At 48.2% G+C, this 922,746-nt stretch carries 828 protein-coding genes, 10 tRNA genes, 10 pseudogenes, 1 CRISPR repeat array, 6 riboswitches and 3 other annotated features (2 of these 858 running past the window's edge); of the genes and pseudogenes, 188 read left to right on the forward strand and 660 right to left on the reverse strand.

The genetic code is table 11. The annotated features are described in order from the left end of the window. The 3 genes from pepF to L6442_RS23875 form a co-directional block, all read left to right on the forward strand. On the forward strand, positions 1-1,381 hold the 3' portion of the coding sequence (gene pepF, locus L6442_RS23865) for an oligoendopeptidase F (RefSeq protein WP_212979594.1). Its footprint begins 410 nt before the window's first position; only the last 1,381 of its 1,791 coding nucleotides appear in the window; the start codon falls outside the window, past its left edge; its stop codon occupies positions 1,379-1,381. A gap of 76 nt (positions 1,382-1,457) precedes the next feature. After that, entirely contained in the window at positions 1,458-1,793 is a 336-nt protein-coding gene (locus L6442_RS23870) for a LapA family protein (protein WP_212979595.1), read from the forward strand. A gap of 21 nt (positions 1,794-1,814) precedes the next feature. Beyond that, entirely contained in the window at positions 1,815-2,852 is a 1,038-nt protein-coding gene (locus L6442_RS23875) for a M42 family metallopeptidase (RefSeq protein ID WP_212979596.1), read from the forward strand. Between the two features lie 410 nt (positions 2,853-3,262). Here L6442_RS23875 and L6442_RS23880 read toward each other — a convergent pair whose 3' ends face one another. From L6442_RS23880 to hemE, 7 genes are all read right to left on the reverse strand, one after another. After that, complete coding sequence (locus L6442_RS23880) at positions 3,263-5,191, reverse strand: ABC-F family ATP-binding cassette domain-containing protein (protein ID WP_212979597.1); 1,929 nt, start codon at positions 5,189-5,191, stop codon at positions 3,263-3,265. Between the two features lie 1,180 nt (positions 5,192-6,371). Further along, positions 6,372-7,172 carry a DUF92 domain-containing protein gene (locus tag L6442_RS23885; RefSeq protein WP_212979598.1) on the reverse strand — a complete coding sequence of 267 codons (801 nt, stop codon included), beginning with the start codon at positions 7,170-7,172 and terminating at the stop codon, positions 6,372-6,374. A 2-nt stretch (positions 7,173-7,174) separates the two neighbouring features. Then, positions 7,175-7,798 (reverse strand): fumarylacetoacetate hydrolase family protein, encoded by a 624-nt coding sequence (locus L6442_RS23890; RefSeq protein WP_212979599.1) that lies wholly within the window; start codon positions 7,796-7,798, stop codon positions 7,175-7,177. A gap of 436 nt (positions 7,799-8,234) precedes the next feature. Further along, positions 8,235-8,960 (reverse strand): glycerophosphodiester phosphodiesterase, encoded by a 726-nt coding sequence (locus tag L6442_RS23895; protein ID WP_212979600.1) that lies wholly within the window; start codon positions 8,958-8,960, stop codon positions 8,235-8,237. A gap of 42 nt (positions 8,961-9,002) precedes the next feature. Next, entirely contained in the window at positions 9,003-10,463 is a 1,461-nt protein-coding gene (locus tag L6442_RS23900) for a CapA family protein (protein ID WP_212979601.1), read from the reverse strand. A gap of 167 nt (positions 10,464-10,630) precedes the next feature. Beyond that, the gene (hemH, locus tag L6442_RS23905) at positions 10,631-11,581 is read right to left on the reverse strand and encodes a ferrochelatase (RefSeq protein ID WP_194231714.1); all 951 of its coding nucleotides are present in this window, start codon (positions 11,579-11,581) and stop codon (positions 10,631-10,633) included. Positions 11,582-11,620: 39 nt separating this feature from the next. Continuing rightward, positions 11,621-12,670, reverse strand: coding sequence for a uroporphyrinogen decarboxylase (hemE, locus tag L6442_RS23910; protein ID WP_194231635.1), 1,050 nt, complete (start codon positions 12,668-12,670; stop codon positions 11,621-11,623). A gap of 207 nt (positions 12,671-12,877) precedes the next feature. Between hemE and L6442_RS23915 the strand changes: the two genes are divergently transcribed. Continuing rightward, a complete protein-coding gene (locus L6442_RS23915; RefSeq protein WP_194231636.1) occupies positions 12,878-14,089 on the forward strand; it encodes an MFS transporter in 1,212 nt (403 codons plus the stop codon). Between the two features lie 394 nt (positions 14,090-14,483). Here L6442_RS23915 and L6442_RS23920 read toward each other — a convergent pair whose 3' ends face one another. Beyond that, a complete protein-coding gene (locus L6442_RS23920; protein ID WP_373871833.1) occupies positions 14,484-15,140 on the reverse strand; it encodes an O-methyltransferase in 657 nt (218 codons plus the stop codon). A 232-nt stretch (positions 15,141-15,372) separates the two neighbouring features. Here L6442_RS23920 and L6442_RS23925 point away from each other — a divergent pair, with 232 nt between their 5' ends. Then, complete coding sequence (locus tag L6442_RS23925; RefSeq protein ID WP_212979603.1) at positions 15,373-16,512, forward strand: THUMP domain-containing class I SAM-dependent RNA methyltransferase; 1,140 nt, start codon at positions 15,373-15,375, stop codon at positions 16,510-16,512. A 188-nt stretch (positions 16,513-16,700) separates the two neighbouring features. Here L6442_RS23925 and L6442_RS23930 read toward each other — a convergent pair whose 3' ends face one another. The 11 genes from L6442_RS23930 to L6442_RS23980 all read right to left on the reverse strand — a co-directional run bounded on the left by L6442_RS23930 (position 16,701) and on the right by L6442_RS23980 (position 24,030). Next, a complete protein-coding gene (locus L6442_RS23930) occupies positions 16,701-16,985 on the reverse strand; it encodes a hypothetical protein (RefSeq protein WP_194231638.1) in 285 nt (94 codons plus the stop codon). A gap of 113 nt (positions 16,986-17,098) precedes the next feature. Then, positions 17,099-17,320 carry a YuzB family protein gene (locus tag L6442_RS23935; RefSeq protein WP_194231716.1) on the reverse strand — a complete coding sequence of 74 codons (222 nt, stop codon included), beginning with the start codon at positions 17,318-17,320 and terminating at the stop codon, positions 17,099-17,101. A 35-nt stretch (positions 17,321-17,355) separates the two neighbouring features. Beyond that, entirely contained in the window at positions 17,356-17,658 is a 303-nt protein-coding gene (locus L6442_RS23940; protein WP_194231639.1) for a HesB/IscA family protein, read from the reverse strand. A 77-nt stretch (positions 17,659-17,735) separates the two neighbouring features. Further along, entirely contained in the window at positions 17,736-18,014 is a 279-nt protein-coding gene (locus tag L6442_RS23945; protein WP_212979604.1) for a hypothetical protein, read from the reverse strand. A gap of 131 nt (positions 18,015-18,145) precedes the next feature. After that, positions 18,146-19,345 (reverse strand): M14 family metallopeptidase, encoded by a 1,200-nt coding sequence (locus L6442_RS23950; RefSeq protein WP_212979655.1) that lies wholly within the window; start codon positions 19,343-19,345, stop codon positions 18,146-18,148. A 311-nt stretch (positions 19,346-19,656) separates the two neighbouring features. Continuing rightward, entirely contained in the window at positions 19,657-20,475 is an 819-nt protein-coding gene (racE, locus tag L6442_RS23955; RefSeq protein WP_272880275.1) for a glutamate racemase, read from the reverse strand. Between the two features lie 255 nt (positions 20,476-20,730). Continuing rightward, complete coding sequence (locus tag L6442_RS23960; protein ID WP_212979605.1) at positions 20,731-21,090, reverse strand: YtxH domain-containing protein; 360 nt, start codon at positions 21,088-21,090, stop codon at positions 20,731-20,733. Positions 21,091-21,109: 19 nt separating this feature from the next. Further along, positions 21,110-21,559, reverse strand: coding sequence for a hypothetical protein (locus L6442_RS23965; protein ID WP_212979606.1), 450 nt, complete (start codon positions 21,557-21,559; stop codon positions 21,110-21,112). 179 nt (positions 21,560-21,738) lie between these two features. Beyond that, a complete protein-coding gene (locus tag L6442_RS23970; RefSeq protein ID WP_194231644.1) occupies positions 21,739-22,164 on the reverse strand; it encodes a DUF86 domain-containing protein in 426 nt (141 codons plus the stop codon). Positions 22,165-22,320: 156 nt separating this feature from the next. Continuing rightward, positions 22,321-22,608 (reverse strand): Dabb family protein, encoded by a 288-nt coding sequence (locus tag L6442_RS23975; protein WP_194231645.1) that lies wholly within the window; start codon positions 22,606-22,608, stop codon positions 22,321-22,323. Between the two features lie 282 nt (positions 22,609-22,890). Further along, positions 22,891-24,030 (reverse strand): polysaccharide deacetylase family protein, encoded by a 1,140-nt coding sequence (locus L6442_RS23980; RefSeq protein WP_212979607.1) that lies wholly within the window; start codon positions 24,028-24,030, stop codon positions 22,891-22,893. A 356-nt stretch (positions 24,031-24,386) separates the two neighbouring features. Here L6442_RS23980 and L6442_RS23985 point away from each other — a divergent pair, with 356 nt between their 5' ends. After that, on the forward strand, positions 24,387-24,974 hold the full coding sequence (locus L6442_RS23985; protein WP_194231647.1) for a helix-turn-helix domain-containing protein: 588 nt from the start codon (positions 24,387-24,389) through the stop codon (positions 24,972-24,974). Positions 24,975-25,347: 373 nt separating this feature from the next. Then, positions 25,348-26,565 (forward strand): MFS transporter, encoded by a 1,218-nt coding sequence (locus tag L6442_RS23990; RefSeq protein WP_212979608.1) that lies wholly within the window; start codon positions 25,348-25,350, stop codon positions 26,563-26,565. Between the two features lie 137 nt (positions 26,566-26,702). Here L6442_RS23990 and pstB (L6442_RS23995) read toward each other — a convergent pair whose 3' ends face one another. The 4 genes from pstB (L6442_RS23995) to L6442_RS24010 form a co-directional block, all read right to left on the reverse strand. Then, entirely contained in the window at positions 26,703-27,461 is a 759-nt protein-coding gene (pstB, locus tag L6442_RS23995; protein WP_194231650.1) for a phosphate ABC transporter ATP-binding protein PstB, read from the reverse strand. 12 nt (positions 27,462-27,473) lie between these two features. Further along, on the reverse strand, positions 27,474-28,370 hold the full coding sequence (pstA, locus tag L6442_RS24000) for a phosphate ABC transporter permease PstA (RefSeq protein ID WP_212979609.1): 897 nt from the start codon (positions 28,368-28,370) through the stop codon (positions 27,474-27,476). Next, positions 28,367-29,302, reverse strand: coding sequence for a phosphate ABC transporter permease subunit PstC (gene pstC / locus L6442_RS24005; RefSeq protein WP_194231652.1), 936 nt, complete (start codon positions 29,300-29,302; stop codon positions 28,367-28,369). Before pstC ends, pstA begins: the two co-directional genes overlap by 4 nt. 109 nt (positions 29,303-29,411) lie before the next feature. After that, positions 29,412-30,335 carry a phosphate ABC transporter substrate-binding protein gene (locus tag L6442_RS24010; RefSeq protein ID WP_194231653.1) on the reverse strand — a complete coding sequence of 308 codons (924 nt, stop codon included), beginning with the start codon at positions 30,333-30,335 and terminating at the stop codon, positions 29,412-29,414. A gap of 198 nt (positions 30,336-30,533) precedes the next feature. Here L6442_RS24010 and L6442_RS24015 point away from each other — a divergent pair, with 198 nt between their 5' ends. After that, entirely contained in the window at positions 30,534-31,472 is a 939-nt protein-coding gene (locus L6442_RS24015; RefSeq protein ID WP_212979610.1) for a LysR family transcriptional regulator, read from the forward strand. 543 nt (positions 31,473-32,015) lie between these two features. Here L6442_RS24015 and L6442_RS24020 read toward each other — a convergent pair. The 10 genes from L6442_RS24020 to L6442_RS24065 all read right to left on the reverse strand — a co-directional run bounded on the left by L6442_RS24020 (position 32,016) and on the right by L6442_RS24065 (position 43,419). After that, a complete protein-coding gene (locus tag L6442_RS24020; RefSeq protein ID WP_212979611.1) occupies positions 32,016-32,660 on the reverse strand; it encodes a flavin reductase family protein in 645 nt (214 codons plus the stop codon). A 174-nt stretch (positions 32,661-32,834) separates the two neighbouring features. Further along, positions 32,835-34,574 (reverse strand): phosphoenolpyruvate--protein phosphotransferase, encoded by a 1,740-nt coding sequence (ptsP, locus tag L6442_RS24025; RefSeq protein WP_212979612.1) that lies wholly within the window; start codon positions 34,572-34,574, stop codon positions 32,835-32,837. Between the two features lie 3 nt (positions 34,575-34,577). Continuing rightward, positions 34,578-34,838 (reverse strand): HPr family phosphocarrier protein, encoded by a 261-nt coding sequence (locus L6442_RS24030; RefSeq protein WP_194231657.1) that lies wholly within the window; start codon positions 34,836-34,838, stop codon positions 34,578-34,580. Between the two features lie 27 nt (positions 34,839-34,865). After that, the gene (locus L6442_RS24035) at positions 34,866-35,831 is read right to left on the reverse strand and encodes a transketolase family protein (RefSeq protein WP_212979613.1); all 966 of its coding nucleotides are present in this window, start codon (positions 35,829-35,831) and stop codon (positions 34,866-34,868) included. Further along, positions 35,828-36,676, reverse strand: a complete 849-nt coding sequence (locus L6442_RS24040; protein ID WP_212979614.1) for a transketolase — start codon at positions 36,674-36,676, stop codon at positions 35,828-35,830. Before L6442_RS24040 ends, L6442_RS24035 begins: the two co-directional genes overlap by 4 nt. Positions 36,677-36,729: 53 nt before the next feature. Next, the gene (locus L6442_RS24045) at positions 36,730-38,100 is read right to left on the reverse strand and encodes a PTS ascorbate transporter subunit IIC (protein ID WP_212979615.1); all 1,371 of its coding nucleotides are present in this window, start codon (positions 38,098-38,100) and stop codon (positions 36,730-36,732) included. 23 nt (positions 38,101-38,123) lie between these two features. Beyond that, entirely contained in the window at positions 38,124-38,405 is a 282-nt protein-coding gene (locus L6442_RS24050) for a PTS sugar transporter subunit IIB (protein WP_194231661.1), read from the reverse strand. Positions 38,406-38,421: 16 nt separating this feature from the next. Beyond that, complete coding sequence (locus L6442_RS24055) at positions 38,422-40,560, reverse strand: BglG family transcription antiterminator (protein ID WP_212979616.1); 2,139 nt, start codon at positions 40,558-40,560, stop codon at positions 38,422-38,424. Positions 40,561-40,752: 192 nt separating this feature from the next. After that, complete coding sequence (locus tag L6442_RS24060; RefSeq protein ID WP_212979617.1) at positions 40,753-41,076, reverse strand: substrate-binding domain-containing protein; 324 nt, start codon at positions 41,074-41,076, stop codon at positions 40,753-40,755. A 129-nt stretch (positions 41,077-41,205) separates the two neighbouring features. Further along, positions 41,206-43,419 (reverse strand): alpha/beta hydrolase, encoded by a 2,214-nt coding sequence (locus tag L6442_RS24065; RefSeq protein WP_237100063.1) that lies wholly within the window; start codon positions 43,417-43,419, stop codon positions 41,206-41,208. A 200-nt stretch (positions 43,420-43,619) separates the two neighbouring features. Here L6442_RS24065 and L6442_RS24070 point away from each other — a divergent pair, with 200 nt between their 5' ends. The 3 genes from L6442_RS24070 to L6442_RS24080 all read left to right on the forward strand — a co-directional run bounded on the left by L6442_RS24070 (position 43,620) and on the right by L6442_RS24080 (position 47,535). Next, entirely contained in the window at positions 43,620-44,342 is a 723-nt protein-coding gene (locus tag L6442_RS24070; RefSeq protein ID WP_212979619.1) for a response regulator transcription factor, read from the forward strand. Next, positions 44,326-45,747 (forward strand): sensor histidine kinase, encoded by a 1,422-nt coding sequence (locus L6442_RS24075; protein ID WP_212979620.1) that lies wholly within the window; start codon positions 44,326-44,328, stop codon positions 45,745-45,747. The genes L6442_RS24070 and L6442_RS24075 overlap by 17 nt, the downstream gene beginning before the upstream one ends. A 258-nt stretch (positions 45,748-46,005) precedes the next feature. Beyond that, positions 46,006-47,535: a flavocytochrome c gene (locus L6442_RS24080; RefSeq protein WP_212979621.1), complete on the forward strand. Its 1,530-nt coding sequence runs from the start codon at positions 46,006-46,008 to the stop codon at positions 47,533-47,535. A gap of 112 nt (positions 47,536-47,647) precedes the next feature. On the opposite strand, the gene L6442_RS24085 is transcribed toward L6442_RS24080, so the two are convergent. The 5 genes from L6442_RS24085 to L6442_RS24105 all read right to left on the reverse strand — a co-directional run bounded on the left by L6442_RS24085 (position 47,648) and on the right by L6442_RS24105 (position 51,709). Further along, positions 47,648-47,917, reverse strand: coding sequence for an acyl carrier protein (locus tag L6442_RS24085; protein WP_212979622.1), 270 nt, complete (start codon positions 47,915-47,917; stop codon positions 47,648-47,650). After that, on the reverse strand, positions 47,910-48,953 hold the full coding sequence (locus L6442_RS24090) for an HAD-IIIC family phosphatase (RefSeq protein ID WP_212979623.1): 1,044 nt from the start codon (positions 48,951-48,953) through the stop codon (positions 47,910-47,912). Before L6442_RS24090 ends, L6442_RS24085 begins: the two co-directional genes overlap by 8 nt. Further along, positions 48,950-49,420: a GNAT family N-acetyltransferase gene (locus tag L6442_RS24095; protein ID WP_212979624.1), complete on the reverse strand. Its 471-nt coding sequence runs from the start codon at positions 49,418-49,420 to the stop codon at positions 48,950-48,952. Before L6442_RS24095 ends, L6442_RS24090 begins: the two co-directional genes overlap by 4 nt. Then, positions 49,401-50,603, reverse strand: a complete 1,203-nt coding sequence (locus L6442_RS24100; RefSeq protein ID WP_212979625.1) for a bis-aminopropyl spermidine synthase family protein — start codon at positions 50,601-50,603, stop codon at positions 49,401-49,403. The genes L6442_RS24095 and L6442_RS24100 overlap by 20 nt, the downstream gene beginning before the upstream one ends. A gap of 539 nt (positions 50,604-51,142) precedes the next feature. Then, a complete protein-coding gene (locus L6442_RS24105; protein WP_212979626.1) occupies positions 51,143-51,709 on the reverse strand; it encodes a TetR/AcrR family transcriptional regulator in 567 nt (188 codons plus the stop codon). A gap of 194 nt (positions 51,710-51,903) precedes the next feature. Here L6442_RS24105 and L6442_RS24110 point away from each other — a divergent pair, with 194 nt between their 5' ends. Next, the gene (locus L6442_RS24110; protein ID WP_212979627.1) at positions 51,904-53,574 is read left to right on the forward strand and encodes an MFS transporter; all 1,671 of its coding nucleotides are present in this window, start codon (positions 51,904-51,906) and stop codon (positions 53,572-53,574) included. 243 nt (positions 53,575-53,817) lie between these two features. On the opposite strand, the pseudogene L6442_RS24115 reads toward L6442_RS24110, so the two are convergent. Both L6442_RS24115 and L6442_RS24120 read right to left on the reverse strand, forming a co-directional pair. After that, a pseudogene (locus L6442_RS24115) lies at positions 53,818-53,902 on the reverse strand (TetR/AcrR family transcriptional regulator); the annotation flags it as partial. A 71-nt stretch (positions 53,903-53,973) separates the two neighbouring features. Further along, entirely contained in the window at positions 53,974-54,315 is a 342-nt protein-coding gene (locus L6442_RS24120) for a winged helix-turn-helix transcriptional regulator (protein WP_212979628.1), read from the reverse strand. A 104-nt stretch (positions 54,316-54,419) separates the two neighbouring features. Here L6442_RS24120 and L6442_RS24125 point away from each other — a divergent pair, with 104 nt between their 5' ends. After that, positions 54,420-54,803 (forward strand): RidA family protein, encoded by a 384-nt coding sequence (locus L6442_RS24125; protein ID WP_212979629.1) that lies wholly within the window; start codon positions 54,420-54,422, stop codon positions 54,801-54,803. Positions 54,804-55,381: 578 nt separating this feature from the next. Here L6442_RS24125 and L6442_RS24130 read toward each other — a convergent pair. Together L6442_RS24130 and L6442_RS24135 are read right to left on the reverse strand one after the other, a co-directional pair. Then, complete coding sequence (locus tag L6442_RS24130) at positions 55,382-55,921, reverse strand: PadR family transcriptional regulator (RefSeq protein WP_212979630.1); 540 nt, start codon at positions 55,919-55,921, stop codon at positions 55,382-55,384. Further along, positions 55,918-56,760, reverse strand: a complete 843-nt coding sequence (locus L6442_RS24135; RefSeq protein WP_212979631.1) for a sialate O-acetylesterase — start codon at positions 56,758-56,760, stop codon at positions 55,918-55,920. Before L6442_RS24135 ends, L6442_RS24130 begins: the two co-directional genes overlap by 4 nt. 392 nt (positions 56,761-57,152) lie before the next feature. Between L6442_RS24135 and L6442_RS24140 the strand changes: the two genes are divergently transcribed. Both L6442_RS24140 and L6442_RS24145 read left to right on the forward strand, forming a co-directional pair. Then, positions 57,153-57,344, forward strand: a complete 192-nt coding sequence (locus tag L6442_RS24140) for an SHOCT domain-containing protein (protein WP_228101076.1) — start codon at positions 57,153-57,155, stop codon at positions 57,342-57,344. Positions 57,345-57,555: 211 nt separating this feature from the next. Continuing rightward, positions 57,556-58,347 carry a DJ-1/PfpI family protein gene (locus tag L6442_RS24145; RefSeq protein WP_212979632.1) on the forward strand — a complete coding sequence of 264 codons (792 nt, stop codon included), beginning with the start codon at positions 57,556-57,558 and terminating at the stop codon, positions 58,345-58,347. 136 nt (positions 58,348-58,483) lie between these two features. Here the strand turns inward: L6442_RS24145 and L6442_RS24150 are convergent, their stop codons facing one another. The 5 genes from L6442_RS24150 to L6442_RS24170 all read right to left on the reverse strand — a co-directional run bounded on the left by L6442_RS24150 (position 58,484) and on the right by L6442_RS24170 (position 64,085). Next, entirely contained in the window at positions 58,484-58,675 is a 192-nt protein-coding gene (locus L6442_RS24150) for a nucleoside hydrolase (RefSeq protein ID WP_237100064.1), read from the reverse strand. A gap of 580 nt (positions 58,676-59,255) precedes the next feature. Beyond that, positions 59,256-59,340: transfer RNA gene (locus L6442_RS24155), tRNA-Leu, on the reverse strand. A 285-nt stretch (positions 59,341-59,625) separates the two neighbouring features. Beyond that, on the reverse strand, positions 59,626-61,974 hold the full coding sequence (locus L6442_RS24160) for a glycoside hydrolase family 65 protein (RefSeq protein WP_212979633.1): 2,349 nt from the start codon (positions 61,972-61,974) through the stop codon (positions 59,626-59,628). 128 nt (positions 61,975-62,102) lie between these two features. After that, complete coding sequence (locus L6442_RS24165) at positions 62,103-63,107, reverse strand: LacI family DNA-binding transcriptional regulator (protein ID WP_212979634.1); 1,005 nt, start codon at positions 63,105-63,107, stop codon at positions 62,103-62,105. A 312-nt stretch (positions 63,108-63,419) separates the two neighbouring features. Further along, the gene (locus tag L6442_RS24170; protein WP_212979635.1) at positions 63,420-64,085 is read right to left on the reverse strand and encodes an O-methyltransferase; all 666 of its coding nucleotides are present in this window, start codon (positions 64,083-64,085) and stop codon (positions 63,420-63,422) included. Positions 64,086-64,250: 165 nt separating this feature from the next. Here L6442_RS24170 and L6442_RS24175 point away from each other — a divergent pair, with 165 nt between their 5' ends. Continuing rightward, a complete protein-coding gene (locus tag L6442_RS24175) occupies positions 64,251-65,141 on the forward strand; it encodes a LysR family transcriptional regulator (RefSeq protein WP_212979636.1) in 891 nt (296 codons plus the stop codon). A 146-nt stretch (positions 65,142-65,287) separates the two neighbouring features. Here L6442_RS24175 and L6442_RS24180 read toward each other — a convergent pair whose 3' ends face one another. From L6442_RS24180 to L6442_RS24245, 14 genes are all read right to left on the reverse strand, one after another. Further along, positions 65,288-66,838 (reverse strand): acyl CoA:acetate/3-ketoacid CoA transferase, encoded by a 1,551-nt coding sequence (locus L6442_RS24180; protein WP_306436695.1) that lies wholly within the window; start codon positions 66,836-66,838, stop codon positions 65,288-65,290. Continuing rightward, positions 66,835-67,578 carry a 3-oxoacyl-ACP reductase FabG gene (gene fabG / locus L6442_RS24185; protein ID WP_194231696.1) on the reverse strand — a complete coding sequence of 248 codons (744 nt, stop codon included), beginning with the start codon at positions 67,576-67,578 and terminating at the stop codon, positions 66,835-66,837. Before fabG ends, L6442_RS24180 begins: the two co-directional genes overlap by 4 nt. Next, complete coding sequence (gene phaZ / locus L6442_RS24190) at positions 67,575-68,477, reverse strand: intracellular short-chain-length polyhydroxyalkanoate depolymerase (RefSeq protein WP_212979637.1); 903 nt, start codon at positions 68,475-68,477, stop codon at positions 67,575-67,577. The genes fabG and phaZ overlap by 4 nt, the downstream gene beginning before the upstream one ends. Then, entirely contained in the window at positions 68,453-69,544 is a 1,092-nt protein-coding gene (locus L6442_RS24195) for a 3-oxoacyl-ACP synthase (RefSeq protein ID WP_373871830.1), read from the reverse strand. Before L6442_RS24195 ends, phaZ begins: the two co-directional genes overlap by 25 nt. Continuing rightward, positions 69,519-69,719 carry a hypothetical protein gene (locus L6442_RS24200; protein WP_194231698.1) on the reverse strand — a complete coding sequence of 67 codons (201 nt, stop codon included), beginning with the start codon at positions 69,717-69,719 and terminating at the stop codon, positions 69,519-69,521. The genes L6442_RS24195 and L6442_RS24200 overlap by 26 nt, the downstream gene beginning before the upstream one ends. Continuing rightward, positions 69,716-70,663: a branched-chain amino acid ABC transporter permease gene (locus L6442_RS24205; protein WP_212979658.1), complete on the reverse strand. Its 948-nt coding sequence runs from the start codon at positions 70,661-70,663 to the stop codon at positions 69,716-69,718. The genes L6442_RS24200 and L6442_RS24205 overlap by 4 nt, the downstream gene beginning before the upstream one ends. Before the next feature lie 128 nt (positions 70,664-70,791). Continuing rightward, entirely contained in the window at positions 70,792-71,661 is an 870-nt protein-coding gene (locus L6442_RS24210; protein ID WP_212979638.1) for a branched-chain amino acid ABC transporter permease, read from the reverse strand. Between the two features lie 25 nt (positions 71,662-71,686). Then, the gene (locus L6442_RS24215; RefSeq protein ID WP_212979639.1) at positions 71,687-72,391 is read right to left on the reverse strand and encodes an ABC transporter ATP-binding protein; all 705 of its coding nucleotides are present in this window, start codon (positions 72,389-72,391) and stop codon (positions 71,687-71,689) included. Next, the gene (locus L6442_RS24220; RefSeq protein WP_212979640.1) at positions 72,363-73,205 is read right to left on the reverse strand and encodes an ABC transporter ATP-binding protein; all 843 of its coding nucleotides are present in this window, start codon (positions 73,203-73,205) and stop codon (positions 72,363-72,365) included. The genes L6442_RS24215 and L6442_RS24220 overlap by 29 nt, the downstream gene beginning before the upstream one ends. 93 nt (positions 73,206-73,298) lie before the next feature. Next, complete coding sequence (locus L6442_RS24225) at positions 73,299-74,591, reverse strand: substrate-binding domain-containing protein (RefSeq protein WP_373871831.1); 1,293 nt, start codon at positions 74,589-74,591, stop codon at positions 73,299-73,301. A 98-nt stretch (positions 74,592-74,689) separates the two neighbouring features. Then, complete coding sequence (locus L6442_RS24230; RefSeq protein WP_212979641.1) at positions 74,690-78,013, reverse strand: ATP-binding protein; 3,324 nt, start codon at positions 78,011-78,013, stop codon at positions 74,690-74,692. A 465-nt stretch (positions 78,014-78,478) separates the two neighbouring features. Continuing rightward, a complete protein-coding gene (locus L6442_RS24235; protein WP_212979642.1) occupies positions 78,479-80,122 on the reverse strand; it encodes a class I adenylate-forming enzyme family protein in 1,644 nt (547 codons plus the stop codon). After that, on the reverse strand, positions 80,091-81,269 hold the full coding sequence (locus tag L6442_RS24240; protein ID WP_212979643.1) for an acetyl-CoA C-acetyltransferase: 1,179 nt from the start codon (positions 81,267-81,269) through the stop codon (positions 80,091-80,093). The genes L6442_RS24235 and L6442_RS24240 overlap by 32 nt, the downstream gene beginning before the upstream one ends. Before the next feature lie 316 nt (positions 81,270-81,585). Continuing rightward, positions 81,586-82,488, reverse strand: a complete 903-nt coding sequence (locus L6442_RS24245) for a LysR family transcriptional regulator (RefSeq protein WP_212979644.1) — start codon at positions 82,486-82,488, stop codon at positions 81,586-81,588. Positions 82,489-82,883: 395 nt separating this feature from the next. On the opposite strand from L6442_RS24245, the gene L6442_RS24250 reads away from it, so the two are divergent. Then, positions 82,884-83,096 carry a DUF2905 domain-containing protein gene (locus L6442_RS24250; RefSeq protein WP_212979645.1) on the forward strand — a complete coding sequence of 71 codons (213 nt, stop codon included), beginning with the start codon at positions 82,884-82,886 and terminating at the stop codon, positions 83,094-83,096. Positions 83,097-83,103: 7 nt separating this feature from the next. Here the strand turns inward: L6442_RS24250 and L6442_RS24255 are convergent, their stop codons facing one another. Continuing rightward, entirely contained in the window at positions 83,104-84,705 is a 1,602-nt protein-coding gene (locus tag L6442_RS24255) for a response regulator transcription factor (RefSeq protein WP_212979646.1), read from the reverse strand. Next, entirely contained in the window at positions 84,698-86,467 is a 1,770-nt protein-coding gene (locus L6442_RS24260; RefSeq protein ID WP_212979647.1) for a sensor histidine kinase, read from the reverse strand. Before L6442_RS24260 ends, L6442_RS24255 begins: the two co-directional genes overlap by 8 nt. Before the next feature lie 235 nt (positions 86,468-86,702). Between L6442_RS24260 and L6442_RS24265 the strand changes: the two genes are divergently transcribed. From L6442_RS24265 to L6442_RS24275, 3 genes are read left to right on the forward strand one after another with little or no spacing between them, the layout of a single operon-like run. After that, positions 86,703-87,629: an ABC transporter permease gene (locus L6442_RS24265; protein ID WP_212979660.1), complete on the forward strand. Its 927-nt coding sequence runs from the start codon at positions 86,703-86,705 to the stop codon at positions 87,627-87,629. 17 nt (positions 87,630-87,646) lie between these two features. Next, positions 87,647-88,609, forward strand: a complete 963-nt coding sequence (locus L6442_RS24270; RefSeq protein WP_212979648.1) for a carbohydrate ABC transporter permease — start codon at positions 87,647-87,649, stop codon at positions 88,607-88,609. Positions 88,610-88,663: 54 nt separating this feature from the next. After that, a complete protein-coding gene (locus tag L6442_RS24275) occupies positions 88,664-90,163 on the forward strand; it encodes an ABC transporter substrate-binding protein (RefSeq protein ID WP_212979649.1) in 1,500 nt (499 codons plus the stop codon). 138 nt (positions 90,164-90,301) lie between these two features. Here the strand turns inward: L6442_RS24275 and L6442_RS24280 are convergent, their stop codons facing one another. The 3 genes from L6442_RS24280 to L6442_RS24290 all read right to left on the reverse strand — a co-directional run bounded on the left by L6442_RS24280 (position 90,302) and on the right by L6442_RS24290 (position 92,565). Further along, complete coding sequence (locus tag L6442_RS24280; RefSeq protein WP_212979650.1) at positions 90,302-90,928, reverse strand: GyrI-like domain-containing protein; 627 nt, start codon at positions 90,926-90,928, stop codon at positions 90,302-90,304. A 136-nt stretch (positions 90,929-91,064) separates the two neighbouring features. Further along, a complete protein-coding gene (locus L6442_RS24285; protein WP_212979651.1) occupies positions 91,065-92,027 on the reverse strand; it encodes a helix-turn-helix transcriptional regulator in 963 nt (320 codons plus the stop codon). Position 92,028: 1 nt separating this feature from the next. After that, a complete protein-coding gene (locus L6442_RS24290) occupies positions 92,029-92,565 on the reverse strand; it encodes a GNAT family N-acetyltransferase (protein WP_212979652.1) in 537 nt (178 codons plus the stop codon). A 186-nt stretch (positions 92,566-92,751) separates the two neighbouring features. Here L6442_RS24290 and L6442_RS24295 point away from each other — a divergent pair, with 186 nt between their 5' ends. After that, positions 92,752-93,921 (forward strand): oxalate decarboxylase family bicupin, encoded by a 1,170-nt coding sequence (locus tag L6442_RS24295; RefSeq protein WP_212979653.1) that lies wholly within the window; start codon positions 92,752-92,754, stop codon positions 93,919-93,921. Between the two features lie 261 nt (positions 93,922-94,182). On the opposite strand, the gene L6442_RS24300 is transcribed toward L6442_RS24295, so the two are convergent. From L6442_RS24300 to L6442_RS24370, 15 genes are all read right to left on the reverse strand, one after another. Beyond that, on the reverse strand, positions 94,183-94,404 hold the full coding sequence (locus tag L6442_RS24300; RefSeq protein ID WP_237099961.1) for a hypothetical protein: 222 nt from the start codon (positions 94,402-94,404) through the stop codon (positions 94,183-94,185). Positions 94,405-94,466: 62 nt separating this feature from the next. Further along, positions 94,467-95,414 (reverse strand): IS110 family RNA-guided transposase, encoded by a 948-nt coding sequence (locus L6442_RS24305; protein ID WP_237099960.1) that lies wholly within the window; start codon positions 95,412-95,414, stop codon positions 94,467-94,469. A 660-nt stretch (positions 95,415-96,074) separates the two neighbouring features. Further along, on the reverse strand, positions 96,075-97,436 hold the full coding sequence (locus L6442_RS24310; RefSeq protein ID WP_212981222.1) for an MATE family efflux transporter: 1,362 nt from the start codon (positions 97,434-97,436) through the stop codon (positions 96,075-96,077). Between the two features lie 181 nt (positions 97,437-97,617). Beyond that, complete coding sequence (locus L6442_RS24315; RefSeq protein WP_212981223.1) at positions 97,618-98,640, reverse strand: LacI family DNA-binding transcriptional regulator; 1,023 nt, start codon at positions 98,638-98,640, stop codon at positions 97,618-97,620. A 37-nt stretch (positions 98,641-98,677) separates the two neighbouring features. Beyond that, positions 98,678-99,388: a glycerophosphodiester phosphodiesterase gene (locus L6442_RS24320; protein ID WP_212981224.1), complete on the reverse strand. Its 711-nt coding sequence runs from the start codon at positions 99,386-99,388 to the stop codon at positions 98,678-98,680. Continuing rightward, positions 99,385-100,395 (reverse strand): CehA/McbA family metallohydrolase, encoded by a 1,011-nt coding sequence (locus L6442_RS24325; protein ID WP_212981225.1) that lies wholly within the window; start codon positions 100,393-100,395, stop codon positions 99,385-99,387. Before L6442_RS24325 ends, L6442_RS24320 begins: the two co-directional genes overlap by 4 nt. Next, entirely contained in the window at positions 100,376-100,858 is a 483-nt protein-coding gene (locus L6442_RS24330; protein WP_212981226.1) for a hypothetical protein, read from the reverse strand. The genes L6442_RS24325 and L6442_RS24330 overlap by 20 nt, the downstream gene beginning before the upstream one ends. 17 nt (positions 100,859-100,875) lie before the next feature. Then, on the reverse strand, positions 100,876-101,769 hold the full coding sequence (locus L6442_RS24335; RefSeq protein WP_212981227.1) for an ABC transporter permease: 894 nt from the start codon (positions 101,767-101,769) through the stop codon (positions 100,876-100,878). Continuing rightward, entirely contained in the window at positions 101,766-102,956 is a 1,191-nt protein-coding gene (locus tag L6442_RS24340; protein WP_212981228.1) for an extracellular solute-binding protein, read from the reverse strand. The genes L6442_RS24335 and L6442_RS24340 overlap by 4 nt, the downstream gene beginning before the upstream one ends. Before the next feature lie 25 nt (positions 102,957-102,981). Then, on the reverse strand, positions 102,982-104,022 hold the full coding sequence (locus tag L6442_RS24345; protein WP_212981229.1) for an ABC transporter ATP-binding protein: 1,041 nt from the start codon (positions 104,020-104,022) through the stop codon (positions 102,982-102,984). A gap of 15 nt (positions 104,023-104,037) precedes the next feature. Then, positions 104,038-104,862, reverse strand: a complete 825-nt coding sequence (locus tag L6442_RS24350; RefSeq protein WP_194233397.1) for an ABC transporter permease — start codon at positions 104,860-104,862, stop codon at positions 104,038-104,040. Between the two features lie 414 nt (positions 104,863-105,276). Further along, positions 105,277-106,071 (reverse strand): SDR family NAD(P)-dependent oxidoreductase, encoded by a 795-nt coding sequence (locus tag L6442_RS24355; protein WP_194233383.1) that lies wholly within the window; start codon positions 106,069-106,071, stop codon positions 105,277-105,279. A gap of 50 nt (positions 106,072-106,121) precedes the next feature. Continuing rightward, on the reverse strand, positions 106,122-107,150 hold the full coding sequence (locus tag L6442_RS24360; RefSeq protein ID WP_212981230.1) for a helix-turn-helix transcriptional regulator: 1,029 nt from the start codon (positions 107,148-107,150) through the stop codon (positions 106,122-106,124). Between the two features lie 931 nt (positions 107,151-108,081). Beyond that, positions 108,082-109,917 (reverse strand): UbiD family decarboxylase, encoded by a 1,836-nt coding sequence (locus L6442_RS24365; protein ID WP_212981231.1) that lies wholly within the window; start codon positions 109,915-109,917, stop codon positions 108,082-108,084. A gap of 378 nt (positions 109,918-110,295) precedes the next feature. Continuing rightward, positions 110,296-110,922, reverse strand: a complete 627-nt coding sequence (locus tag L6442_RS24370) for a nitroreductase family protein (protein WP_212981232.1) — start codon at positions 110,920-110,922, stop codon at positions 110,296-110,298. A gap of 418 nt (positions 110,923-111,340) precedes the next feature. Here L6442_RS24370 and L6442_RS24375 point away from each other — a divergent pair, with 418 nt between their 5' ends. Together L6442_RS24375 and L6442_RS24380 are read left to right on the forward strand one after the other, a co-directional pair. Continuing rightward, positions 111,341-111,787 (forward strand): metal-dependent transcriptional regulator, encoded by a 447-nt coding sequence (locus L6442_RS24375; protein ID WP_212981233.1) that lies wholly within the window; start codon positions 111,341-111,343, stop codon positions 111,785-111,787. 145 nt (positions 111,788-111,932) lie between these two features. Further along, positions 111,933-112,280 carry a hypothetical protein gene (locus L6442_RS24380; RefSeq protein WP_194233372.1) on the forward strand — a complete coding sequence of 116 codons (348 nt, stop codon included), beginning with the start codon at positions 111,933-111,935 and terminating at the stop codon, positions 112,278-112,280. A gap of 585 nt (positions 112,281-112,865) precedes the next feature. Here the strand turns inward: L6442_RS24380 and L6442_RS24385 are convergent. From L6442_RS24385 to L6442_RS24395, 3 genes are all read right to left on the reverse strand, one after another. Then, complete coding sequence (locus L6442_RS24385) at positions 112,866-113,483, reverse strand: LysE/ArgO family amino acid transporter (protein ID WP_212981234.1); 618 nt, start codon at positions 113,481-113,483, stop codon at positions 112,866-112,868. 178 nt (positions 113,484-113,661) lie between these two features. Continuing rightward, positions 113,662-114,861, reverse strand: coding sequence for an acyl-CoA dehydrogenase family protein (locus L6442_RS24390; protein ID WP_212981235.1), 1,200 nt, complete (start codon positions 114,859-114,861; stop codon positions 113,662-113,664). 83 nt (positions 114,862-114,944) lie between these two features. Next, on the reverse strand, positions 114,945-116,411 hold the full coding sequence (locus L6442_RS24395) for an MFS transporter (protein WP_212981236.1): 1,467 nt from the start codon (positions 116,409-116,411) through the stop codon (positions 114,945-114,947). Between the two features lie 177 nt (positions 116,412-116,588). Between L6442_RS24395 and L6442_RS24400 the strand changes: the two genes are divergently transcribed. Next, entirely contained in the window at positions 116,589-117,023 is a 435-nt protein-coding gene (locus L6442_RS24400; protein WP_194233368.1) for a MarR family winged helix-turn-helix transcriptional regulator, read from the forward strand. Between the two features lie 110 nt (positions 117,024-117,133). Here L6442_RS24400 and L6442_RS24405 read toward each other — a convergent pair whose 3' ends face one another. Beyond that, positions 117,134-118,357, reverse strand: a complete 1,224-nt coding sequence (locus L6442_RS24405) for an amidohydrolase (RefSeq protein ID WP_212981237.1) — start codon at positions 118,355-118,357, stop codon at positions 117,134-117,136. Between the two features lie 49 nt (positions 118,358-118,406). Further along, complete coding sequence (locus tag L6442_RS24410) at positions 118,407-119,642, reverse strand: amidohydrolase family protein (RefSeq protein ID WP_212981238.1); 1,236 nt, start codon at positions 119,640-119,642, stop codon at positions 118,407-118,409. A 155-nt stretch (positions 119,643-119,797) separates the two neighbouring features. Between L6442_RS24410 and L6442_RS24415 the strand changes: the two genes are divergently transcribed. Next, positions 119,798-120,673 carry a LysR family transcriptional regulator gene (locus L6442_RS24415; protein ID WP_212981239.1) on the forward strand — a complete coding sequence of 292 codons (876 nt, stop codon included), beginning with the start codon at positions 119,798-119,800 and terminating at the stop codon, positions 120,671-120,673. Positions 120,674-121,206: 533 nt separating this feature from the next. Here L6442_RS24415 and L6442_RS24420 read toward each other — a convergent pair. From L6442_RS24420 to L6442_RS24455, 8 genes are all read right to left on the reverse strand, one after another. Beyond that, positions 121,207-122,823 (reverse strand): type 2 periplasmic-binding domain-containing protein, encoded by a 1,617-nt coding sequence (locus L6442_RS24420; protein ID WP_212981240.1) that lies wholly within the window; start codon positions 122,821-122,823, stop codon positions 121,207-121,209. A gap of 263 nt (positions 122,824-123,086) precedes the next feature. Next, positions 123,087-123,242 carry a hypothetical protein gene (locus L6442_RS24425; protein WP_212981241.1) on the reverse strand — a complete coding sequence of 52 codons (156 nt, stop codon included), beginning with the start codon at positions 123,240-123,242 and terminating at the stop codon, positions 123,087-123,089. A 373-nt stretch (positions 123,243-123,615) separates the two neighbouring features. Then, positions 123,616-126,024, reverse strand: coding sequence for a penicillin acylase family protein (locus tag L6442_RS24430; protein WP_212981242.1), 2,409 nt, complete (start codon positions 126,022-126,024; stop codon positions 123,616-123,618). A 208-nt stretch (positions 126,025-126,232) separates the two neighbouring features. Beyond that, entirely contained in the window at positions 126,233-128,290 is a 2,058-nt protein-coding gene (locus tag L6442_RS24435; protein WP_237100065.1) for a HelD family protein, read from the reverse strand. 796 nt (positions 128,291-129,086) lie between these two features. After that, positions 129,087-130,268: a NupC/NupG family nucleoside CNT transporter gene (locus L6442_RS24440; protein WP_212981244.1), complete on the reverse strand. Its 1,182-nt coding sequence runs from the start codon at positions 130,266-130,268 to the stop codon at positions 129,087-129,089. Between the two features lie 54 nt (positions 130,269-130,322). Then, positions 130,323-131,033 carry a purine-nucleoside phosphorylase gene (gene deoD, locus L6442_RS24445; RefSeq protein WP_212981245.1) on the reverse strand — a complete coding sequence of 237 codons (711 nt, stop codon included), beginning with the start codon at positions 131,031-131,033 and terminating at the stop codon, positions 130,323-130,325. 132 nt (positions 131,034-131,165) lie between these two features. Then, on the reverse strand, positions 131,166-132,605 hold the full coding sequence (locus tag L6442_RS24450) for an AcpB/EbpR/MafR family transcriptional regulator (RefSeq protein WP_212981246.1): 1,440 nt from the start codon (positions 132,603-132,605) through the stop codon (positions 131,166-131,168). Between the two features lie 71 nt (positions 132,606-132,676). Next, a complete protein-coding gene (locus L6442_RS24455) occupies positions 132,677-133,498 on the reverse strand; it encodes an alpha/beta fold hydrolase (protein WP_212981247.1) in 822 nt (273 codons plus the stop codon). Positions 133,499-133,653: 155 nt separating this feature from the next. Beyond that, positions 133,654-133,815, reverse strand: a riboswitch (cyclic di-AMP (ydaO/yuaA leader). Between the two features lie 71 nt (positions 133,816-133,886). Beyond that, positions 133,887-134,088, reverse strand: a riboswitch (cyclic di-AMP (ydaO/yuaA leader). A 390-nt stretch (positions 134,089-134,478) separates the two neighbouring features. Between L6442_RS24455 and L6442_RS24460 the strand changes: the two genes are divergently transcribed. Continuing rightward, the gene (locus tag L6442_RS24460) at positions 134,479-134,817 is read left to right on the forward strand and encodes a hypothetical protein (protein ID WP_212981248.1); all 339 of its coding nucleotides are present in this window, start codon (positions 134,479-134,481) and stop codon (positions 134,815-134,817) included. A 148-nt stretch (positions 134,818-134,965) separates the two neighbouring features. After that, positions 134,966-137,164: an AraC family transcriptional regulator gene (locus L6442_RS24465; protein ID WP_212981249.1), complete on the forward strand. Its 2,199-nt coding sequence runs from the start codon at positions 134,966-134,968 to the stop codon at positions 137,162-137,164. Positions 137,165-137,300: 136 nt separating this feature from the next. On the opposite strand, the gene L6442_RS24470 is transcribed toward L6442_RS24465, so the two are convergent. Continuing rightward, positions 137,301-138,248, reverse strand: coding sequence for a helix-turn-helix transcriptional regulator (locus tag L6442_RS24470; protein ID WP_237100066.1), 948 nt, complete (start codon positions 138,246-138,248; stop codon positions 137,301-137,303). A 56-nt stretch (positions 138,249-138,304) separates the two neighbouring features. Here L6442_RS24470 and L6442_RS24475 point away from each other — a divergent pair, with 56 nt between their 5' ends. Continuing rightward, a complete protein-coding gene (locus L6442_RS24475) occupies positions 138,305-140,248 on the forward strand; it encodes an IS1182 family transposase (RefSeq protein ID WP_237100067.1) in 1,944 nt (647 codons plus the stop codon). Here the strand turns inward: L6442_RS24475 and L6442_RS24480 are convergent. The 5 genes from L6442_RS24480 to L6442_RS24500 form a co-directional block, all read right to left on the reverse strand. Next, complete coding sequence (locus L6442_RS24480) at positions 140,143-141,435, reverse strand: hypothetical protein (protein ID WP_212976887.1); 1,293 nt, start codon at positions 141,433-141,435, stop codon at positions 140,143-140,145. The genes L6442_RS24475 and L6442_RS24480 overlap by 106 nt on opposite strands. A gap of 113 nt (positions 141,436-141,548) precedes the next feature. Next, on the reverse strand, positions 141,549-143,201 hold the full coding sequence (locus tag L6442_RS24485; RefSeq protein ID WP_212976888.1) for an extracellular solute-binding protein: 1,653 nt from the start codon (positions 143,199-143,201) through the stop codon (positions 141,549-141,551). Between the two features lie 205 nt (positions 143,202-143,406). Further along, a complete protein-coding gene (locus tag L6442_RS24490) occupies positions 143,407-144,315 on the reverse strand; it encodes a carbohydrate ABC transporter permease (RefSeq protein WP_212976889.1) in 909 nt (302 codons plus the stop codon). Positions 144,316-144,326: 11 nt separating this feature from the next. Beyond that, on the reverse strand, positions 144,327-145,259 hold the full coding sequence (locus tag L6442_RS24495; protein ID WP_212976890.1) for an ABC transporter permease: 933 nt from the start codon (positions 145,257-145,259) through the stop codon (positions 144,327-144,329). A gap of 53 nt (positions 145,260-145,312) precedes the next feature. Beyond that, the gene (locus L6442_RS24500; RefSeq protein WP_212976891.1) at positions 145,313-145,519 is read right to left on the reverse strand and encodes a hypothetical protein; all 207 of its coding nucleotides are present in this window, start codon (positions 145,517-145,519) and stop codon (positions 145,313-145,315) included. Positions 145,520-145,839: 320 nt separating this feature from the next. Here L6442_RS24500 and L6442_RS24505 point away from each other — a divergent pair, with 320 nt between their 5' ends. From L6442_RS24505 to L6442_RS24535, 7 genes are all read left to right on the forward strand, one after another. Beyond that, positions 145,840-146,187 (forward strand): DUF2294 domain-containing protein, encoded by a 348-nt coding sequence (locus tag L6442_RS24505; protein WP_212976892.1) that lies wholly within the window; start codon positions 145,840-145,842, stop codon positions 146,185-146,187. A gap of 219 nt (positions 146,188-146,406) precedes the next feature. Beyond that, positions 146,407-147,456 (forward strand): ABC transporter substrate-binding protein, encoded by a 1,050-nt coding sequence (locus L6442_RS24510; protein WP_212977164.1) that lies wholly within the window; start codon positions 146,407-146,409, stop codon positions 147,454-147,456. Positions 147,457-147,619: 163 nt separating this feature from the next. Continuing rightward, the gene (locus L6442_RS24515) at positions 147,620-148,552 is read left to right on the forward strand and encodes a nucleoside hydrolase (RefSeq protein WP_212976893.1); all 933 of its coding nucleotides are present in this window, start codon (positions 147,620-147,622) and stop codon (positions 148,550-148,552) included. A gap of 51 nt (positions 148,553-148,603) precedes the next feature. Further along, positions 148,604-149,425, forward strand: coding sequence for an ABC transporter permease (locus tag L6442_RS24520; RefSeq protein ID WP_212976894.1), 822 nt, complete (start codon positions 148,604-148,606; stop codon positions 149,423-149,425). Between the two features lie 4 nt (positions 149,426-149,429). Next, complete coding sequence (locus L6442_RS24525) at positions 149,430-150,218, forward strand: ABC transporter permease (RefSeq protein WP_194233348.1); 789 nt, start codon at positions 149,430-149,432, stop codon at positions 150,216-150,218. Positions 150,219-150,234: 16 nt separating this feature from the next. Beyond that, positions 150,235-151,290, forward strand: coding sequence for an ABC transporter ATP-binding protein (locus L6442_RS24530; RefSeq protein ID WP_212976895.1), 1,056 nt, complete (start codon positions 150,235-150,237; stop codon positions 151,288-151,290). 17 nt (positions 151,291-151,307) lie between these two features. Further along, complete coding sequence (locus tag L6442_RS24535) at positions 151,308-153,029, forward strand: adenine deaminase C-terminal domain-containing protein (RefSeq protein ID WP_212976896.1); 1,722 nt, start codon at positions 151,308-151,310, stop codon at positions 153,027-153,029. A 642-nt stretch (positions 153,030-153,671) separates the two neighbouring features. Here the strand turns inward: L6442_RS24535 and L6442_RS24540 are convergent. From L6442_RS24540 to L6442_RS24555, 4 genes are all read right to left on the reverse strand, one after another. Further along, positions 153,672-154,463 (reverse strand): DUF2935 domain-containing protein, encoded by a 792-nt coding sequence (locus L6442_RS24540; RefSeq protein ID WP_212976897.1) that lies wholly within the window; start codon positions 154,461-154,463, stop codon positions 153,672-153,674. A 137-nt stretch (positions 154,464-154,600) separates the two neighbouring features. Then, complete coding sequence (locus tag L6442_RS24545) at positions 154,601-157,705, reverse strand: hybrid sensor histidine kinase/response regulator (protein ID WP_212976898.1); 3,105 nt, start codon at positions 157,703-157,705, stop codon at positions 154,601-154,603. A 609-nt stretch (positions 157,706-158,314) separates the two neighbouring features. Then, positions 158,315-159,385, reverse strand: coding sequence for a bifunctional 3-deoxy-7-phosphoheptulonate synthase/chorismate mutase (locus L6442_RS24550; protein WP_194233343.1), 1,071 nt, complete (start codon positions 159,383-159,385; stop codon positions 158,315-158,317). 660 nt (positions 159,386-160,045) lie between these two features. Beyond that, complete coding sequence (locus tag L6442_RS24555) at positions 160,046-160,231, reverse strand: aspartyl-phosphate phosphatase Spo0E family protein (protein ID WP_194233342.1); 186 nt, start codon at positions 160,229-160,231, stop codon at positions 160,046-160,048. Between the two features lie 557 nt (positions 160,232-160,788). Here L6442_RS24555 and L6442_RS24560 point away from each other — a divergent pair. After that, positions 160,789-161,343 carry a TetR/AcrR family transcriptional regulator gene (locus L6442_RS24560; RefSeq protein WP_194233341.1) on the forward strand — a complete coding sequence of 185 codons (555 nt, stop codon included), beginning with the start codon at positions 160,789-160,791 and terminating at the stop codon, positions 161,341-161,343. Positions 161,344-161,469: 126 nt separating this feature from the next. Continuing rightward, a complete protein-coding gene (locus L6442_RS24565) occupies positions 161,470-162,687 on the forward strand; it encodes an MFS transporter (protein WP_212976899.1) in 1,218 nt (405 codons plus the stop codon). Between the two features lie 231 nt (positions 162,688-162,918). On the opposite strand, the gene L6442_RS24570 is transcribed toward L6442_RS24565, so the two are convergent. Further along, positions 162,919-163,824 (reverse strand): peptidoglycan DD-metalloendopeptidase family protein, encoded by a 906-nt coding sequence (locus tag L6442_RS24570; RefSeq protein ID WP_212976900.1) that lies wholly within the window; start codon positions 163,822-163,824, stop codon positions 162,919-162,921. 647 nt (positions 163,825-164,471) lie between these two features. On the opposite strand from L6442_RS24570, the gene L6442_RS24575 reads away from it, so the two are divergent. Further along, complete coding sequence (locus L6442_RS24575) at positions 164,472-165,221, forward strand: response regulator transcription factor (protein ID WP_212976901.1); 750 nt, start codon at positions 164,472-164,474, stop codon at positions 165,219-165,221. 1 nt (position 165,222) lies between these two features. After that, on the forward strand, positions 165,223-167,004 hold the full coding sequence (locus L6442_RS24580) for a sensor histidine kinase (RefSeq protein WP_212976902.1): 1,782 nt from the start codon (positions 165,223-165,225) through the stop codon (positions 167,002-167,004). A gap of 173 nt (positions 167,005-167,177) precedes the next feature. Here the strand turns inward: L6442_RS24580 and L6442_RS24585 are convergent, their stop codons facing one another. From L6442_RS24585 to L6442_RS24610, 6 genes are all read right to left on the reverse strand, one after another. Beyond that, positions 167,178-167,654, reverse strand: a complete 477-nt coding sequence (locus L6442_RS24585; protein ID WP_212976903.1) for a MarR family transcriptional regulator — start codon at positions 167,652-167,654, stop codon at positions 167,178-167,180. Positions 167,655-167,833: 179 nt separating this feature from the next. Then, a complete protein-coding gene (locus tag L6442_RS24590) occupies positions 167,834-168,709 on the reverse strand; it encodes a carbohydrate ABC transporter permease (RefSeq protein ID WP_212976904.1) in 876 nt (291 codons plus the stop codon). A gap of 24 nt (positions 168,710-168,733) precedes the next feature. Then, on the reverse strand, positions 168,734-169,591 hold the full coding sequence (locus tag L6442_RS24595; RefSeq protein WP_194233334.1) for a carbohydrate ABC transporter permease: 858 nt from the start codon (positions 169,589-169,591) through the stop codon (positions 168,734-168,736). A 162-nt stretch (positions 169,592-169,753) separates the two neighbouring features. After that, positions 169,754-171,094 carry an ABC transporter substrate-binding protein gene (locus L6442_RS24600; RefSeq protein WP_212976905.1) on the reverse strand — a complete coding sequence of 447 codons (1,341 nt, stop codon included), beginning with the start codon at positions 171,092-171,094 and terminating at the stop codon, positions 169,754-169,756. A 1,123-nt stretch (positions 171,095-172,217) separates the two neighbouring features. Beyond that, complete coding sequence (locus L6442_RS24605; RefSeq protein WP_237100068.1) at positions 172,218-173,615, reverse strand: type 2 periplasmic-binding domain-containing protein; 1,398 nt, start codon at positions 173,613-173,615, stop codon at positions 172,218-172,220. Between the two features lie 132 nt (positions 173,616-173,747). Then, complete coding sequence (locus tag L6442_RS24610) at positions 173,748-174,365, reverse strand: hypothetical protein (RefSeq protein ID WP_212976906.1); 618 nt, start codon at positions 174,363-174,365, stop codon at positions 173,748-173,750. Between the two features lie 121 nt (positions 174,366-174,486). Between L6442_RS24610 and L6442_RS33180 the strand changes: the two are divergent. Then, positions 174,487-174,726 (forward strand): annotated as a pseudogene (locus L6442_RS33180) (Tn3 family transposase); the annotation flags it as partial. Positions 174,727-175,476: 750 nt separating this feature from the next. On the opposite strand, the gene L6442_RS24620 reads toward L6442_RS33180, so the two are convergent. Then, complete coding sequence (locus L6442_RS24620; RefSeq protein ID WP_212976907.1) at positions 175,477-176,691, reverse strand: acyltransferase; 1,215 nt, start codon at positions 176,689-176,691, stop codon at positions 175,477-175,479. A gap of 262 nt (positions 176,692-176,953) precedes the next feature. Continuing rightward, positions 176,954-178,516 (reverse strand): 2-isopropylmalate synthase, encoded by a 1,563-nt coding sequence (locus L6442_RS24625; RefSeq protein ID WP_194233328.1) that lies wholly within the window; start codon positions 178,514-178,516, stop codon positions 176,954-176,956. A 96-nt stretch (positions 178,517-178,612) separates the two neighbouring features. Beyond that, positions 178,613-178,843 (reverse strand) — a binding site (T-box leader). Between the two features lie 170 nt (positions 178,844-179,013). On the opposite strand from L6442_RS24625, the gene L6442_RS24630 reads away from it, so the two are divergent. The 3 genes from L6442_RS24630 to shc all read left to right on the forward strand — a co-directional run bounded on the left by L6442_RS24630 (position 179,014) and on the right by shc (position 183,375). Beyond that, positions 179,014-179,193: a hypothetical protein gene (locus tag L6442_RS24630; protein ID WP_212976908.1), complete on the forward strand. Its 180-nt coding sequence runs from the start codon at positions 179,014-179,016 to the stop codon at positions 179,191-179,193. Positions 179,194-179,409: 216 nt separating this feature from the next. Continuing rightward, the gene (locus L6442_RS24635; protein ID WP_212976909.1) at positions 179,410-180,078 is read left to right on the forward strand and encodes a PDDEXK family nuclease; all 669 of its coding nucleotides are present in this window, start codon (positions 179,410-179,412) and stop codon (positions 180,076-180,078) included. Between the two features lie 1,389 nt (positions 180,079-181,467). Beyond that, on the forward strand, positions 181,468-183,375 hold the full coding sequence (gene shc, locus L6442_RS24640) for a squalene--hopene cyclase (RefSeq protein ID WP_212976910.1): 1,908 nt from the start codon (positions 181,468-181,470) through the stop codon (positions 183,373-183,375). 385 nt (positions 183,376-183,760) lie between these two features. Here shc and L6442_RS24645 read toward each other — a convergent pair whose 3' ends face one another. Both L6442_RS24645 and L6442_RS24650 read right to left on the reverse strand, forming a co-directional pair. Then, a complete protein-coding gene (locus L6442_RS24645; RefSeq protein WP_212976911.1) occupies positions 183,761-185,908 on the reverse strand; it encodes an alpha-amylase family glycosyl hydrolase in 2,148 nt (715 codons plus the stop codon). A gap of 435 nt (positions 185,909-186,343) precedes the next feature. Then, complete coding sequence (locus tag L6442_RS24650; protein ID WP_212976912.1) at positions 186,344-188,044, reverse strand: MFS transporter; 1,701 nt, start codon at positions 188,042-188,044, stop codon at positions 186,344-186,346. 159 nt (positions 188,045-188,203) lie between these two features. Between L6442_RS24650 and L6442_RS24655 the strand changes: the two genes are divergently transcribed. After that, positions 188,204-188,827, forward strand: coding sequence for a TetR/AcrR family transcriptional regulator (locus tag L6442_RS24655; RefSeq protein WP_237100069.1), 624 nt, complete (start codon positions 188,204-188,206; stop codon positions 188,825-188,827). Positions 188,828-189,036: 209 nt separating this feature from the next. Here L6442_RS24655 and L6442_RS24660 read toward each other — a convergent pair whose 3' ends face one another. Continuing rightward, a complete protein-coding gene (locus L6442_RS24660) occupies positions 189,037-192,213 on the reverse strand; it encodes a polysaccharide lyase family 8 super-sandwich domain-containing protein (protein WP_212976913.1) in 3,177 nt (1,058 codons plus the stop codon). 77 nt (positions 192,214-192,290) lie between these two features. On the opposite strand from L6442_RS24660, the gene L6442_RS32880 reads away from it, so the two are divergent. Both L6442_RS32880 and L6442_RS24665 read left to right on the forward strand, forming a co-directional pair. Continuing rightward, the gene (locus L6442_RS32880) at positions 192,291-192,416 is read left to right on the forward strand and encodes a hypothetical protein (protein ID WP_272880276.1); all 126 of its coding nucleotides are present in this window, start codon (positions 192,291-192,293) and stop codon (positions 192,414-192,416) included. A gap of 248 nt (positions 192,417-192,664) precedes the next feature. Next, positions 192,665-193,717 carry an acyltransferase family protein gene (locus L6442_RS24665; protein WP_212976914.1) on the forward strand — a complete coding sequence of 351 codons (1,053 nt, stop codon included), beginning with the start codon at positions 192,665-192,667 and terminating at the stop codon, positions 193,715-193,717. Positions 193,718-193,803: 86 nt separating this feature from the next. Here L6442_RS24665 and L6442_RS24670 read toward each other — a convergent pair whose 3' ends face one another. Then, positions 193,804-194,349 (reverse strand): GNAT family N-acetyltransferase, encoded by a 546-nt coding sequence (locus L6442_RS24670; protein ID WP_212976915.1) that lies wholly within the window; start codon positions 194,347-194,349, stop codon positions 193,804-193,806. A gap of 132 nt (positions 194,350-194,481) precedes the next feature. Beyond that, positions 194,482-194,554: transfer RNA gene (locus tag L6442_RS24675), tRNA-Lys, on the reverse strand. 262 nt (positions 194,555-194,816) lie between these two features. Here L6442_RS24675 and L6442_RS24680 point away from each other — a divergent pair. Further along, complete coding sequence (locus L6442_RS24680; protein WP_212976916.1) at positions 194,817-195,704, forward strand: fructose bisphosphate aldolase; 888 nt, start codon at positions 194,817-194,819, stop codon at positions 195,702-195,704. Positions 195,705-195,812: 108 nt separating this feature from the next. On the opposite strand, the gene L6442_RS24685 is transcribed toward L6442_RS24680, so the two are convergent. The 3 genes from L6442_RS24685 to L6442_RS24695 all read right to left on the reverse strand — a co-directional run bounded on the left by L6442_RS24685 (position 195,813) and on the right by L6442_RS24695 (position 200,728). Continuing rightward, positions 195,813-196,721 carry an NAD(P)-dependent alcohol dehydrogenase gene (locus L6442_RS24685; protein WP_194235406.1) on the reverse strand — a complete coding sequence of 303 codons (909 nt, stop codon included), beginning with the start codon at positions 196,719-196,721 and terminating at the stop codon, positions 195,813-195,815. A gap of 82 nt (positions 196,722-196,803) precedes the next feature. Continuing rightward, positions 196,804-199,479: a winged helix-turn-helix domain-containing protein gene (locus tag L6442_RS24690; protein WP_212976917.1), complete on the reverse strand. Its 2,676-nt coding sequence runs from the start codon at positions 199,477-199,479 to the stop codon at positions 196,804-196,806. 166 nt (positions 199,480-199,645) lie between these two features. Further along, entirely contained in the window at positions 199,646-200,728 is a 1,083-nt protein-coding gene (locus L6442_RS24695; protein ID WP_212976918.1) for a serine hydrolase domain-containing protein, read from the reverse strand. A 171-nt stretch (positions 200,729-200,899) separates the two neighbouring features. On the opposite strand from L6442_RS24695, the gene L6442_RS24700 reads away from it, so the two are divergent. Continuing rightward, entirely contained in the window at positions 200,900-200,998 is a 99-nt protein-coding gene (locus L6442_RS24700) for a hypothetical protein (RefSeq protein ID WP_212976919.1), read from the forward strand. 168 nt (positions 200,999-201,166) lie between these two features. Here L6442_RS24700 and L6442_RS24705 read toward each other — a convergent pair whose 3' ends face one another. Both L6442_RS24705 and L6442_RS24710 read right to left on the reverse strand, forming a co-directional pair. Further along, the gene (locus tag L6442_RS24705) at positions 201,167-201,676 is read right to left on the reverse strand and encodes an SRPBCC domain-containing protein (RefSeq protein ID WP_212976920.1); all 510 of its coding nucleotides are present in this window, start codon (positions 201,674-201,676) and stop codon (positions 201,167-201,169) included. Between the two features lie 18 nt (positions 201,677-201,694). Beyond that, entirely contained in the window at positions 201,695-202,030 is a 336-nt protein-coding gene (locus L6442_RS24710; RefSeq protein ID WP_194235401.1) for an ArsR/SmtB family transcription factor, read from the reverse strand. 369 nt (positions 202,031-202,399) lie between these two features. Between L6442_RS24710 and L6442_RS24715 the strand changes: the two genes are divergently transcribed. Next, a complete protein-coding gene (locus tag L6442_RS24715) occupies positions 202,400-203,737 on the forward strand; it encodes a catalase (protein ID WP_237100070.1) in 1,338 nt (445 codons plus the stop codon). A 915-nt stretch (positions 203,738-204,652) separates the two neighbouring features. Here L6442_RS24715 and L6442_RS24720 read toward each other — a convergent pair. After that, entirely contained in the window at positions 204,653-205,390 is a 738-nt protein-coding gene (locus tag L6442_RS24720) for an MBL fold metallo-hydrolase (RefSeq protein WP_212976922.1), read from the reverse strand. Positions 205,391-205,899: 509 nt separating this feature from the next. Here L6442_RS24720 and L6442_RS24725 point away from each other — a divergent pair. Both L6442_RS24725 and L6442_RS24730 read left to right on the forward strand, forming a co-directional pair. Then, positions 205,900-206,835 carry a hypothetical protein gene (locus L6442_RS24725; RefSeq protein ID WP_237100071.1) on the forward strand — a complete coding sequence of 312 codons (936 nt, stop codon included), beginning with the start codon at positions 205,900-205,902 and terminating at the stop codon, positions 206,833-206,835. Positions 206,836-207,167: 332 nt separating this feature from the next. Next, a complete protein-coding gene (locus tag L6442_RS24730; protein ID WP_212976923.1) occupies positions 207,168-207,827 on the forward strand; it encodes a transcriptional regulator in 660 nt (219 codons plus the stop codon). Between the two features lie 539 nt (positions 207,828-208,366). Here the strand turns inward: L6442_RS24730 and L6442_RS24735 are convergent. Together L6442_RS24735 and L6442_RS24740 are read right to left on the reverse strand one after the other, a co-directional pair. Beyond that, positions 208,367-210,691 carry an ABC transporter permease gene (locus tag L6442_RS24735; RefSeq protein WP_212976924.1) on the reverse strand — a complete coding sequence of 775 codons (2,325 nt, stop codon included), beginning with the start codon at positions 210,689-210,691 and terminating at the stop codon, positions 208,367-208,369. A 2-nt stretch (positions 210,692-210,693) separates the two neighbouring features. Then, the gene (locus L6442_RS24740) at positions 210,694-211,398 is read right to left on the reverse strand and encodes an ABC transporter ATP-binding protein (protein ID WP_212976925.1); all 705 of its coding nucleotides are present in this window, start codon (positions 211,396-211,398) and stop codon (positions 210,694-210,696) included. A 412-nt stretch (positions 211,399-211,810) separates the two neighbouring features. Here L6442_RS24740 and L6442_RS24745 point away from each other — a divergent pair, with 412 nt between their 5' ends. The 3 genes from L6442_RS24745 to L6442_RS24755 are packed head-to-tail and all read left to right on the forward strand — an operon-like array spanning position 211,811 to position 213,759. After that, positions 211,811-212,197, forward strand: coding sequence for a GntR family transcriptional regulator (locus L6442_RS24745; RefSeq protein WP_194229717.1), 387 nt, complete (start codon positions 211,811-211,813; stop codon positions 212,195-212,197). A 7-nt stretch (positions 212,198-212,204) separates the two neighbouring features. Beyond that, on the forward strand, positions 212,205-213,074 hold the full coding sequence (locus tag L6442_RS24750; RefSeq protein ID WP_212976926.1) for an ATP-binding cassette domain-containing protein: 870 nt from the start codon (positions 212,205-212,207) through the stop codon (positions 213,072-213,074). 1 nt (position 213,075) lies between these two features. After that, entirely contained in the window at positions 213,076-213,759 is a 684-nt protein-coding gene (locus L6442_RS24755; protein WP_212976927.1) for a hypothetical protein, read from the forward strand. 262 nt (positions 213,760-214,021) lie between these two features. Here L6442_RS24755 and L6442_RS24760 read toward each other — a convergent pair whose 3' ends face one another. The 6 genes from L6442_RS24760 to L6442_RS24785 form a co-directional block, all read right to left on the reverse strand. After that, complete coding sequence (locus L6442_RS24760) at positions 214,022-215,068, reverse strand: hypothetical protein (RefSeq protein WP_212976928.1); 1,047 nt, start codon at positions 215,066-215,068, stop codon at positions 214,022-214,024. 92 nt (positions 215,069-215,160) lie between these two features. Further along, positions 215,161-216,540 carry an alpha/beta hydrolase family protein gene (locus L6442_RS24765; RefSeq protein ID WP_212976929.1) on the reverse strand — a complete coding sequence of 460 codons (1,380 nt, stop codon included), beginning with the start codon at positions 216,538-216,540 and terminating at the stop codon, positions 215,161-215,163. A gap of 261 nt (positions 216,541-216,801) precedes the next feature. Continuing rightward, complete coding sequence (locus tag L6442_RS24770) at positions 216,802-217,353, reverse strand: TetR/AcrR family transcriptional regulator (protein ID WP_212976930.1); 552 nt, start codon at positions 217,351-217,353, stop codon at positions 216,802-216,804. A 151-nt stretch (positions 217,354-217,504) separates the two neighbouring features. Then, positions 217,505-217,738, reverse strand: coding sequence for a hypothetical protein (locus L6442_RS24775; RefSeq protein ID WP_212976931.1), 234 nt, complete (start codon positions 217,736-217,738; stop codon positions 217,505-217,507). Positions 217,739-217,795: 57 nt separating this feature from the next. Beyond that, positions 217,796-218,812 (reverse strand): DUF418 domain-containing protein, encoded by a 1,017-nt coding sequence (locus L6442_RS24780; RefSeq protein ID WP_212976932.1) that lies wholly within the window; start codon positions 218,810-218,812, stop codon positions 217,796-217,798. Positions 218,813-219,038: 226 nt separating this feature from the next. Continuing rightward, entirely contained in the window at positions 219,039-219,428 is a 390-nt protein-coding gene (locus tag L6442_RS24785; protein ID WP_212976933.1) for an Asp23/Gls24 family envelope stress response protein, read from the reverse strand. 342 nt (positions 219,429-219,770) lie between these two features. Here L6442_RS24785 and L6442_RS24790 point away from each other — a divergent pair, with 342 nt between their 5' ends. Then, complete coding sequence (locus L6442_RS24790; RefSeq protein ID WP_373871786.1) at positions 219,771-220,622, forward strand: DegV family protein; 852 nt, start codon at positions 219,771-219,773, stop codon at positions 220,620-220,622. Between the two features lie 183 nt (positions 220,623-220,805). On the opposite strand, the pseudogene L6442_RS24795 reads toward L6442_RS24790, so the two are convergent. From L6442_RS24795 to nrdR, 10 genes and pseudogenes are all read right to left on the reverse strand, one after another. Continuing rightward, positions 220,806-221,128: pseudogene (locus L6442_RS24795) on the reverse strand (transposase); the annotation flags it as partial. A gap of 100 nt (positions 221,129-221,228) precedes the next feature. Beyond that, positions 221,229-222,065 carry a carbohydrate ABC transporter permease gene (locus tag L6442_RS24800; protein WP_212976935.1) on the reverse strand — a complete coding sequence of 279 codons (837 nt, stop codon included), beginning with the start codon at positions 222,063-222,065 and terminating at the stop codon, positions 221,229-221,231. Between the two features lie 14 nt (positions 222,066-222,079). Then, positions 222,080-222,811 carry a carbohydrate ABC transporter permease gene (locus L6442_RS24805; protein WP_237100072.1) on the reverse strand — a complete coding sequence of 244 codons (732 nt, stop codon included), beginning with the start codon at positions 222,809-222,811 and terminating at the stop codon, positions 222,080-222,082. Positions 222,812-223,086: 275 nt separating this feature from the next. Further along, a complete protein-coding gene (locus tag L6442_RS24810) occupies positions 223,087-224,379 on the reverse strand; it encodes an ABC transporter substrate-binding protein (RefSeq protein WP_212976937.1) in 1,293 nt (430 codons plus the stop codon). A gap of 378 nt (positions 224,380-224,757) precedes the next feature. Beyond that, the gene (locus tag L6442_RS24815; protein WP_212976938.1) at positions 224,758-225,867 is read right to left on the reverse strand and encodes a GntR family transcriptional regulator; all 1,110 of its coding nucleotides are present in this window, start codon (positions 225,865-225,867) and stop codon (positions 224,758-224,760) included. A 317-nt stretch (positions 225,868-226,184) separates the two neighbouring features. Continuing rightward, positions 226,185-226,257, reverse strand: a tRNA-Ala gene (locus L6442_RS24820). Positions 226,258-226,606: 349 nt separating this feature from the next. After that, entirely contained in the window at positions 226,607-227,974 is a 1,368-nt protein-coding gene (locus tag L6442_RS24825; protein ID WP_212976939.1) for an ABC transporter substrate-binding protein, read from the reverse strand. A gap of 129 nt (positions 227,975-228,103) precedes the next feature. Further along, positions 228,104-228,928 carry a carbohydrate ABC transporter permease gene (locus L6442_RS24830; protein ID WP_212976940.1) on the reverse strand — a complete coding sequence of 275 codons (825 nt, stop codon included), beginning with the start codon at positions 228,926-228,928 and terminating at the stop codon, positions 228,104-228,106. After that, positions 228,925-229,908 (reverse strand): carbohydrate ABC transporter permease, encoded by a 984-nt coding sequence (locus tag L6442_RS24835; RefSeq protein ID WP_373871784.1) that lies wholly within the window; start codon positions 229,906-229,908, stop codon positions 228,925-228,927. Before L6442_RS24835 ends, L6442_RS24830 begins: the two co-directional genes overlap by 4 nt. A gap of 322 nt (positions 229,909-230,230) precedes the next feature. Then, positions 230,231-230,707 (reverse strand): transcriptional regulator NrdR, encoded by a 477-nt coding sequence (gene nrdR, locus L6442_RS24840; protein ID WP_194229724.1) that lies wholly within the window; start codon positions 230,705-230,707, stop codon positions 230,231-230,233. Between the two features lie 181 nt (positions 230,708-230,888). On the opposite strand from nrdR, the gene L6442_RS24845 reads away from it, so the two are divergent. Next, a complete protein-coding gene (locus L6442_RS24845; RefSeq protein WP_194229725.1) occupies positions 230,889-231,107 on the forward strand; it encodes an alpha/beta-type small acid-soluble spore protein in 219 nt (72 codons plus the stop codon). Between the two features lie 68 nt (positions 231,108-231,175). Here L6442_RS24845 and L6442_RS24850 read toward each other — a convergent pair whose 3' ends face one another. The 22 genes from L6442_RS24850 to L6442_RS24955 all read right to left on the reverse strand — a co-directional run bounded on the left by L6442_RS24850 (position 231,176) and on the right by L6442_RS24955 (position 258,336). Continuing rightward, positions 231,176-231,748: a lytic transglycosylase domain-containing protein gene (locus L6442_RS24850; protein ID WP_194229726.1), complete on the reverse strand. Its 573-nt coding sequence runs from the start codon at positions 231,746-231,748 to the stop codon at positions 231,176-231,178. Then, complete coding sequence (gene coaE, locus L6442_RS24855) at positions 231,745-232,341, reverse strand: dephospho-CoA kinase (protein WP_212976941.1); 597 nt, start codon at positions 232,339-232,341, stop codon at positions 231,745-231,747. The genes L6442_RS24850 and coaE overlap by 4 nt, the downstream gene beginning before the upstream one ends. 372 nt (positions 232,342-232,713) lie before the next feature. Further along, positions 232,714-233,544: a DNA-formamidopyrimidine glycosylase gene (gene mutM, locus L6442_RS24860; RefSeq protein WP_194229728.1), complete on the reverse strand. Its 831-nt coding sequence runs from the start codon at positions 233,542-233,544 to the stop codon at positions 232,714-232,716. A 49-nt stretch (positions 233,545-233,593) separates the two neighbouring features. Further along, complete coding sequence (polA, locus tag L6442_RS24865) at positions 233,594-236,260, reverse strand: DNA polymerase I (protein WP_212976942.1); 2,667 nt, start codon at positions 236,258-236,260, stop codon at positions 233,594-233,596. 406 nt (positions 236,261-236,666) lie between these two features. Next, positions 236,667-237,326, reverse strand: coding sequence for a phosphate signaling complex protein PhoU (gene phoU / locus L6442_RS24870; RefSeq protein WP_212976943.1), 660 nt, complete (start codon positions 237,324-237,326; stop codon positions 236,667-236,669). Positions 237,327-237,667: 341 nt separating this feature from the next. Beyond that, positions 237,668-238,423, reverse strand: a complete 756-nt coding sequence (gene pstB, locus L6442_RS24875; RefSeq protein WP_194229731.1) for a phosphate ABC transporter ATP-binding protein PstB — start codon at positions 238,421-238,423, stop codon at positions 237,668-237,670. Positions 238,424-238,579: 156 nt separating this feature from the next. After that, positions 238,580-239,767: a methyl-accepting chemotaxis protein gene (locus L6442_RS24880; RefSeq protein WP_212976944.1), complete on the reverse strand. Its 1,188-nt coding sequence runs from the start codon at positions 239,765-239,767 to the stop codon at positions 238,580-238,582. Positions 239,768-240,341: 574 nt separating this feature from the next. Beyond that, on the reverse strand, positions 240,342-241,073 hold the full coding sequence (locus tag L6442_RS24885) for a response regulator transcription factor (protein WP_212976945.1): 732 nt from the start codon (positions 241,071-241,073) through the stop codon (positions 240,342-240,344). A 173-nt stretch (positions 241,074-241,246) separates the two neighbouring features. Further along, positions 241,247-243,034: a two-component system histidine kinase PnpS gene (pnpS, locus tag L6442_RS24890; protein WP_212976946.1), complete on the reverse strand. Its 1,788-nt coding sequence runs from the start codon at positions 243,032-243,034 to the stop codon at positions 241,247-241,249. Positions 243,035-243,367: 333 nt separating this feature from the next. Next, positions 243,368-244,237, reverse strand: coding sequence for an SDR family oxidoreductase (locus tag L6442_RS24895; protein ID WP_194229735.1), 870 nt, complete (start codon positions 244,235-244,237; stop codon positions 243,368-243,370). Between the two features lie 210 nt (positions 244,238-244,447). Continuing rightward, positions 244,448-244,873, reverse strand: a complete 426-nt coding sequence (locus L6442_RS24900) for a hypothetical protein (RefSeq protein ID WP_212976947.1) — start codon at positions 244,871-244,873, stop codon at positions 244,448-244,450. 137 nt (positions 244,874-245,010) lie between these two features. After that, positions 245,011-245,952, reverse strand: coding sequence for a malate dehydrogenase (gene mdh / locus L6442_RS24905; protein WP_212976948.1), 942 nt, complete (start codon positions 245,950-245,952; stop codon positions 245,011-245,013). Positions 245,953-245,965: 13 nt separating this feature from the next. Next, complete coding sequence (gene icd / locus L6442_RS24910; protein WP_194229738.1) at positions 245,966-247,258, reverse strand: NADP-dependent isocitrate dehydrogenase; 1,293 nt, start codon at positions 247,256-247,258, stop codon at positions 245,966-245,968. Positions 247,259-247,376: 118 nt separating this feature from the next. Then, the gene (gene citZ / locus L6442_RS24915) at positions 247,377-248,492 is read right to left on the reverse strand and encodes a citrate synthase (protein WP_212976949.1); all 1,116 of its coding nucleotides are present in this window, start codon (positions 248,490-248,492) and stop codon (positions 247,377-247,379) included. A gap of 502 nt (positions 248,493-248,994) precedes the next feature. Beyond that, positions 248,995-249,387: an FxsA family protein gene (locus tag L6442_RS24920; protein ID WP_194229740.1), complete on the reverse strand. Its 393-nt coding sequence runs from the start codon at positions 249,385-249,387 to the stop codon at positions 248,995-248,997. Then, positions 249,387-249,899, reverse strand: a complete 513-nt coding sequence (locus L6442_RS24925; RefSeq protein WP_194229741.1) for an acyl-CoA thioesterase — start codon at positions 249,897-249,899, stop codon at positions 249,387-249,389. The genes L6442_RS24920 and L6442_RS24925 overlap by 1 nt, the downstream gene beginning before the upstream one ends. Positions 249,900-250,201: 302 nt before the next feature. Beyond that, positions 250,202-251,626, reverse strand: coding sequence for a pyruvate kinase (gene pyk, locus L6442_RS24930; RefSeq protein ID WP_194229742.1), 1,425 nt, complete (start codon positions 251,624-251,626; stop codon positions 250,202-250,204). A 123-nt stretch (positions 251,627-251,749) separates the two neighbouring features. Further along, the gene (locus L6442_RS24935) at positions 251,750-252,733 is read right to left on the reverse strand and encodes an acetyl-CoA carboxylase carboxyltransferase subunit alpha (protein WP_194229743.1); all 984 of its coding nucleotides are present in this window, start codon (positions 252,731-252,733) and stop codon (positions 251,750-251,752) included. Beyond that, positions 252,734-253,627, reverse strand: coding sequence for an acetyl-CoA carboxylase, carboxyltransferase subunit beta (gene accD, locus L6442_RS24940; protein WP_194229744.1), 894 nt, complete (start codon positions 253,625-253,627; stop codon positions 252,734-252,736). Positions 253,628-253,710: 83 nt separating this feature from the next. Next, entirely contained in the window at positions 253,711-253,899 is a 189-nt protein-coding gene (locus L6442_RS24945) for a hypothetical protein (RefSeq protein ID WP_036707848.1), read from the reverse strand. 141 nt (positions 253,900-254,040) lie between these two features. Continuing rightward, on the reverse strand, positions 254,041-254,547 hold the full coding sequence (locus tag L6442_RS24950) for a phosphatidylglycerophosphatase A family protein (RefSeq protein WP_212976950.1): 507 nt from the start codon (positions 254,545-254,547) through the stop codon (positions 254,041-254,043). Between the two features lie 153 nt (positions 254,548-254,700). After that, positions 254,701-258,336 (reverse strand): DNA polymerase III subunit alpha, encoded by a 3,636-nt coding sequence (locus L6442_RS24955; protein WP_212976951.1) that lies wholly within the window; start codon positions 258,334-258,336, stop codon positions 254,701-254,703. Between the two features lie 317 nt (positions 258,337-258,653). On the opposite strand from L6442_RS24955, the gene L6442_RS24960 reads away from it, so the two are divergent. From L6442_RS24960 to L6442_RS24970, 3 genes are all read left to right on the forward strand, one after another. Then, positions 258,654-258,980 carry a YtrH family sporulation protein gene (locus tag L6442_RS24960; protein ID WP_194229896.1) on the forward strand — a complete coding sequence of 109 codons (327 nt, stop codon included), beginning with the start codon at positions 258,654-258,656 and terminating at the stop codon, positions 258,978-258,980. A gap of 2 nt (positions 258,981-258,982) precedes the next feature. Further along, a complete protein-coding gene (locus tag L6442_RS24965; protein ID WP_212976952.1) occupies positions 258,983-259,477 on the forward strand; it encodes a sporulation membrane protein YtrI in 495 nt (164 codons plus the stop codon). Between the two features lie 323 nt (positions 259,478-259,800). Next, complete coding sequence (locus tag L6442_RS24970; protein ID WP_194229748.1) at positions 259,801-260,106, forward strand: YtpI family protein; 306 nt, start codon at positions 259,801-259,803, stop codon at positions 260,104-260,106. Positions 260,107-260,752: 646 nt separating this feature from the next. Here the strand turns inward: L6442_RS24970 and L6442_RS24975 are convergent. The 3 genes from L6442_RS24975 to L6442_RS24985 form a co-directional block, all read right to left on the reverse strand. Beyond that, on the reverse strand, positions 260,753-262,087 hold the full coding sequence (locus tag L6442_RS24975) for a DRTGG domain-containing protein (protein ID WP_194229749.1): 1,335 nt from the start codon (positions 262,085-262,087) through the stop codon (positions 260,753-260,755). A 114-nt stretch (positions 262,088-262,201) separates the two neighbouring features. Next, on the reverse strand, positions 262,202-262,489 hold the full coding sequence (locus L6442_RS24980; RefSeq protein WP_194229750.1) for a hypothetical protein: 288 nt from the start codon (positions 262,487-262,489) through the stop codon (positions 262,202-262,204). A 194-nt stretch (positions 262,490-262,683) separates the two neighbouring features. Then, a complete protein-coding gene (locus tag L6442_RS24985) occupies positions 262,684-263,031 on the reverse strand; it encodes a YlbF/YmcA family competence regulator (RefSeq protein WP_212976953.1) in 348 nt (115 codons plus the stop codon). A 165-nt stretch (positions 263,032-263,196) separates the two neighbouring features. On the opposite strand from L6442_RS24985, the gene L6442_RS24990 reads away from it, so the two are divergent. The 6 genes from L6442_RS24990 (at position 263,197) to L6442_RS25015 (ending at position 269,855) form a co-directional block, all read left to right on the forward strand. Beyond that, the gene (locus L6442_RS24990) at positions 263,197-264,564 is read left to right on the forward strand and encodes a YheC/YheD family endospore coat-associated protein (protein ID WP_212976954.1); all 1,368 of its coding nucleotides are present in this window, start codon (positions 263,197-263,199) and stop codon (positions 264,562-264,564) included. A gap of 11 nt (positions 264,565-264,575) precedes the next feature. Continuing rightward, positions 264,576-265,697, forward strand: coding sequence for a YheC/YheD family endospore coat-associated protein (locus tag L6442_RS24995; protein ID WP_212976955.1), 1,122 nt, complete (start codon positions 264,576-264,578; stop codon positions 265,695-265,697). Next, positions 265,697-267,067 (forward strand): YheC/YheD family endospore coat-associated protein, encoded by a 1,371-nt coding sequence (locus L6442_RS25000; RefSeq protein ID WP_212976956.1) that lies wholly within the window; start codon positions 265,697-265,699, stop codon positions 267,065-267,067. The genes L6442_RS24995 and L6442_RS25000 overlap by 1 nt, the downstream gene beginning before the upstream one ends. After that, entirely contained in the window at positions 267,064-268,170 is a 1,107-nt protein-coding gene (locus tag L6442_RS25005) for a YheC/YheD family endospore coat-associated protein (protein WP_212976957.1), read from the forward strand. Before L6442_RS25000 ends, L6442_RS25005 begins: the two co-directional genes overlap by 4 nt. Positions 268,171-268,239: 69 nt before the next feature. Further along, on the forward strand, positions 268,240-268,764 hold the full coding sequence (locus L6442_RS25010) for a GNAT family N-acetyltransferase (protein WP_212976958.1): 525 nt from the start codon (positions 268,240-268,242) through the stop codon (positions 268,762-268,764). Beyond that, positions 268,746-269,855, forward strand: coding sequence for a YheC/YheD family endospore coat-associated protein (locus tag L6442_RS25015; RefSeq protein WP_212976959.1), 1,110 nt, complete (start codon positions 268,746-268,748; stop codon positions 269,853-269,855). Before L6442_RS25010 ends, L6442_RS25015 begins: the two co-directional genes overlap by 19 nt. A 91-nt stretch (positions 269,856-269,946) precedes the next feature. Here L6442_RS25015 and L6442_RS25020 read toward each other — a convergent pair whose 3' ends face one another. The 11 genes from L6442_RS25020 to L6442_RS25070 form a co-directional block, all read right to left on the reverse strand. Further along, positions 269,947-270,642, reverse strand: coding sequence for an HAD family hydrolase (locus L6442_RS25020; RefSeq protein WP_212976960.1), 696 nt, complete (start codon positions 270,640-270,642; stop codon positions 269,947-269,949). Positions 270,643-271,110: 468 nt separating this feature from the next. Next, a CRISPR array of direct repeats spans positions 271,111-273,277; the repeat unit is 32 nt; unit sequence CTTTCAATCCATACTCCCGTGCAGGGAGTAAC. A 917-nt stretch (positions 273,278-274,194) separates the two neighbouring features. After that, positions 274,195-274,764: a manganese catalase family protein gene (locus L6442_RS25025; RefSeq protein WP_194229759.1), complete on the reverse strand. Its 570-nt coding sequence runs from the start codon at positions 274,762-274,764 to the stop codon at positions 274,195-274,197. A 118-nt stretch (positions 274,765-274,882) separates the two neighbouring features. Then, positions 274,883-275,149 (reverse strand): spore coat protein CotJB, encoded by a 267-nt coding sequence (locus L6442_RS25030; protein WP_212977168.1) that lies wholly within the window; start codon positions 275,147-275,149, stop codon positions 274,883-274,885. Positions 275,150-275,679: 530 nt separating this feature from the next. Beyond that, on the reverse strand, positions 275,680-275,904 hold the full coding sequence (locus tag L6442_RS25035) for a spore coat associated protein CotJA (protein WP_194229898.1): 225 nt from the start codon (positions 275,902-275,904) through the stop codon (positions 275,680-275,682). A 251-nt stretch (positions 275,905-276,155) separates the two neighbouring features. Beyond that, the gene (gene ytvI, locus L6442_RS25040) at positions 276,156-277,184 is read right to left on the reverse strand and encodes a sporulation integral membrane protein YtvI (protein ID WP_237100073.1); all 1,029 of its coding nucleotides are present in this window, start codon (positions 277,182-277,184) and stop codon (positions 276,156-276,158) included. A gap of 15 nt (positions 277,185-277,199) precedes the next feature. Next, a complete protein-coding gene (locus L6442_RS25045; RefSeq protein ID WP_212976962.1) occupies positions 277,200-278,555 on the reverse strand; it encodes a hemolysin family protein in 1,356 nt (451 codons plus the stop codon). Between the two features lie 17 nt (positions 278,556-278,572). Next, entirely contained in the window at positions 278,573-279,685 is a 1,113-nt protein-coding gene (yfkAB, locus tag L6442_RS25050) for a radical SAM/CxCxxxxC motif protein YfkAB (protein ID WP_212976963.1), read from the reverse strand. A gap of 181 nt (positions 279,686-279,866) precedes the next feature. After that, positions 279,867-282,092, reverse strand: coding sequence for an MMPL family transporter (locus tag L6442_RS25055; RefSeq protein ID WP_212976964.1), 2,226 nt, complete (start codon positions 282,090-282,092; stop codon positions 279,867-279,869). A 12-nt stretch (positions 282,093-282,104) separates the two neighbouring features. Beyond that, the gene (locus L6442_RS25060; protein ID WP_237100074.1) at positions 282,105-283,214 is read right to left on the reverse strand and encodes an HD-GYP domain-containing protein; all 1,110 of its coding nucleotides are present in this window, start codon (positions 283,212-283,214) and stop codon (positions 282,105-282,107) included. Between the two features lie 141 nt (positions 283,215-283,355). Then, positions 283,356-284,183 (reverse strand): undecaprenyl-diphosphate phosphatase, encoded by an 828-nt coding sequence (locus L6442_RS25065; RefSeq protein ID WP_212976965.1) that lies wholly within the window; start codon positions 284,181-284,183, stop codon positions 283,356-283,358. Positions 284,184-284,225: 42 nt separating this feature from the next. Further along, positions 284,226-285,662 (reverse strand): bifunctional metallophosphatase/5'-nucleotidase, encoded by a 1,437-nt coding sequence (locus tag L6442_RS25070; protein ID WP_212976966.1) that lies wholly within the window; start codon positions 285,660-285,662, stop codon positions 284,226-284,228. A gap of 288 nt (positions 285,663-285,950) precedes the next feature. Here L6442_RS25070 and L6442_RS25075 point away from each other — a divergent pair, with 288 nt between their 5' ends. Then, complete coding sequence (locus L6442_RS25075) at positions 285,951-286,673, forward strand: molybdenum cofactor biosynthesis protein (protein WP_212976967.1); 723 nt, start codon at positions 285,951-285,953, stop codon at positions 286,671-286,673. A 92-nt stretch (positions 286,674-286,765) separates the two neighbouring features. After that, a complete protein-coding gene (locus tag L6442_RS25080) occupies positions 286,766-287,815 on the forward strand; it encodes an HD-GYP domain-containing protein (RefSeq protein ID WP_194229767.1) in 1,050 nt (349 codons plus the stop codon). A 205-nt stretch (positions 287,816-288,020) separates the two neighbouring features. On the opposite strand, the gene L6442_RS25085 is transcribed toward L6442_RS25080, so the two are convergent. The 8 genes from L6442_RS25085 to L6442_RS25120 all read right to left on the reverse strand — a co-directional run bounded on the left by L6442_RS25085 (position 288,021) and on the right by L6442_RS25120 (position 295,549). Then, positions 288,021-288,263, reverse strand: a complete 243-nt coding sequence (locus tag L6442_RS25085; protein WP_212976968.1) for a hypothetical protein — start codon at positions 288,261-288,263, stop codon at positions 288,021-288,023. A gap of 72 nt (positions 288,264-288,335) precedes the next feature. Further along, complete coding sequence (locus tag L6442_RS25090) at positions 288,336-289,169, reverse strand: MerR family DNA-binding transcriptional regulator (protein WP_212976969.1); 834 nt, start codon at positions 289,167-289,169, stop codon at positions 288,336-288,338. A 254-nt stretch (positions 289,170-289,423) separates the two neighbouring features. After that, entirely contained in the window at positions 289,424-290,821 is a 1,398-nt protein-coding gene (sufB, locus tag L6442_RS25095; protein ID WP_212976970.1) for a Fe-S cluster assembly protein SufB, read from the reverse strand. A 20-nt stretch (positions 290,822-290,841) separates the two neighbouring features. After that, positions 290,842-291,273, reverse strand: a complete 432-nt coding sequence (gene sufU, locus L6442_RS25100) for a Fe-S cluster assembly sulfur transfer protein SufU (RefSeq protein ID WP_212976971.1) — start codon at positions 291,271-291,273, stop codon at positions 290,842-290,844. After that, complete coding sequence (locus tag L6442_RS25105) at positions 291,273-292,484, reverse strand: cysteine desulfurase (protein ID WP_212976972.1); 1,212 nt, start codon at positions 292,482-292,484, stop codon at positions 291,273-291,275. The genes sufU and L6442_RS25105 overlap by 1 nt, the downstream gene beginning before the upstream one ends. Further along, positions 292,481-293,785, reverse strand: a complete 1,305-nt coding sequence (gene sufD / locus L6442_RS25110; protein WP_212976973.1) for a Fe-S cluster assembly protein SufD — start codon at positions 293,783-293,785, stop codon at positions 292,481-292,483. Before sufD ends, L6442_RS25105 begins: the two co-directional genes overlap by 4 nt. Before the next feature lie 22 nt (positions 293,786-293,807). Then, positions 293,808-294,590 (reverse strand): Fe-S cluster assembly ATPase SufC, encoded by a 783-nt coding sequence (gene sufC, locus L6442_RS25115; protein WP_212976974.1) that lies wholly within the window; start codon positions 294,588-294,590, stop codon positions 293,808-293,810. 497 nt (positions 294,591-295,087) lie between these two features. Next, on the reverse strand, positions 295,088-295,549 hold the full coding sequence (locus tag L6442_RS25120; protein WP_212976975.1) for a Dps family protein: 462 nt from the start codon (positions 295,547-295,549) through the stop codon (positions 295,088-295,090). Between the two features lie 527 nt (positions 295,550-296,076). Here L6442_RS25120 and mtnK point away from each other — a divergent pair. Together mtnK and mtnA are read left to right on the forward strand one after the other, a co-directional pair. Beyond that, entirely contained in the window at positions 296,077-297,306 is a 1,230-nt protein-coding gene (gene mtnK / locus L6442_RS25125; RefSeq protein WP_212976976.1) for an S-methyl-5-thioribose kinase, read from the forward strand. Beyond that, positions 297,303-298,385 (forward strand): S-methyl-5-thioribose-1-phosphate isomerase, encoded by a 1,083-nt coding sequence (gene mtnA, locus L6442_RS25130; protein WP_212976977.1) that lies wholly within the window; start codon positions 297,303-297,305, stop codon positions 298,383-298,385. The genes mtnK and mtnA overlap by 4 nt, the downstream gene beginning before the upstream one ends. A 703-nt stretch (positions 298,386-299,088) precedes the next feature. Here the strand turns inward: mtnA and L6442_RS25135 are convergent. Beyond that, positions 299,089-299,391 (reverse strand): YunC family protein, encoded by a 303-nt coding sequence (locus L6442_RS25135; protein WP_194229778.1) that lies wholly within the window; start codon positions 299,389-299,391, stop codon positions 299,089-299,091. 212 nt (positions 299,392-299,603) lie between these two features. Here L6442_RS25135 and L6442_RS25140 point away from each other — a divergent pair, with 212 nt between their 5' ends. Then, entirely contained in the window at positions 299,604-300,119 is a 516-nt protein-coding gene (locus tag L6442_RS25140) for a hypothetical protein (RefSeq protein WP_212976978.1), read from the forward strand. 98 nt (positions 300,120-300,217) lie between these two features. Here L6442_RS25140 and L6442_RS25145 read toward each other — a convergent pair whose 3' ends face one another. Next, positions 300,218-300,595: a DUF423 domain-containing protein gene (locus L6442_RS25145; protein ID WP_212976979.1), complete on the reverse strand. Its 378-nt coding sequence runs from the start codon at positions 300,593-300,595 to the stop codon at positions 300,218-300,220. 234 nt (positions 300,596-300,829) lie between these two features. On the opposite strand from L6442_RS25145, the gene L6442_RS25150 reads away from it, so the two are divergent. The 5 genes from L6442_RS25150 (at position 300,830) to L6442_RS25170 (ending at position 304,633) form a co-directional block, all read left to right on the forward strand. After that, positions 300,830-301,207 carry a hypothetical protein gene (locus tag L6442_RS25150; protein ID WP_194229781.1) on the forward strand — a complete coding sequence of 126 codons (378 nt, stop codon included), beginning with the start codon at positions 300,830-300,832 and terminating at the stop codon, positions 301,205-301,207. Between the two features lie 5 nt (positions 301,208-301,212). Then, entirely contained in the window at positions 301,213-302,064 is an 852-nt protein-coding gene (locus L6442_RS25155) for a DegV family protein (protein WP_212976980.1), read from the forward strand. Positions 302,065-302,142: 78 nt separating this feature from the next. Then, positions 302,143-303,006 (forward strand): DegV family protein, encoded by an 864-nt coding sequence (locus L6442_RS25160; protein ID WP_212976981.1) that lies wholly within the window; start codon positions 302,143-302,145, stop codon positions 303,004-303,006. 374 nt (positions 303,007-303,380) lie between these two features. Further along, entirely contained in the window at positions 303,381-303,701 is a 321-nt protein-coding gene (locus L6442_RS25165) for a helix-turn-helix domain-containing protein (protein WP_212976982.1), read from the forward strand. A gap of 11 nt (positions 303,702-303,712) precedes the next feature. Next, positions 303,713-304,633 carry an IS3 family transposase gene (locus L6442_RS25170; RefSeq protein WP_272880358.1) on the forward strand — a complete coding sequence of 307 codons (921 nt, stop codon included), beginning with the start codon at positions 303,713-303,715 and terminating at the stop codon, positions 304,631-304,633. A gap of 515 nt (positions 304,634-305,148) precedes the next feature. Here L6442_RS25170 and L6442_RS25175 read toward each other — a convergent pair. The 6 genes from L6442_RS25175 to L6442_RS25200 all read right to left on the reverse strand — a co-directional run bounded on the left by L6442_RS25175 (position 305,149) and on the right by L6442_RS25200 (position 312,357). Further along, on the reverse strand, positions 305,149-306,303 hold the full coding sequence (locus L6442_RS25175; RefSeq protein ID WP_212976983.1) for a phosphodiester glycosidase family protein: 1,155 nt from the start codon (positions 306,301-306,303) through the stop codon (positions 305,149-305,151). Positions 306,304-306,490: 187 nt separating this feature from the next. Further along, complete coding sequence (locus tag L6442_RS25180) at positions 306,491-306,913, reverse strand: undecaprenyl-diphosphatase (protein WP_237100075.1); 423 nt, start codon at positions 306,911-306,913, stop codon at positions 306,491-306,493. Positions 306,914-307,239: 326 nt separating this feature from the next. Then, complete coding sequence (locus L6442_RS25185; RefSeq protein WP_212976984.1) at positions 307,240-307,851, reverse strand: hypothetical protein; 612 nt, start codon at positions 307,849-307,851, stop codon at positions 307,240-307,242. Positions 307,852-309,483: 1,632 nt separating this feature from the next. Further along, positions 309,484-310,257: a delta-lactam-biosynthetic de-N-acetylase gene (pdaA, locus tag L6442_RS25190; RefSeq protein ID WP_194229790.1), complete on the reverse strand. Its 774-nt coding sequence runs from the start codon at positions 310,255-310,257 to the stop codon at positions 309,484-309,486. 151 nt (positions 310,258-310,408) lie between these two features. Then, complete coding sequence (locus L6442_RS25195; RefSeq protein WP_212976985.1) at positions 310,409-311,479, reverse strand: DUF4349 domain-containing protein; 1,071 nt, start codon at positions 311,477-311,479, stop codon at positions 310,409-310,411. Between the two features lie 125 nt (positions 311,480-311,604). Next, positions 311,605-312,357 (reverse strand): SDR family NAD(P)-dependent oxidoreductase, encoded by a 753-nt coding sequence (locus tag L6442_RS25200; protein WP_212976986.1) that lies wholly within the window; start codon positions 312,355-312,357, stop codon positions 311,605-311,607. Positions 312,358-312,794: 437 nt separating this feature from the next. Between L6442_RS25200 and L6442_RS25205 the strand changes: the two genes are divergently transcribed. Beyond that, positions 312,795-313,478 (forward strand): TetR/AcrR family transcriptional regulator, encoded by a 684-nt coding sequence (locus L6442_RS25205; protein WP_237100076.1) that lies wholly within the window; start codon positions 312,795-312,797, stop codon positions 313,476-313,478. A gap of 305 nt (positions 313,479-313,783) precedes the next feature. On the opposite strand, the gene fba is transcribed toward L6442_RS25205, so the two are convergent. The 16 genes from fba to L6442_RS25285 form a co-directional block, all read right to left on the reverse strand. Continuing rightward, positions 313,784-314,650 carry a class II fructose-1,6-bisphosphate aldolase gene (gene fba, locus L6442_RS25210; RefSeq protein ID WP_194229793.1) on the reverse strand — a complete coding sequence of 289 codons (867 nt, stop codon included), beginning with the start codon at positions 314,648-314,650 and terminating at the stop codon, positions 313,784-313,786. A gap of 49 nt (positions 314,651-314,699) precedes the next feature. Then, a complete protein-coding gene (locus L6442_RS25215) occupies positions 314,700-315,683 on the reverse strand; it encodes an ROK family protein (RefSeq protein ID WP_212976987.1) in 984 nt (327 codons plus the stop codon). Between the two features lie 30 nt (positions 315,684-315,713). Beyond that, on the reverse strand, positions 315,714-316,505 hold the full coding sequence (locus L6442_RS25220; protein ID WP_194229795.1) for a DeoR/GlpR family DNA-binding transcription regulator: 792 nt from the start codon (positions 316,503-316,505) through the stop codon (positions 315,714-315,716). 214 nt (positions 316,506-316,719) lie between these two features. Next, positions 316,720-317,781 (reverse strand): SIS domain-containing protein, encoded by a 1,062-nt coding sequence (locus L6442_RS25225; protein WP_237100077.1) that lies wholly within the window; start codon positions 317,779-317,781, stop codon positions 316,720-316,722. A gap of 1,973 nt (positions 317,782-319,754) precedes the next feature. Next, the gene (locus L6442_RS25230) at positions 319,755-321,530 is read right to left on the reverse strand and encodes a DUF5050 domain-containing protein (RefSeq protein ID WP_212976989.1); all 1,776 of its coding nucleotides are present in this window, start codon (positions 321,528-321,530) and stop codon (positions 319,755-319,757) included. A gap of 389 nt (positions 321,531-321,919) precedes the next feature. After that, a complete protein-coding gene (locus tag L6442_RS25235) occupies positions 321,920-322,879 on the reverse strand; it encodes an ROK family protein (protein WP_237100078.1) in 960 nt (319 codons plus the stop codon). Between the two features lie 30 nt (positions 322,880-322,909). Continuing rightward, positions 322,910-323,620, reverse strand: coding sequence for a copper homeostasis protein CutC (locus L6442_RS25240; RefSeq protein WP_212976990.1), 711 nt, complete (start codon positions 323,618-323,620; stop codon positions 322,910-322,912). Next, positions 323,617-325,074, reverse strand: coding sequence for a leucyl aminopeptidase family protein (locus L6442_RS25245; RefSeq protein ID WP_237100079.1), 1,458 nt, complete (start codon positions 325,072-325,074; stop codon positions 323,617-323,619). The genes L6442_RS25240 and L6442_RS25245 overlap by 4 nt, the downstream gene beginning before the upstream one ends. A 39-nt stretch (positions 325,075-325,113) precedes the next feature. Further along, positions 325,114-326,541, reverse strand: coding sequence for a dipeptidase PepV (gene pepV / locus L6442_RS25250; protein ID WP_212976991.1), 1,428 nt, complete (start codon positions 326,539-326,541; stop codon positions 325,114-325,116). Further along, positions 326,528-327,565 carry an ABC transporter ATP-binding protein gene (locus L6442_RS25255; RefSeq protein ID WP_212976992.1) on the reverse strand — a complete coding sequence of 346 codons (1,038 nt, stop codon included), beginning with the start codon at positions 327,563-327,565 and terminating at the stop codon, positions 326,528-326,530. Before L6442_RS25255 ends, pepV begins: the two co-directional genes overlap by 14 nt. Then, a complete protein-coding gene (locus L6442_RS25260; RefSeq protein ID WP_212976993.1) occupies positions 327,565-328,575 on the reverse strand; it encodes an ABC transporter ATP-binding protein in 1,011 nt (336 codons plus the stop codon). Before L6442_RS25260 ends, L6442_RS25255 begins: the two co-directional genes overlap by 1 nt. Before the next feature lie 12 nt (positions 328,576-328,587). After that, complete coding sequence (locus L6442_RS25265) at positions 328,588-329,493, reverse strand: ABC transporter permease (RefSeq protein WP_237100081.1); 906 nt, start codon at positions 329,491-329,493, stop codon at positions 328,588-328,590. A 25-nt stretch (positions 329,494-329,518) separates the two neighbouring features. Then, positions 329,519-330,454 (reverse strand): ABC transporter permease, encoded by a 936-nt coding sequence (locus L6442_RS25270; RefSeq protein WP_212976995.1) that lies wholly within the window; start codon positions 330,452-330,454, stop codon positions 329,519-329,521. Between the two features lie 109 nt (positions 330,455-330,563). Beyond that, positions 330,564-332,213, reverse strand: coding sequence for a peptide ABC transporter substrate-binding protein (locus tag L6442_RS25275; RefSeq protein ID WP_194229805.1), 1,650 nt, complete (start codon positions 332,211-332,213; stop codon positions 330,564-330,566). Positions 332,214-332,466: 253 nt separating this feature from the next. Further along, positions 332,467-333,468, reverse strand: a complete 1,002-nt coding sequence (locus L6442_RS25280; RefSeq protein WP_212976996.1) for an asparaginase — start codon at positions 333,466-333,468, stop codon at positions 332,467-332,469. Between the two features lie 37 nt (positions 333,469-333,505). Next, positions 333,506-334,696: an ROK family transcriptional regulator gene (locus tag L6442_RS25285; protein ID WP_212976997.1), complete on the reverse strand. Its 1,191-nt coding sequence runs from the start codon at positions 334,694-334,696 to the stop codon at positions 333,506-333,508. 288 nt (positions 334,697-334,984) lie between these two features. Here L6442_RS25285 and L6442_RS25290 point away from each other — a divergent pair, with 288 nt between their 5' ends. Next, positions 334,985-336,199: an MFS transporter gene (locus L6442_RS25290; RefSeq protein WP_212976998.1), complete on the forward strand. Its 1,215-nt coding sequence runs from the start codon at positions 334,985-334,987 to the stop codon at positions 336,197-336,199. Positions 336,200-336,463: 264 nt separating this feature from the next. Here L6442_RS25290 and L6442_RS25295 read toward each other — a convergent pair whose 3' ends face one another. From L6442_RS25295 to L6442_RS25305, 4 genes are all read right to left on the reverse strand, one after another. After that, entirely contained in the window at positions 336,464-337,384 is a 921-nt protein-coding gene (locus tag L6442_RS25295) for a Gfo/Idh/MocA family protein (RefSeq protein WP_212976999.1), read from the reverse strand. Positions 337,385-337,701: 317 nt separating this feature from the next. Beyond that, positions 337,702-337,785 carry a putative holin-like toxin gene (locus L6442_RS33185; RefSeq protein ID WP_373871787.1) on the reverse strand — a complete coding sequence of 28 codons (84 nt, stop codon included), beginning with the start codon at positions 337,783-337,785 and terminating at the stop codon, positions 337,702-337,704. 250 nt (positions 337,786-338,035) lie between these two features. Next, a complete protein-coding gene (locus L6442_RS25300; protein ID WP_237100082.1) occupies positions 338,036-341,392 on the reverse strand; it encodes a DUF5704 domain-containing protein in 3,357 nt (1,118 codons plus the stop codon). Between the two features lie 19 nt (positions 341,393-341,411). After that, positions 341,412-342,725 (reverse strand): S-layer homology domain-containing protein, encoded by a 1,314-nt coding sequence (locus L6442_RS25305; protein WP_212977000.1) that lies wholly within the window; start codon positions 342,723-342,725, stop codon positions 341,412-341,414. 599 nt (positions 342,726-343,324) lie between these two features. Here L6442_RS25305 and yhbH point away from each other — a divergent pair. Continuing rightward, positions 343,325-344,482 carry a sporulation protein YhbH gene (gene yhbH, locus L6442_RS25310; RefSeq protein WP_194229811.1) on the forward strand — a complete coding sequence of 386 codons (1,158 nt, stop codon included), beginning with the start codon at positions 343,325-343,327 and terminating at the stop codon, positions 344,480-344,482. A 133-nt stretch (positions 344,483-344,615) separates the two neighbouring features. Here yhbH and L6442_RS25315 read toward each other — a convergent pair whose 3' ends face one another. From L6442_RS25315 to L6442_RS25360, 10 genes are all read right to left on the reverse strand, one after another. Next, the gene (locus tag L6442_RS25315; RefSeq protein ID WP_212977001.1) at positions 344,616-345,185 is read right to left on the reverse strand and encodes a riboflavin biosynthesis intermediates N-glycosidase; all 570 of its coding nucleotides are present in this window, start codon (positions 345,183-345,185) and stop codon (positions 344,616-344,618) included. Between the two features lie 572 nt (positions 345,186-345,757). Next, positions 345,758-347,035: a Gfo/Idh/MocA family protein gene (locus L6442_RS25320; RefSeq protein WP_212977002.1), complete on the reverse strand. Its 1,278-nt coding sequence runs from the start codon at positions 347,033-347,035 to the stop codon at positions 345,758-345,760. Between the two features lie 185 nt (positions 347,036-347,220). Beyond that, positions 347,221-348,879: a response regulator gene (locus L6442_RS25325; RefSeq protein WP_212977003.1), complete on the reverse strand. Its 1,659-nt coding sequence runs from the start codon at positions 348,877-348,879 to the stop codon at positions 347,221-347,223. Between the two features lie 13 nt (positions 348,880-348,892). Next, on the reverse strand, positions 348,893-350,626 hold the full coding sequence (locus L6442_RS25330; RefSeq protein WP_212977004.1) for a sensor histidine kinase: 1,734 nt from the start codon (positions 350,624-350,626) through the stop codon (positions 348,893-348,895). A gap of 39 nt (positions 350,627-350,665) precedes the next feature. Then, on the reverse strand, positions 350,666-351,466 hold the full coding sequence (locus L6442_RS25335) for a carbohydrate ABC transporter permease (protein ID WP_228100843.1): 801 nt from the start codon (positions 351,464-351,466) through the stop codon (positions 350,666-350,668). 111 nt (positions 351,467-351,577) lie between these two features. Further along, a complete protein-coding gene (locus L6442_RS25340; protein WP_212977005.1) occupies positions 351,578-352,483 on the reverse strand; it encodes an ABC transporter permease in 906 nt (301 codons plus the stop codon). A 78-nt stretch (positions 352,484-352,561) separates the two neighbouring features. Beyond that, positions 352,562-354,238 (reverse strand): extracellular solute-binding protein, encoded by a 1,677-nt coding sequence (locus L6442_RS25345; RefSeq protein ID WP_212977006.1) that lies wholly within the window; start codon positions 354,236-354,238, stop codon positions 352,562-352,564. 349 nt (positions 354,239-354,587) lie between these two features. Then, positions 354,588-354,866: a type II toxin-antitoxin system RelE/ParE family toxin gene (locus L6442_RS25350; protein ID WP_212977007.1), complete on the reverse strand. Its 279-nt coding sequence runs from the start codon at positions 354,864-354,866 to the stop codon at positions 354,588-354,590. Further along, positions 354,867-355,100: a hypothetical protein gene (locus L6442_RS25355; protein WP_194229820.1), complete on the reverse strand. Its 234-nt coding sequence runs from the start codon at positions 355,098-355,100 to the stop codon at positions 354,867-354,869. Positions 355,101-355,217: 117 nt separating this feature from the next. Beyond that, complete coding sequence (locus L6442_RS25360; RefSeq protein WP_237100083.1) at positions 355,218-355,442, reverse strand: restriction endonuclease; 225 nt, start codon at positions 355,440-355,442, stop codon at positions 355,218-355,220. Positions 355,443-355,635: 193 nt separating this feature from the next. Here L6442_RS25360 and L6442_RS25365 point away from each other — a divergent pair, with 193 nt between their 5' ends. After that, a complete protein-coding gene (locus L6442_RS25365) occupies positions 355,636-357,069 on the forward strand; it encodes a SpoVR family protein (protein ID WP_212977008.1) in 1,434 nt (477 codons plus the stop codon). 253 nt (positions 357,070-357,322) lie between these two features. Here the strand turns inward: L6442_RS25365 and L6442_RS25370 are convergent, their stop codons facing one another. From L6442_RS25370 to L6442_RS25380, 3 genes are all read right to left on the reverse strand, one after another. After that, positions 357,323-358,360, reverse strand: a complete 1,038-nt coding sequence (locus L6442_RS25370) for a LacI family DNA-binding transcriptional regulator (RefSeq protein WP_306436661.1) — start codon at positions 358,358-358,360, stop codon at positions 357,323-357,325. A 121-nt stretch (positions 358,361-358,481) separates the two neighbouring features. Then, positions 358,482-359,489, reverse strand: a complete 1,008-nt coding sequence (locus L6442_RS25375; protein WP_212977009.1) for a globin-coupled sensor protein — start codon at positions 359,487-359,489, stop codon at positions 358,482-358,484. Between the two features lie 186 nt (positions 359,490-359,675). Further along, positions 359,676-361,571 (reverse strand): PrkA family serine protein kinase, encoded by a 1,896-nt coding sequence (locus L6442_RS25380; RefSeq protein WP_212977010.1) that lies wholly within the window; start codon positions 361,569-361,571, stop codon positions 359,676-359,678. 541 nt (positions 361,572-362,112) lie between these two features. Between L6442_RS25380 and L6442_RS25385 the strand changes: the two genes are divergently transcribed. Then, positions 362,113-362,862, forward strand: a complete 750-nt coding sequence (locus L6442_RS25385) for a DUF2161 family putative PD-(D/E)XK-type phosphodiesterase (RefSeq protein ID WP_212977011.1) — start codon at positions 362,113-362,115, stop codon at positions 362,860-362,862. Here the strand turns inward: L6442_RS25385 and L6442_RS25390 are convergent. Then, positions 362,859-364,082: an aminotransferase-like domain-containing protein gene (locus L6442_RS25390; protein WP_212977012.1), complete on the reverse strand. Its 1,224-nt coding sequence runs from the start codon at positions 364,080-364,082 to the stop codon at positions 362,859-362,861. The genes L6442_RS25385 and L6442_RS25390 overlap by 4 nt on opposite strands. Positions 364,083-364,401: 319 nt before the next feature. Beyond that, entirely contained in the window at positions 364,402-365,058 is a 657-nt protein-coding gene (locus L6442_RS25395) for a response regulator transcription factor (protein WP_212977013.1), read from the reverse strand. A 416-nt stretch (positions 365,059-365,474) separates the two neighbouring features. On the opposite strand from L6442_RS25395, the gene L6442_RS25400 reads away from it, so the two are divergent. Next, the gene (locus L6442_RS25400) at positions 365,475-365,882 is read left to right on the forward strand and encodes a hypothetical protein (protein ID WP_194229828.1); all 408 of its coding nucleotides are present in this window, start codon (positions 365,475-365,477) and stop codon (positions 365,880-365,882) included. Next, complete coding sequence (locus L6442_RS25405; RefSeq protein ID WP_194229829.1) at positions 365,879-366,946, forward strand: phosphodiester glycosidase family protein; 1,068 nt, start codon at positions 365,879-365,881, stop codon at positions 366,944-366,946. The genes L6442_RS25400 and L6442_RS25405 overlap by 4 nt, the downstream gene beginning before the upstream one ends. A 321-nt stretch (positions 366,947-367,267) precedes the next feature. On the opposite strand, the gene L6442_RS25410 is transcribed toward L6442_RS25405, so the two are convergent. The 20 genes from L6442_RS25410 to metA form a co-directional block, all read right to left on the reverse strand. After that, the gene (locus tag L6442_RS25410; RefSeq protein ID WP_194229830.1) at positions 367,268-367,522 is read right to left on the reverse strand and encodes an AbrB/MazE/SpoVT family DNA-binding domain-containing protein; all 255 of its coding nucleotides are present in this window, start codon (positions 367,520-367,522) and stop codon (positions 367,268-367,270) included. A gap of 260 nt (positions 367,523-367,782) precedes the next feature. Continuing rightward, positions 367,783-368,247: a tRNA (uridine(34)/cytosine(34)/5-carboxymethylaminomethyluridine(34)-2'-O)-methyltransferase TrmL gene (trmL, locus tag L6442_RS25415; protein ID WP_194229831.1), complete on the reverse strand. Its 465-nt coding sequence runs from the start codon at positions 368,245-368,247 to the stop codon at positions 367,783-367,785. A gap of 126 nt (positions 368,248-368,373) precedes the next feature. Next, positions 368,374-369,465, reverse strand: coding sequence for a 3-phosphoserine/phosphohydroxythreonine transaminase (gene serC / locus L6442_RS25420; RefSeq protein ID WP_212977177.1), 1,092 nt, complete (start codon positions 369,463-369,465; stop codon positions 368,374-368,376). Positions 369,466-370,410: 945 nt separating this feature from the next. After that, positions 370,411-371,835: a type I glutamate--ammonia ligase gene (glnA, locus tag L6442_RS25425; RefSeq protein WP_212977014.1), complete on the reverse strand. Its 1,425-nt coding sequence runs from the start codon at positions 371,833-371,835 to the stop codon at positions 370,411-370,413. Between the two features lie 246 nt (positions 371,836-372,081). Beyond that, the gene (gene aroF / locus L6442_RS25430) at positions 372,082-373,134 is read right to left on the reverse strand and encodes a 3-deoxy-7-phosphoheptulonate synthase (RefSeq protein ID WP_194229907.1); all 1,053 of its coding nucleotides are present in this window, start codon (positions 373,132-373,134) and stop codon (positions 372,082-372,084) included. Positions 373,135-373,576: 442 nt separating this feature from the next. Continuing rightward, positions 373,577-374,521, reverse strand: a complete 945-nt coding sequence (locus L6442_RS25435; RefSeq protein WP_212977178.1) for a 4-hydroxy-3-methylbut-2-enyl diphosphate reductase — start codon at positions 374,519-374,521, stop codon at positions 373,577-373,579. A gap of 56 nt (positions 374,522-374,577) precedes the next feature. Continuing rightward, positions 374,578-376,035, reverse strand: a complete 1,458-nt coding sequence (locus tag L6442_RS25440) for a sensor histidine kinase (protein WP_212977015.1) — start codon at positions 376,033-376,035, stop codon at positions 374,578-374,580. Positions 376,036-376,037: 2 nt separating this feature from the next. Next, complete coding sequence (locus L6442_RS25445) at positions 376,038-376,727, reverse strand: response regulator transcription factor (RefSeq protein ID WP_212977016.1); 690 nt, start codon at positions 376,725-376,727, stop codon at positions 376,038-376,040. A 145-nt stretch (positions 376,728-376,872) separates the two neighbouring features. After that, positions 376,873-378,468: a S1C family serine protease gene (locus tag L6442_RS25450; protein WP_212977017.1), complete on the reverse strand. Its 1,596-nt coding sequence runs from the start codon at positions 378,466-378,468 to the stop codon at positions 376,873-376,875. Positions 378,469-378,870: 402 nt separating this feature from the next. Further along, entirely contained in the window at positions 378,871-379,530 is a 660-nt protein-coding gene (locus tag L6442_RS25455; protein WP_272880277.1) for a response regulator, read from the reverse strand. Further along, entirely contained in the window at positions 379,530-380,576 is a 1,047-nt protein-coding gene (locus L6442_RS25460) for a histidine kinase (protein ID WP_373871785.1), read from the reverse strand. The genes L6442_RS25455 and L6442_RS25460 overlap by 1 nt, the downstream gene beginning before the upstream one ends. A gap of 16 nt (positions 380,577-380,592) precedes the next feature. Further along, positions 380,593-381,684: a cell wall-active antibiotics response protein LiaF gene (gene liaF, locus L6442_RS25465; RefSeq protein ID WP_194229837.1), complete on the reverse strand. Its 1,092-nt coding sequence runs from the start codon at positions 381,682-381,684 to the stop codon at positions 380,593-380,595. Positions 381,685-381,894: 210 nt separating this feature from the next. Next, positions 381,895-382,098 (reverse strand): hypothetical protein, encoded by a 204-nt coding sequence (locus L6442_RS25470; protein ID WP_212977018.1) that lies wholly within the window; start codon positions 382,096-382,098, stop codon positions 381,895-381,897. Positions 382,099-382,214: 116 nt separating this feature from the next. Next, positions 382,215-382,733, reverse strand: coding sequence for a 3D domain-containing protein (locus L6442_RS33190; protein WP_373871788.1), 519 nt, complete (start codon positions 382,731-382,733; stop codon positions 382,215-382,217). Between the two features lie 453 nt (positions 382,734-383,186). Continuing rightward, positions 383,187-385,127: a threonine--tRNA ligase gene (gene thrS / locus L6442_RS25480; protein WP_212977020.1), complete on the reverse strand. Its 1,941-nt coding sequence runs from the start codon at positions 385,125-385,127 to the stop codon at positions 383,187-383,189. A gap of 365 nt (positions 385,128-385,492) precedes the next feature. Further along, positions 385,493-386,401, reverse strand: a complete 909-nt coding sequence (locus tag L6442_RS25485; RefSeq protein ID WP_212977021.1) for a putative sporulation protein YtxC — start codon at positions 386,399-386,401, stop codon at positions 385,493-385,495. A gap of 308 nt (positions 386,402-386,709) precedes the next feature. Next, the gene (gene mqnC / locus L6442_RS25490) at positions 386,710-387,846 is read right to left on the reverse strand and encodes a cyclic dehypoxanthinyl futalosine synthase (RefSeq protein ID WP_194229842.1); all 1,137 of its coding nucleotides are present in this window, start codon (positions 387,844-387,846) and stop codon (positions 386,710-386,712) included. A 528-nt stretch (positions 387,847-388,374) separates the two neighbouring features. Beyond that, positions 388,375-389,550: an aminotransferase class I/II-fold pyridoxal phosphate-dependent enzyme gene (locus L6442_RS25495; protein WP_212977022.1), complete on the reverse strand. Its 1,176-nt coding sequence runs from the start codon at positions 389,548-389,550 to the stop codon at positions 388,375-388,377. Next, entirely contained in the window at positions 389,543-390,730 is a 1,188-nt protein-coding gene (locus L6442_RS25500) for an aminotransferase class I/II-fold pyridoxal phosphate-dependent enzyme (protein WP_194229844.1), read from the reverse strand. The genes L6442_RS25495 and L6442_RS25500 overlap by 8 nt, the downstream gene beginning before the upstream one ends. A 39-nt stretch (positions 390,731-390,769) precedes the next feature. Further along, complete coding sequence (gene metA, locus L6442_RS25505) at positions 390,770-391,705, reverse strand: homoserine O-acetyltransferase MetA (RefSeq protein WP_212977023.1); 936 nt, start codon at positions 391,703-391,705, stop codon at positions 390,770-390,772. A gap of 113 nt (positions 391,706-391,818) precedes the next feature. Beyond that, positions 391,819-391,941: riboswitch (SAM riboswitch) on the reverse strand. A gap of 467 nt (positions 391,942-392,408) precedes the next feature. Here metA and corA point away from each other — a divergent pair. After that, on the forward strand, positions 392,409-393,344 hold the full coding sequence (gene corA, locus L6442_RS25510) for a magnesium/cobalt transporter CorA (RefSeq protein WP_194229846.1): 936 nt from the start codon (positions 392,409-392,411) through the stop codon (positions 393,342-393,344). Between the two features lie 298 nt (positions 393,345-393,642). Here corA and L6442_RS25515 read toward each other — a convergent pair whose 3' ends face one another. Beyond that, the gene (locus L6442_RS25515) at positions 393,643-394,644 is read right to left on the reverse strand and encodes an HRDC domain-containing protein (RefSeq protein WP_212977024.1); all 1,002 of its coding nucleotides are present in this window, start codon (positions 394,642-394,644) and stop codon (positions 393,643-393,645) included. A gap of 221 nt (positions 394,645-394,865) precedes the next feature. Between L6442_RS25515 and L6442_RS25520 the strand changes: the two genes are divergently transcribed. Next, positions 394,866-395,165, forward strand: a complete 300-nt coding sequence (locus tag L6442_RS25520) for a DUF3055 domain-containing protein (RefSeq protein WP_194229848.1) — start codon at positions 394,866-394,868, stop codon at positions 395,163-395,165. Positions 395,166-395,245: 80 nt separating this feature from the next. On the opposite strand, the gene L6442_RS25525 is transcribed toward L6442_RS25520, so the two are convergent. From L6442_RS25525 to L6442_RS25580, 12 genes are all read right to left on the reverse strand, one after another. After that, entirely contained in the window at positions 395,246-395,917 is a 672-nt protein-coding gene (locus L6442_RS25525) for a stalk domain-containing protein (protein ID WP_237100084.1), read from the reverse strand. A gap of 232 nt (positions 395,918-396,149) precedes the next feature. Continuing rightward, on the reverse strand, positions 396,150-397,031 hold the full coding sequence (locus tag L6442_RS25530; RefSeq protein ID WP_272880278.1) for an ROK family protein: 882 nt from the start codon (positions 397,029-397,031) through the stop codon (positions 396,150-396,152). Positions 397,032-397,153: 122 nt separating this feature from the next. Further along, the gene (locus L6442_RS25535; RefSeq protein ID WP_212977182.1) at positions 397,154-398,011 is read right to left on the reverse strand and encodes a 5'-3' exonuclease; all 858 of its coding nucleotides are present in this window, start codon (positions 398,009-398,011) and stop codon (positions 397,154-397,156) included. A 129-nt stretch (positions 398,012-398,140) separates the two neighbouring features. After that, positions 398,141-398,500 carry an arsenate reductase family protein gene (locus tag L6442_RS25540; RefSeq protein WP_212977025.1) on the reverse strand — a complete coding sequence of 120 codons (360 nt, stop codon included), beginning with the start codon at positions 398,498-398,500 and terminating at the stop codon, positions 398,141-398,143. 50 nt (positions 398,501-398,550) lie between these two features. After that, complete coding sequence (locus L6442_RS25545; RefSeq protein ID WP_212977026.1) at positions 398,551-399,549, reverse strand: RluA family pseudouridine synthase; 999 nt, start codon at positions 399,547-399,549, stop codon at positions 398,551-398,553. Further along, entirely contained in the window at positions 399,546-400,115 is a 570-nt protein-coding gene (locus L6442_RS25550; RefSeq protein WP_212977027.1) for a cob(I)yrinic acid a,c-diamide adenosyltransferase, read from the reverse strand. Before L6442_RS25550 ends, L6442_RS25545 begins: the two co-directional genes overlap by 4 nt. A gap of 510 nt (positions 400,116-400,625) precedes the next feature. Further along, positions 400,626-401,162, reverse strand: a complete 537-nt coding sequence (locus L6442_RS25555) for a hypothetical protein (RefSeq protein WP_237100085.1) — start codon at positions 401,160-401,162, stop codon at positions 400,626-400,628. A gap of 174 nt (positions 401,163-401,336) precedes the next feature. Further along, the gene (locus tag L6442_RS25560; protein ID WP_194229854.1) at positions 401,337-401,603 is read right to left on the reverse strand and encodes an aspartyl-phosphate phosphatase Spo0E family protein; all 267 of its coding nucleotides are present in this window, start codon (positions 401,601-401,603) and stop codon (positions 401,337-401,339) included. A 195-nt stretch (positions 401,604-401,798) separates the two neighbouring features. Then, positions 401,799-403,010: an aminotransferase class I/II-fold pyridoxal phosphate-dependent enzyme gene (locus L6442_RS25565; RefSeq protein ID WP_194229855.1), complete on the reverse strand. Its 1,212-nt coding sequence runs from the start codon at positions 403,008-403,010 to the stop codon at positions 401,799-401,801. A 13-nt stretch (positions 403,011-403,023) separates the two neighbouring features. Then, a complete protein-coding gene (locus L6442_RS25570) occupies positions 403,024-403,524 on the reverse strand; it encodes an Lrp/AsnC family transcriptional regulator (RefSeq protein WP_194229856.1) in 501 nt (166 codons plus the stop codon). Between the two features lie 411 nt (positions 403,525-403,935). Continuing rightward, a complete protein-coding gene (locus L6442_RS25575; RefSeq protein ID WP_212977029.1) occupies positions 403,936-404,364 on the reverse strand; it encodes a spore coat protein in 429 nt (142 codons plus the stop codon). A gap of 28 nt (positions 404,365-404,392) precedes the next feature. Next, complete coding sequence (locus tag L6442_RS25580) at positions 404,393-404,629, reverse strand: hypothetical protein (protein WP_194229858.1); 237 nt, start codon at positions 404,627-404,629, stop codon at positions 404,393-404,395. Positions 404,630-405,061: 432 nt separating this feature from the next. Here L6442_RS25580 and L6442_RS25585 point away from each other — a divergent pair, with 432 nt between their 5' ends. Then, complete coding sequence (locus L6442_RS25585; RefSeq protein WP_212977030.1) at positions 405,062-406,291, forward strand: NAD(P)/FAD-dependent oxidoreductase; 1,230 nt, start codon at positions 405,062-405,064, stop codon at positions 406,289-406,291. Between the two features lie 103 nt (positions 406,292-406,394). Here the strand turns inward: L6442_RS25585 and L6442_RS25590 are convergent, their stop codons facing one another. From L6442_RS25590 to L6442_RS25635, 10 genes are all read right to left on the reverse strand, one after another. Beyond that, the gene (locus L6442_RS25590; protein ID WP_212977031.1) at positions 406,395-407,834 is read right to left on the reverse strand and encodes a sensor histidine kinase; all 1,440 of its coding nucleotides are present in this window, start codon (positions 407,832-407,834) and stop codon (positions 406,395-406,397) included. Between the two features lie 3 nt (positions 407,835-407,837). Continuing rightward, entirely contained in the window at positions 407,838-408,545 is a 708-nt protein-coding gene (locus L6442_RS25595; protein ID WP_194229861.1) for a response regulator transcription factor, read from the reverse strand. Between the two features lie 107 nt (positions 408,546-408,652). Continuing rightward, the gene (locus tag L6442_RS25600; protein WP_212977032.1) at positions 408,653-410,848 is read right to left on the reverse strand and encodes a M1 family metallopeptidase; all 2,196 of its coding nucleotides are present in this window, start codon (positions 410,846-410,848) and stop codon (positions 408,653-408,655) included. A 268-nt stretch (positions 410,849-411,116) separates the two neighbouring features. Continuing rightward, complete coding sequence (locus L6442_RS25605) at positions 411,117-411,488, reverse strand: YxeA family protein (RefSeq protein WP_212977033.1); 372 nt, start codon at positions 411,486-411,488, stop codon at positions 411,117-411,119. A gap of 248 nt (positions 411,489-411,736) precedes the next feature. Beyond that, complete coding sequence (locus L6442_RS25610; RefSeq protein ID WP_212977034.1) at positions 411,737-413,671, reverse strand: ABC transporter permease; 1,935 nt, start codon at positions 413,669-413,671, stop codon at positions 411,737-411,739. Then, on the reverse strand, positions 413,658-414,425 hold the full coding sequence (locus L6442_RS25615) for an ABC transporter ATP-binding protein (RefSeq protein WP_212977035.1): 768 nt from the start codon (positions 414,423-414,425) through the stop codon (positions 413,658-413,660). Before L6442_RS25615 ends, L6442_RS25610 begins: the two co-directional genes overlap by 14 nt. A 458-nt stretch (positions 414,426-414,883) precedes the next feature. Next, entirely contained in the window at positions 414,884-416,092 is a 1,209-nt protein-coding gene (locus L6442_RS25620; protein ID WP_212977183.1) for an MFS transporter, read from the reverse strand. A 326-nt stretch (positions 416,093-416,418) separates the two neighbouring features. Continuing rightward, positions 416,419-416,967: a hypothetical protein gene (locus L6442_RS25625; RefSeq protein ID WP_212977036.1), complete on the reverse strand. Its 549-nt coding sequence runs from the start codon at positions 416,965-416,967 to the stop codon at positions 416,419-416,421. 116 nt (positions 416,968-417,083) lie between these two features. After that, positions 417,084-417,503, reverse strand: coding sequence for a DUF350 domain-containing protein (locus tag L6442_RS25630; RefSeq protein ID WP_212977037.1), 420 nt, complete (start codon positions 417,501-417,503; stop codon positions 417,084-417,086). A gap of 44 nt (positions 417,504-417,547) precedes the next feature. Next, the gene (locus L6442_RS25635) at positions 417,548-419,911 is read right to left on the reverse strand and encodes an endonuclease MutS2 (RefSeq protein ID WP_212977038.1); all 2,364 of its coding nucleotides are present in this window, start codon (positions 419,909-419,911) and stop codon (positions 417,548-417,550) included. 234 nt (positions 419,912-420,145) lie between these two features. On the opposite strand from L6442_RS25635, the gene L6442_RS25640 reads away from it, so the two are divergent. Both L6442_RS25640 and L6442_RS25645 read left to right on the forward strand, forming a co-directional pair. Next, positions 420,146-420,499 carry a phage holin family protein gene (locus L6442_RS25640; protein ID WP_194229869.1) on the forward strand — a complete coding sequence of 118 codons (354 nt, stop codon included), beginning with the start codon at positions 420,146-420,148 and terminating at the stop codon, positions 420,497-420,499. A 152-nt stretch (positions 420,500-420,651) separates the two neighbouring features. Further along, positions 420,652-421,041 (forward strand): cytochrome c oxidase subunit II, encoded by a 390-nt coding sequence (locus L6442_RS25645; protein WP_212977039.1) that lies wholly within the window; start codon positions 420,652-420,654, stop codon positions 421,039-421,041. Positions 421,042-421,153: 112 nt separating this feature from the next. Here the strand turns inward: L6442_RS25645 and zapA are convergent, their stop codons facing one another. The 4 genes from zapA to abc-f form a co-directional block, all read right to left on the reverse strand. Then, a complete protein-coding gene (zapA, locus tag L6442_RS25650) occupies positions 421,154-423,556 on the reverse strand; it encodes a cell division protein ZapA (RefSeq protein ID WP_212977040.1) in 2,403 nt (800 codons plus the stop codon). 113 nt (positions 423,557-423,669) lie between these two features. Then, complete coding sequence (gene pheT / locus L6442_RS25655; protein ID WP_212977041.1) at positions 423,670-426,120, reverse strand: phenylalanine--tRNA ligase subunit beta; 2,451 nt, start codon at positions 426,118-426,120, stop codon at positions 423,670-423,672. A gap of 47 nt (positions 426,121-426,167) precedes the next feature. Beyond that, a complete protein-coding gene (pheS, locus tag L6442_RS25660) occupies positions 426,168-427,202 on the reverse strand; it encodes a phenylalanine--tRNA ligase subunit alpha (RefSeq protein WP_212977042.1) in 1,035 nt (344 codons plus the stop codon). 153 nt (positions 427,203-427,355) lie between these two features. Beyond that, positions 427,356-427,617: a binding site (T-box leader), on the reverse strand. A gap of 148 nt (positions 427,618-427,765) precedes the next feature. Then, positions 427,766-429,607 carry a ribosomal protection-like ABC-F family protein gene (abc-f, locus tag L6442_RS25665; protein ID WP_212977043.1) on the reverse strand — a complete coding sequence of 614 codons (1,842 nt, stop codon included), beginning with the start codon at positions 429,605-429,607 and terminating at the stop codon, positions 427,766-427,768. A 542-nt stretch (positions 429,608-430,149) separates the two neighbouring features. Here abc-f and L6442_RS25670 point away from each other — a divergent pair. Together L6442_RS25670 and L6442_RS25675 are read left to right on the forward strand one after the other, a co-directional pair. Beyond that, entirely contained in the window at positions 430,150-430,845 is a 696-nt protein-coding gene (locus L6442_RS25670) for a sensor histidine kinase (RefSeq protein WP_212977044.1), read from the forward strand. Positions 430,846-430,888: 43 nt separating this feature from the next. Beyond that, on the forward strand, positions 430,889-431,560 hold the full coding sequence (locus L6442_RS25675; RefSeq protein ID WP_212977184.1) for a response regulator: 672 nt from the start codon (positions 430,889-430,891) through the stop codon (positions 431,558-431,560). A gap of 78 nt (positions 431,561-431,638) precedes the next feature. Here L6442_RS25675 and xylB read toward each other — a convergent pair whose 3' ends face one another. Further along, positions 431,639-433,135, reverse strand: coding sequence for a xylulokinase (gene xylB / locus L6442_RS25680; protein WP_212977045.1), 1,497 nt, complete (start codon positions 433,133-433,135; stop codon positions 431,639-431,641). Positions 433,136-433,376: 241 nt separating this feature from the next. After that, entirely contained in the window at positions 433,377-434,693 is a 1,317-nt protein-coding gene (gene xylA, locus L6442_RS25685) for a xylose isomerase (protein ID WP_212977046.1), read from the reverse strand. Between the two features lie 360 nt (positions 434,694-435,053). Here xylA and L6442_RS25690 point away from each other — a divergent pair, with 360 nt between their 5' ends. From L6442_RS25690 to L6442_RS25700, 3 genes are all read left to right on the forward strand, one after another. Beyond that, the gene (locus L6442_RS25690; protein WP_212977185.1) at positions 435,054-436,211 is read left to right on the forward strand and encodes an ROK family transcriptional regulator; all 1,158 of its coding nucleotides are present in this window, start codon (positions 435,054-435,056) and stop codon (positions 436,209-436,211) included. A gap of 110 nt (positions 436,212-436,321) precedes the next feature. After that, a tRNA-Pro gene (locus tag L6442_RS25695) sits at positions 436,322-436,395 on the forward strand. Between the two features lie 11 nt (positions 436,396-436,406). After that, positions 436,407-436,480, forward strand: a tRNA-Gly gene (locus L6442_RS25700). A 224-nt stretch (positions 436,481-436,704) separates the two neighbouring features. Here the strand turns inward: L6442_RS25700 and L6442_RS25705 are convergent. Beyond that, on the reverse strand, positions 436,705-438,807 hold the full coding sequence (locus tag L6442_RS25705; RefSeq protein ID WP_212977047.1) for a putative bifunctional diguanylate cyclase/phosphodiesterase: 2,103 nt from the start codon (positions 438,805-438,807) through the stop codon (positions 436,705-436,707). A gap of 223 nt (positions 438,808-439,030) precedes the next feature. Between L6442_RS25705 and L6442_RS25710 the strand changes: the two genes are divergently transcribed. Beyond that, on the forward strand, positions 439,031-439,354 hold the full coding sequence (locus L6442_RS25710; protein WP_212977048.1) for a YbjQ family protein: 324 nt from the start codon (positions 439,031-439,033) through the stop codon (positions 439,352-439,354). A 27-nt stretch (positions 439,355-439,381) separates the two neighbouring features. Then, on the forward strand, positions 439,382-439,618 hold the full coding sequence (locus tag L6442_RS25715) for an HD family phosphohydrolase (RefSeq protein ID WP_212977049.1): 237 nt from the start codon (positions 439,382-439,384) through the stop codon (positions 439,616-439,618). 230 nt (positions 439,619-439,848) lie between these two features. On the opposite strand, the gene L6442_RS25720 is transcribed toward L6442_RS25715, so the two are convergent. Beyond that, positions 439,849-440,808: an aldolase catalytic domain-containing protein gene (locus L6442_RS25720; protein ID WP_194229881.1), complete on the reverse strand. Its 960-nt coding sequence runs from the start codon at positions 440,806-440,808 to the stop codon at positions 439,849-439,851. A gap of 214 nt (positions 440,809-441,022) precedes the next feature. Here L6442_RS25720 and L6442_RS25725 point away from each other — a divergent pair, with 214 nt between their 5' ends. The 3 genes from L6442_RS25725 to L6442_RS25735 are packed head-to-tail and all read left to right on the forward strand — an operon-like array spanning position 441,023 to position 443,506. Then, positions 441,023-441,265, forward strand: coding sequence for a FeoA family protein (locus tag L6442_RS25725; protein ID WP_212977050.1), 243 nt, complete (start codon positions 441,023-441,025; stop codon positions 441,263-441,265). Beyond that, complete coding sequence (gene feoB, locus L6442_RS25730; RefSeq protein WP_212977051.1) at positions 441,262-443,271, forward strand: ferrous iron transport protein B; 2,010 nt, start codon at positions 441,262-441,264, stop codon at positions 443,269-443,271. The genes L6442_RS25725 and feoB overlap by 4 nt, the downstream gene beginning before the upstream one ends. Before the next feature lie 37 nt (positions 443,272-443,308). Beyond that, the gene (locus L6442_RS25735) at positions 443,309-443,506 is read left to right on the forward strand and encodes a FeoB-associated Cys-rich membrane protein (RefSeq protein ID WP_212977052.1); all 198 of its coding nucleotides are present in this window, start codon (positions 443,309-443,311) and stop codon (positions 443,504-443,506) included. 122 nt (positions 443,507-443,628) lie between these two features. Here L6442_RS25735 and L6442_RS25740 read toward each other — a convergent pair whose 3' ends face one another. After that, positions 443,629-445,176, reverse strand: coding sequence for a leucyl aminopeptidase (locus L6442_RS25740; protein WP_237100086.1), 1,548 nt, complete (start codon positions 445,174-445,176; stop codon positions 443,629-443,631). A gap of 542 nt (positions 445,177-445,718) precedes the next feature. Between L6442_RS25740 and nfi the strand changes: the two genes are divergently transcribed. Then, the gene (gene nfi / locus L6442_RS25745) at positions 445,719-446,399 is read left to right on the forward strand and encodes a deoxyribonuclease V (RefSeq protein WP_212977053.1); all 681 of its coding nucleotides are present in this window, start codon (positions 445,719-445,721) and stop codon (positions 446,397-446,399) included. Positions 446,400-446,505: 106 nt separating this feature from the next. Then, entirely contained in the window at positions 446,506-446,781 is a 276-nt protein-coding gene (locus L6442_RS25750; RefSeq protein ID WP_212977054.1) for a DivIVA domain-containing protein, read from the forward strand. A gap of 66 nt (positions 446,782-446,847) precedes the next feature. On the opposite strand, the gene L6442_RS25755 is transcribed toward L6442_RS25750, so the two are convergent. The 32 genes from L6442_RS25755 to L6442_RS25910 form a co-directional block, all read right to left on the reverse strand. Next, entirely contained in the window at positions 446,848-447,192 is a 345-nt protein-coding gene (locus L6442_RS25755) for a DUF6572 domain-containing protein (protein ID WP_212977055.1), read from the reverse strand. 157 nt (positions 447,193-447,349) lie between these two features. Continuing rightward, on the reverse strand, positions 447,350-447,688 hold the full coding sequence (locus L6442_RS25760; RefSeq protein ID WP_194229888.1) for a hypothetical protein: 339 nt from the start codon (positions 447,686-447,688) through the stop codon (positions 447,350-447,352). 339 nt (positions 447,689-448,027) lie between these two features. Continuing rightward, positions 448,028-448,450 (reverse strand): immunity protein YezG family protein, encoded by a 423-nt coding sequence (locus L6442_RS25765; protein WP_212977056.1) that lies wholly within the window; start codon positions 448,448-448,450, stop codon positions 448,028-448,030. 371 nt (positions 448,451-448,821) lie between these two features. Beyond that, positions 448,822-449,061, reverse strand: a complete 240-nt coding sequence (locus L6442_RS25770; RefSeq protein ID WP_212977057.1) for a hypothetical protein — start codon at positions 449,059-449,061, stop codon at positions 448,822-448,824. A 15-nt stretch (positions 449,062-449,076) separates the two neighbouring features. After that, the gene (locus L6442_RS25775) at positions 449,077-450,126 is read right to left on the reverse strand and encodes a CdiA C-terminal domain-containing protein (RefSeq protein ID WP_212977058.1); all 1,050 of its coding nucleotides are present in this window, start codon (positions 450,124-450,126) and stop codon (positions 449,077-449,079) included. A 156-nt stretch (positions 450,127-450,282) separates the two neighbouring features. Next, complete coding sequence (locus tag L6442_RS25780) at positions 450,283-450,777, reverse strand: SitI3 family protein (protein WP_212977059.1); 495 nt, start codon at positions 450,775-450,777, stop codon at positions 450,283-450,285. Between the two features lie 17 nt (positions 450,778-450,794). After that, a complete protein-coding gene (locus L6442_RS25785; protein WP_212977060.1) occupies positions 450,795-450,983 on the reverse strand; it encodes a CdiA C-terminal domain-containing protein in 189 nt (62 codons plus the stop codon). Continuing rightward, on the reverse strand, positions 450,964-451,443 hold the full coding sequence (locus L6442_RS25790; RefSeq protein ID WP_212977061.1) for a hypothetical protein: 480 nt from the start codon (positions 451,441-451,443) through the stop codon (positions 450,964-450,966). The genes L6442_RS25785 and L6442_RS25790 overlap by 20 nt, the downstream gene beginning before the upstream one ends. Positions 451,444-451,736: 293 nt before the next feature. Next, on the reverse strand, positions 451,737-452,324 hold the full coding sequence (locus L6442_RS25795; protein WP_212977062.1) for a pentapeptide repeat-containing protein: 588 nt from the start codon (positions 452,322-452,324) through the stop codon (positions 451,737-451,739). Between the two features lie 22 nt (positions 452,325-452,346). Further along, positions 452,347-452,886, reverse strand: coding sequence for a hypothetical protein (locus tag L6442_RS25800; RefSeq protein WP_212977063.1), 540 nt, complete (start codon positions 452,884-452,886; stop codon positions 452,347-452,349). Between the two features lie 346 nt (positions 452,887-453,232). After that, a complete protein-coding gene (locus tag L6442_RS25805) occupies positions 453,233-453,721 on the reverse strand; it encodes an immunity protein YezG family protein (RefSeq protein ID WP_212977187.1) in 489 nt (162 codons plus the stop codon). Positions 453,722-453,735: 14 nt separating this feature from the next. After that, the gene (locus L6442_RS25810) at positions 453,736-454,623 is read right to left on the reverse strand and encodes a DNA/RNA non-specific endonuclease (protein ID WP_212977188.1); all 888 of its coding nucleotides are present in this window, start codon (positions 454,621-454,623) and stop codon (positions 453,736-453,738) included. 17 nt (positions 454,624-454,640) lie between these two features. Next, entirely contained in the window at positions 454,641-454,826 is a 186-nt protein-coding gene (locus tag L6442_RS25815; protein ID WP_237100087.1) for a hypothetical protein, read from the reverse strand. 222 nt (positions 454,827-455,048) lie between these two features. After that, entirely contained in the window at positions 455,049-455,636 is a 588-nt protein-coding gene (locus L6442_RS25820) for a hypothetical protein (RefSeq protein ID WP_232030304.1), read from the reverse strand. A gap of 24 nt (positions 455,637-455,660) precedes the next feature. Continuing rightward, positions 455,661-458,627 carry a hypothetical protein gene (locus L6442_RS25825; RefSeq protein ID WP_212977064.1) on the reverse strand — a complete coding sequence of 989 codons (2,967 nt, stop codon included), beginning with the start codon at positions 458,625-458,627 and terminating at the stop codon, positions 455,661-455,663. 31 nt (positions 458,628-458,658) lie between these two features. Next, positions 458,659-459,036 (reverse strand): DUF4280 domain-containing protein, encoded by a 378-nt coding sequence (locus L6442_RS25830; RefSeq protein WP_212977065.1) that lies wholly within the window; start codon positions 459,034-459,036, stop codon positions 458,659-458,661. A 29-nt stretch (positions 459,037-459,065) separates the two neighbouring features. Then, positions 459,066-459,686 carry a hypothetical protein gene (locus L6442_RS25835; protein ID WP_212977066.1) on the reverse strand — a complete coding sequence of 207 codons (621 nt, stop codon included), beginning with the start codon at positions 459,684-459,686 and terminating at the stop codon, positions 459,066-459,068. Further along, complete coding sequence (locus L6442_RS25840; RefSeq protein ID WP_212977067.1) at positions 459,679-460,197, reverse strand: hypothetical protein; 519 nt, start codon at positions 460,195-460,197, stop codon at positions 459,679-459,681. The genes L6442_RS25835 and L6442_RS25840 overlap by 8 nt, the downstream gene beginning before the upstream one ends. A 16-nt stretch (positions 460,198-460,213) precedes the next feature. After that, on the reverse strand, positions 460,214-461,305 hold the full coding sequence (locus L6442_RS25845; protein WP_212977068.1) for a pentapeptide repeat-containing protein: 1,092 nt from the start codon (positions 461,303-461,305) through the stop codon (positions 460,214-460,216). A gap of 15 nt (positions 461,306-461,320) precedes the next feature. Continuing rightward, positions 461,321-462,814, reverse strand: a complete 1,494-nt coding sequence (locus tag L6442_RS25850) for a type VI secretion system Vgr family protein (protein ID WP_212977069.1) — start codon at positions 462,812-462,814, stop codon at positions 461,321-461,323. Positions 462,815-462,850: 36 nt separating this feature from the next. After that, on the reverse strand, positions 462,851-463,621 hold the full coding sequence (locus L6442_RS25855) for a DNA and RNA helicase (RefSeq protein WP_212977070.1): 771 nt from the start codon (positions 463,619-463,621) through the stop codon (positions 462,851-462,853). A 186-nt stretch (positions 463,622-463,807) separates the two neighbouring features. After that, positions 463,808-464,347, reverse strand: a complete 540-nt coding sequence (locus tag L6442_RS25860; protein ID WP_212977071.1) for an RDD family protein — start codon at positions 464,345-464,347, stop codon at positions 463,808-463,810. A gap of 26 nt (positions 464,348-464,373) precedes the next feature. After that, positions 464,374-467,028 carry an Hsp70 family protein gene (locus L6442_RS25865; protein WP_212977072.1) on the reverse strand — a complete coding sequence of 885 codons (2,655 nt, stop codon included), beginning with the start codon at positions 467,026-467,028 and terminating at the stop codon, positions 464,374-464,376. A gap of 69 nt (positions 467,029-467,097) precedes the next feature. Continuing rightward, positions 467,098-467,799: an iron-dependent peroxidase gene (locus L6442_RS25870; protein WP_212977073.1), complete on the reverse strand. Its 702-nt coding sequence runs from the start codon at positions 467,797-467,799 to the stop codon at positions 467,098-467,100. Further along, entirely contained in the window at positions 467,790-469,076 is a 1,287-nt protein-coding gene (locus L6442_RS25875; protein ID WP_212977074.1) for a normocyte-binding protein, read from the reverse strand. The genes L6442_RS25870 and L6442_RS25875 overlap by 10 nt, the downstream gene beginning before the upstream one ends. After that, complete coding sequence (locus tag L6442_RS25880; RefSeq protein ID WP_237100088.1) at positions 469,073-470,884, reverse strand: serine/threonine protein phosphatase; 1,812 nt, start codon at positions 470,882-470,884, stop codon at positions 469,073-469,075. Before L6442_RS25880 ends, L6442_RS25875 begins: the two co-directional genes overlap by 4 nt. 83 nt (positions 470,885-470,967) lie before the next feature. Next, positions 470,968-471,867, reverse strand: coding sequence for a PP2C family protein-serine/threonine phosphatase (locus tag L6442_RS25885; RefSeq protein WP_212977075.1), 900 nt, complete (start codon positions 471,865-471,867; stop codon positions 470,968-470,970). Between the two features lie 15 nt (positions 471,868-471,882). Beyond that, complete coding sequence (locus L6442_RS25890) at positions 471,883-472,401, reverse strand: FHA domain-containing protein (RefSeq protein WP_212977076.1); 519 nt, start codon at positions 472,399-472,401, stop codon at positions 471,883-471,885. 152 nt (positions 472,402-472,553) lie between these two features. Then, positions 472,554-473,063, reverse strand: coding sequence for an FHA domain-containing protein (locus tag L6442_RS25895; RefSeq protein ID WP_237100089.1), 510 nt, complete (start codon positions 473,061-473,063; stop codon positions 472,554-472,556). Positions 473,064-473,130: 67 nt separating this feature from the next. Beyond that, entirely contained in the window at positions 473,131-473,586 is a 456-nt protein-coding gene (locus tag L6442_RS25900) for a J domain-containing protein (protein ID WP_237100090.1), read from the reverse strand. 128 nt (positions 473,587-473,714) lie between these two features. Beyond that, positions 473,715-474,146, reverse strand: a complete 432-nt coding sequence (locus tag L6442_RS25905; protein WP_212977078.1) for a membrane-associated protease 1 — start codon at positions 474,144-474,146, stop codon at positions 473,715-473,717. A 230-nt stretch (positions 474,147-474,376) separates the two neighbouring features. Beyond that, a complete protein-coding gene (locus tag L6442_RS25910) occupies positions 474,377-476,545 on the reverse strand; it encodes a transcriptional regulator (RefSeq protein ID WP_212977079.1) in 2,169 nt (722 codons plus the stop codon). 392 nt (positions 476,546-476,937) lie between these two features. Between L6442_RS25910 and L6442_RS25915 the strand changes: the two genes are divergently transcribed. After that, positions 476,938-479,043 (forward strand): VWA domain-containing protein, encoded by a 2,106-nt coding sequence (locus tag L6442_RS25915; protein WP_212977080.1) that lies wholly within the window; start codon positions 476,938-476,940, stop codon positions 479,041-479,043. On the opposite strand, the gene L6442_RS25920 is transcribed toward L6442_RS25915, so the two are convergent. The 5 genes from L6442_RS25920 to leuB form a co-directional block, all read right to left on the reverse strand. Next, a complete protein-coding gene (locus tag L6442_RS25920) occupies positions 479,006-479,944 on the reverse strand; it encodes a serine/threonine protein kinase (protein ID WP_237100091.1) in 939 nt (312 codons plus the stop codon). The two genes, L6442_RS25915 and L6442_RS25920, sit on opposite strands and share 38 nt — an antisense overlap. A gap of 317 nt (positions 479,945-480,261) precedes the next feature. Further along, positions 480,262-481,374, reverse strand: coding sequence for an ATP-binding protein (locus tag L6442_RS25925; RefSeq protein ID WP_194229889.1), 1,113 nt, complete (start codon positions 481,372-481,374; stop codon positions 480,262-480,264). Between the two features lie 436 nt (positions 481,375-481,810). Beyond that, complete coding sequence (locus tag L6442_RS25930; RefSeq protein WP_194229890.1) at positions 481,811-482,218, reverse strand: hypothetical protein; 408 nt, start codon at positions 482,216-482,218, stop codon at positions 481,811-481,813. Between the two features lie 196 nt (positions 482,219-482,414). Further along, entirely contained in the window at positions 482,415-482,963 is a 549-nt protein-coding gene (locus tag L6442_RS25935; protein WP_194229891.1) for a peroxiredoxin, read from the reverse strand. 396 nt (positions 482,964-483,359) lie between these two features. Then, entirely contained in the window at positions 483,360-484,439 is a 1,080-nt protein-coding gene (gene leuB, locus L6442_RS25940; RefSeq protein ID WP_212977081.1) for a 3-isopropylmalate dehydrogenase, read from the reverse strand. A 257-nt stretch (positions 484,440-484,696) separates the two neighbouring features. Between leuB and L6442_RS25945 the strand changes: the two genes are divergently transcribed. Further along, positions 484,697-485,677, forward strand: coding sequence for an aldo/keto reductase (locus L6442_RS25945; RefSeq protein WP_212977082.1), 981 nt, complete (start codon positions 484,697-484,699; stop codon positions 485,675-485,677). An 80-nt stretch (positions 485,678-485,757) separates the two neighbouring features. Then, a complete protein-coding gene (locus L6442_RS25950; protein ID WP_212977083.1) occupies positions 485,758-486,174 on the forward strand; it encodes a hypothetical protein in 417 nt (138 codons plus the stop codon). 137 nt (positions 486,175-486,311) lie between these two features. On the opposite strand, the gene ilvC is transcribed toward L6442_RS25950, so the two are convergent. The 3 genes from ilvC to ilvB all read right to left on the reverse strand — a co-directional run bounded on the left by ilvC (position 486,312) and on the right by ilvB (position 489,684). Then, positions 486,312-487,304, reverse strand: coding sequence for a ketol-acid reductoisomerase (gene ilvC / locus L6442_RS25955; protein ID WP_194234255.1), 993 nt, complete (start codon positions 487,302-487,304; stop codon positions 486,312-486,314). A gap of 146 nt (positions 487,305-487,450) precedes the next feature. Beyond that, positions 487,451-487,936 (reverse strand): acetolactate synthase small subunit, encoded by a 486-nt coding sequence (gene ilvN / locus L6442_RS25960; RefSeq protein WP_194234254.1) that lies wholly within the window; start codon positions 487,934-487,936, stop codon positions 487,451-487,453. Positions 487,937-487,938: 2 nt separating this feature from the next. Beyond that, positions 487,939-489,684: a biosynthetic-type acetolactate synthase large subunit gene (gene ilvB, locus L6442_RS25965; RefSeq protein WP_194234253.1), complete on the reverse strand. Its 1,746-nt coding sequence runs from the start codon at positions 489,682-489,684 to the stop codon at positions 487,939-487,941. A gap of 558 nt (positions 489,685-490,242) precedes the next feature. Here ilvB and L6442_RS25970 point away from each other — a divergent pair. Next, positions 490,243-490,686 (forward strand): GNAT family N-acetyltransferase, encoded by a 444-nt coding sequence (locus tag L6442_RS25970; protein ID WP_212977084.1) that lies wholly within the window; start codon positions 490,243-490,245, stop codon positions 490,684-490,686. Positions 490,687-491,077: 391 nt separating this feature from the next. Here L6442_RS25970 and L6442_RS25975 read toward each other — a convergent pair whose 3' ends face one another. The 11 genes from L6442_RS25975 to L6442_RS26025 all read right to left on the reverse strand — a co-directional run bounded on the left by L6442_RS25975 (position 491,078) and on the right by L6442_RS26025 (position 500,676). Beyond that, positions 491,078-491,398, reverse strand: a complete 321-nt coding sequence (locus L6442_RS25975; RefSeq protein ID WP_212977085.1) for a hypothetical protein — start codon at positions 491,396-491,398, stop codon at positions 491,078-491,080. A 332-nt stretch (positions 491,399-491,730) separates the two neighbouring features. Next, entirely contained in the window at positions 491,731-492,693 is a 963-nt protein-coding gene (locus L6442_RS25980) for an ABC transporter permease (RefSeq protein ID WP_212977086.1), read from the reverse strand. Further along, positions 492,694-493,773, reverse strand: coding sequence for an ABC transporter permease (locus L6442_RS25985; protein WP_212977087.1), 1,080 nt, complete (start codon positions 493,771-493,773; stop codon positions 492,694-492,696). Further along, the gene (locus tag L6442_RS25990; RefSeq protein WP_212977088.1) at positions 493,773-495,308 is read right to left on the reverse strand and encodes an ABC transporter ATP-binding protein; all 1,536 of its coding nucleotides are present in this window, start codon (positions 495,306-495,308) and stop codon (positions 493,773-493,775) included. The genes L6442_RS25985 and L6442_RS25990 overlap by 1 nt, the downstream gene beginning before the upstream one ends. 142 nt (positions 495,309-495,450) lie before the next feature. Beyond that, positions 495,451-496,485, reverse strand: coding sequence for a BMP family ABC transporter substrate-binding protein (locus tag L6442_RS25995; RefSeq protein WP_212977089.1), 1,035 nt, complete (start codon positions 496,483-496,485; stop codon positions 495,451-495,453). Positions 496,486-497,114: 629 nt separating this feature from the next. After that, the gene (locus L6442_RS26000; protein WP_212977090.1) at positions 497,115-497,561 is read right to left on the reverse strand and encodes a DUF5643 domain-containing protein; all 447 of its coding nucleotides are present in this window, start codon (positions 497,559-497,561) and stop codon (positions 497,115-497,117) included. A 49-nt stretch (positions 497,562-497,610) separates the two neighbouring features. Next, entirely contained in the window at positions 497,611-497,811 is a 201-nt protein-coding gene (locus L6442_RS26005; protein ID WP_212977091.1) for a hypothetical protein, read from the reverse strand. A 249-nt stretch (positions 497,812-498,060) separates the two neighbouring features. Further along, entirely contained in the window at positions 498,061-498,420 is a 360-nt protein-coding gene (gene rplT / locus L6442_RS26010; protein WP_212977092.1) for a 50S ribosomal protein L20, read from the reverse strand. 30 nt (positions 498,421-498,450) lie between these two features. Continuing rightward, on the reverse strand, positions 498,451-498,651 hold the full coding sequence (gene rpmI / locus L6442_RS26015) for a 50S ribosomal protein L35 (RefSeq protein WP_076173245.1): 201 nt from the start codon (positions 498,649-498,651) through the stop codon (positions 498,451-498,453). Between the two features lie 17 nt (positions 498,652-498,668). Continuing rightward, a complete protein-coding gene (infC, locus tag L6442_RS26020; protein WP_194234244.1) occupies positions 498,669-499,166 on the reverse strand; it encodes a translation initiation factor IF-3 in 498 nt (165 codons plus the stop codon). A 271-nt stretch (positions 499,167-499,437) separates the two neighbouring features. Further along, the gene (locus L6442_RS26025) at positions 499,438-500,676 is read right to left on the reverse strand and encodes a glycosyltransferase family 2 protein (protein WP_194234243.1); all 1,239 of its coding nucleotides are present in this window, start codon (positions 500,674-500,676) and stop codon (positions 499,438-499,440) included. 789 nt (positions 500,677-501,465) lie between these two features. Here L6442_RS26025 and L6442_RS26030 point away from each other — a divergent pair. Then, complete coding sequence (locus L6442_RS26030) at positions 501,466-501,993, forward strand: phosphatase PAP2 family protein (protein WP_194234242.1); 528 nt, start codon at positions 501,466-501,468, stop codon at positions 501,991-501,993. A 50-nt stretch (positions 501,994-502,043) separates the two neighbouring features. Next, positions 502,044-503,180, forward strand: a complete 1,137-nt coding sequence (locus tag L6442_RS26035) for an MGDG synthase family glycosyltransferase (RefSeq protein WP_212977093.1) — start codon at positions 502,044-502,046, stop codon at positions 503,178-503,180. A gap of 89 nt (positions 503,181-503,269) precedes the next feature. Here L6442_RS26035 and trmB read toward each other — a convergent pair whose 3' ends face one another. Both trmB and L6442_RS26045 read right to left on the reverse strand, forming a co-directional pair. Next, the gene (trmB, locus tag L6442_RS26040) at positions 503,270-504,019 is read right to left on the reverse strand and encodes a tRNA (guanosine(46)-N7)-methyltransferase TrmB (RefSeq protein WP_212977094.1); all 750 of its coding nucleotides are present in this window, start codon (positions 504,017-504,019) and stop codon (positions 503,270-503,272) included. 218 nt (positions 504,020-504,237) lie between these two features. Further along, positions 504,238-504,426 (reverse strand): hypothetical protein, encoded by a 189-nt coding sequence (locus L6442_RS26045; RefSeq protein ID WP_194234260.1) that lies wholly within the window; start codon positions 504,424-504,426, stop codon positions 504,238-504,240. 311 nt (positions 504,427-504,737) lie between these two features. Here L6442_RS26045 and mnmL point away from each other — a divergent pair, with 311 nt between their 5' ends. The 4 genes from mnmL (at position 504,738) to L6442_RS26065 (ending at position 508,853) form a co-directional block, all read left to right on the forward strand. Beyond that, positions 504,738-505,691, forward strand: a complete 954-nt coding sequence (gene mnmL, locus L6442_RS26050) for a tRNA modification radical SAM protein MnmL/YtqA (protein ID WP_212977095.1) — start codon at positions 504,738-504,740, stop codon at positions 505,689-505,691. Position 505,692: 1 nt separating this feature from the next. Continuing rightward, complete coding sequence (gene mnmM, locus L6442_RS26055) at positions 505,693-506,277, forward strand: tRNA 5-(aminomethyl)-2-thiouridylate-methyltransferase MnmM (RefSeq protein ID WP_212977096.1); 585 nt, start codon at positions 505,693-505,695, stop codon at positions 506,275-506,277. A 299-nt stretch (positions 506,278-506,576) separates the two neighbouring features. Continuing rightward, positions 506,577-507,548 (forward strand): type I phosphomannose isomerase catalytic subunit, encoded by a 972-nt coding sequence (locus L6442_RS26060; protein ID WP_212977097.1) that lies wholly within the window; start codon positions 506,577-506,579, stop codon positions 507,546-507,548. A gap of 348 nt (positions 507,549-507,896) precedes the next feature. After that, on the forward strand, positions 507,897-508,853 hold the full coding sequence (locus L6442_RS26065) for an alpha/beta hydrolase (protein WP_237100092.1): 957 nt from the start codon (positions 507,897-507,899) through the stop codon (positions 508,851-508,853). 245 nt (positions 508,854-509,098) lie between these two features. On the opposite strand, the gene L6442_RS26070 is transcribed toward L6442_RS26065, so the two are convergent. The 4 genes from L6442_RS26070 to L6442_RS26085 all read right to left on the reverse strand — a co-directional run bounded on the left by L6442_RS26070 (position 509,099) and on the right by L6442_RS26085 (position 513,773). After that, positions 509,099-510,874, reverse strand: coding sequence for a B12-binding domain-containing radical SAM protein (locus L6442_RS26070; RefSeq protein ID WP_212977098.1), 1,776 nt, complete (start codon positions 510,872-510,874; stop codon positions 509,099-509,101). Positions 510,875-510,892: 18 nt separating this feature from the next. Next, entirely contained in the window at positions 510,893-512,755 is a 1,863-nt protein-coding gene (recQ, locus tag L6442_RS26075) for a DNA helicase RecQ (RefSeq protein WP_212977099.1), read from the reverse strand. Positions 512,756-512,952: 197 nt separating this feature from the next. Beyond that, positions 512,953-513,480 (reverse strand): hypothetical protein, encoded by a 528-nt coding sequence (locus tag L6442_RS26080; RefSeq protein WP_212977100.1) that lies wholly within the window; start codon positions 513,478-513,480, stop codon positions 512,953-512,955. After that, on the reverse strand, positions 513,477-513,773 hold the full coding sequence (locus L6442_RS26085) for a DUF6509 family protein (RefSeq protein ID WP_212977101.1): 297 nt from the start codon (positions 513,771-513,773) through the stop codon (positions 513,477-513,479). The genes L6442_RS26080 and L6442_RS26085 overlap by 4 nt, the downstream gene beginning before the upstream one ends. Positions 513,774-514,236: 463 nt before the next feature. Between L6442_RS26085 and L6442_RS26090 the strand changes: the two genes are divergently transcribed. Then, positions 514,237-515,337: an FAD:protein FMN transferase gene (locus L6442_RS26090; protein ID WP_212977102.1), complete on the forward strand. Its 1,101-nt coding sequence runs from the start codon at positions 514,237-514,239 to the stop codon at positions 515,335-515,337. A 99-nt stretch (positions 515,338-515,436) separates the two neighbouring features. Here the strand turns inward: L6442_RS26090 and L6442_RS26095 are convergent, their stop codons facing one another. After that, positions 515,437-515,682, reverse strand: coding sequence for a hypothetical protein (locus tag L6442_RS26095; protein WP_212977103.1), 246 nt, complete (start codon positions 515,680-515,682; stop codon positions 515,437-515,439). A gap of 400 nt (positions 515,683-516,082) precedes the next feature. Next, positions 516,083-516,706: an NUDIX hydrolase gene (locus tag L6442_RS26100; RefSeq protein WP_212977104.1), complete on the reverse strand. Its 624-nt coding sequence runs from the start codon at positions 516,704-516,706 to the stop codon at positions 516,083-516,085. Between the two features lie 123 nt (positions 516,707-516,829). Between L6442_RS26100 and L6442_RS26105 the strand changes: the two genes are divergently transcribed. Then, entirely contained in the window at positions 516,830-516,988 is a 159-nt protein-coding gene (locus tag L6442_RS26105; RefSeq protein WP_194234229.1) for a hypothetical protein, read from the forward strand. 374 nt (positions 516,989-517,362) lie between these two features. After that, on the forward strand, positions 517,363-518,418 hold the full coding sequence (locus tag L6442_RS26110) for an LCP family protein (protein WP_194234228.1): 1,056 nt from the start codon (positions 517,363-517,365) through the stop codon (positions 518,416-518,418). Positions 518,419-518,638: 220 nt separating this feature from the next. Here L6442_RS26110 and odhB read toward each other — a convergent pair whose 3' ends face one another. The 9 genes from odhB to L6442_RS26155 all read right to left on the reverse strand — a co-directional run bounded on the left by odhB (position 518,639) and on the right by L6442_RS26155 (position 533,345). After that, positions 518,639-519,898: a 2-oxoglutarate dehydrogenase complex dihydrolipoyllysine-residue succinyltransferase gene (gene odhB, locus L6442_RS26115; protein WP_194234227.1), complete on the reverse strand. Its 1,260-nt coding sequence runs from the start codon at positions 519,896-519,898 to the stop codon at positions 518,639-518,641. 6 nt (positions 519,899-519,904) lie between these two features. Then, positions 519,905-522,781 (reverse strand): 2-oxoglutarate dehydrogenase E1 component, encoded by a 2,877-nt coding sequence (locus L6442_RS26120; RefSeq protein ID WP_212977105.1) that lies wholly within the window; start codon positions 522,779-522,781, stop codon positions 519,905-519,907. Between the two features lie 295 nt (positions 522,782-523,076). Then, complete coding sequence (locus tag L6442_RS26125) at positions 523,077-523,955, reverse strand: DUF72 domain-containing protein (protein WP_212977106.1); 879 nt, start codon at positions 523,953-523,955, stop codon at positions 523,077-523,079. Between the two features lie 581 nt (positions 523,956-524,536). After that, positions 524,537-527,626, reverse strand: coding sequence for a hypothetical protein (locus tag L6442_RS26130; RefSeq protein WP_212977107.1), 3,090 nt, complete (start codon positions 527,624-527,626; stop codon positions 524,537-524,539). A 204-nt stretch (positions 527,627-527,830) separates the two neighbouring features. Further along, a complete protein-coding gene (locus L6442_RS26135; RefSeq protein WP_212977108.1) occupies positions 527,831-529,093 on the reverse strand; it encodes a Gfo/Idh/MocA family protein in 1,263 nt (420 codons plus the stop codon). A gap of 23 nt (positions 529,094-529,116) precedes the next feature. Next, positions 529,117-529,962: a carbohydrate ABC transporter permease gene (locus L6442_RS26140; protein WP_212977109.1), complete on the reverse strand. Its 846-nt coding sequence runs from the start codon at positions 529,960-529,962 to the stop codon at positions 529,117-529,119. Between the two features lie 30 nt (positions 529,963-529,992). After that, entirely contained in the window at positions 529,993-530,892 is a 900-nt protein-coding gene (locus L6442_RS26145; RefSeq protein ID WP_212977110.1) for a carbohydrate ABC transporter permease, read from the reverse strand. Positions 530,893-530,976: 84 nt separating this feature from the next. Continuing rightward, positions 530,977-532,338, reverse strand: coding sequence for an extracellular solute-binding protein (locus tag L6442_RS26150; protein ID WP_212977111.1), 1,362 nt, complete (start codon positions 532,336-532,338; stop codon positions 530,977-530,979). Between the two features lie 107 nt (positions 532,339-532,445). Beyond that, complete coding sequence (locus tag L6442_RS26155; RefSeq protein ID WP_212977112.1) at positions 532,446-533,345, reverse strand: nucleoside hydrolase; 900 nt, start codon at positions 533,343-533,345, stop codon at positions 532,446-532,448. A 244-nt stretch (positions 533,346-533,589) separates the two neighbouring features. On the opposite strand from L6442_RS26155, the gene L6442_RS26160 reads away from it, so the two are divergent. After that, entirely contained in the window at positions 533,590-534,375 is a 786-nt protein-coding gene (locus L6442_RS26160) for an AraC family transcriptional regulator (protein ID WP_212977113.1), read from the forward strand. Positions 534,376-534,556: 181 nt separating this feature from the next. On the opposite strand, the gene L6442_RS26165 is transcribed toward L6442_RS26160, so the two are convergent. The 4 genes from L6442_RS26165 to L6442_RS26180 all read right to left on the reverse strand — a co-directional run bounded on the left by L6442_RS26165 (position 534,557) and on the right by L6442_RS26180 (position 539,592). Next, positions 534,557-536,233, reverse strand: a complete 1,677-nt coding sequence (locus tag L6442_RS26165) for a glycerol-3-phosphate dehydrogenase/oxidase (protein WP_212977114.1) — start codon at positions 536,231-536,233, stop codon at positions 534,557-534,559. A gap of 225 nt (positions 536,234-536,458) precedes the next feature. Continuing rightward, complete coding sequence (gene glpK, locus L6442_RS26170) at positions 536,459-537,949, reverse strand: glycerol kinase GlpK (RefSeq protein WP_194234223.1); 1,491 nt, start codon at positions 537,947-537,949, stop codon at positions 536,459-536,461. Between the two features lie 98 nt (positions 537,950-538,047). Beyond that, positions 538,048-538,860, reverse strand: coding sequence for an MIP/aquaporin family protein (locus L6442_RS26175; RefSeq protein WP_194234222.1), 813 nt, complete (start codon positions 538,858-538,860; stop codon positions 538,048-538,050). Positions 538,861-539,031: 171 nt separating this feature from the next. After that, positions 539,032-539,592 carry a glycerol-3-phosphate responsive antiterminator gene (locus L6442_RS26180; RefSeq protein ID WP_194234221.1) on the reverse strand — a complete coding sequence of 187 codons (561 nt, stop codon included), beginning with the start codon at positions 539,590-539,592 and terminating at the stop codon, positions 539,032-539,034. 248 nt (positions 539,593-539,840) lie between these two features. Between L6442_RS26180 and L6442_RS26185 the strand changes: the two genes are divergently transcribed. The 3 genes from L6442_RS26185 to L6442_RS26195 all read left to right on the forward strand — a co-directional run bounded on the left by L6442_RS26185 (position 539,841) and on the right by L6442_RS26195 (position 543,037). Then, positions 539,841-540,569, forward strand: a complete 729-nt coding sequence (locus tag L6442_RS26185) for a YwaF family protein (RefSeq protein ID WP_237100093.1) — start codon at positions 539,841-539,843, stop codon at positions 540,567-540,569. A gap of 144 nt (positions 540,570-540,713) precedes the next feature. Next, positions 540,714-541,637 (forward strand): cysteine synthase A, encoded by a 924-nt coding sequence (cysK, locus tag L6442_RS26190; RefSeq protein WP_212977116.1) that lies wholly within the window; start codon positions 540,714-540,716, stop codon positions 541,635-541,637. A 173-nt stretch (positions 541,638-541,810) separates the two neighbouring features. Beyond that, positions 541,811-543,037 (forward strand): copper amine oxidase N-terminal domain-containing protein, encoded by a 1,227-nt coding sequence (locus tag L6442_RS26195; protein WP_212977117.1) that lies wholly within the window; start codon positions 541,811-541,813, stop codon positions 543,035-543,037. A gap of 103 nt (positions 543,038-543,140) precedes the next feature. Here L6442_RS26195 and L6442_RS26200 read toward each other — a convergent pair. The 14 genes and pseudogenes from L6442_RS26200 to L6442_RS26265 all read right to left on the reverse strand — a co-directional run bounded on the left by L6442_RS26200 (position 543,141) and on the right by L6442_RS26265 (position 553,581). Then, a pseudogene (locus L6442_RS26200) lies at positions 543,141-544,051 on the reverse strand (DUF817 domain-containing protein). Positions 544,052-544,117: 66 nt separating this feature from the next. Then, a complete protein-coding gene (locus L6442_RS26205; protein ID WP_212977118.1) occupies positions 544,118-544,642 on the reverse strand; it encodes a hypothetical protein in 525 nt (174 codons plus the stop codon). 215 nt (positions 544,643-544,857) lie between these two features. Continuing rightward, positions 544,858-545,565, reverse strand: coding sequence for a YjjG family noncanonical pyrimidine nucleotidase (locus tag L6442_RS26210; RefSeq protein ID WP_212977119.1), 708 nt, complete (start codon positions 545,563-545,565; stop codon positions 544,858-544,860). Between the two features lie 40 nt (positions 545,566-545,605). Further along, on the reverse strand, positions 545,606-545,800 hold the full coding sequence (locus tag L6442_RS26215; RefSeq protein WP_212977120.1) for a DUF4177 domain-containing protein: 195 nt from the start codon (positions 545,798-545,800) through the stop codon (positions 545,606-545,608). Positions 545,801-545,821: 21 nt separating this feature from the next. Beyond that, positions 545,822-546,736, reverse strand: a complete 915-nt coding sequence (locus L6442_RS26220; protein WP_306436663.1) for a sugar phosphate isomerase/epimerase — start codon at positions 546,734-546,736, stop codon at positions 545,822-545,824. Continuing rightward, positions 546,733-546,897, reverse strand: a complete 165-nt coding sequence (locus L6442_RS26225) for a hypothetical protein (protein WP_194234213.1) — start codon at positions 546,895-546,897, stop codon at positions 546,733-546,735. The genes L6442_RS26220 and L6442_RS26225 overlap by 4 nt, the downstream gene beginning before the upstream one ends. 164 nt (positions 546,898-547,061) lie before the next feature. Continuing rightward, complete coding sequence (locus tag L6442_RS26230; RefSeq protein ID WP_212977121.1) at positions 547,062-547,241, reverse strand: hypothetical protein; 180 nt, start codon at positions 547,239-547,241, stop codon at positions 547,062-547,064. A 223-nt stretch (positions 547,242-547,464) separates the two neighbouring features. Then, positions 547,465-548,220, reverse strand: coding sequence for an enhanced serine sensitivity protein SseB C-terminal domain-containing protein (locus tag L6442_RS26235; RefSeq protein ID WP_212977122.1), 756 nt, complete (start codon positions 548,218-548,220; stop codon positions 547,465-547,467). A gap of 94 nt (positions 548,221-548,314) precedes the next feature. Further along, positions 548,315-549,205 carry a TIGR01777 family oxidoreductase gene (locus L6442_RS26240; RefSeq protein ID WP_212977123.1) on the reverse strand — a complete coding sequence of 297 codons (891 nt, stop codon included), beginning with the start codon at positions 549,203-549,205 and terminating at the stop codon, positions 548,315-548,317. A gap of 34 nt (positions 549,206-549,239) precedes the next feature. Beyond that, positions 549,240-549,677 carry a VOC family protein gene (locus tag L6442_RS26245; protein ID WP_212977124.1) on the reverse strand — a complete coding sequence of 146 codons (438 nt, stop codon included), beginning with the start codon at positions 549,675-549,677 and terminating at the stop codon, positions 549,240-549,242. 39 nt (positions 549,678-549,716) lie between these two features. Continuing rightward, on the reverse strand, positions 549,717-550,307 hold the full coding sequence (pgsA, locus tag L6442_RS26250) for a CDP-diacylglycerol--glycerol-3-phosphate 3-phosphatidyltransferase (protein WP_212977125.1): 591 nt from the start codon (positions 550,305-550,307) through the stop codon (positions 549,717-549,719). 92 nt (positions 550,308-550,399) lie between these two features. Then, positions 550,400-551,077: an HD domain-containing protein gene (locus L6442_RS26255; protein WP_212977126.1), complete on the reverse strand. Its 678-nt coding sequence runs from the start codon at positions 551,075-551,077 to the stop codon at positions 550,400-550,402. 411 nt (positions 551,078-551,488) lie between these two features. Then, positions 551,489-552,868: a sensor histidine kinase gene (locus tag L6442_RS26260; protein WP_212977127.1), complete on the reverse strand. Its 1,380-nt coding sequence runs from the start codon at positions 552,866-552,868 to the stop codon at positions 551,489-551,491. Next, positions 552,868-553,581, reverse strand: coding sequence for a response regulator transcription factor (locus L6442_RS26265; RefSeq protein ID WP_212977128.1), 714 nt, complete (start codon positions 553,579-553,581; stop codon positions 552,868-552,870). The genes L6442_RS26260 and L6442_RS26265 overlap by 1 nt, the downstream gene beginning before the upstream one ends. Before the next feature lie 156 nt (positions 553,582-553,737). Between L6442_RS26265 and L6442_RS26270 the strand changes: the two genes are divergently transcribed. The 4 genes from L6442_RS26270 to L6442_RS26285 are packed head-to-tail and all read left to right on the forward strand — an operon-like array spanning position 553,738 to position 556,536. Next, positions 553,738-554,655, forward strand: coding sequence for an ABC transporter ATP-binding protein (locus L6442_RS26270; protein WP_212977193.1), 918 nt, complete (start codon positions 553,738-553,740; stop codon positions 554,653-554,655). Next, entirely contained in the window at positions 554,652-555,404 is a 753-nt protein-coding gene (locus L6442_RS26275) for an ABC transporter permease (protein WP_212977129.1), read from the forward strand. Before L6442_RS26270 ends, L6442_RS26275 begins: the two co-directional genes overlap by 4 nt. Positions 555,405-555,417: 13 nt before the next feature. Continuing rightward, the gene (locus L6442_RS26280; RefSeq protein WP_212977130.1) at positions 555,418-556,152 is read left to right on the forward strand and encodes an ABC transporter permease; all 735 of its coding nucleotides are present in this window, start codon (positions 555,418-555,420) and stop codon (positions 556,150-556,152) included. 30 nt (positions 556,153-556,182) lie between these two features. Continuing rightward, a complete protein-coding gene (locus L6442_RS26285) occupies positions 556,183-556,536 on the forward strand; it encodes a YxeA family protein (RefSeq protein WP_212977131.1) in 354 nt (117 codons plus the stop codon). Positions 556,537-556,642: 106 nt separating this feature from the next. Here L6442_RS26285 and araD read toward each other — a convergent pair whose 3' ends face one another. The 9 genes from araD to L6442_RS26330 form a co-directional block, all read right to left on the reverse strand. After that, positions 556,643-557,332, reverse strand: coding sequence for an L-ribulose-5-phosphate 4-epimerase (gene araD, locus L6442_RS26290; RefSeq protein ID WP_212977132.1), 690 nt, complete (start codon positions 557,330-557,332; stop codon positions 556,643-556,645). Between the two features lie 104 nt (positions 557,333-557,436). Continuing rightward, on the reverse strand, positions 557,437-559,134 hold the full coding sequence (gene araB, locus L6442_RS26295; RefSeq protein WP_212977133.1) for a ribulokinase: 1,698 nt from the start codon (positions 559,132-559,134) through the stop codon (positions 557,437-557,439). 26 nt (positions 559,135-559,160) lie between these two features. Beyond that, a complete protein-coding gene (locus tag L6442_RS26300) occupies positions 559,161-560,105 on the reverse strand; it encodes a sugar phosphate isomerase/epimerase family protein (protein ID WP_194234198.1) in 945 nt (314 codons plus the stop codon). A gap of 45 nt (positions 560,106-560,150) precedes the next feature. Then, on the reverse strand, positions 560,151-561,200 hold the full coding sequence (locus L6442_RS26305) for an autoinducer 2 ABC transporter substrate-binding protein (RefSeq protein ID WP_212977134.1): 1,050 nt from the start codon (positions 561,198-561,200) through the stop codon (positions 560,151-560,153). A 58-nt stretch (positions 561,201-561,258) separates the two neighbouring features. Next, a complete protein-coding gene (locus tag L6442_RS26310) occupies positions 561,259-562,206 on the reverse strand; it encodes an ABC transporter permease (protein WP_194234196.1) in 948 nt (315 codons plus the stop codon). 17 nt (positions 562,207-562,223) lie between these two features. Next, entirely contained in the window at positions 562,224-563,207 is a 984-nt protein-coding gene (locus tag L6442_RS26315) for an ABC transporter permease (RefSeq protein WP_194234195.1), read from the reverse strand. 1 nt (position 563,208) lies between these two features. Beyond that, complete coding sequence (locus tag L6442_RS26320) at positions 563,209-564,756, reverse strand: sugar ABC transporter ATP-binding protein (protein WP_212977135.1); 1,548 nt, start codon at positions 564,754-564,756, stop codon at positions 563,209-563,211. A 33-nt stretch (positions 564,757-564,789) separates the two neighbouring features. Beyond that, positions 564,790-565,722: a ribokinase gene (locus tag L6442_RS26325; RefSeq protein ID WP_212977136.1), complete on the reverse strand. Its 933-nt coding sequence runs from the start codon at positions 565,720-565,722 to the stop codon at positions 564,790-564,792. Between the two features lie 168 nt (positions 565,723-565,890). Further along, entirely contained in the window at positions 565,891-566,649 is a 759-nt protein-coding gene (locus L6442_RS26330; protein ID WP_212977137.1) for a DeoR/GlpR family DNA-binding transcription regulator, read from the reverse strand. Positions 566,650-567,075: 426 nt separating this feature from the next. Between L6442_RS26330 and L6442_RS26335 the strand changes: the two genes are divergently transcribed. Further along, entirely contained in the window at positions 567,076-567,378 is a 303-nt protein-coding gene (locus L6442_RS26335) for a putative quinol monooxygenase (RefSeq protein WP_212977138.1), read from the forward strand. A 52-nt stretch (positions 567,379-567,430) separates the two neighbouring features. Here L6442_RS26335 and L6442_RS26340 read toward each other — a convergent pair whose 3' ends face one another. The 13 genes from L6442_RS26340 to L6442_RS26400 all read right to left on the reverse strand — a co-directional run bounded on the left by L6442_RS26340 (position 567,431) and on the right by L6442_RS26400 (position 581,681). After that, positions 567,431-568,243, reverse strand: a complete 813-nt coding sequence (locus L6442_RS26340) for a class I SAM-dependent methyltransferase (RefSeq protein WP_212977139.1) — start codon at positions 568,241-568,243, stop codon at positions 567,431-567,433. A gap of 141 nt (positions 568,244-568,384) precedes the next feature. After that, the gene (locus L6442_RS26345) at positions 568,385-568,945 is read right to left on the reverse strand and encodes a DEAD/DEAH box helicase family protein (RefSeq protein WP_212977140.1); all 561 of its coding nucleotides are present in this window, start codon (positions 568,943-568,945) and stop codon (positions 568,385-568,387) included. Positions 568,946-568,965: 20 nt separating this feature from the next. Continuing rightward, positions 568,966-569,697 (reverse strand): sulfite exporter TauE/SafE family protein, encoded by a 732-nt coding sequence (locus L6442_RS26350; RefSeq protein ID WP_212977141.1) that lies wholly within the window; start codon positions 569,695-569,697, stop codon positions 568,966-568,968. Positions 569,698-569,736: 39 nt separating this feature from the next. Then, positions 569,737-570,483: a GNAT family N-acetyltransferase gene (locus L6442_RS26355; protein ID WP_212977142.1), complete on the reverse strand. Its 747-nt coding sequence runs from the start codon at positions 570,481-570,483 to the stop codon at positions 569,737-569,739. A gap of 152 nt (positions 570,484-570,635) precedes the next feature. Further along, positions 570,636-571,232 carry an AAA family ATPase gene (locus L6442_RS26360; RefSeq protein WP_212977143.1) on the reverse strand — a complete coding sequence of 199 codons (597 nt, stop codon included), beginning with the start codon at positions 571,230-571,232 and terminating at the stop codon, positions 570,636-570,638. Positions 571,233-571,263: 31 nt separating this feature from the next. Then, positions 571,264-571,725 carry an NUDIX domain-containing protein gene (locus L6442_RS26365; RefSeq protein ID WP_306436664.1) on the reverse strand — a complete coding sequence of 154 codons (462 nt, stop codon included), beginning with the start codon at positions 571,723-571,725 and terminating at the stop codon, positions 571,264-571,266. Positions 571,726-571,784: 59 nt separating this feature from the next. After that, on the reverse strand, positions 571,785-572,276 hold the full coding sequence (locus L6442_RS26370) for a GNAT family N-acetyltransferase (RefSeq protein ID WP_212977144.1): 492 nt from the start codon (positions 572,274-572,276) through the stop codon (positions 571,785-571,787). Positions 572,277-572,291: 15 nt separating this feature from the next. Beyond that, positions 572,292-573,116, reverse strand: a complete 825-nt coding sequence (locus L6442_RS26375; protein WP_212977145.1) for an MBL fold metallo-hydrolase — start codon at positions 573,114-573,116, stop codon at positions 572,292-572,294. Positions 573,117-573,776: 660 nt separating this feature from the next. Next, on the reverse strand, positions 573,777-574,814 hold the full coding sequence (locus L6442_RS26380) for a glycoside hydrolase family 18 protein (protein ID WP_212977146.1): 1,038 nt from the start codon (positions 574,812-574,814) through the stop codon (positions 573,777-573,779). Next, the gene (locus L6442_RS26385) at positions 574,815-577,454 is read right to left on the reverse strand and encodes a transglutaminase domain-containing protein (RefSeq protein WP_212977147.1); all 2,640 of its coding nucleotides are present in this window, start codon (positions 577,452-577,454) and stop codon (positions 574,815-574,817) included. 9 nt (positions 577,455-577,463) lie between these two features. Continuing rightward, on the reverse strand, positions 577,464-578,486 hold the full coding sequence (locus L6442_RS26390) for a carbohydrate-binding family 9-like protein (RefSeq protein WP_194235530.1): 1,023 nt from the start codon (positions 578,484-578,486) through the stop codon (positions 577,464-577,466). 163 nt (positions 578,487-578,649) lie between these two features. After that, on the reverse strand, positions 578,650-579,936 hold the full coding sequence (locus L6442_RS26395) for an alpha-L-fucosidase (RefSeq protein WP_212977148.1): 1,287 nt from the start codon (positions 579,934-579,936) through the stop codon (positions 578,650-578,652). Positions 579,937-580,292: 356 nt separating this feature from the next. Next, the gene (locus L6442_RS26400) at positions 580,293-581,681 is read right to left on the reverse strand and encodes an alpha-L-fucosidase (protein WP_212977149.1); all 1,389 of its coding nucleotides are present in this window, start codon (positions 581,679-581,681) and stop codon (positions 580,293-580,295) included. 234 nt (positions 581,682-581,915) lie between these two features. Here L6442_RS26400 and L6442_RS26405 point away from each other — a divergent pair, with 234 nt between their 5' ends. Then, positions 581,916-584,207, forward strand: coding sequence for a helix-turn-helix domain-containing protein (locus tag L6442_RS26405; RefSeq protein ID WP_212977150.1), 2,292 nt, complete (start codon positions 581,916-581,918; stop codon positions 584,205-584,207). Positions 584,208-584,303: 96 nt separating this feature from the next. Here the strand turns inward: L6442_RS26405 and L6442_RS26410 are convergent, their stop codons facing one another. The 6 genes from L6442_RS26410 to L6442_RS26435 all read right to left on the reverse strand — a co-directional run bounded on the left by L6442_RS26410 (position 584,304) and on the right by L6442_RS26435 (position 590,669). Continuing rightward, complete coding sequence (locus tag L6442_RS26410) at positions 584,304-585,899, reverse strand: type 2 periplasmic-binding domain-containing protein (protein ID WP_212977151.1); 1,596 nt, start codon at positions 585,897-585,899, stop codon at positions 584,304-584,306. Between the two features lie 40 nt (positions 585,900-585,939). Next, on the reverse strand, positions 585,940-586,848 hold the full coding sequence (locus L6442_RS26415; protein WP_212977152.1) for a carbohydrate ABC transporter permease: 909 nt from the start codon (positions 586,846-586,848) through the stop codon (positions 585,940-585,942). A gap of 16 nt (positions 586,849-586,864) precedes the next feature. Next, positions 586,865-587,827, reverse strand: coding sequence for an ABC transporter permease (locus tag L6442_RS26420; RefSeq protein WP_194235524.1), 963 nt, complete (start codon positions 587,825-587,827; stop codon positions 586,865-586,867). Positions 587,828-589,291: 1,464 nt separating this feature from the next. After that, a complete protein-coding gene (locus L6442_RS26425; protein ID WP_212977153.1) occupies positions 589,292-589,798 on the reverse strand; it encodes a GNAT family N-acetyltransferase in 507 nt (168 codons plus the stop codon). A gap of 6 nt (positions 589,799-589,804) precedes the next feature. Beyond that, the gene (locus tag L6442_RS26430; protein WP_212977154.1) at positions 589,805-590,449 is read right to left on the reverse strand and encodes a zinc dependent phospholipase C family protein; all 645 of its coding nucleotides are present in this window, start codon (positions 590,447-590,449) and stop codon (positions 589,805-589,807) included. Positions 590,450-590,498: 49 nt separating this feature from the next. Next, entirely contained in the window at positions 590,499-590,669 is a 171-nt protein-coding gene (locus L6442_RS26435; RefSeq protein ID WP_212977155.1) for a GrpB family protein, read from the reverse strand. Positions 590,670-590,940: 271 nt separating this feature from the next. Here L6442_RS26435 and L6442_RS26440 point away from each other — a divergent pair, with 271 nt between their 5' ends. The 3 genes from L6442_RS26440 to L6442_RS26450 all read left to right on the forward strand — a co-directional run bounded on the left by L6442_RS26440 (position 590,941) and on the right by L6442_RS26450 (position 593,848). Next, positions 590,941-592,251 carry an SPFH domain-containing protein gene (locus L6442_RS26440; protein WP_212977156.1) on the forward strand — a complete coding sequence of 437 codons (1,311 nt, stop codon included), beginning with the start codon at positions 590,941-590,943 and terminating at the stop codon, positions 592,249-592,251. A gap of 116 nt (positions 592,252-592,367) precedes the next feature. Next, a complete protein-coding gene (locus tag L6442_RS26445) occupies positions 592,368-593,027 on the forward strand; it encodes a hypothetical protein (RefSeq protein ID WP_212977157.1) in 660 nt (219 codons plus the stop codon). 29 nt (positions 593,028-593,056) lie between these two features. Continuing rightward, positions 593,057-593,848, forward strand: coding sequence for a hypothetical protein (locus tag L6442_RS26450; RefSeq protein ID WP_212977158.1), 792 nt, complete (start codon positions 593,057-593,059; stop codon positions 593,846-593,848). A gap of 79 nt (positions 593,849-593,927) precedes the next feature. Here L6442_RS26450 and L6442_RS26455 read toward each other — a convergent pair whose 3' ends face one another. The 6 genes from L6442_RS26455 to L6442_RS26480 all read right to left on the reverse strand — a co-directional run bounded on the left by L6442_RS26455 (position 593,928) and on the right by L6442_RS26480 (position 597,382). Beyond that, positions 593,928-594,347, reverse strand: a complete 420-nt coding sequence (locus L6442_RS26455) for a GNAT family N-acetyltransferase (RefSeq protein ID WP_212977159.1) — start codon at positions 594,345-594,347, stop codon at positions 593,928-593,930. Between the two features lie 63 nt (positions 594,348-594,410). After that, positions 594,411-594,800 (reverse strand): hypothetical protein, encoded by a 390-nt coding sequence (locus L6442_RS26460; protein ID WP_212977160.1) that lies wholly within the window; start codon positions 594,798-594,800, stop codon positions 594,411-594,413. A 122-nt stretch (positions 594,801-594,922) separates the two neighbouring features. Continuing rightward, complete coding sequence (locus tag L6442_RS26465; RefSeq protein WP_194235494.1) at positions 594,923-595,093, reverse strand: YHYH domain-containing protein; 171 nt, start codon at positions 595,091-595,093, stop codon at positions 594,923-594,925. 139 nt (positions 595,094-595,232) lie between these two features. Next, a complete protein-coding gene (thyX, locus tag L6442_RS26470; RefSeq protein ID WP_212977195.1) occupies positions 595,233-595,955 on the reverse strand; it encodes an FAD-dependent thymidylate synthase in 723 nt (240 codons plus the stop codon). A 131-nt stretch (positions 595,956-596,086) separates the two neighbouring features. Then, on the reverse strand, positions 596,087-596,518 hold the full coding sequence (locus L6442_RS26475) for an SRPBCC family protein (RefSeq protein ID WP_212977161.1): 432 nt from the start codon (positions 596,516-596,518) through the stop codon (positions 596,087-596,089). Positions 596,519-596,830: 312 nt separating this feature from the next. Further along, a complete protein-coding gene (locus L6442_RS26480) occupies positions 596,831-597,382 on the reverse strand; it encodes a GNAT family N-acetyltransferase (RefSeq protein WP_212977162.1) in 552 nt (183 codons plus the stop codon). A gap of 438 nt (positions 597,383-597,820) precedes the next feature. Here L6442_RS26480 and L6442_RS26485 point away from each other — a divergent pair, with 438 nt between their 5' ends. Next, positions 597,821-599,011, forward strand: a complete 1,191-nt coding sequence (locus tag L6442_RS26485; RefSeq protein ID WP_237100094.1) for an IS256 family transposase — start codon at positions 597,821-597,823, stop codon at positions 599,009-599,011. 237 nt (positions 599,012-599,248) lie between these two features. Here L6442_RS26485 and L6442_RS26490 read toward each other — a convergent pair whose 3' ends face one another. From L6442_RS26490 to L6442_RS26510, 5 genes are all read right to left on the reverse strand, one after another. Beyond that, a complete protein-coding gene (locus tag L6442_RS26490; RefSeq protein ID WP_212981416.1) occupies positions 599,249-599,725 on the reverse strand; it encodes an SAM-dependent methyltransferase in 477 nt (158 codons plus the stop codon). A gap of 100 nt (positions 599,726-599,825) precedes the next feature. Beyond that, the gene (locus tag L6442_RS26495; RefSeq protein WP_237100095.1) at positions 599,826-600,668 is read right to left on the reverse strand and encodes a MerR family transcriptional regulator; all 843 of its coding nucleotides are present in this window, start codon (positions 600,666-600,668) and stop codon (positions 599,826-599,828) included. A gap of 66 nt (positions 600,669-600,734) precedes the next feature. Beyond that, a complete protein-coding gene (locus L6442_RS26500; RefSeq protein ID WP_212981414.1) occupies positions 600,735-601,361 on the reverse strand; it encodes an HAD family hydrolase in 627 nt (208 codons plus the stop codon). A 27-nt stretch (positions 601,362-601,388) separates the two neighbouring features. After that, entirely contained in the window at positions 601,389-601,661 is a 273-nt protein-coding gene (locus L6442_RS26505; protein WP_212981413.1) for a hypothetical protein, read from the reverse strand. A 106-nt stretch (positions 601,662-601,767) separates the two neighbouring features. Then, positions 601,768-601,965 (reverse strand): hypothetical protein, encoded by a 198-nt coding sequence (locus L6442_RS26510; RefSeq protein WP_212981419.1) that lies wholly within the window; start codon positions 601,963-601,965, stop codon positions 601,768-601,770. A 276-nt stretch (positions 601,966-602,241) separates the two neighbouring features. Between L6442_RS26510 and L6442_RS26515 the strand changes: the two genes are divergently transcribed. Beyond that, positions 602,242-603,276, forward strand: a complete 1,035-nt coding sequence (locus L6442_RS26515) for a YdcF family protein (protein WP_212981412.1) — start codon at positions 602,242-602,244, stop codon at positions 603,274-603,276. 119 nt (positions 603,277-603,395) lie between these two features. Here the strand turns inward: L6442_RS26515 and L6442_RS26520 are convergent, their stop codons facing one another. From L6442_RS26520 to L6442_RS26675, 32 genes are all read right to left on the reverse strand, one after another. Beyond that, positions 603,396-603,971 (reverse strand): HAD-IA family hydrolase, encoded by a 576-nt coding sequence (locus L6442_RS26520; RefSeq protein ID WP_212981411.1) that lies wholly within the window; start codon positions 603,969-603,971, stop codon positions 603,396-603,398. After that, positions 603,968-604,405 (reverse strand): DUF1801 domain-containing protein, encoded by a 438-nt coding sequence (locus L6442_RS26525; RefSeq protein ID WP_212981410.1) that lies wholly within the window; start codon positions 604,403-604,405, stop codon positions 603,968-603,970. Before L6442_RS26525 ends, L6442_RS26520 begins: the two co-directional genes overlap by 4 nt. A gap of 15 nt (positions 604,406-604,420) precedes the next feature. After that, positions 604,421-604,843, reverse strand: a complete 423-nt coding sequence (locus L6442_RS26530; protein WP_212981409.1) for a hypothetical protein — start codon at positions 604,841-604,843, stop codon at positions 604,421-604,423. A gap of 83 nt (positions 604,844-604,926) precedes the next feature. Next, positions 604,927-605,319 carry a GNAT family N-acetyltransferase gene (locus L6442_RS26535; protein ID WP_212981408.1) on the reverse strand — a complete coding sequence of 131 codons (393 nt, stop codon included), beginning with the start codon at positions 605,317-605,319 and terminating at the stop codon, positions 604,927-604,929. Positions 605,320-605,373: 54 nt separating this feature from the next. Then, on the reverse strand, positions 605,374-605,949 hold the full coding sequence (locus L6442_RS26540) for a 2-phosphoglycerate kinase (RefSeq protein ID WP_212981407.1): 576 nt from the start codon (positions 605,947-605,949) through the stop codon (positions 605,374-605,376). A gap of 162 nt (positions 605,950-606,111) precedes the next feature. After that, positions 606,112-606,705, reverse strand: a complete 594-nt coding sequence (locus tag L6442_RS26545; RefSeq protein WP_212981406.1) for a dienelactone hydrolase family protein — start codon at positions 606,703-606,705, stop codon at positions 606,112-606,114. A gap of 49 nt (positions 606,706-606,754) precedes the next feature. After that, positions 606,755-607,246: a GNAT family N-acetyltransferase gene (locus L6442_RS26550; RefSeq protein WP_212981405.1), complete on the reverse strand. Its 492-nt coding sequence runs from the start codon at positions 607,244-607,246 to the stop codon at positions 606,755-606,757. A gap of 35 nt (positions 607,247-607,281) precedes the next feature. Then, positions 607,282-608,145 carry an alpha/beta hydrolase gene (locus tag L6442_RS26555; RefSeq protein WP_212981404.1) on the reverse strand — a complete coding sequence of 288 codons (864 nt, stop codon included), beginning with the start codon at positions 608,143-608,145 and terminating at the stop codon, positions 607,282-607,284. Positions 608,146-608,233: 88 nt separating this feature from the next. Beyond that, on the reverse strand, positions 608,234-608,668 hold the full coding sequence (locus L6442_RS26560; protein ID WP_212981403.1) for a hypothetical protein: 435 nt from the start codon (positions 608,666-608,668) through the stop codon (positions 608,234-608,236). Between the two features lie 151 nt (positions 608,669-608,819). Continuing rightward, a complete protein-coding gene (locus tag L6442_RS26565; protein WP_212981402.1) occupies positions 608,820-609,389 on the reverse strand; it encodes a hypothetical protein in 570 nt (189 codons plus the stop codon). 35 nt (positions 609,390-609,424) lie between these two features. Continuing rightward, on the reverse strand, positions 609,425-609,943 hold the full coding sequence (locus L6442_RS26570; protein WP_212981401.1) for a GNAT family N-acetyltransferase: 519 nt from the start codon (positions 609,941-609,943) through the stop codon (positions 609,425-609,427). A gap of 24 nt (positions 609,944-609,967) precedes the next feature. Beyond that, positions 609,968-610,468, reverse strand: a complete 501-nt coding sequence (locus tag L6442_RS26575) for a DUF6933 domain-containing protein (RefSeq protein ID WP_212981400.1) — start codon at positions 610,466-610,468, stop codon at positions 609,968-609,970. A 42-nt stretch (positions 610,469-610,510) separates the two neighbouring features. Then, entirely contained in the window at positions 610,511-611,386 is an 876-nt protein-coding gene (locus L6442_RS26580) for a nucleoside-triphosphatase (protein ID WP_212981399.1), read from the reverse strand. A 179-nt stretch (positions 611,387-611,565) separates the two neighbouring features. Further along, the gene (locus L6442_RS26585; RefSeq protein ID WP_212981398.1) at positions 611,566-612,126 is read right to left on the reverse strand and encodes an ATP-binding protein; all 561 of its coding nucleotides are present in this window, start codon (positions 612,124-612,126) and stop codon (positions 611,566-611,568) included. 31 nt (positions 612,127-612,157) lie between these two features. Then, positions 612,158-612,517, reverse strand: a complete 360-nt coding sequence (locus L6442_RS26590) for a hypothetical protein (protein WP_212981397.1) — start codon at positions 612,515-612,517, stop codon at positions 612,158-612,160. Continuing rightward, on the reverse strand, positions 612,514-613,056 hold the full coding sequence (locus L6442_RS26595; RefSeq protein WP_212981396.1) for a hypothetical protein: 543 nt from the start codon (positions 613,054-613,056) through the stop codon (positions 612,514-612,516). The genes L6442_RS26590 and L6442_RS26595 overlap by 4 nt, the downstream gene beginning before the upstream one ends. A 330-nt stretch (positions 613,057-613,386) precedes the next feature. Next, the gene (locus L6442_RS26600) at positions 613,387-613,875 is read right to left on the reverse strand and encodes a hypothetical protein (RefSeq protein WP_212981395.1); all 489 of its coding nucleotides are present in this window, start codon (positions 613,873-613,875) and stop codon (positions 613,387-613,389) included. Positions 613,876-613,933: 58 nt separating this feature from the next. Continuing rightward, complete coding sequence (locus L6442_RS26605) at positions 613,934-614,350, reverse strand: GNAT family N-acetyltransferase (RefSeq protein WP_336513166.1); 417 nt, start codon at positions 614,348-614,350, stop codon at positions 613,934-613,936. A gap of 157 nt (positions 614,351-614,507) precedes the next feature. After that, the gene (locus L6442_RS26610) at positions 614,508-615,146 is read right to left on the reverse strand and encodes a FusB/FusC family EF-G-binding protein (protein ID WP_212981394.1); all 639 of its coding nucleotides are present in this window, start codon (positions 615,144-615,146) and stop codon (positions 614,508-614,510) included. 618 nt (positions 615,147-615,764) lie between these two features. Beyond that, entirely contained in the window at positions 615,765-616,169 is a 405-nt protein-coding gene (locus L6442_RS26615) for a GNAT family N-acetyltransferase (protein ID WP_212981393.1), read from the reverse strand. Positions 616,170-616,223: 54 nt separating this feature from the next. Then, positions 616,224-616,772 (reverse strand): RNA 2'-phosphotransferase, encoded by a 549-nt coding sequence (locus tag L6442_RS26620; RefSeq protein ID WP_212981392.1) that lies wholly within the window; start codon positions 616,770-616,772, stop codon positions 616,224-616,226. A gap of 280 nt (positions 616,773-617,052) precedes the next feature. Further along, a complete protein-coding gene (locus L6442_RS26625) occupies positions 617,053-617,490 on the reverse strand; it encodes an ATP-binding protein (protein WP_212981391.1) in 438 nt (145 codons plus the stop codon). A gap of 12 nt (positions 617,491-617,502) precedes the next feature. Beyond that, positions 617,503-618,231 (reverse strand): tRNA(His) guanylyltransferase Thg1 family protein, encoded by a 729-nt coding sequence (locus L6442_RS26630; protein WP_212981390.1) that lies wholly within the window; start codon positions 618,229-618,231, stop codon positions 617,503-617,505. A 205-nt stretch (positions 618,232-618,436) separates the two neighbouring features. Beyond that, positions 618,437-618,640: a DUF2834 domain-containing protein gene (locus tag L6442_RS26635; protein WP_212981418.1), complete on the reverse strand. Its 204-nt coding sequence runs from the start codon at positions 618,638-618,640 to the stop codon at positions 618,437-618,439. Between the two features lie 19 nt (positions 618,641-618,659). Then, positions 618,660-619,214, reverse strand: coding sequence for a hypothetical protein (locus L6442_RS26640; protein WP_212981389.1), 555 nt, complete (start codon positions 619,212-619,214; stop codon positions 618,660-618,662). Between the two features lie 117 nt (positions 619,215-619,331). Then, positions 619,332-619,913 carry a hypothetical protein gene (locus tag L6442_RS26645; RefSeq protein WP_212981388.1) on the reverse strand — a complete coding sequence of 194 codons (582 nt, stop codon included), beginning with the start codon at positions 619,911-619,913 and terminating at the stop codon, positions 619,332-619,334. Further along, complete coding sequence (locus L6442_RS26650) at positions 619,910-620,533, reverse strand: hypothetical protein (RefSeq protein WP_237100096.1); 624 nt, start codon at positions 620,531-620,533, stop codon at positions 619,910-619,912. The genes L6442_RS26645 and L6442_RS26650 overlap by 4 nt, the downstream gene beginning before the upstream one ends. Before the next feature lie 111 nt (positions 620,534-620,644). Then, on the reverse strand, positions 620,645-621,253 hold the full coding sequence (locus tag L6442_RS26655) for a hypothetical protein (RefSeq protein ID WP_212981386.1): 609 nt from the start codon (positions 621,251-621,253) through the stop codon (positions 620,645-620,647). Between the two features lie 5 nt (positions 621,254-621,258). After that, complete coding sequence (locus L6442_RS26660; protein ID WP_212981385.1) at positions 621,259-621,669, reverse strand: hypothetical protein; 411 nt, start codon at positions 621,667-621,669, stop codon at positions 621,259-621,261. Between the two features lie 791 nt (positions 621,670-622,460). After that, positions 622,461-623,201 (reverse strand): ATP-grasp domain-containing protein, encoded by a 741-nt coding sequence (locus tag L6442_RS26665; RefSeq protein ID WP_212981384.1) that lies wholly within the window; start codon positions 623,199-623,201, stop codon positions 622,461-622,463. Positions 623,202-623,303: 102 nt separating this feature from the next. Then, positions 623,304-623,489 carry a DUF4083 family protein gene (locus L6442_RS26670; RefSeq protein WP_212981383.1) on the reverse strand — a complete coding sequence of 62 codons (186 nt, stop codon included), beginning with the start codon at positions 623,487-623,489 and terminating at the stop codon, positions 623,304-623,306. 181 nt (positions 623,490-623,670) lie between these two features. Beyond that, positions 623,671-624,177, reverse strand: coding sequence for an HIT family protein (locus L6442_RS26675; protein ID WP_212981382.1), 507 nt, complete (start codon positions 624,175-624,177; stop codon positions 623,671-623,673). A gap of 308 nt (positions 624,178-624,485) precedes the next feature. Here L6442_RS26675 and L6442_RS26680 point away from each other — a divergent pair, with 308 nt between their 5' ends. After that, positions 624,486-626,300: a glycerophosphodiester phosphodiesterase gene (locus L6442_RS26680; RefSeq protein ID WP_212981381.1), complete on the forward strand. Its 1,815-nt coding sequence runs from the start codon at positions 624,486-624,488 to the stop codon at positions 626,298-626,300. A gap of 558 nt (positions 626,301-626,858) precedes the next feature. Here L6442_RS26680 and L6442_RS26690 read toward each other — a convergent pair. The 3 genes from L6442_RS26690 to L6442_RS26700 form a co-directional block, all read right to left on the reverse strand. Next, a complete protein-coding gene (locus L6442_RS26690) occupies positions 626,859-627,476 on the reverse strand; it encodes a CPBP family intramembrane glutamic endopeptidase (RefSeq protein ID WP_237100097.1) in 618 nt (205 codons plus the stop codon). A 53-nt stretch (positions 627,477-627,529) separates the two neighbouring features. Then, positions 627,530-628,168: a hypothetical protein gene (locus L6442_RS26695; protein WP_212981380.1), complete on the reverse strand. Its 639-nt coding sequence runs from the start codon at positions 628,166-628,168 to the stop codon at positions 627,530-627,532. A gap of 197 nt (positions 628,169-628,365) precedes the next feature. Beyond that, positions 628,366-629,520 carry a phosphotransferase gene (locus L6442_RS26700; protein WP_212981379.1) on the reverse strand — a complete coding sequence of 385 codons (1,155 nt, stop codon included), beginning with the start codon at positions 629,518-629,520 and terminating at the stop codon, positions 628,366-628,368. Positions 629,521-629,859: 339 nt separating this feature from the next. Between L6442_RS26700 and L6442_RS26705 the strand changes: the two genes are divergently transcribed. Both L6442_RS26705 and L6442_RS26710 read left to right on the forward strand, forming a co-directional pair. Then, positions 629,860-630,375 (forward strand): zinc metalloprotease, encoded by a 516-nt coding sequence (locus tag L6442_RS26705; protein WP_212981378.1) that lies wholly within the window; start codon positions 629,860-629,862, stop codon positions 630,373-630,375. A 14-nt stretch (positions 630,376-630,389) separates the two neighbouring features. Next, positions 630,390-631,004 carry a hypothetical protein gene (locus L6442_RS26710; protein ID WP_212981377.1) on the forward strand — a complete coding sequence of 205 codons (615 nt, stop codon included), beginning with the start codon at positions 630,390-630,392 and terminating at the stop codon, positions 631,002-631,004. Between the two features lie 210 nt (positions 631,005-631,214). On the opposite strand, the pseudogene L6442_RS26715 reads toward L6442_RS26710, so the two are convergent. Then, positions 631,215-631,352, reverse strand: a pseudogene (locus L6442_RS26715) (VOC family protein); the annotation flags it as partial. 254 nt (positions 631,353-631,606) lie between these two features. On the opposite strand from L6442_RS26715, the gene L6442_RS26720 reads away from it, so the two are divergent. Both L6442_RS26720 and L6442_RS26725 read left to right on the forward strand, forming a co-directional pair. After that, positions 631,607-632,554 carry an IS110 family RNA-guided transposase gene (locus tag L6442_RS26720; protein ID WP_237099960.1) on the forward strand — a complete coding sequence of 316 codons (948 nt, stop codon included), beginning with the start codon at positions 631,607-631,609 and terminating at the stop codon, positions 632,552-632,554. A 62-nt stretch (positions 632,555-632,616) separates the two neighbouring features. Next, a complete protein-coding gene (locus L6442_RS26725; RefSeq protein WP_237099961.1) occupies positions 632,617-632,838 on the forward strand; it encodes a hypothetical protein in 222 nt (73 codons plus the stop codon). 90 nt (positions 632,839-632,928) lie between these two features. Here L6442_RS26725 and L6442_RS26730 read toward each other — a convergent pair. Together L6442_RS26730 and L6442_RS26735 are read right to left on the reverse strand one after the other, a co-directional pair. Further along, a pseudogene (locus tag L6442_RS26730) lies at positions 632,929-633,213 on the reverse strand (VOC family protein); the annotation flags it as partial. 75 nt (positions 633,214-633,288) lie between these two features. Then, positions 633,289-633,753 (reverse strand): NUDIX domain-containing protein, encoded by a 465-nt coding sequence (locus L6442_RS26735; RefSeq protein ID WP_237100415.1) that lies wholly within the window; start codon positions 633,751-633,753, stop codon positions 633,289-633,291. Positions 633,754-634,044: 291 nt separating this feature from the next. Between L6442_RS26735 and L6442_RS26740 the strand changes: the two genes are divergently transcribed. Beyond that, a complete protein-coding gene (locus tag L6442_RS26740; RefSeq protein WP_194234366.1) occupies positions 634,045-634,383 on the forward strand; it encodes a nitrous oxide-stimulated promoter family protein in 339 nt (112 codons plus the stop codon). A 375-nt stretch (positions 634,384-634,758) separates the two neighbouring features. Beyond that, complete coding sequence (locus L6442_RS26745; protein WP_212978978.1) at positions 634,759-635,277, forward strand: GNAT family N-acetyltransferase; 519 nt, start codon at positions 634,759-634,761, stop codon at positions 635,275-635,277. Positions 635,278-635,542: 265 nt separating this feature from the next. On the opposite strand, the gene L6442_RS26750 is transcribed toward L6442_RS26745, so the two are convergent. The 7 genes from L6442_RS26750 to L6442_RS26780 form a co-directional block, all read right to left on the reverse strand. Further along, entirely contained in the window at positions 635,543-636,223 is a 681-nt protein-coding gene (locus tag L6442_RS26750; protein ID WP_212978977.1) for a hypothetical protein, read from the reverse strand. 453 nt (positions 636,224-636,676) lie between these two features. Then, positions 636,677-636,772 (reverse strand): competence inhibitor ComI, encoded by a 96-nt coding sequence (gene comI, locus L6442_RS26755; protein WP_237100098.1) that lies wholly within the window; start codon positions 636,770-636,772, stop codon positions 636,677-636,679. A 347-nt stretch (positions 636,773-637,119) separates the two neighbouring features. Then, positions 637,120-637,461: a hypothetical protein gene (locus L6442_RS26760; protein WP_212978976.1), complete on the reverse strand. Its 342-nt coding sequence runs from the start codon at positions 637,459-637,461 to the stop codon at positions 637,120-637,122. 196 nt (positions 637,462-637,657) lie between these two features. After that, entirely contained in the window at positions 637,658-638,446 is a 789-nt protein-coding gene (locus L6442_RS26765) for an aminoglycoside adenylyltransferase domain-containing protein (RefSeq protein WP_212978975.1), read from the reverse strand. A gap of 190 nt (positions 638,447-638,636) precedes the next feature. Further along, positions 638,637-639,431 (reverse strand): alpha/beta fold hydrolase, encoded by a 795-nt coding sequence (locus L6442_RS26770; protein WP_212978974.1) that lies wholly within the window; start codon positions 639,429-639,431, stop codon positions 638,637-638,639. 767 nt (positions 639,432-640,198) lie between these two features. Then, on the reverse strand, positions 640,199-641,737 hold the full coding sequence (locus tag L6442_RS26775) for a copper amine oxidase N-terminal domain-containing protein (protein WP_237100099.1): 1,539 nt from the start codon (positions 641,735-641,737) through the stop codon (positions 640,199-640,201). A gap of 262 nt (positions 641,738-641,999) precedes the next feature. After that, positions 642,000-642,509: a GNAT family N-acetyltransferase gene (locus L6442_RS26780; RefSeq protein ID WP_212978972.1), complete on the reverse strand. Its 510-nt coding sequence runs from the start codon at positions 642,507-642,509 to the stop codon at positions 642,000-642,002. 183 nt (positions 642,510-642,692) lie between these two features. Here L6442_RS26780 and L6442_RS26785 point away from each other — a divergent pair, with 183 nt between their 5' ends. Together L6442_RS26785 and L6442_RS26790 are read left to right on the forward strand one after the other, a co-directional pair. Further along, positions 642,693-643,154, forward strand: coding sequence for a DUF2231 domain-containing protein (locus L6442_RS26785; RefSeq protein ID WP_212978971.1), 462 nt, complete (start codon positions 642,693-642,695; stop codon positions 643,152-643,154). A gap of 199 nt (positions 643,155-643,353) precedes the next feature. Further along, positions 643,354-644,445 (forward strand): M24 family metallopeptidase, encoded by a 1,092-nt coding sequence (locus L6442_RS26790; RefSeq protein WP_212978970.1) that lies wholly within the window; start codon positions 643,354-643,356, stop codon positions 644,443-644,445. Positions 644,446-644,779: 334 nt separating this feature from the next. Here the strand turns inward: L6442_RS26790 and L6442_RS26795 are convergent, their stop codons facing one another. From L6442_RS26795 to cobD, 14 genes are all read right to left on the reverse strand, one after another. Further along, positions 644,780-645,475: a queuosine precursor transporter gene (locus L6442_RS26795; protein WP_212978969.1), complete on the reverse strand. Its 696-nt coding sequence runs from the start codon at positions 645,473-645,475 to the stop codon at positions 644,780-644,782. A gap of 443 nt (positions 645,476-645,918) precedes the next feature. After that, positions 645,919-647,313 carry an L-cystine transporter gene (locus L6442_RS26800; protein ID WP_194234355.1) on the reverse strand — a complete coding sequence of 465 codons (1,395 nt, stop codon included), beginning with the start codon at positions 647,311-647,313 and terminating at the stop codon, positions 645,919-645,921. Positions 647,314-648,686: 1,373 nt separating this feature from the next. Continuing rightward, on the reverse strand, positions 648,687-650,273 hold the full coding sequence (locus L6442_RS26805; protein ID WP_237100100.1) for a cobyric acid synthase: 1,587 nt from the start codon (positions 650,271-650,273) through the stop codon (positions 648,687-648,689). Positions 650,274-650,293: 20 nt separating this feature from the next. After that, on the reverse strand, positions 650,294-651,103 hold the full coding sequence (cobS, locus tag L6442_RS26810) for an adenosylcobinamide-GDP ribazoletransferase (protein WP_194234354.1): 810 nt from the start codon (positions 651,101-651,103) through the stop codon (positions 650,294-650,296). Then, positions 651,100-651,657, reverse strand: coding sequence for a bifunctional adenosylcobinamide kinase/adenosylcobinamide-phosphate guanylyltransferase (cobU, locus tag L6442_RS26815; RefSeq protein ID WP_212978968.1), 558 nt, complete (start codon positions 651,655-651,657; stop codon positions 651,100-651,102). The genes cobS and cobU overlap by 4 nt, the downstream gene beginning before the upstream one ends. Continuing rightward, positions 651,654-652,727 carry a nicotinate-nucleotide--dimethylbenzimidazole phosphoribosyltransferase gene (cobT, locus tag L6442_RS26820; RefSeq protein ID WP_212978967.1) on the reverse strand — a complete coding sequence of 358 codons (1,074 nt, stop codon included), beginning with the start codon at positions 652,725-652,727 and terminating at the stop codon, positions 651,654-651,656. The genes cobU and cobT overlap by 4 nt, the downstream gene beginning before the upstream one ends. 26 nt (positions 652,728-652,753) lie before the next feature. Next, the gene (locus L6442_RS26825; RefSeq protein ID WP_212978966.1) at positions 652,754-653,542 is read right to left on the reverse strand and encodes an ABC transporter ATP-binding protein; all 789 of its coding nucleotides are present in this window, start codon (positions 653,540-653,542) and stop codon (positions 652,754-652,756) included. Next, positions 653,539-654,585, reverse strand: coding sequence for a FecCD family ABC transporter permease (locus L6442_RS26830; RefSeq protein ID WP_212978965.1), 1,047 nt, complete (start codon positions 654,583-654,585; stop codon positions 653,539-653,541). The genes L6442_RS26825 and L6442_RS26830 overlap by 4 nt, the downstream gene beginning before the upstream one ends. Further along, positions 654,585-655,592 (reverse strand): ABC transporter substrate-binding protein, encoded by a 1,008-nt coding sequence (locus tag L6442_RS26835; RefSeq protein ID WP_212978964.1) that lies wholly within the window; start codon positions 655,590-655,592, stop codon positions 654,585-654,587. Before L6442_RS26835 ends, L6442_RS26830 begins: the two co-directional genes overlap by 1 nt. A 331-nt stretch (positions 655,593-655,923) precedes the next feature. Next, positions 655,924-656,136: riboswitch (cobalamin riboswitch) on the reverse strand. A gap of 257 nt (positions 656,137-656,393) precedes the next feature. Next, complete coding sequence (locus L6442_RS26840; RefSeq protein WP_212978963.1) at positions 656,394-656,564, reverse strand: hypothetical protein; 171 nt, start codon at positions 656,562-656,564, stop codon at positions 656,394-656,396. Positions 656,565-657,762: 1,198 nt separating this feature from the next. Beyond that, positions 657,763-658,395, reverse strand: coding sequence for a histidine phosphatase family protein (locus L6442_RS26845; RefSeq protein ID WP_212978962.1), 633 nt, complete (start codon positions 658,393-658,395; stop codon positions 657,763-657,765). Then, positions 658,386-659,351 (reverse strand): adenosylcobinamide-phosphate synthase CbiB, encoded by a 966-nt coding sequence (gene cbiB / locus L6442_RS26850; protein WP_212978988.1) that lies wholly within the window; start codon positions 659,349-659,351, stop codon positions 658,386-658,388. Before cbiB ends, L6442_RS26845 begins: the two co-directional genes overlap by 10 nt. Beyond that, positions 659,348-660,070, reverse strand: a complete 723-nt coding sequence (locus L6442_RS26855) for an adenosylcobinamide amidohydrolase (protein ID WP_212978961.1) — start codon at positions 660,068-660,070, stop codon at positions 659,348-659,350. Before L6442_RS26855 ends, cbiB begins: the two co-directional genes overlap by 4 nt. 74 nt (positions 660,071-660,144) lie before the next feature. Further along, a complete protein-coding gene (gene cobD, locus L6442_RS26860) occupies positions 660,145-661,236 on the reverse strand; it encodes a threonine-phosphate decarboxylase CobD (RefSeq protein WP_212978960.1) in 1,092 nt (363 codons plus the stop codon). A gap of 162 nt (positions 661,237-661,398) precedes the next feature. On the opposite strand from cobD, the gene L6442_RS26865 reads away from it, so the two are divergent. After that, positions 661,399-662,403: a lipoate--protein ligase gene (locus tag L6442_RS26865; RefSeq protein WP_212978959.1), complete on the forward strand. Its 1,005-nt coding sequence runs from the start codon at positions 661,399-661,401 to the stop codon at positions 662,401-662,403. A gap of 166 nt (positions 662,404-662,569) precedes the next feature. Here L6442_RS26865 and L6442_RS26870 read toward each other — a convergent pair whose 3' ends face one another. Continuing rightward, positions 662,570-663,706, reverse strand: a complete 1,137-nt coding sequence (locus L6442_RS26870; protein WP_212978958.1) for a hypothetical protein — start codon at positions 663,704-663,706, stop codon at positions 662,570-662,572. A 199-nt stretch (positions 663,707-663,905) separates the two neighbouring features. Further along, entirely contained in the window at positions 663,906-664,166 is a 261-nt protein-coding gene (locus L6442_RS26875; protein WP_194234342.1) for a YqkE family protein, read from the reverse strand. A gap of 194 nt (positions 664,167-664,360) precedes the next feature. On the opposite strand from L6442_RS26875, the gene L6442_RS26880 reads away from it, so the two are divergent. Both L6442_RS26880 and L6442_RS26885 read left to right on the forward strand, forming a co-directional pair. Next, on the forward strand, positions 664,361-665,263 hold the full coding sequence (locus L6442_RS26880) for a DMT family transporter (RefSeq protein WP_212978957.1): 903 nt from the start codon (positions 664,361-664,363) through the stop codon (positions 665,261-665,263). A gap of 60 nt (positions 665,264-665,323) precedes the next feature. After that, entirely contained in the window at positions 665,324-666,121 is a 798-nt protein-coding gene (locus L6442_RS26885) for a Cof-type HAD-IIB family hydrolase (RefSeq protein WP_212978956.1), read from the forward strand. A 146-nt stretch (positions 666,122-666,267) separates the two neighbouring features. Here the strand turns inward: L6442_RS26885 and L6442_RS26890 are convergent, their stop codons facing one another. Both L6442_RS26890 and L6442_RS26895 read right to left on the reverse strand, forming a co-directional pair. Further along, on the reverse strand, positions 666,268-667,038 hold the full coding sequence (locus L6442_RS26890; RefSeq protein ID WP_212978955.1) for an MBL fold metallo-hydrolase: 771 nt from the start codon (positions 667,036-667,038) through the stop codon (positions 666,268-666,270). 243 nt (positions 667,039-667,281) lie between these two features. After that, the gene (locus L6442_RS26895; RefSeq protein ID WP_212978954.1) at positions 667,282-668,346 is read right to left on the reverse strand and encodes a sulfate/molybdate ABC transporter ATP-binding protein; all 1,065 of its coding nucleotides are present in this window, start codon (positions 668,344-668,346) and stop codon (positions 667,282-667,284) included. Between the two features lie 355 nt (positions 668,347-668,701). Here L6442_RS26895 and L6442_RS26900 point away from each other — a divergent pair, with 355 nt between their 5' ends. Then, a complete protein-coding gene (locus L6442_RS26900) occupies positions 668,702-669,103 on the forward strand; it encodes a secondary thiamine-phosphate synthase enzyme YjbQ (protein ID WP_212978953.1) in 402 nt (133 codons plus the stop codon). Between the two features lie 519 nt (positions 669,104-669,622). Here L6442_RS26900 and L6442_RS26905 read toward each other — a convergent pair. The 3 genes from L6442_RS26905 to L6442_RS26915 all read right to left on the reverse strand — a co-directional run bounded on the left by L6442_RS26905 (position 669,623) and on the right by L6442_RS26915 (position 672,305). Further along, positions 669,623-670,207: a TetR/AcrR family transcriptional regulator gene (locus L6442_RS26905; protein WP_212978952.1), complete on the reverse strand. Its 585-nt coding sequence runs from the start codon at positions 670,205-670,207 to the stop codon at positions 669,623-669,625. A 5-nt stretch (positions 670,208-670,212) separates the two neighbouring features. After that, positions 670,213-670,845, reverse strand: coding sequence for a YigZ family protein (locus L6442_RS26910; protein WP_212978951.1), 633 nt, complete (start codon positions 670,843-670,845; stop codon positions 670,213-670,215). A gap of 104 nt (positions 670,846-670,949) precedes the next feature. Then, complete coding sequence (locus L6442_RS26915) at positions 670,950-672,305, reverse strand: glucose-6-phosphate isomerase (protein ID WP_212978950.1); 1,356 nt, start codon at positions 672,303-672,305, stop codon at positions 670,950-670,952. Positions 672,306-672,815: 510 nt separating this feature from the next. On the opposite strand from L6442_RS26915, the gene L6442_RS26920 reads away from it, so the two are divergent. Then, positions 672,816-673,715 (forward strand): NAD(P)-dependent oxidoreductase, encoded by a 900-nt coding sequence (locus tag L6442_RS26920; RefSeq protein ID WP_212978949.1) that lies wholly within the window; start codon positions 672,816-672,818, stop codon positions 673,713-673,715. A gap of 292 nt (positions 673,716-674,007) precedes the next feature. Here L6442_RS26920 and tkt read toward each other — a convergent pair whose 3' ends face one another. From tkt to L6442_RS26980, 12 genes are all read right to left on the reverse strand, one after another. After that, positions 674,008-676,026, reverse strand: coding sequence for a transketolase (tkt, locus tag L6442_RS26925; RefSeq protein WP_212978948.1), 2,019 nt, complete (start codon positions 676,024-676,026; stop codon positions 674,008-674,010). Between the two features lie 761 nt (positions 676,027-676,787). Beyond that, a complete protein-coding gene (locus L6442_RS26930) occupies positions 676,788-677,108 on the reverse strand; it encodes a helix-turn-helix domain-containing protein (RefSeq protein WP_212978947.1) in 321 nt (106 codons plus the stop codon). A gap of 773 nt (positions 677,109-677,881) precedes the next feature. Then, the gene (locus tag L6442_RS26935) at positions 677,882-680,803 is read right to left on the reverse strand and encodes a VWA domain-containing protein (RefSeq protein ID WP_212978946.1); all 2,922 of its coding nucleotides are present in this window, start codon (positions 680,801-680,803) and stop codon (positions 677,882-677,884) included. Beyond that, on the reverse strand, positions 680,787-682,757 hold the full coding sequence (locus L6442_RS26940) for a vWA domain-containing protein (RefSeq protein ID WP_212978945.1): 1,971 nt from the start codon (positions 682,755-682,757) through the stop codon (positions 680,787-680,789). Before L6442_RS26940 ends, L6442_RS26935 begins: the two co-directional genes overlap by 17 nt. A gap of 38 nt (positions 682,758-682,795) precedes the next feature. Then, positions 682,796-683,731 carry a DUF58 domain-containing protein gene (locus L6442_RS26945; RefSeq protein ID WP_212978944.1) on the reverse strand — a complete coding sequence of 312 codons (936 nt, stop codon included), beginning with the start codon at positions 683,729-683,731 and terminating at the stop codon, positions 682,796-682,798. Then, the gene (locus L6442_RS26950) at positions 683,728-684,717 is read right to left on the reverse strand and encodes an AAA family ATPase (protein WP_212978943.1); all 990 of its coding nucleotides are present in this window, start codon (positions 684,715-684,717) and stop codon (positions 683,728-683,730) included. Before L6442_RS26950 ends, L6442_RS26945 begins: the two co-directional genes overlap by 4 nt. Positions 684,718-685,163: 446 nt before the next feature. Continuing rightward, a complete protein-coding gene (locus L6442_RS26955; protein WP_212978942.1) occupies positions 685,164-686,819 on the reverse strand; it encodes a phage tail tape measure protein in 1,656 nt (551 codons plus the stop codon). 93 nt (positions 686,820-686,912) lie between these two features. After that, positions 686,913-687,854: an ABC transporter permease gene (locus L6442_RS26960; RefSeq protein ID WP_212978941.1), complete on the reverse strand. Its 942-nt coding sequence runs from the start codon at positions 687,852-687,854 to the stop codon at positions 686,913-686,915. Then, positions 687,851-688,780 carry an ABC transporter ATP-binding protein gene (locus L6442_RS26965; protein WP_212978940.1) on the reverse strand — a complete coding sequence of 310 codons (930 nt, stop codon included), beginning with the start codon at positions 688,778-688,780 and terminating at the stop codon, positions 687,851-687,853. Before L6442_RS26965 ends, L6442_RS26960 begins: the two co-directional genes overlap by 4 nt. Then, positions 688,777-691,209: a DUF7408 domain-containing protein gene (locus tag L6442_RS26970; protein ID WP_212978939.1), complete on the reverse strand. Its 2,433-nt coding sequence runs from the start codon at positions 691,207-691,209 to the stop codon at positions 688,777-688,779. The genes L6442_RS26965 and L6442_RS26970 overlap by 4 nt, the downstream gene beginning before the upstream one ends. Positions 691,210-691,505: 296 nt before the next feature. Further along, on the reverse strand, positions 691,506-692,411 hold the full coding sequence (gene purU, locus L6442_RS26975) for a formyltetrahydrofolate deformylase (RefSeq protein WP_212978938.1): 906 nt from the start codon (positions 692,409-692,411) through the stop codon (positions 691,506-691,508). 82 nt (positions 692,412-692,493) lie between these two features. Then, positions 692,494-693,615: a deoxyribonuclease IV gene (locus tag L6442_RS26980; protein ID WP_212978937.1), complete on the reverse strand. Its 1,122-nt coding sequence runs from the start codon at positions 693,613-693,615 to the stop codon at positions 692,494-692,496. A 192-nt stretch (positions 693,616-693,807) separates the two neighbouring features. Between L6442_RS26980 and L6442_RS26985 the strand changes: the two genes are divergently transcribed. Both L6442_RS26985 and L6442_RS26990 read left to right on the forward strand, forming a co-directional pair. Next, a complete protein-coding gene (locus tag L6442_RS26985) occupies positions 693,808-694,278 on the forward strand; it encodes a DUF2621 domain-containing protein (RefSeq protein WP_212978936.1) in 471 nt (156 codons plus the stop codon). Between the two features lie 177 nt (positions 694,279-694,455). Further along, positions 694,456-695,367 (forward strand): TIGR01777 family oxidoreductase, encoded by a 912-nt coding sequence (locus tag L6442_RS26990; RefSeq protein WP_212978935.1) that lies wholly within the window; start codon positions 694,456-694,458, stop codon positions 695,365-695,367. On the opposite strand, the gene L6442_RS26995 is transcribed toward L6442_RS26990, so the two are convergent. The 12 genes from L6442_RS26995 to L6442_RS27050 form a co-directional block, all read right to left on the reverse strand. Then, positions 695,346-697,439, reverse strand: a complete 2,094-nt coding sequence (locus L6442_RS26995; RefSeq protein WP_212978934.1) for a DUF6382 domain-containing protein — start codon at positions 697,437-697,439, stop codon at positions 695,346-695,348. The genes L6442_RS26990 and L6442_RS26995 overlap by 22 nt on opposite strands. 11 nt (positions 697,440-697,450) lie before the next feature. Then, entirely contained in the window at positions 697,451-697,963 is a 513-nt protein-coding gene (locus L6442_RS27000; RefSeq protein ID WP_212978933.1) for an A24 family peptidase, read from the reverse strand. A gap of 324 nt (positions 697,964-698,287) precedes the next feature. Further along, positions 698,288-699,295: a TadE/TadG family type IV pilus assembly protein gene (locus L6442_RS27005; protein ID WP_306436687.1), complete on the reverse strand. Its 1,008-nt coding sequence runs from the start codon at positions 699,293-699,295 to the stop codon at positions 698,288-698,290. Continuing rightward, entirely contained in the window at positions 699,264-701,498 is a 2,235-nt protein-coding gene (locus L6442_RS27010) for a Tad domain-containing protein (RefSeq protein ID WP_212978932.1), read from the reverse strand. The genes L6442_RS27005 and L6442_RS27010 overlap by 32 nt, the downstream gene beginning before the upstream one ends. A gap of 26 nt (positions 701,499-701,524) precedes the next feature. Continuing rightward, positions 701,525-702,223 (reverse strand): TadE family protein, encoded by a 699-nt coding sequence (locus tag L6442_RS27015; protein ID WP_237100102.1) that lies wholly within the window; start codon positions 702,221-702,223, stop codon positions 701,525-701,527. Further along, positions 702,201-702,395, reverse strand: coding sequence for a Flp1 family type IVb pilin (locus tag L6442_RS27020; RefSeq protein WP_194235180.1), 195 nt, complete (start codon positions 702,393-702,395; stop codon positions 702,201-702,203). The genes L6442_RS27015 and L6442_RS27020 overlap by 23 nt, the downstream gene beginning before the upstream one ends. 13 nt (positions 702,396-702,408) lie before the next feature. Further along, positions 702,409-703,281 carry a type II secretion system F family protein gene (locus tag L6442_RS27025; protein ID WP_194235179.1) on the reverse strand — a complete coding sequence of 291 codons (873 nt, stop codon included), beginning with the start codon at positions 703,279-703,281 and terminating at the stop codon, positions 702,409-702,411. 13 nt (positions 703,282-703,294) lie between these two features. Further along, positions 703,295-704,089 (reverse strand): type II secretion system F family protein, encoded by a 795-nt coding sequence (locus L6442_RS27030; RefSeq protein WP_237100416.1) that lies wholly within the window; start codon positions 704,087-704,089, stop codon positions 703,295-703,297. A gap of 68 nt (positions 704,090-704,157) precedes the next feature. After that, positions 704,158-705,405 (reverse strand): TadA family conjugal transfer-associated ATPase, encoded by a 1,248-nt coding sequence (locus L6442_RS27035; RefSeq protein ID WP_212978930.1) that lies wholly within the window; start codon positions 705,403-705,405, stop codon positions 704,158-704,160. After that, positions 705,398-706,546 carry a P-loop NTPase family protein gene (locus tag L6442_RS27040; protein ID WP_212978929.1) on the reverse strand — a complete coding sequence of 383 codons (1,149 nt, stop codon included), beginning with the start codon at positions 706,544-706,546 and terminating at the stop codon, positions 705,398-705,400. Before L6442_RS27040 ends, L6442_RS27035 begins: the two co-directional genes overlap by 8 nt. A gap of 857 nt (positions 706,547-707,403) precedes the next feature. Beyond that, entirely contained in the window at positions 707,404-707,829 is a 426-nt protein-coding gene (locus tag L6442_RS27045) for a thiol-disulfide oxidoreductase DCC family protein (protein WP_212978928.1), read from the reverse strand. Positions 707,830-708,026: 197 nt separating this feature from the next. Further along, positions 708,027-708,305 carry a hypothetical protein gene (locus L6442_RS27050; protein WP_194235174.1) on the reverse strand — a complete coding sequence of 93 codons (279 nt, stop codon included), beginning with the start codon at positions 708,303-708,305 and terminating at the stop codon, positions 708,027-708,029. A 276-nt stretch (positions 708,306-708,581) separates the two neighbouring features. On the opposite strand from L6442_RS27050, the pseudogene L6442_RS27055 reads away from it, so the two are divergent. The 3 genes and pseudogenes from L6442_RS27055 to L6442_RS27065 form a co-directional block, all read left to right on the forward strand. Beyond that, positions 708,582-708,743 (forward strand): annotated as a pseudogene (locus tag L6442_RS27055) (ArsR/SmtB family transcription factor); the annotation flags it as partial. 33 nt (positions 708,744-708,776) lie between these two features. Then, positions 708,777-709,022: a DMT family transporter gene (locus L6442_RS27060; protein WP_237100417.1), complete on the forward strand. Its 246-nt coding sequence runs from the start codon at positions 708,777-708,779 to the stop codon at positions 709,020-709,022. A gap of 111 nt (positions 709,023-709,133) precedes the next feature. Next, the gene (locus L6442_RS27065; RefSeq protein ID WP_212978927.1) at positions 709,134-710,483 is read left to right on the forward strand and encodes an Nramp family divalent metal transporter; all 1,350 of its coding nucleotides are present in this window, start codon (positions 709,134-709,136) and stop codon (positions 710,481-710,483) included. 557 nt (positions 710,484-711,040) lie between these two features. Here the strand turns inward: L6442_RS27065 and kdpC are convergent. The 5 genes from kdpC to L6442_RS27085 all read right to left on the reverse strand — a co-directional run bounded on the left by kdpC (position 711,041) and on the right by L6442_RS27085 (position 716,724). Beyond that, a complete protein-coding gene (gene kdpC, locus L6442_RS27070; protein ID WP_212978926.1) occupies positions 711,041-711,649 on the reverse strand; it encodes a potassium-transporting ATPase subunit KdpC in 609 nt (202 codons plus the stop codon). A gap of 91 nt (positions 711,650-711,740) precedes the next feature. Further along, on the reverse strand, positions 711,741-713,771 hold the full coding sequence (gene kdpB, locus L6442_RS27075; protein ID WP_212978925.1) for a potassium-transporting ATPase subunit KdpB: 2,031 nt from the start codon (positions 713,769-713,771) through the stop codon (positions 711,741-711,743). A gap of 494 nt (positions 713,772-714,265) precedes the next feature. Continuing rightward, entirely contained in the window at positions 714,266-715,951 is a 1,686-nt protein-coding gene (gene kdpA / locus L6442_RS27080) for a potassium-transporting ATPase subunit KdpA (RefSeq protein WP_272880281.1), read from the reverse strand. Positions 715,952-716,113: 162 nt separating this feature from the next. Further along, positions 716,114-716,191 (reverse strand): K(+)-transporting ATPase subunit F, encoded by a 78-nt coding sequence (gene kdpF / locus L6442_RS33195; protein WP_373871818.1) that lies wholly within the window; start codon positions 716,189-716,191, stop codon positions 716,114-716,116. A gap of 140 nt (positions 716,192-716,331) precedes the next feature. Then, on the reverse strand, positions 716,332-716,724 hold the full coding sequence (locus L6442_RS27085) for a hypothetical protein (RefSeq protein ID WP_194234456.1): 393 nt from the start codon (positions 716,722-716,724) through the stop codon (positions 716,332-716,334). A 174-nt stretch (positions 716,725-716,898) separates the two neighbouring features. Next, a riboswitch (cyclic di-AMP (ydaO/yuaA leader) is annotated at positions 716,899-717,071 on the reverse strand. 127 nt (positions 717,072-717,198) lie between these two features. After that, a riboswitch (cyclic di-AMP (ydaO/yuaA leader) is annotated at positions 717,199-717,409 on the reverse strand. Positions 717,410-717,856: 447 nt separating this feature from the next. Here L6442_RS27085 and L6442_RS27090 point away from each other — a divergent pair. Then, positions 717,857-718,339: a glutathione peroxidase gene (locus L6442_RS27090; RefSeq protein WP_212978924.1), complete on the forward strand. Its 483-nt coding sequence runs from the start codon at positions 717,857-717,859 to the stop codon at positions 718,337-718,339. A 581-nt stretch (positions 718,340-718,920) separates the two neighbouring features. Here L6442_RS27090 and L6442_RS27095 read toward each other — a convergent pair. Beyond that, positions 718,921-719,003, reverse strand: a tRNA-Leu gene (locus tag L6442_RS27095). Between the two features lie 224 nt (positions 719,004-719,227). Next, positions 719,228-719,578, reverse strand: coding sequence for a helix-turn-helix domain-containing protein (locus tag L6442_RS27100; protein ID WP_194234458.1), 351 nt, complete (start codon positions 719,576-719,578; stop codon positions 719,228-719,230). Positions 719,579-719,838: 260 nt separating this feature from the next. Here L6442_RS27100 and L6442_RS27105 point away from each other — a divergent pair, with 260 nt between their 5' ends. The 3 genes from L6442_RS27105 to L6442_RS27115 all read left to right on the forward strand — a co-directional run bounded on the left by L6442_RS27105 (position 719,839) and on the right by L6442_RS27115 (position 722,321). Next, positions 719,839-720,456, forward strand: coding sequence for a PAS domain-containing protein (locus tag L6442_RS27105; RefSeq protein ID WP_212978923.1), 618 nt, complete (start codon positions 719,839-719,841; stop codon positions 720,454-720,456). 224 nt (positions 720,457-720,680) lie between these two features. Continuing rightward, positions 720,681-721,082: a MarR family winged helix-turn-helix transcriptional regulator gene (locus tag L6442_RS27110; protein ID WP_194234460.1), complete on the forward strand. Its 402-nt coding sequence runs from the start codon at positions 720,681-720,683 to the stop codon at positions 721,080-721,082. A gap of 6 nt (positions 721,083-721,088) precedes the next feature. Beyond that, a complete protein-coding gene (locus tag L6442_RS27115; protein ID WP_212978922.1) occupies positions 721,089-722,321 on the forward strand; it encodes an MFS transporter in 1,233 nt (410 codons plus the stop codon). Positions 722,322-722,856: 535 nt separating this feature from the next. On the opposite strand, the gene L6442_RS27120 is transcribed toward L6442_RS27115, so the two are convergent. The 7 genes from L6442_RS27120 to L6442_RS27150 all read right to left on the reverse strand — a co-directional run bounded on the left by L6442_RS27120 (position 722,857) and on the right by L6442_RS27150 (position 730,268). Further along, positions 722,857-724,413, reverse strand: coding sequence for an alpha/beta hydrolase (locus tag L6442_RS27120; protein ID WP_212978921.1), 1,557 nt, complete (start codon positions 724,411-724,413; stop codon positions 722,857-722,859). A 21-nt stretch (positions 724,414-724,434) separates the two neighbouring features. After that, positions 724,435-725,454, reverse strand: a complete 1,020-nt coding sequence (locus L6442_RS27125) for a FecCD family ABC transporter permease (RefSeq protein WP_212978920.1) — start codon at positions 725,452-725,454, stop codon at positions 724,435-724,437. Next, positions 725,451-726,455: a FecCD family ABC transporter permease gene (locus L6442_RS27130; RefSeq protein ID WP_212978984.1), complete on the reverse strand. Its 1,005-nt coding sequence runs from the start codon at positions 726,453-726,455 to the stop codon at positions 725,451-725,453. The genes L6442_RS27125 and L6442_RS27130 overlap by 4 nt, the downstream gene beginning before the upstream one ends. Positions 726,456-726,491: 36 nt before the next feature. Beyond that, positions 726,492-727,499, reverse strand: coding sequence for an ABC transporter substrate-binding protein (locus L6442_RS27135; RefSeq protein WP_212978919.1), 1,008 nt, complete (start codon positions 727,497-727,499; stop codon positions 726,492-726,494). A gap of 51 nt (positions 727,500-727,550) precedes the next feature. Then, entirely contained in the window at positions 727,551-729,239 is a 1,689-nt protein-coding gene (locus tag L6442_RS27140; RefSeq protein ID WP_212978918.1) for an AraC family transcriptional regulator, read from the reverse strand. A 533-nt stretch (positions 729,240-729,772) separates the two neighbouring features. Then, positions 729,773-729,855 (reverse strand) — tRNA-Leu (locus L6442_RS27145). Positions 729,856-730,196: 341 nt separating this feature from the next. Next, positions 730,197-730,268 (reverse strand) — tRNA-Glu (locus tag L6442_RS27150). A 219-nt stretch (positions 730,269-730,487) separates the two neighbouring features. Here L6442_RS27150 and tlp point away from each other — a divergent pair. After that, on the forward strand, positions 730,488-730,703 hold the full coding sequence (gene tlp / locus L6442_RS27155) for a small acid-soluble spore protein Tlp (protein ID WP_194234466.1): 216 nt from the start codon (positions 730,488-730,490) through the stop codon (positions 730,701-730,703). Positions 730,704-731,019: 316 nt separating this feature from the next. Here tlp and L6442_RS27160 read toward each other — a convergent pair. The 3 genes from L6442_RS27160 to L6442_RS27170 all read right to left on the reverse strand — a co-directional run bounded on the left by L6442_RS27160 (position 731,020) and on the right by L6442_RS27170 (position 731,702). Next, positions 731,020-731,108: transfer RNA gene (locus L6442_RS27160), tRNA-Ser, on the reverse strand. A gap of 6 nt (positions 731,109-731,114) precedes the next feature. After that, positions 731,115-731,190, reverse strand: a tRNA-Asn gene (locus L6442_RS27165). 32 nt (positions 731,191-731,222) lie between these two features. Then, the gene (locus tag L6442_RS27170) at positions 731,223-731,702 is read right to left on the reverse strand and encodes a SprT family protein (RefSeq protein ID WP_212978917.1); all 480 of its coding nucleotides are present in this window, start codon (positions 731,700-731,702) and stop codon (positions 731,223-731,225) included. A 168-nt stretch (positions 731,703-731,870) separates the two neighbouring features. Between L6442_RS27170 and L6442_RS27175 the strand changes: the two genes are divergently transcribed. Together L6442_RS27175 and cmpA are read left to right on the forward strand one after the other, a co-directional pair. Continuing rightward, complete coding sequence (locus L6442_RS27175) at positions 731,871-732,221, forward strand: hydrolase/acyltransferase (protein ID WP_212978916.1); 351 nt, start codon at positions 731,871-731,873, stop codon at positions 732,219-732,221. Positions 732,222-732,291: 70 nt separating this feature from the next. Next, positions 732,292-732,435 carry a cortex morphogenetic protein CmpA gene (gene cmpA / locus L6442_RS27180; protein ID WP_194234469.1) on the forward strand — a complete coding sequence of 48 codons (144 nt, stop codon included), beginning with the start codon at positions 732,292-732,294 and terminating at the stop codon, positions 732,433-732,435. 68 nt (positions 732,436-732,503) lie between these two features. On the opposite strand, the gene L6442_RS27185 is transcribed toward cmpA, so the two are convergent. Next, a complete protein-coding gene (locus L6442_RS27185; RefSeq protein WP_212978915.1) occupies positions 732,504-732,971 on the reverse strand; it encodes a DinB family protein in 468 nt (155 codons plus the stop codon). Between the two features lie 189 nt (positions 732,972-733,160). On the opposite strand from L6442_RS27185, the gene L6442_RS27190 reads away from it, so the two are divergent. Next, complete coding sequence (locus L6442_RS27190; protein ID WP_212978914.1) at positions 733,161-733,745, forward strand: CGNR zinc finger domain-containing protein; 585 nt, start codon at positions 733,161-733,163, stop codon at positions 733,743-733,745. A 78-nt stretch (positions 733,746-733,823) separates the two neighbouring features. On the opposite strand, the gene L6442_RS27195 is transcribed toward L6442_RS27190, so the two are convergent. From L6442_RS27195 to L6442_RS27240, 10 genes are all read right to left on the reverse strand, one after another. Then, positions 733,824-736,034 (reverse strand): Tex family protein, encoded by a 2,211-nt coding sequence (locus L6442_RS27195; protein ID WP_212978913.1) that lies wholly within the window; start codon positions 736,032-736,034, stop codon positions 733,824-733,826. Between the two features lie 584 nt (positions 736,035-736,618). Next, positions 736,619-738,841, reverse strand: coding sequence for an alpha-galactosidase (locus L6442_RS27200; protein ID WP_212978912.1), 2,223 nt, complete (start codon positions 738,839-738,841; stop codon positions 736,619-736,621). Positions 738,842-739,125: 284 nt separating this feature from the next. Continuing rightward, complete coding sequence (locus L6442_RS27205) at positions 739,126-739,476, reverse strand: type II toxin-antitoxin system PemK/MazF family toxin (protein WP_127606057.1); 351 nt, start codon at positions 739,474-739,476, stop codon at positions 739,126-739,128. A gap of 3 nt (positions 739,477-739,479) precedes the next feature. Further along, positions 739,480-739,761 (reverse strand): CopG family ribbon-helix-helix protein, encoded by a 282-nt coding sequence (locus L6442_RS27210; protein ID WP_136606770.1) that lies wholly within the window; start codon positions 739,759-739,761, stop codon positions 739,480-739,482. Between the two features lie 233 nt (positions 739,762-739,994). After that, entirely contained in the window at positions 739,995-741,188 is a 1,194-nt protein-coding gene (gene alr / locus L6442_RS27215; RefSeq protein WP_212978911.1) for an alanine racemase, read from the reverse strand. 418 nt (positions 741,189-741,606) lie between these two features. Next, positions 741,607-742,704, reverse strand: coding sequence for a DUF4367 domain-containing protein (locus L6442_RS27220; RefSeq protein WP_194234475.1), 1,098 nt, complete (start codon positions 742,702-742,704; stop codon positions 741,607-741,609). Positions 742,705-742,991: 287 nt separating this feature from the next. Next, a complete protein-coding gene (locus L6442_RS27225) occupies positions 742,992-744,308 on the reverse strand; it encodes an MFS transporter (RefSeq protein WP_212978910.1) in 1,317 nt (438 codons plus the stop codon). A gap of 124 nt (positions 744,309-744,432) precedes the next feature. Then, positions 744,433-744,939, reverse strand: a complete 507-nt coding sequence (locus L6442_RS27230) for an ArsR/SmtB family transcription factor (protein ID WP_194234477.1) — start codon at positions 744,937-744,939, stop codon at positions 744,433-744,435. A 222-nt stretch (positions 744,940-745,161) separates the two neighbouring features. Continuing rightward, entirely contained in the window at positions 745,162-745,911 is a 750-nt protein-coding gene (locus L6442_RS27235; RefSeq protein ID WP_212978909.1) for a polysaccharide deacetylase family protein, read from the reverse strand. Beyond that, positions 745,908-746,498, reverse strand: coding sequence for a YkoP family protein (locus tag L6442_RS27240; protein ID WP_212978908.1), 591 nt, complete (start codon positions 746,496-746,498; stop codon positions 745,908-745,910). Before L6442_RS27240 ends, L6442_RS27235 begins: the two co-directional genes overlap by 4 nt. A 451-nt stretch (positions 746,499-746,949) precedes the next feature. Here L6442_RS27240 and L6442_RS27245 point away from each other — a divergent pair, with 451 nt between their 5' ends. Then, on the forward strand, positions 746,950-747,450 hold the full coding sequence (locus L6442_RS27245; protein WP_212978907.1) for a hypothetical protein: 501 nt from the start codon (positions 746,950-746,952) through the stop codon (positions 747,448-747,450). 491 nt (positions 747,451-747,941) lie between these two features. Here the strand turns inward: L6442_RS27245 and L6442_RS27250 are convergent, their stop codons facing one another. The 6 genes from L6442_RS27250 to L6442_RS27275 all read right to left on the reverse strand — a co-directional run bounded on the left by L6442_RS27250 (position 747,942) and on the right by L6442_RS27275 (position 757,484). Further along, a complete protein-coding gene (locus L6442_RS27250) occupies positions 747,942-750,326 on the reverse strand; it encodes a hypothetical protein (protein ID WP_212978906.1) in 2,385 nt (794 codons plus the stop codon). Positions 750,327-750,522: 196 nt separating this feature from the next. Continuing rightward, the gene (locus tag L6442_RS27255) at positions 750,523-751,407 is read right to left on the reverse strand and encodes a carbohydrate ABC transporter permease (RefSeq protein ID WP_212978905.1); all 885 of its coding nucleotides are present in this window, start codon (positions 751,405-751,407) and stop codon (positions 750,523-750,525) included. A 14-nt stretch (positions 751,408-751,421) separates the two neighbouring features. Beyond that, positions 751,422-752,312 carry an ABC transporter permease gene (locus tag L6442_RS27260; RefSeq protein WP_212978904.1) on the reverse strand — a complete coding sequence of 297 codons (891 nt, stop codon included), beginning with the start codon at positions 752,310-752,312 and terminating at the stop codon, positions 751,422-751,424. Positions 752,313-752,391: 79 nt separating this feature from the next. Continuing rightward, the gene (locus L6442_RS27265; RefSeq protein WP_212978903.1) at positions 752,392-754,011 is read right to left on the reverse strand and encodes an extracellular solute-binding protein; all 1,620 of its coding nucleotides are present in this window, start codon (positions 754,009-754,011) and stop codon (positions 752,392-752,394) included. A 316-nt stretch (positions 754,012-754,327) separates the two neighbouring features. Further along, positions 754,328-755,725 carry a response regulator transcription factor gene (locus L6442_RS27270; RefSeq protein ID WP_212978902.1) on the reverse strand — a complete coding sequence of 466 codons (1,398 nt, stop codon included), beginning with the start codon at positions 755,723-755,725 and terminating at the stop codon, positions 754,328-754,330. Beyond that, the gene (locus L6442_RS27275) at positions 755,706-757,484 is read right to left on the reverse strand and encodes a sensor histidine kinase (protein WP_212978901.1); all 1,779 of its coding nucleotides are present in this window, start codon (positions 757,482-757,484) and stop codon (positions 755,706-755,708) included. The genes L6442_RS27270 and L6442_RS27275 overlap by 20 nt, the downstream gene beginning before the upstream one ends. Before the next feature lie 210 nt (positions 757,485-757,694). On the opposite strand from L6442_RS27275, the gene L6442_RS27280 reads away from it, so the two are divergent. Beyond that, positions 757,695-758,327 (forward strand): TetR/AcrR family transcriptional regulator, encoded by a 633-nt coding sequence (locus L6442_RS27280; protein WP_194234486.1) that lies wholly within the window; start codon positions 757,695-757,697, stop codon positions 758,325-758,327. A gap of 179 nt (positions 758,328-758,506) precedes the next feature. After that, positions 758,507-759,019: a DUF4188 domain-containing protein gene (locus tag L6442_RS27285; RefSeq protein WP_212978900.1), complete on the forward strand. Its 513-nt coding sequence runs from the start codon at positions 758,507-758,509 to the stop codon at positions 759,017-759,019. A gap of 237 nt (positions 759,020-759,256) precedes the next feature. Here L6442_RS27285 and L6442_RS27290 read toward each other — a convergent pair whose 3' ends face one another. The 5 genes from L6442_RS27290 to L6442_RS27310 form a co-directional block, all read right to left on the reverse strand. Then, positions 759,257-759,997 (reverse strand): ABC transporter permease, encoded by a 741-nt coding sequence (locus L6442_RS27290; RefSeq protein ID WP_212978899.1) that lies wholly within the window; start codon positions 759,995-759,997, stop codon positions 759,257-759,259. Next, complete coding sequence (locus L6442_RS27295) at positions 759,990-760,910, reverse strand: ABC transporter ATP-binding protein (RefSeq protein WP_212978898.1); 921 nt, start codon at positions 760,908-760,910, stop codon at positions 759,990-759,992. Before L6442_RS27295 ends, L6442_RS27290 begins: the two co-directional genes overlap by 8 nt. 430 nt (positions 760,911-761,340) lie before the next feature. Beyond that, positions 761,341-762,273 (reverse strand): sensor histidine kinase, encoded by a 933-nt coding sequence (locus L6442_RS27300; RefSeq protein ID WP_272880284.1) that lies wholly within the window; start codon positions 762,271-762,273, stop codon positions 761,341-761,343. Further along, positions 762,273-762,971, reverse strand: a complete 699-nt coding sequence (locus L6442_RS27305; RefSeq protein ID WP_212978897.1) for a response regulator transcription factor — start codon at positions 762,969-762,971, stop codon at positions 762,273-762,275. Before L6442_RS27305 ends, L6442_RS27300 begins: the two co-directional genes overlap by 1 nt. A gap of 305 nt (positions 762,972-763,276) precedes the next feature. Continuing rightward, positions 763,277-763,843, reverse strand: coding sequence for a GbsR/MarR family transcriptional regulator (locus L6442_RS27310; RefSeq protein WP_212978896.1), 567 nt, complete (start codon positions 763,841-763,843; stop codon positions 763,277-763,279). 350 nt (positions 763,844-764,193) lie between these two features. Here L6442_RS27310 and L6442_RS27315 point away from each other — a divergent pair, with 350 nt between their 5' ends. Genes L6442_RS27315 through L6442_RS27325 form a run of 3 tightly spaced genes read left to right on the forward strand, consistent with a single transcriptional unit; the run spans position 764,194 to position 767,138 of the window. Further along, a complete protein-coding gene (locus L6442_RS27315; protein WP_272880285.1) occupies positions 764,194-765,411 on the forward strand; it encodes a quaternary amine ABC transporter ATP-binding protein in 1,218 nt (405 codons plus the stop codon). Further along, positions 765,389-766,225 carry an ABC transporter permease gene (locus L6442_RS27320; RefSeq protein WP_212978894.1) on the forward strand — a complete coding sequence of 279 codons (837 nt, stop codon included), beginning with the start codon at positions 765,389-765,391 and terminating at the stop codon, positions 766,223-766,225. Before L6442_RS27315 ends, L6442_RS27320 begins: the two co-directional genes overlap by 23 nt. A 1-nt stretch (position 766,226) precedes the next feature. After that, entirely contained in the window at positions 766,227-767,138 is a 912-nt protein-coding gene (locus L6442_RS27325) for a glycine betaine ABC transporter substrate-binding protein (RefSeq protein WP_212978893.1), read from the forward strand. Positions 767,139-767,239: 101 nt separating this feature from the next. On the opposite strand, the gene L6442_RS27330 is transcribed toward L6442_RS27325, so the two are convergent. The 7 genes from L6442_RS27330 to L6442_RS27360 all read right to left on the reverse strand — a co-directional run bounded on the left by L6442_RS27330 (position 767,240) and on the right by L6442_RS27360 (position 774,177). Further along, positions 767,240-768,043: a hypothetical protein gene (locus L6442_RS27330; RefSeq protein WP_212978892.1), complete on the reverse strand. Its 804-nt coding sequence runs from the start codon at positions 768,041-768,043 to the stop codon at positions 767,240-767,242. A 222-nt stretch (positions 768,044-768,265) separates the two neighbouring features. After that, positions 768,266-769,099: a hypothetical protein gene (locus L6442_RS27335; RefSeq protein ID WP_212978891.1), complete on the reverse strand. Its 834-nt coding sequence runs from the start codon at positions 769,097-769,099 to the stop codon at positions 768,266-768,268. Positions 769,100-769,298: 199 nt separating this feature from the next. After that, positions 769,299-770,111: a hypothetical protein gene (locus L6442_RS27340; protein WP_212978890.1), complete on the reverse strand. Its 813-nt coding sequence runs from the start codon at positions 770,109-770,111 to the stop codon at positions 769,299-769,301. Between the two features lie 234 nt (positions 770,112-770,345). Further along, the gene (locus tag L6442_RS27345) at positions 770,346-771,104 is read right to left on the reverse strand and encodes a DUF6081 family protein (protein ID WP_212978889.1); all 759 of its coding nucleotides are present in this window, start codon (positions 771,102-771,104) and stop codon (positions 770,346-770,348) included. Between the two features lie 52 nt (positions 771,105-771,156). Continuing rightward, on the reverse strand, positions 771,157-772,074 hold the full coding sequence (locus tag L6442_RS27350) for a prenyltransferase (protein WP_212978888.1): 918 nt from the start codon (positions 772,072-772,074) through the stop codon (positions 771,157-771,159). Positions 772,075-772,380: 306 nt separating this feature from the next. Further along, a complete protein-coding gene (ant(6), locus tag L6442_RS27355; RefSeq protein WP_212978887.1) occupies positions 772,381-773,238 on the reverse strand; it encodes an aminoglycoside 6-adenylyltransferase in 858 nt (285 codons plus the stop codon). Positions 773,239-773,646: 408 nt separating this feature from the next. Beyond that, the gene (locus L6442_RS27360) at positions 773,647-774,177 is read right to left on the reverse strand and encodes a DUF4367 domain-containing protein (RefSeq protein WP_212978886.1); all 531 of its coding nucleotides are present in this window, start codon (positions 774,175-774,177) and stop codon (positions 773,647-773,649) included. A gap of 533 nt (positions 774,178-774,710) precedes the next feature. On the opposite strand from L6442_RS27360, the gene L6442_RS27365 reads away from it, so the two are divergent. After that, on the forward strand, positions 774,711-775,151 hold the full coding sequence (locus tag L6442_RS27365) for a hypothetical protein (protein WP_194234502.1): 441 nt from the start codon (positions 774,711-774,713) through the stop codon (positions 775,149-775,151). Between the two features lie 119 nt (positions 775,152-775,270). Here L6442_RS27365 and L6442_RS27370 read toward each other — a convergent pair whose 3' ends face one another. Then, positions 775,271-776,158 carry a phosphatidylinositol-specific phospholipase C/glycerophosphodiester phosphodiesterase family protein gene (locus tag L6442_RS27370; RefSeq protein WP_212978885.1) on the reverse strand — a complete coding sequence of 296 codons (888 nt, stop codon included), beginning with the start codon at positions 776,156-776,158 and terminating at the stop codon, positions 775,271-775,273. Positions 776,159-776,301: 143 nt separating this feature from the next. On the opposite strand from L6442_RS27370, the gene L6442_RS27375 reads away from it, so the two are divergent. Then, positions 776,302-776,775: a hypothetical protein gene (locus L6442_RS27375; RefSeq protein ID WP_212978884.1), complete on the forward strand. Its 474-nt coding sequence runs from the start codon at positions 776,302-776,304 to the stop codon at positions 776,773-776,775. Positions 776,776-777,056: 281 nt separating this feature from the next. Here the strand turns inward: L6442_RS27375 and L6442_RS27380 are convergent, their stop codons facing one another. From L6442_RS27380 to tyrS, 11 genes are all read right to left on the reverse strand, one after another. Further along, positions 777,057-777,482 (reverse strand): VOC family protein, encoded by a 426-nt coding sequence (locus L6442_RS27380; protein WP_212978883.1) that lies wholly within the window; start codon positions 777,480-777,482, stop codon positions 777,057-777,059. Between the two features lie 146 nt (positions 777,483-777,628). After that, positions 777,629-778,240 (reverse strand): flavin reductase family protein, encoded by a 612-nt coding sequence (locus tag L6442_RS27385; RefSeq protein ID WP_212978982.1) that lies wholly within the window; start codon positions 778,238-778,240, stop codon positions 777,629-777,631. Then, positions 778,240-779,190 (reverse strand): ring-cleaving dioxygenase, encoded by a 951-nt coding sequence (locus tag L6442_RS27390; RefSeq protein ID WP_212978882.1) that lies wholly within the window; start codon positions 779,188-779,190, stop codon positions 778,240-778,242. The genes L6442_RS27385 and L6442_RS27390 overlap by 1 nt, the downstream gene beginning before the upstream one ends. Before the next feature lie 354 nt (positions 779,191-779,544). Continuing rightward, positions 779,545-784,410, reverse strand: coding sequence for a family 10 glycosylhydrolase (locus L6442_RS27395; RefSeq protein ID WP_212978881.1), 4,866 nt, complete (start codon positions 784,408-784,410; stop codon positions 779,545-779,547). Between the two features lie 318 nt (positions 784,411-784,728). Further along, entirely contained in the window at positions 784,729-785,046 is a 318-nt protein-coding gene (locus tag L6442_RS27400) for a YerC/YecD family TrpR-related protein (protein WP_212978880.1), read from the reverse strand. Between the two features lie 171 nt (positions 785,047-785,217). Beyond that, positions 785,218-786,600 carry a Na+/H+ antiporter NhaC gene (gene nhaC / locus L6442_RS27405; RefSeq protein ID WP_212978879.1) on the reverse strand — a complete coding sequence of 461 codons (1,383 nt, stop codon included), beginning with the start codon at positions 786,598-786,600 and terminating at the stop codon, positions 785,218-785,220. A gap of 86 nt (positions 786,601-786,686) precedes the next feature. Further along, positions 786,687-787,520, reverse strand: coding sequence for a bifunctional hydroxymethylpyrimidine kinase/phosphomethylpyrimidine kinase (gene thiD / locus L6442_RS27410; RefSeq protein WP_212978878.1), 834 nt, complete (start codon positions 787,518-787,520; stop codon positions 786,687-786,689). Between the two features lie 104 nt (positions 787,521-787,624). Beyond that, positions 787,625-789,502, reverse strand: a complete 1,878-nt coding sequence (tdc, locus tag L6442_RS27415) for a tyrosine decarboxylase (RefSeq protein ID WP_212978877.1) — start codon at positions 789,500-789,502, stop codon at positions 787,625-787,627. An 81-nt stretch (positions 789,503-789,583) separates the two neighbouring features. Continuing rightward, positions 789,584-790,993: a tyrosine-tyramine antiporter gene (tyrP, locus tag L6442_RS27420; RefSeq protein ID WP_212978876.1), complete on the reverse strand. Its 1,410-nt coding sequence runs from the start codon at positions 790,991-790,993 to the stop codon at positions 789,584-789,586. Positions 790,994-791,808: 815 nt separating this feature from the next. Next, positions 791,809-792,504, reverse strand: coding sequence for a protein rep (locus L6442_RS27425; RefSeq protein WP_212978875.1), 696 nt, complete (start codon positions 792,502-792,504; stop codon positions 791,809-791,811). Between the two features lie 46 nt (positions 792,505-792,550). Next, positions 792,551-793,813: a tyrosine--tRNA ligase gene (tyrS, locus tag L6442_RS27430; RefSeq protein WP_212978981.1), complete on the reverse strand. Its 1,263-nt coding sequence runs from the start codon at positions 793,811-793,813 to the stop codon at positions 792,551-792,553. Between the two features lie 70 nt (positions 793,814-793,883). Then, positions 793,884-794,106 (reverse strand) — a binding site (T-box leader). Between the two features lie 576 nt (positions 794,107-794,682). Here tyrS and L6442_RS27435 point away from each other — a divergent pair. Then, positions 794,683-795,183 (forward strand): hypothetical protein, encoded by a 501-nt coding sequence (locus L6442_RS27435; RefSeq protein ID WP_212978874.1) that lies wholly within the window; start codon positions 794,683-794,685, stop codon positions 795,181-795,183. A 36-nt stretch (positions 795,184-795,219) separates the two neighbouring features. On the opposite strand, the gene L6442_RS27440 is transcribed toward L6442_RS27435, so the two are convergent. After that, the gene (locus tag L6442_RS27440) at positions 795,220-795,414 is read right to left on the reverse strand and encodes a YwbE family protein (protein ID WP_194230562.1); all 195 of its coding nucleotides are present in this window, start codon (positions 795,412-795,414) and stop codon (positions 795,220-795,222) included. A 126-nt stretch (positions 795,415-795,540) separates the two neighbouring features. Between L6442_RS27440 and L6442_RS27445 the strand changes: the two genes are divergently transcribed. Further along, a complete protein-coding gene (locus L6442_RS27445) occupies positions 795,541-795,768 on the forward strand; it encodes a hypothetical protein (protein WP_212978873.1) in 228 nt (75 codons plus the stop codon). 61 nt (positions 795,769-795,829) lie between these two features. Here L6442_RS27445 and L6442_RS27450 read toward each other — a convergent pair whose 3' ends face one another. Further along, a complete protein-coding gene (locus tag L6442_RS27450) occupies positions 795,830-796,120 on the reverse strand; it encodes a hypothetical protein (protein ID WP_212978872.1) in 291 nt (96 codons plus the stop codon). Between the two features lie 651 nt (positions 796,121-796,771). Between L6442_RS27450 and L6442_RS27455 the strand changes: the two are divergent. Continuing rightward, positions 796,772-797,535, forward strand: a pseudogene (locus L6442_RS27455) (IS5 family transposase). Between the two features lie 70 nt (positions 797,536-797,605). Further along, entirely contained in the window at positions 797,606-799,114 is a 1,509-nt protein-coding gene (locus L6442_RS27460) for a M14 family metallopeptidase (RefSeq protein WP_212978081.1), read from the forward strand. Positions 799,115-799,274: 160 nt separating this feature from the next. On the opposite strand, the gene groL is transcribed toward L6442_RS27460, so the two are convergent. The 7 genes from groL to L6442_RS27495 form a co-directional block, all read right to left on the reverse strand. Beyond that, positions 799,275-800,903 carry a chaperonin GroEL gene (gene groL, locus L6442_RS27465; protein WP_212978082.1) on the reverse strand — a complete coding sequence of 543 codons (1,629 nt, stop codon included), beginning with the start codon at positions 800,901-800,903 and terminating at the stop codon, positions 799,275-799,277. 58 nt (positions 800,904-800,961) lie between these two features. Next, a complete protein-coding gene (gene groES / locus L6442_RS27470) occupies positions 800,962-801,243 on the reverse strand; it encodes a co-chaperone GroES (RefSeq protein WP_212978083.1) in 282 nt (93 codons plus the stop codon). Between the two features lie 361 nt (positions 801,244-801,604). Continuing rightward, positions 801,605-802,378 carry a twin-arginine translocase subunit TatC gene (gene tatC, locus L6442_RS27475; protein WP_212978084.1) on the reverse strand — a complete coding sequence of 258 codons (774 nt, stop codon included), beginning with the start codon at positions 802,376-802,378 and terminating at the stop codon, positions 801,605-801,607. A gap of 90 nt (positions 802,379-802,468) precedes the next feature. Next, entirely contained in the window at positions 802,469-802,738 is a 270-nt protein-coding gene (locus L6442_RS27480; protein ID WP_212978085.1) for a twin-arginine translocase TatA/TatE family subunit, read from the reverse strand. A 198-nt stretch (positions 802,739-802,936) separates the two neighbouring features. Beyond that, positions 802,937-803,422, reverse strand: a complete 486-nt coding sequence (locus L6442_RS27485) for a MogA/MoaB family molybdenum cofactor biosynthesis protein (protein ID WP_194230571.1) — start codon at positions 803,420-803,422, stop codon at positions 802,937-802,939. Between the two features lie 132 nt (positions 803,423-803,554). Continuing rightward, the gene (moaC, locus tag L6442_RS27490) at positions 803,555-804,028 is read right to left on the reverse strand and encodes a cyclic pyranopterin monophosphate synthase MoaC (protein WP_194230572.1); all 474 of its coding nucleotides are present in this window, start codon (positions 804,026-804,028) and stop codon (positions 803,555-803,557) included. Continuing rightward, the gene (locus tag L6442_RS27495) at positions 804,009-804,653 is read right to left on the reverse strand and encodes a 5-formyltetrahydrofolate cyclo-ligase (protein WP_237100421.1); all 645 of its coding nucleotides are present in this window, start codon (positions 804,651-804,653) and stop codon (positions 804,009-804,011) included. The genes moaC and L6442_RS27495 overlap by 20 nt, the downstream gene beginning before the upstream one ends. Before the next feature lie 312 nt (positions 804,654-804,965). Here L6442_RS27495 and L6442_RS27500 point away from each other — a divergent pair, with 312 nt between their 5' ends. Continuing rightward, positions 804,966-806,915 (forward strand): ABC-F family ATP-binding cassette domain-containing protein, encoded by a 1,950-nt coding sequence (locus L6442_RS27500; RefSeq protein WP_212978087.1) that lies wholly within the window; start codon positions 804,966-804,968, stop codon positions 806,913-806,915. A gap of 931 nt (positions 806,916-807,846) precedes the next feature. Here the strand turns inward: L6442_RS27500 and L6442_RS27505 are convergent. The 5 genes from L6442_RS27505 to tsaE all read right to left on the reverse strand — a co-directional run bounded on the left by L6442_RS27505 (position 807,847) and on the right by tsaE (position 811,020). After that, the gene (locus tag L6442_RS27505) at positions 807,847-808,005 is read right to left on the reverse strand and encodes a hypothetical protein (protein ID WP_212978088.1); all 159 of its coding nucleotides are present in this window, start codon (positions 808,003-808,005) and stop codon (positions 807,847-807,849) included. A gap of 169 nt (positions 808,006-808,174) precedes the next feature. Next, positions 808,175-809,221, reverse strand: coding sequence for a tRNA (adenosine(37)-N6)-threonylcarbamoyltransferase complex transferase subunit TsaD (gene tsaD / locus L6442_RS27510; RefSeq protein ID WP_212978089.1), 1,047 nt, complete (start codon positions 809,219-809,221; stop codon positions 808,175-808,177). Positions 809,222-809,250: 29 nt separating this feature from the next. Further along, positions 809,251-809,739 carry a ribosomal protein S18-alanine N-acetyltransferase gene (rimI, locus tag L6442_RS27515; RefSeq protein WP_212978090.1) on the reverse strand — a complete coding sequence of 163 codons (489 nt, stop codon included), beginning with the start codon at positions 809,737-809,739 and terminating at the stop codon, positions 809,251-809,253. A 19-nt stretch (positions 809,740-809,758) separates the two neighbouring features. Further along, on the reverse strand, positions 809,759-810,529 hold the full coding sequence (gene tsaB, locus L6442_RS27520) for a tRNA (adenosine(37)-N6)-threonylcarbamoyltransferase complex dimerization subunit type 1 TsaB (protein WP_212978091.1): 771 nt from the start codon (positions 810,527-810,529) through the stop codon (positions 809,759-809,761). Then, positions 810,526-811,020, reverse strand: a complete 495-nt coding sequence (gene tsaE, locus L6442_RS27525) for a tRNA (adenosine(37)-N6)-threonylcarbamoyltransferase complex ATPase subunit type 1 TsaE (protein ID WP_237100103.1) — start codon at positions 811,018-811,020, stop codon at positions 810,526-810,528. The genes tsaB and tsaE overlap by 4 nt, the downstream gene beginning before the upstream one ends. A gap of 421 nt (positions 811,021-811,441) precedes the next feature. On the opposite strand from tsaE, the gene L6442_RS27530 reads away from it, so the two are divergent. The 4 genes from L6442_RS27530 to L6442_RS27545 are packed head-to-tail and all read left to right on the forward strand — an operon-like array spanning position 811,442 to position 813,932. Beyond that, positions 811,442-812,581 carry an ArnT family glycosyltransferase gene (locus L6442_RS27530; RefSeq protein WP_212978092.1) on the forward strand — a complete coding sequence of 380 codons (1,140 nt, stop codon included), beginning with the start codon at positions 811,442-811,444 and terminating at the stop codon, positions 812,579-812,581. Then, positions 812,547-813,254, forward strand: coding sequence for a glycosyltransferase family 2 protein (locus L6442_RS27535; RefSeq protein WP_212978093.1), 708 nt, complete (start codon positions 812,547-812,549; stop codon positions 813,252-813,254). The genes L6442_RS27530 and L6442_RS27535 overlap by 35 nt, the downstream gene beginning before the upstream one ends. Beyond that, positions 813,251-813,604 carry a DUF2304 domain-containing protein gene (locus L6442_RS27540; RefSeq protein ID WP_228100936.1) on the forward strand — a complete coding sequence of 118 codons (354 nt, stop codon included), beginning with the start codon at positions 813,251-813,253 and terminating at the stop codon, positions 813,602-813,604. Before L6442_RS27535 ends, L6442_RS27540 begins: the two co-directional genes overlap by 4 nt. Next, positions 813,588-813,932, forward strand: coding sequence for an EamA family transporter (locus tag L6442_RS27545; RefSeq protein ID WP_194230581.1), 345 nt, complete (start codon positions 813,588-813,590; stop codon positions 813,930-813,932). Before L6442_RS27540 ends, L6442_RS27545 begins: the two co-directional genes overlap by 17 nt. A 305-nt stretch (positions 813,933-814,237) precedes the next feature. Here L6442_RS27545 and L6442_RS27550 read toward each other — a convergent pair whose 3' ends face one another. The 13 genes from L6442_RS27550 to L6442_RS27610 all read right to left on the reverse strand — a co-directional run bounded on the left by L6442_RS27550 (position 814,238) and on the right by L6442_RS27610 (position 825,790). Continuing rightward, a complete protein-coding gene (locus tag L6442_RS27550) occupies positions 814,238-815,320 on the reverse strand; it encodes an LLM class flavin-dependent oxidoreductase (RefSeq protein WP_212978094.1) in 1,083 nt (360 codons plus the stop codon). A 130-nt stretch (positions 815,321-815,450) separates the two neighbouring features. Beyond that, complete coding sequence (gene ssuE, locus L6442_RS27555; protein ID WP_212978095.1) at positions 815,451-816,023, reverse strand: NADPH-dependent FMN reductase; 573 nt, start codon at positions 816,021-816,023, stop codon at positions 815,451-815,453. Positions 816,024-816,048: 25 nt separating this feature from the next. Further along, on the reverse strand, positions 816,049-816,303 hold the full coding sequence (locus L6442_RS27560) for a hypothetical protein (RefSeq protein WP_212978096.1): 255 nt from the start codon (positions 816,301-816,303) through the stop codon (positions 816,049-816,051). 18 nt (positions 816,304-816,321) lie between these two features. After that, complete coding sequence (locus L6442_RS27565) at positions 816,322-817,659, reverse strand: LLM class flavin-dependent oxidoreductase (protein WP_212978097.1); 1,338 nt, start codon at positions 817,657-817,659, stop codon at positions 816,322-816,324. Between the two features lie 57 nt (positions 817,660-817,716). Then, positions 817,717-818,196, reverse strand: a complete 480-nt coding sequence (locus tag L6442_RS27570) for a DinB family protein (RefSeq protein WP_212978098.1) — start codon at positions 818,194-818,196, stop codon at positions 817,717-817,719. Between the two features lie 2 nt (positions 818,197-818,198). Beyond that, the gene (gene solA, locus L6442_RS27575; RefSeq protein WP_212978099.1) at positions 818,199-819,371 is read right to left on the reverse strand and encodes an N-methyl-L-tryptophan oxidase; all 1,173 of its coding nucleotides are present in this window, start codon (positions 819,369-819,371) and stop codon (positions 818,199-818,201) included. Continuing rightward, on the reverse strand, positions 819,358-820,557 hold the full coding sequence (locus L6442_RS27580; protein WP_212978100.1) for an amidohydrolase: 1,200 nt from the start codon (positions 820,555-820,557) through the stop codon (positions 819,358-819,360). The genes solA and L6442_RS27580 overlap by 14 nt, the downstream gene beginning before the upstream one ends. 76 nt (positions 820,558-820,633) lie before the next feature. Then, positions 820,634-821,650: an LLM class flavin-dependent oxidoreductase gene (locus L6442_RS27585; protein WP_212978101.1), complete on the reverse strand. Its 1,017-nt coding sequence runs from the start codon at positions 821,648-821,650 to the stop codon at positions 820,634-820,636. 12 nt (positions 821,651-821,662) lie between these two features. Then, positions 821,663-822,415, reverse strand: a complete 753-nt coding sequence (locus L6442_RS27590; RefSeq protein WP_212978102.1) for an amino acid ABC transporter ATP-binding protein — start codon at positions 822,413-822,415, stop codon at positions 821,663-821,665. Continuing rightward, entirely contained in the window at positions 822,412-823,122 is a 711-nt protein-coding gene (locus L6442_RS27595) for an amino acid ABC transporter permease (protein WP_212978103.1), read from the reverse strand. Before L6442_RS27595 ends, L6442_RS27590 begins: the two co-directional genes overlap by 4 nt. After that, complete coding sequence (locus L6442_RS27600; protein ID WP_212978104.1) at positions 823,119-823,904, reverse strand: amino acid ABC transporter permease; 786 nt, start codon at positions 823,902-823,904, stop codon at positions 823,119-823,121. Before L6442_RS27600 ends, L6442_RS27595 begins: the two co-directional genes overlap by 4 nt. A gap of 37 nt (positions 823,905-823,941) precedes the next feature. Further along, positions 823,942-824,784, reverse strand: a complete 843-nt coding sequence (locus L6442_RS27605; RefSeq protein WP_212978105.1) for a transporter substrate-binding domain-containing protein — start codon at positions 824,782-824,784, stop codon at positions 823,942-823,944. Between the two features lie 127 nt (positions 824,785-824,911). Continuing rightward, positions 824,912-825,790: a LysR family transcriptional regulator gene (locus L6442_RS27610; protein WP_212978106.1), complete on the reverse strand. Its 879-nt coding sequence runs from the start codon at positions 825,788-825,790 to the stop codon at positions 824,912-824,914. 342 nt (positions 825,791-826,132) lie between these two features. On the opposite strand from L6442_RS27610, the gene L6442_RS27615 reads away from it, so the two are divergent. Further along, positions 826,133-826,675, forward strand: coding sequence for a GNAT family N-acetyltransferase (locus L6442_RS27615; RefSeq protein WP_212978107.1), 543 nt, complete (start codon positions 826,133-826,135; stop codon positions 826,673-826,675). Positions 826,676-827,010: 335 nt separating this feature from the next. Here L6442_RS27615 and L6442_RS27620 read toward each other — a convergent pair whose 3' ends face one another. The 4 genes from L6442_RS27620 to L6442_RS27635 form a co-directional block, all read right to left on the reverse strand. Continuing rightward, positions 827,011-827,799, reverse strand: coding sequence for a class I SAM-dependent methyltransferase (locus L6442_RS27620; protein ID WP_212978108.1), 789 nt, complete (start codon positions 827,797-827,799; stop codon positions 827,011-827,013). 114 nt (positions 827,800-827,913) lie between these two features. After that, a complete protein-coding gene (locus L6442_RS27625; RefSeq protein WP_212978109.1) occupies positions 827,914-828,705 on the reverse strand; it encodes a phosphotransferase family protein in 792 nt (263 codons plus the stop codon). A 517-nt stretch (positions 828,706-829,222) separates the two neighbouring features. Then, positions 829,223-829,405, reverse strand: coding sequence for an H-type small acid-soluble spore protein (locus L6442_RS27630; protein ID WP_194230598.1), 183 nt, complete (start codon positions 829,403-829,405; stop codon positions 829,223-829,225). Positions 829,406-829,444: 39 nt separating this feature from the next. After that, positions 829,445-829,747 (reverse strand): hypothetical protein, encoded by a 303-nt coding sequence (locus tag L6442_RS27635; protein ID WP_212978276.1) that lies wholly within the window; start codon positions 829,745-829,747, stop codon positions 829,445-829,447. Positions 829,748-829,945: 198 nt separating this feature from the next. Between L6442_RS27635 and ku the strand changes: the two genes are divergently transcribed. Both ku and L6442_RS27645 read left to right on the forward strand, forming a co-directional pair. Next, on the forward strand, positions 829,946-830,857 hold the full coding sequence (ku, locus tag L6442_RS27640) for a non-homologous end joining protein Ku (RefSeq protein ID WP_194230599.1): 912 nt from the start codon (positions 829,946-829,948) through the stop codon (positions 830,855-830,857). A 23-nt stretch (positions 830,858-830,880) separates the two neighbouring features. Continuing rightward, a complete protein-coding gene (locus L6442_RS27645; protein WP_212978110.1) occupies positions 830,881-831,819 on the forward strand; it encodes an ATP-dependent DNA ligase in 939 nt (312 codons plus the stop codon). Here L6442_RS27645 and L6442_RS27650 read toward each other — a convergent pair. Together L6442_RS27650 and L6442_RS27655 are read right to left on the reverse strand one after the other, a co-directional pair. Beyond that, on the reverse strand, positions 831,816-832,838 hold the full coding sequence (locus tag L6442_RS27650) for a DUF4367 domain-containing protein (protein WP_212978111.1): 1,023 nt from the start codon (positions 832,836-832,838) through the stop codon (positions 831,816-831,818). The two genes, L6442_RS27645 and L6442_RS27650, sit on opposite strands and share 4 nt — an antisense overlap. Then, the gene (locus L6442_RS27655; RefSeq protein ID WP_212978261.1) at positions 832,799-833,386 is read right to left on the reverse strand and encodes an RNA polymerase sigma factor; all 588 of its coding nucleotides are present in this window, start codon (positions 833,384-833,386) and stop codon (positions 832,799-832,801) included. The genes L6442_RS27650 and L6442_RS27655 overlap by 40 nt, the downstream gene beginning before the upstream one ends. A 117-nt stretch (positions 833,387-833,503) precedes the next feature. On the opposite strand from L6442_RS27655, the gene ligD reads away from it, so the two are divergent. Then, positions 833,504-834,406: a non-homologous end-joining DNA ligase gene (gene ligD / locus L6442_RS27660; protein WP_212978112.1), complete on the forward strand. Its 903-nt coding sequence runs from the start codon at positions 833,504-833,506 to the stop codon at positions 834,404-834,406. Positions 834,407-834,520: 114 nt separating this feature from the next. Here the strand turns inward: ligD and L6442_RS27665 are convergent, their stop codons facing one another. Then, the gene (locus L6442_RS27665; protein WP_237100422.1) at positions 834,521-835,351 is read right to left on the reverse strand and encodes a YitT family protein; all 831 of its coding nucleotides are present in this window, start codon (positions 835,349-835,351) and stop codon (positions 834,521-834,523) included. A gap of 530 nt (positions 835,352-835,881) precedes the next feature. On the opposite strand from L6442_RS27665, the gene L6442_RS27670 reads away from it, so the two are divergent. Next, a complete protein-coding gene (locus L6442_RS27670) occupies positions 835,882-836,205 on the forward strand; it encodes a YnfA family protein (protein WP_228100938.1) in 324 nt (107 codons plus the stop codon). Positions 836,206-836,236: 31 nt separating this feature from the next. On the opposite strand, the gene cls is transcribed toward L6442_RS27670, so the two are convergent. Further along, a complete protein-coding gene (cls, locus tag L6442_RS27675; RefSeq protein WP_212978114.1) occupies positions 836,237-837,667 on the reverse strand; it encodes a cardiolipin synthase in 1,431 nt (476 codons plus the stop codon). A 301-nt stretch (positions 837,668-837,968) separates the two neighbouring features. Between cls and L6442_RS27680 the strand changes: the two genes are divergently transcribed. Both L6442_RS27680 and L6442_RS27685 read left to right on the forward strand, forming a co-directional pair. Next, positions 837,969-838,976 (forward strand): M23 family metallopeptidase, encoded by a 1,008-nt coding sequence (locus L6442_RS27680; protein ID WP_212978115.1) that lies wholly within the window; start codon positions 837,969-837,971, stop codon positions 838,974-838,976. Between the two features lie 9 nt (positions 838,977-838,985). Then, positions 838,986-839,405, forward strand: a complete 420-nt coding sequence (locus L6442_RS27685) for a bactofilin family protein (RefSeq protein ID WP_212978116.1) — start codon at positions 838,986-838,988, stop codon at positions 839,403-839,405. 435 nt (positions 839,406-839,840) lie between these two features. Here L6442_RS27685 and L6442_RS27690 read toward each other — a convergent pair whose 3' ends face one another. The 5 genes from L6442_RS27690 to L6442_RS27710 form a co-directional block, all read right to left on the reverse strand. Further along, positions 839,841-840,623: an ABC transporter permease gene (locus tag L6442_RS27690; protein ID WP_212978117.1), complete on the reverse strand. Its 783-nt coding sequence runs from the start codon at positions 840,621-840,623 to the stop codon at positions 839,841-839,843. Continuing rightward, on the reverse strand, positions 840,616-841,527 hold the full coding sequence (locus L6442_RS27695) for an ABC transporter ATP-binding protein (RefSeq protein ID WP_212978118.1): 912 nt from the start codon (positions 841,525-841,527) through the stop codon (positions 840,616-840,618). Before L6442_RS27695 ends, L6442_RS27690 begins: the two co-directional genes overlap by 8 nt. A gap of 438 nt (positions 841,528-841,965) precedes the next feature. Beyond that, positions 841,966-842,949, reverse strand: coding sequence for an LCP family glycopolymer transferase (locus L6442_RS27700; RefSeq protein WP_212978119.1), 984 nt, complete (start codon positions 842,947-842,949; stop codon positions 841,966-841,968). A gap of 80 nt (positions 842,950-843,029) precedes the next feature. Then, entirely contained in the window at positions 843,030-843,719 is a 690-nt protein-coding gene (locus L6442_RS27705) for a sugar transferase (protein ID WP_212978120.1), read from the reverse strand. A 327-nt stretch (positions 843,720-844,046) separates the two neighbouring features. After that, positions 844,047-844,478 (reverse strand): hypothetical protein, encoded by a 432-nt coding sequence (locus L6442_RS27710; RefSeq protein ID WP_212978121.1) that lies wholly within the window; start codon positions 844,476-844,478, stop codon positions 844,047-844,049. A 226-nt stretch (positions 844,479-844,704) separates the two neighbouring features. Between L6442_RS27710 and L6442_RS27715 the strand changes: the two genes are divergently transcribed. Further along, positions 844,705-845,073 (forward strand): helix-turn-helix domain-containing protein, encoded by a 369-nt coding sequence (locus L6442_RS27715; protein ID WP_212978122.1) that lies wholly within the window; start codon positions 844,705-844,707, stop codon positions 845,071-845,073. A 377-nt stretch (positions 845,074-845,450) separates the two neighbouring features. On the opposite strand, the gene L6442_RS27720 is transcribed toward L6442_RS27715, so the two are convergent. The 4 genes from L6442_RS27720 to L6442_RS27735 form a co-directional block, all read right to left on the reverse strand. Beyond that, complete coding sequence (locus tag L6442_RS27720) at positions 845,451-845,618, reverse strand: hypothetical protein (protein WP_212978123.1); 168 nt, start codon at positions 845,616-845,618, stop codon at positions 845,451-845,453. Between the two features lie 273 nt (positions 845,619-845,891). Further along, complete coding sequence (gene gltB / locus L6442_RS27725; RefSeq protein WP_212978124.1) at positions 845,892-850,490, reverse strand: glutamate synthase large subunit; 4,599 nt, start codon at positions 850,488-850,490, stop codon at positions 845,892-845,894. Positions 850,491-850,943: 453 nt separating this feature from the next. After that, complete coding sequence (locus tag L6442_RS27730) at positions 850,944-853,298, reverse strand: YhgE/Pip domain-containing protein (protein ID WP_212978125.1); 2,355 nt, start codon at positions 853,296-853,298, stop codon at positions 850,944-850,946. Between the two features lie 142 nt (positions 853,299-853,440). Continuing rightward, positions 853,441-854,043 (reverse strand): TetR/AcrR family transcriptional regulator, encoded by a 603-nt coding sequence (locus L6442_RS27735; RefSeq protein ID WP_194230616.1) that lies wholly within the window; start codon positions 854,041-854,043, stop codon positions 853,441-853,443. Positions 854,044-854,292: 249 nt separating this feature from the next. Between L6442_RS27735 and L6442_RS27740 the strand changes: the two genes are divergently transcribed. After that, on the forward strand, positions 854,293-855,438 hold the full coding sequence (locus L6442_RS27740) for an MGDG synthase family glycosyltransferase (RefSeq protein ID WP_212978126.1): 1,146 nt from the start codon (positions 854,293-854,295) through the stop codon (positions 855,436-855,438). Between the two features lie 261 nt (positions 855,439-855,699). Further along, positions 855,700-855,825 (forward strand): hypothetical protein, encoded by a 126-nt coding sequence (locus tag L6442_RS32890; RefSeq protein ID WP_272880287.1) that lies wholly within the window; start codon positions 855,700-855,702, stop codon positions 855,823-855,825. A gap of 311 nt (positions 855,826-856,136) precedes the next feature. Here the strand turns inward: L6442_RS32890 and L6442_RS27745 are convergent. From L6442_RS27745 to thpR, 5 genes and pseudogenes are all read right to left on the reverse strand, one after another. Further along, positions 856,137-856,285, reverse strand: a pseudogene (locus L6442_RS27745) (transposase); the annotation flags it as partial. Positions 856,286-856,364: 79 nt separating this feature from the next. Continuing rightward, the gene (locus tag L6442_RS27750; protein WP_212978127.1) at positions 856,365-856,877 is read right to left on the reverse strand and encodes a ferritin-like domain-containing protein; all 513 of its coding nucleotides are present in this window, start codon (positions 856,875-856,877) and stop codon (positions 856,365-856,367) included. 88 nt (positions 856,878-856,965) lie between these two features. Beyond that, a complete protein-coding gene (locus L6442_RS27755; RefSeq protein WP_212978128.1) occupies positions 856,966-857,649 on the reverse strand; it encodes a metal-dependent hydrolase in 684 nt (227 codons plus the stop codon). Positions 857,650-857,742: 93 nt separating this feature from the next. Beyond that, complete coding sequence (locus L6442_RS27760; RefSeq protein ID WP_212978129.1) at positions 857,743-858,603, reverse strand: cell wall hydrolase; 861 nt, start codon at positions 858,601-858,603, stop codon at positions 857,743-857,745. Positions 858,604-858,860: 257 nt separating this feature from the next. Further along, the gene (thpR, locus tag L6442_RS27765) at positions 858,861-859,469 is read right to left on the reverse strand and encodes an RNA 2',3'-cyclic phosphodiesterase (RefSeq protein WP_212978130.1); all 609 of its coding nucleotides are present in this window, start codon (positions 859,467-859,469) and stop codon (positions 858,861-858,863) included. Between the two features lie 1,396 nt (positions 859,470-860,865). On the opposite strand from thpR, the gene L6442_RS27770 reads away from it, so the two are divergent. Next, complete coding sequence (locus L6442_RS27770) at positions 860,866-861,837, forward strand: D-2-hydroxyacid dehydrogenase (RefSeq protein ID WP_212978131.1); 972 nt, start codon at positions 860,866-860,868, stop codon at positions 861,835-861,837. 741 nt (positions 861,838-862,578) lie between these two features. Here L6442_RS27770 and L6442_RS27775 read toward each other — a convergent pair. The 34 genes from L6442_RS27775 to L6442_RS27935 form a co-directional block, all read right to left on the reverse strand. Then, positions 862,579-863,565, reverse strand: coding sequence for a THUMP domain-containing class I SAM-dependent methyltransferase (locus L6442_RS27775; RefSeq protein ID WP_212978132.1), 987 nt, complete (start codon positions 863,563-863,565; stop codon positions 862,579-862,581). A 276-nt stretch (positions 863,566-863,841) separates the two neighbouring features. Beyond that, positions 863,842-864,783 (reverse strand): MsnO8 family LLM class oxidoreductase, encoded by a 942-nt coding sequence (locus L6442_RS27780; protein ID WP_212978133.1) that lies wholly within the window; start codon positions 864,781-864,783, stop codon positions 863,842-863,844. Positions 864,784-865,816: 1,033 nt separating this feature from the next. Then, a complete protein-coding gene (locus tag L6442_RS27785; RefSeq protein ID WP_212978134.1) occupies positions 865,817-867,226 on the reverse strand; it encodes a deoxyguanosinetriphosphate triphosphohydrolase family protein in 1,410 nt (469 codons plus the stop codon). 318 nt (positions 867,227-867,544) lie between these two features. Further along, positions 867,545-868,708: an anti-sigma factor gene (locus L6442_RS27790; protein ID WP_212978135.1), complete on the reverse strand. Its 1,164-nt coding sequence runs from the start codon at positions 868,706-868,708 to the stop codon at positions 867,545-867,547. Further along, complete coding sequence (locus L6442_RS27795; protein WP_237100105.1) at positions 868,695-869,210, reverse strand: sigma-70 family RNA polymerase sigma factor; 516 nt, start codon at positions 869,208-869,210, stop codon at positions 868,695-868,697. Before L6442_RS27795 ends, L6442_RS27790 begins: the two co-directional genes overlap by 14 nt. A gap of 275 nt (positions 869,211-869,485) precedes the next feature. Then, entirely contained in the window at positions 869,486-870,379 is an 894-nt protein-coding gene (gene nikC / locus L6442_RS27800; protein ID WP_212978136.1) for a nickel transporter permease, read from the reverse strand. A gap of 12 nt (positions 870,380-870,391) precedes the next feature. Continuing rightward, on the reverse strand, positions 870,392-871,396 hold the full coding sequence (locus L6442_RS27805) for an ABC transporter permease (protein ID WP_212978137.1): 1,005 nt from the start codon (positions 871,394-871,396) through the stop codon (positions 870,392-870,394). Positions 871,397-871,413: 17 nt separating this feature from the next. Beyond that, the gene (locus tag L6442_RS27810) at positions 871,414-873,081 is read right to left on the reverse strand and encodes an ABC transporter substrate-binding protein (protein WP_212978138.1); all 1,668 of its coding nucleotides are present in this window, start codon (positions 873,079-873,081) and stop codon (positions 871,414-871,416) included. A gap of 590 nt (positions 873,082-873,671) precedes the next feature. Beyond that, positions 873,672-874,643 (reverse strand): ABC transporter ATP-binding protein, encoded by a 972-nt coding sequence (locus tag L6442_RS27815; protein WP_212978139.1) that lies wholly within the window; start codon positions 874,641-874,643, stop codon positions 873,672-873,674. After that, on the reverse strand, positions 874,640-875,629 hold the full coding sequence (locus tag L6442_RS27820; RefSeq protein ID WP_212978140.1) for an ABC transporter ATP-binding protein: 990 nt from the start codon (positions 875,627-875,629) through the stop codon (positions 874,640-874,642). Before L6442_RS27820 ends, L6442_RS27815 begins: the two co-directional genes overlap by 4 nt. Before the next feature lie 1,127 nt (positions 875,630-876,756). Continuing rightward, positions 876,757-877,692, reverse strand: a complete 936-nt coding sequence (locus tag L6442_RS27825; protein WP_212978141.1) for a glycoside hydrolase family 25 protein — start codon at positions 877,690-877,692, stop codon at positions 876,757-876,759. Continuing rightward, on the reverse strand, positions 877,676-877,957 hold the full coding sequence (locus tag L6442_RS27830) for a phage holin family protein (protein WP_212978142.1): 282 nt from the start codon (positions 877,955-877,957) through the stop codon (positions 877,676-877,678). Before L6442_RS27830 ends, L6442_RS27825 begins: the two co-directional genes overlap by 17 nt. Positions 877,958-877,977: 20 nt before the next feature. Beyond that, positions 877,978-878,259, reverse strand: coding sequence for a hypothetical protein (locus L6442_RS27835; protein ID WP_212978143.1), 282 nt, complete (start codon positions 878,257-878,259; stop codon positions 877,978-877,980). 245 nt (positions 878,260-878,504) lie between these two features. Further along, the gene (locus L6442_RS27840; protein ID WP_212978144.1) at positions 878,505-878,762 is read right to left on the reverse strand and encodes a hypothetical protein; all 258 of its coding nucleotides are present in this window, start codon (positions 878,760-878,762) and stop codon (positions 878,505-878,507) included. 11 nt (positions 878,763-878,773) lie between these two features. Next, entirely contained in the window at positions 878,774-879,808 is a 1,035-nt protein-coding gene (locus L6442_RS27845; protein ID WP_212978145.1) for a glycine-rich domain-containing protein, read from the reverse strand. A 154-nt stretch (positions 879,809-879,962) separates the two neighbouring features. Continuing rightward, the gene (locus L6442_RS32895) at positions 879,963-880,094 is read right to left on the reverse strand and encodes a hypothetical protein (protein WP_272880289.1); all 132 of its coding nucleotides are present in this window, start codon (positions 880,092-880,094) and stop codon (positions 879,963-879,965) included. Positions 880,095-880,144: 50 nt separating this feature from the next. Continuing rightward, entirely contained in the window at positions 880,145-880,579 is a 435-nt protein-coding gene (locus tag L6442_RS27850; protein WP_212978146.1) for a hypothetical protein, read from the reverse strand. Between the two features lie 12 nt (positions 880,580-880,591). Continuing rightward, positions 880,592-881,008 (reverse strand): hypothetical protein, encoded by a 417-nt coding sequence (locus tag L6442_RS27855; protein ID WP_212978147.1) that lies wholly within the window; start codon positions 881,006-881,008, stop codon positions 880,592-880,594. Beyond that, positions 881,008-881,325, reverse strand: coding sequence for a hypothetical protein (locus tag L6442_RS27860; protein ID WP_212978148.1), 318 nt, complete (start codon positions 881,323-881,325; stop codon positions 881,008-881,010). The genes L6442_RS27855 and L6442_RS27860 overlap by 1 nt, the downstream gene beginning before the upstream one ends. Next, positions 881,326-882,966 carry a phage tail protein gene (locus L6442_RS27865; protein WP_237100106.1) on the reverse strand — a complete coding sequence of 547 codons (1,641 nt, stop codon included), beginning with the start codon at positions 882,964-882,966 and terminating at the stop codon, positions 881,326-881,328. Next, positions 882,959-883,255 (reverse strand): ketopantoate hydroxymethyltransferase, encoded by a 297-nt coding sequence (locus tag L6442_RS27870; protein WP_212978149.1) that lies wholly within the window; start codon positions 883,253-883,255, stop codon positions 882,959-882,961. The genes L6442_RS27865 and L6442_RS27870 overlap by 8 nt, the downstream gene beginning before the upstream one ends. Continuing rightward, positions 883,252-883,842 carry a putative phage tail protein gene (locus L6442_RS27875; protein WP_212978150.1) on the reverse strand — a complete coding sequence of 197 codons (591 nt, stop codon included), beginning with the start codon at positions 883,840-883,842 and terminating at the stop codon, positions 883,252-883,254. Before L6442_RS27875 ends, L6442_RS27870 begins: the two co-directional genes overlap by 4 nt. Beyond that, positions 883,835-884,914 carry a baseplate J/gp47 family protein gene (locus L6442_RS27880; protein WP_212978151.1) on the reverse strand — a complete coding sequence of 360 codons (1,080 nt, stop codon included), beginning with the start codon at positions 884,912-884,914 and terminating at the stop codon, positions 883,835-883,837. Before L6442_RS27880 ends, L6442_RS27875 begins: the two co-directional genes overlap by 8 nt. Further along, positions 884,907-885,311 carry a DUF2634 domain-containing protein gene (locus L6442_RS27885; protein WP_212978152.1) on the reverse strand — a complete coding sequence of 135 codons (405 nt, stop codon included), beginning with the start codon at positions 885,309-885,311 and terminating at the stop codon, positions 884,907-884,909. Before L6442_RS27885 ends, L6442_RS27880 begins: the two co-directional genes overlap by 8 nt. Next, entirely contained in the window at positions 885,308-885,682 is a 375-nt protein-coding gene (locus tag L6442_RS27890) for a DUF2577 domain-containing protein (RefSeq protein ID WP_194230643.1), read from the reverse strand. The genes L6442_RS27885 and L6442_RS27890 overlap by 4 nt, the downstream gene beginning before the upstream one ends. Continuing rightward, complete coding sequence (locus L6442_RS27895) at positions 885,682-886,659, reverse strand: XkdQ/YqbQ family protein (RefSeq protein ID WP_194230644.1); 978 nt, start codon at positions 886,657-886,659, stop codon at positions 885,682-885,684. Before L6442_RS27895 ends, L6442_RS27890 begins: the two co-directional genes overlap by 1 nt. Beyond that, complete coding sequence (locus L6442_RS27900; protein ID WP_306436678.1) at positions 886,656-887,330, reverse strand: LysM peptidoglycan-binding domain-containing protein; 675 nt, start codon at positions 887,328-887,330, stop codon at positions 886,656-886,658. The genes L6442_RS27895 and L6442_RS27900 overlap by 4 nt, the downstream gene beginning before the upstream one ends. 5 nt (positions 887,331-887,335) lie before the next feature. Beyond that, on the reverse strand, positions 887,336-889,849 hold the full coding sequence (locus L6442_RS27905; RefSeq protein ID WP_237100107.1) for a phage tail tape measure protein: 2,514 nt from the start codon (positions 889,847-889,849) through the stop codon (positions 887,336-887,338). 314 nt (positions 889,850-890,163) lie between these two features. After that, on the reverse strand, positions 890,164-890,574 hold the full coding sequence (locus tag L6442_RS27910; protein ID WP_228100941.1) for a phage tail assembly chaperone: 411 nt from the start codon (positions 890,572-890,574) through the stop codon (positions 890,164-890,166). 60 nt (positions 890,575-890,634) lie between these two features. After that, positions 890,635-891,102: a phage tail tube protein gene (locus L6442_RS27915; RefSeq protein WP_194230646.1), complete on the reverse strand. Its 468-nt coding sequence runs from the start codon at positions 891,100-891,102 to the stop codon at positions 890,635-890,637. Further along, positions 891,102-892,433, reverse strand: a complete 1,332-nt coding sequence (locus tag L6442_RS27920) for a phage tail sheath family protein (protein WP_212978153.1) — start codon at positions 892,431-892,433, stop codon at positions 891,102-891,104. The genes L6442_RS27915 and L6442_RS27920 overlap by 1 nt, the downstream gene beginning before the upstream one ends. 1 nt (position 892,434) lies before the next feature. Further along, complete coding sequence (locus L6442_RS27925) at positions 892,435-892,632, reverse strand: hypothetical protein (RefSeq protein WP_212978154.1); 198 nt, start codon at positions 892,630-892,632, stop codon at positions 892,435-892,437. Then, positions 892,625-893,053 carry a phage tail terminator family protein gene (locus L6442_RS27930; protein ID WP_194230649.1) on the reverse strand — a complete coding sequence of 143 codons (429 nt, stop codon included), beginning with the start codon at positions 893,051-893,053 and terminating at the stop codon, positions 892,625-892,627. The genes L6442_RS27925 and L6442_RS27930 overlap by 8 nt, the downstream gene beginning before the upstream one ends. A 36-nt stretch (positions 893,054-893,089) precedes the next feature. Further along, positions 893,090-893,263, reverse strand: a complete 174-nt coding sequence (locus L6442_RS27935) for a hypothetical protein (protein ID WP_194230650.1) — start codon at positions 893,261-893,263, stop codon at positions 893,090-893,092. A 1,046-nt stretch (positions 893,264-894,309) separates the two neighbouring features. On the opposite strand from L6442_RS27935, the pseudogene L6442_RS33200 reads away from it, so the two are divergent. After that, a pseudogene (locus L6442_RS33200) lies at positions 894,310-895,190 on the forward strand (IS3 family transposase). 281 nt (positions 895,191-895,471) lie between these two features. On the opposite strand, the gene L6442_RS27950 reads toward L6442_RS33200, so the two are convergent. The 18 genes from L6442_RS27950 to L6442_RS28030 all read right to left on the reverse strand — a co-directional run bounded on the left by L6442_RS27950 (position 895,472) and on the right by L6442_RS28030 (position 911,799). Further along, on the reverse strand, positions 895,472-896,407 hold the full coding sequence (locus L6442_RS27950) for a glycoside hydrolase family 25 protein (protein WP_212978155.1): 936 nt from the start codon (positions 896,405-896,407) through the stop codon (positions 895,472-895,474). Continuing rightward, complete coding sequence (locus tag L6442_RS27955) at positions 896,388-896,672, reverse strand: phage holin family protein (RefSeq protein WP_212978156.1); 285 nt, start codon at positions 896,670-896,672, stop codon at positions 896,388-896,390. Before L6442_RS27955 ends, L6442_RS27950 begins: the two co-directional genes overlap by 20 nt. 16 nt (positions 896,673-896,688) lie before the next feature. Then, a complete protein-coding gene (locus L6442_RS27960; RefSeq protein ID WP_212978157.1) occupies positions 896,689-896,937 on the reverse strand; it encodes a hemolysin XhlA family protein in 249 nt (82 codons plus the stop codon). A gap of 109 nt (positions 896,938-897,046) precedes the next feature. Next, a complete protein-coding gene (locus L6442_RS27965; RefSeq protein WP_212978158.1) occupies positions 897,047-899,035 on the reverse strand; it encodes a peptidase G2 autoproteolytic cleavage domain-containing protein in 1,989 nt (662 codons plus the stop codon). Between the two features lies 1 nt (position 899,036). Next, complete coding sequence (locus L6442_RS27970; protein WP_237100423.1) at positions 899,037-899,594, reverse strand: YmfQ family protein; 558 nt, start codon at positions 899,592-899,594, stop codon at positions 899,037-899,039. Between the two features lies 1 nt (position 899,595). Then, positions 899,596-900,750, reverse strand: coding sequence for a baseplate J/gp47 family protein (locus tag L6442_RS27975; protein ID WP_212978159.1), 1,155 nt, complete (start codon positions 900,748-900,750; stop codon positions 899,596-899,598). Next, positions 900,750-901,205 (reverse strand): DUF2634 domain-containing protein, encoded by a 456-nt coding sequence (locus tag L6442_RS27980; RefSeq protein ID WP_212978160.1) that lies wholly within the window; start codon positions 901,203-901,205, stop codon positions 900,750-900,752. The genes L6442_RS27975 and L6442_RS27980 overlap by 1 nt, the downstream gene beginning before the upstream one ends. Continuing rightward, positions 901,198-901,584, reverse strand: coding sequence for a hypothetical protein (locus tag L6442_RS27985; protein WP_212978161.1), 387 nt, complete (start codon positions 901,582-901,584; stop codon positions 901,198-901,200). The genes L6442_RS27980 and L6442_RS27985 overlap by 8 nt, the downstream gene beginning before the upstream one ends. Further along, positions 901,577-902,554: an XkdQ/YqbQ family protein gene (locus tag L6442_RS27990; RefSeq protein WP_212978162.1), complete on the reverse strand. Its 978-nt coding sequence runs from the start codon at positions 902,552-902,554 to the stop codon at positions 901,577-901,579. Before L6442_RS27990 ends, L6442_RS27985 begins: the two co-directional genes overlap by 8 nt. Next, complete coding sequence (locus tag L6442_RS27995; RefSeq protein ID WP_212978163.1) at positions 902,551-903,213, reverse strand: LysM peptidoglycan-binding domain-containing protein; 663 nt, start codon at positions 903,211-903,213, stop codon at positions 902,551-902,553. Before L6442_RS27995 ends, L6442_RS27990 begins: the two co-directional genes overlap by 4 nt. Before the next feature lie 99 nt (positions 903,214-903,312). Further along, positions 903,313-905,601, reverse strand: coding sequence for a tape measure protein (locus L6442_RS28000; RefSeq protein WP_212978164.1), 2,289 nt, complete (start codon positions 905,599-905,601; stop codon positions 903,313-903,315). 19 nt (positions 905,602-905,620) lie between these two features. Then, positions 905,621-905,752, reverse strand: coding sequence for a hypothetical protein (locus L6442_RS32900; protein ID WP_265589742.1), 132 nt, complete (start codon positions 905,750-905,752; stop codon positions 905,621-905,623). 23 nt (positions 905,753-905,775) lie between these two features. Then, positions 905,776-906,210 (reverse strand): phage tail assembly chaperone, encoded by a 435-nt coding sequence (locus L6442_RS28005; RefSeq protein ID WP_212978165.1) that lies wholly within the window; start codon positions 906,208-906,210, stop codon positions 905,776-905,778. 35 nt (positions 906,211-906,245) lie between these two features. Beyond that, positions 906,246-906,653 (reverse strand): phage tail tube protein, encoded by a 408-nt coding sequence (locus tag L6442_RS28010; RefSeq protein ID WP_194230662.1) that lies wholly within the window; start codon positions 906,651-906,653, stop codon positions 906,246-906,248. Between the two features lie 169 nt (positions 906,654-906,822). Then, positions 906,823-908,289: a phage tail sheath family protein gene (locus L6442_RS28015; RefSeq protein ID WP_212978166.1), complete on the reverse strand. Its 1,467-nt coding sequence runs from the start codon at positions 908,287-908,289 to the stop codon at positions 906,823-906,825. Positions 908,290-908,291: 2 nt separating this feature from the next. Further along, entirely contained in the window at positions 908,292-908,498 is a 207-nt protein-coding gene (locus L6442_RS28020) for a YqzN/YkzM domain-containing protein (protein ID WP_212978167.1), read from the reverse strand. Between the two features lie 10 nt (positions 908,499-908,508). After that, positions 908,509-909,345 (reverse strand): hypothetical protein, encoded by an 837-nt coding sequence (locus tag L6442_RS28025; RefSeq protein WP_212978168.1) that lies wholly within the window; start codon positions 909,343-909,345, stop codon positions 908,509-908,511. A gap of 1,983 nt (positions 909,346-911,328) precedes the next feature. Beyond that, on the reverse strand, positions 911,329-911,799 hold the full coding sequence (locus tag L6442_RS28030; RefSeq protein WP_194230666.1) for an ArpU family phage packaging/lysis transcriptional regulator: 471 nt from the start codon (positions 911,797-911,799) through the stop codon (positions 911,329-911,331). A 569-nt stretch (positions 911,800-912,368) separates the two neighbouring features. On the opposite strand from L6442_RS28030, the gene L6442_RS28035 reads away from it, so the two are divergent. From L6442_RS28035 to L6442_RS28045, 3 genes are all read left to right on the forward strand, one after another. After that, a complete protein-coding gene (locus tag L6442_RS28035; RefSeq protein WP_194230667.1) occupies positions 912,369-912,821 on the forward strand; it encodes a transcriptional regulator in 453 nt (150 codons plus the stop codon). A 53-nt stretch (positions 912,822-912,874) separates the two neighbouring features. Next, positions 912,875-913,297, forward strand: coding sequence for an ImmA/IrrE family metallo-endopeptidase (locus tag L6442_RS28040; protein ID WP_212978169.1), 423 nt, complete (start codon positions 912,875-912,877; stop codon positions 913,295-913,297). 95 nt (positions 913,298-913,392) lie between these two features. Continuing rightward, positions 913,393-915,327, forward strand: coding sequence for a 5'-nucleotidase C-terminal domain-containing protein (locus L6442_RS28045; protein WP_212978170.1), 1,935 nt, complete (start codon positions 913,393-913,395; stop codon positions 915,325-915,327). Between the two features lie 91 nt (positions 915,328-915,418). Here L6442_RS28045 and L6442_RS28050 read toward each other — a convergent pair whose 3' ends face one another. Continuing rightward, positions 915,419-916,573, reverse strand: coding sequence for a transglutaminase domain-containing protein (locus L6442_RS28050; RefSeq protein ID WP_212978171.1), 1,155 nt, complete (start codon positions 916,571-916,573; stop codon positions 915,419-915,421). A 36-nt stretch (positions 916,574-916,609) separates the two neighbouring features. Then, positions 916,610-917,059: a hypothetical protein gene (locus L6442_RS28055; RefSeq protein WP_194230671.1), complete on the reverse strand. Its 450-nt coding sequence runs from the start codon at positions 917,057-917,059 to the stop codon at positions 916,610-916,612. 547 nt (positions 917,060-917,606) lie between these two features. On the opposite strand from L6442_RS28055, the gene L6442_RS28060 reads away from it, so the two are divergent. After that, complete coding sequence (locus L6442_RS28060; protein ID WP_212978172.1) at positions 917,607-918,752, forward strand: MFS transporter; 1,146 nt, start codon at positions 917,607-917,609, stop codon at positions 918,750-918,752. Between the two features lie 1,566 nt (positions 918,753-920,318). Here the strand turns inward: L6442_RS28060 and L6442_RS32905 are convergent. Further along, positions 920,319-920,441 carry a hypothetical protein gene (locus L6442_RS32905; protein ID WP_265589744.1) on the reverse strand — a complete coding sequence of 41 codons (123 nt, stop codon included), beginning with the start codon at positions 920,439-920,441 and terminating at the stop codon, positions 920,319-920,321. Positions 920,442-920,641: 200 nt separating this feature from the next. On the opposite strand from L6442_RS32905, the gene L6442_RS28065 reads away from it, so the two are divergent. Beyond that, positions 920,642-921,001: a toprim domain-containing protein gene (locus L6442_RS28065; RefSeq protein WP_194230673.1), complete on the forward strand. Its 360-nt coding sequence runs from the start codon at positions 920,642-920,644 to the stop codon at positions 920,999-921,001. Positions 921,002-921,085: 84 nt separating this feature from the next. On the opposite strand, the gene L6442_RS28070 is transcribed toward L6442_RS28065, so the two are convergent. Both L6442_RS28070 and cyoE read right to left on the reverse strand, forming a co-directional pair. Continuing rightward, a complete protein-coding gene (locus L6442_RS28070; protein ID WP_194230674.1) occupies positions 921,086-921,697 on the reverse strand; it encodes an SCO family protein in 612 nt (203 codons plus the stop codon). Positions 921,698-921,849: 152 nt separating this feature from the next. Next, a protein-coding gene (cyoE, locus tag L6442_RS28075; protein ID WP_194230675.1) for a heme o synthase crosses the window boundary here: on the reverse strand, positions 921,850-922,746 show its 3' portion. It continues 39 nt past the right edge of the window; only the last 897 of its 936 coding nucleotides appear in the window; the start codon falls outside the window, past its right edge; its stop codon occupies positions 921,850-921,852.

The following is a 922,746-nucleotide window of genomic DNA, read 5'->3' on the forward strand; positions in this document are numbered from 1 at the left end:
TTTGACCGAAATGAAGCGTGAAAAAGCCCACGTGCTTTCCAAAACGGAAGAAGCGCTGCTCGCGCAAGTCGGCAACCTGTCCCAGGCGCCGCAGACCATTTTCGGCATGCTTAATAACGCGGATATGAAGTTCCCATCCATTAAAAACGAAGAAGGCAAGGAAGTTGAACTCACTCACGGCAATTATATCCAATTTTTGGAGAGTCCGAACCGTGAAGTTCGCGAGCGCGCCTTCAAAGCCGTATACGGAACCTATTCCAAACAAAAGAACACGATCGCCTCAACGTTGAACGCCAACGTCAACAAAAATATTTTTTATGCGAACGTACGCAAATATCCTTCGGTGCTGGAGATGTCCCTATACGGCGACAACATTCCGAAGGAAGTGTACACCAATCTGATCGACACGATCCATGAAAGCCTGCCGCTTCTGCATCGCTACATGAATCTCCGCAAAAAGCTGCTGGGCGTCGACGAACTTCATATGTACGATCTTTTCGCTCCGCTGGTGGATGAATACAAGATGGACATTACCTATGATGAAGCGAAACAAACCGTAAAAGAAGGCCTGAAACCGCTTGGCGAGGATTATTTGAAATCGCTGCAGGAAGGCTACGACAACAAATGGATTGACGTGTATGAAAATGAAAACAAACGCACCGGCGCTTACAGCTGGGGCGCCTACGGCACGCATCCATTCGTGCTGCTGAACCATAAGGATAATCTGAACAGCATGTTTACGCTCGCCCATGAAATGGGCCATGCGCTGCATTCCTACTACTCGGACAACACGCTGCCTTACCGTGACGCGCAGTACACCATTTTCCTGGCGGAAGTGGCTTCTACGACCAACGAAGCGCTGCTGATGGATTACCTGCTGAAGAAGTCGACGGATCCGAAGGAAAAAATGTACCTGCTGACCTATTACGCAGACCAGTTCCGCACAACAGTGTTCCGGCAAACGATGTTCGCCGAGTTCGAGAAGCTCATCCACGAGCGTGCTGAATCAGGCGAGGCGTTGACGCCGCAAGCGCTGTCGGAAATTTATTATGATTTGAACGTAAAATACCATGGCAAAGGCATGGCCGTGGATAAGGATATCGAAATGGAATGGGCCCGCATCCCGCATTTCTACAACAGCTTCTATGTGTACAAATACGCGACCGGGTTCTCCGCTGCAACGAGCTTCTCCAAGCAGATTTTGGAGGACGGCCAACCAGCCGTCGACCGCTACCTCGGCTTCCTGAAGAGCGGCGGCAGCGACTTCTCGATCAACATCCTGAAAAAAGCCGGCGTCGACATGTCTTCGCCGCAACCGATCCGCGAAGCGATGAGCGTCTTCGAAAATGTAATCGAACAATTGGAGCAAATGACGAAATAAATGCATCTTTGCGGTACAAAATCCCTTGTCCACACAGGTCAAGGGATTTTATACTGTCGATAGAGGAGGTGTTCGGATGAAAATTCAATGGTCGCTTATTGCCGGACTGGTATTTGCTCTTTTGACCGCTATATTTGCCGTCGTAAACGTCGATCCGGTTCGCGTCAATCTGATGTTCACGCAAGTCAACATACCGCTCATTCTGCTAATTGTCGGCTGTACGCTGATCGGCGGAATCATCGTCGGTTCTTACGGCATTTACAGGCAGTATAAGCTGCAGAAAGAGCTCAAGTTTCTCTCCGCCCAACTGGCGCAGATCCAAAGCGAAACAGGATACACGTTCCCGTCGCCGGAAGTGAAAGCAGACGATGTTCCCAAGGATACCGGTGACAGCGATCTGCCGACATCATAAACATCCAAGGAGGACCTTAACATGTCGATACAACCCAATGAAGAGTACATATTAACCTTTCTGAAAAAGCTGCTGGATACGCCAAGTCCAAGCGGTTATACCGCACAGGTGATGAAGCTTGTGGAACAGGAAGCCGCTTCTCTTGGCGTCAAGCTCTCCTGGAACCAAAAAGGCGGCGCCATACTTGAGATCGAAGGCAAGAATCCTTCCCGCACGATCGGGCTCAGCGCGCATGTGGACACACTTGGCGCCATGGTTCGCTCGATCAAATCAGAAGGTACGCTGCGCCTCACCCGCGTAGGTGGTTTTATGCTGCAGAGCATCGAAAATGAATACTGCGTCATCCATACGCGCAGCGGCAAGACGTATACAGGCACGATTTTGAGCACCCATCCATCCGTGCATGTCTACAGCGACGCCCGTGACTTTAAACGCGAAGAAGAACATATGGAGGTCCGCATTGACGAGTTGGTCGATTCCAAAGAAGATGTGCTGAAGCTTGGCATCGGGGTCGGGGACTTCGTATCATTTGATTCCCGTGCGGTCATTACCGACAGCGGATTCATCAAATCCAGACATATTGACGACAAGGCAAGCGTCGCCGCGCTGTTCGGCCTGCTTGAATCGATGAAGCGCGATAGCTGGAAACCCAATGATAACGTTAAACTTCTGATCTCCAATTATGAGGAAGTTGGTCATGGCGCCGCCTATATTCCGGCCGACATCGATGAAATGATCGCTGTCGATATGGGTTGCATTGGCGATGACCTGAGCTGCAAAGAAACCGATGTCTCCATCTGTGCCAAGGATTCTTCCGGACCTTATGATTATGATATGACCAGCAAACTGATTGAATTGGCTCAAGCCGAGGGTATTCCTTATGCAGTTGATGTATACCCGCATTACGGCTCTGACGCTTCCGCCGCATTGTCGGCCGGCAACAATATCCGCGCCGCGCTGATCGGCCCAGGCGTACATGCCTCCCATGCGATGGAGCGCACGCACAAGCAGGCTGTCATCAACACAACCAGGCTGCTTGCGGCTTATTTAAAAGCATAAATCAAGGACAAGGTTTACCGGGTGAACTACCACTGACAAACGAGCTTGATTCGATGGTTTCCCCGCACTTCCATAAACGATAAAAAGGCTATCCGGTCATCCTGTGAACTGACCGAATAGCCTTTTACTTATAATCGGAAGCCGAAGCTTACATTTTCACGTTATCTTACCGAACCGCCGAGAATATAATCTTCACCAGATTCGTTAAGCACATTTCAGCAAGCTCGTCCTTTAAAAAAATCTCGAAGCCGCGGAATTTGGAGAAACCCTGTCCTTTAAAAAGGACAGGGCTTCTTGACAATCTGAAAGAACTTGTAAAAAATGAAAGTTCTTTTTATCTTATTCTCTTTCTTCGATCTTTGAATTAACTCTGGCATTGGCGGCCAAGAAAGACTCTATTTGTTATGCCGTTACCCATTTTTGCTTGCTTCGATTTTCTCCGCCAGCTCATTGAGATACGTCCAGCGTTCCATGAGATGCTCCAGTTCCTGCTCGGTATCCTGCTGCTGCTGCAACAGCTCCTGAAGAAGAGCGGAATCGCTGAAAGCCTCCTCCATTTTTTTCTGGATGCCTGCCAATTTATTTTCGCAGGCCTCGATCAGGCCGTCGATTTGCTCGAATTCGCGCTGTTCCTTGTAGCTGAATTTCACCTTCTCGCGCTCGCGCGGAGCCGCCGATGCGGCTGTTGGCGGCGCGGGCGAAACCTTCTCTTCCTTTCTTTCGGGCGCTGCAGTTTCAGCGTTTTTAGCCATCCATTCATTGTATTCGGTAAAATTGCCGACATGAACGCGTACTTGCCCCTCGCCCTCAAAGGCCAGAATTTTATCGACGGTCCGATCCAAAAAGTAACGGTCATGGGAAACGGCAAAAACGACACCGGGGAAGTCATCCAGATAATCCTCCAGCACGGTCAACGTCTGAATATCCAGATCATTTGTCGGTTCATCAAGCAGCAGCACATTCGGGGCCGACATCAGCACCCGCAATAAATAGAGGCGGCGCTTCTCACCGCCGGAAAGCCGGGAGATCGGCGTCCACTGCATGGCGGGCGAGAACAGAAACCGCTCCAGCATTTGCGAGGCGGTGATACTGCCGCCATCATCGGTACGGATCACTTCGGCTTCTTCCTTGATATATTCGATCACCCGCATACTGCCGTCCATATCCTGATGCTCTTGCGTAAAGTAGCCGATTTTCACGGTTGTGCCTGTAATGACTTCACCATCATCCGGCTGCAGTTTCCCGGCAATCATATTGAGCAGCGTCGACTTTCCGCTTCCGTTCGGCCCGACGATGCCAACCCGGTCTCCGGGAACGCTGATGTAATTCAGATCGCGAATCAGCACTTTATCTCCGGCATTTTTATTAAGATGCTCGATTTCAATAATTTTGCGTCCAAGCCGGGTAGAAGCCGCAGACATCTCAACCGTGCCGCTGCGGGTTGGAGCTTGTTGTTCCTTTAGCGACTCGAATCGTTCGATGCGGGCTTTCTGTTTGGTCGATCTGGCCTTCGCTCCGCGGCGGATCCAGGCCAGTTCATTGCGCAGCAAATTTTGTCTTTTTTGCTCGGATGCTTCCTCACGCTCTTCTCTCTCGGCCTTCAGCTCGAGAAATCTGGAGTAATTAGCCTCATACCGGAACATTCTCCCCTGATCCAGTTCTAACATCACATTGGCCACTCGATCCAGAAAATAACGATCATGCGTAATCATCAGCAAAGCACCGCGGCGTTTCTGCAAATATTGCTCAAGCCAAATGACGGAATCATTGTCGATATGGTTCGTAGGTTCGTCAAGAATCAACAGTTCGCATGGCTCGATCAACGCCTGCGCCAGGGCGACGCGTTTGCGCTGCCCGCCTGATAACGTGCCCATTTCCGCATCAAAGTTAACGATGCCAAGCTTGGACAAAATCGTTTTGGCCTCGCTTTCCATCTGCCAAGCCTGGAGCGTGTCCATCTGCTGATTGAGCTGCAGCAGCTTTTCCTGAAGCGCTTGATCCGCCGGGTGCAACTCAAGGCGTTCCATGACCTCCGTATAATCCCGCACGGCCTTCAGCTTCGGATCATTCCCTTCAAAAACCTGCTGGAGTACGGTATTTTTCGGATCAAACTCCGGATTTTGCGCCAGATAACGGACCCGGACCTGATTGCCAACGGATATTTCTCCATCATCCGGCTGCTCCAAACCGGCGATAACCCGTAAAAATGTGGATTTCCCCGTCCCGTTGACGCCTACAATGCCAATTTTATCCTGATCCCCCATGCCAAAGGAGGCATCTTCAAACAATATTTTTTCGCCGTAACTTTTGGATATATGTTCAACTGTCATAATATTCATTTTATTTTCCCTACTTATCTATCGATTTCAATGCATAATGCTATTTTAGCACACGGTTGGGACAGATTTGAACCTCCCACGACGGAAGTTGCGAGATTCCTCGGCGGAAACCCAATGGTTTCTAAAAGGATCCAGGCTAGCCCCGGTCCCTCCGGTTGAAGCCTAGTTGATCATGTGATCAGGAAAATGTTGCGAAAGTGCATCCTTTTCAGGCAATTTATAGCGTGAAAGGCAAAATTGTTGCGAAAGTACATCCATTTGACTATGAATCGTCTGTCTATGCCTAAAAGCTGGGGAAAAGATGCATTTTTGCAAGCTTTCGAGCCATAATTGCCTGGAACGCTAAAATAGATGCACTTATGCAACTTTTTAGATGGAACACCAGTCATTTTTGTCATGTAGGATTTTGCTAAACCAAAAAGCGAATTCAAGAATCCATTTCATAATGCCGCTGTTCAAATACCCGTAATATTATTCATTATGAAATTGATTCAAAATGCATCCTTTTCGGTCAGTTGTTTGGGACTATTAGTTAATTCCTGTAAAAGTGCATCTTCTTGGGACATATTCTCGAAGTCGGCTTAAATAACGTGAAAATCCTGCTCGAGAACCCCCTTGTTTTTTACAGAGGGGTTAAAATTGCCTCTTCGGTCTATGATGTAGGGGTCTCAGAGCGTTTTAAAATCGATTTTTGTTTTAATGGATATGCTTCCTATATAAAAATAGAGTGTCGAAAAGTCCGCAGGACTTTCTCAACACTCTGACCTTCGCAGGTTTTTACAAGAATTTTGTATATTTAGACTAAAAAGGATGTACTTTTGTACTTTTGTACTTTTATACTTTTGTGCTTTTGTACTTTTATACTTTTGTGCTTTTGAGAGTGCTTTTGAGAGTACTTTGATACTTTGATACTTTTGCACTTTTGCTCTTACCCTTTGCACTCGCACGCGTGAGGTGACCTCCGACACGCAACGCAACACCACCGCGTGCCGAGAGCTGTGCGCGGTGCTTCGACACATAAACTTTCGTTTTGAATTTTGAGCTTCTGAAACTTGAATACTCTACTTCAAACTTTTTCCCTTTTTGATTGAATCCGCCTATACGCAAATGATCTGTTAAAGTACGCTAGCCAATACGCCGCCGTTATTCATCCACTATTCCGGAATTACATTCTGCCCCATTAGATAGCCAGCGCCAGCAGCCAAGCGGCAATCCCGCCAATACATGCCGACAGGAAGTTCACCGCATCATTATTCATCCAGGACAAACCGCGGATGCGGCGAGTCGGCTGCCCGCAATGTGCCAGCACCTCAACGTCTTTGCCGCAAACCTGGCATCGGTGCATGACCTGCAGAGTAGCACCCAAAAAGGAGTCGGCAAATGCTCCTGCTATCCCCCCGGCGATGCCGGCAAGCAGATACTCCATACCTTGGCCGCTCATGCCGGACAATTCCGCAAACAGCCAGCCGAACAAGCCGATCAAAAGGCCGCCAAGCGCCGCTGCTGTGCTTCCGAGCAATGTAACGCCGCCTGAGGTTCCGGGAGGCACGATCTTTCCTGTTATAACAGACCGCGGCGGTCTCCGGCTGAGACCTCCCCATTCCGTCGCCCATGTGTCGGCAGTTACGGCGGCCATTACGCCGATAAATGCAAATACCCATCCAAGATGCGGCCATATTGCATTCAGGATGCACAGAAGCATGCCAGCGCCGCCATTGGCCAGCACCTGGCCCGCATCGCGCGTAGACGTTTTGGCATAGGATTTTTCAAGCTCTTCCTTATTGGCCTGCTTAAACTTGGAGAGCAATGAAGAACTGATAAAAAACAGCAGCAAAATGCCAAACCAAAGCAGGTTTCCCGCGCCAAAGTAGACCGTGCCCATCACAAATGCGGCAGCTGCGCCAGATAAGGTCAACGAATGTTTCCAGTAGGCGGCCGCAGCTACAAACAGGGCGCACACCCCACCGATCAACCAAAGCATAATCAGCCGATCACGCAGCTTCCCAGAAGCTGGTCTCCCCAAAATAATTCAAATTGGTCACCAGCGGTACACGGACCTACGCCTGCAGGGGTTCCCGTAAAAATAACGTCTCCTTGATCCAGACCATAATGAACCCCGATATAGTCAATGATTTCCTGCAGCGAAAAAATCATATCCTTTACATTTCCGCGCTGAACCTCGGCGCCGTTTTTACGGACCGAGAAATCTTGGTCGCCCGCCGCCTGCGTACCAGGAAAATCGATCCATGCGGAAATCGGAGCCGCATTTTTAAAACCTTTGGCAGCTGTCCATGGATGCCCCTTTTTCTTAATCACCGTCTGTACGTCACGGAGGGTAAAGTCGATTCCCAAGGCCATTTGGTCCACCAACTCCTCCACCTTCAATCCCGGCTCATAGGCGCTGGAAATACGTAGGACCAATTCACCCTCGTAGTGGATCTCTCCCTGATCCTGCGGCAGACTCAGAACCCGGCTTTCCATATCTACAACGGCATGGGACGGCTTCATAAAAATCATCGGTTCATCAGGAATGTCATTTCCGAGTTCAGCGGCATGGAGCTTGTAATTGCGGCCTACACAATATACGTTGCGAATCATGAACATCATCCTCTTATTTTAGTAGTGAAGGTCTATCCTATAAGTTCGGGTTCAAAAAGGTTGGTTTTCAGCACCGAGAAGGTTGGATAAAGCTAGGGACTTCAGGAGCGGAGCGTACGTTTTGGTACGTGAGCATCTGAAGTCCCGGCTGAATTCAGATTCGATGCCGCGTGACTACCTGTTTTACTTCGTGTTAGATATAGAATTTATAAGTTATCAGCTCCGCTGATGAAATTCAATATCGCAAGAAAAACTACAGCAAAAGGTGGTTTGTCTGCTGTGAAGATACGTCAATAGACGTTTTTCTTAAGATATCAGAAAGTATAAACTTCAAAGGAATCTGCATCCTGATATCGCAAGAAAAACTACCGCTAAAGGTGGTCTGTCTGCTGTGACAGTACGCCAATAGACGTTTTTCTTATCAAAAGCGGACTTTTTGAACAACCTATACAAACGTCTTTTTCCATATATCCGGTCTGTTGGTGCAAATCAGAATTTCCGGGGAAATATTCGCCAGACGCTTCATGCGTCTCGCATCGTCCACCGTCCAGGCCATAGTGGTGATGCCTGCCTCCTTTAGCTTAGCGACAAGTTCATAGTCCGGATGAGAATACCCGATCGAAAGGAAGGAGCATTCCAGAGACTGCAACCGCTCCACCAAATCTTTTGGACGCGCATCGATGATCAATCCCGTCGCCAGCTCCGGATGGATCTCTTTCACCCTGCGAAGCGCTCCTTCATCAAAGGAGGTAAGAACGATGTCCTTTTCCATGTGATAAGAGGCAATGCGCTCGATAACCGCGTATTCCAGGCCGGGGTACATATTCCCCGAAGTTTTAAGCTCAATGTTCAGACGCATGCGGCCGCAGCTAAGGCGAAGCACTTCATCCAGGGAAGGAATCCGTTCGCCGTGAAACGCTCTGCCTTTCCAGCTCCCCGCATCCAGCCTGAGCAGCTGCTGCCAGGTGTAATCCTTGACTTTGCCGCTGCCGTTTGTCGTTCGATCCAGACTGAAATCATGTATGACGACAGGAATCCCGTCTATCGTAAGCTGAGTGTCGATTTCCATCCACTGCACATAAGGTTCGGCAATGGCCATTCGAAAAGCAGCCATCGTATTTTCCGGTGCTTTCCCGGAAAAACCGCGGTGTGCCACACATAGATTATTCATCTTTTCTCCCTCCAAACTCTGCTTGCCGCATGCTATTCGGATTTAGTGGCCAGGCGTAACGACGCCGTCCCCGGAAATTTTCACGCCGCCAATCGAAAGCTTCTGCAGCTCCTGCATCAGCTGGCTGCCCTCTTGCGCATTCATAGGCACGGGTTGGCCAAGCTCCGCATGATATGGAGTCAGTTTCATGCTGCATCCGGATTTCGGTTTGCAGGTTGCCTCAAACACAGCTGTTTTCCATGTTGAAGGCGTGCTGGATTTGGTAAAAATAAAGTTCCCTGTGCTATAGGCAATCCATTTGCCTTTATACTGTTCCAGTCCTTGCAGAACATGCGGGTGACCGCCAATAATCAAATCGGCGCCGGCGTCTACAAAGTCATGCGCAAGCTTCTTTTGGATGTCATTCGGCGTAAGGGACCGTTCTATGCCCCAATGCGTCATCACGATGACCATATCGGCCTTTTTCTTGGCTTCGGAAATCGTCCCGATCACGCGGGCCGCCTTATCGTACGCGCTGGCCACTCCGGGTTTATTCTCTCCGGCAGCCCAGCTTGTTTCCGGATATACCCGGCTGCAGCCAATGACGGCGATGGTCATGCCTTTGCGTTTAAAAAACACCGGTTGATATGCACGGTCTGCATTTTTACCTGCGCCCACATACTGGATTCCGCTTTGGTCCAGATACTTGATCGTATCCATCAAGCCAATTTCGCCCTGATCGAGGATATGGTTATTTCCCAGATTAACGACATCCATGCCTGCCGCATGCAAAGCTTGCAGCGCTTTCGGCGAGGATTTGAATACAAACTGTTTGTTTTTGGCGCTTACGCCGCCTGTCGTTACCGGTGTTTCCAAATTTCCGAGCGTCAGATCATCTTTCTTGAAAGTATCCCCTAAATAAGTAAACGGGTATGAATAGCCATTCTTCTCAAGCAGCGTTTCCACTTTGCCCGAAAAGATCATGTCGCCTACAAAATGAATGGTGACCGCTTTGCCGTTATCTTCAGCTATATTTTGTTCCTCCGGCGCTTTCGAGTCCTCCTGCATGTCATCCTTTGTGCCGTCATCCCCGGATGTTGCCGGAGGCTGTTCCTTGCTCTTTTCCGGGTTTTGCTGTTTTTCCGTGGTTTGATCGTCCCGATCTTTGGAACCCGCATCCGGCTGTTCAGGTTCTTGAGCCGGTTGTTTGCCGTTTTCTACGGTATCGGAACTTTCGGAATTTTGCTTCGTTTCCCCGGTATCGTCGCCAGTTGAATTTATGTTAGAGTCCTGGGACTTCGGTTGATCTTTAGGGGGATGCTCTTTAAGACCTGTTGCCGCGGGGGGGTGGTTTGGCGACGGCTGCATTCCGGCCGCACTCTGGTAATCGTTGATAAAATAATAAGAAAGCAAACTGACAATCATCAGAAGCAATGCGGCATTGATCGCAAGCCACAGCCGCCTCTGCTTCAACTTCCGGTTTTTTTTGCCGGTACGTTTTTTCTGTGATCTCGGCGGATACATTGTTCCTCCTTAAATATCTTCATAGTTTAATAGATTTGCCTCCAGAATCCATACTATTATATTAAAGCCATACAAGCAAATAGAACCCTCCGCCAGGGGCGGAGGGTTCCTGATTGTGCCAAACGGCTATCAAGCCATTTCAGATTTTTTGATGTGCCAAACGGCTATCAAGCCATTTCAGATTTTTTGAGCTGGTCAACGATTGAATCGCAAAGCGTTTGCATATAAAGAGGGTCGCTGTTCAGCATATCGATCCGCATCAGGCGCATATCAAGCTCTTTAGCGACCTCCTGCGCTTCGATATCCAAATCGTAAAGCACTTCGAGATGGTCGGACACGAAGCCGATCGGGGCCACCAGCACGTTTTCAACCTGCTCTTTGCTGAGATTGCGGATCGTATCCAGAATATCCGGACCAAGCCAAGGCTCCGAGGTGCGGCCGGCGCTTTGCCAAGCGAACTGCCATGACGTGATCCCGATTTTGTCGGCAATGGCGCGGGAAGTCTCCATCAGCTGTTCGGGATATGGATCGCCAAGTTCCAGAATTCTCTCCGGTAGGCTGTGCGCGCTAAACAATACGCGTACTTCGTCACGGCTGGCGCCCGCTTCCTTAAAGAGATCGAGTTTGGCTTTCACCCGGCGCGAGAAAGCTTCGATAAGCTGCGGATGCAAGTGATAACTCTTCACGAAAGTGAATTTCACTCCCAACTCATCCGCCTTGGCTTGGGCGCGTTTTACGTAACTTTCCACGCTCATCGTCGAGTAATGGGGCGCAAGCACGATCCCGACCGCTTTTTTAATGCCGTCCTTAGCCATGCTCTCCACGCCGTCTTCAATAAAAGGACTGGCATGCTTCAAACCCTGGTAACATACGAATTCGACGTCATGCAGGCGGCTGTCGGTATTGAGTGCTTCCTGCAGGCTTTCCACTTGATGATTCGTATGCTCGCGCAGCGGGAAAACCCCGCCTACAATAGCTTTATACCGGTCTTCCAGCTCTTCAAGCTGTTCGGGGGACGGTGCATGCCCGCGGCGGATATGCGTATAATACGCTTCTATGCCTTCTAAGCTTTCCGGAGTTCCGTAAGACATGACGAGAACGCCTACTTTTGTTTTCATCATACGATCACCTCTTCGAAAATGTTGGTCTTTCGTTTTTTATTTTCCGTTCTTCAAAACGGCTGCCGAATACTCGTGGATATATTCCGTTAGCTCCTTCAGTTTATCCAGCGACGCTTCGGGAAACAGCCCATGTCCCAGATTGAAAATATACCCTTGTTTCTCCAAACCTTCATCAACGATATCTTTGGCATATTGTTTGATGATATCCATAGGCGCCGTCAAAATATACGGATCCAGGTTGCCCTGCATCGCAAATTTGCCGCCAGTACGTTTGCGGCCCTCCGCGATAGAAACCCGCCAATCCAGTCCGATGACATCCGCCTGCAGCTGCGTCAGCGTAGGAAGCAGTTCACCGGAGCTGACGCCCGGAAAATATATTTTAGGTACATTCAAATCCGAAAGTTCGGTAAAGATACGAGTAATGGTCGGAAGCACGTACTTTTCAAAATCCTTAGGCGCAAGCGCCCCTACCCAACTGTCAAACAGCTGGAAGGCCTTGCCGCCATTTTGAATATGGGCTCTAACATATGTAATGACCATATCGCCAAGTTTGTTCATCAACAGATTCCATACTTCCGGCTCGCTGTACATCAATGTTTTCGTCAAAATGTAGCTTTTTGAAGGACGTCCTTCAATCAGATAACTCGCGATCGTAAATGGCGCTCCGGCAAAGGTGATGAGCGGGACTTCAAGCTCGCGGTCAAGAATGCGGATCGTCTCCATAATATGGGATAAATCCTTGTCTACATCAATCGGACGAAGTTTCTCCACATCCGCTTTGCTCCGGATCGGATTGTCGATCACCGGGCCGATGTTTTTTACGATATCAAAATCCACTCCAATGGAAGCAACCGGATTCATAATATCCGAATACAATATGGCGGCATCCACGCCCAGCTTGCGCACCGGCATCATCGTAATTTCCGCTGCAAGCTCCGGCTGGCGGCAAATTTCAAGCAGCGAATACTTCTCTTTGATTTTGCGGTACTCGGGGTCATACCTCCCCGCTTGCCTCATGTACCAGACAGGGACATGATCCACTTCCTGCTTATAACTGGCACGTATGAGTGTATCGTTGTAGGTCATGAAGGAGCCTCCAATACTAATTTAGAATTTTTCTAATCTATATTATGCCCTTTTTGAAAGTAAGTAACAACCGGTACGATGCCGCATCCGATGACAATAATATGACATCTGTTACCGAGCTGTCTACGCGGGATGTGATATACTGGAATAACCTGTGTTTTTCATGATGAGATTTGCAGTCATGACAGAAAGGAAGTGAAAAGCACATTGAAATCGTGGAAAGTCAACCTGATCGTCCTTTGGATCGGCCAGTTTCTGGTCAATTCCGGCATGACGATGATCACTCCGTTCCTGTCCCTGTATCTGGCGATGGATCTGGGGGTACGGGGTGAACATAGGATTGGCATGTGGGCCGGGATGATTTTTGCAGCCAACTTCCTGACCTCTTTTATTTTTCAGCCCCTTTGGGGGAAGCTTGCCGACCGCTACGGACGAAAAATCATGCTGCTGCGCTCCGGCTTCGGCATGTCGATCGTCATTACGCTAATGGGCTTCGCCCGCAGCCCGTGGGAGCTGCTGGTGCTTCGGCTCCTGAACGGTACGATTTCCGGCTTTAACCCTGCTTCGATATCGCTGGTATCCAGCACCACCCCGAAAAACCGGATGGGGTTTGCAATGGGTATCATGCAGTCCGGCTCCGTGGCAGGGACGATTCTTGGTCCTCTCATCGGGGGAGGCCTTGCGGATTTATTCGGATTCCGCCCTATTTTCTATATTATCGGCATTCTGATTTTTATCGCTACGATGCTTGCGCTTTTCATGGTCAAAGAGAACTTTAACCGTGAAGAGGCAGCTAAAACGCCGCAGATGTCCGTTCTCGACGGGTTCAAGGAGCTGGTGCAGATTCCGCAGCTGCCGGCCTTGTTTGCCGTCACCTTTCTGCTGCAGTTCGCCATGATGAGTCCGATGTCGCTGCTTCCGCTGTATGTGGAGAAGCTTCACGCTTCACAAGCCAATCTGGCCTTCTGGGCCGGAATGGTCAGTGCCGTCACGGGGCTGTCCAACATGATCACCTCGCCGATTCTCGGGAAGGTCAGCGACAAGGTGGGGGCGCACCGCGTTTTGACCTATGCCTTGATTGGCGCCGGACTGATGCTGATTCCGCAGGCTTTTGTTCAATCTGTATGGCAGCTCATTATCATTCGTTTCCTGATGGGCATCTTTATGGGCGGCCTGCTTCCAAGCGTGAACGCCCTGATCCGATCATATTCGCCTGATGGCATGGAAAGCCGGGCTTTCGGCTTCAACACGAGCACGCTGGCGCTCGGCAACATGTTGGGGGCGCTCGTCGGCGGATTTTTATCCGGTTTTATCGGCATCGAAGGATTGTTTATCATCTCCGGCTGCCTGCTGCTAATGAATATGGTTTGGGTGCGGCTTAAGCTGTACAAAAAGCATAAATCACCGCAGTACCGATAACCCTAAAATAACCCCGCAAATAGTATCGGAAAGAAGTCCGACGCCTCTCTCACAAAAGAGGCGCTTTTGCGAAGCAAAAGTACGGAGAGTATCCGAAAGAAGTCCGACGCCTCTCTCACAAAGAGGCGCTTTTGCGAAGCAAAAGTACGGAGTGACGTGTATCCTTTGAAGCTTATTCCGATTACTTTGCCGAGCCCCGGAAGTTGATATGTTTAAAAAGGTGGGCAGAACCATTCTGCGCCACCTTTTTTTAATTCAGGATTTGCAAAATTCGATGTTCAGGCCTCTCTGCTGGAAGACCAAACGCCATTTCTTCTTTTGTTCACCGCCTGCATACCGCCTTTAAGTTCAACCCAAGTTGTGCCGCAAACATCTTTCATAAGCCATGCGGGAACTACTGCCCCTGCGGTTTCACCATCGCTACGGCCAGGCCGTCATAAGCCGGCAGAATCGTGCCGATCAGCCGATCATCCGTGGCCATCTGCTCATTAAAACGACGGATCGCCTGTACGGATGGGCCGTTTTTGTCCAGGTTTAACGTTCTTCCGCGTAAAAATGTGTTGTCACCCGCTATGATCGCCCCCGGATTCGCAAGTTCGATCGCATATTCCAGATAGACGGGATAATTCTCCTTGTCCGCATCGATAAAAAAGAAATCGAACTTCCGGCCTTCCTGCTTGAGCATCTCCAAGCTGTCTACAGCCTGACCGATCAAATAGTCCACCTGTCCGCCGAATCCGGCTTCGGTCAAATGTTCCAGCGCGACATCGGCAAACTCCTGTTTCAGCTCAAGTGACGTGAGGCGTCCTTCCGGCGTCAGCCCTCTCGCCAAACAGATGCCGCTGTAGCCGCCCAGGGCGCCGATTTCCAGCACCTGCGCCGCCTTCGTAGCCGCAACGAGCATCGTTAAAAGCCGCCCGTAACCCGGCGCGATGGAAATATCGGGCATGCCTTTTTCGGCGATATTTTGTTTTACACGGGCTAACTGCCCGTCATTCTCAAGAAAATGGTCCGCATATTCTTCAGGACTCATGCTTAGACTCTCCTTCACATTCAACATTCAATGACAAAATCCTTCACGAAAGGTTTGTTTCTCCACTTACATTAACCTATACTATTATAGATTGAATTGAAGATATATTCGAGCTTCAATTCATTCTACACCTGTAGATTGAATTGAAAACCTATTCGAGCATCTATTCATTCCGTCTCTAGAGATGGAATGATGACTTCCTTTCATTCTGATTGTTAAATCAAGGCTAAAAATGGAGTTGAAACCGCATATGTCCCGTTTGCAATTGATTGCAACCGCCCCGATGGGCCTGGAAGCCATCGTGGCGCGCGAACTTAAAGAGTTAGGTTATACCGACATGCAGGTCGAGAACGGCAGAGTCACTTTCGCAGGAGATCTCAAGGATATTTGCCGCTGCAACCTGTGGCTGCGGACCTCGGACCGGATCCTCGTCAAAATGGGAGAGTTTCCGGCCACAACCTTTGACGAGCTCTTTGAAGGAACGAAAGCTCTGCCTTGGCAGGACTGGATTCCGGTTGACGGGGAATTCCCTGTTGAAGGACGTTCCCATCATTCCCAGCTCAGCAGCGTTCCCGCCTGCCAAGGGATCGTAAAAAAAGCGATTGTAGAAAAACTCAAACAGAGTTATCGCAAGGATTGGTTTCCGGAAAACGGAGCGCGTTATGTCATTGAAGTCAATCTTCTTAAAGACGTGGCGCTCCTTACGCTGGACACGACCGGGCCGGCCTTGCATAAGCGCGGTTACCGCAAACTTGTGACCGAGGCGCCAATCAAGGAAACGATGGCTGCCGCGCTGCTGCAGCTCAGCCGCTGGAATGCCTCCCGCCCTTTATACGATCCATGCTGCGGTTCGGGAACCATTTTGATCGAGGCCGCGCTCATGGGTTGGAATATCGCCCCGGGGCTGCGCCGCTCTTTTCCTTCCGAGCATTGGCGCGTTATTCCGGAACAGCTTTGGAACGAAGCGCGCGAGGAGGCTTATGATTCGGTCCGGGATGACGAACCCCTGCAGCTTACGGGGAGCGATATTGACCCGCAAGCTATTGAAGTTGCCAAAGCGGCTGCCAAAAGCGCCGGCTTCGGACGCGAAATCACATTTCAAGTTTTGCCTGCCGCCAAAGCCAAACCGGAAGGGGAATACGGGTGCCTGATCACCAACCCCCCTTACGGCGAGCGGCTCAGCGAAAAAGCCGAGGTCGAAAAACTGATCCGCCAATTGGGCCATACCGCCGCCCAGCTGCCGACATGGTCCTTTTTCGCCATCAGCCCGACCAAACAGTTCGAGCACTACTTTGGACGCAAAGCGGATAAACGCCGCAAGCTGTTCAACGGTCGGATCGAGTGCCAATACTATCAGTTCCTGGGGCCTCTCCCGCCGCGAAAGCGTTAGGCAGCGCGTAACATTTTCGGCGGATTCTCAGCGGGAACATCGCCGCCAAATGATATTGAATAACCCGGAATTGCCTTTTGCGCAGGCTTTCCGGGTTATTCGGCATTATCATGGCCGAAATCGTACCAACGCAAAAAGGAGCTGCTCCCGTAGCATAACTACTTGGAACAACCCCTTAGACAGGCAACTTATTTCGTTTGTTCTCCTTCGATGGCAGAGGCTACGGATGCCAAACGGCTTTTTTCCTCTGCCAGCATTTCCTCGGCTAATTCAACGGCTTGTCCGTTCAAGCTGTCCCCGGCTTGCCGAACGGCCTGTTCCGTGTGTACAAGCCGGCTTTGGGCCTGCTTTACCATTTGGGCATTCGGATGGGACATCGCTTGCGAAACTGCATAATGCAGCTTCTCTACTGAATTTTGAGCCTGGGAAATCGGATTTTGCGATTGCAGACTGGAATCGTACCTTGATGCCATGGGCTGCTCTCTCCTTCACTCGAAAAGTTCCTATCCACGTTATAGGATGGGTTTTCCTGAAAGGAACTATGCGCGGCAGCCACGTAAGTATTTTCCAGTCTCGTCCTTGCGCTTTACTTGATATACGGCTCCATTTTGGCGAGTACTTCTTCTTCGGTCGGCGCGCTGATATAACGTCCGTTAATATAAACAAACGCCCGCTTGCCGCAAGGACCGCAATACGATTTGCAGCCGATTTTGATCTCGGTATCAGGAGCCATTTTTTTCAGCTTTGGAATTAAACTTTTCATTTGTATATGATTGCACTTATCGCATATACGGATATCATTGGCCATCATTTGCACCCTTTTCTTTCATTTTTCGAAAAAAATTAGTGGTCGCCGTGATTGCCTTTGGAAGGGTTGGTAATCACAAATCCCTCCTGCGGAAAATACAAGTAATCTACTTTTACTCCATCCAGCAGCGGCTCACTACGGTTCAGCAGTACATCGATGTTCTTGTCTGTGCTTACAACCTCATCGTTTTCGCCCGGCTTGTCCAAATCCAGACCATAATGCGCATGATCTCCATGGGAATGAGTGACGAACACGCGAAGCTTCAGATCACGGTTTTCCTCTTTCTCCAATTCTCTTTGCAGCACTTTGGCGGCATTACGCGTAATTTTGCATTTCATAGGGAAGTTACATCTCCTGTATCTGAGTTAAAAGCTAACCTTATTGTAAAGAAACCCGCTGCGCTTCGCAAGGCAAGTTAACGTCTGCTTTTGGGAGGCGCGGCTGGGTCATGAGTCGTTAGGGACGGATACTTCTTGTTCATACGGGAAACAAACCAGTTCATTACGAGCAATGTAACGCCGATATCGTCGATCGGAACAAAGGGCATGACGTCCGGCAAAACCCAGTAGAGCAGCACCGGAACCAGAAACAGCAGCTTGTCCGCAAGCGATACCTGCGTGGCGGCCAGATACCGCCAGGATTGCCTTGTCATATACGACCAGTATCGTATCGATAGCAGCTTTCTCCATTTCATGCTGACTGCTCCCTTTTCTGATCAAATTTGAACATTCAGTGAAAAGAGGAAACGATCGCCTAAATAGCTGTTGCGGCCGTCCCCTCTTAACGTATTATACGCATTTTTACAGAAAATGTTTCAAAATGGTTTCATATCGACAGCAGTTCCGCCACTACAAGCCCTGTTTCCAAAGCGAGATCGTCGAAATCCTCTAAAGGCAGCGGGTTTTTGCCAAGTCCGATCTCGACCGTAAAGCCGGGTTTTCGGAATTCCTGAATAAACCAGTCTTTGTAGCCTGCATCGCTGCCCTCGAGTTTAACGGGGCGATATCCGCTGACCTGACCGAGCCGCCGCGCCCACTCCCTGCTTTCCTTCGGCTCATAATTACGGTAATTCCAATAAATTTCCTGCCCTTGGCTGTGCAGCGAAATCGCCGCATCCGGCGTTGTTTTGACGGTAAAAGCCGCCAGCGCTTCCGCTTCCGGCTCGCTGAGTGGCGATGTTCCTGCGTAATCCCTCGGTCCGGGAGAATGCTTCCCCCGCCGCTGCACTTCTTCTTCCCAATGGGCGGGGAACTGGTCCCCCAAATCCACGCCGTTGATATTCGCTTTCCAATGCCGGTAATCGCTGCGTCCTCCATTCCACTCCGTCAGTTGTTCATAATACGGATTATTCGGAAATACGCCTTCCTGCACCAGCTCTACGCCGTCGGGATTTACCATCGGCACAACCCAAAGCGTATTTTGCGCAAACCACTGGCATGGATCGTAGCCGTTCCAGCGTTTTCCCAATTTGCAAGCATGGGCGTACTCCTCGATAAAATACATGATGCAGGGAGTCGTTATCCATTCATTCGCATGGATGGAAGCGTTCACATGAATTTTTCTGGGACCCTCTCCGATTTTTACATAGGGGATTGGTTTGCCGAGCACGCTTTCGCCGATGGTTCCGGCTGTAATCCGTGGGTAGAGCTGCGTCAGCTTGGCTATATCATGGCATAAATGCCGATATCCGTATTCCCCTGCAGGATATACCGTCCTTTTTTTCCCGGCATGAGGCAGCACAAGCACGCGCCCCTCAGGAAAATAACTTCGGGACAGGCCCGGATTCATTTCAAGCAAGGAGGCTTCCATAACATGAAAAGCATCCGCCACTTTCTCCGGTGAATCCTCTCTTTGGATGACGTATCTTCTTCTTGGCGAGGACGGCAAAAAAATAATCTGCCCCGGCACCAAATACGGCTGTTCTCCCACCCAAGGGTTGGCATTGATAATATGGACCCTGGACAACCCCCTGCTGGCCGCGATTCGATCCAAGGTATCCCCTTTACATACGGTATACTGCTGCATGGCGTCTTCCTTTCCCGCGGCGAATTCCTGCCGCTGCTGAACATTGCTTTTGTAATCAGGACAATCGGTCTGTCGGACTTGACGCTCCGCCGCTTTATGCAGCTTTTTTCCGCCTTGGAGCAAGCGCTGCAGACCGTGTTCTTTGATTGTATGACGCCGACACCTTGACCGATGCGAAAAACCGCCCCAAACGAAATGACGTGAAGCCTTTGAAGCTTATTCCGATTACTTTGCGGAGACCCCGGAAGTTTATACTTTCTAATATCTAAATAAAGAACCCCGCATGAAGCGGAGTTCCCTTGGAACTGATATCAAAATGACTCAACAAACTTCGAAACTTGCCAAACGACAGGTGTCCGGCGAATTTGCTCGCCCAGCCAGGATTTCGCTATTTTCTGGAACATATCCGCATCCCCGCTGCAAAAAAACTGATGGACCGGGCTTTCGTTTCTGCTGGCCAGCTGTCCCTTGTCGTATAAAATCGTGCTGACCTCCCTTGCCGTTTCATCCGCGGAGCTGATCAGCTTTACCTTTTTACCCATCACTTCCTGAATCGTGTCTTTTAGAAACGGATAATGAGTGCAGCCCAAAATCAGGCAGTCGATCGAAGAGTTTTTGATGCCACGCAGCGATTCCTTGACAACAGCGGTCGTTTCCTTCGACCGGAATTGTCCCTGCTCTACAAGCGGAACAAGCGCCGGACATGCTTCGCTCACCACATGCACATATGGCGAAAGCTGATGAAGCGCCGATGTATATGCACCGCTGCTGATCGTGCCGATTGTGCCGATCACCCCGATATTCCCCGTCTTCGTGGCACTGATTGCCGCTCTTGCGCCTGGATGGATTACCCCGATGACCGGAATGGATACCTTTGCTGAAATATAATCCAGCGCTGCCGCCGTTGCCGTATTGCATGCAATGACAATGGCTTTGGGATCGAATTGATACAGAAAGTCAACAATCTGCTCCGTAAATTTTCTTACTTCTTCGGACGAACGGGGTCCGTAAGGTGTGCGGGCAGTGTCTCCGAAATAAATGATTTTTTCCCGTGGGAGCTGCCTCATGATTTCCTTGACGACCGTTAAGCCCCCCACACCCGAGTCTAATACTGCGATTGCTTGCTGCACGAACACACCGCTTCCTTTTTTTCGTTTTATGAGGTTGTTCAAAAAGTCCGCTTTTGAACACTACTTTACGTTCTCTCTTTTGCTAATATATGAATGATTGACGCAAACGTACCTTGCATCGATGCGTTTTGTACTGTGTGTATATTCCGCCGCACCGACAGGCTCCGCCGGGGAAATTGTTCGCGCGCAGGCGCGCGTAAAAGCAGGCCCGTTTTTCCTTATACCAAAGGAACACGGGCCCGCCGCAATTTTACCTTATTTTAATTCATCCTGCTCCGAATCTTCAACGAAAACGGCTTCCTTCCCTCCGCCGTCTTCAAAGGAAGAAATCCGGGCCATCTCGGATGTCTCTTCATCTTCATCCGATTTGCGCCAGCTGCGGATGTCATGAATGACATTGCCGGCCGTATCCCTGACTTTACCAATCAAACTTGCGCTCTGCTCGCCGACTTTTTCTGCCAGCTCCTGCGTTTTATTGCCGATTGTTCTGGCTCCTTCAGCGATATCCTGGCGAAGCTCCTTGCCTGACTTTGGCGCAAATAAAAGCGCCGTTACCGAGCCGACCACGCTGCCGATCAATGCGCCCCACAACAAGCTTTTGTTTTTTTCCTTCATCGCTTATCTCTCCTTCGCGCTAGGCATGATCGTCCGTAGAGGATTGTGACTGGCGTTTGAAGGAATGCCATACCGATAACCCGGCATCAAGCCACCGGTAGGCTTCCGCGAAGCGAAGCTCATTTTCCCGGTGGGCCCTCTCCAAACGTTCCATGGCCGAATCCGCTGCCTGCCGCACAATGGTATCCGCACGCTCAAGCGTGGCCGCCAAAGTTACGCCTGCAAGCTGAAGCGATTCGCAGAATGGCCGCACTTCCTCCACCCGGCTCTGCAGCTCCGATAACGTCGCCGTGACCTGCACGATCGTCTCTCTCGATTCGGCCGCCAGCTGCGAAATCTCATTCCCAGCCTTGCCAAGTACGTCCTCGGTCCGCAGCAGCACTCTTCTGAGCGTATGCAGAAGAATCACCGCGACAACGGCGAACAATACGAATCCGCAGCCAAGCAAAACAGCGCCCCATTCCGCCATGATGTGTCACTCCCTTCACCCTTACGGGCTAATGCCTATTTTTAGGATATTATAAGCACGAAGAGACTGTCCTGACACAAAGGACAGAACGAAATTTTCAGCAGCATGGCCTGCTAAAAACAACAAGCCCAATCCGGCCTTCGGGATGGGCTTACAAGGTCGTTATCTTCATAACGGAATTACAGTCTGAGCTCTTGCTTGATGTACGCGCGGACCTGATCGGCAAACTTGTCCAGCACATTCGGCAGGACCGGCGTCAGCTTGTGAAGCTCACAACGCTTCCACGTAAAATATTCCTGCACCAAAGCTTTACGAAGACTGACCAGTTCAAGCAGAACATTATATACTTCGCCGTCAAAGACCTTTTCTTCATAATTGATTTCCATAATATCTTCATAGCTGCTGGCATCACGCATAATAAAACCGTCGATCAAATAGCTGCCTACATCGGTGACGACCTCAATCGCCAAGTGCAGGGCACGTTCCTGAACCATGCCAAACATAACGCTCCCGTCCCAAGAAACGGCAACCTTCGTCAGGGCTTCGGCAATTTCCGGAATCGCATCCAGACGATGCTGGATCTGTTCCTGATTTACATAATACAAGATCCGTACCTCCAAGCTGCAGATATTATTTCCCTTTTTTGCCCCGCCGCTTTAACCAGAAGAACATAATAAAAATCGCTGCGACAAATACCACAAGCAGGGTCAATGTTTCCATTGGGTATTCCAAATCGCTCATAATCAAGTACTTCCTATCTGTTAGATTTCGTAATCAACGCTAACGGATAATTCTTTTACTTCATTCAAATGACGAACGACTTCCTGATGAACGGGATGCACCTGATATGCCTGCAAGTCTTCCAGAGAGGGCACTTCGGTAACGAGGGCAATATCAAATGAACGCTCTGAATGCATGACATCAACGCCAACTTCAATGGAGAGCAGCTGCGGAATTTTTCCTTCCATAGCACGCAGCACCGCCGCCGTTTTGTCAACGCTTTCCGGAGATCTATCCTTCAATTTGATAAAAACAATATGTTTAATCATGGCATATCTCCTTGTCCAACTCTTAAGGTTACAAAAAAAATATACCATATCCTCCCGCATAGTAAAAGAGAAGTTATCGGTATCTAGCTTTTGGGTGGATTATCGCCCACCGTGCTTATACTATTGACTGCGAGCGAATTCACAATCCGCTCCTCCTTTCATATGATCTCTTACATCTTATGAAAGAAGGAATCGGACTGCTAAGCCGGACATCATTCCTTCCGGCCCGTTTCATAGATTTGGTGAAGCATCCTGCCCTCACCTGGTGGTTGCTTCGATATTTTAACGCTCATCATGCCAGAAATTCAGCGGCTTCATATCGTTCGTCAGCGGTTTGAACGTGTAACCCTCAGCTTGGATCGCTTTGATCATCTTCGGCAAAATCGATACCGTAGCCTGTTGGTCATGGAACAGAACGACCGGGGTAATTCCTTTCCTCTTCATATTTTTGACATCCCGCATAACACTGTCGTAAATCTTTTGCGGGTTGCTTTTGTATCTCCAGTCATTGGAGTCGATATTCCAATCCCACAGACGATAACCGTAAGCAGCCGTTTGATCGCGGTATGCTTTGGTGAAATAAGGTTTGCTTCCGTATGGCGGACGGATCAACTTCGTATTTACATTAGCTGCCTTATGCAATTGCGCATTGTCCATGTTCATTTCGTTAAGTGCCGAATAAGGCGAGGCGTAAAATTTGTTTTTTTGGTGCGTCATGCCATGCAACCCTACGCCGTGTCCCTCTTTGACGATCCTTGCAGCCGATGCGGGGTGGTTGGCAATTTGGTTGCCCAGCATAAAGAAAGTTGCTTTTACGTTATATTGATCAAGCACATTCAAAAGCTGCGGCGTGTACGGAGAAGGTCCATCGTCAAAAGTGATGTAAATCGTTCTGGAGCCCGCTGCAGGCTTGGCTGCAGCTGTCGCCTTGGTCTTATTCTGCTGGATATAGGAACTGTACTTGTTGGCCAGCTGAGCATCCGTCAAAGCCGCTCCTTTGTTCAATGCACGGTACAAATTCTGGTTCGACAGATAGGAGAGCTGGAACCCGAATTTTTGGCTCAGCACACGAAACGAGATAAATGTTTTCCCGTTTTTAACCAGTGTATTTTGGCCGTTTGCCGGCAGCGTCACGGATGCGCCCGCGTTATGCTTCAGCGTAACTTTGCCTTTTGAATATTGCACGGAAATATTCATTGCTGAAGCTGTTTCAACCAGCGGAACATATAAAGTTCCCTTATGTATAACCGGCGATACGGGATAAGTAACAAGTGTATCGTTTACGGCCACAAAAACGGAAGATGCGCCCGATGCCTTAGCACTTCCTTTCGCCGTCGCCTCATGGCCGGCTGCAGCTAGAACAATGCCTACAATAAGTACAAGGGATAAAAGAAACTTGGAGCATTGCATTACCTTTTTCAATTCTCTCTACCAACCTTTTCCTGCATATTTTGCATAGACTTGCCGGAGGAAATCTTCCATTTTTCTTGTTTTTCCTCCCTGCATGTCGATTCAAAAAGAATCTAGCAATCTAGTTCCTCTGCATTGTACCCCGTTCAGCAGGCTGTTTCAATTGCAATTCAGTAATCTTTTTTGTAACCTTTTCAGTAAATTAAGGTAAATAAGGATAATAGTGGGCCATAGTTTGTGAGAATCATCCCATAAACTCTAATAAAAAATGAAATATAGTAGGAATGAAGTCATAAAATTGGGCGATAGTTACTATTGAAAATAGGTCGATAAAAATGTAGAATTTTAAGAAAAACTTCGGAGGAAATATGCCTACACAACAAGAACAACATTCAATTCAGGCGTGGTCTCTGATCAATCGCAAATATTTGGGGAAAGGTATTCGCGTCAAACGCTTCCGCAGGCCTTCCCGCTGCCAAGTCCGCAACAGGGTACTGCTGGCGGTTTTGATGGCAAACGATATCAAGCTGTCGCAGCTTGCCGAGGAACTCGGCGTCTCCTCGCGAAGCGTCAGCGCTTGGGTCTATGAAGGACGGATTCCGGGCAAAAAGAATCTCGACAAGGTATGCCAATTCCTTGGTTACCCGCATCATATTCTTTTTAACCGAACCGTTACGACAAACAGTCCGATTATTTGTCAGCCGACTTCATCCCGCTTCATGCGCAGAACGTTGACCCGCTCCCCTGTAGACAACAAAATTCTGACAGGGCTTTGCATGGTGCATGACCTGTCCGTCAGCGACGTCAGCCAGTGGATGAACATCCATCCGGGAACGTTCCGCAAATGGCTGCATCAGGGAACACTGCCGTCGCCAAGCTTTCAGGATCGAGCCGAGCAGTTTTTCCGCATTCCGAAATTCATTTTGTTTGCAGACTGCATCCTGCACGAATCCTGATTCAACCCCTGCGGCTTCAACTAACCAGTTATACGGCCATACATTGGCAAACAGCTCTATGATCCGGCAATATATCCGGCTTATAGAGCTGTTTTATTTGTCAGGATGATTTTCAGCTATAGAAGCATGCGGAGTTGCTTTAACAACATCGGTAATGGCAATGAAGATGGCATAACGGCATCAAACATGATCTGCATCCAAAAGTTAACGTTGACGTTAACGTTAACTGAGTTTAAAATAATTTATGTCTAAAAGAACATAGAGAAACGTCTTTCTGTAAAAAACGCAATGTCGTCATCGCTTGCGTTTTTTTGAGGCGGGCCCTATTGAAAATTGAAAATACACTTACAACAAAATGGAGGTAATGAATGTTATGAAATCCAGCACGACAACACCTCTGGAACTCGAACAGAGGAAAGCAGGGCTGCTCGCTCAGCCCAAGGCGGTATGGGCCATCGCCTTTGCCTGCGTTATATCTTTTATGGGACTCGGTCTCGTCGACCCCATCCTTCCTGCCATTGCCCAGCAGCTGCATGCCAGCAAAAGCCAGGTGTCTCTCCTGTTCACCAGCTACAACCTGGTTACTGGCATCGCGATGTTGATCACAGGCTTCATTTCCAGCCGGATCGGGATTAAAAAAACGCTGCTTTCCGGCATTTTCCTGATTATTATTTTCTCCGCACTCGGCGGGTTCTCCGATACCATCGCACAGATTGTAGGCTTCCGCGGCGGCTGGGGACTGGGCAATGCCCTGTTTATCGCCACCGCATTGTCCGCAATAGTCGGCCTGTCGACTTCGGGTACGGCTCAAGCGATCATCCTTTATGAAGCAGCGCTTGGTCTCGGCATTTCCGTCGGACCTTTGCTTGGCGGCGAACTAGGTTCGATCAGCTGGCGCGGTCCCTTTTTTGGAGTTGCGGTTTTGATGCTGATTGCTTTTATTTTTATCATCTTCATGCTTCCTGCGGTTCCAAAGCCAAAGCAAGCAAGCTCGCTTGCGGATCCTTTCAAGGCATTATCCTATCCGGCATTGCTGACACTCGGCATTACGGCGTTCCTGTACAACTTCGGCTTCTTTACATTGATGGCTTATTCCCCATACGTGATGGAACTGGATGAACATGGCCTGGGTTATGTATTTTTCGGCTGGGGCATCCTCCTGGCCTTCACCTCCGTCTTCGTCGCTCCGAAGCTGCAAAAGCGGTTCAGCGTCGTGAAATCGATTTGTGCGGTCCTCACCTTGTTTACCATCGTTTTGGCCGTGATGGGCGTAGGAACTTATAACCACTCTCCAAAAACGGTTATCGTCTGCGTCATCGTCGCCGGGATCTTCCTTGGCATCAACAATACGCTGATCACCACGGCCGTGATGCAGGCGGCCCCGGTAGAGCGTTCCGTCGCTTCCGCTGCATACAGTTTTGTCCGTTTCCTTGGCGGCGCCGTATCCCCATGGCTCGCTGGAAAGCTGTCGGAATGGTATCATGCCGAAACGCCGTTTTATTTTGGCGCATTGATGGTATTTCTGGGTGTAGTGACATTGCTTGTCCGCCGCCGGCATCTGACTCATGTAGACAGAGCGGAAGGACACTAAGACCCGGCTTCGGTTATCTGCAAAAACAGCCGCACGCCAAATAAGGGTATCCCTGCAGGTGCATTCACCTTGGGATACCCTTTTGTTCTTCCGCCCGAACAGCACTAACATGCCTTACTCGAAAGACTGTCATAACTTCAGCCAAACCGGCCGGAGATATATTCCTGAGTCATATGATTTTCAGGATTGGTAAAAATAATTTCAGTATCGTTATGTTCCATTAATGTGCCCAGATAGAAATAAGCCGTGTAATCGGAAATACGGGCTGCCTGCTGCATATTATGAGTCACGATGACGATGCTCAGTTCTTTTTTCAGCTCGACGATCAGTTCCTCCACCTTTGAGGTCGATACCGGATCAAGGGCCGAAGCTGGCTCATCCAGCAGCAAAATCCGCGGTTTGACGGACAATGCCCGTGCAATGCACAGCCGCTGCTGCTGCCCGCCGGACAGGGACAAAGCCGACTGCTTCAAGCGGTCCTTGACCTCATCCCATAACGCCGCTTTGCGCAGGCTGGTTTCAACGATTTCATCAAGCTGCTTTTTATCTTTGATACCGTGATATTTGGGACCAAAAGCAATGTTTTCGTAAATCGATTTATAAAACGGGTTTGGTTTTTGCCATACCATCCCGATTTTTTGGCGAAGCTGGATGACGTCGGTTGCCGGATCGTTGATATCCTCTCCATCGATCCAGATGCGTCCTTTGATTTTAGCTTGCGAAATTTCGTCGTTCATCCGGTTCAGCGAACGCAGAAACGTCGATTTACCGCAGCCCGATGGGCCGATCAAGGCGGTGACGCTTCGCTCCGGAAAATTTAGGTTAACATTTTTCACAGCTTCATATTGTCCGTAAAATACGCTGAGATGCTCTGTGCGAAACGATGTGGTTTGCATATTGATGTCCTCCTATCCCATACGTTTGGATGCCGTCATGGCTTTGTACAATACGCCACCGAGCCAGCGGGCAAGCAGGTTGAACACCAGCACCAAAATGACGAGCACAGCCGAAGCGCCTGCGGCAATCTGCGCGGCATCCGGCGCGATGCCTTCGCTGTTGATTTTCCAGATATGCACCGCAAGCGTTTCTGCCGGACGGAACGGGTTGATCGGCGACGTCGGGCTGAGCGGGTTCCAGTTGGTGAAATCAAGACGCGGCGTGGACATCCCTGCCGTAAACAGCAGTGCCGCCGCTTCCCCGAATACCCGGCCGGCAGCCAGAACAGTGCCTGTGACGATGCTTGGCAACGCGACCGGAAACAGAACCGAGGAAATGATTTTCCATTTGGACAGGCCCAAAGCCAGTCCCGCCTCTTTCTGTTCCTTCGGTACGCTGCGGAATGCCTGCTCCGTAATACGCACCATAAGCGGCAGGTTAAAGATGGTTAGAACCAGCGCTCCTGAAAAAAGCGAAAATCCGAAACCAAACGTATTGACGATCAGCAGCAAGCCGAACAGACCCACAACGATCGACGGAAACGAAGACAATACCTCTACGACAAGCCGGATCGCTCCGGTAATTTTGCCGGGTTTTGCATATTCGGCCATATAAATGCCTGCGCCAAGTCCCAGCGGAATGGTAATGATCAAAGTCAGCACAAGCAAAAACAAAGAGTTAAACAGTTGCGGTCCAATGCCGCCGCCCGCACGGATCGTTTGCGGTGCCGAGGTCAGGAAGGACCAACTGATATGATTCAGCCCGCGTACCAATATAAATCCGATAAGTCCAGCCAGAACGGCCACGATCAGCAAGGCAAACGCCACGATGAAGAACGTTGCGATTTTGTCGGTCAGTTTCGCTTTCAAATCCGATGTCTCCTTTCCAAGAGCCTAACGATGACCACGAAGATAAAGGTCATGAACATCAACGCGAGCGCCATGCTCCACAGTGCATTACTGTGCACGGTACCCATGACCGTGTTGCCCATATCCAGCGTGATGACGCTGGTTAGTGTCGATGCGGATTCGAACAGCGACCGCGGGATATGCGGCGCATTCCCGATAACCATCTGCACCGCCAGAGCTTCGCCGAACGCGCGTGCCATGCCTAGGACAATGCCTGTCAAAATGGAAGGAAGCACGGTTGGCAAAATAACTCTGGAAATCGTCTGCCAGCGTGTAGCCCCAAGCGCAAAAGAGGATTCCTTTAATCCGCGCGGCAGCGATGACAAAGCATCCACAGCCACGCTTGTTATCGTCGGCAGGATCATGACTGACAGCACCAGCGCTCCGGCCGCGATCCCGATCCCCTGTCCGGGAAACACATCGCGCAAAAAAGGAACGACGACAGTCAAGCCGATGAAGCCGTAAACGACCGATGGAATGCCTGCAAGCAGCTCGATCACGGGTTGCAGCAGTTTCTTGCCCCAGCCGGGAACGATTTCCGTCATAAACAGCGAAGCGCAGATGCTGAGCGGACTTGCGATCAGGGCGGCGAGCAGCGAAGTGGCGAAGGAACCGAAAATGAACGGCAGCACGCCAAACACCGGTTCACCCTGGTTCCCTTCCGGGTCCCAAGTGGTGCCAAACAGAAAATCGCCAAGACTGACGCCATCGCGAATAAACGTCGCCAGTCCTTTGGATGCGACAAAATATACGATTGAAATGATGATGACAATGAGCAAAGCCACGCAAATCGACGTATAGCTTCGGCCCACAAGATCTTCCGCATGATGTTTTTTCAAACGCTTGGCTGGGGCCGGCTGAGCCTGAACAGGCCTTTCATCTATTGCTTTCATCGCTGTCCTTCTTTCTAAAGTGAAAATAGAGGCAGAATGTTCCTTCCGCCTCTTCAATGCTTATTTCAAAGATTTGCAAGATCCAAACTATGTCAAACTAGTTCAAAACCTATTTCGAAATATTGCCGTCAGCGTCGCGTTTCACTTCCATTTTGGATACCGGAATATATCCAAGCTCGACAACGTCGCCGTTTTGTACCGCATCAGAAGCGATATAATCCAGGAATGCTTTAACATGCGCCTTTGGTTCGCCTTTGGTGTACATGTGCTCGTAAGCCCACACAGGATATTTGCCCGATGTTACATTTTCTACGGTAGCTTCCACGCCTTCGTATTTCACGGCTTTCACTTTGTCATCAAGGTAGGAAAGGGCCAGGTATCCAATCGCGCCAGGGCTTTCGGAAATGATTTTCTTAACCGTGCCGGAGGAATCTTCCTGGATGGAACCTTTCAAATCTTCCGTCTTGGTGCCCAGTGCATATTTTTCGAATGTTTTGCGGGTACCGGAGCTGGATGGACGGTTTACGATCACGATCGCTTCGTCTTTGCCGCCAAGTTCTTTCCAGTTCGTTACTTTACCTGTGAAAATATCAACCAGCTGCTGCTTGGTCAGGTTATCTACACCTACGTCCGGGTTGGTTACGGCAGCCATAGCCACAACCGCCACTTGATGGTCAACCAGATCTTTGGCTTCGTCTTTCAGTTTCTCTTCTGCAAACACGTCGGAGTTGCCGATATCCGCTTGTCCTCCGGATACTTGCGTCAAGCCTGTGCCGCTGCCGCCGCCTTGCACTTGCACTTGAATTTTGGAATACTGGGATTCAGCCATAAATTTTTGTGCTGCCTGTTCGACAAGCGGTTGAAGCGCCGTGGAGCCTACGGCCAGGATGGAGCCGCTCAGTTCTGCAGCTTTATTATCAGTTGTCGTTCCAGATGCGTTGCTGTCTCCTTCGGTGCCTTTGCTACCACAGGCTGCCAGCATAACGACCAGTGCCAACGTACAAATCATAAGTAACGGTTTTTTCAGTTTCATAATCTTTTGTTTCCCCCTGTTTTATGTTTGTCACAGCAGTTCTATTAACGCTGCCGACAAATTCATTGTAGTTCTCTATCATTTTGTAAAATGAGGCGTTTTGTAAAATGAAAAACAAAAATCTATACATTCTCTTTATATAAACATAGATTAACTCTATAATTAGCTTCAGAAAGGTGTTTTTGGGAGGGAATATCATTGAATTTGTTAAAATTGCAAATCCTAGTTCTGATCGAAAAGCTCAAAAAAGTGACGGATGTGGCGCGGGAACTGAATATGAAGCAGCCTACCGTTACATTTCATATGAAAAGCCTGGAGGAAGATTTGGGCGTCGCCTTGTTTGAAGCCAAAAGAGGCCGTATTTTGTTAACGGAAGCTGGCAAGGCGCTGTACCCATATGCGGTAAAAATGACGGCCATGGCTCAGGAGGCCAGAAAAGCCGTAGAGGATTATGCCGATTTAAACAAAGGCCATCTGCATATCGGCGCCGACAGCATGATGGGAAACTATTACCTTCCTTCGCTCATCAGCGGCTTCTGCAGCCTGTATCCGGGCATTCAAATTGAACTGAGCATCAAACCCACCCGGCGGATCCGCGAGCTTCTGCTCGGTCAGGAGATCGATTTAGCTTTCTATTATACCGGACAACCCGCAACGGAGATGCCGAAAACTGTAAAAGAAGAAACATTAATCAAAGAAAATGCAGCGCTGATCTTTTCCGGAACCCATGCGTTTGCCGGGTTGAAGTCGCTGACGCATCAGCTGATCGCGAAGCAGTTCTTCGTTCAGCACGGCGAAGGTTCGTTTATGATGGAATACGCCCGCTCATACGCCGCTGCCTGCAACATCCATCTATGGGAACGGGCCGTAGCCGATTCGCCCGAAATCATCAAAAGCATCGTGCGTTCCGGCGACTTCATCAGCATCTTCCCGCTGTCGGGCATCCAAAGAGAGCTTGCTGCCGGTGAACTGAAATCCCTGCCGCTGCCCGGCCAAGACGATCCGGCGGTGTATGGCGTGCTTGGGTATGCCGCAGACCAGCCGCTCTCACCGCTTCGGGACCAGTTCCGCCAATATGTCCGTCAATTTGTTAAACCGGAGCTTCAGGAATCTTTTTCCCCCGAAACGCCTTCTTAATAGAAGAAAAGAAAAGATAAGACCCGACCTAAGTGATTGATCAATGAAGCTATTTATCGCATGAAAGTATTTATACGCGTACTCGTAGTAACAATCGGCGATTCTTGTGGTTGCAATGGGTCCGATTCTAACACGGAGTGTGTCTTTCAAAATATAACCGGCCTCTGATCCATCTATCTTAAGTACCTCAAAAAGCGGGCAAGAACGTAAGTCCCATTTTTCATATATGGTGGTGACCGTCAGGCCATGTTTGATTCTAACGGACACAGCTGCCGCTATATAGGGGAATTTCGACCATTTTGATTTTTAACGGACACAACTGCAACTATTTAGACAATAATGCCCCTTTTGGCGGTTGTTTGCAGTAATTAAGTGCTGTGGTGACCGTTAAATTTGAAAAATCGCTGTTTTTTTCTAATTAGCGTCCATGGTGTCCGTTAGCCTCCGATTAATCCTCTTTTATTCCACAAACCTGCCGCTTTATTTAAACAAAAAAAGTAGAGCAGCTGCCCGCGGCAAGCTACTCCACTCTCTCGTTCTCCGTTAGATTAATGCTGTTGAGTCTCCATTACGGGAAACCGGACCGAATACCGGCGCTAATCTGGAAGGATGCAATTTGCCCTTTAGTCCGAAAAATTCACAAAAGTTCATAATCAGCGGATTCCATTTTTCCGGATCAATATAGTTCTTCTCCCCCGTCATTATCAGCTTTTCATCAATATGCACTCTTGTTATGGCAACCTCAATAGAGGCCAGGGAGCTAGGTTCGCCGAAGTTATGAACTTGGATGAGCGTTGCCTCTAACTGAACCGGACACTCCGCAACGCGTGGTGCCTTAACTAAGTCAGCAGGCTCCGGGGTGAGTCCGGCTATTCCGAACTTATCGGATTCGTAGCGGTATCCCATCTGTTTTTTGGTCTCGGGCACAGGGTTCATACCGGTGAGCAGAGCGAGTATGTCTACTGAACTCACAAGGTCCGCTGATGGAAGATTCAATACGCACTCTTTTTCACGGATGAGATTCTGCACCGTCTTGGATTTGCGGCTCATTCCAAGCATACAAGACTGATTTAACCACCATGCTGAGGACATCGGGGCTAAATTAGCCGAACCATCTTCGTTTAATGTACTGATGAGGACGACAGGCGTACCAAAATAGAGAATTTTGGGCTCGATAACTTTATGCATTTCAAACACGCTCCTTAACAAAGAAAATGTTGTTGTTATAGCTCTGTTTTTAATGTCTTGTTGTTAACAATCAATTAACACGTTGCAGAGTATAACACGCGTATTCATGCATAAATGGCTTTCGAGAATATGATAGCAAGATATCGATAGATATGGCCGGATTAACTTCTCCCCCTATCCATCCGTCCTCCTAATTACTGCCACCTTCTCCTGGATCAATTGTCGGATCTGTTCCGAACTTTCAAGCTCAAGAGCTTTGTCTGCCAATTCCTTCATTTGCCCGTAATTTAATTGCCTGATCAGTTGACGGGCCGGCAAAATGGATGAGGCGCCCATGCTTATTTCATCCAACCCAAGGCCCATGAGAATCGGCACCGCCATTTTGTCCGCAGCCATTTCTCCGCACATGCCGACCCATTTGCCCTTCCTATGCGCAGCATCGATCACCATTCGGATCAGACGGAGAACAGCCGGATGAAACGGCTGGTACAAATATGAAATTCTCTCGTTCATCCGGTCGCATGCCATCGTGTATTGAATCAGATCATTGGTTCCGATCGAGAAGAAGTCGGCTTCCTTCGCAAGTGCATCCGCTGCCAAGGCCGCCGCCGGAATTTCTATCATAATGCCTACCTCGATATCCGGATGAAAAGCTATATTTTCCCGGCTCAATTCTTCTTTGGCTTCCGCCAAAATTTGATTGGCCTGACGAAATTCTTCAAGCGCGGCAATCATAGGGTACATGATTTTAACCAAACCGTAGCGGCTTGCACGCAATATGGCCCGCAGCTGCGTTTTGAACATTTCTTGCCGGTCCAAGCATAGGCGGATTGCACGATAACCGAGAAACGGATTCTGTTCTTTCGGCAGTTGAAGATACGGAAGCTCCTTATCGCCTCCGATATCCAGCGTACGGATAATTACCGGCTTCCCGTCCATGCCTTCCGCCACCTTGCGATAAGCTTGAAATTGTTCCTCTTCATCAGGCATGCTCTCGCGATTCATGTAAAGAAATTCGGAACGGAACAATCCGATTCCTTCCGCACCGTTTCGTATCGCTCCTTCCAAATCATCAGGAGTACCGATATTCGCCGCCAGTTCAACCCGCCTTCCATCGGCCATGATCGTCGGTTCATTGATGAGCTTCGTCAGCCCCTCTTGCTTGTCACGATAAATGTCCCGCTTCTCCTCATAGTACGCCAATTGTTCAGGCGACGGATTTACGATCACCTTCCCGTCCATCCCGTCGATGATCACCATCGTTTGACCGTTAATCCGCCCGGTTATGTTTTGTAAGCCGACCACGGCGGGAATCCCCATCGAACGGGCCATGATTGCCGAATGGGAGGTCCGTCCCCCGATATCCGCGGCAATGCCGACGACATATTTGACGTCCAGCCCCGCCGTGTCCGACGGCGTCAAATCATGCGCAATGACAATAACGGGTTCCTCTAACGGCGAATCAACCTGCCCGGAAGCCCCCAGCAAATGCCCCATTACGCGCCTGCTGACATCCTGAATATCGATGGAACGTTCTCTCATATATGCATTTTTCATGGATCGGAACAGCTGTATAAGTTCCTTCGTCACTTGATCCAATGCAAACTCGGCGTTCACGGACTCTTCCGCTATCTTTTCTTCTATCGAACGAAGCCACTCCGGATCTTGTAGCACAAACAGATGTCCTTCAAAAATTCCCGCCTGGTCTTCTCCGAATTCCTCCAGCGCGTTGTGAAAGATTTGCTCCAGCTCAGCCCTGGATTGCTGAATTGCCTCGCGCAAACGCATCATCTCTTGTTCTGCCGATATATCCTGCTTCCTTGTCACCTCGAATGTTTTTTCTTGCATGACATAAGCTTTAGCAATCGCTATTCCGGGAGAAGCGGCTATTCCCTGCACTTCATTGGCCTGCATAAACTATCCCTCTCGTCCCGTCAAAAGATTTTCCAAAGAAGCAATCGCTTCCTGCTCGTCCGCTCCGTCCGCAATCAAGGTGACTTCCTCTCCCGTGTCAATCGCCAAAGACATGATCCCCAGGATGCTTTTCCCGTTTATTCTGTTATCGTCTTTATGAATAAAGATCTCGCACTCATAATCCGCTGCTATTTTGACGAACTGTTTGGCCGGACGAATATGAACGCCCTGTTCAAGACCTACCACGATCTTTTTTTCTACCATGGGCCCATCGCACTCCTATCTCTCATGTTATCTATTGCCGAGCAGTTCCTTTGTTTTGCGGGCAATATGCTCCTTGGTCAAGCCGTAATATTCTTTTAGATAGTCGGTCGTTCCGACCCTGCCAAACTGCTCATCAATGCCGATTCGCTTCAAGCGCGTCGGCGCATGTTCCGCCAATACCTCGGCTACAGCCGAACCGAGCCCATTGATGCAATTATGATTCTCAATCGTAACGATCGCCCCGGTTCTTGCGGCATACTTGATAATTAAATCCCGATCGATCGGCTTGATGGTAAACATGTCAATGACAGCCGCTCCGATTCCTTCTTTCGCCAGAATATCGGCAGTTTGCAGCGCCTCAGCTACCATGATACCGCTTGCGATGAGAGTAACGTCATTTCCTTCGCGCAGCACTTTGCCTTTGCCGATCTCGAAATCGGTGTGTTCGTCATAGATTTTGACCGCTTTTTTACGTATGGTGCGAATATAATGAATGCCATAGATTTGCTCCACCTGCCTCAGCATGCTGGCCAGCATGGCTGCATCCGACACTTCGATCACTGTGGCGCCCGGAATGATGCGGACCAGGCCTATGTCTTCAAACGGCATATGCGTTCCGCCATTGTGCTCCGACGTGACCCCCGCATCCGAACCTAGAATTTTAATATTCAGCTTCGCATAAGCGCCGGAAATGAACAGCTGGTCGAACGCTCTTCGGGTCGCAAAAGAAGCAAAGGTATGCAGGTAGGGAATTTTGCCCGTCAACGATAACCCTGCGGCCACGCCCACCATATTTGCTTCCATAATACCACAATTGACAAACTGGTCCGGGCAAGCCGCTTTAAACTTATTCGTGGAAATGGCGCTCATCAAATCCGCTTCCAATGCGATAACCTCGCTATTTTTTTGCGCGATTTCAATCAGCGTCCCCGCATACGCTTCCCTCATTTCGATTTGGTCGAGTTCGTAGGTCATGCTTGCGCCTGTTCTCATATGATTCCCTCCCGCAGCGTAAGTTCCAGCTCATGGATCGCAGCATCGATCGCTTGTTGATCTTCTTTAGAAGGCCGGATATGATGATTGTCTGTTTTTTCCTCCAGGTAGCGTACGCCCTGCCCCTTGACCGAATCAAGAATGATCGCGACCGGCTTTTCCATCTGCTGCTTTCCTTCTTCGATCGCCGAGAGAATTTCCTGCACAGACGCTCCATTTACTTTCAGCGCATAGAAACCGAATGCATTAAATTTTTCCTGAAAATCGATCGGATCGCATATATCCTTCGTAAATCCGTCCAATTGCTTCTTGTTATCATCGATAAAAACGACCAGACGGTGCAGCTTATGATGGGCGGCAAACTGAACCGCTTCCCAGCACTGCCCTTCATTCAATTCCCCGTCGCCGACGAGCGTGTACGTATAGTTGCCCCGCTTGCTCAACTTGTGGGATAAAGCAACTCCGACCGCCGCGGAAATCCCCTGTCCAAGCGAACCTGTCGTCATATCGACGCCCTTGGTCAAATTCCGGTCAGGGTGACTCGGCAAAGTAGTGTTGTTGTCATTAAGGGTATATAATATCTCTGGCGAAAAATAACCCTTAAGCGCAAGCGCAGCATATAATGCCGGCCCCCCATGACCTTTCGACAGGATAAAATAATCTCTTTCCGGCCAATCCGGGTTCGCAGGATCAATCTTTAATACCTCGCCGTACAAAACCGCGATCGCTTCGACGATGGACAAGCTTCCGCCGTAATGCCCGAATCCCCGGTGATTCAGCATCTTCAACACTTTTAACCGGATTTCCCCTGCAAATTTCTCCAGATAATTTCGTCTCTCTCCCATAAATAGGTCTCCTCCACTCCTTGTGATCTCAGGATTTCTCACCTAATCCTCAACTACATATTTTCAGTTGTCTCTACTGATTTTTTTCTTGAGAAAAGCTTGACGATAATTGGAATGAGCACAAAGATAACCACCGCAACCGAAATTCCGATCGAGCCAAACTTATTCGCGATATTCCCCAAAATGATTCCGGATACGGCAAAATCGGCATCGGAGAACGTCGTGTTCGCAAATCCCAGATCTCCAAGCACAGGCATTAAGAATACCGGCAGGAACGTAATGATCAGACCGTTAACAAAAGAACCGATCGTTGCCCCCCGAACGCCGCCGTTGGCATTGCCGAACACTCCGGCCGTCGCTCCCGTAAAAAAGTGCGGAACTACGCCTGGCAAAATGATGACCGAGCTTGTTAGAGCCAAAACGCCCATCCCTACGATGCCGCCAAGAAAGCTGCAGAAAAATCCGATGATCACGGCGTTCGGAGCATACGGATATACAACCGGGCAATCTAATGCAGGTCTTGCGTTAGGAACAATTTTCGTAGAAATCCCTTTAAACGCAGGCAGGATCTCGGCAAGCACCAGACGAACGCCCGACAGGATAATGAATACGCCCGCCGCAAAGGTTATCGCCTGTATGACCGCATATACGAGGAAATTAAGGCCATCGCTCAAGTTCGTTTCTACGTAATGTTGACCCGACAATATCGCTACCAAGATATACAAGACGCTCATCGTCAAAGAGATCGTTACGGAACTGTCGCGCAAAAATCCCAGGCCTTTCGGAAAATTAATGTCTTCCGTTGATTTGGAGCCTTTGCCGACAAGCTTTGCCGTCCATGCCGACAAAACGTAACCCACTGTGCTGAAATGAGCGAACGCAACTTTATCGTCCCCTGTAATCTTGCGCATCGTCGGCTGCGCGAGTGCCGGAAAAACCGTCATGATGAGACCGAGCGCCAATGAGCCGACTGCAATGAGCAGAAACCCCTGCAGCTTGGCAACCACCAAAATAACGCCGATCATGCAAGCCATATAAAGCGTGTGGTGACCCGTCAAGAAAATGTATTTCAAATGGGTAAAGCGAGCGATCAAAATATTAACGATCATCCCGAAAAACATAATCAATGCCGTAGCTTCGCCATAATTGGTTAGCGCCATCGCTACTATGGCCTCGTTATTAGGAACGACACCGCTTACATTAAAAGCCGCCTCAAACATTTTTCCAAAGGGTTCAAGCGCCCCGACCAGAATTCCGGCGCCTGCGCCGATCACGATAAAACCAAGAAAGGATTTGGTCGTGCCTTTGATGATTTCGCTGACGGGCTTCTTCTGAACGATGAGTCCGATGAATGCGATCAATGCGATCAAAACAGCGGGCTTGCTTAAAACATCCATGATAAACTTTAAAAGTTGTTGGCTCATGTTTTTGTCCCCCTATCGTTTTTCTAAAGAACACCTTTCTCCGCAAGCGCCGCCATAATTTTGGTTTTCAGTTCATTTTTATCGAGAATATTGTTTAATACAACGACATCGCCCAGATGCCCTGCGCCTTCGGCTATATCGCGTCCGGCCACAAAAATATCCGCCATGTCCCTTGATGCCGAACCCAAGTCGGCATGCTCCACTTCCACTCCGGATACATTCATTTCTTTCAGCATTTCGATGATATTCATCTCGAGCATAAAGCTGCTTCCCAGACCCGAACCGCAAACCGCCATAATTTTCATCGTTTGTTCTCTCCTTTTAATGGGTTGAATATTGATTTACCAGCTGCAATACCGGCGCCACCGAATCCGCTTCCAAAATGGCATCCACATTATGTTCTCCAGTGAGCAGCCGAGTCAGCTGGGCAACTGCCTTTAAATGCGCCTGTTTATCCACGGCAGCGAGAACGATAATTAAATTGGCGTCATGGCTGCCGTCTTCGGAAAAGGAAACCCCTTCCCGCAAACATAGGAGACTCATCCCCATTTGGAACACGCCTTGATCCGGCCTTGCATGGGGAATGGCAATCCTTGGCGCGATCACGACATATGGGCCGAGCTCCAGCACATTGTCGATCATCGCCGTCACATAATCCCCGCTTACGTAACCCTTTTGCAATAATGGTTCAGCGGCTATTCGTATGGCCTCCTTCCAATCCCGCACGCGGGTTTCGAACTGAATCATTTCTGGGGTAATCAATTCGTTTAGCATAGGTTTTCTGTACTCCTTTATATTTTGTCGCTCGGTTTGAAAGTGCTGGGCGAGATCCTGGGTCAAGGCTTCCTCATTAAAGATGTCCGCATGCCGTTTAATCACATCCATTAGCGTTTTCACCGCATGTCCAGGCCTTCTCGCCTTCGTTTCCATGAGACTATTCACCTGATTGAGGAGCGCTTCTTTTTCCGCATCCGTAAGAATCGGACTGACAATAAAGACGCTGTGGTCCTTTTTCTCGATTGGAGCCGTTGACACGACAAAGTCCACATCATAATCGCCGGAATGATATTCCCGCAATGACACAACCGCGACGATATCCACTGCTGAAAGCAAATTTTCCAATTGCACCTGCAATATGCGAGAAGTAGAAATCCCGTTTCCGCATACGATCAAGGCTTTTTTGCGCGTTATGGGCTTGGAGCCTTCTCTTCTCATCCATCCGCCGAAATGCATCGCGATGTAAGCAATCTCCTTTTCGCTTATGCTTCTGCCAATGAAGTTTTCAAAATGATGAACGACTTTTTTCGTGATTTCAAAAATCTCGCTGTACTTTTCTTTGACGCTATCGGTTAAAGGATTTTCGACTTCGATGCCGTATTTAATGCGGTAATATGCCGGTTTTAAGTGAATGAGCATCTTTTCTTCGATTAATGGGCGTTCTTGAAAAAAAACGCAGGCAAATCGTTGAAAATCATCAACCATTCTTTGAATGATCCCTTTTAAATGCTGAACATCCGTATCGCTTTCCGGTCCATGGCTCATATAATTGACTTTGGAACCCAAGAGATTCATGGCAATGTAACACACTTCATCTTCCGGGAACGGCATGTGGAACATTTCTTCCAGTTCTTTGCTGATATTCATAGCTGCCTTATATTCAGCCGTTGACTTCAAAACGTCTTTTTCGTCTTGATCGATGACGATGTGCTCCCCCTGCAGCAGCCGTTTGCTGAAAATAATAAAACGCAAGGCCAGGCTGTGCAGCATTTCATCCGTCATTTGAATCCCAAGTTCTTGTTCGCATTTATCAATGATCTGATAGATCATCGATAAATGTTCTTCCACAAAAGCGAGCGTCGGCTTTTCATAAACATTGCCGCCTTGATCCGGCCTTCCGTTTAGCAGCAATTGAATCTCTGAGACAAGATGACTCCAACTATCCTTGGATAAAATTTGCGATAAATAGTGGATAAGCGCTTTCCGCTTGTCATTCTCGCTCCCTTCAATCAAGTACCCCTCTTTACGATGAAATGAGACGATAAGACTGAAATTCTGCAATTCTTCCTTCAACTTATTTAGCTCGGTATTGGTCGTTCCGCGGCTTACGCCGATTTTCTCCATGAGATCTTTTAAAAATACGGTATTTGTGCTTGTGATGAGATGGATGGCCAGCAGCGCCTTCCGTTCCTTCTCAGAGTAGTAATACTGCCATGTATCCAGCATCTTGATCATCGCCGGAATCTTTTGTTTCGTTTCATCCGGTATATACAAACCTAAAGACCGAACATGCTCAACAGGATTTAATTGATGGTCCTCAAGCCAGTAATTGATTTTTTCGAGATCATAGTACACGGTCCGCCTCGATATATGGAGCTTTTCCGTGATTCTCTCGATTGGCGTATACGTTTCCGAATTCATCAGTTGGGTCAGAATGCGCGTGCTGCGTTCATCCAAAGACATCTCTATCCCCCCTTTAAGTTGATGAAGAATACGAAATGTGAAATACATTTTGTGCAAAAATTATACCCTGATGTGTTATCGATTTCTTTTGCTTGCATCTAATTTACACCGTAATCGCCGGCAATGTAAGGGGTTTCAGCGTTCAAAGTATGTACGTAGATTCGTGCAAATTTTGGAACATTCGTAAAAGCTTTAGATTCGGGTGTGATAACATGCAAAAAAGAGCAGGCCGCGAGCTAACGCGGGCCTGCCCCTTTTGTAATTGATGCGCCTCACGGCGCTGCATTTCCATTGGCGATGCCGCCACAGCCGATAATTCGCAGCGTTCGCAAGCTTTTGCAAATACTGGACCTGATCGACTCCGCCTCTCATCGCCCAATATGTGTCCAACTCCACTTTGACGATCACCGCCATATCTTCCGGAACCCGGAGTCCCGCCTTATGAATCGCATTAATGCAGCCGATGCCCATATTATCGCTCATGCAGAAAATACCCGATGGCGGCTCAGGCAGCATGCCTGAACAAGAGCAGCGAGAAGAATGATGGCGGCCGGTATCCGGGGTTGCCTTCGCGGTTACGTGCTTGGAACTCTGCTATTCGCGAAACATCGATGTTGATATAACCCGTCACATGAATACGTCACGCTAATTCCGGATGCCTATATCGTTAAGCAATACAGTGCCTTTTTCCGTCAGGTTAAATTCAAAAACGATTGCCGCCAATTGCTCCGGTTCGAATTTGGGATTAACCCGCTGAAATTCGCCCAGGCGGAATCCGTAGCTCTGGAACGCGGGTTCCTTTGTCGGCATGGCGGACGAGAACGGGGCTTTTAATATTTTCCCCTCGATCATCGGCAAAAGCGGTGCGACGCTGCTCAGCGGAAGACTAGCTTCGTTGCCTTTCTTGTCTGCAACCTTGACCGTCAGATCAATCCGGGCAGCCAGCTCCTGTTCTTTCCGTGAATCCTCCGCGTCAGCCAATGAAAATACGATGGAGCTGTTTGCTTCCGCTTTGATTCCTTGTGGCGGGAGGGTAACAGTATATGAAGGGCTTCCCTGTTTCTTCGTCCGGTCCCAGCCAAGACGAACCGCGCTGATATCAGCTAAAGCATGCTTTTGCTTGATTTTCTCCTCTTTCCATTCCAGAAGACGCTGACCCTTCAGCTTCCCGCCCGGAATCGTTGTGCTCTCCGGATCAGTATCATCGTCAAAGGAACTGATCAAAGTCGTTTGCGAATCGAGGTAATTCGTCACGTATATCGTTTCCGGAAGCCATTTCCGGGCATAGCCGATATCCTGAAATATCCGCTGGTATTCGTTTTTCTTTTTTAACGTCGCATCAAGGAATGAAGAGATCAGGACTTTGGCCGCCTGCTGCTGCTCAGCTTCGGACATCAGCTGTTTTGTGTTGTACACTTTATTTCCAGGTCCAACCGTATCTTTTCGCCCCCATACGCTGTTAAACTGGCCGTGATTGGCCCCGTAAATATAGACCGCTGCTTTAAATCGGTCATCCCCCTGAGTAAAATCGATCCGCTGATACTGGTTGGAAGCCGCAAAGGAATCGACGTCCATATCATGCGCACCGTGTACAGCCAAATAATTCATGTCCCGAAGCTCGATCGGCTGTCCGGCAGGTTTGTATTGCTGGTCCGTCCCTCCGATCGCAATCAGGGAACCAATATTGAAATGATAGTCGAACTTGATATTGCCGTCCTCTGGATAAGCATTCAGGCGATTATACGCCGCGGCGATGGCTATCGCCTCCGCTCCCCGGGAATGGCCGATTAATGCGATATTGTTCATATCGACTTTGCCTCTGAACGGTCCCCCCGCCTGCTTGCTCCATGCCTCCCATGTTTTCAAATGCTCCAGCATCAGCAATCCTCTGGCGGGATTCTCGTTCTTCAGCACATTTAATATGAGCAAATCATCGAACGGGGACGTGTTCAGAAAGTTTTCATCGATGGATACAAAAATATATCCGCGGCTTGCGAGCAATCTGCCAAGATATTCATATCCCGGATCGGAATATTCAGTCATCAGATGATTCCCGTGAACGGCAATCACAAGCGGAAAAGGCCCCTCGCCATCGGGATACCAGACCAGCCCGTTTAATGGCATTGCATCCGGCCCAAAACCCAATGTTGATGTTCTTGTCGCCGACCAATTTTCCACAAAAGCCGAGCCGTCAACCGTTTTCGTGACCAATGATCCGCTTTGATTAAAGGAGGATCGGTAGTTGCCGGGACTGCCGTACACTAACGTCTTCACCTTGAATTTTCCCTCTGCAGCAGGATCCTGAAGTCCGGCCCGAAACTTTTCCGCAGGAGCAAGCTCTTGTAAATTGACTGCGGACGCGTTAAACCCACTATCGCTTGCCAGCCAGAAACCGCCTGCGCTCAAGCCTGTGACGGTAGCTGCCGCTGTGACCATCGCCGTAACCTTTTTCGCTTTCGATACATCTTTGTATCCCCCTTTCGCCCATTTGTAGATAAGGCAACCAAGAATAGAAAATAAAAGGATGATGACTCCAATCACCATTCCTGCAACCTGAGGCGGTACGATAAAACAGAATAACAAACAAAGCGCAGAACCTGCACACAACCCCATATAGCGGCTGGGGACCTTTTTCAGAAAATGGGCCGCCAACGCCACGATACCGCATATCAACACTCCTGCCGCGATATACAGCACGGCTCCTACCATCATATCCACTGCGCCATGGGAGCCGAGCATGTAGTAGGCTTGCACGATGCATAAGCATACCGTAACCGCAGCCAACCCGATCGAAGCCCCTTTCCATCCGGCAGACATCGGCTTAACGAAACTTTTGATTTTTTTCCGTATCTTCTCCATCCTATCCCTCTTTTGCATATATGTTTTTTTGCCGGCAATGATCGGTATGTTATGGCCAACCGAATAGCTATATCTTACTAAGCCACTCTTTCTCCAGGCTTTGGCTAACCTTACAATAACCTTACAGCCGATTCGTTAAGAAGGACTTCTCAAGATCAAGGCGAATAATCCCTAACATCAGGCTGACAGGAGGGAAATTTGTGCATAAAACTGTTTTGATCGCCGATGACGAGCCGGATATAGTCAATCTGCTCAAACTCTATTTGGAAACGGAAGGTTTATCCGTCCGGGAAGCGTGGGATGGCAAGGCGGCGATGGAGATTTTGCGGAGCGAACATATCGATCTGGCTATCGTGGACATTATGATGCCGGAACTGAATGGATACCAATTAATCAAGATAGTCCGGAAAGAGTTAAAACTGCCGATCATCATTATTTCCGCCAAAAATCAGGATGCGGATAAAATTGTCGGACTCGGGCTAGGGGCCGATGATTTTATTACAAAACCGTTCAGTCCGCTGGAGGTCGTAGCACGCGTGCAAGCCCAACTGCGGCGAACATATGAATTCAATGATCATCCGGCTGCCGAAGAAACCCCGTTTACGCGCGTCGGCGCTTTTGAGCTTGATCATCATTCCTGCGTTCTCTACAAGCGAGGCGAACAAGTCGCGCTGAGCGCAAATGAATACAAACTGTTAAGGCTGCTGATGGATTCACCGGGCCGCATTTTTACGAAAAAGCAAATTTTCGAGCATGTATGGTCCGAGCCGTATATCGCCGACGACAACACCGTTATGGTGCAAATCAGCAGACTGCGGGAAAAAATCGAGGACCAGCCGAGAAATCCGGTTTATCTCAAAACGATCCGGGGACTCGGTTACCGGTTTGCAAAAGAGGAAGAATGCCGTGACTCATCGCAATAAGCTGTTTAATCTGCTGATCAAAAATTATGTTTTTTTCTCATTTACGTTGGGATTGATCATGTTCGGACTGCTTGGCTGGCTCGCTTACCAGCTGGACCGGGACATCAACAGCCCAAGGCTGGAAAATCTGACCGCAAGCGAGATTGTCCGGGCGGACTTTCAAGAGATTTCCTCAGAGGCTATTCAGGCGTTGGGCGGTTGGGTGGAAATCCTGAATGAAGAGTTGAAGGTCGTGTATGTCCAAGGCAAAAAACTTGACCGGATGACAGCCTATACGGAGAAGGATCTAAACGCCCTCTTATCCGACCTAAAGGATAAACCGTATATGGCCTCATTCGCTCCTTTTACGACGGATGACGGAAGAACGTTCCATGCCCTTGTCAAAATTCCCGCTCAATATATCGGGGCCAAATATGAACTTAAGGATTTGAATAATGGACAAAATGAGATGTTTATCAAAATCATGCTGCAAACGCTGGTTATATTCATCATTCTGTTCACCCTCAACGTTTATTTGTACAGCCGTTGGACAGCCGCCAAAATCACCAACCCGCTCGGCGCCGTGGCGGAAGCCATCAAAAACGTGGCAAACGGCCGCTACCATAAAAGGCTAAACATTAAAGCAAACCATGAAATCGCGCAAATTCAGGATCATTTTAATGTGATGGCAGACAGGCTGCAGAAGACGGAACAGGAGAAAAAAAGACTCGAGGCCAATAAACAGCGCATGCTGGTCGATATTTCGCATGATCTGAAAACGCCGATCACCACGATTCACGGTTATGTGGAGGCTTTGCAGCTGGGGCTGATTCATGACGAGGAAAAGAGACAGAAAACGCTGGACCTGATTCAGGATAAAACCAAGCTGGTAACGTCATTGATCGAAGATGTATTCGAGCTCTCCAAGCTGGAGCTTGCGGATTATCCAATGGTCACCGAAGTGTCGGACATTGCGGAATCTTTGCGCGAAATCGCCGCCGAATGGTACGGCCCCTTTGAGGATAAGGAGATTATTTTCGAATATTCCATTCCCGAGCATGTAATAAACATGCCTTTCAACATGAAATTGATATACCGGGCGATATCCAATCTGCTGTCCAATGCATTGAAATACAATCCGGCAGGTACCCGCGTATCCCTTGAATTGCTGGAGACAAGCGATGAGATCGAAATCATCGTCGCCGATAACGGCATCGGCATCGCGGAAGATTTGCAGGATAAAATTTTCGATGCCTTCGTCCGCGGAGACCAATCCAGAAGAAGCGATGGAGGAAGCGGGCTTGGCCTGACGATTGCCAAACATATTATTGAGAAGCACCGGGGACGGATCTGCCTGGACGCCGGACAAGACAGTACCCCCAGCCGCAGCGGCACGATGTTCCGAATCACGCTTCCCAAAAAATGAACATCGTCATGATCTCAGAGCAAAAATCATTTTAATTGTGAAATATTTCACTATAAATGAGTTGGCGGTATATTAAAATGAAATGGACCTAAAGAAGCTAAAGATGCAGACTGGGGAGGCGACCGTTGTTTGAAGTTGGAAGAATAAAGGTGACGCATGGCCTTCTTTCACTTCTCATTTACCGCTGCTCTCTCCTTTTTTCATTGGGCTCTTTATGTTCATCACAACATAGATATAGCAAATTGGAGGGGTTAAAAAGTGAAAAGGAAAGCAGCAGCAATGCTCATTCTCGTACTCTCCGTCATGCTCGTGATTGCGGGATGCGGCAGCGGGAACCAAAAGCAAGATCAAAGTCAGGACAATACGAAAAAAGAAGAGGCCAAAACCGAAGCCGTTTCGGGAGCGTCTCAAACCAGCTATACTCCGCTTGATCAATTGAAAGATAAATATGATATCGTCATTGTCGGCGCAGGCGGTGCCGGCATGTCTGCCGCGCTTGAAGCCAAGGAAAAAGGCATGAACCCGGTTATTTTTGAAAAAATGCCGGTTGCCGGCGGAAATACAACCAAGGCATCCTCGGGGATGAATGCTTCGCAAACCAAATTCCAAAAGGAACAGGGCATTCAAGACAGCAATGATTTATTTTATGAAGAGACCTTAAAAGGCGGTCATGGCACAAACGACAAAGATATGCTTCGTTTCTTCGTTGACAATTCGGCCAGTGCGATCGATTGGCTCGATTCCATCGGAATCCGTTTGAACAATATCACCATTACGGGCGGCATGAACGAAAAACGCACACATCGTCCTGAAGACGGCTCCGCCATAGGGCAATATCTTGTCAACGGATTGCTGAAAAATCTACAAGAAAAAGAAATCCCGCTGTTCGTCAATGCCGATGTGACGGAGATTACGGAGCAAGACGGCAAAGCAAACGGCGTCAAAGTTACGTTCAACGAAAACGAAGAGAAAAACATTGCGGCGGATGCCGTCGTTGTGACAACCGGCGGTTTCGGCTCCAATATGGACATGATTTCTGAAGTTAGACCTGATTTGAAAGGTTACGTCACTACCAACCAAGCAGGCAGCACCGGCGATGGCATCAAGATGATTGAAAAGCTCGGCGGCGTAATGGTGGATATGGATCAAATCCAAGTTCACCCAACGGTACAGCAAGAGAAATCCTATCTCATTGGCGAAGCTGTCCGCGGAGAAGGAGCGATCCTCGTTTCCAATGACGGCAAACGTTTCACAAACGAACTGGATACTCGCGACCATGTCACTGCGGCAATCAATAAACTCTCTGCAAAATCGGCTTTCCTCGTCTTTGATTCCGGCGTAAAATCCCGCGTCAAGGCGATCCAGCAGTATGAAAAAATGGGTTTTGTCATTCAAGGAGATTCAATCGAAGCTTTGGCCAAAGAAATGAACGTTCCGGCAGATCAGCTCAAAACCACGCTCGATGCATGGAACAATGCGGTGAAAAATAAAAAGGATGCCGAATTCGGCAGAACGACCGGGATGGACAACGACTTGTCCAGCGGACCGTTTTATGCAATCAAAATCGCTCCGGGGATCCACTACACCATGGGTGGCGTAAAAATCAACACGAACACGGAAGTTTTGAATAAAGACGGCAAACCGATTCCGGGCTTGTTTGCGGCAGGCGAAGTTGTAGGCGGCTTGCATGGCCAAAACCGGATCGGCGGCAACTCCGTTGCGGAGATCATTATTTTCGGCCGTCAGGCCGGCATCAAATCGGCTGAATTTGTTAAAGCGCAGCAGTAAGGTCTATCGCCGTACTCTCAAAGCAGACAGACCGCGTTTAGCAAATGTTTTTCTTTTCATTCAAAAGAACACAAACGCTTGGGCTCCGCCAGAGTCCAAGCGTTTGTTCGTTTTAATGATCCTTATCATCCATTCTCTTCTCCAAAAAAGCAACGATAGTCCCGGCGCTCGATAGGTTATCCAGTGTTAAATCCTCATCGCCAAAGCTGATTTCAAACGCCTGCTCCAACTGAACGACCAGCGCTACAGCAGTGACGGAATCAAGTATGCCGTGCTGCCCGAGCAGACATGTTTCCATTGACACCTCTTTGGTTCCCAATAAAGCTTGCACGATTTGGACAACCTTGTACTCCAATTCCCGGCGATCCCTTCTTTCAATCATTTAAAGACAACTCCTTTTCCATGTCCAACCCAATCCATTCAGGCCCTGTATAACTATAGGGGAACGGCAGCGCATAGATCGATTCCTCCTGCCCCTGTAAGCGGCACCTAAAACCTAACAGCTGCAGCAGCAATAAAGCAGGGCGATTCCGTTTTTGTGATCGATAGCGGCACACTGCTTCGGTCAGCAGCGGCCACTCTTGCTGTATCCGGGATAGAACCGCTCCCAAAAAAGCAGTACCCATCCCCCGCCCCTCCATACGGCAGGAAATACAAAAAAGCTCGATTTCCGCAGCGGAATCATGAACATGTATCATCGCCATCGCTACAGTTCCATGATCGCCAAAGCGGTCCTTCATTTGTCCGATATAAATGCATCTCCGTTCCGAACCCAAATAGGATTGGATGACAGCAGGCGTGGGAGCCTGAACGAGATTATTGAATTGAGTCGTACGGGATGCCAACTCGGCCATGCGCGGTAAATCCCCATCCCTCGCGCCTCGTACGGATAATCTCATCTTGCATGAATGCAGAAACTCCTCTCTCGTACCGCTAAACCGCTGCTCGGCAGTGTTCCGCGCCTGTCGCAACATCATTTGTTGGCGGCGCCTGGATGTTTCCTCCGAGAGAGTAGTCTGAAATTCGGGGAGCTCGGGAAGTCCCGCCGCGGCATTGGCTTCGTATATATAAATGTCCGGCAGGTACGTGCCGACTTCGTACCGTTCATACGGATTGTCATCGATAAATGCGAGTGAATCGATGCCGATGTTCATTTCTTGAGCGATTTTACGAATGCTGGTTGCTTTTGACCCCCATCCGAATTGCGGATATAGGAAAAAGTGATCAATCCCAAGCTCAACCAGTTTTTGAAATGCCCGATCAGGGTCGTTGCGACTGGCAATACTCTGCAAAACCCCCCGCTGATCAAGTGTGTGCAATACATCCTGGACGCCCGGACGCAGCACAACATGCCCATCCTCAGACAATGTTCCCTGCCATAACGTATCGTCAAGATCCCATACCAAGCATTTAATCATGGTTCCTCCCCGCCTGCGATGCCGCATCCGCTATATTCCATCGTCAGATGAGTTGGCATAAAGCCATATTTTTTATACAGGGTTCGCATCGGCAGATTATGAATATGGACATGTCCTACGATTCTTTGGGCACCTGTTTGCTTTGCGAATGAAATTCCAGCTTCAAACAGCTCGTCAACGCCTGCAGTACCGCGATAAGGCTCGCTAACGTAAAAACTCCTGAACTGCATATAAGCCTCATGTGTAACCGAATTCACCCTGAGACTCATCCACATCCATCCCGCGGCGCAGCCGTCTATGTCCAATACCAGCATTCCGGACCGTTCGCGAATCATAGCCTTCTCCAGCTTGCGCAAGTGAAAAGCCAAGTCCGTAATGGCTTCTTCGCCAAAAGAGATCTCAGAAATCTCCCGTTCCCATTTCGCTACCTCGGCCAAATCACGTTTTTCAATCTGCCGTATGATCACCCTTGTCATTCCTTTCTTGTGATACCCGTTTTTTGGCTACCATCTCAAACGTATCATGGCCGCAGCCCGTGCATCCTTCATTCTTAAGCTGCTCGATGGTCGCAAACTCTCCATTGATGCCGACATACACATCTTTTGAGCACTGCTTACAGCGGTAGGTGCGCAGTGTTTGTTTCACTTCGCCTGTGTACAAGGCGTCCGTGAATTTCTCTGAATATTCCGGTTTCGTCTGATCCGTTGTCCGCAGAATGAACATCTGGCTCCGGTTGGCGATCATTTCCGCGCCATCGTAGGCGTTGAATTGCGGGAAATTAGCGCTGACCGTCAGCCCCATGCGGACAAACTCCCGCTGCATGGCAAGCATGAACGCCGGCGATTTATGGGCAAAAGACAGAAAAATCGGCACTCCCTTCTCCCTCTTCAATGCCTGTATGCCGCGCGATACGAACAGACTCATCCCCTGAAGCGTATAGGGAGGATCCGTAAAGAAACAATCATATTGCCCGTGCAGATTATCGGGCAGCGGCTCCCTTAAGTCCAACCGACGGCACCCAATCGGCATTCCATGCTCCTTCGCAATCGTTTCAATACAGCTCAAAAACCGTTCGTCAATATCCACAACATCCACATGCGTAACGGTATGCCCGCAATCCGGGAACAACCGCTGCAACAGCAGACCAATAGAGACACTCACGAGATCATCATCGCCAACACATAAAATCTTCTTTCCAATCAACGCATGCTGCTTCAAACAAAGGATAGCCCGGCGCAGGCTTGTTTCCGGCGTACATTTGGACTGGTCGATCTGAACATCCACGGACGGCCGCAACGAAAAAAGTTCCTCCAAGATTGCCAGCACATCTTTGAGGCTCTCGATCCATTTCGTCTCATCAAGCAAATCGTGATAAAGGGAATGATCCAGTCCATGGTACCCCCATTCCCGCTCGATCCACGCGAGTCCGTCAGCCGTGCAGCGCACGCCGCGATCCTGCACAAGCGCCCCCGATTTAATTAATTCCCGTTTGATTGCCGCAGCCACAGGCGTCGGCAGCAGCGTTTTACGTGCCAGCTCTTTCGTGGAAATACCCGGTTTCAGGTAGCATTCAAGGAGCACCTGCTCTATGACCTGTGTTCCTTCTTGCAGCTTGGTATGCTGACTTGCTTGTTCAATGTACGTTTTCACCTAATCCCTCCTAGAAAAATTCATCCAATTTATGATCCCTTTCGTCCCGTCTGCAACGACGATACCATCCAACTTCGACATGTCATCACCCCCGCTATGAAAATAGAAAAAGGGCAGGAATGAACATACGTCATCCCTGCCCTTTTTGGACACTGCCTAGATAAACACCGTAAAAAAACAAAAAAATCCGAGCTGAAGACAGCACGGATTGTGGGTGCATAACAATAAGCAGCACTAAGGCTTGATTATGATCCGCTGTTCTTAACTAATTCCGAAGCCTTCACATGCCCATGACAAAACGAACCATGCTATTTCAAGCAATTGGTCCTGTGGACTGCTGAAAACTTCAAATATGGAATTTAATTAGTTAAGAACGACCCCGGACATCAACATCTCTCCTTAGTAAAATTGTCATCATTTTACTACATGGTATGGATATAGTCAAATCGGTTGCATTCCGAATCCCTCCTCAACATTTGCTGCTCTCTTAATAATATTAAATCCCGAAAGCAAACCTTACCTTTTGCTCTCGGGATTTATCACAGACGTTGATTGACCAGAAGTCTTGCAGCGCTCTGAAAATCGGCGAAGTTATAAGTAGCCCGATCCAAATATGCGGACATAAGCGCTCCATTGAACAGCATAACCAATTGGGAGGCAAGCGTTTCAGGATCGCGAATCCCGGCCCGCTCGGCGATTTGCGATATGTTGCGTTGGGTTTCCCTATGGTATTTAATCACCATCTCATGGCTAGGGTGGTCAGAATCAGGAAACTCTACTGCCGCATTCAAAAAGGGGCATCCGCGATGACCGGGCATTTCCACTCGGGCGCCAAGGCTTTCGATTAGATCATATAGTTGTTCGACCGGGTTTTCGGGATGTCTTTTACCCGCGTCATCGAATGGTTTCATCAGAACATGGTAGTATTGTTCCAAATAAGCTACGACGAGATCGTCTTTTGTCTCGAAATTTCGATAGAAACTTGCTTTCGCCACGCCGGATTCTTCAATGATCCGATCGATCCCGACAGCCCGCACCCCCTCCCGGTAAAATAAATCGGATGCCGTTCGCAATATTCGTTCTTTTGCCGTTTCTTTTTTCTCCATGGTAATCACCTCGATCTAATCCTCTCTTTTTTTGTTGACACGAGACAGATCTGTCTGTATGATTATGCTGTGAATGATACAGACCTGTCTCATCCAATACTATGAAAAAGCTCGTCTTCTGTCAAGAATATTCGTTTAGTTTGGATACCTCTGAGCTGACAGATTAATTTTCGAGTAAAAAAGGAGTCTTACACATGTCCAGCTTACCCAAATCCATTCCGCTTGATCGGCATGAGTCCGATCCGGAAACTCGTTCGAGGCCTTGGTTGGTGCTCGCCATCATGGTGTTGTCCCTCTTTATGACGACGACAAGCATTAATTTTATGAACGTTGCCGTACCATCTCTTCAACGTAGCCTGCATGCCAGCTTTGCCGATGTCCAATTTGTCATGACCGGTTACACGCTTGCTTATGCCGTTATCCTAATTATCGGAGGGCGACTCGGGGATCGGTTCGGCAGAAAAAAAGTATTGTGGATCGGGGTAGCCGGTTTTACGCTAACCTCTCTATTATGCGGTCTTAGCTCCGAAGTCAACCTGCTCATTCTGTTACGGATCTTTCAAGGTCTTTGCGCTGCCCTTATTACCCCGCAAGTTCTGTCGCTGATCCAGGTCAATTTCCCTCCTGCCAAGCGGGGTACGGTGTTCGGCTTGTACGGTGCGACAATCGGACTTTCAGCTTCAACGGGGCAAGCGATTGGCGGACTGTTTTTGCATTGGAACCCGTGGGGGCTGGAATGGAGGATGTTATTCTTCTTCGGTTTCCTGATCGGCACCGTCATCCTACTGATGATCTCCCCCATACGAGAGTCAAAGGAGTCCCATTCTTTCAAGCTGGACTGGATTGGAGCGCTCATCGTTGCCGCCGGATTGTTCATGCTCGTTTATCCGCTCGTTGAAGGCATGAAAGAGGGATGGCCCCTTCCAATCAATATTTGCCTGATCTTATCGCTTCCCGTTCTTGTGGTTTTTGTCTGGTATGAGCAAAGATTGGCTCTCCGCGGCGGAATCCCGCTCATGAACGTGTCCCTGTTTCGACAAGGTGTATTTACGGTAGGTATGTTGATTGTCTTGCTTCTTTATTGCGGCCAAGCGGCCTTCCTATTAGTTTGCACTTACTTTTTTCAGATCGGGCTCAGCTATACAGCTTTGCATTCGGGATTACTGCTTCTGCCTACCGGAATTGGCATCTTTCTCGCCTCGTTATTATCCTCCAGAGGTGTCGCCAAATTTGGCATCCATGTCCTCACCTTTGGCCAGGTTGTTTCGGTAATCGGTTATTTGGCACTCGTCTACTCCGTGCAAAAGACGGGAACCTCCATTGCCGGATATGAATGGATTCCTGCTTTCGCCTTGATCGGACTTGGCCAAGGTTTCGTAGCCGCTCCACTCACGAATGCGATACTTGCTAAAATCCGCAAGAACGACATTGGTTCTGCTTCCGGTATCGTATCGACGGGAACGCAAATCGGCTTAGCGCTTGGAATCGCCTTGATCGGCATCGTCTTGTTGAGCGCAATGGGTCAGCACGCGGATCGTATCAACGAGCAGATTGCGCCGCAGTTGCGCGGGCAACTGCTGGATGCCCATATCGCTTCCGAGCAAGCGGATACTATCGTGACACAATTCAAATCTTGTTATACGGAATACGCTCACTCCAACGATCCGACAAACGTTCCGGCTGCATGTCAATTGAAATCCGCTGCTCCTGAGGTGAAACGCTTGTTCGCCGAAAGCATTTCAATCGCGAACAAGCAAAATTATACCGATTCCTTTATTTTCTGCCTTTATGCCATTGCCGCTTTCTCGGCTGTCGTTGTCCCGCTCCTGTTCGTTTTGTCCCGGAAAAGAAATGGGAGTTCATAACAAGTTGATAAAAGGAGGTGGTTACCAAATTTAGATGTGAAAGTGTTGCCCCATATGCCTTGGCCATAGCATGGAATCGATTTATACAGAATCTGGAGGATAAGTAAGAGATGGAGAAAAAAGTTCTGACGGTACAAGGCAAGCGCGTCGCATATATCGATGTCGGGAGCCTTCGGCGCCTCCGGTCCTTCTTTTGCACGGATTTCCCGAGACATCGCTGATGGGCAGTACTGCCGACTCCATTCGTTTCAGGGCATCCCATCAGTAAATCTTCCAAAAGCATGTGCTTATTTTTGTAGTAATGATATACGGTTCCGTAGCCGATGCCTTGACCGAAACAGCCCTGATCATGTCTTGCATGGCGGGGGCTGTTTGCTTACATAGAAAACTGGATTTAATTTAATTATTTTGATTTTTTACTCCCCATTCACATAACTCTTCCAAAACGGGTAATAGTGTTTCCGCTTTATCTGTGAGACTGTACTCGACTTTAGGGGGAACTTGAGGATACTCTTTTCGTTCCACCATACCATCTTCCTCCAATTCCTTGAGCTGTGAACTTAATGTTTTATAAGTAATAGCCCCTATCTGTCTTTTCAGCTCATTAAAGCGAACCGGTTGGTTTTCTGCGAGGAGGTAAATAATAACCATTTTCCATTTACCACCGATAACTGATAATGTATAGCCAAAAGGTGTATCTTTAATATTTTTAACTTTACCTTTATATTCAGCCATACTCATATTTACACTATCCTTTCTGGTAGTACCTATCAATAAAGTGCGTACTATATTTATATATGCTTTCATTCTATACTAACCTTACTTTAAGTAAAGGAGAGAAAGAAATGACTAATGTCAAAACCTACAATCACGATCTTTGGGATCACGGAATAACCCAGGGATACTCCGTAAACGGAACTATCTATATTTCAGGACAATTTTCCCACGACACAGAGGGCACGTTCGTTGGCGAAGGCGATATCGAGGAACAGACCCGGCAAACGCTCGAAAATCTTGATCGCGTGCTGGCGGGATTTGATGTCACGAGGTCAAACCTGGCTTATGTGGAGATCTATTTGACAAACCCTCAAGAACATTCCGAGCCGGTCATCCGGCTGTTCAAGGAATATGTAGGACAACACCGACCAGCCGGCAGTCTCATCGGCGTGACATATCTTGCGTTTCCTGAGCAATTGATTGAAATTAGCGCCGTCGCACATGCGGACTAACTCGGCTACCGTGGTCGGCGCTGCAGAGGCGGTCGGGCTTCGGATAGGCGCGACCGCTATTGGCGCAAAACAGAAGGATTTCGCCAAGTTAATATAAGATAGCTTCCATCTTATCGCTAGATGGGGACTTTATTACGCTTACATTCATCAGCGGGACTCTTATATTTATTCAACTACTTGCGTGGGTATTTGCATTTACCAAGGTCAAACGTTACCATATCTACACATTTCATCAGCTTTCCGTCATTCTGCGATAATCCCAGACGCTGGTTTTCTGTTATGTAAGTTCCAGTAATATTCGGTCGCCAACACAATTACATTTTCATTCGAAGTACGATAGCGTAATAGACCGCCTTTTTATCAAAGGCGGTTGTTTTTCTTATTGCTAAAAAGGAGACTCCAGTTGTTCGACCTGAACAGATTGCGGACGGCGATAAAGTTACCGGAGCGATTCAAACATACTCCGGGTCGTTCTGGATTCTGTGCTCGATCTCAAGCCTCAAACGCTTGGTTTGGACTGTATCGATCTGAGCTTGTACGTCCAAACGTTCGCGCTTACACCAAAGCTTCTTTTTTTATTATGCAATATGTCCCTCTATTTCTGCTCTCAATTGTTCAAACCACTCTAAGTTAACCAAGTGATGGGAACGGGAATTTTCGTTCATTCGGCGGTAGTAATCGATTGTGCCGGGAAGTTCTTGTGTGTTGGACAGGTATTCATCAAGGAGGGCGATTCGGGTTTTAGTCTGGTCGATTTGAGATTGGATCAGTTTCAGCAATTTGTTTTTGTCGAATTCATCAGCAAAGAGCAGCGCCCCATAAAATTGCAGGTTCACATATTCCGATTTGGTGCCGTATTTGACCATTAATTTTTCGAATTCAGCCATTCCCGATCCGGTGATTTTAAAGTTCCGAGTTTCGCGCCCGCTGGTTGAAGAATTCTGCTGAATCTGTTCAATCCAACCTTTTTCTTCAAGTTGCTGCAGATTGTAATAAAACGAGCCTTTTGTGAAATTTACAATGTATTTGTAATGGCGTTTTTCCATTAAGGCCAGCAGTTCATAGCCGTGAGCGCCGGGGTTTTGGATGAGCAAGCCAAGGATGAGTAAGGGAATCAAGGCTGCATCACCTTCGCCATCAGCGCCTCGAATTCTGCGTACGTGATTTTATCCGAAGCCAAATCCATGCTATGAAGGTAAATCTGTTCTGTTTTCGAATAGTCGCGCTTCACTTTCAGCGACTGCTCCTCCCCAGGGATGGGTTCCATGACATGACACTTTTTCGAAAAAGCCTCGAAATAGCGGTAGCCGAATTTGCGTTGCGAAACAGCGTCTAAATGAATGCCATCAGGATTCGCGGTCAAATCTGCCGCTATTACAAAATAACAATTCCCCTGTTCATTAGCGAAACGCTGTAACTGTTCATTGACCTGTCGATACTCTGTCGCATGCTGTCCAAAACCGGTCATACCAAGAAAATCACCAAGTCCGCCAATGATCAACGGCACCTCATCAAGATTTAATTCGTTTCTTAGGGTCTCGATGATAAGGGTTAATTTCTCGTAATAAGTTTCATGCAGCGAACGATAACTGTCGCTCTCCCCCTGGTGCCAAAGGATTCCGCAGATTTGACTGGACCGCAGGGCGAAGCGGGCTTCGGACAAAGCATGCTGAAAAAGGATACCTTCCGGATGCCAGTCATCCAAGGAACTACCACCTTCCGCACAAGGAATCAAACCAATTTCTTCTTCGGGATTGGCTTTCGACCAGGCATCGGCAAAAGACGCCGCCAGGCTTACACCGGAAACCGGACGGTCGTAATTAATCGGCTCTGTCATCATCTGCCACTGTCCATTGCGCAGCATTTTTATTTTTTCATTATAGATAGGTTCGACTTCATGCAAAAATCCACGGCCCGCCATATTAGACTGACCCAACATTAAAAATGACTTTATCATTTAGTCTTTACTCCTTTATATCACTTTTATAGTCTAATTAGACTATAAAATATTATATAGTCTGATTAGATTATGGTCAAATGAATTAAATTAAGCCATTAGTAGTCAAAAAAGGCCTGGAAAAGTGCATGTTCTAGGCTGTTTTTTTATACTTGCTATAAACCATATACTCTGGAGGGAAAAGGACTTATATGCGGCAGACTTCCTTAGTTTGTCGTAAAAGTAGAGCAACGAAAACCTGATTTGTAATGAATTGTTTATTGTTTTGTGATCTTTTTACAACTTGGTTTGAGATACTCGTTTGTTATGATTCTTCTTGCGGACACGGACGGCAAATATCGCGAGTAAGGGCTCGTTCTACGCAAAAACGGATGAAGGAGGATGACATAGACTTGGAACACGGCAGTTTCTCGTTTTTTCCATTCGGCGCTCTATTTTGTCTCACGCTTTTTTCTTTTGTAGCAGTTCGAATCTATGCGATTCGTCATCGCTACAGAGATTCCAATCTAAAAGACCGTGACATCGCATTGATTCTAAAAGGGCGGATGGCTAGGGGTGAAATCGACGACAAGGAATCAAAATAACAGGCAAGCGTGCTTCCTAACCCAGGAATGCGAATTGGCAATAAAAGTGAAACCGCGGGGGTTTTGGATCGCATGAAGAAAATGAGGTCGCCGACTCAACTCCGCAAGAAGTAGTGTGCTGGTTTTATTAAGAACTCCAAAAAAACCGTCTAAGGCGAACGTATTTCATTCCGTTTTATGTCTTGGGCTAAACGAAAGGATAGGTATACGGATGAAAAAAATATTGGGATTACTTATGTCTTTTGTACTGGTTCTAAGTCTAGCTGCCTCTGCAGCAAGTGCGAAAACAAAAGAGAATAATGATACATTCAAAGACAAAAGTATGCATGTTCAAATCGTATTATTTGATGGTTTCGATCTGCTGGACGCATTGGCGCCATATGAAGTGTTCGCCGCCGCGGGAATGTACACAAAAGGAGCAGTTACTGTAGAATTGGTTTCTGCGGAAGGCAAGCGTTCTGTCCCGAGCGGTCTGAACGGGCCTTCTCTCGAAGCGCAAGCAGCATTAGACCCCAAGCGACCGGGAATTATTTTGGTGCCTGGAGCTTCGGGCAAGCCGGCGGGAAATTCGGAAGATGCCATTCCGAATATATTAAGGCAGGCCATGAAGACAAGCTTACCGGAGATGTTGAAACAAGCTTTTAACAATAAGGAAGTTACTGTGGCTACAGTATGTGGAGGCACATTGCTGCCTGCAATGAAAGGTTTGTTAAAAGATAGACATGCGGTTACCAATCATATAGGCATGGCTGCGCTAGGAGCTCTCGGTGCAATCCCGATTGAGGCAAGAGTCGTCGAAGATGGCCCTCGCTTCGTGAGCGGGGGAGGCGTAACTTCGGGACTTGACGTGGCCTTGTATTTGGTCGATCGTGAATTAGGACCCCAAGTCGCGAATGCCGTAGAAAAATTATTTGAGTACGAGAAAAGGGGCACTGTGTGGAAAGCGGAAGGCATTGCGCCCATCGATTTTAACACGAGTCCAAAAGCGTCCGAAGAAAAATAGCCAGCTGCTATTTCAATGAGTACTCCCGAAAAGTGAAAGACCGATCCGATAAAACAACAGCGGCGGACTAGGATGCGAAAGACCTAGCCTGGCCGCTGTTGTAGTTAATGCTCAACTAACGTATCCGTTAGCTTAATCAATAGTCGTAGTCACGAACCAATAAACTAGATAGACGTTGCTTATATAACTCTGCTTCACCTAAACAAACATCAAAACCGATTATAGTAATAGGAATCCCTGATTTCACCATAATGCTGTAAGCTTCTGCATCTACATATACATTAAACTCAGCAACAGGGGTCGTATTTCCGATGGTTTCCTTATACATTAATGATTCATATAGTTGCTTTGGGGAGATAGAAATTTTCAATAAAAAAAATTAAAACGCTCGGAGTTATCGCACAACAAAATTGTGAAACGATAGCTATCCATAAAACAAAGGTCTATGAATGGATGAAAATCGACTTTAATTTTAATCTTTACATCATTAAACAACTTGCCTCAAAATTAATTTTAAGTTCAGAAACCGTAACGCGATTATCACTGCTTACGGTTAAAGATCGTATTTTACTAAGCATACATAATCATTATAAAATTGGTGATTTAGAACATCTTACAAAGCAAACTTTGTCAAGTGAGGTCTGTGCACCCATTAGAAGTTTAAATCGTTCAATAGCTCAGTGCATAGATGAGGGTTTGATAAATTATAGGGATAAAAAATTCTCGGTTTATTCGATTAATGAAATAGAAAAATACCTTGAGAACTTTTTATCAAATTAAAATATGTTTATAGTTTCAAAGATTTCGTCAGCTCAAGTCATGAGCAATAAACTACAAATCCCAAAAATGCAAAAAGCTCCTGAATCGTCGCGAGGACAAATTCAAGAGCTCGTTCATTGTTAAGGTGATGCGGTCGAGAGGACTCGAACCTCCACGGGGGGTTAGCCCACACGGACCTGAACCGTGCGCGTCTGCCAATTCCGCCACGACCGCATATTGGTCATTGTCTTTCACGATGTTTTCTTTCGCGGCGACAAGATAGATCATACCATGGCAAGCCTATAATCGTCAAGCACTTTCTCTAAAAAAATTTATAAGAACAAAAAACTGGATTCGCTTTTGCATATTACTCTCCTAGAAGATTCATTAAATCCGCCATTTACGGCGGCAGCCGGGGCCTGATGCGGGCGCGCGGAGCAAAAAAAGAACGGCTGCGGCCCGTTTGATCCGCATTCGGAATGCAATTCGGGCCACGCCGTTCATTCTATTTTATTTAAACTAGGACTGGATGACAGCCGTTTTTTCCTGCGCAGTTAAAGTGACGACTTCTCCCTTGTGCTTAAATGACACGGCATTCCCTTCCAGCAAGGTATAACTTGCCTCGTTTGGTCCCATGCTCACTTTGATCAGCTGCCCTTGGTACATGATACGGAAGCTGCAGCTTTCCCACTGTGCAGGGAGCGCAGGGCTGAAGCTGAGCGCCCCGTCCACCATACGCATGCCGGCAAAACCATTGACGATGGACATCCAGGAACCTGCCATTGCGGCGGTGTGCAGACCGTCTTTGGCGTTTTTGTTGATATCGTCCAGATCCATCCGCACGGTCCGGTCAAAATAGGCGTACGCTCCCTCAAGATCCCCGATTTCCGCGCTGACGATGCTGTGGATGCAAGGAGACAACGAGGAGTCATGAGTGGTCAGCGGCTCATAATATTGATAAGTGCGAATTTTCTCTTCTTTCGTAAACTTATCGCTGAGCAGGAACAAAGCCATGACCGTGTCCGCCTGCTTCAGCACCTGATGCCGGTAAATCACCAGCGGGTGGTAGTGAAGCAGCAGCGGATACTTGTCTTCCGGCGTGTTTTCGAAATCCCATTTTTTCTTCGATAAAAAGGTATCGTCCTGTGCGTAAATTCCAAGCTGTTCATCATATGGGACAAACATGCGGGCAGCCGCTTCATGCCATCCTTCGATTTCCGCTTCCGTCAGGCCGATCGCCTGCGAAATCCGCTCGTATGCCTCCGGATGATCCTTACGCAGCCGCTGCGCCGTTTCATAGGCATAGTTGAGTTGGCTTTGCACCATGAGATTCGTATACGTATTGTTGTTGACAATGGCCGTATACTCGTCCGGGCCGGTCACGCAGTCGATGCAGAAGGCCCCGCCCTTCGTTTCGTTGAAATAACCGAGATCCGTCCAGAAGCGGGAGGTTTCGAACAAAATCTCGGCGCCTTTATCGATCAGGAAGCCTTCATCTCCTGTGGCCTGCACGTATTGCTTAATGGCATAAGCGATGTCCGCATTGATATGCATTTGGGCGGTTCCTGCAGGATAATATGCCGAGTTCTCTTCGCCTGCAATAGTACGCCACGGGAATAACGCACCTTTTTGGGACATGACGGCCGCGCGGCTGCGCGCCTTATCCAATGTGCCATAACGGAAATCCATCAGCGCGCGGGCAATATCCGGCTGGGTGTAAGTAAAGAACGGCATCATGTACATTTCCGTATCCCAGAAATAATGCCCCTCATAACCTTCGCCCGTCAACCCTTTGGCTCCGATGTTCGTCTTGCCGTCCCGGCCAACCGATTGCAAGAGTTGGAATGCATTGAAACGGATGCCTTGCTGCAGCGCCGGATCGCCTTTGATCTCGACGTCGGCATGCTGCCAGAAGGACTTCAGATACGTTTCTTGTTCCTCCAGCAGCCGATCCATGCCCAGATCCAAGGCAAGTCGATGCGTCCCGGCAGCGAGATACTCAAGTTCCTCTTCTGCATCGTCTTTGGAAGTGTGATAGGAAATATATTTGGTTAAACCCGCTTTTTCGCCCGGCGCCAGCTTCAGAGTAAATACCGTACCGATTCTTTCATTTTCTGAAACCTCTTCCGCCTCGAAATCGGTTTGGCCCTGAACTTGATGGCTGATCGCGGTAACCAGTTTAAAATCGGTATGCCGGGTGCGCTGCTTCAGCACCGCCAATCCGCTCATATGCGCCATCCGCTCCAGGATGAGATTCGGCTCTCCGCCGCCTGCGCCGAGACGGGGATCATCCGTTACCTCCGCCGCGGCAATCTTTCCGTCCACAAAGGAATGGAAACGAATCTCTCCGGCAAAATTGACGGATTCGATTTCAACCTGTATTGCGGCAAGATGCTTGTGCGTCAGGGAAACGACCCGGCGGAAGTTCAGCTTCACGCGGCCGCCCGCAGGAGCTTCCCATTCGACATGCCGCCATAAAAAGCCCCGCTTCATATCCAGTTCCCTGTTAAATGAATGGATCTTGCCTGTATTCAAATGAAACGGGGCGCCCCCCACCGTCAGCTGGATGCATTGAGCGTTTGTCACATTCAGCATGGACTGATTCCGGGTAGGATAGCCATAAGCCCCTTCCGGGTACACGATCGGTTCGGAATCGTAAAACCCATTAATATAGTTGCCTGTTACCGACTTACCTTGAACTCCGTGGTAACCTTCCTCGAAGTTGCCGCGCATGCCGATATATCCGTTACCAAGCGCAAACACGCTCTCGCTTCTTTGATTGTTTTCGTCATCATAAGCTTCCTCAGCCAAACTCCAATCCCGGTAAGGGTATAATGCCTCCGGACGCACGTAAGCTTTCATTTTCATTGGTTCATGTCCTCCTCCACAATGGGCATTTTATATTTCAAGATGCTTGTAACATCCTGAATTTCATGTCTTTCTGATAAAATTCGAATCATTTTGAAAAGCTTTTCAAAATTCGTAAAACGAAAGCCTCATCTTTGACGTGAGGACTCTCTGACTATCAACTTATGTTCCAGCTTCTCCCTCAATACCTGGGTGGAGCCTGTCGTTACCAGTTCATGCAGCTTTTCGGCGGCGCGGTATCCCATCTCGTACATCGGCTGAGAAATCGTCGTCAGCTTCGGTATAAACATGTTGGCCATACGAAGATTGTCAAAACCGACAACCGATACTTGACCGGGAACCAAAATATTGCGGTCCTTCAAATAGGAAATGACCCCCATGGCGAATTCATCGGCAACGCAGAAAACGGCTGTAAGCTCCGGATAATCCGTAAACAATTCATGCGCGGCATCGTATGCGTGTTCGAATCTGTGGGCGGCACAGCGGATTTTTTCCGCATTATGGTCAAGGCCGGCTTCATGCAGCGCTCTCAGGAATCCTTGGTACCGCGGCGGTCCGGAGATGGAATTTTCGTGGTTGAAGCCAATCATCCCGATGTCCCGGTGTCCGAGTTCAATCAGAAATTTCACCGCATCATAAGCCGCCTTCTCGTCATCAATCTCCACGCTTGGAACTTCGTATTCATCGGAATGCGACGAAATCAGCACAAACGGAATTTTGCAGCTCATCAGCTTTTCGTAATATTCCGGAAATATGACGTCGCTGGCGAAAACAATGCCGTCCACCTGCTTTTCATGAAAAGCATCGATATACGCGAGCAGCCTGTTTTTATCCCTATCCGTATTGCAGATCATCAGACTGTACCCCAGCTTGATGCATGCATCCTGCATCCCCCGTATGATTCCTGCGTAATACATATTTTCGATATCCGGAATCAACAGGCCCAGCGTAAAGGATTTTCTGTAAATCAGTCCGCGCGCAAACGAGTTCGGCTGGTATTGAAGCTGCTCGATCGCCTGCTGAACGCGGACCCTTTTGCTCTCAATGACAGACTCAGGCGTATTCATAACCCGCGATACGGTGCTGATGGATACACCGGCCATTTTGGCTACATCTCTAATTGTTGGCTTCATTCATCATACTTCCTTTATTAGAAAACCTTTTCAAGGAGGATTATAACAAGGGGATGAGTAATAAGCAAGAAATATGCGTGTCTTCAGTATTGCACAAAAAAAGGACCCTTCCAAGGGCCCTTCACGACAATCATAAGATGATGTTATACCGTAGCTCTGCGAAGCATGCCGTAAGACAAAAGCGCATAAAGAATCGCAAGCGGGGCCATCCAGAAAAACAGCTCCATGTAGTGCAGGGAGAACCAACTAAAGAGGTCAAGCCACAGTCCGTAATACGTTAATACAAAACTGGCGATGCTTCAAATCCCTACTCTATTCCCGAACAATACCGATCATAAAACCGTCATACCCTTTGCTGCCCACCGTCTGAACCGCTGTTGCCGAGATTTTAGGGTTGTCGGCAATCATTTCGTAAAATGTTCTTACGCCCTGCACGCGGGGATCGGTACTATGCTTATCGATGATCTCTCCGCCTCTGATCACGTTGTCGCCAATGATAATTGTACCGGGCCGGGAGAAACGCAATGCCCATTCCAAATATTTCGGATTATTCGGCTTGTCGGCATCAATAAAGATCAGGTCAAAAGGCTGTATCTGTTCCTCCGCCATTTGGGCCAGATGTTCCAAAGCATTGCCGGTCCGCACCTCAATTTTTTCTTCCAAGCCAGCGCGTTTAATATTGGCTTTTGCCACTTCGGCATGCAGCGGGACCAGTTCCAGCGTAATGATCCGGCCATCCGCAGGCAGGCCCCTTGCCATCCAAATCGTGCTGTATGCGCCAAGCGTGCCGATTTCCAGGACCCGCTTCGCTCCTGACATTTGCACCAGCAGCTGCAGCAGCTTGCCTTGGCTGCCGGTGACGTCGATTTCCGGCAGATCGGCCTTGCGATTCGCGACCAGCACATCGTCCAGCACAGGATCATTCGGGCAGAGCAGCTCCGTAATATACTCATCGACTTGTTCCCAGGTTTGTTGCATTTTAATCACTCCTTTTATGGGTTTGATATATTTGGGATTTTGGCCAAATCCTTACTTAGTATCTTTTGATTCTATTGTATTTGAAATATAATCATATGAATAATATATCTTTGGAAGAAACTCATACATTTAACTTATGATTATGACCTAAAAGGAGTTTAGCCCATGAATCTGCATGCCCTGCGTCTTTTCCATGTCATTGCCAAAACCGGCAGCGTTACCCGGGCATCCGAACTGCTGAACATCAGCCAGCCGGCGATCACGGCTCAGATCAAGAAATTCGAAAAGGAGCTGGGGTTGACCTTGATGATGCCACATGGCCGGGGCATCATGATAACCAGCGCCGGAGAACAAGTCGCTGTTCTGGCCAAACGGCTGTTTGCCGTTGAGCAGCAGATCGAGCAGTTTGCAATGGAATATGGACGCGGCGCTCAGGGCCATATCCGCCTGGCCGCGACCTATCTTCCCTCGCATTTTCTGCTTCCGGCCTGGCTGGCCCGATTTAAACAGCAATATGAACAAGTCGAGATGTCGATCACGACGACAAACTCCAGCGAAGCGCTGAAGCTGCTTTTGAATGTAGATGTGGATATGGCGATTTATGGGGGACTGCCGGAGGAATATCCCGACAACGTGCAGACCGAGGAGCTGTTTCAGGATGAGCTTTGGTTTGTGGTCGCGCCGAATCATAAATTTGCGGGACAGCATATCACCTTACAGGAAATGATGAAGGAGCCGTTTGTTATGCGCGAGGAGGGAAGTTCCACCAGGGAGCGGCTGCTCGCCCTTTGCCGGACTTACAGCGCACCCGCCCCCAAAATCGCCCTTCAGTTTAATGGTTTGCATGAAGCGATTACCGCGGTGATTGCAGGGTATGGTGCGAACTTCGTCTCCTCGCTGGTGGTCCGCGAATACGTGTCCCGCGGTGAATTATGCCGCGTTTATGTTGAAGGGATCGAGCTGCGGAATGTCATCGCCATCTGCACGCGAAAGCATGAACCGCTTAGCGCGGCAGCTGCAAACTTGATTGGACTGATCCGAAAGTATCCGTACTGACAATTAGAAAATATCTACTGAAGTACTTCTCTAGAAAAAAAACGCGTTTTAGCGGTAGTTATCCTTGCGGTATAAGGATGTGGGAGCCCCGGAGTTAATACTTTGTTATATCTTCAAAAACAGAGTTCATCGTGCACTTTGCCATCTTATGCAAACAAGCCGGCATCCATCATTCGTAAATCCGGCGAGATTAATGGCCTTTCCGCCATATGGGCCAGGATATCTTCCTCCAGCCGTACCCCTGGAGCTATTTCCGTAAGCAAAAGCTGCCCCTCATACAATGAAAATACAGCCCTTTCCGTCACGTAGACAACCTCTGTCCCTTTGCTTGCTGCGTAAGAAGCATTAAAGGTCAGATGTTCGACACGGGATACGAATTTGCGCAGGCTTCCTTCCCGCAGAATATGCAAGCGGCCGTTTTCCAGCTTCGTTAGCAGCCCCCCTGCCGTAAAGGTAGAGCAAAATACAACTTTACGGGCATTTTGGCTAATGTTAATAAATCCGCCGCATCCTGTCAGCCTCCCACCGTACCGGCTGACATTTACATTGCCCGTTCCGTCCGCTTCCGCCATGCCCAAGCAGGCCACATCCACTCCGCCTCCGTCCAAAAAGTCAAACTGCGCAGGCTGATCCAGAATCGCTTCAGCCCATGCGGAAGCGCCAAAGCTAAGCCCTCTGGCGGGCGTACCTCCGACAGGTCCTGATTCAAGCAGCAGTGTGATGTCCGTTCTCCCGGCTTCTCGGCCTGCCGCTCCGACGCCTTCCGGCAGCCCGATTCCCAGGTTCACGACCTGATGCGGATCAATCTCAGCCAACGCACGCCGGGCAATGACAAGCCTTTCCGCTTCCGGCGGAGCAGGGGGATTCCCTTGGTCCGCTGCCCCAGGCGGCAGATGGCCCGAATAAGCCGGATTATCCTGTTCGGCAAAGGTCATGGCATGCTGCTCCGCATCCGCGACGACGATCACGTCAACCATGATTCCGGGCACAATCACATTTCTCGGCGGAATCGTCCGGGCGGGAACAATCCGTTCCACCTGCGCGACAACCATGCCGCCGCTGTTACGCGCAGCCTGGGCCAGCGCCAGCATTTCCAGCGTAACCGCCTCCCTTTCCATAGAGAGATTGCCGCATTCGTCCGCAGTAGTCCCCCGAATCAACGCGCAATGAACCGGAAAAGCGTGATAAAACAGCTGCTCCTTTCCGCCAATCGTTATGAACTCTACGATGTCCTCGACGGTTCGCCCGTTGAGCTTGCCGCCGCCATGCCGCGGATCGACAAAGGTATGAAGCCCGACCGGCGTCAGCGTTCCGGGGCGGCCTGCCGCGATGTCGCGGTATAGATGAGTAATGACGCCCTGCGGCAAATTATAGGCTTCGATCCGGTTGGAAGTAGCAAGCGCGCCGAGCTTGGGCGCCAGACCCCAATGGCCGCCGATGACCCTGCGCAGCATCCCTTCATGCGCCAAATGATTGATGCCTCGCGTTCCTCCATCTCCTTGCCCCGCGGCAAAGACAACTGTCAGGTTCTGCGGCGAGCCCTCCCGCAAATAACGGCGCTCAAGCGCCGCCGTCAATGCTTCCGGATGAGCGCAGCCGACAAAACCGCCGACCGCAAGCGTGGCCGCATCGGGAAGAAGGAGCATCGCTTCATCCGCCGTCATCAGCCGGGCAGGTTCACGTTTCCGACGGTTCAAATGTTCAGCCCTCCGTTAACCTCCAAAACGGTGCCATTTACATAATTGGCTGCATCTGATGCAAGGTAAAGATAGGCCTCCGCGACATCTTCCGGCAGTCCGAGCCGGCGGAGCGGAACCTTCTCGCTCATGGCGCTGACAACTTTCTCCGGCATCTTGGCCACCATTTCGGTTGCGATAAAACCGGGAGCGACGGCGTTCACGCAAACGCCCTTATACCCGAGCTCCCGGGCCCATGTTTTCGTCATGCCGATGACCCCTGCTTTGGCGGCCGCATAATTGGTTTGGCCCAAATTGCCCTGCAGGCCGACGATCGAGCTTGTATTAATGATCTTGCCCTGCCCGCGGGCCGTCATGTGAGGCGCGGCATGTTTCGTGCAATAATAGACGCCGCTCAAGTTGACGTCGATCACCTGCTTCCACTGCTCCGTTGTCATTTTGGACAGCATCGCGTCCCGGGTAATGCCTGCATTGTTGATCAAAATATCGATGCAGCCGTATTCGGCAATAACCGATTCGATCAGCGCCTGTACGCTGCTTTCATCCGATACATCCGTTTCAATAAAACGCACCTGCGGCCGCTTGCTTTCCTCCAGCGTTTCGATCAGATTCCGGCCTGCTTCTCCGTTGAAATCCGCCGCCACAACCTGCGCGCCATGCGCGAGGAACAGCCGGACTGCCGCCCAGCCGATGCCTCCCGCTCCGCCTGTTATAACCGCCGTTTTCCCCTGCAATCTCATGCTTCGGTCCCTCCCTGCAGAAACTTCTCGACGGCAGCCAACAGCTGCCTGGAATCATCGACAAGCGGTGAATGTCCGCATCCCGTCAGAATAACTTCATGCGCTCTTCCGCCAAAATCGTCCAGCAATTCCCGGTGCATTTGCTCAGTAATGACCATATCCCTTTCTCCGCGCAGCACAAGCACCGGCACCTGGATCCGGTCCACCAGTCCCGAGCCGTAAGCGGCTTCATGATCCATATGGCTGATGTTAAAGGTATTTAGCGCCTCATAAATATCCATCAGGTTCCGCTGGGTCAATATATCCTCCAAATACGCCTCGTACCTGGCCTCATCCGGCTGGTTGCGGTCGTATATGACCGAGTTGAACAACGTCTGCATCGATGTTTTATCGCGCTCTTCATTGGCTTTTTGCACCCATTGATTGCGGGCTGACTTTCTGATTCCATCAGCGGAAACAATTCGTTTCGTCACATCCGGCATTCCGTCCGGACCGTCCTCGTAGAAGGGGTATCCTCTGGTCGACATGGAAGCTAGCAATACCAGCTTGGAAACCCGCTGCGGGTAGCGGGCGGCCAAATCCATCGATACACCCCCGCCTGTCGACCACCCCCATACGATGCAGGACGACAAACCGAGTAGGTCCATAAATGCATTCACATCATCGGTATACATCTCGATACGGGCGGCGGGCTCATGGTATGTCGATATGCCGAATCCCCGCATATCGACGGCGTATATTTTATATTTTGCATCCATATGTTCGAGTACGATATCCCAGTGCGCTGAAGAGTTCATATTCCCATGTATAAGCAGCACAGTTTCATTGCCGCCCTCCCGCTCCCGGTAACCTAACCGCTCCCCGCTGGGCAATTCTATTGATTTAAGTTCCACGGACATGACGATTCCCCCCATTTTAAAGTTAATGCTCCCCATGCATAACCGATGCCCGCAGCTGCCAGCACCGTCACTTGCCCCGGAGCCATGCGGCTTTCCCTGCCGAGCAGCTCCAGATGAATCACCGGATCAAACTGTCCCATATGACCGTATTCCTCCAAATAAATCGCCCGCTCTTCCGGGATACCCAACGTATCAAGCACGTACCTGTGCGCGGAACGCTTCATATGGAGCAGCCCCATATAATCAATCTCCGAAACCGTCGAACCGCTCGCCTGCACAGAATCCGTAACGACCTGGACAAAACGCTGCATGGACAGCTGATCCAAGCGTTGTTTCATTCCTTCCGGGTCGGCAACCCGAAATTTAGGCTCTCCGGCTGCAATCAATTCGGCCGTAAGCGGCTGCTTCGTTCCCCCTGCGCATACGATGACGTCTTCACTAAACGAGCCGTCGGTCATCAGCGCGGATTCCATGACCTCCGGATAAGCCGGGCCTGCGCCCCGCTGCAGAATCAGCGCACCGCCGCCTGCCGCCAAATTGATCATAAATCTTGTTCCCGGATCAAGCGGATCAATCAAATCGCCGTTGCGGTAACCCCCAGCAAGCAGCACGGTCCGAATGGAGGGATCGCCCAGCATCATGGCCTTGGCCGTTTTCACGCCGGCAATGGCCGTACAGCAGCGCAGAGCCATATCATACCCATAAGCGCGCTTCGCCCCAATCTCCTCCTGAAGCTTCAGGCTCGCTGTCCACACCGGATATTCCTTATATTCCTCACCGATATAGATGACCAGATCAATTTCCATCGGATCCATACCGCAGCGCTCTATAGCCTGCCTTGCCGCATGGATGCCCATTGCGCATGTGCCGTCATCCGGGCCCGGTACCGGCTTTTGGATAATGCCAAGTTTCGTTTCGACGATATGCTGCGGAATTCCGGCGGCGGCCGCAATTTCCAAACTGCTCATGGTGTCTCTTGGCACGTATAGTCCCACTGAAATAAGCCGGATCGCTTCATCCGCTGCCGGGTTCGCCTTTCGTTCATTCCCCGCCTGCTTGCCCATCATGTTTTTGCCCCCGTTCCAGCATATTTTTCATGTAAAGAGCGGCTTCATCCAGCGACACCATCGTCAATTCGACCTGCTGCTGCACATGCGTTACCTTAATCCGCCATCCGCTCGGGCTCTCGCAGGGGGTGCATCTCAGCACGAAAGAACAAACCGACATCCGATCCTCATTCATGAAGCTTCCCCCCCGTTTTCGGCCTTTAAGCGCTTCCGCCGCCACGCCATAAGCCATTTGTGTACAGTACCGACGATTCCCGATGGAAAAACAAGGACAACAACGATATACAGCAGTCCAAAAAAGATGATCCACCGTTCAAAAATAGGATGAATGCCCGCCAGATCCGTCAAAAACTGATGCGCCCATTCAATCACCGCCGCTCCGATCAGGGACCCGAACAAAGTACCTATCCCTCCGATCATCGTCATCAGCAGCGCATTTAACGTCATATCCATCGAAAATACCGTCGTATTTACGAATCTGAGCGTAAGCACATAAAGCGAACCGCTCACGCTTGCCGCCACACCGGCAACCACCGTTGCTATGACTTTGTAATGAACCACCTTGTAGCCAAGCGATTCCGCCCGCTGTTCATTTTCGCGGATGGCCTGCAGCACCCGCCCAAACGGCGAGCTTGTAAAACGCCTGAGCAAAAAGAACACAAGCACCATTGCCGCCAGGGAAGTCAGATACAGCGTCGACCTGTCCCTCATCGGTTCAGGAATGGAAAATGTAAACCCGTCACTTCCCCTGGTCAGAGAACGCCATTTCTCGGCCGCGACAAGCAGCAAACCCGCAAAGGCCAATGTCAGCATCGCATAGAAATGGCTTTTTAGACGCAGCGAAAGCATGCCGACGACATAACTGAGCAAAGCCGCGAGCGCCATGCCTGCCAGAACGGATAAAAACAGCATTGGAAGGGTTGCTTCGAATCTCTTCATGAAAATTCCGGTCGCATAAGCCCCCAAACCGAAAAACATGGCATGACCGAAAGAAACGATGCCGGTGTATCCCAGCAGCAGATCATAACTCATGGCAAAAATCGCAAAAATAAAAATCTGCGTCAGCAAAATAAACAAACTCCTCGAGTCCGATACAAACGGAACTGCAACCAGTGCCATGACCAGCACAAATGCAGTCGCGTTAAACCAGCGTTTAGAAGCCGCATAAGAAGGAGCAGCCAGGCCGATGCGGGAGCGTCTCTGCCGTGTCGCGGCCGGAGCCGCCTCTTTCAGATCGGTGTTTCCGCTCATGCACCTCCCCCCTTTACCCCGAACAATCCGGACGGCTTCACCAACAAAACGACAATCATCAGCAGCATATTCGCCGCCAGGGAAAGATCAGGAACATAATAGGCCATCAAAGCTCCCGACAAGCCGACGAGTATGGAAGCCAGCGCCGATCCCTGGACACTGCCCATGCCGCCGATGACAACGACAATAAAGGCCAGAATGGCAAATTGCATCCCCATTTCCGAAAAAATGACGCCGGAATACGGGGCGAGCAGCGCCCCTCCAAGAGCCGCAAGCCCTGCGCCAAACACAAATACAAGCGAAAATATCATGCGGATATTGATGCCAAGCGCCTGCACCATCTCCGGATTATGCACGCCCGCACGGACGATCAGCCCGATGCGGGTCTTTTTTAATAGCAGCAGCAAACCCAGATATACGAGCGCGCCTATCAAAATAATAAACAGGCGGTATTTGATCAAAATAACTCCCGCGACTTCCCAGCTTCCGTTTAGGAGCGGCGGCACCTCAGCCTTCAGCGGATTAGGCGTGAACACGACCTTAAGCATCTCGCTTAATACAAGCATGACGCCAAGCGTAACCAGTATTTGCCTGACATGATTGCCGTACATCGGCCTGATGACCGCCCGTTCCATGATCCAACCGAGCAGCATGCCGGCCAAAACGGCACCGACAACGGCTATGATGAATGAGCCGCTAGCCGCATACAACCAGACGCCGGCATAAGCTCCCCAGGCAAACAATCCGCCGTGCGCAAAATTCAGCACGCTCATCAGACCAAAAATCAGCGTCAGCCCCGCTGCCAGCAAAAAGACAAGCATGCCCGTTGCCAAACCGTTGACGATTAGATTTAACAATTGATTCACACGATACCCTCCTTTAAGAGGTAGTTCAGGCAATCCCTAAATATTTGCGGCGGAGCTCTTCATTTTCATGCAAAGAGGCCATTGGGCCGGCGCTGACGATCATTCCCTCGTCCATTAAGTAATACTTGTCGCCGATGGTGCCTGCCATCATAAAATTTTGTTCGACCAGCAGCACCGTCGTCCGCTCTTTCATCTGCAGGATGGCGTCCATCAGCTTCTTGACCATGATGGGAGCCAGCCCTTTGCTCGGCTCGTCGATCAGCAGCAATTCGCTATTGTTGACGTATGCCCTTGCTATGGCGAGCATCTGCTTTTGCCCGCCGCTCAGCAGTCCGCTTTTCCGGTCCCGGAACTTCACCAAATCAGGGAAAAGCTCATGCATCCATTCGAGCCTTTCGGCCGCACCGGCATCTTTGTGCCGAAGCGCAATTCGCAATGTCTCGCCTACCGTCAAATCGGCGAATATCCCCTGATCCTCAGGCACATAGCCGATTCCGCGGCGCGCGATCTGATGGGCGGCAAGCTTTTGAATCGGCTCTCCATTAAACGCAATCCTTCCTTGAGCAGCCGGATTCAGTCCCATGATCGTCCGCAGCGTTGTCGTTTTTCCGGCGCCGTTTCGTCCCAGGAGCACGGTAATCTCGCCTTTTTCCGCCTGCATCGTCACCCCTTGCAGGATGTGGAACTGCCCGATATAAGTTTCAACCGATTCCAACTGCAGCAGCGTCATCGTACAATCCTCCCAAATATGCGGCCTGCACCGTTTCGTTGTTCATAATGTCGGCAGGAGGCCCGCTTGCAAGCAAACTGCCGTTAAACAAAACGGCGATGCTGTCCGACAAGTCCAAAACCATCTCCATCTTGTGCTCGATCAAAATAATGGTACGGCTGCCCTCCTGCTTGAGCGCCCGAATGACTTCCAAAATCTGCGGAACTTCCTCCACCGAAATTCCGGCCGTAGGTTCGTCAAGCAGCAGCAATTCGGCGCGAAGGGCCAACAGCATGGCGATTTCCAGCTTTCGTTTCTCCCCATGCGCCAGTTGGACCGCAAGCGCGCCAGCTTTGCCGCCAAGCCGCACCAGCTCAAGCAGTCCAAGCGCCTCTTCCTCCAGCTTCCTGTACCTGTGCAGCGAAGAAAAGAAGTTGTACCGGACACCGGCACGGGATTGAACGGCCAGCCTGACGTTTTCCAGCACGCTGAGATTGGGAAAGACGTTCGTGATTTGAAAGGATCTGCCCATGCCAAGCCGGGTCCGTTCGTACGGGGCCATCCGCGTTACGTCCTGCCCTTTGAAATAAATGCTGCCGAAAGAAGGTTTGAGCTGTCCGCTGAGCAGATTAAACAATGTGGTTTTGCCCGCGCCGTTCGGGCCGATAATCGATGTAAAAGATTTCTCCTTCACTTCCAAATCGACATCCTGTACGGCCTTATGACCGCCAAAGGCGATTGTCAGCCCTTTTGTTGCCAAAACGGTTTCGGTAAAAGAAGCCGTTTCTGCCGACGCTGCGCCCGATGTTCCTGCGGTTTCCGTTTGTTCCGTCATACGCTCCCCTCCTCGATTGTTCTCCGTCATTTCCGGATGAACGGTCCGGGATGCAGCGCAGCAGGGACCTACCGGTACCCTGCTGCCGCTAAGCTAACGTTTATTGGTGATTGGCGGCGCGGTTTCCTCCGGCGTCAATTCGCGTATCAGCACAGGCACCGGATAATCGGTCCCGTCCTGCTTTTCCAGCTTGATTGCATACAAAGCCTGAAGCGCCTGATGGTCTTCCGCCCGGAACGTCATTTTGCCCTTGGGCGTATCGAAAGACATGCCTTCCATCGCCGTAATTAACCGGTCCGTATCCGATACGTCGCCGTTTGTTTTCTTAATGGCTTCGATGATCGAAATCGCCGCAGACATGCCTCCCGGCGTAAACAGATCGGGCAGTTCGCCATTAAAGCGTTTCTTATGCTCCTCCACCAGCCATTTGTTGATATCGTTATTCGGCAAGGTATGGTAATACACCGAAAATCCTTCCATGCCGACCAAATCGCCCATCGTTTTGAGAGCGGCGATATCCGGCGCGCCCGTCGAAATCTTGATTCCCTGCTCCTGTACCTTCATATCCTGCAGCTGTTTCCATGGGGAGTTGGCTCCTGCCCACACGATAAACAAGTACTCGGGTTTTGCTTTCACGATTTTTTGGATATTGGCCGTAAAATCCGTTGCGGTCGCATCGGCGTATTGCTCCTCTACGATGTCGGCGCCCAGCTTAACCGCCGCATCCTTAAATGCGGCGATTCCGTCGCGCCCGAAAGCGCTGTCAGGTGCAAACGTAGCGATTTTCACGCCTTTGCCCGCAATGGCCGCCGCGCCGGCTACGGCATCCTGCGAAGAATTGCGCGCGGTGCGGAACACGTATTTATTCCATTGGTCGCCTGTGATGCTGTCCGCAACGGCCGGCTCCACGACCATGATTTTCTTCGCTTCCTCGGCAAGCGGCAGCACCGCCAGCGTATCGCCCGAGCTGGATGAACCAACCAGGAAATCCACCTTGTCGGTTTCAAGCAGTTTGGTCGCCTTTTTCACCGCCACATCCGGTTTGGTTTCCGTATCTTCGAACACAAATTCGATTTTGTGTCCGTCGACTTCCCGCGTTCCGCCTGTGGCGTAATCTACGCCAAGTTCGAAGCCGCGCGTGGTTTGTTTCCCGTAGCTTTCAAGCGCGCCAGACAAGGAAGCAAGCACGCCGATTTTAATGGTTTTGCCGTTTCCGCCCGCATCCTTAGCCGCCGAATCCTTCCCTTCCGTTTTCTGCTCCGTTTGCGGCTCGGCTGCCGTTTCCTTGTTTCCTCCGCTGCTCGAGCAGGCGGCCGTAAACATAAGCATCATAATCAACGCGGACACAACGCCAAGCCGTCCTAAGCGCGTTTTTGATTTTTTCATGGACAACAGGATCCCCCCTATGACTCTTCATTCCCGCTCATCATAAAAGGGCCCGGTTGCAAAATAGTTGCAAGCCGGGCGATCATGGAAAAAATCGTTTATGCGTTCTCCTCGCTGCAGCGTGTGAACAGCTCGCGGATCGATGCCATAGGCTCGATGCCCAGCTCCTGCGCCAATGCGTCCGCCGCGCGCTGATGCCATTTCAGAGCCTGATGGCGGTTGCCAAGCTGCAGATGGCATTCCATCAGGAGGCGGTATGCTTCCTCCCAACAGCGGTCTTTCTCCAACATCGCTTCAGCCCAGCGGATCGCCTTGTCATAAAGGCCCCGCGCCGAATAAATCTGGCTCAGACGCTCTGCCCCACGCAGAAAAAGCACCTGAAGGCGTTCACGTTCTTCGATGCACCAGTCATCGTATCTTCGTTCGGGCATGTAATCCCCTTTGTACAGAAGCAGCGCCTGCTCCAGCAAAACCGCGGCTTCATCGCGGCTGCCCGACTCCAGTCCTTGCAGCGTCAGCCGTTCAAACTCCACAATATCCAGCGTCCAACTGGCCTGAAGGTTCAACCGGTAGAATTGTCCATCGCGGACCACAAAATAAGGATCGCTTCTGACCCGCCGATGCGGCTCAAGCGCAGAATGGAGCGCATTCAGCGCCACTTTGAAATCACGGTTGGCGGCTTTCTCGTCCGCTTCCGGGAACAGATACAGCAGCAGCTCTTCTTTGCTGACCTGATATCTCCGTTTGGTGACAAGCAGTTGAAACAGCTCCTTCGCCTTGCCGCGCTGCCAGTCCTTATCCAGCACCACCCGGTTCCCAAGGCGGACTCGAAACGCCCCCAGCGTCTCGATATGCAGCGTATATCCCGGATGATAGGTCAGCTTCTCCATCCCCAGCTCCGTCAGAATCGCAGCAGGATTCGGTCCGCCTATCCCCTGCCTGGCAGCCTCCAGCAGAAGCGGAATAAGCTGCTGCGGATCCGTTGGACCCAGCAGCGTTCGGGATGTAAACAAAAATCCGTACCCTTCCCGGACCGCCAGCTCCAAAAAATGCTCCATGCTGACCGCAAATCGTCCATCCTGCTCCTGGCGGTAAGCCGTCATGGCAAGCCAAAGCTCGCTCAGCGCCAAACCTAATCGGTCCCCGCAGGCCTCGTATCTACCTTTGGCTTCTTCGAATATCGTATCGGCTTCCTGCCAACGTCCGCTCTCGTACAATGCAATCCCCATGCTAAGGCGGATGAGCGAGGAAAGCCAGCCGTCCAAAGCCTGTTCCGTGTACTGCAGCGCGGCTTCCCCGTATCTCAACGCCGCTTCGCAGTGTTGTTCCCGCCCGTGCAGCAGGCATAATCCCATATTCGGTTCAGCCGTGCCGCGGGCGATGTCGATCCTTTTCATAATGGCCAGCGCCGCATGATAACATTCCCCAGCCACTTTGACATCGTAAACGCCCGTCAGTTGGGCCGCGTGCCCCATTCTGATCCAGCCGCAAGCTTCCACATAAGGGGCCTTCAGCCGGATGCCCTGCATCATGCCCGCTTCCGCCGCCGCTTTCGCACGCAGCGGTTCACCGCTCAGGCTGTCAATCAGGGATTGCAGCAGATCGATTTCCCGATGTGAACGGGACAACGCCCGGCTATGATAACTGCTTCCTCGGAATAAGCCGCCCTTTTCTCCTTCCAGTCTTTGTGCTTGTTCAAGCAAATTCCGCGCCGTTTTCAGCTTGCCTGTGCGGAGCGCCAGCCGTGCCTCGAGCAATAAATCCCGGCTGCCCTGGTCCAGTTCGAGCGAACGCGCAGCCCACTGCCCCGCCTCGGTTCCCTGACCCTGGTTCAATTTGTTCTCCGCCATCATCGCATATAACCGCGCCAGCCGCTTCCGGTCACGGTCCGGCTCCGCCCCATACATTCCCAAACCGCCGGCATAGAGATAGGGGGCAGAGAGAGATGAAGCGGCATGGGATTCGGCGAGCGCAATCGCGTTTACAAGCAGCGGCTCGGCTTTCCCAGGCTGGATCGTGTCGAGATAAAGCATCGCTTGCCCCTCAAGAGCAAGGCCATGGACAACCGCATTGCCCGTTTCTCGCGCAAAGCTCTCCGCCTTGCGGTAACCGGCCATCGCCGCTTCGTATTCGCAGCGATACCGCAAAATATCGCCTTCAAGCACATACAGGTAAGGCATCCGGTTCTTCAGCCGCTCCGGGATCGGTCCAAGGCAGCGAAGCACGGCCTCCAAATGCCCGCCCCGCACCAGTTCGGCTCCACCGGCAGCGAGCAGTTGGGCCATTTCCTCCGGATCATCCAATTCCGCGGCGTGGGAAAGCGCAAGTTCGATCCGCCCTCTTGCCGCAAATACCTGCACCGCTTGCCTGTGCAAAGACAATCGCCACTGCGGCTGGCGCCGCAGCTGGTCCTGCAGAAATTGCCGGAACAGCGCGTGATAACGGAACTGGCGGTCATCGACGGCGCTCAGAAATCCGTTCTGACAAAGCGCCGCGAGCAGGGCGTGCGAGCCCTGCCTGCCGCAAACCGCATCGCACCATTCACCTGTCAGCTCGTCAAAAATACTCGTCTCCAGCATAAAGGTCCTCATAACCGAATTCTGTTTTTGAAACAGCTCGGCCGCCAGATAATGAAACAGATCCTCAAGCGATTCCCGCGGGGCAGTCAAAATGCTTTCCAGCGAATCTTTCGATGCCGACAGCCGCTGCCAAATGAGCTGGATCGCGATAATCCAACCTTCCGTAAATGCATACATGGCCTCTGCCTGCGGCTCGGTAAGCGGGTAATTGTAATAATCCGAAAATAAAACTTCAATGTCCTCCGCCGAAAAAGCGAGATCCGCACGCGACAGCTCAAGCACTTCCCCGCGGACGCGCATGGCGGCCAAGCCCTCCCAGTCCGGCTTCGTCCGGGACGAAATGACCAAACGCAAGCCGCCGCAAGCCGGCAGATACGAAATCACGTATTGCATCCATGCGTCAATCCATTCGCTATGTTCAACGGAATGGTAGTCATCCATGCACAAAATGATGTTTCCATCCAACTTCAAACCTTCATTTAAAAATAAGTCCGCCAAGGCATACACGTCCTCCAAGCCGGCTATCCTTGCACTCCCCAGCTCAAGCAGCAGGGCTTCGCCAAATCCGGGCACACTCGCGCGCAATGTCGCAGTTAAATGGAGCAAAAAAGGGAGGAGATCATGATCCTGCGGGGATATGCTGTACCATGCATAACGGCAACCGCATTGCCTCACATAAGAAGACAATGCCGTTGTTTTGCCGAATCCGGGTCCGGATGCCACAATGGTAAGCGGCGTTTCCGGAATATACCTCAGCCGTTTCATCAAATCCGGCCGCTGCAGCCAAATCTTTTTGGCAGGAGGCGCCATCAGCTTCATTTTCAGTATGCGGCTGCTCTTCATGCACAACCCCCTCTCTTTGCCATAATTTCCTTCAATTGTAGCATAGTTCCACATTGTTTGACAGCGTTTACATTTTGTTTTTCATTTCTGATCATCGTCTGCTGCAAGACTTGGTTACGCCAGAAACGCATATATTCTTTATTTCAAAATAACCCCACAAAGAGTATCGGAAAAAAGTCCGACGCCTGAAGGGCGCTTTTGCAAAGCAAAAGTACTGAGAGTATCGGAAAGAAGTCCGACGACTCTCGCAGAGAGGCGCTTTTGCGGAGCAAAAGTACGGAGTGACGTGTAGCCTTTGAAGCTTATTCCGAATACTTTGCGGGGACCCCGGAAATTCAACCCCACAAAGTGACGCATGACCTTTGAAGCTTATTCCGATTACTTTGCGGGGCCCCCTTGTCTGATATGTCAAAAAAGCAGCAGGACTGCCATCAGGCGGTCCAAACTGCTCCATAAAGATGCCGCTTACTCTTCCATTCCTCCCGCAAACAGTGGGAAAAGGCTTTTTTTGTCCAGCTTGCCCACCGCTGTCTTCGGCAGTTCTTCGATAAACTTGATCAGCTTGGGGATTTTGTACTTTGCAATCGATAACGCGCAGTATGCCTGCAGCGCTTCCGCCGTCGGCTGACAGCCGGGCTTCGGAACGATGGCCGCCGCCACGATTTCTCCCCATTTAGGGTGCTCCACGCCAACGACTGCCGCTGCGCCCACTTCGGGGTGGCGTTCCAGAAGATGCTCCACCTCCAAAGGATACACGTTTTCTCCGCCCGTAATGATCATATCCTTCTTGCGGCCGACGATATAGAAATAGCCATCCTTGTCCCGCTTCGCCAAATCCCCGGTTAAAAACCAGCCGTCCAGCCAGGCCTCGGCCGTAGCCTCCTCGTTGTTCCAATAACTATGAAACAGATGTTTCCCCCTTAAAGCCAGTTCACCTACTTCTTCAGGTCCCGTAACATCCCGGCCGGCACCGATCAGCCGCACATCGTTAAACAGCATCGGCAGTCCGACGGAGCCCGGTTTCAGAAGCGCTTCGCCGCAATCGATAACAAAATTGTTCGGGCCAGACTCCGTTGCGCCGTAACCTTCCTTGAAGGGCAGGCAGCGGGCGGCGAATGAGGCGTACACCGTCATCGGACAGGGCGCTCCGCCTGACAGGAAGGTTTTCATTGTGCGAAACTTCGCATCGGCAAACCGCGGACTTTGCACCAGCAAATGATACATCGTAGGCACCATCAGCACGATCGTGCATTGCTCCCGTTCCAGCAGCCCGATCATGCGCTCCGGCTGGAATGACTGCACGCAGATGACCTTGCCCCCGCTCATAAGCACAGGCAGCGTCAAAGCATTGATGCCGCCCGTATGAAACATCGGCAGCACCGTTGGCGTCACGTCTGTTTCCGTGAGCTGCCAGGTTATGGCGGTATTGAGCGCATTCCAGTACAGGGAACGGGCCGTCAGCACAACTCCTTTCGGCTTGCCGGTCGTACCGCCCGTGTAGATCATCAGCCACGGAATATCCGCATCATCCTCGCGCGCTGCCGTTTCCGTCTCCGGAAATATACACATCTCTTCATCGGCTGCGGCGAGCCGTGCCCTTTCCAGTTCGATCGACTCATCCAGCTGGTCCAGCGGCAGCCAAGAGCATGCCGAATCGACGGGCAATCCGGGGAATGCCGTCAGGCTTTCGGCGTGATACCAGACGATCCTGGGCGTGCAATCCGTTAAAATATGCCGGAGCTCTTCGACATGCAGGCGCCAGTTCAGCGGAACGAGCATCGCCCCCAGCCGGCGGCAGGCAAACAGCAGCACAAGCAGCCGGCTGTCGTTCGGCGTAAGAATCCCTATACGGTCTCCCTGCCGCACGCCAAGTTTGAAGAGGCTCCGTGCGGCCATGTCAACCTTTTCGGCCAACTCGCGATAGGTCAGGGTAAACCCCGTATCTTCGTCCATCAGTGCGGTACGATCAGCCGACAACATGCATCTGCGTTCAAACCATCCATCAGGTCTAGCGGCAGCGCCGGAGTCAAATTGAGCCCCGTTCAGCTCTCCGGTATCCGCATAAGCTGCATGCCAATTACGGCCGTTCCACGATAAGTGCGACACCATGACCGCCTCCCACACATAATGCGGCTGCTCCAAAGCGGCCCTGCCTGCGTTTAAGTTCATGCAAAAGGGTAACGAGTATCCGCGCACCGCTGGCTCCGATCGGATGGCCCAGCGCAATCGCCCCGCCATTCACGTTGACCCGCTCCGAACCGATGCCAAGCTCCTGAAGGCAGGCGATTGTTTGGGAAGCGAATGCTTCATTGATTTCAATCAGATCCAATTGCTCAAGCTTAAGCCCTGCTTGCGCCAACGCCTTCCGCAGCGCGGGAACGGGACCAAGGCCCATCCACTGCGGCTCGACTCCGACCGTTGCATAACCCTTGATTAATCCCAAAGGTTCAAGCCCCTGGTCCTGCGCTTCTTCCGTCGAAGCCACCAGCACGGCTGCAGCCCCGTCATTGATCCCGGAGGCGTTGCCGGCCGTTACGGTTCCGCCTGCTTCAAAGGCAGGCTTCAGCTTGGCAAGCGCCTCCGGCGTCGTGCCGAAACGCGGGTGCTCGTCGCGTTCGGCCATCCGCACGCCGGCGCGTTCTCGGACCTCAACCGGCACGATCTCATCGGCGAAACGTCCGCTGCGCACCGCCGCCTCGGCCCGCTGCTGGCTGAGCGCCGCATAAGCATCCTGCGCTTCGCGGCTGATGCCAAACCGCTCGGCAAGCCGTTCGGCCGTGATGCCCATGGCCTGCCGCGAAATCGCGCAGGTTAATCCATCATGCAGGGCCGTATCCAGCAGCTCCGCATTCCCGTATTTAACGCCTGCGCGCAGGCCTGGAAGCACATGCGGGGCTTGGGTCATATTCTCCATGCCGCCGGCGACCGCCCAGCATACATCTCCGCTGCGCACCGCACGCGCCGCCTCTATCACGGCCAGCAGGCCCGAACCGCATACCAGGCTTACGGAAGCGGCCGGCGCCGTAAAGGGCAGACCTGCCGCGACCGAAGCCTGCCGCGCCGGATTCATCCCCAGGCCGGCTTGAAGCACATGTCCCATCCATACATGATCCACCCGTTCAAGACCTAAGTTTGCCCTCCGGCAAACCGCCCCGATAACCGCTGCACCCAACTCCACGGCGCCCACGCGCCCGAACTGTCCTTGAAATGAGCCGATCGGCGTCCGAGCGGCACTTACGATCACAGCTTCTTTCATTACATCCACCTCATGTTCTCAATTCTGCGTATTCGGTATTGCCAACAATTGAGAACAGTTAACATGATACGGGTTGCAAACGGGTTGCAATCCCAGCCAAGAATAAGATCGGGAATGCATTTTTGCCAAAGTTAATGGTTAATGCCTCCTATGATGTAAACGGCAAAAAAACGCCAATCGGCATTGAAAGAGCCCGTTGGCGTTCCATAAGCAATGTTATATTTCTTCAAAGCTTCCAAATTTCATCGGCAATTTCCCTTGATAAAGGCCAGCTTCTTCTACTGCTGCTCTTCAGTCAGGAATGCTATTCCCCTTCCTACCCTTCAATCGCCTGATGAAGGGCATCGATATAAGCCAAAGCAAGCTTGGAAAGCGCAGCATTCTGATGGCTGATCCAGCCTACGTTAATCGTTTCCTCGCATGCGAGCGGAACCGGAATGATTTCGTTTCCGTTCAAGTCCGCGCTCAGCACGCCTGTCGAAATCGTGTACCCGTTCAGCCCGATCAATAAATTGAACAATGTCGCGCGGTCGTTGACCCGGATGCTTTTCGGATGAGACAAGGTGCTCAATATTTCCTCCGAAAAATGAAACGAGTTATATTCCCCCTGCTCAAAAAATAGATAGGGGTATTCCGCCAACTGGTCGATGGTGACGATCGGCTGTTTGGCCAAAGGATTGTAAATACTGATAAAAATATGCGGCTTCGCCGTGAACAGGCTGGTGAACTTCAGGTTGGCGTCATTCAAAAGCCGGTTGATGACCTTGCTGTTGAATTCGTTTAAATATAAAATCCCGATCTCGCTGCGCTGGCTTTTGACATCCTGAATAATCTCATGCGTTTTCGTTTCGCGGAGCGCGAGCTCGTATTCTTCATGTCCATATTCGCGGACCAGATTCACAAAAGCATTAACCGCAAACGCATAATGCTGGGTGGAAACCGAAAAATGCTGCGGGGAAGGTTTGGCATTCAAATACCTGCCCTCCAGCAGCTCGGCCTGCTCCATTACCTGCCGGGCGTAGCCGAGAAACTCGGCGCCTTCCTTGGACAACGTGATCCCTTTGTTCGTCCGCTCGAAAATCGTGATCCGCAGCTCCTTTTCCAGCTCCTTGATGGCGTTGGACAAGCTGGGCTGCGATATGAACAGGCGCTTGGCCGCCTCGTTCATGGACCCCCGGTTCGCAACCTCTATCACGTATCTTAACTGCTGCAATGTCATGGATTGTTGTCCTTTCCTTGGTATACTATAAGAGGAGGTTCAAAAAAAAAACAAAAGCAAATGAAATCTAACGAAACTACAGATCGTTATTTGGGATAAAAACAGTCTTAAAGGCACTTATTTAGCTTAATAGCGATACCCAGTTTCGTTAGAATTTCAACTACCCTTTTTTTCTGCCAATAGCGATACCCAGTTTCATTAGAAGCCCACATGACCTCATGATCACCACCAACGATGAAAATGTTATGGGTCTTGTCTCAAAACACAAAAGCACATTTCGTATAAATTTCAACAAGCCTTTTTTGCTGCCAATAGCGATATCATGTTTCGTTAGAGATGAAACCCGCTTTGAGCAGAGATTATACCAAAATTTATTTCCGGGAGGTAGAGCTGCCATGCCCAATCTATCCAAAATACTGGTCATTCTCGGCATCATCCTCATCGCGGCAGGTCTGATCTGGTGGCTTATCGGCCGCTGGATTCCCCTGGGTCGGCTGCCTGGTGATATCGTCTATGAAAAAGATAACGTCAAAGTGTATTTTCCGATCGTCACCTGCCTGGTGATCAGCATCATCGGCTCCCTTCTCCTGATGCTGTTCCGGCGTTAGGCGCGTTTCACTCGCAGCATGCCGCCTGCTTCACCATGTTCCGGAATTCGGTAGGCGACATGCCGGTGTATTTTTTGAATTGCCTGTAAAAATACCCCGGCTCCAAATACCCGACGCTTCTCGAAATCTCGCTTGTTTTCATCTGCGTTTCGGTCAGAAGCGTTTTGGCCTGCTTGATGCGGTGCGAGTTCAGATAATCGCTGAAACTGACGCCGGTCTCCTTCAGAAACAGCTGGCCCAGATAAAACGGATGAATGTTAAATTCGTATCCAAGCGTCTTCAGCGACAACTCTTCGGCGTATTTCGTGCGGATCTGGTGCAGCACCTGCTTGACGACCGGGCTGAACTCGTCATCCTCCACAGACAAATAATCAATGGCGGCGTGGGCGATGAATTTGACATGCTTTGCCAGCGTGCCCACCGTTTGCGCTTTGAAAAGGGCCGTAAATAACTGTTTATAGCCGCTTGTGGCAAGTTGGTAGTTCAGCTTGTTTTCTTTGACGATCTGCTTGGTGCACAGGATGAGTTCGACGGCAAAATTACGGATTTGTACCGGGGACACCGGATCCGTATTTCTCACGGTAAACAAATGATCAATATATTCATCGATAGCGGCCTTGTTCCGGTTCAGCAGAAGCTTTTCGTATTCCAGCGTGTCCAAAGCAGCATACCCCTGCAGTTCTTCCGAAAGCGTCATCTCGCCGTAGCTGATGATTTCGTCTTCCCGATGCGTCAGGAAAAATTCCTGCAGCCGTTTGGCTTGAGCATAACTTTGCGGCAAGCCTTGATACCCTTGTTCCATACTGCCCAAAGTGATCATTACTCCGGTTTGACGCTCGTTCAACCCGCGCCGGATTTCCTTCAATAATTGCAGCATCCGTTCCTGCAGCATCCCGGGATCTTCTCCCAAGCAAACGATAACCACGTCCCCCTCCAGATCATAAAAGCGAATAATCGGCCCTTCATACCCGGTCTTTTCCGCAATTTCCCTGCAGCTCGCATAGACTTGACGCCCATGCTCCTGCCGCCAAGAAGGCAATTCTTCAGATGCTCCCATGTCGGGCGCTTCCCTGATCACGGCAGCCGCATAGCAGGACATATCCGCCGGAATATCAAGAAACTCAAGCCTGTTCCTAAGCTCGGACGGATCAATCCTCCCCGAAACCCAGCGGTTCATGACATTGTCGCGCAGGATGTCCAGCTCATCCGGATCAAAATAAGAAGGGCGCTTGGCATTGTCGATTTTCTGTACGGTGCTTTGGATCGTCTCGGCCAGCTCTTTCATATTGACCGGTTTCAGCAAATAATTTTCGATCCCAAGTTTCATGCCTTCCTTAACGTAATTAAATTCATTGTAACCGCTCAGTACGATAAATTTCATGTTCGGATGCAGCGGCTTCAGCTTCCGGATAAGCTCCAATCCATTCATTTCATGCATCATGATGTCCGTAATCAGAATATCGGCCCCCGAATCCTTCAGCTGCTCGAAAGCTTCCCTCCCGTCATACGCTTTGCCGCACAGCTCGGTCCCAAGCTCTTCCCAGTCCACCACGGAATGCAAACCTTCCAGAATAAACGGCTCGTCGTCTACAATAAACACCTTACGCATACATTTTTCCCCCTTGGCTTGATGGAATTTTCATGGTGATGATGGTGCCCTGGTGGGGCTGATCCGCTAGTGCAAGACCGTACCCGTCACCAAAGCAGATTTTAATCCTCTCATGCGTATTCCTAAGACCAATAGACGAAGGATGGCTGGTCCCCGTCCCCTGCAAAAGTTTTCGGATCTCCTCCCGTGTCGAAGGATCAATTCCCCGCCCGTTATCCCGAATCGTAATCACCGCATCGCTTCCTTGCAGCTCTGCCGCAATCGAAATCCGGTTATCCGAACGCGACATGATCAAGCCATGAACGATATAATTTTCAATCAGAGGTTGAATCGACAGCTTGAGTACCGGTATATTCATCAGCTCAGGCTCCGCATCGATTTCATATGCAAAATTATCCACGTAACGGATGCGGAACAAATCAAGATACAAACTGCAGTATTCAAGCTCATCGGCCAGAGTGACAATCGTATCGCGCTTGACCGAGTACCTGAACAACGTCGATAAAATATAGATCATTTCGCCGACGTCATCCGCTTTTTTCGCTAACGCCCGCATGCGTATGGCTTCCAGCGTATTGTACAAAAAATGCGGTTTGATCTGGGCTTGAAAAGCCACCAGCTCCGCCTGCTTTTGCTTGATCTCTGACACATACACCTTGTCGATGTATTCCGCCAGATCTTCGCACATCTGATTAAACCGGTCCGAAATCTGGTAAAGCTCGTCTTCCTTTTCCACCGGAATCCGCACCGACAGATCCCCGTTCCTTGCCTTTTCCAGCGCCTTCATAATGGCCCGCGTCCGCCGCGAAAAATTGACGATCGTAAAGCGCGTCAGAATCATCGCAGCCACAATGCAAATGCTTGTCACAAAAAAAAGCGTATTCCGCAGCCCCCTCAAGCTGCCCGTAATTTCAGATTTGGGGATGACGCCGGCGACGTAATAGCCGAACCGGTTCGAGATTTGCACGTTCATGTACGAGGGCTCTTCAAAATCCTGAACGGCTGAAGAAGAGCCAAGCCTCGACATATACGGATATTTTTGGCCATAGTAACGGCCCGATGAGTCGAAGAGAACATCTCCACCCGGCGTCAGAACGGTAATATCCCCCTTTAAATCGCCCCAATTTTTCAGGTATTCCCCATACATGCCGCTCAAATCATAATTAATAACCAGGTTGCCGACGTTTTCCTGCGCGACCAGGCTGTTGATATTGCTGACGGTAGTAAAGCTATTTTCCGAGATGACATATCGTTTCAGGGCGGTCTGCAAATCCGCATCGACACGGTAATAATTTTCGGAATCCCTGGTCAAGATCTGCACGGATTTTTGGTTTTCGCTATAAAGGGCAATCATGCGGATATCCGGGTAGCTGCTCAGCTGCAGGCGCAAATAAGACAAAATATCTCGTCTGCGGACGCCTGTCGTATTATATTTTTCGATTCTGTCGTTCAAATAGCCGGAAAAATCATTTTTCAGGAAAGAATACACATCCTCCATTAGCGTCACCGAATCATCCCGGTAAAGCTGCTGGACGATCTGCTGCGTGGTTGAGTACCTTGCATCCAGATAGCTGCCGATGCTCGATAAAATGCGGTTGTTGAATTCCAGTTCCTTATTGACCTGCACATTCAGCTGGTACGTATAAATGAAAGCCGATAGGCTCGCGAGCGACAGAATCGTGATCACCGAGTAGAAGAAAACGATTTTATTAAACAGCTTTTTTCTAAAATGTATTCTATAAAAATCTCTCAGCTTTTTCATATCCAATATCCCTCTTTGTGAATGTATGCGCTTTCAATTAACGGTAATAAGCCTTACCTTTCTCCTCTAACCTTACCACAACTTTCCTGGCGCAAGCTCTCCCCTTTCGCATGAATCTTTGTTTTGTGCATGGGATGTTTGTTTTTTTCACTTTAGGCAGCGCTTACAACTGCGCTAGATTAAAACTATCAACACACATCAATGACAGGAGGGGGCTCACGTGGAAAAGGGTTTGATGCGCTGGCTTAACATATTCAGCCGCAACAAATGGCTTCTGCTGATGGTGCTGCCGGGAACGGTATGGTTTTTTCTTTTCTGTTATCTGCCCATGCCCGGCGTGATCATTGCGTTCAAGGATTACAAGTTCGATACCGATGGTTTCCTGGCCAGCATGATTCGCAGCGAATGGGTCGGGTTCAAAAATTTCGAATATCTGTTCCAGACGGAAGACGCATGGATCATCGTTCGGAATACGCTCCTTTACAATGCCGTGTTTATCTTGCTGGGCACGTTTTTTTCGGTGCTGGTCGCCATTTTGGTCAGCGAGATCACAAACAAGAAGATGGCAAAATTGTATCAGACGGGCATGTTCCTGCCGCATTTTTTATCCTGGGTTATCGTCAGTTACTTCGTTTTCAGTTTTTTAAGCGTCGATAAGGGCGTGTTGAATCAACTGCTTAAATTTTTCGGGGCCGACCCGGTTTTCTGGTATTCCAAAACGGATTATTGGCCTTACATACTCGTCATCGTCAACTTATGGAAGGGCGTTGGATACGGAAGCGTGGTGTATCTGGCAGCGATCGTGGGCATTGACAAAACCTATTTTGAAGCCGCGATGATCGATGGGGCGAGCAAATGGCAGCAGATCCGCAAAATCACGATCCCTATGATCACGCCGATTATCGTCATTATGTTCATCCTGGCCATCGGCGGCATTTTCAGGGCTGACTTCGGGCTGTTCTACCAGGTACCGCGGGATACCGGCGCCTTGTATCCGGTCACGAACGTCATCGACACCTTTGTTTACCGCGGACTTAAAGTAACCGGCAACATCAGTATGAGTACGGCGGCAGGCTTGTACCAATCGATCGTCGGATTCGTGCTGGTCATCGTCACTAACCTGATCGTCAGAAAAATCAACAGAGAACAGGCTTTGTTCTGATAAGGAGGGAATGCCGTATGGACAACAGCATAGCCGCCGGTCAACCTGTTAACAAGCCGTCCAAAAAGCCAAAGAAAGCACGGAATTTCCACCAGCTGCCTCCGTTCTGGAACGCGGTGGTGAATCTGGCGGTCGGGCTCTTCTCCTTCGCCTGCGTGTATCCGTTCCTGTTTGTGGTCATCATTTCGCTGACCGACGAAAAAGCGCTGGCTCTAAACGGGTACAGCCTTTTCCCGAAAAAATGGTCCTTTGAAGCGTACAGCTATATTTTCAGAACGGGCGATCAACTGCTGCGATCTTACGGAGTCACGATTTTCATTACGCTCGTCGGAACACTTCTTACGGTTGCCATCGTTTCGCTTTACGCCTATGCCATTTCCAGATCTTATTTTAAATTCCGCGGGATCTTTTCGTTCATTGCTTTTTTCACGATGCTGTTCGGAGGCGGACTTGTTCCTTCCTACATCGTCGTTTCCCAAGTACTTCACCTGAAGGATACGATCTGGGCTTTGATTTTACCGATGTCTGTCAGCGCTTTTTCGATTCTGATCATGAGGACTTTCTTCAAAACGATGGTTCCCGATGCGATTATCGAATCCGGAAAAATCGACGGGGCGGGCGAATTCCGCGTATTTATCTCCCTGGTCCTTCCCATATCCCTGCCCGGCCTGGCCACCATCGGCTTATTTGCGGCCCTCGGGTATTGGAACGACTGGTTTAACGCCCTGCTCTACATCGATGATGCCAAGCTGGTGCCGCTGCAGTCGCTGCTGATGAAGATCGAAACCAACATTCAGTTCATTCTGCAAAATTCGGCCATCGGCAGCGGTACCGATCGCTCCGCCATCGCCCGCAGCTTGCCGGCGGAAACGACGCGGATGGCCATGGTCGTTCTGGCTACGCTGCCCATCATTTTCGCGTATCCGTTCTTCCAACGCTATTTCGTTCAGGGGCTTACCATCGGCTCTGTGAAGGAATAGATATAACCTGTTTTTCATGCGGTTTAAAATTTCAAGACAAGGGGATGAAAGTGTATGAAGAAAAGAAAAGGGATTCAAATGGCGCTCAGCCTGTTGCTGCTTTGCTCCATGATTTTGTCCGGTTGCGGCGGCAAGGATAACGGCAGTTCCGGTCAAACCTCAAGCGGCGCCGATTCCGGCAGTCAGGCCCAAAACACCGAAAAAGAAAAGCCGGTCAAATTGATCTGGTATACCATCAGCGGGCCGCAAAAGGATCAGGACAAGGTCATGGCTGAGGTCAACAAATACACCCGTGAAAAAATCAACGCCGAAATCGATCTGCGTCTGATCGACTGGGGGGATTATTCCCAGAAAATGCAGGTGATCGCCGCCTCCGGCGAGCCGTTCGACATTGCCTTTACCTCTTCCTGGGCTTTCAATTATGTGGAGAGCGCTAGAAAGGGCTACTTCTACGAGTTGGATGACCTGCTGGACAAATACGGACAAGGCATCAAAAAGGCGCTAAACCCCGCTTTCCTGGAAGGCTCCAAGGTCAACGGGCACAACTACGCCATTCCGACAAACAAAGAGCTTCCGGCTCAAGCCGTCTGGCGTTTCAACAAAACGCTCGCGGACAAATACAACCTGGATGTTTCCAAGGCCACGACGCTTGAAAGCCTGGAGCCGATGCTGAAGACCGTCAAGGAAAACGAGCCGGATGTATATCCGATTCCGTCCAATATCAGCCCATACCTGCCGTTTGACTTTGCCCTGGAAGGCATTCCGGTCGGCGTGCCGATCGACACAAAAGATTTCAAGGTAATTAACGTATGGGATACGCCGGAAACAAAACAAGTATTTGATACGATGCACAAATATTATCAAGCAGGTTACCTGCCGCCGGATGTCGCAACCAAGCAGGGCAATGAGCATGAGAAAACCGGGAAATGGCTGCTCGATAAACAGCACACCGTTCCATTTGCCGATATTCAGTGGTCCGACTCCCTCGGTTATAAGGTCGTGTCGACGCCAATTCATAAGCCGATTGTATTCAACTGGTCCGTTACCGGTTCCATGCAGGCGATTTCCGCCAAAACCAAACATCCGGAAAAAGCCATGGAATTCCTGAACCTGCTCAATACCGACGAACATTTGCGCAACCTGATCAACTACGGCCTGGAAGGCGTACATTATAAAAAGCTGTCCGAAGATACTTTCGAGCCGATTCCGGATTCCGGATACTCCATGCCATCCTTTACCCTCGGTAATATGTTTCTGCTCTACAAACTGAAGGATGATCCGAAGGACAAATGGGAGCAATACCAAAAATTCAATGAATCCGCAACCAACGCGCCATTGCTCGGCTTCCAGTTCGATCCGACGAATGTGATGACCGAAATCGCCAACGTCAAAAATGCCGTGGATGAGTACGGCCCGGCACTGAACACCGGTTCCGTCGATCCTGCTAAGGTTCTCCCGCAGGCAATTGAGAAACTGAAAGCGCAAGGCATCGATAAAATCATCGCCGAATGCCAAAAGCAGCTGGATGAGTGGAAAGCTCAGAATAACAAATAACGTGCATCGGGGAACATAGAATTTGGACTTTAATCAATGAAAAAGCCACGGGTCACAGGCTCTGTCCGCGCCGTAAAGAATGGATGCTTTCATTCCACTGGATGCGAATTTGCCTGTGCCTCTTGGCTTTTTTGCTTGCTATGAGTTTGTTTTTACAGGGAATCTTAACACTGTTTTCAATTTCGACGGTTCAGTCTTACGGGGATCCGACAAATAAATTTCCCGATGAATTTTGCTTGATCGGATAAATCCATGTTCAGTACAAAAAGCTTCCATTCGCGAAAAACTTTCCGGCTCATCGTCAAAACTTCCAATATGCATCATTTGACAGCTCAATCCATCTTCCGCATGTTCGAACCGAACGTTCTCAAGGAACGGATTTGGTTTTTTCCTTCTCGTCTGTTCCAAAAATCGCTCGAACAGTTCTTCAGTCAAAAAATCGGGTTGGCGTATCATGATCGTATACTTATAATTGTTTTTGTCTGTTGCGGGTTTTGTCCGATCGAGCAAGTCCCATTCTCCCTCAAGCGGGAAAACCGTATATTCATAATATCCGGCGGGTACATCCTCACTTTTGTAGGACATTCGCACAGCATAACTCATGCTGTACAAAGCTTCCGTTGCCTTGGCGAATTCCTCGCCATTAGGATCCCCGGATCCACTGACCATAAAAAATGGCATCCTCGGTACTGCCACAATTTCCGGCACTGTTTTTGGCATATAGAGCTGCTTATAATCTTTTTTATAATCTACCCTTTTGGTCATGACATGCATCTCCTTATGAATATAATAGGCCGACATTTCCCGATGCCATCAACGCGGCAAACACGCTGGTCACTGGGACTCAGCCTTTGCTCTTAGGTTACACAAACATCCCTGACAACAAGGTTGTCAGGGATGTTTAGGATGAGCCGTAAAATCGGGACAAATCGGCCGCCAGCTCCGCCATGGCCTGCTTCAGCCGGAGCGGCTCCACGACTTGAACCTGCTTGCCGTAGGACAGCAGCACATGCGGCAGCCACTCGAGCATCACGGCTTCAGGCATTGCTATGTTGAGAAATTCATTTTTCCGCTCGATGCGGCAGGCTTTCAGGAACCACAGACTGGCAACGGAGTCCAGCACGTCGCTTTCGCCGCGCAAACGGACGGCGGCCTCCCGTTCTTCGGGCCCGGCTCGCATAGCATCTTCTTCGATATATTGCCGGATGGAGAAGCTTTCGGGTTTAGCAAAGCGCTGCCCGGTTTCGACCGCCGCTTTGATCCGGTCGGCACGAAAGATGCGGATTGACTGCCTTGCATGGCAATACGCGGCCAGATACCACCGGTTCGGACGGTAAAAAAGCCCGTAGGGGTCTATCCGCCGTTCCTCGCCGGAATCGCCGCTATGCTTGGCATACAACATGATCAGCGTCCGGTTGCCCGCAACGGCTTGTTCCAACGTCCGCAGCATCTTCTGCAGTTCGGGTGAGGGCTCGGCATGCTCTGCCGCAAAACCGGCGGCATGGCGCCGCAAATCCTCCTGCTGGTAATCGTTCAAGCGCTGCTTGATTTTGCCGAGCGCCCGTTCCAACGCATCCGCATAGGGATCTCCCGCCTGGCGAGCCAGCTCAACCCCGTGCGCCATCGCCTTCAACTCCGACAGGTCAAAAAACAGCGGCATGGCCAAAAACGAGTCCGGCAGGCTGAAGCCGCCGCCATGTCCCGCCTCGGAAATGACCGGAACCCCGCTTAAGCCAAGCACGTCAATATAGCGGTAAACCGTCCGCACGCTGACCTCAAGTTCCCCGGCAATCTGTTCCGCCGTCATTTTCCCTTTCGTCCGCAGAAGCCACAAAACAGATAGAATATAGTCCAGCTTCGTCATATCATCTCTTTTCCTCGCGGACCATGGAATAGACATACGTGTCCAGCGAAGCTCCAGCTTGTACCATGTAATTCCGCAAAACGCCTTCCTGCTGAAAACCAAGTTTGAGCAGCATCTGACTCGAAGCCGCATTTTCCTTAAAAACAACGGCGCCGATGCGGCCCAGATTCAATTCTTCAAATCCATAGGCGATGACGCATCCCGCAGCCTCCGACGCATACCCGCTGCGCCAATGATCCGGATGGATTTCATACCCGATTTCCGCCCGTTGATGTTTAGGCGACCATGCATTAAAACCGATCGTACCGATCAAACCCGAAGTTCCTTTCCGCTCGATTCCCCACCTCATTCCTCGTTTGTTCTGGTAGCTGTCCGCAAAAAAAACGATAAGCTGCTCCGCCTGTTCACGATGCTCAAAAGCCTCCTGACCGTAATAACACATCGCATCCCGATTCGAGAAACAAGCGAATACGCTTTCTGCATCCTCTTTCGTAATTTCTCTTAAAATCAACCTTTCAGTTTCAAGTTGTGGAAACATATCTTGCACATCCTTTAATGAAGGTGGTAACGCATATTATCGCTATGATGCCATGAATTGGAAAAGTCTGCAATACTTTAAACAGCAATATCATAACGGTTTTCTTCATAATGGCCATGCATCCGTTCATACATATCTTGAGATTGGAAGCATATCTACCAGACATCTTTTAGGAGGGATGGATGAATGAGAGACAACCCGGAGAATCCGGACGGCAATAAGCTGCCTATTCCCCAGCCCATCCGCAGCGACGGTGCGGGCGGCCCGGACTGGGGACCCCGCGATGTGTTACGAGACCTGGAAAATCCCGATATGTTCGTCCCGCCGGTTACCGATTCGGGATTGCTGCCGAATCTTAAGTTTTCTTTTTCCGATACGCATATGAAACTGGACCAAGGGGGCTGGTCGCGGGAGATTACGGAGCGCGAGCTGCCGGCTGCCAAAGCTCTCGCCGGCGTTAACATGTACTTGACTCCGGGCGGAGTACGCGAATTGCACTGGCATCAGCAAGCCGAGTGGGCCTATATGATCCGCGGCAGCGCGCGGGTGACGGCCGTTGACCAGAACGGATGCAATTTCATCGCCGACATCGACCCGGGCGATTTATGGTATTTCCCTGCCGGTCTGCCGCATTCCATTCAGGGGCTCGCGGAAGGCTGCGAATTTCTGCTCGTCTTCGATGACGGAAGCTTCTCCGAAATGAACACGCTCTCCATTTCAGATTGGTTTGCCCATACGCCCAAAGACGTGCTTTCCGCCAATTTCGGTGTACCCGAAGATGCTTTCGCGCATCTGCCTGACGAACAGGTTTACATGTTCCAGGCGCCTGTACCCGGCTCCCTGGAAAGCCAACGCATCGACTCCCCATACGGAACGGTGCCGCTCAGTTTCAAACACCGGCTGCTGGCGCAAACGCCGCTTGTCACTCCGGGAGGGAGCGTGCGGGTCGTCGACTCCTCGAACTTCCCGATATCCAAAACGATCGCGGCCGCTCTGGTCGAAATCAAACCCGGCTGCATGCGGGAAATGCATTGGCATCCCAATCAGGATGAGTGGCAGTATTATTTGACGGGCCAGGGACGAATGACGGTTTTCGCCGGCAATGGTGCGGCGAGAACCTTCAACTACAGAGCGGGCGACGTAGGTTACGTGCCATTTGCATATGGCCATTACATCCAGAATACCGGAACGGAAACCTTATGGTTTTTGGAAATGTTCCGCAGCGACCGCTTTGAAGACGTGTCCCTCAACCAGTGGATGGCTTTGACGCCAAGGGAACTTGTCAGCGAAAATCTTCATGTGGGTCCGGAGCTTCTTCATGCGCTGCGCAAAGAAAAATGGCCGGTTGTCAGATAAATGTCTAGCGGCGAACTTTCAACGAAAACGGACTGAGTTAAAGGAAATGACATGGGTACAGACTCGCAATCGATGGATGAAATTCGCACTCATGACACAGGTGCTGATTCGCAAACAAATCTCTAACGGACACAGCAGCCGCTATTGTGTGCAATTTCAACCATTATGATTTTATACGAAAAATAACTTCGCGCATTAAAGTGTGAAAGCGCGCCAAAGCAAAAAAAGGTTTCTGTTTGATTGAACTTCCAAAATATGGGTCTATGTTAGATTCAGCTCATGAATCTCAACTTTATAGCCCATCTGGTTGATTTTACGAATCCAGTACTCAATAGTCTTCTCGCGTTTACCCAAATAGTCTGCACCCAGTTCCTCGTAAGGCACTTTGTCGCGAAGGACGACGTAGATCATGCGTAAGAGTAAATGTGAAACCGCCATAATGGCCTTTTGTTTGCCCATACGTTTGACCAGCCTGTAGTACACCGCAGCGATCCGTGAGTCTTTCTTACGTATCGCTGCCCAACTACATTGGCAGAGAACCGATTTTAGCCCTCTACTTCCTCGTTGGTTCTTTTTTCTTTTTTTTTACCGTTACTTTCATGATTGGCTGGGCATACCCCGGCCCATGAAGAAACGTGCCCATCGGATGGAAATTGAGACATATCTGTACCCAATTCGGCCACGATGCTCGCCGCTGCATCATGGTTGATCCCAGGAATGGTGTCCAGCAATTCCATTTCCAAGTGATGAGGCGTAAGCAGAGAATCGATTTCCGCTTCCAGTTCCACAATCTCCTTCTCGAGATACACAATATGCTCCAGATGTCTTCGGATCATATTACGGTGATGGATGCGTAATCGTCCATTCAACGACTCCATGAGTTTGGGGACCTTACGCTTTAGTGTCGACTTGACCATGTCTCGAACTTGCTTCTCATCGAGCACCTCGCCATTGACAATGGATTCAAGCAACGCTCGACCGGAAACCCCAAAAATGTCGCTCATAAAGGTGGTGAGTTTCAAATTCGCATCTTGCAAGATCTTGTGAACCCGGTTCTTCTCTTGGGTCACATTCTGGAGGAGCTTGCGCCGATAACGAGTCAAGTCACGCAAATCGCGAATGTCTTTATGAGGTACAAAACTCTTCTCGATTAATCCGCTGCGATGCAACCGAGCGATCCATTCCGCATCGTTGTAGTCGGTCTTCCGGCCTGGAACATTCTTGATACGCGTTGGGTTGGCTAAGGTCAACTCACACGTGTCCTCCAAAACGTTCCATATGGGTTTCCAGTACACGCCTGTGCTCTCCATAGCTACATGTGTGCATTCCCGAGCCAGAAGCCACTCTTGCAATTGCAGCAATTCTTTCGTGGTCGTCCCGAATGTTTGAATTTCTTTCGATGGCTTTTTCTCCAGCGGACCGGAGAGCAAGCAGACTACGATGTTATCCTGATGAACATCTAGACCGGCACATCGTTCCAAAATTGCATCCAAGAGGAACAACTCCTTTCGAGGTTTCAAGATTTGTACAGACAGATCATGCAACCTTGTACAAGATGACACTTTATACGCGTACTCGTAGTAACAATCGGCGATTCTCGTGGTTGCAATGGGTCCGATTCTAACACGGAGTGTGTCTCCAAAATATAACCGACCTCTGATCCATCTATCTTAAGTACCTCAAAAAGTGGGCAAGAACGCAAGTCCCATTTTTCATATATGGTGGTGACCGTCAGGCCATGTTTGATTCTAACGGACACAGCTGCAGTTATTTAGAGAAAAAGCTCGCTTTTGATGATGTTTATGGGCAGTTAAGCGCTGTGGTGTCCGTTACATTTTTAAAATAGCTGTTTTTAGCCATTTAGCGGTCGTGGTGTCCGTTAGAAGCCACTTGATCTCACGGTCACCACCAACGAGAAAATGTTATGGGTTTTGTCTCACAAACGCAAAATCAGTATAAAAATAGTTGAGATTACTTTCGAGGGCAGATTCGCCCAACACCAAAAACACATTCCATAGCGTACACGTTACAAATGTTTTCTTGCGATATCAGGATGCGGTTCCCGAAAGATTAACAACCACCGCCACATTAAAGTGACGATGGTTGTTAATGTTGGAGATTCGGCAATTGGCGGGTTACGGTTACGACCGGGGTCATAACGGGATCTCCCCGCTGACAACCGAGTACCTGACATTCCTCCACTTCTGCGAACGCCAGCGCAGGATCATCACCGCGCCGCGCAGCCATTCATCCGCGATAAACGCGAGCCATATGCCCGGAATGCCAAGTTGGCATACGATCCCAAACAGATAAGCAAGCGGAATGCTGATGCCCCACATGGAGACAAGTCCGGCATACACCGGGAATCTGACGTCGCCGGCGGCATTGAGTGCGCTGATGACAATCACATTACAGGCCCGGGCTGCTTCAAGGACAAGCGACAGCAGGAGCAGGGTCCGGCCAAGGCGGATCACTTCCGGATCGGAAGTAAACAAACCGAGCAGCGGCTTGGAAAAGATGACGAGCAGGCATCCGGCTCCAAATGCAATCAGCAGCCCGATCCGCAAATGGCGGTAACAAACGCGGTATGCTTCATCCTGTCTTTGCGCGCCAATCAAACGTCCGATCAGAATAGATGTCGCCTGTCCGATGGAAATCGAGAAAAGAAACACGAACATCGTTATATTCTGCGTATAAATTTTGGTCGTCAGCGCGGAGGTTCCGAGCATCGAAACAAAATAGGTGATAAAAATTTGCGAAACATTATACGAAATATTCTCGCCTGCCGAAGGTATGCCAATGCGCAGCATCTCTTTGACAACTTTGCTGGGCATCCTGATGACATCACGGACGGAGAACGGATACCGCATCATTTTGACTAGCAAAATGACGGCGATGGCAACCCCGATCAACCGGCTGACGTCCGTGGCGATGGCCACTCCCTGGACCCCAAGCACCGGCATGCCAAACGGACCGTACAGAAACAAATAATTGCCGGCTATATTCAAGAAAATGACCGTAAAGGTCAGCAGCAGCATTTGTTTCACGTAACCATGCATTCGCAAAATCGTATCGGCCGTGACGATAAAAGCGGAGGCAAAAGAAAACATCCCCGTCCAAACCAGAAAAGAGACCCCGTCGGACATCAGCTCGGGCGGCAGCTTGAGCAAATGCAGGAGCGGTTTCGCAAAAACGACCAAACCGATGCTCACCAAAATGCCCATGACAAGATTCAGCCCGATCGAAATCGAAGCGATTTTCGCCGCCTCCCGGTCCTTGCCGGCTCCGAGCAGTTGAGAGATCAGAATGCCAAGACCAACCGTCACAAATCCGAACAGAAAATGAGACGATGTCATGATTTGATTGGCCACGCCTACCGCGGCAACCGCCCGGTCTGAATATTTGCCGAGCATCAGCGTGTCTATATTCAAAATAACGGTCTGCAAAAACTGCTCCAGAAAGATGGGCCAGGTCAGTCCCAATAATGTAAAAGCTTGTTCTTGTTGTTTTTTCATACAGCCCGCCTTTAGTTTAGAAAAACCCTCAGTTAAAAAGACTCAATAGATTAGTTTTGACATGGCGCAAGGCGGCCGTTACGGTTACGGATCGTTCTAATGGTCGCTGGCGCTTCGAAAGAATCGATTCCGTCCCCTCCGCTACCTGCGCTTCTTGTTATGTGCTAATTATAAGGAGCCTTCATGTTTCGATGCTGCGGCAGCTGCCTTGTTCCAACAGTTCATGGCTCAGGACGATTGTTTTCATTTTGCCCTTACTCTTTGCAACTCCTTGCTCCTCGATCATTTCCAACAGCAAATCGACGGTACACTCGCTGATCCGGTCCACCGGCTGCTTGATCGTCGTCAATCTCGGCCGCATGATTTCGGCAATTTGGCTGCCGTCAAAGCCGATCACGGATATATCTCCGGGTACATGCAGACCATGGTCCTGGATGCAATTTACGGCGCCTGCCGCCATATCGTCGCTCGCCGCAAAGACGGCGGAGAACCTTCCCTGCGCTTCCCTAAGCAGCTCGGCCATCAACCGGTATCCGCTGGCAAGTTTATAGTCGCCATGGCGGATCAAGGCTTCTTCAATCATTATCCCGTGATCCCTGCATGCGGCCGCATACCCCTCAATCCGCCTCAGGCCTGCGCATACATCCCTTTTGTCCCCCGCAATCATCGCAATCTCCCGGTGTCCTTGAGCGATCAAGTAGGAGGTTGCGTCGTATCCCGCCTGAAAGTCGTCTATGATGACGGTGGGCAAATTCATGCCAAAATCGGCGTGAACCACAACCGGGATTTGCGTTTTGTTCAGGAAAAGGCGGATATCCTCATTTAATTTTTCATGCATCAACACAATGCCGTCAACGCGCATTTCCTGATAAATATTCAAATATTTCACAACCTTGTCGGTATCCTCAACGATGTTGGAAACCAGCAGGTTGTAGCCTCTCCGCCCGGCAATTTCCTCAATTAGGCTCAGAATCATCGCCTGAAAATTGGACGTGATATCCGGAATAATGACGCCGATGAGGTTGGTCTTATTCCGTTTCAGACTTTTGGCGATCAAGCTCGGCGAATAATTCAGCTCTTCAATCGCCCGGCGTACCTTCTTTTCCAGCTTTTCGCTGACATGGTCGCCATTGTTCAGCACGCGGGAGACGCTGGTAACGGAAACGCCAGCAGCACGCGCCACGTCTTTGATTTTTACACTCATACATCAACTTCCCCATCCGCCAAAAAAATCTTTACTTTTAATCTATAATCAGTTGCTTTCGTATTGCAGCCGCTCCAGACACATCAAGCACGGACACGGCATTCACGCCCATATCGGCGAACATTTTGAAGCATGTAATGTCATGCAGCGTATAGATCCACACCCGAAGCCCATATTCGTGGGCGATCCGAACTAGGGAACCGCGGCAGGAGGGAAAGTCCACGTTGATCCCCGCACAGCCCGCCTGCTTCACCCGCGTGCAAATTTCTTCGATGGCCGCCTCATATACGGCAGACCCTAGTTTGCTTAATTTCTCGGGAGTATTCCACATCACTCTGGAATGAAATGGCGAATTTAAAACCCGGTCCGTTGCCCCGGTAAAATAGATCTGCTCCCGCATGTCCATGGATTCGAGAAGTTTCAGCGCAGGCAGGGCGGCTGCATCATTTTTAAGATCCAGGTTAAAAGATACCGCCGTCCCTTTAAATCGGATGAGCACGTCCTCCAGTTTTACAAGGCTTCTTCCCGCCTCAAATTTCAATGGATTATCCTGCTTCAACTCTTCAAAGGTACAGGACGAAAATGCCGGGTGATCGTCATGATGCAGCACGCAAACGCCGTCTTTCGTTGCCTGAACATCGACTTCCAGCACCTCGGCGCCCGCATCCTTTCCGGCCAAACAGGATTCCAGCGTATTGTCCGGAGTGCCTTCGCAGCCGGTATGCGCTATGATCAACGGTACATTCATGAGGCAGCCCCCTCAAAATAAATGGGATTGGTAAAGGCAAGCGTCGTCAAAGCTCCATTCAGCATGCCGGACAGCCGGATTCGCATCCACTTGAGGCCTTCGGGGCTGAAGGAATATCGAATTTCGTCCGTCCCTTCATTCACCGGCCGGCGCAGCATTTCTCCGGCATTCGTTTCAATGATGATGATCCGTCCCGGGTCGTTCGAACCCGTTTGGCTGCCCGGATGCGCGGATGGAATCACCTGCAGCTTCAGCTCACAGCTTGCTTCTGCTCCGGCGCTTTTTACGTCAATGACCTCCCCCAATCCGTACCGGTCTTCGCCACACGTAATCTGCAGCTCGAGAAGAGATCCCATGCTCACGCAGATCCGGCCGGAGCGAATCGCGTCTACCACGTCCTCCGTGCCGGGCAGCCCGTTTTCATGTTTCAATCCAAGGTAAGTAAACGCCGGAGGGTCATCTTCATCGGAAGTACGGTGCCAGTCGCGTCCCGCCGTCCCCGAAATCCGGTACCCCTCATTGAGCAGGCGGGTCCAGGTTTCGAACGCCGGTGCGTTATGGTTCCGCATCGGCGGCAACGTTTCATGCCATACCTCCATATAGTCGATCTGGTTCCAATCCTGAACGGCATACTCCCAATGGCAGCCAGTGCAGATCGGGCTCCCTAAACTGAACGGATGCGCGATTCCCACAATGCCTCCCTGCTCATGCACTCTGTCGATCCCTTTATGGATATCCGTTGGCCCCAAGTCGCGCCATTCGGAATAAGGAACGCCGAGGGTCAGCATATGACCGTAGAAAGTCGTCCACTCCAGTCCGGGGATCACGGCGATGCCCGTTTCTTCCGTGACCGAAGCCGCATCGACCATTCCCGACGTGGTGTTATGATCGGTCAGGGCAATGCCGCTTAGCCCAAGTTCCTTGGCTTTTCTGCACATTTCGAGCAGCGTATGCGTGCCATCGCTGTGCGGCGTATGGGTATGCAGTTCAAACGGAAGCCATTTCATGGCTCTCTCCCCCTTCCCCGATCCGGAGCCGATACCGACATTCCTGCGTTACGACGCAATGAACGCTGATCGTCACTTTCCACACGCCCTCCCCTACCTGCCCGGCAAAAAAACCGGGCGAAGCGGCGTGCAGCGACAAAATATGCCGCTGATGATTCGGATGGCGGTGCGCCGAGCCCCGGAATCCATGCGGATCGTCGACGGAGAGCGTCAGCAGATTTTGAAGCGGGTGGAATTTATCCCACTGCCGTGAATACACGCCTTGGAGAGCAGGATCCACATATTTGCGGATCGCTTCCTCGATCAGCGGTTTGGACGCTTCCTTGTCATCCAATGTTTTCGGGTCGTAAGCAAACTCGATCTCCAGAACATCGATTCCTTCGGGAATATACAGTTGGTACGTGATGTGAGTTTTGGAACTGAGAGGAGTCAAAGCCCCTTCAACCGCCAGCAGCTCTCTCATGCTTGCTTTCCACCTTTCTACCTTTCTTCCTTCATCATATTGCGAATATAGAAATATCCGACCAAGGAACAAATCGCGAACATAAACACGGCGCAGGCGCTGGCAATGCCTGTTTCATAATAAACCGAAAACTGCTGCTGCATCGCCACCCCAAGTACCTGCGGCGCATTCGGCCCGATGAGGAATGGCGCAGTGAAGCTGCCGATCACGCCCATCACGACAAAGGTCGCGGCAACCAGCATCGATTTGAATGTCATCGGAAAAATAATCCGGAAAAAAATCTGCATTTTTCCCGCTCCGATATCCTTGGCGCTTTCGATGACGGAATTCGGGACGCCGGACAAAGCCGAGCTCAGCATCATCGTCGCAAACGGGATGTTAAACCATAAATTCGCCAGAAGCAGCCCTTTGTAGTCGTAAAGTATTTTCATAAAAGGCGCGTCCGTGAAAAGCAGCATGATGCGCGCCAGCCAGCCGTGATTCCCATACATATTGATCATCCCGTACGTGGCGATGACGGAAGGGATAAACATCGGGATATAATACAGCTTCTCAATCCATTTCGCGAGTTTGCCTGCGGAAAATCTTAAAAATACGGCCAGCATGTAAGTAATCACAAGCACGATCACCGACGAGACCACGGTCAAATTCAAGGTATACAGAATATTGGCTTTCATGCCGGGATCAGTGAACAAATATTTATAATTGTCCCAAGAGAACCCTCCGTCGTTTCCGGTGAGGCTTTCTTTGATCGAAGTCAGGATCGGCACCACGATCATGAAGAGCAGCAAGAGAAACGAAGGAATCACCATGGCGAGGCCCAGCGCGGAGCGCTTGGCTCCGCGGCTGTTCCATGCCTTTTTGAGTGATTTCCCCGTTTCCAGGGACATATTCAACCCTTGCCCGCTCATTGTCCCGCGACTTCCCTTTGCCAGCGTTTCATCGCTTCGGACTCCAGCTCGCCCAGGTTAAAGGAGCGGTAGTCCACGGAAACGCCTTTGAATTTTTCCTGAAGTTCGCTTGGCATATGGGACCATTCGATGCCCGGGAAGCCGTAAATTTTATTCACTACTTCCGCTTGCGCTTCCGGACTGAGTACGAAGTTAATGAAATCATAAGCGGCTTCTTTATGCTTGGACATGTTCGGTACGGTTAGAAGCCCTGGTCCGCCGGTAAAAGCGGGTTCGATCTGGGTCAGCTTGGTCGTAGCCGGCAGCAGTTTTTTGTTGATCTGCTCAAGCGCCATATCGGACCAGGCCGGAATCATGTCGACTTCCCCGTTCGCGAGCAGGTCAAGCGTCCCTTGGTTTTTCTTCGGGTACACGCCCTGCTGGTACATGTCTTTGCCAAGCGCCTTCAGCTGTTCGAACCCTTTGTCCCACTCTTTCATAATGCTCGGGTCCTGATTATGAATCGCATCTTCCGGCAGGGATTTGTACAGTGTCGTCAGCACAAACGATTCGCCGGAGCCTCCCGTTGCAGGGTCGTTGTAGGCAAACCGCCCCGGATGCTCATGAATCCATGCGTACAAATCATCAAGCGTTTTCGGCGGAGAAGGCACCTTCTCGCTGTTATACGCCAGCAGGACGGATGAAGAACGATAAGGAACGGCTTTATTGTTCAGGTCTTTTATGTTGGCGGGATCCATCAGGCTCAGGTTCGGGATCTGCTGCTCGCTCAAACTTTCGAATACTCCATCCTTCTTGTCGGCGGCCATATCGGAACCACCGTTAGCCTCGTAGAGATCCACGTCAACGCTGTCTTTGCCCGCGCGCTTGGCTGCGACAATGCGGTTCATCGTCGCCTGCTCGCCTTGACCGGAAGGAATATATACCAGTTTGACTTTCACCTTATCCTGCTTTTGCTCGTACATTTCCTTCAAATGCTCCCATAGCTCCTGCACGTTTTGCGAACCGCTGAAATAAAATGAAATTTCCGTCGGACTGCCAGACCCGCTTCCTGCAGCGTTCCCTGCTGCCTGAGCATCCGAACCGTTTTTTTCCGTGCCTGAAGAACAGCCGGCAAGAAGCGTCAAAGCCGCCAAAGATGCAAGAAGCATTGCTTTACCTTTACGTTTGAATCCACGGTTAATACTCATCGGTGATTTCCTCCTAGTCGCTCGTTTAATGGGATGTTTTCGCAAAAGCCTTATATTTGCTAAAAGTCAAGGATACCGCTTGTCCGCCCGACAGCTGGCCTGCTTCCTCGCGGGGCAGGAACATCCTCAGCACGCCTGACTCCGTCAGGAGCGTAATTTCGGCATAATGTCCCAGAATCATCACCTGCTTGACCGTAGCGGCCAGTCCAGGCCCGGAAGGATCTTCCCACTTGACGTCTTCGGGACGAACGGCGACGACAACCTCTCCCCGCATTTCCTCCGGATTTGCAAGGCGGTACCGGTTCAGCCGGATGCCTTCCTCGTCCGCCATGCCGTCCAGCATGTTCATGCGGCCGATAAAATTGGCTACGAACAGGGACGCCGGCGCATCGTAAATATGCTGCGGCGATGCGGATTGCTCGATATTTCCCCTGTTCATGACGATGATCCGGTCGGACAGCGACAAAGCTTCTTCCTGGTCATGCGTGACGAACATCATCGTTAGCTTGGCAATGGATTGGATTTCGCGCAGCTCCTCGCGCAGCTCGTTTCGCAGTTTGGCATCCAGCGCGGAGAAAGGCTCATCGAGCAGCAGAACCGCAGGCTCCAGCAGCAGGGCGCGGGCAACCGCCACACGCTGCTGCTGGCCGCCGGAGAGCTCGCCGGGGCGTTTCTTCTCCGTGCCCGGAAGCCGGACGAGGCGCAGGGCGCGGTCTACCGCTTCACGGATTTGCTCCTTGCTTTGTTTTCTGATTTTCAAGCCGAAAGCTAAATTTTCGTAGACGGTCATATGGGGCCACAGATTATAGCTCTGGAACACCATCGCCGTCGGGCGTTTTTCCGGCGGCAGATGCAGAACGCTTTTGCCGGCGATTTGTATGTCCCCGGAATCCGGCTCAAGAAATCCCCCGACCGAACGCAGCACTGTCGTTTTGCCGCAACCGGATGGCCCCAGCAGCGTAACGAGTTCTCCGCGGGCGATATCAAGCGAGATTCCGCTCACGCCGTCGCCGGTTTTATAACGTTTCGTTAAATTTTGGATCGATAATTGGATGGGTGCAGCCATTTGCAAACCTCCCTGCTATTTCATGGTGAAGCCGCTGGACATAACGTCCGCGCTGACGAAACGCCGCGATACGAACAACAGGATGATCGTCGGCAGCGTGAGCAGAATCGAAAAGACCGCTCCGGCGGTTGCCGGATAATCCTGAACGGCTCCGTACATAATCAGCGGCATCGTTTTGTAATCGGGCATGCCGACCATAAACGTTCCCTGCGCTTCGTCCAGCGAAGACAAAAACGTGAAGATCGACGCCACGATAATCCCCGGCATGGCCATCGGCAGCGTAACGCTCCAGAATACGCGCAGCGGCCCTGCTCCCGCATCCCGCGCGGCCTCTTCCTGCGCTTGATGCACGCTTTTAAAAGATGCGGCCGGAATCCAGGTCATGTACATCAGCGTATTGACGATATGGATCAGAACAACTCCCAAGAAGGTGTTCATAAGACCGACCTTGAAAAAAAGCACCGCGATGGCAACGTACAAGCCCATTTTCGGAAACGCGTTGGTCAGCAGAAACGAAAACAAAAACCAACGGCTCAGCGGGAACCGGATGCGCGCAAAGGCGTAGGCGGCCGGTACGCAAATGATGATGGATAATGCGGTAACCACGATCGCGATCAGGAATGACAGCCCGATCGACTTCAAAATTTCCGGTTGGGATAAAACATACTTCCACCAAGTCAAAGACCAGCTCTGGGGAAGTGCCGCCGGAAACTGCCATTGGCCTGAAAAAGCAAGCAGCGCCAGATTGATCAGCGGTCCCAGAAAAAAGAAAATGAACAGGGCGAAAATAACGAATTCGATGATTTTTCGGCTGCCCAGTTTTTTAAAATACCAGCTCAACAACGACCACCTCCAGAATTTCAAATTGGTATCGATACCAATTTGAACAACAATAGACTGCAAGCGTAAAACCGTCACAGTCTTTTCTCCGGCATCAAGCCCGAATGAGCATCCGGTTGACATCGAACAGCCGGCGAATGCTTGACATAAAAGCCGTTTCGAAAATTGGTATCGATACCAATTTCATCATTAGATGTCTTCTCCTGTTGTCCCAGCCTCCTTGCATCTCTTGTTCCTCTTAAGCTTAAAAAGTGAATGTTAAATCCGTTCGGGGTTCGTGTTAATGGAAAGGGCGATTTTTGTTTCAGGAACGTTAACACAAAAAAAGATTCCAAAGAGCATAAACTCCCTGGAATCACCACCATCAGTACATGCAGAGCCGGTCTTTGTATCAAGTCCATTTCTAGCAAAAAATTATATTATTGTCGGTACCATTCCCCCATCTATGCGGATCGGTGATCCTTTGAAGGCGGAGGCCATCGGACTGCAAATGAAAGCAGTCAACCGGCCGATCTCCACAGGTCTGATAAACCGTTGAATTTCGGATTGAGGCAGGTTCTTCGTCATAAAGTCTTTCTCTTTAGCCTCGAAGGTCATCTCTTCGTTCGAATAACTGCTCTCGATGATCTGCTGCACGTTTTCGGAGAGGGTCGGTCCCGGCAGGATCGTGTTCACTGTAACTTCGGCGCCGCGGGTCAACTTGGACAAGCTCTTGGACAATGACAACAGCATGGATTTGGTCACACCATATTGAGGCATCTGTCCGGAAGGCATGACGGCTTCCTCACTCGCGATGAAGATAATACGGCCGAATTCGCGACTCAGCATGGAAGGCAAATAAAACTTGGTTACGTCGTTGGCGGCGAGAAAGTTCGTGCGGAAGTACTTCTCCCATACGGCATCGTCCACGTCGTCATAGGACATGATCTCATAGATGCCCATGCTGTTGACGAGGATATCGACGTGGGGGAAATTCGCGAATAAAGCTTCTCTTTGCCGCGAATCGACGAGATCGGCCATTGCATTTCGAGGTTCTGTTTCCGGGAACGCCGCTTGGATCTCAGCTACCGTGCGCTCAACGTCATCGTTGTTCCGACCATTGATGAGAACATGAACGCCTTCCCTGGCAAGTTCAAGGGCAATCGCTTTTCCTATGCCTCTAGTTGATCCCGTTACTAAAGCTGTCTTATTCTTCAATCCCATATCCATCTGCCTGCACTCCTTATGTCTAGGATAGGGATCATGATACATCGTTTCGCCTATTCGGTAACTAGCGCGGAACGCCAATTTTCTTGCGCGACGCGCCAATTGGCGGGAGTCTCCCCTTTCCATGAGCGGAACGCGCGATAAAACGAATTATGGTCCTCGTAACCGACGAGAAAAGCGACCTCTTTGATCTCCAGCGCAGGGTCTGCCAAGTAAGCGACGGCCATCTCCCGCCTAGTTTTCGATAGCAACTGCTTAAAGCTTGCGCCTTCTTCCGTCAGCCTGCGCTGCAAGGTGCGCTCGCTCATCCCCAACTCCGAGGCTACGGTTTGAATGTCGATTCGCCCTCGAGCTAGGCATCGGGTCAAGATCCACTGCACCTTAGCGCTCACGGTGAGCTGGTTCTGTTGTTCTTCCAGCGTACGATCCAAGGCGGGAGTCAGAATCTCGAGAAGTTCTTCATTGTACGACGTGAACGGGCGGTCCAGATCGTCGCGATTCAGTATTAGCCGATTGCGTCCCGTCCCCATCCGAACGCGGCAACCGAGATAACTTTCAAGGGCTTCAACGTCGCCCATGGGGTTTATGAATTCGACGGAATGTGCCTTCAGATGACGGCCGGTTCCCCGGCGCCCGAACTCAAGCAGATAGGCCAGCGTAATACCGACAAGCACCTGCGGTCCGGGTAGCTCGGCATGCTGCCACTCCAAATCAATAAAGCATTGCTCGCCTTCTTCCTGAATCCTCAAGTTTTCCGGAGGGCACATTTTCTTATAGCGCGCCATTCGGTTCAGCGCGTCCCGGTAGTCGCGAGCGTGAATGGTCGCCAAAGCAGCCGGTGGATACTGTGCTGTCTTGTACGCGGTCGCAAGCTTGACGATTCCCATAGCGGTGTCCCCGACTATTTCGGAATAGGCTTGCCAGATCGAATAATATTGTGCGGTCGTAACTGACGGTTCGGTAATGACGGTTAGCGGTAGACGTGCTTGGCGCGCTACATCAATAGGTTCTATCCCTATTCCCCTCAGGCTGGCCCAGAAACCTGGCGCGATCTTGATACGGTCTGCGGAAGGAGCGTTCATGGCTGTCGACCTCCAAGGACAAAGTCAAATTGCAATAATCCACGAAGCCGCGGACCATTGATTCTTCTGATTATAGCCTAACTTTACGAGGCGAGGCCACCCGATTAATTAATCTGCGGTGGCCTCATGATATGTTTTCTGCGCTATCGTTCCCCTTTACTTAATTCGAATTGCTTTCATCTCCCTTGGCAAGCAGGTTAACGGCCGTTCCAACCCAACCGGCGCTTTGCGCTTCTGGCACTCAGCCATTAACTTGAACATTCCCTCCAAGAAATTCATGGCTATATATCGGAGATTTTTTTCAGCACACGCTGCGCATGTTCTGTTATGGATCGGCAGCATGGTGACCGGAGTAGTCTTGTTCCTGGCTAGCCAGAAGGCGGTCGTCGCGGGTTCAACGGGCCTTATAGTGCCAATTTTGATAAACTCGCTAGTAATAGCGCAATGACTGTACCTGAACCACATACCATTATGGTATATTGGAATTACCCTGCCCGTTAGTTTAATGAGCAGACTGCTTAGCCTGAGTTTTTTTCAACTATCGTACCCGTTATCGCAGTAAACGGTGGCACGTCCAAAAACCTACTCATCCAAGAACTGATTGCGCTAATCGAGATTTCACAGGAATTATAAAATGCGCTTTAGCTGAGTAGTAAGGTCATTACATACAGTATGTATCATTTATAGATATATTTTTGTTTCGCATTTTCTTACCAAGGATTAAACAGGTTTAATTTTCATATTATATTCTGGAACAGAAAAAAGACCAGCTAAATCAAGAATCTTAATTAACTGGTCTCTTCATTCATTCTCATTTAACGATATAAAAAGTCTCATCTAATACTAAACTCTGTCTCATTTATAACCATTACTCACAGCTGCAGCTTTCCGGACGGGAACAGCTCGCGTCGATTCATTTTTTATACGGATTTTATTTCAACTTCAGGTTCTCCAGACTGCCGCCTTTGGCAAAAATCCGTTCTATGCTTTTCTCCACATCCGGGTCAGGAATAAGCGGCGGCGCCTGATGCGGTTTGGTACGGGCGTCAATGATCATATTGTCGCAAGCCCAATGCTTGTGTTCGTAAGCGCTGTTCACGCCATACATATCATGCGACGGATTGCTCCGCGTAAACGTAACCCATAAAAAATTGCTGATCGTTTCGCTAAGGAAGGTGCTGTCATCGCATAAAACGATCAGCGGACACGAATCAAGCGGTCCCTGGGCAGCAATGGCTTCGCTTAAAGCACCAAGCTCCCGCTGCGCTTCCTGGTAATTCGTAAACGCAGCGCCTTGAATGGCCACAATCCCAGGCATCACGAGGCGGGCGTTTGCGAATCCCCGCAGACCCTTCAGCGTCTCCGGCACCTCTTGGCATAATTCCCGTTTCTTGTCGCCATACGCGGCCAAAACCACTTTACTGCCGCTGTTCAGCCCCGTTCCGGAATAATCCAGCGTATCGATCGTCGTATTGGTATAAAAATGAATGTCCCGGCGCAAATTCATGCGTTCCAAAATATAAGTCATAAAACCAACGATGTCATGCGTATCCAGCAGGCGATTCTCCTCAGCCGTAATAAACAAATATTTGGCGAGGCTCAGCTGCCCCGTGCCCAGAATCCGGTTCGCCAAGGTCAGAATCTCCGTCGGCTGCTTCACCCGCTGATAAGGCGTATACCGCTCGCTGCCGATGGCGAACAGCAGGGGGTGAACCCCAGCGGCATCCACGGCATGCACTTCCTTAACTCCCGGAATCTCCTGTTTGATCGCGTCGCCGGTCAACTCGTGAATGAGCTCGCCAAATGACGTATCCTCCTGCGGCGGGCGGCCAACGACGGTGAACGGCCAGATTGCATTTTTTTTCGCAAATACTTTATGAATTTTCATCACCGGAAACGGATGCGTCAAACTGTAATAACCCAAATGGTCGCCGAAAGGCCCTTCCGGCTTGGTGTCGTCCGGATGAATTTCGCCGGTAATCACAAAATCGGCATCGTGGCTGATGCAGTAACCGTCCACATAGCTGTACCGGAAACGGCGGCCGGAAAGCAGGCCGGCAAACAGCATTTCGCTTAACCCTTCCGGAAGCGGCATAATGGCCGACAAGGTATGAGCGGGAGGTCCGCCGACAAAGATGCTGACTTTCAAAGGCTCCCCTTTTTTGTTGGCCTTCGCCTGATGCACGCCAATCCCGCGGTGAATCTGATAATGCAGCCCGATTTCCTGATTGGGCGTGTATTCATTGCCGCTAATCTGAATGCGGTACATCCCCAAATTGGAATTCATCAAGCCAGGCTTGTCCGGATCTTCGGAATACACCTGCGGCAGGGTTACAAATGCGCCCCCGTCCATCGGCCAATGTTGAATCTGCGGGAGGTCCGAAATTTGAATCTCTTCAAAATCGGCGGGAATTCCGCCAAACTTTTTCATCGGCAGCGCGTTAATCGCTCCAAAACCGTTTCCGATATTCTGAAAAGGATGCTTTAGCGCCTGCATCGGATCATCGCGCAGGGCGATAATGCTTTGTGTGCGATCCCATGTGCTGCGGAACATGAACTTGCTGCGCTCCATGTCGCCAAACAAATTCGATACCGCTTGATATTTGGAGCCTTTGACACGCTCAAACAACAATGCGGGACCACCCGCTTCATATACCTTCAAATGGATGGCGGCCATTTCCAGATAAGGGTCCACTTCTTCTTTAATGCGAACCAAATGTCCATGTTTTTCAAGATCTGTAATGCACTCTTTCAAATTCCGATACAATGGTCTGACTCCAATCTCCCTGCGGGCATCGTTTATTTCATCGTAGCAAAAAGCGCCTCTCTTCTCCACCTATAACGTCTTTTTGCCGCTATTTTGTAAAAAGCTGCCGCGCTAACGAAACTGACAATCGCTATTTTAACAAAATAGAGCTCCAAATTAATCTAACGAAACTGACAACCGCTATGAACCGAATTAGAGCGGCATTACGCTCCTTTTTGCTCAAATAACGATATGTAGTTTCGTTACATCTTTTTAGCCGTCGTTTTGGCGGCAATAGCGTGTCTGTGTTTCGTTAGCGTTATGAGGCCACCCGTACTATTAAGAAAAAACGCCCGATCAGGGGCGTTTTAATGATCATGGGCATGACCTTGTCCAAGCTTAAAAACCGTTATAAGTCACGAATTCAGCCACCGGTTTCCGGTATCCGCGCGGTCTTTGTTTGCCGGTGTCCTCTTTTCCCAACGTAATCAGCATGACCGGCACAAAGCGGTCCGGTATGTTTAGTACCTGCTGCACTTTTTCCGGATCAAAACCGACCATCGGACAGGTATCCCAACCTTTATCCTTGGCAATCAGCATAAGCAGCATCGCGGACAAGCTGGCATTGCGGATCGCCTCATCCCGTCTGAACCGCTCCCCGCCATCCTCATACATTTGATGTACGCTGCTGACGGTATCATCGAATTCGCGTTGATCCATAACCCCTAAATTCAGTAAACCTTCATTGATAGGCGCGATATTCCGGTAAGCCTCCATATCACCGAGCACGACGATGACGGCCGAACTGGTTAACACTTTATACTGCTTGTAAGCCGCCTCGTATATTTTATCCTTGAGCTCCTTATCCGTAACGGGCACATAGTGGGTATGCTGCAAATTAAACGCGGAAGGAGCAAATTTAACAAGATTAAACATTTCATTAAGATCCTGCTCGCTGATCGTGATATCTGCGTTGAATTTATTGGCCGATCTCCGGGTTCGTACCAATTCCTCAAACTGGCTCATTATGTATCCTCTCCTCTAAGTACTTTTTCCCAAATATAACAAACTTATTTTATCACATCGACTTTAAAAAAGTAAGTAAATTGATGTGAACGTTCTCCTTTTACCGCTGAAATATTATTCATCTTTCGACCGGCCCCTTACAACGACTTCCATCACATCGCAAATACTTATCCACGGTCCTCGCGAAAAAAAGCCTGCCAAGAATATATCTAACCACCCTTCAACCTTTTGCTTTACCGGATCCATGCCATGGCAGGCCATACAGTTGATCCCCGCGCTCAAGAATCATGAAAAATTGACCGTTTTTACAAGTAATGTTAAGCTTATTTTGCGTATAACTAATTTTCTTTCCTAAAGGAAACTCTCTTTCTTTATTTTAAAAAACAAAGTAAAATGGACAAACGGAAGGAGAACGCTTATGTTAACCCGTGCTCAAAGCCACTGTCTCGAACAAATTTATTTGCTAAGTCAAAAAGACGGCGTTGCCAGAGCCAGGGATATTGCTCAAAATTTGGACGTAGGACCGTCGACGATTACCAAAACGCTGCAGAAGCTGGATCAAATGGACCTGATCGTGTACAACAAATACGAATATATCGTCCTTACCCCGAAAGGGGAGTTAGTTGGCGAAAAGATTGCCCTCAAGCATGAGATCCTGCAGCAATTTATGCTGCTTTTGGAGATTGACCCGGAAACCGCCCACACAGAAGTGGAGCGTATCGAGCATTACGTAAGCGATTCAACCGTTGAACGAATAAAAGAACTCGTGCAATTTTTCAACAGCAATCCTTCCATAGCTGAAACCTTTGCGCGTGTTCATATGGATGCCTATAAAGTTAAAAACGGGAAAGTGGAAGATCCTTAGGCGGAGGCGGGGTAGAGCTGCAGATGACTGAATAAAGCTAATGGATCCGTTCTGTTTTTCATTTCTCATTAGTTCCGCATCGCATAAAAAAGTTGGCTTAAGGAAACATTAATGACATCTTCAATCCCACTTTTTGGAGGCTGCCATGCATTATGTATACAGTTTCTTTTTGCTGGTCGGAGGCCTGTCGATTATCAATGCCGTCTTTTCGTTTCAAAGCAAGCATATTGATCCCCATTTCTGGGAAACGGCCAAATTCCAGCTGCTGATGTTGCCTCTTTTTTATATCGCGAATCTCTGCATAGGGTATGGAGTGCAGTTCGGTTTTAAAGCATCCAACCATCTAAGCCTTGTTCTCGTAACCGCAAAATGTCTGGAAATTTTCATTTCCGTTGCCATGGGATTTTTGTTCCTAAAAGAAATTCCGAACTGGAAAACCTGGCTTGGCCTCGGCATCATCATTGCCGGGGTTGTCGTCGCAAAGCTCAAATGAACAGGGCAAAAAGTTCCCCTTCATCACATCATCACCGTCGGTTGTTTCAAAACGTGAAATATGATCGGAATAAGGCTGCACAGCCGGCCTGCCAAATCAACAGCAAACATAATCACTTTCTTTTACCCTTAAGTCGCTTCTTATGTACTTGGACGCTTCCACTGCTTCTGTGACCCTTTCTCTGTTCCATGGCTGCTCCATTTGCTTTTGTGATACTTCCTTTGTGCTTTGGCTGGCTTCCTCTGCCCCCGGACTGAAAAGCTTGCAAATCTGCATCTTTTCGCGGCTGTTTCCCCCCTTTAAACAGAAAAACCTGCAAATATGCAGGCTTTTCCGGGTTTCAAGATAAAAACCGAAGTTTTATACCGGAATAGATGCACTTTTGCAGGAATTTCCCATTTGCTCCAATATAGCACTAAAAATAGATGCATTTTCGCAGCAATTTCTCTTCTTACACAAGTGTCTGTATCGCGGAGGTGCAAGGTATCCACTTTTTAGAAAGGTACCCATTACTACCAAGAACAAAAAAACGCTCGCGCCGTAAAATGCCGCAGCAAGATCGCTCGAGTTTCCGGTAAGAACACATCAAACAAGATGAAAAAGCTTCAGGGCAATGTATACGGCCACTCCCCAGATGACCAGCGCGGAAATTTTATTGATTGCCGTCAAAATTTTGCCGCCGGTATCCGCATCGCCGACCTTTTTGCCTGCGAATGCCAGAGCGAAAAACCAGATCCAGGATACCGCTATCGTGGAGACCGTAAACAAAAGCTTGTCCACACCCGAATAGCTGAGCGAACTTGTGCCGATAACGCCGATCGTGTCCAATATGGCATGAGGATTCAGCAGAGACACCGACAGGGCAAACATAATCTGTTTTTTGGGTGACATCGCTGCCTCGCGCCGGTCCAACTTGGCGGGTTTGCTTTTCCAAATCGACCAGCCCATGTACAGCAGAAATGCGAGTCCGATAACAAAAATCGCCGTTTGCAGCGCGGGAATCGTAAACACAACCACCGACACGCCAAGCACGGCCAGCAAAATCAGCAAAGAGTCGCAGCAAGCCGCCGTCACGATCACAGGGATCGCTCCCCTGAATTTAGGCTGTGAAGCCCCTTGATTAAACACAAACACATTTTGCGCCCCAAGCGGAAGGATTAACCCGAGCGCCAGCAAAATACCGTGAACCACTGCAGTAAACATGCGCTTCAACATTCCTCTTTCTTATGTTTATGTATTTGGTGTGAATCTACTAACAATTGATTAAAAAATAATATAACCATTATCCTATCATAGAAGCCGGATTCTGTGAATGGGAGGAAGTTTATGTATAATTCGTTAAAAGAAGCCGCCGGAGTGGAACCCCCGGCGGCTTCAAGCTTTATTTTTCCCTGCCGTCAGCATCAGTCGCTTCGCGGATGGCCCGCTGAGCCAGCAGCGCGATGACGGAGTCGTCCATCGGCGGATTATGAAGTCCCGCGCGCACATCGCGGTACATCCGCTCCAGCGGCAGGCTCCGCGATAAGCTGGAGCCGCCTACGATCCGCATCGCCAGATCGACGATGCGGATCGCGTTATTGGTCGCCACCGTTTTGGCGAGCCCAAGCTCCGGCCTCATCGCCGCCCGTCCTGCTGGAAGACGGTCCCAGCGGTCGGCAGCGCTGTACAAAAGCGTACGCGCCGTAATCAGCTCCGACTCCATCTCCCCGATTTTATGCTGAATATGCGGCAGCTCCGCAATCGGCCCAGGCAGGCTGTTGGGCCGGTATTCCGCGGCAAACTTCACCGCATAGTCCCGCGCCGCCCAAGCGATGCCGATATAGCAGGCCGGAATATGCAGAAGAGCGCCGCCGTGATCGGACATGGCCGCTTCGCTTTCGCATTCATTCGTGTCGATTCTTTCCGCTTCCGGGACAAACACGTCCGCAAGCACCAGATCATGACTGCCGGTTCCCCGCATGCCGAGCGTATCCCAAGTCTCGTCGATGCTAACGCCCGGACCTTTACGTACGAAGAACGTACCCGTCCGGTCTTCATCTTCCACAAAGGCGGTCACGGTGAACTGATCCAGAACAGGAATCAGCGAACTGAAGGTTTTGCGCCCGCTCAGCAAATATCCGCCTTCCGTTTTTACGGCGGCGGTTTGCGGCCTTCCGCCGCGGCTCGGGCTGCCTGTAGCAGGTTCGCTCGCAAACTGGTTGATCATCGCTCCCTTACAGGCAACCTCCCGGCAAAATTCAGCGTACAGCTTCTGCGGCCATGACTGCTTGATACGAAGCTGCAGCATCTGGCTGACATGCCAACCGACGGCCAGCGCCGTCGAACCGTCGCCTTTCGCCAGCCGTTCCTGCGCAAGCAGCATTTCATACAAAGAGGCCTCCTCGCCCCCGAATTGCTCCGGCACGGTCAGTTTCAGGTAGCCGGCTTCCCGCAGCTCCTTGAAATTTTCAAAAGGAAAAGAACCTTCGCGATCATGCTGCGCAGCGCGCCCTACAAAGACCGTGGCCAACCTGTCAGACCGGGCGGCAATCTTCTGTTCACGCTCATTTCGTACAAAAGGATCCGATTGGATGAAGTTCATGGGCAATTCTCCCCTCTGCTGCCATCATTCCTTTTATTGTATACTTTTTCAATCGGAATTGTCCAAATCAAAAACAGCTGCCATTATCGCTTCGATACCATCTGTTTATGTTTCGCGGAATAAGCGTGGTACATTCGCCAGCCCGTCAGCAGCGCCGCCGCGAGACAGATGCAGGAGGAAACGGTGAATACGGTATGCATTCCGCTTAGGAAAATATCCGGCCGGCCCGGAACAAGCCCTGTCACCCGGTGCCCGGCTTTGCTGCTCATCACATGGAACAGCGTCGTTGTTGCGACCGTGATTCCGACAACCATCCCCACGTTCCGGACCAGCGAATTGACGCTTCCCGCCGAACCAAGCTGGGTGCGCGGAACCTGCGACATGACCAGCGAATTGTTCGGTGACTGGAATAATCCGCTGCCGATGCCAAGCATCGCTATCCATAGACCAACGATCGCCAGCGGACTGCCTTCATGCAGCGCTGCCAACCCGAACTGGGCAATCACCATCACGACCAGCCCGGCAAAGGTCAACGGTTCCGAGCCGACTTTATCGGAAAGCGCACCGCTGATCGGCGCGATCACCACCATGCAGATCGGAAACAGCATCAGCAGAAAACCTGCGGCAAACGGAGACAAATTCAGCATATTTTGCGCGTAAAACGGTGCGATGATATTGAAACAGAAGTTCGCCGTAAAGACCAGAAAGCCGCATAAGATGCTAACCGAAAATAGCGGATTTTTAAACAGGGACAGCTCGACCAGAGGATCCCGGCGGATCATCTCCACGCGCAAAAACCAAATCAATGCCGCGGCTGCGAGCACCAGCGACAGAATAATCCAAAGGTTGCCGTATCCCGTTTGCTGACCCAGCAGCAGTCCGGCAAACAGCGCAATGATAAAGACCGCAAACAACAGGCTGCCCGGCGCGTCGATCTTGGCTTTTACCTTCACCAAATCTGCGGGCAGAACCTTCCATCCGATAAGAATGGCGGCAAGTCCGATCGGCACATTCACCCAGAAAATATATTCCCAGCCGAGCGAAGATATGATGATTCCACCGAGACTCGGCCCGGCAATGCTCCCAAGCGAAACAAACGTGCCGATGAGCCCAAGCGCTTTGCCCCGCTCATTCCCCGGGAAAATATCGGTAATGATGCCCTGGCTGTTAGCCATCGTCATCGAAGCTCCCAGCGCTTGAATGATGCGCGATATGACCAAAAACGTCAGCGAGCAGCTAAACCCGCACAAAAGCGAGCCAATCACAAAAATATAAGTTCCCAGTTTGAACATGCGGATTTTTCCAACCATGTCCCCCAGCTTTCCGAAAAAAAGGATCACGCTGCAGATGGCCATCAGGTATCCCGTCGTCACCCATTCAACTTGGGCAATCGGCAGCCCCATTTGTTTGGATAAAACGGGCAGCGCGATGTTGACAATACTGCCGTCCAACGTGGACATGAAAGTGAATAAATTTAAAACGACAAGAATCAGCCAGCGTTTTTTCTGCACCGCCGCATCTTCCTGGTAAGTAGCAAAAGCTGAGCCCATAAATACCTCCTCGATTTGATGTGTATGCTTTTTAGTTGCAGGCGCAACTAAATATGTGAAACCAGTGTACTCTAAATTAGTTGCATACGCAACATTGTTGGGATAAAATATTTTTACTTGTTCAATCGCCTTTACTATACTTGTTTCCGATATAACTCATCCTGAAGAGGTGCAACCGTGAAAAAGGAACCTATTGGCAAAATAATTTCATACATACACCGCTCTAACCAGAAAATTCTCGCCAAACATCTGGCTCCTTATGGAATAGGGGGCGGCGGACAGCACAGCTTTCTGAAAGTCGTGCTCCGCAAACCGGGAATTAATCAGGACCAGCTCACGCAGGAGCTGAAGTTCGATAAAGCCACCACCGCCAGATCCGTCAAGCAGTTGGAGCAATCCGGGTACATCAAGCGGATTCCCGACCCGGACGACCGGCGGTCCCTGCTGCTGTATCCGACGCCCAAAGCCGAGGAATTCGCGCCCGTGCTGCAGTCCATCCTGGATGACGCCAGTAAAAGACTTGCGATGTATCTAAGCCCGGAGGAAGAAGATCAACTGCTCGCGCTTCTGCATAAAATCGACCGTAGTCTCTCCGATTGGGAAGATTCCTAATGACATAATGATTGACCTTCATGCAAAAAGCCGCCAAACTTCTTCCATGTTTGACGGCTTGACCTGCGTTTGGGCTAGCCAAACGGACTATTTGTTTATTTGTTAAATCGCTAATCCAATGAACCTGCGACGATCTTTCCTTGAAATAAGGTTGCAGCCCTTGCAGCCCTTCTGGCAACCGCTTCGGCGGAGCAGGAGGCTTCCACCAGCACCAGGCTGGCTTCGTCACCAACCTGCGGCCAAGCCCGCAAGCCGGCTTGATCCAGCGGAGTGATGCCATCCGTAATATACCCCAAAGTCTGTCCTAGTTGACGCTCATCCACCCAATGCGATATTTCCGCCAGGCGTCCCGCCCGCTCCAGAATATCCCCGTTTCCGAATGGCGACCATATATCGTAAACGTTATCGCATCCGACGGCTACGGATACCCCATGGTTATGCAGCAGCTGAACGGGAGGAAATTTCCGGCCCATCGGAACGCTTGTAATGATGGTAATACCGGCGTCAGCCAATAACCCGGCCATTTCCGCAGCTTGTGCGGCCGAAACATCTCCCAGGCTGAACGCATGGCTGACCGCCACTCTGCCTTGAAGTCCGGCTTCCACCGTCAGCTCCGCCAGCCGTTTGATCGTAAATATTCCCAGACGGTCCGGATCATGCAAATGCAGATCGATGCCTGCATTTTCTTCGGCAGCAATGGCTACCATCGTTTGCAAAGATTTTTCCAAATCCCCGTCTACAGTAGCCGGATCAACGCCTCCAACAAGCGAAGCTCCCTTACGGACGGCTTCCCTAACCAGCTTTTCCGAACCTGAGCGAAGCAGCCCCTGCTGCGGAAATGCCACGATTTCATGCGAAAGTTTGCCCTCAAATTTGCGAAGCGCATGCTGAACCTCCTCCAGATGCGAATGCCCTGCCTCAGGAAAAATATCCACATGCGTGCGGATATGCGTCACTCCCGACTTTAGAGCCGCTTCCAGGTAGTTTGCGGCGCTTTCGGATATCGGCAGCGAACGTACAGAATCAAATCCTTTCTCTTCATCCAGTCGTTCAAAAATCGATCCCACCGGGGTAACCGCTCTCCAGCGTCCGCCCAGCAGCGTTTTGTCCAAATGGCAATGCTTTTCCACAAAAGAAGGAAGAACCAGGCGGAATCCCGCGTCTTTTTGCGGAAGCTGATCCGTAATCGGTTGATCCGCCGGAATGATTTTCGCAATATTTCCGTTTTCGATCAGTAGATGCGCCGCTTCCGTTTTCGTCCCGGTGATGACATTGCCGCTGGTCTGATAACCGCTCTCCAACCGGGCATTCATAAGCCAATACCGATGTTCCATTATCTATCATCCTTTCCGAGTGCCGCTAAGGCTCCATGTTGAATTGGGTTCAGCGTGCAGACGAAGACGTCTCAAAGACCAGGTTTCCTTTGAAGAAAACCGCTAACCGTTTTGCCCTTCTTGCTACAGCTTCAGCGGAGCAGCTTGCATCCACGAACACCACGTTCGCTTCGTCCCCAACCCGCGGCCACACCTGCTCCCCGCTTCGGTTCAGCGGCGTGATCCCTCCGGTAATATAACCGAGTGCTTGTCCCAATGCGAGCTCATCCACCAGATGAAAACGTTCTGCCAGCGTTCCCGCTTTTTCAAGCATATCCCCCTTTCCGAACGGGGACCAGTGATCCGTAATGCTGTCATCCCCAAGCGACACCTTCACCCCGCGCTCATGCAGCAGCGGAATCGGAATGGTCCGGCCCAACGGTACGGAGGATGCGATCGAGATGCCAAGACCGGCCAGTCGGTCGCAGGCCGCCGCGGCTTTTTCCTGGGGAATATCTGCAAGCGCCAGCGCATGGCTTAAAGTAACTCTCCCCTGCCAGCCGGCTTCTTCCGTCAAATCGGCAAGCCGTTGGAATGTGAATAGGCCCAAATGTCCCCCGTCATGAATATGCAAATCGATATCCGCATCCGCTTCTACCGCAAGCTCCATCGTGGTCTCCAGCGATTTCTCAATGTCGCCGTCAACCGTCGCCGGATCAACGCCGCCAACTAGTGAAGCGCCGTTTTTCAAAGCTTGTCTCATCAGGGATACGGATTGGCTGCGCAATAGTCCATGCTGCGGAAACGCTACGATTTCAATCTCGGCCTTGCCTTTGTAATCTTCCGCCGCCTGAAGCGTCGCCTCAAGATTGCCCAGCCCAATGACAGGATCTATATTGCAGTGGCTGCGGATGCGCGTTGTACCGGACCCGATCAGCAAATCGATCAGCTGGCCTGCTCTTTCTCTGGCCGCGGGCAGCAGCCGGGGAAGCAGTTCCCGCTCCTCCTCCAGCCTTGTAAAAATTCCGTTCGCCGGAATCGACGGAGCTTTCCATGGCCCGCCATAATAAGTTTTGTCCAAATGGATATGCATATCCCGGAAAGAAGGCAGCATCAGTATGCCATTCATATGCTGCTTAGGCAGCGGATCTTCAAGTTTGCTTGCGGCGGATATGATTTCCGCGATTTTTCCGTTCTCCACCCTGATATGGAACAGGCTAGTTTCGGTTTCGGCCACGGCACCGCTTTCGTACCGATATCCGGTTTCCAGACGGACGTCTGTCAGCCAGTATTGGGCATCCTGCATAGCTTTTACTGCCTCCTTTTCATTCCGAATCTCTCATCAATTCTACCTTTATGGCTTTTCATAGAGTATGCTAACATGGGAGATAATATATGAAAAATATTAATAATATTCCTTTTACTAATCTTTTTCATATACTAAGGAGGCCGACCCAACGGATGGATATTAGACAACTGAAATACTTTATTGCCATTGCGGAAGAACGGAAAATTTCGGCGGCAGCCCAAAGACTGCATCTGTCCCAACCTCCGTTAAGCCAGCAGCTGAAAGCGATGGAGGAAGAACTCGGCACCATACTCGTCGAGCGCAGCGGCAAGCTGCTTGAATTGACCGAATCCGGCAAAGCTTTATACCGCTATGCCCTGCAAATGACGCAGCTGATGGAAGAGGCCGTGTCCGAAGTGAAGGAAGTCGGAAACGGCGTAAAAGGAAATCTGAATATCGGAATTAACACGCTCTCCTCCGTCGAACTGCCGACAATTCTTCATCGGTTTAAGGCTATGTATCCCCATGTCACCTATAAAATCCAGCAAAACGAATCCTCCCGGCTCTGTGAGCTGGTAAAAAAAAGAGTATTGGAGCTGGCCATCATCCGCCTGCCTTTGGAGCTCGATGATTTTACGGTCACCCATTTGCATACGGAGCCGTTTTATTTTATGACCTCGCACCCGAACCCGGACTTTGAGCAAGGAACTTCTCTTGCCAAATTGACAGGTTATCCGCTGATGCTCCCCAGCACGGAGGGCCTTGGCGTGCATTACTCCATTCTAATGGCCTTTTCCGCGCAGCAGATCAAGCCGAACATCGTCGCCGAATGCTCTGATATCCCGCTGCTGCTAAGGCTGGTATCGTCCGGCTTCGGTTCCGCCATCGTGCCTGAAACCGTGATTGCCCAGCTCCCAGAACACGGAATTTACGCCTACAAAATAACGGAACCGCATCTCTCCGCCGCCACGGGTCTGATTTCGCTCAAAGGACATCATTTATCCGCGGCCGCGCAGCATTTTATGGAACTGATTCATGGCGGCAAATAACCGCAGTTGCATTAGATCAGAATGCGCCTAACGAAACTGGAAAGCGTTATAGCCGTAAAAATGATACCAATTTAAATGTAACGAAACTACAGATCGTTATTTGGCGGAAATACGGCTGAATAAATCCATGTTGAGCTAAATAGCGTGTCCTGGTTTCGTTAGCCATTTTAGAATCTCATTTTAGCCCAAATAACGATTGTGTGTTTCGTTAGATTATGAATTGCCGAGACTTTCTCGACAGCTTTAAAGCCTGCAAAAAATGCAGGCTTTAAGATCGAAATCAAATAATATGAACATTGATATTAGACTCGCTATAGTCAGGCACTGCATGATTAGTCATTCGTAAAACAATCGTTCTTCCGGAAAACCCCAGTCTTTGTGTGTAAATCATCATCAGGTAAGTAAATTGCGCAGGAGAGAAAAACGTGCAGAATCATTATATTAGGTAGAGTCAAACATTTGCTTGATTCGGCGAGTTATCCATGGGGGAATTTGCTCTGCCGGCCAGTTGTTCAATAGTTCAAATGTTTTTTTTATTTATTGGAATTCCAGCGGTCATAAGCTCCTTGATACAGCTCAACGATCCGGTCGGAACCCATCTTCTTGACTTGGGCGATATAGTTGTCCCAATTGGAAAGCGGCTCCTGCCCCGTCACGAACTTCGCTTCCATCTGCTGGACGTAAGTGTCCAGATCGGATGACAATGCGGATGCTTCCGTTTGTTCTTCATTGGTCAGATACACGTTTGGAAAAGGCGATTTGCCAATAGGGACAAGCTTTTCGGCATTTTCTTTGTCAATCCAGTCATCAAAGCTTGAACGCAGTCCCTTCGAAACCTCCGGATCGCTGATGCCCGGCGTCAGGATGCCGAAATTCGGCGTTATCGTGCCGCGATACTCTTCGCGGTCGCCGCCGCCAGGAACCGGCAGCCATTCTTTAATGTGATTTTCTTTATCTTTATATTTCCAGAGCAAACCTTCAGGGCCTTGGTTAAACAGCGTGGAGCCTTCGTAGCTGTAAGTGTAATCAATCCAGCGCATCGTCGCTTCCGGAGCCGGGTTTTTGCTCGAAATGGCAAAAGTGCCGTTGGCAGACATGCCCGGATGTTTGCCGTAAACCGGAGTTCCCGGAATTTCGCTGGATACCGGCGTCATAAGCGGATTATCTTCGCCAGGTTCGCCGCCGAGCGTGAAATATGGGTAGTAATCATTAAACAACGCGATTTTATTGCTTTGCCCTTTGGCTTTTTTCTGTTCCGGCGTTTGCGAGAATGTCTCATGATCCAGCAAATCTTCCTTCCACAAACGGTTCAGGAAGGTCAAATATCCTTTATACCCTTCTTCCTGCGGGGCGTAATGGACTTTGCCGTCCTTGTCGGCATAAATTCTCTCGCCGTACATTCCCCAGAATCCGAAGAAATACATGCGCAGATCGTCCAGTTTGACGGACGTCAAAGGGATTTCGTCTTTCTTGCCGTTTCCGTTCGGATCTTCTTCTTTAACCCGTTTCAGGAAAGTATACAATTCTTCCGTGGTCTTAGGCAGCTCCTTAATATTAAGCGCTTTCAAAAACTTTCCGTTATACCACATCGGACTGCGGTACCAGACGGCCCCCGTATCGATAAAAGGCAGTGCATACATATGGCCGTCCGGCGTCGTAAACGATTTGCGAACATCCGGATGTTCGTCAAGGATCTTCTTAATGTTCGGAGCATATCCTTCATCGATGTATTTTTCAAGCGGGATCAGCACGCCTTGCGATCCGTAAGTCACCTGTTCCGCCGGCTTTAAGTCCGCCGCATAAAAAATATCCGGCATATCCCCGCTGGCGAAGATCAGGTTTTTCTTCGTTGCAAAGCTATCAATCGGCGTAAGCTGATATTCCATATGAATGCCTGTCAGCTTCTCCATCTCTTGCATGACTGGCATTTTGCCCCAATCGGCTTTTCCCGCGTCTTGCGACATGATTTTGAGCGTAAGCGGCTTGTCGACGATCGGAAAACCTTCTTTCTTTACTCCTTCCGCCTTTGACGAACCGTCAGTACCGGATGTTGCGGCTTCACCTCCCTTGGACGAACCGCATGCCGCCAGTAAGCTTGCAGACACTGCAAGACAAAGCAAAATCGATGATGCCTTGCGGATTTCCTTCATGACAACAACTCCCTTTTCAAGTTATGGATCTATGGCAAGATCAGTCCTTTTATGGAACCAATCGTGACACCACGCAAAAATTACGCAAAATAACTTTAAGGAATGAATACAATGACAATGTCCGAAAGCTGCCTTCATGTTCATGATGGCGTATACACGTGGCGCGGTGATTTCTGATTTGTTGTCTGAATGCGGCCGCTGCTGAAGGGTTTATCCCCCTCGGTCCGGCAATGACACCGCTTACAACCCAAAATAGCGAACCTTCAGCGAAGCGTAAATATGCCATTTTTAGCATCCGCCCCAAATGCGCTTGGCGCCTGGACCAAAATGAAATCGCAGATGGAACGGCCTGCGTGAAATATGTGATTTTTGTCTGGAAACATGACCTTTTTGATTGCAACAGCAAAAATAACATTCATTTTCCCTCCCTTTTTCCACCAAACAACGCTATGAAATCAAAAATGCCATGTATGCGTTTACAATTTATTTGGCGTCTCTCCTCTTTTTTATGCTCTGTATAAGTTTGAACCAAATTGTACGGATGAAGGCAGCCGGAAATGTTCCTTTTGAATCGCTGCCCGCTCCCAGACTTTCTATGATTTAAAAGTAAAAAAACGCAAATAAGCCGCCTGAAACACTCAGTATGGAATGAAGCTTCAATGGAAATAAGCCTTTTGTTTTATTTAGAGAAGGCTGTATTGGGGAGAAACACCGGGCAATTCAGGATATAAAAAAACAGCCCGCATGGGGCTGCTTCAAAGTATGAAGTATTGGTTTTCGTATAAAACCCTCTCATTCCGGCACTAATTTCAGCTCATTCCCAGCCTTCCGGTAATCATTCGGGACGGTGCTCGTGATATGGTATTGCCCGGTAGTCCAGTCATCCACCTGGTTATGATACCATTTGCTCAGCACATGTCCGGATTGGCCGGGTCCCACCACATTAAACGAGCGGGCCGGATCGGCCATATCGATGACCGTTCGCCATGGCGCCCCATGAGTTACTTCGCCGCTCTCCGAATTCCAGCCTGCAGCCCCGACGGTGACCCGGCCGCCGCCCATCGGAACGGACTTGGCGTTGAAAATAAGATCCAGCGGATTCACGGCGCCGAGAGGATGCGCGAAATCCACCTGATGGAACTTGCCCCACCGCCATTTGTCCGGATGTTTGCCCTGCAGCGAAGCAGCTTGATCCACAGCCAGCTGAAATGCCTGCAGCGCCACCTTTTCGATTCCGCCTTTTTCGTCGACCCATGGCTCCCGCTCGCCTTGAAGCGCCCTGCGGAGCATTTCATCCTTTACGACGGATTTATTGTTAAACAGATCCATCATATCGGCGTTGATTTCAGCTTTGAACAACACATCGTCAAAGCTCTGCATCCACAGCTCATAGCCAAGCGGCGCAGCCTGTTCCGGATCATTCACTTTATTCCAGTCTTGCAAAAGCGAAAGCGTATCCCGGTCGATCTGCCGCAAATCCGGCGAGTCTTTGATCTTGGCAATCAGTTCATCCAAAAACTCTTCCGCCTGAAGGTTATGGCGGTCAAATTGAAGTTTTTTCATATCCTCCACGGTCAGTTTATCCTTGGCAGACAGCACCTGCTGGATACGCGCTTCGCGGTATGGCTGGGACCAGTTGTCCGTCAGATGAAACGGATAGCCGTCGCCGATCACTTTATTGTTCGCCGTAGCGATAAATCCTTCCTTCGGATTCACGGTAGTGGGCAGTTCATCCCATGGGATATATCCCGTCCACTCATATTCATCGGTCCAGCCCGGTACCGGAACCGAACCGTCGCCTTTTTTGCGGATCGGAATCAGACCGTTCCCGCGGTAGGCTATCGTGCCGTCCGTGGAAACAAAAACAAAATTTTGCGCAGGTGCTTCAAAATGTTTCAGCGCCTGCTTGAAATCCTCCCAGTTCCGCGCTTTTGCAAACATCTGAACCGCTTCGAGCTCCGTCGTTGCATCCAAGGCGGTCCATTTCATCGCAAGCGCCGTATCCTGCCGCTGGTCATGCGCGAATTCGGAGATAATCGGCCCATGCCGGGTCACGACAACTTCATACGGCACGGGAGCTTCGCCTTTCACCTTAATTTCCTCTTTATAAACCTTGGCGTCTTCCCATTTGCCCATATATTCGAATTGATTCGGATGATCCGGGTTTCTTTTTTCGATATAGAGATCCTGTACGTCCGGCCCCAGATTCGTCACGCCCCAGGCAATCGTGTCGTTATGCCCGAGAATGATCCCCGGAACGCCTGCAAAAATCACGCCGCTCACATTGAGTTCCGGCGCCGAGAGATGTGTCTCATACCAGATGGCCGGCGCACTTATGCCCAGATGCGGGTCATTCGCCAACATTGGCTTGCCGGATGCCGATTTTTCTCCCGATACGACCCAGTTGTTGCTGCCGTTAAACGGGTCACGCGGAACCGCGGTGGCAGCCAGCGCCGTCAGATCAAGCGGATGTTCTTTCAGCGCCTGGATGATCAATGCCCCATCCTTCGGGTAGGTTGGCATAAGCGACTGAAATTTCTCGGGCGACAGCTTCTGCGCCATGGCATACCTGAAGGCCTGCCCCTCCCAGTTGCCTGCCAGATCATAGGCCATATATTTGCCAATCGTCAAGGAATCTACCGGCTCCCATTCCGCGGGTTCATACCCCAATATCGCAAATTCGACAGGCAGCGACCTGGCGGCTTTGGCTTCTTTAATGTAATTGTTGACGCCATCCGCATACCATTGCAGCACCTGTCTGGATTCCTTTGAATATGCGTCAAGCGAAACCTCCGCCGCCCGCCGCAAGCTGAAAGCGCGGAAAAATTTATCGCGCTCGATGGCCTTGGCCCCCACCACTTCACTAAGCTGCCCGGAAGCCTGCCTGCGGCTCAAATCCATCTGGAACATGCGGTCCTGCGCCGTTACGTAACCTTGGGCCATGTAGAGATCATGTTCATTTTGCGCCTCAATATGCGGCACGCCGGAAGCATCCCTCCATACCGCAACTTCCTTTTCTAGCCCGGAAATGTTGAGTTCTCCCTGAACGACAGGCAGACTTTTATTCACGAACCAATACGCGTATCCACCTGCGCAGGCAATCAAAAGCACCAAAACCAATACAATGATTCCGGTAACTCGCGGCCAGCGTTTCTTGCGCCGTTTGACGCTCGGAACGGTCACTGCGGCCAAAAGCTTCATGTGGGACCCCCTCCAGACCTTTGGATATTTATGGATTATCATCCATTATAGGGTGTTAAGCGCTTACAAACAAGATGAATACCCATTCATTATTATATTAAGGAATTCGTTATTCGATGTTCGCCGCTTACGGATAAAAATCAAGCCGCAAGCCACCGGAAAACCGATGGCTCACGGCCTGGCTTTGAAAGCTGTTTCTTCTCTGATATTAAACGTGCAAAAATGGCGCAATTTCATCCGAATAAGTCAAATAGAGGGAATGCATCGCCCTTGTGCAGGCGACATACAGCAGGCTCCGGTCCAGCTCCGTTTGGTATGTTTCGCGGTCCGCAAACGGGACAATCACCTGATCGAACTCAAGTCCTTTGGCCATATGCGCAAAGGTAACCGTAATGCCTTCATGGAAAACCTCGCTGGTAAAATCCAGCAAATGCACATCCGCATGCAGCTCTTTGATCGCATGAACGATTTGCTCCGCCTGGGTTTTGGTTTTGCAGACGATGCCGAGAGAATGAAGCTTCGAATTCAAAAATTGGCGGCATAATTCGCGGATTCCGTCGAGTTCCTCCTTTAGACTGCCGTATCTTATAACCTGCGGTACGTCCCCATGCCGTTCGATGGGAACCAGTTCTTGATTCGGCTTGATCCGCAGGGCAAAATTCGTGATTTCAAAAGTGGATCGGTAGCTTTTTAACAGCTCCATCGATTCGGCCCGGGGGAAAACCTCCTTGATTGCGGTAAGGGAAGTCGAGGAATACGGGTTCACCGATTGGGAAGCGTCGCCGAGAATCGTTTTTTTGCACGGGAAACGTTTGGCCAGCACCGCATACTGCACGGGCGTATAATCCTGCATTTCGTCGACCAGGAGATGTTTAACAAGCTGCACCGGCTCCGCGCCCTCGATTAGAATTTTCAAATAAATAAGCGGAAAAACATCCGCAAACTCGATTATGTTTTTCGCGATGGGCTTATACATCTCCGGTCTGCCGATAAAATTGTAAAATTCTTTGTACAGGTTTAACATGGAAGGAATTTTGAACATTTTTTTGACGGCCGTTTTGATTTTTTTAATTGCGGCGGGCTTTAGCCGCTCCCCGTCTTCGGTCCGGCTTTGACCGCCGATGACCGCCGCGGTTTTAGCCAAGCGCTGCTCCAGGGGCATTCCCGCCGTCGCTTGGTAGCTGTCCAGAATAGCCTTCCTAGAAATCGCAGCCTGCTCCAGCATGATATCCTCAGGCTCGAAATAATGCGTTTCCGCATGTTTCGCAAAAGATTCCAATTCCCCAATCAAGTCCAAACGGGCTTTGTACCGGATCCGTTTGGCGAATGCCTCATCCCGATCCTCCAGCAAAACCGCCGCCTGTTCATAAAACGTCTGGAATTTGCAGATGCTGCCGAGTTCCTGGGCGGCGAGTTCCTCCATGCTTGCTTCCATGATCATCTCTTCGCCAAGCTCGGGCAGCACGTTCGAAATATAATCGGAAAACACCTTATTGGGCGATATGATCAGCACATTACCGGAGGTCAGCGTTTCTTTGAACCGATACAGCAAATAAGCGACCCGGTGCAGAGCAACCGAGGTTTTGCCGGAACCTGCCACGCCTTGGATGATTAACTCGCCCGCGGTTTCATTGCGGATGATCCGGTTTTGCTCCTGCTGGATGGTCGCCACGATGTTTTTCATCTTTTCGTCCGAGCTGCTGCTGAGCTCTTTTTGCAGCACGTCGTCGTTGATGTTCATCGAGCTTTCGATCATGTAGTCCATGATTCCGTCCCTGATCTTGTACTGCCTTTTCGTGGTTATTTTGCCCTTCATTCTGCCCATCGGGGCCTCGTAGTGGGCTTCCCCCACATGGAAATCGTAAAACAGACTCGCAATGGGCGAACGCCAATCGTAAATCAGGTTGCGCTGGCTTTCCTCCTCGCTGAATGCATGTACGCCAATATAGCAGGCATCCGCCTCGGCATGATCCAACGCCTTGAAATCCACTCGGCCAAAATAAGGCGAACTTACCAGCTTGCTGATCCGCTGCCGCTTGGCAACGGCTTTTTCGCCCGCATCAATCGATAACGAAATATCCACCCGGTTTGCCGCGCGTTCCGCCGGGTCCAGCTGCGCCATATTCACCCAAAGATATTTTTTGGCTTCGATAACGTCCCGGTAGGAATCCGACACCTTGTCCTCTATTGCCGTAAGTGCCGCCTGAAGCTTCTTTACAATGTCCCGTAAATGTTCCTGTTCCGCCGTTTCGCTTTCGTATAACAATTTGCCTCGCCTCTCCTCCTCTTTAGAATGCATTTAAGTATAGATAAAAACTAAAAAAAATATAGACTTATTCTTTCGGCTGTAGTATTATATTTTTATCGTGGGTCCAAAAATAGTGATTCGAATTATGTCGAATGTTACATATAAAACCAGACTGCTGTGACCAGTAGATCTGGTTTTTTTGCTTTCTCGGACGGGTTTTCCCACCCCTTATACACACAAAACCCTGGCGGCGACGAGTTTCGTTGCTGCCAGGGTTTTGAAATGAATGCTTCTCCATATATTTAGTTTTCAAAAGAAGTGAGGTAGCAAGGGACGGAATCGCTTCGAAGCATAGGCTGTCTCCGAAATTATTCTTTTTAGAAATAAAGGCTCAACCATCATAATTAGTATTTGAAGAGAAGCGAAAGTAGCGGAGGGGACGGAATCGATCTGAAGAAGCGCAGCGGTCGCCTTTGTCTCCGAATTTCTACCTTTATGGAATATTTAATCAAAGAAATTTGGAGACAACAGCGATCGGAAGATCGATCCGTAACTGTAGCGGTCAACTTTGCATCATATCAAGAACTAATTTCTTATTGAGCCGAAATAAAATCCAATTATTTTGAAGACCGAAGCGATCGGAAGATCGATCCGTAACCGCAGCGGTCAACTTCGCATCATATCAAGAACTAATTTCTTATTGAGCAGAAATAAAATCCAATAATTTTGAAGCCAGGCAGTGATCGGAAGATCGATCCGTAACCGCAGCGGCTACACCAAACTACGTTAAAAACTAAATTAATACTGGACTAATTTAAAACACAATGCCGATAATCGTCGCCGACAAAAAGCTCACCAATGCCGCCCCGTACAAAAGCTTCAGCCCGAATCCGGCAACCACGTTGCCCTGCTTTTCGTTCAGGCCTTTCACGGCGCCGACGATCGTGCCGATTGAACCGAAATTTGCGAAGGAGATCAGAAAAACCGACACAATCGCTTTGGTGCGTTCGCTGAAGTCCCCTTGAATCTTCACGAAATCGAGCATTGCGACAAACTCGTTCGCCACGATTTTCGTGGCCATTATGCTGCCGGCCTTAATCGCTTCATGCCATGGAACGCCCATAAGAAAGGCGAACGGAGCAAGCGCGTAACCGAGAATGTTTTGGAATGAAATGCCGAACACACCGCTGAAAATGCCGTTGATCATGGAGATCAGGGCCACGAAACCGACCAGCATCACGCCGACGATGACGACCACTTTAAAGCCATCCATAATATATTCGCCAAGCATTTCGAAAAAAGTTTGCTTCCTCTCTTCCTTCACTTCGAGAATATCATCTTCCGGTTGCACCTTGTAAGGGTTTACAATCGAAGAAATAATAAACCCGCCGAACAGGTTCAAGACCAGCGCGGCCACGACGTACTCCGGTTTGAGCATGGTCATGTACGAACCGACGATCGACATCGATACGGTCGACATCGCGGACGCGCACAGCGTATACAACCGCTGCCGCGGCAGCAGGCCGATTTGCTTTTTAAAGGAAATGAACACTTCGTTTTGTCCGAGAATGGCGGAAGCTACAGCGTTATACGACTCCAGCTTGCCCATTCCGTTGACCTTGCTGAGCGCAAGACCGATGTATTTAATGATAAACGGCAGTATTTTATAATGCTGCAAAATTCCGATGAGCACCGACATGAACACGATCGGCATCAGCACGTGGAAGAAAAACGAATGGACACCTTCGTTGACGATGCCGCCAAATACAAAATCAGTGCCTTCATTGGCAAAGTTCAAAATTTTTGCAAAACCGTCGGCAAAACCTCTAACCAGGAACTCCCCGATGCTTGTTTTCAGCAAAATCAGCCCAAGCACGATCTGCAGCGCAATCATGATGACGATCGGCCGGAATTTGATATTCTTTTTATCCGAGCTGACGAGCCAGGCAAGCGCAAGAATCACGGCAAGTCCAATCAGAGCGACCACATATTTCATGATGTCTCCCTCCATTTTCGTGAACAAATTCACAATATTTCTGGATTCAAAGCCCTATACATCCGCTATGATGGTGTCGAGCGCGATTTCCGCCATCTGATTAAAGGACTGCTCGCTGTCTTTATGCTCAGAACGTTCATTTGTCAGCAGTTGACTTCCTACTGTCAGGATGGACAATGCCCTCACTCCGTATTTGGCAGCCAGCGTATACAGCGCCGTGCTTTCCATCTCAACGGCCAGAACCCCGAATTCCATAAATTTATGAAGTCTTGCCAGCGTCTCTCTGTAAAACTCGTCGGAATTATACACATTCCCTACAAATACGTTTGCGCTGCGGCGAACGGACTCTTGATACGCTTGCATCAGCAGGCCGAAATCGGCGGATGGCGCATAATTGCAGCCGAGAAAAATCTTTTCTGTCATGTTGCTGTCCGAGGAAACCGCCTGCGCGAGCACGATATCCCGGATTTGTAGCTCCTTCTGCATCGCGCCGCATGTACCGATCCGGATCAGCTTCTTCGCCCCGTAATCTTTGATCAGCTCCGTGACGTAAATGCTTATCGACGGATTTCCCATTCCCGTCCCCTGAACGGACACCGGAATTCCTTTATATAACCCGGTAAAGCCGTACATCCCTCTAACCTCGTTGTAACACCGAACGTCCTCCAGAAAATGTTCGGCCACGAATTTGGCGCGGAGCGGATCGCCCGGCAGCAGAACCCGTTCCGCAACGTCTCCGGCTTTGGCCCCCAGATGAATACTCATGTTGCATTTCCCCCTTGATTAAACTGGCGAGCGATGATTTGTTATCGCTTACAGTAGTTATCTTAAAGGGAATCCGGGGCCGAAACTAGTCCAATTGCTGCCGTTGGATACGGAAGAAAAAGGACCATGCTGTTACGCCATCAACTCCTGCCGGATATTTTCCAGGTCCCTTTTCGTCGGGATCGTGGAAATGATGACCGTTGGCACGCTCGTTAAGGATACGGGCATCGTGCTGATCACGAAGTCGATCTGATGCTGCTTGATGATATCATCGGTCAGCCCATGCAAAATCGAAGTTTCGATCGTCAAATCGTCGCCAATTTCCCTTTTGATCAAGTTCGCGACGTAATGCCGCACCGAAAACTCCTCGCCGATAATCAAAAATGCCTTTTTGCTTTTATAACGAAGGCTGGAACTGATAATAAACGTAAGCTTGGTCAAATGATAGTCATTGTAAATCATATCTGGGAAGCTCCGCTGCCAATGCTGCATACAATCGGTTACGGACGCAAAAATGGACTGCTCTTTCTCCTGGATATACGCAGTCAGATGGCTGTGCGAAACGGCCATCAGTTCGGGAATGGCGTTATCGATCCGCAGCTTGTCCACAAATTCCCGGATTTCGGCCAAAAACCGCGGTCCTAAGTTCAGCGCCGGAAAGGCTTCAGCCAATACAGCGATAAGCAAGCCGGACATACGGTTCTCTTCACGATCCCCACCTTCCGAAGGAGGCGCTTTTTCCTCGAAAATATTCAATCCGTCCTTGTCATGGTATTGGCTGAGGTTGAACATCGACTGCAAAAAATAGACCTCATCCTGAGGCAAAACGACGCCGTAAAGCTGAGTAAGCTTCTCCGACAGTTTTACGACGGGGCCGTAAAACGCGTTTTGATCCCAGGCATAGCTGCCGTTTTTGAGCGCAACCCGATGTCCCTGTTTGACTCTTTCGAGCACAATAGCGATCAGAAACGACAGGCTGCGCTTGGAATTCAAAAAGTAGATCACTCCTTTTTCCCGCTCGATTTCCGCCACTAAGCCGTTCAGCCGGTCAAAATCGGCATTCGAAAAAGGCCATCCGGTATACGGATAAGCCTCGGTAAACAGTTTCCAGAAAAAATAGCGGACATGAATTTCATTACCTTTAAGCGTCGGCGAGGAGTACGTAATCCGAAGCTGAAACGGACGCAGCTCATCCCGGTTTAGATGAATAATCCATTTTTTGAACGAGGAAAAACTCATGTAGAGCTCTTCCGCCACCTCTTCCGCAGAGGCGTTTCCGTTGTTTACGAACAAAAGCTGCATCAGGCGGAAATAAGGCGTCTCCCGAAGCAGCGGTTCCAAAACTTCCTGAATGCTCGTGCCGTAACGGTCCCGGCGGAAAATGATGCCCCTCCCCCTCGATACCTCGATATGCATGGACGGGGGCAGGAGGTGAAGGGCCGCTTCGACGATTTTGCGGACGGACTTGCCGGATAACCCCAGCTCTTTTTCCACCTCGGCAAACGTAAACCACCGCTCCTCCCGGTCCAGCAGCTTCAGCAGCGATTTCAGCTGCATATATTCTTTATTCATGTCATCACCTTTACCCGTTGCTTCCGCCAGGCCAAGCGGTACCTCAATATTCTAGCCAGCGAAGGCCATATTCAGCCCGAAGGCTGCTCCATCCGGTAAATACGCTGGTCAATCAAAAAATTAAGCAAAATACGGTTGAACTCAATCGGCTGACATAAATGACTTGGATAGATCGCGTCTTCAATGACCGCCTTCTGTGCGCAGGAGAACCACTCTACCGCCTTGTTCATCTGGTTCACAAACCATTCGCTTTGTCTGCCCGCTACGCATAATATCGGCATTTTCAGCCGCGTTGAACCCGGATCCGTATGGACCTTCAGCAAAGCCATCCGCTGCTTGATCGATTCGGTAGGCCGTTTATGAAACAGCTCATTCCGTAAAATACTGTAAGCCGGAATCCAGCGGTGGTATGTCACGCGGAGCGAGCGGAGGAAAAATTCCGCAGGCAGATAATAGGAAAGCCAGCTGCATGCCTCGAGGATTTTCCACAGGCTGCTTTTGGTGCCAAAAGGACCGCATGGACCGTAGAAATAACTGTCCACCAGCACAAGCGCATTTACCCTGTCCGGGTAAGAGGCCGCAAACTTTTGCACAAGCAAACTTCCGCTCGAGCAGCCGACAAGGGTCACTTTCGGGATATCCAGTTTATCCATTAATTCGTTTAAATCCTCGCATTGCGTCTTGACGATCTCTTCCACTTCCACGTTTAACTTCCCCGAATTTCCGTATCCCCTCAAATCAAGCACGATGACTTTGGCTCTTTTGCTGAAATACTCCACTTGAGGCTCAAACATATGATGAGATGAAAGATGTCCATGAATAAAAACAATGGGCACGCCGCTGCCATGCGTCTCATAATACAGCGTTGTTCCGTTCACTTCTATATTAGGCAACTTCCTTCTCCTCTCCATTATGCATTATCTGACGATGCCTTCTTTAATCCAGAACTAAATCCGAAAACAGCAAAAAAAGAAGCACGGGAAAGAGGAACTCTCTTTCCATGCTTCTTGAGGCAAGGCAAATAAACCTTGCATTGCATGTATAAAAAGCAGCCTCTCTTCTAACGCTTACGAGGTTAGCTGACGGATTCGGACCCAAGAGTAGCCCTACTCGAATGCTTTTTCGAGATTCACCCCATGTGACGAATGATTGATCATCACGGCCGGTTCCCCCGTTTTCCGTCGGAACGGAAATTCAGCGATCTTAGACATCCATTCAATTTTCCGCACAGAAAAACACAGAGCAGGTACCCTGTGTTCGTTGACAACTCACAGTTTCACTCCTCTCTCATAGCGACGCTTACGAGGTTAGCTGTCGGATTCGGGCAGTGAGAGTTGCCCTGCGGATTGGAAGCCGATATTAAACCGCCTCTTCTTCCGATTCACCCCTAGCAGCGGCTTCATTCCGTATGATCGGAATGCCATGCCAATGCTGATTGTGGTTCCCCCGCTTTTCGCAATTGAAAATTCAGCGCAATTCATTCATGAAGCGAAGATACTTCATAATGAGTTGACTATACGCCTGAGCCGGCAAACTGTAAAGGATGGTTATGATAGAATTCATGGCCTTTTTTAAGGCTATTGCCGGTTTCCGGTCACTGAACTTACTCAATCATTCATTTACAACCGAAAGCTTCCGTTTACTTGATTTATGTTCCGCATAACACTTGATGAGCGGCCCCCTACAGAAGCGGATACAGGGACATTTGCTCGCCTTTCAGAATTACCGGCTTTCAGAAGGCCTGTTTGGCAGCGAATGAGTAGGATGGAGAAACTTCGAGTTCTTCTTTTCGACCAATGACTGGCTTCGTGTCACATGGAACACCGTATTTCTGAATGGGCTGTTTCTTGTGTTCGGTTTGGGGACGGCAATCATGCTCTCGGTGCTGCTCAATGAAGTCGCGGTTAAATGGTTCAAGAAGACGGCACAGTCATTTGTCTTTTTGCCATACTTCATTTCTTGGCTGGTCGTTAGCATGATGGTGCAGACGATGTTCAGCTCATCCGAAGGAATGGTGAATCAGGCATTGACCTCTCTAGGATTTAAAGGGGTAGATTATCAGGTGGAGACTACGTCCGTATGGTTAGCATCTTCTTGCTATGACTGCTGTCTAACACAAAGCCCCGTTACTAGCCGTAAGAATCTTCGATTCTTCGCTGGCGGCGGCTTCTTTTTTATTTCCCCCTCCCAAAGTTGCCCCTTAAAACGTTAGAGCCGGTAAGGAATACTCCCGATGAAAAGACGATTGAGAACCCGAATAGGCAAATAAGAACTAGGCAGAAACAACGTGATTAGATATCATAGAATTTAAAAATAAAAACACTTTCCTTGGGATAATTAAGAGGGGGCGGCATTTTCATATGTTCAAATCGACATATCTGCGTATTTTTTTATGGAGCTGCATCTTAATTACCATCATTATCATCCCGTTTTCATTATTTCTGATTCAGCGATTCTCGGATTATGCCTCCTCCCAGCTCGGATATATCAACAGGGACAGAATTGAAGAAACATTAGACCGTACGGAATTCATCCTGGCTAAACTGAAGTGGTACGGTTTGAACATATATGAAGATCAGACCCTTCAGAACTGGATATACTCCCTCGGGGATGATCCCTTGCTTGATGCCGCAGCCCTGCAGACCTTGTCAAAATATTTATCCAAAGAATCCTTTTTTGAAGGCGCTTACTTATTTAATATGCGCCGGGAAAAAGTAATGGATTCCAAAGTTGGTCTTCTTTCATTCGACGAGTTTTCGGATCAGACGATATTGAAGCGTGTTAAACAGAAAGGCCCGTTCTTATTACGGTATTCCCACTATGAGACCGGAGGGAAGTCATATATATCATTGGTATTCCCGTCCTCCTATGTGGAAAAGGAGCACTATGGATATTTGGTTGTGCTGTTAAATCCACAAGTATTGCAGAACTATCTCATTTCAGGGGAAGGTTCAGAGAAAGGCGCGAAAGATTATCAAGTGACACTCATGGACCGTTCCGGGCAAACGATTCTAGGCCAGGCGGACGATAGGATCATGGCTGGCGTGATGCGTTCGAGAACAGATGCCAAGAAAGGTTCCTTCGAACTAAAAGCAGATGAGCAGACTTTATACGTGAACTATGCCGATTTAGATACTCAGGATTGGACGATTTATTCCCTGTCCGGCATGAAACAATTCCGTAAGCAGGTTACCTCTTTCCAACAGACGATTGTATTGTGCTCAATTCTGCTCCTCATCTTGCTGCTGGTCGCAGTACTTTGGAATTCACATTTCTTCTTCAAGCCTTTCCGGATCCTTGCGGCTCAAATCCATGGCAAGCTTGGCATTCATGCCAAAAGCGATATCGATGCGATTCGGCAAAGCGTCGTTTTATTGCGGGATCATTCCCCGCTTATCAAAACGGAATTTTTACGGCGGTGGATATTGCAAGGCAGGCTGGGGAACAGCGCACGCGAGGCTCTTTCACGTGAATCAAAAATACTCCAATACGAATGGATACGGCTGGCCGTTGTCAAAATCGATGCTTTCTACGAAACCGCAGAGCGTTATGATTTTGCCTCCCAGAGACTGTTGAAATACGCCATTGGCAACATTGCGGAAGAAGTACTTATCAGTAAGGATCGCGCAATCGAAGTTGTCGATTTCGGCGGCGACCACCTGCTCCTCCTTATTGGCATAGCCGATCAAGCAGATGACATGATGGAGGATTTGAGCCAGCTCAGCCGCATGGTAAACAGGTATATTCAGCTCAACATAACCGTGGCATACAGTACGGCAAGGCATGTTCGCGATGATCTGCGCGCCGTATACGATGACTTATGCGAATTGACGTTGTTCAAATTCATCAGCGGTGACGACAAAATTTATACGGAACAAGAATATGAGCGCTACGCGGATTTGCAATATCAACCGGATGATACCCTGCTGGACCTCCTTATTCAGTCGATTCGCAGCGGCAAGGAGGAGCAGTCCTTTCATTGGCTGGAACAATGGTTTGTCCGGCTGCAAGCGATGAATTATTCCGAATGTCAATTCCAATTAAAATTAATGTTCTTCTCCTTCGTCAAATCATTTAGCAAACTTACTACCGTACATAACGTAAAGGGAATTGAAAATCATCTAAAAAAATTCGCAAAGCTCGAAGACATCCACATGTGGATGAAAAAAGAGATTTCCCGGATCATCTCCCTGCTTGGCGACCAGAAAAGCTTAAACCGCAAAGGAAAAATCGTTGAGGAAATGATTGAGTATATTCGATATCACATTCACGATCCAAGACTGTCTGTCGAGAGCATCGCCGATCACATCGAACTTTCGGCCAAATACTCGCGTCAGCTGTTTCTGGACCATTACGGGATGTCATTATCCAATTATATTTTGAATATGCGGATCGAAAAGGTGAAGGAATTGCTTCAACAAACGGATATGAGCGTTGCCGAGATTGCGCAGCAGGCCGGATTTCAGACGAAGAGCCATTTTTTTACCGCCTTCAAGAAAGCGACCGGGATGACGCCAGCCCAATATCGTTATCAGCAGATCGATGAAGCGAGCGGCTGAATTCCCTTGATGTCGATGCCATACGTTAAAATAAAAGAAACGACTTGTACATTGCTTAATGGATCAGCCCTCTTTCGCCATCACAAAATAGGCCAACCATACGTTATGGCTGGCCTATTATCGTCTCAATATCCTCTCACATCGCCGAATCCATATATTCATCCGGTTTGATGCCTTCATATCTGGCAAAAGCGCGTTTGAAAGAATATACGTTTTCGTAGCCCACCCGGCGGGCGATGTCATCAATGCCGCAGCTTCTTTCTCTTAACAATTCCTTCGCCATTTCCATACGGAGCCGGCATAAATAATCATAGAAATTGATTCCGGTAACTTCCTTGAATATCTTGGAAGCCTTGGAGACAGACATCTGAAATATTTCAGCCAGCTGTTTTAGCGAAACATCGGCGCTTGTATAATTTTCGTTGACATACTCCAATAGCCGGCTGCCTACTTCAATCGTCGATGTTGTGTTGGAATACCGGTTGCGTTCGCAGATTAACGTCCCTACTTCATACACGTAGCTCCACATTTCCCCGATATTCTCTCCCTTGGCTTTATTGGCGAACTGTTTCGCGTAAATCCCCGTATCGAGATTCAGCTCATGCAGCACCCTCAGCATCGTTTCCATCAAGAGTGAAACCAGCTTGATCATACTTGCTTCGGCCAAGTCCCGTTTGCCGTTTTCGGCGCTGATTTCATACAGGATCTGCATCGATGTATCCAGGTTCCCGATCTTCAGATTATTGATCAGTTGGACCTCCCAATCCGTCGGATAATAATAGTCGACGATATTGGGAATGGTTTCCTCCTGCAAGGCCGGAAGATGGCTCTGCGAGAATAAAATATACTGCAGGCTTTCATTTGCCGCATAGTACGACTTACTGATGCCGACAAGCCCCTTCTCGACCGTTCCGGACAAAACATAGGGCTGGAATCCGCAGGTCTGATCGATCTCTTCCGCGATGTCCGATGCAATTTGTTCCATCATTCCATCCTGTCCAAAGATGCCGTCGGAAGACAAAATCAGCGCTTTATCCGCATGGGTCACTTCAAACAGCTCATAATCCAGACCATGGCGGTTCATGACTTTCTCGGGGCTGTCCAGAAAGTCAGTAAAAGCTGATGCTGGACGCCCCGTTTTTGTTGGATGTTAAAAAAAGGAACAAAAAAAACGCCAATTCTTGTAGAATGGAAGTTACCACACAACCAACTCAGGAAAGGGCGATTTTTTTGCGTAATCTAACGACTACTACCGAACAGTATACCATGCAAGTGACACTTCCTCTAGAGGATGTGGAAGAAAAAGTGATACCTAAACGAAATCTTGCCCCTACCTTCAAGCCGTACGATAACAAGCAAGCTCAGATGATTCTGAATTTGGAACTATTCATTCCTGACCACCATGTGGCACATGTCATTGATGAAATGATCGAATCCATTCCAGATCAGCAACTGTTTGCCCACTACACAGGCGGAGGCCGCAGTCCCTACCATCCCAAAATGATGCTCAAGGTGATCCTTTACGGTTACTCGCAAAAGGTTTACTCTTGCCGAGGCATTGAAAAGCTGCTGCAAGAGAACCTCCCGGCGATGTGGCTGGCGGCGATGCAACAGCCCGACTTCCGTACCTTGAACGACTTCCGTGGCGTGCGTATGAAAGCATTTATGGACGAGCTGTTTGAAACAATGATCCAAAAGCTCATCGCAGACAATTACATCACGATGGAGAACTACTTTTTAGACGGCACGAAGATCGAAGCTGATGCTAACAAGTATTCTTTTGTGTGGAAAAAATCCACCCTTCACTTTGAAGAGAAGCTCAAGGAAAAGGTACAGGCGACCCTTGCGCATATTCATACGCTCACACAGCAAGAAGCCGACGAATACGCGGCGGCAGCCCCGGATGAACTTCCTGTAAGACTCGAAGAAGCAGCCGCCCTACTGGAAGAAAAAGTGGAGGATTTCACCGAACAAATGGCTCAGGCAAACGACAGCGGAGCGAGAAAAGCCTTACGCAAAGAGCGCAGTGCCCTGAAGCAGCCACTGAAACAAATTTGGGAGGACTTTCTTCCGCGGCTCGCCAAGTATGAGCAGCAGAAAGCCTGCTTTGGCAATCGCAACAGCTACTCCAAAACTGATCCAGATGCCACGTTTATGCGGATGAAGGAAGACCACATGAAGAATGGTCAACTGAAACCGGGTTACAATGTGCAAATAGCGACAGAAAACCAGTTCATTTTGTTTTACAGCCTTCATCAGCGACCTACAGATACACGTTGCTTCATCCCCCATATGGAGCGATTGGCTGCGTCTGCTTTGCCGATGCCGAAAACGGTGATTGCCGATGCAGGCTATGGCAGCGAGGAAAATTACTTGTATGCGGTGGGCGAAGAAAAAGAGCCTCGTTTTGATTTTCTCATTCCTTACGGCAGTTATATGAAAGAGAAAGCGCGTCGCTACAAGAAGGACATCCGACATGCCTCCAATTGGACGTATGAAGAGCAAGATGACCGATTTATTTGCCCGAATGGCCAGTACGTTCGCTTTAAGAAATACCAAATGAAGAAAAACGCGTCTGGCCTGGAGCAAAGCTTTAAGATTTATGAATGTGAAGATTGCAGTGATTGTCCACTCAAGGCAAGCTGCACCAAGGCCAAGGGGAACCGCCAGGTACACTGGAATACAATCTGGGAAGAGTTAAAAGCAAAGGCCAAGAAAGCCCTTGAGGATGACGAGAGATCTGCGATCTATGCTCGGCGTAAAGTCGAGGTAGAAAGCGTATTCGGTCACATCAAGGGCAATCGCTCGTTCCGTCGCTTCTCCTTGCGAGGGATGGAGAAGGTTCACACCGAATTTGGGATTGTGGCTTTGGCCCACAATCTACTGAAGGTGGCGGGCATCCGCTCAGCCACTTTCCTGCAAAAGCGACAGAACAAAAAAAGTTGGACGGAAAACATGACGTTTTCCCGTCCAACTTTTTATTTTGGGGACTTATTGGACAGCCCCATCAGTTCGATTTTCCGGATCCGATCAAAATCGGAAACATCGCGAATGGCGTGGAAGCTGATCAGCAGCGTACTATAATGCATTTCATCGGTATAGCCGATGCCGAATTTTTTCAAGCTGTTCATCTGCTGATCATCCGTAAAATAACCTTTGAGCAGGCGCAGGAACAAATTGGATTTAGCGGCATTTTCATAATCCTGCATGGATCGTTGAAGTTTCTCATTTTCATGCAGCAGCCGGTCAAACGACTTTTCGATGTAATTATATTCGGATCCCGAGACCAGACTGCTTTTGTCGTCATCATAACGGATCGCGGCTGAAAGTTTGCTCAATAAAGCACCTAGTGGGCGATAGGTAAACTTAGCCAGCACAAATGCCGACAAAGCGCCGATAGCGACGGATATCATAATAGCCAGGAGCGAACTAAACAGATTGCCGATGCCAATGACGCTGTTATCGAAGTAAGACATTTTATACTGTAAATCGCTTTCCTTCGAAGGTACGAAAAGTTCATAACTGCGCAGACTCTCAGGCTCCCCGTCAGCCCCGGCTCGGGTTTGCCTGTAGATCGGCGCTCCATGGGTCGTAATTAAAATGTCTTTGGATTCGATACTGCCGAAGCGGCGCATATAATCCGAAAAGTAAGCGCTGTCAATAAACAGAACAAGCACCGCCCGCGGATGATTCACGACTTCCAGGCTTTGAAAAATCGGAATGACGCGTTTGCTATTGCCCCACAACTTCATCGTTGCCGGCGGCATCACCTTGAAATACTGCTGCTCAAGAATGGTATTGTGAATCATCTTCTGCGTCTCGTCATCGAAAACCGCTATGTCTGAAAAAAAGTTATCTTCCGAGTATATTCCCCATGAAGAAAAAATCCGCCCTTTCTCAGGAAAAATAATCATCCCGAAAGAGAGTACATTCAAAGAGTTAATGGAATTTTCGAAGTTTCTGCGAATTTCCAGCATCTTCAGCAAATCAAATTCGCCATCATACACATTCGTATTTTGCATCATCTTCTGGACCCATAACTCACCGTTCAACACTTTGCCCAAATTTTTGAGTTCATTTAATTTGTTATCGACAACCGCTCCGATCCGATTGGCATCCGAGGTGTGTTTCTCATGCAGCCGCTGCCGTTCCTCCATGATGTTCCGCTGTACATTCAACGTGCTGAACACGATGATGGGAATGAGTAAAATCGCGGTATAGGACAAAAAAATCTTTCGAAACGTACCGCTTCCAAAGCTTCCGTGTCGCAAAAGCCGCCCCTCCTTCGGTTTGAAATCCACTTAAACATCATGAAGCAAAAGGGGGAAAACGGCGAACTCCCCATGATGCCGAGGAGAACGTCCATTTTCCCGAGGTGGATTCGTTACTGGATGCCGTTGTATCTGTCAAGCAGCTGCTGGTTGATTTCCAACAGTTCATCAAGCCCGAGCTTCTTCAGTTCAGAGATATATTGATCCCAATCATCAAGCGATTTTTGGCCAAGAGCAAGCTTGGTCGCAAGCTCCTGCGAGTACGTCGTCAAGTTGGTCAAAATTTTTGTTTTCTTTTCGAGCTGTTTGTCATCCGGGATGGCCAAATAGATGTCGTTCATGTTGACGAAATACGGCTTATAATTCAAAATATTCAACTCATGATCGGCTTTCTCTTTAGGCGCGCCGGACAGCTCATACTCGAGATTGGCAAATTGAACGCGTGGGAAAACCGTATCCCCAAACAGCTGACTACCTGTGGCTTGACCCATTTTGGCCAACTCTTCTTCCGATACTTGGTTGATATATACTTTTGCCCCGTTGCTGTCAACTTTGTACATTTGTCCTTTAATTCCCCAAAACAGAAGATCTGCGTACTTATCAGAGTATACCGTATCGAAAAACTTGATGGCTGCTTCCGGATCTTTGCAATCTTTGGTAATTGCATATTTCTGCCACACAAGGAACGGTGGTTCCAATTGTGCTGCCGGAGTGATATTGTCAACCGCTTTGAGCGGCATGAGCGGAAGGAATTCACCACCGCCTTTGATCGTCGGCTCCTGGTACGATTCCAGATTGTAGTCGGTTAAGGAAGCAACCTGGTTTTCCGTCATTTTTTGCTGCTTTTGCTCCCCTGTCGCCCCGATCAGACTCGTATCGAGAACGCCTTCTTTTACTAACTGCTGCAGATAGCGGAAGTAATCCTTGATCCCATCTTGATACCATGGGGAAACCACCTTTTTGTTCTCTACATCCACCGCCGTAATATCTGTGCCCAGCCCAAACCATTGAGCGATAGCGCCGCTAAACAAACTTGGGTCGTAAACGAGAACTTCGTCTTTTTTGCCACTACCATTGGCATCCTTGTCTCTGAACGCTTTTAACGTCTCCAAATATTCCTGCGCATTCGTTGGAACCGGAAGATTCAGTTTATCCAGCCAGTCTTTGCGGATCAACATGGTTAAAGAAACCGGAGCCGGCGTATTTCCCTGGTATGTTTTTTTGTGAAGATCGCTGAACCAGTACATTTTGTCGTCAGGCGATGTGGTCGATTTTTTGGCAAACGGAAATTCTTCGTTGTACATTTTTTTAATGTTGCCGTTGCTGTACTTCTCGATCAGCGGATTCAGATCAAGCAGAACCCCCTGCTTTGCCAAATTCAGCACCGTTGTGTTATCCAAAGCCGAAATGTTCACGATGTCGGGAAGAGAAGATCCGGACGCCATTCTGGTTTGGATGACTACTTTGTATTGCTCGGCCGGAACCATCTCATATTCCAGATCCAAGCCGGCATCGGTGAACATTTTATCGACTTCTTTCCATACCGGATATTTATCTCTATCATCGAATTTGATGTATTTATTCGAACCTTGCGGACCAAGCAACTTAAGTTTGCTTGTTTGTTTATCGGTTGAAGCCGTACCGCCGGCCTCTTCCTTTTTGGTTCCGCCGCCGTTACTGGAGCTTCCGCTGCCGCATGCCGTGACAGACCCGATCACGAGAACCGCAGCCACCATGGACATCAATGATCTTTTCCAACGTTTCATGTTTCAGATTCCCCCTCAAAAATGTTAAAACCGGAAATTCGGAGTTCTTTCATTAATGCCAAACCACGTGTGAGATAGATAGCCTTTACTTGCCAGCCCGATACTTGCCATTACAAGAAATCGCTTTCACTTTGATGTAAGCTTTTCTTATCAAGTCAGGACGAAACGCGATGATGTTGATAACGTTTTGTCCTCTTCAAGAAAACTACTCTTTCAAGGAACCAAGAAGCGCTCCTTTGATGAAATGCTTTTGGAAAAATGGATACGTGAAAATAACAGGCAGCGTTGTAAACACGATGATCGCGTATTTCAATTGAATATTGGACAACATGTTTGCCACCGCATTTTTGGTATCTTCCAGCGATAACATCTTCAAATCCACCGATTGTTGAACGACAACGCGGTATAAATACATTTGCAGCGGATGAAGTTTCTCATTCGGCAAATACACGAGTGAATCAAACCAACTGTTCCAGATACCGACAATCGAATATATGGCAATTACCGCAAGAATTGGTTTGGAGATGGGTATGATGATCTTAAACAACAGCTGCAAATGGGAAGCGCCGTCGATAAAAGCGGATTCCTTCAGCCCATCCGGAATCGTTGTAAAAAACGTCCGGACAAGGATAATGTTCCAGATACTGACCATCCCCGGTATAATAATCGCAAACATCGTATTGTACAATCCGAGCTTATTCACAAGCAGGTAGGAAGGAATTAATCCGCCTCCGAAATACATGGGGATCAGCAGAAACGCGACCACCCATTTTCTCCCCTTTAGTTTTCGCACGGTTAGCGGGTAAGCGCCCAATACCGCCATCAAACAATTCAAAATGGTACCGGCGCCGACGTAAATCAAAGTATTGGAATACGCCCACCACATTTTTGTATCTTTTACAATTAATTCATATGAACTGAGATTAAAACCTTTTGGAAACCAAAACACGTTCATTGCCGCCACTTCTTGAGGCGAGCTGATTGACATGATAATGACGAAATAAAACGGATAAAGCGTAATTAAGCAGATAACGAACGCGATCGCGTAAAGGATCATGTCGACCACGACAGAGCCTTCCCTGATCCTGTTCGGATTTCTCCTGACCTGGGCCATTGTACTCCCCCTTACCACAAGGCATAGTCTGAATATTTACGGCTTAGCGTATTTGCGATATACAGCAGCGTGAAGTTAATGATCGATATAAACAGTCCGACTGCCGTCCCCATGCTGAAATTGCCGCCAAGCAGGCCATCGCGGTATAAATAGGTGCCAATGACATCCGCCGTTTCATATACCATCGGATTGTAAATCAACAAAATAAACTCGCTGTTCGCCGAAAGCAGGTTGCCAATCGCGAAAATAAGCAAAATAAAGATGGTCGGACGAATGGATGGCAGCGAAATATGAAGCATTTGCTTGAACCGGTTGGCTCCGTCCATTTTTGCTGCTTCATACAAATGCGGATCAACGGAGGACATAGCCGCCAAATACAAAATACTGCTCCAGCCGAACGATTTCCATATGCTCGTGATCGTATAAATCGCCGGAAAATAGGCCGGCTCCGTGTTCAACGCAATAGGCGTTCCGCCGAACATCTTAATGATGACATTGACGATGCCGTCCACATTAATGAAGGACAACACCATACCCGCAACGACAACGTTCGAAATGAAGTGTGGCAAGTAGCTGGCCGTCTGCACGAACTTTTTATAAACGCGATGTCTCAGTTCGTTCATCAATAGCGAGAACAAAATCGGCACCCAGAAGCCGAACAACAAGAAATAAAAGCTAAGCAAAAAAGTGTTGCGTATCAATCTTCCAAAATACGGTCCGTTAAAAAAATCGATGAAATGTTTAAATCCTACCCAGTTTGTTTCAGTTAATGAGAAGAAAGGTTTTCCCGGGTAATAATCCTGAAACGCGATGATAATTCCGTACATCGGAACGTAACTAAAAATCAAAATATGGAGTAGGACGGGAAGCATTATCAGGTAAAGCTGAGCATTTTCACGCAAGTGAAATGTTCGGCGTTTTCCCTGTTGACTGATCGCTTTCATGATCTTCCCCTTTCACTAGCGTTTGCGGTCATTTTTGGGCCCGTTCCGCATCTTCATGATAGTCGCGGCCCGTTTTGAAAGGCAAGCAACATTTTTTGATCGGGTTCGCAATATTTTCTCAGGGCTTGAGATCCAGGTTGTCCAAAGCCAGGAAGCCGCGCCATTACTGGGTTTTCAACGATTACAAAATTATTTTTCCGTATGTAAGCGATTGCATTTAATGCGGATGATTTCCCTGTCCAATCCCATTTGTTTTCCATTTATTATCCACTTTTCGACTCGTTTTCTTCTCGTTTTAGGCCTCATTTCTACCTTTCCCTCCATGTTTTCGGAAGTATAAAGCCACCCAAACGATCCCAAAGAACATTTTTCCCTTCGGAATGCCCAAAAATCCTAATCCATAGCTTCCATCGCATGGAAAGTTCGTAAATTAGTCTTCTTTTAACGATAAACAGATAAAAAGCACGATATTATTTGTTCAAAATCCGAACAATAACTTGCAAAAACAATGTTTTTTATGTATTATAGATCCTGCGTGAACTCCTCATCATCAAAATCATTGAAAGTTTGAAGGTGACCAATGGTTCATACCGATTCCAATGAATTTAAGCAAAAGTTGAGCCAGGTATATAATGATGTGTCCAAGGAGTTGTTCGGCTTTGGAACTTCTTTATTGAAGACAAGCGTACATCCCGAGGGAATCGCATTATATGCCAGACATCGTCGTTCCCCCCGCTCCACTGCTCTGGAAGGCGAGGTTCCGGCTTTGAAATATGAAGTCGACTTCTACATGTCGATGATTTACAAGAAAAAGCTGAAATCCCGGCTTGAAGATGAACTTGGACTTCAGATCGAAGTGCTTCTTCGGGATTACGATCCAGCCACGCAGTGGGCTGTCACGAACATCATTTTAAAAACCGATTCATAACTCTTACGGCGCTTTCCTTTTGATTTCATCTTAAGGACTGTCCGTACCTAAAACAAAAGGCAGATGCGGTTATTCTTTGTTTACAATGAATAAGTGCTCTAGTTAGAGATTTTCTTCTACCTAGGGCGCTTTTCTTTTTCTCAAAAGCCAATAAATGTTTTCAAACCAAAACAAATACAGGAGTGAATCATTGTGAAAAAAACATGGATTAAAGGTCTCATGGCTTGCAGTCTTTCCGCGCTCGTACTAGCCGGATGCGGAAGCAACAACGGTGAAGGGAAAAGCGCTGACGGGGATTCTTCGAACGGCAAACAGCAAAAGTTGGTCATTTCGACCTGGGGCTTCGCAGAAGACTTCTATAATAAAGAAGTTTACGCACCTTTCGAAAAAGCACACAATGTAAAAATCGTCCTGGAAACGGGCAACAACGCCGATCGCCTGAGCAAAATCATGCAGGGAAGTTCCGATGTCGATGTGATCTACCTGTCGGATTACTACGCGCAGCAAGGCATCGAAGCTGGTGCTTTTGAAAAAATTGACCGCAGTCATTTAAAGAACCTGGACCATATTTATGATATCGCCAAGGCGCCAAACGGCGAGGATTACGGTCCTGCCTATACGGTCGGCCAGCTCGGCATCGCGTATGACCCAAAAGCAGCCGGGACGAAAATCGAATCCTGGAGCGATCTGTGGAAACCTGAGCTCAAAGGCAAACTGACAATGCCGAGCATTACGTCCACCAGCGGTCCGATGATGGTCGATGCCGCATCCAAAACTGCCGGAAGCGCCGATTTTAATGAAGATAAAGCATTTGAAAAATTAACTGCGCTGAATCCAAGCGTTGTGAAATACTACAGCAAAACCTCCGAATTCGTGAACATGTTCACCCAAGGCGAAGCGGCAGCCGGGCCGATCATGCAAATGTATCTCAGCGATCTGCAAAAGGCGGATCCGGGCATCGAATTCGTTACCCCGAAAGAAGGCGCTTATTCCATCATCAATACGCTTAACGTTGTGAAAGGAAGCAAAAACAAGGAACTGGCCGAAGAATTTATCGATTGGCAGCTAAGCCAAGAGGTTCAGGAAAAAGCGGCGAAAGCCAAAGTCGACTCGCCGGCGAACAAAGACGTAAAACTGACGGATGAGGAAGCCAAAGGCGTAACTTACGGTGCGGATGTCGTTGAAAAGCTGCAAAAGCTGGATATGGCGTTTGTGAACAGCCAGCTGAAAACATGGACAGACCGCTTCAATCGTGAAGTTACCCGCTAAAATAACCCCACAAAGTGACGTGTAACCTTTGAAGCTTATTCCGATTACTTTGCGGGGACCCCGGATGTTAAAAGCTAGGCAGGGGCTGCTTGCCCCTGCTTTTGTTCTTCGGGCGGAAAGACTGCCACGGCATCCGTTCCACTACTTAGAAAGGGGAATCAACGTGAGAAAAGCCATATTGGATGTAGATACAGGCATCGATGACGCGCTTGGCATCATGCTGGCGATGCGCAGCGGCGAGCTTGATGTGCTCGGAATTACAACGGTCAACGGCAATGTATCGCTTGAGACGGCAACGAATAATACATGCAAAATACTCGATCTCATCAGCGCCGAACCTTCCATTTCCGTATACCCGGGGGCATCCCGCCCGCTTATGCGGGACAGGCTGTTCGAGCATCGGGTTCATGGACAGGACGGACTTGGCGGAGCTCTGGCCGATATGCTCCCCACGGACCGCGTCAACCGCGACATGTTTGGACCTGATTTTATCATTGAACAGGCCAAACGTTTTCCCGGGGAAGTCACGCTGATTGCCACCGGTCCGTTGACCAATGTTGCGCTTGCCCTGGCCAAACATCCTTCGCTTATCCATGAACTGAAGGAAGTCATCCTGATGGGCGGCGCCGTTCAAACCTACGGCAACATTACGCCCGTAGCCGAATACAACATGCACGTCGATCCGGAGGCAGCGCAGCTTGTTCTCCGGGCCGGTTTCCCGCGTCTGGTCATGGTCGGCCTCGACGTGACCCGCAAGGCCCTGCTGACAAACAAGCATATCGACGCCCTGGGGTCGTCGGAAATTGCCGATTATGTCCGCAAGAGTACGGCGGATTATATGCAGCGCTATTTCGAACGCAATGGCGTCGAGGCATGCGCCATGCATGATCCGCTGGCCGTCGGCGCCGCAATCTGGCCGGAATTGGTGGAAACTACACGGTATTCCGTCGATGTGGAGACACGAAGCGAGCTGTGCGACGGACAAACGGTTTGCGATTTTCAGAACCGCCTACAGCGGGAGCCTAACGCCGATGTATGTCTAAAGGTCGACTCGGATGAATTTATAAACCGTTTCATCGCCGTCCTGCACGGTTGACTTTAAAAGGTCGTTCAACACGTACTTTAATAAAACAGGAGATTGCAATTCATGAAAAAGCGATACTTGTACCTGCTGCTTGCACCCGGTTTGCTGTTTCTGACGTTGTTCATGATCATTCCGCTGATCCTCACGGTCGGCTCGACCCTGTTCAAGGATGGCGGCTTCTCAATCGGGATATACACGCAATTTTTCAAGGACTCGTATTTCCTTGATATTCTGGGCACAACCCTGCTCGTCAGCGTCATGACCACCTTGCTGTGCATTTTGATCGGTTTTCCGGTCGCTTATTATTTATCCAAGCTGTCGCCGCGCAAAAAAGGCATCATGCTTGCACTCGCGATTTTCCCACTATTAACGAGTTCGGTCGTCCGCTCCTTCAGCTGGATGATCATCCTCGGTAAAAACGGTCTGGTAAACAATCTGCTGACGGCTTTCGGCATCATTCATGAACCGCTCAGCATTCTATACACGCCTGTGGCGATGATCATCGGGCTTGTCCATTTGTTCCTGCCGCTGATACTCATTACGCTTGTCGGCGTGATGGAGTCCATCGATCATGATTTGGTGCGGGCGGCTCAAAGTTTGGGTGCTTCCAAGCTGACCGCTTTCCGCAAAATCATTTTCCCGCTCAGCATTCCGGGGCTCATCGTCGGCAGTATTCTCGTATTCGTCGGCAGTCTGACCGCATATACGACTCCAGCCCTCTTGGGAGGCAAAAAACGCGTCGTTGCGACATTCCTGTACCAGAATGCGATCACGCTTAATGATTGGCAGGCGGCTTCGGCCATCGCCACGATCATGATGATCATTACCTTTATCGTCATTGGACTGATGAACAAAGCGGCGGCCAAATTCAAACCGAAGGAGTAGAACCATGAAGAACAAAAATCCTGGGCTTGCCCTGTTTACCTTTATCGTTTATTTGTTTCTGCTCGGGCCGCTTGTGATTATCGCAGTGACCTCCTTTGAGCCAGGAACGGTGCTGAAATTTCCGCCGACCGGATTTTCGCTGCGGTGGTACCAAAACATTTTTGACGTCGAGATGTTTATGAGCACATTCAAAACATCGATTTTTGTCTCGCTGCTGGGTAATTTAATCGCAATCCTGCTCGGTATTCCGGCTGCTTATGCGCTGAACCGCGCATCTTTCCGGGGCAAGGAAACGTTAAACGCAATATTTTTGTCCCCCCTGTTGATTCCGGGGATCGTCCTTGGCTTCACCTTGCTGAAATATGTTGTCATCGCCTTTCATATTCCCGTGTATGCGGCGCTCTTGATCGGACATACCGTCATCATGCTGCCGTTTATTATCCGCGTCATCGGTTCAAGCCTGGCGGGATTCGATTTTGCGGTCGAAGAAGCGGCGCTGAGTCTAGGTTCAAGCCGCCTTGCCGCCTTCTTCAAGGTCGTCCTTCCAAATATCAAGTCCGGCATTATCGCTTCGGTGCTGCTGGCGTTTTTGGAATCGTTCAACAACGTCGATATCTCTTTATTTATGACCGGCCCTGGCGTCAGTACGCTGCCGATTCAAATGCTTACTTACGTGGAGAACTATTTTGACCCGACCATCGCGGCCATCTCGGTGCTGCTGATGCTGATTACGGCAGGATTCATGTTTGTGATCGAAAGACTGCTCGGACTCACCTACTTCACCAAACAATAAATGGAGGCATAAGACGATGGCTTTACTGCAACTGGAAAACATTTCGGTCGCCTATGACCAGCAATATATTTTAAAAGACTTCAACCTTTCCATCGAGAAAGGCCACCTGATCTCGCTGCTTGGTCCCAGCGGCTGCGGGAAAACGACAACGCTCCGGCTGATCGCGGGTTTTATCGATGCCACGGACGGCAAGTTCTCATTCGGCAGTCAAGACTATACCCGTGTACCGATCAACAAACGGAATTTCGGATTCGTGTTTCAGAGTTACGCGCTGTTCCCGCATATGTCCGTGTTCGATAATGTGGCCTTCGGCCTGCGGCTGCGCAAGGTCAAAGAAGACGAAATCAAAAAACGGGTCATGAACATGCTGGATGTCGTAAGCCTGGGCGGCTTTGAGAACCGTTTCCCGCAGGCGCTTTCCGGCGGGCAAAGACAGCGGGTCGCCATTGCACGCGCGCTTGTCATCGAACCGGATCTGCTGCTGTTCGACGAACCTCTTTCCAATCTTGACGCCAATCTCAGAGTCAACATGCGTGTGGAGATCCGCCGTATTCAGCAGGAGCTTGGCATCACCACCGTTTATGTATCGCATGACCAGGAAGAATGCTTTTCCATATCCGACCGGGTTGCAGTTATGAATAAAGGCATCATCGAACAGCTCGACAAGCCTTCGGTGATCTTCCAATACCCGAAAACGGAGTTCGTCGCCCGGTTTATCGGCTTTAACAATTTCATTGCTTTCGAGCAGCGTGAAGACGAAGGTTCGTTTTACAGCCTCCGCATCGGAGATCATTATTTCCATGCCGCCAAGGCGCCCGGAATGCCAGTCACCATGAAAGGAGCCATTCGCCCGGATGACCTCATCGCGGGAACGCTCCAGGAGATTAAGCCCGGCGATAATGTTTTGACAGGCACGGTCAAAGTCAGCACATACCTTGGCCGCAGCTACCAATATGTCGTTGTCACCCCGCTGGGAGAATTTACGGTAAACAAGGAAATGCAGCAGCCCTACATGAGCGGGCAGGAAATCCGTCTGTTGTTTCCATCGGAGAAGCTCGTTCTTGTCGAATAACAATAGGGGGAACATACATGCAAGCAGATCTGCTTTTATTACAGCCTAATGTGTATAACAGCTATTTCAAACAATGGACCCAAAATAATGTGGCCATCAAGGACGGAAAGTTTTTGTATATCGGTCCGCGCGGCGAAGAAACGTTTAAAGCGGAGCAGGTGATTAACGCAAGCGGACTCCATATGATTCCCGGCTTCGTCGATATCCATCTGCATATCGAAAGCACGATGGTCACGCCCGGGTCTTTCTCGCAAGGTTTGCTTCGAAATGGGGTAACGACGATCGTGCCGGAGCCGCATGAAATGGCCAATGTATTTGGTCTTGACGGGGTTCTGGAAATGATTAAAGCAAGCCAAAGCTGCATCGTGGACATGTTTTATGCGATTCCAAGCTCCGTTCCGGCGACTTCGCTTGAAACGACAGGCGGGTCCATTGAAATCGAAGATATGGATGCTTTGCTCGCAACCGGCGATGTCATCTGTTTGGGCGAAATCATGAATTACGTGGATATCATCAAAGACCCGGAATGCAAAACCAATCGGATTCTGAAACATATGCGTGAGCGTTATCCCGAGCTGGTGATCGAAGGCCATGTGCCTAAGCTGCTGGATCTGGATCTTGCGCGCGTTATCTATGCCGGTGTCAATTCCGACCATACGCATCAGACGCTTGAAGGGCTGAAAGCCCGTATCGGCGCAGGCATGTTCATTGAAATCCAGGAAAAATCCATGACTTCCGAGGTGATGGACTATCTCATCCAGCATGACGTATCCGAGCATTTCTGTTTCGTCACCGATGATGTGATGGCTGATTCATTCCGTGACCGCGGCCACTTGAATCAAATCGTCCGCAAAGCCATCCGGATGGGCATGGCGCCGGAGAAAGCGATCTATGCGGCCACGTTCTCCCCTACCCGCCGCATGAGGTTGTTTGACCGGGGAGCCATCGCGCCAGGAAAAATCGCGGACTTCCAACTTATTTCCGATCTTAGCGAGCTGAAGCTGGAATCCGTATATAAAAACGGCTCGGAAGCTTATTCCGCGTCCAAACCATCCTCCGCCTTGCCTTCCGCCGAGGCATACCGCTTTCCCGAACACTATTACAGGAGCCTGCAGCTTTCCGAGCTCACCGAAGCGGACTTCTTAGCAGCGGTCAACGCGGAAGACGGAAGCTACCGCTGCAGGGTGATGACCGTCGAAGACGGCTCGACGTTTACCAAGGAAACGCAGGTCGAATTGGTGGCCGCGGGCGGCCGTCTGCAATGGGAAAACAGCGGCTGCGGAATGATCGCCACCTTCGAACGGTACGGCAAGCATGGCGGCAAAGCTTTTGGCTTCATTACAGGCGACACGATCAAAAAAGGAGCCGTTGCCACCACCTACTCCCATGATAATCACAACTTGCTGGTGGTCGGTCATAACGTTCAGGACATGCTTCTGGCGGCCAACACCGTCATCAAGCAGCAAGGCGGCTTCTGCGTTGCACTGAACGGGGAGGTCATGGCCAATATGCATCTGCCTGTCGGCGGCATCCTGACGGAAGAACCGCTTGATGAAGCTGCTGAATCGGTTAAGCAGCTGCGCGAAGCGATGGAAGAGCTTGGTTACAATCATTACAACCCGATCATGTCCATCGCAACGCATTCGCTGCCGGTCAGCCCTTATTTGAAAATCACCGACCATGGCCTGATTGACGTTAATAAGGGTAAAGTGGTGCCGCTGATTGTTGAGAAAATATAAAGGCGTGCGGGAAACACCTTTTTTTCCAAATACCCTACTAAAGGTGAATCCATGCCTGCGTTACGAATATTTTTCATCAAAAAAATCGGCGTTTTGTGAGTGAGGTCATGTAAGTTCTAAAGGACACCGCGGCGGTTCTAACGGACACCATGGCCGTTATTTCGCTAAAAACGGCAACTTTTAAAACGTAACGGTCACCACAGCGCTTAAGTGCTCCCAAAACAACGTCAATAGGGGATTTTTCACAAAATAGCTGCAGCTGTGTCCGTTAGAAATCAAAATGCTCGAAATTGGCCTCTATAGCGGCCGCTGTGTCCGTTAAAGTTTTGCGCCTCATTAATCCGCCCTGCTCCCAGCGCGCGGTGTGGTGTTGCATGACAGAGGTCCACCATATGCGGCATTGCACCAACTTTTTTGCTTTTTCCCGTCCTCTTTCTCTTCATACGGACATAAATATGCATTTACAGTCGGTTCCTTTTCCGTTTACAACCACGGCCCGGGGACAGCAGTTTATCAGAGCGCTGCTGTCCGCCGGGCCGTATTTTTTTCTCATCAGTTCGCAGCTTAAGTTTCATCAATCCATAGGCCAAAAACGCCGATTTTTTTCTGAACTAGATTCATGATCGCAGGAATGCCATGTCATTACTCGATCCTCGGCTTGGCCGGATCGCAATTCGGCTTTGGCACTTCCCCGAACTGGGAAAGCTTCGTCAAATAATAACATTCCTCCCGATACATATGGTCCGGAACGAGTTTATTCAGGCGGCTCAAAAGCTCGGCGCTGATATCCAGTTCCTCCACCTCCAGCAAAAATGCCATAAAGGCTGACATTTCAACGTCGACGTCGCCATGAAACTTTTTGATCGAAGGATAGGTCGTTTTTAATGTCCGAAGATACCCCACCAATTCAAGGGCCTTCAAATAAAATTCATTAAAATGCTGCTCGAATTCCTTGCTTTTGCGAATGAGTCTTCTTTCAACTCCGTCCAGATCCGCCGCGATCGAAGCGGAATGGAATACCGCATCGGGCAGCCACAGCAGATCATGATGCAGCGGATGATAGAGCGGCACCGGCTTGCCCGCAACAAGTTCTTTTAAAATCCTCTCATATTCCTCAAGCTCATTAATCATATGGTTAAGGAATGTCGGAGACAATCCGATGACGACTTCTCCCAACAGTACACGGTCAAGGAGACTTAATTTGAAAGCGCGTAAATCAGTGGTGGCCTGAAATGCCTGCTCATTGAGCTGCTTCAAATCTTCCGGCTGGATACTCCGCGCCTGGGCGAGCAGCCCGTCGAACAACCGAATAAACCGGTCCGCTAACTCAACGTCCTTTACTTCCTTCGAAGATAGCGCATTAAAGATGAATCTGGCATGATCCCCCAAAATCTGCAGCCAAAACCTGTGTTCAAACAGCGCATCGCCATTCATGCAAAAGCCCCCCTCATCCTAAACTTGAAACCAGCTATGAATATATGCTTTCCAGGGTTGTACTTATGCCTGAGGCATTTGGATTCAAGTATATATCGTATAATGAGAGGGGCCATGAGCGATGAGCGGGAAACAGATTATTGGGGATCCGGAATAACAAAGGATATCATCGTTCCTACTCCGGGCTGGCTCTCAATCATCAAGCCCTGCCCGTACCGCTGCAGCAGCCGCCGATTTGTATTTAGCAGTCCGATACCGGATTTAGGCATTCTTTTGCTAGAATTCAGAAGATGCTTTACTTCCTCCTCTGTCATCCCTTTACCGTTATCCTTCACTTCAAACAGCGTGGCATTCCGCTTCCGGATCACCCGAATTCGCACCGTTCCTCCCTGCAATCGGCTCAGCAGTCCATGTTTCACCGCATTTTCCACAAGCGGCTGCAGCGTCAAAGGCGGCACATTCAGGGACAACCCCGGAGCCAGCTCCCATTCCACGGATAAACGGTCTTTAAACCGTTCCTGTTCAATGTAGAGATAAGCCTCCACAAGATTCAGCTCATGCGAAAGGGGAACAAGCTGCTCCGCATTCAAAAAGTCGATGCTGATCCGCAAATATGACGTAAACGCCTCGGCGAGATCACGCATTCTATCCAGATCGAACTCGCTTAAGGCCATGATCGAGTTGATCGTATTAAAGAGAAAATGCGGCTGGATTTGAGTTTGCAAATAAGCCGCCTCCATACGCAGTCTGTCGCTTACCGATTGCTTCAGAGTCGCCAGCGACAAAACGCGGTATTTCAGCTCCATGGCATCCACGGGTTTGGCGACGTAATCATTGGCCCCCGCCATAAACCCGGCATAAATGTCTTCAGGTTGGCTTCGTGCCGTCAGCAGCAAAACCGGCAGCTCGGATATCGTGAATCGTTCCCGTACGATTTTGGTCAATTCATAGCCGGACATATGCGGCATCATGACATCGGATATAAGCAAATCCCATGGCTCGGATTCCAGCATGTCCAATGCTTCCCGTGCAGATGCCGCCGTTCCGATGCGATACTTGTCCTCATGGAAAATTCCCGCCAGCACCTTCAGATTGACCGGATCGTCCTCTACGACAAGCAGATTCATTTTCCCTGGTGAGCTTTCGCCTGCATAAGCAATCGTTTCACTGATCAATGCGGTTTCCGCTGTCGCCGCCGCGTCACTGAAGAGCAGCCGGCTACTCGGGATTTTTCCCAGTTCCTCCTTCAGACTGCTGTTAGGATCGCCTGATAGCTTAAGCCTGCTCGCCGCATGCTCCGCGATCGGCAGATTAAAGCTGAACACCGAACCCTTACCCGGCTCGGAATCAACCGATAATTTGCCGCCGTGCAGTTCAACCAGCTGCTTGCATATGCTCAGCCCTAGTCCGATGCCGCCGCTGCCCGCCGCTCCTTCCCCCTGCTCATAAGGCATAAAGATCTGCTTCTGCAGCGGCTTGGCAATGCCATGTCCGGTATCCGCCACATGAATGATTACCTGTTTTCCCTGAGCCCGGGCGGAGACTGTAACCGAGCCCTCATCGGTGTATTTCACCGCATTATGCATCAGATTGAAAATAATTTGCACCAGCCGTTTTTCATCGGCATATACGGGCGGCAGCGATTCCAGCATAGACATTTTCAATTGCACGGGTTTTCTCTCGACCATAAACGAAAGCATGTCCACAACGCCCGATACGACCGCTTGAATCCGAAGCGGCTCCTGCTTGAGCACAATCTGCTGCTCCTTTAACCTGGCGATATCCAGCAGATCATTTAACATGCCCGACATCCGGCGGCTGATCGAGATAAGCAGTTCCATGTCGGCATAACTTTTGGAATTTAGCGTACGCCTTTCCCGGGTTACGACCGATTGCGCGATATTGATGATGCCATGCAGCGGCGTACGCAATTCATGAGAGGTATTCGCTAAAAACCGGTTCTTCCGTTCATCGGCCTCCTGCAGCTGTTCGTTTAATCTGGCGTTCTCCGCGGCATTGCGAAAATATCTTTTAAACCAATACGCCGAAAAACCGATGAGAGCGGCAATGACGTAAACAGGGAAGTAAACCGTATTTTGGCTCGAATGCTGCACGAATCCTCCCCAAATGATGCCGGATAAAATGCTGGCGGCCGAAAGCAATAAAAAGAAAGAATCCTGGCGGTTATTGTAAACCATTTTGCCGACCAGATAGACAAACCATAGGACAGGAAAGAGATAAAGCGTACTAAAAATTTTGAAAACATACGAATCATGGACGAAGCTTGCCGGCGAAACCAGCAGGAATGCCGAATAGATGCCATGCAGCGCCACATAGACATAAAATAATTTCCCGCGCCGCGTCTCTCCCGAAAAGGCTCTCCCCATCATCAGCATGAAGAAAGCCAGCCACAGATAAGAAAGAATCTTGATCTTGAGCCCCCAGGTATAATTGAGGGGAAGCCATAACATCAATAGCGAATCATGGTCGGATACTACCGTTATGCCGGCTGCCAGCAGCAAAAGCGCAAAGACCAGAAACGCTTTTTCTTTGGGATGAAGGCAAAAGAGTATAACGGCATAAAATCCATGCAGCAAGAAAATAATGAAGGTCACCATTTGAAACCCGATCGAATACCAGCGCTGAAATTCAACGGCAGCCTGAGAACCGAAACGGACTGAACGCGTGAGTCCCCCCTGATGGGGATGATCGAAGTTCGCAACCTGGACAAGCAGTTCAATCTCTTTTTGACCATTTGCATTATAGCTTGCAGTATAGGAAACCTCCCGAGGCTGATAGGCGCTCTCCACTCCCGCCGGATGCCCGAATTCGGCCGCAGTCTGGCCGTTGAATTCGATGATGGACGAGGTCTTGATTTCCTGAACCCATAATCCAAAAGGCTGATCGAGCGGATCGGCCAAAATCCGCAGTCTGTATGTACCGTAACCGTATGAATCGCTTTTATTGCCGTGCCAGCCCCCGCGCCAATCCCCGGGAACCTGAACATAGTCCCGCTTGCCTTCGGGGCGGATTGCTTCGCTGTTTGAAATCAGCCTGTCGGGATAAAATTCCCACTCCCCATCCAGGGTGACCGTATGCTTGTTATCAAACTTCATCCCCCGCAAATCCACAACGCCCTGGACTGCCTGCATCTGCTGCGAATCATCAAAAACGTCAAACCAAACCCAGCGTATCCCAAGCAATAGAATAATATATAGAAATAGAAAGGCTAATTGTTTCATGGAATCGAATAACCCCCGAGATAAAATCGCTCGTTCGCGAGATGCATAAATTTATATCGATTCTACAATTATACGTTAATTCCAACAGGGCAGATATATGCGCGTAGAAGTTTGTGCGAGAAAGCAGCTGCTAACGAAACCAGGTATCGTTATTTGGGTCAAATAGAACTTTTTCCAATTCTAACGAAACGCTGTATCGCTATTCATCAAAATAGACGGTGATGGGACTGGATTTTGCCTCAATAACGATTGGTAGTTTCGTTACGTTTGATTTGGCCTTGTTTTTGCGGTTTTAACGTTTCCCAGTTTCGTTTAGAACAAGAGCAAGCTTGCCCCGGGGAAAATTGCTGCCCCAGATTGCCTCAGATCGCGACTTTATTGGCTCTGCTCAGATTGCCTTGGATCGTTTTAGATTGGCGCTGCCTCAAAGTTGCCGTTTTAAACGGTCGCTTCAGTTCTCGAGCTTGCGAACGCCGGCCATTTTTGCGGGTACCGAAAGCGCAGAACCCTCACAGTCAAAAAAAACGGATCTCCCCTGTTGGCTAATGCCACGCCTGGGAAAATCCGTTTTGCTTCTATTGTAAAATCCCGATTCTATAAAAATCCCGATTATAACAGTCCCGATCTTTTAACCTCTTCGTAGAATTCATGGAACTGCGGAATGTTAAGCTGCTGCGCCGCATCTGACAACGCCGTTGCCGGATCAGGATGCACCTCGACCATAATGCCGTCCGCGCCTGCGGCCAAGCCCGCCTTGGCGCATGGAGCCAGGATATCCTTGCGTCCTGTCGAATGCGTAACGTCAACCAATACCGGAAGATGCGTTTCCTGCTTCAGAATTGGCACCGCGGAAATATCCAGCGTATTGCGTGTAGCTTTTTCGTAGGTGCGGATGCCCCGTTCGATGAGCATGACCTGGGTGTTGCCGCGGGAAACGATGTATTCCGCCGCATGGACGAATTCATCCAGTGTTGCCGCGAGACCGCGTTTCAGCAGGATTGGGGTTTTCACTTCCCCCGCCGCTTTCAGCAGTTCGAAGTTTTGCATGTTTCTTGCACCGATCTGGATGACGTCAATGTAATCGCAAGCCAGCTCGATGTGGGCCGGGTCCACGATCTCGCTGATCGTTTTCAATCCGAACTCGGCGCCTACTTCTTTCAAAATCTTCAAACCTTCAATGCCAAGACCCTGGAAATCATAAGGCGAGGTTCTCGGTTTGAACGCTCCTCCGCGCATGACGGTAATGCCGGCTTCCTTCAATGCCTTGGCCACCGTACGCACCTGCTCGTAGCTTTCTACGGAACAAGGTCCGGCAATCATGATCGGTTTGCTGCCGCCAATCGTCACATCCCCAAGCTGAATCAGCGTATCTTCCGGTTTCTTTTTGCGGCTGACCAAAAGAGCCTTACTGTGATCGTCCTGCTGCATGGTCAGCGTTGCTTGAAAAATTTGCTTGAACAGATGGCGTACGGTTTCATGGCTAAACGGCCCTTCGTTGGCGGCAACCAGCTTTTCAAGCATTTCTTTCTCGCGTACGGGATCGAATTTGGGAACGCCCTGCTTTTCTTTTTCTACTCTTAGCTCCTGGGCAATCCGTGCCCGCTCCGATAACAATCCGAGCAATTGAAGATTTACCTCATCCAATTTGGTACGTAGTTGTTCCAAACGTCCTTCATTCATCTTGAATCTCTCCCTCTCCAGAATATGTTTAAAAACAAAAAGACCCCTGTCCGCCAAGGGACGAGGAGTCGTGGTACCACCCTTATTAGATATGCTAAATTAACCCCACAAAGCGGGGCTCTGGCCTCGAAGCCGATTCAGATACTTTGCGGGGAACCCGGAAAGTACGCTTAAAGCCGCACATCTCACTTATGACCTTTTAACGCAAGGGTACGGGTATTCCTACAAGCCGCATATTAATGCAGCGGTCAGATACCGGCTCCGGAATGAACTTCAGCGAGGTAGTGTTAGTCGGATGCTCTCAGTCCGTCGGCATGCCGTCCCTGTTAAAATCTTTCTCCGCCTACTCTTTCCTTCATTGCTTGTGTGAAGTATAGCTGTAATTTAAATTAAAAGCATTATATTACAATGGTACGATTATGGCAAGTCTTTCATCAAAATACTTTGGTACTTTAACGAAAAAAAGGCGATTGCCCAAATTAAGAATATGACCGGGAAATCGGCCCGCTTAAAATAACCCCACAAAGAGTATCGGAAAGAAGTCCGACGCCTCTCACATAGGGGCGCTTTTGCGAAGCATAAGTACGGAGTGACGTGTAGCCTTTGAAGCCTATTCCGATTACTTTGCAGGGACCCCGGAAGTTTATACTTTCTGAGATGTTAAGAAAGCGGCTTGTCCGACTTTTGATCCTTCACCGCTCTGTTATAATTGTTGATGAGTTCATCCAAAACCATGGACTGTCTGATTACTTTGGGATTCCAAACATCGCCGTACTGCTGTACCATCCGGTAAAGTCTTTGCCTCGCCTCCTCCATGGAGATTTGGGTTAATTCCACGCTATTCATTAATCTTGATCCTCCCTATCGCTTGACTAACTTTTGGCGGTCTGTGAACCATGCCGCAACGTCAAAACGGCACTGGCTTTACAGATGCGTTACTTTCATTCTGCGACCCTATCCGCTTTCGGAGACATCTTGAACACTCGGATAACTTTGCCTTCTTCACCGCTCTAAAGCGGTTTGGGGCGCCATTCATTATGTATTTGCGTGCTGCTTTCATTCCTATGGCAACATCCAAATGCGGCTTGCTATGCGAAGCTAATATATACGAATATCTCCTTGTCGGAAATCTAATATAAATATGAAAATAATATCCTTATACAAGTAATATTATGTTGGATTTTATACGTTGGTCAATAACAAAATATGTTGCAATTTAATGAATATTCGACCATGAAGTTCCATCTATTACAAACGATGATTTTTCTATATTTTCCCTGTATTTAGTAGTAAAATTGTTAAATCGCGGCTTTGCAAAACAACGACCCGATTCATTACAATATACTTGAGGAATTTGCAAAATACTGTCATATTTATAACGCCACCCAAAGGAAGGTATACCAATGTCGCAAACTACCAAAAAAGCGTTGGCAGCTTCCCTGAAAAAAATGCTGGCCGAAAAAACGCTCGATAAAATTACGGTCAAAGATATTGTTGAAGACTGCGAAGTAAACCGCCAGACCTTTTATTATCATTTTCAGGATATTTATGCGCTGATGGAATGGATTTTTGTGAATGAAGCAGCACAAGCGCTCGACGGGAAAAAGACGTACGACACCTGGCAGCAAGGATTTTACCAGATTTTCGAGTACATGCTGAATAATAAGGCATTTATTGAAAACACGCTTCATTCATCCAATCGCGACTATGTCGAGAGATTTTTGTATGACACCACATTTAATCTTCTGCTTGAGGTCGTCAAAGAACAAGCCGCCAATATGAAAGTAACCGATGAAAATAAAAAATTCATTGCGAATTTTTATAAATTTGCCTTTGTCGGCATCGTAAAGGATTGGATCCGCAGCGGCATGAAAGAAGATCCGGAAAAAATCATAGACCATATCGATGTGCTCATTAAAGGCGATTTTAAAAAAGCGCTTGAAACCTACGAACGTTAGCAGCAGTCAAACCGCCGCGAATAATTAATCCGTTCTACCGCCTTCTTATCCGTCATCCGGTAGTCTCCTTGAGCGTCAAATTTTTATAATGACAATGAACTTTGACTCACAGGGAGGTATTCAACTATGGAACGAGCCGCCTCAACGGCTGCTGCCGTCCGTCAACACGCCTTCTGGCCCATGATCCTGACGGGTATGTTTATGGTCATTGCTACATCGGGACTAACCCGTGCGGCTTTTGGCGCCGTGCTTCCCTATATGAAAGAAGGTCTTGGATTATCCAATTCGGAATCGGGGTTGCTTGGCACGATGATGTTTCTCGGCTATCTGATCACCGTCGGCCTGTCCGGACCCATGTCCATCAAATGGGGAGCCAAAGCCGTTCTTCTTACCGGCGGATGGCTTGTTGTCATCAGCTTGTTTGGACTAGCGATCGTCCCGTCCTTCTGGCTTTCATGCCTCTTCATCCTGATCATGGGAGGGGGCAGCGCCTTGGTATTCACGCCGCTTGTATCCATTATGGTCGCCGCATTTCCCGATAAAAGGGGTGTTGTACTCGGGCTTTTGCTTAGCGGCGCCGGAACGGGCATGTTTTTGAGCGGCATTATCGTGCCCCAAATCGTCAGCCATGCTCCTCAGCCGGGCTTTCGCACGGTATGGCTCATTTTTGGCATATTCGCTCTAATCGTCCAGATCGTCTCTTACATGCTGCTGAAGAGTTCTTCCGCCGCAGCCCAAACCAAAGGTTCTCAAGATAAACCCAACTGGTTCAGAAACAAGGACATTCTGGTCACCGCAGGTTTATATTTCGCAGTGGGAATGGCTTATCTGGTGCCGATGCTCTATCAGACAAGTTATATGATGGAGCTTCAATTCTCAGATACGATCGCCGGTTTGACTTTTTCGGTTGCGGGCATTTTCGGCATCGTCGGCGGTCCCGGCTGGGGAGCGCTGTCCGACCGGATCGGCCTGCGGAAGACGCTTATCATCGCCATCGTTTCCGCGATAGTAGGCAATGTTCTGCCTGTCATGTTCGAGAACTTGTTCAGCTTCATCGTCTCGGCGGCTCTTCTGGGTTCCACAATCGGAGGGATTGTGACCCTGGTCCAGGCGAAGGCATCCCATCAGGTCACGCCGATGTATATATCGGTGGTGATCGGGTTTATCTCCGTCTTTTATGCCGTCGGGCAAATGCTTGGTCCGATTCTGGCCAGCACATTTATCGAATACGGCGGGGGTTTTGCCGCAGCTTATTTGTTTGGTGGGGCAGTCTATCTTATTGCCCTGCTGCTGGAATTATTGTCAAAGCCCAAAGCGCAGGATTCAACGTCTTCAGAACAATGATGCAGAGTATTTTCAGCAAAAAATAGCGAGGTTCGCGGTCAGTTTCACGCGAACGCTCGCTATTTTTTTCATAGGCTCTTGCCCACTTCGCGGATTGTGATGATGGAAAACCGCATGTGGTGGACCTCTGTCATGCAACGCCACCGCGCGCTGGGAGCTGCGCCGAATCGCGGCATGAGCCAAAAAAGAAGAACAGGCTCTGCATCATGGCTAAGCATCACTAGATCCTATCTATTTTATAGGCATAAATTCTCCCTTGACCGGCTCGATTCCCCCAGCCCATTGGATAGGAATGGCATGTGATTGGAATAATTCCGCCCCATCGGATACTTGGAAATGAAGATGTGGTTCGCTGGAGTTCCCCGAATTGCCGAGATGTCCGATCACATCTCCCGCGCGAACCCGGTCCCCCGGTTTTACGGTCACCGAACCTTTTTTAAGATGCGCCAAGTAGCTGTACTCCCCGCCATGCTGAATAACAACAACGTTGCCGGCAGGCGCTTTTTCATTCATTACGCCAACAGGTTCATTGTCCGGTATATCATTCACAATCGAAACGACAACCCCGTCGGCAGGCGCCAGAATTTCCTTTCCGAAAGCATAATAGCTCTCATTACGGGTTGGATCCCCCGAGTAAGAATACCCGTCCTTCGCTTGAACGATATCATAGGCGTATCTCTGGCTTTCGTATTCATAATGATAATTTAAAAGTACGTTCGTTCCTCCCCAGAATACAAGCCAATCCTCTCCCTGAAATGGCAGCTTATACGTTACTGCCGTCTTCTTTTTATCCTGTTCCGGCCAGCCCGGATGACCGTTAATTTGAAGTCCTAGAATGTCACCCTGTTCATTGAAAACGCCAGCAATGCCTTTAGCCTTGTCCGGGGTGAACCATATCCGGGTATCTCCGCCGTTCAATTGCATACGGGCGACTTGTTCAAAGGAACCCGCCCCTTTCAAGAACGCTTGCATCGCCTCAGTAAACTCCGCCAAATGAACCTGCTTCTTAAAGTCGTCGCTGAAGCGTCCATATACGTCTTCATAACGTCCCTTCAACAGCTCTTGCGGAAGCTCATCCGGCAATGAGATGGCCCGCTCTTTGTTTTCTTCGATTTTGGCGTCAGCACTATTAGACATAGGTTTCTCTCCTTTCCAACTGCAAGCTGTCAATGCACCGATGCATAGACTAAGCGTTAGGAGAGCTGCTCCATATCGCACAACTCTCCTCGATTTCATCCGTAACTTCTCCAACTAAAGACTCCTCCTTATTACATGGCTAAAGCATAGGGGATATAGGGGCCCCGCAAAGTAATCGGAATAAGCTTCGAAGGCCACACATCCCTCAGTACTTTTGCTTCGCAAAAGCGCCCCTCTGTGAGAGGCGTCGGACTTCTTTCCGATACTCTCAGTACTTTTGCTTCGCAAAAGCGCCCCTCTGTGAGAGGCGTCGGACTTCTTTCCGATACTCTCAGTACTTTTGCTTCGCAAAAGCGCCCCTCTGTGAGAGGCGTCAGACTTCTTTCCGATACTCTCAGTACTTTTGCTTCGCAAAAGCGCCCCTCTGTGAGAGGCGTCGGACTTCTTTCCGATACTCTTTGCGGGGTTATTTTTAGTATAACTAGCTACTCTTATATCCAGCGTAATAGAACCTGAACGCTCACTTAAGTTTTTAACGAAAAGACCGCAAAAAATTAAGATACAGTTAAGAAAGCAAGGCGTCAGTGAAAAAATGGATTGTGGTATGATAGAAGATACGTAAATGTTCGGACAGGGAGAAGATGACCATGTATGATGCAGCTATTCTGCTTGTCGATGATGAACAAACCATTGTCGAAATTTTGCAGACAGTACTCTATAAGGAAGGTTTCACGCACATCGATACCGCTCAATCCGGGGAAGAAGCTATTTCTCGCTGTCAAACGAAGAAATATGATTTAATCGTGCTCGACGTTATGCTGCCCGGACGCAGCGGCATCGAAATTTGCCCCTTCCTGCGCCAGACGACAGACGCGCCTATTCTGTTCTTAACCGCACGCTCCTCGGATTTTGATAAACTAAGCGGATTTGCGGTCGGGGGCGATGATTACATTACTAAACCCTTTAATCCGCTTGAGGTTGTCGCCCGCGCCAGATCGCAATTGCGGCGTTATGTCTCCAAATTGCCTCAGCAACCTTCGGAAGTCGTGGGCGAATCACGGGATTTCTCCAATCAAATCTATGATTATGGCAGATTTATTGTGAATGAATGCGCCGGAGAGCTTATTGTGAGGGGGAAGACCATCGCTTGCCCTGCCCTGGTCTTTCAATTATTGCTCTTCCTTTGCAAACATCCTAATCAGATATTTACTAAAAGGGAGCTGTATGAAAAAGTATGGGGAGAAGAAGCATTAAGCGATGACAATACCGTGATGGTTCATATCCATCGGCTAAGGGAAAGAATCGAACAAGATCCATCGGATCCCCGTTTTATCGTCAATGTGAGAGGGATAGGCTATAAGCTTGTACTGCCGGTTGCAAAGGAAAATGAATCCTGATATGAAGATCAAGCATCGGCTGACACTGCGCTTTATTTTCCAATTAGTGATATCCGGTATCATCGTCCTTCTGATTGCAGCGGCTTGCACATGGTGGATTCTTCAACGGTTGACGGATATGAGCATTACGCGGGATTTCGCTTCCGCCGGATTGGAGCGTCTGGTCGAGTCCTCTAAATTAGACAAGGACGGCATTCGTTTTGATCCTCATTTGCTGGAACAGGTCAAGTTAAATAAAGGATGGCTGCAAACTCTGGATGAACATGGCCGTGTAGACCTCTCCTATAACACGCCGAAAGATGTGCCTCTTCATTATGCGCCTGGAGAGCTGATAGACTATTGGAATAAGACCAAGCCATTCCCCTATGACATCTATCTTTGGATACAGGAAAAGAACGGGAAATTATTCACGATTATCTATGGCATTAAAAATGAGATGGGGCAATTGCTTGAAGAAATCAACCAATACCATGCGTTATCCCCGGCTGGGCAGTTGGAGCTTCCTTCCGCTTTACGAGAGCGGTTGAAGAAGCTGGATGGGTATGTCCAAGTGTTGGATGCCTCCGGAGTCGAAATAGCTTCGTACAATAGACCGGATTCCATACCGGCGCAGTACAGCGTTCAAGAGCTTGTGCTCCGTTCAACATACGGCAGCCGTTTCGGGTTCAAGATCGCTTCCGTCTATCATGATGAATCGAAGTACACGTGGGTAATCGGTCTTCCAATCGGCCATAGCAGTGCCGCAGGAGAGCAGCCTCTTGTTCCTGAGGAAATACGCATTATCCTCATCGGCATTGCGTTCTTAATCGGCGCCATGATTGTTATATTTCTTCTGATTTCTGTGTGGAATGCTCATCGATTCGGTTCTCCGATGCTCCATATGCTTGCGTGGATCGAATCGATCGGCCAAGGAAAGTATACTGAACCCCTGGACCGAACCGGTCAACCTCGCAGTCGGCACCGCTCAGGGAAATGGCGCAGGCGATACGCTGTTTTTGCGGACGTCATGCAATCGCTGCATAAGCTCTCCGCCATACTGAAGCGGGATCAAGATTTACAGCGGCAGACCAATAAACTTCGCGATGAGTGGATTGCCGGCATCACACATGATTTAAAAACGCCCCTCTCTTCCATCAAAGGGTTCGCCCATATGCTTGCAGCTGAGAACTATGAGTGGTCTACGGCGGAAATTCGAAAGTTCTCCGTTACCATGCTGGACAAGTCTAATCATATGGATACGCTGATCAATGATCTGGAGTTGTCGTATCGGGTGAATGCACGTATTCAACCGCCGGATATGGAGGAAATCGAATTAAATGCGTGGATGGAGGACATATTGCTGCGCGGAGCCGTTCACCCTTCCTGGGATGCGGGTCGGATCATCTTTAAGCCAGCCAAGACGGAGATATACGTCAAGCTATATCCGCCTTGGATGAAGCGGGCGGTTCATAATATTTCAGCGAATGCCTTGCTGCATAATCCTCCGGATACAATCCTCACCGTCACGATCTTACACGACACCGATGCGGGAGAGGTAAAGATCGTCTTAGAGGATAATGGCACAGGCATGGATGATGTGACGGCAAACCGGCTTTTTGAACGCTATTACCGCGGGACAGACACGTCATCGTCAACGGAAGGCTCGGGGCTGGGGATGGCAATCGCCAAAGGACTGGTCGAAGCCATGGGCGGCTGGATCGCCGTGGAAACATCGCTTGGCAGTGGCACAACGATTACATTGATATTTCCAACTTCGTCTTCAAGACTCATTCAGTGGACATAAAGGAGTTACCTAAAGGCATTTTAAAAACTACTGCTATGGAACAATCTAAGCTTACAAAATCCAATATTTCACCTAAAAAAGAGCGGGCTTCGCGGTTAATTTCCACGAAAGTTCGCTCTTTTGCTGCCCAGCTGCCCAATTCAACAAATCGTAGGCAAGCGAACCTCGTTCGCTTATACCTTCCAGTTCTCTTCTTCCATTTGTTTGGTCCATTCGGATATAAATCTCAGTATGACGCCTAATTCATCCCCCGAAAATGAACTTAGCAGCTGGCTGTAACGCTCCTGCGCTTTTAGATGAAGCTCATCATGGATATGCGCTAGCCGTTCGCCCGCCTCTGTCAAGCTGTAATATACCGCCTTCTGGTCATCTTCCTTTTTCGCCGAATCGATCATGCCTTTCTTCAGCAAAAGTCCCACGGCTTTGGTTATTGCCGGTTTGGACAACCCCAGCTCCTTGGAAAGAAAAGCATTATTGGATACCGACGGATATCGGCGTATAAGCGATACGATATGCAGTTGCGTTAACGTCCAGCTCCCTTCTTGGCAGATCGTCCATGAGGCGCGATCCTTGCTCCTTTTGTCCCGCTGCAAAATAAACAGCTCGATCGCTTTCAGCACCTCTTCTTTTTGCGTCACTTCAACAGCCATGGAGACCCCTCGTTTCACGTTATCGTTAACCAGTTAATTACGTTACCAACATCTTAATGAACGGCTCCGGGAATGTCAACAAACGCCAAAAAGAAAAAACGACATTTCTGCCGTTTTATCTAAAAGTTTGCACATTTATAATTGCCTTCAATCGCTCTTTTGGCAATGTCGAAGGTCATTTAGCCTTTCACGGCGCCTTCGGTCAAGCCTTGCTCAATGAATTTGGAAATAAACAAATAGATCAGCAGAATCGGCAGAACCGTGAGCGTAACCGCCGTTGCCATCAATCCAAAGTCGGTTCCGTATTGCGAACTGATTTCGCTAAGCAGCGCCACGATTGGGCGAACGCTTTCTTTACTAACGAAAATAAGCGCGGAGAACAGGTCGTTATACGACCACAGGAAAACGAAAATCGTTACCGATGCAAACACCGGTCTGGATACCGGCATAAAGATCTTCATAAACATCTGCCACCGGTTACACCCGTCGATAAATGCCGCTTCTTCCAATTCCTTGGCGATCGTTGACATATAGCCGGCGATAACCAGAATGGCAAAAGTCAGGTTGCCTGCGGTTTGCGGCAAAATGAGTCCCCAGTACGTATTGACCAGGCTTGTCTTGATGAGAAGCTCATAGACCGGAACTACCGTAGCAAATGCGGGCACAAGCAGCGTCGCATATAAAATGGAGTAAATGACTCTTTTGCCCCGAAAATTAAATCTGGATAATACATACGCGGCCAAACCGCCGAACAGCAGTACGAAAATAACCGTACTCCCCGACATAATGATACTGTTCAAATAACTTTTCCCGATGTTGATCCGGTCAAATGCCGTTGTATAGTTGGTCAGCACCGGATCCCAAGCCAATGAAAAGGACTTGTTCATGACATCCCGGGATTCTTTGAACGAGTTGTTAAAGATCCAGAACAATGGATAGATCGTTGTTAAAGACCAAGCGGTCAAGACAATATACATGAAGGCCGTGCCCAAACTGAAACGTTTTTTGGTTTTCGAATATCGGATTTGTTGTCCGTTGCTTATAGCTGGCTGCATAACAATTACACCCCTAATAACAGCTTAGTATGTGATTTCGTCGCTTTTTAACAAACGATTGGCAAGCAAAGCGATAACTACCCCAAGAACGACCATATAGATCGCAACCGTCGAGCCGTAACCGAAGTTCTGGTCAACCATCGCCTTTTTGTACATATAGGTTCCCAGCACTTCCGTGCCGTTTTGAGCTCTGGAAATGACCCACACGAAGTCGAATACCTTCAGGGTACCGGTGATGGCAAGAGTAATGACAACCTTGATATCGCTCATGATCAATGGAATCGTAAGCTTCACCATTTTCTTGAACCCGGTAATCCCTTCAATTTTGGCCGCATCATAATAATCCTCAGGGATTTTGGACATCGCCGTTACAAACAACACGAAGTAAAAACCGACATAATGCCATACAGTTGGGACCGCGATGGCTTTAAGCGCATTGCTTTCGCTAAGCCATAACACTTTCTCAAAACCTAAACTGGTCAGGAGATTATTCAGTAAACCGAAATTATAGTTGTAGAACAAAACGAACAATAACGAGATCGCTGTACCGGAAATGACGACAGGGAAAAAGAAAACGGATCGGAAAAAGCCCTTCAATTTCGTAATGTTGTCTACCATAACCGCCAGCACCAGTGCGATGCCCACCTGGAAAACAATCACATACAGCATAATTTCCAAGGTATGGAGGGTTGCCTGCCCGAGCATCTTATCCGAAAATAACCGCTCATAGTTATCCCAACCGATAAATTTCTTATCAAAAAAACCCTTCGTCCGGTAAAAGCTGAAATACAAGCTTTTGAAAAACGGATAGTATAAGAAGATCGTTAAAAATGCAGCACTCGGAAACAAAAACATCCAGATATACTTTCGATCGCCCTTCATATTTATCACCACTTGAGTTTTATTTTCTCTAGCAACCAGTATGGAAATCATCCATCCAAAGGTCTTGCTTGGTTAGCACTCTTAAAACATACGCCGCCTCAGCAGCGGGCGGCGTATGTGAATTTCATTCAAATCATGTTATGCCCGGAATTTCGGCGGATGTTACTTTTTATTCGCATCCTCAATATCCTTGGCTTCTTTGAGTACGTCAGCCGGTGTTTTCTTGCCCGTTACGACAGCTTGAACACCTGCGCGCAGCGTCGAGAAGGTTTCCGGAGCTACCATTGTATCGATTGGGTTGTTCACGGAATCCGCGTTTGCAACCATTGCAAATCCTTCTGTAGCCGTTTGGGTTTTACCTTTGATTTCCACGCCGGCAGCAGCTGGAGTGCCGCCGTTGGCAAGCGCGATTTTTTCGATGACGGCTGGGCTGGTCATATGCTTCAGGAGTGCGATTGCCGCATCTTTTTTGTCGGCATTGTCAAACGTCGATTTGGAAAGGTAGAAGCCTGATCCGAAACCGCCGATAACGTCTTTGCCTGTGCCTACGCCGCCTGGCATTGCAGGGAACGGAATAACCGTCGTATTGTCGAGAACCGCTGGATCCTTCCAGTTGCCCATTGCCCAGGAGCCTTCAAGAATCATGGCGGCTTTGCCTTCGCCGTAGTAGTTCGATGCCATGCCCAAGTCAATGGTTGCGGCATCTTTAGGGAATGCGCCAAGATCATACAATTCCTTCATCGCCGCATAACCCTTTTCCCAGTTCGGATCGATACCGTCCGCAAGACCACTGTTATGGCCTTTCGAGCCTGCAGCAGAAAGGATGAAGTGCTCGATCACGTAGTGGGATTGGTCAAATGGAGCCGCCAGCGGAATGATGCCTTTTTTGGACAAGGTCTGTACCGCTGTTTTCATTTTGTCCCAGTCAGTTGGAAGCTCGAGTTTATTGTCTTCGAAGATTTTTTTGTTGACAAACAATCCTTCATAGAAACCGGTCAGCGGCACTGCGTAGATATTGCCGTCTTTTTGTCTTACGTTTTCAAGCGCTGCCGGTGAAAATCCCGATTTCCATGTCGAATCACTATCCAGGATGTCATTTAGCGGAACCACTTTTCCCGCATCTACAAAACCTTTGGCATCGGCGCCAACGAAGTAGAACAGCAAATCAGGTTCATTTCCCGATGTCATATCCGTATTGACTTTCGTTCTGAAACCGTCATCATTTGCGGACATGGTATCGTTTTCAACTTTGATGTTAGGATTTTTGGACGTGAACTCGTCCAGCGCTGCTTGGAAGGCCTCGCGTGCGGTGTCTGTACCGCCAAATGTGGAGAACACGCGCAAGGATACGTCCTTTTTCGGAGCTTCCGATTCTTTCGGAGTTTCCGTTTCGGTTTTTGGCGTTTCCCCGGATGCGTTATTGTTCTCGCTCTTGCCGCAGCCTGCCACAAACATCGTGAACACAAGCAGCATGCTCATTAGAATGAATGAAGACTTTTTCACTTGTACATCTCCCCTTTAGGTATTTTGAATCATTGTTTTACTTCTGCTGCTATTCTTATCATACATGAGATATAATTCATGTAAGGGGATACATTCCTCTAAATCACGGGGAAATATCCACAATATGGATTGTAAAATTACAATTTCAACCAAAAACAACGGTGGAATGTAAGGTTGGACGCGCAATTTCTTGCCAATCTTGGAAAAGAGAAACGTCTATCGGCGTCGGCGTTTATCACAGAAAACAGACTGCTTATAGCAGAAGTTTCCCTTGCGATATAAGGATCGGGCTGCAGGATGGCGGTGAAATGGAATTTCGGGGACCGTAGACCACTTGGTATAACGTCATCATTTATCGTTCTTTATGGTGAACTAGCCCGGGCTATGGTCTAACGGACACCACGAACGCTAATCCGCCAAAAATAGCCGATTAGAAAATCTAACGGACACCACGGCGCTTAATTGCTACAAAATTCAGGTAAAAGTAAGCTTTTTCGCCAAATAGGTGCAACTGTGTCCGTTAGATTTCAAAATCGCCGGAATTGCCCTTCATAGCGGCCCCCATGTCCGTTAGAGGTTTGGTGCGGTCCATTTACTGCGCAGAAACATCCATTAGAGGTTTGGTGCGATCCATTCATGTACAGAAATGTACGTTAGAGGTTTGTTGTGACCCATTCATGCTCAGAAACATCCATTAGAGGTTTGTTGTGACCCATTCATGCGCAGAAACATCCGTTAGAGGTTTGCTGCGACCCATTCATGCGCAGAAACGTCCATTAGAGGTTTGTTGTGACCCATTTATGCCCAGAAACATCCATTAGAGGTTTGGTGCGACCCATTTATGCGCAGAAACATCCATTAGAGGTTTGGTGCGATCCATTTATGCGCAGAAACGTCTTTGTTAGAGGTTGGGTGCGACCCATTTATGCTCAGAAACGTCTTTGTTAAAGGTTTGCTGATCAAAAATTCCGGCCGCCGGATACCTGCGGGATCGCAGAAATACCACGGTACCGTGAGTCAGTCCTTTTCCAAAAAACTCGCGTCTTTTCGATTTTTTCGAACCGCGGGCTGCGTTTAGCAGTAATGGTGACTATAAGTTTCTTAAGCCCCACTGAACTTATAGTCATAAGTTCCACAATCTAAAAAAGAACACAGCCACCATATGGTGTGCCGTGTTCTTTGCGTGCCATGTTCTTGATGTTCCGTGTTCTTTTTCCATGCTTCCCGTGCGTGATGTACACCGAACTTTTGTTACGCGCGGACCTACTTTCGAAACAGATTGGTACCACTCATTCACTTCTTTCGTCACTTGATCGCCGCCATTGGCCTTCCAGCTGGCGACGAAATCGTCAAAAGCGCTAACAGGCAGTTTGCCGTAAATGATTTTATTGAAGGTTTCAAGCTCGGACTGGCGGAGCAGATTCCACTTCGAAATCATGGTTGGCGTAGCCGCGCCCGTAAAGTAATTTTGCTTGCGGACATCGATTTGCGACATGACGACTTTCGCTGCGTACCAGTTTTCCGGCTTGCGGAATTGAGCCAGCTGCTTTTCGTACGGCGTCTCCGGTTTCGCGCCATCAGCCAGCTTCACGAGAGATTTCATATACAGATCCGGTATGCGCGCCGGACCGGTGATAAACGGGAATTTGTCAAAGAAGTCCTTGATTTTATCTTTGTCGCTTGTCGGCTGCCCGTCCACGATATCCCAGTCATAACCTTTGGCGAAGCCGTATTCGTACGGACTGCCGGCTGCAGGATTAGCCAAATTGTCAAGCAGGTAATTGTAATACAAAATAATCGCTTCCGGATGTTTGGCATCCTTGTTGATCATGAAACTGCTGTTGACGCCGGAGTTTTGCCATTTCGTGCCGATCTTTCCATCCGGGCCGGCAGGAACCGGGTATGCTTTATATTTCGATCCCGGTACGTTTTTGATCAGATCCGGAGCAGGCCAGTCCGGAACCCAGTTGGCGCCCGGCAGGACGCCGGCTTTGCCTTTGGTCCAAATTTCGGCCGATTTGCCTTCATCCCACAGCGCGGCATCCGGGTGGATATAACCTTTTTCCATCCATTCCTGCAGCTTGGCTAAAGCCTGTTTGGCGCCCGGATTTACGGAGCCGTATTCCAAATTGCCGTTTTCATCTTTGTTCCACTGTTCTTCAACGGCGCCGTAAGCTCCGAACAGCCAATCAAGTCCGCCCATCCATGTATTGGTGTTGTTTTTCAGGGAAAGGGCAAGCGGATAAACATCTTTTGGAGCGAGTCCGTCCGGATTTTGATTTTTGAATTTATCCAGAATGTTTTCGAGATCGGCAATCGTTTTTGGCGCCTCGAGATGAAGCTTCTCCATCCAGTCCTCGCGCAGCCACAATACCGTATCGTCATTGTCCGTATATTCCATAATCGGCAGGTTCCACTTCTTGCCGTCCTTCGTAAACGGATACCACAATTCAGGATGCTGTGCCGCGTGGTCCTTCCAGATTTTATTCGCATATTTCTCGAACAGGTCGTCGATTGGCATGAACTGCCATTTTAGCTGCTCTGTGCATTTGACTTTCAGGGTAGATACGCAAAGTCAGCCGATTCTGGACGGCTGCCGACGTGGTGTCTTATTCAGCTATCGTGCCCGTTAATTTAAACCCAAGGTGCTCCGTTAGCATAACGGTTGTTCAGTAGCTAAAGTTATATATTCAACTGGAATAACGATACCTTGCCCCTTTCGGATTGCTTGCATTACAGGTGCAATATAATTGTTTTTATATTGGTTTGCAGAAACATATGAATTAACATATGCTTGAGTAACCTCTCTACCCGTACTACAATCATAACCTAGGTTAAGGGGCGTCGACCCTCTTTCATTTAAGTGTTTCCCTTCCAGTACATGTGCGTAATCAGCGATAAAAAGCCCTTTATAATTATAAGGCACTTCAATTCTTAACAAAACATTCCCGATGTATTTCTTTACCATTTCAATTCCTAGGTCACCAAAATAAGGGCTACATGTTAACCATAATGGAAGAGGCTCAAGGAATCCCTCCGCCAGAAAACTACCAGTAAACTCTTCTGGTGGATTCGGACATACGTCAACCGGACGTCCGGCAAACAGACCGCCGTTTGCAGATAAAATTTGCTCCACTCTGTCTTCCCTTGTGTAATGATAAAAGGCTATTTTGCCGGAAGCAGTGAGTTCAGTACCTCCTGGATCAGGCTTATACCCGTAATCGCTTAAACTACGACCTCTGCTATTTAAGAAAATATCCCCTAGCTTCATTCAATCCCCCCTTTTTTCCTCATCTACATTAGGTTACTGGGCAACGACTGAAACTTCAAAACTGAAAAAAATACCCATATAGTGTTATAATAATTACATAACAAAGACAATTCTTCCGTGCGTTAACATTCTAATCAATGCGATTAGTGTCTGGAATACTTTTTATTTGGGAAAAGCGACGGAATACATAAAAGAGAAAAGTGTTCTGCAATAGAAAATGCTGCAATACATTTCTCATCTTGGATGGGAGCATATCAATTTTCTTGGTGAGTACACCTTCCAAACTAAAAATTTGACTGTCCCAAATGCGTTACGACCACTTCGTATCCAAGATATAGAAGCCGGTAATTCCTTAGCGTAGGAAAAACCATTACCCGCCTTTACTTCTTTAAGTTATTCTCTCCTTTCCGGCAGAAACCTTTTGGCAAGAATATATTTACCATCCTAAAAGTTTATGTAATTCAGCCGGCTCAAATCGGTTACGATCCCGTTTCAGCAATTAAACGATGGCCACTGTTTCCCCGTTCAATAGTGAAATGTTCATACCAAGCAAAACATTTCAGAGTGACATATAGCTGTCATCGAAACTGTTCCTTTCTTTTAAGGATGGCCTCCTCTTTTCTTTCAGGCAAAACATGGTTTAACATTTCATCGAAACGTTTCAATATATTCTCAATACCGATTATAATTACGAATTGTAACCGCTGTCAAACGATTTTTCCGGTCAATGAATCACTTGTTTTACTTTGTGCATTCTATGATTCGAAACGTTCCACTAAATGGTAATGGAATACGGCTTCGGAAAACAGAAATAGACCGTCTACCTGGTCCAAGGGCGGTCTATTTCTATTTTTTTCATATGCACAGGTTCCACCGAATGCGTGTACGGGCTCCACCGAATGCGCCTAACGAAACTAAAGAGCGTTATATTCACATAAACGAAGCCGATTTAAATTTAACGAAACTACAGATCGTTATTTGGACGAAATACGGGTGAATGAGCCTCTTTTAATCTGAATAGCGTGTCCTGGTTTCGTTAGAATGTTTGGAGGCACATTTTTGCCCAAATAACGATGGTGTGTTTCGTTAGAGTGAAATCCTGCTTTTTGTTCTAAGAAAACACCCGGGACTTGCTCCGGTAATCGGATTTTTCCGAAACTTTTCGCTGCAGGCTGCGCTTTTTGGCTCCGACGATCCAGCGCGACCCGGGCATGCGGGACAACATGCAGCTGATTCCAAGCGATGCCGACACGGTGAGCATAAAGGTCAACAGCGTAAACCTCAAATGGCTTCCTCCAAGCTCCAAAGGACGGGTAAAGTTCCCGATGATGTAAATAACCAGGGCGTGTACGAGATACCCTCCGAACGAATACCTTCCGATCCATGAAAGTAGCCGCAAAAACGTTTTATTACGACTCTGCATCATGATCAAAAGCCCGTATAACAGCAGCATTTGCGCTATGATAATGATAAATGTTGCAGGTTTGAGATACGTGGAAATATTCAGGTTTACGACCTCTCCCGAACCCCGCAGCACATCAGAACCAAGCCGGATATACATGCCAAGAAAGACAAGCCCGCTCCACGGCAACAGTTTTGTGCACCACGTCCTCCACTTCTCAACGTTTGCGGCACATACCGCGCCAATTACAAAATAAAACCCATACATAAGAAAGGAATAGCTGCGGTACTGCAGCAAATCGGACCAAGGCCTTCCGAGTGCTTCCGCCCAGGGGCCCATTTGATGATAAGAAAGATACAATAATATGAAATAAAATAAGCCGGTGCAAGCTATGATCGCGAAAACGCTCCGGCTGCGGGTCCGTTCACTCAGAGAGTGAAGCCTGCCGCGAACGCCCCGGTAAATCGCCGCCATGATCGGAAAGAAAATATAAAACTGCATGATCATATTAATAAACCAGAGCTGATAACCGTTTTGCGGAATAACCAGCTCTTTGGGTAAACTTCCCCAGTCCTGTCCGCCCTTTTGCCAAAACGACGGTGAAAATACGTGAACATACAGCCAGTAAATAAAAGTCCAGCAAAGAAAAGGAACATAGACGTCCCCAAACCTCTTCCGGATAAATTTGAAATAATTCATTTTCCCGCTATACTCGCCATAATTGTAGAACAACAAAACTGCGGACAAAAATACAAATGTCGGGGTTCCAAAACGGGTCAAATGGTATACCATCGTCAGCATAATGGAGTCGGCTTGTTCAATATCGGCCCTGTAAATGTACTCGGCGATCGAGTGCTGCATGACAATGGCCAGAAACGCAAGCGCCCTTAACTGAGTCCATTCTTCGATGCGCGGTTTGCTCATGAATACACCCTCCTTCATTAGCAGTTATGCGCAAGTATACCCTTCGAATATTAAATGAACCTTAAACGAATGTTAGCGATATGTCCGGTAAAAAGAAATACGGCGGGCGCAAATGACCGGATATAACGGTGTTTGTGCCCACCGCGGAAGGTGGATAGCGTTGTTCAATTATTTTTTGCATCGTCTCGGAAATCGGCCTAAAACTAAGCTCATGGTCGAAATCCGCTAGAAGATTATTTTTTCAATCTCGTCACTTCGATTTTCAAGCTTCCTGCGGAGCAGGAGCGGCCTCCAAATCATTCGAAGCATCCAGCAGGGCGGCATTGATCCCGTTCAGGAACGCAAGCGCGCTTGCCTTGATAATGTCCGTGTCCATCGCACGTCCTGAGTAGGATTTGCCTTGATATTCCATGCGGATATTGACGCGGCCGATGGCCTCTTTGCCCCGGGACATGCTGTTGATTTTATAATCCTTCAGATGGACATCCAGGCCGACCAGCGCTTTGATGGCACTGTAAAGGGCATCGATCGGACCGTCCCCCACCATGCTGTCTTTGAAGCTTTCGCCGCCTTTTCTCAATTTAACGGTAGCCGTCGGATACAAATCGTTGGTTACGACTTGGAAAGACTCCAGCTCATACAGATGGCCGCTGCCCTCGTCAAGCTTGCGGTGCTCGGTCACCAGGTAAAATACGTCATGGTCGTAAACCTCTTTTTTGGCGTCGGCCAGCTTCAGGAATTTAGCGAACAGTTCCTCGAAGTCATCATGATCGCTTGTATCGAAGCCGATTTTCTCCACGGCATTTTTAAATGCGTGTCTTCCGGAACGGGCTGTCAGGATCAGCTCCATGCTTTCCGCCCCGACTTCTTCCGGCGACATGATTTCGTATACGTTTTTGTCTTTCAACAGACCATCCTGATGGATGCCGGATGAATGCGCAAAAGCGTTCTCGCCCGTAATCGCCTTGTTCACCTGTACGTCCAGCCCCGTCAAGTGCGTCAGCAGTTTGGATGTTCTCAGAATTTCTTTCAGATGGATTTGGGTATGGCAGTTAAAATAGTTTTCTCTCACCTTCAGTCCCATAACCACTTCTTCCAGCGAGGTGTTGCCTGCCCGTTCGCCCAATCCGTTGATGGTACATTCCACCTTCTCCGCACCGTTTTTAATGGCGCTGAGCGTATTTGCCGTCGCAAGTCCAAGGTCATTATGGCAGTGTACGCTCAGGATGACTTTATCGTTCAGGTTTTTCAAACGGTCATTGATTTTCCGGATCAGCTCGCCGAATTCTTCAGGAACGGCATAACCGACGGTGTCAGGCACATTGATGATCGTTGCCCCGGCTTTAACGACGGCTTCGATCGTTTTCCACAAATATTCAAAATCCGAACGGGAAGCATCCTCCGTCGAATACTGCACTTCAGGCAGCAGCGTTTTGGCAAACTTGACCGCTTCGACGCCCATTTCCAGCACCGCGTCCTTGGAACGGCTAAACTTTTTCTCGACGTGAATGTTCGATGTGCCCAGCACGATATGGATAAACGGATTTTGGGCGAGCTTGATGCTTTCATAGACGCTTTCGATGTCGCTTTTTACCGCCCGGGCAAGCGCTGTAACCGTCACGCTGTCTCCAACGGTTCTGGCAATTTCCTGAACAGCCTGAAAATCCCCTGCGGAAGAAGCCGGAAAACCTGCTTCGATCATATCTACATTCAGTCGTTTGAGCTGCTGAGCGAATTCAATTTTTTGCTGCACATTCAGTTTGGCGCCAGGCACTTGCTCTCCGTCGCGTAAAGTCGTATCCAGTACAATAATCTTGCGGTCCATCTCCAATTCCTCCTTGAGAAAATTAAAATTTAATATCAAGCGGGTTATGGCAAAGCACGATATTAACAACAAAAAACAAAAAAACCTCATCTCTGTTATAGAGACGAGGTTTAACCCGCGGTACCACTCTAATTCATTTTCATACGAAAATAATCTCTTTCGATGGCTGACACCATCTATCCCTGTAACGGTGGAACTCCGGCTGACCCTACATTGTCAGGTGGCGGTTCATAGACGAGTTCGAAATGATTGACATTACCGTTTTGCACCAACCAACGGCTCTCTGGAAAGTCCATCACTTCTACTATTTCTAATCGAAACCTTTGATTTATAAAATTTTTATTAATCTTATGGCATCTTTTTGAAGTTGTCAACCCTGTATATTCCAAAATCATGAATTGGACCTTACATTCCATTTGTAAAAGTATATGGGCGGTGTAGGTGTAAAATGCTGATTTTCCTGAAAAAACTCGCAGTGGGCGGGCGACCGTATCATCGTGAAGAAGGCCATCCACAACGGCCATAACGGCGAACTGCTTTTTAAAAAGATTCATCCGGTCCGGATTGAAGAGGTGATGCAGCGGCTCGGGAAAAGTTCCGGCATCAGGTTTTATGTTTTGATGGGGAGCGCCTCCGTTTCTGTTTCCGCTCTTCCGGTGCAGGCAGATTCATGCTAGTGAATACGCCGTTTTCGCATTATAATCATATTAACGAGGCACGACCGAAATAATAATAGACCATTCGATTTGCCGAAAGTAGCGAAATGGCGGGCATTTTCCGTGCAAATCCGATTCATTATTTTTTGATCTCGCCCGAGACGAAGAACGTCCTGAACTATTCCTTTGTGAATAGTACCGGGACGTTTTTTTATTTTGAGGAGGGATTTTGTGAACATGAATTTCGAAAAGGCGCACGCGGCATTTATTGAATGTCACTTGAGAAAGCGAACAGGAGAACGGAAAGGTCGCTTGGAACGAGGGCATCAGGAAGCTGAGGCATTATTTTGCCGGAACGTTTGGTGGGAGCTTCAAGGGAACTTCGACCACTTGCATCCGGAGTACGAGATTCTCGATTGGCGCGGGCGATCCTATTTCTGCGACTTTGTATGGATGACGGCGGCGTTTAAGCTGGTTATCGAAATCAAAGGTTTTGGTCCGCATGTCCGGGATATGGATCGTCAAAAATATTGCAATGAACTGAACCGGGAAACTTTTTTAACGGCGATGGGATTTCGGGTAATATCAATGGCATATGACGATGTCGCCTACCGCCCCGAATTATGCATTACGCTGCTGCGGATGGTGCTGAGCCGTTATCAGCCGGAGTTATCGGCTTTCAGCCGTAATCATATACTCGAGAGGGAAATCATTCTGCTGGCCTGCGCGCTTGCCCGCCCCTTACGCCCCATTGATGTCAAAAATCATTTAGGTATCAACTACCGTACCGCCGTTCGTTTGCTCCGCTCCCTCTGCACTAAGAGCGCCTTTGCTCCGGTCAGCGGAGCGGAAGGCAAGCATGTTGTGAAGTATGAGCTTCAGCCAAGCGCAATGCTGGGATTGTAACTGGCAGGAAGGCAGGTTGCGGGCAGGTGGACAGGGAGTTTAAGGCATTGGGGAACTGTTTGATTGAGGAGCTGTTTGCGTTGAGGAGCTGTTTGCGTTGAGGAGCTGTTTGCGTTGAGGGGCTGTTTGCGTTGAGGAGCTGTTTGCGTTGAGGGGCTGTTTGCGTTGAGGAGCTGTTTGCGTTGAGGGGCTGTTTGCGTTGAGGAGCTGTTTGCGTTGAGAGCTGTTTGAGGTACAACGAGTAGCTTGGGGCTGCAGGGTGACCGATCATGCGAAAAAGTCGAAAGTCTGTACGCTTAGGTGCCTTAAGGGCTTCAGCACGCGATGTGGCGTTGTATGACGGAGACCCGCCAGTGCTTGAGTTAGAAGTCAGTATTTAAGACTGCGCTATTTTTCGAGGCTCCGGATTTGGCCCGTTCGGTTCGATTGGTTCAATTGGTTCGATTGGTTCGATTGGTTCGTTTGGTTCATTCGTCGTTCGGTTTGTTCGGTTCGTTCGTCCAAAAGCCTGCAATTGTGCAACCTTTTTACGCTATATTATTAGTTTTCAAAAAAATTGTTGCGAAAGTGCATTTATTTCGCCGCTCAATGTGACTTTTAGTCAATTCAGGTGAAAAAGGATGCACTTTCGCACCTTTTAGCTTAAGTTAGCCGGTTGAACCAGTAAAAAATGCACTTTTGAAACCTTTTGCTTGGGAGTCATTAAAAACATAGGTTTGTCTTGCTGTTTCTACGGTCTTGCTCCTTCTACGTTTCCGATCCTTTTACGGTCTTGCTCCTTCTACGTTTCTGATCCTTCTACGGTTTTGCTCCTTCTATGGTTCTGATCCTTCTACGTTTCCGATCCTTTTACCGTCTTGCTCCTTCTACGTTTCCGATCCTTTTACGGTTTTGCTCCTTCTATGGTTCTGATCCTTCTACGGTCTTGCTCCTTCTACGTTTCTGATCCTTCTACGGTCTTGATCCTTTTACGGTCTTGATCCTTTTACGGTCTTGATCCTTCTACGTTTCTTACGATCTTGCTCCTTCTACGTTTTTGCTGCTTTTGCGGTTTTGCTGCTTTTGCGGTTTTGCTGCTTTCTCGCCATTTCTCATGTATCGCTAATGCGCATTTTCTCACAATATTTTTAATAACACTCCAACATACACCCCAGTTTGTCACTTGTTTCACTTATCCCGAATGTAATACCATGCCTCACAGCTCATCCTCTCGCAACACTTAAATTCAAACAAAACACAACACCTTGTTACTATCTCGCAACTCCCTTACGAATTTCTAATGCGCTGGCCCATTGCAAGGGATCCGTCGCCATATTCCCCCTCCCACATTTCCTTCCGCCCGCCGTCATATAATGGCAAAAATGACTTGCTGCGGAGGTATTCGGGAAAATGGACGATGTGATAAGCAAAATCGATGCGGAAATCCTTCGGTTGACAACAAGCCTTATACGGCAGCAGCAGCCGGACGGGTCTTGGCATTTTTGTTTTGAGAACGGGATCGTTATTGATGCGTATGTGATCATTCTTTTCAGGACTTTGGATATCCGGAATGAGGATTTGATCCGGCGGCTTCATGATCGGATTCTTGCCGCGCAGCAGCCCGATGGCTGCTGGAAATGGTATGCCGATGAAGAAGGAGGAAACTTATCCGCTTCGGTAGAAGCTTATTACGCCCTGCTCTTTTCCGGGTACAGCCATTCCGCGGATGAGCCGATTCAGCTGGCTAAGCGATACATACGCTCCAAAGGCGGGCTTGGAAAAGTCACCAGCATATTAACAAAGGCCCTTCTCGCCGCTACCGGGCAAAGAAAATGGCCAACGTCCATCTCCTCTATTCCGCTGGAAATTCTGCTTTTTCCTGCTTATTTCCCCCTCAACTTTTTTGATTTTTCAGGATATTCAAGAGTTCATCTGACCCCAACGCTGATCATGGCCGACCGGAAATTTTCCATTAAAACAGCCTATACGCCCGATCTATCCGATCTTATTGTCCGCTCCATGGACCAAGAGGAGCTCGACCAACGCCAAAATTTCGATCACCGGGAAAATCAAAAACTTCAGGACAACATCCAGGCAGGCTTAAACCGCCTTATCGGCACTCCTCGTTTTATCCATGAAGCCGCTACTGCCAAGGCAGAGCAGTTCATGCTTTCGCGGATTGAATCGGACGGCTCCCTCTACAGCTATGCCAGCAGCACGATTTTAATGATTTTCGCCCTGCTTGCGTTAGGATATGATCAACAGCACCCCCATATCACGCATGCCATTGAAGCCTTGACCGCTATGCAATGCCGCTCCGATCATCAAACGACGATTCAAAATTCACCCTCTACCATTTGGGACACCGCCCTGCTTGCATATGCGCTGCAAGAAGCCGGGATTGCCGGCAATCATGCGGCCATTCGGCGTGCCGCCGATTACTTGCTAGCCAAACAGCAGCATAAAAAAGCCGATTGGAGCATCCATAATCCGGATACCTTGCCCGGGGGATGGGGATTCTCGGAAACCAATACCATCAATCCTGACGTGGACGATACCACTGCCGCTTTACGTGCAATCAAAAACCTCTCCCATGCCGATCCTTCGTTCCAAGATTCATGGAATCGCGGACTAAACTGGATTCTGTCCATGCAAAATAACGACGGCGGTTGGCCCGCATTCGAAAAAAACACGGATAACAAAATGCTGACCTGGGTCGCCATAGACGGCGCCAAATCGGCTGCCATCGATCCGTCGGGGGCCGATCTCACAGGGCGAACTTTGGAGTATCTGGGAAACTTCGCCGGACTTACGATTCGTCATGACTTCATCAAGCGCGGTACACAATGGCTCATCAGCCATCAGGAGAAGGATGGATCATGGTATGGACGATGGGGAATTTGTTATATCTATGGCACATGGGCCGCAATAACAGGTTTAAGGGCTGCCGGCCTGCCGGCAAACCATAAAACGGTACAAAAAGGGGCCGACTGGCTCCTGAGCATCCAAAATGAGGACGGCGGTTGGGGGGAATCCTGCAGCAGCGACCGGCTTCTGCGTTATATGCCATTAGGGGAAAGCACGCCTTCTCAAACCGCATGGGCGCTCGACGCCCTGATCGCAGTTCAACCGCAGCCAACCGCCGCGATGGATAAAGGAATTCGCAGATTAATCGACTCTGTGGAAGAAAATAAATGGACGGCTGTTTATCCGACCGGCGCCGGCCTGCCAGGCTATTTTTACTCCCACTATCACAGCTACAAATATATTTGGCCGCTTCTGGCATTAAGTCATTACAGGCTGAAATACGGAAGTTAAAAATCTATTTCGATGCTAAAAGTTGAACCAATGATAGTGCGGATAAAGGCATCCGGGTGAAATGTTCTTACGATGGCTGTTGTTCACGGATTTCTTTTATTTAGTTCAACTTTAATGGCTCCTGGCCTTTTATCACATTTCCCCGCGCAGCTCTAATCCGCATCAAGCAGATCGCTTGCTGCGGGGGAATTCAGATTCAAGCCACGGACAATCACGCTATTCCCTGCCACTCCTTCCGTTACAAGATCGACTTCCGACGCACTTGATCGCACGCATCGCCAACTCCAACGCCAAAGGCAATCGAAAAACAGCGCCGCAAGCATGCATATTGCTCGCGGCGCCGCTAATGGTTGCGCGGCTCAAACGTGGCTCAAACGTCTTTCCCCTACGGCTGCCAGTCGACGGCGACCGTCGCCGTGCCGCTTGCGGGTGTCGTAAACGAGTGGTTGGAACCGCCCTCCCATGTGACGGTCGAACCGTTTTTCTTCAGGAATTTGAATTGAATTGTCGTGCCCGCCGGCACGCTGACATCGTAATACCATGTCGGATAAGACTTAATGACGGAGTTGAACATCGGTCCGATGGCGCTGGCCGGCGCCCAATTGCCCAGTTCATTGACGCTGCCCGTCAAATAGACGTTCTCGCCAAGCGTCGTCGTGGCATTGTTCACGATAAAGCGCACACTGACTTGTTCGCCTGTCAACACGTTAAAGTTGCTGATCGTGTTGCTGTCGACCGCCCCGGCCGTGCGTACCTTGACGCCGTATCGGCCTGCCGCAACGTTAGGCACGATCGCCTTGATCTCCGTATCCTCCCACGACACGATGTTCGCGCCGCTTACAGCCGTCGTTCCAAAATAAACCGTTCCGGCCGTGCTGCCGAAGCCAACCCCGTCGATCGTGACCGTCGTGCCCGGCTTTTCCATGAGCGGACCGACGTGGCCGATCACCGGAGCCGTTGCCGCCTTCGTATACGACCAGACGGCGACGCCGCCTGCTTGAAGCGTGAAGGTATTGACCACGCCGCCGCTGCCCACCGTAATGGAGTTTCCGCTGAGAGAGTTCGCCAAGACGTCCGTGTACGTGCCGCTTGGCAGCGACGTATTCAGGCCGGATATGGAGTAGGAGCCGGTCAGATTTTTGTTGATGGCTACCACCGCTACGTTATTGCCGAACTTGCGCTCATATATGTAGACGTCATTGTTGATCCAGCGCTGCTGCGTGCTTCCGTAGGCGATCGCAGGGTTCGACTTGCGCAGCGGAGCAAGCTTGCCGATGACGTTATAAGCCGACGTCGACGTGGAGAACGAGGACATTTTCGCCCGGTTGTTCGGATCGCCGTTGCCTGTCATGTACTGCTCCGTGCCATAATAAATCGCAGGCACGCCGCGGGAAGTAAGCGTCAGCGCCAATGCCTGTTCCAGCTTGCGGCCGTTCGCGCCGGATACTTGGAAGCGGTCCATATCATGGTTGTCCAGGAATGTGACCTGATCGTTCACCGAATAATAATCCGCCGCCGTCGACGACAGCATCGAGTCCAGGCCGTACATCGTATCCGCGCCGTCGCGGAAGACCTGGCGCACCTTCTGGCCGAAACGGAAGTCGAGCAGGCTCATGCCGCTTTCGTTCGCAAAATACGTGTTGTTGGCATCGGTCTCGTTCGTGCCCAGGAACCATTCTCCGAACGTGAATACAGGCTTATAGCTGTAAATGGAGGACATCCAGTTTTTTTGCCAGCCAAACGGCATATGCTTCACCGCATCCACGCGGATGCCGTCGATGCCCATATCCAGCCACATGCGGATGGCGTTCTTGAAATACGTATCGATCGTGCTGTTGTTATGGTTGAGGTCGGCGAGGTCGTACAGATTTTTATAAATGCCGTTCTCTAACGTGGAAAAATCCGTGCCGCCGTTATGGTGGAAATAACCGTTCGTATCGCCCGTATAACCGCTGAGCAGCGTCCCGTTGTCATACAGCTTGCCGTTCTCGCCGAAGGAAGTGTTCGTTTCCATCGCCGGGGACGTGTGGTTCGGCGCGAAGTCGATGACGACTTTGATATTGTGGCTGTGCGCCGCCGAAATCAGGTTGGCGAAATCCGCCATGCTGCCGAACGCCGGGTTCGTCTTCTTGAAATCGCGCGCCCAGTAGCCGTGATAAGCCGTATTGTTTACGCCCGAATAATTGATGACGGAATAAATATTTTCGACGGGCTGCGAAATCCACAATGCCGTAATGCCCATGCCCGTAAAGTAGCCGTCGTTGATTTTATTAATAATACCCTGCCAGTCGCCGCCGCAATACAGCTTCAGGTTCGCGCTGCATGTGCCGTCAAAAGCGGAGCCCGCCGGATTGTTCGCCGGATTGCCGTCCAAAAAACGGTCCGTCACGATCTGGTAAATGACGTCTGTGCTGAAGTTTTGCTTATTGCTGACGGATGTCGCAGGCGATGCTTCAGCAGGCGCAATAGCTCCAAAGGCTACGGTCAGCAATAAAACAATCAAAGCCGGGACTTTCAACCATCTCTTTTTCATTAGTACCCTCCATTATCGAACAGTTTGATATCAAGCGTTCGTACAGGCATGTATGAGTTAGAATGATAGCGTTTTCACAAAACTGCCTTTTCAGCCTTTTCTTGCTTCGCACCTCCTCCTCCAAACTTGAGAAAACATTAACAACAAACAACCCCGGCTTCTCCAAGGGAGCTACCGGGGTTGTTTCAAACCGAAGATCGGCTTAAAAAGCATGGCCCTCAAGTTGGTTTGTCATTGTCTTCCATTCGTATTTTAAACGCAACTTATTTTCGTTGTCAACCATCGAATGGTTCGTTTTCCGTCCCCCGGAAACGGGAAGATTCGCGATGAAGCTTCATGATAAACCTCAAACGCTGAGGCGGGAGGTACTGTATGCATAACCACCATGCCATGATCGCGCCAAGCATTCTCCCAGCGCTCGGATCCGCTCCAAACCTATGTTAATTCCGTTGCCTCGTAATCCGCAGATTTGTTCGAACTTTTTCTCGCCCTGCGCTTATCGCTCATCCATGCAAAAATAATCCCCGGCACAGACATGAAGCTGGCGTAGATGAACGTTTGGCCGAACCCTTTGACGGAAGCTTCCTTCAGCTCCGCTCCTGCGCCTGAAAGCAGCGCCTTCACTTCCTCCATCTGACCCTCGCGCGCAGCGGCAAATGCCTTTTGCTGCCCAGGATCAAGTTTGGCTGCAGCCGTCTCCAAACCTTTTCTGATCTTTCCGGTCAGCGCTTCCCGTTGAACTCCGCTTCCCGATCCTTTCTTCATTTGGCCCCCTTGTTCATTAACCACGCCAACAAGAACCTCTTTGACAAAAGGCATCAGCACCGTATCGCCCTTCACCTGCTCAATGACGCGAGTCTGGGCGGTTTGCATCTCTTCACTTAGATTCTGCTGCAGCAAGGTGACAATAATGGCCACACCCAACACGCTGCCGATGGATTTAGCCATATTGATGACACCCGACGCAATGCCGACTTTCTCTTCCGGCACATGGCGCACGCCGGCGGACATCACAGGAGCCATCGTCAAACCAACGCCGATGCCGGCTATGAATAAGCGGAAAATCACATCGGCAATCGGGGAATCCGCCTCCAGAGCGCTCATGGAATAAAGAGATCCGCAGATCATCAAAGCTCCAATCGCTCCAAACCAGCGGCTGCCGTATTTATTGGATAATCCCCCTGAAACCGCTGAACTGACGATAGATCCAGCAGCCACAGTGGACAAGACCAACCCTGCCTTGAGCTCCGTCATCCCCATTACCCGGGTCAGGAAAAAGGATGTCAGCAAGGCCAGATTGGATAATGCCGCTCCGACGATAAATAACGTCAGTGAAGTCCCGTTAAATTCCTTGATTTTCAACAGCGCTAAAGGAAGCATGGGTTCTTTCGCGCGCCGCTGTACAAGAAAGAATAATGCGGCACATAACACCCCTGCGCCGATCAGCGCGTAAAATTCACCGGAATTCCAGCCGTAATCATTTGCCTTAATAAATGAATAGCTAATCAAAAGCATACCGGCGGTAATCGATAACATGCCGGCGTAATCCACCGATTTGCCTGCGGACTCATCCCGGGATTCTTTAATGAACAGCAGGGTCAGCACAATGCTGAGCACTCCGAGCGGAACGTTCACATAAAAAATCCACTGCCAATTCAGTTTCTCCGTAATAATTCCGCCAAGCGAAGGTCCGCTGGCTGCGGCAAGACCGGCAATCGCTCCCCATAAGCCAATGATCATGCCATGCTTCTCTTTGGGAAAGGTCGTTGTGGTGAGCGGAATGGTGACCGGTACAATAATCGCGCCTGCCAGCCCTTGAATCGTTCTGAATAAGATCAGCATGCCCAGCGATGTGGACAATCCGGCAAACAAGGAAGATACCGTAAACAATATAACGCCCAATATAAAAACTTTCTTGCGGCCAAACTGGTCCGCAAGCCGTGATGCCGTCAGGATCAACGCGGCAAATGCCAGATTGTATCCGTTCATAATCCATGAAATTTCCGAAACTGTCCCGCCAAAATGCCGCGTCATCTCCGGCAGGGCGATATTCACGATGGTCGTATCCAACAGTGCCATAAAATATCCCAGCAAAATGGCCGTAAAGGCCAGCACTCCTTTTGCGCGTCCGTTCATCTTTCACACTCCTCCAAATAATATGAACTAAAGTTCATGTTTTTAATTATATGAACCATAGTTCACATTTGTCAACGAAAATATGAACTTAAGTTCAACTTTCGTTGACAGCCCTTTTGTTCTCCTCTACAATCTTTATTACAAAGGGGGCCATTTGAAGTGACCGAGACTGAGAACGAGACCAAAATCCGAATACCCCGGCAGGAGCGGAGCATCAAAACCAAGGAAGCCATTTTGCAAGCTGCCATGGAGCTTTTTTCCGAAAAAGGTTACCATGGAACCAATACCAAAGAAATTGCTGCCGCGGCAGGCGTATCCACCGGAAGCTTTTATTCGTATTACAAGGATAAACGCGCCGTATTCCTGGATTCGCTCACCATCTACTTCAAAACGCTCCTTGGACGGATCGAAACATATCTTGCCGAAATCAATTTCAGCACCATGGACAAACATGAATTTATTCTGGAGGTCATCGACAGCCTGATTTTCTCCCATCAAGTCTTTACCGAGTTCCACAAAGAGCTGCAGGTGATGTATCATTCCGATCCGGAAGTTCAGGCGCTTATGGACGAGCAGTTTGATCTGGGGCGCCGCAGAACGCTGGAATACCTCCTGATGAACCCCGAGGAATTAAAGGTGGATCATGTCGAGGCAGCTTCCATCATCGTATTTGAAGCCTTAAACAGTGTTGTTGATATGCTCGTTTTCGCGCCGCAAAATGCCGATGCGGATCAGCTAAAAAACGAACTTGCGAAAATGATCGTAAACTATTTGTATAAGTAACCATGACGAAAATAACCCCACAAAGAGTATCGGAAAGAAGTAAGGGCGCCTCTCAGAGAGGGGCGCTTTTGCGGAGCAAAAGTACTGAGCGGGGCTTATGCTTCGATGCTTATTCCAAATACTTTGCGGGGACCCCAAAAAACTTTAAGTTCTATAATCTCAAAAGAAAACGCAGCCTTCATCAGGCTGCGTTTTCTTTCAGGTTCGGCTTAATGTTTAACCGGGCCCTTTGAAAATTTGACTACATGCGTTTTGCCAATAGAACCTCCGACATTCACTTCAATGATCGTAGAATTTTTTGTTTCCGATACTTTAATCGCTTCATCTTGATCCACTATAGTCAATCCCTGTTTATGAAGCTCAATGGTAATTTTGCTTTGCTGCTGCGTCGGGTCCGATACCGCCAGCGATATTTCCCCGTTCACCTCTTTCAGTATTACTGAAGCAGGATTTTGGGCAGAAATGAATCCCGCTTTTCCCGGGGTCCAGAAATTCGCCGCAATGATATCCAAAGCCTTGTGCTCAATGGCTTGCAATTGATCCGTATTGCTGAGAATCTTTATTTTAGGATTTTCACTGTAAGCCTGTGTAGCCTTGGCGTCTTTGCCAGGTAGTAAGATATACGCGTAAGATGCGTTATCCGGCTGATTGCCATGTTCAAATGCAAGGCTTGCATAATTGCGCGTGATCGGCGTCTTGGACTGGCCGCTGTTGATCTCGCTCCACGAACCTGTTCTGGATTCGCGAAGTCCATACAGCGTAGGGGCATCCGGGAAGTAGTAGCCCATGTCGGAACCAGGCACGTTGCCTGCAAGATGGGCCCATTTGACGCCGCTCATCGTGTCCGACCATCCCAGATCGCCCGGCTGCTTGATGCCGTTAACCGTGAGCGCGTTATCGCCCGCCGGATTCAGCTTGCGGTTATCAATAATGGTTTCGACCGGTTTAGGACCGGATGTATTGCTTGAAATGCCGGCTCCCAGCGCGACGATTTCGTTATCAAACATAAACCATGATTTCTTCCCGTGCAGATTGCTTCCTGTTACCTGGGAAAGGGAGAAATCCATGCCTGCCGCGCTGTACAGGTTATCGATCGTCGCTCCTCCGACCCATGATTTCGCATTCATATAAGCTTTCCATTCCCCAGGCACAGCCCCTTCTCCCGAACCGTCCGTCGTTGTGCCTGGTAGGCGGAACGAATTCACTGTCGGCCAGTACCCGTCCCGGTATTGCATAAGGTCGTTATCATACAGATAGGTCATGCCAATCCCTGTATACCAGCCTTTTAAATTTTCATTGTTTCCTTTTTCAAAAGCGGAAATGCGGTTCGAGAACAGACTTAATCCAAAACCGTATCCGTCACGCAGATGAACAACCCGGTCCATGCCGGCAAACACATGGCTTTTGATCAATTCGCCGCGGGGCTGGATGTTAGCATCATTCATTAATTGTTTCACGAGCGTCAACTCGTAGATCGACAAGCCTTTATAGTAGTTTTCATAGGTCGTGTCTTTGCTGATCCATTCCTTGGCCATGCTTTTAATCGATGCCGCCACATCCGCGGGCGCTCCTTCGGCCAGACGGAGCAAAGTGACGATCGTACCTCTGGCGCTGCCGGAACCTTCCCTTGAGATCCCTCTGCCATTCACCATGTCCATATACAGCCCTTTGTAAATCACGGGCTCAAACGTATCTTTTACCCAGTTGTACACATTGTTCACATTCGGATCCGTTACCGGCCACGGCGAACCGTTCAGCAAATACGTCATATCGGCCGCCCGGCTGAGCCATACGGCGCCGTACCCTGCCGTGTAGGCGATATTCGCATGCTGAACAAGCGAGCCATCTTTGTATACTCCGTCTCCATGCGTTGCATAAATGAATTCCGGGCCGATGGAATCCCGCCCTTGCGTGATTTTGGCGCTATTGTTCCCGATGACTCCGCGCATGGTCACGACCAGCGCTTTATCCAATAAATTGGCGCCTGTCATCTTGACGCCTTTCACGCCAAGCACGGTCCCCGTTTTCGGATCCGGGCAAAATGCATCGACAGCCTTCATGTAATTGCCTTTTTGCTGCTGCGTCAGCTGATCATACATAAGAATAACGACATCGTTCAGGATTTGCGGCGTGCCGATTTCCCAATCCCACCAATTTCCGTAGGCGCTTTTATTTTCATTGTACCGGTTGACGTACAGCCAATCCAACCCGCCGATAATCGCATCGCGCAGCTCCGCGTTTTGATAGAAACGGGAGTCTTGCGTGGAATAAGCAACAGCCATCGTTCTTAATCTGCCGTATGCGCTTGAAATTTGGGAAGAATCCGTCGCGCTTTTCAGATCGCTCCATAAGTAAGTCCTGTTGTCCGCCTTATTCAGCAAATCCCAAAAACCGCTGCCCTCATCATTAGCCACGCTTTGATCCAACTGATCGACAGCTGCATGAATGTCCGGGTCCGCTGCTTTGGCTCCATCCCAAGGTCCCCCAGTTAATTTTTGCTGCCATTTTAACCGAAGATCGCGATAAGCCGCAGCCGTTTCCGCCGATTCGACGTTGACCAGGCATTCTGCTTTGACGATGCCATCAGGCGTCGTTACCGTGACCGCTGCCGTCCCTATGCCAACTCCGGACAAATTCCCATCAGCATCCACAGTGACCACATTCGGATCGCTGGAACTCCATACTACACTTTTATCGGCGGCATCAGCCGGCGTGATCGACAGCCCTAATCTTTTGGAATCTCCGATCGCCATGGTTACGGCTTTTTGATCCAGCGCAAGCGCCGTAATCCCGTTATACTCTTCCAGGCTTATATCATCGAACCATACCTTTCCCGTCCCCGTTTCCAGAAACGGTTCTATCACAAGTTTGGTCACGCCGCTCGGAACGGTCATATAAACCTGCTGCAACGTCCAATCGTTTGTGCCAAGCAATTTAGCCGAAACCGGTCCGTCCCCCACTTTGCTTGTATTGTAAAATTGCGTGCGAAAATAAGCTCCCGTGCCGATCACGTTCTCCGTTTTGACCCACATCTTCAACTTATAGGACTTGCCTGCCGCGATCTTGGTGACACTCTGGTTGATGGACACCCTGCTTGTTTGAAACGCATCAAAAGCCATCGACTGCTGTCCGTCATGATACGTAGCCGTATCCAGGTATACTTTTGCAGTTTGATTCGGCGCCTTCCCGCTCCCGGTAGGAATCCATAATCCCCAATTTGCCGGAGCCGGGCTTGTAATCCCGTTCCAGCTCGCATCCGGAGTGGCCGTCGTCTGTTCGAAGCCGCCATTGTTCACCAGGTTTGCCGCCTCAGCCTGAACCTTTTGACTTGATCCTCCCAAATATTCCGATGGAACCATTAAAAATAGCAAACTGACAGCTAACACTGAACTTAATATCCTCACTGCATTCACCCCGCATAATGATGTTCAAAAGCCTATACTATTCCGGGAGGCAGGCCCGCATGACTCAAAATGGAAAGTGCCCCAGCAAATATGGAACCGCTTTCAAATTAATGGGCAAACATCCCTTGACCCTTCATCAATTCACCTCCCTTTTTGAAAAAGTGGATTTTGCAGCCATATTATAAACAGCCGCAGCCAGCACCGACGGGTCATATTTTTACCTGAAACGGGCATTATTTTGACTCCGACGCTACTGCACTTCTTTTTTTAAAAATACATAAACATCGCCTTCATCTTATAAATCTTTAGAATTTTTTGAAGTTTGGTTGCAATCTTTTTAAAATTTGGCGGTTATCTTGGTATCAGGTTCATCCCTGCAGCTTGATTGCAGCGGCACTTACCGGATACCTTACTTCCAAAGGAGATAGCAACAATGACTTCAAAACCAAATTACGGCGGACTGGACCTGCTTAAGTTTTTAGTGGCTTTCCTCGTCATTGCCAACCATACCAGCCCTTTTGTTTCTTTCAGCCCTCAATTGGATTTCCTCTTAAGCGGGGTTCTGACGCGGATTGCCGTGCCGATCTTTTTTATGTCAACCGGATTTTTTTATTTCCGTAAATGGACGGGTGATCCGCTTCGTGATAATAAAGCTCTTTACGGCTATTTGAAAAAAATCGGCAAGTTGTATTTCACCGCAATCCTGATCTATATCCCGCTTAACGTGTATACAGGTTACTTCACCAAAGAATTCACGCTGTATTTCTTGCTCAAAGATATCGTTTTTGACGGAACCTTCTATCATCTTTGGTATTTGCCGGCGCTTATGCTGGGGATTATGGTCACTTCTTTTCTGTACGAAAAAATGCCAATGCCCTTCGTTTTGGCGGCAGCAGCCTCTTTATATATCATTGGATTGCTGGGCGACAGCTACTACGGTTTGGTCGCGGGAACAGGAATTTCGCAAATGTACGATGTCATGTTTCACGTATTTGATTACACGCGCAACGGCTTATTTTATGCGCCTGTTTATCTTGCACTCGGGGCATTGGCGGCCCGAAAACAAACATTCCAAACCAATCCGATCATCAACGGAATTTTGTTCATGGTCTCGCTTGACCTCATGCTGATCGAGGGCATTTTTCTGCATTACGCCGGAATCCCCCGCCATGACAGCATGTATATTTTCGCGCTGCCTGCATCCTATTTTCTGTTCCAATGGGCTTTTTCGTGGAAAGGAAAATCAAACAAACGATTTCGGGAATGGCGGGTATGGATCTATCTTTTGCATCCGATTGCGATCGTGCTCGTTCGCGGGGCGGCAAAAACGGTCCACTTGGAACGGCTCCTCATCATGAACAGCCTGCTTCATTTTGTAACGGTCTGTTTGGTATCGATCGTGATGGCCGCAGCTGCAGCCCGGATATACGGTTTTCCGCTCAAAAAACGATGGCGAAAATCGGCTTCCCCCAAAGAGATTGCGTGAAGACAGCCAAGCCGCTTAGGAATCGGATTCATCAAAGCTTGCGAAACGCGGCCGGTCAATGGACACGCCAAAATCGGCGGTTGGATTCATTCATGGAACCTTCCCATAACCACGGTGTTATAATATTTTCCGTCGGCAAGGACCTTATCGTTTTTTAATATGCCTTCGGTTTCAAAACCGAATCGTTGATACAGCTTAATCGCCTTATCATTGGTTTCCAACACGTTTAAGGTCATTTTTTTAATGCCGCTCGCGTCCGCCCATGCCACCGATGTCCACAGCAGATTTTTCCCGATGCCGTATCCCCAAAACGCTTGTAAAACGCATACGCCAAATTCAACCTTGTGGGAAAATCTGCGCAGGTCGCTGCCTTCACATCTGGAAAACCCGACGAGCCGGCCCTTGGCTTCAGCAACCAGGAACAAGTTTCGCGGATTTGCGGTATCCGATTGAATCAGACGTTCAAATCCCTGAACATCGATAAAGGCCTCGCCTTTTTCCCTGTCCAGATTTTCGGTTTCGCCATCGATTTGCAATCTTAACGCGGACAACTCTTCCGCATCTTGAACCGCTGCCGAACGGACCGAATAATTCAGGCCGCGTACCTCAAATTGCTGCTTATCGATCATCATCGTGTTTCTCCTTTTATTTGTTTTGATAAATAACGGGGATGGCAGCCGGGTGAAACGGGCTCTGTAAATGCCCCAAGCAATAAATTTTACCAAAAAGCAAAAAAACGGCATTTCTGCCGTCTTTTCTAAGGATGGATTGTCAGGGACTCGAACCCTGGACCGCCTGATTAAGAGTCAGATGCTCTACCAACTGAGCTAACAATCCATATTCATTTATTAGAGTCGAGTTTGTCCAAGCATCTGCTATAATGTTCAACATCGTCTCAACGTTTATACTCTATCATAATTAATCTAGTGAATCAAGAGATAAATATTTACCACATATATAATTGTCATGTGAATTATCTAAGAACGCTGTGTGAAATTCCTCTCGGGCGAAAGCCGCCAACTGTTTCCTGCCAAATAAAGTGCTATAATTAAAAAGGGAAGTTTCCAATAAAGTCCAGAACAAGGAAGGAGAAACACTCATGAACATGAAGCAATTGGATCGAATTCGTACGGGAAAAGGTTTCATCGCCGCCTTGGATCAAAGCGGGGGTAGCACGCCGAAAGCTCTGCAGCAGTACGGTATTCCGGAAAGCAGTTATTCCGGCGAAGAAGAGATGTACGCTTTGGTGCATGAGATGAGAACGCGCATTATTAAAAGTCCTGCGTTTGATTCCAGGCATATTTTGGGTGCGATTCTTTTTGAAAACACGATGGATCGTTCCATCGACGGTCAATTGACCGCCGATTATCTCTGGGAGCAAAAAGGCATCGTGCCTTTTCTGAAAGTCGACAAAGGACTCGCCGAGTTGGAGGACGGCGTTCAGCTTATGAAGCCAATCTCCGGACTGGACGATCTTTTGAAACGCGCCAATGAACGCAACATCTTCGGGACGAAAATGCGCTCGGTCATCAAAGAAGCGAATCCTGCCGGAATCAAAAAAGTTGTCGAGCAGCAGTTTGCCATCGGCAAACAAATCGCGGCGGCGGGGCTGGTGCCGATCGTCGAACCGGAAGTGGATATTTACAGCGCGGATAAAACCGCATCGGAAAAACTGTTAAAAGATGAAATCATAGCTCAATTATCGGCCCTTGATCCGGACGTAAAAATTATGCTCAAACTCTCCATTCCGACCGAAGACAACTTCTACAGCGATCTGATGGAGGATCCGCATGTGGTAAGGATCGTGGCTTTATCGGGCGGCTACTCGCAAACGGAAGCCAACGACAAACTGGCGCAAAACCACGGACTGATCGCCAGCTTCTCCCGCGCCTTGTCGGAGGGACTTGCCGCCGGACAATCGGATGAAGACTTTAACGCGAAGCTTTCCAAATCCGTAGAGGCTATTTATGAAGCGTCTATTAAATAAAAAAAGCACTTCTGCTGTTAAATAAAATGATAAAACGACTCCGAGCCTTGTCAATAGGCCGGGGTCGTTTTGGGGTTTACTTGCAAGCATTTCTGTGATTTAGCTACCTTATTTCACCCTAATAACCACGTTTCCTTTTTTATGACCTTTCTCGACATATCGGTGGGCTTCGGGTATTTGCTCCAGCGGATAACAGCGGTCGATGACCGCATGGATTTTCCCTGTTTCCATCAGCTCCTGGAGGAAAATCAGATCCTCCGTAGATACCTTCGCGACTTCCATTCCGACAACGGACACGTAGGTTCCATGCGGCGCCAACGCTTTTTTGCAGTTTGATTTTTTGATTTTCCCTACGGCGTTAAAGACGATATCATAAAGCTCTCCTCTGCTCGTAAAATCCTCTTTCGTATAGTCAATCACCTTATCGGCCCCTAGAGATTTCACTAGTTCGATATTGGCCGAGCTGCACACCGCCGTAACTACCGCCCCGTAATGTTTGGCAAGCTGCACCGCGGAAGTCCCTACCGATCCGGAGGCCCCATAGATGAGCACTTTTTGTCCGGGCTGGATCTTTCCTTTTCTAAGAAAATGCAGCGCTGTCGTTCCGCCAAAAAGAACCGCAGCCGCTTCCTCATCACTCGCATTGGCAGGTTTCATCGCCACCAGTTTATCCGGCAGACACGCATATTCGGCGTACGCTCCCATACGCATTCCGGGAAATGCAAAAACAGGGTCGCCTTTTTTGAATCGCTTGACCTCTTTTCCAACGGCTTCGATTTCTCCGGCCAGTTCCGTGCCGAGAATCTGTTTTCTTGGTTTATTGAAACCTAATATCATCCGCATGAAAAAACGGAGCAACATCGGGGCGTTTAAACCACGAACTCTGCAATCTCCCGATGTAACTGTTGTCGCATGAACCTTGACTAGCACTTCATGATCCTCGGGAACAGGTTTTTCAACCTCTTGAAGCTTCAAAACATCCGGTGCCCCGTATTTTGTGTATACCATCGCTCTCATGGTTTTCCTCTTCCTTCAAAACTTATTTTGCAATGAGTATATACGCAGCACGGGTTCGATATACAGATACTAAAGTATGGTTTTACAGCAGACCCAACTGGCGGGCACGCGCTACGGCTTCAGTCCGCCGTTTCACCTGCAGTTTGTCAAAGATTATCCGGTTATGCCCTTTAACCGTCGTTAACGCGATGAAGAGCCGTTCGCTAATTTCGCGATTCGAAAGCCCTTGGGCGATGAGGCGCAGCACTTCCAACTCCCGGTTGCTGAGCGGCTCAATCAGAAGCTTGCCGGCCTGAGCAGAACGACGATCCGGCTCGTCTTCTATTTCCAAGCCTTCCGCCTCCATTGCTGTCAGCAGCCTGCCTAGATCATTCGGCATGATGTCATAACCGGCTGCTTCGCGCAGTAGTCCTTTCATCGGAGCACCCTCGTCGAGAAAGGTACGGATGAAACCTTCAGATTCGGCCAATGCGAGCGCGTCCGCAAACCGTTTCACGGCCTTGATCTTGTCGCCATTTCCATGCAAAGCAATGGCCTGCAGAACCATAACTTTGAGCCGTTCATCCTCACGGTTGTTTGCTTCCGCCTGTCTTCGCAATGTTTCCAAAACATCCAGCGCAGCTGTTGGATGATCCTTGGCCAGATGCACCCGGGCCTTGCTGAATTGCAGCCCATACTGCTGCGCTAGCCGGTCAGCTTCTTCCACATCGCCCTGATGAAGCAAAATGAGCACCTGCACCTCTGCTATATGGGGTATCTGATTCAAAAAATGCTGCTGGCGGGCGGAACGATCGGCCCGAGCTAAAACAGCAGCCGCTTCGCGCCACTCTCCCAGCGCCAGCTTTAACTTTGCTAGAAACACCTCACAAGCTACCGCTCGATCCGTATCCTCAAACTGCTGTGCCAGTTGAAAAGCCCGCAGCGCGTACTGCTCGGCCGTATCCAAGTCATTCCACTCGTAGGCAATGCGCGCTAACCCCAGATACGCTTCGCAAGCAGCCGGCAGTGGCGGATCGCCAGCTAATCCAAGAACTTGTTGATAAGCCCCGGCTGCCGCACGAAGCTGATTGTCTGCTTCCCGTATGTTTCCCAAACCAAGCTCAGCCATAATGGTAATGATGAGATGACCGATCTTCCGGCTAATCGACAAGGCCTCAGAATATGCCAGGCCGGCCGCAGCGTGATCCCCCTGCAGCTGGTGCGCATATCCCAGCGACCACATTGTGGCTGCGCGGACAGGTAAATTGCCTTGATGAAGATGTTCAAGCGCAAGACGCGACTCGGCAAGAATCGTGTCCGCCTGATGCCTGCTGACAGCCAGCGCTGCCCGAATCGAGGCCATATGCCCTATTAGATCTGGAGTTTTCATGGCTTGTCCGGCGCCTTGCAGGGCATGTTCGGCCGCTTGCAGTTTTCGCTCAACCTCTTTCATTTGACCGGCCATCAGGAGCGCCGAAGCATGCATTACGTAAAGCGAGGGCCTTGCGTCCAGCTCCGTTTGCGGCAGCGACTCGAGCCAATTCAAAATAGGAGTGATCGCTCCGCGAAAAAGCAGAGGCATCCCTCCTCCTTCGATCAGGCGAACGGCGCGGTCAACGTCATGTGCGGCAGCGGCATGATGAAAAGCTTCCATGACTAAGCCATTGTCCTCATACCATGCACTGGCGCGGATATGCAATTCAGCAATGTCTGTTACACCTTTTTCTTTGTTCTGAATGATGCGTTGATGCAGCCGTTTCCGCAGCAAATCGGCAAAGAGATGGTGATAACGGTACCAATGCCGCATATTGTCCAATGGGACGATAAACAGGTTGGCGCGTTCGAGATACTCCAACATATCCTGCCCGAAACGGGAAGCGGCCTCTTGATTACCTGCTTCCATATGAAAAACAGCATCGCATAACGGGCCGGACAACCGGTCAAGTATCGACGTGTGCAGCAAAAAATCCTGAATGTTCACGGGTTGGGTTTGCAAAACCTCTTCAACCAAATAATCCATGACATGATGATGGCTGCCGGTAAAAGATTGGACGAACCCTGAGGCATCCGGATGCCCTTGCATCGAAAGCGCAGCCAGCTGCAAGCCGGCAATCCAACCTTCCGTCCGGGTTGCAAGCAGGACGATATCTTCTTCTGAAAGGCTCAATCCCATCACCGTTCCGAGGAACTCCGCTGTTTCGGAGGTCGTGAACCGCAAGTCATTGGTCCGCACTTCCGTCAACTCATCCCGGACACGCAGCCGGGCCAGAGGCAAATCGGGGTCCTGGCGGGTAACGATGACCAAATGCATCTGGGGCGGCATATGCTCGATCAGCCAAGCGACGGCATCATCCATCGTTTTGGAATCAACAACATGGTAATCGTCAAGAACGAGAATAAAAGGTTCCGGGGTCACCCCAATTTTTGGAAGCAATGCTGCCAAAATCATTTCCAACCGCAGCGGTCGGGAGGTTTGGAGCGTACCCAATATACCTTCTCCCGCATCAATCCCGACCTCCCTCATGGCAGCAAAAAGATATGTCAAAAAACGTACGGGATCACGATCCTCCTCATCCATTGACAGCCAAGCGGCTGGCCGCGGGCAGCCGGCAAGCCACTGGCTGACAAGCGTGGTTTTCCCGCAGCCTGGGGAAGCCGAAATAAGGGTCAATTTACGGCCCAGTCCATCATTGAGACGCCGAAGCAGGCGCAGGCGACGAACCATTTTTGATCGAAGCCGGGGAGTATATAGTTTTGTTGGTAAAATCGGTTCAAACATGATAACCACCATTCTTATGTTTCATTTGCGGCAGTTTATACGATCGCCAAAGCGCGCCGCATCATTTTTGCCTGGACAGGCTTTCTTCCCTTTCTTCAAGAGACATCAATGCATTTACGCTGTGGCTGAGAATGGCTCCGGGTAATATATCAACCTCTGTCAAACACTACTTCACCAATTTACGCAACACTTTAAAAAATAGATAGTCCATAGCTTTCGCTCTATAAGCGGTCTGGTTAAAGCTTCCGATCATATAAACGTCCAAATTGGGAAAATAAAGCATGCAGGCGCCGCTCGCCCCAAGATGTCCCCAGCCGATATATTTTTGGGTGACAGGAATAAAATGCATCCTCATCAGCCCGTAACCATAATCCATCCCGAACCGCATTCGATTCCAGCGCTGCATGGCATCCAACGTTTCCTTTTGAACGATCTGGTGGTTCACGAGCGCTTTGATGAAAATGAGCAAATCTTCCGATGTGGAAACGGTCTGGCCTCCGGCATAAAAGCCGCTGAAGCTGCGGTACTTTTCAACGTCGACTTCCAGCTTATCCACATACAGTTTCGCTGTGGGAAGTTCGCTTTTGACGGCAGGATCGGAATATTGGCATAAATAGGTGTGGTTCATCCGCAAGGGGCTAAATAAATATTCATGGAGCACTTCATGATATGGTTTGGAAGTAATATTTTCAATGATGAGGCCAAGGAGATTAAACCCTGTATCTGAATAGTGAACGCCTTTACCTGGAGGAAAATGGGGCTCTAAATGCTCATTCGACCAAAGAATGGTCTCTTCAGCCGTCCACAAACGCGAGGGATGTTCAAGCTGTTCTTTAAATACCGCTTGTCCCTGCTTTGATTTTTCTTCGAAATAATCAGGCAGCCCGGACGTGTTGCTTAACAAATGTTTGATCTGAATGTCGTATGTATAGTCTTTCCCTTTAAAAACATGAAGATCTTTAAGAATATGCGGAGGCAGATAATCGGCGATGGGATCATCGAATTTAACAAGTCCTTTTTCTGCCAGTATGGCAAAAAGAACAGAAGTGAAGGCTTTGCCTATGCTTGCCGTATGATAAGGTTGTGCAGGATTAGCCGGGACCCCGTCCGTCCTCCCCGCAGCGATTGGCCAGTGAATATCTCGCCTGTCCGAATGCACCAACAAAAACACATTATGAAGCCTCGGATCGGAAGCAACTCTATTTTCCAAATGCCTCTCGATCTCCCGCCTGACCTTTTCTTTTTCCATTTCGTTTAACCTCCCTTTTTTCCTCTCGTTATTTAGGAACGTTATAGCAAATATTATATAGTAGCTTATTCCGGAAATCTTTTAGCCATGTCAGTAAAGCACTTCATGAACGGTTTTCAGCCCCAATACGCCCCAAACAGGGCCATTTAAGAAACTTTTACCTTCGATGAAATGGCCTCGAAGTATGGCTCCATCCAAGGCTTTTTAGAGAAAGGAATCGGCTTGAGCACAGGCAAACAGGCCAAGCTGAAAAAAATGTATCTTGAGTAAGTTTGGGCGATTTATACGAATAGTTCAGGACAGGATAATATGAACAGAAATAAAGGACGATCTTTAATGGCAGCTGAGCCACTTGGGGATCGTCCTTCTTATGCTCGAAGTTCAACGTGTAGAGGCTGTTGCCGCCTTGTAAAGAGCAAAGAATCCCGAAAAACAGGTTTATTGGACTGCTTGCAGATGCTCCGCAAGACGATCCATTGTTTCCGTGAATCCTTGTTCCATCCCCATATCAATTACCTTTTGAAGTGCTTCGACGGAATCATATGCAGACCGGCTAACAAGTTTCGTTTTGCCTTCGAACTCTTCAAAGGTTAATGTGACCAGAGGTGCCGGCATTCCTTCCGGTTCATTGCCCTCTGCATCAGAGAAGTAATCGATATATACGATTTTCTCCCCCTCAACGATCTCTCGGTATACCCCTTTGCCCCATGATTCGAATCCGTAGAAGTCGCCTTGATTTTGGTCGATGCACTTCATGCAATAATGCCAGCTGCCGCCTTCGCGAAAATCAATGTCGCACACAGGAAGGATCCATCCACGCGGTCCCCACCATTGTTTCAGATGCTCTGCTTCCGAGAACGCCTTGAACACAAGCTCCCGCTGCGCGTCAAAAATACGTTCGACAATAAATTCCTTGCCTTCTGCCTTCACTGTCATTTGCTTCGACATTCATATTCCTCCCAGAATTTATTCTTGATCTGAAATCTTGTCTTTGGTTTGCAGTTTCTGCAAATAAATATCCAATTGATCAAAACGTTCCTCCCACAACCGGCGATACGAATCCAGCCATTCGTCCAGCGCGTGGAAAGGTTCTGAACATAATTTATAATTCCGACGGTTGGCGACAGCCTGAACCTCAACAAGTCCAGCTTCCAATAGGACGCGGAGATGCTTGGAAGCTTGAGGCTGACGAAGATTCAAACGATCGGCGACTTCCCCTACAGTCAGGGGGCCGTCACGCAGAAGATTTACGATATTTAGACGATTGGGTTCAGCTAATGCACTAAATATTTTAATTTCCATGTTTCAAATGTTCCTTTAATCCTTCTATCATCACTCCAGAAAAGGCTGATTTCCGATTTCAGCCGTTTTCACCTCATTTCAATGATTATTTCCATGCTATGATGTAAATATACCCTGTTCGGAATATTCCCGTCAAGGAATATTTATATTTTTAAATCACTAAGAACTTCTTCGTGTATTTTGAGGTACATCAAGCCGATCTTTATGGATCGTCTTTGCGTTTGACCGCCCTAAGACTGCAAAAATGAATGGATGATTTTTAAACGGACTTTATCGCTACCCTCCGCAATATACTAGGTATAGCCATTATGGCATTCAAATTTTACAAACCATATTGTGTCGGAGAGTATGAAGATGGGAGGCTGTATAATGGAAGGAAACAACACACATCGGGCAGATGATATGTCGGCAGCTATACATTCACAAACTGTTGGTGAACGGGGTCCCTTACTTGCACAGGACAATATTTTGCATGAGACGCTGGAAACCTTTATACATACCAAAATTTTAGAAAGGCCCGTGCACGAAAAAGGTTATGGCGCTTTCGGATACTTTCAGACCGTGCATTCCATGGCGGCATACACCAAGCTCTGCTTTCTGCAAACCGCTGGTCAACAGGTTCCTGTTACAGTAAGGTTTTCCTTGGCCGTGAGCACAAAAGGCACTCCGGATACTTCCCGCAATGTACGTGGATTTTCCACCAAATTTTATACGGAACAAGGTATTTTCGATCTGCTCTGCAACCATATCCCTGTGTTTGCCGTACGGGATGCCATACGCTTTCCGGAGTTTATTGAAGCCTTCCTGCCTTCGCCGAAAAACAACCTGGCCGATCCCGAACGGCTCTGGAGCTTCGCAGCCAGGACGCCGGAATCCATTCATTTTCTCCTCTGGATCTATTCCGACGTAGGCACGTTAAAAGACTTCCGCCACATGAAAGGTCATAGCGTGAGCACCTATGTCTGGAAAAACGAGCAAGGCGCCCGTACTTATGTGAAATATCACTGGATCCCTTTTGCCGGCGAGAAGTACATCGATCGTCACGAAGCGACCCGGTTGGCCGGCGCAGCTCCCGATATCGCGGGCAAGGAGCTATATGAATCAATCGCGGTGGGAAAAAACGTCGATTACGGGCTTTACGTGCAGCTGATGAATCCCGATGACGCGGCTAATCTTCCTTACGATCCGCTGGATGATACCAAACTCTGGGATGAACGGCAATATCCTTTGCAGCCGGTTGGGCGTCTGGTACTCGATCGCAATCCGGATAACTATATGGAGCAGGTGGAGAAAATAGCCTTTTCGCCATCCAATCTTCTGGAAGGAGCCGAGCTGTCGGACGATAAAATACTGCAGGGACGGGCCAATATATACTGGGATTCACAGCGCCGGCGGCTGGGACCGGATTTTCGCAAAATCCCGGTCAATCATCAGGAAAACTGGTCGCCCAATTCCCTTGTGACCAGCGGCAGCGGCCGTTATGTAGAGGGCCAACTCGTACGGTCCGGCCTGTCCAAAGCGGATGATTTTACGCAAGCCGGCCAGTTTTACCGCGCCCTTTCCGCTCCGCAGCAAGAACGTTTGGTGGATAACCTTGCTGCCGATCTTACAGGCATATCCCCTGAAACGCAGCGTATTGTCTTAAGTTATCTCTACAATGCATCGCCGGAGCTGGGAGATAGGGTTGCTAAACAAATTGGAAAATAATCGATACGGTATTACGGAATCACGGAAGACCGTTTTAACTTTGCAAATTCGGGTGGTAGGTTCCACTTAAAATAACCCCACAAAGAGTATCGGAAAGAAGTCCGACGCCTCTCACAGAGGGGCGCTTTTGCGAAGCAAAAGTACTGAGAGTATCGGAAAGAAGTCCGACGCCTCTCACAGAGGGGCGCTTTTGCGAAGCAAAAGTACTGAGAGTATCGGAAAGAAGTCCGACGCCTCTCACAGAGGGGCGCTTTTGCGAAGCAAAAGTACTGAGAGTATCGGAAAGAAGTCCGACGCCTCTCACAGAGGGGCGCTTTTGCGAAGCAAAAGTACTGAGTGACGTGTAGCCTTTGAAGCTTATTCCGATTACTTTACGGGGACCCCGGAAATTCAACCCCACAAAGTGACGCGTGAACTTCGAAGCTTATTCCGATTACTTTGCGGGGACCCCGGAAATTCAACCCCACAAAGTGACGCGTGAACTTCGGAGCTTATTCCGATTACTTTGCGGGGACCCCGGAAATTCAATCCCACAAAGTGACGTGTGAACTTCGAAGCTTATTCCGATTACTTTGCGGGGACCCCGGAAATTATACTTTTTGATATGTTTAAAAAGCCCCACTCTTTGGGTGACGAGTCCGAGACAAACACGATCCCCAAAGATCAGGGCTTTTTCTATTTTCATATTCAACATTCGTTATTTCGAAATCATATGTTCACGGTTTGAGTCCTCCGTAATGATCGCGAAGACGTTGTAAATGTAGATATGTCAGCGCTCGCTTGGATCGTGGAAATCAGGTGCCACACATATCAGTCCTTCGTATTAGGAGCTGACGTGATGATAAAATTTCGGAGCGGTTTTTCTGATTTCATCAGAGTAACTGGCGTCGCTGTCACGGCAGCTTGTCCGGTTGATCAAGACTTATACTCTCGGACAAGATCTTGCAGAGCTTGCCTCACATTGCCATGGAATAGACCTCCATGATAGCAAATGATCCGTTCAATCTCGAAATCCAGCAGCCTCCGAACAGAGCTGACAGCCGCCTCCATATCCATTGTGAATTGGGGATTAGCGATGTTTAATTTCCCGTGCTCGAGTACTACGGCATCTCCCGCGATTAACGTTTTACTGGATGGTAGATACAATGATATATGGCCGGGCATATGCCCAGGCGTATGGACAATCTGAATGCCGCCGCACCAGGGCAGACATTCGTCGTTTATAACTGTTTGGTCGACAGGGGCCGGCTCAATGCTTGCCAAAAATCGAATAAATTGCTCTGCTTGGTTTTTGGCTTCGTCCTGCAGTTCCCCTAAAGTGGATTTTGCCTGTTCAATCCTTAATGATGTCTTCGCGCCCTCTATATATGGTTTTTCCAGCTCATACGCGATAATCGTGATATGAGGATACGCGCGCTTGATTTCAGCCAGCGAACCGATATGGTCCATATCATGGTGCGTTACGATTAACTTGGTAATGGATTCGAAGGAGATTCCCTTTTGTTGTACCGCCTTTTCAAGATAAGGGAGAAAGTTCGGGTAACCGCAGTCAACGAGAATGTTCTCTTGTTCGTCCTGAATGAGGACGGGCGTGATGATCTGATTTTGGCCGTTATGCTCAAACTCAATATCGAGTAATTGACAGTTATTCATATGTGTTCCTCCTGTTGGCGTTTAGCAAAGAATTTCTTTCAACTTAGTTTTACTTCTACGGTTAAGCAAAAGAACCCTTTAGTTATCTTCATTTTCATCTCACACTGTGAACAGATCAGGGATTTCATTTTCACTTCTATATCACACTGTGAATAGACCAGCGGTTTCATTTTCACTTCCATATCGCACTGTGAAAAGATCAGCGGTTTCATTTTCACTTCCATAGCGAAAATATACATTAACAAACTGGTATTTATATGAGCATTTTGCAAAAATCCAAGGAGCGACTTTCAATCAGCAATATATAGAGCGAAACGGTTTAGTTCGACTATATATTGTACCCCGGAGCGGTTGGAATCGAATTTTGCAAAAATCCTGATATAAATTATATTATGCGAAATATGTATTGTTCCAAGTTGTCGGGGATGGTAAAATATGCCTAGTTTTGTCGCAATAAAATCTGATTTGAGGGAGCAGGTAAAATAATGTATAAAATTTCGGGAGGATACATGAAAAAAATAATATTATCTTTTTACTGCATTATCTTTATTTTTAGTTTTATCGAATTGGGTCATGGCGGCTCAAAAGCTGTAGCTGCTATGAGTTACAACGGGCATTGGAGATCCTACCATCACGTTGGTAAATATGATTTAGACGAAATTAATCTATATATGAAATCCAGCGGGAACAAAGTTCTAGTTGAAATAACCAGCGATTATTTCCTTCCTGAATCAAGGGACGGAATTGGCCAAATGCAGGGCAGTTCTATCGAGGAAGAAGTTTTCTTTAATTCAAGGGGCCTGGCTGTATTTAAATACAAAGATGAACACAATAATGGACAAATGACCATTCAAGTTCAAAATGATGGCGCAAAGATAACTTGGAATGGTGAAGAAAAGTCAGAACATTCTTTTCCAAAAGGTACCTTCAAGCTATATAAGGAAATTGCTCCTGGATCAAATGAAATGAAGAAAATAGGAACATTCTTAAGCAACTTCACTGAATTGCACTTTAAACGTCTCAATTCGGGGAATTTAAATTACAGCGATCTCATATATTTTGGCGTTTTGCATAATTTCGAGAATAATTACGCATCGACCGTTTCCAACTCCGGTGGCGGCAAATTATTCATATCAAAAAGCAGCGTCGAACAATCGATATACAAATACTTCAATATTAAATTCAAGAACCATAAAACAGTGCAGGGTTTTAAATTCAATGGAAAAGGTTATGTGTTCGAAGGAGCATCAGGAGCTCCGATCGACTATGTAAAAGCATTGAATGTGTACGACATGGGCTCAAATAAATTGGTGATTTACGGCGAATTATATAATCCCGACAATCCTGCTGCAGGTACTTATGGCAGTGTAGATGCCGTTATAAAAAAAGTTACCGAGGGGAATAAAACAAGGTATGTACTTGATGCATTATCGGTAAAGAATTAAGGGTTAACAGAATGTCTATGCTCTATGGAGCATAGAGAGTCGAACTAACCTTATCGCTGCCGAGACGCTCTCTATTGCGCGGGTAAGTTAACCACTCACTTATGGGGGCATCGAGCATTAAGCACCTCGATATCAAGTGAAGGACATCCCGAAACATAGCCGCCTATTTCACGGTAAGACTTATCAACTCATAATTGTAGTATTCATGACAATTGAGTATACTCTAACCAAAATTGTTTCGGCGTGAAGCACTTGCCGCTTTAATACAAGCATCCGTTTATGGTTGCCGTATTGGAGCGGCTTTTTGTTGTCGATGAAGGGAGAAATCAGCAATGAGCTTATTTACGAAAACTTATGAGGAATGGCTGCACAGAAACATTGCGGACGAAAAAAATCCAAGACGACGCGAGCTCCTTGAGAAAGGATTGACCCACAGTACCATGGAGTTTCTTCGATCCTGTTGGTATCCGGCAGTCGGAAATTTGGATTATCTGTACCCCGAATGGGAGGTAAGAGATATGAACAATGCCGTGCGTTACCTCGATTTAGCTTATATGCCGGGAGGGGCCAAGGGTTGCATTGAAATCCAAGACTATCGATCCCACGCAAGAGATATCGGTGTTACACGATTCAAGGATCTGTGCAAAAAACACTCCATGCTTGCCCTCGACGACTGGACTCTACTTACCGTTGCTTATCTCTCCATAGTCGAAGAACCCGAGTTTTGCAAAAAACTTGTTCTGGCCTTTGTCGGAAAATTCGTGTCGACCCCTTTGGCATCCGGCTTGGATTGGGCTGAAGCTGAAACGCTGCGGTTCGCCCGCCGATTGCTGCATTCTTTTTCGGCCGATGAATTGGCTAGTCACCTTCGCCTTTCCGACCGCCACACTCGGCGCATCTTGCATGGACTGGTCGAACGAAATCTGTTGATGGTGGCCAGCGGGAAACAGCGATATCGGACATATCAACTTCGTTGGGATCACAAGAATTGAATGGCGAGGGACGCTAACGGAGACTGTGGTACATTCGATATCGCACATGTTACAGATCTACACAGGGGACATGATGCAGATTCGCACAAAGGACGCGGATTCAGATTTCGTACACGGGACACGATGTAGATCCATACAAAGGACGCAGATGCGATCCACACTAAGGACATGTTACACACCCGCTCGAATGACGCGATACAAAGTCATACAAAACTCTAACGGACACAGCGGCCGCTATGGAGGGCAATTTCGGTCATTTTGATTTCTAACGGACACAGATGCAGCTATTTGGTGAAAAAGACCCCTTTTGGCGGTGTTTCGGAGCAAATAAGCGCTGTGGTGTCCGTTAGAATTTCAAAACGACTGTTTTTAGCCAGTTAACGGCCGTGATGTCCGTTAGAAGCTCACATGACCTCACGGTCACCACCAACGATGAAAATGTTATGAGTTTTGTCTCAAAACGCAAAAGCTATTTTTGTATAAACATAACAAACAAAAAACCCCGCTCGAATGAGTGAGGTTTTCGTTTGTTATGGAGCCTATTCTATACTTTTTAAGGATTCAATCATATTAATTTTGGTCACCTTTCTCCTAAGCAGTAAGTTAGAGAAAATAGTAAGCAAGAACGCAAAAATGACAGAAATCAACATGATAAAAATAGTTAATTTATCTGGGATTTGTTGATGGGTACTCGACAGTGCCTTTACAACAATTGCATAAAAATTGACGCTTATCGGTAAAGCTACAATGACCGCAAATGTGGTGATTATAATGTTTTCAAAAAATATTAGCCGGTTTATTTTATTTTTTCGATAGCCCAATACCTTAAGCGTTGCAAGCTCGCGATTCCTTTCATAAATGTTGATGGAAGATATCGTATATATGGCGCCAAAGGAGAGTACGACGGCACAAATGATAAACATAATAAACATAAAACTGTTTTGTTTCAAAGTATATTGAGCTGCTTTCTTTAGATCGGCCTTATCTGCAATTGTATCTACATGATGATCTTGTTCAAAGAAGTTGCGAACGCTTATAAGATCTGTCGGGCTGTTGGCTTCAACTAGAAGCGAGGTTGGACTGTAGCCGATGTCAAAGCTCTTTAAATAGGCTGGCGTGATATAAAACGACGGATTCGTATACTGTGTAGATATGTTTAAAACCTTCATGTCCACAGATTTATTTTTAAGCTCTGGCGCTGTGAACTTTATTTGGATGATATCCCCTTCTGAAATATGATATTTGTCGGCGTATGATTGGGGTACCAGCACACCATTATTTTCTAAAGATAGTCGGTTGTCATTTTTGTCAAAGAAATGAATGAGATTGTTTTCTTTTTCCGTAACAACTAAAGTGGCGTTTTCTTTTTCACCCTTTTTGATGAATTCAACAGGAAAGGTGGATGTAAAATAACTATTTTTAATGCCGGAGGGTAGTTGTAACGTATCGGAAGATGTGCCCAGCTTAAAATCTACTCTTATATCATACGTATAAACATCTTCAATTTGGTTCGCTATTTTGATCAAGGACGATTGAGTGGCCAAAGCCGTTATCAATAACACCGTACTTACAACAATACCAATTGAGCTCGCTAAAGCTTTTTGTTTATTTAAAAATATATTTCTCAAAATGAGTTTGTAACTGTAGGAAATACGATTCCAAAGACCTGGAATTCTTTCTATTAACAGCTTTTTCATTTTCTTAGGCGGTTTAGGACGCATAGCCTGAGCCGCACGTTCTTTTAATATCGTTCTTCCACTCAAGTAACAAGACAGAAGTCCAAAAGCGCTAGAAAAAATGATGGAAGGAATGAGCGAATACCAAGAAAGTGAGAATGTAATGCCGGGCAAAGTGTAGGACTTTGCACTCGACGCCGTTACTAATGGAATAAATATTAGAGCAGCCGCGATACAGCCTATGATTGAGCCCGCTATACCTACCAACACAGGGTATCCCATGTAATGAAGCATGATGTTTCGGTTCTTTACACCCAAAGCCTTCATGATACCTACTTGATTTCGCTCAGAATCGATCGTCCTCGACATGGTAAGAAACAGGATAACAGCGGAGATCAAAAAGAGAACCAGGGGTATAACTTTACTCATCATACTATTGTTATATATCGTTTGTTTTATTTGAGAATAACCGTAAGTCCGTTCCTTACTTATTTGGTCTAAATAAGGAAGGTGTTTGGATTGTCCTTCAATGGATTTGCCCAATTGGTCAATATCGTAACCTTCTTGAGCATCAATCATGATTTCATTATAGTAAAAGCCGTCCAGGATTTCAGGTATGGTCTCTTCGGCAATATAAGCGATTCCTTGGGTTTTATGGTCTTGTGTGGGGTTCTTTTTTAAATATTCCACATTCTCGCCCAAGCCGCTAATGGTAAACGTAACATCTCTTCCATTCGTATGGATACGGATTTGATCGCCGACCTGATAGTGATGTTCTTTTGCATAATGGGAATCTAAGAGGATTTCATCCTTTTTTGACGGGATACTGCCCTCAATGATCGTAGGCGTATTGATTTCATTGTTTACAGGGATCGAATGAATTTTTAATGAGGCTTTGTAATCTTTAAAGACTTGCGTGGCATCAAAGGTATAGCGTCCTTCTATTTTATGTATACCTTTAACTTTGCTTAAACCAGCCACATCGTCTTTGGATATTTGACTGTAATATACATTTAAGTCGCTTAAATTATGTTCTTTAAAGTAAGCCTCAGAAAAAGTACGATGCTTATTGCTATAACTATTCAGCCCCGCATAGAAAAAAGCGCCTACTGCGACAACCAAAGCTAAGGCTATGAATTGAACGGGCGATCGTTTAATACCCCTTAATAATTTCGAGAATAATTTCATAATTACCACTCAATCCCTTCAACGCTTTGTTTCTCATCATTCATCGTGACGCTCTCGATCATCCCGCTTTTCACCTTTATAATTTTATCGGCCATAGGAGCAATGGCGGAATTATGGGTGACCAGAACGACGCACTTGTTCGTTTCCCTGTTCAAATCTTGAAGAAGCTTTAAGACGGACTTGCCTGTCACATAATCCAAAGCTCCGGTTGGTTCATCACAGAGTAAAAGTAAAGGATTTTTGGCAACGGCTCTAGCTATGGCAACTCTTTGTTGTTCTCCTCCGGAAAGCTGGGAAGGGAAGTTTTTGATCCGATCGGTTAATCCGACTTTATGTAAAATGTCTTTAGCATCCAGATGGTTTTTGCATACTTCCGTGGCAAATTCAACATTTTCCAGCGCGTTTAAATTCGGAATTAAGTTATAAAATTGAAATACAAAGCCAACTTTCTCACCGCGATAATCGGTCAATTTTTTTTCGCTCAAACTTGTTATTTCTTGATCGCCAACAAACACTTGACCTGAGGTAGGCGTATCCATGCCGCCAAGTATATTCAAAATCGTACTTTTACCGGCGCCGCTTGCTCCCAGAATAACGACGAATTCTCCCTCCGATATAGAAAAATCCACACCGTTAAGGGCCTTGATTGGCACTTCTCCTACTTTGTATTCTTTCGTAACTCCTTTGAATTCGATTAGCTTTTTCACTTATTACATCTCCCCCGTATTGCATTTATTGAATTTTCGAAAGTTCTCTTCTTTAGCAAGCCATTTCCGCTTCTAGTATGTCGGTATGTTACTCATGTAGCACACTATAATTCATGCCGGGATAATTGTCAATTATAGATCGTACGTTCGGGATATTCCTTCATGACTTATCAGGTTGCCCCCCGTAAATTGTCCCGATGACCGTTCAAACTGTCCTGCTTCCGTTTCAATGCTGATCGTCCCGCCCGGAAATTCATCCAACGGGTCACCTTTCTATGGCCGAACCATCGGATATTGACAATTGTTTGCGCATTAAATATGTTATGTTAGATAGGCGCTATCAAAAAAATAATAGGGTGCGGTCAAGAAAAAGGCTGTTATTTTCCTAATCGCGCCCGGGTAACACACTAATATGATGAATGGTGAGGCAATGAACATCACATTCGACGATAAGCAACCGATTTTTCAACAGGTAGCCGATATAATTGAGGACGACATTCTAAAAGGCACTTACCGTGTGGACGAGCAAATTCTTTCCGTGGCTCAATTATCTCAGCTGTTTGAAATCAATCCGGCAACCGTAGTGAAAGGAATCGGCCTGCTCGTAAATGAAGGTATTTTGTACAAAAAAAGAGGGCTCGGCATGTATGTCGCGACTGATGCGAACGAGAAAATTCAGATTAAGCGCAGAGATCGTTTCAACAAGGAACTGTTGTCCAATCTGCTGAATGAAGCCGACAAACTCGGGCTGACGACCGAAGATGTCATCGACATGATCAAACAGTTGAGAAAGGAATGAACGAACCGTGAGCATTGTATTAACTTGCGGTAATTTAAATAAAAAATACGGTCCGACTTACGCATTGCGGAATCTGGATCTGCAGCTGGAGGAAAACGTCATTTACGGTTTGCTCGGGCGAAACGGCGCCGGCAAAACGACGCTGCTTAACATGATCGCAGGCGGAATTTTTCCGGACTACGGCACAATTGAGGTAAGGGGAAAAAAGCTGGGCAGAGGAGAACTTCCGAAGGATTTCTGTTATGTACGCGAGAAAAACAAGTATTTCGGAGGAGCGCGGGTTGTCGAGATTTTGCAGTATGCTGCGAATTTTCATCCAAATTGGGACTGGACGTTCGCTCATGAGCTGCTGCAAACGTTTCAGCTCGATCCGCATAAAAAAATCAGACAGCTTTCAAGAGGCACGGAATCGATCGTAGGAAATATCATCGGTCTCGCCAGCCGCGCGCCACTGACGTTATACGACGAGCCGGTGCTCGGACTCGATGTATTGATGCGGGAAAGATTCTATAAATCGCTTCTGGAGGATTACGCCAATCACCCCCGGACGATTTTACTGTCTACCCATTTGATTGACGAAATCGCCCCGGTCGCCGAAAAAGTTTATATCATTGAAGCCGGCTCCCTCCTGCTTCATGATGAGATGGAGCAGATACGAATGGCAGCTTACCTGATCCGGGGAAATTCGGAAGCAGTGGCTTCGTTTACAGCCGAAAAGCGAGTATTACATACGGAAACCTATGGCCGCGGTACACTTGCCGCTATATACGAAAAGTTGGACGATGGGGACATGCAACAGGCACGCGAGCTGGACATTTCGATTGAAAATCTGACGCTTCAAAAGTTTTTCTCGTATTTGATCGAAGGAGGACACTAAGTTGGGTTCATTGGTCGTTCATTTCAAGGCAACCTATTTGCAAATGCGGATTTACATCTGGAGCATCATTATTTTTATCCTGCTTGGAAGGCTAACGCTTTTCGTTGTTAGTCTATTTATAGACTTGAGCCAAAGTAAAGGCCTTTCGGCCGGCAACATGCTGATTACCATCTTGCCCCTTATCGCTATCGTGCTGCCGCTCAGTTATTACAAGCGTATCGTACATTTGGGCGCAAGCCGGGAGCAATATTTTAAGGGGCTTCAATTCGTCTTTGCCATCTGGGCAGCAGCCATCGCTTTGTTCAATTGTTTATGGATTGTGTTTGAAGTGAATGTGCTTCGGACGTACACAAATACCGTTGATCTTATTAAAGCGTTTCATTGGGATGACTTTGGCTTGGCAGGTTCTTTTCTTTACCAAATCGCCTTTTATTTGATGGCGATGGCGCTGCTAAGCATGCTGGTCTCGGGTTACTACCGCCCTATCGGTTGGCTGCTGTGGGCGCTGCTCATTACGGCGATACCGGTCGGAACGGCGATTCCTTCGCTGCGCGTTCATGTCGTCTCTTTTTTCAAAGCACTGTTATTCAACGGCTCGCTGCTGGCAGGTGCCGGATTCAACCTTATGCTTTATGCAGTTTTCGTGGCCGGCGGCTGGTTTTTTACTAGGAGAAGAACGCATTGAATAGAAACGATTATCCGTGAGGAAGAGAATGCTGCACTGGACTTATACCTTTAAAATGGATGGATTAACCGCCTACAATGGGCGGTAGTTTTTTTTGTAAAATCAACAATTAGATTTGACATAGCCGACACAAAAAGAGATGGCAACTTTGCCACCTCAGTGAACGGCACTTTACATATACATATAGACCCGTGATATCGCTGCCACTCAAACGCTCTAAGCCATTACTAGTTTCATATGGTAAAATATACGAGTTGAATTCTCACAGTTTTATTTCCCTTATTTTTACATTAATATGAGGAATATAAATGCTAGTCTCGCTTTCATATCCAGAGTCTGTGCCAATATGAAGCCATAGATCACCTTTAGCATTTGTCTTAACAATAAATGGTCTGTTTTTGTTAGTGAATGTCTTTAACTCGTAGCGATCATCATCAGACTTAAGTTTTGCTAGATTACCAAGTAATAATGAATTTTTGCCGTCTTTGGCTTGATTGCCTTTATCAATATTCATCAAATAAAAACCATCTTTATTGATCTGGGATTTAGGTTCTTGTGTGGTTACTCCGGCTTTCACGTACACACTTTCCCCTGGTGCGCCGCCTACCCCTATAAGACCGCTGCTAACGTTTGTAGCTATTCCAAAGTCAAATGTCACGCTATAGGTAGTATTTGGTTTTAGTTTTGTGCTTTTGAGCAAGTTTTTCTTCACAAACATAAACAAGTCATCACTGCGGTTAACACCACTTAAAAAGAGCGCGCTATTCTTGTTCTTTAACTCTTTAGGTATTGGCTTAAGTGAATAATTAAGTTTATATATGGATTTGTCTTTCTCTGGGTAATCCGCAAAGCCGCCAATCCAACCGTCAGTATTTTCATTAAACTTAGAAGTGATAGCCAGTTCTTTTCCCACTAGAAATTCAGATGTTAACTTTATTTTGGAAACATTCGAATCCTTGTTTAATAGTTCAATCTGCTTTTTAGTTAGTTTTGCTGAAAATCCTTCCATGCCTTTACTATAAATGAGTTCTTTATTTATTTTTCCGATTTTCTTTTCTAAGGCTGCGTACCCATTTTCACCAACATGAGAGTTAAAAATAACAATACAAGAAAACTTGTCAGAGACTTTCGCATTTTGTAACTTCGTATACAATCCATTAGAAATAAGCATTGGCTGAATAGAAACTTCATTCGAGGATTTTTTCTCAGCAGAAACGAGAGTATTCATATCGATCGAAGAAATAATCCCTCCAAATACAATAGTGGCTGCAAGAGTCATAGCTATTTTTTTTCGATGAATTGATTTCATGATTTTTCCCTACCTTTTTACTTTTTTTGTAATCCATATATCCAAAAGAGTTATATCGCTGCTTTGATCATCACCCATCGGTTCATCACTCGTCAGTTCACTTTAAAATGAACTTCCGGGTATTTTGTGGCCAGCTTCTCTAGCTCCAAGCTGTTGCCTCTCTGTTTCACATAGAGGTCAAAGAAAGCGAGACTGAATTCGTTAATGATACGATGAACGTAACGCGGATCTTCGCCCGGACTTCGTAATAAAGGCGACATCAGATGAAAATCAGTGAAGCTCGTATGATCCGTGTGAGGAATGACCAACGACATGCCGCCACCGGCAAGCGCACGTTTATTGCGAAGCTTCTCTTCCAGAGAATCTTCATCGGAATCGTCGCTCATCTCCGCACTCATAAGCAGAAACGGTTTGCCGATTCCCGAGTCTTTAATCGTTGACCCATATAACGTACCATCCATATCAATGGCTGCCTTGATGCGGGAGTCTTCCACCAGCATTTGAGCAGCGGTAGCTCCACCATAAGAATGCCCGAACATCCCAATTCGGGAGGTATCGATTCTTCCCGTAAAGCGGTCGTCTACATCGCCTCGGTTAAGCTTCTCTATTTGATCAAGCACAAAAGCGACATCATCCTTCCATAATTGGATATGGCGGTCTCTTTCGGGTAAATCACTCAAGTTAACCGACTGAAAGTAAGCCGTTCGACCATCCGGATAGACGGTAGCCGCAGCGTCATAGGCATGATCGATACTTACTACGATATAACCTTGACTCGCTAACTCCTCGACCTCAAACGTGTTTTGATTGCGAAAACCATTTAAACCATGGGAGAAGAGCAAAACGGGATATTGTTTCTCCGTATCTGACATCCGGGCATCCGTGAACGCATTCGTTTGCACCAAGCCCAGGTGGCTAAGCGTGAATGCCGGGATGGACAAATCTCCTTCCAGTCCCTTTGCGACTTCATGTGTATTGCGGAGATAAGGCTCGCGATCCCCCTCGCCTTGATCACCTGCAGGATAATAAATCTGAACCATCAGCTCGCGCCGATCTTTAGGATCTTTCGCAAACGGTTCTTCCCTTCGATCATCTACCCAATGATATAGCGTCGTCCCGACCGTAAATGGGCCGTTCGGCTTTTGAAATAAAGATACTGGCATGAGCGCAGGCAATGCGACGGCTACAGACAAATATATAAACAGCAGCAATGACTTTACCGCGACCGATACCCAGCTTCCGGCGTTTTTTTTCTGTTTCGTCAATAGATAGCACGCTGTCAATATAATTGGAGACAAATATGCCGGAATCATCTGCCAACGATAGCCTTCAGCGATAAGTTGTACGATAAGCACACAGTAGGCCACTGGCAAAGCGATGGCAAACCAGCGTTTTGTCCTCTTTCTTGTAAACAGTGTCCATCCCAGAAGGACGAAATTAACAACGATCAAACCGATCTCCCAAAATCTCATTGGATTCTCCCACCTGTCTTCATTTTCATCATCAATGGCATTTCGGTCAGAATGAATAAACAATTCATATGTACTGCCATTCTGTTTTCTTCCTCTGCTAGTTCTCTTTTGTACTAATAGTACCGAAAAGTTATTTTTGGTACAAACGTTATCAGTATAGCATCAATTGGCTCTAAGTGAATACACGAAAATAAAAAAGCTGAGAAGAACGGCAACCTGTAAGTATTGTTTTTCTCAGCTCTAACGAATGGAAGCTTAGTTCTACTTCATAATTCCATGCAATATGATATCTACCGTCATTGAAAGAGATTCTTGCACCGTAATTTGGCTGGAAGCTAAATTACGCTGATCGAAAATCGATTTCATTAACAAATTGAGGGTTTGGATCAGCGTTGGAATATGCGTCGGACGAAAATCACCATTATGGATGCCTTCTTCAATGAGGCTAGTAATTATATCCCACTCATCATTGATGGCTTGTTCCATTTCCCTCCATCGTTCGGGGTAGTACCGCCGAAGTTCGACCAGTAAGCGTACGTAGCTGTTCTGAAAATCATGAGGGACAATCAAAAGTATGCCTTTTAATTTTTCAGGTATGGTCAACTTCGAATCTTGGATGACCTCTCGAAAACGTCTTTCCGTTTCTTCGTTTACTTGCTGAACCACGTAACCTATAAGTTCGTCTTTGGACGGGAAATGCTCGTACAGCGTGCTTTTGCTTACACCTAAATCGCGCGCCAAATCACTCATTGTAAATTTGATTCCTTTTTCATGAAATAGCGCGATCGCAGTTTTGGCAATCCGTTCTTTCATCCTTAGTTCACCTCAAACCAAGATAACAAGAGTAGTACCCATAGATCCATTTATAGTACTTTAGGTACGAGGAAAGTTTAACTCTTTATCTCCTTGAGGTCAAATAAAAGCCGGGAATTTGCAACAACTTATAGTAAAGTGAAGTCTTTTTTTATCCTCTCTTGCTTTTTTGCCGGCTGTCGACATGTTCTGGAGAAATGGAATTGCAATAATATAAACCGGTCTCACGGATATCATTCATCAATCCTCCCAGTTTATATACTCCAGCCAAGTTATATAGACTAGATAAGTGTCCTAGTGCAAACTCCCTTGAATAAAGCCCCTTTAGAAAGCCTTTTCTAACAAGTTCAAGTTCTGTATAAATGAACTTTACAATTTGATTCATATCCCCCTCCAGATAACTCTTAGATGTGAGATGCTACTTGGTTCTCTTTTTAACGGTTCATGATGCGACAAATGGCTTCTTCATCTTCTGATTCGGCACAATACTCCAATAAGTGAAGCAGCGTAAAATCAATTCAACCGGCCCCATATTATAAAACTTCAACCATACTGTGCTAAAAGCGATTAGAACAGCATGGATGATGAAACACATGATTAATGAATTAATAGGTACAATACTAATTATGTAGCTAAAAACGATTAGTAAGGCACTTTGAGCAAGATAATTTGTTAAAGACATTTGTCCATAAAATTTAATTGGGGATAATAGTACTTTTGCTCTATCCCATTGTAAAATAATAATAAGAATGCTAAACATCATCGAAGAAACGATATAATCTTCCAGATTTTCAAAACCTCCAGGGGTAATATCTATTGAGGTTCTCACAAATAATAGAATTACGTAAGTACAAATAATAACCAATAAAAACATTGAAACATACTTTAATTTTCCATAGATATTTTCAAAAAATTTAAATTGTCCCATCGTAAAACCTAGCATCATCAGGGAAAACCATTTACTTAGATCTGAAAGAATGGTTAGCCATTCAATTCTTTCACCATAATACGGTTGACAAAAAGCCGTAATGATTGATAAAGCTATTAGCATCATCGTTACAATGAAGTTACTCCATTTATTTAACTTAAAAAACATAGCCATAAACAGGCCCAGTACAGCATACACCGTCAGCACATCGTTAATCCCTGGCGGTGCATAAAAGGTATGGATAAGTCCGAGTACAAATAAAAAACCGATTCTGCGAAAAAATAAAAAGTACCTTTTGCTTACTTTTTGTTTGGATCGATTCATAAAAAAATAGCATCCAAGTCCAAACAAGAAAAATAGTATGGGATAAAATTTCCTGTTAAAAATATAAAATAATTCCGCATGTAATCCATTATTGTCAGAGAAATAACTTATAACCTGAAAACTATTCACAAGAAGGACCCCTATTAAGGCAAATCCGCGTAAGTAATCCATCGTATCAATTCTTTTATAGGAATTATTTATTTTCATTCAGAATCTAGCAGCTCCTCTTTTCTTTTGTTAACTTAAACATATACGTTATCTATAGATAAATGAATGACTCTTCCCTTACAATTTGAAATCTAATCTTACTAAATCGTAGGAGGCTCATTTCTTTAGAAATGTTGGAAAAGGTTACGTACTTTGAAGCCAAGTGTTACCAGTAAAGTACAATGTTCTACGTTGCGAAGTTCTTTTTATATATGCTTATCAGTGCCTATTTGCTGATTCGTTGAAATTCTTTCAACTCCTCATCTTTGAAAGCGACCCCCTCTACCTTTACATTAATCTTAACAACGCATAGTCCAGTCATATTTTGAACCGCTTCGCGGATGTTAAGCTGCAATTGACGACACACTTCATGAATTGGGATACCGTACATGACAATTACTCGCAAGTCTATAGAAGCTTCAACTTCACCCACCTCAACAGACACGCCCTTTTGCACGTTCTTGCCACTCAACATCTTCACCCAACCATCCGACAGTCCGCCTGACATAGCAGAAATTCCTGGGGTTTCAAGCGCAGCAAGGCCAGCGATTGTGGCGACAACATCATCGGATATTAGAATTTTACCTCCCTGCATGTTCAATTGTTCCTCGGCCATCGTCATCTTCCTTTCTGTCTCTCCTATATTGTAGTCGATTCGCTGAACATGAAATTGAATGCCTTTTTCCTCTCCGGGGTATCATAGGTACTGCCTTTGTTTTCTCATTTACCTTGTACTTACAGTACTAATTTGTTATTATTGGTACTGCGATTGTTATTATAACATATAATAGTTCTAAGTGAAATTTACACGAAATCTAAGAAGAACGACAATATATTTGTCACTAAGCAGCATTTGCAAGCCCTTTTATTATGAGGTTTTGCTTTATGTGCAGCGTCTCCTCTATAATGCAATTAACAAACCAAATACATTGATACTGGAGGAAATGCATTGACACAAGTGAAAATTTTCGCGGATAGTATCTCCGATATACCACAATCCTGGATCGATCAATATGATATCGGAATCGTACCGCTGTATGTAGTGTTCGGCGATTCTGCCTACAAAGACAGGATTGAGATCACTACGAACGACATTTACCGCAGAGTCGAGGAGAGTGGAGAACTGCCACATACGGCTGCGCCATCCCCTGCGGATTTCGCAGCAGCCTTCTCCCCCTGGATCGAACAAGGGAGAAAAATTATATTTATCAGCATGTCATCCAAGCTCTCTTCGACCTATCAAAGCGCAATGATCGCCGCATCCGAGCTGCCGGAAGGAAGCGTACATGTCGTTGATTCACTGAATGTGTCAGGAGGCATTGCCCTGCTCGTTATGAAGGCTGCCTTAGCCGCCAGAGCAGGCAAAAGCGCGTCAGACATTGTAGCAATACTGCAGGGAAAACGTGACAGGGTAGAAATCGAGGTTCTTGTAGACACACTGAGCTATTTGCATAAGGGAGGCCGCGTCTCCAATCTGCAGCATATGATCGGCAGCCTGCTTAAGATTCGCCCCATTCTGCGAATTAAAGAAGGCGTCGTGATCTCCGCCGACAAGTACCGCGGCAAAACGGAGAAAGCCGTGGAACGCTTACTGCAACGCATTACGGAGAACATCCACAAGATCGACCATGATCTGATCATCGTCGCCCAAACACTCGCAGACAAGACGGCCCACTATATCAAAGCCGCACTGCTTGAGAGGACAGACGTGAAAGAAGTGGCGATTATTGAAGGCGGCTGCGCCATCTCTTGCCACTGTGGCCCACGTACCGTCGCCATTATGTACATGAATAGACAGCTATCCTACTAAGTTATATATTGCTAGTGAACAAAATGGAACACCAGCTATTGAAAAACATTGTAATAAAACAAAAAACCAGCTAATATCTTGTCAAGAAGAGACAGTTTTGTAAGACGTATATTTTTGGTATACTGCTTTCAAGACATAACAAATAAACCTCCATTTAGTGGAAGTTTATGGAATGGGAGATTCCTAAAAAGCGAAAGGTTGCCCTTTTTTGAGCATAGCGAAGACGTGATGTAATACCTTGTTGGCGCAAGCGATCACGGCTACTTTATGGGGCTTACCCTCGCTTTTTTCTTGTCGTAATACTCCCTTAAGCGTGGGTTTAGTCCTTTTCTCAATCCGCATATTACTGCCAGATAAGCAGCTCTTCGCAATCGATTAGAGCCGCGTTTCGTTATTTTGTTTTCACTTGCCGTAAACTTCCCAGAACTAAACACGCTTGGATCAAGTCCAGCCATAGCCACGACTTGTTTGGGATGGCTGAACTGAGAAGCATCTCCGATTTCTGCAAAAGCGACAAAACAAAAAAAGTTGGGCGGAAAACCTGACGTTTTCCCGACCAACTTTTTATTTTGGGGACTTATTAAACAGCCCCATTTGTGCTACCCCTTATCCTTTTATTCCGCTAAACGTAATTCCACTAATAAAAGTTTTCTGAAGAAAAAAGAACAGAATGATAATCGGTAATGTCATCAAGGTGGAGACAGCCATTAATAAGCCCCATTCAGACCCTTTTTGGCTTTGAAATTGCTGCAATCCGAGTGACACCGTGTAGGAAGGTTCGTTCGTTAAATAGAGCAAGGGCCCCATGAAATCAGTCCAGCTTGCCATAAATTGAAACAATGCGACGGCTAAAATTGCTGACTTGGCAAGAGGAAACATGATCTGCAAATATATGCGAAACTCACTGGCACCGTCTAATCGAGCGGCTTCCCGCAGGGCATCAGGCAAACCGAGGAAAAACTGCCGCGTAAGGAAAATGTAAATGGGCACGCCAAAAAATTGCGGAACAATAAGCGGGAGCGACGTCCCTACCCAACCGAGCTTGGTAAACAATAGAAAAAGAGGAATCATGGTGACCTGGCCGGGAATCATCATAACAGCGAGGGTAACGAAAAAAAGTATGCCTCGTCCTCGCCACTCGAGCTTAGCAAAACTGTATGCAACCAAGGGACAAGATACGATCACACCGAGCGTGCTAAAGATTGTAATAATCGCAGTATTTTTTAGATAGGTCCAAAAATGGATATACTCAACAGCCCGGGAATAATTACTCCATAGAAAAGGACGTGGAATCCATTGTGGAGGGAACGTAAAGATTTGTGTGAGTGGTTTCAGAGAGGTCGAAATCAGCCAAACAAACGGAATAATAAAAAATGCTGAAGCCAAAATCAAACAGATGTATGCTAACGTACGTTTAAGTCTTTTGATCGTGGTAGGATTCATTCCATCCCTCCTCCTTATTTCCCTTGATAATGAACCCAGCGTTTTGACGTCACGAAAATGATTGCGGTTAATGCCATCACAATAATAAACAAGATCCAGGCCATTGCGGAGGCATAGCCCATTTTGAAATATCTGAATCCGTTCTCATATAAATACATGACATAAAAAGTCATGGAATTTGCGGGAGTTCCTTGCCCCTTGGTTAACGTATAAGGAAGCGTGAACTGTTGAAATGCACCAATCATTCCCATGACCAGGTTATAGAAAATGACTGGCGTGAGCAAAGGCAATGTTACTGCTTTCGTTTTCTGGAACCAGTTGGCACCATCAATTTCCGCTGCTTCGTAATAATCATCCGGGATGTCCCCCAATCCGGCAAGGTAAATAACGACGGCTTGTCCAATACCCCATAGCGACATCAGGATAAGAGAAGGTTTGGACCATGCCTCACCGCCAAGCCAAGGCGGCCCGTCTATCCCGATACGTGCCAGCATTCCATTCACCAAACCGAAGTTGGGATGCAGCAACCACATCCAGAGAACGGCCAAAGCCACTTGCGGCACAAGCGTGGGCAAGAAGAAGATCGTTCGGAATACAGCCAGTCCTTTGACTTTCATATTCAACATCATTGCGAGCGCCACACCGATAAATATGCTTAATGGAACAAAAAAAACGGTGAAATAAATCGTATTGTATATGGATTTCCAAAACAAAGGATCGTTGAATAGATCCCTATAATTATTCAATCCAACGAATCCTCCCGGCTGAAGAATACTGTAAGTCGTGAAACTAAAGTAGATTGACGTCAACATCGGAATCGCATAAAAGCAAAGCAGCCCCAAAATCCAAGGTGAAGCAAAAAGCCAACCAGTCAAGTTTGTTCGAAGGAATGATCGTTGTTTTCTTGCTGCAGGAACTGCCTTTACACGAACTGACTCGGTCAGTTTAGCCATATACATTCTCCTTCCTGTGGTATTCATCGGCAGACATGGACAAAGCCTCTCCCTATCTGCCGCATATTTTATTTATTGTATTTTTCCAATGCTTTATTGACAGTCTCTGTTACGCGGTCCAAATTTTCTTTTGGAGTGCCATTACCGCGAGTAGCCTTTTCCGTTGCTGAAGCCAGTTCATTCCACAGCAGTTGTCCTTCAGGAATCACCGGACGATTGTGTGAATGAGGCAAAATATTAACAAATTCCTTCATGATCGGATCATCCTTGTATCCGAATTGGGTATTCACCGAATCGATCACAGAGAAACCGGAGTTTGCGTTCACTAACGCTTGGCCTTCTTCTTTCCCCAAAAACTCGAGGAACTTCCAAGCTGCATCGACGTTCTTGGCACCTTTAGGGATAATAGCGGAACCGCCACCAGACCAAGTCGTAAAGTTTGTCCCGGTTGGCGTCGGTATTGGCGCCACGCCGTAATTCAGGTTAGGATTGAATTTTTTGATGCCGGGTACCGTGAAGTTCCCGCTTACTTTCATGCTGATTTGACCGGAAATGAATGGATCCATTTCTTCCGAACCCGCTGCGCTTGTAAATCCTGCAATGTCTTCGACATCATATTTTTTGCCAAAGTCGGTCATCCACTGAAGCGCTTCCACGATTTTCGGATTGTTGGCAGTAATTTTACCGGTTGCGGCATCCTGAAATTCTCCCCCAAACGCCCATCCCCATGTATAAAGCCACCCTTGTGAATACCAAGGGATAAAGCCAATCCGTTTGAAACGTTTGCCCTCTTTAATTGTCAGCTTCTCCGCAGCCGCTTCGAGTTCAGCAATGGTTCTCGGCGGCTTTTCGGGATCCAGTCCCACTTCCTTGAAATGATCTTTATTGTAAAACAAAAGGCGGGCGTCAGTATCCATCGGAATGGCATAGAGTTTTCCGTTATAACTGGATTCATCCCAAGCAAACGGATAATACATTTCTCTTCGGATTCCAGAGGTCTCAGCCATCGAAGATAGATCCGTCAATGAACCCTGTGCTGCCCAAGTACCAACCTTAAACCGGTCGAATAGCGCAACATCAGGAGGATTGCCGCCAGCAACCGCAGTAAGCAGCTTCTGGTCCGATCCTTCACTGGATTCGGTATAAACCAAGTTCATTTTGATAGTCGGATTCTTTTCCTCAAATGCTGTCACCACTTTATTCATATTCTCTAAATCGATTGAGGTAAGGCCATGCCACATCGTGACGGTTGTAACGCCAGGTTTATCGCCTGAGCCTGCACTATTTGAGCAAGCGGTTACAATTAATAAAACAGTCAAAAGCACCAGCATTGAAAAAACATGTCTTTTGGATTTCCCCATTCATAGATCCTCCTTAATTTTGGTTTTGTTGGTGATTTAACTCCTTTATGTACTGGCCACCTCCTGTTAAGTTCATATCCTCGAAATGGAATCATATGAACTAATGAGTAATAGAGGTTGTTACTCTTAGAAGCGCTAACGAAATGAAGTTATACTTAGTATGTTATTATGCTTAGTATGTCATGTCAATTGTTAAATTGCGACATTTAAAAACTGAATTTAATAGACTATACATTCAATCAGGTTTGGATGCCCTCACCATTTTAAAATCCATGCTTTCTAACAATAAAAAAAGAAACTCCGAAAAGTCTGTGGACTTTTTCGGAGCTTTCTGGCATGAAGCATTCTTATGGACAGTGCGATCAATCTTTCTCGTTATTATTTGACGATCATTCGGTGTTCAACAATTGTCCGTTCGGGAACGGCCGTTCCGAGGATTTGTGAGATCAGCATATTCACCGCTACTTCACCCATCTGGTTCTCATCTTGTTCTATGTGAGTGAATATGGTTTGTCCCAGATAATCATCCATGGAGTCAAAGCAAACAATCTCGAATTCCTCCAGTGATTTCCCCATCGAGTGTATGACATTAGCCAGCATCATGGCTATAAGAAACTCCGAAACGACGAACGCCTTCACATTGGGGTGTTGCTCCAAAAAAACTCTAATTGTCTCTTTATCTTTTTCCTTGGCAGCCTCACCGTCTATGTTTTCGGGAAGAGTTCCCCTCAAGTTAGTAATTAAATAATCTTTATTCAATTTCATTCCTTCTTGGGTAAAAGCTAACGTATATCCGAGCAGTCTCTCTTCCAAGGTTGATGTATTCTCCTCTGGCGGAGATAAAAATGCGATTTTTTTATGACCTTTGTTTATTAAATGGAGCGTAAGATCCATTGATGCTTTCTTATTATCCGTATACACCGAACAAACGGGAATTCCTTTCAAATATCGATCCACCAAAACGATTGGAAACTGATCAAATACGAGCCGAAGCAATTCTGAATTATAATGTTCTCCATGATTGGGTATCATGATTAATCCCTTAATGCCCAAGCTAATAAAAAGTTGGATAGCGCGCTTTTCTTCCTCACGGTCCCCGAATGTACGCCTGATGATCAGTTGGTAATTATGCTTGGCGCTTTGCTTTTCCATCGATCTCAGGAGCCTAAGGCCGAACTCATCTGAAAAATTCGGTGTAATGAAACCGAGAAGCCGCTTCTCATCATCAGTAACTAGGGTTGGCGTTATACTCTTTGGCTCTTGTCTTTCCATTAGATTATCTGCCACATAAGAGCCCTTACCTTGGATACGTTTGATAACCCCTGAATCGGCCAGCTTCTCCAAGGCTTTTTTGGAAGTAATGCGGCTGACCCCAAACTTTTCAGCCAATTCTTTTTCTGAAGACAACCGATCCCCCGCTTTCAGCCGACCTTCTTTAATTTCTTGAATAATGTATATATATATTTGCTCGTATAGATGCAGTTCCATTGAATTCACCCTTACATCATAATATTGATATACTAAGTATACTATATAAAAAGCAAATCGCAATTCAGCTATGTATCACTGGTTACCCGAGCATAAAACTAATGTAATTATTGGGATTAATATTTTTGATGAACTTGCATTAGTTGAATCAATCATGCCTATTCTAATCTAACTTTCAGTAGAAAAAAGATCAACAGTTTGGGGAGGATGTAAACTTTCCGTAACACCATGCAGCTTTACACTTCCACTACCTGCTGCCTTTCTCAAGGTCGTAAGCGCAAATAACCGACCCTGATTAGGATCGGTTATTTATATTATGGAGCCTAGGGGGATCGAACCCCTGACCTCATCGCTGCCAGCGATGCGCTCTCCCAGCTGAGCTAAGGCCCCATGTTATGTAATTATTATTTCAAAAAGAGCACTCCTATAATATAGCATAGCAGATGAGCCTATGCAACATTTTTTTCTTAAAAAAGACTTTCGTCGTACTCTGAAAGAAGACAGGGCTTGTTTAGCGGTAGGCTAATTAGTGTAGTAGATTCCCTTGTGATAAAACTGCAAGCTCCATGAGGTTTACATTTTCCCCCATGCTAATAAACTAGCATATTCTATTCCATAGCGGTTCCGCAAACTATATAAGTCATATCAAAACACCAAGATGCCCCTGATTTATCAGACTTCAAGGGCATCTCCAAACTCTACTTACCGGGTCCTTTACCTTAATAAAGACCCCCTATCCCTATTTCACCGTCCGGTTATACTCCTGAATCTTGGAGGTGATCTCTTTCGCCGCATCATCAAGCGCCGCTTGCGGTGCTTTCTTGTTGTTGAGCACCTCTTCGATCGCGCCTTCGACGATTTGACGAGCTTCCGGGAAGACGCCCATCACCGCTCCCTGGGTCGCCTTGTTCAGCTTCGTGTTGTGCAGCTGGTCGACTGCCGTCTGAAATTGCGGGAATTTTTTGAGATTTTCCTTCACGCTATCCTGATCGTACGCTTTGAGCGTAATCGGGAAATATCCGGTATTGATATGCCAGAATGCCTGCTGCTCCGGCGAGGTCACGAATTTGATGAATTCCCATGCTGCTTTTTGCTCCTCGTCCGGACGGTTGTTCATCATCCACAGGCTCGCACCGCCGACGATGACGCCGCCTTCCTTGGCATCCGCCGGTTTCGGCAGAAAACCCGTTCCGACCTCGAACTTGCCTGCCGTTCCGTCCACTAGCCCTTTCAGGGCAGCCGTCGAATCGAGGATCATCGCCACCTGGCCCGCGGAGAAAGCCTTTTTGGAATCATCCGTCTTCCGGCCAAGGTTGTTGGCCGCTTTCGAATCGATCAGATCCTTCCACCATGTCATCACTTTCACGCCTGCCTCGGAATTCAACAGCGATTCGGTCGCCAGGCTGTCCCGGCCGTTGCCGTTGTTGACGTATTCCGCTCCCTGGTTCGCGAACAACTGCTCCATGAACCAGCCGTAAATCGCAAAGTTGGCGCCGACGGCCTTGCCTTTTTTCGAGATTGTGTCAGCCGCGGCTTTCAGCTCCTCAAAGGTCTTGGGAGGACTTTCCGGATCCAATCCGGCGTCTTTAAACAAATCCTTGTTGTAATAAAGAATAGGATTCGAGGTATTAAACGGCATTGAATACAGTTTATTATCGAACGTATAATAACCGCTAATATTCGGCTCAAGCTGGCCGACGTCCCACCCGTCCTGGTCGATGAAATTTTGCATCGGCGCAATGAGTTTGGAATCGATCATGAACCGGCTCCCGATTTCGTACATCTGCACCACCGTCGGCCCTTCATTCGTGCCCATGGACGCCTTTAATTTGCTGAGCAAATCATCATAAGTGCCCTGATAAACGGCTTCCACCTGGATTTTATCCTGCGACTTATTGAAGTTATCGACCAACTGATCGACCACCTTCGTTGTCGCCCCGCCCATCGCATGCCAGAACACAACCTTTTGTGCGCCGGCTTTGACTTCCGTACCGCTTGTTTTGGGCTCGCTTGCCTTCGGCTCATCCCCGCCCATGTTCACGCTGCATGCAGACAGGAGCAGCATCACGGACGCCAGCAGCAAACTTGCCAGTTTCTTTTTTCCCATAGTTTTGCTTTATTCCTCCCCTTTTATTATATTAGTTGAACCAATGATTTTCGGATGAGGGCAGCCGGGTGAACTTTTCCACATACCTATATGACAGCCACGCTTTGCCGCCAAAACCAATCACCGGATCTAACCTTTGACTGCGCCCGCCGCAATGCCGCGCACAAGCTGTTTGACGCCAAAAGCGAGCAGGATAAAGGATGGCAGCAGCACGAGCGTAACCCCGGCCAAAATCAAATTCCAGGACATCACCTCGGCATGCTGCAGCATCGCCACCCCGATTTGCACGGTTCGCATGGACGCCCGGTTGGTGATCAGCAGCGGCCACAGATAATGATTCCAATGCGTCAAAAACACATATACCGAAAGCGTCGCCAGAGCAGGTCTGGACAGCGGCAGCACGATGGAAAAGTAATTCCGTAAATGCCCGCAGCCGTCGATTTTCCCGGCGTCAAACAGCTCCCGCGGCAGCTGCAGAAAAAATTGGCGCAGTAGAAACACTCCGAAAGCACCGGCCATAAAAGGCACGATCAGCCCCTGGTAACTGTCCATCCAGCCCCAGCTTTTAATCAGAAGATAGTTCGGAATAATCGTAACTTCCCACGGTATCATCATGGTGGACAAAAACAGCGCAAACAGCATGCCTTTGCCTTTGAAATTCATGAATGAAAAAGCATAAGCCGCCAGACTCGACGTTATGACTTGACTGATCATCACCGCGGTCGAGACGATAAAGCTGTTTAAAATAAACCGAATAATTGGAAACCCGGCAATGGCCTCCTTGAAGTTGTCGAGATACAGATGGGTCGGAAACAGCGGAGGCGGAAAGTTGGATACCTCATTTTCGGTCATAAACGATGAAAGCACCGTAAAAATAAGCGGATACAGCACGGCCAGCGCTAAAATGGCAAGCAGCGAATACAACAAAAGCGGCGTGGTTCGTTTTGCAATCATTGATAGTGCACCTTCTTTTCCAGAACTTTAAACTGCAGCACGGTCAGCAGCAAAATAATAACAAATAAAATGAGTGCCTGGGCGCTGCCGATTCCGAAGCGGAAATTAACGAAGGCGTCTTGGTAGATGGAATAGACAATGACATTGGTGGAGTTGATCGGACCGCCTCTGGTCAAAATATGAATTTGGCCGAAAGCCTGGAAAGCCCCGATCACCGACACGATCAACGCGAAAAAAATCGTCGGGGAAAGAAGAGGGAGCACGATGCGCATAAACGTACGGACAGGCCCGGAGCCATCGATTTTAGCGCTTTCATAAAGTTCTTCCGGAATGCCTTGCAAACCGCTGGATAACACAATGTACAAAAAGCCCATGTTCATCCAAATCGTCATGAGCGAGATGGACATAAGCGCCCATGCCGGATCGGTCAGCCACGGAATCGGCCCGATATGAACCAGGCTCAGAAAATAATTCAGCATGCCGGCGGTCGGATGAAAGAGCAGAAACCAAATGATCGAACCCGTCCCCACTGAAATAACGATAGGCAGCGAAAAGATAAACTGAAATATCTTCATCCCCCGCAGCTTGTTATGGGTAATGGCAGCTAAAAACAAAGACCAGATCAACGAGGTCGGCACCGTGTACAAAATAAACATCAAGGTTACGCTCAAATTGGAATACAGCTGATGCGACTTGAACAAGGCCGCAAAATTCTCAAACCAGACGAATTCGGCTACCTGTCCGCGTGGATCGGTAATCGTCATGCTCAAATAAACGGACTTCAGCATCGGGTAAAATAAAAACATAATAAATAAAATCATCGAAGGCGCCAAAAAAACGTAAGCAAGCGCATGTTCTTTCAAAATATTCCGTTTATACATCCTGCTTTTAGTCTTTTTTACATTTAAAACGCTTTCAATACTAGGCAAACCAATCCCCCTTCCTATAACTGCCGATGCAATTTTATTATAACAGCCCATATATGTTATTATCTTACATTTGATTTTTCGCGATTGTCAATCCATTTTCGCAAATTAATTTCGATCAGGCTCAACAAAATTAAATTTTATTTCAGAACTTCCCTACGAATGGCTGCAGTATGTGAAATACTCCATTACACTTCCGTCCTTCCGATTCATTTTGATGCAAAAAAAGACGCAAGCAGCTTGTTTTCCCATCAAGCACTTTGCGTCTTTTGGCGGCTTGTCACCGCGCTTTTATAATTAATCATAAACCGCTTCGGTAGAGCAGCTCCGGGCAGCATATCCTGATCTCTGCTTATACCTAGCGCACCCTGCATAATCAATCAACAGAGTCAGGCATCGTATTTTTCGAAAGGAGACCTTTAAGTTCCTTCATAAACATATTGATATCTTTGAACTGCCGGTACACGGATGCGAAGCGCACATAGGCCACCTCATCCACAGGATACAACTGTTCCATCACCAATTCGCCGATCTGACGGCTTTCAACCTCGGCGACTGCCGTGTTGCGGAGTGATTTTTCGACTTCGGAGACAATCGCCTCCAGCTGCTCCACGGATACAGGGCGCTTCTCGCAGGCACGGATCAGGCCGCGCAGGATTTTATCCCGGCTGAATTCCTCACGGCTTCCATCTTTTTTAATGACGATCAGCGGCGTCTCCTCCACCATTTCAAACGTCGTAAAACGCCGGCTGCATCTTTCGCATTCACGTCTGCGGCGGATCGATTTGTTGTCATTGGCCGGACGGGAATCCAGCACCTTGGTGCCTGCGTAATCACAGTACGGGCATTTCATGCAAACTCACTTCCTTTATCTTTACATTTGGTGTATTGGGGTTCGTTCCCCCGGCATTTAACGGCACAGCAGCGTCCGAAAAAGAACCTTATATTTCCAAGCGGGAAATATATAAAAAAAGTTATGAAGATTCAATCTTTGAGACATAATACTTTTACAAACAGCAAGGAGGTGAACATCGATGGCTCAAAACAACAGCTCTAACAACCTTGTAGTACCTAAAGCTACTGCAGCCCTGAACCAAATGAAATACGAAGTGGCTCAGGAATTGGGTATCTCCATCCCACAAGACGGATACCAAGGCAACATGACTTCCTATGAGAACGGTTCGCTCGGGGGACTCATCACAAAACGTCTGGTAACCCTGGCTGAACAACAACTTGCTGGTCAATTCCAATAATACATGCGTACTCCCGGAAGTATTGAGGCGGCCCGTAAGCTGCTTCAATACTTCTTTTGTGATGATTCTCAAAAATCGCTGTAAATCCGCGTATATTGATTATAATAATAAATCACCCGTTGTACATAGTGCCTTGTTTCACCGAAAGGAACGTCCTTAAGGGAATCCAGCGTTCCATCCCATACTCCCTTTTTAAGCCATCCATCCACGTTTCCTGGCCCGGCATTATAAGCCGCAATAACGGCAATTCGATTGCCTTTGAACTGGGTGTTCAATTTTTTTAGATACCATGTCCCGATGGCAATGCTGGCCTCAGGTTTATGTTTGATATGGTCCATCGTCACTTCCGGAAGTTTAGCCTGTTCCATCGCCCATTGAGCCGTGTCCGGCATGAGCTGCATCAGGCCAAGCGCTCCTTTTTTCGATTCTTTGCCGAGCTTATAATTGGATTCCACCCGAATGATGGAAGCAACCAAAAACGGGTCCACGTCATAACGCTCCGCTTGTGCACGGATATGTTCCTTGTAGTATATAGGGTAAAACCAGGACATCCAGTTGGTGCTGAAAAACAATACGGCTACAAAGCCGATAAACAGCAGGAGAAGCACACGTTTTTTTCGCAAAAATCGTAAAGCCTTCATACGCAACCTGACCGAAGCCAAAACTCATCAATTTGATGTTTCGTCTCTTCTGCGCTCCCACTGTTATCAATGACGATATCCGCCTTCAGCTTCTTCTCTTCGATGTCCATCTGTGAACGGATCCGCGCCATCGCTTCGTCCCCGTTCAATCCGCTCCGCTGCATCAATCGTTGTTGCTGAACGGACTGCGGAGCATATACGACCATCACACGCTCAAACATGGACTCAAGCCCTGATTCATAAAGTAAAGGAATATCAACAACAACAAGTTTGTCCGGATGTTTCCGCTCCAAAGTTTCCATCTGTTCCCGGATCTCCTTGCGGATGGCCGGATGCGTAATCTCGTTTAATGCTTTTCGTTCCGCAGGGTTGTTAAAAACAATGTCCCCGAGCTTTTTCCTGTCCAAAGTACCGTCCGCAAGGAGCACAACTTGTCCAAAATGAGCGATCACTTCCGCCAAAACGGGATGACCCGGGAGCATCACTTCCCGGGCGATCTGATCGGCATCAACAAGCAGGGCTCCCTTGTCTACCAGGAGAGCCGACACCGTGCTTTTGCCAGTTGCTATACCTCCGGTTAACCCGATAATCATGTGCAAACTCACCTCATAACAGCTTATATTTTCCACCCGAGATTAATTACAATGCGGGGTGCCGTAAAATGGCGCATTCATAGCTTGGAAGCAGGCATCTTCATTTATCTGAGTCCGATATGTAATCCCCACTCCAAAACTGTCCAGACTTAAAGCCAATGCCAGCAGGAGTGGTGAAAAAATGACTGAGCACCCCTAGGCCCCCTCCCCCTGATGAAACGGACATTTGGAGCCTTCTTTTCAAAAGAGTTCCATATGCCAGCTTCCTCCTGAGGTTCAATTCAAACTCAGTATATTTTGGGGACGAAATAGAGGGGTGCACACCCATGATTCAATTTACATCTTACATTGCAAGGATTTGCTGAATTCAATTTATTTTAAGGTCTGGCATACCGGGCAAAAATGCGTGCCCCGGCCGCCAACAACGGTTTTCTCAATTAACGTTCCGCAAGTAAGGCAAGGCTGATTTTGGCGCCCGTAAATTTTGAGCTGATGCTGGAACATCCCCATCTCCCCCTGCCCGTTGACATAGGATTTGATGGAGGAACCTCCAACCTCAACCGCTTCCCGCAGCGTATCCACAATGGCTTGATGCAATGCGCGGAACTGCTCATCCGTCAGCGTGCTCACGAGCTGCTCAGGATGGATGCCCGTTCTGAACAAAGATTCATCCACATAAATATTCCCGATGCCAACAACATATGCCTGGTTCAGCAGTACAGCCTTGATTTTGGACTTTTTGCCCGCCAATGCCGCTTTAAATCTTTCGGGCGTAAACTCTTGCTCAAGCGGTTCAAGCCCCAGCTTGGACAGCGGAGGAAGCTTGAACTCCTCTCCAGGCTGGAACAAATGCATCGTCCCGAATTGCCGCACATCCTTGTACCTCAGCTCGGTCCCGTCATTGAAATGGAAAATGACATGCGTATGCTTCTCGACGGGATCCGTGCTGGCATATACTCCATAACGTCCTTCCATCCGCAGATGGGAGACCATGACCAGACCATCCAATACAAAACGCAAAAACTTGCCGCGGCGTTCCACGTTTTGAATCGTATGTCCCGCCAGCATAAATGCAAATTGCTCTATATCGTCAGGGCGCTGGATAATCCGCGCCAAATTTACGGTTACATGGTCGATCACTTTGCCTTTGACCAATTGGTTTAACGTGTTTTTGACTGTCTCGACTTCCGGCAACTCCGGCATGATGTCTTCACCTCATCCCTATTATAACGAAAGTTTGCCTGAAAGGGCATTATTTGGCCTCATACCAGTTCTTGCCATAGCTGACTTCCGCCTTCAGCGGCACGGATAATGCCAGCGCTTTTTCCATCGTTTCCGGTACCAGCTTTTTCATAAGTTCCAGCTCGTCTTCCGGCACTTCGAATACAAGTTCGTCATGTACTTGAAGCAGCATGCGGCTTTTTAATTGCTTCTCCGCCAGCGCGCGGTCCATGTGCACCATCGCCAGCTTGATAATATCCGCTGCGGTGCCTTGGATCGGCGTGTTCATCGCGGTGCGCTCGGCAAAGGAACGCAGATTGAAATTGCTGGCGTTAATTTCAGGCAAATAACGTCTTCTTTCCAGCAGCGTCGTTACATAGCCGTCCCGCTTCGCGTCCTTCACGATGTCATCCATGTAACGGCGGACTCCGCTAAATGCATCGAAATATTGATCGATAAATCGCGCCGCTTCCTTCCGGGTAATGTTCAGGTTCTGGGACAAGCCGTAATCGCTGATGCCGTAAACGATCCCGAAATTGACAGCTTTCGCCGAACGGCGCATATTGGCATCCACTTCATCCGCCGTGACGCCAAATACATCCATCGCCGTTTTAGTATGAATGTCCATGTCGTGCAGGAACGCTTCCTTCAGCCCTTCATCGTCGGAAATATGCGCCAGCACGCGCAGCTCGATCTGCGAGTAGTCCGCCGCTAGAATATACCAGTCCGGTTCGGACGGAACAAACACCTTCCGGATCTTGCGGCCTTCCTCAAGGCGGATCGGGATATTCTGCAGGTTCGGATACTGACTGCTCAAACGTCCGGTTGCCGCAATGGTTTGCCGGTAATAGGTGTGGACTTTGCCCGTTTTCGGCGAAATTTCTTTCAAGAGACCTTCCACATAAGTGGATTGCAGCTTGGCAATGGTCCGGTATTGTAAAATCAGGCGGACAATATCATGGTAAGGCGCCAGCTTCTCAAGCACTTCCGCATCCGTGGAATAACCCGTTTTCGTTTTCTTTATCACAGGCAGCCCCAGTTTAACGAACAAAATTTCGCCAAGCTGCTTCGGCGAATTGAGGTTAAATTCCGTGCCGGCGATCTCATAAATCTCCTGCACCAAACCGTTGATCTGGGCTTCGAATTCCTTGCCGAGCTCCATAAGATCGTCCTTATGAACCGCGATCCCCTGTTTTTCCATATCGGCCAAAATGCGCGACAAAGGCATTTCAAGATCATGGAATAACGGGGCCATTCCGCCCTCTTCCAGCTCTTGTTCCTGCAGCGGGATCAGATCGAGAACAGCCGCTCCTTTGGCCGCCAAATGCTTGCTGAGCACATCCGTTTCAGGCACCTTGTATTTCGCGCCCTTGCCGAATACATCCTCATCGGATGCAAGCGCCGGCAGCCCATATTTGGCGGCAAGCGCATGAAGATGCAGGTTGGATTCGGTCGGATCGAGAATGTACGCCGCCAATTGGACATCAAATGACGCGCCGGCAAACTCGATTCCCTTCCAATGCAGAGCCAAATCCGTACGGTGCAGATCAAATCCCTGCTTTGGAATCGCCGGATCCGCCAACCAAACCCGCAGCGGCTCGGCCGCTTCCGCCTTCAACAGCTCAAACGGCACAAAATAATGCTGTTCGTCCGAAGAAAATACGGATCCAATCACATCGGCATGATGAGGATTTTCGCCGCTCGTTTCCACATGCAGCGCTTTGACCTCTTTGAGGGCATCCGCCAGGATGCCGATATTTTCTTCGCTAATCATTTCTACCTTGATTTCCTTGGCCGGAGCCTGCTCCTGTTCGGAATGATCCGAATGGCTGCCGTCAGCTTTAAAAGACAAACGCTCCAGAAGCGATTTGAATTCCAGCTTGGCTAGCGCGGGACCCGCGGTATCTTCCTTCAAACCGTTAAAAACCATATCGTCAAAAGACTTGTCCAGCGGAACTTCGCGATAAATCGTCGCCAGCTTTTTGCTGAGAACGGCATCATCCGCATGGGTCTCGATTTTTTCTTTCATTTTGCCTTTCAGTTCGCCGGTATTGGCCAGCACCTCTTCAACCGATCCGAATTGATGCAGGAGCTTAAGCGCCGTTTTCTCCCCTACGCCGGGAATTCCCGGAATGTTGTCGGAAGCGTCGCCCATTAGGCCTTTGAGATCGATGATTTGCAGCGGCGTCAGACCGTATCTTTCTTGAATCTGCTCTGGCGAATAGGTCTCGATTTCGGTAACTCCCTTGCGGGTTAACCCCACCTGCACATGATCCGAAGCCAGTTGAAGCATATCCTTGTCCCCGGTTACAACGAGTATTTCATGGTCCGCCTCTTCCGCTATGCGCGACACGGTGCCGATAATATCATCCGCTTCATATCCGCCCAGTTCAAACTGCGAAATGCCAAAGCCCTGCAAAAGCTCCTTCAGCAGCGGAAACTGCTCGGACAGCTCCGGAGGCGTCTTTTCGCGGCCGCCTTTATATTCCTGGTAACCCTCGTGGCGGAACGTAACCTTCCCGGCGTCAAAAGCAACCATCATATGTGTCGGTTTATGATCTTCAATCAGGCGCAAAAGCATATTCGTAAACCCGTATACGGCATTCGTATGCAGACCTTTGGTGTTCGTAAGCGGCGGCATCGCAAAAAATGCCCGGTAAATGATACTGTTCCCATCAATAAGAATCAGTTTGCTCATACAGCACCTTCCCTTTTTTCACTTCTTTATTTATACAAAAACATCTATCGGCGGTTCCAAAATAAGATAAATCTTGGAGGTAGTCGCGAATATGGCTGCGATATTGATAAGTTGAATGTAAGAAAAACTAGGATGCGGTTTCCTTGATGTTTTGCTACTCTAATATCTTAACACATGACCCTGTATTCGAGAAAAAAATAAGCGAATCCGTCTCGATTTTTTACCGGGTCGGGTTGGAATCACCAACACCACCCAAACCATCATTGTCCTGGAAAGCCAGAAACGCATCCTCGAGTTGTCAGATGATTCGGCTGCATGTTGCACCACAAAAAACCCCGGCGTTATTGCGCCAGGGTTTCTAACCTTTATAAATTATGACTTTGCTTACGATTAACGCAAAATATTTTTACCGGTTCAAGTCAGGGCGTTTGCCTGTTACCAGGTATACGGCGCTCTCCCCGATATTGGTCGCATGGTCCGCGATTCGTTCAATGTAACGCCCGACCAGGGTCAACAGTAAGGCTTGGGACAAAGAATCGGGTTTCGATCGCATATGACCGTATAATTCCGTCAGGATTTGGCTGTACAATTGATCGACCTGATCGTCATCCTGAGCCATTTTATAAGCAAGATCCGTATTTTCGTCAAGATAAGAAGTAATGGCTTCTTCAATCATCACCTTGACCAGATTCGCCATCTGCGGGATATCGATGAGCGGCTTGATCAGCGGTTCATTCTGCAGGCGCAGCGTTACTTTAGCTACATCCAGCGCCAGATCGCCCATACGTTCCAGATCGCTTGATATTTTAAAAGCAACCAGTATTCTGCGAAGATCCTTGGCAACAGGCTGCTGGGTAACAATAAGACGCGAACCGATATCCATAATTTCTTCTTCCATTAAATTCAGCTGCGCATCCGCCTGCACGACTTCCTGCGCTTTGTTGCAATCCTGGTTTTTAAGGCTGATAACAGCTTCATCCAAGGCATGGATGACATGCTTCCCCATCTTAACAAGCAGCGAACGAAGCTGCTCCAGATCCTGATCCAACTCTTTTCTCCGAATCATGGCTGCAAAATCCCCCTATAAAAATTTTTGTTACTTTTGGTGAGTGTTCAAAAAGGTCGGTTTTCAGCACCGAGAAGGTTGAATGAAGCTAGGGACGAAAGGAGCGGAGCGTACGTTTAGGTACGTGAGCACCGGAAGGCCCGGCTGAATTCAAGATTCGATGTCGATCCCGCTTCCTGATTCACTTCGTGTTAGATATAGAATTTTATTCGTTATCAGCTACGCTGATGAAATTCTATATCGCAAGAAAACCTACCGCTGAATCGCGGTCGCTCATCCTTGAATTAACTTCGATCAGATTTTCTTATCAAAAGCGGACTTTTTGAACAACCTCTTCTGGATCAGCCGAAACGACCGGAAATATAATCCTCTGTCCTGGAGTCTCGCGGGTTGCTGAACAGAGCGTTGGTCTCATCCGCTTCGACGACCTCCCCGCTGAGGAAAAATACCGTGCGGCCGGAGACGCGTGCAGCCTGATGCATATTATGCGTGACCATGACGATCGTATATTTTTCCTTCAACTCCTGCACCAGCTCTTCGATCTTCAGTGTGGAGATCGGGTCAAGCGCGGAAGTGGCTTCATCCATCAGCAAAATGTCAGGCTCAACCGCAAGCGCGCGTGCAATGCATAGGCGCTGCTGCTGCCCGCCGGATAAACTGAGCGCGGAGCGTTTCAGATAGTCTTTTACTTCTTCCCAAAGCGCGGCTTGGCGCAAACTGGATTCAACGATTTCATCCAATGTTTTTTTGCTGCGGATCCCGTGCAGTCGCGGACCGTAAGCGATATTGTCGTAGATGGATTTCGGGAACGGGTTCGGCTGCTGGAACACCATGCCGACGCGCTTGCGAAGTTCCTCCACATACACATCCTTGCCATATATGCCTGCGCCGCCAATTTTGACGGACCCTTCAATCCGCGTGCCGGTAATCATATCATTCATGCGGTTCAGCGTACGAAGCAGCGTGGATTTTCCGCAGCCCGAAGGTCCGATAAAAGCGGTAATCGTCTTTTCCGGAATATCAAGATTTATATTCTTCAAGGCGTGAAACTGATCATAATATAAGTTCAAATCTTCGATCTCGATAATATTTTTCATTTTCTCTCCAGGTCTCCTTATTGTTCATTGGAATATCCCTGTATCTTTGGTTTATTGTATTTGGACCTGCAACTCTATTGATTGTATAACCCTTATGTAAAAGCTGTGTGCCACAATTGTAAACTCTGCGTAAAATATGAATCTGTTATTCACTTTTTACGCAAGCGTACGCTCAAGTTCTACCTTAACGCTTAACGCCTGCTCGGCTGCATCGCTTGCCAGTCGGTGTACCGATCGCCCGGTTTTCTCGACATGGCCTACAGCCTGCTCGAGTTCGCCAAACATCCGGTTTCCTTCCGTCAGTCGCGCGGCACCGGCATGGATTTGTTCCACCCCGGCGGAGGTTAATGTCCCTGTCTCTGCAGCCAGATGGCTGATTCGCTCCAGCAGCTCCGAAATATCCGACGTCAGACTGCGGATTTGGGAGGCCAATGATCTTACTTCAGCCGCGACAACTTCGAAACCTTTGCCGTGACTTCCCGCATGAGCGGCCTCGATCGATGCGTTAATAGCCAGTAGGCCGCTTCGATCCGCAAGCTCCGTGATGCCCTGGGTCAGCGCAGAGATTTTGCCCGCATTCTCAATGAGACGCGCTACCTGTTTCTGATTCCGGTTCATATGCTCTACAGCTTCAGCATAGGATTGACCTGCTTCATCCAGCTTCACTCTGCCTTCCATCGTCCATTCTTTCATGCGCAGACATTCCTCAAGCGTCAGGCTGGCCGCCTCCGACACTTCAACCAAAGAATACTCCATGCCGCTGACATGACCGTAGTTTTCATTTACCGTATGCTTGCGTTGTTCCTCCGCTTCCTCCTGAAGCTTGCCCGACATCAGAAGCAAGTCCTGAACAGTCAGCACGCCTTGCAGCCGGCCTCCTTCGGTTATAAGTACGCAGTCATAGAAACGGGATTCCGGTCTTTGTAGTGCCCGCTGAATCATCAGGGCCGGATCATCTTCACTCTCAACCACCAGAATATCCGTTTCGGCAAAATCCATCACCGGACGGTCATAATATAATTCCGCTGCAAAACGTCCGGTCAGCTTCCGGTAAAACACATCCTTCATCAGCAGCCCTTGCGGCCCTGAATCCTCCCCGCAAATGACCAAACATGGAAGATGCTGCTGCTCCTTCAGCATATTTAAAGCTTCCATGCAAGTGATGGATGGCGCAAGCACAGGTACGTTCCGGCAATATTCGGCGGCGGATATTTTTCCGCCCGGCGTTTTGTTTGCAGCCGATTGGACCGCTTCCTCCGGCATGAAGCTTTTCTGGCCTTTCCATACGGATATGGCCGTTTGAAGCTTGTTATTCGTTCCTTTTTCCAATTGCAGCGTGCTCAAGGCTGATTCCCCCCAAGAACTTCTCTTTAGCCGCATCATACCGTTTAATCATTAAGGGAAGATGCGCGGATTGTAAAATAACCCACAAAGAGTATCGGAAAGAAGTAAGGGCGCCTCTCAAAGAGAGGCGCTTTTGCGGAGCAAAAGTACTGAGTGAAGCCTATGCTTCGTTGCTTATTCCAAAGGCTTTGTGGGTCCCCAAAAAACTTATAAATTTTATAATTATAAGAAAAACGTCTATCGACGTACTCTCATAGAAGACAGACCGCGTTTAGCGGTAATTTTTCTTGCGATATAAGGATGCAAGATCTCCGAAGTTTATACTTTCTTATATCTTAAGAAAAACGTCTATCGACGTACTCTCATAGAAGACAGACCGCGTTTAGCGGTAATTTTTCTTGCGATATTAGGATGCGAGATCTCCGAAGTTTATACTTTCTTATATCTTAAGAAAAACGTCTATCGACGTACTCTCATAGAAGACAGACCGCGTTTAGCGGTAATTTTTCTTGCGATATAAGGATGCGAGATCTCCGAAGTTTATACTTTCTTATATCTTAAGAAACGCCCACCATCACGATTCCTGATGATGAGCGCTTCTTTTTTTGTTTATCACGAGTTTATAGCCGACGCCGCGGATCGAGTCGATGTGGACGGATTCGGGATCAAGCTCCAGTTTTTTGCGGAGCGAGCTGACATGAACATCGACCGTCCGCTGCCCGCCGATATAATCAAACCCCCATACCGCATTCATCAGGTCGTCCCGGGTGAGCACGACGCCAGGCTTGCGGGCAAGATACAGCAGAACTTCGAACTCCTTTGGTCTCAGGCTGATGCTTGTGCTGCCTAACATCACTTCATATTTTTCCGGGTAAATCTCCAGCTGCCCCAGCCGGATCGCCGAATCGGAAGTTTCCGGTACCGTCTCTTCTTTTATTCCCGAAACGCGGCGCAAAACCGTGCCAACGCGCGCCAGCAGTTCGGACACTCCAAACGGCTTTGTGATATAGTCGTCGGCCCCAAGCTTCAGGCCTTGTACGACCTCTTCCTCCGCATTTTTGGCTGTCAAAATAATGACCGGCGTTATAATGCCCTTCCCGCGCAGCTTGCTAAGAATATCAAACCCGTTCATTCCCGGCAGCATCAAATCCAGTATGATCAAATCGAAAGGCTCATGTACCGCTCGCTCGAACCCGGATGTTCCGTGATCTTCGATCGTGACCTCGTAACCTTCCTGCATCAAATTGTAAGATAATAATCTGGCTAATGTCGGCTCATCTTCTATAACGAGCAACCGCTGCGACATGTGTTTTTTTCCCCCGTTTCTAAAAAACAATGGTTTCGGATGCTGACAAGCCCATCGTAACACCTGAATGTTAACCCTGTGTAAACAAAAAGAGCAAATGCAGCATTTTTTTACATTCCGTTTTTAACTTCAAGGCATTTGGAAAATAGTTCTTTTACATCCACATGTCCATCTTATTCCTGAAGCATCGGCAGTTCAACCGTAAATGTGGTGCCGATGCCAAGTTCGCTCTCCACGGAGATTTCGCCATGATGCAGTTCGACCAAATGTTTGACAATAGACAGCCCGAGCCCGGTACCGCCTGAACTGCGCGATCTGGCTTTATCCACTCTGTAAAACCGCTCGAATATGCGCGGTTGGTCTTTTTTCGGTATGCCAATGCCGGTATCCGAGACTTTGAAAATAATTTTCTCGAGCCCTTCCGCATCTTGGCGGTCCCTGACGCTCAATTCCACCTTGCCGCCATCCGGAGTGTAGCTGACGGCATTGGACAATAAATTAATAAGAATTTGCCGCAGCTTGTCCTCGTCCGCTTCGACAAACAGTTCTTCCGGAATATCCGAATGAAGCGTGATCCGTTTTTTCTTGGCAACGGTAGCTATCGTATCCATGATCGATGCGCAAAAATAGTCCAAATGTATAGGCGCATAATCCATCGGTGAACGTTTGGACTCGATTTTGGACAAATCCAGAATATCGCTGATCAACCGGTTAAGCCGCTCGCTTTCATCGTATATGATTTTCAGGAAAGACCTTGCCGTCTCTTCATCCTTTACGCCGCCGCCAAGCAGCGTTTCGGAGAAACCTTTCACTGCAGCCACCGGTGTTTTCAGTTCATGGGACACATTTGCCACGAACTCGCTCCGCATATTTTCCAACCGGCGGATTGCCGTTACGTCCTGCAGCAGGAACAGCATGCCTTTGAATGATTGGTCCTCTCCCAGCGTAGGCACGCCGTCCAAACGCAAAATCGTTTCCTCCGGCCTGTATACGCTGCGCTCCTCATGGATGATTTCACGCTCCGTAATGCCATCCTTAATCAGTTTGGTCAGCTCATAATACTGTTTCAGCTCATTAAATGAACGTCCCTGCAGCTCGCCGCTTCTGACATTCAGCATCTCTTCCGCCGCCGGATTGATCAAGGCGATGCTGCCGTCCGCAGCCACCAGCAAAATACCGCTTGTCATGTTATCTAGCACGCTTTGCAACAGATCCTCATTGTCGCGAATCGTCTTCAGCTGATTTTGCAGGCTGTCCGCCATGCCGTTAATCGCCTTGGCCAGCTCTCCTATCTCATCCTTGCGCTGCATATCGACCCTGGCATCATAATCCAGGCGCGATATTCTGCCGGCCACCTTGGTGATCTTCTCGATCGGGGAGGTGAGTCCTGCCGCAACGCGGTAGCTTACAATCGCAGCCACGACAAACAAAATAGCCAGACCCCCGGCCATTAGCGTCCATCCATTGCGTACACCTTCGTCCACGGACTTCAAGCTTAATGATAACCGGATAAAGCCGTCATAATTCCCGCCGGAAACGACCGGCATCGCAACATACAGCATATCTTCTTTCAGCGTTGAGCTGTAGCGGATCGCATGGCCGTTTCCTTTTTTGAGCGCATTGACAATCTCTTCGCGATTGCTGTGGTTGTCCATATGCAGCGGATCGCTTTCCGAATCCCCAATCACGGTGCCGTCCTTGGATATAAAGGTAACCCGGGAATCCGTCAGCGCAGCCAGTTCCTTTGCCTCACGGGTATAATATGCCATCGCACTTTCGCCTTGGGCGGGGCGGAAATCAAAGGTCCGGCTCAAAAGGTTGATTTCCCGAATCATGTTGTCTTCCAGCGCGGAAATATGTGATTTTTTGAATACCTGTGCCATCGTAATACCTGCGCCCACCATGGAAATACCGATCATGATCATTAAAATCAAGGTGAGTCTGATGCGAAAAGGTCTCATCGCCGTCTTCCTTTTTCATGAATTTTCATGTTTCTTCTCTTTATCCTATCCTGAATTAGATGTGGTGAAAAGTTTAAATTCTCTTCGGCGTGCTGCTGCCGACTTCCTTGCTGCCAAGTGATCGCCTTTTTTTTGCAAGATAAGAGTATAATAATTGCGAAATGTTAAGGCTGGATAAATCGTGATTGTAGGAAGCGGATTATTTTCTTGAGCACATGGCTCCGAGTTTCGAGATGCCATTGGAGGAACTGTCGCAGCTCGTTTCCGAAGCCGATTAAGCAAAAAGGTTGAGCAGATCCAACATCTGCCCAACCTTTTTGAGTACCGGTTTCTTTAACCGTTGACGATCTCGCCGCCGTTGACATGGATGACCTGTCCGCTCACATAAGACGAATCATCGGAAGCCAGATATACGAAGGCTGGCGCCAATTCTTCCGGCTGGCCCGGACGTTTCATCGGCTGGGTTGAACCAAACTCGCTGACCTTCTGCGCGTCAAAGCTTGATGGAATTAGCGGCGTCCAGATCGGCCCAGGGGCTACGGCGTTAACGCGAATCCCCTTCTCCACGACATTCATGGACAGAGCCCGCGTAAAACTGACGATTGCGCCTTTCGTGGCGGAATAATCGATCAGGGTCGGATTGCCTTTATACGCGGTAATGGAAGCCGTGTTGACAATGGCGCTTCCGCTCTTTAGGTATGGCATCGCCATTTTGGTCATGAAAAACATGCCGAAAATGTTCGTGCGGAATGTGCGTTCCAGCTGTTCTTGCGTAATATCCTCAATCTTTTGCTGCGGGTGCTGTTCAGCCGCATTGTTGATGAGAATATCCAGTCCTCCAAGTTCCTTGACCGACTGGTTGACTGCGTTTTTGCAAAATGCCTCATCTCCAATATCCCCGGCAATCAGCAGGCATTTGCGTCCTTTCTGCTCTACCAACCGCTTCGTTTCCTGGGCATCCCCATGTTCATTTAAATAAATGATCGAGATGTCCGCCCCTTCTTTGGCAAAAGCGACGGCCACGGCACGTCCGATGCCGCTGTCTCCGCCGGTAATGATCGCTTTCTTGTCCTTAAGCTTGCCGGAACCCGCGTAATTTTGTGACTCGAACTTCGGGAGCGGATTCATTTCCGATTCGATTCCCGGTTGATGATTTTGATGCTGCGGCGGTAACGTTTGTTTGCTTTGCGTATTTCCTGACATGTCGATGCTCTCCTTCCGCGCTTTTCTTGGCTGTTTTTCCATGCGCCTGGCACACAGGATTCCATTCCCATATTAGGATGTAAGTAAAACAAACCCTTTATTCTTCTTGTCGTTTAATACTTACCACATTCCGTCTAGCTTCAAACAAAGAAAAAAGCAGCTTCCCGGATGCCGGGAGGCTGCCATTAATAACCAACATAAAAAACGATTTTAGATAATGTGGCTGTAAACCATAAAAAACAGCATCACAAGCACACAGATGGAGACTAAGGCACTTAAAGTGCGAATTTTTCCGGTTTCCACAGAGATATCCCGATTGCTTCGGATACCATCTACTGCAAGACGGAGCGGTTTGCCCATCATCCCGCCAATAGCGCCAATCGCCAATAGCAAAATAACGATAATGATCATCCAAGGCACGGAATATTTTCCTTGGCTCATTAAGTAACCGCCTGTAAGCAGTTGTACGACCAAAGCAATTTGGGCATAGGTATTTAGGCTGCGAACTGTAGCTGCGCTGCCTTCTTGAGCCGCCAGGGAGAGCTTGGACATTTTCCCTACGACGAAGGGTAATATCAGATAAAATCCCAAAGCCGCTGCGCCTAAAATATGTATAAACATCATAACTGCATACATTTAGCATCCCTCCACTTTGTCTATGATTTATATTACATTACTATCATTTTACACCAATCAAAAGAAAAGAAAACCTCTAAAATATGAACAAACTTAGAGGTTTTCCTTTTTAATATTTATTATGCTTTAAAACGCTTTTACAGATTCACAACCGAAATGACGCTGCGAACGGAATTTGCGGATTTATCCAGCGCGGCTTTTTCCTCGGCCGTAAGATCCAGCTCGAAAACTTTTTCGATGCCGCTGCCGCCAAGGATTGCAGGCACGCCCAGGAATAAATCGTTATAGCCATATTCGCCTTCCAGAAGCGCAATCACCGGAATGATCCGTTTTTTGTCTTTGATAATTGCTTCCGCCATCTGCACGAGGGAAGCCGCAGGCGCATAATATGCGCTGCCGTTGCCAAGCAAGTTGACAATTTCGCCGCCGCCTACGCGGGTACGCTGTACGATCTCCTGAATGCGATCGGCAGGAATAAGCGTTTCGATCGGAATGCCGCCAACGTTCGAATAACGAACGAGTGGGACCATGTCGTCGCCGTGTCCGCCAAGCACGAAGCCGCGTACGTCTTCCACGGATACGTTCAGCTCCTGCGCGATAAACGTGCAGTAACGGGCGGTATCCAGTACGCCGGATTGGCCGATGACGCGGTTTTTAGGGAAACCGAGCGTTTTGTACGCTGCATAAGTCATCGCGTCCACAGGGTTGCTCAGGATGATAACCGTCGATTCCGGAGCGACTCTCTTCACGTTTTCGCATACGGATTTCATGATGCCTGCATTGGTGTTTACAAGATCATCGCGGCTCATGCCCGGTTTGCGGGCTATGCCGGCCGTAATGATCACGATGTCGGAGTCGGCTGCGTCGTCATAGTTCGAAGTGCCGATAATCTGGCTGTCAAAGCCTTGTACCGGACTTGCTTCCAGCATGTCGAGCGCTTTGCCTTTCGTCGGGTTTTCCAGTTGAGGAATATCAAGCAGTACCACGTTGCCGAGTTCTTTTTGAGCCAGCATCAAAGCCGTAGTTGCGCCGGTAAAACCAGCGCCTACAACCGTAATCTTTTTACGTGTTAATGCCATTTTTCCCTCTCCCTTACATGTTTTTGATCACTTCATCTGCAAACTCGGAGCATTTCACTTGGGTCGCGCCTTCCATCAGGCGGGCAAAGTCGTAAGTAACGGTTTTATTGTTAATGGAAGTTTCCATGCCTTTGTAGATGAGATCAGCCGCTTCCTGCCAACCCAGATGCTCAAGCAGCATAACGCCGGACAGAATGACGGAACCAGGGTTCACCACGTCTTTGTCCGCATATTTAGGAGCCGTACCATGCGTAGCTTCGAAAATCGCGTGGCCTGTCACATAGTTGATGTTAGCCCCCGGAGCGATCCCGATACCGCCGATTTGGGCAGCCAAAGCGTCGGACAGATAGTCGCCGTTCAAGTTCAACGTAGCGATGACGTCAAAGTCGGTTGGACGAGTCAATACTTGCTGCAGCGCGATGTCTGCAATCGCGTCCTTCACGATGATCTTGCCTTCAGCTTCCGCAGCGCTTTGAGCGGCATTTGCAGCGTCTACGCCTTCTTTTTCTTTGATCGCATCGTATTGTGCCCAAGTGAATACTTTATCGCCGAATTCCTGCTCGGCAACTTCGTAACCCCAGTTTTTGAAGGCACCTTCCGTAAATTTCATGATGTTGCCTTTGTGAACGAGCGTAACGCTCTTGCGGCCGTGTTTGATCGCATATTCGACAGCGGCGCGAACGAGACGTTTGGAACCTTCGGAGGAAACAGGTTTAATGCCGATACCGGAAGTTTCAGGGAAACGGATTTTGTTGACGCCCATTTCTTCCTGCAGGAATTTGATGACTTTTTTAACTTCTTCCGAACCTTCTTTGTATTCGATCCCTGCGTAGATGTCTTCGGTGTTTTCGCGGAAAATAACCATATCCACTTGTTCAGGATGTTTTACTGGAGAAGGAACGCCTTGGAAATAACGTACAGGACGCAGACATACGTACAGATCGAGCTCTTGGCGAAGCGCAACGTTCAGGGAACGGATGCCGCCGCCGATAGGCGTAGTCAAAGGTCCTTTAATCGCAACGATATACTCACGGATGGCTTCAAGCGTATCGTTAGGCAGCCATTCTCCGTATGTATTAAATGCTTTTTCACCGGCAAATACTTCGTACCATGCGATTTTTTTGGAGCCGCCGTAAGCCTTGTCCACCGCAGCGTCCAGAACTCGTTTGGAAGCTTTCCAAATATCGCGGCCGGTACCGTCACCTTCGATAAAAGGAATGACCGGGTTGTTAGGCACCTGAAGTTTTCCGTTTATGATTTCAATTTTTTCACCTTCGGTAGGAAGTGCGAACTTTTCCAATTTCATGATTGTATCCTCCTTTATTTTATGAATAATCTTTCATTGCCAAAAACAGACAGCCGTACAGGGGCTCCGGAGAAGCTTCGGCAAACGCAGCATCCCGGTCCCCTATCTTTATTGTCCATTAAGCGCGCTGCTCAACCGGTACGTATTTCTGATCGGTTTCACCCACATATTCGGCACGCGGACGGATAATCCGGTTATTTTCGTATTGCTCAAGGATATGCGCCGTCCATCCGGATACGCGGCTGACCGCAAAAATCGGAGTAAACAACTCGTGGTTGAACCCTAGCTGAGTATACACAGAAGCGGAATAAAAATCCACATTCGGTCTCAGTCCCTTTTGGTTCGTGACGAGTTCGTCGATCTTGACGGACATTTCATACAGCGTCGTATCGCCTTTCATTTCACCCAGCTCGCGGGACATTTTTTGCAGATGTTTCGCGCGCGGATCGCCGTTTTTGTACACGCGGTGGCCAAAGCCCATGATCTTTTCGCGGTTATCCAATTTGCCCTGGATATACGGCTCCACGTTTTCGATGCTTCCGATTTCATTCAGCATTTTCATGACGGCTTCATTCGCACCGCCATGCAGAGGGCCTTTCAATGCGCCTATGGCCGAAGTCACGCCGGAATAAATGTCTGAAAGCGTAGCCACGGTCACACGCGCAGCGAAAGTGGAGGCATTCAGCTCATGGTCCGCATGCAGCACAAGCGCCTGGTCCAGAGCTTTGGCCGAAACTTCATCCGCATGCTCGCCTTTGAGCATATACAGGAAATTCTCGGCAATGGTCAATCCCGCCTGCGGAGCCACCGGTTCTTTGCCTTCGCGGATACGCGCCAGGGCGGCAATGATCGTAGGGAGCTTAGCCTGCAGACGGATCGCTTTACGCTGGTTTGCTTCACGGCTCATATCGTCGGCTTCACCGTCGTAGAGAGCTAGGGCAGATACTGCCGAACGGAGGGCAGCCATCGTACTTGTATCTTTTGGATATAATTTCATTTGCTCGATCACCTGGGCCGGGATCGAAGCCTCGTCACTCAAATCCTTCCGGAGCTGTTTAAGCTCTGCTTCATTAGGCAGCTTTCCGAACCACAGCAAATAGGCTACTTCTTCAAAACTTGCATGCGTTGCAAGATCATCGATGTTATAACCACGGTATGTGAGCACACCGTCAACGATGGAACTGATCGAAGAAGCTGCGGCGACAATTCCCTCAAGGCCTTTCGTAGCTGTCATCGTACATCTCTCCTTTATAAAACGGATTAAAAAACAGTCAAACGAGCCGTGAAAACATTTACATTTTATTTGAAAGAAAAAAAGAAACGGCTTTTCGCCATTTTACCTAGCAATACAACCGCCAAGTAATGGAATCACTAATATAATAAAGTATTTTGTCGGATATGTGAACATAAGTATCCCCTATAAAAACATCAAATTGTTTTATCAGGTGAATAAAATAATTTTTTAATTAGAGATTTTACATATCCTAATTATGATGTTTTCCGGTTTCGGATGGGTGTCAACAGACCATAAAACCGGCGTTTAAAGCTATCGAAGGAGTGATCCTCCACCGTATTTAGTTTGATACAATTTCAATATTTTAATCGTTTTGAATCCATTTCATAATAGATTTATTGGCTTACGTTTATAGATTTTCGTTTGCATGCGAGGTATCGGTATAGGGGAGATTTAACCAAAGCTCCCGCCAGAACAATCTGACGGGTGTCTTTAAGATATTTTAGCGGCGGTATATCGTAAACTGCCCCTTCTTCATCTTCCGTTCCAGCCATTTCAGTATAAAATAGCGGTATAGCGGACGGGACAGCGGGAAAACCATCGTAAAGCCGATGATATCGGTCACGAATCCCGGGATAACAAGCAGAATGCCCCCGATAAAAATGCAAAGCCCGTCGACCAGGCTTCTTCCCGGAATTTGTCCGGAGTTCATCCGCGCCCGCGAATCCTCCAGAACCTTGCGTCCTTCAAAACGCATCATCACCATCCCGATCGCCGATGTAGCGATGGTAAGCAGGAACGTATTTCCGCCCCCAACCCTGCTCGCAACCACATTAAAACCGTAAATCTCCACCACAGGCACAATGATCATAACGGCAATCAGCCACTTCCACACTACGAATCCCCTCCTCCGACGAGAGATTGGTTTAAGGCTTCATATAGTTCGGGAGCGCTCTTATCCAGCCTTGCAGGCTGCCATTCGCGATTTACCCATACATGACTTGTTGTTCCCGACACAAGAAGTTCTCCGGGCAGCTCCATCCCCTCGGAATAATGCTTCCCGGACAGATCTTCCCTCTCTTGAGGTGAAAGTTTTCTAACTTCATAAGCATATTTGATTCTTAATTTCGAAAAGGAGGTCATCCGTGTAAAAATGGTAATTTCATCGTCATAGCGGGCCGGGTGGCTGAATTTCATATCCAGATCGGTCACGGGCAGCAAAACACCCGTCTCTTCCATGCTCCGGTACGTTATGCCCAGCTCGCGGATCATTTCGGTCCGCCCGATCTCGAACCAGTTCAAATAATTGGCGTGGTAAACCACTCCCATCTGGTCGCTTTCCTGATAGCGGACCCGGACGAAAGCCGTATACCAACGGCTAAGTTTATCCTCCGTGTTTTTTCCCATGTCGCCGTAATCCCTTCTTCGAAAATGAAAGCCATGTTCCCAGTATAACACAGGGATTTGCAACTCTCGAATCTGCGGTTAGCGCAGCGGGAATCGGGCAAATACGGGAGTTTCACAGGGGGGGCTCAGGGTATAAAATAACCCCACAAAGTGGAGCCTATGCTTCGATGCTTATTCCAAATACTTTGCGGGGACCCCCAAAAAAACTTATAAATTCTATACTGCTTAAAAAGGCTGCGCAGGAATAGATCCTGCGCAGCCTAATAAAATTTATAACGTTATCGGTCATTTCCGATTACAGTTTATTCGTTTGGGATTTGGCTGATCTTCACAAGGTTCGTCGAACCGGATTGTCCGAGCGGCACGCCTGCTGTAATGACAACCAGATCTCCCGGCTGTACCAGTCCGGTCTCCAGAGAACCTTTCATGGAGTATTCGAACATTTCATCCGTAGAGCTTGCCGTTTTGCCTTGTACGGTCGTTACGCCCCAGCTCAAAGCCAGTTGACGCAGCGTGCGTTCTTTGGTTGTAACGGCGATAATCGGTGCTTGTGGGCGGTATTTGGATACCACGCGCGCCGTGAGTCCGGATTCCGTGGAAGTGATGATTGCTTTCGCATTCAAATCCAACGCGGAAATCGCCACCGATTGGCTGATCGCTTCGGTTACGGTCGTTTCCTGTGCAATTCTTTGTTTCAGGAAAATCTCGCGATAGTCCAAATCGGACTCTGCTCTTTCGGCAATGCGGGACATGGTCAGCACGGATTCCACAGGATATTTCCCTGCAGCCGTCTCGCCGGAAAGCATGATTGCGTCGGTTCCGTCGAAGATCGCGTTGGCAACGTCGCTCGCTTCCGCGCGGGTCGGACGCGGGTTGCGCTGCATCGAATCCAGCATTTGGGTAGCCGTGATAACCGGTTTGCCTGCAAGATTACATTTTTGGATCATGCGCTTTTGAACGAGCGGCACTTCTTCCGCAGGGATTTCCACGCCAAGGTCGCCGCGGGCAACCATAAGGCCGTCGGAAGCTTCGAGAATTTCATCCAGGTTGTCCACACCTTGTTGGTTCTCGATTTTGGAAATGATTTTAATATGGCCTGCATTATGTTTTTCAAGCAAATCACGAATTTCTTGAACGTCACTTGCTTTGCGGACGAAGGAAGCCGCGATAAAATCGATGTCCTGTTCGATCCCAAAAACGATATCGTTGGCGTCTTTCTCTGTAATACCCGGCAGGGAAATCGCTACACCCGGTACGTTAACACCTTTCTTGCTTTTGATTGTACCTCCGTTGACGATGCGGCATTTGATTTCCGTGCCTTCGACGCCGACAACCGCCAAACCGATCAGGCCGTCATCGATCAAAATGGTAGATCCGACTTGCACATCGCCAGGAAGATCCTTGTAAGTAACCGAGATGCGGTTTTTGTCGCCCTCGATTTCTTCGGTTGTCAAAGTGATGTATTCGTCTTGCACCAACTCGATCGGTTCCACAGCCAGCTTGCCCGTGCGGATTTCCGGTCCTTTGGTATCCAGCAGAATTGCTACGTTCTTGCCCAGTTCTTTGGCAGCCTGGCGGATGTTTTTGATCCGGTTCCCATGCTCTTCGAAGTCGCCGTGCGAAAAATTCAGACGGGCCACATTCATTCCGGCAAGAATCAGTTTTTTGGTGTTTTCCAACGATTCACTGGAAGGTCCGATAGTACATACGATTTTAGTTTTACGCATTTGGGTTTCCTCCGTTTTTCATAAAAATCTCTCTATCCTACTTCTTTATCCAAAAACTAAATTTACTACAAAACCAAGACTTTGTATAGGCAATTTCTCATATAAAGCTTTGACAGAAAGTGACTATTCTATGACTCCGGCAGACAAAGATTGCTCAAATGCGAATTCTCCGATCTTCCGGAACTTCTGATATCTGTCTTCCTTCAAAGCTTCGCGGTCCATTTCGGACAGCTCCTGCAGGTGCCGGATAAGCGCCTCCTTCAGTGCGGATGCCGTCGCTTCATAATCTCTATGCGCGCCGCCGGCGGGCTCGGGAACGATCTCTTCGATCACCTCGAAGCCAAGCAGGTCTTTGGCCGTAATTTTCATAGCCTCGGCAGCCTGGTCCGCCTTGGATGCGTCCTTCCATAGAATCGATGCCGCACCGTTTGGCGAAATCGCCGCATAAATGGCATGTTCCAGCATCAGCACACGGTTGCCTACAGCCAACGCAAGAGCACCGCCGCTTCCACCTTCGCCGATGATCACACAAATGACAGGAACGCCAAACGCCGACATTTCCCGTAAGTTCCGGGCGATCGCTTCGGACTGTCCTCTCTCTTCTGCTGTATTACCCGGATATGCGCCTTTTGTATCAACAAAAGTGATAATCGGGCGTTTGAATTTATCCGCCTGCTGCATCAGCCGCAGCGCTTTGCGGAAACCTTCCGGATGCGCGCTGCCGAAGAAACGGGCAATGTTATCCTTGGTATCCTTGCCCCGCTGCTGGCCGATAACCGTAACCGGTATTCCGTCCAGCTTCGCGAGTCCGCCAACAATGGCAAGATCGTCGCCAAACAGGCGATCGCCGTGAAGTTCAATAAAATCAGTGAAAATGAGCTGGATCAGATCAAGCGAGGTCGGACGCTGCTGATGACGCGCCACATGCATTTTCTGATGCGGAGAAATGTTGGAATAGATCTCTTGCTCCAGTTCGGCGTAACGTTCTTCCAATCTGGAAATTTCGTCGGTAAAATCGATCCCCTTGTCCTGTCCGAACTGTTTCAGCTCATTAATTTTTTGCCGCATTTCAACAAGGGGTTTTTCAAAAGGCAATTCTCCCGCCACTTAATTTCCCCCTTTCACGCCGTGCAGCTCAAGGAGCTTGTACAGCATTGGACGAAGCTCTTTGCGATGGACCACCAGGTCGAGCTGGCCGTGCGCAAGGTTAAACTCGGCGGTCTGGAAATCGTCCGGCAGCTTCTGGCGGATGGTCTGCTCGATAACAATCCGGCCCGCAAATCCGAACACGGCTCCCGGCTCAGCAATGTTAATATCGCCAAGCGTGGCAAAACTGGCAGAAACACCACCAGTCGTAGGATCCGTAATTACTGAGATATATAAGCCGCCCTTCTCGTTGAAACGCGATAGAGCTGCGCTTGTTTTCGCCATCTGCATCAGGCTGAGAATGCTCTCCTGCATACGCGCTCCGCCTGAGGTCGAGAATATGATCAGCGGCAAATCCTTTTCGGTTGCCGCCTCAATGGCGCGCGTAATCTTTTCGCCTACAACCGAACCCATGCTTCCCGTAAAGAAGTCGAAGCTCATGACCGCTACCACGACAGGCAATCCTTCAATCGTGCCTTGTCCTGTTACGACGGCCTCGCGCAGCCCCGATTTCATTCTCTGCTGCTCCAGCTTCGTACCGTACCCCGGAAATTGCAGCGGATCCACCGATACCATGCCGCCGTCAAATTCCTCGAAGCCCTCTTTGTCCATAAGCATGCGAATACGTTCCATGGCGTTCAAGCGCATATGGTAATCACAATTCGGGCAAACCTTCAAATTTTTCTCAAGCTCTTTGCTGTATTGAATCGTGCCGCACTTGGGACATTTATTCATGAGCCCTTCAGGGACTTCCCTTCTGGGTCTATCGTTTTCTACAGGCTCATTACCTTTTCCCACACGATCTGAAGGAATGGTCGCGTACTTCCTTTTTTTCTGAAACAAGTCTTTAAACACAACTACACCTCTCCAGCCGTTTATTTACTCAGCCGCGTCTTATCAAGCCGTTTCAACGCCACTCTCTCGTTATTCCAAGGGGATTAAGGATGCAAAATGGAGTTCAACACTTCCTGAACTTCCTCCAGCTCTCCGGAGGGTACCAGAATTTCGAACTGCTGCTTGGACAAGTTGACCGGACGGCTTTTCACCAAAAATCCTTCTTCCGTGAGTTTGGCCTGGATCATTTCCGCCACCTTAGCGGTCGGCGCAATATAAATGACCGTCCACATAACTTTCGTAAGCCCCCTAATCTCATGTTTCTTGAGCCCGTATAATGAGACAATGATAACATAACTCTGTTTTTTCCCGCAACAAAGGGCCGTGAAACAATTCCGCGAAGCAGGGGGCTTCGAAAGGAGCGAAAATCCGCTTCAAGAGCCGGAAGTTCCGGAGCCGTCGGCATACGTTTTGGCGCCCTTGTACCGGTGTGCGATACGGGCCGAAGCCGCTGCAGCAAGCCCTGCCACGAGATCATCCAAAAAAACGTGAATTTCATTTTTTTTATTATTCAAATCTGCGATGATACCGTTTTTTTCTTTGTCCAAATAGCCAAAGCTGGTTAATCCGATCATACCATATACATTCGTAATTCCAAGCGCCAATGTTTCGTCCACGCCATATAATGGCTCATCCGCCTCCATAATTGCCTGAAGCGGCTGAGGCAGGAGCCTCCGCTCCGCCAGCTCATCGAGAGCAATCCCCGTAAACAGCGTATATTGCACTTCCCGTTTGCCAAGAACCGCTTCGACGCTTTCAATGCAATCCTGGATCGTCAAGAGAGGATGATACACAAGCTGCAGCCGGTATACGATATTGGCAATATCCTCAACCTTCACTCCCCTGCGGTTCAACATGGCTACCGCCGCTTCATACGACATCTGCTATTCCTCCCGCATACACGCCCCGAAACTCCCGAGCTTTTGGGCGCATAAAATGTTGTCCTCTTGATAGGTGTCTCTAAGTGTATGCGGGAGCAGGAGGAAACGTTCGTAAATTCTCAGCAAAACGGGCGGGTAACGAAGGGGGTATCCTTATTTCATCCTGACGGTTCCTTTTCCAAGGATTCCTTCCATCCGTTTGAACAATTCCGGCGAAGGTTTGATGCGGTAGCTGTCGCTAAGCGCAAGCAGCTTCTGGCTCTCCTCATAGAAAAGCAAGGTCTGCACCGCCCCGGGATGCTCCTGCAGCAATACCTTCAGCCTTGTCAACAGATCGGGACTATGCTCGGCCTGCGCCGTAATCTTCACGAATACGCGCTGCTTCGCCGCCTCATCGGTTCTTGCCGCCGGCGCGGAAGCCGAAGACCTCTTATCCGCCACAGTTTCTCCTGCGGAAGGCTGGCCGCTTCCCGCTCCGGCATGGACCGCGCCCTGCTTCGATGCCGCCGGCTTGGCGTAATTTCTGCCCGAAGCTGCTCTCATGCGCGAACGCTTGACGAGCTGCTCGAGCGCGCCTTCGTCCAGCGGCAGCACATCTTCGGCCAAGAGCTTGAACCCTTCGTCCTGCAGCTGCACTCTGGCGCGGAGTGCGAGAAGCGCCCCCTTGGCAATATGCTGCGAGTTTCGTTTCCATACTTCCGGGAAAAGCACAACCTCGCAGCGCTCGATCTGGTCTTCCACTTCCATGAAGGCCATGGCCTTCCCCTGCTTGGTCGTGATCGTCTTGACGGAGACGACCATGGCCGCCACCACCGCGTACGACTCGTCGGCGGCCTCGGCCAGATCCATCAGCCGGTCGACGCCGGGGATGTTCAGCGCTTCATCATAATCGTCGAGCGGATGGCCGGACAAATACAGTCCGAGCAGTTCCCGTTCCAGTTCCAGCTGCTGACCGGCCGAGAGTGGCGGAATCTCCGGATATTCAATCTCCCAATTCGGCGTCTCGACAAAATCAAACAGCTGAATCTGTAAATCTTCGCGCTCTTTGCGCCATTTCACGGCCGCTTCGACCGTTTCGTCCAGCATGGCCAGCAGCTGCGCTCGGTGGCCCCGCAGCGAATCGAAAGCTCCCGCCTGAATGAGCGACTCGATCACGCGCTTGTTGCAAACGCGCAGATCGATCCGCCGGCAGAAATCCAGCAGGCTTTCAAACGGTCTCTCTTGCCGCACCTGCATCATGTTCTCGACTGCCTGCGTGCCGACATTTTTGATCGCTCCAAGCCCAAAGCGGATATGTCCCGGACCCTCCGCCGTATAAGCGGAGCCGCCTGCGGCAACCGGCGTGAACAGCACGCCGCTCTCATTGACATCCGGCGGCAGAACATGGATGTTCATCCGACGGCATTCGACGACATATTCGGCCACCTTGCGGTGGCTGCCCATTACGGCCGTCAGCATCGATGCCATGAACTGTACCGGATAATGCGCCTTCAGGTAAGCCGTCTGGAAAGCAAGCACTCCATAAGCGGCGGCATGCGCCCGCGGGAAGCCGTAATCGGCAAAGCGGACGATCATGTCATATACCCGGTTGGCTTCCTCCTCGCTGTATCCCTGCTTCGTGCTGCCTGCGACGAAATGGCCGCGCTCCTGATCGAGCACCTCGCGTTTTTTCTTCGAGACGGCGCGGCGGAGCAAATCCGCTTCGCCGAGCGAGAATCCGGCCATCAGCGAAGCGATTTTCATGATTTGTTCCTGGTACACGATAATCCCGTAAGTATCGCCCAGAATCGGCTTCAGGTCATCATGCGGATAATCGACTTCGATTTGGCCGTGCTTGGCCTGAATGAATTTCGGTATAAATTCCATCGGTCCCGGACGGTAAAGGGCCAAAACCGAAATAATATCCTCAAACGCAGATGGCTTCAAATCCTTCAACACTCTCCGCATGCCCGCCGACTCGAGCTGGAAGATCCCCGTGGTATCTCCGCTTTCGAGCATGGCGTACGTCTTAGGGTCATCATCCGGGATCAGCCGGAAATCGGGTGCATTCCCCGTTATTTCGCCGATCCAGTTCATACAGCGCTCGATGATGGAGAGGGTCCTGAGACCGAGAAAATCCATCTTAAGCAGACCGATGCTCTCCAGGTTTTCCATCGAATATTGGGTTAGCGCGATATGCTCGCCGCCTTCCTGCAGCGGAACCGCATCGGTTAACGGATCGCGCGATATGACAACACCCGCCGCATGTGTCGAAGCATGCCGCGGCATACCCTCGACTTTCATCGCCATATCCAACAATTCGCGGATTTTCGCGTTTTGCTGGGCGTATTTCTGCAGTTCATCGCTCGTCTCCAGCGCCCGCTTAATGCTGATGCCATGCGCGGACGGAATCAGTTTGGCCGCCTTGTCCACTTCCCCGTACGGCACATTCAGCGCCCTGCCTACGTCGCGGACCGCCGCACGCGCAGCCATCGTACCGAACGTAATGATCTGCGCCACATGCTCATGTCCGTATTTTTCAGACACATAACGGATAACTTCATCGCGCCGCTCGTCGCTGAAATCGATATCGATATCCGGCATGGTAACGCGTTCCGGATTCAGGAATCTTTCAAAGAGCAGATGATATTTGATCGGATCGACGTTGGTAATTTCAAGCACGTAAGCAACCAAGCTGCCCGCCGACGAACCCCGTCCGGGACCCGTTGCGATTCCCTGGCTGTGGGCGTAAGCGATGAAATCCCAAACGATCAGGAAATAATCGCTGAAGCCCATGCTGCCAATCACGCCAAGCTCATAATCGAGTCGCTTATCCAGCTCCTCTCGGCCGCCCGGCGTTGTCCACAGCTCCGTATTCTCATAACGTTTCTCAAGGCCTTTTTGGCATAATGAGCGCAAATACTCTGCGGCATTCATCCCTTCGGGCAGCGGGCGGTACGCTGGAAGAATGGATTTGCCGAATTCAAGCCGCAAATTGCATTTGTCCGCAATCGCCGCCGTGTTCTCCAGCGCCTGCCTGACATGCGGAAATAAACGCTCCATTTCTTCCCCGCTTTTCAAATAGAGCTGATCCGTCGGAATCTGGAGCCTTCCTTCATCTTCAACCGTCTTGCCCGTGCCGATACAGATCAGCACATCCTGCATGGCGGCGTCCTCCCGCTTCAAATAATGGACGTCGTTAGTGACGGTCAGCTGAATATCCAGCTCCTCCGCCAGCTGAATCAGCTGCGGGTTGACGCGTTTCTGCTCAGGCAGGCCGTGGTCCTGCAGCTCAAGATAAAAATCCTCCCCGAAGATATCGCGATAACGGATCGCCGCCTTGCGCGCTTCTTCGGTTCTGCCATGCAGGAGATGCTGCGGCACCTCGCCGCCCAGGCAGGCGCTGAGGCAGATAATTCCTTCATGGTATGCACGCAAAGCCTCCATATCGATCCGCGGTTTATAATGATAACCCTCCAGGTGGCCGATGGAACACAGCTTCATTAAATTCCGATAGCCGGTCTCATTTTTGGCCAGGAGAATCAAATGGTAAATCGGCTGATCCTTGCGGCTGCCCCGTTCTTTGCGTGAACCGGCAGTCAGATATGCCTCGCAGCCGATAATCGGTTTGATACCGGCTGCAAGGCATGCTTTGTAAAAAGGCACCGCACCATACATGACCCCATGGTCGGTAAGCGCCAGCGCCTTCATTCCGTATTCGGCGGCCTCGAGGACAAGGTCCGAGATCCGTGCCGCTCCGTCCAGGAGGCTATATTCGCTATGCACATGCAGATGCACAAATGAACTCATGTCTCTTCTCCTTTAGAGTTACAAAAAGTCCGATTTCGATAAGAAAACCTCTATCGAAGCCACTTCAAGGATGAGGGGCCGCGGTGCATAGGCAGGTTTTCTTGCGATATAGAATTTCATCAGCGTAGCTAGAAAACTTATAAACTCTATATCTAACACGAACCTTTCGAACACCACTTTTAGTCCGCATATTTATCAAAAGAAAGTCTTGATCCTTTTATATTATTTTATCATAAACGCCAAGACACCGCCCATAGAATGGAATAGGAAACAATCGGACAGGCGGTATCAAAGCTACCCCTTTGAAAGGAATGGATATGATGACCTTTTTATCCAAAGCGATTCTGGATTTCTTTATTGCTTTCGGCATCGTCCTCGGCGGCGCCATGGTAGGAGGAGTTGGTGCCGTCATTTCTCTGCAGCCCCCGACCCAAACCATGGTCGATGTCGCGGACCGGATCAAGATTTGGGCCCTCGCCGCGGCAGTGGGCGGAACGATTGACCCGATGCGGGTGATCGAAAGCAATTTTTTGGGAGGAAATATGTCTCCGGCAATCAAACAAATTTTATTTATCGTGTCGGCCTTTCTGGGAGCCCATATGGGCAGCGAATTGGTAAAGTGGGTCTGCGGCGGTAAGGATTAATCATGAGAATTCCTCCGTTCAAGCGATACCGTCATTTATCGCAAATCGCCGCCGTATTTGTTCTGGGTGCCATTGTGGGCAGCATTGTCTATAACGTTGTCTTTCAGCAAAGCTTCAATATGCTGTGGGTTTCTAACCAGGAACTGGAGGCCCAGGTCCAGCAATATGAAGATGATATCAAAACCTTAAAGAAATACAGATACCAACAAACCGTTATCAAGGAAATCAAAATCAGAACCGAGCAGCAGGACCCTCCGCTTGATCCGGTTGTCGACAAATCCATCGTCGTCCAGCTTCGAGATGATTTAAGCGAGCTGCGCGGCAAAAGCGTGTTCGAGATCGACACTTACAGCAAATTCGTCCGTTCGTTGTTAGACAAAAAGATCTATAAGGTGCGTGACAAGGAGTATACCATTGAAATCAAAACGATGCTGCTAATGGAGGGCATGCTGCAAATTTGGGTCGATGTCCGCCCTGTTCCGGTGCGAAATCCATAGATTCATGGTACAATATGGCCAATTAGAAGATTTTGCGATATCCCTATCAAAGATCTGCCACGGATTTCGGCAAAATCACGCAAGTAGGAACTTCCGGGGTCCCTGCAAAGTAATCGGAATATGCTTCGGAGAACACACGTCACTTTGTGGGGTGATTAGGAACTTCGGGGTCCCCGCAAAGTAATCGGAATATGCCTCGAAGGCTACACGTCACTTTGTGGGGTGATTAAGAACTTCTGGGTCCCCGCAAAGTAATCGGAATAAGCCTCGAAGGCCTCACGTCACTTTGTGGGGTTATTTTAAAAAAGGAGCTGCAGCGTCTGATGGTGTTAGTGATCCGCTATGCGCTTTTCGCACTGCTGGTTATCGCCTGCATTTGCGCCGGCCTCTATAGCAGCCGTTCCCGGCGTGCGAAGGATGCCCGCCAGAGGGGCCTGTACGGGGCCGTTACGAATATTTTTATGGGAATGATGCTTATCGTGCTCGCATTGATCTTCATGTTTATCTTCAAAGGTTCAACCGTCGCGGTCATCGTTGAAGCGGTTTTCCTTGTGCTGGGCGCCTTTAATTTATTTGCCGGCATCCGCAACCGCAGCTACTACAACCGCATGAAGTCCAACAATATGTAGCCGAATGTAAGCCGATTTTCCCGGAACAAAGAAAACCCCATTCATTCGAGTGGGGTCTTCTTTTGGTGAATGATTGAATCCCTATATGGAAGGGAAGGGAGTCAACTGCATTTTCTATCGAGCGCAGCTCCCAGCGCGCGGTCTGTCGTTGCAAAGCGGAGGTCCACCATCGAGGCAGTGAAACGGAATTTCGGGGACCGCGGATCGCTTGGCATACCGTTAACATTTTTCATTCTTTGTACCGAATCTTCATCTTGTCAATTGAGTGATTCCTTTACGAATCTGCAGTTTCACCCTGGGTGTGAATCTACGCAAACCTCAACTATAGTCTAACGGACGCCACGAACGCTAAACCGCCAAAAACAGCAGTTTTGGAATTATAACGGTCACCACAGCGCTTAAATGTTCCGAAACACAGGAAAAGTAAGTTTTTTCACCAAATAGCTGCAGCTGTGTCCGTTAAAAATCTAAATGATCGAAATTGCCCTCAATAGCGGCCGCTGTGTCCGTTAGGGCATTTGCCCCATCACACCCCTATCATACGAAGGCGCTCCTGTTTTTTCAAAGGCCATTTTCTTAGCCTATACAGGAATGTTTAGAGTTCTGCGTGCTTTTTCCATCCATTTTCAGTTCCATAAAACAAACGTCAACCATGTTCAATCGACTGCAGCGTCAACACGGCTTTGGCAACCAGACTGTCCATATGCGTCATCTCGATCTCCAGCTTGCATGTCCGGCGGCTTGCCTCCAAGAGGCGCGGCATAACGACCACCGGGTCTTCGATCTGAATCGGGCGCACGAAATAGGTGGACATGTTGTCGAGCACGAAGTCATTGCCTGTCATATCCTTGGCGGCGCGAAGCGCAGCCTGGGTCATTACTGTGGTCAGGATGCCTTCGGAAATCGTCCCGAGATCCGTCGCCATCTGCGGCGTAATGAACCCGTGGAAAAAAAGCTTCCCCTCATCGTCCCGCTCATCCGCAAAACCATTCCAAATCAAATGATCGAAAGTTTCTCCAAGCTGCGGCTGTTTGCGCGCGTCGCGCATCGCCTGAAGCACTTCTTTGCGGGATACGGTCGCCACCAGCTTGCGGTTCCGGTCCACGATTGGAAGAAAATCGATCCCTTCCCACATCATCAGCTGCGCGGCGGATGCCAACGAAGTCTGAAGCGTGGCTGTAACCGGATTGCGGATCAGCACCTTCTCGATGCTCTGCTCGGACGGCAGACGGATCATGTCGCTGCGGTTGACGATTCCCAGGACCCGATTCCACTCGTCCACAACCGGCAAACGCGGGTCCCCTTTCTGCTCCGACAGCGCCATCCCTTCACCCACGGTGCTTGAGAGCTTGAGCGCATGGATCTTCGGTTTGCTGCCTACGATATCTTCCACGATCATAATTTTTTTCTTGATCAGCCGGTCAAAAATGGCGCGGTTAATCAGCGATGCAACGGTAAACGTATCATGACGCGAAGAAAAAATCGGCAGGTTCAACCGGTCCGCGAGCGCCTTGACTTCCTTGCTTGTGCCGAAACCGCCTGTAATCAGCACGCCGGCTCCTTGTTCCAAAGCGAGTTTATGCGCATTATCGCGGTTGCCGACAATCAACAGGCTGCCAGCGTCAATATACCGGACCATGGCATCCACTTTCATGGCGCCGATCACGTACTTGTGCAAATTTTTATGCAGTCCGTCCGCTCCCCCGAGGACATGGCCTTCCACGATATCCACCACGTCGGCAAAGGTCAGCTGCTCGGAAATATTGCGCGGTTTCTTCTCGACCCGAACGGTTCCGATCCTTTCCTTCGTAATCACGATGCCGAGATTCTCCGCATCCTTTAGCGCGCGGTAGGCCGTACCTTCACTGACGGACAATTCCTTGGCCAATTTGCGGACGGAAATTTTTGTTCCCACTTTCAGCCCTTCAATATGCAGCAAAAGCTGTTCATGCTTTGTAATCGCATCGTCTCGGCCTTCCAACTGTTACACCCCCATACTTCCAACTGTACTATTCTGTACCTATATCATAGCATCCTATTCCATACAAAAAAAGCTGCGGAAGCACTCTTCCCCAGCTTTTTTTCCGTGTATGCCTTACATGTTTTCCTGTCTGCGCTGCGTATCTTCCGGCCATTTCAATTGCCACTCGCGCAGCTTGGCAGCCCTGATCCGCTCAAGCGTCTTTTGCTTCTCTTCATCCACACCCAATAAATAATGCAGATGCGCACCAATGACCAGAAAAGCAAACAGCGACCAGGCCACGCCAAAAGCCGACGCCCACGACCAGCCCTCCTTAAACGAAATCAAAGGCAGGGCATACACCAACATGGCCAAAGCCAATATCAGATACAGAAAATGCTTGAATTTGTTCCTTTTTTTCATCACGGCAGCTCCTTCGCAAGTGAATCTATATTTCTACTCTATGAAGGTCCGCTTACAAATATGAGACAAGTTTTAAAAAAACTTTGCCCGCAAAACTGCCTGTTCAAGGATATGTACGGCCTCCTCCGGCCGGGGAGCGATTCGGATCCTTGGCAAAAATGAAGCACCAAAATGCAGGCATGCCGCTCAGAATGCTACAGGCTTCGTCCCCCGTAGAGGTCTTGCAGGCTGTCGGAGATCATTTTATTGATATCTTCAATGATGGTACTCAAACGGCGTTCGGCGTCAAAAAGGCGGCGGATGTTCAAATTGAGACTGAGCACGTCAAACAGCTTCTCCATCTTTTCCATCTCTTCCTGGGAAGGCATGTCGCCCGACATCATCCGCTGTTGGATCTCCATCTGGCGGTTGCGGAAATCCTCGAGCATGTTTTTGCTCTCCTGATCCTGTTCGATCAGTTTCATGGCCGAAGTAATATCCTTAACCTCCTGGCTATCCTTAAGGGCTTTCGCCAATTCGTTTGCTTTGTCATAAATATTCATTACATGTACTTCCTCCTTCTAAAATTGAATGACTGCACCCCGTTTTTTTAAAAAATGGGTCAATCACCAAGGAATATATGTCCTCATATGATACATTACATGCAAAACGCAGATGCACCTTATCTGCCCTGTAGACACCAAGTTGCTGTTGGAAGGAGATCCACGATGTCCAAAAAAACGCTACCGGTCCAAATGTTCACTCCGGGCTCTTTAACGGAAAACTCCATTGTGCTCGGAGAGAAGCTGGTCAAACAGTGGAAGATTCCTACCGACCGTCCTCTGCAGTTGGCATTTGGTTCCTTCAGACAAGAGATCACCGTGGTTTCCGCAGCCAGAACCAGTGGACTGCGAATCAGTGAGCCTCTGGCCCGCCGAATGGGGCTTTTTTTCCGTCCGGTATTGAGGGCTACCTATCACTCTAAGAGCCGTACACTCAGACTCGGACCTCTAATCAGCGTGCTTATCAGCCGGGACAATCCAGAACAACTCGATAAACCGTTCGGCTCCATATCTATGTTTTGCAGGGAACTGGTGAATGCCTGCCGGAGGCAGGGAGCATATGTATACTTTTTCACACCGGATCATATCCAGGAAGGATCAAACAGTATACATGGCTGGGTATATGATAACGGATGGATCCGAGCAACGATGCCCATCGCCGATGTTATCAACAACCGTCTCACAACTCGCAAAATGGAGAACAAACCTAGCGTACAGCATTTTATGAAAGAAGTAAAATCCCGGTATGGCACACATGTCTTTAATGAGAGATTCCTGGACAAAAATGAGGTTTTCGACACGCTTAAGGCCGACCAGGCCCTTGCCAGATTTATGCCGGAATCCTATTTGTTGAAAGGACTCGCCACACTCAAAAAAATGTGCCAACAATACCCGGTCGTTTTTCTGAAGCCGGTGCGCGGCAGCCTCGGCAAAGGCATCATCCGCATTTCGAGGCAGCCTGATGGCACTTACCAAACCCTGGCCACATCTGTAGGCGGTCCGCGCAAACAAACCTATGCCAGCATTTCCAAGCTGTTTGCGGGACTGTCAGGAAAGATGAAAACGACGCGCTATCAGATTCAACAAGGACTTACGCTGATTGATCACGCTAAACGGCCGATCGATTTCCGTGCGCTGGTTCAGAAAAACGGAGCCGGGATCTGGAGCGTAACGTCGATCGTAGCACGGATTGCCGGCGGAAACCATTTCGTCTCCAATCTGGCACGCGGCGGCACACTAAGCTCTGTCAAAGAGGCCGTTAGCAAATGCATACTGCCCTCGGAGGTCAAAAATACGGCTTATGCCAAACTTCACCGCGCATCTCTGGATATCGCAAGAGGAATTGACAATCTGATCCCCGCGCATTTCGGTGAACTCGGGATCGATTTGGCGATGGATAGTTCCGGTAAGATTTGGCTCCTGGAGGTCAACTCCAAGCCTTCCAAAAATGACAACACCCCACTGCATGAGCAAAAAATAAGACCATCGGTCAAAAGGCTGCTGGAATACTGCTGCTATTTGTCCGGCTTTTAAGGAGGAGTGCCATGAATGGCTTACCGCTTGGTACACTCGGCATCATGTGCTGCAGCCGTCGAGGCAATCCCCCGTTTTCCGGTGAGAGCTACTGCCGGCGCCTGACCACGCTTGGAAGAAAATACGGGCTCCGGGTTATTGTTTTCAGTCCGGAGGATGCAGCGCATGACCGCAGTTTTGTTTACGGCTTCACTTACAGGGAAGGAGCTTGGCATAAACACCGCTTCCCTTTTCCCGATATCGTATACGACCGCTGCCTGTTTCACAGCTCCAAAGAATTCGCCGCGGCTTCCACCCTGCTCTCCGAAGCCCATACCGCCAAAGGCTGGACCTTGTGGGGTCGGGGGCTTCCGGGCAAATGGCCGGTCTACCGGGCGCTCCGCAAAGAACAACGCCTGCTCCGCTATCTTCCGCCAACCAGACCTTTCCGGGGCGAGAAAAGCTTATTCGATGCATTAGCCGCTTACAATGGCGAAATATTCCTAAAGCCCCGAGGAGGATCGCAAGGCAGAGGCACGCTCCATATCCGCAAAGATCCAGGTTCCGGGGCTCTGCACATCCAAGGGAGGGATTCGGCAAATCGCCCTGTGGAGAAAAACTTCGCCACTGAAAATCATGCGCTGCATTGGATTCGGGAGTTTACCGGACAACGCGGATATATTATTCAGCCTTTTCTCCATTTATATAGCAGAAAAGGGCGGTCCTTTGATATCAGGGTATTAATGCAGAAAAATGAAAAAGGGTTGTGGATGCGAACGGGTATTGCGGTACGCGAAGGCGCCGCGGGAAGCATGACCTCCAACCTTCACGGCGGCGGAAAAGCCCTTCCTGTGCTGCCGTATTTAAGCGGACAATTCGGAGCTGATCAGACGGAACGTATAACGGGAGTTCTCAGGCAGCTGTCGGAAATGATTCCGCCGATTCTGGAAAGTCATTTTGGCAGGCTCGGAGAATTGGGCATTGATTTCGGGATCGATACGAATGGGGACATTTGGCTGCTGGAAGTCAACTCCAAACCGGGACGCACCTCCATCCGGCAGGCGGGAGATCCGGTCAGCGCTGTTCTCGCGTCGGAAAATCCGCTCCGTTACGCCCGCTATCTACTGCTTCGACAACTTAGGAGGGTAAATTGATGAGTCTGACTTTTTGTAATGTTCACTTTTCGCCAAAACCCGAGAAAGTCGTCTATATTTCCAATACGCTGCTGAAATCGTTAAAGCTGTCCGGCAAAAAAAACATCCAGCTTCGGCTTGGCAAAGATTCGATTCATGCTGCCGTAAAACCGATCAAGAAGTCGGGAAAGCATCTTTTTCTTGGGTCGACGGTCCGCAGCGGCATTCGTGTTCCCTCAGCCGGCGGTGTTTATCTGCGTACCCAGGAAAATGAATTTCAGCTTGGCCCGCTCATTGGCGTACTTTCGGATGGACCTACCAGTAACACCCAACCTTTTTCCTCCCGAACGGGATTTATCAAGCAGCTGCTGCGGGAGGGAAAAAAGAAATGCTATATATTCGCTTTTACGCCGCGGGATATTAACTGGCAGCAGGAAACGATCAACGGTTATTTTCTGAATGACAACGGCACTTTTTACCGCAAAATCGTACCGCTCCCCGATGTCGTATACAACCGCCTTCCCAGCCGGAAAGCTGAAACTTCAGCTTCAATCAATCAGCTCAGGGAACGTTTTGGCCGCAAAAAGATTCCGTATTTCAATTGGAGCTTTTTTAATAAATCGGATATTTACCGCTTGCTCGAAAACGACAATACCGTCAACAGATACGTTCCGGAATCCCATATGAATCCCTCCCCCGAAAAAATCAAAGATATGCTCGAACGGCATCAGTTTTTGTACTACAAACCTTCAGCGGGCAGTTTGGGCAAGGGCATTTACCGGCTGACTTACCTTCCTAAAAAAGGATATTTCGTACGCTACCGTAAAAGCAGCGGCAATGTGCTCCTCCGCTTCGGCACCTTTAATGCCATGATGCGTATGCTGCAATCCAGGCACGGACGCGTCCTTAATTCTTATGTGATCCAGCAGGGAATCCGTTTGGTTGAGATCGACAACTGCCCGATCGATTTCCGGTTCCATATGCATAAAAATGGAAACAACAACTGGGTTGTTGTAGGAATCGGCGCAAAAAAAGCCGGACGCGGAAGCGTGACAACCCATCTGAAAAACGGAGGTTCGCTGATGACGCCTGAGCAAGCGTTGAGCCGAACCTTCGGCGCGAGATCGGAGGAAGTGCTGCAAAACGCCAAGAGAATCGCCATCACGCTCGCTGAAGCGATCGAATTCCACCACCAGCATCTCCTCGGTGAAATCGGATTTGACCTCGGGATTGACCAGGATGAGAAAGTATGGATGTTTGAAGCCAATGCCAAACCCGGACGCTCCATATTCAATCATCCTTCCCTCAGATCAGAAGGGAAAGCTTCTGTGGAGCATATCCTCGAGCATTGCCTTTATCTGAGCAAATTCCGCAGGAGGGATAACGAGTGACAAGCGCTAATGACGAATTAACCCAGAAACCCGTCGTTGCCATTCTGACCGTATCAGGCGGACCCAGATCTTTCCGGGGAAATCTGGCTAATTTCAAGGATATCGTCAGGACCGGACAGGAAATGGGGTTTCCTGTCTATGTCGTGACCATCAGAGATTTGAAACTGGAGGAAGAATGGATTAAAGGTTATACCCTTAATGCGGATAACAAATGGGAACAGCAGTATTTCCCCCCGCCCAAGGTGATCTACAACCGGATTCCCCAACGCCAGGATGAGTTGAAGCCAACTGTACGCCGCAAAATCAGGGAATGTCTGGTTCATCCAGACATCAAATTCTATAATCCCTATTTTTTTAATAAATGGTATCTGTTCGAATGGCTCAAAAAGTCCAAATCAACCGCGCACCTCGTTCCCAAAACCAGAAGGCTTCACGGGGAAAAAGGCTTGCAAAAAATGCTGGAGCGTTATCCCTGCCTTTATTTGAAGCCGGAGAGCGGAAAAGCCGGAAAAGGCATCATGATGCTGAAATATCAAACGGACAAACCGCTTCCTTACCGTCTGAAGGTTCAACATCACAAAAGCAGCACAACATACAAAAGCGCAAATATGCAGCGCTTGTGGGCGCGAATCAAAGCGGAGACCGGGGCTGCCCCCTATATCATCCAGCAAGGCATCGAACTTGCCGCCGTGGATCATCGTCCCTTTGATTTGCGGGTGCTTTTGCAAAAAACAAGAAAAGGACAATGGAGCGTTACCGGCGTCGGCGCCCGCATGGCCGGCTCCAAAAGCATTACCACTCATGTTCCGCGCGGAGGCAGCATCGAAGACCCGAACAAAATGCTCTCTGCCGTCTTTGGCAGCGAAAATGCACCGGGGATGATCAACAGGTTGAAGACAACCGCCATCGTCATTGCCAGACAAATCGAAAAAGCTTCGGGCCACACGCATGGCGAAATGTCCATGGATCTCGGTGTGGATTCCGAAGGCAGCATCTGGTTTTTCGAAGCCAATGCCAAACCGATGAAATTCGATGAACCCCATATCCGCCAAAAATCGCTTGAGCGGATTTTCCATTACAGCCAATATCTCGCGAGTGAATAGAAGCTTATAAAACAGAAAATCTGGAAATTAGGAAGTTAGGAAGTTAGGAAGTTAGGAAGTGAGCAATTCATGCAAATAACATCCATCAAAGACCTGCCCCCACAAGACCGGAGCCGCCAGCATGCCCGCGTGCTGCGGCTTCTGTTCGAGCATGGCGGAAAACAAGCGATGAGCGAGGATTATCTGCAGCTTGCCCGGGCAAGCGATAGTTGTTGGAAGAAGCCGGACGTTTCCCTGCTGCTCGCGACCGTACGGGGAGAAGATGGCCCTGCTTTGATTGGGGCGAGTTTTATGGCCGGGTATGGCAAAGACGCCTTTCTGATCGCCATCCATCCGTTATATCGGCGCAAAGGCATCGGCAGCGCTCTCTTACGCCGGCAGCTTGAAGAACTCGGCAAAATTGAAATCCGCGCAAACCTAAGCCAGACCGCTCTGCTGAATCTCTTGCTCAAAGCGGGACTATCCGGTTCTTTTCTGGGTAAAAATCCTGCAGGCAGAAAATTTCTCAGCCTCAATGGAGAAACAAAGAATCCGGTCCGCCCGCCAAGGGCTCCAACCAAAGAAGGTGAAATATTGTGCCTGTTCCTGTCCTAGGTATTATGACTCTTTATTTGAATGACCGAAAGTATCTCGAGGAAAAACCCGTCTATCAGAAAATGATCATCGAAGGGCGTAAGCTCGGCCTGGATGTGTATGTTTTTACGCCGATGGATGTCAGCGAAAAAAAACAGCGGATTTACGCCATGGAGTATGAACCGAAAAAGGGCGGATGGACGCGCAAATGGCGCCAATTTCCCGATATGATTTATGACCGCTGCCGCATTCAGCAAAGCGTCCGTTTCGATCAGCTGCTGCGGTTTCGCCGCCGCTACAGTCATCTTACCTTCTTAAACCGACCTCTCCGTAATAAATGGACGATATATGAAGTGCTGTCGAAGCGGCCCGAATTCAGCCCCTATCTGCCCGAAACCCATCTGTTTAACAGTTTTACCGATGTGCATCATATGTTGAAAAAAACATCTGTCGTCTTCCTCAAACCGATCAACGGAACCGGCGGGCGCGGCATACTGCGAATCGAACGGATGAAAGATCCTTCATATTACTATATTCAGGGACGCAATCAGCAGCGGAAAATCATTACGCCGCAAAAGATCCATACCTCTAGACTGGGCCCCTTCCTAAACAGCTGGAAAATGAAGGACCGCTATCTGGTGCAGCAAGGAATTCATGTAGAACTGCCGGATAAACGCGTCCATGATTACCGCATGCTGGTACAGAAAGACCGGGAAGGCGTTTGGCAGCTTACCGGCATCGCGGGCCGGGTTGGGGCGCCGGGAAGCGTGACATCCAATCTGCATGGCGGCGGCCGTGCCGTCTCCTTCGGCGAAATGCTGGATAAATGGATCGAAGATGAAGAAAGCCGCGGCCAGATCTCCAAGAAAGTCGAAAGACTCGGAGTAAGCGTCGCATCCTATTTGGAAAACCAATACGATGCCTTGTGCGAGCTCGCACTTGATTTGGCTATTAACAAAAAAGGGGACATTTATTTGCTTGAGGTCAATCCCAAGCCGGCAAGAGAAGTATTTTCGCAAATCGGCGACCCGGAATTATACCGGAAAGCGATTGTCAGGCCGCTTGAATATGCCGCAGGGCTGTATGCCAGAAAAAATGCAGCCACCAAATAAAAACGACAGAGACCGCAGCTTTGCTGCGGCCTGTCGTTTTTTTACTTTTGGTTAACAATATAAATTATTTTGAAGGATCATCCGGTTTGCGTTATGTATGGGATGCCGCTTCCTCATACAGCTTCAAAAGCTCGGTAAACGAGGAAATCAGCACATCCGAGCCTTTGAGTTCGTCATGGTTGCCAAAGCCGGCATAAGCGCAGCCGATGACATGGAGTCCGTTCTTCTTCCCGGCTTCCACGTCCGATGAGCGGTCTCCCACCATCCAAGCGGAATCCACTTGCTGCTCTTCCAGCAGCAGCTTCACCAAATCAACTTTGGTACGCGTGCAGTGTTTCCCCGCGCTGTACAGCCCGTCAAACAGCTCCGCCAGTTCATGCGTATCCACGATACCGCTAATGTAATGCTCCAGTCCGTTGCTTGCCACATACAGCTTCACGCCCTGTTCATGCAGCGCCTTCAGCGTTTCCTTTACTTCCGGGTACAACAATGTGTCCCCGCCAGCCAAACCTTCCAGCTCCAGCTCAAGCAGCAGCTCATTCGCGCGGTTATGGGCCTCCTGGCTGCCATCGGGCATCACGACTTTCCAAATATCATCAAGCAGCATGCCAAGGCTGCCGAGAATCCGTTCTTCCGGTGGAGTCGGAGCCGTGTACAATCCTTCGCTGCGCAGCGTATCAAACAGTTTATGGTATGCTGGCAGCAATAATGTTTCCGTTTGAAACAATGTTCCGTCCATGTCAAATATCATCGCTTGGGGTTTGGTCAATGTACTCTCATGACTCATCGGTGTGCTCTCTTCCCTTCCTTCTCTGTGATGATGCATATTATTTTTGCGCCATGCTTATGCCTATCATAAGGGAAGCGGTAGGGGATGTAAACCGAAGTTGTTACATTGTGCGGATATCCGGGAATTAATCATATGTAACCATGACTCCCCTCAATTTTACGCCGCAAAACCTAAGTAAAACAATTACTTCGTGCTAGGTGGTCGCTGCGGTTACGGATCGTTCTTTTAGCGCTGCGGTTTCTCCAGAGCTATCATGTGCGCACCCCCGCAAAACCTAAGTAAAAACTTCGTGCTAGGTGGACGCTGCGGTTACGGATCGTTCTTCCGATCGCTGTTGTCCCCAAATTTCTTTGATTATATTTTTCATAATGGTAGAAATTCGGAGACAAAGGCGAACGCTATCGCTTCTCCAGATCGATTCCGTCCCCTCCGCTACTTTTGTTTTCTAATCATGCTTTTGTGTTGGCTTCAATCCATACTCCCGCGCAGGGAGTAACTTCCGTTTCCCTTGCATCGAGTATTTTATTTTCCTTTCAATCCATACTCCCATGAAGGGAGTGACATTTTATGCGTATCGTAAATTTGATCGATGATCGCTTTCAATCCATACTCCCGCGCAGGGAGTAACTAAATGTTCCGGTAAACTCAATCTCATCAATATGCTTTCAATCCATACTCCCGCGCAGGGAGTAACCTTTATTGGGCTGCTCCACGAATCGAATATGAGCTTTCAATCCATACTCCCGTGCAGGGAGTAACCGAAAACGCTAAATCCAAAGGCTGGTGGGACGAGCTTTCAATCCATACTCCCGTGCAGGGAGTAACAGCATCAACGTCAGTCTGATCAATGCCGAAATCACCTTTCAATCCATACTCCCGTGCAGGGAGTAACGTAGAAATTCTCCGGGGCGAAATGGCTATTTACCTTTCAATCCATACTCCCGTGCAGGGAGTAACACTATATCTATGTGCATGGTAATTGGAGAGACAGTCTTTCAATCCATACTCCCGTGCAGGGAGTAACCCTTTGCCAAGTGCGCCACCTCTTCCAGATACGCTTTCAATCCATACTCCCGTGCAGGGAGTAACGCCGCTGAATTTGGCATAGAGCTTAAGTTTATCGATCTTTCAATCCATACTCCCGTGCAGGGAGTAACCAGCTAACATTCCTGCAAGAAGAATTCGTCGATACGCTTTCAATCCATACTCCCGTGCAGGGAGTAACGAAATGCTGGCGCCATATCGTAAGAACATCACAGGTCTTTCAATCCATACTCCCGTGCAGGGAGTAACAGCATCTTTTCCCATCTCATCGGCTGTGAGGCAAGACTTTCAATCCATACTCCCGTGCAGGGAGTAACGGAGGATGCGGTAGTAGCGAGATTGGCGGCAGACTTTCAATCCATACTCTCGTGCAGGGAGTAACTTGATCTAGCAAATGCACGTCTCAAATCGGAACGACTTTCAATCCATACTCCCGTGCAGGGAGTAACAAGGAAATAACCTATTCGGATTCAAAGGTTCATATCTTTCAATCCATACTCCCGTGCAGGGAGTAACACAAATGCTTATCAAAGTACGTTTGACCAACTAAACTTTCAATCCATACTCCCGTGCAGGGAGTAACTCTCGGTTAGTGCTAACACGGGTGTACTTATATTAGCTTTCAATCCATACTCCCGTGCAGGGAGTAACCCGTGCCAGTATGGACGGTGTTAAAATTGTATGGAACTTTCAATCCATACTCCCGTGCAGGGAGTAACTAAAATATGACCCTCTGCTCAATTTCAACTTTACTCTTTCAATCCATACTCCCGTGCAGGGAGTAACATGCCGCCAAAGCACAAAACCTCCTTACTTTTTACGCTTTCAATCCATACTCCCGTGCAGGGAGTAACGATGATCAGCTTCGGAATTTGTCTGACCAGATAATCTTTCAATCCATACTCCCGTGCAGGGAGTAACGATGATCAGCTTCGGAATTTGTCTGACCAGATAATCTTTCAATCCATACTCCCGTGCAGGGAGTAACCTGTTTCTACGTTTATTCCCCGTATTTATTTGATCTTTCAATCCATACTCCCGTGCAGGGAGTAACGGAGGGAAAGCAAGGAGGGGACGGCGTCTTGAATCTTTCAATCCATACTCCCGTGCAGGGAGTAACTCGGTTTATTGCTTGTCTCTATCATAATCATGTTGCTTTCAATCCATACTCCCGTGCAGGGAGTAACTATTGATACACTTCAAGGCAACGTTTCGATGATTAACTTTCAATCCATACTCCCGTGCAGGGAGTAACCAAAACAGCCACACGCATTTTGTTGTAAGCTAGTTCTTTCAATCCATACTCCCGTGCAGGGAGTAACCTTACTTTTTACGGAATACGAAAAACCAAAGTCCAACTTTCAATCCATACTCCCGTGCAGGGAGTAACGCTCACTACCATTCGCGTCGCTCCTAACACTTTACTTTCAATCCATACTCCCGTGCAGGGAGTAACGCGGCTACCTTCTATTGCGATGTGTGGACAAGTCTTTCAATCCATACTCCCGTGCAGGGAGTAACGGGCGCGGAATGAGGGCTTCAATGACCCGGATAAACTTTCAATCCATACTCCCGTGCAGGGAGTAACTCCGGGCTTTTTCAGCCCTTGCCGTACAAGGGATCTCAGCCCTGATTTGCCGGATCCCTAATTTGGGCATAATATTTCCTGCTTAAATTCCACTTAAAAACGCCAAAAGCCGCATGAAATATGGTGGTGCGAATCCCCCGGGGATTTCATGTGCACTTGGGGTTCGCACCAGAATATTCTAGTACAAGTTAGTATAAGAAAATTTTCTTGTCCTGATCCCATTTTAGCCTATTACTAGCAAACTATCATGAGTCACGAGCCGACAAAGCACATCCCCTAAAAATCCCCTTTTCCCAATATTATACTCCCACCGCACATTTTTTTCCTGAATTTCAATCTTTCTTGCCGTTCATTTTTGTTAAGTAAGTAGCTCCCTCCCCCAACATTGCAGGATTCGTGCAGTTATTGTGTTCAGCCAGTCATTCGCAATTGTCTCCAATTAGTCATGATGGCCGTAAAACCGTTACTAAGTAAGGTGTTTTGTACCCATTTTTCGGCGCTAAGCTACTTTTAGGTTCCAATCTTTTAAAATTGATGCAAAAGTGCAATTTTTGCTGACGGATTGATTCTACTTAGATAAAAGGTTGCAAAAGTACAACTTTTTCCGTTGTTACCCGAATAATTCCCGCCTGAACCGAAAAATAGATGCACTTTCGCAACAATTTACCGGATAACCGGAAAAATCGGCTTCAAAAATTGCACTTTCGCATCTTTTTCGTGGGAATAGTAGGACAATCAGCGTGGGGATGACTTGGATGATCATTGAGCGCATAATGTTCTAGTCCTAGATCCGAAATATCCATCCATGGCCTGCTTTTGCCCTCCCCCTCATACCATGAAGTCGCAAAAAACTCTTTAATTTGTCATAACCAAACAAGGCGCTCCGCACAGGAACGCCACATCTCGCCATATGATCCTCAAAACACCCTTTTTTGCGTCCTGTCGTCCTTAATAATCTCCACCGCTTCCCGGAAGCGGGTGGCATGTATGATCTCGCGCTCGCGCAAAAATTTCAGGCTGTCCTGCAGATCCACATCATCCGTCATGTCAATCAGCCATTGATATGTAGCTCTGGCCTTTTCCTCTGCCGCGATGTCCTCGTACAGATCCGCAAGCGGATCGCCTTTCGCCTGAATATATGCCGCCGTAAACGGCACGCCGGAAGCATTGGTATAAAAAAGCGCCTTGTCATGCGCCGCATAATGCTCGCCCAGACCCGCGGCTTTCAGCTGTTCGACAGTTGCGTCTTTGGTCAATTTATACACCATGGTAGCAATCATCTCGAGGTGGGCAAATTCCTCCGTGCCGATGTCATTTAACAGACCGATAACTTTGTCGGGAATGGTATAACGCTGGTTCAAATACCGCAGTGCCGCTGCCAGTTCGCCATCGGCGCCCCCGTATTGTTCCAACAGATATTTCGCCATTTTCGGATCACATTTGCTGACGCGAACCGGATATTGAAGCTTTTTTTCGTATACCCACATCGGTTTGTACCGCCTCCTTTAAAAAATCCTCCCAGGCGAAGCCTGACCTCCCATATCCTTTCCTGACCATCCGTTGCAGAGAAAAAAGTACAAATAGCATCCGTAATTCCGCCGACCTTTATACCTGCCACGGCCATGGCGTTTGCGGCCATTCAAACGGAAATCTGGAGTATGCATGGCCAAAATGCATAAGCGGACCGTACAGCTCCTGAAACCGGCGAACGAGCGGAATGCGCTCCTGAGCCAGCTGGTTGTACTGTTCGATTCTTTTCAGGTCATCCGGATGGGTATCCAAATACAGGTTTAATTCGACCAAAGCAAAATCAATCACCTGAAGCCGTTCCAAAAGCTCATAATACTGCTGATCCACGGCTCCTTTTTGCATTTCCGGGCTCACATTTGCGGCTTGCACATTTGCCTGGTTTACAGCGGCACCTTGCACGTTCGCCTGGCTAACGCCATGCACATTAGGCTGACTCATACTGGCGCCTTGCACGTTCCCCTGGCTAACGCCATGCACATTGGGCTGACTCATGCTGACACCTTGCACGCTCGGTTGACTTACACCGTACACATTGGGCTGACTCATGCTGACACCCTGCACGCTCGGTTGACTTACACCGTACACATTGGGCTGAGCCATGCTTACACCTTGCACGCTCGGTTGACTAACCCCGTACACATTGGGCTGAGCCATACTTACACCCTGCACGCTCGGTTGACTAACGCCGTACACATTGGGCTGTGTCATGCTGACGCCTTGCACGTACGGCTGATTTTCACGCTCACCCCCTGCATTACTTGAACTCTGCTCGTTGGCTTGATTAACGGCTTCCTCCGGTACATTCGCAGGATTTATGCCTGCGGACTGCTGGTTGTCGTAACCTCCATTTTCAGGCTTCTGATTTTCAGACATCAGGCTCCTCCTTCCTGCACGTTTCGATTCGGACTATACGGGCTGTAGAGATGAGGCCACAGCGTTCCCCGCGTCAAAGCTTCCTGCAAACTGAACTGCGGCCAATCCATCGGCTGAAAGGTTATATATTGGTTCGGCGGTACCACATAAGATCTGTATAGAAGCGGCGGGCAAGGATCAAACGGTCCGATAAACGGCTTATAAACTCGCACCTGATTGCTCATTACGTCTTTCAAAACGGCTCCTCCTTATGCATCGCGATTCTTAAGACCCATCAGACTCTCTTCGTAATAAACATATGAGGCATTCGCGGAATCTGAACAAAAATTTACGAATAAAAGAGGTAATTCAAAAAGTCCGCTTTTATCCAACCTTCTCGGTGCTGAAAACCGCCCTTTTTGAACACGCAATAAAAGCAAAAACTCCCTCGAAACAAGCCGAAACTTGTCCAGGGAGTTTTTCAGGGCAACAATGTTTAAAATTTGATTTTGATCTGAAATAATCCTGCCTTGCGAACAGCCGAATAAATGATCACTACCAGCGGTCCGATAAAAACGCCGATGACGCCGACCAGTTTAAAGCCGACATACATGCTGACGAGCGCCGAAAGCGCGCCGATGCCGACGGAATCGCCGATGACTTTCGGCTCGATGACCCGCCTTGCCACCGTAATGACGATGAACAGCAGCATTAACCCGAATCCCGTGTAGGAATCGCCAACGATAAACAGGTATACAGCCCAGGGAATCAGCACGGAGCCGACGCCAAGGATCGGCATAATATCCACAAACATCACCAGCATCGCGATCGCAAGCGGGTAATGAATATCCAGGATCAAAAGCCCCGTCAGCGTCACGACATACGTAAATGCGCTGAGAATCATTTGGGCCTGAAGAAAACCGAAAATCGACCTTTTCAGGCTGCTCAGCACCTGCTGAATCTGTTCATGCATTTCATCGTCAAACAGGGTAAGGATGCCGGAACGAATGGCCGGCAAACCGAAGCTGAATAAATAAACCGCGACAAAAAATACGACAAAAAACACGAAAGTGCCGGGAATCCCCCTGGCAAAATTCAAAAAAGCCGACGATAGTGAATTCACAATGGATTCCGCGTATTGCGTGACATTGGACAGAAAAACGCGCAGGCTTTCAGCCAATTCGGGTTGAATCCGGTCGAGCCACCCCCGGGCTTGCGTCATGGTGTTTTGAACAAAATCATTGGCGGCCGCAAAATAAGAAGGAGCGTTCTTCCAGTATTCCACCAGTTGGCCGAATACCTGCAGCCCCAGCATGTACACCAGGAGAAGAACGAGAAGCAAAAACAAGGTACATGTAAGGGAAGCGGCCGCTACCCGGTTCCAATTCCATTTCGCCATCATCATGCCATGTACAGGCTCCAGCGAAATAGCGACCAGGGCAGCCAGCAGAAACGGGGCTCCTGCCGTAAATAATACATACAGCAGCGCAAGCCCGATTCCGATGAGAAGCAGCTGTTTCCCCAAGCGCAAGCTCCCCCCTTAATCCGCGTTGTCCGCCCCCTTCTCGTCATTGTCCGGTTCGGCAGCGGCAACGCGATGGATGTTGACCCGGGTAATCCTGAGTTTGGTCGATTCCTCGACTTCGAATACATAGTTGTCCAACTGAACGGTTTTGCCCTTCACCGGATTTCCCTCCAGCTCCTTGAACAACCAGCCGCCGATGGAGTCCACTTCGTCATCCTCGATGATCACGCCGGTCAAATCATTGACATCTTCTATCAGCATACGCCCGTCCACCGAGATAAAGTCCTCCTGAATTTCCACATCAGGACGCTCATCCTCGAATTCATCATACAGCTCGCCTACGATTTCCTCCAGAATCTCTTCCGCCGTAAGCATACCCGCCGTACCGCCATACTCGTCCACCACCAGCGTCAGCTGGGCGTGCTTTTTCTGCATGAGCCGGAGAACATGGCTGATTTCCATCGATTCGGGCACATTCAAAATCGGCCTTACCAGCGGAGTCAGCTCTTTCTGCTGCTCCTCATCCGCCAGCAGAAAATCGGTAATATGTACAAATCCGATAATCTGATCCTTGTCCTCCACGGCTACAGGGTAACGCGAGTGCTTGGTTTCGTTGATGATTCCCAGGTTCTCTTCGAGTGTATTGTTTGTGTACAAGCAGTCCATATCCGTACGGGGCAGCATGATTTCGCGCGCCAGCAGATCGGAAAATTCGAAGATGTTGTCCATCAGCTTCATCTCGTCTTTATCGATCACTCCGCTTTTGGCGCTCTGATTCATTAATATGCGGATTTCCTCTTCGGAATGCGCAGCTTCCGCTTCCGTTGCAGGCTGTACCCCGAACATACGTAAAATAACGTTTGCCGAGGCGTTCAACAGCCAGATAAACGGGAAAAATATTTTATAAAACAGCATCAGCGGAGCGGACAGCAGCAAAGCCGCCCCTTCCGTTTTTTGGATCGCCAATGATTTAGGCGCAAGTTCACCAAGAACGATATGCAAAAAAGTAATGATACTGAATCCAATCACGACGGATATCGTCGAAATCAGCGTCGTGTCCGTAATTCCGAATTTATGCATGAGCGGTTGCACCAGGAGATGCGAGATGGCCGGTTCGCCGATCCAGCCAAGTCCCAGGGATGCCAGCGTAATACCAAACTGTGTCGCCGACAGATAGGCATCCAGGTTATTGTTTACTCTCAAGGCATAGTTCGCCATGCGGTTGCCTTCGCTCACCAGCTGCGTCAGCCGGGACTGGCGCATTTTAACCAGCGAAAACTCCGCGGCAACAAATACCCCGTTAAAGAATACAAGCAGCAGAACCAGGAAAAGGTTGAATAATAGCTTGCCTATTTCAAACTCCCCGTCCAAATGTAACGCCCCATTTCTTAGATTGTGTTGGCTTTCCTTATCGTAAAGTCCGTGTCCTTGTAATACATGTTCTTTACAAGCAGATTCGGTCCGCAGCATCCTGCCGCGTCGCAGTGGCAATTGACCGTTTTATTCAGTGGATGATCGTTTTGCCATACCTGAAAAATATCGTCAAGCCGGCTGTTCTGGATATTCCCGAATGGAGGAACATCAGCAAAGTCGGTCACATATACATCGCCTGAGAATAAATTGACGTTCACGCGATTGCGTCCGTCCGGATCATTGCGCACCGTCACGTTGGGTTCCAACGCAAGGCGGCGGATCAGCTTCAAATCCTCCGGATTGTCGCTGCAAGCGAAAAACGGAAGCGTGCCAAACAGCATCCATATGTTCGGATCGCGCGCATCCAGCAGGGAATGGATGGCCGTCCGCGTTTCTTCCAGCGAAAGAATAGGCAGCGAGCTTGCAAAATTCGAAGCATACATCGGATGAACCTCATGCCGTTTGCAGCCCATTTCCTGTATTAGTTTGTGAATTCCAGCCAGTTTTGTATGCGTACGATAATTAATCATCGATTCAGCGGAAATAAACATGCCGGCTTCGCTTAGCTTGACCGCGTTTTCGATCATTTTATCATACATCCGGTAAGCTGTTTCTTTCGGAACGGGATGATTGCTGTTAGCAAATCCCACCTCATGGAAATCATCCCCGTTCAAATAGTTAAACGATATATGCATGACATCCAGATACGGGAGCATTTTCTCGTACCGGCCAATATTAAGCGTCAAATTCGAATTGATTTGCGTTCGGATGCCGCGCTCCTTCGCGTAACGCAGGAGAGGAACGATAACCTCATTGACCGTTTTTTCACGGAAAGACGGCTCGCCCCCGGTCAAACTGATCGTTTGCAGATGTTCAACCTCGTCAAGTCTCTTCAGCATGAGATCAAGCGGCAAAAATTCGGCTTCCTTCATCACGAGCATATCCCCGACAGCACAGTGCTCGCAGCGCATATTGCATAAATGTGTGACTGTCATTTCCACACTCGTCAGCACATGCCGACCATATGTCCGAAGCGATCCGATCGGATCCCACGGATCATTTTTGGACGACAGTAGTACAGTATTCATTTTTCCTCACCTTATTTCTTTAAATGGAATCAATTTCATAGAGCCAGATACGTTTTGAAATTGATTCTTAACCAAGGATTTCGCCAGTGGAATCCAAGGCCTATTCCAAAGCTTATTTTAAGCTTCCTTTTATCATACCATGAAGTCGCAAAAAACTCTTTAATTTGTGAAATCAAGCCCCTTAGGAGTTTTCGTCCGCTTTAGGCTTCGGCTTCGCAAGAGAGGATAAAAATCCGGGAAGCCACCAATTTGCCTTGCCCAAAAGCTTCATTAAGGAAGGCACCAGCAAAATGCGGACAACCGTAACATCGATCAGCACGGAGGCGGTTAATCCCAGCCCGAGCGCTTTCATCAGTTCGTTATCCGTAAACATGAAGGCCCCGGCCACAACGGCCAGAATAAGCGCCGCTCCAGTGATCATCCCGCCGGTTCTTTGCAGGCCGATAGCCGTGCTGCGTTCGTTATTTCCTTCTTTGGAATAAGCCTCCGCAATCCGGGACAACATCATGACTTCATAATCCATGGAGATGCCGAACACAACGCAAAAAATAAGAATCGGCAGAACGGCGAATACGCTGCCCGTATATGTCACCTGAAGCAGACCTGCTCCATATCCATGCTGAAAAACAAGCGTGACAAGCCCAAAGCTCGCCCCGAGGCTCAGCAAATTCATGACAACCGCTTTAAGCGGAAGCACGATCGAGCGGAAAGCGGCAAATAAAACAATATAAGTTACGGACAGCACAGTGACAAGCACATAGGGAAGGCCGCCTTGAATTCGGTCCATAATATCCAGCTTGTACGCCGGAGAACCCGTTACGTCAATTTGCATCCCCTCCGGCGGGCTCTGACGAATGTCCCGAACCAGTCTTACAGTGGCCGGAGCGTCTTCCCCTTGTTCAGGAACAACAATGATAATAGCGGCTTTATCCAGAGCTGCATGCCGTTTCTCCACTTCAGCCTTCAATTCAGGACTGATGTTATCCACGCCATCCCTCAGGAAACTCGCATAACTCTCCACATGATGCACGCCAGGAAGATGCTGCAAACGGGATACATATGATTTAACCAGCCGAATGGAACGCGGATCGTCATAGGATTGATCCAGTTCTGCGGCAATGATGATGGCATTGGCCTCTTTCATGTCGTAAGCCTTTTTCATCAAATCGGCCCCGTACCTGGAATCATACGAAGGGGGCAGCACCTCCGCGGAGGGAATCCCGAGCTTCATATGCAGAGCCGGCGTCATTGCCAACAGCAGCGCCGCCGTAACGACAGCCGCAATGATCCCCGGACGCGACATGATAAGTTCCGAGATGCGTACCCAAATGACGCTGCCGGAACTGCCTCTGTTTCCATCCTTTGCCCGGGAACGGACCGGCCATGCGAATATCCGCCGCCCTAAGATCGCCAGAAGAGCGGGCAGCAGCGTGCAGGCAGCCAGCACCGACACCAATACGACAAGCATCCCGCCAAACGCCAGCGACCGGAAAACGGGAAGCCGGACAAATCCCAAGGCGAGCATGCCCGTCATCACGGCCGCGCCGGAATAAAAAACGGATCTCCCGGCCGTCCGGCAAGCCGCAACCAGTGCGGCTTCAACCGGCTGGCTTCCCAGTTCCTCCCGAAACCGGCTCACTATAAACAAGGCGTAGTCAATGCCAACAGCCAAACCAAGCATCGTGACCATATTGGGCAAAAAATTGCTGAGCGGAATGCCTTGCGCCGCTACAAAATAAAGGCTGCCCATCGTAACAGCAACGCTCCCGATACCGACAACAATCGGCAGGAGTGCCGCGGGAATCGTCCCGAACAGGAACAGAAGAATAATAAGAGCGGCCGGGATCCCGAAGGCCTCCGCCCGGACGATGTCATGTCTGACGGCGCTGCTCATATCGTGATACACGGCCAAATTACCGGTTATATACGTTTTCGCTCCGTTAATCGAAGGGACGGCAGCCTTGATCTCCTCGAAATGCGAGAGAGCCTGGTTAGCATTTTCTTTAAGCAGGACCGTGTAGGACACGATCCCATCCTCGCCCGCATACCGGGTGACAATACTTTCATACATATCCGACACAAATGGCTGCTCCCGCAGCGGAGCCAGCTCTTCCCAAATTTTCGACTTTGCTTCGAATGTGGTCAGATTCTGGCCCGATGTGCTTTGGATGACGATATCAAGCGATGCCGCGGACAACCCTAGCTTTTCTTCAAGAAGAGCAATCCCGCGGACGGAAGAACTGCCGTTTGGCGTAAATCCGGTGTCCTGAAGCATGGATGGCGTCCGGATGGCAAAAAAGCCAAGACAAACGATTAAAAAGACCCATGCCGAAACGACAGCCCACCGGTAGCGGAAAATGATGCTTCCCCACTGCCGGACGGATGCTTTCTTCTGTCGCTCCTTCATGGATCTTCCTCCTTAATGCTCTAAAGAAATCGGTTCTGCATCCGAGCCGTCCACATCCGTAATAATAACGGACAGCTTTTTTGCGAGATCCATCTCGTAAGGTACATGCAGACTTTGCCCTTCCGCATCGCCCAAAATACGCACAACCGGCCGGTGCGGCATGTTCGGATGAATGCGGGACACCACGGCGGTTTCGCCTGTGCTTAATTTGACTGTTAATCCGGGCGGATAAATGGCTACCTTATCCCGGAACAGCTCCAGTTTTTTCTGATCGTAAAGCGTTCCCGATCCTGTATACAGAACCTCTATGGCCTGATGAGGCAGCATAGCGGGTCTATAAACACGATGCGAGGTCATGGCGTCATAGGAATCCGCAAGCGCCACCCACTGGGCGTACTCATGAATGTCATTTCCCTTTATGCCGCGCGGATACCCGCTTCCATTCAGCCGTTCATGATGCTGGTATGCGCAGTGGGCCGCCAAAAGCGGGATGTTGGGCTCATCCTTCAATATTTTATATCCGATTTCCGCATGGGCTTGCATCAATTTATATTCTTCATCCGTCAGCTTCTGGGGTTTGGCCAGCACCCGCTGCGGAATCTGTGTTTTCCCGATATCATGTAAAAGGGCCCCGAGGCCCAGCACAATCAGCTGCTGCTCTGTATATCCGTTTGCAATCCCGAGAACAAGCGCATATACGCACACATTCAGGGAATGCTTGTATAAATAATGGTCGGCGGTATTCATATCCATCAGAAAAATCATGCTTTCTTCTTGCGAGCTGACGTCGCAGAGGATTGCTTCCATCATTTTCGTAAAATCTTTACCCAAATGAAGGTACCCTTTGGTGATTTTCGAGGATTCGGACAGGCTTTGAAAATTTTTGCGGATACTTTGCAAAGCGCTGCGGCGCGTTTCTTCATGAAGCATTTCCGGAATATGGATACCTTCCGTCAGGCCGTCTTCGACATAAATATAACCGATGTCCAGTTCAATGAGGCGCCGTATCAGCGAAGTCGTCAGTTCTACGCCATCTGCCAAAAGAACAATTCCCTCGTCGCTGTATATTTTTTTGGCGATCCTCATCCCTTCCTGAAGCTTACGAACGGGAACCAACCGCAAGGCTATCCTCTCCTACCCTGGATAACGGAAGCTTGCCATTGCTTAAAAGCCGCCGTTATCCGCCTAATCTGTCAATTCAATGATTTCTGCCATTTTTTCAGGAGAACCTAACCTTTGGCCTCAAGGAAACGAAAAGCGAAATCAACGCATAATAAAGAGCCAGAACACGATCGCCAAAATAAACCGATATATCGCAAAATGGGTCAACCGTATTTTTTGAATCAATTTCATGAATGCAAGAACGACGACGTATGCGACCACAAACGCAACAATAAATCCGATCGCGAACAGGCCAAGCGTATCTTTGGTCAGGTTCTGATAGGAATCCAGCATTTCGTAACCGGATGCCGCAACCATGATCGGAATAGCCATCAAAAATGAGAAGTCGGCGGAGGCTTTATAGCTGGCTCCTGCCAGCATCCCGCCGGCAATCGTCGAACCCGAGCGCGAGAATCCCGGCCACAACACGGACAGGATTTGATAGATCCCGATCAAAAATACCTGCTTGTAGCTTAGGTCATCCATTGTTTCCGCAGTAACTCTAGCCTTGCTTCTATTAAACCATTCCGCAAAAATCATAAACACGCCGCCGGCTACTAAAGCCCAAATGACGGTGCTGGCACTGAACAGGCTTTTGATAAAATCCCTGGCAAAAAACGCAACGATAAGTGCAGGCGCAATGCCGATGATGACATGCAGCAAATTCAGGCGCTTACGCGGAACAAGGCTGGTCTCTCTGCCATTCATTCTTTTGATGCCGAACAAATCCAGGATGCGGCGCCAGTATACCAGCGTAATGGCCAGGATCGCTCCCAACTGAATGACGACCTCGAATGTTTTCATAACCGGATCTTGATCATTGTAGCCGAGCAGCTTCGATGTCAAGATCATGTGACCGGTGGAAGATACGGGAATGAACTCCGTCAATCCCTCCACGATCCCTAGTATAACCGCCGTTATTGTATCCATTGCTTCCTCCCCACAGGAAATCTTATAGAGGTTGGACGCCCACTAATGGGCTTTTACCCATCTGACACGTTCACTTTCGTCAAGGGCTCCCGGACGCTGCAGCTCCAGGCGGAGCAGATCGCGGAGGAAATCCGGCAGCATGAAGCGCGGATTCTCCCCCAATGCGATGCTCTCGTAGCCAATGCCGAACGTAAACATATCAAGCGTTCCAACCTCATATTCTCGCTCGTCCTCAAGCGGTTCTCCCATAAACATAATTTGGACAATCCTATCATAAGGGATACGGCCCGCATCATACAAGACTTCCAAGCCATCAACCGCGATATTGCCCAAAATTTCCCCACGGAAACCAAAGCCGACGATTGCTCGGCCCCAAAATTCGGGAAGCAGGCTTTCTTCCAGGGAGCGGCGGATATGCTTGCCCTTCAGCCTGATGACGCATGGATTAACCGGCGATGGGCAAAGCGTATGCAGCATCCCCGCCGATACTTCGCCTTTCGGAAGTCCGGCCAGCAGCTGACCTGTGTTGACGAGCGCTATTTCAGTCCGGGTATACTGGCGGACGGCCTGCGCCAGCAGATTTCCGAACGGGGACTCCTCCATATGGCTCAGCTGCAGCTCCCGGTCGGTAACAGCCACAGCTTCACTTAACGCTTCTTCCGCATGCGCGCGGTGTCGGGCTAGAGCAGCGTCAACCGTTTCATCCAACATATTCGTATCCACGGACACACAGCAGCCCTCCGTCATACGGTAGCTTCCGTTCGGCTGTTCTTCCATCCGGATCCGGCCCACATAATTTCCGAACTTACCGGCTCCGCAGACCGCCGTATTTCCAATCTGAAGCGGTTTTTCAAGCAGATGATGGGTATGGCCGCCCAATATTAGATCGATGCCTTCAAGCCGCTCTGCAAGCTTCTCGTCGGACGCTAGCCCGAGATGGGACAGCAGGATGACAATATCAGCTTGCTGACGCAGGGCTTTCACCTCCTGCTTGATTGCCGTCTCAGGATCAAGCGCTTTAAGCCCCAACAGTTCATAAAAAGCCGCAAACGGCGCCGTAGCCCCCGTTAAACCGATCTTGACGCCACCTTTGTCAATGATGGTATGCTTCTTCATCCATGAAGGGGGAGCGCCTGTCGCTATCTCCAAAATATTGCAGCACACCACCTGTGCCTGCAGCTTCGCATAAGCGATGCCCAAATCCTCGGGCGTCAGCGTCAGCCCCTCATTATTTCCTATTGTAATTACGTCGTATCCCGTCAGATTCAGAATGTCGACATTGGCCGCGCCCATCGTACCTTCGGTTTCCACCGCCGTCCGGTCCATATGATCCCCGATATCCACCGTCAAGATAGGCTCTCCATTCGCCGCTTTACGCTGACTGGCTATATATGCCGCGATGGAGCTCACTTTTTCGAAATGGCTGTGTATATCATTCGTATGCAATATCGTAACTGTTTTTGGCTTGTTGTGCTGCATGGATAAAGTCCTTCCTTTCTTTCCGGGTACAATCAGTTACAACCAATTCCTTTTGTCCGGGCAAGCTGGCCCTCTAGGGGATAAGCATAACATTTTCAAAGCGGATATGGTATATTGAAGAGACATTAAAATCCCCCGCAAAGAGTATCGGAAAGAAGTAAGGGCGCCTCTCAAAGAGGGGCGCTTTTGCGGAGCAAAAAGTACTGAGTGACGTATTGCCTTCGAAGCTTATACTGGTTACTTGCGGGGATCCCTGATATTAGATCATCAATGTTTGAGGTGAAAAATATGCTTCTGCGCATTCAATTGTTTGCGGGTCTTGCAGAACGTCTGCAAACCTCGGTTCTTTCCTACTCCACCCCGCGATCCGAAATAACGGCGGATGAATTGAAAATAGAGCTGTCCAATTCTTTTCCGGAGGCTGCGTCTTTGATCTCCGTTTCTTTTGTCGCCGTAAATCAGGAATATGCTCCAGGGGACTACCTTATTACGGAAGATGCGGAAATTGCGCTGATCCCTCCGGTATCGGGTGGAGATGGACGCGAGCCCGTTTGCGCTCAATCCAAGGACGGCCTCTTTTGCATTACCGATCAGCCTTTGTCGGTCGATGAAGTCACCTCCAAGGTGCTGCATCCGAATCATGGCGCAATCCTCTCCTTTATCGGTACGACACGTGAAATGACCGGCGCACAGCGCACCGTGCATTTGGAATATGAGGCCTATATCCCCATGGCATTAGCCCAGCTTGAAGCCATCGGCAAAGATATTGATACCCGCTGGCCGGGAACCTTATGCGCGATTTCGCACCGGATCGGCAAGGTCGACATTATGGAGACAAGCGTCATCATCGCCGTATCTACCGGGCACCGGGAAGATTGCTACGAAGCAAGCCGGTATGCCATCGAAAAATTGAAGCAAGCCGTCCCAATTTGGAAGAAAGAAGTTTGGGACGATGGCTCCGAATGGAAGGGTCATCAAAAAGGGCCCTGGGACCCAACCGCAAGCCTATAGTTCTAGCACATTTGCATTGTCAATCCATTTTTTTCTTGTTATGATAGTTGGTAACAGATGTCGAATTTTGAAGAAACGGAGTGACGTTTTGCTTGAAAGTGCATGTCACAGACTTAAAACCAGGCGATCGGCTGCTTGCGGACACATTTAATGAAGCAGGTCTTCACGTTCTGCAGCAAGGAACGGAGCTAAAAGAGGAAGAGATTCACAAGCTGATGCAGCACGGCGTGGACTATGTAGACATTGAGCCTGCCGTTCAACAACCTGCTATCGCAATGATCCATACGCAGCAGTACGAACTCTTGCAAAAGACCAAGCCTTATCTTGAGCAGGCCGTAGACGGATTCGAGTCCATGTACTTGGAAGCGTTAGCAACAGGCCGCTTTAATGAAGGCGTGGTCGATGATATTATGGAGCCCTTGGTCGATCAATTAAAAGAGCATAAAGATATCGTGTCCCTTATGCTCTGCATTGACCAAAACGACGATTATACCTATATCCATTCGATGCAGGTAGGGATTCTTTCCTACTATATCGCGTCCTGGCTCGGATTCTCCAAGGAGGAAGCCTATGAAGCAGGCAGGGCTGGCTATCTCCATGACATCGGCAAATGTCAAATTCCCGGCAGTCTGCTAAACAAACCGGGCAAGCTGACGTTTGAAGAATTCGAAGAAATGAAAAAACATACGATCTACGGGCATGATATCATCTGCAGCTCCACGCCGGACACCATCCCGGCACTGGTTGCCCTGCAGCATCACGAACGCGATGACGGAAGCGGATATCCTCATGCGATTGAAAAAAACGAGATCCACCCTTTTTCAAGAATTACAGCCGTGGCCGACGTATTCAGCGCCATGAGCATGAACCGCGTTTACCAGTCCAAGCAGGAGCTTCTCACCGTCTTGCGCGAGCTCCACACCATGAGTTTTGGCAAATTAAGCGCCAATGCTACCCAGGTATTTATCCGCCACATGCTTCCTAACTTCATCGGCAAAAACGTGATTCTTTCAACCGGAGAGAGAGGCACGATCGTTATGACCAACCCCGCCGATTTCTTCCGTCCGCTCGTGAACACCGGTGACCGTTTTGTCGATCTCTCCGCTGAGCACGATATCGGGATTGACCAAATTTTCTTATAAATAGAATACCTGAATAGGTCCCTGGCAATATGCCCGGGATATTTTTTTGCCTTCCATTTCGAATTTGATTCTTGCTACTCGGCAAACTTTAGATCCATCTGCTTTATCAGTTTAAACCTAATAATTGATGAAATTATAAATAATAGCGTCAAAATCAGGCATAGTATATTAAAGATCATTAGGGTTAACGGCATCCACACCAAGATCATATGAAAAGAATAATCGATAAGACATGCATTACTTCTTTCCCATTAGTAACCGTTATTGCGGCCCCCGGAGATTGATCACCTGTCATGAACTTAAAAATAATATCCTGCATCTCTTCTGAATGAATAGCATTATTGATTACTTTTCCCGAATATGCATAGATTGAAGTCACTTCAAAGTTAAACAAGATGATGAAGGATAATATAAATATAATCACTCTTCTAAATTGAATCATTGCCATTTATCTTTTCATTCCTTTCGAGCGCCTTGGTATATTATTTCTCCTGTAAAAAACAATAGACCCTTGAGTTGGTCAAGGGTCTATAACATGATTTGTATTTTTGGGGACTGGCAATAGTATTTCTACAAAGTATTCATTATGTAATTCATTATCGCGAATAAGACAAAACTCGTAGTTGACTAATGATTCAACGTTCTCTTCTTCTTTATAGAAATGTGAAATTAGTTTACTCAGGTAGTCTGCCAGCTCTGCTTTAGTACCGTAGAACTTTGCCTTTATGCACTCGCCAATGCAACGTTTGATTTCTATATTTGTAATCGTTTCCTGCTCCATAAAAATTTGTTCTTCCGGATAAATGGAAAATAATAAATAGTGATCGTTTTCAATCATTTTTCCATCGTCATTCCGATAAAAAGCCGCATAATTCTCCACTTGATAATCGCTTAATTTCGATTCCAAATCTTTATAATGTTTAACCAATTCGGGTAAAGGTACGGCATATAAAGTGCAATCGATATTTTCAATTAATAGTTCGCTAAAATCATAGTTATTTTTAAAACTCGAAATTTCATGCATCATCATTTTTAATTGATGAACGTATTTCTTCATCAGCTCAAGACGGTTCATTTTTTCTTCGATAATTTCTTCTTGCCTTTCAATCAAATCCCGATATTGATTTATATCTTCGTGCTGGAATACGTTTTTCATTTCTTTGAGTGGGATTTCCAAGTATTTCCCCACCAAGATGTGTTCTAATAAATCCAAAAGCTCGAAGGAGTAATACCGATATCCATTGGTTTTGTCCACAAAGGGCTTCAAAATTCCGATTTTGTCATAATGCCGCAATGTATCTAAACTTATCCCATACATTTTACTAACTTGGCCTATACTCAGTTTATATTTCATTTACGGTTCACGTATAGACGTTCTCGTTTAAGCTTGTCTTAGATGTACATCGTCCGTACTTCCTTTCATTATTCTAGATCTCGACTGAATCATAACCTGTCGCTGCTATAAAATCAAACTGGGCAAGCTCCGCTTAAAACTTATATAATCTATAATCCAAAAAGAGCCGCTTCCAGATCCATACGGACCTGAAGGCGGCTCTTTCATATATTCTTGTCTTACGTTCAAAAGGCTTGAATATGCTCCGGTTGCCCTTAACCGATGCTGCCTTCCATTTCGAATTTGATCAGACGGTTCATTTCTACCGCGTATTCCATCGGCAGTTCTTTCGTGAACGGCTCGATGAAGCCCATAACGATCATTTGCGTCGCTTCGGCTTCGCTCAGACCACGGCTCATGAGGTAGAATAATTGATCTTCGGATACTTTGGAAACCGTAGCTTCGTGTTCAAGAACGATATTATCGTTTTTGATCTCATTGTATGGAATCGTATCGGAAGTGGATTCATTATCAAGAATCAGCGTATCGCATTTGATGTTTGCTTTTGCGCCTTCCGCATTGCGTCCAAAGGAAGCCAAACCGCGGTAAGTCACTTTGCCGCCATGCTTACTGATCGATTTCGAAACGATGGTCGATGTGGTATCCGGTGCCAGGTGGATCATTTTGGCGCCGGCATCCTGGTGCTGGCCTTTGCCCGCCACCGCGATCGACAATACCATGCCTTTCGCGCCGCGTCCTTTCAAGAGGACTGCAGGATATTTCATCGTCAGCTTGGAGCCGATGTTGCCGTCAACCCATTCCATGGTTGCATTTTCTTCGGCAACGGCACGTTTCGTTACGAGGTTGTAAATGTTAGGTGCCCAGTTTTGAATCGTGGTATAACGAACGCGGGCATCCTTTTTACAGATGATTTCCACGACCGCGCTGTGCAGCGAGTTCGTGCTGTAGATTGGAGCCGTACAACCTTCTACATAGTGAACGAAGCTGCCTTCGTCCGCGATGATCAGCGTACGTTCGAACTGTCCCATGTTTTCGGAGTTGATCCGGAAGTATGCCTGCAGTGGAATTTCGCATTTTACGCCTTTAGGGACATAAATAAAACTTCCTCCAGACCAAACTGCGCTGTTCAAAGCCGCAAATTTGTTATCGGTTGGAGGTACTACTGTTGCAAAATGCTCTTTGAAAATTTCAGGATGCTCTTTCAGCGCCGTATCGGTATCCATAAAGATGACGCCCTGATCTTCCAAATCCTTTTGCATGTTATGGTAAACGACTTCGGATTCATATTGGGCCGAAACGCCGGCAAGGAACTTTTGTTCCGCTTCAGAGATACCGAGCTTGTCGAAGGTTTCTTTGATTTCGGAAGGAACCTCTTCCCATGTTTTGCCTTGTTTCTCCCAAGGTCTTACATAATATTGAATATCGTTAAAATCGAGGTCGTCGAGGTCGCCGCCCCATTTAGGCACTGGCATTTTCTCGAACTGCTCGAGAGATTTCAAACGGAATTCAAGCATCCATTCCGGTTCGTTCTTGATTTTGGAAATCTCGGTGACAATTTCGCGGGTCAAACCTTTACCGGTCTGGAAAACCGCTTTGTGTTCGTCGCGGAAACCATACTTATATTCTTCTATTTCAGGGGCTTTTTTAGCCATTGGTTTGAACCTCCCATCAATTAATGATCATGCTGTTTCTCATCGATTCCTTTCCGCAGCGCATTCCACGCAAGCGTGGCGCATTTGATGCGGGCAGGGAATTTATTCACACCGGACAGGGCTTCAATATCCTCGTAATCGTCAAAATGGACGTCTTCTCCTTGCATCAGCGCGGAGAACCGGGATGCCAGATCCTGAGCTTCTTCCACCGTTTTGCCTTTGACGGCTTCGGTCATCATGGAAGCGGAAGACATGCTGATCGAGCAGCCTTCCCCCGTGTATTTGGCATCCTGTACGATTCCGTTATCCACCTTGAGCTGCAGCGATATTTTATCGCCGCAGGTCGGATTATTCAAATCAACTGTTAAGGTTCCGTCTTCGAATTTTCCCCGGTTGCGCGGATTTTTATAATGATCCATAATCACGCGCCGGTACAAGTCATCAAGTTGCATTAGCCAAAATACTCCTTTGTCTGGATTAATGCGCTGATCAGACGGTCCACATCTTCTTTGGTATTGTACAGATAAAAGCTGGCGCGAGCCGTTGCACTTGCCTCCAGCCAGCGCATCAGCGGCTGGCAGCAGTGATGTCCCGCACGGATGGCAACGCCGCTGGCATCCAGAACCGTCGCCACGTCATGCGGATGAACATCCCCCAGATTAAACGTGACCAGGCCGACCTTCCGTTCGCGCGGACCGTACAGCTTGAGCCCATCAATCTCGGACAAACGGCTTACCGCATAAGAAGCCAGTTCATGCTCATGCGCTTCAATGGCATCCATTCCGATGCTTTCAAGAAAATCGATCGCAGCACCGAGTCCTACCGCTCCGGCAATGATCGGAGTTCCCCCTTCGAACTTCCACGGAAGCTCTTTCCAGGTGGATTCATAAAGTCCGACGTCATCGATCATTTCCCCGCCAAATTCAACGGGTTCCATCTCTTCAAGCAGCGCTTGTTTGCCATAAAGCACGCCGATACCGGTAGGACCGCACATTTTATGGCCGGACAAAGTATAAAAATCGCAATCCAGGTCCTGCATATCCACCTTCATATGGGGCGAGCTTTGGGCTCCGTCCACAACCATGATGGCACCGTGCCGGTGTGCGAGGGCCGCAATTTCCTTTACCGGATTAACGACGCCCATCACATTGGAGACGTATGCCATCGCGACAATTTTCGTCTTGTCCGTGATGACCTTCTCCACTTCGGACAAGGTCACTGAACCGTCTTCCTGTAGTTTAACATATTTGAGTACGGCACCGGTGGCTTTCGCCGCCTGCTGCCATGGAATGAGATTACTGTGATGCTCCATCGGAGTCAAGACGATTTCATCGCCTTCGGACAAAATGGAGCGGGCATACGACGAAGCAACCATATTAAGCGATGTCGTCGTGCCGCGTGTGAAAACAATTTCCTTCGTGCTTTTGGCATGAATGAATTTCGCCACTTTTTCGCGTGCGCCTTCATAAGCATCGGTAGCACGGCTGCCGAGCGTATGTACGCCCCGGTGCACGTTCGCATTATCATATTCATAATAATGCCGCAGCGCTTCAATTACGGCCAGCGGTTTCTGCGAAGTCGCCGCACTGTCAAGATACACCAGCGGATGGCCGTTGATCTCCTGCTTCAAAATCGGGAACTGCTCGCGAATGGCGCTATTCATTGTCCCAACTTCCTTTCAACGATAGCCTGCAGCTGTTTCTGAAGGCTCTCCAGTGGAATTTGGGAAACAACAGGTGCCAAGAAGCCGTAGATGATAAGCGATTCGGCAACTTCGCGCGAGATGCCGCGGGACATCAGGTAATAGATTTGCTCCTGATTGACTTGGCCCACGGAAGCCGCGTGGCCCGCTTTAACGTCATCCTCGTCGATCAACAGGATCGGGTTGGCGTCTCCGCGCGCTTTAGGGCTGAGCATGAGCACCTTTTCCGTTTGTTGGCCGTCGGATTTCGTTGCGCCTTTTTCGATCTTCGTAATCCCGTTGATGATCGCCTGAGCTTCTTCGCGCATGACGGCGCGAGTGATCATTTGGCTTTCGGAGGATTTGCCGAAATGGTTGGCGCGGGTCGTATAGTTCAGCTTCTGGGATCCGGAGCCGACCGCAATGATTTTCGAGTCGGAGGTCGAACCGTTTCCTTGCAGCACGGAGTACGTATCACTCATCGTGTCGCCATCGTTCATCTCTCCGACGATCCATTCCATGGATGCGTCGTTGCCCACGATCGCGCGGCGATAGCTTAAGTCGGTTATTTTCGTTCCCATTTGATGAATTGTTGCGAAACGAACCTTCGCGCCAGACTTGGCGAAAACTTCAACGACCCCGTTATGGGTAACGGCTTTGTCCCCGTCACCGGAAACATAGTTGTCGACATATGTCACTGTACTGTTCTCGCCGGCAATAATGAGGATATGCGGAGCAAATGTCGCTTCCCCATCATCCGTAAGCAGAACGGCTTGCAATGGAACCGATACTTCCACGTTTTTCGGAACATAGAGGAAGATGCCTCCGTTCCAAAGCGCGGCGTGCAGCGCCGTCACGGAATTCTCATCCGCTTTGACCGCCGTATGCAAATGAGCTTTGACAAGCTCCTCATGTTCTTTTGCCGCCGTTTGCAGATCCGTAAAAATAACGCCTTTTTCAGCAAGCTCCGGCGCAAGCTTCGTATATACCACACCGGAATTGCGCTGGATAAGCAGGCTTCCGGATTCTTGACCATTGACAAGCTCTTGAATGGAGGCCGGAACCTCGGCCAGCGATGCCAGCTGAGCGCTTTCCTTGGCGCTTCCGTAATTTTGGATATCCCAGCGTTCGATTCTCATTTTCTCAAGCTTGGGCAGTTCGAGGTTGGCCGCAAGCTCCAGTGCTTTGAGGCGATTTTCCGTTAACCAAGCCGGCTCTTGTCTCTGCTTGGACAATTGATTCAAGCCTTCGGCGTTAATCGGAAGAATGGTTTGTGTTGTCATTTGCGTTTCCCCCTTCCGTTTTTTACGCTTCTTGACCTACAGTCTCGTCTTCAATGCCAAGCTCTTCCTTGACCCAATCATAGCCTTCAGCTTCCAGACGCTCTGCAAGCTCAGGACCGCCGGATTTTACGATACGTCCTTGCATCATCACATGCACGAAGTCAGGTTTGATATAATTAAGCAAACGCTGATAGTGGGTGATGATCAGGAAACCGCGATCGTCGCTGCGCATTGCGTTTACGCCGCTGGCTACGATTTTGAGTGCGTCGATGTCCAGACCGGAGTCGATTTCGTCCAGGATCACGATGCTTGGCTCAATCATCATCATTTGCAAAATTTCATTCCGTTTTTTCTCACCGCCGGAGAAACCTTCATTCAAGTAACGGTGGGCAAATTCCGGATTCATGTCGAGTTCTTTCATTTTCGCTTCCAATTGACGGATAAAACGGATCAGGGAGATTTCCTGACCTTCTTCGCGGCGGGCATTAATGGCACTGCGCAAAAAGTCGGAGTTTGTCACGCCCGTAATTTCGCTTGGATACTGCATCGCAAGGAACAGGCCTGCGCGTGCGCGCTCGTCGACTCCCATCTCCAAAACATCTTCCCCGTTCAGCGTTACGTTACCATCGGTTACTTCATATTTGGGATGGCCCATAAGAGCCGAAGCAAGGGTACTTTTACCCGTACCGTTAGGTCCCATAATCGCGTGGATTTCGCCGCCCTTCATTTCCAGGTTGATTCCTTTGAGAATCTCCTTGCCTTCGATTTCAGCCTTAAGTCCTTCAATGCTAAATTGAGTAGCCATATACGTTATTCCCTCCGTAATATTGTTTTAGCGAAATCAGACAGTCTATTTAAACAGGGATGACCTACCCTGATTTCTAGCGATCATTATTATCAACTTAAAATCACTCTAAATTGATTCTCAATGATTATCACTAATTTTATAATAAATACCGACTCATATCAACCGTCCAAGGCCGTAAATCATGAATTAATCCCAGAAAGCGAGCATAGCTTACGAAAAGTCATGCCAGCTTCCTTATTTATATGCTTTGCTTCCCGCTTTCGCCTTGTTTGCCAAAAAACGCGGGGTTTTGCTAATATTTGCTTGGATCGAATATCGAATCAGCCCGAATTTTTCCGAAGCTTCTATAGAAATCATAAATCCTTTATATCAGTAAGGCAAAACAATTTAACATCCTGAATGAAAAATGGCTTACACGAAAAGATGTGCCGGCAAATAACCGACACATCTTCATGCACTTTTTATAGTTGCTTATTAATGAATATCTATTTTCCTTAGCCCAAATAAGAACGCAGCATCCACATATGTTTTTCAAGATCGCTTTTGATTCTGATAAACAAGTCTCCGGTTGGATGGTCGCCTGCTTCCTCCGCAAGATGGATGCCTTCATGCATTTCTTCGGCCACAGTCGCAAAATCTTCGATCAAAATTTGCACCATTTTGCGTGCGTCTTCGCTGCCGGAAGCTTCTTGAATGGTGGCGAGCTCCAAATATTCCTTCATCGTTGCCGCAGGGCTGCCTTTAATGGTAAGCAAGCGTTCGGCCACTTCGTCCATTTTCGCTGTAATATCGTCGTAAAGTTCTTCAAATTTGGCATGCAGCGTGAAGAAATGTTCCCCTTTGACATACCAATGGAAGTTATGGAGTTTCACATATAGAACGTTCAAGTTTGCGACTTCCTGGTTCAGCAATTGCTCAATTGTCGTTGTTTTCGATTTGGAAGATGTTTTTGCCATGTCTAATCCCATCCTTTTCTTTAAAATAATCGGCTACCATTGCAGTATGCAAAAAGCCGCGTAAAAATCATTAAAACAAGGCTCATGAAAAAAGCGGCAGCGCCGTTTTAGCCTTTGTTTATATAGTACCCTATAATTTCCCGCATGAATCAAACCTAAGCCGAGAATCCGATGGAAATCTGTGCATTTTCACAATATTGAAACTAATGGGGGATTTTGCAAAGAACAAAAAAACGACTTCCAATCATGCAATATAACCGTCTCCCAATCATGAAATATATAGATGAAACGATTTAGCCTGTCTATTTATGGTTTCCCGGAGCGTCAGAATTCGAATTTTGCAAAATCCAGAATGATGCAAAAGCCTGCCGGAGAACGGGATTCCGCAAGGTGCTGAACAATTTTTCACTTCCAAAAAAAAGATTCAAAATCCTGCTATTATCCTATATACTGGATTAAACCGAACAAAACCCAGTTAATAAGTAGGCTTTATACGGATTTTTCTTCATTTTGCGGAGGTGACTTTTTTGTCCACATATCATCCATTAACCATTGACGAGGCGGTATCTCTTGCCCGCAGCATTCCGGGCCATTTTCCGGCGGATGCCAAACTTGCGTGCAAGGAAATCGGCGACGGCAATTTGAACTTGGTATTCCATATTACAGATCAAAGCGGCAGCGATAAAAGTATCATTATCAAACAGGCCCTTCCTTATGCGAAAGTCGTAGGCGAATCCTGGCCGCTCTCCCTCGATCGGGCGAGAATCGAACGGGAAGCTCTTCAGCTGCAATACAGCCTGTGCCCCGGGCTTGTTCCCGAGGTTTACGCCTTTGACGACCATTTGGCGATTACCGTGATGGAGGACTTAAGCGATCATGTCATCATGCGTAAAGGACTCATCGAAGGCGTGTCCTATCCACTCTTTGCCGGCCATATCGGCGAGTTTCTGGCTAGAACGTTGTTTTATACTTCCGATCTGGCGATGGGGCCGCAGGACAAAAAAGAACAGGTTAAAAAGTTCATCAATCCAGACCTGTGCAAAATCACGGAAGATTTGATCTTCGAAGATCCGTACAAGCTGTCGGACAATAACAACTACCCGGCTTATCTCGAAGATGAGGCTAGAGATCTGCGCGAGAACGCCGCTCTGCATCTTGAGGTCGCGCTGCTGCGCGAAGCCTTTCTGACCCGCACGGAAGCGCTCCTGCACGGCGATCTTCATACAGGCAGCATTTTCGCCACGCCGGAGTCGACGAAAGTGATTGATCCCGAGTTCGCCTATTACGGGCCAATGGGTTTCGATATCGGCGCAATCATTGCCAATCTTCTGCTGAATTACGCCGCGCAGCCGGGCTGGACCAAAGACGAAGCAGCGCGCCGGGATACCGAACAGCGACTGCTGCAAACGGTGTCGGACATCTGGCAGGAATTTGAAGCCCGCTTCCGTAAGCTGTGGAATGAAGAAGCCCGGGATCCGATGTCCGGCGCTCCGGGTTATCAGGATGTGTATATCGCCAAAGTGCTGCGTGACACGGCCGGTTTTGCCGGGTGCAAAATCATCCGCCGCATCGTGGGTCTGTCGCATGTCGCGGACATTGACACCATTGAAGATGAGCAAATCCGCGAAACGGCTCAGCGCAAGGCGCTGGCCATCGGCAAACTGCTTGTCCTGAACCACCGCAGCATACAGACAGGGAACGATATTGTCCGGCTTGCAAAACAAGCGTCACAACCATTTGAAGGAGCTGTGTTATGAGCGACATCTACGAATCTACCGAAAACGCAATTTATGAACCGCTTGTTTCAGTAAAATGGGTCAACGATGGGCTGCAGCTGCTGGACCAGCGTCTGCTGCCGGAATCCATCGTCATGTTGACGCTGACCACGCCCGAGGAAGTTTGGGAAGCGATCCATGCGATGAAGGTCCGGGGTGCTCCGGCGATCGGCATTGCGGCCGCGTATGGCGTCGTACTCGAATCCATGCGCTACGACGGCGTAGACAAGCTCGAATGGCTTGATCATGTAAACAAGGCTTGCGATTATCTCGCCACTTCCCGCCCGACGGCCGTGAATTTATTTTGGGCGCTGGACCGCATGCGGAACAAAGCTTCGCAGCTTACGGCCCAGGGTAATGATCTCCCTAGCTTAAAGGAGACTCTGCTTGCCGAAGCCTCTGCGATCCAGGCGGAAGACGAAGAAGTCTGCCGCCGGATCGGTGAAAACGCGCTGCCGCTCTTTCATGACGGCATGGGCGTATTGACGCATTGCAATGCCGGCGGGCTGGCGACCGCCAAATACGGTACGGCTACCGCTCCGATGTATCTGGCTCACGAACAAGGCATGCGGCTGAAAGTATACGCCGACGAGACGCGCCCGGTTCTGCAGGGCTCCCGCCTGACGGCATTCGAGCTGCAGCAGGCCGGAATCGACGTCACCTTGCTCTGCGACAACATGGCCGGCTTGGTGATGTCCAAAGGCTGGGTACAGGCGGTGATCGTCGGAACCGACCGCGTGGCGGCCAACGGCGATGTCGCCAACAAGATCGGCACGTACAGCCTTGCCGTTTTGGCCAAAGCGCACGGCATTCCGTTTTACGTGGCCTGTCCGCTGTCTACGATCGACCTGAACACCGCTTCCGGCGATTTGATCCCGATTGAGGAACGACCGGGGCATGAAGTTACGGAAGGTTTCGGCAAAAGAACAGCGCCGCAAGGCATAAAGGTGTACAATCCCGCTTTTGACGTGACGCCGAATGAATATGTCACCGCCATCATCACGGAAAAGGGAATCGTCCGAGCCCCTTATGCGGAGAATCTGGCGTCGCTTTTCCGCTAAATTGGAGGGGGCTGCTTTGCGGCCTTCCTCTAACGAAACAGGGACACGCTATTGCCGCAAATGAGGCGACAAAATAAATCTAACGAAACATCATATCGTTATTCAGGCGAAATGCATGGAAATCACCGTTAATTTTGCCCAATAGCGATCCATAGTTTCGTTAAAAAATTTAGGAGTTATATTTTGTGCAAATAGCGATTGTGAGTTTCGTTAGGAGATCTGGAGGTGCTACTGGAGGTACTGCTGAAGGCATCGTTGGCTCTAATTGCACACGATGTGGTACGACGTTAGAACATCACTGGGTCAAAGGACGATACCGTACATTTCGACCGTTGTCCCCGCCTCGCAAAGAACGGAACGCTTCAGCTCTCCCCATTGTGTAACGCAAATGCAAATGGAGTCGCACCTATCCAATCGAGCATTCGGCAGACGTTCGCCAGGAGCCTTGTAGCTTTTTCGACCTATTCGACCTATAGATGACGTCCATGCCGGGCGTACAATAAAAACCAGTCCCGGAAATGGGGCTGGTTTCGCTTGTTTAATCCCTTTTTGAAGATTATAGAATTCGTAAGTTTTAAGCGGGGCTTAAGTCATTCTATAACCGCAAGAAAAATTTCCGTTTAAATAACGGTCTGTCTTCTCTGGAAGTACTTCGATAGTCATTTTTCTTCTCTTCATGTAAATGTATGACTTTTGAATTATCTCACAACATTTTGAGAAGCGCTTCATGTCCGGGCATTCCCGGTAATATGCCAAGAGCAGCCGCTTCATCCGTCACGGATTCGAGCGGAGATTCCAGCAGCTCCTTTAATGTACGGACTCCTACCGCTCTGCCGGCAATGATTTTGCGGTCGCCCAGGCGGTCGTTCAACAGCCCGATATCAAGCGCCCCGCACATAATATACCCGCGCGCAGTGCTGATCGAGAGCAATGTCGTCTTGGGCAGCTTGACTTCCACGCCAACCAGCGGCTGGTCGCCAACCCAAATTGGCTCCATTGTCACCAAGGGCTCACACCTCCCTTTTTGGATAAATGCTCAAATTATGTGTATTCGTGGAGGAGGCACAATGTGTATGCAATTAAAGATAAAATTACGATCATCTTAGGAAAAAAGATATGCATACCCCCTACATTAGGACTATTCAATGTTTACATGTTCATGATATGATTTATATAGTTGAAGACTTATTTTTTCACATGTTATAGGCTGGGGGAATTATGAATAAAAATCAAAGTTACGAAGAGTCGGGATATTTATTTAATGTCGATATCCTGGTAAAAAGCCGCTCGAACGCACTCGCTCTGCAGGCTATGATTGAAATGTTGAATGATAGTGAAAACATCGCGGATTTTCGGATCAAATCAGGAATGGAACTCGGTCAGTTGATCGAAGCAATGCTTCAAGACAAACGGAAATCTCTTATTAAGCCAGGTGCTTCGGCTGCCTCTTTGCCTAACGGACAAGCTAAACCGAAAGCCATAAGCCAGTCGGACAAAAGCCCCAGCTCCCCCGCTGAGATAAAGCAAAGCAGCTCGCAATTATACGAATGGATTACGGACTGCATACGCGACAACCGGCTAACCCGCCTAACGGCAAACCGCGGCGGCCAGCCGACCAGCATGCCATGCCGCATATTGAATTTTGACGAAAACAATCAGCTCTTGAACGTATATCATGTTGACGAGAAACAGGTATATTCGTTTAAGCTGAGCGAAATCATCGAGGTTGTTTAATACGGGCAAAGCCCTTGCCATCCGCGATAAACGGAGTGCAAGGGCTTTTTTGGCTTCAGTTATGACCGTTACATATGATGCTCGGGATGGAAAGCATATTATTTTTTGCGGGTGATAGCCTCTGCCATAAGACAAATCCAGCCGGCAATAAAGGCCACTCCGCCAAACGGCGTAATAATACCCAAGGATTTGATGCCCGTAATCGTAAGCAGGTACAAGCTGCCCGAAAAAAGAACAATGCCTGCAAGCAAAAGCCACCCCGCCCAGGCCAGCTTACGAGAATCGCCCCAAAGTCCGGCGGCAAGCGCAATCAAAAGAATTCCAAGCGCATGTACCATATGGTATTGAACACCTGTTTCATAGACTTTCATGGCAGTTTCGCCGACAGACTGCTTAATCATATGGGCTCCAAAAGCGCCGATCGCTACGGAGAGCATAGCCATCAGGGCCCCGATGATCATAAACTTGCGCTGCATATCAGATGTCACCCCTTTATATGATATCCGTTTCTTAACTTCATAATCTGTCATCCATATTACCCTATCTGGTATGCCTTTACCAGCGGTATCCGGTGCAAAGGCCTTCAATCCGGCTTGATTTTTGCCTTATAATATGGAAGAGTAATTAACATCCCCTGATTTTCGAAAGTAATAGATGCCAAGCTTTCTAAATTCAGGTTACATATCTCATTTCGGTAAGGAGAGAAGAACATGGAACCACACCAGTCTCCCCAGCATCTGCAGCAGCAGATGCGGCATACCGGACCCGGGATTGCTTCATTTATCATCAGTCTCGTGTCCATGCTGGCTTATATTATTAGCGTAGGTGCAATGGGAGCGATATTTGCAAATGGCTTTGCGAACGACCATTCCTGGACACAAAGCTCCACGACGGGAGTTACGGTAGTCACGCTCATTTTGATCGGCCTGTTTGCGGCCAATATTTTGGGAATCGTGCTGGGCATTGTGGGCATGGTCATCCGCAACCGCAAAAAGATTTTCGCGATCCTGGGATTATCCTTGAATACAATCATTATTTTAAGCTTTGGTCTGATGTTCGTCATACTCATGCTTAGAGCAGGAAGGTGAATAAGATGTCTAACATAAAAATTTTTGCCGACAGCACCTGCGACTTGCCTCGGGAATGGGTGCAGAAATATGATATCGGCATTATTCCGCTATACGTCACCTTTGGGGACGAAACATACAAGGATGGAGTGGACATTACAACGCCCGAACTGTATGCGAAGGTGGACAAGATCGGCAGCCTGCCAAAGACGGCCGCTCCGTCGCCGGCGGATTTCATACAGGCGTTTGCCCCGCATATTGAAGCAGGCCGGGACATCGTCTATATCAGTCTTTCGTCCGAGCTGTCTTCCACCTATCAAAATGCAGTGATTGCTGCGGGCGAATTTCCGGAGGGCAGAGTTACGGTCATCGATTCTTTGAACTTATCAACCGGCATCGGGCTTCAGGTCATGAAGGCGGTAAGGGCCGCCGAAGAAGGAAAAACGCCGCAAGAAATCGCGAAACGGATTGAAAGCATCAAGCCTCTTGTCGAAACGGAATTCGTGATCGACTCCCTGGACTATTTGTACAAAGGCGGCCGCTGCTCCGGCATGCAAAATCTCGTCAGCAGCCTGCTTAAAATCCGCCCGGTCATTAAAGTCATCGACGGAAAAATGACGCCGGCCTATAAGGTTCGGGGCAAACGGGAAAAAGCTCTTGAGCAAATGCTGAACAACGCTCTGGACAAACGCGGCCAGATGGACAATGACCTCATTTTCGTCACCCATTCCCTGGCCGAAGAGGACGCCAACGAGCTTAAAAAGATTCTTGAAGAGAAAACAGGCGCCCGCGAGATCGCCATCTCCGATGCTGGCTGCGTCATTTCCTCCCACTGCGGAGCGAAAACGATCGGCATCTTGTATGTTAAAAAAGCATAATTCGAATCCTTTCTTGATTATTGATGCAACCAACATATTTCAAGGGAGGATTTTGCAAAAATCCTGAAGGAGATGTTCATGGCTAAACTTAAAATTTTTGCGGACAGCACAAGCGATCTGCCTAAGGAATGGATCGACCGGCACGACATCGGGATCATTCCCCTGTATGTCGTTTTTGGAAACGAACAGCTCAGGGACGGGGTCGATATTACGCCAGCCGAGTTATATAAAAGAGTATCCCGCAGCGGAAGTCTGCCGAAAACGGCCGCCCCTTCCCCTGCGGATTTTATGGCCGCATTCGAACCTTATGTGGAGCAGGGAGATTCTATTCTATACATCAGCCTTTCTTCCGGACTTTCGGCTACCTATCAAAATGCATTGATTGCCGCTGCCGAATATCCGGAAGCTTCCATTCGCGTCGTTGATTCCCTGAACCTCTCCAGCGCGATCGGCCTGCTCGTGATGAAAGCCGTATATGCGGCAAACGAGGGCAAAAGCTTGGACGAAATCGTCCGCATGCTCGAGAGCGCCCGTCCGGCAGTCGAAAGCGAATTCGTCATCGACACGCTTGAATACCTCTACAAAGGAGGACGCTGTTCCGGCGTGCAAAATTTATTGGGCAGCCTCCTAAACATCCGCCCTGTCATCAAGGTGATTGACGGCAAGATGACGCCGGCTTATAAAGTGCGGGGCAAAAAAGAAAAAGCAATGAATCAGATGCTGCAAAACGCGCTGGATAAACAAGAACGGATGGACAATGACCTGATCTTTGTCGTCCATACTTACGCCGAAGACGAGGCCCAATATTTGCAGCAGGTGTTAAAAGAAAAAACGAACGCCCGCGAAGTCGCCATTTCAACTGCCGGCTGCGTTATTTCAAGCCACTGCGGCCCGAAAACCATCGGGATTATGTACTGCAAGCATTCAGGGTTCATTTCCTAATAGTCCTTTGCTATTTCATGGTGATCCTTCGCGATTCCTTTCTGATCCTTTGCTATTTCATTGTGGTCCTTCGCCTTTTATGTGGTGATCCTTCGCTATTTCATTGTGACCGTTCGCGATTCCTTTGTGACTCTTTTTCCCATTACGGATGAGCCGCAAAAAACAAAGGTTGCAAAAGTACAGCTATTTTTTAGCGTTCCAGGCAATTATGCTAAGAAGCTTGCAAAAGTGCATCTTTTTTCCACCTTTTGAGCATAAACAGACGACTCATGATTAAATTAATGCACTTTCTCCTAGGCCCCCTAATTAAACTGGAGTCCTCCTACACAATAATTTAAACTAAGAATTAAGAGAAACTGGGAGGATGATCCGGAATGGGGAAAAGGCTGAAAGAAGAAGAACGAATCAAAATTGTGAAGGAAGCTTTGGCAGGTGTTAAGGTTGGGGTGTTAGCCCGTATGTATGATATCCATCCAGAAACCATTCGTGGGTGGATTAGGGATTACCGCGACTCGATCGCACCCGAAGAAATTCCAATGGCAGACGAGCATTTGCAAGAACTTCAGAGGCTGCAAGAAGTCGAACAACGATATGAAAAGGCTGTTAAAGCTTTGGGAGAGAAAGAACTCGAAAACGAGATTCTGCGTGAATTGCTAAAAAAGAAAAACCCCTCTTATCTGAAAAATTCGAAATAGCAGAGCTATTCATTAAGCGGGGAGAAAGAGTAGCATTAGTTCTGCGCATTCTTGGATTATCCGAATCAACATACTACGACCGTAAAAAGCGAGCTGCCATGCCAGAAATGGATCGTTCTATGAGTAAGCGAAAGGGCCGTCCTGTACCTGGATACTCATTGACGGCTCGTGGTGAGAAAGTCAGCGACGAGCAGATCAAGATTTGGCTGCTTGACCTTTTGGAAGGTGAAGAGTTTGTCTATGGCTACAAGTTTCTTGCGAAGTGTATTCGTGAGCAATATCACGTACGTCTCAATAAAAAGAAAGCATATCGTTTGTGTAGAGAGCTGGGAATTCTGAAAAAGCGACACAATCCTGTTCAAAGACACCCGCGCAGACTACCGAGAAATCGTATCGTTACTGGATCAAACCAGCTGTGGCAAATGGATATTAAGTATGGTTACGTGCTTGGAAAGGATCGTTTCTTTTTCGTGCTCAGCATTATCGATGTCTTTGATCGGGTTGTGGTGGGACAATACAGGGGAACTTCATGTGAGGCCAAGCATGTCGTTCAAACATTTTATCGTGCGTTAGAGAGCCGGATTGCACCAGGGGAGAAAATGCCTGTGATCCGAACGGATAATGGCCCTCAATTTGTAAGTCAGCTATTTGGAGATACGTGTGAGAGTCTGGACATCATTCATGAACGAATCCCGCCACGTACCCCCGATATGAATGCGTACATCGAGTCTTTTCATAGTATACTTGAACGCCACCTGTTTAGCCTAAGAGATTTCATGAGCTTTGAGGAGGCCTATGAGGCATTGGACCAGTATATGGATTTCTATAACAACCGTAAGATGCATGGTAGTTTGAAGGATATGCCTCCTGCAAAGTTTTCAAAATGGGTCAAGACACTGGAAGACTCCTCAGAATTCCATAAAGCGATGTAATACCTTGAAAAAATGAGATATTCTATGACAGAGCAATCACTGTAGGGCAAGACTCCGGATTTAGGGTGCCTAGCCGCTTTCGCAACAATTTCGCGTTCCACGCCATCAAAAGCCCGAAAAGGATGTACTTTCGCAACTTTTCTGTATTTCACATGACTCAGTCTGTCTGAAAAGGTTGTACCCTTATCAATTTCATAATGGATTTATATCGAGTGTCTGAACTTAGATATCGAATCATCTAATCTTATTTCTAACAACAATTGGTATTATGAAATTAACTTAAAGCCATCCGTTTCCGCGACTTTTATCCAAATGCGCACATAGGCCTTTGAAAACATGCACGTGTGCAGCTTTTGCATCAAACAACCATGTTGCCTTGAAAATACCTGCACTTTCGCATCTTCTATACTCATGATGAAATCCTAACATTATTGTGCCACAGCTTCGAAAGCAGCAAAAAGCCGCCCTAAAGTTCAATTGAACCTTGGAGCGGCTTTTTGCCGTTTCAATGGGGCTTACCTCTTTTTGCCCGGATCGATATCATCCGGATTCAATCCTGCCCAAATATTAGGGATATTCACTTCATCCGGATGCTCAAATACGAGGAAAGCCGTCGGAAGGTATCGTTCCCCATATTCGGACGAAGGTTTATTCACGATTTGGTTATCCTTCACCAGCACGGTCGAGGAACCTCCATCCAGGTTAGCGGCGATCACCGCGCCACGCTTCAGCAAGATTTGCTGAACGTCGTACAAATTGGCCCCGATACTGTAGGTAGGCTGGCGTCCGTCGATCACGACGAACAAAATAGCGCCGTCCGCACGTTGTCCCATCGCCGTACGCGGGGCAATGCCCCAGCCCTCTTTGGCGTTTTTGATCAAGCCTTTGCCGTTTACGATAATCCGCGGCTGGAAGGTTACGGCTTCTTTGATTCCCATGTTATTGAGTTCCTTCAAAGAATAGTGTCCCGCAACCATCTTGCCCGATTTGTCGATGCCGACCACTTGGGTAGAGCCGTTTTTGCCCAGACCGTTGTAATACAGCTTCCCTTGGGAGATCACGATGCCGATCGGCTTAAAGCCGTTGCCTTTCCAGTTCGGATCCGCGAATCCCCCGGCGTTGACACCGGCGATGGCCCCCGTTCGTTTGACCATGCTGGAGACCTTTTCGCCTCTGCCGCGGGCTTTCGGAATACCCAGGCGGATTTTTGTCGGATCATTAACGGTCATCACATATCCTTGGTAGCCCGAGCCCGAGACCTCCTCGATTTCAACAAGCGGCTTCTTCACCACCGTGCCTTCGGCCGATGTCTGCTGAGGAGCAGGGATGTGAATCTGATGCGTATCCTTCTCCTCGCCCATCGATTCGAACCGTTGATTATACTCCGCAACCCTGCGGTCCAGCTCCGCCTGTCCGATAATATACTTGGCCCAGTGGCGATGCTGCGTCGTAATCAGCGTATCGGCCACAAGGAAGCGGAATTCATTGCCCGATGGGGTCAAAAAGAACCAGCCGGCACCGAGCGTGCCAACGATCAATACCGCAAGCATGAACCGGGAAAAGAACCAGCCAAAACCTCTTCTTCTCTTTTGACGTTTTTTATTTTTGACGGATTTCGTCCTGTTTTGCTGTCTTACCGTAGATCTTTTTGGAAGTGTAGCTCGTTCCATGGTTTGTTATCCTCCAGTACGTCTCAAGCTTTTAAGAACAACCGATTCAAAAATATAAAATCTTTGTGCAATTCCAAAAGTATTGGACGGGACCAAAAAACGGATTTGGTTCAACCCTATTTAGAAGACGCATGCTGGGAAATAAAAGTTTCAAATTTCTGCAAAAACAAACATACCGGCATGCCGATTATGATTTTTTCCAGACCCGGAATTCCACCATTTCATAGAGATCAATGACGAGGGACAGCACTTTGCGCGGCCAGGCCAGTCTGTCGAACATCTGGTACACGAACATCGATACGGCAATACCGATTAAAGCGCCGCTCAGCACGTCCGACGGGTAATGAACCCCGTTCCAAATCCGCGAAAAGGCAATCAGCGCCGCCAGCGCCATCCAGATCATCCCATCCTTTTTACGGTATAGCAAAATCGAAAATGCGATGACAAAAGACCCAATGGAATGATTGCTCGGGAACGAAGCATTGGCCGCATGCTCAATCATCTGGTGCACCTGATAGGTTACGAACGGGCGGTCCCGATAGAACAGGTGACTGAGAATAGTTCCAATTCCAAAAGCAAGACAGGCAGAGGTCAAAGCCTGCACAACCATTTTCCTGTTCTCTCTCTTCCGCGTAAACCAATACACAACAACTGCCAGATAAAATAAATATTCCGCGTCCTTGGATAAGAAGCGCATACAAGCATCAATGACGGGGTAATTGCCCGCTGCATTATTGATCCAGCTAAACAGCGAATAATCCCATGTTGTAAAAATAATAATCTTCTCCTCTCCTGCCGTAATGGCTCATATCATGTCACAGATTCTACCAGATTAACGATGGTATGTTCTCAAGTATAATAGATTTCCGATGTTTCGTACAAATCCTGCTCCCTTGCAATAGCAAAAATGCCCGCCCCATAAGGGCGGACAAAATTTTACCAGCTGGCGCGGTTATTGATTTTTTTCATTTCATTGTCCGTCCATTTGCCGTAAACAAAAAATCCGAGATTTGAAATTTCCGGAAAATTCGCCCGAATTCCCTGATGTACATTATGGTACTGCGCGTCCGTCCAATCGGTGTCGAGCGTGGCGATGATTTCGGCACCCCCTGTTTTTTGCCTGGTTTGGCTCAGGATGCCGGTGTCGTCATAAACCCAGCTCGGCGGGAAGTCCCAATCATCGAAATACGCCATCGGCGCTATAAAATCCATATACGGCATAAATTTCGCCACGTCCTGTCCGCATTCCACGAACTCAGGCGGCAGAATATAGGCACCGAAAAAAAGCCCCGGCGTAATGCCGTCCAAGTCGCTCCTTACATCACGGACATATTCCCCGAGCTTTGTCGTCCTCCATTCGCCTTGTTTGCCAAAGATGAGCAGGAGGTCATCGCCCTTCTCGACAAAGCTGAGCAGGATGCGCAAAAAGCGGGTTACGACAAACTGCTGAAATTCGAAACCGCAAAATGGCAGGAAAATCTCAAAAAGATTGGCGGAAAGTGAGTTGAGCCCTCGCGAGAAATAGGCTGAACTAATAAACCTGCTCATAGGCTATAGAAACAACCATTATTGGGGCAAAAATAAGTCGCATTGAAGTTTCTAACGGCGGACGCTATTGAGGACACCGCGAACACTATAGGGGACACAGTGAACGCTATAGAGGACACAGCGAACGCTATTGGGGACACGGCGGGCTTTATTGACCATTATGATTTCTAACGGACACAGCGGACGCTATTGAGGGTAATTTCGGCCATTCTGATTTCTAACGGACACAGCTGCTGCTATTTTAGTCAAAAACCCCTTTTTGGCGGCGAATTGATGCTATTAAGCGCTGTGGTGTCCGTTAAAGTTTGAAAATGGCTGTTTTTTGCGAATTAGCGGCCATGGTGTCCGTTAGACGTGGCATGATCCAATTGCGAGCCTCATGGTGTCCGTTAGACGTGGCATAGCCCTATTGCGACCTCATTTACTTCTTTAAAAGGTGCAGAGCGCGAGCTCATTCCAACTCTAACGGACACAGCGGACGCTATTGAGGGTAATTTCAGCCATTCTGATTTCTTACGGACACAGCTGCTGCTATTTTAGTCAAAAACTCCTTTTTGGCGGCGAATTAATGCTATTAAGCGCTGTGGTGTCCGTTAAAGTTTGAAAATGGCTGTTTTTTGCGAATTAGCGGCCGTGGTGTCCGTTAAGCGTGGCATAGCCCTATTGCGACCTCATTTACTTCTTTAAAAGGTCAGAGCGCGAGCTCATTCCAACTCTAACGGACACAGCGGACGCTATTGAGGGTGATTTCGGCCATTCTGATTTCTAACGGACACAGCTGCTGCTATTTTAGTCAAAAACCCCTTTTGGCGGCGAATTGATGCTATTAAGCGCTGTGGTGTCCGTTAAAGTTTGAAAATGGCTGTTTTTTGCGAATTAGCGGCCGTGGTGTCCGTTAGACGTGGCATGATCCAATTGCGACCTCATTTACTTCTTTAAAAGGTGCAGAGCGCGAGCTCATTCCAACTCTAACGGACACAGCGGACGCTATTGAGAGTAATTTCGGCCATTCTGATCTCTAACGGACACAGCTGAACCCAGCTGCTGCTATTTTAGTCAAAAACTCCTTTTTGGCGGCGAATTGATGCTATTAAGCGCTGTGGTGTCCGTTAAAGTTTGAAAATGGCTGTTTTTTGCGAATTAGCGGCCATGTTGTCCGTTAAGCGTGGCATAGCCCTATTGCAACCTCATTTACTTCTTTAAAAGGTCAGAGCGCGAGCTCATTCCAACTCTAACGGACACAGTGGACGCTATTGAGGGTAATTTCGGCCATTCTGATTTCTAACGGACACAGTTGCTGCTATTTTAGTGAAAAACCCCTTTTGGCGGCGAATTAATGCTATTAAGCGCTGTGGTGTCCGTTAAAGTTTGAAAATGGCTGTTTTTTGCGAATTAGCGGCCATGGTGTCCGTTAGACGTGGCATGATCCAATTGCGAACCTCGTGGTGTCCATTAGACGTGGCATGATCCAATTGCGAACCTCGTGGTGTCCATTAGACGTGGCATGATCCAATTGCGAACCTAATGGTGCGTTAAGCGTGGCAAATTGGCGCATGCCCGTGCTCCGGCAAATCCGAATGCGCATCCCTCTATTGAAAAAAGCCACTCTCATTGAGTGGCCACAGATTTACCTCAGTAGTTTCTTACCGTCATGGCATCCAGGCTTTTAAATTCGTATCCCTGCTGCCTTGCCCCGTCGATAATGCGGCCAAGCGCTTCCGTATTATCCCTGGAGATGGAATGCAGTAGAATGACAGCACCCGGATGAAGCTGGGACATCACCTGTCTATACGCATAATCGGCGCCCCTCTGGCCATTTACGTCCCAATCCTTGTAAGCAATGGACCAGAACACGCTAACGTATCCCTCCGCTCGGCTTAAAGCCAGCGTACGATTGCTAAAAATCCCTCGCGGCGGCCGGACAAATTTCATCGTGACCTGCCGGCTCGCAGTATCAGATACAGCTTTTTTCACCTTATCCAGTTCTTCCTTCAGCTGCTGATCGGAGATTTGCGTCATGTCCGGATGAGACCATGAATGGTTGCCGACCAGATGTCCTTCCGTCAACATTCTCGTCACCAGCTCAGGTTTATCCTTAACATAATGGCCTGTGAGGAAGAAAGCAGCCGGGACCTTTTTCTCCTTCAGCACATCCAAAATTTTGGGCGTAAACCCGTTTTCATAACCGTTATCAAACGTCAGGTATAGTTCCTTACGGGACGTGTCCCCGAGAAAGATCGCTTCATTTTTTTTAAGCACATCTTTAAAGCCCTCTTCGTTAATGGAAGCAAGCTGACCATTTTTGCTTTTTTTAAAGCCGAAATGGTAAGGGCCGTCCGCAGACGCGGTCTGCTGACCGCAGCAAAGGAGCAGTAACGCAGTCAATAGGATAACAAAGCGCTTCATGTGGATTTTCACCTCTCCATCAATGAAATGGTCTGAATTTGCATACTAGAGGTAATATGCCACAGGAAAGGCGAAGTTATGTGTTTTATGAAGAAAAAGAAGCGACCCGTGTAAAATAACGAAAAAGATATTTATACTTCAGCCGCCGATTTTAGCTATCCTGCCGATCCGTCTCTTCTTTCAATGGCTCTTCAATGGATTCTTCTTTCGGGTCAGCGCCCGCATTCAGCTGCTTCCGTCTCATGGCCGCTTCCCGGCGTTTCCGTTCCCCCGATTTCCGTACCGCCCAAATAACCAGCAAAATGATTGCTGCTACAATCAATACCGGAGTAGAGCCGGAAAGAATCACAACGATCCATTGAAAAACCTGCGTGATCACCTCAATGCTGCCTTGAAACGCTTGGTTAGCCCGTTTTCCGAGCGGTGGCTGGACATTTTTAATCTGCGCAGGTTCCTTGGCCGTTTCGTACAAACGGATTTCCACGGTGGAATAAGACACATTTTGGTCGATATACCGCATGCGGCCTTTGATCTGCTCGATTTCGGACTGAATGCGTTCAAGTTCGTTCGCAAAAGCAACCAGATCATCCGTTTTGGTCGCTTTTTTCATGAATTCAATATACTGCTGCTCCATGAGCTGCTTGGCCTTAAGCCTCGATTCCAGATCAACGTATTCCTCGGTCACATCCTGTCCTTCAATGCTGCGTTCTAGACGTTCATGTTTGATTTTCTCAAGATCGGCGAGGAATGATGAGAAGCCTTTCGCAGGGACTTTGATGGCAAATGTGCCGCCTTTTTCGCCGGTCGACGCCGTTTCGCTGAAATTGATGATATACCCGCCAGACAGCGTAACCCGGTTGCGGATTTCCGTTTGCGCCTGGTCATAATCCGGGATTTCCATCACAATATTGGCTTTGTATATCAGCTTTTGGTTGAGCCCGCTTGCGAGATCCTGTGCATTGAGCCCGTTTGTTGCGCTTGCGGTTTGCAGCGGCGATTCGGGCAGTTTTTGCTCCGCGCCGGCAGGCTGTTCGGCTTGACTTGAGCTGTCCATGCTAGCGGTTTCTGTTTTTGCTTGCGGAACAGCCTCCTCCACGGTGGCGGACGATTTTTCGTCCATAACGTTGGCACCCGCTGCTTTGTCATGCGAAGCAGATGAGCAGCCGCTGACCAGCATGATCAACAACATGAGAACGGCAATCCATGACCCCCATCTTTTCATCAAAATCCCCCCAAATACAGTTTGATTTTCCTTACATCCCCTAACGAATCTATGTTTTGGAAGGTTGCAGACGGATAGAAAAAACCTCCAGGAGATTTTCCCGGAGGTCCTTGGTTTAATAGGTTTTATCTTGCGGATACGCCGCCGTCGATCGCGAGCTCAGCCCCCGTAATAAAAGAGGATTCATCGGACGCCAGAAATAAAACGCCTGCTGCGATATTTTCCGGTTTGCCGAGGCGTGGAAGCGGTGTGTTGGATCGGAACCAATTCGTCATATTTTCGTCCGCAAAAAGCCCTTCCGTCATCGGAGTTTCAATATATCCCGGATGGATCGAGTTGCAGCGGATATTGTCCTTGCCGTAATCGATCGCCACCGCCTTGGTCAAAAGGCGGACCGCTCCTTTGCTTGCGGTGTACGGCCCCGCGCCGTTGCTGCCTGTTAGGCCGGCGATGGAAGAAATGTTGATAATGGAGCCTCCGCCGTTTTTCTGCATGACAGGAATGACATGTTTCAGTCCAAAAAATCCCCCGGTCAAATTGATCCCCATCACCTTATCCCAATCCTGGGCGGTCGTATCCAAAAGCGATTTCGGGAATGAAATGCCGGCATTGTTGACCAAAACGTCGATCTTTCCCCACTTCTTAACGGTCTCTTCAACGATGCGCTCCCACTCATTCTCCGAAGTTACATCATGACGGAAACCGATGGCTTCGCCGCCATTCTTGTGGATCTCCTCCACAACCGCATTGACTTTACCCTCCTGAATATCGGTAACGACCACTTTCGCTCCTTCTTGAGCCAGAAGCAATGCATCCGCTTTCCCCATCCCGCCTGCCGCGCCGGTTACGATGGCAACTTTTCCAGATACTCTACCCATGATCGAAAACTCCCTTCTGATTTAAAACGCTTAATAAAATCCCCCCACAAAGAGTATCGGAAAGAAGTAAGGGCGCCTCTCAAAGAGGGGCTCTTTTGCGGAGCAAAAGTACTGAGTGGAGCCTATGCTTCGATGCTTATTCCAAAACCTTTGCGGGGACTCCAAAAAACTTATAACTTCTATACTCTTAAAAAAACAAGCTCCTTGGAACATTTCCGTTCCCGAAATCAAACTAAATTCCCAGAAGATCAAAAAAAAGATTTAATTCCGTAGTCATGATATCATTACTATCATTTCGATATTCATTATATCACTACTATTTCAAATCTGCAATTTCATATTTTGAAAAGAAAAGAGCGCTCTATCGATGGATTGACTTTGGCTTTTACCTCTGATAGCATTCATAAATTAAGGACTCACTTGGAAACTATGTGAAATTGAAAGCAAAAAAGGTCGTGAACAAGGTTATGGATCCAAAGAGCAGATGGGAGCAAGAACGTCAGGAAGCCAAAAAACAGCGTGAAAACAGCATTATCGAAGCGGCTGAACGGGTTTTTGCCAAAAAAGGCCTTGAAAAGGCCACCATGCGCGATATTGCCGAGGAAGATAATGTGGGGATTGCCACCGTTTTCAGATATTTTCCCAAAAAAGATCGCATCATCGTAGCCGTTGCGGCGAGGATTATAGAAATGGAAGCTGAAGCCTTTCAGGCCATTTTAGAGCGGCCCGGAACAGGGATAGAAAAAATGGAGATGCTTTTCGACCACTTTATCGAAGAAAACTCGCCGAATTACCTTAACCGCAACAAACTTATCGAGGCATTCGAAAGTTATGCCGCCCAGCAAGCCGAACCGCTCGATGGAATTGAGGAATATTATGAGGCAACACGCAAGGTGTTCCGTATTTTTGAGAGAATTATTCAAATATGTACTGAGGACGGTTCCGTTCGATCGGATATGGATGCCCGCGAGACGTTGTCAACATTGGTGAACACTTTCGGCATCTTCGCCAAAAAACTGTCGATTCAAAGCAGCATTTTAATGTTCAAGGCCGATCCGGACTTCATGGTGCAGCTCTCCATTTTGAAACGGATTTTCATGGATTATTTGAAACCCCGCTGATACGGTAAGAAAAACGTCTATCGACGTACTCTCATAGAAGACAGACCGCTTTTAGCGGATGTTTTTCTTGCGATTATAGAATGACTTAAGCACTGCTTAAAACTTATACATTCTATAATCTTAAGAAAAACGTCTATCGACGTATTTTCATAGAAGACAGACCGCGCTTAGAGATAGTTTTTCTTGCGATTATAGAATTGTTCAGCGTAGCAAGAAAATTTATAAATTCTATAATCTTCAAAAAAGCCTGCCCCGCCCTGATTTGCATCAGGACAGGACAGGCTTTTAGAATTAGAAATTCAAGCTTAACGGAAGTCGCGAGCGCGACCCACGCAGCCGCAAAGCTGCATTTTTTCCATCGCAGCTTGTTTAAGCGCTTGCTTGGCAGGAACCATATATTTGCGCGGATCGTTTTCCTCCGGATTTGCGGCGAATACCGCCTTGATGGCATCCGAAAATACGATGCGCAGCTCTGTTGCAACGTTCATCTTGGCCATGCCGAGCGAAACGGCGCGTTTCACCTGATCTTCAGGAATGCCGGAGCCGCCGTGCAAAACAAGGGGCACGCTTACAGTATCCGCAATCCGTTTAATCCGGTCAAAGTCAATGTTCGGGTCGCCTTTGTAAATGCCATGCGCCGTCCCGATCGCCGGAGCCAGCGTATGAACGCCCGTACGCTCCACGAATTCAGCGCATTCCGCCGGATCGGCTAGCAAAGCGTCCCTTTCATCCACGACGATATCATCCTCGACGCCGCCGACCTTGCCGAGTTCGGCTTCCACGTTAATCCCTATCGCATTAGCCGCTTCAACTACCTTTTTGGTGATCGCCACATTCTCTTCGAACGGAGAATGCGATGCATCGATCATCACGGAAGTATATCCGGCACGGATGCAGCTCATAATCACCGCAAAATCGGAGCAGTGGTCGAGATGGAGCGCGATCGGCACGCTGGCCCGATTGGCAGCCACGGTCGCCGCTGCAGCGATATAATCCGGTCCCAAATGCTTCACCGTACCTACCGTCGATTGAATGATTAGCGGAGACTGGGCTTCTTCAGCCGCTTCCACGACGGCTTGCAGCATTTCAAGCGTGTGCACGTTAAATGCGCCGATTGCATACTTATTTTGTCTTGCAGTTTGCAATAAAGAAGTAGAAGAAACGAGTGCCATATGAATTTCCCCTTTGTTGTTTGAATTTGCAATTCATCACGGGACTTTACTACAACATTGCATTCTCATGCTTTTGTTTGGCATACATTGCGCTTCCGGTCACGCCCGCATCATCGTTGTTTAATGCAGTTACCACGTTCAGGCGTTCCCTGTAATCCGGCAGAATCCGGCTGTAAAGCTCTTGCTTCAGCGGCGTAAGCAAACGGTCGCCTGCCAAAGCTCCGCCTCCGCCCACAATGATCAGCTCCGGGCTGACCAGCGGCACGGCATAGGACAAGGCGCGGCCTAGAAGGGTTCCCGCTTTGTTCATGATGGACCTCGCAAACGAATCTCCCTGGTCGTATGCGCGGGAAAGATCGGCGGCGGTAAGCTCCTCTAGCCGTTCCCCGGGATACCATTCGCTCAAAATGGATGCTTCCCCGTTACGCAGCGCCTTCTTCGTATGACGCACCATGCCGGATGCCGACGCGAAGGTCTCCAGGCAGCCTTGCAAACCGCATGGGCAAGGATCGGTCAGACCTTCCATCACAATATGTCCAAGCTCCCCGGACATATTGCGGAACCCGTAAAACAGCTTGCCACTATTGACCATGGCCGAGGCGATACCTGTTCCTACCGTAATTCCGAGCACGTCTTTATAACCTTTGCCCGCACCGTACATCGCTTCACCGTACACATAGGTGCGCACATCATTGTCAATATAGACCGGCAGGTTCAGCCTGGACTCAAGCCGCTCTACCGCCGGCAGATTCCTCCAGCCGAGGTTGCCGGCAAAGCGGGCAATGCCCTCTTCAGGGTCCACAAACCCCGGTAAGCCGATGCCTGCTGCAATGACTGAAGTTTCCTCCCCGGAATGGGCTGCATAACCGGCCGCCGCTTCTTCAATCATGGACGCAATTTTCTCCAGAACGGAATCCGGCCCTTTGGAAGCCTCCGTTGCGCGTTTGATCTGATGCACCACGTCGCCGGATGGGGTAACCAAACCGCAGACGATATTGGTTCCGCCCACATCCACGCCAGCATATACTTCCATCTTCACACCCGCCCTGCGTTTATCAGTATTTTATTGGGTTGCCGTTACATAAACTTGCACCCGCTCCGCTTCCAAACGCGCCCGCAGCTCGTCTCCGGGCTCCTGATCCGTAATGATGCCGTACAGTGCCGAAACCGGCGCGACCTGGAACAGGGAATTGCGGCCCGACTTCGTATGGTCAAATACGGCAATGGTCCGTTCCGTACGCTTCATCATCATTTGGGCCGTGTTGGCCTCCAATTCCGAATAGGTGCTGACACCCTGTTCCGCCGAGAAGCCGTCGATCCCCATAAACATGATGTGGATATTCAGCGCCTCCAGCGTCCGTTCGGCGAGCGGTCCGCACAGCTCGAAGTTTTTGCTGCGCAGCATTCCGCCGGTCAGCACGACCTGAACGTCCTCGTTTTCGGACAGTTCCATCGCAATGTTAACGGCGTTGGTGACCACAGTAATATTGCGGCGGTTTTTGAGGGCGCGGGCAATCAAATAAGTGGTTGTTCCCCCTGTGAGGCCGATGACATCCCCCTCTTCAACAAGAGATGCGGCCAACTGGGCAATGCTTTCTTTTTCCCGGTAGAGCTTGTTTTGCTTTTCGTGAAATGGAACTTCCCTCCCGGCGATCAATCCTGCTGGTTTTGCCCCTCCGCCCATCGTCCGGATGACCCGTCCCGCCTTTTCCAAAGCTTCCAGGTCACGTCTGGCCGTTGCCTCCGAGCATTGAAATTCCCGGATGACCTCCTGAAGAGATATCGAACCGTGTTCCAGGATATATTCAAGTATTTGTTCCTGACGTTCTTCTTTTGATCCATTTCGTTCACGCAAAACAGTTTCGCTCCTTTGTCATCAATTTCATAATGCCGCTAATTTTTGAAATCAACCAAAATAAGTTGAACAAATGATTTTAAGGATAAAGTCAGCCGGGTGAAATATTCTTTAGTTCAACTTACATGGATATAGAACGGAATTCATTAGGCGATTCGATACCCAAGTTCAAACACTCGGGTAGGAATCCATTATGAAAATTGATTCTTTGAAATCAGATTTTGACCACCTGGGTCAAATTCCGCGGGCTGTCAGGGTTTCTTCCCTCCCGCAAGGCGGTATAGTAACCGATATATTGAACCAGCGGCATGTTCAGCACCGCTCTGGCTTCATCGCTAAGGCTGCGGCCGCCCGTGGCAAAGACCATATCGGCAAAAGAGGTGTCCTCTCCCGCTTCGGCTGTAACGATTACCACAAATGCGCCGTATGCCTTCATTTCCTGCGCTACTTTTACTTCATAGCTTCTGGCCTGCTCGGACAGGAACAGACATACCATCGTGCCTGGTTCCACGACTGATTTAGGACCATGCCGGAATTCCATTGTACCAAAGCTTTCGGTCCATACACAGGACATTTCCTTCAATTTGAGGCAAGCTTCATGAGCAAGACCGTTATAAGCTCCCATGCCCAGGTAAATGAATTTGTTAAGCTCCGGATGTCCGTCGATAAGCGCTTTGGCTTCCGCGTCACCTTTAGCCACGATGTCTTGGCTGAGCTCCATCACTTCTTTCAGTTCGGACAGATAGGCTTCGCTACCAGCCGCTTGAGCCATCGCTGCCTGCAGCAAGAAAGTCATGCTGCTGAAAGATTTTGTCATGACCGTACTCTTCTCATTACCAAGCGGGGAGACGAGGCAAGGCACATTTTTCGCCATTGTGCTTTCTTCATGACAGGTAATACCGCAAGTGGTCCAACCTGCCAGGTCCTTCACTGAATCCAAAGCCAGGATTACCTCCGAGGATTCCCCGGAACGGGAAATGCCGACGAGAAGCACTTCCTTCTTCGCGGCAACCGCCTGCTCTCTGAACAGATAGATTTCGGAAGACGGATGAGCGCTGGCGCTCTTGCCGGTCCATTTGCGGAAAGTGCTCGCCGCAGTCAATGCCAAATAATACGAGGTCCCTGATCCAATAAAAATAACCTCGTCGAATTTATCGCTCTTAAAATATTGATCCACCCAATCCTGCTGCTTCTCCAACTGCTTCCAAGCGGCTGCAATCGCTTCGCTTTGCCCTCCGATTTCCGGATACGTCAATACACCATACTGTTCTGGCACTTCATATCCACCCCAATCCATAAAATGTAATGATGAATCGTTATGATGACATTATATTTCACCTTGTTGAAACTTTCAATCATAAATATGATTGATTTTTTCATTGAATGAGAAAATGCGGATTCGAAAACGTTTTATTGTTAAGTTGACCAATGATTGTCGGGAATATGGCAGCGGGTGATCTCTAACGAAACATGACATCGCTATTTGCAACAAAAAGGGCTTTTTGAAATTTTAACGAAACAGGGTATCGCTATTATGCTAAATAAATGCCTGCAGGCCTGGTTTTATCCCAAATAACGATCTATAGTTTCGTTAGATTTCATTTTCTTTTGTTTTTGAGGCAATAGCGTTCTATAGTTTCGTTAGAGAGACCTAGGCGAACGTAGTGCATGCTTCCGGGGCAGCTTTTTTAAAAGCCTGAGCTTCGTAAAATATCATTCCCCCTAGGCTCAATAATTCTAAAGGTATCTTCTTTAGGAGATTGAACTCTCATGCCTATTCAGGCTGTCGAGCCCCCCTCTTTCTTCCATGGGGTTTAAAATTGCCTGCGCCGGTCTCTCAAGTAGGGTTCTCAAAGCGTTTTAAATCGATTTTTATTTTAAAAGATATGCTTCTTATAAAAAATAGAGTGTCGAAAAGTCAGCTGGACTTTCTCAACACACTGCTATTCCATATCCTTTTCTTTAGTTCGCCTTATACTTCACCTTATTATAGAAGTAATTCACAGTGAAAAACAGTTTTTAGCTGTATGGCGAATATGCGCAAAGCCTCAACTATAATCTAACGGACACTACGACCGCTAAATCGCTAAAAATAGCCCTTTCGGAATTCTAACGGTCACCACAGCGCTTAAATGCTCCGAAACGAAGGTAAATCCGGGATTCTTCACCAAATAGCTGCATCTGTGTCCGTTAAAAATCATAATGGTCGGAATTGCCCTCAATAGCGGCCGCTGTGTCCGTTAGGTAAGGGCAGCGTTTCGCAAGAGCTGCATTTTGCCCGGACTGCATCTAGCAAGAGGGATCCGTATTGGAAGAGCAGCGATTTTGCCTAGGCTGTTTCTAGCGGGGGAAGTGTTTTGCTCCGGCTACATATATAGCAAGAGGGCAGCCGTCTAGCGAGAGCTGCATTTTGCCCGGACTGCATCTAGCAAAAGGGATCCGTATTCAGGAGAGCAGCGATTTTGCCTAGGCTGTTTCTAGCGAGGAAAGTATTTTTGCTCCGGCTACATATATAGCAAGAGGGCAGCCGTCTAGCGAGTGCTGCATTTTTCCCGGACTGCATCTAGCAAGAGGGATCCGTTTTCGAAGAGCAGCGTTTCGCAAGAGCTGCATTTTGCCCGGACTGCATCTAGCAAAAGGGATCCGTATTGGAAGAGCAGCGATTTTGCCCAGGCTGTTTCTATCGGGGGAAGTGTTTTGCCATGCCGCGTCTAGCATTAATTTTTCTTGCGACTATTGAATCCTTATGCTCCGCTGAATGCTTATAAACTCTATGTACTTCATAGTAAAGGCACTATTTTTAACGGAGTTCCGTATATCGTGAAAGCCTAACTATAACCCAACGAACAATACGAACGCTAAAATGCTAAAAAATAGCCGTATACCTCTGCCCTCCTCGATTCATATCTAAAAATAAATCTGCATCATCATAAAAAGTGTTACTGCAATATCTGTACAAAAGGTGAAGATTATATGGTGGAGAAGAGAGAAACGAAGTGATATGAAAAATAGCAATTGCTCCTTACATAAGTACAACTACTTATATACAAGAAGCTCGAATGGGCTACTTTTATGATCTGCCGTTAAAACGATCGGCGAGGTGGATAACTAGAGTTATAATCAATGGTTTTAGATATGGGGGGCATGCTATCATGCTACTGGCTCTAAGATGGCAGAAAACGCCACCTTAGAGCCGGCAGGCACCACTGAGAGGATAAACTTTCATGCCCATTTACCGGGCGGAAGGGTTTACTTTACCGAATAAACCCCTTCCTTATAGGTCAATGTGTAAACCATACCTTCATCGGTGAGCTTCGCTGTTTGGACTTGGTCGGATACCAGGCGTGTGCTCCCCTTCGCGTCAATCTTGTACATACCCGGATCATACCCGTTTGCCAGGTAGTAAATCCCGTCCTTTCCAATGTAGTACGAGCTCACCGGTTTGTCGCTGCGCTGCGTCTCCTTGCCGTCCTTCAAGTCATATTGGTACAGGACGCCCGGGTCGGAGGAACTGCCGGTGACGTTCGAGGTATAATACAAGCTGCCGTTCAACAGCTCGGCATTCATTACTTTTCGAGATACCACGGTTTTCGGCTGCGATCCGTTCACATCGGTCTTGGCCAAGTGGCCCGTCGCGCTGTCCACGTAATAAACCTGGTCTTCGACTATCCAGAACGGGCCAGCGGCAGGAGTAATCTTTACCTGGGTCTTGTCTGCAGGATTGATCTTATACACCGAGCCTTCATCCTTCGGATCGCTGTCTTTGTACCCAAGCACGTACACATAGCCGCCCTTGACGTACATAGCACCATTGGCGTTATAGCTTGTACCGCCCCCTGCATCCTGCTTTCGGTTTATGGCATAGACGAAGTTGTCTTGGCCGAACGTCTTGTACTCCCCAGTCTTGAGATTGACCCGGCCGAGGTTATTGTCCGTCTTGCCCATAAAGTTAAAATCGGCATGATACAGGAAATCGCCCGACTTGACCGGCCCGATCAGGCTTTTGGCACTCGTTACCTCCATCAGGGCACCCTTGTCGACCCGGTACAGCTTCTCCGATCCCATCGTATTATCGCCGCTGTGAAGATTCACGTACAGCTCCTTGTCGATGATCAAGATCCTTTCCAGCCAGCCGTCCGTCGGTTTCCAAGAGGAGAAGGAGGTCACCTTCCGGACTTGTTGATTGGCAAGGTCCAAAGCAAACAGTACGCCCTGATTGTTCACCGTCGATACGAAATACAGTTCATGCCCGATAACCTTGGCGCTGCTCAGCACCGGCTGCCCCGGAATGTCAATCAGGACTTCCTTTTTGCCGTCAGCCTTCCGGTATAAACGCTCCAACATACCATTGCTTTGATAGATCTGCTTACTGTAGTAAATCATGTCTCCGTATTTCGTGATCGGCGTCAGCATTTTCTCGTACGCGACCGGCTTCCGCGTATCCTTCAACTGGGTCAGGATGCGGTCTTTGACAGCCAGCGTTTCGGCACTCTTCTCGTCAACGGCTTCGTCTCCCATCAGGATGAGCCCATCCAGCCACTGAATGTTTTTGCCCAGAGCCTCCGCGGCGCTTCGTAAGGGCAATACTACCCGGCCGCCGATTTTTTGCGGAGCCACGTCCATCTTCTTAGGCTCGTTATTCACCATCATAGTGGTGCTGTTCACTTTGAACTTGACAGTCTTTTTCAGTCCTGTGTTCATAAAAATAACGTCATCCGGGTTCTGAGCCTGCCATATCGTTTGCCAGGAGCCCTGTGAGCGGAACTGAGAGGCCAGCGTTCCCATCAGACGAATCGGCACCATGACCCTTCCGCTGCGCTGGACGATGTCATAATCCTCTTGAAGGTCAGTTTTCTCCCCGTTAATAAAAGCTTTTCCATGATAATCATAAGGAATGATGACCATTTGGTCGAAAGTTTGGCTTAAAGGCCTGGGCGCCGCCTTCTCTGCGGCAAAAGCCGGTACCGCCCCGCATACCAAAACCGCAGACAGCAGCAAGCTCGTTAGCTTGAATTTTGTGGACATCGAAACATCTCCTCATCCTTAGAATTTAGTCTTTATCTCCCAACGACCCTCTGCCCCATCTATCCGTCCAGGGATCACCTAGATTATAGACGTGAGGAAGAGGGAAATGTTTCTAGTTTCTGTTCAATTCGTCCAAAGATGGCACTGCCAACCGTTTCGGTTAGTTAAGTCCGAATTCAGAGCCCCCTGGATCGGATGTGAGAATAGTTAACATCAGAACACGCCGGCGATACTTATTTTATATTTGCGAATCAGCCGCGCCTCGTCGACCAGAGGGTTTGAATCTTACAGAAACCTTAAACTCCCAGAGAGTTATCAATTCTATAATCTAAAAAAAGAGCAGGTCTTGCGCTTAATAGCGCATACCTGCTCTACAATGGTTATTCATCTTATTCGCGATCCACAAACAAAGCCGCTGCACCGATAATGCCCACATCGTCGCGCAATTCTGCCGGTTTAATGGTGCATGTCCCCCGGTAAGGCTCGAGAATCAGCTCTTCCGTCTTGCGGATCAGCGGCGCAAAGAAAGCATCTCCCGCACGGCTGACGCCCCCGCCGATCACGATGCAGTCCGGATTGAAGCTGTGAATGATATTCATGAGTCCAAGTCCTGTGTAATGGATGACGTGTTCCATCGTCTTCTGGGCAATCTCATCGCCTGCCCCGGCAGCCTCAAAGACATGCTTGGCGCTGACGGCCGTTCCTTCCTTATCGGCAAGGGCCGTCATTAGCGACTGCGTTCCCGCCGCCGCGATCGCCTCGCGGGCCAGCCGCGCAATTGCCGTTCCCGATGAATACGTCTCCCAACAGCCATTCTGACCGCAGCCGCACTGGATGCCGTCCGGGTTGATTACCGTATGTCCCAGCTCGCCGGCAAAAGATGACGCCCCCGTATAAAGACGGCCATCAAGCACCAGGCCAGAGCCGATGCCGGTACTAAGCGTCACATAAACCATGCTTTGCGAGCCGCGTCCGGCTCCGTATACATATTCGCCCCAAGCGGCAGCATTGGCATCATTGATAAGCCGCACCGATATGCCAAGCCTTCTCTCCAATTCGGCTTGAAGCGAAATCCCGTCCCAATCAGGCAAGTTAACCCCGTTTAGAATGACGCCGCTCCGGCTGTCCACCATCCCCGGCGATGCCACGCCTACGCCGGCAATCTCTTGGCGGCCGCGGACTTCCGTGATCGTGTCCACGATTGTCGCGATCACTTCCTCCGAGCTTTGCAAGCCTGCCGTCGCCTTTTGGCTGCGTTCCAGCAGACTGCCTGTCTGGTCAAGCATGCCCGTTGCTATTTTGGTTCCTCCCAGATCCACACCGATAACCGCTTTATTTTCTTTTTTCAACGTTGTATTCACCACAATAGTCATCATTTTTTATCTGTCATTCCCTAAAGAAAGGTTTTCATTTACGATTTGCTTCGCGGATTGAACCTTTGACGGATCCACAGGCTGCAAAGCATCTCCGTTCACTCGCAGCGCCGAACCGAAATGCACTTCCTTCACGCCGGTCGTATGGATAAACTCCCGCAGAACAGGGACGGTTAAGCCATACCCGGCAAGAATCGTGATCCCGGTACCTTGGGACGCCTTCACCAGTTCTTTAATCTGCGGAGCAGACTTCGGCGCCGGCTGCGGCCCGCCGGAGGTCAGGATGCGGTTGATTTGCGGATAACCGGAAAGCACCTTCAGCGCGGATAATTGATCCTGTATTTCATCAAATGCCCGGTGGAAGGTTACGTTAAGCCCCTCCGTATCCTCAAGCAGCAGATCAAGCGCTGCAGTGTCCACCACACCGTGCGGCGTTAAAGCGCCGAGCACGATCCCTGCCGCACCGCATTCCTTAATAAATGCGATGTCCTCCCGCATCGTCCGCAGATCATGCTCGTCATATACAAATGACCGGCTGTGCGGACGCACCATCACATGGACAGGAATATCCAGGCGGCTCACCGCTTCCCGAATCAGGCCGGGCCCCGGAGTCAAGCCGCCTTCGACAATGCCGGTGATGAGCTCGATCCGGTCGGCTCCCCCCTGCTCCGCCAATATCGCGTCCGTCAAATTCGTCGCTATAACCTCCAGCTTCATGATTCCCCTCCTCTTTTGCTTGTTGCCGCTTGTTCGCATACAAAATCGGCGAGCAATCTGACGCCGTATCCTGTGGCGCCCGTCACCTTATATCCGCGCGTTGATTGAACCTGGACCGTATTCGCCATATCAATATGGCACCACCGTGCCTTGGCGTCCACGAAACGGCGCAGGAAAAGCGCAGCCATATTCGCCCCGCCATACGGATTCGATGCCAGATTGGCCAGATCCGCATACGGGCTGCGCAAAAGCTCCTCGTCTTCATCAACAAGCGGCAATCTCCAGATCCGGTCGCCGTTTTGTTCGCCGATCCCCATGAAGCGAGCGGCATATTCGTCATCTCCCCAAATGCCGGCCACCTTTAGGCCCAGCGCGTGCCCGACGGCTCCGGTCAGGGTGGCCACATCAATCACTTGGCGGGCGCCGCTGCGGATCGCATGAAGGATGGCGTCGGCCAGAATCAATCTGCCTTCGGCATCCGTATTCACCACCTGCACCGTCAGGCCGTTCGGATAACGAACGACATCGGAAGGCAGAAACGCCCCGCCGTCCGGCACGTTATCCGCAATCGGAATAATGGCGCTGATCTTCGCCTTCGCTTCAAGCCGAGTCAGAAGATCCATTGCGCCGATTACGGCGGCCGCTCCGCCCATATCGAAACGCGCATCGCTTAAATCCCGGGCATCCTTCAGGTTCATGCCGCCCATATCAAAGGTGATGCCTTTGCCGATCAACGCCAAATGTTCCGCATTCGGATCACCTGTATAACTTATCTCGACCATCGCCGGCGGATGTTTGCTGCCTGCGCCAACGGCCAAAAGGCCGTTCATCTGCCGCTGCTTCAGTTCCTCGCCTTCATACACGTTGATCTTCACATTCCGCCCGGCAAAAATCTGCCGGATGCGCGCTACGAAAGCGCCGGGGTTCAAATCGCTGGCCGCTTCGTTGCACAGATCGCGGGCCAGCGACGTCGCGGCTGCCCGCATCCGTCCAAGCTCCACTGCTCCGGCATAATCCTGCTGCTCCGAGCTGATCTGCAGCCACTCAACCAGCGGCTGCTTCTTGGAGGACTTATATTTGTCGAAAACATAGGTGCCAAGCTCCCAGCCTTCAACCCATGCCGTTACCGCCTCTGCCGGCCAAACCCGGGAACCGAATACCTCTTCAAGACAGGCCGGATGAACGGCCGCCGTCTTTTTGCCAAGCTCCCGGATCGCCCGCCCGGCATTTCCTGCCGCTTCCCGCAAAATCTCCAAGTTAAACCGGGCGTGTGAACCAAGCCCGATGATCAAAATATCCTGTTCATCGGAACTTCGAGCATAAAACCAGAAATGCGCACAGCGCTCCTTCATTTTCGCGGAAAGCGGAAGTTCGGGCGAATAAACGCCGTCACTAAATACCAGCTCGATGAGCACTTCCGCTTTCCGATCCGTTCCCGTTATGATTTCCATCATGCATGCATCCCTTTGCCAACAAATTTCTTCATGCTATCATCACAGCTCCAGATTGCAGAGTTCGCTTACCGCTCTGGCATAGATGGCCGTAGAACGCAGCAGCAGCTCAATGTCCATATATTCATTCGGTTGATGCGCCGTGGACTCCATCCCCGGAAACAGCGGCCCGAAAGCAACCCCCATCGGGAAATGGGCCGCGTACGTGCCGCCTCCCGTAGACAACAGCTCTGCCTTTTCTCCGGTTTCCGCCAAATAGGTCTCCTGCAGCGCCCGGATCATCGGGTGGCTCTCCGGTACATAATGCGGCTTTTTCAAGCTTGGCGGCTCCATTTCCAAACGATAAACAGCCAGCTTTTCCGAGATTTTCTTCAATATATCGTCGTAGTTTCCGCAAATGGGAAAGCGTAAATTGATATGAAAAAACGTCTCCCCTTGCGGCTCGTATTGCAGGATGCCGCTGTTAATCGTCAGCGGCCCGCTGATTTCATCTTCCATGTCAATGCCCATTGCGCGGCCGTACACGTCGTCATACAAAAGAGTATCAACAGTGTTCAAGTAATGCCCGGCCCCGCCGTCCCAAGAAAACTCCTTCATAAAATGGATAAGGGCAAGGCCCGCATTCATTCCCTTGTGAGGTTCCATGCCATGAGCGGCTTTCCCTGCCATGCGCAGCACGATCGTTTGATCTGCTTGCTCTGCGCTTCCCCGAAGCTTATTCCCGCTGCAATAAGCATGGTAAGCGTCCTCCAACGCTTTCAGCCGGTCCGGGACAGCGGCCACAACCGCTTCCGCCGCTTCCGGCACCATATTGGCGACCACGCCGGCGCGGAAGGACACCAGTTTGTACTCGCCTCGGATCTGCATTTCCCGCTCAGCATTTGGGAACATAATCCGGGTATTGATTTGCCCCTTCTCGGCGCCAATGATCGGAAACTCTGCATCGGGCGTAAAACCGCAGGCCGGCATCGGTTCCAGCTCCTTATACCGCTCCATGCACTGATGCGTCCGTTCTTCATCCGTGCCGAAGATTAGCCGAATCCGGTGCTTCAGCGGCAGTCCCAGCTCCTTGACGATTTTCAGCGCATAAAAGGAAGACATGGCCGGGCCTTTATCGTCGATAGCGCCGCGCGCATAAATCTTGCCATCGCGAATCGACGGTTCAAAAGGAGGCGTAACCCATTCGCCGGACACAGGCACCACATCCAAGTGGCTCAATACCGCGATATAATGTTCGGCCTCCTCCGGGCCGTATTCGGCATAACCGACCAAACCGTCGTGGTTCGTGACGCGGAAACCTTCCGCTGCGCATAAATCCAGCATATAGCGGAGAGCATCAGCAACCCCTTTGCCCATCGGCTGTCCGGGTCCGGCCGTCTCCGGATCATAAACGCTTGGAATCGCGAGCAGCCCTTTCAGATCATGCAGCATGGCGTCTTTACGGCTTTGCGCCTGTTCATACCAATTCATGGGCTTCAACTCCTTGCTGCTTTCCGTTTTGGACTGATTTAGCGTCCTTGCCGCCTTCATACAGATGGCAGGCTACAAAATGTCCCTTCTCCGCTTCCTGCCACTTTGGCGCCTGCGAGGCGCATACTTCCATGGCAAACGGGCAGCGGGTCCGGAAACGGCAGCCGCTCGGCGGATTGATCGGGCTTGGCAAATCACCCTGAAGCACCATCCGTTCCCGCGTTCGTTCCAGCTTCGGATCCGGCAGCGGAATGGCCGACAGCAGCGTTTTCGTATAAGGATGCAGCGGATTATCGAACAGCTTGTCGCTTTCGCAAAGCTCGACCATTCCGCCCAGATACATGACGCCGATCCGGTCGCTGATATGCTTAACCATGGACAAGTCATGCGCGATGAAAAGATAGGTCAACCCGCGCTCGTGCTGGAGTTTTTTCAGCAAATTGACGACCTGGGCCTGAATGGACACATCAAGCGCCGAGATCGGTTCATCGGCGATAATGAAGCTCGGATTGACCGCAAGCGCTCTGGCGATCCCGATGCGCTGCCGCTGCCCGCCCGAAAATTCATGCGGAAAACGATCGGCATGGCTGCGGTTCAGCCCGACGGTATCCAGCAGGGTATGCACCATCTCCAGGCGTTCCTTGCGGTTTTTGGCCAGTCCGTGGGCATCAATGCCTTCCGCAATAATATCGGTGACGGTCATCCGCTGATTCAGCGAAGCGTACGGATCCTGGAAAATCATCTGGATATCCCGCCGCAGCTGCTTCATTTCGGATTTCGACTTATGTCCGTGAATAGAGCTTCCTTTAAACATTGCCGTTCCTGCTGTCGCATCATAAAGCCGGATCAGCGTACGGCCCAGCGTAGATTTGCCACAACCGGACTCGCCTACCAGCCCGAAGGTCTCCCCCTCGTAAATCTCGAAGCTGACATCATCGACGGCCTTAAGAATCTGTCCTTTTCCGACATCGAAATAACGCTTCAATTGGCTGACTTCCACCAGCGGTTTCTTCTTCGTATCCATTACCGTTCACCTCCTGCCGCAAGCGGACGTTCCACCTTGGGCGCTCTTGGGTCCTGAAGCCAGCAAGCGGCCCGGTGGGTATCCGTATGTTCCGTATATGACGGCAATTGTTCATAACATACTTCCATCGCGTAAGGGCAACGCGCCGCAAACGGACAACCCTTCGGCGGATCGCTCAAGTCCGGGGGCGTGCCCGGAATCGCCAGCAGTTCATCGGTATGTTCATGCAGCTTCGGCATGGAGGCAAGCAATCCCCATGTATACGGATGCCGCGATTCATAAAAGATTTCGTCAACCGTACCGGTCTCCACGATTTTGCCCGCATACATCACCGCAACGCGTGAAGCCATATTGGCCACAACCCCGAGATCATGCGTAATTAAAACGATGGAGGTTCCGAGCTCCTCCTGCAGACGTTTCATCAGTTCCAGAATTTGCGCCTGGATCGTCACGTCGAGCGCGGTTGTCGGCTCGTCCGCGATAATCACTTTGGGTTCTCCCGCCAGCGCAATCGCAATGACGACGCGCTGCCGCATTCCGCCCGAAAGCTGGTGCGGGTACTGCTTCAGCCGTTTTTCAGGATTCGGAATGCCGACCTGGTTCAGCAGCTCCACCGCTCTTTTGGCGGATTCTTCCCTGCCCATATTTCGATGCTTGCGCAGCACCTCGATAATCTGTTTGCCGATCGTCATGGTCGGATTGAGCGAGGTCATCGGGTCCTGAAAAATCATGGCGATTTCTTTGCCGCGGATATTTTGCATCTTTTTCTCGGAGAGCGTAACCAGATCTTCGCCTTCAAAACGGATGGAGCCGTTTTTGATTTTTGCGGTCTTGGCCAGCAGTCTCATAATGCTTTTCGAAGTGACCGATTTACCGGAACCCGATTCGCCTACGATCGCCAGCGTCTCTCCTTTGCCGAGGGAAAAGCTGACGTCACGCACCGCCTGAACCTCGCCGGCATATGTGTAAAAGCTTACCTGCAAATCTTGAACTTCCAGCAAACTGTTCATCGTCATCCCCTCCTATTTCCGCATTCTCGGATCCAATGCATCCCGTAATCCGTCGCCCAAAATGTTGAATGTCACCATAATGAGGACAATGACGATGGAAGGATACAGCAGCAAGTAAGGCTGAGTATTCAGTGCCGCAAAGCCGTCATTGATGAGCACACCCAGAGACGACATTGGAGACTGCAGCCCCAGTCCGATAAAACTCAAAAATGCTTCCGTAAAAATGGCCGACGGAATCGTAAACATCGTATTAATGACAATAATGCCGATCGTATTCGGAATCAAATGCTTCCCAATAATGCGCGTACCCGATGTGCCCAGCGTACGGGCAGCAAGCACAAACTCCTGGGATTTCAGCTTCATGATATGGGCCCGCACCAGGCGCGCCATATTCACCCAGCCCGTGATGGACATGGCGACCATAATCGTAATGATTCCGGGCTTCATAACCATCATGAGCAAGATGATAATGATCAAGCTCGGAATGCCGGTCAGAATTTCGATGACGCGCTGCATCACGTTGTCTGTTCGGCCCCCCATCAGCGCGGACACCGCGCCGTAGGCTACGCCGATCACCAGGTCCAGCGTCGCGGCAAGCACCGCGATGAGCAGGGAGATTCGCGTCCCCTGCCAGATCCGGGCCCATTGGTCACGGCCGAATTTATCGGTTCCAAACCAATGTTCAGCGCTTGGCTTCTGGTATACGGCGCCGTAATCGGTATCGTAATAATTGTGATGGCCGATCCATGGCCCGATTATGGCAAGCAGCAGCATGGCTATCAGAATAAAAAGACTGACGATCGCGGCCTTATTTTGTTTCAGTCGTCTCCAGCTGTCCTGCAGTCCCGACTGCGATTTCCGGGAGATTTTCTCCTTCTCTTCAGGCCGGGCTGCAGCCGGCCGAAATAATGAGTCCATATTTGATGTGTCCTGCGGCATAAGCTTACCCCTTTCCTGAAGCCAGACGGATCCGCGGATCAACAAGGCCGTATAACAAATCTACAATAAGCATGACAAAAACATAGAAAGCACTGTAAAACAGCGTGATCCCCATAATGGTCGAGTAATCATTCATCTTGATGGAGTCAACGAATAGACTGCCGATACCGGGAATGCCGAAAATATTTTCGATGACCAGCGAACCAGTCAGCAGATTCACGACAATCGGTCCCAAAATGGTGATAACGGAAATCAGCGAGTTGCGAATTACGTGCTGGAACATAATCCGAATCGTTCCAAGCCCTTTCGCTTTGGCTGTCGTAATATAATCCTGCTCCAGCACTTCCAGCATCTCCGTACGGACAAAACGCGCGATCAGGGCGATAACGCCAACGCATAATGCAATCGAAGGCAGAATCGAGCTCGGGTAACTTTCCCAGAAAGCCACCGGCAGAAGCCCCCATTTGAGACCGACAAAATACTGCAGCAGCGCGGCCAATACAAAGTTCGGAATCGAAACGCCAAGCACCGCGATAATCATCGTCGCATAATCCCAGGCGGTGTTGTGGCGGTAAGCGGCTACAATACCGAGAATGAGGCCGATGGCCAGTCCGAGCAGCACGGCTTGAAGACCGATGAGCGCCGAAGGAAACAAGCGGCTCGAAATAATGTCCTTAACCTTTTGTCCCGTATAGAAAAACGACGTACCCAAATCGCCTTTGACCACATTTTTCAAATAATTCACATATTGCGTGAAAACAGGTTTGTCCAGGCCATAGCTTGCATAAATCATCTGCTTTTGCTCTGGAGGGAGCTGGGCCAGTTTCTCTTCATCAAACGGCGTGCCAGGCAGTGCCTTCATCAGAAAAAAGGTTACGGTTGAAATAATAAACAACGTGATGATCAAATAAATGATCCGAAAACCGATATAACGTTTCAATGTTGCACCTCCCGAAAACATGGGGATTCGTTCAAAAGATCAATCAAAGGCGGGAAAGGAAAGAGAGAAGCAGCGCTTCTCTCCTCTCCCGGAAAACCAGAAACCTGCGTTATTTTACATCCGCGTATTTGAAGTCGACAGGGTTGCCGTACGGATGGTACTCCAGGTTTTGCACTCTGCTGTTCAGCAGGTAGGAGTAGCCGCCGAAGTAGATCGGAACAACCACCACATCATCATCAAGCAGCGTTTTTTCAGCAGCAAGCAGCATTTGGATACGTTTCTGCTCGTCGGTTTCTTTTTTAGCATCCGTTATCAGCTTGTCATAGTTCGCATTTTCATAGTTGCCGCGGTAAGGCGTATGGTTCGCCCACAGATCCAGATACGTCATCGCATCGTCGTAATCGGCTCCCCATGCGGTAATACCCATTTGATAGTTGCTGTTGTCCATCAGCTGGTTGCGGGCTTTGCTTGTTTTCGTGTCGATCACGACGTCAATGCCAAGGTTTTTCTTGTATTCGCTCTGCATAAAAGTGGCCACGTCTTTCACTTCAGAAGTGTCGGCAACAAGCATGGTGATTTTAGGCGCTTTGCCAAGCTCCTTGACGCCTTGCTCCCAATACTCTTTCGCTTTGGCCGCATCAACACCGACCAGATCTCCTTGCATTTCTCTAAAAGATTTGCCGTCAAAACCGCTCATCACGTCAGGAATCAATCCTGTTGCGGCTTTCGAACCGTTATTGAGGACTTGATCCGCAAGCAATTTGGAATCGAAGCCGTATTTCAGCGCTTTGCGGATATTTACGTTGCTTATGCCGTCCGCTTTGGTGTTGAATTGCAGGTAGGTTGTTCTAAAGTTAATGCCTGTTCCGAAGCCCGGATCGGATTTTGATGCGTTCACGTCAGAAGAAGACAGAAGCACGCGGTCGAGCTGCCCTGCTTTGTAGGCGTTCAGAGCCGTGCTTTTCTCTTTGATTACCTTCACGTCCACTTTATCGATCTTTACATTAGCCGCATCCCAATAGCCCGGATTCTTTTCGAGAACCGCGCCGCTGGCTGCATCCACCGTAGCTACCGTATAAGGGCCGTTAAACAGCATGCTGTCCGCGCCCACGGCGAAACCATCGCCTTTGGATTTGACGAATTCCTCTTTCATCGGGAAGTATGGTGCGAGTGAAGTCAGACGCAGAAAATAAGGCGTAGGCTGTTTCAGCTTGACCACCAGCGTTTTGTCGTCTTTGGCTTCAATTCCGACCTTGTCCGCCGAACCGCCGGCAGCATATTCGTCTGCGCCAACGATGTAGTCTGTCATAATAAAGGAATATCCGTTGGTTCCGATTTTCGGATCCAATTCATTCAGCCATGCGTATTTGAAATCTTGGGCGGTTACCGGCGTTCCATCGCTCCATTTTGCGTTATCGCGAAGGGTGAATGTATACGTCAGCTTGTCATCGGAGACATCCACTTTTTCTGCCATGGCAGGCTGCGGCTCATTCTTCAAATCCAATCTGTATAGGCCTTCTTCAACGTTGTTCAGGATTGTAAACGATACGTCGTCAGATGCCTTCCATTGGTTCAAATCTTTAATTTCGTTTTCGACATACACTTTCAAATCTTTGGCCGCGGCAGCAGTCTCCGATGTTTTGCCGGAAGCGTTGTCGGCCGGTTTGCTTTCGCTCCCCGAAAAACCACTAGAGCAGCCCGCAAACATGGCGGATACCAGCAGCAGTGATGCCAATACAGTCATCTTTTTCTTTTTCATACCTGTCACAACTCCTTTGTTCCCCTTTTTGATGTATGATTGCACCGTTACTTCCCTTCAAGAGGTTGTTCAAAAGTTCGCTTTTCAACGCCCACTTCAATAGAAAATAACGAACGAACCCGTGTACAAAAAAATGTGAAATCCCGTTTTATTCCATGGCAGGGCTTGCAGAACCTCCTATGGATACCCAGGTGCATCCGGAGGATGATTATCCGGCCGAGGCTCTAGATGCGTATTCCTGAAAGTGCAGAACTTATGCAAAGGTAAAAGCGGCTTTTCGCTCGCCGACAACGATGTGGTTGTCATTTTGGATCTCTTTGGATACCACGGAATACAATCTATCGATGGTTTCCTTGTTGCCGTACCCGATTTGCTCCAGAATCGAAGCGACAATGATCGGCCACGGAGTTTCCGAGCCGTCAATCACTTTCAGCGCAAAGGCAACGCGTTCCCGAATTAAAGAGAAACAGTACACGCCTTTGGCTCCGCCCTTTGCGACAATATTGCTGTCACGCAGCAGCTCGGAGCAGATAAATTGATGGCTGGCGATGCTGTCCGGTGCGGCATGCATGTAGGCCGTCATTCTTTTTACAGCCTCACGCGTTTCTACATCCGCGATCAGGTCCGGACAAGCAAGCTTGAGATATGCTTTGGCGATATTTTGCAGCGGAAGCGCGAAGATCGGGAAGCCGCAGCCGTCGACGCCGATTCGGATTTGCTCGACCGGATATTCGGCCATATCCGCTAAAGTATGCAGAATTTCCTGCTGGATCGGATGGGATGGCTGCCAATAGGTTTCAGTGTCATAACCCATCTCTCTGGCGGTGGCGATGATGCCCAAATGCTTGCCTGAGCAGTTGTGATAAAGTCTTCTCGGCGCTTTGCCTTCCCGCATGCAGGCGAACTTCGGCTCGTCATTCAACGGATAGGTAGGGCAGCAGAGGAGTTGTTCCTCCGAGAGGCCGGTTTTGCGCATAATCGCTTCCAAAGCTTCGATATGATACGCTTCTCCGCGGTGGGATGCGGCAAACATCGCAGCTTCGGCATCCGTCAAGCCGTATTTGCCGGCAATATCCTGTTTCATTACCGGAATGGCCTGAAACGGTTTCGCTGCAGAACGGAGGAAGGTCACGTGTTCCGCGCTTCCTACCTCATGAATCACTTCGCCTTTGTCGTTGACGCCGCACAGCACGCCCAAATGAACGTTTTCAAGTACGCCGCCACGGAATTCTTCCATTAATGGTTTGAAATACATCGCTATCCCCCGATTCAGTTTTCATTAAAATATTTGGTCAATTATCGATCAGCTCCACTTGCTCCATTTGGCTGCTGATATCCAGGAAACGGCTCTGCGCGAGCAGGCCTGAACCGATCACAACGCCGTCGTTTTCAAATGCGGAATATACGATCTGAAAGGTGCCGCGCAGCGGTTCCCATACAAACTGATCCATGCATTTATCCGCAATAAACTCCCGGACTTCCGAAAATCTCTCCACGAGTTTGCCTGTCAAAATGACGGTGTCCGGATTGTACATGCAAGCGATGTTGCTGATCGTAACCGCTATGAATGTCATGGCCCGGTCGATGATGCTCGCTGCCCAAAATTCCCCATCGCGTCTGGCTTGGAACAGTTCATCCAAATTAGCGATCGGTTTGATTTTATTGGACTGTTCAAGGAGCGAAGCTTCGGCGATATAGGTCTGCAAGCAGCCAACCTTGCCGCATTCGCATAAAATTCCGCCCGGATCCACGACCGTATGTCCGATTTCACCTGCGCTGTTGGATTCGCCCCGGTAAATCTCCCCGTCAATGATGAGCGAAGAACCGACACCGCTTCCGAACCCGATCAGTACCGAACGGCTCGAACCTTTGGCGGCTCCATACATATGCTCCGCAAGCGATTTCACTTTCAGTTCGTTGTCGACCGCTACTTCAAGCCCGGTAAGCTTCTTCAGTATGCCGGCGATATCGGTCTGCTTCCAGCCAAGCTGCGCCGATAACACGGCCGTACCGCTTGCATAGTCGATAATGCCGGGAAGCCCTACGCCGATGCCGACGATTCTGCGCCGGTCGAAATCTTCAGCTTCGATCAGTTCATTGATCCCAGCCGCAATATTTCCAAGCGTTGCTTCTGCGGCTTCGTTTTTCTGTCTTTCAATGGTTCTGCTGCCAATCACCCTGCCATCCAAATCAATAACGCCAATCCGGATCATCGTCTTGTCGATTTCTACCCCAACCGATAAAACGGATCTGGGATTAACCTGCAGCAAAACCGCTTTTCGGCCTACGCTGCTTGTCTCCTGCTCGATTTCATGCATGAAATCAAGATGGAACAAATCGGAGACGATGCGGCTGATCGTAGTCGGACTCATCCCCGTCAATCTGGCGATCTCGGCCCTGGAGAGGGGCGGGTTGTTTTTGATCATCTCAAAAACGGTAGCTCTATTCTTTCTTTTAATATAATCCTGGTCATGCTTTTGCATGTGATAGATGGCTCCTCCGCCATTAATTATTTTCACCCATGGAGAAATATAGATAATTTTGGATGATATATTTGCTTAAATTTTGATTTTTAGCTTGTTTAAAACCATGAATTTATATGTTATACACTTAATTTCTCCAGTGATGTTATTAATGAACTTTAAATGTTTTTCCTAGGCCTGTCAATAAGTTTGCGAGAAATAATAGTTCTTGAAAGTTTTCATGGAAAATACAATAATTACAGAAAGAAAAATATTATTTCAACGCCATAGAAAGGTAGAATACACAGCATGCATACAACTCACACGGTCCACGAAAAGACCAAAGATCCTTTTCCGGTTTCCATCCTCTCGCTGACGGTAGGCGCCTTTGCGATTGGGATGACCGAGTTTGTCATCATGGGAATATTACCGAACGTCTCCAAAGATCTCGGCGTCAGCATTTCCACCGCCGGGCAGCTTATTACCAGCTATGCGTTAGGCGTTGCGATCGGCGCGCCCATCATGACGATTTTGACTCATCGGCTGCCGCAAAAGCTGCTCTTATGCCTATTGATGGGATTGTTTATTCTGGGCAACGGCATTGCCGTCATCGCTCCGAATTACGACGTGCTGATGGGAGCCCGCCTGCTGACCGCCCTTTGTCATGGCACCTTTTTTGGCGTCGGCGCAGTGATTGCGTCCAACCTCGTCAAACCGCATAAAAGGGCCGGCGCTGTTTCGATCATGATGGCGGGACTAACGATCGCGAATATCATCGGGGTGCCTATCGGTACCTTTGTCGGCCAAAATCTTGGCTGGAGAGCTTCCTTCGCCGCTATCATGCTGATGGGCATCATCGCCTTAATCGGCATCATCATTTTTATTCCGCGGATTCGTCAGGATGAGCCTGCTGGCATCGCGAAACAATTTAAAGCTCTGGCCCAGCCCAAGCTGATCGCCGTTTTGCTCGCCTGCGCGATCGGCAACTCCAGTCTGTTTACAGTATTTACTTATATTACGCCTTTGCTCGAACAAGTCACAGGATTCCATGAACATAGCGTCACCTGGATTCTCGTCTTGTTCGGTATCGGCGTCACGGCAGGAAATATCGTCGGCGGCAAACTCGCCGATTGGAAGCTCATGCCGGCGGTCATCGGAATTTTCGCTTCCATCTGCGTACTGCTGACGATTTTCACATTCACCGTCAAAAGTCCGATCGGCGCCGTCATCACGATTTTCCTGTGGGGAGCCGCCTCATTCGCCGTTATGCCAGGCATTCAGGTCAAAATCATGAATATGGCCCATGAAGCGCCCGCTTTGGCATCGACCACCAATCACTCCGCAGGCAATCTGGGCAACGCGTTTGGCGCTTTTTGCGGCGGGTGGGTCATCGACCGGATGGGACTCACTTCCTTGCCTTGGGTCGGCGCTATATTAGTAGGCATCGCCTTCTTAGTCTGCCTGAGCATTTATGTACTGGAACGTAAACAAGAGATGCCAGTGCAAGTTGGTAAACCGCTGTAATAGCAAAATTTGAGATCAGAAAATCCAAGCGAGGTATAAAAGAAGAAGCCGTCTCAACGAAATGTTGGGGCGGCTTTTTATCTGCGGATTTGTTCATTTTTCGGTTCTCAACCTTCCGGAATGATCCGGAGGTTGCCTAATCATTCGAATGCATCTGGAAGAATTACAAATTGCGCATACTGATGATGAGGATCACGATACCATGCTTACCGAGGAGCGCTCACAAACAATTGAAGCTATCCGCGTCCGTGAACTCGTGCTCTGTTACATATGAAGCCCGATTCTTTTCCCCGTTTCCCTGCTTTCATTAGCCGCTTCGATAAAACGGATAATTTCAAGCGTAAGCGACATGTCCAGAGGCGGAGCATCGCCTTTGAATACCCGCATGACCTGCTCCAGCAAACTTGCATAAAACGGCTTGGATCCCCCATCGATATCGATAAAAGTGTGCTGATTTTCCCGATGAACCACCGCTGCAAAAGGAGTCCCCACCATACGGCTGCCGCGGGCTGTTCCTATCCTGCCATTGCTCCACTCACCGATGATGATTTCCTCGGCCCCCGGAGCTTCCGTCCTCATCGAAGTCACATATTTGCATCCTGGCCCCATAAGGGTGTACAGCATTTCTATCGAATGAATGCCATACCAAAAATAACCCCTTTGAGTCGGCTCAATAACCATCGGACCATAGCAGTCCGCACCCGTAACGATTCCGGAATCGTTTTGCTCAAGTTCATCCGTAAGCGCTTTCGCATACCTTAGTGCTGATGAGCTCATGATCGTGATATCCATTTCTTTTGCTTGCGCAGCAATAGCTTGTGCATCAGAATAACTTACAGCAAACGGTTTATCTATAAAAACAGGTTTCTTGTAAACGGCTATTTTTTCGAAGATTTCCTTATGTATACGTCCGTCGGCTGACAGCAGCATAATGGCATCCGCTTCTTCTGCAACCTGCTCGGGGTGTAGGTACATCTTCACTCCGTGATGATCCCTAAGCTTGGATGCAAACTGCCCAACCCGCGACCTGCTCAGTTCAAAGTCATCGGATCCGCCTGCAAATGCCGAAACGACTTTCCCTCCCGCAACATGAAAGGGATGATCCCGATTATTGAGAAGTTCCGTGAAAGCCGTAGAGTGTGACGTATCTGTACCGATGATGCCAATCTTTAATGGTTCTTTCATTTTCATTCCTCCTCCCTATCTTGAATATCACTTTTAGATACATGATGTTCAACTCTCTCCTTTATAACTATACTATATAAGTCGCAGAATCATTGTAATATTTTGTATGGGTTAGAACTGCCGCTTTGTTTAAATCAGAATGTATATGAGGATGTCAAAATTACACGAGATGTAACTTGAGGTATATTTCACCATATGCTAATATAAAATAGATAAGGGACCGTGTTGCAGCACGATCCCTCAGTACAACAGCCGCTAATAAGAGCGGTCGACTGTAGGACGATCAGAAAATAGACCGATACCTCATCCAGGGCGGTCTATTTTCGTTTATTAAACGAGAGCAGCGCGACGATTAACGTCCCGAAGGTAAGCATTAAGCTTATACCTTCATACACTGTCATAAGGCATCACCTCCGCTTCGGGAGACTAGCCGACCGCCCTTATAGCCGTAAAGTTGTACTATAGTTAATTATATATTATTATGGTATATTTTACCACAGAATATTGTATTCGCTTTCATATAATGTCTTATTTGTCAATGAAATAGTACACATTAGCAAAGCAAGGGGTTAAACTAACCGCAAGCCTGCCGTTATCCGGTAGGCTTGCTTAACAATTTAAGAGTATATTTCTCTTAAGTCTTGGTTAGTCTCAGTGAGGCACCTGCGAGCTAAAATCATCCCTGCTGGATCGGTCCGCATTGTAAAATACGACATCCCCGTCCCTCAAGTGAAACCTTGTTCCAAAGGAATCTTGAATATTTCGCCGATATCCCTCCAACTCCCATTGGTTCATGAGCGGTGCGTTAATATACTGCAAATGCGGATTTTTCAAATTTCCCGCTTGAATCGATTCGATGTTAAAATTCACAACGATATAACCATTTTTCAAAAAGATCGGCGACTTGCTGTTTAAACCTCCATGCGTGCGCCCATACTCCGCCACATTCGTTCCCGCCAGGACGACAAAAGGCTCTGCAGGCAGGCTGTATTCCCCGTACCATTTCTGAATGGAAACGTTGGCACGTTCCGGATCTACGGGGCCTGGAATGTTTTCCTGCAATCTCAAAAAGGTTCTTAGCTGCTCGGGCAAAATCAGCAGGCTGTAGCTGCCGACAGGCGTTTTTTGCTTCGTAAATACATTCAAATAGTTTTGGATGAATTGATTTTTGTTGAGGCCTCCCGTTTGACCGTAATGATTGTATTTATAACTGGCTGTATCGGTTAGCTCTACTGCAGGCACATTCCGCAGACGCTCATTCAAAATCACATAACGTTGAACCTGATCCTGCGCAGAGCCGACTTTGATGAAGTTCGATTTGTTGTTGTTGTAATAAAGGTCAACCGGTACGCGGGTATCTCCCCTTGCATTGACGGGTTTTCCATCTTTGCTTACAAAATAAAAGCTTGGCATAATTCGGATCCCGTCCAGCGGTCCAAACATATTCCCTTTTGTTTTGAAGTCGAATTTGAAATGGTAGCCTGTTTTGACGGACACATTTTTATAACCGCGAAGAGGATGGCTTCCCGGACGGATGGTCAGCGTGTATATCTCTTTGTTGCCGCGGGGATCCCCGTCAATCAGCTTTTGTCCCACCCAATAAGAAACACCAGTCGGATTCGCGCTACCGGATTGGGTTCGAAAAACATTTTGCCAGTTATAATCGGCAATATCGGTAATGTGAAAGTCGTAAAGGCGCCCGATGACCTCTACAGACACCTCATCTGTGGCAGCGTGATGTATGAGATTTCGATTCGCGTCCTGCTCCCCTTGATTTTCATAGTCGTTTGGAGAGTTCTCCGCAATATTCCGGAAATAAACCTGATAATCCCCCTCATCAACCCAAACCGGCAGGAAAAATGCAGTATCCAGTTGATTTACCGGGATATCAATCCATGTGTTTTTGGGGATAAACCGTGTTTTGTTCTCGTTGTAAACATCGAACGGAAATAACACTTGTTTCGTGCGGAAGTATTTTGCATAATCCCTGTTTCCATACCCGGGGTAGTTTACATGCTGTCCGTTGGTTGGAATCCGAACCTGGAACGGTCTTTCCAAAATCAGTGCCGACCGGCTGTAATTCGGATTGGTTTTCTGGTTATGCGCCTTGTCGTCGGAAACGGAAGAATAATTGATTACAGGCGTATGAACCGTAACCGTGTTAATCCCATGGATCGGGAATTCCTTGTTTTCGCCTCCATTGATGTTACCAGCCATCAGATCGTATGCTATTTTCCCGGAGCTCGGCGTATCTTTTTTATTCACTTTACTGCTGCTGATTAGGTTGCCTGGGCTATAGAGAACATCACGTCCAATTGTAGTAGGATTAGGGATGTTTTTCGGGGTTGGACCGTTTTTTATCACCTCAGCCGAATCCATAATTGTTGAACCGTTAAAATTAACCATATCGTTTTTCACTTTACTTTCAGGCGTTGATGATTCTGCCATACCTTTTAATAAAGAAGTATCATCAGGTAACGGAGGAGGTGAATTTAATCCTCCCGTTAAAATTGGTGGTGTGTAAGAAATTGGTGGTGTAATTGCCGGTTTTACATGGACATCAACTGGTTCGTCATGCTTTGAATCCAACGTAGGTGGAGTATATCCAGCTGGTATCATGGTTACCGTACCATCAGGTAAAGCATAGTTTGACATTTCCGCTCGATTAATCTTATACACTTCAAGGTTATTGATTTGCCAATAAGAATAATCACGTGTAAAGCTGAAAGTATAGTTTTTCGTTTGAGTGTCACTTTTTGATATAGGCGGTCCTGGAACGCACCCTGATTTCGTACAAATTGGTGGCCCAGATTCCGTCCACTGGCGTGCGTACGTAACATCAACCGAACAATTGTACGTGGTTTTACCTCTCAACTGAACCCAAATGTGTTTGAAAAGGTAATTATCAGCAGATACATTTGTAAAGAGTGACTCAGATGTAGGAATGCCCTGCAATACATCAAATCTTTCTGCATCCCTATTATCTGCACGAATAACCCCTTTAGCGTTCGGGTCCATATCACTCATACTCATTTTAGTGCCTTGTGTTGGACTACCTATTACTAGGGTGCATGCTCCACCACCGCCTGGAGGGGACCCCGGATCAACATCTACACCAATGGTCGTTGTTGTTGTTAGCTTATATCCATCTTTCTCCCATTTTACTGTAATGTTAGTTGTTCCTTCATTTACAGCAGTAACCAATCCGGAACTACTTACAGTTGCTACGCCAGGATTTGAAGATTCCCAAGTGGTTTTGCCATTTCCGGTATTGACATTGGTTTCTTGTCCAAAGCTGCCGTCACCAATTTTTGTTTTTACAGTAGCATTCAGTTGTTTAGTTTGGCCTTTGGATAATTGTCCGCCTGAGGAAAGGTTGATTTCTTTTGTGATTTCAGATAGGGCAGTCCAATACAGATCGGTTTTAAATTTATAGTCGGCTGAATACTTATCTCCATGGTACGGTCTATATGCAAATGGCTCGATTGATCCTCCAATTTGAGTAGTGAACTTTATTCTAGTTCCTGTGAAAGATTCAACACTGACTAAAATTGGATCTCCATTTGTGTAGTGCTTTACATCATCCATATAAACAGGATGAAGTGACGATGAAATGAATTCATCTTTAGAATGAGGGTCACCGTTACTATCCAAATAATTAGGAGGTATATATTCTGGGGCGTTCAGATCAAGATCGATACATACTGTTGAAGATACTGGTTTATTTGTTGAGGGATTGTTTGCGAGCCTTTTATCATTACACTCTCCATCGACTCTCCAACTTAGATTATCTAATTGGTAAATATAAACACCAATGTTGGTGACTCCAATACCTTGGACCTGGGTTAATTTCTTTTGAGATTTGGAAAATGATGAAGGTTCAAAGTAAGGTGCTTTTAATACTGGCTTCTGACCTGACGGTCCTCCACCGGCGAAGATCAGATTTGATGGAAATAAAAAACTGATCGATATTAAAAGAACAAATATTCTTTTTAATGATGTTGACAATTCCATCACCTAACTCAATTTATTTTTTTGGTCTCACCCAAAATTCAAAACCGTCCTTAGTTTTAAGCTCTACATATGGTATTAGAGATTGGTCGAAATGTAGAAGCCCTTGACCCCAATAATGTGGATTGCTGACCGTAAACACTCCCCTGGCTTTTGTAATATCATTTGTATGTGGTAAGGAGTATTCTCTAAAAGCCTTGGATCTTGGTGATGAAAGAGCATTAATACTTGGTGAACTTATTAAGCTCCCTGCTTGTACATCTGACAATGAAGAACTTTTACTTGTTAAATCAAATTCTGCAAAGGAGAAAAAGGCCCCATGTAATAGCGTATCTCCTTCATCGACAAAAACTGGGTAGTAAATACTGCGGCTATCCCCTTTGACATACGGATTCACAATAATCCAGTTTTTCACCTTAATGGTTGCATAATTTGTAACTGTAACTAGTTCCTTATTCCGAATCTTAGAAAAGTCATCAGTTAATTTACTGGCGTCATATCCCGTAGGTAGTTTATCTATAGGGAGCATTTCATAAGAAGGAGCAATAACCTTCAAGTTAGTTCCTGTAAGTCCAACAGCCCGTAATTCCTGTAACCCTTGAAAATCACTTGGTTGTTTCTTAGCAACAGCAGTATATCGTGCAATTAAAGTCGCCACTTCTGCCCGTGTGGTCGTCCGATTAACTCCAAAGGTTTTGTCGCTATCAACACTCATCAGGCCGGTTCCCATTGTCACCGCAACCGCATTTTTTTGTTCAGTTTGAATACCGCCAGTGAAGTATTCTTTCGCAGGGATCACTGTATTGGTTACTTCTGACAGTGCGGCTTTATAGTCCGGATTGACTGCCGCAAGTCCTTGTGCCAGCCATGTTGCCATTTCACCACGAGTAAGAGCTGTGTTAGCGTCCAGTTTTCCGGAATACTTGGATGGATCAATAAATCCTTTTTCAACAGCAGCTTTAACTCCATCCTGCGCCCAAGCTGGGATGTCTGTGAAATTTGCAGTATTTCCTGATGCAACAGGTTGATTTGTTAACCGTCCTAAGATTGTGGCCATTTCTGCCTTTGTTATTGGTGCGCTTGGTTTGAAAGATCCATCTGTATAGCCTTTGAGATAACCGTCTTGAACAGCAGCTGCAATAGCTGAGGCAGCCCAATGTGTAGCTGGTACATCTTTAAATTTTTGAATAGTGTTGCTTGTAGTTGTTTTAGTATTAACCATATCTTTTCCACCATCTACAAAACTCGCTTCTGCCTTTGGTTGAACAAGCGAAAGGCTTCCTGCAACAAGAGTTACTACGGTCAAAGTAGAAAGAATAACCTTTTTCATATTTTCTCCTCCGGGATTAACAGCATATTGTAAATTTTTACATCCACTTATTTCTTTTAAAATGTGAATTTATTAAGCTACGTGAAATAGGTAAAATTAACACCGTCCACATCTGTTCTCATTCCAGGCATTTTTCCTGTTTGTTCAACTGCTCAGGTTAGAAGGGCAGCCCTGCTAAAAAACATAACATCAACTTTTTCATCAAACTTACACTCCCTATCAATCACATTTTTTGGTCTTGTCCAACAACGGTCGCCGTCAAATATTTATTTTTTCTTATCCTACGGGACTGCTTGCCCACGTGAATGATCTGGAGCACCCCTCCTCGAACCTATGTATTGGCAACTAATACTGCAAAAACTTGTATCCTATGTCTCAGGACAATAGCATTATACTACATAATTTTTGAAATATTTGTCATAAAAGGTCGAAGGATACTTTAATGTTCCTTAATATGGATGAAATTGCAATGCATAGAACTTGTTAATTTGCTCCTGTCCCATCACATATCGCCACTCTGCGTGAATATACTTGTAAATAATCACTTTTGTTTTTGCAGCCGAGCAAGCGTGAACATGTGTTATATGGGAGGTGCTGATATGCATTCTGACGATCATTCGCTGTTTGTCGTATCCAAAGAAGACTGGTCGCTGCACCGCAAAGGATACCAGGATCAAGTCCGCCATCAGGAAAAAGTGAAGGAAATGATTAAACAGAACCTGCCCGATCTCATTACGGAAGAAAGCATTATCATGTCGGACGGTAAACAAATCATCAAGGTCCCCATCCGGAGCCTGGACGAATACCGTTTTATTTATAACTTCCAAAAGCAAAAGCATGTAGGGCAAGGGGATGGAGACAGCCAGGTAGGGGATGTGCTCGGACGTGATCCGGTGCCAAAGCCCGGTAAAGGCGAAAAAGCCGGCGATCAGCCGGGATACGATATTATGGAAGCCGAAATCAGCATGGAAGATCTGGAAAACATGCTTTTTGACGATATGGAGCTCCCCTTCATGAAACCCAAAGAGCAGCAGGACGTGGAGACAGAATCCATTACCTTCAACGATATCCGTAAAAAGGGCATGCAGTCCAACATCGATAAAAAACGGACGATTCTGGAGAACCTGCGCCGCAACGCCACCACCGGCAATCCCGGCATTCACCACATCAGCCCCGATGATCTGCGCTACAAAACCTGGGAGGAAATCGTGGTGCCCCATTCCAGCGCCGTCATTATCGCCATGATGGACACCTCAGGTTCGATGGGTTCGTTCGAAAAATATTGCGCGCGCAGCTTTTTTTTCTGGATGACCCGTTTCCTGCGGCGGCAATATGAAAAGGTTGATATCGTCTTTTTGGCACATCATACCGAAGCGAAAGAAGTATCCGAGGAAGATTTTTTCACGAGAGGCGAAAGCGGCGGCACCATCTGCTCATCCGCTTACCAAAAAGCGCTTGAAATCATCGACCGCAGATACCCGCCATCCAAGTACAATATTTATCCATTCCATTTCTCTGACGGCGACAATCTGACCTCGGATAACGAACGCTGCGTGCGCCTGATCGGGGAACTGCTTAAGGTAAGCAATATGTTCGGATATGGAGAGGTCAATCAATACAACCGCAGCAGCACGCTCATGTCGGCATACCGCAATATTAAAATGGATCAGTTTATGTATTATGTCATCAAGGAAAAAGGTGAAGTTTACGAGGCTTTGCGTACATTTTTCCGTAAACAAGACACCCCGCTTAACTAAGATACCAGAATGCTCCCCTGTGTTACAGGTTGGAATTCAAAAGACGCTGCCAGGTTGCATAAATGCAGCCGAACAACGTCTTTTTTTCTGTACTGATTATGCTGTACTACCGATCAATCCATTTTTTCATCGCTTAACCGATGCCTATTCCCTCTTTTTTATTCATCAGTTGATCCCGGACTTCCATTAAAGCAAATCCGAGCAGGTTGGTTCCTTTCCACAGCAGCGGATTTTCGATTCTGTCGTCATCGGCCGCTAGCCCAACTCCCCATATGCTGTCGACGGGGCTTGCTTCTACCAGTACCCTGTTTCGGGTACCGAGCAAAAAGCTGCTCAGATCTTCATTTTGGGAAAATTTCGCCAGATTGCCGCGCACGACGATGTTATAACCTTCTTCCTCCCATACCTTTTGATCAAAACCTCTTACTTTCCGGCCAAGGTCTTTGGCCTGCTTTGGATGTTTCGCCGCCAAAATCTGCCGCAAAATCTCCTCGTCGCCAAAAAGTCTGGCCTTCCCGGCCATCATATATTGTTCGGCACTGCTGTAAAGCACGCCTTCGACGGTGAACTTGCATGGCCACCATTGGCTGAAACAGCTTTTGTTAATACTGCCGTTCGCGGCAGGCTGATGACCCCAGAAAAATATATATTTCAACCTTTTTCCTTTTTGAAACTGCTGCCTTAATTCATGAATGGAATACATATGTACCTCCTAACTAAAAAGCCATCATATAAACCGATTGGTTATCAAATCAAAGTGATGCGATCCATGCTTTATCCTATGTATAACGGGCTGAGAAAGGAAAAGGTTTCAATCCTCCTCTTGATCTATATAAGTTGAACTAAAGAATGAGATAAGGAATAGGCAAAATAGCTCAATATTCTAAAGAAGAAGCATTTGGTTAGAAATGATCATATGCTTTGTGAGCGGATTTCTACCATGAATAGTTAAAATCATAGAAATCTGTGAACAACAGCGATTCAAGCAGAACATTTCACCTGGCTGCCTTCATCCTTAAAATCATTTCATGTTTAACCTCCTTCGGAAAGTACGCCTTTTAATCGCTCACAACTTGTTAACGAGGCTAGTCGTTGTCTTTGAATTATAGCATACACCGACTTACATTGATGTTTGGAGACAATTCAGCGAGTGTTTTTAAAACATTTCCAAATGCTCTCAGCCATTGTTCCAGAACCCGTATTGCCCCACAACCAAAAAAGGGGCCCTCATGGTCTTTCGACCATTAAGGACACCCCTTTCTTGGTTTATACAAATTATACTTCTACCTTACGTTTCGTTATCATATCCGCCAGCTTAATCGACTGGCCGCTGTTCAACCGGGATTGCTCTGCCGCAAAGGCCATCAGATGGCTCTGCAGCGAAGCTGTTGCCGAAGTTAAACCTTTGGAAGGGTTCTTTTCGAAATTGCGGACATCCCGCAGGAAAGAGCTAATCATCCGCTCGTCACCGCCACCGTGACCGTCTCCTGCTACGTTGCAATCAATCTCCACCTTCTCGCCGGTAACATAACGGTATAAAGTATAGCTGCCTTTATCCATATCCCCGATGATTTCGCCCTGCGTACCCATGATTTGAACTCTGCGAGATCCGCTCTGCGTGAGACCCGACATGATAAACGAAGCATTCGCGCCGTTTTCGAATTCCATGTTCACGACCTGATGGTCGACCACATTGTTATCGCAGCGATAGACACAGCGTCCAAACGGTCCTTCTTCAAGCGCTTTTAAGATGCTTTCTTGTGAAAGGTCATTGATATGCATATAACGCGCCCAAGGGTGCTCCGGCGGCTGCATGTACATTTTAAGCGCAGAAAATGCACATTCCTTCTCCACTTCACATCCGTTGATACAACGATCTGTAGAGCCTTCCGGAGCATTCTCCGAACGGAAATGAAGCAGCGATCCGTAGGAACTCACATGAGTACATGGTTGATCCATCAACCAGGAGATAATATCCAAGTCATGACAGGATTTTGCTAGAATCATCGGACTTGTCTCTTCCGATTTGCGCCAATTCCCGCGCACATAACTATGCGTCATATGTTCATAACCGACATTTTCGGTCAATTGAATCGTTGCAATGTTGCCAAGCTCGCCCGCCTCAATCCATTTCTTAATCCCTGACCAGAATGGGGAATAGCGCAGAACGTGGCTAACGACTAGCAATCGCTTGAATTCATGCGAAGCTTGTTCCAGCTCAACACATTCATCCTTTGATGGAGACATCGGCTTCTCAAGCAATACATGATAACCCAGCTCCATCGCTTTCATGGCAGGCACGTAATGAAGACGATCCAATGTGCTGATAATCATCACATCGGCAATACGCCCCTGCTCAAATACCGGTTCCCATGTGCTGTAGACATGCTCCGGCGCAATGTTATGAACAGCCGCGAACTGATTTCTTCGTTCTTCATTAGGCTCCGCGACAGCGACAATTTGTAATTCATTCGGAAATTTCTCCGCATAAGGTCCATAAATAAGCCGACCTCTGCTGCCGGCACCCAATATTACTGCTGTTAATTTTTTCATAGGCCTCTTCCTCCTCCATCTTGCTATATAAAGAACATTTCACCCGGCTGCCTCCATGCGTACAATCAATTGGTTCAACTTATATAGCCTGCGTACCATCATTCTAAAATAGCGCGCCTGACGGTGAAAGAGATCGTTACTGACATTTCATATACTATTGTTGACCTTGAATTTTAAGGCTACATTTACGAACCCGAACGCACCATCCGATATTCTTGCGGCGTCATTTCGTTCTGCTTCTTGAAAAAACGAATGAAGGCCAGCGCGGAATTATAACCGAGCGCAGCCGCAATTTCATTGACCTTCATCGACGTATTCAGCAGCATTTCCTTGGCGATCAGATTCCGGTAATCATTCACATATTTCGATAGACTAATGCCGGTTATTTGTTTGTACAGCCTTGAGAAGTAAGAAGGATTCAAGCCTACGTAATCTGCCAGCGCATTTAGGGAAATATCGTTCGCGATATTCTCCTCAATATAACGATGTACTTTTTGAATCACTTCCGCCGGCATCTGCGTCCTGCTCGAATCATTCCAATCGAAGAGACAAGATGCCATCTGGTAAAAGTATTGCGTAAGATCCGGCCAAGAAGTATTGTCGTTAGGCTGGAACAAAGGATCCAAATCGAGCAGCGTATTCACGTAATCGCGAATATCATGATTTTTATTGATATACGATAGGAACACCGCTGAGAGCGAATGATACAATTCGGTTTTGCGCTCGTAAGGTGTCAGCGGGTCGTTCCAAATAGCAGTCAATTCAGCGTATTGCTTGTAGAACTGCTCTTTGTGATTGTTCTCAAGACAAGTCATCAGGAACTGAACCCTCGTATGATAGAAGAAATCTTGTCGGCTTCCGGCTTCTTGGTTATCGTTGCCTTTCATCTCGGTATCGCTGAGAATTACTCCGCTCGTTAAACCGTGGCCATACACGAAGCAATATTTAATCGAATGGAATCGATCGGATACATGGCTCCATGCCGTTTGTTCCGAGCCAAGAACGAAGGAAACAGAAAGCCCCAGCAGCTTCTTACATGTTCCCTGCACACATTCAAGAGTATCTCTCGTATACCGGTAGGCTTTGGACCACTCTAAAGAACCCGAGGTGGCAGCCATATCTCCTTTCGGTTGAATCAACCAAACAATGCGAGATAGATCATACACGAAGGAAAAATAGCGGACATGCTCCGACAAGTACTCATCCGTAATATTTTGATATGCATAGGTTAACAGCGCTTTATCCGGTGTCGTGAACATTTCTTTCCAAGCATCCACTCTGCCAAGCAGCATATAGACAGGCATTTCCGCATCCAAGGGAATACCGACTTCATGGAATACTTGCCGAAGCTGGCACTCCGTGGTCTGTTTGCCTTGGAATAACCCCCACATATACTCTTTCTGCAGCGAAGGCAGCGCCTGATTCATCTTTTTATGCGCTCTTGCGATCATCTGCTGCTGGTCCTGCTCTTCTTCAATTTTGGCAATCGCCCGCTCGACGGACTTTATAATTTTCTCATCGCTCTCGACTTTAAGTATATATTCGAAGCCACCATACGTAATCGCGCTTCTAGCGTAATGAAAATCATTATAGCCCGTTAAGAATATGACTTTACACGACGGCCACTGGGCACTAATTTTTTGAAGCAGCTCAATGCCTTCAATACCAGGCATCTTAATGTCCGAGATCACGATATCAATCTTATTATTCTTCAAAATCTCCAAAGCCTCTTCTCCTGAATAGGCTTTCATGACATGAAGCGGCAAATGAACGGTCTGCTCAAACAGCTCAAGAAGACCATCGACGATAATAGGCAGATCATCGACGATTAGAAGTCTGTACATGTTGATTCCTCCTTTAGCTTGTGCTCAGATTAATTCCAACTTGAAGCCCGCCAAGTTTAGATCGTGACATGGTTATGCCATATTCCTCGCCGTAACGCAATTGGATTCTGCGATGGACATTTATGATACCGGTCGTCTCTTCCATTCGGCTCTGCGATTGCCGCAGCCGCGTCTGAAGTTGTTCGATTTCTTCATCGGTAATGCCTCGGCCGTTATCTTCTACATAAATTGAGAATACATTATCGTGAAGTTTACTGTGAACCCATAGCTCACCCGTTTGTATCATATTGCCAAAGGCATGTTCGTAAGCATTCTCAATAATCGGTTGCAAAATAAGCCGTGGAACGGATAAATCCGGTACTTCTCCTTCAAATCGGACTTGGATCCGGTCCCCGTAACAAATCGTCTGCATATCCACATAGGTGCGGGAATGATTCACTTCAAGTTCTAATGGAATGTCATCCTCGTCATTGCGGGTAATAAATTGAAAATATTGACCGATATAGAGACAAAACTGGTAAGCCTTCTCCTTCTGATTCTCCGACTTGATTAATCGGCATAATACGAAAAAGCAGTTATATAGAAAATGAGGATTAATCTGCGACTGCAATCGTTTAAGTTCCGAGCGTTGATTGCGAATTTGCTGTTCATAATTTTCCTCAATGAGTGTTCGCAAGGATTTAACCGTATCGTTAAAAGCTTGATACAAATAACCGAACTCGTCTGCTCCGCGGTCAATCGTAATCGGCTCCAGCATGTTCTGCCGCATACGCCGGAAGGAATGAACAAGCTTCATGAGCGGACGGTAGATCAGTTTTAATAGAAAATAAGAGAAGAAGAGCACAATGCATACCGAAAGAATGCAGGCCACCCAGAACCACATCCGATACATTTGCAGCGGTCCTAACACGTTGGCTTCGGGAATGCATGTAATCGAGTAAGAATTCCATAACTTCGAATATTTATAGACGGTAAGATAGCGCTTTCCATCGAAATTAAGCGTCTCATAGCCTTCTCCAGACTTCACATCCCGCTTATCGATGGCAAAGGCCTTCATACGTTCCAGCAGCAGCGAGTCCTTACCGCTCTGCGCTTCCCATCCGCGATCCAAATTAAGCAATACGCTTTGCGCGCCCTCTACGCCGCTGATCTGCGTCAGAATTTCCTGAATTTTCGTCTTAGATAACTCAACCGCCACGACATAAATCGGATTCTTCACCGAAGTGGCCGGGTACTGCATCGTAATAAATATCCGGCCATTCCAGTTCACAAACGGCTCTTCATATAATTTGGCGCTTTGCTGCATCGCTTTAAATTCCTGTTCGTTAATGGATGTTTCATATTTCGAACTTAGAATGGTTCGTTCAAGCAATGGCACATAGGCCCTTGCTTCTTGAATAAACGGGCTTGAATTCTTCATTAGATCGAGCCGTCTCTGAATGTCTAATATTTTTCGTGAACGGTCGTAATAACTCATCGCCGTGCCTGTCGTCGCGATTTCCATTAAATCATTATCCATCACATAGTTCGGCAGATATCGGCTGATCCGGTCCGCTTCCTTATCCAGTGAATCCAGGTAGAAGCGTGTCATGTTCAGAATAGACTTCGAAATTTCCGTCCGGATATTATTCGAACCTTTTTCATTAATCAGCCAGGTAATCATCATAAGCGGCAACAAGGCCGCCAAAAAGGCAGCCATTATCTTCTTGAATATAGAGGAATCGTGCAAAAAAAATCGGATTTTCATGATCTGTTCTCCTGCGTTCGTTTAGTAAGCAATCCGATATTATTCTTTGACACTGCCCATCACAATCCCTTTAATGAAGAACCGTTGCAGGAACGGATAGACGATCAGAATCGGGAATGCCGCAACGAAAATCTGCGCCGCCCTACTCGTACGATCAGATAACTTAATCATCAACTCGACGTTCTCCGCCTTAATAAAACGGAAATCATTTTTGATAATAATAGTCTGCAGGAACGTCTGCAGCGGGTAATTCTCCGGATGATTCATATACAAAATCCCGTCAAACCAGCTGTTCCAATGCCCTACAATCGTGAAGAGGCCTGTGGTTGCAAGAGCCGGCAAAGACAACGGCACATAGATTTTCCATAACGTCGTGAAGTGGCCAGCCCCGTCGATCCGTGAGGATTCCTCCAGTTCCTTCGGTAAGTTGCGATAGAAATTAAGCAATAGAATAACGTTGAATACCGGAACCGCACCTGGCAAGACCAAAGCCCAAATGGTATCCAGCATTCCTAACGACTTCACCGTTAAATACATGGGTATGAGGCCGCCGCTGAAGAGAATCGTAAATACAAAGACCCAAGTATACCAGGTACGTAATCTAAACTGCGAAGTATCTTTCGATAATGGATACGCTGTAACAATCGTTATCAGCATGCTGATCGTCGTTCCGATCGCAACGCGCTTCACGGACACCCAGAAGGCGCGCAAGTATTCCGGCTTTCCGAATACGTTGTCATAAGCGGCCGTCGTGAAATCAACCGGCCACAAAAGGACTTTACCGGCTGATGCCGCAGTACCGGAGCTGAATGAGATCGCTAATATATGAATAATTGGCATAAGACACAACAAAGATATAAAAGCTAGAAAGATGAAATTGAATACCAGAAACACCTTCCTAGACCATGAGCTATGATTAGGCACGGCTATGTCTCCCTTCTGAATTACCTGCTAGAAAATGCGGTAATTCGCTACACGATAAGCTAGCACATAGGAACATGTGATGAGAATAAAACTTACGATTGATTTCAGCAGCCCTACAGCCGTTGCAAATCCGAACTGAGCCTGCTGGATCCCCATACGGTAGACGAAGGTATCGATAATATCCGCGCTTTCATAGACCGGAGGACTGTACAAGTTGAATATTTGATCAAATCCGGCATTAAGTACGTTCCCAATACTCAGGGTCAGCATCAAAACGATAATCGGCAGCATGCCTGGAAGCGTAATATAAAAAGTCTGCTTGATGCGGCCTGCGCCATCGATTTGCGCTGCTTCATAAAGCGACGGGTTAATATTCGTGAGCGCCGCCAGATAGACAATCGTACCAAAGCCGAATTCCTTCCATACATCCGAGAGAACCATCACATATGGAAACCAGCTGTTGCTGCCCAAGAAAAAAATCGGCTTAACCCCGAACAATCCCAAAACTTGATTTAAAATCCCGGAGGATGGTGACAAAACATCAATCAAAATGCCGCTTAACAAAACCCAAGATAGAAAGTGAGGCAAATATACAAGCGTTTGAAAGGTTCTCTTAACCCATTCCCTACGCAGTTCATTCAATAAAATAGCGATACTGATCGGAACGACCAGCCCTGCAATGATTTTCATGACCGCAATGAATATCGTATTAAAAAAGATGCGGCCGATATCCGGATACTCCATCAACAACCGGAAGTTCTTCAAACCGATAAAAGGCGAACCGAACAACCCTTTATTCGGTATATATTTCTGAAACGCCATCATGATTCCCACCATAGGGATGTAACTGAAGATAAGAACAAGAATAAGACCTGGCAGCAGCATCATATGAAGCGGCCATTCCTTTTTAAACATTCGCGTTAACCCTCTCATGCCCCTCACCTCGCTGTGTTTCTCTGTATAGAAAGAGGGACTGACTTCGATCAATCCCTCCATCGGTCTTTCTAAAACTTATTTATTTGCTTTGTACCATTCGTTAACTTCTTTCGTAATTTCGTCGCCGCCAAGTTTTTTCCACTCTTCAACGAATTTGTCGAACTCATCAACAGACACTTGGTTCATGATGATTTTGAAGTATACTTCATCACGCTTCTTGGTCAAGATTTCTTGACGTTCTGCCATCGTTTCCGTAGGGGCGCCGTAGAATTTGTTTTGCAGGTATTCTTTGTTTTGCTGGATTTTAGGGTTATGCGATACCGCGCCTTTTGGACCCGAGATCAGCACTTCCCACCACATATTGATATCGCTACCATCGATAAATTTCATCGCACGTTCATAACGACCCTTCTGGTCTGCAGTTTGAAGAATGCTAGGATCTTTCGTTTCGATCGCTTTCGGCAGAATTTCGCCGTTGTTATCCATCTGTTTGCCTACGCGAAGCGGGTTCAGCAGCCAGTAGTTGTTGCCTTTTTCTTGTTTGTCTTTACCATACAGATAGATTTTTTGCTCATCTGTCGCATTCATCGTATTATCCACGACGATCCATTGGTTCAGCAATTTGATAACGCCTTCAGGATGCTGTGCTTTTTTGGAAATGACATAGTACTGGTCCACACCTAAGCCGATTTGGTTCAGCGTTGGACTATCGTCCACGGAAGGAATCGGGTATACGCCCCATTCTTGAACAACTTTACCGTTTACAACTGCGCCTTTTGCGAGCTGTGCCGGGGTCCAGGCAGCACCGAATACAAGCCCTATGCTGTTGTTGTAAATAAGCTCGGATTCTTTATCGGCATCTTTAACCGTGAATTCAGGATCGATCAGACCTTTTTTGAACATATCTTGAAGCGCTTTAAGCGCATCTTTTACTTGCGGTTGGATGTCACTGTTCATCAGTCCACCGTTTCCATCTTCCATCCAGAGATTTTCATAAGCATGGTAACCGTTAAGGAATGCACGCAATCCGGTTACTCCAGTATCAATACTGAATGGGTTTTTGCTTACTGCAATGCCGTAAGCTTTGCCTGACCCGCCCGGATCCTTCGTTTTGAAAGCTTCAGCGATCGCCATCAGATCAGCCATTGTCTTCGGTTCCGGCAGGTTTAACTTTTTAAGCCAGTCCGTTCGTACGAACAAGTACTGATATTGGTAAGGATTATACGAGCTCGGAATCCCCATTAATTTGCCGTCGAACGTGGCCGTTTTCATCTGCATGCCGCCGTCCATCGTCAAAAATTTCTTCGTTTCATCTGTCGCGTATTGGTCATACACATCCGTGATGTCCATGATCATGTCCGCTTCCGTTAATTCTTTCAATTGTGTTGCATCCACACGCGCGAAGTCCGGCAGGTCGTTGGCTGCAATCGTCATTTTTAATTTTTCTTTGAACTGATTGTCATCCGCCGCTATCCATTTGTTTGTAATCTTCACGCCGATATCTTTTTCGTAAGCGTCATACACGGCATTCTTTTCGAAACTTTCGCCTTGATCGAATTTAAGATACGGGTCGCTTGGCGATACCGTCGAAACTTCAATGACCTGATTCCCATCTTCCTTCTGTCCCTGTTGCGCTGTCTCAGGCTTTTTCTCTGCCTCTTTCGCGCCTTCACTGTTGTTGGAGTTACCACATGCCGTCAGTGCCATGCACAGAATCAGGGTAACACTCAACAAGAATTTGCTGCTTTTCATATAACCCCTCCCCAATGTTCTAAGTAGTGTGCGTGCAGTTGATTTCTCTTTGTGATCCTTCCTATATTTAGTATAGAAAAGTGACTAACCCCATTCTATATACCAGTCTTTACTTTCGTATACAACTCTTGATATTGAAGGTCGGCCATAATGTTCTGGCTATTCAAGAGCATGTCGACCCGCAACTGTTAAACCGCAGCAGCGCGACATCATGAGCATGCTCCGCGAGAAAATGCTGTGCCGCAGATGAAAACGAAAATCATGAACGAAGTCTGGGCTTCCTAATCGCAAAGGCGCTTGGGTTTGTGGACACAAAAAAACCGACTCGCTTGGGAATCGGTCATTATCCTTATTTAAAATTACGTTTCATTGCACCATGTTTGAATGAAGTAATCACATAACGCTCGCCGTTATCCAGTACTTTGTAAGACACAACATACCGATCTACGATGCAGTAATACGTATTGCGATATTCACGCGAAGGCATTATGGTTCCCATCTTGACAACTTGTTCTTCCACACGTCTGATGAGGTTTAATTTATATTCCCTTGTTTCTTGTTCGGTGAAATGATCACTCCTGATTTGCCGAAGCCGATTAGCTGCCGTTTCCGTCCACTGGACAATCAACTACAGCTCACCACGCTTCACCGATTCGATTAGATCTTCTGTAGAGTACAATTTGCCCTCCATTAGATCCTTCTCTGATGCTTCGATCATTTGGCGGATTTCAGGGTCAGAATCCAGTTCATCTACAGGACTGTAGACCTCATATTCCAAGCCATCTATACGAATAAATTCTTTACGATCTTTCAAATACGATTCAATGACCGTACCATCAGGAGCTTTTAGACTAAAATTCATCCCTTTCAACCTCCTTTTGCCTTTCGTAATCTGCAACAACCTTGCCCTTTATCAAAATTATAACACATCCCCTATTCCTGACTCATTAACAAAAAATAAACCTAAACTTACTTTACATCACATTTGAGATGCAGCTTGTAACCCGTCTATTTGATCGCGTTTCGCGTCCAGAAAATCCAACCACAAATCAACGACCTGCTTGCCGTTAATTAGGTCGATATTTAAGCCCTGCGCATACGTATAGGCATTTGAGGTAAAATCACTTGTTGTAATCACATAAAGGGTCTCTTTCATATCTTCATGAGAGGAGAATGCTTCAAGAGCATTTTCTTGATAGTTCACTAGCAGTAATCACTATTGACCATTAGCATTATTAATTCCCACACTCGCTGCATACAATAAACTGGAGGATTTTTCAAGGAGAACCGCCCCTGGCGCTAACCACAACACCCATCTCACAATGCCCCCCTATAATAACAAAAGCCATCCAGCGCTAACGTGCGTTCTTCTGGACACAGGAAGGAGCACAGAATTCATGAGCGATGAAATCAAACAACTTGAATATGCGATCACTGAAATCATGGAAATTGCCGACGGCTTTGGTCTCGATTACTATCCGATGCGATATGAAATCTGCCCGGCAGACATCATTTACACCTTTGGCGCTTACGGTATGCCAACGCGATTCTCGCATTGGAGCTTCGGCAAAACCTTCAACAAAATGAAAATGCAATACGACTTCGGGCTCAGCAAAATTTACGAGCTAGTCATCAATTCCAACCCCTGCTACGCTTTCCTGCTTGACGGCAACTCGCTCATTCAAAACAAGCTGATCGTCGCGCATGTCCTTGCGCACTGCGATTTTTTCAAAAATAATTACCGTTTCTCCACTTCCAACCGCAATATGGTGGAAAGCATGTCGGCCACGGCCGAGCGAATCAGCCACTATGAAATGGAGCATGGAACGGAAGCCGTTGAAAGCTTTATCGACGCCGTCCTGGCTATTCAGGAGCATGTCGACCCGCAGCTGATCAAGCCGCAGCATCTCGACAAACAGCGTTACATGGAGCTTAAGATCAAAGAGCAGAAGGAAAACGCCAGGCAGGAACCGCCTGCAAGCGAATACGATGATCTGTGGAACCTGGATACGCCCAAAAGCAAGGAAAAAAGCGAAATCGGGACGCGCCACTTCCCGCCCGAGCCGGAAAAGGACATCATGTGGTTCATCCAGGAGTTTTCCGAAGTATTGGAGGATTGGCAGCGCGACATCATGAGCATGCTCCGCGAGGAAATGCTGTACTTCTGGCCGCAGATGGAAACGAAAATCATGAACGAAGGCTGGGCTTCCTATTGGCATCAACGCATCATCCGGGAGCTCGACCTCACCAGCGAGGAGACCATCGAATTCGCCAAATTGAATGCCTCGGTCGTGCAGCCGTCACAGAGCAGCCTCAATCCTTATTATCTTGGACTCAAAATTTTCGAAGACATCGAGCGGCGCTGGGATAACCCGACCAAAGAAGAGCAGGAGCTTACAGGACGGAAGCCCGGCAAGGGACGTGAGAAAATTTTTGAAGTGCGCGAATTTGATTCCGATATCTCGTTTATCCGCAACTATTTGACGAAAGAACTTACGGAGGATTTGGACTTATACGTATTTGAGAAAAAAGGCCCGGAATGGAAAATCACCGACAAAGCGTGGGAACGCGTCCGGGATCAGCTTGTCGTCTCCAGAGTGAACGGCGGCAACCCGTATTTGGTCGTCACCGATGGGGATTATTTGCGCAACGGGGAACTGGTCATCCGGCATGAATACGAAGGCACCGAACTGGATTTGAAATACATGGAGCGGACCATGCCCTATGTTTACAAGCTTTGGGGCCGCTCCGTTCATCTGGAAACAGTGATCGAGGACAAAAAAGTGATGTTTTCGCATGACGGCAAAAAGCTGCACCGCAAGTTTGTTTAACACCGCACCCACGACCACAAGGCGATAAAAGGACGGCCTTTTTCGGTAACCGCCCCGGAAAAGGCCTTTTTTACATGTCCATGCAGAAAATCCAGCTCCTTTGTTATTCCAAAAAAACTAAAATAACCCCACAAAGTGGAGCCTATGCTTCGATGCTTATTCCAAATACTTTGCGGGGACCCCCAAAAAAACTTATAAATTCTATACTGCTAAAAAAAGAGCATGCCGCTTGCAGCAGCATACTCTTTTTTTACTATCTCGTAATCTCCGAACCTACAAGCCTTGCTGTCGATTCCCGGATGACCAGGCTGGCTGGTTCCATAACGACAGGCGGCGGATAATCCGGATTTTTGATCATGGCGATCAGTTCTTCAATCGATTTGACGCCGATGGTGTGAATATTTTGGTTTACCGTCGTCAACGCCGGTTTAAACAGCTCCGCTTCAAAAATATTATCGAAGCCCACCACCGAAATATCTTCAGGGACAGTTAATCCCCGCGCTTCAATGGCATGAATCGCCCCAAAGGCCGTCATATCGGAGGTACAGACAACAGCTGTCGGCGGCGCATCCAGCTGCAGCAGCTCCTGCATCCCCGTAAGACCGCTTTCAAAGGAATAATCTCCAGCCAGGACATAATCCGCACGATACGGAATCGAAGCTGCCTGCAGGCCGTCACGGTACCCTGCCAGCCGACTGTCATTTACCGCTTGTCCGGGAATTCCCGCCAAACATGCAATGCGGCGATGCCCCAACTCATATAGATGCTGAACTGCCATATGTACTCCGCTTCGATTATCAGTCGTAATATTGCCGGCACGATGTCCAGTCACATCCGTATCCACAAACATCGTCGGGATACCGGATTGAATCAGTTCCTGGATGCAGCGATGTTCCTTTTCCACGCCGAACACCACGACACCATCCAAATTGCGGCTTTGGCAATGATCGGCAAAGGAATAATCGGGATCATTCAGCCGCGCCGACAAACGCATCAGATCGTATCCGCTGTTTTCCAGGGCCGTTTTGACCCCTTCCAGCAGCATCGACACATATGGATTCGTAAATGGTATATTAATCAGGACGCCAACGGTCCATGATCTCCCTGTTACCAACCCACGCGCAATTACATTGGGTCTATAACGAAGCAGTGCAATCGCATTTTTAACTTTTTTCCTCGTTTTTTCGCTGACATCCGGGTAATGGTTAATCACCTTGGATACTGTCGCTACTGAAACTCCTGCTTCCTTTGCCACATCATGAATTGAAGCCAACTCGATCACCTCGGACACGGATTGCCTAAATCCACCTTCATGCCGATCCTTCCATCCTCTATTATACTCGAAAGGAAAAATCAGCCATATTAATATTTTGCATGAAATTGGTAGATTAAGCAATCCCTTCAAAGAAAAATTAACTTTTCTTTTGAATTTCCGCCAGATCCTCGGTCAGTTTTTCGATCATGTTGACGAAGGAAGCAAGCTCTTGCGAGCTGCTGGCCTGCTCCCTGGCATGCAGGGTTGTTTTTTCCGTTTCCTCCCGGACTTTGTTCAAACGCTGCATAATCCCCGCCACTTTATCTTGTATTTGCTCCAATGCTTCGCGAGAGTGGGCAGCCAGTTTACGCACTTCTCCGGCAACCACCGCAAATCCGCGCCCCATATCACCGGCATGTGCGGCCTCAATGGCGGCATTCAGTCCAAGCAAATGCGTCTGATCCGCGATCCCTTTAATAAGCTCGCCCATATTTTCGATCTGCTGCACTTCTCCGTGAAGCTCGTCCATCAGTTCATGGGCCGTTTCTTGGGAATCGGCCGTTACTTGTGCGGAGGCGGCAATCTGCCCGGCGCTTTCGTTCAGTTCCTCCATCATGCCCGTCAATTGCTGCACAACATCTGTAACCGCTTGCAATACATGCTCCTTTTCATCCGCCAAATCCTTCAGCTTCTCTCTTTCCTTCAACTCGTAAGCTTCCAATACGAGCTGTGAGTCCAGATTGAACATTTTGCTAAGGGAGTGAATCACCGTTATCCATCCATCCGGCACAACCTGACGCAGCAAATCGGTGGCAATGTCCAGATATGTCATATAGCTTCCCAGATAAAATTCAACGTTTAAACCGACACGGGAGTGTACAAGTCCGATCGCGATTCTTTTTTGGATATATGCTTCATCAATCCTGCCGTCAGCCAGTGACATCCAGTAATCCCGCTGGGTATCCTTAAGTCTCTCAATTGTCGTGGTTCTATTAATAATTTCCATCAGTTCAGGCACTGTAGCGATTTGCTGATAAAAACGGACCACGACCTCTTCTACGACTTTGGCGAATATAGGGCGGAAACCCTTTAAAATTTCCATATCATTTTCGGTCAGTTTAATATAATCAACCTGTTTTCTACGCTGTGGAGACACATCAATCATACCAATAGTCCTCCTTCTTTAGTCCTAAACTTTTTCGCTATATATGCCAACTTTGTATATTATAGACTATATTTTCAGGGAATCCACTAAATTCGAAAAAAATTTAACATTTTTTTCTGTGTCAAGATTTTGCAAAATTAGATTCCATTTAAAAAAACCGCCCTCTTTCCGAGGACGGCATTGATATTAACGGTTCAGCAGGCTGCCCACATATCGCAGCAATTCATTGGCGCAAACCGGGCAGTATCCGTGATCATCCATCAAACGCTTGCTGACTTCATTAATCCGTTTCAACTGCGCTGCATCCGGCGTTTTGGTGGAGGTGGTAATTTTGACGATGTCCTTCAAATCGGCAAACAGCTTTTTCTCGATGGCTTCGCGCAGACGGTCATGATTATGGTATTCGAATTTTTTCCCTTTGCGCGAATAAGAAGAAATGCGGATCATAATCTCTTCCCTGAACGCTTTTTTGGCGTTTTCCGAGATGCCGATTTGTTCTTCGATGGAACGCATCAGCCGCTCATCCGGATTCATTTCCTCATCGGTCAGCGGATCGCGGATTTTGGCCATATTGCAGAAGGCTTCGATGTTATCCAGGTAATTTTCAAACAGGGTTTTGGCCGACTCGTCAAAGGAATAAACGAACGCTTTTTGCACCTCTTTTTTGGCCAGCTCATCGTATTCCTTGCGGGCTACGGCGATAAAGTTCAGGAAACGCTCCCGTTCATCCTTCGTAATGGAAGCATGCTGGTCGAGTCCGTCCTTGATTCCCCGTAAAATATCCAATGCGTTAATGCATTGAAGATCCTGCTTAATCAAAGCGCTGGAAATCCGGTTAATGACATAACGCGGATCCACGCCGGACATGCCTTCTTCCAAATATTCGGTCTGCATTTCCTTCAGGTCGGCTTCTTTAAATCCTTCAACTTCCTCCCCGTCGTACATCCGCATTTTTTTAACCAGATCCATGCCATGCTTCTTTGTTTCCTTCAATCGGGTGAGTATGGAAAAAATAGCTGCGGACCGCAGCGCATGCGGGGCAATATGCACATGCTTCATGTCGCTTTGCATGATCAACTTTTTATAAATCTTTTCTTCCTCGGATACCTTCAAGTTATACGGAATCGGCATTACAATCATCCGCGATTGCAGCGCCTCGTTTTTCTTGTTTGATATAAACGCCTTGTATTCGGCTTCATTTGTGTGGGCGACAATAAGCTCGTCGGCGGAAATCAGCGCGAAACGCCCTGCCTTGAAGTTTCCTTCCTGAGTCAGCGAAAGCAGATTCCACAGAAATTTCTCATCGCATTTCAGCATCTCCTGGAATTCCATCAAACCCCGATTGGCCTTGTTCAGCTCCCCGTCGAAGCGGTATGCCCGCGGATCGGATTCCGATCCAAATTCCGTGATGGTGGAAAAGTCGATGCTGCCGGTAAGATCGGCAATATCCTGGGATTTCGGGTCCGAAGGGCTGAATGTACCGACCCCCACCCTGGAATCCTCGGAAATAAGCACGCGGGTTACGGGCACTTTTTCGATATCCCCTCCGTACTCCAGCTTCAGCCGCATTTGGCAGGAAGGGCACAAGTTGCCTTCGATACGGACGCCAAGCTCTTTTTCTACCTCTGGCCTCAGCTCGAGCGGAATGAGATGCAGCGGTTCTTCATGCATCGGGCAGCCTTCAATCGCATACAGCGCTCCTTGCTCCGTGCGCGAATATTTCTCAAGGCCCCGCTTCAGGAGAGTCACCAGCGTAGATTTACCGCCGCTCACCGGCCCCATCAGCAGCAAAATCCGCTTACGGACATCAAGACGGCGCGCCGAAGAGTGAAAATATTCCTCAACCAGCTTCTCAATGGACCGGTCCAAGCCGAAAATTTCCTGCTCGAAAAATTTATAGCGTTTATGGCCGCCCACCTCCTCCACGCCGTACGACATGATCATGTCATAGACACGCGCATGAGCCGTAATTGCCGCCGAAGGATGCTTGCGGAGCAGTTCGATGTAATCTTTAAAGGTGCCGTTCCACGCAAGTTGATCGCTTTCTGCCCGATAGGCCGCTACGCGTTCGAAAATATCCATGCTAGTACCTCCTATGACTACGTTATGAGTTGTCAAAAATTCCATCAAAGCGTCAAGGGTCAACTTTCATCCCGTTTAAATTCACATATTCATCAATCCAAAAGTGTATTACATAACTATGCTGAACATAAGGATTAGTTGACCTATTTTTTCGCGAAAGGAGGATTGTCTTTTATCGAATGTTATAATAGTGTGTGTTCAAAAAGGTCGGTTTTCAGCACCAAGAAGGTTGGAAGAAGCTAGGGACTGAGGAGCGGAACGTACGTAGTGGGTACGTGAGCACCGGAAGGCCCGGCTGAATTCAAGATTCGATGCCGAGAAGCTTCCTGTCTTACTTCGTGTTAGATATAGAATTTATACGTTATCAGCCGAAGCTGATGAAATTCTATATCGCAAGAAAACCTACCTATTTATCGCGGTCGCTCAACCTTGAGTTGCCTCGATTAGGTTTTCTTATCAAAAGCGGACTTTTTGAACAACCTCTAATATAGGAATTGAGCGATGATACTGCTCAACCGTTTGTAAGCAAAGGGGAATGATCATGGCCGTACAGCATGAAACCGAACTGTATGAACCGCTTAAAGCTTTTTTCGAGCAGCGGGGATACGAGATTAAAGGAGAGGTTCGGCATTGTGATCTGGTCGGAGTTCATCCGATCGAGCGTGAACCTTTAATAGTCGAAATGAAAAAAACGTTCAATCTCGCACTGCTCCTGCAGGGGATGGAACGTCTTCAAATCAGCTCGCAGGTCTATTTGGCCGTTGAGCGCAGCCGCGCCAAACGCGGAGCCGTCAACCAGCGCTGGGGCGAGATCGCAAGATTATGCCGCAAGCTTGGTTTCGGGCTGATCACGATCACTTTTTATAAAACGAAAAAGCCTTTCGTGGAAGTTCTTTGCGAACCGGGTATCCAGAACACCGTCAAGACCGTCAGAAAAAAACGCAAGGAACGCCTGCTGTACGAGTTTCATGAACGCAGCGGCGACTACAACGTTGGGGGCAGCAGCCGGTCCAGGCTGGTAACGGCTTACCGCGAAAAAGCGCTGCTCGTAGCAAAGGCTCTCGCGGATGCCCCGCCGGAAGGCGCCTCGCCCGCTTCGCTGCGAAGCCTGACCGGTATCGGCAATGCGGCTGCCATCCTGCAAAACAACTACTATGGCTGGTTTGAACGGATCAGCCGCGGCCGCTACAGGCTTACTTCCGCGGGAGTCGAAAACCTGAAGCAGTTCGCCAATGTGCTGGAAACCGCTTCGTCCTCTGCCATGGAAGCGACTAACGCCAAAGAAGTTTAGCTGCGGGCCGTAAACTCCGAGATGGCTTCGCCGATCAAATTCATGCCAAGCAGCAGTTCATCGCGCCCCGGATGAGTGAAGTTCATGCGGATATACCCGCTGCCTCCTTCATTCGAATAACATAATGATCCAGGCAGAAAAGCGGCTCCCTTCTCCATGGAACACTTCAGCAAAGCCAGACTGTCGAGCGCATCCGGCAGCTTCAGCCAAACAAACATGCCGCCTTCGGGTACATCATAAGAGATGTTTTTCCAGGCAGGACGCTTCAACAGCTCCGTCATCAGCTTTAAGCGGGTTTCATATTCACGGTTCAGCATCCGGATATGCTCATAAATATTAAAAGGTGAAGACTCAAGCAGTTCATGCAGCAGACATTGGTTGAAATGGCTGGACTGCCAGTCGGCCAGCTGCTTAGCCAGAACCATCATATCGATCATGGCTTGATGGCCTGCCGCCCAGCCTGTACGGAGCGCCGGAACTACCGTTTTGCTAAATGAACCGATATACAGTACCTGCCCACCTTTGCCCGCCTCATCCAGCGTAAACAAGGAAGGGTACTTGCTGTAAAATTCCTTCATGCCAATACCGCCAAAATGCAAATCCCCGTACGAATTATCCTCCACAATCAACACGCCGCGAGCTTTGCATATTTCCAGCACCTCTTTGCGGCGTTCAAGACTCCACAGAATCCCCGTCGGATTCGTAAAGTTAGGGGATACAAGCAGAAGTTTTGGACGCGTTCGCTCCATCTGCTTAAGTAAATTCTCCGGACGAATTCCTTCCCTATCCCCTTCTACCGGTACAACGACGGCTCCCTGCATGTTCAGAATTTGCAGAAAACCCGGGGATGTCGGCTGTTCAACCAATACGTGGTCCCCGGGCTCCACATATACGCGGACAAGCAGATCCATCGCCTGCTGGCTGCCCGTCGTCAGCAAAATCTGCTTTGCATCCACCTCCGTCTTTTTCATTTGCTTAAAATCCCGGCACAGCCATTCCCGGAGCGGCAAATAGCCCTGCGGCTCGCCATATTGCAGCGCTGCAGGGCTTTTCGAGATCACGGCCGCCGCAGCGGCCTCAAGTGGTGAAAGCGGAAATAATTCCTCGGCGGGTAGCTCTTCTGCAAAAGATATAAAAGAATCCCGGGCAGACCGTGCCTTCATGAAGTGAAGCGGCGACGATAACATCGCTTTGGTTCGCTCCGCAAAGGAATACAGCATGCAATCCCCTCCTTCTCCCAGTTCCGTAAAGTTCCGGTCTTTCCCGCAAAGTGATCGGAATAAGCATCGAAGGCCGCACGTCTCTCAGTACTTTTGCTCCGCAAAAGCGTCTCTCTTTGTGAGGCGTCGGACTTCTTTCCGATACTCTCAGTACTTTTGCTCCGCAAAAGCGCCCCTCTGCGAGAGGCGTCGGACTTCTTTCCGATACGCTTTGCGGGGTTATTCTTCACCGGTTCTTTTTTGCTTGTTATACCTGAATTTCGAAACTAAAGATTCTGAAAATCTTTCGAAAATTCATGTTATTTGTATATATTACGGTTTAATTGAAAACAGGACTTTTTTGTCGCGCAGTCAAGGCAAATTTTTCAATGGCCTGAGCACGGGTGGAGACTCCCAGCTTCACATATATTTTACGCAAATAATTGTCGATCGAGCGGCGGCTTACGGAAATCTCGGTCGCGATTTTATCATAAGTGATCCCTTGCACAATCCTTTCCATAATAAAAATTTCCGTTTCCGTCAAATGATATACGGCCCCGTCAATGGCTGCTTGCTGAACTTGCCAAATTCCTTTTTTCAGCCAATCCATCGGAAGCACCGCCAAACCTGCACGGAGTCCCTCAATCATCAGCATAAGCTGCGCCGCGGAAGCCTGTTTCGACAAAATTCCGCTTCCGCCCAAATGGACCACCGATTGCAGCAGCTTGATTCCATCCGAATCCGTCAGCACAATGATATGGCTTGCCGGCGAAGATTGCTTCATTTTTTCGAGCACCGTTTCCGCCGTTCCTTCCGGCATTTTGTAGTCCAAGAGCACCAATTCAGGCTGCTGTTCCGTCACACATATCAGCCCTTCATCCCAGGTGGCAGCCATGCCCGTAACCCTAAGTTCCTCCCTTTCTTCCAGAATCAACTTGGTTCCCAGCGTACTTGTGGGGTGACTGTCTATAATCACAACCCGCCAAACCTTCGTCATTTCGATTGAAACCCCCTGATCAATAAAGTGGAATAATTACTTGATCGTATAAAATTCAGACAGTTCATAAACGCGTTAAATGCTTGTTTCAAGACGTACAAAACGTCCGAAATGGTGTGGGAGGTATGATAGGCAAATTATGTTAAATTTCGCATTTCCGCTGTCCTGCTGCTAATAAATCTAACAAGATTGTATCGCAACGATTCCATCGGGCGCAATCTCTTTTTGGGCTTTTCTGTGACTTTAGATTCATTTTTGCGAAATTGACAGGAGAATGATAGAATGGGGACTGGCAATAAAAACCTCTTCGGGATATCACCTGTTACGGTAGACAGACCGCGTCCTGGCGGATGTTTTACGGTTATGGCGGATCATCCTTGAAGACTTGAAAATTCCATTTTTACCGAGGTGATCCTATGCAATCTTCGACAGAATCTTCCGCATCCTACAAGAACCAAACAAGACGGGAAAGTTCCCCCTCGGCCAAGCTCGTTTGGATCATTTGGATATTGCTCATTACAGCAGGAATTACAGCAGCTTATTTATATAGCAATCACATGAAGCAGGAAGTCATCCGGCAGCTTCAGGCAGATTCCCGCAAGCAGATGAATGAACTGAAGATGGGTTATGAGGCAAAATTCGCAGCTTTGTCCGATGAGGTCAAGGAGCTTGAAAGCAAGGTGCAATCATTCAACGAGCTGCTGACATTTACGAAAGATAACGCCACCAGCAAAACGGATAACAGCAACAAGTTGTACACGCAGCTGAACGAAGTTAAAAAACAGCTGAATACCCTGCAGCAGAAAATGGAACTTCTGAAATGATCACGAAAAAGAAAAAAATCAACCGCTTTTTTTTGCTTGCGACCGGACCATTTTTTGGGCTTCTTTTATTTTTATTCATCGGATTCAGGCCTATGCATCTAGAGATCGATACACAAGACTACATTCCCGAACCGTCGCTGACAATCCAGACGGCGGAGCTTATGCAAAATCTGGACAAGGCCGACCAAACCATGAAAGTGACGATTTCTTCGATCCGCAAAACCTCGGCGCTTTATAAACAAACGACGGGGACCATGAACCAAATCGTAAAAACCGCCCAGACCCAAGCCGCGCGCCCGGAGTACATTTATAACCGGAGAATTACCGCCAAACTTGGCGTACCATTCGAACGGATCGAAAGCGACCGTATTCGCCTTGAACTGTTTAGAGTGAATCCCGGAGTATATCATGGGTATGCTATGAAGGTGAAGCTTAAAGATGCCAAAGCGATGCAGATGAGCCTCGGGCGCGATCAAGTCGGAGGAGCCGAAACCACCCTGCAGGCGGTCAAAAGGCATGGAGCCGTTGCCGGCATTAACGCAGGCGGTTTCGCAGATAGCGGCGGCAAGCGTTATCCGCTCAGCACGACTGTCCTCAACGGGAAATACGTAACCGGCTTCGAATCCAGCTTCAAGGATTTGTTCTTTGTGGGGCTGAATGATTCCGGCAAGCTGATTGGCGGAAAGTTCTGGCAGCAATCCGATCTGGATAGCTTAAATCCGAGATTCGGCGCAACCTTTGTGCCAGTACTGCTCAAAAGCGGGCAGCCGATGCCAATTCCGGAGAAATGGCAGGTTTCCCCCAAACGCGCGCCTCGCACCGTCATTGGAAACTATAAGGATGACCAGATCTTGATCATCGTTGTTGACGGCTATAACGAAAACGGCAGTTCAGGCGCTACGCTGCAGGAACTGCAAAGCAAGATGCACGGGCTCGGCGTTATCGATGCGTATAATTTGGATGGCGGCGGCTCTTCCTCCCTTATTGTAAACGGAAGAGTGATCAATAATCCATCTGACGGGAACCTAAGGCCGGTGCCAACCCACTTCTTATTTTTCAAGTAAAAAATATTCTTAAGTAATAGTCATTTATTTTTCGCGGAAGTCTGGGTATAATAATCTTTAATGAGCATGGTAGATTAGCGGGAGGTGGCCTTTAATGTCGTTCTCATTAACCTTTTGGATTATTGCACTGGTGCTTGCTATGTTCCTGACCGGCATTTTAACTGCATCGTATAACGATGATAAAACCAAAGGCCTGTAACCCAAACAGGCAGAAAGGCTTCCTGAACAAGGGAGCCTTTTCTTCTGTCTGCACCCATGTCCCGGGCAATATGTCTCGCAAAAAAAGAAACATCACGAATAATCGTGATGCCTGAAATGTTGTTATGCGTGTTTTTGCAGCTGCGCCATATCCATTTGACACTGTCCGCAAATATAACGTTCCTTGAACTCGCTCACTTCATCCATGGAACCGCAGAATACGCATTTGGGACGATAACGTTCAAGAATGATATGATCTCCCTGCACCAAAATCTCGACAGGATCCCCCTCATTCATCTGATACCGTTTTCTCAAAGATTTGGGCAAGACAATTCTTCCCAGCTGATCGACTTTGCGAACTACACCAGCAGGTTTCATAGACCAACTACACCTCTCCTATTAACTAGTCACTTCCTTTAAGATTACAGCATGAACCAGCCTTTCGTGAAGCCTAAAATTGCCATAACTCAAAGGAAAAACATCCGCTAGAAAGCGGCAGACGTTTTTAAGATTAGACCGTACCCCCGATGCTGTCAGCACTCAAAAAAATGGGTCTTTGTTAATAGTTCGATATGAGGATGTCGAATCCTGCTAACTTCCTGAATTTTTTATTTCTTTCCTGACAAAAAAATAAAGACTTACTCCATTCCAGGAAAATCCAGTTGTCGCAGCGCCTCAAACACAATAATTGCCGCCGAATTGGACAGATTCAAGGAACGGACCTTATCGGTCATTGGCATCCGGATGCACGTATCCGGGTTGGCCGCCAGCAGCTCTGGAGGCAGTCCCTTCGTTTCTTTGCCGAAAACGAAAAAATCGCCATCCCGATATTGTACCGTGTCATATCTTTTGTCGGCTTTGGTCGATGTATAAAAAAAGCGTCCTTCCGGATATTTCTCCTGCAGTTCCGCAAAAGAATCATGATATTCGATGTGAACCGCATACCAGTAATCAAGTCCGGCCCTTTTCAGCTTGGAGTCATCCGTGCTAAAGCCGAGCGGACGCACCAAATGCAAATGGATGCCCGTCGCCGCACAGGTTCTGGCAATGTTTCCGGTATTGGCCGGTATTTCAGGTTCTACAAGCACGATATGCAGTGCCATGATCATTCACTCCATCCTTCAATATAAGTTAACTCAATTCTATACTCTCAAAAAAAGCCTTCCGCCAGAAGGCGAAAGGCTTTACACTACATCTCGGCAGGATGTTTAGCCTCCTGCCGAGATGCTTTATCCATGACTTTTCTTGAAATCGGCCATGAAGTCCGCCAGAGCTTTGCAGCTTTCGTAAGGAACCGCATTGTATGTGGATGCGCGCAAACCGCCTACGCTGCGGTGACCTTTCAGTCCGACGAATCCCGCTTGCTCCGATTCCTTGATAAACTGCTTCTCGAGCTCTTCCGATGCCAAGCGGAACGTGATGTTCATCAAGGAACGGCTGCCGGCATCGACAGGACCGCGATAGAAGCCTTCGCTGCTATCGATTATATCATAAATCAAGCCTGCCTTCTTGCGGTTGGCCTGCTCTACTCCTGCAAGGCCCCCCTGCTCTTCGATCCATTTCAATACTTCGTTCACCATATATACTGAGAAAGACGGAGGCGTGTTATACAGAGAGTCATTTTTGGCATGTGTGCTATAGCGAAGCATCGTCGGAATATGCCGCGGGGAATCCGTCAGCAGTTCCTCGCGGGCAATCACGACCGTCACTCCTGATGGTCCGAGATTTTTTTGGGCTCCCGCATAAATGAAATCAAACTGGTTCACATCGAACTCACGGCATAAAATGTCGCTCGACATATCCGCGATCAGCGGCACATCGCCTGTTTCCGGATACAACTGGTACTGCGTTCCCTCAATCGTTTCGTTGGAGGTAACATGCAGGTAAGCCGCATTGTTCGGAATTTCAATGCTGCCAAGATCCGGAATCTTCATATATTTGTCTGCTTCGGAAGAAGCCGCAATATGCGTTTCTCCGATCAGTTCCGCTTCCTTGATCGCTTTGTCCGCCCAGCTTCCGCTTTTTACGTAGCTTGCCGTTTTGCCTTCGGTCAGGAAATTCATCGGAATCATCGCAAACTGCGTGCTTGCGCCGCCCTGCAGGAACAATACCTTGTATCCTTGGGGATTGCCGAGAAGCGACAAAAGGCGATTCTCAGCTTCATGATGAACTTCTTCATAAACCTTGCCCCGATGCGACATCTCCATAATAGACATGCCTGTTCCCCGAAAATCAACAAACTCGGCTTGTGCGCGCGTCAAAACTTCAAGCGGCAGCGCCGCCGGGCCCGCATTGAAATTATAGGCTCTCTTGCTCACGATAACTCTCCATCCTCTCTCTGTAGCTAATTTTAGTAAATGATAGCAGGTATCCCGGGGAGCATCAAGCATCAAATTTCACATACTTCATCCCCGCACCGTATCCCTTTTCTACTTCCACTTTAGCATATTTCTTTTACTGATATAAAGCATTACCGAGATAAAATTATAAAGCGGATGGCGAAGGAGTTTCATACGTAAGGATTTTGCAAAAATCCAAAAAGACACTTCCAAGAACTTCTGATGTCTCGCTGGGAATTCTAACGAAACTAAAACCGTCTAAGTTTCTAACGAAACTGGAGATCGTTATTCGTGTGAAATAAAGCCGTTTAAACTTCCAACGAAACTGGGTATCGTTATTCGGCAAACTTCAAGGGTTTGAAGCTGTTTTACGCTCGAATAACGATATGTAGTTTCGTTAGATCTGAAATAGCCCGTTTTTTGTGGCAATAACGCTTCACAGTTTCGTTAGAAAAATTCAGTACCTTCTCAGCTTCAACGTCCCCCTGTGCTCAACTTAATCCACTCTGCGGTTTTACTACCGAAAGTCACCTCTATAGCGGAATTAGCGGCATCCGTGTCCGTTAAAGTTGAGCGACATCTCTCTTCGCACCTATGACATAACTAACGGACACCATGGACGCTATTTGGCAAAAAACAGCCATTTTCGAATTCTAACGGTCACCCAAGCGCTTAGTTTGCTTAAAACCGTCCCCAAAAGGGGGATTTTCACTAAATAGATGCAACTGTGTCCGTTAGAATTTATAAACGCTGAAAATCCCCTCTTTAGCGGTCGCTGTGTCCGTTAGAATTTATAGAGGCTGAAAGTCACCTCTATAGCAGCATTAGCGGCATCCGTGTCCGTTAAAAAATGACCACACTAAACCGGATCCCTTCAACCTTGATGAAAAAGACTGCCCTGAACAGGACAGTCTTCGATACGCATGATTAGCAATCAAAGTACAAACTGTATTCATGCGGATGAATGCGGATGGATACGGCTTTAGCTTCACTTCGTTTCAGGTCGATGTAGTTATCGATGAAGTCTTTCGTAAACACGCCGCCTTCAAACAGGAACTCGCAGTCGGCTTGCAATGCGTCAAGCGCTTCATCAAGCGTACCCGGCACGCTGCGGATTTGCTCCTTCTGCTCATCGCTCAGCTCATAGATGTTTTTATCCATCGGCCCGTAACCTAGCTCAATCGGATTGATTTTGCGTTTGATCCCGTCCAGACCGGCCATCAGCATCGCGGCGAAGGCCAGGTAAGGATTCGCCGTGGAGTCCGGCGTACGGAACTCGATCCGGCAGCCTTTTGGCGTCACGGCAGCGACCGGAATCCGGATGGCTGCTGAACGGTTGCCTTTGGAGAATACCAGGTTGACTGGCGCTTCATAGCCTGGAACCAGGCGTTTGAAAGAGTTGGTCGACGGATTCGTCAGCGCGAGCAGCGCAGGAGCATGGTACAGAATACCGCCGATGTAATGAAGAGCCATCTCGCTCAGGTTCGCGTAACCGCCTTTTTCATAGAACAGAGGCGTATCGCCATCAAAGATGGATTGGTGCACATGCATGCCGCTGCCGTTATCCCCGAAGAGAGGCTTCGGCATAAAGGTCGCCACTTTGCCGTACTGGCGCGCTGTATTATGAACGATATATTTGTAGATCAGCAGGTTATCCGCTGTTTTCTTCAAGGTGTCAAAACGGAAGTTGATCTCCGCTTGGCCCGCAGTGGCTACTTCATGGTGATGGCGTTCCACGCGCAGTCCGACTTCTTCAAGCAGACGGCACATTTCGCTGCGGATGTCCTGCTGCGTATCTACCGGAGCAACCGGAACATATCCGCCTTTCGCTTTGATTTTAAAGCCGAGATTGCCGCCTTCTTCCTTGCGGCCGGTATTCCATGCGGCTTCTTCGGAATCTACAAAGAAGGAAGAGCTGTTCATGCTGCTTTCGTAACGCACATCATCGAAAATAAAAAACTCGGACTCCGGCGCGAAGAAAGCTGCTGTCCCTACGCCGCTGACCTGCAAGTACTCTTCGGCTTTAGCCGCAATGCTGCGCGGGTCGCGTTCATAACGTTCGCCATCCGGCGTATAGATGTTGCACATGATATTTAATGTCGGATGGGCGGTGAATGGATCGATAAAAACCGCATCCGGATCAGGCATCATGACCATATCGGATTCTTCAATCCCACGGAAGCCGGCGATGGAAGAGCCGTCAAATGCAACCCCGTTTACAAACGTCTCTTCATCCACTTCTCTGGCGGGCAAAGAAATGTGATGGGCGCGTCCGGACAAATCAACAAAGCGAAAATCCACCCACTCAATTGCATTATCTTTGATTGTTTTCAACACATTTTCAACCGACATGATCTCTTCCTCCCAATATATCCGAACATTAAGCCATGTATTTAACCTAAACGTTCAGTGTCTAATCATTTTATGTCGTCATTATAAAACGTCAAACCTGACATCGTCAATATTCATGTCAGGTATTTTTTTGACTGGTGTCAGGTAATCTTACACAATTGGGTGGAAGCCTATGTCAATAAAACAGAAATAGCCCGTCCTACCAGTTTTACCCGGTAGGCAGGCTTAGATTGTGCTGGAAATTATTTATACGGCAAACACTTCGGCTGGAGCTTTTTTCGTATTAAAGGTGCGTCCGACAAGCGGAGCCAGCTTTTCCAAATCTTTTAGCAGCGCCGCAAATTGATCAGGGAACAGGGACTGCACGCCATCGCCTGTCATTGAATTGTCCGGGTCGGTATGCATCTCGATGATCAGACCGTTCGCGCCGGCGGCAACGGATGCTTTCGACATCGGCTCAACGAGCTCGCGGCGACCCGTACCATGGCTCGGGTCGGAAATAACCGGCAAGTGGCTGAGCTGCTGCAATACTGGAATAGCGGACAGATCGAGCGTATTCCGCGTGTAGCTTTCAAAAGTACGGATACCGCGTTCGCAAAGCATAACGTTCGGGTTTCCTCCGGCAAGGATGTACTCGGCGGCGTTAAGAAGCTCGTCGTAAGTCGCGCTAAAGCCGCGTTTCAAAAGAACAGGTTTCCCGCAAGTCCCCAGTTTGCGCAGCAGGTCGAAATTCTGCATGTTGCGCGTGCCTACCTGTAAAATATCCGCATATTCCGCGCAAATATCAACGTATTCCGGCGTCATGACCTCCGTAATGGTCAAAAGCCCATGTTTCTGTCCGGCTTCAGCCATCATGATGAGGCCCTCTACGCCAACGCCTTGAAAGCTGTACGGCCCCGTGCGCGGTTTGAACGCGCCTCCGCGCAGTACTTGTCCTCCCGCCGCTTTTACCAGCGCCGCGATTTCATCGATCTGGGCCGGGGATTCGACCGCGCATGGACCGCCCATAACTACGAGCTCTTCCCCGCCGATTTTTACGCCTTTAATATCGATCACGGTATTTTCCGGATGGAAGTCCCTGCTAGCCAATTTATAGGACTTGGTAATTTTAACGACATTTTCAACACCCTTCATCTGCCGCAAATGCTCTGCGAGTCCCGGTTCCACTTTGCCGACAAGGCCGATTACCGTATGGTCCGTCCCTTTAGAGACAGAGGCTTGAAGTCCGTTTTTCTCAATAACGCGGACAATATCCTGAATTTGTTCCTCTGGTGCCGTATTAGAAGCAATAACGATCATAACTACCATTCCTCTCTCCATGAAGGCACATAAACACTGCCCCTTTTTTTGCTGTAGCATTCAGGCTCAAAATTGAAATTAGTTTTTGATATGATGTGAGGTTGAACGCTTCTGCTAAGGATATCGTTCTTCAGATCGATTCTTCTGTCCCCTCCGCTACTTTGCCTATAGTCAAATACTAATTATGATGTTGAGCCGTATTTTAATTTGAATGTGAAAATTTCATATGTTCACTTAAACGCTTTTAAGCTTTTATGCTTTTAATCGTTAAAGTTACTTTATACCATTTCTCCCCATTCGTCAAGTCAACAAAATCCCCCCACAAAGTGGGGCCTCCGCTTCGATCCTTATTCCAAATACTTTGCGGGGACCCCAAAAAAACTTCTATTCATTACAAAAAAACAGGCCTTCCATCAATGGAAAGCCCGTTTAAATCATGCAGTTATTTTTTTGCTTTTACCGGAGGCAGCAATTTATTCATATTCACCGTCCGCTGGATTTCCCATGTATCAGGGTTATCCGGATCGTATTGCTCCAGATAGGTAATAACCTCTTTCGTAATCGGCGTTGGGGTTGACGCCCCGGATGTCACAGCCACCTTGTTGATGCCTTCCAGCCATTCGCGTTTAAGCTCGGTAATATCCGCAATCCGGTATGCTTTGACATGGGCAATTTCTTCGGAAACTTGCGCAAGCCGGTTGGAATTGTTGCTTCTGGGGTCTCCGACCACAATCACCAGCTCGGCCTGTCCGGCCTGCTCCGCGACCGCTTCCTGACGCACCTGGGTTGCGAGGCAAATTTCGTTATGCACTTCAGCACCCGGATACAGCTCAAGCAGTTTTTTCACGATATGCTTGATGTCCCACTGGCTCATGGTTGTCTGGTTCGTGATGATAATACGTGAAGAGGACACTTTCAGATCGGCAATCTCTTCTTCTTTTTCGATGAGATGCACGTGATCGGGCGCGATCCCGATAGCGCCTTCCGGCTCGGGATGGCCTTTTTTTCCGATATAAATCACTTCATAACCTTCCGCCACTTTTTCGCGGATCAGATCATGCGTTTTCGTGACGTCCGGGCAGGTCGCGTCGACCATTGTCAGCCCTTTCTCGCGGGCTAACTTCCGGACCTCGGGCGAAACGCCGTGCGCCGTAAAGATAACCGTCCCTTTATCCACCTTACTCAGAATTTCCAGGCGATTGGCGCCATCCAGCGTAATAATGCCTTCGTCCTCGAAGGAATTGGTGACATGGCTGTTATGAACAATCATGCCAAGTATATATATCGGCCGCGGCAAATCCAGATTTTGCGCAGCCTGACGCGCGAGCACCATGGCGTCCACAACGCCGTAGCAGTACCCCCGCGGGGATATTTTAATGACTTCCATACCTGCTTCACCTGCTTTCTTCATGCTTTGTGCTACCAGTCACATTCCATTATAACCTATTCCAATGGCGTCGGATAGACGATCGGCAGCCAGATGACAAACGTCGTTCCTTCTCCCAGGCGCGTGACTACTTCTACCGAACCCTGCAGCTCGTCAATAATCCATTTGGCGATCGACAAGCCCAGGCCAATGCCCTCCGTTACGCCGCGGGATTGGTCCGCACGGTAAAAGCGGTCGAAGATATAAGGAACTTCCTCCTTGTCCATACCGATCCCGGTGTCGGAAATCCTAATCCCAACCTGGTTTTTATATATAAAAGCATCAAACGTAACCTGGCCTTCCGGCGTGTACTTAAATGCGTTTTCGATGAAAATGAACAGCATCTGCTGCATATAATCCTTATTGCCGTTAATGTAAATACCGTTCAGGATAGAAAAGTCTCCCGTAATCCATTCAGCCGTACGCGGAAGCATGTTGGCCCGCCGCGCCACCTCTTCCACGAGGATTTCCAGCGGCACCGGTTCTTTTTCAAAAGTTCTTCCGGTATCCGCACGCGCCAAGGACAGCATGTCGCCGACCAGCCGGCTCATTCGCTTGGATTCGTCCGCAATGTCGCTCACGGCTTCGAGTGACATCTCATGCATCGTTTCTTCATCCAGGTTTGGACGCTCCGACGCATCTTTGGACCACATCTTCTGCAACAGATCCACGTTGCCGCGAATGGTGGTAAGCGGCGTGCGAAGCTCGTGGGAGGCGTCCGATACGAAACGCCGTTGTGCTGCATAGGATTCCTCAAGATTTTTGTAAAATCCCTCCATGCGCCCGAGCATGCTGTTCACCGTATTGATCAGCTGCCCGATTTCGTCCTGCGGTCCGTCATACGCAATCCGCACGCTTAGGTCGGAGCCGTTTTGGATTTGGCTCGCTGCCTCAATGACCTTGCCGATCGGAGCCATGGATTTGCGTGCCAGAAATAATCCGAAGGTGGTGGCCATGATAAGCATAATAGTGGCGCTGGTGATCAAAATGCTCCTGAGAAGCTTCATCATGTTTTCCTCATGTCCGGTATAAACGGCTAGCTGCAGGAAACCGACCAATTGGTTGTTTTGTAAAACGATCGGCTCCTGATAAACCAAAAATGGGTTTCCTTTCAAATAAAGCTTGTCGAATTGTTTGGCACTGGTGGCATTTTTAGCAGAAGGTACTGAAAATCCCGGACCAGACTGATCCATATTGTTTGAGATGTAAGTTAACCCGCTTTGATAATTATGGAATTGCCCGAAAATTTGCGCTGCCTGAATATCCCCTGAAAAGTAGATATCAAATGTCACTTGTCCTTTTGACAGATCGATAATGTAATTCCGTTGAATTTTGTTACGTTGGTCCATAAGTTTCTTCTTAAGATCGGAATACATATTATAATGCACAACCCCGTACACGGCAGATCCGAACAATACAAGCGTCACTGCCAAAATGCATGTATACCAGGCTGTCAGCCGGAGTCGTATAGACATGTTTAGGTGTCACCTCTCAAAATATAACCGGCTCCGCGTATGGTTTGAATAACCCGCTTGCCTCCATGCTCCTCGGTTTTTTGGCGCAGCATCGCGATGTAAACCTCAAGCACGTTGGATTCGCCGCTGTAATCATATCCCCAAATTTTATCCATAATGAGATCGCGCGACAGTACGCGCTTCGGATTTTGCATAAACAGATGCAGCAGCTCAAATTCCTTGGCAGTCAGCTCCAGCCGTTTGCCGCCCCGCAGCACTTCTCTCGAGTCGACGTCCAGAACGATGTCCTCAAACGTCAAACGATGGTCTTCCGCATCCTCCTGACCAGGTTTGCGGCGAAGCAGCGCCCTTACGCGCGCAAGCAATTCTTCCAGCGCAAACGGTTTGACCAGATAGTCATCCGCGCCCAAATCCAGCCCTTTGACGCGGTGTTCGATTTCGTCTTTGGCGGTCAACATCAGCACCGGGACATGTATGCCCCCTTCGCGCAAACGTCGGCATACCTCAAAACCGTCTACCTGAGGCATCATGACATCCAGAATCACCATGTCCGGTTCGTTGTTCAAAATGCTTTTTAATCCTTCCGCCCCGTTGTTGGCGGTAATAATATCGTATCCTTCAAACGCAAGCCCTCTGCGCAGCATGGAAATAATTTTTTCGTCGTCATCGATAATCAATACTTTTGATCGCATATACAGGCGGCTCCTTTGTTTCTATACTCTTTGTTTTCTCTTATCGTTGCTAGTTCTATTGTAGCAGTGATGTATGCCCTTTGCATCTTTGTACAGAAACAGCGGAAGGGACTTTCCCTTCCGCTGTTAAAGCTTAGCAGCCTGATTATTGCTGGTCGACAGAAGCGTATTTGTTTTTGTCGCCGATGGTTATCGTCAGCTCCATTTTCTTGCCGTTACGGACAACGTCCATCGTTACTTTGGAGCCTACCTTTTGCTTTTGGATATAGTTGACCAAATCGTTATTGTTATTGAAGCTCGTGCCATTTACGCCTGTAATGATGTCATATGGGCGGAGGTCCGCTTCATAAGCAGGGGATCTATACACTACCTCTGCTACTACCACGCCTTCTTTAACATCAGTACCCATTTGCTTGGCAACTTCATCCGTCAAAGTCATCAGCTTGGCGCCGATAAACGGTACCGGATCTTTAGGGATTTCCTGGTTGGTTTCCAGCTTTTGCACGACATTTTTGATCACGCTGGTCGGAATGGCAAAACCGATCCCTTGGGAATCCGCGCTTACCGCAACGTTCATGCCGATGACTTGACCGTTCAAATTCAGAAGCGGTCCGCCGGAATTACCAGGGTTAATCGATGCGTCTGTTTGCAGCAGATGCTGGTACTTACGGGTGCCGGAGCCGGTTTCCTCATTGATGTCGATGGAACGCTCACGTGCGCTAAGTACACCGGTCGTGACCGTATGGTCAAAACCTTTAGGGTTGCCGATGGCGACTACCGGTTGGCCGACTTTCATGGAAGTAGAATCACCGAGCGGTACAGCCGGGAAATCTTTGCTGCCTGAAATCTTCAGAACCGCAAGGTCAAGGTCTTTCGATTTGCCAAGAAGTTTGGCTTCATACGTTTTGTTTTCATTTTCGAGCGTTACCTGAATGACATCCGCATTTTCGATGACGTGTTGATTCGTCAGGATGTAGCCCTCTTTATTGTAAATAAATCCGGAGCCGATCGCATATGGAACCAGTTGTTTCGATTGTCCTTGGGGTGGAGTATTTTGTCCGGAATCGGAACCTCCGCCATAATAATCGCTGTCACCGCCGAAGAAAAACGAGAACGGGTCGTTCATGAACGGCGATTGAGATTGTCGGCTTCCCGATTTCACGAGCGTTTCGATTTTCACTACTGCAGGTCCTGCTTGGTCCACCACACCGGAAACATCGAGCGGTTTGTTGTAGGAAGCCGTCGAGTTGCCGCCGCTGCTTTCAGGTGCCGTGGATACGGGCGTGCTTGGCTGCTCTGCAGATGACGCTACGGTATTAGGGGTAAATAAGTTCATTCGATCCGAAGTGAACATCAATGCCCCGACAACGACGACACCAGCCAAAAATGAAATCAAAATCGCTTTAACCGAAGTTTTGGGCGGCTTTTGATTGAACTGCCAATTGCCGTTTCCGCCTCCTGCCCCGCCACCGTTTCTGACGGCATTTCCCGGATCGTTTGAATAATTGAATGTACCTCCTGTCGGGAGTGGGCGAACCGGGTTCGGAGGCGTGATCTCTACATCGTCTTGCTGATGACTTTGTAAGCCATTCTGCTCTGCGTTATCCTTTCCAAGCGATTGGAAAGGGCCGTAAGAGTAATAGTATGAAGAACCCGAATCGGAAGACTCTTGACGTTTCATCGTGTTGTTGTCCGTTGTGAAATCATCTTCAGGTTGACCGGATCTGTTTCTTTCGTCCATGTTAATGCCTCCTGTGTACCCTTGTTTATATGTCAAATTCATAAGGGAATTGTTTAACTGTTATTATCATGGACTATAAACCTTAATAGCAGATTAAAAACAATTAAAAAGGAGATAAGAAAAACTGGCTCAATCCATAAAGTTATGGTTGACATATTGTGCGAGGTGAACGCTACGGTTACGGATCGTTCTTCCGATCGCTGTTGTCTCCCAATTTCTTGAATATAGCCATTCACAAAGGTAGAAATTCGGAGACAAAGGCGAACGCTATCGCTTCTTCAGATCGATTCCGTTCCCTCCGCTACTTTCGCTTTTTGTCAAGCTCTAATTTTGATTTTTTGCCTGATTTCTAAAAGAAATATTATATCGATGTAATTCACAGACGACAGTCCGGCGCCCCTCTTACTCCCCCTGCACCCATCCCTTGCGGTGGGCGTAAATAGCCAGCTGCGTACGGTCCTCCAGCTCGCATTTCATCAGCAGGTTGCTGACATGGGTTTTGACCGTCTTGATGCTGATATGCAGCTCTTCGGCGATATCCTTGTTGCTTTTGCCTTCGGCGATCAGAAGCAGCACTTCCTTCTCGCGTTCGGTCATGCCGGAGGAATCGCCTTGAACGGTGCGCTGGCGAATCCCCCGCGTAAGCGCCTGGGACACATCGCCTGTCATGACAGGCATTCCCCGTTTCGCTCCTTGCAGGGCATAAATCAGTTCGTCCGCCGACACCGTTTTGAGAACATAACTGACGGCACCCGCTTCCACGGCCTCGACGACAAGCTCATCTTCCAAAAAGCTCGTCAAAATGACGATTTTCATGGATGGGTATTCGGCAAGGACAACTTTAGTCGTTTCAACTCCGTTCATGACCGGCATCATCAGGTCCATCAGGATCAAATCGGGGAACTGTTCCGGCGCGGCATTTTTAAGCCAATCCACGACTTTGGAGCCGTTGTCCGCTTCACCAACAACCTCGATCGTCGGATCCAGCATCAAATAAGTTTTTAATCCCATACGGACCATCTCATGATCATCCACGATCATCACTTTTATTATATCTGCCATTATTCCTCTTCCTCTCCCATCTTATGCTCCTTGACGGATGTTCCTTCCCCAAACTTGGGGATATGTACGCGAATCGTTGTTCCGGATCCCTGACGGCTTATTATCTCCACCTTGCCGCCCAGTTTCTCGGCCCGTTCCTGCATGGTAGACAAACCATAAGATCCGGTCTTATGCGGTATCTGATTAAACCCCCGTCCATCGTCGCTGATGCTGAGCGCAACCTGTCTCTCTTCTTCCCGCAGCGACATGCTGACAAGCCGGGCCTGGGCATGCTTTACGATATTAGCCATTGCCTCCTGGATAATCAAAAACAGCTGATGTTCGATCGCTTCGGATATTTCCCCCTGCAGTTCGACTTCCTTCATACCCTTGAGCCCGTTCTGGCGGCAGTAATCCGGGAACCATACTTCAAGCGCTTCTTCCAGATTTTTGTCTTCAAGCTCAACCGGACGAAGCTGGGCGATCAGCGCACGCATTTGCTTCTGCGCCATCTGTGACATGGAAATGAGCTGCTCCATCACCACTTGTCCCTGTTCCGCATTTCGCTCCAGCACCTTGGGCAGCGAAGAGGCGGACATATGAATAGCGAACAGCTGCTGGCTGACCGTATCATGCAAATCCCGTGCCATGCGGCGGCGTTCTTCCAATACCGCACGTTCAGCCGCCTTTTCCTTTTCGACAACCTCCTGCTCACCCATTCGCTGCAGCAGCATCATCTTTTTCTCCATCGCTTCCATCAGATTGTCGAATTCATGATACAACCGCGCAAAGGCCGGGTCGTCGCATTCCCCGATTCTCACGGATAAATTGCCTTTAGCCACCTGGAGCATATTGTATTCGAGAACATCGACCTTTCGCTGAATCCGCTGGCCGGCCATATAGCCGATAATGATGGAAAACAACAGGAAGCCCAGGCTTGTGTAGACCCAAACCCAGGTTCCTTTGACAATCAAATATCCGCTTTGCGATCCGATATATATCACCACGCTCATCAAGAGCCCGGTCAAAAGAAAATAAAACAGCAGCACCCATTTCGTATTCTTCATAATATTCCACATACGGCTAACCTACTTTGTTCACTTTGATGTCGCCAATAAATGCGCTGACATTAATGCGTATTTTCTTGCGTGCTTCCTTATAATAAGGAGTCCTCGTTTGTAAACTGCTCATAAATCCGCTCCGAGATTCGTTAAGTATGGACATGTCCCCGATAAATGAACTCGAGTTCACGCTAATGCCAAGATCCGTATCGTCAGGAATATAGACTTTGATATCGCCGATAAACGCCGAGATATTGATTTTCGTTTCGCCGAAAGGGATATGCGCATTGGTCAAATCCAACACCGTATCTCCGATAAATTGGGAGAGATTCGTGGGCTTCAGTTGAAAATGATCGCGTCCAAGATGAATATCTCCGATAAACGAAGAGCGATTGATTTTTCCGCCATCGTAATAGTGCCCTTCGTGAACTCCCCCATCCTGCTCTTCCCAATGCTGGCCATGGCGTCTTTCTTGTTTCCATTCATGCCGCATCTGCTGGTAGTATTTTTTTTGCTGCTTGTATTTCTTTTTGTAGTCCTTGTATTTGTCCTTGATCCCATCGTCATCCGGATCGAAATCATCGTCATCCATATCGTCTTCGGAATGAAATGATTGGTGACCGGACTGTTTTTTCTCTGTAAACGGAATGCCGAATTTCTCCTCGAACTGTTGATCCAATGTAGATTTAGCCGTCAAATCCTCGGGCTCCGGCGGTTCCGGCGTAAAGGCGGGAGGTTCTACATCTCTGCGCTTACCGGACGGCGGCGTTGGGGGCGTACGGTCATGCGGTTTAAAAATGACGTACAACCCTGCGAGAATCAATATGGCTGGAATCAGGATTTTGAAGAAGCTCCCTGGCGAAGCCCAGATCCACCCCTCATTCCTTCCCAGAAAAAAGGTCCCGATCAACAGGAGAACTGCCGCGCCGACAAATGACTTCCGTCCTTTGAGCAGTTCCTTGAGCCCCAGAACGATCAAAATCACAGGCCAATAATGGCCGATCAAATAACCTAGACTGACGTCGATAACACCGAGCTGGTTCAGCAGAAATATAACGCCGATCCCAATCAGGATGACTCCACCGAGCAGCTGATCCACCCATCGCTTTTTCATACGCTGTATCTCCTTTTAAAATAATCTTTTCCGCTTGGAATGTTTCCACGGTCCGTGGATTTAATATAAGTGTACAACATATGGCGCATAAACAGATAGCGGCGCGGGAATGAAATTGTCCTCCGTCCCGGGACCGAGGGGAATGGTACAAATTTACAAAAATAAAACACCCGCTCTTTCGAGCGGATGTTCTAATGTACGTTATGTTTCTTAAGCCTGATCGGTTGGTTTGAATTCTTCGTCAAACTTCTCGTTTGGCGTTTTGTAGCTGCCAGTACTGCCGGCACTACCTGCACTGCCAGTGCGAGCGCTCGTACCTGTTTGAGTCGTAGGAGTGTTAGCAGTGTCTTCGCCAAATTCAGTTTTGAACTTTTCGTTTGGCGTCAAGTAGCTGCCTTGTTGTTGTTTTTTCATGGCTGGTTTCACCTCCCTGAGCTTGTCGTAAACGGCAAACCTCAGCTGCCGGGGGGAGTTTGTTTCCCCAGTCTGTAGTATGTGAAACCCCACGAAATTTATGCAATCAAAAACTTCTAGATGACTTCCTCCAGCAGTGAAGCAGGGACGGACTTATAGGTCTGAATAGCTTTGCCTAATGTATCCAGCATCTTTTCGCTGCATTTGCCGTTTCCGCGTCTAATGACCTGAACTTCGACTTCTTTTTTGCCCCATTCCTTATACACCTGTTTGGTCGTCGCAAAATACAAATCGATTTTCCGCCCCTTGATCGCAGAACCAACATCGGCCACCACGGCATATCCATAATCAGGAATATACAAGATGGTTCCCATAGGAAATACGCGCGGATCAGCTGCAATCGTCGAGATGGTGTTTTTATCCCGGCGGACCTTGACGCCTGAATAGGTGATACCGTATTGCGGATGCGACGGCCGTTTGCCTGTCGATTCATAACCGGCGGTATAGCCGGTAGCCATAACCTTAACGGTATGGATGATTTGATTCTGTCTAGGGGCTGTTACCGCAACGGTTCCCTGTTTCTTCCCAGGCTGATTGACTTTGGTTTCCGGCTTAACCAACGCTGGCAGCGCCATAGGGTATTGGGGCAAGAAATCCTTTTTCGATTTCATGGCCAAACGTTCCGCTTTCTCCTTGTTTATATCGACGATCTTGAACATTTCCGGTTTCGAAGCATATTTTAACGGTTTGAGATAATAATCATTTTTCTCGGCAATCATCGGATTGGAATCGGATTTAAAATTGGATTTGCTGTCATTTACCGTAAAACTTGGCATCATTGAAAATGCAGCAGCATACAGATTCGGCGTATCCGCAAACAATCCGAACAAAAGCACACATAATAAAATCCTCTGCCATGTTTTTACCTTCATCATTGAAATCCTCCCCCTTTACTTCCGAGGATGTCCAGATGATTTGGCGTTTATACATGCAATTTGGCGCGATCAAGAAAATGACTGCTCAAATTTCTTGATCGCGCCTTGAATGCATGGTTCATGGCAGAGGATTGATATAGCTCAACATTCGGTTTAGAAAATAACGCGGTTTGCGATTTGTTCTTTCAACATGGCTACCGCTTCGGCAAGCTGCATGGCGCCCAGATCTCCCTCGCCGCGTTTACGGATGGAGACGGAGCCCGCATTCATCTCGTTTTCGCCAACGATGAACATATAAGGTACTTTTTCCAACTGGCCTTCACGGATTTTGTATCCCAATTTTTCATTGCGGAGATCGGCTTCAACCGTAACGCCGCCAAGCTGCAGCTGATCAGCCACCTGCTTCGCGTAATCTTCAAAAGCAGTCGATACCGGAATGACTTTCACCTGAACCGGAGACAGCCAAAGCGGCAGCGAACCCGCGAAATTCTCAAGCAGGAATGCCGTAAAACGTTCCATCGTACTCAAAATACCGCGGTGAATAACGACAGGGCGGTGTTTTTGACCATCATCGCCGACATATTCCAGTTCAAAGCGTTCAGGCAGCAGGAAGTCCAACTGTACGGTAGACAGCGTTTCTTCCTTGCCCAGCGCCGTACGGATCTGCACGTCCAGTTTCGGACCGTAGAATGCCGCTTCCCCTTCCGCTTCGAAGAACGGAATGCCGGTTTCCTCGACAACCTCACGCAGCATACGCTGGGACATTTCCCACATCTCGTCGTCCTGGAAGTATTTCTCGGTGTCCTCCGGATCGCGGTAAGACAACCGGAAACGGAAATCCTTGATGCCGAAGTCTTCATATACCTTCGTGATCAACTGGATTACGCGCAGGAACTCTTCCTTGATTTGGTCCGGACGGCAGAAGATATGGGAATCGTTCAGGGTCATCGCACGTACGCGGTGAAGACCTGTCAAAGCGCCGGACATTTCATAGCGGTGCATCATGCCCAGCTCGGCAATCCGGATCGGCAGATCGCGGTAGCTGTGCATCGAGCTTTTATACACCATCATGTGATGAGGGCAGTTCATCGGACGAAGAACAAGTTCTTCGTTATCCATTTCCATTTTAGGAAACATATCTTCCTGATAGTGATCCCAGTGTCCCGAAGTTTTGTAAAGTTCTACATTGCCAAGTACCGGAGTGTATACATGCTGATAGCCAAGGCTTTCTTCCAGATCCACAATATAACGTTCCAGCGTACGGCGCAGCTTGGCGCCTTTAGGCAGCCACATTGGCAGGCCTTGTCCCACAAGCTGGGAGAAAGTGAAAATTTCGAGTTCTTTGCCTAGTTTGCGGTGGTCGCGTTTCTTGGCTTCTTCGAGCAAATGCAGATGTTCGTCGAGCTGTGCTTTTTTGGCGAATGCAGTACCATAGACGCGCTGCAGCATTTTGTTTTTGCTGTCCCCGCGCCAGTAAGCGCCAGCTACATTCATCAGCTTGAACACCTTAATTTTGCCTGTGGAAGGCAGATGCGGTCCGCGGCAGAGATCAAAAAATTCGCCCTGCTCGTAAATCGAAATCACGCTGTCTTCAGGCAATGCATTGATCAATTCGAGTTTATATGGATCTCCCAGTTCGCCGAAAACATCAAGCGCCTCCTGACGGCTGACTTCTTTGCGCGTAATTGGCAGATTTTCACCAACGATACGTTCCATTTCCTTTTCGATTTTTTGCAGATCTTCCGGATTCAAAGGATGCTCAAGATCCATATCATAGTAAAATCCGCCTTCGATCACCGGACCTACGCCGAGCTTCACTTCTTTCGCACCAAACAGGCGTTTGACCGCCTGAGCCATCAAGTGAGCCGTACTGTGGCGCATTACTTCGAGTCCATCCGGCGAATCCAGGGTTACAATTTCAATCGTGGCGCCCTCTTTGAGCGGAGTTGACAAATCGACAACGATTCCGTCTATTTTTCCGGCCGCTGCATTTTTCTTCAAACCGCTGCTGATTGATGCAGCAACATCCTCAATTGTACTTCCTTCCGCGTATTCCCGGACTGATCCGTCCGGAAGCTTGATACTAACTGCCACTTCAATTCCTCCTTTAATTTTCCAAAAAAAAGCATTAAAAAACACCCATCCCTTAGCAATAAGGGACGAGTGTTTGCACCCGTGGTTCCACCCAAGTTCGATAACGCGTCTACTATTACATGCAAACAGCAGTTATCCTTCATCAGCATCTGATAACGGAATGACCCGGCGGCTCATACAAGCTTCCAACTGAAAAGCGAAAACCTTCCTAACCGCAGCTACAAAGGGGTAGACCAGAGCCGATTAACGTGGGAAAATTTCAGCCTTCGTTCTCCCTCTCTGAAACGTCCTGTTCTCTTGATCCATGTCTTTGTCGAAGCTTTTATCGAATTATGTGTAATTATAAGTCCCAGTCCGCCCGGCCGTCAAGTTATAACTTCCCCGCCCTCACGGAAATAAGCGTGGCAATCGGGGCAATATCTGCAGATTTCAATCCTCTGCTCAAAAATTTGCGACAACGTCCGGATGACTGCCATATGAGGTTCCCGGGTGTGGATGATGATTTTGGCGGGAGAAACGGAGATCAAAGTCGTCACTACCGTATCCTCCATCTGCAAATCCTGCTGATCGAGCCGCTCCACCACCACGTTTTCATCATTGCGGTATTGGAGAGGCTTCATTTCTTCATCCAGAAGCAATATTTCCTGCCCGCCTTTATGAATCAAATGAACCAGCGGTACTTGCGGTTGTTGGAAATACACGAAATATTTGAGCATGTGCACAAATTCTTCATACTGGCGTTCCATCAGAAATTCATCCACCGCATACTCGACGATTTCCTTAAGCTCTTTCATGTATCCCTGAGCGCGAAAGGTGAGAAAACCGTCCACATGCAGCAGCGGCCTTTCAGCCAAACATTGTCTGATCCCCTGTTCCAACATGTCTTGGCGTCGTTTCCATGATTCATCCGGACCCGGACCCCGATCCAAAATCATCCCGCAATGTTTCAGGATTTGCGCATGTTCTTCCGGCTCCGGAAAATCAAACTCATCCTCCAAAATCTTCCTGACAAGCCGCTGCTCCTTCACCTGCAAAACATATTCCGCCACCGTTTTGGCGGCTGTTACATATACATGCTGAAGATGGTTACCCTTGAAAAAACGCGGATCATCCTCACGGCAGCGCCAGAGCATCACTTTCTCATGGACCGTGCAGCTGATGTCCAGAGATTTGTACTTTTTATGTAAAGTCTGGTTCGCTTCCGAAACCATGCGGCCAAATTCATCCGCCTCATGCAATGTTGCGATTCGGGCTGCAATGCTGAACAGTTCCATGGGGTCCACTCCTTTCAAAAATCCTTCTTACAAAGTATATGTCTCTACAGGGGGGATATACGGGAGGGATCGATGGAAAACAGGCTAACATTTCTCAGTCTGAATCGACATGAAACAGTTGGAAAAAGCGAACTTTGCATTAAACAGGGCTCAAATAACCCCACAAAGTGGAGCCTATGCTTCGATGCTTATTCCAAATACTTTGCGGGGACCCCCAAAAAAACTTATAAATTCTATACTGCTCAAAAAAACCCCCGCTTCGGAATCGAAGCGAGGGTTCGTGAACAGAAGTATTTTATATATATGGATTAGTTCTGCATAACAAAGTCGCGTTCAACTTCCGTTCCTTCTTCAAACACTTTCAGGATGTCGTAGCGGGTGTTGCGCTGAGCCGGAATTTTGCCAGCTTCACGGATCAACCGCAGGATGGAAGCAATGTTAACCTTATAGACAGCTCCGGCGGAAGAAACGACATTCTCCTCCATCATGGTGCTGCCGAAATCATTGCAGCCGTAGCTAAGAGACAATTTGCCGATCTCAGGTCCCATCGTTACCCACGAGGACTGAAGATTCGGAACGTTGTCGAGTACAAGGCGGCCGATCGCTACGGTTTTCAAGTAAGCTTCCGGCGTCTCGCGCTCCCGCTTGAGGCTTGTGTTATCCGGCTGGAACGTAAATGGAATAAATGCAAGGAATCCTTTGGAATCGTATCCACCCGCGATACATTCATCCTGGGCGTCACGGATCCGCAGCATATGCAGCGCGCGTTCTTCCATCGTTTCGCCAAATCCGATCACCATCGTAGCAGTTGTGTTCATGCCGATTTTATGCGCTGTTTGCATGACATCCATCCAGTCGCGCCAAGTCCCTTTATGACGGCTGATTTTTTTGCGGATGCGGTCATCCAAAATTTCGGCGCCGCCGCCAGGCAGTGAATCCAAACCGGCCTCATGCAGCTGGCGAACCACTTCTTCCAGGGATAACCCTTCGGAAACCTCTTGCATTTTACGGATTTCCGCCGGAGAGAATGAATGCATCGTAATATTCGGGAATCGCTGCTTGATGCCGCGGAGCAGATTGGTATAATAGCTGAAAGGCAAATCAGGGTGCGTACCGCCCTGCATCAAAATCTCGGTTCCGCCCACGTCTTCCGTTTCTTTGATTTTCTGGAAAATGACTTCATCCGGAAGCACATAACCTTCTGCATGTCCGGGTCTGCGATAAAATGCGCAAAACGTGCAATACGTATCGCAAATATTCGTATAGTTGACATTCCGTCCAATGACGAAGGTTGTAATCGGGTCCGGATGTTTTCTCTTCATCATGATATCGGCGGCATGGCCAATTTTTTCAATTTCTTCACTTTCAAACAGGGTCACGCTGTCTTCCAAATTCAAGCGTTCTCCCCGTAGCGCTTTATCCAAGATTTGATCTACTGTGCTCAACTCCGGCAGCCTCCTTATCATTTTTCTACTATATATCTTATAGGGCTTACACGACAGTAATTAACTTGTTTAATTAGCTCGACAACTTAATTAGTATTTGTAAAGAAGCGGAGGAGCGAAGGAGACGGAATCTATTCTGAAGAAGCGATAGCGTTCGCCTAAAAGCTTTCCGAAGAAAAGCTGGCATCGAAAGCATACGCTTTGTCACCGAATTTCTACTTTTAGAATGTAATCAAGAAATTTGGGGACAACAGCGATTGGAAGAACGATCCGGATCCGTAGCGGTCAACTCGCATCATATCAAGTACTAGTTTTGAGCCGTTCTATTGTTAAGAATAGAGTGTCAGCCCTATCATTCAAACCGTCCACATTATCTTATCATAATTTCTTATTGAGAAAAACTTCACTTTCTTATGGCTTAATATAACAATCCACTTAAATCCAGTATTTTCAAGGTCTCTCATTCCCAGTTTCACAAAATCGACACAAAAAGAAGTGCCGCGGATGGCGGCACTTTCTAACACGGTCTTATCCTTTCAGGGCCTGATCCAGATCCGCAATCAGATCATCAATATCCTCAAGGCCCACGGAGAAGCGGAGCAATCCGTCGGTAATACCGCGTTCCTGGCGAACTTCCGCCGGCATTGCGGCATGGGACATCATCGCAGGATAAGAGAGAATGCTTTCCACTGCGCCCAAGCTTACGGCCACAAGCGGAATGCGGACTTTGTTCAGCACTTGTTTGGCCCGTTCACCTGAACCTACATCAAAGGAGACAACGGCTCCGTATCCGGTAGATTGTTTTTCATGAATTTCCCGCCCCGGGTGGTCGAGCAATCCCGGATAATATACCCGCTCAATATCCGGACGTCCGTTCAGCCAAGCCGCCAATACGGCTGCACTCTGTTCGCTGTGGTTCATCCGCGCCTGCAATGTTTTCATCCCCCGCATGAGCAGCCAGGATTCCTGAACACCCAGCACGGTTCCAAGTCCGTTCTGCAGTTGTTTGAGCGCTTTGCCGATGGAAGGTGTGCGCGCTACGGCCAGTCCGGCCAGCACATCGCTGTGTCCGCCCAGAAACTTGGTTGCGCTGTGCAGCACAATATCCACGCCATGCTCAATCGGCCGCTGATAGTATGGGGTCATAAACGTGTTGTCAAGCATTGTCAACAGATCATGTTCCTTCGCCCAGGCGGTGACCGCCGCAATATCGGTAATTTTGAGCGTTGGATTCGATGGCGTTTCCATATATACGGCTTTCGTATTCGGCTTCAGAGCCGCCTTTACCTGATCCAGATCCGTCATGTCCACGAAAGTGCTTTCGATGCCGTGACGGTTCAATATGCTGGTAAGCAGACGGTATGTACCGCCGTATACATCCTCCGTGACAATCATATGATCGCCTGCGGACAACATCATAAAAGTGCTGGAAATCGCGGCCATGCCGGATGAATAAGCGAATCCGCGCACCCCGCCTTCAAGCAGTGCAATATAGTCTTCCAACGCCTGCCGGGTCGGATTGCCGGAGCGGCTGTAATCATGTACCGGAGGATTGAATACATCCTCGTGGTGAAAGGTTGAAGCCTGATAAATGGGAACGCTGGACGCTCCGGTTGCACTGTCTATTTCAGAACCGAAATGCAGAAGTTTGGTAGCAAACTTCCGTGCATCATGGCCGTTTTGTTCTTTATTGTGCTCAGTCATGCTGCTTCCCTCCTTCAATTTCCTCCATCGCCGCATCCAACGCTCTCCCGAGATCGGCAATCAAATCGTCGATATGCTCAATACCTACCGAGAAACGCAGCAGGCGGTCATCCACGCCTACCTTTTTGCGGATCTCCTCCGGTATGTCCGCATGGGTCTGGACAGTCGGATAGGTCATCAGAGACTCAACGCCGCCCAAACTTTCGGCAAAAGCAATCAGCTCGATATTTCGGAGAACCGGTTCCACATAACGGGCATCCTTGACTTTAAAGGAGAAAATCCCCGTATTTCCGTTGGATTGCTTCTTTTGAATTTCATGCCCCGGATGTTCCGGGAATGCCGGATGAAATACTTCGGCGACTGCGGGATGCGTCTTCAGAAACTCGGCGATGGCTTTGGCATTCGATTCATGACGCTCCATCCGTAATGCCAGCGTCTTCATCCCCCGCATCAGTTGGTAAGAATCGCTTGCCCCCAACACGGCTCCAATGGAGTTATGCAAAAAGAACATCTCCTCCGACAGCTCCTTGCCTTTGGTTACGATCAAACCTGCCAATACATCGTTATGTCCGCCCAAATATTTGGTTGCGCTATGAATGACGATGTCAGCCCCAAGCTCTATCGGACGCTGAAAGAACGGCGTAAGGAGCGTGTTGTCCACAATGGTCAACAGTTGATGCCGCTTGGCCCATGCTGCCACCTTCTCAATATCGGTGATCATCATCAACGGATTGGTAGGCGTTTCAATAAAAACGGCCTTTGTTTCCGGACGGCGCGATTTTTCCAGCTCATCAAGATCATTTGTATCAATATAACTTGCGCTGACTCCGAATTTCGAAAGTACTCTTTCAAGCAGTCTGTACGTGCCTCCATACAGATCTAACGAAACGATCAAGTGATCCCCCTGCGCAAACAGCGAAAAAATCGTCTGCAATGCAGCCATGCCGGAACTACAGGCAAATCCTGCATCCCCCGATTCAAGCTCTGCAGCCGCTTTCTCCAGTACACTGCGGGTTGGGCTTTTTGTACGCGCATAATCAAATCCTGTGCTTTGCCCCAGCTTCGGATGCCGGAATGCCGTCGCCTGATAAATCGGGAAATTCACCGCTCCGGTTACCGGATCTTCCATTGAACCGATCTGCGCAAGCCTGCTTTCGATATTTAATGGTTTCTTCTCCATCTTGCTCTCCCCCATGTTTTCCCTGGATATGATCATACGTCAGATCTGCGGCCACACTTCCATTATTTCTCCAATGTCGTAAGGCGTTTCTTGGTATACATAGTAATTCAGCCAATTTGAGAATAATAAGTTGGCATGGGCGCGCCATACCGCCGGCGGAATCCTGCTTGGATCATTGTCTGGATAATAGTTCTTCGGAATCTCCATTTCCATTCCCTTGGCAATGTCGCGCTCGTATTCCCATTTCAAAGAATAAGGATCGTATTCGAAGTGACCTGACACAAAAATCTGTTTGCCATCCTTGGTAGCCACCAGATCTACGCCCGCTTCCCCGGATTCGGTCAGAATTTCGAGTTCGTCGATTTTTTCGATGTCCTCGCGCCGGACCTCGGTGTGACGGGAATGGGGCACATAGAAAATTTCGTCGAAGCCGCGGAGAAGCTTGACATTTTGCCGGTTGACTGTGAACGGAAATACGCCGAAGCATTTTTTCTCCAAATCCCACTTCGGCACGCCGAAATGATAATACAGTCCCGCCTGTGAAGCCCAACATATATGCAGCGTCGAAGTGACGTTGGTTTTGGACCAAGCCATGATTTCACCAAGTTCATCCCAATAGGTCACATCTTTAAAATCAAGCCGCTCAACCGGAGCTCCGGTAATAACCATGCCGTCGAACCGGCGGTGCCGCACTTCGTCAAACGTCTTGTAAAATGCCTGCAAATGCTCCTGGGACGTATTCTTGGACGTATGCGAGCTTGGATGCAGCAGCGTGATGTCAACCTGCAGAGGCGAGTTGCCAAGCAAGCGCAAAAGCTGGGTTTCCGCGGTTTCCTTGGTAGGCATGATGTTCAGAATGGCAATCCGCAGCGGACGGATATCCTGATGGTACGCCTTGCTGTCATCCATAACGAAAATATTTTCTCCGCTAAGAATCTCTTTTGCCGGCAGCGCGTCCGGAATTTTAATCGGCATGATTCAACACTCCTTTTTTAGGTGGCGAAAATCATTCGGGGAGCAAGGTGCACATCAAACAAAAATGACCTCTCCCGGATAGAGAAAGGTCATTATCGTTAATTTATACGCCTCTCTCATCTGTCAGAAAAACATCCGCTTGTCGCAGCTGCTTCCTGCAAGAATTAGCACCGTGCGCTCGCACGCCGGTTGCCGGGTTTCATCGGGCTAGTCCCTCCACCTGCTCTTGATAAGATTTCGCTGTATGAAGTTTTATTTAAAATCTTTTGTAATTCTTGATCAATACTTTAAATCATAATCACATCCTTCGTCAAGAGCCCGTGAAAAAACTTTGAACCGATTATTTTCAGGTGTACTTCCAGCCTTTGTCATACACTAAAACAGGCGCAGGAGCCGTCTATTTTCTGCTTGAAAGGTCAGATGGCTCGGCGTATACTAGACAAGTGTTTGAAAACCCATATGACAGAGGTGACATGTAAGATGGAAGGCGACCCGAGCCCGAAGCTGAAGTCCAATTCAACACAATCGCATAGAACTGAAATCAGCTTGCTCGCACAGGGAAGTTTTTCGCTGACTTTGTCTAACGGGTTCCCCGTTTAATTCTTCCGAAATTCTCACCGGCCATGCTGATTTCTTTCCTGTGCTTTAAATAAAGCTTTCCCTGACATGCCGGGCATGAAGGGGATGGAGGAGTGAAGATCAGATGAAAATCCGGTTGGTGAATGCGGGCGTTTTCAGCCCGATTGACGACATCCAAACTACCATGACAGCCCCGCCCGAAGGATTCTATTGGATCGATGCCGACGTGGACGACCTTGCGCTATTGCAGCCGCTGTTTTCCCTGCATGATTTGGCCGTGGAAGACTGCCTTAGCGAAGAAGAACAACGTCCCAAAATCGAAATCTACGAAAATCACTATTTTATCGTTGTAAATTCCATCCGTTTTGATGACGAGGAAATTTTCCTGCGTTCGCTTAACGTCTTTTTGGGCCGCCACTTTATCATTACGGTGACCAAACAGAAGATCCATGAGCTTCGCAGCTTGAAACCCATTTTATGGGAACAGGAAGTCAGTACTCCGGACCGCTTTTTGTATCTGCTGATCGACCTCGTTGTAGACAACTACTTTACGGTAGGCGACCGGATCGAAGCCAAGATCGAGAAGCTGGAAGAAGATATTTTGATGCACACCAAAAAATCGCATTTGAATGAAATTATCGGGCTGCGAAGTGAAATTTTGTGGCTGAAAAAAGTGTTGGGGCCGCAAAAAGAATTGATTAACACGCTCAACAAAAGAGATCTGCGGCTCATTGATGATCAGCTGCAAAAATATTTCAGCGACATCTACGAAAATGCCGTTAAAATATCCGAAACTTTTGACACCTTCCGCGATTTGATGGGCAACCTTCGCGAAGCCTACCAATCCAGTATCGCCAACCGTGCCAATGAAATCATGCGCGTTTTTACCGCGATTACGACGATATTCATGCCGCTGACCGTCATAACGGGGATCTACGGGATGAACTTTGACAACATGCCCGAAACGCATTTCAAATACGGGTATTTTTTCGTGATCGGGATCATGGTTGTGCTTGCGGTGAGCATGCTGCTGATCTTCCGCAAAAAGGACTGGCTTTAAGAGGTTGTTCAAAAAGTCCGCTTTTGATCACGAAGTGAATCAGGAAGTGAACTCGGCATCGAATCTTGAATTCAACCGGGCCTTCTGGTGCTCACGTACCCACTACGTACGCTCCGCTCCTCAGTCCCTAGCTTCATCCAACCTTCTCGGTGCTGAAAACCGGCCTTTTTGAACACGCACTTTAAGCCATCCCCGTTTCTAACAACCAGGACGAAAGAGCGCTTTGTCAGAGTAAAGCTCCTTCGTCCTTTTGCTTTAGGGAAAGATAAGTGCTGAATATGTCGCCAGTACCCGCTCCTTACCCTGCATTCCGTCTGCTTTCGGCCTCCCTGCGGAACCGGATCCGGATCAGGCGCAGCCGTTCGTAACGCAGTTCGAGCAGCGGACCTGACGCCGCCTCTTGGCCGTAAACGCGCTGCAGCACAGGCTTCAACAATGCGTCTCCCAGCTCCTCGAACGCACTCCACACCTCTTCCTGCTCTGTTTCCGGCATCTCATGAAGTTCGACTGCGATCAGTGTTTCCGCATCATAGCCGTCTTTTTCAAGCTGTTCCAACGTTTCCACCAGCTCTCGTCTCGTCAGGCCGCTTTCCTGTTCAAGCTGCTCCAAACGTTTGCCTTCTTGAACCCCTCTGAGCAGCAATTGCTTGGTCCGGTATTTATCGAGGTCTTGTCTGTATTTTTGCTCCTTTTGCTTATAAATCCAGGTCGCGTAGGTTTGTTCATCCAGCAAATCCTGCACCCAATCCAGAGGGAAACCTTGGCTGCGTTCGCGTCCAGCGGTAATTTCCAGCAGCTCCGCGCCATATTCCGCCGCCTTGCTGTCTCCCACGCCGGGCAATTGCAGCAATTCGTCCAAAGTCAGCGGCACAAAAGTGCTGATCAACCGCAAAAGCCGGTTGGTCGCAATGAAATAAGGCGCTTTTCTCTCGGCTGCGGCTTTCTTGCGGCGCCAGGCGCAGAGCTCATTATAAAACTCTTCGTTATAGTTCAGCTCGCTGTAGCAATATAGCCTTTGAACCGGCTGGCTTTTCCCCTTCTGCTCCTCCTCGTCATGAAACATGCCGTCAATCAGCGGCCGGAAACCTTCACCCAGTTTGACCGCCAGACCGTGACGGTAGATATGCAGCATTTCATTCCAGGATCCGCCTTCATACCAGAGGCTCTCTTGAACCTCCCCGTCCTTCCCGGCTTCCTTCCAGCCCAGTTTCCAAATCCCTTCTCCCTCGCCGATCCATACCTCGGCCAAACCTTCCCCCTTCTCATTCTTAGCCAAGCGATTCATAAATACGGTTTGCATACGTCTACCTCCCCATCAAATTCAGCACAACAAAAAAGAAGCACCCCTCTGGACTATTTCCTAGAGAGGTGCTTCCCCAAACAAAGATTATGCTGTTATTCCAAATCATACCACATGATGACAAATGGTCTCAAGCGGTATTATTCCAAGATATTGCGGCAGCCCTTGTTTTTTTGTTACTCTAAACCTTATAACCGAACAAGCAAGGAGTGTAACGCATCATGCCTCAGCATGGAGAATTGGATTTTTTAGCCGACAGCACGGAGCCGACCTCCACCAGATTTGTCACCTTCCTGGGCCCCTCCCTCAAACGCTTTGATCTGGCTGTAACCACCACTTCCCTTTTCTATGGAAAGAGCCTGGTGGCGGATTTGCAGCAGGGGATCAGCGCGGTCATCGGCGCGGATGATGTTGAAGAACCTGGATATCTCGAATCTGCTTTCAAGCTTGGCGAAGCGGAGGCGGAGGAGCTGCGCGAGTTTCTGCGCATGGTCGTTGGCATGCCTTATTTTACGGACTGACCTTGGGTTTATGTACAAATTCAACTCAAAAAACCAGTCAAACACGACAACGTGCCGGACTGGTTTTTTGGTTCGCAACCTTATTTGAAGTAAGAGGTCGTTAATGGAACAAACATGGCTCCATTTTCTTTGATATCCGCATAAATAAACAATTCATCCACGCCGGCAATGTCGACCTCAATGGTCTTGAGACCGTCTTTGACCGCAAGTTTATCGGTTTTCAGCTTCGCTTTCTTTCCGCTGTCTTCAATGAAAAAGTTGTCGATATCTTCGCCGACGGCCGCAACCTGCAGAACCAGCTTCTGGTATTTGCCTTTCGGAAACAGCATGAAGCTGCTGGAACGTTTGCTGCCGGCATTGTCAAAATAAGCTTCCTTGTAGTCCTTGCCCTGGTATGTCGTTGCTTTCGGGTCCTTCGTGTAATACATATTTTCAAAGCCTTTGGCAATGGCTACGCCTTCAGACTTTTCTCCCATCTCCACCGTGGAAGTTTGCGGATTATAGGATACGGCGACCCCCATGACATCAGCCACCGCACGGACGGGAAGATATGTGGTTCCATTGTATGAAAGCGGCAGAACCGCATTTCCTTTTTCATCCCTCGGCTGTACAGGCGTCCCGTTATACTTGAGTTGAATATCGCCGTTCAAGTAGGCTTTAACCTCCTGCAGTTTAGCGCCTGCATATACCCCGGTCCCGGCCGTCAGCATTAGCGCTGCCGCCATGGTACCCATCATCCATTTCTTTTTCAAATTGTCATCTTCCCTTCCATTTAGTGGATTACTGCATATTTATATGATGAAATATAGAGAATTATTTTCTGTTGCACAAGCGACTTTTCGACTAAATCAAAGCATCCCACACCCCACTTAAGAACTATTCCCAGTTAAAAAAGGAGGGCTGTCCGCCCTCCTTCTTAAGTAAGATTATTGAATTTATAAGTTTTCTTATGACTTATGAGTTCGATCTGTAAGCTATCCAAGCTCAAACAGCTGCGAGCGCCTTTTGGGCCAGAGCCAAAGCACCGCACAACCCCGCATTGTCTCCGAGCTTCGGAGGAACAATGTAGTCCTCGATTTGTTCTTTAATGGCAGAATGCTGCACATAACCGTTCAAAAGCTGCTGCAGCTTCGACTGGATCAGCGGGAACAACTGCAATTGTTTCATGACGCCGCCGCCCATCACAATCTTTTGCGGAGACAAAATCAAAATGTAATTCATCAATGCCTGCGCGAGATAATAAGCTTCCATCTCCCATGCAGGATGATCCGGCGTAAGGTCGGCGCCCGCTACTCCCCAACGTTTCGACAGCGAAGGACCGGCAGCCAGCCCTTCGAGGCAATCGCCATGGTAAGGACAGAAACCTTCGAATTGATCTTCCGGATGACGGCGGACCAAAATATGTCCCATTTCAGGATGGGAAAGACCGTGAATCAGTTCGCCGCCTACAACAGCTCCCGCGCCGATGCCGGTACCAACGGTAATATAAAGGCAGCTGTCATGCCCTTGAGCCGCTCCCCAAGTATATTCGCCAAGCGCAGCTCCATTGACATCCGTATCGAATTCGATCGGAACCTGAAAATGAGAGCCCAAATGGCCTACGATATCGAAATTGCTCCAATAAGGCTTCGGCGTTGTCGTAATTCGTCCATATGTAGGACTTCCCTTAACAGGGTCGATCGGCCCGAACGAACCTACGCCGATGGCTTCCACGCCTTTATTTTCAAAGAAAGCAACCACCTGCGCCATCGTTTCTTCCGGCGTTGTGGTCGGAAAACTGATCCGTTCAAGGACGGTCCCGTCTTCCTTACCGATTCCGCATACGAATTTTGTTCCTCCGGCTTCTATTGCTCCCAAAATACTCATGTTAGCAGCCCCTCCTGCACCATTCTCATTATCTGTTTCTCATTGAGATTACCAGTATGAAATCCTATCCATAACCACGGGCATTATAGCCCAGTTCATTCCAAAAAGTCAATTAAGCTTGTTTAGACGACCACTCCAAGCAAATGACACAGGCTCTTCATTTCCAGCTCTTCGAATTTATCGGCAACGGTTTTTCCGTCAAGCGAGAGCTCGCAGTGTTCCAATTCGCAAGCCACAGGCGCGCCGCAGTGAATTTCCGCCAGTTTGCGGGACAGATGCAGCATGTCCAGATCCGTTTCAATTTTGGCGCGAATGCTCTTCGATACCTCATCCAGATGATCCAGAATGCCGTCGACCGATCCGTACTCCTGTACCAGCTTATGCGCCGTCTTTTCGCCGATGCCGCGGACACCCGGATAATTGTCGCTGGCGTCCCCCATCAAGGCTTTTACATCGATGATTTGACGCGGATGAAGCTGTTTCTCTTCAAACAAAGACTCCGGTGTATAAACTTTATAATTGCCGTGGCCTTTTTTCATAATTATGACCGTCGTCCGGTCGCCGACTAACTGCAGCAGGTCATGGTCGCCGGACAGAACCATCACATCCATTTCCCTGCTAAACCTTGACGCCAACGTGCCGATGCAATCATCGGCTTCGTAACCTTCGGCGCCGATATTCGGGACCCCCATGCTGTCCATGACATCGCGGATGAGCGAAAACTGGGGCACGAGGTCTTCGGGCGCTTCCGGACGGTTTCCTTTGTAGGCGGCAAACTGCTCCCCACGGAACGTAGAACCTCCAAGATCCCAGCAGCAGATGACATGGCTCGGATCAAACTGCTGGACCGCGTCCCAAAAATACCGTATAAATCCGTAGATCGCATTGGTCGGGATACCCGATTTCGTCCGGCGGATATAGCCGTTTGCGGCCGTTGCATAATAAGCTCTGAATAACAAAGCCATTCCGTCGACCAACATGACGGACTGGCGTTTCTCATTAGGTATCAATCTTCGTTTCTCCCCTTGTCGGCCGGGCTCCCCCCACGAGGGGATCGGCAATTCTGCCTCTAGTATATCATAAACTTGCAGCAGAATTCGGGCTTCCTGTTATCCCCAGTTCGCTTCGAACTGGTCCTCTTTGAAGCCGACCGTCGCTTTGGCGCCATCAGTTACAATCGGCCGCTTGATCAGCTTCCCGTTAGAGGCCAAAAGCTCGATCTGTTTTTGCTCATCCATATCGGCAAGTTTGTCTTTAAGCCCCAATTCCTTGTAAACTTCACCGCTTGTATTAAAAAATTTCTTGAGCGGAAGGCCGCTTAGCTTCACCAGTTCCGCCAGCACTTCCGGCTTTGGAGGTTCATCCACAATATGATGCAGTTCAAGCTCATGCCCATGTGCTTGAAGCCATTTCACGGCGTTGCGGCAGGTGCCGCATTTCGGATATTGGTAAATCTCCAGTTTGCTCATAATCATTCCTCACTTTCGGTCTTACTCCCGCGCTAAAGCAATGCTCCGTTTCAAGATTTCAATTGCTGCCGAAGCTGCTGCATATCTTCCGGGAGCGGTGCCTGAAACGTCATCTGTCGATGCGTAACCGGATGCTCGAAGGATAGCTCGTGAGCATGCAAAGCTTGACGCAGAATCGCTTGATCCAGCCGCATAATCTCCCGCGCATATTCCGGCATCCTGCCTTCCGCTCTTTCAACCGTCTCAAGATCCATGTCCCCATCAATCTCCGCATATACGGGATGACGATACAGCTTGTCGCCGATCAGCGGGCAGCCGATGCTGGTCATGTGTACACGGATTTGATGCGTTCTTCCTGTCTCCAGCTTAAGCTTGACAAGCGAGCCCTTCTCCCAGCTTTCAAGCACTTCATATTTCGTGAGCGAAGGATAGCCGTCCGGCGTCACGATGCGGCGATGAGGTTCCTCCGGATCCCGGTCGATCGGCCCATCAATCTGTCCTTGCTTCGGATCCGGCGTTCCATGTACGAGCGCCAGGTACTTTTTGTCTACGCGGTTCCCGATCATCTGCTCGGAGATATGCTGATGCACATAGGGATTTTTGGCAATCGCCAGCACGCCCGACGTTTCCTGATCCAAGCGATGCACGGCCCGGAAACGGTACGCCTCTCCTTTTTTCAGCCAATAGTCCACAACGCCGTTCGCAAGCGTGCCGGTGTAATGGCCATGCGTCGGGTGAACGATGATTCCGGCTTCCTTATTGACAATAAGAATATGCTCATCCTCATATAAAATCTCAAAAGGAATGGGCTGCGGCAAAATATCGGCGGATGTTTCCTGCTCCATCCGGATTTCCACCACATCTCCTGCTTGAACAGGAACGCTGGTATATACTCTATGCCCGTTCAAAGTAATGCCCTGCTCGGTAAGCTTCAGCCGGGACTGCAGCTTGCGCGAAACCTGCATTCGCCGCAGCAGGATCGTCTTAAGCAGCCAGCCGTCTTCCGTTTCGGGCACAATATACATAATCGGCGGATAATAAGCTGTCATTTTTGATTTCGAAACACCTTTTTGCTGCGGATATACTCAATATCCGGGACCTGGCTGCGAACATTAGCCGTACGGGCAATGACAAAGAAATAATCGGATAGGCGGTTCAGGTAGCGGCGCACTTCGGGATTGATCTCCTTCGCTTGGCCCAAAGTCACCACTCTCCGCTCAGCCCGGCGGCAAACGGTTCTGCATACATGCAGCGTTGACGAAAGCAAAGTTCCGCCCGGCAGAATAAACCGCTCCAGTTCCGGATTTTCTTCTTCATAAGCATCCATCCAGCGTTCCAGCCGCTCTACCATTTCAGCGCCGACTTTATATCTGCTTTCGCTTAGTTTTACAAACGCCAGATCCGATCCGCAGTCAAACAATTCATGCTGAATTTCCAGCAGATTCCCGCGCAAATCGGCAAAAACTTCGCCCTCCATCAGGCTTACAGCCTGACCGACATAGCTGTTCAATTCATCGATGGTTCCATAAGCCTCCACCTGCTGATCATCCTTGGATACGCGTCCGCCGATGACCGACGTTTGGCCTTCATCGCCTGTTCGGGTGTATACTTTCATATTTGCTTTCATCCTCCCTGTTTAAATGCCGTTGCCTAAAGGCTTTCCGTAGGAAATTAGCATCGTAAGCATGCGCTTTACGATCGGATTTCAACCACGAATAGGTTCAAACCATTGAAATCCGGGAACAACAGCGCTCATAAGAATATTTCACCCGGCTGCCTTTTATCCTTAAAGAGGTTGTTCAAAAAGTCCGCTTTTGATAAGAAAAACATCTATCGACGTACTTTCTATGAAGCCAGACCGCTTTTAGCAGATGTTTTTCTTGCGATATAGAATTTCATCAGCGCAGCTGATAATTTATAAATTCTATATCTAACACGAAGTGAATCAGGAAGCGGATTCGACATCGAATCTTGAATTCAGCCGGGCCTTCCGGTGCTCACGTACTTAAACGTACGCTCCGCTCCTCAGTCCCTATCTTCATTCAACCTTCTCGGTGCTGAAAACCGACCTTTTTGAACACGCACTTAAAGTTTTTTAGTTCAACATATTAAAATACCATCTTTTTTATTCCGTCAGCGCCTTAATCGCCTTCACCGCGTTATCCACATGTTTCGCCGACACGGGAATCGTGACAAACAGCTTGTCCGGCGTATATTTCAAATCCTGAAAAACCTTCATGTCCTTGACGGGAATGCCATACAGATGCTCCGTATTGTCGACGGTTTTATCATCCTTCACTTCTTTGCTGGCAAATACGCCCGAAGGGTATTTCTTCGGATCAAAATAGTCGTCCAATGGGATGTGGGCTCCCATCTTTCCGTAATTTTTCATGTCTCCCTCAGGCAATAAAATGATATCATTCCCGCCTGCGGCATATTCAACCATCAGCTTTTCCAGATTGTAGAGCGGACTTGCGATCACTTGGACCTTAAGGTCGGGGCCAAGCTTGTCCTGAAGCGTTTTCTCAAGCTGTTCCGATACCGCCGCCGGATCGGACTGATCGTCCATCATAAAAATGGAAACGTCCGGCTTTTCTTTCCCGCAGCCTGCAAGCATAAACACCGTAAAAATAACCAGCAGCAATTTACCGTATGCCTTCAATCTCTGCTCCTCCTCCATTCTCCCATTAGGTTCAATATATCACACCTCGAAGAGACAAAAAAGAAAACTCAGGCCCAAACAAAAAACCCCCAGGCAGACGATACTTGGAGTCCATCGCATGAACTCTTGCACCGTCGTAAACCTGAAGGGTATTCACCCAAGCCTAACGCTTGTTTAGGATTTATTTTTTTTGGGGCATGATCTCATATATTCATTAATCTTCAAATCCAATAAACTGCTGATTTCGATGACCACTTCCGAAGTAAAAGACTGTTCTTGCATAAAGATTTGTTCCATCTTGTTGCGGAGCATCAAAATTTCATCTTCCAAGGAAACGTTTTTGGCAGAATCCGTCGTTTTGGTTGACCAATCACCGCGCTGCTCGTCTTCGGCAATGTAATCACCGCGGTATGAGGGCAAGTCATATTCAGCACAAAACAAAGGCAATCCCTCCTTGGTAAGGTTTTTCTTGCTCCTAAAGCAAAATTATAACATATAAATCAATAAAAGAAAGTGAATTGTTTGTTAAATTATACTAATAAAGAAAAAAAATATAAGGAAAACGTCTATCGATGTACTTTCTAAGTAATTCTTTTAAAAAAACTAGAGCCGGAAACGGCCCTAGTTCATACCAAATTATGATTCCGTTTTAAGTTTGTGCAAAAAGTTCCCCATTCGGTCAAGCGCTTCTGTAAGTTGGGCAACAGACGTCGCATAAGAGCAGCGCAAGAATCCTTCGCCGCCCGAACCAAAGGCAGTCCCGGGAACCGCAGCTACCCTTGCTTCGAGCAGCAGCCTTTGAGCAAATTCCTCAGAGCTGAGCCCCGTGGAACCAATGCTCGGGAAAGCGTAAAATGCGCCTTGCGGCTCATGGCACTCAAGCCCGATATCATGGAAGCCCTGAACGATCAAACGCCGGCGCTGATTATAGGATTCCACCATCCGGTCTTTCTCTTCCATACCGTTTCTGAGCGCTTCAAGCGCAGCGACTTGCCCCATGACGGGAGCGCACATGACAGTATATTGGTGAATCTTCAGCATGGCGGCAATAAGTTCGGGATGAGCGCAGACATATCCCATCCGCCAGCCGGTCATCGCAAATGCTTTGGAGAAACCGCTGACCATGATGGTACGGTCCATCATACCCGGAATGGACGAAAAGCTGACATGCTTCTGATTATAGGTCAGTTCAGCATAAATTTCATCTGAAATGACGATCAGATCATGCTTTTCCACGACTTTCGCGATCGGCAGCCAATCCTCGTAACTCATGGTGGCGCCGGTCGGATTGCTTGGATAACACAGAATCAGCACTTTCGATTTCGGCGTAATCTTCGCTTCCAGCGATTCCGCTGTCAGCTTGAAATTGTCCTTGGCAAAAGTTTCGATGCCTACAGGCACGCCGCCGCCAATTGAAGTGATCGGAGAGTAAGGGACATAACTAGGTTCCGGAATCAGAACCTCATCCCCTGGAACAATAAGTGCGCGTAACGCCAGATCGATGGCCTCGCTGCCACCGATCGTGACGATAATCTGATCTTTGGGATCATACGCCACCTTGAAGCTGTCAAGCAAATACTGCGAGATGGCTTCACGGAGCTCGGTCATTCCGGCGTTGGAGGTATATGCGGTCATTCCCCGTTCAAGGGAGTAGACGCAAGCCTCTCTGACATGCCAAGGAGTCGTGAAGTCCGGTTCGCCTACCCCAAGCGTGATGATATCCTTGCTGCCGCTCGCCAGGTCAAAAAATTTGCGGATCCCCGAAGGCGGGATATCCCTAACCGATGGGGCAAGGTACGAACTCATCGATTTGACTTGCTGTTGTTTGGTATCTTCATTCACGATCATGACACATCTTCCTTTACGGTGAGACTATGAGACGATTATCTTCTTCACGGTCTTCAAATATAATTCCATCTTGCTTATATTTCTTCAGAATAAAGTTGGTTTTCGTCGATAATACCGAATCGATTGTCGAAAGCTTCTCGGATACGAAGTTCGCCACTTCCCTTAAGTTGCGGCCTTCCACTTCGACAAGCAAATCATAAGCTCCGGACATCAAATATACGGATTTGACCTGCGGATACAAGTAAATGCGCTCCGCGATCCCTTCAAAGCCGCGTCCGCGCTCCGGGGTAATTTGTACCTCTATAAGCGCCGTCACCGTTTCGTCTTCGATTTTGCTCCAGTTGACTACGGCAGCGTATTTTACGATGACATGGTCAGCCTCAAGCTCGGCAATCGCCTCTTTAACCTCCTCCACATCCACGCCGAGCAGCGTCGAGAGAAGAGTCGGAGAACGTCTCGCATCCTCGTTCAACAGATCGAGAACTTTCAGTTTCAGTTCAGTCAATTCCTTCATATAGTATCCTCCAGCATTCGTTTCGCGGGCTGCTTATAGAGGTTGTTCATAAAGTCCGCTTTTGATCACGAAGTGAATCAGGAAGTGAACTCGGCATCGAATCTTGAATTCAGCCGGGCCTTCCGGTGCTCACGTACCCACTACGTACGCTCCGCTCCTTCCGTCCCTAGCTTCATCCAATCTTCTCGGTGCTGAAAACCGGCCTTTTTGAACACGCACTTATAGCACATAATCATACCCGGAAAAGAGATTAATACTTATATTACAATACTTTATGAAGCATGCAAAGAAAAACCGTCTCTGCGGCGTGGGCCGAATTTGAGACGGTCAAAATGTGCCAAGCATGAACAAGAGCCCCCACAGGCTGTGGTTTGCCAGGCAGTCACCTTGTATTGCGCGTGGATTATCCGTTTACATATAAGGAGGATTGTGCTGCTCCTGCTGTTTGGATGGAGTATTGGCCATCTCCATGCTTTGATTCATGCCCATATTTTGATTCATACCCATATTTTGATTCATGCTGCTTGTTTTTTGCTGCACGAATTGGCGTGTTTGCTGCTGCGTATTCTGGGCATCCTTGAGCTGCTTGTCAAGATCCTGACGAAGTGCCTGGGAAGAGGTAGAGTACATATTTAGCTGGCTCATCAGATTGTACAGCTCTCCCTGCATCCGAAGCGTATCGTCGGTAAGCTGCGTAAACATCTGGCGGACTGTCGGACAAGCGGATTCCGTCGTCGCCGTCGTGTATTCGCGTACCGTTCGTTTCAAATCGGCGAGGATGGTATACAACAGGTCCTCATCTTGCATAAATGCGGAGTTGTTTTGATTCTGATTCATCATTGATCGTCTTGCCTCCCTGGAATTGGATTTATTGTTGGGGCTGGCTCGGAGCCATGGATTGATGCTGCTGCAGCGTCTGGATCAGCATATCCATATGATGGTCCATGGAGCGTATATACTGCTGGCATGCCTGCTTGATGGTCTGGTTTTGGGTGGTAGCGGCCGTTGCCGCACATTGTTTGATCAGGAGATCTTCGTTGGAAATCGAATCGACAATATACTCTAGTTCTTTGGAAGTGATGGCCTTCATTTGACCGGATTGCATATCTGATTTGCCTCCTCTGGGAAATTTAGCTCATGCATATTATGTCCAGGGCGTTTTTTTCTATGTGCATAGCGATAAACCCCTTTTCATCTACAAATACTAATAGAGGTTGTTCAAAAAGTCCGCTTTTGATAAGAAAACCTGATCGAAGCCTATGCAAGGATGAGCGACCGCGGCTCAAAGGTAGGTTTTCTTGCGATATAGAATTTCATCAGCTCCTCTGATAACGAATAAATTCTATATCTAACACGAAGTAAATCAAGAAGCAGATTCGGCATCGAATCTTGAATTCAGCTGGTCCTTCCGGTACTCACGTACCCAATACGTACGCTCCGCTCCTCAGCCCCTAGCTTCATCCAACCTTCTTGGTGCTGAAAACCGACCTTTTTGAACACGCACTAATAAAGAATATACCAAAGGAGCGAGCGCTAGATGATCTTAACCAGTGGAAATCCCGCCTGGCCTCATACACTGCATCCCATCCCCCAATACCCTATGCTAAACCGGGATCTCGACTGCGATTGTCTCATTGTGGGCGGAGGCATGAGCGGTGCCATCTTAACCTATGAGCTCGCGCGGCGCAACATCAAAACGGTAACGATCGAAAAAAGGACCGTCGGAGGCGGAAGCACATCGGCCAACACCGGGCTGCTGCAAATTTTAAATGACAAGACGCTCACTTCCATCATCCATACATTTGGCGAAGAAACCGGCGTCAAGTTTTACAAGCTGTGCGAACAAGCGATGCAGAAATTAAACACGGCCGTCAAATGCCTTGATCCCGATCCGGAGTTCATTCCCCGTCCCAGCCTGTATTATGCAAGTTATGAAGAAGACGTAAAGCTGCTTCGGGAAGAATACGCCACTCTCCGGAAATACGGGTTCAACGCCGAATTTTGGGATCAGGCGAAAATTGAAAAACATATGCCTTTTTCGAAACCCGCCGCGCTCTATACCCAAGGAGATGCCGAAGTGAATCCCACCCGCTTGATCCATGCTCTCTTTCAAGGAGCAATCGGGCGCGGAGCACAGGTGTATGAACATACCGAAGCCATCCATTTTGAATACGGCAAGCAAGGGGTAACCTGCGATACCCGAACCAACAAGATCCGAGCCGACAATGTTGTTTTTACGACCGGATATGAAACCCAAGACATGAAAAAAGACAAAAACGCCATCCTTAAGGTTTCTTACGCCATGATGACAAACCCGGTTGAAGACCTCTCGGACTGGCATGAGCGATGCCTGATCTGGGAAACGGCAAGACCCTATTTGTATTTCCGCACGGCCCGGGATCGGCGGATCCTGGCGGGCGGCTTTGATGAAGAACCTCCACCCCCGGAAAAATGGGAAGCAAGATCCCTGCACTTCAGCCGATATTTACTGGATGAAATCCGAAAACTCTTTCCGCGTTACGAAGGCCTGAAGGCCGATTATCATTGGGCCGGTATCTTTGGTTCAACGCATGACGGACTGCCGATGATCGGCACGCATCCGGATTATCCTTACTGCTACTTTGTGGAGGCCTATGGCGGCAACGGGACGGTGTACTGCATGATGGCGGCGGACATGCTCGGGGACGTGCTGACAGGACAAAAACGTCCCGAGATGGAGATGTTCTCGCTTCAGCGCACCAGCAAACCCTCGCCACCCAAGCCATAGAGCTATTCCCCCACAAAGTGGAGCCTATGCTTCGATGATTATTCCAAATACTTTGCGGGGACCCCAAAAAACTTATAAATTAATCTCAAAAAAGACGATGCCATTAACTGACATCGTCTTTTTGGAATAAAGGCAGCCGAATTTCAATTCGGGTACCGTGATGAAGTTCGCTTGCAACGTTAATCTCTCCTTCGTGCACCTTCACAATATCATGGGTAATGGCCATGCCGAGCCCTGAACCCTTGTGCAGCTCGCCTGTGTTGGTCCCCCGGTAATACCGGTCAAAAATCCGCTCAAGCTCTTCCTCCCGGATACCTTTGCCATTGTCCTCGACACGGATAAGCACATCGCGGCCGCTCTTATCCACCCGCACCTGGATGGCAACCTGTTCATCATTATGGACAATCGCATTGTAAATTAAATTGCTGATCGCCCTGCGGATCAGAATTTCGTCCACATTCATTTTGATAACCTCGTCGCTGCAATGAAAATCGATATTCCGGTTCGCGTACCGCGCATCATTAAGCGTATCGATAACCACATTGCGGATAAGGCTAACCATGTTGACGTATTTTTTAGCCAGCGTCATTTTTTTATTCTTCAATCGGGTGGACAAATTCAGATCTTCGATCACGTCTCTTAAATAGAGCGATTTGCTTTCGATGATCTCCGCGTAGTCCCTCATTTCTTCGATCGAAAACTGGTAATCCTTATCCTTCATCATTTCCGCATAACCTTGGATGGAGGCTAAAGGCGTTTTGATGTCATGCGAAACATTCCCGATCCACTCTTCTTTCATCTGATCCAGCTTTTTTCTTTCCAACTCGCTTGCTTGCAAATTCCAGGACAACATATTGACATTATGAAACACGTCTTTGTAAATCCCTTTTGCCTCATATTGCACACGGTAATTTTTATGAGCCAACTGTTTGATCCCGTCTATCAAGGCATGAAGCGGCCGGGTCAGCTTTTTGCTGAAAATATAGGCGATGCAAAGCGCAATGAAGCCGTCGACAGTGATCAGAGTTAAGGCGCCTGTTTTGAGGGTCTGTCCGAGCACCCTGTAATCGAAGGTTATAACCTGCCGCTGCAAATAACGGTCTTTGAAGCCGATCAGATAACTGTAGCGGTAACCAGACTCGGTCTTTTCCCCAACAAAAACGGTGGAGAGGGTTTCTTTTTCTAGATATTTATAAGTCTGAACGATATCTATTGGCGTATATTTCGTTTTAGCTCCTTCGGGTACATGGTAGCCATAAAGCAGCTTGCCATTCTCGTCCAGCACTTGAATCCATGCCTGCTTGCGCTGCAATTCCTCTTTCCCTCTGTCGGTAATGGAAACTCCTGATGGAGAGACGATAATCTCGTTCGCAAAGGAACGGGTAATGGACTCCGCCGAATTATCTTGGTTATGCAGCAGATTGCTTTTCGTATCCATTTGCCATATATATAGCCCGATCACCACCAAGATATTCATGATGATGACGATCACAACGATCAGAACAACGGACAACAAATACCGCCCGGTCAGCCTCCATTTCATCAGCTATTCATCCTCTACCGCCAGTTTGTAACCCAGTCCCTTGACCGTGACCAAATACCGCGGATTGGAAGGGTCCTCTTCGATTTTCTCCCTAAGGCGCCGGATATGTACCATTACCGTATTATCAAACCCGAAAAATTCCTCCCCCCATACCCGCTCAACCAAACTTTCCTTGCTGATGATCTGGTTGGGATGTTTGAGCAAATGGGTTATCAGACCAAGCTCCTTCGGCTTGAGTTCGATCACTTCGCCGTTTTTTCTAAGCTCGATCTTCTCCTCGTTCAACTCAAAAGGCCCCGCTTTAACGATGCCGGTTTGTTTGTCCTCTATCTGCGGAATATCCGGTCTTCTGAACCGCGCTTTAATCCGGTAAGCTACCTCCTTCGGGCTGAAAGGTTTGGTGATATAATCATCGCCGCCGATGGCGAATCCTAAAATTTTGTCAATCTCCTCGGTTTTGGCCGATAAAAAGAAAATCGGGACATTGGAAACGCTGCGGATTTTTTTGCAGACTTCATAACCTTCCCCATCCGGAAGCATGATATCCAAAATCACAATATCGGGCTGCATGTCCTGAAACTGCGTCCAGCCGTCCGCAGCGGTCGAAGCGGTATAGACCTGGTCGATCCCTTCCTTCACCAAAACGGTCTTCAGCAGCCGCAAAATATCCGCCTCATCATCCACGATAAGCACCTTTTGATTCCATGACAAAACGATTCCAACCTCCTTTCATCAAGGTGGGGCATCTGAAAAATATCATCTTCCCCACCCTGCAATTTACTATATCAAGCGAAGGCTAGCTCCGGAAACTATTTTTCTTACTCTTGAGCGAACAATTTGGCCATGGGATTGGCTGTCTTTTTGTCTGCTACCACTTTCCCTGAACGGTTCATTTCATAATATTGATAATAATCGGAAGTGAAATTAAGAGCAGTCAGGGCTTGTTCCGCAAACGTACCGGCCGTTTCCTCCGTCAGCTTGTCGCCGTTCCAGTAGAAATGAAGCAATAAACGGTTCTGGTTATATGGATGCTTGATAATATAAGCGCCGACGCCGTCTTTTTTATTCATCATCTTTTTCCAGTCCCAACCGATATCTTTGGATTTTTGAATGATGCCCGGCTTCAAAGCTTGTATCAATCCGTTTGTTTTGGCGCTGCCGATGACGATGATATTACTTGCTGCCAATTCCTTGGTCATTTTCTTTTTCAAAACCTGGCGCTCTGTAATAACCGCAGGTTTAATGCCTGTAAATGATAACGCAGCCCCGATCTGATTCCAAAACTCTTCCTGCTGTTTTTTCGCCTTGGCTCCTGCTTTATCGCTCAGTACAACGGTTAGCGGTTCACCCGCATACACCTTCTCCATAATTCGGCTCATCGTTTCATACGGAAGCCCTGGTATCTGGCTCATCGAAGCATGATAGATCTCTTTGAACTGCTGACGCATATATTCGATTTTTTCAGCTTCGGTCAGTTGGTATTCCGGTTTCAGCACAAACTGCCGCTCATGCAGCGCTTTGTCCATTTCATCCCGCGCTTGCTTGCCGAGCGTATCTTCAATCGTCTGCAAGAGGCCGGCAATCGTCGCATTTTTATATTCATAACGTTTAAAATATTCTTTCATAAAGGCATCGAATTTTTCCTCACCGACCAAACGGTATAACTGGTAGATCGCCTGACGTCCTTTGCCATAGAAAACCGGATTGGCATTGCTCCCGACTTCTTGGTTGGTGGAAGCGATCGGTTCATCGAAGGAAGAATCGTCGCTTTGAAGCTCCTTGAAGCCATTCATCGAGTCTCCCTGTTTTTCCGCAAAATAAATTTTTGAGAAATCGGCGAAACCTTCGTCCAGGAATGATTCTGTCTCCGAATTATTGCCGATCAGGGAATGGAACCACTGATGGGCGATTTCATGTACAAACACATAGTCATGTGCAGGGTCGGCATTGCTTCCTTTCAACCCCATTTGAATCACGCGCGAAAACTCCACCGCAACACCTTCGACATAAGACTCGGCAATACGGAATTCAGGGTACGGATATTTCCCGTATTTGTCATTAAAAAACCGGATTGCTTTGAACGCCTGATCGATGTATTGATCAATGACTTTTTTCTTATCAGGCGTGTTGTCAAAATAATAATATTCAACCGTCAGCCCGTCACGCGTTACGTTCTCCACCTTATAGTTGGGGCTTGCAAAAAAGACGAATTCCCGCGTATTGTTTGCCACCGTGGATACAATCTTGCGCCCGGATTCCTTGTCCTGCTGGGTAGTGATCGTTCCCGGCATCAATACCTGATACTTGTCCGGCACGTTGAGATGCACTTCAAAATCCGAAGACGTGTAATAGTCGCTTTCAAACGTTGTGCTATAAGGGGTTTTATTCCATTGATGTTTGGCTTCATCATACACAGCCAGTACGGGGAACCAGTGCGCGCCATTGATAATATCTTTGTAATACGACAAACGCTCGGAGCCATATGGAATCTTGACATCGAATTCAAGCTGCAGAGTTACCGCCTCGCTGGGCTTAAGCCCCTGCTTCAGTCGAACGGTCAAAGCCTGATTTTTATTTTCATATGTTAAGGATTGCCCGTTTTCCGTCACTTTTTTCATATCGATGCCGCCCAGAAATACATCCGGCGTCAGTTTAGGGTTATCTTTTTGAATTTCTTCATTCGTCCGCTGGAACATGCTGGGCTGGGTCGCTTTCGAGCGGTTGGCATCGGCAAAAGTATGGAAAACCAGTTCCTGCAATGTATCCTTTGAAGTATTGCGGAACGTCACCGTTTCACTGCCCTGAATGTGCATGTTTTTCTCATCCAGCCGGGCATTGATCTGGTATTGAATTGGCGTTTGCGCCTCTGCGGCGTCTATCGACTGTCCGGCAACGGATGCCGGCGCTGCCAGCGCATGAACACCGGTAACGGCTGGGCTTGCTGCCATCGTTACAGCCACCGAGCAGGCGATTGCTTTTAGGGTGATGGATTTGAAGGTTGTATGTTTGCTCATTGGGTTCTCTCCTTTTTATGCTGAACTAATGATTGAACGGATGAAGGCAGCCGGATGAAATGTTCTTTCGATCGCTGTTGCTCCCAGATTTCTTTGATTAAACTATCAAAGGTAGAAATCCGCTCACAAAGGCGAACGCACCGCTTCTCCAGAATCATTTCCCCCTCTTGCCTGTCCTTATCCATTTCTTGAGTTCAACCTATATAGTTCAAATACTATATTAGTTGTTAAAACCGCTGCGGCTACGGATCGTTCTTCCGATTTCACTTTACTCCCCGCTTGCCTCCAGCTTCTGTTTCGTCTTTTCCGGCAGCTCGTTTGCCTGCACTTCCTGGTAGGAGCTTACTTTATCGTCCTTCAGGTATACCCGCAGATAAGCCTGCTTGCGCAGTTCCTTATTCGCCGTAAAGGTGAATGTTTTTTCCTTTCCTTCTTCATCAAAACCTTTCATCGTGTATTCATAATTAACGTAAATTTCTCCGCTATCGGTTTTATCCTCCATCTTTTTGCCGCCATCCTGGATCTGCACGTAATAATGATCGGCGCCAAGACGGTTGATGTTGACATTTTGGATAAAAACAATAAATCCGATCAGAAGAGCCAAAATGATGCCCGCTCCAATCACAAGTCCTTTTTTCATCGTTGTTCCTCCTCTATCTATATAAGTTGAACCAATGATTGTACGGATGTTAGGCAGCCGGGTGAAATGTTCTTACGATCGCTGTTGTTCCCGGATTTCTATGATTTGAACCTATATATGGTTGAAATCCGCTCACAAAGGCGAACGCTTCGCTTCTTCAGAATCATTTCCCCCTATTGCCTGTTCCTTTACCTCTTATTAAGTTCACCTTATATAGTTTTCTTTTCTTCTCTTTTACTCGTCTATCTTTACTTGATATTTGTAACGATTTTATAGTACGCATTGACGGTCAACGCATAATAGATCAGGTAGATGCAAGTGTAAACGCCCATGCAAATGACTACTGGGATCACTAGATTGGTTTGCATCAAGTTGGACAATGCCGATAAGGCAACCGCGCAGTGAGCGATGCCGGCAATCAGCGGCAGGGCGAAAATAAAGCCAACCTGTTTGGCCACCGTTTTGCGGATTTCCTTTTTGTTCACGCCGATTTTATGCAGAATCAAATAACGCCCTTTATCGGCATTGGCTTCTGTCAACTGCTTAAAGTAAATGATGCTGCCTGTTGCGGCCAGAAAAACAAGCCCCAAAAATCCGCCCATAAACATCATGAGCCCGAACGCTTCCATCCCCTTGGAATAGGTGTCATAGAAACTTGAAAATTTCGCTTTGTCCGGTAAAATCTTTTCAATGTCCGCAGTTAATGTTTTAGCCTTGTCTTGACCGGTGATGCCGTAGATCTCAAGCATGTCTGCGACGGCCTTCGGCTGCAGCTTCCCGAATACTTCGTCACTGACGACAATAGTGGTATAGACGGCGCGCTGGTTTAAGACGTTAAATTTGTGCAATTCCTTGAAGGTTACCTGCTGCTTCTGCTGTTTGTTCTTTAATGTGATGGTCTTGCCGACATATTTAGGCGACATCCCTTCCATATAGGCTGGATCCAGCACAACAGCTTCATTGGCTTTAAGCGAGAGTTTCTCGTCTCTGTTCTGAACATCGGCCAGTTGATTGAAATCATGTGCCGACAAAATGGTAAAGGCCATCTCCCCGCCATTGGAAAACACGGATTCCAGGCCGCTCATGTCCGCTTTCATTTCTATAACAGGAACAGATAAATGGTAACGAAGTTCGTGATCCGCTGATTTTGCGACCAAATCCCGGACCTTTTTTACCGAGCCGCCGTCCTTGGCGATAAACATCATGCTGTTCGGATTGGCTGCTCCGGCATTACTGCGGTTGTTGTAATAAAAGCTGTAAGAGGTCCCAACGGCAGTCAAAGTAGTTGCGCTAAGCACCGCTATGATCGTCAGCGTCCGGGCATTCCCTTTGATCCGGTACAGCAGTTGGGAAACACCGATCATGTTCATCCCTTTCCAGTAACTTTTTTTACGGGCCCGGGATAATTTCAACAATGCGACGGTCAAAGTGCTGAATAAAAAATAAGTGCCCAGGATAACCGTAAGCAGAATCACGAGCGGGGTCATCATATATCCTAACGACGCCCATACCTTGGACTGAAGCAGGTTTTGCAGGGCAAGCCAGTAACCGAATCCGATCAGAATCACCGAGATCAGCGCCGTGATCCACGATGCCTTCGGCTCCCGCTCATGCTCCTGGTCGGCATGAAACAGCTCGATCAATTTGAAACGGTAAATCAGGCGATAGCCTTGGAATGAAGTGATCAGGGTAATGATCATAAATACGATCACCGTATTTATGACAGCCGAGAAAGAAATTGAAAATTGACTGAGCAATTCATATCCCATCACCTTCATCAGGATCATGACGAAAAACCGGCTGAGCACCGAACCAAAGGCAATCCCGATGATAAGCGCCAATATGCCCATCAGAAAATTTTCATAAAACAGCATGCGGCCGATCTGCTTTTTACGCACCCCGAGCAGGGAATACAATCCGACTTCTTTCTTGCGTTTTCTCGTGAAAAAAGAATTGGAATACCAGATAAAAATGGCCACAAAAATCATGAGCACAACCGACGCCCCGCTGAAGGCCGAGCTGATTTTCGGCGAACCGTCGGAAGCCGAATGGATCGTGGTATCGTACTTCAAAGATACAAACGTGAAGTAGATCACGATGCTGAAAATCATGGATGCAAAATATAAGAAATAATTCGTGAAGTTTTTCTTGATGTTTTTGCGCGCGATGCTAAACAACGTCATGATGCTCACCTCCGAGCTCTGCCAGGACCTCCAAAATTCTTTGGAAAAATGTTTTTCGCGTTAAGTTCATCTTGCGGATTTCCGTAAAGAGCTCTCCGTCTTTGATAAAGATAACGCGCTTGCAGTAGCTGGCCGCATACGCATCATGCGTTACCATCATAATGGTCGATTGGTTGGTCTCATTAAGATGGCTCAGACTCTCCAGCAGGCTTGTCGCGGATTTGGAATCCAGCGCTCCGGTGGGCTCGTCCGCCAGAATCAGGCTTGGATTGGTCACAATGGCGCGGGAAGCCGCCGTACGCTGCTTCTGTCCCCCGGAAATATGGTACGGATATTTGTCCAAAATTTCCCGGATGCCAAAAGTGTCGGCAATTTCGTTTACGCGTTTCTCAATCTCGCCGGCAGGCACCTTGGATAAAGCAAGCGGAAGAAGTATATTTTCTTTGACTGTAAGCGTGTCGAGCAGGTTATAATCCTGAAAAATAAAGCCGAGCTTGTTCCGGCGGAAGTCCGACAGCTTTTCCTCATTCATGGATCCGATCCTTTGGCCGTCGATGATAACTTCACCCGAAGTCGGCGCATCGATGGTGGAGAAAATGTTCAGCAGCGTGGATTTCCCCGCACCGGACGGACCCATGATGCCGACAAACTCGCCCTCCTGAATATGCAGGTTAATCTCCTGCAGCGCAGTATAAATATTCCCTTTCATACCAAACGTTTTAGCAACATCTATAGCTTGCAAAATAGTTTTCATTGGGTTGGTCTCCTTACCTAACAGAAGTTAACGAACACTAATGTTAGGATAACCGCCGTACCTTACAGCATTTTAATCCGAACCTTACATAAACCTTAAAAGTTCGCTTTTGATAAGTAAAACGTCTATCGGCGCACCCTTTAGGAAGACAGACCGCATTTAGCGGTATTTTTTCTTGCGATATAGAATTTTATCAGCTTCCGCTAATAACGGATAAATTCCATATCTAACACGAAGTAAATCAGGAAGGAACTCGACATCGAATCTTGAATTCAGCCGGGCCTAAGCGCGAATGCATACGTAGAAAGTTTCCTCCGAAAACATTTCAGGTGCTGGCGCCAGAACGCCAAAAACCCCCAGAGTCCGCCGATCAAGCGACGCTCTGAGGGTTCATGCATTCTTTTTCATGTTTTCTAATCCGATAAAGTTTTAAAGTTCCGATATGTTTCAATTCCTTATTATGCCGACTTCTCCGCCTTCAGCAATTTTCGGACGAACATCCAGCCGCCAATCGGCGCTGCCCCAAGAGCCAGCATAAGGATGGTAATGATTAGAGGCGCTTGGCTGATGCTGAGCACGATAATAAAAATAAAGGTGCCCAAAAGACGTCCCACCATCAGGCTGAGCTCGCGTAGAACCACCAACTCGACCCGCTTTTCCACCGTTTCGGGATTGGTTCCCATTAGATCGAAACCCGATGAAGTCATCGGCAAAATATACAGCGGCATAAACACAGAGGTTCCGATGCCAAAGATCAGAAGGGCTCCATACCCTGTCTTCCACAGCAGCGGAAGGATCACGATCCACAGCAGCAGCGCTCCGGCAAGCATGCCAGTATTTCGGAATCTTGGTTTGTACCATTTTCCTGCAAGCCAGTAGGTCAGCAGCGATATTGCGGAAGTGATCAACGTAAATTGTCCCAGCTTCGCCTCCTGCTTTGTCGCGACAAAAACCAGCAGGCCGATCAGAAAAGCAAAGACGCCTTCGCGTACTCCCTGAGCAATCAGTCCCGGAGTCATAAGCCGCCATGGACTGCCTTTGCTTTGCAGCTGCGTTATCGGCTCCCTCCAATGATAAGCGCCGCCGTTTTTCCTTTTTTTGAGAAAAAAGCTGAGCACGACGCAAAGCGCATAAATAACAAGCGAGATGGTGAAAACGAGCCGATATCCTTTATCGCCCTTCAGCCAAGTAATGAGCAGCCCTGAAACCCAAGGCCCCACGATGCCGGTAACCGAACCTAACAATCCTACCCAGCCGTTAAACAAATCCCGGTTTTCCCGGTCCGTCACTTCGAAATAAACGACGTTAAATGCAAGCCAGAACAACCCGATCGCCAGACCAAGCAGCAGGCCCAGCGGCCAAATCCAATGCACAATATCCGCACCGCCCCATAAAACCAGGAGATAAAACACCCCTGAAAGGACGACGCCCGCCCGCAAAGCATTCATCTTGTTGTATTGCTTTACCCACTTGCCGCCGATCCAAAAGGTCAGGCCAACCGCGACTTGCTGGGCAATGGTAAACCAACCGATCATGGCGTAATCCTGCTTGCTTTTCCATAAGTATACATTCAAAAAGGTACCGGACAGGGCTCCCGCCAGAACGATCAGCCCATTAACGGCCAGCAAAAGCTGCGATTGGCGGTCTAAATGTGCCGTCGTTTTCAGAAAAGTCCCCCCTTCATACCGGACATGCGCTCTATCTTAACATGCCCCAAAGGAAAGCAAAATAGCCCCACAAAGTGTATCGGAAAGAAGTCCGACGCCTCTCACAGAGGGGCGCTTTTGCGAAGCAAAAGTACTGAGTGGAGCCTATGCTTCGATGCTTATCCAGATATTTTGCGGGGACACTGAATTCTATAATCTAACATACCCCACAAAGTAGACGTGTGCCCTTCGAAGCTTATTCCGATTACTTTGCGGGGACCCCGGAACTTTATGAGATACCCGAAGTTTATGCTTTCTTACAACTTAAAAAAAGACGCCGAAGCGTCTTAGGCCTTGCCTTGGCTCAAATGATCCACCATGCGCAGGCGGTCTTCCTCGGACAAGTTCTCTTCCACATGGAAACAACCCGTGCAGACATACATATTGAGCCGGAATGGCGGCTTAATGACCGGTTCAGTTAAGGCACTGAACTTCGTCGGAACAAAACCTTGCTCCGCAATTTCCCGCGTCCCGGCCAAAATCATGTAATCGCGGCATTTGGGACATTCCGGAACTTCTTCCTGTTCATCCAAAATCTTTTCCACGCATTCCTCATAGTTCATCAGGTCATGGCTTTCCCCGAATTTATCCAACGTGCGGATTGAAGGCGGAAGCGTATGCCGCATATCCTCATCGGACCAAAGCGACGTATCGTCCGCTTCGTCTTGTTCATCCTCCCAGTCCGCCTCTTCTTCCGCATCCTCTTCACCAAGCTGTACATTCAACGTCCGGTAACCGTTCAGCTCGTTCTGACAATAAGGGCAGGTTTCTTCCGGGCCGATTTCTTCATCCCAGACGATTTCAGTCTGGCACCATGGGCAAACGGTGTTTTCCATTGCCATTCATCTCCTCAATGTTTCATTAAATAAACGACACCGACCGTAAAAAATATGACGGCCACCACGAATAAAATTCTAGGCAGATATTTCATGTTTTCCTCCCGGAAAAAGCTTTAGAAAATGCAAGCTCCTATCACATAAGACAACGAAACCGAAATCAATAAGGAGAAAACCCCTACCGCACGGTTGTCTTTACGGATCTCCTCATCCACCGAAAAAACAGGCGTCAAAAACTCAAACAGCAAATAAGAGACGAACAACAGGATAAACCCATAAGTCCCCCATTTCATCGTTTCGTAAAGGGAAGTTTTCGCCTCAATGCTGTATCTCAGCACATTGCAAATCGCAAAAAATTTGCCTCCGGTAGCGAGTGAGGCCGCGACATTGCCGCGACCGATCTCTTTCCAGAAGTTATATCTGGCCACCACCTCAAACAAACCTAAAAACACAATCAGGGCCACGATGGCCACCGCAAAATATCCAACCAGCATCCCCAGTGGATGCGATAACAAATGGTCAAGCGAATTTTTCATTTTCCTGCCTCCTTCAAGTCATACATATGAGCTTATTTGCGCGATTATTGCAGCTCCGCTACCGTAACCCCAGTTCCGCCTTCCCCATAATTGCCGAGACGGAAACTTTTGATATGTTTATTCCTGCGCAAATAGTCAGTAATCCCTTTCCGGAGTATGCCCGTTCCTTTACCGTGAATCAAATACACCTGACCCAAATTGGCAAGGAAGGCCTCGTCGATAAAACGATCCACTTCAATCAATGCTTCTTCGAGGTTGGCCCCGCGCAAATCCAGCTCGTTGCGGATATGGTCATCCCGCGTACGTTTTAATGTCGTCGCATGCCGCTGCGCCTGCTTGGCAGCCGCTTCATGAGTTTGAACGAGCTCCAGATCATCCAGGGAGACCTTCATCTTCATAATGCCGAGCTGAACAACCGCTTCTTTAGGCCCTGCCAGTTCGACCACATGCCCCTTCTGGTTCAGACTATACACCATAACCTCATCGCCCGCTTCGATTTTGCGCGGTGCTTTGGTTTTTTGTGTCTTTGTCTTTTGCCGCTGCTGCGGTTCAGCCTCGTCAAGCATCTTCCGGGCTGCAATCAGCTTATGCTCCTTGACGGAAGCTCCTTCCTCCTTGGCCAGCTGCCGCAGGTCGCTGATGATCTCCTCCGCCTCGCGTCTTGCTTTGGCAATGACCTCACGTGCTTCGGACTGGGCTTTTTCGACCAGACGGTCGCGCTGCTGTTCGAGTTTCTCCAGCTCCTGCTGGTGTTTGCTTCGCAGCTCTTCCATTTCTAGGCGCAGCTTTTCCGCTTGTTCCCGCTCGACTTCGGCGCCAAGCCGGTTTTCTTCAAGCGATGCGATCATATGCTCGACGCGTTGGTCTTCTTCCGTTACCTCTCCGCGTGCAAAATCCAAAATTTTGTTCGGCAGCCCTAGGCGTTCCGCGATCGCAAACGCATTGCTTCGGCCCGGCACGCCTACAAGCAGCCGGTACGTCGGGCTTAACGTATTGACGTCAAACTCCATGCTCGCATTGATGACGCCTTTACGTTCATAGGCATATGCCTTCAATTCGCTGTAATGCGTCGTGGCGACCATGCGGCAGCCTGTTTGATGTATATGCTCCAGAATCGCAATCGCCAGCGCCGAACCTTCAGCAGGATCGGTGCCGGCACCGACCTCATCCAGGAGAACCAGGCTTTTCGGCGTCATATGCTTTAGAATACGGATAATATTGGTCATATGGCTGGAGAAGGTGCTGAGGCTTTGCTCAATGCTCTGCTCATCGCCAATATCGGCATAAATAGCGTCGAATACGCAAAGCTGGCTGCCTTCCTCCGCCGGTACAAACAATCCGGACATGGCCATCAAGCTCAAGAGTCCGATCGTTTTAAGCGTTACTGTCTTACCGCCTGTGTTTGGACCCGTAACGATAATCGAGGTGTAGGAATTCCCAAGCTCCACATCAATAGGGACCACCTTGTCCATCTCAATGAGAGGATGACGGCCCTTGCGAAGCTTGAGGAAACCACGGTCATTCATTCGCGGCATCGATGCCTTCATGACATGAGCCAAACGCGCCTTGGCAAAAATAAAGTCAAGCTGTCCCACCAAATCCAGATCGAACTGCATCAATTCAGCCTGGTCTCCAACCAATGCCGACAGTTTCTGCAAAATGATTTCAATTTCGCGTTCTTCCTTCATCCGCGTTTCGCGCAGTTTGTTGTTCATCGCCACAATCGATTCCGGTTCGATGAACAGGGTTGCGCCGGAGCCGGATTGATCATGCACGATACCGCCAAAATAAGAACGGTATTCCGCTTTTACCGGAATAACAAAACGGTCCCCGCGGATCGTCACGATCTGATCTTGAAGCATTTTGGCTACGGATGAGGAACGGATCATGTTATCCAGCTTCTCGCGGATACGCACCTCTCCTCCGCGCAGTTCCCTGCGAATTTGCGCCAGCTGCGGACTTGCCGAATCCAGCACCTCCGCTTCCTCCGAGATACAAGCTTTTATGGAATCTTCAAGCGCTTTTTGTTCGGATATATTTTCGCTGATGCTTACAAGCAGATTAAGCGGCTCGTCCTCATTCATTTGGGAAATAAAACGTTTGATACGTCTTGAGCCATACGCCGTGTTGCTGATTGCCAGCAGTTCATGCGTATTCAGCGTACCGCCGATCTTCGCCCGTTTCAAGGCAGCGGAAATATCGGTGATACCGCCAAAGGAAGGCGCTCCTTTCAAGCGCTCGACGGTATACGCCTCATCGGTTGCTTGCAGCAATTTTTTGACTGATTCGAGATCGGTATCCGGCCGCAAATTTTCGATGATATGTTTGCCCATGGAGGTCTGGGCATAACTTGCACATGTATTTAAAATCTTGCGGTATTCCAGCGTCTGCAAAATTTTGTCGTCCAAGAATTTCACTGCTCCTCTCATACAATGCTTCTATTATATACGAAACACCCGGGACTACGCCATTTGCGAAAACAACTATAACAATTTTCCACTAAATCCGGCAGGAGCCGATACATAAGATTTCACGAATTGAATACAATAAACGATGCATACAGAATCCATTTCATAATAAACGAACAAACGTATTATGAGATGATTCATCAACGTATCTTTCACGCAAAGGAGGCCAATTGCATGAATTTTCTGGGTCATGTCGTACGATTTATCGTTTCCGCGATTGTGCTTATGATTGTCGGCTGGATCGTTCCGCAATTCTCCGTCGGTGGTTTCTGGAGCGCTCTGCTGCTGGCTCTGGTCATTGCCCTGCTTGGCTGGGCTATTGAAGGAATCTTCGGCAAGAGAGTCACGCCGTTCGGTCGGGGCATTGTCGGTTTTATCGTCAGCGCGCTGGTCATATACATCGCCCAGTTTATCGTGGGTGGAGTCAGCGTCACGATTCTGGGGGCAGTGCTAGCCGCTCTCGTCATCGGAATCATCGACCTGTTCATTCCGGTAACGCCGTTCAACGCCGCCAAAGACCGCAAATAACCGTACATCCGAAATACCCCCGTTCACATGGAACAGGGGTATTTTCATGCTGTTCACCAATTATTCAAATCAGACCTGCTCCGAACTTCCATTTTTGGGGTATCATGACTATTAGAATTGTCACAAAAATTTAAGTTTTGAGGAGGATTGCATTGAAAAAGTCCATTGCTTTTATTCTTTCCTGCATGCTTTTATTGGTTCTTTCCGCTTGCGGAGAAAAAAATAAAGAGTCTCAAGCCGCAAGCGGCGGAGTCAGCGACACAGGTGCCGCCCCCAGCGAGGAAATGGTCATCAAAGCGAAAAATTTTGCTTTTGATAAACAAGAATATCATCTTAAAAAAGGCGTTCCCGTCAAAATCACCTTCGAAAATGAGGAAGGCACCCACGCCGTGTTAATTCCAGGGCTTGAGCTGCAGCTCGATCAAAAACATAAATCCCAAGTAGTAACCCCTGAAAAAGCCGGTATCTTCGAGATGACCTGCTCCGTATATTGCGGCTCAGGGCATTCAGCCATGATCTCCAAAGTGATTGTGGACGAGTAAACCTGCTACAAGCGCAAGCAATCCCCCTACAGACAATAAACAGGATCGGAATCATGATGTCCTGTTTGGAATCCTTTAGGGGGATTTTTGCAAAGTTTATCTTTACGATGAATCAGCTTTGGTCCTGCTCAATCAATTCGATCCATTCGTTATATTCCGTTTGAAGCTTGGAATATTCGTCCTGCAGCTGGGTATGCTCTTCCCTAAGCTTTTCTTCTTTTTCCTGCTGAAGCTCAAGCTCTGCCTGCAGCAGCCGGTATTGGTGGGCGATAAGTTCAAAGTTGTCGCCAACCTCCTTCAACTCGGCGGCAGCACTCTCCTTCTCGCTCTGCAGCTTGCTTAGCTGCTCTTCCCCAGCGGCAATCTGGAGCTTCCAATCCTCAAGCTCTGCCTGCAGCTCCCTTTCCCTGCTGTTCCAATGCTGCTGATGGTTCGTCATTTCCTCCAGCTTCTCCTGATACGTCTGCAGGGCAAGCTCGCTGCTGCGGATGAGCTCACGCTGTTCATTTTCCCTCGCTGCCGCTTCATCCAGCAGTCTGTTCAATTCTTCCACCTTTTGCAAGGCTTGGTCTTTTTCCTCCAACGCCATCAGGTACTCGATTTCAGTATCCTCTTGCCGCTGTTTCATCTCGCTGCCTTTCTGCTGAAGTTCCTCATATTGTTTTTGCAAACCTTGGTACTGCTGCTTCAAATGATCGTAATGCTGCAAGTGTTCCTGATAAAGCCGCTCGATATCGGCATATTTCCGTCCGCTTTCCACAGCCTGACGTTCGGCTTCCTCGCAAGCCTGCTGACGCTGCGCAAGCTCTTCGGCGAGCTGCTCGTATTTCCGGCTGCTTTCGGCAACCCTCAAGACAAGCTCTTCATGCTCCTGCTGCTGACGGTCGTATTGATCCTTGAGCACCTCATGCTGCTGGAGCGTTTCCCCAAATTGCCGCTGCAGCTTACGGTACTGCTCTTCTTTATCTTCCATGGACTGTTTGAGCTGCTTATGCTGATCATCCTTCTCCTGCAAGGACTGTTTCAGTTCATCGACCCTTGCCTCGCTTGACTCCAAGGCGGAGAGCAGTTCTTCCAGTTGCTGCTGCTTGGCAACAAGTTGTTCCTTCTGCTCTTCTATCGAAAGCTCCTGCAGCTGCAGTGTTTCATCAAGATCTTCGATCTTCTTTTGTTGGGAATCGATCTGCTGCCGCTGCTGCTCCAGTTTGCGCTGCCGTTCTTCGGATACCTGCAGCGCGGAAGCAGCCCTCCGCGACTCATCCTCCGCCTGCTCCTTGAGTACGCTAAGCTCATCATGAAGCGACTTCATGCCGGCTTCAAGCGCATCGTTCTGCTCTCCTGCTTCCAGAATGCGCAGCTCCAGTTCGCCGATTTCTTCCTTTTGCTTGTCCACTTGACTTCGCCAGGAGGCCGCCTCCGCAGTAAGCTTCTCAATCTCTGACTTCTGCTTCTGGGATGAAACTTCATATTCCTCGAGCAGCTTCTGCATCCGGCGCTGTTCCTCTTCCGAATGGGCTGCCTCCTCCTTGAGGCGGGAAATCTGCCCATTCAGGCGTCCCTGCTGCTCTCTGAGCGTTTTTAGTTCCGTCTGGGAAACCTCTTCCTTCTTCAGCGCCGCCTGATGCAGCTCTTGAAGCTTGGCATGGGCATTCTTCGCCTGCTGAAGTTCCGCCTGCAAATTGCGGAGCTTATCCTGCAGTTGGCCGCTGCCGCTGCGAAGCTCTTCCAGCTGCTTGTTCAGCGCATCGACGTTTGCCTGATGCTTCTTCTCCGTTTCCTGCAGCGAAGTTTCGTACTTATTCCGGGTTTCCTTAAGCTCGGCTTGAAATTTTTCTTCCGTGCTTTTCAGCAGCCCCTGATGTTTCTGCTGTGCGGACTGAAGCGCCGCCGCAGCCCCCCGTTCCAGCTCCTGCATCGCCGCTTTATGCTTAGCCTCCAGCGCCTGCCTGTCGCGCTGGAGCTGCTCGGCAGCCTGCTTCTCCTTGCGCTGCAAGGATTCCTTCATTTCCGTTTCTTTCTTTAATGAGGCTCGGGTCTCCTCAAGCTCTTTCCCCATCGTTGACTTCGTGTTTTGAAGCTCTGCCGTTAGCGAAGCCTTAGTATCTTCGAACTCCTTAAGCAGCCCCATTTTCTCCGTCTCCCACTGCTTTCGCAGTTCCTCTGTCTCCTTGGCCGCTGCGAGCTGTTCTTCCTGCAGCTTCGCATACAGCTCCTGCTGCTCCATACGCACAGCCTGGAGTTTCGAAAGTTCGCTCCGCAGCTCGCTTCTTTCGCCTGTCAGCATCTTGACCTCGTTTTGGACATCTTGAAGCTGAATCGCTTCCTCAGCCATATGTACGGCAGTCAAAACAGCCAGCTTCATCGCATCGAGCCGGGAATGGTTTTTGGAAATGGAGTTCATGCGTTCATCTACGTAAGCAGCAACCTTTTTCATATAGTCGGCACTGCTGCCTACCAATTTATAAGAAGTCCCGTAGATATCCACGGTGACGCGAGTACGATCAGGTGTAGTCACAGTTGTGCCCTCCTTCATATGTGTGTTGACTCTTAGATGTCTGGTTACTTCTGCAAAAAAGCCACATCGAATCTGTATGTACATGGATTCGATGCGGCTTCATTCAATTCCTGCTATTTTCTCAATTCTGCATGAAAAGTTTGCTCAAGCCGGTCCACAACGGCTGCATGCGCAGATGAAACTTCTTCATCCGTCAGCGTGCGCTCGTTATGGCGGTAAACGATCGAAATCGCCACACTCTTCTTGCCTTCACCCAGCTTGCTGCCCGTGAATACGTCAAATACCTGCACGGACTGCAGCAGTTCTCCTGCAGCTTCGCGAATGGCGGCCAGCATCGCTCCCGCTTCCACGCTGTCGTCTACAACGACCGCGATATCGCGTTCGGAAGCCGGAAAACGAGGAAGCTCACGGTATTTGATCTCTTCGTTCGCATGTTCATAAAGCGGCTGAAGCAAAATTTCCGCCGTATAAACATCGCCAAGATCGCGCTCCTGCTGCAGCTCCGGATGTACCTGGCCCATTGTGCCAAGCAGGAGCTGCGCCCCGCCTTCAACCGTCAGATACACGGAAGCCGAACGTCCCGGATGGTAGCCTTGCGGCTGATTCGCCACATAACTGATCGAATCTTGAAGTCCAAGGTATTCGAACAACGTTTCAAGTGCGCCTTTCAGGTCAAAGAAATCGACCGCCTCCGGCGTTTGGTTCCATTGTTTAGGTCCGCGGCTTCCGCACAGCAAAAGCGTCAGCACAGGAATTTCTTTAGGCTGGGTTGTCAGTTCCTCTTCCTGACTGTAGAACACGTTCCCCATCTCGAACAAGGCAAGATCGGTTTGCTTGCGGTTGGCATTATAAGCTGCGACATCAAGCAGCTGAGGGATAATGCTTGTGCGCAGCACGCTCCGCTCCTCGCTCATCGGCATCGCAAGCTTGATTGCGCGCGCACCTTCGGTTAATGCCGGGAATAGAGCGGTCTCGTCGGGATGCGTAAAGGAGTAGCTGATGACATCCTGCCATCCGCCATGCGTAAACAATCTTCGAATATCGCGGCGCAAAGCCTGCGGCTTCGTGTATGCTCCCGGCGTGGTCGGTCCTTCGATCGCGGTTGTCGGGATATTGTCGTAGCCGTACAGACGGGCGATTTCTTCAATAAGATCCACGTCTCTGGAAATATCGCCGCGGCGCGAAGGCACCTTCACTTCGAGAATCCCCTGCGCGGTATCGGCGCAGCTGAAATGCAGGCGGCTGAAGATGGTTTTCACTTCAAGCATCGACAACTCCGTACCGAGAAATCGGTTCAGTTTGTCGAACGAAAGCACGATAACTTTGTCTTCTGTCGCAGCCGAACCGGCTTCCACGATTCCTTTGTGGACCGCTCCGCCTGCATAGCGGCATATGAGAGCTGTCGCGCGGTTCAGCGCCGGAATAACGGCATTTGGATCCACTTCCTTCTCGAAGCGCAAACTTGCCTCGGAGCGAAGTCCCAGTTGTCTCGAAGTTTTGCGGATGGTGCCGCCGTCAAACTTGGCGGATTCCAGCAAAATATTCACCGTATTATCGGTTACTTCGGAGTTAAGTCCACCCATCACGCCAGCGAGTCCAACCGGCTGCACGCCATCGGTAATCAGCAGCATATGCGGCTCCAGCTTGCGTTCTTGGCCGTCCAGCGTAACCAAAGTTTCGCCTTCCTTGGCAAGGCGGACGTCAATGGCTCCACCTGTCAGTTGATCCGCATCGAAAGCGTGCAAAGGCTGGCCGTACTCCAGCATGACATAGTTGGTAATGTCAACGATGTTGTTGATCGGGCGCACGCCGGCAGCCATCAGGCGGTTCTGCATCCACTGCGGCGAAGGACCGATTTTCACATCCGTAATATATCTGGCAGCATAATGGCTGCAATGCTCCGGAGAGCTGATTTTCACGGAAATATGGCTGTCTGCCGCATCCGCGATTTCTACCAGTTCCTTTTCGGGATTCGGCAGTTTAACATCGCGGCCGAGGATGGCCCCGACTTCATAAGCCGCGCCAATCATGCTCAGGCAGTCGGAACGGTTCGGCGTCAAATCAAACTCCAGCACCTGGTCATCAAGGCCCAACACCTGACCGATCGGCGTGCCGATATGCAAGGATTCCGGCAGCACCAGGATACCTTCCTGCTGTTCTTTCGGCAGCAGCTTATCGTTCAAGCCCAGCTCTTTGGCGGAACAGATCATCCCTTGGGAAAGGGCGCCGCGGAGTTTGGCTTTCTTGATTTCCAGTCCTCCCGGAAGCTTAGCGCCAACGAGCGCCACCGGCACTTTCTGGCCGGCATCGACGTTTTTGGCGCCGCACACGATCTGCAGTTCTTCCTCCTGCCCGGCATCGACGATGCAAATATTCAGTTTATCCGCATCCGGATGTTTTTCTTTGCTTTTCACATAGCCGACGACAACTTTTGTGACCCCTTTGTTGCGGTTTTCAATCTCGTCGATTTCGATCCCCGCGCGCGTAATCTTCTCAGCAAGCTCTTCGGCCGCCACATTTTCAAGCGATACATAATCCGCTAACCATTCCGTTGATACTTTCATTTACGGGTCCCTTCCTTCTTTCCTTATTCGCTTAGCCGCCCCTTGCCTTATTTGCGGGCAAATTGCTTCAAAAATGCCATGTCGCTGTTATAGAAATGACGGATATCGTCAATGCCGTATTTTAAAATCGCGATCCGCTCTACGCCCATGCCGAAAGCAAAACCGCTGTATTTTTCCGGATCGTAACCGCCCATTTCGAGCACCTTCGGATGCACCATGCCGCAGCCCAAAATCTCCAGCCATCCCGTATGCTTGCACATCCGGCAGCCGTTGCCCCCGCATTTCACGCAGGTGACATCCACTTCCGCGCTTGGCTCCGTGAACGGGAAGAAGCTTGGACGAAGACGGATTTGGGTGCTGGAACCGAACATCTCCTGTACGAATTGAAGCAGGGTGCCTTTCAAGTCGCTCATGCGGATATTTTCGCCGATAACCAAACCTTCGATTTGATTGAACTGGAAGGAATGCGTAGCGTCATCATCATCGCGGCGGTACACCTTGCCCGGACAGATGACTTTGACAGGCACTTCTCCTTCCATCTTTTCCATGGTGCGGATTTGCACCGGAGAAGTTTGCGTGCGCATCAGAATTTCTTCCGTAATGTAGAACGTATCCTGCATGTCGCGCGCCGGGTGGTTTTTCGGAAGGTTCAATGCTTCAAAGTTATAATAATCCGTTTCCACTTCCGGACCTTCGGCAATATGGTAGCCCATACCGATGAAAATTTCCTCGATCTCCTCGATCACCTTGTTGAGCGGATGAATGCCGCCTTGCTGCATTTTGCGCCCAGGCAGCGTTACGTCAACTTTTTCCGCCTGCAAACGTTTTTCGGTTTCGGCTTTCCGGAACGCCTCTTGTTTCGCTTCAATCAAAGCCTCAATCGCGCCGCGAACCTCATTGGCAACTTGGCCGATTTTCGGGCGTTCTTCCGCGCTCAGCGCTCCCATCCCACGCAAAACTTCAGTAAGCGCGCCTTTTTTGCCCAAATATTTCACGCGCAGATCATTCAGCGTTTGTGCTCCTTTTACCCCATGCAGCTGTTCCAGGGCTTCCTGCCGCAGCGCTTCGAGTTTTTCCTTCATCTCTTCCTGCCTCCTTCTTAAAATAAAACGCACCTCGTACGTCTGGCCTTCTAAAACGTTTGCCTACATAAGTTGAACTAATGATTGAACGGATAAAGGCAGCCGGACGCTCGACTTTAAGCTTTACAAAAATAAAAAAGGCCTTTTCTCCCGGAAAGGGACGAAAAGACCGTGGTACCACCCTTGTTAGAACTGCTTGCCGCCCGCTTTCCGGGGGACAAACCTGTTCTCACTTTAATCGCTGTAACGGTGCGTACCCGGTATCCCCTACTTCGATGCCGAATATGCCGGCAAAGGTTCAAGGAACTGCTCCGGAGGGAATTTCGGCAGCCCGTTTCTGTAGAAACGCTCTCAATCTGCGGCGTTTCCTCCCTGTAAAGTGGCACTGCGTACTTGTCTCCATCATCGCATTTACTTCTGCTGTTCAAACACATCTTGATGTGTTAATCATTTTGCACACTATATGCAATGTTATTCCTTTTGTTGACTATAATCAATTATTATAAGTAAAAAACGCGGTGCTGGCAAGTCGCCTGCGGGAATCGGCTGGTCGTGTCACGTGTCTACAAGCTCTCAAGCTGCTTCCGAAGAGCACGAACTTCACCAATCCGCTCCTCCCCGCCTTCCGGATCCTCAATACCCAGCAGCCTCGAAATTTCCCATTCAAGTTCAAGTCTTCGTTTCTCCCGGTCCGGATCTTCCTTAAGCACCCCGCCAAGTCTTTTCAGCCGTTCTTCCTCTTCCTTCACGGAACCCTCAAACAGCACCGGCTCGCGCTCCGGCGACAACGTCAGCAGACGGTTGGCCAATTTGCGAACCAGCATGCGGTCATGCGATACAACAACCAACGCGCCGGGATATGCGACCAGCGCTTCTTCGACCACCTCACGCGTGTGAATGTCCAAATAGTTCGTCGGCTCATCCAGCACAAGCAGATTGGCGCCGCTGAAATACAGCTGCACGAATGCGGCGCGGCATTTTTCGCCCATGCTTAGATCACCGATACGCTTGAAAACATCCTCCCTGGAAAAAAGAAAACATCCGAGAATCGTCCGCGCATGCGTCTCCGTCATATCCGGCAGTCCGAGCAAACTTTCCAGCAGCGTCTCTTCCTCATTCAATCCTTCAAGCTCCTGCGAGAAATACCCCACATTCACGCCCGGATGCATCCATACATTTCCTTGATCGGGTTCGAGCTCGGCAAGTACCAGCTTCAGAAGCGTGGATTTACCGCTGCCGTTCGGCCCTCTTACCGCCAGCCGGTCGCCGCGGGACAGCAGCAAATCAAGTCCATTAAACAGCTTTTTGCCTTCGTAGCCGAAACGCACTTGTTCAAGACGCAACAGAACACGGGCCGCGAAACCTCCCTCTCCCAGCTGCATGTTTACCTTTAGCGTATCCTTTGGCTTTTGCACGCTTTCCTTTTCCAGCCGTTCCAGTTCCTTTTGTTTGGCATGATACCTGGAAATGTTTTTCTTCGCTTTCGCTTTGTAAAAAGGAGTGGCGGCTTTGGTTTCGGTATTTTTATGGGCGGATCCGTCGGCCCTGAGAAACCACTCCTGATAACGGCGGATCGATTCCTCCAACGCCTCCTTCAGCTGTTTCTGCTTTTTGTAGAGCGCCTCCTGCTCCCGCAGCTCCCGCTCCTTCTCCCGTTTGTAATCCGAATAACCGCCTTTGTATCTCTTCATCCCGCTTTCCGTCAATTCGCAAATTCCGGTTGCAACATGATCGAGGAAGGTACGGTCATGGGATACAAACAGCACGGTGCCTTCATAGCCGTTCAGCCATTCTTCCAGCCAGGCCAAACTCTCCCCATCAAGATGGTTAGTCGGCTCATCCAGCAGCAGGAACGAGGGGCGTTTGACGAGCAGAGCAGCGAGTCTGACCCGGGTTTTCTGTCCGCCGCTTAATTCGGAAAACGGAACCTGCCATAATTCCGCTCCGATATTCAGCATGGTCAGCACCTTTTCGATCTCAATCTCCCACTGAAAACCTCCCAGCTGCTCATAGCGCTCAAGCGTTTGACCGTACGCGTCAAGCAGTTTCTGGTCGTTTGCGGAAGCCCCGCTGGCCAGTTCTTGTTCGAGCCTGCTCAGTCTCTCCTTGACAAGCCACACCTCTCCGCTGTCGCAACCAGCCGCCGCAAGCGTTGTCAGGGCCAGCAGGGAATCGGAACTTTGCTTCATCATTCCCCACTCCTCCAAAGGCAAACCGCGTTCCACGGTTCCCTGATCAGGCTCCAGCTCCCCGGTCAGCACTTTTAATAACGTCGTTTTTCCCGCCCCGTTCGCGCCGAACAAGGCCAGTTTTTCGCCTTCATATATTTCAAAATCCACCTTTTCAAAGATGGCTTTCCCTTTAAATTCTTTCGCCAGTTTTTTAGCTTTCACAATATTCATCATATATGAATCACCCTTTTAATCAGAAATGGAAAAAACCGCAGGCAGAATGCCTACGGCAGGGAATTGAAATGATGGTGATTGCCTATGCTTGAACAAGCGGGCGCCGAAAAAACATGATAATCCATCATGTTAATCCTTAAAACGCACTTAACCGATGAATGCATGAAAACACAAAAAAAAGCATTTTCCCATCCATAATCAAGATCCACGAGTCCCCAAAAATAGACATACCAATCCTATTCCTCTTCCCTGCTCCTAAAGCAGAGATTGCCTGATTCAACAATTTGATGTTGTCTATGCAGATTAGAGAGAACAGTGATGTGTATTCATTGGATTGTGTGGTTACCTCGTTTTTCTTTAGGATGTCATGCTTATAGTCATTCTAACAAACTTTTCTGAAGATGGAAAGCCCTTAAAAGAAACCTCGTACATCTCTGGATGTATCCGGCCGGATCAAGATCAACATCGGGAGGGATTCGGGCTTCGCCGTCCATTGATATTCTTTATTTAAGGGCGGCAAAACCAGAAAAGAAACGCGGCTCATGAAAGAACGCCATCTCGAAGAACTGAAGGTCGCCCACCAACAGCTTGAAAATGCCTATGCCCAATTACATCAGGCGCATCTGGAGCTTGAAGAGGCATCCGAACGTTCGCTCCGCTACGCGGTTCTTGAGGAAAGAAGCCGGATTGCCGCGGATATCCATGACAGCATCGGTCACGGTCTGACCTCTGTTATCGTGCAGCTGCAGGCGCTGCCCTATATGGTTGAGGCTTCTCCTGAAGAAGCCGGCTCAGCGCTGCGGAACGTCACCGAGATTGCCCGCAGCTGCCTTCAAGACGTCAGATCGGTCGTGCATGAGATGGGGCTTTCCCTTCAGAATTCCGGCCTGCATGAACTTGAGAAGCTGATTCAGAACTTCAGTGGACAGCACGGGCTTCCGGTTTCTTTTGCCGCCGATATCCATGAAAAAATCGCCCCTGACCAAATATATGTGCCGTATCGGATTTTACAGGAGGCTTTGACCAATATTTTACGACATGCGAATGCCGCCAGTGCCAGTGTCAATCTCACCAGGCATAACGAAAATATCATGATGGTCATTCGGGATGACGGCCAGGCGCAGACTTCCATTACACCCGGCTTTGGACTTACGACCATGAAAGGACGATGCGAAAAAGCCGGAGGCACTCTATCCATTCAACCTGTACAACCGCATGGATTGGAACTCACTGTATAGCTTCCACGGTCAGCAAGCACAAAAAACGAGGTGGTTAACATTGATGCAACCTGAACGGATTCGCGTCCTGATCGCGGATGACCAGCCCCTAATCCGAAACGGGCTCGGGTTTATTATTAAGGTACAAAAGGATATGGAATGGTGCGGAGAAGCCGGCAATGGTCATGAAGCCGTCCATTTGGCTCTAAAAGAACGTCCTCATATCATACTTATGGATGTGCAAATGCCCGAGTTGGACGGAATTCAGGCTACCCGTGAGCTCAAGCGCCTGCTCCCTGACAGCAAGGTCATTATTCTGACGACCTTTGATCTGGAGGAATATGTATATGAGGGCATCCGTGCAGGCGCGGTCGGATATTTGCTGAAGGATGCCGAACCGGAGGAACTCCTGGGCTCAATCCGGGCCGCCAGCCGCGGGGAGGCTATATACCGCACATCCGCCGCGGCCAAGTTGATTACAGAAGCGCTGCACCAATCCGCACTCTCCAAACCTCAGCCTAACAATTTGCCCGATTTGCCGGAACCACTGACCGAACGGGAGCTTGAGGTGCTTCAGGAAATGGCCTATGGGCTAAAAAACGAAGACATCGCCGCCAATCTGCATATCAGCGAAAGCACCGTCAAAACGCATGTTCACCGAATTTTGCAAAAAATAGGCGTCGAAGACCGGACACAAGCAGTGGTGCTTGCGATCCGCAGCGGGTGGGTAAAGTAAACCTGGGCTACCGGGGCGCTAAAAGGCTTCTGCACGAAAAAGACCATCCCTGATAAACGGGAATGGTCTCTCGGTGCATTATTTGCGGTAAGCGGCAAGCCTTTGGTTTAATTCTCTGGTTTGGCCGTATACATCCTGGTAAATCGAAAACAAACCGTCATATTGTTTCACACGATCCGGATCGGGAGCATAGGTTTGGAACGGACGAATGAACTGCTTCGCACACGCTTCAAGAGACGGAAACCATCCGCAGCCGTATGCCGCCAAAATGGCGGCACCCATGGCAGGCCCCTGCTCGCTTTCCAGCTTGACGATGTTGGCATTAAAAATATCCGCCTGCATCTGCAGCCATGTTTCATTCTGAGCGCCGCCGCCGATCGCGGTCACTTCGGTAATGTTTTTCCCGGACTCGCGGATAATATCGATGGACTCGCGCAGCGAAAACGTGATGCCTTCCAGAACGGCACGCGCAAAATGCTTTGAGGTATGGCCTGAATCCATGCCGATGAAGCTGCCGCGGATATCCGCATCCGGGTGAGGCGTACGCTCGCCGGAAATGTAAGGCGTAAACAGCAGGCCGCCGCTTCCCGCCGGCACTTCTTCAATGCCTTCCAGCAAGCTTTCAAAGGTCGATTCCTTGGCAAACGTATCCTTAAACCAGGAAAGGCTGTGCCCTGCCGCCAGCGTGACGCCCATGACATAAAAAGCGTTCTCTTCCCCGTGGTTGAAAAAATGCATTTTCCCCTGCGGATTCACGTCTTTGCGGCTTTCATAGGATAGGACGACCCCTGAAGTACCGATGCTGCACATCGTTTGGCCTTCGCTCAAAATGCCCGCGCCAATCGCTCCGCACGCATTATCCGCACCGCCCGCAAAAACCTTCGTCGATGGGAGAAGTCCGGCGGCTTCCGCCACAGCCGGCAGCAGCGTGCCCGTCTGCCCGGAAGACTCCACCAGCTTCGGACAAAGCGACAGCGGCAGATCGAAAGCCTGAGCAATATCCGCGCTCCATTCTTTTCCCGCTACATCCAGCAGCAGGGTGCCGGCCGCATCCGAGTAATCCATGGCAAAATCGCCCGTCAAACGGTACCTGACATAATCCTTCGGCAGCAGAAACAAAGAAGCCTGGGACAAGATGTCCGGCTCATGCTCCTGTACCCACAATATTTTCGGAAGCGTAAAACCTTCCAAAGCCTGGTTGCGCGCAATGTCAAGCAGCTTGCTTCCAAGCATCTGTTCGATTTTGCAGCATTGCGGCGTCGTACGCGTGTCATTCCACAAAATCGCCGGACGCAGCGCCGTTCCTGCCGCATCCACCAGTACCAGTCCATGCATTTGCCCGGAAAAGCTTATGCCTTCCACATCGGCCGGGTCCGCCTTGGATTTCTCCATCAGTCTGCGCAAACTTTCGATCGTGCGATCCGCCCAATCTTCCGGATTTTGCTCGCTCCAGCCTGGATTCGGACGATGCAGCGGATAACTTTCCGCATGCTCGCACACTACCTTGCCTTCCACGGAAACAAGCACCGATTTTACCGCACTCGTCCCGATATCGATTCCGATTACGTATTTCATAAATAGCGCCTCCTAAGGCTAAGGTCTTTAAAATAACCCCGCAAAGAGTATCGGAAAGAAGTCCGACGCCTCACAAAGAGAGGCGCTTTTGCGGAGCAAAAGTACTGAGTGACGTGTAGCCTTTGAAGCTTATTCCGATTACTTTGCGGGGACCCCGAATGATATGTTAAAAAAGAGAAGGCTGCCGAAGAATGCTTCTTCAGGCAACCTCCGCCGCATGTTTTTGCTCGCGTACCTTTGTTTAATCCGCCAAAATATATTGATTCAGCAGCGCCTTCAGCATTTCCTGCCGGCCGGACTCGTTTTTGCGTGGCTGCTCATTGTTCAGCGCGTATTCGGACAGGGAAGCCAGCGTCGCTTTGCCGGAGACGATCTCGGCGCCGACGCCTTCCTTGAAGCTGCCGTACCGTTTTTCGATGAAGTCGTCAAATACGCGGTCTTCGATAAGCCTAGCAGCTACCTTCAGCCCTTTCGCATACGTATCCATCCCTGCGATATGGGCAAGGAACAGATCTTCCGGCTCAAAGGATTGGCGGCGGACCTTCGCGTCGAAGTTAATGCCGCCTTTGCCGAGGCCGTCATTTTTGAGCACTTCGTACAAAGTCAGCGTCGCGTCGTAGATGTTTACAGGGAATTCGTCCGTATCCCATCCGAGCAGCATGTCGCCTTGGTTCGCATCTAGCGATCCCAGCATGCCGTTGATCCGCGCCACGCGCAGCTCATGCTCGAACGTATGGCCTGCCAGCGTAGCGTGGTTGGCTTCCAGATTCAGCTTGAAATGTTTATCCAGGCTGTATTTTTGCAGGAACGAAATGGTTGTTGCCGCATCAAAGTCATATTGGTGTTTCGTAGGTTCTTTTGGTTTCGGTTCGATCAGGAACTGGGCGTCAAAACCGATTTCCTTCGCGTAATCCACCGCCATGGAGAACAGGCGGGCCATGTTGTCCATTTCCAGCTTCAAATCAGTGTTCAGCAGCGTTTCATAACCTTCGCGGCCGCCCCAGAATACGTAGTTTTCCGCTCCGAGCCGTTTGCCGACCTCAAGGCCTTTTTTGATTTGTGCCGCTGCAAATGCGTACACGTCGGCATTGCAGGTCGAACCTGCGCCGTGCATGTAACGCGGATTCGTGAACATGTTCGCCGTGTTCCACAGCAGTTTTTTACCGGATGATTTCATGCCCTGCTCGATCAACTCGACAATCGTATCGATGTTGCTGAAAAACTCCCTCAAGCTGCCGCCTTCCGGCGCAATGTCGATATCATGGAAGCAGAAGTACTGCAGATTCATTTTATCCATAAATTCAAAAGCAGCTTCCACGCTGGCTTTCGCTTTATCCATGCCGCTGAGATGATCCCAGCCGCGGACGGCGGTTTCGCTGCCGAACGGGTCGGCTCCGCCCGCGGTCAAAGTATGCCAATAAGCCATGGCGAAACGAAGATGTTCTTCCATCGTTTTGCCGGCGACCTTTTCCTCCGGATTATAGTGCTTGAATGCAAATGGATTAGTTGAACGGCTGCCCTCGTACTGAATCTTGCCGACTTTTTCAAAATATGCCATGAGTAGATCCTCCTTCAAATAGTCCTTGAACGCAAACGTTTACAACCCTATCCTAACACATTCCTTGGACTTTGTATATTGGTTAAACAAAGTTTTTTGAGATTATAGAATTGAACATTTTTCATTGGAGCTTATGAATCAGGCTATCGCCAAGAAAAACATCCGCTAAACATGGTCTGCTTCTTAGAAAGCACGTCGAAAGGTTTTTCTTATATTGCTTCTTTCCTTGCGATATAACACGCCTCAAAACGAAAGGAATCTTCTGTACAAGCCGCTGCAGGCTATATTGCAATTTACGGAGGAAGGCACTAGACTAGGGGTCATATGACCAAAGAAACGTTGTTGAAGGATGTGTTGGATGTGAAAGTCACCGGCGATCAGGCGCTCGTCAAAAAAATAAACAAGTCTTTGATCCTGCATTCCGTACGCAAGCATCCTGAACTGTCGCGTGCCAGAATATCGGAAATGACGGGACTCAACAAAGCAACGGTATCCAATCTGGTTGCCGAGCTGCAGGCGGAGCAGCTAGTTCTTGAAGCTGGTCCAGGCGAATCCAGCGGCGGGCGCAAGCCGCTTATTCTGCATTTCAATGCCACTGCAGGATATGTGGTCGGCATGGAGGTGCGTGTGAAGCAGCTTGCCGCCGTCTTATGCGACTTGAACGGCAGCGTTCTTTGCGAAATGGAAGTGCCTCTCATCCAGCATGATTTTGAATATGTTCTTCGCGAGATGAAAAAAATCATTGCTGCTCTCATAGCCGAAGCGCCGCCGACGGTGTATGGCGTTGTGGGCATCGGAGTAGCGGTTCCCGGCATGGTTGACGAACACGGTACGGTGCTGTTCGCTCCCAACTTGGCATGGGAAATGATTCCCTTGCAGGAGCTGCTCGAGGAACACTTCTCGCTGCCCGTTATCATCGACAATGAAGCGAACAGCGGCGCATTCGGCGAACTCAATTTCGGCAGAGGCGAAGACGTCCGCCATCTGCTTTACATCAGCGCCGGATCGGGGATTGGCTCCGGAATCATTATCGGCGGAGAGCTTTACAAGGGGTCTAGGGGATATGCCGGCGAAACCGGACATATGTGCATCGAAGCCGAAGGTATCCCTTGCAGCTGCGGCAGCCGCGGCTGTTGGGAGCTATATGCTTCGGAGAAGGCCTATGATCTTGCGGCGGGGATCCCTGCTTTTCAGACCCGCGAACTTGTAACCATGGCCGCTCAGGGAAACGCTGCTGCACGGCAGCAATTTGAAGCAATTGGCACCTATCTTGGCATTGGTCTGACCAATCTGATCAACAGCTTTAATCCCGAGCTCATCGTGATCGGCGGTACCCTTTCCGAAGCTAAGGCATGGCTTGAAGCACCCATGCAGCAAGTCGTGACTCAGCGGACGCTTCCCTTTCATAAGCAGCAGCTCGAAATCGCGTTCTCCACGCTCGGAATTCGGGCCGCAATGATCGGGGCGGGTTTCTCCGCAGCCATGCATTTTCTTGGGCATGCAAGAGTGATGGTGTAGCGTCTTCAGTAACTTGCTCCAATTCTGACTTCTTAAAAAATGGTTGCAAATCCACCGTAATCATGTTATATTATTTCTTGTCTTCATTAGGTTGGGGACAAGAATACTAACGGGACGTAGCTCAGCTTGGTAGAGCACCTGGTTTGGGACCAGGGGGTCGCATGTTCAAATCGTGTCGTCCCGATTTTATTATTTGCGGGTGTAGTTCAATGGTAGAACTCCAGCCTTCCAAGCTGGTAGCGTGGGTTCGATTCCCATCACCCGCTCCATAAGATAAAAAACATAACGCCGATAGGCGTTTTTTTTAGTTTGAGCGGTTGTGTGGGAAGTGAACCCTCGCTGCGTGGTGGCGACAACGTTAGTCGTTTTTTATGCGGTTGTATGATGAAACCCGCATGCAATGGGGCAGTGACATTAGGCGCTTTTTGTTACGACTGTGTAGGAGTGAAAAAAGAAAAAGACGTGCACTATAACACGTCTAAAGAACACGCCGCTACTGAAGCAGAAACGCCTTCTCAAAATCCGCCGGCGGCACCGGTTTGCTGAAATAATATCCCTGCCCCTCATGGCAGCGCTGCTTTCTCAGAAAATGAAGCTGCTCTTCATTTTCCACGCCTTCGGCAGTTACCTTGAGCTGCAAATGATGGGCCATCGAAGCAATGGTGGATACAATCGCTGCATCGTTGCGGTCACTCATGACTTCGTTGACAAAAGAGCGGTCGATTTTCAGCCGGTCGATTGGCATATTTTTCAAGTAATGCAGAGAGCTGTAGCCGGTTCCGAAATCGTCGATGCTGATGAAGACCCCCAGGTCCTTCAGCCTCCGCAGCTGATCAAACGCCGTTTCCTTATCGAAGGTCATGCTTTCCGTAATTTCAAGCTCGACGTATTTGGGCTCCAGACCGATTTCCACCAAGATCTCTCCGATCTGATCGGCCAGCTGCGGCTGCAGGAATTGGCGCATAGACAGATTGATCGACACGCAAATCGGCTTGTAACCCGCATCCTGCCACTTTTTATTTTGCAGGCATGCCGTTCTCAGCACCCACTCCCCCAGCGGAACGATCAGGCCGCTTTCTTCTGCGAGCGGAATAAATTCTTGCGGCGGTACGTTGCCGCGTTTCGGATGCTTCCACCGGAGCAGCGCCTCCATCCCTACAATCTCGGTTGTTTCCAGGTGAACGAGCGGCTGGTACTCCAGATAAAATTCATTATTTCCAAGCGCTTTCCGCAAATCATTTTCCAGCTTTAATCTTTCCTTCGCCTTCAAATGCATGGCAGGAACAAAATGCCGTACATCCATACCGTAATCCTTGGCATGATGAACCGCAGTATCGGCATTCTGGATCAGCTGTTCCGCCGTATCCCCATCCTCCGGGAAAATGGCCATGCCTGCGCATAACGTAATATGATAGTCGTAATCATCAATCGTAATGGGTTTATCGAACAGCTGCATCAGCACCCTGCTCCGGTTCATTGCCGCATCCGCATCTAGAAGCAAAGGCATGATGACAGCAAACTCGTCGCCGCCCATGCTGAAAACTTCCTCGCGCGAAAGGGTATTTCGCTTCAACCGATTTCCTACCAGCTGCAATAGCCGATCGCCCGCTTGATGCCCAAGCGAATCATTGATATTTTTGAAACGGTTAATGTTGAATACGACAACCCCTGTGCGGCCATTTTCCGATTCATGCATCAGCTTATCCAGCCTTTGGGTGAGACGCCGCTTGTTCGGCAGGCCCGTCAGGTCATCATGAAAAGCCAGATAATTCATCTTGGCCTCAATCCGCTGCTGCTCGCGGAAAGGATCTTCTATCGTCGACCGGTATACGCCTTTTAGCATCAAGTAATAGGAGATTGAGCAGGACAAAGTACCTAATAAATAATCGATTGCATATATGCTGCCCGCATTCAAAATCAACCCCTGCCCAATCACAGTGTAAATCAGCGCCCGAATGATGATCAGGAGCGAAGGGGCCCTTTCTTTTCTGCAGCGGTAAACCATTAAAGTTATGCCGCTCAGGCATATAACCACGATGCCGATTCCGGTTAGCTTCATGAGAGCATTGATTTGCCCTTGGCTTTCGAGCGGAGGCAGCATATGGCGCACCAATGAAAATAAAACGGCTCCAAGCATGGCAAAAATCGCGGTTGCAACGAGCACCCGCTTTTTGTGCGAAACCTTGACCATTGAATCCATAAACGTATAAATCACCAATATGCCGGCTGTCAGAAATAGTTTGGATAAAAACTGCAGCCATAATCCGTCTCCCCGAGTCATGACGTGACCGAAAAAAGGCACTTCCATCAGGCTTATAGTCTGAAGCATGTCAAATATGGCCACACATAAAAACAACGCAGCCGTATACAACCTGTATCTGGATAACTTATGCGAAAATAATAGCCACCCCTGCGCAAAAATGGCAAAGCTCGCCGCTAAACAACAGCTGCCCAGTAAAATATACACCGTTTTAAACGCATTCGTATTCATCTCTTGCGCCGAAAATATGGAAACGATAAATCGGACTGCAATAAAAAATAATATTCCCCACAGGGCCGTTCTGATCGTTCGTTTTTCCTCTGCTCTTGTACGCATAAAGCCATCTGACCCCCGGGTTTTCCAAGTAATTAAATGAAGATGGTTTCATGCTAAATAATTCCACATTTCTACCCTTTCTCCTGCTAGGACCAGATAATAAATTTACTTCCTTAGCCATCCTTCGACATAAGACGCGCATTGTAGCTGACAAAATAAATATTTGCATCCTTTTCCGGTTTTAGCCGTAAAATAAATTATCACAATGAAGGAGTGAACGCGGATGATCATTGCTACTACAGAAAATATACCTAACCATGAAGTCGTTGAAGTTCTCGGGACAACCTTTGGCGTTGTCGTACGCGCACGGGGTATCGGCGGAGATATTATGGCCTCTTTGAAAGGTTTGGTGGGCGGCGAAGTCAAACAATATACGCAAATGATCGAGGATGCGCGCCGGCAGGCTATAGACCGGATGGTGGAAAACGCTCATGCCATGGGCGGGGACGCCATTGTCATGATGCGTTTCGATAGCGGGGATATCGGCAACAACATGAGCGAAATCGTGGCTTACGGCACCGTGGTCAGAACCCGGCCGATCGGTTAGGTCAAATATCCTATGGGCGCAGTTGTGATGATTATCCTTATTTACGGATCCCAGCTCGCTATATTCCTCCTGCTGCTTTGGCTCAGCTGGCGATTCTTCGACCGACGGTACCGAAGGAAAAGCGAGGAAGCAAGCCACCATGATCTGCTGAGCGGAAAATTCACCCCGACTTCCGAAATATTCGTGGATCCACGTGACGGGATCAAGTATCAGGTCTATTACAATAAAGAAACCGGAGAACGGGAATATGTCCCGATCAAGTGATTTTGCCTCATCCCAAGAAGAAACGCCTACGGCTCCTTTTCAAGGACGGTAAGCGATTCTGCGAGAAGTATAAGCTGCGAATATATTCGCAGCTTATACTTTCTTATATTAAATATTAAAAAAAGCTTGGCCGCAGCAACTGCAGCCAAGCTTTTTGATTCATATAAAACGGCATTGCCCAAAAAACCTCATTGCCCCAAAAAATGAAATAATATGGCGGGCCTCCGCCTTTATTTGGTATCGAAGTTCACTTCAGGCGTCGTCAGTTTGTCATAGAAATCCACGTATTTATCCTTATCCTTCGAAACGCGCTGCGCCATGGCCGAACGCGGATGTTCATCGAGCGTCCCCGTGATCATGTAAGGAATCAGGTACCCCCACTCTACTTTTTCACGGAGAGGGATCATATAACGTTCGATAATGTCAAGCACCGGACGCAGCGTGTAATGGGTATTTTTCAAATGCGTCACAAGCAGTTCCGTCGGGCAGTTCCCTGCGGCGCGTCCCATGCCGTACACGGAAGCATCCAGCAGCTCTACGCCATGCTCAGCCGCCGTCAACGTATTGGAGAACGCCAGCTGCATGTTGTTGTGCGTATGCACCCCAAGACGTTTATTAGGAAGATTGGTTTTAAATTTTTCTACCAAATATTCAACATCCTTGTGATCCAGACTTCCGTAAGAATCAACAATATAAACAACGTCCACCACGCTGTCCTTTATCATTTCAAAAGCTTCGAGAAGCTCATTTTCCATCACGTTGGACAAGGCCATAATGTTCAGGGTTGTCTCGTATCCGCGGTCATGGAAGACCTGAATCAGTTCAAGCGCCTTATCCACATCCTTGATATAGCAGGCTACCCGGATCAGATCAAGCATGCTCTCGGAACGCGGCAAAATGTCGTCCACGTCAACCCGGCCGATATCAACCAGAGCGGATAACTTGGTTTTACCCTTTTGAGGAATCACTTGACGCAGGAAATCATCGTTCAGAAAACGCCATGGTCCGGCCTGATCGGCCCCCTTCAGCAGTTTCGGAGAGTTTTTGTAGCCGATTTCCATATAATCAACGCCAGCCTCATTCAGTCCGGCATATAGATCCTGTACAAATTCAACGCTAAAGTCCCAATTATTTACCAGTCCACCATCACGAATGGTGCAGTCCACAATCTTGCAAGGGTTGGTCTTCAACAAAAACTTCTCCTTCCACTTAAAATTTATTATTATATCATACTTGAATGGCGGGGAAAAAGTAAAGATGAATATGTGCATATTCGCAAACCGGGCACATTTAACAAATAATGCTTGTTCTTTTACAAGTTTTTATATTGAAGGTCTCCCTATCTCGTGCTATATTTTACGTAAAGAACTTATTGAGATTGATTATCACTCTCTGGAGGCATTCATGATGAACGAACCAACATCCCTTATTGATTTACAACCCGGCAGCTCGGGTTCCATATATGCAATCAAAGAAATGAATCCGATTCTCCGGCAACGCCTGTATGATTTGGGCGTTCATGAAGGCTCCATTGTCTCGATGAAGCAGCGCGGACCTTTCGGCGGTCCGATTACACTGGAATGCAACGGACAATTGCTCGGAATCCGGCAGAAGGAAGCGCGTGAAATCGAGGTGTCCCTCCAATGAGCTCCTTCGCTCTGGTCGGCAACCCGAATACAGGTAAAACATCTCTTTTTAATACACTAACAACCTCTTACGAGTATGTCGGCAACTGGGCCGGGGTGACCGTAGAGAAAAAAGTCGGGGACTTGAAGAATGGCGGCGGCCAACTGGTTGACTTGCCCGGCATCTATTCTCTCCATCCCCTATCCCGGGATGAGGGCGTCGCAGCGAGTTATTTAATGGATGAAACACCTTCCGCCCTGATCAACATCGTGGATGCTTCCCAATTGGAGCGCAATCTTGCGCTGAGCGTCCAACTGCTTGAATACGGGCGGCCGATGATGCTCGGTCTCAACATGATGGATGTGGCGAAAGCCCGGGGCATCCGTGTCGATCCCGAGAAGCTGCAAATGCTGCTCGGGATTCCTGTCGTGCCGCTTGTGGCCAGGACGGGCAAAGGCAGCTCGGAAATCTTGGGAATGCTGCCTAAGATTCCGGAAATATCCCCAAGCCAGATCAAGCTGGATTACGGGATCGCGGAAGCTGCGATTGAGGAAACAGGGAAGCTGATCGCTTCCGTATCCGGACTGCCGGATCACCGCTGGGTGGCGCTTCAACTGCTTGCGCAAAATCCGGTCATTGTTGAAGAGTTGGCCTCCAAGATCGATATGGATGCCGTCAATAGAATCAGCAGCAACTGCGAGGCACAGCTGAGACAGGCCGGACTTTCCTCTGCTCTTCCTGAATGGATCCGTTCCGTCCGGAACGAATTTATCGAGCAGATATGCTCAGCCGCCGTAGACCGCTCTTCCCAAAAGCCGCATAGCCTAACCGAACGTATGGATGCTATTTTAACCCACCGTTTTCTGGGTTTACCTATTTTCCTTGCGTTCATGTTTTTGCTTTTTAAGGTTACGTTCGACTGGATCGGCACGCCCCTTTCGGATCTACTGGATGGCTTGATATCGGGACCGGTCAGCGACGGGATCAATAAAGCGCTGGACTTAGCGGGAGCTTCCTCCTTCACCCATGCTTTGATCGTGGACGGCATTGTGGCGGGCGTCGGCGGCGTGCTTGTGTTTATCCCGCAAATTTTTGTCCTGTTCCTCATCATTTCCTTTATTGAGGATTCGGGGTATATGGCACGCGTCAGTTTGCTGATGGACAGTCTCATGGAAGCTGTCGGATTGAACGGAAAAGCATTCATTCCTTTTATTATCGGATTCGGCTGCAATGTGCCTGCCGTCATGTCCGCACGCAGCATTGAACAGCCGAAGGACCGGCTGCTGACAACCCTGCTGATTCCGCTCATGTCGTGTTCAGCAAGGCTCCCGGTATATGCGCTGTTCGCGGGCGTATTTTTCGAGAGCCATCAAGCGCTGATCATCCTGTCCATGTATGTACTGGGCATCGTTATGGCGCTTCTACTCTGCAAGCTGTTTTCAACCTATTTGCTGAAAAACGAATCCTCGGTGTTTATCGTCGAGCTTCCGCCTTACCGTCTGCCGCAAGGACGCACCCTGATCCGGGGAACCTGGGAAAAGGGCAAAGGATTCCTCCGCAAAGCCGGTACGCTCATTCTTGGCGGTTCCGTATTGATCTGGTTTCTCTCTTACAGCGGACCCGGAGGATTCGGCGTAGACATGGATGACAGTTTCCTGGCCAAAATCGGCGGTCTCATGGCTCCGCTGCTGGCACCGCTTGGCTTTGGAACCTGGCAGTCGGGTTCTTCGCTGCTGACCGGCTTTTTGGCAAAGGAAATCGTTGTTTCGACTATGAACATCATTTATCACGTTCCTAACATGGAAGGCCTGCAAGGACAAATTGCGCACAGCTTTACGGGGCTGCAGGCATACAGCTTTATGGCTTTTGTTCTGCTGTATACGCCATGTCTGGCCACGGTGGGCGTCATCCGCAAGGAAACTTCCTCCTGGCGCTGGACAGCATTTTCGGTCGGTTACGCCGTGGCGCTGGCTTACCTGATTTCCCTAATTATTTATCAGGGCGGACGTTTATTGGGCCTGGCTTAAGAGCGGACCTGGACTAACAGAAACGGGGGATACAACCATGATCGATATTCTGATTGTCGGCGCCATTTTCGCCTATGCGGCCTGGACGCTTTACCGACATGTGAAAAAGAGCAAAAAAGGTGCTTGCGCCTCCTGCGCCTTGAATAAAACCTGTCAAGCTGCCTGCTCCATGTCAGAAACAGCTCCGAACCAGGCCAGCCGGACAGAAAGCCGAAACACCAAGCTCCAACATTAGAACAAGCCAAAACCTTTCAAAACAAACGGGCGGTCCGGATTTCATTTGTGAAATCACGAAGCTGCCCGTTTTTCCGTGCGTATCCCTTTTTTACGTCATCCCTGTTTTCCCCAATATCCCCGTTATCCCGCTGTTCCTTGCTGCGCAAGAATCCATTCTGTAATTGTACGGACCATGACCCCCGTAGCTCCTTTCGGATTGACGCCCCGCTCCTTGGCGAGAAAAGCTGTTCCCGCAATATCCAGGTGAATCCAGGGCAGCCCTTCCGCGAAGGTCCCGATAAACAAACCGGCCGTAATGGTTGCACCCCGGGGACCCGTGCTGTTTTTGATGTCGGCCACATCGCTTTTGATCATATCCCAAAATTCTTTATAGGCCGGCAGCGGCCACACCTTTTCGCCGGAACGCTTCGAAGCCAAAATGAACTCCTCCAGCATCGCATCATCATTGGATACCGCCCCGGTGGCGACATCCCCCAGAGCCGACAATACCGCCCCGGTAAGCGTAGCAACGTCGATCAGCTTTACGGCCCCCTGCTGCCTTGCATAAGTCATGGCATCCGCCAGCACCACTCTGCCTTCTGCATCGGTGTTTAATACTTCGATCGTCCGCCCGCTGAAGCTTCGGATGATGTCCCCCGGTTTATAGGCATCGCCTCCGGGCATATTTTCCGCCGCTGGAATGATCATCACGACGTTGACGGCAGGCTTTAGCGATCCGAGTGCATTCATCACTCCAAGGACAGCGGCAGCTCCGCCCATATCGCTGATCATTTCCTCCATCCCGATCCGACGCTTGAGGGAAATGCCTCCCGTGTCGAAGGTGATGCCTTTGCCCACAAGTCCGATGACATCATCCCATTCCGGCTTGCCCTGATATTTGACCATAATCAATCGCGGCGGGTGTACGCTTCCCTGACCAACGGCGATCAGCCCTCCCAGACCAAGCTGCTTCAGCTCTTTTTCATCCAGCACGGACGCTTCGAAGCCATGCTGCCCAGCCACCTTCAGCGCCGCCTCAGCCAAGTCTTGGGGCACCAGCAAATTTCCCGGCAAATTGGTCAGATCCCTGGCCAGGCAAGTCGATTCGGCATAGGCCCGGCCCCGCCGGATGCCTTCTTCCCAGTCGCTTAATTCGGCAGCCCCAACCTTTCCGCTGCGGAGAAAGATCAATTGTTCGATTCCCTGGTAGGATGAAACCTGCTTTTTATATTGCTTGGGACGATAAGATCCCAAAATCAAACCTTCCGTTAACGCCTGGGCGGCAACTTGTGCATTTTGCTCTGCAGAAAAAGCGAGCAGCGGCGAACTCAGCTCCCAAGCCAGCTTTTTGACTCTCATTTTCAAGGCCGTTCGGGCCGCCTGTGCTGCCGCAATCCGCAGCTCCTCCGAGCTTAATGGACGCTCGCCTGCTCCCACGAAAATAACCGTCCGGTATTCTCCCCGGCCCGGCAGCGGCACAGCATAGGTCTGAAACGGCGCAGCTTGAAACAAGTGGCTTTCCATCAACGGCAGCAGCATCGAATTCCAAGTCTGACGCATACTCCCATCCTGAACGCCCTGCGGCGATACCAATACGATAAACGCGTCAACATCATATTCTGCTGCGCCCGTCTCTTCTCTCCACTGGATTGCAACCTGCATATATTCGGAATTGGAATGTCCATTCATCGGCTATCTTTCCTTTGTCATGAAGTTTTCGGACGATAATCATATATATTATTCCACATTTGTCCAATGCAACTCCTTGAACAGGTTTTTTCGCCTTGAAATTAGCCACACTTAACGGACACCATGGACGCTAATTCATAAAAAACAGCGATTTCCAAATTCTAACGGTCACCACAGCACTTATTTGCTGCAAAAGACCACTAAAAGGGGCGTTTTCATTAAAATAGCGGCAGCTGTGTCCGTTAAAAATCAGAATGGCCGAAATTGCCACCTTTAGCGGCAGCTGTGTCCGTTAGAGATTTAGCGGAGCTATGTCCGTTAGAGCCACCAATTACACTCTTTCCTTTCTGTTGTAATGCAGGTAGGTTCTTGGATTGACCATTTATTCAATGTAATCACTTCACTGGGTAGAAATTTTTGGGGACTTCTGGTATTCTATTTCATTACTACTAAATATATATTATTGGTATTTTACCTATTTATTTTTCCAAATCAGATTTATAGTTCCATTCGAAACAGAAAATAAAATGGAGGAATCCCAAATGAAAGCTCTATTAAATCATCCATGGAATATAAGCGAACAGGAAGCCATCCAATTGCAGCAGGAATTAGCTCTGCGGGTGATTCACGAAGATTGTGAAATCCCGGTTCATTATGTGGCCGGCGTCGATGTGGCATACAGCAAACACAGCGGCAAACTTGTCGCGGCGGTCGTCATTTTGAAATCAGATTCACTGGAGCTTATCGAATCCGTAACCGTTGAAGGTACCGAGCAATTCCCTTACATTCCGGGATTATTTTCATTTAGGGAGCTTCCACCGGTGATCAAGGCTTTTGAGAAATTACAAATCACTCCCCAACTCGTCGTTTGCGATGGACAAGGCGTCGCTCATCCCAGACGGTTTGGATTGGCCAGCCATTTGGGCGTTCTTCTGGATATTCCTACGATTGGATGCGGTAAAACGAAGCTCATAGGGGATTTTGAGGAACCGGATCTGAAACGGGGAGCTTATGCTCCGTTAATCGATCATGGCGAGGAGATCGGGAGCGTGCTTAGAACTCAGGAGGGGATTAAACCGATTTTTGTCTCGGTCGGACATCGCATTTCATTGGCAACTGCTCGTGAATGGGTCCTCAAACTCTCTCCGCGCTACCGTCTGCCGGAAACAACGCGCCAAGCGGATCATCTTGTGAAGATGGCGTTGGCTGGGCGGGACTGTTAAAAATGAATCCTATCGCTTGCCTAACTCGTAACAAACTATAGTGATTTAACCATGATCTCCATGCTTCTATTAAAATCAATATACATAAAAGAAAGGCGTGAAAATATTGCAAGATCAACGTTCCAGCGATAAACAAGTCATGTTAACGAGTTGGGATATTCATAATAAGGATTTTTCGAGTACTTTTAACGGTTATAACAAGGATGAGGTTAATGAATTTTTGGATATTATTGTGAAGGATTATACAGCTTACGCCAAGATCATACAGGATCTCGAAAACGAAATTAAAAGGCTGAAAAAAGCAGCTCATTCAGACCAATCAAATCTTGAAGAAAGAGTTCGCAATCTGGAGATTCACTGTTGGGGTATGCCAAGGGGCTGATGTCCGGGTTAGATAAGAACGCCATTCGTTCGCATAACTGTGACGGATGACGTTTTTTTATATACCTTACACCTCGTATATAACCCCATCAGGTTCATTTACTTTAAATTCAATTTGTAAATCTTGTGTGCTCTTACTAAAAACCCCTAATAACTTTTTGCAATTTTCAGTTGGTTTATACTTAAATTTTACATCGAATATAAAGCCCTCTACTGATTTAGTATCCGGATAAACACTAAAGATTTGCCCGCTCTCAATAAAATATATGTATGCATTAATTTTGTCTTGCAATAATGTTAAGTGTTGGAGTTCATTTTCCCAGTCTAAATGGTCTACAATCATTAAAGCTATTTTATTTTCAGTTTTACTTTTTCCTATACCATCCACTTTATTTTTTTCTAATATCGACACTCCAATTCCCCCCTCTATTTTTCATCGAAATAGTTTGAACAATCCATTGAAGTTTTTTCGAGTAGTTCCCAAGTTTTCAAATGTTTGGATTATTGGTTGTATTGTACGCTCTTGTTGGTGGAGTTTAAACCACTAGTTGTGAATTATGCTGTACCAATTAAATAGCTTTGAGTTCGATTTTTTCAATTAGACCCCAATCTACGCCTTCTTCAAGTTGATAGTCTATCTCCTTTAATAGTTTAAATGCTTCTTGCTCAATCCCTTCATCATGTCCATACACTTCAAAATACCGCTCTTTAAACTGCACAAACCAAAAGTACATACTGTAATATGTGCTTTGCTTATCAAGTGAGACTGACCCAGCGTTACTTTTGAAAAACGTATAGTATGCTAACAACTCGTTCAAACGAGTATCATCGATATTCACATTGTAGAATTCGCGTCGTTCTTCATCAGTAATAAAATTCTTCAATTCATCTTCTTTTATAATTTTCATTTACAACACCTATCCTTTATACCAGCAAAAATTTGGTATTAATCACAATATTTTCTGATTCGCACAAATTTGCCAATTTCTCTACAGACTTCTTATCAGAAACTAGCCATTCCACCTTATATCCAGCAGCTATAGCTGATTCTTGTTGTTTTAATGCCTCTTGAATAACCTTTGTTCTTAGCGAATTCCGGAATCCACCCTTGGGATGAGGTAAATAGTAACTTTCATTATTATGATTAATTTTTAATTCAAAATCATCAACGCTTGGATTACTTTGAGGTATTCTCCCCCCGAAGAATTCTTTACCCCATGTGGTCGTGCATTAATATCATTAATGCCCTACTTATTTTCAAATTCCTTCATTCTATCAATTTTAATTCTATCGCTTTCATCTTGTGGAATAACATTAATGTACTTGCTTTCCCAATACTCCAGCCTGTCTGAAGGTCCAAAACTTGATTCTTCCCATTTTGTATAATCATATTCTATATTTAATTTTCCTTCAGATGTAAGTTTCATGGTTATTGAGAACCAAGGATCTTGTCCATTCTCTAAAAATATATTCTTTAGATCATTGGCGTCTTTTAACAACTTTCTCATCGATTTCTTATATATATCTGAATTAATATTGTATTTCTTTAAAATATCTCGACAATAAACATACTCATTCTTATTTTTTGGCTTGAAGAAAAAGAAAACCCCTCCTTCTCCATTTTCCACCTCACCATTAAAATAAAAATCTTCCCAGTCTTCTGGTATCAATTCATTTATTGTTTCTGCGATCTCTCTAAATATAAATCATTCATCTGCTGTTCCAGCATACTAACCTCCTGGTTTATTTTGTATTATTATAGTAACTATTCCCTAACAGCTAATTCCTCCTCATCATTCACGTGGAGTTGAACAAAAAACAGATCAATCACGGTGGTATCTGACCATAATCGACCTGTTCGACGTTAACGGTGATTGCGTAAATTAGGGTATAAAATTAAAGCATTGATGTGCATACAAATAAAATGGACGAAATCTTTATACGGGTGTTACATGGGTTAAGTCTACTTGAAATCAGTCGCCCGACTCATTCGGCACTAGGTGGGGTTAATCAACAGGTGATGAACTAAGTAATTTGTTCATCACAATTCCGGATCAAGTATATATCTTTTTTTCAATTTGTTTTGTTCATCAAAAACATAGATGGTTTCACAATTAGGACAACGCCATACACTGTTTCTTGGGTTAGGTAAATCTATAATATCTGTAATATCAGCTGTAATTTCATCCCACTCACGATCCGTATAAGCCCAAATAGTTACATCATCGGGTGCTTGGCTATTTGAAAGTACACACCCACATTTGCATTGAAAAGAAGCCATTTATTCTATCCCCTTTTATTTATTTTTAATAACAGATCCGTCATTTATCCAAATCTCTACATTTCCTTTCCCTCCTGTCTTTCTATTGATTATCTCTATAATCTGTTTTGCATCTTCAACTGTGTATCCAATTTTTCTACCATCTATTACAACATTTTCTCCCTGTCTATTGATTGCCTCTATAGCTTTTTTAAATGTGGTATTCATATTTTTACTATTAGCTGTCTTTGCTTCAATGATCATTCCATCTACATTAAAGTCAGCCCCTGGAATTAGGTTTCCATCCGATCCTTTAACATCAGCTAACTTTTCTACATTTTTGCCTTCTTGGAGCCATTTATCAGCAATCGCAAATTCATCAGCGTTCTTAAATTCCTTTACACCTGATATATTTCCTGTCCATTTTTCAGGACTAATAACTCCTTCACGTGCTCTTTGCATCAAAGTATTTTTTTCAAATTCACTCAAATGATCAAAAGACTTTATAATTTCTTTTTGTCTTTGAGCAATGCTTGCTGTAACATCTTTACCCGTCCCCTCGCTCTTTCCCTTCTTCCCGCTAGAACCCTCTCCGCCCTTGGAAAAGAACCTCGATTTCTCATTCTTAACGATTTCTAGTGAATTTATTCCATTGGTTGTTTGTTTAATCAGGATATGAAAGGGCGCTTTCTCCATCACGGATCGGTTCATCTTTTTGGCTGCTGTATCAAGAGAATCGATTGTTTTTTCTAACAGGGAACCTCTCGTTTTGAATCGTCCATCCCCTACGGCACCGCTCTTCCCAAGTATCCCTTTCTTTCCTCCGGGTTTTAGGAAGCCCATAACGCTTTTTTTCGGGTCTTTGATGAAATTTTTAAATCCCGTTCCCAGATTTCGAGCTTTGCTCGCCAGCGCCGCTCCATCCGTCATAACAGTCAATGCTGCATCTACAACTAAAACATCCGTTTGACCCGTTGCATAACCCATATTATAGTTTTCTTCTTTTGTCGTTGTAAGGAGACTCGTTGAGGGCGCCTTAAAGCTTGTCACTACTGGATCGACTATGCCTTCCTTGGCCGATTTCAATGCTTGTTTTACATCTTCACCCTCATTTGTTGTTTCCGAAAGAAAGTTAGTAAAATTCAAATTTCTAAAATACAAATTTGTTAAGTTTTTAATGTTGCTTCTTCTATCTTCTTGGATTTGTAAACAAGTCTTAATGAGAAATTTAGTGACAACCTTCTAAATTATTTCATTAGGTTTTAATAACACGCATTTTCTATGCTTGATAAATTCTTTGAAGTTCTCATTATCCCAAAATCCAGTGTTATTATTCAAATAGATCACTTCATTCTTCTTTACTAAGTAAACCGTATCACCATTAAATTCAAAAATACAATTAGAGTAAACCTTATCTATGATTTCAAAAACAATAGTTAACATGTTAACTATTGCTTTTTCCCAGTCAAAAAACTTGTTTAGTCTAAAACTTAAATCTTGTTGATCTTTAAATTCATTCATGAAGTACTCGGATTCATAACCAAAGTAAGAATCAGAGGTGTCCATTAGCGCCAATGAAAAACCAAGCGTGTCATAAGTTTCTGTTATCTGAATCCCCTTTGATATTTTTTCTATTTTATTTATGTCTAGTGTTACTCCCAATTTTTCCAATTCAATAATGATATTATTGCTGGATAGTTGTATTTCTTCTAACATAAATGAGTATTCTAGAGCCATTCCTATGAGCCTCCTTTTCAGGGAATTAAATGAATTACCTTTTTATCCTTAGTTACTACAATGACTTCATCTAAATTCTCTATAGGCCACTCAATAAATTGTTTTTTCAATTCATTTACATCCCCATTCCAGTCTCTAAGATTAAGCACAATTCTTCTTGTTTGGCCTTTTTTATTTTCTTCTTTTCTAGTTGTGAAGCGATCCACGTGGACTTGTCTCACCTTTAGGTGAATAACAATCAAATATAGTATCATTGATTAAATAGTCAGGATCTTTACTAGTGTCTGAAATTTTTGGATTTTGTTCAACATCATAACCATTTTTAGATAGAATCTCAGCTGCTTCATTCTCTCTGGACAATGAACGTTTAGTCTCTTCGTCCATATTTTCTCTTATTGTAGTTTTGTACCCTCGTGGCTGAGCATTTGGATCTGGAGTATTTACTGGTTTGGTTACCTGTCCTGGACTACCCCAATGTCCTCCACCTTCTGCTTGGCTTGGAGTAGTATTATCATTTCCCTTCCCCTCACCCTTACTCTTCTTCCCGCTAGAACCCTCTCCGCCCTTGGAAAAGAACCTCGATTTCTCATTCTTAACGATTTCTAGTGAATTTATTCCGTTGGTCGTTTGTTTAATCAAGATATGAAAGGGCGCTTTCTCCATCATGGATCGGTTCATCTTTTTGGCTGCTCAAAGTTATTCTGTTAAAACTCCATTGTCTCCTTGTCTCCATATTAATCTCCTCCAAAAAAAGCTCATTCCTACTCATTAGTTCAAGTGGGAAAGAGCTTTTGAAAGTTTATCAAGTGTTTGAATTATTTAGTGTTTGGTTTGTTGGTTGTATTGTACGGTCTTGTTGTTGGGATTGTAAATGGGCTTACACAAAATTCTTGACAAACCCTATTTATCTTGTTTCTTGCGCAAGGAATCTAATAAATTGTATTTCACTAATGAAGATATTATCCTCTCATCTGCTCCATTAACCACTTTTTAATATCATCACCGTCCAACCTTATTGGTTTCTCTTCAGTTCCAACAAAAATATGTTTGGCAGACACTTCATCAATCCCGTTTATTTCTTCAAAACTAGTTCCATAGAGAAGTGCCCCATCAAGTAGAGCGTTTGTTAAATCAACATTAGAAAACTTTGCGTAGCTTAAATTTGCTCTTCGAAATGATGCTCGCCTCAAGTCAGATCTAGATATATTAGCAAAGCTAAGGTCTGTATCATCAAAAGACGCTTTTATACCTACACAATTTCTTATATTTGAATGTTTTAGGGATGCGTAATCAAATACTGTTTTACTCAGTATGCATTCCGAAAAAATCGTTCTTTCGAATGATGTACTTAAAAAATAGCAATCACTCATATCATTATTTGTCAAAAACGAATTGCTCATATTTGACTCTACAATCTCTGAACAACTCAGATTCATCCCTGTAAGATTCAGTTGTTTTAATTCTTCTTTCACAATTTCTAATTTCTCTCCAACATTACCATCCGATTCTGCCCATTTATGATGTTTTAAAAACATACTATCATCCATGTAATACTTCCTTTCGCATACTTTATGGCCACCACAGCAATTTATCACTTAAACCTAATTCTTTTACTGCTTCGCGTACTTCGTCTATATGTTCTGGGAACATTTTTGATGAATCGATGATAACATTCTCACCTTTTGAAAGAGATTCTTCTATATCAGCAATTGCCTTTTCCAGAGTATAACCCTTTGGTGCAAATTTTGAATACCATCCTTTAACGTCCCACTTTACACCTGTTGCATCAATAAATTCTGCACCTGCTGGATTGGTATCTCTAACTATAGGACCAGGTAGGTCCCCTCTCGCCTCTAACTCTAAGCCTGCTAGTCTCTCAATTTTTGATTTTTCGTTTATTTTAAAGTTTTTTGCTGGATCTTTTGCCAAACTCTCATACTCTTCTGGAGACCTAGCGTAGTATCTTCCCTTATCTCCATACTTGTCTATCAATTCTTTATAGTAATCCGGAGCAGTTTCTCTAATTTTGGCGTCCCCTCGCTCTTTCCCTTCTTTCCACCACTGCAATATTCCTTGTACCTTGAACACCATTTTTAATTCTATAATCAATTACCATTCTACTTAAATCTGATTCACCATACCCAACAATTTTTGATTGGCTTAAACCAAATCCAGTTTTACTCTTCCCTTTTCATTTTTCTTCCTCCTTCTTTAAATTCGGACAAGCAAAAAATGCTCACTCCAAACTTATGGTTCAAGTTGGAATAAGCCTTTGAAAGTTTATTAAGCGTTGTTTAAGAGAAAACGAATTCCAGCAAGTTCTGGCTCAACTTACTCAATGATCTCCGAAATCGCGGTGTCCAAGATGGTGTGAACAATCTAAGTGGCTTCTCTGAAGCTGTTTCTTCCTGCTCTGGGTATCTCAGCTTCATATTCCCACGTATCTACTACTAATTTATACTGGATTATCAGGAAACTCTTCTAGATACCTGTTTATTAATTCCCTGCTTTCTTTATCCTCTGGTACATTCCCCAAATATTTATACTCCCAAAAAAGTAACTGATCATCAAAGCTATATTTGGTATCAAACCAATTTGTATAATCATAGTGTATCTTGAACTTTCCATTTCTATCAAGAGATAAAGTAAAGGAATACCAAAGCTCTTGCTCGTGCTCAATAAAAATCCTTCTTAGTTTATCACTCAATTCGAATAGAATCCTACTCTTCATCTTATACTGCTCTTTATCAACATTATAGTTAAAAGGAATTTCTAAACTATATTTAAAGTTTTGCTCATCATCAGGTGTATTATAGAAGAAGTAAGTTCCTCCCCCTGTTTCAGAAATTTGGGCATAAAAATAAAATGTTTGCCATTCTTCCAGAATCATTTCATTAACTGTTTCAGCGATTTTCCTATATATTTGATTCATTTCTTTTTCCATATTACTCAACGAAATCAACCTCCGGCTTGATTTTTAATTGTTTTCTGGACCGGCCTTTTTCCCTCTATCTGATAGATTACTTCAAAAGAATCTGGTCTCATTGAATTTCCAGAATATACAGGTTCAATTTTTACAGAAACTTTTTTCGGAGGTACTTCTTTCAAAGCATTTGCCCATACCGTTTCCATATTGAACCATTCACCACCAGAACGGTTAATTTGGCTATTTTGTGGAACAAGATTATCAATATCCTTCGGCCCTTTAAACTGTGCTCCTATTAAATGTCCACCGTCGTCATCAGGTAATCTGTCCTTCCCTCCAACTGTCCTCTGTGCGTATTCACTTCTGTCTGCTGCACCAAGTTGAAGCGATCCTTCACATTCGATAATACGCCCTTGACTATCCGTACGATAAGTATAACCATCTGGTGATGTGTATTCCACATTCGGTTTTAAAGCCTTTTTTCTACCTTTCTTTGTAAAATGGTCTCCATAGTTTACCTTTACATAAACTGGTGGGGTAGAAATCCCCTCGCTCTTTCCCTTCTTCCCGCTAGATCCCTCCCCGCCCTTGGAGAAGAACCTCGATTTCTCATTCTTAACGATTTCTAGTGAATTTATTCCATTGGTTGTTTGTTTAATCAAGACATGAAAGGGCGCTTTCTCCATCATGGATCGGTTCATCTTTTTGGCTGCTGTATCAAGAGAATCGATCGTTTTTTCTAATAGGGAACCTCTCGTTTTGAATCGTCCATCCCCTACGGCACCGCTCTTCCCAAGTATCCCTTTCTTTCCCCCGGGTTTTAGGAAGCCCATAACGCTTTTTTTCGGGTCTTTGATGAAATTTTTAAATCCCGTTCCCAGATTTCGACCCTTGCTCGCCAGCGCCGCTCCATCCGTCATAACAGTCAATGCGGCATCTACTGCTGCAACTCTGCCGCCTGTTCACGTAATTCCTTTGCCTGCTGACAGTACCCACGAATTTCATCCATAAGCTGTTCGTATGCTGCCCGAGCCTGGGCAATTGACCTCACTTCTTTTTCCGCATCCTGTGCTAGTTGCTGATTCTTCAGCTCTTCTGCCACTACCTGTTCATGTTTTGCCATTCGTTTCGTCCTCCTTTGATTTTAGGCATACAAAAAAAGCTCATTCCTACTCATGGTTCAAGTTGGAAAGAGCTTTGAAAGTTTATCATTTTATCAAGTGTTTGAATTATTTAGTGTTTGGTTTGTTGGTTGTATTGTACGATCTTGTTGTTGGGATTGTAAACCAAGTTTACACAAAATGATTAACAGACTCACCAAACCGCGTAATACAAACAAAAATTATTAGCAGGCGAACCACTTTAGGCTCGCTATTAAATCTACTTCTAATTGTGAAGTTGTTAATACAGAGAAATCGTCTGAATCATCGTGTAATCCATGGGACAATATAAATTTCATATCATTTTCCATTACTATCTCTAGACCAACTTCATTTGGTAATTCTTCAAACAGAGCATTTTGGGGATCGCGCTTTATTATATTTATTTCTTTTATATTCTGCCCTACTATTTGACCCCAATAAGGACTACTATATATTTTATCCTCAGCATCAATTGGATATAAATCAGTGTCATTTTCAATAGATTCGTCTTTAATATACCCGGTATCATCTTTTTCAACCCATAAAATAACCGAATTTCTTGAAGGGTCACTAGCTGCTCCAATTACTAACCCTGATTCAAAATATAGCAGTAGAGGTCCAGCAGTTAGAGAGAACACTTCATCTTGTGCAATCTCACATTGTTCCATTGATTCTTCGCTTTCCCACCAGCTAAATCTTATTAACTTGCTAAGCTTTTCATTTTTAATAATCTGTAACAACTTAATCCTATCAGATGGAATTGAGGATCCGTCTCGCAACTCGTTATCCATAAACACTCTCCTAAATTCAATACGTTATTTTGAATTTTTCCTGGCGGATTCTATAAGCAAATCAATCATTCTTAGATTATTTTTTGATGGTTTTACTTTTTTACCTACTTCTACGTTTAGGGGATCAGCAACTACTACTCTTCCATCTTTTCCAATTAGAAACTGCAAATCATTAATCTTGATCTTCTTTTCAACCATTATTTTTCTTATAGCAGTTAAATCCTCAATACTTCGTTGATTCAATAATGATGATTCTCCAACTATTTGCACCTTACCATCATGTAATTTTACTATATCTTTGGAACCTTGTGCAAACCTGTCAAACATAAGGGCATCTTTTCCATCAACAAAAATTGAGCGTCCATTTACTGTCGGTAATCCTAGCTCATCAAGTTTGTTCAACAAACCCAACTCTTCTGTAATTAGCTTTTGTGGCTTACCGTCTTTTAGAACCCCTACAGCTTTATCCTCCCCATAGGCGTACACATTCTTATTCCCCCCACTACCTAATAGTTCTCCTAAATCACCGCTTGATAAATTTGGTTTACCCGTCCCCTCATTCTTTCCCTTCTTCCCACTAGATCCCTCCCCGCCCTTGGAAAAGAACCTCGATTTCTCATTCTTAACGATTTCTAGTGAATTTATTCCATTGGTTGTTTGTTTAATCAAGATATGAAAGGGCGCTTTCTCCATCATGGATCGGTTCATCTTTTTGGCTGCTGTATCAAGAGAATCGATCGTTTTTTCTAATAGGGAACCTCTCGTTTTGAATCGTCCATCCCCTACGGCACCGCTCTTCCCAAGTATCCCTTTCTTTCCTCCAGGTTTTAGGAAGCCCATTACGCTTTTTTTCGGGTCTTTGATGAAATTTTTAATTCCCGTTCCCAGATTTCGAGCCTTGCTCGCCAGCGCCGCTCCATCCGTCATAACAGTCAATGCTGCATCTACAACTAAAACATCCGTTTGACCCGTTGCATAACCCATATTATAGTTTTCTTCTTTTGTCGTTGTAAGGAGACTCGTTGAGGGCGCCTTAAAGCTTGTCACTACTGGATCGACTATGCCTTCCTTGGCCGATTTCAATGCTTGTTTTACATCTTGCCCAATCTCATCCGTTGATTTCTGGAAGGTTATCAAATCCCATGTATAGCTGATTCCTGATACTACGCCCTTTAGCGTCTCATTGCGTTCCATCAGTGGGGCTACTTCTTTTCCGCTTACACTTGAATAAAGTCCTTGTACATCCTTTCCGGCTTCATCCCAACTCTGTAATCGAAGTGGCGAAGTAAGTTGATGTACTGTTGTTAACGCCATATCTCCTACATCGACAACAAAGTTCCAGAGCCCTTTTGCTGTATCTTTGTACGAATCGATTCGTCCTTCATTCCTAGCAGCTTCGCTTTCCTGGATCTTTTGAAATTTAACCCAATCCCTACCGTGCTCCTTCACCTTCTGCTCAAACTCACTTAAGATTGGCTCGAAATTTTCTCTTTCCCCGGTAGCGGAAAACTCAATTAAATCGCTCTTGGAATTCACTTCTTCTTCCAACCCCAGCGATCCTTTTACCTCTTTCTGCGTACTTGGCGCTGTGCCTTCATCTGCTTCCAATGTATCAACAATGCTTTCTAAGGACAAGCTCTCTTTTGCATTTATCTCTATGTGATCTCCGCTTAATTCAATGCTGCCTGATGCTAATATACTGAGTTGTTGACTTCCAGCAAAATTGATCCCGGTGTAACTGTTCATTCCAATGTACAACTGCTTGTCTATTCCTGTAATGTTTAGTTCTTTGTCTCCTAAAGTAAATTCCTTTCCATGTGGATTACCGAAGGTCTTCACACCCGGATCAGCCATCTTTTGCTGCTGTTTTTCCGCGTAATTCGCTCCCGGTTCATGCCTTACCGATTGAATAACAGTGGCCTCATCCTCATCCGGACTTGGAAAATATAATTTCACTTTACTGCCGATTTCCGGCATCATGTGCCACACTTGATTCCCTTCGGCAGCATATGGAAACCATTGTGCGGTATCAGGTTTTTGATCATTATCCATATCTAAATGTACTTTGACCTGTTGCCGACTAACCCCAATAATTTTACCGTTTATGGCCGCCCCAATGATGACATTATTATGTATTTTCCCATATGTATAACCTTCACGTGGGCCGCATTCATATGACCATATTAGCCGTCCATGTTTCATCTCAGCTTTTCTTTTTGCTATTACACAGGTGTGAGTTCCTATAATCACTTCATCCCCGATATCCAACAATCCCGCCCACTCAAAGGAATAGATCGTCGCGTTTCCTCGGGTTTTCTTAACATGTTCACTGGAAGCACTATACTGATAGGCTTGAATTCGTCTCGTCGCCATAAGCGGGTGATCTTCTTTCAATTCGATCTGGTTTCTCCCTTCAGGAATACCAATCCAGAAACGGGGGTTATGTGATGTAATATCCGGAATAAGAGGGGCCTTTCCATGGGATGCGAGTCTCTTCAAAAAGGACCAGTCTGTCTCTTCATACTGCATAATAAACTTGCCCGTTTGTTTGTCACGAAACGTGTGATCAATAAAGTCACTCTTCGGATACATGCAAACCACATGATTAAATATCTCGATATACCGCTGGTTTACATGCTGGAAGCTTCTTTTTTTCTTCTGCGTATCCATGTCATAGGTATGTGAGACCGCCTCGACTGTAACCCGATGTTCCCCATGCATAACCTGAAACGAAATTTGCAAAATTTGTCCAAGAAATAGTGGCTTAAGCTTCCCATTCACAGAAGAATCATAGATTTCAAGATAATCATGAAGCCCGGAATTCATTAAAATCCGATCCTCTGCATCTGCAGATACTCTGCCGATAAGTCGTACTCTCGCATGTTCTCCGATCTGGTGTGTAATTTCGAGAGATTCAATACGAACCGCTCCATAGGACCAAACCACCTGAAGCGTCTCATTTGTTACGTATTTTTGAGTCTGCTGTGCCATCGTGCCTTCCCTCCCCTCATAAATTCCAACACTAGTCTTGCCCCCCGTTTTTGGTGATCGTAATCTTACCTCCCAATGCACATGTCAGCGTAGCACGGTCTAATAAAGCTGGCTCATCATCGATCGACAAATCCGTTTTTCCATGAGACCAACGTCCGCATAATTCCGGCTGGCAGACCTCGTCCGTTTTTTTACAGAAACCAAATAACCCAATATTTTTTTCAACCACACAATCAGCGACGTTCATTACGGGTTTGCCCTTGATATATACACCATGAGACTGAGGCAAGTTCAAACTGGAAGGAAGAGATCCCTCACTGCAAGTCAATTCCGCTCCTCGTACAACATAAGTGTCTCCTTCCGCTAACAACCCTGCAGCTATTAAACTAATAATCGAACCTAATGACATGAAAGCATCCCCTCATTCTCACTGACTTATCATTCAAAAAAGATTATTGTTTGAATAATTGCGGCAGACATCGGTCTCCAGATGTCGGCTTGTTCCGCTTTAAACTGAAAGGAACCATGCAGCAATCTATCCCTGCACACGGTTAAAAAAACGAACTGATAAAACTGTCCATTTTCCGTTTGAATTAAACAATCATAAGTTTCAAAGCCCCTTAGCTTAATAGACTCGCTTTCTAATTCGAACAGCTTAATCTCCGGTTTTCTAAATTTGCTCTCAATCAACATGCAATCTTTTAACATTTCAAGGTCTATCCCAGCTTCAATAGACTCTCCTAAATGGATTCCGCATGATATCTCCCCGGTATCATTCATAAAAAGATACTGATTTCGAATCCGGTCATCTTTCCCTTTTTCAAGGAAGGCATTAGCCACCGGCGCTAAAACTACTGGTAAAGGAATTTCCAGTGCATTTTCAAACAATCGTTGTTTCTTTAACTTAATCGTGTGGTGTTTGTAACATACCTCGCCATTGCTCACCATCTCTTTCCAGTCCAATTCTGAGATGGTGTCTAGCCCTTCATTTAATTCACGTTCACGCTGTTGATGAACAAGGTAACCTGTTATTTGTTGATCCCAGTAATAATTACTCATCCACATTTCCTCCAGCTTGATTGACGCTCTCAAGTATGAACCCCGTCAACTCTCTACGCAGTAGACTTTCTGCCGCATCCAGACTAACCAGATAAAGAGGCTCCCGGATTCCCTGGATCGAAAAAAAATGATGTTTCTTGATTTTCTGGCTATCAACTATAAGATTCTTCAAGCTCCTGTCCGGATAAAATTCAGTTTCGGGTGACAAGCAATCCACTGAAGGTACATAAAATGACCAGTATGTGTGTTGTAAGTAATTTTGCCGATCAATCAGGTCCATCTGTTTGTATTCCATTTGGGGATTATATAAGGCCAAAGTATTTTTCATTTCATCCGACATCATGGGCCATGGTTTGGAAAGCCAGTCAAAATACTGCTCCTCAGAGGTTTGATCAACAGGGATAACAGAAACGGATGGGAGCTGGTTAAAAGATTTTGGCAGGTCTTGTCTTTGGGGATCTACTTTATAAATAATCCGATCATCATCTTTTAACAGGTAATATTCCCTCATCTTTCCGCCCCTTTTCTTAAAGAACTGTGTCAATAGATTGCAATTGTTCTTCGCTCAATTGATATTTGTTTACATCACTTTCCGAAAAAATAGCGCCGCGAAGATTCGCGCCTTGAAAATCCGCGCAGAATAATTCGGCTCCTCTAAAGTCCGCCCCTTCCAAATTTGCATCAGCGAATCTTATGCCCTGAAGCCCTGGTGAACGATACAACCCCTCGCGGAACCCTTTTCCATTGGCATGTCTGAATGAAGTCTCACGCAAGTCACATTGACTAAAATCCGCATCCGTAATAAGAGACTGGCTAAAGTCGGATTGGGATAGGATAGCGCCGTTCCACCGTGTACCAATTAGAATACATCCCCGTAATTTACAGTTTGTAAGCTGTCCCCCCCTAAAATCGGCATAACGCATTTCGGTATGATCCAAACTTTGTCCCTGTAAAGAAAGTTCTGTTAAATCCTCATACGCCAATTGAATATCTTGTCTCTGGAGTTTCCTGACATACTGCAAAGTTTTGGCTTGGGAATCGGAAACATAAATGTCCTCGCTTATATCTTTGAACTCTCCAATTCGTATCCGGAAAATCTCAGACTTTGCGATATGCTTTGCCTCAGGCAGCTCCATTGCCTGGCAAATTGCTAATCTTGCTATCGCAACGACAAATTGATGGTAGTAAGGAATGTACTTTAACATAATCCGCTCACGATCACCGGGCTGAAACAGCCTGAAATATTTCTTTAACTTCTGTGCTAATAAACTCTGAAGCGGAGCAAACGACTTATAAAACCACGAAGCATCATACCAAGAAAAGCACTCGTTCTCATCGCCATACCACTCTTCAGAATAAGCCTCGATTAAATAAGTATATTTTTGCTGTAATATAGAGGTACGAAGTAATGAATAATGAATATAAGCAATGGGAGCCTTTCTCCCCCTTTCTTGCAATTGTTTGATTTTCACGCACATCTGCTGAAAGGAATGAATAAAATCTTGGATAAGCCGATCTTTTTGTGTATGAAACTCTGCCTCTAAAATTGAAAACGCATCGTTCATAGCCGATTCTAAAATTTCATCAATGATCTCCTGTCGGGTCTGTTCGCTATTCATCTTTACTCACCCAATTCAATTCATTTTGATTTCCGTTCCTTCAATAAGAATCTTTTCCTCCTCTAATTGGATGCTGTTTTCTTTGCCTGATAGAGTTACAGTATTTGCGGAGATTAGAATATTGCTGGATCCCAATACAATATTGCCATTAGCGGTGATTGATATATTTTGGTCGCTTACGATATTTATTCCTTTTTCATCATCCAGCGTGATAAACATATTCCCCGACTTTATAATGATGGAACTTGGCCCCAAGGAGATGAGCTTTCCATATTTCGTATAGAATGTCTTAGTGTCGGGATCTTCTTTAGGGTCTTTATCTGCTTTCGCTTTAGCCTGGTTCTGGGAATGGCTTGCAGCCGGTTGGGATGAGACGGCGGTTGAGGCCGTTGGTTTTGGGGGAATTTCCCGCGGAACCGAGCTTATTGCGATCCCCTCTTCCTCTTTTTTACTCGGAAAATAAATACGTATACTGTCGCCTATTTCGGGCATACAATACCATCCGGTATTATCCTCAGAAGCATAAATAGTTGAATAAGGAAACCAATAGTCGGAGTTAGCATCCAATTGGTCGTCCATGTCCAGTTTGGCTCGAATGGTATCCCTGCGAATCTGGATAACCTTGCCCTGAATTGATGCGCCAATAATAGCTTCATTGTGAATTTTCTTTTGTCTCAATCCTTTTCGTGGATACAGCTTGTATTGATGCTCAATGATACCGTTTCTAGTTTCGGAAATAACTGATGCTACAACCAAAGGACGCGACTTGAACATTACCTCATGACCAGGTTCAAGCAATTGAGTCGATTGTACTTCATATATCGTGTAATCCGCGTCACTAACACCGGGAACACCGTTATCAACGGCCTTCTTATACTCTTCCATATCTTTTCGTACCGTATAATAGATGGTAGAAAGTTCACCTTTGTTTTGACCGGTAGGAACACCAAAATATATCTTAGGAAAATGAAACCCGTTTGCCGGAACCAGTGCTGTATAAAACCTGGAAGCCATTCGTTTCAGAAATTGCCAGTCTGTTTCCTCATACTGCATAATCAGTGTATTTGTCTTCTTATGCGCTGTTGCCGCATCGATCATATCTGCATTTTTATATGAAGAAATGACTTCTTTGATCAAAGAACTATATGAAATGTTGGGATTCTGAAAAGAACGCTTTTTCAGCTTAATATCAAGAAGATACGAATGGGAAATAGCTTCGACATGTAGATAGTAGACGCCACGTACGGTATTGACTCTTACTTTACTGACTAGCCCGGTAAACAAACAATGCTCCGTCTTCCCGGCATCATCTTGAATGACAACCTTAATAGAAGTTTCCGCATCGGTTTGATTTACATAACTGTCCTTTTTTTCGTCTGAAATAATAGCTGAGAATGTTAATGTTGAATGTTTATTTATACCTTTCGTTATTTTCATGTGCTGCAAATGAATAATTTTATAGGGAGCAATCCGAATATTACCTACAGCGTTACTAATTGTAGCAGTCATTTCTTTAACCTCCCGTTACTCATTCATGTTTAATTTCTAATCCACAATCATCCTCTGGCTCGCACTCAGCCCCATCCCCATGCGGCTGCTGCCGCGGGCCTGTTCGAGAATCCGGGCTAAATACTTATGTATTTCCACATTGGTGTAATCTTTGTAGGCAATGCTGAGACGTCTTGCGATATAATGCAAAATAACGTCCCGGCTGACCGTGCCCTCGTTCAGGCACATCATGGCGAACACCATGTCCTGCGGATCTGCGCTCCCCTTTCCGAGCATTTCCTCGGCGAAACGCCGCATGATCGCCGGGGACAAGGTGCTTTTGCCGAAGGACGCGATGAAGACATGTAACACATTGACGGTGTTGTATTCCGTGGCCATGTCCTGGAAATTTTGATAGTCCTGGCGCAGTCTTGCGCCATCCTTTAGCTTGAAGCGGCATAGCTCCAATTCGGATGCGCGCGTCTCCAGGTGTTGATCCAGTACAATCTCGCTTCGGAACTCATACCAATCGCTGTCTTCCCGGCCCTCTTGAAAACGGATTTTGACCACGCTCTCCCGCCCCGTTGCCATATACGACAGAACCGCCGGCTGTTTCATGATGTATATTCGGCCTTGGTGCTTGACGATCCCGGGTGCAACCGTCAGCGAATCAGGCCCAACCGAAATGGCTGCCCCAGTCACGATGCCGTCTGTGTAATCTTGGTAGTAGATGTCGGTAAATTCACGCGGGAAATCCCGCAAATTTTCCAGCATCGCTGTTTTTAAGATCCGGCCCTTATTGAATTTCGGTGCGATATGGGTGAACAATGGCATCCCTCCTTTCCAGATTCCTATGGAGTCCATTCAAATGTACTTATTGTGGCTGCGGCGGATACTCCGGGTACTGGAGATGTTCCGGGTATGGCGGATATTGCTGATACTGCGCTTTACTCATATCAAGCACCCTTTTATCTACTACATAAGTTTTCGCAATGATATCGTGAAGAGGCGGGTTTACAGCGCCTTAACAGCCTTGATACTTTGCATTCCTGCATCCAAACTCGCATCCCTGGCGGCCAGATACTCTTGTAACTGCTTTGGATTCACCACATAGGTCTTGGCGATCTTATCATGCAGCGACTGCCTGTATGGAGTGAAAAACACCATGATATATCCCATGCATAGGATCAGGCTCGAAAGCATCTTGCTCCAAAATCTTTTGCTCGCCTTGCCAAAACGGAGCCTTTCGTACCTTTCGTTTACCACGATCAGGCCTACCCACTTTTTGCCCCATGTAGCTTGTCTTCCGGACGATTCCATCAAAGCGAAATATAGCCAGCAGATGATTAGAATCAGTATTAGCGCCACATTTTTGGATATATCAAAATAAATGACATGGTTCAAATCTTCTATACTTGCACCTTGGTTCAAAAGATATTGAGCATAAATCCCGCGGATACGATAAAAAACGGATTCCAGCACGAAAAAAATGAGCCAAACCACAATCAAGTCAAGACAATATGCCAAAAGGCGTTTCCAGAAACTTGCGTACAATTTTTCTCCCTCTCTTTTCCTCTGCCTTACCTCGTCCCATCAAAAAAATCCAGCTCCGACCGGTCGCTTTCGAACGGGAACAGCGCTTTCCGGCCTAACAGAAGACCCTCATCCTGACGCGCGATTGGCAGAACGTGAAACCCCCAATGGTTGTCGTCCGCAAATACAAAATATTTCGTTTCCCCGTTGACGATGGAGTCGGTGTCGTCCTGCGGGATTTTATCCCCGTAAACCTCCTGGATATCGACGTATTGCACCGGCTTGTAATGATCGGTCCGGTTATGATACACGTAACTCTGGCGCAGGGCCCCATCGCTGCCGCGTAAGAGGAACTCGACCTCCCGCGTCTGAAACGGCCGCGAGATGAAGCCCAGCACCCGGTTGCTCCGCTCCAGGCTGCTGATCAGCTCCAGTTCCCGACGGTCGTGGGTATGCGAGCTGACCGTATACGGAATGGCCGCCGCCTGTTTCGTTATGCTCGTCTCGATCATGCCCGATTTCCGGGCATTCAGATAACGGATCGCCCCGCGCAGGCAGGCGAGCTTCAGCTCCGGCACCCGGCCTTCCATCGGCTTCTGCCGGAATTCGATGCTGCGTCCCGGCACAAATTCCTTCAGCGCCTCCCGGAACACATCGATCCTGCAGGACTGACCGGTCAGCTTGATGATCGAATATTCCCCCAGCACGCCGCTTTGGTAAAAGCCGTCCAGGAATTTGCGGACGACCTCGTAAATATCCGCTTTGATGAGCTGCGTAATTTCCTTGATATTAAAAACGACATCGGGAATTTCGTATTCATCCTTCAGGACCCCGCCGCGCGAAACGGACAGAAACCAGCGTTCCATCGGCGTGATCTGCAGATCGTTATCCGCTCCCCCGCCTTGCTCGGTGTGGAAGCGATTCCGCAATATCCCGGTTTTCCGGAAAAATTGCTCTTTCATCCCTTCGGCGATTTCCCATAAAAAATAAAAATTGCTGCGCACCCGCAAATATTCGTCCCGGGAACGGTTCTCGTAATGGGCAAAAGCCGTTGGAATGACGTGTTCCGCCTCCCGGTAACGGCGCTCCAACTCGGCGTAGACTGCTTCTACGCCCTGCTCGTCCACTTCACGAAACAGATCATTGCCCGGGATGTCGATCAGGTCATCGATATCGGTGACTTGATGCCTGCCGCCCGTGTAATAATCGGCGAACATGATTTTCATAAACTGCATGATCCGGTATGTAATATTGTTGCCGCCAAAATGGGTGTCCCCATTTTCATAAGTCGCATCAAGCGCAATCCGGTACGACATATGTCCGTCTTCGATCCGGAACCGGCAGGAGGACAAGTCCGTCGTCCCTCCCCCGCAATCGATGACCAGCGCTTTATAATCGATGCCTTCCATGAAGCTGCTTCGCTCGATCCCGTCCGCAATCGTGTTGTACAATACCGCCATCCCTTCGTCCAGGGCGTCTTCCTGCTCGATCCGGTATTCGGGCAGCAGCTCCGTAAACATATCGAGGAATGGAGCTTTCATCTTCACCGGACTTGTAAAATACAGGTTTTTGAACTTGCATTTGAACTGGTGCTCGGCCAGCATGATCACGTACTTGATATAGGCGCGAAGCACCTCGCTCCGGGACACCGTCGCAGTATTCCCTTCACTGTCCATGACCTCGACCTGTTTCCTGAAGTCGCTCACCCACCGTTTCAGCCCCTGAAAGACGGTCGCCCGGCTACTGTAGCTGCTGCGCCGGATTTGGAGCAAGGCCTCGTATCCGAATTGATAGCTGACGGCGGAAGGATCGGAGCAATCCGCTACGCTGACGGCGGTCGGCAGTGCTTCAGTCCATTCAGGCATTTGGTAGGACGGGTCCGGAAACTTCACGAAATTGATTTCATTCGTCCGGATCTGCCCGTTCAGAACATCCAGACTGCTCGGGGACTCGGCATATCCGGGATGCAAAAAAGCCCCTGCCGTCGTGTTCGATGTGCCAAAGTCGATCGCCAGCACGGCATCCGTCTCCTGCAGCTCGCGAATATCCAGATCGGCCAGCGGAATTTTGTAATACTGAATATGTATGGGCGGCAAAGCCTGCTCCTGATAATAGGTTTTGAACACGTATTCCGAGTCCCGTTTGCGGAGGAAAAGCAGGCTGTACTGCCTGTTGTTCGTCCGTTTCCACTCTCCGCTGTGATGCGCCGCCAGGTAATAGCCGCCTGCAGCCGCCGCGGTTCCGTCCTTGCATACATTGAGAATGCCGCACAGCTCCATCCGGTCATTGACCAACAGCACGTTGCCTTCCGCGAATCCGGCCGGCGCTTGCACCCTGTACCCGTCCGCCTTGTCCACGGCAATGCCGGGATATATGACGATGCGGGCCGGAACGCTAATGCCGCCGTCCCCTCCCAGCGGCGCTTGAAAATATTTGCGCAAAATGCCGCCCACCCGCTCAAATCCGCCTTCACAGTAACGCCCGATGAACATCCGCTCGTCCGCTCCCAAATATTTCAGGATGACGCGGATCATCTCATCACGGTCCAGATGACGGCTTAAACCTTCGACCAAGCGTTCCCTGTAGCAGATGTTCCGCAGCTGAAAAGTGGTCATTTCATGCAGCTCGTCCCGCGTATAACGCGCCTTCCCGCGCACCCGCTCCTGACCGGTGGAATCGGTATACAGTTTAAATCCCCTCATGTTTCACATTCTCCTCCCCATCCTCAGGGCGTCTTAATAGAGGTAGCTTCATCCAACCTTGAACACGCACTAATACATCGCGATCCGGTCCAGAACCATCGTTTCATCGGCATCGATAATGCCGACATGGCAATCCCAATACACCTCGGTCCGGTAGCGGACCGGCAGAAACAGTTCCATCAGCAGCTCCAGCTTCCGGCTCGCCAGCTCCGTTTGCTTTTGCCCGATGTAAAACAGCATTTCGTCCTTGTCCTCGTTGTTGACGTAAATCGTCGAATGTTTGAAGATCCGGCTGACCGTGCTGCGCAGAAGATTCAGCGTTTCCCCCGTATCATACATCCGCAAAATGGCGCAAACGATCAGTTCCCGTTCTTCCGGATCAAACAGGCCGATCAGTTCCTTCACCCGGCTGCCGAACGCCCCGGCTTCCAGATCCCGCAGCACGAAACGGATATAAAACTCGCGTTTGTTCATACCCTGCATCAGATCCAGTTCCGCCAAAAAATGAATGAGAATATCGAACAATGCCAACCGGAACTCTTCGTCTTCCGTCAGATTGATGTCAAGCAGATCGCGGAACATATCGGGAAACCGGTAATGCGGATTGATCTCCACCTCGACGTCATGCTGTCCTTTGGCTGCATTCAGCTCGTTGAGACTAAGCTCCATATACGGCGAATACACCTTCGCCGGCAGAAACGTAATGTTCCGTTTGCCGATGCCGGCTTCCTGCGCCTGCACAAGCAAATCCCATATGTAATTCAAGCCCATTCTCCTTCGCAGCGATATTCCGGAAACGACATCTGCACCTGGGAAACGAGGAAGCTGAGCAAATCTTCAGCCAAATAATCCGGCAGCGAATCCCCATCCGTCCGCTTGAATTTCAGGCACATTCTCCATTTCCCGTTATCCACCCGGACCTCATCTGTAATGAAACGGTTGAGCTCGTAGGTGATGGCCCGGCTGCCGTCCGCAGGGCGAATTTCCACATCCGCCAGCGCAAGCCCCTCCGAGACGGCAAAAGAATGAACGATCCGGACGATTTCGCCTTTGGAGCGAACGATTTGCCCCTGCTGATGACCGTACCTGCTGATAAAATCTTCCTTCTGCCGGTTGGACATCAGTGGATAACCGGGCCTGCTCATTCCGGAATTAAAGGGACTGGCTACTTTGAGCACCTGCCAAGTATCCGACTTTTCACGCGGCGAAACGACCGTAATCTCTTCCGCGGAACGTTTGATGTAACGGATGCTGTCATCATTGACCTCAACCAGGTAACCGTGCTGAAGTCCGGTTTTGAGCAGCGGCAGCACATGCTCATAGTTGACGCGGTCTGCCGCCGGCACCGGAAAACCTCCTGTTTTCAGTTCCAGACGGTAAATATTCCATAGCGGAACGAGATCGGTTCTTTTGTAAGGCTCGTATTCCTCCAGATGCACCGATATTTCCAGCACCTCCTCGTCCTCCGCAAGCTCCCCGTCGATCCGGTTCAGCACCGCTTTAACGAATTTGTAGGCATAAGGATGATTCACCGTTTTCCAAGGCAGGCCGTTATTCAGAAATACATGATACAGCTTTTCGATTTCTTTGATGTAGGTCATATCCTTCACCAGCTTGACCTCGATTCCATACTGGCCCCGGCTTGTCTTCAGGCTGCCCCGGAATTTTCTGCCGCTATAAAGAAGCTCTTGAATCAGTGGATAGCTGCATTCCAGAAACAACGAAAACAGCCGGACTTCGCCGCCATCCTTGAGGTTCTGCATGATTTCTCCAAGATCGATTCGGTCCGGCTCCGTATCCGCGGGATTCATTGGATACAAATAATCATGCAAAGGGTCCCACTCTTCCCGTCTGCACATGGAAACGTAGATATCATGTTTGGTATCGTGAATGCCCACTTCCTCGAATACCCGCCGCTCCAGCTGGCGGTTCAGCTCCTCCTGATATTCCACCAGGTTCAGAAACACGCCGCTCATCAGGTTCCGCAGCAGCCGCCGCTGCTGCAAATCCTCCATCTTGCTCAGCCGGTCCATGATGAGTTCCTTCATGAAGAAGCTCCCCCTTCCGTTTCCGCTTCCTTTTCCCCGGATGCATCCGGCGGGTTGCCCTCAGCCTTATCGGCAGGCGCGGAAGCCGCTTTATTTTCCGCTTTGGATGGCGCAGAGGATTTGGCGGTACCTTTCGCAGGCGGCGTAACCCGCTCCTCTGGAACCTCAGGTTCAGGCTCCATGTTTCCCCAGCCGTTCGCGGCGGACGAATCATAACCGGCGCCGCCGAACCCGGCAGTTAGCCCGTCTCCGGTATCCGCGGCAGGCACGGCCGGATGCAGTTTTTCGTCCGCTTTGGAAATTTTCCGCTCCATCGCCAGCACCCGTTCCAACTTGTCGATCTCCTGATAGATTTCCTGCGCCAGGCTGTATGCCTCAATCGCACCGGCATAATCCATCGCGGCCATGCTCCGGTCGCCTTTTTTCTCGAGGTTATCCGCCTGCAGCGTCTTCGTTTCCCGCTGAATGCCATCGATCTTCTCCCGGGTTTCGGCTATTTTCGTTTCGATATTCTTTTGCCCGCTTTCGTAATTGGCTTCGATCGCCGCATTTTTCGCTTTTTCGTAAGTTTTGAGCGCGCCGCTGTAGTCCTGAGCCTGAAGCTTTTTGTCCCCGTCCTTGATGACTTCGGCCAGCTCGGCGATTTTGCCGCTGCGGTCGATTTTCGCCTGGATGTCCTCCGGCTTGAACGGCTTGTATTTACCCGCATCCTTAAGCGCTTTCGTATAGCTGTTGACCGCCATATCATAACTGCCATCCTTCACATAACCGTCCCCGTCGGTGACCGCCTGCGCCACTTGCTGCTTGCCGCGAAGAAGCTGAAAATGCAGCTTGTCCTTCAGCTTGCTGGCCGCATTTTTCGCTTCGCTGTAGGCTTTGAGCGCCTTCGCATAGTCGCCGGCGGATGCGTATTCGTCGCCGTTTTGCTCATATTCGGCCATCTGCATCGCTGTTTGGGCCAGTGCCTGCGCCTGCTTGGCTTTCATATACCAAACGCCGCCTCCGGCAAGCAGAAGCGACAACGTGATCACGGCAATACGGAGGATCCACTTCTTGCGGTTTTTCGGCTTCTCTGCAAAGGTCTTGTTGGCGTACACTGCCGCAGCGGTATAATTGTTCACCGTCTGCCGCTGCTTGCTGAGCACAATCTCCTCCAGCGTATCGGTCAGGCTTGCCGGATCACTGGATTCTGTGAGCGCATCCAGCATTTCCGGCAGCTCCACCTGCTCCCAAATGCCCGGCGTGCAAAGCAGAAGCACGTCTCCGTCGGAAAGCGGCGTTTTATCCGAAATAAACGGATCGAAATGCTCCGGCTTTCCCATGTAATTCAGCAGATTGCCCCGCTCTTCATGGTTTGATATCCGGTCTTCGGACAGCCTTCCATTTTCCAACAGCAGCTGGGACAGACTCTGATCCTTCGACCTTAAATTCAGCCGCCCGCCGCGAAAATGGTATAGCCGCGCATTGCCGCACGACGCCCACACCATCTTGGTGTAGTTCGTCACGATCACAAGCACGCTCGCTTTCAGCCGGACGCGCCGGCTCTCGAATTTTAGCCATTCATGGGCGGTCTGCAAATACTGCCGGATGCTCCTTTTGGACAGTGAAGGTTTCTCCATGAAGCTTTCCAGAATCGCGCTGACTGCCATTTCGGCGCTGTGCATTTCCCTGTCCTGATCCAGGCCGTCCGCAATGACGTAACAAGCCATGTCATCCAACTCAACGAAGGCAAAATAATCCCTGTTGTCGACAAACGAACCCGCTTCGGAGACAAAAGCCGTCTGAAAATCGCTGTTCTCCTTCCTCATGCCTTCCTCCGTTTCCCCGTTTCCTGCTGCGTGTATTCATGTTCTGAACCAACCTCTTGCCGCTGCCCCGCAAGCTTTTCATCCTATTCCCGTTTCTCCAAAATCATCACGGTGGCATTATCCTGATTCTTAAAGCTCTTTTGCTCAACGCCTTCGATGATTCTTTCGGCGGTCTCCTGCGGCGGCAGCTTCAATCTCAAAATCTCTTCCAGCTCCACTTCCGTCAGTGCATCCACCACGCCGTCGCTGCATAAAATGACGATGTCCCCTGGCTCCAAATAAACCGGCTCGCCAGCTTCCATGCTTTTGAAGCCGCCGTATCCCAAATAGTTGATCAGTTGATTGCGCATCGGATTTTGCAGGGCGTCCTCTTTGCTGATCTCGCCTGAAAGGTAGCGTTCCTCCAGCACCGTTTCCAGCGTATGCTTGGAATTCACCGGCATCAGTTCCCCATTCCGGAACAGAATGAGCATGCTGTCCCCTACCGCTCCCCAGTGAAGTCTCCTGCCGCAAATGACGGCGACGACCAGGGTCGTTCCTCCATTTTCGCCCCCAAGCTGCTCAAGAATCGCCCGGTTGCTGACAAGCGCCGCATTGTGAAAATATTCAGGAATCTCCCGCGGATCCTCCACCTTCAGAAACTCGCGGGAAAACGTCGTCACCGCCAGCGTGCTGGACATGCGGCCATTCTTTAATCCGCTGATTCCGTCGGCAATCACCGCCATAGTCCCGACCCGGGTTGCCGCGCTCGCAAAATAATCGTCCTGCTCCTGCCTTCGGCCGATGGTTTGTGCATTCCCGATTTGAACGTCAGGGATTGGCTGAGGCCGGTACCCGTATTCATCGTCTTCCGCGCTCCAATCCTCTGCCGGAAGCCGAGTAGGGCTTGTTTGCAGCTTCAGCCGGACCCCGAACAATACAGCGACCAGAAGAGCAGCTGCTATCAGCACGCCGTATTTGTCAATAAAATCCCAATTTCCCATCCCCATCATCCTGTCTTAACCGTTATCCCACTCGAAGTGAGGTCCGCACAGCGGAACAAATACGAATTTGCTGCGTCCCAGTTGAATCAAATCATAGGCGTTCAGCTCGACCGGAGAATACACCGCTTCGTTGTTATGATATGCCAGGCCCGAGGCATCCCCTGGCAGCAAATAAAAATTTCGTTTTTTCGGATCATAGACGATCACCGCATGATTTCGCCGCGAAACCCCATTATCCCCAATAATCCGGATATGCATTTCCTCGGCGCGGCCGATAAAATTTTTCTCGGCCATAATGCGGTAATCCTGGCCCATTTGCGGCCCTTCGACGCAAACCAGCCAACCGGTTACCGGCTGAATGCCTGTTGTTTCTCCCAGATAAGGCATCGTTTTTTCGTCCACGTCCGCAGCCGCTTGGGGTCTTGCCGCCTCGCTGCGCGCGGGTTTTTCCAGCGTCGTATTGCAGTATGGACAGGTGCTGCCATGCTTTCTCGTACTGAACATGTGTCCATTCAGGCATCTCGTCAAGCTCATCTCCAACTCATTCCCCCATTATGTAGGCGCGATCAAAAAAATAGTGAATCAGATTTGCACGAAAACCGCCCATCGTCAGGTTACTTGCGGCAAATCGAATGATCTATTATTTTCTTGATCGCGCCTAATTCAATCCGTTTTGGCAAATCCCCTTATTTGACCAGCAGCCTGGTGTTGGCAATAAAAATCATGTCTCCCGCGCCGAGCCGCTGCGGCTCTTCAACGACAAGCCGGCTGGAATCGCTGCGGCCCGCCTTGCGAATGCCTGTGCCGCTGTGCGAATCCGCATCCTCGATATACCATTCGTCACCGACGCGATTCAGAACCGCGTGTTCCGGACTGATCAGCGACGCATATTCGCAGTCCGATAAATCTATGTCAACCTCGCCTTGGCTTGTGCTTTTTCCAATCAGGACCGCAATTTCGCCCTTCACGAACCATTCCTTCACGCGTTCTCCGTCATCATCCAGCAGGACGATCTTGGCAATAGGCATCTTTTCCTTCCGGTTCTTGTAACCCGGACTGCGGTCCCCGGTCCATATCAGCACGCATGCCATCGCAGCTGCTGCCGCGACGATGGACATTTGCAAAATGTAATGAAAAGGGCGGAGAAGGGCATAAATCACCGTACCGATCAATAACCCGTAGATCAACAGATCCATTATTATAATCCTTCCGGATTTCTCCGTTTTCACATCCGCTACCCCCATCAGTTGTTAAAATGCCTCTTTATTTCTTGCGGTACCCGAAAAATTGTTCGAACAGCTCGGACGTATCCAAAGGATTTCGCTCCTTTGCGCCCTTTTGCTTGCTTTTCGTATCGGTTTGCCCCTTGGGCGTCATGCCAAAAAATTGTGCAAACTGCTCTTGCACCCGGGCAGGATCAAAATGACTTCCTTGTGCCGCTTTCGTTCCTCTGCCGGACCGCTTTGCCGGATCTTTCTTCGGCTCTCTTGCAGTTTCGCTCCCCTGAGCCAGCCGCTCGTCATAAGCAGCTCGTTTAACCTCGTCACTAAGCGTTTCGTACGCTTCAACGATTTGCTTGAATCTTCGTGCCGCATCCGGATTTCCGGGATTCACGTCAGGATGGAAACGTTTGGCCAATTTGCGATATGCTTGTCTGATCTCGTTTCCCGCCGCCTGGCGTGTTACTCCGAGAACCTCGTAATAATCCGTCACTTTCATTTCCCCGCTTTCACCCGGATCTGCTTCTGAAGACCGCACGGGCCTGCATAAAGTACGGGAAATCCCAAGAGGCTGATAGCCTCTTGAGATCACCGTGTACCACGTATAGAGGTAGATCGTATAACGTATTAGTCGTTGGCAGGATATCCGCCATTGAGCTTGGCCAGCTCGGTTTTGTCTCTTTTTTGCTTGACGTAAAGCTCGAATTGGCCTACGCCTTCGGTGTCTCCGAACGTTTCTTTGTAATCGACCACAAAGGCATTCGGGAATACGACCTCGCGAACCACTTGATTGGCTGCGATCACTTCCAGCGTCAGCTTGCGGTAGCAATCTGCCTTTTCGGCAGGAACGAGGGACCACAGTGCCAGTTTCAGCGTGTCGTCAGCCTTGTCGCCATCGGTAGCGGTAATGATCTTTCCGATAATTCTCAGCGTGGATCCTACATCGGTGGATCTGGCATTGGAATCATCCGGCGTATCGGTGTCATAAACGACCTTTTGGATGTTGTCCAAACCAAGTTCAATTGTTTCTGCTCCTTCTACTTTCAATCTGAATCCCATAAATGCATCCTCCTTAAAATTAGGTGTAAAATGGCCCGGACACGGTGATCATGCCCGGAATTTATGTAATGGGACAGGCCGTGAAGGCCCGTCCCCCCACATACAGCTGTCGTTTCAGGCATTTTGTATCATTCGTTACGAGACCTTACGCGTGGTATAGCTATACATAAAGTCGGCCAACCATTCGGCGTACCGATTTCCCGCAGCCTGCTTGCTGCTTAAGCTAGTGTTTAAGCTTTAACCGGGCTTGTGCCTTTCGTGATCATCACTTCGAGATTCTTCACGTTGCCGTTATAGATCAGGTCGATATGGCACAGATTGTTTTTCTCGTCGATGACGTAGTTCATATCGTCGCCATCGTAAATGATCGAGTTGATGAATCCGCGTTTGGCAAGCCATAGGCTCTTCTGGCTGCTCGGATTGTTGCTGAAAAACTTGATGATGTTCTCATGCTTGAAGTCATTGGTCTGGAAGCGCAAAATGCGCTCGATGTAAGTGCTGACCAACGTTTTGTATATAGAATCAAATCCGTCTTCCGACGCTGCCAGACTTCTCGCTTTGTACACGGTAATCCGGCGGATGTCCTTGCCTTGCAGCTGGGCATTTTCGGAAGAGAAGATAAATCCGAAATTTTTACGGTTGATCGAATCTTTGATTGTATTGGTGAAGCCGGTGATTTCCTTCGCCATCGTTGTAACCGCGCGCAAACTGTTGTCGCCTGCTTCAATGTCAAAACGTACGCCCGGAAAATCCTTGCTTGTGTTTCTGAAGGATTCCTTCAGGTATTCCGGACACTGATAGGAGGAAACGATGCCTGCGGCAACGTAAGCCGCTCCGACGTAAACGCCCTCGATCCACAGCTTGAGGATGTCTTCCTTTTCGCGGGACAACTGCGCCCCATTTTCCGTCTGGATCATCCGGCTGTCGATAATAACTCCGGACTTCTCCTTCGGAATCACCGTGAAGTTCGGAATGCATGGGATCGCGTATTCGCTGTATTCCTTGCGGAGCAGCGGCGCGCATTTGTCGATGTATTTGTCGATGCCAGCCGTCGCAATGCTGCTGAACGTCGTCTCCTCGCCGGATTCGAAGCTGAAGAACAGCTGAACCTTGAAATCCTTGATGACTTGAAGCAGCATCGTCAGCGACTCCATCGTGTTGCCGTCCTGTTTGGTAACCTTCTCGTTGCCTTTGAAGCGTTCGCGGGTCACCTTGATCTTGCCTGCGCTTTCCAACTCCACCGAAGGCACAATGCCATACCAGATCGTATCGCTAAAGTCGTTTTTGGCGTTGACCGTGTTCAAATACGTTTCCAAGCGCGGAATGTTGGCGCTTTTTACGGTCATGTCGAGCTTGTTGTTGGTGATAAGCAGCGTCGGTGCCATCCCTTTGTTTTTCACGGCATATTGGTCGAAATACATCTTCACGCCAAGAATTTTCTCCACAAGCGGTTTGACCGTTTTCACGAAATCGTCTTTGGCCGTCTTGTAAAATTCGAGATATGTATTGTAGTTCTGGACCTCGACTTCAACATTGACTTCATTACGCACCGCGGGGAGCGGGCTAAATGTACGCACAACCAAATCCTTGACATAACCCGACGGAGACTCCGTGATGGAGTTGTAGTCTTCTTCGAATACGAGCGCCAGATCGCTGGAGCTGTTATCGTCAAGCAGCACTAGCTCGGTGCTTTCGCTTTTCGGCGCTTCGATGATTTTTAGTTCGCCGCTTTCGCCGATCGTCAGCATGCCGACCTGCACCGTTTCGGCGTCGCGTTCTTCATTCGAGCCGCCTAGCAAAAGCCGCGTTTTGATGTCCTCAATCGCCAGCGGCAGCATCGCCATGACGTTGTTGTAGTTGGCGCTGGCCTCCTCGAACATCGCGTTCAGCTTATCGCCCATGTCCAGCTTTTTCGGATCTTCGTCGTCCAGCTTCTCATATTGCCCGTACATGTAATGGATTTCCTTCCGCACCTGGCGGATATCATCCATGACCTTTTTCGGGGAGATCATATCGAGCAAATGCTCGAATTTGAAGTCCACGTTGGTCATTCCCTGGCTGCGCTTCGTGTCGATCAGCGTAAACAGCATTTTCAGAAAATCATTGTTCTGGTCGATCCGGATTTCCGAAATCGCCTCTTCGGCAATTCCCTCCGGCTTCTTCAGCGTATACACCACTTTCTGGTTTGCCGCGTTAAAAAAGGAGTACACGCTCGGCGAAAACTTGTCCAAAAATTCGTCGAAGCTGCGCACAAGCAGATGGGCGTTGATTTCCTTGATTTTGTCGTCGCTGAGACTGTCGATGCCTTTGACGTCACCGACAATCGTAATCAAATCGAGCTTTTCCGGATTGATTTCCTCAAACAGCATCGTTCGATTGGTCTGATTGATAATGTCCACTAAGCTTTCCCCTCCCGTTGGTATGACGAATGCGGCCGGCGCGGACGCAAACGTAACGAACACCTGCGTTAGCCGACTGCAGCCCTTCAAAAATCAAGCTTATGATCCGGCTAATACATGCCTATGAGACCCAGTGACCAGGACTCAGGCCTGTATGAGGTATATTAAACAGCAGCTGCAACAATTGTCAATATATAGTATTTATTCCTCTTTCGAGGGTCTAACGAACTACAAAAAAGCCCCTTTAAGTAAAAAACCTCCAATTTTAGGCCTATTTTTTGGAATATTATTCAAAATAGATAAAATCCGTCCGATATATGTGAGATACATTCGAGAGCAGGACCGATGATCTAAAAAAGAAATATATTAGTTCGCGAGGTGGATATTTGAGCATGATACGAAAACGAAGCAGACAATATTTTGCAAAAAACATATTTCTTAGGACTAAACTCCTGATTTTTATTTTTGCTCTTTTTGCATCCGGTTTTCCCTCTGATATTCATGCGGAGGGCACTTCTGAACAGGCATATCCGCCGGAAGCATTCGACGCCATGTTCGTGCTTGATACTAGCTATTCGATGAATCACGCCGACCCGAACCGAATGGCCGGGGAAGTGATCCGTATGTTTATGGATATTAGCGATGCAAGCCGCACCCGTGTCGGATTCGTCGCGTACAACCACCAAATCGTGGCCGAAAGGTCGCTGACTCCGATCTCCGTAGCCGCGAAGAAAAACGAAATCAAACAAGAAATAAGCGGCCTCCGCCGGGCCGGATATACCGATTTGGGGCTCGGGCTGATCACCGGAAGCAAGCTCCTGTCCACAGGCCAACAGGCGAATCAGAAGGAAGGCCGGAAGCCGTTTATGATTCTGCTGTCCGATGGCGAGACGGATTTTGGCCCCTTCCAGCAGAAGCGGACCAAAGCCGACTCGGCCAAAGATGTAAGCAGCGCGATCGCGCAGGCGAAGAAGCTGGGTTACCCGATCTATACCATCGGGCTGAACCATGACGGCACCGTCAACCCCAGCGAATTGAAACGGATCGCCAGCCAGACGGGAGGCGCATTCTACAGTACGAGCAGCGCCGATGACCTGCCGGAGATTTTCAACCGGATTTTTGCCAGGGAAATGCGGTCCGTTCTGCTACCGATCGCCGGCGTGACAGCCACAGGCAATCTGCAGGAGGTTCAGGTTGACATTCCCAACTCCAGCATGGATGAAGCCAACATCATTTTGCTGTCCGAACATCCGCTTAAAGAAGCCCAATTGTTCTACAGCACAGAAAATATCCGGATGTTCAAATCGGCAAGCTATACGCTGATTAAAACTTCGCAGCCCAAAAAAGGCACGGCCAGGCTGAAATTCCGAGGGACGGCGGGGGATTTGGTCAAAATCAATTTGCTGGGCAGCTATGCCATGGAAGCCGAAGCCGCTTTGAACGGAAAAGAAGCGATTAAAGGAAAACCGGCGGGAATTGAAGCTTTTCTCATACGAACGGATGGCAGCGGGCGTTTGCAGGAAGCCGAAGTTTATGCCTCTTTGACAGCCAAGCTGATTGTGAAGGATTTGGCCGCTAAGAAGGAAAATGTGATCGAAATGAAAAATGAAGGAACCCGTTTTTATGCGGAATATGTTTTTCCGAAATCGGGCAAATACGAATGGCGTGTTGCGCTCGACGGACCTATTCTTTTCAGGAATACCTCAGCCAAACTCGAGAACATCGTGAATATCCCGCCATCTTTCCATGGCAAGCAGCAGCTGCGGCTGATCAAAGAAGATGGGCAAAACACGGTGAGTTTAAGCGATCTGTTCGTGGATGAAAACGGGGATCCTTTGACATACCGGATTCAGGCTGAAGAATCATCAGGAGCCAAGTTCGAAGCTGAAATTAAAGGGGACAAGCTTCTGCTGTCGCCGCTTCATACCGGACAAGGCGTCATTTCCGTAACGGCAGCGGACCCTGAAGGAGGGGAAGCCTCCGCTGTGCTTACCGTCACCGTCCAATCGAAATATACCGTGCTCAAATGGAGTATTGCCGGAGTGTTCGCCCTGCTGCTTCTTGGCATTGGGTTATTCCTGTGGCTGCGTCCGAAACCCGCTTTAACCGGCAAGCTGGAAGGGTATTTCCTGGCTACGGCCAGCGGTACCGATATTCCGGTAAAATATTGGCCGCTAACCTCGTTCGCCAAACATAAGGTCAGCCTGATGGAGCTGTTCCAGAGTCTTGACGTTCATGAACCGCTCCCGGAAGCGGAACGGATTGTATTCACCGCAGGCAAGAAGGGACGCCTCTTCGTGAAGCACGCGACGCGGTGTTCTCTTGTGCGAAACCGTACGCCTCTTGCCGTAAACAAAAAAGAAGCCCTCGAATATAATGACAAATTGTACATCACATTCGAGGACGGGGTTACGGAAATCGAGCTCCGGTACAAAGCGATCAAACCAAGCACCAACATCTTTATCCGGACGGATTCTTCCGGCGAAAAAACGGGCTAGCCATATATTCCAGCATAATCGCGGCTTTAAACCATTGCAGCGAGGAACAGCGCTTATCCTGAGATACGGTTAAACCGCGTTTGACGGCATGGGACAGGAAAGGCCAGCGGCGGTTCAGGCCTGTTCCAAGCCGATCAAGATGATCATTAAACAATCGTTTTCTTACATCCGTCGGAGCCGTTCTGCGGCAGCAGTAATACAGCACCGCCGCCAAGCTGTAAATGTCGCTGACCGGGTTCTGGCGGGATTTCTCCGAATATAATTCAAGCGGCGAATATCCGGTGGTCGTAAATATCGGGTAAACGCTTCCTTGATTCTGATAAGTGACGGCCGAGCCGAAATCAAGTAATGTCACGCTGCCGTCCTTGCCAATCATGATATTTCCCGGTTTCAAATCACGATGGATGATTCCCAGTCCGTGCAAGTATTTCAAGGTATCAATCAGCGGAATCATCGTTTTATACAGAATTCCCGGATCCATTTCATCCGGAAGCGCGGCGATATAGCGATCAAGCGTCATTCCTTCAACATATTCCGTAACGATATAGGCCGTGCCGTTTTGCTCTAGATAGTCCAATATCCGGACCACCCCAGGGTGCTGACTCTTGCGCAGCAGATCGCCTTCATTTTTGAATGCGCTCCGGAGTTCGTTATATTTGTCCTCGCCCGTACCTGCTTTGCGCAGCACGCCGACTCCGTCTTTTCCCCTCCGCACCAGCGCCGCAGGGAAAAACTCTTTAATAATGCATTTAATTCCCTTCTCGTCATTCCGCGCCGCATAAACAATCGCGAGTTCGCTTGCGGCAACCATTTTGCGAATACGATACACCGAAGTATCCCCGTTCGAATCGCCTAGTTTAAAGTTTCTTTTCAGGTAAAAATCTTCCGCTACTTTGTTCACTTTGATCCTCCGCCATGAAATCATCGTATTTTCCGAACCGACCGCCTTCCGCGAGGCGTCAAGCTGTATCTTTATACTTTGTGCCTTTATGCCTTTACGGCCCATGCCATGTTTCTGCTTGCCATGTTTCTGCTAAAGTAGTTCCCGATAGAGGTTGCGCTTATATTATTAATATCGTATTTTTCGCCTAAAACTTAAATTTAGCAGACATGGAAAATGCAGACGTTCCATATTCCCATACATTTTTCCAGAAAAAATCTTCGCCAAAAAAGCCCGCTTCCCCTTACCTAGGAAAACAGGCCAGTACCCTTCCATCTTTATGCCATTTCCACAATCGGCAGCGAAATAATAAATTCCGTTCCTTCGCCCACGGTGCTGTTGACGGCAATATATCCCTTGTGGTTTTTGATAATCCGATAACTGACAGACAGTCCAAGGCCTGTCCCGCTTTCTTTGGTCGTAAAAAAAGGATCAAACAGATGGGTAAGCGTGTTATGGTCCATTCCCCTGCCATTGTCCGAAATGCAAATATGTACATTTTTTTGGTCCCGATGCGCGCGAATTTCAATTAATCCGCCGTTTTCGCCGCTCAAGTGATCGATGGCATCCATCGCATTTTTGACAATATTCAAAATCACCTGCTTAATCTGCTTTACATCCACAGAAATATGCAGCGGCAGGCTGTCTTCATGCAAAATCACCTGGCAGCCTTTCATCAGCGCTTCGCTTTCGGTCAGCAGCACGACTTCCTTCAGCAGCGAGGGGACCGAAATAACGGTCGTCTGCGGTGCGGAAGGTTTGGAAGAATTCAAAAATTCATATATGATATCATTGGCTCGATCGATCTCCATCAAAATAATGCGAGCGTATTCATCTTTTCCTAGTTTAATAAGGTGGGGACGCAGCAATTGAATGAAGCCGCGGATAGCGGTGAGCGGATTACGAATTTCATGGGCAATCGATGCGGAAATTTTGCCAAGCATGGCAAGTTTGTCATTGCGGTATGCGGTTTGCTCAATTTGTTTAAAATCTGACACGTCCTTGACGCTAAACAAATAGTCCCCGTCCATTTGGTCGCCATCCGTTACCGTAAGCAGCCACTGCCTGCCGGATTCGTCCGTCAGTTCATGGTATTTTTTGCGGTGAATCAGCGTTTCCCGGTAAATCCGTAGAATCTTCTTTTTCTTGTACCGGCTGAGCTGTGGATGACGCAAAATCTGCACCATCGTACAACCCGTTAAAGATTTGCGGGAAACCTCAAGCAATTTTGCCATCTGCACGTTAATAAAAGTCAGAACACCCTCACTATCAAACAGCATGATGCCGCTGTCCAAATGCTCCAGAATGTTTTCGTACTTGTTCTTAACCAACTGCGTAGATTGAAAAGCCTCAAGGGACTGTAACAGCGTCTCCTGGATATCGCCCAACACGATACTCCCCCTTTTCAAGAAAATGAAAGAATCATTCTCTCCTCCGTCTCCTATTCTTCGCCTGCACGACAAACCATTTAAAAAGAAGATGACAACCTATATCTATGGATGTATTTTCGATGAACGACAATACCACCCGGCAGCGCTCAAGCCTTCGAATATCCGCAAACATAAAAAGATAATTTTATCATAGACAAGGCAGACCGAAAACTCAATCGGAAAAACTGTCGAAAAAGCAATTTTGAAGTAAAATTCACCCAATAGTACCACAAAAGCCCTTAAATCAAAGGAAAAAGATAGACTACAATATACCGTCCTCCTACAGCTTGACCATTGCAAAACAAAAGCACCACATACATGAAGCTGCATGTACTGATGCTTTCAGATTACTATCAACCTAGGCATTCCTGCCTAGGAGATAGACTGATATCATGTTTTAGGCCTTATGCTGCAGCCGCAATCTCCGCTGACTCATAACCGCCAATCTCTTCTTTAATTCACCTTCCCATTTCTCATCTTGCATTTGCTTGGCAAAAGTTAATAAATCCAAGGCCATATCGATTTGGCTTTGCACGATGTCCTTGGGATCCTCCTCTTCGCAGTTGACGACATTTTCAAAAATGGACTCCTCGTCTTCTGTAACATAATCCTGAAAGTCAATCTCCGCAGCTCCGTCACCATGCGCATATTCAGCTAAAATTTCATATTCATTTTCAACTTTATAATGAACTTCAACCCGGTGGCACACGGGACAGAACAGCAGGGGAACATTATGGACCTGAGTGCGATAGTGCTTTAATGTCCCCTTCGTCCCGACCATACTCGCTCCGCAGCAAAAACTCATGTCAGTTCACCCTCCTTTGAATCCACCGTATTCTTCCTAAATGTATTCGCTTTATTCTATGACAATTCCTTTTTCAGTTCAATGAGGAGCAATAAAAATTAATTCAGTGCCTGTCACTACAAGGTGTAAAAAGCCCCCGTTGCCGGCATGAGGGGAATTCCTCCAATGGCAAAGGGGGCTTGTCCTATGTCGAAGCTTAGTCTGCAAGCAGATTTTTGTCGCCTGGTCTCCAGTTCATGGCGCAAAGTCCGCCGGATTGCAGAGCCTGCAATACACGGAGTGTTTCTTCAACGCTGCGGCCGATATCATTGTGGTTCACCACTTGATATTTCAACTCGCCTTCAGGGCTGATAATGAACAGGCCTCGCAGAGCAACGCCTTCCTCTTCGATATATACGCCGTAGTCTCTGGCAACGGTTCTGGTGAGGTCCGAAGCAAGCGGAAAGTTGATTTTTCCCAGACCATTGGCATCACGCGGCGTGTTGATCCAAGCTTTGTGGCTGTGGATCGAGTCTGTGCTTACGCCCAGAATTTCACAGTCAAGCGCCTTGAATTCGGCAGCCGCTTCGCTCAGGGCTGTAATTTCGGTTGGGCACACGAATGTGAAGTCCAAAGGATAGAAGAAAAATACGAGCCATTTGCCGCGGTAGTCGCTCAAGGATACTTTACTGAAATCGGAGCCGTCACCGAGTACGGTTTCCATCGTAAAATCAGGAGCTGGTTTGCCAACTAAACGTTCTGCCATGTGTAAAATCCTCCTTGGATGATATCTATAGAAGGTGGAAATTTGTCTTTTCCATCCCTTCTATAATGTAAAGAAAAACACGCGTTTTTCTTGTTTTCGAATTATGTAAGATCCCCTCGGAATCCACATGTAAGATGTTATCATTCGGCCATTTCAAAGTCAAGATTGTAATCATTATTTATTAATAATTATTATAATTAATTTGCGCTTATGAACAAAAGCTTCCTATTATAATAGGGTATCATTCCGCCATGCCAGCTGCCCTATTTTTTTCTTATCAAAGACGGATTTTTTGAACAACCTCTTTAAGTGTTCTGTTTTCCTGCCGCTACATGCCGCAAGCGGACATCACTTGGAAGAAGTGACGCCCGCTTGCATGGGTTAACTGCTAACTGATTATTTTTTGATCGCTGCCACAATCAGGTCACCCATCTCGCGGGTGCCTACGGCCTTGCTCTTATCGACGGCAATGTCGCCGGTGCGATGTCCCTCATTCAGAACCTGAGTTACAGCCGCTTCAATCGCATCCGCCGCATCCGCATAACCAAAGGTCAAACGAAGCATCATGGCAAGTGACAGAATCGTCGCGATCGGGTTCGCCAGATTCTGTCCGGCAATATCAGGTGCGGAGCCGTGAACAGGCTCATACAAACCGAATGCCCCCTCGCCCATTGAAGCCGATGCCAGCATGCCGATCGAACCTGTAAGCATGGCTGCTTCATCACTGAGAATGTCGCCGAACATGTTTTCCGTAACAATCACGTCAAAGCTTGCCGGACGGCGGAGCAGCTGCATCGCGCAGTTGTCCACGAGCACATGCTCAAGTTCAACATCCGGGTATTCCGCTGCAACGCGGATGACAACTTCACGCCACAAACGGGAGGTTTCCAGCACATTGGCTTTGTCAACAGAAGCCAGTTTTTTGCGGCGCTTCTGGGCAATTTCAAAAGCCTGGCGCACGATGCGCTCTACTTCGGCTGCGTTGTACACGCAAGTATCAACCGCTTCTTCCCCTTGCTCGCCTTGACGTCTGAATTTATCTCCAAAATAAATCCCTCCGGTCAATTCCCGAACAACCATCAAATCCGTTCCTTCAAGCACTTCCGGTTTCAGTGTCGAAGCATCCTTCAGACAGTCGAACACAACCGCCGGACGCAGGTTGGAGAATAGTCCAAGCGCTTTGCGAATGCCCAGCAGCCCTGTCTCCGGACGCAGTTCCTTGGGATTGTTATCCCATTTCGGTCCGCCAACAGCGCCCAGCAGAACAGCATCGGCATTTTTACAAATGGCAAGCGTCTCTTCCGGAAGCGGCGTGCCCTTCTCGTCAATAGCGATTCCCCCAAAGAGGGCATGCTCTGTCTCAAATGCATAGCCGAACACTTCTTCCGCACGTTTTAACACTTTCTCGGCTTCTGCTACGACTTCAGGTCCAATTCCGTCTCCGCTGATTACGGCGATTTTTTTCACTTCTGGCATGTTTATCGACACTCCTTCTGGTTACTTCCTCACTGATCACATTATTCTATCTATTGTTGTATCATAACCTCTAGGGTATTGACCAAGATATAGAATCTATCACCTTTATAGCTTTTTCCTATAACCTTCAAGTTTTTGCTTTCTTATATCTTAAAATACCCGCTGCAAAGCATAAATTCCTACATTCCCATTCCTGGTTATTCCAGTTAAAATAGTCCTTGTAATGCCTATAACTATCGCCGAAGGAGTTGACGATTTTGCAATACGCCTATCTCGGTAAATCAGGTCTTAAAGTTAGCCGCTTATGTCTGGGCACGATGAATTTCGGCCCTGCGACGGATGAAAAGGAAGCGTTCCGGATCATGGACGCCGCCTTGGATGCAGGAATTCAGTTTTTTGATACCGCTAACATTTACGGCTGGGGGCAAAATTCCGGTCTGACGGAAACGATCATCGGCCGCTGGTTCGCGCAAGGCGGAGGCCGCCGCGAAAAGGTGGTGCTCGCCACCAAGGTGCACGGAGACATGCATGACCCTGCCGACGGGCCGAATGGTGCGGTAGGCTTGTCTGCCTACAAGATCCGCCGTCATCTCGAGGGTTCGCTGAGACGCCTGCAAACCGATCATATCGAACTGTATCAGATGCACCATATAGATCGGCATGTTTCCTGGGACGAACTTTGGGGGGCGTTCGAGCTGGCAGTAGCTCAAGGCAAAATCGGTTATGTCGGCTCCAGCAATTTTGCCGGCTGGCAAATTGCAGAGGCACAGGTCAAAGCGCAAAACCGACACTTTCTCGGTCTAGTTGCCGAGCAGCATAAATACAATTTGAACTGCCGGCTGCCAGAGCTCGAAGTGCTTCCCGCCGCTCAAGCGATGGGACTCGGCGTCATTCCGTGGAGCCCGCTTGACGGTGGGATGCTCGGACGCAATGCGCTGAAAATGCTGGAAGGTACGCGCAGCGGCAGAAATCCGCAAAAGATCGAAAAACATCGCGACCAACTGGAAGCGTTTGCAGATTTGTGCAATGAGCTTGGCGAACCGCAGGACAACGTCGCGCTTGCCTGGCTCATGACCCATCCTGCCGTTACAGCTCCGATCATCGGACCAAGAACGTTGGAGCAGCTTGAGAGCTCGCTGCGCGTCATTGACATTAAACTGGATGAAGCCGTATTGAAACGCCTGGACGAAATATTCCCGGGGCCCGGAGGAGAAGCACCGGAAGCCTACGCCTGGTAATGATTTCATGATACTTAAATTCCTTAAACGACTCGAATTCAGGGCAAACAAATAACCCCGCAAAGGAAATTGATGCAAAAGTGCATCTATTTACGCCACAACGGCTTGTTTTAGATAAAAAGCTTGCGAAAGTGCAAGCTTTTTTCCTTTTTCTGAGCAACAAGGTCATTCATGGTCAAAAAGATGCACTTTCGCAACAATTCTGCCTCCTACATCACAAAACGCCTGAAAAGGATGCACTTTCGCAACAATTCTGCCTCCCGCATCACAAAATGCCTGAAGAGGATGCACTTTCGCAACAATTCTGCCTCCCGCATCACAAAATGCCTGAAGAGGATGCACTTTCGCAACAATTCTGCCTCCCGCATCACAAAACGCCTGAAAGGATGCACTTTCGCAACAATTCTGCCTCCCACATCACAAAACGCCTGAAGAGGATGTACTTTCGCAACAATTGCACTTTGACTTCAAAACTCGAGGATAGCAAATCCTTCTGATTAACATGAAAAAGTTCCCCTTACAGAAACTGCTGCAAAAGTCGAGTCAATAGAAAAACCGATGCGGCCCGCTAGAGATCGCGGAGCCGCATCGGATAAGTTCATTTTCAGTTTGGTGATTAGAATATACTTTCGAATTATTTCTTGATCCAATGCATCATTTCACGAAGCTGTTTGCCCACGATTTCAATCTGATGATTGGCTTCGTTGCGGCGGGTTGCATTCAGGAATGCGCGGTTGGATTGGTTTTCAAGGATAAAGTCCCGAGCGAACTTACCTTGCTGGATATCGGCAAGCACTTCTTTCATGGCTTTCTTCGTTTCTTCGGTCACGACGCGAGGTCCAGTCACATAGTCGCCGTATTCAGCGGTGTTCGAGATGGAGTCGCGCATGTTAGCCATGCCGCCTTCATAAATCATGTCGACGATCAGCTTCATTTCATGCAAGCACTCGAAGTATGCCATCTCAGGAGCATAACCTGCTTCTACGAGCGTTTCGAAGCCGGCTTTGATCAGGGCTGTGACGCCGCCGCAAAGTACAGCTTGTTCACCGAACAAGTCGGTTTCGGTTTCTTCGCGGAACGAAGTTTCGATAACCCCTGCACGGGTACAGCCGATGCCTTTCGCATAAGCAAGGCCGATTTGCTTTGCTTGTCCTGTAGCGTCCTGCTCGATAGCGATGAGACCCGGCACGCCAAAACCTTCAACGTAAGTGCGGCGAACCATGTGGCCCGGAGATTTAGGCGCTACCAGAAGCACGTCCGCATCTTTAGGAGCCACGATTTGCCCGAAATGAATGTTGAAGCCGTGGGAGAACATCAATGCCGCGCCTTTTTTCAGGTTTGGCTCGATATCGTTTTTATACACCGCAGCTTGTGTTTCATCCGGCATGAGAATTTGCACGATGTCCGCTTTGCTTGTTGCTTCTGCAACGGAATAAACTTCAAAGCCGTCGTTTTTTGCTTTGTCAAAGGATTTGCCTTCACGCAGGCCGATAATAACTTTTACGCCGCTATCACGCAGGTTTTGTGCTTGGGCATGCCCTTGGCTTCCGTAACCGATGACGGCAACGGTTTTGCCTTTCAATACGCTAAGTTCTGCATCTTGCTCATAATAAGTAGTAATTGCCATGTTAATATATCCTCCTTTGTTTTAAAAAAAGAACCCTTTATGAAGAGCGGGTGTTTCAAGAGATTGACCAAGGCACTTAAGCAGCTCCTCCAATCCCTTCAAACTCCCGCTCTTCGGCGGGAATTCATTTCAACTCGATTTTACAACTATACGTTTCCACGGATCATTGCAGTCACGCCTGTACGGGAAAGTTCCCGGATGCCATAAGGCTTCAGCAGTTCGATCATTGCATCGATTTTGGTTGTGTCCCCTACCACTTGAACCATCAGGTTATGGCTGCCGATATCTACCACCGCGGCCCGGAAGGTTTCCACCACGCCCATGATTTCAGGACGTTCCGACGGTTCGGCGTTTACCTTGATCAGCGCGAGTTCCCTAGCCACCATCGGATTGGAGCTGAGGTTGATGACCTTAATGACATCAATCAGCTTATACAGCTGTTTCTCAATCTGCTCCAATGTCTGCTCATCGCCTACGGTTACGATAACCATCCGCGAAAGTCCGGTTTCTTCGGATTGTCCAACGGTGATGCTTTCGATGTTGAAGCCCCGTCTTCCGAACAATCCGGAAACTCTCTGCAAAACGCCCGGCTGATCATTTACTAAAACGGCAATGGTATGTCTCGTACTCATAGTTATGCATCTCCCAACAACATTTGATCAATGGTCGAGCCTTGAGTTACCATCGGATAAACATTTTCACCCTTGCTGACCACGAACTCGACAACGACTGGTCCAGGCGTTTCAAGCGCTTCCGCCCAAGCTTGGCGCGCTTCTTCCTTGTTGGTTGCCCGGAGTCCTTTGACGCCGTAAGCCTCAGCCAGTTTCACGAAATCCGGACTTCCTTCCAGATCGATATGGCTGTAACGGTTGTCGTAAATCAGTTCCTGCCACTGGCGGACCATACCCAGCACCTGATTGTTGATGATTACAATCTTCACCGGGATGTTGTTGATTGCGCAGATCGCCAGTTCCTGCGAACACATCTGCATGCCGCCGTCGCCATTAACCGAGATGACGAGCCGTTCCGGATGTGCCATTTGGGCGCCGATTGCGGACGGCAGTCCAAAGCCCATCGTTCCAAGTCCGCCGGATGTGATCCAGGAGCGCGGCTGGTTGAATTTATAATATTGAGCCGCCCACATTTGATGCTGCCCAACATCTGTCGTAACAATCGCCTCGCCTTTTGTCGTTTCGTTCAGCATTTCGATAACCCATTGCGGCTTGAGCACCGTATCGGAATCCTGATAGCGGTATGGCTGCTCCGATTTCCACTTTTGGATTTGCGCTCTCCAGGCGTCCGCTTGATCCGCGCGGCTTACTTCCGGGTTAAGCATTTCCAGCACCGTTTTCACATCGCCGACGATCGGAATATCCGTTGGAACGTTTTTGCCGATTTCTGCCGGATCGATATCGATATGGACGATTTTGGCATGCGGTGCGAATCCGTTCAAGTTGCCTGTCACCCGGTCATCGAACCGGGCCCCGATATTGATCAGGAGATCCGATTCCTGGATGGCCATGTTTGAAGTGTAAGTTCCATGCATTCCCGGCATTCCTGTCCACAGCTCGTGGCCGCTTGGAAAAGCTCCAAGCCCTAGAAGCGTTGTCGTAATCGGAATTTCAGTCCGTTTGACGAATTCATACAGCGCTTCATGTCCTCCGGAGTAAATGACTCCGCCGCCTGCCAAAATCATCGGGCGTTCGGCATCTTGAATCGCCTGTACCAATTTATCCAGCTGCAGCTTGTTCGGCACCATCCGTGGATTATAACCCCGGAGGTTTACCGCGTTACTGCTGGGCTCAAACAAAGTCAATGCTGCTGAAACATCCTTCGGAATGTCGATCAGAACCGGTCCTTTGCGCCCCGTCGATGCGATGTGGAATGCTTCGTGGATGATACGCGGCAGATCCTTTACATCTCTGACCAAATAGCTGTGTTTGGTAATCGGCATCGTAATCCCGGTGATATCCGCTTCCTGGAAAGCATCGGTGCCGATCAGGCTTGTGGCCACGTTGCCGGTGATGACAACCAGAGGAACGGAATCCATATAAGCGGTGGCAATTCCTGTGACCAGATTAGTCGCCCCCGGTCCCGACGTTGCAATACATACGCCGACTTTGCCGCTTGCTCTCGCATAACCGTCTGCCGCATGGATTGCTCCTTGCTCATGACGAGTCAGCACATGTTTGAAATCCTCAAATCCATACATCGCATCGTAAATGTAAAGCACAGCCCCGCCTGGATATCCGAATACGCACTCGACGCCTTCAAGCAAAAGGCTGCGAAGCAATATTTCCGAGCCGGTAATGACTTCCGGCTTCATCCATTTCTCACGTAATTGTTCTGTAGATCGCACTTCAGGAATTTGCGCGCTCATCAGTCATCCTCCTCCTCAAAATTTACATACATGTAACATTATAAAAACAAAAAACCTTCCGCCCTCCACGCAAAATCTTCTGCGTGAGGGACGAAAGGTTATGCTTCCGTGGTACCACCCATTTTTGCCAAACATCTCGCGATGCCAGGCCTCATCAGGTATAGAACAAAGGATCGGCACTTCAGCTAATCCAGCCGTATCCTATACCTCAAGTCCGTAACGTGGACTTTGACGATTCCCCCTAATAGGCTTTAATGCTTTTCAGGAGAACAGCTCCGAGGTGAGCTCGTATAAAAGGGATTTTGGTGGAGGTTGCAGCAATTCCTCTCACTCTCTGAACAAAAGAGCCCTTTAAACTTCGTCCTCTTCATTGCCGATCACGATATTCGTTAAATGTTTAGACACATTATATGATCCATCGAACTTAAAAGTCAATACCCATATTTTCAAAAAGGGAAAATTGCCCCGCCGCAAATGGAACACCGTCTTCATCCTTCCCTCATATGATGACATGTATTCACCTTTGCAAAGTCCATCATGGAAGGGAGGACATTCCTGATGATCAGGTATCGGAGGCCCAAGCAAGACGATGCGTTCATCAACCGTTTAATCGATTCCCAGCTTGTCCCATTATCGCATCTATCCCCGGCTCAGCTCGAAGCCGTTCGTAAAGATATCCCGAAAAGACTTGGCCGCGGCATTACCTTGATCGCCTGCCAACGTTACGAGGATAACCCGCTTGGATTTGTACATTTTATCCTGCATGGCGATCTGCTTTACATCGACATGTTGGCCGTTGCACCCGAATCACAACGCAAAAGATGGGGCAATCTGCTGATGGCTCATGCCGAAAAATTTGCGGCGTCACGCGGGTGCACACGGTCTAAAGTGATGGTTGATGCCGGTAACGCCAGCGGATTATCTTTTTACCGGAAGCTAGGTTATATTGCAGTTCGATACCATGCACAATCACAATGCCATGAGCTGGAAAGGACCTTATAGCGGTTGTTCAAAAAGTCCGCTTTTGATAAGAAAAACGTCTATTGACGTACCTTCACAGCAGACAGACCACCTTTAGCGGTAGTTTTTCTTGCGATATAGAATTTCATCAGCGCAGCTATATAACGTATAAATTCTATATCTAGCACGGAGTAAATCAGGAAGCGGGCTCGGCATCGAATCTTGAATTCAGCCGGGCCTTCCGGTGCTCACGTACCCCAATGTACGCTCCGCTCCTCAGTCCCTATCTTCTTTCAACCTTCTCGGTGCTGAAAACCGACCTTTTTGAACATGTACTTTAGCCGCTCGTTGAAAAAAAGCCTGGGCAAACCGCTTTTGGCGGTTATTTGTCTTCTTCATGCACTATGCCGTTTTACGGCAACCTTCAGATACTCTAGTAATAGAATCCGCCCGGATATGCTCCCGGATATGGTCCATATCCTGGAACGCCGTATGGAACGGGGCCGGGACCGTATCCAAAACCGGGGCCGTAGAACCCGGCATATGGAGCCGTACCGATGGCCAGCAAATCGAACAAAACTAGAGGAATGATCGCCTTAGTTTGCACTTTTTTACCTCTGCTGCGCTCAAGAATTAGCCGATTGCCGGAGATTCGAACAAGTTTGCCTGTAACGAAATTTCCGTCTTTTTTGACAGCGACTATATGTTGACCGATCAGCTTTTGCGCTTGTTTACGGGTAACAGACTGTTGCATAAAAAAATCCCTCCTCCGAATAGGTTCAATAGCAGTCTATTCCTCAGGTTGTCATTGCGCTTGTTCCATAGCCCAGGAAGATCTTGAACTTTCCCAGGCGGTTCTTTGGACAAAGCCGCCGATCAACCGCAAAATAACCCCACAAAGAGTATCGGAAAGAAGTAAGGGCGCCTCTCAAAGAGGGGCGCTTTTGCGGAGCAAAAGTACTGAGTGGGCTTATGCCTCGATGCTTATTCCAAATACTATGCGAAGGACCCTTATAAATTCTATAATCGCAAAGAGGCTGCATCCTGGAAACGGATGCAGCCTCTTTTGATGTAAACCGATTGTTATTAACGCTTGCCCGGATCGTACGGGTCCCCGAGTGCGGCCGGAGCAGAAGACTTGCCCACCGCTGCCACGAGCACGATCACCGTAAGCACATACGGAAGCATGTAAATAAATTCCTGCGGAATATCCTTGGACCATGCGAATAATTGGAAATAGTTACCTATTGCCTGCGAGAAACCAAAAAACACAGCAGCTCCGAAGGCGCCAAGCGGATTCCATTTACCGAAAATCATCGCGGCGATCGCGATAAAACCCTGGCCTGAGATCGTATTATGCGAAAACGTGTTGGTCGTCGTGAGCGTAACCGTGGCGCCACCCAGAGCAGCCAACGCGCCGCTCAGAATAACGCCGACGTAACGCATACGCAGCACTTTGACCCCAACTGTGTCCGCAGCGCTCGGATGTTCGCCTACAGCGCGAAGACGGAGACCAAACGATGTTTTATATAGCACATAAAAAGCGACCAAAACTAAAATAATTGCCAAATAGGTCGTAGGATAGTTGTTGAAAAGCCCCTCGCCGATAATCGGTATTTCTGACAGCAGGGGTACAGGCCATTTGGTCAAACCTTCTTTGAGCAGGGTCGTTTCGCCTGCGCCGTCAAACAGCAGTTTAACCATGTAAAGCGTACTGCCTGCCGCCAAAAAGTTGATCACGACACCGCTGATGACCTGATCTGCCTTAAACGTAATCGACGCGACGGCATGAATTAGGGAAGCGATAATCCCCATCACCAAAGCCGCCAGTATGCCGATATACGGAGAAGCTGCCCCCATTCCCGCGTCTTCGGCATAAAAGGAAGCCACGCCCGCGGCAAACGCGCCGAAGGTCATCAAACCTTCAATCCCGATATTAACTACGCCGGACCGTTCAGAGAAGATGCCGCCCAGAGCAGCAAAAATAAGCGCCGTAGAAAAAACAAGCGTCGTATTAATCAGCTGGCCGATTGTTGTCATCCAATCCATTTACAACACCTTCTCTTTCTTACGCTTAAGGTAGAAGGGTTTGATAACCCAGCGTACAATGCCTTGTGCAGCAATAAAGAATATGATCGAACCGATGACGATCCGGATGATTTCCGGCGGCACATCTGCGCCGAAGCTCATCGCGGATGAACCGTAAGTGAGCATGCCAAACAAAGAAGCGGACAGCAAAATGCCAAACGGATGGTTCATGCCAATCAGCGCCACCGCAATTCCGTCAAAACCGACACCCGGAGAACCGGTAAAAATCGCTTGATAATGGAATACGCCCAGCACCTGGAAAGCCCCGCCCAAACCGGCAAACACGCCGCTGATAAACATCGCTTTTACGATATTTTTCTTCACGTTCATTCCGGCATAGCGGGCTGCATCTCCATTATGGCCTACGGCTCTAAGCTCATACCCCTGCTTGCTCTTCCACATATAGATAAAGAAAAAAACAGCAGCCAAAATCGCAATAACCGTCCCCCAATGCATACGCGCATTGTCAAAAGTGGAGGAAAGCCAGCCGATCGAGATAGAAGCAGTATCCTTGATGTCCTCGGATCTCTGCTGCCCTTTTATCAGCAGGAAATTGCGCACAATATAGTTACTTAAATATAAACCTGTCCAGTTCAGCATGATCGAAATGATAACTTCGTTCACGCCTCGTTTTGCCTTCAGGTAACCGGTGATCCCAGCCCAGATTCCGCCAGCTAGACCACCTGCAAGAATTGCAACGAGAGCATGAACCACAATCGGAAGTCCCGTGATTTTGATCCCGACAACGGAAGCTGCCGTCATACCGACGATATATTGTCCTTCGGCACCGATGTTAAAGAGACCGGCGCGGAAAGCAAACGCCACCGCAAGACCTGTCATGATGAGCGGCGTAATTTCACGAATGGTTTCCCCAAAATCATATACGTTGCCGAATACGGTAGAAAATAATGATCCGTAGGCCAGCAGCGGATCATAACCGCCAATTAGCATAATAACGGCACCGACAATAAGTCCAAGAATGATAGCTACGAGCGGTACCAGGAGGTTGTCGACAGAAAAAATCTTGAATAATTTGCTCATTATGCTTTCCCTCCCGCAACCTTGCTGCCGGCCATCATCAGGCCAAGCTCCTGGTCATTGGTTTCTTCAGGCAGAACCACGCCCACGATCTGCCCTTCATAAATAACCGCAATCCGGTCGGAAACGTTTAAGATTTCATCCAATTCAAAAGATATCAGCAAGACGGCCTTGCCTTGATCACGCTGCGCCACCAGCTGCTTTTGCACGAATTCAATGGCGCCGACGTCGAGGCCCCGGGTCGGCTGGGCTGCAATGAGCAGATCCGGATTTTTGTCTATTTCCCGGGCTATAATCGCTTTTTGCTGATTCCCGCCGGATAAAGAGCGCGCTTTTGTCTCTATACTTGGCGTTCTGACATCAAACTCCTCGATCAAACGTTTTGCCTGCGTATCGATTGCTTTTTTGTTCAAGAAACCCGATTTATTGTATGGCGCTTGATAATACGTCTCCAGCACCATATTTTCACTCATGGAGAAATCAAGGACAAGTCCATGCTTGTGCCGGTCTTCCGGAATATGGGACACGCCGCTTTCCGTAATCTGGCGCGGGCTCTTGTTGGTGATATCTTTGCCGTTCAGCTCAATTATGCCGCTATCGACATGTGCCAATCCCGTCAGAGCCTCAATCAGCTCGCTTTGGCCGTTGCCGTCGACGCCGGCAATCCCCAGAATTTCTCCTGCACGCACATTCAAATTCAAACCATTGAGTACGCCAATACCATCCTTGTTTTTCATCGTCAGGTTTTTCACTTCAAGCACGGTTTGCTGCGGCGAAGCCGGCTGCTTGTCCACTTTAAAGGACACATTTCGTCCGACCATTTTTTCCGCGAGCTCATTTGGATTGGTCTCCGACGTTTTCAAGGTATCAATGACCTTGCCGCGTCGGATGATCGTAACCGTATCGGAAATCTGCATGATCTCTTTGAGCTTATGCGTAATGAGAATAATCGACTTGCCCTCTTCTACGAGGCGTCTCATGATCCCCATCAGATCGCTGATCTCTTGAGGTGTCAAAACGGCCGTAGGTTCGTCAAAAATAAGAATGTCCGCACCACGGTAAAGCGTCTTTAATATTTCGACACGCTGCTGCATGCCGACGGAAATATCCTGAATTTTGGCATTCGGATTTACCTTAAGACCGTATTGGTCGGAAAGCTTCTTGATTTTGGCGACGGAAGTCTTGTAATCAAGCTGGATTCCCATTGTTTTCGGCTCCATGCCGAGCACGATATTTTCAGTTACGGTAAACGGCTGCACCAGTTTGAAATGCTGATGGACCATCCCGATCCCAAGATCAATGGCTTTATTGGGGCTATCGATGATCACAGGTTTGCCGTTGATCTCGATACTCCCTTCGTCAGGCTGGTACAACCCAAAAACGATATTCATCAAGGTGGATTTACCTGCACCGTTTTCGCCAAGAAGCGCATGAATTTCGCCCTTGTGCAGCTTCAAGCTGATGGAGTCGTTGGCAACAATGCCGGGAAAGCGCTTGGTTATTTGCTTCAACTCAACGACTGGGGTCGCTGCATCCATGAGATCACCCTTATATCATTAATTTTAAGCTTCAGGCTAGAAAGTAAGACAAGGCCAGTTTTACCAACCAGCCTTGCCCACTCGGGATTTCTCGCAAAATCCCCGTATTTAAATCATTCTCAGATGATCAGACCAGGTATTATTATTCCTCTGGAACTTTAATTTCGCCGTCGATGATTTTTTTCTTGAATTCATCAACTTTTTTCAGCACGTCTGCTGGAACGTTTTTACTGGAAGTCTCAGGCAGACCTACGGCATTGTCCTTCAGACCAAGCGTCTCGGATCCGCCTTTAAAGTTACCGTCGATCACTTCTCTGGTCACTTTGTCCACGGCTGTCGTTACGCCTTTAACCATCGAAGTCAAAGTTACGTCATCGCCAAATTCCAAGGATTGGTCTTTGTCTACGCCGATAACCCAAACTTTGCTACCGCCTGCTTTGTTGCGGGCGATCGCTTCGTTAAACACGCCTGTGCCAGTTGCGCCGGAAGCATGGAAAATGATATCTACGCCGTCATTGTACATGGTAGCTGCAGCTGCCTTGCCCTGATCGGGCTTGTCAAATGCGCCTGTATAGTTGATTTTGATCTCAGCATTCGGATTTGCAGCCTTAACGCCAGCTTTGAAGCCTGCTTCAAAACGTTTGATAACCGGAATTTCGGATCCGCCTACGAAGCCGACTTTGCTGCTTTTCGTCATCATGCCTGCCACTACACCAACCAGGAACGAACCTTCATGTTCTGCAAACGTTACGGAACGAACGTTAGGAGCGTCCACAGTAGCGTCGATGATCGCCAGATGCGCATCCGGGTTTTGGTCTGCGACAGTCTTCATATCTTCGCCCAGATCAAAACCGATCCCCCAAGTAAGGTCGTATTTGCCTTTTACGTATTTGTTCAAGTTGGTAACATATTCCTCTTTGGATTTACTTTGCAGATATTGGGCATCAATCCCTTTATCCTTCTTCAAAGCTTCCAGTGCTTCCCATGCGGATTGGTTAAAAGATTTATCATTAACCCCGCCCACGTCAGTAACCAAGCCAATTTTCACGCCTGATTTAGCAGTTCCCGAGGATTCGCCGCCGGATGCGTTTGTCTCTTCTTTCTTTTTGCCGCAACCTGCCAATACGACTGAAAATGCGAGCAGCATGATCAGCGACAACTTGAACATTTTTTTCATTTAAAATTATCCCCCTAAAATGGAATATACCCTTTTCATAAGACGTCGCCTCCTACAATTGATCCATGGTCAATTAATAATAAACAGGCTCCCTCTTGTGTAAGGGTTTTCTACAAATCAGATTATACATTTTACTAGGGCTAAAATCCAGTAATATTTTCACAATAGATGCCTACTTCGACATTTTTTTTGACGTCCTATTATTTAACGAAGAAATTCTCCCTCAATCTCAATGATTGTCTTGAATTCTCATGATTTCGCTCATCTCATAATATCGTCTAATCTTTTCCTGCAAGATCGGGATTGCCGATTCTTGAGCCTATCTTTCTCTATCTCATATGTAAAATAACCCCACAAAGAGTATCGGAAAGAAGTAAGGGCGCCTCTCACAGAGGGGCGCTTTTGCGAAGCAAAAGTACTGAGCGACGTGTAGCCTTTGAAGCTCATTCCGATTACTTTGCGGGGGACCCCGGAAGTCTGATATGTTAAAATAACCCCACAAAGTGGAGCCTATGCTTCGATGCTTATTCCAAATACTTTGCGGGGACCCCCAAAAAAACTTATAAATTCTATACTGTTAAAAAAAGCCTCAAAGGAGTCGAATCCTTCAAGGCTTTCTTTTCTTTGGTTTATTTTGCGATCTGAATTTTCATCTCCAGCGCTTTATGATAGTCCTTCACTAAATTTCCATTTTTGTCCTCAACGGCCTTCCCGTTTTTATTCACGAAACAGGTAAAAGGTTTAATGGTAATAAACTTTGCGGTTGAGTCAACCGGACTATATAACTTTAATTCCTTATATTCCGGATTTACTTTGCTATAAATTGCGATTTCCGATTCAATCAATTTTCCTTTGTCATCCACAATGTCGTAAAACATCTGCGTGGCAATTTTATTGGCGGACTGCTGCGGAGTGCGGGGAATCTGGCCTTTGCTGTGTATTTCCAACAATGTGCTGACATCGCTCATTCGCAGGCTTTTAATCTCATAGCTGAATTTTTGCTCGGTTTTCTTCGCGTTCGGCTGCATATTTACTTGGCGTTTTGCGATATTTTTTACCGGTATATTTACCGTCAAAGGTTCTTTGGACTTTCCTACCTTCGCCTCGAACGTTAATTCAAACTGTTCAGGAAAGATGTACTGTCCGGTGCGTTAATCCCTGGTCGCTCGCTTTCTTTACCGCAGCACTCCCCCACTCTTTAAGTACGCTGCTGCCGGACGCTGCCGCTGCCGGATCCGCAGCGCCCCCAAAGGCCATCCCCGTTCCCAATACCGCCGCCATTGCCGTAACTGCTAGCGTTTTTTTCCAAAAAGATTGCTTGTTCATTTGTACTTTTCACTCCTTGTTCTCCTTTTTTGCTTGTCCGCATCTTCATTTATGTAACAATCTCAAACGGTTTGTTTTGTGACATGAAAATCGCCAACATGCTCAGGAGCGCCTTCCCCGAAAACTTTTCATCTATTATCATTTTCCCGTCTTGTCCCCAAATAAAAACAAAACGCCTTTAACGGGAAATTTCTTTCCACATTAAAGGCGTTAAGAAAATCAATCTCGGATGATTACACATCCAAAAAATTAAGCATTGATTTTTTCTTTGGCAACGCTCGCGATGGAGTTGAATGCATTGATGTCGTTGACTGCGAGATCAGCCAGCATTTTGCGGTTGATGTCCACTCCAGCCAGTTTCAAACCATGCATCAGTTTGTTGTAGGACAATCCGTTCATGCGTGCAGCCGCATTGATACGAACGATCCACAGTCTGCGCATGTTGCGTTTTGTAGCGCGACGGTCGCGGTATGCATATACCAAAGACTTCATCACTTGTTCGTTAGCTGTTTTAAAAATGCGGTGTTTGGAACCGAAATAACCTTTTGCAAGTTTCAATACTTTTTTATGTCTACGACGAACGACGAATCCGCCCTTTACTCTTGCCATAATAATAAACCTCCCAAAAATGTGTAGTTACTATTTCAAGTTAGCCAAGCCTTGTTTCAAACGTCTTACATCACCCGGAGCCATTTCTGGGTTACCTGCAAGCACGCGTTTAGCGCGTTTGGATTTGTGGGAAAGCAGGTGGTTTCTGTAAGCTTTGTAACGAGTTACTTTACCGGAACCAGTTACTTTGAAACGGCCTTTCAGGCTGCTGTGTGTTTTCATTTTAGGCATTGTACTTCCTCCTCAGACTATTGGGCTTTTGGAGCCAGAATCATAATCATACTGCGGCCTTCCAATTTCGGCTGGCGTTCAACGACGGAAATTTCAGCAACTTCCGTTTTGACGCGTTCCAAAATCTTCTGACCAATGTTGGCGTGAGTGATCTCGCGTCCGCGGAAACGGACGGAGCATTTCACTTTGTCGCCGTCTTTCAAAAATTTGACGACATTGCGAAGCTTGGTTTGGAAATCATGCTCCTCAATGTTAGCTCGGAACCATACTTCTTTGATATCAACGATTTTCTGATTCTTCCGGGCTTCTTTTTCTTTCTTTTGCTGCTCGTAACGGAATTTGCCGTAGTCCATGATGCGGCATACAGGTGGTTTCGCCTGAGGCGCCACATTCACCAAGTCAAGATTCAGGTCCATCGCCATTTGAAGTGCTTCCCGAATCGGTTTGATACCGATCTGTTCGCCTTCCGCACCGACCAAACGAACTTCCTTCGCCCGAATTTCGTCATTAATCATATGATCCTTACTGATAACCGTCCACCTCCATGTTCATATGGGTGATTCTCAAGAAAAAGCAAAATTAAAGGGATACCGGCGCAACTCACCAGCATCCCTATGATCAATTCTTCATGAAGTTTCGCATTCATAAATCATCGGATCATGAACCTGCCAACTTGCGTCAATCAGGTGAGAAGCTGGTGCTTCTGCTTGAAAATCCATTTTGTTTTTTACGTACTAGAGTAATTTACCACGTATCCGATACTCTTGTCAACATTCAATCCAAAGTTTATCCCTGTTTGCTCTGTACTTCTTCCAGACGGACCACCCGCGTATGTTTGGTATGGCTCCATTGTTTGTTGTTCTGCGTGAAAAACGCATAAAACGTAATCGGATACCATGAAATCAGATAAATAGGGAAAAGGATCAGGTACAGATACACTTTTTTGTAAGTAACCTTCTCCAGGAACATCGCTGCCAAGAACGTAAACACATTGGCGGCGATGGCGGTAAAGCTGAGCCATAACGGCAGATAGCCGTACAGGTTCGCGATATGCGGACCGTCGAAGAACGTGCTGTCGACCCACATCACGGCCGTCATCAGGAACGTCAGAAGCACGATGTATACGTTGGCTCCATACAAGGCAAGGTCCAGTTTGACCAGGTTGCGTTCCTTGATGCTCTGCCAAAGCAGCGGGAAGAAGTAGCGGCGCGCTACCGTAAAGTGCCCCTGCATCCAGCGCAGACGTTGTCTTGCCGAAGCTTTGAACGTCAGCGGCTTCTCGTCGAACACTTTGGCGTCATAGTTGAATTTCGGATATACGCCGCGCTTGACGCTGCGCATCGTAAACTCAAGGTCCTCGACCAGGCTTGTTGCCCCCCAACCTATTTCCTTCAGCAGATTGGTTTCAAAGCACATCCCCGTTCCGCCGAGAAAATTGGCCATATTCATGTTATGGCGGGAAAGCTGCCACAGACGGTTGATGTACCAATACGAAATCCCGTATGCGGCCGTGATCCAGGAATCCTCCGGATTCTTGGTATCGATATAACCTTGGATAACCCGCGCCCCCGAGCACAGATCGTCGTTCATTTCCTTCAGGAAGTTCACGTCGGCCAGATTGTCGGCGTCAAACATCACGACGGCGTCATACTGACGCGGCATGGCCCAAAGCTCCTTGAGCATCCATTCGATTGCGTATCCTTTGCCGCGAAGATTATTGTTCGTGCGGACGCAGGCAGTCATGCCATGCTCCCGGACGATCTTCGCCGTATTGTCCGTGCAGTTGTCGCAAATAACAAAAACGTCATACAGTTCCTTCGGGTAGTCGAGCTGCTTCAGGTTTTCCATCAGCGCGCCTACGACTTGCTCTTCATTATGGGCGGCCACGAGTACCGCAAAGGATTTTGTTGCAGGATAATGCTGTTTTTTCTTTTTCCTATACAGACCCAAAATCGAGAATACAAACTGGTATACACCAACCGCGGCCAGAAGAACCTGCAGCGCGATAAATAAGGCGTCTATCATGTTTCTCGGAACCCCCCTTTTTTACCCCTCATAATCGTTATTTCTCTCTGTGATTACGGTACATTTTTACGGTTCTTTTTTTATGACCCTTAAGACCTTTTGCCTTCGAATTTTTCATTTTTTATGTGTCTTCGAACGACATATCGATTTTCCACGCTTTTCAGCTTTTTGTCAAAAGCTCAATAACCTCTCATGTTCCTGAAAAGCGCAAGAGAAGCGCGATCCTGACCGCCTGAAGCACTTCAAGCTTATTTTCATGACCGTTAGTTCTTATTTTCATCTGTTTACCGGTTTTTTATTTCTCAAATCCCCCCTTTTTTTAATGATCCATTTACATCATTACCACATCATTTACCGTATTCCATATTTATAAACGAGACAAGTCCATAAAAAGTTTAAAGTAAAAATTACATTTCTGTCCCAAGGAGTGCATTCCCGGCATATTTCAATATAAATCAGTTTAGGTTCTTAACCTGTTTCATTTCCGCAAAATCGGATCATCCCGCCGCGAAAAATTCAGTTCTTTCTGAACTCTTAAACGGATAATTGCTGTTTGAATCATTGTAAAGGTTCTGTAAAGTGAAGTCAAAACCGCCTCTTTTCATTCGTAACGGGAGGACTTTCGCCTTGAAAAAGACCGGAATAAAAAATATGATTAACTTAAAAGCGCGTGTTCAAAAAGATCGCGATCAAAAGCGGACTTTCTGAACAATCTCTTAAAGTGGAAGCCACAAGAGCGGCCGCAAGCATAAATAGCCTGTTCAAGGCGTTAAGCGGGGGAAATTTTGAATGAGACGTTTGTTCACGGAATTCGTACGAATCGACAGAAAATGCTTTCAATTTATTAACGGACGTCTTCATAACCGTTTTCTTAATTTCTGGCTCTTTTATCTTACGCATTTGGGCGGAGCCACATTTACGATTGCCGCAAGCGTATTGATCTGGTACTTCGGATCGCCCTCCTGGAGCAAGTCTGGCGCACAGGCCGCTGTAACCCTGGCTGTCAGCCACATTCCGGTTGCGGCCGCCAAAAAGCTCTATCCGAGACTTCGGCCCTATCTGGCACTGCCGGGAACACGGACCTTCCGCAACCCGCTCAAGGATCACTCTTTTCCCTCGGGGCATACGACGGCAGCCTTTTCGCTCGCGATCCCGCTCATATTGGGACATCCGGAATGGATATGTTTATTTCTGCCGCTTGCGCTTATCGTTGGCATGTCCCGGATCTATCTAGGCCTTCATTATCCTTCCGATGTGCTCGCCGGAGCCGTCATAGGGACGTCGGTGGCTGCCGCTACGGTTGCATTGTGGCCTTAAAGCCGATATGGTGGATATAAGGAAAACCACGCAGAAACAGGTGATTGAGAGTGGTAAAAAAAAGAGTATTGTTATTATCTGAAGGCTTCGGCGCTGGACATACTCGGGCTGCGTATGCACTCTCAAGCAGTCTGCGCAAACTTTCGCCGAATGTTCAGACGAAAGTCCTTGAACTTGGAAGTTTTTTGAATCCCAAGGTTGCTCCTTTAATCATTACGGCCTATAAGAAAACCGTGCTCTCCCAACCTAAGCTGATTGGGATGATGTACCGCCATCAATATCATAAATCTCTGAACCGTTTTACGACGCTCGCGCTGCACCGCATTTTTTACACCCATACGAAAAACGTCGTCAATCAGCTTGACCCGGATATTGTCGTATGTACGCATCCGATCCCGAGCGCCGTTATATCCCGTCTAAAACGGCTTGGTGAAGATATCCTGCTATGCACTGTCATTACCGACTATGATGCGCATGGGACCTGGATCAGTCCTGAAGTTGACCGCTACCTTGTATCTACGCAAGAGGTGCGAAACAAGATGATTCAACAAGGCGTGCCGCCTTCAAGAATCAAGGTAACCGGCATTCCGGTTCACCCGAACTTCTGGGAGCATCCCGTAAAGGATGAAATCCGCGCCAAGTTCAATTTGAAGGATATGCCTACCGTCATGGTGATGGGCGGCGGCTGGGGCATTATGAACGATGAGGTCATCAACGATTTTTTGATCCGCTGGAAAGACGATGTTCAAATCCTGTTTTGCCTTGGCAATAATGAAAAAGAGCTGAAGAAGCTCCAACAGGATCCGCGTTATAATCATGCTAATATCAGGCTCATCGGTTTTACGCTAGAGGTGGACAAGCTGATGGAAGTGTCGGATTTGCTCGTGACCAAGCCGGGCGGGATGACCTGCACCGAAGGGCTGGCGAAAGGAATTCCGATGCTTTTTCACCACCCCCTGCCTGGGCAGGAAGAAGAAAATTGCCAATATTTTACCGTGCAAGGGTTGGGTGAACCCATCATTTCGCTGGAAGTGATCGTCAAATGGATGAACAAGCTCATCAGCGACCTGGATGGCATCCGCCGGCGCCGGGAGGAGCAGCTCCCGTGCATCGACCGCTACCGACCGCTGGAAAGCGCGCAGAGCATTATCGATATGCTTGAATCCAAAAAAGTGCCTTCATCGTAGAAGGCACTTTTTTGGATATGAGCACCGGCTGCTCTATATGAGAGCTGACGGCTGTTAACGAAACGGAAACGCTATTATTGCCCCAAATTTTATTGCTGCTCCGAGTCTTTATCCCGCGGATTGTCCTCCATCCGGTAATTGTCGAGACGATGCTCTTGATAACGTTTGAGCGCATCGATGCCGACAATGGCCTCACAGCGGTGGATATGGACACCCTGTCCATGGAACTTCGTTTCATATTCAGTCATGACATGCTGTTCATTCGGACCTTCGCGATGGAGATTCAGCGAAATATTTTTCATTTGCAGGCCGAAATCCGCAAAGGCATTCAGCGAAAATTCGAATAAGGTCTGCGAATCGGTCTTGAGATGGATTTCTCCATTGCTATTTAGCAGACGGCGGTATTTATCCAAAAAACGGGGATGAGTCAAACGCCGGCGCGCATGTCTGGCTTTAGGCCAAGGATCGCTGAAATTCAGGAAAATCCGCTCAAGTTCCCCTTCGTCAAAAACCTCCTCCAAATACTCCACGTTCGCCAAAGCCAACCGCAAATTCGGAGGCACTTCGACATTACGCTCGGACCAGGCCAAACGCGCCTTTTCGCTCGCCCGGCGGATCAACTCGTCATACATATCGATGCCAATAAAATTAATATCCGGATTCCGGAAGCTCATCCGGCTGATGAACTGCCCCTTCCCCATGCCCAGCTCCACATGGATCGGATGATCATTACCAAATAGCGTATGCCATTTCCCTTTATACGACCGGGGATCAAGAATAACGAAACCTTTTTGCTCCTCCAGATTCTCCCGGATTCCTTTTCTGCCGCGTAAACGCATGTTATACCTCCGCTTTCATACTGAACTGTCTGAATAAATCGGCATTTGTAACCTGCTGCTGACAGCTACTGAGATATTGTGCCGAAGATATGGACAAATGTAAAGGCCTGCCCTTGAAAAAAGAAAAAGAATTCCGGCCTCCCCGCGGTTAGTGCTGGGGGCACAGAATTCCTTTTCCAAAATCTATTTGGAATTGGGGTCCAACGAATTCTTTGTTGTTAGTTTAAACTATCTTCATACTGAAAATCAAATGTCTTTTCGAAGGCTTTGCGAATTTTTCGTCTTGCCTCCGCCTGCACCTCCGGATTCCCGTTAAATTTAACGCCTGTTAAAGCAAGCGCCTCCTCCGGAGTCAGTTCTACAGCGATTTTACCCTTTCCTGAAGCTTCTGCGATCAACGAATTCATCATTATCACCTCACGGATTATGGTAGCCAAGGGCGTCATGCTTTTATCAATTTCCGTCATGTCATTACTGAATGATGGCAGCTGTGACGTCACCTTAAATATAACACTTCATGTAAGTTTCTACAATAAAACATATGCCCGAATTTCGGTTAAAATGACCATCGCTTGACCTGCTCATACCCTTCGCCAATTTTTTTTGCTACAATAGAGCAAGTGCGTTAGCGCTCGAAGTTCTAACAGAAATTTTGCGCAAATTCGATGACTCATAGCCGAGTGTCACTATCGGCCGACGCAAAAAAGGAGCACCTCTAATGAATTCACCAACTCTTGACTCTCCGCTCTTGTGGGGAGATAAAAGATTTCATACCTGGAATTACGAAATGCGCAGTGAGTTTAACGAAAAAGTGTTTAAAGTCATGCTCGATGCAGGCTTCACCTGCCCGAACCGCGACGGTACGATCGCCAGAGGCGGCTGCACGTTCTGCAGCGCGCGCGGATCGGGCGATTTCGCGGGCAAACGCCGCGACGACCTGATTACTCAATTCGATGAAATCCGGGACAAGCAGCATCTAAAATGGCCGAATGCTAAATATATCGGCTATTTCCAGGCCTATACCAATACTTATGCGCCGGTGGAGACGCTGCGCGAATATTATGAAGTCATTCTTCAGCAGCCCGGCGTCATCGGCTTGTCCATCGCTACGCGTCCCGACTGCCTGCCGGATGACGTCATCGAATATTTGGCCGAGCTGAACAAGCGTACTTACCTGTGGGTGGAAATGGGCCTGCAAACGGTGCATGACTCTACCTCGGAGCTCATTAACCGCGCCCATGACACACAGTGCTTCGTCGATGCCGTTGCGAAGCTGCGCAAGCATAACATCCGGGTGTGCGCTCATATCATATACGGTCTTCCGCAGGAAACCCATGAAATGATGATGGAAACGGGGCGCGCCGTATCGAAGATGGATGTGCAGGGAATCAAAATTCATCTGCTGCATCTGATGAGAGGCACGCCGATGGTGCGCCAGTATGAAGCAGGTCTGCTCCGCTTTCTGGAACAGGATGAATACATCAAACTGATTGTCGATACACTCGAGATTCTGCCGCCCGAAATGATCGTTCATCGGTTGACGGGCGATGCGCCGCGCAAGCTCCTTATCGGTCCAACGTGGAGTTTAAAAAAATGGGAAGTGCTCAACACCATTGACGCCCAGCTTAAAGCGCGGAATACATGGCAGGGCAAATATTGGAGGAATGCTTAATATGGGATTCCTATCCGTGCTCAGCTTTGCGCATAAGCAGGTCGGCGACCGGTTGCAGCCAGGCGATATCGCCATCGACGCCACCGTCGGTACGGGAGCCGATACGGTATTCCTCGCCAAATCCGCCGGGCCTAAGGGACATGTCTATGGCTTTGACATCCAGCAGCAGGCGCTTGAACTCGCCAAAGAGCGGATATCGCGGGAGGCTGAGGAAAAATTGGCTTCCATTACCCTGATTCCGGCAAGCCATGCCCTGATGCAAGAAAAACTCCCGCCCGATGTTCAAGGCGGAGTTGGCGCCATCATGTTTAATCTGGGCTACCTGCCTGCGCAGGAGTCCGACAAGCACATCATAACCGAGACGGGCAGCACGCTGCAGGCGCTGGATGCGGCTTTATCGCTGTTGAGGCCGAAAGGGATTATTACGGTAGTCCTTTATCCTGGCCATACCGGCGGGGAAGCCGAAGCAGAGGCTGTCACCGCATGGGCTTCGGCCCTGCCGCAGGAGGTCTGCCAGACGGTGATGTACAGGCAGCTGCAGCGCAGCGACGCCCCTTACGTCATCGCCCTTGAAAAAAAGCGCTAAACCGCGGTGGCATTTTCATTATGCCGCCTAAACATAAATATGTATTTTGTAAAATACTGTAGAATTGCCTGTTCAAAAAGGTCGGTTTTCAGCACCGAGAAGGTTGAATGAAGATAGGGGGTGAGGAGCGGAGCGTACGTTTAGGTACGTGAGCACCGGAAGCCCCGGCTGAATTCAAGATTCGATGTCGTTTCCGCTTCCTGGTTCACTTCGTGATCAAAAGCGGACTTTTTGAACAACCTCTACAAGCGGTTTGATTCATTCATCAGATTACCCGACTATGAAAGGAAGATGCAGCTATGACACAACCGTATCCATTATTATTTCAACCTGAGTTCAAGGAGCGCGTATGGGGCGGTCGCGCCCTGGAACAATTCGGTCTCACTCCGCCGGAAGGACATATCGGGGAAGGCTGGATGATCGCCGATCATCCAAACGGAACAACCACCGTCGTTAACGGCGAACTGGCCGGAAAAGGCCTTGACCAAATTCGTGAGGAACTCGGCAAAGAGTGGTTCGGCAGCAAAGGTTTTTCCGAGAAAAACGGCCGTTTCCCGCTGCTGATCAAACTTCTCGATTGCAATGACAATCTGTCCGTACAGGTGCATCCAACCGATGATTATGAAGGCCTTCCTAAAGGCGAACTTGGCAAAACCGAAATGTGGTATGTGCTTGACGCCAAACCGGGTGCCAAAATCATCTACGGCCTGAAAGACGGAGTAACCCGCGATAGCATGAAAGCTGCATTGGAAAGCGGAAGCGTGATGGATACGCTGCGCGAAGTTCCCGTTGAAGCGGGAGATACGTTCTATATTCCTGCCGGTACGGTTCATGCCCTCTGTGCAGGTGTAGTGGTTGCGGAAATCCAGCAAAATTCGGATACGACTTACCGCATTTACGATTACAATCGTCCGGGCCTCGACGGCAAACCACGCGAGCTTCATATCGAAGATTCCTTGAATGTAACTAATTTTGAAGACTCCGGCGCCACTACGATGAAAACGGATGGCCTATCCGCAGGCGAATGGCTTCAGCTTGCCAAATCCCCTTATTTCATTGTTGAAAAAGGGATTGTGGACGGATCTTGGAACCTCTCGACCACGCCGGAAAGCTTTACCATCCTGGTAATTTGCGAAGGCAGCGGCAAGCTGGCCTGGAATAACGGCTCGCTGGAATACAAGGCGGGGCAATGCTTCCTCCTTCCTGCAAACCTCGGCTCGTATGCTTTGGAAGGACAAGCGACGGTGCTCCGTTCTTATTTGCCGGAGTAAACCGCATAGAATCTAATAGTACGTGTTCAAAAAGGTCGGTTTTCAGCACCGAGAAGATTGGATGAAGCTAGGGACTGAGGAGCGGAGCGTACATTGGGGTACGTGAGCACCGGAAGGCCCGGCTGAATTCAAGATTCGATGCGAAAGCCCGCTTCCTGATTCGCTTCGTGTTAGATATAGAATTTATAAGTTATCAGCAAAGCTGATGAAATTCTATATCGCAAGAAAACCTACCTAATTTATCGCGGTCGCTCAACCTTGAGTTGCCTCGATTAGGTTTTCTTATCAAAAGTGAACTTTTTGAACAACCTCTAGTAGGTTCCTAATGGATGATGAGGAGTGATGGTCTTGCTCGAGCAAACCTTTACGATGACTGACCCGCATGGAACAAAAGCGCATGTGTATCAGTGGCTTCCGGATCAGGAAGCCGACATCAAGGGCGTGCTGCAGATCGTACATGGCATGTGCGAAACGGCCGAACGTTACGCCCGCTTCGCATCCGCCCTGACCGCGGCAGGTTATGCGGTATACGCGCATGATCAGCGGGGGCATGGCTTAACCGCCGGGTCCGTTGAGCGGCTAGGCGATGTGGGGGAAAACGGATTCCCGCTCATGGTTCAAGATATCCTGAGGCTGGGCGGGATCATTAGAGGAAACCATCCTGCTGTCCCGTTGTTCCTGATGGGACACAGCATGGGATCGTTTTTGGTGCAAAAGGTAATCCAAGCGCATTCGGAAGGGTATGAAGGTTTTATTCTCTCCGGCACCAACGGGCCGCGCAGCATGCTGCAGCCAGGCAAAATGTTGGCTTCGATCCAAAGCAAACTGCAGGGGGCTTCCCATCGCAGCCTGATGATGAACGCGATCGTCTTCGGCGGCTTCAATCGTGCGTTTTCACCGGCCCGCACCGATTTTGACTGGTTGTCCCGTGACCCGGATGAAGTCGACCGCTACATTGAAGATCCTTTCTGCGGTGCTATATGTACCGCAAGCTTTTTCCGGGATTTCCTCGGCCATCTTCAGGAAATTCAGCGGCCTGCCGGGTACGACGGCATTCCGCGCAACAAGCCGATTTATCTCTTTAGCGGCGACAAGGACCCTGTCGGTCTAAACGGCAAAGGCGTCGAGCGTCTTGCCTCCATCTATCGCGGACTAGGCATCCCGGATGTGGAATGCCGGCTGTATCCCGATGGACGCCATGAAATGCTAAATGAGATGAACCGTGACGAAGTTACGGCTGATGCGCTTGCATGGCTGGAAAGCCATGTTCAGGCGCTGACATCCAAGAAATCATCATCCATGTAAGCCCCGCAAAGAGTATCGGAAAGAAGTCCGACGCCTCTCAAAGAGAGGCGCTTTTGCGGAGCAAAAGTACTGAGTGACATGTGGCCTTCGAAGCTTATTCTGATTACTTTGCGGGGACCCCTGGGCGCTTTAGTTCTTTAAAGGATTTTAAACTTTCCGCTATTACAAAAAAACGCTCTTGGCTCCATAGAGAATGATCTCTACGGGTCCAGAGCGTTTTTTCGTGTGATGTTATGCGGAGCCCTTTATACCGGATTGGCTGCGGGGAGCTGCATCGTATAAAAAGACGGCTGATCGCTGTTATCCTGCTGATACAGCACCATAAGCAGCGTCCGCTCCCCTTCCGTTTCACCCGCTTCGCCAGTGCCGCCTTCCAGCACGTCCTGCAGCGAAAACGGAAGAACTTCGAGCATTGCATGCTTATGCAGTTCGCGCTCGCCGAGCTTCAGTTCCGCAAAACCGCCGGATACAGCCTCCGGCCGCTCGATGACCGAATGCAAAGCCAAGCTCCATTCGTCTTTGGTGATCGGAGACTCCCACCAAATTTTGCGCGGCTTGTATTTGTGGTTCAGGAAGTAGTCCAGCTTCATCAGCCCCAGGACGACAGCCTTCCGTTTCAAGCCCCGCTGCGTTAAAAACGCGGACAGGCGGGAGAACAAATCCTCCAGCTGGTGGCCGATTTTTTGCCAGCCCTGCCCTTCCCAGTAATCGCCGAACTCCTGGAAGAAATCAAACGGCGAATCAAATTCATGTTTCATCAAATAATTCAAAGTATAGTCCATGCGGTGCGCATTCCAGTATTTCTCCAGCACATCCTCCAGCCTTTTCAGCCGTACGATATCGGCAAAGGAAAGCTTATGGCTTCCCAAAATCTCATATGGCGCATGATCCATAAAGGTGTATTCGTATTTTTCCGCATCCCGTCTGAGGCCGGTCCCGCGCAGCATCTTCAGAAATCCAAGCTGCAGCTCCTCCGGTCTGAGCGCGAATACGTCATTAAACGTTTTGCGGAACGTATCGTAATCTTCCTCCGGCAGGCCTGCGATCAGGTCCAGATGCTGCGCGATTCGGCCGCTGTTCTTGATGATGCTGACCGTCCGCGACAGCTTCTCGAAATTTTGCCTGCGCTTCACCAGCACATTGGTCGGGTCATTGGTTGACTGTACCCCGATTTCAAAGCGGAAAATGCCTGCCGGCGCATTGTCGGCCAAAAATTGCAGCACCTCGGGCCGCATGATATCCGCAGTGATTTCAAACTGGAAGATACAACCGCGGTTATTTTCGATCAGGAACTTGAACATCTCCATCGCATAGCTGTGATTGATGTTGAAGGTACGGTCCAAAAACTTGATCACTTTCGCACCGTTGTCAATCAAATACATGATATCCGCTTTGACCCGCTCAATATCGTAATAGCGTACGCCATTTTCGATGCTTGAAAGGCAAAATTGGCATTGAAACGGACATCCGCGGCTTGTTTCGAAATAGACGATGCGCTTGCCGAGATTCGGAATGTCCTCCGGAAAACGATGCGGGGACGGCAGGGAATTCAGATCGCTTTTCGGCCGGGGCGGATTGATAATAACCTCTTCTCCCTTCCGGTAGGCGATGCCGTATACAAAATGAAACTTCCGGTCGCCTTCGATCACCTGCAACAGATGATGCAGCGTCTCTTCGCCATCCCCCATCACGATAAAATCGACGTCCTGCGCGCGTTCCATCCAATATCCAGTATCATAGGAAACTTCCGGACCACCGAGAATGATTTGGACCTCCGGCATAACCTTTTTGACAATGTTGATGACCTTAAGCGTTTCTTCGATGTTCCAAATATAACAAGAAAAACCGATGACGTCCGGGCGCCGCTCAAACAGATCCGAGACGATATTCATGACCGGATCCTTGATGGTATACTCCGCCAGCTCAATATCAAACTCATGCCCGCTATAAGCCTTCAGCAGGCGAATCGCCAGCGAGGTATGAATGAATTTGGCGTTTAAGGTCGATAAAATGACTTTCATGGGTTCACATTCCTTCTGTTATTCATAATCGTCGTCATAGCGGTCATCGCCCTGCTCCCGGAAAAAATCAAGGAAGGGCCTTCCGTATTTGCGGAATTTCACTTCGCCGACGCCTTTTACTTTCAGCATGTCATCTTCGGTCTGCGGGCATACCACGCTCATCTCCCGCAGCGTCGCATCGTTGAAAATAATATAGGAAGGCACATGCTCCCGTCCCGCAAGTTCGCGCCGGATCAGGCGCAGCTGCTCGAATATGGTTTCATTGACGGCTGACTGCGAATAGTCATGCTTGCGCCCGCTTCTGCTTCGTGCTCCAATCGTTTCTTCCGCGCTTTTGGCCGGCATGCGCTGCATCACCCTGCGCTGTCCCTTCAGCACTTCGGCCGCAAGCGGCTGCAGCTTCAGCACCGGGTATTGCCCCTCGGACAGCATCAGGTACCCTTCAGAAACCATCACGTTGATGATCTCCGAGATTTCTTTTTCCGTCCGGTCCGCCATGGTCCCATAGGTCGACAGCCCGTCGAAGCGGTATTGAAGCACCTTTTTATTCCGTGAACCTTTAAGCACCGAAGCAACCATCGAGATGCCAAAACGCTCGCGCATGCGATGAATGCAGGAAAATATTTTTTGCGCATCGATCGTCATATCCGTCAGCTCGCGTTCATCCGTGCAGGAGCTGCAAATGCCGCATGATTTATCTTCATGCTCCTCGCCAAAATAGTCCAGCATGGCGCTGCGCAGGCAGCGTGTCGTATAGCAGTAATCAACCATCTGCTGAAGCTTGCGGTAATCATTAGCTTTCCGGTCCCCATCCTGCGGATTCTGCTCGATCAGAAACTTCTGCGTCATAATGTCCTGCGCGCTGAACAGCAGAATGCATTGGCTCGGTTCGCCGTCGCGTCCCGCGCGTCCGGCTTCCTGGATATAGGCCTCCATGTTCTTCGGCATATTAAAATGGATGACGTAGCGCACGTTGGATTTGTCGATTCCCATCCCGAAGGCGTTGGTCGCCACCATCACCCGGATGTCGTCATACAGGAACGCTTCCTGGCTGGCAGCCCGCTCCTCATCGGTCATGCCCGCATGATATCTGCCTGAGGCAATGCCTGCGCTGCGCAAACGCTCATACAAATCGTCCACATCCTTGCGGGTCGCGGCATAGATTATGCCCGGCTGATGCGAATGAGCTGCGGCATATTTCAGAACAAATTCACGTTTATTCTCCCCGCGCAGTACCGACATCGCCAAATTATCGCGGCTCAGCCCCGTGACGAATACTTCAGGCTCCTCAAGACGCAGAAGCCGCACCATATCCTCCGTGACTTCCGGCGTCGCGGTCGCCGTAAAAGCGGCGACAATCGGGCGCTGCGGAAGGCTTTGCACGAACGGGGCGACCGCCAGATAGCTCGTCCGAAAATCATGTCCCCACTGGGATACGCAGTGCGCTTCGTCAACGGCAACGCAGGAGATGGACAAATTGCCCATTTCATCCCGGAACCAATCCACTTCCAGCCGCTCAGGGGCCACATAAAGCAGTTTCAGCTCCCCGCGTCTCGCGGCGCGAATCCGTTCATTCACCTCTTTGCCGCTCAGCGTGCTGTTAATATACGCAGCCTGGATGCCCATGGCGGTCAACGCATCTACCTGATCCTTCATCAGTGAGATCAAAGGTGAAACAACCAGCGTTAGTCCCGGCAGCATCAGCGCCGGAATCTGATAGCAGATCGACTTGCCGCCGCCAGTCGGCATAATCCCCAGCGTGTCGTTTCCTTCGAGCAGACTGAGAACGATTTTTTTCTGGCCATCCCGGAAATCCGGATAACCATAATAAGTTTGCAGCAATTGCTGCGCCCGTTCCAACGTCATCGTTTCTACACTCATGGATCCATAAACTCCTAACAAAATCTATTGGAAAATGACAAAAGCTTGAGCCATATAACCATTCATAAACACTACTATTAAGTTTAACGGGCTTTACGTGAATGAGCAACCGGAAGGCGCATGTTTTGGAGCACTTGGACATACGGTAATAAGCCGACAGAATAACTGTCGGCTTGATGTTCCTTGAGTTCTCCTTTTTATTCCGGATCTTCAGGTGCATCCCATCGGCTCTGGTATTTCTCGAGCAGCGGATGCAGTATTTCCGGTTTATCCGCCACAATGAGCCGGAGTTTCACGATCCACTCGGGAAAGAATGAATACGACGCCAATAAATTCGCCATCTCCGCAGTCAGGTAAAGAAAATGCGGTGCAGGGTACTTCTCGGTCAAATGACGCAAAGCCGTATCCACTGGCGTATATTTTTTCCGCTTGGCTTCGAATCTTTCAATCTCCGCAAACGTCTCCCGCTCCTTTATCCATTCTTCCAGCTTCCGCTGCCGCTGATGATAAGCGCTGACCGGCTGCTTTACCATCCGTCTGGCCGTCTCCTCATGCAGCGGATACAGGACGAATCGCGAGAAATGGCGTTCTGCAGCTGTTTGCTCCGCTTTATCCAGCTCCTGATCGGTTATCTCCTCAAAGATGTCGTAATAGATCAACGTTCCTTTGTTCTGTTGCTCCGGCGGCTCATAGCCATAAGGCAAAAACCCGGCGGTATGCTTCATTCCTCCGCCTCTTCCAAATGCTCACGGCAGAACTTCTCAATCATCTGCACCTCATCGTCTTCAAGCTCAAAAACAAGGTAACGGTCCGTCGATTTTTCGTATACATCGTATTTTACGAGGCCGCCACCCTCTTCCTGTTCGCTATAAATCGCCCGGACGTATATTCCGTTCTCGGAGTATAGCTCGTCATCCTCCGGCACGTCGAGATCCAATTTATATTCATAACGTTTGCCCGCCAAAATCCGAAACGGGTCTTTTACCTGTTCCACCTGAAATTCCGTAATCGTCACCATGCTGTCACCCTTCCCCAAAACTCTATTTTTCCATTCTTCTTATTTTAACAGACTTCTGGCGAAAGCATTCACGTTTATAGATCCCCGCCTTATATCGAATACATACCTTAGAAAAACAACCCCCTTCATTACCTCCCCCCCCCTGAAGTAAAGCCCTAAAATAACCCCACAAAGTGGAGCCTATGCTTCGATGCTTATTCCAAATACTTTGCGGGGACCCCCAAAAAAACTTATAAATTCTATACCGCTTAGAATAGACATTGGAAAAACCCTAGGTTGCAGCCTAGATTTTTTTCAATGTCCACTAAATGGGGTCTTGACCACCCCTGCTGTTGGGTTCTTTTCGCAGGGTGTCCGTTTGGCACTTTTTCTGCATGAGGAATGACACAGCGTTCTCCCACGTTCTCCCGGTATGATGTAATTAAAAAATAAGATAATTCAGCGAATAACCTTGGGGGGATGGATGATGAAACGAAAATGGATTGCAGGAACGCTTGTTATTCTGCTTATCGCAGCAGGGGGTGCGGCCTTTTTTGCCCGGGGAAACCTTCCTTTCCTGTCCGGTTCCGGCCAGGAGGCAAAAGCCGAATCCAAGGAAACAGCCTTTTATTCGGAAACCTATATTATTTTTGATACGGTCGTCAACGTGAAGCTATATGGTGAACATGCCAAACCAAGCCAGCTTGAAGACATCAAACATCTGATGGAAGACATGGATCAAAAATTGAGCCGGACGCTGGAAACCAGCGAGATCTACAAAGTTAACCAGGCGGCGGGCAAACAAGCGGTTCAAGTATCCCAGGATACGTTCGACGTGGTGCAAAAAGCTTTGGACTACGCCGTAAGTACCGGCGGATTATATGATCCGACCGTCGGACCGCTCGTCAGCTTGTGGAATATCGGCAACGAGGGCGCCCATGTGCCTTCCAAACCCGAACTTAACAAGGCGATACAACTGATCGGCTTTAAGGACGTAGAGATGAATCGCGAGGAACGCACCATCAAGCTGCTTCGGCCGAGCATGGCGCTTGATCTCGGAGGAATCGGCAAGGGATACGCCGCCGACCGGATTGCGGCATATTTGAAGTCCCAGCAAGTCGACAGCGCGATGATCAATCTTGGCGGCAGCAGCATTATTGCGCTTGGCAGCAAGCCGGGTGGACAAAGCTGGAATATCGGGCTGCAGGATCCCGACCAAACCCGGGGGAAGGCGCTCGGCAACGTGCATATTAAAAATAAAACGGTCGACGCGTCCGGCGTATATGAACGCTTTTTCATCGAAAATGGCGTCAAATACCATCATATTCTGGATCCGCGGACAGGCTTTCCAAGCCGCAGCGGGCTGAAAAGCGTCACGCTCATTTGCGATTCGGCGACGGATGCCGACGCACTCTCCACCGCCGTATTTATTATGGGCCTTGATGAAGGCATGAAGTACATCGAAAAGCAGTCGGGAGTTGAAGCGTTTTTTATTACGGAGGACAATAAAATTTACGAAACATCGGGATTGAAAGAACAAATCCGCTTCACCAATCCGGAATACACTGTGAAGACACTGGATTGACCGGGCTAGGGCTGCACTTGCTTTAGGACATTGTCATGCACCGCCAACGTGTTCTGTAACGTTAAACAAGCTTAGGCTGGCCGGGGCCGCTCATGGCATTTAATTGGTTTGAATTGCGTCGGGGCCATCGGGGCCGCCAGGTTCATCGGTTGCGCCAGTTGCTCCTGGTACCGGTCCGCCTGTTCCACCAGTTGCGCTAGTTTCGCCAGTTTCGCCAGTTGTGCCTGTTCCGCCGGTCACTAGTTCGTCAGGTTCACCGCTTGCGCCTGTTGCTCCTGTTCTGCCTGTTCCACCAGTTGCGTCTGTTGCGCCAGTTTCGCCAGTTGCACCTGTTCCGCCAGTCACTAGTTCGTCAGGTTCACCGGTTGCGCCTGTTGCTCCTGTTCTACCTGTTCCACCAGTTGCCCTGTTCCGCCAGTCACTAATTCGTCAGGTTCACCGCTTGCGCCTGTTCCGCCTTCTTGTCTACTTTTTTAAAGCGTTATAATCCCGAGCAGTTTGACAATGAAGGGGAAAAGATGCAAAAGTGCATCTATTTTAGCGTTCCAGGCAACTATGGCTAGAAAGCTTGCAAAAGTGCATCTTTTTCTCAACTTTTAGACATAAACAGACGATTCGTGGTCAAATTGATGTATTTTCGCAACAATTTTGCATTTCACGCTATAAATGGCCTGAAAAGGATGCACTTTCGCAACATTTTTCCTGATCACATGATCAACTGTCTGCAAAAGCATGCGCCGCCAACTCAATCAATCACCGGAACGCGCTCCGGATGCCGCAGTAAATCAAACATCAGCTTAATCTGCTCCTCCGTATTTCTGTTTCGGGACAAGCGCGGCAGATCATCTTCGGCAAAAAAACGCACGGCGCTGGTTTCTAAGCCCTCCTGAGCTTGACCCCCGGTAATCTCGCAATGAATAAACAGTTTATAAACATGGTACGGAGCAGGCGGATTATGCTTTTGGTTGTCGAGTACGGCCAGCAAACGAAGCGGCTTCACTTCAAAGCCGGATTCCTCCCTGATCTCCTTCACTGCAATCTCTGTAGGCGACAATAGCAAATCCGCCCAGCCGCCGGGCAAAGACCACTCCCCATCCTCTTTTTCCCTCACCAGCAAAATCCTGTTGTCCTTCAGGACAACTCCGCGAATATCTACCTTGGGTGTCGCATACCCCTCCTCTCCCGCAAAAAGATGCGCAAGGATGCGTGCATCCATCTTGGTATACTCGCTCATGATTTCCAGACTCAGGGCACGCAGCTGCTCATACCGTTCCTTGTCATAAACATCCTTGGCATATGTCAGCCCGGTTTGTGCTATTCCTTGAATTTGCTTGGCCCAATGAAGCCATTTCGGCTGTGTTTCGTTCATCGGCATGTTCATCTCCAAAATTTTTTTGAGTATTTAAGTGAGAAAGATTATCATTGAGAATGAGTTTATGATACAATGTTTTTTAAGAAACAATTATTATCCAACGGTAAGGAGTCGACAAGCATGGTGAATACATCGGTACAACGCGCGGAACTGCGTATTGATGATTATCTTGATCTATTAAATCTGGCGAAGCAGCTGCAGGATGCCAAATGGCAAAAAGAAATCATCCGCAAGCTGGAATGGCTTAACGACAGACAGCAGACCCCTGCCCTAAACTAGCATATCGCCCTATTTCCCATATCGTTCATTTCTATTACCAAAGTTACAATTTCAATTGAAAGACGGCCCCTCGAAGTCGTCTTTTTTGCTGTTTTTATCTCATCATGATTTTGCAAAATTCGATTCCAGACGCTCCCGGGAACAATATATAGACGAACTAAATCGTTTCGATCTATATATTGCTTGATTAAAAGTCGCTTATTGGATTTTTGCAAAATCCTCGTGTAGAAAAATATCGGCTGTTGGCGAATGAAATGATACCCTCGGTTGATTTTTTTTAATAGAATACTATAAAATAGTTGAATGATGATGAAAATTTTGTAAATCTTTTTGAATGCTCCATCCCATAACAAAAAAACATACAGGAGAATAAAATGGAAAATAACGAGCCACAAAGGCTTACGCGCCCCAGGAAAAAGAAAAAGAAGCGTAAGAAGACAACCTGGATTTTGATTGCGCTTGCATGCCTCCTGCTCATTGCGGGTGCCGGATACATATTTAGGAAGCAAGTCGCTCTGCTCGCATTCGATACTTTGATGAAAGATACTGTGACAGAGACGCTCGATCAATCCTACGAAAAAATCGATGAAGAGGAGAAACCGGAGACCGTACAGAATCCGTTCTCTGTTCTTCTCCTTGGAACGGACGAACGCAAAGACGAACCCGGGCGATCTGATACCATTATTTACTCTGTCGTGCGCCCGGAGGATGGACGGGTTCTGCTCATCTCCATCCCACGTGATACATACACTGAAATCGCCGAGGAGAATAAAAAGAGCAAGATCAACGCCGCTTACTCGCGGGGAGGCATCAAGAGAAGCGTAGATACCGTCGAGAACCTTGTCGGAAATAATGTCGATTTCTATGCCACCATCAACTTTCAAGGCCTGAAAGATGTCGTTGATAAGCTCGGCGGGGTCGAGCTGCCAATTACCAAAGTCATCGAAAACAAGCAAAAGATCCATGAAAAGCTGCGGGTCGAGCCAAACAAGCCGATATACAACGGTGAAGAAGCGCTCAGTTACGCCCGCTACCGCGAAGATTCCGATTTTAACCGGACGATGAGGCATCGCGTATTGATCAACGCCATCATGGCCCGAACGCTGGAGCTTAAAAACATTACGAAGATCCCGGATCTGATCAAAGTAGCCGGCAGCAATTTCAAGACCAACATGCCATCCTCATTTATTATTGATCTGGCCAAAAAATTCTATGAAGACGGCAAAATGCCTACCTTCAGCAATTATATGCTGCAGGGCAAAGGCGCCATGCGCAGTTCGATCTGGTATTATGATCCCGATCGCAAAGATGTCGAATACATCCAAAAGCTGATTGCCAACTGGCATGATCCGAATACGCCAGCCGGTCAGCTGATGGAACCGGCTTTAGATGAAAATGGCAACGCTAAAAAAGCAAGCGGAGACCAATAACCTAAATAAAGGCATCCCTTCTTTCGAGACATGAAAGAAACGGGATGCCTTTTTTATTGGCAAAAGATGCCTCCTGCAGGCGATCACGAACGGCCTTGGAAAGGGCCGCTTTTTTATCCGCTTCGCCTCCCCCTTCCCCTGGACAAAAAGCCGCCCCAGATCCATTGATCTTACAGGGCGGCTTCAAGTTCCTAGTTATGTTATTGTCCGCGTAATAATTTTAACCTTCAAGCAGCAATGATTCCGGATCTTCCAGCAGTTCCTTCACGGTAACGAGGAAGCGTACAGCGTCGCTGCCGTCGACGATCCGGTGGTCATAAGAAAGCGCGATGTACATCATCGGACGGTTCTCCGAACGCTCTTCGTCAATCGCTACCGGACGAAGCTGGATTTTATGCATGCCGAGGATACCTACTTGCGGCGCGTTCAGGATTGGCGTAGACATCAGGGAACCAAACGTTCCGCCGTTTGTAATCGTGAACGTTCCTCCTTGAAGCTCAGACAATGCCAAAGTATTGTTGCGCGCTTTCGATGCCAGCGAAGCGATTTCTTTCTCGATTTCGGCGAAACCCAGACGATCCGCATCGCGAACGACCGGAACGACCAAACCTTCCTTCGCCGCTACCGCAATACCGATATCATAGTATTTTTTAATGATGAGATCCTCGCCGTCAATTTCCGCATTCAGATACGGGAATTTCTTGAGGGCGCCAACCACGGCCTTCGTGAAGAAGGACATAAAGCCGAGGCCGATATCATGCTTCTCTTTGAAAGCATCCTTACGGCGTTTGCGGACATCCATGATTGCAGTCATATCCACTTCATTGAAGGTCGTGAGCATCGCAGCCGTATGCTGCGCTTCAACCAGGCGTTTGGCAATGGTTGCACGGCGGCGGGACATGCGAACGCGTTCAGCCGGTTTTCCGAACTGGCCGGCATCAGCTGCGGCCGGAGCAGCCGGTGCCGCAGGAGCAGAGGCAGCCGGACGCGGTGCTGCTGGAGCCGCATGATTTTTGACGTTGTCTTGGTAAATGCGGCCCTTAGGGTCACGGTTCACTTGATCCAGATCAATGCCCTGTTCACGCGCAAGCTTGCGCGCCGCAGGCGATGCCGCCAGATAGGATTCCCCTTCTTTCACAGGTTCGGCCGGAACGTTGGAAGCCGCAGGGGCAGGAGCTGCATTCACCTCAGCCTTTGGTTCTTCCTTGGCAGCAGGCGTATTCGCGGCTGCGACAGCCGCTTCCCCGCCCTCGGAAATTCTACCGATCACTTCGCCGATTTGAACCGTGTCGCCGTCATTTCTCAAGATCTTCTCAAGCACGCCGGATTCATCGGCGCTGATTTCAAGATTGACTTTATCCGTTTCCAGTTCAAGCAGCACATCCCCCTGGTTAACTGCTTCCCCTTCTTTGACATGCCATTTGAAAATCGTTCCTTCTGTGATCGATTCACCCATTGCCGGTACTGTAATTTCGCTCACTGCTTGCTACCTCCCCAGTGCGATATTATGTTTAATAGATTTTTGATTTAATGCTGTGGATACGATTTGTTGTTGTTCAAAGCCGTGCACCTGCTGGAAACCACTGGCGGTACTTGAACGTTCGGGACGGCCGTTGTAATTAACAGGCACGCCTTGAGGCGCCAATTTGCGGAGATGCGGCTCGATATAACGCCAAGCACCCATATTTTCCGGCTCTTCCTGTACCCATAAGATTTCCTTTACATTCGCATAACGAGCGATAATCTCGCGAATTTCCTGCTCAGGGAACGGATACAGCTGTTCCACGCGGATGATGTGCAGCCAATCCATGGAGCTTTCTTCCTTCTCCAGCGCTTCCTCAAGCTCGATCGCGATTTTGCCGCTGCACAGAACCAGACGTTCAACACGCTCAGGGTGCTGGCCGAGTCCCGGCTGTTCCAAAGCGCGTTTGAAATGGCCGTCGCTAAGCTCCTTGCCGCTGGATGCAACACGGCTGTTGCGGATGAGGCTCTTCGGCGACATCATGATCAGCGGACGCGCATCTTCGCTTTCCGTCAAGGCCGCTTGACGGCGGAGCAAGTGGAAGTATTGGGCTGCGCTCGTCAGATTGACAACGGTGAAGTTCTCTTCCCCGCCAAGCTGAAGGAAACGTTCCAGACGGGCGCTGGAATGCTCAGGTCCCTGCCCTTCATAGCCATGAGGCAGAAGCATCACGAGACTTGATTTTTGTCCCCATTTGGAACGGCCGGCCGAAATGAACTGGTCAGTGATGACCTGCGCGCAGTTGGCGAAATCCCCGAACTGTGCTTCCCAGATCACAAGCGTTTCTGGCGAATATACGTTATAGCCGTATTCAAATCCGAGCACGGAAGCTTCGGACAGCGGGCTGTTATGAATCGCAAAGGATGCCTTGGCCTGCGGCAGTTCATGCAGCGGGCAGAAGGTCGAACCGTTTTTCGTGTCGTGAAGCACGAGGTTGCGGTGCGCAAATGTCGCGCGTTCGGCGTCTTGGCCTGTAATGCGGATCGGTTTGCCGTCGGCAATGATGCTTGCGAAGGCCAGTGTTTCCGCCAAGCTCCAGTCTACCTTTTCCCCGTCATTCAGCGCCGTTTCGCGGCGTTCCAGAATGCGCTGCAGCTTCGGATACACATTGAAGCCTTCAGGGCGTTTCAGCAAGTCGGCGTTGATTTCACGCAGCTTGCCCAGCGGCACGCTTGTTTTGATCGTTTGAATCCGCTCTTCGGCAGGCGTTTGCTGATGAGTATTCGCAGGCTCCTGCTCTTTATCTTTGATCTTGTCGTACGCTTCTTTCATCCGATTCTGCACGTCCTGAATCAGACGGGTGGTGCGTTCCTTGCTCACCATGCCTTTTTGTTCAAGCAGGCCAGCATAGATGGCAGCAACGCGCGGATGTTTTTTCACTCTGTCGTAAATGAGGGGCTGGGTTGTATCCGGATCATCCGTTTCGTTGTGGCCGTAACGGCGGTACCCCACCAGATCGATCAGGAAGTCTTTCTTGAATTTATTGCGGTACTCGCAAGCCAGGCGGATGGCGGCGATACATGCTTCCGGATCGTCGGCATTAACGTGAACAATCGGAATTTCATATCCTTTTGCCAGGTCGCTTGCATAATGAGTCGAACGGGAATCGCGGCTTTCCGTCGTGAAACCGATGTTGTTGTTGGCGATGATATGAATCGTACCGCCATTTTGGAATCCTGGCAGCTTATTGAAGTTCAGCGTTTCGGCCACAATGCCTTCACCAGGGAAAGCGGAATCCCCGTGAATCAGCACCGTTGCGGCTTTGTTCACATCCTGTTTCGGATACCCCGGCTTCGTACGGTCTTCCTGGGCCGCACGGGCAAAACCTTCTACCACCGGATTGACGAATTCAAGGTGGCTCGGGTTGTTCGCAAGCGTAATCCGCGTCTGCACGACGCTTCCGTCTTTCAGGACGCGTTTGGCTCCCAGATGATATTTAACGTCGCCGGTCCATCCGAAGTTAATGCCCATCGAACCCTCGGAAGGGAACAGCTTTTTATTCGGCGAATGATGGAATTCGGAGAAAATCTTCCCGTATGGCTTGCCGAGCACATGCGCCAATACGTTCAAGCGGCCGCGGTGGGCCATCCCCATCAGAATATGCTCCGCGCCGTCGTCGGCCATGTTGCGGACCAGTTCGTCGAGCATCGGAACCAAAACATCGTTGCCTTCAATTGAGAAACGTTTTTGACCAACGAAGGTGCGATGCAGAAATTCTTCAAACTGCTCAACTTCAATCAGTCTTTCCAGCAAACCCACTCTTTCCGTTTCGCTTAGAGGCGCCGGAAAACTGTCGCCTTCGACATGGAGGTTCAACCATACGCGCTCTTCCGTGTCATGTACGTGGCTAAATTCGAATGCAATGGTTCCGGTATATTTTTGACGCAGCTTCTGGATGGCTTCCCAACCTGTTGTCACATGCTCTGGCGCTCCGTCCCAGATCAGGGATGCAGGAACAGCCGCAAGATCGGACTGGCTCAGTCCGTATAGTTCAGGTTCAAGCACACGAGTGTCAGGCTTCGGAATGATCCCAAGCGGATCGATATCTGCAGCCAAATGGCCGTACGCCCGGATATTCCAGACCAGCTTGCCGGCATTCACGCCTTTCTTGAGCAGATCGGCGTTGATCGGCGCGTTGGCTGGCGCGGCGCTTACAGGCGTCAGCTTTGCCGGCGCCATCGGAGGCGCGCCCCACAGCTGAAACACTTTGCGGAATGTTTCATCCACAGACTCCGGATCTTTCACATACCGTTCGTATTGCTCCTGAACGTATCCCAGGTTGGGGCCGTAGTAAGATTCCCAGGCTCCCTGCGTTTGCGTGTCTTTCTTATTGGTTATCATCGCTAAAGTGATACCTCCGCCTTGATTTTTTGATAGTCATATAGAGTGGATGTTCCTTTAAGGCGAGATCAAGAAAATGACTGCTGCTTGGTCTACTATTTTCTTGATCGCCACGATTCTATATGTTGGACGGAAATCTAAAAAAATGATTTTTGTAAGCCGTTTCAGTAAAATGTAAGCGGCTCAATTTCTATTATAAACAAATCCTCTTCATACCTGAAATAACCATTTAATATAGTTATGATCTAAAAAACAGATCAATCGGGGCATTCAGATATGACAATGTTTACAGCTTCTATTCTTCAAAAAGCGATAATTGATCCGGAGGCAGTTCAGGAACCTCCAAATCCATCAATTTCATCAGCTGCATGGCATTGTCCGCCGCGTCGCCGCCCGAGTTGTTGTTGAAAATCACCCAGCAGTTTTGCGTCGATTCAAGCAACTTGTTTATATTGCGTTTCCATTCCAGAAGCTCGTTCTCATCGTACCGGTACAAATACCGTACTTCCCGCCAATTGGGCTGTCCGCTGGAATGCCAGCCGGACACGTTCCGGCCATGCAAGCGAACAAGCGTAACATCTTCCCGTGTCGGCTCTAGGATCGCGGGAATAGAACCTTCCCCGGCCTGCGGTTCATCGCAAACGGAATGAATCCAGCCCTCTTCACGCATAAAGGAAAGCGTCTTATCCCGCATCTCTCCGTCAAACCAGCTTTGATGCCGAAATTCCAGCGCCAGCGGAAATCCGTCCATCCATTCCCGGGTCCGGCGCAAAATATCGACATTTTTTCGCTCGCAGGCAAACCATGGCGGGTATTGAAACAGCACTGCGTTCAGCTTCCCCATCTCCCGCATTTCCGCCGCAGCTTCCCGGAATGCCCGAAACATCGACTTGGCATCTTCAAAGGGAATTTTACCGCGGGTATGCCCGGTCATTCCCTGATAAGCTTTGACAATAAAACCGAAGGATTCGGGTGTCTGCTCGCTCCACTTGCGCATTCTTTCCGGAGAAGGAACCGCGTAAAAGGAAGCGTCGAGCTCCACGATCGGAAAACGGCTGCTGTACTCTCCCAGCTTGTCTCCGGCCCTGGTTCCCTGCGGATAAATGCGGTCATGATCCCCCCAGCCCGCAAGGCCGACGAAAACATGCTTTTTTGCGATTGATTCGTGTTTCAATTGTTATCGACTCCATCATGTCTTAGTATGACCAACTATTTTCTTCCAATAACTTGGGTTTATTCACTTTAGTAATCTTTAACCATTCGCCGCATAAATGATCAATAAAATCATAAGTATTTCACATTATTTGTGCTCTGCATATCGTGTTAAGGCACACAGGTTAGTATACAAGCTTTCGCAATTGGGTTCATGAAAAGGATGTAAAAAAGAGCCCGCTGCTTTCCAGCGAACTCCATGATACGGAATTAATGCTATATAAGTTGAACTAAAGATTTTATGACCGTCATCATTGCGCATGCGGAGTATTCTTACGATCTCTGTTGTCCTCAGATTTCTTTTAATTTGTATGGTATGGCTGAAATCTGAGGACAGCTTATGCTTTCGACGCGAGCTTTCCAGAGGAAAGCTTTCAGGAGACCGCTTCGCTTCTTCAGAATAATTCCGCCTTCTCCGTTGAAGTATTCCTGTTCTTTTGTTAATTCTCATTCCCTATTCCGCTTCCATCTGCAGGACGACCGCCTGATGCAGGGCGATGTCCAATTCTTTCGTATATTCGTCGCGCTGTTCCGGCGTCCGGCCTAGAGCTTCGTTATCGTAATGTCATCAATGCTCAAGGCCCCTCCATTATGGATCCCCCATATTAATCGGTAATCATCATAATCATTCAGGGTAAACGTGAAGCTTCTCGAATACGAATCTCCTGGAGCTTCTGTCCAATGGTGGACCCCAACATCCTGATTAATCCCGCCGGTTGCGCTCCGGGCCAGGAAATAGAAGCTTCCCTCTTGTCCTGGCGCTATCACGGTCTTCGCCTTAAATTCCACCTTATAGGAAGCACCGGGTTCTAACCGAATCCGCTCAGGATGACTGTAAAGAAACTCGTACCAATCCATTGAATCTTTCGCTTCGCCGTAAGCAGAGAAATTTCCGTCAATCACCTGATTCTTATTCGATGATATTTGACCGTACTGATCGTGGAAGCCCGCGGTATAATGTGAAGCGGCAAAACTTCCCCCTTCAAAGCCCTCTGTCACATGGCCGGAAACGGGAGGATTGCCCAATACAAAGATTGCCGTTTGACCCTTCTTCATTTCAATCTGAAATTCGTTGATATGCGTACCAATCAAAGTGTTGGTCATAATGTTGAATACCGGAGTTGCCCTTGGCAAACGAATCGTCTTCACTCCTGCCTTCGAAGCATGAATGCTGATCCATGCCTGATTTGCTTCCAGGTTATCATAGCTGTCGGTGTAGACATGCACCCCCGCCTCTTTATAGAGCCGATTCAATACAGAAGCGGGTATCGGCGTTGATGCGACATATACCGAGCGCCAATCGGCAAAATCCTTCACAGCAATGACAGGACCTCCGTCCCTGACAGCTCTGCCCCATACGGCAGCATCAGAAACATCCGGTTGGAAGACTGGGTCCAGCACAGTTTCTCCATATATCGTATCATTGTTAGGAAACAGTGCCGGGTCAAGTTTGAATGAAAGAGGAGGCGCACTCGCTTCTCTTACCTTCTTGATCGTAATATCATCTATAGATAATCCTCCGCCATTATGAATGCCCCATATCAATTTATAATCATCAAAATGCTTTAACGTAAAGGTGAAGCTCTTCGTATATGATTGTCCTGCATCATCCAGCCATTGATTCACGCCAACATCCTGGGCGACTCCTCCGGATGGGGAACGGGCCAGAAAATAATAGTAGCCGTCCTGTCCTGCCGCCGCAGTTGATTTGGCATTAAACGTAACTTCATAAGTGGCCCCGGCCTCCAGTTTCACCTTACCACTGTCGCTGTAAAGAAATTCATGCCAATCCGATGTCGCAGGAGCTTGACCATGTGCCGAATATGGACCTGTTACGACTTGTTCCGGATCTGAAGTAATTGTACCGTACTGATTATATCCAGCAGTAAAATAACTCTTATCGAACGTTCCCGAATCAAAGCCTTCATGCACAACCGTTTTCGGTTCAAGGCTGCCGCCTCCGGCTGAAACCCGCTCCTGAAAGCCAAAGCCGGTAAGCTGCTCCATTTTCGGAACGGATAATCCCTCAGCCGCATCCCCCGCATATCCTGGCGCCCAATTCCAAACTAATGTCCGGTTATGTTCCTTAAGTCTATTAATCGCTGCACGCTGCTTATCGGTTAATTGAAAAGTGTCCAAGAAAATATATACTTTATAGCGGTCCGGAATACGCCCTTCCTCCAAGTCCTCGATGAGATAGCGGTCGAATGGAGCTCCGGCGGCGCTTAATTCGCCCACGCCCTGCGGTTTTCCCAGCACTGGGCCTTCGTAGAAATTGGCTGATACATCTTTATCACCACCAAGGTAGAACGCACTTTGATTCGAGGAAATGACCGCTACTTCTGAACAGCGTCCTCTCGGCAAATGCATGGAATAGTCCCCCCATTGCTTAAGCCGTTTGAACTCCGCAGCGATCTCCGGGGCATTATACCAATCGCCGGATGAATGGTCCATGTACCACATTCCCGTCGCATGCGTAACCGCTTGACCAAATGCCCGTTGAATGATACCCAGCGATTCATCCATATTCGTTGCAAGTACAAATGAGGTGCCCGGAGCAGCTAAATGAGTACGATCATCCGCTTCATCGATAAATAGCTTATTGTGCAACGCCAGACTGTCCGAATAAGTTCGGAGAGCGCCGTCCTCCCCGGGGCCGCGTCTCCAATACGTATGCGGCGAAGTCAACAGATCAACATTTGTCAAACGATGGGCAATCGCTGCCGCACGATGATGAATTTCCTGCGGCATATAGCCCATATCCGGGGTATAGCCATACAACACGGATACCAGCAAACGCCCCTGGCTCTCCTCCTTGACAATGCCGGCAAAGTAATTGATCGCATCCACAACAGCCCGCTGGTAAGCTTCATAATAATCGACCAATCGAACGGAATCATTAGGATTGCGAAATAACCCGATGTCCGCTGATCTCCGTTCCTCCGCTTCAGGTATGGCAATCGTTTCAAAGGTAACTGCAGAATCCTTCCATGCTGCGCGCAGCGCATCCAAATTATGATTGTATTTCTCTTCCGCATATCTAATATATGCCTGGCGCATAGGCTCGCTCGTATCCGGTAAATACTCCGCATTCCAATTATGCCATTCGCCATACATTCCGGCTGATAGCGTCAAGCCCATGAGCCGGTCCTTATAGGGTCCGTCCAGCAAATGCCTGACCATACTTCTCAGCATCTCGCCCGTCTCGGTGCGCCAAGCAAATGATGCCATCGATGCATCCCTATTGATCGCCGATTGTCCGGGAGCTATCGCATATCCTACCGCATCCTCGGGATGTTGGTCCAACCACCATTTAGGCGCCCATAAATGAAGACGCGGCAGCGCATATCCAGCGGGTACCCGATCCGAAAAGGTCTTCATGACTCGATCAATCGTCGAAAAGTCCTGCTGTCTATTGCCTACCCATCCCAGATCAAGAAAGCTGGTCTTTTCAATAAATGAATACAGTTTCACGCCGGCAGCCTGAAAAGCTTGGGCATCCCGCTCCGAAATTTCCTGCTCAAACAAAAACATCGGAAATTCGGGCCGATCATTAACAAATAGCGCAGGTGCGCCATTGTGATCTCCAAGGCGAAACGATGGCGCAGTAGGTGCAATCCGATCACTATTCATTGAAGCAGCCTCCCCTTTATCTTGTGCCCAACCGGTTCCTCCGCTAATCAGAAAAATCATTGCGCTTATAAGAAGCGCGATTTTTGCGTTTTTCATCTGATCCTCGCGACACCTTTCCATTAGAATGAAATAATTTGTCAAGGCATGTACCGCGTATTATTACCTCTTGCATTTGCACAAGCAACTGCTTATTGACGTGCCATCTCATATCATCAGGGAATCAATGAAATGCCGCATATCAATCATGGTATGGCTGACTCGCGATGCTTCTGCCGCAAAGGCCATCAGATGACTTTGAACCGAATTTTCGGCAGAAGACAGGCCCTTCGCGTATTCTCCAGAGTCAACGAGATGAATAAAATCTCGAACCATAATCCAGTCCCCGCCGCCATGACCGATATGCCCTTTGGGAGGTTGCAAAGTTATTTTCACCTCTTCACCTGTATCAAACCGCTTTACAATAATCTCATTGAGCTCCATGGCACCGCGAATTTCCCCTTTTGTCCCGGTCAGATGAATAAATCGTCCTCCATCCCGTGCAAAGGCAGTCATGGTGAATACAGCCGTTACTTCATTTTCAAACTCAAAATTGACAACTTGATGATCAACTACATCGTTCTCGCAATAATAGACACATCTTCCATATGGACCGTCATGCAGCGCCTTCAACCGTCCCTCATAGCTTAAATCGGCACTGATCGAGGTAGTAGGCCAGTCAATACTGTCCGTCAAATAAAAGTTTGGAGCATAATATTCACATGAAGCAGCGACAGGACAGCCGTCAAGGCATCTTTTAGGGGCTCCTTCCGGAGCATTCTCCGGTCTAAAATAAGAAAGCGCTCCGTATGAGGACACATAAGTGCATGGGGAATCGACGATCCACTGTAAAATATCCATATCATGACATGCCTTTGCGAGAATCATGGGACTGGATTGCTTCGAATTCCCCCAGTTTCCTCTCACAAAGCTGTGAGCCTGATGCCAATAGCCTACATATTCATTGTGCTGAACCGTCATAAGTCTACCAATAGCACCCGATTGCAGCAGTTCCTTGATACGAGAGAAAAACGGGGTATAGCGAAGCACATGACATATCGAGAATACATTGCCTAGCTGTTTCGCTTTCTCCCCCATCTCGATGCATTCTTCCGGAAGCGGCGACATTGGTTTTTCCAGCAATACATGATACCCTAATTCCAATGCGCGCATCGTTTGTCGATAATGGTCCTGATCCTGCGTGCAAATGAATACCGCATCCGCAAGCCGCTTCTGCGTAAGCAGCGCATCTGCATCCATAAATACCTTCGACTCATCAATCTGATGCTTCTTCGCAAATTGCAGCCGTTTCTCCCAGTCGATTTCAGCAACGGCAACAATGGCCAACTCTTCCGGATGGGCTATTGCATAATCTGCATATACTTGGCCACGCACACCTGCACCTATGACAGCTACAGTCATTTTCTTCATGATATACCTCCACTGATGATCATTTAGCCTTTAATACCGCCCATTGTGAATCCGGATATCAGTTTCTCTTGTAAAAGCAAATACGCAACCAGAACCGGTAATACCGCAATCCACATCGCTGCAAACAGCACCGTATAATTCGCACTATACTTCTGAATCTCAACTAAATTAGCCAAGCCGACCGCAATCGTATATTGACTTTCGTTTTGCAGCAGAATAAACGGCTGAAAATAGTCATTCCAAATTCCTATAACAGCAAATGTGCTGACAGCTACAATTCCGCCTCTGGCGAGAGGAAGCATGATGGAAACAAATACTCGGAAATGACCCGCGCCGTCCATAAACGCAGCTTCTGCATATTCCCAGCTAATGCCTTTAAAGAAGGAATAAAGAATGATCATATTAAATCCAATCCCGCCTGTATAGCCCAGCATAACGCCAAGCGGATTGAACAAGTCCAGATTCTGCATCAGCAAATACCATGGTCCAAAGGTTCCGATTGTAGGGATCAGAAAACCTACGATCGCCAATCCGTATATTACATTTGACCCTTTGAATTTGTACTTGGCCAGCACATAGGCAGGCATTGCGGCAAACATCACGGAAGTACACGTGCCAATTGCCGTCATCCATACGCTATTAAAAAAGTATTGGCCTATATGGGCCGAGGACCACGCCTTCATATAGTTCTCCCATAACCATTCCTTGGGCAGTGACCATATATTTTGAAAGAACTCGGTGTTGCTCTTAAGGGAATTAATAAACATCCATATAAATGGATAGATTAAGCTAAGCGCATACAGCATGAACAAAATTTGTATAATGCCAAGTAAAACTATTTTAGCCGGGCTCTTATGTTTTATCGTCATAGCAGCCTTCCCCCCCTTTTCCTCCCGTTGTTAGAACTCTGCTGTATCCATGCGTTCCGTCAACCACTTAATAGACCAGACCACAACGAACCCAATTACCGCAAAGATCATCCCGTATGCAGCGGCCATTCCATATGAATTCTTTTCTACCACAAGTCTGTACATTTCCAGAGCCACCGTCGTCGAGGAATTGAACGGTCCGCCGTTTGTTAACAGCATGGGTTGAAGGAAGATCGTGAAAGCGCCGCTTGTGCCCAGAATAATAAGTGTGGAGATCGTCGGCCAGGAAATGGGCAGGACGATATAGTAAAGTTCCTTCCAGAAGTGAATCCCGTCCAGCTTCCCCACTTCGAAATAATCGGTAGGGATTCGTTGCAGAGCTCCTGTTATAATGACGTTGTTGTAGCCTATTCCGGCCCATATGCAAAATACGAAGACAGAAGCCAGAGCTGTCTGAGTATCACCAAGCCATACCCGTTTCCATGAGTCGAGGCTGAGCAGATTCAATAATCCGTTTACAATTCCTTGCGTTGGATTCAGTGCGAATGAAAATACCATCGTAATGACAACGATTGAAATGATAGACGGGAAGAAATATACGATCCGATAGAATCGTGAGAAAGGAATCTTTCGGTACAGCACCAAAGCAACAATAAGCGACAGCACAATGCTTAACATGTTGACAGGAATAAAAAGCAAACTGTTTCTAATGGCGGATATCCATACGCCATCGGTAGCCATGCTTTTAAAAGCTGAAATATAGTTGTCAAAGCCAACCCACGTTTGCCTGCCGGTATAAGGATTCCAATTTTTAAAAGAATATAGCAAAGTTTGAATTTGCAGATATAACCCAAACACAAGATAATGGATAAGAGGCCATGCCAGCATGATGGTGATAAACAAACCCCGTTTTGTAATCTTAAATCTCATACGCATTAAGTGTCCTTTCTTGTGATGGTGTAAGAACGAGAAGATCTGAATGATAAAACAGCTCAGATCTTCTTCGCCAACGCATTATTTGGTATTGATCAACTTCTGGTTTTCCTTCCATTTGTTAGGCGCTGCCTTGACATTTGCCTGGATAACTTCCTCAACAGTCTTGCTTCTTGCGGCTATCGCCGCATAGGCATCGATTCCCGGACTATCCGTGATAGCTTGAGGAGCATAGATTAGGGCCACTGTTTTATATTTGTTCGTAGCTTCTATTGCACTTTTGGTAAAATCACTGATGTTAAGACCCTCAACCGAATACGTGAATGCTCTCGAAGAGCCTGTTAGCTCCGTAAACCTGCGATTTGCTTCTTCCGTTGAAGAGAATTGCAGAAATTTCTTTGCTGTTTCGATATTATTCGATACGCTTGGAATTCCGCCAAACCCGGAAGTTAGCGATTCGAGCACAGGCTCATGCACAACGGCATCTTTCGCAGGAGGAAATGGCATCATTTTCATTTGAAACCCTTCCGGAATAGAGTCTTTCATTTCATTCTCCAACCAAGCGCCATTTAGTATCATGGCTGCTTTGCCGCGTAAGAACTCCATCTGCGATTCTGTGTGATTCAACGCTAACGTGCCATCAAGCATCCACTTATCCTTAAACATCTGATCAAGCAATGTGAACGTCCGTTTGAAAGCGGGATCTTCATATAATCCGGGAATATCCGCCTCGGTAGGATTCGTCAATTTTTCAATGAATTCCGGGCCGCCATACTGCAAGTATGAGGCGTGTCCAAACGGAAATAGATAGTACGGGTATTGACCCGGATATATCAGTGGGGCAATCCCCTTCGCTTTGATCTGTTCGGCCAACTGCTCAAGCTCTTCCCAGGTGCTTGGAAAATTCCAGCCGTTGTCCTCAAACATCTTTACGTTGTATATAATGCCTTGCGATAATTGCGCCAAAGGAACGCCATACTTCTTGCCAAAGACATCCATTGACTTGTCCGTGGAATCCGTGATCTTCTCTTCAATCGTCTTGCCATCAGGCAGCTTCTCATTATACATATCCGTTAGATCCACAAGCTTTCCCGCGGGCCCCCATTTTCTCATTAAGGAGTCGTCCACAAAAACGACATCCGGCACATTGGTATTCGCTTCGATTCGCGGCTGAATAATATCATTCATCTTCGGATTGCCTTCCAATTCAACCGTCACATTCTGATTTTCTTTCTCGAATTCTTCCTTCAGCCATTTAAACCACGCATCTCCGTACCCTCCTTGGAAAAACGCAACCTTAAGCGTAACCTTCCCTCCATTGTTTTCGCCTTCTTGAGGCGCTGCAGTTGAAGGCTCCTTGCCACCGGACGATCCGGAACAACCTGCCAACAATCCGCTTGCCATAACTAGACTGAGAGACAAAGTTATCAATCTTTTAAACATAAACGCAGCTCCCCCTTATTTTTAGAAACGCCTGTCAGATTAAACCGAAGAAATGTAATCGGTTACATATTTTAGTCTGAAAATTTCTTATTCCTATCATTATTCGGCTATGTTCTTAATACTCTATCTGCAAACATATCCATGATCCTGACATCATCAATCGATAAACAAACATGCACATTAGGCTGACTAACGTGGCTCTCTCCGAAGTGAGGTTTCATACTGTATGTCATCCCTCTTGTATGTTCACCCTTCGTCTCGACCTGAACAGACCTCAGTTCGGCTACCGCCAAGCTTCTATCAATAAGAAGTGCAAATGGAATGGCATCGAACATAATAATCGGGCGGTTGACGCCTACGGATTGCCAACGCTTAACAAGACGCGCCAGGAAACTCATTTGTTCAGTACCATGGCTTAAGAAAGTCTCAACTGCTTGATCTGTATCGTAAGTTAAATCCAAACAAACCTCGAGGCCTGCTGCGGTTAACGGTATACCTGAACGGAACAATATATCCGCTGCCTCCGGGTCGCTAACAATGTTGTACTCTCTGTAATGAGCGCTGTATTCTCCCCCCATCAAAATGATTTCTTTTACATTGCGGATGAATTCCGGCGAACGCTCAATGGCCAAGGCGAGATTCGTCATTGCTCCGATGGCTACAATCGTAATTTCACCGGGGGCTTTATTGACGAGACGGATCATCAGATCTGCCCCATCCACCTCGGAAACTACCGGAAAATCAGCTAGCTCCTCGCCGTACTGATTGGGATATTCTTCGCGCTCACATTCGCCTGACAGCGGTGTTTGGGCTCCGGCGGCGACAGGAATATGATCCAGATGGTATAAATGAAGCAATGCGCTGGCAATCTTGGCTCTTAGGTCCGAGCGCATGCCTACCGTTGTAATGCCTTCGATCTGGAGTTCAGGAGAGTTGAGCGCCATTGTTATTGCCAACAAATCATCAATGTCTCCGCCGATATCAGTATCGATAATAATTCTGTTCACTACCAACGCACCTTCCCGCAAGCCGTTTCTCAGATGTTGTATTCATGCTTTCAATCACGTCTCCCTATTCTTAATTTCATTGCAACTGCAATTGCTATTTCTTTAAGCTCATTTTATATTTAACTCAAACAATAAACTATAATTGATCGGCTAAATAGTATCATCAAACGTGCTTCACTATTGAAAAAATATTTTCTGTCGCAAGCATCTGCTTGGAAATTATGTCTGAGAGGAATGTAAATCAATGAACTTCAGCCTTAATTTTCTTCAGTTTTATTACCTTCCTATGTCCGCTTCACCTGATTTTCATAAGCACGGGTGCTTTGAGCTGGTCTACTACAAAAGAGGAACCGGGCATACGAATATAGGCAGCAACCGATATGAATACCGTCCCAATACATTTGCAATCATACGCCCGAATATGCTGCACGATGAAAAGCATGACGAGGACACCGAAGTTTTCTTTATCGGGTTTGATTATGATGATATCCCGATAAGTCTGCCGAATGGCGTTTTTGACGATGGACCCGATCATCATATTTGGCGGCTGCTGCAAAATATGAAGGTCGAATTCCTGGCGAAAAATAATTTCCACTCGTTGATGCTAAATCTTATTGGCAGTCAATTAATGCTGGAGGTTTGCAGAATTCCGCAAATCAGCTCGGGGGAACTGGAAAAAGAGGATCGCATCATATACGCGATTAATTTTTTGAAGGAAAATTACACGCAACCCGTACAGCTGCAGCACTTGGCTGAATTATCGGGATACAGCTTTGACCGCTTCCGACATGCATTCAAAGAACGAACCGGTCTTTCGCCGATGAATTACATTATGTTAAAACGCATAGAAAGATCCATCGAGCTGTTATGTAATACACGCTTGAAGGTATCTGCGATAGCCAGTGAATGCGGCTTTGCGACTCCTTCGCAATTCAGTTCAATGTTCAAGAAGCATACCGGAATAACGCCTAAAGAATGCCGGGCAAATCCTCAGGCGCTGCCAGCAAAACCGATATTCTCCGAGGACTGACGACACTTCGTAAGAAAAACGTCTATCGACGTACTCTCATAGAAGACAGACCGCGTTTAGCGGTAATTTTTCTTGCGATATAAGGATGCGAGATCTCCGAAGTTTATACTTTCTTATATCTTAAAAAAACCTCCGATCTGTGCCTGATCGGAGGCTTTGAATTTTCAAATTCCCAAGCGCTTTATTCCCTGCTCTGCTCCATCTGCGGAACGACTGCCTGATGCAGGGCAATGTCCAATTCTTCCGTATATTCGTGGCGTTGTTCCGGCGTCCAGCCGAGAGCGGTAGCCATGAATTCAATGACGGGCTGCTTCCATTCGCGCACCCATTGAATGTTGAAGAAAAGCGCTCCCGTACGGCGAATGAAAAAGTCTACCGGTCTGATGGTCATTTCTTCGTCTATGGCGTATAGGAGCGGGACAAGCACTTCCAGCGGAAGTCCGCTTTGCATTGAATTCTCCCGATTGCGTTCCGCAAGTTCGAAGATGCGGTCCACGTTAGAGCCGTAGATGCGTGCCCATCGCTCGGCGAGCGCAGCGTCTAAGCCGCGGCGAACGCCTTCCTCTCTTTTCTTCTGAACGAAATGCGGGAATGCATCGGAGCCGCCCACATGTCCACCGGAAATCGGCATGTTCTTCGTCTTCGCCGCCACGAACGCCAAGCCTTCTTCTTTGCTCAGCAGTTGTATGACTAAGTCGACGATCGTTTCGGCCATTTTGCGGTAACCGGTAAGCTTGCCGCCTGCAATGGTAATCAAGCCGGAAGGGGATTGCCAGATTTCGTCCCGGCGGGAAATTTCGGATGCGTTTTTCCCTTCCTCATAGATGAGCGGCCGCACGCCCGCCCAGCTCGATTCGATGTCTTCCGCAGTAAGCTGAATGGTCGGAAACATGTAGCGTATCGCAGCCATAATATAATCGCGGTCTTCCTTCGTCATGACAGGCTGGATAGGATCGGCCTTATAGAACGTATCCGTGGTGCCTACATATGTCTTGCCGTCGCGCGGAATCGCAAATACCATCCGCCCGTCCGGCGTGTCGAAGTAAATCGCCTGCTTCAGCGGAAATTTCGACTGATCGATAACCAGATGGACCCCTTTGGACAGCTGAAGATGCTTCCCGGTCTTGGATCCGTCTTTGCTGCGGAGCTCATCAACCCAAGGCCCTGCGGCATTAATGATTTTTTTTGCCCGGAATTCATACCTTTCCCCATCCAATTGATCAACCACTCGCACACCGACGATCTTTTTATTTTCATACAGGAATGAATCTACTTTCATATAATTCAATGCCTTTGCTCCATTGCGAACCGCTTCCTTCATGACTTCAATCGTCAGGCGCGCGTCATCCGTGCGGTATTCCACATAATAACCGCCGCCCAGGAGCCCTTCCTGTTTCAGCAGCGGCTCGCGATTCAGCGTCTCCTGCATCGGCAGCATGCGGCGCCGTTCACTGCGTTTGACTCCGGCAAGGAAGTCATAGACGCGCAGGCCGATGCCCGTGCTGAATTTCCCGAACGTGCCGCCGCGATGAAGCGGCAGTAGCATCCATTCGGGCGTCGTCACATGCGGGCCGTTCTCATAAACAATGGCGCGCTCCTTTCCGACTTCGGACACCGTTTTGATATCAAATTGCTTCAAGTAACGAAGCCCGCCATGTACCAGCTTGGTTGAACGGCTGGAGGTTCCTGCGGCAAAGTCCTGCATCTCGAACAATGCCGTGCGCAGTCCTCTCGTCGTCGCATCCAAGGCAATCCCGGCCCCGGTAATCCCCCCGCCGATCACAATTACGTCAAGGGGTTGTTCCCCTATAGCTTCTACAATCGATTTGCGTTTTGCAGCTGAAAATGTAACTGTCATCCGATTAACCTCCCTCGTCATACAGACGGTATAAAAGTGAGTATGCAGCGGTCTCAAGCAGACGGGACAACCGTCAGCAGGCATGTTCCATTCGCCCGCTTGAATCTCTTAAACAAAAAAACCGCAATAACACCTAGGTCATAGACCAAAGTGCAATTGCGGTTTCAAGATTCTCCAACCGAATTTAAATATTAACTTATTTAAAATTGTAGCATATTTCCTCTTTTATTTAAATACTTTAGTTGCCTCAATTGCTTTGCCCCAGCCGGCGTATAATTCATTGCGCCGCGTTTCCGACATGGACGGGGTAAAGGTGCGATCAATGCTCCACTGCGCCGCGATCTCGTCCCGGCTGTCCCAGTACCCGACGGCCAGGCCTGCGAGGTAAGCGGCTCCAAGCGCCGTTGTTTCATACACTTTCGGGCATTCCACCGGAACGCCAAGCATATCGCTCTGGAACTGCATCAGGAAGTTGTTCTGAATCGCTCCGCCATCTACGCGCAGTTGCGTAAGCTCGATAGAAGAGTCGGCCTCCATTGCGCTCAGCACGTCTTTGGACTGGTACGCAAGGGATTCCAAAGTGGCGCGAATAAAATGTTCTTTGGATGTCCCGCGCGTCAGGCCGAATATAGCCCCTTTAACCTCGCTATCCCAATACGGCGTACCCAGTCCCACAAACGCAGGAACGACATACACCCCGTCCGTCGTATCTACCTTGCTTGCGTACTGCTCGCTGTCCTTCGACTCTTTAATCATGCGCAAACCGTCTCGGAGCCATTGAATGGCAGAGCCTGCAACGAATACGCTGCCCTCGAGCGCATACTCCACTTTGCCGTCGATTCCCCAAGCGATCGTCGTCAGCAGGCCATGCGAAGATTGAACGGGCTGTTCGCCGGTATTCATCAGCATAAAGCATCCGGTGCCATACGTGTTCTTGGCCATGCCTTCTTTGAAGCAAGCCTGCCCGAACAAGGCCGCCTGCTGGTCGCCGGCGGCGCCGGCAATCGGAACTTCCTCGCCGAAGAAATGGTAATCGACCGTCTTGCCGTAGACTTCGGAAGACGACCGCACTTCAGGAAGCATTTGCTTCGGTATCGTAAGCAGCTCCAGCAGCTCGTCGTCCCATCTCAACTCGTGAATGTTGTACATGAGCGTACGCGAAGCATTGCTGTAGTCGGTAACATGCACTTCGCCGCCGGTAAGCTTCCAGATCAGCCACGTGTCGATCGTGCCAAACAGAAGCTCTCCGCGTTCCGCTTTTTCCCGGGCTCCGGGAACGTTGTCCAGAATCCATTTAACCTTCGTGCCCGAAAAATAGGAGTCGATAAGAAGCCCTGTTTTGGAACGGAACAATTCGCTGTGCCCTGCAGCTTGCAGCTCATCGCAAATGGACTTCGTCTGTCTCGATTGCCATACGATCGCATTGTATACCGGACGGCCCGATTCCTTATCCCATACGACGGCCGTCTCGCGTTGGTTCGTAATGCCGATGCCCGCGATTTGGCTTGGTTTCACGCCGGATTCAATCAGGCAGGTCGCGATGACGGCGAGAATCGTTCCCCAGATTTCCTGGGCGTTATGCTCTACCCAACCCGGTTCAGGAAAAATCTGAGTGAACTCCTTCTGGGCGACGTGAACGATATGGCCTGCTTTATCGAATAAAATTGCTCTGGAGCTCGTTGTACCTTGATCAAGAGACAAAATATATTTTTCCATCCGAAATTCCCCCACTTAAGTATTATTGACATATATGAATCATCATTGCTTGATTATACTGACTTTCTGCAATTCAATAAAAGCCTTGCATCAGGCGTTTACATCGATACGCTGCGGTTTGCCGATTTCCCGGAGAAGAGCAGCGAGATGACGAGAATCACGACCGTTATTCCTGCCACGATCCAAATTGCGGCGTCCGATTGACCTAAAAACACATTTTTGTAAAATAACGCTCCAAGCGAACCGCCGAGCAATGGCCCAACGACAGGTATCCAGGCATATTTCCAATTGGAACCGCCTTTGCCCGCGATCGGAAGCAGCGCATGCGCAATTCTCGGCCCCAAGTCGCGCGCCGGATTGATCGCATATCCCGTCGTTCCGCCCAGAGACAAACCGATGCTGACGATCAGAAATCCGACGATGAACGGGTTCAAACCATCCGCAAACTTGTTGGCACCGATAGCCAAAATGCCGAGAACCAAGATGAACGTTCCGATCATCTCGCTCATTAAGTTGGAGAAAGGATGATATACGGCCGGACTTGTCGAGAATACGCCCAATTTTGCTCCCGGATCCTCCGTTACCTTCCAATGCGGCAAATAATGCAGATACACAATAACGGCTCCGATGATGGCGCCAAGCAGTTGAGCAGCCATGTATGAGGGTACGTCAGCCCAAGGTAATTTCCCAATCAGCGCAAGTCCCAAGGTAAGCGCCGGGTTGAGATGAGCTCCGCTTATCGAGCCTACGGAATACGCCGCGATCGCAACAGCCAGGCCCCATCCCATCGTAATGACAATCCAACCTGAATTCGCCGCAAAAGATTTTTTAAGCGATACTCCTGCACACACGCCTCCGCCCAGTGCAATCAGTATCATTGTTCCAATTAGCTCGCCCCAAAACGCTGACATAGAGACCCCTCCTAAACTTTATGAATGCTAAGAACACAAAGAGACCTACATCAAGTAGGCGCCTTATCTTCCCAGTGCAGGAAAGACGGGCACGTTTGAATGTAGATCTCCAAGTCTCCATAACATTATTAACTTGATTCAAATTTTATTTAAATTTGTAAACGTTGTCAATCACTTTTTTTCAAATTCTCTCCACAAATTTTTGTTGGAAGTGGTAACCGCTTCGGCGCCCGCTTGCAAAGCGAGTTCCACATCCTCTCTTGAAGAGATGAATCCTCCCGCCAGGATCGGCAGGTCCGTTCTTTCCTTCACTTTGCGAATAACGCTCGGCATGCCGCCAGGCAGTACTTCGATAACATCCGGCTGCGTGCTCTCAAGCAGCTTGCAGCTCTTTTCCAATGCGCTGTTGTCGATTAGAAAAATACGCTGCACGGCGACGACGCCTTTTTGCTTCGCCTTTTGAATGACGCTGGACTTTGTGGACAAAATCCCATATGGTCGATACTCCTGGCAAAGATACTCGGTCGCATGTGCGTCGCTCTGAAGGCCTTGTATCAGATCGATATGCAAGAATAACTTTTTATTCGCTTGATGCACCATGCTGCATGCGTGCTTAAGCTGGGAGATATGGACATCGAGCAGCACCAGATACTCGTACGATGACGATATGGCCTTCTCCAAATCTTTCATTTGCCGCGAGGCAGGTAAAATTCGCTGTTGATAGAAATTCATATATTTAGGCCCCTTTGGTCAAACTATCCAATACTTTTTTTATGAATATTGTGTTAGACGTACACCCAAATAGTAAGTGTGATTATAATCATATGCAAGCCCTTTTATGTTTTATTCAACATTTACGAGGAAAAATTTGGTTGATAATTGCGTATATCTGTAATAATTAAGTTGCTACTTCAGCCCCCCCATTTGGTTTAATATGGATTTTGACCGCAGAATAAAAAATGATAGGAGGAGGCATGCCCATGAGCGAAGCGTTTATTCTGTTTTCGCCATCGCATCTCCTGGCACTTTTGGTGCTTGCTGCCGCTTCTTTCCTGCTTTATGTTTTCAGGCACTTTTTCCAAACCAGGCATCTTGCCAAATCAATACTCCGCTATGGTCTGGCCCTTTTGCTCGCCGCCTCGGAAGCCGTGCTCGATATATGGAATATCGCTTCAGGGACGTGGAGCCCGCAGTATACGCTGCCGCTGGAGTTATGCAGCCTGACTTTGCTTCTGTCGATCGTCATGCTGCTGACGAAAAGCCGGATTTTGTACCAAATCCTGTTCTTCGCCGGGATCGGCGGCGCTTTGCAGGCTTTGATCACGCCCAATCTCGCTTACGCCTATCCGCATATCCGTTTTTACCAGTTCTTTATCGCCCATATCCTGATTATTCTGGCATCCCTGTACATGACCTGGGTGGAGAATTATAGGCCCACTTGGAAATCGATTGGACTTACAATGATTTTTTTGAATATCGCCGCCTTGCTTGTCGGAATAACGGACTATTTTCTGGACGCCAACTATATGTTCCTGATGCATAAGCCGTCCACCGCCTCCATTTTGGATTGGCTGGGTCCGCATCCTCTTTATTTGTTGACCGAGGAAGGTATTGCCCTGCTGATTTTTGCGGTAATGCAGCTTTTGTTTTTCGTGCTCCCGGAAAAATTGTCCCGGACGGGCAATCCGCGCGGCCAATCGGCAATTTAGGACCCGGAGATCCTAGGAAGGCGGTTGCTCATAGAATAGCGGCGATCCGCTCCTTTTATTGTTCATTCAGACTGGAAGAACTATAATAGACGATGAAATATATCGGATTAGTATGATATAGAATCCAAAAGGAGCGCTGCCAACATGACGCAACCGAAAGTCGTACAAAATATTACCGAGCTCATCGGCCAAACCCCTGCTGTCCGGCTTCACCGCCTGGCGGGACCGGAGGATGCCGAGGTATACGTCAAACTCGAATACTATAATCCCAGCGGAAGCGTGAAAGACCGGGCCGCATTCAACCTGATCGCGCAGGCGGAACAAGACGGGCTGTTAAAAAACGGCTCTACCATCATTGAGCCCACCAGCGGCAACACCGGCATCGGCCTGGCGATGAACGCCGCAGCCAAAGGCTACCGCGCCATCCTGGTCATGCCGGACAATATGACGAAGGAACGCATTAATATTCTGAAAGCCTACGGCGCCGAAGTCGTGCTGACTCCTGCCGCCGAACGCATGCCGGGAGCCATTCGCAAGGCTGAGGAATTAAGCCGTGAAATTCCGGACAGCTTCATTCCCCAACAGTTTGAAAACAAGGCCAATCCGGACATTCACCGCAGAACCACGGCTCTCGAAATCATTGAACAGATGGATGGGCGACTCGACGCTTTTGTCGCAACGGCCGGAACAGGCGGCACCATAACGGGTACAGGCGAAGTTTTGAAGGAAAAGATTCCCGGTCTTCGCATCTTTGTTGCGGAGCCCAAAGGATCTCCGGTCCTCTCCGGCGGCCAACCCGGGCCTCATAAGCTGGTCGGTACAAGCCCGGGGTTCATTCCGCCGATCCTTAACACCGAAGTTTATGATGAGATTTTCCAGGTAAGCGATGAAAATGCGATTGAAACGACGTGCAGACTTGCGAGCGAGGAAGGCATTCTGGTCGGCCCCTCCTCCGGCGCAGCGGTATGGACCGCGCTTCAGGCAGCCCGCCGTCTGGGTTCCGGCAAACGGGTTCTCTGCATCGCTCCGGATACGGGGGAACGTTACCTTAGCATGGGGATTTTCTAAGCCAGCCTGTAAACGTTGAATTCCATGAAGGATTTCAATATATGGCTATAAAATGATCCATCATAATGCATCTTTTTGACCTTGTTGCCAATTATTACGCATCCTATAATTCATTGTGTGACAATACATGCACAACAAGGCAGAACAAATTCAAAAAGATGAGGTAGTCCCACATGAGAAAATTGTTAGTATGCACGTTAGCTATCATGCTAGGTTTAGCTGCGTTTATCCCTGCTGTCTACGCTTCTGAAGTCCGAGTATCCGTGGACGGGCGTGATGTACAATTCCCGGATGAGCACCCATATGTCGACCAGAGATCCAACCTTACGATGGTTCCGCTTACTTTTGTATCCGATAAGCTCGGAGCTGCTACGAAATGGAACGGAAAATTAAATCAAATCACGATCTCGCATCACCGTGACACCATTATTTTGGCGATTGGCGATAATCATGCACTGGTGAATGGAAAAAGAGTAAACTTTGAAGGGGCGGCAGTGCTCAAAAACGGTCGCACGATGGTTCCGCTGCGCTTTATCAGTGAAGTCTTGCATGCGATTGTGGATTGGCAGCCCGCGCGCAATCTGGTGAGCATTGTGACTTCAGTGGCCAGTGTTCCGAAAGGAACATGGATATGGGACAGTTCCATCCTGAAGCAGGATCAAGATCAGATCATAAGCTTCGCCAAAATGAAAGGCGTTACATCTATTTACCTTCAGGTTGACAGAGATATGGATCCGGCAATATACGAGAGTTTTATTCGAAAAGCGAAGAGCGAAGGAATTCGAGTGGAAGCGCTTGAGGGGCGTCCCGAATGGGCCAATAAGTCGAAGCAGGAGGATATTCAAAAATTCATAGCGTGGGTTAAAACCTACAATTCCTCTGTTAGCCCGGAAGCAAGCTTTGCGGGACTGCATTTCGATATTGAACCTTATTCGCTAAGCGGATGGACGAAGGACAATAAGACGATCCTTGAAAGCTGGATGAACAATTTAAGACTGATCGAGAAAGAAACCAAAGGGAGCGGCTTGAAAATTGCCATGGACGTCCCGTATTGGCTGAATACGATTAAGGTGCCGGGGAAGGATTACAGTATGAGCGCATGGCTGCTGGAGAAGTTCGATTGTCTCGTCATCATGAATTATCGGAATCATGCGTTAGGCAACAATGGAATTGTAGAAAATGCGCAGGCCATGCTGAGAGAAGCCTCCACGCTGAAGAAGCAAGTGGTTGTTGCCGTAGAAACGGCCAAAAGCTCAGAGGGTCCGCGGATCTCATTCTATTCCATGAGCAGCGGGGCGATGGAAAAAGAGCTGCAGTCCGCCCACAATCAATTAACGCGCTACGCAAGTTATGCCGGCTTTGCCATTCATGAGTTCAAAAGCTGGCAGGACATGAAATAAGAAGCTGCTGATGTTCATCAATCCGGCTTGTCAGCCATGGGAATTTCCCGACAACAAATGCTAACAAACCAACCCAGTACCATAATCGGTGCCGGGTTGGTTTTCACTTGATATGCCGTTGCAGCGCGCCCGCATTCCGCTCCGCTGCCTGTTCGGTTTCCTTCACTTTTTTCAGCTGCGCCACGATAATGATGCTGATCACCACCAGCAGGAACCAAGAGCTGATTTTCCCGATATGCACGATTCGCCAGGCATGGTCCTGATCAGGGTACTGCCACGCGCCGAAGAAGGTTGATATATTTTCCGCAATCCAGATAAAATAACCCCACAAAGTGGAGCCTATGCTTCGATGCTTATTCCAAATACTTTGCGGGGACCCCCAAAAAAACTTATAAATTCTATACTGCTAAAAAAGCCGATCAGCACGTAAGACAATACCATCGGCATCCGATAGGTCTTCCCCGCCACATCGAAATACACAAAGGTTTTGAAAAAGATGATAAAAAGCAGCAGCGTAAGCCACCAGCGCAAATCCCACACAAAATGATCAGTGAAAAAGTTCAAATAAATCAAAATGCTGATCCCTACCGTCCATACGGCATGCGGCCAATTCCGGATCCTGAGATTTAAATTCCGCCAGGCTTGGCAAATATAGCTCGCGACGCTCGCATACATAAAACCGCTGTACAGGGGCACGCCGCCGACTTTGCTCCATGCGTTCTCCGGATACGCCCATGATCCCATATGCACCTTGTACAATTCGAGCAGCAGGCCGATGATATGAAACATGCAAATAACCTTGAATTCGTCCCAGGTCTCGAGCATGAACAGCAGCATCAGCACCTGTGCCAGGATGCACACGAGCAATATAAAATCATATCTGGGCATAAAAGGAATGTGCAGCAGCTTCGAAGCGGCCAATGTCAAAAAAATCACCGCCGGGAAAATGCAGGAACGGGCCTGCTGCAAACCAAACACGATGAATCTATGAAAGGGACTGACCCGCTTATCCATACTCTCCTCCATATCATTCGCGCAAAATAAAAATCCGCCATCCCGAAGAATGACGGACCCTGTTGTTTAAGGAATATATTGCTGGATAATTTTTACGACCTTGCCGTCCTGGATTACCAGGTGATACGGAAAGTTCTTCATATCCATCAATTTGTTGTTATTCATAATCGCCACATATTTATCCAGCGAAACAGGTTCGTTCCAGTTGATTTGGATGCCTTCGTAAGTTCCGTCATGATCGTAGATCTGCATCAAAACCTGTGCATCCGGCGCAACTTCGTAGGTATGTAGCGTCTGGTCATCATTTACGATATAGTAGTTGTCAGGAGCCCCGCCCAATTCTTCAAAGGCTTCTTTTTCGCGTTCCTTGAATTTTTGGTCGGCGGCGGCGCCTTCATACCATTCAATCGGATCGGCTTTAATGGTCAGGTGCCCATTGTCATTGTGTATCGAAGAAATGAATGCTGTCACTGTATCCTCGCTCGTAGGAACCGGTGTATATTCTTTTTCAGTTCCAATAGCGCTGGCCGATGTAATAAAGCCCAACAAAGCGACGATCATGAGGGTAGCAAGCAGTGTGATTTTTTTCATTGAAGATTTCCCCTTTATGGACAATGTATTTCTTCTTCATATCATCCATTACCCTGCTGAGTGATTTTCCAAACGAGACCGGTGAAAAAATCTCTGAAAAAACTCCACCCGGGCGTGGTGATCTTTATAGCTTTACTATAAATCATCAATCACGCCAAATCGTCACAATAAGGTTACAACCACATCAAAATGTTGTCATGATCGATACGCTTTCATTACGCCCCGCTTCTGCCGCTCTCCAGAATCTCCCTCAAACCGGCCAGTTCATGAATTTCGTATGTCGGTTTGATTCCAGTGGTGTTGGGAAGACGGTTCGGGTTGTACCAGCAGGTATCGATTCCTGCATTGTTGCCGCCCTGAATATCCGAGGTCAAGGAATCGCCGACCATCAGCATGGCTTCTTTTTCGCTACTTCCGATTTGGGAAAAGGCATGTTCGAAAATACCCGGATGCGGCTTTTGATACCCTGTATCTTCGGAAACGATCACCGCTTCAAAGAAATCCTTCAGCTCCGAACGGTTGATCCGTCCGAACTGTACTTGTTTGATGCCATTGGTGACGACCGCTATCCGGTATCCGGCATCCTTCAAATATTGGCAAAGCTCGAGCGCCCCGGCCAGCACAAATGACTGCTCCGAGAGGGACTGGATATACCGGTCGCTGATTAATCCGGCATCTTCGCTTAGCCCCTGCTCTAGGCAAAATCTGCGAAAACGTTCCACGCGCAGTTCGGCCGAACTGATCTTCCCTTGCTCCAGTTCCTGCCACAGCCCATGATTTATGCGGTTATAGCAATCGGTGATCGCCGTATCCTCCGGATCAAGGTTCATGCTTGAAAGCACATATGACAATGCCCGCGACTCAGACATTTTAAAATCAAACAACGTTTCATCCAGGTCCAATAAAATCCATTTGTAAGACAAACTGCAAGCCTTCTTTCTATGTAAAATAGAGTCCCATACGCTACATTTTTCTCTTCAAAACGGCGATGACGTCCCGGGACTGTCCCTGATTCACGCTGGTGTCAAAACAGGAGACCAGTTCCCAGCCTACGCTGCCGTAACTGTTCAACAGATCCTCAAATTCCGCTTCATCCACTTTTCCGCCCAAAAAACCGCCCGTTTTATATTTTAACGTTTTGTATTCCCATTTCTCCATAGGATATCCCTCTTTCCCTTTTTAATATGGATCTTCCGCAAGAAACTCCGACACCCAATGATAACACCGCTCAAGCTCCTCGTCATCCACCAGCTCGGAACGATGCTCGAATTGGATTTTCGCGTTTGGATTTTCTTCCTTGATGATTTGAAGATATTCGGCAATTGGCGCCCATCCATCCTCCTGCCGCTGCTCCGGCAGAACCGGATAACGCAGTTTGATGAAACCTTCGCCGAACTGCAAATTCCATAAGTGAATGACCTCGGCATATTTGGCATATTTGCGCATAACCGGGACGGACCGAAATGAAGGATCTCTTTTTTCTTGCAAAAACAGTCTTCCCGTATCCAGGCAAAGCCGGATCAAATCGTATTTCTTCAGCAGCTCTTCCAGCGCATCCGAGGCATAAACATACCGGTTCAGAGCGTCAAACTCCAATACGGGAACAAACCCGTACTGCCTGCTTCGTTCGGTCATCCACACAAAAAGCTCTTCCGATCGCTGTGTGAACTCTTCGAAAGCATACTCGCTTTCATATACATACTCCCGGGGGCTGCTGAAATGCCACTTGCTCCAGTCCACGCAGTCATCCAAAATAACCGGCTTCGGATAATGAAACAAAATATATGCGGGCCTCAGCCCCAAACGATAAATCGCTTCCAGCTCCTCCAAGGCAGATTGAAACGCCTGATTCCTTTCGTTCTCATCCGAGGCAAGAAAAAGCGCGTCGCGGATGACGAGCCCCCGATTACGGAGCGGAAAATGAATGCCGATCTGAAAGTCATGTTCCTGCGCGGCCATCTTCAAAGCAAAAATATCTTCTTCCGATTGCAGCAGGCAAGCTTCAATTCCATAGAAACCTTTGCGAAAATCCCGTTCGAATTTACGAAAATCATACGAGCCATATTGCCCGATCAAGAACCGATTCATACTCATTTTTTGTCCCACACCACAATAAACAGCGTTGCCAAGGGGCCGAACAGAAGCGAGATCAAAAACCAGTTCAGCCCGCTCCGGTTTTTCCCTTGGGCAAGGCCGGCATTAATCAATGCAAGTGTTCCCCAACCGACAAAATAACCGCCCGTTCCATATTCCATAACGAATAATCCCTCCTAAAAAGATAAAGCCGCTGTCATATTCCAAAGATGACAACGGCCATTCTATCATCCCCCAATAAATTGTCAAACCAAGTCAGCAACCCCTGCTTACGCGGACACGGCTCCATTTTCGTAAAAATGATGCGTGTTTTACCTGAAATATTCTAATATAGTTTATTGCGTTGAGATTTTTCTGCGAGGTAGATATCCAGCGCCTTGATCGCCCGTACGGCAAACCGGATAAATAAAATCATGCAGGCAATGCCCAAGCCGGTAAGACATAATGAAATGATTAAAGGAAAAATTCCGATAAGCCCCATTCCAATTCCTGTTCCAACATTCATTTCTTCATCCTCCTTTGTTTAGCCAAAACAATTACCCACTATTTTACACGAAATCCTGATTCAGGAGTATAAAAAATGCAATTCCTCGCGCAGGGCAACGTTTGCCGCTATATGCGGCGAATATCTCGTTCAGATAATCAAAATGCCCGTTTTCGGCGGAACCGAAAGCCCGGGCATTTCATACAGCGCTGTAAGCTTGTATATTAAGCTCTGTCTGTCAAATTTAAAACGATTCTTTCAAATAAAACGGTTTGCAGCTGTCTTCAAAATACCCTTCCAGCCCTGAGCTGCCGTTTAGCTCAATAAATTCTACCGGCGGGAACGGCACCTGCACGGACTCAGCCACTTTGCCGGCCTCGGCGATAATATCATCCCCTTTGCCGATATAGCTGACAGCAATCAGGGTGCGCGGCGCCTGATCGGTGCGCGGATTAAATACCTGGGCGTTATAAGCGCAGATCACGTTTTTCAAACGTTCTTCAAACACTTTGCTGAGTTCGGCAAGCAGCTCGGCAGGCGGCTCGGCAGGCTGGCCGATCATCGTCTGGGTATTTTTTTCGATCACGTAGGATTCCTGAGCATTAAAGATGGAACCGTTCAAAATCGATTCGATTTCCCCCGCGCTAAACTCCTTGCCGAAAGGAGATCCCGGATTCAGCAGCAGATCCGCGCCTTTGGTCAACTGAAAGAAATGCAGCGCATGAATTTCCAAATATTGCACCGGCTCCTGAATAAAAGCCTGCATGCGGGGAAGCGAAGAAAAAATCGGTATGTATCTTTTTCCGTCCATTTCAACGCTAAGCAGTTGAACGGATTGACCGGCGGCAAGTTCGCTTTTTTCTTGGATGGGGTCTGCCCCGCCTTGGATCGTATAAATTTGGGAATTGCGGAGTTCGCGGTAAAAGTCGGGTCTGGCGGAAGGCTCATTCATTGCTTCTATAAGCTTCTCCTCCAGTGTATTCATGGGCTCGAAAGACATGATTGCTGCTCCCTTCAGGAAAGTATCGGATAAAGTAGTCCATTACAAGTAGTGTACCTCTCTTTGGCGATCAACAAAAGTCCCCGTCCCATTTTTATAAGAGAACGATTTCGCGCAAAGCTTCTTCTAACGTTGGATATTGGAAAGAGTATCCTGCCTGCTCCAGTCTCTCCGGAATCACCCAGCGGCTTTTGAGAATCAGCTCGGTTTCGGTCTGGATCATAAGCGCTCCCATTTCCAGGAGCCATGCCGGGGAGGGCAAACCGAAACGCCTGTTCATCGACTGCCGAAGCTGCTGCATCAGCTCCCGGTTACTCAGCGGATGCGGGGACGAAACGTTAAATACGCCGCTTAGCTCCGGCAGGTCGCGCAGAAACAGGATAATGCCGAGGATATCATCGATATGAATCCAGCTGAACATTTGGTTCCCGGGTCCCTGCGCGCCGCCAAGCCCGAATCGGACCAGATTTTGATACGGAATCATGACCCCTCCGCCCCGCCCCAAAACGATGGCGATTCGCAGGGCGACTTGACGGGTATGCGGAAGGGAGAAGGAGAAAAAGGATTGTTCCCAAGCCTTGGCCACATCCACCGAAAAACCGGAGCCGATTTCCCCCTCCGCTTCCGTCATCGGACGATCCTCGGCATGACGGTATATGGTGGCTGTGCTGGAATTGATCCAAAGTGCCGGGGGATGCTTGCAAGCCAAAATCGCTTGTCCCAATATCCGGGTCGTTTCCGTCCTTGAATTCATAATTTTGTCTTTATTCCGCGCATGATATCGGCAATTGACGGACTTGCCGGCCAAATTGATAAGCATATCGGCATGTTCCAGCGCCTCGCGGATACCTTCCCGATCTTCCCAGGAAATATAACCCGCCTGTCTGGAAATGATCCGCACCTCATAACCAAGTTCTTCGAATTTATTTTCCAGATACGTTCCGATAAAGCCGGTTCCCCCGGCAATGACGATTTTCCTTATCAATCCTGCCTTCTCCCTTCCGCCCGGAGCCGGAACATTACTTGAAATTTTCTTTGATTTGATCCTGCGGGTCCCACTTCGACCAAGCCGCTTCCAGCAAGTTGCCTTCCGGGTCCCGGAAATAAAAATATTTGGCTTCTCCTTCGCCGAGTGTATGCAAATCCTCAACCGCAACTCCTGCGCTCTTCAGCTTATCGTATGTATACTCAATGTCGGCACAGTTTAGAGCCATGATCGGGAACGGATTGCCGTTTCTCGAAATCTCCAGCGGACGTTCGTCGCGGGTTTCGATCAACAGCAGCGCTATCGAGTTCAAATGCGGATGATGAAGCACAGCCAGTAGGGAACCGCGGTCTTCAAATTTGTTCATGAGCTTGAAATCCAGATGCTCCGTATACCATGCCACGGATTCATCGATCCGGGTCGTTGGCACGTACACATAACCGATACGCAAAAATGAAAAGGGCTTACTCATAGATAAAACCTCCCAATGATTTTTAGGAAACTTATGGCGTTACATGTCATTTAATCGAAGCGCTTTGAAGTTTTTCATTAAATATTGAATTCCGGATACTAGCGTCATACATACCGCAAGCAGCATCAGAACATCATCTATGCGAATGGCGTTAATCCATTGGAGCGGGATATTGCTCAGCAGAACGGCAATGATGGCAGCCACCTGCAAAACCATCTTCCATTTCCCCAGCTTGTCTGCGGCCAGCGCAATCCCTTGGGCGGAAGCGATCATGCGGAGTCCTGTAATCACAAATTCACGGCCAATCATAATGACTGCGACCCATGAGGCAATCATATCCGCTTGCACCATCATAATGAGCGCGGCGGAAATCAACAGCTTATCGGCAAGCGGGTCAAGCAATTTCCCCAAATTGGTGACCTGGTTATACTTTCTAGCGATATAACCATCCAGTTTATCCGTTCCCGAAGCAAGCACAAAAAGGACAATGGCGATACACAAACCATAATCGTTCATAAAACGAATCAGCCCGCTGGACTCGGCCAGCCATTCCGGCCATTTTGCAAAAAACAACATAAACAGCGGAATAAGCGCGATCCGCGCCAAGGTGATTCGGTTGGCAGTATTCAATGAGACACCAACTCCTTTCATTTCAACAGGCGTGCTTCATGATCATGCATCTTGCAATGGATTTTTTACTTATGATCCCGATTCCCGACCACTCAGTCATCATGTTTTTCATTTGAAGCACGTTGGTCACGCATGGTCCACTCGCTATAAAACTGCTGCAAAAACAGCTCCATAAACGCATGCCTTTGCTCGGCCAGCTCTCTGGCGTAAGACGTATTCATCAAATCTTTCAGCTTCAGCAGCTTCTCATAGAAATGATAAATGGCCGATTTGTTGTTTGACCGGTAATCCTCCTGCGCAAGCACCTCGTGGCTCAACTCGGGATCATGAATGATGCGGCCCTTGGCTCCCGAATAAGCGAAGGTGCGGGCGATCCCGATGGCGCCAAGCGCATCCAGTCGGTCCGCATCCTGGACAACCTGGCCTTCCAGCGTCTTCATCGGCGGGTTCCGGCCTCCGTTATAGGACATGGTCGAAATGATTTCCATCACATGGTCAATCAAGCCCGATTCAGCCGTATGCCCGCGCAACCAGATGCGGACCTTTTCCAGTCCGGCTTCTTTGCTATCATTCAGCTTCTCGTCAGCCACATCATGCAGAAGCGCAGCCAGTTCGCATACGACGACATCCGCCTGTTCCTTCCTTGCGATTTCCAGCGCCGTATTCCGGACGCGTTCAATATGCCACCAGTCATGGCCGCTTGCTTCTCCTGACAATACCTCTTTTACAAAATGCTCCGCCTGTTTTATGAGTTCGGACTGTTGCGTCATACACGGCCTCCTTTTATATTCCCGCTGAAGCGGTTATTAATTTTGCTAACGAAACCTGCAATCGTTATTTGGGCAAAATGAAGCTGCTGGATTTCCTAACGAAACTGGCAATCGTTATTGGTCATCATTGAGGTGAGAAAAGCGATATTTTGCATGAATAACGATCCTGAGTTTCGTTAGATTTGATTAGGCTGCGATTTTGCGGCAATTGCGCTCCCCAGTTTCGTTAGCGATATAACCCAGGCAACCAGCCAATACGCCCTGTACCAAACGGCTTCAAAGCTCCTAAAACAAAACCCGGCATAAGAATAAAAACGCTTATCTTAAACCGGGTCGTAGTTGTCTATTTTCAGTTTCGTTTCCATGATTATACCTCAGGATTGAATGCAGATAAAAGCCCCCAACTTCCACCTATGGAACCGGAAAAACCAATGCCGCCCTCAAGCCTTGCCCCTTGTCGCTCTCCAGAATAAGCTTGCCGTGATGGGCCTTGGCAATCTGCGCTACCATAGGCAGTCCAAGCCCATGTCCCTGCCGGGCAGGGCGGCTGCGTCCTGCCGTATACGGCAGCAAAACAACTTCGGATAAATATTCCTTTGGAATTCCGGTTCCGTTATCCGATACGATAAATTGATTCCAATCCCCATCATCGGACTGTGATGTTTCCAGCACAATCTCGCAGCCGCCGGGATTATGACGGACGCTATTCTGCACCAAATTTGTTACTGCACGGTATAATAACCGCTCATCCCCCATCACCTGCAGGCTTTCATCTGTAACATTCAAGGTGATCGTGTAGCAATCTTCCAGACCATTGTTCAGAAAATCGGATGCCACCTGCCTTGCCATTACCGACAGCCTAATCGGCTTCAAATGCAGCGGCTGCATCTCGTATTCGAGCATGGATACAAGATTGAGGTCGCTTACCAGAGAACGCAGCCTTTCGCCTTGGCGGCGGATAATGGACGCCTGCTGTTTCTGTTCATCGGGCAGTTCCGGCTGTTCCTCCAATTCGCTGGCATATCCCAAAATCATGGACAGCGGCGTGCGTATATCATGGGAAATCCCGGCAATCCAATTGGAGCGCGCTTCATCTCTGGCTATCAGAGCTTTGTTTTTCTTTTGCAGCATATCGGATGTCGAATTAATGCTTTCCGCCAGCTCGCTGAGAATCCCCCGGGTATCGACATGAACCGGTTTCTCTTTGGCCAATGCATGAATTCCTTCAAGCAGAGGTTTTAAAGAACGGAAAAGCCGGGTGCCAAACAGTACGGATACTAAAATCGCTAAAGCTATATTGCATACGAGCAGCAGCAAAATTCGGACGGGAAGCGATCGCAGCCAATCCGCACGGACATCGAATTGATATTTTCCAAACGTATTTTTGGGATAACCGACGACAAGCAGACCATCCTGATGTTCCCATACATACACCGGATATTGTTTTAAAAAGTAACGCGAAAATTTGGCCGCATCAATCACGTTATACGACCGGGGAATTTCTTCGGGAATCCGTTCTCCCCACCGCACTTTCCCGTCCGCATCCACCAGCATCATCCAAGCCTGATTTTCATCCAGCAGATTTCTGGCTGCCGCATTTAACGTATATTTCCCGCTCCTGCCTTCAAGTCCTTGAGAAATTTGCTTCACCACGGATTCCGGCGACGGCTCGTCGTGAATCTCCTTAAATATAAGAGAACTTAATAAAATCAAATTAATGATAAGCAGCAGTACGGCAAGCAAAATCGTCAGTCCGACATATCGCCGCAAAATGCGGATAATGCCATCCATTAGCGGGACTCCTGCGCCAGAAGTTTATAACCGAGGCCCCGAACGGTGAGCAAAAAAGCCGGTTTCGAAGGGTCTTCCTCTATCTTCTCCCGTATTCTCCGCACATGCACCATCAGCGCGTTTTCGTATCCGAAACTGTCGTCTCCCCATACGGCCTGGCATAAAGCGTCGCTGGTGACGATGCGGCCTTGATTTTCGTAAAGTTTAACGAGAATGGCATGCTCTTTTGCGGTTAACGGAAACTCTTTGCCGTCCCTGCTCACCATTGCGCTCTCCAAATGGATCGTTTGATTCCCAAGCCTGAACACCGGAAGCTGCTCGCTTGCGTTAGAGGCATACACCCGCTTCAAAATGCCCGTCAGCCGCAAAGTCAGTTCCTTCGGCAAAAACGGCTTGACGATATAATCATCCGCTCCAAGCCCGAGTCCAAGCAGCCGATCCTCGTCTTCGCCGCGGGCAGACAGAAACAAGACAGGCATGTCCGAAAAAGACCGCAAGGTTGACAGCAGTGAAAAGCCGTCCCCATCCGGCAGCATGACATCCAGAATCGCCACATCCGGTTTTTCCGTTCTGGCGACGGACAACCCTTGCGCGAAACTCCCCGCCTTGTAAATTCGAAAGAATCCTTCTTTTCTTAAAAACCGTTCAATCATCTCCCTGATTTCCGGTTCATCGTCTACAATCAGCACTTTTTTATTTTTTAACGTATCCAATTCACATCACCATCTTGATTATACATGAATCAACTTCCCTTCCGGACCGCCCAGCATTTATTTAAGGTAAATGAAAGGTTATCTTCAGTTCGCGGAAAGAAAGGTCTTCTATATTAGACACCAGGACAACGAACAGAAATGGAGATGAAATGATTGATGAACGCTTCCCCGATCGTAGAAACCCATCATTTATCCAAATCTTACGGCGGACAAAACCGGGTGCACCAGGTGGACTTATCCGTTCACAGCGGGCAAATTTTCGGTTTTCTCGGGCCCAACGGCGCCGGCAAAACGACGACATTAAAGATGCTGCTTGGTCTCGTGAAACCAACGGAAGGACAGATCAAAATATTCGGCAAAGACCTGAAAAGCAGCCGTTTCGATATTTTGAACAACATCGGCTCGCTGATCGAATCGCCATCGTATTATGGTCATTTGACCGGTCTGGAAAACATGAGAGTCATGCAGCGCCTGCGCAATGTCCCCAGCAAAAATATTGATGAAGCGCTCAAAATTGTCCGCCTCGAAAATCAAAAGCATAAACGGGCCGATCAATATTCGCTTGGCATGAAGCAGCGTCTCGGCATCGCCATGGCTTTGCTGGCGTTTCCAAGCCTGCTTATTCTCGATGAGCCTACGAATGGCCTGGACCCGGCCGGAATCGGCGAAATCCGCGAACTGATAAGGTCGCTGCCCGGACAATACGGGATCACGGTTCTTCTCTCCAGCCACCTGCTGTCGGAGATTGAACAGATGGCGACTTCCGTCGGGATTATCAGCGATGGCAAATTATTGTTTCAGGGTACGATGGAAAGCCTGCAGAGAGAAAACAAGGCTACGATCCGGATTCAAACCAATGAACCGGCGCGGGCGGAAAAAATACTGCAAACGCTTGGGGTTTTGCCAAGGGTGGAAGGAAAACAGCTTGTACTTGATTATTTACGGGACGAGGAAGTTTCCCTGATCAACAAAACCCTCGTAGAAAGCCATATTGGCGTCAGCCGCATCGAGGAACATAAAAAAAGTTTGGAAGACATTTTTCTGGGCCTTACCGGGAAGGAGAAAAGCCTGTGATCAAAGCATTGTCGCTGGAGTACTACAAAATCCGCAGAAAAAGGGTTGGGGGCATGTTGACCCTGTTCCTCGCCGCGGAAATGATATGGGCGTCGCTGTCCATCAGCATTTCAATTTCGCGCAGCGCGGACAACGCCGCCTGGGAAGCGCTGATCTTCAGCCTTTCTTCCATGAATTGCCTCTTCCTTCCCATCATTTCGGCGATCGTGGTCTCACGCATCTGCGATATGGAACATAAAGGAAACACCTGGAAAATGTTAATGACCACCCATCTCGGACTGAAACATGTGTATGCGGCCAAATACGTATGCGCCAACAGTTTGATTTTGTACGGGATCATCGCCCAAGCCTTGTTTATTACCGGATTTGGTCTCTATAAAAGCATCCCGGGACCGCTGCCTCTCCCTTTGCTTTTGCATTATATTGCAGGCACGCTGTTAACCACGCTGATTATTACCGCTTTGCAGCAATGGCTATCGCTGACCGTCAAAAATCAGGCTTTCGCTCTTTGTCTCGGCATGTTAGGCGGTTTTATCGGGACAGCCGCCAGCCTGTTTCCTGCGGGAATCCGCCATTTGCTGGTCTGGTCCTATTATATGGATCTGGGTCCGATCACGTATATCTATGAAGCTTCATCCGGATCGTATGTTCAGCAGCCGCTCAGTTCCGGCCAATGGATTGCGGCGCTTTGCCTGATTGCCATTTGCTATTTGGCAGGAAACGCCCATGTCTCAAGGCAAGAAATCTAAGGAGGGAACTTTGATGCTTAGAAGCATTTCCGCCGAATGGCTTAAACTTCGTCATTCCCGAATCAGCCTGGTATTGGCTATTTTGCCCGTCATCAGTCTGCTCGTCGGATGTTTTAACTTTTATTTCAATCAGGCTGCGCTGCAAAACGGTTGGTACAGCTTATGGACACAGGTCGGTTTGTTTTACGGGGAATTTTTTCTCCCTATTCTCATTGCTATCTGCTGTGCTTATGTATGCAGGCTTGAACACGCCAACCGGAACTGGAATATGGCGATGACCAGCCCGCTGCCCGTCACCTTCCTGTTTACAGCCAAGCTGATTATCGTAGGCATACTGATTTTCGCGGCGCAAACGTTGTTTATGCTGCTGTATTGGTTCGCGGGACAACTGCTGTTTTCTTTCAAGGACGCTTTCCCGGCAGAGACGTTGATATGGAGCTTTCGCGGCTGGGTGGCCTCCTTATCTGTCGCTGCGCTGCAACTGGGATTTTCCATTCGCATTCGCAGCTTTGCCACACCGATCGGAATCAGCCTTTGCGCCGTTTTTCTCGGTTTAGGTTTGTATGTTTTAAAAATCGGCATGCTGTCCCCCTATTCCTTGTTGTCCATCGGCATGTGCGTACTCAGCCAGCAAGATCTGTCGAAGACCGAAAATCTCGTTTTTTTCCTCATGAATGCCGTCTTTATCACTTTGTTTGCGGGTTGGTCCATACGCCGGCTGAAACATAAAGATATTGCATCTTCCTGATGCGCTTGGGAAAGGAGATTCACACCCGATATGAAAAAAACACTCGCTTTGTTTGCTCTGGTAGTTGTTATTTTAACCTGCTTATGGCTGTTCTTCATGAACCCGGATAAGCTGACGCCGGATAACCCTGCAGGCAAAACCACATATTACACGATCGTGAATGCCGAGCCGGGCGGCAAGGACAGCAATGGCCGGTATGATTATGAATTGACGGGTTATACAGACCGGGGAAAATCCAAAAAACTAACGTTCTCAACCGGCAAGAAACTACAAACCGGGGCATTTCTCAAGCTATATTCCACCTACCTGCGCGGAGTAACCTACTGGGAAGAAGTCCGTCCGGAACAGCTGCCGGAGGGGATTAAGAAGCTGATTTCAAAATGAAAGAATCCTACTATTTCACGATAGTCTTGGCAGCATCAGGGGGCTTACCAGATCCTGTACGCAAATCTGAAAGCCCCGGCCGAAAAGGCCGGGACTTTCAAACATGCTATCGTTGCCCATAATAAGCTTGCGCACCGTGTTTACGCAGAAAGTGCTTGTCGAGCAGCACTTGATCCATCGGTGACGCAGTTCTGTTCAATGTCATCGTATGGTGAGCGATCTCGGCGACTTCTTCGAGCACAACGGCGTTGTGCACCGCTTCAATCGCATCCTTGCCCCAGCAGAACGGCGCATGACTATGGACAAGAACGCCAGGCATCTGCATCTCATCAAGATCGGCAAATGTTTCAATAATAACGTTCCCGGTTTCAAGCTCATAATTAGTCTGAATCTCGCCCGTCATCATTTTGCGGGTACAAGGAATTTCTCCATAGAAATAATCTCCGTGCGTCGTTCCGAGTGCAGGAATGCTTTGACCCGACTGCGCCCAACTGGTCGCCCATGTCGAATGCGTATGCACCACAGCGCCAATATTCGGAAATGCATGATATAACGCGAGATGCGTAGGTGTATCGGAAGAAGGATTGAGCCTCCCTTCCACCTTGTTCCCCTGCAAATCCACAACAACCAAATCGTCTTTGGACAATTCCTCGTAAGGTACGCCGCTTGGCTTAATCACTACAAGTCCATGCTCGCGATCGATTCCGCTGACATTCCCCCATGTAAAAGTGACGAGCCCATACTTCGGCAGCATTAAGTTCGCTTCAAGCACTTGTTGTTTTAACTGCTCCAACATATCCATCACACCTTTTTAGAGGTATTCATAAAATGATCTTTGATCACGAAGCGTCCCTGGCAGCCGGTTCGGCATCAAATCTTGCATTTACCCTCATCATTTGATCACAAAACGTTTGATCTTGCAGATGAAGAGTTTGTCAAAGCATCTTTCCTAATCTGTTTTAACCGTTTCATGACGTCATTATCACCGCGACCGAAATAATGGTACAGCTGCTTATATTCCGCGTAGAGCCGATCGTAGACAGCTACATTCGCCGGGATCGGCTTATAGTAATGCTCTTTGACTTTGCCGATCGCTTTTGCGGCTTCGGAAATCGAACCGAATCCCCCACGCTCTACGCCGGCTGCCACCGCCCCGAACATGGCCGAGCCGAACGCCGGCGTCTGGGGAGATGCCGCAATTCGAATCTCCATATTGCATACATCTGCATAGATCTGCATCATGAGCGAATTCTTCTCTGCAATACCGCCCGCAGCATATAATTCCGTAACTGGAACTCCGTTTTCTCTGAACGCTTCAATGATGGTACGCGTACCGTAAGCGGTAGCCTCGATCAGCGCGCGGTACATTTCTTCGCTCTTCGTCAATAACGTAGCGCCAAGCATCAGTCCGGTCAAATCCGCATCGACCAATGTCGAGCGATTGCCGTTCCACCAATCCAGTGCGATTAACCCGCTTTCTCCAACCGCCAATTTGGAAGCCTTGTCTGTCAGCAGCTCATGAATGCCGATTCCTGCCCGGCGGGCTTCTTCCTGCAAATCACTCGAAACACAGTTCTCGATAAACCATTCGAAATGATCCCCAACGCAGGATTGCCCCGCCTCATACCCCATATATCCGGGCATGACGCCATCTTCGACGACACCGCACATGCCAGGAACAATCTCCTCTGTCTCTCCCAATAAAATATGACAGGTCGATGTTCCCATAATCATCAGCATTTTGCCGGGTTCCGTAATCCCGACGGCCGGGATCGACACATGCGCGTCCACATTGCCGACCGCCACCGCTGTTCCTACATTGAGCCCCGTTAACTTGGCCGCACGCTCTGTGATTTCTCCCGCTTTCGTTCCGATCGGATAGATCTCTCTGCTCAACTTCTCATCCACGACATTCTCTAATCCAGGATCTAATGATTTAAGAAATTCCTTCGACGGATATCCGTTTTGTTTATGCCAGATCGCCTTGTATCCCGCCGTACAACTGTTGCGCATCTCTTTGCCTACAAGCTGGGAAACCACCCAGTCCGTCGCTTCCAAAATCGAATCGGCAGCTTCATAGACCTCAGGCGCCTCGTTCAAAATTTGCCATACCTTCGGGAACATCCATTCCGAGGAAATTTTCCCTCCATATAAAGAAAGGAATGGTTCCCCCCGCTGATCCGCCATACTGTTAAGGCGATTCGCCTCATCTTGCGCCGCATGATGCTTCCACAGCTTCACGTAGCTGTGCGGATGATGTTTGAACTCATCCAAAAAACATAAAGGCGTTCCATCGGCCCGAGTCGGTAAAATGGTGCAGGCTGTAAAATCAATGCCAATGCCCACAACGTCATCTGCGCTCACGCCGGATTTGGCCAGCACTTCCGGAATGGTCACTTGCAATACCTCCAAGTAATCGCCCGGATGCTGCAATGCCCAATCCGGTTCCAGCTTCGTTGTTCCGTCAGGAAGGTACTCATCCATGACGCCATGCGTATACGACTTCACCGCCGTAGCCACTTCGCGCCCTGTCCCGATCTCGACCAGCAAGGCTCTCCCGGACTGCGTCCCATAATCCACCCCAATACAATATTTCATAAGATCCACCTACAATCTTGTTGTTATCACCCTAATAAGATCTCTTCTCTTTCTCTAAAATAGGAAACGGTTCGTTGTACGAGCATATCGAGCGCTTCACTGTCCGGCCTGCCGTACATTGCCGGATAAGGATCTCCTCCTGGCCCTAACGGCTCCGGCGTGACAAATCGGCCTTCTTGATTAAAACCTATAAGATAAAGTGCCATAATAATGGTGTCGATGTCCATGAAACCTTCCCCTAGCGCACAACGGTTGCTGTCCGCAAGATGAAGATTGGCGAGTTGATCGCCCGCTTGTATAATCGCCTCTCCTATGTGTGCTTCTTCCGATTGCATATGATAAATATCGCCGTTAATATGCTGAATACCCGGATGGTTCACAGCCTGTATATAGGCCTTCGCTTCCGACACCGTATGCACGATCGTCGTCTCTGCCGAACGAATCGGCTCAATGGCTGCGCGAACGCTATAATTCACAAATTCGTCCGCGACGATGCGCAGCGATTCAATACTGCGTTCGAGCTCCATATCGTCATATGCCGTAGGACGCCCCACCGCAGCAGGTACAACTAATAAGTAATGTCCTCCTACTTTTGAAGTAAACTCCACTTCTCTGCGAATATAATCTAGCGCCGCTTGGCGGTGATGCGCCACATTGCTCGCCAGATCGTTATGCTGCGAGAACATGCCGCAGACGCCGGATACTTTCATGCCGAAATCTTGTAAAATTTGCATTGTGCTATGTGGATCGTAACCTAAATCCGGACCGTAATGGTTGCCGTGAAGCTCAATATACTTGACGCCGTTCTGACTCAAACGTTTGACGGAATCAACCAGGGATTCCATACCGAATCCCCAGTTGCTCCAAGATAAATTCAATCGCTCTTTCAAACGTTCAGGATGCTGGCGTTTTAGTTCTATGAAAGCTTGCCGAATGCGGTCGTTTTTCAACTGGTAGTTTTGCAGCTTCATATCCTGTTCATCCTTCCGCTTCAGAAATACACCGTGCTTGCTATCTTAGAAATCATAGTCTCCGGCATTTTCTTTCGTGAAGTCCGCAGGAGGTCCAAGAATAATCGTCTTGCCGTCTTCTTTAACTTCAACTTTGCCGATATTCGGAATATCTTGACCGTTTGTAATCGCCTTGCCTTCCGCCAGCTCTTTCGCTGCCGCGACCGTCAAGTAACCCAGGTTCATCGGATTCCACAGCGTTGCGGTATCCAAGGAGCCATCTTCCAGGAATGGCTTGGAATCGGTCGGAAGCGCGACGCCGATCAAAGATACTTTATCCTGCAAGCCCTTTTCTTGAATCGCTTGAGCCGCGCCGAGCGGAGCTACTGTCGAATATGCCAGAATGCCGTTAAGATCCGGATTTGCTTTGAGCAAGTCCAATGTTTTTTGGTAAGCGATTTGCTGCTTCTCATCCGTACCGATTTTCTCGCCAATGATTTTGAGATTCGGATATTTCTCTTGAATTTGTTTGGTCGACCAATCAATCCATGTATTCAAGTTCTGCGCAGACAGACCGCCCGTTACGATCGCAACGTTGCCTTCCTCTTTACCCATCGCTTTTACCAGCAAATCCGCCATATGTCGTCCATAGACTTCGTCGTCCACTTGCTGAATGGAAAGATCCACAACCGATTGATCCGCCTTGGTATCCCAGTCCATAACTTTAATGCCCTGCGCCTTCGCTTTTTTCAATACTGGCGTCAAAGCTGCCGGATCGTTAGGAGCTACAGCGATAACGTCCACTTTTTTGGAAATCAAATCTTCAATCACTTTCACCTGCTGCGCAGCATCCGCTTGCGTCGGGCCTGTGTAGATCACCTCTACGCCCAAGTCTTCTCCCGCTTTTTTCGCGCCTTTCTCAGAAGCGTTAAAGTAAGGAATACCGATAAGCTTAGGCACGACCGCGATTTTCAGTTTCCCGGAAGCAGTTGTTTCATTTCCTTTACTTGACGGTTCGGTTGAGCCGGCGTTATCTGTTTTTGCCGCACCGCAACCCGCTAACATACCCACCGCCAGGACAACCGACAGCAATGCGAACCATTTTCTTTTTTTCATTGTTAGACTCCTCCTTAAAATTAAGCAAAAATATATATGAAGAAGGTGATGCCAATGGTTAGGTAGCTTTCTTGAGCTGATTGTGCTTGTATTTTGCCGTGAAGAAGTTAATGAGCAGCACAGCGATCAGCACAACACCTATCAAAATGTTAATGACCATGCCCGGCACGCCCAGCAGGTTCAAACCGCTCGAAAGCACCTGGAAAATCGCCGTACCGAAAATCACGCCAATGACTTTTCCGTAACCGCCGGAAATACTCGTTCCGCCCAGCACCGCGACCGCGATGCTTTGCAATTGATAGGAGCTTCCTAAATCAACTTTGGCCGAATTGTAGCGGCTTGTCATAATAATAGCGGCGATGGCAGCCATCAAAGCAGAGAACAGATATACATACATAATGACTTTCTTGGTGTTCACCCCGGAAAACAACGTTGCAATCGGGTTGTTTCCTGCCATATAGACGCTGCGCCCCCAAACGGTTTTATTGAGCAAGTACCAGGCCAGCAGCGCGATAACCGCAAATACGATGATCGGGAACGGAATGCCGAGAATATCGCCATTGCCGATAAATGAATAGCTGTCCGGGAAGCCTGAAACGCTGTTCCCTTTCGTAATGAGAAGAATGATGCCTTTGAACAATGTCATTGTTCCCAATGTAACCAGAATCGGCGATACTCCGATAAAAGCAACGAAGAATCCGTTAAGCAGACCGCCGATTAATGCGGCAATAATGCCGGCAATCATCGCGACAGGAACAGGCAATCCGGCTGTCAGGGCGTAAGCCATAACCACACCCGATAGTGCGGCGAGATATGTGATGGAGAGATCGATCCCCGCCGTTAATATCACGACCATCATACCCAGGGATAAAATGCCCAGCTCCGGAAGCTGATAGAGCATGCTCGTTAAGTTGTAAGGATCGATAAACCCCGGTACGCATACTGCCATAATGATGAATAATCCCAGAAAAATGAGCCCTAACATCCATTCCTTTGATAGTTTCATATCTTTATCCCTCTTTTCTATCCCTCGACTTCGACTTTAGCCAGACTTCGCTCTTCCCGCTTCCGCTTAATCATATCGTAGGAAACGGCAAGCAGAATGATGGCCCCGACGATGATCTCCTGCCAGAACGTATTAATCTTGGCCAGAATAAGACCATTCTGCATAATCCCCAGCAACAGGACGCCTAAGAACGAACCGAGCATCGAGCCCGAACCGCCGAGAATGTTTGCTCCGCCCAGCACGACCGCTGCGATGACGGTTAATTCGAATCCGGCAAATCCGTTCGGGTCCACCCCTTTGGTGTAAGCTGTCTGCACAATGGCTGCAATCCCGGCGAGAAAGCCCATATACGTGTATACGAAAATTTGTACTTTCGTTAAATTGATTCCGACACGCATCGCTGATACCGGGTTGCCCCCGAAAGAAAGAATCGAGCGGCCGATAGCCAAATATTTCATCACAAACCACGTAATCAAGACCGTCAGCAGGAAGATAATGATCAGAATCGATACGCCCGCTATTTTAAAATTAGAGAACTGAATAAAGCTTGCCGGAAGCATGCTGCTGTTCATATATTCGCCGTTCGTAACGTACAGCGTAATCCCGGATAGTATGCTCATCGTTCCCAGCGAGGTAACAATCGGCGGTATTTTGGTCTTCGCAATTAAAATACCGTTCACGAATCCGAAGCAGGCGCCAACCAAAGGAGCTACGATAAAGATCGCCAAGATGCTCCAAGAGTTTCCATGCATGGCTACCGCCAGCTTGCCGATGACTACCGTAACAGCTGCTGTAACAGCCGCAACCGATACATCAATTCCGCCTGTAATAATAATGAGCGTCATCCCTACTGCCAAGATTCCCAAAACTGAATTCGCTTTCAAAACATCCAAGATATTCTCAGCCGTGAAGAAAACCGGATTCACAACCGATAGAATGAGCGCCAGAAGAATGACGATAAGACCGATGCCAAACTCTTTTTTCTGAAACAGCTTTGTCATGTTACATCACAACTCCTTGCTTGATTTCATTGGGTTTTGCTGCCTCATGGATATGCGTTCCCAACAACGCAAGGTTCATAATTTTCTCTTGGCTTGCTTCTTGGTGCGATAACTCTCCGGCAATCGTCCCTTTGCGCATAACCAGAATGCGATCGCTCACCGCCAGTACTTCGGACAGATCGGAGGAAATGACGAGAATCGCCATGCCTTCCCGGGCAAGCTTGCGCAGCAGCTTATGAATTTCGCGCTTTGCTCCGATATCGATGCCGTTCGTCGGTTCATCTACAATCAGAATCTTCGGATTCGTGGCCAGCCACTTCGCAATAACGACCTTCTGCTGGTTCCCGCCCGACATATTCCCTGTATCGATAAAAGGCAGGTTTGGCCTAATATCGAGTGATTCAATGTATTCTTTGGCTAACTCAAGCTCGCGTTTTTCTTGGATACTTCCGAGCGAATTCGTCAGACTTTTTAAAATCGTTAATGATGTGTTGCGTACAATCGATTGCTGAAGAACGAGACCTTCCTTCTGCCTGCTTTCCGGCACGTAGGCAATGCCATGCTTGACAGCTTTCACCGTCGATGTCATTTGCACAGGCTGCCCGTCCAGCACGATGGAACCGCTGTCAACGCTTTGCAAGCCGAATAGCGCATGCGCTAATTCCGTCCGTCCCGAGCCGACAAGTCCTGTCATGGCAACAATCTCGCCTTTGTGCAGCGTAAATGAGATGTTCTTGAAGTTCCCTTTCTTCGATAAACCGCTTACATTTAGAAGCTGCTCGCCCCGGCTATGCTCTTCTCTCTCCATACTTTCCAGCTTGCGGCCGACCATGAGTTGAATTAATTTCTCCTCATTCAGCTCCTCTTTGCCGTAAGTTCCTACGAATTTCCCGTCACGCAAAACTGTGAATCGATCCGAAACCTTGAACAGTTCCTCCATCTTGTGGCTAACGAATAGAATCGCAATCCCCTTGCTCTTCAGATCGGCGATGACGTTATAGAGCAGTTCCACTTCCCCTGCGGAGAGCGATGAAGTAGGCTCGTCCATGATGATCAGCTTCGCGTCGAAAGCGATGGCTCTTGCAATGGCTACGAGCTGCTGCTTGGCAATGCTAAGCTTCTCAAGGGTTACATTCACGTCGATGTCAAAGCCTAATCCTTGCAAAGTCTCTTTCGCAATGCGCCGCATTTCACGCCATTTAACGAAATTGAAACCGCCTTTCTCCGCCTCGCGTCCTGCGCAAATATTCTCTGCAACGCTAAGATTCGGAAATAAGCTGAGATCCTGATAGATGATCGATATTCCTTTTAAGGTCGCATCGATCGGTTTCGTAATATTTGCCGGCTTGCCTTCGAACAGGAACGTGCTTCCGGCATCAGGCTGTTCGACCCCCGCCAAAATTTTGATCAGCGTGGATTTCCCAGCCCCGTTCTCGCCAATCAGGGCGTGCACCTCACCCGGTCTGACTTCTAGCTGAACTTGATTCAGCGCTTTCACACCGGGGAACGTCTTGCTCATGTCTTTGATTTCCAGTAGTGTTTGGCTCACCTTGATTCCCTCCCTAACCTTCGTACGTATAGATTAGTATGGTTGCTGTAAGTTACGCGCTTTCATAAAGGCTTCGACTTCGGCCATCGTAGGTATGCCGTCACGCGGTCCGAGTCTGGTCACCTTCAACGCACTGACTATCGTTGCGAACCATGCCGCCTGGAAAAGATCATTTCCTTCCGCCAGCGAACAAGCTAATGCGCCTGAGAACGTATCCCCTACGACCGTATCCACGGCATCGACGGGAACCGCTTCGATAAATTGCCATTTGCTTGGCGTATAGACAAGCGCACCGCGGTGCCCCATTTTGATAATGCTCTTCTCAATCCCCAGCAGTTGAAAATATTCCGCTGCCTGCAGCGCATCATCCAAGCTGTTAACCTCAATCCCTGTCATATGCTTCGTCTCTTGCTCGTTCGGGATCAAAATATCCGCGTAGCGAATAGCCTGCATCGTAATGCCTTCCGCCGGCGCCGGATCGATAATAACCAGCAATCCCGACTCTTTGGCTAATTTCATCGCTTGTATGACAGCCTCTTCAGCAACTTCCAGCTGTACGAGAAGTACGCCGCATTGCTGAATCTCATGTGCATGATCGGCAATATCCTCAGCCGTCAACTGCATATTGGCGCCCGGGGCAACCACCATCGTCCGCTCAGCCGACTCATCGATAATGATTGTCGTGAGTCCTGTATGACTTAGAGGCGTACGTTTGATATAAGAAACATCAATGCCGCTCTCGGTTAAATCCGTTAACATCGTGTCGCCATAGTAGTCCATTCCGACGGAGCTGATCAGTACCGGTTCTTTGCCCAGCCTGCATACCGCGGTTGCGGCGTTCCCGCCTTTTCCCCCGGACAGGACAACGGCATTTTGACCTACAGTATTTTCACCACGCGTGGGAAATTTCTTTGTCTGCATAATGATGTCGGTGTTTAAACTTCCGACAATACAAATTTTTTTCATTTTCGGTTGTCTGCCTCCCTGCTCACCTTGGCGGCGTCCTTGATGCCATACTAAACGCTTTCAATGCGTTTGAACAAGGCTTTGAAATCAAATATAACAAAGAAAAACCAAACTCATTAGAGCTTGGTTTTGGATTTGTTTCTTGCGTTTATAATTTTGTTTCAAAAGTCAATTGGCCAAAACAACGTTAATTCCGGCGCTTCTCAGTGCCGTAAGGTTATGAATCGGCAGTCCATGATCGACAATCAACTTGTCCACCTGATTCAATCCAACCAGGCTGGTCAACGATTTGCGGCCGAATTGCGCATGATCCGCCATCAAAATCACTTCGTCGGCAACCTTCAAAAACTTCTGTTTGATTTGGGCTTCCATTTCATGATTTTCAAAGACGCCATGCTCCAGATCAAATCCGCTGCACGATAAAAAGAATTTTCCCACATGGTACGTTTCAATCGCTTTCTCCGCAATGGCGCCTACGAAAGATGAGAACTGCTGGTTCACATATCCGCCAATCGTAATCAAACGAATATGGTCCTGATTCAGAAGCTCAAGCGTGATCGGAATAGAATTCGTAATAACGGTAATCTCCTGATCCCGTAATTCTTTGGCCATCTGCAATGAAAAATCGCTGCTGTCCAAAGCAATGATATCCCCCTTCTCCACAAGCTGAGCGGCTTCCTTGGCAATGGAGCTCTTCACATCCAAATTCGTCATATGTCGTTGAATCGACATCTTATGGTTCAACACCGCGCCGCCATGCGTACGCTGCACAAGCCCTTCCTTCTCCAGCGCCTCCAGATCCTTGCGGATCGTCTCTTTAGTCACGTTGAATTTCTTACTCAGATTAGCGACATACACCGTGCCGACTTGGCTGATATTGTTGAAAATTTCCTTCTGCCTCTCTACCGCTAAACGGCTCTTTTTCATATCATTGTCCATCCTTTAAGCTGTTTTTTTGTTTTTTATGTTCTGTTTTGTGCTTATACCTCATTATACGCTTGGTTATCCAAATTAAAAACAACCAAATTAACAGATCAAACGGAACATAAAACAAAATAATTACCTTTTGTATTTTTGCTTTGACAGAGTAAATTAAAATGTAATTCATAACAAAGAAAAGCCTTCACCACACTGTAAAGGCAATTTCTAATCGCTTGTTCCTCTAGTTATATAGAGTTTTCCGCATCCGCAAGCACCAATAATCCGGATTTTCATCGGTAACTCCCCCTTATGAAACCATGTTTTCCACGAAAAACGTTCCTAATTATATTCCAATATTAATCTATACTGGTTGTAAATATATACCGTTTCAGAGAAAATAGAGACTAAAGAAATAGAAAGGCGTGATGCGGAATGAGCAAATACGGGGCATATGTAAAGTTTACGGCAAAATCGGGAGAACGCGAAACGTTGGCTGACATTCTGTTGGAAGCCGCGGAGGCCATTCGATCCGTAAAAGAGTGCGAGGTTTATATCATTAATTTGTCGGCGCAGGAACCCGATGCCATCTGGGTAACGGAAGTCTGGAGCAGCGCCGAAGCCCATAAGGCTTCTCTCGACCTGCCAGACACCAAAGCAGCTATCGCACGCGCCATGCCACTGATCGAGGGTGTGGAATCGATCCCTGTAACGCCTTTAGGCGGCAAGGGACTGTAAGAATTTATAGAAGCCCCGCTAAACCACTTTGGTTTGGTCGGGGCTTTCTCTTTTATATTTTCCTGCCGATATACAGCAGATGGGATGCGGCCCCCAGCAAATATGGATTTTCCGATTCTTTCATGACGATGTCCATGATTTGCCGATAGGTTTCATCCCCCTGCTGGCGCCAATAATCCCACTGCTCTGGCGTCATGGCACCCGCAATGCTGCTCGAACCGATCAGCTTCACGGTTTCAAAGCTTTGTGACTCCATAAACGGGGTGATTTCAACAATGTCAAAATAATAGGCCCCGGTAAAACGCCCCTCATCTGCGTGGTCGAACATTCCTGTCCGCAAAAATTGCTGGATGCCCTCAATCGTATGGTTGGGCTTCCAATGCTCGGGGTACAGCAGCGAGTTCGTTAAAAATCTGGTTTTGGTCATAAAGGCTGCAAAAACAAGCCCGCCCGGTTTTGTCACCCGGTGCAGCTCTTGGACCGCTTGTACCCGGTCTGCTTCCGTTTGCAGATGATACAGAGGACCCAGCATCAGTACGGCGTCAAAATGGTTATCCGGAAAAAGACTCAGATCTCTGGCATCTGCCGGATAAAAACCGTCAAATTGACCTTCAACCTGGTATTCTTGGGCTTTTGTTCTTGCAAACTCTACCAATCTCGGCGTCAAATCCGTCAACGTGACCCTATAACCGCGTTTAGCCAGCTCAATCGAATATTTTCCCGGTCCCGCGCCATTGTCCAGAATATGTCCCTCTGGCGGAAGCATGCTTTGGATATGATGCATATTAATAATAAATTCGATAGGCTCCCGGTTCAGCCGCCCCCACTCGTCAAAAGCATTGTAATATGAAATGACCTTATCCATCCTAAATCGCCTCCATTTCTTGAGATCATCTTGGACTGCAACTCTGCGGATTACTCTTCCAAGCTAAAATTCAGACGATAGCAATCATCTATGGTTTTGAATGCCTATCAACAGCAGAAATCACCGATCAGGCCGCCAAAATTAAAACCCGAATTTCTCCTTGATCATTAGAGCCGCCTTTTCCGGGCTCAAATCCGTATTGTTGATTCTCATGTAATTGGGATGTTTGACTTCTCCCTCCAGAGAATTCAGACGGTGGCTCTCCATCGTCTCCCGAAGATCCCGTTCGGAAAATGCCAAATTCCTTTTGGTCGGTTTATGTTCCAAGCGGTGCGGGCTTTTGTTGCGTTCCAGCCGCGCCTCCATGCCAGCCTCCAATTCCACTAAATACACCGTCCCGCCCTCGGATTCGAAAATACGGCTGATGTGCTCGATATAATCCCAATCGCTCTTCAGATCAAACGCCCAAACAAAGGTAAAAATCAATCCAGTGAGGTCGCTTTTGGCGACTTCCTCAAAAATTTCCTGCCGGAACAGGTTGACCAGACGTTTCCCTGCAGCCGATCCGTAACTGAAAAAGTTGGAAACAAGATCAATCGTCATATGGTTGTGAAACAGCTTCAAATCTGTTGTTTTCGCCAGTTCCTGCCCCACCGTCATTTTTCCGACAGCCTGTGGCCCGAAAATAATGACCAATTTCATTTGTGCTCACCTCATTTTTTTTAGAGGGTACTAACGATGGTCCAAATGCCTGACCCCATAATGACCCACAGAGCAAGCTTGCGGAACCATTGATCGTTCAGTCTCTTGATCGCTTTGATGCCCAATAATACGCCAACAAACATGCTGGGGATAAGCCATAAAGAACCGGTAAGCACGGAGCTGGTCAACATACCGCCGTATGCATAGGTACCAATGGTGATGATGTTTAGAATAATCGCGTACGCCGTAATATTGGCCCGGAATGTATCCTTGCCTGTACGCTGATTCGATAGAAAAAGAGCCACTGGCGGCCCGCTCATGGAGATGCTTCCGTTTAGCAGCCCGCTAATCATGCCTACAGGAACAAAGGCAAGCTTCTCGTTTTTCACTGGAAATGTCCTGCCAAGCAGTTGAAGCAACGCGATCAATACAATAAAAGCTCCCGTAAACATTTTTAAGAGCCGCTCATCCAGCAAAAGAAGGAGATACGCTCCAACTGGCGCGGCAAGCAAGCTGGACAGGATCAGGATCCATATTTTTTTGAGATCGACATGGCGCCACGCGCCGGTAATCACCATCAGGTTGGTGCATAAGCTCAGCATGACCACGATGGGAACGGCCTCTTGAAATGGAATCATTTTGGCCAAAAAAGGCATAGCGATCAGGGCAAATCCAAAGCTTGTCAGCCCCTGGACAAAACCGGCCGCCATCACCACAACGATGCACAGAATTAAAAATGCGGTTGATTCCATTCCATGTACCCTCTTTTCTTGCGTCTGAAAAAATATGTATTACAGCAAACTTTTGGTGCGGTACCAATAGGAATAAATTTGGCGGAAGACCAGCTTTTCGTACAACCTGTGGGCAGGCGGGTTATGCTGGAGAACCTGAAGGTAGCTTTGCGTCGCGCCGTTTTCTTTGGCCCATTTCAAGATGTTCCGGATCAGCTGCTCGCCATATCCCCGGTTTCGTTGCTGCTCGGAAGTGAGGATATCAAACAATCCGACCATCTGATCTTCGATGACTCCAAGTCCGCAGGCGACGGGAACGGCCCCTTCATAAAGGGTAAAAAATCCGGTTTGCAGCAAGGTACCGGAAAGCATTTTTGAGGTCACGGCCAATTGATCCTCGGACATCTTCGGATTCAGCTTCGATAAGGTCCCGAGCCACTCCAGAGCCGGAGATTCGTAAATTTCAACGTTTGTTAGAAGCGGCTTCGCCGATGCAGCCAGATCATCCAGCAGCATGTTGCAGGAAGGATCGACAACCGTATACCCTCTTGCCTCCAATGCTTGGTCCAGCGACGGTGGACCAAACGAAGTGACCTTAAACACGGTCGGCAGCCCCGCCCTGGCGTATAGTTCTTCGCATTTTGATATTTTCCGGTCGAGATGCTCTTCATCCCGATTGTATATCGCGTTAACGGAATTGGACCTTTTCGTATACCCGTCGGCAAAACGGAGCAGCCATCCGTCATAGACAAGCGTCTGCAGCGCAGGCCAGGCATTAAGAGAGTATTCTTCGATTCGCTGATGCAACTCTACCAACCCCTTAGGAATAGATTGGTAGAATCATACAACAAGACCCGAGCCTGCTCAAGCCTTATTTTTGTTCGAGCTTTATGCCCTCACGGCTGCATTTCATGCTATACCTTCCAGTTTCCATGCCGGAACAGCGGCTTCATATCATTCTATTGAAAAAAACGGATATGGCGGATTTGCGTGATCAGGTTATCGTATTTGCGGCGCAGTTTCCCGCGGTTATCGGGCATCAGTTCGATGTTCACAGCCTCCGCAATCGCCTCCGCCACTTCAGGGATCGTCATCGCATCCGTTTGCAGCTGCCGCTCAAATGCAGGAAGGGAAAGCCCCTCGATGCATCTATCGATCTGCTGCGCGGCCCATGAACGCTCATTTTCGCCCCGGCTTCGCAGTCTCTTCAGCAGCGTCTCCTTGGCGGCGCAAAGCGCAAAATGATGAACGACAACCCCATCCCGCCTCAACCTGCCGACGATCTCGTCGAAATATACCGGATTGACAATCGTCATCGGAATGATCAGCGTTCCGTCATATTCTTCATGCATGTATTTGATCATGCCGTAATTCGTTTCGCGCCACATCTTGTGATCCTGAAAATCGCTTTTGGCCATGGATGCGGGAATGTTTTTGCGTATAAAATAACCCGCGTTCTCCGGGTCGTAAATATATGAATCCGGTATCCGCCGATGAAGCTCATGCGTCGTTTGCGTTTTTCCTGCTCCAAAAGCACCGTTAACCCAAATAATCATCTCTTCACCTCAAAATCTTCCTGCCAATATCTTAGAATCTTAGAATCCCTTGCTGTTTTTTCATTAAATCTACGAACACAGGTCTCTGAACGGAACTGACCGGCAAGTCTTCGATGTCTTCCAAATACTTGAATTCAAGCTCCAAGGATTCTCCTGCATCGTCGCTGAACTTGAGTCTTTTCCCGTCGTCGGCCAATTTCCCCCGCAAATCCGCCTCCGCACGGAAAATGAACATCACGAACACCACTTCATTTCCATCCGGATATGTATATTGCATTCTCGGCCCGCTGTAGACGCCATAAAGCTCAAAACCTGTTACTTCAAGCCCGGTTTCCTCCCGAACCTCGCGTTTCATCGTGTCTTCGATCAGCTCTCCCGGTTCCATGCCGCCGCCTGGCAGTCCCCAATTTCCGTAATCCGAACGCCGCTGCAGCAAAATACGCCCCCATGCATCCTCAATGATGGCTCCGCCCGTAACGATAATTCGCATCATTTTTCTCCTTTTATATGCAATCAATTTTTCTGTGAGAACAAGGTTTATCCTTTTCTTAATTAACGTACATCGGCAACCATCGTAATAGAGGTATCCACCACGCCAACCTCCTCAAAACCAAAACGCCGGTACAGCTTAACCGCGGCCTCATTGCCCGGATCTACACTTAGCGATATCTTTGCGATGCCTTTTTGCCGCAGCCCTTCAAACAGTGCCTCCATCAATGCCGTTCCAATTCTCAGCCCCCGGTAGACCGGCGATAAAGCCATCCCGAGCTCGGGGATATCTGCTGCAACAAAACCAAAACCTTGGTTGTCCTCTGTGAAAAACCGCGCCGTAATCGTTCCCATCGGCTGACCGTCATCCGTTACGGCAATAAAGCCGATATCTCCGGTCCGGCCCCAACCCTCGGCATACTTGGCGATCGCCGGGTCCTGAAGAATCTCTCGGTCAAACGGCTTAGCTCCTTCCGGAACAAACAAAGATTCATATAACATATCCCACATAAAAGGAACGTCCTGCTCCATAATCTGTCTAATCGTGTAGTTCATCTTTGGTCTCCTTTTTCAGTCCTGATTCAAATATTCCTTCTGCAAGATGCTTATATTTTCCTGATGGCATTGGTCGGTCGACTCGGATGCAAAACCGTGCTCTAGCCGCAGCCGTTCAAGTGACTGCTCATCGCCTGTTATAACTGCCTGCTTCAAACGCTCCAAATGGCTCTGCGCCATATTCACTCTCCGCTCCATCTCCTCACGGCTTGCCGTATACTGCCCATGACCGGGAACAAGCAGCTCTACCGGATGATTCTGCAATATCTGCCCGGCCTTGCGAATCGTCTCCTCATACGCCCGGGCGCTGTGAAAAATGAAAGGCAGCTCAAAATCCGACAAATAATCGCCAGCGACAAAAACATGGGCCGAATCGATCACCGTAAACAAACCGTCTGGCGTATGCCCCGGGGCCAGGTAGAAGGTTAATGTAGTGGAACCGATCGTAATCTGCTGCCCGTCCTCCTCAATTACGATATCAAGCTCGGGAAATTCAACCGGATAATCGCGCTTAACGTAATATCTGGCGTCAAATCCGCGGATCAGCTGCAGCTTGTGCTCTTTTTGCGGATGGCTTGCAAGTGCGGCGCTTCCGATCGTTTTGGCATCAGGGAATGCTTTATAGCCAATGATATGATCATAGTCTCCATGCGTAAACAGCAAATAACAAGCTTTATCGCCCCGAACGGCATCGACATGGGCCTTAATCTCTTCAATTTCACTTGGGAGCCAGTTCGGGTCTACGACAAGGATGAGATCATCCAGCTCAATGACAGTGGAGGTTGTTTGATATAAAACGCTTTGGAAAATCGTTATCTTATCGTTTGAAAATTGAATCATGACATCACCTTTTTTCTATAAAAATGAGCTTTCAGTCCCTCTGGCAAAAATATTTGGACGCTCCTCACAAACTACCTTCTGCTTGATTTTCTGTTCCTAAAAAAAGACAATTGCTGCTCTTGGAGCTTCTGCCGGCGGACCACTATGATGGTTAGACGGTTTTTGCCTTCAGGAAGTTTCCTCCTTGATTAATGAAAGCCTTTAGATCTCTACATAAGAAAAACGTCTTTCGACGTACTTTTCACAGAAGACAGACCGCATTTAGCGGATGTTTTTCTTGCGATTATAGAATTGTTCAGCTTCGCTGAAAATTTATAAATTCTATAATCTTAAGAAAAACGTCTATCGACGTACTCTCATAGAAGACAGACCGCGTTTAGCGGTAATTTTTCTTGCGATATAAGGATGCGAGATCTCCGAAGTTTATACTTTCTTATATCTTAAAAAAACTTGTCCGTTTTAATCGGACCACCCTATTAATTTCCCTATGTATTGTTGAATCCCTTTAATATCGGAGATGTTGCCTGGTTAGAAAAAAAGAAGGCTGCCGGGCAAGCAAGCATTCCTGTAACAGGATATATCCGGATTTATGCCGGATGATGCCGTAAGCCCTCAGCCTTCTCTATTATAGATGTTGGATTTATAAATGACTAAAATTACCTAGTTCCGCAGCCCGCGATGCATTGCGTCAAGCAAACGATGCGTTTCATCGCAGCCGTATTCCCAGAACATAATGCCCGCCAGATCGTTATCTTTTACATATTCGCATTTATGCCCGATCGATTCCTCATCATCATAGGATATCAAACTGGAACCGTTGAAAAGATACGGCGCACGCGCTTCTTCATCCCAAAAACGGGTATACCCGTTTTTGTTGATATAGTCCTTGGCAAGCGTCGTAAAATCCGGCCCGTACCCGCCGGTGGTGCCGGCCATTTGGTGAAGACCGTGGTTGCGGTCAGGCACCTGATGCCAGACGCGGGAGTAGAACGCAGCCCCGATCACGATTTTATCTTTCGGAACGCCTGCGCGCATAAACATTTTGACGGAAGCATCCGTACTGATGCGGAACAAATCCCCTGTCGGCGTATACAAATTGGTATGGTGTCCGGTCAACACCTGGAACCCGCCGCGCATATCGTAAGTCATCAGCTGCACAAAATCGAGGTATTTTTGCACCTCATCCATTTCGGTACCGTCCACGTAATATTGGTCGGCCCCCGCGGCGATGGTGAGCAGGTAATGGCGTCCGTCCTGCGCACCTTTGCGGTCCAGCGCTTCCCGGATGGTCTTAAGGAGCAGCGTAAAGTTCGTCTTGTCATCCGGACTGGACGCAATTTCGGCTTCGCCGTAACATGGGTATTCCCAATCCAGATCGATCCCGTCAAACGGATGCTCCGTCAAGACGCGAACCGCCGATTCAGCCATGCTGGCTCTTCCCGCTTCGGTCGCAGCCGCTTCCGAAAAGCCGCCTGCGCTCCATCCGCCGACGGATAGCAGGATGCACAACTCGGGATGCTCGCGTTTGATCTCCTGTAATAATCCCAAGTTGCGTAAATGATCCGTGGAAATCCGATGATCGACCACATGGCCGAAAGCCACGTTGAGATGAGTCAGCTTCACCAGGTCTTCCTTGGTCATGTCAGGCAGCTTGGCATCGACGGCATAACCGGCGACAATGTAATTCGGTTTCGTCATTTACACTTCACTCCGTTCCTTGGACTTTTCCCATACAGCCGATAATACTTGCAGCGATTCCTTCCCGGTTCCGATTTTGTATCCGGAGGCCGTATAGCGGATTTGGTCCCGGCCATCCAGTACGAACAGATGCGGGAAGCCGGCCTCATGAGCCGGGGACTGCGAAATCATGTCCGGTAATGCAGCATATGAAGAGTCGCGGACAAATAGGGTCGACTTCGGCAGCTGCGGATAATTGGCCGGATCAAATGAAGCCGTCCACTCGGATTCGCCGATGATCAACACGATTGGCGCCCCGAGCTCCGTAAACGCTTCGGTCAGCTCGCCGATTTCGCGGAACAGATGCTTGGTCGGTTCGCGCTCCGGTTCGATCCAGGCGGCAATCGCACCGCTTTGGCCGATCAGTTCTCCCAGCGTCTTGCTTGCTCCGTCCAGGGTCGTAAACGAAGGCTTCCGATCCACTGTTCCCAGCACCGGAATATCATGAACCGCTTGCCGGAATGTCAGCGTGACATCCGTTTGTTCCCCGGCGCGTACCTTGAAATAAGTTAAGCGCGCCAACACGGTCCCATCCTTCAAGCGGACGCCAGATGTCATCCGGTATGCGCCCGGTTCCACTTCAAACGGCTGACCATACACATCTTTTTGTCCGTAAGGGAAAAGAAGCGTCTTGTATACTCCATTCTCCAGCCGGGCAAACGTAAAGTTCTCGTAATAGGAAGCGGCCGGGGCTTCAGCGGAAGCTTCCGTGTCCTTAAGCAGCCGGATTCGGCCCCAATCCTTGGCTTCCTGCTCCTGCGGAGCCGAAGCATCCAGCACGGCGTCCACCCAGCTGCCTCCTGCCATATACTGCGGCTTCAGCTCACTAGGATGCAGCCGGGCCGGGAGCCCTAAGCTGCGGCAGATGGCGACAAAAAGGATATCCAGGGAAACGGGATCGCCTTGCATCAGCTTGTATGTGCCGACCGGATTGCCTTTCCCTTTCAGGTTCGGCAGGTCTTCCCATCTGCCGTAACCTACGTCCAGTTTGCGAGCAAGTACGGCTGGATCCGCCTTGAACGCTTCGGATTCCGCGGCGGTAAATGCCTGCTGGAAGAATCGTTTATACGGCACGATCATTTCATACAGCACGCGCGGGCAAAGAACGTATTCCGTAAATATATCCTCCGGAAGATCTCCGCGCAGCGCCAAGGAACCAAGCAGATGATCATCCAGCGCATCCCGGAATGTATCTACCAGATCCTTTTCATTCAGGCCCTCCAGCAGCCGCAGCGGCCACTCTCCATGCTCCGCGGAGCGCTCGCTCAGGAAGGCGGCGATTTCCCGGCTGTTTCCGCGCGCCTTGCGCAGCACATCCCATACCCGGTCGGCAGGCAGTCCGGCCGCGCCGGCCAGTTCCGCAGCTTCCGCTTCGGTCATGAACGTATCCTCAAAAGACGTCCGGATTTTCGTGCCTGTTTCCAAACGGCGGTTATGCCGCTCGATTTTTTCTTCGGACAGCGGCGCAGCCGCTTCGCCTTCACGTTCCGGCGGCGGAACCATGTCCAGATCCACCGTTTCTGACGGCGGTGAAGCCTGGTCCAGGACGATTTCGTAACGGTCGCTATCGGCAACCGTAATTTTCTGCTCGCCCCACTTGCCGTTCTTAACCGCGCGAATCACCAAGTCGCCGAAGCCTGTCTTAAAGGAAGCTTCTCCCTGTTCATTCGTCGGAATCGTGGCGATCGGGTAAAATTCCGCCGTATTATACAGCTCAAAATGCACATCAGCCCCGCCGATGGCATTCCCCTCTCCATCCTTGACAAGTACTGTGATGGTCCGCGTAGGCGCATAGTTCTCGAGCAGATTGATCTCCGTGAACCATTCGTCAGCCAGCGTAATGTCTTCCGGTCCCGGATAATCCGCATAAATCCGGGTATTGATCAGCATGGCCCGCCGGGCGGGCGGACTGAACCAGCCTTGATTCAAGCGGGCTTCCGGTTCGCATGCGCCGATGTAATACCAGGTTCCGTCGGCCCAAGCCTCTACCCAAGCATGGTTGTCATCGCAATGCGCCCAGCGCGGCGTGTATACCTGGCGGGCGGGGATGCCGATACTGCGCAATGCGGCAACGGCGAGCGTGGATTCCTCGCCGCAGCGTCCGCGCGCATTCCGGATCATCGACAGCGGCGCGATCGTCCGCAAGTCACTGGCGATGTAGGTTGCTTTCTCATGGCACCAATAGTTCGTTTCCAAAATCGCGTCGGCCATGGACAAAGACTTCGTGCGTTCAGCCAGCTCCTTATGCAAAATGCCGCGGGAATCCTCGATATTTTCCGTGTTTACCCGGTAAGGCAATACAAAATGCAGGAATAAATGATCAGGCACCCGGCTTCCCCAAGGCATAGCCTCGCGGATTTCAAGCGTCTGCCGCACATGGCTTAAGAATAACGCCCCGTCATAATCGGCCATATCGTTTACCGGCATGTAAGCATACAGATATTTAAGCGCCCAGGTTTCTTCTTCCGTCAAGTTTTGCTGAAAAACATCAAACAGCTCATGTTCCTTGGCGCGGGCCATCTCCCGCTTTTCGCGCAGTTTGCGCTCGATCAGCTCCATCGTCGTTTGATCCAATGAAAATACAGAGGTCTGATTCGTCATGTCTTGCGTTCACTCCTTCCACAGTTTTCCGTCTTCGCGGATACAATATAATGCAGTCCCGTCCGATGAAGGAGCCGTGATCTGGAAGAGGCTCCGCGTCGTTTCGATCGTCGGCGTGATGCTCCACTCGTCCTCACCCAGCAGCAAATGGGCGTCCTTCGCAAATTCGCCGCTTCTTTCAAAATAATTGCGCTGGCGGTAATACAGCTTGCGCAGTTCCCATTTGATGCGCTCATCCTGCGGCAGGACAAATTCATCCGGTCCGTTTCCGTCAGCAAACACGACGTACCCCCACAGTTCGGGATAATGCATATTGATAATGCCCATTGGCGACCATACCCAGTTGTCTTCCGGATACGGTTTGCCGGTCTCGGGGTTAATGACCTTGCAGTACTTACCGTCCTTCACTTCCGTTTGCCACTCAACGCGGGAGAAATTGACGCGCCAAAATTCGCCGGGCGCCGGCTGACGCGTTTCCGCCGCGCATTCCTTAAGAATCTTCCAAGGAATGGCGACTTCTACGCTCCACTTCCGGTTCTCCGCTCCGGGACGATTAAGCTCGCCGTCAATGTAAACCGCGGTTTGCAGCCCGCTGATGTCCCAGCCGTTGACCGGCGGGCCCCCGTCGCGATAAGGCTTGACGAGCAGCAAATCCCATACCGTATTCAGCGCATTGATCTCAAACTCGTAATACTGATGCGTATCGCCATCGGGATCAATAAAAATTTCAAAATCATTATCATAGAAAATGACCGATTCCCGCTCCGTCAGCGTCGCCCAAATCTGGTCTTCGATCAGCTCCGCTCCGAAATAAAAATATTCTTCATCCCACAGCATCTTGACGCGGGTCATCTTGGCCGGCTTCGGGCGGAGATCGCCTTCGATGTCCACGAACTCCTCCGTCCACGGCGCCGCCTGCCAGAACGGCTTGTCGAGACGGCCGTCCAAAACGAGCGGCCCTTCCGCCCGCCGGCAAATATAATGTTTTGGTGCATATTCGATCCTAGGTTCTGGTACTCCACTCAGGTTCATGTTATTCCCTCCGGACATCCGCTTTTTTTTTGTAAGTTCAATGATGAAAACGGAATTTTGCAAGCTATGTTGATACTTCGGCAATCATCCCTGAAAGCTTGCAAAATTCCCGTTCCCCTTGGTTCTCTGCGTACTGTTTGTCTACGTATGTTTGTCCGCATCCCTAGTTATGCGTAACGACAGCGCCGGAACCCCCGTACATCTTCACTTCCTCATCAAATTCCAGCTTAAGCACCGTCACCTGCTCATGCGTATCTTCAGGCGACAGATGAATCCATGTCGTCCCTGGAATATTAAACCAAGGAACACCCCCATGAATATCATACGTCAACTCTTTGCCCGAATGCAGCACCGTAATTTTCTGAATCGGATTGCAAAGCCCCTTCAAGCACACGCTTTCCTTCGGATCGTCATAAACAAACAGATACAGCGTCTTCTTATCCTTGGAGAGCGTACTTCCCCCGAGGTAATAACGCGTCATGATGCCTTCTTCCGTGCCGAAAACGGCCTCTTCATGTGCGTGAATCCAATCGCCAAGACCAAGCAAAATATCTACTTGTCTTTGGTCGATAGTTCCGTCTTCTTTCGGTCCGATGTCCAGCAGCATATTCCCGCCCATCGAGATACAGTCACAGAACATGCGAATGATCTGATTCAGCGATTTATAGTGATTATCCGTCGGCACATATCCCCAGGAGCTGTTAATCGTGGTACAGAACTCCCATGGACCTTCCGGTCTCGTGATCGGCAGGCCCTGTTCCGGCGTTTTGTAGTCTCCATGACCTTGAAGACGCGAATTGATAATCAAATCCGGGTTAAAGGACTTCAGATAATGTTTGAACTCCGGCAAATTCCACTGCTCGGCGCTCCGCTCCCAGTCCCCGTCAAACCACAGCAGATCGACTTGGCCGTAATTCGTCAAAATTTCTTTCAGCTGGTTATTGTTAAACTCCAAAAATCTCTTCCATTTCTCTTCATCCTGGACCCCGTCCACCGGACTCGAATATTTATTGACCTGGCTCAGATCCTCCGGTACCTTGCCGCCTTCGTAGACGCTCGGATAATCCGGATGAGACCAGTCGATCAGCGAGTAATACATCCCGAGCCGGATGCCTCTTTTCGTGATCGCTTCAGCGTATTCTTTAATCAGATCCCGCCGGGCCGGGGTTTTCTTGACGACATTCAGATCGCTGTACTGCGTATCCCAAAGCGCCACGCCGTCATGGTGTTTGGTCGTAAGCACGGCGTATTTGGCACCGGATTTCTCGATCAGATCAGCCCAATAATCCGCATCGAAACGGGAAGCGGTAAAGCCGTCCAATTGTTTCATATACTGCTCATACGGAATTCTGCCGTTGTAAAAGGACCATGATTCTGAAACGCCGTCAACCGCGTAAATCCCATAGTGGATAAAAATGCCCAGTTTTGCATCCTCAAACCATTTTTGCATGTTCAGTCAGCACCTTTCCGGTCTATTTATCAAAGATATTTTTGTGGTCTATCCTGACTCAATACTGAAATAAGTTCTTGATATTACGTGAGTTGACCGCTGCGGTTACGGATCGTTCTTCCGATCGCTGCCCGCCTCCAAATTTCTTGATTATAGCCTTTCAATGTAGAAATTCGGAGACAAAGCATGTGCTTTCGATGTCAGCTTTCCTTCGGAAAGCTTTAGGCGAACGCAGCATACGCTTCCGAAGCAGCTTTTTTCAAAAAGCTTTCAGCTTCGTAAGAATCGTTTCCGTCCCTTCCGCTACTTTCACTTCTTGTCAACTACTAACTCTAGCGATGAGCCTCAATCCTTACCTATTGAATCCGGAACACATGCGCAATTGGCGCCTTGGCCCCTGCTTCCGTTACCGGCAGCTTCACCACGATGCCCTGCTCCGTCCGGCGGCATTCGAGTTCGCTGCGGCCGCCAACCAGATCGATGCGGCTGAAATCCGCATGCAGCGGCAGGAGAATTTCCTCCGGAACGGATTCGTTTTCATCCTTGTACAGGTAGAAGGCATAAATTTTGCCGTCTTTTTGCGTAAACTGGATGTTCTCGAGCGAATAAGGTTCGCAAATCCGTGTCCCGTAAATCGCTTCGCCATGCACCTTCAGCCATTCCCCCATCCCCTGAATGCGGGAGATGGCCGTTTTGGATATTCTGCCGTCCGGCTGAGGCCCGACATTTAATGCCAGATTGCCGCCTTTGGCCACGATTTCCACGAGCAGGTGGATCAGCTGACGCACCGATTTGTAGTTGTCTTCATAGCGGAATGAAAACGCCGAACCCATCGTGATGCAGCTCTCCCACGGCACATGAAGCGCGCGCTCAGGCAGCGTCTGCTCAGGCGTGATCAGGTTCTCGTAAGGACCGCCGACCGTACGGTCCGCCGATAGCAGCCAAGGCTGGATTTTCCGGGCTTTGTCAACAACCTCTCCCAGTCTGATGTTCTGGTCGCGGTAGTCATTCACCCACCCGGCATCAAGCCATAACACGTCGATCCGCCCGTAATTCGTCATCAGCTCCATGATCTGCTCATGGGTAAATTGGACGAATTGTTCCCACAGCCAAGGATATTCCTTCGGGTCATAAGTCGGTCCACGCGATGTCGTTGTTCCCGGCCGCATGCCCGGCGCCCAATAATAAGGCGTATGCCAGTCGGCTTTGGAGAAATAGGCGGAAATGCCGAGGCCTTTGGCGCGGAAGGCATTAAACAGCTGCTTGGTGATATCGGCATATTTATGCGTATGGAACGGGCAGTCCGGACCGGTGATGCGGTAATCCGTCGTCCGCGTATCCCACATGCAGAACCCGTCATGATGTTTGGTCGTGAAATTCAAATATTTAAACCCGTTCTCGGCGGCGAGATCCGCCCAAAGCTCGGGCTGAAAACGAAGCGGGTTGAACGTCTTGTTCAAGTCAAAATATTGACGTTTCAGTTCTTCCGCATCGATATCCCAATCGATTTCATTGCGGGACCATTCTTCATCCACATCGCTCAGCGCCCACGATTCAACAAGGCCAAGCTGCGAATACGGCCCCCAATGCATCATAAGGCCGAGTTTTTGGTCCTTGAACCATTCCAGACGCTCCAGCAGCAGCGGATCTTCGGGTTTCACCCATTGTTCTTCGCTGCTGTAATTGTGTACTCCTTGTTCCACAACCGATTCGAATTCATCTTCAGGCAATTTATTTTCGCTCATGGTATCCCTCCGTCTTGGGGTTATTTTCGTTGTTCCTTCATAACAGATTCGCATGCGAATTCTGTCGAAACATATAAGGACCTTACAGGGGCTTCCCAACCAATGATTGCTGCCTTTCGCAAAACAAACCTTGCCCCGTTACCTCTGCAGCCTACTTTCACCTATGTCCAAATGCCAAATTTGTTGGTATCATTAACAGTACACAAGCGAGTGAGCTAATAGGAGGCAGAATCATTGAGACTAAACTACTTTAAATCCAAGCTATTCTTGAAATATATCTGGTCCTACTTGTTCATTTTGTTAATTCCTTTGGTGTTCATGACGATTTTCATTTATAAAAACGCTGTCACGAGTCTTCGTACCGAAATTGAACAGTCGCGCCTTGCCCAATTAACGCAAGCCAAAGTGGTTATTGACGGCCGGATGAAGGAGCTGAGCGAAATTGCTACCCGCATCTCCTACGACAAGCGGCTGGCATCTTACCAAGTTCATGATCCGATCTCCAGCCGGGAGTCCATTCAAGCCTTGGACCAATACAAAGCAACCAGCTCGATTATCGGTGAAATTTATCTGTACTTTCATAAAGACGATAAAATTTACTCCAGCAAAGGCCTGAACAATTTCGATGTATTCACGAATAATCTCAGCTTTAAAACCTGGGATAAGGAAGCGCTTTACCAAGATTTGAATCAAAGCAAGTATCCGGCCATGCGTCCGGCCGATATCGTCAGCAACTCTTCCGGGCTGCAGGAAACGATGCTGGCTTATCTGATTCCGATCACACCCAACAGTCCCAACCCGCACGGAACGGTTATGTATTTGATCAAGGAATCCGAGCTTACAAGCCTTGTCGATTCGATTTTGGGCAATTACCAGGGCCAAACGTACATCCTTGATAACGAAGGGCATGTTCTGGTCGACAATCGCCAAGGGGAGGCCTTGACAAGCGCTGAAAGCAAATCGCTGTTCGACAATATTACGCCCGGGATCGAGGATCGTACCGTTAATGGACAAGCCCACTCGATCGTATCCGTCAAATCCCAAAACAATGGCTGGACCTATGTGACAATCATGCCAAGCGCCCAATTTTTCAGCAGCGTCCTGCATGTCCGCAGCTTCATGATCATGCTCTTTTCTATCGTCGTCATTGTTGGCGCGGCGATCGCGCTTGTTCTGGCCAGAATGCAATATCAGCCTATTTCGATGCTTGTCGAGTTTGCCGCATCCAAATCGGGTTCATCTCCTGATAGTTCCGGCGCCGGCAATGAGCTTGAACGCATTCGAACCGCGCTCCAGGAATACAGCTCGCGGGTTGACCTGCAGGAGCCGTTTGCCCGTCATCATTTTCTATCCATGCTGCTCAAATACGGCAGCGCCCAGACCCTTACACCCGAGCTGCGCGGGGCTTTCGATCTGGATTTCAACCGTTCCCATTACTTCGTGATGGTCGTCGGATGGGATGAAAATGAGCAAAACGGCGTACAGGAGCATCAGGATATGATTGATCTGCTCACCCAGATTGAATTTCCGGAGCTGGCCGCCCATGGATACGGTGTCGAACTGTCAAGAATGGATCAGATCGGGCTCATCATCAACTTCGATCTTGACGGCAAATCCGAAGAGTTTGATCATAAACGGCTGATTGCCGAAGCCGTCCGCAGCAATTTACTTGAAAGCTTCGATATCATTCCAACGATCGGAGTCGGAACTTCCTATTCCAGTCCGGACCAGTTGAACCAGTCCTATATTGAAGCGTGTTCGGCATACGAGCTTCGGGTATCTACCGATCACGGCTCCGTCAACTATTTCGATAAGCTGTCCGATACTTCTGATCATACGTTTTGGATTCCGAACAATAATTTGATGAAGTTATCCCAAAGCTTGAAGCAAGGCAGCTATGATGTTGCGGCACAGATGATTCATTCCGCTTTCATGAACTTGCATTCATCCGAGCTATCGGCATTATTCATCCGCTGCATCTGCTTCGATCTGCTGAATACGATCTTAAAAACCGCTTCCGAACTGGGCAGTCATCACAAGCTGATGCAGGAAATCACGCCTAATATGTTGTACAGCAGCTCTTTGGACGAGCTTGAAGGCGGCCTGCTCAAGCTGGCTTCCCAAATCTGCGAGCAGGTAGAGCGGGATAACCACAAGGAAGAGCAGTCCATCATCGACCGAATCGTTGCTTATATCGATGAGCATTATATGGACAATGCTTTAAGCCTTGAGTCCGTAGCCTTTGAATTCGGCATCTCGCCTTCGCATGTCAGCCGCTCATTCAAGGAGAAGGTCGGGCTTAACTTCATCCAATACGTGTGGCAAAAAAGAGTGGAGGAAGTCAAACATCAGCTCAAAACAACCAGCGATCCATTAAAGGACATTATCCTGAAAGTCGGTTATCTGGATGCGCCGAACTTCATCCGCAAGTTTAAAAAAGAAACAGGTTATACGCCTGGACAATACCGCAAAATGTTCTCGCAGCATGGCGGGGCCGAATCCGATCCGGATTTGGATGCCGAATAATGATGAAAGCCAACATCCGGTCGAGAACGGCCGGGACATGTTGGCTTTCATGTTTTTCTAGCGTCAGAATCTAACCTAGCCCCTTACGCGCTAAGATTATTTCCCAGTGTTCCAGCGGTCGTACGCGCCTTGATACAATTCGACGATACGGTCTCCGCCCATTTTTTTGATTTGTGCCACGTACTTGTCCCAATTGGACAGCGGCTCTTGCCCGGTCACGAATTTGGCTTCCATTTGCTGCACGTACGTATTCAGGTCAGACAACAAGGAGGTAGCTTCGCTTTGTTCCTCGTTGGTTAGATATACGTTAGGGAACGGTGCCTTGCCGATCGGAACAAGCTTATCGGCATTTTCCTTGTCGATCCACTTGTCAAAGTCGCTTTTCAGCCCATTGGTAAGATCGCTGGAGTTCATGCCAGGCGTCAGGATACCGTAGTTAGGCGTGACTGTGCCGCGGAATTCCTCGCGGTCTTTTCCTCCCGGAACAGGCAGCCATTCTTTTTCATGAGTGTCTTTATTCTTATATTTCCACAGAAGACCTTCAGGTCCTTGGGCAAACAGCGTTGCGCCGTCATAACCGTATTGGTAATCAATCCAACGCATGGTTGCTTCCGGAGCAGGGTTTTTGCTGGTTATGGCAAAGGTACCGTTGGCGGAAATGCCCGGATGTTTACCATATACCGGAGAACCTTCGACTTCGCTCTTCACCGGCGTCATCAGCGGGTTGTCTTCACTAGGCTCTCCGCCGAGCGTAAAGTAAGGATAGTAGTCGTTAAACACTGCGATCTGGTTGTTTTGCCCCTTCGCTTTCTTTTGTTCAGGCGTTTGGGAGAACGTCTCGTGATCCAGCAGATCTTCCTTCCACAGACGGTTCATAAACGTCAGGTAACCTTTATAGCCTTCCTCTTGAGGAGTGTAATGGACCTTGCCGTCCTTGTCGGCATAAACGACTTCATCATAAATGCCCCAGAAGCCCAGGAAGTACATGCGCAGATCGTCCAGCTTCACGGAAGTCAACGGAATTTCGTCTTTTTTGCCGTTGCCGTTCGGGTCTTCTTCTTTTACGCGCTTGAGATAGGTGTACAGTTCTTCCGTCGTTTTTGGCAGCTCCTTAATATTAAGGGCTTTCAAGAATTTGCCGTTATACCACATTGGGCTGCGGTACCATACGGCGGACAAATCGATATTCGGAAGCGCATAGATATGTCCGTCAGGCGTCGTAAACGACTTGCGAATGTCCGGATGTTCGTCAAAAATCTTTTTGATGTTAGGCGCATAACCTTCGTCGATATATTTCTCCAAAGGAATCAGTACGCCTTGCGTGCCGTATGTCACCTGCTCCGCCGGCTTAATATCCGCGCCGTAAAATACGTCAGGCAAATCGCCGCTGGCAAACACGAGATTTTTCTTGGTGGCAAAACTGTCAATCGGCGAAAGCTGGTAGTTGAATTTAATTCCAGTCAGCTTTTCCATCTCCTGAAGGACAGGCATTTTATTCCAATCCGCAACCCCTGCATCCTGGGACATCAATGTAAGCGTAAGCGGTTTCTCAACGATTGGAAAACCGTCCTTTTTAACGCCTTCCGCCTCGGAAGATGAACCTCCATCCTTGGACGAGCCGCATGCCGCGAGCAGTGTAGCAGACAAAGTGAGACAAAGAATAATGGATGATGCCTTGCGAAGTTTTTTCATTATGCCATAACCCCTTCTATTGTTGTATTGTTAGCAAAGATCAGCCCTTTACGGAACCAATCATAACACCTTGAACGAAATAACGCTGCAGGAAAGGATAAATAACAATAACTGGAATGGTAGCCACAATGATGACCGCATATTTGACCAGCGCCGCGATTTCCGCCTTGCTGTTCATGGCTGCCGCAGTGGAAGCATCGATCGCACCGCCGCCTTGCGCGGCCATTTCCTGCAGTACCAAAATTTGTCGCAATACCAGCTGAAGCGGATATTTTGCGGAATCATTCAAGTAAATCAATGCCGAGAAATAGCTGTTCCAGTTGCCTACACCGTAGAACAAAGCCATTACCGCGATAATCGGCATCGATAACGGCAGGATAATTTTAATAAACAGTCTCATATTCGTACATCCGTCGATTTGCGCAGCTTCCTGCAGTTCTTTTGGAATGGAGCTCTGGAAGAACGTGCGGGAGACGATGATGTTCCAAATCGATGCCGCCGACGGAATGACGATCGCCCACATCGTATTGATCATGCCCAGCTGTTTAACGAGCAAATACGTCGGTACCAGGCCGCCGCCAAAAAACATGGTGACCATAAACATGCCCATAAAGAAATTCCGTCCTACAAAATCCTTGCGGCTTAAGGCATACGCAGCCGGCAATGTGACCAGCAGGTTGATCGTCGTTCCGACGACCGTATACAGAATCGTATTCCCATAACCGATCCAAATGCTCGAATTCTCAAACACCCGTTTGTAACCGTCAAAAGTAATTCCTTTCGGCCATAACCACATCTCGCCGGAAGCGACATATTTCGGATCGCTGATCGACGCGCTGATCATATAGACCAAAGGATAGAACACGATCAAAAAAGCAAGGAATACATAAATGTAGTTGCAAATCAAAAACACTTTGTCGCGTTTGGTTTCTTTTACACCTGCAAGCATTCGTGCCCCTCCTTTCTTACCACAAACTATTTTCGCTCGTCCGGCGTACAATCTGGTTCACAACAACCAGCATCACGCAGTTGATCACGGAGTTAAACAAACCGATCGCCGTCGAGAAGCTGTACTGTGCATCCACGAGCCCGGAGCGGTACACGAAAGTGGAAATAACGTCCGAAGATACCATGTTCAGCGGATTTTGCAGCAGCAAGATTTTCTCAAATCCTACCCCAAGCAAACTTCCCATGTTCAAAATAAGCAAAATGGTCATCGTTGGTATGATCGTTGGAATGTTGATATGACGAATGCGCTGGAATCGCGAAGCCCCGTCAATAATCGCCGCTTCGTGAAGACCCGGGTCTACGCCCGAAAGCGCTGCCAAATAAATGATCGTCCCCCAACCTGCGCTTTGCCACACTCCCGATAAAACGTAAATTGTTTTAAACCACCTTGGATCTGTCAGAAATTCAGGGGCTTGAAAGCCTAACCCTTCGATGATATGAATGACGATCCCTGTGGATGGGGACAGGAAGGAAATAATCATCCCGGCCATAACCACGACGGAGATAAAGTGAGGCGCATAGGTAACCGTTTGGGCCAGCTTTTTAAAGAAACCGTTTCTGACTTCATTGAAAGCAAGCGCCAAAATAATCGGAATCGGAAATCCGATGGCCAGTTCGTACAAACTAATGCTCAGCGTGTTCCAGAGCAAATCCCAAAAGTAATACGAATGAAAGAAGCGTTCAAAATGATCGAATCCAACCCACGGGCTACCCGTGATTCCTTTGGTCGGGATAAAGTTTTTAAACGCGATTTGAATGCCGTACATCGGCCCGTAAGAGAAAATAAGGAAGTAGAGAAATGCGGGCGCAATAAAGATGTACAATTCCCAGTTCTGTATGATTCTCTTCCAAACGCCCTTGCCGTGCTTGCCAGGCTTCAACATAACCTCGCCTGAAACAGCAGCTTTAGTATCCTGCATAGGATCACCCCTTTCAATATGATTGTTTCTCTTGTCTTGACTCTTGCTTCTTCGAATGTTACTTGCCTCATCGAAGCCCTGCAGGATTGCTAGCGCTTACATGTTTAACGATAGGACATCACCCGCCCCGGCGTAAATATGTCGTTTATGAATCCCCAAAAACCGCGCCACATCAGGGATTAGGCCATTTGACAATAGTACGTGACAAGCTGACAATATGTTTTTTTTGCTTGAAAGAAAGGGGTTTCATTTTCATATCAAATATGACCAACCACTGCAGCAGCAGGAAAAAAACTGCATATCTCCTCTGACAAAAGGGAGTATTGGGGAAATGTCTCAAAGTCTGCAAATCATTTGCATTTCTTTTTTGCTGCGGTTCCGCCCGCTTTAAATGTGAATACAAAAAAAGTGCAGGTTTTACGCTCCACAAGTACATGCTCATCATGTCCTCGGAGAGAGCTTGCAGAACTGCATCTTCTCACTGCGGTTCGCTACTTTAAATTGAATAAATGTAAAAGTTGTAGACTCTGTCGGCTTTGCAAGAACATTCTCAGCATCTCCAGCATCTACCCGAGAAAGGCTTGCAAAAATGCATCCTTTTGAGCGTAACTCCGCCACTTTCTCATGAATTGTTTCAAAAGGAATCAATTTCATAATGAATAATAATTAAAGGTATTTGAACAGCGGCATTAATGAAATTGATTCTTGAATTCGCTTTTTGGTTTTAGCAAAATCCTACATGACAAAAATGACTGGTTAACTGGCTGCCTGGCTGTTCCTTCTGAAAAGTTGCAAAAGTGCATCTATTTTAGCGTTCCAGGCAATTATGGCTAGAAAGCTTGCAAAAATGCATCTTTTCCCCAGCTTTTAGGCATACACAGACGATTCATGGTCAAAAGGATGCACTTTCGCAACAATTTTGCATTTCACACTATAAAAAGCCTGAAAAGGATGCACTTTCGCAACAATTTCTCTCTGGAACCGCTCGTATCCGCTTCAAATCCGCGAAGTCCGCTTCATCCGCTTCTTTCCTCTTCAAAATTACCTTTAAGTCACCTTCGAAAACATAGCATGCAGCCACTTTTTCACCCTCCTCGGTGAACACGCGAATCAGGTCAAAAACTACACAAACAAAAATACGCCTATCGACTTACCCTCACAAAAGTCAGACAGCGTTTTGCGGTATTTTTTCCTGCGATACAAGAATGTGGGCTTCTTGAGGTTTATGCTCCCTTATATCTTCAAAAAAAGGATCCAAGGGAATGGCCTTCCCCTGGATCCTCCGTACTGCATCATTTTGATTAGTTCTTTTCATGCCACCAGCATTACAGTGATGTATCCGGGCATGTGTAAATTTAAGCGAAGTATCAATCGGATTGATCAAAACCCGCTTCAAACAGTTCTCGCCTGCTTGGATGAGAAGCGTCTTCTGAGCCACTGGATATCGGTTGGTCATGGCCAGCTTCAGCCCAAAAAATAAGACATCATTTCTTCGTCATAAGTCTGCCCCTGCACCATTAGAGCCTCTTTCTCCAGGCCATAACTGACAAACCCCAGTCCTTTATACAATGCCGCCGCAGCCGTATTGGCCGTAACCACCGTCAGCTGGATCAACCTTAGGCCTTCGATTTCTTTGCCCCGGCGCAGTATTTCCTGCATAAGCATTTTGGCAATTCCTTGGCCGCGATGCTTGGAAGATACGTATACTCCCCACACCATCCCTTTATGTCTGACTTTCATCCCCTGCTCTCTCCGAAATCCGGCCATGCCAACCAGCTCGCCTGCTTCCGTAAAAGCGCCCAAAATATAATTGTCAGGTTCTTCGTTTATTCTCGATTCGACTTCGCTCACCGGCGTATGTACCTGTTCCTCATAAGAGGATCCAAAAGCCTCGGGATGATTCTTCAACGCTTCTAGCCGCAGCTTCCAAAATGCATCCGCTTGCCCGCGCTGTATATTCGTAATATGCATGAATTGTCATTCCCCTTTCGTATCGATTCTCCATGCCTGAAATAGCTCTTTTAATTCGTTGGCTGTATTTTCGATAAAATGTTTCGCTTTTTCCTCCTGAAAGTAGCTATTCTGAATGCCGGGTTCATTACGGTTATCTTGCAACCACTTAATTTTGCTGTCTCTGTACCTGCCGACCTCATCCCATGTAAGAAACGGATCAAGCGCAAACGCATGTGCCTGCCGCAATTTGATAAGCGCATCCTTGGCCCAAGCTGTATGTTTTAATAAATCGAATTCAAGCTGGCTGACTTCCCGGTGATATGTTTTTCTTGTCTCTGCCGGGTCTCCGCTATACTGCTGCTCAAAATCTACATATAATGTCTCAGTCCACCGGATATCGGTATAAATATGCGCGAAATACCCTAGAATAAACTCTTTCCATTCTGCATTCCGATCTTTATCCAAATATTCGATGCAGGCATTCTGAAGCGTTTCAATGCTTGGAAATCGTTCTTCCCGGACAAAGTGGGTGACACCCTTATCTTGTCTGGTGACATGCTCTCTCGCATGAATCGCATCCGGCGAAATGCTGCCAAGCAGAAAAGCGGGTGAAGGATCGGAAAATGACAACTTTTGAGCGACAGCAAAATGAACCATTGGCCAAGGCATGGCGTACCTCTCCTTCGTGATAAATATATGTATATGGAATCCCTATCGTTTACGACAGCGACGTCGGTTTCGCCGCAAGTCCCTCAACGGAGGTCGAGCCGATATGATCGATTCTTAGCGCTGGATCCCCGAGCGCCTTTTTGATTTTTGCGCCCAGCCCCATAAATTCCGCTTTCCATTTCGGGTCGTACGGCGCGATATAAAAGGTGTTGTCTAACATAAGGCTCTCCTCCTTTTAATGACTTCTACCCTAGCCATACTTTTTCCCCATATTTCCGCAGAATCCTTTAAAATTTCCAAATATTCGCACCCGTATAGGCCTATAATCGTATACAATAGTAGCATATATAATCAATTTCATAATGATAACTACTGTCATATGATCCAATATCTAGGTCAAATCGCTCAATATACATCCATTATGAAATTGATTCTTTAAGGACCTTTTTCCATATTTAATGAAATGAATGGTGCAAAAAGGAGTGCATTAAATGGCAATTATTGATGTTGTGAAATACGATGGACCCCCAGGTGTTTTTGCATGGCGTTATCCGAATCAGGAATTGGGAACATGGACCCAACTGATCGTGCACGAAACTCAAGAAGCGATTCTGTTTAAAAGCGGTCAGGCGCTGGATTCCTTTACGGCTGGTCGCCATACGTTAAGTACCGCTAATATACCCTTGTTGTCCAGTTTCGTAAACCTGCCATTCGGCGGACGCTCCCCTTTTACAGCTGAGGTGTGGTTCGTTAATAAACTCAGCTCGCTGGATGTGAAATGGGGGACCAGCTCGCCCCTGGAACTGCAGGATCCTAAATTCAACATTATTGTATCTATAAGAGCTTACGGCCAATTCGGAATTCAAATTGTGGATGCACGTAAGTTCCTGCTAAAGCTGGTAGGGAATCTTTCCACTTTTGATCAGGATACGCTGGTTAAATATTACCGCGGCGTGTTGATGTCCAACATCAAAGAAATGATCTCGGCCTACATCGTCCACAAAAAAATCAGCGTGGTCGAAATCAACGCTTATGCCGCCGAAATAGCCAAACATATCGAAACTGCGATTGCTCCAGCCTTTGAGGATATGGGCATATCACTCATCAATTTCTATATCGATTCGATAAATACTCCGTCGGATGACCCTGCCGCCCAACGGATCAAAGCAGCTTTAGCCAAAAAGGCGGAGATGGATATTATCGGATATACCTATCAGGAGGAACGATCATTTAACACTATGCAAGATGCGGCCAAAAATCCCGGAAGCACCGCCGCGACGATCGGCTCCGGGCTCGGGATGGGATTGGGGATGGCAGGTCCTATGTATGAAGCCGCCAACCAAATGAGCGGAAATCTTACGTTTCAAAGTTCTGCGGCCAAAATCGCAAAGCAGACAAGCTGCCCGAAATGCGGAAGCCCCAATACGGAAGAAGCGAGATTCTGCTCCGGCTGCGGTCAATCCTTGACGGCGGAAGCTGCCGCCACTCCCGAAAAGAAACAGGTCATTTGCAGCGATTGCGGAAGTCCAATTCCTCCGAACGCCAAATTTTGCGAAAATTGCGGAGATCCTTACAATGCCTGTCCATCTTGCGGTTACGACTTCGCTGTTGGAACGGCTGCATGCCCGAATTGCGGAACCGCGCTTCCGAAGGCATGCCGGGAATGCGGAGAATTGATGGATCCCAAAGCGAAATTTTGTCCAAGCTGCGGTACGAGCAGCGTCCTGAAATGCACAAGCTGTAATCACGAAATTACGCCCGGACAAAAGTTCTGCATGGAATGCGGCGCCAAATTATCATAAAGCGGGGGAAGAAATTGAATACCGGAATCATTCGTAGAAGCTGGTTCAGGAACATCGTCTTCATATTGCCCTTGATAACTGTTGTGCTGTTTGGATGGTATGGCGGATGGAACAGGATGAACACATGGATTTCAGGTGCAGCGGTCGGGTGCGCCGAAGCCGCCGCATTGTTATTTTGGCTGCGGATAACAAGCGGCAGATCAAATACCAGCTCTCCTGTTCCTTTTCGCATTGCATCCGGTGTCGCTACCGGGATTTACGGGATTTCCGTTTTGATTAGCGTCATTCTATGCGAATACATATTGGAAATCACGTGGGCTGCTTATCTAACGATACAACTCATCATGTTGGCGGGGTTTATTGTCGTTTGCGTGCTGCTGGAGCTGGGGGGAAGGTATGCCGGTTCCCAGGAGCGCAAGCAGTTTGATGAACGAAATGTCCAAAAGAAGCTGGCCAACCGGATATCATCCATTCGTTCGCAAATACAGACCATGTCAGACATTCCGGAACCAAGCGGGCTGCTGCAGGAGTTTAGAAAGTTAGAGGAAACCATTCTTTATAGCGATCCGGCAGTAAGTGCGGCATGGTGTGGAATCAAGAGCCTGCTCGAGCAGCATATTTCGCTTTTGGAGGACCAGGTGAAGCTCATGAATGCCGTAGCCGTGCCGAAAAAAGCAGAAGCAGCAGCCGAAACTACCCAAATCGTTCGTAAAATACATGAAATCATGGATGAACAAAAGAAACAATCGCTGCTTTTGAATTCCAAGTCAATATAGGAGAAGAAATATAAGAAGGAGATCTATACATGGATTTTGCATTCAAATCAAATTTCAAGGCATTTGACCGGATCATCCTTGCCATAACTTTTTTATTTTTCCCCCTCGGTTTAGTGATGGCCCTCATCCGGGTAATCTCAACGCATTTTCATCGCAGCCGCAAAGGCCGAAACCATCAGTTGCTGGGTTGGTGCCTGATCTATACCTATTTTATTTGTATGTTTCTCATCTATTTGACATACGACGGATTCGGACAGGAAGAAATAGCGGAATTTTTAGGCATAGGTCTCGTCTGGGGCATGCTTATGCTTATTCCGGCCGCCATTTTCTTTGCTTTGGCCGGCGTGGCGGACCGAAAGTTCAATAAGCTGCTGGGTCAATATTATCAGTTAGTGATGAAGAATGGGATCAATGAGATCGATCACATCGCTTATGAAACCAGACAATCCCCTTATCCGGTCATGCGGGATTTGGAATTTATGGTGAATGAGCGCATGCTGCCATTCGGCAGAATCGAAAATGGGATTCTCTTACTCGAGCCGGAAGGTTTTCACGAACAATACGAAGCGAACGAGGATTACGAGGAAAATGATGAGGATGAATACGACGACGATGATGAGTATGATGAGGATGAATACGATGACGAGGACGACGAGGATGAGTACGATGATGAGGACTACGACGACGAAGAAGATGAAGATACAGACACGAAACCAAAAGGCCCAAGGATGATCGAATGCCCCGGCTGCGGCGCCAGGGTGGTCGTTGTTCCCCATGAGCGGAAAGAATGCGAATATTGCGGCAACGAAATCAGCGCATAAAGCTGGATGACAATCCGATTTATAAAACCAAAACGCCTGCTCTATTGTCTACAAATACAAGCGGAGCAGGCGTTTTTTGTTATAAATCCTTCTTAAAATAATAATGCTTGAATCCCCGAGGCGCGTCATCGATTACAGCCATTTCTTGATATCCATGTTTTTTGTAAAACCCGGGGGCTTGGAAGCTGAACGTATTCAGTTTAATGAAGGTACATTCTTTTTCTCTGGCTATTCTCTCGATTTCCGTTAACAATTGGGAGCCAAAGCCATGTTTTCGATAAGCCGGGTCCACCCATAAAATATGGACTTCCACCCAGTTCCAGCAGCATTCACCTAGCAAGCCCGCGATGATTTTGCCTTCTTGATCCTTGATATTCAGATTTATTTCCTCATATCGGTTCAGATCAGCTGGCACTTGGCCGGCATTAAACTCAATCAGCCTATCTCTGATAAATTTGCTTTCTTCTTCGGAATTTCTTGAGATTTGATGTACACTCATTTCATACTCTCCCTTGGCCCTAATATTTCTATAATTGATGATGGTAATTCGGAATTTTCCTATTTATCCCTCCACCAAATGATAATAGCGCACATCCCCTTTTTCCGTTTCAGCAATTAATATATCTCCGCGTTCTTTCACGCTGTAAATCCTGGTTCCGATACTTAAGTGATTGGCCGTCCCGTCTTCGAAATGCAGACCGTCCTTGTTGTTCTGACTAATTTTTGTAATTTGCACGTCCTTCGTAAGGCTTAATTCATTCACCCAATCGATTCCTGAACAATAAACGGTACCCTTATACATAAAAATGTCGGCATCAGGTTTGGACTGCAAAACCTTGTATGCGGAAGGGTTTTCTATTCCATAATTTTTCCTGGCGATTCCATTACCGGAAGTGCAGCCGCTGGTGACCATCAAGATGAAAGAGACAAATAAAATCATCATTTTATTCATGTTATTTCTCCTTGGATTCATGATTTAGTTTTTTGCAAAATCCTCGATTTAGAGTCAATAACACTCTTTCCATCTTTATAGCATAAAATCCAGCTGCAAGTCACCCCAGCTGGATTTAACCCTTACCTTTTTTTCTTGTGATAGTGATAACCCGTGCAAAGACCTTTTTGTTTGGATTTGGCAGAGCAGTTATGCCCGCCGTTTTTATCGAGTCTTCCCGAATGTGCGTAAGCAGAAGATGTGATTCCCAGCAATACGACCAAAGCCATCATCATGATCACGAATTTTTTCATTTTATCACCTGCATATCCCCTATGCTTTAGGGTGTAATAGAATCTCCTTCATTCTACTATAAAACCCAAAATCAGGATACCTATATTCTATAAATTCGTATTTTTATGAAATAATCGCGATAGAATTGCCTTTTCTCTTTCATTCGGAGTCGCTTTTCGTTTGTTCAATCAATTCATGTATCGATGCCGGATATAGCGGTTTGCTAAGTTCCAAAATGGCTTTGGCATAAGATTGTATTTCCTTTTGGGCGTCATGCTCTAGGCGCTGGCTTAAAAAATGACATACCGACTGTAGGGAGGCGGTCCAATACCATCTGACATACATTCCGTATGCTGGCAAAAACAGCCGCGCCTGCTCTGCGCAAACCCCGGCTTGCAAGGCGGCTTCATATTTCTGCACTCCGGCTTCGATATAGTCGATCAATTCCTTCGTCAGCTGCCCCCCTGTCTCGGCGCTCAGGACCTCCCCGCTGCCCTGTTTGGAATTTTCGGGTTTGCTTCGCCATTCATCGGGTCCCGGGACGTAAAATACCGGTTCCTCCGTAATATATCTGCGGCTTGATTCATTCCATGCTTCGAGACTGTCCCCGGTGCCTTCGGCATGGCTTGCGCCAATCACGTATTTCCACCATTGTCTGGCGACCATAAGCGGGGCGTAAATTTCGTACTGCAGTATCACATGCCGAAACGGCGAGGTATGCCCTTCCCTGGCAAGGAACCGGATTAGACGGATATCCTTTTCATTCAACTCACTAGACTCCTTGGCATAGGACACCCGGGCGGCGTTTACGACCGTCAGGTCCGACCCCATATGGTTAACAAGCCTTACATAACCTTTATCCAAAACCTCAACGAATGACATCATAATGCCTCCTTCAATTCCTTCTTCGTTCTTACTTCTTCAAAAGCAGGGCAACTTCCTGTATGATTCTCCCATATGACATGCCGGATATTTCCACGAAAAAAAACACTGCCATTAAGGCAGTGTCTCCTCTATTTGATCAATGCCGCTCTCAGATCCGAACCATACTCCAAATAACCTTTTAGACAGGTTAGCATATAAACCCATCCCTCTTTGTTATCCAATAACCGGCTAATGAATTGATCATCGTTTTCGTTAAAACCTTCCTCGTTAACTTCAACAATCGTGTTTGCCTGATCGGCATCAATCAACGTTATCGTAACGGCATTTCCCTCGCCATTAGAGCCCCATCGAAAAGCAATCTTCTTGTTTTCCACGATCTCGGCAATTTTGATGTCGCCTTGCGCCTCATACTCTTCATACTTTAATGTAATGGTTTTACCCTGTTCCCATCTTTCAGAGCTTGAGGAAAACCAAAAGCCCCCAATTTTCGCCGGGTCCACAAAAGCTTCAAATATTTCATTAGCGGGCTTAAGTATTTTCATTTTCGTAAGATTGTTCATCAAGCCTATTTCCTTTCAGTGATTTCTTCTATGTTTAGTTATTGGTCTTTTCGCAGCAAATATTCTCATGTCTTGGACATCAAAAACGTAAAAATCTTGATATCAGTATCATCGGACTCAGCATGTTGATATGAACATTACTAACGATATCCTTCACACTACTCATCTAACAATCCCCAAAGCGTTACAACACCAGTATGATTGATCAAACAAATCAATTCGGACTCTTCTTCACTAATGTATTGGGAAATATCTCGTTTTCATCATCTCTTACGCTTACTCATAGATAAGCCCTATCATAATCCCGTCCGTTTAATCCATATGAGCGGCTTCCGATTGCCGATACTCTCTTTCAAGAATCGAAAAATAATATTGGTCGGTCCATTCATCATTCCAAAACAATTCTTCCTTAAACACGCCTTCCCGAGTCATGCCGATTCGCTCCATCAGTGCTGCCGAGCGGTCATTTTTCGAGTTGCACATCCCTACGATCTTATGGGCATCCAATTGTTCGAATCCGAATTGCAGTAAAAGCTTGGCCGCCTCGCTGCCATATCCACGACCGCCATACTCCGGAAGAACCGCGAATCCGATCTCCCAGCTTCTCCGGAAGTCGACATAACTCCAAATTTGCGCGATGCCAATCGGGGTTCCTTCGGGGTCTCCTGCCAATCGAATAATAAAATCATAACTTTCCCCTTCATCCTCTTCGAGCTTTTGCAGATACTCTTCCCGCGCCTCTTCTTCGGATTTTACCGATTCTTCGAAACTCCATAAACTTTCGTCGGTTTCGATTCTGATTAGAAACTCCAAATCTTCCGCTAAAATTTTCGTTAAAACAACGTTCTCTCCACAAATCTTCATTCCATACTCCTCCTAATTTGGTAAAGGTCTGAGGCAAAAAATGCAAAAGTACAACCTTTTTATAAATTTTATCAATAAAATAAAATCATTTCCTGTAAATGGACTCCATTTTATAATGAATAATATTACGGGCATTTTGAACAGCGGCATTAATGAAATGGATTCTTGAATTCGCTTTTTGGTTTTTAGCAAATTCCTACATGACAAAAATGACTGGCTGACTGGCTGTTCCATCTGAAAAGTTGCGAAAGTGCATCTTTTTTAGCGTTCCAGGCAATGATGGCTAGAAAGCTTGCAAAAATGCATCTTTTCCCCAGCTTTTAAGCATACACAGGCGGCGTAAAATAAGTTGTGTACCATGATTTGGAGTCTATCCAAAACATAAAAAAGTAGGGTATTCTCGGGATTGCGAAGTCACCAAGAAAGGAACCCTACTCGATGAATATGATACCCGAAAACATACTCAACAATCTATTTGAAAATCTTGTCACTCAATTTGTAAAAGAGAATCTGGAAACCATCATGCGAGCGGAAATCCAACAGTTCATGGAAAATGAACAAGAAGGGATCCGCAATAGTCGCAATGGTTACTACAAGCGTAATCTGCACACGAAGTACGGAAACCTAGAAGACCTGCAAGTGCCCCGAGATCGTAACGGCGATTTTCAAACGCATGTGTTTGAGCCCTACCAAAGACGGGACGGTTGGCTGGAAGAAGCCGTGATTCAGATGTACAAAAGCGGCATGGGTACCCGAGATGTCGCCCGTTTCATTGAAAGCATGTTCGGCAGCCACTATTCGCCGACAACAGTCAGCAACATCACCGCTACAGTCTTGGAGGATATCGAGAATTGGCATCAGCGAAAATTGAACAAGCGGTACTCTGTCATCTACTTGGATGGCCTGTATGTGAAGCTCAAGCGTAGTACGGTAAGCGGCGAGGTCATTTACTTTGCCATGGGAATTGACGACGAAGGTCGCCGCCAGATCCTCGGGTTTTACGTAGGCGGACATGAGAGTTCGAATGGATGGCGTGATGTCTTGAAAGACTTGTACCGACGCGGTGCCCAGGAAGTGCTGCTTGGTGTATTTGACGGCCTTCCTGGACTGGACGATGCCTTCCGTGAAACCTATCCTCAGGCCGACGTGCAGCATTGTGTGGTTCATAAGGTGCGGTCGACGTTTCCGAAAATCCGTGTACAAGACAAGACGGCATTTCTCGACGACTTGAAGACTGTCTATAACGCCCTTGACCACGATCTGGCTATGGCCGCCTTTGATACACTCAAAGCCAGATGGGGCAAGAAATACCCAAGGGAGATCGAGTCGTGGGAGAATAATCTGCCTACGCTGTTAACCTTCTACAAGTATCCTGTCGCCATTCGAAAAGCCATTTACACTTCTAATCCCATCGAACGGATGAACAAAGAAATCCGGAAGCGTCTGAAGCCAATGAACAGCTTAACCAATCTAGACGCTGTAGAGAAGATTGTGTACCTGGATGTAGTGGAGTACAACCAGCGTTACGCGGACCGTATTATCCCAGGCTTTGGTGTCCCGGACACGAAACAGGAACTGCGGAGTCTTTTTGAGGAGCGGTATCCTTCGTCCATGGAAGATGAATCCTAAAACCAAGCTCCCGCGCCTTCGCTTGGGCTATGTCCTCCACCACCACAAAAAAATCATTCAACTACGTTGGTGTTGTCGTTTCCTAAGTTTACCTGCTGTGTGCTTACACAAACTTCTTGACGCTACCGATCACATGATCAACTGTCTGAAAAAGCTTTCTCACATGCCATTAACATCACTTATATTTGCATATGGCAGCATATAAAACCAAGACTGAAGCAGCGTAGGTTAGCGACTTTAAAAATTAAACTCTTTTCCCCAATCAAATACAGCCGATTCCTCTATGCTTTTAGGCCAGTGCTTGCACCATTCAGGCACTTGAGGTTGTTCGACTCTGTCCAGACTTGGCGTGTATGGCTTCAAATCAAGGACGGGACTTCGGTCATCAGCATCAATATAAGCAATTTGGATGACACCTTCTTCAAAATCAATATCGAATATCTGCACAGTCGTCAAGGCGATCGGATTAGGACGAACCGGAGATCTGGTTGCAAAAACGCCTATGATGTCCGGTGCATTTTTATAGGGTTGCGGACTTTCCAAATGGCTTCTGGCTTCCTCGGTATCAAATCCGTCAAACCACCACAATACATTGACATGGCTGAAACTGTTCAACTCTTTTAATGCGGGAATATACTTTTTACCTAGTTCAATTAACATCTCCCCGCCCCGGACACGAATTTCCCCCACAGGATTTACATAAAATGACTTCATCGCATTCCCTCCAAGATTGAATTTCGCTGGCCATTTCAGCGTAATCCCTACCACTATGTGAGAGTCAACATCCAGGGAAAGGACTCGTTGGCTTATTTTTTCATGTCCGATTCTGAATGAATTTTCCTAGAGGAATCTGGATTTCCGTCAAATATTGATCCGGGGATGTTTCATTCCAATAGTTGCGATGGCATATTTGCCTGCTTGGTACCGCCATACGATAGACTGAATGCTCCGTTAGCCACTTGGCAAAAGACAAGTAAGCATTTTTAATATTCTCGAACGGTCCGTAAACCATGGCGCATGCCATCAGATCAACTTGCTCGGTTTGGCTATGTGCAATCCCTGATTGGTTACGCCCTAAATGACGTACAACCAAACATACCTCCACATCGACGTCTTCCTCTTTAAACTCCTGATCATGATAAATGGCGATGCCTGGGATTTGAGGAGCAATGTCGATCTTTTCGCATGTGATCATAGAAGTAAGTTCCCCCCACAATTCTCCCTCGCAAAAATAATTCGGGATGACCCGCCGCACAGAAACGACCGGATAACTTGGAACTTGTTTGAGCATAAAATTGTATTGCTTCGATATTTCGTCTTTTCCGATACTCGAAAGCGCGGCATCCATTTTCGCAAGCCTTTCCTTCTCCTGCCTGATGGTGTTTTCGATTTCCCGTCTTTTTTGTTTGAGCTGCTCGGTTAAAAAGCCATCATTCCAATTGCTTAATGCCACCGCGATTTCCGCCACGTTATATCCAAGATCGCGAAGCAAAATGATTTTTTGCAGATCAGGGATTTGTTCCACCGAATAATGCCGATAGCCGGTCAGCTTATCGATTTGCGCGGGTTTTAATAAGCCGGTTTCGTCATAATAACGCAGCATCCGGATGGATACCTGAGTCAGCTTCGAGAATTCCCCTATTTTAAAAATAGTCACCATCTCCTGTTGTTATAGGTGCATCATACTGATGCAGCAACCAGCGATAGAAATCCAGACACCAGATCAAATCTCTTGAATCAGCCTCATCAAATCACGGGGTTCCGCCAATTTATATCTGGCCTGGATCTCCTCATGATTCCTGCAGCCCCAAAGAGCCAAAGCAAAGTCGATTCCCGCATCGCGCGCGCATTCATAATCATAGAGGGTATCGCCTATATAGAGAGCCTTTTGGGGATCGGCGCCGGAAATCTCGATAAATTTTAATAACGGCTCCGGATTGGGTTTATGCTTCTCCGTATCATCCGCGCACACAATATGGGGCAAATATCCCATTAAGCCAAAGGGCACAAAATCATTTCTCAGCTCCTCCGTCGTTTTGGAAGTGACGATCCCCAGCGTGATTTGTTTGCTGTCTAATGTCTTCATTACATCCAAAATCCCGCCGAATACCTTCACCCTACCCATAAAATCCTTCAGAAAATAATTCCAGCGGTCATTCGCCTGCTCGATGTCGGTAATCCCCAGCTGCGGCAATGCATTAGCTCCCGGGATTCCAAGCGCAAATCTTAAATCCTCCAGATCGCTTTTTTGATTATAATCCGTCTCCAACATCTTTTGCAGCGATCCTAATACTGCTTGTTCCGTATCAAGTAATGTGCCATCTACATCAAATATAATTGTCGTGTACAATTAGGTATCCTCTTCCTGTTGGTATTTTTACTGCTGGTTATTCTGATCCTGTTTTTTTCTATATCTCACAATGCCGTCAATAGCAATAAATAATGCGGCTACAATAAGTACATAAAATGCATTGTCTTTAAAATCCTTCGCATCAAAATTTTTCAGAAACATGATCAAGCCCAGCGCATAAAGAATCACCATAAAAAATATAATGAATCTTTTTAAGCCCATACGCACACGGTCAAATCTCTTAAAATTTAATAGGGAAACATAAATTGTTACCAGTCCTATGATGAATAAAATAATCATCAGGCTCTTCCTCCCCCGATAATCAGGACAATAATCACCAACAGAGTCATTAGGCTCCCTCCTTAGCGTGGTTTGTTATTAAAGCGACAGACCCATCCGGGCTTATTTATATGCTTCTGAAAAAAGCATGCAGAAATAAAAGCACTAATACGGCGGTGACCGCCACTCTGGACACTCTCATCAGTTTTCCGCTTTCGAATGTTTTATGCAGCAAAAAGAAGAAAGCCAATGCCCATAATCCATCTTGAAAAAATGTCACGAATGCGTTTCTTAGTACATTGATCCAAAATAAAAATGTACTCACAATATTCCCTCCCTAAAGTTATCGGCTTGGATGTCATCCATCCAGTTGGTTTGGGCATATTTAATCGGAATCGGCGAAAACCCGGCCTTGGATTGTTTTGATATTGGGCCGGGTCATGTGCTGTTATGTATTTTATTATCCGATACGGTTGAAACTCATTATAAGGACTTAAGCCAGGGTTGTGTCGATATGACTTATATATTACAATGATGAGGTTTTTCAAATATATACTCAAAACGAATACATAAAATTGAGGCCGAGGTGTGTGCAAACATTATGATTTTCGGGGTTTTTACCGTTATTTTATTCATCATTTTCTTAATATTTCACTTATCGGATCCTAGGAGAATCATAAACGGTTTTTTATTCAATATGTTTTGCTGTTCACTGCTGGTTTCCGGCATTTATTTTGCAGTTACAACTCCCATTGTTATTTTTAGAGTCATGATCCTGATACCCTTATTTATCGTTCTTCTTTTTCTATCGACTTTCGGAATCCTCGCCTTATGCGTCGGGTTATTTCTTAATGCAAGAATTTTGATGAAAAAAGAAGGCCGGCGATTTTCGAATTGTTTAACTTTAATTTTGGGTTTAGGTCTTTTGCTATTGTTATTATTTTCGGTTGTTAATCCGGAACGGTTCCTGTCTCCTAATCTCCGGCCCTTGTTTGCCGGGGGATCGCTGATTGTATTCTATTTCTTTTTTAGTTTAACAAATTTCTTAAGCGCGTATTTCCTTTATCAATTTAATAAACCAAAATATAACCAGGATTTTATCATTGTTCTTGGAAGCGGCTTAATTCGCGACAAAGTACCGCCGCTTTTAGCAAGCAGAATTGATAAGGCTATTGATTTTTATCGGAAACAAGCTTCGGCTGCTTATCCGCCTACAATTATTTTCTCTGGTGGACAAGGTCCTGATGAAAATCTTTCGGAAGCCGAGGCTATGCAAAAATATGCCATCGAAAAAGGAATTCCTCCGGAACATACGCTGAAAGAAGACCGTTCTGTCAATACGTATCAGAATATGCTTTTCTCCAAACAAATCATGGACTCCTTAAAAAACGGCAAATATAACAGCATCTTTACGACCAATAATTTCCATCTCTTCCGTGCCGGCTTGTATGCAAAACAAACGGGATTAAAAAGCCAAGGCATCGGATCCAAAACGGCGTTTTATTACTGGCCCAATGCAATGATTCGTGAATATATAGCTATTCTGGTCATGAACCGCAAACGTCATATTATCGTAGTGGGGACCATTTTAGCTTTTTCAATTATAATCACGATCATTTCCTTTTTAGTTTCATAAGAAGGTTGTATTGTCTTACCCCTGTCGTAGTAATCAAATGTCCCCCTTATGAACGTCCCTCTTCCTTTATTGGAGATTTCCCGGGACGTTCTTTGCGCTACAATGCCTGAGCAACAAACTCAGCCAGCAAAATGTTCCCGGATTTTCGCGAATTCCGCGTAATCCTCCATGTAAAAGTCTGCGCCTGAGCACTCATTCTGAAACAAGCAGGTTTTGATTCCAAGCGCCTTCCCCGGCAGTATATCCAGTTCCCGGTCGCCAATCACGAGATCGATATGGTATTGATTATGGAGGTGTTGATACGATGCAGGATCCGGCTTTCTTGGATAACCGTCGTCACCGGCCACCATATCCGTAAAATATGTATCCCAGCCGAAATGCTGCAGTACGGCCAGAACTTCTTCCCGGAGTTTATGCGTCATGATGACATTGATCTGAGCGTATTTCAAAACCTCCTCAACCCCAGCAAACGGCCGAAAGGCATCAGGCGGCAGACATGCTATTTTATGACGTATTTCCTTCATTTCCCCTTCTGTCATTCGAAAATGTTTCTCTGCATCGCTGAATGAAATTTTCAGTTGAGACATCACTTCTTCTTCCGTTATACCCTCGTCACCTAACACTTCTTTGAACACAGCTGTATAAGCAGGATATGTATTAAACAAGGTCCCATCAAAATCCCATAAAATATTCAATCGTTAGCACCCCCGCCTTGTGGATAGGTCTTCTGCAAAAACGCAACCGACCGATTTATTAACGCTTTTAAAATCTCAATATCGATATCAGCAATTTTATTGATGTACACGCACGCTTTTCCTGAGGTATGTTTTCCGAATTTCTGCAGCAGCTCCTCCCGCCCTGTATCACCCGTTGCAAAATACAAACTGATTTTCGCTTTCCGGGGGGAAAAGCCAACGAGCGGCGCATCTCCTTCATGACCGGACTCATATTTATAATGATACGATCCGAATCCAATAATGCTGGTTCCCCACATTTTCGCTTTATAACCTGTCGTTTCGGTAAAAATATCCAATAGTTTAAACGCATCTTCGCGTTTTTTCAGATTGTCGATCTTTTCGATGAATTCGATGACACTGCTGTCGGTTTCTTTTGTTTTTAGTTCATACATATTCGCTTTCCTCCGCTAAACAATGGTTGCGCAATATCCTGTTTCCTTGCCTTTTTGAACGGCCTTAACATATCCTTCAAAGTAATAGGGGATATTGTCTTCTTCGCCGTTTACAATTCTCCCCCTCACTTTGTCAAAAGCATAAATCGAAACGGAAAATGCAGGTTCTCCGGTAATGAGAACAGGCTGCTCTTTGTCTTGGCCCCAATAATATTCGCCGCCAAAGTTCCTTCTTGCCACCTCAAAAATATAACTTCCGACCATGGAGCAGGCAGAATTCAAATAGTCTTCATCAATTTCAAAATCACGTAACTCATCTAACATAGCATCTACATCCTGCAGGCTTTCCACACTAAAATCGAATTTAGCCTTATCCGAAAAGTTGTCAGTGAAATTTTCAGCAGTTTCTATAATGTCGTTTTTTAAGTTTCTTTGCATTTATTGGACCTCCAATTAGCGGTTCTTTTATGTCCTTTTTTTGTGTTCCAAAGTCGGGGACCTGCTGCGACGAGATCAATCTTCTATTCCCCTCTCATTCCAACTGCAAAAACTTTAAAATTCATTTTCTCATAATACGGTACCAATCCCTCTTCGCAAAAAAACTGCAGATGCAGATTTTCTTTTTGGCAACGTTCTGCTAACTGACGTGTAATTTCCGATCCGATCCCTTTATTCCTATAGTCGGGATGAACTCCCAACCCGCAAAAGTAAGCATTGATGATGCCATCAGAAACGATTCTTCCAGTACCGATTAAGCGATCATCGTGATATGCATAGATAGCGTACCAGCTTTGTTTCATGGCCGTCAGCAGCCGCTCTTTATTAAGCTGCAAAAATTTATTCCAATCAAGATCCTCGTACAAATCATATATATTTTCTTCTGTTGGCAGTTCTGAGGTATATTTGATATCCATTGGGCGGCCTCCTTGCTCATTTATTGTTGTTGATTTCAATTTCTTGTAACGCGCTTATACGGAGCTTTCGATTTCATCAGCCGCCTTGATTCGATGATCGATAAAATCATAAACCTGCTGCATTTCCTCTACATAATTCCGGTCAATCTCAAAATATTTAACACCATGTTTTAAACAGTTCGTCCTAAATTCATCATGGGCTTGGATATGTTCCCCAATCATTCGGTCTTCCGGGTAAAGGCGGGTTTCGATGACGTTTCTATATTTTACGATGTCGCTGAAATGTTCTTGTATATAACCAGGAGAAAACCCGATAAAAACCGAAATAATATCATCCGGATACTTTTGTTCAATTTCCTTCACATATTCCGGCAGCAGATAACAGCCTTCCATAATCAGATTCTGATTATTCTCGATATTCGTCATGATCATCGCTTTTACCATCGGCCATAATTTCTCACCAATCACCTCATCGGGATCAAGCGGCGTAAACCCGCAATTGTTATATCCCCGATACAAACCCATTTTTAAGTGATCTATCGAAAGATAAGGTATTTGATATTTTTCTAACAATTGTTGAGACATATACGTTTTACCTGTACAACTGTTACCGCTGATTAATATAATCATGAAAATAGCTCCTTTAAGTATGTTTGCGCAGCATTTTTAGAGACACATCATATATCCATTCTATGAAGCCGTAACGGCTCTTCCCATATAGTCAGGAACTGACAAGCTTTGATTCGGGACCTTGATGCGTATAAGTCACGTATTTGTTCCAAAAAATGTTTTTTAAAATTGAATTTTTCCAAGAAAATGAAGACTAGCCTCCATGCATTTCTTGTATTCTTCAGGTTTATAGGCCTTATGAAAAGGATTCATAAACCCGTGTTCAGCTTCAACAATTTCGATGTCGGTCATTTTTTTCGTTTCTAACTTTTCCGCTAAATCCATTACGTTAAATGACTTCTCATGTTGGGAGAAAAATAGTAATGTTGGACATTCCGGTTCTACCTCTGAATAATTTCTAATTCGCGATCCGTAATATCCAATGACCCCATCCACCCCGCATTCGCTGCTGCGCCAGGCAGTGGTTGCACCGATACTAAAGCCAATGATATAGATCCGATTGTACTTTTTGCGCTGTTCTTCCACGATTTGCTTCACTTTATGAAGTGATTGATCGAAGCCGATTTCGTTCACAAAATATTGATAGGCTTGCTCTTCTTCCTCATAAGGAAAAGCTCCCCTGTCCAATAAATTCGGAGCGATTACATCGAAACCTTCTTTCGTCAGCTCATCGCTGAAAAAACGAATATGATCATTGATCCCATATATTTCATGCAAAATAATGACTAAAGATTGGGGAGAGAAACGCTTATTCATGAAGCTCACATCTTTCTTTTATGTTTTATCAGGTTTTAGAATAGCTCACCTACATTTCTTTTTCCAACACGTACATCTCATCTTCCCGATTCATCGGATTCACGATTTTTACGATTTTAAACCCACATTTATTCACGTAAAAATGATGATTTCTTTTGGAATAACCCGGAGTATCCGTCAGCCATTTTTTTGTGTTCGGGTACTTCTGTTCTATGTATCTCCATATGGCTAGCCCAATCCCGCGGTTTTCCAGCAACGGATCGACAAATAAATTACCTAAATAGTTTTCGTTGTTTTCGTTAATCCATACAATAACAGCCCCGATTACCTTCTTATCCAATAAGACCTTATAAGACTGGGTAGGTGATTCCAGCGCCCATTTCCTTATAAATTCGCCCGTGTCATATCCAGTAGGCCCTCCCTTTGCTTGGCCCAAAAATTGCTGTGTATCCAAATCAAAGGCGCGGGTCATGATTTCAGTTAAAACGGCAATATCTTCTTCAGTAATAGGTTGAAACTGCAAATTCTCGTAAGCTTCCATTCCCTTGTCCTCCATTCATACTGCCTTGCTGCCATTCATTTCAATCTCAAGCTTAGAAAATCAACAATCTCCTTAAAAGCATTCTGAACCATAGGATCATTAAAATGTTGGTCAAACACATGGTCGGCGCCTTCAATTGTAATTAGCTTGGAATAGATCCCCTTCTCTTTTAATTTCTCATGCATAAAAAATGATTGCTCATAAGGAACGTCCGTATCTCGATCCCCATGAAGAAGTAATGTTGGGGGATAATCTTCGGATATATTATCGATTGGGTTGTATTTTATGAGTTCGTCGGAATCGTTGTTGCGATCAAGTCCAGTTACTTCTTGAACCCAGACGCCTTGCTGGCGGCAATAAAGATAAAAATCGAATCTTTCCCATACGCCATTCGTCACTTCTTTATCCCCCACAGACTCCAATGCTTTGGTTCTGCTCACGATGGGCCTCTTACAATAATACTCACTCGGCTGCGCGAACCAGTCGCCCAAAATATCGCCATATCCATACAAGGAAACGATGGCATTAGGTTTGATCTCCATTGTTCCTGTTAATAAACTAAGGAATCCGCCCGCTGAGCTGCCCATGACCGCCATTTTATGAACGTCAAAATCATACCATTTTACCGCCATTGTTCTTACCCATTCCACTGCATCCCGGATATCTTCAATAATGGATACAAAATCCGTTTCAGGCGCCAGCCTATAATCGATATTGACGATACTAAAACCGGAACGCGTAAAATACTCGATTTGTTCCAAAGACAGCCATGTTCTTGTCCCGAAAATTAAAGCGCCTCCATGGATATATATAATAACTGGCGAACCCGGGCCTTGATCATAGATATCGGCACTTATGGAACAGTGATCCGTTTGCTTATAGACTCTGGTGTCTTTCATGTTTATAACCTCCTTTTATTATCGCACTGGGTCTATATAAGTTGAACCATTTTCTCCCTCTTGCTATTTCCTTATCCATTTCTTTAGTTCAACTTACATAGTCCGTTCGCTTTTCCAACTCAAAATACGCATCCCGAAGCCAAGGGTGAACAACCCTTAGCGTTTCCCGCTGCTCCCATAAAAAATGGATGTATGCAAATGCCGCATGCTCCAAAGAACGATCCAGCTGCGCCATGATCTGCTGCAAATAAGGCGGTGTGCCGCTTTGATCCCATTCGATTTTATCAGCTACAAATAAAACCTTGTCCAATAAAGTAGAATCCTTTTTTAATGTGGTGTGACAACCGACTGCGCCGAGGATTTCTTGATCCCGAATTTGAAATAGATCTCTGGCCATTTCCCCGACCTTCATGCAGTGTTCCGCAGTCTTCGGACATTTATTGTTGACCAGAAAGCTACATATATCCTCTCGCAAATTTCCGGTTAAGGGTTCAACAACGAGCTGATTATATACCGAATTCATAAACGCAGGCCTCCTTTATATATGAAAGTTGCTTTGTATCTACAAAAACACCCCGGCCTTAGATGCTCATATCCATTAGGTCGGGGCGGATTGGTGTCTTGATGGTGCAGTGCTACTCTTTGATCACAGATATTATTTTATTAAAAATTCTTTAAAATGCATCCAACTTCATAATGACAATATCCGACTTCGAGTCTATTGATTTAAATTCCATAAAGTACGCTCTTTGTTTGCTCTCATCTGTCATCGTTTTGATGTCCGGATGAAGGAAATAGGTTTCTTCTCCATGATCTTCAAAAATATAACCGACGTGATCTTCTGCTTGCGTACTCGGATCACCGTATACGGATTTGACTTCATCAAATGAATAACCTTTCCCAATATTCCTTGTTGTTACATATCTTGATTGGGGTTCGTCTGTCCATAACCTTATACCTGCTGCTTTGTCATCCACATAATAAACTTCCAATTTTCCCGCGTACTCAATACTTTCTTTCTTTTCTTCACCAGTACCAAGCACTTGTTCCACTTCATGCTGCTTCATTCCAAGGGAAATCATGCTCCCTGTTTTTTTGTCAAAAAAACCTAAATCCTGTGCAGTAAATTTTCCAGGTATGTACGAATATTGGGGCTGTTTTTCTCTGGTTAACAACAAGGTTCCCGCTATGATAAGTATAATAATGGCTGCTGCAAGAAGGATACCTTTCAATAATTTATTCAATGTTATATCCTCACAATCTTATCGTAGTTGATAGGTTATTTTTTTCTCACAAAATGAATGCTATCTTCCCAGCGGTTGTTTACCTGCATCACTTTTTCCTGTCTGCTGACGAATTCAAACCCGTTTTTGATGAGCACGATTTGCGAGCCAATATTGGTTGGCGATGTTCCAGCCTTTAATTGATCAATTCGATGGCGGTCAAAAGCTTCAGTCACTGCGAGCTTGACAGCAGCCGTGGCATATCCCTTCCCGCAATGTTTTCGGCCAATTCTATAACCTAGTTCCGCTTTTCTGCACTCTTCCAAGGCGATGTCCACTATATTCACCCTGCCGACCATTTCGCCTTCCTTATTACGGATGATGTACATGTAGCAAAGATCTTGGAGCTGTTCTTCAATAATGCTGTTGATTATTTTGTGGAAATTATCCGTTTCATAATATTCATCCCCCCGCGAAGGAACAAATGTCTCAAAATAATCCCGGTTTTCTTTTTCAAACTCCAGAATCTCATTGGCATTCGCTTGCGATACGATTTCAATAGATAGATCAGTCATTATATCATCTTCCTTCTGAATCTTTTATTTCGAATGGCTATATCTTGTTTTTAAAGCTTCTTTAAACACATCCCTCGGTTCTTTATAGTCAATAGGTTTATAAATCAATTTGTTTAACCATTTCATCCGGCCGATATGGTCGGCATATTCCAGATGCGTATCTTGCGTATACCAAATTACTTCTTTCATCGTTCCCAAAACACTGCGGCTATTCGTTTTTGAAATCACCACTTCCGATCCTTCCAAAAAGTACTGTTTAATCAGACTTTGGCTTACGCCTTCGTTTCTCAGGTATTCGGATAAAGTCGTTTTAAATTTCTCCTTCATTTTTTCAAGCTGTGAACTTCTTACCTCGTCAACAATGACGCTTAATCGACTAAGATCATTCATGAAAATAATATGTTTTCTATTGTTCAGCTGATACATGTTCGCATGCCAACTGAATAATAGGGAAGACTCGCAATCTTCTATTGCTGCTGCTTTCATATCTTTTAATAGTGATTGTGTCAATCTCAGTACCAACATAACGTCGCATCCTTTGTATAAGTCGCTTGACTATTTTAATAATTACTCGATTTTCGTTAAAATCATTTGCATGATTTCATCAGCTATCGTATCACGATTGTCTTCATTAATATGAATGATTTTTACTCTAAAATGATTTTTAATCTTATCTATCTCTGTATGGCTGTCTACAGGAACCGTTCCAAGAACAACATGTTGATGGTCAAATATGATTTTTCGAATCCATTCTTGGAATGGTAAGGATAACATCTGCATAAAACCTATTTCATCAATAACGATCACTTTTTTTGATTGCAATGATGATTCTAATAACGGAATAACAAAATCTTCGAACCCCTTTACGTCGACACCATATCTTCCGATTTTAAAGGTGCTGTTATTTTTGATACTTGCAATTTCTAGCCTCCCTCCGTCGACAGCCACACACTTAAAACCGATTCGTTCGTTATCATCCCGTATTTCCTCAGTATAGAAGCCACCGCAACGTTCAGAACCAAGGCGATGAATCATATTTTTAATTAAAGTAGACTTGCCCATCCGTGGTTTTCCTGTCAGTAAAAATACGTTTTTTCCCGAATCTCCATCTCCGTTTTTATTACATGCTAAAGCAGCACTCATATAAACTTTTAATTCATTTAATAGCTGTTGAGCAGCGCGAAGGACTTCGTTTTTATATTCATCTAATTTCGTTAATTTTGTGTTTAATGCTTCTTCATTCCATAACCCATATTCATTGGGTAAAGGTATGTCATTAAGCTTGCTATAATATTCATCGAAATCACTCCAAACCCATGGATTCCCACTATGATACAAACCGGAAAGTTGACAGCATCCCAAATGGATTGGAATTTTCTCATGGATCACATCTTCCAGGATGGATACAAGTTCTTCAATCTGTTTTTTTTCTTCATTTGTCATTTAATGTTCATTCCTTCTTTGAGGTACATTGCCGGAATTACGAATCTCTTGACCTTAAGCGGTTCTGTAATTCTAAAATCTGCGATTGATTGTTCCTCATATTCTCGCATAACTTTTTCAAAAATCTGTCCGATTAACATACAATCATCCAATGCGTCATGTCGTTTCAAATCCTTAATTCATATACTTTGAACAATACTCACAATGTTCTGAATAACGTTCTCAACTTCATCAGAGTTTTGGATGACAAAAAAATGGTCGGCTTCATTTTCTGCAGGCGCTGCCATATCCGCATGTTGAGAATCGGCCTGCTGCTTCATAAGCACTTCCACGAAAGAAGAAGCATTCCTAAAAACATTTGTACTGCGCTGACTTTTAGCAACCCGCTCTTTAAGAACATGATCCGGAAGATTAAAATGAACCAATATTCTTGTAAACCCTTGATCTTGAAAATAATTATGCAAATGGAGTCGGCCTTGACGAGCACGATTCGAATTGCAAAGAATGAGATGGAAATCCGTCTGATTTACAGCGTGATTTACAATGGTTTGAGTGACGGCGTATTTGATCGTATTAGGTCCTCGTTTTGGCCGCAAGTTTTTGTAATATGTATTGATGAATTCCGCATGGTTATCCTGGTCAATCACAACTGAATTATGCAGCTTTTGTTCCAGCGTCCTGGCAAATGTTGTTTTCCCGCTATGGGTTTTACCGACTGTTATGATGACGAATCTCTTCATTAAGGGGCACCCCATTCTTTACTTAATAGCTTCATTCTTCTCTCACGGTCTCCTTGTCCAGATCCACAAAGAAATAATGAAGTACAGAAAGCGGATAATAGCTAGGGTTTACCCGAACTTCATATTCTCCTGCAGGCGTAAAGCCGATCGGATTCAACATTACTGTATATGATTCATTTTCAATGGAATAGTCATCCGTATCCGCATTGTATTTTGCCTTTAACTTGGCTGCCACGAGATCAACCGCTTTTTGTCCGGCTGCTTCCTCACTTAAGTTATTCGTGTTTTCTTGACTTATCGAAGCCGTATCTTCCTTGACAGAATGGATTGAATCAATAGGATGATCAGCAGAAAAGAAAATCATAAGCGCTATTGCTAATATAATGTTCATTTGAAGTTCATTCCTTTGTTAGAATTACATATTAAACAGCCAAAACATGATAAATAGACGGAGTGTTCCGCACATTTCGGATATCCTCTAGGTATTGTCGGGTGATCATCACCTTCATCAGGAGTTGACCATTCTATATAATTTTCTGCATTTACAAATTTCTCTTCAAATAATTCAATCATTGTTCCGAAATGTTCGAATGTATCTTTAATCCACTGCTCGTTTGGCTCATCGTTCAATAACTCCCATTGAAGTTTGTTAATGACCCCTCTTATACACTCCAACATAAAGCTCTTCATTTCCGGAAAATCATCTTCAATCCATGGCATTTCTTCGATATTGAATCCAACTACTCCCCGGCCTATGACGTTTTGATCTTTTTGTGCAAGCCAGATAATAAATTCCTTTTCCCGATCCGTTGCAGCGATCTTAGATCCACTTATTACCAATGTCTCTATAAATACCGAAGTAGATTGATTTGTCATTCTTAATGGCTCTATCAATTCTTCAAGAGGACTTGGCATCGATATTTGATTCATTTCCCTACTCCTTTAGTTCGGCAATTACACGCAACCTATTTATATAAAAATGACCCAGCCTTTGATCTCTCTTGTCTTAGGCTGAGTCGTTAATTCACCAAGCTACTTCCATTATTATACACATGTCTGCTGAGGGATGATAGTTCACCAGTTGAAAGTTCATCTCTAACGAAACATGGTATCGCTATTTGCTGCAAAATAAGCTTACTGAAATTCTAGCGAAACTGTGTATCGTTATTAAGCTAAATAAGTGCTTTAAGACTGTTTTTATCCCAAATAGAGATCTGTAGTTTCGTTAGGGAATCAACCCCCTATTTTTTCTGATATTTCTCAATCATGTATCTGAGCCCTTAATAAGTAGTAACTCTTCTCCACTTTAAAAATAAAATCTTTGGAGTAACACGCATAGTAGCCATCCAACCTGACATCCAGTTCAAACACTTCATATTCTTGTTCATTTAGCAATTCATCAAGCAGACCAATTAACTCTTCGATCTTCTGATCTCTTGATTCAATCAACAGCTTAAGTTCTGCTTCATATTTCTCAGGTTGTCTTTCATATTCATTTAAATGAAAAAACGCCTTGAGTTCCGAATTAATTTGCATTCTCCAATCCGAAATTTTAATGAGTTCAAAGAAAATCACCTTTTTGGGTGTTGGGAGCCATGATTTGGCTTCATCATCATAAAATGCTCTGAGGTCCGATTGAAACACATCTTTGATTGGTTCCTCCGTAAACTCCAAGTATGACGACACGCAGCCATCAAAAAACTCGCATTCATCTTCTAAAAATTTCTGGATTTCTTCGATTTTTTTCATGTGTATACTCCATCGTTTACTGTTGATTTCGGTACGATCTCTGACAAAGAACTGTTCCTCAATAATATTTGGGCTCTAAACCTAACTTGTAAATAATCTCGCCAGATTGATTTTCTTTGTTTTGATTAATAAATCCCACTTTTTCATATAATCGTCTAGCAGGTTCATTATTTTTTTCGACTGTTAATGAAACAACTTTACAATGTGTGTGCGTTTCACTAATGAACTTGAGTATCTCTAAAAGAGCGAGGATCCCATATCCCTTCCCCTGATATTTCTTATCGATTTGAAATCCGCCTATCCAATAGTTATCCGTGCTATCGGGTGTATATGACAAATAAAAGAATCCTACTATTCTATTTTCATAACAAATAATATACGGGTCAAAAGCTTCATCCCATGGCTTAATATAAGCAAAAGCTAACGACTCAATAACAGACGGTACGAATATTTCTTGATCTTTATGTATTGATATCTCAACTGCTTCTTCCCAATTTTCTTAATTAATAGGTTTAATGGTGAATGGGTTCATTTAAGATGATAGTCCTTTCTCGCTGTTAACGTTTTTCGTTGATTTTATAAAATATAGAAAAATAGGCTGCTTTGAAGGCAGCCTATTTTGTTTCGTAGCGTTATTTACGCGCTGAGAGAATGAATTTCTCCAGTGCCTCTGTATTGGTAATGCCCTGATTGCATCCATGGCTTTCCATACATACATATTGGCCAATGGAAGAATAGTTATCCAGCGAAGCCTTGGTCCTGACAGTGAGGAATGCAAGCTCTTGATGCCGATTGCAGAACAAGCAGTACCCTTTCTTGTTCGTCGGCGTGATTCTTCCCTCGATGCCGATGAACTGTCCTTCGAACGGATAGACAATAAACAATCTGCCCGTGGCAATATCTACCCAGCTTAGATATGTCACATATCGAAAGTCGATGGATTGTAAATCAGGCACTTTCAGTTTCTTATGCTTAGGGAACAGCTTCTGAATTTGTTTTAGCGTAATCGGCGGATATGGCTCCAGGTACGGTTCCAATGCGCTTAGATATCTCTGGAAATCATATGCCGTCTCGAAGGTCGTAATTTGTTCCAGCATTTGCTGCTGATCCTTTGTCAGGTCATCAAATGCTTCGACAATGTTCGCTGCAGCACGGAACCTTACGGTCTCCAAGACTTTTCGATCCGCGACGGTTCGCAGTGTTTTCAGAAGAAATTCCGTTTGTTTCTTAATCACGTTATACTGATGGTTTCTAATAAATGGTGTACTCATAGCTTTCAGCCCCTTATTTATTCATAAATGATCATAAGGTGCAAAGCCTGTTATTAGAAACGATAAAGATAAGTTTGGGCGACTCTAATCCATCCATCGCACCTCACGCAAAGTATCGCCCCAGATCAGGCTTTGCATGAGGACTTCCTAGCAAATGAGCAATTCGGCATTGCCATCTGTAAAACCCCCAATCATATTTCATGCGAAAAGTATAGCATGGAATTTCCAGTCAGTGCAATTTAACTTGATAAATGGATCGCTAACCATTTCGGATCATATTCCCAGCACCCTGCCGTTTTTTTATAAATCAAGTGGGGGACGTTCACGTAAAAGTTCCTTAATCTCTCTCAATTCTTCTAATATTTCTTTGGTGTATTTGTTACTTTGAGAGTTGTCTATTCCTAGCTTCACTACGAATATGCCGAAAAACAAGCCTAAAACGAGCGACAAAATAAAGGTTATGGTCTCCAAGATTTTTTCTCCTTTCTCAAGTCGACAGAAAGTTTCGAGTGAGCTTCTCTCAAGTTGATAACACCTGCATTTATATTATAATTTCAAACAATACAACAAGACCCGCCCTTAGATAACTTCTATCCTAGGCCGGGTCATATGTTGTCTTTAAAGCTTTTTTAACAAAATTACTTCAAGAGGATCATTTTCTTGCAATAAACAGCCAACATCTTTATAGCCGAGTTTTCGATAAAAATGCTGCGCATCCTCGTTGGATTGAGTCGAAGTCATTACGACTTCAAAGCCTTTCTGTTTCATAAGTTCTTCCCAATATATTACAGCTTCCTTACCATTTCCCTGCCCCCGGTATTCTTCATCGAACCATATCATGTTCAGGAACGGGGTATTGTCCCAAAAATATCCGTACCTCATCCATCCGATTTCTTGATTAGATTCCCGGAAAATGAAAATTTCATGATCTCTAATTTTAGTTCTTATCAATGACTCGGCAATATGACTATCTCTTTCAAAAAGGTACTGATAATCTGATTCTATTGCAACTTCGATCTTCACAGCGATATTCCCCCAATTATTTTTAATGACTTGATTTTTCCCTTCCCTATCCTTCTAATTAAACTCCTTAAGGTATTGTGGAGGTACATAGTCAGCAAGCCATACGCCATGATTTGCAACATAAAACTTAACATGGTTTTCTAAAGCTCTTACCGTATCCACTTCAAGAATAACGAGTTCGCCGCGTCTTTTGCCGGCTAAGGCAGCGAATTCCAGTGTATCTGACAGATGCACATACTTTCTCCCCATGGGTTTAATTCCTTCAGTGAGGATTTTATTACTGACTTTAGTGTTTGTCCCGTGATACAAAATTGCTGGCGGAATAGATTCTTTATACTCCAGTCTTCCCGTACTATGTCCATAGTTGGCTCTTATGTATCCATTCACAATCTCATATCTTTGTTTTGGGCAATTTTCTACAACTTGAAGGATATCTGCCTCACTAACATTAGACCATCTTTTCTCTGATTTAATTCCGTTGAGCAGATCCTGAATATCACAATAGCCTTCATGATCCAGGTCGAGCCCGAATTGTTCCGGTGTATGTCTTAGGATTTTGCTCATAAATTTACTAAGGCTTTCTTCTTGTTTTCTGTTTAACATTTTATCTCCTTAGATATAAGTTGAACTAATGATTTTCACGATGAAGGCAGCCGGCAGCCGGGTGAAATGTTCTTACGATCGCTCTTGCTCGCAGATTTCTTTTGATTAACACTAACTCATGGTCAAAATCCGCTCACAAAGGCGAACGCTGCGCTTCTTCAGAATCATTTCTCCTAGGTTCAATATTCTAAAATGATCCTTCTTTGGAATGTTGAACCCTCTTGCCTGATTCTCGTCTATTTCTTTAGTTCAACTTACATAATCAAAATATTTAAAATTTTCATTCCATCTTCTCAATCAAAAACTCTCCATCTGCTGATTTAACTGTGTACAGTTCATCAAAACCTTCAGCATACGTAGGCTTCTGCAGCTTCTTTAAAGTACTCTTAATCGCCACTTCGCTAACCTTTTCCTTACCTTGCCTCATCTCATTTCTTGAAAAAGACAAGTCATAGTCAGGCTCAAAGTAATAGCCTATCACCTTAAACTTATACTTCTTGGCAATTTCTATATATTTTCTTCTATCGTCGATCGTTGGATTGGTATTGTCAACCACAAATCGCTGCATGGCTTTGATTGAGCCGGCTAAATAAATATCCTCACGATTTCTTGTTCTCAGCATATCAAGGTTGATTCGCATATGTGTTTTAAAAAAATGCTCTTTATAAAAGGTCGACTTACCAGAACCTTGAATTCCAATAAAGATAACACATTCCATATTTACTCATCCTTACCCGAGATAAACATATTGATTGATATATTCCCGATGTTGACTGAATATCGGCGTTTCAAAATCCACATCCCACTTGCTCCGGGTAGCTTCACCTTTTTTATAATACTGTTTAGTTATGCATACACCGCGTTTTTGCCAAATAGGCAGGTCGTTCCAATTGATTCCCTTCTCCAAGAATAACTTATCCTGAAGCTTTTTGCCGGTTAGACCTTGGAGTTCATGATGAGGAAAATTAGCTTGTGCAACCATAGAAATACTGTTTTTCGTTGCATCTTGCTGTCTCCAGAGAAAATAATTCGTGACTTCATCATGAGGCAGAACCCAAGCTCTGCTGTCAAATGTGGCAAGCGGTTTATCAGGATAATATTCCTTAATCGCTTCATTGAACTTGGCAGTCGCCATAGACGCAGACACGGAAACGATTTTCTGAAGATTATTTTCAAACCAAGATTGGGTGGTTAACTTATCATAGTTGGTCAGCAGTACAGATATCTCGTCACTTTGATGATAAACTAATTTACAGCCCATTATATTCTGAGCTAAGTATTTGCACGTCTCCCAAAATGCCTTGGTTAATAACTCATCAAAAGGTTTTTTCATTCCACGGGTATAAGTATGAAAATGAGAACCATCTATTCGTATTATTAATGGGAGCCTCTGAGGAAGGGTTTGCCTGAATATATTTTCATAACCCTTCATACGGTTGCCAAAGTCATCTTTTTTCATTATTTCTCCTTTCATTCCCTTCAGGATTTACAAAATTCGATTACAGACGCTCCCGGGTAGAATATATAGACGAACTAAACCGTTTCGATCTATATATTGCTTGATTAGAAGTCGCTTTTGGGATTTTTGCAAAATCCTCCCCTAAAAAGGTATTATCATCTTGCCTCATTTTATTGGTAAATATAGCCCTTCTCATTACCCGTATTCAACTGACTTTTTTCTTTTCAATGTGTAACTCCCTTAGGAATAAAAAAATAGGCAATCCAAATGAGACACCAACCGTAAAAGTCCCAATGATCGGGATCCACAACAGTCTCAATCCCATTTTGATCCGTTTGCTTTCATATAAAATAAATGCTGTTAATACGACCACCGATACGATGACATCTAACCAAGCAAAAGAACCCATTCGTGTTTGGGCTGACTGACTAACCAAACCAGAAAATCACTCTTACATCTTCCGGATCTCCCAACTTCAATAATTTTGGAATTGTTTCATTGATAAAACCCGAACAGGTTTCCTTAATATTTCGGTACTCCATAAATTGATCACAATAATATTTTTGATCCCAATTGAAAGCAATTAACTCCTTCAGCAATAGCCAACTATGATCATAAAAATCATTTTTATTTTCAAATGCGACTTCATTCAATTCAGGAGAAATATCCCCTGGAAGACCTCTTGGTAAAGATATAAAATTTAAATTTTGATCATTTCTGGTGTTCGATAAAACACTAAATAAATCATAGTTCCGATCTTCATTGTAAAATTCATGAGGGTCACTTGGTGTTAATTTGCAGGTTCTGTATTCTGGATACAGGTAGTAATAAGGATTCACTTTCCACTTATCAGCGCTTAACCAAATAGCGTTACTATTTAATTCTTCTTTACTCTTTTCAGTTTTTCTCCAAGTACCATCAATCTCTTCATATTCCTCTCTGTAGTATCTTTTCTCAACAAAAAACCAAATGTCTGTGCCCATAGAACCTCCCGGATATTTTTGAGAAGCTTTTTTTTAATGTGGATTTCTTTCTTATAACGTTCTTGTATCCAATCCCTCCTGCTTCAAAAAAACGAAGCGCCTGGCCGCGAGTGGCTTTTATCTTCCTACAGTTATTATCTGTCCTTTATGATCAAGACCCCTAAAAACAAAATTCCCTACATCATTCATAGGCAATTCATTATAGGACACAGCAAAACCATCCTGCACTTTCAATTCGATATATACAGAAGACTTTTGCTTTATTTCTTTTAACTGATCGGAGATTTTATGATCTATATTATCGTTACTGATTATAACTTTTTCGATATCCGGGTTCTTTGCTTCAACAGCAAATATTGTTTCATATCGTCCGGTTGAATTTAAACTGGCTGACCAGGTTCGACTAATAAAATCGTTCGGCTCTCTAGGCAGCATTTCAGAAATATTTCTTACCTGATATAGCATGCCCCATGCAACTTTAACTACTTTCGCATATTTCTTGTCACCTGTATCCCAAATGACTATTTTGTTATTACCGAATTCTTTTTGGTAAACCACATGACCATTTTGAAACGGGAATGACTTTAGAAGAACTGATTTTTCATTAAATGAGTATCCAAATTGGGAGGTAAAAAAATAGGTTACCGAGCACAAAATTAATAGTACTAAAATAATATATATGGGCTTTTTTCTCATCATGTCTCCTTAAAACCGTTCCATCTTCTAAGTACCTTATATCCAAAAAGCTCCAATTGTTCATCAATGGTTTGTATTGAGCGGATTTGCCTTAGATAATTGATACTTTTAAATAGCCAACTGTCTTTTTCTATTAGTTCTTCAATAACAATAGTTCCTTCCGGGAATAATTTATTTAGCCGATTAATATATTCCTTCTCTGATGCTCCAATATAATATGTAGGAGGGTGCGGATAAATATTACTATTAAAAACAAAATTAAAACCTAATTTATTTAAATATTCCGGAATATCGACCTTATTTTGCAGCGCTTTATCCTGGATTATATAATATAAATTCCTATCAATATTTTCCAGGTTAGTGACATATCTACTTGGGAAGTGTTGCATAAGCAAACGGATTATATCATTTGTATCTTTGGGATATTTAGAAGTAGGTATAAAAATGTAGCCCAAAAATTCAAAGTATTCTTGTAGAGATCCTCTAAAATTTTTAGCTTTCATTATATCTTTGATCTTTTGATAAAGCTCTTGAGGTATTGCTTTGTAGTATGTTATTTTTTTGGTCTTAACATGCTGATCAATGGCCTTCATTAGACCTAATTCTTCCTTCGAATACTTCATCTTCAACTCCTTAATATACATTTTATTTCCAACAACGTTACTAGATTCACGAACACGAGAACTTTAAGCTTCGTAAGGTGGCCATAACGCAGTTGCCATCGTTGAAGAAATTTAAAACTTTCTAAGAAACCACTCATCCATTTTTCTCATCATTTCAATTGCAATTTTTTCACTTCTATCATTTACCCATCTAAATAGTGGTTCTCTAATAAAACCAATCAATTCTTCTTTTGTCTTTTCTAGGCTTCTCAGCAATTCCTCGTATTCGTATTCTATAAAGCGTAGTTCTTGTGTTACCGTCGATCTGTCGGGAGCATCCGGCCACACCTTGACTCGATTATCACTATATGTCATCCCTGGATTCGGATCATGTCCTAACCAAGGGCTTGTCTTATTTCTAACAGAGTCATAAACCTCACTCCAATCTTCTAAACCACAACAGCAACTAGGCAAAATTACATTGTTTTCTTCAAAAAAACCAATACCTCCTGAAAGAACTACACCTTCTTCTTTAAAGAGTTCATTAAATGATTCTTCCAGGGATTGTTTTACATTAATATTGTTATATCCGAATAAAAGAATTAAAAATAATACAACATCTTCTTCACTACTTTCAGCATCTAATTTGGCATATTCCTTACGTGTTACATCGTTCTCAATCCAAATAGGACACTCATAATAAGGTTCAATAATTACGGCTTTTGTATATGGTTTGCTCATATTTTTCACTCCACATCCGTTGAGTACTGTAAGGCGACAAATTCCCTCTTAACAAATTTTAAATTACTTACTATATTATCTGCTTCATTCTCTGATATGCCTTCTCTAATCAGATTTCCTTCCTCGTCAAATAAACGAACATTAGTCCATTTCAACTCTAACAATTTAGCAAATCGTTCAGCATCTCTTCTATCATCATATTTCCAAACCACTTTTGATCTAATATGTTCAGGAAGCCATTGTGCTCTAAATTTATGTAGTTTCTTATATGAAATATACTTTTCTATTCTTCTACCGCCTCTTGCCATACCGTATACTTTAGGGCTCCTAGCCATTCCATGACAATACAGGATAAATACTTTCGCTCCAATTTTAAGCTGCTTATCTATTACCACATTTGCAACTACTCCATACATGATTGTAATTCCCCCTTACCAGCAAACATCTATATGTGTCCGATCTGAACTCGTTTCCCGCTGTTGAAATACCTCGCCAAATTCTGGCTAGACCTATTGAATTACATAAAAAGATTCGCTAAATAATCTTTCGATATTTCACTAATAACATAAATGATGATAATCAGATTAATCAGTAGTGCTAACAAAGTTGTTGATAGTTCGTTCTGATCTCTTTGGATAAATATGTGATTTATCTGAAATCCTAAGGAGATGCCTTCACCCATTAAATTGATTGGTAAAATTATTATAGAATATAGGACTAGGACTGAGAATATATTCAAAACCATTCCTATAATTGAACATAAAATGATAAGAGTAATATGTACCAAAGGCCACCACAATATGATTGCACTATAAACTGATATGCCTTCAATTATGTACCTAAGCGTTATTCCAATACTAATCAACAATAGAATAAATATTAACGAATATTCCAGGGGAACAGTTGAGTGACTAAAGAATTCTCCATCAAATCTATCAAAAACCTCGCGACCAAATATAAAACATATAATTGTAAGAATGATAAGTATAATCATTTTTTGAGTTAATTCTGATTTGTTCATATTTCACCTCGCCTCTCTTCAAAGTGTTTCGTATAAGGTTCTGGTATCTACGAACCCGAGAGGCTTATGGAAGCGAGATGCATCCGGTTAACTTTGCCGCTTAGCTTCGCATCCACTCGAAACCGCTTACTAAACTGTTGGGCGGATCAAAGGAGTCGTAAGAAGACAGTACACCCGCCCTTAAAATTATAAGTTTCTTAAATAGTCTGTAGTTCCCGTTAATTCTGACCATCTAGCTGAAAGAAATTTTGCATAGTTTACCGCGTCGATACCATAAGTCCCTAGAGAATGACCATCATTAATCTCCACCAGCTTCATATTTCCTTCTCGGTCAATTCCAAAATCCAAACCATATGCTGCTGGCGCATCAACAAAATCCTTAACAGCATTTCTAATAACACTTAAATCTAATTTTGAATCCCAAGCACCTTTATAATACCTGATATCAAGTATTTCTCCATATCGTATGAAACAACGCCATTCAGTTATAAAATCAACAATTTCTGAACACCAAATATTCGTATCCTCATATTCTCCAATCAATCCTATAAAATCTTTATATTCTTTAACAACTTTGCCAGCAAACTTTTTCGTTACATCTTTGGGTTTTATAAAAACATTCCAATTCTGTTTATTTTCAAAAAGTTCCTGAATAGTTGTAGTCCATATTTTTCTGCCAAAATAACTAGATAAGGAATTAGGATAATCTATCTCTCCTTGCTTTCTTTCTATACCCAATATTGCAAGACGTTTTCTCACATTACCAATTCCGCCAACAACTAAATCTTCTGGATTATTGTCTATAATTTCTTTTATGTCATAAAACTTAATGGTCTCCCATCCTAATAAAGTGAATCCTTCATTAGCAATAAATGCATTTACATTGTAGAAGTCTCCATTTTTATTTGCCTGAATATACGCTTTCATCAATATACCTCTCTGATATTCTTTATTAATTGGTGGCTTCGCCACTTAGCCTTGCAGCGTTGTCTATGATTAATTTTTTTGGGACGGGGGAATATTGGTATCCTAATTTTTGTTCTTTATTTCTTCTAAAATAATTTCCATCTTTTCCTCCAGTCTTTTTAATGAAGCTTTTGTTTCCCTACTGTTTTTAATCATTTTGTTCACAAACAAACATAGACTTACAAAGAAAAGAATTACTAACACTAGCACTATTAACTGATAAATTGCAGTTGGCCATAAGAAAGTCATTGTTTGATTCTCCTTTTTTGTTTATAAAATTTTTTTCAAATAAAGTTCTACTCGTATTGACAAGCCCGAGAGGCTTAAGGCCATACGCGCCGGATCAAACGGACTTCGTTCACAGAGTTGTGAGCTGACACAGCTTTACTGCTTATTACTTCTTACGAACCAGGGCAAAGCCCGGAGCGTATTACTCCGTTCTACTTACAAAATCCCTTAATCCTTCTCTTAATTCATTAATTCCTTCAATTACCTTCTTCATATTCTCTTCATCGTTCAATTGATTTCTAGCATGTAATAATACGGGTCTTAATGATTCGACGGATTTTCCAAATTGTCCCATCCACTCATATCTCGGAACCATCCATAAATGAAAATGATGTGTTGTATCCTCGTTATAAAAATAATAAACCATATCAATTCCAAGCCTTGTTCTTTGTTCACTTCTAACCTTATGTATTAATGAAATGTATTCAATCTGTTCTTCATCCGAGAGCTCATCCATACAGTGAAAATGCCGTTTAGAGGCTAAAATTACTAATCCCCTAATTGGATATGCAACGTCTTGATGAATATGAAAATGATTAGATTCATAAATAACTCCACCAGTTGGTGTAATTAATCCGCTGGTTAAAGCGCAGCTAAGACAATCTACTTCAACAGTTCTTCCATCAGCCAAAGTAATCTGCCGTGGCATTTAGCACCTCTCCTGTACTCGTTTTTAGATCTTGCTTAGTAAATTTCATCTATCGTTGGTGTATCTAAACATTTCCCTTGTATCTGAGCGCCAATGGGTTCTACTACTCCTCTGCTAATCACTCCTCCAAACCAAAGACATTTTGCAGCCTAGGTGTTTTTTTCAGTGTCCACTAAATGGGGTCTTGACCAATGTGGGGTTGGAGGTTTTACACTTCCCACTTTGCCGCCTTGTTTGGAAAGAACGGGATCTAGGTATATAATGAGATACGTATTCCACGATTCTGAAACAAAAGGAAAACCCAGACCATGAATGCCAAACATACTAATACCAACCGTTTTCGATTCATGTCTTTTCAAATGATGAGAGAAATTATACGCGTGTGGAAGTATGCGTACCGTCCTTTTCTTCTATTTGAATTGGTATACAAACTACTGACGATTGGTGTATTTATCCCGCTGTTATCCATACTTTTCAACAAAATACTGGCTGCTGGGGGCTTCGATGCAGCCGCCAATCACGACCTTCTGCGCTTCGTGTTCAGCAGATACGGCCTACTTAGTGTGCTGTTAATGGCCCCAATCGCCATGATGCTCATTTACACAGAGTTCGCGGTTCTCTTCTATATTGCTTACTACGGGATTCAAGAGAAGCGCGCACGAATCCGCCCTGTATTGTTCAAGGCAATCTCTCGCTTGCCAGGCTTATGGCGCATCGGGGTATTCGGACTTGCTCTCTACTTGTTGCTGCTGTTCCCACTGCTTGATGTCAACATTGGCGGATCGCTGTTACCTAATTTGACGATCCCGAACTTTGTTACGGGCGAGTTGATGAAGACAATCTCTGGAACTATCGTTCTTGTCATCGTCGGATTAGTCGTCCTGGCATTGAACTTCATCTGTATCTATGCACTGCCGATTATGATTTTGGAAGGCAAGTATCAATTCTGGAACGCCGTTCGCGAGAGCAGACGATTGTTCTGGCGCAGCAAGTGGTCATTAGTTAGAGCCGGGCTTGAATGGGCAGTACTCTTCCTGTTTCTGTTCATTCTACTTATCTGTTTGATCATTTTAATCGCGCTGCTCCTTCCTAATGGGGATGGCGAGTCCACATTAATGATTACCATCGGCATCACGCTTAGCTTTGGTTTGTATATCGCAACACTGGTTATGACTCCAATGTTCATTACCATCGTCACCCTGCTCTATGTACGCTATCAAGGCCATGACCGTGTGAACATCGATACTGATGGAGTCGATGCTTCTGTCTGGAAAGGACGCGATATGCAGCGTTTGCTCGTGCGACGTTATCGTTCAGCGCTAACTGCATTCGGAATGCTCATTCTTATGGCTATAGGCTGGGGAGCAACCACACTGTTGACTGATTGGGGAGAAGCCAATGAGAAGTTCATCATTATGGCTCATCGCGGCGACACCACTTCAGGCATAGAGAATACGATGGGTGCCTTCGAAGGCGCCATTCGGACAGGTGCCGATTATATCGAGCTCGACATTCTGCAGACGAAAGATGGCAAGCTTGCGGTCATCCATGATGAGAATTTGAAACGACTGTCAGGCCAAAATGTGAACGTATATGATCTTACCCTCAGTCAGCTGCAACAAATTCCGCTGCGCGCAGGCAAGTTCCAAGACCATGTGCCATCCCTTGATGAGGTGCTGGAGCGTACAAAGGGAAAAATCAAGCTTAATGTGGAACTGAAAATACATGGACATGAGAAGGACTTCGTCCCTATATTAGTCGATACGATTCGTAGACATAAGGCTGAACAACAGATCATTATCCAGAGCTTAGACTATGAGCTCGTGCAGCAAGTGAAGAAGGCCGCACCAGACTTAACAGTCGGGTATGTCATATTCGCCACCTTCGCTCCGCTCAATCAGTTTGAAGCAGATTTCTTTGTCGTCGAAGAGGCCTTTGCCCGTCCTCGATTGATTCGTTCAGCGAAAATGATCGGCAAGCCGATTTATGTCTGGACCGTGAATGATGTGGACAGCGTTGAACACTTCTATACGTTAGGTGTAGATGGCATCATTACGGACATTGCCGCTGACGCAATGGAGACCGTTCAAATGCTGCATAAGGAACAGAGTCAGAAACAATAAGATGAAAATATCACCCGCTTCACCCGGAAATTTAGCGCAGGGCGCTATTCTACCGGGTGTTTTGCATTCTCTGTATTTGCACATATTGGCCATCAGCCTGCATTTGCCGATTTATCGGTCGGATGAAGCGCGAAATCAGAACAACGGCGGCATGGGACTCGGACTTGCTATTGCGAAATATGTGCTGGCACATCATGGAGCGATCGAAGTTACCTGGCTTTTCACATGTTCTGGCACTGCATTTTGTATATATTTTTCAATTAATTTTATAATCCGTTTCTTTGTTAAGTCGTCCATTTTCTATCTCCTATTCATATTCTATGTTTGTCTATTCATTTAATTATTACTTTCTTCTTTGTAATTCCTCGATCACAAGCTTTAACTCAATTTCTTTATGTATAAATAATATATTATTTTTGCAATGATGTCTCATAACGTTCGAGGTGTTCCCGAAAGACATCACTACCCATATGGCGGCATGTCCCACTCCCGGACAGTCAACCTCGTATACCTTTTGTGTCACACGATGTTCCTACTTCCTAGAGGAGACCTCAAGCTTCATTCTTTCGACATCCTCATTGCAAAAATCACTGAAAATAAATTAAATACAATATGTAGTATGAGCGCAAACAAGATCGATTGCGTCATTTCTGTCATGGCTCCCAATAGAATGCCTCCCAGAAAAGCAATAATTATAAATCTAATGCTTTGTGCTGATAATTTATAATACTGCAAATGACAAATTGCAAAGAGAATCGCGGAAGTAATAACTGGTGTTGTTACAGACATACTAAATACCTGTATAATTTCGGATGAGACAAAGAACTGCTTTAAGTTTGGCAAAATTAATCCTCTAAAAATAATTTCCTCAATTATCGGATAAGTAATTATAAAATTTGTTATATTAAACTTCCCTTTCGGATTATATCCTGAGAAACGGGCAGACACGATATAAACCAAAATAAGGACTCCAAATATCGGTAGTGCCTTTTCATAATGAATAGGCGCCTTAAAAATATACTCATCATTAAATAAAGGAACCGAGATAATTATAATAATGGCCCAAACTAATACAGTATATTTCTCCATTCTTTTTAAAAGGGTTTTTCTTATAAGGATTTCTACCAGCTTATACGAAAACGTCAGCAGCAAGAAAATGAATAACATAAGATACATATTTCCCCCCTAGAAACTCAAATTTTCCTTAGGTAGTATCGGTCTAATTATTTTTAGGAATTTCTCCAAGGTTCTTTAACCCATGTTTCTTTCCGAGCTATTAATAATTCATTCTCCTGAAGATTTGAGAAAAATATTGACTCGTCGATAGCTTGATAATAATTCATATTGCCTTTATTTATTATTGCAGCATCAAACATCCATATATTATCCAACTCGTTCTGTACTAACGCTTCCCAAGGACGGCCATCCGTTGCTTCATTAGTAAAATATACACCAGATTGATTAGGGAAATACGAGAATTCCTGCATTAACTTCCAAATCACTGATCTATGTTCTTCTCTTAAGACGTAGTCGAATTGACATTGTATAATCTCCTCTGTCCAAAAGAGAAGGCTAATTTCAAGCCAAGATTGCTGCGATTCTTGGATGTTTTTTGAAGTCCAGCCCATAACAAAAGGACGAATGTGTAAAAGTTGTCCACCGATCACAAGTTCTTTTGTTACTTCTCCTCCGCTCACATCCATTGAGCCATCCTCATCCATCTCCCATTCTAATCCACTAAAAGCAGAAATGATTTGAGCGTCTTTAATCCCGCATTCATTTAATGTGTTTATAAAGTCATGCATGATCTCTTTTATATTGCTTTGATCGCACTTTATATAGGTTTGGATTTGAGAATATTCCGGCATCTTATCCCTCATTTTATCATTGCGTATGTTTCAATAATGTTCTTGTATTCACGGAGTCCTACCGACTTAAAACGACGAAGTCGCTGGCTGCGCTTGCGAGTTGTCGGTGCGATGTGTCCTCTTAATCCTCTTACCAGTCGATGTTTCCTGCAAATCGAGGAGCCACCAGGCTCCGATGCACGATATATTTGAACAACTCACAAGAAAACACTAGGCTTAAGAGAATCCGCCTCCGCAATCAACTTTTTGTGTACCTTAATGATACTATCAAGCTGGTTAAGTCTTTCTCTAAGCTTAGTATTGTTTGGTTCTTCTTCTAATTTAGAAAGTATCGAAAAGAATTGAGGGACCTCCCAAACACTTCTTAGAGCAGCGCTTAAACTAAATCCATATTTAACCATTCCTATATCACCCCGCCACCCCATATCTCGCAATCCTTCTATGTATGAAGTAAATAAAGAGTCATGAAATATTTGATATTGATTAGGCTGAATAATTCCAAGACTCATATTCACCCCAAATAATTTACCCAAGTCTTCGCCGATACCAGAAATACTCATGAACTGCCAGTCGATTAGAACTAGATGACTTTCACGCGATTTTTTTTTGACGAGTAACATATTCATCTGACTCAAATCTTGATGTGCCAGCACACGCGGCAACTGTTGAAGCGAGTCTAATGATGAGTCAATATTTTTGAGCACCTCCTGATACCAAGCCCAAGTGCTCTGCACAGTGTCTATTGATATTCCACTCACATACGCCTCCATATTTGGAGCATACATGCGACTTGCAGTCGTCCATGACTTGAGCCATGCTTTGCATATCCACTCATGTTCAGGCAATTTTTTAGCCCCTTCTAGATATGCCCCATTAAACCGGCCTAATTGCCGGGCAATATATGAAAATTGCTCAATTGTATGCGCGTATTCGCCCTCAACATATTCCATCCAGAGCCATATGGTACCATCTTGTTGTTCTTCAACCAAATAGCTTTTTGCAGTGTAAATGGAATCAGGAAGTTCTTTTAAAACTCCTGATTCAAATACAAGTGCTTCACGTCGCCAATAGTTGTGATGTTCAAAGCTATCTTTCTCCTCTGTGTCCGGTTTAATGATTTTTAAGATAACGCACCAAGGCTTCAATTCATCATACAACTTCACCAGACCATGCAAACGTAATATACCAGATGTTGTGAAGTTGGGGGTTTTGTAACCAATATCATCGCAAGTTATTGATACAAGTTCAACAGTTTGATTTCCATGAATAGATTGAATACAAGCTATGATCTGTTCAAACTTATTCTCGATATTAATGGCAGAATTATTTCTCAATATAATTTTTGAGTACATTTAATCTGTCTCCTTGTTGAACTTATTGCTTGAAGAGACACCTCCTGGCGTCAATAAGCGATTGATTCTTTTAGCCAATTTCATCTAATGTTCCCGTATTCACGACGTTCAGACTCTGATCTTAGAGCCGCGCGAAGTTGATTTTACACGGCGTAAACCGTTCTGGAAATTTCACAAAATAATAAAAAAAATGAAAAACATATCCAAAAATGCATCAAATGAATTGTTATTATATTCCATTTATAAAAGCTCTGAAGACTTTTTAACCGTGTGAAAAGTAGTTATTGAGGACTACTGAATGGAAATCTTCCAAAAATATTTTTAAGGAGATGAAATTTCATGAAAAAAACACCTCGAAATTTTCTCAGAACCATGGGAATTTCCACTTTTTTACTAGCTTTAACAACTACCGTTGTTTCAGCTGAAACCGATCCCGGCTGGGGTTCCCAATCTCCAAACATCAATGTACCGTTCAACAACTATAATGATACTTGGAGATCACCAATGGATGCTGCTGCTGTTGCATGGAACGGAACGCCTACTAAAGTAACCGTTGGATTCCTATCTTCCTCGCCCAATAAGGTTTTAGCGGATAGTTACCAAGACACTTGGTACGGATTGTCATCATCCGCAAACCCGGGACCCTTCACTATCAAATTAAATTCAAGAACTATCAATAGGGATGCCTCAAATTTTTACAACTTCGTTAAATCCACTCTCGTCCACGAATATGGCCATATTTTTTGCCTAGATCATACTACCAAAACATCTATAATGAACAGTAATCGTGATCGAAATACAATGACAACCCCTCAAAAATTTGATATTGATGAAGTGAATTCTGTTTATAAATAAGGAGGAATTAAATTATGAAGCGTAAATCAATGTTCATTGGTCTCGTTTGCTTCGTAGTGGCCATTACCGGAATCTTCTTATTTTCTAAAAACACTACAACCCCACAAAAAGTAACACTTTCCGCAGACTACCCCAAATATGATAGCTTAGAGAATCTGGTTGATAGAGCTGACACAATCATTAAGGGTAAAATCATTGGATCTACATACAGCGAATTAAACATAACTGAAAAAAACAAATCCGATGACGAATTCCTTAATCCTAGAGGCGAAAAAGACAATAGTACGATTCCTTATACGATCTTCACTGTTGAAATTGAAAAAACTTATAAAGGCAATGCCGGCCAAAAAGATACAATACAAATTAAACAATTAGGCGGAACCATTGGAAACACTGAATATGTTTTGGAAGATGAAGCTGACGCTAAACTCGAGGAAGGAAAAAAATATGTTTTCTTCCTTGAAACTTATCCCGATTCTCCCGCCAGTCTATTGAACCCTATTCAAGCCAGCTATGAATACGATGATAATGACAACATCATCTCTAATAAACAGTCCATACAAAGTGAACAAAACAAAATTAATTTCAAAATGGAAGACTTGGACCATATCGTGAACCGCAATAAATAGAAATTATAATCCAAAAGGATTTTACATTATTCAATTCTTCGTCTTAAACATATTGCCTAAGTAATCGTTCTGATCGTTCAGCTAGATCTTTATATGGTTGTGGAGTTATTTGAATTCGATCAAAATTCCGCATCTACGACGTGACCCGACCTTGGACAGTTCTTTATCTTAGGTCGGGTCGTGTTTTGTCTGACAACTTAAGGACGAGTGCTACTTCATTCGCTTTCCAATAGGATGGTCTTCGTTCAACTGCAATAAGTCCCATAAGTTCCCATAAAGATCTTTGAATACTGCGACTATCCCATATGGTTGTTTTTTGGGCAGTCTAACAAATTCTATTCCTTTAGAATCAAACATGGCCTGACGGTCACCACCATATATGAAAAATGGGACTTGCGTTCTTGCCCACTTTTTGAGGTACTTAAGATAGATGGATCAGAGGTCGGTTATATTTTGGAGACACACTCCGTGTTAGAATCGGACCCATTGCAACCACGAGAATCGCCGATTGTTACTACGAGTACGCGTATAAAGTGTCATCTTGTACAAGGTTGCATGATCTGTCTGTACAAATCTTGAAACCTCGAAAGGAGTTGTTCCTCTTGGATGCAATTTTGGAACGATGTGCCGGTCTAGATGTTCATCAGGATAACATCGTAGTCTGCTTGCTCTCCGGTCCGCTGGAGAAAAAGCCATCGAAAGAAATTCAAACATTCGGGACGACCACGAAAGAATTGCTGCAATTGCAAGAGTGGCTTCTGGCTCGGGAATGCACACATGTAGCTATGGAGAGCACAGGCGTGTACTGGAAACCCATATGGAACGTTTTGGAGGACACGTGTGAGTTGACCTTAGCCAACCCAACGCGTATCAAGAATGTTCCAGGCCGGAAGACCGACTACAACGATGCGGAATGGATCGCTCGGTTGCATCGCAGCGGATTAATCGAGAAGAGTTTTGTACCTCATAAAGACATTCGCGATTTGCGTGACTTGACTCGTTATCGGCGCAAGCTCCTCCAGAATGTGACCCAAGAGAAGAACCGGGTTCACAAGATCTTGCAAGATGCGAATTTGAAACTCACCACCTTTATGAGCGACATTTTTGGGGTTTCCGGTCGAGCGTTGCTTGAATCCATTGTCAATGGCGAGGTGCTCGATGAGAAGCAAGTTCGAGACATGGTCAAGTCGACACTAAAGCGTAAGGTCCCCAAACTCATGGAGTCGTTGAATGGACGATTACGCATCCATCACCGTAATATGATCCGAAGACATCTGGAGCATATTGTGTATCTCGAGAAGGAGATTGTGGAACTGGAAGCGGAAATCGATTCTCTGCTTACGCCTCATCACTTGGAAATGGAATTGCTGGACACCATTCCTGGGATCAACCATGATGCAGCGGCGAGCATCGTGGCCGAATTGGGTACAGATATGTCTCAATTTCCATCCGATGGGCACGTTTCTTCATGGGCCGGGGTATGCCCAGCCAATCATGAAAGTAACGGTAAAAAAAAAGAAAAAAGAACCAACGAGGAAGTAGAGGGCTAAAATCGGTTCTCTGCCAATGTAGTTGGGCAGCGATACGTAAGAAAGACTCACGGATCGCTGCGGTGTACTACAGGCTGGTCAAACGTATGGGCAAACAAAAGGCCATTATGGCGGTTTCACATTTACTCTTACGCATGATCTACGTCGTCCTTCGCGACAAAGTGCCTTACGAGGAACTGGGTGCAGACTATTTGGGTAAACGCGAGAAGACTATTGAGTACTGGATTCGTAAAATCAACCAGATGGGCTATAAAGTTGAGATTCATGAGCTGAATCTAACATAGACCCATATTTTGGAAGTTCAATCAAACAGAAACCTTTTTTTGCTTTGGCGCGCTTTCACACTTTAATGCGCGAAGTTATTTTTCGTATAAAATCATATCGTTATAATCTCTCCAGAAATCATCAGTGTTCAAAAACAAAAAAACTCTCCCGCCGGATTGATTACCAATAAATGCTTCTTGCTCTGGTTTCGATGCTCTTGCCAGTAAAATGGTTGTGCCTACTGAACCCGGTGGAGCAACGACCACCCATCGTTTATCTTGTTCAGGCTGATAAGTATCCTCAATTAATGTAAAATGAAGCTTTTGTGTATAAAAATCTATTGCCTCATCATAATCCTTAACAACAAGAGCAATGTGGACTATTGATTGAATCATCTCTATTCTCCTCCGATTCTTTTATCTATGTTTTTTTAAGTATTTCCGATAACGTCTACGTCTCCGCGAGTAAACTCACTTAACATGATCTTTAAATGTACTTTCCCAAAAAGGCCCTTCTTCTTTATTAAAATATCTCACTATAATATCTCTTACTGGATATGGTTGTAAATTGTGTTGTTCCATATCATTTATCCGAATCCAATAAAATTCCAAATGACTTTCTTTAGACTCCGGGTTCAAATCATGATTGATACTCGGTAACACAACTCTAAATAAGTGATTTATTTCTTGATGATATGTATCGGGAAGTTCAAAATCAGCTTCAACACATCCAAGATATTCATGTACAATACAATCTTGTCCAAGCTCTTCTTTGATTTCCCTAGATAAAGTTGTTCTCATTCCTTCCCTAAATTCCACATGGCCGCCTGGAAGAAAAGTATTGTCCATTCCTTTGCAGTGGGCAACTAATAGGTTTTCTTCGGAGATAATAATTCCCCTTGCAAGTACATGATATTTTTGACTTTGGTTTTCCATATACTTCACGATTATCACCCTCACACGATAGTTTTTTATATTTGCTTAACAAGCTTTCTTCTAACGTCCTCTCTGCCTTAAAGGAGCGAATGCGACTGTTTCATATTATCTTCCTCCCCCTTATCCGATTTCTCATAACATTTCATCTCGGCATCTACGGCGCGACAACAGACCTATGTCAAAATGCCTTAAAAATGTAAAAAGAAGACTACTTTCCTTAAATGATGAGATGATATTGTTAATGTATAATACACTTTTAATTTTTATCACATTGAAAAGGGGTCTTCATACATGACAACAGCAAAACGGCAGTTAAATGATGGTCCTAAAATTCGAAAAGAAAAAGATATTGTTTCGAAAATGATTCGTCTATATTGTAAGAAAAAACATCATCATAAAGAGTTATGCGAGGAATGTCAGGACTTAAATCATTATGCTATGAAAAGACTATCCCTCTGCCAATTTGGTGAGGAAAAGACGGCTTGTGCAAAATGCCCTATCCATTGTTACAAACCGGATTACCGTCAAAGGATTAAGGAAGTTATGCGTTTTTCAGGTCCGTGGATGCTGCTATATCATCCAATTGAGTCCATTAAACATATCCCAATTCCAAGTAAGTTAAGAAAATAAACCTTTAGAATACCCTTTCCTACATAAGGTTCATCCTTAGATCTAGGCTCCCAGTCCCCTCAATTTCCTGATCATTCAAAAAGGCTGAAACCCATTCCAACATAACAATGGAATTGGTTAGAAGGGCTATTTCTCAATCTTAAAAGTAAACTTCCATTTAGCATTATTTCCCGAAACCTGCAGTGGTTTTCTACTACTGTTGACACCCATTCTGTTTTATTTATACTCTGCGCTAACTAGACTGATGTTGAAAACTTAACACTCTATTCATATAAAAAATTTCATACCATATATAATTGAATTAGTACATAATTGTAAAAAACTACTAAACAACGGTTACTCAAATTAGCAAAAAGTTATGGGGGAGAAGCTATCATGAAAACACTTGAAACTGAACGCTTCATTCTTCGGGGATGGAAGGAAAGCGATGCTGACGAATATTTTGAATTATATCAAAATCCTGATGTAGAGAGTGCTGGAGCGAAAATTTGTGAAAATATAAATGAAAGTCTTGAATCTATCCGTTTATTAATCAAATGTCAGGAGTCATGGGCTATCGTCCTAAAAGAAAATGGCATAGTAGTTGGTTCAATTTTTCTTAGCGATATAAACAGGCATGTCCGCTATAAAGAATTAGAATATGTCATATCAGAGGGTCATCAAAATAAAGGATATGCTACAGAGGCAGTTAAGCGTATGTTAGAATATGCTTTTACTGAACTTGACTTATTGGTTGTGGCAGCTTGCCATTATCCGTCCAATTTAAAATCCAAACGTGTTATTGAAAAATGTGGTTTTACGTATGAAGGAACACTACGCAAGTACAGCAGAAATTTAACCGACAGCGTACGGTACTCTATGACAAAGGAAGAATGGGATAACCTAAAATATTAATCAATTTCAGATAACGCCTTTTGAAATCATAAATTTCACAGAGTGCCCACTAGGGTACAGAGCATAGCGTGAACATGATGTTATTATAGGCAAGCGACTGGGTCCGATGGACTTAGCCTCGCAGGGTTGTCTGCCTGATTCAACTTCCTCGAAAAGCTTCGGGCAGACCAAGAAGCGAACGCGACGCGGTTTAGATACGTTGTTAGACAAAGTATACCGCTTCTTTGTTCAGAGGGCGCCACGGATAGCGCTCCCCCTTAAGTACCTAACTCATACTAAATATTTTATTCATAGCCTCGAGATCACTTTTGCCAATGCCCTCTTTACTTAAAACTTTTACTGAATTTGAGCATCTCCAAACCAAGTAATTATCGTTTCTATCGAAACTAATTAAATCGTCTGGAAAGTCCTCAATTTTCTTTAATCCGAAATACTTACATAACTCCTTATATTTATAATCGTCAATAATATCATAAGTATCTCTAGTCCTTATATCTAATTCATATTCAAAAACCGTATCCCATTTTTCTTTATTTAACACTTTCAATATAGCTGCTTCTTCAATATGTGTCTCAAAGTTATTACATTGGATCTCATATCCAAGATAGAATCTACCCTGCTCGTCAATCGAAAATGTCTCCTGGTATAATGTATCTGCACAAACATAATGACGAACAATAATATCATCTTCAGGTTCAATGATAATAAGACCCTTCTCATTAACAAAGTCTCCTCGACAAGGTTCCTTTTGGAGAATACCAAACGCAATCGGCTCCAAATACGCATACTCTACATACCCCCCAAATCTTTTCTGAAAATCAATAAGTGTGAATGTAGGTTGAATTTTTAGGGCCTCAAAAGCTTTTAATATTTCTTTTTCGTCTTTCACAGAATCTTTCCATTTACATTTAGCAAGATATTCTAAAGCCCTCTTAGATAATGTCACTTCTCGTCATCCTTAATCATTTTATTTAAAATATCCACGCACGGATGCGCGGGGTCTTCGATGTACTTTGGCTAACGTTTTTGTATATACGAACTTGATAGGCTTAAGGCAGCAACAGCGATCAGATTCAACGGACTTGGCTTCGCAGAGGTATTCGCTAAACAACCTTTCCGCTTACCTCATCATGGAACCAAATTCCGAACGGACCGCAGCGTAGATACATTGTTATCTGATGGGATGCCCTCTTCGAAATACTTTAAAAATAATGGTTAGTCGCTTAAAACAATGGTTTCATTTAATTCTTTGATACATTTTTTCAATTATGGTATTATATATTTAATAAAGACCAAGTGCGCTAACACTTGGTCCATACAATTGGCTTGGATGGTTTATTCCCTTCTAAGTCTTATAGGAACAAGAACCCACCTCTGGCCTTAACCTTTGGGTGGGTTTTTACTTTCTCTTGTTGTTTTTATTGATGTAAGTAAGAAGAGCAAGAATAAATGATCCAAATAGGAACATTATCGTTAATGCATCCTTCACTTCCATGGCTTCACCTCCTTTCGAAGGGAAACCATGCCCACCCAAGATTCAATTGTAGTTATATTTTACCTTTATTTATATCGGCGTACAAGCGTTCTTATATGTTGTTTTGACCTTATGTTTTTTAAAGGTGGTCTTAATTTGATTCGCAGCCCTTTCACATAACGTTTTGGTATCTACGACCCGAGAGGCTTAAGGGAGCGCAAGTGACCGAGTCCGACGGACTTAGCCTCGAAAGGTTGTCTGCTGAAATCACTCCCCAGAATCGCCTCTTGTAGACCAAGGGCCGAACGGCCCGCAACGTAGATACTATGTTATGAGATGTCAGCGGCTTCTTTGAATTACTATCAATATTATTCCAGATTTAATTCGTTTGTCTTCTCGTGTTTTACTAATTCGCTTTTTGAATAGAACTTAACCATCTTCCCATTTTCAATTGCATAATCAATTTCTTTTCTTGTACTACTACCAATGTATCCGCCAGCATCGATAACAAATATTTCATCTGACATATCAATTTTACGGAAATGGATTTCTCCAAACAATTCTGCCTGTTCCTTGGTAATCTCAATTCCTTCGCTTTGCTCAAAAAAAGCTAGACTAATAACAATATTTCCTTTAAGGGTTAAGTATCTATTCGCTTGTTCAAATTCTTTCTTGAATTTTGTTGATCCACATAGTGTTATTACCTTCATTTATATTCACCTCTGTTACTTCTTCTTGTCCGCCGATACCTCATAACGTTCTTGTATCTACGAATTCGAAAGGCTTAAAGGAGCATAGCGACTGGGTGGCTTTGCCACTTAGCCTTGCAGGGTTATCTGCCTGAGTCTACTTCTTCGAAAATCCTCGGGCAGCCCAGGAACGAGCGCGACGCGGCGTAGATAGATGTTATAAGAAGTTGCGGCTTTCTCTGAGTTGCTCATCAAGATCATTTGAAGCTTCAATTATTACTGAATCCAATTTGTTTAGCCACTCTGAATATTCCGGCATCCTTACTTTCGATGTGTCTTTCCTTAGTTCTTTAGATTTCAGCAAATGTTCTTTCCAACTGTTCTTTAAATGTTTTAATCCCCAATCAGCAGCTTGACTTTTTGAAAGTATTTCGCCAGAACTCAACCAACACATAAATTTTGAAGTTAACAGTAACCAATCAATTGAATGTATGCTGCCACCTTTGCCATGTTCCCTCATGCAACTAACAAAATCGATAAGAAATTGATTAATCTCTTCTTTCGAGATCAATGGCAGCATGTGATATTGTGATTCTCCAAATAACAAAAGTCCATGATTTTTTATGGTATACATTGTAAATTTATCAAGCTGATTCTCTTCCCACACTTTTTCGCCTTTCGATCCCCACCATAATGCTCGACCTGTTTCTCCTTGAATTAAACGAAGCGGTAAGAATGCACCTTCTAGCATGTAGTTATAAAGATCTGGGTACTCCGTTCTGTAAAAAATTCTTTGTTTGATTAATTTCTCAACCTCACAACTAGCAAGGTCATTTCTAAGTATTACTAAGAAATCTAAATCCCCATACCCCGGGCAGAGATCGTTATATAATGCTGAGCCATAAATATATACGCTTATTAATTGGCCATTAAGTATGAGCTGCATGTCTTTTAAAAATAGTGATAGGGTTTGATTAAGCTTTTCATCTTGGAAATCTTTGATCAAATTCTTTTTCTCCCTTATGGTTAAATTTGCCCCAATTTCTTATAACGTTCCGCATTCCTGACGTTCAAGCGGCCACATCCATTATCATAATATGATTTAAATATATTCTAGCACTCATTCATATTCTGTTAGTCAACTATGTTGCCGTTTTTTTCGTGAAAAAAGAGCCGCCGAGGCAGCTCCTTTAATTTTACTTGGTGAAATATTCAGTCAAAACAGGAGCGAGGAAATCCGGAGCCACGTTATGATCCTGACTCTCGAGGATGTGGCACTTTGCATTGGGGAGTCTGTCCACGAGCGCTTTTACTGCATTTTGCTGGTATTCAGGACTTGTCCCTCCACCCACCACGAGCGTAGGGATCGAGACCGAAGACCACCGCTCGGCTGGCAATGGGTTGCCCGACATGGTGTCACCCATGATGATGCCATCATAGACCAATGTGTGCGCTACATCTTCCATGGCCGGCCAGAATGGGGCTCTTCGCATCGGAGCAACGAAATCGGCAGGAACGCCTGCTGCTTTCGTTAAGAAATACTCAACTGCGTCGCCTCGGCGACCCAATGTTGTCAGCTCTTTGAGCTGCTTTAAATAATCCTCCGGCAGAGGATGACGCGAATTGTCAACGACGAACGGTGGCTCGTACAATGCGAGCTTCGTGATAGCAAGCTTGCGAGCTGCTTCGAGGGCAAGAACTCCTCCGGAAGACATGCCGAATACGAATGCCGATCCACCAGCCTCGTTGATAAGAGTTTCGATATCTTCGACTTCGCGCTCAACTGCGTACGGCGCCGTGTCGCCGCTATCCCCTCGACCCCGACGATCGTAGTTGAATACGGTAAAGTGGGGTGACAGAAGCGAAGCAAGCTGCAACATCATCCGATCCGAACGAGTTTGGAATGCAGCGCATACCAAGATGATCGCCGGTCCATTTCCGAATATATCAAACGCAATGGTGGTTCCATCTTTCGAAAGTATTTTTTTCATTATATTTGCCTCCTGAGATTTATAATTCACTTCTGAATGACCAATAGTCTGTTTTCAAAACCCTCCCCCTTCTTTGGTGTTAGCTTTTTATTAGTATCTGTAGTATAAAGCGTGACGTCGCGTAAGGTGCAAGAGGGTTAAAAACATAGGGACTTCCTTTTATGTTCGTTGCGTAGATAACTTTCCACTAGTTAAGAAAAAGCAGCTGAAGAAAAAGTCGGCTGCCTTCAAATGTCTTAAATTATTAATAATTTAAATGACTATTTCCATTCATCTGTTGAATGATTTGAAATTCTATACTCACCAGGTTCAGTCTGTACTGTTAACACGACTTCAGATGCACCTTCAGCTATTGTTGCAATCTCTTGTAATTAATTCATCTATACAATCTGTTAAAAATGACCCTGGTATGCTAATTCATCATTATTATTCCAGAATTTTATATAAGGGTGGTCGGCAAATCTCCCAGAAGGGAGGTGATGCCCATGGAGGTTAAAGATGCACTTTCCTTAATGTTCACGCTATGTTCATTTTGGCATTGCTCACCTACATGAAAAAGAAATAGACCACCCTGGTATTTCGATCATCATGTTCTTCCTGACAAATGTTGATACGCCTCTACAGATTGCGCTCTATTCAAGTATTCCTCACAATGTTAGATGTTACCGCTGAAAACCGCGCTCCTGGAGTGCAAAAAAAAGAGACGGTCTCTCAACCGTCTCCGATTCTTTCGGAAGCTTTTGTTTTCTTGAATTATGGTTATCTCATTAATTTCTTTCAATCGTCAAAACTAATTCCTTCGCGTCCCAATATCCTTCTGCGCCAAGGGCTTTGGTGATGAATTTCATCGGCACGTAGGCATATCCTTCGAAGCTTTGCACCGGTTGGCTAAGCGTTTGGGCCACGCCATCGATGGAAGCTTCCTTCGAGCCCATTTTCAGGACGATTTTGGAGCCGGTCAGGTCGTCGGTCAACGTCATTTGCTTAGTGGCTTTATCCCATTTCAGGTCCGCATCAAGTTGATCGGCCACGTATTTGACCGGTACCATAAGCGTGCCTTTGACAATGACCGGCTCATAACCCGCATCATACAAGATGGACGGGTCTTCATCGGAGTAGAGCGTGAACGATTTATGCGTAATCTTCAAATCATCTTTAAGCAAGCGGTACAGCTCGGACTGACGATCCACATGGCGCAGCATAGCACCCGGAGAGCCTTCGCCAGGAGTAACGTCCCAAACTCCCTTAGAGCTATCTACGTCATGAACGGTTACCGGCTCGTTGATTTTCCACATTTCCGTTTCGGAACGCACCTTCACCTGCTTGATCGGCAAGTCCTCGGTTGCCGGAAGCTGCACGGTCAGATCCATGATTTGCTTGCGGATCTTCAGCTTGCTGTCAAGCATCAAATCGAGGGAAAGCACGGTGTTTTTGCTCAAAATGTCTTTGAGCTCAGGCGAGTCCGCAAGCAGCTCTTTGACGTTTTTGTCATAGTCAGGCAGCAGCTCATTCAGCATGCTTGTCAGTTCTTTCACTGCTTCATTGATCTGTTTTTCCTTATCTGCTTTGGATAATGCATTTTTTCCATCCTCAGAAGTTCCGGCATAAGCGGCAAAAATCGGATAATACGTATCGTACAGGCGGCCGATTAACTCCTTCATGCCCTCCTGATCCTTCGACAAGCTTGTCAGGAAGCCTTTGGCCAGGTCCGCCAGCTCATCGCCGCGAATGTCGATATGCAGTTTTTGCAGAGACAGCGATTCCCCGTTCACAGTATCCGTTACAGGCGTTACGGAAATGGAGGAAGGATTCGGCGCGTGTTTCAGCAGGAATCCGAAAATATCCTTGTACGATTCCATAATCGTTTCATCCGTCATTTTCGTACCGGCAAAAGCCATATCCAGTTCTTGCATGTCAAGCGGAACGGACGCAGGCTGCGTCATCCCTTCCACAAACAGCTTCATCGTCTTCGGATCAATTGCCACGTGGAAAGGAAGCTTTTTGCCGCTAAACTGTACGGCCCCTTCCATGGACATATGCTTTGAATCCTGTAAAATAGCCTGATCAATCGTTACGGATAAAGAATTCAAAATTTCAATGGCCTTCCGGTCCTCTTCCTTTAGCTTACCATCTGCAGGGACCAGCTGCAGGGATAACGTTTGTTTGGACATCGAAGATTTGACATCTAGCGTGCCCAAGACCGCTTTGCTGACATCCACGCCGCCAATGGCTTGACAGCCTGCGAGCAGCACCAGGAGCAAGGACAGCACAGCGGCCAAACCCAATTTAAAACGCCTCATCATCATGTTCCTCCTTATGTATACTATTTTTATTTCTTGCGATAAATAGAGCAGAAATTATCCGCTTGCATATAGTATGCCAGTGCCTGGACACGCATGTAAACTTATTTTTTGTTTAATTCCCCCCTAATTCGGCGATTTGGCTGAAATAACGTGATTTTGCAAGGAAAAGCTCCTTTTTTTAAAAAATCGCACAAAAAAGCAGCCCCGAATCTACCTGCTGCAGATGCATTGGAGTTGCTTTTTCTTTATTCCTTTTTTAAAAATCTTACACTTCCACCTTTTTGCCGACAATCACCAGATCGCGTTCGATTCCATCCAGCTCAGCTACTCCCGGCAGGAAGCCCCATTCCTCAAAACCATACTTACGCAGTAATTTCAGACTTGGATCATTATGACCGAATATAAAACCGACCAGCCGTTTGAGGCCAAGGCGCGGACATGCCGCAAAAGCTTTTTCCAGCAAAATGCCTCCTACCCCCTGCCCGCGGCAGGCTTCCGACACATAAATGCTGATCTCAGCCGTCGCATTGTAGGCTGCCCGACCATAAAAAGATTGAAAGCTCAACCAGGCCACGATTTCACCCTTGGACCTCATAACCCACAGCGGGCGGTGATGGCTGTTATGCTCCCCGAACCATTGTTTGCGGCTTTCGACCGTTATCGGTTCCAGATCCGCAGTCACTTGTCTTCCGGCGACAGTCGAGTTGTAAATGGCAACAATCGCAGGCAGATCCTCCGGCTTCGCGTCTTCAATCGTATAGTTGTCCAGTTTCATGATGTTGCACTCCTCCTACGGTTATCCGCCATTGAATTTCTTCTATTTTATAGGAAGAATGTCCATTGTGCTATCCTGTGAGGATAATTTCCTTTCTGACCTGTTTTTTCAGCAAATTTTCATCTAACGGAATTATGATGTACTCGATAGCGAAAACATTTAATATAAGGAGGAAATATAAAAATGAACGCACCTCTACATCCTTTGATTGTACATTTTCCGATTGCACTCTTATCCCTTGCGGCAATATTCCAAATCCTTGCTCTTTGGCGCCCGCGTCTGTTCAATTTGCCGGCAAGCGGCCTTCTGGTACTGGGATTCATCAGCGGAATTTTTGCCTATTTAACCGGTGATGGCGGTGAACATTATGCGAAGAACGTATTTGGCGCAACGGAATCCATGATTCATAAGCATGAAGATATCGCTTTTTATGCACTTCTGGTCTTCGGAGTTTTGCTTGCTTTGAAAGTACTGATTGGGTTGCCGTGGATAAAAGGGCATTTTGCGAAAGCGATTCGCTGGATTATGCCGCTGCTGCCGGTCATTTCCTTAGCCGGGCTTGTACTCATTTATTATACTGGTCACTTTGGCGGACAGATCATATATCATGCCGGTACGGACGCGATTGGACAAACCTTGAAATAATGCAAACGAAAACAAGAAAATGAAACGAAAAATACGGGGGTTAGCCTCATGAGGCTGCTGCTGGCTTAAGATGATGCAAGACTAGCCAAAGTGCTTTCCCGGCTCTCTAGAAAACCGTTCAAGCCAAAGGAACATCGGTGTTATAATAGAAGAGCTGTAAATAGAACGAGAACCTTTAGTCTGGAAAGGAAGGTAGACTATGAGCCAACGTATTGACCAATTAATGTTGTCCATGATTGAAAAAGGCCTCGACGGCCTGCTGGTTACCGATCCCAAACATGTGTATTACTTGACCGGATTTGCAAGCGATCCGCATGAACGGTTTCTGGGTCTTCTGCTTGAACGCGGAGAGGAACCGGTCCTGATCACGCCTGCGCTGGACGCCGAAGCCGCCCATGCCGCATCCAGCGTGCAAAATATCGTCACCCACAGTGATACGGACAATCCTTACCAAGTGCTCAAGCAGCAGTTTAAAGGCAGCATCGGCACCCTGGGCATCGAAAAGGAACAGCTCACCGTGGCGCGTTATGAAGAACTGACCGCCGTCGTTTCCGCCAAACAGTACAGCGATATCGGCCCGCTGCTGCGCAGCATGCGAGTCAATAAATCGCCGGAAGAAGTCAAACGCATGCAGCATGCGATCCATCTGATCGAAGAAGTGCTGCGTCAAGGACTCAAAAGCGTAAAAGCAGGCGTTACCGAAATCGAAATCGTCGCCGAGCTAGAATATCTGATGAAAAAACTCGGTGCGGAAGGCCCTTCTTTTGATACGATGGTGCTGTCTGGACCGAAAACCGCGCTGCCGCACGGAGCGCCGGGAGACCGCAAAATCCAGCATGGAGACCTGCTGATGTTTGACATGGGCGTTTATGCAAATGGTTATGCATCCGATATTACCCGCACCTTTGCTGTGGGAGAGATCTCCTCTGAGTTAAAATCGATCTACAACGCGGTATTGGAAGCGAACCTGCAGGGCATTCAGGCGATCAAGCCAGGTGTTACCCTTGCTTCGGTCGACCAAGCGGCTCGCAATGCGATCGAAAAAGCCGGCTACGGCCCATATTTCCTGCATCGCCTGGGACATGGTCTCGGCATCGACGTACATGAATACCCTTCTGTGCATGGCAACAACAGCGATCTGGTGCAGTCTGGCATGATTTTTACCGTTGAGCCTGGTGTTTATGTGGCCGGACTTGGCGGCGTACGGATCGAAGACGATATTTTCGTCACGGACAACGGCGTTGAGGTACTGACCTCCTACCCTAAAGAGTTGATTACGCTCGAAGTGTAAGCAGCGGTAGAATACAGCATTTTGATGTATATACAAAAAACCGGATGCCCTATCTCCGTATGGGATACTGCTTCCGGTTTTTATTTAACCATATAGTCAAAATTAATTGGCTCAATCTCATAAATAGTACTTTATAAAACGAAAGTAGCGGAGGGGACGGAATCGATCTGAAGAAGCGATAGCGGTCGCCTTTGTCTCCGAATTTATACCTTCATGAAGATAAGATAAAAGAAATTTGGAGACAACAGCGATCGGAAGAACGATCCGTAACCGTAGCGGTCAACTCGTGAGATGTCAGTAACTAATTTCAATATTTAGCTAATAAATTGAGACGTCAATCCTCTTCCGCAAACTTGAAGTCGCGCGCAATGTACAAAAACGGCGTCCCCACGGCGGTCAGCACGAATTTGATCAGATACGTCGTCAGGAACACTTCCAGCCAAATCGTCCAGGTAAAACCTTCTCTGCCCGCAAACGCGATCACACAAAAAACGAGCGTATCCACAAACGAGCTGATCATCGTACTGCCGTTGTTGCGGATCCAAAACTGATGGCGTTTGCCGTAAAATTTACGGATCCATGAATACAGCCGTACGTCCAGGAACTGGCTCACAAAATAAGCCGTCAAACTCCCCAGCGCAAGCCGCGGCATCAGGCCGAAAATACTCTGCAAAGCCTTCTGCATTTCATCCTCTTTGCCGCCGAGCGGCGTGAAATACAAAGCCATCTGCATCAGCACGGTTGTCATAATAAGGGTGAAGAAACCGAACCAAACCGCTTTTTTCGCTTCTTGTCTGCCGTATTTCTCATTCAGCAGATCGCTTGTCATATACAAGCTGACATACATCGTATTGCCAAGCGTCATGGCGATGCCGAACATCTCGATGGTTTTGGTCACTTGAATGTTGGCAATCACGGTTGCTACCCCGATCCAGGCATACAAGCCTTTTTTGCCGAACAAACGGTAACAAAGCAAATAAAGTGAAAAATTGACGAGTACGAAAAAGATACCCCATAACAAATTAAACATATGATGCTGCCTCCTAGTTTTGATTACGCGGGATGGTTGCGAACCGCGGTTTTTGAGAGGTTTCGCCGCTCAAAAACATGTTCTAATGTAACATAAATCTGCGGCCCGTGGCTACGTTTTTTTGCTCGGCGGTATATATTCCTAGTTATTGCAAGGAGAATCGAAAAGAAAAGCTTCTATTCGAAGCCCTTTCCACGATGATTGATGCTGCTTAAGATAAAGCTTTTCTTGCGAGTAGAGAGTCTTCAGCTTCCGCTGAAAACTTATACTTTCTTTGCTCTAAAATAACCCCACAAAGTGGAGCCTATGCTTCGATGCTTATTCCAAATACTTTGCGGGGACCCCCAAAAAAACTTATAAATTCTATACTGCTAAAAAAAGCCCCGGCATCCGCCGAGGCTCGAAACTTCATCGATATAAAACGCTGTACACCCTTTTCCTATTTATACTTGAACCGCGTTATCCAACTCTATGTCATTTTTAAAAACGTCATGGTCGTTTTCCTTCAAAATTTTGCTGGACACAAGCCCGGCAACCATCGAGTCGTTTACGTTCAGCGCCGTCCGGCCCATATCGATCAGCGGTTCAACCGAGATCAGGAGACCGGCCAAAGCTACCGGCAAGTTCATCGTGGACAGCACGATCAGGGAAGCGAAAGTCGCCCCGCCGCCGACGCCGGCCACGCCAAAGGAACTGATGACAACAATCAGGATCAGCTTCACGATAAAGCTCCAGCTAAGCGGGTCGATCCCTACCGTAGGCGCGATCATGCAGGCAAGCATGGCCGGATAAATACCGGCGCAGCCGTTTTGTCCGATCGTTGCCCCAAAGGTTGCGGACAAGTTGGCAATTCCTTCGGATACGCCCAGCTTCTTCGTTTGCGTCTCCACATTCAGCGGAATCGTAGCCGCACTTGAACGGGAAGTGAAAGCAAAGGTCAGCGTCGGGAGTACCTTCCGCAAATATTGAACCGGATTAAATCCGAACAGAGCCACAATAATCAGGTGAATGATGAACATCACAATCAGAGCGACGTACGATGCACCCACGAATTTGATCAGCTTCAAAATCTCGTCGACATTGGTTGTCGCTACCGTTTTCGTAATCAAGGCGAGAATGCCGTATGGCGTCAGCCTCAATACGAGAGTAACAATCCTCAACACGACAGCGTATACGGCCTCAACCATTTTCCGGAAGGTTGCGGCTTGCTCCGGCTTTTTGCGGTCAATGCCCAGCACGGCCACGCCGATAAATGCGGAGAAAATAACGACCGCCAGCGTGGAGGAACGGCGCGCGCCCGTCATATCGGCAAACGGATTGGTCGGCACGAATTCCAGGATTTGCTGCGGAATGGTTTTATCCTGCACATCCCCGAGTTTTTGCTCCAGCTTTTGCCCCTGCTGCATTTCCCGGTCGCCTGCTTTGATGTCAATAGCTTTCAGGTCAAAACTGAGGCTGGTTGCAATACTGACAGCCGCAGCGATGGCTACGGTAATCAGCAGCACCCCGATAATCGAACCGCTCATTTTCCCAAGGTTTTGTCTGCCTTTCAGGTTCATGATCGCCGAAATAATCGAGACCATGATCAGCGGAATAACCACCATCTGCAGCAGGCCTACGTACCCGTAACCCGCCAGGTTGAACCAGTCCGTGGACTTGGCAATAACATTGGAGTCAACACCGAAAATCAACTGCAAAATAACGCCGAATACAATGCCGAGTCCCAAGCCGGTAAACACGCGTTTCGTGAACGATACATGCTTCTTCTGCATCCACAGCAGCAGGCCGATCAGAGCCAGCATGACGATCACATTGACAATTACCCATAGTGTATCCATCTTCTTTTGCACCCCTTTATTTATTGTTTAAGGCCTGCCTGCAGCCATCCGCGTGTCGCCCGTTTCCCGAATGTCTGCATAGCCTTTTGATGATCCATGAGGATTTGGCCGAATGTACAAACTGCGCAGCTGCCCACTTACACCCCCGGCAAATAAAAAATAAGTCCCATCCAATGCGGTCATGAAGTATGGTCAAGCTTATGTTGGCCAGTCAGTACATCGTAGTGTTTTCTTATATTAGCATAATTCATAGTATTTGGATAGGATTTATTTTTTGGATATTTTGGGAATGATAATATTGATTTTGTGCCCCATTTGTATCATGATGTGCATCCTCAAACCAGTACCCTGCAGCTGCATTTACTGCAATTCCCGTTCGCAGGGACTGCATACTTCCAATCCGCACCCTTAAACCAGTACCCTGCCTGCATCCTTCAACCACATTTTTTAGTCACGCTGCCAAACAGCATCTCCCATCCGTAACTCCCCATCTGCATCAACAATCAATGATCTATTAACTTGTGACCCATAAATGTCCTTAAGCCTGAACTCCCATTGAGTTAACAAAACTTAAATATGCTATATAAGTTGAACCAATGATTTGCACGGATGTAGGCAGCCGGGTGAAATGTTCTTTCGATCGCTGCCCGCTCCCAGATTTCTTTGATTTATACTAAATTCATGGTTGAAATCCGATCACAAAGCATATGCTTCCGAAGCAGCTTTTTTTCAAAAAGCTTTTAGCTTCTCCGTAAATCTTTCTCCTAGGTTCAATATTCTAAAATGGTTCTCCATTAGAATGTTGAACCCTCTTGCCTATTCCTTATGCTTTTCTTTAGTTCAACTTATATAACGAAACTAGGTATCGCTATTTAAGCAAAATAAGGCTTCTCCATTTTCTAACGAAACCAGGTATCGCTATCGACTAAATTAGGCGCTGTTGAAGCACTTTTCCGCCCGAATAACGCTCCTGAGTTTCGTTACATTTTATTTGTCCCCGTTTTTGCGACAATAGCGTTTCCCAGTTTCGTTAGCGCTATGTCCGGTACTGCAATTCCCGTTCGCAGGGACTGCATACTTCCAATCCGCACCCTTAAACCAGCATCGCACAGTCTGTATCCTACAATCCGCATCCTAAAACCAGCATCCTACAGTCTGCATCCTTCAACTGCACTCTGCTCAAACCACCCTTTTGTCAGCCAGCGCAACCTTCGGATCATAATCATGATCACTCGTCCAACGGGTGGTTTGGTCTTTTTTGTTTCGTGCGTTTCACTCACTCAACTGGCTTAAGCCCTTAAAACAAAGAAAGCCATCCCATTTGGATGACTTCCATGTCAAGTTTCGCCTTATCTCTATGAAAATATAACCGTTTAACCGATGCCCATCAGCTTGTAAACTACATCCATCCGCAGATGCTGCCGGACCGTTTCAGCTACCCGGTCGAACTCTCTTTCCTTCAGTTCCTTGACCGAAAAGGCAGCCTCTGCCCGCTCAAGACCTTTCGCTTCCCGGATTCCGTTCAGCCATTGCCCTCGGAATTCATCGTTATGGAAAATCCCGTGCAGATACGTCCCCCAGACATGGCCATCCGTTAAGCCGCAGCCTTCGGTCTTTAGCTCTGCGCCGGCTTCCGCAACCTCAAACAGCGGGCAGGCCGCCGCCTTCGGCTCGTCAAGCAAGGTAGTGCTTCCCATATGTATTTCGTACCCCTCCACCGGGACAGGATTGCTGTTATCCCAACCCCCAGGCAGGATCGGGCAATCCCTAAGAAGCTGGCCGCGGACGCGAACCGTTCGTTTCTCCTCGGCAAAAATCGTTGCAAGCGGCAGGTAGCCTAGACCTTCCATCTCCTGCGCATGCGGATTTTCCAAACCGTGAGGATCGGAAAGCTTTTGGCCAAGCATCTGGTAGCCGCCGCAAATGCCGACCAGCTGAGCTCCGCTAGCATGCATGGCCTCCGCAATCGCCGTCTCGAAGCCTTCGCTGCGGATATAAGCCAAATCCCCAAGCGTATTTTTGGTTCCCGGCAAAATTATCACATCCGGTTTTCCCAATTCGGCCGATTTGCTGACGAACCGCACGTTAACCCCGGGCTCCTCCCGCAGCGGATCTACATCCGTGAAATTGGAAATGCGCGGACTGCGAATGACGGCAATATCAATGTCTGAAGCATCATCTCGCTGCTGCTTTTGAGGCAAGTTTTCCAAAACAACGGAGTCCTCCGCTTCCAAACGGATATCCTCGATATACGGCAGCACGCCCAATACGGGAATGCCCGTCCGCTCCTCAAGCCAGTCCAAGCCCGGCTGCAGCAGCGACAAATCGCCGCGAAACTTATTGATGATAAATCCCTTCACCCGCTTACGTTCGTGCGGCTCCAGCAGTTCCAAAGTACCCACCAGAAAAGCAAAGACGCCGCCGCGGTCAATATCCGCCACCAAAATCACGGGCGCATCCGCCCAGCCGGCCAAATTCATGTTGACGATGTCCCGGTCCTTCAGATTAATCTCGGCGGGGCTGCCCGCTCCTTCCATCACGACGATGTCATATGCAGAGCGCAAGCGGCCGAGCGCTTCCATGACCGTCGCTTTTGCGGTCGGCAGGTAATCTCGGCGGTACGACGCAGCGCTCATATTCGCCAAAGGGCGCCCATGAACGACGATCTGCGCATGCATATCATGCGTAGGTTTGATCAGGATCGGATTCATATCCGTCGTCGCTTCAATCCCGCAGGCTTCCGCCTGCATGCCTTGAGCTCTTCCAATCTCCTTGCCGTCTGCCGTGACATAGGAGTTCAGCGCCATGTTTTGCGATTTAAAAGGAGCCGTCCGGTAACCATCCTGCATGAATATCCGGCACAGCGCGGCGGTAACGACGCTTTTTCCGACATCCGAAGCCGTTCCCTGCAGCATCAGCACCGCCGCGTTTCCGGCGTCCTTGTTTTCATGTTTGCTCATGTTGACTGTCGCCCCTTTCGTTACAGACGATACTCTATAATCACAAGTACGAGCAGCAATACCGTTTCGATTCCCTCATTCAGCGCGCCATAAGTATCGCCCGTCAAACCGCCCAGCTTGGCCGTCATCCGCCGCGCCGCCCAGGTTCCAACCGCCCAGGCCGCAACCGGAAGCAGCAGCCATGACAAACCGGCCTGCAGCAGCGTAAAATTTCCGATTCCAAGCAGCGGGAACAAAACAGCCGCAGCTGCGGTAAGGACAGCAGCTCCAGGCACCGCCGCAAGACTATGGCGCTTCTCCATGCCGTTGAAATTCTTTCCGGCCAGCCCTTCCTTGCCCCGCGCCATCGGCCAAGACGCCATGGCATGAACCATAAACCAGCGGCCCCAGACCGGCGGCAGCAAAATCAGCAAAGGCGGCCAGCCTCCGCTTAGCAAGGAATAAATGAGCGAAACCTTAAGCAATAGCAACAGCACGCAGGCGATGACACCCATCGCGCCGACGCGGCTGTCCTTCATAATCTCCAGCATTTTCTCGCGTGATCTATAGCTGAGCAGACCGTCGGCGGTATCCATCCATCCGTCCAGATGCAGTCCGCCCGTTAAAGCCACCCACAGCGCAAGCACCAGCACCGCTGCCGGCAGCGGCGGCAGCAAATACGATGCAGCGGCGGCGGCGCACCAAACCGTTAGGCCAATAGCCGCCCCGACAAACGAATAAAAGCGCGTGCTCTGCCGAAACAGCTCCGGTGTATAATCCAGCTGCGCGCGGACGGGAAACCGCGAGAGAAATTGAAAAGCCGCTGCCAGCGCCTGAACTCTCCGATTCATAACCGGTACTCCCTGCTCTTCAGTTCAATCGGAATGCCCACGGTCACGAGAAACACCTGTCCGCACACGCGGGCCACCGACTGATTCAATATTCCCGCATAATCCCGGAACAATCTGCCCAGCGGGTATTCGGGCACGATGCCGTCTCCAACCTCGTTGGTTACAAGCACAAGCGCACCGGGATATTCTTTCACTTCCGCCACTAGTTCGTCGATCGCGGCCCGGATGCTTTGCTCCATATCTTCCTGTTCTTCTGCTGCCAAGATGACATTGCTGAGCCACAAGGTCAGACAATCGACCAGTACGGCAGGCGCTTCAGCTTCGGAACGCAAAGAGCGGAGCAGTTCCGAAAGGCCTACCGGCTCCTCGACCGTCCGCCAGGTGAAATCCGCATGATCCCGCTGATGTTTATGCAGCGCAATCCGGTCCTTCATTTCCTGATCAAAGGCCTGCGCTGTCGCCACGTATACCGCCTGATCCGTGTTCGCCATGATCCACCGCTCGGCAAAGGAGCTTTTCCCGCTTCTTGCGCCCCCCGTCACCAGAATGCTCATGGCTGCGCAGGCTCCCCGCTGCCGGAAATGCCCGCGCTTTCGAACGTTGCCATTTCGCTGACGATTCGGCAGGCCGCATCGACCAGTGTCAATGCCAGAACGCCGCCGGTGCCTTCGCCGATCCGCATGTCCAAATCGAGACCCGGACGCAGATCCAGCGCCTGCAGCAGCATGCGATGTCCCTGTTCATGAGAAGCATGGGAAGCTACCATGAATTCGGCTGATTCCGGAGCAATAGCCCGCGCCAGCAAGGCCGCCGCGCTCGAAATAAACCCGTCGATGACAACCGGACAACGGTTGGCTGCCGCACCCAGGATAACGCCGGTCAGGCCGCCGATTTCAAGTCCCCCGACTTTCGCAAGCACGTCGATCGGATCAGACACATCCGGACGATTCAGCTTCAGCGCCTTTTCAATGACGCTGATTTTATGCTTCAGCCGCTCATCATCAAGCCCGGTGCCGCGCCCTGTCGCAACCCGAGGTTCCGTGTGGGTCATCGCGCACATGACTGCCGCGCTAGGAGTCGTATTCCCGATTCCCATCTCTCCGGTCACAAAAATGTTTACTCCGCGCTGCACGGCCTCTTCTACCAGTCGTATACCTGTTTCGATGGACATTTCGGCTTCTTCGCGCGTCATAGCCGGTCCCTTTGCCATATTGGCCGTACCAAAGCGGATTTTGCGGGAAATCAGCTCCGGATGGGAAATATCGCTGTTTACGCCGATATCTACACATACCACCTGCGCATCGGCCTGCCGGGCCAATACGTTTACCGCTGCTCCGCCCGACAAGAAGTTATAGATCATCTGCGGCGTGACTTCCTGCGGAAAAGCGCTGACTCCTTCTGCGCATACCCCATGGTCGGCAGCCATAATAATGACTTCGCGTTTTTCAAAGGAAGGTTTGATCTTGCCCGTGATACCCGCGAGCTGCACGGCCAGCGCTTCCAGTTTGCCGAGCGCGCCCGGCGGAACCGTTAAATTGCCGATATGTGCCTTCGCCGCTTGCGCCGCCTCGCCGTCAAGACCTGTAATTCGTTTCACATACTGCTCCAAAAATGATGAACTCATGATGATCCCTCCATGTTATTTTCTTGTTAGTTGGTTTGATCCCGGCTGGATAAGAGCACCTGCGGCACGCCGCTTCCGGGATGCGCGACCACGACTGGTTCAACCTCGTATACGGAGCGGATCCGCTCCTCGGTCAGCATTTCTCCCGGCGTCCCCATGCCAACCGCCTTCCCGTCATGCAGCACAAGCAGCTTATCGCAATACAACGCTGCCAGATTGAGATCATGCAGCACGGCGATCACCGTAATTCCCGTTTCCTTCCGCCACTTTGCCACCAGTTCCATAAATTGCTGCTGGTAGTGGATATCCAGAAAAGTGGTTGGCTCATCCAGCAGCAAAATTTGCGGCTCTTGAGCCATCACCTGCCCGAGTGCCACCCGTTGCCGTTGACCGCCGCTCAGCTCATCCAATGGCCGTTCCGCCAACTCATGCAGCTTCAGCTTATCCATAATCCCGTCGATAAACGAATCCACGTCCGCCCTGGAATCATGGCCAAGCCAGTCCAGGTAAGGATAACGTCCCATCTCCAGCACTTCCCTTACGGGATAATGAACCGGAGCGATGCCTTCCTGCTGCAACACGCCCATCATCCGCGACAGTTCCTTGCGGCCGTAGCTGGCAATGCTGCGGCCGCAGAGGTTGATTTCGCCCATACTCATCCGTTCCACGCCCGACAACAGGCGCATCAATGTCGACTTGCCGCTTCCGTTCGGTCCGATGATTCCCCACCATTCGCCTTCGGCAATGTTCCAATCCAGACCATGCAGGGCGGTAAAATCTCCGAAACGCTTTCCGGCGCCTTTGATCTCGATCATGAGCTTAACCCCTTTCGCTGCTTCTTGCTGCGGTACAGCAAGTAGCCAAAAAACGGCGCGCCCACAAACGCGGTCACCACGCCGAGCGGAATTTCCGTCGGAGCCAACACGGAGCGGGCCAGCGTATCTGCCCATACCATAAATATGCCGCCGCCAATCGCGGACAGCGGAATGATATAACGGTAGTCGGGCCCAACGATCAATCTAATCACATGCGGAATGACCAACCCCACAAAACCGATCACTCCGGCCATCGAAACGGCCGCTGCAGTCAATAACGTGCTGACAAGCAACACCATCATCTTCAGTCTTTCCACGTTGACGCCCAAATGAGCGGCCTGCCGCTCTCCGAACGACAACATATTAAGCGAACGCGACCTGCTCCAGATCAGCAGGAAGCCAATCAGAAAATAAGGCAAAAGGATGGCCGAATACGACCATCCACGCAGGCTCAAACTGCCCATTGTCCAATATAAAATTTCATTGACGGTCCGCTTGGACATCGCAGTCAAAAAGGAAACAACCGCCCCCAGAAAGGATTGCATCACCACGCCCGACAGGATCAGGCTGTTTGTTGGAATTTTGCCTTTTTCTCGAGCAAGAAGGATGACACCCCACAACGTCAGCGAGCCGGTGACAAAAGCCACCGCAGGCAGCGTCCAGACCCCGATTACGGAATACTGCAATCCAAAAAAAATCAGGATCGACGCTCCCACCGCCGAACCGGAGGATACGCCCAGCGTAAACGGATCGGCCAGCGGATTCCGCAGCACTCCCTGAAAACCGGAACCGGCCACAGCCAGCGCCGCTCCTACCAGCATGCCAAGGATGACGCGCGGCAGCCGAACTTTCAGGATGATTTGCTCAAAAGACGGATCCCAGGTTGGCTGAATCCCATCCCCGATCCAAGGCAGCCGATGAAGCAGGATCAATGCGATATCCTTCACCGGCAGCGCGACCGAACCAATCCCCAGACAGATCAGCAGGGTCAACACCAGCAGCACGATGCCAATCCCTCCGTAACCTGCCAGTTTTTTGCTCATTATTTAAACAACTCCGGATAAATCGCTTTGGCAACCTCTTGCAGACCTTGAGTCACACGCGGGCCCGGACGGCTGATCAAATTGTCGTCAAGCCCGATGACGGTTCCGTTTTTAACGGCATTGATCTTGTCCCAACCACTGCGGCCTTTGATAATATCTCCCAGGCTTTTTTTCGTTTTTTCGTCCACGAAGCTCTTCGTATAGAGAATGACGTCAGGATTATCTTTGATGACTCTTTCCTCGCTGATCTCGCTAAAGTTCTCCAGGTCCGCAGCCACGTTAATGCCCCCTGCCAGCGTAATCAATTCATCCATAAACGTGCCTTTTCCGGCTGTCCAGCCCGGCGAGAACTCGATATACACTTTTTTCTTCTGATCTGCGCTCAAGGATTTGACGGCTTCTACAACCTTGTCTCTTTCCTCTTTCATCTGATCCACGACTTTTTGGGCTTCGGCCTGATGGTCCGTGATTTGCCCGTAGGTTTCGATGTTTTTCATCACGTCATCCACCGTTTTCGGATCGGTTTTGAAAATAGGAATTTGGAGTTCGCGCAGCTTCTTCACCGCTTCCTCGCTCATCGAAATCCCGGTGAACACCACATCCGGCTGGGCCGCGATCATCGCTTCCTCATTCGGTTTCATGATTCCGCCCATTTTGGGTTTGGACTTCGCCGCTTCCGGATAATCGTCATAATCGGATACACCGACGATTTCATCTCCGAGTCCGATCGCAAACAGCGCTTCGGTTTCCGCAGGAGACACCGATACGATTTTTTTCGGCGCTTCCTTGAATGTAAAGGATTCCCCTGTCGCATCCTTCAACGTCAGCGGATAAGTTGTTTTCAGTTGATCTTGTTGATCGGTTTGCTTCTGCTGGGACTCTTGCTTGGCAGGTTCCTGTGGCGCAGCCTGATCTTTAGTGTTATTGCCGCAAGCGGCTAGCGAAAACGCGAGCAGCAGAGCCGCAATACCGGTGGACCAAATTTTGGCGGTGTGTTTCAACTTCATGTACATTCTCTCCTCCATTGGGTTCATGCTTAGACACAAAAGAGGCCTGGCGATACAATTTTCATGAATACGACTTGATGGTTTGACGGCACGCACCATGAAAAACAAGCCTGCTCTTTGAAAAAGGCTCATTTCAAAAAACATGATGCGAATTCCTCGGACAATACTTGCTCCGGCATTCAAAAAAACCCTGGCTCTTGGAAAGAACCAGGGATTACGTCGCTCTCAAACTTTCACGGCAAAAGCCGTGCGTTAAGGTCTGCGCCTTCAGCCATGGTCTCATGGACCATCCGCTGAAGGGGCAACAACGTAAATCCTTTCCTCGAAGGACCGTCATTATTCTCATGAGGCAGGTCTCCTGACTTACAGGCTTGGCAGTATCACCCCGGCCTTCCCATTCCCCTTTTTGCGGGAACAGTGGCATGTTTGGGGTATACCTGTTACAGTGGCGGGACCGTGCCGGATTTCCACCGGCTTCCCTGTTTCCCCCGGAATAACAAAGCGGCGGCAGCCGCCCCCCGGGACCTCATCAGCTATCATTTATTCATTTTTCGTTTCCAGGCAATGCATCTCTCGTATTTGATTATAGGGTAAGTCCGTTAACGTTACAATTGCATTTCTCACATTCGACCCTTTATGTTGATACCATATGATGTCTAATTCAGTTATACGTTTAATCCATCAGATGTTTGATCCCAGTCAGATATTTAATCCAGTCAGACGTTTGATCCAGTCAGATATTTTATCCAGTCAGATGTTTTATCCAGTCAGATATTTTATCCAGTCAGATGTTTTATCCAGTCAGATGTTTGACCCGTCAGATATATTAATCCCAGACACCAAATCCGGCAGAAGCTTAGTATCCGTCAGAAACCGTTCGCCGTCAACGACACGCATCCTCAAATGTTCGTCATTGTGCCGAAACGTCGAACCTTCATCCAGCAAATTTTTATGTTCACTTACTAACTTCATTCCGTTATCCGCTTAATCCCGTCGTTTCAAGAAGGCGAATCCCGTACTTTTGCATATACCAATGATTGAACCGATGAAGGCAGCCAGGTTGATTTCCTCTCTAACGAAACGTGATATCGCTATTTGCAGCAAAAAGGGCTCTTTGAATTTTTAACGAAACTGGATATCGCTATTAAGCTAAAAAGTGCCGCCTAAGCCCGGTTTTAACCCAAATAACGATCTGTGCTTTCGTTAGATTTAGCTACCTCCTGTTTTCGAGGCAATAGCGCTCTGTAGTTTCGTTAGAGTCACTTTAGGCGAACAAAGCGTACCCCTTCGAGGCAGCTTTTTTTAACAAACTTTCCGGCTTCGTTAGAAATTATTTCTCCAAGGTCTAATAATCTAAATTTTGTTATATTAGTCGAACCAATGATTGTACCGATGAAGGCAGCCAGGTTGATTTCCTCTCTAACGAAACGTGATATCGCTATTTGCAGCAAAAAGGGCTCTTTGAATTTTTAACGAAACTGGGTATCGCTATTAAGCTAAAAAGTGCCGCCTAAGCCCGGTTTTATCCCAAATAACGATCCGTAGTTTCGTTAGATTTAACTACCTCCTGTTTTCGAGGCTATAACGATTTGAAGTTTCGTTGCTATGTCCGTTAAATCAATCTTTATAGCAGCTATTCCCATTAAAGGTGAGCTGGTTCACCCTTTGCGCCTATGACAGACTTCTTAACGGACACCACGGACGCTATTTGCCTAAAAACAGCCATTTTCAAATTTTAACGGTCACCACGGCGCTTATTTTGCTTAAAACCGTCTCCAGCAGGGGCTTTTTCACTAAATAGGTGCATCTGTGTCCGTTAGATTTCATAAAGACTAAAATTCCCCTCAATAGCAGCCACTGTGTCCGTTAGAAATTACAAAGGTTGAAAATTCACCTCTATTGCAACTAATGTCCCCGCTAAAATTGAAATCAATCACAATAGCTAGAGGCACTTTTGGCGAACAAAGCATCCCTCTTCGAGGCAGCTTTTTCAACAAACTTTCCGGCTTCGTTCTTTCGTTAGAGATACTCTTGGAGAACAAAGCATACCTTTCGAGGCATCCTTTTTTTCAAAAACCCCAGCTCCGTAAAAAACCCCAGGTGCAATAATCTAAAAAAATCTTCTTTAGCTTATTGCACCTACCTATTCCTTTATTCTTGCTTAGTCAACTTAAATATAGCGAAGATTTCGTCCTCGCCAGTCAGCGTTATCTCCCTTTAGTTCCATGGTCAAAACAAGCAGATTTCCCGGCTCGACCCGGGTATCCCAAAAAGCTTGGTCCGGGACAAGCGTATATACGATCTGCCGGATCACGCCTCCATGGGCAACCACAAGCGCCGTTGCGGGCCTCTCGGGATCTAGCGTTTGCTTTTGCTTCTCCGCCTGCAGCATATTCTGCAGAAACTCATCCACTCTTCGTTCAAAAGCACCCCAGGACTCCCCCTGCTGAGGAGCAGCACCCTGCGGATCATTTAACCATTCCCGGTATAGCGGCACATCTTTGAGTTGTTCGTAGGTATGCCCCTCCCAGTCCCCAAAGTCCATCTCGCGCAATCGCTGATCATAAACGGCTTCCATCACGAGATCGGAACGAACTTCTTTCAAGCTTTCCCGGCACCGTGCAAGATCGCTGCAGTACACGCTGCTGAAGCTCATCTTCTTTAATTTGCCGCAGGCGGAAACCAGCTCACTTCTCCCTAGCGAACTGAGACCAAGATCCGTATGCCCCAGGTAACGCTTTTGCTCATTCCATAGGGTGGATCCATGCCGCATAAGCACAAGTTCAATGCTTTTCATATCCATAAGGTACCTCTCGACCCCCAAACCACAAGTACGGCAAATACGACAAACAAAACGGAAACGGTCAGCAGCAGCCGGTTGGTCAGCAAAATATCATGGGCTTCCATCGGTCTCGTCGCATCGCCCATATATGCTCTGAAGGAAGTGACGCCATGGTATACGTTTGTGCCGCCAAGCCGGATGCCTAGCGCTCCTGCAACCGCCGACTCGGGAAAGCCGCTGTTCGGGCTTGGATGTTTTTTGGCATCGCGCTGTATCATGCGGAAAGCATTTCGGCAATCCAGCTGCAGTATCCACGCGGACAACGTAAGCAGAAGACCGGTCAGCCGGGCAGGAATCCAGTTGGCGAGATCGTCAAACCGGGCCGAGGCCCAGCCCAGATCCTTATACTTCTCATTTTTATAACCGACCATGGAGTCCAAGGTGTTCACCGCGCGATAGGCCATGGCGAGCGGGGCTCCGCCGATCAATGCATACAGCAACGGGGAGATGACTGCATCCACGATATTTTCGGCTACGGTTTCCACCGTTCCCCGGACGATTTCCGGCTCGTCCAAATGCGAAGTTTCGCGTCCGACGATCATGCTGAGGCTGGTCCGTGCAGCCGGCAAATCGCCTTTTTGCAGATGGTGGTATATTTCAAGCCCGGCGTCCTTGAGTCCTTTTACGGCAATCGTCGTTGCAATCAGCACCGCCTCCGCTGCCCAGGCGAGCCATGGATGAATCAAGGCAAGGAGCTGCAACGCCGCCCAGGTGATCGCAAACGAACCTCCCACAATCAACACGGGCAGCAGCACCCCGGCTTTTTTCAAATTTTCGGGACGAAAGCTGCGGCGAATCCACGCCTCCGTGCCTTTGATCGCCTTGCCCATCCCGATGACCGGATGCGGAATCCAGCGCGGGTCGCCGATCAGCAAATCCAGAATAAACGCGGCCGCCAGAATCGCAATGGCCGTTATTTCCGTTCCGCCCATGCCGTCTGAAGCGCCTCCTTCACCGCGCCGTATACTGTCCGCCCGATCATGCCACCCAAATGGGTAGCCGTTCCCGAATAGACAAGCTCCACTGGAGATGCTGCGCTTTGGCTTACGCCCAGAATGATCGCGTCCGAGGTCGTGCCGGTTGCTACCAGACCGTTTTCCGCATCCCGCACATCGAGTTCGGCAAGCGCGGCGGCTTTGGCCTCAACGGCTGTCATGACAGCGTTCACCATCGCTGCCTGCGATAACTTCGCATCAATCATCAGCATGATGTTGACGGTTCCGGGACGGTATGACGGAAATGTCGTCCGTTCCGATCCCGCTCTTGCGGCATTGGAGGTCCCTGCGGTTACGCAGCAAAAAACGGCTGCTTCCTCGTTTTTCTCTTCCTGTACCGATGCATGCTGCAGCTGCACTGCGGTCAGCAGACCCGCTGTCGTATCGATCGGATATCTCCATTCCCGCAGCCAGTCGATCACATCCCGCACCGGATCGGAGCAGTCATAAAAACGGTCCACATAAATGTTGGCGATTCTCCGAAGCCTGGCCATTCCGCCGCCGTGAACGGCGCTTCCCATCGCTTCGATCACCGTCGGCAGCTGCAGCAGCAGATGCCGATCCCCTTTTTTCAGCACAAGGCCCGGCCATACTTCAGAAGCATATTCCGTGTTGTTTCCGTCCAAAAATGGTGTAGTCATTACATTTCCCCCTCTATCTATTCGCAAAACGCTCTAACGTCAACTTTTTCCCGCATCGGTATGAACGCAGCCTGTTATGGATTTTCCAAAACATCGAGCACCTCTGCCATCGTTTTCAGCAGCTGCTGGTTGGCATCCTGCGCTTTGACCGCAACGCGCACATATTCCTCCCCGAGTCCAGGGTACATCGCGCAGCTGCGGATCAGCACGCCCCGGCGGCCCATTTCGGTCTGCATCTTTTCTGCCGTCCAGGGCGCAGGGAGTCCGACGAGCAGAAAATTGGCTTCGCCTTCGCTGACCTTGCAGCCAAGTTTACGGAGCCCGGATATAAGAAAAGCCCTTTGCTCTGCAATCAACTTAATTGTTTCGCGCTCATAATCCTCCCCGCTGTTCAAGCATGCTTCCCCTGCCAGAAGCGCCAGCCCGTTAACGCTCCATGTTACTTGCTTGCTTGTCATCGCCTGCACCACATCAGGATGCGCAGCGGCATATCCCAGCCTTAATCCGGGAATGGCGTAAAATTTCGTCATGGACCGGACCAGAATCGTATGCGGATATCGTTCCAGCTCCGACTGCAGCGTCTGTCTGTCCTCCTCCGGAATAAAATCGATAAAAGCCTCATCCACAACCAAATAAGTACCGCAGCGCTCGGCTTCGCCCGCCAAACGTCGCATCGTCTCCAAATCATATTGAATCCCGTTCGGGTTATTGGGTTGCCCGATAAACAGAAGGTCCACATCCTGCAAAAGCCCTTCAATCTCGGCAGCCTCAGCCCTCCATCCGTTCGCCTGCGTACCGTACACGGACCGGACATGCGCGCCGAACTGCTCCGACAGCTGTCTGTACTCCGAAAAACAAGGTTCCACAATCCCTACCTGATCCGGATGCAGCCCGAGCAATATTAAAGCCATACATTCCGCTGCCCCGTTGCCAATGCAAAGCTGATCAGAACGAATCCCGAGTTTGGAACCAAGCAGCTCCTTCAGCCCCCGGTGACCCGGATCCGGGTATCGAATGATGGAAGGCAATGCGTTTTTAAGCTGCTCCATGACACTGGAAGGAGGGCCCAGCGGATTGATATTGGCGCTGAAATCCAGAAACTCGCTCCGGCCGTAAATTTCGGCTGCGCTTTCCAAATCCCCGCCATGTCCGAATCTCTCTAGCATCCATTTTCCCCCTTCTGTCTGTTTGAACATGATTGAGTCCATTATTGCGCCATCTTTTCAGCCCCGTCAATGCAATTTCTTTTTTGTTTCTTACAAACGAATGGTTTACAATAGAATAGTTAGGCAACCATTACATAGGTCTTTAAACGGAGGAATCAAGCCATGCTGTTTATTGATAATCAGGGCATTACAGATCCGGCCATCAACCTGGCCATCGAAGAATTTACGCTGAAGCATCTGCCGATGGAAGAAGACAGTTATCTGCTGTTTTACATCAACCGGCCATCCATTATTATCGGCAAACATCAGAACACCATAGAGGAAATCAATCAGGAGTACGTAAAAGAAAATAACATCCAGGTCGTGCGCCGTCTGTCCGGCGGCGGCGCGGTTTATCATGATCTTGGCAACCTCAATTTCAGCTTCATTACCAAAGACGACGGCCAGTCTTTCCATAATTTCCTGAAGTTTACCCAGCCGGTCATCGATGCGCTGCGCGGCATGGGCGTTCATGCCGAGCTGAGCGGACGCAATGATCTGCAGGTCGGAGAGCAGAAGATTTCCGGCAACGCCCAATTCTCAACGCGGGGACGCATGTTCAGCCATGGCACGCTCATGTTCAACTTGAATCTTGATGATGTGCAGGCTTCTCTGAATGTTAACCCGGAAAAATTCAAATCCAAAAGCACCAAATCCGTCCGCAGCCGGGTCGCAAACATCAAAGATCTGATGGAAGGCGACATGACGATTGAACATTTCCGCTCCGAACTGCTGCGCGCCATCTTCAACATGGAACCTAAAGACGTGCCGCAATACCATCTGACCGAAGCCGACTGGGCAAAAATCCATGAAATCTCCAAGGAGCGCTACCAAAATTGGGAATGGAACTACGGGCAATCGCCTGAATCCAACGTGAAGCATACGAAGCGTTTCCCTGTAGGCATCATCGATATCCGGATGGACATCAAGGATGCCCGCATTCAAAATATTAAAATCTACGGCGACTTCTTCGGCGTAGGCGACGTAGCCGATATTGAGGACAAGCTGCGCGGCAAACGTTACGAGGAATCCGAGGTTCGCGAAGCTTTGACCGAAGTCGATATCAAGCATTACTTCGGCAATATCGAGCTGGATGATTTTATCGGACTTGTCTTTTTGGAGGAATAGGCGTTTATCTTCTATATCTAACAACGGCGAAATGGAGGCCATGGTTATGGTCTCTTTTTTTGCTGCGGCACAAAACAAAAAAAAAAAAAAAAATGAAGCGTGAACACGGGTTCCGCTTCATTTTTTGAATTTCATCGGACCATCCATCATTGGCTGGATCCCGCACTTATTCTATAACCAAAACACGGCGGTAGAAGTAGAAGCCATTTGCCAGATCTTCGTCTTCGAGCGCCATGTCGGTTCGTGGTTCCCGCCAATACGTCGATAGCGGCAGCATCGTATAAAATAGCGGTTCGCCCCCGCATAGCGCAGCCCCGCCATCCCCTCCTTTTACCTGACAAGGCGCGTTCACCATTTCGTATTTATATGGGTCATAGGCAATGGATAATCCGAACATATTCGGTTTTTCCAAAATGTTTTCCTCTGACATATAGGCGTAGCGCCAATCCTCATCGAAGCGGTTGCCGAAGGGAAAAAGCATCCGAAGACCCGCTCCGCATAGATATTCCCATTGATCTTCTGTCGGCAATGTAAATCCTTCCGCGTAAAGCTGCCGAATAAGATCTTTATCTGTTGAATGCTTATGGATATAGACGTCGTAAAGGTCGGGGTCTTCTTCCGTACGCTCGAAGCGGCAGCGCCCTGAATAATCTATTGTTGCCGCCTCTGTATCAAACGTAAACAAATAATCCTTCACATGATCGAGATCATCAGGCGGCACTTGATGCTCGTTTGTCCGGCGATTAACCTGACCCAGGTGGACAAGACCTACCTCATTCAATTCACGCTCTATGATCATAGGCTGTAGATCGACAATTCGGACAGGAGAAGTGTTTTCTTCGATATACTTTTCCAGCCCGCTAAAGCTATAGAAAGCTTTCATCTCATCATTAGGCTCTGCTGGGGGATAATGTTCCAACTCCGTGACTCTTTCCTCGAAATAAGATAAATTCACGTCGTCCTTCGCGTCTGCAGCCAGCGCAAGTTGTTTTTTCCACCAGTTTAACGGATTAAGCACCGATTCGAAGCTGAACGCGATAATCTCCAAAGCGCTCTCTTCCAATCCTTCGATGCCGCTGTCCCACCCAAGCACCGCTTGCTTGCGTCCGGGAACAAAGACGAAACTGCGTCCCGCATAATTCAGCACTGCCGTCTCGGTTGTGATGCCGTTTAGCGAAAATGTCTCCATCCCGGAGAAAACGAACGGTAATGCCACATCCACCAGCAGCGATTCGATTATTTCTTTCTTCCGTTCTGTCGATAGTGCAGCCCACTCGTCAGCGTAAAGCTCGGCATTTCTCATTTGGCTCCTCCTTATCCATAGGGAGTTTCGCTTTAATATGCTTCCAGGCCACCAGTCTTCACTTCATCTGCTTCGTGGCGGAGGCTGCTCAAACATCTAAAATCGGAATCCGATTTAATTCAGGCTGATTTAGACCCATGTAAGAACAAAGCGTCTCCCACGTTAAAACAACGATTAGAGGCGCTTTTTTTATCTTTGTTTACTTGTATTTTTTCCAATCCATGCTGCTGTTCTCCAGCAGATATTCAAAATCGTTGTCGCGGCGTTTTTGCTCCGCTTTACGGGCTGCTTCCGCTTTTTTCAATTCCTCTTCCTTATGTTTCTGCTGCTCGGCTTTCAGTTCCTCGGACTGCTGCTTCAGTTTGTTCAGCACATCGCTGCTTAGAAGATCCTTCAGGGTTGCCGGCTTATCTGCCGTCTGCGGTTTTACGGCCGCGTCCGGTCTTTTTTTCTTGGCCATATCGAATCAACTCCGTTTCCCCCACATTATAACAGGTTTTCCCTTATGCGTCAGGTGCCCTTAGGGCATATTTCCTTGTCCGCTTTCCCGTTTTACGATACAATTTGGTGACTTGCTTTTAAGTTCAGGATTTTGCAAAATCCTCAAGCAAAGAGCTATGCCCGATTTTTATCGCATGAAAGGAATGACCTGGATTGAACCGCTCCCGCCTTGCCGATCTCAGCCTGCTGATTGTCGCCATGATGTGGGGATGCACCTTTTTGATCGTACAACATGCGGTCAGAGTGCTGCCTCCGCTCGCTTTTAACGGCGTCCGCTTCATCGGCGCAGCGATATTGCTGGCTTTGATCATCACTTGTTTTTATCGCAGCCAGTGGCGGCTCATAAGCCCGGGAATGCTGCTGCATTCCTGCTTGTTAGGCCTTTTCTTGTTTATGGGTTATGCCTTCCAGACCGTAGGCCTGCTGTATACGACCACCTCCAATACCGGCTTTATTACCGGGTTATCGGTCGTGCTGGTGCCTTTCCTGGCTTTGGTCCTGCTGAAGCAACCGATTTCGCGTTTTACCTGGCTGAGCGCGCTGCTTGCGGCCTGCGGATTATATCTGCTGACCTTTGCCGGTTCGGCGCTTACGCTGAACAAGGGGGATTTTCTCGTCTTTTTGTGCGCAATCGCGTTTGCACTCCATATCGCTTATACCGGTATTTTCGCGCCCAAATATCCCGCCCTGCCGCTGGCTGCCCTGCAAATGGCCGTGGTCGGCCTGTTCAGCTTGATCGGTTCGCTGCTGTTTGAGGACATGGGCCCGCTCCCGCAGACGTTCGAGAGGCTGGCGCAGCCGGAGGTTTTATGGGCGCTGCTCGTTTCCATCGGCCCTACCAGCGCTTTTGCATTTTGGATTCAAACCGTCTGCCAAAAATACACCACGCCCTCCCGGGTGGCCGTCATTTTTGCGATGGAACCGGTTTTTGCCGCTTTGACCGGTATGTGGTTCGGCGGAGAAAAGCTGGGGATTATGGCGGGGATCGGCTGCCTGTGCATTTTGATGGGAATGATTTTGGCCGAATTGAAAACTTCGCCCCGTACGGTACAATAGAATGATAGATTAGTATGTGTTTGAACTACATCTATTAGAGATAAGAGGAGAGAGACAACCATGTATAAACTGATTGCCATTGACATTGACGATACGCTGATTAACGACGACAAGGAAGTTACCCCTGGTACGCAGCAAGCCCTGGAGCAAGCGGTAGCCAAAGGAGCAATCGTTACGCTGGCCACCGGCCGCGCTTACGCATCCGCCCAAGCCGTTGCCCGCCAAACGGGTCTGAATGTGCCAATCATTACGTATCAAGGCGCTTTGATCAAAAATCTGATGGACGAAAAAGTGCTCTTTGAACGTTACGTGCCAAAGGATGCAGGGCACAAGCTTTTCGAATATTGCATTGAGCATAACCTTCACCTGCAGGTGTATATCGACGACAAGCTGTATGCCCGCGAGGAAAACCAAAAGCTTAAGGATTATAGCAACCTGAATGGAACGCCAAATTTTATCGAACCTGACTTTGAAAAGCTGATCGCGCAAAATACGCCGAAAATGCTGATCATCGACGAACCCGATTACCTGGATACGCTGATCCCCGTTTTCCGCGAACTGCTCGGGCCGGAAGTTCATATTACCAAGTCCAAACCGCATTTCCTCGAAATCATGCACCGCGAAGGTACCAAAGGACATGCGCTGACCTTCCTGGCGAAGCATTTTGGCATTGAAATGTCCGAGACGATGGCGCTTGGCGACTCCTGGAACGACCACGAGATGCTGGAAGCCGCAGGACTCGGCGTTGCTATGGGCAACGCCATTCAAGGGCTGAAAGATATCGCGGATTATGTAACACTGAGCAATAATGAGGACGGCGTCAAAGCTGCAATTGAGAAGTTCGTATTGAATGCATAAGCAGATCGGGTAAGCACGATCAAAATAAAAGTATGCTATCGACAGTTACGTAAAAAGACAGCCTCAGGAACAGGGGAACGGGCCTATCGCCTGAGCCTGAACCGGCTGTCTTTTTTGCAGTTCCAAGATATGTATGCGCCCAATATTCAGCCCAAATTCACCCTCATCCCGGTCATGGCCAGCTCTACATTTTCAGGCAGAGGATAATCGGCATGAACGTCGATGTCATGGGACATATGCGTATAGATGGCCTTAACCGGCCGCACTTCGGAAAGCAGCTGCGCAGCCTCCTGCATATCGTACACCGAGCGTGTCCGATATGCGGCCGTTTCATGGTAAAAGCTCGTGCCGAGCACCAGTAGATCCAAATCATGCAGCGGCTTTTTCTCCTCTTCGTTCAAACCGATGGAATCCGAGCAGTACACCCAGCGGAATCCGTTTTTCTCCAATCGATAAGCGTAGGAAAAACCGTTATAGCCATGGCATACCTTCCAGCTGGTTATCTTCCAGCCACCCAGTGTAATACCGTCTTCTACCGTGTTTATATCCAGATGCCTATCCAGCCACGGAAATTGCTTCAGGATCGTTTCGATGACCTCCTGCGGCGCGTACAATTGTCCTTTGCGGCGAAGCCAGCGGCAAGCATCCGCCCACTCGGGCAGACCGCCGATATGGTCGAAATGCGCATGGGTCACCAAAATCTTGTCCGCAAAACGTTTGCCGATCCTCTCCATTTGGCTGCGCCAATCCGGTCCGCAATCGATCAGAAAATCGCCGTCCTGCCCCTGGATCATGACCAGAGACCGAAAGCGCCTGTTATTTCCGGTCGTTCTGGCCTCTGTGCAAACATCGCAATCGCAATATACCCGCGGCACGCCCATCGCGTCGCCTGTTCCCAAAAAAACAAGTGAATCCATGCGAATTCCTCTCTCCTTTACTTCCGGTTATTCGCTTCACAATTTAGCTTACTTGGCTTTTGGTCCGCTTCCTAACTCTGTAGTTTATTGTAACACGCATGCTGTTACCGGCGCAGCCAGACGCCCGTCAGACCGGCTTCTTCATCCGTACAACGTCAAACAGGACCTGCCCTAACAGACAGATCCCTATAAGAGGTAGTGCCGAAAACCGACCTTCTTGAACTCGTATTATAAAATGATAAGCTAGATAATAACAGGCATCGGATCAACCTTCAGCCGATTCTCTTCCATCCAGCTCCGTTCATGATTGAAGAGATACGCCCGATGTACCAGCACCCTCACCTGCTGCCCCGGCGTCAGCGCCGGCTTCTCCAACGAACGGTAAGTCATCAGTTTATGGCTGCCGACCTCCACTTCCACCATCCATTCGCTCCCGCGGAAATGAAGACGATGCACGACTCCTTTCTCCGTAGCTGACAGCATGCTGAATTCATGCGTTTCCCCGACTTCGATATACTCTGGCCGGATCAATGCGCGTATTCCGCCCGCCGCAGCCGCTTCCCCAAAACCTTTTAACCGCGATACATCATCGACCATCGTAGATTCCCCGATAAATGAAGCAATAAACGGAGTTTGCGGCTCTTTGTAAATATCCCAAGGCGTTCCCTTCTGCTCAAGATGCCCCTGGTTCATGATCATAATTTCATCGGCGACTTCAATCGCCTCATCCTGGTCATGGGTTACGAAAATCGAAGTAATACCCACACGCTCAATCAGTTCGCGCAGCCAGGCGCGCAGTTCCTGCCTGATTTTGGCGTCGATCGCCGCGAACGGCTCATCCAGCAGCAGCAGCTGCGGCTCGGGTGCAAGCGCCCGGGCAAAAGCCACCCGCTGCCGCTGCCCTCCGGACAGCTGATGCGGGTAACGTTTCTCGAACCCCGCCAGCCCGGTCAGTTCCAGCAGTTCCAGCACGCGTTCCTTTAACGCGGGTTTGGCCACTTTTTTAACTTTCAACCCGAAAGCGATATTATCGTATACGGTCATATGCTTAAACAGCGCATAGTTTTGAAAAACAAAACCGATCCCCCGCTCCTGCGGCAGCAGCTGGTTGACCAGCTCGCCATGGAAACGGATCTCCCCGCTATCCGGCTGCTCCAGCCCCGCAAGCATACGCAAAACGGAGGTTTTCCCCCCGCCGCTTGGACCCAGCAGGCCGATCAAATGCCCTTTCGCGATCTCGAAGCTGACATCCTTGACCGCGTGAAAATCGCCAAAATGCTTGTTTAAACCGCGGACCTCAATATGCATTGTCAGTACACTCCCCTTCTTCTTTTCATGCATTCTTCATCAGCATCAAGCCAATGAAAGGCATCATATACACAGGGCCGCCCTGCGGCGAGTTACATCGAATTTTCAACATTCCGAAATGCATGGATGCGGATGGTTAACGTTTATGCTGCAGCGCAAAATATCTGTTAATTCTCATTTGTATACTAGGTTTTTTATTTAAAAGATACTTTACCAAAAACTGTATCACATCGTCAATATGTAACTTGGGGGCAGAAGCTCGCTTTTTTTGTGGATAATGAATTGGGGTATAATACTAGAAGAATGTGCTGCCTAAAGATATTGGCCCTGAAGCCAAAGGAGAGGAGAATCCATCATGCTGCATACACTGGACCTGGCTACGAAAAGCAGGGATGAAATGAGAGATATAACGAGGGAAATCCGCGCACTGGTGCATCAAAGCGGAGTCAAAGAGGGTACGGCGCTTATCTATTGTCCGCATACAACGGCAGGCATCGCCATTAACGAAAACGCCGATCCGGATGTCAAACGGGATGTATTGATGCGTTTGGACGAAGTTTATCCATGGGAACATCCCAAATACCGCCATGCCGAAGGCAATACCGCATCCCATTTGAAATCCATTACCTGCGGTCCTTCCCAAACGGTGATCATCTCCAGGGGCGAATTGCTGCTTGGCCGCTGGCAGGGAATCTATTTTTGCGAGTTTGACGGTCCGCGCCGCAGACAATTCCATGTCAAAATCATGCAGGGATGAAACTCACGTAAAAAGCAAAGAGCGTAAAATCAAACAGGGACAAGCGTTATCCCAACAAAACAGGCGTCGGGGCTTTAGGCGAAGCTGCCTATCCCCTACACCATAAAAACTTCTATCGACGTACATTCCAGAAAAACAGACCGCTTTTAGCGGATGTTTTTCTTGCGATTATAGAAAATACTTAAGCTCCGCTTAAAACTTATAAATTCTATAATCTTAAAATAACCCCACAAAATGAAGCCTTTGCTTCGTGCTAATTCCAAATACTTTGGGGGGGACCCCAAAAAACATATAGATTCCATAATATTGAAAGAGACGCGTGCTTTTACGCGATAACAATTCAACGTTATAAAGTCATTATGGAAAATAAAAAACGATTATCGACGTACTCACAGAAGACAGACCGCAATTAGCGGTAGTTTTTTGCGATATAAGTTGTGATCTTCTTGGGGATTATACTTTCTTATATCTAAAAAAACAATGATCTCCATACTGTGACGACCGTTTTTCACCGTTGTTTTACCGCAGGCATTCGCAGCTTATTTTCACATGCGCCAGCGCCGCGGGTTTAACTTCATCAAAAGAGACGCGATCTTGAATGTAATAAGATATGAATCCGTGCATAGACAAAAAAAGCGTTAACGGAAGATTCCGGCAGAAATCCTGGCCGTGCGTTTCTTCGCTCATATAGCGGCGCACGATGGATGCAAACAATTCCAGACAGCGACCTTGTTCCGTCCGGCAGTAGGATAACAACTCCTCATCCCGGATCATAAACATGATCTCATACTGGTACGGATGATCCAGGCCAAAACGGATAAATTCAAGCATGAGCTGCTCCACCTTGGTCAAATCCTGAACAGGCGAAGCGTCGGTCACTTTTCTCAGCTGAACCGCAAGATTATTGAAATCCTCCACGACAATGGCGTAAAACAGCTCCGCCTTTTCCTTAAAATGATAATATAAGGACCCGTGACTGTAACCTAAATGCTGACCTATACTGCGCATGGAGATGGCCCTGTAGCCTTTGGTAACGAATAAATGCCTGGCTGCTTCAAGAATCCTCTCCCTGGATAACTCCTGTTCCACTGCTCTTCTTGCCATAGACCTTATTCCCCTTCAATAAAATAAAGCTGCTCACCCTCCGTAATCAGGGATTGTCCCTGAGTCAGATCCACCATCCACGAGATGAATTTTTGAGCCTCTGCTTCAAGCGGCAGGCATTCCAGCGTTACCTTGTCGGTAAAGCGGGTTTCTCCCATCCGAATCTCCCTGTTTCGAAGCTCATTTTCCACTTTGCCTAACCATGTATAGTCTAATTCTACAAAAATTTGACGATGAAGTACACGTGTAATCGCTTCCCCTGCCTCAATCGCGGCTACAGCCCCATCCGCATAAGCACGAATCAGTCCGCCGGCTCCCAGCAGGATCCCCCCAAAATAACGGGTGACCACAATCGCCACGTTTTTCAAACCTTGGTTGCGAATGACCTCAAGAATCGGTTTCCCTGCAGTACCGCTGGGTTCACCGTCATCCGACTGCTTCTGGATTTCGTCCCGTTCGCCGATCACGTAGGCAAAACAGTTATGCGTTGCGTTCCAGTGTTTTTTGCGGATCTCTTCAATAAAAGCGTTTGCATCATCTTCGTTCTCAACCGGCATGATATGGCCGATAAAACGCGATTTTCTAATAACGATTTCTTTTTCGCCGCTTTGGCGTACGGTACGATAACGTTCAATCATTTCTATAATCCCTTTCCCTGATTGGAAAGAAAGCAGTCCCCCGCGTATATATTCAACCGGTGAACTGCTTCCTTCTGCCTTATGTCTGCTTCTAAGTTGCTGTATTATTCAGAAAGTCTGGCTTCCAGATCAGCCTTCTCTTTTTCATAGCCTGGTTTGCCAAGCAATGCGAACATATTTTTCTTGTAAGCTTCAACGCCCGGCTGGTCGAATGGATTTACGCCAGAGAGGTAACCGCTGATGCCGCAAGCTTTTTCAAAGAAATAAACCAGATATCCAAAAGAATATGGCGTCAGATCCGGCACCGTAACAATCAGGTTCGGAACCTTACCGTCGGTATGAGCCAGCATCGTGCCTTGGAAAGCTTTTTTGTTAACGAAGTCCATGGTTTTGCCTGTAAGGAAGTTCAGTCCGTCCAGATCATCCGGATCGCTTTCGATTGTAATTTCTGCAGGCACTTTGTCCACCTGAATGACGGTTTCGAAAATATTCCGGCTGCCTTCCTGGATGAATTGTCCCATCGAGTGCAGATCGGTGGAGAAGTCTACGGAAGCCGGATAAATACCTTTGAAATCCTTGCCTTCGCTTTCTCCGTAAAGTTGTTTCCACCATTCCGATACATAGTGCAGGGAAGGCTCATAGTTAACAAGAATTTCGATGGCTTTGCCTTTGCGGTAGAGCGCATTACGAACGGCCGCATATTGATAAGCTTGGTTTTCGGCCACGTTCGGGTTGCTGAATTCCTTGGCCGCGTCTGCAGCGCCTTTCATCATTTCTTCGATGTTGATGCCTGCTGTTGCGATTGGCAGGAGACCTACCGCCGTCAGTACGGAATAACGTCCACCCACGTCGTCAGGAATGACAAAGGACTCATAACCTTCTTCTGTCGCCAGTTTTTTGAGGGCACCTTTGGCCTGGTCGGTGGTTGCGTAAATGCGTTTTTTCGCTTCTTCTTTTCCGTATTTCTTCTCAAGGGCCGCACGGAAAATACGGAATGCGATCGCAGGTTCCGTCGTTGTGCCGGATTTGGAGATGACGTTAACGGAGAAATCTTTGCCTTCGATCAGGTCAAGCAGATGCGTAACATAGGTCGAGCTGATGTTGTTGCCGGCAAAATAGATTTCAGGCGTTTTGCGTTTATCCTTCGGCAAATAGTTATAGAAAGAATGCGACAGCGCTTCGATGGCCGCACGCGCGCCAAGGTAGGAGCCGCCGATGCCGATCACGATCAGCACATCAGAGTCGTTTTGGATTTTTTGTGCCGCTTTTTGGATGCGTGCAAATTCTTCTTTATCGTATGCAGTCGGCAGATCGATCCATCCGAGATAATCGGAGCCCGCGCCGGTCTTGTTATGTAGCTGCTCGTGGGCGAGCTTGATCGGTTCGGCGAAATAATCCACTTCATGCTGGTTGATGAATTCAAGGGCTTTGCTGTAATCAAATTTCAATGGGTTTGACATGGTCTGTACCTCCTGGTTTCATCTCTACTCTAGACTCCGAAAAAATAGCTTTAGAATAGGATACTGTAATTTTATGTTCCTAGCAAGCGCGCACGCCAAAAGTCTTGCCTTCGTATTTTCTCAGAAAACATGCCGCCATTACAATGAAGATTATTACTATATAGGATGAATGAAATGATTGGGCACGGATGGGGCACCCGGGAAACGTTCTTCCGAATCGCTGTAATATTGAACCCTCTTGCCATTCCTAAGCCTCTCCTTTTGATTCAGCTTATATAGTATGCGGCTTTTGCAACCCATAATGGTGAAGCCATATGGTTCACCCAAACATCTATCGTTGCACTTTCTAAGAAAACAGATCGCTGTTGGGAGTGCTTTTCTGGCGATATCAATCCTCTTCTGATATCTTAAAATAGACAAAGCTGCTAAAATCTCCGGGAGAATCCGCATCAGTGCTCAATTCATAAGCGCTATACCAAATTCCCCACGGAAACAAGAGGTGATTCAATCATGAAAAAAATAGGTTTTATCGGACTGGGAACCATGGGAGCGCCTATGGCCGCCAATCTGCTTCAAAAAGGCTACGACGTCACTGTGTACAATCGTACCGCTGCCAAATGCGAGCCGCTCGTTGCCGCAGGCGCAACAGCTGCCGCGACTCCGCGCGAAGCTGCGTCTGGGCGCGATGTCGTTATCACGATGGTCAGCAATGACGACTCCATCCGCGAAGTGTTTTACGGTGAAGACGGCATTCTCAAATCGCTTGAAGCGGACATGACTGTCATTGATTCCAGCACGATTTCTCCAGGCCTTGTGAAAGAGCTGGCCGCTTCCATCCGTGAGCGCGGCGCCCGCTTCCTCGACGCGCCTGTAACCGGCAGCAAGCCGGCTGCCATAGACGGCACGCTCGTCTTTATGGTCGGGGGGGAAGCTTCCGTACTCGAAGGCGTGTCCGATATTTTTGATACCCTTGGCAAAAAGGTCATCCATATGGGCCAAAACGGCAGCGGCTCCGTAGCCAAGCTGGCGCATAATACGATGGTCGGCATCAATAATCTGGCTTTGGCCGAAGGTTTCGCCATCGCCGCCAAATCCGGCATCCCTGCCGATAACTTCCTTGAGCTGGTGCAGCTCGGCTCCGCAGGCAGCAAAGCCGCCGAATTGAAAGGCCGCAAAATCATCGAAGCGGACTTCAGCAACCAGTTTTCGCTGGCGCTCATGCTGAAGGATCTCAAGCTGGCTTCTTCCTTGACTGACGGCTCCGGTATTCCTTCCCCGATGCTGAACCTCGCCAAAAGCCTGTTCCAGACAGGCGAGACGCAAGGCTACGGGGATGAAGATCTGTCCGCCGTCGTCAAATGTTACGAAACCTGGATCGGACAAACCATCGGCGGCAAGCCGCTGCAATAAAATGGCTTGAAGAGGTTCAAGCGTTTTGGAAAAACGCTTATCGGAAGCATAAGCTCTGGTGCTGAAAACCGACCTTTTTGAACACGCACTAATGACAGTAATGCAAGCAAGTACGCCATCCATATATGGATGACAAGAAGGGTAAGAGCTGCCAAGCGGCGGTCTTACCCTTTTTGAAGATTATAGAATTTATCGTTTTAGGCGGAGCTTAAGTTATTCTATAATCGCAAGAAAAATTTACGCTAATTGCGGTCTGGCTTAGGATTTACCCTTAAGAATCAACGGGTTGACCTTAAAGCAACGCTTTAACGCGGTTAACGACGTTTTCGACCGTAAATCCGTATTCTTTCATCACGATATCCCCAGGAGCGGATGCGCCGAAAGTCGTGATGCCAAGAATATCGCCTTTGTCGCCGACGTAACGTTCCCAACCGAAGGTTTGAGCCATTTCCACGGCAAGACGCGCCTTGACATCAGGCAGGATGACGGAATCTTTGTAAGCTTGATCTTGTTTTTCGAACAGATCCCAGCTTGGCATGCTGATCACGCGTACTTCGATGCCTTCTTTGGCGAGTTCTTCCTGAGCTTTGACAGCCAGTTGAACTTCGGAACCTGTAGCGATGATTTGGGCGACCGGCTTGCCGTTTTTCGCGTCGGATACGACATAAGCGCCGCGTTTGATGCCTTCTCTTGCATTTTCGACGGTTCCCTCAAGGATCGGCAGGTTTTGACGGGTCAGCACCAGGGCCACAGGATTTTCTTTGTTTTCAACCGAGTAAGCCCAAGCCGCAGATGTTTCGTTGCCGTCAGCCGGACGGATGACCGTCAGACCAGGGATAATGCGCAGGGATGCCAGCTGTTCGATCGGTTCATGTGTTGGTCCGTCTTCGCCGACCGCGATACTGTCATGTGTCAGAACGTAAGTCACAGGCAGCTTCATGATCGCGGACAAACGTACCGCCGGACGCAGATAATCGGTAAATACGAAGAATGTACCGCCGAATGGCTTCAATCCGCCATGCAGCATCATGCCGTTAATCGCGGCAGCCATGCCGAATTCGCGCACCCCGAAATAAATGTTGCGGCCGTCGCGGCTTTCCGGCGTATAGTTGGCCACGCCGTTCAGGTGGGTCATCGTGGAGCTTTCCAGGTCGGCAGATCCGCCAAGCAGCTGCGGCACATTGCCTACAAGTCCGTTCAGGGCATTGCCCGATGCCACGCGAGTGGACAATGCTTTGTCGCCCACGGCGTATTTCGGCAGGTCTTTATCCCAGCCCTCAGGCAATTCTCCCGCAACCGCCTTTTCGAATTGAGCCGCAAGCTCAGGATATGCTTTTTTGTAAGCTGCGAACTGCTCATCCCATTCCTTGTTCACTTTGATGCCATGTTCTTTCACTTTCGCAAAATGCTCGCGCACTTCTTCAGGAACATAGAAGTCTTCTTCGTATACCCATTTATAGAATTCTTTAGTCAATTTCGCTTCTTCAGTACCAAGCGGAGAACCGTGAGTACCGCCATGGCCGCCTTTGCCTTGCTTGTTCGGGCTGCCGTAACCGATGACCGTTTTCACTTCGATCAGGGTTGGTTTGTCCGTTTCGCCTTGCGCTTCGGCAATCGCTTTTTCGATCGCGGCCAAGTCATTGCCGTCTTCAACGCGCAGAACTTGCCAGCCGTAAGCTTCAAAACGTTTTTCCACGCTTTCGGAGAAGGACAGGTTCAATTCGCCATCCAGGGAAATATCATTGGAATCATAAAGGACGATCAATTTGCCCAGCTTCAGATGGCCGGCCAGAGAAGCCGCTTCGGAAGCAACGCCTTCCATCAGGTCGCCGTCGCCGCAGATGGCATAAGTATAATGGTCAACCACTTTAAATTGATCTTTGTTATATGTTGCACCCAGCTGCGTTTCGCCAAGCGCCATACCCACAGCCATCGCAATCCCTTGACCGAGAGGTCCGGTTGTTGCGTCAACGCCGGCAGTGTGCCCGAATTCTGGGTGTCCGGGAGTCAAGCTGCCCCATTGGCGGAATTGTTTCAACTCTTCCATCGGAAGGTCATAGCCGCTCAGGTGCAGCAAGCTGTACAGCAGCATGGAGCCGTGTCCGGCGGACAAAACGAAGCGGTCGCGGTTGATCCAAGTCGGATTTTCCGGATTGTGGTTCATCGTTTTGGCGAACAATTGATACCCCATTGGCGCAGAACCCATTGGCATGCCGGGATGGCCGGATTTTGCCTTTTCGATAGCATCGATCGCAAGTGTGCGGATAGTCGTAATCGATAGATTATCGATTGTCTGATTTTTGTCAGTCATGTTTATCCTCCTCAGTCACTTTCAGGAATTGAAAAGCGGCAGCGATGCCGCTTCATAATCCTGGCTCCATTGCTGGTGCCAACACCGGCGAAGAGATCTTAAAAAGCCTTTTCCGCCAGGCGGATTATGAAGAAACTCCGCTTGAATGTTTCATTTTGACTTATTGTAACACTTGGCAGTCTTCTTTTCCATATCCTTTATCACGATTCCCTGTGACGAACATCATTATGCGGCGCTGCAGAGCCTATTTCAGGCGCGATATAAAATGCGTTAGTAGAATGTTAACAGCCGTTTTCCTCTACCATAATTTTTCTTCGCAGCACAACATTTGTCATGAACTTATTATTCTTAAAATTAAGGAATTCGTGTGATTCCCGGTAGTCTGCGCGGGTGTCTTCGAACTGGATTGCGCCGCTTTTTCAGAATTCCTAGCTCTCTCTTTACGCAAACGATATGCTTTCTTTTTATTGAGGCGTATGTGATATTGCTCACGAATACACTTCGCAAGAAACTTATAGCCATAGACAACTCTTCACCTTCCAAAAGGTCAAGCAGCCAAATCTTGATCTGCTCGTCGCTGACTTTCTCACCACGAGCCGTCAATGAGTATCCAGGCACAGGACGGCCCTTTCGCTTACTCATAGAACGATCCATTTCTGGCATGGCAGCTCGCTTTTTACGGTCGTAGTATGTTGATTCGGATAATCCAAGAATGCGCAGAACTAATGCTACTGTTTCTCCCCGCTTAATGAATAGCTCTGCTATTTCGAATTTTTCAGATAAGAGGGGTTTTTCTTTTTTAGCAATTCACGCAGAATCTCGTTTTCGAGTTCTTTCTCTCCCAAAGCTTTAACAGCCTTTTCATATCGTTGTTCGACCTCTTGCAGCCTCTGAAGTTCTTGCAAATGCTCGTCTGCCATTGGAATTTCTTCGGGTGCGATCGTGTCGCGGTAATCCCTAATCCACCCACGAATGGTTTCTGGATGGATATCATACATGCGGGCTAACACCCCAACCTTAACACCTGCCAAAGCTTCCTTCACAATTTTGATTCGTTCTTCTTCTTTCAGCCTTTTCCCCATTCCGGATCATCCTCCTAGTTTCTCTTAATTCTTAGTTTAAATCATTGTGTAGGAGGACTCCAGTTTGATTAAAGGGCCTAGGAGAAAAAACGAAACTAAAGTGTTAGACTGGTTCAATATATATTGCAGGACTAGCGCAAAACGCTGTAAAGCTCGATCTATACTTTGGTATGGAGAATGAGCTGTTTTCGGCTACTACATACTGTCGAGAAAGTCTCCAATTTATGTCCATGTATTCAAAACAAGACCGCGTTATGTTCATATATTCAAAACAAAACCGCGTTCGCTTGGCGGCTTCTGGCGGGAGAACAACAGTTAAATCGGGAGGCCTACGAGACCTTGCAAACGTAGCTAATCAAATTCCTGCTAAAGTGCATCTTTTTTCAAGGGAAAATGAAAAAGTTGGAGAAATTCCTGCGATTGTGCATCCTTTTCGGGACATTTGATCATATTTGACTCTGTTGACCGTAAAAGCCTGCAGTTTTGCAACAATTTCCTTGGAATTCGGTAGATTGGTGAGAAAAAGATGCAGATTCGCAGCAATTTCCCTAGGAATGATGAAAGTCGAGGATTTACGCGCTGCACGTCCTACTCAATGATCGGGCCCCCATCCAACGCCTCGGTGCAGGAGGGCTTGCAGATGGGTTTGCGGAGGGTTTTGCGGAGGGATTTGCGGAGGGATTTGCGGAGGGATATAAAAATCCCCGCGGCCATTATAATGCCGCGGGGATTTTACATGGTGGCATATGCACTGCCACCATTTGGGAGCTCCGCTAGCGCGAGTTGCGCTTGCGGGCGGCCAGCAATCGGTCCATCGATGCGGACCGATCATCCGGCTGCGGCGGCTTGCCTGCTGCCGCCGCTTTCTTGCCCGGCCCGGCCTCCGGCGGCCGGGCTGCCTGCGTCCCGCGCGGCGCCATGCCTTTCGGCGCGGCCGGGCGGGACGCCTCCGAAGCCGGACGCTTCGCTCCGGCTTCCTTCCCACCGGCGCGTGCCTGCGGCTGCGCCGGAGCCGGCGGCGCTGCGGAGCCGCCGCCGTAAAAGGCCGCGGCGCGCTGCTTGCGCGCGGCCAGCCTGCCAAGGCCGGCGTCTGCGGGCTCCGCCCCGCCGGCCGCCTTCGGCCGCCCCCGGAACGGGGCGGCCAAGCGTGCGCCGATCCGGCCCCATGGGAGGGCCAGACGGCGCACCGCAACATCCGCGACCCACAACAGGAGGGCCGCGACCAGCAGCTCATAACCAAGGTCATGCAGCTGGCGGCTAGGGCGCGGAGCCGCGGCAAACAGCTGCTCCGGCTTGTCCCAGGACAGCACCCGTCCGCCGGTCATTTCGGCGAGACGTTCCAGCTCCTTGCCCGCATTCCCGGTTTCGATCCGGTATTCGGGCGAATAAGGAACAACAAGGCCGCTTGGCATGGCCACGCTTTTGCCGCTGCCGTCCTCAAGCGAGAGCAGGAACGAGCCAGGCTGCTCCACCGTCATCTCCCCACTGTAACTGCCGGGCGCTTCCTGAACCAGCTCAACCTTGCTTGGCTTGAGCTGGTCTCCGGTCACGACAGCTTGAAGCTGCTCCGGTCCGCTGCCCGAAACGGCATTCACCTGAAAGTGGACCTTATTGCCCTCCACTTCCGTTTTCACATCATATGGCGAGGCCGTAAACTGCGGGAAGGTCCATTTGACCATTTGGGTCAACACATTGGAAAAGGCCGGCCAGGATACCCAGTCCTTCGACCATTTCCCCATCATATCGCTCGTCCAGGCCACCGTCCGGCCCGATCCATATTGCCAGCGTGCCAGCAGCGGATCGGGCTCGGGACTGGAAAGCACGGTCTGGGCGGCCGGTTTCGGTGTCGTTGCCACATAACCATAGATTTGCGGCACCCCGCCCTCAAACAGCCGTCTCCAGTCGCCTGCGTCCTGTAGGGCAGGGACAAACGGCTTATCCACAATATACGATTTGGATATCATCGCAGCCTCGCGGCTGAAAATCGCGGGGATCGTCGCCTCGTCATCCGCCATGTAAAACCTGCCCTTGCCCCCATCGGCAAGGCTTTCCAGCAAATTCGCATCCGCATCCATACCTACGGCGACCGTAGACATGGTGATTTTTTCGCTCCCCATTGTCTCTAAAAGCGAATCATACCCATCCGATCCCGCGGACTGTCCATCGGTCATCAAAATGATATGCTTGCGCTGCGCGGTTATTTTGATCATTTCCTCAACAGCCTCTGCGGCTGCCGGGTAAATATCGGTCCCGCCGTCACTTTGGATGGATTGGATCTCGCCGATGATTTCCTGTTTCTTATCGCCGACTTTAGTCGGCGGCACTACCCACCAGTTGGTTGAGTCGAAAGCAAGCACGCCGACCGTATCCTTCGAACGAAGCAATTCCACCGTGCGAATGGCTGCCTCCTTCGCCATCTCCATCTTGTCGCCTTCCATGCTTCCCGAACGGTCAATGACCAGGATCAGGCCGAGCGAAGGAATCTGTCTTTTACCCTCCAGTTCCATGGATACCGGCAAAGCGCGTTCGAGCGGCGTTTTGAAATAACCGCCCATTCCGAAACTTTCTTCGCCGCCAACCATCATAAAACCGACGCCGTAACTTTTTACAGCCTGTTCAATCATTTCCATTCGCCGTTCGCCGACCTGGTCGCCGGATACATTGTTGAAGATGATCGAATCATAGGCGGCGTATTTAGCCATTTCATTCGGCAGCAGCGCCGGGCTGGACATCACTTCATATTGAATCAGGCCTGACGATAACGCCGAGGCGATATTCGCGGACGTTCCCTTTTTGCCTTCCACGATCAGCACCTTCGGCGAACCGTCTACGCGCGTGAAAGCATATCCGGCATTATTGGCCGACTGCTGATCCCCCTCCATGAAAATCTCCGCCCGGTATCGATGCAGTCCTGTTGTTTTCGCCAAAGCTTTGACGGCATATCTGTTTTCGCCTACGGCAACATCCACCGTTTCCCTGCCGATTTCACGGGTGTCCTCGTAGAGTCTGAGCTCTCCCTGGCCTTTGAACGTGCTTCGCACAAGCACCTCAATCGAAAAAGACTCCGCCTGGTACAGCTTCCGGGGGACGTTTACCTCTTCTACCGCCGCATCTTTGACCTGCCTCGAAGGCGACGGAAGCACGTCAACGGCAATGCCCTGATTTTTTAACATCCGGCCGGCCGCGAGCATGCTGCCTACATTCTCCTTGCCGTCGCTAATAAGCACGATCCGGGAATCAGACCGCCCGTCAAGCAGATTTCCTGCCAGCATAAGCCCGGATTCGAGATTCGTAAATTCAGGCTTCTGGGCTGCATTCAGCTTGAAATTTGCCGGCAAATGATTCATCAATTTCTGCTCGTACGCGCCTTGCAACGAGGCGGATACGACACCGACGGTATCATCCGCTTTTTTAGAAGCCGCCGATTTGAGCATCCAATCTTCCGCCTGCCCCGCTTCCGGCATACTGGCGGACCTATCCGCCACATATACGATCTTTTTTTGCTGAAGAACGGTAAAAGACTGCATCCCCGAAACCGCGAGTACGAGCAGCAATATGACCGCGGATCTCAGTAGAACGGCTATGTTTTTTCGAGTGCCGGACAGCCGGAAATCGGATTTATATGCATAAAACATAAACGCGGCCAGCGGAATAAGCAGGAGCAGCAGCCAAGGATGATTAAATTGAACGCCCACGCTGATATACCCCCCATTCCACCAAAATAACCAGCAATGCCAAACCCGCAAGCAGCGTCAGCAAAGGCGTTTTGCTCCGGTTCCCGCTGTGTTTGTCCTGTGCAGCACCCGATTCGGCATTTGCAGCCGTCTCTTTTCCGTCCGCAGCCTGTCCAATGGCTGCCAGCTTGCCGTTCTTTTCCCCCGTTTGCGCCTCGTACGGATCTGCCGAAGACTCGGCAAGATATTCGCTTTTTTCACCCGCGCTGTTTTCCTGCTCAAAAGCATACAGTCCCGGAACTGAAGGCACTTGCTGCAAAGCGCTGATTCCTTTGTCGCCCTTTTCCGCTTCTATGTTTGCAACATTCTTCGTTTTCGCCATTCCGTCCTTGGCAACCCAACGGGCTGACACGGTATCTGCGGCGATTGGGATTTCCACCCTCGTCCCCGCCGTTAAACGTCCCAAGCTCTTACCGCCGCTATTCGTCAACCAGGATACGGCTTCATGCACTACAATCGGGAATTCGGCCGACAGCGGAAAATCCGTTTCCTGCAGATCAAACAAAAAAGACAAACGAGGCTCTCCGTTTTCCGTTCCTGCAATCACTGCCGGGTGGTTTTCGATACTTACGACCGGTGTAGCCCAATCCGGAAGTTTCCGCTCCAGCAAGCTGGAGAAATAGACCCCGTTATAACTTGCGTACCGGTTTACCGGATGGCTTTCAAGTTTCGGCTGGCCTCCGCCCACATTGACCTTGCTTCCGCCGCCTCCCAGCGTCCATACAGGCGTACGGTCAAGCAGCTTCTTCCACTCGCCTTGCTCTGCAAACGACGGCATTTGCCCGTCGATGACGATCAAATCAGGCGGATGATCGGGTACTGTCGTTTCCGAGGTTTGTTTGGAATCAACGGCCCCGCTATCTTCCTCAGGCAAAGCCATTTTGACCACCTCGGCTCCTGTCAGCTGCAACCCTTTTTCCAGAAACAGATTCCCCCGGGTCAGCAGCAAAATCCGCGGCGTCTCGTTCGGCTGTGAAAATGCGTACGCTTCATTGTCAGCCGGATACTCATCATTGCCCTCCAGCTCCGCGCGATACACCTTGGCCTCAGGCAAATCGCGGAATGTCGTCGTAACCGCAGCCTCAGGTTTCATGTCGGCGTAAGCGGTCTGCAGAAGCTTTCCATCCCCATACAGGTTGATCTCCGTCGAACTTGCCGTCTTACTGTGATTTTTCGCTACGACGACGGCTGTTTTTCCGCCCGGCTCATCTTTGACGCCAAATTGCTGCAGCGACAGATTAAATCCGGTTTGCTCCCCTACGGTAAATACTCTGACCGGAACCTGAAACGGGATCGATGATGGATCTCCCCTCCATAGGCCATCGGTAAAGACGACAACCTCGGCATCCTTTTCCTCGCGGGTCAGCGCCGAAGCAAGCGAAAGCGTTTCGTCATAAGCGGCTCTGCCAAAGTAAACCTGAAGCGAATCCACCGCTTCGGCAGCGCGGCTGTGATCTTTTTCCCGGGAAATGAGCAAATTCGGCTCCGCGTTCATGCTGAGCAAAGTGATTTCGCTGTCCTTCGCCTTTTGTTTAATAAAATCTTTCATCTCCCGCTTCATCTGCTGAAGCCTCTCTTGCGAAGGGCTTCCCTGTGCTGCGCTTGTCAGCGCGCTCATGCTGCCGGATGTATCCGCCACCAGCACGACATGCTCCTTGCCTCCGCCGGGCGCCCACCAGAATGGCTTCATAAGCGCAAAGACGAGCAGGGCTGCAGCAAGCAGCTGAAGCCAAAGGAGAAGACGGTTTTGCAGCTTTTGCCATGGACGGTTCGCCTCAAGGTTCTTCAGCACTTTTTGCCACAGCAGATGACTCGGCACTTTGGTATCGAGAAATTTGCGTTTGAGCAAATACATGGCCAAAATCGCCGGTATGCTGAGCCCGAACCACAACCCCAGCCATGAACCAATACCCATTCTCCGATTCCCCCTTTCCCTTACGCATTTGAACCCTGTTAGACCCGGATCAGTCCGGTGCCCGCAAACACCCCAAACACGGCTTCTTGCAGCGTCATATCGCTTGAAAGCGTGACCCAGGAAATGCCGCGCTCAGAGGCGGTTTTGCGGAGCTCACTTTGGTAATGCGCAAGCTCTTCGCGGTAACGCTGCAGCACTCGGCCTGTTATAGCCACTTCCCTGCCTGTGTTCAGCTCGCTGTCGATCAGCCGCAGGTCGCCGCTAAGCTCAGGGTGGATTTCCTCCGGAGAGAGTACCTGCACAAGGACAACTTCCTGGCCCGCTCCTGCCAGACGCGAAAGAATGCTTCCGATCTCAGCCGTTCCCTCATTTAACCAAAAATCAGAAAAAATCCAGGTCATGCCGGACAGTCGCGGGATCGCCCCTGGTTCACCCAATGCCGATGCCAGACTTCCCTCGCCGCCGGAGGGCATGTCCTGCAAAAATTGGAATAAGCGATTTGCGGCCCCCCTGCCTCTCAGAATCGGCAGCCGACCATCCAGCCGATTGCTGTAGCAGTACGCCCCGACCCGTTCATAAGAACATAGCGCAACATAACCGATGCTCGCTGCAAGCCTTTTGGCAAAAAGCAGCTTGTTTTCTGCCGCTCTGCCGCTTCTATTCCCCTTTTCAGCTTCCGTCCCGCCGAAATCCATTGATGCGGAGCAGTCCACATAAAGGCTGACCATCAGCTCCTGCTCGTCCATAAACTGGCGGATAAACGGTTTGCCCGTCCGGGAATATACCCCCCAATCAAAACGCCGGATATCGTCTCCAGGCGTATAGGCACGATAATCCGCAAATTCCAACGAAGAACCGAGCCGGCTTGAACGCCGTTTACCCTGAAGCATGCCTGCGACCCTTTTGCCTGAACCGAGCGAAAGCCGTTCCAGCCGTACCATCAGGTCCGATGGCAGCAGTTGGGTGCTGGTCATGGCTGTCCTCCAAGCGACTGCAGCATTTCGTTAATGACCTGGTCTGTCGTCACGCCCATGGCCTGTCCTTCGAAGTTCAAAAATATCCGGTGGCGAAGCGCAGGAACAGCCACGGCATGAATGTCGCTTTGAGTCAAATGCATTCTTCCCTGGCAAACCGCCCGCACCTTGCCTGTTGCAATGATTGACTGAATTCCGCGCGGCCCGGAACCGAAACGCACATATTTTTTCACCGCTTCGGGAGCGGTCTTTTCTTCGGGATGGGACATCATGAGCAGCCTCGCAGCATAATCAAGCACCTCTTCTGCCACCAGCACTTCTCTCGCTCCATGCTGGATTTCAAGCAATTCTTCCGACCCAGCCTGCTTTACAATGTTAGGTGTGTGATTGGATGTTGTCCGGTTCACGATTTCCTTGAGTTCGTCCACGCTTGGATAAGGCACAAGAATTTTAAGCAGAAACCGGTCCAGCTGCGCTTCCGGCAGCGGATAGGTTCCTTCGTTTTCCAGCGGGTTTTGCGTCGCCAGCACGAAAAAAGGACTTGGTAAGCGGTGGGTTTCATTTCCGACCGTTACGGTTTTCTCTTGCATGGCTTCCAGCAGCGCGCTTTGCGTTTTGGGCGTGGCGCGGTTGATTTCGTCCGCGAGCACGATACTGCTGAATAAAGGACCGCTTTGGAATGTCATGCCTGTTTCGCCCTGTTTGCCGAACGATAATATTTGTGTACCCGTAATGTCGCTTGGCATCAGGTCAGGGGTAAACTGAATTCGGGAGAAGGAAAGATCTAGCGTATCCGCAATGGTGCGGACAAGCATCGTTTTCCCGAGTCCCGGAATCCCTTCCAGCAGCGCATGCCCGCCTGCAAAAATACACCATAACATCTGCTCGACGACATCCTGCTGGCCTACAATCATTTCACCGATCTGACTGCGCACGCGCGATATTGTTTCTTTCCAGGCTTCAGGCTGGATTTGGGTTTCTTGCATCTATACGTCCTCCTGGCTCCCATAGTAATTATTGTTATAGAGGTAGTTCAAAAAGTTCGCTTTTGATAAGAAAACCAATCGAGGTCAATCAAGGATGAAAGGGCCGCGATTCAAAGGTAGGTTTTCTTGCGATATAGAATTCATCAGCGTAGCTAGATAACGTATAAATTCTATATCTAACACGAAGTGAACCAGAAAGCGGGCTCGGCATCGAATCTTGAATTCAGCCGGGCCTAAGCGAATGCTTACGTAGTATGTTTCCTCCGGAAACATTTCAGGTGCTCACGTACCCACAACAGTAGATGCTTACGAAGTCGTTTTCTACGAAAACGTGTAGCTCCGCTCCTCAGTCCCTAGCTTCATCCAACTGAAGCGTTTTGAAAAAACGCACATCGGAAGCATATCTTCGGTGCTGAAAACCGACCTTTTTGAACATGGACTTTTATCTATGGATTTGGATTAATTCCGGTAAAATAGCTTTCGACCAGGCCCTGCATCTGCTGCGGCAGCTCCTGCCGTCCCAGCGACTTTTTCGCTTCGGCCTCATATTCCTTGTACACCTCTGCATACGGACGGCTCGCTCCATCTACGGCCGGCGTGACCCCGCCTTTTTGGATCGTGCCTCCGGAACCCTTTAACGGCCCTTTGTCATTTTGTTTATTGCCGCTGCCCGCGAATTTACGCGGGGTCATGACCATATCGCGTCCGCCGGCTCCCAGACCTGCCCCGGAGCCGCCTGCCCCCGATCCATTCCCATGCCCCGAGCCGCTGCCCGAACCACTGCCTGAACCGCTTCCGTTTTGGGCGCCTTTGCCCTGCTTGCCGTTTGCCCCCGGGGAACCCGAAGCGCTGTCTTCCCCAGGTTCCTCCCCGTCATAGTCCTCGGCCAAAGCCAGATCTTCCGCGCTTCCCCCGCTGCTCCAGGTATCCGACACCTGCATGCCGGAGGCCGTCATTTGCGATGCCAATCCGAGACCCTGCTGAGCCAGTTTGGAACTCAAGCTTGAGGCAGCCGCCGATTGGTTTGCGGCAGCGGCACGGGCCGCCAGCGCTTTGGCAAGCGCAGCTTCCAGATCATTTAAGGCTTCATCCGTCTCCTTGTCCTTTGCGCCTTCGGCCAGCGCTTTGGCGGTTTTTTGAAGCGCATCCTTCAATTCTTTTGTCTCCGGATTTTTGGCTGCTTCCTCCGCCAGCTTGCTTAAGGCATCGCGCAGCTTTTCCTTTTGTTCCGGCGTAAGCTGTTTCACCTGCTGTTTGAACTCTTTCATGGATTTTTTCAAATCCTCGGTTTTACCCTCTGCCAAGCTTTTGCCCACAGCCGACATATTCGGAGCGTTTTGCATCTTCTTGCCCATTTCGGACAGATTTCGGACGGCCGACTCCTGTTTCGCTGCCATTTTCTCGATTTCTTTCATCGTTTTCTCCATCTCGGCCAGCGTTTTTGCCGGATCTTTTTGGCCATCCAGATTGTGCTGCAGCTTGCGGAGGGAATCTTCAAGCGGCTTTTTTGCGGCAGGATCCAGCTTTTGCGTTTCAAGCTGTTGCAAGAGATCCTCGGTTTTGCGTTTCTGATCCTGCACCCACTCATGCTTGCGGGCAGCTTCAGCGATCTTTCCGTCCATCGGGCTTGGCAAAACTGCCAGCGCGCCCCCGGCGGCAAGCAAAATACAGCAGGCGATCGTAAGTTTTTTATACCTGGGATGCGGAAGCCTGTTTTTGAGTTCAGCTGTAAAACTGCTGCCATATGCTTCGGCTTGCTTACGCTGCCATTTGGCGGCGGGCGTGTTTTGTCCGGCAAAGGAAAGAGCCGTCACCATCATGTCGCTTCGCTCGGCGCCTCCTGTAGCCGCATCCATGGCCCGCGCAGCCTCGCGCTCCTGCACCCGGTGCAGCAGTCCCCAGACACCCCCGGCCAGCAGGCCTGTTAATGCGGCTGCCAGAGCCAGATAACTGTAATGCGGTACTGGATACAACCGGGCGACAAGCAGCAGCAAGATGGCGCCGCCAAGCCCCGCTATGCTACCCAGCAGGGTATAGCGGATAAGCCGAAACTGCTGCAAACGAAGTGCTGCTTTCCGAATCGCTTGACGAATCGCGTCCATTAGCCGTCCTCCTTTGACTTTCAGTTCTTGCATGAAGGAATGTTCTTATGACCTCAGGGAACAAGCATCCTCCATGCGCCAACGCAAACGGATTTATGAATGATCGGCTGACCCTGCTTCGGCGAGTGGAGCCGTATATTCCTGATTCTTCTTTTTTCGTTTGGCCACAGGACGGATCCGGCGGATCGCAATCCACAAAGCGGCGATGATAACCACGCTGTACACCAGAACAAATTCCTGCCACAGCTGGATCGGCGCATCCGTGTTCAAGTTCCCGTTCCGCAGCAAAAACGCGGTTTTGGAAAATCCCGGTTCAAATATGCTGATCAGCGCCCCTGCCGGGTTTAATCCGAGCACGTAACCGACCCAGGAATAAGTTGGTCCCGTAGGAGTCGTCCCGGAATAATAGCTCCGCTGCTCAATACTCATGAAAAACAAATACAATAGTCCGGTCAGCAGGAAGATGCATAAGCCGACGCCATAAGTGACAATAACGGATATCATCGTCCGTCTGAACAATGTCGAAAACAACACCCCAAGCGCTCCGAGCAGCAGCATGACAAACAAGTAAAAGATAAAAATGAAAATCAGCTGCTTCAGCGAAATGCCCCCATAAAGGAAGACGATGCTGTAGATCGGCAGACTGGCCACAACAATGAGCGTCATGAAGCTTAAGGAAGAAAACAACTTGCTGAGAATAATGGTTGACGAGCTTTGCTGCGTCGTCAGCAGCATGCTCAGCGTCTGCTTTTCCCGTTCGCCGCTGATGACTCCCGCCGTCAAAGCCGGCGCCATAAAAGCGATCAATACCAGCTGTGCGAAACTTAGCACGTAAAACATCACACGACCTGCGCCGGAATCAAAAGGCCGATTCCCCTGATAACCAAAATAAAGCGTGATATAAATAAAGCCAAGCGCGACCAGCCCTAACGCCAAAATGTAAACAAACAGGGATATGGCCGAACGGGGCGTACGCATCCGCAGGCGGAATTCCTTGTCGAGTACCGGATTGATCCATTTGCGGCTCAAGTTCATACGACAGGCCCTCCTTTGGTAATTTCGAGGAATACATCCTCCAGATTGGTTTGTGCCTCATGAAAAGAAATCACGGCATATCCCCAGGATATAATGCGCTGAAGAAGCTGCACCTGCTCAAGATCTCCGCCGTTAAAATGCACATGAATCCCCATATTGTCAGAAAGCACGGCCGACACCAGCGCTTCGTCCCGCAATTGCTGCGCAAGCTCCTCTTCGCGTTCCATCACGCGGATATGCAGCACTTTTTTGACGCGAAGCTGCGCCTGAATATCGGCAACCCTGCCCTGGGCCACCATTTCCCCATGCTCAATTACGCCGATTTCATCCACCATTTCCGCCAGCTCAGGCAGAATATGCGAAGATATAATAATCGTCTTGCCCATTTGCTTCAGTTCTTTCAATATTTCGCGCATTTCGATCCTCGCCCGCGGATCAAGGCCGGAAGCCGGCTCGTCCAAGATCAGGACCTTTGGATCGTGAATAAGGCATCGTGCTAGACAGAGACGCTGCTTCATCCCCCGGGAGAGACTGTCGACATACACGTCGCTTTTATCGCTCAAATTCACAAGTTCGAGCAGCTGCGGAATGAGCTTTTCCCGCTCTGGGCGCGGGATGTTGTAGCTCGCCCCGTAAAAATGCAAATATTCCGTCGTCTTCAATTGGTCATATACGCCGAAGAAGTCAGGCATATACCCGATTCTTTTGCGCACCTCTTTCGGATACTGTGTCACGTCGAAACCGTCCACTTTGGCCATGCCCGACGTCGGCAGCATCAATGTAGCCAGTATCGACATGGTTGTGGACTTGCCGGCGCCATTCGGCCCCACAAATCCAAACACTGTTCCCTCTGGAATATATAGATTGATGTCCTTGAGCGCGTTGAAATTGCCGTATTTTTTGCTTAAATGCTGAATATCTATCATGGCTTCACCGCCCCCTCTACTGCAAGCTCAGGCAGCACCAGGTCCGTTGCTTCCTTGGCAGATAACTTGATGCGGATATGTCCCTGCGAGGCATATTTCTCATTCGGGTTCGCAGTGCTCCACTGCTTGGATGTACCCCACACAATAGGCTCCCAATCCTGCTTCTGATAATTAAAGATAGAATATTCCGTTTGTTTGCCCGGATTTTTAGTTTGAAGCTTCATCGTTCCGCCCGTCATTTTTTTCATGTCGGGGGCATCATAATCGAACATAATGTAACCCTGCTCGATATGGCTGATGCCATTTGGCTCTACATACCAGCTGCCCGAGGATTGAGTGATCGTCGGCGAAACGAATCCGAATGGAATGTTCAGCTTGCCTTTCTGAATCCAGCTGATGTTTACGGGTTGAACCCATAAATTGAGCTGGTTGCTATCGATTTCATGACCATCATTGAGATAGTTGAACAGCTTGTCCTTGCTGAACCCCAATACGTAAGCATCCTTGGCAGACCAGGACGAAGCCATCATATAATTGTCGATCATGCCCCTCTCGCGGACAAAAGGATCTTGCCCGTTCCCTGAAACCCCCTGGAACAGCGCAAATGACAGGTTGCCGTTTGCAAATGATTTTGCGGTTGTGACCGACGCCAGCGAAACGCTCTTTCCTTGATCCAAACTTCCAAGCGGATACAGTTTGCCGCCTACAACCAAGCCGGCGTGATCCAGCTTTTTGGATGTCGAGTTGACCACGCTGCCATCAATGGTTCCTTTATCATTGATAAACAGGCTGACATCAAATTTGCCCAATGCCTCCATTTGCGAACGCTGTTCTACCCAAAGCTTGGCCAGAGACCACTGCGCCATGTCCAGAAGCTTAACGCCCGTCTCTTTGCTTCCCATTTCGACCAGACTACGGCTGTTATTGGAACCCGAAAAACTTCCGCCCTCCCGCTGAACGGAAACATAAGAGTTGGCAGGGAACTCCAAATGATAATTACCGCTTCCCGGCGAGAAAAACGCCGTTGCGCTTTTCATTTTGCCTTGGCCGCTTCCATCCAGTTCCACCACGTTCAGCGTATGGGACATCTCCTTGGTTTTATCCGCTGCTCCGATAAAATACACCGTGCCGCTGGCAATGACCGCGATCGTCGGAATCATCCACCAGGCCCATTCACGCTTGTCCGCCTTTTTCAAAATCCAGTACAGCAGCGGCGCCACGACAATGGCGTAAATCAGGATCAGCCAGGCAAGCGCCTGAAATGAAGGCATTTTGAGCGAAGGGAAGAAGTTCAGGATATAACTTAGATTCAGCATCGGATTGTAATTTCCGCGCATGGCATTCCAATTACTCTTCTGCAATTCGCTGCTCAGCAGCGAAGACCAGACGGAAGGATGCCCCGGCCAGGAAGCAATCGGCTCCTGAGTAACGTCATAGGCCGCGTAAAGCACCTTGCCGTTTTCAACCTGACGGCTTGCAAACAGAGGTTTGCCGCCGGCCGCATACAGCAGCTTGGCCTCTTTGACAAGTTCGGCGTCGGATAACGTCACTTCCCCGCCCAGATTCAGCTTTGCCGCTCCGCCTTTTTCGCTCCCTTGCTTGTAAGCTCCAAGCTTTTCAAGTTCAGGCAGGGAGGACGTACTAAAAGTTCCCTTATATTTAACCGGAGATATGTCCGAGAAAGGACCTGCCGTTTTCGGATAAGTAGCCCCTCCGCCTAAGACCAGATGCCCCCCGGTTTTGACCCACTCCTCAATCGCCTTGACCTGCTGTGGAGTCAGCGTATCGGATGCAAAGCGGGTCAACACGAGCACATCGATGCCATCCAGCAGCATCGGATTGTCGGGAATGTCCTGCTGTTTCATATGCATGACGCTGACTTTCGAATTTCCGCTTTGCAACAGCGCCAAAAAGTTCATCGCATCAGGATCGTCCGACAGAACGGCTACATTTGCTGAGTTAAAGGTCGCCCCCTGAATATAGCCATCTCCGTTGGAAAACGGAATCTGCTTTCCTTTTTCAACAGAACCCTCATAAAAAATTACGGTATTATTCCTTTTGTTATAGGGCTGCCCTGGAATGGTCAGCAGTACTTCCTTGACCGTATCCTTCGGAAGTTCCACATGCTGGACGTATGAGATCGGACTGTTGCCGTTCCGGTCCTCCATCACTTGGACAACGATATCTCCAGACAGGTCCTGATTGCTGGTTAAGGTTAACTTCAGCGGATTCCAGGCACCCTCCTTGATCATCCTGTTGTAGCCCACTTGGCTTGTCATCTCAATGGACGGCTTATTGTCGGCATGGACGATACCCGCAGCCAGCCCAAGCTGAAACAGCATCAGTAACGCCAGAATCCCGATCGGAAGCCTTATCCGCTTCAAATCCTTATTCCGCAAAGACAAAGTTTCTACCCCTCTCTCATTCATTGCTTTTCGATCCTATTTTTTGATCTTACGATATTAAAGACGCTTCATATCTTAATTTCACTTCAATATTTTTAAAAATTTCTGAAGAAAATTTTGTTGAAAACACTTTACAAATGGAAGCTTATTGTAGTAACAGGCCTCTTTTTGCCGTTAAACCAACAAAAATCAACAATTCCGGTTCGCATGGAAAGTATTTTAAAAAAAGCCCGCTTCACTTGAAGCAGGCTTTAGTCAGTAGATGTTTTTATTCAGTTCACGACGCTTAAATATCGCATTTCTGAAACAAGGGCGCCGAATTATCCGTTAAATACGACGGTTTTATTTTCATGCACCAAAATCCGGTCCTCGGTATGCCATTTGACGGCTCTCGCCAATACGACGCGCTCGATGGTGCGGCCGATCCGCTTCAATTCGCTGACATCATCGCGGTGGCTTACGCGCTGCACGTCCTGCTCGATGATCGGGCCCCCGTCCAGCACTTCGGTGACATAATGAGCCGTTGCCCCGATAATTTTTACGCCGCGATCGTAGGCTTGGGCATAAGGTTTGCCCCCGACAAAGGCCGGAAGGAAGGAATGATGGATATTGATGATCCGGTTCCGGTAATGCTCAATAAAGGTCGGAGAAATAATCTGCATGTAGCGTGCCAAAACAATCACGTCGATATCGTCGCCGATGACTTCCAGCTGACGCTGCTCGGCTTCTTTTTTCGTGTCGGCCGTTACCGGGATATGATGATAAGGAATGCCAAACGACTCCACATATTCCTTCATATCCGGGTGATTGCTGACAACCATCGAAATTTCGGCGTCAAGATCCCCGGCCTGCCACTGCCACAGCAGCTCAACCAGACAATGATCCTCTTTGGAGACGAAAATGGCTAGTTTTTTCTTGCGGCTGACTTGATAGATTTCCCACTCCATACTAAACTTCTCCGCTACGGGAGCAAACTGCTTTTCGAGTTCGGGCAGCTTATGGTCAAGCTCTGCCAGATCGAACTCCACTCTCATGAAAAACATGCCGCCTTCCGGATCCATCGTATATTGGTCGGATTGAACGATATTCGCTCCATGCTGATGAAGAAAATGCGATACGGCAGCAACGATCCCCGGTCCGTCCGGACAGGAAATCAACATGCGCGCACGGTTAGGATGGGTTTGCGATACATTTGATGATGCATTTTGTTTGACATGTAGTTCCATGAGCTCTCCTGCTCCTTCCTCATACTCTCTCTAATGCATTAAATACGCTGTAATTGTTGTATTTCAAGATATTGCAAAATCCTCATTTCAAAGCGTCTTTGCCTGCCAGACAAGCGATCAGGCGCTGATTGATTTGCTCCTCGCTCAGATCCGGGAACAAATTGGCTTCGGCAACCATATCATACAGGCGTTCCAGAGGCTCGCGGGAATCCGCCTTTTTCGCTTTGGCGTCGTTTTTAAGCAGAGACCAGACATCCAGCACGTATTGGCGAGGGTCGATGTCCTGCTTCGCATAAAATGCATGCAGGTCTTCCACCTGATTCATAAATTCGGCTCCGAAACGTTCCGACACGCTGCCGCGCAGAAGCGCGATTTCGATTTCGTACATCGGGCGCTGCGTTTTGGCATCCTTGCCAATCCAAGGCGTTTCCAGAATAAACGGGCGGCCTGCGAGCTTTTCGTGGTGTACGACCTTGTTGATCGCGTCAAAACCGATCCAGCCCGATCCGATCGGGGCATGACGGTCCTTGGCTGCGCCGAGCGGGTTTTTGCTGTCATTGATATGAACGACCTTAATGCGCTCCAGGCCGACAATGCGGTCAAAATCTTCCAGCACGCCGTCGATATCATTGACGATATCGTATCCGGCATCATGAATATGGCATGTATCCATACAAATTGTCAGTCGCTCGTCCTGCTTCACTTTCTCGATGATGCGGGCAATTTCTTCAAAGGTCCGGCCCATTTCCGTGCCTTTGCCGGCCATCGTTTCCAGCGCGATATGAACCTCGGTTTGGTCGGTACCGTTCAGCACCTCATTAAGGCCTTCGGCGATCCGGTCAATCCCGTATGCCGCATCCTTATCGGTAAAGGCACCCGGATGCAAAACGATGTTCTTCACGCCGATGGCATGCGTCCGGCGGATCTCCTCCTGCAAAAAGCTGACGGCAAGCTCAAATGTATTGGGCTTGTACGATCCGAGATTGATGATGTAAGGCGCATGCACAACAATCTCTTCAAAGCCGCTTTCCTTCATTAATTGCTTGCCTTCCTCCAAGTACATCGATTCAATCGGTTTGCGGCGCGTATTCTGTGGAGCGCCGGTATATATCATAAACGAGCTTGATCCATAGCTGATGGCTTCGTTTGTTGCACTTAACAGGCCCTTGTCCGAAAAGGACACATGAGAACCGATTTTTAGCATAAATCCATCCCCCTCATTAGAATTATCCCTTATTTTAGCGTGAATGCTGAAATAAATCTAGGAATGCGTTATAATTCTAAAATAACCCTACAAAGTGATGTATAGCCTATGAGGCTTATTCCGATTACTTTGCGGGGACCCGGAAAATGCAAGGTTAAATCATTTTGAAGATTGTTCCAGAGGTGAAACCGCATGTACAGCTCTTTGGGCGTGAGGCTGCTGTCCTCTTCCGTGCCCTCGAATATGTTTATGAATTCCATGGTGGTCTGGGCGTTCATTCTGCTCGGATCTATGTCCATCGGCGGATATTTCATGATTCGCAAATTCCTGAAAGTTCTGCCAAAAAACGACGGCAGATCCAAGCTCGATTGGCAGAACCACTGGGTTGAAGCCAGCCGCCACCTATGGACGGATGAAACCAAAGCATTTTTGGACAAACTGGTTAAACCTGTGCCCGGACCATTCCGGGACATCGCCAGACATTCCATCGCTGCTGAAATCGGCAGAATCGCATTGGAAGAAAGAGCGACGGAGGTAACCCAGGACCACTGCATAAAAGGTTATATTTCCGCAACGCCGAAACGGGACAATAAATTCCTTGTCGCTTTTCTGAACAAAAACCAGATCGATTACAAACCTTATGAACATCTGATGCAAAAATAGGACTGACATCAACAAGCCCCCGGGAGGAGCATCACACCTGAAGAAATGAACCATTTCATCGGTTTGATCCCATACCTGGGGGCTTTTGCATACATTAAATAACCGGATGCCGGAATATTTGGATCTCGTCATTTTTGCCTCAGATAATTTACGGATCATAAAGGGGGCTGAAAGTTTATGAAAATCGCAATTTGCGGCGGAACGGGCTTTATTGGACAAGTGCTTGCTGCGTATTTGCTGAAACAGGGACATCAAGTAACCATCCTTACCCGCAATGTCCCTGCCACTGTCCCCGTCGGTTTCTCCTATTTGACCTGGCAGCAAGTTGAAGCAACGCCTGATCTGCTTGCAGGCACGGAAGCCATTGTCAACCTTGCAGGATCCTCCCTCAATCAACGCTGGACGGCCAAGGGTAAGAAAAGCATCATTGATTCACGCATGACAACGGTCCGGGCCACAGCCAAACTTGTTCAAGCGCTGCATCCAAAGCCGGAGGTCGTTGTTCAAGCATCGGCCATCGCCATATACGGCACATCGCTCACCGAAACCTTCACTGAAGACAGCCCGCATCATGTCGTCGATTTCCCTTCGTCAGTCGTAAAGGAATGGGAGGATGCAGCGGATCAAATCCGGGATGTGCGTCAAGTAAAGCTGCGGACCGGCGTTGTGCTTGGAAATAACGGCGGGGCTTATCCTCTTATGAAATTGCCCTACATGCTAGGAGTCGGCGGCAAAATAGGCAGCGGCAAGCAGTGGGTATCCTGGATTCATCTGCATGATATGATCCGATTAATCGAATTTTGCATTAACCGATCTGATGTAGTCGGACCGGTTAACGCCACTGCTCCGGAGCCTGTAACCAATGACGAGTTTGGACAAATAATCGGCCGTGTCTATCATCGCCCGCATTGGTTTCCGGTGCCTTCGTTTATAATGCGGACCATTTTGGGCGAGCTTTCCCTCATCATCTTGGAAGGGCAGCGCGTCATCCCGGACAAGCTGCTAAAGCATGGCTTCCGCTTCGAATATCCTAAGCTACCGCAAGCTCTCCAGGATCTAAGGACAAATCAGGCGGAACGAAAGGTATAACGCCCGTTTACGATTACAAACGTATCTCCGTCATGAATCGGATATTCTTTATAAGGCACCATCGCTTCTCCCCCTAAGCGTGTCCCGTTTTTCGATCCAAGGTCCTTGATCACATATTTTCCGTCCTCGCTCCGGCTCAACTCTACATGCGCGCGCGAAGCTCCGATGGAGGTCTCAACGTATTGCGACACTTCCTCGGAGCGGCCGATCACAAAATGCTGCTGTCTCAGCTCAATCCGCTCGGCCCTCTCTCCCCCCTCACCTTCCCGAAGCAGGTAGCATACGGGAGACGAAAACGTTGGAACTGACCGTGGACCATCGGAATTCGTATCGCTCAGCAGCACGGTTGCACCGCCTTTCCCCGGTTTCAGCATCTCCGTCTTCATCCCGAGCTGGCCGTAATAATCCCGCCCATCCATCTCTTCGCCGGCGGTATCCGAAATACCGAGATGCTCCCACATTCTCTGGTTCAACACAGCGGCAAGCGCATTCTCCGGCTCTGGCACAGCCGCCACCGAACTTACGGAACTGCTCATGCCCTTTCGCTCCGACTCGGCCGGAGGGAACTTCCATTTCCATTCCGGTTCAGGATCGTTCTCCTCATCTTCGGGACGTTTTCCTTTTTTCCATCCGCCCCTAAAAAACCCGGTAAGCTGCTCCACCTCAAAACGGGACCGCTTCTGATTTCGTTTTCCTTCCGATGAGAGCTCAATGGAACCGAAATCAGGCAGTTCATCGAAGGATGCTGAGGATATATCCCCCCGTTTGGATGCAAAAAGCTTGCCTTTCCATGCCATGCCTGCAACAACGGCCAGGATGATGGTAAGCAACAAACATAACATCATTTTCCCGCTGCTTGGGGCAGGCATATATGCCATTCTCCATACCAAAGCTGCCGCAAGCAGACACCCTAGAGCAACATAAATTTTTCTGGACGAAGCGGACTGCGCTTCGGCTTCTTCATCGGACTTCGACTCCTCACTGCGACCCAAAAACCCATCCCGGCTCCTGAAAAAATCGAATGCGGATTGTTCTCCATCCCTGCCCCGATTTTGCTTGGATATAGGCGTATCGTCAGACACTGCTGCACTTTGGCCGTGGAAAGTCGCTCTATCTGACGCATGATCCGCTTGCAATCCTGAACCGGTCGGCTCAGATCTCCCTTTGGAGGTACCAAACCATTCCGGGCGAGGTTGTCCCGGTTCCCCGCAACGTCCATCCGCATAACTATCGGCCCTGGCAGCTCCCGCAGCTCGTCCATCCCGATTGGCAGTGGGAACATGCAATTGAAGCCTGCTTGGATCGGAGATTTGCGCATGTACGGTCCCCCCTTTCCGATCCGGGAGAGTTGCATATGCGGCTCCTCCGTGCAGGGATGATGCATGTGCTGCTTCACCGTACTGTCCAGGGAATGATGCATGTGCCGCCCTTCCGCTTCGTTCCGAAGCCGCTGCCTGTGCAGGCTTTCCACTCCACACGGATTCACCAAGAACGTTATCTTCTCCAGACAGGAGCCTCAACAGCAGTTTTCTAAAACCGCCAAGCGTAAAGGCCTCGGATGACGTGTACTGCAGCAGCTGCTGAACCCCGCCGCCGCTCAGCTCCGTAACCGATGCCATAAACCGGGTAACAAGCTCCTTTAACCGTTCATTGACCGCTGCTCCCTCTGCCCGTTCAAGTGGTATATAGGTTAAATAAAGCGTTCCGGCCTGAAGGGATCCATCCACAAACATATAGTTCTCATCCAGGCTATATTTCGCGGGCTCAAGCATGTATTTTCCGCTTTCCTCCAATGCTTCCGCCACCTGTAGCAGTAAACCGTAATATTCGGTCATATTGATTTTTTCGCTTTTGAGCATGTGTGAAAGCATTCTTTTATCTGTAATGGCATACCTTAGCGTCACTTGGAGATCGACTTCTTTTATATACAAGGGCAAAAGATGCGGGATTTTTGATGCCGAGATCATGGACACTTCCACCTTGCTCAGTTCTTCGGAGCGAATGCCGGCACCGTCCGACAGCACCATGAAGGTACCGCCCTGCTGTATAAAATCACGTGTTAATCCTAACAAACAACTCCCCCCTAACTTGCTGCGTAAATACAAGTGATAACATAACCGGGAACGACGGCAAGCATAAACGGGAAGCGCAGCTGTTTTTCTTTTGCGGCTGATAACGCCTGAAAACTTCTAAGCATAAAAAATCCTGCCAAATGATCCGCTGCTTTGCGCATTCTTTGCAAGGTTTCCCGTCTCCACAGCAGAATCAAAATCCCTATCGCACCGGCACAAAGGACGGAATAAATGAGACATTGGACCGTAAAAAGCGTTCCGGCCCAAGCGCCGATCCCGCCAAACAGTTTTACGTCGCCAGCTCCAACCGCCCCGATCACATGCATTAAAAGAACCAGGACAAAACCTGCCGCAAGCCCCTTAAGCGAAAAAAGAAGTCCCTGCAGCCCATCCATAACCGTGTGGACCGTTAATCCCATCGGCATTGCCGTTAATGTCAGCCAATTGGGAATTTTCATTGTTCTAATGTCTGTAATAAATGCAATGATGACCATAAGCATGCAGCCCCAAATTGATACATCCATATTGCGATGCCCCTTTCCCCTCACTTTAAGAGTTCGTGCAAAAAGTCTGCTTTTGATAAGAAAAACGTCTATCGACGTACTCTCATAGAAGACAGACCGCGTTTAGCGGTAATTTTTCTTGCGATATAAGGATGCGAGATCTCCGAAGTTTATACTTTCTTATATCTTAAGAAAAACGTCTATCGACGTATATTCATAGAAGAAAGACCGCGCTTAGAGATAGTTTTTCTTGCGATTATAGAATTGTTCAGCGTAGCAAGAAAATTTATAAATTCTATAATCTTAAGAAAACCGATCTTTTTGAACATGCACTTTAAGCAGCCCTTATCCTTTTACAACCGTGAACATCACTTCAGTCCTTTGTCCGTCCGCGGTCGTAATCACAAAGGGCCAGGTACCCGGCGTAGTATTGGTGCCCACAAACCACTCCCATTCGATGTAGCCTTCCGAATCGGCTTGTTTCTCACCCAGGTATTTCGCGGTGCTTTCACCGCTTTTATAGAAAACCGACAGATTGGCCGAAGCCCCCGGCGCAATTTTCGCGCGAACCTTCGCCCTTCTTCCGACATAAGCCGGATCCGGCTTCTCCAAAAGTTCAATAACCTGATTGCCCTGTCCCGATTCACCTTCGCCGCCCGTACCGGCCTCGTCGGTTTCACCGATCCACAAACGCTCCTGCGCCTTAGCCTGAAGAACGATCTTCTTGTCCAGAAACGGTACCTTCATCGGAAGCTCATAACTTACCACGATGCCGAAATAAGGATCCGTTCGGGTTCTTAAGTTTGGAATCTGGATATTTGAGACATGAATTCTATCGTAATCAAGCAGTCTGCTTTCCATATACGGCTTAAGAATCGGCTTTACGACCGGATCAAGAATGGCCTCCGCCGCCTGATTTTTCAAATCCTGCAGCGGTTCATCCACTTTATCTACCGCACCTGCCATCCATTCATTCAATGGCGGAGGCAGCGTATCCGTATATTGGGCAGCCCAATCCGTTAACGAAAGCTTCGGAACACTCCAGCTTCCGGCGGGCTCCTTGCCGTCGCTCTTTGTCTCGGGCGCCTTCTGCTCAATCGCCAGCGCAACCGGGTAGATATGAGTCGAAACCATTTTGACTGTATCGGATACCGTGCTCTGCAGTGCTGTAGAAATCAGCGTCATCTGTACCATATAAATCAGGAAAAGTACAAAAAAGATAAACATGGGCAGGACCAGCGAAGCTTCCACCACCATACTTCCCTGCTGTCTACCTCCGCTTTGATCGGAAGGGATCATCCGGCACCAAGCCAATCTACTGCTAATATGAGTAATCCGCTTGTTTGACCGCATAATATCGGTTTCCTTCCACTTCGTCCGGATGCCCCCCGGCATACCCAACCATTTTCATCACACCCGGCAAAAACCATAATTTCATCCCGATCTTCACTTCCCCTGACGCATAGGTCGCCCTTTCCGCAGGATTAATCCCGGTATTGAACCGGATCAGAGCCAACATGCGGGACATTTTCTTCTCATTATTGCTATGAATTAGCAAAAACAGCCGCAGATAGTCGCGATAAGTGATTTTCACTTTAACATAACTAGACAGCTCCACTGCTCCCGTTTCGCATAACGTGATCATATCGGCAATGGCCATTTCAATTCCGTACAGCACAGCCGCGGCAAGCACCAGCAGCGGATGCCCGAGGCCGCTGTTTTTGACCAGCCCTTCCATCGTACGGATCGCAAGCCTGGAAGCGAAAATTTCGGCATAAGCTGCCGAGACATTCCCTACCGGGTTGTGAAAGCCGTACAAAATGTACTCCAACTCCTGATTACTAACACTTAGTTGATCAACAACGGCATCTCCAAGCTTCGCCTGCGGATTTTTGGCCGCATCCTTAAGTATGCTGATGTCAAAATGCTTAAAGTACAACGCGGCGTATTCATTTTGCAGCAATTCATCTCTAACTCCGTTCATCATCCCCGCCATGGCTCCGTACAGCCCATCCATACCATTCATAGCGGATTTGCCCGCATCATATGGATCGGAATCCATATCTGCCCCCTTATGATTGCCGTCGGCTTGTTGTTTATTGAAGTCCAAGCTTTCCTCGTAGTAGGTTTGCAGCTTCTTATACTCCTCCATATACCTCTTCGCCTTTTTGTCCAGCTCTTTGATCCGCTCAAGGATATTGGCTGCATCTTTCAGCTTGGCCTTACTTTTCTTCTCTTTTTCCTTCCGCTGTTTATCCGAAGCGCGATGCTGCTCAAGCCGTCCCGCTGCCTGATCCAGCCTGTTCGCCGAACCCGGGTCGGCGTACGCGCGCAAATATTCATCTACCAAGCCGCGGGCCGAAATGACTGCATATTTCATGCTGGCGGAGCTGCCATTAGGTCCTGTGGCTGCCGCCAAAGCAGACGATGCTTCCGAAACGCTGCGGTTAGCGGTATGGGACTCATTCTCCTGACGGTCAATTTCGTCTTTTAATTCACCGAGCAGGTTGTCGCTAAGCAGCAGTTTGTCCGTCTCTCCACGCAGCCCGCGGATCGTCTCCGAGTCGTCCCCGCTGGTCTCCGCCGATATTCCCGGGATCCCCCCTGCGGAAACCACGTCATATCCTGTGCTCTCCACGCGGTTTTCGGCGGATGCAATCACTTGCTTCATTTGTTCATTTAAATCGCAGGCTTCCTTCCAGTCTTCGCGCGCTTCCTGGAGCAGCCTGGAATGGCTTTCAGCAGCCGAGCTTTGTCTGTTTCCCAACCGGGCCCAAATCTCTGCAGAGTTTGTCAGGTAAGCGCTGATTTCGTCACCATACTTCGGCTTTTCATCTTCGCCGCGATTAGCGTCTTCGTTAACCTTGCTAACATAGTCATCGTATTGGGCAGCAATGGCCGCCCCCGTCGTCACGCGCGATGAACCCAAGGATTCGTTCGGAATCGAGCCGGCATATGAATCCATCAGAAGCCCTGCGATGCCGCTTGCGCTTTGCGCCGCTTTTTTCTGTTTCGCCAGCATCAGATCCAAAGCCGCCTCCCGCTTGTCGTACAGCTTCTGCAGCTTCCGAAGCACATCAAACGTATTCGAGGCCTCCTTCATAGATGAAGACAAAGGCTTGAACTTGCTCAAAATTTCGAGTGTAAAATCAATGGGGGCCTTGTACTTCATTTCTTCTCCAATCCCGCGGTTAAAAATATCGTATTCGCCCAGCATCCTGTCCATTTTCAAGCCGGAACTGTCAAGTTCCAGCGGCAGCACATTAAACCGGTCACTTCGTTTCCCTTTTTCCATACTGCTATTCAGCACGCTTGCCATGATCTGGTCTCCGCTATGCGAACCGTACGCAAACAAACCGTACCGCTCCTGCAGCTCCGGATCATAAGACGACATCACAGACCGGACCGCTGCATGTGCCAGACGTTCGCTTTGAACCTTCAAGGCCGCAATGCGGGAATAATCGATAAACAAGGCCACAAAAGCGAAAATAAAGGCCAGAATCATAATCAAAAACACGGAAACCGATCCGTTCTCCGGTCGTCTCTTTGCGAACATCCCCGCTTCCCCCTCATCAGATTCCGTTACTTTCCTGAAAACATGAAAGACTTAAGGGCATCCAGCACCCGTTTAGCCCCGCCCTGACCGGTCTGCCCATTCTCTCCCGAGCCTTTGAATTTTAAGCCGTAATATCTCATCAGATCCACTGTTCGGATAAACTCCACCGGCTCCACCACGGTGGAATTCGCATATGTATTCACATCCGAACCGCCGTTCAGCATGAGGTCCAGCGGCGGCAGAGACAGCATCCGAGCCAGATCCACCGAAGTTTTGCGCTGCAAAACTGTGTTTCTATAGCTGATTTCTCCTTTCATTTCCGGGGGAACCATGCTTCCGGATTTATTCATTTTTATGGTAGGAAGCGAACGGTCGCCGCCTTCGGCTCCCGGCAGTTGAGCAGTCTGTTTTTGATCCGAGAGACCGGTCCAACCAAACAATGCGCCAAGCATTCCGTCATCGCTGAGCCTCCAGTACAATGAATCGTATTCGCCTTTGGTGACAGCACCGGTCGCCGCCTCCTTGTGGCTATTGTCCCAACTGTAGGCGGAACGTTCCGCCACGGCAGAAGCCGTCTGATGCAAAAAGCTTTCCTGATAAACATACAGACAAAAAAAGATAAGGATCATCGTAACGAACAAAACGATAGGAAGCACGAGGGAAGCTTCGACAGTGAAGCTGCCCCCGTCATTTTTCAATGAACTATTTTTTGTTGAAAACATCATCGCTTTTGCTTTCCACTTTATTTAAGAGATTTTTAACGATACGAAGCAGTTCGTCCCGGAACAACACGGCAATGATAATAATGACCGCGATAATCAAAATGATCTCCAGCATCCCCAAACCGTCTTCGCGCTTCCAAAAATCTTTTACTTTCCCCCATGCCAATGTCAGCATTTCATTCATCCCCCTACATATTCATCATCATAAATGCGGGTGCTCCGACAAGCACAATAACAATTACAAAAATAACGACCATCGGAAAGATCAGCTTGGAAGAGGCCTGCTCCCCCCGCGTACGTGTAATGGCCTTGCGCTTCTCCCACAGCGTCCGGGACAGATCCGACAAAGCCATGACAAAGTCGCTGCCGCCCCGCCGGAAATTAAGCAGCACGGTTGTCGTAAAGATCGATACCTCCTGCACCGCGCAGCGTTTGCTGAAATTTTCGAAAGCCTGCTGAAAGGAATATCCCCCTTCCAAATCATCCGCCATTTTGATGAGCTCGCGGTACAGCGGATGGTTTTTCTCCTGCCTTTTCTGATTCACGCAATGGCTGATCGCTTTTTGAACCGTCTCGCCTGCACCAACCAACAAAACGATTTTGTTTAATAGCTCAGGCAGCTCCATCAAAATATCATGGTCCCGCTTTTGCACTTTGCCGTGCATATCCTTGACCATAGCTGCGGGCAGCAGCAAGCCTAAAACACTGCCAATGGCCAGCCCCGTCCCTTCTCCCATCGCTAATGTCAGCAAACAGCCAAGAGCGAGCAAAAGCCAGCTGTAGCACATCATTTCCCCGACATATAAAAGCGTCATTTCGGCGCTATGGCGCTGTCCGTTCAGCTTTTGCACCGAACGCTGAATCTTGAAGAAAAAAAGCGGGAACCGGGCCGTAAGCTTCAATCGGTCAAGAATATACAACATAGGGGGAACCAGTGTCCTCAGTCTCAGTCCCTCCATTTGGAGTTTGGCGATTTTTCTGTAATTTGCGCCGCCGATCTGGTTCAGCACCACCCAGCCTCCCGCCAGAAGAACCAGCATCACGACAGCAAGCAGCTTCATATTCCCACCCCGCTCAAATCTTGATATCCATGATTTTGATAATCCATAACAAACAGCCTGCAAGTCCAAATAAAGCAAATGTCGAAATGATCATGCCCGCTCCGCTGAACATCGGCTTCATATAGTCGCCCGAGGTCATGTTCATGAACACAAGCATCATAATGGGAGCGGCCAAGAGCGCTTTCGATTCGAATTTCTTCTGGGCGACGAGCACGGCAATTTCCTGCTGGATGTCAAGTTTTTCGCCGATTATCGTGGAAGTTCTCCGAATCACCTCGACCAGATCCCCTCCCGTTCTTTTACAGGTCGTAAACACATCGGCAAAATTCGTGATGTCCTCCATACAAGCCCTTCGGCTAAAATCTTGCAGCGCGTCTTCAATCGGCTCCCCATATTCCATGCGCGCGCAAATAATAGATAGTTCCGTGATCAGATCGTTTTCTGCCTCCGGATCGAGCATACGCAAATCCTGAATCGCTTCCCGAAAACCGTTCTCCACGGAGCGCCCGGCCGACAGCGAGGAAGATATCGAATAAAGAGCTTGCTTGAAATGCAAATTCAATGCCGCTCGCCGCCGCTGAAGCATGTATTTCCTCCAAAAACGCGGGACCAAGAGACCTCCCGCCGACAGAAAAAGCGCAATGATCCATTGGTGATAAAAAAGAAAACCGATGCCAAAGAAAAATACCGCTCCCGCTGTCACACACAAAATTCGCTGCAATCCGCTCAAAACATACACGCTGTAGTCTGGAAGCTGCTTTCTCCGATCTTGGCTCGCCTTCTGACTTCCCCGGCTTCCTTTCGGCATTTCACGGAAAGTGCCCTGCCCTTGCTGGCTGCCGAACTTGCTTCGGCCCAGAGCCGTTTGTCCTGTTTTCATACAGCAGCCTCCTTCACAGGTGATTGCGGATCATAAGATATGCCGGCCATCTTCAACTTGTCCTGATTCATCAGCGTCTCTTGCGGTTCCAGACGGCCGCATACACGTCCATCCTTTTCCCCCGTCTCCTTGAATTTGTATAACGGATGAAGCACAACTTCGCCGCCCTCCATCCCGATCACTTCACTGATTTCGACCACGCGCCGCGATCGGTCACGCAATCTTGCCAAATGAACAAAGATGTCGATCGCCGAACGGATCTGCTGCCTCACAACGGCGATTGGCAAATCCGCTCCGCTCAGCACCATCGTCTCCAGCCTGCTGATCATGTCGCGGGTGTTGTTCGCGTGGCCGGTTGATAATGACCCGTCATGGCCGGTATTCATCGCCTGCAGCATATCCAGCGCTTCGCTTCCCCGCACCTCCCCGACAACGATCCGGTTCGGACGCATTCGCAGCGAAGAACGAATCAGGTCCCGGATCGATATTTCCCCGCGCCCTTCGGTATTGGCGTTGCGGGTCTCCAGGGAAACCAGATTCGGCACGGTTACAATCTGCAGCTCAGCCGAATCTTCAATCGTGATCACCCGCTCGTCCGCAGGAATGAATTGCGACAACGCATTTAGAAATGTGGTTTTGCCGGAACCCGTACCACCGCTAATAAAGATGTTGTATTTGCCAACCACCAGTTTTTGCAGCAGCGTAGCAGCATCCTGCTCCAGCGCTCCCCGAAGCACAAGATCCTCCATCGTCATCGGCTTTTCGGGAAACTTCCGAATCGTCATCGTCGGCCCCTTGAGCGCAATCGGAGGAAGAACGATATTGACGCGCGAACCGTCCTTTAAACGAGCATCCACTATAGGAGACGATTCGTTAACTACCCTGTTCACGCCGGACACGATCGTTTGAATGATGTCTTCCAGTCTGGTTTGGGATTCAAATTCCAGCGGCAGCTTTGAAACCTCGCCGTTTTGTTCGATAAAAATGTCCTGGTGGCTATTGACCATAATTTCCGTGATGCCCGGATCGTCAACGAGAGGCTGTAGAATATCAAGACCCCGGAAAGAATCAAAAATACGCCGGACAAGCCGTCTCTTCTCCGAAGCAGTCAAATCCCGAAGTTCCCGGCGGCTGAATACGGTCCGTTCGATAAACTTAATCAGCTCACTGTTATCCAGCGCAGACGTGACGTCAAGACCGGAACGCACTTCCCCCCTCAGCTGCCTGAACAGGTCCTCATCCATATGCCCTCACCCCTGCTGCTTCCGCCAACTCCCCACCCAGCAATTCCCGGCAGAGCTTAAGAATATCCCGCTGAAAAATAGGCGAACTCAGCAGCAATTCTTCGTTATGGATTTGCTTCCATGAAGGGATGTACGGAAGAACCCCGTCGATCTCCCTGATACTCTCCGGAAGCACATTCGCCAGGCTGCCGACATACCGATTCACGATAAACCGGCTTTTGGCCATCATTTGCTCAAGCTCTTCGGGGCTGCTGCGCTCCATATAAGCGAGCTGCTGATCAATTTTGTACATATGGATCAGGTCGTCGAGCAGCATCCATATCAAATGGCTGCAGCCATCGATCACGGCATCTGTCCGCGCATTCATGCCGGAATCGGTGTCGGCGATCACGACATCGTATCGGCCGCTTTGCGCCAGCAATCCAAGCAAGGCGAGCACATCCTCCTTTCCCAGCTGCAAAATTTCATTCCGGTTATGAACCGGATCGAACCAATCGCATTTCATCGCGGGATGGTGAACAACAAAAGAATCTACCGGAACGGATTTTCCGTTTTTCGTTTCCTGTGCGGCTTTCATCTCATACAGCAGGTTCGGGAGGCCTTGGGCATCCTCCGCTTTCCGGTTCTGTCTGGGAAATACCGCGCTGCTGTTTATTGCCTCCACGTTCAGGTAAAACACGGAGAGTCCCAATCCGCCAAGCTGTTTGGCCATATTGACGGCAGCCGTCGTTTTGCCGCATCCGCCGGCGGCGGACACAAAACCGATCGTCACCGCCCCTCCGCCCTGCTTTGCGGTTGGTCCTGATCGTCCGCCCTTCTTTTGGCAGGCCCGAAGCAGCGCCTCCAGCAATTCGGGGAGCGGCTGATATTTCAGGACTTCTGTCGCCTCGTCGCCGCTTGCGCCGAATGTCCTCCATGAGCAGGCCATACCACCTTCGCGCAGCCAGGAACCGAGCAGTTCCTTGTCCCCAACCGCCAAATCAGGCTGTTCTCTCCCGTTCATGTACTCCAGAAAAGGCTCCGCCCGCGTAAATCCGATGATATGCATCCTGGTTCCATATTCGCTTGCATAAGCGTAATGAAGCAGCCGCTCCAAATATTCCGGTTCCCGTACGGCCAGCACCACCTTATATGGCACCATAAGACTCTCAATCCCCCTCGCTTAAAGCATGAAAAAAAGCACCGCCTCCAAGCCGCATTAGCGGCTCAAGAAACGGTGCTTCCGTCATTAGCTTTATTTGTTTCATTTCCATTAGAATATTGCAATAATCCAAGTGGCTTCACGCCAATAGATCGATCCGGAAACCGGCCGGGATCGAAATTGCAATATTCTGGCTTAATTAGGAATTTATCATATCCTGAATTGAAACACAATACAATTTTTGCAAAAATCGATAGATAAAAAGTTCACTATCTATAAAACCCGCACCCCATCGAAGTGGCGCATCAAATTTCATAAGGTTGCTGAAAGCTCGGACTCAGGCTAAGTGTAGATCGATACGGTTAGATGGAACTATGTCCAGCTAGGCTAACGAAACTAGCAATCGTTATTTACGCAAAATGAAGCCTTTACAGAATCTAACGAAACTATGTATCGCTATCTATCAAAATTGAGGGTGATTAAGCCAATTTTTGCCCGAATAACGATCTGTAGTTTCATTAGATTTGATTTGAACTCGAATCAGGGGCAATAGCGTTTCTCAGTTTCGTTAGAGGAAATCAGACAACGGAGTCCAACTCACACTTCATGCGTCAGCCAAAATCAGACAACAGAGTCCAACTCACACTACACGCGTCAGCCAAGATCAGACAGCGGAATCCAACTCACACTACACGCGTCAGCCAAGATCAGACAGCGGAATCCAATTTAATACCTACACGCGTTAGCAAAAATCAGACAATGAATCCAACTCACACTTCATGCATTAGCAGAAAAATCAAGCTGGGTTAGCCCAACTACTATCCGTTAGGAGAGACCAATCATGAATCCCGTACCCTTCATAAAAACCGGTTCCGCAATTCGGGTGTCGGTAACAGGCACTGCTCATCCTTGCCAAACCAGCGGTAACGGTTCCGGGCAACCCAGCGGTACATCCTGTTCCGAATGGCCGGAGGTATGATTACAAACGCATAAAGCAGCGGCCAGGGCATTTTCAATTGACGAAAAATACGTAAAACGGCAGCCGAATGAGTGTAATAATGACCATTTTCAATCAATACCACTGTATCCATCCCATCCGCTGGAAGACCTCCTTGCCGCAACAGTTCGGCTCCGATTTCGGATTGCAGCGAAGCAAAACGAAACTTCGCCTGCGGATCGCGCTCAATAATGAAACGCGTCAGTCCTTGGCATAAATGGCATACTCCGTCCACCAGTACGATCCGATTGCCGCCCTTTCCTTCAGGCCTGTGCAGAACTTCCATATTCCGGCACCTCCTGATCTCAGTATCTCCTGCGCCTCTTCGAAAATCAAGCTCCCCTTGCCCGCAAACGCCTCTTCGAAAATCAAGCTCCCCTTGCCCGCAAACGCCTCTTCGAAAAGCTCCCCTCCCGAGAACAAGGTCATTCAAAAAGAAAAAAGCCCGGGTAGCTTCCCGCGCCTGTATCTTCGGTCGGCAGCTTATTTGGCCAAAGCTTTGCCGATCCATTGGTTTTCGTTGATTTGCTGTTCCAGTTCGCCTTTGTAGCTCTCGATGCATTTGCAGATAAAATCTTTGCGGCAGACAGGGCAAGGCGTTTTTTGCAACCGGTTGATGTTTGTCATTTTCCACTCTGGAGAACGGCTGTAGGACGCGCGGCACACTGTTCCGTCAGCCAGATAAAGAATGAATTCATATAATCCGCTTTTTTCATTGCTGCTGGCTTCTTCCATATTCGTAATCACTGGTCTGTAAGACATATGCATCACCCGTTCATTTAGATTTCTGTATCAAGTACCTAGACATATTAAAGAATTTTAAAGTTCATGTCAATAAAAGGTTGCATCACTTCGCGCTCCGCTATACCCATGAGAGCAAAAAAAGCCGTCCGGAATCCTTTTCCACCCCGGTAAGATACCGCTAATTAAAGAATAATCGCCGCCCGTCGTTGATAATCATCTTGATATCGTACTGATTAATGGAAGATAACAAATTCTAAATGTTTAACCATATAAACACACACGGAGGCGATAACCATCACAGCCGAACAAGAATCATACAATTGCAGCAATAAAGAGCAGGTGCTTGAGAAGTTCCGGCAGGCGACGCCTATTTTTCAAGCGTTAGGAGATGTAAACAGACAACAACTCGTTATGCTCCTGCTGGAACACAATTCGTTGAACGTAAATCAATTGACAATGTCTGTGCAGAGCTGGTTTGAAATGGGCTATATGGTGATCGGCGGAACGCTTATTGGCTACGTAATTTTTAATCTTGGAGTTCAGAGGATTGGCGCCAGCCAAACGAGCATATATTTGAATTTGACTCCAATCGTAACATCACTGCTGTCCGTGCTGTTATACGACACCCATATGACATGGCCGCTCTTGCTTGGATTAGCCTATGTGCTAACAGATGTCTTTCTTGCAAGCATATCGACAAGAAAAAGACGGAGGGCAAAAGTCCAGCATCGGTGAAATCATAATCATCGATAACCGTAAGCAGGCGCTTCCCCTTTGTTTCCATATTCAAGCAATGCATAGCAACCGGTTATATATATAAGACTAACCTTTAACGAGGTGCGAAATATGGATAATACCGGGTCTAACAGCTCCGAAAAACCAAAAACTTGGACCAAACCGAAGAGGCGATCTTCGCTTGCGGAGCTGAACCATTCCATGAAGGTGCCGCATAAAGGTTCTGTCTTCCGGAAATTTCTCGCTTTCGCCGGCCCGGGTTATCTAGTTGCGGTCGGATATATGGATCCCGGCAACTGGGCGACGGATATTGCCGGCGGCGCGAGGTTCGGCTACTCCCTGCTGTCGGTTATCCTGATATCCAATATCATGGCGGTGCTGCTGCAGTCGCTGTCGAGCAAGCTCGGCATCGTCACTGGGCATGATCTTGCGCAGGCCTGCCGCAACCATTACAAAAAACCGGTCGCCGTCGGGCTATGGGTCCTGTGCGAACTCGCTATTGCGGCATGCGATTTGGCCGAAGTCATTGGTTCAGCTATCGCTCTAAAGCTTTTGTTCGGCATTCCCCTGCTGTACGGTGTGATGATCACCGCGTTGGATGTGCTGCTTATACTGCTTCTCCAGCACAAAGGATTCCGGGCGATTGAAATTCTGGTCATCATTCTTATCGCAACCATCGGCGCATGCTTCGCAGTGGACTTGTGGTTAGCCAAACCCAATGCCGGAAGCGTGCTCGCCGGGTTTATCCCGACGGCAGACCTGATAACAGACCAGCAGAAATTGTACATCGCCATCGCGATTCTCGGGGCCACGGTCATGCCTCATAATCTATACCTTCACTCTTCCATCGTACAGACGCGCCAATACGAAAATACCGACGAAGGCAAACGCGAAGCCATCCGTTTCTCCGTTTGGGATTCCACGATTGCGCTGACTTTGGCCCTGTTTATCAATGCGGCGATCCTGATCGTTTCAGCGGCGACGTTTCACAAGGCCGGCATGACGGAAGTCGCCGAAATCAGCGATGCGTACCATATGCTGTCTCCGCTGGTGGGAACGGCGGTCGCAAGTATTTTATTCGCCGTCGCGCTGCTGGCTTCCGGCCAAAACTCGACCCTGACAGGCACTTTGGCCGGTCAAATCGTCATGGAAGGGTTTCTCGACATCAAACTTCCGTCTTGGCTCCGCAGGCTGATTACGCGTCTCATCGCTATTATTCCCGCCGTGATTGTGACGATTATTGCCGGGGAAAAAGGCACGGAAGAGCTTTTGATTCTCAGTCAGGTCATTTTGTCGCTGCAGCTTCCCTTTGCCGTCATTCCTTTGGTCAAGTTTACCGGAGACCCCAAAATCATGGGCATTTTCGTAAACCCGGCTTGGATTAAAATATCGGCCTGGCTCGTTTCCGCCGTGATCGTGGTCCTCAATCTGTTCCTTATTTATCAAACTTTCGCGGGTTAATCGAATCGACATATCTGTTTAGCATTTCCAGGCTAAAACAAGACAATCGTGGATTGGCGCCTTCTCTTTAATCTTTGGTAGGACGATGCTGCATACTATAGCCTTTAGATTTTGAAATTGATGCAAAAATGCAGGCTTTTAAGCAGAAAATGTCCGTTTTAATTTAAATTGATGCAAAAGTGCAACCTTCCTAACCGATATCTGTAAAAAACAAGCTCAATCCTGAAAATAATTGCACTTTTGCAAGCATTCCTCATACGCATTAAAATATGACATAAAAAATTGCACTTTTGCATGTTTCTAGATTAAGGGGGGGGGGGAAATTCCCATTGCGTAGGAGATAACAAAAGGAAGTAAATTTAACGAAACATGGAATCATCAATTAAGAAAAACGTCTATCGGCGTACTCTCAGAAGACAGACCGCGCTTAGCGGTACTTTTTCTTGCGATAAGGGAATCCGAGCTCCCCGAAGTTTATACTATCTTATATCTTCAAAAAGGCCGCAATGAGCTTCTTGATCGCTCATGCGGCCTTTTTTATTCCCCAAAACCTCTCCCTATTTTCCGGCAAGCTCTTTGAGCGCCAAATTCAGCTTAAGCACATTCACCCTTTTTTCGCCAAAAACGCCCAAATCACGTCCCTCGGTATTTTTGGCTACGAGCTGCCGCAGCTGCTCCTCCGGAATATGGCGCAGAGAGCTAATCCGCGGAATCTGCACCTCGGCTGCAGCCGGCGTAATATGCGGATCGAGGCCGGAGCCGGAATTCGTAATCAGGTCGATAGGAAGTTTGCTGACGGGCACCTGAGGGTTTTCCTTTTCCCATTGTGCTATCGAATCCTTAACCCGTTTGACCAGCTCGGGATTGGATGGCGCGTAGTTATTGGAACCTGAACCGGCTCCGTTGTTATCAATGCTGGAGATGCGCCCTTGAAAATACGCCGGGTCCGTAAAAGTTTGCCCGATCAGCTCCGAACCCACGGTTTGCCCTGAACTGTCTTTAACCATGCTGCCGCTGGCTTGATGCGGGAAAATCAGCTGGGCCAGCCCCGTGCTGGCCAGCGGATAGGCGATACCGCAAATGACGATAAACAATAAACTGGACCGCAGCGCGATCAGCCAGATCGAGCCATGCCGCATTTCTTCGTATTTCGCCGTCGTTTTCATCGTATATCATCCTTTTTCATAAGCTTGGCGGGCTTAATAAAAATCTTCCCGCTTTCTCTATCCTTAAAATCCAATGATTAAATCCATAAAATTAAATCCATAAATGCACGATCAGATCGATCAGCTTGATGCCGGCAAACGGAGCGATCACCCCGCCGAGCCCGAAAATCATCAAGTTGCGGCTCAGCAGCAAGGGCGAGCTCATCGGTCTGTATTTGACGCCCCTCATCGCCAGCGGAATCAAGAGCGGAATGATGACCGCGTTAAAAATGAGTGCGCTCAAAATAGCCGACAGCGGCGATCCCAGTCCCATGATGTTCAAGACTTTCATCTCAGGAATGGCCGCCATGAACATCGCAGGAATAATCGCGAAATATTTGGCGACGTCGTTCGCAATGCTAAACGTCGTAAGTGCGCCGCGCGTCATCAGCAGCTGTTTGCCGATCGCCACGACTTCAATGATCTTGGACGGGTCGGAGTCCAGATCGACCATGTTCGCCGCCTCCTTGGCGGCAACGGTGCCGCTGTTCATGGCGATCCCTACATCCGCCTGGGCCAAAGCCGGAGCGTCGTTCGTACCGTCGCCCGTCATCGCCACCAGCTTGCCTTCCGCCTGCTCGCGGCGGATGACGGCGATTTTATCCTCGGGCTTGCTTTCGGCGATGAATTCGTCAACGCCCGCTTCCCGGGCGATCGTCGCTGCCGTTAGCGGATTATCGCCGGTACACATGATCGTTTTGATGCCCATCTGCCGCAGCTGTTCAAAACGTTCCTTCATCCCCGGTTTAACCGTATCTTTCAGATGAATCAGGCCGTAGATGCCGCTGTCAACCGCTACCGCAAGCGGCGTCCCCCCTGCGGATGCGATGGCGTCGGATTTGGCCGCAAGATCCGATGGAATGCTGCCGCCTTGCGACAGCACCCACTGCCGGACCGCATCGACGGCCCCTTTGCGGACATGCCGTCCATCCTGCAAATCGATGCCGCTCATCCGGGTGCCGGCTTGAAACTCGATAAATTCGCCGCCTGCGGCGATGGCCTCATCATACTCAAGCGCCTGCTTTTTCATCAGTTCCAGTACGGACCGCCCTTCCGGCGTTTCATCCTTAAGCGAGCTGACCGCCGCCCAATAAGCCGTTTCCGGCAAGGAAGCGCCGCCTACAGGAATGAACTCGCTGGCCATCCGGTTGCCGAAGGTAATCGTCCCGGTTTTATCCAGAATCATCGTATTGATATCGCCTGAGGCTTCGACGGCCTTGCCGGACATCGCCAGCACGTTGAACTGGGTGACGCGGTCCATCCCCGCAATCCCGATCGCGGACAGCAGGCCGCCGATGGTCGTCGGGATCAAGCACACCAGCAAGGAAATCAAAACCGGGATATCGAGCGGTACCCCCAAATATTTGCCGATCGGCGCTAGCGTTACGACCACGATCAAAAAGATCAGCGTCAAGGTGGTCAGCAGCGTATTAAGCGCAATTTCATTCGGCGTTTTCTGGCGCGACGCGCCTTCAACGAGTGAAATCATCCGATCGATAAACGATTCCCCCGGATCGCTGGTGATCTTCACCTTGATCCGGTCGCTGACGACGCGCGTTCCTCCGGTAACGGAGCTGAAGTCGCCGCCGGCTTCCTTGATCACTGGGGCCGATTCCCCCGTAATCGCCGATTCGTCGACCGATGCGAGCCCTTCAATGACTTCGCCGTCTCCAGGGATCATCTCGCCTTGCGAGACGATGACAATATCGCCTTTGCGAAGCTCCGTGGAACTGACCACTTTAATATCCGATCCGACGCATTTATTGGCGGTGGTTTCCCGCTTGCTCTTTTTCAAGGAGTCCGCCTGTGCCTTGCCCCGGCCTTCAGCCAGCGCTTCGGCGAAGTTGGCAAACAGTACCGTGAACAGCAGGATCAGGAACACAGCCAAATTAAAGCCTATACGTTCGCCGGTGTTGAAGTAGGCCGGAAACAAAACCATCAGCAGCACGACAAACGTGCCGATTTCCACGACGAACATCACCGGATTTTTCATCATTACAACCGGATTCAGTTTCAGAATGCTATCTTTCATCGCATGCTTGATGATATCGCCTGTGAGCATGCTTTTGCGTTTTCCGTTCATGACTATTTCCACCTCGTTTATTTAAGGAAACTAAGAGAGGTTGTTCAAAAAGTCCGCTTTTGATAAGAAAACCAATCGAGGTCAGTCCAAGGATGAAAGGGCCGCGATGCAAAGGTAGGTTTTCTTGCGATATAGAATTTCATCAGCGTAGCTAGATAACTTATAAATTCTATATCTAACACAAAGTGGATCAGGAAGCTGGATCGACATCGAATCTTGAATTCAGCCGGGCCTAAGCGAATGCTTACGAAGTATGTTTCCTTCGGAAACATTTCAGGTGCTCACGTACCCACTACGTACGCTCCACTCCTTTCGTCCCTAGCTTCATCCAACCTTCTCGGTGCTGAAAACCAGCCTTTTTGAACACGCACTAACACCCATCCCCTATCGAAAATATCCGGACTCCAAACGTCAATCGACGCGGACAGTCCCTAAGTTCATTTACCCTGTCGACCATTATTTCATTTTCTGGGGAAGCGCCATTTTCAGGTCTGCTATATTCCCGATATTTTCAGAAATTCCGCCACTGGTCCGAGTACAAGCACAGGCAGGAAGGTTAATGCTCCGATCAGAAGCACCGTACCGACCAAAATGCCCGCGAACAACTTCGTGTCGGTATGGAAGGTGCCGATGGTTTCGGGAACCGTCTTTTTCCGCGACAGAGAGCCCGCCACCGCCAAAAGCGCGATAATTGAAACATACCGTCCCAGAAGCATGACAAGCCCTGTGCTAACGTTCCAGAACATCGTGTTGTCGCCCAAGCCTTCAAAACCGGAGCCGTTGTTCGCAGCGGAAGAAGTAAACTCATACAAAGACTGGCTTAGCCCGTGATATCCCGGATTGGACAAAGCGTCGGTCCCCAAATGCGTCATAAACGAAATGGCCGTCGGCGCCAAAATAATCAGCGGATGCATGAGAATCGCAATGGCGATCAGCTTCATTTCCCGGCTTTCGATTTTCCGGCCCAGAAATTCCGGCGTCCGTCCGACCATCAGCCCGCAGATGAACACGCCCAGTATGGCGTACATCAGCATGTTGACCAGACCTACGCCCTTGCCTCCAAAGACAACGTTCAGCATCATTTCCGCCAGAGGAGCAAGCCCGCCAAGCGGCGTCAGCGTGTCATGCATATTGTTGACCGATCCGGTGGTCGCCGCCGTGGTAACCGTCGTAAACAGCGCGGACTGCGCTACGCCGAAGCGGACCTCTTTGCCTTCCATGCTGCCCTGCGAACTGTCGATGCCCAGCTGATTGATCAGCGGGTTGCCGCTTTTTTCCGAAACATAAGTCAGGCACAGGAAAGCTAAAAATAAGAACATCATGGCCGAGAAAATAATCCAGCCTTGCTTCCGGTTTTTGGCAAACCGTCCGAACGTATACGGCAGCGCGGCCGAAATCGTCCACATGCTCAAAATCTCGATCACGTTCGTCAACGGACGCGGGTTCTCAAACGGATGCGAGGAGTTCGCCCCGAAAAAACCGCCGCCGTTTGTTCCCAAATGCTTGATCGACTCCAGGGAGGCGACCGGCCCCATGGCGATATGCTGCACTGTGCCGCCAATCGTGTTGACCGTCACAGTAGGCTCCAGCGTTTGCGGAACCTGCAAGCCGACCAGCACCAATGTGACGATGAGCGCCAGCGGCAAATAGATGCGGGTATGGGCTTTAACGAAGTCCTCAAAGAAGTTCCCCAGCCCGCCCCCTCTGCGCGTAATCCCGCGGATGAAAGCAATGGCAACCACAAGGCCCGAAGCCGCCGAGGTAAACATCATCATCGTGATGACGATCATCTGGCCGAGATACGACATGCCGCTTTCGCCGCTGTAATGCTGCAGGTTCGTGTTGGTCATAAAGCTGATGACCGTATTAAATGACAAGCTGGCATCCATGTTTCCGACGTTGCTCGGGTTCACCGGCAGCCCGCCCATCAATCGTAGAACAAGATAACTGAGGGCCACCAATATGATGTTCGTCGCCAGCATGCTAAGAGCGTATTTTTTCCAGCTCATGCTTGAGCGGTTTTTTAGCCCGATGATTTTAAATAAAATGTTTTCCATCGGTCCGAAAATCTTGTCCGTACGATTGGCCTCATTGGAAAACACATGATATATATAGCTTCCTACCGGCTTGACCAGCAGGAGCAGCACCGCGATGACAATGCAAATCTGCAAAATATCCACTTTCGCTTCCTCCTCATAAAATAACCCCACAAAGTGTCGCGTGACCTTCGAGGCTTATTCCGATTACTTTGCGGGGACCCCGGAAATATAACTCCACAAAGTGTCGCGTGACCTTCGAGGCTTGTTCCGATTACTTTGCGGGGACCCCCGGTTCCCCCTGTACTAAAACCGTTCCGGATGGATCAGGGCATATACCAAATAGATGAATACGAGCAGCGCCAAAACCGACACTACGATCATCGTTCTTCCCCTCCCCCATCCACGATATGGCCGCACCACATCAGGAACAGCAGAAAAACGCCGAACACTCCCGCAAGTGTCACGATCATCAGAAAGTCCATCATGGCTTTGATTTCTCTCCTCTCGGTCATAAAACGCATTTACTTCAGCAAAAATCCAACTTCGCCGTTTAACGAATGAATGATGTGGTTGGCCCCAAGCCCCCGGTATATTCCCGGAGAATTCCCTGTACGCGTAATCACATAGATCGGACGTGAAGTCCAGGGACGGCATATTTGCAAATACCGGCAAGTTAAATTGAGACTATTCTCGAAGATGAAGATCCGGCCGACTTTCTGCTCCGGCACGGCCCATTCATCTGTATGGTTCGTATGAATCCGGATGATTTGCGAAACGCCCAGCTTCTTGAGCGCCCGCTCTTCCTTCAAATTATTGGTTAGCACGGCGAAAGGCCGTTTGAGATAAATCAGAAGCTTAATAAATTTGCGCCCGGCTTCATTAGGCGCCGTAACAACGATGAGTTCCTCTTCCACGGCTTTCGCCCCCTTTCCGGCAAGATGTCCAGTCTATTAAAAAATCCGTAAGACCTGCTTTACAGCCTTTTGCCGAGTCTGCTTCACAACAAAAAAGCCGCAGGAAAGAGGTCCTTTCCCGCGGCCTGTTACCCATGGCGAAAGAAAGCCATGAAAACACTGCCCACGACAAATGCTGCCTCTCCCTATACGCTTGCGAGGTTAGCTGACGGATTAGGGCGTGAGAGTCGCCCATCCCCCCATCGTCCCTTTTCGGGACGGGAGGATTCACCCCGGGCACCGCCAATGCGGCGCTAATTTGGGTCCCCCGCTTCCGGCCCGCAGCCGGAATTAAGCGTTAAAGACATTCAAATCAATCGTTAATTTTCCGAAATTTTTGCATTTCCTTTCATTTTCAAACCATTTTGGCAACAAAAAACCACAGAGGTTAATAGGTCCCCTGCGGTCGATACACATCGATCACAAGTTTCATCATTCCTCTCTCATACGACGCTTACGAGGTTAGCTGACGGATTCGAGCGGTGAGAGTCGCTCTACCCGCGTTTCGGATCCATGGCATCCGTTCCGCGGGATTCACCCCTGCGGTACCGCCTGCTTCCGACTCTCACACCGGACAACAGGAATACACGCGATTGGTTCCCCCGATTTCCGCCACCTGCGGGCAGAAACTCAGCGATTAAAAATGGAAACGTTTAGAATATGTTTTGAATACGATTTGAATCATACACCCGCGCGCAAAACGTGTAAAGGTGACGCGAAATCACCTATCGCTTAAAAATGCGGCATTTTGAATTGAGTTATCGCTTACAAGGGTTTTTATCTCCTCTAAAGTCGTCCAACCTCTTTATTTCACCTGTTTTCGTAAATCAGGCTGTCATTTTTCATCCTCCTGTCCGCAAGGGAATCTGGAATTTCCGGTAAACCGCCGATATGATGCGCAAAAACATGCATTCTGTTAAAAAACAGCTTTTACCACCCGCAATCCCCCGGAAATTCCCTGATACAAGATACCATTTCCATTGACGCCGAATTGAAACGGGATGACTCATTAAGTAAAATGAAGTTGCATATAACAAAAGCGCTGCAATGATCAGGTTTTACATATCAAATAAGATGGAAGGAGGGCAAAAACATGTCAGTATACGATTACCAAGCCCACACGCTTCAGGGAAAGGCCGTACCCTTGTCCGTTTATGAGGGGAAGGTACTGCTGATCGTGAACACGGCGAGCAAATGCGGATTTACGCCGCAATACCGCGGGCTTCAAGATTTGTATGAAAAATATCATAAACGAAATTTTGAAATTCTCGGTTTCCCAAGCAATCAGTTTGCGCATCAGGAACCAGGGAATAACGAGGAAATTGCGGAGTTTTGCCAGGTCAATTACGGCGTCAGTTTCCCGATGTTCGAGAAAACCGACGTCAACGGCGAAGATGCTCATCCGCTCTTCAAGTACCTTACCGAACAGGCCCCGGGAGTTCTGGGATCCAAAGCGATCAAATGGAATTTCACCAAGTTTTTGGTCGACAAAGAGGGACATGTGGTGAAACGCTACTCCCCGCAAACAACGCCGGATAAACTGGAAGAGGATGTCATTAAACTGCTTGGAGACTGAAATGCATCTGCGGAATAAAACATGTAGTAGCAAAAAAGAGGCCTGGCGGCCTCTGCAGGCTGTCGAGAACATCTCGGCAGCTATTTTTATGTTCATCGATTATATAAGTGTTCGGCGGAGCTTATGTATTCTGTAACTGACAGGAAAAACATCCGCTAAACGCGGCCCTCGCTTCTTAGAGGGTACTTCGATAGACGTTTTGCTTTATGTTTCAGGCCGGACGGAATGCAGCCCTTCGGAACGACTGCTTTGATCACCCGACGATGTCTGCGGTTGGACTGGCTAACGAAACACGCAATCGCTATTCGGGCAAAAATGGGCTTCTAAAACTTCTTACGAAACCAGGGAACGTTATTCTGCTCAAAAGTAGTTCATTCGGCCGTATTTCATTCAAATAACGATCTGTAGTTTCGTTAAAATTAAATCGGCACCGTTTTTACGGCAATAACGCTTACCAGTTTCGTTAGCCGCATTCAGAACCAAACCGCCCTTTTGGCGGCCTCTTTCGCATATTCGGATCCTATCGGAGCCAAATACAACAAAAATCCCTGTAAAAACAGGGATTTTTGACTGGCTATAAATGCGGTAGAGAGGACTCGAACCTCCACGGGCGTACGCCCACTACCCCCTCAAGATAGCGTGTCTGCCATTCCACCACTACCGCATATCAACATCTTTTTCAGCAACTCTTTTATTATATACTACTCGCCCCAAAATGTAAATAGTTTTATTTAAAATGCGCGGCCAAATCTTCGTACTGTGAAGACATAGGCGGGCCTTCGCCCGCCTCTTTTGGATCATGTACCCCGCATCCAAGATCGTTTTTTCAGCCCGTTATGCCGCATGTCAGAAACTTGTAGACTAACCTTGCGCGTCACTGTGAAGAAGTTATTCTTCGCTGGACTGTTGTTTTCTGTAACGGGTAAAATTGATGTATTCTTTGATAAACTCTTTTTCCTTCTCGGACAACGTAATGTTTTCCTCAAGCTCATCCCACACATATGTACCCGCGTTCTCTTTTAGATGAAAAGATCCCCGCTCCTTGCCCAAAATAAGCCAGTCCAGGCTGACATCGAAAAAGGAAGCAATCTCTATGAGCTTATTGGTGCTCGGCGTTGATTTTCCTCTTTTCCAGTCACCCAGATTTCCTGTGCTGATCCCAAGCTGCTCACAGAAAGATTTTTTTGTCATTTTGCGCATTTTAATCAGCGATTCAATTCGTTCATAGATGGATTGCATAGAAAACCGCCTTCCAAATTTTCATCTGACGACGTAATTAAGTAATTTTTGTCTTGCAAAGTTACGTAAAAACGTATATAATATTCTTTATGCATAGTCATTATAGCATACTGGTAATTGTACCATTAATCCCAGTCTTTTTGCCATGTACTCCTCAAGAACTGCTCATCAATTATTCTTTTTACTCCCCGTCAGACTGAAGCGATCATCCATAGCTCTTACATAAGGAAATATATTTCAATTAGAGGGAGCGACCTTATTTGGTTAATTCAGGCATCACTTTTATTGAAATTATCGATTCGTTACAACAGGCTGTCGCGGTTGTCAACTCCCAAGGCCGCATCATTTCCGTTAACCGCGCTTGGATCAAGCACTCGATTGAAGCAGGCGTACCCGAAACATTTGCGTGGAACGGGGTTCGTTTTATGCAAGTTTACAGCGCCATATCTGAAGCCGACGGACAACCTCCGGATGAACTCGATTCCGTGCTTAACGGCACGGTGCCGTTTATTCGTATGGAAATTCAGTGTTTGCTGCAGCGCAAACTGGAATGGTTTCTGCTCGATGCATCCACGATATATGAAGATGACGGCCGAACCGTAAAAGGAATGGTTGTTTGTCTCACTGACATAACGAAAAGCAAGGCGCTTGAGCATGATCTCATGGAAGCTCTGACGCAAATCCGCACGCTGCGCGGTCTTCTTCCCATCTGTGCGGTATGCAAAAGGATCCGCGATGAGCATGACATCTGGAATTCTGTTGAGAGCTTCCTTGAAAAACATACACATGCAGAATTCACCCATGACATCTGCCCCGACTGCATCAGGCGGCTGTATCCTAAATATTCCTCCGTGCTGGACGGTTCATCTTGTTCTTGATCTGCACAGGAAAAGCGCCCTGCGTCTATTCGCTGCATACATAAGCATAAATTCGTATTCCATATCCTGCTTCCATCGACTCGCCTGCATTTCTTCTTTTGGGAAAGATGTTTGACGATTTTTCTTTATATGAATATAATTGTTTAGACAATTATTTATAAGGAGTGTTTTTTCTGAAAAGGTCCACATCCACTTACCAGTCCATCGGATTCCGTTTTGGCAATATGTCGCGCAAAATGTCCTCCCTTTTTGCCGGGAGACTTAAACCATACGGCATTACACCCGAACAGTGGTCGGTTCTTTATCAAGTGCACCTGCAGGAAGGGATTAACCAAAAAGAGCTCGCGCTCAGATCCGGGAAGGATCAACCTTCCATCACGCGGATTCTCGACGTGCTTGATAAGAAAGGATACATCCAGCGCAAGGCCGATCCGGGCGACCGCAGAGCCTATCTGATTTACGCCACGCCTGAAGTAGAGCAGCTCATGAGCGAAACCGTACCGATTGAGCTTGCCATGAACGATGAGTTGATCTCCGGCATTTCGGATGAAGAACTGCGGGTCTTGGATCAGATTATCCTGCGCATTAGCGCAAATATCGATCGAATTTTCATAGATCAGAGGTAAACAACCATGAAAAACAACAAAGACATCGAAGACAAACTTTGGACGCGTGAATTCATCATGCTGACGGTTTGCAATCTGCTGCTGTTTTTGAATTTGCAGATGATTTTGTCTCCGCTTCCCGGTTATGTAAAAGAACATTTTCATGCGGATGCATTGACCGTCAGCCTGTTCACGACCGTTTTTGCTTTATCAGCCATCATATCCCGTCTCTTCTCAGCCAAAGCGCTGGAAAAAGGCCAGCGCAACACCATCCTGTTTCTTGGCCTGATTCTGTCGTTCCTTGCCACCTTGGGTTATCTGTGGAGCGGAACGCTTGCGCTGCTGTTGTTGATGCGGATTGTGTATGGCGTCGGCTTCGGAATGGGCAGCACCACATTACCTACGATGGCATCCGGCGTGATCCCGATCCGCCGCTTGGGTGAAGGCATGGGTTATTTCGGCCTCTCTACAAGCATCGCCTTGTCGCTCGGCCCCGTTATCGGCAGCCTTCTGCTGGATCATGGCGGTTTCTCTTCACTGGTATATGCTACGCTGATTGTTATCGCCCTTATTTTTCCGCTCGTTTATCCGCTTGCGAAAAAGGTGAAGTCTCCCGGGGCGGCTTCCGTTCCCAAAGAATTTTCAGCCGTTCCGCAGAAAAAAGGATTTCCCAAAGCGCTGCTTCTGCCGAGCCTGCTTAATTTTCTGATGTCCGTGACTTACGGCGGCCTGCTTGGCTTCATTAATCTGTTCGGCAAAGAATCGGGCCTTACGAACGCCTCGCTGTTTTTCTTGTTTAATGCAGTTGCTGTTGTCATCATCCGGCCGGTTTCCGGTAAAATTTACGATCGAAAAGGACATAAAGCGCTGCTGATTCCGGCGGCGGCATGCCTGATCGGCGGTTTATGGCTTCTGTCATTCTCCACCTCGACCGCATTTCTGGCCCTGGCCGCGTTCTTTTATGGTCTAGGTTTCGGAACGGCACAGCCGACGCTGCAGTCCTGGATGATTCAACTTGTTCCTCCGCAGCGGCAAGGGTTGGCGAACAGCATGTATTTCAACTCGCTGGATTTCGGCATCGCAGTCGGGGCATTGATTCTCGGCCAAATCGCCTCCTTCAGCAGTTATGGCGCTATGTATCGTTACTCTTCCCTATTCCTTGGCATTTTTATCGTGGTTTATGCACTGTACCTGCTGACCCGCTCCAAGGATAAAGGAAACATAGGAACCTCGCCTGCCGACAAAACCATCAGTGGGTAACATTCGAAACCTGCAATTGTGCATCTTTTCCGTAGCAAACCTCATCGAGCTTTGTCAGCCGGAAACCCTGCATAGCTGCAGGTTTTTGTCTATCAAGAAGCGGTCATTTTTAAAACGGTCCGTTTGAAATTTCAAGTGATTGCGGTTGTTCTCACCCCATATAATGGTTTCATAAAGTAATTGGTAATCTTTTGCATAAGGGAGGAGCACGATCTATGAACAATTTTACCGCATTACGACCTTTTCCGATTTGCTTTATCCATACGGTACCTTGTTGCAAATAGGTTAGTCCACCAAGGCCGTCATGCGTTACAACCGCAAACATATTAAAGCGCCCCTGCCATTGGCAAAGAGCGCTTCTTTATTTTGACCCTATGATTGTTCATGCGATGCTGTGGAATTTGCTGCTGAACCACTGTTATCCGAATAATCCGACTGAATTCCGGCCCCATCTGTGGCTGTACTTTGCTGGTATGTACGGAGGGCCTCGGCGGAGCCTATAATACTTCATATATCGGATATTTGGCACGCCTTTTTAATCGCTCACGCGGCGGAGCATCGGGCTGAACAACGAAGGCAGCAGCGATACATGTCCTTCATTAGGAACTTCAAGTATCGAGACCGATTTCGGGCCATATGCACTTGCCGTCAAAGTTTGATGCAGCTTATGCGCATCGCTGACCATATGTGGCTTCTCCAGGCTGCCTACGCTGAGATGCAACTCGGTATCCGTCTGATGAAGCGCTAAGTTTTCTTTCTGATTTTCCCAAAGCTGCAGCAGTATATGGTTTTTCCACCAGATCGACGGGCTGGCCGCAAAATAACGCCGGAATGCCGCAGGCCGCATAAACAGCGTATACAAAGCGAAGAAACCTCCCAACGAATGTCCAAATAAAGATTGTCTGGAACGATCGATCGGATATTCCCTTTCTACCAGCGGCTTCAATTCATATTCTATAAAGTCGAGGAACGCCTCGGCTCCCCCTGTGTGCGGCCAGCCTGAACCATCAGGTCTTGCCGGCAGTTCGCTGTCGTCCGCATAGACGGTATAGTCGTAAAATCGTTCTTTGGTTACGATCGGATCATTGGAATCATACCCGATCCCGACGATGACGGATGAAGGAATGCCGTGCGGCCCTCTGGATTGCATTCTGACGGCTTCCGTCAATGACCCGAAGGTGGCGTTGGCATCAAGCGTGTAAAGCACCGGATAGCCGGTTTCAGGCGGAGGTCCCATTGGCTCGGCGATGAAGATGCGGTATTTCCGCCCGGTCAAACCGGAAAGCATGCTCCATGTGCGCGTACCGGGAATATGCATCGTTCCGGCATATGTTACGTCAGGCCCCGACGTGTTCCCTTTTTTGCCAAAAAGCCATTTCAAAGCCTCCGGGAACTGCTTCATCATAAACAAATCGTCATGTGTGCCTTCCGGCTCCACATCCAGCTTCAGGCGGCTTGCGCACATCCCTTTTTCCAGCCACAGCCGGTGAACTTCTCTTGTATACTCCGCCATATGCCGCTGCCGTGATTTTTTGTATATGCCCTCCTTTCCCCCAACAGACATATAGACGCGCTGATGTTTTCCGAACCCTTCATGCTCGCGGATAAAGTCCATAGCGCCTTCATACCAAAATGATGCCGACAGCAGGCCGGTTCTGCCAAACGTATCGGGACGCCAACAGCCTGCAAAAAAAGAGATCAGCCCGCCAAACGATCCGCCGATGATCGCCGTCTCTTCCGCCTGCCTCTTCGTACGGTATTGGCTGTCGATATAGGGTTTCAGCACATCCGCAACCTCATCGACATATGCCCGGCCCTGTCCGCCAAAAGGCGGATAGCTGTCCACAAGCGCTGCCGCAGGCCATGGCGTGTATTCGTCATTGCGTGCATGGGGGACAATGCCCACAAGCATGACTTCTTCCAGTTGGCCGGATGCATACAAATGCTCCAAATAATTTATGCAGCCGGTAAAAAGTTTCCCGCCGTCCTGCACATACGCCACCGGAAAGCGGCGGTCGGAATGATCATAAGATGGCGGCAAATGCAAAACCAGCTCCCAGTTGCCGACATTAAGCTGCTGATAACGATTCATATTTTCCTCCTGTAAATCCTCCTACCCCCGCGAACGGATGAGCAGATACACAAAATAAGGCACACCGATGATGGATACAACGATACCTACGGACAACTCAGCCGGCGCAAATACGGTTTTGCCAATAAAGTCGCCTGTAAGCACCATAATCATGCCTACCAGGCCGCTAACCGGAATAATGCGGATATGCCGCAAGCCGACAAGCTGTCTCGCCAAATGGGGCGCAATCAAACCGATAAAGGCAATGCTGCCGGATACGGCAACGCTTGCGCTGACCAGCCCGATGCTGCAGAGCAAAAATATATTTTTTTCCCGTTCCACCGGCATCCCTACGCTTTTTTGGCTTTCCTCGCTCAATTGAAATAAATCGAGCACATGGGACCGAATGCAAATCAATGGCAAAAGCAGCAGCCACGGCAGCATGGTCGCAACGAATTTCCAGTTTGCGTTATGCAAACTACCGGCAAGCCATACGACGGCCATTTCATAATCATTCGGATTCATTTTCAGGGAAATGTACATCGTCAGAGCGCCAAAACCGGAAGCAATGGCGATGCCCACCAAAATAAGCCGCTGCGGATCAAGCTTCCCCTGCTCTCTTGCAAACATATAAATGGCCGCTGTCGCCAGCAAACCTCCGGCCACGCCAAACATCGGCATCAGCATGACGCCCAGCCAGCCCGTTGCCGTGACGGCCCCTTGAAATAAAAACATAAAGAGTACGACCGCCAAACCCGCTCCGGCATTAATCCCCAATATTCCCGGATCGGCGAGCCCGTTTCTCGTTACGCCCTGAATGATTGCGCCTGCGACGCCAAGGGAGAACCCGACAAGCGCTCCAAGAACGATCCGCGGTAGCCGGAATTCAAACACGACTAAATCATGCTCCGCTTGAGGATGGATTCGAAGCAGCGTTTGGATAACGTCCATGACCGACATATCAAACGTTCCGTTCGTCAGGCTGAGATAAGCGGCTGTGGCGGCAAGCAGCAGCCCGAAAGCCGCAACCACCCAAAACCGCCGGAGAGATGCATGCTTCACGCCCCCGCACCTCCTCTTGTCTTGATCAGATACAAGAAGAACGGTACGCCAATCAAAGCCGTAACGACACCAACGGGAGTTTCAAACGGGTAATTGATAAAACGAGCCACAATATCGCACATGGCCAGGAAAATGCCCCCCAAAACGCCGGACACCGGGATCACCCATCGGTAATCGGAACCTGTGAAAAAACGCGCGATGTGGGGAATAATCAAGCCCACGAAAGCGATTTTGCCTGCGAGCGCCACCGAGACACCGGTCAGCAGCACGACCGCGAGAATGGCCAAAGCTCTGGTCAGCCAGGTGCGGATGCCCAGTCCTGTGGCGATCTCCTCCCCCAGCGACAGCGCCGAGATGGATTTCGAGATTACAACCGCCAGCGTTAAACCGACAATCGCAAACGGAATGCTGAGCCGGATGAGCTCAGGATTCATCTGATGCAGTCTGGCGTTATACCAGAAGCTGATATTTTGCGACACCTGAAAATAGGTGGACAACGCATGCGCGACCCCGCTCAGAAAAGTCCCGACGATAGAACCCAGAATTGCCAGTCTGACAGGGCTCAGTCCTTGAGGAATGCACCAAGCCAGCCCAAAAACGATCGCCGCTCCTAGCGCCGAACCGATCAGCGAGCTGACAATATACAAATTCGGATTGGCATTCGGTAAAAATATCATGCACAGCGTGACCGCGAACACGGAACCGTCCGACACCCCCATGATCGATGGCGAAGCAAGATAATTCCGGGTCATGCCCTGCATCAAAGCGCCCGAAACCGCAAGGAAAGCCCCAATCATCATCGCTCCGACCGCACGCGGAAGCCGGGAACTCATAATAATCTGGTGGTCTACGTTGTCCGGGTTAAAAGCCGTAATGGAGTTCCATACTTCCCCGGCCGTGATATTCTTCGCGCCGTATAGAATGGATGCAAGGATCAATAATACAATGGCTGCCGGAGCCATCGCGAGAATGGTCACCGGCAGCGTACGTTTTAATCTCATCATCAACACGCCTTTATTTCTTAAACTGGTTCATTTTTATTTCGCAAGATGCTCTACCGCCGCTTTCAGGAATTCGATTTTACTGTACGCCGTGCCGCCTTGCGCCAAAGGATCCACGACGTTCACAAACGCTTTGCCGTCTTTGAACGCCTTCAAATTTTTGATGATCGGATCATTTTGGAAATCCTCAAGCGCTTTTGGCGCATCTTTGTTTTCGTCCGGCGAGAATTGGATAAATAGATAATCCGGATTCAATTCGGCGAATTTCTCTTTTGACATCAGTTCCTGGGCTTTGGCTGCCTTGACTTCGGCGGGTGCGGCGAATCCCAGATCCTGATACAGGACCGGATTGAAAAAAACCTTTTCAGGGTATATGTACAGCTCTCCGCCGCGGATCCGCACCGCTACGATTTTTTTATCTTTCAGGCTGTCTCCCATTTTGGATTTGGCCGCCTCCAGGTCTGCCTTATACTTCGCAATCTCCTGTTCAGCCTGTTCCTGTTTGCCGCTAAGCTCTCCTAGCAGCTTCAGGTTGGCCTCCCAATTGGTGGATACGTGGGAATACTTGATGGTTGGGGCAATTTTTTGCAATTTTTCGAACACTTCGGGTTTGAACTTGGTCGAAGTCAGGATCACATCCGGCTTCAGCGACAAAATCGTCTCGAAGTTCGGCTCCATTTTTTCCCCGACGGATTTGGCATCCTTGGTGATGGATTCAAACAGCGGCGGAAATTTGCCGGAGAACGAAATCGCTCCGACCGGTTTCACATCCAGCACGATCGAATCCTCCATCGCTTCAACGGCACCGGTGATCACGATACGTTCGATATGGGACGGAAGCGTGTATTCCTCATCCAGGTATTTAATGACTCTTGTATCCGATAAAGCTGCAGGTTTTTCCGCTGTTTCAGCAGGCTGCACTGCAGCGGTTTGACTTGAATTTTGGGCTGCCGAAGACTCCGGCGTTTGATTCTCTTTACCGCAAGCCGCCAAGATCACGGCGAATACCAAAAATACCCCCAATAAAAGCTTCATTCTTTTCATTTCTTTCTAACTTCTCCCTTCGACGATCCATTTAATTGATAATGATTATCATTATTGATGATAAAGGGGGATCAGCGAATCCGCCATGGACAATTCCCTGATTTCGCATGGATTTTTCCCGGTTAACAGCGCCGCAGCCGACTCTGCCATTTGCTCCATGGCTGCTGGAGAGTGTTCCCGCCATGGATAGGAGGAAATTTGGTACACTCTGCCTGCTTTTACAGCCGGAAGGGATAACCATTCCACTGAAGAAGAAAGTTTTCTCCAATAGGCCAGCGTTTCCGAATCCTGTCTCACCAACATCAGCATATGATCCGTTTTCAGACTTTTGAGTCTGTCAACGGATAACGGTGATTCTTCTTCTCCTTCCGGGAGCGCCGGCATTTGGCAGCCCAGGATTTCATACAACACCTCTTGTACGGCCATGCCGTTATGTAAGGCCAATTGATTGTGAAAAACACGTACCACCGCTAATGTCGGACTATTCACATCCTGGGCGATCAGACGGTGTAGCCGTTTCATTTTCCGCTCAAAACACCCCAACCATTGTTCAGCTTCCGCCGTTCTGTCCAGCATTTCCGCGAGCCGCTCCAGCTCTCCCCTCCAATCTTCCGTTTTCAGGGACAGCTCATATAGAGGGGCGATTTGCTTCAGCCTCTTTTTTTCCCAGACCTCCAATTCGCTTGTACAAATAATCCGCTCCGGCTGCGCCTCCTCAAGCTTGTTCAAATTGGCCTCTTTGTAGTAATTTTGCCGGTATGCATCCAGATGGACGGGAATTTCCGGTCCAAGTGCATGATACAGCTCGGCGGACCACTTTGGATGAAGCGGAGCGGCGTAAGGAATGATCTGGAGTGGTGTTAAATAACCAAGCAGCGATGTGGCGCCGTATAAGGCAAGCTTGTTTCTCCGTTCCTTGACGTAAGCCGAGGGGGACAGGCCAAATTTCTGCTTGAATTTACGGCTGAAGTAGAATTCGTCTTTATATCCGATCAGATGCGCTACCTCTTTCAACAAAGCGCCTGAACCGAGCATCATCTGTTTCGCCTTGTTCATCCGCACCTCGGTCACATAATCCATGACGCTGCAGCCATACGTTTTTTTGAATAAATCGGCAAAATAGCCGGGACTGAATTCAGCCACCTCCGCCAATTGATCGATCGTCATTTCCTCGTTGTAATGTTCGTCGATGTATGTTTTGACATGTTCAAGCACTTGAACCCGATCATACTTAAGCGCCCGGCCTCCCTCTTCCATCAGCTCAAACAGCAATTCCTGAAAATCCATCTGGGCCCGCCACTGGCTAAACACTCTGCCATGATGAAAATGCTTGTACGTCTTGCGGCAAAATATTTGTAATTTTTCCACAGGCATTCCTTTCCCGATACTTTCCCCCAGCGTCCACGTTCCGGTATCTTCTATTTCAATAAGCATATCCTTTCGGGATGGATCCGCTTGATAGAAGCTGAAATAAAACACGGCAGCAGCCACCGGTTCAGAACCATATCCTTTTATCCCGAATGTTCTGCCGCGAAGACATACTTGCGCGCCACCCTCGCTGATCCGGATAACCCGGTCTTCCAATTCCAGATCGATTTCGCCCTTCAGAAGGATGATTAGCGCATGTTGTACGGCCAACTGCTGTTCCAGACGCAAACCGATTTCATGAAAATACTCCACGTTCCATAACCTCGCGGTCAGAACATGAAAATCTGTATGATGATTGCTTGAATGTATCATAAATAAAATGTACCGCCTTTATTGAGAATGGTTATCATTATCATATAGGTATCATAGCATAAATCCCCCCTCTAGATATAAGAAAAGGGGTTATCGACGTACTTTCTAAGTAGCCCGGGCCGTAAAGAAGCGGTAGTTTTATTGTGGTAATGCAAGCTTTTAAAGTAAGAAAGAGATAAGGAACAGGCAAGAGGGCCACTTCTCTACAGAAGATCCATTTTAGAAAATTGAACCTGGGGGAAACTTTTTGACAAAAAGCTGCCCCGTAAGAAGGTGCCACGTTCGCCTAGGTGCCTCTAACGAAACTACAGATCGTTATTTAGGATAAAATCAGGCTTGCAGGTACTTATTCAGCTTAATAGCGATACCCTGTTTCGTTAAAATTTCAAAAAGCCTTTTTTGTTGCAAATAGCGATGTCGCGTTTCGTTAGAGATTAAAAAAACAACCTGATCCACATATTGAATCAGGTTGTTTACTGTAAAAATCAATGCAAAAGGAAAAAGCACCCGCAATAAGCGAGTGCTTTGTGTTATGCGGTAGAGAGGACTCGAACCTCCACGGGCGTACGCCCACTACCCCCTCAAGATAGCGTGTCTGCCATTCCACCACTACCGCATATTTAAAAAGAAAAACCGAGACTACGACGTATCGCTATCAAAGCTTATGCTCCGACGAACCCTTTCGGGTTCTCATCCCCTGTTGATGCTTGGTGTGAAAGTATGACCCGTTTCGGGGGTACTCTCACTTCGTTCGAGACTGCGACGTATCGCTATCGAAGCTTATGCTCCGACGAACCCTTTTGGGTTCTCATCCCCTGTTGAAGCTTGGTGTGAAAGTATGACCCGTTTCGGGGGTACTCTCACTTCGTTCGAGACTGCGACGTATCGCTATCGAAGCTTATGCTCCGACGAACCCTTTCGGGTTCTCATCCCCTGTTGATGCTTGGTGTGAAAGTATGACCCGTAGGGGATTCGAACCCCTGTTACCTCCGTGAAAGGGAGGTGTCTTAACCCCTTGACCAACGGGCCACATCAACAAAGCGTGACAACAAAAATTATCTTATCAGATTTTTTTGAACATGACAAGTCCTATTACAAAATTTTTTATTCAAGCATTTCAGATGGCGTTTGCCCATTAATTATGCATAAGTTGCACCGCAACGTGGGTATCTTATGATTGGCGTTTCGCATAAGGGATTGAACTTTAGGTCCCTTGCCACAATACACATCAAAAGGAGATCATTAACGATGGCTAAACCTGATAACCGTGCCGATAACGCGGAGAAAATCCAAAACGCAATCGATAACACCCGCGATAACATCCAAGCAACCAATGATTATCTGGATGAGCATGCAGACGAAATCAACGGAGAAGAACTGCATAATCTTAAACATAAAAACGAAAAACGCAAAAGAGCCATTGAAGGCTTTGAAGCGGAATACCAAGACGAAAAGAACCAATAGAGGTCGGAGAGAGAGGGATACCCTCACTTCGTTCGGGAATGCGACGCGTTCCTACCGAAGCTTATCCTCCGACGCCCCCTCTTCCGAGGGTTCTCATCCCTTTACAGCAAAAAGCTCCCAACGCATTCGCGCGGGAGCTTCTTAACGGTGTATTTCAACGGAGAGAGAGGGATACCCTCACTTCGTTCGGGACTGCGACGCCGTTCCTACCGAAGCTTATCCTCCGACGCCCCCTCTTCCGAGGGTTCCCATCCCTTTACAGCAAGAAGCTCCCAACGCATTCGCGCGGGAGCTTCTATTCGATGTATTTCTTAAACGGAGAGAGAGGGATTCGAACCCTCGCACCGCTTACGCAGTCTAACCCCTTAGCAGAGGGTCCCCTTATAGCCACTTGGGTATCTCTCCAAGAAATGGCTCCCCGAACAGGACTCGAACCTGTGACAACTCGATTAACAGTCGAGTGCTCTACCAACTGAGCTATCAGGGAACGTTTACAATGTGATAACACTCATTAATTTATCATGATTTCTTGGGAGAGTCAAGCGTCTGCTGCCGAAGTTTCCCCCTGCATTTTCCGCACCTGAAACGTCTGGTATCCACCTTCCGTTTACGCATATATTTCATTCCGCATTCTTGGCATATAAGCACATAACGATACGGCAGCTCTCTTCTGCCGCCGCGGTCTGGCAGCGAACTGCAAAACCGGCTCCCTCCTACTTGGCGAAGAAGCAGTTTAAAATCCCGGTCACGATGCTTGTATCCTCTTCCCGCCAAATGCAGGTGGTAGTGGCAAAGCTCATGCTTGATGATTTTCTCCACTTCTTCCCTGCCGTTTTGCTCCAATTGATGAGGATTAATTTCAATATTATGGCTTTGGGTAAAATAACGGCCTCCTGTTGAAGTTAATCTCTTGTTAAAGGTCGCCTGATGCCGGAACGGAACGCCAAAGCTGTCCAGCGACACTTTTTCGACCCAGGCCTGCAATTCTTCATTGCTCATGATCGGCATAACTCCTCGCTTACTCCCTTTCCGGTTTTCCTTCTCCCGCCTTGTTTGAACCATTCGGGAATGTTACTTGAATTTTAACTTCCGCCTAAGCTACACTGTCAAGTAAAGAGTGATTAAGCATCGACAAACAAGCTGCAAGTACGAAAGGGAGAATCTTTCATGCCAAACATGCGTTACGTCATTTTACAGCGGGGAGACAAGCTCCAATATGTGGAGATGCCTGCCGATTACGCTTATCAGCTCAGCGCGCTGAACTTGAGGCTGAATAAAGAGGTCGGGAAGCTTACCGCCGAAGGTACGCCGGAGCTTCCGCTCGCCGTGGCCGAATGCGACCGTCTCGAGTTGCTGCAGGAAAACGCCGCGACCATAAGCGGCCTTGATTACATTAACGAATTGGAACAGGCATTTGCTTCCCTCAAAGAATCCAATTACCCGCTGATCTCCCTGCTCACGGAAATCCGCGCCCTGCAGGCGCAGCTGGAGCAGTGGTACGAAGAAGAAGTCATGTAGACCTGCACGCTTTGGGCTTTTTCTCCATATGCTATCCATACAGACGGTTTAGCAAGAGGAGGAGATACCCTTGCCGCAATGGCTCTGCAATCAACTGAAACGCGCCTTTCGCAAGAAGGACAGACGCCAGATCAAGCTGCTGAATGATTGCTGGTTTTTTTACCGGAATTCAGCTAGCGAAGATTCGGATCATTCCGAAGCTTTTCATCCATAACCTAACCAAGAAAAACCAAGCCGGACGCGAATTGTCCGGCTTCTTTTTGCGCCTGAAAATAGCTCCCTTTATTCAAAGCTTCTTGTCGCCGGCCAGGAGCCCTGGAGTTTGCGTAAAAAAACAATTTGTCCAGTATGGTAGGAATCATGCGTTATTAAGCACAGAAAGTGCTGGGAATTGGCCTCAAGCTCATCTTCTGGCAAACGCTCAAGCTCGCTCCGTAATGCCGCATGCGCTTCAAAAAGCTCGTTCTTGGCGTATTCCCAGTCCTCGCTGCTGGCTACTGGAAACCTGAAGGTCTCATCATTGCTTAGGTTGAATGAATCCGAAGTCCCCCGCAAGCGTGCAAGTAAACGCTCCTTATAGTAGAGAAGATGCTGGACATTTTCCCAAATGCTGTTGGCCGCACCTTCTGCAGGTTTCCACAACACCTGCTCCAACGATACGTCTTTAAGCGCAGGTTGCAGCGGAGGGTACCACCCCTCTTCTTCCATACAAAAATCCCAATTTTGCAGCAGCATATTCCGGATACTCATCCCAATCGCCTCCATTCAATGTAACCACCATAATAGATAAAGGTAGTTACAAAGACAATAACATACCCCATCATTCCGTACAATCTGCACTTTTCTTTAAAAAATTCTCTCCCATCCTGTTGGCAGCAGCAAAAGGTAGCAAAAGCCATTCGGGGTTGCTACAATGCTCTTATAGAAAGGATGACCTCAATGCTTTGGGATGATTTTGTGAACAGCCATTGGCATGATTGGCGGGGGAGCGGACGCTCCGAGGATCGGTTAGAACAAGAGAAATGGCTTCGCCAGTTTATGCGGCAGGACGGCATTTCCGCCGCCGATCTCCCGGACAAAAAGGAATTACGCGAGCTAAAGCGACTCCGTGCCTTCCTGTTCGATATGATCCGCCATATTGCCGCCGGAGAAGCCATAACGGAACAGCATATCGGGATGCTTAACGGCTGGATGGACAAAGCACCTGTATACCGCAAGCTGACGTGCATCACCGATCAAACCATCAGTCTCGCTTACATTCCGGCAAACGCCAATTGGACGCAAAGCATGGCTGAAATTGCAGCCTCATTTGCGTCTGTGCTGGAGAAAGGCGAGACGTCCAGAATCCGCATATGCGACAATCCGGACTGCCTATGGGTATATTATGATGATACGCGCAACCGTTCCAAACGGTACTGCGATGATAAAATGTGCGGAAATCTGATGAAGGTGCGGCGCTTCCGGGCTAAAAAGAAGCTCTCCACGCATGTTTCAAGGGATTCGGAGCAATCCGGCAAAGAATAACACTTTCCTAAAAAGAATATGATTAAATAAGCCCCCATCAGTCCGATTTTTTTGAAAGGGGCTTATTTTTTTGTTTTTTTACTGCTGGTCTTTCGGCTTACGCATGGTGAGTCCGACACGGCCTTTTTTCAAATCAACGTTCAACACCCATACCGTCACGTTATCCCCCACGGATACAACGTCCATCGGATGCTTTACGTAACCTTCGCTAAGCTGCGAGATATGCACCAGACCGTCGCTTTTAATGCCGATATCCACAAACGCGCCGAAGTCGATAACGTTCCGTACCGTTCCTTGCAGTTCCATGCCCGGCAGCAAATCCTCGATTTTAAGCACGTCCGTCCGGAAAATAGGCAGTGGAAGCTCCTCGCGCGGGTCGCGTCCCGGACGCTGCAAGCTCTCCAAAATATCGCGCAATGTCGGCACGCCAACCTCCAGCGCCTCTGCAAGCTCACCTACATGCTGCTGCCCAAGCAGATCCGACAGTTCCTGCGTTCCAAGTTTGTCCATACCGATGGCAAGCTCCTTGAATAGCCGGTCGACAACAGGGTAGGATTCCGGGTGAATCGGCGTGCGGTCCAACGGGTTGTCCCCTTCCGTAATCCGCATGAAGCCGATACATTGTTCATAGGTTTTCGCGCCAAGACGCGGCACATTTTGGAGTTCCTTGCGGTTGTTGAATTTTCCGTTCGAATCGCGGTATTTCACGATGTTTTTGGCAAGGGTTGCATTGATGCCAGCCACATAAGACAAAAGCGACGGCGAAGCCGTGTTCACGTCCACCCCGACATGGTTAACGGCTGATTCCACGACGGCCTTGAGGCTTTCGTCCAGATGCTTTTGCGAAACGTCATGCTGGTATTGGCCGACGCCAATCGCCTTCGGCTCAATCTTCACCAGCTCCGCGAGCGGGTCCTGTACCCGGCGGGCAATGGAAACCGCGCTCCGTTCCGCAACGTCAAGATCCGGGAATTCCTCTTGCGCCAGCTTGGATGCCGAATATACGCTCGCGCCCGCTTCATTGACGATCAAATAAGCCAGTTCCACCCCGTCCATCTCGCCGATCACTTCGGCCACGAACTGTTCGGTTTCCCGTGAAGCCGTGCCGTTGCCAATGACGATCAATTGGATGCCGTACTTCGTAATCAGCTCGTGGAACTTCTCTGCGGCCTCTTTCCGCTTGTTGTTCGGAGGGGTTGGATAGGTAACAGCCACCTCCAACAGTTTGCCCGTATCGTCCACTACAGCCAGCTTGCAGCCGGTTCGGTAGGCAGGGTCCACACCCAATACGCATCTGCCCTTTACAGGCGGCTGCAGCAGCAGACTCCGCAAATTGCCGGAAAAGATGGAAATCGCCTGGTTTTCCCCTTTTTCCGTCAGCTCCGCACGGATTTCCCGTTCGATCGAAGGCGCGATCAGCCGTTTATAGGCATCTTCAATCACGGCCGTAAGCACATCCCGCACGATGGATGTCCCTTTGACGATCTGGCGAGCCATAAAGTTATGGATCGGATCTGCCGCTACCTCAAGGCTTACCTTCAGCACGTTTTCGCGTTCTCCCCGATTGATGGCCAAAATCCGGTGAGGCGGCATTTTTTTGGCAAGCTCCCGGTAGTTGTAATAATTCTCATATACCGATTCCTGATCCGCATCCTTGGCTTCTGAAGTCAACATGGCATGATCCATCGTATAGCGGCGCACCCAGGAACGGATGGCAGCGTCGTCCGCCATATTTTCCGCCAAAATATCCATCGCTCCGGCAATGGCGTCCTCCGGGCTTTCCACGCCTTTTTCGGCATCGACATATTTGGATGCTTCTTGTTTAAGATCCCCTTGCTTCGGCTGCTCCATGATCCAAATTGCAAGCGGCTCGAGCCCCTTTTCTTTGGCCACGCTGGCGCGGGTTTTGCGCTTTTGCCGGTAAGGACGGTACAAATCCTCCACTTCCTGCAGCTTGACTGCCTTCTCGATCGACGATTTGAGCTCTTCCGTCAATTTGCCCTGTTCATCGATAATTCGAATGACTTCGCGTTTCCGTTCCTCCAGATTGCGCAAATAAGTTACCCGCTCTTCAATGCTGCGCAGTTGGTTTTCATCCAATTCCCCGGTCATTTCCTTCCGGTAACGTGCGATAAACGGAATCGTGTTGCCTTCATCAAGCAGTTCCACGGTCGTCCGGATTTGTTTCAGCGAAAGCTGCAATTCCTTAGCGGTCTGTTTTACGATGCGCTCCAGTTCCTGTGCTTTCTGTTCTTCTATATTCATTTCCAAAATTACCTTATCCGTCATAAAAAAATCCCTCTTTCCCCGTATCAATCGCGATTAAGCGTGAATAATGCAAATTCAGTTATATTTCGTTCGGTAGACATCGATAAGAAAAACGTCTATCGACGTACTCTCATAGAAGACAGACCGCGTTTAGCGGTAATTTTTCTTGCGATATAAGGATGCGAGATCTCCGAAGTTTATACCTCTTATATCTTCAAAAAAACAGTGAAGCAGATTTGCACGGAGATGCCCCACATTTTGCTACTTTCGGCAAATCGAATGGTCTATCATTTTTTGATCGCATCTTGTTAGCGCCTTTTATGCGTTTTATTTTCGTCATGTAAAACTTCAATTTAAGATTTCATTACTGCATCGCAGTTCAAAGTCAAAAAAATTAGATGTTATTCTAAAAAGTGAAGCATGGTTCTTGTATATTATCACAAACTTTTGCCTACATTTCCAGCGGACATCTTTGGCAAGCCCAAGCAATGTTGGCAAAAGCTTCTGTCTGAACGCATTCATCCTACGAAAAAACAGCCTTCCGGCATTCAAAATAAAAAAAGCCCCACCCCGGAATAAACCGAGGCAAGGCTTGTATTTTACAATCACTTTACATGATTCATCAAGGAGGTTTCATGCTGCAATTTCTTCAGACGAATAAGTTCGCTGTAAAAATCCCCGCGTTCCGCATCTATGGAAATTCCCGCATACATTAATGCGTCCCCGCCGTAGATCTTGTTGCTTCCAAGCACCTCGTAATCCGCATCCGGATCGAGACCTTTAAGCTTGAGACGACTGAGCGGCGCATTAGATTCAGATAACACGCGGAAGTAGAATACGACGGCTTCGCTTTGGTCTTCCGTCACAAACATCCATGCCGTTTCATTCCCCTCAAACGGACTGAGCAGCCGGTAATGAAGCCCAAACTGGACAAGTCCCCGGATCTCTTTGTATAAAGCAACCTGCTGTTTAACGGCCTCTTTCTCGTCTGCGGTGAATTTCGTTAAATCCAGCTCATACCCGAAATTGCCCGACATCGCCACATGCCCTCGCGTTTGCAGCGGGGTTATGCGCTGCACTTGATGGTTAGGAACGGCCGACACATGGGAGCCCATCGAGCTGATCGGATAAACGATGCTTGTTCCATACTGGATTCTCAGCCTCGCTACCGCATCGGTGTTGTCGCTTGTCCAAGTTTGCGGCATGTAATACAGCATTCCCGGATCAAAACGTCCGCCGCCACCCGAACAGCTTTCAAACAAAATATGAGGAAATGCCGAAGTAATCCGCTCCATTACCTCATACAACCCGAGCATATAACGATGGGCCGTCTCGCGCTGCCGCTCAGGCGGAAGCAAAGCCGATCCGATCTCCGTCATATTGCGGTTCATATCCCATTTCACATAAGTGATTGGCGCGCTGCCCAAAACAGCGCTGATTATCCGGACGATCTCATCCCTGACGTCCTGGCGGGAATAATCGAGGATCAGCTGCTGCCTCCCTTCCGTACGGCGGCGTCCGGGAACATGAAGGCACCAGTCCGGATGTTTGCGGTAAAGAACGCTGTCCGGCGAAACCATCTCCGGCTCAAACCATAAGCCGAACTGCATGCCCAAACGATTGACTCTTTGCACCAGATCCTCCAAACCGTCCGGCAGTTTATTCAAATCGACAACCCAATCGCCTAGCGAAGAGTCATCCCGGTCGCGATGCCCAAACCAGCCGTCGTCCAGCACAAACAGCTCAATCCCGAGTTCTTTGCCTGCTTTAGCGATATTTTCGATTTTCTCGGCATTAAAGTTAAAGTACGTCGCTTCCCAATTGTTGACCAGCACAGGGCGCTCCTTGTCGCGGAACCGTCCCCGTGCAAGCCGTTCACGGTACAGCTTATGATAAGTCCGGGACATCCCGCCAATCCCCTCCGCGGAATAAACCATCACCGTCTCCGGCGTCTGAAAAGCTTCGCCTGCTGCAAGCAGCCATGTGAAATCAAACGGATTGATCCCAATGGACAACCGGGTTGTGCGGTATTGATCCACCTCGGCTTGGGCAATAAAGCTGCCGCTGTATACCAGGCTGAAGCCATAAACTTCACCCTGGTCTTCACCCGTCTCCGGCGACAACAACGCGGCAAACGGATTTTGCTGATGACCGCTGGCGCCGCGGCGGCTTTCCACAGCCTGCATGCCGTAAGCAAGCGGACGGCGCACGATATCCCGCTCGCGAGCCCAAGCGCCGGACAGCTGCAGCCATTCATAATCCATATGCGGGAAATCAACGCTGGCGCTAAGCGCACGCAAAACTTCCACGTTGGTTCCGCTTTCATTAACAATGCGCAGCGAGCGCGTTATCGCATCATATTCCTCAAGCACCGTATACATCAGTTCTATCCGAAGTCCTGCGGCCGAATCCCGCATGGTCAGAATCAATGTCTCCGCTTCACCTTCACGTTCCGTATATACGGCCGGAAGCCCTTCGAGCGCCGGTTTTCCCCGTTCAACCCTGTAGGAGTCATACTTGAATTCTGTAATCGTTGTACCGTTCTCAAGCTTCATCTGCACGAGCGGCGTACGATAATCGCTTGTTCCATATATCGGCAGTTCCTGTGGAAGGGTATCAAGCGAGATGCTGCGGTCCTCGGGTACCGGGCTCGGGCTGAAGGAGCTGCGCCCCTTCGTCACGAGCAACCAGGCAAGGTCGCTTGCCCGCAGCCGTTTGCCATAATACAAGTGGGCCGCGTAACCGGAAGGAATCATTTGAAATACATAGCTTGCACCTTTCGTTTGCAAATGAAACAGACGCTGCTTCGAATCAATATGAATGGCCATAAATCCCTCCGCATGCTTAAGCGGGCACAGCTTCTCCATCCGAATAAGCCTTGTCCGCTCTTTATTTGGTCACTCTAAACGTACATGGATCATGCGCCGGTTACAATGGACTTATGTGACCTATTCAGAGGCCGTCAAACATCATTCGCAACAAAATAACCCCACAAAGTGGAGCCTATGCTTCGATGCTTATTCCAAATACTTTGCGGGGACCCCGGAAGTTTATACTTTCTGATATGTAAAAAAGCATGCCCGGAGGCACGCTTTTTTAGGCACGTTCATGGTTAAAAGTCGATCAAGCTGAGACTGATCTGCAAGGAATCATCCACCTTTTTCATCGTTTCTTCGTCCAGATGGGTAATTTTGTCCGTCAGCCTCTGCTTGTCAATGGTTCGGATTTGCTCCAGCAATATAACAGAGTCCCTGTCAAAGCCATGCGAAGCCGCATCGATTTCCACATGCGTCGGCAGCTTGGCTTTTTGGATCTGGGCCGTAATAGCCGCCACGATGACCGTGGGACTAAAGCGGTTGCCGATATCATTCTGGATGATCAGTACCGGTCTCACTCCGCCTTGCTCAGAACCGACAACGGGTGAAAGATCCGCAAAAAAAACGTCGCCGCGTTTTACGATCAATGTTTACACCCCGCTTACTAAGCGGCCTAGAGTGCTGTCTGCATCTTCCTCCGCATGAAACGCTTCAGAGGCCATGGTCAAGTTGATTTTGGCCATTTCCATATAACCGCGCTGCATGGATTCCCGGATATAACGCTTTTTCCGTTCATGCAAATACAACTTCATGGCCTGCCTGATCAATTCACTGCGGTTGGAATTCTCCATAGCTACGATACCGTCCACTTCCTGTAAGAGATGATCCGGCAAGCTGATCATAATTCGTTTGGTATTCTGCATATTAGCCACCTTTTCTTCCACCCCCACAACCTTCACACCCTTGTGCACCAGTATAGCTTTACACCAGTATAGCTTTATTCGAGGAAATTTATACAAAGGAATATATATGCCGAAGGTATATCAGGTATGCTGCATTCCATTATAAACTACAGTCGGCATGAACGTACAGACAATCCCGTCACTTTTCATTATTCGAGATGCATGCAAGTTATTCCTTCTGTCCTTATAAAAGTCTATCCGGTTTATTCGGGATCATGAATCAGTGGGTTGAACAAGGTGTACGGGGCACCGTTCCGAATATAAAAACGCGGAACCCGGTGAGCAATCATGCAGACCACCTCATAGTGAATGGTGCCGAGCCAGGAAGCCAATTCATCTGCCGTAATGCTGCCGCCAGACTGATGGCCGATGAGCACAACCTCTTCGCCTGCTTGAATTTCTTTCGCTTCGTCAGCAAATGGTTTCAACGTTACCATACACTGGTCCATGCATATCGTTCCGACGACAGGTACGCGGCGGCCGCGGATCAGGACCTGCGCTTTGCCGCTCAGCATCCGGGAATAGCCGTCCGCATAGCCGATCGGGAGCGTGGCAATGGCTTCCTCCTCTTCCGTAACATACCTGGCTCCGTAGCTGACGCCCCAATGCGGCGGAAGCGTTTTGACATATGCAATCTTCGTCTGGAGCGTCAATACCGGGAGCAGCGCCACTTTCTGCCGGTTGACTTCGTCCGAAGGATACAACCCGTACATGCTGATTCCAATGCGGACCATATCAAATGAAAGCTCCGGATTGTCAATCGCGGCAGCACTGTTTCCCGTATGTACAATAGGGAGACTTATGCCTCTGTCTTTCAGTAGGGCCACCACATTTGCAAAACGCCGATACTGCTCCAGTGTATAACTCTTATCTTCCTCATCCGCCTTGGAAAAATGGGTAAACATGCCCTCGATCTCAGCCTGCGGCAGTGCCAAAGCCTGCTCAATAAAGTGGACGGCGGCTTCGCCTGGAAGAAGTCCCAATCTGCCCATTCCGCTGTCGATCTTGATGTGCACCTTAAGCGGGCGCTTCAGACTTTCTTCCGGCAAAGCCGCAATCGCCTCCAGCACATCAGGGCTGAATACCGTCACGGTGATCCCGTACTCCCAGGCTGTACGTATGCCTTCAGGCGGCGTAAGCCCGAGCACCAGCACAGGCAGCTTGATGCCCGCCTGACGCAGCTGTATGGCCTCATCCAGGAAAGCCACGCTCAAATAATCCGCACCCGCCTGCTCCAGCGCGCGGGAAACTTCAACTGCCCCGTGCCCGTAAGCATCCGCCTTGACGCAGGCCAGGAGTTTCATCTCTGGGGGCAGCACATGACGAAACGCCTCATAGTTGGCACGCAAATGGTCTAAATTGATAATCGCTTGTGTAGCTCTATATTGAACATGCATTTCTTGCAGTCACCTTCTCATACGTATTCACTCTTGGTTCGCTTACCTAAGAGTAATGTTCGGGAAGGCCACTGTCAATGAACCACAACCGGTCGGATTCGGGCGGTTTTACCGTACCACGGATCGGAAGAAAGAATCTAAAATACCCCCACAAAGTGTATCGGAAAGAAGTCCGACGCCTGAAGGGCGCTTTTGCGAAGCAAAAGTACTGAGAGTATCGGAAAGAAGTCCGGGCGCCTCACAAAGAGGGGCGCTTTTGCAAAGCAAAAGCACTGAGTGACGTGCTGCCTTTTGAAGCTTATTCAGATTACTTTGCGAGGCACCCGGAAGTTTATACTTTTCTGAAATGTTAAAAAAGGCGGAGGCCTTCATTGTAGAGGAATCAGCTCTAACAACTCGGGAATCCGCCTACTTTATATTATTTACCCGTTTGTTCTTGCAAAGACACGGCAATTTTCGTCATTTCTTCCACCGGAAGATTACTGCTCGTAATGCGGAACTCAATGCCTTCGTCATTCATCCAGGTCAGCGTTTTTGGCTCGTCTCCAATGAGCAGTCCCGATGTGAAGCCAAGGTCGATTACAGTTCCCGAGGCCAGAGAACTTACCGACTTATCCTGGGAGCGTGACTCCATGATGGTATATTGATATGTTCCGTCGTAACGCAAAATGACGGTATGATTGCTGCTTTCCTCCATTTTGTTGACATCCTTGTTCTCGACGCCTTCGGGAACATAAACAGGAATTATCGTTCCGAAATCGCCGAGTTCTTGGGAAGCAGCCGCAGTGCTGCCGTCAGCATGCTGATCATCCGCCGAAATCGGATTTCCATTTTCGTCGACCTGCGAAACCATACCTAACGTAGGATCGTCGCTGGCTGTCATGTTCCGCTTCATATCGAAGGAGTCTTTTTCGAATTTGGCGTCAAACTTGAAATCGCTGAATTTCACCTCAACCATCACATGCGCTTCGGCATCCGATACTTGCACCTGTTTAGGAGCATAGTTTTCCTTGCTCAGCCAGATTTTCTGGCGAACCAGCGATTGACTGTGATAGTTGGCTGCAACATCAAACACATAGCTATCCTTGTCGATTGCGAACTGACGTGAATTGTCATTCAGAATTCCCTGCACCAAGGTTTGATACAAGTAAACCTGTCCCTGATTTTCCGGCCAGTCGCTTTTAAAACGGAAGCTTTTATTCAAACTTGGCGTGAGGACGAAAACACCGTCGTCATTGCGGAGGACGATTTGTGTGACATCCTTTTGGGCATTTGTGAGGCTGATCCGGTAATAGTTCGGATTTTGGTACCAGACCTCGATATTGTATTCCTGCGGTTTTTCGCCCGTGTAGAGCGTCATTTTTCCCGCTCCTTTATAAGATCCCTCCTTGCTTTGCAGTGTGTCGGCAACATGATTCAAACCTTTGACTACGGAAGCGGCGTCTTTTTTGCCGCATCCGGCAAATACGACGGTGACGCACAAAATCATGGCGAGTACCCATGACATCCGGCGCATGTCATCATCCCCTTTAGCACATGTTTTACTTGATTGATACATGTCTATGAGGGACTTGTTCACATTATGCAGACTAGCCTGACAAGCACCGTTTCAGTGGAGGATGCCGTAAAAACAACCGCATTCCCTTACATCAGGGTACGGTCATTTTTGAGTTTATAGCTTTTTATCGCAAATCCGGGAAATATACCGGTAGATGGAGACAATAATGAGGAGTGTTAGCAGCCGCCAAGCTATAAAAACCATTCCCATTCTTCCTATCTGCGTTAATCCTTCATAATTTGAAATCATACCGATGTAGATGTGGAAACAGAGCCTGAACGCGCAGGCGCAAACCAGGTTTCATCCACCTCGGCCGCCGTCGGAAGACTTCGCGTTACCGGATCGAACAACCAATACAAACCTACGCCAATTACGGCAATTCCGCAGCCCGCGATTACGGACGAGCTCGCCGCAATAACGCCTATGCTCCCGCCAATCAGATTGCCGAGCGGCATGACGATGCCGCTGATTCCCGAAGCTGCAGCAAATACGGTTCCCAGGCTTTTTTCAGGCACGCCTTTTTGAATGACGGTGTTAATGATGACATTGGTGACTCCCCCCGGAAACCAGGCCAATCCATAAACCAGAATGACGAGCCATGTCCAGTGGCTGAATATGCTGAGGCACCAAGCGGTTCCGGATAAACAAAAGGCAGCTGCAAAAAGATAACCCAAACGTACGCGATCCAGTTTCATATAAGGCGCAAGAACCGCACCAAGCAAACTTCCGCAGGCCTGCGCCATAAGCAGAATTCCGTATACCCCCGCCCCGCCAAGACTGTTCGCAAAGGCCGGCATCACGGTGAAGGTCGCTCCTCCGGCCGCATTAATCACGATAACGCCGAATTGGATGCGCGAAAGCGGTGTGGCAAGGATCAGTCTGAGTCCTTCTTTCATATCCGATATATAGTTTTTTAAATGATCCCGGCGTGTTTTCGATCGATCCGCCTCATTATTTGATGTTGTATAATCATTGTTATATGAATTTTTTCTAAATGTTTTGATTCGCAGTTGGGTAAACAAAAACGCTCCGATGAAAAATCCAAGCGAGTTCCAAAGATAGAGCGAAACCGCGCCGAGAACAATAATCAAAGCACCGGAAAACGCATTGCAGGCCACTTCGATACCTTGATAAGCAATCGAGAACAAGGAGTTTCCTTGCGTCAGCAGCTTCTTATCCAGAATTTTGGGAAGCGCCGACAGCTGAGCCGGATAAAACCACATATTCAGCGTCGTTAATATCGGCGTAATGGCAAGCACCAAACCGACCGTCAAAAAGCCGAAATAATGCGCCACAGGCACAATGAGCAGCAGCAGAGCCTGGGACAGCTGGGTATATACCAGCAGCCCCCGCAGCGGAACACGGTCGATCATGGGACCGGAAAACAATTGAATGATCCGTGGGAGGATCGACAGAAAACCAGCAAGCCCCGTATATAATGTTGAACCTCCCAGACTATATACCAACCACATGGCCGCAACACCGTATAAGCTATCGCCGATATTCGTCAGAATGCGGCCGATAAAAAGCAAAGTGAAATTGCGATTTTTAAAAATCTCCACGTAAACACCACCATTCCATCTAAATGGGCTGTTAAATAAGTTCAGCAGGATACAACCGTCCATGAAAGAACGAATCCGAAGCTGCAGCAGCCAACTCGCAATATATCGGGAATTAATTTCGGTATTAAGCCTTATTCTTCGGATTTTCTGTCGAAACCACTTTAATGCCTACCGCATATTCCTCGCTGTTAGCCATTTTGGAGGCTGAGGAGATCGCAACCCATTTTTCGAGCAAAGACCTGAATTCCGCCATCATCTCTTCCCTCTGTTCAGGCGAAAGCTGCATACGCAAGTTGATTTTTGTACTGGAAGCCGCCTCATAATCATCAGCCAGTACAGGATCGATCAACTGAGTCCCACGGGTGTTGAACCATTTGGCCTTGGACTTATAATATTTTTCCACAATACCGCCCACTGTCCGGGTTTCCACCAAATCGATCAGCCCTCCATCATAAAGCTTTTGAATATGGTAATGAATGCTGCCCGGAGACTCTCCCAGTTCATCCGCCACCTGCTTGGAGGTTTTCGCCGTATCAACCAGCGCTCCAATAATTTTAATCCTCTGCGCGCTGCCCAGTAGTTTAGCCTGCTCCACGGAAATCTCGACGGATTGCGGTTGTTCGTTTTTCATTCATATCGCCCCAATCTAATTTGTAGTTCATTCTATATAATTTATTCATTCTAATTTTATAGATCAATTATAAAACCATAATAATCCACACTTTTCCATTTGTAAACATGCAAAATAAAAAAGCACAACCTCAAATCCATAAGGCTGTACCTTTATGTTCGAACCACGGCTTTATTCTAAAGTATCTGAAGCCTTGACCATGCTTTGTTAATATTACACGCATCATCCAACCCGGAAGCCTTCTGAAAGTCCGCTGCGCGAATCATGCGGCTTATGCAGCAGTTCATCGGCACGGACGCATTCATACCCTTGGATATGGACCGTGTCAATCACTTCCTCAAGGCTTGCGATCATTCGGCTTGGCGCCTCAGTCTCCGCCCCCAAAGTATCCCCGCTGTCATGCAGCAAAATAATCGAGCCAGGCTCAAGTTGATCCAAAATCCGTTCTTTGAGCGGTTTGTTTTTGCTCCCCTTGCCCCAATCCCATCCCATGATCGACCACAGCACGATCCGGTATTTTCGCAAAGCAAATAAATCGCCTAAATTCAAAATCCCCCATGGAGGACGGTAAAATGCCGGGCGCTCGCCCGTGATTCGTTCTATGATATCGGCGGACCGGTGGACATGCTTCTTCCGGATATGGCGCGGACTCATTAGCCAATTGGGAAGATGGGAATAGTTGTGAATTCCGATTTGATGCCCTTCCATGTGGATGCGTCTCATAAGCTCAGGGTATCGCTCCGCTTTGCTGCCCAGCACAAAAAAGGTCGCCTTAATCCTTTTTTTCTTGAGAAGATCCAGCAGTTTAGGAGTATGCAGCGGGTCCGGGCCATCATCAAAGGTAAAGGCGATCTGGCGGCTACGCCGGCCGCGCAAGGTTACCCCAAATCCCAAGATCCGTGTGATAACATATGGAATGATCATATAGATAAAGACAAACATCAGCAGCAGATTCAGCATCACCATACTCATGCCGTTTCCTTAGAATAACGCAAAATCAATGATTTTCTGGTCAGCATCAGCATTTTGGGCACAAGCTTGGGAGCATTTTTCTTCGTGCGTTCCCGGCCCACCGGATGCAGCACCTTGAGCAAAAGCCGCAAATAATAAGTAGAGAACACGCGAAACCCCTTGGATTCCAGCGGATGCAGCTCAAAACCGAGCCCGTGAATAATACCGCGGTGCAGCAGCGTAATTCCAGTCAAAGCTCTGACTTGCGCAAGCTCCGGTTCCGTCTCCATGGCCTCGCTAATTTGCTTGATCGATCTCCGCAGCATTCTTGCGGTCAAAAGCGCGGCCCGGTCAGCCCCCAGCTCTCTGGAAAGCTCCAATACCTGCCGGTTGTCCAAATGGAGTTCACCGACCCAATCCCCCGAATAAATCCACTCTCCGTCCTGGCACTTCATGTTTTTTCCATGATGCCGGCGGATGACCAGCTTGCAAATCCCGTATCTTTTTATCCCGGCGCTGCGCAGTTTCGTAATTTGATCAAAAACCGCTTCCCAAGCCATCCATACCGACTGAGCGCTTGCCTTCGTAATGGTAGCTAACATATTCATTATTGGTCACATCTTTCTTTTCCATTTTGATTCGGTCTTCTGCAGTTAGACCTCGCCTTTATTCCCTGCAGGGAAGGCATTTGTTTAGTTAGACGGCAGAAAAACGGAAACCCATGCCATTATTTTAAAAAATGATTCTATCTTTTCCCTTTCTTGTTTCTTAATGTTTTCTTAAGTCTTAATACTGGGGATATGCGCACTTAGTACGGCGGAATAGATGGTACCGATAATCCGGGCTGGGATTACCAAAAACAAGAGACATCGAGTGATCGAAAAGAGTAATGTTACGCCTATCAGCACGTGTTTGACTTTTACATTAATGATAGTTCAGCGGTCCGTTTTGCGTGGTGGCAGTACCAGCGGCTTTTCGCGGTGGCGCTTTATGCGGTGGCGGTACCAAGCGGCTTTTCGCGGTGGCAGTTCCAACGGGCTTTGCTTGGTGGCGCTTTGCGTGGCAATACCAGCGGGCTTTGCTTTTGGTGGCAGTACCAGCGGGCTTTGCTTGGTGGCAGTACCAGCGGGCTTTGCTTGGTGGCAGTACCAGTGGTACGTTTTACGTGATTGCCCCTTCTACCTCTCCGCAAAAATGAGGATATTAATGCAAAAGTGCACTTTTATCCGGGCAATATCGCGCTCTTTTAGGAAAAACCTGCAAAAGTGCAAGCTTTTCGGGCCCTATGAGCACCAAGCAACAAATAAACGAAGAAAGATTGCACAATTGCAACAAATCATTCATTTTGTCCATCAAACATTGGAAAAAGATGCACTTTTGCATCTTTTTATAAAAGGAAGGCAGATCGATGATTTCGTCACGATCGAGCTCGCCGTTCAGCCGTTATTCCCGTGCCCATTGCAGCAGCCATCATCAAACCGAATCCTTCGATTCAGGATTGACCTTAAAGGTCACTATTTTCTACCGAACCATGTTCCGCAAAAAAGAAAACCCGCCTAACCTGCAAAACAGGCAGAGACGGGTTTTAAAAATTCTACATTCGCACCACACCACAGCTCCCGGCGCGCGGTGCAACGTTGCATGGTGGATGTGTCTACTATAACCAAATCACTTACATAACGGTATTCATTAGGTATTAGTTAGTAGTTGAATATTCCTTATTAGTGTTGTGTTCTTATCTGTATCGTGTTCTCATCTGTATTGTGTTCTCATCTGTATTGTGTTCTTATCTGTATCGTGTTCTTATCGGTATCGTGTTCTCATCTGTATTATTGTGTTCTCATCTGTATTATTGTGTTCTCATCTGTATTATTGTGTTCTCATCTGTATCGTGTTCTCATCTGTATCGTGTTCTCATCTGTATCGTGTTCTCATCTGTATCGTGTTCTCATCTGTATCGTGTTCTCATCTGTATCGTGTTCTCATCGGTATCGTGTTCTCATCTGTGGTGTGTGCTGATCTATGCTGTTCCTTATCATTTCCGTTTCTTATCATTGCCCTATAAACAAATCCCGAATAATACGTCCATCCTTCCGAACCCAGACAGTCTCGCGAAGATCTGCCGAAATTTCTCCTGATTCAAAATGAACACAGACCTTCTTCACTCCCAAGTTCAAATGAACCAGCTCCACTTTCGGTTCGGTCGGAGAGACATGAAGTATGCCGTTTTTCTCCTCAGCGCTGCAGTTCCAGGTCCGCAATCTGCCTGTCTCGTCTTGAGCCACATATGCTTTACCCAGCGAAACCTCCGCAAGACATTTAAAATGCTCATGGACATCATTATCTTGCAGGTTGGCTTCATGCCAATCCGAAATCATTCCGATATACTGCTCGCCGATGACAAATTCCTGCGAAGGGTATTTCAGCGTATGATGATGACCTTCCTGCGCACGGCTCCAGTCGCTCACGACCATCTGCTCGTTGATCTGTCTTGCTCGCACATACGGGTCGGGGACGAATGCCCATCGTAATGCCCCCGAGCTCATATCAACCATTTGCACGCAGCTGGCCAGCGCGTTCATCGTCTGCTCCAGGTAATACACTTGGCCGGTAAGCAGATAAGCATACCAGGTGCCATAAGTCCGCCAGGAAGTCCAGGCATGCGGCGAATTCAGCATATTCGGCTGTATAGCCACATCATATTGGGATTCCCAGAAGCGTCTTGTCGCCCCTCTTTGGCGCCCATCCGGTATCAAAAGGTTGGCCAGGCATTCATGACCGTTCAGAAGTTTCAGTGCGGCCTCCCGGTAAGGCCCCCGCTCATCCTCCGGCTGCATGAGTGCAAATAATCCGAGCTGGAGACTACTACAGCTGATCATGCCGTCCTCGTACGTCAGCTCGCCTTCGGTATCGATGTCCCCATCGGCCGCCACCAGCTCATCCATCGCCCTGCGCACGGATGCGGTATGCCGAATAAGCCGCTCACGCCAGACTGCATTACACTCGGCCAAAGCTTTTTCCGCCAGAATCAGCTCCATCAAGCTTTTTGCCGGATAAATCACCGACGTATAATGCGTTTTTCCGGCGCGGTAGGAACCGTCCGGGTACTGCGCATGGCTGATCAGCCAATCCGCCAGATCGGAAGCTCTCTGCAAAGCAGCTTCATCCCCTGTCGCTTCGTAACGGTCAACCAAAACGCCCACCATGGAGCTCACATTTTGAATTCTATGCTTTACCAGCAGCGGTTCGTGCGTCTCCATATCAAACATCAAAGGATAAATGGAAGACATGATTTGTTCCGTTTGCTCCAGCATCTCCCGATCCGGAAAATACTGCTGCGACGAGTAGAGCGTATACAGCCCGTACCAGCTTTCGCAATGCGAGGTCGCTCTTGGCGGGCAGATGAGCGCCGCTGTTCTGGCCTTGTCCAAAAACCACAACCAATGCGGTCTGACGGAGACAATCGCTTCGCTTTGCTTGCCTGAGCCGTTCTCAACCTCGATCCGAATATGTCCCTGCGATTCCCCTGCCTGGATAAGCAGCTCATACTTGCCTTCTCCGGCAGCTTCCGGCTGCACCGTCATCCGCCGCCCATCCGGCAGCAGAACCCGGGCCGCAACGCTTTCGCAAGAATGAATCGTCATGCAGGTGCATTCGCCTTTCGCCAGCGTTGTTCGTTCAAGCTCCAGCATCGGAGCGGCGCAGACCGGCGCAAGCGACGTCAGCAGCTGATCCGGCCGCTTGAACGGAAGCAGCAGGATCGTCCACTCCTTCGTCTCGCCCGGAAGCAGCTCTGACAACCTTTGCGGATGGCGCTCAGGCAGTGGTCCCGCATGAAGAAAATCAAGCGTAAACGTCTCGACGCGGTGGCCGCCCCATTCCAGCTCCCCTTCCATGTAGCCGACATTGTACTGCAGGCTCCAAGACGCAATCGGCTGCGGGCTTGCAATACCGATGAGCGCCCCCTCCGGTCTCATGCAGTACCCCCAGAAATGCGTTCGCTCACATCTTAGCAGCGTCGGAAAAAATTTATCATTCCAATCCGGGAACTTCTCCATATAGGTGTCGATTCCGGTCATCAGGCCGAGCGAGAGCGGCTGCACCGGAATTTTCCCTGTATTGGCAACGGCTGCGGTAACCGCAAACTGACCGTCAACGCTGTGATAACGCAGCGAGAAGTTTAATGCCCCCGAGCTTCCCGTAAAAATGGCTCCATCCGTATCCCTTTCATCGAGCGTCACGCCGATCACATGCTTCTCGCCATTCCATTCCCCATGCCAAGCAAAGCCGGCGTATGCTCCTTTTCTGAAATCGACGTCGACCCAGCCATCGTCAGACAGCAGCCTCAAATGTTCCACTTGACCATTGCGGTGAAGCGCTGCTTCCCAGCGGGAGCCGCCGACCTTTATCAAAGCATCCTGCACAGGTAACGTCATGATTTTCTTTCCTCCTCATTGGCCTTTTTTTGATTTTATAGAATCTATAAGTTTTTGGGGTCCCCGCAAAGTAATTGGAATCCTCATCGAAGCATAGGCTCCACTCAGTACTTTTGCTCCGCAAAAGCGCCCCTCTTTGAGAGGCGTCGGACTTCTTTCCGATACTCTTCGATGAGGTTATTTGATGTTATTTCACCTACTCTTTTACTGATCCCAGCATAATGCCGTGAATGAAAAACCGCTGTAAAAACGGATACACGACAAGGATCGGCAGCATCGAAATGACGATTTTTGCGGCATTTAACGTTTTATTAGACAGCTGTGCCATCTGGCGCAGCTCCTCAGTTGTCATGTTGTCCGTATTGATCTGCACCACCAATTGCTGAATATACGTCTGCAGCGGATAATGCTCCTGTTTGTTCATGAGGATGAGCCCGTCAAAAAAGGAGTTCCAATGGCCAACGATGCTAAACAGCGTAATGGTCGCAAGAACGGGCACCGACAACGGCAAATAGATTTTGAGCAGCATATACCAAGGTCCAGCCCCATCCATCATGCCAGCCTCGTCCATATCCTTAGGAATGCTGCGGAAATAGTTGACAAGCAATATGACGTTAAATACTGGAACGGCTGACGGCAGCACCAAAGCCCAAATCGTATCCAGCAATCCGTAAGACTTGATGGTCACAAACCAGGGAATGAGCCCTCCGCTAAACAGCATCGTAAACACGATAAACCACATATACACATTGCGGGGACGGAACTGTTTCGGTGTGCGGGACAACGGATACGCCATCATGGCGCAGACCACGAAGTTGATGATCCCTCCCAGAAAAACACGTTTGAGCGAAACGCCAAATGCGGTGAAAAAAGCCTGTTCCTGCAATATTTTTTTGTAGGAGGAAAGCGTGAAGTCAACCGGCCACAAGGACACCATGCCTCCGGCAACCGCAGACTTGTCGCTGAAGGACACCGCAATCGTATACCAGATCGGAAAGATGCATAGTAATGACGAAATCACTAATATAGCTATAATCATAACGTCTGCCGTCCGCGACATAAATGAGATATTTCTAACCATAACGATCCGCCCCCTTAGAAAATACGGTAGTTGGCGAATTTCGACGCCATCACGTAAGACAGGATGATAAGCACGAAGCTGATAACCGATTTCAGCAGACCGACGGCTGTCGCCAAACCGTATTGAACCTGCAGCAGACCGGCGCGGTATACATACGTGTCGATGATATCGCCGGAATCATATACAAGAGGGTTGTACAAGTTGAATATTTGATCAAAACCGGCATTCAGCACATTGCCGAGACTCAGCGTAGCCAGCAGGATGATCGTCGGCTTCAGGCTTGGCAGCGTAATATACCGCAGCTGCTGAAGCCGGCTCGCGCCATCGATGGCCGCCGCTTCGTACAGCGCCGGGTTGATCCCCGTCAAAGCGGCCAAATAGACAATCGTACCGAAGCCGAACTCTTTCCATACATCGCTGACCACGATAATGCCCGGGAACCATTGGTTGCTGCCCAGGAACATGATCGGTTCAATGCCGAGCCAGCCCAGAATCTGGTTCATCAGCCCGTCCATGGAAAGCAGGTCGGAAATAATCCCGGCCAGGATAACCCATGACAGGAAATGGGGCAGATAGACGATCGTCTGGACGCTGCGCTTAAACAACACCGATCTGACTTCGTTCAGCAAAAGCGCAAAAAAGACGGGAACACCCAAACCGGCCAAAATTTTGAGCACGGCGATATAAATCGTATTAAAGAATATGGTCCGGCTGTCAGGCAGCTCGAACAGGTAGCGGAAATTATCCAGACCCACCCATTCCGAGCGCCAGAAGCCCAGTCCCGGTTTGAAATTTTGAAAGGCAATCGTAATGCCGAACATCGGCACAATGCTGAACAATATAAGCAGTGCGATCCCCGGAAGCAACATCAGGTGATAATGGAGTGCAAACGGCTGTTTTTTCATCGGTTTCTCTCACCTCTCATCCAGTATCGAGAGGGCGGGGGACCGGAAACGATTCATTTCCTCCTCACGCCCATTTTATCTACTCCCCAAGCGCTTCCCGGACTTCTTTCGTGATTTGATCTCCACCCAGTTTCTTCCACTGCTCGACAAAGGCATCAAATGAATCCAGCGGTTCTTTGCCCATAATGATCTTCAGATATGTTTCCTTTTCCATCTTGCTGAGGGTGGCATTTTTCAGCTCCATCGTTTTCGTTATGGACGTAAACAGATTTTCTGCAGGCTTCAGCGGGCCATGTAAAGGATCGCTTCCGATCGTGTAAGAATAATATGGCTGCCATGCCCCCAAATCCTTGGTCGGGTCAAAATTAGCCGCTTTTGCTTTTGCGTAGATCTCCTGCATCTCAGGAATCATATCTTCCGGTTTCGCTTTGCCATCGAGCACCTCTCTCAACATATCGTGCTTACGCGTAACGGTGTCGGCATTTTCAATGACCAGCCGCATCGGCCAGTAACCCGGATTGACCCGGTTATCCAGCTGTTTGGCATCCGGATCCGTTCCTCTTTCTCCGGCAACCGTCGTATTCAAAGCAATCATTGCCGCTTCCGGATGTTCGACCCCTTTTTTGACCACTACAAACGAACTGCTCACCGGAACGGTATGTGTTTTGAAATTCCCCTCGGCATCCAGCGGTGCGGCAAGCGCTATCCAATTGGACTTCGGATCATTTTTTACCGCGTCGCCAAGCGGTCCCCAAGGCATCCACCATGGGCCGAAGAACATCCCGGCCTTCCCGCCTGACATCAGTTCGTAGGCTTCCTTCCGGAGCGCGAATTCCTTATCGATAAGCCCTGCAGCATACCAATCTCTCAGTTTGGCAAGAGCATCCTTCACCTGAGGTTGAATCGAACCATAAGAAACCTTGCCCTCTTTATCTTTCATCCAATAACCCGGATAAGCGTCGAAATAACTGAAGAGCGAAGCGAAGCCGTTGTCTCCGTTGACCAGATCTGTAGGCGATCCCGGAAGCCCGATAGTATCCGCCTTGCCATTGCCGTCAGGGTCTTTTTCGATGAATGCTTTAGCGACAGATTCGATGTCGTCTAACGTTTTCGGTTCTTGCAGTCCCAGCTTGTCCAGCCAATCCTTGCGGATCCATAGAAAATACGGAGCGTCGCCCTGCGGCACGATATTCGGAATAGCCATCAGCTTTCCGTCAAAAGTCGCTTTCTCCAGTGCTTTGCCATTTGTCGTGGCATAAAAGTCCTTAACTTGCTGCGAAGCGTATTGCTCATAGACCTGGGTCATATCTTCCAGTTGCCCCGCTTCTACCAGCTGCCGCAGATCTTTCTCGCTCACAACCATCACGTCCGGAATATCATTGCTGGCGATGGCCACTTGAACTTTCTGAGTGAACGGATCGCCGCTTTTAGCCGTCAATGTATAATCGAATTTGATATTCGTCTTGTCGAAGATATACCGCGTAAACTGGTTGTTGTCTACGGTGTCGCCTGCCGGAAGGGTTTTATCCTCCGGATTCAGCGGTTTGGCAATCGTGAGCGTTACGGGTTCGGGATATTTATAAAATGGATCCGCCGGCGCCCCCGCCTCTTTGGTTTTGGAAGCGTCTTGATCATTTGCCCCGCATCCGCTTGCGAGCAGCATTGTACTTGCCAGTATTGCAATCATCCATTTCTTCATGAAAGCTCCCCCTGTCTTATTGTTTGCGCTTACATTATTCGTTCATATGGCCTGCGGATGTTGCCGTGGGCCTTGTACTCATTGTATCTCCCGACGGATCCCGCGGGAGTTCCATTCCTTCGTCAAATCAGGTCTCATTTCTTATGCTAAAATCATCCTTTTCTTGTTTGCCTGCAAACCTTTCAATCATTTGTGCACCTGCTTGCTAATCATTTGCAGACCCCACCCGGCAAAATATCGGTTATAGAGGTTTGGACTTATATGCATGAAAGGCCCGGCAGGAATGAAATCCCGCCGGACCTGCAGCTTTCGAACGTCAGCCCCCATCTTTCCGTCCGCAGCGAAACGCGCTGGGAAGCATTCCCGTTTTGTCCTTGAATACGCGGCTGAAATACTTTTCGTTCGGATAACCGGTCTGCGTGGCGATCCAATAAATCGGCTTGTCGGTGTCAACCAACAGCTGTTTGGCCCAATCTATTCTGGCCTGCCGGACATAATCGTTAAAGGATACCCCTACGATATCCCGAAAGCATTGGCTTAAATAACTTTGACTCAGGTTGACTTCCTTGGCCACCTCGCGAAGCGTAATCTCCCTGCTCAAGTCCTGATGAATAATTTGGGCCGCCTTCCAGACGCAGGATATGACATCCTGCGAATAAGAGGGTTTAAAAAGATACGATGCAAGTTCTTGTCTTAAGCCTCCGAGCCACTTCTTCCAATCCTGCCAGGACAGCAGCTTCTGCTGCGGTGCCTGCCAGGTCTTTGCCGGTACGACACGCTCCCAGCGGGTGGAAGCCAAAATAAACAACGTATCCAGCTGACTCTGTGTTAACTTCATCGCCTCGATTTCAGCCAGATTCTCTTCATACTGCCGATCATGAATGACCCACTGCAGACTGGACCAAGCTTCCTTTATCTTCTGCTCCTGTTCATGGGTAATCGGCCTTTGGCTAACCGTTTCCTTCAACTGCTCAAAGCTTCTCGTCCGTATCCGGGATGGTTCTTGACCCCATTCATAAAACATGAACCGTTCCCTGTAATCCTGCAGGGTGCGTATCACCTGGTTGCCGCTCTCGGAACCAATGCCGCCAAGAATTATAACCATTCCGCTTTCAAGAAAAGAATCCTCATGCAAAGATGCCAGGTGTTCATCCGAAAGCTCCCCTTCTTTGCAAGGGAGAAACCAAATTCCCGGAGCGCTTTCTTCCACGGACTTCCCGAAGCAAATCGGACCGGACGAATGCCAACTCCCGCTTGAAGAAACCGAAAGCCACACGATCCCTTGATCCGGGCTTACTCTTTCATTTTCCTCCCACGCACGCGCCTGTTGATTCGTTTCATACCGGATTCGCTGCGCGATTCTGCCCAGTACCTCTTCCATCTTGTCCTGCTGAAGTTCTGTTTTCGCAATATAATCGATCGCTCCCAGCCGAAGCGCCTCCTGTATGTATTCAAAATCCTGATGAAACGTCAAGATAACCGTCCAAATCCGGGGGTAAAGCTGCCGTACCGTCCGAATCAATTCAATCCCGCTCATTCTCGGCATAGCAAGATCGGTAATAAGCAGATCCACTTCCTGCCAGCTCAAAAACGCAAGCGCATCCTCTCCATTCCCCGCTTCACCGATGACCTGCATCCCAAACTGTTCCCAAGGCATCAATGAAATAAATCCTTTTCGCACAAGCCTATCATCCTCAACAATCAATACGCGCATGCAGCTGATCTCCTCTCCCAAGTGTCGATGATGGAATTGTAATGATAATGCTTGTCCCTTCCCCGCTCCGGCTTTCTATATCGATTCCGGCGGATTCGCCATATTGGTATTTCAGCGTCCGGATGACATATGGCATGCCGATCCCCATCCCGCGCCGTTTATGAGCGGAATCATCCCCCTGCAGGAGCCGGTCTGCTTCTTCCGGAGACATGCCTGCCCCGTTATCGCTGACTTCTATCCGGATATACTGCGCCTCCTGGCTGATATCCACCAGAATCAAGCCGTCATCGGCAATTCCGTGATATAAGGCGTTCTCCACGAGCGGTTGCAGCATAAAACGCGGAATACGAAGCTCAAGCTGCTCCTGCGGGACCGAAATGCGGATATCAAAATGGAACTGGTACCTGATCTCCTGCAGCGTGATATAATCCTTCAGCGCCGCAAGTTCCTCACGGATCGTGGCCGTCTCGCCTTTGCCTAAATTATAATGAAGCACGCGATTCAAGGTGGAAATCAGATGGTCGATGTCTTCCTGCCCGTTCAGCCGGGCCTGCCACCGAATCGTGTCCAGCGTATTATGAACGAAATGCGGATTAATTTGGGAAATCATCTTTTCCACTTCAAGGCGGGACTTGTTCCTTTCATTTTCCTTGATATCCTCGATCAACTGAATGACGGTTCCCTTCATTTCATGAAAGCGCCTTAGCGAATAATCAAACTCATCCGTTCCCGTCAACTGGAGTTCCCCCTGCGACTGATTCTGCGCCATCAAACGGATTTCACGGTTAAGACTGGTAAGCGGCCGGGTTACGATTCTCCAAATCAACCAGGCAAAACCTAAGCTGACAAACAAGGACAACACGGCTATCGCACCAAACTGCAAGAACCAATTGAAGATTTCATGCTTGTAGGACTGCATCGGAATGACGGCTGCCACTCGCCAACCCTGATTGCTTGCTTCTTCAAACATGTATTGGGTCCCATAGACCGCCCGATTGGCGTCTTCTTCATGTGTTGCAAGCTTCATACCTATGGGAAAAGACGACGGTTTCTCGCTGTAAGCGATCCGATTGTCCGTATCCACAATGAGGTGATATACCTCCATCCCATACTGCATTTTATTAAAAACCGTATCGACCAGACGATTATCAGTCTCCATATAAATGTACAATTGCTCCAGATCGGGAAAGTCGATTTTGCGGGTGATGGACATCACCTTCCGGTCAAATTGCGCATTCAGCGTCTGATGCGGCCCATAATAGGTCATGCCCTGCAGCTTAGTAAACACAGGAAGCTTGGCGGAATCAAACCCTTCCCGGACCTGCAGGTTCGGAAATAATATCCGGTTTGTCCCTTGATCGTAATAAAACATGAGTCCAATGTTCGGATTGGTGGATGTAAGTAAATTCATTTCCGTTTCGATTTCTCCCGCCAGAATTTTGCGGTCATACGGATGGTCGTTTGTCATGTATGCGTAAATGTCCTTACCCACGCGTCCGTCAAAAGCCAACTGCTGCGAAGCGTAGTTCAGATTGCCCAGAACGTTTTCCAGCGATACCCGGACCTGCTTCAGATTGCTATGTATCCCGCTTGTAATTTTCTTCTCCAGAATGGTATGCATCGACGTATAAGAGATGATTCCGATTAAAAGCAAGGGAATAAACGTGCTGAGCAGAAGTACGTAAACAAGCTTCCGTTTCAGGGAAGTAGGGACGATCATGCGGCGCGTACGCAGAAATATAGAAGATAACCTGTCCATCTCGCACCAACCCTTCAATTACAATCTGTATAATCCTCTACTAAATAAAACGCTTTCTCAAAATTATAAAGTAAATTCCGACCCCAGCCTAGACTAGACTGTCACAGCATATTTTGAAACTGACTTTAAAAGCGTCGAAACTTTATCTTGACAAAATAAATTAACTCAAGTTAATTTATTAACATAAGTTAACGAATGGAGCATGCCTTTATGAACATCCGCGATATCCCCTTGCGGGAATTAAAAAAAGCCAAAACCAAAATCGCCCTCTATGAAGCCGGTATTTCATTCACTCATGACCGCATGTTTAAAGATGTGCTGCTCGATGACATTTGCCGGATGGCAGGAATCTCGCGCGTCACTTTTTTCAAATTTTTCGGTAAAAAGGAGGATTTGCTTGTCTACTATATGCGAGTTTGGCTGACTTACCGTATCATCGAAATCGAACGGCAGCGCCTTCGGGGATTCGAAGCGTTACGCTCAGTGCTCCGGAGTCTGGCGGAAAATGCCCGCACCAATAAAGGCATCATGCCCAGCCTGATCGCTTTTTTGTCCGAGATGGATATGCACTGCAAAATGCCGGAGCTTAGCCGGGCCGAAGTGATGCTCCTCTTCCCCGGAGACGAAGAAGCCGGGTCCAAATGCCCTAATATGTTCGCTTTGTTTAAAACATGTATGGAAGAGGCCTATGAGGATGGTACGTTAAAACCCGGCATCGAGCCGGAGGACGCCGTTCCCTTTCTTATCAGCACATTTTATGGGGGCTTCTTGACCTCCCGCCTTTACGGATCCAAAGATGTCATGTCTTTTTATGAAAACCATCTGAGACTGATTGAACAATAACTTTAAAAATAACCCCACAAAGTGTATCGGAAAGAAGTAAGGGCGCCTCTCAAAGAGGGGCGCTTTTGCGGAGCAAAAGTTACTGATTGGAGCCTATGCTTTGATGCTTATTCCAAATACTTTGCGGGGACCCCAAAAAACTCATAAATTCTATAATCTAAAGAAAAGGGATGTTTCTTATGGCAAAAGTGGTGCCTGGCCGCTATACAGCGGAAACGGAAGATTCATTTGTCGTATTTATGATCGGGATGCGGATCAACCACCTATGGGCTGTTCACCGGTGGCTGCCGGTATTTATGGCCATGCCCGGCATGATCCGCGAATTGTACATGAATCGCGATCTGGGTTTCAAGGATGGTCATATGCATTTTTCTTGGCGGAGGGTATGCCTGGTTCAGTATTGGGATTCATTCGAGAAGCTCGAGCATTACGCCCGGAATGGCCAGCAGCATCTAAAGGCATGGAGGGATTTTAACCGAAAAATTGGAACGGACGGCTCGGTGGGTATTTTCCATGAAACCTACATCATTCCGAAGGGAAACCACGAAGCGGTATACAACAATATGCCTGTATTCGGTCTCGCCAAAGCGACCAGCCACGTTCCCGCGACCGGGCGCAAGGAAACGGCCAGCCGCAGGCTGGGACGCGACAATGACCCCGCGGTGCCGACGCCTCCAAATCCGGTTCAATAACACCAAATTCATGTAGGTATCTCCGAAAAATAACCCCACAAAGTGTATCGGAAAGAAGTAAGGGCGCCTCTCAAAGAGGGGCGCTTTTGCGGAGCAAAAGTACTGAGTGGAGCCTATGCTTCGATGCTTATTCCAAATACTTTGCGGGGACCCCCAAAAAAACTTATAAATTCTATACTGCTAAAAAAGCACCCTTCTTTTAGGCGAAGCTGCCGCTTCAGAAGAGTGCTTTTTTAGTTAAGCTACGTCCGTCTTATCTACGTTACGGAACGAGAGATAAGCAATCAGGAGACCGATAACTCCCAAGATCAACGGTATCGTTATATTTGTGCTAAGCGAAAGGCCCTGGCTGTTGTTGCTGACTAAGACCACGATAATGATCGAGGATACGATCGTTGTCGGTACGGATTTTTTGCGCATCCCGAAGAATAAAGGAATGAGGCTGAGGCACGCTGCTGACAATGTTTGGATCAACAATTGGATCCCCGTATGCAGTAGTACGCCGGTCTCCAATTTTCCCGGAATAAACTGAAAATGGCTGTTCAGAGCCAGAATGGATATACAGATAATAAAAGTCGAGATGAGCATCGCTCCAAACGTAAGAGCCAGAGCCAGCAGCATTTTCGCCATGATCAGTTTTTTACGCTCGACCGGGTACGTAAACAATAAGCTGATCGTTTTATTTTTGTATTCCTCAATAATAAATCTGCTTAGCAAGACTGAAGCAAACACGATAAATACCGCACGGCTAAGTAGCCCCGCTATCGATAACGCATCGGCGAAACTCGCGAATGCAGGACCTCCGCCCCTCTCCGTGTTGGCTATATCGGCGAAACTCCCTAATGCAGGATCTCCGCCCCCCTCCGTGTAGGCTATAAGAAACATGAAACCGGCGCATAGGATCGTTGCAATAACCGCCCCTCTATAAAACCAGGCTAACTTCTGCTTTTTCATCTCCATCCGGATCAGCTTAAGCATACTGCTCACCTCCGCTAATCTGATGCATAAAATACTCCTCAAGCGAAGTATGCTTATGGTTTATCGATTCAATCGCCACATCATTCAGTACCAGCGCCTTGGTCAATTCCTGCTGCGTAAATTTGGACTCGTAAATGCGTATGGCTGAACCGACGATTTTGAAATTGCTGACACCCAGCTGGTTTTCCAATACAAAAGCAGCCTTTTTGCAGTGCTGGGTCACAATTTCAATGTAATCTGTGTTTTCGCTGCGCATCTCATCCATAGACACTTCGCGGATAAATTGGCCGCCCTGAAGAATGCCGATCGTATCTGCAACCTGTTCGATCTCGCTCAGCAAATGGCTGGAAACCAGCAGCGTCATCCGGTATTCCTTGCTCAGCATACGAAGCAGATCACGGAACTCCCTGATTCCGACCGGATCGAGTCCGTTAATCGGTTCATCCAAAATGAGCAGCTCAGGTTTGGTTAAAATCGCCCGGGCCATGCCCAGACGCTGCTTCATGCCAAGCGAAAATTCGGATACCGATTTGCCTTGGATCGAAGTCAGATTGACCATCTCGAGCGCTTCGTTAATCGCATGTTTGTTATAATAACCCATATATTCCGCGTGCATCTCCAGATTTTCTATAGCCGTCATTTTCTCGTAAAAAATCGGATATTCGATAATGCTGCCGATGCGTTTAAATATTTCGACCGATGTAGGCGTAAGCTTCTCTCCAAATATTTCAATTTCGCCGCTTGTCGGTTTAACAAGATTCAGCATCATCTTCATCAGCGTCGTTTTGCCGGCGCCGTTTGGACCGAGCAGTCCGTAAATCTGCCCCTGCTTAATATTCATGCTGACGTCAGAGATAACATCTTTGCCTTTATAGGTTTTGCTCACATGGCGGGTACTGATGACATAACCCATTGATCTTTTCCCCTCTCATTTATTGCTTAATCACAGTATAGCCGCCAAATTTTTCGTATTTCTTGCGCAATTCTTACGAATCTCTTAAGCGTGGAAAGCAAGCGGTAGCGCTAAGTTTCATTTTGCGCTAAAGATTCCGTTCCCTCCGCTACTTTCGCTTTTTGTCTATATAAGTTGAACCAATGATTATGAACGGAAGGAAGCAGCCGGGTGAAATGTTCTTTCGATCGCTGCCCGCCCCCAGATTTCTATGATTTGAACCTATCTACTGTAGAAATCCGCTCACAAAGCATATGCTTACGATGTTAGCTTTCCTTTGGAAAGCTTTTAGGCGAACGCTCCGCTTCTCCGTCAATCTTTCCCCCTCTTGCCTATTCCTTTTCATTTTCTTTTGTTCAACTTATCTAGACTAATATGATTTTAAGCCGCCCTAAGGCAGCTTTTTTAACGAGATCGTAAAAACGGTCCGTTCATACGGCTTGCTCGCCACCCGGATCTCCCCGCCCATCAGTTCGATCAATCTTTTGGTTATGGTCAGACCCAGACCACTGCCTTGAAACCTCTTATTTCTTGAATCCTCCAGCGTGTACATCCGTTCGAAAATAAGCTCCTGATCACGTTCATGGATGCCTTTGCCCTTGTCCCAAATATCGATCAGCACCCGGCCCTGCTCTTCCCGCAGCTTCATGCCGATCACTTTACCCTGTGACCCGTAACGGATCGCATTGCTCAGCACATTGTTTAATGCGCGGTTTAGTCCTTCTTCATTGCCCCATGCATAAAGTGGCGTTTCCGGAATATCGATGTCAGCCTGCAGCCCTTCGGATTCGATCAGATCATAAAACATCAGCATGCTGTTTCTGGAAATTTCATTGATATGTATGCGGGTCAGGGGCATCTCCTTATCCCCCGATTCCAGCTTGGCCAGGTCAAAAAAACGGTTGATCAACTCTACGATCTCTACAGTCTTCGTATGCACCTTATCCAGCAGCCGCTCCCTTTCCTCCATTGGCAAGTCGGCCTTCTGGTTCAACGTTTCGATATAACCGAGCACCACGGTAAGCGGCGTCTTCAAATCATGCGATATGTTTGCCAGCATCCGGCGCATCGCGATTTCTGTACGCATAAATCCTGTCTCGGACTGCCTGGTTTGCAAAAGCAAGTGATTGATGGCAATCAGCAGTCTACGATATTCGGGATCCTCCGTAAAAAGCAAAACCTGCTCCTGCGAGGACGACTCTATAATCGCGTTCACTTTATCGATGATGTAACCAAGCTGCTTGGCTCTTTTTTTCCGGCCCGCCCACTGCATCATATTCAGAAGCCCCAGTATGATCACAACAATCAGCAGAACGGCAACCACTAAAATTCCCCCAAACGGTAGCCGATGCCCCACAGCGTTTTGATGTACTGCGGATCGGAGGGCTGATCTTCAATTTTGTCGCGCAAACGGCTCATATGCACATTAATGACATTTTCATCGCCGAAATAGTCGTCATTCCAGACGGATGTGAAAATGTGCTGCTTGGTGAATACCTTTTTCGGATTCGTCATAAACAGCTTCAAGATTTGCAGCTCTTTGGCCGTCAGCTTGATCTCCTGGCCGTTTTTGGTCACGGTCAAATGATCCAGATCCATCTCCAGTTCATGGACCCGGATGATTTTATTTTGCTCAGTTGGGGGTGCTATTGCATAAGCCGTCACGCGGCGGATAGCGGCCTTCACTCTCGCCGTCAGCTCAATCATCGAAAAAGGTTTCGTAATATAGTCATCCGCGCCAAAACCAAGGCCGAGCGCCTTGTCCACTTCCCCATCCTTTGCGGATACGATCAGTACCGGCACATGGCTTTTCTCCCTGATTTTTTTAAGAAAATCCATACCGCTGATCTTGGGCAGCATCATATCCAGCAGTACGAGGTCATAATCTCGTTCGGCAAACCGCTCGAGCGCCTCCTCCCCGTCTTTGGCAAGCACCACCTGAAAACCTTCCATCGTCAAATAGCTCTCTACCATTTCGCTAATCGAGCTGTCATCCTCTACAAGAAGTATGTTCGAAGCCACGTCATTCACGCCTTTCTTTTTACGTCCATAACTCTAATATACTGGAAACGACGGCCCCGAGGTATATTCAGATTCATCTTCAAATAACCGCTCAAACTAAAATAACCCCACAAAGTGGAGCCTGTGCTTCGATGCTTATTCCAAATACTTAGCAGGGACCCCAAAAACTTACAAAATAACCCCACAAAGTGGAGCCTATGCTTCGATGCTTATTCCAAATACTTTGCGGGGACCCCAAAAAACTTATAAATTTTATACTGTTTAAAAAAGGACCATGGACGCTTTACGCATCCCGGTCCCGATTCTCACTTACCCCCTGGCGGCTCCTTTGGCACCAGCTTGTAAATATCGCCGTTTTCGAATGTATCGATCAGCCTGTCCAGCCACTGGTAATAAGCATACGCATCTTGAAGTTTGGCTTTATCGTTATGCAGAATATCCAGCATCTCCGGCTCAGCTGCATATTCCTGCTCCATTCTATTGATTTCTTCCATTGACTTCCGAATAGCCGTAATATTGCTTTCAACGGATTTTCTCCATTTAATGTCAAAAAAGTCGGTAAAGGTCTGGTGCCAGTCGTATTCAACCTCATACAAATCCTTGCGCGAACCTTTTTCCCAAACCTTGTTCACCATTTTGAGATCCAGCAGCGTCCGGACGCCTGTACTCATGCTGGTTTTGCTCATCTTCATTTCGCTGCCCATCTCATCAAGCGTCATCGGCTTGTCCGCAAAAAACAGCAGGCCATAGAGATGCCCCGTAGATAAGGAAATACCGTATAAGTCCATGTTTCGTCCGATCGTTTCTATGACACGCTTGCGCATTTTGTGCAGTGCCGCAACCTTTTCTTCATTGCCCGGGTCCAAGCCCATGACTTGCAACCTCCTTATGTTCAGCCATTCTCTCGGATGTCTTATCGCGAGTTAATTCTTTGCTTAAGACGAAAGTCCGGAGGCAACAACCTTCTTGGTCTATTGTAGGAAATCGCCTTTTAAAAGTAAAGAAGCATGAGAGGCCGAATTAGGGAGCATCGGGCAGAAAATCGCAGCAATGCTTTGTACAGTTTTTTCTGTACGTTCTTTACATACTGTTAAAACGTTTGATACGATATTATCGGTTTGTTACACTGTTTTACGTCGTTGTTCGCGGGATTGATGATTCATCAACAGTATAGAATTGCGTTCGATTTCAGAACGAAATGGTTCATAAAGGGGGAATTTATTTGTCCATCTTACAGCTTCACAAGGTAAGCAAATTGTTCGGGCACCACGCGGAAGACTGCGCGCCGCTGCTGGAACAAGGTTGGACCAAAGAGAAATTGGCCAAGGAAAAAGGCGTTACGGTTGGCGTAAACCGGGTCAGCCTTGCGATTGAGGAAGGCGAAATTTTTGTCATTATGGGATTGTCCGGCAGCGGAAAGTCGACACTGGTGCGAATGCTGAACCGCCTGATCGAACCTACATCCGGAGAAATCCTGGTGCATGGCAAAGATCTGATGAAAATGAACAAAGAGCAGCTGCGTTCGGTCCGCCGCCAGACGATCAGCATGGTCTTTCAGAAGTTTGCGCTGTTTCCGCATCGCACCGTTCTGGAAAATGTGGAATACGGACTTGAGATACAGAAAAAGGATAAAGGATTGCGGCGCGAAAAAGCCAAACAATCGCTTGAGCTGGTCGGACTGAAAGGTTGGGAAAATAAACGCCCCGATGAGCTGAGCGGCGGGATGCAGCAGCGCGTCGGCCTCGCCAGAGCCCTGGCGAACGATCCTGAGATCCTGCTTATGGATGAAGCGTTCAGCGCGCTGGACCCGTTGATCCGGCGGGATATGCAGGATGAACTACTGGATTTGCAGGAAAAAATGAAAAAAACGATTATCTTCATCACCCATGACCTGGATGAAGCGCTGCGGATCGGTGACCGGATTGCGCTCATGAAAGACGGAAGCGTCGTACAGGTCGGAACGCCGGAGGAAATTTTGATGCATCCGGCCAATGCCTATGTGGAACGTTTCGTCGAGGATGTCGACCTCTCGAAAGTGCTGACGGCTTCCCATGTGATGCGCCGCCCGGAGACGATCATGGTTGACCGCGGCCCTCGTGTCGCCTTGGAAATGATGCGCGAACGCGGCATCTCCAACCTGTTTGTCGTCGATCGCACCAAACGCCTGCTCGGCGTCATCACGGCGGAAGACGCTTCCGCAGCCATGCGCGGCGGACAGACGCTGGAGGATATTCTGATTGCGGACGGACCGCTCGTCCATCCTGACGTGGTGATCAACGAATTATTCGAGATTACCAGCATGGCCAAAGTACCGCTGGCGGTCGTCGATGACGAAAGCCGCCTTCTTGGCGTCATTGTCCGCGGGGCTCTGCTGGGCGCCCTCGCGGGAGAAAACGGCTCGAAGGAGGTGATTCCGGATGCGGAAAATACCACTGGATGAATGGGTTGAATCATTGGTCAGCTGGATGGAAGACCATCTTACGTTCTTATTCGATATCATATCCGGTGCCATCGAGGGCATCGTCAAAGGCTTCACCTGGTTGTTCATGCTTCCCCATCCTTTTCTCTTCATTTTCATTTTGGGAATATTGGCCTTCCTGGTCGGACGTTTGTCGCTGACCTTGTTCTCTGTGATCGGCTTTCTGCTTATCTACAATTTGAGTTACTGGTCCCAAACGATGGATACGCTGAGCCTCGTCATTACTTCAGCCCTCATTTCCGTCGTGCTCGGGATTCCGATCGGCATCTGGTGCGCATACAGCAAAGGCGCGTCACGGATCATTACGCCGCTGCTTGATTTCATGCAGACGATGCCGGCGTTTGTTTACCTGCTGCCTGCCGTGACCTTTTTCAGTCTGGGCGTCGTTCCAGGTGTAATTGCTTCGGTGATCTTTGCCATACCGCCGACGATACGTCTGACGCTGCTCGGCATTAAGCAGGTATCGGGCGAACTGACGGAAGCTGCCGATGCCTTTGGCTCCACTTCGGGGCAGAAGCTGTTTAAAGTGCAGCTGCCGCTGGCTCTGCCGACGCTGATGGCCGGCGTCAACCAAACGATTATGCTCTCGCTGTCCATGGTCGTCATCGCTTCGATGATCGGCGCGCAGGGCATTGGGGCGGAAGTCTACCGCGCCGTCACCCAGCTGCAAATCGGGAAAGGCTTCGAAGCAGGTCTTGTTGTCGTGATTTTGGCGATCGTGCTTGATCGCTTTACCCAACGCTTATTCAAATCCGAAAAGAAAAGGGGAAGATAAGATGAAAAAACAAGCGAAATGGATGATGATGCTCGGACTCGCCGGCGCACTGGCGCTTTCCGCCTGCAACAGCGGCGGCAGTAACGATCAACAAACATCAGACGAAAAAAGCGCGGACTCCTTCGGGAAACAGGTCAAATATGAAATTATCGGCATCGACCCGGGGGCCGGCATCATGAAGGCAACAAGCAAAGCCATTGAGGAATACGGCTTATCCGACTGGAAGCTGATCGAAGGTTCGGGCGCAGCCATGACGGCGACCCTGGCCAAAGACATCAAGAACAAGAAACCCGTAGTCATTACCGGCTGGACGCCGCACTGGATGTTCTCCAAATATGATCTGAAATATTTGGATGATCCGAAAAAGGTGTACGGCGAAGCGGAAGAAATTCATACGATCGCCCGCAAAGGCCTGAAAGAAGACGATTCGACCGCTTACACCTTGCTTGACCGTTTCGAATGGACTTCGGATGAAATGGGTGAAATCATGACCGCCATCGAAGAAGGCGCCAAACCGGAGGATGCGGCCAAGAAATGGGCTGACGAACATGTTGACCGCGTAAATGAATGGACTAAAGATTTGAAACCCGTGGACGGCAAACCGCTTAAGCTCAGCTACGTCGCCTGGGATTCGGAAATCGCCAGCACTCATCTGCTGCAGTACGTGCTGCAGGAGAAGCTTGGTTATAAAGTGACCGCCCTGCAGGTAGAAGCCGGACCGATGTGGACCGGGGTTGCCAACGGCGATGTGGATGCGACCGCCGCTGCTTGGCTGCCGCTCACCCACGCGGATTATATGGCTAAATACAAAGATAAAGTCGATGATCTGGGTGCCAATATGACCGGCGTGAAAACCGGATTGGTAGTCCCTTCTTACGTGGACATCAGCTCGATTGAAGATTTAAAGAAATAATTGGGACTTATCACAATTTATCCATTCTTAAAAATAAAACTCCAGGTCCGTTCATACGGACCTGGAGTTTGTGTTTTAAAAATGCCCTTTCTTTACTTTCTTTATTTGGCTTCAGGTTCGAGCATCGCTTTCGCAAAACGCAGCACATCCGCTTTCGCGTTATCTGCAAAAATCGAATAATTTACCGAACCGCTTGTATCCGTCCAGCTCAAACGACTTTTTAGTTTCGGAGCCGTCGTATAGGTACACTTGATGCCGCCGATAACCATAGTTTCGGTTTTTTCATCGGGATTGCTGAAAGGCACCGGAGTTCCCCCCATTGGTTTCGAAGGCTTTGCATGGGATGCAACTAGCAAAATCTCCACTGAGCCTTTCACGAACGTTAGGGATGTCGAATCACCTTCGCCGCCTGTCTCGACCGGCATGGTATAAACCTCTTTGCCTCCCTTTGCCGCCTCTGCCTTTAATTGCTTATCCAGCTTCTTGTATAATTCCGACGAACTGTCGGGGGTCTTCAGATGAATAACTCCTTCTTTAAATTTATAATCCTTCGGATATGTTTCCGGGATCTTTAAGGAAGGAGCATTCATTTGCTCGGCTTTGGCTGCGAGAGCGTCATAATCCTTAAATACGTATCCTTTGCTTACAAACGAGATTGAATCGAACTGGCGTTTTTCTTTGTCGGGGATATAAAATGCGATCATTTCACCCGGTTGAAGTTTGGCAAGCAGCTTGGACACCAGTTCCTCCGACGAAGCCGTTTTTTTGTCGGCTTTGGCGCCGGCAGATATTTTGGTCGTCTGACCTTTTGCCGCTGCCGGAACGGCGGCATATGCGCTTGCCGTTCCGGCAAGGATCATGACGGCTGTTAGGGACGAAACGATTGCGATTTTGGTTTTAAACATTTCCATTTGTTCTCCTTTCGGTCATTAGCCTTGCGAATTTGAACTTCACCTGGTATAACACCTGGCAGGAACAAAAAGGGACAATTCACAAGAATATTTTGAGGTTACTAGTGGTTTTCTGTTTCGCACGCAGCACAAGCTCAACTGGCTTAAGCCATCATAAAGCAAACTCCAGGACCGTTCATACGGACCTGGAGTTTATGTTTTAGAAATGCTTTTTCCTTATTTGGCTTTCTGTTCAATGATCGATTTCGCAAAATCCAGGACGTCCGTTTTCGCGTCTTTTGCAAGAATCATAATCGAATAATTTAACGGGCGATTTGTATCTGTCCAATGCAAACGACTCATGGTTTTCGAATCCGTCACGTAAGTACACTCAATGCCGCCAATATCTATGGTTTCGAATTTTTCGTTGGAACCGACAAAAGGAGGGGCCAGTGGTTTGACGGGAATTCCGCCTTCTACCGGTACTTCGCCTAGTGAATGGGATGTAGATAACATAATCTCCACTGAGCCTTTCACGAACGTAAGGGATGTACTATCCCCTTCGCCGCCTGTCTCTACTGGCATGGTATAAACCTCTTTGCCTCCCTTTGCCGCCTCTGCCTTTAATTGCTTATCCAGCTTCTTGTATAATTCCGACGAACTGTCGGGGGTCTTCATATAAATAACTCCTTCCTTAAATTTATAATTCTTTGGAAAAGTTTCAGAGATCTTAAAGGAAGGAGCTTTCATTTGCTCGGCTTTGGCTACGAGAGCGTCGTAATCCTTAAATACGTATCCTTTGCTTACAAACGAGATTGGATCGAACTGGCGTTTTTCTTTGTGGGGAAGATAATATGCGATCACTTCACCTGGTTGAACCTTGGCAAACAGCTTATTGACCTGCTCCTCCGGTGAAGCCGTTTTTTTGTCGGCTTTGGCGCCGGCAGATATTTGGGTCGCCTGACCTTTTGACGCCGCCGGAACGGCGGCATATGCGCTTGCCGTCCCGGCAAGGATCATGACGGCTGTTAGTGACGAAACGATTGCGATTTTGGTTTTAAACTTTTCCATTTGTTCTCCTTTCGGTCATTAGCCTTGCGAATTTGAACTTCACCTGGTATAACACCTGGCAGGAACAAAAGGGGACAATTCACAAGAATATTTTGAGGTTACTAGTAGTTTTCTGTTTCGCAGGCAGCACGAGCTCAACTGGCTTAAGCCATCATAAAGCAAACTCCAGGACCGTTCATACGAACATGGAGTTTGTGTTTTATTTGGCTTCTGGTTCAATGATCGCTTTCGCAAAACGCAGCACATCCGCTTTCGCGTTATCTGCAAAAATCGAATAATTTACCGAACCGCTTGTATCCGTCCAGCTCAAGCGACTTTTTAGTTTCGGAGCCGTCGTGTAGGTACACTTGATGCCGCCGATAACCATAGTTTCGGTTTTTTCATCGGGATTGCTGAAAGGCACCGGAGTTCCCTCCATTGGTTTCGGAGGCTTTACATGGGATGCGTATAACGAAATTTCCACTGAACCCTTCACGAATGTAAGGGCTGCGCCTGATGCTTCGCCTGTCCCGTCTTCGACCGGAATGGTATAAAACTCTTTGCCTCCCTTTGCCGCCTCTGCCCTTAATTGCTTATCCAGCTTCTTGTATAATTCCGACGATTCATCAGGCTCCTTCAGATATAAAACGCCACTCTTAAATTTATAATCCTTCGGATATGTTTCCGGGATCTCCAAGGAAGGAGCGTTCATTTGCGCCGCTTTGGCTGTGTAGGCGTCATAATCAGTAAGCACGTATCCTTTTCCCGAAAACAAAATTCGATCAGTCAGGTTTATTTTTTTGTCGGGGATATAGTATGCGATCATTTCACCCGGTTGAAGCTTGGTAACCAGATTATAGACCTGCTCCTCCGGTGAAGCCGTTTTTTTGTCGGCTTTGGCTCCGGCAGATATCTCGGTCGCCTGACCTTTTGACGCTGCCGGAACGGCGGCATATGCGCTTGCCGTCCCGGCAAGGATCATGACGGCTGTTAGTGACGAAACGATTGCGATTTTGGTTTTAAACTTTTCCATTTGTTCTCCTTTCGGTACTGGGAATTTGAACTTCACACGGTATGACGCTCCACAGGAACAAAACGTTCACTTTATTTAAGTTATTGCTAACACCCAGCAGCAGATTGGAACAATAAAATGGCGGCACAGGAATCATTCCTTATGCCGCCATTTCTTTATTTTTGGATCCTATTTGATTGAACAAACTCCTCTTTTGGGAGATTGTTTTTATTGTTACGTACAAATGCCTTGCTTTTATTCTTCTTTGGCTTTTTTCCCTTCAGCCCGGTCGTTGATCGTTACCGTCACCGGCGAATATTCAGCGATCACCGTTTGCCCGTGCACGGACACGCTGCCTTCAGGCGAAATATCTTTTTCGGTCATGATGCCAAGCGCGATCTTGAATTCATTGAATTTGACCGGGATATTTTTTTCGCGGCGGATTTCCTCCCCGTTCAAATAAAATACCGCTTCATCATGTGCACGGTCGTACGTGATTTTATATGTGTTGAACTCGCGTGCTTTGAAATTGGTATCTTCCTTGAAAATGCAGAAGTAACGCGTTTTATCGGATGGCGGCACCTCAACTCCGGGGAATGGCAGCACGGCATAAACGCTTGCGTACTTGTCGTTTCCCGCAAAAAAGTCGAGCGCCGCTCCGGTCGTGAAATCAAGCAAATTAAGCGAAACATAACCGTCGTACAGATCGCCTGGAACGGTATTTTGAGTGCGGGCGCGGATTTGCAGCTCAAAGCTGACTTCGCCGGATTCCGGCACCTTGATCGTTTCCACGGAATAATACATATGTTTGGCGTTGTCCAATATTTGAATCTGGTCGTTTTGACGGTTGAGCGGAGCCCGCACATACAGGATGCCGTTGCGCACGATCACGACCGCATTCGGTTCGCGGTATTCCCAGAAGGAGCCGTCCGGAAGTGGAAAACCGCCGATCTGCCAGACTTCGCCTTCCGATAAAATCGTATGAAAATCGCCAATGATTTTTTGTTGTTCCATATCGCTTCTACTTCCTTTCTTGTATGGATCAATACATGCGCCAATAATGCGATTAAATGAGTCCTTGAATGAACAGACATACAATCATGACCAGACCGCTAAGTTTCGTTGATTTCAGCGATGCGCCCATCAAAGGCAGATAAGCGCGGGACGCATTGCTCGGCTTCAGCTTGCCGTATACTTGAACCAAGGGCAGCATGGCCGGAAGCGCAAGCAATCCGTACACCGGAAGCGCTCCGGCAATTACGCTGACGACCAGCGATACTGCTGCAAGCAGCAGCAAAAATCTCGAAAAGGCCAGCGCTCTTCGCTCTCCCCACACAACCACCAGCGTACGTTTTCCCGCCTGCCGGTCGGCCTGCCAATGCAGAAAATGATGATTAAACAAAACAAGCGTGGTGAGCAGCCCGATCGGCAGCGACAGCAGCAGCGCTCTCAGGTCCAGATGGGAGGTTTGCACATAATAAGAACCCATTACCGGAAGCACGCCAAAAGAAAGCAGGATTGCGATTTCGCTGTATCCTTTTCCCCGGTATCCGAATTTCAGCGGAGGCGCTACATAGAAATAGGCGATCAAACCGCCCAAAGCTCCAAAAACAAACGCCCAAATGCCTGAACATACCGCCAGCACGATACCGCAAACGGCCGCAACGCCAAAAAGCCCCCAAGTGATGGCGGCAAACTTGCGGACGCTCCAAATTCCGTTCGTTAAAAATCCCGAGTTTGTCGATACCGCATCCACGGTTTCTTTGGCTGCCGTATCCGTTCCGCTTTTGTAGTCCCACAGATCATTGATCATGTTGGAAAATAAATGGGCTGACGCAGCCCCGACCAGCGTAAGCAGAAACAGCCAGACATTAAATGCCCCGTTCCAGACGAACGCTCCAAGCGCTCCAAGCGCAACCGGAATGAGCATAACGGGTATGACTCCGAACCGCGCAGCTTTTCTGAATTGTTTGAGCATATCCAAACGGATCTCCTTTCCTCTTAAAATGCCGGACGCATCGCCGGGAATATCATATTCGGACGGAAATCAGACCCGATGCCGCCGAAGCAAATGATAATTTTCACAAACTATCCTATTTCAAGCCGACCCTTGCAGGGACGGCATACATTTAGGGATCGCCTGTGTTTTTTTCTACTCTTCAAGGATAGCATAGTTTATCGATTTTTGTCATGAAAATGTAGAATTTGCTATCGCGAAGTATGCATAAAATCACAGACGGAATTTCCAGGCGGCATCCTTATGTATTTCATTGTTGTTTCTTTGATTCCCCTATAATTTCAATGAATTATAAATATTCTCCGTATATTTGGTAATGGCTGCATCATAATGAGGATATTCATAACCGAGTCTTTCCCCTACGGCTTTGGAATATTTGCGAAATAATTCGTAGCAGGTAAATAAAGACTGCCACATGTTCGGATAACTGTTCCCGGAATAAGTGGACAACAGCGTTTGCCAATCTTCTTGCGGCAGATATCGGTCGATGAACTTATAGTTTTTACCCACGCTAAAGGAATAACCCCGCTCTGCACCGATCTGCCAAGACATCATTCGCAGCAAATTAGGGCGGGCAATCTCGTTCAAATGATCCACGGCAAAAAGAATCTCTTTTCTTGCCAGACCTTTGACCACGTACGTAGAGACCATCCAAAATTCATTGCAGCAATCGTCGAACTCCCTTGCGGTCGGTTTCCGGATCCAATACTGCCTGTCGCTTGCAGCTGCTTTATTTTGAATGAGGCCATCTTTATCAAGCAAAATCTCAACCAAACCATCGCTGCCTGCAAAATAATCTTCGACTTCATTGATCGGGATCAGCGTCAGATCCAACTTACAGCCATCTTCAAAAAGAATGATGTACGAAAACCAATTCCCCAGTTCCGGCGGAAAAAGCTCCATTGCTTCGGGTTTTTGCATCATCGCACGATCCCCGAACACATTCAGCCAGGCATCATTTTCTTTGAAAGAGTCCATATCCGTTACAAAATAAGAAATGTCGTAATCTTGGAATGCATCCCGGGGAATGTTCGGATTAGTGCGTGATCCTTCCAAAGTCGCCATACGAATCCGATTGTCGTTCGCGGCAAAATCAATAAACATCTTCATCATTTCTTGTTCGTTTCTCATGGCGTGAACCCTCCGTCCCACATTTTGATTTTGGCAATTTTGCAAGCTCCCAAATCTATTATAAATCTTTAGCTTGCTAAACGAAATAAAGCTATGAACGCCGCCTAAAACAGCATCCATAGCTTTTAATTTCTGGAAAACACCCGAAAAAATCAATCAAAAAGTCCGAATTAACGTTTGATATTATCCAGCGCTTTTTTTTCCCAACCGATTGAGCAGCTGCTTATATAGGCTTTCCATCTTCACGTGTTTGCCGAGACTTTCCCAATAACCGTCGCTGCGCGGCCGCGGGACATAATCGCTCGGGACAAGGCCGGGAACCTTGCTCCCCACATGTAACTTGCGCGGATATGTAATGACATGTCGTTTTTATTGGTGGATTTGTGTTTTGTTAAGGAAATGGTTTTCTCAATTCATCGATCTGGCTACCTCAACCATTTGTTCTTTGGTAAGTTCTCCACTGTTCATCTCCACATACGTATCGCCTTGTATCCAATGCAGAATGCCGCCAGGACTTTGATTAACCCAAGCCTCAAAGTAAGCTTTGGCGCCATTGATTGGTATGACTTCACCGTTGGTTCTCTGCTGAAATATCTCTGTCTTGGTTCTTGTACGGGAGGTATGTTTTTGTAAGTCGATTTCTTCTATTTTTATTTCATATACATAATCCCTAGCCTTATGCTGCTCGATGCCCAACACGTACTTCCCCCTTTGATCGAAATAATGCAATCTCACGTCCCGATATGGACCGCTACCTTTAGGGAATGCCCATCTCACTTCAACCTTCCAGTTTTCAGTCTGCATTTCACCCGGCAGGAGCAGTTTAAAATCGGTATGGGATTTGATTTTTTGAAGATGTAAAGTTTCATCCCCTATTGCTATGTCTCCTAATTTAACGGACACCACAGACGTTATTTGGCTAAAAACAGCCACTTTCAATTTCTAACGGTCACCACGGCGCTTATTTGCTTCAAACCATCGTCAAAAGAGGTATTTTCACTAATTAGCTGCAGCTGTGTCCGTTAGAATTCAAAAAGGTCGAAATTAACCTCTTTAACTGCCGCTGTGTCCGTTAGAAGTTCACATGACCTCACGGTCAACACCAACAATGAAAATGTTATGGTTTTTGTCTCAAAAACAGCAAAAGCATATTTTCATATAAATTCAAAAAGGTTGAAATTACTCTCTTTAGCAGCCGCTATGTCCGTTAAAGTTTAAGCGAGCTCCCCCTCTGCGCCTTTACCACATTTAACGGACAACACAGAACGCTATTTAGCGAAAAACAACCATTTTCAATTTCTAACGGTCACCACGGCGCTTAATTTGCTTCAAACCGTCGCCAAAAGAGGTATTTTCAATTCCGAACGGCCACCCCAGCGCCCTTATCATGCCCATTTGTAATCTTTTGTTCATTCGCCGTTCATACAATTTTTCTACAATAACCTTGAACTTGGCAACTAGGGGGAAAAACGATGTTTGGATTTATGCTGTTCCTGCATTTCGTCGGCCTATTCGCCTGGATGGGCGGACTGATTACCGTGATCGTGATGATTGGGCTGCTCGGCAAGCAGGCCGGATCATCACGGGATGCCAACCTGCTGGCCCGGAAAAGCGTGAACATCTTCAGTTGGCTGGCGCATCCGGGGGCCGTGCTTGTACTCGGCAGCGGATTTTATCTTCTTACGCAAATGGGTTCCGGCAGCAAACCGCTTTGGCTCGACATCATGGAGAAGGGCGGCGGTGCGATTGCGATCCTGTCTTTGATTGTCACCGGCATTCTTGGCAGCAGGGTTCAGAAAAAACTAAAGGCCGCCCAAGGGCAGCCCGTCAAAGCAACCGGATATTTAACCACCATGTCCGTCCTTATGGTCGTGATTCTTGGCGTGGTTTTTGCTGTAAGCTTAAAAGTATAAACAGAATTTAAGTAACACTTCATTAAACATGAACTTTCCAATTCAAAAAGGCCGTCCCAACAGTTTGAAGCGTTGGGCGGCCTTTGTTCTGCGGTAAAAGTACATCAAGTCAGGTAAGTTCAGTTCTTTTTAGAGACAACGGTTTGAACCGATTTCCCCGCAGATTTTTGCGTTTTCTGGGCGTAATATGTTTTTAATTCCTCAGGCGTGACAAAATCGGTATAAAACCCGTATACGCCCCTTGACTTGTATTTTTCCATTTCATCAAGGCTGTTGATCGTATGGACAAAACTGAGCTTGTTTATTTTTTTCAAACTTCCCAAAAAACTGGCGTTCGCCCTCCATTCCGGCATCGTAACTGCAGTGATTTTAGGATGTTCCTTTACGAATTGCAGCACTTTTTGGTTCGAATCCGTCGTTTGGTACAGCGTATAAACATAGGATTCAAAAGGATATACATTTTCGATGGTGGTATACATGCCTTCGTTATATATTTGCGGGATAATCCGCTTAAGCAAATACGGGTCTTCATTGAGAAGTTCCACGATTTGGCCGAATTGCGCGGTGATCGTCTCTTTATCCATGCTTTTCGTATCGGTAATAAAATAAATATCCGGGTACTCATGCAGAAGATCCACAATATCGCTAAATGAAAGCACATTATACTTATCAAACATTTTTAGTTCTTTCATGTCAGCAAGCGGCAGCGGTCCTCCCGTCATTTCAGGCGTCAGGGTTTGTCCCAAAGACTGAAAAGCATATAAAGACCAATCATGCCGTCCAATCAAATAACCGTCAGATGTAAACTGAAGATCAATTTCAAACAGTCGCTGCCCTTTTTCATAATTGGTTTCAAAGGCTTCATAAGAATTGGTATATGCCTTTTGATCGATTCCCCCAAGCGCATGCGCAACCAGATTGTGGTCCGTCCACCCGGATGCCAAGGCAGGAGTGCTGAAAGCAGGCAGACAAATCATAAACAGCAGTGCGGCGAGCCATTTTTTCACTTCCAAACCTCCAAATGATATTCTCAGTAATTTCCTTTTATATGTTAACATGTTTTTAGTAAAAAGGTTTCGCCAATTTGCGCATTTTTTCGATTCCGGGTATGATCAGAACAAATTCATTTCCTTAAAAGAAAGGAGGTTTGATGGTGGGAATTTGGAAGGAGTGGGTCCTGCAGCAGGAGCAGCTTCTTGATGAGGTGTGGGCATTAAGCGGACGTTATATCGAGGATCTGAACAATAAAAATATTTTTCTGCAAACATTTCTGCATGCTTGTTCCGATACGGGAACGGATCCGGCATGCGACTATCTGGAAATGTTCGATAGCGATCCTCCGGAATTCATTTCGATTGTCCAGACTTCTGCCGATACGATTGAAGTGATCGCCGAGATCGGGTACGGTCTTTCAGTATGGCATCACGGAAAGCAGCTTGGCAAAGTAACGGCAGCAGCCAGGGGAATTTTCACTTTCAAACTCGTTGACCAGGCTTCCCGCAAACCCGTCCCGATATCGGACGAAATCGACCTAGCCCTCAATCGATGCGAAATATGCCGCCTTGAGCTGCAGGAAATGCATAATATCGAGGAATATTACGATGATTATACGATGGTTTTCTAGCCATATTAAAATAACCCCATAAAGAGTATCGGAAAGAATTCCGACGACTCTCGAAGAGGGGCGCTTTTGCGGAGCAAAAGTACTTAGTGACGCAGGCCTTCGAGGCTATTCCGAGTACTTTGCAGGGACCCCAGGAACTTTATAAGTTCTTATAAAATAACCCCACAAAGTGGAGCCTATGCTTCGATGCTTATTCCAAATACTTTGCGGGGACCCCCAAAAAAACTTATAAATTCTATACTGCTAAAAAAGGGACCGGTTTGCCCGTTCCCTTTCATTCACTATTCTTGGGAGGCCTCTCCGCTGAGCTGCCATGTAATGCCGAAACGGTCGCGAACCATGCCATAAAGCGGGCTCCAGAATGTTTCCTGAAGCTCCATCTTAACTTGTCCACCCTCGGCAAGAGCATGATAGATCGATTTTAACCGCTCCAGATCCTTCGTATTAATCGCAATACTCAGCTGATCGCCAAGCTGAAACGGATTTCCCGGAAAGGTATCGGAGAACATCAGCCTTTGGCCATCGAATTCCAGAGCCGCATGCAGCACGCGGTTTTTGGCTTCCTCCGGCATCGGATGGCTATTTCCCGGCATATCGCCGAACCGCTGAATTCCTAAATTTTTGGCTCCGAGCACTTTTTCATAGAATGCGACCGCTTCAGCGCACTCTCCATCCAAATTGATATACGGTGCAATCTTCAAGCTCATGTTCTGTCCTCCTGATTATGTTAAATTTGAAATAACACATTCCCATTATAACCTTTTTCGGACAATCTTCTACAAAAAATCAGAGAGTGACAAACCGGAAATTTTATTTAAAAGAGAACCGATCCCTGTCTATGCAGAATTCACAATTATTGCGGCCGCTCCAGCGAAAAGGTTTCACCCAATCTGGCATAGTTGCTGCCGGCCAAACGGCTGACAGGCTGCAGAACATCAGCCAGAATCCGCCCCCCGTCAAGCAATGTGTCATCCACATGAAACCGGACGATCCGTCCAATCAGAAGATCCGTTGAAGGGGATGTTTCCGTTCCTCCAAGCGGTATAGCTTGTTCCAATACGCACTCCATACGTATCTTCGCTTCGCCGATACCTGGAACACGGACCATATCGCTTGGAACAGCGGTTAGACCGGCATGCTCGACTTCGCTTTCCTCAGGCGGCAGATTGGCTGCTGTCAGATTCAGCTTGGCAATGGAGGATTCACCACCGATATGAACGACGAATTCCCCTTCGCGGACCGCATTTCTGGCGGTATCCTTGCGCTCGCCTTGCTTGCGCTGTACCGACACCGAAATCATCGGCGGATCTGCCGTAACGATATTAAAATAACTAAACGGCGCAGCATTCACCTTGCCGTTATCCGCCAACGTCGTCACCCAGGCAATCGGCCTGGGAATGATGCTGCCTGTAAGCAGCTTGTAATTATCCCGCTCGCTTTGGTTTTTGGGATCGATATGGATCATCATGGGCGGTTTCCCTCCACTTCGCGGACCTCAAATGGGGTCAGTTTGGCTTCTATTTCTTCCCGGCGCGGCTCGTACCATTCAGGCAGCATCAGCTTTTGGCCCAAAGCTTCCGGTTCTTCGTCGCGTGCAAACCCCAGCGGATCAGTCGCGATCTCAAACTGGATGCCGCCCCCTTCGCGGAAATAAAGGGCATTGAAATACTGGCGGTCGATCACCGGAGTAATTTGAAAGCCATGCTCCTTGACATGTTCCCTCCACATGAGATGCTCTTGATCGTCTTTCGCGCGCCAAGCGATGTGGTGGACCGTCCCCGCTCCTCCCGTGCCGCGCTCCATCGGGGCCATATAAACATCGATGACGTTGCCCAAATCCCCAAATGATTTAAACCGGGCATACGCCCCTTCTTGGCCGATCCTTTGCAAACCCATGACATGTTGAAGCATATAAGCGGTTTGTTCCGGTGCCATGCTGTACAGTACGGCTCCGCCGAATCCTTTAATCGCCTTCTCTGTAGGAATGCCGCCATAAGACCATGTGTTAAGGGAACCTTCCTCCCGCTCCGCAATTTCGAGCTGCAGTCCGTCACGATCGCGAAATGCCAAATATTCTTCGGAAAAACGAGTTGTTTTTTCAAATGGAATGCCAAATACCGCAAGTCTTTCCTCCCAAAACGGAAGTGCGCCAACTGGAACGGCATATGTCGTGACGCCGACCTGCCCGCCTCCTGCACGGCCCTGACGTGATCTCGGCCAAGGGAAAAAGGTGATGATTGTCCCTGGACTTCCTTGCTCATTCCCCAGGTACAGATGGTAAACCTCCGGCGCATCGAAGTTTACGGTTTGTTTAACCAGACGCAGCCCAAGCACTCCCGCATAAAAATCAACGGTTACTTGTGGATCTCTTACGAAAGCTGTAATGTGATGAATTCCGGCTGTTTTCATATTCATGTCGGTTCAGCTCCTTTAATTAAATATTTCTTTAAATTAAGATATATATGCAAATTTGTGCTTCTCATCATCTAAATCGTTTTATCACTTATCTTGATTTAAAGATAATAAATTTTGAATTAATTGTCAATAGCGTTGCATCTACACAATTGATTTCCTTTTAAGAAGCATCCCGGGTATGATATAGGCTTATGGGTCAGAAAGGTTGCGGCTGACAGGGATCATTGAACCCGGTCGGGGCCAAAAGAAAAGAAGACCTTTTGTAGAGGTGAAAAGGGGATTGATTCCAGTGAGGCTCGGAATTTTCTTACCGAAAAAAAGCGCAGCTCCCAAAAGGAGAACTGCGCCAATCATTCAAGGCAGCTTTTCAATCTTCGCCAGCAAATTGGCGAGCGCCCTCGCGCTTTCCGCTCTGGTCGTGCCCTGCGCCGGATTAAAATTGCCGCCGCTGCCCTGCAAAAGACCTGCTCCGACAGCCTTGTTAACGGCTTCCTGCGCCCATTTGCTGATTTGGCCCTGATCCTTAAAGACAGCGTCCGACGGATGATCCAACATCCGGCCGCCAGCGGCCGCGTAAGCGTTAACCAACATGACGGCCATCTCTTCACGCGTCACGGACTGATTCGGATGGAATTTACCGTCTCCGGAACCTTGGACAATTCCCGCCTGCACAGCTGCCGCAATTTCCTTGCCATACCAAGCGTTCTCGCCGATATCGGTAAACGTTACGCCTTGGCCGGCAGGCAAATCCAGAATCCGGGCCAGCATGGAAGCAAATTCCGCACGGGTAACCTGCTTATCCGGTGCAAAAGATCCATCCGGGAATCCGCCGAGTACATGACGGGCCGCCATATCCTTAATCACTTCGGCAGCCCAATGACTGGCAGCCACATCTTTGAAAGTTTGATCATAAGCGATGGCGCTGTATTGTCCCGGTCTGTTTACAAGAACTGTCAATCTTTTTCCTTCCTGCTTGCCGCCGACATATTCCATTGCGCTTGCCGTGACACGGTAAATTCCGGTCCGTTCCGGTTTTGCTCCCTCCGGAATATCCAGCGTGAGTTTTACCTTATTGCCGAATTGCGGCAGACTGCTGGATTTTCCGTCTTTGGTTTGGACGGAAATTCCAAGACGGAATATTCGGCCGACGGTTAGTACGGCATTTTTTTCATTTTGCCGCAGCTGTTTCAAACTCTCTGCCGCTTTGTCCGCTGCCAGCGGCTCGATATCAACCCTAATCTTCAATCCGTTTGGATCGGCACCGGCAGCAAGACGGTTTGCCTCCTCCAATACGGATGAAGGAATGGATAGGGAGATCCCTTCCGCATGGAGATTCAAGGTTCCTTCCTTGCCTAAACGGGCTGCCGTACTTCCCGGAAGCTGTACCTGCGTCTTTCCGGAACCGATCTGGATATCCAACTTGCCGCCTTTTACATGATCCAAATCGCGGTCCGATACGATCCATATGCCGGAATCTTTGGCTGGCGGCGGGGTTGCTGGCGATGAAGGACTCGTTCCTGACGACCCGCCGGAACCCGATGACGAACCTCCAGATCCCGGATTCGTCGTTGGCGCCGCCTCAACTTTCAGTGTATAAGATGCTTGCAGCCCCTTGTATTCCGCCTTAATCACTGTTTTGCCTTCAGCCAAGGCAGTGATGAGTCCAACCGGGCTGATGCTTGCCGTTTTCGGTTCGGAGCTGGTAAAGGTTACTCCATCCGAAATTTCCCGCTTCTCCCCGGATGCGAGAATACCGTAGACCTTCACCTGCTGGGTTTGAGAAATGGTCATCATGCGCAAATCACCCAATTTAATGGACGCAAAAACGGCTTCTTCCGTTTGGCTGAAAAGGGGATTGCTAAGTCCGCTTTCATGATGAAGCCGGCTCACGGCTGATACGGCATAGGTATAATCCTGACCTGCAGCGGCGCTCCGATCTGTATAAACCTGCGTTTCCCCTTCAACTCTCCGCACCGTATCAATTAGCTGGGATGTATCGTTAGGATTGATAACCCCTTTGCCGTTGACACGGTAAACGGCATAATAAGCCGGCGCCTTATCCCCATTATCCTTCCAGGCAAGTTCTATGGAACCGCCCGTCCCTTTCAGTCCGGTCAATACCGGCGCGTCCGGCGTATCGTCAGGAAGCCAAGGCATGACCGGAACCAGCGCGGGACGCGAATACATCGATGCGACTGCATCCCTTACTCCCAGGGGATTACGAAGCAGATCCGAAGTGCTGAACATAATATTCCCTGCTATATTATTTCCCTGATCATTATTGTATCTCAGCTGTGCGGGCAGCAGATCCGGATTGGTCCAGTTGCTTTCGCCGACGCGGTAAGCGGCCTGACCGATATACAGCTGGATATTATGTTTTCCGGAGTGATCATGTTCCCCGTTAATTTCTTTCGTCCACCAATCGATCAATTTCTCGTATGCCGCCGCTGGATTTCCGAAATGCCAATAGATTTGCGGCGCCAAATAATCCACCCAGCCGTTTTTCATCCATGTTCTTGCATCCGCATACAAATCATCGTAATTTTGCAGGCCGTTGGTTTCGGAGCCTGTCGGGTCGGTTCCTTTATTCCGCCAGATACCGAACGGACTGATGCCGAATTTGACGTAAGGCTTGATACTCTTGACTCCTGAATTGAGCCCTTCCACGATCGAATTGACGTTGTCCCTACGCCAATCGGCCAGCGACTTCGTGCCTCCGCCGTTTTTATATTCGTTGTATTCCTTGCTGTCGTTAAAAGGTTCATCCCCCGGATACGGATAAAAATAATCATCCATATGAATGCCGTCCACATCGTATTTTTGCACGATTTCCTTCACGCCGTTGATGATGTAATTTTGAGCGTCCACAATCGCCGGGTTGAAGTACAATTTTCCGTTATTTTTAACGACCCAATCCGGATGAACTCGCGCCGGATGACTTTCTGCGAGCAGTTCAGGTTTGTCATGCATGCTGATCCGGTACGGATTGATCCACGCATGGAATTCAAGATTCCGCTTATGCGCCTCCTCAATCATAAACTTCAGCGGATCGTAACCGTCGCTGGGCGCTTTCCCTTGTTCCCCTGTCAGCCAATGCGACCATGGGAAGTATTCCGACGGGAAGAAGGAATCGCTTGTCGGTCTGACCTGCACAAAAACCGCATTGATGCCTGTCTCTTTCAATTCATCCAGCAGCTTCACGAAATCCTGCCTTTGCTTTTCCGGGTCAAACTCGCCTTTGGTCGGCCAATCGATATTCTCCACCGTCGAAATCCATGCGCCGCGCAGTTCCCGCTTCGGATGAACCGCAGGATTCGTTACGACGAGCAGCTGCTGGGCCTTTTTCCCTTCGACTTCCGCGGTGATCATCGTCGTTCCCGGCGATTTTGCCGTAATTTGTCCGGTCACCTGATCAATGATGGCCGCATTTGCATTGGTGCTGCCAAAAGTGATACCCGTAGTAATTTCCTTTTTGCCCTGCGCTTTATAATCCCCGAATACTTCGGCTGAAGGGGCCTCCTCTCCGATCACGACCGAAAATACGCCTTGGATTTCAATGCTTTTCAGTTCGCTTGCCTTCACCTGAACCTTATAGATGGCATCTTGCCCTTCATATTTTGCTGTCACCGTTGTTTCACCTACCTGTAAAGCCCGGATCTGCCTTCCGGTAATTTCAGCAACGCTGCTGCCGGGCTCGGCTTCAAACGTTGCATCCGCTGACACATCAACAGGCTCCCCTTCACCATAAACGGCAAAGGCCTTCAAATTGGCGGTTTCGGTAAGCACAAGCGAAAGCGGTCCTTCAATCAAAAGCCGCTCTGGAATGGCCGGATTCTGAGATACTGTCAGCCGGTACACAGCGCTGTATTGATTCCGGTATGTAGCCGTCAGCTCCGTTTCCCCGGCGGCAAGCGCGGTAATCTTGCCGTTTGCGTCCACCGCTGCCACGGATTCGTCGCTGCTTGCGTACGTGACGCTTCCGCTTTCCGCAGGCTGCGGATCGGACACGCCATTTCGGGTAACCAGAACACCGGCTTGAACGGTTTGCCCGATGCCAAGCGGTTTGACTCCGGACCATTCAACGCCAAATATATCGGTGTTCTCATAAATGACGCTCACCTGATCCACATACAGGGTTCCCGCACTCTTCGTGCCGGTTTCCACCAAATAAATATAATTGAGTTTGATTGGCTCTGCCCCATCGGGCACATCGGCAGTTACATACCGCCAGCCGTTCAAAACGTCGCTGCTTTTGGTAAAATCAAGCGTAGTTTGCTTGCCCAGGCTGTCCTGCACCTGTCCGCGAATCCAATGCTGCTTATCTTGGCCATATACCCAGAACCCGATTTTTTTCGGCTTGCCGGGAATATCGCGACCGTCTTTGCCATCCGGATTCTTAAACCTTATATAAGCCGCCGAAGTCCCGCTGTTATTAGTGAAATCATATTTCAACCTGCCGGACTTCAGCCCGTATTTCACAGGCTCCGGACGCTCCGCTTGATCCAGAACGGCTGAATTGGCTTGGACGGACGTCACTCTGATATCTTCGATATTTTCGAAATCTTCAAATACCCGGACCCACTCGCTTCCGGCGGATGCCATCTGTTCCGGGGCCACCACATTCAAGGGAACTTCCGCGGTTAAACCGCTGTATTCCGCTGTTATAACCCCAGATCCCAGCTTGTCTCCGGCAGTCAGCACGGCTCCCGATAACGTTGCGCCATCCGTGCCGCCATCCGTTTCGAGCTTCCAAATCACCTGATCCTGAGGAACGTTCACTTCGCTGTCGTCTTTAGCATATCCTTGTACCGACAAATTTATGGATGTACCTAAAACTACCGTAACGGGCTCCGGGGAGATACGCAGACGGGCCAAATCCGCATTTTTCTCCGCATCCGCTTTTTCCTCGCTGCCTTTACCCGGTTCATCTTGCGTTCTTTCCGGTCCATCGCTTGGCTCTGCGCCTTGAAGCTCTCCTCCGGATTCTTCCGACTCCGCCGGGGAATTCGGCGTCCCGGAATCGGGAGCTTTGATCTCTCCTTCCCCGCTCTGACCCGCTCCGGGCCAATTTGTTTGTCCTTCGTTAATTTCCTCCTTTGCGGCTGCTTCCATTACGGAAGCCGGCGTTCCAACCATGAATGCGCTTACAATTAAACAAATGCTAAGGACTGAACTGAGATGTCTGTTGAACCATGATTTCCGAGGTACGATAACATCCACTTCCCTTCCCCAATTTTGAAGTTCTTACAAACCATAAGCGCTATATAAGTTGAACCAATGATTATGAATGGACGGGGCCTCTTGCCCATCCCTTTTCATTTTCTTTAATTCAACTTAAATATGATTTTGTAAAGTGTATCACCCACCCCTCTGAAAATATATTTTAATTATATGATTGTGCGTAAAATATTTCTACACAAAATTCCCGCTAAAAAACGACAGGAACCATCATATGATTACTAGAGGTGGGCTGGGGAAGGGATTCGAATATGAATGCGTTATTTTATTCCGTGCTGGTTTATACTAAATTTTCAGCAGTTATTCTGAGTGCTGCCCGGAATTAGGCTTATTCTGCATACGACCGAACATCAACTCGTAACTGTCGTTGCCGTGATACAGAGAACGTTTCACGCGCGAGATGGTTGCTGTGCTTGCTCCCGCCTCGGTTTCAATTTTACTGTACGTGTTATTGTTATAAAGCATTTTGGCAACCTGAAAACGTTGGAGCAAGGTTTTGATTTCATTCACCGTACATAAATCATCAAAGAAGGCATAACATTCCTCAATCGTTTCTAATGTCAATAAGCCTTCAAAAAATTCGTCCAATGCTTTACCTTTCAGTTCATCAATAAGCATACGTTGTACCTCCTCAAGTGATGACTGCTCTGAATTTATGTATACCATACTATACCATTATTTTTTACTTGCAATTAATTCCATATGCAAAACGCAGAGCGATGTTGTCCTCTGAACGAAAAAAAGCTGGCCAAAAACCAACTTTTTTTCATTCAATTACAATCAAGTTCATCATGCTGCTTTTGAGGATGCCCTCGGTTTTCCTTTTCTGCTCATAAATCCGTACAAGATGTTCAAAAGCGGAGCCGCAATGCAGAAGATCGCAAACGGCAGATACTCCAATGTCGATACGCCCAGCGTACCTGTAATAAATACGCCGCTTACCCCCCATGGAATCAGAGCATTGACGGCTGCGCCCGCATTGGCCACAATTCTTGACATTTCTTTACGTTCAATGTTAATCGCATCATATTGAGACTTAAACGCTTCACCGGGTAAAATAATCGACAAATATTGCTCACCGAGCAATAAATTGATTCCCATCGAGCTAAGTGCCGTCATCAAAATAAGTTTGCCTTTAGTACTGACAAAGGAAGTGATGCGGGAGATGATGGTTTTGATGATATTCAATTCTACAAGCAATCCGCCGAGCGCAAGTGCCAGTAAAATCAGGGACACCGACCACATCATGCTCTGAATGCCGCCGCGTGTCAGCAGCTTGTCCACAGTACCGACACCGGTATTAGAAACATAACCGTTTTGCATCAATACCGAGATGTCAGACAAACTGGTATGCGGGTGATAAATGTAAATGACGCCGATGGTAAATACAATGCTTAACAGTAGTGTTGGAATCGCCGGAATTTTCCTCCATGCGCATAAAAAGAGTACCACTACTGGAATTAGTGTAACAACCGAAATTGGAAATGAAGAGCTTAATGTATCGACCAATTGGTTAATTTCCTGCCCCGTCGAGAGCACTTTGGCATGTCCCGCCACACCGAAAAAAATCAGGGAGATGAGAAATGCCGGAATAACAACGCGTATCATATAGCGGATATGGTCAAACAAGTCAACTTCAGCAATGGCCGAAGCCAAGTTGGTTGTATCGGATAACGGAGAGATATTGTTTCCCAAAAATGCGCCGGAAATGATAGCGCCTGTTACAATGGCAGGATGATAACCCATAATTTGACCCATTCCGAAAAAGGCAATGCCGACGGTCGAGATCGTTGTAAATGAGCTGCCTACTGTAATTCCTACCACTGTACAAATGACAAACACAGAAGGTAAAAAATATTTAGCGGATAATATGTTGAAACCATACACCATAATCGTTTGAATCGTTCCTGCTGCAATCCAGACGCTAATGAGCGCCCCGATCAGCATAAAGATAAGAATAGGAATTAAACCGGGGGAGATTCCTCCCATTATTCCTTTATGGATACGATCCCAGGAGACCTTTTTGATTTTGGCGAAGATGATAAGAATGCCTAATGAAACTAAGATCGGAATTTGAGGGTCCATTCCCAGACCAATGATGCATGCTCCAATAATGGCTAACAAAACGACTAAAAGAAACAGGCTTTCTTTTAAAGTCACTTCTTTATTCATGGCTGAACTCCTTATCGTGTATTGACCATCTATAGCAAGAAGTCACAATTTCGTGGAATTGAATTATAAGATGGACCAAAGCTGCCTCATCTATACTTGTTCATGCGTTGCTCAGCCTTGTGAAAAGCGCCATGCCAAACCGGTCCTACAAAACGATTAAAAGCAAATCCGCCCGAAATAGCTGCGGTCGTGAATTCCTTTGCCTTGCTGACTGCGGTTTTGACGGTCATTCCTTGAGCTAATCCGGCAGCGATCGCGGCGGCAAATGTGCAGCCCGCACCATGATTATGATCCGTATCGACTTTATCTGCTTCATACAACGTAAATTCGGAACCATCAAACAGCAAATCAATCGCCTTCTCTGCCTGAAGCCCTTTGCCGCCTTTAATGACAACGTTCTTAGCTCCAAGACTGATGATTTTGCGGGCAGCTTCCTTCATATCGTCAATGGTGCTGACTTTCGCAATTCCCGCAAGCTGACCTGCTTCAAACAAATTCGGTGTCGCAATGGTGGCCCGGGGCAGCAGCAACTCTCGAATAGCTTGCCCATTTTCAGGTTGAACGACTTCGTTTTCGCCTTTGCATACCATAACCGGATCGATCACGATATTTTCGATTTCATTTTGATCGATGATGGTACTTAAAAGTTCGATCACTTTAACAGATCCAAGCATTCCGGTTTTTAATGCATCCAACTTACCGCCGGATAAAACCGTTTTAATTTGTTTGTATACAAGTTCCGGATTTATCGGCTCCACTTCATGATGCCAGTTCTTGTCTTCATCCATGGTTACAATCGAGGTAATGGCACAAAAACCAAAGGTTCCATACTCCTCAAATGTTTTTAGATCAGCCTCTAGGCCAGCGCCACCGCTTGAATCCGAACCTGCAACCGTAAGCACTTTTTTAATCTCGGACATGTCAGAAACACTCCTTAAGGGAAAAGAGGAATGCGTAACATCCAGCTCATCCGGTGTTACGCATTTCCCTATTTTTGTTGATTATTAATGGTTGTTTGCTGGTATTATTCGTTCATTTCGTACATGTAGATTTTTTCAAGTTTTTCTTGCATTGCTTTTTCAATTTTCTCTGCATATTCTTCGAAAGTTGCAGCGTCATGCGCATACGGAGACAGTGCACAAGCGCGAAGGATAGTGACTTTGCCGGCACGATCCCATTCTTGGTCGGTAAATCCGAGGCTCTTCACGAATTCCAGCGGGCTGTTGCCATAATCCGGAATAGCGAAGTCCGTATGGGAAGTAATAAATTCATTGCTGTACAGACCGCCTTTGACATAAGAAGCATAATCGAAGAAGTCATGGTTCAATTTGTTCATTCTCACCAGATCGGTGTTTCCTTCTTCATTAAAGACATAGTCAACCATATTGAAGTCTGGTTTGGTCAATGGATGAAGCTCAATGATTCTGCCATCGACATTGAATTTCTTGTTCTTCAAGAAATTGTAGAAGCGGTATGCGCCTTCGATGCTGGCACCCATCAATTTACCGAAACCTGTAACGTTCAGCGGCAATACTTTATGGGCTGTCCATACAGCGGCTGCCGTTGCGCCGGCTTTGGAACCTTCAAGGATATAAGCACCAAGCAGTGCAGGAATATCCGCGCCTTTTTCGAATACATAAGTTGCGAAGTAAGAAATCGATTCGCGCATTCTGATGTCGCGGATCGCAATCGCACCAGCAGAGTAAGGAATGTAACCCATTTTGTGAGGGTCAATTGTAACGGATTCCGCTTTGCTGATGGCTTTGAAGGCATTGTAGATATCCTCAGTCAGCCATTCGTCTTTCAGCTTCATATCTGTAAAGATATTGTATTTTTTATATACTTCATCGATTTTGTTGTATTCGATAAATTCATCATTTTCATCGAGGAAAATTGCACGTGCGTAACCGCCATATGCAGCATCGATGTGAACGTAATAGTAAATGCCTTCTTTAGCAAGTTTTTCACGCAGTTCGATGATTTTATCAATATGGTCAATTTGGCCTTCTTCCGTACTTCCGACAACACCTACGACGCCGAGAACCGGAATTTTTTGTTCAGCCAATTCGCGAATGCGTTTTTCGAGTTTGTTGATGTCCATACGATATTCGCTGTCAACATCGATGGCCTCAACTTGATCCAGACCGATGCCGATGATATCGCCGGCTTTCAACCAGGAATAGTGTTTGGTTTGCGGGATGAGCCATTTACCAAGCTTTTGCAAGTTTTGACCACTACGAGCGGATTTATCTTTAATTTCATCCATTCTGTCAGCGAGTTTTTCCGTGAGTTCCATAATTTCTTCTGTTGACATATTCAGCAATTCCCATTCGGATTTGCCTTCTACATATTCAGGCGCAACTTCTTTGATCGCCAGCGGAAGGGATTTGATGTTACGTGCATACCACAGACCTTCCAAGTTGGCGATGGAGCCGTCGGCGCAAATGTGGCCCCAGCTTTCCCCTGCTTTGTAGCTCATCAGTTTAGCAATTTCATGGCCAACTTCTTCTTCCATTTGCGACGTACCTGGAGAGGATTCATAAGCCACGTTATTGCCGTTCCAAAGCATTGCTGCTGTATAAGCGATGATGGCCGGCATCAAGGTTTCGGAGTTCATATGTCCCCAGAAACGGCCTGCGCTATGCCATGGCAGCGATTCGGAACGAAGTTTGGAAGACAATACGTTAAATACGCTGCGTACATGATCGGCTGTATCCTGGAAGCTCTTTGAACTTTTATCGAAAGGTGTAATCACTGGCAAGTCTTGCGGTTGATAATTTTGACGCCAGCCTACATGCTCGTCAACGACCTTGAGCAGAACTTCCTTGAACAGATCGACGTTTTCGCCTTTAGAGCCAAGAAACAATGCTTTTAGGTTAATATCAGGAATTTGATAGTTCATTGCTTGAGTACCTCCATTTATAAAGAAATGATGAGAAATTATTGTATATAAAAGTTTGTTAGCGAAATTTAGTTTGTGAAATTATTCACTCTTCTTCCAGCTTGGCTTCTTATATTTGTAGATCAGCAGTGCAATACCAACCATGACAACTGTCGCAACGACCTGGTAAATGACATACCCTGTTGAGAAGCTTGCAGGAAGAATGGATGGCGGTATTAAGCTGACAATAATCGTGATAACAACACTCAGTAAGGATAACAATGCTACGAACCACATCAATCCATTACCTTTATTGCCAAGACGGAATGGTCTTTCCATATCAGGCGATTTATAACGCAGACGCACGGCGGAAATGGCGATCAGCGCATATACGATACAGTATAGAATCGTTGTTGTAATCGTGATGACCAAGAAAGCACTGTTAACGTCAGGAACAACGATATACATGACGGAAACCAAGGAAATAACAATCGCTTGGATCAATACGAAGGAAATCGGAATTCCTTTGCTGTTTCTCTTTTGGAAGAATGGCGGCAAGTTACCGTCTTCTGCGACTTTAATCATCGACTTACTTGGACCAAGTACCCATGCGCTAAGCTGAACAAGAACACCGATCAAGATCATCGCGGAAATAATGTTAACGAAAATGGATGGAATACCTAAGTTTTCACAGAAAATCATATATGGCTGCGTAATGTTCGAAAGTTCCATTTTGCCCATTGGAACACCGTTCGCAACCGTCAAACCCGCAATCAGGTTGAAAATGACCAGCAGGATTACGGAAGCAATAACCGCAATCGGATAGTTGCGTTTCGGATTTTCAATATTGTTCGCGTGCACTGAGGAAATCTCAACACCAGCGAAGATAAAGATGATACCGGATAAATAAGCCAAGCTTCCCAAGTCACCAAGGTTTGGCAGGAGGTCGCCTGCTTTAAAGTTTGCCAAGTAGCCGCTTGGATTAATGCCGTTTTTGATCATATAAGCGACACCAAGCACCACCAGAACAACAAAGGGAATATATACCCCGATAATCGAACCCCAGTTACCGGCAATTTTGACCATATCGAACTTCAAGTTCAATAGGGTTACGCCCCAGTAAGAAATGAGAATGACTGCAAATATAAAGAAGTTATTTGAAGATAAATGTGGAACATTAATTACATAACCGAACAGTACGCCTACAGTCGAAGCAACCATAACCATACCGAAAAACATTTGGACCCATAAGAGCCACGAGGTTACGAACCCCCATTTTTCCCCCAACGCTTTTTTAACCCAGACTTGCGGGCCACCCTCTTCAGGGAATCCCGTTGACAGTTCAGCGGACATCAATGCAATCGGAAGTGCAAACAGAATAGCTGCAACCAGCATGTAGAAAATTTGTGTCCAACCGGTAATGGCTAGCGTTGGCACGCTACGTACAGTACCGAAGAATGCCATCGTGATCCCAATTAACCCGAATAGAGTTAATTTTTTTGAATTGGCCATAAAGTCTCCCTTCTTTCTCTCTATTTATCTATCTTTCTAATGCATCCAGAATATGAATAAAACATGAATTAAAATGATTTTGGATACATTCGAAATTCTGAAAATAATATCACCTTTTCAAGGCGAAGGATGAAATGAATTTGTTAATCGATTAACTTTCACCGCAAGTATACGCCTTGTTTTTTTGTTGTGTCAATTTGGTTCAAAACCTTGTCACATAAGGTTTTTTTGGTTTTTTCCATAATCTTATTAATAAATACTTTAAAGGTTTTACTACTTCACCGATGAAGGCTTTAAATGATTTACGCTTTTATGGGTTGAAGCATTTTCAGGGAAAAGTTATGAATATTAATTTATAAAAGTGGATATTTATATATTGATGCCAGTTGATATTTTTAACTTAAAAGATGATGTATTTGATCTGCAACCACTCCTTTACGAATGAAAAAATCGGGACATGCCAGTGATTTATGGATGGGGGCACGTTAACTTTATGATGGCTTGTGCAATTACATCTTATGAGTGCACATTCTCCCAAGCTGAGGAATGAAGTGGAAGCTCGAGGATAAATTCACGAAAAAGAATAGTTATACGCGAGGAGAAATGAACGCCTTACTTGGAAGGCCCTGAAATCGCTTTTACAAAAAAAGCAATATCAATCTTGGTTTCTAGTATTTTGCAATTTGTCAAAATTCCGGTGTCGATAAAAAAAGGAAAAATAAAACAATAAAAGCCGGTTTTCAGCTGTCTTTCCAGCTTGAAAATCGGCTTTTTCGTAACAATCTTTTCACGTAAATTGTGATAAAAATCATAGATTACGAAACGGAATGGAGCGGATCATTGCCTTGTTTCCTGACTCCCGGATACCAGTGCAGCATGCTTTTGAAGGCACAGTTGGCAATATCATCATGTATGTCATATTGATTAATATTATATTCAATTTCTGGAAGCAAACGATCCGTCTCTTTTTTTAATAATCTACTATATCCAATCAGTCTGCGTGAAGCAAGTTTTGTATCATGATTTGGAATGCGATCCGGTTCATCATGAAGCTTAATTAAAAATTGTTCCATTTTGCAGGCTGCTTCCTGCTGATCGCATCTTCCATTCAGCACATTCACCTTTACGGATAATCGATTTTCAGGATCCATGTCAAGCGCTTTGTGCCAAAGAGCCAACCATTCATCATATTTGATGTAATATCTCCCCTGAAAATAACTTTTGATTGTCGGCAGTAAGATATGGATGGTCGGGTGATAGACATCTTCGTCTTTTTGGATATCCAACATCCGAAAATAACCAAGCGTTGCTTGTTTAACCCGTTTATACTTAAATAATCGGTTAAAGCCGATTAACATCCGGTCAAGTTCTTCATTAATATGTGCGTCGGCAACTTCTCTTAGCCCTAAATCAACCGTAAGCCAGTTAACCTGCTTAACCCGATTTACTTCCGATATTAAACGATGATTAAAAAATGCAAGCTGTAGCGACCGTCTCCACGAACCAAGCATCTTTAATCCTCGCCTCCATTTCTAAAAGAGAATAGCTGATAATCAGCTATTCTCCGAGTTTCACGAGGTTGTAATTCTTTTTGCCTTTACGAACGATGATAAAGCGGCCGTCGAAGGAGTTCTCGGTTGTTACGACCATATCCAGATCGGTTACCTTGTCTCCATTTAATGCAATGGCTCCATTGGTGATATCCTCACGCGCTTGACGCTTGGATGGTTCGATTCCCAAATCAACCAGCCAGTCCACGATGTTTTTGGATTCCTTGGAAGCTTGGAATGTAGGCATTTCTTTGAAGCCTTGTTCGATTTCGTCAGCTGTCAGCGCCTTGATATCGCCGCTAAACAACGCTTCGGTAATCTTCTTGGCTTGGGCCAGCGCTTCTTCGCCATGTACGAATTTCGTCATTTCTTCAGCAAGGACCCGCTGCGCTTCACGTTTATGAGGTTCGGTCTGGACCTTCACTTCGAGTGCGTCGATTTCTTCTTTCGTCAAGAACGTGAAGAATTTCAGGTATTTGATGACATCCCGGTCATCCTGGTTTGCCCAGAACTGGAAGAATTCGAAAGGAGTCGTCTTTTTCGGATCGAGCCAGATGGCGCCGCCTGCCGTTTTACCGAATTTGGTACCGTCAGCTTTCAGCATCAAAGGAATCGTCAAACCAAAGGCTTTCGCTTCTGAACCTTCTTTTTTACGAATCAAGTCCAGACCGGCTGTAATGTTGCCCCATTGATCGGCGCCGCCAATTTGCAATTGAACGTCTTCATGTTTGAACAAATGAAGGAAGTCGATCGACTGAAGAATCTGGTACGAGAACTCTGTAAAGGAAATACCCGAATCCAGACGGCTAGCTACAATATCTTTGGCAAGCATCGTATTGACGCTAAAGTTTTTACCGAAATCGCGAAGGAAATCCAAGATGGTCAGGTCCTTCGTCCAATCGTAGTTGTTCACCATGCGAAGACCTGTATCTCCTTCATTAAGAAACAGTTTCTTCATTTGTGCTGTCAGTGCATCCACATTCTTTTGCACTTGGTCCATGGTTTGCAGAGTACGTTCTGATGTACGTCCGCTTGGATCACCGATGGTGCCGGTTGCCCCGCCAATCAGGATTACCGGGCGATGTCCGGCCATCTGGAATCTTTTCAACATCATAAATGGAATCAAGTGGCCAATATGCATGCTGTCACCGGTTGGGTCAACTCCACAGTACAATGAAATCGACTTCTCGGAAGTAAGTTTACGTAGTCCTTCTGCATCTGTTTGTTGGTTAATCGCGCCGCGCCATTCGAGCTCGTCGATAATGTTCATCATTGTAGTTCATCTCCTCGGTGAATTTATGATTTAAAAACAAAAAAATCGTCTCCTTGTCTATTCTAGACATAGGGACGATTTATTAACCGTGTTACCACCCAAATTGCATTAACGGCGCTGCAGCCGCCATTAACACCACTCTCGGCAATGATATCGATTGCCAATCCGCTTAGCGTTACCTAAGATCCTCCAGAGTGTACTTCGCAATGTTTGTGTGTACCGGGTCTCATCAACCCCCGGCTTTCTGAAACAGTGACAAAATCGCTACTGCGCTCCTTCATTGTGCCATCCAATATTAGATTAATGCCATCATAGTGCGTATAAAATCCTTTGTCAACATTTAAAAAATAAATTATTTCATCGCCGTGTAACCTTCATATGATGAACAAAGGAGTTCGATTGCATACATTTCATTCGTTTTGCGGCATCATTGCCGCGAATCACGCTGTTGCAAATCCCACTGTGCAGCATTGAAATTAAAGTCTTAAAATTCAGTAAATATTCATCTTGCTTGGTGTTCCATAGTAATGTGTATTCAAGCTCCTTTTTATACATTTCATTAAACAAAAGAGTGTAAACACCATGAATCTTCTTGGATTTCCCTTGGCACAGCGAGCATCGGCGCGTTTCTTTTTTCAAAAACCCTTTCGTTCCCTCTACGCTTACAATTCTTCAAGGCAGCCTTGGCAGAAGTGAAAGAAAATTGGAATGCAGGAATGCGTACGCTTATACAAATGCACTTTAGTGCATGTTTATTATTCCGCTTTTAAAAGCTGCTATAACTTACAAATTCAAAAATAACCCCTTATTTTTCCATAAGCCTTTCTGTATACTTATATCAAAATAAGAATGGAGGATGCAATGAAATGTTGAAGAAAATGGCAGCAAGAACTGTGTTCATCAGCCTGTTTATTTTATTTGCGAGCGGCTGTTCAGAGTCTAACAGGACCGATCACATTGCCCAAAATGAAAAGCGGCCAGACTTAAAAGAACAACAAGTCTCATTCAATACATCGCTAAACAGCCAAAAAACAAACGTGATTTCTACCGATCTGGGTTCCATACTATACGGAAAAGACGATAATACGCTTCATATTCTCTTCAATTTAAATTTGCCGAGATGGGACAAAGTGAACATCACTTTGTCCAATAAACAATCGGAAATAGGTGCTTATCTTGGGAAGGGAAATATTTTATTGAGCTTAGGGGAAGTAAAAGATGAAACGACTTTAGTTCCTGTAAATCACGGACTGCGTGCTTGGGCACAGTTTCCGGTCCGGTTTCTAAACGATGGAAATCAGATGGTCATTAAAATGATCGACAGCGAAAGCAATGATGTTATTTTACAGGAAACGTTAGATTTCTAGGGGGAATTAATGAGAATCAGAACTGCGCTGGCGCAGTTAAAGAATGGCCTGTACACGCCCCACAGTACCGTCGGTAAGCCTTACCTTAATGCCTCGCGGATGATTGGGCGAATTCGTCAGCAGTTTCCCGACCACGCCCTGCGTACGTTTGCCTGTGCGCTGGTCTTCTTTCTTTACGATTTCTACGGTCATTCCCGGCTTGATATTCGCCCGGATCATATGTGGTTCCATACCCTTTCACGATCCTCTCTGTCTCTTATCAATCTGCATAGTATGTCCTTTCATCATAGCACAAATGCAAAACGAATTTTCGTTCAGGTATAATAGAAGCAAAACGAATTGTGGAGGCTTCATGGAATGGAAGAAGAACAAAAGCAACAGGCCCTACCGGCTGAAGATGAACAAGGCAATTTCAAGCTGCTCGACGTTGAGCGTATCCTTTCGATCACGTCAGAGATCGAAGGCGATGAAGACAGCGCCGCGATTTTCCATTACGAGGACGGTAAAACGTATAAATACGTTCACAGCGAAAAAGCCATGAAGCAGTTCGGTGAATGGATTCAAAAAGGAAACAAACAGATTTAAACTTGGGACATATCAAGGCTGCCATTGGGCAGCCTTTTTACCTTTTATTTAGCAGACGGGATCATGCTCTAACCAACTCCACGCGCCCAGCGTTACTATATAAAACAGGATTATTATGAGATATGGAAATTTCGCAATAGTCACCAGTATAGTCATAAATAAGTTCCTCCCCTAAGGGACTTTCTGCTACCTCATAACCTTCAGGTAAAACATATTCAACGCCCTCGTCACAATCTACAAAATCATAATGACAATACCACATAGAGAAACCGCGTTTTACCTTCCAACCACTATCCGCCTGTAAATTTTCCCATTTATAAAGCTTGACGGTTTTCGTATTATCCCCCTCCAATTTGAGTTACCGCATTTCTAATATAAATATACGATAAGCATTACGAAGACCTCGCTTGAGGACTGAGTCTCCTTGCCTAATACGATGAATAGAGGCTTTTCAAAAGTTCGCTGAACTCTTATGAGAAGCCTCTAATTATCCAACCTTATGTAGGGAAAATGTGGGGAAATGGCTTTCCCCACATTCAATAACCCTTATAAATCAAGGCTTCGCAGCCCGTATTACATCATGCCGCCCATATATCATTCCGTTTCGTGAGCTTTCACAATAATTCGGTTTCTCATTAATATAAGGTTTTTTAATGTTTCAGTCATTACTAAATACCGTTTGGATTCGTACATCACCAGTTTCCCGCATAATTGGATATTTGTCTCCATACAACTTTAGCACAGTTTCTTTGCTGTCTCCACTCTTTAATCCTCTTTTCAAAACCAATTATAGACCCTTGACTTACCCCCAAATAATTGAAATCAATGAAAACAACATCCAATTCTAGTAAATTAGGCTCATATTAATTTCGATAAATCTGGTAAATTAGACTTATATCGATTCCAGTAAATGGATTGACTTAATAGGTACATTATCTTATACTCGCAACTAGAGTGTGTCTTCAAACTATAAATCCACCCCAAAACATGGTAAACTTGCCATATGAAAAGACGATATGAAATACGTGATGATCAATGGGAAAAAATTAAAGATTTACTGCCGCCAGAACGAAAACCTCAAGGTGGACGCATTGCGAAAGATAATCGCATGATGCTGAACGCCATGCTTTGGGTTGCAAGGTCTGGAGCGCCTTGGCGGGATTTACCCGAGCATTATGGCTCATGGAAAACGGTGTATACTCGTTTTCGACGCTGGCAGATGGCCGGCATATGGGATGAAATTCTAAAGCATGTTTCCGTATCTCCCGATTTTGAAAATATCATGATCGATGCTACCATCGTTCGCGTCCATCAGCATGGAGCGGGCGCAAAAGGGGGCAGCAATTTCAAGCCATCGGACGCTCCAGAGGCGGAATAACAACCAAAATTCATGCTATCGTAGATGCACTTGGAAATCCGTTACGATTTGAACTGACTGCTGGCAATAGCCATGACTGTGTCAAGGGCTATGAAATGCTTCAAGCCATGGATCTCACCGGTAAAACTGTGATTGCCGATCGAGGTTACGACATGAACAATATTTTGGAATTGATTGAGAAACAGCACGCTTTTGCTGTCATCCCAAGTCGGAAACATCGCAAAGCCCAGCGAAAATGCGACTGGTGGCTCTATAAAGAACGCCACCTGGTGGAATGTTTATTCAACAAGCTCAAACATTATCGTAGGTTGGCTACTCGCTATGATAAGCTGACCTGTACTTTTGCGGCCTTTCTATCATTGGCCTCTATTTTGTTATGGTTAAATTAGGTTTGAAGACACACTCTAGTCACTAGAAAGACTCTTTACTTAATAACAGATGAATGCGAGGTACGAAATATTGATTAAGTCACCAGTTCCAAAGACTACTCCAATGAAAAGAGTTCTATTTGTCCTATGTTTGTTTCTAGTAGCCTCTTTTTTTGCAGTCCCACAATCCGCTAAGGCATCTACATCTATCGTAAATCCTAACCAAATCTATTCTTATTCAATCATGCAGAAAGACATTAAGAGACTCACAGATGCCTATCCTGATCTAATATCTTATGAAACAATAGGTAAGACGAAATATGGCCGGGAGTTATGGGCTATCAAATTAGGCCGGGGTGAATCCGTACTATTTCTTAATGGATCACATCACGCCAGAGAATGGATAACTACGTCTCTTTTAATGAAAATGATTGATACATATGCTGCTAGCTATTATGACAATACAAATATCTCGAAATATAACGTACGCGAATTACTAGATCACGTAAGCATTTGGTTTGTTCCTATGGTTAATCCGGATGGTGTAACCCTATCACAGCAAGGAACTGCAGGTCTACCAGCAAATCTGGCGAAAAGCTTAAAACAATACAATGACAATAGCACTAACTTTAATCGCTGGAAAGCCAATATGCAGGGAATCGATCTGAATCGCCAATACCCGGCCAAATGGAACACTATTAGAAATGCCCAAGCGTATCCTTGGCATCAAAATTATAAAGGTACTCGGGCGGCTCAAGCTCCAGAAGTACAAAGTATGATGGACTTTACATACAAGATCGATCCTGAACTTACGATTTCTTATCATAGCTCGGGACAGATACTGTTCTGGCACTTCAACACGCTTAGTGAAAACCTATCTAGAGATAAAGCTATAGCTGCGGAGCTAAGCAAGCTTACAGGATATTCTCTTGTTAAACCTGAGAAAAATCCTTCTGGCGGAGGCTATAAAGACTGGTTCATCCAAGAATTTGGCCGCCCTGGCTTTACCATCGAGGTGGCAGAATACGCCGGAGAACGAAGCGTGCCATTAAGTGCTTTTAATGGAATTTGGTCCAGAAATAAATTGGTTCCGTTATTTACAGCGCAAAAATCTTATAATCTTTGGCTGGAAAAACAAAAGGTTCAATATCTCCAGCAGTCTATGAGTCTATTAGCAGAAACCAAATTGTATAGCAAAATTGGAGCTGCAGACAGTATTTCCAAACTGAACCCACAACAGGTTGAAGTTACAGCTCAGAAGGGCGACTGGTATCAGGTGGTTAGCAACCAGGGGACTGGCTGGATCCAATCGTCACCAGGAAAGCTGGCCGTTGTTGAGAATATTGATGCAACCGCCGATCTTAAGAATAACGCTTATGCCTATAAATATCCGGATGCTTTTTCCCCTAAGGTATCCACTCTGAGTCCACAAACCGTTCAGGTAATTGGACGTTGGTCCGACTGGTTCCTTATCTCTACTGACAATGGCAACTGGTGGATTGACGGTCGCCACATAGAGCTAAATTCGACTTCTGAGGAAATCGCTCCTGCAGCAGTAGGGAAGCTGCCTGATACTGAGGTCCAAATAACTACTCATTAAAAACAAAAGCTATAGAAACATCCATTTGATATTTCATTTTATAACAAAGAAGCCCCTCATCAGTTCCCGATGAACTGGTGAGGGGCTTCTATTTATAGCGAGCATATTGCATGCTTAGTTAGACAAACACTCATATGTCAAAGGGTCTCTACTCCCTTTATTACATCATGCCGCCCATACCGCCCATGCCGCCCATGTCAGGCATAGCTGGTTTTTCCGGTTCTGGTTTGTCGGCGATTACGGCTTCGGTAGTCAGGAACATAGCCGCTACGGAAGCAGCGTTTTGCAGGGCAGAACGCGTAACTTTCGCAGGGTCAACGATTCCGGCTTCGAACATGTTAACCCACTCGTCAGTCGCAGCGTTGTAACCTACGCCAACGGTTTCTTTTTTCAGACGTTCCACGATAACGGAACCTTCTTGGCCAGCATTAGCTGCAATCGTGCGGATTGGCTCTTCAAGAGCGCGCAGAACAATGTTCACGCCTGTTTTTTCGTCGCCTTGAACGTCAACAGCAGCAACGGCATTGTATACGTTCACGAGGGCAGTACCGCCACCGGAAACGATACCTTCTTCAACCGCAGCGCGGGTTGCGTTCAGGGCGTCTTCGATGCGCAGTTTGCGCTCTTTGAGTTCGGTTTCGGTTGCAGCGCCGACTTTGATAACCGCTACGCCGCCAGCCAGTTTAGCCAGACGTTCTTGCAGTTTTTCTTTGTCGAACTCGGAAGTTGTTTCTTCCAGCTGCGCACGGATTTGGTTTACGCGAGCGGTGATGTCGGCTTTGTCGCCGCTTCCGTCCACGATTGTCGTATTTTCTTTGGTTACGCGAACTTGACGCGCGTTGCCCAATTGCTCGATGGTTGCGCTCTTCAGATCCAGACCGAGTTTCTCGGTGATCACTTGGCCGCCAGTCAGGGCAGCGATATCCTGCAGCATCGCTTCGCGGCGGTCGCCAAAGCCAGGAGCTTTCACGGCAACAGCGTTGAAGGTACCACGCAGTTTGTTTACAACCAGCATCGCTTGAGCTTCGCCTTCGATATCTTCAGCGATGATTACAAGCGGTCTAGCTTGTTGAACGATTTTTTCAAGCAATGGCAGAATTTCTTGCGTAGAGGAGATCTTTTTGTCCGTGATCAGGATATATGGATTGTCCAGAACGGCTTCCATTTTATCTGTATCAGTGATCATGTAAGGAGATACATAACCACGGTCGAATTGCATGCCTTCTACGACTTCCATCTCAGTGTTGAATCCTTTGGATTCTTCGACTGTGATAACACCATCGTTGCCGACTTTTTCCATCGCTTCAGCGATCAGTTGGCCTACTTCTTCGTCAGCAGCGGAGATCGCAGCGACTTGAGCGATTTTTTGGTTTTCGTTAACTGGAGTTGCGATGTTTTTCAGTTCAGCAACAGCTGCTTTAACCGCTTTGTCGATCCCTTTGCGAACGACCATAGGGTTAGCGCCTGCAGTTACGTTTTTCAGACCTTCGCGGATCATGGCTTGAGCCAGAACCGTAGCAGTCGTGGTACCGTCACCGGCAACGTCGTTTGTTTTGGTAGCTACTTCTTTAACGAGCTGAGCGCCCATGTTTTCAAAAGCGTCTTCCAGTTCGATTTCTTTAGCGATCGTTACGCCGTCATTGGTAATGAGCGGGCTTCCGAATTTTTTCTCGAGCACGACGTTGCGGCCTTTAGGTCCGAGCGTCACTTTTACGGCATTAGCCAAAGCGTCTACACCACGCAGCATGGAGCGGCGTGCGTCTTCACTGAAACGGATATCTTTTGCCATGTTGATAAAAACCTCCCATAAATTAATAGTCTCATTCTGTAATTCTTATGTTCAGGCCTTAGCCTACGATTGCATGAATGTCGCTTTCTTTCATAATCAAATATTCTTTACCTTCATATTTGATTTCTGTTCCGGCATATTTGGAGAACAAGACGCGGTCGCCTTCTTTCACTTCCAAAGGAACGCGAACTCCGTCTTTCACGGCTCCGGCGCCGACTGCAACAATTTTACCTTCTTGCGGCTTCTCTTTCGCGGAGTCCGGAAGGACAATCCCGAATGAAGTCGTTTCCTCTTGTGCGATCGGTTCTACCAATACGCGGTCACCTAAAGGTTTGATCATGAAAAATAGCCTCCTTGTTAATATGTTGTGTTTCTGTAACGGCGTTGTTGTCGTTATGTGTTAGCACTCGACACCTTCTAGTGCTAACAACCACTTTTATGATACTCAACTTGAGAACAGATTTCAAGTCCTCTTGATGGTTTTTTCAAAGAAACCTGTACTTTTTCATGGACATCCCATCAAGACGTATTCCCCCAGGTCCGTAAGGCTATTCTCGTCATCCCTTTTCAATATTGGGTTGGGAGTCATCATGATATACGCAAGGGCTGTCTGCCGACAAAAAAAGAACGTCTCTCCCATCGGAGAAAAAACGTTCTTTTCATAAGAATGACGTCAATCATCCTCGCTTCTTATTCAACTGTTATTCCACTTCCGCAGGAAACTTGTATCTCTCTTCGGCAGCCTCGTCAGCCGCGAGCTGTTTCCGGTACACCAACGAGGACAAAAATACGCTGAACTCATAGAGAAGCAGAAGCGGAATCGCCACCAGAAAATCCGAAATGAAATCCGGAGGCGTAATGACCACCCCAATGAATATCAGCACGAAGTAGGACACTTTCCGCATTTTCCGCAGCCTGCGCGGATTCAATATTCTCAGCTTGGTTAAAAACATGACGATGAGCGGCAGCTCGAAGAGCAGCGCGATCGGCACGACCAGCGTAAACATGAAATTAAAATATTGCGAAATACCGTATGTTTCGGTCAAACCCATGTTTTTCGTGATGGTCGTCGTAAAACCTAGAGCCATCGGGAACACCACATAATATCCAAAAGCAATGCCAAGCAAAAATAAAACAAAGACATAAGGAACGTAACGAAGTGCCGCTTTTCGCTCAATTTCCCGGAGTCCGGGACTTACGAAAGCCCACAGCTGGTATGCCGTAAACGGGATGGTCAATACCAACGCGACAACCATGGCGATTTTCATGTACATGCCGATGCCATCCCAGAATGCGAATGCATGAAGCTGGAAGTCTTTGGCCAAGTCCACGCTGATCAGATACTTATAAATGGGGTTTCCGCAGATGAGACCGATGACCAGGCCCAGCACAAGAACGACCAGAATGTAAATAATGCGCTTGCGCAGCTCCCCGAGATGCTCGACAATCGACATTTCTACCTGTTTATCAGACATACATCCTGTCACCATCCTATCTTTCCTGCTCTCGAAGACAAAACAAAATCCCTCCCCGCACGGAAGGGATTCCCAAGCCCAAAACAGGGACTATTCTGGAAGACGCTTGCTCTCCGCAGTATTTTGTGACGCTGCAGGGGCTGCGGTTTGCGGTTCATTAGCGGCAGCCAGCGTTTGGGTTGGCTCTTTTTTGCGGGAAGCCTCATCATCTTCGCCAATGATCTCGCGTGCTCCGTCCTTGAATTCGCGGAAGGTCCGTCCGACGGCACGTCCAAGCTCAGGCAGCTTGTTCGGCCCGAATAACAGCAAGGCTAAAATCACCAGCAAAATAATTCCCGGTACGCCAATACCGTTCAGCATTTCAAATTCTCCTCTCTGTACTTTACTCTTAAACAAAAAGCAGATCTATCCGCTCTCCGATATGGAGGAAAGAGAATCATGAATTGTATTTTAATACTCACATTTTGGACAAAATTCTGCCACAAACACATCATACCATAACTCAAATCACAACAATATCAAATAAGTGTGACAATTTTGGAAATAGAGCGTAAACTTTTACTGCCGGAACTGTCCCGTGACCATCAGAAGCGCCTCGGGAAGCTGGTCCATAATGGCAGCCAAATTCTCATGCACGCCTTTGGGCGTTCCCGGCAAATTCACGATCAGCGTCCTTCCGCGAATGCCGCAGATACCTCTAAACAACATGGCCCCGCGGTTCTTTTGCATCACGGTCGCTCTCATCGCTTCAGCCATGCCAGGCACTTCTCGTTCGATAACCCGTCTTGTCGCCTCTGGGGTAACATCGCGGATCGCCAGTTCCGTCCCGCCTGTCGTCAGCACCAAATCCGCCTGGAAATAATCCGTAAGCTCAATCAGCGATGCGATAATTTCATCCTGTTCGTCGGGTACAATCCGGTATTCCACAATCTCCCCGCCGAGTTCCTCCTCCACCAGCTCCCGGATGACCTGGGCGCTTGTATCTTCACGTTCACCTCTTGATCCTTTGTCGCTTGCCGTCAAGATGGCTGTTTTCCACACCATAAGATCACCCCACCTCCTGCGCATCTTTTATATTCAATAAATATATATCCTATGATTCAAACCGTTTGTATTCAGTCGAAGTTTGCGGTTCAGTCCGAAATTTTGCTTCTGTAAAGTCAGGATGTGTTTATCCTAGGACTCGCGCCGGTAATCGCCGCTTTTCCCTCCGGTTTTGGATTTCAGCAGCGTCGGTCCGATCACCATGTCCTTTTGCAGCGCCTTGCACATGTCATAAACGGTCAAAGCGGCTGCGGAAACGGCTGTCAAAGCCTCCATTTCGACCCCGGTCTTGCCGGTCGTCTTTACGGTTCCTTCTATATAAAGTTCATCATTGCCGTTATCCGAAAAATGAATGTCGATTCCCGTCAGCGGGAGCGGATGGCACATCGGAATCCAGTCAGATGTTTTTTTGGCGGCCATCACGCCGGCCACCGAAGCGACGGCAAGCACATCTCCTTTGCCTATCTTGCCTTCCTTGATACGGGAAAGCGTTGCCGGAGCCATCCTGACCAACGTCTGCGCAACCGCTGTCCGGGATGTGACCTCTTTATCCGAGACGTCCACCATTTTGGCTCTGCCTTGTTCATTAAAATGCGTCAGTTCCATCGCCAGCCTCCTTGTTCGTTTCATCAATGCCATGCTCGGTAATCAGAGCCTCAAGGCGTGCATCCGTCATTTCCACGGGAACCTGCCCGGTAACCTGAATCCCAAAGCCGATGCCGGCCCATTTCGGAAGTTTTCCTCCGCCAAAGGCTGCAAAACGCGCATGCAGTCTGTCATAGTAGCCGCCGCCGTACCCCAGTCTGCCGCCATTCCTGTCATAAGCCAGTCCGGGCGTTATAACCGCCTCCGGCATAAAATGTTCCGGCGCAGCCGGCAAACGTAGGGGATCAGGCTCCGGAATACCGTATGAGCTTACACTCAGCTCATCCCAGCCTTGCAGCCGATGGAGCGTCAAAAAGCGTTTCGCGAGCTGGCAGCGGGGTACATACACGTCGATTCCAAGCTGCCACGCCTTTTCAATAAGCGGTTTCGTATCCAATTCGCTGCGGAAAGGCACGTAAATAAGAAAGCTCCGGATATTCTCCTGCTGCAGCCAGCGGACTGCCTGAGTGCAAGCGCGATCGGATGCTTCCTTATGCTGATCCGCCGGAATTTCGCTGCGAAGCTTGGACATCCGGGCGCGCAGCAAAGCCTTCATTTCCTTTATATTGCCGTATTCACCGTTCATATCGTTCAAAACGCTGACCTTCCTTATAAAAATGTAATTGTTGGGATGACGCCTTACATTTTCGAAAAATTTCATTTCATTTCAATTTTGGGGCCACATATAGATCATTAGTACTACTCACGCTCTACATCTGGCACTTGTTCAGCCGCTTTTATGAACCTCCGTCGCTTGCAGATTCATTTTGCTCTTAGTTTACCACTGTTGCTTCCTTTTCGCCAAGATTGATTCAAAGTCCTGCCCCCAAGTCGCGATTTTCTAGTATTTCATGTAAACTGTAGTTATGAAGACAATAAGACGGAGGTTAAACAGCTCATGCTGCTTCAAGCAAGTGGAATCAGAAAATTATTTGGCGTCCAGCCCGTGCTTGACGGAATCAATATCCAGATTCAGGAGAGGGATCGCGTAGGGCTGGTCGGAGTCAACGGCGCAGGCAAATCAACCCTGCTTCAGATTCTTGCCGGTGAGATCTCTTATGACGGCGGGCAAATTTTTAAAGCCAAGGAAACCACGATCGGTTATCTTGCCCAGAACAGCGGACTTCAATCCGACTGCACGATTTGGGAAGAAATGATGAACGTGTTCGCTCCATTAATAGAAACGGAAAAAGAGCTGCGTCTGCTGGAGCAGCAAATCGCGGACCCTGCCCAAATGGACAATCCGAAAAAATATCAGGAACTGCTCGACCGCTATGCCAGCCGCTCCGATTGGTTCAAGGATCATGGCGGCTACGAAATGGACACGCGCATCCGCAGCGTGCTGCACGGCATGGGTTTCGGCAGCTTTGCGCCGGACACTTCCATCTCAACCCTTAGCGGCGGCCAGAAAACGCGTTTGGCTCTGGCGCGGATTTTGCTGCAAGCACCCGATCTCCTGATACTGGACGAACCGACCAACCATTTGGATATCGCCACGTTGACATGGCTGGAGGATTACTTGCGCTCTTACTCGGGAGCTCTGCTGGTCGTATCCCATGACCGTTACTTCCTGGACCGCCTCGTCACTTCCATCGTGGAAATCGAGCGTCACCAATCGAAGCGTTATACCGGCAATTACAGCCGTTACATCGATTTGAAGGCGGCGGAATACGAATCGGCGATGAAGCAATACGAGAAACAGCAGGATGAAATCGCCCGCATGGAGGTATTTATCCAAAAAAATATCGTCCGGTCTTCCACCACCAAAAGGGCTCAGAGCCGCCGCAAGGCGCTCGAAAAAATGGAACGTCTCGACAAGCCGATGGGCGATCTGAAAAAAGCCAGCTTTGCGTTTAATGTTGAATATATGTCCGGCAAAGATGTGCTTCAGGTCAGGGATTTGGCCGTTTCCTTTTCCCCCGCGGATAAGCTGTTTAAAGATGTGTCATTCGACCTGCACCGCGGGGAAACCGTCGCGCTCATCGGTCCGAACGGGATCGGGAAATCGACCCTGCTCAAATGTCTAATCGGAAGTTTCCGTCAGGAAACAGGCACCTTCCAATGGGGAACCAAAGTCAAGCTGGGCTATTACGATCAGGAACAGACCAACCTGAATCCAGCGAATACGGTCCTGGAGGAGCTGTGGAGCGAATATCCGCATATGGAGGAAGCCCGCATCCGAACCGTGCTTGGCAATTTCCTGTTCAGCGGCGAAGATGTCCTGAAAAAAGTCGCTGCGCTCAGCGGCGGTGAAAAGGCGCGGGTGGCTTTGGCCAAACTGATGCTGCTCGAAGCTAATATGCTGATCCTCGACGAACCGACCAACCATCTGGACTTGTTCAGCAAAGAGGTGCTGGAATCGGCACTGATGGATTACGAGGGAACGCTTCTTTTCATTTCCCATGACCGCTACTTTTTAAATAAAATGGCCGAAAGAATCATTGAGCTTCATCCGCAAGGCGTGGAGCATTATCTGGGGAATTATGACGATTATATCGATAAAAAGCAGGAAATGGAAGAATTGTCCCAGGAGGCGCTTGAAGCATCGGAAGGCCGGACAAACAAACAGGAGCCTGCTGCCGAACCCCTTGATAAAACCGGAGTTAATTCTTTTGAAGCCGACAAGCAGGCCAAACGCGAGGAGCGTGCCCGGCAGCGCAGAATCGCCGCGCTGGAGGAGCGGATTCACGAGTTGGAATCGGCGATTTCCGGATTAGAAGCGGAGATGGCCAAGCCTGAGGTCTATCAAGATTATATTGCTCTGCAACAACATCAGCAGGATCAGGAGGCCAAGAAAAAGGAACTGGATGAAGCCTTTGCCGAGTGGGAACTGCTTGCCGGCGAATAATCCGGCTTAGGGCATAAGCGTTTAGGACTTTGAGATCAGCAAGGCGCGATCAAGAAAAGATGCTCAAATTATCAAGAAACAGCGCCAATGTTACGCTATTTGCAGACAATCTAAATGGTCTATTATTTTCTTGATCGCGGCAAAAAGAAATTTGTCAAATTCACAGAAATTTTTTATTTTCCGAATAAGAAGTTTATGCACATGCTTATCCACATAAAAAGTGCATAACCAGATCAAAAAAATGGCCCCCGGGGCCATTTTTTACTGATTAAATGAGTATTTCAGCTCAATATCCACTATTATCCACTAAAATATCCACATTATCCACAGTTTCTGCTTTGTGAAAATAAAAACAGATTTCAGATTTTCATAGTCCTTATAAACCAGCGTTTTTCGCGTTAATCTTCACTTTGTACACAAATTTGCTCGAATATGTGGATAACCTTGTCCACAACTTGACAAAAAGATTGTCGACTGCTGATGAAAGCGCCCGGAAAATGCATCACTCTGCTCAAGCGTCACGTTTCATACAGCTTGTCGATTCGCAATACCCGGCGCCTAAAGGGCCAGTTAATCCATGAGGTTTCTAACGAAACTGGAGATCGCTATTCGGCCATAATGAGGTTGCTGAACCTTTTAACGAAACTTGAGATCGCTATTTAGTCAAAATGACAGCGATCCGGCCATATTTTGGCCGAATAACAATATGTAGTTTCGTTACAATTAAATCAAACGCGATTTTGCAGTAATAACGCTCCTCAGTTTCGTTAGCAATCAATTTGCTCACGAGAACTACAACATGATCTGCGGGATACGTTCGCAGTCGACGACACGCACCATTAGCTGTGCGCCATCGTGTCGAAACGTCAAACATTCATCCGGCAAATTTTTATGCTTATTCACTAAAGACTTTCATCTTTCCCGCCTACTGCTACTGCCGGCTTCTGCTTCTGCTTCCTGCTGCTTCTGCTGGCTTCTGCTTCTGCCACTGCTTCTGCCACTGCTTCTGCTGCCTACTGCTACTACCGGCTTCTGCTTCCTGCTGCTTCTGCTTCTGCTGCTTCTGCTGGCTATTACGGCTTCTGCCCACTGCTTCTGCCGGCTACTGCCGCCTACTGCTGTCTGCAGCTTGGGGCATCTTTTGCGCTCTGCATAATGCCAAACCGGCATCCAGAACAAAAAAGCCCGCCATCTCTTGGATCATCAAGAGACAGCGGGCTAGCACGCAGTGCCACTCAAGCGCCCAAGCCTAAGCTGGTTTATTCCTGAACCGACCAGTCCTCCAGCGAAAATTGCGGCATGGCCTGCATGTCCAGAGCGGTGAACTTCCGCTCCTTCCATTTGAGATATGCCGCCGCGCCGATCATGGCCGCGTTATCTGTACAATATTCAAACGGCGGAATGATAAGCTTGATGCCTTGTTCCTTGCATTGCCGTTCCAGTTCCCTGCGCAAGCCGCGGTTAGCGGCAACGCCGCCGCAGAGGAGGAGCTGCTTCGCATGGAAGGCGTTGACCGCCCGGATCGCTTTGGCGACCAGCACTTCCACGACTGATTCCTGGAATCCCCGCGCAATGGCTCCTTCCCCCACGGGCTCACCACGCATTTTACGCTGGTTCACGACATTGAGTACCGCGGACTTCAGACCGCTAAAGCTGAAATCATACGAATCCGGCTCCAGCCATACGCGCGGCAGCTCCACCGCTTCTTCCGCCTCCAAAGCAAGCCGATCCACATGCGGACCTCCCGGGTAAGGGAAACCAATGGCCCGCGCGACTTTATCGTAAGCCTCGCCTACGGCATCATCGCGTGTCCGTCCGATGACCTCGAAGCTGCCTTCAGACTTCATGTATACAAGTTCGGTATGCCCTCCGGAAACAACCAAAGCCATGCACGGATATTCCAATTCGGCAACAAGCCGGTTGGCGTAAATGTGCCCGGCAATATGATGGGTGCCGATCAGCGGTTTGTTGAGCGCCATCGCCAGACTGGTCGCGGCAACCACGCCGACGAGCAAAGCTCCGACCAGTCCCGGACCTTGCGTGACGGCAACAGCCGAAAGATCTTGAAGGCTGATACCCGCCTTGTTCACGGCTTCTTCCAGCATCAGCGTAATATTCTCGACGTGTTTGCGTGAAGCGACCTCCGGCACGACGCCGCCAAAGGCTTTATGGGTTTCAACCTGACTGGCGATGAGGTTGCTGAGCACCTCTTTCCCGTCCTTTACGACGGCGACGGAAGTTTCGTCACAGCTTGTCTCCACCGCCAGAATATAGCAGGATTCATATTCTTTGTGAAATACATTCATTATTATGCTTCGCTTCCTTCCCTACTTCCCTACGCGCTGCCGCGTTCGGGCAGATCCGCCCACATGATCAGGGCATCCTCCTGATTATCCGAATAATAACCTTTGCGGAGCCCGGCAGGTTTAAAACCCAGTTTCCGATACAAATTCTGCGCTACTTCATTGGATACCCTGACCTCCAGCGTTATCCGCTGCATGCCCCGCTGCGATGCAGTTCTCATGAGCTCCCGCAGAAGGCGCTCGCCCCATCTTCTGCCCCGATATGCTCTCAAAACAGCGATGTTGGTAACATGCGCTTCGTCAATCACCGTCCACATTCCCGCGTATCCTATCGGCTGCCCCAAATACTGCATGACCATATAACATGCAAAATGGTTTTGGGTCAATTCATTCCGGAACGCTTCCTCCGTCCATGGCAGCGTAAAGGATTCATGTTCGATGACCATCACATCCGGGATATCTTCCAGCGCCATCTGCCGGAAAGTCAAACCTTCATAATTCGGATATTGCTCCTGCTCCATGACTTATGACAGACTCCCTTCACAGCTTCCGCAAGAGCTTCTCAGCTTCTGCCAGCTGTGTATAATTCGGCACCAGACGGTGCACATCATCCGTTTCCCCATCCAGCAGGCTTTTTGCACCCAGCCTGCCAACCGGTTCTCCTTCCATATCGCATACCGCGATATGAAGCCGTTCACCCAGCAGAGAACGCAGTTGTTCAATCGTATTGTCATGATTGCTTTTGTCTCCGATAAACCAGATCTCTTCCGGCCGTTCATCGGCCGGCGTCTCCATCCATAACCGCCCAATTTCTTCTACCCATGGATCCATCAGGCGGATGGCATCCTCTTTTCGGCGCATCGGCATAGCGGCGCCGGTAGCCTGGAACAGCGCAGTATACGCTTGACCTCTGCGGGCATCCATAAACGGAATGATCCACTTTGCTCCGGAACCGCTGTCCGCAGCGGTTAAAGTTCCGCTCCAGGCGAATGCCTGCAAACTCGAAACGCCCGCAACCGGGATGTTCCATGTCCAAGCCAGAGTTTTGGCTGCCGTCACGGCAATGCGGGTTCCCGTATAAGATCCGGGGCCGATGCCCACGGCGATCCCGCTGACCTCGGAAGGAGCAACCCCTGCCTCCGCAAGTCCCTTTTGTACCAAGGGCAGCAAATGGACCGCATGATTGCGTTCTCCCGCGGCTTTTATCGTATGCAGCACCTTATCATTTTCCATAACCGCCAAAGCCAGGCATGCAGTGGACGTATCAAACGCCAAAAACCGCTTCAGCGGCTGTGATTGTGGTTGATTCATTCTGTGAAGACCCCATTCTGTTTCAGACTTCTGCACCATTCCTCATAAGGCTGGCCGTAACCCCGCACCGTAATTCTCCGCTCGGTTTCGCCGGTCGTTTCAAGATATAAATGCAGATGCGGTTCAGGCAGCAATTCTTCAACGATTTGCGACCATTCCACGAGGCTGACCCCGCTGCCGTAAAAATATTCATCAAGCCCCAGATCCTCGGCTTCTTCAAGCGACACCCGGTACACGTCCATATGATAAAAAGGCAGCCGCCCTTCATATTCCTTAATGATGGTAAACGTCGGGCTGTTTACGACCCCTTTAACCCCCAGGTGTTTGGCAAACGCTTGCGAAAACGCCGTTTTCCCTGCGCCCAAATCCCCATCCAGGCCGATGACCGCGCCGGGGAACGCCGCCCGGGCAAGCCATGCCGCCAAAGCTCCGGTATCTTCCGGGCTATGAGAGATATACACAAACGGTTCCCCGTTTTGAATTTGTTCCAATGCCGTGACCCACCTTCAGCTTCAATTCCTTACAATAACTTGTCCTTAATTATATCGGTACGCCCCCTCTCCCGCAAGGATGCAGGAGGTAATATCCGCTCCGTTCATCCGGCCGCCCACTACAAAACCCCCATATATTCGTTAGGCAAATACCAAAAGGCGCTATTTTTCTACATAATCCAACTTTTTGGCTTTTCATTGTTATAATTAATGTAGATCATATCCGACATTTTCCATTGGGGGTAAGCATTTTGTTTTTTGAATACGCAAAAGAACCTGCAACAAGGCGATTTTTACTTATCGTCTCTTCGATGGTGCTGATTCTTTCCATTATTGTAGTCCTTGCCATGGCGATCGTCTTCTGCTCGGGGACCCGCTCAAGCTGAACAGTGACGACGTAAAATATATCCACAGCGCAAAAGTGCTGCTTTATGAGGGGACGCTTGTTTACAATTCCGGCGACGAGCCGTCGGCGTTTATCATGCCGGGCATAACCCTTATTCTAAGCGGCTTTATGGCGGTTTTCGGAAATGAGCATGGCGTAACGGCCTTCAGAATCTTTCAATCCATTCTGCAGGCTTTATGTATTTTTCCGGTCTACTATCTTGCCAGGTATACCTTCAACCATCGGGTTGCCGTCATCACTACGCTGCTGGCTGCCCTATATCTTCCCGATTATTTCACAGCCGGTTCCGTGCTGACCGAAGGCTCTTACCGCATCATTATCCTGGTGCTACTTTGCGCCATGATCGCAGCTTTACATACGAAAAAAACAGGTTGGTATATCGGCGTCGGGGCGCTCACCGCCGCTGCCGCTTATTTTAAGCCGCAGGCTTCCTTATTTCCGTGCATGATGCTGTTTTTATGGCTGGCATACCGTTATTCCTGGAAAGAGATCATCCGGTTTACGTTCACCATCCTGGCCGCGTACATCGTGCTGCTGCTTCCATGGTGGATTCGGAACTATATGACTTTCGGGCATTTTATTCTGTTCACCAGCTCGGCTGGCAGCCCGTTTTTGCTGGGGGCCCGGATCAAGTACCAGCTTCCGCCGCCTGGTTTTTTTGCCGCGTATCCACAGTACGATCCCCAAACGATCTTTATGGGTTCAGACGGAGAAGCGGTCGCCAAAGGACTTGATATATTAAAATACGGCCTGGTCCATGAGCCACTGAAATACATTTACCATTACACCATCGGCAGATTTCAATCTCTTTATTTCGTTCCTTTTTATCTGCATGATATTTTCTCAATCCAAAAGCCGGTCGTTGAAATGATTCAAAAGGTAATGATAACAGGCGGGCTGATCGGCATCGTATGGGCGTTCTTCCGCAAAATCGGAAAATCGCTGCTGCCGGTTTTGCTGGCGCTTGTTTATTTTACCGCGATCCATCTACCGTTTGTGGCGATGTCCAGATACGGTTATCCGATGGCGCCCTTTTTCATGCTGTTTGCCGGTTATACCATCCATCAAGTCATGATGATCATTCAAAATATTAGAAAGAAAAATAAAGGGGTGGACAAGCATGTCGAAAATACTGGTTATCATTCCAGCTTATAATGAAGAATTAAGCATCCGGCGGGTGATTAAGGACATTAAACAGCATATGCCCGCTGCGGATATTCTGGTGATAAACGACGGATCGACAGATCAAACAGCATCCGCAGCCAGCGAGGCCGGAGCTGTCGTTATTAATATGCCATTTAACGTCGGAATCGGCGGGGGCATGCAAACGGGATACATGTATGCCCGGGACAACGGATATGATGTTGCGGTTCAGATGGACGCCGACGGGCAGCATGCCGCTGCCGATCTTCCCCATTTGATTGCTGAACTTCAGGGCAATGATCTCGTGATCGGGTCCCGGTTTTTGGAGGAAACGTCATACCGCTCGACATTTATGCGCAAAGTGGGCATCCGCTTTTTTTCAAGGCTTGTCAGTCTCGTCACAAAACAAAAATTTACGGATACAACCAGCGGTTTCCGGGCCGCAGGAAAAAGGGTCATCGAGCTGTATGCCGAATATTATCCCATCGATTATCCGGAAGTGGAAGCAATCGTATACCTGACAAGCAGAAAATGCAAGCTGGCTGAAGTTAAGGTCGAGATGCGCCCAAGACAAAACGGGAAGTCATCCATTACCCCCGTGAAATCGGCTTATTATATGATCAAGGTCACTTTATCGGTCCTGATCAGCGCGCTTCGTTTCCATGAGGTGAAAACTGCGTCATGATGAGTATTTATTCGTTATCGGTTTTATTTTCCATTATCTTTTTGCTCGCCGTTCTTGAATTGGTCAGACGCCGGAAGCTGAAAGAGCAATACTCTTTGCTTTGGATTTTGATGGGTGTTCTGTTGCTGCTGATTTCAATGAATGTGAAACTCATCGAAAAACTTGCCGCATGGCTTCATATCGAATATGCGCCTGCCCTGCTTTTTCTGTTTGGTTTATTATTTTGTTTCGTCCTGATTTTGCATTTGACGCTCGTAATTACAAAGCTGAGCAAGCAGGTTTTGCGCCTGACGCAGGAGATGGCCATTCTCAAAGGAAAGGAATCAACACTTCATGAACACCATCATTAGTTATGTACTGCTGCTATTGAATATCATTTTGCTCGTATGCGGCCAAATTCTGTTTAAACTAGGACTGCAAAGCAGCGGTGGGCTTCATTGGATCAAAATGCTGTCCTCGGTCCATATTTGGAGCGGACTTTTCCTATACGGGCTGGCCACGCTTTTGTGGTTTGCCGTCTTGTCCAGACTGCCGCTGAGCGTTGCCTATCCGCTGCAAAGCCTGGCTTACGTTCTGGCCCTGATTCCCGCTGTTTTCCTCTTTCATGAAACCATCAATGCAACCAAAGTGATCGGCGTTGCCGTCATCATCGTCGGTGCGTATTTAATTGTAAAATAATAAAGCAGCCAGACCGAAGGGGAGAACCTCTTCGAGCTGGCCGCGGTGATCTTCCTAAACAATGTCTGATTGAACGAATAACGATGTTTGTGCTCTGACGAACGTATGTCATGATCTAACGAAACACACAATCGTTATTTGAGCAAAAATGAGCTTCTAAAACTTCTAACGAATCTAGGAAACGCTATTTAACTCAAAAGTGGTCCATTCGGCCACATTTCGTCCAAATAACGATCTGTAGTTTCGTTAAATTTAAATCGGCATCGTTTTTGCGGATATAACGCTCCCCAGTTTCGTTAGGAAATTCAATGAATGGCTGAAGCGGCTTGTTCTTCTTCGGACGATACCGGATCGTTTTCCCAAATGGTGCTCGGAATCTCCCGCCTCAGTACAGGCAGCACTTCCTCGGCAAAACGCTGCAGCTGCTCCTCCTGCTCCGATTCCGTCAATCCGTCGACGCTGATGCTTAACACTTGATGGCCAAAGGCTTCGTGGTAGTTCAAAACTTTCTCTATGACCTGCTCGGGGCTACCGATCAGCGCCGGACCATTTGCAATCACATCCTCCAGGCTGGTAAAAGGAGACTTGTTGTGCTTCGAGGATTCCGTTACGCTGAATGCGCTGTAGTACGGTCTATAGCGGCGGATCGCCTCCTCGGCCGTGCTGCCCAGATAGAGGCTCCCCGAACCCGCCCCTACGACGGCGCGTGCCGGATCATGCCCGTAATGGGCGAGCCGCTCGCGGTAATGGTCGATCAGCGCTTTGTACTTGGCTTGCGGATGGAAAGAGTTCGAAGAGAAAATCGGCTCTCCGAACTGCGCCGCCAGCTCCGTCGAGAGCGTGCTGGACGCGCTGCCATGCCATACCGGGATCGACTTCTGGTAAGGCCTCGGATAAGTCGTTACCCGCTCCAAAGGCGGGCGATACTTGCCTTCCCAGGTTATGTTTTCCTCCGTCCACAGCCTCTTCAACAGCCGATAGCGCTCCGCCATGGACTCCCACTGCTCCTCCTCGGTGATGCCAAACAGCGGATAATGCCGTGGATCATTGCCTTTCCCGATAATCATTTCCAGCCGCCCTCCGGATAAGTGATCCAGCGTCGCATAGTCCTCGGCAACCCGTACCGGGTCGAGAACGCTCAGCACGGTTACTGTGGTCAGCAGGCGGATACGCGACGTTTGAGCCGCGATGGCCGTCAATACGACCGGCGGGGATGAGGACAGAAACGGAGCGCCATGTCGTTCGCCTACGCCATAGGCGTCAAACCCGAGCCTCTCGGCAAGGACGGCCTGGCGGATGACGTTGCGGAATTTCTGCTGTGCCGTCCAGGACTCGCCCGTAACCGCATTGGGGAGATTCATCATTAAACTGAATAATGCCACTTTCAAAATACGAAAGCCTCCTTTAATACGATTTTTTCCCCCGCCCGCCTTGCCGCCCCGGTTCGAGCTTCTCTTTCACAGGACACTTCTGCATAAATATGGGGTGATTGTAAAACGAAGATGGCCTCAGCATCCCTTAGACCGCCTGCTCCTGCTTGTTACGATCGCGAACCGCCGCAACATGCCGGAGTTCGAGGACCAGCTCGTTAACAGCGCTGTCCAGACGCTCCCGCAGCTGCCCTTCCAGTTCGAAACCGCCATGCTCCGTGCGGGTGATCCACCCGTCGACGGCAAACACGCCCCCCAGTATATTCGTTCCTCCCAGTACGGAAACCACCGGCTTCAGTGCATAGTCGACGGCAAGCAGATGCGCAATCGTACCGCCAATGAAAAGCGGCAGAACCACTTTGCCCTGGAATCCTTTCTGCGGCACGAGGTCCAGAACGGTCTTCAGCGCACCCGAATAGGAAGCTTTAAATACGGGACTGGCAATAATGACGGCGGCGGACTGTTCCACGGCTGCAAGCGCCTGCCGGATCGCAGGGCTGTTAAAATTCGCGCGGAGCAGATCTTCAGCCGGAAGCTCGGCGGCGGAAATCAATTCGACGTCAAAACCGGCCAGCGCGAGACGATCCACTACATATTGCGTCATTCCGAATAACCGGGAGCTCTGCGTTGGGCTGCCTGCGATCAAAGCGATTTTTGTCATTTTCATCCTCCTTATGGTTGAACGGCTAATTTCGCCAGAATGCGTGCATCTTGCATAAGATTGCTCTCATCCAGAGATCAAACCGGGGCAAGTGGATGGCGTGAGTGATTCCCCTGGCTGCATTGCCGCAGCCGATAAAGGCGAACGCCTCGGGAGCCCGGTCCAAATGCCAGCCGAAATCCTCCCCTGCCAGACTTGGCGGCGAGAGTCCTACGACCTGCTCCTCATGAAGCGTTCCGGCATCCGCCATCATCTTATCCGTTTGTTCCGTAATGCTCACTCATATCAATGAATCCTGTTAGGAACGCACAGCTTCCGCTTTCGCCTTGGTATACCGGTTCTCCGGCACGGCTAACCCGAGATTGCCCCGGAGCGTGTCGCTTTCATATTCGGTTCTGAAAATTCCCCGTTCTTGCAGGATCGGCACGACCTGATCCACGAAGTCCTCAAGTCCATGCGGCACGGCAGCCGTGAGCATAAATCCGTCGGCAGCGCCCGCTTCGAACCATTCCTGAATACGGTCTGCCACCTGCACGGCTGTTCCAATGAAATTACCTCGCGGCGTAGCCGATTGAAGCGCCACCTGCCGGAGCGTCAGCCCTTTTTCCTTCGCCTCCCGCTTGATTTTATCCGTACCGCTCTGGAAGCTGTTTTTGCCCAAGTCCCCGAGCTCCGGAAACGGCTCATCCAGCGGATATTGCGAAAAGTCATGATGCTCGAAGAAACGTCCCAAATAATTAAGCGCATTTTCGATCGTCACGAGGCTTGCAACCTCCTGATATTTGCGCTCCGCCTCTTCTTCGGTACGCCCGATAATCGGCCCGATCCCTGGGAAAATCAGCACATCATCCGGATTCCGGCCGGAAGCGGCGGCGCGAGCTTTGACATCCTGCGCAAACTGCAGCGCTTCCTCCAGGTTTTCCGCTCCGGCAAAGATGGCGTCCGCTTCCTTGGCGGCATAATTTTTGCCGACTTCCGACGCGCCTGCTTGAAAAATAACCGGCCCCCCTTGCTTCGAGCGTGCTATATTAAGCGGGCCCTTCACTGAAAAAAACTCGCCTTCATGGTTCAGCTCATGCATTTTATCCCGGTCGAAGAAAACCCCGGCCTCCTTGTTCCGGACAAAAGCGTCGTCTTCCCATGAATCCCATAATCCCCGCGCTACTTCCAGATATTCCGTAGCGATCCGGTAACGTTTGTCATGCTCCGGGTGCTCCTTTTTGCCATAATTCAACGCGGAGCCTTCCAGCGGGGATGTAACCACATTCCAGCCAGCACGGCCGCCGCTAATGACGTCGAGGGAGCCGAACTGGCGGGCTACCGTAAACGGTTCGCTGTACGAAGTCGATAAGGTGCCGACAAGCCCGATGTTGGTGCTGACGGCCGCAAGCGCGCTCAGGATGGTGATCGGTTCGAAGCGGTTCAGAAAATGGGGAATCGATTTTTCGTTAATGTATAATCCGTCCGCGATAAAAATCAGGTCAAGTTTGCCTTCTTCAGCCTTGCGGACCCAGCTCTTGTACAGCTCAAAATTGACGCTCGCCGCCGGATCCATATCCGGATGCCTCCACAGGGAAGTGCCTCCGCCAACGCCATGCAAGAGAGCCCCCAACTTCAACTGTTTTTGCTTTGCCATGATTTCATCCTCCTTATCGAAATGTCATTTTATAGAACCGAAAGTGTGAAGTGTAACTTAAACTGCTCCTAAAGCCCCCTTGGCTTCCTGTTTTACCCGCTCGATTTGTCCGAGGTGATGCTGCACATGCCGCGTAAAACTATGGATGATGTCCTTAACGCTGACCGTTTCCCCTTTAAAATTGACGCCGGTTTTTCCGAGTTCCTCCCCGCTTAAGCGCCCTATCAAAAGGCTGTTGTATTCCAAAATCGTATGAAACGCATCCAAAATATCGGAAATCCGGCCCTGATTCGAATGCTGGCCGCTAACCCAAGCGTCCTGGTTAAAAGCCGGAAGCTGCGCCGTTGTTCCCGCCAAAACATCCCGGATCCGAAACGAAATGACGATGCTGTGGTCCACGAGATGCGAAACCACCTCCTGCACGCTCCAACTGCCGGGCGAAGGCTTCCATTTCACCTGCTCCTCGCTCAGCCCGGCAACGGCTGCCGCCAGCTGTCCATGGGTATCCAAAAAAGCTTCCAAGTCAATCCCGGTCATATTCAATCTCCTCCTTGTGCAATGCTTGGCGTACGCTCAGCCTGCCGCGCAAAACGCGAAAGCGCAAACGGGCGGATATCATACTGAACCGCTTCATCCAAGACCATCTGCGAACATATTTCGCCGACGACGCTCGAAAATTTGAACCCGTGTCCGGAAAATCCGCCGGCAACGACGATATGCGGATGCTGCGGATGCCGGTCGATGATAAAATCTTCATCCGGGGTAAGCTCGTATTTGCAAGCCGCGCCCTTGGCGAGCCGCCCGGAAGCTCCGGGCATATACTTTCCAAGCACGCTGCGAAGTTCCTCTTCATCCTCAGGCAAGCCGCCGAATGGAAGAAACGGCTCTCCCGGCTTCCAATCCAGTCCGGTGTCATGGCGGCCGATTTTCAGCCCGGCACCGCCGATATCCGGAAAACCGTAATATCCGCCTTCCTCCGTGTTTAACGTAAATCCCGGGAATCTTCCTGCTTTGAAATCATCGGAAGCGTTCGTTTCGAACCACCCGACCGTCTTGCGGACGGCCCTGACCGGAAGGGAAACAAACGGGGCCAGCGACCCGAACCATGCCCCTGCGGTCAGCACCGCTTTGGCGCCGTGATATTTGGCATTCCGGGTTTCCACTACCACGCTGCCCTTCCAGGCTGTAATGCCGCAAACTGCCGTATGCGTCAACAGCTCTGCTCCATTGGCGAGCGCCAGCGCTTTATACGCATCAACGCAGGCTTCGCTGCGCAGATAGCCGGCGGCAGGTTCATACATCGCTTCGAAATGCTCGGGCAGGCGCAGACCTTTCCAGCGCCTGTGGATTTCATCCGCATCCAGCCTTTCCGTATGAACTCCCTGCTTAGCGGCGGCGGCCATGCGCTCCTTGAAGGAATAACGATTTGGATCCGTTATGTTCAATACCCCGGATTGCACCAGCAGCTGCGCTTCCATTCTCTCCTCCAGCTCATTCCACAGCTGGTGGGCGCGGATCGCCATCTCCGTATAGACGGGATGACCGCTGTAAGCATGCCGGATCAGCCGCGGTTCCCCGTGATGGCTGCCCTCCCGGTGCGGCGGGTCAAATGCATCGATGAGCAGCGTGCGCAGGCCCCGCCGTGCAAGATAATATCCGGTGCTCATACCCATGGATCCCGCCCCGACTATAATAACGTCATAACTTTTCATAATGGTTATGACCCTTCACCCCGCCGTGGCGAAGCTGCGCCAAGGCAAGCTCGGCAAGCTCCGTAAAGAAACGGATGCTGACCGGAATCGCGGCTTCATCAAGCGTAAAGGCCGGATGATGCCACTCCTGCGTCCCGGCCGTTCCCATAAAAACGAATAATCCCGGAACATGCCGCTGATAGACGGCAAAATCCTCGCCTGCCGGCGACGGCACAGGCACTACGGCCTGAAATCCGGCCGCGGCTGCGGCCTCTAGGCCCAACCGCGCAAGCGCTTCGTCGTTATTCACCGGCGGCGGTCCCCCGATCCAGCGCACGCCGGCGCTGGTGCCAAAGGCTGCCGCCACGCCTTCGACCACTTGGCCGAAGCGCTCCAGCACGTCCGCACGCACCTGTTCATCGAAGGTGCGAATGGTCCCTTCCAGCACGGCTTTACCCGGAATCACATTCCAGGCCGTGCCGCTGTTCAGCTTGGTCACGCTGATGACCGCGCTTTGCAGGGAGCTCACATTCCGGCTCACGATCGACTGAAGCGCCGTAATGACATGAGCGGCAGTGACGATCGGGTCGATTCCCGCTTCGGGAACGGCAGCGTGCGATCCTCTGCCTGCAATCTCGACGATAAAGCCGTCGGCGGCAGCCATCAGCGGCCCGCCTTTGATCCCGATCGTCCCTACCGGCAGATCGGGTTTATTATGCATGCCGAATATGGCCTGCACTCCTTCCAGCGCCCCGCTGTCAATGACCTGCTTCGCGCCTGCGGCTTTCTCTTCGGCCGGCTGAAAAATCAGCCTGACCGTTCCTTGCAGCTCGCCTTCCCTTTCTTTCAAGGCGTAAGCCGTCCCAAGCAGGGAGGCGGTATGAAAATCATGCCCGCAGGCATGCATTTTGCCGGGAATCTTTGACGCGAAGTCAAGGCCGGTCTCTTCCTGAACCGGCAGCGCATCAATATCCGCGCGCAGCGCGATGACAGGACCCGGGCGCAAACCTCCGACCTCGGCGATCACTCCGGTTGCCAAGGAATAATCGAGAACCCGAATATCGGCTTCCTTCAGCCATCCCCTGATCGCTTTCGTCGTTTCAAACTCCTCGCCCGACAGCTCCGGATATTGATGCAGATGGCGGCGAAAACCGATGAATTTTTCATAGCCTGTTTCGGCCACCTGCCCAAGTTGATGACCAGTCATCCCATCATCCTCCTATTCCTATTAGGTTAGTTCCTGACATTGTACATGTTGACCGCAAGGGGCGGATCGTTCTTTCCTACACCTCGGCAACCGCCCCGCTCAGCGCCTCGCTTAGCAGTTCGAACGAACGCAGCCGCTTGTCGAACGGCGTGATATTGCTCGTGACGATAAACTCATCCACGCCGGAGGCCATCCGCAGCGCCTCAAACTTGGCGCGGACAGCGGCTTTGGTTCCTTTCGTAATGTAAGGCTCCTGCTCTTCGATCGTATATTCTTCATTCGCCTGCCGGCCGAATTCCTCCGCCTGTTCGCGGGTCCCAAGCGTGAGCGTTTTCCCGCTGGCCAGATGAATTTTCACCAGTTTTTGCGGCAGGGCAAGTTCCGCGGCTTCTTCTTCGGTATCCGCAACGGCTACCGCAAGCGCGATGATCGCTTGAGGTACTGTTCCACGTTCTGCGTTAAAGCTGCTGCGATAGCTACGGATCGCTTCCAGCGCTACCGCTTCATCCCCGTTGATGAATAAGGAAAACACGTACGGTAAACCCAGGCTCGCGGCGATTTCCGCACTGCCTTTGCTTGCGCCCAGCACGTAAAGCTCAGGCGGATATTCCGGCAGCGGGGCTGCTTTCAGGCCATGCAGCGGATGATCCGGCGCCAGCCGGTTATGCACATATGAGTCCAGCTCCACGATTTTATCCGTCAACGAGACCGGATCGACACCGCATCGCTGAAGTGCCTGCGTGCTGCGCGGGAGCCCGCCGGGTGCACGCCCGATGCCGAGATCAACCCTTCCCGGGGCCAATGAGGCCAGCACGTTGAAGTTTTCCGCCACCTTATACGGACTGTAATGCTGAAGCATCACACCGCCGGAGCCGATTCGGATCTTTTCCGTTTTGGCCAGCAGATAGGAGATGAGCACCTCCGGGGAGGAGCCTGCCAACTGCTCGGAATCATGATGCTCGGATACCCAGAAACGCCGGAAACCGAGTTGTTCCGATTTTCGAGCCAGCTCCACTGTGTGAGCAAGCGCATCCGCCGCCGTTTCCCCCGGGTAGATTGGACTTTGATCAAGAACGCTGATTGTAATCGCCATGCCTTTTTCCTCCTAAATGCTATAGTTAAGTTCCGGGGTAATCCGTTTCAGAAACTGCTTTGTCCGTTCTTCGCGGGGATGATTAAACAGCTCCGACGGGGTCCCCTCTTCAACAACGACGCCCCCGTCCATAAATACCACGTGATTAGCCACGTCTTTGGCAAACCCCATCTCATGGGTGACAACGATCATCGTAATGCCTTCCTTCGCGATTTTCCGGATCACGGCCAGCACCTCGCCGACCAGTTCCGGATCAAGCGCCGATGTGGGCTCATCGAAGAGAATCACTTCAGGTTCAAGCGCGAGGGCCCGCGCAATACCGACACGCTGCTGCTGTCCGCCGGAAAGCTGGCTCGGGTAGGCATCGAGCTTGCCGCCAAGCCCCACTTTTTCCAGCATCGCGATGCTTCGCGTTTTCGCTTCTTCCTTCGGCAGTCTTTTGACGACCACAAGGCCTTCCATCACGTTTTCCAAGGCGGTTTTATGCTTGAACAGATTGTACTGCTGAAACACCATCGCCGATTTTTGGCGGAGTCGAATAATGTCTTTTTTACCGGCATGCTTGCAGTTTAGGCTGTAATCGCCGATGAGAATATCGCCGTCATTCGGTTTCTCCAAGTAATTCACGCAGCGCAGAAGCGTCGTTTTTCCGGAGCCGCTAGGCCCCAAAATAACGACCACCTCCCCTTTTTGCACGGTCAAGTCGATTCCCTTCAGTACCTGGTGGCGCCCAAAGGATTTGGTAATATTGGTCAGTTTAATCATGCAACTCCACCCCGATTGTACAAATTGATTCGTTTCTCGATCCGTGCCGTCACCTGCTCGATCAGCAGCGTCAATCCCCAGAAGATAACGGCTGCCGCCAAATATGCCTCGAAAAACTTCCAGTTCGTTGATGCCACGATCTGCGCCTTCGCATTGATTTCCACCACGGATACGGTAAAAGCGAGCGTGGAGCCATGCAGCATTCCGATGACTGAATTCGAGAGATTCGGCAGACTGACCGCAAAGGCCTGCGGAAAAACAATCCGGCGCAAAGCCTGCGGTGTCGTCATCCCTACCGAATACGCCGCTTCTATTTGGCCCCGGTTCACGGCCAGCAGTCCCGAACGGATCACTTCCGCCATATAAGCACCCGCCGTAATCGAAAAAGAGATAAAAGCGAAACCGATCATCGGAATGGAGGAGGATTTGAACCCCCAGCCCATCTGTGCGGACACAGCGTCAAGGAGCATCGGCAGCCCGAAATAAATCAATAGCAGATGCGTAAGCATCGGAGTCCCGCGGATAAAGGTCACATAACCTGCCGCAATCTGGCCAAGAACCGGAATTTTATAAATCCGCAGCAACGCGGTAATCAAACCGATGATAAACCCGGCGGTAACGGATACCGCCGTGATGGCAAGCGTTGTGGGAATGGCCGACAACAGCTGGATCAAAGCCGTCCAGATAAAAGATGGATCGATTTTCATGCTTCCGCCCCTCCTTTGCCGGAATCAATGCTCGCAACCATATGCCGGTAGCTGCTTTTTCTTTGAAGCCGGAACCTCCGATGCCCTGCCGCATCAGGCTGTTCATGCCGCAGAAGCCGCCGCTCCGCGATCAGAAGCAGTCTTTCCAACGTCAGGCTGACCGCCAGGTAAATGAGTGCAAGCGAGATATAAGCTTCGATAAAATGCTGGGTAAGAGAACCTAACGTCTCCGCTTTACCCGTCATTTCCATCACCCCAAGCGTGAAGGCAAGCGACGTATCCTTCAGCAGCGCGATCACAAGGTTCGAAAATACCGGGATCGCAATCGCCAGCGCCTGGGGCAGCACGATCCGGGTAAAAGCCTGGTATCCTCCCATGCCCACGGCATATGCAGCCTCCACCTGCCCCCGGTCCACTGCCGTCACCGACGCGCGGATCGTTTCCGACATAAAAGCGCCGGTATGAAGCCCGTAGGTCAGGATTACGAACACAACCACCGGGGCTTTGGAAATATCGACATGCGCGAGCTTCAGTATTTCCGGCAGCCCGTAATAGAAAAGAAAAAGTTGAATCAATATCGGCGTCCCCCGGAAAAAAGAGACGTACACCCTGGCTAGCGTGTTCAGCACCGGAATCCTGTACAACCGCGGAAGGGCAATGAAAAACGAAACGATCATCCCTACCAGCAGCGAACCGCCCACGATCAGCAGCGTCATGCCCAGCGTCGACAAAAGCTTTGGAAAATAGCTGAATATATACGTATAATCAAACGGCGCCCCCACGAGCTCCATCCTCCTTTCCCAGGCCTACGCAGCCGCATTATTTTTTCGAGTCATAGGTAAAGTCCGACCCTAGCCATTCTTTGCTGAGTTTGGCGAGCGTACCGTCCGACTTCAGTTCCTTGATTGCGCCGTCAATGTCATCCGCCAGCTTCTGCTCCTCCGGATCATCCTTGCGGAAAACGAAAAGGATATCCGCTTCGCCCAAATCATCGCCGGTTGTTTTGAGCTTGCCTTGCGGGTCGATCAGCGGCAGCGAGAAATCCGCGCCAACCGTCGCTTCCACGCGCCCCGTGGTGATTTGGTTCACCGTATCTTTGGCCGCTCCGTTTTGATACACGATGTTGATCGCATTGTTATTTTTCTTGTTGTAATTCTCCAAAATTTGGGCTTCGGCGCTTGTCGCCCCGGTCAAAACCTTTTTGCCTTTCAAATCATCCAGCGTATGGATGGAATCATTGTCCTTGGCAACGATAATTTTGTTTCTCCAGTGGGCATAAGGTTCTTTATTAAACAAATACTTTTGTTCCCTTTCAGGGTTTTTCTCCATCTCATGTGCCACAAAATCGATTTTTTTCGTCTCCAGGCTGAGGAGGAGATTCGCAAACTCCTGGGTTTGCAGCTCGAACTCGTATTGCGGAAGACGTTTATCAATTTCTCTGACCAGTTCTACGTCAAAGCCGGTCAATTTGCCGTTTTCATCGATAAAGCAAACTTTCGGAAAGTTTGTTCCCGTGCCTACGATGATTTTTTTGACCGCTCCCGCAGAGGCGTTTGCAGCCGCTTCTTTGGCTTGACCGTCCGTCTGTCCCGCATCCGCACCGCATCCGGCAATCACCCCCGTGAGCAGTAATGCAACAGCCAGCGTCCATGATTTGCGCATGATCTCATCCCCTTTTTCATTCGGAATTGATAATTCCTATATGTTTAGTATGAATTTGTTGACACTAACTTTACCGCGATTTGCCGTATGCGTCTAATAGAGTTTTTCTATTCATTTATGCAAATCGTTAATTCAACACGAATCCGCCGCGCTCAAGCAGCGCTTCCGCGAATTCCGTATGCTCTCCGTTTAAGGTAATCAAGCTGGTTTGCAGGGCGATCCCCATCGTTTCGGTAATATCCACCGGGACAAGAGCTCCCGTCTCAACCTCCTGCTGCACGCAAAGCCCGGGGAGAAAGCATATTCCCGCCCTTTGCAGGACAAGCTTCTTGGCGGTTTCCGAGTTGTCGACTTGAAACACGATGTTCGGCGGCTGCTCCAAGCTTTCAAATACGCGATGGATCCGCATCCAGTCAAGCGAGCCGCATTCGAAAAAAATCAGTTTTTCATGGCGGATATCCCGGATCGACGCTCTGCCTGCAGCTGCCAGCGGATGCCCCTTGTAAACATACAACCGGATCGGATCTTCAAAAAATGAATAGGACTGGAATGCGGGATTCATCAATTTACGTGCAAAAGCCAAATCGATCTCTCTGGAAGCAAGTTTGCCTGCAAGTTCATCCGTTGTTGCCGTTATGATTTTAAATTTCAAATCCGCAAACCGTTCGTTCAGCCGCATAAGCAATCGGGGCATTAAGTAATTCGATACGGACACGGTGCATCCGATCCGCAGTTCGTTTGGCGTCGTCCGCTTAGAGTGAATGCGGTGTCTGCCTTTTTGATAGATCTGAAGGATTTGCTGGGCATAAGGAAGAAACTGCTTGCCTTTGTCGGTAAGATGAATCTGCTTGCCAAACCGGTCAAACAGCCTGCAGTCAAGCTCGCGTTCCAGCGACTGGATGCGGGCGGTAACCGTAGGCTGGGACAAGTAAAGCACATCCGCCGCCTTGTTAAAGCTCCCGTAGTGATTGATGTACACAAAGGCTTCAATATTTTCGATATTCAATGAATCCACCCCCAAATTCTTATTATTCATATGAAAATAGACGGTATTCGGAGCAAATGATGTTAATAAATTATTTTTATCTTATGGAGTGGGAATTTTATTGTCAATCTTTATTTAAAATTGGGAACCGCTGTAATTGGAGATCAAGCTTTAGAAACGGAAGGTCGTTAGCTATTGGATCTTAGGGAATCTCTTCCGCTTAACAAACCCGTTTCTATCCCTTATAATTGATTTTTTTAATAACGTTATTAATATTTGTTATTTCCTATATGTTTACTGCGAATTAAAAGTTATACTCAATTAACAAATCTAATGACGAATCGATAAAAGGGAGTGAGCGAAATGACCGCAACACCAAAAATCATCATCCGCGATGCGGAGGAGTTTGAGCAGGAGGCCATAGCGCAAATCATGCTTGAAGCCTACCAGCAATATGCCTCCGTACTTTCGGAGCAGCGTTGGGCCCAATACCGGGATTCCATTCGAAACTCCGTTTACGGCAAAGCCGCTCATGCCCGGATTGTTGCTGTGCTTGATAGTGAAATTGTCGGCAGCGTTCAAATGTTTCTCTCTTCCGAGGATGCTTACGGCAATCCTGAAATGGGTATCCATTCTCCGATTATCCGCCTGTTGGCCGTTTCGCCTACCTGCCGTGGAAAAGGCATTGCCTCGCTTCTAATTCAGGAAGCCGCTCGCAGATCCGTTTTGCTGGGCTTCTCTACCCTTAATTTGCACACCTCCGACATGATGGCTACCGCCGTACAGCTGTATGAACGCTTAGGCTTTCAGCGCGCATATGAGACAGACATCCGGAATGGGGATACGCTTGTTAAAGGATACCAGCTCGATTTACGTTCCGCGTCCCTTTTGGAAGATGTGGTTTAGGTTCAGTGAAGGGCTGTCTCAGAAGTAAGGTTCAAGTGCTTTTGAAGACAGCCGGATTGAGAAAAACTCGCTATCCTCGAGTTTTGAAATCGAAGTGAAATTTGTTGCGATTGTGCATCCTTTTCAAGCGTTTTGTGGTGTGGTAGGCAGAATTGTTGCGAAAGTGCATCCTTTTGACCAGGAATGACCTAATTGCGCTCAGATAAAGGAAAAAAGCCTGCACTTTCGCAAGCTTTTTATCTATAACAAGCCGTTGTGTCGAAAATAGTTGCACTTTTATCGCAATTTCGCTACTTGACGGGGTGCGGTTCACCTTTTTGGGATACCCTCTTGGTTTATTTATAATTTGCTTTTTCGGCCGAGATAATAAAGGTTTTGGGAATGCCCTTGTCATATACTTCGGATGAGAGATTCGGCATCTCTTCAAGAGTTTTGACCATAAGGCCCGAAGCTGCGACTGCGGTCACGATTTCGCCAAGCGTCCATTTTCGCAAGTATACCGCTTGTTGATCGTTTCTCTGATCTGTATCCAAATATTTTTGATATGAAACTTCGCTCGCCTCCAAGGCAGTGTTAAAATAGTCCCCCGTCACTTTATGCTTTCTGATCTTGGCCGTAGATCCCGTTGAAGTGATCAATTTGGTCGATACGGGATGAAAATCCTGCACTACAAGTCTTCCTCCAGGTGACAGCAATCCCGCCGCACAGTCGAAGAGCGGCTTCAAATCCTTAAAGTAATGCAAAATACCGTTCTCCATAAAAACGATGTCGTAGGAGAACCGGAATTCTTCCTCCGGCAGCTGCAGTACATCGTACCTCAGATCGACTCCGGCCGCCCCGGCCAGTGCTTCCGCATACAACCGATTTTCATCTGAAAAATCGACGACCGTAACTTCCGCTCCAAGCAGCGCCAACGCGACGGCTTTCATTCCGTTTGACCCCATTAAATTCATCATGCGCCGGCCTTGAACCTCATTCCCAAAATGACCGGATAAATGACGAATGACCTTTGCCGGATTGCGCTTCAAACGTCCCGCCGCCTGCTCCGGCGTACCGAAACGCTTCACCCAAGCTTGATAAGCCCCGCTATTCCAAGCCTGCTTATTATAATCGTCTGCTTCCATGCTTCCCCCAATTTCAAATAGAATCTGGGTTAATTCATGTTATATACCAATGGTTTCACCCCCCGAAAGGCTAAAATATATGTGACGTCACTCCAATACATACGTCTACGAAGTCTAATTACGAATCAGTGCCAGCAGCTGCTCCTTCTCTTTCGCCGGTATCCATTCCGTCAACCGTGCAGCCGCAACCGGTACCATCCAGCGTTCAATCTCTACAGAAGAAATCCCGGTGAGTTTCTGATATTCATCCCAATACATATTCGTCAGTTGTTCTCTGATCCTAGTAAAAAACTGTTGTGCGGCAGATGGCATCTCATCCGGAAGCGTACCGAATTTAAGAAGCAAAACCGTTCTCGCCGCATCCGCGGCTGGACTGCCGCTAACGGCCGTCATCCAGTCGATAACCCATTCCTTCTGTCCCAAAATAATATTGTCCGGATGATAATCCCCATGACAGAGCCGGCAATCATCTTCCAGCTGTTCAAGCATATGGGTAATCCTGCTTTTCTCCTCTTCAGACAGAAACGGCGCCTCCGAAATAAGACGGGCCAAAACCGTTTTCTGGCGAGGCAGCCCTTCCACTTGACGGTTATGTATCTCAGCATGGAGCCGGGCCATGCGGCGAGCTTCTTCCTTTACAGCCGACGGGTCCCGAGAGATTGCCGCCAGCATCGTCATTCCCTCCGCCTTTTCATATACGATACCTGCACGCCCGTCCCTTACCGTCATCTCAAATGGGCGTGGGACGCTGAAACCGCTTCGGTATACCTCCGTGCTAACCAGGAACTCTTCTTTCGCCGCTTCGGCGGGAAATCCCTCCCGATACAGCTTCAGTACACGTCCCGCTCCATACGCAAGCAGCTCCGCTGTCCGCCCGGCCGCAACGACACCGTTATCGTCGTCCATTTTGCCCCTCTCCTTCTTTCGTGCAAACCGAATAGCTCAATATAAGCATTTTAACTGAATCAGGGAAAAACTTGAAGGATGGAATTCCAGCCCCGTTTAAAAAGCTTTTTTCGCATCTCACACAACCAGCAAAACAAGCAACATGGGTTATGAATAAGTCTTGCCCCCATCAAAATAACCCCACAAAGTGAAGTGTAGCCTTTGAAGCTTATTCCGATTACTTTGCGGGGACCCCGGAAATTCAACCCCACAAAGTGACGTGTGACCTTCGAAGCTTATTCCGATTACTTTGCGGGGACCCCGGAAATTCAACCCCACAAAGTGACGTGTGACCTTCGAAGCTTATTCCGATTACTTTGCGGGGACCCCGGAAATTCAACCCCACAAAGTGACGTGTGACCTTCGAAGCTTATTCCGATTACTTTGCGGGGACCCCGGAAGTTTTTACTATATGTTAAAAAAAGCCCGGCTTACCCTGCTTGGGGTGCTTCGGGCTTTCGCTAACTTTGTGAGAAGATCAGCCTTCCTGTAAACGCTCCACTTTAACGGTATGTGTATTTGTAGGACGCGATCCAACCTGTACAGTCGCCATGCCATGCTCTTCATCGACATTTTCGATCCAAACCGGCTGTCCTTCCAGCTTTACTTCAATGGTGCTGTTTTTGTCTGTGTAAATTTCAAGCGCGCGTTTTACATCCATCTTAGGCCCCTCCTTTCCTGCTTCAACGATTTTTGGGGTTCAGACATCCTCGTCGGTACGTACCTCCGGCACCATCGAATCCGTCGTGCTTTCGCCGATGAACCCGTTATCCGCCGTAATATTGCCGCCGCCAAGCCCTTCGTTTACCATCCGGTCGATGTCAAACATATGGCTTTCGTGGGACACATCGGTTTCCTTGGATGTTACGTTCTCCCAATTCACTATTTCGCCGCTTGGGGAATAGCTCGTTTCCATCTTGCGGGATGCTTGATGATACCGCTGCACTTCGTCCGGATTCGAATTCTGATGCCGGTTACGATTTTCACCCTCGCTATTGCTCATTTGCGCCGCCTCCTTGAGCCGAAAAATAGATGCATCGCCTCTATCATGCCCTTTTCGCAAAAAATGCATGTAAACCGCCGCAAAACTTTCGTTTTTTCCGCTTCCATTGTCATAGATTCCGCAAAAATAACCCATACTATTAAGAACATCAATTAAACACGAGAATGATCGAGATCAAATCTAAAGGAGAGGCTGAATATGCATACCGTTTGGAAAGGGGCCATCAGCTTCGGGCTGGTTCATGTGCCCGTCAAAATGTTTTCGGCGACGGAAGACAAAGATATCTCCATGAGGTACGTGCATAAGGAGTGCGGAAGCCCGCTCTCCTATGTGCGCAAATGCCCGGTTTGCGACAAAGAGGTAGGCTGGGATGAGATTTCTAAAGGTTATGAATATGAAAAAAGCAAGTTTGTCTTATTCGAAAAAGAAGAATTGGAGCAGATTACCGAGCAGGCGAATAAAAACATCGCGATTTTGGATTTTGTGGATTTGTCGGAGATCGACCCGATTTATTTTCAAAAAACCTATTATCTAGCCCCCGATCAGGCTGGCGGAAACGCATATCAGCTGTTGAAGGAAGCCATGCGACAAAGCGGAAAAATCGGCATTGCCAAAATTTCCATCCGCTCCAAAAGCAGTTTGGCCGCCATCCGCGTCCTGGAGGGGTGCCTTGCGATCGAAACGATGTTTTACCCCGACGAAATCCGTCCCGTAGCGCAGGTGCCGAACCTGCCCGAAAATGTGACCGTTAACGAAAAAGAGCTGGGCATGGCCCAGATGCTGATCGATCAGTTGTCCACTCCGTTTGAACCCGAAAAATATACGGATGATTACCGGGAGCGCCTGCTTCAGCTGATTGAGCATAAGGTGACCGGCGAAGAAATCAAAATCGCGCCCGCCAAGCAGGAGACCAATGTCATCGATCTCATGGCCGCCCTGCAGGCCAGCATTGAAGCAGCCAAACCCGCGGTGGTCACCGATCCCGGCAAACCCAAGAAAACAGCCAAAACCAAGGCCAAAACCGCCGCAGAAGAAAAACAGGCCGCAGGTTCCGAAGGTCCCAAACCGAAACGCCGCAAAACAACCAAGAAAAACGAGACCGTATCCTAACCTGCCGCCAGGGGGAAAAATCGATGAAACTAAAGCCCGTAAAGCCGTTTGAGCCGATTCTAACCAGCCATCTTCCTTCCGGGGAGAACTGGATTGCCCAGATCAAATGGGACGGCGTCCGCATGCTGGTCTATTACGACGGCGAAGAGACGGAGCTGATCAACCGGAAAGGCAATCATCGTACGCGCCAGTATCCCGAGCTCGTGGATATCTCGTCTTACTGCAGAGCCGAATCGGTCATTTTGGATGGGGAAATTATCGCGCTTGTGAATGGTACTCCTTCTTTCCATCAGGTCATGAAAAGGGACAGCCTTCGTCAGGAGAGGCAAATCCGTGCGCGCGTTCAGCAAATCCCGATCGTATATATGGTTTTTGATATTTTGTACTGCAATGGGGAATGGGTAACCGCGAAACCTCTTCATGAGCGGCAGACGCTGCTTGATCAGGTGCTGATTCCGGGTCCTCATGTGCAGCCGGTGCCAAGCTATCAGGACATTCCCCTGCTCTATGACATATCCAAACAGCATCAGCTTGAAGGAATCGTGGTTAAAGACCTGAGCAGCAAGTATGAAGTAAACGGCAAAGACAAGCGGTGGCAAAAACGGAAAAATATTATGGACATCAACGCGGTGGTCGGGGGAGTTACGTACCGTGACGGAATCGTCAATGCGCTGCTCCTGGGACTATATGATGAAGCAGACAGGCTCATTTACATCGGGCATGCGGGAACCGGGAGGCTGGGAATATCCGACTGGCGGCGAATTACGGAAGAGGCTAAAGGCATGCTGCAGTCGGACAAGCCGTTTGTGAATAACCCTGAACGTGAAAAAGGGGCGGTATGGATCCGCCCCGAATGGGTCGTGAAGGTGCATTTCCTGGAATGGACGGACGGCGGCACTTTACGGCAGCCGAGCATCCAGGCTTTTGTTGACGCTTCTCCTTTGGACTGCCGGTGGAATTAGTGAGCCGAGATAAGGCTTTCAGCGATTTTCACCATGTCCTCTTTCGTCAGCTTGCTGGTCTCGTTATCGTGAATATCGTAGGATGTTCGACGGGCTTCATCAACCCAGCCAAGCCGGTTTGGGATGTAAAATTCATCTTTTTTGCGCTCGCCAGCTTTAATGTAATAGGCGTCTATACCTTTAATTTGAATCTTCTCCACCAAATCCTGCTCATTATGGTAAATCGTACTCTTATAGCCTGTGCTACCCTCAGGCATGGCACTAGCGCTTATCTGAATAGTATCTTCCCCGTTTCTATACTGGATCCAGGAATAATCAGATTTACTCCATTTCAGTATTTTAACAGACAGTTTATCGCCATTCGTCGCAGATTTGGCTTGATCGATAAGCTCATCCTTCAGTTTTTCCCTCTCGTCATATGTTGGGAAGGCAGGTTGTACAGATCCCTTGTAGAAATGATAACCTTCAGGCACTTGAACCGGTTCTTTTATTAACTGTGCTAACGGAGAACGGGTACGCTTCATGTCATCTTGGAAATCATCAAAGCCCTTATACTCAACCGGTTTATAATCGATATGGATCGGATCCAACTCATTACCATTATTAATAACATCGTCATTGACGTAATAAGCGGCAAATTCTCCCGGCTTAAGCTGGTCCATAACACGTTTCCGATACACATCCAGGCGCTTAGCTTTATTTTTGTCATAATCCAATTCCGTTCCATCCCGTTTACTCGTTTGCAGTATCGTTTCGCCCTTGCTATTCTTAATTTCAATGTACTGCGATGCCGCATATGCTGTGACGGAAGCGCTCAGTACGATAAAAACAATCATTGCGGTGAGACCAACTCCCGGACGGAATCGGGGTTTCGCAGCCCGCTGCTGCCGATTGCCAGATTGAGAAATTCGTTCCATGACTTTATCCACCACGTCGAAATTTTGCATCATCGTTTCCGTTTGTCTATTGGCCATCTCTTTCAAACTTTCGTCTTCATTAAATGCTTGTAGCTTACGCATTGGTTTTCCTCCTCCCAGGCAATCATCATGCCTTTCAGTTTTATTTTGGTTCTTGCGAATTTTTTCTTGACGTTTTCCTCTTTTTTGTCCAGAATTTCGGCGATTTCAGCAAAAGGTTTTTCTTGAAAAATCCGCAGCACCAGCAAGTTTCGCTCCTCGAGCGTCAGCTTCGCAAGCGCTTTGCTGAGCGGTTCGCTGAATAACCGGCTTTCCACTTCCTGCGCCGCGCTGCGTGAGGTCAGATCTTTCTGAAGCAGACCAAACGTAAACCGCTGCTGCAGTTTTTTTCTGCGGATCAGATTCAGGCAGTGGTGGTAAGCTACCTTATACAGCCAGGAGGAAAAGCTTACTTTTGGTTTGTACATATGGATGTTTTCGAATGCTTTCACTAAAATGTCCTGAACTGCATCCTCCGCTTCCTGCCTGTTGCCAAGAAGGCGCCAGCAATATGCGAAAATTTGGTTCTGAAAATTTCTAACGATGAAGGCATAGGCCTGCGTATTTCCCTCCTGCACTTGCCTGATTACAGAATCCAATTCCTGATTCATTACATCATTCATAACTTATTTGTCACCTCCCCTTCGCGAAAGAGAAACTACACCCATATAACAAACGAGAAGCAATCAAAGGGACATTTGCCTAAAAATTTCTTCGGAGGTATCGTTATGCCGCGAAACGTAAAAGGCTCCATCATGATTGAAGGCCGTGAAATTCCGATCACGAATCCGGATAAGCCGCTCTGGCCCGACATGGGTATCACCAAAGCGATGTATCTGCAAAAGCTGGCTGCGATCGCCCCCTTTTTGCTGCGTTACTGCCGGAACAGGCTGCTGACGACGATCCGATATCCCCATGGCGTCCCTGGTGAGTTTTTTTATCAGAAAAATGCGCCCGAACCTCTTCCGGATTATGTTAAAACTGCCGAGCAGGACGGCATCCATTATATTTTGCTGAACGGCTTGCCCGAGCTCTTGTGGCTTGGCAACCTTGCGGCACTGGAATTCCATCCTTCGCTCCACTATGCGGGAAGCCCGCTTCCGTGCGAATGGATGATCGATCTGGACCCGTCGCGGGAGGAAGAACCGCGGATTATGGAGGCTGCATCCATCGTCGGCAAAGTGCTTCATTCCCTGGGACTGGAATCCGTGCCCAAAACCTCGGGTGCGACGGGCATTCAAATCATCGTTCCGATCAACCAAGGCATTACCTTCGATGAGCTGCGGGTGATCGGGCATTTCGTTGGCCAATTCGTGACCGAAAAACACCCGGATTTGTTTACGCTCGAGCGGCTGAAGAAACATCGCGGCGATAAAATCTATTTTGATTATCTTCAGCATTACCATGGCAAAACCCTTGCGGCCCCCTATACTCCCCGCGCCAGACCCGGCGCAACCGTGTCCACGCCGCTTTACTGGGAAGAAGTGGAGAGCAACGTATCCCCGCTTGATTTCCATTTACTGAACATCGAGGAGCGGCTGCAAACCCATGGGGATTTGATCGCCGCCCTGCCGCCGCAGCCGGTCGAGCAGGTTCTCCGCCATTTGAATGCAGCAAAGCCCGGAAGATGAAATATCTCCCGGGCTTTTTTACCGCACCCCTCAACTCAATATTGCATTTAAAAAAACGTATCGGTAGCAAGGGGGCGGCATCATTCTGATAAATTCAATGTTGAGTTCTTACACCTAATGGATATCTTTTTTCTTGAACCGGCCGCCCTTAACGTCATGGATATTACCAACCGCAAGAAAAGCATGCGGGTCCCAATCTCCGACGATCGCCTTCAATTTGGCTTCCTCAAGGCGGGTGATGACAACGAAAATAACCTTTTTGCTGTCGCCGGAATAAGCTCCTTCACCCTCCAAATAAGTCACGCCGCGTCCAAGACGCTGGTTCAATGCATCGCCGATCTCCTTGTATTTGTCACTGATGATCCATACCGATTTTGACTGGTCAATACCCTCGTTGGTGATATCAATCACTTTAAAAGCGATAAAATATGCGATAAGCGAGTACATGGCGTTATTCCAGCCAAACACAAATCCCGCGCTGGTGAGAATAAACACGTTGATAAACATGATGATCTCCCCAACGGAAAACGGGGTTTTCTTATTGATCAGAATGGCTACGATTTCGCTGCCGTCCGTGGAGCCCCCAGCCCGGATCACCAGGCCGACGCCCGCCCCCAGAATAACTCCGCCGAAAATCGCGGCAAGCAGCGGATCAAAGGTAAGCGGTCTGACAGGTTCCAGCAGCATCGTGCCGACCGACATGACAATGACGGCTGCAAGCGTTGAAAATGCAAAGGTTTTGCCGATTTGCTTATATCCGAGAAACAGGAAAGGAAGATTTAATAAAGTCAGAAAAATGCCAAGCGGTAAATGAAAGAGGTGGGCAAGCATAATGGAAATACCGGTAATTCCGCCATCGATAATGTTGTTGTTCACGAGAAAAATTTCAAGCGCGACGGCGACCATTCCTGCTCCAATCAACATGACGATGATGCGCGATAACATCCGCAGCTTGGATGTCGGCGCGTTAAGCGGCTGTTGCTGGCCTTGCGGCAGTTTGATGCGTTCTGTGGTTTGGACATTTGAAGTTTCTGCCATCGAATCCCCCCGATTCTTATATGATTATAGAAAAAGAATAATTCTGTAAAAAGATTTCCGCTAAGCGCGGCCTGGCTTCAATGAATTTTCATCGATATTCAGCCTTTTTTTCATGGCCCAATATCGTAATTAGTGCATGATAAAAAACGGAAGTAGCGGAGGGGACGGAATCGTTCTGAAGAAGCGGCAGCGGTCGCCTTTGTTTTCGAATTTCTACCTTTACTTAACAATATAATCAAGAAATTTGAAGACAACAGCGATCGGAAGAACGATCCGTAACCGCAGCGGTCAACTCGCGTAATATCAAGAAACTAATTTCGATAAAAAAGCTACCTCATAAATGCGGTCTGGCTTCGATGAATTTTCATCGATAAAAGTCCCTTTATATTATATCATAGTTTTTGTCTAAGTATTAACGGAATGGGAGATATTCGATCATGCGATCTTTACTTTTATTTTTGGCTGCCGGGTTGGCAGAAATCGGCGGGGGTTATCTCGTCTGGCTTTGGATCAAGGAATCCAAGCCTTGGTGGTACGGGTTGATCGGAGCCGTAGTGCTGGTTCTATACGGAATTATTCCTACGCTGCAGCACTACCCCTCCTTTGGCCGCGTGTATGCCGCTTACGGCGGTATTTTTATCGTGCTTGCCTTGTTATGGGGCTGGGGAATCGATAAAAACACGCCGGACCTCTATGACTGGATTGGCGCGGCGCTTTGTCTGGCTGGTGTTTCCGTCATTCTGTGGGCTCCCCGCCCCTGAAATGGCATCCATATGCTACGCTAAACCATCACTATAAAAGCGGTGACAGCATGCGGCATAATATCTCGGCTGTTTTGTGCATGAATGGCCTGTTCTGAAACTCACTTGGGGTCATTTCCCTGCTTACAAGCATGTCTTTCTCAAAATCATCCACAAGCCGTTCTATTTTAGACTGTTCAAGCAGTAAAGCCGTCAGTTCGAAATTGCTGTAAAAGCTGCGGAGATCCATATTGGCCGTGCCAACCGATGCAAGCAATTGATCGACAATGAGCACTTTGGCATGGATGAAGCCTTTTTGGTATTGGTAGAATCGGACACCCGCCAGCAGCAGCTCCTCGACGTAAGAAAGCGAAGCCAGCTGCACCAGCCTCGAGTCGGCCTTCCACGGAATGATGATCCGTACATCTACGCCGCTGACGGCTGCGGTTTTCAGCCCCTCATAGACACCCGGATCTGGGATAAAATACGGCGACGTAATCCAGATCCTTTTTTTCGCTACGCAAATAGCCGCAAAGATCAATTCCTGGATGGCATTCCATTCTTGGTCCGGGCCGCTGCTGACGATCTGGATTTGCTCATCGGCCTTGCATGAATGCTCCGGAAACAGTGCGGGGTCAACGATCTTTTCACCAGAGGCGAGCTGCCAGTCGTCCAAAAATATATTTTGCAAAAAATAAACGGCGTCCCCTTCAATCTCCAGATGCGTATCCCGCCAGTAGCCCATTTTCGGATATTTGCCAAGGTAATCATCCCCGACATTAATCCCGCCCACAAACCCCCTCGCTCCGTCTACCACGACTATTTTACGGTGATTCCGGTAATTGATCCGGCGGTCGATGAAACTAAGCAGCGGCGGCAGAAAAAAGTAGGATTCGACCCCGGCTTCCTTAAGCCTCTCCACAAATTCCCGCTTCAGCTTATAGCTGCCCAACCCGTCGCATATAAAACGCACCTTTACGCCTTCCCTGGCTTTACGGATCATAATCTCCTGAAAACGGGTCCCTATGACATCATGCCGAAAAATATAGAATTCAATATGTATATGCTTCTCAGCCGCCTCAATCGCCTTCAGCATGGCATCAAAAGCATCTTTGCCGTCTGTCAGCACCCGGCTGGCATTGGAGCCTGTAATCGGGCTTTCCGTAAGACGCCATAACAGATTAAACAATCTCTCCTGATGTTTAAATTCGGGATTATGAATTTCCCCAATGTCCCGAACCGCTGTCAGCCGGCTCCAGAAGAAGGGACGGATTTGGCGGAACAGCCGCGATCCCCGGGTGCGAATATGCTTGCGCGCCTTATAATCTTGAGCCACAAAATAGTAAAAAACGAACCCAATGACCGGGCAGCAAAAAAGAATAGACAACCAGGCGATTGTTTTGGAAGGATTACGGAATTCAAGCAGCAAAATGATTGCAATCTGAAAAATAAATATGATGAGCGCGATCAGCAGCCACACCATATGGCAGCCTCCTTCCGGAAATAGCGCGTTAATCGTTACCTATCCATGATTGACCAAATCCCGGCCTATTTATTCAAACATCTCCTTCTTATTAAAATGCCGGGCATGCTTATTGCGGGGACCCCAAAAAAACATATAAAAATCCCCCCACAAAGTGGAGCCATGCTTCGATGCTTATTCCAAATACTTTGCGGGGACCCCATCATAATCTCAAAAAGGTAACATTTTAGACATGTTCAGAGCATTCGTCGAATACATAGATTATAAGACAAGTACAACGATGCTATAGAAAGGAGCTGCCATGAAAAATGCAACCGCCAATCGACGTCTGACACTTCTGGTCATGAGGGACGCCCAGCATTCGGTGAAGCAGATCCATCTGTCCAAGCCTCTCCTGCTGGCCGTGCCCGCCGCCGCCGTCCTCTCTTTGTCCGGTCTTGTTCTTGCCATACAGGCCCATTCTTCCCAGGCCATCTCGAACCTGGAGCAGAAGGTAACCCTTGAGCAGTTAAAAAACATTCAGCTTCAGAGCTCGATTACCAGCCGCGAGCAGTCCATTGAACGCCTGCAAACTGAAATTATCAAGCTATCGTCACAGGCCAAGGATATGCAGCTAAAGATGCAGCATGTGGATCAGCTGGAACAGCAGCTGCAGAAGTTTATCGATAAACATAAGATCAGCATGTCCACGGACGCCCCCGCGGATAAAGCGTCTTCCCTGTCCTGGGATGCTTCTGAGCATGTCGGGGGCGAATATATCGCCGTACATGAGAATGACATGCTGGATCTGGCCCGGGAGACGAAAGACGACTTTCAGGAAATGCAGGAGCTGCTGAAAACGATGGAAAGCAATATCCCCCATACCTTGAAAAAAGCACAGGAGACACAGGTGCAGATCGCAGGTAATCCGACGGTATGGCCTACCGCCTCCAAAGTGATGACTTCAAGCTTCGGGTATCGCACCGACCCCTTCACCGGCAAAGCCGCTTTTCACGCAGGCATAGATATTGCCGGGGATAACGGCGGTCCCGTCTATGCAGCAGGCGCGGGGAAAGTTATCACTGCGGAAGAAAGCGGAGCTCGCGGCCGTTATATCGTCATTGAACATCCGGGCGGACTACAGACCTGGTATATGCACCTCAGCAAGATCCTTGTAAACATAGGGGATACGGTCGACAAACGCCAGCAGATCGCCCAGCTCGGCTCAACCGGCCGCAGCACCGGACCGCATCTGCATTTTCAGGTCGTCAAGCAGGATAAGCCCGTCAATCCACTCCCGTATATTCGATCAGACAATTCTCTCAATTAAGGAGGTTCTATGTTGAGCAGATCCAAATCCAAGAATTCATTGATGTCCACCGACTCCCTGATCGGAAGAGGCACCGAGGTCGAAGGAGCCCTCTCTTGCGAAGCCAATGTACGTATTGAGGGTAATTTTAACGGTGTGATCGAAAGCCGCGCCTGTGTCACGATTGGCGAACATGCCGTTGCCCGCTCCGATATCAGCGCCAGGGAAGTCATTATTGCCGGAAAGGTTTATGGAGATGTGCAGGCTGAAGGCAAGCTGACGATCACCCCGACCGGCCAGATGTTCGGAGACGTTCTCGCCGCCTCCGCGCTTGTCATCGCCGAAGGCGGCATCCTAAACGGTTCCAGCAAGATGGAACCCAAACACAACGAACAGAAAGCCTTGGCAGAAAGCAGCAATGCGCCTCTTTTGGAATCGGAAGCAGGATAAGCTTCATTCCAGGCCTGCCGGAAACCTGCATTCCCACGAAATAATCCCACAAAGAGTATCGGAAAGAAGTAAGGGCGCCTCTCAAAGAGGGGCCCTTTTGCGGAGCAAAAGTACTGAGCGAAGCCTATGCTCCGATGCTTATTCCAGATACTTTGCGGGGGCCCCAAAAGAAAAACGTCTATCTCCGTACTTTCACAGAAGACAGACCGCTTTTATCGGTAGCTTTTCTTGCGGTATCAGGATGCGTTTTCCCCGAAGTTATACAAAATAACCCCACAAAGTGGAGCCTATGCTTCGATGCTTATTCCAAATACTTTGCGGGGACCCCCAAAAAAACTTATAAATTCTATACTGCCAAAAAAGCCCGCCGCAGCGGGATGTGACCGGATAGACACATCCTGAACTTCGAACGGGCTTCTATTTTTAAAACATGGTTTATGCCGCGACATCCCTTTTGTTGAATACGTACCAGGATACCGCCATCATCGCGATATAGTAAACGGCAAGCACGGCCAGCGCAAACCCAAGGCTGACACCGCCCGGCCCCACATCCGTTCGCAGATAGCCGGAAAGATCCATATGCGTAAAAATGAGGTACTTTGCCCAAGCAAAACGTTCCGGACTGAACAAGGTCGTGAAGATCCCTTTAGCAAACATCACAAACAAAGCCAGTCCGATCGCCAGCCCACCGGCGCGGAACACCGTTGACAGCATGAAGGCAATTGCGACCGTTATAAACAAATTCACATAATCGCAAAGCACATATTGCAGCATAAATACGAATCCGTTTGTGCTCTGGCCAAATAAACTGCTTTCGGTGCTGCCGGAAAAAAATAAGCTGGAAGACAGCAAAGACATCACCACGACAATCAACGTACCCAGCAGGCTGAACAAAAAGACGGACAAATATTTGGACAGCAAAATTTTGGAACGGCTCCATGGTCTGATCAGAAGCAGTTTAATCGTCCCCCATGAAAATTCCCCCGCGACCGAATCCGCCGCCACAACCACGGAAAAAATCGTACACAGGAAAAACGTAAACGACGCGCTCATGATCACGCTGTCCCAAATGGTAGACGAACCGCCGCTATCCACCATGGATATCAGAACCGGAATCAGCAAATTGACTGCGGCAAGAATGCCCAGCATTACCCACGTCCGGACGCGCCGGTAAATTTTCATATTTTCATTTTGCAAGAGATGCAAGAAATTACCCAATCGGGTCACCCCCCGTCATTTCAAGGAACTGTTCTTCGAGCGAACGGGTAACCGCTTGAATGCCGTACACCTTGATCCCAGCCTGCACCAGCCGGGCATTCATCTCCGCAATTTCGTCGCGTGCCAGCCTGACGATGATCATGTTTCCCTCCTGAACACCGCCCTCCATCATCTGAAGCGCGTGCGCTGGTTCATCGACAATAAATCCGGTCGCCACCGCATCTGCATGTTTTTCCCGACTTTCTTTCAAAGAGCGTACATCAATCAACCGTCCGTTCTGAATGATCGCTACACTGTCACACATCAATTCCATTTCAGCCAGCAGGTGGCTGGACACGAAAACGGTTGTCCCTTCCTCATGGCACAGCTGGCGCAAATAATTGCGAAGCTCGCGAATCCCTTGCGGGTCGAGGCCATTGGTCGGTTCGTCCAAAATCAACAGCTTCGGCCGATGCAAAATCGCCTGGGCTACGCCCAAACGCTGCCTCATCCCGAGCGAATAGGTTCTCACCTTGTCATGAATCCGGTTGCCTAGACCTACAAGCTGGATCACTTCCTGGATTCTCTCTTCCGTTATCCCGGTCATCATGCGGGCAAAATGGCGTAAATTCTGGTATCCTGTCAGAAACTTGTACATCTCCGGGTTCTCTACAATAGCGCCGACATTGGCAACGGCCTGCTCAAAATGATCTTTGATGCTGAACCCGCAAATTTTAATATCACCCTGACTGATTGAGGTGAGACCAACCATCATCCGAATCGTCGTTGTTTTCCCGGCCCCATTGGGCCCAAGAAATCCGAATACCTGACCGGGCGGAATGTCGAGCGTAACGTTCTCAACCAGGTTTTTGGAAGAAACCCTTTTTGTTACCCCCTCCAGCCGAACCACCGGTTCATGCTGCATTCGCTTCACTCCTTTTCGCATTTTATCATCTCATTGTAGCATATCCATTTTTCAATAGCTCCATATACTGGTATCTTCTCTCTTCTTCCCCCTGGTTATGACAATCTTCGCAGTAACCCAAAGGAACCGTGGTACGGTAATATCCCGTCCGAAAAATAACCATCGTATCCGAAACCGGGACCATTCTCTCACAGCACAGGCAATAGACGTACTGCAGATCGTTCATTGGACCGCCTTCCTCTCCTTTGGTATCAAAAGCTATATGTATCATTGTGAAACGATATAGATACGTTTTGTATCGTTACCAGAAATCTACAATATTTCGTATCTTGATGTCAAGCGCTTTCACAATAAAAACAAAAAACCGCCAAAGAGGACCCGTTGATCCCGGCGGTACGAGGTTTAGTTTCTCTCATGTTCGGATGCTTTAGTATCTTGTCATTGCATATGCTCTTGAATTAATTTATGAACCCGGCTTCTTTCGTTATCTCCCACCAGATAGTACCAAATGCCTTTAATCCTTTCACCGCGGCCGCTTATTTCCACCTGTTCAATACTCTTGATATCGGCACGATAATCGGTCAGAAAAGTTTTCATATCATCAAATGTAAGATCCGTTTTCACGCTGTCGCCAACTTCATCCAGCAAAGATTCGATTTTGACGACATTGACGACTTTCATCGTATTCCTGATCAACTCCTGCAAAATTTGGCGCTGCCTTGAATTTCTGCCCATATCGCCGCGCGGATCATCATAACGCATCCGGGAATACAACAGTGCTTCCTCCCCGTTCAGTTTCAAATGGCCCTGGTTGAATTGATGTCCCTCATAATAAAATGCAAAGGGATTTTCCACCTCAACTCCTCCCAGGGAATCGATGATATGCGCGAAACCTTCCATATTCACTCTGACATAGTAATTCACAGGGTAATCCAGGAAATGTTCGACCGTCTTTACCGACATGTTCACGCCGCCAAAAGCGTACGCATGATTGATTTTATCCACGGTGCCGTGTCCGATAATATCCGTACGCGTATCCCGCGGAATATTGAACATAAGAATACTTTGTTTGGCCGGATTGACCGTTAAAAAAATCATCGCATCCGACCTTCCCCTGTCATGTTCGCGTTGATCCACGCCCAGCACAAGCACCGTGAAAGGTTTTTTCTTATCAAGACTGAAGGGTTCGGCGCCAGCCGCGGCAGTTTCGGATTTCCCGGCATTATCCTTCCCCGGTGCTGCCGCAGCCGTGGAAAGATGGCTGTCTTTCCCGGCCGTCTCCGGAACTGTCCCCGCATCCCTGCTTTCATAAATTTGGTGGGCCGTCATTTTTACAGATTGATAGATGTACGCTGCATATCCGGCCACGCCCAAAACGATCACGATAAATACGGACATGAGGATCACAACCCATTTTTTCATGGATCGGCCAGCCACCTTTCCGCTTCTCACCTTATTTTGCAAGCATCCTCCTGCTAAAATGAAGGCTGCCTGTTTATCCGCTAGTAGGCATTATCCGTTCCAAAAAGCACCTTCACGGTTTTGCACAAAATGACAATATCATTTGTAAATGACTGATTCCGTATGTATTCCAGATCCAACTCAACCATTTCTTCAAACCCGACGTGATTGCGGCCGCTGATTTGCCATAAGCCCGTACAGCCCGGAACCACAAGCAGTCTCATCATGTCGTAAGAGGTGTAACTGTTTACTTCCCTCGGCAGAGGCGGTCTGGGGCCAACCAGACTCATATCCCCTTTTAGCACGTTGAACAACTGCGGGAGCTCATCCAGACTGGTTTTGCGGATGAATCGTCCCACGCGGGTAATTCGCGGATCATTTTTCATCTTGAACATGGCCCCGCTAATTTCGTTTTGATCCATCAAGTTCCCGAGCATCGCCTCCGCATTGCTGACCATCGAGCGGAACTTATACATTTTGAAAGGCTTCCCGTTCTTTCCGATCCGGATTTGGGCAAAAATAACGGCACCCTTGGGATCTTCCACTTTAATAATCAAGGCAATCAGCAGCAGAAACGGAGACAGCAAAATCATCCCTAGCAGCGACAAGCATATATCCTGAATTCGTTTGGCGATCCAAAACAAAGTTCGATCCTTGTTTTCAAAAAGCGGAATGGCTTCAAACTGACGACCGGTTTCCAACGTGTTTTTTAACGGATTTGCACTATTCATGTGAGACCTATCCTACAGTGGTATGAATGGAAAGATGGATTTGGGGGGATTTCATTTCGATTAATGCGGTGAGTTTGCCATGAAAATTCGTACTGCTCAAGATCATCCCTCGCTTAAAAGATGTTTTCGATTTCCAGGCACCTAAGCCCGTATATAATCGAAACGATTTGATCCGGCTCATCCGTTGTACCTAGGACTAAGCGGGACCGAATGAAACATATCCGATGTAAAAACCTCGGGTTAAAGCACTATGCAGCACTTTGAAAAATATAGTAAAATGACTTTATCCCATTGATTTTTTGGAGTTACGGAAATTGACCATAAATCCTATGTAAAGACATCAAAGAATTGGCCGGAGCCTTTATCAGATATGAATTCCGTATAAGGATCATATTTTTGCAGCCGGACTCTGCCGCCCACAACGGTGCGGGTGATTTGTTTTGCCATGTTCACCTCCCCGTTTGGATCTGGATCAAGCAGAACTCCATACTGTTTGGCGTCAGTCAAGCTTTCCTCTTTCCAGACAATCTTGCCAGACGTCCGGCAAACCGGTTCTCCTTGGCACATCATATCGAAGCCAAGCCGTATTTCGGGCACAAGCGGAAAATCCAGGTCGCTGATGAATACAAGCAGCCGGGATTCAAGGTCCCATAAAATAGCCGGACGGAACCGATTCAACTTCACGGACGTTTCACCGATCTGATGAATGGATATATACATTTGGAGATGTATGCCGCCTGTCGTCAACATATTCATCACGAGTGGCCCTGCCTTATGGAATAAAATTGAACATTAAGGACTACACTGGTTATTGATACAATTCGTTTCAACATTGATACAAATGGTATCAATTACAAATCTTACTTTACGATACAGAATGTAACTAGTCAACCCTTTTTTCGTGTATATTTTGTATTTCCCTTCAATTTAGATACATTTTGTTTCTTCAACATGCAATTTGCAGGCAATCAGAGGAGGTTAATTCATGAATCATGACAATCGCATCGCAGAACTGCGGGATCAACGAGGATGGACTCAAGAGGAATTAGCCCAATCGATTGGCATTACTAGAGCCGCACTATCCCACTATGAGAAAAATCGCCGCAAACCCGATTTTGAGATTCTGACCAAACTTGCCGATAAATTCGAAGTATCCATCGATTATTTGATCGGCCGTACGAATCAGCCCAAACTGGTTATGGATCCGGAGGTCCGGGATTTTGTGGACCAATTGGAGCTGTCAGATCGCGATTTGCTGGAAAGATTTAATTTGACGATTGACGGGCGCAGCCTTACGGAGGAAGAAGCCAAGCGTTTCATTGCTTTTGTACGGATGGAACGGTCCATGAAATAGAGTACATGCAAAAAATAACCCCACAAAGAGTATCGGAAAGAAGTAAGGGCGCCTCTCAAAGAGGGGCGCTTTTGCGGAGCAAAAGTACTGAGTGGAGCTATGCATCGACGCTATTCCAAATACTTTGCGGGGATCCAAAAACTTAATTCTATAATCTTAAAGAAACCTCAGCCGCGAAAAAAAGCCGCTGAGGTTTTTGAAAGCAGAAAAATCCCCGGAACCGCATTCGTGAGATCGTATTCTCCCACAGGCTGCGGACCGGGAAGGTATGGCTCAGATTCGGGCTCAGCTCTCCTGTCGTCATGAACCGAAGAACCGATGGTTTGGATTTATGTACTGAATGAAGTCGGCATGCGGATGTCTGCCCTATTTTCTGACTAGGTCGGCTCCTTCTTTAGCGCGTCTTCCTGCTGCCGGATATAATGATTCCAGCTGTCAAGGTGTATCCCGCATTGCTCCAGCACTTTCAAAATATCCAACTGCGTTTGTGCCGGACGATCACGATTGGACCGGGCCTCGGTACCAAAATCTCTCTCATCACTCATCCAAGATACCCTCGCTCTACTCATCGATTTAAAAGAAAAAGATCATAATACCTGCCTTATCCCCGTCTAAGAACTCTGGTAGGTCTAATAGGGAGGGACTTTTTTATTATAGCCCAAGCGCATTCATGATGCTGTCGTCTGATGGAAAGTCCGTCTCTGAATTACAGTTCTATTTTTGTCGAAAAAAACGGGCCGACGATTTTAGTCCCCAATTGGCGCTAAAATCGCTGACCCGTTTTGATTGCTTCTACGCATTCATGTAAAACTTATGACTTATTGACTGCCGGTTCTGGCGAGCTCCCTCATATTGGCTTCAAAAGCCGCCATTAGCGCCGCTTCTCCCGTCAGCCCTTTCTCTTGAACCTTGCGTATATGCTGCATCATCCGTTTATAATCCTTCGGAATAACCCGGACGAACTGCTCCAGCGTTTGCCCCCAGTTCTCTAATACCTTTTGGCCGATGGCGCTGCCGGTATAGGAGACATGCTTGCGAACCAACTGCTTCAGCTCTTCCGCCTCTTCGGCTTCTTCCACCCGCTCCAGCAGCACCATTTCCAGGTTGCAGCGCTCAATGAAGGTATTCTCCGGATCATATACATAAGCGATACCGCCGGACATACCGGCTGCAAAGTTCCGTCCGGTGCCGCCCAGCACAACCACGCGTCCACCCGTCATATATTCGCAGCCATGGTCGCCCACGCCTTCGACGACAACCGAAGCGCCGGAATTGCGGACCGCAAAACGCTCGCCGGCAATGCCGTTGATGTATGCTTCGCCGCTGGTCGCGCCGTAAAATGAAGTATTGCCGATGATGATATTTTCCTCTGCTTTGAAGGTCGAACGCTCCGAAGGTTTCACGATCAGCTTGCCGCCGGAAAGGCCTTTGCCTGTATAGTCATTGGCATCGCCGACAACCGTCAGCGTCATCCCCTTCGGTACGAAAGCTCCGAAGCTTTGGCCGGCAGTGCCGGTAAACGTCAAGGAAATCGTATCCTCCGGCAGTCCGGCCGATCCGTATTTGCGGGTCACTTCGCTGCCAAGAATGGTGCCGACCGCACGGTCCACATTCGTAATCGGCAGGCTTCCCCGTACGGCAGCTCCGGTTTCGATAGCTGGCGCGGCCATCTTAAGCAGCTCACGCATATCAAGCGTCTCTTCCAAACCGTGATTTTGCTGTTTGCTGTTATAGCGCGTGCTGCCTTCCGATACTTCCGGCGTAAAGAGCAGCGCCGACAGGTCGACGCCCTGCTTCTTCCAATGACCGTTAGCTTCTTCCGCATCCAGACAGTCGGTCCGGCCGATCATCTCCTGAACGCTCCGGAATCCGAGCTCAGCCATCAGTTCGCGCAGATCTTCAGCCACGAATTTCATAAAGTTGACCACATGCGCCGGATCGCCCATGAAATGCTTGCGCAGCTCTGGATTTTGCGTCGCTACGCCAACCGGGCAGGTATCCATCTGGCATACGCGCATCATGATGCAGCCGAGTGCAATCAGCGGCGCGGTCGAGAAGCCGTATTCTTCGGCTCCAAGCAGCGCGGCGACGGCGAGGTCACGTCCGTTAAGCATTTTGCCGTCCGTCTCCAGCACGACGCGGTCGCGCAGGTTGTTCAGGATCAGCGTCTGGTGCGTTTCCGCCAGCCCCAGCTCCCACGGCATGCCTGCATGACGGATCGAGCTTTGCGGCGATGCGCCCGTGCCGCCGTCATAACCGCTCACCAGGATAATATCGGCTCTGCCTTTGGCTACGCCGGCGGCAATCGTGCCCACGCCCGCTTCGGATACGAGTTTCACGTTAATATTGGCGCGGGGGTTGGCGTTCTTCAAATCATAGATCAGCTCAGCCAAGTCTTCGATCGAATAAATGTCATGATGCGGCGGCGGCGAGATCAAACCGACGCCCGGCGTTGAGCCGCGGACCTCGGCAACCCATGGGTACACCTTACGGCCAGGCAGCTGTCCGCCTTCGCCTGGCTTGGCGCCTTGAGCCATCTTGATCTGTATTTCGTCGGCATTGACCAGATAGTTCGACGTGACGCCGAACCGGCCCGACGCCACCTGTTTAATGGCGCTGCGGCGGGAATCTCCGTTAGCGTCAGGCGTGTAGCGCGCTGGATCCTCTCCGCCTTCCCCCGTATTGCTTTTGCCGCCAATACGGTTCATGGCGATCGCCAGGCTTTCATGCGCTTCCTTGCTGATGGAGCCGAAGGACATGGCGCCGGTTTTGAAGCGGCGCATAATGGATTCGGCAGGCTCCACCTCTTCAAGCGGTACGGCAGATCCTGCCGGTTTTAGCTTCAGCAGGGCGCGGATGGTCAGCTTTTGTTCGTTTTCGCCTTGCACCAGCTTGGCGTATTTCTTATATACCTTGTAATCGCCCGTACGTACGGCCTGCTGCAGCAAATGAATCGTTTGCGGGTTGAACAGATGCTCTTCCCCATCCCTGCGCCATTGATATTCGCCACCGGAATCCAGAACCTTGTCGCTTCCGTCCTGATCCGTAAAGGCCCGGTTATGATGAGCAAGCGCTTCGGCCGTTACCTCTTCCAGACCGATGCCGCCGATGCGGGACGGCGTGTTGGTAAAGTATTTGTCCACGAACTCTTCTTTCAGGCCGACCGCTTCGAAAATTTGGGCTCCGCGGTAAGACTGGATGGTGGAAATCCCCATCTTGGACAAGATTTTAACCACGCTTTTCGTCGCGGCCTTAATGTAGTTTTTGACCGCCTTCTCGTGCGTGACGCCGCGCAGCAGTCCCTGGCGGATCATATCGTCCAGCGTTTCAAAGGCCAGATACGGATTGACCGCACTGACTCCGTAGCCGAGCAGCAGCGCATAATGATGCACTTCACGCGGTTCGCCGGATTCGAGCAGGATGCTCACCTTGGTACGCGTACTTTGGCGGATCAGATGATGATGCAGGCAGGATACGGCCAAGAGAGCCGGTATTGCCGCATTCTCACGGTCCACGCCGCGGTCGGACAGTATCAGGATGTTATGGCCTTTGCTGATGACGCGGTCAGCAGCAATGCAAAGTCCGTCCAATGCCTGGCGCAAGCCTTCGGCTCCGTCTGCTGCCGTATAAAAGATCGGGATCGTCATCGACTTGAAGCCAGGACGATGCACATGGCGGATTTTCGCAAAATCCTCATTGGAAAGGATCGGCGTATCCAGACGAATCTGGCGGCAGCTTTCCGGCTCCGGATGCAGCAGATTGCGTTCCGGTCCGATTGTCGTCGCCGTCGAAGTAATGATTTCCTCGCGGATCGCATCGATCGGCGGGTTCGTCACCTGTGCGAACATTTGCTTAAAGTAATTGTATAAACGCTGCGGCTTGTCGGATAAAACGGCGAGCGGGGCGTCGTAACCCATCGAAGCGAGAGCTTCCATCCCGGTCGAAGCCATCGGCTCGAGTACTTTACGCAGTTCTTCGAATGTATATCCGAAGGCAAGCTGCAGCTGCGTGACATTGTCGTGCTTCGGTTCCGGCACCTCCGGCGCATCCGGGAGATCTTCCAAGTCGACCAGATGCTCGTCAAGCCATTCACGGTAAGGCTGCTCGGAAGCCACCTTGGCTTTGACCTCCTCATCGGAAATGATGCGTCCTTCCTTGGTGTCGACAAGCAGCATTCTGCCCGGACGCAAACGGTCCTTGTAGAGTACGTTTTCCGGGGCAATATCAAGAACGCCGGCTTCGGAAGAAAGGATAATCCGGTCATCCTTCGTCACGTAATAACGCGAAGGTCTGAGACCATTCCGGTCAAGGATCGCCCCAATCTGCACGCCGTCCGTAAACGCCATCGCGGCAGGGCCGTCCCACGGCTCCATCAGGGTACTGTGGTATTCGTAAAAAGATTTTTTCGTTTCATCCATCAATTCATCATTGTTCCAAGGCTCCGGCACCATCATCATGGCTACATGCGGCAAGGAACGTCCGCTCAGATACAAAAATTCAAACGTATTGTCAAACATCGCGGTATCCGAACCGTCCGGGTTAATGATTGGCTTTACCTTGTCCAGATCAACGCCAAAAATATCGCTTTGGAACAAAGATTGGCGGGCATGCATCCAGTTCACGTTCCCGCGGAGCGTGTTGATTTCGCCGTTGTGAATCATGAAGCGGTACGGATGTGCGCGTTCCCAGCTCGGGAAGGTATTCGTACTGAAACGGGAGTGAACAAGCGCAATGGCGGTTTCAACCGTTTCGTTTTGCAGGTCGAGGTAAAACTGGCCTACTTGCACCGTAGTCAACATGCCTTTATAAACGATTTTCCGGCAGGATAAGCTGGAAATATAGAAGCTTTCCCCTTCGGGAGTACCCCCGTAGCGAATAGCTTGTTCGGCGCGTCTGCGGATAATGTACAGCTTGCGCTCAAAATCCAGATCTTCCTTCAGGTCGGCGCTGCGGCCGATAAACACTTGGCGTACATATGGCTTCGCTTCTTTGGCCGATTTCCCAAGCATTTCATCATAGGTCGGCACGTCGCGGAAGCCGAGGAAAGTTTGCCCTTCTTCCTTAATAATGTGGATCAGCCGGCTCTCATGAGCTTCACGAACGGCTTCGTCATGGGAAAGGAAGAGCATGCCTGCGCCGTACTCGCCCGGCTTCGGAAGTTCAAACCCGAGCTTTTGCGCTTCTGCGGCAAAAAAACGATGCGGAATTTGCAGCATAATCCCGGCTCCGTCACCGGAATTAGGTTCGCTGCCCTGGCCGCCGCGATGCTCCATATTCTCGAGCATGGTCAGCGCCTGGCTGACAATTTCATGGGAAGCCCTGCCCTTGATGTGAGCGACAAACCCCATGCCGCAGGCATCTTTCTCAAACTGCGGATCATAAAGTCCCTGTTTAGGGGGAAGTACCGTATGTTTCATAGGAAGCAACCTTTCTGTCTTAAAATAATATAGTCATTCCATATCAGGGTAAGGCAAACAAAACCACGGGTAAGACGATCATGGGCTGCAAGAACAAAACAGTGACTCTAACATTGGGGAATGTAGTAAACAAAGAGCAGCGGACAACCTGGTCAGAATTGGGGAATGGTTTATTCATGTCAAACTTTGATATTTATTCAGCAAGAATTGGTTTATTTATTTTAACACCTGCCCTGTAATCAGCGCAATTTAAAGTTTTTATGGATGTGATAAATAATGGTTTGCATTATGCATTTTTGATATTATGATTAAATATTCAATTAAGTGTATAAAAACATAAATATGATCCACATATTCCCTGCCCCTTTTTATCATGCTTAAGGAAGCAAAAAGATAAAGGGTTACCCCTAAGCCGTAATGGCCTAGGGATAACCCTTTCCGTCTTCTCTTCGATTATGCGGACGCCGATGGCGCTTCTTGTTGATCGAGAATGTTTTTGTGCGACTTCATCAGGAAGTAAACGAGCGTCAGGCCGAGGAATACGATACCTACAACGCCTAGTACTGCAACCTGCTGCCACATCACGCTGAAATCTCCTGTTGATACGACCGCTTTGTAGCCTTTGACGCTGTACGTCATTGGCAGCAGCGGATTCAGAGTCTTCATCCAGTCCGGAATCAGTTCCAGCGGGAACGTACCTGCACTGGTCGTCAATTGGAAGATCAGCAGTACGATGACAACGAAACGTCCAGGTTGATCCAGCCAAGTTACGATGGCCTGAATCATGAACATAAACGACAAGCTTGTAATGAATGTAAAGAGATAGAACAACGGAACGCTTTGTACTTCAAGCTTCAATCCATACAGAATGACGATCGCGGCCAGCAAAGATTGCAGCACGCTCATCATTGTGAAGGAAAGCGTCCGGCTGAAGAACCGGTTAAATCCTGATGCTCCATACACGGCGGAATCTCTCATCGGAATTACGATCGTGGAGATCAGTGCGCCTACAAACAAACCAAGCGACAGGAAGTATGGCGAGAAGCCTGTTCCATAGTTCGGAACTTCCGTATATTTCTTTTCTTCAATTTTTACGGGTTCTGCAAACATTTTGAAATTATCATCGTTTGCTTCAACTTCACTGGTTTTCTTGGCTGCATCATTAAGTTTTGTTGCAAGCTCTCCGGATCCGTCTTTCAGTTTGCCAAGACCTTCATGCAATTGACCTGCTCCGTCATCGAGCTGTTTGGAACCGTCGGCAAGGGTGGATACCCCGCTGCCCAATTGGCTCATGCCGCCTTTCAGCTTGCCGGAACCTTCCGCAAGCTGTCCGGCACCGCTAGCCAGCTGCTGGCTGCCTTTCGCTGCTTCGGACAGTTTCGTACCGAACAGCTTCATTCCGCCTTCAAGTTTATTGTGTCCTGCTTCAAGCTGAGTTGCGCCTTGCAGAAGCTGCTGTTGGCCTTGATGCAGTTGATCCACACCTGCAACCAGCTGCCCTGCTCCGTCGCTGAGCTGAGCGGCACCGCCGGAAAGCTGCTGCAATCCGTCATTCAGGCTTGCTGCGCCGCCGGAAAGCTGCTGTTGGGATTTATGCAGCTGCTCGGCGCCTTGAGTGAGCTGCTGTTGGCCCTGATGCAATTGCTCGCTGCCTTTGGCCACTGCCTGGCTCGCAGCAATCAGTTTTTGAACAGCCGGGTTTTTGGCAAGTTCAGGACTTGCTTGAGCCAACTGCTGCAAACCTTGGGCTACACCTTGAGCGCCCTCTGCAACCTGTGCTCCGCCGGCTTCGGCTGCTTTCATGCTTTCAGCCAGCTTCGCGCTGCCCGCTTCCGATTGCTTCAAGCCATCCTGCAACTTGCCGCTGCCATCCAGCGTTGCTCCCAAACCGGCTTTCAGCTTACCGCTGCCGTCAACAGCGGTTTGCAGTCCCGCTTTCAGTTTCGCGCTGCCGGCTTCGGTTTGCGTCAGTCCGTCTTTTAACTGTTTGGAACCTTGATGCGCGGATACCACACCATCTTCAAGCTGCTTGTGGGCCGCATTCAGTTGATTCAAACCGCTGGAGAGGGATTGGGTACCTTCCTTCAGGGCCAGAGCGCCTTTTTGCAAGTCCCCTGCTCCGTTCGAGAGCGGCTTTATACCGTCTTGCAGCTTCACAGTTCCTTCAACCATTTTCGCCAAATTTTCTTTCAGCTTGGCAGCACCATCATCGAGCTTCACCACGCCGTCCGAAATTTCGGTTGCGCCGTCGCCCGCTTCGCCAAGTCCGTTCGAAACGGTTTTGATCTGATCAAACAGCGCCTTGGAGTAGGCTTCCGTCACCTTCTCGGAAACTTTAGAGCGAATTTCTTTGATCGCTGTGCCGCCGATTTGGGAAGCCAGGAAGTTATAACCTTCATTCGGCTCGAAAATAATATCGGAAGGCTGCGGATGTTCATCCAACACCGTTGCGGCTTTGGAAGAGAAATCCTCAGGAATGACGATCGTCATGTAATAACGGTTATCAGCCATTCCCTTATCCGCTTCCCCGCGGCTTACAAATTCCCACTGAAAATCATTGTTTTTCTTCAATTCATCAACTAGATCTTCGCCGACTTTCAGCGACTCGTCTCCATATTTAGCACCGGTATCCTGATTGACGACTGCTACCGGGATTTGGTCCATTTTACCGTAAGGATCCCAGAAGGCCCCAAGGAACAATCCCGCATACATAACCGGAATACAGAGTACGGCCACCATCGAGATAAGCAGCTTCCGGTTGCGGAGCGTAGCAGCCATATCTTTTGCAAATACAGATAATGACCTCATGATTAGTTTCTCTCCTTATTTCTCTATTTTTCTATCAAACTTGTTGACCGTTTTAACCAATTAGTCAGTATAGGGCCGAGAAAAACTCCCTTTTTCCGGCTGCCTCTGAAGACTGCACGTACTTGGAAGCGTGAATTCCTCATTAGGTTGTGACTGCGCTACTGCTGGAAGATTCCGCGAGACCATCTGCCAAAAATAATCGGATATAATGATGAATTTCTTCCTTGCCAAGAGGTTCCCGAATCTGGTTAAAGTCAGATGTCAATGCGATGTACAGCTTAAACATGACCACTGCAACCACTTGCGGGTCACAAGGTTTGATCTCTCCATGATCCCGCGCATAGGCAATCTCTCTTTCCAAATAATCGAGAATAACACGCTCCAGCTTGGCAAGCCCTTCCCTGGCCTTGGGCGTACCGACATCCCGAACTTCCTGGGACAGCTTAATGAACAGATCGTGATCGCCCCTGAATTCAAGCAAAGCATCCAAAACACGATACAGCTTCTCAAAAAACGTATGATCGCGCTTGATCTTTGTCTCGGCCAGCTCCTTCATCTCCAAGATGACGCTGTACAAAATTTCATCAAACAGCTCTTCTTTATTGGTAAAAAACGTATAGATGGTCCCCTTGCCCACGTTTGCGATTTTTGCCACCTGATCCATCGTCGTCGCCTTATATCCAAACAGGGCAAAAGACTGCGCTGCCGCCTGAAGGATTTGCTTTCGACGATCCACCGCAGGCATATCCTTCTCCTCCTTTCCTCCAAAATAAACTCTAACTGTTGCTCATTGACCAAATTTCCAATTCGGTCAATCGGTCAATTCATACTTTATCACGTTCTTCATTCACTGGCAACCCCTGCCAAACATTTTTTCCAAAAAATTTTCTTTTCACTTTCATAAGGAGTGGGGACGCTCTAAGGAAATGACACCCGTTTATAGATTTTTCACATTTACTCCTGTAAGATAGAGGAAGGAAAAGTGGGTGAAAACATGCGGAAAAAGAGAGTTCTGCTGCTCTCCGAAGGTTTCGGAACCGGCCATACGCAAGCAGCTTATGCGCTGGCATCCGGAATGAAAAGGCTCGATCCCGATTTGCAATGCCGGGTTATCGAACTAGGTAAATTTTTAAATCCGACTGTAGGGCCCTTGATACTGTCGGCATATCGCCGAACGGTCAGCAGCAATCCCAAACTCGTTGGAATGCTCTACCGCAAGCAATACGACAAATCGCTCAACCGCCTGACGAAGCTGGCCCTGCACCGGATTTTTTATACACATGCAGCTCAGGTCATCCAGCAGTTGAAACCGGACCTGATCGTTTGTACGCATCCTTTTCCCAATGCTGTGGTTTCGCGCCTCAAACGCAAGGGAATACATGTCCCGCTGATTACGCTGATTACGGATTATGACGTTCATGGCACTTGGGTGAATAAGGAAGTTAATCGATATCTAGTCTCTACGCCGCAGGTCAGAAACCTCCTGCTCCGCCGGAACGTCCCTGCGGCATCGATACAAGTCACCGGCATCCCGGTCCATCCAAACTTCTGGGAAAGAGCCGATAAACATCAGCTGCAAGAGGAACTTGGTTTGAAACGAATGCCGACCGTTCTGATCATGAGCGGAGGCTGGGGCGTTTCTTTTAAAAAAGAAATGGTCAACCTTCTGATTTCCTGGGCGGACCAGATCCAATTGATATTTTGCACAGGCAGCAACGAGAAGCTTCTGCAGAAAATGAAAAGCAGCCCGGTTTTTGCCCATCCCCATATCCATCTGCTCGGCTACACGAAGCAAATTGACAAATGGATGGATGTTTCCGATCTGCTTATTACGAAGCCTGGGGGCATGACATGTACGGAAGGGATGGCCAAAGGAATCCCGATGTTGTTTTACGGGGTCATTCCGGGTCAGGAAGAAGAAAACGGCCAGTATTTCGTGGAGCTCGGAAGCGCGGAGATGATCCATTCACCATCCGTATTAAATCGCTGGCATCATCGTTTAGTTTTTGAATACGAACAAGTGGAAAAGAGTCGACAGAACTCTCTCATGAGCACCAAACCCGGCAGAGAGCCGTACTATTGTGCCCAGCAGGTCATCGAATTGCTGCGGCAGGAAACGGAGCCGAGCGGCCATTCGTAAGTCCGTGACCACAAAAAAGCAGCTTCCCCTCGTTAACGTGGAGGAGGCTGCTTTTTTAAGTTTAAGATTTTGCAAAAATTCGATTCCAAACACTCTCGGGAAGCAATACACAGACGAAACGTTTATCATGTCCGCTGTCAATGATCTGCCTCTTATTCCGCTTTCTCTTCAGCAGAATCCTCCCAAACTTCAACTTCCTTGCTGTTTTCAACGAGAAAATCGTTTCGATCTATATATTGCTTTGGGTGGATTCAATTCATAATGAATAGATACGGGTATTTGAACAATGACATGATGAAATGGTATTCTAAGAAGCCGCTTTTGGAATTTTTGATCATGTGTTTGGACACGCCGAAAAAGGCAGGATGGAATGGAACCATTCTCTAACGGACACCACGACCGCTAAACCGCTAAAAAAAGCCGTCTTGGAATTTTAACGGTCACCACAGCGCTTAATTGCTCCCAAACCAACGCCAAACGGGGCTTCTACCCAAAATAGCTGCAGCTGTGTCCGTTAAAAATCAAAATGCCCGAAATTGGCCTCTATAGCGGCCGCTGTGTCCCTTAGAGTTTTGCAATCGTTATAGTCCGATCGTGCCTTTCCGTTGACCACCACCATCAAACAGATTTTGTTCTACTGCTTCATGCCCCTGAGGCCTGTACTCCATGAGCCATGACTTGTTATGTTATCTACGCTTTTCAACCTTGACGCCCATTCCATAATTGGAGTACGGACAAGCGGCCATTCCTAGCAGGCAATCTACCTTGCCTGTGGCATGGGGACAGCGGAATTTCCAGTGACCGCCATCGCCCCCCAATAGGTCATATTAACGCCCAGTGAACAACACGTTAGTACCGCTGGATGTGATATAGGAAAGTATAAACTTCAAGAAGCCCGCATCCTTATATTCGCAAGAAAACTACCACTAAACGCGGTCGTTCTTTTTTGAGTGTACGTCGATAGATGGTTTTCTAATGACACCGATGAGTCCTTTGCTCATCTCCATATTACCGTTGTCATGCAGAATGCTGTTGTACATCCATTGCAGCCGGACGGCCCAGCGGGTCTCCGCGTTCACAGCACGAAGAAGAAGAATCTGCAGCTGAGGATCGTCGGCAGAATCCATCAGCCCGGCATAAAAATCGGCAGCATCCAGCGAATCGGCAATTGACGCCATGAGTCCTGCCCTATAATCCTTGGGCGGCTCCACCTTGCTGAATATCGGATAACAGGCGGTCAGACGATAATACAGCCTCGTCCAGCCCGCAAGACGTTCCTTCTGCTTGGTTTCCACTTGCCTGCTAAAATACATCCGGTGCTCCGGAGGTGCAAGCTGCAAAAGCCGCTGGGCATATATCATGGAACGGTACTCAGCCTGTATGACCTGCTGCAGGTCGTGAACGGCAATCGAACCGTTTCCGTATATCTGATTATTCATCCAGGCTCCCCCGCCTTTCTATAGGCCTTTACCATCCCAGTATATGCCTAACATGTAGAACGGTGTTTATCAGGAGCTGAAACAAATATCAGATTTCAAAGCTTTCCCCAGGCTTAAGCGGATGCCCCTGAATGCCTTCCTGCCGAAGACGTTCGGAGAACAATGCCCCGTCCTGGTTAATTGCCGGAAATGTATTGTAGTGTACCGGGAGCACATTGGCCGTACGCAGCCATTTGGCCGCCAGCAGCGCATCATCCGGTCCCATCGTAAAAAAGTCTCCGATCGGCAGCGCCGCCGCATCAATCTTGTTCAATTCGCCAATCAGGCGCATATCGCCAAACAAGGCGGTGTCCCCCGCATGGAAAAAGGTTTTGCCGCCCATAGTCAACAAAATACCTCCGGGTTCCCCTGCGTAAATCCAAGTGTCTCCAACCGGCACGGACGAACTATGAAAAGCGAGCGTGTATTTAACTTTGAAGCCGTCAAAGGATTGGCTGCCGCCAATGTTCATGCCATAAGCCTCCACGCCCTGGCTTTTGCAATACTCAGCCAATTCAAAAACCGCGATCACCGGGCAGTTATTGGCCTTGGCGATGTCAATGCAATCCCCAAAATGATCCCCATGCCCATGCGTCAGCAGCACGGCGTCCACATGAATATCCTTGGGCGAGATTACTGAAACCGGATTTCCCGACAGAAACGGGTCAATGACGACTCTTTTTCCGCCTTCTTCCACCAGCACGCATGAATGACCGTAATACGTAATTTTCATTTAACGTGGCACCTCCTACAAATACATTACCCATCATATGATCCGGTGTCGTTCATTTTCTGAACAACTATTCCTATCATATCTAATTTGGTTTTATTTGTAAAAAGAGTGATTCCCGATCCGCTTCACAAATGTCTGGGTATGATGCACCGTCAGATCGTCCGCCAGTTTCAGGGAAAGAAAATAATATGTCTCATCCGGCACAGCCTTCTTGCCGTTCAATGCTTCATTGACAGCATGAATACAATCCCGGTTTGGCTTTACGCGATCGAATCGTCCGTTAGCCACAGGACTGAACTGATACCTTTGGAAAATAACCTTTTTAATCGTATTGGGGAAATTGGCTGACCGCAGGCGGTTCAAGACAACATTCGCTACAGCAATTTTGCCTTGGTACGGTTCGCCTTCTGCTTCTGCCATGACGATTCTTTGCAGCAGGAGCACATCATCAGCGGATACATTGTACTGCCAGGTCGCTTTTGCCTGATCTGATGGACTGAGCAGTTTGGTCCGGCTGAAGAATAATTTATTTGGGGGAGTCAGCTGAGGGTTCAGCTCTTTCTGAATAGAAGCCTCCGCTTTAGCCGCCTTCGGTTTAGCATTATGCGGCTTGTCCGCCAGTACTATTTTGGGCTGGGACGTTTTCACGGGAAGGCTTTTAAATAAATTAACTCTGTTCTTATTTTTCCATGAATTGAAATTATTTACAGTCGAAGATTGCAAAGCCAGCTTAAATTGGCCTGGATGCGGCGCATTCTGTATCTGTTTTGTCCTGACAACCTGTACCTCTGGCTCCTTAAAAGAAGCGGTGTCGAACTGATTTATTTTCACACTGCTTTTATTTTGCAATTTCTCGGCTTGTTCGTTTTGAAGAAGCATGCAAATTGCAGAGAAACACACCAGAAGGACTCCGATCAACATAGCCATCCAGCGGTTTTGTCTTAGAGTGTACATATTTCTCCTCCTACTACTTCCGGCACATCCCCTTTTTATGTAACCGAAAACAGAGGTTTCGAAAACCCTAAAACATTTTCAGTAACTTGCTGCATCCGCGAATACGAAAAAACGGAAAAAACACATACTTTGTTACAACACAACAGCTTCGTGACAGCACAACTTTACGGTTCACAGGATACGGCTAAGGGAATAAACATTATAGTTTTATGTGCAGGAATTTTAATATAACTAAAAAACGCATGAATATTTCAAATCTACGAATCTTCCATTCCGAAGGTCTCTAGTATCTCATACATTGGCCGATCGTGCAAATGCGTGGAAAAAAGTACAAATTCGCGAACGGTCCACGCAGCCTCACTCCCGGCATGTTCAGAAGAAGCTGTTTCCGGAAGAAACGTAGGCAGCGAATCGATCCGAAAGGGCTGATTTCCCGCGTATTTTCGGGCAATCGTGATATGCGGGCGATACGGTCTGGACTCCTTGACGAACCCGAACTCCTCCATCGCGTCCGTGACCTTTTCCTGCAATCGGGCCAGCATATGATTGTAGTCAATTACTCCAGCCCATAATACCCGTGGCGAGGTCGTATCGCCAAAGGCGCCAAATCCCCCAAAACCAAGCTCAAATGGTTTAAATTGGCTGGATACATGCTGAAGTTGCTTCGCAATAGCAGGTACCCGGGCAGGATCCACATCCCCCAAAAACTGGATCGTAATATGATAATCTTCCCTATGCGTCCATTTTTTGAATGCTGGAAGAGGTTCGCTTTGTTGTCTCCACTGCTCCAACGCCGCTTTCAATTTTTCCGGCAAGGGTACGCCGATAAATAGCCGGAGCGGCTGATCATTAACATGCTTTTCCATGTGCTGTTGCTCCTTTCTAAGACCACTTTCTTCTATATAATACATCAGAAACATCAGGATCAATCATATCCCCGAAATGCTTATCCAGACGTATCAAAGATATCATTGACCGGATGGCCGGCACTTTATACTTCAGCGGGCAGATCTCGGAGTTCTTTTCACCCCTTGTATAAATCTGGTATCCTTAAAGTAAAGGACTTATGCACTGACTGTTAACTCCCCCGACTTAACTTATTCTGACATTTTATCTTTAGCGGCTTGCTGCGAAACTTTGCAGCCAAGCCAAGATGGTAATATAGTAAGAACACAGCGCAAAAATTAAAATCTAACTTTCGCAAGAAAAACTTCAGCTAATCGCGGTCTGGCTTCTTAGTTAGTGCTTCGATGGACGTTTTTCTTTAGATTATAGAATTCATAAGTTTTCAACAGAGCTTAGGCTTTTCTATAATCGCAAGAAAAACTTCCACTAAACGCGGTCTGGCTTCTTAGAAGTGCTTCGATGGACGTTTTTCTTTAGATTATAGAATTCATAAGTTTTCAACAGAGCTTAGGCTTTTCTATAATCGCAAGAAAAACTTCCGCTAAACGCGGTCTGGCTTCTTAGAAGTGCTTCGATGGACGTTTTTCTTTAGATTATAGAATTCATAAGTTTTCAATGGAGCTTAGGCTTTTCTATAATCGCAAGAAAAACTTCCGCTAATTGCGGTCTGGCTTCTTAGATAGTGCTTCGATGGACGTTTTTCTTTAGATTATAGAATTCATAAGTTTTCAATGGAGCTTAGGCTTTTCTATAATCGCAAGAAAAACTTCTGCTAATCGCGGTCTGGCTTCTTAGAAGTGCTTCGATGGACGTTTTTCTTTAGATTATAGAATTCATAAGTTTTCAACAGAGCTTAGGCTTTTCTATAATCGCAAGAAAAACTTCCGCTAAACGCGGTCTGGCTTCTTAGAAGTGCTTCGATGGACGTTTTTCTTTAGATTATAGAATTCATAAGTTTTCAATGGAGCTTAGGCTTTTCTATAATCGCAAGAAAAACTTCCGCTAATCGCGGTCTGGCTTCTTAGTGAGTGCTTCGATGGACGTTTTTCTTTAGATTATAGAATTCATAAGTTTTCAATGGAGCTTAGGCTTTTCTATAATCGCAAGAAAAACTTCCGCTAATCGCGGTCTGGCTTCTTAGAAGTGCTTCGATGGACGTTTTTCTTATGATACCATATCCATCAAAAATAAGCGAACATTTATTCGCATATTTCTAAAAAAAGTAGTTAGTAGATGTCGGACTTCAGGTTGCCCATTGCGATCCTTATTTTATAGCGCCACTCATCTCTTACTTGCGCAAGCGTTGAAGTAAAGGACTTTTTGCAAATTACGTTAAAACTAGGAGGAAAACAGTTCATGAAACAAATCATATGTCTTCATTCCCTGACGCCGGAGCAAATCCAACAACTTGAAGAGGCTGCACCCGGTTATGAATTCATTGTCAAAAATAAAAAAGACCTCAGTCCGGAGCTAATTCAAAATGCTGAAGTGTTTCTCGGGTGGTCGAAAACGATAGCCGAAACGGCCCTTCAGGAAAACAGCAAGCTGAAATGGGTGCAAACCTGGTCAGCCGGCGTGGATACGTTGCCATTAGAGCGTTTGAGGGAAAAAGGAATCTTGCTGACCAATGCAAGCGGCGTGCATGCCATCCCGTTATCGGAAAGCATTTTTGCCATGATGTTGTCCTTTCCGCGTCAGATTCATGCCGCAGTTCGGAATCAGATGCAAAACAAGTGGGATTCGACTCTGTCGGCTCCGGGGTTAACAACGCTTGGCGAAATAAACGGCAAAACATTGGTTATCGCCGGCGTAGGCGAGATCGGCCGTGAAACCGCCCGTCTGGCCAAAGCCTTTGGCATGCGCGTCATCGGCGTCAGACGTTCGGATAAACCGGAACCAAACGTAGATCGGATGTATACGCTTGACGGTCTGCACGAAGCGCTTGGACAAGCCGATTATATCGTAAACGTGCTGCCATTAACGAATGAAACCCGCCATATCTTTAATGCTTCCGCATGGAACGCTGCTAAAAATGGGGTCGTCTTCATCAATGTTGGGCGCGGACCTACGGTCGATACCAACGCTTTGATAGAAGCTCTGAACCAAGGCCGGATTGGCGGCGCGGCTCTGGACGTATTTGAAGAGGAGCCGCTTCCGGCCGAACATCCGCTTTGGTCGATGGAACAGGTGGTCATTACTCCGCATATCGCCGGCGACAATGACCGCTATGCTGAACGCGTGATTGAGATTTTCACCGAGAATTTAAAGGCATATGTCCAAGGTCAAAAACCGCCGCGCAATTTGGTAGATTATGAACGTATGTATTAAACGAAAAGGCTTTGGCGAATATAAAACCCCGGTTTCCCTTTTGGAGGAAAACCGGGGTTCTTTATTATAGTGTTTTGATTATTGGGTTATTATATGAAATGCGGATGTCTTAAGATACTTGCAAAAATAATGCGATTTAAGCCAAACTTACGTGAGGGGAAATCCCCCTATTTTCCTAACTTGCGGAAAAAACTTGCAACAGTACATTTTTTTCCATCCTTCTTTTGAGAATGAATAAATATTTGAAATTTTGGAATTAGTTTCATGGTGAATAATAAAACGAACAAATACTTGCTATTTTGGAATTAATTTCATAATGGATCATATTACGGGTCTTTGAACAGTGGCATTATGAAATGGATTCTTGAATTCGCTTTTTGGATTTAGCAAAATCCTACATACAAAAATGACTGGCTGTGTTCCATCTGAAAAGTTGCAAAAGTGCATCTATTTTAGCGTTCCAGGCAATTATGGCTAGAAAGCTTGCAAAAGTGCATCTTTTCCCCAGCTTTTAGACATAAACAGACTTTTCATGGTCAAATGGATGTACTTTCGCAACATTTTTGCATTCAACGCTAGAAAATGCCTGAAAAGGATGCACTTTCGCAACATTTTTCCTTTTCACATGGGATGCGCTCTCCCAGCATCTTGGTAAAAGCTGCTTTGCAAGTTTGCCTTGCGAATTAGAGATGTAACAGAAATAATGCAGCGTTCCGCCCCCCCCAGGCACATCGCTAAACATCAGCCCTCGCATAACCAAACATGGCGCACGAAGTTCCCTTTCCATACACTGCATTCATCCGTGATGCGGTAACCCGCTTCCTCCACCCGAATCCGCACATCCTCTTCCGTCGCCACGATCACCGAACGCGGCGCCAATCGGCGCAGGCTGGTCAGCATCCGCTTCTGTTCGTCCACGCTAATCACCGAACAAAGATTATACGGCATGTCCAAAATGGCCGCATCGAAGCGCCCTTCCATTTCATTCATGTCTCCAAGTATCACCAGGTCGGTCGAGTACCCATAATGCTTCAGATTCGTGCGTGCTCCGCGGACGGCCAACGGATTGATATCCCTGCCACGGATATCGATTCCCATCGACAACGCTTCAATCAACACATTGCCCATGCCGCAGCACGGGTCCACCGCTCTAATGCCTTCCGTATGCGGTGCCATGATGTTGACCAGCGACCTGGCCGTCGCCACGCTGAGCCCAGTTGAGTAATTTTGCGGCTTATGGATATGCAGGCGCCAAGCCCGCTCCGGATCATGACAGATCCCAAGCAGCCAAGTTCCCTGGACGGAAATCAGCCCCAGCGTCACGTCGGGTTTCTTCATGTCGGCTTTGCCCTTTATCCGGCTCCCGATATGCCGTTCAAGCGCCCTCTGCTCCTCATAAGAAAACGGGTCCCCGGATTTGAGATACGTTACTTTAAACGTGCTTCCTTCCGGAAGCAATCGGGTAGAACGGACACGCTCCGCAATATCACCAACTGAATCCCCGATCAGCTGCACATCCATCCGTCCGGATAGGAACGGGCTGCGGTCAGGGCTGATTTGCCGCCGGCTTATTAGCAGCGAAGGCGTTTGGAGCAGGAGCATCTCTTCACCGCTAAACAAAGCCCTCAGCTCCATCCGGCACAGCTCGGCTTCCGTCTCATGGCTCGAATACGTATAAAGGTACATCGGGCTGGGGTCTCCCGCTACTTGCCGCAATCTCTCTTTCATATCATTATTGCATTCCTTTCTTTGCGAGGCCTTCCCGGGAAATTTAGCAGCTTTCGAGCTATATAAATTGAACCAATGATTTGCACGGATGGAGGCAGCCGGGTGAAATGTTCTTTCGATCGCTGTTGCTCCCAGATTTCTAAGATTTGAACCTAATCTATGGAAGAAATCCGCTCACAAAGGCGAACGCTCCGCTTCTCTAGAATCATTTCTCCCTCTTGCCCTGTCCTTATCCATTTCTTTAGTTCAACTTATATAGCATCCGGGGCTTTCAGTTCAAGCACCAAAACAGCAGGAAGCCAGCAGACGGTAGGAATACAATCTTTTCTGGTAATCCTCGATAGGCGTAAAGACGAGCAGCTCGCTGCAGCCGCTGGACTCCGCCAACCGGCTGAGCCGTGTCCGTACCTGTTCGGGCGTTCCACAGACCAGGCGATCACGCGGTTCTGCACCGCCATTCCCGCTGCTCTTTTCCGGTCCGGGGAGCTTCGCGGACAGCAGCAGCCGCCCTGCCTCTTTTTCCGTTTCTGCGCAAATAACGGCGATTGCGATCATCGTTTGCGGCTTGTCCTGCCGGGAGGAAGGACAGAAGCTCTCACGGTACGACTGCAGTACCTCCGCTCCATCGCGTTCGCTCATAAACTGCCCAAAAACATATCCGGTGCCGTATTCGGCAGCAAACCCGGCGCTTTTGTTATTAGTCCCCAGCATCCATACATCCGGCTGTGTTTCCGGGACAGGCCTTGCCTGTACCGGGTGGTCTTCATATACAAAGCGGTCTTCCAACAGCTTCATCAAAGCCCTCATCTTCTTGGGCATATCCGCTACGTTCTGCAGGAAATTGCCGCTGAGCGCCATGGAAGCATGAGCAGATCCGCCGGGTGCCCTGCCGACGCCCAGATCGATTCTGCCCGGATACAGCGCAGCCAGCATGCGAAAAGTTTCAGCGATCTTCAGCGGACTGTAATGGGGCATGAGCAAAGCGCCGGTTCCAAGCCGGATTCGGTTCGTTTTGGCCCCGATATGGGCGAGCAAAATCTCCGGCGAAGCGCAGGACAAATGCTCCAGATCATGATGTTCAGCCGCCCAGTAGCGTTTATAACCCCATTTTTCTGCGAAAACCGCAAGATGCACTGCCTCAGATAGCGCAGTTTCATAGGAAACCTCGCCTATTTTCGGCACCAAGTCCAACACGCTTAAACTGATCCCTGTCATCATTTCAGACTCCCTCCCAGGCGGCCGGCAAAAATTAATTCTTTTGTGGATATTCATTAACCGTACGATCCATATATTGCTTGATTGAATCCATTTCTGTAATGAATAAATACGGTTATTGGAACAATTAACTATGATTCTTGGAAGCCGCTTTTGGATTATGGCAAAATCCCTGTGTATTCGGACACCCGAATAAGGGAATGGATCTTTTTCTAACGGACACCATGGACGTTAATTCGCTTAAAATGGCGGCTTTTAAAATGTAACGGACACCACAGCGCTTAATTGCCCCAAAACAGCGCCGAAAGAGACTTTTTCACAAAATAGGTGCATCTGTGTCCGTTAGAAATCAAAATAGTCGAAATTGACCTCAATAGCGGCCGCTGTGTCCCTTAAAGTTTTGCCATGAGTTCACGGTTATGATACGAACTATTGAACCCCCATACCCTTGAAAGGGTGGGATTCTTAGCTATATAAGTTGAACCAATGATTTGCACGGATGTAGGCAGCCGGGTGAAATGTTCTTTCGTTCGCTGTTACTCCCAAATTTCTTTGATTTATACTAAATTCATGGTTGAAATCCGATCACAAAGCATATGCTTACGATGCTAGCTTTCCTTCGGAAAGCTTTTAGGCGAACGAAACATATGCTTACGAAGCAGCTTTTTTTCAAAAAGCTTTTAGCTTCTCCGTAAATCTTTCTCCTAGGTTCAATATTCTAAAATGGTTCTCCATTAGAATGTTGAACCCTCTTGCCTATTCCTTATGCTTTTCTTTAGTTCAACTTATATAGTTAACGAACACATTTTGTTCTAGGGCGCATCTTTAAACCTAAGTTAGCCATAACAAAATAGAGGGCAACGATAGAAAGGCAGTTAGCTTATCATAGCGACTAGCCAAAGCTTATCATACCGAGTAGTCAATCTGCCGCTAATTGCTTGAGCATGTTGAATAACCATTCCACCGGATGGCGTTCTTTAGAGCCGCAGTCGCAATTTCGCCGGATTTGGGATGAGATTGCCGTTTGAAGACAGCACTAGTCCAGATCATAAATGGATCCTACTTTCAGTCCGTACAATTCATTGAAGATTTTTTCCGCATAAGCATCCGTCATGCCTGCAATGTAGTCGATCACCATATGCTCCCAAGTCCAAATCGGCTCCGGACCGGCCTGGTCCTTTTCAAAGCGCTGCAGCCAATCGGACGGAATGATGGACTTGGACGTCACCGGATCCAGAAAAGCGTCCCACAGATGTTTGATCATCCATTCGCTCCGTTTTTGCAGGCGCTGCACGCGGAGGTCGCGGATCATCGTTACCCAGGCAAAGCTCTTCAGGACGCTGACCGTACGCAGCATATCCAAATCCTCTTCGTTACCCTTGATAAACGTTACCTTTTTCCAATCGCCATCCGGGATAACCCCCAGATTACTGACGAAAAAGCTGACCCAAAACGCCTTCACCTCACGCCGCGTCCGCGAATAGTCCCGTTCGCAGATGGGCAGCTTTTCATTCCAGACCTGCAGGAACGCGGTCATGACCTCCTCTACCTTCAGGCGGATGCGCTCCGCATCCCATCCCGTCCAGAAAGAGTCCTCCAGCGTCATGATTTTTTCGATGATCAGGCGGATGATATAAGGATCATGGAGAAAATGCTCATGCACTTCGATTTTGCCTGCTTTGATGCCGTCCTCCAGATCATGCGCGGAATACGCGATATCATCGCATAAATCCATCAACTGCGCTTCCAGCGTTCTTTTGCCTGAAGGAATTCCCCAATCCTGGCGTATCTCCGAAATATAACTCCATTCATGGCGGTATAAGCCTTTTTTATTCTGCGTGCCCGGAAACGGGTACTTGTTGATTCCCAGCAAAACCGCATCGGATAAGTTCAGTCCGTCCACGTCTTCACGTTTTTCCAAAAACATGATCAGCCGGAAATTATGCGAGTTGCCCTCAAAATGCTCGTATTTATGCCGCATGCGCAGGCGAACATCATGTACCTGCTGCGAATTCATATATAAACCTTCAACGGCTTCTTTGGTTTTATCTTTGATGAGCTGATCCAAAATACCGTCCAGCACCTCTTCGCCCTTATGCCCAAAAGGCGGATGCCCAAAATCATGGGCGATTGCCGCGCATTCCACCACTTCAGGATCAATCACAAGCCCCGGATTGTCGGCCGCGTCTTCGGTGACTTCGGGATAAGCGCGCACCAGGCTTTTGGCCGCTTCGCGCGCGATCTGCGCCACTTCAAGCGAATGCGTAAGGCGCGTCCGGTAATAATCGCCGGTTCCCGCTCCGAAAACCTGTGATTTGCCCTGAAGGCGACGGAATGTCGGCGAATGGATCAGCCGCGAGTAATCCCGCTCATACGTTGCCCTGGAAGTATCCTGCCTGGTCTGTTCAGGGTACTGCCGGTGTTCTCTTTTTTCTTTGTTATTCATGTACAGCACTCCCCTGCTCCAGTTTTGCGATTTGGGCTCAAGATCAATACGGTCTTCTTCACTGCTTTACTTTTTATCAAGTCTCGTGATGTTGTTGAGCCATTATTCATTATAAGGCATTCAGGTCCCGCCTGTCCCGGCTGCAACTTGAAATCCACCAATGCTCCGGAGCGTTTTCTTCATTCATTTTTGCCAGTCTATGGATGAAACTTCCCCTAATGGCGGTTTTTGCAAAGAAGGTTTTTTGTGGAACAAAAAAATCCGCTCAATAGGCTGCATGCAGTCTGCTTGAGCGGCTTTATCTTATCCGGCTAAACTTCACTCTTCTCCCGTCCAATTCCATAAAGCAACTTTTCCAACACGTATGGCGGACACGGCAGGATCTTCCTTCAGCTTGAGGATTTCCTTGGTTGGACCGGTGACGACGGCACCGTAAATCTTCACGCCGTTTTTCTCCACATATTCCAGCGACTCTTTCATATCGACAAATGGAATGAGACGGCTTGCGGCCATTTTATGCTCGGCCAGGATACGAAGGCTTTTGATAAAGTTCTCGTCTCTGATCTTTGCGGAGCCATATTGTTCAATGGCAGGATATGAAGTCGTTTTCCTCCTTTCTCCCTTTGTTACCTTACCATCTCCAGGATGCCAATTCGGATAGGCGGGAAAACCAATCGGGCTTGTAATTATTGGGTCGAAGCCTTTTTTCCCTTTCGCCATTGCCTCCCCATGATCCACGGCAAACCAAAGCGGCTCAATCTGTTTACCCTCAAACAACTTGAGAAAGTCTCCTGTCGGGTACAGTTGTTTATAAGATACATAGGCTTCAGCTACCGTCCCTTCAGGCAGTTTATCCAGTCTTTTCCATTCCCTGCTGCTGTCGATGGATTGGTCCGAGGGAAAATAGAAGAATTTATTGTTGGTTTCTTGATCCGACCAGGCAAAATCATAGGTTCTTAACCAGCTAAACAGAAAATTGCCCGATAAATCCCCAACCTCCACCCGTTCATCCCCGACGCGTTTGGTCATTTTGCCATTCAATTTCAGATTAAAGTACATGCCGCTATTGCTGCTCATATAAACGCTGACATTAGGGTAACCGACGGCTATCGCCGATTCGACCACATCCTTGAGGACATCGTTTACATCCGGTTCTCCGGCTGAAAAATAAATCGCGCTGCCGATCCCCGACAAAAACGTAAACCATATAAACAAACTGAACAACGTCAGCAGCGTGCCGAAACGAAACTTCCACTTTCCCTTGCGCAGCAGCTTCGCTTCCCGCTTATGGATTTTTTCCTCCCGTGCGGTTAACGCTTCTGGTTTCGTCCCCTTACCTTCTTCGCTGCCCATCATTTCATCCAGATAAGACTGGTAAAGCTCCATCTTCTCCAGTTCCCGCTCCAGCTCCGCCCTTTCCTCGTCCGCCAGTTTGCCGTCCTTGTAATCCTGCAGTTTCCGTTTGAAATCATCGGTCATCATGTTCATTCCTTTCCTTGGCCTTTCTCAGCTGCTGCCTCGCCCGAAACAGCAAAATTTTAAAATAGGACAGCGTAATGCCCATAATGTCCGCGCTCTCTTGATATGAAAAATGATGCAAATCATATAAAACCAAAGCCTGTTTTTGCAGCTCGGGCAGCTTGGCAATCCACGCCATCAGGAGGTTATGGCTTTCTTTTTGGATCAGAACCGATTCTGGCCCTTTCCCGGCATCATCAGGCAATCGGTGAAAAAAATCATCCGCTGAGGCAATGCTGCGGCGTTCTTTGCGTTTCATATCGATAAAAGCATTGTAAGCCACGCGAAACAGCCAAGGCTTAACCTTCTCGTCCCTGTAATTCTCCAGATGCAAATATGCGCGGTAAAAGGTTTCCTGCACCAAATCCTCCGCGGCAGCATCATCTCCGCAAAGGGTCCGCAAATATCGGTATAGGTCCGGCATATATTTCCGGTACACGCTTTCGAGTGTGCTGCGCTTCATCATTTGATCCCCTCAACATAACCACGTTTCAATCCGGAAAAAGTTACAGTCTTTCGGGAAAATAATTCATTCCGTCATCGCAAGTTTCTTCTTCCATTCTATCAGGCTGTTTCATGCATACCGTCAAAAAAGAAGAACCGCCTACGGCGTCCTTTTCAAGGACGGTAAGCGATTCTGCGAGAAATATAAGATGTATATGCGAAGCTTATTCTTTCATATATTTTGAAAAAAGCAGCCTCCCCCTCTTCAATGAGGTAGAAGACCGCTGTTTATCTTGATTAATGTTTCATTCTTGGATCCAGCACATCACGCAAGCCGTCGCCGAGCAGATTGAACCCGAGTACGGTCAGCATAATCGCTCCACCTGGAAATATCACCGTCCACGGCGCCTTCTGGATAAATTGGCGGGAGTCGGACAGCATTTTTCCCCATTCCGGTTCCGGAGGTTGGGCGCCCAGCCCTAAAAATCCGAGCGCTGCCGCTTCGATGATCGCCGTTGCGATCCCCAGCGTGCCCTGCACGATAATCGGCGTTAAGCTGTTCGGCAAAATATGGCTGAACAAAATACGCATGTTTTTCATTCCGATGGCTTTGGCTGAGAGGATGAACTCTTCATTTTTTAGACTGAGCACTTTCGCTCTGACCAGCCGTCCATAGGTGGGAATGTTGACAATGGCTATCGCGTACAAAGCATTTTGCAGGGATGGTCCGAGAATAGCTACGATCGCGATGGTAAGCAGGATGGCCGGAAAGGCGAGTATAATATCAAACAGCCTTGAAATGATCATATCCGCCCATTTTCCGAAATACCCGGCTATAATGCCGAGCGCCGTTCCCGCCACGATCGAACCGATCACCGAAAACAATCCTACCCATAACGATATTCTTGCCCCATACATTACCCGGCTGAATATATCGCGTCCCATATCATCTGTCCCAAACCAATGAGTGGAGGATGGCGCCTTCAGGCGATCCATCAGCTGCTGCTCTTTATAATCGAAGGGAGCGACCAGCGGTGCGATCAAGGCGATGACAATAAATAAAAGAATGATGCAGAGACCCATCACCGCGGTTTTATTTTTGTGGAACGCTCTCCACGCATCGCGCCAGGGGCCCGGCACCTCTTCCGCAGCTGGAGCGGCGGCATTTGGGTTTACGGTTATTTCTGCCATTGTTTCCTCCCCCTATTTGTATTGGATACGCGGATCGATCAAAGTGTACAGCAGATCCACAATCAGATTAATGACAATAAACAGGATAGCGACAATCAGGATGCCGCTCTGAATGACCGGGTAATCCCGGGAACTGATCGCTTCGAAAATATACCGTCCTACTCCCGGCCAAGCGAAAATGGTCTCGGTCAATACGGCTCCGCCCAGCAGTGAGCCTGTCTGCAAGCCGATAACGGTGAGTACCGGGATCGAGGCGTTTTTCAGCGCATGTTTGTACACCACGAAAAATTGGGACAAACCTTTGGCTTTGGCTGTGCGGACATAATCGGATTTCATGACCTCCAGCATGCTGGAGCGTGTCATTCGGGCGATCACCGCCATCGGAATCGTTCCGAGCGCAATGCTTGGCAGCACCAGATGTTTCATGACCGTCCACAGCTGATCCCACCGCCCGGCGATCATGGCATCAATAACATAAAGGTTCGTAACGGCTTCTACCGGATCACGCTGGTCAAATCGACCGATCGACGGCAGCCAATGCAGTTTGATCGAGAAAATCCACTGCTCCATCAGCCCAAGCCAGAATATCGGCATGGAAACCCCGATCAAGGCGATGATCATCACAATGTAATCAAACCAGGAATTTTGCTTCCAGGCACTGATAATACCCGCGTTGATGCCAACAAATGTGGCGAACAGCATGCTCGCAATCGTCAATTCAAGTGTGGCAGCGAGATACGGCAAAATCTCTTTCATAATCGGCTCTTTGGTTTTGATCGATTTTCCGAGGTCTCCTTGCACCAAATCTCCCAAGTACGTAAAATACTGCTGCAGCCAGGGCTTATTCAGCCCCAGCTGCTCCCGCAGTGCCTCTTTGGATTGTTCGGTGGCTTTTTGGCCGAGAATCGTCTCCGCCGGATCACCCGGAATGGCATGAATAATGGAGAACACAATGATGGTCATGCCGATCAGCACCGGAACCAGAATCAACAGGCGTTTCAAAATATATGAATTCAAAATAAATCACCCGCCGGTTATTCAAAGTAAATGCTGCTGTAATACTCCGTTCCGGTTGGAGAAGGCACGTACCCTTTCAAGTTGGCTTTCGCCGCCAAAACTTGCGTCGCATACACAAGCGGAATCCATGGAATATCTTTTTTGATGATTTCCTGCGCTTGTTTGTACAGCTCTATGCGTTTGTCTTGGCCCACTTCCTTCTGGGCCTCGATCAAAATCTTGTGAAGGTCTTCGTTTACGTAGTAACTGCGGTTGTTGCCAGGAATTGCATCCTTATCAAGCAAGGTGTACAGGAAGTTGTCCGGGTCGCCGTTATCTCCATTCCAGCCCATCATGTAAATATCGTCTTTAACGCCTGCTTTTGTATCATCCAGATACGTTGCCCACTCCGGAGATTGAATGTTCACCTTCACACCGATTTTCTCAAAATCGGCCTGAATCGCTTCCGCCACTTTTTTACCATCCGGCATATAAGGACGGGATACCGGCAGCGCATAGAAGTTAACTGGATCCGGCAGTCCGTTCGGATAACCCGCTTCAGCCAGCAGCTTTTTAGCTGTATCCAGGTTGTAGTCATAATCCTTGATGCTATCGTTATACCCCCAAAGTGTAGGAGGCATCGGGTTCACGGCCGGAGTGGCTTGTCCGGCAAAAAACGCATCGATAATGCCCTGCTTGTTAACCGCGTGGCTCAGGGCCTCTCTGACTTTCACGTTGTCAAAAGGTTTTTTCTTCAGGTTGAAGCCAAGATAGGCGAGGTTAAAGGGCGGACGGTCGATTTTCTGCAGATCGCTTTTGCCTTTAAGGGCGGACAAATCATCCGGATTCAAATCTTCCATAATGTCGATTTCACCGTTTTGCAGCGCATTAAAGCGCGCGGTGTTGTCGGGGATGGACCGTACGATGACTTTATTCAGCTTCGGCAGTCCCGGCTTCCAGTAGTTCGGATTTTTCTCGAGGGTAATGGAGTCGTTCCGCTTCCACTCTTTGAATACAAAAGGACCCGTACCTACCGGCTCGTTTTTAAAATTCTCTTTTTTCTCCTTGACCGCCGTCGGGCTGGCGATGCCAAAGGAGGTCATGGCGATATTTTGCAGGAACGGGGCCTGCGGATTTGCCAGCGTAAATTCTACCGTATTCGCATCAACCGCTTTGACATCCTTGATGACACGGGAGCCGTCCGGTCCAAACTGGGAATCATAGTAATCGAAGGAATCGCCTTCAAACTTGAATTCGCTTTTCGGATCGGTCCAGCGCTTGAAGTTGAATACGACAGCATCCGCATTAAAATCCGTACCATCATGGAATTTCACGCCTTGGCGCAGCTTGAACGTATACTTCAGACCATCCGGGGATACCTCCCAGCTTTCGGCCAGCGACGGCTCCACCTCGGTTGTCCCTTCTTTATACTGCAGCAGCGAATCAAAGATCTGATGTCCGATTTTCAGCGACTCGCCGTCGGTTACGATGGCCGGGTCCAGTGATGCGGAGTCTCCGCCGCGCCCGAATACGAGCGTATCCTGCGTTTTTTTATCCTCCGGCTTCGGTTCTTCTTTTTTCTCGGTGTTGTCCGTTGTTTTGGGCGTTTCGGTTGCCTGATTTCCGTCACTTTTGCCGCCGCATCCCGCAAGCGCAAATACCAGTATCATCGTCAGTGCCAGGAAAACGCTTGTCCATTTCTTCATTGTTTTTTCCCCTTTCTTTTGTGGCTCAATACATAAATTAGTACTTGATATGAAGCGATTGGAGCGCCGAACCCCCAGATCGTTTCGAAGGTTTGCTGTGTTATATAAGTTGAACTAATGTTATGAACGGATGGAGGCAGCCGGATGAAATGTTCTTTCGATCGCTGTTGTTCACGGATTTCTATGATTAAAGCTCATTTATGGTCGAAATCCGCTCACAAAGGCGAACGCTGACGCTTCTCCAGAATCATTTCCTCCTCTTGCCTATTCCTTTTCTTTTCATTTAATCAACTTACATTGCTTTCCTGCCGAAAGCTTTTAGGCGAACACAGCATACGCTTCCGAAGCAGCTTTTTTTCAAAAAGCTTTCAGCTTCTCAAGAATCGACTCTGCTTCCTGCGCTCCTTCCGCTTCTCCTGCTTCTTTTCAAAAACTAATTTCAGAGAGTTGAGCCTCTTTTCATCACGGTTAAATGTTTATATGCGGACTCTGCTTTTCACAGGTAAGAGAAGCCTGCCTTTGCAAAGCCTTCAAGCAGCAGCTAAGCCGCATTAAACCGAAATTGTCGCTTGCCAGTGGCATCAGTATCGCTAAGGTGCGTACAAATGGCATGCCGTCAGATGCCCATCCCCGGTATCGAGAAGCTGAGGGCGAACCTCGCTGCAGATTTGCATCGCCTGCGGACATCTCGTATGGAAAGCGCAGCCTACCGGCGCATTGGCCGGGCTCGGCACTTCCCCTTGCAAAATAATCCGCTCCCGCTTCAAATCCGGATCAGGTTCCGGCACGGCTGACAGCAAAGCCTGGGTGTAAGGATGCCGCGGCGTCTCGTATAAACGCTGTTTATCCGCAATTTCAACGATTCGTCCGAGGTACATCACCGCCACGCGGTCGCAAATATGTTTGACCACGCTCAAATCATGCGCGATAAAAATATAAGTCAGCTTAAATTCGGTTTGCAGATCCTGCAGCAGGTTAATAACCTGGGACTGGATGGATACGTCCAGCGCCGATACCGGCTCATCCGCTACAATCAGTTTGGGCTGAAGCGCCAGCGCCCGGGCAATTCCGATCCGCTGCCGCTGTCCCCCCGAAAATTGATGCGGGTAACGGTGCAAATGCGTCCGGGTCAATCCGACCACTTCAATCAGCTTGGCGATTCGCTGCTGCCGCTCTTTGCGACTCGAAATTCCATGCACGATCAGCGGTTCTTCTAAAATGCGCTGCACAGAGTGGCGCGGATCAAGCGAAGAAAACGGGTCCTGAAATACGATCTGCATATCCCGCCGCTGCCTTCGCATCTCCTCTGAGGACAGCTCCGTAATCTCCCGGCCTTCGAATCGGACGTTGCCGCCGCTTGGCTCGATCAGGCGCAAAATGGAGCGCCCCGTCGTAGACTTGCCACATCCCGATTCGCCCACCAACCCGAATGTCTCGCCGCGCCGGACGGAGAACGAAATGTCGTCTACGGCTTTCACCTGCCCCACCGTTTTGTTCCACAAACCTTTCCGGATCGGAAAATATTTTTTCAGATGCTCAACCTCAAGCAACGTATCATTCATACGGCATCCTCCTGTCGGTTTTCATGCAGCCAGCATCTGCACCGATGCCCGGATTCCTGCTCCACCAGATTTGGCAGCGCTTCCAGGCATTTCGGCATGACGCTCGGGCAACGCTCGGCAAAGCGGCATCCCTGCATATTTTTGCTGAGGATTGGAACATTGCCTGGAATAGAATACAACCGAGCCCTGGTCTCGTTCATGCGCGGCACAGATTGAATTAACCCTTGCGTATAAGGGTGTAGCGGCCTTTTGAAAATATCGCGTACGCTTCCCTCTTCCACCACTTTGCCTGCATACATCACCGCAACCCGGTGGCACATCTCCGCAACCACGCCAAGATCATGTGTAATCATCATGACAGCCATACCCTGCTCTTCGTTCAGCCGCCGTATCAAATCCAGAATCTGTGCCTGAATGGTCACGTCAAGCGCCGTTGTCGGCTCATCGGCAATCAACACATCGGGGTTACAAGTGATCGACATCGCAATCATCACCCGCTGCCTCATGCCGCCGGATAGCTGATGGGGATACTCATCAATAATCGACTCTGCCCTGGCAATACCCACCTTTTTCAGCATTTCAAGCGTCAAAGCTCTTGCTTCCTTTTTGGTGATCTTTCTGTGCTCCCGAATGGTTTCCACAATCTGATGCCCCACCGTAAACAGCGGATTTAGCGACGTCATCGGTTCCTGAAAAATCATCGAGATGCAGTTGCCGCGTATTTTACGCATCTCCCGTTCACTCATCGCCGTGATATCCTGATCTTTGAACAGGATCGATCCGCTAACGATTTTGCCCGGCGGACTCGGTACCAGCTTTAGCACCGACAGCGAAGTGACGCTTTTGCCGCAGCCGGATTCCCCAACGACGCCAAGCACCTCACCCGGATTCACATGCAGATCGACGCCGTCAACTGCCGGAATCTCGCCGCGATCCGTGAAAAAATGCGTCCTCAAATCCTTGATTTCGAGTATGGGTTTGTCCATGTAAAAACTCCTTTGGGTTTGTGATAGTTTTGAGATTTATAGAACAGATTGAACAAAAAAGAGGTTAGCTGTAAAATGATCGGCTGTTCCCAATTGCGTGCAGTGGCGGACCTCTATCATGCAATTCACATCGCGCGTTGGAAGCTACGCGATAGTGAGGGATTGGTTGACCGTGTCTGAAAGAGCAAATGAAGCAGCCCGGTTGCTGCTCTAATACGTTTTCAGCTTCGTTTTTTAAATCCGTTCCGGATATGATGCGAGTGACCGCTACAGCTATGAAATTGTTGCTTCCGAACTTGCTGTTAAAGGTCGCTTCCCCAAAGTTACAGCGCTTAAAGTTACAAAAGATACAGGATATCTCCTTAGTTCATGTCAGCTTGAATGAATTCAGCTTTGGTTCAGGCGAATAGAGCGAGTGCAGATAATAGGCAGTAAATAGTGGTGTAAGATTGTGTTGTGAGTCACAGAAATAAAAACCGACTTTTTTTGTGCGTAACTTGAAAGATTGTTTGGTAGAATAGTTGAATGTGCTTGCTACGTAGAAGTGTGTATCGAGTTATAAGATCGATTGTTTTATTGAAAATATCGTTGTTTAATAAAAAACTTTACTACAAGATTCAAGCTCTTTCAAGAAAAATTTTACAAATTTTATAAAAATATTCAGACAAAAAATCCAATTAAATAACAAAAGCGGACAACAAAAAACAGGAAAACACAAAATAAGGGACCGTTCTCGGGCTATATTTTGCATTTTGCGAGCTGATTCGTTGTGATTTTACAAGCTTTAAGGACGATTTTGGAGAAGATAATGTTTTGGAATAAAAAGGGGGCGGAGGTAGAAGTTTGAGGTTTTTTGCATGAAATGAGTGTTTTTTAGGGGAGTGTGGAGATAGAGTGATGAGATAGATATAGGGATTATTTGGGATGTTCGTAGTTCGGAAAAGCTTGATATAGTCTTGATCGGACAAAAATGGAGGAATAAACCTATTGATTCTGCAGCCGCGGTATATGCCCTATCTTATTATTCTACTTTTAAAAAATAGAATCTCCCCTGTCCAAAAAAAACTGGCAGGGGATTTATTATACAATCGAGATTTGAGAAGTCTCTCTTTTTAAGCACCAAAATTTCATGCTTTCAGCTTCCGAATCGCTGCCAAAATATCAGGGTCAAGAAGTCCCATGTTATACATCATTTGCAGCGCCGAAAGTTCCGGAACGGATTTATCCGCCGAGGTTGCAATTGCCTCTACGCCTTTTTGTTTACCGGATATCACCGCAGGTTCAGCCCATTTTGGCAAAGGCTCCTTGCCGGACATGTTCAGCTTTTTCTCCAGCGCTGTGATTCTCTTTTCCAGTTCCGCGACTGTTTCCATCGGTTTTTCACGCTCCGGTGATGTCTTTTTTCCATACTTTGCTCTTAGTTCAGCAGCTGTTCCGGCAAACTCATTCAAATCAACAGGTCCGCTGATCCCCGCCACCTTGCGGTCTCCATTTGGTAGCGTGCCACCGACTTGTCCGTCGCTGTACTGCCAAAAATCCCAACTTTTCCAGCCGGATGCATCCACTGGCGCCTGATTGCTGTAGCGGGCAATCCATAATGGATAATCGCTTAGTCCGCTAAAATTGCCTATAAATGCCGGATAGGTGTACAGCATGGGCGTAACCCCGGTCAGCCGCCGGATTTCTTCTAAAAAGGCTTTGGCATTAGCGGTAAGGGTCGCTTTGGATAAATTCTGCTTGTTGCTTTCATAATCCAAAACAAAAGGCAGTTCAAATTCGTCTGCGCCCCCAGCCGTCTGAATCGCTTGATAAAAAACTTGCGCTGCGGCTCGGGCCTTGTCCGCTGTCGTCACCGCATCGTCCATGTAATGATATGCGCCAACCAGCAGCCCTGCGGCTTTAGCGCCTTTAACGTTAGCTAAGAATTGGGGGTCTATTTTGTTTTGGGTCGCTTTGATGAAAGCAAACGAGATTCCGGATGCTGCGACTTTGGGCCAGTCAATGACGCCTTGCCAATGCGATACGTCGATGCCTTGGGCGTTGCTTTTATTTCGGGTTTGCATTATGTTCCTCCTTTTTTGTGGCTTGTTTTACAAGTTGGTTGCCATAGACAGCAAACGCGCCTGTGAGCACGCCTTGAATCAGTGCTTCTGGTCCAAAACCAAGCATCCATACCGTGATCAGCACCGCAACCAAAGTCACGATATATACAATCGTCCAATCAGGTATACGCGGCGTTTGTTTAAGGGCATATCCGACAACCCAACATAGAGCGACGACGACTAGCAATCTGGTATCGATTAGTTCGTAAATGGTGTCCCAATTCATGTATATCATCCTTTCACATGTTATTTTTCTTCGAGCTTATCCAGCCGTTTATGGGCCTGCTTGGTTGATTCCTCAACCCGCGTGACCCGTTCGGACAACCCGTCTACCCGCTGCCCCTGCATACGCAGATCCACCTTGATATCATCAACACCGCGTTTGATATACTCGACATCCGTTTGCAGCGTTGCTCCGGCTTCCACTTCTTTCGTCATGTCCTCTTTGACTGTTCTGGCCCTCCCTAGCCAACCCAGCGCAATGCCACTAATTGCGGACACCACGGCAATCATTGCTTCCCATTCCATCCCGTCACCTCTTAAAAAGTAATGCCCTCGAATTGGCTCCGAGGGCATAAAAAATACGCCTATGCGGCGCTGTCTGTTTGTTATGCAGTTGCTATCAGGTCGGTTCGATCTTTCTCCGTTAAATATGAGTCAATTCCGACCTTAAGATCAAGACGCTTAGCAAGCATGAATGGATAGGTGTACACGCCGTCGATAATACGCTGCCCCATATAGAGTCCCATTACTGCGCACCTCCAAGGATCATGTCATCCATTGCTTTTTTGCATTAAAGCAAGCTGCTCCTCCAAATCTTTAACGCGCTCGGCGTCCGTAGGCGGACGGTCAACCTCTTGCCAATAAAGCGCCCCGGATGCAGGATCTCGCATCAAGATTAAATCTTTCCTGCCTTCAACCTGCGGTTTCTCGGGCAGGTATTCATAATCGATCCCGTTTGGTTCAAGTTCTTCGATTCTCCGAACAAGTTCATTGCCATCTGCATTTGGTTCTGTCCATATTCTAAACATTTCAGTCCCCCTTACCAAGTAATGATCACCATACCGTCTCCACCTTTTCCACCGTTATAGTTTGTAGATCCATAATATCCTCCGCCTCCACCGGCTCCAACGCCCCCGTTTCCACCAGGCTGGCCGGAACGGCATCCCCCTCCGTCACCACCTTTATAATATATTCCTGGGCCGCCAACGCCAAACGACACTTCTAGTCCCATGTCCCCTGGCGAACCTCCGCCTTGTCCTATATCCCCGCTATTCCTACCACTATTTCCATCGCAACCTGTGTAACCTGAGATTTGATATGGTGCATATTTTAGTGTGGCTATGGTTCCTATGTTAGGCGCACCATTAATAGGCACGCTAGAATCACCAGTCCGGTATAGATTCCCACCTCTACCTCCATATCCTGAATCCATGGCAGTTCCATGTAAACCGGGGCCCCCACCATAGGCGGTGTATGAGCCTACAGAGGAACTTCCACCTGCTGTCCCACCAAAATCGATATTAAAAGTGCCACCAGCACCACCTTTCCCTACGACGACAGCTAGTTTTTGTCCGGGAACAACTGGAAGCGTCAGCATTAAATATGCGCCTGCTCCACCACCTCCACCAACATTATAGGTTGTAAGATGGCCTGCTCCACCACCTCCACCAGCCCCCCAAATCCTCGCATTTATTCGCGATATTCCATCTGGAACTTCAAAAGTGTATGTGCCTGGGACATTATAAATTTTTTCTCCTGGTGGTACTTGATCCCCCCCTTCACCCTGTAAGATAAAAGCCGAGCCGTCCCAAAACAATGTGTATACACTAGCGTAGAGCTTCGCGTTGTTGCCGTTAGCCTTTTTGATAGGATGTGACGTGCCGTCATTGATCTTAAGTGTTGGTGCTGTAGAACTTGCGGCATTGAATTTTATAGTGAATTTTTGATTTATGTCGATAGGTATATTGGTTGTTATGCTGAAGGCATCTCCGTTATTAGAGGTTGTACCGAGATACGGTACGAGATTTACAATTGCCGATGAATCTAGCTCTTGTAAAGTGATTCCCTTAGCCATGTGTATTCATTCTCCTTTCTACGGTTTAACTATGAGCAAGATTAGTCAGCAATGGCTTGTTTAAGTTCTTTCACTTACTCAGATAATGGTGCATGATATACCTTGTAGCGGCGAATGTGGAAAGGATTAACATTATAGGAGCCAGTCATTACAACTAGCCTTCTGCTAAATGTTCTAGTCCACTGTCTTCAAGAATCTCTTTAACACCCGTCTGAAGAGTTGCCGGAACCTCAGAATATTTGGTCTTGCCCAAAATTACGCGCTGTGCAAAAAACATTGCTATCATGTCCTCGCCTCCTTTCATGTGAGACATGAACCAGTAAAACAGCTTGGTTATCACTGGTACACTTTCTGCGCCATCTCAGCTATGACATCCTCGATAAAGTCAGAACGATCAGAGAGAGCAGTATTTTGAGCTTTCATCAAATTGTTTTCTTCTTGTAGCTTCTTGATCTGCTCGGTAAGTGGTGGTTGTGGCACTGGATCAGGATTTTCTGAATCGTCTGGATCAGGATAGATGAACAGTATCTTCCCTGTCCCCGGATCAAAACACCAACTTTTAGCCTTTGCAAATTCTTCGGCGAATTGTCCAGGTTCAAACGTGGTCATCTCGATAGTGTTCGGGTCTAATTCACGTAACTGGATATAGACATCAAAATCCTCTTCCTTTGTTGACTCAATACCTGCAGCCATCTCGCTGCGCTGGGCAATAATATTCCCTGTCGATTTCACCCAAAAAAATCTTCTTCCAAGCGGTTTAATCTCTCCCATGGTCCATCCCCCTTAAACACCAATTACAATATAGGTATATTTATTTCCGTCTCTAGCATCTTCGGATAGTTCGAAATTAATAAAATTTGACCCAAATTCGACTGATTTAAAGTAAATAGTTTTTTCAGCGGTGTCTACAAAATTGGTTTTCAGTACATTTAGCAGAGTTTTAGTTAATAACGAACTATCAACCGATAGTTTTAGCGCAATTATATATCCATAGGTATACGAATTCATGATTTGATCAGATGCCAGTCTATAATAATTGTAATTTCTAACGTTTAGTAAAAGGATCAAGGGTTTAAACGGTAAATTGGATATTGTGCCAATGGTTGTTGCAGATAACGTACCTTCTGCAGTTTGTAGATCCACCCTTTTTTCATCATCTAACCGATACCGATCCAAACGATAAGCATCTATACTAGGCATTACACATCCACCTCACGGCCGGAGATGTAATAACTTACATCTAATTTTAAACTCACGCTGATTGTAATTTTCTCACCTGATTCTATAATCTGGTCTATATAAGGAATCGTAATTGTGTCGTATCCTTTTATCTTGTGTTGTTTAATAATATCCGTGTCAGCAAAAGTAAGTGATAAATCAATGTCCTGATTGGACATATTGCAAAAGGTCATTGCTTTAATAAAGGTCCTTTTCCCCGAAGGTACTTGATAAATAGTTAATGGTGAGTAGTCGCCATTTATTTTCCCCTTCGCCAGTCTCTTACTTACATCAGCCAATTATAACGCCCCCCATCTATTAATGTTTTGAATCTGATCTTGCAGCCCAATAACCCGATTTATCGGGACAGAGTCTACCGCCAACACCGCACCATTTATTGCACCTTCAGGGCCAATCGGGACATTCTTCAGAACAAGCATTGTCACCTCTGACGTAGCGGCCACGCCAGATAATAGGGTTATCTTCGCTCGCTGCGTGACTTTTCCATCTTCATTCCGAACAGTGTTAGTCACGGTGTACTGAGTCGAATCCAACACAGCCCGGTTAATCGATATTAGTAAGGTATCCGTGTTAGCGTCGAAAAGATCAAGCGGGATCTCGAATACCTTCTGATTATCGGCTGTAGCCGTTACCTTCAGTGGATAGCTGACAAGTTTAGGAATCCCGGTTTCTGTAACCAGGCCGATTTGCTGGTCGGTGTAGGATTTCGCCCCAAGAGCTGCATCTTTGACCGCCTTTTCAGTAGCCGCTACCGTCTCCCGCGTGCCATTAGTTTCATTGGAGAGCTGCACAATCCCCGCCTCGGTTAAAGATGCAGGAGGAATGTGTATGTTGTCTACAATATCTGATAGTGATGACGTTTTAGCATTCAAACTTTCTATAGCGCTTTGTATGTCCTTTTCCGCTACTGCTTTGCTGTCTAGGAACACGTTAGAAGCCCTAACCGCTGCACCTACGCTGCCAGATGTCATCACTCGGTTGTCCTTACCATCGTTATTTATAGCCACAAACAAGCCATTACCGTAGCAGACAGACCACAGGTTAAGTCCAGGTGGACTACTCTTGCATGTCCAATTGATCCCGTCGGGCGACGTCATAATCAACTCTGAGCTAGAATACGCCACAGCCACAAACAAGCCGTTACCATAGCAAACAGATTTCCATTGACTGCCCGCTGCACTTCGTCTAGACATCCAGTTAATCCCATCAGGCGAGGTCATGACCTGGTAATCAGCGATATTGTCTGCTACAGCTACGAACATACCGTTACCATAGCAAACTGTATTCCAATAGTTGTTTGCAGCACTTTTCCTGGTGATCCAATTGATACCATCGGGTGACGTCATCACTCTGTCATCTGTACCTGAAGTAGCTACAGCTACAAATATACCGTTACCATAGCAGACTGAGTTCCAACTGTTAGCTACCGCGGCTGATCTAACTGTCCAGTTGACCCCATCAGACGAGGTCATAACCCGGTCACTGGGACCCGAGTTAGCTACAGCAACAAACAACCCATTACCGTAGCAAACTGACTTCCATTGACCGACTACGCACTTCTGAGCCGTCCAGTTGATCCCATCAGGTGAGGTCATAACTGTACCCGATGTGCTAGATACAGCAACAAATAACCCGTTGCCGTAGCAAACGGATCGCCAGTTGTCATCGGATGTGCTCTTTCGAGCCGTCCAGTTGACACCATCAGGTGAGGTCATAACCCGGTCACCGGTACCGGAGTCAGCTACAGCAACAAACAACCCATTACCGTAGCAAACTGATGTCCAATTATTGTTTACTTTACTTGCGCTAGACGTCCATTTTGAATAATCTGGTCCTTTGAGGCTGTTAATCTCATTGCCAATGTCATTTAAATCACTCGGCTTAACTGTGTCTTTTAATGTCCAATCTGTCCTAGCCATTTTGTTTCAAAGCCTCCCTTACATTAATCGTCTCAAGCAGCAATGTGTCAGAATAAATTGGGACATATACGTTATTTGAGGTAATTAATTTATTGTTGCTGTCCTTTATATCTATCTTGGTGATAAGTGACATGGATTTAACTGGGACAATGTACTGCATGCCTACTGTTGATTCTGTCACTTCTTTGATTACAAAGTCTTTGATTTCGACTGTATCATTAAGCACAATTTTAGCGATTCGATTAAATGTATAAGTCGCAATATCCCCAAGAAACGATTTTTCAATCATTTAACGACCACCTCCTGACCTAAATCCGAAAATGACTTTTCGCCAAGCAACCATGACCCATCAAGTGTGTAATTCCATGTGATGGTCTGCGTGGATATATGCTCGTCAAGTTCAATTACATCCTCCAAGGATGTTTGTTGCCTATAGATCATATTGGCAGGCTTTATAACCTCCACTGTACGGCCTACCTCTTTAAATACCGCAGCATTGTCGATGTTGGCGGTCACTATCAGCAAGTGGTTCTTCAGATCACGGGAGACAATTGCCTTTCCTCGTCCAACTAGGATATCCAAAAGCTGTTGCAGGTAACGGATCGTAAACGGCGGCTTGGTCTGATACCGGTTGAGGATTCGCCGGCGGCGGAAATCCAGTGTTTCGGTCGTCGGATCAGCTTGGATACCGAGCATTTTCTCCCGCCGCTTAATTGCCTGTAGTCCGGATGTCATGACAAATTGGTCATCAAAAAGCTGATTAAACGCATCCTCCATCAGATTGAGCTCGATAGTCTCAGTAACGGCCAGCCCTACAAAATCTTCGATATTTCCGTAAAACTCGGGCAAATGTTTAAGAATTCGAAGATCAGCCATGAATCGTCACCATCCCTAGCTGTGGCACCTCGTCTGCGCCAAGTGTCAGATTTGCCGATGACCCGTTTACGGTTGTGCCCGCAACGTCCTCAACGCCCGCCACCGTCAAAATACGCGCATCGATCTGTGCTGTCCGGACGACGAGCTGTTGTTGCAGGAACCAGTCCTTCCGAAGCTCGATCAGGTAAGAAGAAATGGCGGCTTCGACATCCGTCTGTAACTGACCAGGGGTGACGCCTGTTGCAAGCGATAGCGTCGTCTCGACATTGATAGGTAGGCCCGTGACGCCAGCAATCGTCACCACGTGGTCGATTGGAGCCTGACCGATTCCCTGACCCCTGTTAACAGTCGGGTCCATGATGGTCTGCACCTCATCGATCAAAGTCTGCGACGGTGGCGTCCAGTCCGCCGCGATGACGGTGCATTTAACCGTACCCCCGCCCTGCCAGACCGGATAAACTTTGGTCGCGCCGACGCCCGGGATGGCGTTGATCCGCTGCTTATAATCAGCGACATTGCCGCCAAAAGCCGGCTCATTGACGGCCGCATAAAACCGTTGCCGCAGCTCATCGTCTGGCTCATCGTCTTCGCCTGGAACCAGGACTTCAGCCAGCACCGCCCGGGATAGGCTGGCCACATAGTCGATCGGCAGTATCGGCCCAAATTCTTCATTGCCGACCGTTCCCGGCGTTTCGCATGCCATTTTGAACGTTCCGGTGCTGATCTTTTCTTTGACGACAAAGGTCAGGTCTCCTATGGAATACCGGCCGCCCAATGGAACGTCCATGAGCGCATTGGCCGAATTATAAAACAACCCCTTGCGTTCCGCCGGCGTCGCCCCGAACCGGAGGACGCCAAATTCGGCCGTCCTCCGGCTCAAATACTCGCCACTTGCCGTATCGACAAAGGACAAATTGTAATTGATATCCAGCTCAATGTACATCTGAGCTAGCTCAGCCGCAGCTGGCGCACAAGCGTCGTAAATGACGCTGCCCTCCCTTTTGTCAATCGTATCTGGCACCCGGGAGAGCATACGCTCCAAAATATAATCATAGGTCATATACTCATACATTCCAGTTCACCTCCTGCTCAAAACTTCCATAAATCGTAACCACCGTAAACCGGATGGTCAACTGATCGCCCGTTATCTTGGCCTCAACATCCTGAACCGAATCGATCCGATCGTCTGGCAAGAGCGCTTCCTGGATCATCCGTTTCGCCTCGGATTGGACGAATTCAGGGCTACTGCCAAACAGAAGCGTCAACTCGTGGCCGTAGTCAAATGAATAAATGTCGTACCAAAACCGGTCGGTCTGAAAAACCTTAAATACAGCTTGCTTAATCGCGTCCAGGCCATCTGTTTTCCCAATAATCCTGCCTTTATCAAAATCCAATTGCCATGTTAGAGACGGCAGCGGTTGATCATCCAACGACTCGTCCAGTAAATTTTCATCTATTTCTGGGATCATGATGTGCCCACCATCCTATCTAAAATGATGTATTGTTGTCCGCCCTGAACCCGGAGCAGAAGCAACTTATCCCCGACCTCAAGCCCCCTCCGGATCACAATCGGTTTCTCAGGAAGTGCGGGCTTGGTTTGCTTTGTGTTAATCCCGCTTCCGCTATCATCCGTATATTCGTGACTGTGATGAAGATTGATTTCAAAATGGATCAGCGATTCAGGCACAAGCAAAAAATCCGCTGGTAACGTAAATCGTTGATCAACGATTACCTCCAGCGGATCGGCCTTACTTACCTCCCCGAACATTATGGCAGTCGGGCTGCCAGCAGCCATAGCATCCATAGCGGCTTTTTTCAACGTGTTTAATAAATCAGCCATTACACCACCCTCAAATCAAGCGTCATCGTGTGCTCCGTGCCTGCAAAATCATGAGAGCACTCGTCAACGAGCAGCGCCTGATCCACTCCGTATTTTGAGATCACAATCCGGACGCGCATACCAGCACGGATCCGAATATCCCCGATCGCATTAACCTTTAGGGTCTTCGTTTCTCGGTTCTTGAGCTTAGCCAAGCTGTTCAGGAGCTCGCTGATCTGTGCCTTGTTCATTTCCTCATCAACCGACTGGTAGAGCTGCAGCACCCCCCAGCGTTTGATATTAACGCTGTCCTTAGCCATGTAAATCTCACGTTTACCCGTATTTTTATTGTCCTTATACAGCTTGATCTGGTTGTAAGTATCGCTATCAATGGAGCGACTAACCTGATAGTCGTACATCAGGCTGTCGTCCCCAACAATCAGGTCCAGTTTCATATCGTTAACGCCGCGTAGACACAGTGCGCCAAAGTCATCATACAGGCAATAATCTCTTCCAGTATTGGAGTAGGTCAGCGTAATCGCCTTGCAGATGATGTCCAGCAGCTTCTGGCCATCCTCAGACATTGTCGGAATTTTGTATTCGGTATTGGCAACGGTGCCAAGCTTAAGCCCGAAATCTTTGGCGATCCGCTGAAGCACTTCCGTCGCCGTGACACCCTTAAAGACGTAGGTGTCGGTATTCATCAAATAGCGGATCTGATCATATGCCGTGATCTTAACGGCTTCGTCTCGCCCTTCATCGATCGAGAAGATATACCCGTGGAAGATATTCTTGTTATCGAACTGAACGCGGATAATGTCACCATTGTTATAAGTGAATTTGGCGGTCTGAACGGGGCGGATCATAGTAAATGACAAGCTACCGGCCTTGCCTATACGGGTTGTTTTCCAACTGAGGTTTCCTACAAGCTCGCTGATGTCCCATTCAGCGTCAGTACTGGCGCCTTGCCGATTGATAAGTTTTACGGCCACTGTCATGGTAGCTTCAACACCTTTCCAACCGGCAATTTTTTGAGCTCGAAATCCTTTATACCGTTGAGCTTTTGGATCTCCTTCCAACGGGATCCGTCCCCAAGCTTCGTCTTGGCCACTTTCCAAAGCGTATCGCCAGCAACCATAGTGTAGGTTTTGGGTTTTTGTTTATCGTTTGGACGAGCTGCTGTCTTTGTCTTTTGTTGTACCTTACCGCCACCGTTCGTTGCCTGCTTCACGATTTTTTTGGCAGCATAAAACACATATTTCTTAAGCTTAATGTCATATTCAATGTCCCCGCCGCTGCCAGCGACTTCCTTCCATGTAAACGACTCGATGCTGGCTGGCGTATTGATATCATAGGTGTCCGACGTAAAAATAAACCTGATCGGCTTTTTCGTTGTCATCCATTTTTCAATCATCTTGATATATTCGACCGGATGCAATAGATCCTTTATTGTCAAAAAATTATACCGTTGAGCCGGAAACAAGCCGCTGAAACTGTATTCCGTCAGCTCCCGATCTTTAATCACGTTGACCTGGCCGAGTCCGACCACATCATAAGTGTTCCCTTGCCCGGACTCACTGATCTCGATCTCAGAGGGGTTAATTGGGAGCTGCAGGACCTCCGCCTTATTATTGAAACTTAATTCAACACCATATACTCTCATCATCATTCTCCTTATCCATATACAGCATCCACGGACGAAGCTATATCCTGTTCTAGCTTTTCAGTGATATGGGCAATAATGGTGTTGATGTCACTCTCTTGACGTATATGAGTATCTCCAAAGTTGATCGATGGCTTAAGAGTTACGAAATTTTGAATATTATTCAGTTCCGCAAGCTCGCGCATCATTTTGAGGTCTTCACTGCTGATGTCAACCTTACTATTGATTTTATCAACCTGACCAACCTTACCCACTGTCTTAATGTCTTTACCATCAACACCAACACCGGCTGTGGATATCATCGGCTTAGGGTTCGAAGGTCCAGTTGGAATGGGCGCTCCCTTAGCGCTCTTAACAGCACTACCATTGTCGGAAGGAATTTGTGGTTTTCTTTGAGCTGCTGCCTCGGCCTCTTTCTTAGTTCTTTTATCCTGGCGTTCTTTAATGAAGTTCTGAACTTTTTCCTCGCGTTCGGCTGCCCTCTGTGCAGCATCTTGTCTCATACTATTAAGATCTGCAGCCCTGGACTGCCTCAAGGCTTCAGCCTCTGTAGCTGCAGACGCTGAAGTATTTAGGTGCTTTAAAGCTTGAATGCTTACACCGGGAAGTTTATTCAACTTATCAATAAGCCAATTTATTTTATCGATTACACCGTTCGCTAAAGCATCAACGATTTTAAGACTCTCAACCCTTGCCATATCAAATGCATTTGATATTCCGTACCCTATCCATGTAAAAAAGATGGGAATCTGATCAAAGAAATTAAGAATACCATTCCAGGTTCTATACATCGCTGCAGCAAAGGCATCGTTTGTATTCCATAAAGCGATAAAAGCTGCGATAAGCCCGATAACAACTGCTGCGATCAGAACGAAAGGATTGGCATCCATTACTGCATTGAGTATGGCCTGTGCCACGCTAACAAGCTGTGTTAACAGAAGTAAGCTCCCCAGAGCAGCCACAACCCCCCAGATTATCGGTTCGATCCAGGACCAATTGTTCATTATGACATCTGAGAGCCAAAGAGCGTTTTCTATCAAAAAGGCGACCATTTGTGCCGCAAAGGAAAGGCCCATGGCGAAACTGTCAAAAAACGGTTGGAATCTCCCAGATTGGAATGCTTCATTAAGCATCATTATTAAAGGAGTAATGGCCTCGATCGAGCCTTGCCCTGCATCTGCAAAGCCGAGAGCGAAGCTCCGTTTGAATTGCTCCAGTTGAAATCCGAGATTGTTCTGCAGTGCTTCTGCCGCCTCTGCCGTAGCCCCTCCGAAATTCCCCAATCCATCCTCCCCGGCTTGCATAGCCAGAATAGCGGAATCACCAAGTTCTTCCCACATGCTGCCAAATAAGTCGACACCGATCTTATTACGCTCGATCCCATTATCCATTTTGCCGAGGGATAATAGCACTGCTTGATACGCTTGGTTTGCTGTTTCTCCTCCAGCCGCAATTTTAGCAGCCGTTTCATTTGCATTTAGTCCTAAAGCTCCAAGTGATTCTTTACTGGAATCAGAAAGATCCTGAAGCTTAGTAGAACTTTCTTTTACCGCTTCGCCAACCTTGTCCAAGTTCAAGGCACCTTGCCCACTACCTGCAATAAGCGTCGCAAACATTTGCTCGGCAGACATCCCCAGACTAGCAAAATGTGCAGCATAATTGTTAACCGTATCGAGCATATCACCCGCATAGTTCCCGCCTCGTTGAAATCCGGTTGTGATTAAGTCGAGCGCCTGAGTTTCGTTCAGCCCCTGAAAGTTTGCCATCAGGGTACGGGTGACTTTGGATAACTCGCCAATGTTAGTCTCACCTTTAGCAACCTGCTCCACCGCGTATGCTGACTTTGTGAAGGCTGCTGAAGCTTCTTCCGATAATCCGCCTAGATTTTGGCGTACAGTGGCAGCATTATTACTTACAGCCTGAAGGGATTCTCCCCAGCCCGCAGCATAGATATCCTTAACCCCCTGCATGAGCGCTGCTGCTTGGCCCTCGTCAATTCCAACCTGGGCTTGTAAACCTCCTTGCAACTGTTGTAGTTGGGAAGCACCTTTGATAGCTGTTTCTGCAGCATCTACAAGTAGTTTTTTGCCAAATTTTCCAAGTTCACCGATGAAACCGCTCCCCCCGCCGCCAGGACCTCCACCAGGGCCATTTCCACCAGGGCCGCCTCCATCAGGGCCGCCTCCACCATTTTGTATTGCCTGAGTTAGATTCTCAATTTCCGTACGCAAGCGTTCCATTGAAGTATCAGGACTCCCCATTGCGCCAGATAACTGAGCATTTACGTTTAATTGGACATCTGCTTCGATTCTCACTATTTGAGCCGATATTCGACTTCCAAGATGAGATACGTCACGAAGGACTTGGGATGGGTCTAAACGTATTTGGACATCTCTCAAAGGCCGCTCAACCAATAGACGCATCCGTTCTAGGCTGACGATCGTTGTTTGAACTTGATTATCAACTCGGCGTAAAGGCGCACTGAACTGGTCAATCATCATTAATTGAGTTGTGTTCGTGGCCACATGGAACTCCTCCTTCAGCAATAAAAAAAGCACCCTACTTTTGGAGAGTGCTTTATCAATTCATTTTTGTCTTTCGTGCTTGGAAGCTAGTAGGCCCAAAACTATGTTTTCGGTTCCATATTACTAAATTCAAGAAATAAACTACTACCTCTTCCTCTTCACTCGTTCCTTTTTCTCCTTGTCGATCCGGATAGAAATCATCGCGTAAATGGTTGCTCGCTCCCTATCTGACATTGACATCAAGTCTTGCGGAAGAATATGCAGCTCATGGAGGGCGTAATATGCATAATTTGCGTCCGCATCGCCCTCATTGATTAGTTTTTTACTTCATCCACCAGCTCGTTCATTCCTACGTCAAAACCACTCAATTCATTGATTTTTTGGACAAGTGTCGACAATTCTCCGGCTAACAATACGCGCTGAATATAGTCCTCCGGAGTGGCTACGCCCAACTTTTTAATGGAATCGGCATTCTTGAAATCCGGATTGATCGTGTTGTTAATGGCAATGCTCAGATTAAATTTCTGCGAATCAAATTCGATATTTTTACCTTTTTTGATTTGCGTAGCTTTTTTACGGATTTCTTCGAATTCTGCCGGTGTCATGGCCTTGATCATAAATTTGAGAGGATTTCCCTGCTCGTCTTTGAAGCGCGGAGAGATTGCAACCTCCTCTGTCAGATTTTCTACCGGATTAGCATTCAAAAAATCTTGCAAGTTCATCATTTAGTCGCCTCCAAGTAAATTTTCTAATATAGAAAAGCGCGACCAGATGGTCGCGCCCCATTATGCCCCTGTAATTTGGTTAAACTGGTCCTGAATATCATAGTCGTGGAATGTGAATGGCATTTCTTCTTCGAGCATGTCGTCACTGGTTGCATCGAATCTCGCAGCAATCACGCTATCCAGGTTGCAGCCCTTAAGGACCGTTGTTTGTTTTCCTGTTGAACTGCCAGGCTGTTCATTGACAACCATCAAATCAAACCAAAAGTCCTTGCCGGTTTGAATGTACTCTCTCATTAACTGGCGAAATGTCGAGGATGTATAATAAATGGTTAGTGTCCCCGTTCCAGACCACCCAGCAGAACGCTGAGGAGTGTTGGTTTTGCCCAGTATCGGTACATCTACTTTGTTTTTTTCAATCGTGGCTTCCAGGCTCTTTGCATAAAACAATTCTTCTACGCGCCCGTTAATTGTGGCGTACGCCTTAGCCATTTTACCGCTGATAGCATCCATTTCTCTAAAAAGTGGCATTATAACACCTCCACAGTCATGTAAATTTTCTCGATGCTGTCCACCGGCTGAATCGAGAGTTCTACCAGAACGGAGTCAACATCAGCACCAGAAGACACCGAGATGTCGGTCTGGGAATCAAAATTCTGAATAGCTCCAAGCCCTTGTAAAGTGAGCAGATATGACACAATCTCTGCCTTTAAGAGTGCCCGGCCATCAGCGTTGTTTGACACTTTTCCAATATAAAATTGGTTAAAGATCTGCTTGATATCGTTGCCGAGGCTATCCAAGACGCGCACTACCCTGTTTTTCGAAAAAGCTCGGCTGCGATCAGGTGTGAAACTTTTCAAAGTGTTGATATCCTGCTCAATCACTGCCGTTCCATTGACGGCTGTAATAACGAGCTCACCTTTATTTAGCGCTGCGATCGTCTCACTGTTGGACAGACGTGGATATGCGTCCACAGCATTCGGAATCGCCTTATATGTCAGTGATTCATTGACATTCGCGGCGGCTTCCATAGCAGCAATTTCCCAAAGAAGCATTTCAGGCTCTACTTTAAGACCATCCGGAGTGATAATGCCATTTTTCAAGCTGATGATCCCTTCGAAATCAGCCTGTGGGTAATCCACCAATACCGCCTGAATTTTCTTGCCTTCCTCTTCACGTTGACGCCGCACATAAGCTGCGGTGAGCTGCTTACTCATCGAATCGGTCAACGGAACGCCCAAGACGTTAAATTGATACCCTTCAAAAACCGACAATGCCGCCGAGAAGTCCGCGCCGCTTGCGGAACCATCTGCACCGCCTGTCAGCTTTACGCCTGCTGTCGGCGTAGGAGTGCCAGTTCCAGACCAATCGATGAAAGCATTCGACTTCAGGTCCTCAATCTTGGTAACCATCTGTCGATCTACCTCTTCTCCATCCAGCATTGTCAGCACGTCAAATACTGCCGGGTTATCAATATTGGTCTGTACAGCGATCTGCAGATCGTTTCCACGAATGCCGCCCCATTTGGCCGTAGCTGTCAGCGGGCCCTCGGTTACCGTGGCCTTAGCCGCCCCGGAACCACCTAGACGATACAACAAGACCGTTTTGGCATGGTTAACAGCGGATGTAATATGCCGAATGCGCGAATCCGTCGGACGGAAGCCGGTAAGCTGCAGCGATTTTTCCATATATTCTGATGCCTCGAGCACGATTACGCCCTCCGGATCGCCCCATGACAGCGTGGCCGGGAATGCGACGATTCCCCGCTCTCCCAGGCTGCCAAGTGGCTGCGGGCTCGCTTTAAAATTGATATACGTTCCGGGTCTGACTTTATTTTGTGCTACCCATGTTCCTCCTGCCATCCTATCTCACTTCCTTTCTCAGATACGTCTCCAAGGCTTGTTTCGCCTGACTGTCTGTATATGTTTTTTCATCCTCCAGAATGGCAGCCAAAATGTCGCGCTGCGCCGGCGTATACCGGCTGGAGGAAAGAAATTGGACTTTCGTGTACGCCGATGCCATTGAAGCCTGATCGGCCATTTGCTCATCTTTTTTAACCATGAACATTTCCCTCCTGTTTAAGTGTCTGCATCTTCGAAGTGTCGGGTGGGTGTTCCCAGACAAGAAGCGAATACGTAACAAAAAAATGCAGCACTTCTTCGGTGATTTTAAAATACATGCCTTTTCCGGGCCAGCGCCGCCCGCCGATGTCGATCCACTTGAGTGCCGTGGTCAACTCCTCAGCCATGGCATACATATCCTCATTGCCACGTTCCGTGGAAAAATATTGGACCACAAATGGATGTTCCCGTCGATACCTTTGGCCGAGTTCCTGCTTGTGTGAAGGCTCAAGGAAGCGCACAAAAAAACGAGGAGGATCAAGATCTTGTTTGATCTCCTCGCCAGATATCGGGACCTGCGGAAATGCCGCATTAAGCGCCGCATGGACCGCATTTCGGACGTCGTTATACGTCACTTTCACAGCATTACCTCCCCAAATATTTCTCAATAAACTCTTTCATCTTACGCTCCATAATGGCCGGTAGTTCACGTTCAGCTCCTGGACGCTGATCGTCATCATAAACTTATCTTCTACCCAACCTTGATCACCTGGAGTATAATGACCGTGCTCAACATAGGAAGAGTAATAAACTGGGTTGAAAACCTCAATCTCGGCCCCTGTGGAAGTCATAGTCACTCGCCCGCCCTATCGTCATCCTAGTCGCAGAGCCCTATCGTCAACAGGGGTCCGTTGGACCGTCTTAGCCAGCAGGCGGTTGGCCAGTTCGGTTACACATTCTCCCATCAAATCTGGAAACGCCCCTTACATTTCCTGCAAATTGTCTCCAAACTTGATAACCTCCGAAAAATCAAAGCTCCCGATTCTACCCATAATATTCACGCCCAATTCTTAGCCGGCAGATTGATATCCTGGTGAAAATGGCTTATCGATGCTATAGAGTTCAATTTAGCCGGTAAAAGCCGTGTAACCGACAGTCCGCGGATAAAGCTGCAACCGGATACCTGCCGATGACCTGTCCAGGAAGACTTCCAAATTTCTTCGTTGAAGCCGATGACGCCATAAGGCTAACCATTCCCGCCAATCGGTGGCATCACATCATAAATCTGGTCCTGCAGTTCCGGGATGAGGATCCCGATTTATCTGCTTCACCGCCGCTCTCATGCTGCAAACGGCCGGAACGTTCTCCCGCTTGAGAGCTGACCAAATCTGATCCACCGTTTTGATTGTTTGCGCAATTCGGCTCCTCCTTTCCGCATCTTTTTTGCCGGAAATGAGCAAGAAGGGCAATTTTACCACATTCAAAAAAACTGGCCCTTACGGCCGGCTTACATTCGACTGTGCGTCTTCGGTGTGCCCTCTTGTTATCATTTCCGATAATACTATCTTACACCCTAAAATCGGATGCACAGAAGGCAATACGGATGAATTAAAGCGTTTTGCGGGATGAAAATAGTACGAATGCACGTTCGCATTATCTTCATCAACCTATTTTATCTCTTTTCCATCCAAACCCATTGTTTAAACGACCGGTCGATCATCATTTCCTTATCCTAATGCTATATGCAACAAAAAAGGATGGGGCTCCCCTGAACTGGTATAGACTGGACACTTTTAAAAAAAGGTGTTCAGTCTATGGGTATCTTTTTGGATACTGGAGTAAGCATGGAGGGATGGCATGAGTAAGAAAAACTTCTTAGTGAAGGAATCGTGAACTTTTGTCTAAGAACAAATATGTAGGCAAAATCAGTAAAAAATCAATCACCTTTACGGATGAGTTCAAGCGGTTATTCATCGAAGAGAATATGGAGGGAAGACGCCTAGAGAGATCTTTGAGAGACATGGACCTGATGTAAATATCATTGAACGAAAGGTGGCTGGTAGTCAGCGGGATAAAGCAAAATACAAACGCTAATTTTGAACTCATAAAAAGCGTAGCAGATCAAGGATATCGCCGAATGACAGGATATCTATGTCAACTACTTCAGGTTTCTCGTTAGGGGTACCGCAAGCCTAATCCGTATAAACGCATAGCCAAAGCCACGTAGGAGCATCGCATACTCCCTAACTGCTTGCAGCGAGATTTCAGAAAAGAAAACCCTGGACTTGCACTACTTACCGATACCACTTACCTGCCTTACGGCCCTCTGAAATGGCTTATTTGTGAACCATTCTTGACGCTTCCACAGGGCGAAATCTTAGCCCATAAACTGTCCGATCGAATTACACTCGATATTGCCACAAATACGGTTCATATGCTTTTAAGAAATAAGCGTATAAAGCTACACAAGGAAGCATTTATTCACTCTGATCAAGGAAGCCACTACACTGCCCGACTTACCAAAAACTATTGAAGAAACATGGTTTGGGCCAGCCTATGTCCAGACACAGAAACTGTTGGGACAATGCCCCTCAGGAATCCTTTTTTTTGCCATATGGGGGGGATCATGTGGATCATCGAAACTGCCAATCCCTTTCTGAAATTCAACATGAAATCAAACAATACATTCATTATTACAACTACCAAAGATATCAGTGGATCGAAAAAAGATGACTCCTGTACGTTCAGTATAGGAATCATCTTTTATCAGCTGCATAAACAACAATTACTCTTTTTTTCAAAGTGTCCTTGACAAAGGGTACAGTTCATTTCCGGGTCTGATTCTACATTTTGCGAGCGGATTCGTTGTGATTTTACAGACCTAAAGAGTGATTTTGAAAAGAGGAATTTTGGAATAATCAGTGATAGGATAGCAGAAATTGAGGGATTTTGTATGAATGGATGTTTTAAAAATAAAATCTCCCCTGTCCGAAAAAACTGGCAGGGGATTTATTATACAATCGAGATTTGAGAAGTCTCTCTTTTTAAGCACCCATATTTCATGCTTTCAGCTTCCGAATCGCTGCCAAAATATCAGGATCTAGAAGCCCGATGTTATACATCATTTGCAGCGCCGAAAGTTCCGGAACGGATTTATCCGCCGAGGTTGCAATTGCCTCTACGCCTTTTTGTTTACCGGATATCACCGCAAGTTCAGCCCATTTTGGCAAAGGCTCCTTGCCTGACATATTCAGCTTTTTCTCCAGCGCTGTGATTCTCTTTTCCAGTTCCGCGACTGTTTCCATCGGTTTTTCACGCTCCGGTGTTGTCTTTTTTCCATACTTTGCTCTCAGATCAGAAACTGTTCCGGCAAACTCATTCAAATCAACAGGGCCGTTGATCCCCGCCACCTTGCGGTCTCCATTTGGCAGCGTGCCACCGACTTGTCCGTCGCTGTACTGCCAAAAATCCCAACGTTTCCAGCCGGATGCATCCACTGGCGCCTGATTGCTGTAGCGGGCAATCCATAATGGATAATCGCTTAGTCCGCTAAAATTGCCTATAAATGCCGGATAGGTGTACAACATGGGCGTCACCCCGGTTAGCCGCCGGATTTCCTCTAAAAAAGCTTTGGCATTAGCGGTAAGGGTCGCTTTGGATAAATTCTGCTTGTTGCTTTCATAATCCAAGACAAAAGGCAGTTCAAATAAGTTCGCTCCACCAGCCGCTTGAATCGCTTGATAAAAAACTTGCGCTGCAGCCCGGGCCTTGTCTACCGTAGTCACCGCATCGTCCATGTAATGGTACGCGCCAACCATTAGCCCCGCGGCTTTAGCGCCTTTGACGTTAGCTAAGAATTGGGGGTCTATTTTGTTTTGGGTCGCTTTGATAAAAGCAAAAGAGATTCCAGATGTCGCTACTTTGGGCCAGTCAATGACGCCTTGCCAATGCGATACATCGATTCCTTGGGCGTTGTTATTGTTTCGGGTTTGCATTATGTTCCTCCTTTTTCGTGGCTTGTTTTACAAGTTGGTTGCCATAGACTGCAAACGCGCCAGCGAGCACGCCTTGAATCAGAGCTTCCGGTCCAAAACCAAGCATCCATACCGTGATCAGCACCGCAACCAACGTCACAATATATACAATCGTCCAATCAGGTACACGCGGCGTTTGTTTAAGCACATACCCGATCACCCAACAAAGAGCAACTACAACTAGTAATCTGGTATCGATTAGACCGTAAATGGTGTCCCAATTCATTTAAATCATCCTTTCATTATCTGAGTCCGCCGGAAATGATAAACCCAGCAATCGCTAAAATAACAGCCCCAGCGAAAGTGCGCCAGAGCCATTTTTGATTATCTTCGATTTTGTCGAGCCTGTGATGCGCCGATTTTGCCGAGGATAGCGCCTCTAGGGCTGTCTCGTTAGCTGCAATTGCCTTATCCAACTTCTCGTTCATACCGTTGACCTTTTCCTCTACTCTTGTGATCCGCTGTAGCACTTCTGCTTCTACTCCATCCATCCCTATTCACCACCTTACAAAAAGTAATGCCCTCGGGCAGGACCCGAGGGCAAAATAAAAACACCTATTGGCGCTCATTACTGCTGCGCACTTTCATCTTGCTCTGACACTACTTAATTACAACACGAATAATATTTTCAGCAACTCGTTCCATCACCCGATAACCTCTGTCACTTGCTGTAGCAATGCCATCATCATTACTCTGACAATAACCATTAACTTTACAAGTTCCATCGTCTCGAACTAGAAGTTTACCCATCATACCTACAGCACTCCATTCAGGACGCTTTTCACGTCGTGTGTAATATTCATCTGGGTTCCACTCAGGGTTTACTAATGGTTGCCATTCTTGTTTTGCTGATTTGATTTCAATTGTTTCTTCGTTTTCTGTGCCATCTTCTTCATTGATTATAATTCTTGTTTCGGTAACAGCAGGAACATCTATCAAACCATATCTTGTGCGACCCCAATCATCTGTAAGAAATCTTCCTTTCCAGTTTAGATCATGATTGTCACCAATCACTGATGGATTCGCACTTACAATTCCTAAAATATAGTCGTCTTTTGATGTTACTTTTCTGATATATTCTCCATCAAGTGTAACAAAATAACCAACTCTATCTTCATTGTCTTGGTTTTGATCTAACCATTCAAACATTTCAGCGTAGTCTGCTCCGTTTGAGGAATATGATCCTGAACTATACATACCGCCTCGATATGAGATTCTTGCAGCTAAACCTTTTGCATTATATGAACCATTTGCTAGATGCCATGAACCAGTTTCCTTTGCATTTCCATATTGGCCCATAATATGGGAGCATTCATATCCATTAGTATCGGTTCCAAGCCCTTCAGCATGTGTGAAGTCACCGCTCGCTATCGTCTCTTTTCCTTCAGAGTGAGAAGCCCAACCAGTTGCTTTTGTATTTCTTCCTTCCGCGTGGGCATCTGCTCTACTCGCTTCTGTTCCGCATCCTTCGGCATGAGAATACATTCCACTTGCAATTGTACTCGTACCCTCCGCATGGGATGAATTTCCATCTGCTATCGTGTCACTTCCTTCGGCATGCGCCCAGTACCCAGTTGCCAATGTTTTAAAGCCTTCAGCATGAGAGCCGTCACCTGAAGCAATTGTCTCTACCCCCTCAGAGTGCGATGGATAAAAATAGGTATAGATTTCCTTCTCTTTTAATATATACTTCAATTTTTTATCGATTTCATTTTCTAGAGTTACAGTTTTTTTTGTGCTATCTGAAGAAACGATTTTTACTTTATAGGGGGATATCTCTCGATCTTCGCATACTGCCCACACGAAATCACCAGGTTTAAAAACAGCTTCGAAAATGTACCCATCCAATGATAAAAATAATGTTCTATTTGCATTGTCTTGAGATTTTACTATTCCAGTATAACTGTTAGTTGCTATTGTTTTATTTCCTTCGGCATGAGATACGTAACCCATTGCAAAAGTATTGCGTCCTTCCACATGGGAATAATCACCACCAGCTATTGTTTGATAACCTTCTGCATGAGAATACATTCCTCTCGCTTTTGTATTGCCGCCCTCTGCATGGGCAGTGTCACCACTTGCCTCTGTATTATATCCTTCCGCATGAGAATCAGAATTACTTGCTTTTGTTAGATATCCTTCTGCATGAGATCTACTCCCACTCGCTATTGTTTGATATCCTTCTGCATGAGAGTAGTCACCACTTGCCGTTGTATTTAGACCTTCTGCGCTAGAGAATCTTCCAGATTGTGTTACACCAGAAACCTGTTTGTGAGTAGTTGATGCCAAATGTGTAGTAAGGTTATCTTGTGCCACCTTCCCTTGATCATAAGCTGACTTGATTGCCTTCTCCGTCGCCGCCACATTCTCCCGTGTACCATCCGTTGCATTTGACAACTGCACAATCCCTTTTTGAGTCAGAGAAGCGTCTGGGATTTTAATATCCGCCAGCCCATCCTGCACATCCTTCACAGCTTTATCAATCTTATCCCAGTTATCATTCAACATCGTTTTGATATTAAAAGTATCGTTTCCATCCGTAACCGGGTCCTTTTTCAAAAGCCCCAGATTCGGTGTATTACTAGCCATTTCATGCACCTCCTGCAAAAATCGATAATGGTGTTTGTTCCATTTGAGACAAGGTCATCTTTTCATGAATATCGCGGATCAAGAGATAGTTAAATTCAAATTTCACTGCCAAGTGTGCTGGTTTGATCTCTTCGATGGCCGCTTTCAAATCCTCCAGGTTCGGCGGAATGCCGACGGAATCAATGAATTTGACAGTAAAGCCCCATTGCTCGGGCTGAAAAGAAACCGCAACTTTGCCGCCGTGATAGGCTTCTGCCACGTTTTTCACCAGGCTCCCGGAGAACTTGCCCGCTCCCCGCAGCTTGGATTCGATGACAGCCCGCCGCTGGTCGAGCGGCTTGGACAGATCGGTGGGAATGCCAAGTTCGAACTCCCAGCGGCTTAAGCCCCAGGTCGCCGTACGCACAAAAAATTGCGCAGCCGCTGCCTCCAACGCCTGATAAAGCAGGTCCATTTCGCTGCCCTTGGCATCCATATCGGCCTGCATTACCCGGGAGTTCTCGTAATAGGCCGGCAGATAAGAAAACAGCTCGCGTCCCCGCAAGCTGCTCATCACCATATTATTCACTTACGCTCACCTTCCCCAGCACCGCCACCTGACCGGACTTGATTTCGATGTTTTGCTGCTCGGTATTGCCGTTAATGGACAAATCCGAGTAGTCCACGATGATCGGAATGTCGAGGAGGACCGCAGCGATTCGCGTATAACGCACCAGCGGGTCCTTCCGGTTGAAGGCGATCTGCTTCAAATAGACGGTAACCCCCTCCTCGATTAGCTTCCGGATTTCATCTAGGGTCGAAGGCTTTTCTTTGGTCCGCTGTACTTTTACGGAGATGTTAATCTTCACTTCCTCCGCAGGCAAAACGGTCACGATCGGCCCTGCCGGCGCCACACCTTCGCCTTGTCCATCCTGGGTCGGGTCGACATGCTTCTGCACTGCCGTCACAATTTCCGGGCTTGCTGCATGCTTGTCCGTATCCAAAAGATACAGCGCAACCGTGCCCGGACCTTTCCATAATGGAACTACTTCCACACCGCCAACCCCGGCGATTTCATTGGCCCACTGCATGTACTGCGCCTTATTGCCGCTTGTCCCTTGACTGCGGACTTTGGCATAAAAACGCTCCAACAGCGACTGGTCCGACTCGGTATCCGCCCCGCTTCGGGTCGGTTCCGGGTTGGTGACAGAAGCAATTCCGCTAATCGCCGAGGACATCACCTGAATGACGCCTGCGGGCACATTGCCGTTTTTGCCTGGAGTGACCGCGCGAATCGCGGCGCTTCCTGCACCGGAGTCATCGAGAATCACGGCTGCCGTTGTTTCAAATTCAATGGAAGCTTCCCCGGAAATCTCGTCGGCAGGAGTAGCGATAAAAGTACCCGCAGGCACTTTCGTGCCCGGCTTCCCCGTAAAGACGACCCGCCCGGATGAAGCTACCGCCGCCCGTCTCGCGATGCCATGCTCAGCAGTCCGCAAATCCAACTCTGCGGAGCGGAATTTGTCGTCATCGCTGGCCGCCGTGCTGGCAAACCCGCGTCTGAGCAGCTCCTGCGCCCAAATCGCCGCCTCGGACAGCATAAACGCCACCGGAGCCTGCGCATCCCAAATAAAAGAGCCTTCCGATTTATCGATATCCGAAGGCACTTTACCTAGCATACGGTTTAATATTTCTTCTTCCGTCTGTTCCTGCAAATATTGCGGTAAATCCGCCATTAGATCACCACGCTTTCCAATGTTTCGATTTCATCACGGATATTTGTAATCCGGCAGCTGAACCGGCATGTTTCCCCTTCCCAGGCAAAAACAAACTGATCCACGCTCTGCGTTCTTGCATCCGCCAGCAGCGTTTCGGTTACCATCCGCCGGATTTCGCTTTCCTGCAAAGCCCTGCTGGTGCCGCCGATCAGGTCCTCAAGCTCGCTGCCGTAGTCCCGTGAATAAATAAGATGGCGATAACGCGGGGTCCGGATGGCTTTTTCGCACCAGATGACCCAGGCTTCTTTGTCGTCTGCCACCGCCATTTTGCGGGTCGGAGACATAACGAATTCCCCCTTGTCAAAATCGAAGCGCCAGCTTCGGCCAAACACGGCCCCGCCAGATTCCAATTCTTCAGCGACAGGTTCGTCTGTCCAAACCATATCCGGCGTGTCGGGAAATAAATTAGCCATTTGCGCTCACCACCTTACACACCACCACAACGTCATTCCCTCCGTTTACCTGAACAACAAGCACACGATCCCCCGGTTTTAGGGCAAGCTTAAGGCTGACATCTTCAATTTCAGTTTTTTGAAAATCAAAAGAAGTCTCCCCCCAATTGTGTTCAGCAGACGTCGCAATGCCATTCATATTATGGCGGGGAACGGAAAACAGTCCCGGCAGCTCTGCGACCATATAATCCTGAAACTCATGTTTGAAATCATCCAGCTTCAGGCCGGTTCCGGTAATAGTGCCAAGGACAGCCCCAACACCCCCGAGCGCCTGCTTGGCATGCTTGCCAACGGAGGAAAAAAGCGCGGATGCCAGTTGTCCGTAAGGATCTTTATTCAAGATAAAACCTCCTTTTCACGTCATCATAGGTGCCAAGCTCCAGCGACATGCTGCCCGGATTCCCCAACTCCCGGCTGACCGAGATGACCAGCAGCTTGAGCGAACCGAACATCACGGCGTCCCCGGCGCGGATCGTGTTGATATCCGGACCGTTCAGGGAGATGGTCTGCTGAATTCCCCGCAGCTTGCTTTTCGCCAGCTCTGTGGCCGCCGCTTTCGACTTCACTTCATCATCCTGGATAATCGCCTGAAGCAGACCGAATTTATCGGTATCCTTCTTCTCGATCGCCATCACTTTGGATGGTACCTCTTTCCCGGATTCGCTGGCAGCGGTTGCGAGTACTTTCACTTGAGTTGCAGCCCCCTCGAGCGTGCGTGATTGAGTCGTATCCGTGACATGCTCCAGAATATACACATCCTTATTTGAGCCAAGCTCGTAAAGCTCCAATCCCGATGAAATCATACGGGGGTGGTACAGCTTCCCGCCAGCTTTTGCTGTCTCCCTTAGATCGGCAAACATACTGGCATAAATGGACTGCGTCCGATATACCGAACGGCCAAGCTTTTTGCCTGTATCCGGCAGTTTGGCGATTTTCAGATTCCAGTCGGCTGCATATTTTTTGAAGCGTTGGCTCGCGGTCTGTTTGGCCGGGAACAAATATTCGTCCTCAGATTTATCCAAGTAAATCGTCCTGTCGTAAACCGTCAGGGTAATACGCTTGGTTCCGTTATTGCTGCTTTCCACTTCCCAAACGACACCCGGATGCAGCAGCGGTACATAGTCCTTTTTTCCGTAAGGAATTCCGCTGATCCGAATAGACATGCCCGGGTTGATCGGGGGCATATCCGGCGTCGCCACCATGTTCACAGTTCCTTGATAGGCAACCTGCTCAAGCGAATCTCGCAAATTGATCGCCTCTACCAAAGCGGACAAATCATATTTATCCTGCAAAATAACCTTGTAACTCATGGCAGCACCAGCTTCTGTCCCGGTTTAATCGCATTCGGGTTATTGCCGATCAGCTTCTTGTTCAACTGATAGATCCGGTTCCATTCCGAACTATTGCCCAGCTCCAGCTTTGCGATTTTGGAAAGCGAGTCGCCCGGCTTCACCGTATAGGTTTTGTTTTTGGCCTTCATATCGACACGCGGCTTCTTATTGATTGCGGTTGCATTTGCGGCTTTGCCATTGCCTGCTCCTGCTGCGGTTTTCATCACCTTCAGCTCTCTCCATGTCCGGAGCGTGATTTCAAAGGACACATCCCCCGGTTCGCCGCCACGGAACGTAGATTGATGCGAAGCTACAAATACCGGCACATTCACGGCCGTTTTAGAAATAATAAAACGCAGAGGCGTTTTTAACGCCAAAAATTCATTCAGCTTGTTCATCGCCGTCTGTGGATCAGGAAGTTCTTCCTCTTTTCCCCGGCAAAAGGATTCATCGAATGTTTTAGGAAAAAAAGAGGCGAAGGAAATTTCCTTCACCTTATCCCCCTGCGGAAAATCGAATTCCCCGGATGACAAAATATTCACTGTATCCAGACCCTTTTGCCTTGAGATCGTAACTTCTTCCGGGTTGACCGGAAACAGAAAATCTTTCCCTTTGCCGTCCCTCAGCACAAATTCCATTGCTTCCGCCTCCCTCCTTTCAGCAAAATTGACCAGCAAACCATCTATATAAGTTAAACTCATGATTTTAACAATGAAGGCAGTCGGATGGAATCCGCTTTAAGCAAGCGCCATAGACTGCGGTTTCCGATTTTGCGTCGCCTTCGCGAATTCCGCCCGTAAACGCTGGCCGACTTGCTGGATAATGCCTTCGACATCAACCGGGTACTCCTCATGAACCGTAACCTGTACGGCTCCCGCCGGAAGATTAAACTGGTTTGTCGTTTCCGTTTTGAAGTCGCGCAGGAATCCGGATAACTCGCTCATTTGTTCTGGACTGATTTGAACAACTTGCGGAACTTTGCTGGTGGCTGCTGCGGCATTACTGGATACTGCGGACTGCATACGCGGACTTGGACCAGGAACATTCGCCCCGGCCATCGGAAGCGTTCCTACAGATGCTGACAATGCTGCCCCGTACATAACCGACGGTACTGATTGTTTTGGCGGAATGGAAGGACCAGGGATCGCCGCAGGTTTTTCGGCAATATCCTCTTTAGGCTTCTTCTTTTTGCCAAATAGTCCGGAGACCCAGCCTGTTACGGAAGAGAAGGCCTCTTTGGCCTTCGGAGCGATATCAGAAACAAATCCTCCGATTTTTCCGCCGACAAAATCTCCGAGAGCACCTCCAACCGTAGTTCCCAATATAGTGCCTACACCTGGAATAGGAATCAGACTTCCCACGGCGCCGCCAATGACGGAACCTATCGTTCCACCTGCGGCGGAACCTATCGCTTTGGCCCGTTCCTTACCAGGCTCGGCGGTAGCAATAGAAGCCGCATCGGCTACTAGACTGAGTGGACCGAGCAGCTTCTTCATTCCGCCTTTCATAATCCCGCCGGCCAGGCTGCCAAGACCGCTTTTTCCAACGTTGTCAATCGCAGAACCTGCCAGTGAAGCTGCCTTGGAAGCTATCCCGGTCTTGCCTCCAAGAAGTTCTTTGCCATGCTTCCATAAATCTTGAGCCCCGCCAATAATGTCTACACCTGCTGAACCAACCGTTTGAAGCAGCTCACCGCTTTTTCCGGCTAATTTGAATAATTTCGAGCCAGCCTTGGCGATTTTATTCGGTTTAGCTGCTCCGCCCTTTGCTTTACCGTCTGAACTAAACGGACTGAAGATCGCGTTTGCTCCACCTTTCAGAATTTTACCGGCCACGCCAAGGCCGCCTTTTCCAACTTTAACAGCAGCAGAGCCAGCAAAAGAAAATGCTTTGGAAACGGCGCTCCCGCCGCCTTTTAACAGATCTTTTCCTTTGCCCCATATTCCTTTGGTCTTAGCGGCTAAGCTTTCACCAACAGGACCGAGCGATTTGGCACCCTTCTTAGCCCACTCGCCTACCTTGGAAGCAACAGCGCTAAGCTTCCCTGGTTTACTTTCTGGATTTTTCGATTTGCCGAAACCAAGCGCACCAAACAATTTACCTGCGCCGCCCTTAAAAACATTGCCTGTTCCCTTAAGAACATCGCCGGTTTTAGTTACCAAGCTACTGTTTTTAATTTTTCCGAAGGTGGTGCTGATCAATGAAGATGCTTTGTTCGCAAACGCACTGTTTTTGAACATATCTTTTCCGCGGCCCATCAGCCCTTTGGCCTTGTTAAAGAGGCCTCCGCCGGTTTTTTTTACAGAATTAAGAAGCTTGGAACCAACCTTTTTGGGTTTTGTCTGCTTATTTGCTTTGCTTCGTTTCGGTTTCTTATTTTTGGATCCTTTTTTACCCTTGCGGCCTTTGTTCCCCCCATAATTACCGTTACCTATACATTGACATTGGCAAATCTGGGGACCTGCTTCCTTCTCGACATTGTTCCAAACGTCCTTAAGCCCTTTGAGTTTTTCCGGAATCTCGCCTGCACTTTTCAAGCCTCCGCCCAAAGTTTTAAGATCCGAAAAAATGGCTTTCAGGTTATCCAGGAAACTAGCAGGATCTTCCTTGGGTCCACCCCCGGATTTACCTCCCCCTATAACCGCTGTCATCTTATTCATCACGACGGTATTAGCCGTAAGAGAGCTGACCAGAGCCGAGAAATTGGGTGCTGCTTGATTGGCTTGATTAGACTTACCTTCAACCTTCAATATTCCGGGCGTCTGAACCACCTTCAACTTCACCGTTCCCGACGCATGGATCACCTGCGATTTCACGCGGTTGATCTTGTGCAGAATTTGGTCCAGCCCTTTGGAGGCATAGTCCTTCAGCACAATCTCCGGCGCCATGCGGGTGCGGCCAATGCGCAGCACACGCCCTTGGATACGTTCAAAATAACGTTCCATGGCGCGCAGCTCCCGGTTGGCTTTGATGACGTTTTTCGGTTCGATGACCAGGTTCATGCGGCAATTCATCGCTTGTGCCAATATGTTTCACCTCCTTGCATTAAGGATTCTGAGCCGCCATTCGTTCGATCTCTTCCCCGGCAAAAGCCAGCAAAAGCAAACGTTCGCCGCGCGGCAGCCTCCAAAAATCTCCGGGACGAAGGTGATGCCGTACCCACAGGTGATACAGCATCGTCGTCATTCCCCCGGAGTTAATCAGTTTTTTAGGTCGTCAATATCAACGCCGAAACCGGACAGCTCCAGCACCTTGTCGCCGACGGCATCCAGTTCGCCTGCCAGCAGCAGGCGGCGCACCGCCTGTTCCCCGCCGGACAGCTTCATGCGGCTTGTAATGCGCGGGTCGCCCCAACCACTGAGTGGTAGCCCCTTCACTTCAAGTTTGCTCGTAGCTTCCGCAATAAGCATCGCATTAAATGTCTCGCCGTCCACCTTCTCTTCCACCGAACCCTTCACGGTGCGGCGGATCGTGCAGCGTTCGCGGATGCTGTCCACTTTGCTGGACGTCAGGCCGTGCAGGACAATCATCATGTCCAACCGTTTGATGCGGACAGTCTCTTCCGGCAGTTTCTCCGCCGCTTCAAACAGGCTGTCCAAAATTTGCTCTTCCGTCATATGTTCATGCAAGCTCATTTGTCATTCTCCTTTATGATTGAAATTGAAAATGATTAGTCACCGACAATCGGATCAAGCAGTTGGTAGCCTTCAAACGTAAACGAAGTTTCTTCCTGCACTTCTTCGCCGGCGGTCCAGTTGGCGAGCTGGATTTTGTCCGGCATACAGCGCATGAGGAGCACGCGTTCATGGCCGAAGGACTCTGGATCGTCCAATTTGGAAATAATATCGAATTTGCTGAATCCACGCTGAATCATATCCGAAGTCACCTTATAACCGCTGATGGTGCCGGTGCCTTTTTTAATGCCGGTTTTATGCACCTTCCAGTCGTTGCCGACTAGGTTCAGTTCTCTTTTTTCCAATTCCACGCTGGCTTCCAGCTTGTTAATATTCGTCTGCCACACCCCGTCAATAAAGGCCTGGCCGTACGTTCCCAATATTACTCTTGAAGCATCCAACATATTTTTTTCCTCCCTGTGATTAAAAAGTTATTTAAGGCTCAATACGAAATCAGTTCTCGGCACTGCACGGTTACCCGCTTACATTTACGGACTGTGCTTAAAAATCACTGCCCGCCTCCACCCGTCTTTCCATGAGCCATGATCAATAATTTATTTAATGAATTGAAAATTACTGCACGTAAAATGTTCCGAACAGCTGCTCCATCACATCGGTAAGCTTCACGTTCCACTGCAGGAATACCTGATCGGCCTCCGGTTTATGAACGGCGCCATCCCCGTAATAAGCAGGGTCGAGAATGACATCGTAGCCATCAGGCTCGATGACGCTGCTAAGCGACAGCTGAGCCAAATATTCCTTCACCGCACCGATCAAGGCCAAACGTCCCTCCTCGGTGTTGTTCACCTTGCCGATATACGTCTGCTCCGCAGTACGCTGCAGATCGGCGTTGATCGCATCCATCACGCGAATGGAACGGATTTTTTTCCAAGCGTTGTTTTGGCCTTCAGCCGGATTCACCAAGCTGTTGATGCCGCGCAGCGCTTTGACCTGACGGCCGTCGAAAAAGAACAGGAACACGCCGTTTTTCACCGCTTCTTCCTGCTCCGGACGGCTCCAGCGGCGGGTCACGTCTTCAAACGGAGTCTGCGCATATGTCGCCGACTGGTTCAGACGCTGCCCGGCGATCAAACCTGCCACATAAGCAGCAGTCTGTGCGGAGCTATAGTCCGTTCCGGCAAGGCGCACGCCTGTGCCCACATTGATGATGCCTTCGTGATTCAGTGTAATCGAACGTGCCACAGCCTGCTTCACGGCATCCTTCGATACGTCTTCGGCCTTCGATCCGCCAAACACAGCCATCACGCCCCGGCCTTCGCGGCGGATACGTTTGACCCAGGAAGCAAAGCTTTGCAGCAAGGCCATATCTGCGGCATAATCCAATGCCAGCACATCAAAATCCTGTCCTTCCGCCGCTTCCTGCATTGCGATGTAATCGGCATTCGCCAGCTTGCTGTTGCCGCTTGCACCGCCAGTAAAAGCTGCGCCGCTGACATCAGCCGGGATACCGCCTTGACCAAGCACCTTGGCCGTTACCCACAAATTGCCGCTGTCCTTATTGATTTGGTCCGCAATGGAAGCAGCCGTGCCGTCGGTTCCTTTATAAGTGCCAAGCAGCTTGGTGCCTTCATACAAGCGAAGCTCGCGCGCATTCGGCTCGCCAAGCGTCGGCTGTACCGTAACGGTGAAGCTGTTGCCGCGGCTGCCCGGATATTTGGCCGCAAGCTGCAGACAATCGGCCGGGGTAGCATCCGAGCTTTGAAGCGTAACGCTTGCAGCTGCCGCCGTATCGTCCGCCAGACGGTAAGCGAGCAGTTTTTTCGGTCCGCCCAGAAGGGCCAGATACAGCACCGGATAAGCCGTAGCGCCGTCCTGCGTATCCTTCGAATACTTTTGCTCAATCGCCGTTTCGCTGCTAATCTCCACAAATTCGCGTACAGGTCCCCAGTTGGCTTTGACCGGCACGATCACCGTTCCGCGCGTTCCGCCCTGAATCGCTGATGCTGCCGCCGCCTTGAAATTCATATACAATCCCGGCAATACCGGTTTATTCGCATTTTCCCAAGTTCCGCCTGCCATAATTAATCCACCTTCGCTTTCATAAATTGTTCGATTTTTGCTTTTGTTTCAGCTACCGTAAACGTACTCTTCTCTTCCCCGTAAAAAGCTCCCGCCAACACTTCCTCCTGCACGCCAAACAGCTCTTTGGCATGGGCTGCCAGCTCGGCAACCGGATAGCGCGGCGTTTGGTCTGTCGCTTCGTTTTTAACCGTCTTTTTCACTGCCATCCAAACCACCTCAATTCAAAATAGAATGTACGTCAACCCTGCGGATCAGGGCCGCATCTTCCGCCGGACGCATCAACCGCTGCACGAGCGTCAGCCGCAGCTGGCCGTCCAGAAAGGCATCCGCCTCCAAATCAGCTGATACATCAACCACCGACATATATCTACGCCGGTCCGAATCGAGCGGCAGCTGCACCTTCATCCCCAGCTCTTCCACTAAAGCCAAGACCGCACGCTGCTCAATTGCCGGATCCAGCGCAGTAATATGCCCTCTGAACTGCTTGCGGACTTCATATAATGAAGCTCCTGCCATTTTGGTCTCGCCCCCGGTTAACCGCCATAAGACGGCGGAATCTCCCGGGCCGGACGGCCAGGCCGTGTCATAAACCTTCCACGAAACACCAACCAGCTTCCCGGTCCATGCCTTTAACGCCATCAGCCATTCATCCCGCGCTGTCGATGCATCCGCCCCGGCTTCCGGAATGTACACGCCAAAACGCAGCGTCCTGCAGGCCTTGCCCGTGGAAGCTTCCAGTCTTTCGGCTTTCCGCGCCCCGAGAAAATGCAAAGTAAAAGCGCCGCTTCCAGGATTAGACACCCGTTTGCGGTGTAAATCAACGGATAACTTTTCCGCCCACACATCCGCTTGGTCCATGCCGGCATTCCCTGGATAAAGCTGCAGCCGGATCACCTGCCGATAACCTGCCCAGGAAGACTTCCAAATCTCCTCGCTGAATGCGATGACCCCGTAAGGCTCGTCATTCCCGCCGGCCGGAGGCTGCACATCATAAATCCGGTCCTTGAGCTCCGGGATGAGACTCGCGATTGCTTGCTTCACCGCCGCTCTCATGTTGTAAACCGCCGGAGCGTTCTACTGCTTGGAAGTTGGCCGCAGCTGATCCACCGTTTTGATTGCTTGCGCAATTCGGCTCCTCCTTTCCGCATCTTTTTTTGCCGAAAATGAGCAAGAAGGGCAATTTACCGCAACAGAAAACCGGCCCTGATGGCCGGCTTACATTCGACTGTGCGTCTTCGGTTTGCCCTCTTGTTTTCATTTCCGATGATACTATCTTACACCCCTAAATCGGATGCGCTGAAGGCAAAGCGGACGAATAATGGCGTTTTGGCGGATGAAAAATGTACGAATATATGTTCGTATTTTTGTTGGGGATCTGTTCCTTATTATAGAAACCATAGCACTGTTAAAAAAAATGATTTCATTATAAGTACCGAATAAAACAAAAAAGGACAGGGTCTCCCCCATCCTTTCATATAAGAATTTTGCATACTCCTAAAAGCGACTTCCAATCAACCAATATAGATCGAAACATTCGTTCGGTTTTTTTATTGTTCCGGGAGCTTCTGAAATTTAATTTTTTGCAAATAAATCCTGATATAAGTAAAGCGTCTATCGACGTACTCCCAAAGAAGCCTGAACGCGTCTTGCAGTCATTTTATTTTGGCAAATTACTTGGCATAGCATTATCATTTTTCGTTCTTTGTGCCAGCTTGGATTTTGTCAATTGAGTGAGTCTTTCATACGAATCTGCATTTTGTCAATTGAGTGAGTTCTTCATACGAATCTGCCTTCCGCCTTTCGTGCTAACGAGAGAACATCGCTTTTTGATTGAATCTGCACGGGTTTCAACTATATTCTAACGGACACCACGGCCGCTAAATGGCTAAAAAAAGCTGTTTTGAAATCCTAACGGTCACCACAGCCCTTAACTGCTCCGAAACACGGGTAAAAGCGGCTTTTTCCACCAAATAGCTGCATCTGTGTCCGTTAGAAATCAAAATGGTCGAAATTACCCTCAATAGCGGCCGCTGTGTCCGTTAGAGTTTTGCGTGCAAACCTGTCATAGGATCCCATCTCATACGTGCACAATCCGCTCATACAACTCCAACACATATGTGTAATCCACCCATGCGACTCCAACGCACAACTCCAACGTATACGCGCAATCCGCTCATGCAACTCAAACGCACACGTGCGATAAACGAAGTCAATCCCCAACTCGTTGATACGTCCGATCTCAATTTCCCCACTATGCATCAACAGATTTCGTTTGACTATATTCTAACGGACACCACGGCCGCTAAATGGCTAAAAAAAGCTGTTTTGAAATCCTAACGGTCACCACAGCCCTTAACTGCTCCGAAACACGGGTAAAAGTGGCTTTTTCCACCAATTAGCTGCATCTGTGTCCGTTAGAAATCAAATTGGTCGAAATTCCCCTCAATAGCGGCCGCTGTGTCCGTTAGAGTTTTGCGTGCAAGCCTGTCATGGGATCCCAACTCATACGTGCACAATTCGCTCATACGACTCCAACGCACGACTCCAACTCATACGTGCGCAATCCACTCATACGACTCCAACGCACAACTCCAACGTATACACGTAATCCACTCATGCAACTCCAACTCATCTATACCACCCATTATTCGTGCAACTCCAACCATATGTGAATTCATTCATGCGATCCCAACACATACATGCAGTCCATTCATGCTATCCCCAACTCAATTGATACGTCCGATCTCAATTTCCCCACTATGCATCAACAGATTTCGTTCGACCAATTATGCAAGCTGCGCAGGTGTCGAGATCAGAAAGGCGAAGGCGACCGGTGCGTCCGGCTGGTGAAAAAGAATGCAGCAACAGGCGGGCAAATCGATGCGCTTCTATGATCCAGACAGCGGTCAGCGGCAGTTTTCCTACGATTACTTAATAATGTAACTTCACTGAAACTTATAAACTCTATAAAATCCTGAAAATCTCCTCGTTCTTCCACTTTCTAAAATCTCACACTAAAAATTTGCTTCTATAACACTACCCCACCGTCACCCGCTTCTGCAGCTCTTCCAGCTTCAACAACCCCCGATCCGCAAAAGCCAGCGCCAGTTTATAAAACGCCCGGGCCCGAATTTTCGTATACGTATCTTTGCTCACCGGCGGATCCAAAATGTAGTTATACACCTTGTAATCAAAGACGTCGTCCTGCTTCATGTACCGCTCGCGGATAATCAACTGTTCCCGTTCGCCAAGCCGCTCTACGATCGCCTCGATCATTTCGCAATAAGCCCTTCTGGCTGCAGGCACGTCCACATTATAAGCAGCTATTTGCGCCGTCTGATCAGAAGTGACATTAGTCGGCCCATGGAAACGTTCGGTGTAGGAAGCGGTAATGCTGGCTTCTTTTGCTTCAAAAGTGATTGTTTTATAAATCCGGTATTTTTCAAGCAAAGCCTCGATGGCGTTTTGCGTTTTACGGCGGTCCAGTTCAGGCAGAAGTTGTTTCATAAGATATGCACTCCTTCATTCGAAAATTAAGGTTTGAAAAGGCTCAATACTAAAATTAGTCCTTAATAATCCGTGAGCGGGTTGTCACTGTGGTTACGGATCGTTCTTCTGGTCGCTGCCCGCCTCCAAATTTCTTGATTTTAACCTCTAACAAAGGTTGGGAATTGGGTGACAAGCGTAAGCTTCCGATGCCAGTTTTCCTCCGGAAAGATTCCAGGCGAACGCGAACGCTTCGAAAGAATCGATTCCATTCCCTCTGCTACTCCGCTTCTTGACAGGTACTAATTATGATCTTGAACCTTTAAAAAAATAAAAAACTCTGGCTTGTTCGTATTTTTGTTCGTATAATGATGTTAACATACCACTTTTTGGTACAAGTCGTAAAACGCCAAATTCGAAGCTTTTTAAATGATATCGACCCTATTTCCTCTCTTCCGATGCCATTTGGTATCAAATCCTCATTTTTCCTTTACCTTTTGGCAACATGGAGGTATAGTAAACGAAAAGCGGGATTTGCTTGTTGATTTGACAATTGAGGACCCGCGCTCATTAAAGGAGTGGACTTACGAGTGGAAAAGGAATTTGGAAGTCTGTTAAGACTGCTGCGTGAACAAAAAGGCATGTCGATCAACCAACTGGCCGAAAGCGCCGGAATCAGCAACTCGCAAATTTCCAGAATGGAGAACGGCCTGCGCGGCGTGCCCAAAGCCCCTACGATCCGCAAGCTGGCCGAAGCATTAAACGCGTCTTATCAGGAACTGATGATCGCCGCAGGTTATTTGGAAGAGGCAGCGAACCTGAATATCGCGGTAGCGGAACAATCGCCGGAGTGGGCTACCTACAAGGATAAACGGGACTTCAAAAAAATGCTTGAAGAGGATGGCGAGCTGATGTTTGACGGAATACCCCTTGACCAGGAGGACCGGCAGCGGATCAAAGACGTGTTGACAGGACTGTTCTGGGAAGCCAAGCAGATGAACAAACGGAAGAAAAAGAACAACGGAACACCGGATGAAAAATAACCTGAATCAACTCCGACAACTTTCGACTACAAGCGACAAAGCAGGTGAAAATTGTGGATGAGATCATTCGAAAGTTAATCCGCAAGTACAAAACCAGCTGCCCTTTTGAACTTGCGCAAGCGCTTGGGATACATATCCGTTACAACGATCTGGGAGCATCCACCAAAGGTCTGTATTATCGCAAGCTGCGCAGGCGTTTTATCGTCATACATAACCAGCTATCCCCGGAATGGCAAAGATTCGTATGCGCGCATGAGCTGGGTCATGACCGGCTGCACAAAGGCATCAGCCGTTTTTTTCTGGAGGAGCATTCCTATTTCGCCCCGGGTAAATTCGAGCTGCAGGCCAACCGGTTCGCCATCCGGCTGCTGACGTCGGGAACAACGATTGAACATGGGGAATCGATTCAGGATTACTGTTTGCGCAATGGCATACCACCGGAAATGCAACATTTTTTCCCGTCTTTATGGCAATAAATGATTCCTTAGTCTTATTCCACCTTCCTGATGGTCTATTAGAATAAAGTAGAAGGTAAAATTATCTATTTTCAATTAGGAGGTCTTGAAGTTACATGGTCAAAAGGAAATGGTTCGCTTCTCTTCTGCTAAGCGCAGGTTTGCTGGTCGGCTCCATCGGAAGCGCCGCCGCGGCGGAAGGAACACCTGGAACTGCGGCTTCGCCAAGCGGCAAGCATATCACGATCCTGCATACCAATGATATGCATGCGCGCGCAGTCGCCTCGTCGCCTGAGATGGGTTTTGCCAAGGTTAAAGGAATTTTCGATCAATACCGCAGTCAAAATCCGGACACGCTGACGCTGGATGCGGGCGATACCCTGCATGGTACGCCGTTTGCCACGCTGGTTCGCGGCGAAAGCGTCGTCAAGGTCATAAACGAAATGGGTTACGATGCCATGGTTCCCGGCAACCATGATTTCAACTACGGATCGAACCGCTTGATCGAGCTGTCCCAAATGCTCAAATTCCCGATCATTAGCTCCAACGTTAAAAAATCGGATGGAACGGATCTCTTTAAACCTTATATCATCAAAGAAATTAACGGCGTCAAAATCGGAATCATCGGCTTCAGTACGCCGGAAACCGCCTATAAAACAAGTCCCAAAAACGTAGAAGGCCTCAAGTTCGTCGATCCGGCCGTCGAAGCCAAAAAGGCGGTGGACGAGTTGAAGGGCAAAGCGGACGTCATCATCGGCGTCGGCCATCTGGGCGTGGACAAGTCCAGCATCGACACCAGCCTAAAACTGGTGAAGGAAGTGCCAGGCATCGACGTTTTCATCGACGGTCACAGCCATACCGTGCTTGAACATGGCATGCAGGCCGACAACAACACGCTGATTGCCAGCACCGGCGAATACACCAAAAATGTCGGTGTCGTCGATCTGTGGGTTGACGGCGGCAAGGTCGTGAAAAAGGAAGCGAAGCTGATCGACGAGAAACAGGCAGCCAACATCCAGCCGGATGGAAAAGTAGCCTCACTCATCGCTTCCATCCAAAAGGAGCAGGAGCCTGTTCTCAAGGAAAAGGTTGGCGAAACTCCGGTCAAACTTGAGGGCTCCCGTGAAAAAGTCCGTACCGGCGAAACGAATCTCGGCGATCTCCTGGCCGATGCCATACGGGATGTGAGCAATTCCGATATCGGCATGACCAACGGCGGCGGCATCCGCGCTTCCATCGAAGCCGGAACCATCACCAAGGGAAATATCGTCACCGTGCTGCCATTCGGCAATCAGATCGTGCAGCTGAAAGTTACCGGCGAAGACATCGTAGCCGCACTCGAAAACGGCGTATCCGATTATCCGGAGTCCAAAGGCGGATTCCCGCAAGTATCCGGCATCAGCTTTAAAATCGATAAAGCCAAACCAAAAGGCAGCCGCGTCCATTCCGTCATGGTCGGCGACAAAGCCATCGATCCAAAAGCCGTATATAAGCTTGCCACCAACGACTTTATGTCCATCGGCGGCGATCAATATACGATGTTCAGCAAGTATCCGCAAGCAGGAATGTATGGTGCGCTGGATGAAGCGTTGATCTCCTACATTCAAAAAGGCGGCAAAGTGCCTGCCGAAGCTCAAGGACGGATCACCGAAGGTGCATCTCCTGCAAATCCAGCATCGGCACCGCAACCGGAACCGGCTAAACCAGAAACGACCAAAACAGAAACGACCAAAACAGAAACGACTGAACCTGCACCAGCCAAACCGGAAACACCGGCTCCTGCACCTCAACCAGAGAAACCAGCGAAACCAGAAACACCGGCTCCCGTACCTCAACCAGAGAAACCGGAGACACCTGTCGTTAAACCGCAGCCTGAACCAACCAAACCGGCTCCGGCTCCTGCAGCGGATGTCTATATCGTGCAAAAAGGCGATAATCTTACCTCGATTGCCGAGAAGTACGGAACAACCTGGAGAGTGCTGCAAAAACTGAACCACATCAAAAATCCTAACATGATCTATCCAGGACAAAAAATCAAACTGCCAGCCTAATCAGGCTCGCTGCACAAATGCAAAGGAGCTGTACCCTGCCAGATCATGGCGAACGGTACAGCTCCTTTTTTCACAATTTTGCTATTCCGATTTACGAGAGAACTCCATCCCGGATATGTGTGGCCGAAAAATTCGGCGGATTAAACCAGTCGCCGCTTTTGGCCCAAGTAGGGTCCAGCGGGATCCACTTTTTCTTTTCGCTTAAATATACTTCATTCCAGGCATGCGGGCCGTAGCCGCCCTGCCCGTTATAGCCTTGACCGGTAACAACCCGGACCTGCAGCCCTTGCGAACGGGCCATTACGGCATAAAGGCGGGCATAATCGATACAAACCCCTTTTTTCGTGTCGAACGTGTTTTGAGGCGTTTGTTCGTGCCAAACTCCCCTTTGCTCATAATCATCAACCTTGCCATAGTCATATTGAACTCTGGTACCTACCCAATCGTACAAACGTCTGGCTTTGTCTTCATCGGTTTTTGCGCCGTTGACAATGTCAGCCGCAGCCGCATCGATGTCGTCCGGAATCGCATGGTCGATCACCTCATATTTGCGCTGCATGATACCGCTGAGTTCTTTTTCCACGGCTTTCGTAAATACCGGCAGTTTCTCCTTCACCAGTTGCCCTGATATAGGCTCAAGTACCCGTTGCGCCCCTTCCTGATAAATCGGGGAAGCTTCCACGTAACGGGTAAAAGCGGTATTCGGATACAGCGATACGTACACAAACAGCAAAGCCACGACAACCATACAGCGTGCCGCGCCGATCAGCAGACCGATAACCGCTCCCGACAGACGGCTGAGAATCGATGAGGACTTTTGAGTGCCGGGCGCGAACAACGCTCCCTTCCCGCCGAATATCAGCACTGTTAGCCAGCGCAGCAGCAGGCGGATAATACTATAACTGAGGATAAACAACACGGCGAACCGCAGCAGCGGAAAATCAGCCATCGAAGAAATAAACGTATAATAAAGCTGTTCCCATGTTTTTAAGTCACGGTTCGGAAAGGTACTCGTATATTGTGCGAGCCACTCCTGCACTTTAGGGGATACCCATAATGTGAAAGGAATCGACATTACCAAAGCCACCAAAATAAAAACTCCCTCCCTCAGCAGGGAGAGAAGTCTTCCGGCCGAACGGGACGCTCCCCGGCTCCAGCCTTGAAGGAATGAGACCAGGATGATCAGCAGCAGGAAAATCGACACCACATTTAACTCCTGCACGCTTTTTATCCATGATTGCAGCATATGACGACCTCCCTCCATGGTATCACAGGGAAAAAACTATTTGGCCGCATTTCCATTTGCTTTGGATTCATTGATAAAAGACTGTACGGTGTCATTGATCTTCCACTTCCCGAGCGATACGCCGCGGAGCGAAACATCTACCTTGTCTTTGCCCTTTTCGCCCTTAAGCTCCAAATTCGGCGTTGTAATCGTAAAGTTCCCGGCTGCATCCGCTATATATTTTGCTTCTTTTGCTTCCTTCATCATCAGGTTCATCGCTTCGCTTTTTAGCGTATCCACGGTTTCCGTCGTCACGTCATTCACGACATCCTTGATCTTCTCCAGCGAAACGCCGCTGTACACTACCAGCGCAATGACGATAATGATCGCGATTGCCCATTTCACCATCGTTTTGACCAGACCAAGGACCACGAACAGCACAATGAGAGCAATAACGATGATTAACCAGTTTTGCTGTAAAAAATCGGACCATACTTGCGTATTCATTTCCATCTCCACTCCCATCAGCCAATACTTGAATCAGACCCTACGGACCAAAGCCTGTGTTAAAAATAACTCAAAAAGTCTGCTTTTGATAAGAAAACCAATCGAGGCAATTCAAGGATGAGCGACCGCGATGCAAAGGTAGATTTTCTTCGGCAAGCGGACTGCCTTTCCATGATCGTCCGTTGAAAAGACGTTCTTATTATACATGATTCTATTACACCCTGTCAGCTTTCGCTATTTTTAGGCGGTTTCCCCTTCTCTTCAAGACTTTATCGATATTGAAAATAGGGGTCTAATCCGGAGCGTACAAGCGTACAAGTAGAGTGAATGAACCAAAGGAGAATATACGGGAGGAATCTATCCAGAGGGATTGGATCCACGGTCAGCGTAAACAAACAATCTAGAGATATTGGATCCACGGTCAGTGTAAACAGGGACAATCTATTCAGAGAGATTCGATTCACGGTCAATTAAACGCGGACAATCTATCCTCCCCCGTGTTCATTCCGACCCACACGTATGTGATGTATGGAAAGGAGCTGCTCAGGTGAAAACCGCGATTTGGCTGTATATGTTTTTGTTTCTCGCTTTTTTTGATCTCCATGCCCAGTATCCCATTTTAACTCCGTTTGCCGTGTCTCTCGGGGCAGCGCCTGTTTTTATCGGCTGGATGATGGGCATTTACGCCCTTACGCATCTGCCAGGAAACTTAATCGCAGGAACCGTGATCGACAAACACGGCAGCCGCCGTTATATCATCTTCAGCCTCGTTTCGGCCGGAATCGTGCTGCTGCTTCAATCTCAGATTCATTACCCTTGGCAGCTGCTTCTGCTTCGGTCCATTAGCGGTTTTGTTCTGGCTTTCCTTTCCCCCGCCTGTCTGGCGCTGCTGGCCTCACTATCCTCCGACAAAGTGACTCAAGGCAAATTAATGTCCGGTCATGGCGTTGTCCATACGCTTGCTTCGGTCGTATCGCCAGCTGCAGGGGCATTTATCGTTGCCAAAGCCGGCTATTCGGCGACCTTCCAAAGCCTGGGCTGGTTATTGATTGCCACGGGTGTCATGGCTGTCTTCAGCATACCCCGAACGCTTCACCAAACGGCGCATTCAGCCGCTCATCCCGACGGGGAGACTGCACAAGCTGTGCCAGCATTCCCGGTGCCTTGGCGAATCTATATATTGCCTTTTGTCATGTCATGCTCTCAAGGAATTTTATTCTTCGAGCTTCCTTTGCGTTCCGTCGGCATGGATGGCATCATGTCAACCGGCATCCTTTTTTCCATTATGAGCATCGGTGCATTGGTGACGCTGAGCATGCTTTTCGTCAACCGCTACTCCCCTTTTAAAAGAGTTCTCGGCGGCCTATTGCTGCTTGCGGTTTGCTTTTATTGCCTCGCAGCCATTCAATCGATTCCGCTGACAGTGGCCCTGTTTATTCTCGGGACTGCCAAAGGAATCATTTTCCCGGCGATGGCCTCGCTGTTCATTCAATTAAGCGGCGGCAACAAGCTTGGCAGAGTGTTCTCGCTCCAGTCCATTGCCATGTCCATCGGTTCTTTTATCGGTCCGATCGCTGCCGGGCAGCTGCGAACCTTCATATCGCCATATTTTATTGCCTTTATCTTATTGATGATTGGACTGATGATGCTCCCAACAAGCCGCAAACCGGGATCACTGTTATCGCCTACATAAAGAAAACATTATCGATGTATTATCTTAGAAGACAGAGCGCGTTTAGGGGTCGTTTTCCTTGCGATATATGGATGTGAGGAGCTTAGCGGTTATACTTGCTTAACTCAGAAGAAACCTTCATTCTTTTAGTAAATAATTGAACCCATCTATAGAAGGGGCTCAGACTGCGTTGTGGCAGTGAAATGGAATCTTGGTACCTACGAGGCATTTGGCATAACGTTACAATTTTCGCCCTTTGTGCAATCTACCCAGCCTCAAGATATTTTAACGGACACCACGGACGCTAATCCGATAAAAACAGCAGTTTTGAAATTCTAACGGACGCCACAGCGCTTAATTGCACCAAAACATAGGTGAAAGTGCCCTTCTTTATCAAATAGCTGCATCTGTGTCCGTTAGAAATCAAAATGCTCGAAATTGACCTCAATAGCGGCCGCTGTGTCCGTTAGACTTTGTGTGCGCTCCATTCATACGATCCTAATGTACATGTGGGACCCATTCTGGCAGTGGATCGATAATCTGGATTTCTATGCAGCCATTGATCGCTCCCGGTAATATGCTAGATCAAGTTAACGTACCATCGTTTAAATCATTACTTCCCTTTCGGGGTACAATCGATCGAAGTATCCGGCAGCTGGATACCCAAGATCGTAGAAACGCCACGGTGCCTTGAGTCAGCCTTCTCAAGAACTCGCCGTCTTTTAGCCTTCTTAAGTCTCTCCACATCTTTTAGCGTCCTTTGCCACCTTCTAGCGTCTCTCCGCTTCTATTGTTGTCTTTTACCTCCTTCTAGCATCTCTCCATGTCTTTTGTTGTCTATTACCACCTTCTGCTGTCCTTCCACTTCTTTTATTGTCTTTTACCTTCTTCTAGCGTCTTTCCTCTTTTAGCGTCTTTTACCTCCTTCTAGCGTCTCTCCACTTCTTTTGTTGTCTTTTACCACCTTCTATCATCTTTCCTCTTTTAGCGTCTTTTACCACCTTCTAGCGTCTCTCCATGTCTTTTGTTGTCTTTTACCACCTTCTAGCGTCTTTCCTCTTTTAGCGTCCTTTACCTCCTTCTAGCGTCTCTCCACTTCTTTTATTGTCCTTTACCTCTTTCTAGCGTCTCTCCACTTCTTCTCACGTCTTTGAGCGCCTTTTAGTGTCTTTTAACGCATTTACTATCTTTTCGCATCGCAACTTTTAGCTTCTTGTAGTGTCTTTTACTGTCTTTCCGCATCTTCATCGCCTTTACTTCTTACCGCATCTTTTTAACGCCATTTAACGCTTCTCCAGGCCGCAATGATTTCCTTTCTGCTTCCCTTCTTCAACAAATAAGAACAACGCTTTCAAAGTAGGCAGACTGCGTTTACCTGTCATTTTTCTATAAAGATGCGGGATTACCCCGAAGCTTGTGCTTGCCTGCATCTTAACCCTGACGCCTGCTGCTTGATCTCTCGCATAGGTTGATACCCAAATCCGCCCGGATAGGCTTTTGCACAAAACTAATGCTCTTTACCTACATAGGATACATTGTGTCATGCGACAACAAAGAGAGCGGGGTGAGAAGCATGAGTCATTTGGGTCACTGCGGCTGCGCTCCCGTAGCGCCGGTTGCTACTGCTCCTGTAGCAAAAGCTCCAATCGTTTCACCATGCATAGGAAGCAATGTCGGAATTGTTTTGGTGCTCTTTATCTTGTTGGTCATTATTCTACGCGCCTTCTGGTGTTAGTCTGATTAGACCCTAAAAAGGCGATCTTCCTAAACTCAGGGGATCGTCTTGTTTTTTTGCATGCATGGCCTAAAAAGCGCTACACTAAGGGAAACCGGGCCAAATGTATTTTTTTCAACATTTCCCGGGGAATTTCGATTGGAGTGTTTCTACTCCTAACCCGAGGTGAGGACTTATGGCCATTTACATTATCGTAGAAGGCAAAAATGACCGCAGCAAACTGCGGCGCTTGCTTCAGGAGGACATCCGGATTTTATGCACGTTCGGAACTCTGAATTCCGCCAGACTGGAAGCACTGCGCAAAGAAATTAAAGACGAAGAAGTCTATTTGTTTATGGATAACGACAGCTCAGGCAAAAAAATCCGCGGCATTCTACGCGACGCCTTTCCCGATGCAGGACATATCTATACCCGGCGCGGTTATCCCGGAGTGGAAGGAACTCCAGACGAATATCTTGTGGCCCAACTGGAAAAAGCCGGGCTTGAGGAATACATCATTTATCCCGATCCGCCGTATTTTGTTCCAACCGATTGAAGTTTGCTTGTGTCGAAAACAAAAAAAGCGCCCCGATTTCTACCCTAGCGGCAAATCAGGCGGCGCTTCTCTATGTCCGTTGGCTTATTGTTTAACCAGTTCTTCTACATCCTTGGCAAGTGATTCTGCGGTGACATTATCGGTATCGTTGGCATTGTAAAGCTTGCGCACCTGATTGTCCCGGTCCACCAAGGCGATCACGTTGGAGTGGGCAAAATTATCCTTGTTATCCCCCATGATGCCGATCTTGAACGACTTCTCGGCAACTTCCCGGATCTTTTTGTCATCGCCTCTTAGAAAATACCATCCATTATAGTCCACGTAAAACTTGTCCCCGAATTCCTTGATTTTTTCCCGGGTATCCACCTTCGGATCGAAGGAAATGGAGACAAATTCCGCGTCTTTGGCGAATGTGCCGTCTTTGATCAGCTGTTTTTGTGTTTGAGAGAGCAGGAAGGTCGTGACAGGACATACATCCGGACAACTGGTGTAAAAAAAGTAAAACAACCTTACTTTACCTTTCGTATCATCACGCGTTACCGTTTTGCCATCGACATTTTCCAAGGAAAAATCCTCAACCTGTCCCAAAACCGGAAACTTGGATTTACCGATCCCGGTACCTGTATAAATCAGAAATCCCGCCATTACTACGATTAAAGCCAGCAAAATCCATGTCCATTTATAACGTTTCAACATGTTCCCCAAACTCTCCCTCTCACCTTGTTACTTGCCGTTCTGGAGGCTTCAAGTCCTCAGCTATCGTACGCAGGCATAAACTCCCTAAGCACTCGCCCGCCTGATTTCAGAAAAAATCCCATGCATCCATGGGATTTGTCAATGATATATTGTTAGTGTGTCGTATTCAGAATCATCACGATCAGACTCAGGGTCAGATAATTAATCGAAAATAGAAACAACTTCTTCGCCCATGCGTCATCATCTTTGGCCGTCAGCCCTTTAATGCCGAGGTACAGCCAAGTAAGGGACAACAGTGTTCCAATGATCATGAAATAGATGCCTGTATAGCCAAATGCATACATCAGGGCTGGAATCGGAACAAGCAGCAACAGATAAGGAATAATCTGAATTTTCGTACGCTTGATTCCCTTGACGACCGGTAAAAGCGGATATCCTGCCGCTCTATACTCTTCCACGCGCCGGATGCCCAGAGCCCAGAAATGCGGGGGCTGCCACAAAAACAACAATGCGAATAGCAGAACCGCTCCAAGGTCAATCCTTTGCGTCACGGCAACGTATCCGATAACTGGAGGCATTGCTCCCGAAATGGCTCCAATCGATGTACTCCAGGTTGAGGTGCGCTTCAGCCACATGGTATAAACGATCGCATATACGAACATTCCCACCAATCCGCAAATGCCTGCCAACACTCCTGAGAAAATGAACAGATCCGCAAGGCCCAATGCACCGAGAGCAAAGGCGTACCAGAGTACAACCGAAGGTTTGAGACGGCCGGATGGAAGCGTGCGGTTGCGTGTGCGTTCCATTTTCATATCGAGTTCACGATCAAAATAATTGTTATATACGCAGGCAGAAGCCATAACCAATACAGTTCCGAGCAAAGTCAGAATCATTTTTCCAAATTGGATATCCCACTGGGAAGCGACCCAATAACCTGCAAAAACTGCTATTAAATTCGAGCGGATAATCCCGGGTTTTGTTAGTGCTATAAAATCTTTCCATGTCGCCGATGAATTAGGCGGCGTTTGTTTGATGGAAAGCGTCGC

The sequence above is a fragment of the Paenibacillus azoreducens genome (assembly GCF_021654775.1).
GTDB classification, from domain to species: Bacteria; Bacillota; Bacilli; order Paenibacillales; family Paenibacillaceae; genus Paenibacillus_AQ; species Paenibacillus_AQ azoreducens.

Excerpts from the sequence above, each read along its gene's own strand:
- L6442_RS23870 (WP_212979595.1), top strand. The coding sequence starts at position 1,458 with ATGAAAATTCAATGGTCGCTTATTGCCGGACTGGTATTTGCTCTTTTG.
- L6442_RS23875 (WP_212979596.1), top strand. The coding sequence starts at position 1,815 with ATGTCGATACAACCCAATGAAGAGTACATATTAACCTTTCTGAAAAAG.
- L6442_RS23880 (WP_212979597.1), bottom strand. The coding sequence starts at position 5,191 with ATGAATATTATGACAGTTGAACATATATCCAAAAGTTACGGCGAAAAA.
- L6442_RS23885 (WP_212979598.1), bottom strand. The coding sequence starts at position 7,172 with ATGCTTTGGTTGATCGGTGGGGTGTGCGCCCTGTTTGTAGCTGCGGCC.
- L6442_RS23890 (WP_212979599.1), bottom strand. The coding sequence starts at position 7,798 with ATGATGTTCATGATTCGCAACGTATATTGTGTAGGCCGCAATTACAAG.
- L6442_RS23895 (WP_212979600.1), bottom strand. The coding sequence starts at position 8,960 with ATGAATAATCTATGTGTGGCACACCGCGGTTTTTCCGGGAAAGCACCG.
- L6442_RS23900 (WP_212979601.1), bottom strand. The coding sequence starts at position 10,463 with ATGTATCCGCCGAGATCACAGAAAAAACGTACCGGCAAAAAAAACCGG.
- hemH (WP_194231714.1), bottom strand. The coding sequence starts at position 11,581 with ATGAAAACAAAAGTAGGCGTTCTCGTCATGTCTTACGGAACTCCGGAA.
- hemE (WP_194231635.1), bottom strand. The coding sequence starts at position 12,670 with ATGACCTACAACGATACACTCATACGTGCCAGTTATAAGCAGGAAGTG.
- L6442_RS23925 (WP_212979603.1), top strand. The coding sequence starts at position 15,373 with ATGTCCCGTTTGCAATTGATTGCAACCGCCCCGATGGGCCTGGAAGCC.
- L6442_RS23930 (WP_194231638.1), bottom strand. The coding sequence starts at position 16,985 with ATGGCATCAAGGTACGATTCCAGTCTGCAATCGCAAAATCCGATTTCC.
- L6442_RS23935 (WP_194231716.1), bottom strand. The coding sequence starts at position 17,320 with ATGGCCAATGATATCCGTATATGCGATAAGTGCAATCATATACAAATG.
- L6442_RS23940 (WP_194231639.1), bottom strand. The coding sequence starts at position 17,658 with ATGAAATGCAAAATTACGCGTAATGCCGCCAAAGTGCTGCAAAGAGAA.
- L6442_RS23945 (WP_212979604.1), bottom strand. The coding sequence starts at position 18,014 with ATGAAATGGAGAAAGCTGCTATCGATACGATACTGGTCGTATATGACA.
- L6442_RS23950 (WP_212979655.1), bottom strand. The coding sequence starts at position 19,345 with ATGCAGCAGTATACCGTATGTAAAGGGGATACCTTGGATCGAATCGCG.
- L6442_RS23960 (WP_212979605.1), bottom strand. The coding sequence starts at position 21,090 with ATGAAGGAAAAAAACAAAAGCTTGTTGTGGGGCGCATTGATCGGCAGC.
- L6442_RS23965 (WP_212979606.1), bottom strand. The coding sequence starts at position 21,559 with ATGGCGGAATGGGGCGCTGTTTTGCTTGGCTGCGGATTCGTATTGTTC.
- L6442_RS23975 (WP_194231645.1), bottom strand. The coding sequence starts at position 22,608 with ATGATTAAACATATTGTTTTTATCAAATTGAAGGATAGATCTCCGGAA.
- L6442_RS23985 (WP_194231647.1), top strand. The coding sequence starts at position 24,387 with ATGCCTACACAACAAGAACAACATTCAATTCAGGCGTGGTCTCTGATC.
- L6442_RS23990 (WP_212979608.1), top strand. The coding sequence starts at position 25,348 with ATGAAATCCAGCACGACAACACCTCTGGAACTCGAACAGAGGAAAGCA.
- pstB (WP_194231650.1), bottom strand. The coding sequence starts at position 27,461 with ATGCAAACCACATCGTTTCGCACAGAGCATCTCAGCGTATTTTACGGA.
- pstC (WP_194231652.1), bottom strand. The coding sequence starts at position 29,302 with ATGAAAGCAATAGATGAAAGGCCTGTTCAGGCTCAGCCGGCCCCAGCC.
- L6442_RS24010 (WP_194231653.1), bottom strand. The coding sequence starts at position 30,335 with ATGAAACTGAAAAAACCGTTACTTATGATTTGTACGTTGGCACTGGTC.
- L6442_RS24020 (WP_212979611.1), bottom strand. The coding sequence starts at position 32,660 with ATGCATAAAGTTATCGAGCCCAAAATTCTCTATTTTGGTACGCCTGTC.
- ptsP (WP_212979612.1), bottom strand. The coding sequence starts at position 34,574 with ATGCAGGCCAATGAAGTGCAGGGAATAGCCGCTTCTCCCGGAATAGCG.
- L6442_RS24030 (WP_194231657.1), bottom strand. The coding sequence starts at position 34,838 with ATGGTAGAAAAAAAGATCGTGGTAGGTCTTGAACAGGGCGTTCATATT.
- L6442_RS24035 (WP_212979613.1), bottom strand. The coding sequence starts at position 35,831 with ATGAGAACAGGCGCAAGCATGACCTACGAACTCGACCAAATCGAAATG.
- L6442_RS24040 (WP_212979614.1), bottom strand. The coding sequence starts at position 36,676 with ATGGGAGAGAGACGAAATTATCTGGAGAAATTTGCAGGGGAAATCCGG.
- L6442_RS24045 (WP_212979615.1), bottom strand. The coding sequence starts at position 38,100 with ATGAGCCAACAACTTTTAAAGTTTATCATGGATGTTTTAAGCAAGCCC.
- L6442_RS24050 (WP_194231661.1), bottom strand. The coding sequence starts at position 38,405 with ATGAAAATTATGGCGGTTTGCGGTTCGGGTCTGGGAAGCAGCTTTATG.
- L6442_RS24055 (WP_212979616.1), bottom strand. The coding sequence starts at position 40,560 with ATGTCTTTGGATGAACGCAGCACGCGCATTCTGACCCAACTGATGAAT.
- L6442_RS24060 (WP_212979617.1), bottom strand. The coding sequence starts at position 41,076 with ATGCTGCCTGAGCCGCCATCGGGTATTTTCTGCATGAGCGATAATATG.
- L6442_RS24065 (WP_237100063.1), bottom strand. The coding sequence starts at position 43,419 with ATGGAGAAGATACGGAAAAAAATCAAAAGTTTCGTTAAGCCGATGTCT.
- L6442_RS24085 (WP_212979622.1), bottom strand. The coding sequence starts at position 47,917 with ATGATTGAAAGAAGGGATCGCCGGGAATTGGAGTACAAGGTTGTCCAA.
- L6442_RS24090 (WP_212979623.1), bottom strand. The coding sequence starts at position 48,953 with ATGATTAAATGCTTGGTATGGGATCTTGACGATACGTTATGGCAGGGA.
- L6442_RS24105 (WP_212979626.1), bottom strand. The coding sequence starts at position 51,709 with ATGGAGAAAAAAGAAACGGCAAAAGAACGAATATTGCGAACGGCATCC.
- L6442_RS24110 (WP_212979627.1), top strand. The coding sequence starts at position 51,904 with ATGTCCAGCTTACCCAAATCCATTCCGCTTGATCGGCATGAGTCCGAT.
- L6442_RS24120 (WP_212979628.1), bottom strand. The coding sequence starts at position 54,315 with ATGAGTATGGCTGAATATAAAGGTAAAGTTAAAAATATTAAAGATACA.
- L6442_RS24125 (WP_212979629.1), top strand. The coding sequence starts at position 54,420 with ATGACTAATGTCAAAACCTACAATCACGATCTTTGGGATCACGGAATA.
- L6442_RS24135 (WP_212979631.1), bottom strand. The coding sequence starts at position 56,760 with ATGATAAAGTCATTTTTAATGTTGGGTCAGTCTAATATGGCGGGCCGT.
- L6442_RS24145 (WP_212979632.1), top strand. The coding sequence starts at position 57,556 with ATGAAAAAAATATTGGGATTACTTATGTCTTTTGTACTGGTTCTAAGT.
- L6442_RS24150 (WP_237100064.1), bottom strand. The coding sequence starts at position 58,675 with ATGTATAAGGAAACCATCGGAAATACGACCCCTGTTGCTGAGTTTAAT.
- L6442_RS24160 (WP_212979633.1), bottom strand. The coding sequence starts at position 61,974 with ATGAAAATGAAAGCTTACGTGCGTCCGGAGGCATTATACCCTTACCGG.
- L6442_RS24165 (WP_212979634.1), bottom strand. The coding sequence starts at position 63,107 with ATGAAGCCAACAATTAGAGATGTAGCCAAAATGGCCGGTGTATCCATC.
- L6442_RS24170 (WP_212979635.1), bottom strand. The coding sequence starts at position 64,085 with ATGCAACAAACCTGGGAACAAGTCGATGAGTATATTACGGAGCTGCTC.
- L6442_RS24175 (WP_212979636.1), top strand. The coding sequence starts at position 64,251 with ATGAATCTGCATGCCCTGCGTCTTTTCCATGTCATTGCCAAAACCGGC.
- fabG (WP_194231696.1), bottom strand. The coding sequence starts at position 67,578 with ATGAGATTGCAGGGGAAAACGGCGGTTATAACAGGCGGAGCGGGAGGC.
- phaZ (WP_212979637.1), bottom strand. The coding sequence starts at position 68,477 with ATGTCCGTGGAACTTAAATCAATAGAATTGCCCAGCGGGGAGCGGTTA.
- L6442_RS24195 (WP_373871830.1), bottom strand. The coding sequence starts at position 69,544 with ATGATGGGCAAGCAGGCGGGGAATGAACGAAAGGCGAACCCGGCAGCG.
- L6442_RS24200 (WP_194231698.1), bottom strand. The coding sequence starts at position 69,719 with ATGAATGAGGATCGGATGTCGGTTTGTTCTTTCGTGCTGAGATGCACC.
- L6442_RS24205 (WP_212979658.1), bottom strand. The coding sequence starts at position 70,663 with ATGGCACTGGTTGCAGTTCCGTTTGTATCGGACTCGAGGAGTTTGTTT.
- L6442_RS24215 (WP_212979639.1), bottom strand. The coding sequence starts at position 72,391 with ATGACGCTGCTGCAGTTGGAATCGGTTGAAACTTATATCGGGCAGTTC.
- L6442_RS24220 (WP_212979640.1), bottom strand. The coding sequence starts at position 73,205 with ATGACGGAACAAACGGAAACCGCAGGAACATCGGGCGCAGCGTCGGCA.
- L6442_RS24225 (WP_373871831.1), bottom strand. The coding sequence starts at position 74,591 with ATGAAAAAATCAAAAACGCGCTTAGGACGGCTTGGCGTTGTGTCCGCG.
- L6442_RS24230 (WP_212979641.1), bottom strand. The coding sequence starts at position 78,013 with ATGAAGAGCAGCCGCATACTGAAAATGAAGCTGATGGCGCCTCCTGCC.
- L6442_RS24235 (WP_212979642.1), bottom strand. The coding sequence starts at position 80,122 with ATGGTGTCGCACTTATCGTGGAACGGCCGTAATTGGCATGCAGCTTAT.
- L6442_RS24240 (WP_212979643.1), bottom strand. The coding sequence starts at position 81,269 with ATGAAAGAAGCTGTGATCGTAAGTGCCGCTCGGACGCCGATCGGCTCA.
- L6442_RS24245 (WP_212979644.1), bottom strand. The coding sequence starts at position 82,488 with ATGACATTGCAGCAGTTAAGATACGTGATAGAGGTTGCGAACCGGGGG.
- L6442_RS24250 (WP_212979645.1), top strand. The coding sequence starts at position 82,884 with ATGCCCAATCTATCCAAAATACTGGTCATTCTCGGCATCATCCTCATC.
- L6442_RS24255 (WP_212979646.1), bottom strand. The coding sequence starts at position 84,705 with ATGCGTAAGGTGTTTATTGTAGACGACGAGCCGTTTATTCTGGAAGGT.
- L6442_RS24260 (WP_212979647.1), bottom strand. The coding sequence starts at position 86,467 with ATGAAAAAGCTGAGAGATTTTTATAGAATACATTTTAGAAAAAAGCTG.
- L6442_RS24265 (WP_212979660.1), top strand. The coding sequence starts at position 86,703 with ATGCGCTGGCTTAACATATTCAGCCGCAACAAATGGCTTCTGCTGATG.
- L6442_RS24270 (WP_212979648.1), top strand. The coding sequence starts at position 87,647 with ATGGACAACAGCATAGCCGCCGGTCAACCTGTTAACAAGCCGTCCAAA.
- L6442_RS24275 (WP_212979649.1), top strand. The coding sequence starts at position 88,664 with ATGAAGAAAAGAAAAGGGATTCAAATGGCGCTCAGCCTGTTGCTGCTT.
- L6442_RS24280 (WP_212979650.1), bottom strand. The coding sequence starts at position 90,928 with ATGACCAAAAGGGTAGATTATAAAAAAGATTATAAGCAGCTCTATATG.
- L6442_RS24285 (WP_212979651.1), bottom strand. The coding sequence starts at position 92,027 with ATGACGAAGCTGGACTATATTCTATCTGTTTTGTGGCTTCTGCGGACG.
- L6442_RS24290 (WP_212979652.1), bottom strand. The coding sequence starts at position 92,565 with ATGTTTCCACAACTTGAAACTGAAAGGTTGATTTTAAGAGAAATTACG.
- L6442_RS24295 (WP_212979653.1), top strand. The coding sequence starts at position 92,752 with ATGAGAGACAACCCGGAGAATCCGGACGGCAATAAGCTGCCTATTCCC.
- L6442_RS24310 (WP_212981222.1), bottom strand. The coding sequence starts at position 97,436 with ATGAAAAAACAACAAGAACAAGCTTTTACATTATTGGGACTGACCTGG.
- L6442_RS24315 (WP_212981223.1), bottom strand. The coding sequence starts at position 98,640 with ATGAGTGTAAAAATCAAAGACGTGGCGCGTGCTGCTGGCGTTTCCGTT.
- L6442_RS24320 (WP_212981224.1), bottom strand. The coding sequence starts at position 99,388 with ATGAATGTACCGTTGATCATAGCGCATACCGGCTGCGAAGGCACTCCG.
- L6442_RS24325 (WP_212981225.1), bottom strand. The coding sequence starts at position 100,395 with ATGAAATGGCTTCCGTTTGAACTGCATACCCATACGCCGCACAGCGAT.
- L6442_RS24330 (WP_212981226.1), bottom strand. The coding sequence starts at position 100,858 with ATGAGAGAGCTGCTGGCGGTTGAAGGGGCTTTGACTCCTCTCAGTTCC.
- L6442_RS24335 (WP_212981227.1), bottom strand. The coding sequence starts at position 101,769 with ATGAGCGGGCAAGGGTTGAATATGTCCCTGGAAACGGGGAAATCACTC.
- L6442_RS24340 (WP_212981228.1), bottom strand. The coding sequence starts at position 102,956 with ATGAGTATTAACCGTGGATTCAAACGTAAAGGTAAAGCAATGCTTCTT.
- L6442_RS24345 (WP_212981229.1), bottom strand. The coding sequence starts at position 104,022 with ATGGCTGCACCCATCCAATTATCGATCCAAAATTTAACGAAACGTTAT.
- L6442_RS24355 (WP_194233383.1), bottom strand. The coding sequence starts at position 106,071 with ATGGATATGGGATTGAAGAATAAGACAGCTTTAGTAACGGGATCAACT.
- L6442_RS24360 (WP_212981230.1), bottom strand. The coding sequence starts at position 107,150 with ATGAACGCTCCTTCCGCAGACCGTATCAAGATCGCGCCAGGTTTCTGG.
- L6442_RS24370 (WP_212981232.1), bottom strand. The coding sequence starts at position 110,922 with ATGAGCCAGTTTGAGGAATTGGTACGAACCCGGAGATCGGCCAATAAA.
- L6442_RS24375 (WP_212981233.1), top strand. The coding sequence starts at position 111,341 with ATGTTAACCCGTGCTCAAAGCCACTGTCTCGAACAAATTTATTTGCTA.
- L6442_RS24380 (WP_194233372.1), top strand. The coding sequence starts at position 111,933 with ATGCATTATGTATACAGTTTCTTTTTGCTGGTCGGAGGCCTGTCGATT.
- L6442_RS24385 (WP_212981234.1), bottom strand. The coding sequence starts at position 113,483 with ATGTTTACTGCAGTGGTTCACGGTATTTTGCTGGCGCTCGGGTTAATC.
- L6442_RS24390 (WP_212981235.1), bottom strand. The coding sequence starts at position 114,861 with ATGAACTTCATCCAATCGGATCCTTTTGTACGAAATGAGCGTGAACAG.
- L6442_RS24395 (WP_212981236.1), bottom strand. The coding sequence starts at position 116,411 with ATGGGCTCAGCTTTTGCTACTTACCAGGAAGATGCGGCGGTGCAGAAA.
- L6442_RS24405 (WP_212981237.1), bottom strand. The coding sequence starts at position 118,357 with ATGGAACATCGGTATTGGCTTATGAATGCCCGGTTGGAGAGCGGTTAT.
- L6442_RS24410 (WP_212981238.1), bottom strand. The coding sequence starts at position 119,642 with ATGCAGGATGCCCAATACTGGCTGACAGACGTCCGTCTGGAAACCGGA.
- L6442_RS24415 (WP_212981239.1), top strand. The coding sequence starts at position 119,798 with ATGGATATTAGACAACTGAAATACTTTATTGCCATTGCGGAAGAACGG.
- L6442_RS24420 (WP_212981240.1), bottom strand. The coding sequence starts at position 122,823 with ATGAAGGAAATCCGCAAGGCATCATCGATTTTGCTTTGTCTTGCAGTG.
- L6442_RS24425 (WP_212981241.1), bottom strand. The coding sequence starts at position 123,242 with ATGAATGTTATTTTTGCTGTTGCAATCAAAAAGGTCATGTTTCCAGAC.
- L6442_RS24430 (WP_212981242.1), bottom strand. The coding sequence starts at position 126,024 with ATGAAGCTTTTGGCCGCAGTGACCGTTCCGAGCGTCAAACGGCGCAAG.
- L6442_RS24440 (WP_212981244.1), bottom strand. The coding sequence starts at position 130,268 with ATGAAATATGTGGTCGCTCTGATTGGACTTGCCGTGATTCTTGCGCTT.
- deoD (WP_212981245.1), bottom strand. The coding sequence starts at position 131,033 with ATGAGTATTCATCTGGGGGCCAAAGCCGGAGACGTTGCGGAACGGGTT.
- L6442_RS24450 (WP_212981246.1), bottom strand. The coding sequence starts at position 132,605 with ATGAATAAAGAATATATGCAGCTGAAATCGCTGCTGAAGCTGCTGGAC.
- L6442_RS24460 (WP_212981248.1), top strand. The coding sequence starts at position 134,479 with ATGCTCTCGGTGCTGCTCAATGAAGTCGCGGTTAAATGGTTCAAGAAG.
- L6442_RS24465 (WP_212981249.1), top strand. The coding sequence starts at position 134,966 with ATGTTCAAATCGACATATCTGCGTATTTTTTTATGGAGCTGCATCTTA.
- L6442_RS24470 (WP_237100066.1), bottom strand. The coding sequence starts at position 138,248 with ATGAACCGCCATGGTCTGGATTATGAGCTGTTTGAAGTGACCCATGCG.
- L6442_RS24485 (WP_212976888.1), bottom strand. The coding sequence starts at position 143,201 with ATGAAACGTTGGAAAAGATCATTGATGTCCATGGTGGCTGCGGTTCTC.
- L6442_RS24490 (WP_212976889.1), bottom strand. The coding sequence starts at position 144,315 with ATGGCCCAGGTCAGGAGAAATCCGAACAGGATCAGGGAAGGCTCTGTC.
- L6442_RS24495 (WP_212976890.1), bottom strand. The coding sequence starts at position 145,259 with ATGAAAGCGATCAGTCAACAGGGAAAACGCCGAACATTTCACTTGCGT.
- L6442_RS24500 (WP_212976891.1), bottom strand. The coding sequence starts at position 145,519 with ATGGAAAACAAATGGGATTGGACAGGGAAATCATCCGCATTAAATGCA.
- L6442_RS24505 (WP_212976892.1), top strand. The coding sequence starts at position 145,840 with ATGGTTCATACCGATTCCAATGAATTTAAGCAAAAGTTGAGCCAGGTA.
- L6442_RS24510 (WP_212977164.1), top strand. The coding sequence starts at position 146,407 with ATGGCTTGCAGTCTTTCCGCGCTCGTACTAGCCGGATGCGGAAGCAAC.
- L6442_RS24520 (WP_212976894.1), top strand. The coding sequence starts at position 148,604 with ATGAAAAAGCGATACTTGTACCTGCTGCTTGCACCCGGTTTGCTGTTT.
- L6442_RS24525 (WP_194233348.1), top strand. The coding sequence starts at position 149,430 with ATGAAGAACAAAAATCCTGGGCTTGCCCTGTTTACCTTTATCGTTTAT.
- L6442_RS24530 (WP_212976895.1), top strand. The coding sequence starts at position 150,235 with ATGGCTTTACTGCAACTGGAAAACATTTCGGTCGCCTATGACCAGCAA.
- L6442_RS24535 (WP_212976896.1), top strand. The coding sequence starts at position 151,308 with ATGCAAGCAGATCTGCTTTTATTACAGCCTAATGTGTATAACAGCTAT.
- L6442_RS24540 (WP_212976897.1), bottom strand. The coding sequence starts at position 154,463 with ATGAATGGCGATGCGCTGTTTGAACACAGGTTTTGGCTGCAGATTTTG.
- L6442_RS24545 (WP_212976898.1), bottom strand. The coding sequence starts at position 157,705 with ATGAAACAATTAGCCTTTCTATTTCTATATATTATTCTATTGCTTGGG.
- L6442_RS24550 (WP_194233343.1), bottom strand. The coding sequence starts at position 159,385 with ATGAATGAAGGACGTTTGGAACAACTACGTACCAAATTGGATGAGGTA.
- L6442_RS24555 (WP_194233342.1), bottom strand. The coding sequence starts at position 160,231 with ATGAATAGCGTGGAATTAACCCAAATCTCCATGGAGGAGGCGAGGCAA.
- L6442_RS24560 (WP_194233341.1), top strand. The coding sequence starts at position 160,789 with ATGTCGCAAACTACCAAAAAAGCGTTGGCAGCTTCCCTGAAAAAAATG.
- L6442_RS24565 (WP_212976899.1), top strand. The coding sequence starts at position 161,470 with ATGGAACGAGCCGCCTCAACGGCTGCTGCCGTCCGTCAACACGCCTTC.
- L6442_RS24570 (WP_212976900.1), bottom strand. The coding sequence starts at position 163,824 with ATGTCTAATAGTGCTGACGCCAAAATCGAAGAAAACAAAGAGCGGGCC.
- L6442_RS24575 (WP_212976901.1), top strand. The coding sequence starts at position 164,472 with ATGTATGATGCAGCTATTCTGCTTGTCGATGATGAACAAACCATTGTC.
- L6442_RS24580 (WP_212976902.1), top strand. The coding sequence starts at position 165,223 with ATGAAGATCAAGCATCGGCTGACACTGCGCTTTATTTTCCAATTAGTG.
- L6442_RS24585 (WP_212976903.1), bottom strand. The coding sequence starts at position 167,654 with ATGGCTGTTGAAGTGACGCAAAAAGAAGAGGTGCTGAAAGCGATCGAG.
- L6442_RS24590 (WP_212976904.1), bottom strand. The coding sequence starts at position 168,709 with ATGCAGCCAGCTATAAGCAACGGACAACAAATCCGATATTCGAAAACC.
- L6442_RS24595 (WP_194233334.1), bottom strand. The coding sequence starts at position 169,591 with ATGAAGGGCGATCGAAAGTATATCTGGATGTTTTTGTTTCCGAGTGCT.
- L6442_RS24605 (WP_237100068.1), bottom strand. The coding sequence starts at position 173,615 with ATGCCAATCGACGACCTGTTCGAGAAATATGCGAATAAAATCTGGAAG.
- L6442_RS24610 (WP_212976906.1), bottom strand. The coding sequence starts at position 174,365 with ATGAAGCTAGGGGATATTTTCTTAAATAGCAGAGGTCGTAGTTTAAGC.
- L6442_RS24620 (WP_212976907.1), bottom strand. The coding sequence starts at position 176,691 with ATGAGCAAACCGCGCATCGAAGAATGGACTCAGTTAAGGGCGCTTGCG.
- L6442_RS24625 (WP_194233328.1), bottom strand. The coding sequence starts at position 178,516 with ATGGACCGCAAGATTATTGTACTGGATACGACTTTACGCGACGGAGAG.
- L6442_RS24635 (WP_212976909.1), top strand. The coding sequence starts at position 179,410 with ATGAATTTCGAAAAGGCGCACGCGGCATTTATTGAATGTCACTTGAGA.
- shc (WP_212976910.1), top strand. The coding sequence starts at position 181,468 with ATGGACGATGTGATAAGCAAAATCGATGCGGAAATCCTTCGGTTGACA.
- L6442_RS24645 (WP_212976911.1), bottom strand. The coding sequence starts at position 185,908 with ATGAAAAAGAGATGGTTGAAAGTCCCGGCTTTGATTGTTTTATTGCTG.
- L6442_RS24650 (WP_212976912.1), bottom strand. The coding sequence starts at position 188,044 with ATGAACGGACGCGCAAAAGGAGTGCTGGCCTTTACGGCCATTTTGCTG.
- L6442_RS32880 (WP_272880276.1), top strand. The coding sequence starts at position 192,291 with ATGACTCAAAATGGAAAGTGCCCCAGCAAATATGGAACCGCTTTCAAA.
- L6442_RS24665 (WP_212976914.1), top strand. The coding sequence starts at position 192,665 with ATGACTTCAAAACCAAATTACGGCGGACTGGACCTGCTTAAGTTTTTA.
- L6442_RS24670 (WP_212976915.1), bottom strand. The coding sequence starts at position 194,349 with ATGATGATCGATAAGCAGCAATTTGAGGTACGCGGCCTGAATTATTCG.
- L6442_RS24680 (WP_212976916.1), top strand. The coding sequence starts at position 194,817 with ATGAACATGAAGCAATTGGATCGAATTCGTACGGGAAAAGGTTTCATC.
- L6442_RS24685 (WP_194235406.1), bottom strand. The coding sequence starts at position 196,721 with ATGAGAGCGATGGTATACACAAAATACGGGGCACCGGATGTTTTGAAG.
- L6442_RS24690 (WP_212976917.1), bottom strand. The coding sequence starts at position 199,479 with ATGTTTGAACCGATTTTACCAACAAAACTATATACTCCCCGGCTTCGA.
- L6442_RS24695 (WP_212976918.1), bottom strand. The coding sequence starts at position 200,728 with ATGGAAAAAGAAAAGGTCAGGCGGGAGATCGAGAGGCATTTGGAAAAT.
- L6442_RS24700 (WP_212976919.1), top strand. The coding sequence starts at position 200,900 with ATGGCCTCGAAGTATGGCTCCATCCAAGGCTTTTTAGAGAAAGGAATC.
- L6442_RS24705 (WP_212976920.1), bottom strand. The coding sequence starts at position 201,676 with ATGTCGAAGCAAATGACAGTGAAGGCAGAAGGCAAGGAATTTATTGTC.
- L6442_RS24710 (WP_194235401.1), bottom strand. The coding sequence starts at position 202,030 with ATGGAAATTAAAATATTTAGTGCATTAGCTGAACCCAATCGTCTAAAT.
- L6442_RS24715 (WP_237100070.1), top strand. The coding sequence starts at position 202,400 with ATGGAAGGAAACAACACACATCGGGCAGATGATATGTCGGCAGCTATA.
- L6442_RS24720 (WP_212976922.1), bottom strand. The coding sequence starts at position 205,390 with ATGAATAACTGTCAATTACTCGATATTGAGTTTGAGCATAACGGCCAA.
- L6442_RS24725 (WP_237100071.1), top strand. The coding sequence starts at position 205,900 with ATGAAAAAAATAATATTATCTTTTTACTGCATTATCTTTATTTTTAGT.
- L6442_RS24730 (WP_212976923.1), top strand. The coding sequence starts at position 207,168 with ATGAGCTTATTTACGAAAACTTATGAGGAATGGCTGCACAGAAACATT.
- L6442_RS24735 (WP_212976924.1), bottom strand. The coding sequence starts at position 210,691 with ATGAAATTATTCTCGAAATTATTAAGGGGTATTAAACGATCGCCCGTT.
- L6442_RS24745 (WP_194229717.1), top strand. The coding sequence starts at position 211,811 with ATGATGAATGGTGAGGCAATGAACATCACATTCGACGATAAGCAACCG.
- L6442_RS24760 (WP_212976928.1), bottom strand. The coding sequence starts at position 215,068 with ATGAAATCAATTCATCGAAAAAAAATAGCTATGACTCTTGCAGCCACT.
- L6442_RS24765 (WP_212976929.1), bottom strand. The coding sequence starts at position 216,540 with ATGAGATTTTGGGAGATCGGTTTGATCGTTGTTAATTTCGTCCTTCTG.
- L6442_RS24770 (WP_212976930.1), bottom strand. The coding sequence starts at position 217,353 with ATGAAAGAACGGATTGCCAAAACTGCGATCGCGCTATTTCATGAAAAA.
- L6442_RS24775 (WP_212976931.1), bottom strand. The coding sequence starts at position 217,738 with ATGAATCAAATTGTAAAGTTCATTTATACAGAACTTGAACTTGTTAGA.
- L6442_RS24780 (WP_212976932.1), bottom strand. The coding sequence starts at position 218,812 with ATGAAAATAAATAATTCCTATAAAAGAATTGATACGATGGATTACTTA.
- L6442_RS24785 (WP_212976933.1), bottom strand. The coding sequence starts at position 219,428 with ATGGCCGAGGAACAATTGAACATGCAGGGAGGTAAAATTCTAATATCC.
- L6442_RS24800 (WP_212976935.1), bottom strand. The coding sequence starts at position 222,065 with ATGAATCCTACCACGATCAAAAGACTTAAACGTACGTTAGCATACATC.
- L6442_RS24810 (WP_212976937.1), bottom strand. The coding sequence starts at position 224,379 with ATGGGGAAATCCAAAAGACATGTTTTTTCAATGCTGGTGCTTTTGACT.
- L6442_RS24815 (WP_212976938.1), bottom strand. The coding sequence starts at position 225,867 with ATGGAACTGCATCTATACGAGCAAATATATATATACATTATTCAAGAA.
- L6442_RS24825 (WP_212976939.1), bottom strand. The coding sequence starts at position 227,974 with ATGGGAAAAAAGAAACTGGCAAGTTTGCTGCTGGCGTCCGTGATGCTG.
- L6442_RS24830 (WP_212976940.1), bottom strand. The coding sequence starts at position 228,928 with ATGATTGCAAAACGAACCACGCCGCTTTTGTTGTATTCGCTGCTTGCC.
- L6442_RS24835 (WP_373871784.1), bottom strand. The coding sequence starts at position 229,908 with ATGGGCTGTTATAATAAAATTGCATCGGCAGTTATAGGAAGGGGGATT.
- nrdR (WP_194229724.1), bottom strand. The coding sequence starts at position 230,707 with ATGAAATGCCCGTACTGTGATTACGCAGGCACCAAGGTGCTGGATTCC.
- L6442_RS24845 (WP_194229725.1), top strand. The coding sequence starts at position 230,889 with ATGGCTCAAAACAACAGCTCTAACAACCTTGTAGTACCTAAAGCTACT.
- L6442_RS24850 (WP_194229726.1), bottom strand. The coding sequence starts at position 231,748 with ATGAAGGCTTTACGATTTTTGCGAAAAAAACGTGTGCTTCTCCTGCTG.
- coaE (WP_212976941.1), bottom strand. The coding sequence starts at position 232,341 with ATGATTATCGGGTTAACCGGAGGTATAGCAACTGGCAAAAGCACGGTG.
- mutM (WP_194229728.1), bottom strand. The coding sequence starts at position 233,544 with ATGCCGGAGTTGCCGGAAGTCGAGACAGTCAAAAACACGTTAAACCAA.
- polA (WP_212976942.1), bottom strand. The coding sequence starts at position 236,260 with ATGAGCAAACTGATTCTTATTGATGGGAACAGTATCATTTACCGGGCA.
- phoU (WP_212976943.1), bottom strand. The coding sequence starts at position 237,326 with ATGATTCGGAGAAAAGAGTTGGATCAGGATCTGGAGCAGCTTCGTTCG.
- pstB (WP_194229731.1), bottom strand. The coding sequence starts at position 238,423 with ATGAAAAATATTATCGAGATCGAAGATTTGAACTTATATTATGATCAG.
- L6442_RS24885 (WP_212976945.1), bottom strand. The coding sequence starts at position 241,073 with ATGTCGCAGCGGTTGCTCGTTATAGAAGATGAGCCGACATTAGCCAGA.
- pnpS (WP_212976946.1), bottom strand. The coding sequence starts at position 243,034 with ATGAGACCTTTTCGCATCAGACTCACCTTGATTTTAATGATCATGATC.
- L6442_RS24895 (WP_194229735.1), bottom strand. The coding sequence starts at position 244,237 with ATGTCAGGAAATACGCAAAGCAAACAAACGTTACCGCCGCAGCATCAA.
- L6442_RS24900 (WP_212976947.1), bottom strand. The coding sequence starts at position 244,873 with ATGTATGCAGTTATGATGTTTATACATATTTTAGGCGCAGCGGCTTTG.
- mdh (WP_212976948.1), bottom strand. The coding sequence starts at position 245,952 with ATGGCATTAACACGTAAAAAGATTACGGTTGTAGGCGCTGGTTTTACC.
- icd (WP_194229738.1), bottom strand. The coding sequence starts at position 247,258 with ATGAAATTGGAAAAGTTCGCACTTCCTACCGAAGGTGAAAAAATTGAA.
- citZ (WP_212976949.1), bottom strand. The coding sequence starts at position 248,492 with ATGACAGCTACGAAAGGCCTTGAGGGAATTGTCGCCGCAGCTTCTTCG.
- L6442_RS24925 (WP_194229741.1), bottom strand. The coding sequence starts at position 249,899 with ATGGGAAAAAACACGGAGGATAAACTTAGCCGTTGGTATACGGCTTTC.
- pyk (WP_194229742.1), bottom strand. The coding sequence starts at position 251,626 with ATGCGTAAAACTAAAATCGTATGTACTATCGGACCTTCCAGTGAATCG.
- L6442_RS24945 (WP_036707848.1), bottom strand. The coding sequence starts at position 253,899 with ATGTGGACGGTCATTTATATTGCGCCGACCGCTAAGGTGGCGGAAATG.
- L6442_RS24950 (WP_212976950.1), bottom strand. The coding sequence starts at position 254,547 with ATGTCGTATGAAGCGGCGGTAGCCATGTTGAACCGCAGGGGAGTGAAG.
- L6442_RS24955 (WP_212976951.1), bottom strand. The coding sequence starts at position 258,336 with ATGAGTTCATTTGTGCATCTGCATGTGCATAGCGAATATAGCCTCCTG.
- L6442_RS24960 (WP_194229896.1), top strand. The coding sequence starts at position 258,654 with ATGATGACCTTTTTATCCAAAGCGATTCTGGATTTCTTTATTGCTTTC.
- L6442_RS24965 (WP_212976952.1), top strand. The coding sequence starts at position 258,983 with ATGAGAATTCCTCCGTTCAAGCGATACCGTCATTTATCGCAAATCGCC.
- L6442_RS24970 (WP_194229748.1), top strand. The coding sequence starts at position 259,801 with ATGGTGTTAGTGATCCGCTATGCGCTTTTCGCACTGCTGGTTATCGCC.
- L6442_RS24980 (WP_194229750.1), bottom strand. The coding sequence starts at position 262,489 with ATGAAAAAAAGGAACAAATTCAAGCATTTTCTGTATCTGATATTGGCT.
- L6442_RS24985 (WP_212976953.1), bottom strand. The coding sequence starts at position 263,031 with ATGAATATTTATGACAAAGCAAACGAATTGGCGAAAGCCCTTAAGGAT.
- L6442_RS24990 (WP_212976954.1), top strand. The coding sequence starts at position 263,197 with ATGTCCAAAAAAACGCTACCGGTCCAAATGTTCACTCCGGGCTCTTTA.
- L6442_RS24995 (WP_212976955.1), top strand. The coding sequence starts at position 264,576 with ATGAATGGCTTACCGCTTGGTACACTCGGCATCATGTGCTGCAGCCGT.
- L6442_RS25000 (WP_212976956.1), top strand. The coding sequence starts at position 265,697 with ATGAGTCTGACTTTTTGTAATGTTCACTTTTCGCCAAAACCCGAGAAA.
- L6442_RS25010 (WP_212976958.1), top strand. The coding sequence starts at position 268,240 with ATGCAAATAACATCCATCAAAGACCTGCCCCCACAAGACCGGAGCCGC.
- L6442_RS25020 (WP_212976960.1), bottom strand. The coding sequence starts at position 270,642 with ATGAGTCATGAGAGTACATTGACCAAACCCCAAGCGATGATATTTGAC.
- L6442_RS25025 (WP_194229759.1), bottom strand. The coding sequence starts at position 274,764 with ATGTGGGTATACGAAAAAAAGCTTCAATATCCGGTTCGCGTCAGCAAA.
- L6442_RS25030 (WP_212977168.1), bottom strand. The coding sequence starts at position 275,149 with ATGCAAAAAGGAGCCGTGGATCAGCAGTATTATGAGCTTTTGGAACGG.
- L6442_RS25035 (WP_194229898.1), bottom strand. The coding sequence starts at position 275,904 with ATGAGCAATCAGGTGCGAGTTTATAAGCCGTTTATCGGACCGTTTGAT.
- yfkAB (WP_212976963.1), bottom strand. The coding sequence starts at position 279,685 with ATGAATACTGTACTACTGTCGTCCAAAAATGATCCGTGGGATCCGATC.
- L6442_RS25055 (WP_212976964.1), bottom strand. The coding sequence starts at position 282,092 with ATGAAGGAGCGACAGAAGAAAGCATCCGTCCGGCAGTGGGGAAGCATC.
- L6442_RS25065 (WP_212976965.1), bottom strand. The coding sequence starts at position 284,183 with ATGGATACAATAACGGCGGTTATACTAGGGATCGTGGAGGGATTGACG.
- L6442_RS25070 (WP_212976966.1), bottom strand. The coding sequence starts at position 285,662 with ATGCAGCACAACAAGCCAAAAACAGTTACGATATTGCATACGAATGAT.
- L6442_RS25075 (WP_212976967.1), top strand. The coding sequence starts at position 285,951 with ATGCTTCTGCGCATTCAATTGTTTGCGGGTCTTGCAGAACGTCTGCAA.
- L6442_RS25085 (WP_212976968.1), bottom strand. The coding sequence starts at position 288,263 with ATGGCAATGATTCAATTTAGAAGAGTGATTATATTTATATTATCCTTC.
- L6442_RS25090 (WP_212976969.1), bottom strand. The coding sequence starts at position 289,169 with ATGAAATATAAACTGAGTATAGGCCAAGTTAGTAAAATGTATGGGATA.
- sufB (WP_212976970.1), bottom strand. The coding sequence starts at position 290,821 with ATGGCTAAAAAAGCCCCTGAAATAGAAGAATATAAGTATGGTTTCCGC.
- sufU (WP_212976971.1), bottom strand. The coding sequence starts at position 291,273 with ATGCAACTTGATGACTTGTACCGGCGCGTGATTATGGATCATTATAAA.
- L6442_RS25105 (WP_212976972.1), bottom strand. The coding sequence starts at position 292,484 with ATGAATAGCGCCATTCGCGAGCAGTTCCCGATTTTGAAGCAGGAGATC.
- sufD (WP_212976973.1), bottom strand. The coding sequence starts at position 293,785 with ATGACAACACAAACCATTCTTCCGATTAACGCCGAAGGCTTGAATCAA.
- sufC (WP_212976974.1), bottom strand. The coding sequence starts at position 294,590 with ATGGCTACTCAATTTAGCATTGAAGGACTTAAGGCTGAAATCGAAGGC.
- L6442_RS25120 (WP_212976975.1), bottom strand. The coding sequence starts at position 295,549 with ATGGCAAAAACATCTTCCAAATCGAAAACAACGACAATTGAGCAATTG.
- mtnA (WP_212976977.1), top strand. The coding sequence starts at position 297,303 with ATGAGCGACATCTACGAATCTACCGAAAACGCAATTTATGAACCGCTT.
- L6442_RS25140 (WP_212976978.1), top strand. The coding sequence starts at position 299,604 with ATGAATAAAAATCAAAGTTACGAAGAGTCGGGATATTTATTTAATGTC.
- L6442_RS25145 (WP_212976979.1), bottom strand. The coding sequence starts at position 300,595 with ATGCAGCGCAAGTTTATGATCATCGGGGCCCTGATGGCTATGCTCTCC.
- L6442_RS25150 (WP_194229781.1), top strand. The coding sequence starts at position 300,830 with ATGGAACCACACCAGTCTCCCCAGCATCTGCAGCAGCAGATGCGGCAT.
- L6442_RS25155 (WP_212976980.1), top strand. The coding sequence starts at position 301,213 with ATGTCTAACATAAAAATTTTTGCCGACAGCACCTGCGACTTGCCTCGG.
- L6442_RS25160 (WP_212976981.1), top strand. The coding sequence starts at position 302,143 with ATGGCTAAACTTAAAATTTTTGCGGACAGCACAAGCGATCTGCCTAAG.
- L6442_RS25165 (WP_212976982.1), top strand. The coding sequence starts at position 303,381 with ATGGGGAAAAGGCTGAAAGAAGAAGAACGAATCAAAATTGTGAAGGAA.
- L6442_RS25175 (WP_212976983.1), bottom strand. The coding sequence starts at position 306,303 with ATGGAACGAGCTACACTTCCAAAAAGATCTACGGTAAGACAGCAAAAC.
- L6442_RS25180 (WP_237100075.1), bottom strand. The coding sequence starts at position 306,913 with ATGGTTGTGCAGGCTTTGACCTCTGCCTGTCTTGCTTTTGGAATTGGA.
- L6442_RS25185 (WP_212976984.1), bottom strand. The coding sequence starts at position 307,851 with ATGAGCAGGTTTATTAGTTCAGCCTATTTCTCGCGAGGGCTCAACTCA.
- pdaA (WP_194229790.1), bottom strand. The coding sequence starts at position 310,257 with ATGAAGCGCTTTGTTATCCTATTGACTGCGTTACTGCTCCTTTGCTGC.
- L6442_RS25195 (WP_212976985.1), bottom strand. The coding sequence starts at position 311,479 with ATGAAAAGATGGGGGTCATGGATTGCCGTTCTCATGTTGTTGATCATG.
- L6442_RS25200 (WP_212976986.1), bottom strand. The coding sequence starts at position 312,357 with ATGGGTAGAGTATCTGGAAAAGTTGCCATCGTAACCGGCGCGGCAGGC.
- fba (WP_194229793.1), bottom strand. The coding sequence starts at position 314,650 with ATGGCACTCGTTTCTTCTACTTCTTTATTGCAAACTGCAAGACAAAAT.
- L6442_RS25215 (WP_212976987.1), bottom strand. The coding sequence starts at position 315,683 with ATGGAAGTATATGCTGGCGTGGATGTGGGCGGAACCAATATCGTCTGC.
- L6442_RS25230 (WP_212976989.1), bottom strand. The coding sequence starts at position 321,530 with ATGTCCACAAAATTCAAGCTAACGAGCTTGCTGCTGTCTGCGGTTTTG.
- L6442_RS25240 (WP_212976990.1), bottom strand. The coding sequence starts at position 323,620 with ATGAAGCTGGAGGTTATAGCGACGAATTTGACGGACGCGATATTGGCG.
- L6442_RS25245 (WP_237100079.1), bottom strand. The coding sequence starts at position 325,074 with ATGATGGAAATCATAACGGGAACGGATCGGAAAGCGGAAGTGCTCATC.
- pepV (WP_212976991.1), bottom strand. The coding sequence starts at position 326,541 with ATGAATTGGTATGAACAGGCGCAAAGCCGTAAAGACGCCATGCTGCAT.
- L6442_RS25255 (WP_212976992.1), bottom strand. The coding sequence starts at position 327,565 with ATGGATACGAAGAAGAAACCGCTGGTGGAAGTCAGCCAATTGAAGCGT.
- L6442_RS25260 (WP_212976993.1), bottom strand. The coding sequence starts at position 328,575 with ATGAACAGTTTGCTGGAAGTTCAAGATTTGCAGGTAAGCTTTTACACA.
- L6442_RS25265 (WP_237100081.1), bottom strand. The coding sequence starts at position 329,493 with ATGGACTCATTATTTCGGCCGGCTGCAGCCCGGCCTGAAGAGAAGGAG.
- L6442_RS25275 (WP_194229805.1), bottom strand. The coding sequence starts at position 332,213 with ATGAAAAAGAAAAAGATGACTGTATTGGCATCACTGCTGCTGGTATCC.
- L6442_RS25280 (WP_212976996.1), bottom strand. The coding sequence starts at position 333,468 with ATGTATTTCAAACCATTAATGGAAGAATTCCGTGGCGGCGTACTTGAA.
- L6442_RS25285 (WP_212976997.1), bottom strand. The coding sequence starts at position 334,696 with ATGCAAAAGCATGACCAGGATTATATTAAAAGAAAGAATAGAGCTACC.
- L6442_RS25290 (WP_212976998.1), top strand. The coding sequence starts at position 334,985 with ATGCATACAACTCACACGGTCCACGAAAAGACCAAAGATCCTTTTCCG.
- L6442_RS25295 (WP_212976999.1), bottom strand. The coding sequence starts at position 337,384 with ATGAAAGAACCATTAAAGATTGGCATCATCGGTACAGATACGTCACAC.
- L6442_RS33185 (WP_373871787.1), bottom strand. The coding sequence starts at position 337,785 with ATGACAGTGTATGAAGGTATAAGCTTAATGCTTACCTTCGGGACGTTA.
- L6442_RS25305 (WP_212977000.1), bottom strand. The coding sequence starts at position 342,725 with ATGAAAAAGGTTATTCTTTCTACTTTGACCGTAGTAACTCTTGTTGCA.
- yhbH (WP_194229811.1), top strand. The coding sequence starts at position 343,325 with ATGCATTCTGACGATCATTCGCTGTTTGTCGTATCCAAAGAAGACTGG.
- L6442_RS25315 (WP_212977001.1), bottom strand. The coding sequence starts at position 345,185 with ATGTATTCCATTCATGAATTAAGGCAGCAGTTTCAAAAAGGAAAAAGG.
- L6442_RS25320 (WP_212977002.1), bottom strand. The coding sequence starts at position 347,035 with ATGAAAAAATTAACAGCAGTAATATTGGGTGCCGGCAGCAGAGGTCGG.
- L6442_RS25325 (WP_212977003.1), bottom strand. The coding sequence starts at position 348,879 with ATGTACAGACTTCTAATCGTCGATGATCTGCCTATTATCGTCGATGGT.
- L6442_RS25330 (WP_212977004.1), bottom strand. The coding sequence starts at position 350,626 with ATGAAAATCCGATTTTTTTTGCACGATTCCTCTATATTCAAGAAGATA.
- L6442_RS25335 (WP_228100843.1), bottom strand. The coding sequence starts at position 351,466 with ATGCCAATTATTCATATATTAGCGATCTCATTCAGCTCCGGTACTGCG.
- L6442_RS25340 (WP_212977005.1), bottom strand. The coding sequence starts at position 352,483 with ATGAGAGGGTTAACGCGAATGTTTAAAAAGGAATGGCCGCTTCATATG.
- L6442_RS25345 (WP_212977006.1), bottom strand. The coding sequence starts at position 354,238 with ATGAAAAGCAGCAAATTCTTGTTGAGTGTTACCCTGATTCTGTGCATG.
- L6442_RS25355 (WP_194229820.1), bottom strand. The coding sequence starts at position 355,100 with ATGAATTTTAGTCTAAAAGCTCCTGATGGTACGGTCATTGAATCGTAT.
- L6442_RS25365 (WP_212977008.1), top strand. The coding sequence starts at position 355,636 with ATGAGCGATGAAATCAAACAACTTGAATATGCGATCACTGAAATCATG.
- L6442_RS25375 (WP_212977009.1), bottom strand. The coding sequence starts at position 359,489 with ATGATTGATGTGTCTCCACAGCGTAGAAAACAGGTTGATTATATTAAA.
- L6442_RS25380 (WP_212977010.1), bottom strand. The coding sequence starts at position 361,571 with ATGGATATTTTCGAACGCGTAGCGGCCTATCGGGCAGAAAGCGATCAA.
- L6442_RS25385 (WP_212977011.1), top strand. The coding sequence starts at position 362,113 with ATGGCCGTACAGCATGAAACCGAACTGTATGAACCGCTTAAAGCTTTT.
- L6442_RS25390 (WP_212977012.1), bottom strand. The coding sequence starts at position 364,082 with ATGCTGTATTCCTTTGCGGAGCGAACCAAAGCGATGTTATCGTCGCCG.
- L6442_RS25395 (WP_212977013.1), bottom strand. The coding sequence starts at position 365,058 with ATGACGAAGGTTTGGCGGGTTGTGATTATAGACAGTCACCCCACAAGT.
- L6442_RS25400 (WP_194229828.1), top strand. The coding sequence starts at position 365,475 with ATGCAATCTTCGACAGAATCTTCCGCATCCTACAAGAACCAAACAAGA.
- L6442_RS25405 (WP_194229829.1), top strand. The coding sequence starts at position 365,879 with ATGATCACGAAAAAGAAAAAAATCAACCGCTTTTTTTTGCTTGCGACC.
- L6442_RS25410 (WP_194229830.1), bottom strand. The coding sequence starts at position 367,522 with ATGAAACCTGCTGGTGTAGTTCGCAAAGTCGATCAGCTGGGAAGAATT.
- trmL (WP_194229831.1), bottom strand. The coding sequence starts at position 368,247 with ATGGCACTGCATATCGTGCTTGTAGAACCTGAAATACCGGCCAATACC.
- glnA (WP_212977014.1), bottom strand. The coding sequence starts at position 371,835 with ATGTCGGTTGAAAATGTGTTGAAAACAATCAAAGATAATGCAATTGAG.
- aroF (WP_194229907.1), bottom strand. The coding sequence starts at position 373,134 with ATGATCGTTATTGCTTCTAATACGGCACCAGAGGAACAAATTCAGGAT.
- L6442_RS25435 (WP_212977178.1), bottom strand. The coding sequence starts at position 374,521 with ATGGAAGTCATTAAAATATCCCCGCGGGGGTACTGCTACGGCGTTGTG.
- L6442_RS25440 (WP_212977015.1), bottom strand. The coding sequence starts at position 376,035 with ATGTCTATACGACTCCGGCTGACAGCCTGGTATACATGCATTTTGGCA.
- L6442_RS25445 (WP_212977016.1), bottom strand. The coding sequence starts at position 376,727 with ATGCGATCAAAAGTATTGATTATCGATGACGACGAAAAAATTATTTCC.
- L6442_RS25450 (WP_212977017.1), bottom strand. The coding sequence starts at position 378,468 with ATGGACGAAAGAAACAGATCCGGTCAACCTGAAGATGATTTCACAACG.
- L6442_RS25455 (WP_272880277.1), bottom strand. The coding sequence starts at position 379,530 with ATGGCAGATATAATAAAAGTGATGATCGTGGATGATCATGAGATGGTC.
- L6442_RS25460 (WP_373871785.1), bottom strand. The coding sequence starts at position 380,576 with ATGAAGAATACGAAATGGGTGCTGCTGTTTTATTTTCTTTTGACCGGG.
- liaF (WP_194229837.1), bottom strand. The coding sequence starts at position 381,684 with ATGAAAAAGCGATGGGTGGATCAGCTGCTCGGTGGAGTCATCCTGATT.
- L6442_RS25470 (WP_212977018.1), bottom strand. The coding sequence starts at position 382,098 with ATGAAAAAACAACAACAAGGCAGCTACTTGACGCCAAACGAAAAGTTC.
- L6442_RS33190 (WP_373871788.1), bottom strand. The coding sequence starts at position 382,733 with ATGGCGCTGCCAGCGTTGGTTAAGCCGGAAACCAAAGTCAATCAGCCT.
- L6442_RS25485 (WP_212977021.1), bottom strand. The coding sequence starts at position 386,401 with ATGGAACTGTTCAGCATTGCAGCCCGAATCGCAACATTGCATGAGGCG.
- L6442_RS25495 (WP_212977022.1), bottom strand. The coding sequence starts at position 389,550 with ATGACTGAGCACAATAAAGAACAAAACGGCCATGATGCACGGAAGTTT.
- L6442_RS25500 (WP_194229844.1), bottom strand. The coding sequence starts at position 390,730 with ATGGAGAAGAAACCATTAAATATCGAAAGCAGGCTTGCGCAGATCGGT.
- metA (WP_212977023.1), bottom strand. The coding sequence starts at position 391,705 with ATGCCGATTAAAATTCCGGACGCGCTGCCGGCAAAAGAGATTCTTAGC.
- corA (WP_194229846.1), top strand. The coding sequence starts at position 392,409 with ATGAAAATCCGGTTGGTGAATGCGGGCGTTTTCAGCCCGATTGACGAC.
- L6442_RS25515 (WP_212977024.1), bottom strand. The coding sequence starts at position 394,644 with ATGCAAACCGTATTTATGAATCGCTTGGCTAAGAATGAGAAGGGGGAA.
- L6442_RS25520 (WP_194229848.1), top strand. The coding sequence starts at position 394,866 with ATGCCTCAGCATGGAGAATTGGATTTTTTAGCCGACAGCACGGAGCCG.
- L6442_RS25530 (WP_272880278.1), bottom strand. The coding sequence starts at position 397,031 with ATGAGTATTTTGGGAGCAATAGAAGCCGGAGGAACAAAATTCGTATGC.
- L6442_RS25535 (WP_212977182.1), bottom strand. The coding sequence starts at position 398,011 with ATGTTGGTCGACGGAATGGCTTTGTTATTCAGAGCTTATTATGCAACG.
- L6442_RS25540 (WP_212977025.1), bottom strand. The coding sequence starts at position 398,500 with ATGAGCAAACTGGAGATTTACCAATATCCGAAATGCGGCACCTGCCGC.
- L6442_RS25545 (WP_212977026.1), bottom strand. The coding sequence starts at position 399,549 with ATGACAGCTTATTATCCGCCGATTATGTATATTGTGCCCGAAACGGAA.
- L6442_RS25550 (WP_212977027.1), bottom strand. The coding sequence starts at position 400,115 with ATGAAAGTATACACCCGAACAGGCGATGAAGGCCAAACGTCGGTCATC.
- L6442_RS25565 (WP_194229855.1), bottom strand. The coding sequence starts at position 403,010 with ATGATCGTGAATGAAGATACCAAACAACAGCAAGTCAAATCGATGAGT.
- L6442_RS25570 (WP_194229856.1), bottom strand. The coding sequence starts at position 403,524 with ATGAAGGAATTGACTGAACTGAAACTGAAAGTTCTCGATCTGTTGAAC.
- L6442_RS25575 (WP_212977029.1), bottom strand. The coding sequence starts at position 404,364 with ATGATGAATCAGAATCAAAACAACTCCGCATTTATGCAAGATGAGGAC.
- L6442_RS25580 (WP_194229858.1), bottom strand. The coding sequence starts at position 404,629 with ATGCAATCCGGTCAAATGAAGGCCATCACTTCCAAAGAACTAGAGTAT.
- L6442_RS25585 (WP_212977030.1), top strand. The coding sequence starts at position 405,062 with ATGATCTTAACCAGTGGAAATCCCGCCTGGCCTCATACACTGCATCCC.
- L6442_RS25590 (WP_212977031.1), bottom strand. The coding sequence starts at position 407,834 with ATGAAATGGAGGCTGACCGGGCGGTATTTGTTGTCCGTTGTTCTGATC.
- L6442_RS25600 (WP_212977032.1), bottom strand. The coding sequence starts at position 410,848 with ATGAGCAAACATACAACCTTCAAATCCATCACCCTAAAAGCAATCGCC.
- L6442_RS25605 (WP_212977033.1), bottom strand. The coding sequence starts at position 411,488 with ATGAAAAAAGGACTTGTGATTGGAGCGGGCATCATTTTGGCTCTTCTG.
- L6442_RS25610 (WP_212977034.1), bottom strand. The coding sequence starts at position 413,671 with ATGACGTTGTTTAGCATCGCGCGCAAAAACATCAAGAAAAACTTCACG.
- L6442_RS25615 (WP_212977035.1), bottom strand. The coding sequence starts at position 414,425 with ATGAAAACTATTTTGCAAGCTATAGATGTTGCTAAAACGTTTGGTATG.
- L6442_RS25625 (WP_212977036.1), bottom strand. The coding sequence starts at position 416,967 with ATGGAAAACACCGTTTGCCCATGGTGCCAGACTGAAATCGTCTGGGAT.
- L6442_RS25630 (WP_212977037.1), bottom strand. The coding sequence starts at position 417,503 with ATGAAAAATTCGCTTGACCATTTGTTATCGCATCCACTGGGGATGCTG.
- L6442_RS25640 (WP_194229869.1), top strand. The coding sequence starts at position 420,146 with ATGAATTTTCTGGGTCATGTCGTACGATTTATCGTTTCCGCGATTGTG.
- pheT (WP_212977041.1), bottom strand. The coding sequence starts at position 426,120 with ATGAAAGTATCAACGGAATGGTTAGCGGATTATGTATCGCTTGAAAAT.
- pheS (WP_212977042.1), bottom strand. The coding sequence starts at position 427,202 with ATGAAGGAAAAACTCGAAGCGCTGCGGCAGGAAGCCCTGGAACAGCTG.
- abc-f (WP_212977043.1), bottom strand. The coding sequence starts at position 429,607 with ATGATGAATATTGTGAAAGCTAAAAAACTGGCGAAAGAATTTAAAGGG.
- L6442_RS25670 (WP_212977044.1), top strand. The coding sequence starts at position 430,150 with ATGAAAGAACGCCATCTCGAAGAACTGAAGGTCGCCCACCAACAGCTT.
- L6442_RS25675 (WP_212977184.1), top strand. The coding sequence starts at position 430,889 with ATGCAACCTGAACGGATTCGCGTCCTGATCGCGGATGACCAGCCCCTA.
- xylB (WP_212977045.1), bottom strand. The coding sequence starts at position 433,135 with ATGAAATACGTAATCGGAATCGATATCGGGACGAGTGCGGTAAAATCG.
- xylA (WP_212977046.1), bottom strand. The coding sequence starts at position 434,693 with ATGGCATATTTTGAAAAAGTCGGCAAGATTCAGTACGAGGGCAGCCGT.
- L6442_RS25705 (WP_212977047.1), bottom strand. The coding sequence starts at position 438,807 with ATGCGTACAAGAGCAGAGGAAAAACGAACGATCAGAACGGCCCTGTGG.
- L6442_RS25710 (WP_212977048.1), top strand. The coding sequence starts at position 439,031 with ATGATCATTGCTACTACAGAAAATATACCTAACCATGAAGTCGTTGAA.
- L6442_RS25715 (WP_212977049.1), top strand. The coding sequence starts at position 439,382 with ATGATTATCCTTATTTACGGATCCCAGCTCGCTATATTCCTCCTGCTG.
- L6442_RS25725 (WP_212977050.1), top strand. The coding sequence starts at position 441,023 with ATGATGAACGAACCAACATCCCTTATTGATTTACAACCCGGCAGCTCG.
- feoB (WP_212977051.1), top strand. The coding sequence starts at position 441,262 with ATGAGCTCCTTCGCTCTGGTCGGCAACCCGAATACAGGTAAAACATCT.
- L6442_RS25735 (WP_212977052.1), top strand. The coding sequence starts at position 443,309 with ATGATCGATATTCTGATTGTCGGCGCCATTTTCGCCTATGCGGCCTGG.
- L6442_RS25740 (WP_237100086.1), bottom strand. The coding sequence starts at position 445,176 with ATGAATGGACATTCCAATTCCGAATATATGCAGGTTGCAATCCAGTGG.
- nfi (WP_212977053.1), top strand. The coding sequence starts at position 445,719 with ATGAAAGCTCTATTAAATCATCCATGGAATATAAGCGAACAGGAAGCC.
- L6442_RS25760 (WP_194229888.1), bottom strand. The coding sequence starts at position 447,688 with ATGAAAATTATAAAAGAAGATGAATTGAAGAATTTTATTACTGATGAA.
- L6442_RS25770 (WP_212977057.1), bottom strand. The coding sequence starts at position 449,061 with ATGGCTTCTTTTCAATGCAAATGTGGGTGTGTACTTTCAAATAGCCAA.
- L6442_RS25780 (WP_212977059.1), bottom strand. The coding sequence starts at position 450,777 with ATGGCTCTAGAATACTCATTTATGTTAGAAGAAATACAACTATCCAGC.
- L6442_RS25790 (WP_212977061.1), bottom strand. The coding sequence starts at position 451,443 with ATGATGGAGAAAGCGCCCTTTCATATCTTGATTAAACAAACGACCAAC.
- L6442_RS25795 (WP_212977062.1), bottom strand. The coding sequence starts at position 452,324 with ATGGATGATAGTATGTTTTTAAAACATCATAAATGGGCAGAATCGGAT.
- L6442_RS25805 (WP_212977187.1), bottom strand. The coding sequence starts at position 453,721 with ATGGAAAAAGAAATGAATCAAATATATAGGAAAATCGCTGAAACAGTT.
- L6442_RS25810 (WP_212977188.1), bottom strand. The coding sequence starts at position 454,623 with ATGACGGATGGAGCGGCGCTGGCGAGCAAGGGTCGAAATCTGGGAACG.
- L6442_RS25815 (WP_237100087.1), bottom strand. The coding sequence starts at position 454,826 with ATGGCAAAACATGAACAGGTAGTGGCAGAAGAGCTGAAGAATCAGCAA.
- L6442_RS25820 (WP_232030304.1), bottom strand. The coding sequence starts at position 455,636 with ATGGATAACGAGTTGCGAGACGGATCCTCAATTCCATCTGATAGGATT.
- L6442_RS25825 (WP_212977064.1), bottom strand. The coding sequence starts at position 458,627 with ATGGCACAGCAGACTCAAAAATACGTAACAAATGAGACGCTTCAGGTG.
- L6442_RS25830 (WP_212977065.1), bottom strand. The coding sequence starts at position 459,036 with ATGTCATTAGGTTCGATTATTAGTTTAATAGCTGCAGGGTTGTTAGCG.
- L6442_RS25835 (WP_212977066.1), bottom strand. The coding sequence starts at position 459,686 with ATGAGTAATTATTACTGGGATCAACAAATAACAGGTTACCTTGTTCAT.
- L6442_RS25840 (WP_212977067.1), bottom strand. The coding sequence starts at position 460,197 with ATGAGGGAATATTACCTGTTAAAAGATGATGATCGGATTATTTATAAA.
- L6442_RS25845 (WP_212977068.1), bottom strand. The coding sequence starts at position 461,305 with ATGAATAGCGAACAGACCCGACAGGAGATCATTGATGAAATTTTAGAA.
- L6442_RS25850 (WP_212977069.1), bottom strand. The coding sequence starts at position 462,814 with ATGACTGCTACAATTAGTAACGCTGTAGGTAATATTCGGATTGCTCCC.
- L6442_RS25865 (WP_212977072.1), bottom strand. The coding sequence starts at position 467,028 with ATGAGGGGATTTAAACTGTATACCGATTCCACCGGTCAGGAGCGGGTG.
- L6442_RS25870 (WP_212977073.1), bottom strand. The coding sequence starts at position 467,799 with ATGGGCTTGAATTACATATGGGATTTGCTTGTGCAGGCGCAGGAAGCC.
- L6442_RS25875 (WP_212977074.1), bottom strand. The coding sequence starts at position 469,076 with ATGAAGGAACTCATCATGGACCGGCTGAGCAAGATGGAGGATTTGCAG.
- L6442_RS25880 (WP_237100088.1), bottom strand. The coding sequence starts at position 470,884 with ATGAGGAAGGAGAACAGCGATTTTCAGACGGCTTTTGTCTCCGAAGCG.
- L6442_RS25885 (WP_212977075.1), bottom strand. The coding sequence starts at position 471,867 with ATGGGAAATTGGGATTTTATTGACAAATACGGCGTGCTGATAGCAGCT.
- L6442_RS25890 (WP_212977076.1), bottom strand. The coding sequence starts at position 472,401 with ATGAGCTTGACGAGATGCCTGAATGGACACATGTTCAGTACGAGAAAG.
- L6442_RS25895 (WP_237100089.1), bottom strand. The coding sequence starts at position 473,063 with ATGGATCTGTTGATCTACGGGTTATTGATCGGTACGGTGATTTATGCC.
- L6442_RS25900 (WP_237100090.1), bottom strand. The coding sequence starts at position 473,586 with ATGAAAGTGACGGATTATTACGAGGTTCTCGGAGTAACACGCCAGGCG.
- L6442_RS25905 (WP_212977078.1), bottom strand. The coding sequence starts at position 474,146 with ATGGGATTCAGATTGAAAGTAGAAGGAGCAGAAACAATTGAACTTGGT.
- L6442_RS25915 (WP_212977080.1), top strand. The coding sequence starts at position 476,938 with ATGATACGAAAACGAAGCAGACAATATTTTGCAAAAAACATATTTCTT.
- L6442_RS25930 (WP_194229890.1), bottom strand. The coding sequence starts at position 482,218 with ATGAGTTTTTGCTGCGGAGCGAGTATGGTCGGGACGAAGGGGACATTA.
- L6442_RS25935 (WP_194229891.1), bottom strand. The coding sequence starts at position 482,963 with ATGGCAGAACGTTTAGTTGGCAAACCAGCTCCTGATTTTACGATGGAA.
- leuB (WP_212977081.1), bottom strand. The coding sequence starts at position 484,439 with ATGCCAGAAGTGAAAAAAATCGCCGTAATCAGCGGAGACGGAATTGGA.
- ilvC (WP_194234255.1), bottom strand. The coding sequence starts at position 487,304 with ATGGCAATTACTACTTATTATGAGCAAGATGCAGAACTTAGCGTATTG.
- ilvN (WP_194234254.1), bottom strand. The coding sequence starts at position 487,936 with ATGAGTACGAGACATACCATTGCCGTTTTAGTAAATGATCAGCCGGGC.
- ilvB (WP_194234253.1), bottom strand. The coding sequence starts at position 489,684 with ATGAGCGCGCAAATTCCTGAAGTGCGATCTACAGAACAATTACGTGAG.
- L6442_RS25970 (WP_212977084.1), top strand. The coding sequence starts at position 490,243 with ATGATCAGGTATCGGAGGCCCAAGCAAGACGATGCGTTCATCAACCGT.
- L6442_RS25975 (WP_212977085.1), bottom strand. The coding sequence starts at position 491,398 with ATGCAACAGTCTGTTACCCGTAAACAAGCGCAAAAGCTGATCGGTCAA.
- L6442_RS25980 (WP_212977086.1), bottom strand. The coding sequence starts at position 492,693 with ATGGATTGGATGACAACAATCGGCCAGCTGATTAATACGACGCTTGTT.
- L6442_RS25985 (WP_212977087.1), bottom strand. The coding sequence starts at position 493,773 with ATGAGCAAATTATTCAAGATTTTTTCTGTCGACAACCTCCTGGTACCG.
- L6442_RS25990 (WP_212977088.1), bottom strand. The coding sequence starts at position 495,308 with ATGGATGCAGCGACCCCAGTCGTTGAGTTGAAGCAAATAACCAAGCGC.
- L6442_RS25995 (WP_212977089.1), bottom strand. The coding sequence starts at position 496,485 with ATGAAAAAAATGTTCAAGTTGTCGCTGATCATGCTGCTCGCATTTTCA.
- L6442_RS26005 (WP_212977091.1), bottom strand. The coding sequence starts at position 497,811 with ATGAACAAGCAATCTTTTTGGAAAAAAACGCTAGCAGTTACGGCAATG.
- rplT (WP_212977092.1), bottom strand. The coding sequence starts at position 498,420 with ATGGCAAGAGTAAAGGGCGGATTCGTCGTTCGTCGTAGACATAAAAAA.
- rpmI (WP_076173245.1), bottom strand. The coding sequence starts at position 498,651 with ATGCCTAAAATGAAAACACACAGCAGCCTGAAAGGCCGTTTCAAAGTA.
- infC (WP_194234244.1), bottom strand. The coding sequence starts at position 499,166 with ATGATTAATGACGAAATTCGGGCGAAGGAAGTTCGTTTGGTCGGTGCG.
- L6442_RS26025 (WP_194234243.1), bottom strand. The coding sequence starts at position 500,676 with ATGATAGACGCCTTATTTATCGCGCTGCAGGTTCTTCTGGCCGCGGTT.
- L6442_RS26030 (WP_194234242.1), top strand. The coding sequence starts at position 501,466 with ATGAGACGTTTGTTCACGGAATTCGTACGAATCGACAGAAAATGCTTT.
- trmB (WP_212977094.1), bottom strand. The coding sequence starts at position 504,019 with ATGCGTTTACGCGGCAGAAAAGGAATCCGGGAGAATCTGGAGGAGCAA.
- L6442_RS26045 (WP_194234260.1), bottom strand. The coding sequence starts at position 504,426 with ATGAATTCGTTGATCGCAGAAGCTTCAGGAAAGGGTAAAATCGCTGTA.
- mnmL (WP_212977095.1), top strand. The coding sequence starts at position 504,738 with ATGAATTCACCAACTCTTGACTCTCCGCTCTTGTGGGGAGATAAAAGA.
- mnmM (WP_212977096.1), top strand. The coding sequence starts at position 505,693 with ATGGGATTCCTATCCGTGCTCAGCTTTGCGCATAAGCAGGTCGGCGAC.
- L6442_RS26060 (WP_212977097.1), top strand. The coding sequence starts at position 506,577 with ATGACACAACCGTATCCATTATTATTTCAACCTGAGTTCAAGGAGCGC.
- L6442_RS26070 (WP_212977098.1), bottom strand. The coding sequence starts at position 510,874 with ATGAAAGTCATTTTATCGACCTTAAACGCCAAATTCATTCATACCTCG.
- recQ (WP_212977099.1), bottom strand. The coding sequence starts at position 512,755 with ATGAGTGTAGAAACGATGACGTTGGAACGGGCGCAGCAATTGCTGCAA.
- L6442_RS26080 (WP_212977100.1), bottom strand. The coding sequence starts at position 513,480 with ATGAAGCATACCGCCGGGTTTTTGCCTTATGGCTATGAGCCGCCGGAG.
- L6442_RS26085 (WP_212977101.1), bottom strand. The coding sequence starts at position 513,773 with ATGGTGACGATTACGGAATTTCAGGTGGAACAGGTAAAAGACCCGTTT.
- L6442_RS26090 (WP_212977102.1), top strand. The coding sequence starts at position 514,237 with ATGATGAAACGAAAATGGATTGCAGGAACGCTTGTTATTCTGCTTATC.
- L6442_RS26100 (WP_212977104.1), bottom strand. The coding sequence starts at position 516,706 with ATGAACGAAACACAGCCGAAATGGCTTCATTGGGCCAAGCAAATTCAA.
- L6442_RS26105 (WP_194234229.1), top strand. The coding sequence starts at position 516,830 with ATGGTGAATACATCGGTACAACGCGCGGAACTGCGTATTGATGATTAT.
- L6442_RS26110 (WP_194234228.1), top strand. The coding sequence starts at position 517,363 with ATGGAAAATAACGAGCCACAAAGGCTTACGCGCCCCAGGAAAAAGAAA.
- L6442_RS26120 (WP_212977105.1), bottom strand. The coding sequence starts at position 522,781 with ATGATAACCAATAAGAAAGACACGCAAACGCAGGGAGCCTGGGAATCT.
- L6442_RS26130 (WP_212977107.1), bottom strand. The coding sequence starts at position 527,626 with ATGAATAGTGATCGGATTGCACCTACTGCGCCATCGTTTCGCCTTGGA.
- L6442_RS26135 (WP_212977108.1), bottom strand. The coding sequence starts at position 529,093 with ATGAAGAAAATGACTGTAGCTGTCATAGGTGCAGGTGTGCGTGGCCAA.
- L6442_RS26140 (WP_212977109.1), bottom strand. The coding sequence starts at position 529,962 with ATGACGATAAAACATAAGAGCCCGGCTAAAATAGTTTTACTTGGCATT.
- L6442_RS26145 (WP_212977110.1), bottom strand. The coding sequence starts at position 530,892 with ATGAGATTTAAGATTACAAAACGGGGTTTGTTTATCACCATCATGCTG.
- L6442_RS26150 (WP_212977111.1), bottom strand. The coding sequence starts at position 532,338 with ATGTTTAAAAGATTGATAACTTTGTCTCTCAGTCTAGTTATGGCAAGC.
- L6442_RS26160 (WP_212977113.1), top strand. The coding sequence starts at position 533,590 with ATGAACTTCAGCCTTAATTTTCTTCAGTTTTATTACCTTCCTATGTCC.
- L6442_RS26165 (WP_212977114.1), bottom strand. The coding sequence starts at position 536,233 with ATGACAGTTACATTTTCAGCTGCAAAACGCAAATCGATTGTAGAAGCT.
- glpK (WP_194234223.1), bottom strand. The coding sequence starts at position 537,949 with ATGGAAAAATATATTTTGTCTCTTGATCAAGGTACAACGAGCTCCAGA.
- L6442_RS26175 (WP_194234222.1), bottom strand. The coding sequence starts at position 538,860 with ATGTCAGCGTTTTGGGGCGAGCTAATTGGAACAATGATACTGATTGCA.
- L6442_RS26180 (WP_194234221.1), bottom strand. The coding sequence starts at position 539,592 with ATGAATTTCTATCAACAGCGAATTTTACCTGCCTCGCGGCAAATGAAA.
- L6442_RS26185 (WP_237100093.1), top strand. The coding sequence starts at position 539,841 with ATGAGCGAAGCGTTTATTCTGTTTTCGCCATCGCATCTCCTGGCACTT.
- cysK (WP_212977116.1), top strand. The coding sequence starts at position 540,714 with ATGACGCAACCGAAAGTCGTACAAAATATTACCGAGCTCATCGGCCAA.
- L6442_RS26195 (WP_212977117.1), top strand. The coding sequence starts at position 541,811 with ATGAGAAAATTGTTAGTATGCACGTTAGCTATCATGCTAGGTTTAGCT.
- L6442_RS26205 (WP_212977118.1), bottom strand. The coding sequence starts at position 544,642 with ATGAAAAAAATCACACTGCTTGCTACCCTCATGATCGTCGCTTTGTTG.
- L6442_RS26215 (WP_212977120.1), bottom strand. The coding sequence starts at position 545,800 with ATGGAGAAATGGGAATACAAAACGTTAAAATATAAAACGGGCGGTTTT.
- L6442_RS26220 (WP_306436663.1), bottom strand. The coding sequence starts at position 546,736 with ATGAGTATGAATCGGTTCTTGATCGGGCAATATGGCTCGTATGATTTT.
- L6442_RS26225 (WP_194234213.1), bottom strand. The coding sequence starts at position 546,897 with ATGGAATATGGAACGGGCGGTTATTTTGTCGGTTGGGGAACACTTGCA.
- L6442_RS26230 (WP_212977121.1), bottom strand. The coding sequence starts at position 547,241 with ATGAATGTTGGAACAGGAATTGGAATGGGGCTTATCGGAATTTTTCCT.
- L6442_RS26235 (WP_212977122.1), bottom strand. The coding sequence starts at position 548,220 with ATGTCTTTCGAGCCCATGAATACACTGGAGGAGAAGCTTATAGAAGCA.
- L6442_RS26245 (WP_212977124.1), bottom strand. The coding sequence starts at position 549,677 with ATGAGTAAGCCCTTTTCATTTTTGCGTATCGGTTATGTGTACGTGCCA.
- L6442_RS26255 (WP_212977126.1), bottom strand. The coding sequence starts at position 551,077 with ATGACGCAACAGTCCGAACTCATAAAACAGGCGGAGCATTTTGTAAAA.
- L6442_RS26260 (WP_212977127.1), bottom strand. The coding sequence starts at position 552,868 with ATGGATGGCATTATCCGCATTTTGCGGCGATATGTCGGACTGACGATT.
- L6442_RS26270 (WP_212977193.1), top strand. The coding sequence starts at position 553,738 with ATGAACGCTTCCCCGATCGTAGAAACCCATCATTTATCCAAATCTTAC.
- L6442_RS26280 (WP_212977130.1), top strand. The coding sequence starts at position 555,418 with ATGCTTAGAAGCATTTCCGCCGAATGGCTTAAACTTCGTCATTCCCGA.
- L6442_RS26285 (WP_212977131.1), top strand. The coding sequence starts at position 556,183 with ATGAAAAAAACACTCGCTTTGTTTGCTCTGGTAGTTGTTATTTTAACC.
- araD (WP_212977132.1), bottom strand. The coding sequence starts at position 557,332 with ATGTTGGAGCAGTTAAAACAACAAGTGCTTGAAGCGAACTTAATGCTG.
- araB (WP_212977133.1), bottom strand. The coding sequence starts at position 559,134 with ATGAAATATTGTATTGGGGTGGATTATGGGACGCAGTCCGGGAGAGCC.
- L6442_RS26300 (WP_194234198.1), bottom strand. The coding sequence starts at position 560,105 with ATGAAGCTGCAAAACTACCAGTTGAAAAACGACCGCATTCGGCAAGCT.
- L6442_RS26305 (WP_212977134.1), bottom strand. The coding sequence starts at position 561,200 with ATGAAAAAAAGAAAATGGTTCGCATTGCTGTCGGTTGTCCTGGCGGTG.
- L6442_RS26310 (WP_194234196.1), bottom strand. The coding sequence starts at position 562,206 with ATGAAACTATCAAAGGAATGGATGTTAGGGCTCATTTTTCTGGGATTA.
- L6442_RS26315 (WP_194234195.1), bottom strand. The coding sequence starts at position 563,207 with ATGACAAAGCTGTTTCAGAAAAAAGAGTTTGGCATCGGTCTTATCGTC.
- L6442_RS26325 (WP_212977136.1), bottom strand. The coding sequence starts at position 565,722 with ATGAAAAAAATTTGTATTGTCGGAAGTTTAAACACCGACATCATTATG.
- L6442_RS26330 (WP_212977137.1), bottom strand. The coding sequence starts at position 566,649 with ATGAAAAAGAGCCGTTTAGCGGTAGAGAGGCAGAAGGAAATTTTCAAC.
- L6442_RS26335 (WP_212977138.1), top strand. The coding sequence starts at position 567,076 with ATGAGCAAATACGGGGCATATGTAAAGTTTACGGCAAAATCGGGAGAA.
- L6442_RS26340 (WP_212977139.1), bottom strand. The coding sequence starts at position 568,243 with ATGGATAAGGTCATTTCATATTACAATGCTTTTGACGAGTGGGGGCGG.
- L6442_RS26345 (WP_212977140.1), bottom strand. The coding sequence starts at position 568,945 with ATGAAATTGGTCATTATTTTCGGGCCACAGGCTGTCGGAAAAATGACG.
- L6442_RS26350 (WP_212977141.1), bottom strand. The coding sequence starts at position 569,697 with ATGGAATCAACCGCATTTTTAATTCTGTGCATCGTTGTGGTGATGGCG.
- L6442_RS26360 (WP_212977143.1), bottom strand. The coding sequence starts at position 571,232 with ATGATTATTTGGGTTAACGGTGCTTTTGGAGCAGGAAAAACGCAAACG.
- L6442_RS26365 (WP_306436664.1), bottom strand. The coding sequence starts at position 571,725 with ATGATGCGAATTATCGTTACGGGCGGAGCCATCATTGAGGATGCATGG.
- L6442_RS26370 (WP_212977144.1), bottom strand. The coding sequence starts at position 572,276 with ATGAACTACACGATTAGACAGATTATGGAGCAGGACGTTCCTTTTATG.
- L6442_RS26375 (WP_212977145.1), bottom strand. The coding sequence starts at position 573,116 with ATGATTCAATTTTCAAACGATAAGATAACGATTTTCCAAAGCGTTTTA.
- L6442_RS26380 (WP_212977146.1), bottom strand. The coding sequence starts at position 574,814 with ATGACGAAACCGAATTACATTGTCGCCGGTTATGCCGTCGATGCCAAG.
- L6442_RS26385 (WP_212977147.1), bottom strand. The coding sequence starts at position 577,454 with ATGACGAATCAGACCTCTGTATTTTCATTGGATCAAACGACGATGGAG.
- L6442_RS26390 (WP_194235530.1), bottom strand. The coding sequence starts at position 578,486 with ATGAACCTGAGTGGAGTACCAGAACCTAGGATCGAATATGCACCAAAA.
- L6442_RS26395 (WP_212977148.1), bottom strand. The coding sequence starts at position 579,936 with ATGCAAAAATGGTTTGAGGATGCAAAACTGGGCATTTTTATCCACTAT.
- L6442_RS26400 (WP_212977149.1), bottom strand. The coding sequence starts at position 581,681 with ATGAGCGAAAATAAATTGCCTGAAGATGAATTCGAATCGGTTGTGGAA.
- L6442_RS26410 (WP_212977151.1), bottom strand. The coding sequence starts at position 585,899 with ATGAAAAAACTTCGCAAGGCATCATCCATTATTCTTTGTCTCACTTTG.
- L6442_RS26415 (WP_212977152.1), bottom strand. The coding sequence starts at position 586,848 with ATGCTTGCAGGTGTAAAAGAAACCAAACGCGACAAAGTGTTTTTGATT.
- L6442_RS26420 (WP_194235524.1), bottom strand. The coding sequence starts at position 587,827 with ATGCAGGATACTAAAGCTGCTGTTTCAGGCGAGGTTATGTTGAAGCCT.
- L6442_RS26425 (WP_212977153.1), bottom strand. The coding sequence starts at position 589,798 with ATGCATATTACGAATATACAGCGCGGGCAAGCGGATGCATTTTGGAAG.
- L6442_RS26430 (WP_212977154.1), bottom strand. The coding sequence starts at position 590,449 with ATGCCTTGGCCAATGGTTCATTTTGCTGTCGCTCAAAAGTTGTCATTT.
- L6442_RS26435 (WP_212977155.1), bottom strand. The coding sequence starts at position 590,669 with ATGTTAGACAACACCTTTTATATCGCGCCGTACGACCCGAAATGGAAA.
- L6442_RS26440 (WP_212977156.1), top strand. The coding sequence starts at position 590,941 with ATGGCAATTATTGATGTTGTGAAATACGATGGACCCCCAGGTGTTTTT.
- L6442_RS26445 (WP_212977157.1), top strand. The coding sequence starts at position 592,368 with ATGAACACATGGATTTCAGGTGCAGCGGTCGGGTGCGCCGAAGCCGCC.
- L6442_RS26450 (WP_212977158.1), top strand. The coding sequence starts at position 593,057 with ATGGATTTTGCATTCAAATCAAATTTCAAGGCATTTGACCGGATCATC.
- L6442_RS26455 (WP_212977159.1), bottom strand. The coding sequence starts at position 594,347 with ATGAGTGTACATCAAATCTCAAGAAATTCCGAAGAAGAAAGCAAATTT.
- L6442_RS26460 (WP_212977160.1), bottom strand. The coding sequence starts at position 594,800 with ATGAATAAAATGATGATTTTATTTGTCTCTTTCATCTTGATGGTCACC.
- L6442_RS26465 (WP_194235494.1), bottom strand. The coding sequence starts at position 595,093 with ATGAAAAAATTCGTGATCATGATGATGGCTTTGGTCGTATTGCTGGGA.
- thyX (WP_212977195.1), bottom strand. The coding sequence starts at position 595,955 with ATGTCATTCGTTGAGGTTTTGGATAAAGGTTATGTAAGGCTTGTTAAC.
- L6442_RS26475 (WP_212977161.1), bottom strand. The coding sequence starts at position 596,518 with ATGAACAATCTTACGAAAATGAAAATACTTAAGCCCGCTAATGAAATA.
- L6442_RS26480 (WP_212977162.1), bottom strand. The coding sequence starts at position 597,382 with ATGAAGATTTGTGGAGAGAACGTTGTTTTAACGAAAATTTTAGCGGAA.
- L6442_RS26485 (WP_237100094.1), top strand. The coding sequence starts at position 597,821 with ATGAATATGATACCCGAAAACATACTCAACAATCTATTTGAAAATCTT.
- L6442_RS26490 (WP_212981416.1), bottom strand. The coding sequence starts at position 599,725 with ATGAAGTCATTTTATGTAAATCCTGTGGGGGAAATTCGTGTCCGGGGC.
- L6442_RS26505 (WP_212981413.1), bottom strand. The coding sequence starts at position 601,661 with ATGATTATTTTATTCATCATAGGACTGGTAACAATTTATGTTTCCCTA.
- L6442_RS26515 (WP_212981412.1), top strand. The coding sequence starts at position 602,242 with ATGATTTTCGGGGTTTTTACCGTTATTTTATTCATCATTTTCTTAATA.
- L6442_RS26525 (WP_212981410.1), bottom strand. The coding sequence starts at position 604,405 with ATGTATGAACTAAAAACAAAAGAAACCGACAGCAGTGTCATCGAATTC.
- L6442_RS26530 (WP_212981409.1), bottom strand. The coding sequence starts at position 604,843 with ATGCAAAGAAACTTAAAAAACGACATTATAGAAACTGCTGAAAATTTC.
- L6442_RS26535 (WP_212981408.1), bottom strand. The coding sequence starts at position 605,319 with ATGGATATCAAATATACCTCAGAACTGCCAACAGAAGAAAATATATAT.
- L6442_RS26540 (WP_212981407.1), bottom strand. The coding sequence starts at position 605,949 with ATGATTATATTAATCAGCGGTAACAGTTGTACAGGTAAAACGTATATG.
- L6442_RS26545 (WP_212981406.1), bottom strand. The coding sequence starts at position 606,705 with ATGAATAAGCGTTTCTCTCCCCAATCTTTAGTCATTATTTTGCATGAA.
- L6442_RS26550 (WP_212981405.1), bottom strand. The coding sequence starts at position 607,246 with ATGGAAGCTTACGAGAATTTGCAGTTTCAACCTATTACTGAAGAAGAT.
- L6442_RS26555 (WP_212981404.1), bottom strand. The coding sequence starts at position 608,145 with ATGAAAGACACCAGAGTCTATAAGCAAACGGATCACTGTTCCATAAGT.
- L6442_RS26560 (WP_212981403.1), bottom strand. The coding sequence starts at position 608,668 with ATGAATTCGGTATATAATCAGCTCGTTGTTGAACCCTTAACCGGAAAT.
- L6442_RS26570 (WP_212981401.1), bottom strand. The coding sequence starts at position 609,943 with ATGACTGATCTATCTATTGAAATCGTATCGCAAGCGAATGCCAATGAG.
- L6442_RS26575 (WP_212981400.1), bottom strand. The coding sequence starts at position 610,468 with ATGTTGGTACTGAGATTGACACAATCACTATTAAAAGATATGAAAGCA.
- L6442_RS26580 (WP_212981399.1), bottom strand. The coding sequence starts at position 611,386 with ATGACAAATGAAGAAAAAAAACAGATTGAAGAACTTGTATCCATCCTG.
- L6442_RS26585 (WP_212981398.1), bottom strand. The coding sequence starts at position 612,126 with ATGAAGAGATTCGTCATCATAACAGTCGGTAAAACCCATAGCGGGAAA.
- L6442_RS26590 (WP_212981397.1), bottom strand. The coding sequence starts at position 612,517 with ATGAACATTATATTAGCAATAGCGCTTATGATTTTCTTTTCTGCTGAT.
- L6442_RS26595 (WP_212981396.1), bottom strand. The coding sequence starts at position 613,056 with ATGAATCAAATATCGATGCCAAGTCCTCTTGAAGAATTGATAGAGCCA.
- L6442_RS26600 (WP_212981395.1), bottom strand. The coding sequence starts at position 613,875 with ATGAAAAAAATCGAAGAAATCCAGAAATTTTTAGAAGATGAATGCGAG.
- L6442_RS26610 (WP_212981394.1), bottom strand. The coding sequence starts at position 615,146 with ATGAGTACACCATTTATTAGAAACCATCAGTATAACGTGATTAAGAAA.
- L6442_RS26620 (WP_212981392.1), bottom strand. The coding sequence starts at position 616,772 with ATGTTAAACAGAAAACAAGAAGAAAGCCTTAGTAAATTTATGAGCAAA.
- L6442_RS26625 (WP_212981391.1), bottom strand. The coding sequence starts at position 617,490 with ATGGAATGTGTTATCTTTATTGGAATTCAAGGTTCTGGTAAGTCGACC.
- L6442_RS26630 (WP_212981390.1), bottom strand. The coding sequence starts at position 618,231 with ATGAAAAAAGATGACTTTGGCAACCGTATGAAGGGTTATGAAAATATA.
- L6442_RS26635 (WP_212981418.1), bottom strand. The coding sequence starts at position 618,640 with ATGGGTTCTTTTGCTTGGTTAGATGTCATCGTATCGGTGGTCGTATTA.
- L6442_RS26640 (WP_212981389.1), bottom strand. The coding sequence starts at position 619,214 with ATGGGCACAGACATTTGGTTTTTTGTTGAGAAAAGATACTACAGAGAG.
- L6442_RS26645 (WP_212981388.1), bottom strand. The coding sequence starts at position 619,913 with ATGATGAGAAAAAAGCCCATATATATTATTTTAGTACTATTAATTTTG.
- L6442_RS26650 (WP_237100096.1), bottom strand. The coding sequence starts at position 620,533 with ATGAAGTATTCGAAGGAAGAATTAGGTCTAATGAAGGCCATTGATCAG.
- L6442_RS26655 (WP_212981386.1), bottom strand. The coding sequence starts at position 621,253 with ATGAGCAAACCATATACAAAAGCCGTAATTATTGAACCTTATTATGAG.
- L6442_RS26660 (WP_212981385.1), bottom strand. The coding sequence starts at position 621,669 with ATGTATGGAGTAGTTGCAAATGTGGTAATAGATAAGCAGCTTAAAATT.
- L6442_RS26665 (WP_212981384.1), bottom strand. The coding sequence starts at position 623,201 with ATGAAAGCGTATATTCAGGCAAATAAAAATGGAGACTTCTACAATGTA.
- L6442_RS26670 (WP_212981383.1), bottom strand. The coding sequence starts at position 623,489 with ATGACTTTCTTATGGCCAACTGCAATTTATCAGTTAATAGTGCTAGTG.
- L6442_RS26675 (WP_212981382.1), bottom strand. The coding sequence starts at position 624,177 with ATGCCACGGCAGATTACTTTGGCTGATGGAAGAACTGTTGAAGTAGAT.
- L6442_RS26680 (WP_212981381.1), top strand. The coding sequence starts at position 624,486 with ATGAATGCCAAACATACTAATACCAACCGTTTTCGATTCATGTCTTTT.
- L6442_RS26690 (WP_237100097.1), bottom strand. The coding sequence starts at position 627,476 with ATGTATCTTATGTTATTCATTTTCTTGCTGCTGACGTTTTCGTATAAG.
- L6442_RS26695 (WP_212981380.1), bottom strand. The coding sequence starts at position 628,168 with ATGCCGGAATATTCTCAAATCCAAACCTATATAAAGTGCGATCAAAGC.
- L6442_RS26700 (WP_212981379.1), bottom strand. The coding sequence starts at position 629,520 with ATGTACTCAAAAATTATATTGAGAAATAATTCTGCCATTAATATCGAG.
- L6442_RS26705 (WP_212981378.1), top strand. The coding sequence starts at position 629,860 with ATGAAAAAAACACCTCGAAATTTTCTCAGAACCATGGGAATTTCCACT.
- L6442_RS26710 (WP_212981377.1), top strand. The coding sequence starts at position 630,390 with ATGAAGCGTAAATCAATGTTCATTGGTCTCGTTTGCTTCGTAGTGGCC.
- L6442_RS26735 (WP_237100415.1), bottom strand. The coding sequence starts at position 633,753 with ATGGAAAACCAAAGTCAAAAATATCATGTACTTGCAAGGGGAATTATT.
- L6442_RS26740 (WP_194234366.1), top strand. The coding sequence starts at position 634,045 with ATGACAACAGCAAAACGGCAGTTAAATGATGGTCCTAAAATTCGAAAA.
- L6442_RS26745 (WP_212978978.1), top strand. The coding sequence starts at position 634,759 with ATGAAAACACTTGAAACTGAACGCTTCATTCTTCGGGGATGGAAGGAA.
- comI (WP_237100098.1), bottom strand. The coding sequence starts at position 636,772 with ATGGAAGTGAAGGATGCATTAACGATAATGTTCCTATTTGGATCATTT.
- L6442_RS26760 (WP_212978976.1), bottom strand. The coding sequence starts at position 637,461 with ATGAAGGTAATAACACTATGTGGATCAACAAAATTCAAGAAAGAATTT.
- L6442_RS26770 (WP_212978974.1), bottom strand. The coding sequence starts at position 639,431 with ATGAAAAAAATACTTTCGAAAGATGGAACCACCATTGCGTTTGATATA.
- L6442_RS26775 (WP_237100099.1), bottom strand. The coding sequence starts at position 641,737 with ATGATGATGAGGCGTTTTAAATTGGGTTTGGCCGCTGTGCTGTCCTTG.
- L6442_RS26780 (WP_212978972.1), bottom strand. The coding sequence starts at position 642,509 with ATGAAACTGGACAACTATACGATTGAAGACGCGAAGCCGGAGGATCTG.
- L6442_RS26785 (WP_212978971.1), top strand. The coding sequence starts at position 642,693 with ATGAACGCACCTCTACATCCTTTGATTGTACATTTTCCGATTGCACTC.
- L6442_RS26790 (WP_212978970.1), top strand. The coding sequence starts at position 643,354 with ATGAGCCAACGTATTGACCAATTAATGTTGTCCATGATTGAAAAAGGC.
- L6442_RS26795 (WP_212978969.1), bottom strand. The coding sequence starts at position 645,475 with ATGTTTAATTTGTTATGGGGTATCTTTTTCGTACTCGTCAATTTTTCA.
- L6442_RS26800 (WP_194234355.1), bottom strand. The coding sequence starts at position 647,313 with ATGGATACACTATGGGTAATTGTCAATGTGATCGTCATGCTGGCTCTG.
- L6442_RS26805 (WP_237100100.1), bottom strand. The coding sequence starts at position 650,273 with ATGAGCAAACATGAAAACAAGGACGCCGGAAACGCGGCGGTGCTGATG.
- cobS (WP_194234354.1), bottom strand. The coding sequence starts at position 651,103 with ATGAATCGGAGAGTTCAGGCGCTGGCAGCGGCTTTTCAATTTCTCTCG.
- cobU (WP_212978968.1), bottom strand. The coding sequence starts at position 651,657 with ATGAGCATTCTGGTGACGGGGGGCGCAAGAAGCGGGAAAAGCTCCTTT.
- cobT (WP_212978967.1), bottom strand. The coding sequence starts at position 652,727 with ATGAGTTCATCATTTTTGGAGCAGTATGTGAAACGAATTACAGGTCTT.
- L6442_RS26825 (WP_212978966.1), bottom strand. The coding sequence starts at position 653,542 with ATGATCGAGATCAAAGGCGCCGGAAAGCGTTTCGGAGATTTTACCGCC.
- L6442_RS26830 (WP_212978965.1), bottom strand. The coding sequence starts at position 654,585 with ATGAGCAAAAAACTGGCAGGTTACGGAGGGATTGGCATCGTGCTGCTG.
- L6442_RS26835 (WP_212978964.1), bottom strand. The coding sequence starts at position 655,592 with ATGAAGTTGAAACACACCGCCAAAATTTGGTCCACCGGTATTGCGGCT.
- L6442_RS26840 (WP_212978963.1), bottom strand. The coding sequence starts at position 656,564 with ATGAAGTTAGTAAGTGAACATAAAAATTTGCTGGATGAAGGTTCGACG.
- L6442_RS26845 (WP_212978962.1), bottom strand. The coding sequence starts at position 658,395 with ATGGATATGAAAAGCATTGAACTTGTGCTTATGCGGCATGGATCCACC.
- L6442_RS26855 (WP_212978961.1), bottom strand. The coding sequence starts at position 660,070 with ATGACTACACCATTTTTGGACGGAAACAACACGGAATATGCTTCTGAA.
- cobD (WP_212978960.1), bottom strand. The coding sequence starts at position 661,236 with ATGCTAGAGAGATTCGGACATGGCGGGGATTTGGAAAGCGCAGCCGAA.
- L6442_RS26865 (WP_212978959.1), top strand. The coding sequence starts at position 661,399 with ATGCTGTTTATTGATAATCAGGGCATTACAGATCCGGCCATCAACCTG.
- L6442_RS26870 (WP_212978958.1), bottom strand. The coding sequence starts at position 663,706 with ATGAGAAATGCCGAGCTTTACGCTGACGAGTGGGCTGCACTATCGACA.
- L6442_RS26875 (WP_194234342.1), bottom strand. The coding sequence starts at position 664,166 with ATGGCCAAGAAAAAAAGACCGGACGCGGCCGTAAAACCGCAGACGGCA.
- L6442_RS26885 (WP_212978956.1), top strand. The coding sequence starts at position 665,324 with ATGTATAAACTGATTGCCATTGACATTGACGATACGCTGATTAACGAC.
- L6442_RS26890 (WP_212978955.1), bottom strand. The coding sequence starts at position 667,038 with ATGGATTCACTTGTTTTTTTGGGAACAGGCGACGCGATGGGCGTGCCG.
- L6442_RS26895 (WP_212978954.1), bottom strand. The coding sequence starts at position 668,346 with ATGCATATTGAGGTCCGCGGTTTAAACAAGCATTTTGGCGATTTTCAC.
- L6442_RS26900 (WP_212978953.1), top strand. The coding sequence starts at position 668,702 with ATGCTGCATACACTGGACCTGGCTACGAAAAGCAGGGATGAAATGAGA.
- L6442_RS26905 (WP_212978952.1), bottom strand. The coding sequence starts at position 670,207 with ATGGCAAGAAGAGCAGTGGAACAGGAGTTATCCAGGGAGAGGATTCTT.
- L6442_RS26910 (WP_212978951.1), bottom strand. The coding sequence starts at position 670,845 with ATGATTGAACGTTATCGTACCGTACGCCAAAGCGGCGAAAAAGAAATC.
- L6442_RS26915 (WP_212978950.1), bottom strand. The coding sequence starts at position 672,305 with ATGTCAAACCCATTGAAATTTGATTACAGCAAAGCCCTTGAATTCATC.
- L6442_RS26920 (WP_212978949.1), top strand. The coding sequence starts at position 672,816 with ATGAAAAAAATAGGTTTTATCGGACTGGGAACCATGGGAGCGCCTATG.
- tkt (WP_212978948.1), bottom strand. The coding sequence starts at position 676,026 with ATGACTGACAAAAATCAGACAATCGATAATCTATCGATTACGACTATC.
- L6442_RS26930 (WP_212978947.1), bottom strand. The coding sequence starts at position 677,108 with ATGGGGAAAAGGCTGAAAGAAGAAGAACGAATCAAAATTGTGAAGGAA.
- L6442_RS26940 (WP_212978945.1), bottom strand. The coding sequence starts at position 682,757 with ATGGGTATTGGTTCATGGCTGGGGTTGTGGTTCGGGCTCAGCATACCG.
- L6442_RS26945 (WP_212978944.1), bottom strand. The coding sequence starts at position 683,731 with ATGACCAGCACCCAACTGCTGCCATCGGACCTGATGGTACGGCTGGAA.
- L6442_RS26950 (WP_212978943.1), bottom strand. The coding sequence starts at position 684,717 with ATGCAAGAAACCCAAATCCAGCCTGAAGCCTGGAAAGAAACAATATCG.
- L6442_RS26955 (WP_212978942.1), bottom strand. The coding sequence starts at position 686,819 with ATGGACGCGATTCGTCAAGCGATTCGGAAAGCAGCACTTCGTTTGCAG.
- L6442_RS26960 (WP_212978941.1), bottom strand. The coding sequence starts at position 687,854 with ATGAACTTGAGCCGCAAATGGATCAATCCGGTACTCGACAAGGAATTC.
- L6442_RS26965 (WP_212978940.1), bottom strand. The coding sequence starts at position 688,780 with ATGATAGATATTCAGCATTTAAGCAAAAAATACGGCAATTTCAACGCG.
- L6442_RS26970 (WP_212978939.1), bottom strand. The coding sequence starts at position 691,209 with ATGAATGAGAGAGGGGTAGAAACTTTGTCTTTGCGGAATAAGGATTTG.
- purU (WP_212978938.1), bottom strand. The coding sequence starts at position 692,411 with ATGGAACTACATGTCAAACAAAATGCATCATCAAATGTATCGCAAACC.
- L6442_RS26980 (WP_212978937.1), bottom strand. The coding sequence starts at position 693,615 with ATGCTAAAAATCGGTTCTCATGTGTCCTTTTCGGACAAGGGCCTGTTA.
- L6442_RS26985 (WP_212978936.1), top strand. The coding sequence starts at position 693,808 with ATGTACAGCTCTTTGGGCGTGAGGCTGCTGTCCTCTTCCGTGCCCTCG.
- L6442_RS26990 (WP_212978935.1), top strand. The coding sequence starts at position 694,456 with ATGAAAATCGCAATTTGCGGCGGAACGGGCTTTATTGGACAAGTGCTT.
- L6442_RS27000 (WP_212978933.1), bottom strand. The coding sequence starts at position 697,963 with ATGGATGTATCAATTTGGGGCTGCATGCTTATGGTCATCATTGCATTT.
- L6442_RS27005 (WP_306436687.1), bottom strand. The coding sequence starts at position 699,295 with ATGCGGTCAAACAAGCGGATTACTCATATTAGCAGTAGATTGGCTTGG.
- L6442_RS27010 (WP_212978932.1), bottom strand. The coding sequence starts at position 701,498 with ATGTTCGCAAAGAGACGACCGGAGAACGGATCGGTTTCCGTGTTTTTG.
- L6442_RS27015 (WP_237100102.1), bottom strand. The coding sequence starts at position 702,223 with ATGATGTTTTCAACAAAAAATAGTTCATTGAAAAATGACGGGGGCAGC.
- L6442_RS27020 (WP_194235180.1), bottom strand. The coding sequence starts at position 702,395 with ATGCTGACATTGGCATGGGGGAAAGTAAAAGATTTTTGGAAGCGCGAA.
- L6442_RS27025 (WP_194235179.1), bottom strand. The coding sequence starts at position 703,281 with ATGAAGCTGCTTGCTGTCGTGATGCTGGTTCTTCTGGCGGGAGGCTGG.
- L6442_RS27030 (WP_237100416.1), bottom strand. The coding sequence starts at position 704,089 with ATGCCGAAAGGAAGCCGGGGAAGTCAGAAGGCGAGCCAAGATCGGAGA.
- L6442_RS27035 (WP_212978930.1), bottom strand. The coding sequence starts at position 705,405 with ATGGATGAGGACCTGTTCAGGCAGCTGAGGGGGGAAGTGCGTTCCGGT.
- L6442_RS27040 (WP_212978929.1), bottom strand. The coding sequence starts at position 706,546 with ATGGTGCCATATAAGGTGGTGCTGGCCGTACGGGAACCGGAATATTTG.
- L6442_RS27045 (WP_212978928.1), bottom strand. The coding sequence starts at position 707,829 with ATGGAAGTTCTGCACAGGCCTGAAGGAAAGGGCGGCAATCGGATCGTA.
- L6442_RS27050 (WP_194235174.1), bottom strand. The coding sequence starts at position 708,305 with ATGTCTTACAGACCAGTGATTACGAATATGGAAGAAGCCAGCAGCAAT.
- L6442_RS27060 (WP_237100417.1), top strand. The coding sequence starts at position 708,777 with ATGGTGATCGGCGGAACGCTTATTGGCTACGTAATTTTTAATCTTGGA.
- L6442_RS27065 (WP_212978927.1), top strand. The coding sequence starts at position 709,134 with ATGGATAATACCGGGTCTAACAGCTCCGAAAAACCAAAAACTTGGACC.
- kdpC (WP_212978926.1), bottom strand. The coding sequence starts at position 711,649 with ATGAAAACGACGGCGAAATACGAAGAAATGCGGCATGGCTCGATCTGG.
- kdpB (WP_212978925.1), bottom strand. The coding sequence starts at position 713,771 with ATGAACGGAAAACGCAAAAGCATGCTCACAGGCGATATCATCAAGCAT.
- kdpF (WP_373871818.1), bottom strand. The coding sequence starts at position 716,191 with ATGATCGTAGTGTCGGTTTTGGCGCTGCTCGTATTCATCTATTTGGTA.
- L6442_RS27090 (WP_212978924.1), top strand. The coding sequence starts at position 717,857 with ATGTCAGTATACGATTACCAAGCCCACACGCTTCAGGGAAAGGCCGTA.
- L6442_RS27100 (WP_194234458.1), bottom strand. The coding sequence starts at position 719,578 with ATGCAATCCATCTATGAACGAATTGAATCGCTGATTAAAATGCGCAAA.
- L6442_RS27110 (WP_194234460.1), top strand. The coding sequence starts at position 720,681 with ATGTCGCGCAAAATGTCCTCCCTTTTTGCCGGGAGACTTAAACCATAC.
- L6442_RS27115 (WP_212978922.1), top strand. The coding sequence starts at position 721,089 with ATGAAAAACAACAAAGACATCGAAGACAAACTTTGGACGCGTGAATTC.
- L6442_RS27120 (WP_212978921.1), bottom strand. The coding sequence starts at position 724,413 with ATGAATCGTTATCAGCAGCTTAATGTCGGCAACTGGGAGCTGGTTTTG.
- L6442_RS27130 (WP_212978984.1), bottom strand. The coding sequence starts at position 726,455 with ATGAGATTAAAACGTACGCTGCCGGTGACCATTCTCGCGATGGCTCCG.
- L6442_RS27135 (WP_212978919.1), bottom strand. The coding sequence starts at position 727,499 with ATGAAAAGAATGAAGCTTTTATTGGGGGTATTTTTGGTATTCGCCGTG.
- L6442_RS27140 (WP_212978918.1), bottom strand. The coding sequence starts at position 729,239 with ATGATACATTCAAGCAATCATCATACAGATTTTCATGTTCTGACCGCG.
- tlp (WP_194234466.1), top strand. The coding sequence starts at position 730,488 with ATGGCTAAACCTGATAACCGTGCCGATAACGCGGAGAAAATCCAAAAC.
- L6442_RS27170 (WP_212978917.1), bottom strand. The coding sequence starts at position 731,702 with ATGAGCAATGAAGAATTGCAGGCCTGGGTCGAAAAAGTGTCGCTGGAC.
- L6442_RS27175 (WP_212978916.1), top strand. The coding sequence starts at position 731,871 with ATGCCAAACATGCGTTACGTCATTTTACAGCGGGGAGACAAGCTCCAA.
- L6442_RS27185 (WP_212978915.1), bottom strand. The coding sequence starts at position 732,971 with ATGAGTATCCGGAATATGCTGCTGCAAAATTGGGATTTTTGTATGGAA.
- L6442_RS27190 (WP_212978914.1), top strand. The coding sequence starts at position 733,161 with ATGCTTTGGGATGATTTTGTGAACAGCCATTGGCATGATTGGCGGGGG.
- L6442_RS27195 (WP_212978913.1), bottom strand. The coding sequence starts at position 736,034 with ATGACGGATAAGGTAATTTTGGAAATGAATATAGAAGAACAGAAAGCA.
- L6442_RS27200 (WP_212978912.1), bottom strand. The coding sequence starts at position 738,841 with ATGGCCATTCATATTGATTCGAAGCAGCGTCTGTTTCATTTGCAAACG.
- alr (WP_212978911.1), bottom strand. The coding sequence starts at position 741,188 with ATGCATGTTCAATATAGAGCTACACAAGCGATTATCAATTTAGACCAT.
- L6442_RS27220 (WP_194234475.1), bottom strand. The coding sequence starts at position 742,704 with ATGCGCCGGATGTCATGGGTACTCGCCATGATTTTGTGCGTCACCGTC.
- L6442_RS27230 (WP_194234477.1), bottom strand. The coding sequence starts at position 744,939 with ATGAAAAACGAACAACCGCAATCCGTCGAGATTTCCGTGGAGCAGGCT.
- L6442_RS27235 (WP_212978909.1), bottom strand. The coding sequence starts at position 745,911 with ATGAGTATGGTGATGCTGAATCTGCTGCTGATGTTTGTCTTTATCTAT.
- L6442_RS27240 (WP_212978908.1), bottom strand. The coding sequence starts at position 746,498 with ATGAATATGTTAGCTACCATTACGAAGGCAAGCGCTCAGTCGGTATGG.
- L6442_RS27250 (WP_212978906.1), bottom strand. The coding sequence starts at position 750,326 with ATGACGTTACCTGTGCAGGATGCTTTGATAAAGGTCGGCGGCTCCCGC.
- L6442_RS27255 (WP_212978905.1), bottom strand. The coding sequence starts at position 751,407 with ATGGTTAGAAATATCTCATTTATGTCGCGGACGGCAGACGTTATGATT.
- L6442_RS27260 (WP_212978904.1), bottom strand. The coding sequence starts at position 752,312 with ATGAAAAAACAGCCGTTTGCACTCCATTATCACCTGATGTTGCTTCCG.
- L6442_RS27265 (WP_212978903.1), bottom strand. The coding sequence starts at position 754,011 with ATGAAGAAATGGATGATTGCAATACTGGCAAGTACAATGCTGCTCGCA.
- L6442_RS27270 (WP_212978902.1), bottom strand. The coding sequence starts at position 755,725 with ATGCGCGTATTGATTGTTGAGGATGATAGGCTTGTGCGAAAAGGATTT.
- L6442_RS27275 (WP_212978901.1), bottom strand. The coding sequence starts at position 757,484 with ATGGACAGGTTATCTTCTATATTTCTGCGTACGCGCCGCATGATCGTC.
- L6442_RS27280 (WP_194234486.1), top strand. The coding sequence starts at position 757,695 with ATGAACATCCGCGATATCCCCTTGCGGGAATTAAAAAAAGCCAAAACC.
- L6442_RS27285 (WP_212978900.1), top strand. The coding sequence starts at position 758,507 with ATGGCAAAAGTGGTGCCTGGCCGCTATACAGCGGAAACGGAAGATTCA.
- L6442_RS27290 (WP_212978899.1), bottom strand. The coding sequence starts at position 759,997 with ATGCTTAAGCTGATCCGGATGGAGATGAAAAAGCAGAAGTTAGCCTGG.
- L6442_RS27295 (WP_212978898.1), bottom strand. The coding sequence starts at position 760,910 with ATGGGTTATGTCATCAGTACCCGCCATGTGAGCAAAACCTATAAAGGC.
- L6442_RS27310 (WP_212978896.1), bottom strand. The coding sequence starts at position 763,843 with ATGGGCTTGGACCCGGGCAATGAAGAAAAGGTTGCGGCACTGCACAAA.
- L6442_RS27320 (WP_212978894.1), top strand. The coding sequence starts at position 765,389 with ATGCGGAAAATACCACTGGATGAATGGGTTGAATCATTGGTCAGCTGG.
- L6442_RS27325 (WP_212978893.1), top strand. The coding sequence starts at position 766,227 with ATGAAAAAACAAGCGAAATGGATGATGATGCTCGGACTCGCCGGCGCA.
- L6442_RS27330 (WP_212978892.1), bottom strand. The coding sequence starts at position 768,043 with ATGTTTAAAACCAAAATCGCAATCGTTTCGTCCCTAACAGCCGTCATG.
- L6442_RS27335 (WP_212978891.1), bottom strand. The coding sequence starts at position 769,099 with ATGGAAAAGTTTAAAACCAAAATCGCAATCGTTTCGTCACTAACAGCC.
- L6442_RS27340 (WP_212978890.1), bottom strand. The coding sequence starts at position 770,111 with ATGGAAAAGTTTAAAACCAAAATCGCAATCGTTTCGTCACTAACAGCC.
- L6442_RS27345 (WP_212978889.1), bottom strand. The coding sequence starts at position 771,104 with ATGGAACAACAAAAAATCATTGGCGATTTTCATACGATTTTATCGGAA.
- L6442_RS27365 (WP_194234502.1), top strand. The coding sequence starts at position 774,711 with ATGTTTGGATTTATGCTGTTCCTGCATTTCGTCGGCCTATTCGCCTGG.
- L6442_RS27375 (WP_212978884.1), top strand. The coding sequence starts at position 776,302 with ATGGTGGGAATTTGGAAGGAGTGGGTCCTGCAGCAGGAGCAGCTTCTT.
- L6442_RS27380 (WP_212978883.1), bottom strand. The coding sequence starts at position 777,482 with ATGAGCTTGAAGATTGCACCGTATATCAATTTGGATGGAGAGTGCGCT.
- L6442_RS27385 (WP_212978982.1), bottom strand. The coding sequence starts at position 778,240 with ATGATCCATATCGATCCCAAAAACCAAAGCGAGCGGGATAATTACAAG.
- L6442_RS27390 (WP_212978882.1), bottom strand. The coding sequence starts at position 779,190 with ATGAATATGAAAACAGCCGGAATTCATCACATTACAGCTTTCGTAAGA.
- L6442_RS27400 (WP_212978880.1), bottom strand. The coding sequence starts at position 785,046 with ATGCTTATTGATGAACTGAAAGGTAAAGCATTGGACGAATTTTTTGAA.
- nhaC (WP_212978879.1), bottom strand. The coding sequence starts at position 786,600 with ATGAATAAAGAAGTGACTTTAAAAGAAAGCCTGTTTCTTTTAGTCGTT.
- thiD (WP_212978878.1), bottom strand. The coding sequence starts at position 787,520 with ATGTCCGAGATTAAAAAAGTGCTTACGGTTGCAGGTTCGGATTCAAGC.
- tdc (WP_212978877.1), bottom strand. The coding sequence starts at position 789,502 with ATGAACTATCAAATTCCTGATATTAACCTAAAAGCATTGTTTCTTGGC.
- tyrP (WP_212978876.1), bottom strand. The coding sequence starts at position 790,993 with ATGGCCAATTCAAAAAAATTAACTCTATTCGGGTTAATTGGGATCACG.
- L6442_RS27425 (WP_212978875.1), bottom strand. The coding sequence starts at position 792,504 with ATGCTTGGTTCGTGGAGACGGTCGCTACAGCTTGCATTTTTTAATCAT.
- tyrS (WP_212978981.1), bottom strand. The coding sequence starts at position 793,813 with ATGAACATTATCGACGAGCTCGAATGGCGCGGCGCGATTAACCAACAA.
- L6442_RS27435 (WP_212978874.1), top strand. The coding sequence starts at position 794,683 with ATGTTGAAGAAAATGGCAGCAAGAACTGTGTTCATCAGCCTGTTTATT.
- L6442_RS27440 (WP_194230562.1), bottom strand. The coding sequence starts at position 795,414 with ATGGAACCACATATGATCCGGGCGAATATCAAGCCGGGAATGACCGTA.
- L6442_RS27445 (WP_212978873.1), top strand. The coding sequence starts at position 795,541 with ATGGAAGAAGAACAAAAGCAACAGGCCCTACCGGCTGAAGATGAACAA.
- groL (WP_212978082.1), bottom strand. The coding sequence starts at position 800,903 with ATGGCAAAAGATATCCGTTTCAGTGAAGACGCACGCCGCTCCATGCTG.
- groES (WP_212978083.1), bottom strand. The coding sequence starts at position 801,243 with ATGATCAAACCTTTAGGTGACCGCGTATTGGTAGAACCGATCGCACAA.
- tatC (WP_212978084.1), bottom strand. The coding sequence starts at position 802,378 with ATGTCTGATAAACAGGTAGAAATGTCGATTGTCGAGCATCTCGGGGAG.
- L6442_RS27480 (WP_212978085.1), bottom strand. The coding sequence starts at position 802,738 with ATGCTGAACGGTATTGGCGTACCGGGAATTATTTTGCTGGTGATTTTA.
- L6442_RS27485 (WP_194230571.1), bottom strand. The coding sequence starts at position 803,422 with ATGGTGTGGAAAACAGCCATCTTGACGGCAAGCGACAAAGGATCAAGA.
- moaC (WP_194230572.1), bottom strand. The coding sequence starts at position 804,028 with ATGGAACTGACGCATTTTAATGAACAAGGCAGAGCCAAAATGGTGGAC.
- L6442_RS27495 (WP_237100421.1), bottom strand. The coding sequence starts at position 804,653 with ATGAACGGTGAATACGGCAATATAAAGGAAATGAAGGCTTTGCTGCGC.
- L6442_RS27500 (WP_212978087.1), top strand. The coding sequence starts at position 804,966 with ATGCTGCTTCAAGCAAGTGGAATCAGAAAATTATTTGGCGTCCAGCCC.
- tsaD (WP_212978089.1), bottom strand. The coding sequence starts at position 809,221 with ATGAATGTATTTCACAAAGAATATGAATCCTGCTATATTCTGGCGGTG.
- rimI (WP_212978090.1), bottom strand. The coding sequence starts at position 809,739 with ATGGAGCAGGAGCAATATCCGAATTATGAAGGTTTGACTTTCCGGCAG.
- tsaB (WP_212978091.1), bottom strand. The coding sequence starts at position 810,529 with ATGAATCAACCACAATCACAGCCGCTGAAGCGGTTTTTGGCGTTTGAT.
- L6442_RS27535 (WP_212978093.1), top strand. The coding sequence starts at position 812,547 with ATGTCGAAAATACTGGTTATCATTCCAGCTTATAATGAAGAATTAAGC.
- L6442_RS27540 (WP_228100936.1), top strand. The coding sequence starts at position 813,251 with ATGATGAGTATTTATTCGTTATCGGTTTTATTTTCCATTATCTTTTTG.
- L6442_RS27545 (WP_194230581.1), top strand. The coding sequence starts at position 813,588 with ATGAACACCATCATTAGTTATGTACTGCTGCTATTGAATATCATTTTG.
- ssuE (WP_212978095.1), bottom strand. The coding sequence starts at position 816,023 with ATGACAAAAATCGCTTTGATCGCAGGCAGCCCAACGCAGAGCTCCCGG.
- L6442_RS27565 (WP_212978097.1), bottom strand. The coding sequence starts at position 817,659 with ATGGCAAAGCAAAAACAGTTGAAGTTGGGGGCTCTCTTGCATGGCGTT.
- L6442_RS27570 (WP_212978098.1), bottom strand. The coding sequence starts at position 818,196 with ATGACCGGGATTGACTTGGAAGCTTTTTTGGATACCCATGGACAGCTG.
- solA (WP_212978099.1), bottom strand. The coding sequence starts at position 819,371 with ATGAAAAGTTATGACGTTATTATAGTCGGGGCGGGATCCATGGGTATG.
- L6442_RS27580 (WP_212978100.1), bottom strand. The coding sequence starts at position 820,557 with ATGACTGGTCATCAACTTGGGCAGGTGGCCGAAACAGGCTATGAAAAA.
- L6442_RS27585 (WP_212978101.1), bottom strand. The coding sequence starts at position 821,650 with ATGGCGATTACAATCAGCGTTCTTGATCAAAGTCCAATCTACCCGGGG.
- L6442_RS27590 (WP_212978102.1), bottom strand. The coding sequence starts at position 822,415 with ATGATTAAACTGACCAATATTACCAAATCCTTTGGGCGCCACCAGGTA.
- L6442_RS27595 (WP_212978103.1), bottom strand. The coding sequence starts at position 823,122 with ATGAAAATCGATCCATCTTTTATCTGGACGGCTTTGATCCAGCTGTTG.
- L6442_RS27605 (WP_212978105.1), bottom strand. The coding sequence starts at position 824,784 with ATGCGCAAATCATGGACGCTGGCTGTTGCATTACTGCTCACGGGGGTG.
- L6442_RS27615 (WP_212978107.1), top strand. The coding sequence starts at position 826,133 with ATGACCGCAACACCAAAAATCATCATCCGCGATGCGGAGGAGTTTGAG.
- L6442_RS27620 (WP_212978108.1), bottom strand. The coding sequence starts at position 827,799 with ATGGAAGCAGACGATTATAATAAGCAGGCTTGGAATAGCGGGGCTTAT.
- L6442_RS27625 (WP_212978109.1), bottom strand. The coding sequence starts at position 828,705 with ATGGACGACGATAACGGTGTCGTTGCGGCCGGGCGGACAGCGGAGCTG.
- L6442_RS27630 (WP_194230598.1), bottom strand. The coding sequence starts at position 829,405 with ATGGATGTAAAACGCGCGCTTGAAATTTACACAGACAAAAACAGCACC.
- L6442_RS27635 (WP_212978276.1), bottom strand. The coding sequence starts at position 829,747 with ATGAGCAATAGCGAGGGTGAAAATCGTAACCGGCATCAGAATTCGAAT.
- ku (WP_194230599.1), top strand. The coding sequence starts at position 829,946 with ATGCATACCGTTTGGAAAGGGGCCATCAGCTTCGGGCTGGTTCATGTG.
- L6442_RS27645 (WP_212978110.1), top strand. The coding sequence starts at position 830,881 with ATGAAACTAAAGCCCGTAAAGCCGTTTGAGCCGATTCTAACCAGCCAT.
- L6442_RS27650 (WP_212978111.1), bottom strand. The coding sequence starts at position 832,838 with ATGCGTAAGCTACAAGCATTTAATGAAGACGAAAGTTTGAAAGAGATG.
- L6442_RS27655 (WP_212978261.1), bottom strand. The coding sequence starts at position 833,386 with ATGAATCAGGAATTGGATTCTGTAATCAGGCAAGTGCAGGAGGGAAAT.
- ligD (WP_212978112.1), top strand. The coding sequence starts at position 833,504 with ATGCCGCGAAACGTAAAAGGCTCCATCATGATTGAAGGCCGTGAAATT.
- L6442_RS27665 (WP_237100422.1), bottom strand. The coding sequence starts at position 835,351 with ATGTTATCGCGCATCATCGTCATGTTGATTGGAGCAGGAATGGTCGCC.
- L6442_RS27670 (WP_228100938.1), top strand. The coding sequence starts at position 835,882 with ATGCGATCTTTACTTTTATTTTTGGCTGCCGGGTTGGCAGAAATCGGC.
- cls (WP_212978114.1), bottom strand. The coding sequence starts at position 837,667 with ATGGTGTGGCTGCTGATCGCGCTCATCATATTTATTTTTCAGATTGCA.
- L6442_RS27680 (WP_212978115.1), top strand. The coding sequence starts at position 837,969 with ATGAAAAATGCAACCGCCAATCGACGTCTGACACTTCTGGTCATGAGG.
- L6442_RS27685 (WP_212978116.1), top strand. The coding sequence starts at position 838,986 with ATGTTGAGCAGATCCAAATCCAAGAATTCATTGATGTCCACCGACTCC.
- L6442_RS27695 (WP_212978118.1), bottom strand. The coding sequence starts at position 841,527 with ATGCAGCATGAACCGGTGGTTCGGCTGGAGGGGGTAACAAAAAGGGTT.
- L6442_RS27700 (WP_212978119.1), bottom strand. The coding sequence starts at position 842,949 with ATGAAAAAATGGGTTGTGATCCTCATGTCCGTATTTATCGTGATCGTT.
- L6442_RS27705 (WP_212978120.1), bottom strand. The coding sequence starts at position 843,719 with ATGAATAGTGCAAATCCGTTAAAAAACACGTTGGAAACCGGTCGTCAG.
- L6442_RS27715 (WP_212978122.1), top strand. The coding sequence starts at position 844,705 with ATGAATCATGACAATCGCATCGCAGAACTGCGGGATCAACGAGGATGG.
- L6442_RS27720 (WP_212978123.1), bottom strand. The coding sequence starts at position 845,618 with ATGAGTGATGAGAGAGATTTTGGTACCGAGGCCCGGTCCAATCGTGAT.
- gltB (WP_212978124.1), bottom strand. The coding sequence starts at position 850,490 with ATGAAACATACGGTACTTCCCCCTAAACAGGGACTTTATGATCCGCAG.
- L6442_RS27730 (WP_212978125.1), bottom strand. The coding sequence starts at position 853,298 with ATGAGGTCATTATCTGTATTTGCAAAAGATATGGCTGCTACGCTCCGC.
- L6442_RS27735 (WP_194230616.1), bottom strand. The coding sequence starts at position 854,043 with ATGCCTGCGGTGGATCGTCGAAAGCAAATCCTTCAGGCGGCAGCGCAG.
- L6442_RS27740 (WP_212978126.1), top strand. The coding sequence starts at position 854,293 with ATGCGGAAAAAGAGAGTTCTGCTGCTCTCCGAAGGTTTCGGAACCGGC.
- L6442_RS32890 (WP_272880287.1), top strand. The coding sequence starts at position 855,700 with ATGAATAGATACGGGTATTTGAACAATGACATGATGAAATGGTATTCT.
- L6442_RS27750 (WP_212978127.1), bottom strand. The coding sequence starts at position 856,877 with ATGAATAATCAGATATACGGAAACGGTTCGATTGCCGTTCACGACCTG.
- L6442_RS27755 (WP_212978128.1), bottom strand. The coding sequence starts at position 857,649 with ATGAAAATTACGTATTACGGTCATTCATGCGTGCTGGTGGAAGAAGGC.
- L6442_RS27760 (WP_212978129.1), bottom strand. The coding sequence starts at position 858,603 with ATGTACACTCTAAGACAAAACCGCTGGATGGCTATGTTGATCGGAGTC.
- thpR (WP_212978130.1), bottom strand. The coding sequence starts at position 859,469 with ATGGAAAAGCATGTTAATGATCAGCCGCTCCGGCTATTTATCGGCGTA.
- L6442_RS27770 (WP_212978131.1), top strand. The coding sequence starts at position 860,866 with ATGAAACAAATCATATGTCTTCATTCCCTGACGCCGGAGCAAATCCAA.
- L6442_RS27775 (WP_212978132.1), bottom strand. The coding sequence starts at position 863,565 with ATGAAAGAGAGATTGCGGCAAGTAGCGGGAGACCCCAGCCCGATGTAC.
- L6442_RS27780 (WP_212978133.1), bottom strand. The coding sequence starts at position 864,783 with ATGATGACAGGGATCAGTTTAAGCGTGTTGGACTTGGTGCCGAAAATA.
- L6442_RS27785 (WP_212978134.1), bottom strand. The coding sequence starts at position 867,226 with ATGAATAACAAAGAAAAAAGAGAACACCGGCAGTACCCTGAACAGACC.
- L6442_RS27790 (WP_212978135.1), bottom strand. The coding sequence starts at position 868,708 with ATGATGACCGATGATTTCAAACGGAAACTGCAGGATTACAAGGACGGC.
- L6442_RS27795 (WP_237100105.1), bottom strand. The coding sequence starts at position 869,210 with ATGATGAAGCGCAGCACACTCGAAAGCGTGTACCGGAAATATATGCCG.
- nikC (WP_212978136.1), bottom strand. The coding sequence starts at position 870,379 with ATGGCAGAAATAACCGTAAACCCAAATGCCGCCGCTCCAGCTGCGGAA.
- L6442_RS27810 (WP_212978138.1), bottom strand. The coding sequence starts at position 873,081 with ATGAAGAAATGGACAAGCGTTTTCCTGGCACTGACGATGATACTGGTA.
- L6442_RS27815 (WP_212978139.1), bottom strand. The coding sequence starts at position 874,643 with ATGAATGATACGTTGCTTGAGGTTGAGCATCTGAAAAAATATTTTCCG.
- L6442_RS27820 (WP_212978140.1), bottom strand. The coding sequence starts at position 875,629 with ATGGACAAACCCATACTCGAAATCAAGGATTTGAGGACGCATTTTTTC.
- L6442_RS27825 (WP_212978141.1), bottom strand. The coding sequence starts at position 877,692 with ATGCAAACCCGAAATAAAAGCAACGCCCAAGGCATCGACGTATCGCAT.
- L6442_RS27830 (WP_212978142.1), bottom strand. The coding sequence starts at position 877,957 with ATGAATTGGGACACCATTTACGAACTAATCGATACCAGATTGCTAGTC.
- L6442_RS27835 (WP_212978143.1), bottom strand. The coding sequence starts at position 878,259 with ATGGAATGGGAAGCAATGATTGCCGTGGTGTCCGCAATTAGTGGCATT.
- L6442_RS27840 (WP_212978144.1), bottom strand. The coding sequence starts at position 878,762 with ATGTTTAGAATATGGACAGAACCAAATGCAGATGGCAATGAACTTGTT.
- L6442_RS27845 (WP_212978145.1), bottom strand. The coding sequence starts at position 879,808 with ATGGCTAAGGGAATCACTTTACAAGAGCTAGATTCATCGGCAATTGTA.
- L6442_RS32895 (WP_272880289.1), bottom strand. The coding sequence starts at position 880,094 with ATGATAGCAATGTTTTTTGCACAGCGCGTAATTTTGGGCAAGACCAAA.
- L6442_RS27850 (WP_212978146.1), bottom strand. The coding sequence starts at position 880,579 with ATGGGAGAGATTAAACCGCTTGGAAGAAGATTTTTTTGGGTGAAATCG.
- L6442_RS27855 (WP_212978147.1), bottom strand. The coding sequence starts at position 881,008 with ATGCCTAGTATAGATGCTTATCGTTTGGATCGGTATCGGTTAGATGAT.
- L6442_RS27865 (WP_237100106.1), bottom strand. The coding sequence starts at position 882,966 with ATGGCTAGGACAGATTGGACATTAAAAGACACAGTTAAGCCGAGTGAT.
- L6442_RS27870 (WP_212978149.1), bottom strand. The coding sequence starts at position 883,255 with ATGATTGAAAAATCGTTTCTTGGGGATATTGCGACTTATACATTTAAT.
- L6442_RS27875 (WP_212978150.1), bottom strand. The coding sequence starts at position 883,842 with ATGGCTGATCTTCGAATTCTTAAACATTTGCCCGAGTTTTACGGAAAT.
- L6442_RS27880 (WP_212978151.1), bottom strand. The coding sequence starts at position 884,914 with ATGTATGAGTATATGACCTATGATTATATTTTGGAGCGTATGCTCTCC.
- L6442_RS27885 (WP_212978152.1), bottom strand. The coding sequence starts at position 885,311 with ATGATCCCAGAAATAGATGAAAATTTACTGGACGAGTCGTTGGATGAT.
- L6442_RS27890 (WP_194230643.1), bottom strand. The coding sequence starts at position 885,682 with ATGGCTGATTTATTAAACACGTTGAAAAAAGCCGCTATGGATGCTATG.
- L6442_RS27895 (WP_194230644.1), bottom strand. The coding sequence starts at position 886,659 with ATGACAGTGGCCGTAAAACTTATCAATCGGCAAGGCGCCAGTACTGAC.
- L6442_RS27900 (WP_306436678.1), bottom strand. The coding sequence starts at position 887,330 with ATGATGATGAGAGTATATGGTGTTGAATTAAGTTTCAATAATAAGGCG.
- L6442_RS27910 (WP_228100941.1), bottom strand. The coding sequence starts at position 890,574 with ATGATGAACTTGCAAGATTTTTTGAATGCTAATCCGGTAGAAAATCTG.
- L6442_RS27915 (WP_194230646.1), bottom strand. The coding sequence starts at position 891,102 with ATGCCACTTTTTAGAGAAATGGATGCTATCAGCGGTAAAATGGCTAAG.
- L6442_RS27920 (WP_212978153.1), bottom strand. The coding sequence starts at position 892,433 with ATGGCAGGAGGAACATGGGTAGCACAAAATAAAGTCAGACCCGGAACG.
- L6442_RS27925 (WP_212978154.1), bottom strand. The coding sequence starts at position 892,632 with ATGGTTAAAAAAGATGAGCAAATGGCCGATCAGGCTTCAATGGCATCG.
- L6442_RS27935 (WP_194230650.1), bottom strand. The coding sequence starts at position 893,263 with ATGACTTCCACAGGGGCCGAGATTGAGGTTTTCAACCCAGTTTATTAC.
- L6442_RS27950 (WP_212978155.1), bottom strand. The coding sequence starts at position 896,407 with ATGCAAACCCGAAACAATAACAACGCCCAAGGAATCGATGTATCGCAT.
- L6442_RS27955 (WP_212978156.1), bottom strand. The coding sequence starts at position 896,672 with ATGAATTGGGACACCATTTACGGTCTAATCGATACCAGATTACTAGTT.
- L6442_RS27960 (WP_212978157.1), bottom strand. The coding sequence starts at position 896,937 with ATGGATGGAGTAGAAGCAGAAGTGCTACAGCGGATCACAAGAGTAGAG.
- L6442_RS27965 (WP_212978158.1), bottom strand. The coding sequence starts at position 899,035 with ATGGCTAGTAATACACCGAATCTGGGGCTTTTGAAAAAGGACCCGGTT.
- L6442_RS27970 (WP_237100423.1), bottom strand. The coding sequence starts at position 899,594 with ATGGTGATGAGCAGCTTGCGGGGACGCGAGCTGTTTTCTTATCTGCCG.
- L6442_RS27975 (WP_212978159.1), bottom strand. The coding sequence starts at position 900,750 with ATGGCGGATTTACCGCAATATTTGCAGGAACAGACGGAAGAAGAAATA.
- L6442_RS27980 (WP_212978160.1), bottom strand. The coding sequence starts at position 901,205 with ATGGCTAATTTATTTCCCGACACGCCGGATATGGTTTGGACAGACGAA.
- L6442_RS27990 (WP_212978162.1), bottom strand. The coding sequence starts at position 902,554 with ATGAGTTACAAGGTTATTTTGCAGGATAAATATGATTTGTCCGCTTTG.
- L6442_RS27995 (WP_212978163.1), bottom strand. The coding sequence starts at position 903,213 with ATGGAATTTGTGCTGAGGGACGGCAAAGGGAAAGATTTTCTGTTTCCG.
- L6442_RS32900 (WP_265589742.1), bottom strand. The coding sequence starts at position 905,752 with ATGCTGTATCACCTGTGGGTACGGCATCACCTTCGTCCCGGAGATTTT.
- L6442_RS28005 (WP_212978165.1), bottom strand. The coding sequence starts at position 906,210 with ATGAGCTTGCATGAACATATGACGGAAGAGCAAATTTTGGACAGCCTG.
- L6442_RS28010 (WP_194230662.1), bottom strand. The coding sequence starts at position 906,653 with ATGTTGGATGCTTCAAGAGTAATATTGGGAACGTACGGCCAGGCCTTT.
- L6442_RS28015 (WP_212978166.1), bottom strand. The coding sequence starts at position 908,289 with ATGGCAGGCGGAACTTGGGAAAATGCGAATAAACCGGTATTGCCGGGA.
- L6442_RS28020 (WP_212978167.1), bottom strand. The coding sequence starts at position 908,498 with ATGGCAGTGAAAAAGACGGTTAAAAACGAAGCGACAGACCAAACGCCG.
- L6442_RS28025 (WP_212978168.1), bottom strand. The coding sequence starts at position 909,345 with ATGAGAGCGGCGGTGAAGCAAGCAATCGCGAGTCTCATCCCGGAGCTC.
- L6442_RS28030 (WP_194230666.1), bottom strand. The coding sequence starts at position 911,799 with ATGAAACAACTTCTGCCTGAACTGGACCGCCGTAAAACGCAAAACGCC.
- L6442_RS28045 (WP_212978170.1), top strand. The coding sequence starts at position 913,393 with ATGGTCAAAAGGAAATGGTTCGCTTCTCTTCTGCTAAGCGCAGGTTTG.
- L6442_RS28050 (WP_212978171.1), bottom strand. The coding sequence starts at position 916,573 with ATGCTGCAATCATGGATAAAAAGCGTGCAGGAGTTAAATGTGGTGTCG.
- L6442_RS28055 (WP_194230671.1), bottom strand. The coding sequence starts at position 917,059 with ATGAATACGCAAGTATGGTCCGATTTTTTACAGCAAAACTGGTTAATC.
- L6442_RS32905 (WP_265589744.1), bottom strand. The coding sequence starts at position 920,441 with ATGACCAACAAGATAAAGAGCACCAAAACAATTCCGACATTGCTTCCT.
- L6442_RS28065 (WP_194230673.1), top strand. The coding sequence starts at position 920,642 with ATGGCCATTTACATTATCGTAGAAGGCAAAAATGACCGCAGCAAACTG.
- L6442_RS28070 (WP_194230674.1), bottom strand. The coding sequence starts at position 921,697 with ATGTTGAAACGTTATAAATGGACATGGATTTTGCTGGCTTTAATCGTA.